Genomic DNA, 901,922 nt, shown 5'->3' with positions numbered 1-901,922 from the left:
AAACTCTCCGTTGAAAAATAACAGACACAACCACACCCACCGGAAATAACGGCAAGACGCGGCTGCACAAAATTCGAAACCAGCTGAAAACCAGACCACCACACACGGGGGTGCGCAGCAATCCGGCCATAATTTCAACCAATCAATAAAACAATCGGCATCAACAAACTTGGCACACTATTGAGTTCTCAAACAACAGACACTACCGGCACCACCGGACCCCTAACAGGGCCACAGGATCGCTCCGGAGCAACTTTACAAACTTACCCGATCAACCCGATCCATGCAAATCAACGTTTCCGCGATTTCCGATCCGATCTTCGGCCCCACCCGGCACCGGCACGCCCAAAAGCGCACCATTTTCCAGGCTGTTATCAAAGGGGTTGGCCCCCGCAGTTCCCAGCACCAGGCTGTCTCACTCGCGGCGACTCAGAAGACATTACACGCCCACCAGCCCCGACACAAATCCACCCCCACACCAACCAAAAACCCCGCAAACACGTGCCAAACAGCCCTGTCCAGTGCTTGGAAGCAGCCCGGAAGCACCAAAACACCTTCCGTGAAGCCCGTCACACCAACCAAAACCCCACGACCCAACCGCCCAACACCAAACCCAACCACCGCCGTCGAACATTCCCAACCCCACACCAAGAACCAACAAGACATGAGAGAACAATGCTCGAAAACAACGACTACCTGAGAGAAGAACGGTCCAAACACCTCAGGATGTGAGAGAAGGATGCTCGAAAACAACGACGATGTGAGAGAACAACCGGGGGCGGGGGTCATCCGGCAGCGCGCGTCCAAGGGAGGAACGACCGAGCGGGCAGAGGATGACCCCCGCACTCGCCCCACCCACACGTCGGCACCATGGACAAGCACGCTTAAACGCAGAAAAGGCCGGCAACCATAACGGTTACCGGCCCTTTCAGAGCTTCGTGATTACCAGGAAGACTTGGTGATACCCGGGAGCTCACCGCGGTGAGCCATGTCGCGGAAGCGAACACGGGAGATACCGAACTTCTGGAAGGTGCCGCGGGGACGGCCGTCGATCTGGTCGCGGTTACGCAGACGGATCGGGGAGGCGTTGCGGGGCAGCTTCTGCAGGCCGAGGCGTGCAGCTTCGCGTGCTTCGTCAGTCGCGTTGGGGTCAACCAGGGTCTTCTTCAGTTCGAGACGCTTGGCAGCGTAACGCTCAACAATGACCTTGCGCTGCTCGTTGCGAGCAATCTTGGACTTCTTTGCCATGTGTTTAGCGCTCCTCTCGGAATTCGACGTGCTGGCGGATCTTGGGGTCGTACTTCTTCAAGACCAGACGGTCAGGATCGTTACGACGGTTCTTGCGCGTTACGTAGGTGTAACCCGTGCCCGCAGTGGACTTCAGCTTGATGATCGGACGTACGTCCTTGTCCTTTGCCATTAGAGCTTGACTCCTCGTGCCAGGATGTCGGCGACGACAGAGTCGATGCCGCGTACGTCGATTGTCTTGATGCCACGGGCTGACAGGGTCAGCGTGACGTTCCGGCGCAGGGACGGAACCCAGTAGCGCTTCTTCTGAATGTTCGGGTCGAACCGACGCTTGTTGCGGCGGTGCGAGTGCGAAATGCTGTGTCCAAAGCCCGGCTCGGCCCCGGTCACTTGGCAGTGTGCTGCCATGACTCTCCTCCAAAGATTGAATGTAACGGTGTGCAGATGTTCCTGCGTTACCGTGCGACAGGCAGCGTTCGCGTCCGATCCATACCATTTCGGTAGTTTCCGCATCAAGTACGGCGAAGAAGGTTGGGCCTCAGAACCGGGCAGTGATAAACACTGGAACAGATCCTGGGATACCGGGCGAATACAGGAATGCACGCAACTTGAGCCCCTAACTACCGGCCATCGGGATGTCAGTCAGACTGACCTCACCGCCAACCGGAGCAATTGCACACGATCCGCACTACCTAGCGCCTAACTATTCTACGGGTCAGGCCAAATTAAGACCAATCAGGAATCATAAGCCCCCGCAAGCCCTTTCACAGCAGAACGAAAGGATGCCTGGCGAGTCTTGGACTATGACATCGCTTCTTTCACGTGTTTCGAGTGCTGAACAGTCCTCGGCGCCGGGCCCACGGACGCCACCAGCCGCCGTCGAGCCCTTTCGGGGGCAAGCCCGACGGCGGCTGGCCCGGGCCGACCTTCTGGGTTTCCTCGCGTGGGTGTCCCCGGTGGTCGCGGTCGCCTTGTGGCTCGCAGACGGCGGCGCAGGCGGGTTCTCCTCCTTTGCCGGAAGCGCGACAGCCCTGGGAATCGTGGCTGGTTTGGTCGGCATGGACGTGGTCCTCCTCATGCTGCTTCTCGCGGCCCGGATCCCGCTGATCGACAACACAATCGGGCATGACCGTGCTCTTGGGATCCACAAAACACTGGGCAAGCCGGCGCTTTACCTGCTGCTGGCACATGGGATCTTCATCGCCGTTGGGTATGGCGCCGCAGACGGGCTTGACCCTGTCAGCGAAGCCGTGTCCCTGTGGGTCAACGTGCCGGATATGTGGTTCGCGTTCGTCGCGATGGCGCTGTTCATCGCCGTGGTGGTGACCTCGCTGGTGGCTATCCGTCGCAAGTTTCCTTACGAATTCTGGTACGTGATCCATCTCCTGACGTACGCAGCAGTGGCAACGGCCATTCCCCACCAGTTCAGTGTTGGCGGACTCTTTGCCGAAGGAACCTGGCAGCGCTGGTATTGGCTGGCAATCTGCATCGGAACGGGCGCGGCGCTCCTGTTCTTCAGGATTTACCAACCACTCGCGGCGACAGCCCGGCATCAACTCACGGTCAGCCGCATAGTGCGCGTGGCACCGGACGTGTTCACCATCGAAATGACCGGACTGCACCTCGAATCGCTGGCAGGCAGCGGCGGGAGATTCTTCATCTGGAGGTTCCTGGCTCCCGGGTTCTGGTGGCAGCCGCACCCCTTCAGCCTGTCCGCGGAGCCATTTCCGGCCACGGGCACTACGGCGGCCAAACTCCGTATCACCGTCCGAAACCTGGGCGACGGATCGGCCCGGCTGGCCCGCCTCAGGCCCGGCACCAGGGTCGCCCTTGAGGGACCCTATGGGATGTTCAGCACCGCCGCCCGGTCCCGCAACAGAGTGGTGATGATCGGCGCCGGCATTGGCATCACGCCTCTGCGGTCGCTGCTGGAATCCACCCCATTTGAGCCCGGCAATGCAGCGGTCTTGCTACGCGGACACGACGAATCAGAGCTCTTCCTTGGCCAGGAAATCATGGCCCTGTGCCAAGCCCGCGGCGCAACGCTCTTTCACCTGACCGGCCCACGCTCCGTACGCCCCAACGAATGGCTGCCCGAATCAGCCGTCCAAGCCGGTTTCACGCTCCGCTCCTATATCCCGGACGTGGCCAACGCCGACGTCTACGTCTGCGGTCCTGCTGGCTGGTCCAGCAAAGTGGTCCAGGACGCACAGGCTGCCGGGGTACCTGCAGAACAACTCCACTACGAAAGGTTCGACTGGTGAGAATCCGGGCAGCAATGGCAACGGCCCTGGCGTCCGCGGGCATACTCCTCGCAGGCTGGCAATCAGGCGCTCACGTTGCCGAAACAGGCACCTCCACCACAACAAGCCTCAGCAGCAGCATGTCGGCCGGCGGTTCGGCTGCGAACGGTAGCACCGGCACCGGGGGCGGCAGCAGCGCGGAAAGCACGACGGCGGCAACGTACGACGGCGCGTCGGTCGGCACCCGCTTCGGCACAGTCCATGTGCAGGTGACCATCCAGGACGGCAAGATCACCGAGGTCACACCCCTGCAACTCACCGATGCCGAGCGGAAGTCGGCCCAGATCAGCAGCCGGGCAGCACCGGTCTTGCGATCCGAAGTCCTGCAGGCCCAGTCAGCCAATGTACAAACTGTCAGTGGCGCGACCGTCACCAGTGAGGCCTATCTCAGCTCCCTTCAGGCGGCCCTCGATGCAGCCAACTTTTAGCGGCGAACAGCTCCGTGCGCGTACGTTCCGCAGCATGGGCACTGTGGTGAGCCTGACCGTGGCGAGCGGCACGTCCGCCCAAACCGCCGTCGATGAGCTGCAGTCCGCCGTCGACGTCGTAGGAGAGATATTTACGCAGCTCGACCTGACGTTCAGCCTTTACCGCGAAGGATCTGAGGCAAGCCGGCTGGCCCGGGGCGAACTGACGTTGGCGTATGCCTCGGAGTTGATGCAGGAACTCTATGCAGCGGCCTCGGAATGGCGCGTGGACACCGAAGGGGCGTTCACGGCTGAGCGATCGGACGGCGCGTTGGATCTTTCCGGAATCGTCAAAGCCCACGCCATGCGCGAAGCTGCGCTGTCCTTGGGTGCGCTCGGCCTGCGCAATTGGTGCCTCAACGCTGGTGGGGATGTGCTGGTCAGCGGATCACCCGGGCCAACGGACTCTGGCTTTGAAGATCCCAATCCGTGGCGGGCCGGGATCGTTGATCCCTTCGATCGCCAGAAGCTGCTCAGTACATACCGCCTCAGCGATTCAGCGGAACACGGAATGGCGGCCCTTGCAACGTCAGGCTCGGCTGAAAGGGGAGAACACATTTGGACCGTCGGTGCAGGACTGTCGGAGTTCCTTCAGGTTTCCGTCGCGGCGCAGGACATTGTTACGGCCGACGTCCTGTCAACGGCAATCGTCGCCGGCGGAACACAAACCTTGGATCATGCCGTGGAGAAATGGGGTGTCGACGTGCTCGCGGTTGGCAGGGCCGGAACGCTGCTCGCCACGCCGGGTTTCCGTAATGCGGCCTGAGCCCGGGCCTTTTAGACCGGGCGGATCAGCGCTGGATACTTCGGGCTAAGCCCATCGCCCGAGGAAGTACCCCGCACACGGCGCACCACCCACGGGCCGGCGAATTCCCGGACCCATCGCGCATTTGCCCGGATGGCCTCGGAACGGTTGAGCGTGGGAAGCGGAGCGAGTTCGGGGACTTCAAGCACATGCTCATGCTCGAGGACGTCCAGCACGCGCTTGGCCATGTTAACGTGACCCGCCGTCGACATGTGCATCCGGTCCTGCGCCCACATCCGGACGTCGTAGTACTCATCGAACCGCCAGTAATCCACCAGCAGGGCACCATGGCTCTCGGCGATTTCGCGGAGCAGTTCGTTGTAGATCGCCGTCCGTCCACGCATCGTGCTGAAAACCTTCGAACCGCGGGCGTCAAAGCCCGTGAAGAGCACAACAGTGGCACCCGTCCCGCTTAACTTGGCGATGCCGGCGTCGTAATCCTCCAAAAGGGAGTCAATATCGATCTTGGGCCGCAGGATGTCGTTGGCACCCGCGTACATCGTTACCAAAGTGGGCTTCAGTGCGACTGCCGCGTCCACTTGTTCTGCCATGATTTGGCGGAGCTTCCTGCCGCGGATTGCGAGGTTGGCATAGCCGAAGTCCTCGTTGCTGTGGGCCAGCTGCCGGGCAACGACGTCAGCCCATCCCCTGACGCCGTTGGGGCGGGTTGGGTCGTCGTCGCCAACGCCCTCAGTGAAGGAATCCCCCAAGGCAACATAACGGGCAGAAAAATCCATGCCGCCAGTCTGCCATTAGCCCACCGCTACCTACAAAGCATGGGCAACGCTACGATTCGCGCAGGATCCAATGGTTATTGTCCAGCCTGGAGACGATCTTCTCGCCGATGCGCGCGAGGTCCGCGACGTCGTCGGGCGAGAGTGAATCGAGCATCAGCGCCCGCACGGATTCAACGTGACCGGGAGCGAGGGCCACAATGGTGGACATACCGGCCTCGGTCAGGTGGGCGACGGTGACGCGCGCGTCGCCGGGGTGTGCCTGGCGTTCCACCCAGCCGCGCTTCTGGAGTTTGGTGACCACGTGCGACAGGCGCGATAGCGACGCACTGGTCCGGGCGGCGAGCTCGCTCATGGGCAGGTACCGTCCCTCGGTTTCCGAGAGCATCGCCAGCACGTTGTAGTCGAACAGCGACAATTTTCCAGCAGACTGAAGCTGCGTATCCAACGCCGAGGGGAGCAACGTATTGATGCTCAGGAGGGCCAACCAGGCACGGCGTTCGTCGGCATTAAGCCAGCGGGGTTCAGTCATGGATCCATCTTAGGAGAATTAGCCGGTTGGCCCGGCCTTGCTGCAGGCGCAAACGGTAGGCTGGCGGAATGTTCGTTGTCGCCTTGACCTACAAAGTTCCCGATGAAATCGCCGATTTCCACCGTCCAGCCCACATGGCCTGGCTTAAGGACGCGTTCGACGCCGGCGTGTTCCTTGCGTCGGGACGTCGCGTCCCAGCCACGGGCGGCGTGTTGCTGTCCAAAGCAGACCGGGCAACACTGGATGACTCGCTGGCCAAAGACCCCTTCTTCAGCAACGGCGTGGCCGAGTTCGAGATCATCGAATTCACCGCGACCAGTGTGGCCGAGGGCTACGAGAACCTGCTCGAGAACTGAGGCTTGCCGGGTAGCTTCACTGCGTAGCCTGCTGGTTTTCGACCAGTTTCTTCAGTCCACCCTTGCGGGGGACTTTCACGGGCTGGGGCCACCGCGGATTCAGGGAGTCCCCCAGCGTGACGCCGCGGAGTTTACGTCCAAAGAGGGGCAGCACCCAGTCGTTCACCCAGCGCCGCTGCCTGCGCTCCCATTCGCGCATGGTCATTCTTTGGGGTGGGTCCCATTGCTTCGGAGAAATCTTGTGCGGGACGTTTAGATGGTCCAGGACCTGGGCGGCGAGATATTTGTGGCCGGCTTTGGACATGTGAAGCCGGTCGGGAGCCCACATCCGTGCGTCTTTGTAGGCGTCGAAGCACCAATAATCCACCAGGATCGCCCCGTACTTTTCGGCGATATCACGGACCTTTTGGTTGTACTGGGTGTTGCGCTTCTTGAACGGTTCCAGGACGGCTGAGACCTTCACGTCAAAGCCGGTAAAAAGGACAACTGTGGCCCCAGTGTCAGCGAGACGGGCGACCAGCAGTTCATAGTCGTTGAGGAGCGCATCCATGTCCGTTCCAAAATCCAGGATGTCATTGCCGCCGGCATAAAGCGTGATGAGTGTTGGCTCCATGGCCAGGGCGGGCTCAAGCTGTTCATCGATGATGTGCCGGAGCCTCTTACTGCGCACTGCGAGGTTCGCGTACTCCCAGCCAGGCTGCGCTTTGGCCAATTTCTCGGCGACCCGGTCTGCCCATCCGCGAACCCCATTGGGCAGCACCTTACTCGGGTCCCCCACGCCCTCGGTGAAGGAATCCCCAAGGGCGACGTACCGCCGTCGTCCGCCGTGCCCAGCCGCGTAACCATCCCGCATCCAGACAACGCTACCCACCCCCGGTTACACCCCAACCAACCCAAGGTGAACAGGTCGATCGGGAAGTGAGAGAACATCCCCCAAAAACCGGCGGTGAACTGGTCCCCGTTTGTTGGACTGGCTAATTGGGATTCTAGGCTGCGAGGGTCTGGGCCCGGTATTGGACCGGGCTTAGGCCCTTGAGTTTGGTGGAGATTCTTTCGTTGTTGTACCAGGTGATGTATTCGTGCAGTGCTGTTGCCAGGGCTTCGGTGCTGAGGAACCGGACGTGGTGGAAGAGTTCTTCCTTGAGGTGGCCGAAGAAGTTTTCCATTACGGCGTTGTCGTAGCAGTTGCCCCTGCGGGACATTGACTGGGTGGCGCCGGCATCGTTGAGCAGGACCCGCCAGGAGTGGTGCTGGTATTGGAAGCCTTGGTCCGAATGCACCAGCGGGTGCTGTCCCGGTTCCAGGCAGGCGATGGCCTGGCGCAGTGAGCTGTTGGCAAGTTCCAGGTTCGGTGAACTGCCAACGGAATAAGAGATGATCTGCCGGTCAAAAAGATCCATGACCGGTGAAAGGTAGAGCTTGTGGTCCCCGACGCGGAACTCGGTGACGTCGGTGACCCACTTCTGGTTCGGAGCATCGGCGTCAAACTTCCGGTTCAGCAGGTTCGGTGCAATCACACCCTGTTCGCCTTGGTAAGAGTTATAGCGTTTCCGCCGCCGGACCTTGCACCGCAGGTGTAACGCGCGCATCAGCTTCAACACGGTCTTCTTCGCGACCACCCACCCCTTCTTCATCAGCTCGGTATGGATGCGCCGGTGGCCGTAGCGGCCATGGTTGACCGTGAAAACCTCCGTGATGGCGCTCTTGAGTGCTTCCTTCGGGTCCGGGGACTCGAGCCGGGCCTGGTGATAGAAGAACGTCGAGCGGGCCAGACCCGCGGCCTGCAGCAGAACCGGAAGCCGGTAATCAGCCTTGAGAGCGATGAGGGCTTGAACCTTCACCGTTGTTCCTGAGCCCTCAAGGCACGCAATTTTCCCAAGTAGGCCACCTGTGCCCGCAACAGTTCGTTTTCCCGACGCAACTGCTCAAGCTCCGAAGCCTCCCCGGCCCGCGGCCCGGCCGCCGACTTCGCGGAGGGCACGACCCCCGGTTCCCGCGAAGCCGCGGTCCCGGACTTCACTGGCCTGCCGTTGCGTTTGGGCCGCAACCCGTCCTCACCCTCCAAACGATAATCCCTGACCCATTTCTGGAGCTGTTGCCGCGAAGACAGGCCCGCTTCAACAGCCAAATCCTGCCCGGTTTCGCCCGCAAGGAAACGCTGCACCAACGCCAGCTTGACCTCGAAAGAGTATGACTTCGGTGCCCTGCTCACCAGCACTCCTCGCCCATGAATCCTCCACAACCCATACAACGACCTCACCGCCACAACAGGGGCACCCAGGAGCCGGGCCGCCGTCCGATACCCCAGACCCCTTTCAAAACACGCTACAGCCGACACCCGCTGCACCACAGACAATGAACTACGCGAACTCACAAAACTGCTCCCCTCAAAACGGAACTGCGATTCACAGTCCAACTTCAGGGGAGCAGTTCACGGGAAGTGAGAGAACGTGCCCCAAAAACCGGCGGGAAGTGCGAGAACATCGGAAGGGTGAGGAACGCACGAGGCCGCTTGGCGGGGATCCGGCAGCGTGCGTCAAAGCGACGAAGGAGCAGCACGCCGAGGATGCCCGCCAAGCTGCCGGATCCCCGCCAAGCGGCCGGACCCAAGTGGCTGGCCCGGCAGCTAAAACACGCTTAGCCCTCTGCCTTACCTCGTCGCCAGTACCCCATGAACGCCACTTGCTTCCGATCAATTCCTACGTCCCGCACCAAGTACCGTCGCATTTCCTTGATCACAAATGCTTCCCCGGCGATCCAGGCGTAGAAGGGCAGCGCACCGGCAGGCAAAGTGGGGTTCTTGGAGGCTTCGATGGCTGCGGTATCCATGCGTTGCGGGGTTTCCCAGAGGATGTCCTGGTCCACGTTGACGTCTTCGGGCTCGGGACCGGCAGCGGAGTTTGTGCCCTTGAGGCCTACCCAACCGGGGACGGGGACAGCCTTGCTGACGGCTTCTTTGAGGAGTTCGCCGTGGGGGCGGGAGCGTCCAATCGCTGCGCCTCGGGCAAGCCAGGTGATTTCGATGTCGGCGGGTGTGCTGATGTCCTGGAAGTCGCCGGCTTCGGGAACTTCGAGGAAAGCGTGGCCGGTAATGTCCGCGGGCAGGCTTTCGAGGATGGCGCTGATTGCCGGCACTGCTGTCTCGTCTCCGGCGAGCAGGACTCTCTGGGCCAGGCCGGGACGCCATTCGATGCCGCCGTAGGCACCGGCGGTGGTGCACTGGGCCGCGCGGTTGTTGGGGCCAATGATGGTGAGGGCGTCTCCGGGCTTGGCTTCTTTCGCCCAGTTGGCTGCGGGTCCGCCGTGGCCTGCGTCGTCGAAGTGCATGACAAAGTCGATGTCGATTTCGGGGTACACGGCGTCGAGTCGCTCAGCCCTGACCGTGTACGTGCGCATGTCACCGCGGATGGACGGGTCCATGGCCAACCATTCCTGGTACCACCCGGCTTCTTCCATCTTGAATTCGGGCAGGGGGATCTGCTGTCCGTCCGCGTCGAATGAAGGAATCATCAATTTCACGCGCAGGTCCAAGGTGTCCCCTGCAACGCCGAAGCCGCGCAGCGAGTACCCTCCGAACGTGATCCGGCGGAAATTCGGGCTCAGGTCCTGCACGGCCGAGACTGTGACGTCGAAGGCCAGGGTCATGGGTTCCACGGCGGCGCTCGCTTGGGTCCGTGTTGGTTGTGCACTCATGAGGCGATCTCCAGTTCGTTGGTTGAAACGGGCTGTGCGTGGTGGCGTCCGATGGGGACGATGAGCGGTGTTCCTGAGATGGGGTCGGGAACCACCCTGGATTCCAGGCCAAAGACGTCGTAGACCAGTTGCTCGGTCACTACAACGGGTGCGGGTCCTTCGGCCACAATGCATCCGCCCTTCATGGCGATGACGTGGTCGGCGTAGCGCGCGGCGAGGTTGAGGTCGTGGAGCACGATCGCCACGGTGGTGCCCCGGCTGCGGTTGAGGTCCGTAACGAGGTCCAACACTTCAACCTGGTGCGCAAGGTCCAGGTACGTGGTTGGCTCGTCAAGCAGCAGCACCTCGGTTTCCTGCGCAAGGGCCATGGCAATCCAGACGCGCTGGCGCTGTCCGCCGGACAGTTCGTCGACGCTTCGCTCTGCGAGTTCCAGCGTTGCGGTAGCTTGGAGCGCCCGCTGCACCGCGGCGTCGTCGGAATCGCTCCAACTTCGGAAGAAACCCTGATGCGGATACCGGCCCCGTCCCACGAGGTCGCGCACGCTAATACCGTCCGGAGCGGTGGGGTGCTGCGGAAGCAGGCCCAGCGTCCGGGCGAGCTCACGGGCGGGTCGGGAGTGGATGTCCTTGCCGTCGAGGGTCACGGCACCGCCGGCAGGCTTGAGCAGCCGTGACAATCCACGGAGAAGCGTGGACTTACCGCAGGCATTGGCGCCCACGATCATGGTGACTTTGCCCTCGGGGATTTCGGTGGTGAGACCCTCAACTACCTTGCGGTGCTCGTATTGAAGTGTCAGGTCCTTGGCATTAAGGATGGCCATGTCAGGCTTCCTTTCGATTCGAGGTGACCAGGAGCCACAGCAGGAAGGGTGCACCGAGGGCGCCGGTGATGACGCCGACCGGGAGGACGGTTCCGTCGAGGATGACGGGGGCGATGTTGGAGGCGAAGAAGTCAGCGGCCAGCACGATCAGCGCGCCGGTAAAGGCCGACGCCGGGAGGCTGGGTTTGCGGACGATGCGGCGTGCAATTGGTCCGGCCAGGAAAGCGACGAACGCCACGGGACCGGCAGCGGCCGTTGCGACGGCGGCAAGCCCGACGGCGGTCAACACCAGTCCCAGCCGGGTGGCGTTGACCCTGATGCCAAGGCCGGCGGCCGCATCGTCACCGAGTTCGAGGATGCGCAGCGGGCCGGCCAGGATGATGACAGCCGGAACCAGGACCAGCAAGGAGGCCGTGAGGATCCCGGCGCGCTCCCAAGTGGCAGAATTCAGCGAACCGTTAAGCCAGACGAGGACGTCAGCCGCGGTACGGATGTCTGCACGGGTCATGAGAAAGTTGACCACCGCGTGCAGTGCCGCGGCGATGCCCACACCCGCAAGGATGAGTCGGTTGCCGGCAGCATTGCCGCGGCTGCCTCCGCCTGCCCCGGACCCGGTGCCACGCGAAATGGCGTAGATAATGGCCGCAACACCCAGCGCGCCGCCAAGGGCTGCCCAAGAGACGACCGCTCCGGAAGCACCAAAGATCACAATCGCCGTCACGGCCGCCGCACTGGCGCCGTAGCTGATACCGATAATGTCCGGGCTGGCCAGGGGGTTCCGCAGCATGGTCTGGAAAAGCGCGCCAGCCAGGCCAAAGGCGACGCCGATCAGTGTTCCGATGGTAGCGCGCGGCAGTCTGTGCTCCATGACGATGAAGCTGGCGCCGGGAATCTTCTCGCCGCCCGTGAGGTGGTTGATGACGATTGTGAAGAAATCGGGAATGGTGACGGTGTAGCTGCCCAGCAGTACGTACACCGCGAACATGACCAGGAGGGCCAAGCCCAGGAGAAGCGTGGGGCCCAGGCGGCGCCGAAGTGTCAGATCATGCCCATGTTTCTGGGAATCATTGGTGTTAAGTGCCAACTCGGCGGGGAGTTTGTGGACGGTGGTCACAGCCCGGCCCCCTTTCCGCGGCGGATGAGCCAGACGAAGACCGGCGCACCCACGAGCGCGGTCATGATGCCGGCGGGAACTTCGCCGGGAAGCAAGACCACGCGGCCGATCACATCGGCGATGATCAGCAGGATGGGCGCCGAGATCATGGAGAACGGGAGGACCCAGCGGTAGTCCGGACCAGTGAGCGAGCGAACAGCGTGCGGAATCACCAGGCCGAGGAAGCCAATGGGTCCAGCCAGCGCCGTAGCGGATCCGCACAGCAGGACGATCCCCAGGCCAATGATTCCGCGGGACAGGGCAACATTCTGACCAAGTCCACGGGCGATGTCGTCACCCAACGCGAGGCTGTTCAAGATGCGTCCACTGGCCATGACGATCACGGCGCCGACGGTCAGGAAGGGAAGTGCGGGCAGTAGAACGGACCAGTCCCGTCCGCCAATGCTTCCCACCTGCCAGAACCGGAATCGGTCCAGGGTGTCCTGGCTTGAAACCAGGATGACATTCATCAGCGAGAACAGGCCGGCACTCAGCGCCGCGCCCGCGAGGGCGAGCTTGACCGGCGTCGCACCGTCACGGCCCCTGGATGCGATGGCGTATACGACGACGGCGGCCGCTGCGGCGCCGATGAAGGCGAACCAAATGTAGCCGGTCAGCGAACCGACACCGAAAACATAGATGCCCACGACAACTGCAAGAGCCGCACCCGCGTTGAGTCCCAGAATGCCGGGATCAGCCAAGGGGTTGCGGGCCACTCCTTGCATTGCCGCTCCGGCCAAGCCCAGGGCGGCGCCTGCCAGGAGACCCAATACTGTTCGGGGAATCCGTGCGATGACCACTGCGTGGTCGCCGCTTTCTGGATTGAAGTTGGTGATCGCTTCCCAAATGGTGGTCAGGGGAAGCCCGCGCGCGCCGATTGCCATGGATGCTGCGCACGCAGCGACGAGTACGACGACGGCGACCACCAGCCAGGCACTCCGCCCGCCTATGACGGTGCTGGTGCCGTTGGGACGGGTTCCCCCATCGGCCGCGTTGCTCCGAGGGGCGCTTTCTCGCTGGTTCCGCGGCACGGATGTGCCGCGAACCTGCTCCGCGGAAGCCGCCGTCGTCGTACTCAAGTTCATTGCAGTTACTTGCCTGCCGCTTCGGCTGCCTTGTCCGCTGCACTGCCCAGCTGCGGCAGGAACGTGTCCAGGGCCCACGGCAGGCTCAGCGGCGAGGAGGCGGAGATGGACAGCGTAAGGGTCTGATCGGCGTCGGCAACGAGTGCGCCGGACTTGACGGCGGGTATCTGGCCCAGCAGGGGGTCGGCCTTGATGGCGTCGGCCGTGGCGGCTTCGGGTACCCATGTCACGAAGACATCGGACTTGAGCTCGTTAGCCTTTTCAGCGGACCACGGGATGAAGAAGTCCTTGTTGGTCTTGGTGTTCTGCTCCACGACCGGAGCGAGCTTCATGCCGATTTCGGAGAGGAAGCGCGGGCGGTTGTCGATGGCCGTGTAGACGTTCACACCGTCACCCTTGGCCGGCTCAAGGTTGCCGTAGATAAAGGTCTTGTCCTTGATCTGCGGGTATTTGGAAACCTTGTCTTTGACGGTGGCTTCAGTGTCCTGGATCAGCTTCTTGGCTTCGGCTTCCTTGCCGAGGGCCTTACCGATGATGGTGGTGCTTTCCTGCCAGGGCGTACCGTAGGCGAGCTCCGGGTAGGCAACGACGGGAGCGATTTCAGAAAGTTTCTTGTAATCGGCTTCTTCCAGGCCGGAGTAGGCGCCGAGGATGACGTCCGGGTTCAGCTTGGCGATCTCAGTGAAGTTGATGCCGTCCGCCTCGGAGAACTGCACGGGAGCCTTGTCCGAACCGAAGCCCGCGCCAAGCTTCTCCAGCGCGGCATCCTTCCACGGCGTGGAGCCCTTGTCGTTGTTGCCCCACTCGTTCTTGGGAACGCCAACCGGGACAACGCCCAGGGCTATTGCGACGTCGTCATTGACCCAGGAGATGGTGACTACGCGCTTGGGCTGTTCCTTGATGGTGGTCTCACCGAAAGCGTGCTCGATGGTCACGGGGAAAGCAGCGGTTTCGGCCTGCTCCATTGCAGGAGTGGAGGTGGCGGGCCCGGTGGAGCAGCCAGTGAGGGAAAGTACGACGGCGGCCAAAGCGGCTGTCGCGGTGCCTGCGGTCTTCAGCAGGGCGCGGCGTGGAAGAAGGGAAGCCACGGGACTCCTTAGGTAAGTGATGCGAACCTAAGTAAGGCTAGCCTAGCCTTTGGATAATTACGAAACGTTTGCATCACGTAATGTCCAAGCTGCGGCATTGCTAAGATATCGGCAGCGGACTACCGCTTCCAAGGAGAACGACGAGGAGATGAGCGTGCGCACGGTTTCCGTTGCTGCAGCCATGGTTGGCGAGGTGGCCATTTTGGCCTGCTTGGCACTCCCCCACCCGTCGGCATCACTCTAGGTACACGAGCTCCAGATACAACAAGCATCCCTATTTTGGGTCTCTTTGCTGTGCCTCGCTTTCACCGATGACCGACGCTCCTTTCCAGCCATCGCGCTCCTGTTCAGCGCGCCGTCGATCAACTCCGAAAGAAGCTTTGCCGTGCAGAAAATCACTGCCCAACAAATCCGTTCATCATTCATCAATGCCAGCCGCTCCGAAGCTGCCAAGCTCAACCTTCCCCGTGACTTTGAAACCATCGACTGGGACAACCTTGAGTTCCTCGGCTGGCGCGACGAAAAAATGCCCCAGCGCGGGTACCTGGTGGTGCCTCACCGGGGCAAGCTCACCGGAATCATGCTTCGGGCTCCTGAAGGTGGCTCCGGAAGGAAGCGCGTGGTCCTCTGCGAATTGTGCCGCGACGTCTTATCCAAAGACGATGTCTATCTGTGGGTCGCCAAGAAGGCCGGACAGTCAGGCAAGGACGGCAACACCGTGGGGACCTTGATCTGCGCCGAGTTCGGTTGCAGCGCCAATGTGCGCAAGGAACCGCCCGCCAATGAAATCAACCCGGACCCGGCCGTCGTCGTGGTTCGGCAAATCGCCGGGCTCGAAGAGCGGACGGCCCAGTTCCTGGATCGGGTGCGCGGGAACTCCACCCGCTAAAGGCAACGCGGGGTCACTTTTGGCCCATTAAGGTCTCCACCATGGGCCATATGTGACCCCGCGTTGCTTTATCGCAGGACGATGTCTACGGGGTTGGCTTCGGACCGCCATGCGCCAGGCTCGCCAGGGCCTGCAATGACGGGAGCCGTGAGCACGCCGGACCGGTTGGTCCGCTTGTCGCGGAGGATTTCCGTGACCGAGCCAAGGTGCCGGGACAGATCGATCACGTTTTCCGGCGCGGCCAGCAACAACTGGAAGCCAAATTCGTGAAGCGCCTTGATTCCAGCCCCGGCGAATTCCTCGGATGCCAGCACAAACGCTTCGTCCATCATCACGGTGCCGTAAGTGGTGAAGCCCTGCTCGGCAATGCCCAGCTGATAGCTCAGGGCCGCGGCCATGATGAACGCCGTGAAGCGCTGGCGTTCACCGCCGGACATGGAACCGGTATCGGCATGCATGAAGACCTCGGTCTGCTTCTTGCCGGCCTTGCCGGTTTTCGCCGACTTGGCGGCCACCTCCCTGTGCTCCTTGCACTGGATAAACAGGTGGCCGCGGACGTCCAGGACCTCGGCGCGCCACCGGCGGTCCTCAGGGGTTTGGGAACCGAGACGCTTCACCAGGGTCTCCAGGGACTTGTAGCGGGCGGTGAGCTCGGCGTCGTCGTCGGCCTCTGTTCCGGCAGCGGCAGATGCGCTGCGGGAGGGCCGCGTGTGCTTGGCCTTCAGCGCGTTCTGGATAGCATCCTTGAACTGCTTGGCCGTGGCAGGAAGCGTCTGCTTGATGTCCAGTTCCAGGTAGCTGCCTTCGTGGAAATTGACCTCGGACAGGATGCCGTTGAGGGGCAGGATCCGGCTGGTGATACTCCGGCGCTCCTCATCCAGAAGGTGCAGGAGCGTACTGAACGATTCGTGCGTGCGCTGGTTGAAGAACAGTCGGAACTCCGCCTCCTGGGCGGGTAAGCCATCGCTCACGATCGCGTGATATCGCGATTCGAAGTCCCCGGCAGCCCCGATGGACGTGCCATGGTCAGCGCTGATGGCGCTGCCCCAATCGCGCACGAAAGCCTCGAATATTCGCGTCAGACGCTCTGCCGTAGCCTGGCTGCGTGATTCGGCGGCGTGCAGCTCGTCGAGCAGCTTGTTGCGGACGCTGTTGGCCAGGTTGTCCAGTTCGTAAAGTTCGGATACCTCGCCGACGCCGGCAAAGTACGGTTCCAGCGCGGCTACGGTAGAGCTCGACGGCGGTGCTTGCTCAAGCTTCAACCTCGCGGCATCAAGCAGGCCGTCAGCCGTGATCATCTTTTGGTCGAGCGCTTTGTATTCGCTCTGCAGCACGGCAGCCGCGCCTGTGGAGGACTGGTGTTTTTCCCGTACTGCCTCGATGTTCGCACGCAACGGTTCAAGGTCCGCCTGGGCAGCCAACGCATCAGAAAGCCGCTGTTCAATCCGCGAGAGCTCGTCCGCCGCAACCGCTGCGGAGACCTGTTCCCATGGACGCTCATCCTCGGCCACCCTGCGAAGGGCTTCCAACTGCCGGGCCATCCCTTGGTGGGAATCCTCACGGCTTTGCGCCAGCTCGGCAGCCTTGGCCAGCTCGTTTTCCAGTTCGCCCACCCGGGCCGCCACCAGTTCAAGCTTGGACGCATTGTCGAAGCCGAGGACGTAGTCCTGCCGGCTCGTGAAACGGTCGTCCTTTTCCACGGTGTGCCGGTTGCGTTTGACCACGCCACCGAGGCTGAGGCCCTTGTCCATTGAAGCCAGCTCGTCCGGGTCCTCAACGCACGGGTACGCGAAGTCCAAGGCGATCCGTTCGCGGATCCATTCCCCGGCGTCGGCGTTGGCGCCCGAAGTGAGGATGCTCAGCTTAGTCAAGAGATCGCCGTCGGACACGTCCTCCACAGCCAGCGCGCCACCGGCAACGGGCTTGGACACATCCACTGCGCGCAGTGCGCCCCGGACCGTGTTGTCGTTCAAGTACCGCGTAACCGCAGCGAAATGCTCTCCCGGAACCAGCAGCGTGGTGGCGAGGTTGCGGAGCGCGCGTTCCGCGGCCGGACGCCACTGATCCTGGCCCTCGGCGAGGTCGATCAGCTCACCGCCGAACGGCATCCGCTCCTCGGGGATGCCGGTTGCGGCTGCGATCGCGGCTCGGTTCTCAATACTCGACGGCGGCAGCAAAGACTTGCGCGACCGCAACGACAGCAGCTCCTGCTCAGCCGCAGCCAGCTCGCGTTTCTTGGTCGCGTGGCCGTCGAAGGCCTCGAAACGGAGTTCCTTCAAAGCCTCCGAATCGTCCTTCAACTCCGCCGAACGGGTGGCAGCCTGCTCATGGGCTTGGTCCCAGCCCTCGGCCGACCACTCAAGGTTCAGTCCCGCATCGGCCAGCGCCTTCCGGGCGGATTCCTCCACCTGTTGGCGCAACTTCAGACTTACACGGGCGTTCTCCAACGACTGCTCGATAGCCGAAATCGCGTTACCGCCGCGGTTGTTGTAGTCCAGCTCCAGCTCACGGAGCTCCTTGGCCAAAGCATCCCGGACCGTGCGCTCGGCCGCGAGTTCCTGCGCCTTGGACTGGGCCAACTCCTTGAAACGCGCCAACGTCTTGGCGTGGACAGTGACCGCAAGCTGCTGCTTGTACGCCTCAAATTCCTCGCCAGCCAACTCACGAAGCCTGTTCGCATCCAACAACGCCTGCGCATAGTCCTTGTTCAGCCCCGGAACCGGCGCCAGCTGGTCGCGCTGCTGCCGGACATCTTCCAAGCGCTGCCGGATGGACATCAGGTTGCTGAATTCCTCCACCACATCATCAGCCGCAGCCAACGTGGCCGGAGCGTCAAGCACCTGGTCGCGGAAGAACGTATTAACGCTGCCGCCCAGGCCCTTCCCGGCCTGGATTACACGCAGCAAGGGAAGCGCCTGATCAGAATTGATGCCGAGGAGCCTGCGGAACCGCTCCGCAAACGCCTTATGGACGTCGAAGACCTGGCCGTCAGGGAAGATCCCCTCCAACGCACCCTTGGTGAACCTCTTCTGGGCAATCCCCTCGATCGCTTCCAAGTCCAGCGGCTTGTTGTCAATCACATAAAAACGCCCGACGCTGGACTCCGTGCCATTCTTCGGCAAATCAAACAGCGCAGAGACCGTCACCTTCGTGCCCGCCGCGTTGTCGAACGTCAGCGCGACGGCGGACCACGTGGCACCAGGGCGCTGGAAGGCACTGGCCGACCCATCGCCAACAGCCTTATCACCAACCTTGCCGCGCATATAAGTAAACGTGGTCCTCTTGTCCTCCACAGCGCCCCCGGAACGCTGCGCAGCAGCCTCATTGGACCGCGGGCGGGCATCAAACACCCGGAGCATCGCATCAAACAACGTCGACTTGCCGACGCCCGAATTGCCCGTCAAAAGGGTGCCCTTACGATCCACGTGCATCGTATGGGCTCCATGGAACGTGCCCCAGTTGACCACCTGCACCAAGGCCAGGCGCATCTGGCCGGGGTTCGTGAGCTCGCCGAGAGGGAGCATGCTTGCGATCGTCACTTCTGTGTCCCGTCAGTCGTGCTTGCGTCCGCGGGGGTACTGCTGTCCGCGGCGGTACCGGACACATGCTCTGCATGCTCGGTCGTTCCTCCCTTAGACGCATGCTGCCGCATGTCTCCGGGATCGCCGCTCGTGCCGTTCCCGGCTTCCGAACCCGCGTCAAACCGTTTAGCAAGATCGACGAGGCCGCTGGCTGGATTGACCCCGGCACCATCTTCATTTTCGTGGTCAGCGTTGGCGGCTGACGGCGCTGGATTGAGGACTTCTGGTACGTCCGCGTCGGTGAGGTCGGCGCCCAAGGTAGACGACGCCGATGCCGCCCCGGGAGTGGCATCGGGCATGCCGGAGCCGGGCGGCTCGCTGCTTGCAGCAGAGTCGTCCGGCGAAGGGGCGGGGGCGGCATCGGCGTCGTCGTCCCCGTCTTCGGAGTTGGGGTTTGAGTTGGAATCCAGATCCAGCAGCGGCTCTGTTCCTGATTCGTCGGCTGCTACGGCTATGAGGGCCTCTATTTGGGCTGGGATGTCGCCGATGTTTTCGAAGGGGAGGGCCAATGGGAGGGCGTTGCTGATGGTGTACGTGTCGTCCAAGGGGGTGGGGAGGAGTAGTTGGCGGGCCAGGAGTTTGGTGATGGTGCGGGTGACGACGTCGGAGTCCCGGAGTGCATCCTGCTGGCCTGCGGGCGTGTAGTTGGCGACGAGGTCCGAGATCTCTTCGCGGGTGATGGTGGGGTCCGTCTGGGCTGTGACGTGGCGGTCCAGGAGGAGGCGTAGGCGGAGCAGGACGATGGTTTCCACGCGGCTCAGTGCACGCTGTTGCCGCAGGATGCTTGATCGTGAGCTGGCACCGATGATCTCAGGGTCGACGGGGCGGAGGACGGCAATCTTGCGGTCGTGATCGAGCTGGAGGGTGAGGAACAGTTCGGAGAGGCGACTGCGGAGGATGAGTTGGTTGTCCAGGAGTGTGGTCCAGAGCTTCTCGTCGCGCCCGCCGTCGATGTAGGGGCCTTTCAGCAGTTTGACCAGCGCGTGACGGACCTTCATCGGCAGCACTCCGGTGTCGCCCGGGAAGAGCGCGGCGCCGTCAACGAACGTGTCCCGCGGGGTGACCCGGAACGGGTCACCGTGTGTGGCGTGAGACGCCGCTTCAGCCGGGACTTCAGCCTCCTCAACGGTGGCATGGTCCTCGGTAGCCTCCTCAACGGTGACGTGCCCCTCCTCGGTGACGTCCGTCGTCGTGATTTCCTCAGTCATCAGAATCCTCATTCAGCGTGACGACAGGCAGGTACGCGGTGCGGATACTGCCGTCGATTTGTTCGAAGTCGATGTGTTCCCAGGCGTCCCGGTCGAACCCGGCGCCGCCGTGGAGCGCCATGGACAGCAGGGATCGGACGGTGTTGATGTGCCGTTCCTCGGCGGGCAGGTTTTCCCACGCCTCGCCCAAGGTGGCTGCGCCGGCCATCGCGGCCCGCACAACAGCAGGCCTGGCCTTGCCGGTGCGAGCTGATCGCACCCGGTCCGAGTCACTGAACGCGATGGGATCTGCCAGACGGGGTGGGGTCGCGAACTCGTCGGGGTCGAAGAGTTTGACCATGGCCAGCGACTCGAACCCGGCATTGAAGAGCACAGGTCCGCGTACCAGGCCGGGCCGATCACGCTCGTAGGGCATGGACCGGATGGCTTGCTCTGCCTCAGCCAGAACCTTGCGCAGGCTGACCGACTGACGGACGTCGTCGCTCTGGATGTAGGTGTTCAGGCTCTCGGAGAGCTTGCCGTAGATCCTTTGAATCTGGCTGTGCTGGGTGCGCAGTTCGGCCACGAGGTTCTTCAGCGTTTCGCGGTCCTCGTGCGAAAGATCGTCGGCGAACTGCCGGCTAAGGACCTCACCTATCGCGGAGCGGAAACGCAACTGCTGCTGGGGGTCTTCCAGGAAGGCTGTGAAGGAGCGGAACGTTCGGCCCTCGGGGCTTTGACGCAGGCGTTTGTCGGCCTCCAGAACCTGCGCCATGGTTGCGCCCTTGCTCAGCGACTCCTCGATGATCTGGTTGCGGAGTTCGCCCACCAACTCCTCGATGCGGTCACGCATTTTCTTGTAGTCAGCGGGCAGGCTGGCGGCGAGGTCAAGGATGTTGCCTGCAGCCTCAACAGCTTCTTCGTCGTCCAGGAGGCCGTCGAACTCGCCGGAGCTGATGTCCTCGACGAGTTGCTGGCGCTCCTGGATTTCTTCCTCCAGCGCCTCCAAACGTGCGCTCTGGTCCGGGTTGGTCTCGTTGGCGAGCTTCTCCACATCGCCAAGCAGCGTACCCAAGCGGGAACCGTTGAGCGTGGAACGCTCGCTTGAGAGGCTGTCCAGGAATGCGAGCACACGCGCCGCTGCTTCGGTGACCTCGTAGACGATCTGGCCGGACTGGTTGCGGCGTGTCAGGAACTGCTTGCGCGTCCATTCGTCGCCGAAGGCCTTGCCGTTCTGCTGGCCGCCCAGCCCTGGTTCCTGGCGGCGGAGCTGCTCAAGGAAGGCGTCGACGTCGGCATGGAACTCTTCCAGCGGAAGCTGCGGCCGGGTGCGGGTGAAGGAAGCCTGCAGCACCGCGATCACCCAAGGGGCCGAACGTGTCAGGGCCCAGGCGGGACCTTTGGTCAGTTGCTCGAGGTCGCGAAGCCGGGCACTGATGGTGTCGGCGGAGGACATGGCTGAACGGGACAACTACTCTCCTTCAGCTGCTGCGAAACCTGGCTGGCAGCGGAAACTGCCCCGTACAAGGTTAACGCAGAGCATCACCGCCGCGTCGGACGGTGCTGAAAGGGCCGCCGTCGAGCCTTCCAAGCACGATCAGAAGCCTGGCCCCGCAACCATTCCGTAACATACCGCCCGGTTCGGTTTCGATCCCATATCGACACGGCCGCGACGCGATTCTGTACTGGCCGAAAACTACGCCCACCCCTAGTGTCGGATCATCGACGCAGCCACGCCGCGTCTACCCACGCAGTGTCGCATAGGGGGAACCATGGATTTCGACTTCACCGCTCTGGAAACAGCCACCTACGTATTCATTGGAACGCTGGCCTTCGCCGCCATTTTGGTGGCGTTCATCGCAGCAGCAGCCATAGCAACTATCGTTCTCATCGGCGCCATGGGCATGGCCTGGTACACGGTCAAGGCAGTCCTGGGCGGCTTGGTGCATGGCATCAATTTTGCGTGGGACAGCCTGGTCCACCATGCAGGAAACGTCGAAATCCCGGCCGAATTCCAGCCCCAGGTTTCCCCTAGCACGGGTAGCTACTCGCGGGTAGCATTGAGGGACAGCTGAAGGGTTCCCCACCCGAGGCGGACCCTGGCTCCATCCGGCACAACCGGCTAGAGGAGTTATCCCATGACGTCCGCTACTGACAACAGCCTCACCGCCGCAAGCGTCAACGCCACAGCAGAAGAAGCCCGCGCCGTCGCCGAGGCCGCCCGCGAAACTGAATGGAACCGGCCCAGCTTTGCCAAGGGCCTGTACTTGGGTAGCTTCGACCTCAGCCTGATCCACCCGTGGCCACAAGCCAAAACGGAAGACGTGGAGCGCGGCGAAGAGTTCATGGCCAAGCTCGAGGCGTTCTGTCGGTCCATGTCCGGACGCGTGATCGAACGCGACGCGAAGATCCCGGACGAGTACCTTGCAGGCCTCGCGGACCTTGGCGTTTTCGGCATGAAAATCCCGCGCGAGTATGGCGGCCTGGGATTGTCCTTGGTCTACTATGGCCGCGCACTCGCTTTGGTGGGCTCCGTCCATCCGAGCCTTGGCGCACTGATTTCGGCGCATCAATCCATTGGCGTTCCGGAGCCCGTGAAGGAATTCGGCACGCCGGAGCAGAAGCAGGAATACCTTCCGCGCTGCGCCGCGGGTGCCATTACGGCATTCCTCCTGACAGAGCCCGACGTCGGCAGCGACCCCGCCCGGATGGGCGCCACTGCCGTACTGTCCGACGACGGCGGATCTTACCTTTTGGACGGCGTGAAACTCTGGACCACCAACGGGGTGATCGCCGAGCTCGTGGTGGTCATGGCCAGGGTTCCGGCCCACACCGACGCCGACGGCACCACGCACAAGGGCGGCATCTCCGCGTTCGTCGTGGAGATGGACTCCCCCGGCATCACCGTGGAAAACCGGAACAGCTTCATGGGCCTGCGCGGCATCGAGAATGGTGTGACCCGTTTCCATCAGGTGCGTGTGCCGGTGGAGAACCGCTTGGGCCGCGAAGGCCAAGGCCTCAAAATAGCGCTCACCACGCTCAATACAGGACGCCTCTCCATCCCCGGTCTCTGCGTTGCCGCTGGGAAATGGAGCCTGAAGATTGCCCGCGAATGGTCAAACGCCCGTACGCAATGGGGTCGACCGGTGGGCAAGCACGAGGCCGTAGGAAAGAAGATTGCGTTTATCGCCGCCACGACCTTCGCGTTGGAAGCCGTGTTTGAGTTGTCAGCCGAGATGGCCGACGCCGGCCAAAAGGACGTGCGCATCGAAGCCGCGCTGGCCAAGCTGTGGTCCACCGAACTGAGCTGCCGGATCGCCGATGAACTGGTTCAGATACGCGGTGGCCGCGGATTTGAAACCGCCGAGTCCCTTGAAGCCAGGGGCGAACGCGCCGTGGCGGCCGAGCAGCTCCTCCGGGATCTCCGCATCAACCGGATCTTCGAGGGTTCCAGCGAGATCATGAAACTCCTCATCGCCCGCGAAGCCGTGGACGCACACCTTGCCGCGGTGGGCGACCTCGCCTCAGCGGATGCCAGCCTGCAGGACAAGGCGAGGGCCGCCGTCGGGGCTTCAGGTTTCTATGCCCGCTGGCTGCCGAAACTCGTGGCCGGAGCGGGCATGGATCCGCGCTCCTACGGTGAGTTCGGGCGCTTGGGAAAACACCTGCGGTTTGTTGAAAGGTCCTCGCGGCGGCTCGCCCGGCAGACTTTCTACGGCATGGGCCGCTGGCAAGCGAAGCTGGAACACAAACAAGCATTCCTGGGCAGGATCGTGGACATCGGCGCCGAACTGTTCGCCATGGCAGCGTGCTGCTCACGGGCCGAAATGCTGCTCCGCACCCACCCGGAACACGGCGCGGCGGCCTTCGAGCTCGCCGAGGCCTACTGTGAGCAGGCGCGCGTGCGGGTGGACGAATACTTCGACCAGTTGTGGCGGAACACCGACGACGGCGACCATCACCTTTCGCGCAAAGTCCTCGCCGGCGATTACGCCTGGCTTGAGGCCGGCGTCCTGGACCAGTCGGAAGGAACCGGGCCGTGGATCGCCGATGCGTCCCCGGGCGCCTCAAGCAAGGAGAACCTGCACCGCAAGTATCGGTAGCCCGCTACAGGACGTCACCGTCCACGTAGTACCAGCGCTTGTCCTCACGTACGAAACGGCTGTGTTCGCGCTGCACTCCGCGTTCGCCGTCGGACCGGTAGTGCGCGGCGAACTCAACGGTCCCAGTGGTGTCCAGTGGCCCGCCCTTGGACGTGCCCAGGATGTCCAGCCTGCGCCATTGCGTGTCCGCGTCCAGCCCCAAGGAAGCCGGGCGGGTTGAGGCGTGCCACGTTCGCAGGAGGTATGCCGGGTCCAGAATGACGAACGCCGAATACCGGGAACGCATAAGCTGCTCGGCTGTGGGCGCATCGGCCTCACCGCGGTGGAAGCGCCCGCAACAATCGTCATACTGCTCCCCGGAGAGGCAGGGGCACGCACCGTTGCGGAGTCGGCTGAAGTCAGGGGTCACTGGGTCCCAATCTGAGGCTGAAAATGAGAGCTGGGCAACATATTTTCGCACGCCGTATAACAGCTTCGAAACAACCCTGCCAGAGGGGTGGTGCGGGGCGTGATTCCGTCGGTGCTGGACCGTAGGCTAGATGTGCAAGCTGGGTGGGCAATGCGCGCATCGCAAAACGACAGCCAGGGGAGGCTACGTGGAGGATCCGACAACACTCGCCATCAACCTGACATATTTGGGCACAGTGGGGATGGCTATCCTCATGTTCCTGGGCCTCGGGTTGGTCATCATCATCACTCTGGTAGTCGCCGGAGTGGGACGGCTTGTGTCGGTGATTCTTTTGGCGATGATCGGCGTCTTCCCCAAGAAAGAGACAGTCACCATCGTCCACTTGCCCCCGGCTCCGGAACACGTACCCGCACCGGCGAGTGACGACGTCGAATACTCCAGTCACGCTGTTGAGTCGCCTCTCGAAGATCTTGCCTACGTTCCTGCCGGTTCCACAGCCGAGGTGGCAGCCAATCCTGTTGTGGCAGAGCCCAAGAAGGACCTCCTCGGAGATGTTCGACGTCGGCTCTCGGGTGCCTCTTCAGCCGTCAAGGACGGCGCGTGGAAGGTTGGCCCCAAAAAGGTGCCCAAGCCGGCCCTGGTTAAGGAAGTGGTCGAAACGCAGACCGCCCACCACCCGTTGCTTGTGGCCGCCAGCAAGGAACCCCCCGTGCTTGCAAAGGACTGGGCCGACGCCGTCGCGGAAGCTGACCGGAGGGCGGCCGAGCGCGCAAAGGCAGAGGAACCGCCCGCCATCAAGGTAACGGTCCGCGAGGTGGGCGAGCCAACACCGCCGTCCAGCAATGAGGAACCACCCGCCCCGAAGGCCCCGGACGCGCAGCAGTCTTCGGGCACCGAGGCGGGGCCGGGCAATGGTCCGAAAAAGTCCGGTCCTGAATATACAAAATCCAGCCAAGGGAACAGCTCGGCCCAAGGGAACAACTCCAAGAAATCGGGCCCGAACACTTCCAAGAATGGAAAGCCTTCGAGCCCGGTCCGTAAGGGTTCGCTCAGCGGGGTAAGCCGCAACTCCTAAGCGGCGAGCTGCCGGAACGCTGCTCCGTGGTAGATCAATGGCTTGGATTCGTGGTTGATGGTGGTTGCTTTGACCTCGAGGACAACGATCGCGTGATCCCCTGCCGGTGTCTCCGAGACCAGCTCGCACTCGAAACCCAGCACCGCGCCGTCGATCAGAACGGCCCCTGAGTCACTGACACTGGTGGACAATCCGGCGAAGCGATCCCGGGTTTTGGAGGACAGCTGAAGGCAGGCCGCTTCCTGACCCTCGGCCAGTACGGACACACCCAACCGGCTGGCCTGCCGAAGCTTGGGCCACGTTGTGGAGGAGTTCTGCACTGCGAACATCACCAACGGTGGCTCCAAAGACACACCCACCGTGAAGGACGATGCCACCAATGCCTCCGGCGTGAAATCCACCATGGCACTGAAGGCAGCCACTCCGGACGGGAACTGCGCAAATGCAGCCTTGATGGCTGCCGTTTCTTCCACGGTCGTCTGTGTCATTTTTGCTGTCCCCTATCGTGCGTTGGTTGAGTTCCTTTCCCATAATTCACCCGCTTCCGGCAACCGCAATATTTGTTGATTCGAAAGACATTTGTGTTGCCGCATGTCAAGAAATGTCGCGAACTAATGCCCCTTCCATTACCCCGCAAGACGAAAAACGAAGAAGTTCTACCGTTTGCATTTGGGCGTCCTACGGCCGTGTGTAGCCTCGATTGGACATCCCCTTGACCCACCACAGGAAGCCGACATGAGCCTCAACGAGCTACGAACGCTTGGACGCACTGGCGCCCTGATCAGCCCTCTCACCCTGGGTACCTTGAACTTCGGCACCGGCACCGCTCCCACGGGACCTGCGGAGAGCATCCGCATCATCCAGGCTGCGCTCGACGGCGGCATCACCAGCATCGACACCGCCGATATTTACTCGCAGGGCGAGGCGGAAGTCGTGGTGGGCCAGGCAATCCAAGGAAGGCGCGACGACGTTTTCCTCGCCACCAAATTCCATGGCCAGATGGGGTCCAACCCAGCGCACGCCGGAAATTCGCGTCGGTGGATTGTCCGGGCTGTGGAGGACAGCTTGAGGCGGCTCAACACGGACAGGATCGACCTCTACCAAGCGCACCGTCCCGACTACAACACCGATCTTCTTGAGACCATCACCACCCTGAACGATCTCATCCGGCAGGGCAAGATCCTCTACTACGGCACCTCGGTGTTCAGCCCCGCGCAGCTCGTCGAGGCACAGTGGATCGCGAACACCAACCACCTGACGCCGCCGGTGGTGGACCAGGTTCCCTATTCGCTTCTGGTTCGCGCCAACGAACGCGACGTTTTCCCCATCACCCAGCAGTACGGCGTCGGGGTTTTGAGTTATGGACCGCTCGACGGCGGGTGGCTGGCTGGCGGATACCGCGTTGGCGCGGGCCAGCCCGAAAGCTCACGTTCGGCCGCTGTGCCCGGCCGGTTCGATGTGAACGCGCCCTTCAACCAAGGCAAGCTGCACGCGGCGGACGCACTCGCCCAGCTGGCAGCCCGGTATGGACTGACCCTCATCCAACTTGCTGTTGCCTTTGCCCTGAACCATCCCGCCGTCACCAGTGTGATCATTGGTCCGCGGACCGAGGAGCATCTCACCGACTACCTGAAGGCCGCCGATGTGGTGCTCGGCGAATCGGTTTTGGACGAAATCGATGACATCGTGGCCCCCGCCGTCAACTTCCTTGAGCGGGACGCCGGCACGGTTGCTCCCCATCTGGAGTACCCGGAACTTCGACGTCGGTAGCTCGCCACCCGTTGTGGGGACCGCTCTGCGGGCTTCTTCGCTCGCAGACAACGCATACCGGGCCTCGCAATCGCCTATTGACGGCATTGGGTCCCCGCGTGATCCTTGTCCTAAGTGCTGCGGCACGCCCGCAGCGTCAGGTCCAGTAGAACGCCGCCTCCCATGTCCAAACACCATGTCAAGCAAGACGCGGCGAAAGCCGTCATCACGGGACAGCCGACCGAAGGCCCCCTGACCCACGAAGAGTTGCAGCTCTCTGGCCGCAACCATTCAATGCCGCTCGAAGCCCTCCACGACGACATCACGCCAGCGGGGCTGCACTACCTGCTGATTCACTTCGACATCCCGCACGTTTCCGCTGAGGCATGGCGCCTGCGGCTCGGTGGGGCGGTTAATCACAGCTTGGAACTGAGCCTCGACGACATCAAGTCGCGGCCCTCTGTCACGATGCCCGTCACCATGGAGTGCGCCGGAAATGGACGCTCGCTCCTGCAGCCTCGCCCCCTCAGCCAGCCCTGGGTGTTGGGAGCTGTAGGCACTGCGGAATGGACTGGAACTCCTTTGGCACCACTGCTGGAGGAGGCAGGGTTGGCGAGTGACGCCGTCGAACTTGTCTTTACCGGCGCCGACAGCGGTATCCAGGGTGGAGTGGAGGAACCATACGCCCGTAGTCTTTCGATTGCCGAAGCGATGCATCCCGAAGTCATGTTGGTCTACGCCATGAACGGCAACCCGCTACCGATCCAGCACGGTTTCCCGCTGCGGCTGTTGGTGCCCGGCTGGTATGGCATGGCAAGCGTGAAGTGGTTGACCTCCATTGAGGCAGTGACTTCACGTTTCATGGGATTCCAACAGGCCGTGGCGTATCACTACCTTCAGGGACCCGATGGGCCAGGTTTGCCCGTGTCGCACATTCGCGTCCGCTCCCTGATGGTGCCGCCCGGGATTCCTGATTTCTTTACCCGACGCCGGGTAGTGGATGCCGGTCCTGTGATGCTGCACGGCAGGGCGTGGTCCGGTCACGGCGAAGTGGAACGGGTGGAGGTGGGGATCGACGGCGAATGGATGCCGGCCCATCTGGAACCTGCTGTAGGTGACTTTGCTTGGCGATCCTGGACTATGGTGTGGGTCGCGAGCCCGGGAGAGCACGAGTTGCGGTGCCGTGCAATGGACTCCTCGGGTGCGCTGCAGCCCAGCGATCAGGTGTGGAACTACCAGGGCATCGGGAACAACATGGCCCAGAGGGTTGAGGTGACGGTTCGGTAGGTGGTTCGGGTCGGTGTTTCTCGCCGAGATCGCGGGAATGCCGCGTGATCGCCGGAACTCTTCGGCGTGCTCGGTGGCTTCCCCTTGTACTCGCAATTTTCCGGCGTTCTCGCGGGTCTTGCTAGGCCCGGTTAGACTCTTCCCAATCATGAGTATCCCGTCATCATCCCCGGCTAACGTCCGCGTCGATGCCTGGTTGTGGGCGATCCGCGCTTACAAGACCCGATCCGCGGCCACCGCTGCCTGCCGCGCCGGCCACATCCGGATCAATGGCAATCCGGTGAAGGCCTCGCAAACCGTGATCATCGGCGACACCATCCGGGTCCGCGAGTCCGGCTGGGAACGTATCCTCGAAATACGGCGGCTGATCGCGAAACGCGTCGGTGCCGAGGCTGCGTCGCACTGCTTCACCGACCACACTCCCCCGCGTCCGGTGGCTCCAAAGCTCGGCCTTCCCCAGCGCGACCGTGGTGCCGGCCGGCCCACCAAGAAGGACCGGCGGGACATGGAGAAGTTGCGGGGGTAGTTGCTGTTTCTCGACCATGTGGGGGTCCGGTGCGTTTTTTGCTGGATCATTCGTGTAGTCACAGGCTGACGGCCGCGGAAACATTGGAATCGGGGGGGGTTGGTTCGGCGAATGATCCAGCAGGTTTTCTGCTGTTGGCCCTTGGCCGCTTTGGCTGAAGCCATTATTACCGTTTGGATAGAGTGGAGTGGGATTTCGAAAGCAGCGGAATCGACAAAGACAAGGGGGTTGGCGATGACGGAGCCAATGAGAACACCAGCAAACCAGGGCACACCCATCGGGGCAACCTATAGAATCGACCGCGGCGCCGCTGCCCGTGACCGCGGGGTGCAAATCGCGGCCGCCCAGCTACGTCTGGTCACAGACCGTCGCCTCGGAAAAGAAACTCCCGACTGGGTCAGGCAGCTCGCGGCCGAGAATCCTCGGCGCGACGTCTCGTAAGCTCCGCGCAACAGCTCCACAAACAATAGTTATCCACAAGCGGTCCCCTTCGATGTGAAACCCTCCCTTTCCCCCGCCTAGACTGGCCGACACATCGCCAAACAGCCGCTGGGGGAGCCTGTCATGTCACGCCTTTTTGCCTTTTCTTCACGTGCCCAAGTTCGAAGAGTGGTCTTCGGACTCACAGCCGCATTGCTTCTCACTGGCTGTCAGAGCGGCAGCACACCCGGCGGTTCTCCTTCGGAAACAAGCTCGACGACGGCGTCCCCCACCTCGGGCGTTTTGTCGCCAGGTCCTTCGGCCTCGGGCACTGCCCCTCCCGCCGCTGTTTACAAGCCAGCCGACGCGAAGGGCAAGGCAGAGAATGTGCCGGTGCCGGTGATGCCCGAGCTGGCGAAGGAGAACTCGCAGGCAGGGCTGGAGGCGTTCATCCGGTACTGGTATGAACAATTGAACTACAGCTACGAGACGGGTGAAACGGGCACGCTTCGATCACTAGTTGCCCCTACGTGCACTTTGTGTGCCTCACTTCGCGACGGCATCGAGGATGGGTGGAATGAGGGCCGATGGGTGGCGGGGGCGGGCATCCGATCAGCAGCAGTCGAAATAGAGTTCAATTCCGAAAGCTCTTCCCAAATAGCCATCATTCAAGTGATTCAAGAAGCTATCGAAATCAGAAATGCTGATGGATCTCTCTACCAAGATCCAACGCCTGCAACCAACTCGGCTAGTCGCGCTGCCTTGGAGTTCGCAGATGAACGATGGGTCTTAGCCGACCTCGGACTGATCCGCTGACCCTACGATGATGAAACTTTCGCTTCGTTTTGTGAACTTCATCCTTGCTGCTGTAATCCTTCTCGTCGTTCACAGTGGTGGCGCGGTCGCGAAGGAACCCAAGATTGACATTGGCTACGTGGACAATGGGCTGAACCTGACAGCGACACAATGGAGCAGGGATCCTTTATCGGGCGTTCTGACTCCAAATCTGGACGGTTCGTCCGGAGCTGAGGACCCCTACCAGTACAAGCCGGATACCCTTTGCCGCGCTGGCGGTGGAGGCTTGGGATGCCAAGGACTCGAGTGCCCACCCACAACGGAGGGAGGCGCCGAAGGCACCCCTGTTGTGTGGAAAAAAGCACCAAAGGCCATCTCAAATCCGGACTGGACAGACTATAGGGCAATCAGCGGACCCACGTGCCTGTACGCCGCCCAACCCGAGAACGTCCTGGCCAACATCGCCACCCGGATCCTGAACGACTTCCGCCAACTCCCCGTCAACCCCGGAACCCTCGAAGCCCAGCCCTTCCCCCACACCCTCAAGGGCGGGCCAACGAACTTCTACACCACCGCCACCGAACAAGCCTTCGACGTCACCATCCTCGGCCAAGCAGTCCACCTGGCAGCGACCCCGGCAAGCTTCACCTACAACTTCGGCGACGCCACCAGTCTCGGCCCCACCCCGGTAGCCGGCTACTCGATCCCGGAAGCCGACTGGCTCGTCAACGAAACCCGCACCAGCCACAGTTACACGGCGACAGGGAACTACCCCGCCACCATCACCACCAGCTTCACCGGAACCTACTCCGTCAACAACGGACCCCCACTGCCCATCAACGGAACCCTGGACCTGACCACACCACCGAAAACCATCCAGGTCTGGAAAACAGAAAAAGCACTCGTCGCCGATACCTGCCAGGAAAACCCCAAATCCTGGGGCTGCCCCGAGGCAAGGACCAGCCGCTAACGCGAGTCAACAGCTGAGAGCGCGTGGCTTCCTGACCTTCATTGAGACGAAAAGGGGCCCAGATCACCGGAAAAGTGCAGCTTTGGCCCGCAAAGAAGGTCAGGAAGCCACCGAGCGAAAATAGATCAGGAGAACCAGGTCCCAGGAGGGCCCATGAACAGCAGGAAGCTAAACACTGCCCCCACGGCAACCAGGGTGACAACTACGGCAAGAATAGGGTTTCGCAGAATCCAGGCCTGGGCCTTCTCGAAGCCGTCCTGAGGTTCCTCTCCCCCGTCGGCCAGGCGCCAACCGCCGGCAAGGAGACCCCGACGGTCGAGCGACTTTTCCACGGGAATCGTGGCGTACGGGATCACGGCAGAGACGATGGCGAGCAGACCCGTTCGGGCCGGCCATTTCTGGTTGATCCATGTGAAGGCGGCTGTCGCTGCATAGCAGAGGAAGACAAAGCCATGGATGCCTCCGGCCACGCTCACGCCCACCTCCGTGGTTTTGGTGACGTACTTAAGGAACAGCCCAATCAGCAGCAGCGTCCACGTCACAGCTTCGGCAAAAGCAACGGTACGAAACAGGGTGCGGGGCTGCATGGAAGTCCTTGGCTGGGAAACGGGAGTCCCGTCCAATTTACCGTGACAGGACAAACACGTTCACCCCAAGGGAGGAAGCGAGTCCCGGTGCCGGATCTGCGAGTCCCCGAATTCAACGGGCACAGGAGCGATCTCCATCGGCGGCTCATGACGGGTCCGGGCTTTGCCGACGGCGACGTGCGGCAACCAGCGTGGTGACCTGTAGCCAAGGGCAGGTGAGCTCAGGATGAAGTCGTCGATGTTGTCCAGGCCCAGGTCATCCAAAAGCACATGGAGGCCCTGCACCAGAAGGGCCTGATAGTCGTGCACCTCTTGAGGAACGTCCACTTCCAGTCCCATGAGACGGCCGCCACCCAGGGGGATCAGTTTGTCCGACTTTCCCAGGAACCCCTGCAACACAGGCAACTCGGTCAACCAACCCACAATCTCTGGAAGTACGTTCTCTGACCGGGACATTCCTTTGGTCCAGCCTTCAATGTCCCGGACCAGGTCATCGAGGATGCCCACGTGCAGCAGCGTCATGTGCAGCCCTTGCGGCTTCCGGAGGAAGTCGACGTAGCGGCTTAGTCCCTCATAATCGGATTGCCCGGCGCCTATGCGGAGGACCGGCACCTCGACGGTGATCCGGGATCCATGCGGTTTGCCTCCAGTGGGGTTACTGGCCGTCATGCATGACATTATGCGCCGCTCGCCGCTCCCATGGCAGGCCCCCAACAGAAGCCCGGTGCCGCCGTCGTGCTTAACGCCCTATTTCTTGGAACGGGCCTGAACCAGATTCGCAAACGGTAGGCGGCCATAGGTGCCAACGAAATCAGCATGGTAGGCAGCTTCGGCTGCGTTCACCTCGGAAGGAGGGAGTTCCTTCCACGCGATGATCAGGTCCAAAGCATCCCGGAGCTGCCAGATGAGGCGGGCGTCCCAGACGACGGTGGGTCGCCCGCGGCCGTACTCCATGAACTCCTGGATCTGCTTCCGAAGCCCCCGATTCCCTTGGCTTCCGGCGCTGGCTTTGCCCAAGTACAAAAGGGAAGCATCCGGAACCCACTCCGCTTCCAAAGCTTCCCGCTTGAGGGATGGGTCCTTTTTCTTGAAGGTGCCCGCGGTGCTCTTGTTGAGGAAAACTGGCTCGAAGCCGGCAAGGCAAAGCAGGGCAAAAACTCCGGGCCCCTGGGGGACGCGCATGACGTCGAGTTCGTCCAAGGCCCGGAAGCCTGTGAAACCATCGGCGGTGAGAGACTTTTTGGTGAAGAGCATGGTCCATTGTGTCAACCGCACGTTTCTGGTGCTCGGCGAGCTTCACTTCTAAATCTGTGAGCGTCATGGCCCGCATCATGATCAAGTACAGGGTGACACTGTCGCCGTACGGCAACAAATGCTAAAGTCGTCGTACGGCGACATTTTCGCAAGTTGCCGTACGGCGACAGGAGTCGAGAATGCGAACGGTGCGGGAGGCAGGCCCACTGGTGCGTGAGCTTCGTGAGGAGCGTGGCTGGTCTCAGGCAGAGCTTGCCCGCCGAGCGAACGTTTCGCGAACCTTCTTGATCGACCTTGAATCCGGCAAGGCAACAGTGGAGACTTCAAAATTCATGGACGTCTTCCAAGCTTTGGGGTTCGAGCTTGCCGTACGCAACAGCGACACCGGCCACGTCAGATGGTAAATACCCGTGCACTCGACGTGTTCATGGATGGGACAGCCTGCGGCCGCGTTGAGCAGTCGCCGTCAGGAAATCTGACATTCCGCTATAAACCGGAATATCAGGCAATCCCCGACGCGACACCATTATCGCTTTCCATGCCACTGGCCGCCGCTTCACACAAGAAGCGCGCAGTCCTGCCCTTCCTGCAAGGCTTGCTCCCGGACAGCGACGGAGCCTTGCGGACCATAGCGAGGAGGTTTGGGGTCTCGTCATCAAACCCTTTCGCCATCCTTGAGCACATCGGTGCAGATGTCGCTGGTGCACTCCAATTCATGCGTCCGGGAACAGAATCCCCGGACGGTCGGGCTCGCCAGGAACTCGGTCACCCCAGTCTCGGAATCCGATGTTGCCACCATGCTGGATCATGTCGTGGCTGAATATGAGGATGGCACGCCATACGACGATGCAGCAGGACGCTTCAGCCTTGCAGGAGCACAGCCGAAAATCGCCCTTCATCAACTCTCCGATGGCGCGTGGGGAGTCCCGGCAGATGCGAAACCAACAACTCACATCTTGAAGCCGACAGCAGGGAACTTCAGCAGGCTCGACGTCGTCGAGCAGCTGACCATGAGGGCGGCAGCCCTGCTCGGCCTTGAGGTGGCGGCGTCCGAACTTGTACGCATCGGTTCTTGGGACGTATTCGTGACACGGCGCTATGACCGTCAACTCACCAATGGGGTCTGGCGCCGCATTCACCAAGAGGACCTCTGCCAGTCTCTGAGCGTTTCGCCGGCAAAGAAATACCAGCATCGCGACGGGGGTCCTGGGGCCGGCGACATGGCTTCGCTTGTGCGGTCGTTTCCCCTCGAAAGAGACCGCCGCAAAGCTGGAGAAGCACTTTACCGGGCCTTCGTGTTCAACGCTGTCGCCGGTTGTACCGATGCTCACGCCAAGAACTACTCGATCCTGCTCCAAGGCAGTGAAGTGCAAATAGCGCCGCTTTATGACCTCGCTACATACGCACCCTACTGGGAGGGAGAATCGACCATCGATCTCGCGATGAGCGTGAAAGGCGAATACCGCCTGCAGAAAATCAGCAGGCAAATGTTGGTCTCGACGGCTAGCCAGTTCGGCGTCACGCCCGACGTAGCGGAAGAGATTGTTGGAAACTACTGCGGGCAGCTGGCGGAAGCGTTTGATGCCGCCAAAGACGAACTGAAAAACCATATGGGGCGGCTGCCGAAAGTCGCCGACGATGCAGTGGCCAACGTACGCAAGCTGCCACTGATCCAGTGAGCTAGCCGCTCGGTCGACACACAAAGCCTGAAGCAAGCCTTTCAGCGTTGACACAGCCTTGTGACCCGTGCCATATTCGATAACGTGAACCTGTCAGACAGCCGGACAGCCGGACAGCAAGCCCCTCAGGGCTCTTCCGCTGGGCATACGCCGATCTCGCGCATTTCCGCGGCTGAGGCTGTCTTCGCGGCACTCAGAAGGGCAATCGAGGGCGGCCAGTTCGATATCGGCACCAAGCTGAGCTCTGAAGCAACGCTGGCGGCCCAGTATGGCGTGAGCCGCTCGGTCATCCGCGAAGCCCTGCGGTCCTGCAACACGCTGGGTTTGACCGTGACCAAGACCGGCAAGGGCACGTTCATTGTGGCCAACAAGGTCGCCAATGACCTTACCTTGGGCCAGTACAGTGCGCGTGATCTGAACGAGGCACGTCCGCACATTGAGATTCCAGCAGCCGGGCTGGCAGCCCAGCGCCGCACGGAAGAAGAACTTGAGCACCTGAAGGACATCGTCCAGGAAATGCTCAACGAGAACGATCCCGAAGCTTGGGTAAACCTGGACGCCAGCTTCCATTCCGCCGTCGCCCGGGCCAGTGGCAACCGGGTGTTCGCCAGCGTCGTCTCCGATATCCGGGAGGCCTTGGCCCACCAGTCTGAAACCCTCAACCTCGTCGCCGACCGGCAACACCGCTCGGACGAGGAACACGTTGCCGTGCTGAACGCAATCGAAGCAGGCGACGCCGAAGCAGCGAGCAAAGCGATGGCCGATCACCTTCAGGCCGTCAGCGTCGCACTGGACACGATCCTCAGCAAATGAACCACCCAAAGGACACCATGCCCCAAGTGACCGCGGCAGCAGCGGCCCAAACAGCACAGAGAACACCCAACCACGTCCCGCTCGTCGAACAGACCCGCGACGGTTTGGTGGAGAGCATCCACTATGGATCGCTGATCGCCTTGAACGCCGATGGCAGCAGTGCCATCGAAGCCGGCGAGCCGGACGCGCCGATGTATCCGCGTTCCTCCCTTAAGCCGCTGCAGGCCGTAGCCCTCCTCCGTGCAGGCTTGGACATCCCGCAGAACCTCCTCGCCCTGACGGCGGCCAGCCACTCGGGCAGTAAAGCGCATCGGGACGGCGCCGCCGAAATCCTGGCGCTTCACGGCCTGACCGAAGCGGCGCTGGGCAACAGCACTGACCTGCCATACGGCGTCGTTGAGCGCGAAGAATGGCTCCGCGCTGGCAACGGCCCCACCCAACTTGCGCAGAACTGCTCCGGCAAGCACGCGTCCATGACCGCGGTGTGCGTCATTAACGGTTGGCCCGTGGAGGGCTACCTGAACCCGGAACACCCGCTTCAGGTCCTGGTTCGTGACACCATCACCGAACTGACCGGCGAGGATGCAGCCGCAGTGAGCACTGATGGCTGCGGTACCCCGCTTTTCGCCCACACGCTTCACGGCATGGCCCGCGCTTACGGCCGCATCGCCGCCGCTGACCAAAGCACCGACGAGGGCAAGGTTGCCCACGCCATGCGCCGCTTCCCGGAGATGGTGGCCGGCGAAGGCCGCGACGTCACCGCGCTGATGCGCGCCGTTCCGGGGCTGCTGGCCAAGGACGGTTTTGAAGGCCTCCAGCTGGTGGGCCTGCCGGACGGCCGCGGCGTGGCTGTGAAGATTTCCGACGGCGGTGACCGCGCGCGCATGCCCGTCACCGTTGAGGTTCTCCGCCAGTTGGGCGTCGACGGCGGCAGCCTGGACACGCTTCAAAGCCCACCGGTGCTGGGCGGCGGCCTTCCGGTCGGCGAGCTCCGCGCAGCGCAATTTTTCAGCAAGAACTAAACCAAGGACAGCTATGACCACCGTCGATCAGGCGATCCCCATCCGTTCCGAACACGACCTCCTGGGGGACCGCGATATTCCCGGGAACGCCTACTGGGGCGTCCACACCCTGCGGGCTATCGAGAACTTCCCCATCACAGGACAGCCCCTGTCCACCAACCGCCACTTGGTCCGCGGCCTCGCCGCGGTAAAACAAGCGGCAGCTCGCACCAACCATGAGCTGGGCCTCCTGGATGCCGAACGCGCCGGAGCCATCGATCAGGCGTGCCAGGACGTCATGGATGGCATGCTCCAGGAACAGTTCATGGTGGACGTGATCCAGGGCGGCGCGGGCACCAGCTCCAACATGAACGCCAACGAGGTCATCGCCAACCGTGCTCTGGAAATCCTGGGCCACCCCAAGGGCGATTACTCAAAGCTGCACCCGAATGACCACGTCAACCTCAGCCAGTCCACCAACGATGTCTACCCGACGGCGGTGAACCTCGCCACGATCTTCTCGGTGAAGGAACTCCTCCTCGCCCTGGAAGAACTCGAGCTGGCATTTGCCGAGAAGGGCCGTGAATTCCGCACGGTAGTGAAGATGGGCCGCACCCAGCTTCAGGATGCCGTTCCCATGACATTGGGACAGGAATTCGGTGGATACGCCGTGACCATTGCCGAGGACCGGGCGCGCCTGGACGAATCCCACATGCTGATCCACGAGATCAACCTTGGCGCCACCGCCATTGGCACGGGCCTGAACGCGCCCGTCGGTTACGCAGATGCTGCCTGCCGTCATCTGGCCGAAATCACTGGCCTTCCGCTCATCACGTCCGCGGACCTCATTGAGGCCACACAGGATGTTGGCGCCTTCGTGCACCTGTCCGGCGTCCTCAAGCGCGTGGCAGTGAAGCTCTCCAAGATTTGTAACGACCTCCGCCTGCTGTCCTCTGGACCGCGTGCGGGTTTGGGCGAGATCAACCTGCCGGCTGTTCAGTCCGGCTCGTCGATCATGCCCGGCAAGATCAATCCGGTGATCCCGGAAGTGGTCAGCCAGGTGGCGTACGAAGTCATCGGCAACGATGTCACAGTCACCATGGCCGCGGAGGCGGGCCAGCTTCAGCTGAACGCCTTCGAACCGATCATTGTGCACAGCCTGCACAAGAGCATCTCCCACCTGGAAGCAGCGTGCCGCACCCTTACGGCACGCTGCGTCCGGGGCATCACCGCAAACACCGAACGGCTACGGCTTACCGTGGAGCAGTCGATCGGTCTCGTCACGGCATTGAACCCCCACATCGGTTATGCCTCCGCCACGGCCATCGCCCAAGAAGCGTTAGCTACCGGCAAGGGTGTTGCAGAACTCGTCCTGGAGCACGGTCTGTTGACTGCTGCCCAGCTTGAGGAACTGCTCAGCCCGGAACGTCTGGCAAACCTGAGCAAGTAAGCCGAAACCGGCTAGTAAGCCCAGCGGCTCAAGAGAGCCGTCGCGCCCGATAAAGGCACACCCCCGAGGCCCTGTCCTGCGCTCCGGCCCCCGACCGGACGCGTCCAGGACACCCCCAACAGGACACCCCTAAGGATTCCAATGACCAACCCACCTATTACGGACCACACGGTCCCGGCCCAAGCGCATGCCAGCGAGAAAGCCCTCCACACTGAGGACAAGGGCTACCACAAGGATCTGAAGCCCCGCCAGATCCAGATGATCGCGATCGGCGGTGCAATCGGCACCGGGCTATTCCTCGGCGCAGGTGGCCGCCTCAACGCAGCTGGCCCTTCGCTCGTCATCGCGTATGCCGTATGTGGCTTCTTCGCATTCCTGATCCTCCGCGCTCTCGGTGAGCTCGTTCTCCACCGCCCCTCGTCTGGATCCTTCGTTTCCTACGCCCGTGAGTTCTTCGGTGAGAAGGCAGCCTTCGTTTCCGGCTGGTTCTACTGGATCAACTGGGCCACCACCACCATCGTGGACATCACAGCAGCGGCGCTGTACATGAACTTCTTCGGCAAATACGTCCCGTGGATCGGTGTGGTTCCACAGTGGGCCTGGGCGCTGATCGCACTGGTTGTGGTCCTGGGCCTGAACCTCGTATCGGTCAAGGTCTTCGGCGAGCTTGAATTCTGGTTCGCCATCATCAAGGTGGCCGCACTCGTGGCGTTCCTGGTGTTGGGCACCTACTTTGTCATCTTCGGCACCCCGGTGGAGGGCCAGGAAGTTGGCTTCAGCCTCCTTTCTGACAATGGCGGCATCTTCCCCAATGGCATCCTTCCCATGATCATCCTCATGCAGGGTGTGCTGTTCGCCTACGCATCGATCGAGCTCATCGGCACCGCCGCCGGTGAAACGCCGAACCCTGAGAAGATCATGCCCAAGGCCATCAACTCCGTGGTCTTCCGTATCGCAGTGTTCTACGTTGGCTCGGTCATCCTGCTCGCGCTGCTGCTCCCATACACCTCCTACGAAAAGGGCGTCAGCCCGTTCGTGACGTTCTTCGGTTCCATCGGCATCCAGGGCGTGGACGTGATCATGAACCTCGTGGTCCTCACCGCCGCGCTGTCCTCGCTGAACGCCGGCCTGTACTCCACCGGCCGTATCCTGCGCTCGATGTCCGTTGCCGGCTCCGCCCCGAAGTTTGCCCAGCGCATGAACAAGGCCGGTGTCCCCTACGGTGGCATTGCCATCACGGCAGGCGTCTCGCTCCTCGGCGTTCCGCTGAACTACCTCGTCCCGTCACAGGCTTTCGAAATCGTCCTGAACGTTGCTTCCGTCGGCATCATCGTCACGTGGGCCACCATCGTCCTGTGCCAGATGCAACTCAAGCGCTGGGCAGACAAGGGCTGGCTCAAGCGCCCGTCCTTCCGGATGTTTGGTGCGCCGTACACGGGTTACCTCTCGCTCCTGTTCCTGGTGGGCGTGCTGGTGATGGTATTCATCGACTCCCCGCTCACCATGCTGGTCACCGCGATCGCATGCGCACTGATGGTGGTCGGCTGGTACCTGTGCCGCAAGCAGATCCATGAGCTTGCCGCGACGCGCGACGGCTACACCGGCAGCGCGCCGGTGGTTGCGAACCGTCCAATGCGCGGCGGCGACTCCTAACAAGCCCCAAGCAGCGCCCGACGGCGGCACCCGGGTTCCGTAACAACGGAACCTGAGTGCCGCCGTCGTTGGTTAACGCACCCAAGTTGCCGTGGTTGTTCCCAAGGCTGGGAACAACCACGGCTAGATGCGTGAGAACGCGCCTAAGCCAAACATCCGATGATTGGCGACTACTATGGACCCATGGCTGTCACAGATGAGGCGATTGGCAAGATCAAGGACATGCTGATCCGCGGGGAACTCAAGGCCGGGGATCGGCTTCCGCCTGAGAAGGAACTGAGCGAGCGGCTCGGCCTTTCTCGCAGTTCGCTGCGTGAGGCGGTGAAGGCGCTGGAGCTGATCCGCGTGCTCGACGTCCGCCGCGGCGATGGAACCTACGTCACCAGCCTCGATGCCAAGCTGCTCAACGAAGCCGTGGCTTTTGTGGTTGACCTGCATCAGGACCGCTCCATCCTGGAACTCTTTGAGGTCCGACGAATCCTGGAACCCGCCACCGCCCACCTCGCTGCCGGCAAGATCGGTCCGGCCGAGCTCATGGCACTCCGGGCCACTATGGATGGCATCGATGAAAACACCGACGTCGAAGAACTGGTAGCCCACGACCTCGAATTCCACAGCATCATTACCGAAGCTGCGGGGAACGACTACCTTGGGAGCCTGTTGGAGGCCCTGTCCAGCAGCACGGTTCGTGCGCGGATCTGGCGTGGCCTGACGCAGGAAAAGGCCGTGGCGCACACCCTTGCGGAGCACCGCGCGATCGCCGATGCCTTGGAACGCGGCGATGCCGAGCTGGTCCGGGCGCTCGTGACAGTCCACATCAGCGGCGTGGAGAACTGGCTGCGGCAGGCGCTCTAAGCCCTCGAAAGCGCTAGTCCTGTGGAAGCAGCCTAACCGGCAGCCCGTAGGTACGAATGGCTGTCGCCTCAAGCACGGCATCCTGTTCCGGGACGCTCAGTGTAGACACGAGTTCCAACAACACATCCAGGGTCCTGCCGTACGGCGCACCGAGCGTGCTGACCGGCCAGTCGCTGCCGATCATCAAGCGATCGGGGCTGAAGGCTTCCAACGCTTCGTCGAACAGTGACCGCAACGAATCGTCCGAATACTCCACGCCGGGCATGTGCAAGCCGGACAATTTAGCCACCGTGTTGGGCAGGCGCCCAAGTTCTCGAAAATCAGAGCGCCAAAGGTCCATCGCAGTCGCGTCCGCCAGGGGCGGCTTGCCGAGGTGATCCAGGACCACAGTCAGCTCAGGAAGTTCGCGGGCAAGCCGGATAGTGGCTCCCAGATGACGTGGGAAGGCATCGGGGACGTCGAATGCGAAGCCTCGTGCGGCAACCAAGGCGAGGGATTCCCGTACCGAGGGCAGGTCAAGGAAGTCGTCGCGGGGATCATCGTGCACAAGGTGCCGGACTCCCCTGAACACGGAATGAGCGGCGAACGCGTCCAACTGTTCCGCAGCTTGGGTTGGCGAGTCCAGTTGGATCCACCCCACGACGCCGAGCACCCATGGATTGCGCGCGGCCACGCCGAGCATGCTCTCAGTGTCGGCAACCGTATCGTCAGCCTGGACCAGCACCGCTCCCCTGATCCCCGCTTCGGCCAGGACCTCTCCGGCCTCATCCTCCCCGAAGCTGCGGAACAGCGCGCCGTGCTGCGGGCCCAGCCACGAGTAGGGTCGGACACCGCCGGTTACAAAGGCATCCAGGTTCCACAGGTGCAGATGCGCGTCAATCACGCCCCAGAGCCTCCAACGCGTCCCACAATTCTTCCGGCACGGATTCCTGCATACGGCTGGCGTTCGAGGTGACCTGCTCTGGTCTGCTGGCTCCGACTGTCACATTCACCACGGCCGGATGCCGCAACGGGAACTGGAGTGCCGCCGTCGGAAGTTCAACGCCGAAATCCCGGCAGACCGCGGCAAGCGCCCGCGCACGCTCGACCACTTCACGCGGGGCGCGGTCGTAGTTGTAATGCGCGTCATCGGGGACTTCGGGACGGGCCAGCAGCCCGGAGTTGTAGACGCCAACATTCACGACGCCGGTGCGGCGCTCCACGCAGCGGTCAAGCAGCGGGACGCTGGGCTGCTCAAGCAGCGTGTAGCGGCCTGCGAGCATGACGAGGTCCAGGTCGGCGGCCTCGACACACTCCAGGGCTGCCTCCGAGGAGTTGGTGCCGACGCCGATGGCTTTGACCACCCCTTCTTCGCGCAGTTTCTCCAGCGCTGGAAGGGCCTGGGAGATCCCGGCCTGGAGATCATGGACATCGGGATCGTGGAGGTACGCGATGTCCACGTGGTCCAGGCCCAGGCGTTCCAGGGAGTCCTCGATACTCCGCCGGATGCCGGCTTCGGTGAAATCCCATACGCGCCTGCTGGTAGCGGGCACGTCGAAGCCTTCCTCGTCCGTTGCAGACCCGGCCATTGACGAGCCGGCATCGGAGTTGGCTTCCAGCAGGCGGCCGACTTTGGTGGAGATGACGAATTCTTCCCGGGGTTTGTCCCGGAGGACAGCGCCCAATCTTTGCTCAGACAAGCCCAGGCCGTAGTGCGGTGCGGTGTCGAAATAGCGGACTCCTGAATCCCACGCGGCCAGGACAGTGGCCAAGGCTTCCCCATCAGGGATGGCCTTGTACAGATTCCCGATGCCGGCCGCACCGAATCCGAGCCGGCCGAGGTTAAGTGGTTCCAGGTTCATGGCAGCTCCCATACCTTCTGGATACCCGAATCGTTCCCGGAATAATCGTCCTGAACCTCAAGAAGTTCGGCCATCCTGGCCTGCCAAGGAACGTTCGCCGGATGATCCGCGAGTGCATGGCGCATGGCTTGGTAGTCTTCGACGTCCACCACGTGGAAAAGGTCCAGCCCGCTGCGCCAGATCCGCCAATTCCGTACGCCGGCTCCTTTAAGTGCTTCAACGAGTTCGGGCGGGATGTTCGCGTGGGCATCGGCGTATTCCTCTTCCGTTCCAGGTTTGAGGCGGGTGTGGAGGGCGATGCTTTCAGTCATTGAAATCCCCCGGTTTCAGGAACAGTTCAAGCACGGGCACGGCGACGTCGGGCCGCTGGACCGGGAGCTTGATGGTCTGGGTTCCGGCTGGCTGGCCTCCGGGCGTCATGTTCATGGCTTGCTGTCCCGGGTCCACCTCTTGCAGGAAGACCTCGGACGCATCGTTGAGGAGTTGGGCGTACTCCACCTTGCCAGCCAGGTCCGGGAGATGGACGTATTCAAAGGGCCAGGCGAAGAGGTGCACGTACAGCCGGTTCCCGCGCTGGGTGTAGCGGGTATCCGGTGGTGCTGTGAACTGGGATGTTCCTGCACCGTAAATGGAGCGGGAGTGCAGTTGCATCCATTCGCCGATCCCTTCGAGGGAGGCGAGCGCCCGGGGGTCGATGCTGCCGCGGCCTGTTGGGCCTACGTTGAGCAGAAGGTTTCCGCCCTTGGAGACGCCATCCACCAGCATTCGGATCAGCAGGTCCACGGATTTGTAGTTGAGGTTGTCACGGTCGTAACCCCAGCTGCCGTTCAACGTCTGGCAGGCTTCCCAGCTGACCGGGGCGCCGTCGACCATCATGGGACCTGCTGGCTGGTACTGCTCAGGGGTGACAAAGTCTCCGGGGATACCCAGGCGGTCGTTGACCACGATGTCGGGCTGGAGTTCCCGCACCATGGCGAGCAGGGTTTCGGAGTCCCAGTCCTTGGCGCCTTTGGCGCCCCAGAAGCCGGCGTGTTCGTCTTCGTCGTAGGAGAAATCGAAGAACAGGTAGTCGATGGTGCCGTAGTTGCTGAGGAGCTCACGGACCTGGCCATGGAGGTACTCGCGGTAGCGTGCCATATCGCGAGCGGCGTTGACGCTTTCGACGTCGGTGGCGTTGCGTTGCGGGTGCACGCCATCGATGGTGAAGTCGGGGTGGTGCCAGTCGATCAGCGAATGGTAGAAACCGACTTTGAGCCCTTCATCCCGCAGCGCTTGAACGTAGGGTGCGATCAGGTCACGGCCTGCTGGCGTGTTGGTGGCCTTGTAGTCCGTCAGGGCTGAGTCCCACAGGCAGAAGCCGTCGTGATGCTTGGTGGTGAGGACCACGTACTTCATGCCGGCCCTGCGCGCGGCCCGTGCCCACTCGTTTGGATCGTAGAGATCGGGGTCAAAGCGCCGGAAGTATTTGGAGTACTCCTCCACAGTGGTTTCCTCCCGGTTCATCACCCACTCATGCCGGGCCGGCAGGGCGTAGAGGCCCCAATGGACAAACATGCCAAAGCGTGACTCTTCGAACCAAGGTGCGTGCTGGATCAACGGGATACCTTCCGTGTGCCGGGAGTTGGCGGTCCTTTTTGGAGCGTCAGGCCCGGATTGGGAACGCCGAAGCTCCTCCCAATCCGAGCGTGATCCTATTGGTAGAGGTTGGGCTTGATGGTCTCGGAGTCGATGTTCTTGGCGTCATACCAGTAGAAGCCGGTGTCGATCTTGCCTGGCAACTTCTCACCCTTGATTGCGGCAACGGCTGCCTTGATTGTCTCGTAGCCGATGCCAACCGGGTTCTGGGTGACGGCGCCTGCCATGAGTCCGGACTTGATGGCGTCGATTTGGGCCTTGCCGGAGTCGAAGCCGACGATCGTCAGCTTGCCCTTGAGGCCGAGCTCCTCCACGGCCTTGACGACGCCGATTGCCGAACCTTCGTTGGTACCGTACATGCCTTTAAGGTTGGGGTTGGCGGTGATGATCGCCTTGGCGGCGTCTGCCGAGAGAAGCTGATCGCCACCGGCGTACTGGATAGCGACGATCTTGACGCCCGGGTGGTTCTTCTCGATGTATTCCTTGAAGCCGTCCCGGCGATCAGTGCCTGACTTGGATGTTTGGTCGTGGCCGATGATGGCGATCTCGCCCGATCCGCCAATCAGTTCAGCGAGGTGCTTGGCAGCCTCGGCCGCTGCCGCCTTGTTGTCGGTGGAGGCCGTGGTGGCCGGGATGGTGGAGTCAACGCCGGAGTCGAACGCAATGACGGGGATGTTCTTGCTCTTGGCTTGCTCCAGGAGGGGCGTGGCGGCCTGTGAGTCCAGCGCTGCGAAGCCGATTGCTGCAGGCGACTTGCCCAAGGCAGTGGTGAGCATCTGGATCTGTTGGTCCACGTCCTTCTCGGTGTTCGGACCCTCAAAGCTGATATCGACGTTGAATTCCTTGGCAGCCTTGTCCGCTCCTTGCTTTACTGCCTGCCAGAACTGGTGTTGGAAGCCTTTGGACACGACGGCGATGTACGGCTTGGCGCCGTCTGCTGCTGCTCCGCTGGCGGTGGCAGATCCGGCCGGTGCCTCGCAGCCGGCGATAGCGACGGCACCGAGGGCGAGGCCGGTGAGGGTAAGGAAGGAACGGCGGTTGTGGATGGACTTGCTCACGATTGAAGACTCCCTTTTTCTGAGGATGCGTTCTGGAGAGGATGCGGGTGGTTGGAGCGGAAGCGCAGAGGCTATTTGGCGGTCTCCTTCCTGCGCAGCATGTCCAGATAGACCGCTACGAGGATCACGACACCGATTGCCACGTTCTGCCATTCCTGCGGCACGGAGATGATGCGCAGCCCGTTGGTCAGGACGGACATGATGAGGGCGCCGATCACTGTTCCGACGATGGAGCCTTTGCCGCCTGCCAGGGATGTTCCACCGATCACGACGGCGGCAATCGCCTGCAGTTCGTAGCCCATGCCCTGCCCCGGCTGGGCGGAGTTCAGGCGGGCTGCAATGATGACTCCAGCCAGGCCTGTGAAAGCTCCCGCAGCCGTGTAAATCCACAACTTCCAGTTCCGCACGTTGATGCCGGAAAGTGCTGTGGCTTCCTCGTTGGAGCCGATGGAAAAGGTATAACGGCCCAAGAGCGTCTTGCTCATGACAAGCCCGGCCAGTACGGCCACTGCGAAGAAGATGAATACCGCGTTGGGTACTACCAGGCCGGGGATGGGCTTGCCGAGGGCGAGGTTGGCGAAGCCTTCAGTGCTGGTGAAATAGATGGGCTTGGTTCCGGAAACTACCAGTGCCATGCCCTGTGCCACGAGCATGGTGGCCAGGGTGGCGATGAACGGTGGAATCTTCAGGAAGGAGATCAGGAATCCGTTGACGGCACCGATCACGGCTCCCATCAGGATGCCGCCAACGATGCCGGCCCACAGTGGCAGACCGAGATAGGTCAGGACCACTCCTGTCATGACCGAGCACAGGCTCATCCCGGTGCCCACGGAGAGATCAATGCCGCCGGTAATGATCACGAACGTCGCGCCCAAGGCCAATAAACCGATCACCACTGTGGAGAGCAGGATGTCCGAAAGATTGCTCGGCACCAGGAACCGTGAGTTCATTGCGCCGAAAAAGATCACCAGGACAATGAGTGAACCGAAGGCCAGGAGCTGTTGAAGGGATGAACGGAACCGGGTAGCCAGGTCACGTACGGGCTTCTGTTCGGCGGGTCCGGGCTTTGTACCCTGGTTGCGGGACGCGGGGGTCTCTACAAGGCTCATGCTGTCATTGCTCCTGGTGTGGCGATGGCGCGGCGGGTGGCCAGCTCCATGATTTGTTCCTGGGTGGCTTCAGCGTTGCTGAGGAAGCCTGTGATCCGGCCTTCGGCCATGACGGCGATCCTGTGGGACATGCGCAGGATCTCGGGAAGCTCCGAGGAAATCATGATGATCGATTTCCCACCGGCGGCCAGTTCATTAAGGAGCCGGTAAATTTCCTCCTTGGCACCAACGTCGATTCCGCGTGTGGGTTCATCAAAGATGAGAATGTCGCAGTCCTTGACCAGCCACTTGGCGATCACGATCTTCTGCTGGTTGCCGCCGGAGAGATTGCGTGCCAGCTGGTGGATGGATGGCGTTTTGATCCGCAGCTTCCTGCTGTATTCCTCAGCAGTCCGGCGCAATGCCGAATCCTTGATGAAACCACCCGGTGCATTCGAGGCGAGCGAAGAGAGCATGATGTTCTCCTTCACGTCGCGTTCAAGCATGAGGCCAAGATGCTTGCGGTCCTCGGACAGGTAACCGATGCCCAGCTTCGCGGCAGCAGCGGGGTTGGCGATGGCCGCGTCAGCGCCGCGCACCTGTAGCCGGGTGAACGTGGCACGATCAGCGCCCACCAAGGCACGCGCCACTTCCGTTCGACCTGCTCCCATGAGCCCTGCGAAGCCGAGGATTTCGCCGCGTCGGAGGTCGAAGCCGACATCCCGCAGCAAGGCTCGCGTCGATAGCCCCTCAACCGAAAGCACGACGTCGTTACGCACCTCGGCGGGGATCGCCGTCGGGCGCTGTTCTCCCGAAATCTGACGCCCCACCATCAAGGAAATGACTTCCTTCATGGTTGTCTCCGCTGTGCTGACTGTGTCCACGTACTCGCCATCGCGGATGACGGTGATGCGCTGCGAGATCTGCTTGAGTTCGTCCATGCGGTGCGAGATGTAGATGACGCCGGTGCCGGGAGAGATAAACCCACGGATGATCTGGTGCAGGGCGGCCACCTCGGCGTCATTCAGTGCGGCCGTTGGCTCGTCCATGATGATCACTTTGGAATCGTGGCTCAGTGCTTTCGCGATCTCCACCATCTGCTGCTTGGCGACCGTCAACTGCCCCACTTTCTGACGGGGATTCAGCTGCAGCCCGATCCTGTCCAGCAGCTCCTGGGTCTGGTGGTTCAAGGGCCCGCTCGTTCAGTACTCCGAAGCGCCGGGGTTCGCGGCCGATGAAAATGTTCTGGGCAACGGTGAGGTCCGGCATCAGGTTGAATTCCTGGTGGATGATGCTGATGCCCAGTTCCTGCGCGTGCTTGGGACTGTCCGGCACAAAGGCCGTTCCGTTCAGCTCAAAGGTGCCGCTGTCCGGTGTGTAGATGCCGGAAAGAAGCTTCATCAGCGTGGACTTTCCGGCACCGTTCTCTCCCACAAGCGCAAGGACTTCACCGTGGCGAAGCTCCAGCCCCATGTTGTTCAGGGCCCGGACTCCGGGGAAAGTCTTGCTGACTCCATGGAGGGAGAGCAGCGGTGGTGCTTGCTGGGTCATGCGATCACTTCCTTGTGAGCGTGCACGTGCTGTCGCGGTACGTTATCGGGCCCAGACGGGGCCGTCGGGGAAGGCGTATTCGGCCAGTGTTTCGTGCACCATTTCGTTGCCCGCACCAGGAGCCGACGGCGGCCAGTAGACGCCGCTTCGGACGTCCACGGGTGTGATGAAGTGCTGGTGCAGATGGTCCACGAACTCGATCATCCTGCCTTCCTTTGTGCCCGAAACGGCAACGAAGTCAAACATAGACAGATGCTGGACGGCCTCACACAGCCCCACGCCACCGGCATGAGGGCACACAGGCACACCGAACTTGGCAGCCAGCAGCAGGATGGCGATGTTCTCGTTGACCCCTGCCACCCGGGCTGCATCAATCTGCAGGACCTGAAGGGAACCGGCTTGCAGCATCTGCTTGAACATCACCCGGTTCTGGACGTGCTCCCCGGTAGCCACAGGGACAGGGTCAACGCCGCGGGCGATGGCCGCGTGCCCCAAAATGTCATCGGGGCTGGTCGGTTCCTCGATCCAGGCGATGTCATAAGGCGCCAGATGGGCCATCCAATCGATGGCTTCCTGGACATCCCAGCGCTGGTTAGCATCCACCGCAATCCGGATGTCCGGCCCCACCGCCGCACGGGCAATTCCCACGCGCCGGATATCGTCCTCCAAGGAGGCGCCTACCTTGAGCTTGATCTGCGCAAACCCGTCGGCCACGGCTTCCTTGGCCAGGCGCGTCAGTTTCTCGTCGCTGTAACCCAGCCAGCCCGGCGTCGTGGTGTAAGCGGGGTAGCCTTCAGCGCGAAGTGCCACTTTGCGTACTTCCCTGCCCGGCTCCGCTGCCCGGAGGATCGCCAGTGCTTCATCCGGCGTGAGGGCGTCGGTGAGGTATCGGAAGTCCACCAACGCCACGAGTTCCTCCGGACTCATGTCTGCGAGCAGTTCCCAGAGCGGCAGTCCGGCCCGCTTGGCCTTCAGATCCCAAAGGGCGTTTACCACTGCGCCGATGGCCATATGCATGACGCCTTTCTCCGGGCCCAGCCAGCGGAGTTGGGAATCGTGGGCCATCAGCTTCCAGGTGGCGCCCATGTCTCCCAGGAGGTCCTCCACGTTGCGGCCCAGAATGTGGTCCCGAAGAGCGTCGAGGGCTGCCGTCTCAACCTCGTTTCCGCGCCCGATCGTGAACACGAAGCCGTGGCCTTCATGACCGTCACCGGCATCGGTGCGAATGATCAAGTATGCGGCTGAATAGTCGGGGTCCGGGTTCATGGCGTCGGAGCCATCGAGGTCCTGCGAGGTGGGAAAGCGGATATCGAAAGTGTCCACTGCGGTGATAACGCTCATTGCGCTCCTTGCTTGGCAGCCGGCGGTTGATCTAGGTAGAGCTAAACATCCGATGTCTGCCTTGTCAATGGGTCACATTTCCGTATTATGTAGTGAAACAGCACACTAGAGCTCGGATGTTAGTCCCAAACGCACGGAGGAAGCCATGACCTTGAAATTCGCCAGGCTGGGTACGGCCGGAAACGAACAACCGGCCGTCATCGCCAAGGACGCCGACGGCACAGAGAAGTACTTCGATCTCTCGCCGCTGACCAACGACATCGACGGCGTTTTCCTCGCCTCAGACGGCTTCACCCGCACCCGTGCAGCCCTCGAATCCGCGGAACTTCCTGAAATCCAAGCCGAAGGCCTGCGCATCGGAGCGCCTGTGGCCCGTCCGGGCTCGGTCATCTGCATCGGCCTGAACTACACCGCGCACGCCGCCGAATCCGGGGCGACGCCGCCCGAGGTACCGGTGGTTTTCCTGAAGCCGACCAACACCATCAGCGGACCTTTCGACTCTGCCCCCATCCCGCCGTCGTCGGAAAAGTATGACTGGGAAGTGGAATTGGCAATCGTGATCGGCAAGGAAGCGTCCTACCTTTCCACCTTGGATGAGGCCGAAGCATGCATCGCGGGCTACGCAGTGGCCAACGACCTCTCCGAGCGCGACTACCAGATCCCCGGAGCCGCCGGACAGTGGACCAAGGGCAAGTCACTCCCCGCTTCCACTCCCCTGGGCCCGTGGCTGGTTCCCGCGGCTGACGTGGATGCCAGCAACCTCCGGCTGCGGACCCTGGTCAACGGCGAAGCCCGCCAGGACTCAAACACCTCGGACATGATTTTCGATCCCGCCACGATCGTCCACCACCTCAGCCAGTACATGGTCCTGGAGCCTGGCGACGTCATCATCACCGGCACACCCGAGGGCGTGGCCCTGTCCGGTCGATTCCCGTACATCCAGCCCGGTGACGTGGTGGAACTGGAGATTGACGGCCTGGGACGCCAGCGGCAGGAATACTACCGCGCGCAGGCCGGGACTGTTTCCGCCGCCCCTGCCCAGATCAACGCCTGATGGCATCCCCAATGGGCCAGGAATTCGAAGGCCTGGCAGCACTCGTGACCGGCGGGGCCTCCGGCATTGGTGCGGCCATCGCTGACCGGCTCGCCGCCGGTGGCGCACGGGTTGCAGTCCTGGACCTGACACCGGAAACGAGCCCGCACTTCGGCGTGGAATGCAACGTGGCCGATGACGCCTCGGTGCGAACCGCCGTCGAGAATGTTGCCAAGGAGTTTGGCCGCCTAGACGTCGTGGTTAACAACGCCGGCATAGGCGCCCAAGGTGACATCGCCGCAAACGACGACGACGAGTGGCTCCGGGTCCTGAACATCAACGTCGTAGGAATTGCGCGCGTCAGCCGTGCGGCCCTGCCGTACCTGCGCGAGTCGCCGTCCGCGGCCATCGTGAATACCTGCTCGATTGCCGCGACCGCCGGGCTTCCCCAGCGGGCGCTGTACTCTGCGTCCAAGGGCGCGGTACTGTCCTTGACACTTGCCATGGCTGCCGACCACGTTCGCGAGGGCATCCGAGTGAACTGCGTCAACCCAGGCACTGTGGACACGCCGTGGGTGGGGCGCCTCCTGGACTCCGCCGCTGACCCGGCGGCTGAGCGCGCCGCCCTCAATGCCCGCCAGCCGCACGGCCGGATGGTAGACCCTGCCGAGGTTGCAGGCGCGGTGGCCTACCTCGCGAGCCCACTGTCCGGTTCGACGTCGGGAACCTCCCTGGCCGTCGACGGCGGCATGCAGGGTCTGCGGCTAAGGCCGGTTCAGTAGAGGCTGGTTCAGTAGAGGCTAGTTGGTTGGGGCTGGTTTGGTGGCGTTTCAGTAGAGCCCGTTGAAGATGTTCCAGCCCCAACCGACAGTCTCAACACCCTTCCAACCGCCGCGGCCATCGCCGTAGTACATCACCAGATCGCCTGCGGCATTAACGCCGTGGACATCATTGAAACCGTCGCGGTTGAAGTCGCCAGCACTGCCGATCATCGTCAAGGCATTCCAGCCTTGCCCGATCTGCCGAGTGGTGGTCCAGCCACCGTGGCCATCGCCACCGTAGAAGTAGAGCCTCCCGGTCCTGTCCTTGGCCAGCACATCCACGTTGCCGTCGCCGTCCCAGTCCCCGGGGCCGATCAGGAGGTCCATGACGTCCCAGCCGTGGCCGACCTTTTCCCGAGCACTCCAGCCGCCGAAAGGCTTGGACGGGGTGATGTAAAGGTCGCCGTTCGTCTCTGCGCCGAGGAGATCGTTCATTCCGTCCCCGTCGAAGTCCCCTGGTCCAATCGCAAGAACCGTCGGCTGCCACTCCCAGGTGGCTTGCGGGTACAGCGTATGGAACCCTCCGTCGCCCGTTCCCGGGAACCGGTAGAGCGTCCCCGAGGTGTTCTCGACCATGAGGTCAGCGATACCGTCGTGGGTCACGTCGCCCGGGGCAATGATCTTGGTGACAAAGCCCCACCCCGGACCTACATAGCGGGATTCCTTCCACCCTTTGACGTTGTCCTTACCGAGGTAGAGCATGAGTGCGCCGCCATGGGTACGGCCAACCAGCTCAAAAACCCCACGGCCGGTGAAGCCAGCCGCGCGCACCGGTCCCTGCGCTACGGCCGGTGTTGCTTCCGTGACCAGTTCCTGGCCCGGGCACTTGCCGGGCGAAGCCTTGACTATTGCCGAGATTCGCCCGCCGATGTCGTCTTTCTCCAGGACGTAGAGATTCTGGTTGTAGAGCGGGTTCCCGTCTACGGGTTGGCCGTCCCGGAGCCATTGGACGGAGTAGCCAGGATCCCCGTCCCCTCCGCAGCCCAAAAAGTAGTCCTGGGCACCCTGAACGAACAGCGCCGAGCCGACAATAGGTGCACCGGAGATCTTCACGCCAGACGCATCCGCAGCGTGGGCTGGGGAAACGAAGCCCGAAACAACGAGCGCCGGACCGAACAACAGCGCCGCAATGCTTTTGATGATCGAGTTCTTTGATGACATGGCCGCCCTCCCCCTCAGCGGGCCTTGAATCAGTAGAGCCCGTTGAAAATATTCCAGCCCCAACCCACGGCCTCAACGCCTTTCCAGCCGCCACGCCCGTCGCCGTAGTACATCAACAAATCACCGGCAGCGTTCACCCCATGGACATCATTGAAACCATCCCGATTGAAGTCACCCGCACTGCCAACCATCGTCAACGCGTTCCACCCCTGCCCGATCTGGCTTGGGACGGCCCACCCGCCACGGCCATTCCCGCCATACAGGTAGAGCCGGCCCGACTTGTCCTTGGCCAGGACGTCCACGTTGCCGTCGCCGTCCCAGTCGCCCGGTCCGATCAGCAGGTCCATAACGTCCCAGCCATGGCCGACTTGAACGCCGGGCTTGATAACCCGGTCAAAGCCTGAGGGAAAAAGATACAGATCGCCATTGGGCTCACTGGCAAGGAGATCGTTGAGTCCATCACCGTTGAAGTCGCCAGGGCCCACCACTTTGTCGAAAGCGTCCCAGCCTGGCCCGTAACCGTAGTCAATACCCGGGTCCATATAGGTATGGAATCCGCCGTCACCCGTTCCGTTGAATTGGTACATTCGCCCGGCACGGTCGGCGGTCAGGAGGTCGTTGACGCCGTCGCTGCCCATATCCCCAGGAGCGATGATTTTGCTGAAGCCTTCCCAGCCTGGCCCAACCTGCCGCACGTCTTTCCAACCCTTTGCGTTGTCCTGTCCGAGGTACAGCATCAGGGTCCCGTCATGCTTGCGTGCCATGACCTCAAAGGCGTTCCTGCCCGTGAAGCCCTCTGCCCGTGCGGGTTCCTTCCGGATGGCGTCGGAGGGTGGCGTGGTGAGTGTCTGACCTGCGCAATTCACGGGCGAGGCTGTGACTACTGCCGAAATATGGCTTCCCAGATCGGCAGGTGTGAGTCGATAGCTATACCAGCTGGCACCGGGAAGCGGCACGCCATCCCTCAACCACTGAATGTTGTGGTTCGGTTTCCAACTAGAACCGCTGCAGCCTTCAAAGTAGGTGTGTGCGGCTTCTACTGTCAGCGTTGAGCCCATGATGGTGTACCCGGTTACCTTGACATCGGCAGCGTCCACCGCTGTGGCGCTTGGCAGCACGGCCGAAACCGAGAACAGCAGCGCCAGCAAGCCTGAAGCACCCGCCCGGCGCAGCCTCTTAGTAAAGCCCATTGAAACCACCCCATCCCCAACCGACGGTTTCGACGCCTTTCCAACCACCTAGGCCGTTGCCGTAGTACATCACAAGGTCGCTGGCGGCATTAACGCCGTGGATGTCGTTGAAGCCATCGCGGTTGAAATCACCAACGCTTCCAATGTTGGACAAGGCGTTCCAGCCTTGGCCGATCTGTCGGGCGCTGGCCCATCCGCCAAGACCGTTGCCGCCATACAGGAACAGCCGGCCTTCTTTGTCCTTGGCCATGACATCGACGTTGCCATCACCGTCAAAGTCACCCGGTGCGAAAATCAGATCCATGACATGCCATCCCTGGCCGACCTTCAATCGAGGATTCCACCCGCTGTCTTTGTGCTGGGAGTAGAGGTACAGGTCGCCATTGGCGTCGGCGCCAAGAAGATCATTGGTACCATCGCCGTCGAAATCCCCGGGACCAACAATCTTGTCAATGGCATTCCAACCCCAGCCGATCTCGTAAGGGTACGTGGTGGCAAAGCCGCCGTCGCCGGTTCCGCCGAAGGCGAATAGCGTCCCTGAACTGTTGGTGCCCAGAAGGTCACCAACGCCGTCGTTCGTGAAGTCACCGGGGGCGATGATACGTGTGTACCCAGACCAGCCAGCACCGACGCGAAGCAGTTGCGTCCAACCTTGGGCGCCTTGCTTCCCCAGGTACATCATGAGAACGCCATCGGGCCGTCGTCCCACCAACTCAAACACACCTCGGCCGGTGAAGCCTTCCGCCCGCATTGGCTGCGCCCTGATGACCTGCGGGTCCTCCACCACAATCCGCGCCGGGTTGCATGCACTGGCCCCTGTAACAATTGCTGATATCCGGCTTCCGACGTCCTCAATGTCCAGATCGTAGTAAACAGGCGCATACGTCGGGCTCGTTGTTACCGGCTGTCCGTTCCTTAACCACTGGATGGAATAGCTTGGTTGTTCACTTGGATCGCAGGAAAGGAAGTATTCGTAGGCGCCCATCACGGAAAGGGCGCTGCCCACCACTCCGGGCCCCGAAATAGCGAGGTCATCGGCGTCGACAGCTTCCGCGGCCGGAGCAAACGTTGTGCCGATCAGCAGCGCACACAGCATCCCCGCGATGCTGCCACCGGCGGTCGCCCTCCTGGAAAACAAACCCACGGATCCCCCTCTTTACGGCGTGGCCCAGCTAGGTGTTGCGCTTATCTTACGTGCGGGAAACGACGCCGGAACGAAACGCGATGGCGACAGGCCGCCGTCGGGTCTTGGCTGCGTAACGCAACGGGCCTGCAACGTCCCAGGGCGGATGCTTCCCCTATGCTCAACTGCAAGGAATCAACGGCGATCCACCAAGTACACCCAGGAGAAACCCCATGACCAACTGGCGTATCAGGGACTTCCATTCGTCCGATCTTGACGGCATCCTGCACCTCTGGGAGTCACTCAAGGCCGATGGTGTCGAGCCCGTGTACGCACTCTCTGAGGTCCTTGCCTCATGTGAAAAGGACCATGCAGTGGTGGCGGTCCAGGGCGACCAAGTGGTTGGCGCCGCGGTTGGACGTGCGGCGCACGACCAAGGTTGGGTTGTTTTCCTCGCCACGCTGACGGAGTTCCGCGGCAGGGGCATCGGCACTTCGCTGCTGTCCGCCGTCGAGAACCGCATGGCTCCGCATGGCCTCAACAAGCTGTCCGCGCTCATGCCGGAAACCGAGACGCGCGTTGAAGCGTTCCTGGGCCGCGGTTTCGTGGTGAAGAAGAACCTGCGGTACTTCGAGCGGACCATCCCTGTTCAACGCCAGGAGCTGGAGCCACTGAGCCTGCTGGGTGGCCGGATCCTGGCCCGTGACCTGTGGGAAAACGTGGCGGGCATGAAGCGCGAGAAGGAGCTGTTGGAACGCCGTCTGGTTCTCCCGCTGGCTGAGGCCGACCTCGCCGACGAGTACGGCGTGGTGCCGCCGCGCGCCGTCGTGCTTTTTGGTCCTCCGGGCACCGGCAAGACCACCTTCGCCAAGGCGATCGCGTCGCGGCTGGAGTGGCCGTTCGTGGAGGTGTTCCCGTCCCGCCTTGCGTCTGATCCCAAGGGCTTGGCCGGGGCTCTTCGGGAGACGTTCCTGGAAATCGCCGAGCTGGAACACGCCGTGGTGTTCATCGACGAAGTGGAAGAGATCGCCTCGCAGCGTGCGGGCGATCCGCCGTCGCCGCTGCAGGGCGTCACCAACGAGCTCCTCAAGATCATCCCGGCGTTCCGCGAACAGCCCGGCCGTCTTCTGGTCTGCGCCACCAACTTCATCCGCGCTCTGGACACCGCGTTCCTGCGCCACGGCCGGTTCGATTACGTCATCCCCATCGGCCTGCCGGACGTCCACGCCCGAGAGGCCATGTGGCAACGGTTCATCCCCGCCACCGTGGTGGACGACGTCGACATTGCCCAGTTGGTGGAACGCACCCAGGGCTTCTCGCCGGCGGACATCGAGTTCGCGGCGCGCAGCGCCTCCCAGCGCGCCCTGGAAAAAGCCGTGTACGACGACGCCGCTACTTCGGGTGCGTCGCCCACAGTTTCGTCGAACGGTCGGAAGGGCCCGGTCACACAGGACTACCTCGACTCCATCGCCGATACCCGCACGACGGTGAGCGACGAGGTGTACCAAGAGTTCCTCGAAGACATCGATGTGCTGGGCCGCGTGTAAGGGTTCCATCGGCGAGCTCGCCGGAACGCGGCGAGATCGCTGGAGCGCTCCGGCGATCTCGGCGCGGGGCCAGGCGCACCGGTAATCTTTGACCCATGTCCACAAATCCCCTGCGCCATGCGCTGTCCCGCATGGGCGGCCGAGATCCCCACGAAAAGCACCGCACGGCCACCCCGCTGGAGCTGTTTTTCGACCTGACGTTTGTTATTGCCTTCGGAGTTGCCGGCAGCCAATTCGCCCATGCTGTAGCGGAGGCGCATTTCTGGCCAGGGCTCCTGGCGTTCGCGTTCGCCATGTTCGCGGTGATCTGGGCCTGGATCAACTTCACATGGTTCGCCAGCGCCTACGACACCGACGACTGGGTGTTCCGCGTAGTCACCATGGTCCAAATGGTGGGTGTGCTCATCCTGGCCATGGGCATAGAGCCGATGTTCCACTCGATCATCGAAGGCAAGCACGTGGACAACGTGGCCATGGTTCTCGGCTACATCATCATGCGTGTGGCCCTGATCTTCCAGTGGTTGCGCGCTGCCCGCCAGGATCCTGCCCGACGTGAAACGTGTTTGCGGTATGCAAAGTACGTTGCAGTGGTGCAAGTCGGCTGGGTGGCGGTCCTCCTAATCGATGCGAGCGTGGCCACTACCTTCCTCATGGCAGCCCCGTTGTTCATCCTGGAGATGGCGGCGCCGTACTTCGCGGAACGGAATATCAACACCCCGTGGCATGCCCATCACATCGCCGAACGGTACGGGCTCCTGGCCATTATTGCGTTGGGCGAATGTTTGATCGGTGCCATTGAAACGCTGCGTGCGATCGTTGCCGTCCACGGCTGGACCTTGGATGCTGCGCTGGTTGGTTTGAGCGGAACTGGATTGGCCTTCGCCCTGTGGTGGATTTACTTCATCCTGCCTTCAGGTCCTGCCCTCCACGTGCAGCGGCATCGCTCATGGATCTTCGGCTACGGGCATCTCCCCCTCTTCGCAGCCATCGCCGCCACCGGCGCCGGACTTCACGTTGCCGCCTACTTCATCGATCATGAGGCACACATCCCGGCGGCCGGCGCGGTCGCCTCCATCGCCGTACCTGTCATCCTGTTCAAGGTCTCGCTCAGCACCCTGTACAGCATCATGCTCGGCCCGGACCGGGAGCTTCTCTGGAGCTCAGCCCTGGTGGTGATCGCCTTGGCGGGAAGCATCGCCATGGCGGCAGCGGGGGCATCCCTGCCTCTGTGCATGCTGGAAATGATGGTGGTGCTTGGCCTCTCGATCATTTTCGATGAGCGCCGGGGACACAAGGGCCGGGCAGCAGCCCTGCGTCGGCTGGAGACGGCGGCGGGCTAAGGCGCACTGACGAAGGCGGTACGTTCGTGCCGGTTTTCCTTGGAACGCCTTGTTTTCTCCCTGCGAACGGGTGCAAACTTGGGGAATCGGCACGTTCGTACCGATTAATCGCGAGCGGGAGGACCTCATGATGGCCGCCAACCTCATGGCCACCTTGGGTCCTGAAGTACGTGCCCGCCGAGCCTCGTTGAGCCTGAGCCAACAGGACCTCGCCGATCTTGCGGGCGTCTCCGAAAGGTTCGTCCGGTTCGTGGAAACAGGCAAGAGCACAGTTCAGCTTGAGCCCCTTTTGGCGGTGCTCGACACCCTCGGCCTGGAACTTTCCCTCCGCCAAGCCGGCAGGCCTACCGCTTCTGAGACAGGTTTTGAGACAGCACCATGACCTTCCACCGCATCGCCGACGTCTACAAACAGGGCATCCTCGCCGCGCGCCTCGAACGGCATGAGGGCGGCACCAAGTTCAGCTACCTCCCGAAGTACCTCGACGCCGACCTACCCGCCGTGGCAACGACGCTCCCCGTGAGTGCCGAGCCGGTTTTCACGCCCAGCGGTGCAGTACCGCCCTACTTCACCGGCCTGCTGCCTGAGGGCCGGCGACTCAACTCGCTGCGACGCAGCGTCAAGGCGAGCGCGGACGACGAACTCGCCCTTCTCATGGCGGCGGGTGGCGACGCAGTGGGCGATGTCCAGACGGTCCCCCACGGCGAGGCGCTGGCGGAAGGGGGCGCCGCCGTCGTGCTTGATTCAAAACTGCCGCTGGACTTTGATGCGTTGCTGGGCGATTCCGGATTGATCGATCCCGTCGCGCTGGCGGGCGTGCAGGACAAGTTATCTGCCGGGATGATTTCACTCCCCGTGGCGCAGGCGGGCAAGCGATACATCCTTAAGCTCAACGCTCCGGAGTTCCCCTCCGTGGTGGAAAACGAGTTCCTGATGTTCCGTTATGCGCGTCGGCTGCGGATTCCTGTGAGCAACGTGCAGTTGGTGCACGACGTCGGCGGCCGGGCGGGGCTTCTGGTGGAGCGTTTTGATCGGGTCACCGCCCCCGACGGCTCGCCTCTGCGGCTGGCGGTGGAGGACGGCGCCCAGATCCTGGGGCTGTACCCGGCGGACAAGTACAGCGTTCCGTTCAGCGAAGTCTGTGCGGCGCTGGCCGGGCATTGCCCCGCACGACTTCCAGCACTGCGGAATCTGGTCATCCAACTCGCATTTGCCTGGCTGACAGGGAACGGGGACCTGCATGCCAAGAACGTTTCCATGGTGGAGGCGCCTGGAGTTCTTGGCGCGCGCGAATTCACCATTGCCCCGGTCTACGACATTCCCTCCACAGTGGTCTACGGCGACAAGACGCTGGCGTTGGCTGTCGGTGGGAAGAAGACCGGTATCTCCCGCAAGCACTTCCTCGCCTGGGCCGCGAAGCTTGGGCTGACGGAGCGGGCCGCCCAGCATTCAGTGGACATCGCCCTCAAAGCAACTGGCTCCTTGATCAGCGACCTCGACGGCGGCGACTCACCGTTCGCGGCGAGGCAAACGAAGGAATGGACCAAGGAGCTCAAGCATCGTCGGCGCCTGATGGAGGGCTGACCCGTCGTGGCTACTCAGGGCCGGGTTAGTCAGGAACGATTTCGTCGAGCTCCGGGAGCAGATACGGGTTGACCCGCTGCAGGATCAACTCCACTTCTTCCCGCGGCACGGCCGTATAGAGCACCGGACGGGCGTCGGCATAGCGGGTCATGGGCGGCTTGTCGGGCCATTTCTCTGCCAGCGCCTGGACTCGTTCCGGCAGGGAATTGTGGGCATTATCGGCAATTTTGACCAAGGTGGCATCGTGGTCTTCGGCCACAAACCGGATCCCTGCTTCATAGTCGTCGGGGTCATCGTGGAAGCGGCGTGTGACACGTTCGATGATTGCGAGGGCGCGCTCGGAGACTCCCATATCCAACAGGGCTTGCCGCGTGATGGGAGTATCCTCGGCGATGTCGTGAAGGTAGCCCGCAATCTGGATGTCCTCGTCAAAGTCGGCGAGCGCGTCCCCCACCGCCAGGACATGCTCCCGATAAGGGCGCTTGAGCTTGTCCTTTTGGCGGTTGTGGGCCACCTCGGCGAGTATCTTCGCCGTCTCAACGGTGAAGCGTGGTTCGGTCATGCTGGCCTCCGGATTGATGTAGGCACCGAACAGGGATCGGACCTTTCTTCAGGCTATCCGTAAAGTCCCGCGCAGCGCCTACCCGGGTACTGGAACTATTCCTGCGCTGGAACTACTCCTGAACAGCGCGGGCGGCGATGCCCACTGCGAGCGCCCTCGGCAAGCGCTGTGCGAGACCTGCTGCGATCCGATTGGCCCAGCCGGATACAACGCTTGCCGGAGTTCCGGGGCGGTCCAGCGCCTTGAGTGCCGTTTGGACAACCTGCGCTGAGGTTTGCATGCGTCCAACTGCTGCGGATTCGCTGCCGAGGACGTCGAAGAACTCGGTGCGGGTGGCGCCCGGGCAGAGGGCAAGCACGTTCAGGCCCGAGCTTTTGGCCTCATGGGCAACGGCCTCGGTGAAGCTAAGGACGAATGCCTTGGTGGCCCCGTAAACGGCCATGCCGGGGATGGGTTGGAACGCTGCGGTGCTGGCGACATTCACCAGCGCACCCTTGCCCGAGGAGAGCATGCCCGGCATGAAGGCCCGGGTTATATCCACCAAGGCAGCCACATTGAGTGCGATCTCGGAAGCGATGACTTCCGGGTCTTCCTCCACCAACGGAGCGCGGGTTCCGAAGCCTGCATTGTTGATCAGGGTATCTACGGCGATTCCGCGCATGGTCATTTCGTCCACGAGTTCCTTGCCGACACCAGCACGGCCAAGGTCCATCGGAAGCACGGTGACGGCAACGCCGTGCTCGGCACGCAATTTCCCGGCCAGTTCTTCAAGACGGTCTGCGCGGCGGGCGACGAGGACCAAGCTGGAACCCCGGGCGGCAAAGCGGCTTGCGAATTCAGCGCCGAGCCCCGAGCTGGCGCCTGTGATCAATGCAGTAGTACCCGAATAGGTCATGGTCATGGCAATTCCAATCTGTAAGCGCTGGCTCCGGATGAAGCCCGCGAACTCGAAGTAGTCAATGCCAACATAGTAGGCACTGTCTACATTGTTGTCAATGACTACTTCTCCGCTAAACTATCCGTATGACGGACCAGCCCTATCACCACGGCAAGCTGCGAGAGGCTCTACTGGAGCGCGCCATGGAAACCATTGAGCAAGCCGGCGTCGACGGACTCTCCCTGAGGCAGTTGGCCCGGGACCTCAATGTCAGCCACGGCGCCCCGGCCAAACATTTCCGCGATAAGCAAGCCCTCATCGACGCCTTGGCATTGGCTGGCTTTGAGTTGATGAACGAGCGCATACTCGCCGCTGCCCATGCCGGAGATGACCTTCGTCAGCGCTTTGCCAGCGTAGCCAACGCCTATGTGGACTTCGCGATCTCCCACCCGGCGCTCTTGACCGTCATGTACTCAACCAAGCATCACCCCGGATCCAGCACTGAGTTGCGGAACATCGGCGAACAAGGGATCCACGTAGCCCGCGCCCTCATTGCAGAGGCACAGGCTGGCGGGGACCTGGCCCCGGGCGACACAGAAACCCTGGCCATGGTGTGCTTCGTGAGCTTGCATGGCGCCGCGCTCCTGGCGGCAGGCAAGCAGCTGGACGGCAACAGTGTTGAGGACGTTGTTGCTGCCACCACTGACACCCTGTGGGCGGGGATGGCTGCCGGGGTTCCAGCACCACAGCTCTCACCGGCACCCCTCGGCGGCCCAGCACTACTTTGAGGGCCGCTTTGATCTGACCGAACATCTGATCAAAGAGGTGACCAGCACCTTTATCGTCGAGGTCACGGGGACGTTACGTCTCCTACAGATCAGAGAACCGTCCCCCAGGGAGGAACCTAGCCCTTTACCCCCACCTCTGCAATGTCCACGGATGGCCAGGGAACCACAACTCCGGTAAACGTGCACCGGGGAAATTCTTGCCGGCAAATCTGGCAGGCGCGATTCACCGGCACAGCGGCAGCAGCAGCTGTGGCCGCCCCGCCGGGCCTACCTAGAGACGGAGCGTCACGCCCTCGGCAGTGCAGGCGCCGGCGTTGGCGAAAACTGCGTCGCGGACGGCGTCCTTAGATGCCTGTTCGGGTTTGCCTCCGTGTTCGGCCGCGCCCGAGTGGTCAATGGCCAGGAGGCTCAACGAAGCAAACAGGCCCCTCAGGTTCCCGGTAACGGTCTTCTTGGCATCCTCCGACTTCAGGTAGATGTCCTCGAAAGCGTTGGAATCGTTGTCCGGGACTGCCTTGTAGTCGGCGTAGAGCGTATTGAAGGCCTCGCAGACGTCCTTGACGCTGCCAAGGGCAGCCGCTTCGGAGGCCGAAGACGCCGACGGCGAGGCCTGTGTAGTGGCGGTCTCTGGCGAGGGTATGGAAGTAGGGCCGACGGGTGCCGGTGCTGAGGCGCAGCCCGTCAGGCCGGCCAGTCCGGCTATGGCTGCGGCGGCGAGGATTCTTTTCACTATGGTGTTCCTTAAGGTGCTGACGGGTCGTGGAGGTCTTCGGCTCAGCCCAACGGGAAGATCCCGATGAACCAGAATGAAGCGAGGGCGAAGAACGCGAATGTCGGAATCAGGCAGCCGATGACCATTTTGGACGGGGCATCGACCTGGAAGGACTGGTGCGGGTCGGCGGGGTTGTAGGCCACCTCGAGGGACGACCCTGGTACCGGCCGGTTGGCGTACGACACCTCGGATTCCCCGACGTACAGGATGCCGCGGGGGTCAAGGAACTGGTAGGCCGGCCAAAAACGGACGCTCCGGGTGGCGTTGCCGCCGCCGCTGGTCCAACCTTGCCGGCTGCCTGTCACCGTGGCCCGGACTTTCGGCCAGCTGGCAATCAGCCGCTCCTGGCGCCTGGTTTTCCTCAGGGCACGGATGAAAGCCCAGATGACTGAGGCCACGAAAAGGGCCCAGATGATGTAAAGCACGATCTTCAAGAAGTCCCCCAAATTGATTAACCCAGCATGTCATATGCGTTAAGCCGTCCGTTGCTTCTGGCCTCGGCCTGGAGCTCCACGGTTCCAGGCATGAGACACGTGCCACGATCTTCAGCTTTTCGGCCGTCACCGCTGGATTGTTCGGTGGGCGGCCAAAAAACAGTACCGGCTTTCGGGACAGGGAAAACTAAGAGGCAAGCCCTGCGATCGCCTCCCGGACGGCTGAACTGAGCAGGAGATTGTTGCATCCAATTCCGCCGGGCTCGGCCTGTTGCGGGACGTATCCAAAGCCAAGTTCATACACCGGGTCCGCGAACCCCAGAGACGCGCTGGCGCCGTCGTGCCCGAACGCGCGGTAGCTGCCGAATGGCATGCGGCTGTGCGACTTCATGAAGACCGTGGCGAAGCAGCCGGTTTCGCCGAAGACGCGATCGATCCCGAAGACCTGCTCAGCGGAGACCCTTCGGATGGTCTCCTCCGTCAGCAAGGGTGCGACGTCGGCCTGACCGCCGGCCGCCAACCCCGTCACCGCTGCAGCATAGATCCTGGCCATCCCCTCAGCGCTGGAAACGCCCGCTACCGAACTCATTCCAGCGGCGCGGATCTCGTGGATGTTGGGAAGATCCAGGATGTCGCCCTCTGCAGCGTTGGCCGACAAACCGAAATGGCTCGCGGGGTCTACCCAGGGCGAAGTGGGGTCGGCCGCCCAGCGGAAAGGCGCGAAGCGTTCTTCCTCAGCATCCGGTAGGCCAAGGTAGTAGTGGGCACCCGTCACGGATCGGATTCGCTGTTCGAAGACCTTCTGGACCGTGGAACCGGTGATGCGCCGGCACAGTTCCTCCATGAAAATGCCGATTGTCAGGGCGTGGTAACCGAACGCCGCGCCGGGCTTCCACAGGGGCGGAAGTTTGGCGAGCTTCGCGGCGGCGAGTTCGGAATTGTTGACTTCCTCAAGGCTCACGCCTCCCTCGACGCCCAGCAATCCGGCCTGGTGCGAAAGGAGCTGAGAAACAGTGATGGAGGCCTTCCCTTCAACACCGAACTCCGGCCAATATTTGGCCACTTCCGCGTCGAGATCCAGTTCGCCGTCTTGAACCAGCAGAGCCATGACAAGGCCTGCCATGCCCTTGGAACACGAGAAAACACCCGTGACTGAATCAGGACGAATGTGAGGCCCGCCGCTGAGATCCAGCACCTTGACACCCCGATGGTACGCAGCCACTTGGGCGGAATATTCAGGGTCCCGTTCGAAGAAACTCTCGAAGAGCTCGGCTACCGATTCGAAACCTGGGGCGATCACCTGTGAATGCATCCAGACAGCCTACTTGGCCCGCACTCAACCTCTCGGGGTTTTCCACACCCACGGCTCCCTCGGCAGCGTTCGGGGGTCGAATTCAGGCACGGCATCGTGCAAGGAACCAGCCGGTAATCCCAACGACTCAAGGAGGAGGTCCCGGACCCGCTCCGCTGAAACTCCGACGGCGGCGAGGTCACCCAGCGTCACTGCACCGTCGCGCTTTGCCAGCCTCACGCCGTCGTGGTTTACCACCAACGGAACGTGGGCATATTCAGGGACTGTCAAGCCCAACAGGGTGGCCAAGTACGCCTGCCGCGGAGTGGACGGAAGGAGGTCATCGCCCCTGACCACCTGGTCGATTCCCTGGGCGGCATCGTCTACTACAACTGCCAGGTTGTAGGCCGTGACGCCATCGTTGCGGCGCAGCACAAAGTCGTCCACCACACCCACGTAGTTGCCGCGCAACTGGTCCTCAACAGCCCACTCAGCGACCTCCGATCGGAGGCGGATCGATGCCGGACGCGACGCCCTCCGAATCTCGCGCTCGGCCTCCGACAGCCTGCGGCAGGTACCCGGATACGCGCCTTGTGGAGAGTGCGGCGCAGACGGCGCTTCCTGGATTTCGCGGCGCGTGCAGAAGCACTCGTAGGTGCGGCCCTCGGCCGTTAGGCGCTCAATTGCTTCCTCGTACAGCGGTCCGCGCTCAGTCTGACGTACGACGGCGGCGTCCCAACTGACGCCGACGGCCTTCAGATCGCGGAGCTGCTCAGCTTCCGCGCCGGATCGGGCCCGGTCCAGGTCCTCAACACGGAGCAGGAAGTCGCGGCCAGTCGATTTAGCGAAGAGCCAGGCGAGGATCGCCGTCCGGAGATTGCCTACATGCAGTTCCCCGGAAGGACTCGGGGCGAAGCGGCCTGCAGACGTCATGATCCAAGCCTATGCGTCCGCGCACAACACAAGAGCCCCTCAGCTACCGCAACGATCCGGTGGCTCAGGGGCTCTTGCTGTGCTGCCCGTCAGGACGGGCGGGTGCGGAATGACAATGCTGTGAACAAGAGTCAATCAGCGGCTGCTTCCTTGCGGGAAACCTGTACAGGGATCCGGGTGGTGTTCCAGGTGCCTGCTGCCTGCGGGATCCGGCGGTAGCCTCGCCCTGCTTCGTTGTCACCATTTCAGCAGTACGCATACAGTAGGTGCAATAGTCGTGGCATTGAGTGGTCGATCTGACTAATCAGAGTTGAAATCGTAGACAGGAAGTGGTCATTTTGCAGGAACTCGACGCTACGGACCGCAGGATCATCGCCGCACTTGATGAGGATCCCCGCGTCCCCATCATGGTCCTGGCCCAGAAACTGCACCTGGCGCGCGGCACGGTGCAGTCGCGCCTTGAGCGGATGACGGCGTCGGGAGCATTGCGCCCCAACAGCAGCCGCGTGCTGCCCTCGGCACTTGGCCGGGGTGTGGCCGCTGCTGTCAGCGCCGAACTCGATCAAAGCCACCTCAATGAAGCCATCGCAGCACTCCGGGAGATCCCCGAGGTACTCGAATGCCACGCTCCCGCGGGCGATACCGACCTCATCATCAGGGTGGTTGCCAAGAGCCCGGACGACCTCTACCGCGTCTCGGAGGAAATCAGGCTCTGCCCGGGAATCGTGCGCACCTCCACCAGCATGTTCCTACGCGAAGTGATCCCCTACCGGACTACCGGGCTGCTGAAGGAATAGCGCCTAGAAGGAATGGCGCCCTAGAAGGAATGTTGCTCAGACCGGCGGCCCAATGTTGGTCTTCAGGTTCTTCATCACCAACGTGGACGTGAGACGTTCCACAGCCGGCAGGGCTGCCAGTTCGTCGTCATAGAAGCGCTGGTAGGCAGGAAGATCAGCCGCGATGACCTTCAACAAGTAGTCGGGCGAGCCAAACAGCCGCTGTGCCTCAACGATGTTGGGGCTTGCCGTCACACGTTCCTCGAACTCCGCCATGATGGTGCGTTCCACCTGACGGAGCGTGACGAACACAATTGCCTCGAATCCGAGCCCTACTGCAGCTGGATCGATGTCCGCGCGGTAGCCCCGAATCACACCGGAAGACTCCAGATCCCGCAGTCTTCGATGGCACGGAGCCACCGTCAGTCCCACCTTCGACGCCAAGGCAGTGGCGGTCATTCGACCGTCCTCCTGGAGGTGGCGCAAAATATTTTTGTCAATGTGGTCAATCACGCAATCATCTTACCCAGATAGCCGGTTTCAGGGATAAATCAGGGAACACTTATCGGGCGATTTTCCCTAGAGTTTTCCTACCGACTACATCCTTGGAGAGATCGTGAACCCACAGCTGTTCCTCGCCTTCATGCTCGTCGCAGTCTCGTTGGCCTGCACACCAGGCGTGGATTGGGCGTATTCGATTTCGGCTGGACTTCGTCAGCGCAGCTTCGTGCCCGCTGTCGCGGGATTGTGCAGCGGCTATGTTATTCACACCGTGCTGATGACGGCAGGACTGGCGGCCTTGTTGGCGGGAGTCCCGGGCCTGCTTGGCTGGCTCACGATTGCCGGCGCCGCCTACCTGTTGTGGCTCGGCTTCGTGACCATCCGCTCATGGCGAGGGGCCAGCTTTAGCGCGGAAGGCGCCGTCGTGCAGTCCGGAAACCAGCTCCGTACGTACTTCCAAGGCATGGGCACCAGCGGCATCAACCCCAAAGGCCTGCTGTTCTTTGTGGCGCTGGTACCGCAGTTCGTCAGCCCTGAAGCCGCGCTTCCTGTCGCTGTTCAGTCCGGGTTGCTGGGGCTGACGTTCGTGATCCTCGCCGGCCTGGTGTACACCGGGGTGGCATTGACCTCGCGGAAGCTGCTCGCTTCACGTCCGGGCGCCGCGCGCGTGGTGACGCTGGCCAGCGGGATCATCATGGTTGGGCTGGGAGCAGTGCTGTTGACGGAGCAGATCCTTCCCATCGTGGTGCGCGGCTAAGCGGCAAGAACCTCGTCAAGTCGCTCGTAGCCTTCGATTACGCCATAATTCATGCCTGTGGCTAGCGCCATGTCACGCGCTTCCACCGAAGGGTAGACCTCGCGGACCACGATCTTGGTGCGCCCGTCGATTTCCTCGAACCTGGTGGTGCTGATGCCCACCTGGCCCGGGGCGCCGTCGAATTCGAAGGTCATGATGATCAGCTCGTCGGTGTCTACTGTGTGGAAGACCCCGCGGAATCCATACATTGCGTCCTCGTGGCCACTTTCGTAGTGCCAGCTGCCGCCCGTGGTCGCGTTGTATTCGGTGACGTTCAGTTTCGCGTCCCGCGGACCCAGCCACTTGGCCAGGAGATCGGGGTCCACGTGCGCCTTGAACACTGCGCTGACCGGTGCATCGAATTCGCGGACGGTATCTACGAACGGAACGCCGTCATCAGCAGTAATCGCCGTTGGATTGCTCATTTCAATTCCTCTTCTTCTTTTTGTTGTGACCCCTGGGGGACCCCGGGGCCGGATTCGATCAGGAGCTCGTCGAGTAGCCGGTAGCGACGCTCGGCGATCAGTCGATATTGGTCTATCCATGCCGTCAGCTCTTCGAGGGCGGCTGCGTCCAGGTGCACTGGCCTGCGTTGGGCGTCGCGGGAGCGGGTCACCAACCCTGCATGCTCCAGGACTTGGATGTGTTTTGAAACTGCCTGCTTGGTGATCGCGAAGGGCTCTGCCAGTTCATTGACAGTTGCCTCTCCCCGTGCCAGCCGGGCAACGATTCCCCGTCTGACGGGATCAGCAAGGGCCATGAACGCCTTGTCCAAAGCGTCTGGATCCATAACCCTGCGCAACCTTTCTTTGTCAACCAAATGCTTTATCAATCACTTGGTTGATTACAAGATTACGCTTTCATCAGCTCCTGCACAATGACTTATTCCCCGCTGAGCTGCCTGAAGTCGTTCTCCCACAAACGACGCATCTCCGCGTCCTTCCGGATCACTTCCAGGGTCTCCAGCTCTGCTGGCGGGGCGGGTCGCTTGGAACGGGGAGTCAGCGTCCGTCGTCCCTGGTCCAGCGCTAGAAGGGCGCGGTCTGTGAGGGCATCGTTGCGGAGAGCCAGGCTGGTCTTCCTCCGGCGAAGGACCTCTTTCAGCGCGGTTTGGGCCGATTCAAAGTCGCCACGCGCCCGCTGCGATCGAGCCCGGATCAGAAGCAAGGCTGCCGAGAGGTCATCCGTATTCAACAAACCCTCCGTGCACATCACCACGTCCCGGTGCCGGCCAAGTGCAAACGCTGCGGTGCAGCGTGCCAGGGCCGAAGGCAACGACGGCGGCAAACCCACCACTGCTTCCAACGCCGACTCGACCATTCCCATCTCCCGAAGGCAATGGGCCAGCGCCAGGAACACGGACTCTTCGCTGAACAAAACCGGGACTTCAATGCGTTCGGCCACCTCAACCCTGGTGACCACCTGCCCAAGGTAGAGAGCCGAGAACTGGCTCGCGTCGTCGTCGATCCTTGTTGTTAAGCCGCGCCGCAGCAACTCCGACGCCCGCAGATAGCCGCCGTGTTTGTACGCCAACAGTCCGGCGATCACGTAACACAAGCCCGCCCACCCCGGGTAGACGCGGCCCAGGGAGATAAGCCGATCAGGCTCAGTAGAGGTGAAAACGGCTTCATGCATTGCCTTGGCTTGCTTGGTGGACAAGCGCTTCAACCGGGGAACATCGCCCAGCACAGAAAGGCGGGCAGGATCGCGGCCACTCAGCACGCCAGTGAGCACCTCACCCACGCCGTCGGCCAATCCACGGACCGGTGTGCGCACGTATCCTTCCCGGAAGGGAGTGAGATCCCGGGTGTCATGGAAGACCGATTGGAAGTCGCCGTTGGGAGCCTGGCTCATGAACCCATGCTAACTGGCACCTGAGTGGCCCTTCCCCTGCATTTGCGGGCATTTCAGGAGTATTATGGCGGCGTCGGCAAGGTTTTCCGACACCCCTTGCCGCGGGACGGTTCTCCATGAGAAGAGCCGTGTAACAGCGTGAAAGGGAGGACTTCATGACCACCGCTTCGCACCCCACCGAACACCATCATGCGATGGGGTTGTCGCTTCACAACACCGCCATGGGCGTTGGCATTGTTTTTCTGCTGGTAGGTGTTCTGGGCTTTATCCCCGGAATCACCACCAATTACGGCGCCATGACCTTTGCGGGACATGAATCCGGCGCCATGCTGCTTGGAGTATTCCAAGTATCCATTCTCCACAACATCGTCCATCTTCTGTTTGGCGTGGCCGGTTTGGCCATGGCCAGGACAGGACGTATGGCTCGCCTCTTCCTCATTGGCGGCGGCGCCGTGTATCTCGTTCTTTGGATCTACGGCCTGATCATCAACCAGGAAACGGGCGCCAACTTTGTTCCGTTCAACACCGCTGACAACTGGCTGCACTTTGTTCTTGGCGTGGCCATGATCGGTCTGGGTGCTTGGCTGGGCAGGGATGCCATGGACGAGACAACGACGGCACGGCGGAGGATGTAACCTCGCGGACGTCGGCTCAACGAACGACGGCGGTCGGCCCCTTAGTGGGGACGGTCGCCGTTATTTTTTGCCTCTATTTCTTGCCCTCGGCGTTTAGCCGAGCAACCTGTTTTCGTAGGCGAAGGCCACGAGTTGGAGACGTGTCCGGACCCCAAGCTTCGTGAGCACGCTTCGCAGATGGCTCTTCACAGTAGCTTCGGACACAAACAGGCTCTCCGCCATCTCGCCATTGCCCAAACCCTTTGCTGCGAGAAGGAAAACGTCCCTCTCCCGAGCCGATAGAGGTTCCAAAACAGAGAGATTGGGGCCGGCAACCTGCACTGTTCGCGCCGCATGCTGGAAGAGATCGTGCACAGAACCGGGCGCGATCACGGAATAGCCGGAGTGGACCGTGCGAATGGCGGCCAACAGAAACTCCGGCTCAGCACTCTTGAGCAGATACCCGCTGGCGCCAGCCTGAACGGCCTCCACCACAGCGTGATCACGGTTAAACGTGGTCAACGCAATGATCTTGGGTTGGTCGGAGCCGCCCATCTGCGCCAACTCGATGATCAGGCGGGTTGCCGTGACGCCGTCCATCTCTGGCATCCGCAGGTCCATGAGAATGACGTCGGGCGGCTGCTCGGCCGCGAATTCCACGGCCTGTTTGCCATCAGATGCTTCCCAAGCCAACCGCATGTCCGGTTGGCTTTCCACCAACATCCGGATTCCAGCGCGAAACAGGGGTTGGTCGTCAACCAAGGCGACGGTAATAAGTGCGGACGAGTCAGCCACGCTCAGCGGCCTCCGGAACAGCAGCCAGCTCCTCAAGCACCAGAGGGGGCTCCGGTGGCAGAGACGACATTCCTGCCCGCGCACCGTAGGGAAGGAAGGCGGTGACGCGGAACTGCTCCCCGTCAGGCCCAGCCGTCAACCAACCTCCTGCCAGATGGGCGCGCTCACGCATCCCGGGGATGCCCCGACCCACCCGGTCTTCGGTATGACCGGCGTCCGTTTCCCCCAATGAAACGGACACCGGAAGCTCTGAGGAAGCGTGGAGTGTAAGGCCAGGGCCACTCCAGTCGAAGTGCACGCGCACTGCCGTACCCCGGCCTGCATGCTTCAACGCGTTAGTGAGGCATTCCTGGACGATCCTGAATACTGCCAGTTGTTGCCCTGCCCCGAGTTCAACGGGTACGCCGCTCTCGCTGTGCTGAATATTGAGGTTGCCATGACGCATCCGTTCCATCAAAGGTTCTACATCGCTGATCCGGGGCTGGGGACTGACCAACCCATCGTCCCGAACGCCTTCAATTACCCGCTGCGCATCAACCAAGGCGTGCCTGGCGGATGTAGCTATGTTCTCCAGCGCCTCCAGAACAGGTTTGGGTTGGCCCTGACTCAAGTACCGTGTGCCGTCTGCTTGTGCGGCGATGACAGCCAAAGAATGAGCCAACACATCGTGCAGGTCCCGGGCTATGCGAGTGCGCTCCTGCTCCACTACCAACTCGATTTCAGTTTCCCTCAAGCTGGCTTGCGTGAGTGCCTGGGCCTTGGACAACGTCCCTCGATCTTCATACAGCGCCAGGAGGATCCCTGCGGTTCCGCACGCAGCAGCTACAAGCAGCAGGAGAGGGAACAACTGCCACCAATATTGGCTGAGGGCAATGCGGTCTCCCATGAACAGGGGCCTGAACCACCCGACACCCTGTCCATACCGCAAGGAGATCATCATGTAAGTCATGACGGCTGCAAACATGAGGTTGGAGCTCGCAGCCACGATTCGTTGAAGTCTGGAACCCCTCCACATAATGAAGCCCAGTGCTATAAACGACCCCAAATAGATTGCCCAGTGATTGGAAAACATGGGCGGAAACACGTAGAGCAGCTGACCAAGCAAAAGTGCCGCAGTGGCGGTCAGCGAAAAGTACGGCCTCCACGCGGAAAGCGCGATGGTTATAGTCATCAGGACCAGCGGGACAGCACCCGGCCAATAGAAGCCCGGCCACGGCCCCATCCGGCCGGCTTCCCCCACGCACCACAGCACGAAGAAGATCACGGCCGCCGCAGGGGCGCCCCAACGCCGGAATACCTTCAGTGTTCTTTCCATGCCAGTCAGACTATCCACGCTCGAACACGCCTCTCGGCCAAATGCCCTATCCAACAGCCGATCTCCACCTGCGAGCCAGAAGATTCATCCTCTGGGCCAGCGGCTTCTTGTGACCTGCGCGCCTTTCAGCTCGCGGGTCCTGTGGCTGCGCGTCCTGTGGCTTGCGAGTCCCGCAGCTTAGCGCGGGGCGCGGCCGCCAAGGCGGGTGGTGACTTTGGCCGCCGCGTCGGCGCAAGCTTCGCCGAGGCTGGTCAGTGTGTCCTGCGAGACCCGGAACTTTGGTGCGGGGATGAGCACGGACGCCACAATGTTTCCCCTGTGGTCATAGACAGGCGAGGCCACGCCCACTTCCTCGATGGACGTCTCGCCAAAGTTCACCGCCCAGCCGCGCTTCGTGGAGTCCTCCAGCCGCTGCAGGTACGCCTCCACGGCCTCCTCATCGAGGCCCGGAAGAGTGACCGCACCGCTCCGGAGCAGATTACGGACGCGATCTTTGTCCTCCGAGGCCAGGAAGACCTGAACAGAGGAGCTGAGTGCCTCGTTGTAGCGGACTCCCAAAGGGGCCAGGTGCTTGACCTGGTGCCGGCTGGGGATCTGCTCCACACTCATGGATTCGGTGCCGTTCCAGACCATGAGCGCGCTGGTCTCCCCCGTGCGCTCGGTCAATTCGCGTAGTACCGGATACGCCACGCGCCGCTCTTCGAGTTCCGCCAGGAGTGGGCCCGCCATGGCGATCATTCCCAGCCCCAAGCGGAACCTGCGCGAATCGACGTCGCGCTCCACCAAGTGCTCTTGTTCCAACGTGGCCAGGATGCGGGAGACCGTGCTCTTGTGCAGGCCAATGCGCCCTGCGATTTCAGTGACCCCCAACAGCGGCTCTTCGGCAGTGAAACTCCGAAGGACCGCGATGGCATTGACAATGACCGAGGTACCTTTGGCTTCGCCGTTGCCTGAAACGTCGTTCGATTCCGTGGGAGTCATGGGTTCACTATATTTGGCTGAAGTCGGCGGACAGTGACCGCGAAGGGCCGGTGGACGCCGTGCACGGCGCCCACCGGCCCGGTCACCTAGGCTCCGATGATGTTGTACTCAGGGCCGAAGGGGAACTTGGTGATGTTCTCCGCACCGTCTTCACCGACAACAAGGATGTCGTGCTCGCGGTATCCGCCTGCACCCGGTTGGCCGTCCAGGACGGTAATCATCGGTTCCATGGAAACCACCATGCCCGGTTCCAGCACAGTATCGATGTCTTCGCGCAGTTCAAGGCCTGCTTCGCGTCCGTAGTAGTGGCTCAAGACGCCGAAGGAGTGGCCATAGCCGAACGTGCGGTTGGCCAGGAGCCCGTGACCTACGTAGATCTCGTTGAGCTCGGCGGCGATGTCCTTGCAGACTGCGCCGGGCTTGATGAGTTCCAGGCCGCGCTTGTGAACCTCCACATTGATGTTCCACAGCTCCAGTGAGCGCGCGTCCGGTTCGCCGTAGAACAGGGTGCGTTCCAGAGCCGTGTAGTAACCGCTGGTCATCGGGAAGCAGTTCAGGGACAGGATGTCGTGTTCCTGGATCTTGCGGGTGGTTGCCCAGTTGTGCGCGCCGTCGGTGTTGATGCCGGACTGGAACCAGACCCACGTGTCACGGATTTCAGAGTCCGGGAAGGTGCGGGCGATCTCGTGGACCATGGCCTCGGTGCCGATCAAGGCGACCTCGTACTCAGTGATGCCGGCAGTGATGGCGCTGCGGATTGCCTCGCCGCCGAGATCGCCAATGCGGGCGCCATGCTTGATGACGGCGATTTCCTCGTCCGATTTGATCATGCGCTGGCGCATCGCTGCCTGGGCAACATCCACCAGCGTTGCTCCGGAGAACGCGGCCTGGATCTTGTTGCGGTTGTCCAGCGGCAGGGAGTCGTCTTCGACGCCGATGCGGCGGGCGTTGATGCCGCGGGTGCGCAGAACTTCCTGGATGGCATGGATGTAGTTGTCCCGGCGCCAGTCCGTGTACACCAGGTTGTCGCCGTAGCTGCGGCGCCAAGGCATACCGGCGTCGATATTTGCCGTAATGGTGACGGTGTCATCCTTGGTGACCACCATGCCGTAGGAGCGGCCGAAATAGGTGAAGAGGAAATCGGAGTAGTACTTGATGGAGTGGTAGCTGGTGAGGATGACGGCGTCGAGGTCCTTCTCGGCCATGATGCTGCGAAGTCCGCTAAGGCGACGCTCGAACTCTGCGTCGGAGAAAGTCAGGGAGACCTTCTCGCCGTTGTTGAGGACCTTGAGTCGATCGAGCTTGGCCACATCGTTGATGGCCTCGTTCTCGGTGATGGTCATGGTGGTTCCTTTCAAGGGGTGGTTGGTTTCAGACCTGCTGCAGTGGCTTCTTGGAAGTCTCGGCGGCGAACAGGACTGCGATGAGGGAAACAAGGGCGGCAGCCACGAGGTACCAGCCGGGGGCCAGTTGATTGTGGGTCATGCCGATGAGGAGCGTTGCCATGAACGGCGCAGTGCCGCCGAACAACGCGTTGGAGAGGTTGAAGCTGACCGCGAAGCCCGTGTAGCGGACCTTCGTCGGGAAGAGTTCGGCCAGGAAGCTGGGCAGGGTGCCGTCGTTGAGAGTGAGCATTCCGCCCAGCAGGATCTGGACCAGCACGATCACCAGGAAGTTGCGTGTATCCAGGAGCATGAACGCCGGGACGGTCAGCACCACGAACAGGACGGACGCGGTGATGAGCATGCGTTTGCGACCGAACTTGTCCGACGCAATGCCGGTCAGGAAGATGAAGCCGATGTAACTGGCCAGGGCAATCGTGGTAGCCAGGAACGATTCCGCCGCTCCAAAGCCGAGTTCCACAGACAGGTATGTGGGCATGTAGCTGAGGATCACGTAGAAGCCCACTGCGTTCAACAGCACTGCGCCCGTGGCGATGATGAGTTGCTTACGGTAGGTCTTGAACATCGCCAGGGCCGGAGCCTTGACTGCGGGTTCCTTCTCGGACAGCTCACGGAACGCAGGCGTGTCCTCGAGCTTGGTGCGGATGTACCTGCCGATCAAGCCCATGGGCGCCGCCAACAGGAACGGCAGGCGCCAACCCCACTCGTTCAGCTGTTCTGGCGTAAGGACTGAACTCAGCAGGGCGGCCAGCAAGGAGCCCAGCAGGAGACCCGCTGCGGTACTGGCAGGCACGACGGCGGCATAGAGTCCGCGGCGATTCGACGGCGCGTACTCCACCAGGAAAGCGGACGCGCCGGCGTACTCCCCGGCAGCGGAGAAGCCCTGGACCACCCTTACGAGCAGCAGCAGGATGGGGGCCATCACGCCGATAGTGGCGTACCCCGGGATCAGGGCGATGCAGAACGTGGCCACCGACATCAGGACGATCGAGAGCGACAACGCTTGCTTTCGGCCCAGCCTGTCTCCGATGTGGCCCCAGATGAATCCGCCAAGCGGCCTTACGAAGAAGCTGACGGCAAAGACGCCGAATGTCGCGAGCAGGGCTGTTTGACGATCGGATTCCGGGAAGAAAACGGTCGAGATAATGCCAGCCAGGTAACCATAGACGGCGTAGTCGAACCACTCCACGAAGTTGCCGATGAAGCTTGCAATGACGACGCGTCGGCGCGTGTCCTTGCTGACTGTGTGATTGGGGCCGGGCTCGGGAGAAGTGCCGTGTCCGTCATTGGACCGATCTCCCGGCGCGGCTGCCACAGAGGAAAGTTCATTACTCATGTGTCCACCAAGAATATTTGGGGTTGCAGTAGAAGCAACGCTGTTGCATCAGACTACGTGTGGGCCGCGTCACGGTCAAGAGTGTTTGCAAAAGTCATTCTAGGCAGTTCAGGGCGATCCTTGCCTGTTCAGCGATTGTGAACCCGATCTGACCTTTGTTGCACTCAAGGCGACTGAGTTGCAGTAACCGCCTCAAGCCCCGGATCCTCTCTCACATCCCAACGCTTTCCTCCGGACGTTCTCTCACATCGTGCGGCCCATTTCGGAACGTTCTCTCACTTTCATCAAGAAAGCCCGACGTCGGGCACCCACGGCGAGTGCCGACGTCGGGCTCTAGCGCGCGGCAGCTGTTCAGCCGCCGGCGCAGGACGTGAGAGAACGTCCGCCAAAAGACGGCAGGACGTGAGAGAAGGACCGCCAAAAGACCGCAGAACGTGAGAGAACGTCGGGGGCCTCGGTTATCCGGCAGCGCGCGTCTAAGCGAGGCACCGGCGACCCACAGAGGATGTCCGGCCGCCGGAAGCAGACGCAGGCCGACGGGTTGCGCCCGAAGCGGCGCCTAGACGACCTTGGGGATCGCCTCACATCCCAACACTTTCCCCCGGACGTTCTCTCACATCGCGCGGCCCACTTCGGAACGTTCTCTCACTTTCATCAAGAAAGCCCGACGCCGGGCACCCACGGCGAGTGCCGACGTCGGGCTTTAGCGCGCGGCAGCTGTTCAGCCGCCGGCGCAGGACGTGAGAGAACGTCCGCCAGAAGGCCGTTGGACATGAGAGAAGGACCGCCAAAAGACCGCAGGACGTGAGAGAAGATCCGCCAAAAGACCGCAGGATGTGAGAGAGCATCGGGAGGGGGCGGGGTTGTCCGGCAGCGCGCGTCTAAGCGACGAAGGAGCGAGCGCGCAGAGGATGACCCCGCCGCCGGAGGCAGACGGCAGCGGACGGCAGCGACTCAGGCAGCGAGGCCGAGCCGATGAGACCCTAGAGGACCTTGCGGATCGTCTCTTCGAAGCTGACTACGTGGTGCAGGGCGAGCTCGGCGGCGCGGTCTTCGTCGCCGTCGGCTATGGCGGTCAACAGTTCCGCGTGCTCGGAGATGTGGCCTGAGACGGAGGGCATCCGTTCCAGCATGTAGCACCAGATCCGGGTGGCGAGGTTGTCGTACCGGATCAGGACGTCTTCCAGGTGTGCGTTCGCCGAGGCCTTGTAGATCAGGCGGTGCACCTGGATGTCGTAGCGCATGAGTTCCTGGGAGGAATTGTCCTGGCCTTCAAGATCACGAATTGCACTTGCGACTGCGCGGAGCTCCGAACGCATGGCAGGGCTGGCCATGCGGGCAGCCTTCTTTGACGCCAACGGTTCCAGAAGTTCGCGTATCTCGGAGACTTCGGCGAGCTGGGTGATGTCCACGCCGGTGGCGAATGTCCCACGCCGCGGGTAGGAGACCACCAAGTGGTCGCTTTCGAGACGCTTGATGGCCTCGCGGACGGGCGTGCGTCCAATGCCCAGTTCTGCAGCAATCTGGCCATCGTTGATGGGGTCGCCGGGTTTGATGTCCAGCATGATGAGCCTGTCGCGCAGTAGCAGGTAGGCGTTCTCCGCTAGTGACGAGCCTTGCGGAGTTGATTCCAATGCTTCCAGTGCTGCGCTCATTGCTCTCTCCCGTTGTCGCCAATCCAGTTTGCTGGATGGATTGCCGCAGACCTGTTGACGACCTTGTGATCTTCAACATACTATGGCAATAGTTCTAATATATCAGTTGCCTAACAGTCGGCCACTAGACAAGCTTTTGAAGGAGAACACCATGGTTGCACCGCTGATCCGCCCGCTCGCACAGGCGGACCCGGAGGTCGATCAGGCGATCGCCCTGGAACTCATCCGCCAGCAGTCCACGCTGGAAATGATCGCCTCTGAGAACTTCGCCCCCACGGCCGTCATGGAAGCACAGGGCTCGGTCCTTACCAACAAGTACGCCGAGGGTTACCCGGGTAAGCGCTACTACGGCGGCTGCGAACACGTTGATGTGATCGAGCAGCTGGCCATCGACCGCCTGAAGTCCCTGTTTGGCGCAGAATTCGCCAACGTCCAGCCCCACTCCGGCGCCCAGGCAAACGCCTCGGCCATGCACGCACTGATCAACCCTGGCGACACCATCATGGGACTGAACCTTGCCCACGGCGGCCACCTGACCCACGGCATGCGCATCAACTTCTCCGGCAAGCTGTACAAGGTTGTTCCGTACGGCGTCCGCGAGGACACCCACACCGTAGACATGGCAGAAGTTGAGCGCCTCGCCCTCGAGAGCAAGCCGCAGCTGATCGTGGCCGGCTGGTCCGCTTACTCCCGCCAGTTGGACTTCGCTGAATTCCGCCGCATCGCGGACCTGGTGGGCGCCTACCTGATGGTGGACATGGCCCACTTCGCTGGCCTGGTTGCAGCTGGACTGCACCCGAGCCCGGTTCCGCACGCCCACATTGTCACGAGCACCACGCACAAGACCCTTGGCGGTCCCCGCGGCGGCGTCATACTGACCAACGACGCCGACATCGCCAAGAAGGTTAACTCCGCCGTCTTCCCGGGACAACAGGGTGGTCCGCTGGAGCACGTCATCGCAGCCAAGGCTGTGGCCTTCAAGATGGCCGCTGAACCCGAATTCCAGGAACGCCAGGTCCGCGTGCTTGAGGGTTCCAAGATCCTGGCAGATCGCCTCCTCCAGGACGACGTGGCCGCAGCGGGCATTTCCGTGGTCAGCGGTGGGACCGACGTCCACCTGGTGCTCGCCGATCTCCGCCACTCCGTCCTTAACGGACAGCAGGCCGAGGACACGCTGCACCGCATCGGCATCACGGTCAACCGCAACGCAGTCCCCTTCGACCCCCGCCCGCCGATGGTTTCCTCGGGCCTGCGCATCGGCACCCCCGCCCTCGCCGCCCGCGGCTTCGGCGCTGAGGACTTCACCGAAGTCTCGGACATCATTGCGACGGCGTTGATCGCCGCAGCCAACAGCGGCACCCAAGCAGGCAGCACCGAAGGTGACGTCACCTTGGACGAAGCCACCGCCGTCGAACTCCGCCGCCGCGTAACCGCTCTGGCCGACAAATTCCCGCTTTACCCACACCTCAGTAACGGCAACGACGCCGCAACTGAACTCGAAGAAATGATTGGAGCAGCCCAGTGAGCGCGGACCACCTCCCCGAACACCCCGACTTCCTCTGGCGCAACCCGGACCCAAAGAAGAGCTACGACGCCGTTATTGTTGGCGGCGGCGGGCACGGCCTGGCAACGGCCTACTTCCTGGCCAAGAACCACGGCATGACCAACATCGCCATCCTTGAAAAGGGCTGGCTGGCCGGTGGCAACATGGCCCGCAACACCACCATCATCCGGTCCAACTACCTCTGGGACGAGAGTGCTGCAATTTACGAGCACGCCCTGAAGTTGTGGGAAATCCTGCCGGAAGAGCTGGAGTACGACTTCCTGTTCAGCCAGCGCGGCGTGATGAACCTCGCCCACACCCTGGGCGACGTGCGCGAAAGCATGCGCCGCGTAGGAGCCAACCGCCTCAATGGCGTGGACGCCGAGTGGCTGGACCCTGACCAGGTCAAGGAACTCTGCCCCATCCTGAACACCAGCGACAACATCCGCTACCCCGTCATGGGCGCTACCTACCAGCCGCGTGCCGGCATCGCCAAGCACGACCACGTAGCCTGGGCCTTCGCCCGCAAGTGCGATGAACTCGGCGTGGATATCATCCAGAACTGCGAAGTCACCGGCTTCATCAAGGACGGAAACCGGGTTACCGGCGTCAAGACAAGCCGTGGCAACATCAACACCGAAAAGGTAGGCCTTTGCGCCGCCGGCCACAGCTCGGTCCTCGCAGAGATGGCCGGCTTCCGTCTCCCGATCCAGTCCCACCCGCTCCAGGCGCTCGTGTCTGAACTGCACGAGCCGGTCCACCCCACGGTGGTCATGTCCAACCACGTCCACGTGTACGTCTCACAGGCACACAAGGGCGAACTGGTGATGGGCGCTGGCGTGGACTCGTACAACGGCTACGGCCAGCGCGGATCGTTCCACGTGATCGAGGAGCAGATGGCAGCCGCCGTGGAGCTCTTCCCGATCTTCGCCCGGGCACACGTACTCCGGACCTGGGGCGGCATCGTTGACACCACGCTGGATGCCTCGCCGATTGTTGGCCTCACCCCGGTGGAGAACATGTTCGTCAACTGTGGTTGGGGAACGGGTGGCTTCAAGGGCACTCCTGCGGCTGGCCTGACCTTCGCGCACACCATCGCAACCGGTGCCCCGCACAAGCTCAACAAGCCTTTCGCCCTGGAACGCTTCGAGACCGGCGCCCTGATCGATGAACACGGCGCCGCAGCCGTGGCCCACTAGTAAGGACGGGAAAAGACATGCTTCTCATTTCATGCCCCAACTGCGGGCCACGCGACGAAACCGAATTCCACTACGGCGGCCAGGCACACGTTGCCTATCCGGAGAACCCGAACGACCTCACGGACCGCCAGTGGGCTGAATACCTGTTCTACCGCGAGAACACCAAGGGTTCTTTCGCTGAACGCTGGGTCCACAGCACGGGCTGCCGCCAGTGGTTCAACATGCTGCGGGACACCGTGACCTACGACATCCACTCCATTTACGCGATGGGCCAGCCCCGCCCGGATGGCGGAGGGAAGCCCGATGCGCAAGCAGGCCTCGCTCCCGGCGCACCCACTACCTCGACGGCCACTGCCGCCCCCACCTCCTCGGAAGGAGTCTAGAAGTGACCAGCAAGAACGCACGCCTTACCACCGGCGGACGCATTGACCGCAGCATCGCTTGGCGCTTCACCGTGGACGGCCAGGAATTCACCGGTCACCCCGGCGACACCATCGCCTCGGCGCTGCTGGCCAACGGCCACATCAACGCAGGCAACTCCCTTTACGAGAACCGCCCCCGCGGCATCATGGCCGCCGGCGTGGAAGAATCCAACGCCCTGGTCAAGATCGCTCCCCGCTTCCCCGGCCACGTCGCCGAATCGATGCTTCCTGCCACCGCAGTCTCCCTCGTAGACGGCATGAACGTTGAGCTGCTCTCCGGTTTGGGCAAGCTTGACCCTGCCGAGGACAAGGCTGAGTACGACAAGAAGTACGTTCACACGGACGTCCTGGTGGTCGGCGGCGGTGTTGCAGGCCTTGCAGCCGCCCGCGAAGCAGTCCGCACCGGCGCCCGCGTCATCCTGATCGACGACCAGCCCGAACTCGGCGGTTCGCTCCTCTCCGGTTCAACGGCCGAAGGCCTGCAGGAAACCATCGAGGGCAAGCCGGCTCTGGAATGGGTTGCCGATGTGGAAGCCGAGTTGGTCTCCGCCGAAGAATGCACCGTGCTGAACCGCACCACCGCCTTCGGTTCCTACGATTCCAACTACTTCATCGCAGCCCAGAACCGCACGGATCACCTGACCGTTCCGGCCGCTTCGGGCGTTTCGCGCCAGCGTATCTGGCACATCCGCGCACAGCAGGTTGTGCTGGCACCGGGTGCCCACGAGCGTCCGCTGGTCTTTGAGAACAACGACCGCCCGGGCATCATGCTCGCCTCGGCAGTCCGCACGTATCTCAACCGCTACGCGGTCGCTGCTGGTTCACGCGTCGTTTTCAGCACCACCAACGACTCCGCTTACTTGCTCGCCGCGGACCTGAAGGCAGCAGGCGTGGCGATTGCCGCCGTCGTCGATGCCCGTCCGCAGATCAGCGCGAAGGCCGCCGCCGCCGTCGAGTCCGGTATCCGGGTCCTCATTGGCAGCGCGGTTGCTGACACGAGCGCCGATGACGCGGGCCGCCTGAATGGCGTCACCGTCCGCAGCATTAACGACGACGGCGAACTCACCTCGGGCGTCGAGCACATCGCCGCCGATCTGCTTGCTGTTTCCGGCGGCTGGAGCCCTGTGGTGCATCTCCACAGCCAGCGCCAGGGCAAGTTGCGCTGGGACGATGAGCTGGCTGCCTTCATTCCGGCGTCAACCGTAAGGGACCAGCAGGTTGTTGGCGCAGGCCGCGGCAGCTACGAACTCCAGGACTGCCTGGCAGAGGGCATCTCGGCCGGAGCGGCAGCATCCATCGCTGCTGGCTTTGAGTCCGCAACCACCCCGGTGGACCTGCAGGCACCCGTCGCCAGTGCCCCGACCCGTCAGCTGTGGCTTGTTCCCGGTCAGACCGGTGAGCCAGGCGAGTGGCACAACCACTTCGTCGACTTCCAGCGTGACCAGTCCGTCGCTGACGTCCTCCGCTCCACCGGGGCCGGCATGCGCTCGGTGGAACACGTGAAGCGGTACACCTCCATCAGCACCGCCAACGATCAAGGCAAGACCTCCGGCGTCAACGCGATCGGCGTTATCGCCGCTGCGTTGAAGTTCGGCGGCGCGGAAAGCGTTCCGGGCGTCGGCGAGATCGGCACCACCGCCTACCGCGCACCGTTCACCCCGGTCGCATTCGCCGCTTTGGCTGGCCGCCAGCGCGGTGAGCTGTTCGATCCCGCCCGAGTGACCTCCATCCACCCGTGGCACGTTGCCCAGGGTGCTCTGTTCGAAGACGTTGGACAGTGGAAGCGCCCTTGGTACTACCCGCAGTCCGGCGAGGACATGGACACGGCAGTCCTGCGTGAGTGCGCAGCGGTCCGCGATTCCGTGGGCTTCATGGACGCAACCACGCTCGGCAAGATCGAGATCCGTGGCAAGGACGCCGGAGAATTCCTGAACCGCGTGTACACCAACGCGTTCAAGAAGCTCGCACCGGGATCCGCCCGCTACGGCGTCATGTGCACCCCGGACGGCATGATCTTCGACGACGGCGTGACCCTCCGCCTGGACGACGACCGCTTCTTCATGACCACCACCACCGGCGGCGCAGCCAAGGTGCTGGACTGGTTGGAAGAGTGGCACCAGACGGAGTGGCCGGAACTCGACGTGGTCTTCACATCCGTCACGGAGCAGTGGAGCACCATCGCCGTCGTCGGTCCCAAGTCCCGTGCAGTGATCGCCAAGGTTGCTCCCCAGCTCGCCGAAAACGGTGGCCTGGACGCAGAAGCCTTCCCATTCATGACATTCCGCGAGACCACCCTGGCCTCAGGAGTGCAGGCTCGTGTTTGCCGTATCTCCTTCTCCGGTGAACTGGCCTACGAAATCAACATCCCGTCCTGGTACGGGCTCAACACATGGGAAGCCGTTGCTGCCGCAGGTGCCGAGTTCAACATCACCCCTTATGGCACGGAAACAATGCACGTCCTTCGCGCCGAGAAGGGGTACCCGATCGTCGGGCAGGACACCGACGGCACGGTCACCCCACAGGACGCCGGCATGGACTGGATCGTCTCCAAGGCCAAGGACTTCATCGGCAAGCGCTCCTACCTCCGCCAGGACGCAAGCCGCGAGGACCGCAAGCACCTGGTGAGCGTCCTTCCCGTGGATCACTCGCTCAGGCTGCCGGAAGGCACGCAGCTTGTGGAGAAGGGCATCCCCGTCAACCCGGCGTACGGACCCGTCCCCATGGAAGGCTTCGTAACTTCGAGCTACCACAGTGCCGCATTGGGCCGTTCTTTCGGCCTGGCCCTGATCCAGAACGGCCGCAACCGCATCGGCGAGACCCTCGTGGCCTCGGTGGGAGACCAATTGGTGGACGTGGTTGTCGGCGAAACCGTACTTTTCGATGCTGAAGGGACCCGCAAAGATGGCTGAAACAGCAACACCAGCAGAAACCGCACACGTCGACCGCGTACGGGGTGCCCCGCCGCAGCCCGGCCGAGCACCTGGCTGACGCCTTCACCTCCGGCTCAGTGCCGGGCACAGTGACGCTCAAGGAAATCCCGTACCAGGCCATGGTGGGTATCCGGGTTGAGCGAACGTCCGACGCCGGAACCCGCGTTGCGTCAATCACCGGCGGCTTGCCTGCCACGTGCGGTGAAGTGACGGGCTCTGGCTCAGTCAACGCACTCTGGCTTGGCCCCACTGAGTTCCTGGTGGTCGCTCCGGAGGAGTCCCACGACTCGCTCGGCGGCTCCTTGGTCAGTGACCTGACCACGGCACTGGGCAGCGATGAAGGTCAGGTGGTGGACTTGTCCGCCAACCGCACCACGTTCGAGCTCTCCGGCAGCCACGCCCGCGCTGTGCTCGAAAAGACGTGCTCCTTGGACCTGCACCCGCGCGTCTTCAAGGCCGGCACGGCTGTCTCAACGGAGCTCGCACACATTCCCGTGATGCTGTGGAAGACCTCGGACGAGAACTACCGGATCTTTCCCCGGGCCTCGTTTGCCGATTTCCTGGGACGCTGGCTCCTCGACGCCATGCGGGAGTACGCCTCCCCCGAGGTCCCCTAATGGCACTGAGTGTGCTTGATCTGTTTTCTGTTGGCATCGGGCCGTCGTCTTCACACACGGTCGGCCCGATGCGGGCGGCAAAGCAGTTCACGGACGGTCTTGAATCGTCCGGCCAGCTTCCAGCCACGGTGCGCGTCCAGGCTGAGCTCTTCGGCTCCCTGGGCGCCACCGGGCGGGGCCACGGCTCCGACAAAGCCGTGGTGCTGGGGCTGCAGGGCCACTCACCCGAAACCGTCGACACCAAAACCGCTGACGACCAAGTGGCGGCAGCAGCCCTCGACGCCGAACTGCGCTTGGGCGGCGACCACCGGGTGGACTTCAATTGGGACGAGGACGTGGTCCTCCACCGCCGCAAGTCCCTTCCGGCACACCCCAACGGCATGACGTTCCGGGCCCTTGACCACACCGGCGCAGTACTGCGTGAGCGCAGCTACTACTCGATCGGTGGCGGCTTTGTGGTGGATGGGGACGCCACAGGCACGGACAAAGTAGTAGCCGATGACACCGTCCTCCCCTACCCGTTCACCACTGCCGACGAGTTGCTTGCCATTTGCTCACGCGAGGGCATGTCAATTTCCGATGTCATGTTGGCCAACGAACTCGTATGGCGGTCCGAGGAGGAGCTCCGCGAGCGCCTTCTGGGCATCTGGGCTGTCATGCGTGAATGCGTGGACAACGGCTGTTCGGCCGAGGGAATCCTCCCCGGAGGTTTGAAAGTCAGGCGACGAGCGCCGTCGTTGTTCAAGAAGCTTTCCGAAACGGACGCGGACCTGAACGGGGCCAGCTCAGCGGACCCCTTGCTCGCCATGGAATGGGTGAACCTGTTCGCGTTGGCGGTCAACGAGGAGAACGCAGCGGGCGGCAGGATCGTCACTGCACCGACCAATGGTGCTGCCGGGATTGTTCCCGCAGTGCTGCACTATTACACAAAGTTTGTTCCCGGAGCCAACGACGACGGCGTCGTGCGGTTCCTGCTCGCGGCGGCCGCCGTAGGCATTCTCTTCAAGATCAACGCCTCCATTTCAGGTGCTGAGGTGGGCTGCCAAGGCGAGGTGGGTTCCGCCTGCTCCATGGCCGCTGCTGGTCTTTGCGAGATCCTGGGCGGGACGCCTGAACAAGTGGAGAACGCCGCCGAGGTGGGCATCGAGCACAACCTGGGCCTCACCTGCGATCCCGTGGGCGGACTGGTGCAGATCCCCTGCATCGAACGCAATGCCATCGCCAGCGTCAAAGCGATCAACGCTGCCCGCCTGGCCCTGCACGGAGACGGCAGCCACAAAGTGTCCTTGGACAAGGCCATCAAGACCATGCGCGAAACAGGCGCCGACATGAAATCCAAATACAAGGAGACCTCCCGTGGAGGACTCGCCGTCAACGTAGTGGAGTGCTAGCCATGACTGCCATCCAAACCGAATCTTCTACTGACTCCTCCGCCGGAACCACCGTGGAGCACGTCCTTACCTTGGACTGCCCCGAAGGTCCCGGAATCGTGCACGCTGTGTCCGGCTTCCTGCTGGAGCACGGCTGCGACATCATCGACAACAAGCAGTACGGTGACCGCGCCGAGGGCCACTTCTTCATGCGGGTTCACTTCGCGTCCTCCGGTGACGAGACCACTGTGGATGCTTTGCGTGCCGCGTTTTCCCCCGTGGGCGAGAAATACTCCATGAACTGGCAGCTGGAACGCCAAGGGTCCAAGCGTCGCGTGTTGATCATGGTCTCGAAGTTTGGGCACTGCCTCAATGACCTGCTGTTCCGTGCGCGGATCGGTGAGCTGCCGATCGATGTTGTGGGCGTCGTGTCCAACCACACGGACCACCAGGGCTTGGCGGAGTGGCACGGGATTCCCTTCTTCCACGTCCCTGTCACCGCTGCTACCAAGCCTGCCGCGGAAGCGCGTTTGCTGGACATCATCGATGAGCTGGACGTGGAACTCATTGTCCTGGCCCGGTACATGCAGGTGCTCAGCGACGATCTCGCCCGCAAGCTCGACGGGCGCGCCATCAATATCCACCACTCGTTCCTGCCGAGCTTCAAGGGTGCCAAGCCGTACCACCAGGCTTACGCCCGCGGAGTGAAGACCGTGGGTGCCACGGCCCACTACGTCAACGGCGAGCTGGACGAGGGCCCGATCATCTCCCAGCAGGTGGTTGAGGTGGATCACACGTTCGGACCGGACGATCTCGTAGCCGCCGGTCGGGACACGGAGTGCAAGGCCCTCAGCAACGCCGTTCGTTGGCACTGCGAGGGGCGGATCATCCTGAATGGGAACAGGACGATTGTGCTGAAGTAAGGCCTTGCGCGCCCCATTTCGATGGTTCCCTGCGCAGACGCTGTTGCGAACGGCGGTGTGTGCAGGGAACCATCAATTGGCGTTTAAAGGAGCTACAGCCGAGCCAGCCGCGTTGCCAGGTGCAGGGCAGCGAGCCTGCCAGTTCCCCTCGGGTCTCCACCGCAAAGCTCGAAGATCCGCTGCAGCCGGTGGTGCATTGACTGCCGTTCCAAGTGCAATTCGCGTGCGGCCTGGGCTGTGTTGCAGCCAGTGTCCAGCCAGACGGTCAGCGTCCGGAGGAGCTCGGATCGCCGTAGTTGGTCATGCTCGACGACGGCACCCAACTGCCGCTGTACGAACCCTTCGCGGGTGGCCGGATCCAGATGTTCCTCGGCGAGGCGTTCCACAGCGAAGGCCTCAGCATCCACCACCCCACCTCCCGCCAAATCCAGGTCCAGCGTCCGTCGGGCCTCGGCCAGCGACCAGGGGGCCTCATCGATCCCCTTGCCCACCGGGCCAAGTGCTATCGCAGATCCGGCTGGCGTTTCCAAAGCCCTGAGCGCATCCATGAGCGTCGCCCGGGTAGCAACGCCATCGCCAACGGAAGCGAGTGCGATCAGCTCCGCGTTATCTGCATAGCTGGCACTGTGCGGCACGTTCGCACGCAGCAGTGCATCCAAGGCCGAGCGGAGATGCCCTGCACCTGTGGAGCGGATCACCAGCGCAGCAACCCGGCCATTGGCGGGAAAGCCCGACGCCGGCCCGAGCTGCTGGAGCTGCCACGATTGGCTCCCGGAATTGATGGCACGCATCAGTTCAATGCCCGCCAACTCCTTCAATCCTGGCGGCATCCGCTGCAACAGGGCCAAGCCAAGGATGTCCACCGAGCGCTCTCCCGCCACGCGCGCGAGGCCACTATCGCCGTCGTCGGGCACGTGCAGCTCCAAGCGGGCGGCGAGGACGCCACGCACCGGCACATCAACCGTGATGAGCCCGCCGTCCTCCGACGGCGGCGCTGAGCCTGCTGCGGAACCCGCTGCCGGACCCGCTGCCGAGCCGAGGGTGAGGCCCGACGGCGATACCAACCGCGCGCTGGAACCTGTCCTTTCTGCCAAGACAGCCAGAAGTTGGTCAAGGCCGCCGCCATGGGCGAGTTCGGCAGCCATCGCGTGGCTGGTTTGGTCGCCGCGTTGAAGCTGTTCGACGGACTCGCTGACCAGGAGCGAGTTGATCTCCTGCATGACGGCGACGAACGGAACAACGTGACGCAATTCAATAACCGGCAGGCCTGCGGCTTCGGCAGCCTCCAGCATGGGACCAGGAACTTCGGGCAGTGTAGGTCCGGTTTCAAGGGCCAGTGCGGCTATGCCGCGGGCCGCTAGCTCGCGGACGTATTCGGCTTGCCGCTCCGAGCTCTCAAGGGCCAGTGCCTGGCCGCCGCTGAGGAGAAGTTCGCCACCGCTGAGGAGCGGAGCGATGTCCAAAACCTCGCTGGAGTGCACCCAACGGACGGGACGGGTCAGGGCGTCGGCCACTGAGTTAAGGAGACGCGGCTCGGCGGCTCTAAGGCTTTCACGTTCCAAGGCTTGACCAAGAAGGATAGACATGACACTCCGTACGGCGGAAGAGAGTTTCTTTAGACACATCGTATCTTGTTGCTGTGATCTGTGGCACATACGCTGAAGGAGTCCCTTTCACACACGGAGGATCTCCCTCATGCAAGACAACCTCTCCCCTGCTTCATCGCAGCCAGGCTCAGCGGCTGCAGGCTCACTGCAGCCAGGCTCACCGCAGTCAGGTCCGGCAACGGCGCCGGGCCATGACAGCGAAGCCTGGCTGCAGCCCATTCCCGAGTCAGACCGCACGCGCAAGGTCTCAGGCCAATTCTGGATCTGGGCCGGTGCCAACCTCGCTCCAATCAACTGGGTGCTGGGCGCACTCGGAATCCACCTCGGCCTCGGCTTTGCCGACACCGTCTTTGTGCTGGTCCTGGGCAACCTGATCGGCATGTTGCTGTTTGGCTGCTTCGTCCTCCTTGGCCAAAAGACCGGCGCCACAGGCATGGTCCTTGCCCGGGCCGCTTTCGGCCGGCGTGGCAACTACCTCCCCGCCGCCATCCAGGCACTCCTGGTCATCGGGTGGTGCGCGGTCAATACGTGGATCATCCTGGACCTGGTCATGGCGCTTTTCGGAACCCTGGGCTGGGTGGATCCCACCGCAAAGAACTACGTCTGGAAGATCGGCGTGGCCACTGTCATCATGGCTGCCCAGGTTGCCATTGCCTGGTTCGGCTATAAGGCGATCGCCGCTTTCGAAAAGTGGACCGTCCCGCCCACCATCATCATCCTGGCCGTCATGTCCGCCGTGGCGTGGTTCGGCATGAAGATCGACTGGGGTTATGCGGGTCCGGCCGGCAACATCCTTGAAGGATCCGAGCGGATAGCCGCGATGAGTGCTGTGATGACCGCCATCGGCATCGGCTGGGGCATCACCTGGTTCACGTACGCCGCGGACTACTCGCGCTTCGTCAGCACCTCGGTTCCCAAGCGCAAGGTCTACCTGGCTTCGGTCCTCGGCCAGTTCATTCCGGTGGTCTGGCTCGGTGTCCTCGGTGCGAGCCTTGCCACAAACAGCGGCGAGATCGACCCCGGCAAGCTGATCGTCCAGAACTTCGGAGTCCTCGCCCTTCCCGTCCTCCTCATGGTGTTGCATGGCCCCATCGCCACCAACATCTTGAACATCTACACCTTCTCAGTGGCTACGCAGGCCTTGGATATCAAGATCAATCGTCGCAAGCTCAACCTGTTCGTCGGCGTCTTCTCGCTCCTCGCCGTCGTGTTCTTCATCTTCCAGGAGGACTTCGCCTCGGTACTGGACGCCTGGTTGATCGGTCTGGTGGCGTGGGTAGCTGCCTGGGGCGGCGTCATGTTGGTGCACTACTTCTGGCTGGAGAAGCGCTGGCCCGGAAAGGTTGAACGGCTCTTCGACGGCGTCGGGACCAAGCGTCTCCCGGTGATCAACTGGGCCGGTATCGTCTCGCTGCTGGTTGGCATCTTCTCCACCTGGCTGTTCATGTACGGCCTGATACCAGTAATGCAAGGCCCCATCGCCGTGGCACTTGGTGGCTGGGATCTCTCATGGCTGGCCGGTGGGCTTACCAGCGCGGCAGCCTACGCAATCCTCGGGCCCAGGGCGCACCGAAAGTTTGTCCTTGCCGATTCGAACCACGTCTCCGTCACGCAAGCTGCTCCGGGCGCTCCCGCAGTTCCCGAAGCTCCCGTAGTCCCCGAAAGGACCACAGCATGAGCCAGCCCGCCTTCGCGGACTCCCTCCACCCAATCACCTGGCCAGAGGGCTTCAAAGCCGCAGCGTCCTTCACCTTCGACGTCGACGCCGAATCCTGCACCATCGCCCACGATCCCTCCAGCACCCGGCGCATGTCCCTCATGAGCCACCAGTCGTATGGCCCCAAGATCGCCGTCCCGCGGCTCCTGCAGCTCCTGGATCGCCAGGACATCAAGGGAACGTTCTTCATCCCTGGATTCACTGCGGAGAGCTACCCCGATGTGGTGCGCAGGATCGCTGACGGTGGGCACGAAATCGCCCACCACGGCTACCTTCACGAGCCCATGCAGGGCATCGACGCCGCAACCGAAGCCAGCTACCTGGACCGGGGTTTGGAAGCACTTGCCAACGTTGCCGGTGTTCGGCCAGTGGGCTACCGGGCTCCGTGGTGGGAGTTGAACTGGCAGTCGCCCGCGCTGCTCGCGGATCGCGGCTTCCTTTACGACTCAAGCCTGCTCGACGGCGATGCCCCCTACCGCATGTCAGTGGCCGAGGACGATCCGCGGGACATCGTTGAGATTCCCGTTGATTGGGCGCTGGACGACTGGGAGCAGTACGCGTTCTACCCCGGCATCACGGGCAGCGGGGTCATCGAAAGCCCGGCCAAGGCTTTGGAAATGTGGACTCTCGAGGCCCAGGCGCACCACGCCCAGGGCAGTTGCTTCGTCCTGACCAACCACCCGTTCATCTCCGGCAGGCCGTCCAGGGCTGTCGCCTTGGAGCAACTGATCGAACGGGTCAAGGGCCTGGAGGGCATGTGGGTTACCACGCTTGCCGAGATCGCGCAGCACACGAAGGATACGGTTCAGGAAATCCACACCCACGCCCGGATCGACGTCCCCTTGTTCCCGGGAGCCGGTGCTTCATTCCGCCCGGCCCAGGTCCGGGTACCCACCCTCCGGTAGCTCTTCGCCGGGATGGCAGCACGCCCCCATGTTCTGGCTGCACATGGGGGTCTGCTGCCATCCCGGCGAAGGTTCTTAACCGTTTACGGCATTGATCCAAACCCCGATGATCCAAGTGCTTGCAGCGGCACACGCAAGACCGAACTCCACGAGAATCCCGATGCCTGTCGCTTTGAGCGCGGCGCCGCTTGAGCGGACAGCGGTGCGGAAGTCACGGGTCCGCTGGACCTCGCTCAGCAGGAGCCCGACGGCGAACCCCACCACGAGTCCGACCACCGGAATCACGAACATTCCCACCACGCCAAGAACTATCCCAACCACAACAGACCTGTTCGGGATGCCGTGCTGTTTCAGTTTTCGCCCTGTGAGCACCGCACTGGCGGCTATCCCGGCCACCACGAACACCATGCCGATGGCGAAGATCACCCAGCCGAGGGTTCCCGCGCCGCCCCAAATGGCCCACGCGAGCAGGCTCGCACCAATGAGGATGCTTCCCGGAAGGACAGGGATGATGGTCCCGGCAACCCCAACCGCAATGGCCAGGCCGCACAGGATGGTCACAAGGAGTTCGGCATTCATGGCCCCCAGTCTATGGGCCAGCATCCCGGGGTCACTTCTGGCCCCTTTTGGAGGCCAACATGGGCCTTAAGTGACCCCGCGTTGCTCGTTAACAAGCCACGACGGCGACACTCCCAACCGTGGGAAGCGTCGCCGTCGTCGGTTTTTAGTTGGTAACCGCTACTCAGTCACTGCTGCGGCAACAGCCGCGGTGACAGCCGGTGCCACACGGGCGTCCAGCGGGCTCGGCACGATGTAGTCGGCGGAGAGATCTTCTTCTGCCAACTCAGCGATGGCACGTGCAGCCGCGATCTTCATGGCCGGCGTGATGCGGCGGGCCTTGGCATCAAGTGCGCCGCGGAAGATGCCGGGGAAGGCCAGCACGTTGTTGATCTGGTTCGGGAAGTCGCTGCGGCCCGTGGCAACTACGGCCGCGTACTTCTGGGCAACCTCGGGGAGAACTTCCGGGTCCGGGTTGGACAGGGCGAACACGATCGACTGATCGTTCATGAGCTTCAGGTGTTCTTCGTCCAGCTTGGAGGAGGAGACGCCTACGAACACATCGGCGCCGGTCAGGCCCTCGCCCGGACCACCGGTGACGCCGCGGGGGTTGGTGCGCTGGGCCATGCGGGCCTTGACGCTGCCAGGATCGGCCACAAGATCGGCACGCTCAGCATTGACTACGCCCTTGGAGTCGAGCAGGATGACGTCCTCGATGCCAACAGCAAGTAGAATCTCGGCAATCGCAATGCCCGCGGCACCTGCGCCGGAGACAACAACCTTGAGGCCGGAAAGCTCGCGCTTGGTCACCTTGGCAGCGTTGGTCAGGGCGGCGAGAACCACGACGGCGGTGCCGTGCTGGTCATCGTGCATGACCGGGCAGTCGAGTGCCTCAATGAGGCGCTCTTCGAGTTCGAAGCAACGCGGCGCGGAAATGTCCTCAAGGTTCACTGCACCGAAGCTCGGGCGGAGGCGGACCAGGGTTTCGATGATCTCGTCCACGTTGGTGGTGTTGAGAACCAGCGGGATGGAGTCGAGATCGCCGAAGGACTTGAAGAGGGCAGACTTTCCTTCCATGACCGGGAGGGAAGCGCTGGGGCCGATGTTGCCCAGGCCCAGGACGGCGGTGCCATCGCTGACCACAACAACCAGGCGCTCAGCCCAGGTGTGGGTGCGGGCAAGCTCAGGGTTGGCGTGGATTGCGCGGCTTACCTGGGCGACGCCCGGGGTGTACGCGATGGAAAGGTCACGCTTGTTGTTCAGGGGAACGGTGCTGGAAATCGTCAGCTTGCCGCCCTCGTGTGCTGCGAAGATCTCTTCTTCGCTCAATACCAAGGCGTCGTTGTCAGTAGCGATTGTCTCAATGGACACGTCTTTGTCTCCTCAGGCTAGCCGTGGACCCACGGCATGGTTCGGGCAGGAACAGAACTGCTGGTTCGGACCAAGGGTGGCTGGCCCGGAAGGTGCATCTGCAGGTATGGGCTGCTAGCCGCTTCGGTATTTCCAGCGTAGGGAAGCGCGGAGGGTACAAGATTCAATACCAAGAGAGACGATTCGAGAGTAAAACGTTTATGCAGATCCAAAAGTGACCCAGCTCACGCGAAAAAACGCATTCTCAGGGGTCGGTGGTCTAGACCGGAGGAGCTATATCGTCATTCCCCGGTCATGAGGCTGCACGCCTTCTTGAGGTCCTTTTCGGCTTCAAAGAGCGACAAGCGACGACACCGTACGGCCTGGACCAGACCACTGACCAGATGCAACAGAATCCTGGCCTTCGGGGCGTCATTTCCGGGCTCCTTGCTCAAGGAACCCACAACTTCTTCGGACAAGAGGTCAATCTCCCGCAGCAGCTGGGCAGTATCGCTGTCTTTGCCGGCAGGCCGGATGAGGCAATGCTCCACCCCGGGCTGCATAACCCTCAGATGGAAGATCTCCATCATCAGCCCTGACAACGCATGCCCCTTGCCCTTCCTCTGGCGGACGCCGTCGCGAAGCTCGCGCAGCTGCTGCCGGTAGACGGCCAGCATAATGTGCGCTGTGGAGGGAAAGTAACGGTAGAGGGTGCCCAACGGCACGTCCGCTTTGGCGGCAATGTCCGACAAACTCAACGTGTCGAATTGACGTTGGGCAAAGCCCGCCGCTGTCTTCAGGATGCGGGCATAGCGCAGCAGCTGCCGCGGCGTGGTCGGTGCGGCAGCCATACGGGGCAACCCCGTCGTCAGATCAAGGGAGTACGGTTCCAGGGAAAACGGTTCGGGCATTTCCGGCGATCTCTTGGCAGGCTGGCAAGGAAACGGCTGGCTCAGGTCACAGGACCCGCGGCAGGCCGATCGCACCAATGATACGTGAGCAAAATGACCGTTGCCTGAGAGCGCCCTTCTTGGAACGCGTCCATGCCGTTCCCGGGAAAGGGCGGGTGCCCCACATACACTGCAGGAAGCTTTGGGTGCGGATACAGGAGGACGACCGCTATGGGGAATTTTCGACGTCGGATGGCAGCAGCGTTGCTGACCGCCGCTGTGGCGGCGGTGGCACTTAGCCCCCTGCCGGCGTCGGGCGCGTCCAGCAACGGGCCGGACCCCGTAGTCGTCGGCGACGCGTTTGTTGGCAAGACGCTAACGGCCGACATCGGCCCGTATACCTTCTACGGCTGCGGCAGCGGAAAGGGTCCTGATTTCACCGTCTACTGGACAAGGGATGGTTTCCTGGTGGCGGGCGAAACCGGACGCAGCTACCTCCTGCAGCAGGATGACACGGGCGCACGGATGGCCGCGCACCTGACCGCCAGCAAAACCGCCTGCGGAGGCGAAACCCTCCACAGCGACGAGACCGGACCCGTCGCTGCGCCCAACCGGGCCAACGGATTCACGGGCCGCAGCTTCGAACTGCTGACACGCGGAAGTGACGGCTCCTTAATGCTGTACGGGCGGACAGCAGCCGCTTGGGATGCCGCCCGCACCGTGGGCTGGGGGTGGAACGTATTCAACCTTGTCCTTTCCCCCGGCGACTTCAACGGTGATGGCAAGGGCGACGTGATCGCGCGTGATTCAGCAGGCACTCTTTATCTCTACGCCGGCGACGGAACCGGGGGTTGGAAGCCGGCCCAGACCATCGGCAAAGGCTGGAACATCTTCGACTCAATCGTCAGCCCGGGTGACTTCAACGGGGACGGCAACAACGACATTCTGGCCAGGGAACCCGGCGGCGCCCTCTATTTGTACCCGGGCAATGGTTCCGGAGGCTGGCTGGCGAGGACCGCCGTCGGGCAGGGCTGGCAGGTAATGGACACCCTGCTGACGCCTGGCGATTTCAACGGCGATGGCAAGGTGGACGTATTGGCGCGTGACCGCAGCGGCTACCTGTATTTCTATGGCGGCAATGGGGCCGGTGGCTGGACGCGGTCGTGGCTGGTGGGCGTCGGCTGGAATGTCCTCAAAGCCGCCGGTGCTGCCGGTGATTTCGACAATGATGGCTTCCCGGACGTTTACGGCGTGGACCAGCAGGGCCGGCTGGTGATCTATTACAGCGATGGCCGGACGGGATGGCGCACATCCCAGGTGGTGGGCAACGGCTGGGGCGGCTTCACAGCAATCTTCTAGCTGAGTCCCAGCCGCGGTAAGATTAGCCGCATAAGTCTGGGGAGGACACAATGAACGCTCTATCATGCCGTGCATCAGGCGTGCGCCGAGCGGTAGCCGGGATTGCGGCCGCGCTTATTGCCGCCGTCGCTTTCGCCCCGGCACCTGCCATGGCAACCATGGACCCCGCAGATCCCGTGGTTCACGGTGCGCCGTTTGTTGGCTCCACGCTCACCGTGGAGATCGATCCTGCTTCCTACCGGGGCTGCGGCGCGGCCGCCGGCCCCGACTACCACATCTACTGGACCCGTGACGGCGAGCATGCAGAGGACCACTGGGAGTGGTGGAACTACAAGCTCACCGAAGAGGACCGCGGCAAGACCATCGCGGCTTACGTCGCCTCGAACTATCCTTGCGACCCCATGGAAGTTGGCAGCGCCGAGACTGTAGAGATCTCCGCCTCCAACCGGGCCAACGGCTTTACCGGGCGTGGCACCTTCGAAATGCTTGCCCGCCGCGCAGACGGCACCCTCATGCTGTATCCCCGAGTTGGCGGCGCCTGGGAATCCGCCCGGACCGTTGGCCCCGGCTGGAATGGTTTTGGGACCGTCCTTTCCCCGGGCGACTTCAACGGGGACGGGAACAACGACATCCTCGCCAAGGACTCTGCCGGGAACCTCTTCCTCTACGCAGGAACCGGAGATGGCGGGTTCTTTGCAGGCCGCCAGATAGGCGCGGGATGGAATGGCTTTAACTCGATAGTCTCCCCTGGCGACTTCAATGGGGATGGCAACAACGACATCCTCGCCCGCGACTCCAGCGGCCTGCTCTACCTCTACCCCGGAAACGGCGACGGCGGCTGGCTCACCCGGTCCGTTGTAGGCAGCGGGTGGAACGTGGTCAACAAGATCATCACACCCGGCGACTTCAACGGAGACCACAACGTGGACATCCTGGCCCGCGATACCTCCGGTGCCCTGCGCCTGTACAAGGGCAATGGAGCTGGCGGCTGGGCAGGCATGGCCGTGATCGGGCAAGGTTGGAACGGCATGGCGGCCATTGGCGCCGCCGGCGACATCGACGGTAACGGCAATGTAGACGTCTATGCAGTGGACGGATCCGGCCAGCTGCTGGCCTACTACGGCGACGGCGACGGCGGCTGGAACGGCGCCCAGACCATCGGCTGGGGCTGGGGCGGTTTTAACGCCTTGTTCTAGGGATTGGGGGATACCATGACGACTTTTTCTTCCGTGCGCCCAGCGGCTCTTATGCGTTCAGCTTTTGTGCATTCAGTACGGACGGGTTTTCACATCCTTCTAGCCATCCTCCTGTGCTCCGCGCTGGCAATTGCAGTCCCGCCGCCCCGCGCTACAGCTGCCGGACCAAACGTGCCGCTTCCCACAGTAGTCACCCGTACTTCGCCAGCCACGGTGGGTCCCGGGAGTGTTATCTCCTTGTCCTTCACACTGAGCGGTCCTGCGAAAGAAGTAGGTTTCACCTACGTCAATGAGGACACCTTGGAGCAGGCCACCCTCTACGGACCTACCAGCCAGCTATCCGGGCCCTACAGCGCGCAAGCCAAAGTGCCGGTGGATGGGAGCGCCTTCCAGCGAACCGGGCGCTACAAACTCCTCAGCGTCAACATCATGCTCCCCCTGGGCCAGGGGGTTGTCCGCTACGGCCGCGACGGCAATATCATCTTCCTCTCGCAAGGGCTGGAAGCACCAACGCAGCGGCCGGGGGCCTTGGACGGCGTGGACTTCGCCGTGAACAATCCCAATTTCCCGTTGGTGGACAATCCAAATATCAAGCCGCCAACCATCACAGGCGTGGCACGCTACGACCAAGTGCTGACCACGGACAACGGCTCTTGGACCCAGCCGCCCACCGGCTTTGCCTACCAGTGGCTGCGCAACGGCCAGCCGATCCCTGGAGCCACGCTCAACAATTACCGCATCGCAGAAGCAGACCTGGACCAGACCCTCTCAGTACGGGTCACGGCCACGAGGGCAGGCTACCGGGCTGTGTCGGCATCCTCGCTCCCACTGACGCCCACGTCACCCATCACAGCTACCGCTCCCACGCTCCAAGGCAGGCTGATCGTCGGAGAGAAGCTCACCGGCGTCTTCAACGAGGGCAGTGTCTCCAGCGGGACAGTCGGTGGGCCCGTAACCGTCAGGTACGAATGGGTGCGCAACGGTACCGTGATCGCCGGTGCCACGACGAAGACTTACACGCTTCAGGCAGCGGATCGGGGCGCCGTCGTTGGTTTCCGGGCAGTAGTCCAAGCGGGCAATCCTGTGACGGCCACGCGTCCGTTTACGGTCTTCGGCCGCACCGTGGCTCGGAACAAACCGCACACAACAGGTTTCGACGCCGGGGCCTCCATGGATCTGTTTGCGCGCAATGCTGCGGCGAACCTGCTTCTGTACCCCACTGATGGCGCAGGCCACTGGCAAGCTCCCCGGACTATCGGCTTTGGTTGGGACGTGTTCGATCTCGTCTTCAACGGCGGCGACTTCGACGGAGACGGTTTCAATGACGTCATCGCCAGGGACCACGATGGGTCACTGTTCCTGTACCCGGGCAATGGGACTGGCGGCTGGCTTCCGCGCAAGCAGATCGGCTGGGGCTGGGACGTCTTCGATTCGATCATCGCCGCAGGCGACTTCTCGGGCGATGGCAACAACGATGTCCTCGCCCGCACGCCTCTGGGCGCCTTGGTGCTTTACCCAGGCAACGGGACAGGCGGCTTCAAATCCCCCGGCGCGGTAGGCCAAGGGTGGGACGCCCTCAGCCAGGTCTTCTCCCCCGGCGACTTCGACGGCGACGGCAACCCTGACGTCCTGGGCCGTGACAGCGCAGGAAACCTGCGGCTCTACGGCGGCAACGGCAACGGCGGATGGACAACCGCCCGGTCCATCGGCACAGGCTGGAACGTCATGTCCCGCATTGGTGGGGCCGGCGATTTCAATGGAGATGGCTTCAACGACGTCTGGGCCATCGACGCCGCCGGCCAGCTGAACATGTACTACGGCAGCGGCATCGGAGGATGGAAAGGCGCCGGAGTTGTTGGCTGGGGCTGGGGCGGGTTCACGGCGGTTTTCTAAGCCGAATTTGGTTGCGTTTTGGGCTTGACTTGTCTTTTGCGTGAATTTTTGCCAGCAAATTCCCAGACTGTCGGTGTCTCCATGTACTCTCAAGGCACTTACACCCGCCGGCCATCTGCGACCGGCCTAATTTGGGGGAACCATGGGGAGCACTCCTCTGCGCCGCGTGCGCAGCTGGCTGGCCGCATTTATGGGCAGCGTTATTTTGGTCGGCGGGCTGGGTTTGGCACCAGCAGCCCACGCCGATGACACGTTCGCACCGGTACCTGTAGCGGTCTCCACGACGCCAGACGCGATCAGCGCTGGAGGGCAGGCAACATCACGCGTTACCTTCCAGGCATCCGGTCCGATTACCGACGTTTACGTCCTGTTCCGGAATACAGCAACGGGCAAGCTCCACACGACGATGACGCAGGGCTCGTACAGCGCAGCAGATTCGACGTACTCGTTCGACGTCTTCTTTGCACAGGGGACCCCGCCGGGAACCTACCTTGCCCAGTACATGCAGGTTCAAACCGCGGCTGGCCAGGAAGTTGGTTACTGGCGCGACGGTTCCTTGATCCACAACCCCGGCAACCTCCCCGCGTCCGGAACTGCGGCCGTAGCCTTGGACGCTTTGGACTTCAACTACGTGACTCCCGTAGACATCGATCGTCCCCACACTTCCGGCTTCTACCGCGCCGAGTATTGGGATTCGTACACGATGAGCCTGTACGTCCGGGACTCCTGGGGCCGCCTCGGCTTGTTCCCCACCGGTGGAAACGGCACGTGGCAGCAGGCATATGAAGTCGGCTCGGGGTGGAACATCTTCAACACGATGTTCGCTGCCGGCGACTTCAACAACGACGGCGAGAATGACGTGATCGCCCGTGACAGCGCCGGCTCGCTCTTCCTCTACCCAGCCGGCTGGCACGGCGGTTGGTACCCGAGACAACAGATCGGTTGGGGCTGGGGGATCTTCAGCACCATCTTCGCGGCGGGCGACTTTAGTGGGGATGGCAATAACGACCTCCTTGCCCGCAAGTCTTCCGGTGAGCTCGTGCTGTACCCGGGCAACGGCCAAGGCGGCTTCCTGGCTGCTTCTACCATCGGCTGGGGATGGGGCGGCATGACTTCGGTGTTCTCCCCGGGTGATTTCGACGGCGACCACAAGCCTGATGTCCTGGCCCGCGATGGCGCCGGAAACCTGGTCTTCTACGGTGGCAATGGTCATGGCGGCTGGACCACGAGCCGTGTGATCGGCCAGGGCTGGAACGCCATCACCAAGCTCGGCGGCGCGGGCGACTTCGACGGCGATGGCGCCAACGACGTCTGGGGCATCGACACCTCAGGTCAGATGCGCATGTACTACGGCAGCGGCTCAGGCGGGTGGAAGGGCTCCGCTGTAGTTGGCTGGGGCTGGGGCGGCTTCAACGCTGTCTTCTAAGCTCACCCGGCGACCACGGCCTCGCTAACTCCCAACCGCGACCAGCTGTATTCTGCTCTCATCACCTTCGCATGGCCGCCTCGGCCAACTTTCTTCATGAGGAAATCTTGAACTCTCGCAATGCTCCGCGCTTCAGCGCGCCTAACCGACTCCGCAGGCTGTCTACTTTGCTTGCTGCGTCCGCCTTGGCCGGTGCTCTCATCGCCCCGGGCTTGCCCGCTCAGGCTGCAGTTCCTGTTCTGGCCGCGCCGATGCGGCAGATCTACATGGCGCCACCGGAACTCACCGGGGAACCTGCAGTCGGCGGACTTCTCAAGGCCGACCTTAGCTGGTCCACGCCGATGGTCGTGCCAGAAGGCGGAAGCCCTTCGCTCTCGTTCTACTGGACGCGGGACGGCCAAGTCATTCCCGGGGCCACCGGTCAGACATACAGGGCTACAGCAGCTGACTACGGTCGTGTTGTGACCGCTTTCGTAACGGTCACCTACGATGTCGAGTCAACTTTGACCCTTCAGGCCCGTGAATCGCTGCGGATCGCCGCCAAGCCCCGCGCTCGTGGATTCAACGGGGACAACACCATGGATATCTTCGCCCGCGACGCGGCCGGCCGTCTCTTGCTGTACCCGACTGACGGCCGGGGACATTGGCAACCTACCCAGGTCATCGGAACCGGCTGGAATGCCTTCAACCTTTTGTTCTCTCCGGGTGACTTCGACGGCGACGGCACCGTTGACGTTATGGGACGCGATGCGCAGGGTCGGTTGTACCTGTACCAAGGAAACGGGTCCGGCGGTTGGAAGAAGGCACTCCAGATCGGCCAGGGCTGGAACGGATTCACGGCCATTTTTGGTGCTGGCGACTTCAACGGTGATGGTACGAATGATCTCATTGCAAGGGACGCATCGACCAACCTTGTCCTCTACCCCGGCAACGGGCACGGCGGTTGGCTGCCTTCGTACACCATCGGTTGGGGGTGGGGCCGATATGACTCACTAATGAGCGTTGGTCACTTCGAAGGCAGAAGCGATTTGCAGGTTGCCGCGAGGGGCCAATACGGCAATCTGATGGTCTTTTCCAGCAGCCGCAATGGGTCGTTCGAGCGCTACACGGGATCGACGGTCGGTTACGGCTGGGAGGCCCTCACCACGATCGGCTCTGCAGGCGACTTCAACGGTGACGACAAGATCGACGTGTTTGGCATCGACCGCAGCGGCCAGCTCACCATGTACTACGGCAATGGCGCGGATTACCTGGCCCAGGGACTGCCTGGTAGCTACTGGCTAGGTCAATCAGCGGTCGGTTGGGGCTGGGGTGGCTTCACCGCCGTCTTCTAAGCCGGCTACACCACGCTCTTGATCTTCACCACGAACACGGCGCCCAGCAATCCGATGACTGCGGCGGCTACGTACAGCGAGACGTAGCCGCCCCAGTACGTGACAAACGGGAAAGCAATGAGCGGGGCAACCACCTGCGGCAGCGAGTTCGCCACGTTGATCACGCCCAGGTCCCTGCCACGGTCCAGTGCAGTCGGCAGGACCTGGGTGATCAGCGCGAAGTCCACGGCCAGATAGGCTCCAAAGCCGATACCCAGGACGAGCGCGCCCGTAATGGCGCCGGCCCACGTCGGCGCAAACCCGAGAATCAATGACGCTATGGCGATGATCACGGACGACGCGATCACCAAGGGCTTCCGCTTGCCCATCCGGTCGCTCACTGTCCCGCCGATCACGCTGGTGATGATCACCATGACCGCATAAAGGCCGGTCAGGATAAGCACTCCGAACGCAGGTTCGATGCCCTCGGTTTCCTTCACATGCACGGCATCGCTGAGGAAGAACAGCAGATAGAGCGTGACCATGTGGTTACCAATATTCACCAGCAAGCGCGTGAGCCATGCCCACGCGAAATCCGGGTAGCGTTTCGGGGAGACCCAGAAGCCTTGGAAAAACCGCGCAAGACTGAACGGAGGGCGCGCCTGGGCTGGAAGCGGCTGGTCGTCATTCTTGAACAGATAAAGCACGACGCCGGCCAGCAGCGCCGCTGCACACACCAGGTAGCCTGCGGCAAAGTTTCCAGCCACGACGGCGGCAATCACCGCGCCCGCCAGGATGCCAACTGTTTGTCCCATGGCTGCCAAACCACCGACAGTGCCGCGTTGGGGCACTGGAACGCGGTCTGGAATCGCCGCCGTGATGGCAGCGTAAGCGCCGTTGCATCCAGCCTGCACGAAGCACCACAGCACCGTCATGACGGCGACGTTCGGCGCTCCCGCCAGTCCTACGAGTGCCACTGCCCCTAGGATCGCTCCCACGAGGACCCACGGAACGCGGCGTCCGAAGCGGGACACAGTCCTGTCACTGAAAGCGCCGAACAAGGGGTTGGCCACCAAAGAGACGGCAGCGCCGCAGCCCGTGACCAGAGCGAGGATCGCTTCTTTTTGGGCTTCGTCAAAGTGCGCCGCCTGCTGCCCAAGGAGTACCTGGATGGGGCCGAAGAATGCCGCATTGATGCCCACGTTGATGAGCACGACGCCAGTAATCCACAGGGTGCGGACCCGGTCCACTGGTTCGGCGAGAGCTGTGGCCGTGCCGCCCCGGACTATGGCGGGGTCCGGTACAGGACCAGGCAGGTCGGACAGGCTCATGGCAGGTTCCCCCTAGATTGAACGTCTGGATTCAGATTAGCGCGGGTGAAGGGCATGGAACCGAAGTTCAGCTCAGTTATCCACATAGCCCACGACGTGCCCGTGCCGCTCACGTGGCGCACGCGTTAGTGTGGCCTCAAACGTATGGAGGAGAAGGACATGAGCGAGCAGATTAATACGGCTGATCTCTATGACGATCGAGGCGAGGAATTGGAGTCGGTTGCAGTCCAGTTCCAGAACCTGGGCGGTCACACGCACTTCAGCGGACAGGTACGTACCATCAGGTGCTTCGAGGACAACGCCCTGGTGAAGACAGTCCTTGGGACGCCCGGCGAAGGAGCCGTTCTGGTGGTTGATGGCCAAGGATCACTGAGGACTGCCCTTATGGGAGACATGATCGCTGAAAGTGCTGTGGCCAACGGCTGGTCAGGCGTGATTATTAACGGAGCCGTCAGGGATCGTGAAGCCCTTGCCCGCTTGCCGCTAGGCATCAAGGCGCTGGGCAGCAACCCGAAGAAGAGCGCTAAGACGGGCGTAGGTGAGGTTGATGTCCAGCTGGTGATCGACCGGGTGAGGATCCAACCCGGAGTAATGATCTACAGCGACCCGGATGGCATTCTCGTGGAACGCTGACCCCGGAACTGGCCGACTTACGAAAGTTGTTCAAGAAACATTCTTCTTCCGGGAATCAAACAGGCATTAGGATAGTTACTGAAAGCAACTATCCTGCTTAAAATCCACTTTTCTGCCACCTCTGGAGAAGATATGTCCAAATCTGCGCCCGTCCGGGCCGCCGGCGAGGTCCTGACCCATCGTCAGACGCTCACCGTCATGGTGGGACTCATGCTCGGCATGTTCCTGTCCTCACTGGACCAGACCATTGTGTCGACGTCCATCTACACCATCGCCAACGACCTCGACGGCTTGTCACTCCAGGCCTGGGCCACCACCGCGTACCTCATCACTTCTACTGTGAGTACGCCGCTCTACGGCAAGCTCAGTGACATCTTCGGGCGCCGTCCGCTGTACTTGGCAGCCATCCTGATCTTCCTGGCCGGATCCCTCTATGCCGGGTCGGTCCATTCCATGACGGAGCTTGCGATCGCCCGTGGCGTGCAGGGCCTTGGCGCAGGTGGCCTTTTGGCGCTGGCACTGACCATCATCGGCGACATCGTTGCTTTGAAGGACCGGGCCAAGTACCAGGGCTACTTCATGTCCGTATTCGGTATCTCCTCCGTCCTTGGTCCTGTCATCGGCGGCGCTTTCGCGGGAACATCGACCATCCTGGGCTTCGACGGCTGGCGCTGGGTATTCTTCATCAACCTTCCCATTGGCCTGGCGGCACTCACTGTGGTCTTTATGTTCCTTCACCTGCCTGCACGGCATGTGAAACAGAAGATCGACTATTGGGGCGCGGCAGCCATCACCCTGGCAATCGTTCCGCTCCTTCTTGTCGCTGAGCAGGGCCGGTCCTGGGGCTGGGCATCGGGCGCATCCTGGCTCTGCTACGGGCTTGGCGTCGTTGGCATAGTGGCCTTCCTGTTCGCAGAGATGCGGGCAGGGGACTACGCACTGATCCCCTTGCGTCTCTTTAAGAACGCAACCTTCGGTTTGTCATCCCTGCTGAACTTCATCATCGGCATCGGCATGTTCGGCGCCATTGCCATGCTCCCCATGTACTTGCAGCTGGTGAAGGGCCTCACCCCCACCGAAGCCGGCCTGATGATGATTACCTTCACCGTGGGCATCCTGTTCGGTTCCATCAGCGCCGGGCGCACCATCTCGTCGTCGGGCGTTTACAGAATCTTCCCCATCCTGGGTACGGCAATCCTGACTGGCGCCGCACTCGTCATGGGCCTGGTGCTCGGCGTCGATACGGGCCTCTGGGTTCCCGGACTCATTGCCGTGTTCTTCGGCGTCGGCTTGGGCTTCTGCATGCAGCCGTTGACACTTGCCATGCAGGTATCGGTACCGCCCAAGGACATGGGCGTCGGAACCTCCACCGCGGCATTCTTCCGTTCCATGGGTGGAGCCGTGGGCACGGCCGTGTTCATCTCCATGCTGTTCAGCCTGGCCGCGGACAAGATCGCCGATGGCATGAAGACCGCTGCTTCCAGCCCGGACTACCAAGCGGTCATGAAGGATCCTGCCGTTGCGGCGGATCCTGCGAATGCCAAGCTCTTCGATTTCTTCAAGAATGGCGCCAACAACGATTCCCTGAACGACACCAGCTGGCTTCACGCAGCCAACAGCACCCTCACTCGGCCCATCACCGAGGGCTTCGCACAGTCAATTGACACTGTGATGCTCACGGCAGCTGGCCTGATGCTCATCGCCTTCCTCATCAGCTTCGCGTTGCCCAACAAGAAGCTCATGGATCCGAAGGCGGCAGCCAAGGAATCCGTTCCCGCCCACTGAGACTGGAGAAAATGCTTGGACCCTTGAACGGTTCAGTCATTTCGACAGAGGGAATGGCAGGCAGTCCGCGGACCACCTGCCATTCCTTTTGTGATTGTTACCTACTTTTCTGAGCCCATGCCGGCGAGGGACCTGGCCTGAGCTTGCGAAGGCTGGGAGCCGGTGGGGATCATGGGGATGCGGACGCCGCGTTCGTTGGCGACTTCGACGGCGCGGTCGTAGCCGGCGTCGACGTGGCGGATGACGCCCATGCCGGGGTCGTTGGTCAGGAGCCGTTCGAGCTTCTCCGCGGCCAGGTCCGTTCCGTCAGCGACGGAAACCTGCCCGGCGTGCAGGGACCGGCCAATACCGACACCACCACCGTGATGGATCGACACCCACGTAGCACCCGAAGAGGTGTTCAGCAGGGCGTTCAGCAACGGCCAGTCAGCTACCGCGTCCGAGCCGTCGGCCATGGACTCGGTCTCCCGGTACGGGGAGGCAACGGACCCGGAGTCCAGGTGGTCACGGCCGATCACGATCGGGGCCTTGACCTTGCCCTCCTTCACGAGCTGGTTGAACAACAGGCCGGCCTTGGCCCGTTCACCGTACCCGAGCCAGCAGATACGTGCCGGCAGGCCCTCGAACTCCACCCGCTCCGCCGCAGCGTCAAGCCACTTGTGCAGGTGCGTGTTCTCCGGGAACAGTTCCTTAATGGCCTTGTCCGTGACGGCGATGTCTTCCGGGTCCCCGGACAGGGCGACCCAGCGGAACGGGCCCAGACCTTCGCAGAACAACGGACGGATATACGCCGGGACGAAGCCGGGGAACTCAAACGCCCGGGTGTAGCCGCCCTTGCGTGCCTCATCACGGATCGAGTTGCCGTAATCAAACACCTCGGCACCGGCGTCCTGGAACTCCACCATCGCCTGGACCTGGCGGGCCATGGACGCCTGGGCCTTCTTCGTGAACCCTTCCGGATCCGCCGCGGCCTCGGTGTGCCACTCCGCCACCGTGATGCCCTCCGGCAAATACGACAACGGGTCGTGCGCGGACGTCTGGTCGGTGACCACATCAAAGGTCACTTCCCCGGCCTTGTGCCGGCGGAGCAGTTCCGGGAACACTTCCGCGGCGTTGCCCACATACCCCACCGACCAGCCACGGCGCTCGGCCTTGGCCTTCTGAACCTTCGCGATCGCAGCATCCAGATCCGTTTCGACCTCATCCAGGTACCGCTTGCCCGCACGGCGGCGCAGGCGGGTCTCGTCCACGTCCACGATCAGGCACGCACCATCATTCAACGTCACCGCCAGCGGCTGGGCACCGCCCATCCCGCCACAACCACCCGTCAACGTCAGCGTCCCCGCCAGGGGTCCCTCAGTTGAGCCTTCAGCGGCGGGGGCCGGGTGGCCGGCGGGTGCAGGGTGGCCGGCGGTGTTCTGCCTGGCGGCCGCGAGCTTGTTCCCCACCGCTGCGAACGTCTCATACGTGCCCTGCAGGATGCCCTGCGTGCCGATGTAAATCCAGGACCCGGCCGTCATCTGCCCGTACATCATCAGGCCCTCAGCCTCCAGGCGGCGGAACTCAGGCCACGTCGCCCAGTCCCCCACCAGGTTCGAGTTCGCCAACAACACCCGCGGAGCCCACTCATGGGTGCGGAACACACCCACCGGCTTGCCCGACTGCACCAGCAGCGTCTCGTCCTTCTCCATCGTCTCCAGCGTCCGGGTGATCGCATCAAACGCAGCCCAAGACCGCACAGCACGGCCCGTGCCACCGTAAACCACCAAATCATCCGGACGCTCAGCGACCTCGGGGTCCAGGTTGTTCATCAACATGCGCAACGGCGCCTCGGTCTGCCACGACTTGGCAGTAAGCTCAGTACCCCGCGCGGCCTTAACCGGACGGGCACCAGTAGTGAAATCGGCGGGTGCCATGATGACTCCTTCGTGAAATATCCATGGAACGTTTGATCCATGGTTTGTCTCCAAGCACAGGGAACTTCATATCTGAGTCTCTTTATGCCCACGAGCTACTGATCTAAGTAGGCCGGATTTTCCTAGGTTGAGGGAGGAAAAAGCGAGCATCCTGTCCGAAGTACCGGACGATGGAAGGGATGATGAAGCACTCATCGCTTTGGGATGGCAGGGGGTGCTAAACGAACGCCGCAAGTCCCGTGATCGCCCGGCCGGCCACCAAGGTGTTGATTTCATACGTCCCTTCGTATGTATAGATGGCCTCCGCATCGCAGAAGATCTTTGCCATCTCGTAGTCAACGGCCACCCCGTTGCCACCGAGGACACTGCGGCCGATGGCGACCGACTCGCGCATCCGTTTTGTGACGAATGCCTTTGCCATCGCCGAATGCTCGTTCTTGGACCTGCCTTCGTCCTCGAGCTGGGCCAGCCTGACCATCATGCCCATGGAACTTTGGGCGTTGGACAGCATGGTGACAAGTTGTTCTTGGATCAGCTGAAAGCTCGCGATGGGCTTGCCGAATTGGTGGCGTTCTACTGCATATTTGCGTGCCACATCAAAGGCGGCCATTTGAAGTCCCACGGCTTGCCAACCGACAGTGGCACGTGTGCTCTTCAGGACCTTGTTGGTGTCACGGAAGCTGTTCGCTCCCGCGAGCTTCATACCGTTGGGGACGATCACGTCTTCCAGAACGATGTCGGCGTTCTGCACCGCGCGCAATGCTATTCGGTTCGGAATAAGCGTCGCCCTGAACCCTGGCGTTGACGTGTCTACGAGGAAGCCCTTAACTTGCTCATCGTGGGTGTCCTTGGCCCAGACAATCACATAGTCCGAAAACGTCGAATTGCCGATCCATCGCTTTTCGCCGTTGAGGATCCAGTTGTCCCCATCCCGACGCGCCGTGGTCCGAGTCCCTCCGGCAACATCTGAACCAGCCAACGGTTCAGTAATGGCAAAGACGCCAGTCTTTTTGAGGGAGTAGAAATCCGGTAGCCAGTCAGCCTTCTGCTCCTCGGAACCCAACAGCTCAATGGAACCCGTGAACAAGCCGTCGTGGCCACTGAAGAATGTCCCGAAGGACGCGTCAACCCTGTGGATTGCCGCCGTCAACATGCCGGCAAAAAGGTGGGAATGCCCCTGTCGGCGGACAGGACTGATGATGTCGAGTTCTGCAACCTTGGGAATCAGGTGTTGGGGAAACTCGCTACGGTTCCAGTGGTCAGCTGCTACTGGGCGGACCTCCGCCTCAAGCCAGCTCCTTATCTCATCCAGACGGCAAGATTCGTTGGCGGGAAGCATCGATTCAAAGTGGAAGAAGTCCCCATCGGAATAGGGGAGATCTACCTTGGCAACAGATTGTGTAGTCATGCGGTCCTCCATTGAAGGCGTGTACGGGAAGGTGGTTTCAATGAACGGCCAGAAGGGAGCGTCTCGGGAAGCTTCAGCGTTCGGCAGTCTTTTCTGAAGGTATACGTCGGAGGACCGCGAAATGGCTCAGGTCACAGTTTTCGAGACATCGTCCGAAATACCGGACGGAACGTGACTTGTTTTTCGTGATGTAAAACACCGATCGTGCTCAGATGGATCGCAGGTAGGGGGACCTGGACTCTCCGTTCAAATAATTAAGGAACACCATGCAGACAGCAACAAATACTGGGGCAGGCGGGACACGGGTCGAGCGGCGTTCCATCGACTTCGTTCCCGAAAACGAACGCCATGGTTCACCAGCCCAGCAATTTACTTTGTGGTTTGGGGCCAACATGCAGATCACTGCGATCGTTGATGGCGCCTTGGCGGTACTTTTCGGAGCAGACGCGCTATGGGCCATTATCGGCCTCTTAATCGGCAATCTTCTGGGTGCTGCAGTGATGGCGCTGCACGCCGCCCAAGGACCGCGTCTGGGACTGCCACAGATGATTTCCAGCCGAGCACAGTTCGGCATCCTGGGTGCAGTAATTCCCCTGATTTTGGTTGTCATCATGTATCTCGGCTTTGCCGCCACTGGAACTGTGCTTGCCGGCCAGGCAGTGGATCAGATCCTGCAGACGGGCACACCCGCTGTGGGTATGGTGATTTTCGGCGCCCTAACAATCCTTGTAGCAACATTGGGTTACCGGTACATCCACCTCATGGGGCGCATCGCGACCGTTGCCGGCATCCTGGGCTTTGGATATCTGGGCATTCGTTTGTTTACCAGCCATGATGTGGGTGCGCTCCTCGGATCCGCTGAGTTCCAGTTCCCTACATTCCTGTTGGCCGTTTCACTCAGCGCTGGGTGGCAGTTGACATACGGCCCTTACGTTGCTGATTACTCCCGTTATCTCCCATCAAAAACGCCGGTACGCCAGACCTTCTGGGCATGCTACCTGGGCACGGTTATCGGCTCTCAATGGTCCATGACTCTCGGCGCGCTCTTCGCCTCCCTTGCCTTGCCGAAGGGTTCGAGGTTCCTGGACGGACAGGTTGCATTCCTTGGAGGGCTCAGCGGTGGAGGTGCTATAGCGCTGGTAATTTACTTGGTCATCGTCATCGGCAAACTGACAGTCAACACGCTCAACGCCTACGGCGGATACATGACGATGCTCACGTCCGTTACGGCGTTCACAAGAAAGACCAAGGTGGCAACGTGGACCCGCTTCGCGTATGTCGTGGGCTTCATTGGACTGTCCGTAGTCATTGCTGTCGTCGCCTCACCGGATTTCATAGCAAACTTCAAGAACTTCGTGCTGCTCTTGCTGATGGTCTTCATCCCGTGGAGTTCCATCAATCTTGTTGATTACTACCTGGTTTCCAAGGAAAAGGTGGATATCCCGGCACTCTACGACTTGAACGGACGGTACGGGCGGTGGAACAAGACTGCGTTGCTGTCCTACGCTGCGGGTATTCTCGTCCAGATACCATTCCTGGCCCAAGCCCTGTACACCGGTCCGATGACTGAGCTGCTGGGCGGAGCCGACATCTCCTGGTTGGTGGGACTGGTTGTGACAGCATCCCTGTATTTCCCCTTGGCTAAGCGGAATTCGACCGCCCCGAGCGAAATGATCTATCCCGTCGACACTGTCCCTGCCGGAGTGGGCACAGCCCTAAACCACTAAAGCGTTAGCTCGCCCAACAAAGCGCGGCGAGGAGATGCAAAACGAGCAGTTGGGCGCCCTCAAGGCGCCCAGCTGCTCGTTTTCGTCAGTTGTGGGTTCCAAGCCTCCGTGAGATCTCCCGGGCACACCGATTAACCTCTGGGATCCAGGTCCGGGCAACGTCTTCGATCCTTAATGCCCTCTCCTCAGCCGACTCGTCGTCGTTTCTAAGACGCCTCTCGCTCGGTAGGAATGCCCGGTTAGAAACAGTCAACGTCACGCTTGCTACGGGATATCGTTGCCTATCCAGTACAGCAACGGCCACGGAGGAAAAGCCCTCAGTAATCTCGTCCTGCTCCCAGGCGTAACCGAGGGTACGCGCTCTTGCCAAGAGATCCTCCAGTGCGGGCACTGATTGAGGACCATTGCTGTTCCGGGCCGAAAAGGCTTCCGGGCCAGGAAAGAGCGCCGAGACTTGGGCACGGTCCATCTGCGACATCATTGCCCTTCCGCTCGCGGTCAAATGAGCGGGCAGCCTTACCCCGGTATCCGTCACCAGGGGACGCTGCCGGGGAGCACGTTCCTCAATGACATAAACGACGTCCCTCCCATGCATCACCGCGAGGTGTGCTGTCCGCCTCGTACGGGCGACCAGTCGCTCCAATGGAAAGCGCGCTATGCGCTGAAGAGGGGCCTGACGCGAATAGCCGGTCCCCAGCTCGTGGGCCGTAACTCCGAGCGCGTACTTTCTCTCCTCGGGAAGATGCAGCAGGAATCCATCATCAATCAACGCAGAGATCAGTTGATAAGCAGTGGACCGAGGCAGCCCTACGTCCCTCGCAATTGCTGAAGCGCTCACTGGTCCCGCTTGACCGGCAACGTACCTCAGCACGGCAAGTACCTGCGCGGCAGCGGGCGCTTTCGATCTCGGCAAAGCTCCGTTCATGTCCGAAGCATACTCCTCGTATCGTCCGGTATGTCGGACAACTTGGAGGTCCTTCGCTTCATTCCAAAAGGGCGTGCTGCTGAGATGGAACCAAGAAGACCTGCCAATGTAAGGAACACAAATGACCACCACGCAAAGAGTCTCTTCCGGCCTTCTGCCCAAGCACGATGGCCAGCCGGAAGACGCCACAGTGTCTCGATCTCAAGGCGCACTCCACGGTATCCGGGTCCTGGATCTTTCCCGTGTCCTCGCTGGCCCCTTCTGTGCAATGATCCTTGCCGACCTTGGCGCCGAGGTCATCAAGGTTGAGAGTCCCGAGGGGGACGACTCGCGCCACTTCGGCCCAAGCGTCAACGGCCAATCAGGCTACTACCGGCTGTTCAACCGAAGCAAGTACGGCATCACCCTTAACTTGAAGGACGATGAAGATTGCAGCACTCTCGTCGATCTTGCCAAAACAGCGGACGTCCTGGTTGAGAACTTCCGTCCCGGAGTCATGGAACGCCTCGGCATCAGCGCAGGAAAACTACGGCAGATCAATCCGCGTCTCATCGTGGTGAGCATCAGTGGATTCGGCCAAACCAGCAAGCTTCGCAACGCCCCCGCCTATGACTTGATCGCCCAGGCCATGAGCGGTCTCATGTCGGTCACCGGCTGGCCTGATGGCGAGCCGACGCGAGTGGGAGTCAGCCTCGGTGACGTCATTCCTGGAATTTATGGGGCTACTGCCGCACTGGCCGCTCTTCAGGAACGCCACACCACCGGAAAAGGCCAACACATTGACTTGGCGATGCTGGACAGCCTGGTTTCCATTTTGGAATCCGTAGGCATGCGCGCCCTGCACGGAGAAGAACCTACAGCCTGCGGAAACGACCACGCCATGTCCACGCCATTCAGCACTTATAAGACGATGGACGGCTCAATTGCCATAGCCATTGCAGGCGACCGGCTGTTCCCCAGGCTAGCGGCGGCTCTCGACCGCAGCAGGTGGCTCTCCGACACGAGATTCAGCCACCAGACAGCGAGGAACAGGCATTCAGCAGAGTTCCGCATTGAGTTGGAAGATGCCCTTGGCGCCTTGGCAACAGTGGAAGCCGTAGCCCTGCTGGAGCACCATCAGGTTCCTGTCGCCCAGGTGCGTTCCGTTACAGATGCCCTTACCAATGAACACGCTCAGGAGCGAGGCTTAGTGGCTGTGGAAGAAGACGGGTTCGCTACGCTGGCGTCCCCCTTGCGTCTAACAGGGTCCGTGCCGCCACGCCCTGCTCCCCGGCTTGGTCAACATAACCACCTTATTTCCCAATGGACTGGCAGGACGGTCGGAAACCGGCGCTAGGACCGTGGACCCGAGGGTGCTGTCTTGAAAACTAGCCAAGACGGCACGGGCGTTTGGCTCCGGACGCACGCACCGTCGTCGTCCATTGCGTTCAAGTAGTGGTCTCAAAGGCCGCTTTCCGCAGCCCGAACAGAAGATTCAGCCCTCCCAGCCCATTCCCAGCCACCCATCAGGATCCGTGCGTTAATTTAGTGAATGCACGTCATCTGAATCCCCTTGACTGGAACTTGGCGGATGGGGCGTGCCACACTGTGTAGCGCGTGTGCACCGGCGTCCCCGTCGGAACAGCCGACGACGTCCCGCACCGTGAATCCCACACCACCATTCCCAAGGGAGACCCATGTCCAATCCCAGCACCGTAGGCGTGCCCCCAGTGTCCAGGAAAGTGATCGGCCTGGCCGTCGCTGGAGCGGTGGGCGGCTTCCTGTTCGGCTTCGATTCTTCCGTGGTTAACGGTGCCGTGGACGCCATGAAGGACGAATTCCTGATGAGCGAAGCCGTCACTGGCTTTGCTGTCGCCGTCGCCTTGCTGGGGTGCGCCCTGGGAGCCTACCTGGCCGGCAAGGTCGCCGACCGCTACGGCCGCATTCCGGCGATGAAGATCGGCGCCCTCCTGTTTCTGGTGAGCTCCGTAGGAACAGGGCTGGCATTTGGTGTTTGGGACCTGATCTTCTGGCGCTTGGTGGGGGGCTTGGGCATCGGCCTTGCTTCGGTCATTGCCCCGGCCTACATTTCCGAGATTTCCCCTCGGCACGTGCGTGGCCGTTTGGCGTCGCTTCAGCAGCTCGCCATCACTACCGGTATTTTTGCCGCACTGTTGTCCGACGCCGTCCTGGCCAATTCCGCCGGCAGCGCCGGCAGCACGTTCTGGCTCGGGATGGAAGCCTGGCGCTGGATGTTCATCGCGTGCGCCGTGCCGGCCGCCGTGTACGGCTGGATCGCGTTCCGACTGCCTGAGTCGCCGCATTTCCTGGTGCTCAACGGCAAGGAAGACCAAGCTCGAACAATCTTCGATACCCTCATCCCCAACGACGATACTGAACGTCACATCCGCGACATCCGCGAATCCATCCAGCAGGACCAGCTGTCCACCAAGAAGGGCTCGCTACGTGGCAAGACATTCGGCCTGCAGGCAGTGGTGTGGATCGGCATCATCCTTTCCGTACTGCAGCAGTTCGTTGGCATCAACGTGATCTTCTACTACTCCACCACGCTGTGGAAAGCGGTCGGCTTCCAGGAGAAGGACTCCCTCACCATCTCTGTTGCCACCTCGGTGACCAACATTTTGGTGACTCTGGTAGCCATCGCGTTGGTGGACCGCATTGGCCGCCGCCCCATCCTGCTGACCGGCTCCATCGGCATGGCTGTCTCGCTCGGCGTCATGGCGTTGGCCTTTTCCTCCGCTGTTGGCACGGCCTCCGAGATCAGCCTCCCCGGCGCTTGGGGCCCGGTTGCCCTCGTGGCGGCGAACGTCTTCGTGATCAGTTTCGGTGCTTCCTGGGGCCCGCTCGTGTGGGTGCTGCTCGGCGAGATCTTCCCGTCCCGAATCCGAGCCCGCGCGCTGGGACTGGCGGCGGCCGCGCAATGGATCGCCAACTTTGCCATCACGCTCAGCTTCCCCATCATGGCGGCGGGTTCGCTGCCACTGACGTACGCCTTGTACGCTGCGTTCGCTGCGGCGTCGTTCTTCTTTGTGATGTTCAAGGTTCCCGAGACGAACGGGATGTCCCTGGAGCAGGCTGAGACGCTCTTCGTTCCCAAGGGCGCACCGGTAGCGCCGCTGTCGGTCACGTCCAACGAGCCGAAGTAACACGAAAAGGCCCGACGGATTCCGTCGGGCTTTTTCGTGGTTAAGGGCGGGACTACACCAGGTGCGGTTCGTGCGACCTCAGGTACCCGCGGCCTCCGAAGGCAATGAGAATCGCAATCACCATGGCAACGGCACCGGCATAGAAGGGCACCTGCGGCCCAAAGTGCTCGCCCAGCTGGGCGGCGGCGAACGGGGCCAGGGCACCACCCATCCACCGCACAAAGTTGTAGCCGGCGGATGCGACGGGTCGCGGAGAATCGGAGACGCCCATGGCCAGTTCGGTGTAAATCGTATTGTTGATGCCCAGCAGGGCACCGGCCACGATGACAAGCACGACGACCGCAGTCACCGAGTGCCCGGCAGCAAGTCCCAGCCCAAGGAGGTCGAGCATCAGCGCGGCCAAGGTGCCGGTCAGGACCTTTACGGCGCCGAAGCGCTTCTGCAGCACGGGAGCCACGAACACCGAGAACACGGCAACGGCAACGCCCCAACCGAAGAACACTCCCCCGATGCCGTATGCGTCCATTCCGAGGATGAACGGCGTGAAGGCGAGGATGGTGAAGAAGCCGTAGTTGTAGAACAGGGCGCTTGCTGCCGTGGTGCTGAGGCCCTTGTGTCCCAGCGCAAGGAGCGGATCCCGCAGACGTGACTTCCTGGCGGGAGCGGGCGTCTTGGGAAGCAAAGCCAGCAGTGCGATAAAAGCAGCAGCCATGAGGACTGCGGTTCCAAAGAACGGTGCCCGCCACTGCCAGCCGCCCAACAATGCCCCAAGAAGCGGGCCCAGCGAGATACCCAGGCCGAGCGCCGCTTCGTAGAGAATGATGGCCGTTCCGGTACCCCCACTGGCCACGCCAACGATCACGGCGAGCGCGGTCGCGACAAAGAGGGCGTTACCCAATCCCCAACCAGCACGAAAACCCACCAACTGCTCAACACTGCCGGACAAGCCGGACAACGATGCGAACACCACGATCACGGCCAGCCCGATCAGCAGCGTCTTCTTGCCGCCGATGCGCGAGGACACGAAGCCGCTGATCAGCATCGCGATCGCCGTCACCAAGAAGTAGCTGGTGAATAGCAAGGAAACTTCGCTGGTGGACGCGTCCAGGTTCTTGGCGATTGCCGGCAGAATCGGGTCCACGAGTCCGATGCCCATGAACGCGAATACGGCTGCGAGCGCGGTGGCCCACACGGCCTTCGGCTGTTTGAGGAATGAAGCCTTTTCAGCTTCGAGGGTGGTTTCTGTAGTTGTCTCGGCGCTTTCTGAAGCGTCAGCCAGCTGGCGTGACATTCAAGGGCTCCTTGTCGGTGCGTTTGGTTCTGATTAGTTCTGGAATGAGCTGTTGAGTTTGCTGATGATGGGGAGCGCCGCGGCGAGTTGCTCGATTTCATCGCTGCTCAGCTCTTGGAGCAACCCAGCTACCATCGCGTTTCGGCGTTGGTTGGCAGATTCGACGGCGGCGGTCCCGGCTTTGGTGATGACCACTTGGACTGCGCGGGAGTCGTTGGCATCAGGCTGCCGGCTGACGAGGCCTGAGCGTTCGAGCTTGATGATCTGCTCGGTGGCGCTGGGGACCTTGATCCCCAGGTTCTTGGCGATGTCACCCACGCGGAGTCCGCCGTCGGAAATCATGGAGAGCAGGCTGAGTTGAGCTGCGGTGAGTTCACCTTCCGGATCCAGGCGGCGGAACATGTACACGCCCAGGTGCAGCGACTCGCGGAATTGCTGCGCTATATGGAGAAGCCGGGGGTCGGAAGCCGAAGTGCTCGTCATATTTAGGTAGCCTAATTGTTAGGGTACCTAAGAGTCAAGCTCAAGTGGATCAGAGCTTCAACTTCATGCCCTCATGGCTTGCGGCAAAACCCAAGCGCTCATAGAAACGGTGTGCCGCCGCGCGGGACTTGTCGGTCGTCAACTGGACCAGGGAGCATCCCCGCTCACGCGCCTGGTCGATGGCCCACTGGATCATCAGCGCACCCACCCCCTGCCCGCGCAGCGCATCGTCTACACGGACAGCCTCGATCTGGGCGCGCAACGATCCCCTACGTGACAGGCCCGGGAGATAGCTGAGCTGGAAAGTGGCAACAACCTCCCCGCCGAGTTCGCCCACCACCAAAAGGTGGGCAGGGTCGCCGTCGATCATTTCAAAAGCGCGCTCGTACGGCGCAAGATCGTCCAGATTTTCGCGGGTAGCGCCCAGCTGGTCATCCACCAGCAACGCAAGGATTCGCGGCACATCGGCCTTGGTAGCGCGCCGAAGACTGAAGGTTCCAGAGTCGACGGCGGCAGTCATCAAAGCGGGCGCGGCAGCAGGGTCTGTGGTCACCACCCCAGCATGCCACTTGAGTCAGAACCAAGTATTGCTAAGTACCGGTACTTAGTTCTACTATGTAGTGGTAGCTAGTAATACTGAGTAGCGAGGGAGGTGTCCGATGGGCAAGCAGATGACGGAGATGCTCAAAGGCACATTGGAGGGCATCGTGCTGGCCCTCCTGACCGGAAAGGCAGCGTATGGATACGAGATCACCACGCTGCTCCGGGAGCAGGGCTTCACCGAGATCGCTGAGGGCACTGTGTACGCACTGCTCGTCAGGATCGAACAAAAGGGGCTGGTGGACGTGGAAAAGCGCCCGTCTGAAAAAGGACCACCCCGCAAGGTGTACACGCTCAACGCACAGGGCAAAAACGAACTGGACGAATTCTGGAACACCTGGAGCTTCTTGTCCGAACGGCTTGAAGAACTCCGCAAGGAAGGAAACTGACATGGCAGCAAAATGGATCGAACTGGTGACCGGTTCGCTCGAACAGAAGAAGCAGTACAAGCAGGCCAAGGCGCGGCTGGATGCCTTGCCCGAGCCCTACGTCACGGTGGCCACGGCCTTCAACCGGTACCTCATGTACTACGGCGGGGTTACCGAAGGGGACACCATGGTGCAGATGTTCACGGATCTGGCGGACCTGTGGGAACGCGCCGCCATCGACGGAACACCCGTGAGCGGGATCGTCGGCGAAGATCCGATCGAGTTCGCCGAGGCTTTTGCCCAGGCCTACGGCGGAAAGCGGTGGATTGATAAGGAACGCGAGCGCCTCACGAAGGCTGTCGACAAAGCGAAGGAGGCTGAATCATGACCGCGGCAGCAATCCGGGTAGAGCGCATTGAGAAGTCCTACAAGGATCTCCATGTTCTGCGCGGGGTGGATTTTGAGGTAGCGTCGGGCAGCATTTTTGCCCTCCTCGGCTCCAACGGAGCAGGGAAGACCACCATGGTGAAGATCCTGTCCACCCTGCTCAAAGCCGACGCCGGCGCTGCCGCCGTCGAGGGTTTTGATGTCGCCACCGAGTCGCTCCAGGTGCGGCAGTCCATCAGCCTCACGGGGCAGTTCGCGGCAGTGGATGAAGTCCTGTCCGGCAAAGAGAACCTGATCCTGGTGGCGAAACTGCGTCACCTGAAAAACCCGGGCCGGATCGCAGATGAGTTGCTGGCGCAGTTCAGCCTCAGCGATGCGGGCTCCCGCAAAGTGGCGACGTACTCCGGCGGCATGCGTCGCCGTCTGGACATCGCCATGAGCCTGATCGGCAACCCGAAGGTGATCTTCCTGGACGAACCGACCACCGGCCTGGACCCCGAAGCCCGCCTCGAGGTGTGGCACATCGTGAAGAACCTCGCAAACCGAGGGACCACGGTCCTGCTCACCACCCAGTACCTGGATGAAGCTGAGCAACTCGCGGATCGAATTGCGATCCTTCATGAGGGCCGCATTATCGCGAACGGGACGCTCGCCGAGCTCAAGCAACTGCTGCCGCCGGCCAAGATCGAGTATGTCGAGAAGCAGCCGAGCCTGGAGGACATCTTCCTGGCCATGGTTGGTACTGGTAACAACGAGTCAGTAAAGGACAGGTCATGAGCACCCACTTCTTCGCCGACACATCCGTGCTGCTGGGCCGCTCAATGCGGCACATCTTCCGCAGCGTGGACACCATCATCACCACCGCGATCACCCCGATCGCCCTCATGCTGTTGTTTGTCTACGTGTTCGGCGGCGCCATCAGGACCGATACGGACAACTACGTAAACTACCTCTTGCCGGGCATCATGCTGATCGCCATCGCGTCCGGCATCGCCTACACGGCAGTCCGGTTGTTCACGGATATGCAGAGCGGTATCTTCGAGCGGTTCCAGTCCATGCCGATCGCACGCTCTTCGGTTCTGTGGGCCCACGTCCTCACGTCGCTGGTAGCCAATGGGCTCTCGCTGGTGATCATCGTCCTGGTGGCGCTCCTCATGGGATTCCGCACCTCGGCCAACGTGCTGGATTGGCTGGCCATTGCGGGGATCCTGGCCCTCTTCACCTTGGCACTCACATGGATCGCCATCATCGCCGGCCTCTCGGCGAAGTCCGTGGACGGCGCCGGCGGGTTCTCCTACCCGCTGATCTTCCTGCCGTTCATCAGCTCGGCCTTCGTCCCGACGGAGACCATGCCCGGCCCGGTCCGCTGGTTCGCCGAGAACCAGCCGGTCACCTCCATCGTGAACACCATCCAGGACCTGTTCGCACAGCGCCCCGTTGGCGGCGACATCTGGGTTGCCCTGGCCTGGTGCCTGGGGATCCTCGTGCTCGCCTACGCTTTCGCGGCGGCAGCGTATCGGCGGCAGATCGCCTAAGGACTTGGCGTTTGAACCAGGCCTAAGCTCCCCCGTTTTCCGCAGGGGAGCTTTCGCCGTGAGAGCCGATTAGCCATTGGTCAGACATTAGCTATAGCTTTATCGAAACAGATTTGTAACGGCCGTCACCATTTTGGTGGGCTCTTCGAAGGGTTCTTGAACTAATGTCCGATCAGACAACACAGGCGCAGACCGGCGTCTCCAGCAGGGACAGCGAGCCCCACCTGTCACGCTCGCTCAGCAACCGCCACATCCAGCTCCTTGCCATCGGCGGGGCCATCGGAACCGGCCTCTTCATGGGCTCGGGCAAAACCATCTCCGTGGCCGGGCCCTCCGTGATTTTCGTGTACATGATCATCGGCTTCATGCTCTTCTTCGTCATGCGCGCCATGGGCCAGCTCCTGTTGTCCAACCTGAACTACAAGTCCTTCAGCGACTTCGCCGGCGATCTCCTTGGCCCGTGGGCAGGCTTCTTCACCGGCTGGACCTACTGGTTCTGCTGGGTGGTCACCGGTGTTGCGGACGTTATCGCCATTGCCGGCTATGCCAATGAGCTGTGGCCAGGCGTTCAGCTGTGGGTCCCGGGAATTGCGACCATCATCATCCTGCTCCTCCTGAACCTCCCCACCGTGAAGGCATTCGGCGAGACCGAGTTCTGGTTCGCACTCATCAAGATCGTTGCAATCGTCGCGCTGATCGTCGTCGGCCTCGTCATGATCTTCACCGGCTTCCAGTCCAACGCCGGCACCGCCAGCTTCACCAACCTCTGGAGCCATGGCGGGTTCTTCCCCAAGGAATTCATGGGCTTCGTGGCCGGCTTCCAGATCGCTGTCTTCGCATTCGTGGGCATCGAGCTGGTGGGCACCGCCGCTGCAGAAACCAAAAACCCGGAGCACAACCTGCCCCGCGCCATCAACGCCATCCCGCTGCGTGTCATGCTCTTCTACGTAGGCGCCCTCATCATCCTCATGTCCGTCACCCCGTGGACCGAGTTCAAGGCAGGACACAGCCCGTTCATCGCCATGTTCTCCCTGGCAGGCCTCGGCATGGCGGCAACCGTGGTCAATCTCGTGGTGCTCACCTCGGCCATGTCTTCGGCCAACTCGGGTATCTACTCGACCTCGCGCATGGTGTTCGGCCTGGCCAACGATGGCGACGCACCCAAGGTCTTCGGCCGCCTCTCCAGCCGCAAAGTACCCCAGAACGCACTGTTCCTGTCCTGCGTCCTGCTGCTGGCCGGCGTCGTACTCCTCTACGCAGGCAAGGACGTCGGCGCGGCGTTCGACATGGTGACCACGGTGTCCGCGGTCTGCTTCATGTTCGTCTGGTCCATCATCCTTGCCAGCTACCTCGTGTACCGCAAGCGCCGTCCCGAGCAGCACGCGGCGTCACCGTTCAAGATGCCCGGCGGCATTCCGATGGTGTGGGTTGTTTTCGCCTTCTTCGCGTTCCTGGTCTGGGCCCTCACCACGCAGCCGGACACGCTCACGGCCCTGCTGGTGACGCCTATCTGGTTCGCGGTTCTTGGCATCGCTTACGCCGTGGTCCGCAAATCACCGCTGCACCAGGCGCGCGTGGCGGAATGGAAGGCGATGGCGGAAGCCGAAACGGCGGCAGCGCGCTAACCCCTCCCGACGTTCTCTCACATCCCGCGGGTTTTTGGGCGATCTTCTCTCACATCCCACGGGATTCGGGGCGGTTCATCGCGGCTGGGTACGGATTGGTCGGAACGGCGCCGACGTCGGCACCCAAGGCTGGGTGCCGACGTCGCGCTCTTCTTATGTGAGAGAAGATCCGCCAAAAGGCGGCAGTGAACTGGTCCCCGTTTGTTGGACTGGCTAATTGGGATTCTAGGCTGCGAGGGTCTGGGCCCGGTATTGGACCGGGCTTAGGCCCTTGAGTTTGGTGGAGATTCTTTCGTTGTTGTACCAGGTGATGTATTCGTGCAGTGCTGGTGCCAGGGCTTCGGTGCTGAGGAACCGGACGTGGTGGAAGAGTTCTTCCTTGAGGTGTCCGAAGAAGTTTTCCATGACGGCGTTGTCGTAGCAGTTGCCCCTGCGGGACATTGACTGGGTGGCGCCGGCATCGTTGAGCAGGACCCGCCAGGAGTGGTGCTGGTATTGGAAGCCTTGGTCCGAATGCACCAGCGGGTGCTGTCCCGGTTCCAGGCAGGCGATGGCCTGGCGCAGTGAGCTGTTGGCAAGTTCCAGGTTCGGTGAACTGCCAACGGAATAAGAGATGATCTGCCGGTCAAAAAGATCCATGACCGGTGAAAGGTAGAGCTTGTGGTCCCCGACGCGGAACTCGGTGACGTCGGTGACCCACTTCTGGTTCGGAGCATCGGCGTCAAACTTCCGGTTCAGCAGGTTCGGTGCAATCACACCCTGTTCGCCTTGGTAAGAGTTATAGCGTTTCCGCCGCCGGACCTTGCAGCGCAGGTGTAACGCGCGCATCAGCTTCAACACGGTCTTCTTCGCGACCACCCACCCCTTCTTCATCAGCTCGGTATGGATGCGCCGGTGGCCGTAGCGGCCGTGGTTGGCCGTGAAAACCTCCGTGATGGCGCTCTTGAGTGCTTCCTTCGGGTCCGGGGACTCGAGCCGGGCCTGGTGGTAGAAGAACGTCGAGCGGGCCAGACCCGCGGCCTGCAGCAGGACCGGAAGCCGGTAATCAGCCTTGAGAGCGATGAGGGCTTGAACCTTCACCGTTGTTCCTGAGCCCTCAAGGCACGCAATTTTCCCAAGTAGGCCACCTGTGCCCGCAACAGTTCGTTTTCCCGACGCAACTGCTCAAGCTCCGAAGCCTCCCCCGGCCCGCGGCCCGGCCGCCGACTTCGCGGAGGGCACGACCCCCGGTTCCCGCGAAGCCGCGGTCCCGGACTTCACTGGCCTGCCGTTGCGTTTGGGCCGCAACCCGTCCTCACCCTCCAAACGATAATCCCTGACCCATTTCTGGAGCTGTTGCCGCGAAGACAGGCCCGCTTCAACAGCCAAATCCTGCCCGGTTTCGCCCGCAAGGAAGCGCTGCACCAACGCCAGTTTGACCTCGAAAGAGTATGACTTCGGTGCCCTGCTCACCAGCACTCCTCGCCCATGAATCCTCCACAACCCATACAACGACCTCACCGCCACAACAGGGGCACCCAGGAGCCGGGCCGCCGTCCGATACCCCAGACCCCTTTCAAAACACGCTACAGCCGACACCCGCTGCACCACAGACAATGAACTACGCGAACTCATAAAACTGCTCCCCTCAAAACGGAACTGCGATTCACAGTCCAACTTCAGGGGAGCAGTTCACAGGATGTGAGAGAACGTCCGCCAAAAGGCGGCAGGATGTGCGAGAGGAACTAGGCTTCGGCTTTACGGTCCTCTATGAGCTTCTGGAGCGCCGGGAACAGCGGGTGCGACGGCGGAAGTTCGGTGATGCGCTCGACGGCGGCGGCCGCGTCCAGCTCGGAGACCATGTTTGCGAGTTCCACGGCTTCGTCGTCGGATCCGTCGTCGAAACGAAGGGCGGCCGACATCGCCTCCAGCAACGCGACCGGAGTGACACCACGCTCGGCGAGCTCAGCCGCTGGACCGACAAACCGCTCGTGCCGGCCGAGCTTCCGCAGCGGTGCCCGGCCTACGCGAACCACCGTGTCCGGCAGGTACGGGTTGTTGAAGCGGGACAGGATCTTCTGCACATACGCTTCCTGCTCCGCCTCCACGAATCCGTGTTTGGCCACCAACAGTTCCTTTGTCTCTTCCAGGACAGCCCTGACCTTCGCCGCCACGGAAGGATCCGCCATGGCATCGGAGATCTTCTCCAGGCCCGCCGCGTAGCCGAAGTACGCAGCAGATGCATGCCCGGTATTCACGGTGAACAGCTTGCGCTCGATGTAAGGGCCAAGCTCGTCCACGAAAGTGGCTCCCGGAATGACGGGGACGTGATCACCAAACGGTGTACGGTCGATGACCCACTCGTAGAACGTCTCCACCGTGACATCCAAGCCCTGGCCCGGCTCCTGATTCGGGACAATTCGATCCACAGCAGTGTTGGCAAAGACAGCCAGTGAGTCCAAATCAGCGGCGGAGTCATCCCAAGCTGCCCGGACCTCTATTTGCAGGAGGTGCGTTGCGTTGATGGCGTTCTCGCACGCCATCACCTGCAGCGGCGGCAAGGAAGGCTCGCGTGCTGCAAGGCCGCCCGCGATCACCGGTGCCACGAACTTCAGGATGTGCGGCCCCACCGCGGTGGTGACCACATCCGCCGTCGAGATTTCCTCCACAACGGCGGCTTCCTGCGTGCTCGAGTTCAGCGCACGGAAGCCGTCCACGGTTTTGACCGCAGGGTTCTCGCCCACCTCATGGACGTCGTAGCTGCTGGCGGAGGCGAGCTGGCTGATCAGCGCGTCCGCAACATCCGCGAACACCACCTCATAGCCGGCTTCGTGCAGCAACAGCCCCACGAACCCGCGTCCGATGTTGCCTGCCCCAAAATGGACTGCCTTCACTATGCGTTGACCTTTCCGAACAGCTCCAGCACTTCCTCAACCGTGGTCGCTTCCTCCAACTGGGCAACCTGGGCTTTGTTGGTGAAGATCTTGGCGATCGAGGACAGGATGTGGAGGTGCTCATTGTTGAGGCCAGCGACGCCGACCACGAACTTCACTTGCTTGCCGCCCCAGTCGATGCCCTCGGGGTACCGAATGATGGAAACTGCGGAGTGCCGGATGTGTTCCTTGGCATCGTTGGTGCCGTGCGGGATCGCCAGGAAGCTGCCCATGTACGTGGACACGGACTCCTCGCGTTCGTGCATGGCGTGTACGTAGCTGACATCCACGGCGCCGCGGTCCAGCAGGAGCTGCCCGGCTTCGTCGATCGCGGCATCGCGGTCGTGTGCCATTCCGTTCAGCACAACGCTCTCGGGGAGCAGGACTCCTTTACCCCCGACGGCGGCGGCCGGCTCGGCGGCATGGGCACCGTGCGTGGCGGCTGCTGTTGCTTCCACAGCTCCGTCGGCGTACGCGGCGGCCGGGCCTTCGGTGTTGCTCGTCTTGACCAGCTCAACGATTTCGTCGTACTTGGGGCTGTTCATGAAGTTGTCCACCGAGTAGTGCACTGCGCTGGCTGTCCGGGGCTGTGCGCGTTCGGTGAGGTCTTCATGGGTAACGACGACGTCGTAGGAATCGCTCAGGTTGGCGATGGCCGAGTTGGTGACCTTGACCTCCGGGAAGCCGGCGGCCTTGATCTTGTTGCGCAGGACCGAGGCACCCATTGCGCTGGAGCCCATGCCGGCGTCGCAGGCGAACACGATGTTCTGAACGGGGCGGGTAAGGACGGTGCCGCTGCGATCGCTTGCCCGGTCGCCTACCAAAGCCGAAGAGACGGAGCTCTTTTTGCCCTTCATGGCTTCCATACGCGATGTGGCTTCGGACAGATCGTCCTCGCCCTTGTCCTTGGAGGTGCGCAGGATCAGTGAAGCAATCAGGAAGGAAACAGTGGCTGCCAGGACTACGGCCAGGACCACGCCGACATAGCTGTCACGGGAGGTCTGGGCGATCACGGCAATGATGGATCCTGGCGCGGCAGGAGCCACGAGGCCGGAGTTGGTGATGGCCAGGGTTGCGATGCCCGTCATGCCGCCGCCGATGGCAGCGAGGATCAGGATGGGCTTCATCAGGACGTACGGGAAGTAGATCTCGTGGATGCCACCGAAGAACTGGATGATTGCGGCACCTGGAGCGGATGCCCGCGCGGCGCCACGGCCGAAGAACATGTAGGCCAGCAGGATACCGAGGCCGGGGCCGGGGTTCGCTTCGAGCAGGAACAGGATGGACTTGCCGTGATCCAGGGACTGCTGAATGCCAAGTGGGGTCAGCACACCGTGATTGATGGCGTTGTTGAGGAAGAGAACCTTTGCAGGCTCAATGAAGATGCTGGTCAGAGGGAGCAGGCCATTGTTGACCAGGAACTCGACAACGGTCCCAGCGCCTTCGGTGAACCGCTTGACAACCCATGAGAGGCCATAGAATCCACCCAAAGCCAACGCTGCGCCCCAGATACCGGCGGAGAAATTGTTCACCAGCATCTCGAAGCCCGGCCGGATCTTGCCATCCCAGAGGCGGTCAAGTTGCTTCATGGTCCATCCACCCAGCGGGCCCATGATCATGGCGCCGATGAACATTGGCGAGTCCGTACCCGCAATGACACCCATAGTGGCGATGGCGCCCACCACGCCGCCGCGGACGTCATAAACCATCCGGCCACCGGTATAGGCAATCAGGATCGGAAGCAGATACTTGACCATGGGGCCAACGATGCCCACGTTGGGAACTCCCTCGGCATTTGTGCCGAAACCGCCCAGTTCCGCGACCGGAATCCAGCCTACTTTGATGAACAGGGCCGTGATGAGGCCCCAGGCGATGAAGGCGCCAATGTTGGGCATGATCATGCCGGACAGGAATGTTCCGAACTTTTGGACGCCAACGCGCAGGCTGGTGCGGGGCTTCGCAACGGTCTCTGTTGCCATGTGAATTCCTAACGTGTGTCCCGCGGCGTCGCGGGGTCAGTCGATATAGATCGAGAGAGAACAGCCTTAGGAGCTGCTGGAAATACGGTGAAGCCACTCAAGGAAGAGCTTCAATTCAGAGCTGGAAAGTTGGTCCGAATGCGAGGCCTGCAGTGCCGCATTCAGGGCGATTGCCGCAACAACCACGGAGGACTTACCGGAGTCCTCCGGCGCGGCGCCACGGGCGGTATCCGTGGAGACGGCGAAAATCATGGAATCCCGGGTCATCGTTGAGAGCTCGAGGTTCCTTTCTTCCACCGGTTCGGCGATGAGCATGAGCGTTACACCCACGTTGGCCGCGAGGATGCTTCGCGCCGCTTCGCGGGGCGGCACGTTGATTTGACCGGCGATGGCGGCCTTGTTCAGCATTTCTTCCAGAAGCGCTTCAGCATCGGCCACGATTGCTGGGCGGCTTTCCGGCCTGATATTGCCGAACATCACCAGATACAGGTGGGGTTGGCTCAGCCCGAACTGGACGTGGTTGTCCCACATCCGCCGGACATCTTCCAAGGGCTCCCCGGACGGGGCAAAGTCCCGCTCCCCTGCCACGTACTCTTCAAAGCCGGCGGAAACGACGGCGTCGAACAGTCCTTCCTTGTCTCCAAAGTGGTGGTAGAGCGTTGGGGCCGTAACCCCGGCCAACGCTGTGATCTGGCGCGTAGAGACCGCTGACCCTTCCGAATTTGCCAACAATTCAGCAGCTGCACGGAGCAACCGAACTTTTGGCGGAAGCTGGTCATCGAAACTCATAACCGCTACCCTAGCACCTATAGCGTTGCTATATGAAGTGGCTCACAACAGAATTTTGTAGGCTAATTTCGCAGGCTCGTGGTGCCGTTGCCGGTGGGTCTGAACCAACACGCAGGAACAGAGGATTCAGTGCAGAATTTCCAAGGAGTAGGGGTAAGCCCTGGCCGCATCATTGGTTCCGTCCGCCAGATGCCCAAACCGGTGAGTGAACCGCCGTCGGGCGAGCGGTTGGCCGCAGACGTCAGTCCGGAGGACGCCGTCGCGGGCTTGAAAGCCGCAGCGCAAGCCGTCCACGACGAGCTCAAGGGGCGCGCGGACTCTGCCTCCGGCGACGGCAAGGCCGTCCTCGAGGCCACCGCGCTCATGGCCAAGGACACCATGCTCCTGAAATCCGCGGCCAAGCTCATCAACGCGGGCTCATCCGCGGAACGGGCCATCTGGGAAGCCGGCGCTTCCGTTTCCGAAATGCTGCACAACCTGGGCGGGTACATGGCCGAACGCGCCACGGACGTACTGGACGTGCGCGCCCGCATTGTGGCTGAGCTGCGTGGAGTCCCCGCGCCAGGCATCCCTTCTTCGGAGACGCCCTTCATTTTGCTGGCGGAGGACCTTGCCCCCGCGGATACCGCAACTCTCGACCCCGAGAAGGTGCTGGCCCTGGTGACCTCGGGCGGCGGGCCGCAGTCGCACACGGCGATCATCGCCCGCTCGCTCGGCCTTCCTGCTGTTGTCGCGGCTCATGGCGTTGATTCTGTTGTAGATGGCAGCGAGGTTTACGTAGACGGGGCCGCTGGCCTCGTGGTTGTTTCCCCCTCGGAGGAGCAGCGCTCTGCAGCAACCGCCTGGGCGGAAACGTCCGCTACGCTGGCCGCCTTCGACGGAAACGGCACGACGGCGGACGGCCACTTGGTCCCGCTCCTCGCCAACGTGGGCGGAGCCAAGGATGCAGTGGCAGCAGCTGGCCTCGGCGCCCAGGGTGTTGGCCTGTTCCGCACCGAGTTCTGCTTCCTCGAGCGCGATACCGAACCCTCTGTCGACGAACAGGCCGCAGCGTACAAGGCTGTGTTTGATGCGTTCCCGGGCAAGAAAGTAGTGCTGCGGACCCTCGACGCCGGAGCGGACAAGCCACTCCCCTTCCTCACCGACGCCACCGAACCCAACCCTGCCCTTGGTGTCCGCGGCTACCGGACAGACTTCACCACGCCCGGTGTTTTGGAACGTCAACTCGAAGCCATTGCCCGGGCAGCTTCTGAATCCGAGGCCGATGTCTGGGTCATGGCCCCCATGATCTCCACGGCCGCCGAGGCCGGACGGTTCGCCTCACTGTGTGCTGCTGCCGGTATCCAAACGCCCGGTGTCATGGTGGAAGTTCCCTCGGCTGCTTTGACCGCAGCCTCCGTGCTCCGGGAGGTCGGCTTCGCTTCATTGGGCACCAACGACCTCACCCAGTACGCCATGGCCGCCGACCGCCAACTCGGACCCCTCGCGGAACTGAACACCCCATGGCAGCCCGCCGTCCTAAGGCTCGTGCAGCTCACGGTGGAAGGTGCAGCGCAGGAAGCATCCGGCCGGGAAGGCGACAGCAAACCCGTGGGCGTCTGTGGCGAGGCAGCCGCGGACCCGGCCCTCGCCGTCGTACTTACCGGACTCGGCGTCAGCACGCTGTCCATGACCGCGCGCTCGCTGGCCGCCGTCGGGACTGTGCTGAAGACCGTCACCCTGGAGCAGGCGCAGGAACTCGCCCGGCTGGCCCTCACCGCGCCGAGCGCTACCGAGGCCCGCGAGTGGGTCAGGGCCAAGCTCCCCGTGCTCGAAGAGCTCGGCCTCTAAGTTCCGTTACGTAATACCGCTAGGAGAAACCCATGCCCGAACGCACAGCCACCATCGCCAGCCGCTCCGGCCTGCACGCCCGGCCCGCCGCCCTGTTCGCCGAAGCGGCAGGTGAGCAGCCGGTGGAGGTCACTATTGCCATGCAAGGCGAACCCGCGGATGAAGCCCTCGACGCCGCCAGCATCCTTTCGCTCATGACGCTCGGCGCCGCTAAGGGCGACGTCGTTGTGCTGCGGGCGGAGGGCGACGGCGCCGACGCTGCCTTGGACGCGCTGGTGGCGTTGTTGGAGACGGATCTGGACGCGGTGTAGTTCTTCGTCGGCGGGCCTGGCTGGGCGGCCTGCCTGCCCTGGTTGCCCGATTCGATGATGCGCTGCGCACTAGACGGTAGGAGTCGTATGGTCTGCAGCGAGTCATCGAATCGGGCTCGCCGGCGTGGATGCCAAGCCTACGGCAGCGCCGTCACCTGCACATCCTGGTAGGCCGCACGTCCGTCAAACACGTTGACGCCAACCCTGCCGGAGGCCAGCGCCGAGTCAGAGACATCAATCAGCTGGGCCCCATCCACGGACACCGTGATCCTGTTGCCAACAGCTGACGTGTCCAGGGCATAGCTCACCCCGTGGCTCAAGGCCGCGGGAACGCTCGCGAGCACCGTAAACACACCGTTGTTCAGCGAGAACACCCGCGCCACACGGAGATTCGGGTCCAGATTCACGTAATAGGCGCTGGACCCATCGGCGGAGGATCTCAGCAACACCGAGCCCGCGCCGCCATAGCCCTTTTCCGGAGCAAGGTCCCGGTTCAGCGTCTCGCCAGCAAAGGCTTGGCCGCCGAACCGCACCGTTGCCTGCACCCGCACATTGGTGAACGCGGATGCGCTCATGGCCGTCGAATCTTTGTCGAACGTACCTGCCAGGCCTGCGCCTGTGCCCTCCCACTTGCCGCCCGGGACCACTGAATATGTGCCGAGGTTGTGGCGAGCCGTCCCGCCCGCAGCGGACAAAACGTTCGACGGCGGCGCGGTAGTCAGCCGGGCCGTGTCGCTGAGCTGGTGTACTATGACGGACACCAGCCGGGCATTTCCTCCGCTGGCTGTGAAGGACAGGCCTGTGGAGGACGGGTCCGGGAAAATCAACGAGGTGATGGCCGCGGTCCCGTCCCCACCGAAGACTTCCACAGAGGACGCGTCCACCAGGATTCGAAGCTTCACGCGGCGCTCGGAACCCACCACTGTGGAACTCCATGGCGCTGTGGAATTGTCGGTCGCCGAGGCCGCGAAGTACCGCGTGAAGTCCTCCCGTCCGGCCGTACCGCGGTCCACGGTGAGTGCGGCAGCACCGGCGTCGAACTTTACTGTTGTCTCTTGGGCGGGTGCCTCCTGAGCGGGAGCGCCCGTTGATCCGGTCCCTTTCCGCAGCCCGAACGCGAAGGAAGTGGCACCTCCGGAAGAAGGAATCCCAACCTCCGCCTCGAGCTCGAAGGAGCGGCCCGAAGCACCAGCGAGTGCGTTCGCGGAGTTTGGCGTCACCGTGACATCGGAGGCCTGCCAGGTTGACGTGCGCAGCGACTCTTCCTCCACAACGGGAACCTGCGTCAGCCGGAGTCCGGCGCCGGGAACGTCAGCGAGTTTGAGCTCGCGCGGGATGGACAACTGCCCGTTCCAGCGTCCTGTCGGCGGGCTGAACGCGTAGTCCCAGTTGCTCATCCAACCGATCATGATGCGCCTGCCATCGGGGGCCCCGAAGAAGCTCATCGCTGCGTAGTAGTCCCGGCCATGGTCAGCCTGCAATACCTGCGAAGCGGGAGTGTCGGGCGTAAATGCGGTACCGTTCCACGTGCCCGTCACGTATTGCGCTGCGGAGCCGTTGGTAGAGCGGACCGCTCCAGTACTCCACCACAGCACCCAGCGCTTGACGCCGGACTGTCCCTGCACAGGCATTTCGAAGAAGTCCGGGCATTCCCATACGCCCCCGCGGACCCAGTCGCCGTAGCCGAAGGTGCTGGAGAACGTCCAGTGGATGAGATCTGTGGAGGAGTAGAAGCGGATGTGGTCGCCGGCGGCCACCACCATCACCCATTTACTGGAAGCCGTATCCCACGTGACCTTGGGGTCGCGGAAGTCCCACCCGCCGTCGGGGCCGCCCGGGTTTTCCACTACCGGAGCTGCCTGGACCGCCTGCCAGGTGCGCCCCTTGTCCTTGCTGTAGGCGGCGCGGATGGACTGGTTTCCGTTCCAAGCATCGTGGTTGAAGCTGGTGTAGTAGGCGATGAGCCCGGATCCGCCGTTGAAGAGGCCGCTGGAATCGGAAGCATCCACCACCGCCGAACCGGACCACGACTCCCCCGCGGCCATGTGCGGGAGTGCGATGGGCAGTTGTTTCCAGTGCATCAGATCTGTGCTGACGGCATGCGCCCAGCGTCCTCGGTCTTGGTGGAAGAGATGAAATTCGCCATCAAAAAAGACCAGTCCGTTGGGGTCGGAGCTGTTCCCGGAGTTCTGACTGTAGTGGTAGCCGGGCTGGTAGAGGCCGTTCATATACTGATCTACATCGTCTGCACGGACGTTCTGGAACCAAGCCGTTCCGGTGGTCAGCAGGGCGAAACCTTCCCCGGATGAGGTAGGAACCGCTCCATTTAGCACGGGCGTGCCATTAATCACCACAGACGCTTCGCTGCCCTGGACAGTGAGCTGGACGCGGTTGAGTTGACCGGCTTTGAAGCTTGTGGAGGGAAGGTTGCCAGAATGCAGCAACGCCGAGGTGGCCCGGTTGTACAGCTTCGCCGTGCCCGTTCCGGGGTCGATCCTCAGTTCCACGCCCCCGGTGCCATCGGCAGCGCTGCGGACCACCACTGAGGCCGTGGCCGGTGAGGTGACGGTCAGGTCCAACGAGGCAACGACGTCGGACGCCACCGCCGGGATGAACCGCGCAGCGGTGCCGCTCGCCGCGAAACCGCGGAGTCCCTTGGCATCGGGCTCCCACGAGCCGGAGCCAACGCGCCAACCCTGCAATGAAGTCTCAAGGCCTCGAAGCGTCATGCTCTGGAACACGGCGGTGCCATTGAAGGAACCCAGCCCGACATAGCCGGAAGCGTGGGCGGAATCCGTGGCGGTAATAGCCGGGTTGGCGCCGTTCGGGTCCAGGAAGTCGGTCTGCCAGTAGACGGCCAACTGGTTGCCGAGCGCGGTGACCCGAAGGCGATAGACCTGGCCGACGGTGATGGCAGTGGTGAACATCCCCAGCGTGGCATTGTCCGAGATCCTGTAGAGGCGCAAACGTCCCGCGTTCGGGTCCACCTCCGCGGCGTAACCCGATGTGCCCGAGGCGTTGGTGCGGAACAGTGCCGTGCCGACGCCGTACTGCGAGGTGACTTGGATGTCTGTGGAAAAGTCGACGTCTGTGGGTGACTGCCCCGTGGCGACGGCCCGGATGTTGCTGTTCGACGGCGCGACTCCGCGGAAGCCGGTGGCCGAGGCCTGCCAGCCGTTCGCTGTGACAGCCCAGCCGTTGACGTTCGCATCAATGGTCCGCACGCCGGGAGTGCTGAAAGACACGGTTCCGTTGAACGCGTGCAGGCCCACCCGGCCCGACTCGTAGCGGTAGTCCGTGGCGTCAATCCTGCTGATGCCATCGACGGCCACATAGATGCGCGGGCCGTCCACATGGACATCCACCGTGTAGGACTGCCCTGAATTCAGTGGCAGGGACACCGGCGCAACCACGTCCTGTCCGGTTGCGAGGTCGAACAACCTCACGCGGTCCAGGTTGGGGTCGATCGTCGCGGCGTAACCGGCACCGGCGTCGGGAGTTGCGCGGAAGACAAGCGCCCCCACACCGTAGGGACTCCCGGCGTCGACCTTCACCGAGGCCGTATACCGGGCGGTTCCTGCAACCACTTGCTCGCTGGTGGCCGCCGCATTCTGGCCGGAAGGCGCGACGGCAGTGTACCCGCCCTGCACTGTCCGGGTCCACGAACCGCTGACTCCGACGACGTCCGGAATGGGGCTCGTGGTGCTGTTGAGGGTGACCGGCGCGGGGTCGAGGGCCACCGCTGGAGCAGTGACCCCCGTCCCGGCCAAGCCAACACCAAGGACCGCGGCCGTGAGGCCGGCAACTATTCTCTTATGCATTCAGATCGCCTTTGATCTCAGGGGTGAGAGAGCGTTCGCCAAAACCTCCCATGATGTGAGAGAAGATCGGCGAAAAACGCTCGGGATGTGAGAGAGGGATGGTTGGGCGGCGGTGCTAGGGGAAGAGTTACGGGAAGAGCGGGCGCGGGCCTCCCCAGGAGTCGGCCATGGTCCAGGCGTCGAAGGTCACCAGGCTGACGGTGCCCTCTGCGGCTGTCAGGGTCACGCGTTCGCCGCCCAGAGTCGGATATACCCGGGCCGTGAGCGGCTTGCCATTCGCGAAAATCTCGACGGCGGAGCGGTCCACCAGGACGCGAAGGCGCACGCGTCCGTCGGGCATCGGGACGGGGCCGGACTTGTCCTCCACATCCACGTCAGGGTCAAGGCTGCTCCGAATGCGGTCGAGTCGGAGGGTGCCGATTTCGTCCTCAAGAGAGCGGCTGAGTTCGATGACCGTCTCCTCAGCACCGTCCCCGGAACCCAGAATGCCTAGTCGCAGCACAGCACCCGGCGCGAGCTGCACGTCCAGTTCAAGGTCCAGCTGATTCCCGGACACACCGGTATCCACAAGCGCACCGCCCCCGACGAGCACCTTGCCCGCTACGCTCACGTGGTTCCGCCGGAGCTTCTCAACCTCAGGAACCGGCGCAAAGTCCAGGGTTCCGTCATCGGCCAAAGTGGCGACGCGCGGTAGGCTCATCACGCCCGACCACCCTGCCTCCACCATGGCGGCATCGCTGCGGCCTTCCTGCATCCAACCGAACATGATGCGGCAGCCGGATTCATCCTCGAACGATTGAGGGGCGTAGAAGAACCGCCCCCCGTAGTCGAGCCGGTGCAGGGCAGCGGGCTCGAAGGTGTCCCCTGAGTAGCGCCCAGTCCAGTACAACGGGTGGCGGGTCTCGCCGTCGTCCCAGGCAGAGAAAACCAGCACATCAGGATGGGTTCCCTCAGCAAGGCCGGTAACAGAACCCAAAGCACCCTCACCCGCCCTGAACAGGTCCACGCATTCCCACATGGTCCCGGTCCAGTCGGTATCTGCAGGGTCGCCTTGGGATGCGTCGCCAATGAACAGCGGCCCCACATAGGTCCACGAACGAAGATCCGAGGATTCATACAAGAACGCCGTCCCACCACGCCCTCGAATGCCCGAGCCAACCAACTGCCGCCAGGTGGTGCCCTCGCGCCACACGCAGTGGTCCCTGTAGGCGGTGATGTCGACGCCGGCCGGAGGGGCGGCGATCACCGGGTTTTCGGGCACCTTAGTCCACGTCATGAGGTCAGCAGAGCCTACGGCAACGCAGGCCAGTTCACGCTCGTCAGCTCGTCCGGAGTAGACCAACGTGGGCGTACCGCCGTCGTTCACCAACACACCGGACCAGCAACCGTCCACATCCGGACCCGCCGTCGGTTCCAAAGCAATTGGCTGGTCCGTCCAGGTGATCAGGTCAGTGCTGGTGGCATGACCCCACTGGATGCGGTGGTGGAACGCGCCCTCCGGGTTGTACTGATAGAAGAGGTGGTAGACGCCGTTCCACTGGCTCACGCCATTGGGATCGTTGAGCCAGCCAGCCGGGGAAACGAAGTGGAATCGCGGCCGGAGGGGATCGGCTTCGGCGCGGGCAACCAGCTCGTCACGCGGAACGGTGGCGAGCGGATGGGTCAGTTCAGTCATGCGGAAGCCTTCTTGTCAGTCTTTTCGGTCACCAGATGTTCAGTCGTCGCAGCCGTTACAGCCTCGGCCGGTTCAGTAGCCAGCGCATGTCCGCCCGCTCCAGCCCGCGGCCGGTAGAGGTGGCAGCGCACCCAATGGCGGTTTGCGGTATCGCCCACCTGATGGCGTACAGGTTCGGAAGCGGAGCAGGCCTGGTTCGGATCGCCGTCGAAAGCGCAGCCCGTGGAAGCCATGACGGCCTGCCGCAGTTCAGCGCGGCGGACAGGATCGTAGGAACCAGCGCGCGCCGGGTCCGGAACGGCTGACACCAACAGTTGCGTGTAGGGGTGGGCCGGGTTGGCCAGCAGGTCCAGGGACTCCCCCTCCTCCACGAGCTCGCCGGCAAACATCACCGCGGTCCGGTCGGCCAGGTAGCGTGCGGAGGCGAGGTCGTGGGTGATGTAGAGCATGGAAATGCCCTGCTCGTCGCGGAGTTTCCGCATCAGATTCAGCACGCCGATCCGCACTGACACGTCCAACATGGAGGTGGGTTCGTCAGCCAGGATGACCTCCGGCTCCACGGCGAGCGCACGGGCGATTGCGACGCGCTGGCGCTGCCCACCCGAGAGTTCGTGCGGGTAGGAGTTGAGCATGTCCGCCTGCAGGCCAACGGTGGTCATGAGTTCTTCAAGCCGGCGCTGCGTCTCGGACTCCGAACCGCCCTTCCCGTGGATGGCCAACGACCTCCGCAGGAAGTGCTCAATCCTGTGGGCCGGATTCAGTGAACCGAACGGGTCTTGGAAGACCATCTGCAGCTGTGACCGGAAGGCACGGGACGCTTGGAACCGGTCGCGCTTGAGGACGTCGACGCCGTCAACCAGGATCGCGCCGGAGCTCGGCTTTTCGAGCCGGGCAACACAGCGGGCCAGGGTGCTCTTGCCGGAACCGGACTCTCCCACGAGTGCCACGATTTCGCCGCGGCCAATGGTTAGGTCTACGCCGTGCAAGGCCCGGACTGATTGCCGGGAGAACAGGCCGCCGATGGGGAACGATTTGCCCAGACCGCGGACTTCGAGGGCGGGTGTTTCGGAAGCAGCGGCCTGGCGGGCCGCACCTTCTATCGCAGGGGACAGCGACGTAGGGGACACTGCAGCATGGCTCATCGTGCGACTCCTTCCAGGATTGCGGGATCAACTGTTGAAGCGCCGGGCACTGCCAAGGCGTCCGTACTAAAAGGTGCCACCAGATGGCCGGGCGCCACCTCGGTGAGGTCCGGGATGTTCCGGAACTTCACGCCGTCGGGCAGTCCTGTGAGCGGAACGCGAGGACCGGTGAGTGGCGGGAACGCGCCCATGAGCGCCTGGGTGTAGGGGTGGCGCGGGTTGGCGTAGACGTCCTGCGCCTTCGCGGTCTCCACGATCCGGCCGCCGTACATGACGGCCATGCGGTGCGAGAGCTCCACCATGAGGGACATGTCGTGCGTAATGAAGAGGACGGAGAACCCGAGTTCGCGCTGGAGTTCCTTGATCTGGGCCATGATTTCCTGCTGCACCACAACGTCCAGCGCAGTAGTTGGTTCGTCCAGGATCAGCAGCGACGGCTTGAGGGCAACGGCCATGGCAATCACTGCGCGCTGCCGCATGCCGCCCGAGAGCTGGTGCGGGTAGGACTTAAGGCGCGCGGGGTCGATCCTCACGAGCTCCAGCAGATCGCCCGCCCGGCGGAGGGATTCCTTGCGCGAGTAGCCGGCGTGGGTGGTGAAGATGTCCACGATCTGTTCGCCGATGGTCAGCACCGGGTTGAGCGAATTCATGGCCGACTGGAACACCATGGCAACGTCCTGCCACCGGAAGCGACGCAGTTCCTCCGGGCTCATGGCCAGGACGTCCTTGCCGCCAAAGGAGATGCTGCCCCCGGCGATCTTGGCGGGATCCTTCAGGAGCCGCATGATCGAGTTGGCGATGGTCGACTTCCCACAACCCGATTCACCAGCCAGCCCGAACACCTCACCGGTGCCGATGCTGAAGGAAACGCGATCGACGGCGGTGGTTGAGCGGGTATCGCCCACGTACTTTACGGTGAGGTTCTTGACGTCCAGGACGGGCTCGTGGGAGCCGAAGGAGACTTGGGAGACAGTCACTTGGCGGCGCTCCTTTCGGTGGTTGCGGGGGTCTTGGGTGTTTTGATCTTCCGCAGCCGGGGGTTCGTAACCTCGTCCACGGCGTAGTTGATAAGTGCCAGCGCGAAGGCGACCAAAGCGATGCAGACACCTGAGGGAACGAACACCCACCAGCTACCGGTCAGCAGGGCGCCCTCATTGCCGGCCCAGAAGAGGTTGTTGCCCCACGAGACCGTGCTGACGTCGCCCAGGCCCAGGAACTCCAGACCGGCCTGTGCACCGATGCCGTAAATGACGCAAGCCAGCAGCGTGCCCATGACGATCGAGGCCATGTTCGGCAGGATTTCGCGGAACATGATCCGGCCCGCCCGTTCACCGGACACTACGGCCGCAGCCACGAAGTCCTTGGAACGGATGGACAGTGCCTGCGAGCGCAGCACACGTGCCGAACCGGCCCATCCCGTGACCACGAGGACCAGGATCACTGTGCCAAGGCCCGGTGGCAGGAATGCGGCCAGGATGACCAGCAACGGCAGGCCGGGAAGGAGCAGGAAGACGTTGGTGACCAACGAGAGTGCTTCGTCGATGAACTTGCCGAAGTACGCCGACGCCAGGCCCACCAGGATGCCGACGAACGTGGACGCGAAGCCCACCGTCAGGCCGACGAAGAGGGAACTCCGCGAGCCGTGGACGGTCAGCGCCAGCACGTCCTGTCCCTTGGCGGTGGTGCCCAGCCAATGCTCTGGGGAAGGTTCCAGGGAGGCCATCCCGGTGATCCGCGAGGGGTCACCAGGGAACAGCACGGGCGCCAGCAACGCAAGTGCGATGAACACGAACATCACGGCCATGCCCAGCATGGCCTTCTTGTTGGTGAGGAGTCCGTGGACGAAGCTGCGGTTGGGCTTGCGGACAGCCGGGGTTGGAGTTGGCTGCTTCAGAAGTGCGGTTGTCATGATCAGTCCTCTAGTTGCTGCGCACGCGCGGGTCGAGGCGGACGTAGAGGATGTCCACCAGGAAGTTCGCCAGCAGCACGGCGGCGGTGATGGTCAGGAACAGGCCCTGCATGAGGGGGTAGTCCAGGCCTTGGACAGCGTTCAGGAGTTGGTAGCCCACGCCGGGATAGGCGAACACCACCTCGGTGAGCAGCGCACCTCCCACCACGAATCCCAGTCCCATGCCGAAGCTCGTGACGGACGGCAGCATCGCATTCCGGGCTGCGTACCGGAGCATGATGCGCCCGGGCCGGAGCCCCTTGGCCTCGGCCATGGTGATGTAGTCCTCCGAGTTCGTGGCGATCATGGTGTTTCGCATGCCCAGCATCCAACCTCCGATGGAAACCAGCACGATCGTCAGCGCGGGCAGCACAAGGTGGGCACCGACGTCGCCGATGAACTCCCACGTAAACCCGGGTTCCAAACCATCCGTGAACGCGTGGCGGATCGGGAACCAACCCAGCACCACGCCGAACAGGTACAACGCACCCATCGCGAGCCAGAAGTACGGGAACGAGCCGATGAACACCAGCACCGGCGGCAGCGCCGAGTCGACTGCGCCGCCCCGCCGCCAAGCGGCCAGGATGCCCAGCAGGTTACCCACGACGGCGGCAATCACCAGGGCGGTTCCGCCCAGCAGGAGGGTCCAACCGATCTGGGAGGAGATAACCTCCGTGACCGGTGTTGGGAAACGGGAGATGGAGACGCCCATCTGGCCCGTGAAGATGTTGTGCATGTAGTCGACGTATTGCTCCCAAATGGGCCGATCGTCCACGCCAAGAAGCTTGCGCAGGGCCTCGATCTGTTCGGGCTGCATTCTGTCCTGGGAGCGGGCAAACATGCGGGAGACGGGGTCGCCGGGCATGAAGCGCGGGAGCAGGAAATTCAGGGTGATGGATGCCCAGAAGGCGATCAGGTAGAAACCCAGGCGGCGCAGGATAAAGCGCACGGTTTCCCTCCATTCGGGAATTACGGAAAGTTTGGGGCACGCCCGGCGGGGGCTACCAAGTGGCGGTTGCCGGTTGGCGGCTCGCCGCCGGGCGTGCAGTGTCAGGCCCGTTGGGGCCTACATTCAGGCGAATGGGCCCACGCCGCCCGGGTTCCCTGGCCGAAGCGCAGCGAGGTTAGGGCGGCGGTGGGGATTACTTACGCGGTTCCAGCGTGGTCAGCACCAGGACTGTGGTGGGTGACCGTACCGAGAGGGTTGCGTACGGGTTGCCCTCGGTGGGCCAGCCGGTGAAGCGGGTGTCATTGAAGGCACCCCATTCCGGGCCCGAGAACAGCGGCACCAGCGGTGCGACGTCGTTGTACTCTTCCTGGAGCTTGTTGGCGATGTCCTTCTGCTTGGACTCGTCGGACTCTGCTGCAAAGTCGGCCAGCAGGGCATCAGCCTTGGTGTCACCGAAGCGGTGGTAGTTGTCGAACGTCTTGGTTCCCACCGGCTTCACGGTTGCCGTGCCCATGGAGGTGTTGAAGTACTTGTACGGGCTGGGGTCGTTGGCGCTCCACACGATGCCGGAATCGAAATCGCCCGTCTCGTAACCCGCAACCACGGCAGCCCAGTCCGGCGAGTCAACCTTTGCCGTGACGCCAACCTCGGCGAGGTTCTGCGAAATCACGTTGGCTACTGAAAGCCAGTCGGAAGACGATGCGCCCACGGAGATCTTGAACTCGAACGGCGAGCCGTCCTTCAGCTTGCGCTTGCCATCAGCACCCTTGGTGTAGCCGGCCTTGTCCAGCAGCTCGTTGGCTTTCTGTACATCCAGCTTGGTCCAGGTGCAGTTGTCCTTGACCTCGGAGTTCTTCCACTTCTCGTAGTTCCCGGAAAGGCCAGTGCAGTCTGCAGGCTTGGCGTAGCCGCTCATGCCGATCTTGGTGACCTGGTCGCGGTCAACGGCCATGCTCAGGGCCTTGCGAACATCAACATCGTTGAAGGGAGCCTTGGCGGTGTTGAGCTGCCAGTTGATCATGGCGCCCGTTGCCGGGAACCAGTACTGGCGATGTTCCTTGTCCTTGGAAACGAACGTCTTTTCGATGTTCGGGATGTACTGCGGGGCCCAGTCGACGTCCCCGTTCGCAGCGGCGAGGTTGGCGCCGTCGTTGCCTGCAAAAGCGAGCATCTTGATGCCGGCAATCTTCTGCTTTTCCGGCTGCCAGTAGTTGGGGTTCTTCTTGAGCACGAAGGACTGGGCCTGGAAGCTGTCCACTTCCGTGTAGGGGCCGGTGCCCACAGGCTTGGCGTTGGCGTCCTTCTCCGGGTCCGCCAACGCGGACCAGATGTGCTTGGGCAGGATGCTGAGCTGTCCGACGTCGTAAAGCGCCGGCGACCATGGCTTGTTGAAGTTGAACGTGACCTTGTTGGTTCCCTCGGCGGTCACGGAGTCCAGGTACTCATAGCCACCCTTGATCTTCTTCTGAAGCTCGAACGTGTAAGCCACGTCGCCAGCCACGAAGGGCTGGCCGTCGGACCACTTCACGCCGTCACGCAACGTGAAAGTGATCGATTTGCCGTCGTCGGCTGCCTTCCACTCAGTTGCCAGCCACGGCACCGTGTCGCCCTTTGCCGGGTTGAAGATCAGCAAAGACTCGTAAATGGACTGCTGGACCATCGGGTTGACGGTGGGCGCGAACGGGTTGAAGTTCTGCACGAACGTTCCCATGTCCTCACGCGGGATCGTGAGGAACGCGCTCGCGTTTGCTGCGGCGTCGGTGCCGGCGGTCTTGTTGACGGTGGCGGCACAGCCGGTCAGCAGCATCGCGCCCACCGCCAGTCCGGCCGCCGTGATGCGGGCAGACCTCAGGAATCGGGGTTGTGTCATGATGGTTATCTCTTTCCTATCTTCATCGTCCAAGGTGAAGGGGTGGGTAAGGGGTTTGCTCTTCGAGGTTGATTTCGCGGTCAGACCGAAGAGCGTTCTAGCAGCGGACAGTCGACCAATTGCTGGTCGGCAATGATCGGCTGTCCTGCTGTAAGAGCGGCGAGCGTCTGGACTCCCAGGGCTCCCATTTTTTGGAACGGCAAGGCAACAGTGGTCAGCTTTGGCCTCAGATAGGCCGCAATCAACTCCTGGTTGTCGAAGCCGATCACAGCGATGTCTCCGGGGATGGTCAGGCCCCGTTCTTTGATGGCGTCGTACGCGCCCATCGCCATGCGGTCATTGAGGCAAAACAGCGCGGTTGGCCTGTCCTTTTCCGGGTAGCGGTCCAGGATTTCGCAGGCGGCCTCGTAGCCGCCGTCGGCCGTTGCGTATCCGGACACCACCAGTTCCGGGTCCAACTCCAGTCCTGCGACGGCCAGTGCTTCGCGGGCACCCTCCAATCGCCCCACTGCTGCAGGAATGACCGGGTCAAGGTTGATGATTCCGATCCGGGTGTGGCCGGCTTGAAGCAAACGCTCGACGGCGACCCTGCCACCCGCACGCTCGTCAGGGACGATCGAGGGCAGCTTTCCGTCCGCGTCGAAGCAGTTGATCAAGACGGTCGGTACTTCGTTGGCAATCTGCGGAACGTGCACGCCCCGGTGAAAGGTGGCTGCGTAGAGAAGTCCTTCCACTCGTTGTTCCAGCAGCTTGTCGATGGCGGCATCTTCCAAGCCCTTGTTGGGTCCTACGGCATCGGCCTGGTCGGAGGGCGCGATGAGCAGGAACCGACGATCAAGCCAGGCTTGGTCCTGGGCTCCTTTGATGATGTCGACGGCGAACGGTGCCGTCACGATCTCGGTGACAAGCCCGTACCAATCACTGCGCTGGGATGCCAGGGCCCGTGCTCCGGCGTTCGGGCGGTAGCCCAGTGCCTGCACGGCATCGTTGATACGGGTGCGGGTTTCCTCGGAGATGCTGGCATTTTCGCGGTTGCTCAGCACAAACGAGACTGCGGTCCGGGAGACGCCGGCGTGCTTGGCGACGTCATTCATGGTGACTCCCCGCTGCCGCACAGCCGCGGCTTTGTTGGGGGTGGTGCTTTTCGCCATTGAATGCTCCGGGTGTTGGTTCGGGTTGGTGATGCTGGTTGGTAACACTGGATTGGTAACGCGCGTTACTTGGAACGTGTGATTTAGGTTACGCGCGTTACCTGTTCCCTGTCAACGTCTTCTTTTTCGCCTGGCCCCTGGCCGACTCCGACCATCTCCCCTCGTCCAGCGCAGCCACCAGCCAGCACCGCGCTAGGCTTCTGCCATGGCATTGATAGCTCCCCGCGTTACAGCTGGCCTCCCCGCCGACGACGCCCGGAATCTGGCACGCTCGCTGCAGGACAGCGACGACATCACCGTGTTCGTCGATGGCACGGTCCACCGCCTCCCCGATCAGGCAAGGAACGCCGTCGTCGATCTTCTCGAAAGGCTGAGCCGCGGCGAAACCGTCACGGTCAGCAGCGTGGAGGAAATGCTCACGACGTCCCAGGCCGCCGAGCTCGCAGGCATCTCACACACGTACCTGCGCAATATGACCGACCGAGGAGAAATCCCCGTGGAATACCGCGGCACGCATCGGCGAATCCGCCAGGCGGCGATCATGGAGTGGCTGGAAACCCAGAAGCGCAAGCAGGCCGAGACCTCCGCGGGAGATACAGGCGAAGATGACGGCCGGGATGACGCCGGAAATGACGCGAGCAACGACTAAAAGCGTCGGAGTGATAAGGATCAAGCAACGATCCCAGCCAACGGGCCAGCACCTGATTAGCCCGGGGTTACGCTTGTTTGGTGGGCAATTTCAAAGGGTGGCATATCGTGGCCGGGGTGGCCGCAATGGCCCTTGCCGCACCCTTGGGATCGGCCATGGGATTGAACTTCGTAGCCACCTTCATGTTCGCGTGCGTCGTGTTCGTCGCGGTCGCCATGTGGACAGAATCCAAGATCGCCCGACGCCGGGACGCGGCCGATGCTGCCGCCGCCCCTGACGCATCGCGCGCGGCCGGCGACCCCGCCGAATCGGACGACGCCGCCCGGGACTAGCTTCCGCAGTTCGGGCACAATTGAGGACCGGAGGTTCGGGAGCTGACGACGCTACTATCTGCCGACGTCGAGGCCTGCGGGCTGACCGGCCGGATTCTTTGGACGGATGGAACGGCACCGCCGCGGCCGGGCGGCCATGCCAACCCCGAGCCTGCCGAATCCGGGGATCAGAGGGAGCCCGCTTACATCCTCATCCACGGTATCGGTGTTTCGCACCGCTACCTCGCCAGGCTTCATGCCCTCCTGGCCGCGAGCGCCCCCACCTATTCACTGGACCTTCCGGGTTTTGCCGGGACGCCAAAACCGGGCCGGCAACTTTCCGTGGAGGACTATGGCGCATTCATTGCCGAGGCACTCAAGGCGTGCGGCATTGATTCGTACATCCTGGTGGGTCATTCGATGGGCGTGCAGTTCGCCATCGAAGCGGCCCTCCTCGAGCCTGAGCGCGCGATGCAGCTGGTCCTCATGGGCCCTGTGGTGGACTCCCGGCACAAGAATGTGGCGCGGCAGTCGCTGGCCCTGTTCCTGGACGGCCTTCTCCGCGAAAGCCCATCGTCCAACTGGATTGTGATCACTGACTACCTGCAATGTGGGCCGCGCTGGTACGTCACCGAGCTGCCGGTGATGATGAAGTACCCGACCGAGAAGCAGTTGGCCAAAGTGCGAACTCCCGTGCTGGTGCTCCGAGGGAGCCGTGATCATGTGGCCGGGCCGGTATGGGCACTTCGCCTCTCGCGGGCAATCCCGCAAGGGCGGCTGGTGGAAATCCCGGGCGTGGGCCACGTTGCACAGCACATGCGCCCCAAAGCCGTGGCGGACGCTATCAGGAGCTTTGTCGCGGCGACGTCCCGCCAGAGTTAGGCGTCCCGCCAGAGTTAGGCACTAATGCACGACGGCGGGCCCCGGCGTGGGTGCCCCTTGTTGGGTTTACGATCTGGAGACTAGGCTGGCCGGGCAAGCACAATAGTAAGTTTGCTTAGGAAGGGCGACCATGACCAGCTATGACCCTGAGGACGATCCCCGGACCTTCGGCGCCTCTGGCGCAGCCGAGCCAGACGACACGGTGGGCGACACCGCTGGCGACCCGGATGATGTCCACACCGATCCAGACATGCGCCAGGACGAAGACGACGATCCTGCAGCGTCCGCCAACCCTGATCCCCTGGACGGCAACGTCACGGGACTCGAGCCTGGGGGCGGCGTACCTCCGGGCGAAACCCCACCGGCGGAGGGCAGCATGAGCAGCGACCAGGGGCACGAAGAGTAGCTCGTCGCCAAACCGCTAATACGTTGTTGGGCAACAACGTATTAGCGGTCCAACAACGTATTAGCGGTCCAACAACGTAACAGCGGCTCAACAACGTAGAACCACACCTGAGGAGCAACCAAGGCTACGGCAGCCTCAGGATCTCCCCGAGGTCGTAATCAGCGGGTTCGTCCAGTTGCGAGTAGGTGCAGCTCTCCGGAGTCCGGTCCGGCCGCCACCGACGAAACTGGGTGGTGTGCCGGAACCGGTCGCCTTCCATGTAGTCGTAGGCAACCTCGATGACGAGCTCGGGCCGGAGGGGAACAAAGGAGAAGTCCTTGCCTGCGCTCCACCGGCTCTGCGCACCCGGCATTCGGGAACCCGTTGCTGCCGCATCTCCTTGATCGGCCCACTGGCCCCAAGGATGTTCGCTGAATTCCGTCTGGTACGGCTCAAGTTCGGCCACCAGGCTTTCGCGCTTGGCCATGGGAAATGACGCCACCACCCCCACGTGCTGCAGCTGACCGGCGTCGTTATACAGCCCAAGCAGCATCGACCCGACAACCTTTCCCGTCTTGTGCCAGCGGAATCCAGCCACCACGCAGTCCGCGGTCCGTTCGTGCTTGGTTTTGAACATGACGCGCTTATTCGGCTGGTACGTCCCCTCCAGCGGTTTGGAAAGTATACCGTCGAGCCCAGCACCTTCCAGCTGCACGAACCACTCCTGTGCTTGATCGAGTTCGGTCACCGCCGGCGTTACGTAGACGGGCGCCTCAGCCTTGGCCAGTGCCTTCTCCAAGGTGGCCCGACGCTCGGAAAACGGCTTGTCCATGAGGTTCTCGTCTCCCAGCGCGAGGATGTCGAATCCGATGAAGGAGGACGGGGTGCTCTCGGCAAGCATCCGCACACGGCTATCGGCAGGATGGATGCGCTGCTGAAGGCCCTCGAAGTCGAGCCTGTTGTCAGCTATGAGGACGATTTCGCCGTCGATCACGCATTTGTCCGGGAGGTTCTTCTTCAGCGCTTCCACCAGTTCAGGGAAATACCGAGTCATGGGACGTTCGTTGCGGCTGCCCAGGATGATCTCATCCCCGTCTTTGAAAACGATGGTCCTGAACCCGTCCCACTTTGGCTCAAAATGGCCTACATCAGGGATCGAAGGAACGGACTTGGCAAGCATGGGCGAAATGGGCGGCATCACTGGGAGGTCCATACGACTATGTTCTACCTGCCGCTCGCGGCGGAAGCTAGTCTTGGGCCATGGATATCTTGGCCGTTCTAGTGGCAGTACTGGCAGCACCTGCCCTCATTGCGGCCCTTTGGTTCTGGGTCTCCCGCCAGAACAGCAAGGGGAAAGCCCGGCGCGGCGCCACGGGTGGGATGCTGGGTGTGGCGGACGAAATTTTCCGACCCGAGACCCATTACGCACACCAAGTCCAAAGGATCCAGCACGAGCTGCCAGCCCCGGCTCCGGCCCCGGAGCCTAAGTCCTAACGCACCTTCGCGCTGGAAGGCGTCCCGCCCGTTACATTAATGTGACTTTACTATGGCGCTCATGTACGGTCTAAGAGCGACCCGTATCTCCGCTGGGCCGCTTCCGGGTTGACGCCGAGCTCTGCCGCAAACCGGAATCCGCCAGACTCGCGGCAGAGACGGGGGACCCAGAGTTCCCGGGCCTGATTTTTCATAGGCCCTTGGGGTGAAGCCGCCTTGCGCGGCCGGACGGCCTCGTCCGAACCCGACAGCTAACCTCGCAGGCGTTGAGAGGCAACCACCATGTCCCCAACCATGGATCAGCCGCGCCGCGCCCAAATAGCGCGCGAGCGTACCCAGCCAACCGGACGCCGTCGGGCCCAACCCAGCGGATCCTCCACCAGCACGCCAGAAGCAGAAGCGGGTTTAATAGGCACGACGCCGGAACCCACCACCGCTCCTGCTCCCGCCCCTGCGGCACCCACCACGCGCGCGGCCGCTCGCGCGGCAGAGCGTGAACGGGCAGCGCAGGCAGTTATTTCTGCTGAGTCAGCTCCGGCTAAAACTGCTCCAGCAGAAACAGCACCGGCGGACTCTGCTGCGGCGGATTCTGCTGCGGTAGTTTCTGCTCCCCTGGAGCCGGCGACTGCTGCGATTCCAGCTGTTCCGGCGCGCGAACCGGTCGCTCCCGAACCGGCTACGGATCCCGAGCCTGCCACCGCTGCTATCCCGATCGTTCAGGCGCCCACGCCCGCCGCTGCACCCACCCCCGCCGCGCACGAACCGGACCCCGCTACCGCTGCCATTCCGATCGTTCCGGCGAAGAGCCCTGCCCAGCTCGCCGCAGCCGCGACCGCCGCCGCTGGTCTCGCAAGCCGGAAAGCCCTTCGCGCCCAAGAATCCGAGAGCGGAACAGCCCCTTCCGCGACAACGGCTGTCCAGTCCTCGGCAAGCGTCGCCCCTGCTTTCGGAGCGTCGTCCTTCAGCCACGAACCACACGCCGTCCTCACCAAGGCCGCCTCGGTCAAGACAATGGGCCAGCGCATGGCAGTTGTCGCTGGAGCATTGGGCTTGGTATTGACCGTTGGCACCATGAGCCAGGCCTTCGAGCTTCCCTTCTTCGGGAAGGAAGCACCGGCCCAGGAAGCCAGTGACGCAAAGACAGGTGGCGACAGCAGGCAGTCAACTTCGGCCGCCCCTGCGCCCAGCTCGTCCTACTCCAGTACCTCTGCTTCGTCGGCCAGCAGCGAGGCCGGACAGCCGGCAACTGTTGCAACGCAGTCGTCAGAAGAGGCACCCGCTCAGGGATCGGCGTCGTCCATTCCTACTCCGCAAGTTTCACTCGCGGATCCTGTTTGGGTCCCTTCGGCAGTCCCGTCCGCTGTTGTTCCTGTGCCGGGCGTGACAACTCCTGTCCCAACCCAGCCGGCCCCGAGCCCGGTTCCGTCGGACACGGTTACCACCCCACCTGCCACGACGACGCCGACGCCCACCGTCACTCCGGCGCCTACTCCAACACAGACTCCGGCGCCAAAGCCAAAGCCGACCGGGAGCCCCAGCACCACGCCGTCCAGTGGTTCAGCACTGGACCTGGACGGCATACTCGACGGCGCGACGGGGATTTTGAAGTGAGCACGCAACTTCCCAGGACCAGCAAGCACGTCGGATGGCACGGCCGGTACTGCAGCAGCAGCCGCACTGCCACCTTCCGTCATCGGATGGGCCGTTGGAGCTGCCAACGGTTGCGTCGGGCCTAGGAATCACGGCAACAAGAAATCACTGCAACGAGATGAGGCAGGCACCCAGGTGCCTGCCTCATCTTGTTCCGTGCGCCGCTTGTCCCTGGTATGGATCGCTTCTAGCCAAGCAGCCACGCCACCACAACCAACGCCACTATGCAAAGCACGGTTGTGCAGAGGATGACGTCCCTGGCCATTGTCATTCCGCGTCCGTAGGGAGAAGCGAAAAGGAAGACATTCTGGGCGGTTGGAAGTGCGGCCAGGATGACGCTGGCCAAGAGGTGCTGACCCTCCAACCCGAACACAAAGCGCCCCAACACCCAGACCACCACGGGCATGCCAGCCACCTTCAGAGTGGTTGCCACTACTGTCTCCACGCGGCCATCGCCTTTTTGGAGGGGCGCCTTGCCTGCCAGCGACATGCCAAAAGCCAGCAGAACCATGGGGACGGCAGCGCCGGCCAGCATGTCAATGGGTTTCTGGACGAGCTCCGGCGCATCCCACCCCGTCAGAGCCATCACCGCCCCCAGCCCCGAGGCGATAATCATGGGATTGGAGAAGGGCTGCAACAGCATCCGTTTCCAGGAGATTTTTGAACCACCTGCCACGCCCAGGACGCTGAGGTAGAAGGGCGCCATGATCAGGAGTTGAACCAGAAGGACCGGAGCAACGTGCTGCGCCGTGCCCACTGCATACAACGAGACAGGAATGCCAATGTTGTTCGCGTTGGCATAACTGCTGGCCATGGCACCAACCGCCGTTTCCGCCACCGGCCGCCGGAAGAACACGAAGCTCAGCAAACAATAGAGAAGGCCTATGACGGCTGCTGACAGGAGCGCAAGAGGGGCGTCGACCCCGAGTGCTGCACGGATATCGCTTTCACCTACCACCGTGAAGAGCAGCGCAGGATTGGTGATGTAGAACGCCGTTCGAGTCAGTGCGCCTTGGACATCAGGAGCCAACACTTTGTAGCGGGTGGCGAAATAACCCACCGCGATGACCGAAGCGACGATGAGGATTCCCGAGACAACGCCGCCCACCTTGCTCCTAAAAATTGTTGAGAAACCGCTTTCTCAGCGTAGGGGACGCCTGAAGGACTGTCCACTTCAGGCGTCCCCGTTCCACAACAGGCGTTCCACAACAGGCGTTCCATAGCCCGCGCAACTCACCGGCACGGCACGCGCTAAATCCGGGGCCGCGAGGCCCACCGCTGGGCCTTCAGTGCAGCATGCAGCTCAAGCCGGATGCCACCGCTCAACGGATCAGCTCCGATGAGTTGGCGGATCCGGCCGAGGCGGTTGTAGATGCTGCTCCTGTGCAGGTGAAGTTTCGCTGCCACATCCTGCACTGAGCTGTCGTTGTCATAGAGCAGTTCCAGCACGGGCAGGAGTTCGCCGTTCTTATCCTGGTCCTCCAAAGTCCGGAAATGAACGGAGCCCGTATCGTCCCAACCGCCCGGCGCCTGAAGACGATCGAAGAGTTGATAAACGCCAACCGCCCGGCTCTCCACCAGTTCCCCGAGGGGCGGATCAACGGCTGCGGCCTGCGCTGCAACCTTCGATTGCCTGTACGCGCCTGCCAATTGCCGGATGACCTGCAACGGCTCACTGATGCCCAGGATCACCCGGTCCACCGTGCGGCCCGCCCGCTTGGCGAGCTCCAATTGATAGTGCACCAGGACCTGGGCGTGATCCGCCCGGCCACCGGATTCCCGGAACAGGACAACGGAATGCGTCTCCGTCCCGGCGCTGAATAACGCGGCGTTGACACCAATAGTGGACTGCAACGCTGCTGTCCGGTGGGTTAGCGTTGCGGCAATGGGGTCGACGTCGGTTCCGCCACCATCCGCGTCCAGGATGGTCACCAGTTGCCACGGACCGCGGCCCTGGATCTCCTTCCAACCGGCCACCGCTGCCACGGCGTTCGACTCGCCGGCACAGGCGGCCAGGAACTCCTGCTCCCGCCTCCTTCGGAACTCTGATTCGGCTGTGTTGGAATCGAGCAACAAACCAGCCAACAGATCCAGTTCGTCACGCACGCCGGGCAATTCGGCGAGTATCGCCGTCGCGGTTTGCTCCTCAAGATCCTGTTGCACCCACAAGTAGCCCACCCGAAAACCGCGCACCAGCAGCGGGACGCAAACGCGGCCGAGCATGCCTAGCTCGTCGTTCGCCGGAACAACAACTGGGCGCACCGCCGTCGAGATGCCGTGGGACAGCTGCCAAGCACTGACATCGCTGGGCACGCGTTTGCTCAGGAGGAAGTTCACCCGGACGCGGTCGGCGTGGGATTGGTTGGAACTGTAGGCGAGGAGGACGCCGTCGAGGTCCTCCAGGGACAGCCCCCTGCCAAGCTTGAGCGCCACGCGTTCAACGATCTCCTCGACATCCTGCTGCATCCAGAAAGCGTACCAACAGCAGGCGACACCTGACGCTCCAGCACTCGACAAATGTCGAGCTGGTTTGAAGAAGATCCTTGAATTTACAGGGTTTTCGCTTCCGCTGTCCCGGAGGATCATGTCGCCTGCCTCACAGCCGGATTTATTCTGGAATCACAGCCCGCAGCAAATATCCGGCCGCAAAAAGCCGCTAACGATGGAGCCAGCAAATGATCATCGGCGTCCCCAAAGAAATCAAGAACAACGAGTTCCGCGTAGCCATCACGGCCGCAGGTGTCCACGAGTTCCGCACTCACGGACACACCGTTCTGGTTGAGCGGGGTGCGGGCCTGGGTTCTGGCATCACGGACGAGGAATACTCGATCGCAGGCGCCGAAATCGTTGCCGACGCCGATGACGTCTGGGGCCGGGCCGACATGGTCATGAAGGTCAAGGAACCCATCAAGGCCGAGTACCACCGCTTCCGCAAGGGCCTCATCCTCTTCACCTACCTCCACCTCGCCGCCGAGCCCGAACTCACCGCCGAGCTCATCAACTCCGGCGTCACGGCCATCGCCTACGAAACGGTCCAGGAAGGACGCACGCTCCCGCTGCTCGCCCCGATGTCCGAAGTTGCAGGGCGCCTGTCAGTGGTGGTTGGCGCTTCCTCGCTGATGGCTCCGGCTGGCGGCAAGGGCATCCTCCTCGGCGGTGTACCGGGTGTCCGTCCGGCCAAAGTTGTTGTCCTCGGTGCCGGTGTTGCCGGAACCAACGCCGCCGCCATGGCACTGGGCCTCGGTGCTGATGTCACCATCATGGACATCAACATCAACCGCCTGCGGGAACTCGACGCCCTCTACCAGGGCCGCTTGAAGACCGTGGCATCCAACGCCTACGAGATCGAGAAGTCAGTTGTCGACGCAGATCTCGTGATCGGCTCCGTCCTGATCCCCGGCGCCAAGGCGCCCAAGCTCGTCACCAACGAACTTGTGTCCCGGATGAAGCCCGGCTCTGTCCTGGTGGACATCGCCGTGGACCAGGGCGGCTGCTTCGAGGACACTCACCCCACCACCCACCAGGAACCGACGTACAAGGTCCACAACTCGATCTTCTACTGCGTTGCCAACATGCCTGGCGCTGTTCCGAACACGTCCACGTACGCACTGACCAACGTCACCCTGCGCTACGCCGTGGCACTGGCCAACCTGGGCGTCAAGGCCGCATTCGACCGCGACCCCGCCCTGGCCGCAGGCCTCAACATCGCTGCGGGCCACGTGGCACACCACTCGGTTTCCGAGGCGCACAACCTGCCCCTCGTCGCCGACTGGCACAGCTTGGTTACCGCCTAGGCTTTGCCCTTGCGGCGGTGACACGTCGCTGGCCCGCTGTTCCGTTGCTGCCCAGCAACGGAACAGCGGGCTTTGCACGTGCTGGGCGACAAACCCGTGCTCTAGCCGTTGCCGGGGGTGACTGGTTCCTCAGGGACAACGTGAGTGGGAACCGGCACGGGGATATCTGATTGCCGAAGGGTGGGCGGGGTTACGTTGGGCGCCTCGATGCCCGGCGGCGTGATGGGTGCCGCGGGAGTCGGGATGCTGATGTTGCCAGGCTGACCATTCCCGGGGATCTTGGGTGTTTCGGGCGTTCCCCCATTGGGAGCCTTGGGCGAATTGGAATGTCCTGACGCGCCATTGGTGCCGCCTTGGGGCTCCTGGCCTGGGTTGGCGCCATTTCCCGAGGTGGCATTGCCGGCCGGATTGCGGCCGGATGGGTATGGGGTCGCCGGAGTCACAGTGCGGCCGCGCTCCTGCTCGGAGGGGGAACCAGGATTCTGCCGCGATCCATTGCCTGATCCAGGCGTGAGCTGCGAAACTACTGAACCGATCGTGGAGCCCAGATGTTGGAAAGCGCCCGGGATGCCACCCTCGGAAGCGGCCGCGGCCGTAGCACCGCCCGCCAATGACACTGCCACAGCGAGCCCGGCGATCGCAGTGCGGCGCTTACGACGACGGCGGGCCGCAAGTTCGTCAGTGGGGGTTGAGCCAGTGGGGGTTGAGTCAGTCGGGCTTGGATCAGCGGCCGCGTCAGTGGATCCTTGGACCGACGTGAGTACCGCCGTCGGTGCACCTGCCGTGGCGGAGGCGACCTCCGCCGTCGTGCTTCTGCTGCTGGCAGCCCGGTCACTGATCATCAACGCACGGACGGCCGCAGAGGGCGGCGGAGCGGTGCTGGCAAGGGAGCGCAGTTCAAGAAGTTCGGCACGGATGTCGCGGGCGTCGTCGAGTCCGGAATCGGCCAACAGGCGGTCAACGGCCTGCTCGCCTGCACGACTGCTCCGCCGTCCGGCCGGGGTGATGCTTTCACTCATGGTGTGCCATTCCTTCGTAGTGCACTTTTCCTCAGTGCACTCAATGCCCTGCGCTGCAGTTGTTTTATTGCCCCTTGGGATTTGCCCATGATGGCCGCCGTTTCTTCTACGGAGAGGTCAGCCACCACCCTCAATGCCAGGACCTCGCGATAATCCGTGGCGAGGTCCTCCAGAAGTTCCGTGACACCCAGACTGCCGCGGCCAAAGGCCTGGTCCTCTGCCGAGGGCGCCCGCCGCGCGTCCAACTCAGCCTCGTACGGAGCTGAATCCGGGGTCCGTTCACGCTTGCGATAATGGTCCACCATGCGCGCGTGGGCGATCGAGAACAGCAGGGTCCTGGCCCCTTGGAGGCCACCCTGCAGGTCCGGCAGCTTCGGATACAGCGCAAGGAAGACGTCCTGCGTCACGGCTTCGGGATCGTCCACACCGCGGGCGCGGAGGTAGCCGAAAACCGGCCCGGAGAACTGGTTGTAGGCATCGGTGAAGAGCAGAGCGGGATCGTCCTCGTCCGTCTGCACATATTCATCAGCTAATGGGTTTAGCACCCGTGGATGCCTCCATCCCGCGCAGCGCAGCGGCCTCCCTGGAGCACCCTCCCGGTTGTTTCCCGGGCTCAGGACATCCGTTGCCACTGCCGTCTGTTACGTACGCCACCGTCCGTAAAGTGGTGGGGCTCCCCGTTCTAAACGAAGGAGCCCCACCCTTAAACCGTAACCGCTGGGTGCTTAGCGGACCGAATCGAGGCCTGCACCGGGAGCGGCAGGAACATCGGTGGGCACCTGCGTCGGCAGCGCGGGGGCGGCCGGTGTTGCAGGGACAGCGGGGACAGCCGGGGCACTTTCCGTTCCCGGAACAGCCGGGACCGCAGGAACGGCCGGAACCTTGGCTGCAACGGAAGCGTCACCGTCAGCGTTTGCGGAACCGTCAGCCTTCAGACCGGCAGCCTTGCCGGCGTCGACTACGGCTTGGCAGTGCGATTCAACGTTGGCTTCGCCGCCTGCGGCCACCACGATGGACTGGAAACCCGGCACCTTGGTGTCAGCCTTGAGTCCACCATGGATGAAGGCGGTGCAGAGACCGAATGCTTCAGGCGTTGTAGCGAGGGTGTCTTCAGCCTTGGACTTCGCAGCGTCAACAGCGTCCGCGGCCTTGGCTTCGCCAGCCTTGGCAGCGTCAGTTGCCTTTGCCTGTGCGGTCTCGACGGCGTCAGTCGCCTTGGCCTGGCCGGCTTCGGCCGCGTCTGCTGCCTTCGTGGCGAGGGGAGCGGGTGCGCCGACGAGGTCGTGGGCGCTCTGCTGGATTTCGGTGGGAAGCGCGCCATTGAAGGCAGCGACACCGGTTCCGCCGGCAGCTACAGCTCCGGCAGCCAGGACGCCGGCGGCGACTTTGCTAGTGGCAAGGACAGTGAACAAGGACATAAAAGCCTCCGACAAACGATGTGGGGATTGCCCCGGCAGCGTTTGGGTCGCTGCCGGATGATCAGCGTGCGGACGTGGCCCGCACACCCTCTACATCGTTCCGGGCACGGTTGAGGTTACGCCGTCCTTAATCTTTTTTCCGGGCCGTTGGTTTCCACAGCCGATAGTTCTCCCCATCGCACCTTCATCGGCGGGCGATTATGCTCATGAGATGCCCGGCGCAGCACTTCATGCCCGTCGGCGATCGACACGCCACGGCGTACAGGGGGAGCGTTATGGGACAGGGACTGGTCGGCGCCGACGTCGAGGACCTCCGGCGGCTATCGGCCGTAATGGACTCCGAAGCAGAGAAGATCACCAATCTTCAGCGGCAACTCAGCACGATGATTCAGAACGGCCACTACTGGCGCGGAAACGATGCTGAGCAGTTCCGTAGCCAATGGAACAGCGACCTCCATGGACGGCTCGCAGCAGCAGCACTGTGCTTGAAGACCAACGCCCGCGCCCTTCGCCTCAACGCGGAGCAGCAGGAACAGGCGTCCCTTGGTCTCCCCGGGGGCGGCGCTTCCGGGGGCGGTGGTGTTTCAGGCGTTTCAGGCGTTTCAGAGGGCAAAGACCCGTCCGGCTTACCCGGTTTCACCATGAGCCCAAGAACCTATGGGCCCATAACTGTCGAGGGCAGCGGCACCGTCGGTACTGAAGGCACAGCAGAGGCCCATGCATCGGTGGGTCCTGACGGAATCAGCGTTGACGCTTCGGGAGAGGTATCGTCCGGAGCTAAAGTCACGTTCACTGCCGAAGGTGAAAGGGGGCCCGTCAAGACCACCGTAACCAACGAGACGTTCGCTGGTTGGCGGGCAGACGGCAAGCTGGACGGAAAAATTCCTTTTGGCCTTGGCCCGATAAAGCTTGAGGCAAACGGTGAAGCATTTGTCGGCGTGGAAAACACCACCACCACGAAGAGCGACTTCTTCGATGGCTGGATCAACAACACCGTCACTGCCAGGGTCATGACTGGTGCGGAAGCAAGCGCACACATCACCGGACAAAGCCCGTTCCTCTTCTCCCCCGGCGGCGAAGCGTTTGCAGGCCAGAAAATGACCGTCGGCAACGAGACAGAAATCGCGGGCGGCCTGTTCGGATTTGGGCAGGGCACGGAAATCCGTGGCGGCGCATGGGCAAGCGCCGGAGAAGGCGAAATCAACGTCAACAAAGCCGGTGATGTGACGGGTGCAGCCGCCAGCGCAGGTGTTGGCGCCGAACTGACGGCATCCCAATACGTTGAGGTCCTCGGCCAAAAACTCTCGACGTCGGAGACAGTCGCCGCCGGTGCGGGCGAGGGACACTTTTTCAACGCGTCCCTGGATGAGGACGGACTCACCTTGGGCGTTGGTGCCAAGATCACCGCAGAGTTGGGACTTGGTGCTGGCGTGCAGGTCACGCTCAGCCCATCCGGATTTATGGATTCCGTGACCGGCTTTGTCGATTTTCTCAACAAATAAGCATTCCCATTTCCTGAACTTCCCTCAAACAGCGCCGGAAGGGCTCTCACGATGACCTCACAGCAAATCTTCCCGTCAAAGGCGTTCCCCGCCTACCCCACTATCAGCGTCAACCCGCCCGCAGGTTGGACGGAGCAGGTGGTCCCTGACGCGGTGGGTGCACTGATGGGACCCGCTTCCGAGGGCAGCTACACGCCGAATGTGGTCATTTCCGTATCCCGTCGCGTGCCGGGGTATCAGCTGCAGGACATCGCTGCTTCCGTGGACGCCTTCTTGGCTGACCTGCCCGACGCCGTGCTTCTAGGCACCGAACCTGTTGTCATCAATGGCCGCCAATGGCACGTGCGGGAGGCGCGGTATACACACCCTCAGGCAGGCTCGCTGGCCCAATTCACGGCCGTGACGGTGTTCCACCACGAAGTAGCTTCCGACGTCGTGCAGTTAACCGGTAGCTGCCAGCCGCTCGAGGGAAACCAGGACCTGAAAGCGATCTATTCCTTGGTGGCGAGTGCAGACGTCAGTGCCGGACCTGCCTAAACAGATCCGCACTTAGGAGCACAGGGCACGCGCCTGTTCGATCAGCTTCAGCACCGCCACGGAGTCAGCCGGATCCACCGGTACAGGACGCGCGGATGCCGCACCGCCGCCGTCGATCTTTTCGGCGAGGAGCCGATAGAACTCAGGGTAGGCTCCGCGCGCCGTGGGGATGGTTCGGCGCCGGCCGTCAGACTCAAGGGTCCCGTAATTTTCGGCAGGTTCGACGCCGTACTCAGCATCCGTCGGCAGTCCACCGCCCAGAACAAAGGGCTCCTGCGGATCAGTGCCGAACTTTACAAAACCACCCTCGGTGCCCAGCACGCGGAAACGCGGTCCGTGGAGGTGGCTGTTGAGGTTCAGGGTTACGTGGCTGACGACGCCGGATTGGTGCTGGAGCGCGATGAAGACGTCGTCGTCGGCCTTCTCCTGCGGACGTCGTGCAACGATCTCGGCATAGGTGACGTACGCGGGTCCGAAGAACTGGACGGCCAGGTCCAGCACGTGTGCACCGAGGTCGAACAAGACTCCACCGCCGTCCTCGGCAGTAGCGCTTGCTTTCCACGCTTTGGCGATCTCCGGTGCCCAGCGCTCCATCCCCGCTTCAAACCTGGTCACCGTACCCAGCGTCCCGGCGTCGAGCAGTTTCTTCAGGGTGAGCGCGTCTCCGTCCCAGCGGCGGTTTTGGTAAACAGTGAGGACGCGGCCCGCCCGCGCGGCGAGTTGGATCAGCTCCTCACCCTGCGCACTGTGGACAACAAAAGGCTTATCGACGACGACGTCGAGCCCGGCTTCCAGCGCGGCTTTCGCCAGCGGATAGTGGGTCGCAGGCGGTGTGCCAAGGACGACGAGATCCAGTTCATCGGCTAGCGCCAGGATGTCCTGCGGCGTGTTGACCATCTTTGCCTGCGGGTATCGTTCAGCCGCTTTGGCCTGCCTTCGGGCGTCGGATGTGGCAATGACGGCAAGCTCATACGAATTGTTGCTTGCAATGAAGGGCGCATGGAACACGCTGCCCGATAACCCAAAACCTGCGATGGCGGTGCGAATCGGCCTGGAAGTCATGCCCCAAGGCTAATTCAGTAAACCTCCCGCCGGTGCGCGCTGCGGAAGATCAGGACGACGAGTTCTCGAACGAACTCAACGGGTGATGCCGTTCTCCTTCAGAAGGTCATCAAGGCCAACCCGGGTGCCGTCGTCTTCTGCTTTGGCTTCGTGGAGATCCCTGATGTCCGCTTCGTCTTCCAAATGCTCGAAATGCTCGGCAACAACTCTCGCGAAATAGTCCTCTGCACCCATGAGCTCATCTTAGGCCGCGGGACGTGAGAGAACGTTTCGCGAAAGGCCGCAGGACGTGAGAGAGGGATCCGGAAAAGGAGGCAGGACCTGAGGAAACGATCGTGAAAAGGCAGCAGGATGTGAGAGAAGGATGGCAAGGGGAAGGCCGGGAGCCGCCCCGAACCGGTGAACAGGTTCAGGGAAGCTCCCGGCCTCGTTGTGTCTAAGCCCTACGGCTGTTCTTTAGACCCAGAGCAGAGCGTTACTTCTTGGCGCCCTTTTCCCAGCCGAGAGTGGTCCAGTCCGGAACGTTGGACAGGCTCTTGAACAGGGACGGGCCGTAGTTGGCCAGGCCCGTGCGCACAAACTGGATCTCCGGGCCGTTGAGGACGGTGCCCATGGAGAAGTACTTCTCCATGTGCTTCTTTTCTACGTCCATGGCCGCCTTGTTGCGCTCGGTGTCATCGGCGATGGTCGCAAGACGCTTGATTTCAGCGTCGAGCTCAGCATCGCCCAGGCCGTTTTCGTTGGTCGACGAATCGTAGAACTGCTTCACCGCGTCCGTGGCATCCGCGCCCACGGTGTAACCGGAGATGGTGACGTCGAACTCGCGGCCACCGATGACCTTGCCGAAGTCGGCGTCACCGCGCTGGTCGATGGTGACATCCATGCCGGCAGCCTTGAGTTGATTCTGCAACGTCTGCGAGGTTGCGGCCGTGGTGGGGTCGTCGCCGAAGTTGGTGATCTTGAAGGCCACGGGGACCCCGTCCTTCGCCATGATGCCCTTGTCGTTCGGGGCATAGCCAGCGTCGGTAAGGACCTTCTTGGCCTGCTCAGCGCCGGTGTCCTTCACGGGGTAGTTGTCCTGGTAGTACTCGGAGAACGGCATGAGCATCATGGAGCCCGAGCTTTCTTCGGACCAGTTCAGGCCGTTGAAGCGGACATCGCGGATAGCCTTGCGGTCCACTGCGGTGAAGATCGCCTTGCGGACGGCAACATCAGTAAGTGCCGGGCGCTTGGCATTCAGGTTGAGGCCACCTGCGAACAGGCGCTGGCCGCGGCGAACGTCGGCGTCTTTGGTACCTTCGAGCTGCTTGTAACGGCCAAGGGTACGACCATTGGCGGCGTCGATTTCACCATTCTTGAAAGCGGCAATCGTAGCGCTGGGCTCCATCTGGCGCCAAACAACCTTGTCGAGGACCGGCTTCTGTCCCCACCACTTGTCGTTGGGAACCATGGTGACGGTTTTTGCGGTGGTGTCGTAGTTTTCAACCTTGAACGGGCCAGCCATCCACTCGGGGTGCATGTTGCCGGCGAAGCCCGTGTTGAAGATTTCCGGGGTGTTGATCGCGGGGTGGATCAGTCCGAAGAAGAGGCTCTCCAGCGGGAAGACCGGCTGGGTGGTGGTGACAATGACTTCTTTGTCGTTGGCGCCGGCCTTGACCGAATCCACGAAAGCGTAGGCGCCGGCGGAAACGATGTCGATTGACTTGTCGTCGCCCTTCAGCATCTTCCACGTGTTCTCGAAGGTCTTGACGTCAATCGGCGTTCCATCGTTCCAGGTCGCCTTGTCGTTGACCTTGATGGTGATGGTCTGCTTGCCATCCTTGACTTCGCTCTTGACGTCTTCGCAGAAGTCCTTGTTCGGCTCAGCTTTGCCGTTGAAGTCCAACTTCCAGCAGCCGCCAATGCCGCCGCTGTTGATGGAAGCCGTATTAACCGGGGTCATCAGCGCCGAGTTGTCTGCGCTGTTGCCCACATTGGAGAAGCCGTTAAAGTCGGGGCCAATGCTGCCCACGGCAAGGGTGACAGTGCCGCCCTGCTCCAGGTCTTTGGCTTCCTTGGCATTAACGCTAATGAGCTTGCTGATGTCGCCGCCAGCTTCTTCGGCCTTCTGGGAGGCCGGACCCGACGGCGTTCCCCGCCGCAAGCGGTCAGCATCAGTGCTGCTGCAACTGCTACGCCGCCGATCGTCGTGTACTTCTTCATGGTTTGCCCTTCATGTTTACGACTGGAAATCTTTACGAATTGAATACAGGGTTCAATCAATGAGTCATTTGTCGTCAGGCATGCACCACCAGCATGTCGGCATCTATTTCCCCGTCCGGGAAGAAGCATGCAAACTCCTGTTGACCTTCTGAAGCAAGTGGCGGCTCCAGAGTAAGGCACTTCTCCTGCTTGGCGGCAGGTAGTGCGGCGAATACGGGGCAACGCGTTGCGAAATTGCAACCCTTTGGCGCATCAAGAGGGCTGGGCAGATCGCCCTGCAGGATGATGCGTTCACGCGTGCGTTCCAGATGAGGATCGGGTACCGGGATCGCCGATAGCAGGGCCCTCGTGTAGGGGTGCCGCGGATTGTCGAACACTTCGTCCACATCGCCGGTTTCCACGATCTTGCCCAGGTACATCACGGCCACGCGATCCGAGATGTGGCGGACCACGGAGAGGTCGTGGGCAACCATCAGGTAGCTCAGGCCAAGTTCGGCGCGAAGCTGGTCCAGCAGGTTGATAACGCCGGCTTGGACGGAGACGTCCAAGGCGGAAACGGGTTCATCCAGCACCACGAGCTTTGGATTCACTGCGAGCGCCCGGGCGATGCCGATGCGCTGGCGCTGGCCTCCGGAGAACTGGTTGGGGAAGCGGTTGACGTGGTCCGCCTGCAGGCCCACGAGCCGCATGAGTTCCATGATCCGCTTCCGGACGGCCGCCTTGGGCATGCCCAGGTTCTCCAGCGGTTCGGCCAGAACTTCGTACACCGTGAAGCGCGGATCCAGTGCACCCGTGGGGTCCTGGAACACCATCTGCATTTCCTTGCGCATGGCCATCTTGGTCTTGGAGTCGGTGGCAACCTTGTTGCTCACGCCTCCGATCACCACTTCGCCCACTTGGTCCGGGTGGAACTCCATGATTTCCAGCAACGTGGTGGTCTTCCCGCAACCGGACTCGCCCACGATGGAGAGGCACTCGCCTTCGCGGATGTCGAAACTCAGCCCGTCAACGGCCTTGACCGTGCCGATCCGGCGCTTGATCAGCGCGCCCTTGAGCAGTGGGAAGTGTTTCTTCACGTCCTTGAGCTCAAGGACCTTGTCGCGCTCGAGGCGGGCAACGCCGTCGAACTTTGACACGGGCTTGGGCGGCGCCTGGAAAATCTGGTGGGCGTCCGCCTCGCCGGATAGCTGGTCCGTTTTGATGCAGGCTGCCCTGTGACCTTCGGAACCGGGTACCGAAAAGAGCTCGGGCTCGCCGTGCAGGCAGGCATCGCTGGCGAGCGGGCAGCGCGGAGCGAACGAGCAGCCGGTTACGGGCAGTGTCAGGTTGGGCGGCGTGCCTTCGATCGGAACCAGCGACTGCTTGTTGGCGGTGTCAACGCGGGGGACGGCGCCGAGGAGACCCATGGTGTACGGCATGCGGGGGTTGTAATAGATGTCCTCCACCGTCCCGGTTTCCACGGGCTTACCTGCGTACATGACCATGATGTCGTCGGCCATGCCCGCCACGACGCCGAGGTCGTGGGTGATCATGACGACGGCGGCGCCGGTCTCCTCTTGCGCTGTGTGCAGGACCTCCAGCACCTGCGCCTGGATGGTGACATCCAACGCCGTCGTGGGTTCATCCGCGATGAGTACCCTCGGATCGTTGGCAATCGCGATGGCGATCATCACGCGCTGGCGCATGCCGCCGGAAAATTCATGCGGGAAAGCCTTCAGCCGGTCCTTTGGACTCGGGATGCCCACCATTCGCAAAAGTTCGACGGCGCGGGCTTCTTTAGCCTGTTTGCTCATGGTGGGGTTGTGGACGGTCAGGGCCTCGATGATCTGGTTCCCCACGGTGTAAACGGGGGTCAGGGAGGAAAGCGGGTCCTGGAACACCATGGCGATATCGCTGCCACGGTGCTTGCACATCGCTTTGTCGCTCAGGCCGAGGAGTTCCTTGCCCTTGTAGCGCACGGAACCGGAGATGTCCGCGGTCTCGGGGAGGAGTCCCATGATGGCCATGGACGTCACGGACTTTCCGGAGCCCGATTCGCCCACGATGCCCAGGGTTTTTCCGGGCATGAGGTCGAAGTCCACACCGCGCACGGCGTGGACAACGCCGTTTTCAGAATTGAAGCGGACGTTGAGGTCCCGGACGCTCAGGACGGCATCGCCAGGGGCGTAGAGCCCGGCGTCGCGAAGTCGCTCTGCGGGCGTGTGGGAGATGTTGGTGCTCATTTGCTGGTCTTCTTTGCGGTCTTGGTCTTCGCGCGGCCGATGGAACTGGAGCTGGGGTCGAAGGCGTCGCGGAGGCCGTCGTTCATCATGGCCAGCGAACCGGTCAGGAGGAACATGACGGTCAGCGGAACCCAGAACATCCACGGGAACGAGGACACCTGGCCGGTGGCTTGGCCGATGAGGACTCCCAGGCTGACATCGGGGAGCTTGATGCCGATGCCGATGAAGGAGAACGCCACTTCGGCGAGGACGGCACCGGTAATACCGCGGGTGAAATCGAGGACCAACAGTGAGCCGATGTTGGGGACGAGGTGACGCCATACGATCTTGCGGGAGGGAACACCCATGTACTTGGCGGCTTTGACGTAGTCCCGCTGCATGAGGGACATCGACAATGAGCGCACCAGGCGGGCGGTGCCCATCCAGCTGAAGAACAGCAGCACGATGATCAGCAGGAGCCAGCTGGGGAGGTCCTTGAGTCCGCCGCCCCCGCTGGTGGCCACTGCGACCACCAGAATGGCCGGCATCATGATGAGGGCTTCAAGGATGAACAACATCACGGCGTCCACTTTGCCGCCGAAGAACGCCATGGTGCAGCCATAGACGGCGGAAATCAGCACAGATACGCCGCCCACGATCAGCCCGATGAAGATCGAGATCCGAGTGCCTTCAACGATGAGCGCCATAAGGTCGATGCCGGCCTGCGTCGTACCCAGGAAGTGATCCGGTGATGGTCCCATGCCGATGTTGAGGGGATCAATCGTGTCCTTGTCCCACGGCGTCAGGAACCCGCCGAACAGGGAGAAGAGGAACAGCGCCAGGAAGATCAACAAACCGGCGACGGCGGTACGGTTCCGCATGAAGCGACGGAAGATAATGCGGGACTTCCCTATGACGACGTCTTGGTCAGCAACCCTTGACTCGTCGATTTCCGCAATGGGATCAATGATGTTCGTCATTACTGGACCCTCACTCGTGGATCCACCAGCGTCGTCGCGAAGTCGGCAAGGATGGCGCCGATCGCGAAGATCACCGAGCCGTAGGCCAGCGTCGCCGTGGCGACGTTAACGTCCTGAAGCCCGATGGCCTGGATGCTCCACAGGCCGATGCCGGGCCAGGCGAAGATCGCCTCGGCAAAGAAGCCGCCGGTGAAGATCGCGGGAATGGTGAAGGCAATGCTCTGCGCCACGGGAATGAAGGACACCCGCAGGGCATGCCTGCGGATGGCCTGGTTGCGGGTAAGCCCTTTTGCCCTGGCGGTGCGGACGAAGTCGGCATTCACGTTGTCCAGGAGATACTGCCGCTGGGCGATCTGGTAACCAGCCCAACCGAAGATGGTCATCGCGAAGGTGGGCACGGCGTAGTGGGCCACAAGGTCAACGAAAGCCGGCCAACCCGGCTCGATCCCCGGCGTCGAGATGCCGGTGACGAAAAAGATGCGCTGGCCTACGGTTTCGTTGACGCTGATGGCGCCCAACTGGACCAGGAAGTAGGCGATCGGCGCGGGAAGGATATGCACCAGGTAGCTGTAGGACGTGATGACGCGGTCCTGGTACTTGTATTGCCGCGCCGCTGAGTAAACGCCGAGCGCGACGCCGATGATCAGCGTCAGGATGATGGAGGCGATAAAGAGCCTTGTGGAAACGAGTACCCGGTCAGCAAATTCGGCGTTGACGAATGCTCCGTTCGGGCTGCGGCCCCAGTCCCAGCGGGTGACGATTCCGCCGAGCCACCCGATATAGCGTTCCCAAGCATTGGCGTTGGGGTCCAGGCCCAGTCCACGGAAGGAGGCGGCTACCTGTTCCGGGGTTGGCCGCGGAATCTTCTCCTGTTCCAGGACCGCGGGTTTGAGCGTTGATACTGCCAGGAAATAGCCCGCGCTCGTGGTCAGGAAGATCATGATCAGGTAAATGCCCGACCGCTTCGTCAGATATTTCAGCATGTCGGGCGGCTGCCCTGGATCGTGGCAAAGCTCAATGCTCGTCCTTCCGCGGTTCCCGGCTGTGGCCGGCGTCAGCTACGAATTGGCATGAGGGGTGATGGCCCCCCAGACCCCTCCACGTGAACACCGCCCTTGTATGGCATGGGTCACATTCAAGAGGAAACTACCACAATAACTGCTTCACGTTTCGTTCAATGAGGCCCCGTTTCATGCCTGCAGCCAGATTGTTATCTGGATTCGCGTCACGATTTCGACGGCGGTGGCACTGTGGCGCTTACAACCCGACTCTTGTGAGGCCCGCTCTGCGCCCTAAGTTCGCGTTTTGGGGCGCAGAGCGGACCTCACAACGCGTTTAACGAGGGCGGACTTGAGCTAGGAAGATTGCATGAGGCGCGTGACGAGTTCGCGCCAGGAGTCCGTGAGCCGCTTCGGCGAGATGCCGTGGACCCGCACGTCATTGACGATTCGTTCGGGGTCCAGCGCGGAAAGAAGCGACATCGCCATGACCCACGGATCCGCGATACCGGCCTCCCGCAGCAGGACCTCCATATGTCGGTGGGCGAGGACCGTAGCCGGCACGTCAAAGCGATTGCGGGCATTGGTTGCGGCCGCTTTCAGGAGCTCACCGTTTTCCAGGACGAAGTAGATGCGGCCCTCGCCGTAGGCCATCAGCCGTTCGCTGGGTGCCGCACCCGGGCCCAGGGGTGGCGGACCAAACATAAAGCCGCGCTGGAATTCAGATTCAGAGTCACTCAGAAGGGTCATCATCAGGCCGGCTCGGCTGCCGAAGCGACGGAACACGGTTCCCTTGCCAACCTGGGCCTTGCAGGCGAGCGCGTCCATGGTGAGTGCTTCCACGCCGAACTCGTCAACCAACTCGCGGGCAGCGCACAGGAGCCGCTCGCGATTCCGGGCGGCATCGCTGCGCTCATGCGGCGGACCGAAGGGCACGTCCGGCTGGATTGGGATCGAGCTCACAAAAAACATTCTAGACCCGGGAATAGAAACCGGACCGCAGTCCGTTTAGTATCAGTGAAGGTCCAAACGCTTACAAAGGAGACACCATGTCAAAGAGCACCGTTCTTACCCTCGTCGGCAGCCTCCGCGCTGATTCCCACAACAAGAAGCTCGCCGAAGCCATCCAGCTGAACGCACCGGAGAACGTAGACGTTCAGATCCACGATTCCCTGGGCAGCATCCCGTTCTACAACGAGGACATCGACGTTGAAGGCCAGGTTCCCGCCGAAGCTGCGGCCCTGCGCGCTGCTGCCGCCAACGCCGACACCCTTCTCCTCGTCACCCCCGAGCACAACGGCACCATGCCCGCATCGCTGAAGAACGCCATTGACTGGCTGTCCCGCCCCTACGGCGCCGGCGCCCTTAGCGGCAAGCCGACCGCCGTCGTCGGAACCGCTTTCGGCCAGTTCGGCGGAGTCTGGGCACAGGACGAGGCCCGCAAGGCTGTTGGCATCGCCGGCGCCAAGGTCCTTGACGAGGTCAAGCTGGCCGTCCCGGGTTCCATGATCCGCTTCGCTGAACTCCACCCGAAGGACGACGCCGAGGTTGTTGAGCAGATCAAGGCTATCTTCGAGCCCCTGACTGCCGTTCAGGAAGAAGAAGCAGCAGCCTAGTCTTTTCGCTTTCCGTGCCCCCGCTCCGATCCGTGCGAATCCGCAGGACGGAGTGGGGGCATTTGCGTTTCTGGCGTCTACTGGATGGAGCGTGATCAACTCTTGTCCGAACCGTCACCGTAGCGGCATTTTGCTGCAAGTCACAGGGGCCTAACGTTGAACTACAGGTGGACGGACAGGAGCGTGGGGCTGTCATGCGTGCCGGGCGGAGACCAACAAGTACGACGGCGATCCCGGCTGCCTGCCTCGTGCTGGGTCTGCTCCTGGCTGGCTGCACTTCGGCCCCAGGGACCGTGCCATCCGCCAGGGATACTTCATCTGCTCCTGTGGTGGGCCCGTCGAGTTCGGTGCGTGATGCTGCGGCGGATGGGGCTTCCAACACTCCGTCTTCGACATCCACGGCTACGGGAAGCGGCGCTGCGACTCGTCCGGATGCACTCGCCACTCCCTCAAGCATTTCGGGCCCCGGTGGTGCTGGCTCTGGCTCTGGCTCTGGTGACAGCGGCACGGGAGTGGCCCCAGCGCCTGGGCCGAGTGCCGCCGTCGAGCCTTTACCCGCCGCTACGCCAAGCCCTTCACCGACGGCTGTTGCTCCCGTTGCCCGGGCTGCGACCGTGCCCCAGGACCTGAATTTGGGGCCGGCTGTGTACTACGTTGCCGTTGACGACGGGGGCGCCAGAGGTGTTCGCTTCGGATGCAACGACAGCCTGGTGCCTGTCCGCGGTGCCTTGGCGCCCGGTGACCCTTTGACGCTGGCGCTGAGCCGCCTGCTGGAAGCTGGCATGCCGTTGGACACCGGCGCGGGCCTCTACGATTCGCTGGCCAATTCCTCGTTGCACTTCGTGTCCGGCTACGTCAGCGGAGCAGCAGTTGTGGTGAATTTGAGTGGAACGCTGCTCCCCGGTGGAGTCTGCGACATCCCGCGCATTGAAGCCCAGTTGACCCACACCATCGTCTCCGCCAGCGGGGCATCCAGGGCCGAAATCTACGTCAATGGCAAGACTTTGGCTGAGGCGCTGAGCCTGCGATAGCGCGTTTCGGACCTTCCGCGACACACCTACGTTGTGAACCCGCTGTTTCGTCGCCGGCCAGCAACGGAAAAGCGGGTCAGAAACTTAGTTGGGGTTATGGAGGCATCAGGCCGTCGCGATGGCCAGCACCCGCCCGCAGTGCCCACGCCACACGGAGCAGTGCCAACACAGATGCGAAGGTGAGAACGAAGACAACCGCTTCCGGAATCCAGAGCCCCCTGGGACCATCGCCCTCCAGGACCACGGCGACAAGGGCAGCCACCACCAGCAGGCCAAGCCCCGGGATGGCGAACAGGAACACTTCTCCGATTTGGCGACGATGCACGGCGCTGAGCTTCTCCAGGGGAAGCTCACGCTGCCCGGGCGCCGCCTTTTTGCCGAGCACGTTGATCAGCATGGAGACACTGGTGAGCGTGAGGCCAGCAGTAGCTCCAGCCAACGTAGCGAGGGTCTGGAACAGGGTTCGACGGGCACCTGAATCGACGCCCTCCAGCATCAACGGCTGCTTCAAGAGCCATGCCAAGCCAAGCCACATCAGCACAGCCAAAACGGCCCACCCATAGTCTGCTGGCGGATGCAGCAGAAACCACCGCCAGACGGTCCGACGGCGCCCTCCGTGCTCGACGTCAACCTCGTACAAGCTCATGGTCCGCGCTGCCTTCTGATGCTTCGGCTGGCTTCCCGCCCGCAGGTTTCACCTTGGCGGCCTCCTCCTTCGTGACGGCCGCAGCCAGAGCCTCACGCACTGCCGCCATTCCACCTGCGACGATGTCCGGCACAGGAACCGAATCTGCGGATCCTCTGATGTCCGGCAGTGTGCGGGCGAAGAATGCTTCGTTATCCCTGGCCTGTTTGCTGAGGATGGCAATGGCCTCGGCAGTGGACTTCCGGGGATCGTTGAACACATCCGGGTCCACTTCAATGTGGGAAATGAAACGCTCCTTCAGGAGATCGACCACCTCGCGGTCGCCGGTCAGGGAGTCCTTGCCCTCGGCTACGACGTAGTCGAAGTGCTCGACGGAGCCTGCCCTGCGGAAGAGATCAATGAGCTGCTGGATGCGATCCCGGATCCGCTGCTTGTCCTCAGCCCTTCCCGAACGGCCAACACTGAGGGAAATCCTGAACGTTCCCTCATTCATCAGGCGCGAGGCACTGTCCAGAACATCAGCCCATTCACCCTCCATCAACTTTCCGGAGAGGCGTTCAGCAGGAAGTGCGAACTCGAAGCGACTCACCTCAAGCCTGCTGAGGATCTCCTCGATATCCTCACGGACCACCGGGACCAATCCAAGTTCAAGGCCCAACATGCCTTCGAGGTACTCGCCCATCCTGGAAGCCCGCGGGCCATTGCCGCTGGTCAACACGGCCATGACGTTCCGCTTCAGGAAGGCAAAGTAGGTGGTTTCCAGGAGATGGTCGCCCGGCGCCAAGGGGAGGGGCTTGCGGCGTCCAAGTGCATCCCCCACGCTGGGCAGGTTGGTCTCGCGGACCCGATCCAGGAGGATCACTGGATGCGGTGAGAATGATGCGGTTTGAGCAAGCAAAACGGTGCCGTCCACGCCGATGAAATGCCGGTCTGTCCCAGCCTCTTGGGCCTTCTTGAGTGCCCCGGCCACGCGGCGTGCCGGAAACGGAGCGCTCAGATCATGTCCATTCAGTTGGTCAATGCGCCAGAACTGCACACTGCGTCTTGCCATCCACCCCTCCCCTACCTGTCGTCTTTGCTGCTGATTCCAAGCTAATGGCGGGGTCAGACATTAAAGCCAGGTTCCGCCGTCGTGCGCTTTCCTCTGCCGCGAACCGCGCCACTTACGGCCTGTACGCTACTTACGGCCTGTACTTGGGTCCTCGGGCGAAGAGCGCATCCATCTCGTCGTGGCTGCGGGTGCCTGCCAATCCTGCCCAGTTACCGTCTCCCAGAATCTCCTTCGCCACCCGTGCGACTTTTGCGTAGGCAGCTTTAGCCGTATTTCCGCCGATGCTGACCCGCCGTATGCCGGCGTCGTGAAGTTCCAGCGGCGATGGCGCACCTACTCCCGCAAGTGCATTGAGGGGCGCGGGGATCTTGCTGGAGAGTTCGTGCAGGACGTGAAGGTCCACGACTCCGGGAACGAACATGCCGTCCGCACCCGCCGTAAGGTAGGACTCAGCGCGGCGAAGGGTCTCGTCGTAAACGCTGTCCGGATACTGTCCCGAGAGGTAGGTGTCCGTTCGGGCATTGATGAACAACGGGATTCCGCGCTCGTCCGCCACGGCACGGATCAAAGCGATTCGCCGCGATTGTTCGTTGATTTCCGTGAGTGGCTCTGCAGCGGAGTCCTCAATGTTGATGCCAACCGCGCCTGCATCCAGCACTCCGTGCACGGTGGCCCGCAGTTCATCGTCTGTACGCCCGTATCCAGTTTCGATGTCTGCAGTTACCGGCAGTTTGGTTGCCCCTACCACCCGCCCCAGCGCCGCCATCGCCAACCCCCACGGCACGTGGTCACCGTCCCGGAACCCCAAACTCCAGGAAACCGCCGAACTCGAAGTGGCTATCGCCGTCGCCCCAGCTTCCTGCACCACGCGGGCGGAAGCTGCATCCCAAACGTTCACCAGGACCAATGGCGTGGGCCCGGCGTCGTGAAGCTTGTGGAAGAGTTCGGCTTTGGTCACGGATCCCCGGTGCAGTGTCATAGCTACATTCCAGCCCCTACCGTTCCCGGCGTAAAGGAAACCCCGCAAACCGGCGCGTTCTTGAAAACAGATGTTGCCTAATTAGCAACCTTCAGGAGTATCCTGTCACTGTGACCCACGAAACATTGGATGCCGGCACCAAGCTGCCCGCTGAAGCCATCGACGCCATTGAGCGCGCCGCCACGGCCGCCGCCCACCCGCACGAGGAACTGTTCTCGGCGCGGGCCGCCAACATCAAGCAGTCCGCTGTCCGCGACGTCTTCGATATCTCCATGCGGCCCGGCCTTGTCTCGCTCGCAGGCGGCAACCCATACCTGCAGTCGCTGCCGCTGGAAAAGCTTGGCCAGACCGCCGCCAGGATCATTGCCGAAGACGGCATGACCGCCCTGCAATACGGCGGTGGCCAAGGAACCGCGGAATTGCGCCAACAAGTCTGCGCTATCATGGCCGCAGAAGGCATCATGGACGCACAGCCTGAGAACATCGTGATTACTGCAGGTTCCCAGTCAGCGCAGGATGTGGCCACCAAGGTCTTCTGCAATCCCGGGGACGTGGTCCTGGTCGAAAACCCCACGTACGTTGGGGCCCTGAATACTTTCGAGGCTTACCAAGTGCAGGTAGAGCCAATCGAAATGGACGACGACGGGTTGGTACCTGAACTGCTCGAGGCGAGGATCGCGGCGCTACAGTCAGAGGGCAAGAGCATCAAGTTCCTCTATACAATCCCCAACTTCAACAATCCCTCGGGCATTACCTTGGCGGAAGAGCGAAGGCAGCGGATCGTAGATATATGCCGCAAGGCGAATATCATCGTTCTGGAGGACAACCCCTACGGTCTGCTGCGGTTTGACGGTCACCCGATCGCGCCGATGCGGGCTGCAAATCCAGACGACGTCATCTACTTGGGGTCCTTCTCCAAGATCTTCGCGCCGGGTCTTCGCATAGGCTGGGCCTTGGTGCCCGCCCACCTGCAGCGTCGTTTCTACTTGGCCTCCGAAGCCGTCACGCTTTGCCCGCCACCCCTGAACCAAATGCTTGTATCCGCATATTTGCGTGATTACGACTGGTGGGGGCAAATCGAAACCTACCGCGGCCTGTACGCGGAGCGCTGCAAAGCCCTTCTCAGCGCCCTGGACGAATACATGCCGGCCGGACTTTCGTGGACACGCCCCGACGGTGGATTCTTCGTCTGGGTCACGTTGCCTCAAGGCGTGGACACCTACCCTTTGTTGAAGAAGGCCATCGATGCGGGGGTTGTCTTTATTCCCGGCGCAGCTTTCTCGCCGGCAGATGGCCCCTCCAACAAGCTCCGTCTGGCGTTCAGCGCCGTACCGCCGGATACGATTGCCGAAGGCGTACGTCGTCTGGCCCCTGTTCTCGCAGAGGCCATTAAAGCCACCACTGAAGGAGCATCACTATGACCGGGGTTGTCATTGTAGGAGTAGACGGTAGCGAGACGGCGATGAGGGCGGCCAAGGCTGCCCAGCAACTGGCCATCGGGATTGGCGCCAGTCTTCGCGTGGTGAGCGCTTTCGACAGCAACAAGACTGAGGTAGTTGAGATCGGGACGGACAAGTGGATCGTGTCAGACGCTGCCGAAGCCGAAGCCGTCGCCCGCACCGTGGCGGAGCGCCTGTCTGACGACCGCCTTGAGGTCACGTACTCGGCCGCCCGCGGCAAGCCCGGTGAAGCCTTGGTCAAGGAAGCAGAAATGCTCGAGGCACGGTTGATCGTGGTGGGCAACCGGCGCATGCAAGGCCTTGGTCGTGTCCTTGGCAGCGTAGCCAACACGGTGGCCCACAATGCTCCTTGCGATGTCTACATCGCCAAGACCGACCAACCGTAAGCGACCTGAATCACGCCGCCGGGTGGGGAGCCTCACCCGGCATTTGGCGTGATTTTGGCCTGCCCCCAGAAGTCATCGTTATAAAATTGAGATGCCCCCAATGGCGTGAGCCATCCTCCATCAACTGACTTCAGGGGACTTCACTTGCTTACTTTGCAGCCGCGCCAGCGCGTTGGACACGACATCCTGCTTGCCCGCCACGGCAACAGCATCAGCACGATGCGTTTTGACCGCGCGAATGACCGCATCATCGCGATGCTCGACGACGGCTCCTGGGACAGCGCCCCCAACATGATCTCCCCCAGCCTGAACATGCCGGAAACTTTCGGCAGCATCATGCGCAAGGACTGGCGGTTCCTCTCCCTTGCCTGCGTCGCAATGATCACCTTCGCGGCCATGGCTATGGGCATCAGCGTGGAGATGGCAAACCACATGTCCACCACGGAGCTTCAGGCGTTGCTGGTCAACTACCCCGCGTTCTAAAGCCGGGCGCCGTTACAGCAGGCCTCGGAAGGCCTGCTCCGCCGCGCGTGGCCTGCCCTCAGAGCATCCACTCCCGCAGCAGCCACCACAAACCTGCGATGACGGTACCGCCGAACAAAGAACCGGCAACGACTTGAGCGAGCGTATGGGCGCGCAGCACCACCCGCGACCACCCCACGGCCGGCACAATGACCAGCAGGGGCAGCCAGGCGGGCCCAAACATCAAAACCACAATGACGGCAGCGGCGGCGATGGCCGAGGCGTGTCCGCTCATTTTCCAAAAAGCGCTCACCACCGCCAGAACGGCGATGCCTCCGATCAGGGCGATAATCATCAGTGAAACACTCACCGGACCCCTAATCACCTGCAGCACAACAAGGCCCGCAAGCACGGAGATCAAAGCAAGCAGCAGCAATGCGGGCCGTTGCCGACGGTCGCTGACATGATGGTCCGTGACCCTGCCCAGCTTGATCAGCACCAGCACGTACGCCAGCGGCAGGATACAGACGAACAGGGCCCCGAGTAGCCCGAAGCCCATGGTTCCGGGAAACCCGGGTTCGATAGCAGGACTGATCAACAGTAGGGCCGTCACTACAATGGGCGGCTGGAAAACTTCCGTCAGAACCCGGGCAACAGTGCGCCAGGGCTCTGACAGCGACTGGTGTCCTGACAGCAACTGGGCAGGCACATGACCAGCCTCGCCAGCGGCCACAGCGCTTTTCGGCCCTGCAGCCGCGTTGGTGGCGGCCGGGCGATCAGTCAAGCAACAATGCCGGTTCTTCAAGAATGGCAGCTACATCGGCCATAAAGCGGGCCGAGAGGTCGCCGTCCACCACCCGGTGGTCAAAGGACCCACCCAGCGTGGTGATCCACCGCGGAATCACTTCCCCGTCCAGGACCCACGGCTTCTGCTTGATGGTTCCGAACGCAATGATGGCAACCTCGCCCGGGTTGATGATGGGTGTTCCCGTATCGATGCCAAGCGCACCGATGTTGGTGATGGTCAGGGTACCGCCCTGCATCTCGGCAGGCTGCGTCTTGCCGCCCCGGGCCTTCGTGGCGAGATCGTTAAGGGCGAGGGCCAACTCCTTCAGGGAGAGATCCTGGGCGTCCTTGATATTGGGCACCATCAAGCCACGCGGTGTTGCAGCTGCAATACCCAGGTTCATGAAGTGCTTGACCTGGATCTCCGCACCCCCGTTGCCATCAGCGTTATCTACCCACGTGGCGTTGACACTGGGGTTCCGCGCCGCGGCCCAAATGACTGCCTTGGCCAAAATAAGCAGCGGGGATACCTTGATGCCCTCGAAGTCCCGCGAAACCTTGAGGCGCTTGACGAACTCCATGGTCCGGCTCGCGTCGACGTCAACAAAGATACTGACGTGCGGTGCCGTGAACGCAGACTCCACCATGGCCTTCGCGGTGGCCTTACGCACACCCTTCACGGGAACGCGCTCGATCCTCTGGTCCTGCGGCTTCTTGGAAGCACCCCAGAACGACTCCGCCTGATCAAGCTCAGCGTCACGCTGCGCCTGATAGCTGACCAGGTCCTCGCGGGTCACCTCGCCGCGCTGTCCCGTGGCTACGACGTCTGCAAGGTCAATGCCGAGATCGCGGGCGAACTTACGCACCGGCGGCTTCGCCAGGACCTTGTTGACGATCCCGCTGATGGTACCGCTGATGGCGGCGCCGCGTGAGGCGGTCTGGGGCGTTGACACTCCCGGGGCGGAAGCTCCTGGCGCTGTTACTTCTGACGCTTGGGTGACGGGCGCTTGGGCAACCGGCGGTTGGGTGACCGGCGCGACGGCGGCGCGTACCGACGTCGGGCGTTGAGGCACCGGCGTCTGGGCTGCTTGGGCTGCCAGAACCGCTTGGTGGTCCTGGACTGTACCTTCGGCATTTTCGGCGACCGTAGTTGCCTCGCCAGTACCGGCTGGACGTTTGCGCGCACGGCGCTTCACGGAGTCGGCCTTGGGGCCGGAACCCACCAGCGGTCCGCCTGCCGGGCCGTTTTCGCCATTGTCGGTATCAGCGGGAAGCTTGCCGTAGAGAGGGGCATCGACGGCGGGAGCCGCCGCCGGAGCCTGGGTCACCGGCGCTGCATCCCCGGGCTGGTTGTCCGAAACCGCGATGATTGCCGTGCCGACCTCCACCGTGATGCCTTCCTCGACCAACAACTCGGTGACCGTTCCGGCGAAAGGCGAAGGGAGCTCAACGAGCGACTTCGCTGTCTCGATCTCGCACAGGACATCGTTGATGGCAACGGTGTCGCCGGGCTTGACCTTCCAAGCCACTACCTCAGCCTCTGTCAGGCCTTCGCCGACGTCCGGCAGGTTGAATTTCTTTACAGTCACGGTGGTCCTCGATTTCCGTCTGCCCGGCTGTGAAGCCGGACTGGATCAGGGCGGTTTAGTAAGCCAGGGAGCGGTCGAGCGCTTCGAGGATTTTGTCGATGTCCGGCAAGTAGTCCTCTTCAACCTTGGCCACGGGATACGGCATGTGGAAACCGCCAACGCGGATCACAGGGGCCTCAAGGTGCAGGAACGCCCTTTCGCTGATGCGGGCGGCAATTTCGCCGCCGATGCCACCGAACGTGGGGGCTTCGTGGGCGACGATCAGCCGGCCGGTCTTCTTGACCGACGCCTCAACGGTGTCGAAGTCCACAGGCGAGATGGAGCGGAGGTCGATGACCTCAATGCTGCGTCCATCCTCAATTGCAGCGTTTGCTGCAGCGAGGGCAACCGGAACCAAAGGCCCGTAAGCCACAATCGTAGCGTCCGTACCTTCGCGGACCACGTGTGCTTTGAACGGGTCTTCGGACGGGCCGGCATTCTCAACATCCACCTCGCCCTTGAGCCAGTAGCGGCGCTTAGGCTCGAAGAAGATCACAGGGTCCTGGCACTCAACGGCTTTCTGGATCATCCAGTAAGCGTCGTGGGCGTTGGACGGCGAAATGATACGGAGGCCGGCAGTGTGGGCGAACAACGCTTCCGGGGATTCGGAGTGGTGCTCGATGGAACCAATGCCGCCGCCGTAAGGGATTCGAATGACCACAGGAACAGTGAGGCGGCCATGGCTGCGGGCATGGATCTTGGCCAACTGCGTGGTGATCTGGTTGAAGGCAGGATAGACGAAGCCATCGAACTGGATTTCGCACACCGGCAAGTAGCCACGCAAAGCGAGGCCAATCGCGGTACCAACAATGCCGGACTCTGCCAGAGGGCTATCGACGACGCGGTCCGCCCCGAATTCCTTGATCAGGCCATCCGTCACCCGATAAACGCCACCCAGGTGCCCGATGTCCTCGCCCATCAACAGGGACTTGGGGTTGCTCTTCAGCGTTGCGCGGAGACCTTCGTTGATGGCCTTTGCAATGGTCATGGTTGCCATCAGTTAGCTGCCTCCTGGTCGGTTTCAAAGCCTGCCGAGTATTCCTCGAACCACGCCTGTTCCTCTGCAATCAGCGGGTGTGCTTCGACATAGACATTGGCGAAGGAATCGCGGATGTCCGGCACCTCAAGGCCATGCGTGGTGCTGCGGACATACTTGGCCAGCTCATCACCGTCGGCTTGCACCTGCTCGAAGAAGGCTTCATCGGCGAGCCCTTCAGTCCGCAGGTATTTCTCCAAACGGTCCAGCGGATCCTTCTCACGCCACGCGGCCTCTTCGGCCAGTTCGCGGTACTTGGTGGGGTCGTCAGCTGTGGTGTGCGCGCCAACCCGGTAGGTGTAAGCCTCGATGAGCACAGGGCCCCGGCCTTCACGGGCATGCTCCAGGGCCCATTCAGTGACGGCATGGACGGCAATGACGTCGTTGCCATCCACGCGGATCCCCGGGAAACCGTAGCCTTTGGCGCGGTTGGCCAACGGAACCTTGGTCTGGACTTCGGTAGGCACGGAGATGGCCCAGTGATTGTTCTGGCAGAAGAAGACAACCGGGGCGTCGTACGAGGCAGCGAAAACCATTGACTCGTGGACGTCGCCTTCGGAGCTGGCGCCGTCACCGAAGTAGGCAATCACCGCAGCCTTGGGATCATTGGAATCACCGCCAACCGCGAGCTTCTGGTCCCGCTGGATGCCCATGGCGTAGCCCACGGCGTGAAGCGTCTGCGCGGCGAGGACCAGAGTGTAAAGGTGGAAGTTGTTCCCGCGCGGGTCCCAGCCTCCGTTGGAGACACCGCGGAACTGCTTCAACAATTCAGCAAGGTCCACGTTGCGCACCAGTGCGACACCGTGTTCACGGTAAGTGGGGAAAATGTAGTCCTGGGGCTGGCTGGCGTGGGCCGAGCCGATCTGGGCGGCCTCTTGACCGGTCAGCGGCACCCACAAAGCGAGTTCGCCTTGCCGCTGCAGCGCGGTGGCTTCCTGGTCAAAACGGCGGATCCTGGCCATATCGGCATAAAAGACGCGGAGCTTTTCGGGGTCTATCCGCTTGGCATAGTCAGAGAAGACGGGATCGGTGCCTAGCTTTCCGTCAGGGCCGAGCAACTGGACCATCTCTACGGGTTCACTCGAGGCAGCTACAGCTGCTGAGGTTGCCGCCAGAGTTTCATCGGTCCCGGGGGGCAGGTGTGTCGAGCCCATTCCGTCTCCTTGCTTGCCGCAGCTAGCGCCGGGCAATGTCTGTCGCTGGGATATATGCCCATTCCGGAATGCATTCCGGAATGGGCATATATTTTGGCTTTCGTCCTTACTTTATCGGCAGTAAGTAGCGTAGGCGCATTTGTTAACCGCTAGGAACTGTGCGGAGCCTTTGTATAACCTGCACAGAGTTTCAGGAACCTTGTATTGGCTTCCACTTCGCCAATGCTGACCCGGACTCCCTCATTACCGAAGGCCCGGACAGACAAGGCCTGTTCGGCCGCCAACGCCGCAAACTCGCCGCTGTTCTCGCCCAAGTTCAACCAAACGAAGTTCCCCTGGGCCTCCGGCACGAACCATCCGAGAGCGCGGAGACCCGAAGTGACGCGGTCCCTCTCCTCCACCAGGCTTTGTACCCTTTCGACAACCTGGTCGAAATTCTCCAGGGATGTAATCGCGGCGCGTTCTGCAATTTGCGAGACGGCGAAGGGTGTAGCCGTGACGCGAAGGTGCTGGGTAAGCTGCGGGCCGGAAACACTGTAGCCAACGCGCAGTCCCGCCAACCCGTGGGCTTTGGAGAAAGTCCTCAGCACCACAACATTGGGGTATTTCCGGTAAAGCTTGATCCCGTCTACGGCAGCCTGGTCGCGGACGAATTCCTGGTAGGCCTCATCAATGACCACCACCACGTTGGGCGGCACCGACTGGATGAAGCGCTCCGTTTCCTCAGCCGTAAGGATGGGCCCGGTGGGGTTGTTCGGGGTGCAGAGCAAGATCACCTTGGTGCGCACCGTAACCGCTGCGGCCATCGTTTCGAGATCGTGACGGCCATCCGGAAGCAACGGGATCTGCACGCTGGCCGCCCCGGTGAGGCCCACACAAATGGGGTAAGCCTCGAAGGAGCGCCAGGCGTAGATCACCTCATCCGACTTGCCGTCATCATTCTGGCCCGCAAAGGTGGCAAGAATCTGGTTGAGCGCGCCGAGGCTTCCTGCGCCGGTGACGACGTCGTCAGCAGGAACATCCAGGAAGTCAGCCAAAGCATTGCGCAATTTGGTTGCCAAGGGGTCGGGGTAGCGGTTGATGTCAGTCTGGTCTGCGATGGCCTGCAACACTGCAGGGATCGGAGGCAGCGGGTTTTCATTGGACGACAATTTGTAGCTGGTGAGGCCCTCGATCGCAGCGGGGGGTTTACCAGCCGCGTACTTGGGGAGCCTGTCCACGACCGGTCGAGGGAGTACGCCCTCCGGTGCGTTGTCAGTAGTAGTCATGGATTCAAGCCTACTTGCACCCCTGCGGCGTTTGGGGTGTTCGGCAGCCAACGTTCATCCTCATCAAGCTACCTCTCGATAGTGATGTCTCAGCCGAGCCACAGACGAGTATGAAAGCATGGGCGCATGGGTTCATTCATAGTTCGCGTCCTGATCAATGGTCTAGCTCTGTGGATCGCCAGCTGGCTGTTGGAGGGACTGGAAATCTCCTCCTCTGCCACCGAAAGGGCGGCAGCCAACGCGGGGATCACTGAAGGCGCGGATGCAGCAGGCATCGTCTTGGCTTACCTCTTTATCGGGCTGATTTTTGGAGTGGTCAACGCGTTCGTGCGCCCACTTGTGAAGATTCTGTCACTCCCCGTGACGATCCTGACACTGGGGTTGTTTACGATCATCATCAATGCGGCAATGCTTTACCTGACGGCGTGGCTGAGCAGCTTTACGCCTGTGCACCTCACCATTGACTCGTTCTTCTGGACAGCGATCCTCGCCTCGATCATCATCAGCATCATCAGCCTGGTTGCCGGCCTGATCCCGGGGGCCCGGAAACGCTAGATGCAGTTCCCGCCGCTGGCGCTGTTCTCACTGTTGGCGCTGCAGGCACCGTAAGCGCTGCACTAACCATTGGCGCTGCACCCACCGTAAACGCTTCACTTAACGCGCTCCGGCCACGGATCTTGTCTCTGGAAGATTGGGGTTGTGCAGGCTCGGCCTCTTGTCCGGCAAGGGTGACCGTTCCAGTTTGAAGTGAGTCACCTTCGCCATGCCTCCCACACCAACAACACCCGCGAACACTGCTGTAGAAGCTGCAAGGGAGGCATCCTTACTCGCCGTCACCAATTCGGCGCCCGCGGCGTAGTTGTCCAGTCGGTGACCGGGACCCAGGCCGTGGTCTTCCCCCTCTGGCGTTTTGACTTCATTGTTCAGCGTTACCGTAACCCTGTCCTTGGTATCCGGGTTCACCCCGCCATCCGCACCCGCGACCGCGTCCTGGATGTGCTCCAGGTGCAACGCAGCAATTCCGGGTTCGGAGCTAATACCGCCAACTGGAGCCCCAGCCGTCAGGACATACCTGAGGTCGAATTCGCTGAGGAATGCCTTGTTCTGGCTGAGGTTCATGGCGTGCGCGCCTCCTTGGCTGTGCCCGACTGCTACCACCTGGTCACCGGCTTCAGCGCCGGCTTCCCTCAACGCCTGACCAATGGCTGGCACAACTTCTTCAGAGTCGTAGCCGATGGCTTCACCAACACCCGGTATGTCGAAGGGATTTGTAACCGGTGCTTCGGGTTGTGTTCCCGGAATCAACACCATCCACGACGACGAGCCATCGTGGTCGAGCTGGATAATCTCAATTTCTCCATCGCCTCGGGCATGGAGTTTCTCGAGCCGCCGGATGCTCTGTGCCATGGATGGGTCCACTTGCTCGATCGACTCATCCATCTTCTCGATGTTCACCGGGCGCGGCCTCAGTGCTGGAACCAGGGGTGATTCCAGCAGTCCCCGCATGATGTCCCGCGCCTCCATACCTGGCGGAATGATGGTTGTGACCACATTGTGCATCATGTCCCGGCCAGGTACCCAGGGGATACCTGACATCTTCATCTCTTCAAACCTCAACATCCGCGGGAATTGGTTTTTGGCCTCTGTTTGCAGGTAATCGTGATGACTGGAGCGCACACTGGCGCTGACACCAACCAATTCCTGACGCACCCTGCCTACGTCTTGACCGCTTTCAGCCACCGCATCGATTGCGGCACACCCCGAGGCGTACGAGTCGAAGAGGTAGGGCCCCAAATCAGCCTGCACCCGACGGGTTACTTCTTCCACACCAATCAACTGCTGGACCAAGTCATCAAGGAGTGCGGCTCCACGCAGGAGCTCTTCCAACTGGCAGGACATTCCGCCCACTCCCCCACGGATGCTGAGGATCCCATCCAGGGCCGGGGCCTTAGGTTGAGGGGCTGACCCCGCACCAACAGGAGCAACATCAGCCATCAGTGCCCCCTCCCATCGGAGACGGCGACGTTCTGCGAATGACGGAGAACCGAGGCAGCTGCATCTTCCAGCGATTCCCGCGCCCGCATTAACGCCGATGCGTGAAGGGCAATAGTTGTCCTGTAAGCACTTCCGGCGGGAGACTGCCACTCTTCCAACTGGGTCCGCCGCAAGGATGCCAGCACAGCATCCGTCTGATCCACGGAGGCCTTAATTCGCCAAGCGAGCCTCTGGACTTCGTGGCTGCGCGAGGCGCACTCCAGGGGCTCGAAGGTGGGTGGGTTGGCTGCAGGCATCAAGCCGACGCTCATGTCCGTGTACTCCATTGATTGTTCTGCTGATCGGTAGGTACGACGCTACGGAGCCGGGGTACCGGGCGGAAGCGCCGCCGTCGGCTATGTGGATAACGCGGGCGGCTGTCCACATAGCCAAGTCACCAACTCGGGCGCCTCCGCGGAACATGAAAGAATAGGCCCCATGGCTGAATCCCCTCGCGTGTCCCTCGCTTCCGAACCCCTCGCCCTCGGCGCCCTCGATGGCCGGTACCGTGCCGCCGTCGCGCCCCTCGTTGACTACTTGTCCGAGGCTGCATTGAACCGCGATCGCGTTCACGTTGAGGTTGAGTGGCTGATCCACCTGACCAGCCAGTCGGTGCTGCCCGGCGCGGGTCCCCTGACGGACGAGCAGGTTTCGCAGCTCCGTGCCATCGTCACCGAATTCAACGCCGCATCGGTCAACGAACTCGCCGAGATCGAGGCCGTCACCGTCCACGACGTCAAGGCAGTGGAGTACTACATCGGCCGCCACCTGCCCGCAATTGGCATCGAAAACCTGACAGCCATGGTCCACTTCGGCTGCACGTCAGAGGACATCAACAACCTCTCTTACGCCGTTGGTATCAAGGGCGCCGTAGAGGATGTGTGGCTCCCCAACGCCACCGCATTGGTCCAGCAGATCGAGGCCATGGCCGAAGCCAACCGCTCCGTGCCCATGCTGTCCCGCACCCACGGCCAGCCCGCCACGCCCACCACACTCGGCAAGGAACTGGCGGTCATCGCGCACCGCCTGAACCGCCAGCTGGCACGGATCGCCAAGACCGAATACCTCGGCAAGATCAACGGTGCCACGGGCACCTACGCGGCACACGTTGCTTCCGTCCCGAGTGCCGACTGGGAAGCTGTTGCCAAGACCTTCGTCGAAGGACTGGGCCTCACCTGGAACCCGCTCACCACGCAGATCGAAAGCCACGATTGGCAGGCAGAGCTCTACGCCGATATTGCCCGCTTCAACCGCATCCTGCACAACGTCTGCACGGACATCTGGAGCTACATCTCCATCGGCTACTTCCGCCAGATTCCAGTTGCTGGTGCCACCGGATCCTCCACCATGCCGCACAAGGTCAACCCGATCCGCTTCGAAAACGCCGAGGCCAACCTGGAAATCTCCAACGGCCTGCTGGACACCTTGGGCGCAACGCTGGTTACTTCCCGCTGGCAGCGCGACCTCACGGACTCCTCCTCACAGCGCAACATCGGCGTCGCCTTTGGTCACTCCCTCCTGGCAATTTCCAATGTCGCCAAGGGCCTTAAGGCCCTCGACGTCGCCGAGGAAGTCCTCGCGGGCGACCTCGACACCAACTGGGAAGTCCTGGGCGAAGCCATCCAGATGGTCATGCGAGCCGAAGCCATTGCCGGCGTGGAAGGCATGGAAAACCCCTACGAGCGCCTGAAGGACCTCACCCGGGGCCAGCGCGTAGATGGCGCCCGGATGCAGGAGTTCGTGCAGGGGCTCGGCCTCTCCGCCGACGCCGAAGCCCGCCTGCTCGCCCTCACCCCGGGCAAGTACACCGGCATCGCTGACAAATTGGTGGACCACCTGAAGTAGCAACAAACGCGGACGACGGCGGGCCGGGGCTTGGTGCCTCGGCCTGCCGTCGGCGTTTAATGAGGTGGGCCCCTGGCGCTTTCCTGCCCACTTCGTCACCGAGCCACACCCTTCCAGGTGCGGAGAAACGGCGTGTCGGGGTGTCCACTTGCGTTGACCGCTGATTGGCTGGAACCAACTGGGCAGGAACGCATGGCCAGGACAGAACAGCTACGACGTAAGGAGCGGAGCACCCATGAAGCTCCTACTGATCAGGCACGGACAGACCCCCGGCAACGTTGCGGGCCAACTGGATACGGCCTTTCCTGGCCCGGGGCTGACGGAACTCGGCGAGCGGCAAGCAGCCGCCCTGCCAGAGGCTCTTGCAGACGAGTCCGTTCAGGCGCTCTACACTTCCACGCTTCTCCGGACCCAGCGGACGGTGATACCGCTCGCCGCCGCCACGGGACTGGAACCGGAAATCCTGGACGGCGTCCACGAGATCGAGGCCGGTGCGCTGGAGAAGAAGACGGATCATGAGTCGCACCTGCGCTACATGGGCACGGTGTTCGCTTGGTCTGACGGCGATCTCGACGTTCGCATGCCGGGCGCCTTCAACGGCCATGACTTCTTTGCCCGCTTCGATGCCTCTGTGGAAAAGGTTGCGGCGGCAGGACATTCGACGGCGGCCATCGTCAGCCACGGTGCCGCAATCCGCTGCTGGGCGGGCCGCAGGGCAGAGGACATCGACACGCTCTTCGCCGAGACCCATCAATTGCCCAATACCGGAATCGTGGCGCTCGAAGGTGATCCCGAATCAGGATGGCGCGTGCTGCACTGGGACCAGATTCCCGTGGGTGGGCTCGCCTTGGCAGACCAGACGGCCGAGGACCCCACAGGCGAAGCGTTGTGAGGCCTGCTCTGCGCGCTAAATTCCCGCGAGAAGGCGCAGAGCAGGCCCCGCACGGCAGGAAATTCAGCAATTCTCCCGAAGCTTACGCGCAGGAAACACGGCGGTAACCACAGCTTCCTAGGCTTAAGACGCATAAACACCTCAGCGAAACCAAAGCGAAATGAGGCATCGATGCAGACCAACCCCCGGCTCAACATCCGGCAGGTCACCTGGGCGAACCCGGTAGGCGCTGACCTCCGCGCCGCGCAACAGGCTGAACTGGACGCCCGGTTCGGGACCACGGATCACGAACCCGGTCCCCCGCCCACCGAAGCTGACACTGCGGTTTTCGTTGTGGCTTACGAGAAATCCTCCGGACAACCGCTCGGATGCGGCGGCCTGAGGATGTTGGACGAGAACACAGCTGAGATCAAGCGACTGTACGTGGTTCCCTACGCGCGCGGATCAGGAGTCGCGAGTTCCATCCTGGCTGCACTCGAAGCCCAGGCCCACTCCCACGGCTTCAGTGTGATCGCAGCTGAGGCAGGATCAGCGCAGTCTGACGGACGGAGCTTCTATGTAAGCGCCGGATTCGCCGAAATTCCCAATTTTGGACCGTACGTCGGCGTAAATGGGTCTTACTGCTACTCCAAGCGGATCAACTCCCACAGCGCCTCCCACACTGCGATGGCATAACCAACCGACAGAAAGCAGCAACCAAGCGTCGCGCAACATCAAGCACACGCTGCGGTAGTCAGATAATCTCGGAAAATGGAAAAAGCAGACATCACCTTCCGCACGCGCAAATGGGTGCGGCCCGAGGACCTCAATGCCAACGGCACACTCTTCGGTGGAAGCCTGCTGAAGTGGATCGATGAAGAGGCAGCGATCTACGCCATCCTTCAATTGGGCAATGGCCGCGCGGTCACCAAGTACATCTCCGAAATCAACTTCGTGAGCTCAGCCGTTCAGGGCGACCTCATCGAAATGGGACTGACGGCCAAACGCTTTGGCCGCACGTCCTTGACCATGCGCGCCGAAGTCCGGAACATGATCACCCGGCGGAGCATCCTGACCATAGAGGAGATCGTGTTCGTGAACATGGGCGCTGATGGCCGCCCGCAGCCCCACGGCTACACGGAAATCACGTATGACCGGGACCGCATCCCCACCCATCACCTGACAGAAACCCTGCACGAGGACTGAACCACGCGCCGTCGGGCGTTACTTGGCAGACGGGTGCTGGCGGCCGCGAAAACGCGGCCGCCAGCTTGTATTTCCGGTGAGGGAGTGATGTCACCGGAATCTGGGGGGGCGCTTTAGCGCCGGTCGAACGTGAGGCCGCCGGGCACCTGGAATGTGGGCATCAGTTCCAGCATGCCGACGTTCACGTGTCGGGGCGTTTCGATAGCGTAGTCCAAGGCGTTCACGATGTCGTCCGTGGTCAGTGACTCGTAGCCCTCGTAGTACGTGTTCCAGGCTTCTTCCATGGCCTCGGGGGTCCCGCCCATGTTGCGGCCGAAGATTTCTGTCTCCACCCGTCCCGGGCAGATCTCGGTGACCCGGATCCGCTTGCCCACCGTGTCGTTGCGAAGCTGCCGGGAGACCTGGTGCACAGCAGCCTTGGTCGCGTGGTAGACGGTGTGTCCATAGAAGTTGTAGGTGCCGGCGATCGAACTGATGTTGATAACGTGGCCGAGGTCCCGCTCCACCATTCCCGGCAGTACAAGGCGGGTGAGCTGAAGCAGGCCGCGGAGATTGACGTCCACCAGTTCGTCAATATCCTCTTCGGACGAGTCCAGGATGTTCCCCGGCCGGGAAACCCCGGCGCAATTCACCAGGACGTCCACGTTGAGGTCATTCACGACGGCGGCCAGCGCGGCTGTGTCGGTCAGGTCAACTACGTGCGGGATCGCTCCGGTACGGTCGGCCAATTCGGCAAGGCGTTCCTCGTTGCGGGCCACAGCGTGAACAGTCAGGCCGCGCTTGGCAAGTCGTTCGGCAATGGCTGCGCCCATTCCGGTTGACGCTCCGGTGACGAGAGCGGTGGTGTAGTCGGAAAAAGTCATTGGGTTCTCCAAAGGTCGGTGGCGCTTCTGCGTCCGGCCGGGCCGGACGCAGAAGCCCGAAGGTCAGTAGTTGCTAAGCGTCGCGGAGCGGCTCGTGGGCGCGGTCCTTGACCGTGCTGACGGCGATGAGCGTCCCGAGTGCCGTGATTACTGCGTAGAAGGCCGGCATGTAGATGTTGCCCGTGCTGCTGATTAGCCAGGTCATGAGCAGCGGAGCCGTGCCACCGAAGAGTGCCGACGAGATGTTGTAGCCCAGGCCGTATGCCGAGTACCGGACCCGCGTGGGGAACAGTTCGACGATCAGGATGTGGATGACTGCGGTGTGTCCAGCGAAGACGATCGCCATAATGCAGGCTCCGAGGATGGCAAGGCCCATTTCACCGGTGGCGATGAGCGCGTACGACGGGATCCCGAGGGCTGCCATGGCGATTGCGGAACCGGCGATAACCTTCTTGCGTCCCACGCGATCCGACAACGCTCCCATGAACGGGATCGCGATGCAGATGACAACAAGGCTGCAGGCAGTCACCAGGAGCGCCTCGCCGATGGTGAAGTTCAGCTGCTTGCCCTTGAGGAACGTGGGCATGTAGGAGAACAGGACGTAGTAGCCGGAGCCGTTCATGAGCGGGATGAAGAGGGCCAGGAGCATGGCACGGCGGTGCTCGGCGGACTTGAAGGCTTCCTTCAGCGGGTTCTTGGAGAGTCCGCCCTCTTCCTTGAGCTTTACGAAGTTGGGGGTATCGGCAATGGCCTTGCGGATGTACCAGCCGATGATGCCCATGGGGATGGCGACGAGGAACGGGATGCGCCATGCGAAGGAGCCGAAGCCGCCGGCGTCAATGGCTGCCTGCGTGAGCCATGGGGACATGGAAAACGCCACCAGCGTACCGGTGAGCAGTGCTGCGAAGGAGGCGATCTGGGCGTACGAGGTGATGATGCCGCGCTTGCCTTCGGGGGCGTGCTCAGCGAGGAAGGTCATGGCGCCCGCAGCTTCGCCGCCAACGGAGAAGCCCTGAAGAAGACGCAGGAGAACCAGCAGAATCGGAGCCGCAACGCCAATGGCAGCGAACGGCGGCAAGAGCCCGATGCCGGCGGTGGCAACACTGATCAGGAGAATGACAAAGACCAGGAGCTTTTGCCTGCCGATCCGGTCTCCGAGGTACCCACAAACAACAGCGCCGAGCGGTCGCACGAAGAACGAAACCGCGTATCCAGCGAATACGAAGAGCAGGGCGTTGTCCGGGTTTCCCGGGGCCAGGAAGACGAGCGCCAGCGTTCCCGCCATGAAGGCGAAAATGCCGTTGTCGTACAGTTCCACGAAGATGCCAACACAACCTGCGGTGACAACCTTGCGGGTTTGGCGGCCCGTGAGCCGCTCATGCTGCGCTGGCGCAGCGTTGGTGCTTGCGGTCATGACTTTTCCTTACTGAGATGAGCGTAGCAACGCCTACTGGTATGACGACAGGGTTTTTAGCTGCATGCCGCAACTTGTAAGTCCTGCCACTGGGGACGGCATCCGATGCCGAGGAGTCCGAAGACGGTGTTGACGGATTCGCGGAGGGTTTCGAGTTGGGCCCGCGAGCGTCGATAGGCGGCAGTTGCTTCTGCCACTGTGGTTTTCCGAAAACGGACTTTGTCCCCTGGCCGTGCTTGGGCCAGGACATCCAGTCCGGTGCTGGTTACTACTGCGAGTACGGGGTACCCGGCGGTGACGCCGCGTCCCCGATGCAGCACCAGCAACTCTTCCCTTGAAGGAACCTCGACGGCGCCCACAGGCACTCCGCGGGAAAGGACCTCGCCGCTAGAGGTTCTTTCCGGAAGGTCTCCGCCAAGTCGAAGGCCGATGTGGTTGCTGCGGCCGCTGACCGTGTACTCCGAGGTGAAGAGCAGTTCACCAGATTCGCCAAACTCGGCGATGTCCGGTCCGTCGGTCACATCGACCGACAGATCTGATCCCATGGTTGGCCGTTCAAGGCCCAACCGGAAAAGGGGGAGGTCGAAGTAAGGCTGGCGTACCGGGCCCACGCTTCGACGGGTGGGAAGGCTGGTACCTTCCTTGAGCTGAAGTCCAAAGCCAACCACGGTGTCCGGGGCTACACTGCCAAGCAGCGTGTCTGCCTCGATGGAACCATGGATAGCCAGGTAGGCGCGCAGTCCGCTACGAATTCGACGAATGGATACTGATTCGCCCGCCCTCACGGACACAGGTTCCCACTGACTCGACGGGCGACCCCCGACGGTGAGCGTGAGCGGGGCACCGGTGACGGCGATGAGGATGTCACTGGTGGCTTTCATCCGGAAGTCGAGTGCAGTGATTTCCACCAACGCATCGTTGTCCAGATTGCCCACCAAAATATTCGCCGCTCGGGCTGAGTACTGGTCCAAAGCTCCGTTGACCGGCAGCCCGAAACGGGGGCCGCGTGTACGTCCGAGGTCCGTGACCACCGCGTTACCGGGCTGCTGGATCAGGACTCCGCCGTTCACGGCCGCACTCCCGATCCCGAGGGAGCCAGTTCCAGCGGCTCCAATTCCAAGCCCGCGTAGTGGTTGAAGTCCTCGGGATGGATCTCCCGGAAACGCAGGATGTCGCCCGGCTTGTACGGGACCAACGGTTCCCGGCGGATATTCAGGACTGACAAGGGGGTTTGGCCAATGACGCACCAGCCGCCGGGGGCCACAGCCGGAGCGATGACGGCTTGGCGGCCGGCGACTGCAACAGCACCAGCCGGAACACTGAGCCGGGGATCCTTGAGGCGGGGTACGGGCTTGGGGAAGGCAGGCCCGTCCATCATGGGCGAGCCTGCAGGCGCACCCAGGCAACGAACCGTGTATGTCTTTTCGGTGTGGAGCCGGATGACTTCCTCGGTATCAATCCCCTGATACTGTGCAACGTGCTCCAGATCCGGGCCGTAATCGCCGCCATAGACCACGGGAACATCGAACTCGCGGGGAGCCGTTGCGGTTTCGCCCGTACGTCCAATTTCAAGCAGTCCGAGTTTCACGAATGCCCGTACCTGCCGGGCGGAAACCAGGATGGGATCGAATTCAACGAGTACCGAATCGTATGTGGGAACCGCACCGTGAAGGCCTTCGGCTCCGCAGTTTTCCAGCCACTGGGCCAGTCCATGCACTGTAAGCCAGTTCTCTTCGCTTGCCTCCGAGATCGCGACTACACGTAGTGCGGAGTCTCCGGATTCGTAGACTTCGGTGGGGACCGCTGTAAGCACGGACATGTCAGGCCACCTTCCTCTTGGCATCCATGACCTCGGCGAGCGGGGCGAGGCGGACACCCGCTGAGACGAGCTCCGAGCGGATCAAGCGGGCGAGTTTGACGGCACCGGGGTTGTCCCCGTGCAGGAGGACGGTGTCGACGTCGATCTCCATATCCACGCCGTTGGCGCAGCGGATCTTGCCCTCAATCACCATGCGAAGGGTCCGCTCAACAATCTCGGCGGAATCGTGGAGCACGGCACCGGGCTGGCTGCGGGGAACCAACGTGCCGTCCTCCTGGTAGGCGCGATCGACGATTCCTACGATTGCAACGCCAAGACCGGCGGCACGGGCGGCGGTGGCCAGCTCGCCTTCCTGCGCCACCGCAATGAGTTCGTTATCCACCCGCGCTGCCGCCTCAGCAACAGCCCGGGCGTAATCGGGGCGTACGGCCACCAAGTTGCCGAGCCGGCCGTGGGGCGCGAGGTGGGTGACCTTGGTGCCGTGGAACGCGGCGAAACCGTTGAGCGCACCCAGCTGGTAGAGGACGTCGTTCTGTACTTCGCTGGCGGAGAGGCCCATATCGCGCCGGCCGAAACCTCGCAGGTCCGGGAAGCTCGGATGCGCACCGATGCCAACCCCACGGCGAACACATTCAGCAACAATGGTTGCCATAATGTCCGGATCACCTGCGTGGAACCCGCACGCAACATTGGCGCTTGTGACGATCTCCAGGAGGTCGAAGTCGTCGCCAATGGTGTAGGCGCCAAATCCCTCTCCGAGATCCGCTACAAGATCAATTGTCGGGTTCACGTGATTCTCTTTCCGTGATTGTTATTTCGTAGGGTGAAAAGCGGGCAACTGTCTCCGCAGGGGATAAATAAATTCCAGGGAATACCCTGCGACTTCTACAATCCACATCGCGGCCTGAAGTTCTTCCAAAAGTCTCGCACCGCCCAACGACGTTGCACAAAGACCTAATAGCTATCCCGTAATAGCTCTCCGTTATGACGTGCACCACCCTGTACTGTGGCGTGGGTCCCAGTGCTGCCAGATAGAATTTCCCCATGGCATGCCACCCGGGGACGTGGCCCCTCCAGGAAGGCAGACATGGATACGCGCAAACTCGCATACTTCGTGCAAATCGTTGACTCCGGGAGCATCACCAAGGCAGCTGCTGCCCTCCATGTTGCCCAGCCGGCCCTCAGCCAGCAGGTGTCTGCGCTGGAAAACGACCTGAAGCAGCGACTGCTGATCCGCAGCAAGCAAGGCGTTGAACCCACCGCAGCGGGACACACCCTCTATCGCCACGCCCAGTCGATTCTGCGCCTGGTTGAACAGGCCCGGCAGGACGTGGCCTCCTCAGGCGCCGCCCCCTCCGGCAGGGTCTCCATCGCGATCGCGCCCTACAGTATGGCGTCGAGCCTCACGCCCAGGATCATCAGCGAAGTCGGCCGACGCTACCCGGACATCGTGCTCCACTTGACCGAAATTTTCGGCGGCGTCCTGAGCGAGGCCATCAAGAACGGACGCCTCGACATGGCGCTGATCTATGAGCCGGGAAAGATCCGGGGCGTGCAATTTACCACCATGATCGTCGAAGACCTCCACCTGGTTGTCCATCCCGACGTAGATGTCAACCACGGCAAGGACACGGTCACTCTTGCGGAAGCGAGCACGGTGGGGCTGTTCCTTCCGGAGAAGAACCACACCTTGCGCCAAATCATCGAGAAGAGCCTGGCCGACCAGGATCTGCGGCTCCGCCTCGTGGGGGAAGTGGAGTCCGTCCCCTCCCTGACCCGGCTTATCCGCGCCAACCTGGGTGGCACCGTGCTGCCGAAGTCAGCCGCCGACGCCCTCTTCCCGGATCAGGACTTCAAAGTGCTGCGGATCGTGGAGCCCGGGCTGCAAAGCAAAATCGCCCTCTGCACCCCGGACCACGAGCCACTGTCCGAGGCAGCCTCGGCGGTGCTCTTGGTGGTCAAGGAGATGCTGCATCAACAACTCATCAGCAAGTACGGCACCGACCCCGTGCAGTTGCCGGCCCATCCATAACAAACACTTATCCGGACAGACAGCTTTGGTCTTATTCAGCAGCGTTTTAATTTCCTAGTATCGAATTAGCAAGAAATTCGAAAGCAGCTCACGGATTCCGCGGGCAAGTTCAAAGGAAATAACGGTGAAAAGGATCAGCACAGCCGGATGGGTTTCGAATCCAACGCGCGGAACGATGAGCTCACGAACCGGATTTCACTGCCCACGAAATGGCTTTTGGCGTCCGATCGGCGGCATTGGTGAACCATTGTTCGTCTTCGAGGGAAGCCTGATGCCCGCGCACGCTGGAAGCAGCATCGAATGGCACTTGGTGGACACCCGACCGGGACACTCGGGACTCGACTGAGCCCTCCCGAACCCGACCCGGCCCGCTCCTCGCCGGTCCTCCCCCAGAACCCGGCCATCCGCCGTCGTACTTTTACCAAAGCTGTAGCCCCCTAAGGCGCCCTGTCACCGACAAGGCGCCTTTTCCGTGCGCAAAAAAGTGCACACCAAAGGGCCGGCCACGACGCCATTCAAGACGCGCGACCGGCCCGGACGGAGGAGCCTAGTCTTCGACCAGCAAGCCCTTGGCTTTCAGCTTCTCAGTCAGGCCGCAGAGCTCAATGGTGTTGCCGCCGTCATGGTACAGCTTGATGAGTTCACGCTCATGGTCGTCGCGGGCCTGGGACAAAGCGATGACTTCCTCGGCCTCCTCACGGCGGACAACCACCACGCCGTCAGCGTCACCGCGGAGGATATCTCCCGGGTAGATGATTTCGTCGCCGAAGACGATCGGGTGGTTGATCGGGCCGAGCGTTTCCTTGACTGTGCCCTTGATGCTGACGCTGCCGGAGAAGACAGGCAACCCGAGTTCGATCAGATCCTGGGTGTCGCGCACACCGGAATCGGTGACCATCGCGGCGACGCCTTTGGCCTTCATCGCGTTGCCCAGCACGTCGCCAAATGTGCCGGCCTCGGCCATTTCCTGCGCGCCGACCAGCACGACGTCGCCCGCCTGTGCATAGTGGATGGCGACCTGGAGCATCAGGTTGTCCTGCGGTGCACAAGCGACCGTGACGGCCGGGCCGCAGAAGGACATGGAGCGGTCGATCGGCTTGATCTTGGAGCTCAAGGCGCCGCGGCGGCCCTGGGCTTCATGAATGGTAGCTGAGGAAAACGCAGAGAGACGGCTGACGACGTCAGCGTCGGGGCGCTCGAACTTGGTCTTAACATGGATCATTTTCAAGATCTTTCTGTGGGCTTAGGACAGGGCGTTGACGGCTTCGTGGATCGAGTCCAGGCCGGCGTTGATGGTCTCCAGCGAGGTGGCGAAGGAGATCCGGAAGTAGGGGCCAAGGCCGTAGGCCGAGCCCTGGATGACAGCGACGCGGGCAGCGTCCAACAGGTACAGCGTGAAGTCCTGGTCGTTCTTGATGACGTTGCCATCGGGCGTGGTCTTACCGATGACGCCCGAGCAGTTCACGTACGCGTAGAAGGCACCTTCCGCTGGAGCAACGGAAAGCCCATTGATAGCGTTCAAACCTTCGACGGCGGCGTCCCGGCGTTTGCGGTACACCTCCACACTGTCGCGGACGAAGGATTGATCTCCGTTGAGCGCCGCTACGGCCGCGGCCTGGCTGATGGACGACGGGCACGAGGAGGTCTGCGATTGCAGTTTGTTCATGGCCGCGATCAAAGGGGCCGGGCCGACGCCGTAGCCAAGGCGCCAGCCGGTCATGGCGTACGCCTTGGAGACGCCGTTGACCAGGAGGATCCGGTCCTTGAGCGCCGGCACAGCGGTAACCAGGCTGGTAACGCGGCCATCGCCGAAGTGGATTTCGTCGTAGATCTCGTCAGTGAGAATGAAGACGTGGGGGTGCTCCTCAAGGACCGCCCCCAGCCCCTGCAATTCCTCGCGGGAGTAAACGGCGCCCGTCGGGTTGGACGGAGCGTTGAGGATGAGCCACTTGGTCTTGGGGGTGATGGCTTTTTCCAGGGCAGCCGGCGTGAGTTTGAAGCCTGTATCTTCGCCGCAAGGAACGATCACCGGTGTGCCATCGTTGGCGAGGACCATATCGGGGTAGGAAACCCAGTACGGTGCCGGGACGATCACTTCATCGCCAGCGTTGAGCGAGGCCATGAGCGCAACGTAGAGAACCTGCTTGGCTCCGCCGCCGATAGTCAGCTGGTTCTGCTCGTAGTGGTGGCCAGTGTGGTTCTCGATCTTGTGCAGAATGGCCGCCTGCAACTCGGGTGTCCCAGTCACCGAGGTGTACTTGGTCTCGCCGGCCTTGATCGCCTCGATGGCTGCGGCCTTGATGTGGTCAGGGGTGTCGAAGTCCGGCTCGCCGACGGTCAGGTCGATGATCGGGATGCCTTCAGCTTTTAGTTCGCGGACGCGGGCGGCGGCCGCAACGCTGGCTGAGGACTTGATGCGGGTGACCCTCGACGCCGGCAGGTAGTCGGACATGTCTCCTCCAGGAATGTGGAACCCGGGACGCGCGGATTCGCGCATCCCCTTTTTCGAGACTAGGGATCCGCGAGCGCTGTGGATAAGACCTAATGTGCGTGGATCAATAAGGGACTCTTATGACGTCTGGGCCTGTACAGGGATTCGCGCGCCCTTCGACGTGTTTTCTCGCTTATATGGGTTGCTTCCATGCACTTTGCTTATGGGTTCACGCGGTATTGGTATTTCCGCGGCTCGGTGAACGCAGCCTAGATTCATAGCTCAGAAGTGTTCGCCAATCGTCGGAAAGGGAGCCAATGCGAGCCTCAACCACTTCCGTTTCAGACCGGTTACGCACCGGGCGGTACACCTATCGAGCCAAGGCACCCCGCCCGGCCCGGGCTGCGGCCAAAGGGGAGCACGCCAAGCTCACGCGCGCCCTCGGAGTGCACAGGCAGCTCCTCTCCCACGCCTGCAGTGCAATCCGCACTCTGGCCGCTGCCCGGAACGAGATGATCGCCCAGACATTGGAGGATGGGCTCACGTTGGCAACCATCTCGGCCGTGACTGGTGAGAGCATTCGGGCAGTACGAAACATCGCCTTGGCTTATGACGACCTCCAAGCGAGCGGGCTCCCCCGCAACGCACAACTCGACGCGCTGAAGGCCAAGAGCGAGGAGTTGAAGGCGGCAGAAGGGCACCGCGACCAGATCACGGAACGCCGCGAAGCTTTGATTGTCATGGCTCTACAAACCCAGGTCTGCGACGAGCTCGAGCTTGCCTCACTCACCGGATTGACGCAGGACCACATTCGCCGGTCGACACGAGGCCACACCCGGTCAGCGTAGAAGCCTTCCCAGTTACCTCCCCACCGTTGAACCCCCAGGTCCCGGAGGGTAGAACGGAGGCATGACCGACGTGAACTCCTGGATGAGCCAATACATACGCGCGTGGACCTCGAATGAGCCCGATGACATCCGGGCGTTGTTCACTGAGGACGCCATCTACTACGACAGGCCGAACACTGAATCACCGTGGAACGGCCATGAAGAAATCGTGCAAGCATGGACCGACGCTGGCGACAAGCCCGATGATTGGACCTTCGAGTGGACACTCCTTGGCCAGGATGGTGACACGGCTTTCGTCCAGGCCGTGACCACATACCTCAACGGTGAGCCCACCTACGACAACCTTTGGGTCATCCGCTTTGCCGAGGACGGCCGTGCGCGCGAGTTCACGGAGTGGTACATGGCGCGGAAAGACACCCCCGCCGAACCCAACTAATACGAAAGTAGGGCGGGCCAGATATACGGCGGCGCCGCTCACCCGCTACTTGGTTCAGTAGCGGGATGGCTTGCTGATCAGCACATTCTCGTGGACCCGGGTCCAGCCCTGATATTCCGGTCGGTTTGTGTCGACGCCGTCGTTGATGAGCTTTGCCTCTGTACCGTCCGCGCCAGAGATCGTGACGATCTGCTCGCTTGTCGCGACCGCTGCGCAACCGGCCCTCCACCGCTCCGTCAATCCTCCGGGTACCGCAATCAAGCAAACGGTCCCGGAAGTGGAACTTTTAGCCCCGAAGTACTTCACGTCGTCGTGGGTTGCCAGCAACCGGGCTGTCCCGGCCTCGACGTTCAGATCCACGCCGGTAAGGCTCACGGACTCCGGAAGCTTGTCCTCCGCCGACGCTTCCCGCTCCAGTGCTTTCAACCCGGCCGGAGCCGAGCAGCCAGTAAGCCCCAGCGCGGAGACTACGGAAAACACAGCTATCGCACGACGATTCATAGCGCTGCCCCCTCAGGCTCTGGTTCGTCGAGCCTAACCCATCCGGGTACGTCAGTAGCTGTCGCGCTCCGCCGTTTCGGACACGGGAATGAACGTCGAGGCGAACCCTTCCGAGGCCCGGGCCAGGACAGCAACATCGGCGCCTACCAGCACAAAGGAGGCACCGGCGTCGAGGTACGCGCGGGCGGTGGACTCATTGAAGGCGTTCACGCCGGCTGGCTTGCCGGCCGCTTTGGCAGCTTCAAGGCAATGCTCGACGACGGCCCTCACCAAGGGATTTTCCTGCTGTCCCAGCAAACCCATGGAAGCTGCGAGGTCCGAAGGGCCAAGGAAGATGCCGTCCACGCCATCGACGGCCAGGATTTCCTCCACAGCAGAAGCCGCCGCCTCGGATTCAATCTGAACCGTGAGGCTGATCGATTCTGAAGCAGCAGCAAGGTAGTCAGGAACACGGTTCCAGCGTGACGCCCTGGCCAAAGCAGAACCCACACCACGAACACCCAGAGGCGGATACCGGACGGCGGCCACCGCGGACGCGGCTTCGAACGCAGAATTCACCATGGGAATCAGGAGGTTCTGCACTCCGAGGTCAAGGTATTGCTTGATGACCACGGTGTCGTTGACCGGCGGGCGGACCATCGCCTGAACGGGGTAGCCACTCACGGCGTGGAGTTGCGCAAGAATCGATTCGAGGCCGTTGGGACTGTGCTCGGCGTCGATCAAGAGCCAGTCCAGCCCGGATCCCGCACAGACCTCAGCCACCAACGGGCTACCCGAACAAACCCACATGCCAGCCAACGGACGGCCAGCCTCTGAGAGGGCTGAATAGAACGTGGGGTTCAGTCGAAATTGCATGTCACGACTCCCAAAGGTCCGTAGTCCGCGTGTACGGTATCACCTTTGTACACCCACATGGGGCGGGTAAACGAGCCCGCAAGAATAATATCTCCGGCCTTCATTGAGTCCCCGTGCGCGGCGATTTTGTTGGCCAGCCAGTGCACGCCGTTGGCCGGGTGATCAAGCACTCCGGCTGCCACTCCGGTCTCTTCCACGGTCTGGTTTTTGTACAGGATCGCGGAGACCCAGCGGAGGTCGACGGCGTCCGGCCGCACCGGTCGGCCACCCACCACCATGGCCCCCATCGCGGCGTTGTCCGAGATGGTGTCCACGATGGTCCGGCCCTCCATTTCGATCCTGGAGTCCAGGATTTCGAGGGCCGGAACCACGTAGTCTGTGGCGTTGAGGACATCGAAAATCGTGCAACCAGGGCCCTTGAGTGCGTCCTTCAGCACGAACGCGAGCTCCACCTCGACACGGGGGTGCGTGTACTGGTCCCACTGCACGGAGCAGCCGGTTTCAAGGACCATGTCATCGAAGATCGCCCCGTAGTCCGGTTCGGTGATGCCGGTTGCGGCCTGCATGGCTTTGGACGTGAGGCCGATCTTGCGCCCCACCAACGTGCGCCCCGCTTCCTCGTTCCGTCGCCGCCACAACTGCTGCACGGCGTAGGAATCCTCCACCGTCATGTCAGGGTAGCGGGCGGTGAGGCGCGGGACCGGCTTGCGGTTCCGGCCGGCCTCGAGCAGTTCGTCGGCAATGGCTTCGATCGTCTTCGCGTCCATCATGGTTTAGACCTGCGCCCCCAACTTGAAACCTTCAGCAGCCTCGCCGGATGAACCTGAGGGGCGGGTGTAGGAGAAACCATCGGCTCCGACGGTGACGGCCATTTCTGAAGCGTCAGTGCGTTCGATGACGGGCTGGGGGTTGCCGTCCAGGTCCAGGACCAGGGAAGCTTCGGTGTACCAGGACGGAACGACTGGGTTGCCCCACCAGTCGCGGCGCTGGTTGTCGTGAACGTCCCACGTGACCGTGGGGTTATCCGGATCGCCGGTGTAGTAGTCCTGGGTGTAGATCTCCACGCGGTGGCCGTCCGGGTCCAGGATGTAGAGGTAGAACGCGTTGGACACGCCGTGGCGTCCGGGTCCGCGTTCGATCCGGTCGGAGATGCGAAGGGCGCCCATCTTGTCGCAGATCTGGATGATGTTGTGCTTCTCGTGCGTGGAAAATGCGATGTGGTGCAGGCGGGGTCCGTTGCCGCCGGTCAGGGCGGTATCGTGCACAGTCTGCTTGCGGTGCATCCACGCGGCGTACGTGACGCCGTCGGAGTCCTTGATGTCCTCGGAGACGCGGAAGCCGAGGTCTTCGAGGTATTTGCGACCGCGAGGGACGTCGGGGGTGACCTGGTTGAAGTGGTCAAGGCGGACCAGTTCGCCGGCGGAGTAGAGGTCGTAGCGCTGGGTGAGGCGTTCGACATGTTCCACGTCGTAGAAGAATTCGTAGGGGAAGCCCAGCGGGTCTTCCACGCGGACGGAGTCGCCCACGCCCTTGGTGAAGCCTTCCTTGCGGCGCTCCACCCGGCACCCGAGTTCGCGGTAGTAGGCCTCGGCGGCGTCCACTTCGGCCGGGGACTTCACCCGGTAGGCGAAGGCGGCAGCTGCTGCGACCGGGCCTTTGCGGAGGACGAGGTTGTGGTGGATGAACTCCTCGAAGGAGCGCAGGTAGATGGTGTTCTCGTCCTCTTCGGTGACGTGCAGGCCCAGGAGGTCCACGTAGAACGCGCGGGATTTGGCGAGGTCCGTGACCACGAGTTCAAGGTAGGCGCAGCGCACGATGTCCGGCGCGGGCACCGTGGGGGTGGGGATGGGGCCGGTGAAGGGGTTGCTCATGATGGTCTCTCTTCGTTGAAAGGGGTGTACTAGGCGCCGAACTTGGGTGTGTGCACGGAGCCGAGGGTGATGTGCACGGCCTGCTGGTCGGTGTAGAAATCGATGGAACGGTAGCCGCCCTCGTGGCCCAGACCGGATGCCTTGACGCCACCGAACGGGGTGCGGAGATCGCGGACGTTGTGGCTGTTGAGCCACACCATTCCGGCTTCCACGTTCTGGGAGAAGTTGTGGGCCCGCGTCAGGTTCTGCGTCCAGATGTAGGCCGCCAGGCCGTACTTGGTGTTGTTCGCCAAGGCGAGGGCTTCGTCGTCGTTCTCGAACGGCGTGATGGCCACAACCGGCCCGAAGATTTCCTCCTGGAAGATCCGCGCGTCAGGCGCGACGTCTGCAAACACCGTGGGTGCGATGTAGTTGCCTTCGGGCAGGTGGTCGGGTCGGCCGCCACCGGCAAGCAGCCGGCCTTCGGACTTGCCGATCTCCACGTAGGACGCCACTTTCTCGTAGTGCTCCGGGTGGACCAGCGCACCCACCTGGGTCTTGGGATCGTGGGGATCGCCCACCACGATGTTCTTGGCGCGGGCGGCGTACTTTTCGCAGAATTCGTCGTAGATGGCCCGCTCCACCAGGATGCGGGAGCCGGCGGTGCAGCGTTCGCCATTGAGGGAGAAGACACCGAACAAGGCGGAGTCGATTGCGGCATCGAGGTCGGCATCGGCGAACACGACGCACGGGGACTTCCCGCCGAGCTCCATGGACAGGCCCTTGAGGTTGGCTGCGGCATTGCGGAAAATCGTCTGGCCCGTGGTGGTCTCACCGGTGAAGGAGATCAGCGGCACGTCCGGGTGCTTCACCAGTGCGTCGCCGGCTTCTTCGCCCAGGCCGTTGACCAGGTTGAACACGCCGTCGGGCAGGCCGGCATCCTTGAAGATCTGCGCCCACAGTGACGCGGACAAAGGAGTGAACTCGGCGGGCTTGAGGACCACCGTGTTGCCGGTAGCCAGCGCCGGAGCGAGCTTCCAGGACTCAAGCATGAAAGGAGTGTTCCACGGCGTGATCAAGCCCGCGACGCCGATCGGCTTGCGGTTCACGTAGTTGATCTGCGAGCCCGGGACCTTCATGGCGTCATCGAACTGTGCCACGATCAGGTCCGCGAAGAAGCGGAAGTTCTCGGCTGAGCGCAACGCCTGGCCCTTGGACTGGGTGATCGGCAAGCCGGTATCAAAGGTCTCCAGCTCGGCCAGGCGCTCTTCCTGGGCCTCCACGGCATCGGCGATCTTGTTCAGCACACGGGCACGTTCGCGCGGCTTCATCTTCGGCCACGGGCCATTGACGAACGCTTCACGGGCTGCTGCCACAGCGAGATCGATGTCTTCCTTCTGGCCGGCCGCTGCCGTGGCGTAATTTCCGTTGGATACCGGATCCAGGACGTCAAAAGTCTTCCCGGAAACGGAGTCTACGAACTCACCGTTGATGAAGTGCTGGATGTGCGTGGGCAGGTTCTCGGGCACGTGATGCTTTGCTGATGTTTCTACAGGGGTCGTCATCGTTGTCTTCCTTTTTCATCCAACCCGGGGTCACTTATGGCCCATGTTGGGTGCGTTTGGGGGCCATATGTGACCCCGCGTTGCTTTAGTTGGTGGTGGCGAGGTAGGCGTCCAGTGTTGCGGCGCGGTGCCGGCGGGCGGCGTGTTCGATCGTGTCGGCGTCCGCTCCAGACTCGATGAGCTGCAGCAGCGCCTCGTGTTCTTGCACCGATTCCTGCGCGCGGCCGGGAACGAAGCGGAACGTAGACGAGCGGAGCGATGCCAGCCGGTTCCATCCACGATGGACCAGGTCAAGAATGTGCGGATTGGGGCAGTGCTCAAACAAGACACTGTGGAAGTCCTGGTTCAGCGCGGTGAAACGAACGGGGTCGAAGTGCTCCAGGCATTCCCGCATTTCCTCGTTCACGGCGCGGGCCCGGGCAATCGCAACGGAATCAATCAACGGCGCGGACAAAGCGGTGGCCGCACCCTCCACGATGCTCAGCGTCTGCATCGTGTACAGGTACTCCGTGGGGTCAATCCCGGAGACCGTGGCACCAACGTTCCGCTCGAACTTCACCAGCCCCTCAGCCTCCAAGCGGCGGATCGCTTCCCGGACGGGGACCACGCTGAAGCCCAGGTCCTCGGCAATCTTCGCGAGCACCAGCCGGTAACCCGGTGTGTAGATGCCTTCCACGATCCTGGCCTTGACGGCGGTATACGCCTGTTGGGACTTGCTTTGTGCAGCGGCGCTTTCGACGGCGGTTTCAGTCACTTTGGGCTCCTTGCCGGCTCTGCCAGTCAGCTGTGACCCACTCTGCGTACCGCGTCTGCCACTCCTTGTTCATCGGGTAAAGGCCATCCACGCTGTTGCCTTCCTTGACCATCTGGAAGATGAACGCCTCTTCCCTTTCCTGCTGGATGCAGTCATCCACCAGTTCCTGGGCGATGGCGGGTGGGATCACCAGAATGCCGTCCGAGTCGGCAACAATGATGTCTCCCGGCTGAACTGTTGCACCACCGCACGCGATGGTGATGTCCGTATCCCACGGAATGTGCCGGCGCCCAAGGACTGCCGGGTGCGGATTCGCAAAGTACGTTGGCATCTCCAGATCGGCCACTGCGGAGTAGTCACGGACGCCACCGTCGGTGATGATCGCAGCGGCCCCACGGACCTGGGCCCGGAGCGCGAGGATGTCGCCGACGGTGCCTGTGCCTTTCTCGCCGCGGGCTTCCATCACGAGGATTTCGCCTTCATTCACGGAATCGATCGCGCGCTTCTGTGCATTGAATCCCCCGCCGTGGGTCTTGAACAGATCCTCGCGGTTGGGCACATAGCGCAGGGTCCGGGCAAGGCCAACTACCTTGCGGTCGGGGCGCGTGGCCTGTAGGCCGTCGATGCTTACGTTGTTCAGTCCGCGTTTGCGGAGCTGCGAAGAAAGCGTGGCTGTTGCGACGCTTTCCAGCTTCGCTTTCAGCTCGGGCGTCAGGACGGAGACATCAGCAGGCAGACCCGCCGCTTCACGCGATCCGTATGCCTCTTCCCGCTGCGTGTCATCAGTCTTGGGCTTTGCACCAAAGTCCGCGAACGGCGTCGTGCCTTCCGCTACTTTGGTGGTCAGGCGGCCGCTGCTGAAGCCACCGCCACTGACCTCAACCTCGACGACGTCACCCGGTTTGGCGACGGACGCGCCGGCTGGGGTGCCGGTCAGGATGATGTCGCCCTCTTCGAGCGTGAGCAGCTGGGAGAGGTCCGCGACGATTTGCGTGAACGGGAAGAGCAAGTCCTCGGTGGTGTCGTCCTGGACGAGGTCGCCGTTGTGCCAGGTGCGGATCCGCAGCTGGGCTGGATCAACGGCGTCGGCTGGTATCAACAAGGGACCCACCGGCGTGAACCCGTCGCCTCCCTTGGACCGGACGTTGGAGCCCTTGTCTGCGTAGCGGAGATCGTAGACGCCCAGATCGTTGGAAGCGGTCACCCAAGCAACATGACTCCAGGCATCCCCGAGGCCAACGCGGCGGGCCGACTTCCCGATGACGAGGGCAATTTCGCCTTCATAACCGAGCAGTTCGCAGCCAGCAGGGCGCTCAACGATGCCAGGAGCGTCGGCGGAACCGAGCGCCAAGGAAGACGGCGGCTTCAGGAAGTACGACGGTTGCCCGGGAGTGCGCCCGCGCTGGGCCGCCCGGCTAGGGTAATTGATATGGACGGCAATGACTTTGCGCGTACGGGCCAGCATGTCTTGGCTGACTTCCTCGGTCCGGAACTCCAATGTCACGGCGCCTCCTCCTGATCGAACATCCATCGAGTACGAAATCGTATACGATAACTATTACCCCTGAACAGCAAGCCGTCAACCCCCTTTCCCAAAACACAATCGTCCGCCCATAGTGGTTGTTCAAAACAGTGGAAGGAAGTACGTGCCGGAAAAGAAGGAGCTCCAGCTGCTGAGGTTTGCCAACGGTTCCGAATGGGAGTCATGGCTCGCTGCGAACCACGAAAAAAGCGCCGAAGCCTGGCTCGTGATCGGCAAGAAGAACGCCGGCGCCCAACTACTCAGCATTGGGGAGGCCCTGGACGGCGCCCTGTGTTTCGGCTGGATCGACGGGCAGCGCAAAGGCAATGACGAAACGACTTTCCTGCAGCGATACTCCCGGCGCCGGCCGCGGAGCTCATGGTCACAGGTGAACGTTGGCAAGGCGGAGGCGTTGATCAAATCGGGGCGCATGCATCCCGCGGGGTTTGCTGAGATCGAGACCGCAAAGGCTGATGGCCGCTGGGAAGCCGCCTACGTTTCGCAGGCCAACGCGGAGGTCCCGGAAGACCTTGCAGCGGCCTTGGCCAGTAACCCCACAGCCCGCGAAGCGTTCGAAAGCCTCGGTAAGACCGAGCGGTACCTCATCATCCTGCAGTTGCTCAAGGCCCGCACTCCGGACTCGCGCGCCAGGGCAATGGCACGTTCCCTCGGGAAGCTGACGGGCAAGACGTAAATTCAAAATGAGTGCATCCTCCGCATGGACTCCCGTAGGGTACCCGCATGGACATCATCCTTGTACCTGGTTTCTGGTTGGACGCTTCATCATGGGCGGAGGTGACGCCGCCGCTTGTCGCCGCTGGGCACCCGGTTCACCCCCTCACGCTTCCCGGGCTGGAGTCCGTTGACGCCCCACGCGCCGGGATTGGCCTTCGCACACACATCGACGCCGTGGTGGACAAGGTGGATTCCCTTGGCGGCAATGTGGTGCTGGTGGGCCATTCAGGCGGCGGCGCCATCATCCACGGAGTTGTTGACGCCCGTTCGGATCGTGTGGACCGGGCCATCTATGTGGACAGCGGGCCACTCGGCGAGGGCGGCGTGATCAATGACGAACTGCCCGAGGACGGCGACGAAATTCCGCTCCCGCCCTGGGAAGGCTTTGAAGACGCGGACCTCATCGACCTCACCGATGACCTCAAGGAAGCTTTCCGCGCACGGGCCATCCCGGAACCGAAGGGCGTCGCCTTCGACCAACAACACCTTCACGATGTCCGGCGCTATGACGTCCCGGCCACCATCATCGCCTGCCAGTTCCCATCATCACTGCTTCAGGAGTGGATGGATGCCGGGCACCCGTTCACAGCGGAACTCGCGCGGATCCGGGACGTGGACTACATCGACCTACCCACCGGACACTGGCCACAGTTCACCAAGCCACGTGAACTGGGCGAAGCCATCCTGTCGGCCGTCGAGCGCACCAAGTAACGCTCGACGCGCACCAAGTAACGCTCGACGGCGGGATGGGCCTTTCGGGCAACAGGAACCCCCGGGAAAGACGGACATTTTGAGGCTTGCCTGTCTTTGATGCTTACCTGCTGACGCTCAGGGCTTGGCCGGCGTGTTGGTCGCCGGCCCCTCCGGCGCAGCGCCGCCTTCGTCCGTCCAATCACTTCCCGTCTGATCATCGAGCGCAGGATCGGATACTACGTCCGACCTGACTGGAGGCATCGAAGTAGAAGCCGGAGCGGAAGCAGAAGCAGAGGAACCGGTGCTGGAGTTGCCTTGATGCCCGGACTTTGGCTCCAGGATGCCCGGAAACATCGTCTCTGCCTTCTCCAGGAGCTTCTTGCCCGCGGCGTACAGATTGTCCAGGATGTCGGGGACTGATTCCTGGACGGTTTCAGTGGCCTGATGGACGTTCTCTTGAACCTCCGGGTTCTTCCAGACCTTTTGGGCGCCTCCGCGAACGCGCCGATACACCTCCGGCCAAGACTTGGACCCCCACACATAGCCAACAGCGATGCCGGCGGCGAACAATGCTTTCCCTTTCACAGGACCAACTCCTTTCGAGGTGCTATTCCTACGACACTAGTCCGGCCTTCACCCACTGTCACGTGTGCTCTTTCAAGGCTGGATGGTTAATGGCCATTTGCTGAATTGAGAAAGAGGACTAAACTTTAATGCCAACCAGCGGAAAACCCGCAGGCTACAACCACATGGCAACCCGAGGAGTGAAAACCATGGGACTGGATGACAAGATCAAGAATGCCACGGAAGAAGCAACGGGCAAGGTCAAGGAAAAGACCGGCGAAGCCACAGGCGACCGGGACCTCCAGGCCGAGGGTGCGGGCGAGCAAGCGTCGGCCAATGTGAAGCAGGCTGGCGAGCACGTCAAGGACGCCGCGAAGGACGCCTTCGGCGACAAGTAGCCAGATTTCAAGGCCATACGATCCCTGCTCGAGGGGTCAGGACCCTGACCGGCAAAATAGCAAGGTTACTTGCTGTTGTTCCCGGGACCAGCTAGCGTTGCTGTTGTAGTACTACGGTCCGGCCCCTTGGACAGGAGTGCTTTTGGCTGCATTTAATAACTCATCGACGTTTGCAGGAGACGTTTGCAAAATAACGTCCGCCCCTATTCCACTGGGCCTCAAGTGGCCCTGTTACAGCGGTTAGCCGCTGGAACTTACAACCGATGAACGGAACCCCTTCACCGAGTTCATGGAATTTCCATCAACAAGAAAGTAGGAGCAAAAATGGGTTTCTTTGGTTTTCTTTTGCTCGGCCTTTTGGCTGGAGCCCTCGCAAAGCTCATTCTTCCCGGACGTCAGGGAGGCGGCTGGTTAGTCACCTTGCTGTTGGGCGTCGTTGGCGCCCTGTTGGGCGGCTGGATCGGTGGCCTGATCTTCGGCGAGGGCTTGACAGAATTCTTCGCCATTCGAACGTGGCTCCTGGCCATCGGCGGATCCATCATCGTTCTGCTGATTTACGGCCTGGCCACAGGAGGACGCCGGGCCCACCATGGCTGACGAAACCACGCCCAACACCAACCAGGACGACCTTGAGGGTCAGTACGCAGAAGGTGATTACGGCGCTGCCGGAGCATCTCCTGAGGCCCTGAAAGAAGACGCTGGCGGGGACTATACCGCAGGCGACTACGCCGAGAAGACGGTCCCGTCTGCGGACGCGGAGCTCGACGAGCGCAATACGGAGGACACACCCGCGGACAGGCCGTTCTCGTCCGAACCGGATGACGAAGCTTCCGGCACAGGACACCCTTAACACTCAGGCATCCGCAAGGGTCCTGAAAACGACAAGAACCCGGAGACTGCAGTTGCGGCCTCCGGGTTCTTGCTTTGCCCGGTATTGGCGTTGCGAAAATGCATTGGCGCTGCGAAGTGCATCGCCGCGGGGCTGATGTTCGCGGGCCTGATATTTTCGGGCATGGATAGTCGGGGCAGCGGCTGATCCGGCACCGTAGCGTGATGGCCAGGAATGGAGGGACAGTGCAGCATTGGACCCGGGCGCTTGAGCTCATCGAGCAGGACCTTACTGAATCGGTCGAGGTCAGCACGTTGGCGCGAACGGCATTGACGTCGGAATATCACTTCAGGAGGATGTTTGCCTCCTTGGCCGGCATTCCGATTTCGGAGTACATCCGACGACGCCGCCTTACGTCCGCCACCGCGGAGATCATCGCCGGCGGAACGGTGCTGGATGTTGCCCTCCGCTACGGATATGGATCGCCCGAGGCATTCGCGCGTGCCTTTAAGGCAATGCATGGGCTTACCCCGTCAGAAGCGCGGCAACCTGGCGCAGTCCTCCATTCCCAGCCTCAGTTGAGGTTCCACCTCCGCATTGAAGGGAATACCGTCATGAAGCACCGAATAGTCAACAAGGAGGCCTTCCGCCTGATCGGCCTCAAAGTCCGCGTTCCGCTGGTCCACGAAGGTCCGAACCCCGCAATCATCCAGTTTCACCGCAGCATTGACCCGGATGCCACGAAGCGTCTGATGGCGTTGTCGGACGCCGACCCATCCGGACCCCTGTCCGTAACGGACAAGATTGATGAAGAGCGCCGCGAGGGCAGTGAGCTGGACTATTGGCACGCGGTGGCGTCAACCCAGCCCGCTCCGGAAGGTTTCGAGAGCCTGGACATCCCCGCCGGCCAATGGGTGGTGTTCGAAACCGAAGGAAAATTCCCCGACGCCCTGCAGCGCATGTGGGCGGACGCTGCTACGGAATGGTTCCCGGCCAACCCTTACTTTTGGGCACGCGGCCCCGAACTGCTCAGTGTCAGGCCGGACGCGGATGGCACCCGCGGGAGCGGGCAACTGTGGATTCCCATTGAGTCCAGTCAGGGGCCCTTCAAGAGTTTCAGCACCTCATCAAGCGGCAAGACCCTCTGACGATATTCACGGGTAAGAACCCGGAGGACTGCCTCGGCAGCCTCCGGGTTCTCTGTTGCCACGGCCTCAGCCGCATAAATCACCCGGATGTTATGGGCGAAAGCATCAGCAGCAGTCTGGGCAATGCAGTTGTGGGCCGAGACCCCGGCCAGGATCACGGTTTCCACACCCCAGTTCCTGAGGCGCATCCCCAAGTCCGTGCCCATGAAGGCGCTGTCGCGGGTTTTGACCATCTGCGGGAAATCGGCAGTCACCAGGCCAGGAACGAAACTGGCCTGCTCACTTCCCCTGAAGATGAAGCCTTGGTCATCGTCCAGCATGTTCAGGCTCCAGGTGGATTTGTCCCGCTCATGCTGGGTACCAACCAGGAGCACGTTTGCCCCTGCCCCGCGCGCTGCGCTGGTCAATGAGTTGCAGGCAGCAACAACTTCTTCCTGGCGCCGATTCAGGGCCGGTTCCTCAAAAAAGGCGTTCTGCATGTCGATTACCAGCACAGCAATCATGCGCGCATATCCTTCCTTGTCCCGGGTCAGAGACCCTTGCCGCCGGTCACCGGAAGCACAGCGCCTGAAATATAGGAGCCTTCGTCAGATGCGAGGAGCACATAGGCCGGTGCCAGCTCAGCAGGTTGTCCGGCACGGCCCAGCGGCGTGTCCTGGCCGAATGTTGGAAGCTTGTCCGGCCACTCGGTGGCGGGGATCAACGGCGTCCAGATCGGGCCAGGGGCCACGGCGTTGACACGGATTCCCTTGGGCCCGAGTTCCTCTGCCATGGCTTTGGTGAATGCCACTTGGGCGGCCTTGGTCATGGCATAGTCCACCAGCTGGGCGGAAGGATTAAAGGCCTGGATAGACGCCGTGACGATGATCGACGCCCCTGGGCGAAGGTGCGGAATCGCGGCCTGTGCTGTCCAGATCAAGGAGTACAGGTTGGTTTTGAAGACCCGATCGAATTCGTCGGTAGGAATGGTCTCCAAACCCTCGCGGTTCTTTTGGTAGGCAGCGTTCAGGACCACAACGTTAAGGCCGCCGAGCTCCTGCACCGTTCGCTCCACAATCTCAGCCGCAAACTTTTCGTCGCGCGCGTCGCCGGGCAGCATCAGTGCCTGCGCCCCGCACTCACGGATCCATTCCGCCGTCGACTTCGCGTCTTCTTCTTCCTCCGGAAGGTAGCTGATGGCGACGTCGGCACCTTCGCGGGCATAGGCAATGGCCACGGCAGCTCCGATTCCTGAGTCACCGCCGGTGATCAGGGCTTTCTTGCCCTGCAGGCGGCCGTGCCCCACATAGCTGGACTCGCCATGATCGGGCTGGGGGTTCAAGGGCTTGGTCAGGCCAGGCTGTTCTTGTTCCTGCTGGGGAAATTCGTCGGAGTGATATCCGCTGCGGGGATCCTTGGGGGCCGAGGTGAGGCGGTGATCCCCGCTTGCTTGTTGTCCGCTGTGGTTTGGGTCGGCTTGAGTCATGGTTCTGGCCTTTCTCAGATGTCTGATTCCCGGCTTACGACGCTACCGTTGGCTGTACCCAGGCACATTGGACTCTAAACGCACACTAAGGGCTAGGTCCGGAGTGTTTTGGCCTTCACCATGAGGAACAATCCGTAGGCGATCAGGCCCACGGCAACGGCGGCCAAAAGGTACGGTCCATAGGGTTGCTCCCTCAATGCCCGCAGGCTTCCATCAAGTCCTGTGGATTGCTCGGGCTGAACGCGAACCGCGGCAATGACCACCAGCAGGCCTACGAGCAACAGAGCTATGCCTTTGGCGATGTAGCCCACGACGCCAACACCCGATTGGAACTTGCGGGCCGGCTCATTGACGGACAGCGCGAGGTCCTTTTCAAACGTCCTCATAAAGCCGCGCACCGCGAAGACAACGCCGGTGACCATGATGCCGGCGCCAAGTGCGACAAGCAGGACTATCCCGAATGGCGCTTTCATGAGCGTCACAGTCACGTCGCTGGCCGACTCCCGACTGTTCTTTCCCCTGCCCATGGTGAAGGACAGGATAGTGGCAGCCAGGCCGGCAAACACGATTGCCTGGGCCACAGCGGAAAGCCGTTTGGAAGGCTTGTTGTCCGAGGCCTTGCGGTAACCGAGGGTTGCGTTGCCCAATTGCCACAGGGCCAAGGCAGCGCAGGCGCCGAAGCACGCCCACAGCAGGATGGGCCCCACCGGTTGTGCGGCCAGTTGGGCAACAGCGCCACTGACGTCGGCTTCACCGCCGCGCCCAAAGGCGAGCTGAAACGCAATAACCCCGATGAGTAAGTGCAGGAGTCCGCTGACGGCGTATCCGGCCCTCGCAAAAATAGCCAGGGCACGTGAGTTTGAGGCTTCCTCGGCCGCATCAGCGGCCTTCTTCATCTCTTCTTTGATGACAAGCCTCCTTATTATTTTGTGACTTGTCACCATGGTGCCACTCGAACGACTACAAGACCACGGGCACTAGTGGCTTGCTAAAAACCACACACCGACTGCGGCCAGATGCTCCGAAGCCCCATACCCAAAGGGTTGAACTGCTCGCGGACGGACGTAACCGCACGGGCCTGGCCAGGGACTTCGCCCCCATGGCCGCCGGCCTCCGCGGTACCCGCGAGGGAGTCAGACTTCACGTGGGCAGCTCCGGCATTCAGGGACGTGGCTGCGATCTGGTCAGGCATTTCGGTGGTCCTTCCTGAGAGTTCCCATCAACTCCATTGGCTGATAGTTCAACCATGGGACGGGGCCCTCAAGAAGGACGCCGGGTCATCTCAAGATTCACTCAAGAATCCACGCGGCTGGAAAAGCTTGCTGGGAAGGCAGGTTCAGAAGGCGAAAAGGACCTCCAGGTGCTGCCCCGTCGACAGGGTAACGTGACCCCTTACGCGCGCTCCGTCGTCGTCAATCACGACGGCGGCAGGAACCGCTGCAGGTGCCTCGCCCCCCCCCAGGTACACCAGTGATGCGAAGATGCTCCGCCCTCCTGCAACTCTGGACGAACTGGTGGCGGGCTGCGACATCGTCAGCCTCCACGCGCCGTCGTTACCGTCCTCAAAGAACCTCATCGACGCCGGTCGTATCGAACGGATGCGGCCGGGGGCTACGTTTATCAACACCTCGCGCGGCGAGTTGGTGGACCAGGACGCCCTGTTGGCCCGGCTTGAGGGCGGCGATTTGTACGCTGTGCTGGACATGACGACGCCGTGGGTGCTGCTTCCGATTCACCGTTCTACGCGCATCCCAACGTGCTGCTGACACCCCACGTTGCGGGGTCCCTGGGTAACGAGCTGGAGCGGATGGCGGCAAGCGCAGTCGGCGAAGCTTTGCTGCTATCCAGGGGGAAGCACTGCAATTTCCAGTGGCGGCGGAAGACCTCGCGTACATGGCGTAGCGCATTCTCGGTGGGCTGTCGTGGTGCCGCGCCGCACCGAAGTAATGTTGCGCAGATCACATTTGCTGCCTACGCTGGGGTGGCTGCAGCGTGGCAGCGAACGGATGAAAGGCAGCATATTGACCAGCGAGAAGCTCTCTGTAGTTGTTCGAGTCGACCTTGACGGAGCACAGATCCAGATCGCAGCAACCGGTCACGTGACCACCTCCAATCTCCACGCGCTGTATCCAATTGTTCAACGCACCAACAGCCTGGCCGACGGCCGGGATGTCGAGATGGACCTTACGGGTGCTTTGATCGAGCCGGATGCGCTTGAACAACTTCAGGGCTACGCGATGCTCCACGAGTTGCCGGTTCGGGTTGATCCCGGCCCAGCGGATCCGGATCTGGCGTCGCTGTCTTCCCTGCCGGCCCTGGCAGGATCGAAAATGGCGGGGGCTTGGCTGGCGGCCTGAGTTGCGCCGGCCCTCAAGCCGAGGGCTAACCTGACTGACATGAGTCAGTCAGCGCGGGCGTGGATCGGGACCATTGTCTTCCTCTTCCTCGCGCCCGGCATCGTGGCAGGTCTCATCCCGTGGCTCATCTCGGGATGGCGGCCTTACGACTGGGACGGCTTGGCGTGGCTGGTGGTGCCCGTCGCCTGGATCGCGATCTCCCTAGGGGTTGCTTTCCTGCTTCACGCCTTCGCGCTGTTCGCCCTCCACCGGGGCACGCCTGCGCCGGTTGCGCCAACCCAGACGCTGGTTGTGACCGGGGTTTATCGATTCGTGCGCAATCCCATGTACCTCGCAGTGCTCACAATTATCCTCGGCCAAGCGCTGCTCTTCGGCAGTTGGTGGCTCGTGACCTATGCTGCGATAGCCCTCATCGCCGTCGTCACTTTCGTAAAGGCCTACGAGGAACCCACCCTCACTGACACGTACGGCGAGCAGTACCTCGAGTACCGGCATAACGTTCCGGGGTGGTGGCCGCGACTGACGCCTTGGCGGGGGTAGCGGCGGGGGCGACGGGGAAGTGGCGTTCAATCCCTCAGATTCAGGGTGGCTTCGAAACGGCCACTACGTTCACGGATCGCCGCGAGGTCATCGAAGGTTCCAATCCGTACAATTCCGGTGAAATGCCCAACAGGTTCGTAGTAGAGGACAAGGGCCTGGCCCGGCGCGTAGTACCCGATCGTCAGCGGCTCAGCATCATCGCCGGCAGGGACGCCGTCGAGGGACAAGGCCTCCGGTAGTTCAGCATGCTTCTCCTGCCCGCCAAAGTCAGTGAAGGACAGCGTCAAGGGAAACTGTTCAATCAGCGAGCGGGCGGTCGCGTTCCCTGACAAAGTTCCGTTCACGGTCCGTCCGTCAATCCGGATGCTGATCGGAGTGTCTTCGCGGGTCTCTTTGGCGGTCATCGTTCCTGCCTCCCTTGGGCTCGCAGTTTCCTGCGAAGTCGTCGCCGTGTTTGTCGAGGCCGGACTGCCCGGAGCCGTCGTGCACCCGGTAAGCGCGAACGTCATCGCAATCATCACAACCAGGGTTTGCTTCGTCATTCGCATGCAGAATGTCACCTCGGCGGAAAGTTCGGTCCATTCCAGCAAAACAGCTAACGACGGCGAGCGGGAGCCTCTGCTGTTACAGGTACTGGAAGGGACCCTCTGGAACACCACCGCTGATATCGGAGCGGAGTTGACGGCGGCCGAACTCGAGCCGCACCAAACGCCCTCAGCCAACTCACTGGCTCAGCCGAGCGGCCGCCTCCTGCTGGACGCGCGCAGCCTTGCTTGAGTAGTCGGCGATGATCCGGAGTTCGTCGTCGCTGTAGCCTTCGAGCAGCGTGGCCATCCCGGCCATGAAATCGGTGAAATAGGGCGCCGCTGCGGCAACCTGGTCCCCGACGAGCTCGATCAGGACCTTCCGTTTGTCCTCGCCGTGCTTTACGCGCCGCGCCACGCCTTTGCTTTCAAGTCGCTGCATGAGCCCGGTGACCGATGCGGGGGCCAGCCCGGAGTGTTCACCGAATTCGCCCGCCGTCATGGGGCCGTGGCGCAGCAGGATATCGATGGCCTTGCCCTCCGTCGCCGACAAACCCCGCAGTTCAGACAGCGTGGTGTGAAACATGATCGCGGCAGTGGACAGCTCCCGGCCCGACGCATAAACGGCTTCCAGCAGAGCTTCGCGTTGCCCCTGATTCGTCATGCTCCGAGGCTAGCAAAGTCTTTCGTTTGACCGAAACGATTGACGGGCACAGAACTCACGATTATATTTCTTTTAACCGAACGAAATAAATTCCACAAAGGAGCTCCCGTGCTGAACTGTCTTGTTATCGGATCCGGCGTAGCGGGCCTTTCCACGGCCCTATCACTCCAGAAAGCTGGCCACTCCGCCACCGTTTTTGAGGCGCACAATGGACCTTCTGACGGAGTCGGCGCCTTCCTCACCCTCGCCGTCAACGGTTTCGACGCCCTGGATACGCTGGGCCTCAAGGAGCAAGCCGCGCAACTGGGCTTCAGCACCCCGCTCATGTCCATGTACTTGGGCAGCACGGGTCGCCACCTGATCGATTTCGATTTCGGCGGCAGCCTCCCGGATGGCACCACGGCCCGGACCATGACCCGCTCGGAGCTATACACCCTCTTGCACGAGGAAGCACTCCGCCGCGGGATCCGGATCGAGCACGGCAGGCGACTGACAGCGGTGGAGGAACTGCCCGACGGCGTCACGGCAGTTTTCGACGACGGCACCTCCGCCCGCGGCGACATGCTGGTGGGCGCCGACGGGCTGCGCTCGGCGGTGCGGCCGCTGATCGACCCCGCCTCGCCCGCACCGCGCGCCATCCCGCTGCTCAACACGGGCGGCATCATTCCTGCCGACACCGCCGCTCTGGCGCTTAAGCATGCGGATCTGGGTGTGAACCCCGGGCGCATGAAGATGGTGTTCGGCAAGCGCTGCTTCTACTGCTACATGCCCAGCCCCGACGGCAGGATCTGGTGGTTCGCGAATCCCTTGCAGCGCTCCAGTACTGATCCGTCTTTGCTGGGACAGGACGAACTCCGGGCTTGGTTAACAAGCTTGGTAAAGGGAGACCGGACACCGATGGCGGCTCTGATTCGCGCCACGGAAGACATCATCAAGCCGTATTCCACGTTCGATTTCCCCAGCATCCCCCGCTGGCACCGAGGCAGGATGGTCCTGGTGGGCGATGCCGCCCATGCCGCTTCCCCGTCCTCCGGGCAGGGCGCGTCGATGGCAATCGAGGACGCCGTCACACTGGGCCGCGCCCTTCGGGGAGCCACGAGCGACGACATAGAACCAGGAAGCCTCACCACCCGGTTTGCGGCCTACGAAGTGGAGCGCCGCCCCCGTGCGGAGACAGTGGTCGCCTGGGGCCGTCGGAATTCTCAGCCCAAGGTCAGGAACCAGTTCACCCGCGTGCTGCAGGACCTGGCTATGCGTGCCATTTTCCGGGGACTTGCCCGGAAGGCGGCGGACAACTTCGACTGGCTGTACGGTCATCACATCGACTGGGATGCGGTTCCCGAGTCTGCCGACAGATGACCATCTCACTCACCCGGAAGACGCTGCGTCAGCACCCCCGGTGGCAACGCTCCCGTCAGCGCCCGCAGTCCCGTCACCGCCGGTACTCCCGCCACCGGCTCCTGCGCCTCCAGTGCTTCCGACGTCAGCCTTCTCCATGTACGACGCCGAGACCCTCCGGTAAACGGGCGTCAGGAAGGCGATCAGTGCCGCGGCAATGAGAATGAATCCGGCAATAAGGAACACGAGGGCGATCCCCCGGGACGTGCCGTGACCCAATAGTGGTTCGAGTTGGGCGGCGCCCTCGGTGGAGCGGGCATACGGGATGATCCAGAACTGGGCGATCGGGGCAATGAGGAATGCTGTGATGGGCGCTGCGGCGGACTCGAAGGCCATGGCGAATCCGAATACCCTGCCCTGCCGGTTCAGGGGAACCACCTGTTGGATGACCGTCTGCTCGGCGGCTTCCACAATGGGAACCAAGGTCAGATACAGCCAGATGCCCGCTACGTACAGCCATGCCCATTCACGCAGGGTAAACACTGCACCAAGGAAGCCCATGACGGCGACAACGATCAGCATGGTCCGCAACGGATTGGAGCCGAGCCCAAACTTTCCTACCACCGCACCGCCCACCAGGAATCCGGTAGAGCCCACGGCGAAGACCATTCCCCACATCTCAACGGAGAACATTTCCAATCCGTAGGGATCCATCAAAGCCATGTACACACCGCCCACGAAGTTGTTGAACGTGGAAAATATGATCAATGCAAACAGCCCGGAGATGGCCAGCACAGCGGCAAGGGAACCACGGAAGTCGAAACCGCCCTTTGCGTCAGTGGCTGCCGCTTGCACCTCTTCGGGCATTCGCAAGGTGAGTAGGTGCACGAATGCCAGCGCGGTGAAAACCAGTGAAGCCACAATGGTCCAGCCCATGCCCAGCAGGCCAACTGACAATCCGGACAGCACCGAAGTAACAATGAACATGAGCCCCTGCACCATCCCCACCATTCCATTGGCATTGGCCCGGCGATCAGGTTCGATAAGGATGGTGACGGTGGTGGAGAGGGCAATGTTGCGCAGGTTTTCCACGACCGCACCTACGAGGGTGATCAGAGTGAAAACCCAGAACCACGGCTGTGTCAGGTCCAGCAGAAGACTCGTGGGGGTGAGGAGAAACAACACTCCTGACAGCACGAACATCACCAAGGTAAACCCCGCGGCGAAGCGCATAATGGCAAGCTTGCGATACCTGTCCACGAACGTGCCAAAGCTGATGCTGGAGAGCGCAATCAGTAGCATGTAGGCACCCCCCACCACCCCCGTGGCAATAACGTTGCGGGTTTCCAGATAAACCCAGAACGTCAGGGCGAACCAGAGAAAGCTTGTGGTGATATTTGCCAGGGCGGTGTTCACCAGGATCCCCATGAAGGTACGGGATCGCTGTGCCGGAGTGCGCAGGGAGAGGTCGATAACTTCAGTAACCCCAGCCGGTTCCTGCTCGGTCATGCGTTCCAGTGTACTGACGCCGATTGCCTCAGATAAGGGCCAGCGCCAACCCAAACCGTGTGACAATCCAACCGCACCAACCTCCCGGTAGGATCGGCAAGGAATCCTAAAGAAGCCTGGGGGAAATTCTTGATGAAAGGTGCAAAGGGCCAACTGGCCTTCACCGGCGACCTTAGCCGGGATCTGGAGTTGCGGGAGTACGGCCTGGACCCCGGAGAGGATTCCACGCTGCTTCCCAACGCCGCCGTAATGAGCGCGCTGCAGAACCTCGTTCGCCTTGCCACTGAGCTTTGCGGCGCCCCTTTCGGGGTAGTCAACATCATCAGCGCCGAATACCAGTACCAAATTGGCGCCTGGGGTGTGGAACCGGGCATGTGCTCGCGCGAAGATTCCATGTGCGCCAAGGTGTTCCTCTCCCGCGAGATCACCGTTATCCCCGACGCTTCTCTGGACCCACGGTCGGCCGACAACCCATTCGTCACCGGTGAATTGGGCCGGGTTCGGTTCTACGCTTCGGTTCCGCTGCAAACAGAATCAGGATTCGTTCCCGGCACTTTGTGCGTTTTCTCTGACAAACCCAAAGAGATACGGCCCGAGCAAGTCAGCATGCTGGAAGTCCTGGCCAAGCAGGTGGTGGAGCTGTTGGAGCTGCAGCACCGCACCATCCAGCTTGACCGCACCTATGCCGAGCTGCGGGAGAGCAACGCCAAGCTGGCTGGTTTCGCGGGCCGCGTCAGCCACGATCTCCGGATTCCGCTCACCACCATCCTGGGTTACGTGGAGTTGGTGGAGGACGATCCAGATGTCCAGACAGACAGCGCGGCAGCGAAATACCTGAGCCGCATCGGGGCGAGTGGCCGCCGAATGCTGGGGATGCTGGAAGACGTCCTGAGTTACTCGAGGGTGGGCGGCGGCATCCAGCCACAACAGGTCTCGCTCAAAGAGGCAGCGGGCGAGGTGGCCCGGGACCTCGGCATCGAGGACGACGACATCCTTGAAGTGCAGGACCTGAACCTCCAGGCAGACAAGGGCCAGCTCCGCACTTTGCTACAGAACCTGCTGTCCAACGCCATGAACTACCGCAGCCCCGAAAGGGATCTGCATGTCCGGATCAGCGGCGTCTCCAATTACCATGGCGCCACCATCGTCGTGGCTGATAACGGCAAAGGCATCAACCCGGAGGACCGCGCCAAGGTGCTGGAACCGTTGGTGCGCCTGCGCCGCCAAGGCGACGGACCCGGCTCCGGCCTCGGACTGGCCACCTGCAGCAGCATCGCCAAGGCCCACGGCGGCGAACTCACCCTCTCCGAGACAGCCGGCGGCGGAACCACGGTGGCCGTGAGCTTCCCGTCCGAGCCCTAGCGGTTCAGACGTTCACCACAGCCGCTGGTCTTAGGCGTGGGCAATCCGGAGCAGCTCTTCGAGGGCATCAGCGCCCGCCGCCGCACCGCCGGAGGCTGCGTAACCAGCAGCGACCCGCCGGGCTCCTTCCTTCTTTGTGAGGGCGTCGCGAACTGCGACGCGAAGCTTCTCCGGGGTGAGCTTTTTCCGGCTGAGCCGCACACCCGCGTCTGCGGCCACCACCCGCGCCGCAACCTCATGCTGGTCCCGGCCGAAGGGAACCACCACCACCGGCACACCGTTGGACAGTGCCTTTTGGGTGGCTCCCATACCGCCATGGGTGATGGCAACCGCGGCGCGGCCCAGCACGTCTCCGTGGGGCACGAAGCGTTCCAGCCGGGCATTGGCGGGAAGGGGCCCAAAATCCACCTGTCCGGCGGGTCGCCGGTCTTGTTCCGAACCGGTCACCACTGCTGGCAGCGTGGCGACGACAGTGAAGGGTTCGTTGGCCAGGCCTTGGAGCGCTGCGCGTACCAAGTCCTCGTCAGCCTGGTATTCAGAAGACGTGGTCACAAGTATGACCGGATCCTGGACGCTCTCAAGCCAAGCCGGCGGCGGGAACGGCGGGTCCCATGACAGCGCCCCGATCATCCGGACGTCTGGTCCCCAGTCCGGGTGCGGGTATTCAAACGGCTCGGCGCTGCTGACGAGGAGGAGCGGCGCGGTGCGGAAGAAGTCATCCACGTTCCGGGACGGCGGAAGTTTACCGTCGGAGATTTCGGCCCGGGCCCTGTTGATCCCGGGCATCATCAGCTTCTCGACGGCGCCAGTCACCAGGGGGCCGATGAGCGCGTCCCGGAGCCTCCCCAGGGGACCTGGCATCGGATCCAGCCCCGGTCCGAACGGCGGGGTTCCCCTGGACGTGAGAGGCGGGGTATAGGGGCAGAAGCTGGCCCACGGCATTCCGATATCCTCAGCAACGATACGGGCGCCCCACGCATTAATGTCCACGAGCAGGAGGTCCGGGCTGACCTCACCGATGGCCCGGCGAAGGTCAGGGGCATCGAAACGGGCACGCGCGGTGAAAGTCTCAGTGCTCGCGGCCAGCCCATCCTTGATCGATTTCGCCAGATAGTCCCGGTGCCGGATCTCCAGGAGCCGCGGATCGACGGATTCGGCATGAAGGCCCGCGCTGCGCAGGGCCGGGAGCTGTTGGGGAATTGTCCACACGTGGACGTCATGTCCGCGGGCCTTCAGTTCGAGTAACAGGGGGACCATGGGAAAGAGATGGCCGATGGCGGGCGAGGTATAGGCGAGAACGGTGGACATTACGGCCTCCGGGTGAAGGGCTCAAGCATTTCGGTTAAGGAAAGTGCCACCTGGTCACGGTTAAGGCCCGCGTCCAGGCGGAGCAGTTTCCAGGTGTAGACGTCACAAAGAGCGACGAACTGGGCAAGACGGCGGCCCCGGTCCGCCCCGTCCGGCAAGAATTCACACTCAAGGAACGGGGCGAAAACCCGCTCGCACCACCGGCGGTGCAGGCGTCTGCCCGCTTCAGCCATTTCCGCTACGGCCGGGGAGGTTTCCTCCTCGGCCAGCATCTTCAAGGCAAGAGCACCGGTGGTCTCATAGTGTTCCAGCAGGTTGTCGATGGCGGCGGGGACGTTGCCTGCAGGCGCGGCATCGCGATGGGCCATCACCTGCGCAGCGGTGTGTTCGACGGTCGCATCGATAAGCCCGCTGCGGTCGCCGAAGCGACGGATGACGGTCTGCACCGTAACTCCGGCACGTTCAGCCACCGCGATCAGGGTGATATCGGAGAGCGGTCTTTCCATGAAGAGGTCTCGTGTCACCTCAAGGATCCGGCGCCCCGTATCAGCGGCCGTGGATGCCCGTTTCCGGTTGTCATAGCGTCGGGTTGTACTCCCGCCCACATTCATGTTAACCAGACTAACTCCAATATGGACGGCAGGTCCAGACTGCGACCTCCGCCGTCGTGCGTTGGCCGCCTCAGGCGTTACCCGTGACCGTTCCCCTTACCTTTTTCAGGCTTGGTTTCGCTCTTTCCACCGCTCTTGGCGTCCGCGAGATCTTGGGGATCAGTGCCTGCACCATCTTGGGCAGGCAAGGTGGCTTGAACGGCTGGCGCCGGAACGGGCTGCTGATCTTGCACATCCACAACTTCGACTGCAGGCGCCACCGCCGGCGGAGCCGTTTCCACCGGAGTCGTCGGCCCGCCCGGTTGGGACTCAATTACGGAGACACCGGGATCGACCTTCCGCGTCGGTTCGGCTGAAGGTTCCGACGAAAAGACGCCATTGGTGAGCAAGGCCAACGCGACCGGAACAGCGAGGGCAGCCGCAACCAGCCCGGCGAGCACCTTGGGCTTCTTCCCAAAAGCCCTTGGACCCGTAGCGGAAGCGCGCCTTCCCGGGGCCGAAGCAGCCACGTTCGGACGGGAAGGCACCACATGCGGCGGCCGCGACGGCAAAGCCGGCTTCGATGGGACTGCAGGCGCCGCTGAAACTACCGGCAGGATTTCCGTTGCCATAGGCGGCAGCTTCCGACGTCGGCCCGCCAGGACTTCTTCAACGTCGCCCGCCGTCGGACGTCGGTCCGGATCCATGTCCGTCATTGCTTGGAGGAGTCCGCGCAGCCCGTTGGGAAGTTCTTCCGGGATCTCGGGTGCCCGATGAAGTCGTGCCGAGGCCGTCTCCACCGGGGTTCCTGGGTATTCGGGCTTGCCGGTGAGGCACTCCAGGAGCACCAAACCCAAAGAGTAGATGTCGCTGGCAGGCGTCAGGTGCAGCCCTTGTGCCTGCTCCGGGCTGAGGTACTGGGCTGTGCCGACGGTGAAGCCCGTTGCGGTGAGGCGGCTATCGTCCATGACCAGGGCGACGCCGAAGTCCGCCAGTTTCACAGATTCGGTGCCATCTGCCCCCTCGGAAACCAGGATATTCGCCGGCTTGATGTCGCGGTGAATGACGCCCTGGGCATGCACCTGGGCAAGGGCGCCAGCGAGTCGCACGCCGATGCGGGTGGTTTCGGGATGCGTCAGGGGCCCGTCGGATAGTACGGCCTTCAGGTCACGACCCTCTGCGAGTTCCATGACGAGGTAGGCGCGTTCTTCGCCATTGCGGGTATCCACGCCCGCATCGAAGGCCGCCACCAGGCCTGGATGGTCAAAGGCGGCGAGCAACCTCATCTCGGTTTCCTGGCGGGCCCTGAACGAGTCGTCGCCAGAGCCAGGCAGAAAGATCTTGATTGCTACGTCCCGGCCAAGGAGCAAGTCCGTGGCCCGGTACACCGTGGACATAGCTCCTCGGCCCAAAACCGGTCCCAGCTGATAGCGGCCAGCGATGGTGGCAGCCACACTGGCATCGGTCACGTGGAACTCCACGGCCTCGTCATTGTTGCCCACGAATTGTCACGCCCTTCAGGCCCACCTGCGTGCCTCGGACCCCAACAGGGTCCGCTGCTACCAGGCAACGCCGCCGATCAAACTTTCACGAGAGCCGCGCAGCCGCCCTGTTCGGCGAAACCGCTACGGCTTGAGCAGTCCTGCGTCAAACAGCATCATCCGGATTCACCAGATAAGTCATCAGGATACTTAGTATTGGCCCGGAAGGGAAACGCGTCATCAATGAGGAGGCCGATTAGTCCTCCGCGAGCGCCGTAAGTCGCGACACGAGCAGGGCCTGCAAATGCTGCCGCTCGCTGGCAGTCAACCCCTGTCGCAACTGATCTTCCACCTCGTTGGCAGCCTCACTCGCCGCCTTCAATCGCTTACTACCCAGTGGAGTTAGCTTCACGGGGAGTGCCCGCCCGCTGACAGGCTGCTCCGGCCTTGAAACCAGCCCGTCCCGCTCCAGGGCCTGCAAAAGCACGTTCATTGACTGCCGGGACACGAAGGTTCCACGGGCAAGCTCGGAATTGGAAAGGCCGGGACGTTGCGCCAGGAGCTCAAGGCATGCGTACTGCGGCACTGTCATTCCGAGGGGTCGGAGGGCGGCGTCCATTGCGCTCCGCAAAGCACTGTGCACTCGCTTCAGTAGATAGCCCAGGGAGGTGTCCAGATCCACGCCACTGCCGTCTTGACTCATGTCAACATTCTGACATACCTTATCGATGTCAACATACTGACATAACGAGGAGAGCAAGCATGGCTACAATCGGTCCAGATTTCATTTCCCTGCAGGTCCGCGATCTTGAACGTTCGGCACTGTTCTACGAGCAGCAACTCGGGCTGACGCGCTCGGTGGCGGGGCCGCCACATGCGGTCGTTTTCGATACCAAGCCGGTCGCCTTTGCGGTACGGGAGCCACTGCCGGAAACCGAGCTGGATTCGCTCCCGCAACCCGGCGAAGGAATTGCCTTGTGGCTGCGGGCCACCGACGCACAGGAACTCCACGACACGCTCTCCACCCACGGCACGCAGATCACGGCAGCACCCATCGACGGGCCCTTCGGGCGCACGTTCACCTTCGCAGATCCGGACGGTTACAGGATCACCATCCACGACGCAGCCTGACGCCAACCGCACCAAGCGTCCGACGGCGACCTCCCGCCGTCGGACGTTTTCCTTACGTGACGCACGGAACTGCGGCCCGGACGGCCGGAAGGCACAATGGAAGGTATGACCCTTACTACCTTCGCCCTCGTCCGCCATGGCCAGACCGACTGGAACGCGGAGCGCCGGTTGCAGGGGGCCACCGACATTCCACTGAACGACGTCGGCCGCGAACAGGCGCGTGAAGCCGTTGCCACACTGACCAATTACCAGTGGGACGCCATTGTTTCCTCGCCGTTGAGCCGTGCGGCAGAAACCGCGGACTTGATCGCAGAAGGCCTGGGCCTCACGGTCGCCCGGCGGGTTCCCGAGCTTATCGAGCGAAGCTTCGGACCGGCGGAAGGCCTGCAAGCCGGCCCGGAACTCGAAGCACTTCGCATTCCAGGCGGTTTCCGCGGCGGCGAGAGCGATGATGACGCAGCCAGCCGCGGTATGGATGCCCTGGAACAGTTGGCACAGGAATTTTCGGGACAGCGCGTCCTGGTGGTAACCCACGGTACGTTGATCCGACTGTCACTGAGCCGCGCGATCGGACGCACGCTGGACAGCGTCCACAATGCCGTGCTGAACCTCGCCCATCACCACGTCTCGGATGGCTGGAAGCTGGAGTACTTCAACGGTGAGCTTCTGACAGCCAACGTGGACAGCTGACATAACCGCGAAACCTCAGCGAATCTTATTGACATCGCGCATGCAAGTTTCTGTATGCTCAAGTGAGTCAAGCAGTAGGCGCGTTTCGCTCCGCTGCCCTGGAGGTCAGCTTGGCTCTCACACTTGTTGGCTCCAGACTCGTGACCGCCGAAGCCTGCCGGGTCAACGCAATTACACTGACTGCGAGAGTAACGCTGGCCACCGACGGCTGGTTTGAACTTCGCGTCATTCAAATACCGGGGCTGGTGCTCCACGTTTCCCGGCTGGAAGAGGCGGCACAGGCCGTGCTCGACGCCGCGACTGCCTTGAGCGGACGGAAGCCGGAAGAGTTTGACGTCCAGTTCCAGTGCTGAGTAAGCCGATGCCGAACGAGCAGAAACTGCTGACAGTTGGGCATGGCGCCACACCCCAGTCCGACTTTGAGGACCTTTTGCGTGCCGCCGGCGTGGAGTCGTTAGTGGACGTTCGGATTGGCCCGGGAAGCCGGAAATACCCTCACTTCGGAAGAAACCACATGGAGGAATGGCTGCCCACTGCCGGAATCGCTTATCGCTGGGAACAGCGACTGGGTGGGTTCCGGAAGCTTCCGCCGGACTCCCCCGACACATCCCTACGGAACGATTCCTTCAGGGCATACGCGGCGTACATGCGCACAGCTGAGTTCACCGCGGCCCTGAGCCAGCTTTTGGCGGACGCGGCTGCCCAAAAGACCGCGATCATGTGCAGCGAAACGCTCTGGTGGCGTTGCCATCGCCGCCTCATGGCAGATCATTGCGTCCTGCTGGACTTACGGCCCGTCAGCCATCTCATGCCGGGAGCCAAGCTGGTCCCCCACGTTCCCACGGCCGGAGTGAGGGTGCACCGGGGGCATCTGCAGTACGACCTCCCCGTGGACGAGTCGGTTGGCTAGGTCAGTGGGTTAGGTCAGCGGGCCTCAAGCCGGCTCCGCAGTTGCTGTGCGAAGTCGGGGTAAGCTGCCGCAATCTCTTCCAGATCAACCGTCTGGGGGAAGTCGATCACGGGTTGGTGCTCGGCAAGGAAGTTGGCCGTTTCTTCAGTAATAAGCTGCCCATCCTGGCCGTCCAGCCTGGCATCAGTCAGGAATTCCGGAGTGATCCGAAAGACGGATTCCCCGGTCTGCCCTTCGGATGCCCAGCGGACCAAGTACTCATCCTGGTTAACGAGTTCTACATCGAATGACTTCTCCATGCCAGCAGCCTACGTGGTGTTCAGCCGTGACCACTGGTTCTTCACTAGGATGATTGACATGGCAGCCATCGAATCTGTAATTCTCGAGGTCGCTCCCACTACTCAGGTGGCGGAGGCCTTCTACACTGACGTTTTCAGCATGGGCGGCAGGGTTCAGGTACGTTCATCCGAGGCGCCGGCCACCGGCTTTCGCGGATTTACGATGTCGCTGGTCGTCGCCCAGCCAGCCACCGTAAACAGTCTTATGGACAACGCCCGCGACGCCGGCGCGACGGTCATCAAGCCGGCCGCTAAATCGCTGTGGGGGTACGGCGGAGTAGTTCAAGCTCCAGACGGCACCATCTGGACAGTCGCCTCCTCGTCCAAGAAGGACACCGGTCCGGCCGATCTGCAGATTGATGCGATGGTGCTCCAACTGGGAGTCGCGGATGTCGCTGCAAGCAAGCAGTTCTATCTGGACCGAGGCCTCACCTTGGCCAAGAGTTTCGGAAGCCGGTACGTCGAGTTTGATACCGGCCCCATCAAGCTGACGCTCAACAAACGTGGCTCGCTGGCCAAGACCGCCGGCGTATCACCCGAGGGAACCGGGTCGCACCGGCTCCTCATCAGCGGCGATGCAGGCACCTTCACCGACCCTGACGGATTCGCTTGGGAAGCACCACTGGGCTGAGGGGAACGGCGACAGTCTTCCGTCAGAGCTTTTTGCGCCCGAACCGCACGCAAGAAAACGCACGACGGCGACCTTCCGCCGTCGTGCGTTTTTCCTTGCTTTAGAGAGAGCTAAACCTCGGGACGCGGGCGCCGGTCGATGATGGTCTCTGGGGCATCACGCCGCTCCACGACATGGTCCGTACGCCGGGTGCGGCCTGCCATGATGATGGAAATGATCAGGCCCAATACGCCTACAGCCATCAGGATGTAACCGATCAGGACCTGGTCCACGAAGGGGATGAGTCCGGGGGCAAGCGCAAAGGCCAGAATCGCTCCAATGGCGATCAGTGCTATGGAAGAACCTATTCTCATGTCGTGCTCCTCTCACTTCCGACCGGCCCGCGAACGGGTGATCACGGAACTGCGTCGATATCGTAAGCATACTTCCCAATTTGCGACGCGCGAAAGATTGTGCCCGTCATTGTTTGCTTACGAGCCGCGTCGAACCGGGCCGCCGATCAGTGCCCGAAACCTGCCGCAAACCGCGCGATGGCGTCCTCGGGAGTGGGCGGCGGACCAAAAACTTCGGCTTGTCGGCTCGTGTTGGCGACGTATCGGCCGGTCTCAAACCAAGCCGACATGCTGGCCATGTCGCTTACCAGCGGGGCAAAGCGCGAGGTGACTTTGCCCAACCCTTTGAGCACCGGCGTGGGAACGGCCATGATCTTGATGTCCTTGCCGTCCGCCTCGCCGTGTTTGGACAGGAGGCCCGCTGCTTCCGACATGCTGACGGGTCGGGTCCAGCCGATGTCGATGCGTTCGCCATCAACTATCTCCGCATCCACCGCATCAGCAAGGTAACCCGCGAGGTCGCTGGTGAGGACGAAGGTCAGCGGGGTGTCCTTGGAACCGATCCACATGACGCGGCCCTTCGCCAGGGGATCACCACCCATCCCAGCGGTCTGGTCAAGGAACGCGCCCGGACGAAGCGCCACGAAAGGGACGCCCAGCTGCTCGAACGTATCCTCGGCCTGTTTCTTGTGCCAAAAGTGCGGAACCTGGGGTGTCAGATCACAGGTGAGGATGCTGATGAGAACAAACCTGGGAACGCCCGTTTGTTTGGCGGCGACGGCCAGGTTGCTGTAGCCAAAGGTGTCTATCGCGTTGGCGTTCTTGTCGTTCCGCGTGTATCCGGCGGCAGTCGAAATCACCCCGGCTACACCCGTCATCGCGTGGATCAGGGACGCCACATCAAGCATGTCGCCCCGGACGATCTCCACACCTTTGGCTTCGAGCTTGCCCGCGTTGGATTTTGCCCGGACCAGCGCACGGACGCTCTTGCCGCGCTTGAGAAAGTGCATCAACCACTTGACTGCCAAGGTAGCCGGTGGCACCGACCACGAGGACAGGCTTTTCTTCAGCCATGATTTGCTCCTTGGACTTCGCCGGGTTCGCTCCCAGGAACAGTCGTAGCATGCCTCCCTGCGTTGATTCCAGACTTCACGCAAACGCACGACGGCGACCTGCCGCCGTCGTGGGTTGTGCCCGCCTGAAGTACGCCGTTTCGTTGCTGACCGAAAAGTCAGAGGGTGATGGCGATCTTCCCGCGTGTTTTGCCGGCGTCGAAGTAGCGCATGGCTTCCGGAACCTGATGAAGGGGATAGCTTCGGTCGATGGCCGGGACGATGGTTCCGGCTTGGAGGAGCCCGGCGAGGTACTCAAGGTCCTCCGAACGCTCCGTGCCAACTATCATGGTCAGTTTTTGGCTAATGAAGGGGGACAGGGCCAGTGCCCGGAACTGCCTGTCCATGCCACCAGTTAGCGGCCCACCTTCCTCGCCACCGGTCAGGACTGCCGTGCCGCTGTGGGCGAGCGCGCGGCGAAGACGCTTCAGGCTGGGGTTTCCCGCGAGATCGATGATCACGTCATAACGCTCAGACCCGTCGGCGAAGTCTTGCTTGGCGTAATCGATCACGTGGTCGGCGCCGAGGGACTTCACATGGTCCACCTTGCCGCCACTGCAGACCCCGGTGACGTCAGCTCCTGCTGCTTTGGCGAACTGCACTGCGTAGCCGCCAACCCCGCCGGAGGCGCCAGTGATCAGCACCTTCGGGCTCTTCCCGGTTTCATCAGCTTGCGCCCCGACTCCTATCCCACCTGCGCGTAGCGCCTGAAGGGCGGTGCAGGCGGAAACGGGAACCACTGCGGCTTGCTCGAAGCTGATACTTGCAGGTTTGAGGGCGAGGTGGTCTTCCCCGGCTACTGCATACTCGGCGAAGGAACCCTTTCCCACGCCGAAAACGTGGTCACCAACCGCGAAGCGGGTTACTTCCGGTCCAACCGCTTCGACGGTCCCGGCGAGGTCGAGCCCGGGTACAGGATTCTTGGGACCCCGAAACCCAAAGGCCAGACGCAAGGCGTAAGGCTTCCCGGTCATGATGTGCCAGGTCCCACGGTCCAGCCCTGCAGCGTGGACGCGGACCAGCACTTCATTGCCCGCCACCTCGGGCCTGGGGATGCGCGCCAGACGAAGGACATCTGCGGAGCCGTAGGCATCCTGGACGACCGCCCGCATGGTGACTTCCGAAGTGGGCGCCACCTTGGATGCAGACGTTTCCTTGGCTTGCTGACCAGTGGTCATGGCCGTTCCTTTCAGGAGTTCAGCTACTTTTCGTACGCTGTACTAATGACGCTACCGTACAATGTACCAAAACGGAACACCCAAAGGAGATCCAGTGTCCGCCCTAAGCCCGGAGCGCCTTCCTCTGAGCCGCGAAAGAGTTCTCACATGCGCTGTGGAACTCGCAGACGAGTCAGGGATATCGGCGTTGACCATCCGCTCCCTCGCGCAAAGCATGGGCACCAAGCCGATGTCCCTGTACTACTACGTGGCTAACAAGGACGAGATCCTGGACGGCATCGTGGACATGGTGTTCAGCGAAGTTCAGTTGCCCTCGCCCTCCGGGAACTGGCGGGCGGAAATGCACGATCGGGCACACGCGATGCGGGCTGCCCTCACCCGGCATCCGTGGGCGGTGGGGTTGCTGGAAAGCCGCTCCTCCCCTGGCCCCGCAACACTCCGACACCATGAGGCGACGCTGGCCACGTTGCGGGCAGCAGGATTTTCGGTCCAACTGACCGCCCACGCGTACGCAGCACTGGACAGCTACATCTACGGTTTCGCGCTCCAGGAGGCAGCCCTGCCGTTTGAAGGCCGGGATACCGCAGCCGAAATCACCACCCCCATCATGGAGCGATTCTCAACAGGGGAGTACCCGCGCATGGTGGAGATCGCCGTCGAGCATGTCCTCAAACCCGGCTACGACTTCGGCGACGAATTCGACTTTGGACTGAACCTGATTCTTGACGGCCTCAGCCGATTGATGGGCGAAGCCGGCGCAGCAGCCGAATAACCGCCGCATCCGTTGAGGTGCGTGGGGCAAAAGGGTACGGTCAGGGCATACTCGACGCCGTCCGTTTTAAGGATCTGATGCCATGGCCAGAATTGAGGACTATGCAATTATCGGGGACTTGAATACGGCCGCCCTGGTTGCGCGGGACGGATCCATCGATTGGATGTGCCTGCCCCGTTTCGACTCCCCCGCCTGCTTCGCCGCCTTATTGCATACCCCTGAAGCTGGCCGATGGCTCCTCGCGCCGGCAGATGCAGGGGCGCGGAACGGGGGAAACTGCACGCGGCGCCGCTACCGTCCGGACACCCTGATCCTGGAAACGGAATGGGAAGTGGAGGGCGGCGCGGTCCGTGTCATCGACTTCATGCCCGTCCGCGACGACGCTGTAGACCTCGTGCGGATCGTGGAAGGCCTGTCCGGCGAGGTGGCCATGCGCTGCGAGTTGATTCTCCGTTTCGACTACGGTCGCGTGGTGCCGTGGGTGCGTCACACCAAGCACGGAATCAGCGCTGTGGCGGGGCCCGATTCCGCCTATCTCACGACGCCCGCTCCTCTAAAGGGCCAGGACATGCGCACGGTTAGTGAGTTCAGCGTCCGCGCCGGGGAACGCATCCCCTTCGTGCTTCGCTGGGCACCAAGCCATGAGCCGGAGCCCCGGCGTATCGATGCAGCCAAAGCATTTCACGCCACGGAATCCTTCTGGCGCGAGTGGATTGACCAAAGCGAAATGGAGGGCAAGTACAAGGATCCGGTGGAGCGATCCCTCATCACCCTCAAGGCCCTGACCTATGCCCCCACGGGCGGCATCGTCGCCGCTGCTACAACATCCCTTCCCGAGCAACTAGGCGGCTCCCGAAATTGGGACTACCGCTATTGCTGGCTGCGCGACGCAACACTGACCCTGCAGTCGTTGCTTGCCGCCGGATACACGGAAGAAGCAGCAGCCTGGCGGGAATGGCTGCTCCGTGCTGTGGCGGGCGATCCTTCCGAGCTGCAGATCGTTTACGGCCTGGACGGTGCCCGAAGATTGCCGGAGGCCGAGATCCCATGGCTATCGGGCTACGAAAATTCCCAGCCAGTCCGCACCGGGAATGCCGCAGCCCCCCAGCTGCAATTGGACGTTTGGGGCGAGGTGCTGGACGGACTCTCGCTGACCAGGGCAGCTTCCCCGCCGGGCACCGTGGACACGTCCTGGGACATTCAAGTGGCGTTGATGGAGTTTCTGGAAGGGGCTTGGGACCAACCGGACAACGGGCTTTGGGAGATGCGCGGGCCCCGCAGGCACTTCACGCATTCCAAAGTCATGGCATGGGTGGCTGCCGATCGCATGGTCAAGGCCGTGAGAACTTCGGGATTGCCCGGCCCCGCGGACCGCTGGGCGGCGCTTCGCAGGCAGATCCACTCAGAGGTCATGACACGCGGGTTCGATGAAGAGCTCAACAGCTTTGTCCAGTCCTACGGCAGTAAGGAACTGGACGCCAGCCTGCTCCTCATCCCCCGGGTTGGCTTTTTGGGGCACCGTCATCCACGGGTTGCGGGCACCGTGAAAGCCATCCAGGAAGGGCTGACCGATGATGGTCTGGTGCTGCGCTATCGAACCGAGTCCGGCCATGACGGCCTGCCTGGCGATGAGGGAGTCTTCCTTGCGTGCTCGTTCTGGCTGGTGGATGCGCTGCTGGGCATTGGCCACGCCGGCCAGGCAACCGCACTGTTCGAGCGGCTGTTGACGCTCCGAAACGATGTTGGGCTGCTCAGCGAGGAATGGGATCCCAGAACCCAGCGACAACTCGGCAACACTCCGCAAGCGTTCAGCCACTTTCCCCTGATCCACTGCGCCCTGCAGCTCCATCACGGCGAAGCCCATGGCAGTGACACGCCGCTGCGCAGGCCGAAACACCCGGAACAAGGTACTGACCAGCTCCCACAACAGGCCATCTCCGAAAGCGGCCCGGGCACGGATCATCCGGCGCCCAGAAAGCGCTCCGAAACCAGCCGCTGAAAAGCGGCAGCAGTTACGATTCCGTCTTTTGATCGTCCGGATCCGCGGCTTCGGCCTTGTGCTTGGCTTCCTCCAGGTGTTGATCGAGCTTGCGCTCGGCCTCCCGCCGACGCTGGCCGATAGTCCTCATCTGCTGTGTGGTCGGAGATCCAGCGTCGGTATCCTGCCACTGATCGCGTTCCTCTGACCCTGCGCCCGAGGGCACGCCAGAGCTCTTCTTCTCTTCATCGCCCATAAGGAAATCGTCCCATCGCCTGGGCTTCTGCGGTAGGACCAGCTGGCTGGATAAAGGCCCGACGGCGGCCTCCCGCCGTCGGGCGTTTTCACCCCTCAGTGGTGCGGCAGCTGCCGCAGGCTTCAGCGGCGGGTATCGCGCGTGCCTTCAGTTTCAATGTTTTCCTTGCGGACTTCCTCATTGACGGGGACATCATCGGTGACGGTGTCCTTTTCCAAGCGCACGCGCTCCACAGGGACGGTTTCCTTATCCACTACCGGCCGCTCTTCGTGAAGCGTGACCTCATGCTCACTTTCTGTGAGGTCAGGGCCGGACATGGCGTCTCCCTTATTGGTATCCGTGATCGGCTCACGCTCAAGGCGGACTTCCTCGCGCTCGACCGGCACGGTGGTAGTCACATTTTCGGTGGTGATGTACTTGCGAAGACGCGCCCGTCCGGCCGCTGTCCTTTCCGTCCCGACGTTGAGCCGCTCTTCAGAACGGGTCATGGCATCGTCGCCCTCGCGTGCCGTTCCGGCGCTTGTTTCCACTCCGGCGCTTCGGTTCGCGTAGTCATGCTGACCCTGGAAGGCGTCCCGGTCCTGGATGCTGTAGTGGTTGTAAAGCCGTTCCTCCTCATCCGGGTCGAGGTGGCCATCTTCGGCCACGCGGGGAGCGTCCTTGATGTGATCCTTGCTGTAGGGAACAACGACGTCGTCGCCCTCCACGCTGGCTCCCTCCAAGGGAATGAACGATTCAGAAGTGCCGAAAAGACCGGTTTTGACTGTCACCCATGTGGGCTCCCCTGTGTCGTCATCGGTGTAGAACGTGCCGATTGACCCAACCTTGTCCCCCTCCGTGGTCCGAACGTTTCCGTTGAGGCCCATCAGACGGTCAATGTTCTCCCTGGCGAGCATGATGTCTCCTTGGAATCTGGATGTGTTGCACTTGATGCCCAGCGGCCTGCATCACCGGGCGTGGGTTCCGGATCATGACGGGGAATGGATTCAACCCGCTGACTTGGCGGAACAGCAATACATAAGCATGCTTACTATTTCTTTGGCAAGACCCAATCGAATCTGCCGTGGGATTGATCCACGTGGAGTACCACAGAGTCCCTCCGAGAACCCCCATCAACCGGGACTCCCTCAGGCTGAATGCCCGTGATGGTCTGGAACCATGACCACTGATACTTGGCGTGCACCAACACGCCGTCGCCTGCCGCTTGTTACCTACGTGCTTGCCGCGGGCGTGTTCCTCATGGGCACCACAGAATTCGTGGTGGCCGGGATCCTTCCAGAGATCGCCCAGGACCTGGGTATCACGGTAGGAAATGCCGGGTTGATGATTACCGTCTTCGCGGTTGGCATGATCATTGGAACACCCACGATGTCGATCCTTACCCTCAAGATGCCGCGACGCGTCACGCTTAGCCTCGCGTTGGTGGTTTTCGCCGTTGGACACGTCATCGTTGCTCTTACCACCGACTTCGCAGTGATACTCGGGGCCCGGTTCCTGACGGCTCTGGCCACCGGAGCCTTCTGGGCCGTCGCCGCAGTCGTGGGTGCGAAGGCGGCTGGTGCCGCTTCCGCCTCCCGCGCGTTGGGGGTGGTCCTGGGCGGTGGCATGCTCGCCAACGTGATCGGTGTTCCGTTGGGGGCATTTGCCGGCCAGTCGATCGGTTGGCGAGGCCCTTTCTGGATCCTCACCGTCCTGGCACTCGTGGCGGCGTTGGTTGTTTACCGTTTGGTCGGCGTCGGGCCTTCCTCTGGCCCCATCCCCTCAGTTCGGGCCGAGATCGCGAGCATGCGTGACGCAAGGGTCTGGCTTGTCCTTGCAGGTTGCGCCATCGTGTGTGGATCATCCCTTGCGGCCTACAGCTTCATCTCTCCGCTCCTGACACAGAACACGGGCATGGGAGCAGCAGCAGTTCCGCTGGTTCTCGTGGTCTATGGAGTGGGAGCGTTCATCGGTTCCAACGTCGGTGGCCATGTTGGCGCGCACCGCCCCTTCACGGCGCTGTTCGTCTCGGCTGCAATGACGTTTCTAGTGCTCGGGGCACTCTGCCTGCTCTCAGGCAACGCCGTGCTGACGGTGATCCTCATCTTCTTGCTGGGCCTGTTCGGCATGGCAACCAACCCCATCCTCATAGGCAAAGCAGTCGGTTATGCCCACCACGCGCCCACGCTCGCCTCGGCGCTCAGCACATCCTCGTTCAACCTCGGCACCGCAGTGGGCTCGTGGATCGCAGGCTTTGCACTCGAGTCCGCGCTCGGTGCCACGGGCCCCGTGGTGGTGGGTACGTGCATAGCGGCACTGTATTTTCTCCCGCTCACCATCCTGTTGCGGAAGGAACGGTCACCTCAGCCGTCCGAGGCAGCCCTCTCAGGCTCAGCCTGAGCTGCGGTGCCATACTCGCTGGCAGCCCACGAAGCGAGCAACTGCAGGCGCTCCGCCGAAGGCGACCCCGGTTCCGCACTGTAGATCGTCAGGGTCAAGCCGGGCTCAGCGGCCATTTCCAACCCTTCATAAGCTAGCGTCAGCTCGCCCACAACGGGGTGATTGAACGTCTTGAAACCCGTCCCATGGTGGCGGACGTTGTGCGCACCCCAGCGTTTCCGGAATTCATCGCTTCGGGTTCCCAGCTCACCGATGAGGTCATGAAGTTCCTTGTTGTGCGGGTCGCGACCGGCTTCAGTCCTCAGGATTGACACGGTCACCTCGGCGAACGCATCCCAATCCGGATAGAAATCATGGGCGCGTTCATCCAAGAACGTGAATCGCGCGATGTTCGGCGGTTGACCCGGCATGTCGTAGCAATCTTTGTAGAACGCCCGCGCCAAGGGATTGACCGCCAACAGATCCATCCGGCCGTTACGAACGAACGCCGGACCGGCGGTCACAGCATCCAGCGCCCATTGCAGGCTCTGATGCGGAACGTAGGACTTGGAGTTGCGCCGCCTTGGCGGCCGGGCCACCGGACTGGCCGCGTGGGCGAGGTCGAATAAGTGGGCCCGCTCGGCGTCGTCCAGGCACAACGCCCTTGCGATGCTCTCAAGAACCTGCGGGGAAGCTCCGCTGATCGCGCCACGCTCAAGGCGCGTGTAATACTCCACGCTCAACCCGGCAAGGGTGGCAACTTCACTACGCCGCAAACCCTTTACACGCCGGTTCGTTCCGGTGGGCAGTCCAACCTGCTCAGGGGCAACATGGGCACGCCGTGAGATCAGGAATTCGCGGACCTCCGCTCGATTATCCATGGCTCCACGCTAGGCCAAGCAGGTGTCAGGAGGGAGTCCCTCCGGATACCTGCTTCGCTTAACGCACGACGGCGACCTCCCGCCGTCGTGCGTTTTCCTCACCCAATTCCCCGCCTCAACACCGCGGTGTCGGTGTGGAACGTTAGGGTTGGTCCCAAGACATCTGACGAGGAGAGCAATTGCCGTACATCGTTGACTTCAAGAACGTTTGCACCGAGGGCCTGGAGTCTTCTCCGGTTGCCGAGACGCTTGCAGGGTTGCGGGCCAACGAGGCCCGTTATTACAAGAACAAATACGACCATGAATTCACCGTGAGTCCCGCCAGCGAGGTGCCGGAAGTCGTGGATCGGGTGAGCCGGATCCTGAAGGAAGAGCGCGACATCGTCATCGATTCCCGCCCCTTGGAGGCGACGGCCTTCGAAGTGGACGGCTTGCGGATGGACTACGTGTTCCACGAGTCCGGGCTGTCCATCAACGTCATGTACAGCATCGAGGAAGGCGGGAAGCGGGCGGTCGGTTTCAAGCTCGCTGAGGGCATGGACGTTCCAGCAGAACTGGAATCGCGCTTCAAGTTCGCCCGTCAGAAGTCCAAGCTGGCAGGGGTCATCCGGGGATCGTACTTCGTGATAAAGGGTCAGTACTGACGGCAGGATAGGTTTACGGGGCCCTATGCCAATTGGCGGGGACCCTCTATTCTCTTGACATGGGCGTTTGGGGAGCGTTGTGCCGCACCAAACCTGGTTGCAACAGCATCCGGCGCAGGTGACGCATGGATCCCCACAACAAGGTTCCTTCCTCGGACAATTACGCCGCATTCCTCGCAAGGTTGGACACGGCAACCACAGGCCTGAGCACCCGGGCGAGGGCCCTTGACAAGGCGCTGAGTGCGATCTCGCTGCTCTTGCGACGGTATCAACGGGCCCTTCGCGGCTGGGAACGGAGACTGGTCCGCGTCAATGAGGAACTAGCCCGGCACTCCGGCGAGCCGCAGACGTCGGCGGCCCTCCATGAGCTCCAACGAACTGCCGTTCAGATGGGGTCAATGCACAGCGCACAGGTCCTGCGGCTCACAGAGAAACAGTCAATCATGCGAGGACGACGCGACGCCATCGGCCGGTCGCTCCTGGAGCTTGAAGTCAGCAGAGCCAAACTGGATACGTCCCGGAGGTTGTCACAGGACCGCGAAAACCTGAGCAGGGCCCTCTACGAACTTGCTGGGACCGGCGGTGGCGCCGCGAAGATCCCCGATCTGGGATTGCGGAACGATCTTAGGGAAGCACGCGAGGCAGTAGTCCTGGCCGAAGCACTCCTCGAAGTGAAGGGATCCTGACCATGGAAAACACGTCGGACGCTGTTGAAATCGTGCGCTGGGTGAGGAAACCAGGCGACAAACCCATCATCAAATTCGTCACTTTCAGCATCCTTGCTGTGATCCTGTGGCTGATCCTGATGATCTTCATGCCCGCCCTGAGAAGCGTCGGTCCAGCGTTGATATTCACGCCAGCCTTCGCAGCGATTCTCACCATTCCCACGATCGCAGCCCAGAAAAGCCTGCTGCGAGGGTTGGCCAAACGGATCAACGACACCATCACGGAGATGACAGGCAGCGCCAACGACAAAATCTCCACAAAGCAGCTGCGGAAATTGATCAAGAGTGGCGAGCAGCTTCCACTCTTGATCAACGGAGTTCCCGGTTTGCAGCTGCAGGTGAAAAGGGTCGCAAGTGCCAAGGAAGATGCCTCCGAAAAGCTGCTCGCGGTCATTACCGTTGCTCCTGTGAGCAGTGGAACTGCCAGCTTTGACCGGCTGCTGGAGGCGGCACTGTACGGCGGACGATAAGGCGGGGCTGCCTGGCGAGGAGGCTGCTGAATCAGTCGCTGGGTTGGGTGCGTCGGCTGGATTCGTGGGGCTGGTTGTTACGACTGTTCCTATCCAACCGCAGGCACTGTCCGCCGGGGCCATCGATAAAAATCGCTGGATGAAGCCCGGGATCTGAGGCAGAATACTGGTAAGCGGGCGGAACGACCCCGTTGTCGCACCCAAGGGTGCTGACCAGAACACGCCGCTAGACGGCCATTGGTGGCGTTCCGCCCGCCCCAACCACCCGCTAATTCAGCAGGCTCCTAGCTCTTGGGCACTAGAACGGGACTATCACGTTTCAGGCGAAGCTTCCATGGCGTCAGCGCAGATTCAAGCTGCTCCCGGAGATTCATTTTGGAAGCCCCCTCCACGCGTTCTTCAAAATGAATGGGCACCTCGGTGATCTCAAGGGCCCGCTGAGCGGCCCTGTAGTTCATCTCGACTTGGAAGGAATAGCCATCACTCTTGATCGTTGAGACGTCAATGAGGCCGAGGGCTAAAGCACTCCAGGCTTTATACCCGGCCGTGCAGTCCTTCACTTTCAGCCCGAGGATTACGCTCACGTAGAAGTTGGCCCAAGCGGACAGTGCCTTTCGGTGCCAGGGCCATTCCGACGCCGTAGAGCCCCCGGCAATATAGCGCGAGCCGATAACAACGTCGGCATTCTCCTTCAGAATCTTGTCAATCATGGTTGGGATTGCTGCCACCGGATGGGATAAATCAGCGTCCATTTGGATGACAATTTCTGCATCTTGTGCCAACGCCCGGGTCATCCCAGCCACGTAAGCTCGGCCCAAACCATCCTTTTCAGCCCGATGCAGCACGGAAACGGCGCCATTCGATTGCTTTGCCAACCTGTCTGCGACCTCCCCTGTCCCATCTGGGGAATCGTCATCGACAATGAGCACGTGGAGATTCGGAATGCCCAGTGAATCAAGCTGGGACGTCAGTAGCGGAAGATTCTCCCGCTCATTGTAAGTCGGTACGACAACGGTGATTTTTGGCGCTGTAGTGGTCAAAATATGGTCCCCAATTCGGTTTCAGAAAGCGCCCGGTCCGTGCTGAACTGCACATGTCCGGGCCGGGTCAGTCTATTGATATCGCAGGGGCAATCTAAAACCGGGCCCACGCCAATCCGTGGGCCGAAAATGTCTGACACTGGACACATGTTTGATCCATCGAGACGGTTGGGAAGCTTGCGGCACCCAAAGGGTAGCGGCGCTCGGCCCTAAAAATGTCAGACCCTGGTGAGAGGGTTTATTCATGGGAAGCATTGGGGAGATGTTGGCGCGTCGGGCAGCGATGTCTGGCGCCGCGTTGCGCCCTCGGCGTGTTCCCCGAGGAAGCCACGCCGGTCCTGCCAGCGGCCAAGCCGGCTGTGAAAGCCCGACTGCGGCAGTCACCGGTTCGGACAACCCCAGGGGCATTTGGCTGCTTCGCGGCATTGAACCAGGGCCCTTCTCTGACCCTGATGACGTCGAGCCTGAAGTTGGGCCTGACGTCGAGTCTGTTTCCTCGGGGCTGAGCGTTTCCCCTGGGCTTAATGGTTCCAAGGGCTCTGACGATTTCCTTGGGCTTGACCGTGCGCTGGCACTTGGGGATGCGCTGGCTGAAAGCGCTCAGGCGTTGGAAAATCTGCGTTCGGCCACTGTGGCCGGTGTCCCGGCATTCGGGTTTGCCGAGGCTGCGGGATTCGCCGGGCGGGTGGAGGAGATCTCCCGCACTGTGGAGTACCTGCAGGTCATCGCGGCGCACGCCGTGGAGCGGACCCGCACGCAGGCCCGGCAGGCACGGCCTTCATCAGCGGCGGGCACGGGATGGCAGACAGGCTGGACCGACCCCGGAACCACAGGCACGGACTCAGTCGGGGCTGTTACCGCGGCAGACGCTGCTGCGGTGGCCGATGACGGCTACCGGAACGCCGCGGAATTCCTCCGCGCCGGTCTGCGGATCAGCAAAAGCGAAGCCACCCGCCGGCTCGCACTTGCCTCCGAGGTCCTCCCCCGGACCGGAATCGCCGGACAACACATCCCGGCCCGCCGCGAAATCCTCGCCGAAGCCCTCGAAACCACACAAATACCCACCCGGTCTGCGAGCATCATCAGCGCCGCCTTGGACAAAGTACGGCTCCTCACTGATGACGGCACCCTCGCCCGGATGGAACACGCCCTCACCGCCACGGCCGTTGAATCCGACCCGGACTTCGTCACCAAAATGGCCAAACGCTGGGTCGATTCGATCGACCAAGACGGTCCTGAACCGTCCGAAGAAGTTCTCCGCCAACTCCAAGGCGCGTTCTTCCGCCGTCGACGCCGCCACGGGCTGCACCACATCGAAATCTTCGCCACCGCAGAACAATACGAAACCCTGGCCACCGCCATGAACGTCGCCACCAACCCCCGACTCACCACCGGACACAGCATGGGCACCGGGAACAATGCAGCCGTCTGCCATGGGGAAACCACCGGCGACGGCGACGAGAGCGGTGACGGGAGTGGCGACGGGAACGGGGAGAGCAGCAGCGGGAACACAACCGGCCCGGATCTGGACCGGCGTTCCCGCCCCATGAAACTCCTCGACGGACTCGTCGGAGCCTGTGCCGTCGCGATGACGACCGGGAAACTGCCAGCCAACGGCGGACTCCGACCCCAACTCACCCTCACCATCGACGAACGCGACCTCTTCGAACGACGCACCGACCACTCCCGGCTCAGCACCGGCACAGCAACGTTCCTGGGTCCGATGCACCCGAACACCATCCGCAAAATCGCCTGCGACGCGGACATCCTTCCCGTCCTGCTCGGCAGCGACTCCCGCGTCCTGGACATCGGCCGCACCACCCGGATCTTCCCACCCCACATCCGCAAAGCCATCACCGCCCGCGACGGCGGCTGCGCCTTCCCCGACTGCACCATGCCCGCCCCCTGGTGCGAAGCCCACCACATCACCTACTGGTCACACGGCGGCACCACAGGAACCGAAAATGGCACCCTGCTCTGCAGCCACCACCACCACGTCATCCACAAAGAACAATGGCGGATCGACATGACCACCGGCGTGCCCTGGTTCACCCCACCACCACACATCGACCCCAAACAAACACCCCGACGCAACCACCACCACACACCCCTCAGAACATAAGAGTGTGTCGCGTTCAATCGCGCCCCGGCTGCCTCGCCGTAGGGTGACAGCGCGAGAAGTGACAGCCCGCCGTCGAGCGCTCTAAAACTACGCCCCGCCGGTAAGCTCAGCCGCGACGAAGCATTACCGCGACGTCGGCCAGCCCGTGTATGACTCAGCCAGGTACGCCTTGGCGTGCTCGGACGAGACCACGGAGTGCAGCTCGCCCAGTTGGCGGGCGCGGTCAAAGTCGTCGGCGCCGGGAACGGTATGCAGCATGGAGGTCATCCAGTAAGAGAAATGCTGGGCCTTCCAAACACGGTCCAGGGCGCGGTCGCTGTAGGAATCCAGCAGTGTGGTGGAACCGTTGGAGTAGAAGGAGTCGAAGCCTTCGAACAACACCTTCACGTCGTGTATCGCGAGGTTAAGGCCCTTGGCGCCGGTGGGCGGGACGGTATGTGCGGCATCGCCGGCAAGGAAAAGATTGCCGTGGCGCATAGGAGTGTGGACGAAGCTTCGGAACGGCAGGACCATCTTTTCCAGGACAGGGCCTTCGTTGAGCTCAAATCCGTTGCCGTTTACGCGTTTGCGGAACTCGGACCAGATGCGTTCGTCGTTCCAGTCTGCCACGTTTTCCTTGGGGTCGCACTGGAAGTACATGCGCTGCACTGTCTCGGTCCGCTGGCTGATCAAGGCGAAACCGTGCTCGGAGTTGGCATAGATCAGCTCGTCGGAGCTGCGTGGAGCCCGGGCCAGGATACCGAACCAGGCGAACGGGTATTCGTGGAAGAACCACTTTCGGTTGGCTTCGGGGATCTGGAAGCGGCAGTGGCTGCGAGACCCGTCAGCGCCAACGAGGAAGTCGGCCTGGATCTCGAACTCCTGCCCGTCGGAATCGGTGAACCAGACTTTCGGTTTGCCCTCGAGATCGTGAACCGTGGTGTCCGTGACGCTGTATCGAACGCCGCCGCCGTCGGCCTCGCGTCGCGCAGCGAGGTCGGCGAAAACGTCCGTTTGTGGGTACAGCCACACGGATTCACCCACCAACTCCTTGAAGTTGATGCGGTGGCTTTCGCCATTGAACCGCAACTCGATGCCATCGTGCCGGTCACCTTCGCGGAGCACCCGGTCTGAGACGCCGGAGTCCACCAGCAGGTTGACAGTGCCATGCTCCAGGATGCCTGCGCGAACAGTTTGATGGATTTGTTCGTGGCTGCGGACCTCCACCACCACGGATTCGATGCCTTGCTTGGCCAGCAAGTGGGAGAGCATGAGCCCTGCGGGTCCTGCACCCATGATGGCGACTTGAGTGGTGACGGTAGTACGTGCCATGGTGTTCCTCGCTTCGTTGCGGTCCCGCTGGGACGGGATGAGCCTGGAATCAGTGTGGCGCGAGCTGCGTGACCGGTGTTACATGAATTCCGTTGAACGGAAACTTCACGTCAATCCCTAAGTTGGCGGCCTATCCCCCGCGCAGCGGTCTGTAACGCCGGAACAAGGGCCTGCAGGCGCATCTCAGCCAAGGGCACCACGACGCCAAGGGCCGCGACCGCTCGCCGCTTCCCGTTCATCACGGGGACGGCGATGCCCCAGGTGTCCGGATCGACCACGCCAGCCAGCTGCGCATAGCCCAGCTGCGCAGCCTCAGCCAACAGGTGGCGTACGACGTCGGAAGTCACCTTTCCTTCCGGGTCGTGGAACCGCTCGAGGTACTCCGCCTGTAATTCGCGGGACTGGTGTGCCATCAGCGCCAGGCCGGCGGAGGAAATGTGGACCGGCATGCGACCGGCAACGCGTGCACGGTTGGCAACCGAGCCGCGGCGTGAAAGCCGCTCCACGAACAGCGCCTCCCAGCCTTCAAGCACGGCCAGGTTCACGTTCTGATTCAAGACTTGCTGAATGTCCTCCATGAAGGGCATGGCCGCTTGACGGAGTGCGAGCGTGGGCGAATTTCTGTTGACCAGTTCCCATAACCGGAGCCCCAGTCGAACGTTCCCGCCAGCACCAAGTTCCAGCAAGCCATGCTCGGAGAGTTGCCGGACCAGCCGGTGGGCGGACGACAACGGGAGGCCGGACCTGTCGGCGAGTTCCGTCAGTTGCAGCGAGGTGGCGCCTTCGGGAAAGGCCTCAATAACCCGAACTACGCGATCCACCACGGAGTCACCGGATGCTGAGTTGGCCACGATGCGCTCCTTTGCTGCGGTTCTTCTGCCAAACGCGTCTTCTAACCAGACGAGCGCGAGTGACGCCTTCCATTCAATGGTAGAACGTGCCTCAGGTTACTCCCGCCGGTGATACAACTCTCATAACTGACCGGCCGTTCTGCTGGCCACATTCACTCCGAAAGAGAACTCCCGAGGACACTATGCCAACGATGACATCTGCCCGCCGCTCACAATGGCCAGTCTGGCTGTGTTGGTTAGCCATGGTCTTGGACGGCTTCGACCTGGTGGTCCTGGGGACCGTTATCCCAACGCTCATCAAGACCGGCGATATAGGCTTTGACGCCGTTGGAGCCACCTTCGCTGCAACTATTTCCTTGGTAGGCGTGGGGCTCGGCGCACTCTTTATCGCCCCGCTATCCGACAAGTTCGGCAGGCGGAAGCTCCTGATCGCCTGTGTGGCCGGCTTCTCGCTCTTCACGATCGGAGTCGCCTTCGCGCCCAACGTGGCGGTTTTCTCCATACTTCGCCTGCTGGCAGGCCTTGGGCTGGGCGCCTGCCTTCCCGCCGCCCTTGCGTACATGAACGATTACGCTCCCGCAGGCTCAGCCGGAAAGTCGACCACGCGGACAATGACCGGCTACCACGTAGGTGCTGTGGCGACAGCGTTCCTGGCCATCCTTGTGGTCCCCAACTGGCGCCTGATGTTTATCATTGGCGGCGTTGCCGGGCTGGCGCTCCTGCCATTCCTGTGGGCGAAATTGCCGGAGTCACTTCCTGAAGCAGCACCCGTGAAGGTGGACGAAACAACAAAGGCGGCTCCCGGCGTCGTGCATTCCACAGACGGCAAGCAAAAAACCGGGTTCCGCGACCTCCTGCAGAAGCCGTATCCGCTGGTGGCCGTGGGAATTGGCATCGCGTCGTTCATGGGATTGTTGCTGGTTTATGGCTTGAACACCTGGCTGCCGCAGTTGATGGCAGCTGCGGGCTACACCGTGAGCACGGGCCTGACGCTGCTGCTGGTCCTCAACCTCGGCGCCGTGGGCGGGCTGGTTTTGGCCGGAATTCTTGCCGACCGGCATGGAACCAAGAAGATCGTGCTGCTGTGGTTCGGGCTTTCAGCAGTGTTCCTGGCCGTCCTCAGCGTGAAGATCCAGAGTGAGTTCCTGCTCAACGCCGCGGTATTTGTCACCGGCGTCTTCGTCTTCAGCTCGCAGGTTCTGGTTTACGCATGGGTCAGCCAGCTGTTTCCGGCCCGACTCCGGGGAACGGCACTTGGGTTCGCTGCCGGCGTCGGACGCCTTGGCGCGATCGTTGGTCCTGCCGTGACTGGAACCCTGGTGGCCGCAAATATTGCCTATCCCGCCGGCTTCTACGTGTTCGCCGCAGCGGGACTCTTGGCTGTAGCAGCGCTGTTCCTGGTGCCCCATCAGGTCAAAAGTCCTGAGCCCGTGCCGGCGGGAGAACGGTAACCGACGGCACGGCGCTAAGTGCTCAGCTGGCCGTCCAACTTTCCGGGCTGTGGGTGAAGCGACTCGCGGGCCTTGCCCAACAGCTGCGGTCCGGCCGCGTAGCAGCGATCGGTGTATTGCCGGAGCGCCGGAAGTGCCTGGACGGCGTAGTCGAAGTGTTCCTCGCGGATCATCGACTCGATGGCCTTGCACTGATCCTCTGTCTCAAGCGCGCCCACCATTGCCGAGGAGATCTTCAGGCTCAGCACAGCATCCATGCTGGCATCGGCGTCGTGTTGGCAGAGGCCGTTGGAGATCCTCAGTAGCCTGCCCGGCAACATCGAAAGGTAAGTGGAGAGAAAACGCAAGGCCGGGGTGGGGTCTCCCATCTCATCGGCCAAGGCCTGCAACCTGCACGGTTCCAGAGCCGGAACCTGACCGTCTGCCTCGTCAGTCATGGCTGGCTGCTTGTGGCTGCGCGGCATCTTCCGGCGTTGATTTGCTGGGGTTCCTCCGCCAGATGGACGCGAGCATCCCGATGACCAGGATCCCGGGCGCACCGTACATCAGGATGTTCAGGACGAGTGGTTCGCGGAGGGCGCGGATGGCATTCCCGACGTAAGGGATGGTCGCGATCTGCTTATCCACCGCTTTGCCCTGCAGGGTGGCGATCCACGGATCGATGCCATTATTCGCGTCGCCCTTGGTCTGGACAGCCACGCCGCCATCGGCTGTTGTGGTGACCTCAGTGATGCGATGGGTCTCCACCCGCTGGTCTTCCACGGGAATGTGGTAGGTGATGATGTCGCCCACCTTGATGTCGGTGATCGGCGTCGGAACGGTGACGACGACATCCCCCGGGTTGATCAACGGCGCCATCGACCCTGTCAGCATCGTGGAGGTTTGGTAGCCCAGGATGCGCGGTCCGATCGCCAGGAAGAGGAAAACCAAGGCCGCCGTGGCCAGCATGCTGAAACCGAGGAATTTCATCGTCTTCGTAGCGATACGGCGAAACGTACCCGGTGCCGCGATGGCTTTAGCGGAGGTTCCGACGGCTGCGGCTGAACGCCGGCCCTTGAGGGCGGGTCCGCTGATGCTGGTCAGTGCGCTCATGGTCCTGGCGTTCCTTCCGTTGTTGGTTATCTTCTGATCGAAAGTCTGGGCCATCTGGCTCAGGCTTCCTGCGGGAAATCCTCAAGTCTGGCTCAGGAAATACCGGCGGACCTGATCGGGCAGGGGGGCGCCCGACCAGGCCCGGCGGGGCTCTGTGGTGATTCTTTTGAGGTGGTGCTACTTGGCTGGTGTTACAGCGTTGGTCTTACTTGGTGGTTTCGGTGCGTTGGGTGCCGGTGAAGGCGAAGGCGATGGTGCTGGTGGCGCCTTGGAAGGTGTCGTTGGCGGTGGTGGGGAACGCGGTGGTGACTTTGAGGTAGTCGGTTTTGGCCGGGGTCAGGGCGGTCAGGTTGTTCAGGACTTTGTTCGCGGTGATCACCGGGGCGGCGGCCATGACCGTGGTTTTGGTGCCGGTGCAGGTGTAGGGGGCTGCGGCGCCGGTCCAGGCGACGGAGCAGTTCTCGATGGTCAGCTGCAGGCCGTTGGTCACATCCGTGGTGAGCAGTGAGGCGGTGGCGCCGGCGGAGGTGGTGAGGGTGACGTTGTTCAGGTCCGAGTTGCCGGTGTTGGCCAGGGTGACGAGCTTTTCGACTTTGTCTCCGGGCAGCAGGCCTGCGATGGGGACGTTGAGGGTGTTGTTCGCGCCGGTGCCCAGGGCGATGGTGACGGTGCCGGCGGTGACTTGCTGGCTGGCCGAGGTGGAGGAGGTGAACGCGCCGTAGGTTCCCATGCCGGCGACGGCGGCTGCGGTGCCGAGCAGTGCGACGGAAGCGAGGACCTTGCCGGAGGTTGTCTTGAGGCTGATGGCCATGGGAATCAGTGTCCTTTCGGGAGGCCACCGCTTCCGGCCGGCCGTTTCGTTTGCCGGCCCTGAGTGGCTGACAAGAAACACTGTGCCGGGCCCGGATCAAGAACCACTCCTGCAATCCATCAACACTTGCTCAGGAAAAGATCAAGAATCCTTATTCCTTTCCCAAGCGCAGGAAGCGGCGCTCTGGACTGATAATAAGCAAGCTGATAATCCTGTAACGAAAGGCCAACGCTAAACACAGAGGTGGGATCATGGTGGATCGCATTACCGATATTTGGGGCGCGAGGACGCCGTTCGCGCGTGAAGCTGACTGGCCCTCCCGCGTGGACTACGCCCTCCAGGAAGGCCTCACCGAAGGCGACGTCGACCACTGGGTCCAGTCCGCCTGCGTGCTGTGCAGCAATGGCTGCGGCTGCGATATTGCCGTTAAGGACGGAGCCATGGTGGGCATTCGCGGCCGTGCTGACGACCGCATCAACAAGGGGCGCCTAGGGCCGAAAGGCCTTTTCGCAAGCTGGCAGGGTGTCTCCAACAAGGACCGGCTCACCCAGCCATTGATCCGCGAGGGCGGCGAATTGGTCCCAACTGATTGGGACACGGCCATGAAGCGGATCGTGGAACGCAGCAAGCAACTCTTGAAGGAGAAGGGCCCCCTCAGCCATGGCTTCTACACCAGCGGCCAGCTGTTCCTTGAGGAGTACTACGCCTTGGGCGTGATAGGGAAGGCCGGCATCGGGACACCCCACATGGACGGCAACACCCGCCTTTGTACTGCGACAGCGGCATCCGCGCTCAAGGAAACCTTTGGCGCCGATGGTCAGCCTGGCGCGTATGAGGACATCGACAATTGCGATGCCATCTTCCTTTATGGTCACAACATGCCAGAGACCCAGACCGTTCTCTGGGCCCGCATCCTGGACCGACTTTCGGGACCAACCCCGCCAAAACTCGTGTGCGTCGACCCGAGAAATACAGAGGCCGCGCGTTTTGCCGACGTGCATCTGGCAGTGCGGCCAGGGACCAATCTCGCGCTCATGCACGCCCTGGTCCGGGAGGTCCTGCAGAACGGCTGGGAGGATCCTGCTTACATTCAGGACCACACGCTCGGTTACGACGAGCTGAAATCCGCTGTGGAGGAATGGACGCCCGAGGCTGCTGCCGAGGTGTGCGGTGTCAGCGCCCACGACATCAGGAAGGCCGCCCGCATCTTCGGCACCTCGGACCGGGTTCTTTCCACCGTTTTGCAAGGGTTCTACCAGTCATCCCAGGCCACAGCTTCCTCCTGCCAGGTCAACAATCTGCATCTGTTGCGCGGCATGCTCGGGCGGCCAGGAGCTGGCCTTCTACAGATGAATGGGCAGCCGACAGCACAAAACAACCGCGAATGCGGGGCCGACGGCGACCTTCCGGGCTTCCGTAACTGGCACAATCCGAAACACGTTGAAGAACTGGCCTCCCTGTGGAACGTGGATCCCGCGATCATTCCCCACTGGGCACCCCCAACCCATGCCATGCAAATCTTCCGCTACGCCGAGCAAGGATCCATCAATTTCCTTTGGGTCTCGGCTACGAACCCTGCGGTCTCCCTGCCCGAGCTGCGCCGGATACGGGAGATCCTGGCTAAGCCGGAACTGTTCCTGGTGGTGCAGGATCTATACCTAACAGAAACCGCCAGCATGGCCGACGTCGTCCTCCCCGCCGCCGCGTGGGGCGAAAAGACAGGGACATTCACCAACGCTTCCCGCGTCGTTCACATCTCTGACAAAGCCGTAGACCCGCCCGGGGACGCCCGCAGCGATCTGGATATTTTCCTGGACTACTCCAACCGAATGGGCTTCACCACCCTGGACGGCACGCCCTTGTTGACGTGGGAGGGCCCGGAAGACGCCTTCGAAGCTTGGAAAGAGTGCTCGCGCGGACGCCCTTGCGACTACTCAGGACTGAGTTATTCGAAACTCCGTGGTGGCAGCGGGATCCCGTGGCCCTGCAATGAACAAAACCCGGACGGCACCACTCGCCTCTATACGGACGGGGTTTTTCCCAGCGATCCTGACTATTGCGAGAACTACGGTCACGACCTCTTGACAGGGGCCGAAGTGGAGCCGGAAACCTACCGCACCAAGATGCCCAAAGGCCGCGCCTGGCTCAAAACAACCAAGTACCATCCACCTCACGAAGAACCGGACGACGACTACCCGCTCCGGTATACCACCGGTCGGACGGCGTATCACTTCCACACACGGACCAAGACGGGACGTTCCCGGACACTCAACGCAGCGGCACCAAGGATGTGGGTGGAACTCTCGGTCGAGGACGCTTCCGCGCTGGGGATCACGGAAGGCGACATCGTCCGTGTGTCGTCCCGGCGCGGCCTAATAGAAGCCCCGGCTCGGGTCAGCGGCGTCCGGCCCGGAACGGTTTTTGCCCCTTTCCACTATGGATACTGGGACTCGACGATGCCGTCCGACCCGTCAGATTCTGCCCAGGGTTCACGGAAGACTGCTGCCAACGAGCTGACCATCACTGAATGGGATCCCGTATCAAAGCAGCCGCTTTTCAAGAATGCCGCGGTGAAAGTGGAGAAAATCCGCGACGGCGATGGACCGGCTCCTGCGCCCAACACCACCGCTTCCCGGCAGGCAGGACAACAACAATGAACCTCAACATCTACCTGGGTCTACTGCATCAGGGCGAAGCCACCCTGGCCGAGTCGTTCCGGCAGGTCTCTGATGGCCATGGCGCGGAGCCCGACGTACATTTCCTCTGCCAGACATTGGCCAAGCAGTGCGACAAGCACGGGGAGCTCCTCCTCCCAATAGTGGAGCGGTACGGCAAGGACACATCCGACCACGAGCCCGAGAGGCTCCACGCCGAGGGCTTGTCAGAAACCCGAAGCGGCCCTGTCGGCCTCCTTCGCGACCTGCAGGACCTGTACCTGCTGGCCAGCTTGGTCGATGTCACGTGGACTGTGATGAATCAAGCCGGATCCGCACTTCGCGACGCCGAGCTGCTCGCCGTCGTCGAGCAATGCCACAAAGAGACCGAAATCCAGCTCAGCTGGTTGAAAACCCGAATGAAGCAGGCCGCGCCTCAGGCACTGCTGGTCGCAGACTGAACCCGCAGACTAAGCCAGTCGCGGGCTAAGTCAGTGGGGCAGCAGCCCCAGGATCGGAAGGGTGACCGCCGTCGAAATGGCCATGGCGGCGGTGTTGCCGATCACCGGGTGGAAGCCCTCCGGTAGCCGGGCCGAAACAGCTCTGGCGACGGGAGGAGCAAGCACGGCCCCAAGCAATGCGCCGCCGATGATGCTCCACCACGAGCCGTCGTAGGCGAGCACGGCGGCCGGCGCCACTGAGACGAGCGACGCGTAGGTGGCCGCCCGCCCACCATTGCTGAACCAGCCGCGCCAAAGAACCACACCGACGGCCGAGGTGAGGGCCTGCGCAAACAGGATGTGCGGAACCAGGTTGGAACCGTACGCGGGCAGCGCAGGATTCAGCAAAAATGCCGTCGCGACGCCAAGGATCATGCCCGCACTGGCGAGCTCGTTGGCGAAGAATTGGGTCTCGGTGAAGTCGGAGAGAACCCGGCGCGCCGCCCATATAGCGTCCTTAAGAACAGGGTTAAGGCCCGACGGCGGCTGGATGGGTTGCAGCCGCCGAGCCGGTTTCCGTAGGACAAGCCAGGGCAATTTCCGGGCAATGAGGAAAGCCAGTACTGATCCCAAGGACATCGCGAGGACGCTCGCCACCACGGGCGGCAGTCCCAGCGGCACGGTGACCGTCGGGATCAGCAACAACGCGCAGGGCGTGATGGTGAAGGCGCCGAGTACAGCTCCGGTCACGCAGGTCCGCCAACCGGGTCCGTACATCAGGACCATTGCCGGGGCCACGCAAACAAAAGGCACGAACGTGGGCTGCCATCCGTCGTCGAGCATCCGGCCGAAAACTACGTTGGACAACAGCAGGCTGAACGACGCCGAGGCCAGCACCCACGGCCACAGACTGGTGCCACACGTCAGCTGGCCGGCCCAGTTCTTGCCCCGCCGGCCAGCGAACCAGGCCAACAAAGCCCCTGTAAGCAACCCGCATGCCGCCAGTTCTGATTTGTAGAACAGGGGCTCGGTCATGTCGCCCAGGAACCATCGGGCCGCTGCGAAAGGGGAGTTGGTGACTGATGCAGCCCAGCCTTCAAACGCAGTGCCGAGCCGCGGCGATTGCTGCGCCAGCGTGTGGAGGACAAGTGCGAGCACTCCCGCCAGGATGACCGAAGCCAGCGCGCCCAACGCTGTCCCGAGGGCGCCGAGCTCAGTTGCAGTCGTCTTCGGGGCAGGATCCGGTCGACGGCGGGGCGCGCCGTCGACAGCTGAGGTGAGCATCGTTGATAACCCTTAGCGTGCGATGTGGTGTAACTCGAAAGCAGCGTATCCGAGCTTTCCAAGGGGGCCCCACTCGTGTTTCTGTGGGGGATTTGTGACTGCGGATGGTGCACAATGGTTCTGATGAAAAAACCATTCAGCATATACAGAATGGTTATTTTATGAGAACCTTTAAGTATGGATCTTGTCACCACTAGAGAAGCCGCCAAGCGACTAGGCGTCAGCGACGTAGCCGTCCGTAAAATGCTGAAGACCGGCCGCCTGACGGACCTAGGCATGGTGGGCCACACGATTCTCATTGACCCTGCCTCATTGCATCGCGCTCTGGATTCGGGAAAGCGCTCGGGCCGACTCTGGACGCCAAAGACCGCATGGGCTGCACTCTGCTTGCTCTCCGGAGACAAGGCACCCTGGATTGAATCAACCAGCAGGTATCGGTTGACGCGTCGCCTCCGCGATCTAAACGCCGGCGAGGTTCAACAACTTGCCAGGAACCGTGCAGAAGTGAAACGGTATCGGGCCACGCCAACTGCCCTCGATGCACTTCAGGAAGCACTGATACCGACTGCAGGCTCCGCGCTGCGCAACAACGAGATCGCCCACCGCTTCGGGCTGGCCGGTGGAGGGGGATTCTTCGACGGATACGCAGCGTCGGGAGACGGCAGCAAGCTCGCCGCCGCGCTGGGAATGGTCGGTGATCCCAGTGGAAACGTGACTATCCGGGAAGCATCGCTCTCTGGACCTTTCGCGGAGCAGATAACCCCCTTGGCCGCCATCGCGGTGGACCTCATGGATTCCCTGGCGACCAGGGAACGTTCCGCTGGCATGCGCGTCCTTGAAGAGCTGCTCAATGGATGACCAAAACGGCCAGAATCATGGCAAGCGGCCCACTCTCGACATACCCATGCCAGTTGGAGGTTGGGGAAGTCCATGGCCACAGTGCGTGGAGTTGGCCAAGGCGCTACCTGCTAGCAAGTGGACGCTGGTCGGTGGCCTCATGGTGCAATTGCATGCGGCCGCGGCCGGCCTGCAGGTCACCCGGCCAACGGCCGATGTAGACATAGTCCTTCATGTCGAAACGGGGGCTGTAACCGCATCCGAGGTCACCGAATCGTTGGGCGGACTCGGTTATGAACTGCGGCAATCCATCGATAGATTCGCCCCAGCACACCGCTTTGTCCGCGGCCAGGAGCAAGTGGATGTCATGGTCGCCGATCATGGAGTTGCCAAGCCTCCGCAGCGCCTTGGTGGACGGGACATTTTCAGACTTCCGGCGGGCACGCAGGCCTTGCAGCGCACCATCTACTGCCAGATCACCACAGGCAAAGAACAAGTGACTATCAGCATCCCAAACACGCTTGGTGCCTTGGTCCTGAAGGGCGCAGCATTTAGGGAAGACTCCCGCGATGGGCGTCGCCATCTTGACGATGCAGCGGTACTGGCTGCAACCATTACTGACGCCCTAAAGGTCGTGCCAGAACTAAAGGGCAGTGACCGCAGCCGTGTCCAAACACTCCACACAGCGTTGCTGGATCCTCTTCATCCCTCTTGGCTCATGCTTGAAGAACATGATCGAGACGGCGCAAGGGATGCCTTGCGCATCCTGGCCTTAAATCCGCAAGGACTCGTTCTACCGACGGGGCTACGGAAGTGAATCCGCCGAACGCGCCAAAGCTTCCAGTCGCCGTCGAGCGCTGTCAGGATTAGCGCTGGCAGGGCGAGACCCACACGAAAACCGGAGGCCCCAACGCGTTAACGTTAGGGCCTCCGGGAGCTCGATAAATCAAGCCTTCCTGCGCGTGACCAACCCCCAGATAACCAGTACGATCAGCGCGCCTCCGATTGCGAGCAACCAAGTGGAGATCGACCAGAATTCGTTGATGCCCACCTTGAAGATGGCACTACCGATCCAGCCACCCAGCACGGCGCCCACGATCCCCAGCAGGAGCGTCGCGATCCAGCCGCCTCCCTGCCTGCCCGGCATGATGGCCTTGGCAATGGCTCCTGCGATCAAACCCAAAATAATCCAACCAATGATTCCCATGTGTTTCCCTTTTCTCGTACGTAGGCCTCGGCCAGCACCAATACCGGGTGCCGCCATCGGCCTGATTGCTAGCTGCCCGCTTGTGCGGCGAACTATGCCGACAACTGGGCGGGCAGACGGTTTAGGCTTCCCTGTTACTGAAGGAGGGATTCGATCTCTCCAACCGGCAGTCCGGCTGCGTCGGCAAGAGCCCGGGGCTCGACTCCGGCGTCGACGGCCTTCTTGAAGGCCAAGGCGAGTGTGTTCTGGGAGATGGCCAGCTCATGTTGAAGGCTTTGGCGGCGAAGTGCCGCCACCCAGACGCCGCTGACCGGGTCCAGGGCGTCGATATCCATTCTGAAACCGCAACTGCAAGCCCACTCCGGCCAGACTGGTTCCACGGTGATCCACTGCATGGAGTCATGGCCGGGTCCTGCGGAGATAGCCATGTGCGAACCGCAGTGGACTGGGCCCATCGGCAGTACCCGTTCCGGAGCAAGGTCTACCGTATTGCCAGCCACTGGTGTGGAGCTTGGTTCACGCAGCGCGACTGTCATCGTCTTCTCCCACACATTCACTAGATCTATCTTGGCTATCTAGTTATATGTGTACTTACGATTTAAGTCCAACCAGCCGGGACAGCTGCACGCACCCGCCGCCAAAGAGCGGGCGCCACCACCACCGCAACGCCGACGGCGGCACCGATCACCGTTTCGATGATGCGGTCCCGCAACAGGAGGCCGGGATCAACAGGGGCTGCCAGCAAAGTAGCGATCAGGGCAAGGGGAGTCACGAAGATCTGCGCAACAAGGTACTGCCGGGCGATGAACATCTCAGCACCGAACTGGCAGGCTGCGATCACCAGGACCATGGCCCAGGGCGCGGGATTAAGCCAGAGGATGCCCGCAAGCAGCACCAATCCGATCACCGTTCCGGCGATTCTTTGGATGCCACGGCTCACGCGGTGGCGCGTCGAATGCCCCACCAATGGAACCACTGCCGCGACCATGGCCCAGTAAGTGTGGCCGAAGCCGAGCCGCTCCCCCACCAGCGTCGCGATGGTCCCCGCAAGGCCGGCCGCGATCAGGTATCCAAAGCCTTCCAACCAGATCGCCCGACGTTCCGGGGTGGTGTGGCGGATGCGCGGCGGCCGCTTCCATGGGGTCCTGTGGCTCTTGAAAACCCGGGATGACATGCCGATCAGAAGGCAAAAGACCGTAGTCCCTGCCGCAACGAGCATTGCCTCCCCAAGCGGCGGTTGCGCCTGGATGGATGCGATCGCAGCGAAAGCGAAGATGTGAAAGAGGGAGCCGCCAGGCCTCAGTCTCCAGGCCGCGACAACCACCGAGCACCCGCCCGCCACGAGAGTGGTAGCAGCAGTCAAGAGCCACGAATACGCGGCACCTTCGATTCCAATAGCTTGCGCTACGCGAGCCATGAGCGTGGCCAGCAACATGATCAGCAGCATGAAACTACCCGCACGCAGCTGGCTTCGGAAGCGGACGCTGTGCGGTTCGTTGCGGCCATAGATGCCAGTAAACGCACCGAACGAGGCAAATACGGCCAGATCCAGCCGCCCCATCAGTGTCAGCGTAATCAGCGGAACAAACACACCCACAGCACAGCGAAGAGCCGGGTGATGGTCCTTGTTTCCAGGACCCATCGTGAACATTTCCGCTACAGCCTTCAAGGGGCGGTTCGCCTTTCGTCGCAGGATCAAAACGTACGACGGCGGCGCTGGCGTCCGCTTCAAGGCTACGCTGCGGGCGCTGGACTACTCCGGCTTTGCGTACAGATAGTGCCCCTTATCACGAGGAGTAAGGGGCACTATCAGTTGCGGATTACTTGTTGCTAGAAGCGGGACGTTGCACCTGGCACTGTGTTGGTTGAGAGCGGGTTGCTCGCAATATCCGTAATGCCGGATGCCGGAGTGTAGCTGGGGACGGGCGCGGGGGATGTGGAAACCGTGTTGCTGCCAGCGGTTCCACTACCCAGCGTGATGGTGAGCGTTCGTGCCGTCGGATTCCAGCTCAGGCTGGAGGCGTTACCGCCGTTGCCGCTAAAGCTGAGCGCGGAGCCCGTGTAGTTGCCACCCAGTGCAACACTGCCGAATCTGAGGGTTGGGCACCCAGCCCCGGTTACCGTCAGCGTGCTTGTCGTGACTCCGGGGGCTACGTTGACTACCACGTTGTCCGCATTGTTGCCGGCTTGGGTCTGCACGTTGGTGGTGTTGTTGGCCCAGACGCTGCAGACGGTGGTCGGGTTGATGGGTTCCGAGAACGTTATCGTCACCGAATCGCCCTTCTCCACCTTGCCGAGAGTGCCGCCCGAACCGTTGTTCAGCTGAACCCCCGTCACCGTTGGCGAGCTCACGTCCTTGATGGACGAGGCCGTTCCCGCAGGACCAGTGTTACCTGCGGCGTCGGTTGCCTGTGCGGAGTAGTTAATGGTCCCTGGGCTGAAAGCGGTCATGTTCATTGGGGTCGCTGTCCAGTTGCCGGAGCTGTTGGCACTGACGGTTTGGGTCAGTGGCAGGGCTCCAGTGCCCGTAACGGTCAGGGCCACTGAGGACAAGGCCTCTGCCGTACCGCTCACGGGAACAGCGCTCACGTTTCCGCTATGGACATACGTTGGCGCCGTCACGGACGGGGCCAGCGGCGGAGTGGCGTCCACTGCGGTAACTGCGCTCCGTGTGCTTTCAGTACCCTGCCACTGAGAGAGTTTGGGCGTCACCGTGTAGTACCAATTCCCAGTAGCGACACCGCTGTCCACGCAGCTCAGCCCCGCCACTGTTCCTGCACAGGTTCCGGACGCTGCTACCGCCGTGCCGCCGATCGCTGAGGGGTAGCGGACGATGCTGTACCCGGTCACGGACCGGCCTGCCGCCGTCGTGCTCGCTGCCCAGGTGACTGTCACGCTGGCTCCGGAAACCGAGGTAGTGGGCTTGGCGCCCTGGGCGACAGCGTCGGCCTTGGCCGCACCGAAGCCGCTGTTAACCGAACTCCAGAAAGCACTGGCAGCGGGTCCGCCCCAGGAGACGAGGAGGATGCCGAGAATGACCACAAGGGCTCGGTTCCAAACACCCATCGTCACACGCGTTGAGGACGACGAAGCAGCGGACTGACGAAGCGGGCTCACTTCCGTACCTCCAGCGTGACGGGGACTTTAAATTGGGCGCCTTGACAGGCCGAAAGTGAGGCCGCGCTCATACTGGCCGCACCCTCAAGAGTCAGCAGGATTGACGTATTTGCCTGAACGATCACGGGCTGCGCCAACGGCGCGGGAGGCGGCGTGAACGTCACGCCGGTTGTGGTGCAGCTGGAATGCCCGGCGTCGGCGGTAACAGCACCATTGGCCGCAAAACCATAGATAGTAACCGCATGGGCATTGGGGTTGGTTGCGCGGAGGATGACGTCGGCTGTTCCACCTGGAACAAGGCTGGTCTGCAGGGTATCCCCCGCGACTAACGCATCCACGGTCACGGTTTGCATGGTCCCGTTGGTCGCCGAACCGTTGCCGATCCCGGTGGTGGTCCAATAGGCGTAGGCGGTCCCTGCTCCGCCCAGGATGCAGAGGGCAACTGTGGCAGCTGTAGTGCGGGCGATCCGTCCGCTACGGAGGTTCCGGGTGAGCGTTTTCATGTCAGTTGGCCTGTCCCGTCCCGGAGTACGTGAGTTGGAGAGTCGCGCCTTTGCAACCGTCCTGGAGCTGCAACGTGTCCAGCATCCGCACTTGCGGCCATTTGCTTTGGGGCACTCCCAGCGAGGTCAGCGAGCTGGGCCCTGACGGAGCTGCTAACGGGTACGTTCCGGAGTATTGGGTGATTTGGTAGTCAGCGCTGCTGCAGGGGAGGTTGGCGGCCACCGCTGCCGGCGTGCGCAACACCTGCGCAATCGCAACCGTCAGGTTGGTGACGGCGATGCTCTTGTTCTCGGGGTTGGAAATCTGCAGCTCCACTGCCCTGGACACTCCAGGCGCCAGCAGCCCATTCAGTGATCCCGTGACGCCGAAGGTCCGCTTGACTTCCTGCACTTGCAACTGCCCCGGCGCTGCGTTGGACTGGACGGAGCCACCGGCCCCCTTCACGGTGAAGTCGAACTTGCCGACCGTCGTCGTGGTGGCGGTTGCGATCGTCAAAGTCACCTGCGCGGTACTGCCGGAGCCCAGAACAACCGACGACGGCGACCACGCGGCTGTCGCTCCAGCCGGAAGGCCCGTAACGGTGAACGTCACGGGTCCAGTGAAGCCGCCCGTCGACGTGGCTGACACCGCAAAAGTGGCGGACTGCCCTTGATCCAGGCTGCGGCTCGAAGGAGACAACGCCACCGCAATCCCCTTGACTACTTTGGCCGTATTGACCGACGTGGCGCTTTGCCCACCACTTGCAGCGAGAGTCGCCGCCGGTACCAAGGCCACGACGAGCGCAAGCAACAGCGCCCGGAGTGGTACTCCGGATCGACGGAAAGGCGCAGTGCGCTCTGGCCGGTGGTCCATGGAAGCTCTTTTCGGACGGAAGCGTTCAGGCGGAAGGAATGCGGAAGCCGGGGACCACCACTCGCAAGGTGGTCCCCGGCAGGCACGCGCTACTGGCTGGTGACGTTGACAGTGACGGTCGCGGACTTGCAGGCGTCCTGGTTCTCGGTGGCGCTGTCGTTGAACTTCAGGACACCAGTGCCAACGGACGTTCCGGCCGAGTTGGCTGCGACGAGTGAGTTAGTCGTGTCGGCGGTGACTTCAAACCATGCCGGCAGACAGGTTGCGCTACTCGTGGTTACGTTTGCACTCAGTGCTCCGACTACCGTGCCGGATGTGGTCGAGTTATCGGCCGTGTAGGCCACTGCAGTTTGGTTGCCCGGGGCCAGGCCGGCATTGAACGTGGCGTGCAGCGTGACAGTTCCGCCACCTGCTGAGTTGGCGGCCGAGCCGCTGCCGGAACCGGTGGTGGTCCAGTAGGCGTAGGCGGCTCCGCCACCTACGGCTACCAATGCCACGCCTGCGACGGTGGCGGTGATCCGGCTCTTCTTGGAAAGCTTGCGCATGGTATGACTCCTTGGTTGATCTTTTTTCCGGGGAGCCGCATCGCAACCCCCAGCACCCGACCGTTTCCGACGGATGAAGCGATGCCCCAATAGTTCAGCCCGGCAAGACCCAGTGGCTACTCTTGGGTGTACGCCTCTTTTCCGCCCGACCAAGGGGTCAGGAATACGCTGAACCGGCTGGCGAGTACTCAGTTTTGGGTTTTGGGACTACTTGGTTCGACGTTGCGTCGTCGACGCGCAGGACGAGCTTGCGTGCGGATCTGACAGCGCCCTTTGCCACGCCAGCTCTGGCCGTTCCCCGTCAATGGATAAGCTGGCAGCGGTTGGATCAGGAGTACTCAGTTTTTGCGGCCCGGTACCTGTCTTGACAAGGTCGCTGCGGGCCAGGCATTCGCGAAATTCAGCTCCCAGTGCGCCAATATTGTGCCTATCTTGAGCAAAAACTGCGCTGGCGTTCGATCCGTTCGAGGGTGAGAGTGCCCCATTCCCCTTGACCATCAGTAACCTTACTAATATCGTGGATTAGGTCATGATGTGACGGACCGCATGCTAAGCCGGTCCCAAGGGCCCCATGAAGTGGGCTCCAGCAAATCAAAAAAGTTCCGCCCGCAAGTGCTAATGACGTGGGGGAAGCCTTCGGGAGGCACAGGTGCCGCAAAGTGCGGTACCGGAAGGAACGATCAGAAATGCGAACAAAAGTCATAGCTCCAATCACGACCATCGCTTTATCCGGCGCCATGCTCTTCGGATTTTCCGCGCCGGTAGCGAACGCGGCCCCGCCGCCCGCGGCCAGCGCGCAGCAGCTAGCCGACGTAGCGGCGACTCCGATTAACCAAACGATTCAAGGCGTCGGCACCTTCGTCGGAACCTTTACGCCTACCCAGTTCGGGACCAGCAACGGACAACTCACCGTCACCGGCCTGGTGCAGGGCACCTTCACCAGCGTGACTGGCGTGGTCACTCAAGTCAGCCAGATCGTCACTACCACGGTAGGAACGGCCCAAGCTGACGCAGCTTGCGACATCCTGAACCTGGACCTTGGCCCATTGGATCTGAACATCCTTGGCTTGCGGATCCAGCTCAATGAAGTCCAGCTGGATATCACCGCCGTTCCCGGCGCGGGCAACCTTCTGGGCAACCTCCTGTGCGCTGTTGCCGGCCTTCTTGACGGCAATGCGGCGGGCGGGCTGGCGAACCTGCTCAACCGCCTGCTCGGCCTCTAACCGGGAAATCAATTAACCAACAAAACCGGATCAGCGTTCCGCACATCAACGACAACCGCATTATGTGCACGGAGTGGTCGTAGCCCCTTGGCTGCGGCCCCTCGTGCGTGCAGTGCCGCTCGTCCGATCATTGAAACAGAGCTTCCTGGCCCTTCGTTGGACGCGTTGTAGCAGCTTTAGTTGGCGCCCCGGCCCTTGCCCTTCTTTTCGTCCCCCTGGCCCTTTTCGTCTGATTGGCCGCCTCCTTGGCCCGTACCCGCTGATGTGCTGTCCCCCGGCTCAACGACACCCGGTGATTCGGTTTCCTGCGCAACCTCGGTTGGGCTGCTCTGCTGGCTGGCTTCTGACGACGGAGCATCTCCCTGCCCGCTGCCCGAGTTCGACGGAGGCAGCTGAACGGTTTGCACCGGCCCTGGAATGAGAACTGTTTCCACCGGCCCAGGGGTGGTAATCGTCACCACTGGCGTCGGGGTGCCTCCCGGGGAAGGAAGGTTGGAGTCCTGGGTAACCGGAGATGGCGATGTAACGTCTGCCGGCAAGGGCTCCTGCCCAGACAACGCCACTGCGAGGGGGACGGCTATCGCTGCCGCAAGAAGGACCATCAACAATGCCCCGAGCCTGCCCCTTCCCCCACTTCTATGAAGCCTGGGGGAAACTGCGGTAGTTGGCCCGACGGCGGGCGCCCTGGCAGGCAGAGGCGGCAAGAGCGCCGTAGCCGCTGGGTGTGCATACGCCTCTTGCCAGGGGCGACCCAGGAATTCTTCGATCTCCGCGGCAGTCGGCCTGTTGTCTGGTTCGAGGTCGGTCATGGACTTCAGCAGCTCGGCTATGGGGTGATGGATCTGCTCAGGGATGACCGGTGCACGGTGAAGCCGGGCCGCAGCGGACTCTATTGGCGTCCCGGGATACTCGGTCCTGCCAGTGAGACACTCCAGGAGCACCAGGCCGAGGGAGTAGATATCGCTGGCAGGAGTTAAGGGACGGCCGAGGGCCTGTTCCGGGCTGAGGTACTGGGCGGTTCCCACCGTCATTCCGGTGGCGGTCAGGCGGCTGCCTTCCAATATTCTTGCCACACCAAAATCGGCGAGTTTCACTACGCGATCAGGGCCCGGAGTTTCCGAAACCAGGATGTTGGCGGGTTTGATGTCCCGATGAATGACTCCGCTGCCGTGAACTTGCACGAGGGCACCTGCAAGGGCGTGGCCGATGTGCGTTGTTTCCGCGAGGCTGAGCGGGCCCCCGGCAAGCACCGAGCGCAGATTGTTTCCGGAAACCAGTTCCATGACCAGGAAGGCCTGCGGCGGGCCGGACGTTCCAGTGTCCACGCCGGCGTCGTAAATGTGCACCAAACCGGGGTGATCAAATCCTGCCAGCAAGCGCATCTCTGACTGCTGACGCTCTTCGAAGCCCTCGTCGGCCGAGCCTGGCGAAAAGATCTTAAGTGCAACGTCGCGCAGTAGGACTTCATCACGCGCCTTGCAGACCGTGGACATTGCCCCGTGTCCGAGTAGCTCCAGAACGCGGTAGCGGCCGTTGAGAATGTCCCCGCCGCCTGCTGGATCAACGAAAGCTTCCCCGCCTGCCCTCACGGCCCTACACCTCTTGCGTCTAAGCCGCTGCGCCGATCAATCCTGCGCTGCGATGCAGTTGCTAAGTAACCTTCCTATGGCAAACGTACAGCCTCTGCGGCACCTTGCCAACCATGGAGTTTGCTACTACTTTTCCCGAAAAAATCGGGGGAATTTCGCACCTAAAGCTCCGGTCACCGGAGCCCTTCGACGACGGGTTTTGGCATTGGAAGTGCCTCCAAAGAATTGAAGCTGTAGAGCTGAATTCCCTCGATGGCAGCACGCGCCGATAGCTCGTCGATGAGGGTGCCCGGCGTGTATCGTTCCCCGATCAGGAGCCTCCGCGCAAGCGGACCCTTGCGACTGACAAACTTCAGAGACGATCCCACTCCGATCTTCGTGGCAAGCGAGACCAGCTTTACCTTGGGCACGGCCCCAGCCACACCTGCCCAGACCGGAAGGAGCACACCCTCACGGCGGAGCATTGCCATATAGTCATGGATCTTGTCCGCCGAGAAACACATCTGCGTGACGATCTTGCTGGCGTGCTCTTGCTTCTCCAGCAGTGCATCAACCAAGTGCGGGCTGGTGATATCCGGATGCCCTTCGGGGTACCCAGCCACTCCAACGCTCATCGCTCCGGAGGTTATCTGGGCAATGTCGCGCAGCAATTCCCCACCAGTGGAATACGAACCCGAGGGCTGCCCGTCGCCACCGATGGCGAAGACTTCCGTGATGCCCGACGCCGAGCAGTCGCCCAGTATGGCGGATAGTTCGGCGCGGCTTTCGAGAGCCCTCGCCGCAAGGTGGGGAACCACGGTATAGCCGAGCTCCCTTAGCTGGACGGCGGCCCGCAGTGTGGCACCGACACCGTGCTTGGGCAGGCAGGTAATGCTGATCGCGGCAGACGTCGGCAATGCCTTGCTGACGACGTCCACAATTCCCTCGGACGGGATGATCTCAACGCGGAGGGGAAGCATGCGTGTCCTTTAGATCTGGGTTTAGGCGTGGGCGGCGAGGATGGTGGAGGCTTCCTGGCGGGTGGTGCCGGAGGACTCGATGTGGGCCAGGGCGGCGGGGATTTCCCAGCCTTTCTTGCGCATTGCAGTAGCCCACAAGCGTCCGGCCCGGTAGGAGGAGCGGACCAGGGGTCCGGACATGACACCGAGGAAGCCGATTTCTTCGGCCTCGTGCTGGAGGTCCACGAATTCCTGGGGCTTGACCCACCGGTCCACGGGCAGGTGCCGTTCGGAGGGGCGCAGGTACTGGGTGATCGTGATCAGGTCACACCCGGCCGCGTGCAGGTCCCGCAGGGCTTCGGAGATTTCCTCGCGGGTTTCGCCCATGCCCAGGATCAGGTTGGACTTGGTCACCATGCCCAGGTCCCGGCCCTGGGTGATGACATCCAGGGAGCGTTCGTACCGGAACGCCGGGCGGATCCGCTTGAAGATCCGGGGCACGGTCTCGACGTTGTGCGCGAACACCTCGGGCTTGGAATCGCAGATCGCGGCGATGTGTTCGGGTTTGCCGGAGAAGTCCGGGATCAACAGCTCCACCCCGGTGCCCGGGTTCAGTTCGTGGATCTTGCGGACCGTTTCGGCGTACAACCAGACACCTTCATCGGCGAGGTCATCACGGGCCACGCCGGTGACCGTGGCGTAGCGCAGCTGCATGGCCTGCACGGAGCGGGCCACCTTGGTGGGTTCGAACATGTCCACCGGGGAGGGCTTGCCGGTATCGATCTGACAGAAATCACAGCGCCGGGTGCATTCGGACCCGCCGATCAGGAACGTCGCTTCCTTGTCTTCCCAGCACTCGAAAATGTTCGGGCAGCCGGCCTCTTCACAAACCGTGTGCAGGCCTTCCTTCTTCACCAGGTTCTTCAACCCGACGAACTCCGGCCCCATCTGGACCTTGGCCTTGATCCACTCGGGCTTGCGTTCAACCGGGACAGCCGAGTTACGCTGCTCAACGCGCAGCAACTTACGGCCTTCAGGTGCCAGGGTCATGGGTTTACTTCCTTGTTGGTTGTCTCATTTTGTCTGTTGCCAGGCCCGCTATGCGCCCTTCAAGAGCGTTCAATCGCGCAAAGCAGGCCCCTCAACGCAGGTAAGTGTCAGCATTCGACGACGTTGACGGCCAGGCCGCCCATCGCTGTTTCCTTGTACTTGGAGGACATGTCCTTGCCGGTCTCGCGCATGGTCACGATGACCTCATCCAGCGACACCCGGTGCGTGCCGTCACCCCAGAGCGCCATCTTCGCGGCGTTGATCGCCTTCGCCGCAGCGATCGCGTTCCGCTCAATACACGGAATCTGCACCAACCCCCCGATCGGATCACACGTCAACCCCAGGTTGTGTTCCATCGCGATCTCCGCCGCGTTCTCCACCTGACCCGGGGTACCACCCATCACCTCGGCCAACCCGGCAGCAGCCATCGACGACGCCGAACCCACCTCACCCTGGCACCCCACCTCAGCCCCCGAAATGGACGCCTGCTCTTTATACAACACACCCACAGCACCCGCGGCGAGCAGAAACTTCACCACCACATCGTCCTTGTCGGCCTGGGACGCTTTGTCCATGCCCGGGGCGTAATTCAACGCGTAATACAGCACCGCCGGGATGATCCCCGCCGCGCCGTTCGTCGGCGCCGTGACCACCCGCCCGCCCGTCGCGTTCTCCTCATTAACAGCCAACGCGATCAGGTTCACCCACTCCTGCCAATACTTCGGATCGTTGCGGTCCTTGTCTTCCTTCAGCAACCGCTCCAACCAGTCAGGAGCACGACGCCGGACCTTCAGGCCTCCGGGCAACACACCCTCACGCTTCAGACTGGTTTCAACACAAGCCTCCATCACGTGCCAGATATGCAAAAGACCCTCCCGGATCTCCTCCTCACTCCGGGACGCCCGCTCGTTGACGAACATGATCTCGCTGATCCCCAAGCCCTTCGAGGAGCACCGGCCCAGCAACTCAGCAGCCGTCCGGAACGGCAACGGCAACTCCGCCTTCGTCTCCTCCAACTCCGCCCGAGCCGCGTCCTCCTCACCCTCCCGGACAATGAACCCGCCACCCACCGAAAAGAACGTCGCCTCCCGCAAGGTTTGGCCCTCAGCATCAGACACGGCAAACTTCATCCCGTTCGTATGCCGCGGCAACACCGTCAACGGATGCAAGACCATATCCTCCACGGCGTATTCGAGAAGTTGGCCACCAGCCAGATTGAGCTTCCCGGTTTCCGCGATCGAGGCCAACCGCTCCTCCACCTGGTCAGGCAGGATCTCCTCGGGGTCGAAGCCCTCAAGCCCGAGCAAGACCGCGGTGAACGTACCGTGTCCCTTGCCCGTTGCAGCCAACGACCCATACAAGTCAACCCGCAACGACGCCACCGACCCGAGCACGCCGGACTCGAGCAGCTCGCGGGCAAACACCGCCCCAGCCCGCATAGGCCCCACAGTGTGCGAACTCGACGGGCCAATGCCCACAGTGAACAGATCAAAGACTCCAACGGCCATGGTTTTTCCTTACTCAGTAAAACTTCAACAAATCCGCTCCGCCCCCAATGCCAGAGCGGACGCTCATCCGTCCCAACCAAAGCAACGCGGGGTCACTTGTGGCCCCCAAACGCACCCAACATGGGCCACAAGTGACCCCGCGTTGGCTTAATCCCAGTTGCGCGCCCCGCCGTTTCGTGGGTTCCCTGCGGAACACGCCGTGCGCACGGCACGTTCCGCAGCGAACCCCCGAATCGGGCAGCCAATACATTCCCAACCGACCCTGCGCCTTCGGAGCACCCTCGGCAGCTGGATCCATTCACAAACAAACGAACCCGCCAGTCCCGCTCCAACACGGCGACCCAAGAGTTGCCCCCTTCGGGGCCGGCATCCGGAAGCGGGCGTCTAAGGGAGCATCGCATCCGCTCAGCGGGTGCATATGCGACCGAGCCCGCGGAGGATGTCGGCCCGACGGGCCAAGAGACAAGGATCAGGCGAGGTTCGCAATCCCCGGGTACAACGGATGCGCCTTAGCCAGCACATCAACCCGGTGCCGCAACCCGGAAAGGTCCGCATCGGCGTCGGCAATTAACACTTCGGCGATGATGTCCGCAACCTCGCGGAAGGCTGCTTCCCCGAATCCGCGCGTAGCGAGGGCCGGTGTGCCGATGCGCAGGCCGGAGGTGACCATGGGCGGGCGCGGGTCGAAGGGGACGGCGTTGCGGTTGACGGTGATGTCAATCGCGGCGAGACGGTCTTCTGCTTGTTGGCCGTCGAGTTCGCAGTTGCGCAGGTCAACGAGGACGAGGTGCACGTCCGTGCCGCCTGAAACAACTGTGATCCCCTTTTCGGCAACGTCCGGCTGGACCAGGCGTTCGGCAAGAATCCGGGCGCCCGCAAGGACGCGCTCCTGGCGTTCCCGGAACTCCTCGGAGGCTGCGATCTTGAAGGCGACGGCCTTGCCGGCGATCACGTGCTCCAGCGGTCCGCCTTGCTGTCCCGGGAACACAGCCGAGTTGATCTTCTTGGCGATGTCGGCGTCGTTGGAGAGGATGATGCCGCCACGCGGACCGGCGAGGGTTTTGTGCGTGGTGGATGTGGTGACGTGGGCGTGCGGCACCGGCGACGGGTGCAGGCCAGCCGCAACCAGTCCGGCGAAGTGCGCCATGTCCACCATCAGGTAGGCGCCCACGGAGTCAGCGATCCTACGGAACTCGGCGAAGTCCAACTGTCGCGCATATGCGGACCAACCGGCAACGATCAGGGCTGGCTTGTGTTCCTGTGCGAGGCGCTCCACTTCGGCCATGTCCACGGTGTGGGTGTCCTCGCGGACGCCGTAGGGGACCACGTTGTAGAGCTTGCCGGAGAAGTTGATCCGCATGCCGTGGGTCAGATGGCCTCCGTGGGCCAGGTTCAGGCCCATGATGGTGTCGCCCGGCTTGATGAGTGCGTGCATCACCGACGCGTTGGCCTGCGCACCGGAGTGTGGCTGGACGTTCGCAAATTCGGCGCCGAACAGTGACTTGATGCGGTCAATCGCGAGCTGCTCGATCACGTCCACATGCTCGCAACCACCGTAGTAGCGCTTACCCGGGTAACCCTCGGCGTACTTGTTGGTCAGCACGGAGCCCTGGGCCTGCATCACGGCAACCGCTGTGTGGTTCTCTGAAGCGATCATTTCCAGGCCGTCGCGCTGGCGGCCCAGTTCGTCGTCGATCTTTGCGGCGATCTCAGGATCGAGGTCAGCCAGCTTCGCATCCAACGACGCCGATACGACCTGCTCGAATTCGGTCACGGCCGCCGGGTTCACAGTTCGCCACCGTTCGTTGCAGCGTATTCCTCAGCCGTCATGAGCGGTCCTTCTTCCGTGGCCGCCACCTTGAACAGCCAGCCGGCACCGTAGGGATCGTTGTTGATCAGGGCAGGATCATCGACGACGGCGTCGTTGATCTCGGTCACCTCACCCGTCACGGGCGAGTACAAGTCGGACACGGACTTCGTGGACTCAACTTCACCGCAGGTCTCCCCCGCAGTAACCGTGGAGCCAACCTCGGGCAGATCCACATAAACGATGTCGCCCAAGGCATCCGCAGCAACGGCGGAGATCCCAATCCCCACAGGCCCGGCCCCATCCGAAGCAACCCATTCATGCTCGGCCGAGTATTTCAATTCAGCAACTACCTTGCTCATTCCAACTCCTTCTCTCACTTACTGAAAACCTTGAAAGATCACCTGCGGCAGGTTGACCATCCCCCAGCGCTTAGGGGTTCAAACAGCGCCCCAGCCACAATGGTTCGGTTCCGGCGACCGGCAGCATGCGTCTAAGGGAGCGTCGCGTCCGCCCAGCGGGCGCTCACGCGACCGAGCATGCAGAGGTCGGCGGGACCGAAGACCCGGAACTACTTTTGGCGCTTGTAGAACGGCAGGGCTACTACTTCGAACGGCTCGGACTTGCCCCGGAGGTCGACCTCGACGATCGTGCCCGGCGCTGAATGTTCGACGTCGACATACGCCAGGGCGATCGGGTAACCGAGCGTTGGGCTCGGCTGGCCGGAGGTGACTTCGCCGACGAGTGAGCCGTCCTTGAGGACCGAGTAGTGGGCCCGTGCTGCACGGCGGCCCGCGCCTTTGAGGCCGACGAGCTTCTGGCCGATCGTGGATCCAACGCCGGCAGCCTTGATACCAGTCAGAGCTTCCTTGCCGATGAAGTCGCTTTCCTTGGCCAGGGAAACCACCGGGCCAAGGCCTGCGGCGTAGGCGTTGACGTAGCGGGAGAGTTCGTTGCCGTAGAGCGGCATCCCGGCTTCGAGGCGCAAGGAGTCACGTGCTGCAAGGCCCGCGGGGATGAGGCCGTGGCCTTCGCCGACTTCGAGGAGTGCTTCCCAAAGGCCAGCTGCGTCGAGGTTGGGGATGTAGATCTCGAAGCCGTCTTCGCCGGTGTAGCCGGTGCGTGCCAGCAACAAGTCCTGCCCGCTAATGGAGACTTCAACGGCCGCGTAGTACTTCAGTTCGCTGACCAGCGCGTGCTGCTCGGCGGGAACCAAGGTCAGCAGAATGGCTTCGGCGTTCGGACCCTGCACTGCAATCAGCGACGTCTCAGCCGAGGCGTCGTCAACCACCACGTCGAAGCCGGCCGCGCGCTCCAGCAATGCCGCCGCGACTACCTTGGCGTTACCCGCGTTGGGGACCACGAGGTACTGATCCACGCCTTCTTCGGGAGAGGGTCGGCGGTACGAGATGAGGTCGTCGATGATGCCGCCGTCGGCGTTGCAGATCAGCGAGTACTTCGCCTTGCCCACGGCGACCGCGGACAACTTGCCCACCAGCGCGAAGTCCAGGAACGCTGCCGCGTCCGAACCGGTGACCCAGACTTCGCCCATGTGGGAGAGGTCGAACAAGCCGGCGGAGTTCCGGACTGCGTGGTGCTCAGCAAGCTCGGACTCGTATTTGAGAGGCATCTGCCAGCCGCCGAAATCCGTGAAGGACGCGCCGGCCTTTTTGTGCTGCTCATAAAGAGCGGTGTAGTTCTCAGTCATGACGGTGAATCCTTAGTTTTCGAAGTCCGTGAGCGGAGGGCAGGAGCACACAAGATTCCGGTCCCCGGCGGCGCCGTCAACGCGGCCGACCGGCGGGAAGTACTTATCCTGCTTGAGGTGGTGGACAGGGAACGCTGCCTGCTCACGCGGGTAGTCGCGGTCCCAAGCAGAACTCACGACGGCGGCAGCCGTGTGCGGCGCGTTGCGCAGCGGCGACTTTTCAACAGTGAAGTCGCCGGCGGCCACCTGCTCGATTTCGGCACGGATAGTGATCATGGCCTCGATGAAGCGGTCGATCTCAGCCAGGTCCTCGGACTCGGTCGGCTCCACCATCAAAGTGCCCGCAACGGGGAACGCAAGCGTGGGAGCGTGGAAACCGAAGTCGATCAGGCGCTTGGCCACGTCCTCAGCGGTGACGCCCGTGCGGGCAGTCAGCTCACGGAGGTCCAGGATGCACTCGTGGGCCACGAGTCCGCCTTCGCCGGTGTAAAGGACTGGGAAGTGCTCATCCAAGCGGGAGGCGACATAATTGGCCGCAAGCAGCGCAGACTTGGTGGCTTCGGTGAGGCCTTGGCCGCCCATCAGCTTCACATAGGCCCAGGAAATCGGGAGCACGCCCGCGGAACCATAGCGGGATGCCGAGATGGCCACGCCACCTTCAGATGAAACGTTGTTCGCATCCCCGGGCATGAAAGGTGCCAGGTGGGCCTTGGCTGCAACCGGACCAACACCGGGCCCGCCACCACCGTGCGGGATGCAGAACGTCTTGTGCAGGTTCAGGTGCGATACGTCGCCGCCGAACTTGCCCGGCTGGGCGAGCCCAACGAGCGCGTTGAGGTTTGCACCGTCAACGTATACCTGTCCGCCAGCGGCGTGAATGGAGTCGCAAACCTCCCGGACGTCAGCGTCGTACACGCCGTGGGTGGACGGGTACGTGATCATGATGCAGGACAGGACGTCCTTGTTGGCTTCGATCTTGGCCGCCAGATCCGCGTGATCGATCGTGCCGTCAGCGGCCGTGGCCACCACAACAACCTTCATGCCGGCGAGCACAGCCGACGCAGCGTTGGTTCCGTGGGCAGACGCCGGGATGAGGCACACGTTGCGCTGGTCGTCACCGCGGGACAGGTGGTAGCCACGGATCGCCAGGAGCCCCGCAAGCTCACCCTGGGAACCGGCGTTCGGCTGGATGGAGACCTGATCGTAGCCGGTGATCTCGGTGAGGTCGGCTTCCAGTCCTTCAATGAGCTCGCGCCAGCCAGCGGTCTGGTGATCGGGAGCGAACGGGTGGATCGAGGCGAACTCAGGCCAGGAAATTGCTTCCATCTCAGCTGTAGCGTTGAGCTTCATGGTGCAGGATCCCAGCGGAATCATGGTGCGGTCCAAGGCGAGGTCCCGGTCGGACAGCTTGCGGATATAGCGCAACAGCTGTGTCTCGGAACGGTGCGTGTTGAACACGGGGTGCTGCAGGAAATCACTGGTGCGGAGCACATCAGACGGCAGCTCAAACCCTGAAGCGTCCTTCACCGGGCCGGCACCAAAGGCGACGGCTACCGCGGAGAGGACCTCCGGCGTCGTGGTTTCATCGAGGGAAACGCCAACCGTGTCAGCATCAATGCGGCGCAGGTTGATACCGCGGGCTTCGGCAGCGGAGATGACTTTGTCAGCCTTGCCGGGTACGCGGACAGTGAGGGTGTCGAAGAAGGATTCGGACACGAGTTCACGGCCAGCGGTCTTGAGGGCGGTGGCCAGCGTGCGGGCGTGCCCGTGGACGGTTTCGGCGATTGCCTTCAGGCCTTCCGGACCGTGATAAACCGCATACATCGAGGCCACGATGGCGAGCAACGCCTGGGCCGTGCAGATGTTGGACGTGGCCTTCTCGCGTCGAATGTGCTGCTCGCGTGTCTGGAGCGCGAGTCGGTACGCGGGGACACCGGCGTTGTCCTTGGAGACGCCCACGATGCGGCCCGGAAGCGTCCGCTCCATGCCTTCGCGGACGGCCATGTACGCAGCGTGGGGGCCGCCGAAGAACAGCGGAACACCAAAGCGCTGCGCAGTTCCGACGGCGATATCGGCACCTTGTTCGCCCGGGGGCGTGATGAGGGTGAGCGCCAAAAGGTCGGCAGCGACAGTGACCAGCGCGCCGCGTTCCTTGGCCGCCGCGATGACGCCTGAGTGATCGAACACGCGGCCGGAAACGCCGGGCTGCTGCAGGACGATGCCGTTGATGTCGCCGTCGGGCAGTCCGAGCGAAAGGTCAGCAATCTCCACTTCGAAGCCCAGCGCTTCCGCACGGCCCTTCACGATCGCGATGGTCTGCGGGAGGAGGTCGGCGTCCAGGACGGTCTTCCCGTCCTTGGCAGTTTTGGACTTGTTGGCGCGTCGCATCAGCAGCACCGCCTCAGCCACAGCGGTGGCTTCGTCCAGCAGCGAAGCGTTGGCTACCGGCAGCCCCGTGAGGTCCTGGACCATGGTCTGGAAGTTCAGGAGTGCTTCGAGCCGGCCCTGCGAAATCTCGGGCTGGTAAGGCGTGTACGCCGTGTACCAAGCCGGAGCCTCGAGGATGTTGCGGCGGATGACCGGGGGCGTAACGGTGTCGTAGTAGCCTTGGCCGATCAACTGGATGGCAGTCTTGTTCTTGGACGCGAGCTTCCGTAGCTCTGCGAGGACCTGCACCTCGGTGAGGGCGTCCTGCAACTTGAGCGCGGTGTCCTGGCGGATGGAATCGGGGACCGCAACGTCTACCAAGCCGTCTACGGAGTCGTAGCCGATGGCCTTGAGCATGGCGTCAACGTCGGCCTGGCGCCGGGCGCCGATGTGCCGGTCCGCGAAAGCGGTGGGGGTTGATTGAACAGTCAAGAGGAACTCCATGATTCAGGCGCCCTATGTGCGCCACGATGATGTGGGTTCCTCCCCGCTCTGTATTGGACCTGAGAGATTCCGCAGGAATGGTTGCCTGCTTGCACCGTCGGTGAGCCCAGTTACCTGGACTGCTTTCCAGAGTTGCCTCGCCGTGGCGGTACGTGGGCCTGAGAGATTCCTGGGGAGGATTTGCTCCTACGGCGCCTGACTGGATGTACCGGCAGGACTCTCCCGCCACAGATCAAAAGCATTGCGTCACCTCAGTGACACGGTTCACACCATAGCGGGTTATCTGGAAAAAGCGCAAGCAAGGGATACCTACCGATGCATTGCCTCGTGGATCTGGAGTGCGAACCACAACTGGGCAACCGTGGAGGTTTCACCCATGTCCAGCCCCGTCAATTCGCCGATTTTCCGGATCCTGTAGATGATGGTTTGCCGGTGCGCGAACAAGGCTGCGGCAGTCTTTTGCCACGAACGCTGCGAGTCCAAATAGGTCCTCAGCGTGACGAGGAGATCGCCTTCCTGGCTCTGCTCGTAATCGAAAATCGGCCCCAGGAGACGCCTGACCAGCGCAGTTCCTTCCTCGAAACCTGTCAGCCCGAGCCACGACGGTCCCTGCGCATATCGGGCCAGGCCAAGCTTGTTCGCCCGGGCCGATCCGAGCGCCCAGAGGGACTCCTGCAGCGCGCGCTGAATGCCGGCCACTGCCGCCGGAGCGCTGATTCCGATCGCTGCATCCGCCCCGGCACAATGAACCAGGACGTCGTCCGGCACATCAGCGGGGACCACCACGTGCAGTCGGCTATTCCGCTTCAACGAAGCCGACGCAACCCCGTGCCGCCACAGTTCGATGTGCACGTTGGCCAGCCCGTCGCCGTCGTTCGCTGCTTGGGCCAGCCCCGCAGCCGGCCCCGCTGAAATGGCCGCCCCAGCTGCCATGGAGGCAAGCAGGAAGTCCTGCGGAGGAACCCCAAAAGTTGCCAGCCTGCTCTCCATCTCGGCCGCGCCCAAGCGCCCATCCATCGCTTGCAGCAGGAACTCGCCAGCCAGTCGGTGGCGGCCTTCCAGAGACAGGACGATGCGCGAGAGCTGCAGTCCCAGCACGGTTGCCGCGTGCAGGAGTACGACGGCGTCCGGGTGCGGTTCGCTGTTGGGCAGCACCACGAGGAGCGCGTTGGCGTGGGTCGGGATGTCCATGGTCAGCACGTGCCGGCCCCTGATCCGGTGCCACTGGAAATTCTTGCCCGCCAGGGACACCTGCCCGGAAAGCGGAGCCCATTCATTCGCGAGGAACTCCGGGAGCCGCTGTCCCTCGGGATGCCAGGGATGGAGGCAGCGGCGATCCACCACGAACAGTTCCGCGTCCAGTTCGGTGGCAAGCCGTTGGACCAGGCTCTGCCAATGGTCCTCGGAGGCTCCGGCCGTGCGGAGAAGGTCGTAAACCCTGGCTGTCTGCCGCAAGCGCCGGGACTCTTCGAGCAGGGAAGATTCGGCAACCGAGCGGGCGATCGCGATGAACGGCAGCGGGTACGGGATGTTGATCAGTGGCAGCGGCAGCCGGTCGCAGGCAGCCAGGAACTCCTGCGTCAGAGGGGGCGCGTGCATCTTCTCGCCGATCGCCAAGGCACTTGCCCCACTGTCCATGAGCGCCTCTGCGAGCGCCACCTGTCCCTCGGCGTCTGCGGGAATCGACAGCCCATTGGTCATCATGAGTTCACCGCCGGTAACCCATTCCCACAGCCTGGGCAGGTCCGAAGTGTGCGCCCAGGTGATCCGGTTGTCGCGGCCAGCATCACCGGCCAGGAGGGTGAGCCCCAGTTGGGGTTCAGCCACGAGCTCGGCGACGGTGATTGCCATCGGAAGGGTTCCTGACTCTATGATTCCGGGGGCCATTTGGGGCTGTTTAGACATTCGTCTAAGCGCCTCGGCCATTTGTAGTCAATGTACCGCTATTCGCCGTGACCCGCGTCACGAAGAATGGAATTACTTACTTCCCGCTCAATGGCGAGCACCCCTCACACTAAGGATCCGTCAATGACAATCCACAAGCCCATCGGCCCTGTCGACGCAACCAAAGTCCCCCGGTATGCCGGCCTCGGCACCTTCGCCCGCCTCCCCCAAATCGACCGGGTTCCGGATTACGACATTGCGATCGTCGGTGTCCCGTTCGACGGCGGAACCTCCTTCCGGCCTGGCGCCCGTTTCGGTCCTGCCGCGGTTCGCGAGGCCTCGCGCCTCCTGCGCCCGGGCTACCACCCGGAGCTCGACGTCGAACCCGTTTACGAAGCCCAGGTTGTGGACGCGGGCGACATCGCCTGCACTCCCTACGACATCACCCGGGCAGTCCGTGAGATCGAGGAGCAGGCGTTGCCCCTGATCAGCGAGGACAAGCGGCTCATCTCCATCGGCGGCGACCACACCATCGCCCTTCCCATGCTCCGCGCGTTGAACAAGGTCCATGGGCCGGTGGCGTTGCTGCACTTCGACGCCCACCTGGACACGTGGGACACCTACTTCGACCAGCCCATCACGCACGGGACCATTTTCCGGCGGGCCTTCGAGGAGGGCCTCCTTGTGGAGGACAAGTCAATGCACGTCGGCATCCGCGGCCCGGTGTATGACCGTAATGACTTCCTCCGGGACCATGAGTTCGGCTTCCAGATCATCCGCTGCTCGGACCTGGATGTCATCGGCGTCCCGGCGGCAATCCAGCAGGTGAAGGACCGGCTCGGCGACACCCCTGTCTACGTGTCCATCGACATCGATGTCCTCGATCCCGCGTTCGCACCAGGGACCGGCACCCCGGAGATGGGCGGGCTCCACTCCCGTGAACTCTTGGCCCTGCTTCGCGGCCTGAACGGCATCAACATTGTGGGCGCCGACGTCGTGGAGGTCGCTCCGGCCTACGACCATGCGGACATCACAACCGTCGCCGCCGCCACTCTCGTCTTCGACCTCCTCGGCCTGATGGTGAACCGCAGCAAAGCCACCGACCCCGCTGTCCGTGAACTGGCTTCTACCTCCCGGAGTGCATCATGAGCACCGCGCCAACAACCGAAGTACCCCGCCTCGAGGACAAAACCATCCAGCCGATCCCACTGAACGAGCGCCACGGCAAGGCCAGGGACCTCTTCACCATCTGGTTTGGCTCCAACATCATGATCATGACCATCGTGACCGGCGGGCTCGCCACCACGGTGTTCGGCCTGGGTTTCGTGCCGGCACTGGTGGGCATCATCATCGGCAACGTGGTGGGCGGCATCTTCATGGCGCTGCACTCAGCCCAAGGTCCGCAGCTGGGCGTGGCGCAGATGATCCAGACCCGTGGCCAGTTCGGTTCCTTCGGCGCGCTGTTGATCGTGGTCATCGTGGTGGTCATGTACGTCGGCTTCTTCGCCGCAAACCTTGTCTTTGGCGGAGAAGCGATGGCCGCCGTCAGCCCCGGCATCAGCGTGGATGCCGGCATTATCATCATCGGCGTGGTCAGCGTTATCGCCACGATTTTCGGCTACCGGCTCATTCACGCTTACGCCCGCGTCCTTAGCGTTGCAGCGGGCCTGGCATTGTTGCTCGCCTTCGTCTGGATCCTGGTGGTGCACGGCCTTCCCGCGAGCTTCCTTGAGCAGGGCAACTTCAACTGGGTTGGCTTCATGGGGACCATCTCCGTCTCGGCCCTGTGGCAGTTGGCCTACGCACCCTACGTCTCCGATTACTCCCGCTACATGCCGCAGGGCACAGGCTCAGCACCGGCGTTCTGGGCTTCCTACTCGGGTTGCGTCCTGGGAACGTTGTTCCCCATGATCCTTGGCGCCTTGGTGGGCACCCTCGCCATGACCATGAGCGCCGACAACGTCGAAATCGTTGGCAGTCTGGGTGCCTTGCTGCAGCCGTGGACCCTGATCATCGTGGGTATCTTCTGCCTTGGTGTCGCGGCCTCGAACGCCATGAACCTCTACTGCGGCGTCCTGTGCACGCTGACCATCGGCCAAACGTTCAAGCCGTCCTGGTTGCCACGCGCCAAGACCCGCAGCATCGCGGCGATCATCCTTTTCGTCGTCGCAGTCTCCATCGCGTTGTTCGCCCGCGACAACTTCATCCTCTTCTACACCAACTTCCTCTCCTTCCTGATGTACGTCCTGGTCCCTTGGACCGCCATCAACCTGGTGGACTACTACCTTCTGCGGCACGGCGACTACCGGGTTGAAGACTTCTTCAAGCGCGACGGCGGCGTGTACGGGCGGTTCAATTGGGTCGCCATCGGCTCCTACCTCGCAGGCGCCCTGATCCAGGTTCCCTTCTCGGCAACCGCGATCTACACCGGCCCCATGGCCGCCGCGTTGGGCGGCGTGGACATCTCCTGGCTCGTCGGCCTGGTGGTGGTTGCTCCCCTCTACTACTTCGCGGCCCGGATCTTCCGTCAAAAATCAGAAGCCGCCTCCCTTCGTTCCACTGCCCTCACGCCAGACCTCATCTGAAAGCGAATTGTCATGACCCTCACAGACACTGCCCACCCCGAAACCGTCCAGTTCACCGTTCGACGCTCCACCTCTGAGGACGCTGGCAGCCTGCCGCTGCCGTTGCCTCCGGCGGGGCACTTCATCAACGGATCGTTCGTCCCGGGCTCCACCGGTGAGCTGATCGACGTCGTAGACCCCACCACCGAGCAGGTCATCGCCTCAGTGCAGGCGGGCACGGCGGATGATGTCGACGCCGCTGTCCAGGCCGCCGTCGTTGCCCAAAAGACCTGGGGTGCCACTACCCCCAAGGAGCGCGCGGACGTCCTGAACCTGATCGCCAACATCATTGAAGAGAACCGGCACGCGTTCGAGCTCATCGAGTCCGCCAATACCGGCAAGCCGCAGGCGGTGGCCGAGGACGATGTCACCAGCACCATCGATACGTTCCGCTTCATGGCCGGAGCTTCCCGCACCCTGACGTCCATGGCCGGCGGCGACTACGCCACTGACCACACCTCCGTGATCCTCCGGGAACCCGTGGGCGTTGTCGGTGTGATCACCCCCTGGAACTATCCGCTGCTGATGGCTGCTTGGAAGGTCGCACCGATTCTGGCTGCCGGCAACAGCATCGTCCTCAAGCCGTCCGAGCAAACCCCGTTGTCCACCCTGAAGCTGGCAGAATTGCTCGCCGGACGCATCCCGGATGGAGTCCTCAACGTGGTCACCGGACAAGGACGCACTGTGGGACAGCGGCTTTCGGAGCACCCGGACATCGCCCTTGTTGCCTTGACGGGCAGCGTCGTGAGCGGCCAGGCCGTCGCTGAAACTGCGGCCAAGTCCGTCAAGCGCGTCCACCTGGAACTTGGCGGCAAAGCGCCGGTTGTTGTCTTCCCCGACGCCGATCTCCGCGCGGCCGCTGCTGGAGTCCGCAATGCAGGATTCTGGAATGCCGGCCAGGACTGCGGTGCTGCCTGCCGCGTGCTGGTGCACGAGTCCGTGGCCGAAGAGTTCACCCAGCACCTGGTGCGCGAAGTCAGCACGCTGATAGTTGGCGCTCCCGAAGCCGGCGACGACGTGGAAATCGGCCCCATGATTTCCCGGCCCCACTTTGAACGCGTCAAGGAATCCTTGGCCGAAGCGCGCGAGGCGGGACTCCACGTGGCCATTGGTGGTTCGGCACTGGAAGGACCCGGCTACTTCATCGAGCCAACGGTCATCTCCAACGTTCCCGCGGGAGCCCACATCGCCACCCACGAGATCTTCGGCCCCGTGGTCACCGTGGAGACCTTCAGCACCACCGAAGAAGCCGTGACCCGCGCGAACGAGAGCCCCTACGGCCTGTCGGCGTCGGTCTGGACGCGCGACTCCAGCCTTTCCCTCCGGATTCCCAAGCAACTGGACTTCGGCACCGTCTGGGTCAATGCACACCTTGTCCTGGCGTGCGAGGTACCGTGGGGCGGATTCAAGGGATCCGGCTACGGCCGCGACCTCTCGCTCTACGCCCTGGACGATTACTCACGCACCAAGCACGTGATGATCAACCACGGCGCTTGAGCATCCAGACAAGCAACGGAGCTTTCACCATGACCACCAACGTTTCCCGCCCTGCCTCTCTGCCAGGTGCCGCCACGCCTTCAGCCCCCTTCGGGACGGACGTGACCTGGACCAACTGGGGCGGAAACCAGAGCGCGACGCCCGCCTTTACGGTTCGGCCCAGGAATGAACAAGAAGCGCTCGACGCCGTCCGTTTCGCCATCCGCGAAGGGTTGCCTGTGCGGGCGGTCGGTTCAGGGCATTCGTCCTCACCGCTGGTCCAAACCGGCGGAGTTCTGATGGATATGTCCGGCCTTTCGGCTATCACGGGCACCGATAAGGCCCGGCGTCGCGCCCGGGCCCTCGCGGGAACCACCATCAACGCTTTCGGCGATGCCCTGTGGGAGCAGGGCCTGGCCCTGGGGAACCAAGGTGACATCGACAAGCAGCAGATCGCCGGCGCCCTGGCCACCAGCACGCACGGCTCGGGCAAAAACCTGGGCAGTTTTTCCTCCAACCTTCGCTGGGTGAAGCTGATCAACGGCTACGGCGAGATCGTGGAAATCGGGGAGGGCCAACTCCGGGAACTCCGGGCTGCACAGGTTGCGTTGGGCACGCTGGGGATCTTCCTGGAAGTGGAGTTGGCTGTTGAGGACAGCTACTACCTCCAGGAGCAGATCACCTATCCCAGCTGGGCGGAAACCGCTTCGACGTGGCAGGACGATATCGATTCCAACAGGCACTACTCCTTCCTTTGGTGCCCGGAGGACGATTCCTGCGAGCTTCTGGACCTCCCCGGTTCACCGGACCATGCCATGGGCGGCCGCAGCTACACCAAGCGCTACAACATTGTGGACGTCCAGGACGAACGCGAGCTTTCCGCGGTTGAAGGCGCCCGACTGGATCGCTCCTACCGGATCTACCCGGGTGGCTTCACTACCCAGTTCCACGAGCTCGAGTACTTCGTCCGCAGCGAAGATGGCTTGGTGGCTGTTGAGGCCATCCAAGACCTGATCCGCACCAGATATCCCGAGCAGAAGTACCCGGTGGAGGTCCGCTGGGTGAAGTCCGACGATGCGTACATGTCCCAGTTCCAAGGACGCGACAGCACTGTCATCACCCTGACAACCGAGCCCGGAACCGATTACTGGCAGTTCTTCCGGGACGCCGACGCCGTGCTGCAGGAGTTCGAGCCCCGCGCACACTGGGGAAAGATCCACTTCATGACCCGGAGCCGCCTTGAGCGTCTCTACCCGGAGTTGGACACCTTTATCCAGGTCCGCCGCGAGTTCGACCCCCGGGGCATGTTCCTCAACGACCACACCAGGGCCCTGCTCGCCTGACCGAGCAACCCAAAAAACAGGCCACGATGTGAGAGAGCATCGCTCAAAACGGATCCTCTCTCACATCCACACCCCCTGCTGGCATCCCTCGTTACCTTTTTCGTAGCCCGTTTCCTGGTGCAGGATGTGGGTGTGCTGGCCTGCTGCCCCGGCATGATTGCGTTCCTCTGTCGATCCGATGATCTTGAGAGTGTTGTCACCGGGGTTGGTAGGTGCCGGGAGACCGCTGATAGGGGCAGGACAGTTCGGGAACGTCGTGCGTAACGTGGGTGCCGGGTCCTGACACCGCTGCCGGGCCAGCATGGGAGCTGACTACGACTGGAGGGACCGGATGATCGCGAACCACGATGGTGTCGAAGTGTTTATTGGTCTGGATGTTGGCAAGGGCGTCCATCATGCCGTTGCCGTGGACCGGGCCGGAAAGAAATTGCTGGACCGGGCGCTGCCCAACGATGAAGCCAAAATCCGGGAAATCATCGCCGAACTCGAGGACGCCGGACGAGTGTTGTTGGTCGTTGACCAGCCAGCAACCATCGGCGCGTTGCCGGTAGCGGTGGCCCAGGCCGCCGGTGTTCTTGTCGGGTATCTGCCGGGGCTGGCGATGCGCCGGATCGCGGACCTGCACCCCGGAGAGGCGAAAACCGATGCCCGGGATGCGTTCATCATCGCCGAGGCCGCCAGGACCATGCCGCATACATTGCGCTCGGTTCAGTTGGCCGATGAGCAGCTCGCTGAGCTGAGCATGCTTTGTGGTTTCGATGATGACCTGGCCAAGCAGGCCACGGCGACCTCGAACCGGATCCGCGGGCTGCTCACCCAGATCCACCCTGCTCTGGAAAGGGTGTTGGGACCCTACATGGATCATCCTGCGGTGCTGGACCTGCTGCGGACCTGGCCTACCCCCGAAGAGCTCCGTCACGCAGGCCGGCGCCGGATCGGGAACCGGCTGACCAAACTCGCGCCGCGGATGGGCGAACGCCTTGCCGATGAAATCATCGAGGCCCTGGGCCGGCAAACAGTCACTGTTGTCGGCACGAATGCCGCGACCATCGTGCTGCCCCAGCTCGCGGCCATGCTCTCCGGGCTTCACGAAAACCGCGCCATGGTCCTCACCCAGGTCGAAGCACTCGTGGAGGCCCACCCTCTTCACCCGGTCCTGATGTCTCTGCCGGCCGTGGGCATCAGGACCGCCGCACGAATCCTCACCGAAGTCGCCGGGAAAGACTTCCCCACCGCCGGGCACCTGGCCTCTTACGCCGGGCTGGCCCCAGTCACCTGGCGATCCGGGTCCTCCATCCGCGGCGACCACTCCTCCAGAAAAGGCAACAAAGTCCTCAAACGAACTCTTTTCCTCTCCGCGTTCGCTGCGCTCCACGACCCGCCGTCCCGGGCCTACTACGAACGCAAACGCGCCGAAGGAAAACGCCACAACCAGGCAATCATTGCCCTGGCACGACGCCGCTGTGACACCCTCTACGCAATGCTCCGCGACGGCGCCCTCTACCAACCCCCAACACCCGCCACCACTTGACGAAAAACATAGGGGCACTCTCACATCCCCTTGACACCCTTTTGAAACCTCGGAGTGGTAGTTTGATCTCTGCTTGAGCCAGACACCGCACCCAATCGGAGGACATTTCCATGCTTAAGGGTTTCAAGGACTTCATACTTCGCGGCAACGTGATCGAACTGGCTATTGCCGTCGTCATCGGCAGTGCGTTCACGGCACTCGTCGCCGCTTTCACCACCAACATCATCAACCCCGTCATCGCGGCTGCAGGCGGCGTGAACGCTGACGGCCTGGGCTTCCGGATCTGGCAGGACAACCCCGCTACGTTCATCAACTTTGGTGCTGTGCTCACGGCAATGGTGACCTTTGTCATCACCGCCGGAGTGGTCTACTTCATCTTCGTAGCGCCCATGAACAAGATCAATTCAATGGTCAAGAACCGCCTCTCCACCGAGGAACCCGAGGAAGAGCCGCTGCCGGCTGACACGGCCCTCCTGGCAGAAATCCGCGACCTTCTTAAGGAAGCTGCCGCCCAGCGCAGTACCGAGCGGGATTCGGACCTCGATTCGGATTCCATCCGCTAGACCAGACTCTGTAGGAACGCCTGAGCCCTGAGCGCTCCTTCCCGGTTGCACCCTCCAACCCGGCGTTCTCCCCGCGAGAACGCCGGGTTTTTGCATTGCGGGGGTGCGGCACACCGGCCCGAAGTGGGCAGGAACGCAGTGAGTGGGGCGGCAAGAGCGCAGCCATCGCGCCAAGTAACCAGAAACGTGACGCGGAGGCAACCGTCCCGAAACAGGCGCGGGGCAGCATGAAACCATGAAGCCCAAAATGAGCTCTCCCGTTACTGCGGATCTCCGGTGCGATGTCTGCGGACAGTTGCCCGAACCGCCCAAGGCCCGGCTCACCGTAGCCAACATCGCGGTGATGCTTCCCATTGAATTGCTGGTTCACGCGGCAGTTGTGGAAACCCATCTCCCCTATGTGGCCAAGGTGCTGCTGCTGACCGTGACTGCCACAGTGCTGGTTATCTGGGTGGCTGAGCCGTCGGCCGCCAAGGTCCTCCGGCGATGGCTGCATGCTCCGGCCCTCCGCCAGCGGCACAAGCTGCACGCGGCCCCGGCTTTGTGGCGTGCTCGTGTCCTTCTGCGGGACCAGCCCGGTTCCCTGCAGAAAATCACTCAGTCCCTGGCCAAGCTGGAGACGAATATCCTCAGCATCCACGTTCACCCGATGGACAGCCCGGGCCGCGAAGGCCCGGACCGCCAGGCTACAGAAGCCACGCAAATAGTGATGGATGAGTTCGTCCTCTCCGCCCCGGGCGAGGTCACAGAACATGAACTGCTGAAAGCACTCGACGACGGCGGCGGACGTGAGTCGCACGTGTGGCCTACCACGGCACTCGCCATGGCCGACGGCCAAACCAAGGCGCTGAGCCTCGCCACACGTATTGCGGGGAACCCGGATGAGCTCCCGCATGCGGTCGCCGAACTGCTCTCCGCCAAAGTAGTCCCCAACGATCCGGAGAAACTGGCACCCGAGGCGAGTGCCGGCGTCGGGCCTTCAACGGACATTCTCAAGATTCCAACTGCATGGCACGGGCCCCTGGTCTTCTCCCGTCCAGGCGAGCCGTTCACTCCAGCCGAGTCGGCCCGAGCACACAGGCTGGCTGAGCTGGCGGAGATTTTGGCATACAGCACAAGCGACGCCCAGCCAACGGCATACCAGGGCTAATCAGCGCTCCTTCCCAGTTAGCACGTCGAAAGCCCGGAATTTCCCAGGAAAGGCCGGGTTTTCGCACGTCCACGAGGAGTATCCGGGAAGGAGCGTACGCAGCCATCCCGCACAGTCACATTCCGTTTTGAGATTAGGTATACCAAAACTCTTGACAGTGCCGCCCGTCACATCTAACTTAGATTTTGGGATCCCAAAACGGGATCCCAAATAGACCCGCTACCGGCTGCGGCCCCCGCCACCAAAAGGGCAGGGATCGCAACAGTTGCCGCCGGCACGGGTCCGGCTGCAGCGATATCCACGCCCGGCTCATCCCCCCAAAGACATACCCCAAAGACATTCCACCCCTGTTGACTCCTCTGAAGGAGAAGCTGTGTCTCCCCAAAACACCCAACTGGCAACCCAGGAAAACCAGGAAAACGAGCCTCAAACCGGCAAGGACGGCGTGCAGCGACGCACAAACGTCCGCTGGAAGCTCTTCATCCTGCTCCTGGTCCTGGTCGCCGTGAATTACATCGACCGCGGTTCAATATCCGTTGCCCTCCCCATCATCCAGAAGGAATTCAACCTCCCGCCCGAGCTTGTGGGGCTCCTGTTGTCGGCGTTCTTCTGGACCTATGCCCTGATGCAAATCCCCGTCGGACTGTTGATCGACAAGTTTGGCCCACGCAAAGTGGTCACCGCTTCCTGCATTGGCTGGGGCGCCGCGACTGCCGCTTCGGGTTTCGCCGGCGGATTCCTCAGCATGTTCATCGCCCGCCTGGGCATCGGCGTGACGGAGGCGGGCGTCATGCCTGCCGGCGGCAAGCTCAACGCCATCTGGATGCATAAGAAGGAACGTGGCCGCGGCGCCACCATCCTCGACGCCGGAGCTCCCTTGGGCGCTGGCCTGGGCGGCATCCTCATCACCTGGCTGATCGCCTCCACGGGCAGCTGGCGGATGTCCTTCATCATCGCTGGCGCCCTCACGATTCTCATGGGCTTGGCGGTCTGGTGGTACATCCGCGATAACCCCCGCCAGCACAAGGGCGTCAACAATGCAGAAGCCGATTACATCGAGGCTTCCCACGCTGAGGACGACGCCGAGGCCGCCAAGGAAGGCGCACAGGGCAAGCGCGCCCTCCTGCCATACCTGAAGTTCCGTTCCTTCTGGGCAATGTGCTTCGGCTGGCTTGGCTTCAACGGCGTGTTCTACGGCCTGCTCACCTGGGGACCGCTTTACCTGGCTCAAGCCAAGGGCTTTGATCTGAAGACCATCGGCTGGTCCACGTTCGTGATCTTCGGCGCCGGGTTCGTCGGCGAAATCCTCGGTGGCATCATCGCGGACAAGTGGCGGGCATCCGGTGCCTCCGCCAACCGGGTCATGCGCACCCTGCTGGGTATCTCCAGCGTCGTAGTGGTGGGCGGCCTCGTAGGTGTCACGGTCGTCGCGGACCCCATCACCGCCGTCGTGCTTCTCTCGGTAGTCCTGTTCTTCCTGCGGTGGGTTGGCCTGTTCTGGTCCATCCCGTCCATCCTGGGCGGCCGCACGAATGCGGGCGTACTCGGCGGGGCCATGAACTTCAGCGGCAACATCGCCGGATTCGTCACCCCGATTGTGGTAGGCCTGATTGTCGGGGCCACGGGTTCCTACACCTGGGCGCTGCTGTACTTTGTTGGCTCCGCTGTGATCATGGGCATCTCCGTCCTGGTCTTGGATTACAACAAGCGACTCCCGGTCTAACTCGCCTGACCGGGCCCGGCCGGACGGTCCTGAACCGCCGGACGGCCGGAAGCCCGCCTGGTCGCCGGGCGCGCTGCCTCACACATCACGAAATGGAGCTGGAAATGCTAGCCGCAGAAGACACGAACATCACTGACCGCCCCCTCCGGGAGTCAGTGCGTGACACGCTCCGTTCCAGGATTTTTGAGGGGCACTATGCGCCCGGCACCAGGTTGGTGGAGCGCGACCTCGCCGCCGAATTCAACGTTTCCCGCTTGCCCATCCGCGAAGCACTCCGGATGCTGAGGCAAGAAGGGCTTATCCGGGACCGCGCTGGCCGTGGTTCGGAAGTCAGCGGCCTGAGCCCCAAGGATGTGGAGGACCTCTTCGACGTCCGTCAATCCTTGGAAGTCCTCGCCTGCCGGCTCGCCGCCAAGCGGGCCACCACCGAGAACCTTGACCACCTCGCCGGCCTGCTGGATGAGGCCGACCGCTGCCTGGCCAAGGGCTCCATCCTGGAAGCACACCGCGCCAACAGCGATTTCCACGATGCCATCACGGCGATCGCCAACAACGATTTTCTCCGCTCCGCGCTGGAACCACTCCAGGGACGAATGCACTGGCTGTTCCGCCACGTCAGCGATCTCCCCGAACTCATCCAGGAACACCGCGACCTCTACGGTGCCATCGCCAGTGGCGACCCTGACCGGGCCGCTATCCAGTCGGCGTCGCACATCGGCAAGTACCGCGAGCAGTTCCCGGAGGATTCCAGCCACGCCGAGCCCAAACTGCAACGGAAAAAACCATGAGACTCCTGGTCATCAACCCCAACATCAGCGACGACGTCACAGCCCTGATCGAGGCTGAGGCCTTGCGCTCGGCGGGGCCGGACACCGAATTGATTGTTCGGACAGCCGGGCACGGCGTCGAATATATCGAAACCCGCTTCGAGTCGCTTATCGCCGCCGGCGCGGTGGCTGAGCTGATCGCCGAATACGCGCACGACGGCGGCGCCGGCCTTGGGCGCGACGGCGCCAGCCTTACGCTCGAGGGCGGCCCGGCCGCTGTGGACGGCATCGTTGTGGCTGCTTTCGGTGATCCCGGAATGCCTGCGCTGAAGGAACTCGTTGACGTACCGGTCATCGGCATCACCGAGGCGGCACTGTGCGCTGCAGCATTGCAGGGCCACCGTTTCTCGATCATCGCCATTTCGGACCGGATCCAGGCCTGGTACCTGGACTGCGTGGAACGCTTCGGTTTTGCCGGCCGTCTCGCTTCCATACGCTCCATTAACCAAAGCCTGAACTCCATAGGGTCGGTGCAGGCAGATTTCAAGGAAACCCTGCTGGCACTCAGCCGACAGGCCGTCACTGAGGACGGCGCCGACGTCGTGATCCTTGCCGGTGCGCCGCTCGCAGGACTTGCCCGCGAGCTCGAAGGTCAGATCCCCGTGCCCGTGGTGGACGGCATTTCTGCCGGCATCCGCATGACGGAGGCCGTGGTCGCGTTGAAGTCCGGGGCTCACCGTGGCGGCTCGTTCGCGGCGCCACCGGTCAAGCGGCGGCAGGGCCTTTCGGAAAACCTCGACGCCGCCCTGACCGCCGCGCAGTCCGCGGCCCAGTCCGCGAACCTCCCCTCCGCACCGGTTCCGGCAACATCCGCGCTGCCGTCCCGCTAAAACTTCCAAGAAGTCCCCGCTAAATCTTCCAAGAACAAGGAGGACAACGATGTCCCACTTCCCCGATCTCGTCATCGCCAACGGCACTGTCGTCAACAGTTTCGGCAGGCAAGCCGCCCACGTCGTAGTCGACGGCGGACGCATAGTTCAGCTCGTTGACGCTGCCGAACCCATTCCCGCGGCTGCACGAACCATTGAAGCCCACGGCCAGTTGGTCATCCCCGGCGGCATCGACGGCCACTGCCATGTTGCCCAAGTGACGGGCAGATTCCGCACTTTGGATGACTTCCGGACCACATCAACGGCGGCGCTCTGGGGCGGCACCACCACCATCATCGATTTCGGCATCCCCCGCGATGCTCAGGAAACTCCGCTCGAAGCGGTCCTGAACAAGAAGCGCCTCGCCACAGAATCCCGCTGCGATGTTGCCCTGCACGGCTCTGTTGTCTCATGGGATGAGACGGTCCCGTGGCAGCTTGAGCAGCTTGCGGCCGAGGGCGTCAGGTCCGTGAAGATGTACACCACCAACCGCGGCTCAACCATGGCCGATGGTGACACCATCCTGAAGGTCATGCGCGAAATGGTGCGCCTGGATGGCCTCACGTACATCCATGCAGAGCACGATCCCATCATCACCGACTGCACTGAGCGGCACGCCTCGGACGGCCGCATCGGCATCGAGCACCTGCACCGTACCCGGCCTGAGCTTGCCGAGGAGATCTCGGTCAAGGAAACCCTCGCAATGGCCCGGTACACGGGAGCGCCCGTCTATTTTGTCCACCAGTCGACTCCTGGCGCCGTGGACCTGGTGGCCGAAGCCCGCGAAAGCGGCCAGGAGGCGTACTCCGAGACGTGCCCGCACTACCTGACCTTGGACGACACCGTTTACGGTTCCGCGTTCCCGGAATGGTACGCGTGCTGCCCGCCGATGCGGAGTGCCGAAACGGTGGCCGCCTTGAAGGATCGGCTTGCTGCCGGTGCCATCCACACGGTTTCCTCGGACCATTCCTGCTACGACCTCTCCCAAAAACGCGAGCGCACGGACGATGTCCGCTATATGCCGCATGGCCTCCCCGGCGTGGAAACCCGCATGCCCGTGACGTTCACGGCACTGGTCACTGAATCCGGCAGCTCTGTGGAGGACTTCGTTGAGGTCTTCTCGGCAGGCCCCGCCAGGATCAATGCCGTCCCACGAAAAGGCGCGATCGTGGAAGGCTTCGATGCCGACATCGTGATCTTCGATCCCGCCTCACAGCAAACGGTCGACGGCGGTGCGTTGCACATGGGGACTGATTTCTCGCCTTTTGAGGGGAAGACGCTCAACGGCTGGCCCGCAGTGGTGATCTCCGCGGGACGGGTGGTCCTTGATGAAGCAGGTTTCCACGATCCCGGGCCGGTGGGTCGCTTCGTGCCCCGCAACGGCTTCACGGAGCACCGGGATGCTCTTTCTGTTCCCGTCATTTCTTCTGCCGAATCCCTCAGCGCCTAGGAGCAACCATGCCTTCAAACAACCGCCCCATCCGCATTGGCATGATCGTGCCGTCCTCCAACACCTGCCTTGAGCCGCAGACATACCGGATCCTCGGCGACCGCCAGGATGTAACCATTCATTCAACCCGCATCCCCGTCACCCGGATTGCCTTGGACGACTCCTCGGACAAGCAATTCGATACGTCCGTGATGCGCGGAGCTGCCGAGTTGCTGGCCGCGGCGAACGTGGACGTTATTGCATGGAACGGCACGTCCGGATCCTGGCTCGGCGCTTCCCACGACCATGCCTTGGTCCGTGAGATCACCGACGCCACAGGCATACCGGCCACCACGTCCACGCTCGCCTACTTGGAGGCGTTCGCGTCCTTTGGCACCGAGCGAATCGGATTGTTCACGCCCTACACAGCAGACGTGAATGAGGCCGTGATCGCGTCCTATGCCAGGGAAGGCATCAAGACGATCGATCACCGGCACCTTGACCTCACCGACAATGAGTCCTTCGGCCGGGTCACTGATGAGGAGATGCTGCCGGGCTCATTGGAGCTGGCGGCAGATCATCCCGATGCCCTGGTGTACCTGTGCACCAACCTCTATGGAGCCAACATCACAGCCGACGTTGAAGCCCGAACAGGGGTCCCTGTTCTCGACTCTGTGGCAGTGACACTCTGGCATGCCCTTAAGCTTGCGGGAGCTCCGTTGCTGGACCCGAAATGGGGGCGGTTGCTGGCTGACGCCGTGGCCTAGTCCTTGTTGTCCTCATCGATGCGCTCGAGCAGCTTGCCGAGCGCATCGCGGATATCGTCGTAGTCGTTTTGCGCTGCACGGCTCTCGGCAGAGATGACCGCGCATCTGTGGATCTTCTTGAAGTCGCCGAAGGGGAATTTGTAGTGGCCCTTTTGCTCAGCCGGGTGGTCGTCGTCCACGCCGAGGTACCACTTGGAATACTCGGCCTGGCCATGCTTCTCCAGGAAGTCATTCTCGTCCTTGGTGGAAGGGGCGTGCTCGCTCCAGTCATCCCGGACGTCCTTGACGATCTTCCCGTCGCGGATCAGGTGCTTCGCGTTGTCGAATGCTTTCTTGTTGAGTTTGACGGTCATGGCGCAACCTCGCTTCGATGTGGCGGTTCGGCATGGGTTGGGTAACTCGTACCGTTCAGCTTAGGACGACGTCGGATGACCGGGAAGGGTGCGAGGCTCGGCATGCCCCAAGCTTTGCGCTCAGGTGATGAGCCGCACCCGGAGCCCTGTTCCGGTTTCCTTCATGACAAGCCGCCGGTCTATTGCTCCTTCTTGTTTGAGCCATAAAACGTTGCCGTCAGCGGTCACCGCTTCCACCAGGCCTTGGTCCACGATCTTGTTGCCGCGCCAGATTTGAACGTCCAGGCCAACGAGTGGCCTCCAATCTGTCACCCTCTTGCTTTGTGGTTTGTCGAAGCGGGAACCCGGCGTCGAATCCTTCATATGGTCTTGCAATCGATGACTCCTAGCCATGCATCTTTCCGCAGTCTCCGTCTGGGCAGACTTCTGTTTAAAAGATGTGGCTTCACCGGCCCGAACATGACGCGAATTAGGGGCAGAAATTAGGGGACCGATCCTCCTAGAGTGCCTTCACTGCGCCCAACACCTTGGTCAACGAATCCTTTGCATCGCCGAACAGCAACGTGGTCTGAGGTTCGTACAAAAGTTCGTTTTCGATGCCAGCGAATCCTGGACGCATGGAACGTTTGAGGAACACCACCTGCCGGGCGTCGGCTACTTCCAAGATGGGCATTCCATAGATCGGGGAGCCGGAGGTGGTCTTGGCTGCAGGGTTCACGACATCGTTGGCGCCCACTACCAAGGCAACGTCGGCGGTCTTGAACTCCGGGTTGATATCGCTCATTTCCTTCAGTGACTCGTACGGAACGTTTGCTTCGGCAAGGAGGACGTTCATGTGCCCGGGCATGCGTCCGGCAACAGGATGGATGGCAAAGTCAACCTCGGTCCCGCGTGCCTCCAAAGCCAAGGCCAACTCGGCGGCCGTGTGCTGGCCCTGCGCCACGGCCAAGCCGTACCCGGGAACGATAATCACGCGCTGGGCGTACCCGAGCAGCACCGCAACATCCTCCGGGCTGGAGGATCTGACGGGGCGCTCACTCACCGCGGTGGACCCAGCTGTGGAGCCACCTTTGAAGGCACCGAACAGGATGCCCGCAACGCTGCGGCCCATTGCGGCGGCCATGGCCCGGGTGAGGATGGTGCCTGACGCTCCAACCAGGGTGCCGGCCACCACCAGGAGTACGTTGCCCAGCACCAATCCAGACGCGGCCACGGCCAATCCGGTGAAGGCGTTGAGCAACGAAATGACAATCGGCACGTCGGCGCCACCCACCGGGAGTACCAGCAGGATACCGGCCACAAGCCCAAGGATCAGCAGTGCCAGCGCGAGCAGCAACGAACCATTCAGTATCACCACAATCCCTGCGCCCACCGCGGCAAGCAGCACCAGGGCCATCAGCACAGGCAGGCCCGGGAACGTCACTGGCCGGGTGGTCATCAACCCCTGGAGTTTGGCAAAGGTAACTCCAGAACCGGCGAAGGAAACGGCCCCGACGAGCAGCGTGAACACGATAGCCAAGCGCACCCACGCATCGGCCGTATGCGAGAGCTCCAGCAATGCCACGAGTGCGGCAGCCCCACCACCCACACCGTTGAACAGGGCCACGAGTTGGGGCATCTGCGTCATCTGAACGCGCCGTGCCACGGGTGCGGCCACCACCGATCCCACAGCTATTGCCCCAACGATCCACGGAACGTTGTCCAACTTCACCGAGACGAACACCGTGACGACAGCCAACAAGGCGCCGAACGCCCCGATGAGGTTTCCACGCCGTGCCGTCCGCGGTGAGTTCAGGCCTTTGAGCGCCAGGATGAAACAGGCTGCGGCTGCGAGATAGAGGAGAGCTGTCCAGATGGGATCCAGAAGAGTCACCGGCCGAGCTCCTTACCCGCGTGATCCTCGGATGAAACAACTGACGACGGTGGGCGTTGCCTCCCGCGGAACATCTCCAGCATGCGGTCGGTCACCACGAAGCCGCCCACGAGGTTGGCCGTGGCAAGGACTACAGCCAGCAAGGCGACCACCAGTACCCACGGATCAGAGGCCTGGCCAGCGACGATGATCGCGCCCACCAGGATGATTCCGTGGATCGCATTTGCCCCGGACATCAGGGGTGTATGGAGGGTGCTGGAAACTTTGGAGACGACCTCAAAGCCCACGAAAACTGCAAGTACGGTGATCGTCAGCAGACTCATGCCATCCATCAATGCGCTCCTTCACTGCCAGGGTTGGCCGCTGTGTGGGCACTGCCAAAGGGGCCGGTCTCACCCGCGAGCGCCGCGAGTGCTTCAGCTGTTGGCGGGTGCCGCACTTCGCCGTCGTGGGTAAGGCAGGTTCCCGCCACAACCTCGTCTTCAAAGTCCGGGGCGACAACTCCCTCCCGGGTCATCAATGCGATCAGGTTGGCCACGTTCTTGGCGAACAGTCGCGAGGCATCTGCGGGCATCGCGGATGCTGGATCTTTGAGCCCCACCAAGGTCACCTCGCCTTGCCCGTCAGCGGTGGGGATGTGGATGTCCTGCCCGGGGATGCTGCCTTCCACGTTTCCGCCTGACTCAGCCGCCAGGTCCACTACGACTGATCCGGGGCGCATCCCTTGGACCATTTCGCGGCTCACCAGAAGTGGTGCCCGGCGTCCGGGGACGGCGGCAGTGGTGATGAGGACATCTGCCTGCGCTACGTGCGGGGTCAGGAGCGCACGCTGCAAGGCACCCCTGTCTGCGCTGAGTTCACGGGCGTACCCGCCTGAAGCTTCGGCGTTTTCGAGGTCCAGTTTGATGAAGGTCCCACCCATGGAAGCCACTTCGTCTGCCGACGCCGGACGGATGTCATTGGCCGATACCCGCGCGCCAAGCCTCTTGGCAGTGCCGATCGCCTGGAGCCCGGCCACACCTGCCCCCAGAACCAGGACCCGGGCGGGCGGAATGGTCCCAGCCGCAGTCATGTACAAGGGGAAGAACCGCGGCAGGCGTGTTGCGGCCTCAAGGACGCAGCGGTATCCCGCCACCAAGGCCTGTGAGGTGAGGGCGTCCATGGACTGGGCCCGCGAGATCCTGGGAACCAGTTCCAGCGCAAAGGATGTGATGCCACCTGCGGCGAGCGCCCGCACCGTGGGCAACTCCGAGGACGGCGACCCCAATCCGACGGTGACTGAACCCGGGCGGAGGGCTCCCGCCGTCGACGGTTCCATGGGACGCACGTGGCAGTAAACGTCCACGGATCCGAGATCCAAGGACTGCACAACAGAAGCGCCGGCCTGCCGGTATTCGTCGTCGCTGTGTCCGGAGGCAAGCCCCGCCCCGGACTCGATCTCAACGTCAAGGCCCAACCCGGTCAATTGCTTGACCGTTTCGGGCGTGGCTGCCACTCTGCGCTCACCGTCGAGTGCCTCGCGCGCTATGCCTGCTTTCACCCGCCACCCCTCTTCGGGAACTCTCCGGAACCAGTTGGCATGAGTCTATGGCCGCAAAGGTCAGGACGGGAGTAGGGGGTGCGCTATGTGGACAAGTCCATTAGGGTCGGTGGAAGCTGGGGCAACCAGCCTCCACACCGTCGACGAGCCGGTTCCGGCCGTGCCGTCGGGAAGGAACGCCGCTATGGACACATTCAAAATCGGCTATTTCGTCGGAAGCCTCTCTAGTACCTCTATCAACCGCGTCCTCTCGAAGGCGCTGATCAGCGTGGCGCCTCCGGAACTGGAATTCCATGAAATCGCCATTCGCGACCTCCCTTTGTACAGCTCCGACTACGACTCCGACTTCCCGCCAGCCGGCAGGGAATTGAAGGACGCGATCGCCGCATCGGACGGCATCCTGTTCGTCTCCCCCGAGTACAACCGCTCCATTCCAGGCGCTTTGAAGAACGCCATCGACTGGGGATCGCGTCCGTGGGGCACCAATTCTTTTGCCAGGAAGCCCACCGGCATTATCGGCGCGTCGCCGGGCGGCATCGGAACCGCGGTGATGCAGTCCTCCATGCGCAGCGTGCTCAGCTTCCTCGACGCGCCTCAGCTGAATGCGCCGGAGGCTTACATCCGCTTCGTCGCGGACGCGTACGACGACGACGGCTCGGTTAAGGACGAGGGCACGGCAGGGTTGCTGCGCCACTATATGGAGGAATACAGCGCGTTCGTCCAGCGTGTCCTGGCAGCCAACGCTCCGGGTCATATCGGCGACCAGGAACCTGATTCCGCCAAGCTAACGCGCTAGCCGCTCGGGTGGGGTCGCCCCTTGCCTGGCGGGCGACACCCACCCCATTTTCTTTGTTAGTCAGTATGCTTACTACTATGAGGATTCGCGGACACGCCCTATCCCACAGGAGAAACGATGCTTCGTAGATTAGCCCTGACAACCCTGGCACTGACCCTCTTCACCGGGTCCCTGTTGTCCGTCGCGGCAGCAGCAAACGCAGCAAACCCCGCCGCTCTGCAAGGCCACGTGGCCGCCACTACCCCCACACCGTCAGCCTCGCCCAGCAACCCTTCCGGCCCGTCAACGGCAACACCCACAAATCCAGCTCCATCGTCCGGCGGCGGGCAAACCACGTCCAACCCGGCAAGCAGCGGACCCGCCAACCCAGGGACCGGAGAGTCCGAGCCCCAGGAACAAACCCGGACCGACGTCACGCCGTGGATCCTGGCCGCCGTTGCTGCGATCATCGTCATTGCGCTGATCATCTGGGCGGTTCGCGGACGCGGTCGGAATGAGGAAGTGCGGGACGAGGAACTCTAGTCGGCGCTAGGACGCCACTGTCCGGCTGTGCTCAAGCGCGGGAAGCAACTGCGGCCTGCCTCTGTTCCTACAGGTACGTGATGAGAGAACAGAGAGTTGGCTGGCATGACTGAGTTGCATGATGGGCACCCTTCCGACCAAGCGAGTGGTGAGCAGCCTTCGGATGTCAGGCACGAGACCTTCAGCATCACGCGCGATTTCGAGGCGAACCGGGCGGACATCTTCGCCGTGTTCGCGGACGATCGATTGCGCCGGCAATGGTTTCGGATGCCAGGAACGGGCTCCATCTACGATCACGACTTCCGCGTTGGCGGCGGTGAGGAAGCGAGCAGCACCTTCGTCATGCCAGACGGGCAGGCCGAGAAACTGCGGAATCGCTCGCGCTACCTCGACATCACGCCCGATCGCCGAATCGTTTTCGTCTACGAAGCGATCGTGGACGATGTAACCCGATGGGCATCGCTGGTAACAGTGACCTTGGCAGATGCGGAATTCGGCAGAAGCAGGCTGACCTGGACAGAGCAGGTCACGTTCCTCACGCGAACCGGAGACGGCAGCGCTGACCTGCCTCATCTGCGCACCGGAACGACCCTTCGCCTCAACGGGATACCGGGAGCCCTTAAAACATAGTCTGGTGATGGCGAAACGAGCAGGTGACGATCCGTTTTCGCCGCCGCCGTTGTCATCAGGGCAGTTACGGAGAAAAGCCAACACGCGCGCTTTTATCCGAGGCGCTCGAACACCATCGTTGCCTGGATACGGTCCCCGCCGCCGATCCCCTTGCTCCCGCTGCTCGACGTGGTGATGGTGTGAAGCCGGTAGCCCTTCGCGGCCTGATCGTTGATGGCTTTCTCCAGGGAGGTCAGATTGCCCGAACCGGTTCCCAACAGTTTCTCCTTGAGGATCACTTGCAGGACGACATACTGCTGCATGATGCGACTTCCTTCCGTTGCCGGTCAATTGGGGGCAATGCTACTCAACGCTGTGGCGCGGACTGCGGCGCGCCCTATCCACTGAGCCTCCCCGCCGTCAGCCTTCCAATGGCGCTGCTTTCCAGATTTTCCAGCAGGTGCCGCGGATTGTCGTAGACCTCCGCGGCGCCTGCGTCGCGGAGCTCGGCCTCGCTGATACCACCGCAGGTCAGGGCGATGGCGGGAACGCCAATTGCCGCAGCAGCCTTCACGTCCCAGACTGCATCGCCAACAAAGACGATGTCCGCTGGATCGAGTTCCAGCTTCTTCAGGCACGCCAGGAGGATATCCGGGGCAGGCTTGCTTTCGTCCGCATCGTTGGAGCTGGTCCACGCGTCAATGGACCCACCGGCGTCGAGGAGCCGCCTGCTGACGTCAAGGTCGCGCTCTTGCGCCGACGAGGCCAGCCCTACAGCCAGCCCGGAATCGGAGCAGGCTGCAAGGAGGTCCCGTGCGGAGTCGAAGGCGCGCAATGACGGCCAGAATGTCGAAAACACAGCACCATGCGCGGATTTCAGTTCCTTTTGCATGTCTTCCGGACAGTCCGGAACCAAGTGCTGGACCAGCTTGTCGCCGCCCATCCCTACGCAGCGATGAATGTCGGAGATCTGGATGTCCAAGCCTTCGCGCCTGAATGCCTGCCACCAGGCGAGTGCGTGGAAGTAGCTGGAGTCGATCAACGTCCCATCGACGTCGAAGAGGACACCGCGTTTCTTGGAGCTGGAGTTGGCTGGAGTAGACATTTAGTAAGTCTACTTATCACTCGCGTTCACGGAAACTCGCCTTTGACTTCGATATATTGCGTAACGCCGGAAATACGCGTCTGCAACATCTTGTTGGCGGGAGTATGACAACAATCGGAATCATCGGTGCAGGACACATTGGCAGCCAGGTTGCGCGTAAAGCCGTGGAACTTGGCTACGACGTCGTGATCAGCAATTCACGCGGGCCGGAAACCCTCACGGAACTGGTCACAGAACTCGGGCCGCGCGCCCGGGCCGCGACGGCGGTCGAGGCAGCAGCGGCAGGTGATTTCGCCGTCGTGACCGTTCCCCTGAAAAACTATCAAGACATCCCGGCGGGACCGCTCGAAGGCAAGATCGTCATCGACACCAACAACTATTACTGGGAGCGCGACGGCCGTATTCCCGCGCTCGATAACGGCGAGACCACCACCTCGGGCCTGCTCCAGAAGCACCTGCCCACATCCAAGGTGGCCAAGGGCTTCAACCACATCTTCGCCAAGGACATCACTACCGATGGCACTCCTGCCGGCACGCCCAACCGCCGCGCATTGGCCACAGCCAGCGACTTCCCGGAGGCCGCCGAACTCGTGACCAAGCTGTACGACGAGTTCGGTTTCGACACCGTCAACATCGGGCCGCTCGAAGACAGCTGGCGCGTCGAGCGCGATCGCCCGGCCTACGTCATCCGTCAGAACGCGGACGAACTTCGCGAAAACCTCGCCAAGGCGACCCGCACCGTCTGATAGACCGCACCATCTCATAACAAAACACGCACGACGGCGGCAGGCGGCTTACGCCTGCCGCCTCCTTTGTGCTGGGGTGCTGTGGGACTATCACTCCACGACGGGTGGGCACGATTTGGGGCCACGATTCGCATCACGAATTGGACGCGGGACGCACAAAGGGAGTGGCTGCCTCCCAGGAAGCCCGGCGCATAGGGCATTCCGGGAGGCAGCCGCGCCAATTAAGCCCCGAACCCAAGGAGTTGCTATGTCTACCCAAACTGAGAAATGGCCTGCAGGAACACCCGCGTGGGTGGATCTGGGGGTCGATGATCTCCCTGCCGCCAAAGCCTTCTACACGGAGTTGTTTGGATGGGATTACCTCTCCGGCGACGAAGAGGCCGGGGGCTACCTACTGGCCCAACTGGACGGACAAGCTGTTGCGGGACTCGGCCCCAAACAGGATTCCAGCATGCCAACCGTCTGGACCACGTATCTGGCCTCGGACAATGTTGACACCACATGCAAAGAGGTAGCCGCTGCTGGTGGCCAACTCATCGCTTCTCCCTTCGATGTGATGGATTCGGGGCGCATGGCAATTGCCGCGGACAGCGTTGGTGCAGTCTTTGGCATCTGGCAGGCGGGAAGCCATATCGGGGCGGAGCGCGTCAACGAGCACGGTGCATTGTGCTGGAACGAACTCCACACCCGCGACTACGCGCTGGCCCGCTCCTTCTATGCCGATGTTTTTGGCTTCAGCTATCAGGACATCGACCAGGACGGATTCATATATGCAACCGCCAAGCGGGCTTCTGATGGCCGCGAAGTGGGCGGCATTCAGCACGACACCGAAATTGCCGAGGGCACGCCGAATCACTGGCTGACGTGGTTTGCCAGCGACCATGTGGATCGAACCGTCGCAACAGCCGTGGAACTCGGCTCTTCGGCCTTGGTGCCAGTCATGGACAGCCCCATGGGACGGATGGCAATCCTGCAGGCGCCGCAGGGAGAAATCTTCGGCATCATCGACGCGCCCCGGACCAAGGACTAAGCCCGGACCAACGGCTAAGCCCGCACGAACGGCTACGTCAGGACAGGGTCCAACGCTTCGCTGATGACCTCGTGGGCGTGTGCCGCGGCGAGCGGCGCCGCGAGGCGGTGCACTGCCTGGAAGGTGCGGCGGACTTCGGGCCCATGCCACTCAGGCGGAAGGTAGTCCGTCGGGAGGTTGGGATCCCGGTAAGGGAACTTCCGCCACAGGGTGAGCATCGGAATGTAGTAGCGGAAAGCGTCGCGCCGCACTTCGGCCGTGGAATCAGCCAAGGCCGCCTCAGGGTCGGTTCCCACAAGGTCAATCCACTGCTGCTCGGCGCCCCGGTAGATCTCAAGGAACTCCGTGAACTGTTCATCGAGTTCCTTGAGATCCCACCATTCGGAGATCTTGGGCCGCATGGGGCCATCGAAAACATAGTCACTGCGGAAGAGGTCCACGAACTCGATCAGCCCGCTGGCAGTGAGGCGTTCGCGAGCCTGCTCCAGCTTGCGTGCCGGAGCGATCCATACACCGGACGCCACTGACCCAAATCCCAGGCTGGACAAGGCGGACCTCAGTTGGTGCCGGCGGTTCCGCATCGACTCGGGCACGGAGAACACGGCGAGCACCCACGTATCCACAGGAGCTGGCTGTTCCGGGGCGAAGATCCGCCGATCACCTTCACGGAAGACGTCGCTCACCGATTCGGCGATCTTGTACTTGGCAATGCCGCCTTCGCGGACGCTCTTCAGGACACCCTTGGCCTTAAGCCTGGAAACGGACGATCGCACACCCGGCGCGTCATAGCCGAGCGTACCGAGCATCGAAACCAGAGCGGAGACCGGCAACGCATCACCAGCGTTCCTGCCATAAAGACCGAAGATGGTGACCAGGAGTTGCTGATGGCGCACCGGGGGTGCCGGGACGGCGAACATTGAAGGACCCTCATTTCCGCGCCAGGTAAGGCGCCAGTCATGTTCATCATAGGTGGGGAACCATCAATGGCCGGGAAAGTCCGGAGGGCATGCCCGAAACAGCATGAAACCGTCCTCCCTCATTCACTTCAGAAATAACTTTACCAAGTTAAGTTAATCCCATATGGTGAGGGCGATGGCGATGCACAGCCGCATCCCCAAGAGAAGACAGGACCACATTGAAACCTTCAAGTGAACTTCTTCGCCGCCTGCGCAAGTGCGGCGCAACCCTGTTCATAGCTGTCCTTGCAGCCTCAACCTCTACTGGCGCCATGGCCGCCACCCCATCCACCGGGAGCAGTTCGGGTCCTCCGCAACAGCTCGCTTTAACAGATCCCGATGCAACTCCACGGACCGCCTCGCTTTTTTCCTACCTGCGCTCCCAACAAGGCAAAGGCATCCTGTTCGGGCATCAGCAGGACACGGAGTTCGGCGTGACGTTTCCTGCTGGGAGCACCGACGGCTTTCAGTCGGACGTGAAGGCAGCTACGGGAGATCAACCTGCTGTCTTCGGCTGGGATTTTGGGCACGATGGCTACGGTTCAGCACCAGGCAGCCCAACTCCGGAGGAGAACTTCCAGCACACACTGGAACTGGTCAAGGCGGCAGACAAGATCGGGGGTGTCCAGACCTTTTCGGCCCATATGGACAACTTCGTCACGGGCGGCGCCTTCAACGACACGGACGGCGGAGTGGTCCCGCGGATCATGCCGGGGGGCGATAAGAACCAGCAATTCACCGACTACCTGGACAGAATAGCCCGACTCGCAAAGGCGGCCGTTGGCGACGACGGGAGTGCGATCCCCATAGTGTTTCGTCCTTTCCACGAAAACGCCGGTTCCTGGTTTTGGTGGGGTGCCGCTCACGCCTCGTCCGCCCAATACATCGAGCTGTTCCGCTACACCGTTGAGTACCTGAGGGACATCAAGGGTGTCCACAACTTCCTGTACGCATATTCACCAGGCGGTGGATTCAGCGGAACCACCGATGCCTTCATGCGCACGTATCCTGGCGATGACTTCGTGGACGTCCTCGGGTACGACAACTACGACAGCTCCGGAGGCTCCCAGCAGTGGCTGGATGGACTCGTGGCGGACCTCGGCATGATCTCCCGCCTCGCTGATGAGCGGGGCAAAGTGGCAGCACTGACAGAATTCGGCGTCAGCGGAGCCCTTAAAGCCAACGGCCAGAACCCGGATCCCAGCTGGTATAGCCACGTGCTCGCCGCCCTCAAAGCCGATCCTGCAGCCAAGAGGATGGCTTGGATGTTGACGTGGACCAACTACGGTACTGATCAATTTTTCGTTCCGTACCCGGCTACGGGGCAGTTGGCCGAGCACGAAATGCTGACGGATTTCCGCGCCTTCGAAGCCGATGACTTCACGGTGTTCAGCCGGGACGTCTCTTGGAGTGACGTTTGGCAGCGAAACGTGAAGGCATCCGGCCACGCGCCTGCCCTGCATGTGGTGTCACCCGTTGATGGGGCACGGATTACGGAGACGGAAACCACCGTCCGTGTCCGTGTCAGCGATGCGAAACCCAAGTCGGTGTGGTTCAGGTGGGGCGAAGACCCAACCAAACACCAACTGGCTTACGACGAGGCTTCAGGTTATTTCACCGGCACACTGACTGTGCCTGAAATTGCCCTGGTGAACCAGCGAACCAGCTTCGCCGTTACGGCGGAGCTGCCCGGGAAGGACCCGGTCACGGCTCAGCAGCAAGTCGTCCTCGGCGCAAAACCTCCAGCGGCCCCCGGGGTGGTGGACGATTTTGAAGGGTACGCCGACGACAGCGAACTCCGTGCCTCATACAGCGCAGTGGGCGCCAACACCATCTCGCTTGCCAACAGTCCTGTTGGAAGTGGAGAACGTTCGTTGCGGTTCGACTACGACTTTGGATTGCAGAACTACACGGGAATCACCCGACGCATTGACGGTGACTGGTCAGGATTCAATGCACTGTCCCTGTGGTTGCGGCCGGACGGGTCCCAGCAAAAGCTGGTTCTCCAACTGGTCTGCGGCGGCGTCGCCTACGAGGCCTACCCATCCCTCAGCGGCACGGAAGGACAAAACATCAGCATCCCCTTTGCGGATTTCCGGCCAGCACCTTGGGATACGGCAAATGCTGAGCGGCGGATCACCGCCGAAGACCTCAAGGACCTGTCCCAGTTCAATGTGTTCATCAACCAGGTACCCGAAGGGCATTCCACCAACGGCACGATTTACCTGGACGAGCTGAAAGCGGGCTAAGCGGGCTGGGGAACCACTGGCTGATTCAGGCTCTGCTGGAGCATCAGGGCGGCAGCACCAACGGATGCAGCATCAGTGACCTGGCTGGACAACCTGACTGTTACCCCGTGCTTCGGCGAAGCGAAGGCTTCCTTGCGGAGGCGCTGCTCGACCACCGGCAGGTAGAGCGATCCTGCAGTCGTAAACGATGGGCCCGCGAACGTTACAGAATCCAAATCCAGGATGTTCACCAACGCAAGTACTGCATCGGCCACGAAATCCGCGGACTCTTGGACAAGTTCCACCGACAAAGGGTCACCATGGACGGCTGCCGTTGCAATGGCGGCGAAGTCACTGAAGGGATCGTTGTCCTTGGTGAGTTTTGCCGTCGTCGTCCGTCCGCCTGAAACGGCGGCCCTGGCTCGTTCGGCAACAGCACGTGGTCCGGCGACTTCCTCCAGCGTTAGCCCTGCCCTCCCGGTCCCCTTGGAAACGTACGCTTCCAAGGGGACCGCTGTTTGAGCTGGCACCCCGGTAAAGTGCTCCCGATATCAGCAACCCGGCGCTGATACTGGCGCCCATGTAGAGCGTGCAGTGTGCGGTGGCGTTAGGGATGGTGCCGCTCCAAAAGTCGCCCATTGCCGCAGCAGTGGCAACATTGTCCAGCAAGGCAGGCAAACCCGAGGCTCTCCCCAGCGCTTCGCGGACAGGGAATCCCTGCCACAACGGAAGGCTCGGAGAAACCAGTATCGAGCCGGAGTCAACGTCCAGGGCTCCGGGGGCCACCAAGCCAATACCGGCCACGACGCTACGGTCCACGTTCGCCAAACGGAGCAGGACGGTCACATGAACAGCCACGTCCTCAACAACTTCCTCCGGAGTTCTGGAGCGTGCACCCCTTACGCGCGTCCGCGCCAGGACAGAACCCGCCGCATCCGTTACAAGGACCACAATCCAGTCCGCACCGAGCTGAACCCCCACGCTGCAGCGGGCCCGTGGATTCAGCCCGAGAAGCACCCGCGGCTTGCCTTTGGCCCCCGTGTATGTCCGCTCCCCCGTCTCCACCAAGAGCCCCTCCACCAGCAAGGACCGGACAAGATTGGAGATGGAAGCCTGTGTCAGGCCCGTGCGCTCAGCGAGTTCGACACGGCTGACTGGGCCCTCGGCCCTGACGCGGTCAAGGATCAGGGCCCTGCTGGTTGGCGTGATGGACGAGGAATGCAGGACGGTCATGGACGCTTCAGGGCTCGGCTCATGTGCTAAGTATTGCCGGTCAAAGCCATACTTAGCACATGGACAACGTCGCATCGGCAAGCCCCCGGCCACCACGATTCGGGGTTGCAGTGCAAAGCAAGAATGGCCCCCACGGCACGGATCCGTTCTTTGAGGAACTGTTGACCGGCATGGAAGAGGCCTTGGACGGGCACGGAGCGACGGCCTTCCTGCGCCAATTCAGTTCCTATCAGGAGGAACTGAACGCCTATCCGCAATGGGCCCAAAGCGGTGACGTGGATGTGGTGGTTATTGTGGACTCCCAAGACGATGACTCCCGCGCGGAGCGGTGCTTGGAGCTGGGGTTGCCCGTGGTCATACTGGGCGGCCCGCCGACCGCAGGCGCATCCTTGGTGGACGTGGATAATTCCGGCGCGATGGAGATGGCCGTGGACTTCCTCGCGGGTTTGGGCCATAAAGTGATCGGACGCGTTTCGGGACCGGGACACCTCCACCACACAAAGTCCAGGAGCACGGCCTTCAATCAGGCTGTTGCCCAACGTAACGTCAAAGGGCTGTCTGCAGAGGGCGATTATTCGGCTGAATCGGGTCGGCAACGAACTCGGGAGATACTCTCCGCGGCCGAGCCTCCCAGTGCTGTGATCTACGAGAACAGCATTATGGCAGTAGCTGGATTGCGCGCAGCTCAAGACCTGGGCGTGCAGGTACCCCAGGACGTGTCCTTGCTCGCTTGGGATGACGGACCAAACTGTCGCCTCGCCTCGCCGCCCCTTTCCGTCATCAGTCTGGACGTGTATGAACTGGGGCAGACGGTGGCTGACGTATTGATGAAAACATATGCCGGCGCGGTCCAGACCGTGGTGCATGTACCCACTGGCCGCATCGTGCGGCGCGGCAGTACGTCGGAATGGCCGGGTACGGGGCCTGCACCTTCACAGGGAGACCCCGCACCCGTACCGGGCGCGTAGACCGCCGGCGCCTAGACCATCAGGCGCCTGGGCCACCCAACGGCTAGACGCTTTGCACGTGCAGAACCAGCGCTTGGGCCGGCCATAGCAAGGGAATCTGCAGGCCGTCCCGGACAAGGACACTCCCCGGAAGCGTCACTTCACCTGCTGACACCCAAGGCGGCGTGATCCAGCCGTGGCGGGCCTCACCCAATTCCTTGCGAAGCCGGACGCGATAGCGCCTGGAAACGTCCAATCCTTGCAAACGAACCTTCTCCGGCAGGGCGTCTTCCAGAGTCGCCACCGAGGCGATGGTCCACACCCCTTCACTCTGATCCGGAAGGACGGCTCCCGTCACCCGCAAGGCAGGGTCCAGGACATCGGCGTGTACCGATGTTCCGGTATGCAGCACGTGACGGAGCTCTTTGTACAAAGCAGCGAAGCCCCGCACGGTCCTAAGTTCTTCAGGGCTGCATTCCAGGAGGTTCCACTCAAAACCTGCGGAGCCCATCAAGCTGGTGGCGGCCCGGTAGGAGAAGTCCACGGTCCTGCCTGAACTATGGGAAGTGGTGGGTCCAACGTGGCCTCCCACCATTTCCGGGGGCAACAGCAACTGGGTCCACCGCTGGATGTCCTGCCGTTCCACGGCGTCATTGGAGTCCGAGGCCCACACCCTGTCCGCGAACTCCAGAATGCCCAGATCCGTCCTCGCCCCTCCGCTGGAACAGGACTCGATTTCCAGACCGGGGTGGGTTTCCTTGAGCTCACGTATCAGCCGGTAGGCCGCCAATGTGTGCTCGTGGGTGCCTGGCTTTCCAGCTCCGCCCACCTTGCCTGCATGTACAGGTTCCACGAGGTCCCGGTTGTGGTCCCATTTGATGAAGTCGATTCCAAGCTCATCAATGAGCGCGCTCATCTGGCCGCGGATATGCTCATAGGCGCCGGCGTTGGCTAGGTCCACAACATATTGCGTACGCCAGGACAAATCGTTCGGAGACTGCCAGACGTGGTCCGGATTGTGCAGCAGCCAGTCCGGATGCTTCCTTGCAAGATCAGAATCCAGGTTCACCATTTCCGGCTCGAACCACAGCCCGAACTGCATTCCGAGCTCATGGACGCGTTGGGCCAGAGGACCCAGTCCTTGGGGCCATACAGCGTGATCCACTGTCCAGTCTCCCAATCCCTTGGTGTCGTCACGCCTGGCCATGAACCAGCCGTCATCCAGGACGAACCTTTCAACTCCAACGTCAGCGGCGCGCTCCGCCAACCGCATGAGCGTGGCCGGGTCGTGGTCGAAGTAGACGGCCTCCCAGGTATTCAGCACCAAAGGCCGGGTGCTGGCCGGGTGCTGCTCCCGCGAGCGCAGGGATTGGTGGAAGCGGGAAGACAAGCCATCAAGCCCGGTATCGGACCAGGCGAACCACGCCTTCGGTGTGCTGTAGCTTTCGCCAAGTGCCAACCGGATTTCGCCCGCACGCAGAAGTTCGCCGGCCCCCAGCAACGTGACCGTTTCGGTCATCCGGTCAGTGCGGTAGGTGCAGTCGGCGCTCCAGCCCAGGTGGACGGCCCACATTTCCCCTGTCCGGTTCTTAGGCTTATCAAGGCTCGCGATTTCCAGGTGCGGAGCATCGTGTCCGCCGCGGCCGCGCCTGGTTTCACGGGTGACTGCACCCCTTGGCATCCCGATGGTGAAGGGCGCCTTCTCCCGCGTCCAGCGGCCGGAAAACGAGGTCAGATAGTCCGCGGTCTTAGGCACGGGCATGGTCGCTTCCAGCCAGTGGATGTCAAGAGTGGCGGCTCCTTGGTTGACCAGGCGGTGCACCACCGTGACCACCCCGCCTGGCGTCAAGGCAAACGCACTGTGAATTTCCAGGCCATTGGCGGCGTCAACGGCAGTGACTTCCACCTCGTAGTCGCTGGCATCGACGTCGGTTACCGTCCACCGCGGAAAGACCGGCGCGCCCTCCCGGGTGACCACCAACCCGGGTCGACCTGCCCAGCCATCACCTTCCTGCGGCAGAATGCTGAGCTGCCACGCGGCGTCGAGCGTTCCGGGCGGCGTTTGGCGAGCGCTGGCAAGCACCAAAGCGTCCAGGTCACCGCTCTCCAGGGGCCCGATGTCGGCGCCCCACTGCAGGATGGAAGGCAGCCCCGTGGGCAAGTGCCTGAGGACAAGGCTGACGCCGTCGCGGCGCAGCAGGGTGAATTCCTGCACCTTCTGCAGGGGCTCTAAAAGCTGGGACATACGTTCCTCCGGATGGTTCAGGGGTTGAGACTGGCGAATTGTTGATGGTTTTGTCCGTGAAAGTACGACGGCGGGACGGGCTTCCGCTCCTTGCTGGCGCTGGCTGTTCGGAGTACCTGCAAAGAGCCTCCGATGGCGGCTGCGAGCGAACCATGCGAGGACAGGACGACGTCGATTGGCTGCAGCTCGCGGTTGAAGGCGGCGGCGTTGACGGTTGCCGAGATCGTGTCGCGGATGAGCGGGCCGGCCGCCGAGAAGGCTGGCCCGGCAAGCACCACGGTGCTGAGGTCGAAGAGGTTGACCAAGGTCACTGCGGCCTGTCCTAGCCCGCGTGCCGCGTCCTGGAGCAAAAGCCGGGCAGCGGCATCACCGGCGACAGCCGCCGATGAGATGAGTTCAAAGTCGGTGAGCGTTTCCTCGGGATTGTCCTTGAGTCCCAAGCGGTCACGTAGCGCAACGTCCGCCACGGCCTTGGCCACTACTGCAGCTGTGCCGCATAGATTCTCCACGCATCCCCTGTTGCCGCATTCGCAGGGCGCTCCGCCTGCGTCAAGAGTGATGTGGCCAATCTCCACTGTGTTGGAGCCACTTCCGCGATATACCTCCCGGTTCACTACTGCTCCGCCACCCAGGCCACTTGCCATGTAGATCACTCCGAAAGAATCGGCAGTGACGTCCCCGAGCCATTGCTCACCTATCGCGGCAGCAGTGGCATCGTTCTCCAGGATCACGGGCAGTCCGGTGAGCCGTGACAGCGACGGCACCAGCGGATGGCCATACCACTGCGGACCGGGACGCGGTGCAAGCAGAGTGCCCTTGATCCTGTCCTGCGGACCGTGCGTGACAAGGCTTATTCCGAGCACACTCTCGAGCGGCACCTCCTGGACCTCAAGGAGTTTGTGGATGTGGGTAGCAAGAATCTGAAGCATCTCTTCAGGACTGTGGCTTCCTGATCCCGGGAGCGTCTTTTCTGCCACCAAGCGCCCGGTGAAGTCGGCGAGAACTACGGAGCTGGTGCATCGATCCATTTGGACCCCCACTGCGTAGTGTGCTTGAGCCCGGAGCCTGAGGAGCCGCCTGGGCTGCCCACCTGTTGAGCGGGACTGCCCCGCCTCCCGCACCAGGCCGTCGTCGAGCAGTTCGCGGATCACGTTGGTGATAGTGCCCGGCGTCAGGCCCGTGGCACCTACCAGTTCCACCCGGCTGACCGTTCCCCGAGTGCGCATGATGTCCAGCAACCTGGCCCGGGTTGATGGGCCCGGCGGTGGATGCGGCGTAATGGTCCTCACCCTTCTCCTCTTCAAATCTGTAACAGTGGCTGGGTTCAATAATAACTTGACTGACTTAATTTAATCACCTAACTTTTTCATAGGTCGTGATCCACGGCACATAAAACCCCAGCCGGTCATAGCGGTCCGGCTAGATGAAAGGGACCAGGGATGCTCCTCAACTTTCCGAACCGGGCTGCCAAACTTCGGCGCAGCGCCCTTGCAATGGCCGCCGGCGCAACTGCACTCGGCCTCCTCCTCAGCGGCTGTTCGGGCGGCGGAACCAGCGCAGCAGGCGACTCAACACTGATCGCATACACCGGTCAGGCCGGCGACTACCAAATCAACTTCAACCCGTTCTCGCCCTCCCAGGTAGCGGGGCCGGGGGCTATCTTCGAGCCGCTCTTTTACCAGAACAAGGCGGCAGCAGATGCCAAGCCTGAGCCACTCCTGGGCAAGGAATTCACTTGGAATGACGCCGGCACCCAGCTCTCCGTCACTCTTCGCGAGGGCGTGAAATGGAGCGACGGCGAAGCCTTCACGGCAGATGATGTGGCCTTCACCTTCAACCTGCTCAAGCAACATCCCGCACTGAACAGCTTGGGATTCAAGGGGACCGTGAACGTGGTGGACCAGAACCACGTCACGTTCGTGTGGGACAGCCCCGCCTTTGTCACAGGACCGGACATCCTCACGCAGGCCGTCATTGTTCCCGAGCACATCTGGTCAAAGATCAACCCGGAGACCGACGTCGTGGAAAAGCCGGTAGGGACTGGCGCCTACCAGCTGGCGGACTTCAAGCCGCAGGCATTCACGCTTAAGGCCAACCCCACATACTGGGGCGGCGAACCGGCCGTAAAGAATGTTCGGTACATCGCCCTGTCCGGCAACACTGCAGGTGCTGACGCCATCGCTTCGGGCACCATCGACTGGCAAACCGGCCCTGTTCCTGACATTCAGAACGTGTCCAAAAATTTCCCCAAGTATGAAAAGCAAACAGTGGCCCAAAGCCAGCAGGTCCTGGCCGCCTGCGCCAACGCGGACCTTGGCTGCACAGGACCGCAGACAGACCCGGCAGTCCGGAAAGCCCTCTACCTCGCCATCGACCGCACGCAGCTGAACAAGCTGGCCTACGAGAACACGGCCTCACCCATCTCGCCGTCATTCGCCCTGACGGACACCCAGGCTGAATGGATCTCGACGGCGGTGAAGCCCACCACTGCGCCCGAAACAGCTGACACCCGGGAGGCACAACAAACCCTGGAGGCAGCCGGATGGGCCAAGGGCTCAGATGGAATCTACGCAAAGAACGGCCAGAAGCTCAGCCTGACCGTTGAGGTCGTGACGGGATGGACGGACTACATCACCGCAATCCAGACCATTTCCGAGCAGGCCAAAGCCGCTGGAATCGACGTCCAGGCTTCGCAGTCTTCCTGGAACGAGTGGACGGACAAGCGAACCAAGGGCAAGTTCCAGCTCGCCATCGATTCGCTCTACCAAGGGCCGGCGGCAGATCCTTATTACGTCTACAACTACTTCTTCTCCTCCGCCACCTCGGCACCAGTGGGCCAGGCTGCGGGCACCAACTACTCGCGGTACTCCAACCCGGCAGTTGACGCGGCCCTGGAATCAGTCAAAAACCTCCGCTTCGACAACAAAGCCGAACGGCAGAAGCAGTTTGACGTCATCCAGGCTGCCATCCTCAAGGACATGCCATACATCCCCGTGGTAACCGGAGGCACCACCAGCATCTGGAACAAGGCCAAGTTCACTGGCTGGCCCAGCGAAGAGAACATGTATGCCTTCCCCGCTGTTTGGTCCCGCTTGGACGCTGCCCAAATCTTCAAATCCCTCAAGCCCGCTGAAGGCTAAACAGTGAACTACGTCATCCGAAAACTGGGCTTCTATGCCGCAGCTCTCTGGGCGGCCTTGACCCTGAACTTCATCATCCCCCGGATGTTGCCAGGCAATCCCGTAGACATCCTGCTGGCCAAGCTCCAACAGCGGGGAGGCAGCATCACCGCTGAGACGCGCCACTCCTACGCCATCCTCCTGGGTGGTGATGACTCGCAGCCCATCCTCGCGCAGTACTGGACCTACCTGAGCAACATCTTCCGGGGCGATCTCGGAGTGTCCATCAGCTACTTCCCGGCCAAAGTCACGGACGTCATCGGAGATTCAATGCCCTGGACAGTGATCCTCGTGGGCGTCTCCACCATCATTGCCGCCACCCTGGGAATCCTGCTTGGAGCATTCGTCGGCTGGAGGCCCGGCACCTGGTTGGACTCCTTGGTTCCAGCGACCACGCTTCTTGCCGCCGTTCCCTACTTCTGGCTCGCATTGGTGCTGGTGTACATCCTCTCCCGTGGACTCGGCCTCTTCCCGGGACAGGGAGGCTACAACGTGGTCCTCGACCCCGGATTCAACGGCCCTTTTATCCTTTCAGCAATACAACACGCGGTTCTTCCTGCGCTGACCATTGTCATCGCATCCCTCGGAGGATGGCTGCTGGGCATGCGCAACATGATGGTCTCAACGTTGTCCGAAGACTATGTCCTCACGGCCCGGGCCAAAGGACTTCCGGACCGCTGGATCCTGCGTAACTACGCTGCACGTAACGCGGTTCTCCCATCCGTTGCCGGATTTGCCATCTCGCTGGGGTTCGTCGTCTCGGGCTCCGTGGTGACCGAGCAGGTCTTCTCATACCCGGGAATCGGATCGCGGCTGCTGGCGGCAGTCACCAACAACGATTACGCACTCATGCAGGGCGTGTTCCTGTACATCACCATTGCTGTCCTCGCAGCAAACCTCCTGGTCGACCTCCTCTACAGCCTGGTCGATCCCCGGACACGGGCCAAGGGCTAAGGAGCGAATCCCACATGACTAACATCCAGTCCATATCAGGGCAGGCAAACGCAACGGAAGAATTGGCCACCATGGCCCGCGGTCGCGGTCAGCGGCCCAAACCGGCATGGCGCCTCATGCTCCCCACCCCAACCCCGTGGCTGATCACAGGCCTGGTCCTTATCGGATCCATCATGGTTTTCGGTGCCCTCGGCCCCTTGTTGGTGGGCGACCCCGCCGCCATCAGCAACATAGGACTCAGTGGGCCCACTGGCGAGCACTGGCTAGGCACCACCCAAACCGGGCAGGACGTCCTGGCCCAGCTTGCCCATGCAACCCGCGGATCACTCCAGATCGGCTTCCTGGTAGGCGTTCTTGCCACCGTCCTCTCCGCGTTCTTTGGCATTTACGGCGCCTACATCGGTGGATTCGCAGATGAGGTTTTCTCCCTGCTCTCCAACGTGTTCCTGGTGATCCCGGGCCTGCCGCTGGTCATCGTCATCTCCGGCTTCGTGCCCCGCGAGAGCCGCGGGCTGTGGACCATCGCGGTGGTCCTTGCGCTGACCAGTTGGGCCGCTTCTGCCAGGGTCCTTCGCGCACAAACCCTGTCCGTGAGGAACCGCGATTACGTTGCAGCGTCGAGGGTTTCCGGCGAGCGTGCGTGGCGCGTTATCGCCGTCGAAATCCTGCCCAACCTTCTGCCGGTTCTCGCATCCCAGTTCGTGTTCTCAGTGATCGCGGCGATTCTCGGCGAAGCCGGATTGTCGTTCCTTGGGTTAGGTGCCTCAAGTTCGTCCACCCTCGGCACCATGCTGTTCTATGCGCAGAACGGGTTCGCCCTGCCGTTGGGAGCGTGGTGGTGGTTCCTCCCGCCAGGGCTGATGATCGCCCTCTTCGGCATGGGACTCTCGCTCATCAACTTCTCCATAGACGAGATCATCAACCCGAAACTCAAGAATGTCCGGCTCGTGCGGAAACGCGCACGGCAGGCTGCCCGGATCGAAAAGAAGGCTGTGACCTCATGAGCGCCGACCTCTCACTCGGGCAAGCGCCCGTCCGCACAACCTTCGGACCCGTTCTAACGGTCAAGAACCTGAGCGTCGTCTATGAGACGGACCATCCAGTGCCTGCTGTCAAAAACGCAAGCTTCGAGCTGGGCCGCGGCGAGATCCTTGGCCTGGCTGGCGAATCCGGCTGCGGTAAGACCACCTTGGCCTACGCCATCAACCGCCTTCACCAACCCCCGGCCCGTATCGCATCCGGTGAAGTCACCTTCCACGACCGCGACGGCCAGGACGTGGACCTCCTGGAGTTGGAGGACGAGGCCCTGCGCCGCTTCCGCTGGTCAAAACTGTCCATGGTTTTCCAGGGTGCCATGAACGCGCTCAACCCTGTCCGCACCATCGGAAACCAACTGGACGACACGCTTCGTGCGCATGATCCAAGCCTCCGCAAGGCGGCACGGCAGGCCCGCTGCGCCGAAGTGCTCAGGCTCGTGGGTGTAGACCCCCAGCGACTGCGTTCGTACCCGCATGAATTGTCAGGGGGAATGCGGCAACGCGTCATGATCGCCATGGCCATGCTCCTGGAACCGCAGGTCATGATCATGGATGAACCCACCACGGCCCTTGATGTGGTGGTTCAGCGGGACATCCTGCGGGAAATCGTGAGACTGAAAGAGGAGCTGAACTTCGCCGTCATATTTATCACGCATGATCTGCCGCTGCTTCTGGAGATCAGTGATCGCATCGCCGTGATGCTGCGCGGCGAGATTGTGGAATTGGACAGCGCTGAGTCACTCTACCGCTCAGCATCCCATCCCTACACCCGCAAACTTCTCGCCTCGTTCCCCAGCCTCAGCGGCGGCCGGGGCGCGTTCATCCGGTCGGGCGAGGACTCTGGCTTTGGCGGGAACTACGACTTCGAGGAGCAGCCATGACATCCGTCTCCGTGACCAACCTGACCAAGGAATACACGCTTCGGGAGGGATTTCGACGGCGGTCCTTGCGGGCGGTGGACCGCGTCAGCTTCGATCTTCTGCCGGGCAAAACGGTGGCCTTGGTAGGGGAATCAGGATCGGGGAAGTCAACCATCGCCAAGTTGCTGACACAGATGGAGAAACCGACCTCCGGCTCGGTCTCTGTTCAGCTGGATGATAAAACCCCTGTGCTCGGATCCGTCTATCGCCGTCACGTGCAAATGGTGTTCCAGGACCCCTTTGCCTCGCTGAACCCGTTCCATTCGATCGAACACCACATCGCCCGGCCCTTAAGGATCCACGGGCGCACACGGACCGCCGCTGAAACACACCACCGTGTCCTGGAGATGCTCGAACGCGTGAACCTGACGCCCGCAGAGGTGATCGCGGCCAAGCGTCCACACGAGCTTTCCGGTGGTCAGCGCCAGCGGGTTGCCATCGCCCGTGCATTGGCACCCGGCGCCCAGGTGTTGATCGCCGACGAGCCCGTGTCCATGCTGGATGTATCCATTCGCTTGGGCGTCTTGAACCTCCTGGGCCGGTTGCAGCGCGAAGACAATCTCGCCGTCCTCTACATCACCCATGATCTGGCCACAGCCCGGCATTTTTCTGACGAAATCCTTGTCCTTTACAGGGGCCGGGTGGTGGAGCGTGGGCCCTCGGATGATGTCATCCTCAACCCGCAGCACCCCTACACCCAGCTGTTGGCCCAGGCCGCACCGGATCCGGAACGCGTTGGCAAAGTGGCTGCCAGCGAGCTTCCGCCGGATCGTGACGCCATAGACAACACTGTGTGCTTCAACCACTTCAGCAAGCGGTGGGTACACATGGACGAAATAGCCGCAGAACTTCCTACTCTCGAACACAACTAGGACCAAGAAGATGATCTCGACGCCATTGAATGACGGATGGACAGTAGCTCCCGTGGCTGGCCCGGTGCCACCTGAAATCCCTGCACGCGTGCCGGCCCAAGTACCCGGGTCCGTACATACTGACCTGCTGCGGGCTGGACTCATCCCGGATCCTTATCTGGACTCAAATGAGAAGAAGCTGCAGTGGATGCACCACGTCGATTGGCGCTACGAACTGCCTGTCACGCTGCCCGCCGCGGGGGAGGGCGAGCGCGTTGACCTCGTCTTCGATGGCGTGGACACCGTCAGCAGCATCAAGCTCGGGGATGTCGAGCTGGGACGCACGGCCAACATGCACCGCTCGTACAGGTTCGATGCCCGATCCGCTGCGGATGGAACCGGGAGGACCCTTGCCGTCACGCTGCGTTCCGCTACCGCTTACGCAGAGGAGCTCCGGGCGGGCTTGGGTGACCGTCCCAGCGCCTATCACCCCGTGCCGTTCAACTTCGTCAGGAAAATGGCATGCAGCTTCGGTTGGGACTGGGGTCCGGATCTGAGGACGGCAGGGCTCTGGAAAGAGGCCAGAATTGAACGCTGGTCCGTGGCGCGGCTTGCCCAAGTTACTCCGCTGGTCAAGGTCACTCCCGACGGCACAGGAAACGTGGAGCTTCGGGTCTTGATCGAGCGCTCCGGGCTTGGCCACGAGGGTGAGCTCACCTTGTCAGCCACCGTTTTGGGGCAAGAAGTCACTGCAACGGTCCCTGTTGGCAGTGATTCCGCTGTGATGACGCTGGACGTCCCCAATGCTCCTTTGTGGTGGCCGGCGGGCTACGGCGAGCAGCCTTTGGCTGAGCTACAGGTCCGTCTGAACGAATCCGGCGGCGTCGAACTTGATTCGTGGGAACGCCGGATTGGCTTCCGTAACGTGCACCTCGATACCAGCAAGGACGAGACCGGGACGGCCTTCACCCTCCACGTCAACGGCAAACCCGTGTTCGTCAAGGGCGCCAACTGGATCCCGGATGACCATTTGCTGACGCGGATCACGCGGGACCGAATTGACCGACGAGTGGATCAAGCCCTCGGAGCGAACATGAACCTGCTCCGTGTGTGGGGCGGGGGCATCTACGAAACAGAGGACTTTTACGAGGCCTGCGATGAGCGTGGCGTTCTTGTGTGGCAGGATTTCCTGCTCGCGTGCGCTGCCTACCCCGAGGAGTCACCGGTCTGGGAGGAGATCGAGGCCGAGGCCCGCGAAAACGTGGTTCGGCTCGCTTCCCACCCTTCCCTGGTGGTCTGGAACGGCGGAAACGAAAACGTCTGGGGCCACGAAGATTGGGGCTGGAAGGAAGAGCTGGGAGGACGGAGCTGGGGTGATCGCTACGCCCACGAACTCCTCGGCGGGATCGTTGCTGAGCTTGATCCCACGCGCCCTTACTGCGATAACAGCCCCTACTCCCCCGGCCAGAACCCGGAGGTCATTCACCCTAACGATCCCGATCACGGCACCCATCACCAGTGGGAGGTCTGGAACAGGATCGACTACTCCGAATACCGGAGTGAGATTCCCCGGTTCTGCTCCGAATTTGGATTCCAGGGCCCCCCGACCTGGCGCACGCTGAGCGACTTTGTGCACGCCAGCGACGGCGGCCCGCTCGCTGACGCGGCCAACCCGAAGGAGGACCAGAATTTCCTGGTCCATCAGAAAGCGGACGACGGCAACGGAAAGCTGGATCGAGGCCTGGAGCGGCATCTGGGCATACCCGCCGACTTCCAGGACTGGCACTGGGCTACCCAGCTCAACCAGGCACGTGCAGTGCGATATGCGATTGAGCATTACCGCTCATGGTGGCCCCGGACGGCAGGGGCCATTGTGTGGCAGCTCAACGACTGCTGGCCCGTCACCTCCTGGGCGGCAGTGGACTCGGAAGAAAGGCCCAAGCCCCTGTGGCATGCCCTGCGGCTGGCGTACGCACCACGGATCATCTCCCTCGGAGACCGTGATGGCCAGTTGGCGGTCTCCTTGGTGAACGATACGGACGAGACCTGGAGCGGTCCCTTGACCCTTTGCTTGCAGACGCTTGATGGTGCAGTCCGGAACGAACACGAAGAACTCGTCGAGGTTCCTGCCCGGGCCGTGCTCACGCTGCCGGTTAGGCAGGATTTGTCGACACCGGAGGACCCCTCCAACGAAGCCTTGGTGGTCAACCTCGGACCGGAGCGCGTTGTCCACACGTTCGTGGAAGACATCAACCTGCGGCTCAACCCTGAGCCGCTGGAGTCCTCCGTCAAGGCAGTCGAAGTCGGGTACGAAATCAGCGTGAAAGCAACATCGCTGGCCCGTGACATCACCCTCTTGGTGGATCGCGTAGATCCAGGTGCCCGGGTCGACCATGCACTGGTCACCTTGCCTGCCGGTTCGGAATGGACGTTCATCGTGACCACCGGAACCAGTGTGGTGGATCCTCTGGAGCTCATCTCGCCTGCCGTCCTCAGGACGGCAAACGATCTGCGCGCGGTGCCCACCACGCCGCTCCCGGCAAACGTCGCCCTGACGGTTTGATCCGTCATGAGAGATTACTTCGATGCGGAACTCAAAACCGACGTCCTGCACCGCAGCCTAACCTCAGGCTGGCACATGCGCCTCCTTGCCGGACCAGCACCGCGCGGGGTATCCGGCCAGCTGATCCCCACGTCACGTCCTGGAGCCATCCGCCAGGATTTAGCATCGGCGGGCCTCTTGGCCAGCACAACGGCGGAGTGGGTTGCTCACTGCGGGTGGGAGTACAGCCTGGACTTTCCCTGGCGAAGCACAGGGAAAAGAAGTACCAAACTGATCTTCCATGGACTGACACCCTCCGCCTCGGCGAGCATCAATGGCCATGCACTTGGATCCAGCCCCGGCGGGGAACCGGTGCTCCACGATGTCGACGCCTTGCTCCTGAACGGCATCAATACCCTCAAAATCATCCTCAGCCCGGCCGCTTCATCAGGCGCCGGCAACAGCTGACGAAAGAAAGCAATCCCTGTGATCCCTCCCTCCACCGTCGTCGCCATTGATGGCGGTCAGTCCTCCATCCGCGCCAGGCTACTGGCCGGAACAGCCACAGAACTGGAACGCGAATTCCCCCCGCTCCTCACCGATGGCCCTCTCATGCCCCAGCTCGAACGCGTCATCCGCTCAGTCCTCACTGGGCAGCCGCGCGAAGGTGTTCACGTTGCTGCAGCGCTTTCCGGCCTGACTCCCGCCAATGCTGACGCCGGAAGCATGTTGGCGGCCTGCGAAGACCTCGGCGTCACCGCGATCCGTTTGGCACACGACTCCATCTCGGGCTACCTCGGCTGCCTTGGCGAGCGCGGTGGCGCAGCGTTGGCCGCTGGCACCGGCGTCGTGACCCTTGCAACTGGGCCCGGCGGGTACTCGCGCGTAGATGGTTGGGGGAACATCATGGGCGACGCTGGAAGCGGGTACTGGATTGGGCGGGCAGGCCTGGACGCCGCCATGCGGGCGCACGACGGACGGGGACATCCGACCGCGATTCTCGAAGTGGTCCAGCAGGACTTCCCGGATGTGGAAACGGCCTACATTGAGATCCAATCCAATCCCGAGCGGATCTCGTTCGTAGCCTCCTACGCCCGCACCATCATCGATCTTTCCGAACATGATCATGTCTCGGCGCGGATCGTTGATCATGCCACCGATGAGCTGGCGTTGTCCGTGGGCGCCAGCCTACGCAATACCGGCTGGACGACTGCGGACAACCCCTCCATCAGCTGGGTGGGAAAGATCCTGTCAAACCCCCGGGTTGCCTTGCCCTTGCAACACAAACTGGAACAGGCCTGGCCAAACGCCGAGATCCTCGCACCTCTGGGAGGCCCCTTGGACGGCGTGGCACAACTGGCGACCCTTCCAACAGACCACCCTCTCCACGCGCTGCTGCACACGGCGTCGGTTCACACCGTGTCGTAGCGGTCCTTCCCCGCAAACCAAAAGAAAAGGAACCATCCCGTGCATTTACTGACAGGCGCCCGGCGCTCCTATGACTGGGGATCCATCGCGGCCATGCCCGAATTCCTCAACCTGCCTACTGACGGGGAGCCCTTTGCCGAACTCTGGCTGGGGGCGCACCCCACAGGTCCATCCACCGTCCAAACGCCAGGAGGGGCGGAACGGCTGGATGAATTCGTCAGCCGCAATGAACGCAGGCACCTGGGAGAAAGGGTGATCGCAGGCTTTGGACGTTTGCCATACCTGGTCAAGCTCCTGGCGCCAGCAAAGCCACTTTCCATCCAGGTCCATCCGACGCGGGAGATGGCAGAGGAAGGCTTCCATGAAGAAGAACGCCGGGGAGTGCCTGTGTCAGATCCGCAGCGCAGCTTCAAGGATCGAAGCAACAAGCCCGAAATGGTCTACGCCATCACCGGGTTCGAAGGACTCGTCGGATTCCGGCCACATGAAGAGATAGTGCGGCTCCTGGATGCCATTGCAGGGCCACTGGCATCAGCGAGGGAACTGCTCAGTGACGTACGGGCTGAGGACGGGCTCAAGCTTATGCTGGAAACCATGGTCGGCCTGGCCGCGGACGACATCAACACTGTGGTCGGAATTTCTGTGTCCATGGCCACGGCTCATCCGGACCCTGAGGTCCGGGCAGCGTGCGCGACAGTTGTCGAACTCGCGCAACAGTACCCCGGCGACGTCGGTGCGGTAGTTTCCCTGGTGCTGAATCGTGTCCAGCTCGAGCCCGGCCAGCTCGTCTTTCTCGGCGACGGCGTTCCACACGCCTACCTTGGCGGATTTGGCCTGGAAATCATGGCCAACTCGGACAACGTCCTCCGGCTGGGCCTCACCTCGAAGCACATCGATGTCGAGTCCATGCTCCATGCCATTGACTTCTCGTCCTGGGGCTTCGAGGTTTCCACCGGGCCGGGCGACGCGGTGACACACGTGTTCGGGCCTCCAGTCCCGGAATTCGCCCTCAGCATCACCCGTCCGGACAAGTCGTCACAGGGAAGCACAGTCCTGCCCGGCGACGGACCCCGCATCCTTGTCTGCCTCGACGGTGACATCACCGCCGCTACCAACGCTGCTCCCCACGGGCGAAGCATCACCAAGGGACAGTCACTCTTCGTCTCCGCGGCCGACGGCGACATCACTGTCCGCGGGAACGGGACGGTAGCCCAGGCCTTCGTCCCGTAGGGCGCGTCCTCTGCCGCTTAACCGGTAGATATCAGGCAGTTATCGCCGGGCTTGCATTGCCCTGAGAATCCGCGCCACGGGGCTGGTGCTGCAGGCTGCGAAGATCCAATTCGATTTCACGGCCATTCACGTGGACAACCATTTTTGCGTCTTCAACGCCAGCTGCTGAGAGGTAGTCCATAAGAGTCGAAAGAAGCATGTCTTCGCGCCGCTCAGTCTTGGACACCACGCTTTGGTCTATTCCCAATTTTTGGGCAAGATCGTCCTGAGTAAGCTCCGCCGCTTTGCGGATGGTTGCCAGATTCAGCGCATAAATCCGGTCCTCCCTGGCGGACTCCTCACGGATTTCAGCCACGCGTTGATTCATCCCGGGCTCTGCCAAGATGCGGTCGAGTCGATCATTGCCCTTGCGGAAAGTCTTTCTGGTCATTGTCAATCAGCCTCCCCTTCTCTAATCCACATATCGATGATCTGGTCCGCTCTGGTTCCGACACTGTCGTAGAACACGTCACCCATATTTGCCTTATCGCCTGAAAAGAGAGCGACAATTACGCTTTCCTCGTCAGGAGGAAACCAGCAGATCAGCCGAACCGCAACCCCATGATGGTAGGGGTGGGAAACGCGCCACACGTCATGCTTCTTGGCTTGTCGGACCCGTTTGAGAGTTGGCGTCTCTTCTGGGGGCGGCCCACTCAAACGGCGAAGGTGTTCCAATTCGGCGACCACATATTCGAATACTGTTCCGGCTCTGGCATCGCCGTCATCGGCTTCCCTTTCCAGCCGGTCAAGTTGCTCATCGAAGCTGTCCGGCCAGAAGAGTTGCATAAACGATTATGACTTGCGATGCATATGCATTGCAAGTCATAATCGTTTACCGCTGGGAATGCTTAGTCAACACACCGCACAGCCCGGACAAAATCCTCCGGCCAAGGCTGAGACGCCGTTGTGCCGTTGGGGACGTGGACCGTGGTGACCGTCCCGAAGGCCGCCACCTCGCTGCCGTCCGACGATGCACCTTGGTGAGTGACGCCGTCGGGCGTTCCGCGGGCCGCATCCTCAAGCGGGTGGCCGCGGACCTCAAAGGCCATGGTCAGCGAGGTCCGGCCGAGCGCGTGGATTTTCACCGTGGCGGTGACGCGCTGGCCGAACCATAGCTTGGCCTTGTAGTTGATCACCTGCTGGACGCGGGGAGCGTTGGGAAAGTAGTCGGGCAGCTCCAGGGAGCGGAAGAGTTCTGCCTCGGCGGCTTCCACCCATCGTAGGATGGCCGAGTTGTGTTGGTGGCCGGAGGCATCGGTGTCCACCCACTCAACCGTCCGCTCAACACTCGCTTCAGGAAACGCGTCCATGATTCTCCTAGCGGGTGCTGACTGCCGCGGTCTCGTCGTCCGGGTCCGCGACGTCGGCTGCCGCGTTGGGCGCAACAACTGTCACCTCGGGTTGCGGCTTCGGAATCATAGCGACGGCGGCCGCGGCCACCACTGCGATGCCGGCGAAAATCGCGAAGTTGGCCTCGAAGGGCAGCTTGGAACCTGCAATCCAGCCGCCGATCAAGGGTCCGGAGATCGCACCCAGGCGGGCAAAGCTGAGAGCCCAACCCGTGGCCGTACCGCGAACCTTGGCCGGATAGTAGTCAGCGATGTAGCCGGTCAGGACCAGGGACGTGGAGATGGAACCGACGCCTGCGAAGGCCACGAACAGCAGGTTGACCACCATGGTGTTGGGGAAGACGAGGAGCATGATGCCCAGGCCACCCAGGATGTAGAACACCACCAGGATGAGCTTCTTGCCGTACTTGTCTGCCGCACGGCCAAGGAGCAGGCCGCCGATGGCGGAGGCCAGGCTGAAGACCAACAGGAATGTCAGGGACGAGCCCAGATCGTAGCCGGCCTTCTTCATGATGCTCGGCAGCCAGGTGTTCAGGCCATAGACGAGTACCAGACCGCAGAACAGGGAAACCCAGAAGAACACCGTGGAGCGCAGGTACTTCCTGGAGAACATCGTGGTGATGGTCTTCCACCACGGATCGGCGGTGTGTGAGGAGGCCTGTGAACCCAGCTGCGCCACCGTTGCCACCGGCTGGTAGTCGGCGATCTCCAGCTTGGCAGCCAAGGCCTTGGCCTCGGTCTTACGCCCCTTGGACTCGAGATACTCCAGAGATTCCGGGAGGAACTTCCAAATGATCGGCAGCAGGACAATCGGAGCGGCACCAATAGCAATCACGGCCCGCCAGCCACCAACCGGCAGCACGAACATTGCAGCAAGCGCGGCCGCAACGATGCCCAGCGAGTAGCCCGAATACATGAGGCCATAGTTGTAGGAACGCCTGTTGGGAGCTGAGTACTCGATTGTCAGGGCTGCGGCCACGGGGATGACACCGCCCATGCCCAGTCCGCCGATGAGCCGGAAAAGGCCAAACAGCTCGGGCGTCGGAGCCCAGGCCGCACCAGCCTGGGTGAGGGTGAAGATCACCATGGACGCCAACAGCATCTTCTTGCGGCCTACGAGGTCGCTCAGAGTCCCGATGAACAGGGCTCCGATAAGCATGCCGATCAAGGCATATGATCCCAGCCCACCCAGGGCAAGCGGGCTGAGGTTCCATTGTTTGTACTCGGCCAGGGCCGGAAGCACTGCCCCCAGGACGCCGACGTCGTACCCCTCAGCGAGGATGGCGAGCCAGCAACAAATCAACACCAAGCCAGTGGTGCGCTTGGGCACTTTCCAGTCATTAATCGGTGCGGCGGCCATGGCTACTTCACCAACGCAGATGCAGCGGCGGACGCAGGTGTCCAGCGGAGGTGGGTGGTGGTTTCTTCAGTGTCGGGTTCCTTCAGCAGGGACAGGCGGGGGCGGACGGCGTCCGTGCGGGCGCTTGGGGGTTTGCGGCGGCCGGCGCGGAATTGCGGGATCCATTGCGCGCCAGGACCGTGGTATTCCTGTTCTGCAGCGGCGTGCAAAGTCCACTGCGGGTCGTAAAGGTGGGTGCGGCCCAGGGCGATGAGGTCCGCGCGTCCTGCAAGGAGGATCGAGTTCACGTCGTCGTAGCTGGAGATGGCGCCGACGGCGATGACAGCCACCCCGGCGGGTGCGGCGACTTCCTGGCGGATGCGGTCCGCGAACGGGGTCTGGTAGCTGCGGCCGAACGCAGGCTTTTCCTCCTTGGCGACCTGGCCGGTGGAAACGTCCAGGCCAGCGGCGCCGTGCTCCACGAACGCCTTGGCGATCTCGATCGAATCGTCGGAGGTGTTGCCGCCTTCGATCCAGTCCGTCGCGGAGATGCGCACCGTCACCGGCTTGTTGGAAGGCCAGGCCGCGCGAACGGCGTCGAATACTTCCAGCGGGAACCGCAGCCGGTTCTGAAGGCTGCCACCGTATTCGTCGGTGCGCTTGTTCGAGACCGGGGACAGGAAGGAGGAGAGCAGGTAGCCGTGAGCGGCGTGGATTTCCAGGAGGTCAAAGCCTGCCTGACCAGCGCGGATCGCGGAAGCCACGAACTCGGCCGTGATGGCGTCCATGCCGGCCCGGTCCAGTTCGGCCGGGGTCTGGTTGTCCGGACCGTAGGGCAGGGCGGACGGGCCAACGGCCTGCCAGTTGCCGGAATCCAAGGGCTGGTCGATGCCTTCCCACATGAGCTTGGTGGAGCCCTTGCGGCCGGAGTGGCCCAGCTGGGCGCCGATCTTGGCGGTGGAGCGGGCGTGGACAAAGTCCACGATTTGCTTCCAGCTGTCCCGTTGTTCGTCCGTGTACAGGCCGCTGCAGCCGGGGGTGATACGCCCTGTTTCGGACACGCAGACCATCTCGGTCATGACCAGACCCGCGCCGCCGAGGGCTTTGGAGCCCAGGTGGACTTTGTGGAAGTCCCCGGGGATCCCGTCGGTGGCGGAGTACATGTCCATGGGGGAGACGATGATGCGGTTCTTCAACTCCAGCTCCCCGATGCGGAAGGGCTGGAACATCGCCGGCGCGACCTGCGTAAGGCCCTGGGATTCGGCGAAGTTCCGGTCCACGGTTTCGGCGAACTCCGGGTCGCGGAGGCGGAGGTTTTCCTGGGTGATGCGGCGGCTGCGGGTGAGCAGGTTGAACGCGAACTGGGTGGGATCCTGGTCCTTGTACTGGCCGATCCGCTCAAACCACTCCAGCGATGCCTGCGCGGCGCGCTGCGTGGAGGCGACCACGGGACGCCGCTCAGCCTCGTACGCGGCCAGGGCGGAGTCCACGTCGGGGTGTTCGTGCAGGCAGGCAGCGAGGGCGAGTGAGTCTTCCATGGCCAGTTTCGTGCCGGAGCCGATGGAGAAGTGCGCGGTGTGGGCGGCGTCGCCGAGCAGGACCACGTTGCCCTTGCGCCAGCTCTGGTTCCGCACTGTGGTGAAGCTGATCCACTTGGAGTTGTTGGTGAGGACCTCGTAGCCGTTCAGTTCCTCGGCGAAAATCTCGCGGATCTTCGCGATCGCCTTCTCGTCCGAGACGCCGGGAGGGAAGACCTCGTTGGCGGTTTCGTCGAACCCTGCCGCGTGCCAGACGTCCTGGTGCATTTCGACGATGAACGTCGAGCCCTCGTCGGAGTACGGGTAGCCATGGATCTGCATGACGCCCCACTCAGTTTCCTTCACGAAGAACTTGAAGGCCTCGAATACCTGGTCCGTACCGAGCCACATGAACTTGTTGGTCCGCGGGTTCAGGTCCGGGCCAAACGCGTCGGCGTACTTAGCCCGGATCTGGGAGTTCACCCCATCGGCGGCAAGCACCAGGTCATAGTTGGCTTCGAGTTCCTCAATGGCAGGGGCCAGAGTGGAGAACCGGACATCGACGTTCAGTTCGATGCAGCGGCGCTGGAGCAGTTCCAGCAGTTCCTTGCGGCTCATGGCAGCGAAACCCTGCCCGCCGACAGTGATCATCTGGTCACGGAAGTGGATATCTATATCGGACCAGCGCGCGAACCGGCGGCTCATGTACTCCGCGACCACCGGGTCCGCGTTCCCGATCCCGCCCAGGGTCTCATCGGAAAACACGACGCCGAAGCCGAAGGTATCGCTGGCCGCGTTGCGTTCCCAAAGGGTGATGTCGTGCGACGGGTCCAGCTGCTTCATCAGTGCTGCGAAGTACAGGCCGCCCGGGCCGCCTCCAACGATTGCGATCTTCATGCTCATGCTCCTTCTCAAGCCTGGCTTTGGCCGGCGGGGGTAAGTTGTTGGGTTTCTGCTTCGCCTGTGGTGCTCTCCTTGAGGAGGCCATCGCGGAGCTTGAAGTGCTGGAGTTTGCCGCTGGGGTTCCGCGGCAGCTCGGTGACGAAGCGGACATCGCGCGGGTACTTGTACGGGGCGATGGTTTGCTTCACGAAGTCCTGGATTTCCTTGCGCTTCGCGGCGTCGCCAATGACGCCCTCACGCAGGACGATGAACGCGCACACGATGCTTCCGCGCTCAGGATCAGGCCGCCCGATCACCGCGTTCTCCACCACGTCCGGGTGCTGGTCGATGGCCGTTTCCACCTCGGGCGCACCGATGTTGTATCCGGAGGAAACGATCATGTTGTCCGAGCGGGCCTGGTACGTGAAGTACCCGTCTTCATCCATCGAGAACGTATCGCCCGTGACATTCCAGCCATTCACCACGTAATTCGCTTGGCGTGCATCATCCAGGTAGCGGCAACCCGTGGGTCCAATGACGGCAAGCCGGCCGGACTGGCCTGGGCCAAGCTGGTGGCCGTCCTGGTCAAGAATGGTTGCACGGAAACCGGGCACAGCCTTGCCGGTAGTTCCTGGACGGATGTCATCCCCTGCAGCGGAAATGAAGACGTGAAGCAACTCTGTGGCGCCGATTCCGTTGACCAACCTCAGGCCCGTCGCTTCGCGGACCGCTTCCCACGTCTCCTTGGACAGGTGCTCCCCCGCCGAGACAGCAACGCGAAGGCCACGGAGCAAGTCCCCGCGCTTTTCCTTCAGGATGGCCCGGTAGGCAGTAGGAGCGGTGAAGAGGATGGTGGCCCCGGCAGCCGACGCATGCTCGGCCAGCTCCACAGGCCCGGCCTTCTCCGTCAGGAGCGACGACGCGCCAAACCGCAGCGGGAAGATCACCAATCCGCCCAGCCCGAACGTGAAGGCAAGCGGAGGGGAACCGGCGAAGACATCATCAGCTGTGGGCTGAAGGATGTGGCGGGCAAAGGTGTCCGCATTCGCCAGGACGTCCCGGTGGAAGTGCATGGTCACCTTGGGCACACCGGTGGTCCCGGACGTTGGACCCAGCAGGGCTACGTCGTCTGCCGACGTGTCCACAGCCGTGAACTCCCCACTCTTGCGCTGGCAGCGCTGGGTGAGATCGCCGTCGTCGGGCCCTCCGTAGCTCAGGACGGTGACGTCCTCGCCTGCCGCCGTCGCAAGCTCATCCACGAAGCGGTGATCGGAAATCGCGACAACGGGCTTGGTGAGCTGGATCAACGTGGCCACCTCGCTGGAACGAAGCATGGGCATCGTAGTGACCACCACGGCGCCCGCCTTCAGCACACCCAGCCAGGCGGCAACCAGCCATGGATTGTTGGGGCCGCGGAGCAGCACACGGTTTCCAGGCTCTACCCCGAGGTCCTCGGTAAGGACCTGGGCAACCTGGTTGGAGTGCAGCTGCAACTGTCCATAAGACCAGACTGTGCCATCCGGGGTGCGGAGCGCCGGCCGGTCCGCACCGAACGTCTCGACCGCGTTGTCGATCAGCACGGCGGCAGCGTTCAGCCGCTCCGGGTAGTGGAGTTCCGGCAGTGTAAATTCGAGCGCCGGCCAGGTGTCGGCGGGCGGCAAGTGGTCGCGCGTGAACGTGTCCACGTGGGCCGATGGCGTCATGCTCATGGCCGTTCCTTTCAGTGGTGCGTCAGTGAAGCTGGGGATGATGTTGGGGGTAAAGCTGTTCAGGCGCGGATCATGCCTTCTTGGGCGACTGTGGCGAGGAGCCTTCCCTGCCGATCGAAGAAGCGGCCCATGGCCAGGCCCCTGTTGCTTTGGCCTGATATGGCCTCTTGTGCATACAGGACCCACTCATCGGCGCGGCCATCGCGGTGGAACCACATGGAGTGGTCAAGGCTGGCGGTGGCGAGCCCGGGAGTGGACCAGTTGAGTCCGTTGACCCGGAGTAGCGGCTCGAGGATCGTGTAGTCGCAAACGTAGGCGAGGGCAGTGCGGTGGAGGTTGGCGTCGTCGGGGAGGCTGTCGAAAGCCTTGACCCAAATTGCCTGCTGCGGCATGGATCCGCCCTCAAGCTCGATGTATACCGGTCCTGGAATATGCCGCATATCGAAACTACGGCCTGTCGACCAATAGTCTGCGGCCGGGCCTTCCGTCCCGTCCAGTGCTTCCGCTGTGGAACGCAGGGATTCAGGCTCGACGGCGGCAGGAGCCTCCAGCTGGAAGTCCGGACCTTCTTCGGGGACCTGGAACGAACCCATCGCGGCATATACAGGCTTGCCATTCTGGAAACCACGGACGTTGCGGGTGGAGTAGCCGCGACCGTCACGCAAGCGCTCCACTTCATAGCGAACATGGGCACCGATATCCACGGGCCGCATGAAGTAGCTGTGCATCGAGTGGAGCTGCCTGTCCGCCTCCACGGAAAGCATCATGGCGGCTGCCGCTTGGGCCACCATGTCTCCGCCATAGGCTTTTGGCCACGGAACGTACTGGGTGGTGGCTTCGTAGGCTTCGTCAAAAACCTGGGCCTCAACAGCTGTCATCTCAACAGCCCTAAGGAAGGTCTCCGAGGTCAAGGTTCCGGTGATCATGGTGGTTATGCCCGGCGGTAGTCGGCGAGGGTTTCGTCCGGGACGTCGTCGAGGTTGACCACGAGGTTCTCCGGGGTACGGGCCGTGAGCCACACGAGTTCTTCGGTGACGGACATGTTTGCTTCAACGTGAGGCATGAACGGCGGAACGAAGACCCAGTCGCCGGCCTTCATGTCCAGGAACTCTGAGTAGTTTTCGCCGAAGTAGATGCGGCCATGGCCACGAAGAACGTAGCCGCCGGTTTCGGCTTCACCGTGGTGGTGTGGCAGGGAGCGGTACCCGGGGGTGTTGGAGACCTGGCCGAACCAGATCTTGGTCGCCGGGGTGTGTTGGATGCTCACGCCGGAGACGCGGATGCAATCCCCGGACTGGGCGGTGTTGGTGTCTTCTTCACCCGCACGGGTGACTACGGGGACAACCTTGCCGTCAGCGCCGGCGTAGATGGAGTTGTCGCCTTCGAGGCGGTATTCGGTGGTGGTCTGGCTCATGGGGGTTCTCCTTTTGGCGGTGGTTTAGGCGTTGGCGGGGACTGGCACGACCGGCGCGTGGATTCGGAACTGGTTTTCCAGGCGGCCGATGCCGTCGATTTCGGTGGTGAGGACGTCGCCGTCGTTCAGGAAACGAGGCGGGGTCATCCCCATTCCCACTCCCCCAGGCGTCCCCGTGAGTACGAGATCGCCGGGGCGCAGGACCGTGAACTGGGAAATGTAGGACAGGAGCTGTGCCGGGCCGAACACCAAGGTGCTGGTATTGCCCTGCTGCACGAGCTCACCATTGACGTACCCGCGGACTTCGAAGCTTTCGCTTGCTTCGTCCGCAGTCAGCATCACGGGGCCCACTGGTGTGGTTGCGTCGAAGGCCTTGCCCTGGAACCACTGCAGGGTGCGGCCCTGCCAGTCACGCATGGAAACGTCATTGGCAACGGTGTACCCGGCAATTGCCGCGCGGGCCTGCTCTTCGTCAGCGCGAAACAGCTCAGAACCCACGACGACGGCCAACTCGGCTTCCCAGTCCACGCGAGCGCTGCCATGGACTTCCACGACGTCCGCCGCTCCGATCAGGGTGTCAGCGTATTTGGCGAACAGGGTGGGAAATTCAGGAAGTTCGCGTCCCATTTCCTGGATGTGGTCCCCGTAGTTCAGCCCGCAACAGATGACTTTTCCGGCGCGGGGCAGGAGCGGGGCAAAGTCAGCTTCAGTTGCTGCGGTGACGGGCTGCGCGCCCTCCGCCGCCGCTTCGGCTGCCTTCTCGGTGATCGACCGCCATTCCGGCTGGGCCAGGAGCGCGCCGACGTCGGTGGCCGGCAGCGCAACGTACGTTTCGGCGCCCGTGGCGAGTGCCGCCGTCGTACTTCCGCCGGAGGTGCGCAAGGTGGCAAGTTTCATGGGTTCTGCTCCTTCGAGATTCAATGTGTCGACTTTTTTACGATCGTCACATATGCTCAACGTAGCACGGTAGAAATGATCTGCACAGAGGCATTTCAAAAGTTTTTGCAGTCGCCACAACAAGGAGGAACAGCATGAGCCACAAAACAATCAACCCGGAGTCACTCCCCAAGCCATCCGGTTTTGCGCACGGCATGCTTGCCGGCAACACGGTGTTCCTGGGTGGACAGACTGCCTTGGACAAGAACATGAACATCGTTCCCGGCGGCATCGTGGAGCAGTTCACGCAAGCGTTCTCCAACGTGCTGACCACGCTGCGGGAAGCCGGTGGGCAGCCGGAGGACCTCGTCAACGTCACCATCTACCTCACAGACGTGGACGACTACATGGCGAACGGCCGCGAGATCGGACGAATCTGGCGTGAAATGGCTGGCACACAGTACCCGGCGATGGCCGGCATCGGTGTGACCCGGCTGTGGCAGAAAGAGGCCCTGATCGAAATCCAGGGCATCGCAGTTATTCCTGAGGGCTAAATCTCTAGCCTCTGCTGCGGCCTTAGTGAAGCATGTCCCCTATGGGAACCGTCACCGAATATCTGGAGAACGTCAGCGAGGGCAACCGGGAAATCCTGGAGCGGGTTGTTGCGATCGCGCGTGAACTTGCCCCGGACGCCGAGGAAGGCACCAGCTACGGCATGCCTGCTTTGCTTGTGAACGGCAAGGGCTTCGTGAGCGTACTCGAAACCAAGAACCACCTGGCCCTGTACCCGTTTAGCGGGCAGATCCTGCCTGAGATGTCCGAGGAGCTGGGCGGCTACTCGTGGTCGCCGGGGACGTTGCGGTTCTCTGCGGACAACCCGGTGCCGGACTCCATGGTGCGGCGGATTCTCGAGACACGGCTGGCTGCGATCCGGAAGTAGTGGCGCCTCGATTTAGTGCTTCGCGGACACGTCCTGGGAGATCGCGTTGGCCGTTGCGACCACTTCGGCACGGACGGACTCGAGATACTTGTCCGGGTCCGCCTCCGCCGCGACAGCCTGGGCCTGGAGGGACACGTTGATCGCCGCAACGTTATCGCCGTTGTTGTGGTTCCACACCGGTGCCGCGATGGACATCAGGCCGATTTCCAGCTCCTGGTCCAGCAGGCACCAGCCTTGCGCACGGACCTGCTCGACGGCGGCCCTCAAGTCTGCAGCGTTGGCCACGGTTCGCGGGGTGATGGGCTTGAGTTCGACGTTGGCCAGGTATGCCTCGAGCTTGGCCTGTGGCAGACCCGCGAGCAGAACGCGGCCCATCGATGTGGCATAGGCCGGGAAGCGGGTACCCACGGTGATGCCCACGTTCATGATCCGGCGGGTCGCGACGCGGGCGACGTAGAAGATGTCCGGGCCGTCTAAGACCGCGGCAGACGTGGACTCCCCCAGCTTCAGGCTCAACTGCTCCAGATGTGGCTGAGCCAGCTGAGGCAGGGACAGCGCCGAAAGATACGAATACCCGAGTTGCAGCACCTTTGCAGTGAGGGCGAAGGTCTTGCCGTCCGTGCGAACGTAGCCGAGCTCAACAAGGGTGTGAAGAAAACGACGGGCTGTGGCGCGGGTCAGGTCGGTGCGGGCTGCGACTTCACTGAGGGTCATCACCGGGTTGTTCGCATCGAACGCCCGGATCACGGCCAGACCCTGGCCAACGACTGCACATACTGGTCGCTGGCCTGCGGGGTAACTGCGGAATCGGTCATGGTTACCAATCCTAGGGTGCGTTGCGGGGCCCACTCCGCATCCCCAGAGCGGGCCCCACAACGTGAGGGGTGTTAGGCGCCGGGCTTCAGGGGAAGGGGAACGAGCTCCTGGATTTCTTCGAAGGTGCAGCCGAACGTCTCGCGGACAGTGACGCCGTCGGGCCCTGTGAGGAAGACGGCCTTGTCCGTGTACACGCGGGTCACGCAGCCGACGCCGGTGAGCGGGTAGGTGCACTGCTCCACGAGTTTGGACACGCCCTCGCGCGTCAACAACGTCATCATCACGAACACATCCTTGGCGCCCGTTGCAAGGTCCATGGCACCACCCACAGCCGGGATGGCGTCCGGGGCGCCGGTGTGCCAGTTGGCGAGATCGCCCGTTGCGGAAACCTGGAAGGCGCCGAGGACACAGATGTCCAAGTGACCACCGCGCATGATCGCGAAGGAGTCGGCGTGGTGGAAGTATGACGCTCCGGGCAGCTCGGTCACGGGGATCTTGCCGGCATTGATCAAGTCGCCATCGATCTCATCGCCCTCAGCCGCGGGGCCCATCCCGAGCATCCCGTTCTCCGTGTGGAGCGTGATGTTCTGTTCCTCGGTGAGGTAGTTGGACACGAGCGTGGGCTGGCCGATGCCCAGGTTCACGAATGAGCCAGGCGCGATGTCGCGCGCCACCAACTGGGCGAGTTCGTTACGCCCCAGCGGTTTTTCGGACGTCTGAATGCTTGTCGCAGTGCTCATCGTCAAGCCACCTTCCCATCGAATTCTGCAGAACCAACCCGGACCACACTGTTGACGTAAATCCCCGGCGTCACCACGTTCTCCGGATCCAAGGAACCGGTGGGCACGATCTCGGAGACCTGCACAATGGTGTGCTTGGCAGCGGCTGCCATGATGGGGCCGAAGTTCCGGGCGGTCTTGCGGTACACGAGGTTGCCCTTGCCGTCCGCCTTGAGTGCCTTGATGAGGGCGATGTCGGCGTGGATGGGCGTTTCGAACACCTGCCACTTTCCATCCAGCAAGCGCGTTTCCTTGCCCTCAGCAAGGGTAGTGCCGTAGCCAGTGGGCGTGAAGAACCCACCAATCCCAGCGCCCGCGGCACGGATACGCTCAGCCAGGTTACCCTGCGGGACCAACTCCAGCTCGATCTCACCGGCATGGAACTTGGCATCGAAGTGCCAGGAATCAGACTGCCGCGGGAACGAACAGATCATCTTGCGGACCCGGCCTTCCTTGATCAGCAACGCGAGGCCCTGATCGCCCTGGCCGGCATTGTTGTTCACTACGGTGAGGTCCTTCGCACCACAGTCCATCAGGGCGTCGATCAGTTCGAATGGCTGCCCGGCATTGCCGAACCCGCCGATCATCACCGTGGAACCGTCCTCGATGCCGGCGACAGCCTCGCCAACAGTGTCAATGAATTTCAGCATGATCCACCTATTCCGATACGCCCGCAGAAACGTTTTCCAGCACCACAGCCAGGCCCTGCCCAACCCCGATGCAGATCGCCGCGACTCCCCAGCGCTGTCCGGAGGCCTGGAGGGAACGGGCGAGCGTGCCGAGGAGGCGGGTGCCGGAGGCACCCAGTGGGTGGCCCATCGCAATTGCCCCGCCATGCTGGTTCACGATTCCGGGGTCGATCCCCCACGCGTCAACGCACGCCAGCGACTGCGCGGCGAACGCTTCGTTAAGTTCGACGGCGCCAACCCGGTCCCAGCCGATACCCGCCTTCGCGAGGGCCTTGTTCGCCGCCTCCACTGGAGCGAACCCGAAGAACTGGGGATCGTTGCCATGAGCACCACGGCCGGCGATACGGGCCAGCGGCTCCATGCCGAGGATCGAGGAAGCTGCTTCCGAACCGATCCACGCAGCCGAAGCTCCATCATTCAAAGGCGAGGCGTTCCCGGCGGTGACCGTACCGCCGTCGGGCCCGTCAGCCTCGGGACGGAAAACGGTCTTCAAACCAGCAAGCTTCTCCGCGGATGAACCGGCTCGGATGCCCTCGTCACGGACCAAGTCAGTGCCCGGAACCTGCGAAACAAGGTTGTCGTAGAAGCCTTCGTTCCACGCGGCATCGGCGCGGTTGTGCGAGTCTGCAGCGAACTGGTCCTGACGCTCCCGGGTGATCCCGTACTTCTCGCGCAGCCGTTCGGTGGCTTCGCCCAGTGAGATGGTCCAGTCCTTGTTCATGGCCGGGTTCACCAGGCGCCAGCCGAGCGTGGTGGACGCGAGCGTCATATCACCGGCCGGGTAGGGCTTGGAGGTCTTCGGCAGGACCCACGGCGCACGGGACATGGACTCTGCCCCGCCCACGAGGATGAGTTCGGCGTCGCCGGCATTGATCTGGCGGGACGCAATAATCGCCGCATCCAACGACGAACCACAGAGACGGTTGACCGTTGTCCCGGGAATCGACACGGGCAATCCTGCCAGCAAGGTCGCCATCCGGGCCACGTTGCGGTTTTCCTCGCCGGCACCGTTGGCGTTGCCAAACACCACTTCGTCGATCCGTTCAACATCCAGCCCAGGAGCCCTCTTTACGGACTCGCGGACCACGTGGGCAGCAAGGTCATCGGGACGGACAGCAGCAAGTCCGGAGCCGAACTTGCCAAAAGGTGTGCGTACGGCGTCGTACACGTAAGCCTGGTTCATGGGGATTCCTTTGTTTCTTTCTGCCCAACTAGGGGACAGTAAACGTCGCTGTGAGCCTTCAATGGGACATGTGCTGTCCCCTAGTTGGGTTCGTTGGTGTCGATCTCGGCGAATACTTTCTGCGCCGTCTTGAAGGCCGAGTTGGCCGAGGGAACACTGCAATAGATTGCGGTCTGCAGCAGGATTTCCTTGATCTCGTCCCTGCTCAGGCCGTTGTTGAGGGCCGCCCGGATGTGCATCCCGAGCTCCTCCCAGTGGCCGTGCGCCACCAGTGCCGTGAGGGTGACGGCGGAGCGCATTTGCCGGCTAAGACCGGGCCGCGTCCAGATGCCACCCCACGCGATCCTGGTGATCATGTCCTGATAGTCCTCGGTGAAGGAGTCCATGGTGCCGTTCGCGCGGTCCACGTGCTCATTGCCGAGCACTTCGCGACGTACCGCCATGCCGGCGTCGTAAATGTCCTGCGCGGTGGCGTCCGGCTGGACAGCACCATTCCGCTCGGGAGACAAAGAGGTCATCGTCCGTTCTCCTTCATAAAGGTCCGCATCAACCCGGCCACAACCGCAGGCGCCTCCGCTGGCGCGAGGTGCGCGACGCCGTCGAGCGCCACCGCCTGAGCGGTACCGCCGCCCGCGGTGATACCGGAAACAACAGCTTCGGCCAGTGATGGCGGTGCCACGGAATCCTCGACGCCGGCAATCGCCTGGGTGGGAACGGTGATGCTGCCGAGCTGCTCGCGGACGTCGAATCCGGCGAGGGCTTCGCAGCAGAACGAGTAGCTGAAGCGGTCGGCGTCACGGAGTGAGTGCAGGAGGCGGCTGCTGATTTCCGGCTGGCGGTCCATGAAGCCGGGACCGAACCAACGCTCGGCGGAGCCCTGGATCATCACAGCTGTTCCCAGTTTGCGTACGGTTTCGGCGCGCTCCAGCCAGCCTTCAGGAGTGCCGAGCTTGGCGCCGCTGCACTGCACGGACAGGCTGCGGAGGCGGTCGCCATGCTTGATGCCGAGTTGCAGGCCGATGGCGCCGCCCAGCGAGACGCCCGCGTAGTGGAAGGTCGCGCCCGGGCTCACAAGGTCAACAAGGTCGACCACAGCGTCCGCCAGTTCCGCGATATCGAAACCTTCGGTGGCGGCCGGCGAGATGCCGTGGCCGGGGAGATCCCAGCCGATGACGTCGTACTCGTCGCCAAGCAGCGCTGCCGTTTCGGTCCAGAGCACGGTGGAGGTGCCCAACGATGGGCCGACCACAAGGAGCGGCTTCGTTCCGAGTTCGCGCTGTGGGGACAGCAGAACGGCCTTGACGGTTGGCTTAGCCACGGGTGGCTCCCTTCGTTGAGATTCCTGCGAACCCCGGATAGGCGGCAAGGACCCGGCGCGTGATCTCGGCGGCTTCACCGAGGTAGCTCGCGGGATCCAGGAGTGCCTCGAGTTCGACGTCACTGAGCTTGTCCGCAGGGACAGCCTCGCGCAGCAGCTTGGTGTAGATCCGCGTCTGCTCGGCCGCGGGCGCCTTGAGCGTTTCATCGACGACGTTCTGCAGCTTTTGTTTTCCGTCCGGACCCAGGAGAGGCACGACGGCGGCCATCGCACCTTCGCTGAGCAGCAGCGGTCCCGAAATCTCGAGGTTCCGGCGCATCGCGTCCGGGAAGACACGAAGACCTTCCATGAGTTCACGGAGATGTCCAGCGGAGCCCAAGGCCAGGGCGAGCAGCTGGCGCAGGGCAGGCCATTCGCTGTGCCAGGCGCCGTCCGGGCGCTCGTCGTTGAAGGTGGCCGCCGCGAGGTGCAGCTGCGACGCGAGGCCGGGTGCCTGCAGCGCCGCGCTGCGGATGAGTACTGACAACACAGGGTTCTGCTTCTGTGGCATGGCCGAGGAAACCCCGCGTCCGGCAGCCAATGGTTCACCAAGCTCGGCAACTTCCGGCCGGCTCAGGAACAGCAGGTCCGCAGCGATTTTGCCGAAGGAATCAATCAGGGCAGCAAGTCCATCGCCCAGGGACGTGACGGCCAGGCGATTCGTGTGCCAAGGAGCAGGCGCGGATGCGAGGCCAAGCTTCGAGGCCAAAGAATCGGCCAGATCAAAAGGAGTGCTCTGCGAGGAAGCAGTCAGTTTGGTTGCCGACGCCAAGGTTCCGCCAGCCCCGCCAAACTGGATGGGCAGGTCGAGCCCTTCCAACCGGGCAGCCGCAGCGGCCACACCGTGGAACCACTGCCCGGCCTTGAGCCCGAACGTATATGGCAGCGCGTGCTGCGTCAGGCTCCTGCCCACGCAAAGGGTCTCCGCATGCTGTTCCGCCAAGGTGGCGAGCGCCGTCGTCGTGCGTTTCACGTCAGCGAGCAGTGAAGAAATGGTGCGGCTGGCGAGCAGAATGAGGGCGGAGTCGAGGACGTCCTGGCTGGTGAGGGAGGTGTGGACAGCGGAAGCCGCACCCGAGTCCACGGACTTCACTCGTGCCCGGAGGTCGCCGAGCAAGGGAATCACAGGGTTGCCCCCGCCCTGGCTACGTTCCGCCACAGAAACGACGTCGTAAGAGCCGGCATCGGCGGCTTCGCCCACCACGGCGGCGGAACCGGCGGGGACGAGCCCCGCCTCCTCGAGGACGACAGCCCAGGCGGCTTCGACGTCGAGGATCGCCGCGATCACGGCACGATCGCCCGTAAATGCCACAACAGCGGGCGACGCCGAAACGGGGCTAAGGAGGCCGAAGTCGCCGTCGGTCATGGCTGTGAGTCCGCGTTGACGCTGGTTTCCAGCGAACCGTCCTGCTGGAAATCCAGGAAAACGGTTTCGTCGCCGCCCTGCAGTCGGATGTTCCAGGTGAGGCCGCCATCGGGGTCGCGACGGGCGATCAGGGTCCTGCGACGCTCGGGATCCAGGGAGCTAAGGAGCGGATCGTTGGCCAGCGCTTCCTCATTTTCCGGAAGATACACGCGGGTGAAAAGGCGGTTCATGAGGCCGCGGGCAAAGACCGCCACGGAGATGAACGGGGCCGAACCCGGCGAGGTGGGTCCGGGGTTGACGGTAGTGAACGTGTAAACGCCGGAGTTGCCCACGGAGCCGCGGCCCCAGCCGGTGAAGGTGTAGCCATCGCGGACCAGGGAGCCGGTGCGCTGGACGATGTTGCCCTCGGAGTCCGGCTGCCAAATTTCAAGGATGGCGTCCGGGATGGTGTTGCCGGCGCCGTCGTAGACCGCGCCTTGGAGGCGGATGCTTCCCGGGCTGCCCGGGGCGAGGAGTTCGTTGTCCTTGTTAAACGGGAGGGCGTAACCGTAGAAGGGTCCGACCGTCTGGCCCGGTGTGGGTGTCAGCTTGCTCATGTGCTTACTCCTCGTCCCCGGCGTCGCCGAATGCTTCGTTCTCTGTCCAAGTCCGCTTGGAGCCGGTCAGGATGATGTCCCACTTGTAGCCAAGGGCCCATTCGGGGCTCGTCAGCTCGTGGTCGTACTCAGCCACCAGGCGGTCGCGGGCGTCCTGGTCCACGATGGACTGGTAGATGGGGTCCAGCGGGAAGAGCTGATCGCCCGGGAAGTACATCTGGGTGACGATGCGCTGCGTGAACTCCGAGCCGAACATGGAGAAGTGGATGTGGGCCGGGCGCCAGGCGTTCAGGTGGTTCTTCCACGGGTACGCGCCGGGTTTGATGGTGGTGAAGCTGTATGAGCCGTCGTCACCGGTGATGCAGCGGCCGACGCCGGTGAAGTTCGGGTCCAGCGGTGCGGGGTGCTGGTCGCGCTTGTGGATGTAGCGGCCGGCTGCGTTGGCCTGCCAGATTTCCACGAGCTGGCCCGCAACCGGGCGGCCGTCGCCATCAAGAACGCGGCCACCAACGATGATGCGCTCACCTTGCGGCTCACCGTTGTGCTGGATGGTCAGGTCCGATTCCAGCGCGTGCACGTCCTGGTGGCCGAACGCGGGCGAGAATAGCTCGATCGTCTCCGGGTCCGCGTGGTGCAGGCTCTTGGTCGGGTGGCGCAGGATGCTGCTGCGGTACGGAGCGTAGTCCAGCCGGGGCATGGTCTCCGGCGCCTTGCCGTTCTTGAGTGCCTCCGCATAGCGGTCCCCGATGCCCTTCATCTCAGCACTGAGATCCGCCTGGGTTTCCACTTTCTTGGAATCATGCGCTGCATGTGCCTCAGCGGGAGGCACAAGCTCCTCGGATTCGAGCGCCTGTGCAGAGTTGACCTGTGCAGAGTTGACTTGTGCTGTCTGTTCTTGTGGCACGGCCGGCTCCTTTCGGTTGATTGCTTCGTTATGGGTCTAAATGCGGTGCAGCGAGTCGTATTGGACGGCGTGGCGCACCGGCGCATTGGGCGCTCCGTAGCCGTCGTAGTTGCCGCGGCGTTCCACCATTTCGAAGAACACGCTGCCAACCGTGGCGGTGTAGAAGTGGAGGAATTCGCCGTTGGCGTCGCGGTCGTACAGGAGATTGAGCTCCTTGAGGGTGGCGAGGAAATCCGGTTCAAGATCGAACCGCGCGTCCAGGTCTTCGTAATAGTTGGCGGGGATCTGCAGGAACTCGAGGCCCCGATCGCGGGCCGCCCGGGCTGTACCCACGAGGTCGTCCACGGCGAACGCGATGTGTTCCTGGTATGTTTTGCGGGCAGTCTGCGCTTGCTGTGCCGGTGCCAGGTTCAGCACCAGCCTGACTGAGCCGTCCGAGGTCTCCATGACCTGCGAGCGAACGAGGCCGCTGGGGCTCGGGACTTCGGCGAACGGCTGCGGTTCAAGGGCCAGGGCGCTTGTGTAGAAGAGGACAGCTTCGTCGAAGTGCTGCCACGGCTGGGCGAGGTTCACGTGGTCAATCACGGCGTTTTGCACGCCGGAGACGTGTTCCAGCCCCTCGCCAAACTCGTGCGTCCACGCGGCGGTTCCGTCCGGGCTCCCCTGGCACAGGAAGATTTCGGTGGAGTCCGGGGCGGAGATGCCTTGGAACACTTCCTCATCGGCTTGGACCTTGCGGGCAACCACCGGCGCCTTGAGTTGCTGGGCGCGAGCGGAGGCAATCACGGGAGAGTCGACGTCGAATCCTAGAGCGGCAATAGCCGGTTCGGCGTGTTGTGCCGCTTGCTCGTTGATGATCACGCGCGCCTGGCCCATGGTCCAGAGCTGGACGTCCTTGGTGCGGTGGCGGCCCTCGAACTCGAAGCCTAGCTGGCCAAGGAGTTTCTCCAGCTGGGCGGTGTCGTCGGCCTTGACCTCGGCGAAGTTGAAGCCGGCGGGTTCGTTCACCTTGGGCAGCGTGGCCAGTTCCATGGGATAACGACGGCGGGGGCGCTTCCGTTGCTGCTTGCGGAGTCCGCGGAGGTACTTTCGAGCCACTTGGCACTCTGCTCCTCCAGCCAGATCAGGGAGCGCATGGCGTCGACGGCTGTCCGTTCGACGTCCGACTGGCGGAAGACATCGTTGAAAACTTCCAGCGAAACCGGACCCGTATAGCCGGCGCGGACCACGTGGCCCATGAACTTGGCGAGCTCGAACTGGCCCTCGCCGGGGAACACCCGGTAGTGGCGGCTCCAGGAGAGGACGTCCATGGAGAGCTTGGGGGCATCGGCAACCTGGACGAAAAAGATCTTGTCCGCGTTGATCTTCTCGATCGGCGCGGTATCCCAGTCGCGGGAAAGGATGTGGAAGGAGTCCAGGCACGTTCCGAGGTTCGGGTGGTCCACCATCTCGACCAAGCGATACGCGTGCTCATAATCGTTGACGTATTTGCCCCAGGCCAACGCTTCGTAGGCAACCTTGACGCCGTGGTCCCCGGCCAGTTCAGCAAGCTCTGCCAGTTGGGAGGCGCGAAGTTCGTCGTCGTCGATGGTTGCCGTGGCCACGTTGGAGCAGACAAGGATGGTGTCCATGCCGAGGCGTTCCATCAGATTAAATTTCGCTTCGGCCCTGCGGAGGTTGGCCTTGAGCAGGTCCGGGGTGACGCCGTCGAAATCGCGGAACGGCTGGTAGAGGTCCAGACCCAGACCGAGATCGGCGGCCATTTTCCGCACATCATCGGGGCTGAGCGGCGAGGTGACGAGATCCTGCTCGAAGATTTCGATGCCGTCAAAGCCCGCTATAGCGCAGGCCTGCATCTTCTCTTTCAGGGTGCCGGACAGGCAGACAGTGGCGATTCCGGTGCGCATCAGTGACCCGCCTTCGTCAGCTCAGGGGCCAGTGAGGCTGCGGCATCTTCCACGGCGATCAGCTCCAGGAAGTGTGCCCGCATGCGGTCGCGGTCGGCGTCGCGTCCGGTGAAGAGCTGGAAAGCGTCGGCCGCCTGACCGACCGCCATCCTGCCGCCGTCGAGGACGTCGCAACCCTTGGCGCGCGCCTCGCGGACCAGACGTGTGTCGATCGGCCGGTAGACGATGTCGGCAACCCAGTGGCGCGGTTCCAGGAGGTCGATGTTCAGCGGCACTCCCGGATGGGCGGCCATGCCGATAGGGGTGCAGTGCACCAGGCCATCGGCGAGCGGCATGATCTCGCTCAGCTCGGCGGGAGTGCGCGGCGTGACCGTGGCGGACGGGAAGAGTTCGCCGAGTTCCGTGGCGCGTTCAGCGGCACGGGTGGAGTCCATGTCCACGAGGTCCAGCGTGCCGACGCCGGCTTTGAGCAACGCGTACGCGACGGCGGATCCCGCACCGCCCGCACCCAACTGGACCACGCGGTCCAGCTTCGCCCCGGGCAGTCCGTCGGCGAGCGCCGAACCGAAACCGGAGAAGTCAGTGTTGTGGCCGATGAACCGACCATCTTGAATCAGGACCGTATTGACGGCACCCAGGCGACGGGCGTCGTCGGAAATCTCGTCAAGGTGCTCCAGTACCAGTTGCTTGCACGGGTGCGTGATGTTCAGGCCATTGAAGCCCATGCGCTGGGCTGCGGTGAGGAGATCCCCGACGGCGGTGGCCTGCAACGCGAGTTCCAGCAGGTCAATGGGGCGGTACAGCAAGCGAAGGCCCTGCACGTCGGCTTCGTGTTCGTGCATGGGCGGCGTGAGCGAGGGCATGACGCCTTCGCCTATGAGGCCCACCAGAACGGACTCGGCTCGGTTGCTCATCCTAAAGCTCCTTTGACTTCAGCACCGCGGACTGTTGGCGCTTTTCGGGCGTTGCCGGTCCGGGTGCTATTTAGATTACTACAATTGTTCATATTCCGCACGCTTGTTCTTATCGCGAACATTTGCGCTCCCCTCACCCAACTAGGGGACAGATAACGCCCCACTGGGGGCTCATAGCGACATGTCCTGTCCCCCAGTTGGGTTACCGCTGGGGCAAGCGGGCCGCGAGTTCCGCCGCGGCTTCCTGCAACGTGGGGACGTGGGCGATGAGTTCATCCATGGTGAGACGAAAGACCGGCACGGCCGTGGCGAGGGAGGCGAATGCGTGGCCCTGGGAGTTGAGGACGGGCACTGCGACGGCGCGCATGCCGATCTCGTTTTCTTCGTCCATCACCGCGTAGCCCTGCCGGCGCACCTGCTCAATCTCCGCCCGGAAGGCAGCCCGATCGGTAATGGAGCGCTCAGTGAGGGGCTCCAAAGGCAACTCTTCGAGCAGTCGTTCGCGTTCGGCGTCGTTCTCAAAAGCGACAATCGCCTTACCCACGGACGTCGTGTGCAGCGCGCCCAGATGGCCGGGATCGCTGGTGACGCGGAAGGTCTTGGGACCGTCCACCTTGTTCACGGTCAGATGATGGTTTCCGTCGCGCACGGAGAGGATTGTTGCCTCCTCGGTCCGCTCGGTGACGCGCTGGAGTACGGGAAGAGCCGTTGCCGCGAAGCCATGGTGGTTGGACACCCGCTGGCCCAGCTGGAAAACCCGCAATCCCAGGTGATACCGACGGCCGTCCGGCTCGTAGTCCACGAATCCATCGCGCGTCAGCGAGCCAAGCAGTCGGTAGGTCGTGCTGAACGGAAGTCCCGCACTCCTGGCCAGATCCGCTGCACTCGCACCCTTGGGCTCATTCCCCAGCAATACCAACAGGCTCAGGGCCTTGCCGACCATGTCGGTCTTTGTGTCCTCTTTCACACTCATGCTTAGATGCTCTCACATCGTGAGAGCTATTTCTAGATAGTGGGGACAAGTCTTGACAAGTGACCCCAGTCACGGCCACTATTGCTGTATTGCACAAGTAGCTCTCACCATGTGGTTACTTTGGGATTGATCCGGCCGCACCTCGCTCTGGTCTTCCCGCAGAAGCCAGACCCGCGACATCGTCGTCACAGAAGGAACACCCATGAGCCACACAATGCCGTCAGCGACGCCAGGCACAGTTACCCCAGCAGGAACTCCCAAGAAGGCGGCACTCGCCAGCTTCCTGGGAAGCGCAGTGGAGTACTACGACTTCTTCATCTTCGGCTCCGCCGCAGCCCTGATTTTCCCGCACGTGTTCTTCCCGGACGCGGACACCAACGCATCCATCATGTCCTTCGCAACGTTCGGCTTCGCCTACGTTGCCCGCCCTGTGGGCGCTGTCATCCTGGGCCACTTCGGCGACAGGATCGGCCGGCAGAAGGTCCTCATGTTCACGCTGGTCCTGATGGGTGCCGCGACTTTCGTGATCGGCTGCCTCCCGGACTTCAAGACCATTGGCTGGTGGGCTCCCGTCCTGCTGGTACTTGCCCGCCTTGCCCAGGGCCTTTCGGCTGCCGGTGAGCAGGCCGGTGCCTCGTCAATGACGCTGGAGCACGCTCCGGACAACCGCCGCTCGTTCTTCACCTCGTGGACGTTGACCGGCACCCAGGGTGGCCAGATCCTTGCAGCGCTGGTGTTCATTCCAGTCCTCGCGCTCCCGGACGAGATCAAGTACGGCATCGGTTGGCGCATCCCGTTCTGGCTGAGCGCCGTGGTGGTCATCGTGGCCTACTTCATCCGACGCACCCTGCACGAGCCGCCGGCATTTGCCGAGGCAAAGAAGAACAACCAGATCGCCAAGCTGCCCATCGCCGACCTCCTCAAGCTGCACTGGCGCGACGTCCTCCGTGTGGTGTGCTGTGCATTCATCGCAGCCGTGAGTACGGTATTTGGAACCTTGGCCATCAAGTACGCCCAGGATGTGGCCCACGTCAGCGGCACTATCACCTTGTGGCTCGTTGTAGTGGCCAACATTGTGGCCCTCGGTACGCAACCGCTGTTCGGCATGCTCGCGGACAAGATCGGCCGCAAGCCCGTCTTCATCTACGGCGCCATCGCCAGCGCCATCATGACTCCGGTGTTCCTGCTGACCTTGGAATCGGGAGTGGTCCCGCTCATGTTCCTGGTTTCCGTGGTGTTCTTCTCCTTCGGATATGCCGCCGCCAACGCCGTGTGGCCGTCCTTCTACGGTGAAATGTTCAGCACCAAGGTCCGCTTCTCCGGCCTGGCCATCGGCACACAGCTCGGCTTCCTCATGGCCGGCTTCGCTCCGACCATCGTCACCGCCCTCGGTGGCACCAAGCCTGGCGGCTGGGTCCAGATCTCCATCTTCACCGCAGTCATCTGTGTGATCGCAGCGGTCTCTGCCTTGACGGCACGCGAGTCAGCAAAGGTCCCGACGGCGGAACTCGGCTTGCACAAGTAAGCCACCGCACTCCTGCCCACTTGCTGGGCGCCAGCAAGGGAAAAGCCCGGAATGTCCTCTGACATTCCGGGCTTTCGCTGTTTCCCGGCAGCTGGCGACCAACCGGGACAGAGCTGCAGCGATTCATTCGTCCTAAGGCGCGGAGACGGATTCGATGAACGCCTGATCGTCCGAGCGTCGATCACCCTCAGCGACGGCCGCAGCCTGCCTACGCGCCTCGTTCTCGAAATTGGCAGCCCTCACATCCGGCACCCAGATTTGCACCATGCGACACCCCCGCTCCCGCATTTGGTTCGATGTGAATTGACCATCTCCTGGACTCCCATACTCCATTGTTACGTGCCACGGAGTAACTACCGCGGTTTCAGCGCCACCGGTTTGAACTTCCCTGCGCCCGTCCCGGAGTACATCAGCAACGTTCCGTCCCCGGCAACTCCCACCACAGAGGGGTCGCCAGTACCCGTAAACCCGTTACCGAGGGCAGCGATGCTGGAGAACATGTTCCACCCTGAACCGAGGTATGAGCGTGCAAGGAAGCCGCCAGCGCCGTTCCCCGGGTAGAGCCAGAGTCCGCCATCACCGGAACGGCCTACGAGGTCTTCCCTTCCGTCGCCGTTGAAGTCACCGGCCTGCAGGACCAGGTTGAACATGTCCCACCCGGTGCCGATCTGCTTGCGGGCAAGGAAGCCCCCGGAGCCGTTGCCTGGGTAGACCCACAGCACGCCATCGCCGGATTGGGCAACGATGTCCGGCTTTCCGTCGCCCGTGAAATCGCCCGGGGCCAGCAACTGCTCGAAGCCTTGCCAACCGGTGCCGATCTGTTTGCGTGCAAGGAACTGTCCCGTGCCATCGGTCGGGTAAAGCCACAGTGTCCCATCGGAAGCCCGGGCCACAAGATCGGGGTGGGAATCGCCGTCGAAATCTCCCGCACTCAACACCGACGTGAACTGGCCCCAGCCCCACCCAACCTGAACGCGCGGAAGGAAGCTGCCGGATCCGTTGCCCGGGTAAAGCCACAACGCGCCGTCGGTTCCGCGCGCCAGGACGTCAGCGGCAGCATCGCCGTCGAAATCGCCTGCTTCCCACACCTGACGGAACTGGTTCCATCCGGTCCCGATCGCAAGCCGATCCGCGAAGCCAATGCCGTCACCTGGGTAGAGGGTCATGCCCCCGCCCGCTGCTGCCGTCAGGACGTCCACGCGCTTGTCGCCTGTGAAGTCCCTGCCGCCGACGATGTCACCTACCCCGTTCCAACCCGTTCCGACGGCGGCACGCGGCAGAAAGCCGCCCTTGCCATCCCCGGGGTAGACGTAGAGGGTGCCGTCGCTGGCGCGTGCCAACAAGCCCGGGGCGCCCCCGCCGAACGAACCTGAAGCTGCCAGGCTGTTGAAGGAATCCCAACCCTGGCCGATCTGCGTTTGGGCGAGGAAACCACCTGTGCCATTGCCTGGATACAACCACAGGCGGCCATCCGTGCTGGAGGCAATCAGATCGCTCCGGCCATCCGCGTTGAAGTCCCCCGCCGCGACCAACTGGGTAAAGCCCTGCCAACCAAACCCGATCTGGCTCCGGGACAGGAAACCGCCCTTGCCGTTGCCGGGATAAAGCCACAACGCACCGTCGCTGGTGCGGGCCAGAACGTCCGCAAAGCCGTCGCCGTTGAAGTCCGACGTTCCCAGGACTGCATTGAAAATGCCCCAACCCGAGCCGATCTGCACCGGATCATCCAACCGGTTTCCGGGGAGGCCACTGAAGAGCAGCAGCGAACCGTCAGCTTCCCGGGAGATCACGTCGGCCAGTTTGTCGCCGTCGAAGTCGCCCGCAGAGAAACGCATGCGTGCCTTGAGTTTGGGATCGGCGTTGATGGTGACAGTCGCCGAGGTTGTGGAGACGGAGTTAATGGTGACCTGGGTGCCCGTGTACGTGGTGAAGGTGCTGCCGGCTTGCCAGGCGTGCTTCGTGGCGTAATAAGGATCCGAAAACGGGATGGTGGACGGCATGAGAATCAGCGATGAGGCGATCGTGGCGCCGCCGCGCTGGACGATCTTGACGCCCCTGTTGCCGGCGGGCCTTCCCTGCTCCCCGAGATAACTGTCGTACCCCGCCGGCTGCCTGAGTTCCAGGTAGTACACCTCTTTGCTCACCGGGTCCGTGAACTTGATTGCCCGCTGCGCGTCGGTGCCTCCCCAAGGCTTCAACGTGTAGCTTTTGACACCCGTGGCCACTCCGACGTCCCGGATTTCGTCTCCCCGGCCCAGCCCTGCGTAGTCCCAGAAGCTGGAACTCACCACCGGCTGGGCGTACTGCGCCGCGCCCATGAGGTCCGTAGTGTCTCCATATTCACGGATGTAGCAGGAGCTGTCCGTGAACCGCCCGGTGCTGTCCACGCCCACGTCGGATGCGCCGCTGTAGCACTGCAACGCATCGGCGTGCATCAGCCCGATCACGTGCCCAAACTCATGGCTCATGACGTTGTTGGAGAAGTTGCTGAGCTGCGGCATCAGCACACGCCCGCTGTAGCCGCCGCTGCTGTAGCCCACGCCCAGGGCGTTCCCGGAAAGCGTGGACGTCGGAATGAAGATCACCAGGGCTGTGTAGGGGCTGGCTGTCCATTTCAACTCGCTGGTGATGGTGGACATGATGGTGCTGTAGCTGTCGGTCGACTTGGCTTTGGATTGGAACCCGGAGACCTTGCTGTCCACAGTCATGGACAGCTTGTTGTCCGTCATGGCTTTCCAATAGCTGCTGGTAGCCGCGACCGTCTGCTCGGCCCCTGACATGGAGACCGGGTTGGTGTTGTCCGCCAGTTTGGCTGTGACCAATCGAACCCGGATATCGCCGTTGGGGCCGGTTGCTGCTGCGCCCTCGCCGAGAAGGGATTCGACGTCGGTGATCTCGCCACTGCTGGATGGCGCCTTACCGGGCGGCGTCTCGAAGACGTGCTCCGAATGCGGTGTCCCCTCGAAGAACCGTACGTTCGGATTATCGGGCGTGGGTTCCGGCACTGCCGTAGCAGGGGCCTGGACGAAAAACAGGCCGGTGGCGAAAACCACCAAGCCTGTGGAGACCGCGATTGCACGTCGCAAAAAAACCATTGAATCTCCCCGGGGGACGGAGTCTGTGGTTCCTTTGAGTCTCAAGAACCGAGATCAGGCTACAACCGGGCTGGCAGTGGCTTGCGGAGGTGCGCGCCAACCGTCGGCGAGTCATGCCGCCGATGGTGCGTACCGGCGTCGGGCGTTACCCGAAACGCAAGCATCCCGGAATGCTAACCGGACCCTAACCACGCCGAAATACTCCGGCAACAATGCCCCGCCACACTGGAATAGCCGGCAAGTGCAGGCACCAGCTCCAGTTCAGGAGGACACCATGCTGAAGGAAGTCACCACTCACACAACACGAATACGCGCGATCAGCCAGCTCCACCGCGGAGACGAGATCGAGGCCCGCATGTCCGTTGGTCCCGCTTACGATGACGTGGTCATCCGCCGCGGACGGGTCCAGGAAACAGCACCGGGAATCGGCGTCGTCTGGATCATGGACCACGTCTCCGGGATGAGGAAAGCCATCAATACCGACGAATGCAGTGTTTGGCGCGTCGCCTGAACCCCGGCTTGACCCCAAACACTCATTTAGCCGCCGGCCACGGACTGGATAATCAAGACCTCCTGGCCGGCCGCCACCTCCGTATCAAGACCCTTCAGACGCCGGACCTCATCGCCGTTCACGTAAATATTCACGAAACGGCGGAGGGCACCGGTTTCATCCCGCAAACGCCTGGCCAGCACCGGATATTCTCCGGTTACCGAGTCCAGCAACTGTCCAACGGTCACAGCCCCGTCGGCGGACGCAGTCAGATAGGACTGTCCGCCGACGAGTGGCTGCAGGACACCCGGCAACACCACCGTAAAGTCAGCCACAACGGGCCTAACCAGGTACCGGGGCGCTGGCTGATGCTTCCCGCTCCACGCCACTGCGGCTTCCAACCACGACGGCGGCACGCACGCACAGCACGTCCGGCAAGTGCGAGGCCACTTCAGTAAAGGTCTCGCCCTCGTCGGCGCTGGCGTACACCGATCCGCCGCGGGTACCGAAGTACACGCCAGTCGGTTCGGCCGTGTCCACGGATGCGGCATCGCGAAGCACAGCGTTGTATTCGTGGTCCGGCAAACCTGTGTGAAGCTCCCTCCACGTGCCACCGGCATCCTCAGTGCGGTGCACACTCAGCTTGCCGTCGGGCGGGATGCGTTCGCCGTCGGCCTTCAATGGGATGACCCAGGCTGTACCCTCGCGTCGGGGATGGGTCAGCATCACGAAACCAAAGTCTGCGGGCAGTCCGTCTGCGATGGAGTTCCAGTTCTCGCCGTCGTCGTCTGTGCGGTACACACCATGGTGGTTCTGTGCGTACAAACGGCCCTCGACGGCGGCATCCGCAGCAATCTTGTGAACGCACTGGCCGAACTCGGGATTGGGATCGGGCATGAAGTAGGCCGAGATTCCCTTGTTGCGGGGCTCCCAGGAGGTCCCGCCGTCGAGCGATCTGTAAACGCCGCCCGTGCTCATGGCAACATGTACCTTCTCGCCGGATGGATCCACCACGATCGAGTGGGCCGCCGCGCCACCATACCCCGCACCCCACTCGCTGCGATGGGGGTGGTCCCACAGTCCGCGGTTCAGCTCGAAGTGCTCGCCGCCGTCGGTCGATTTCCATACTGAAATCGGTTCGCACCCGGCCCAAACCACACCAGGGCGGGACTCTGTGTCGGGGTAAATCTGCCAGATGCGTTCCAAGGCAGCGTCTGCGCCGTCCGGGAACTTGATGGCGCCCTGCTCGGGCTCGGTCCAGGTGGCACCGAGGTCATCGGAATGGGCAACGGTGGGTCCCCAGTGCTCCGAACGCACCCCCACCATGATTCTGGTTCTGCCGTCCCGGGTGTCTATCCCGATGCTGGGGATCTCGCTCATCAGGAAGTGCGGGCCGGAGAGGGACCATTCCTTGCGGTCCGGGCTGGTTGCCAGCCACAAACCCTTCTTGGTCCCGATCGCTAGGACATAACTTTCTGCGGTAGCCATGAACCCCATCGAACCATCAGGGCGCATGGGTGGCAACGGGTTCCTTGGAGCTATGTGGATAACTGCGCTGGTTTGAAGCCAACCACGGTTATCCACATATGGAAGTAGTACATGGAAATACTCCGTACTGTGTCCGGCCTCGCACGTACTCTGTTTATATGCCTCGTTTTGCACTGGACATCGATTCCGTCCCTCGTCCCACCCGTTCCCAGTCGCTCCTCGACGCCGTCAACCAGCGCGTCGTCATTGCCGACGGCGCGATGGGCACCATGCTGCAGGACCGGGAATTGTCGCTCGAGGCCGACTTCCAAAACCTCGAAGGCTGCAACGAGATCCTCAACGACACCCGTCCGGATGTCATCGCGGACATTCATGACGCGTACTTCGCGGTGGGAATCGACGCCGTGGAAACCAACACTTTCGGCGCCAACTGGTCCAACCTGTCCGATTACGGCATCGACGACCGCATCGAAGAACTCGCGAATAAAGGGGCCCGGATCGCCCGCGAGCGCGCAGAGGCAGCGGAAACCGTAGACGGTCGGATGCGGTGGGTCCTGGGGTCCATGGGCCCTGGCACCAAGCTCCCCAGCCTCGGCCACACCAGCTACGACTACCTCAAGAAGACCTTTGCCCTTCAGGCCGAAGGCCTCATCGACGGCGGTGCTGACGCATTCCTCATCGAGACGAGCCAGGACCTCCTGCAGACCAAAGCCGCCGTGAACGGCTGTAAGCAGGCGATTGTCTCCCGCGGCGTCCGCCTCCCCATCTTCGTGGAGGTGACTGTGGAAACCACCGGAACCATGCTGATGGGTTCCGAAATCGGCGCTGCACTCACCGCCTTGGAGCCGCTCGGCGTCGACGCTATCGGCTTGAACTGTGCCACCGGACCGGACGAGATGAGCGAGCACCTGCGGCACCTCTCCAAGCAGTCCTCGGTCGCTATCGCCTGCATGCCCAACGCCGGGCTGCCGATCCTCGGCGCGAACGGCGCACACTATCCGCTCTCCCCCACGGAACTCGCCACTGCGCACGAGCAGTTCGTGCGTGAATTCGGCTTGGGCCTGGTGGGCGGCTGTTGCGGTACGACGCCGGAGCACATGGCCGCCGTCGTCGAACGTCTTGAGCCCTTCCGCACCAACGGCAACGCGTCCGACGCCGGAACCGTCACCGGCGGCACGAAAAGCGCCGGCGGCCGGGTCCCCACCGAGCGGGAGGCCGGCGTCGCGTCCCTCTACCACCACGTTCCGTTCGATCAGGAGTCCGCCTACCTGGCCATTGGTGAGCGCACCAATGCCAACGGTTCCAAGGCGTTCCGCCAAGCGATGCTGGAAGAGCGCTGGGACGACTGCGTCGATATTGCCCGCGAGCAGGTCCGGGTCGGCGCGCACCTGCTCGATGTTTGTATCGACTATGTGGGGCGCGACGGCGTTGCGGACATCAAGGAGATCGTCTCGCGTTTCGCGTCGGCGTCCACCCTCCCGCTGGTCATCGACTCCACCGAGCCGCCTGTGCTGCAGGCTGGACTCGAACACATCGGCGGACGTCCGGTGGTCAACTCCGTCAACTACGAGGACGGCGACGGCCCGGACAGCCGCTTTGCGCGCATCATGCCGCTTGTGAAGGAACACGGCACGGCCGTGATTGCCCTGACAATCGACGAACAAGGCCAGGCCCGCACCACCGAAGGCAAAGTGGCCATCGCTTCCCGCCTCGTAGACGCACTGGTGGGCGAATGGGGGATGCGCGTCGAAGACATCATCGTGGACGCCCTGACGTTCCCCATCGCCACCGGGCAGGAAGAAACCCGCCGGGACGCCATCGAAACCATCGAGGCCATCCGCCAGATCACCACGAAGTACCCCGGTATCCAGACAACCCTCGGCGTCTCGAACGTGTCCTTCGGCTTGAACCCTGCCGCGCGCATGGTGCTGAACTCGGTGTTCCTGCACGAGGCCGTACAGGCGGGCCTGACCAGTGGCATCATCGACGCCGCGAAGATCGTGCCGCTCGCATCGCTGCCGGACGAACAGCGCAAGGTGGCTCTGGACCTAGTCTGGGACCGTCGCGAGTACGACGCCGATGGCAACGTCACCTATGACCCCTTGGCGATCATGCTCGACCTCTTCGCCGGCGTCGACACTGCCGCGCTCAAGGACCAACGCGCCGCGGAACTCGCCGCGCTGCCAACCGGCGAACGTCTGCAGCGGCGCATCATCGACGGCGAAGGCAAGGGCCTTGAGGAGGACCTCGACCTCGCACGCAGTGAAGGCATGACCCCGCTCGGCATCATCAACGATCAATTGCTGGAGGGCATGAAGGTTGTGGGTGAACGCTTCGGCGCCGGTGAGATGCAGCTTCCCTTCGTGCTGCAATCCGCTGAAGTGATGAAGAACGCGGTCGCACTGCTCGAGCCGCACATGGAGAAGTCGGACTCGTCAGGCAAGGGCACCATGGTGATCGCTACCGTTCGCGGCGACGTGCACGATATTGGTAAGAACCTCGTGGACATCATCCTCACCAACAACGGCTACAAAGTGGTCAACATCGGCATCAAACAGGGAATCGCCGAGATCATGGCCGCGGCGGAGGAGCATGACGCCGACGTGATTGGCATGTCCGGCCTGCTCGTGAAGTCCACTGTGGTGATGAAGGAAAACCTTGCCGAGCTCCAGTCCCGGGGCCTGGCGAAAAAGTGGCCCATCATTCTTGGCGGTGCAGCCCTGACCCGTGCCTACGTGGAGCAGGACCTGGCAGAGCAGTTTGAAGGGACCGTCAGGTATGCCAAGGACGCCTTTGAGGGCCTCGCCCTCATGGAACCGTTGGTGCAGGTGGCCCGCGGCGCTGACCCGGACGCGGTGGGCCTCCCGCCGCTGAAGAAGCGGATCCACAAGAGTGGCCCGAAGTTCACGGTCACCGAACCGGAGGCAATGCCCGGCCGGTCCGACGTCACCGCCGAAAACCCTGTGCCCGCTCCACCGTTCTGGGGCACGCGCATTGTCCGCGGCGTCGCATTGCACGATTACGCTGCTTTGCTCGATGAGCGCGCCACCTTCATGGGCCAGTGGGGTCTCAAGCCCGGGCGGGGCGACGACGGCGCCTCCTACGACCAACTCGTGGAACTCGAAGGCCGGCCGCGTCTGCGGTACTGGCTGGACCGGATCCTCGCCGAGGGCATGCTCGACGCGTCGGTCGCCTACGGCTATTTCCCGGTGGTGGCCGAGGGCGAACAGGTGGTGGTGCTGCACCATGGAGAGGACCTCGACGGCGTCCTCGGCACTCCCGGGCTGCTCGCACCCGATGGCGGCTCAGGCGGTCCAATCGGCACCGAGCGCCTGCGCTTCGACTTCCCACGCCAGCGCCGGGACCGGCACTTGTGCCTCGCCGACTTCGTACGCTCGCGGGAATCCGGCCAGATCGACGTCCTGCCGATCCAGCTGGTCACCGCGGGCTCGAAGATCGAAGAAGTGACTTCCAAGCTGTTCGCAGGAAACCACTACCGCGACTACTACGAACTCAATGGCCTGGTCATGCAGCTCACCGAGGCGCTGGCTGAATTCTGGCATGCGCGGATCCGTTCCGAGCTGGGTTTCGCAGCCGAGGAGCCGAAGGACAAAGCCGGATACTTCAAGCTCGACTACCGCGGGGCGCGCTTCTCGCTGGGATATCCGGCCTGCCCGGACATGGAGGACCGCCGCAAGGTCACGGAGTTGCTGAAACCGGAACGGATGGGCGTGATCCTCAGCGATGAACTGATGCTGCACCCGGAGCAGTCAACGGATGCTTTCGTGTTCCACCACCCGGAGGCCAAGTACTTCAAGGTGTGAGTTGGTGCGGGTCCTTGGCTTTGGGGTGTTGGGGGCGGGCACTCTTTGTGCCCGTCTTCCTGGATCCAGCATCCTCAACCCGTGCGGTTTGACCGTCCTGGCTGGAGACTGGCTTCGCGCGCCTGAAAGCGGCGAGGATAGCCCGTCCCACAACGGCGATTCCGATGATCGTGGTGATGGCACGCAGGGTGTCCCATCCCGCCGTCGAGGTCAAAAGGGAGTAGAGCAGGAAGCTGCTGAGGTTGGTGGCCAGTGGGGCGCCGGGTGCGTAAGAAATACCCGTTCCGGCACCGACAGCGAAAGGCCAGAACCACAGATTGGTCAGCAGGCCGAAAACGTAGGACGCCACCACTCCATAGGCGCACAGCATCCATAGTTCAGCCCGTCCACGAACCCTTCGCGGCAACAGGCCCGCCCCCGCCCCCACCCATGCGCAGGCGAAGATCTGGAACGGCGACCAAGGGCCGATGCCGCTCCACAGGGCGCTGGAGACTGCGATCGTGGCCGCGCCGAGGAGCATTCCGAATCGGGCACCGAAGGCGCGGCCGGCCAGGATCAGCAGGATGAACACTGCTTCAACTCCGCCGACCCCGGTGCTCGCCACCCGAACTGCCGAACCCACGGCGGCCAGGACACCCAGCAGGGCCACCGTGTGGGCGGAACGGACCGAGCCGTCGAGGGACACGACAACGGCCACAACGGCAAGGGGCGCAATCGCCAGGGCCGCGAACGGGACGGCCGCGGCCGCATCCTCGGGTAGGGCCGCCGCGAGCAATGGCCAGCAAAACGCACCCAAGGCCAACACGTTGGCAGCTGCGAGAACTGCGATCTCAAGCGCCCGGGGCAAACGGATGTGGCGTTGCTGGACCCGCTCTACGCCCCGATCCTTGGATTTAGCGCGCGGAGCAGGCCCGACAATCAGTGGAGTCACAAGCGGGGGAGCCGCAGCCGCGGGAGTGACCAAAGTGGTCTCTTCCCGGGCAGGAACGCCCCGCATTGGTTCAGCCGGCGCCACGCCATCGTCCATCTGCACGATCCGGGCCCCCAGGCCGTGGGCGAAGTCGAGGTCGTGGGTGGCGATCAGGACTGCTGCGCCAGTGTCCGCCAAAGCGAGCAAGGCGGCCGAGACTCCTGCCCGGGCCTCCGGATCGAGCCCGCGGGTGGGCTCATCAATAAGGAGGACTTGGGGGTCGTCAGCGGTCTGAAGAGCGATGGCGAGGATACGGCGCTCTCCGGCTGACAGGTCCCGCGGGTGCTCGTTTCCTATCGGAATCCGAACGTCACCACGCAATCGGGCCAGGCGGGATGTTGCCGGTTGTGACAGGGTCCTGTCCGAGCCATTCCCGTCTGATTTACGCCGGGCCCGCGCTTCGCGTCGATCTGCGGCCCGGAGTTCAGCAGCCACGGTGTCCCTCGTGAAAAGGTCATCAGAGGCGTCCGGAACCAAGGCCACGCGGCCGCCCTCCACCCTGCCGCTGGTTCCTTCTCCGAGCGCGAGGGCCACCAGGAGCGAGGACTTCCCGGCCCCGTTCGGCCCAACCAAGGCGACCACTTCGCCTGGGTGCAGGGTCAATGAGGCGTCGCTGACGAGCGCCTTGCCGTCGCGGTGCACAGCGAGGTTGATCGCAGACAGCACCGGCGCGTCCTGCGGTTTCGACGTCGGTGAGACGGCCGGCATCGGTGACGGTGCCAACCCAGGTGACACTATCGACGTCGAACGGATCTCACCCGGACGTGACAGTACTGGGCGTGAAGGTGCCGGCGCAACGCCCGCTATCAGGCCGCCGTCGTAAATTCTCCACCAGGAATCGGTGACGCGTAAAAGCGGGTCCGCCCGATGCTCAGCAACAATGATGCAGATGCCCGATCCGTGGGCGAGGGCGTCGAGTACTGCGATGACGCGGGCCCGGGCTGTGGTGTCGAGGTCGGCAAGCGGCTCGTCAACCAAGATCAGGGCCGGGTGCTCCACCACGGCAGCGGCGATCGCCACGAGCGTTGCCTCGCCCGCCGAGAGGGAGTTCAGGTTCCGGTCCAGGAGCGCCGACACTCCAATCCACTCCGCGACCTCCACCGTGCGGGCACTGGCGATGCCGGCTGCAACACCGCGCAGTTCAAGCGAAAGTGAGATTTCGTCCCGGACTCGGGTGCTGGCGAACGCGGCACGTGGGTTTTGCAGGACAACGCCGACCATGCCGGCAGTATCGCGCGGGGGTGCTCCGGCACGGTCCACTCCGGCGACACGGACCGTGCCGGTAAGATCTCCGCCGTCGACGTGTGAAAGGAGGCCCGCAATACCCCGCAGGATGGTGGACTTGCCTGAGCCCGTGGGCCCGGTGACAACCGTTATTGTCCCGGGGGATGGCTTGAAGGTTTCGACCTGCAGCCGGGTGTCGCCGATGCGGAATTGGGCGTCCCTGATCTCAAGGGGCAACCCGGGATCGCTGCCGGGTTGGTGTGCCGCCCTGCTCCCGTAGCCGCGCAATTCCAAGGCCGCGGCTACCCGGCTGGCGTGCTCAAGGGTTCGCTCAAGTACCGGAACAAGGGCTCGCGGACCCAGGCGTTCGCCCCGCAACCGGAAGGCCAAGCGGACGGAGGCAACGGCGTCGGCGAGCGCGGGGAGCGCCGCCCAAGCCACCACAAGTGTGCGGGCTATGCCCTGGAATGGACCGCCGCGGGCCAGCCGCATGAAGCCCCTTGCCACGTCCACGAAGGCGTTGAGCAGTCCGAAGGCAAGGATCAGCCCGGCAATCGGCAGGGCTGAAACAACCGCCTCCCACAGGCCAGGCGATGTTACCGGTCCGAGGAAGACCACGTGGGCATATGGGGCGGGCAGCCGCACTGACGGCAATTCCAGCAGCACCGGCCCAACGGTGCCCGCTCCGTTGAAAAGGATGCGATAGATGACCCGCGCCGCTATGAATACGACGGCAAGCGCCGCGGCAGCGCGTAACGGCGCGGGTCGAAAGATCATGCCTTGGGTGCGGCCGGTGCGCCGTCGATGGTGTACAGCAGTTCCAGGCTCTCTCCCGGCTTCACCTGTTGGGTGGCGAGGCCTTCCTGGGCGTAGGCCCAGTCACCGGAGGCCGGCTTGACCCAGATGGACCAGTAGGCAAAGGCCGCGGGCATCTTGCCGCATTCTTCGCGGTAGCTGCCGCCCTTGTGGGTGATGTCGAAGTCGGCAGCCGGCACGCCGTTGACCCGGCACACCAGTTCGGTGGGGTATTGCTTTGTTCCCTCGGTTTTCACCTTGGCCTCATCGAGCACCTTGGCAGCGGTCGTCGGCGCATCCACCGCTACGCAAACAGTCTTGTCGGCGGCGGGTTGCTTCAGCGCGCCGGAATCGACGATGACCTTCACACCGGTGCAGGGCCCGGCGTCAGCGCTGGAAGAAGAGGCTGCCGATGCTGCGGTGCTTGGCTGGGGGGCAGCCGGCGTGGAACAGGCGGCGAGTGCAATCAGGAGACCAGCGGCGGCGAGGGAGCTCGCGGCGGCGGTGCGGATCTTGGAAAAAGTCACGATCCAAGGGTAGGACGTCGCTTGGCTGGATTGGGATGTGGCGGGTTGTGTGACGTTCGGTGGCGCTGCTCTGGCGCTTGAGCCGCTGAACATATCTCGAAAAGATTGTTGACAATTGACAGTGCGGCATTTAGATTCATAGTGAATCAAAACCCCCAACACCTCCACTGAAAGGACCCATCATGGCTTCTACCAACTCCCGCCCGCAGTACATCTCCTTTGACATCTACGGCACACTGATCAACTGGGATACTGACGCCACTACCCGACGGCTGCTCGCGGGCCGTTTGCCTGAAGAGCAGTGGCCTGCGTTCAAAAAGGTGTTCCGCGGGTACCGCTTCGACGAGGTCACTGGCGACTACAAGCCCTACGAGCAGATCCTCCAGAATTCCTTTGACCGGGTATGCAAGTTTTTCGGCATTGGACCAACCCCGGGTGCAGGGGCAGAGTTCGCTGACGCAGTCCGCGGCTTTGACGCGCACGACGACGTGCCGGCGCCTCTGAAGCTCATGGGCGATAACTACAAGCTGGTGGCTCTATCCAACGCCGACGACAGCTTCCTGGAGATCAGCATCCCCAAGCTCGGCGCTGACTTCCACGCCGTGCTGACCGCCGAGCAGGCCCAGGCCTACAAGCCCCGCTACCAAGCCTTCGAGTACATGCTCGATACCCTGAACGCCAAGCCGGAAGACTTCCTGCACATCGCCTCGCACACCCGGTACGACATGCACCCCATGCACGACATGGGCTTCCGTAACCTCTGGGTGCTGGACCGCGGCTACGACCCCATCACCGGCGGCTACGACTACAACAGCGTTAAGTCCCTGGACGAGATCAACAAGCACCTCGGTCTTTAAACCGGCTGGTGGCTCTCCGTCGATGAAAGGGTGAAATGAGCGATTCTGCTTTTATCCAAGCAGTGGCATCAGAGAGTGGACTCCTGGCGGAGCATCCGCAGCTCGCTGACCCCGCCGTCCTGGAGCTGCTTGAACAGTTCTACGGCCTGAAGGGAACGCTGGTCCGGATTCCCACCGAGAAGGACGAGACTTTCCGGCTCCGGGACGGGGACGAAACGTATCTAGTGAAAATTTCACCCTCGGATGAGGATCCCGTGATCGTCCACCTCCAAACGGCTTGCATGGAGCATTTGGAACGGACTGCCCCTGAACTTCCAGTCCAGCGTCTTGTCAGGAGCCTTGGCGGAGAGCCGCAAGTCCTCATTCCGGAGCCTGCGGGCGCCTTTGATCGGGTACTGCGGGTGATGCGCTTCCTGCCTGGGGACCTGCTGGCCAATCACGACGCGTCGGCTGGCCAGCTTCGATTGGTGGGCTCAAGCCTGGCCCGCCTGGGCATTGCCTTGCAGGACTTCGATCATCCTCGCGCGGACCGTTTGCTCCTCTGGGACCTCAAGCATTTTCACCGGATGCGCCCGCTTCTTGACTATGTCGATGAGAAGGAAAAACGATCCCTCGCGGAGGACATTTTCGATCAGTTCGACGAAAAGGTGGTTCCGCTCCTCGGCACGCTGACATCCCAGGTTATCCATGGTGATTTCAGTCCGTTCAATGTCCTGGTCAACCCGAGCAGGCCCGATTACGTGACGGGGATTATCGACTTCGGAGACGTCGTGCGGACCCCCGTAATCTTCGACATCAGTGTCACCATGGCCAACCTGTTGGGGGCAGACCCGGGCCACCCCTGGGAGCACGCACTCCACGTCATGAACGGCTATCGAGGCATCCTCCCCCTCCCGGGGCAGGAGTTGGAGGCCCTGATCGTCTCCGCCCAGGCGCGCCTGCTGCTGCGGGCCCTAATAACCCAGTGGCGCGCAAGCCAGTTGCCGCAACGGCGCGACTATCTCCTCTCCCACTCAAAACCCGACTGGGACCGGCTCGCCTCCACTGCCGCGGCCCCGGCACCAGAACTTTCTTTCACACCATGAACCCCACCCCCTAGCTTCCAGGAGAAAACATGGGTACTTCCCCAATCCGCAAGCCCTCCAACCCCATGGTTAACGGCTTCGATCCCAGCCGCCTGGACGAGCTCCCGGACCAGATACAGAAGAGCATTCGACGCCGGGACAAGAGCCTCGGGCCTGGTTACAGGCTCTTCTACGACGAGCCCTTGGAAATCGTTCGTGGCAAGGGCGTCACGTTGTTTGACCGGGATGGCAATGAATATCTGGACGTTTACAACAACGTCCCTTCCGTCGGTCACGGCCACCCGCGTGTCATTGAGGCTGTACACCAGCAGATGCAGACGCTGAACACCAACACCCGCTACGTCCAGGAGTCCATCCTGGATTACTCGGAGCAGCTTCTTTCAACGTTCCCCGCCGAGCTTGGCCATGTCATGTTCACGTGCACCGGTTCAGAAGCCAATGACCTCGCGATGCGCGTCGCAAAATATGTGACCGGACAGCAGGGCATCATCGTCACGGCCGGCGCGTACCACGGGTTGACTGCCGAGGTCTCGTCGTTCTCGCCTTCCTTGGGCAAGGGCGTACCCCTGGGTCCGAACGTGCGGGTTATCGACGCCCCTGACGCCCTGCGCTATTCATCAGATCAAGGCTCGTCATCAGATCAAGGCTCGCTGCAGGATCACCTGCGGGACCAGGTGCGTGCAGCCATCGCTGACCTGCACCGGCACGGTATCGGAGTGGCTGCTTTCATCGCCGACAGCATCTTCTCCTCCGACGGTGTCTTCGCGGGTCCCGCAGGCTTCCTTCGCCCCATCGTCGAAGAGATCCATGCCGCGGGTGGCCTGTACATCGCCGACGAAGTACAGCCAGGGTTCGGCCGTACGGGTGAGGAATGGTGGGGCTTCCAGCGCCACGGAATCGTCCCCGACATCGTGACCATCGGCAAACCCATGGGTAACGGCATTCCAGTAGCGGCAGCAATCTTCAAGCCCGAATTGCTGCAGGAGTTCGGGAAGAACATCCGCTACTTCAACACGTTCGGCGGAAATTCGGTAGCCATAGCGGCAGCCCAGGCCGTCCTGGACGTGATCCGGGATGAATCGCTCATAGAGAACGCGTTGAAGGTTGGCGGAAAGATCCTCACCGGCCTGAAGGACCTTACCCAGAATCTGGACCAGGTGGCAGAAGTACGCGGAAGCGGCTTCTTCATCGGCGTCGATCTCGTGACCGATCGATCCACCCTCACACCCAACGGGGATGCCGCCGCCAGCATCGTCAATGCCCTCCGGCAGGACCGAATCCTGATCTCGGCTTGCGGCGCCCAGGGCAACGTCCTGAAAATCCGTCCGCCAATGCCCTTTTCCAGTGACGACGCCGATCGCTTGCTCGCAGGAATGGGCCGTGCCTTCAAGGCACTGCGCTAAGGCGCAACAACAAACAGGTCGGCCCAGTGCTGACACCAAATGCTTGGGGATTGTGCCTTCCACTGTGAAAGCACTCTGTGTATTACACCAGCCGAAATCACTTGAAGGGTTGCACCATGAAGACGAAACATACTATCCAAACAGCCGCCGCGGGGCTCGCTGTCCTTTTTGCCCTGACTGCCTGCGGTGGCGCGGCAACGGGCAGCCAGGCGACGGAGATTCCCAAGACGCAGAACACCCGTGACATCTCAGAGGGTGTCCAACCGGACGCCGCCGCGGTGGCGTTGCTGCCGAAGGCCATCAAGGACAAGGGCGAGCTGACGGTCGCGATGGACCTCAGCTCCCCGCCGATGACGTTCCTCGCCGAGGACAACACCACCCCCATTGGCGTAAACCCGGACCTTGCCCGTTTGGTGGCAAAGAAGCTGGGCTTGAAGCTGAAGTTCGAGAACACGGCGTTCGACACGATCATTCCCGGCATCGACGGCGGCCGCTACGACTTCACCGCCACCACCATGTCCGCTACAGCAGAGCGGCTGAAGGTGCTGGACATGATCAACTACCTCAAGGGAGGCTCGGCCGTAGCCGTAGCGAAGGGCAACCCGCTCAATCTGACCAATGACACGCTCTGTGGCAAGAACGTTGGCGTGACCAAGGGCTCAACACAGCAACTGAAGCACCTGCCCAACGTCTCGGAGTGGACCTGCACCTCCCAGGGCAAGCCCGCCATCAACGCCATCACCCTGCCCAACGTCCAGGAAGCCCTGACACAACTGGACTCCAAGCGGATCGACGCTGTCTTTTACGATGCCAGTGCCCTGGCGTGGGCCAACGATCAGCAGCCCAACCACTTCACCACCTTGCAGCCACGCATGGATACCCGCACGGACACCAATGTCGCCATGGGCCTGAAAAAGGGATCACCCCTGACCCCGGCACTCCAGAAGGCCATCCAGTCCGTTCTGGAAACCCCCGAATATAAGAAGTCCCTGGACTACTGGGGCCTGGGAGAATCAGCTATCACCGAAGCCAAGATCCGCTAACGATTGTGCTGTCCGGTCCCGGCTTCGCTCTGATATCTCATTAAGGTTGTGCTATGCGTACCAGTCCCACCGCAAGGGACCACACCAAGGCTTGGGTTCTTGATGCTGTCCTTTCAGAGGCGCCCTTGACGCGTACCAGGCTCATCGAATTGACGCGATTAAGCCAGGCCACGGTATCCCGGAAGGTGGATGAGCTTCGTTACGACGGTCTCGTCGTCGAACAGGGAGTCAACTCGGTTGCGCGCCGTGGCCGGCCCTCCACCTATCTGGATGTGCCCGGCACGGCGGGGCATGTTGTGGGCATTTCGTTCGGAGCACGGACCACATGCATCCTGGTGACGGACCTGAGGGGCCGCGAGGTCAGGCACGTGATCGTGCCCAGTCTGGAGGGCGGCGATGAGGAAGCCACTGCCGAGTGGTTGCTGGACTTGGTTGTGGATACCAGCGATTCCGCCGAGGGGCCACTGCGTCAAATCGTCGCCGCCCTGCCGGGCCGTGTCCGGACGGGTGCGGCAATTCTTCAAAAGACCATTGAAGGTCGCTTGAATGCACCCGTGCTGCTGGAGGGCGATGCCAGCGCCTCCCTCCGGGGGATCCTGAAGGACGACGCGACGATAGGAAACGCTGTTTTGTTCATGCTCAGTACCGAGCTGAGCTTCGCCAGTTGCACTGATCATGAAATCGCCAAAGGGCGGACTTCGGCTTTCGGCCACCTCGGTGAGGTTCTCTTCTCCGGTGTTGGCAACGAGACATTGGAGGGACTGTTAAGCACCAAGGGACTCCTCCACTTCGCCAGTGGACGCGGACTGGACCTGGATGACATCCAGGCACTCTCGTCCCAGCCGAAGGATGCGGCGGCCCACGCGGAAGTGATGGAGGCATTTACGACGGCGGTCGTCGCCGCCGTCGGGGCCGTCGCCGTGACGCTTGACCCCGAGTCCGTATATTTCGTGGGCCGCCTGAGCCCGCTCGTGGACGAAGTCCTTCCGGAGGTGCAACGGCGGCTGGCACAAAGCCTTCCGGTAGTTCCTGGGATCAGTGTGGTGCCGCAGGTCGTCGGACTATCAGTGGCCCGAGGAGCGGCATATGCGGGACTGGCATTGGTCCAGTCGCGGCTGCGGGACTCTATGCTCGAATCCCAGTAGCAACCACGGAATGAACCCGGGCGGTCTTTGGATAGTTTCCTGCTTCGCGCTGCTCCGAAGCGGGGAATTCAAAGAGATCAATCATCAATTGCTGCTCGTAGGCGAGCCTCTGTGGGCTGGACATGATGACGTGCCCGTCAACGGAGAACTCCGCCCCAGCCTCAGACCAGCGGACACCGTACGTGTGTGGCTTGGTGGCATCAATGGGCAGTTGGATGTCCCGGACGTCGGTGGTCAGCCGGGGATCGTGGTGTGCCTTAATCCCGACGCGAACGGTGCTGCTGTCTGCTGCGATCTTGTCACCGAAAAGTTCGGCGATGCACAGCTCCCCGGAATCGGCCGGACTGGACTCTTCAAATCCCACCAACCATATTGCAACCATGCAGGTCGGATCCGCGCTTGCGCTCACCCTTACCTGGACCTCGCCCGTGACTGGTGTCCATAACCTGCGCGTCGGCTGGGGAGTCACCACGTGCAGCCCATCGGGTCGTTGGCGATGTGTTCCCCGCGTGGCACCAACCTCTCCGGAGAAGGTTCCCGTTTGGAGATTACTCACCCGGAAGGAACCGTCGGCTTCACGCCAGGCGGGCTGGTCGGCATCAATACGTAACCGCAATCCGTCAACGGCGAAATCGTAGCGGGCCTCGGACCGGCTCGGCTCAGTCCATTGGGGAAGGTAGTGCCCAACCCAAAGGTCAGGATTCAGCACTGAATCGGTAAAGCGCTCATTAATAGTCTCCGTAGGCACGAGCAAATCCTAGTTGAGTGAGCCAGCATCCTTTCAACAAAGAACCGTTGACAATCTACAACCACCCGGAGTATTGTCGACAATCGACGGTACTTCTCAAGCAAGTCTCGTCGACAATCGACGAAGATGACAATCCAAACTGGAGGAAAAAATGGCATTCGACATCAAGCCGAAGTTCGCAACGTTCGACATGAACGGAACACTGATCAAGTTCGCTATCGCCGACGCGACCCGTGCGGTCCTGGGCGAACGCCTGCCAGCAGAGCTCGCCGATGAATACTTGCAGGCCACCAAGGCATACCGGATCGATGAGTGCATGGGCGACTACAAGCCCTTCCACCAAATCATCGCCAACTCCATGGAACGCGCCTCACGCCGGCTCGGCCTTGAGTACCGCGAGGCCGACGCGAGGGCGGTTTACGAAATTGTCCCCACGTGGGGCCCGTACCCAGGTGTGACCGAGGCCCTGAACCGCCTGGCGGAGGAAGTCCCCCTGGTCATCATCACCAACAGCGACACCGCGCATGCTGAGCGACTTTCGGAAAACCTCCAAGCTCCGTTCGCGACCGTCATCAGCGCCGAGCAGATGGGCATGTACAAGCCCCGGCTCGGAGCGTTTGAGTACATGTTCGACAAGCTTGGCGTGACACCGGATGAGATTGTGCACGTCTCTGCGAGCCCGATGTACGACCACCGGTCGGCAGCCACCATGGGCATCAAGAACAAGGTGTATGTGGACCGTGGCTTTGAGCACGACGAGCACTGGCTCGGCTACGAGCGGATCACCGACATCGCCGAGCTCCCCGTCCTCTTCGGTCTGCCTCGTTCCGCTGCTTCGTAAGAAAGACCTGATGACAGATGAGCGTCACTACGGCGGGCTCGGCCTTGGATCGGCTTCGGGCCCTTGGCCTGGAGCTTCCAACCCTCGCTGACAGCCCTTATTACGTGGACCACCGCGCGGTGGGTTCCAGTATCCACATCGCCGGCCAACTGCCTTACAAGGACGGTGTGCTGCTGGGCCAAGGCATCGTGGGCCGGGACGTGGGGCTGGAGACAGCGCGGGAGCTCGCCCGCCATGCCGCGCTCAATTGCCTCGCGGCGGCTGTGCAGGCGGTGGGAGACCTGGACCGGGTCCGGATCGTGCAGATGCTGGTGTTCGTGGCCAGCACACCGGACTTCGGCCTGCAATCGCGGGTCGCCAACGCGGCCAGCGAATTGCTCATCGAAGTGTTGGGGGAGAACGGACGGCACGCCCGCACCGCAATCGGCGTCGCCGGGCTGCCGGCCAACACTCCTGTAGAGATCCAGATGATCTGCACAGCCGTTTAGGCGCCGATATGTTGGCGGCAAATTCATGAGGAGAACAGCGTGAACCGTATCCAAGGAGCACTCAACGCCCTGGTTGAGCGGGTCGACACCCCGGCGCCGATCGTGCTGGTGGACGTTATGCAGGACAACATCGATCGCATGCAGGGCTTCGCCGACCAGCAGGACCTCGACGTCAGGCCCCACGTAAAAACGCATAAATGCGTCGAAATCGGTCGTCGCCAGATCAAGGCCGGAGCTGTGGGAATCACAGCAGGCAACGTTGGTGAGGCCGAAGTCTTCGCCGCAGCGGGCTTCGACGATATCTTCATCGCCTACCCCATCTGGCCTTCGGGAACGAAAGGCCTGCGCATCCGCAAACTTGCCGTAACCACCCGCCTGCGGGTCGGCGTCGACAATTTCGCGGCAATCGATGCCCTTGCTGACGCGATGGGATCTGAGGCCGAACGGCTCCAGGTTGTGATCGAGGTGGACTGCGGTGCGCGTCGTTCCGGCGCACCACCCGAGTTCGCCGGCGAACTCGCCGCCGCCGCGCGAAGGCGTGGACTGGTGCCGGTGGGTGTCTTCACCTATCCAGGGCATGGAAGTTCCAGCCCGGACGCCCGCCAGCGCGCTGCAATGGACCAGGAAGCCGCGCTCACCACAGCGGTGCGGAGCTTCAGCGCGGCGGGCATCAGCGCAGGCGTCGTCAGCGCGGGTTCAACACCCACCATTGAGTACTCCACGAGCAACGTGATCACCGAGATCAGGCCAGGTGAATACGTGTTCAATGACTTGAACAACGCCCGGCTCGGTGCCTGCACGGAAGATCAGATTGCCCTGTTCGTCGCTGGCACGGTGGTCAGCGACTGGGTTCCCGATCAGGTCATTCTCGATGTAGGCACCAAAGCACTAAGCCGGGAAGGCAGCCCGCAGATCGGCTATGGCGCCGTCCCCGGCACGTCGGCCGTTCTCTCCAAGCTCAACGAATACCACGGGTTCCTCCCCCTCCCGGCCGGCGATTTCCATCCGGGCGTTGGCACGGTGCTCCCGATCGTGCCGAATCACGTTTGCCCGGTTGTGGTCAATTTCGAGGAATACATCGTCACTGACAGCACGGGCACATCGCTGGAGCGGTGGCGGGTGGATGCCCGCGGATTCCTCAGCTGATTCGTGGGGGACGGCATGTCCGGCCCCCAGCCCGAAACCCAAGAAACACACCGTACAAGGACTGACCACCATGAGACTTGATAAGACCACTGCCGTCATAACCGGCGCCAGCAGCGGAATCGGGGAAGCAGTGAGTTCCCACTTCCGCCGCGAAGGCGCCCGGCTGCTGCTCACCGGGCGCAGGGAGCAACTCGACAGCGCCCAACCTGATGACGTGTACGTCCCCGGAGATCTCAATGACGAGGCGTTCGTCGAAGGCCTGGCCCGGCAGGCCGCCGAAGCGTTCGGAACCGTTGACGTCGTCGTCCTTAACCATGGCCTGCAGGTAAGCGGCCCGCTGACGGAGATGGCGTATGAAGATGCCAAAAACGTGCTCCACAGCAACCTCCTCAGCTCCTTCCTGATGATGAAGCATTTTGCACCGTTGATGCCGGCCACGGGAGGTTCGTTCGTCTTGGTCAGTTCACGGCTGGGCATGGTTGGCAAGCCTGATGAGGTCCTTTACTCCGCAGCCAAAGGCGGCCTCATCATGCTCGCCAAGGGCGCTGCAATCGAGTGGGCCTCACGCAATATCCGCGTCAACGTCGTCGCGCCAGGACTGACCGTCACTCCGGTCATCGAGGCATCGTTCCAGCGCAGGGAGAACCCTGAGGCCTACCGGGCAGAACGCGAGGGCCAGATCCCGCTCCGGCGCCTGGCCACTCCCGAAGAAATCGCCGACGCCATACTTTTCATGGCGTCCCCGGAATCGTCCTACATCACCGGCGCGGTACTGCCCGTCGACGGCGGCTACACGGCCGCCTGAACACCACACCGCCTTCCACTGGCTCACCAACTCCCCACAAAGTAGGACAACGATGAAAGCCCTCACAGCAACACCCCGAAACGGAGACCTCGGCTTCTGGATGGCAGGACTCGCGGAAAACCGGCCGGCATACCCGCGTTTCGCAGGGCAGGGGTCCGTGGATCTGGCCATCATAGGCGGTGGCTACACAGGCCTCTGGGCTGCATACTTCGCCAAGAAACTCGAACCCTCACTCGAGGTCGCGGTTTTTGAGGCAGAACAGATCGGCTACGGAGCCTCCGGGCGAAACGGCGGCTGGCTTTCTGCGATGCCCCCGGGAAACCGGGCCACCTTCGCCCGCGCATCAGGAGATGGGCTGGACGCAAGCCGGGCATTGCAGCAGGAGTTCGTGACCGGCGTCGACTCCGTCCTTAATATCCTTCAGGCCGAGGGTATCGACGCGGATCAGCACAAGGGCGGCGCGCTCGTCGCTGCCCACACCAAGGCGGGGCTGGGCCGGCTGGTAGCCAGGCGGGACGCCGACTGGAAGTATGGGTTGACCGAAGACGATGTCCACTTGCTCGATCGGGACGAGTTCCAGAGCAAGATCAACATCTCCACAGTCCACGGCGGGCTCTTCTACAAGCCCTGCGCCCGCATTCATCCGGCGAAACTTGTCTATGGCCTCGCGGACACCCTCACGTCCATGGGCGTGGAGATCTACGAAAACAGCCGGATAAACAGTATTGACGGCAAGACCCTGACCTTGGCCAACGGACAGGTCACGGCGGCCAAAAAGTTCATCTGCACGGAAGGCTACTCCGGGCAACTCCTGGGCAGCAGGGCCTTGATACCGATCAACTCCTCGATGATCGTGACCAAGCCGCTGTCCGAGGAGGCCTGGGAGCAGATCGGCTGGAACGGGCTTCAGTGCCTGAGCGATTCCGCACATACTTTCATCTATTCGCAGCGAACAGCGGACGGCCGCATCGCCATTGGCGGCCGCGGGAGGCCCTACCGCTACGGCTCCGGTACAGGGGGCGCCGGTGCCACAGCCCAGTCCACTGTGGACTTGATCTCCACAAAGCTTCGGTCCTTCTTCCCGGGTATCCATCTCGAAGTGGACCACGCCTGGTCCGGAGTCCTGGGCGTTACCCGTGACTGGAACGGCGGCGTGCAGTGGGACCAGGCCTCCGGAATCGGATCGTCCACCGGCTACGCCGGACACGGTGTTACCGCCGCCTACGTGGGCGGCCGAACACTCGCGGAATTGGCTTTCGAACGGGAAACGGAACGGACCACACTCCCCTGGGTTGGCTACCGGGCACGGAAATGGGAACCGGAACCCATTCGCTGGCTGGGTGTTCACGGCATGTACCGGCTTTTCGGTCTTGCTGATCAGTGGGAAGAGCGCAAGGATTCCACCAAGACGTCCCTTCTGGCCAGATTCGGCAGCAGGCTCGCCGGACTTCACGAATAACGAACCATCCAAAAACCTTCATTTGAAACGCCCGCGGAGGTACATCATGAAGACCATAAGCAGGATCCAGGCTGCAGCCGCAGGGTTTGCAATGCTGGTGGCCCTCACCGGCTGTGGCGGGTCAACAAGCACCTCCCCAACAGATCCCAAAACGGCCGATATCTCCGAGGGCGTCCAGCCTGACGAAAAGGCTGTGAGCCTGTTGCCCGCGTCCTATAAGGACAAGGGCGAACTGACGGTCGCGATGGACCTGCACTACCCGCCGACGACGTTCCTCGCTGAAGACAACTCGACGCCGATCGGCCTGAACCCGGACATTGCCCGCCTGATAGCAAAGAAACTCGGCCTGAAGCTGAAGTTCGAGAACACCGTCTTCGACACGATCATTCCGGGCATTGACGGTGGCCGCTACGACTTCACGGTCACCACCATGGCACCAACACCGGAGCGGCTGAAGGTCCTGGACATGATCGACTACTTCAAGGCCGGCAACTCAGTGGCAGTCAGCGCTGGAAATCCGTTGAAACTCACCAACGAAACTCTGTGCGGCAAAAACATTGCCGTCACAGCTGGCTCCACCGGCCAACTCAAGCGCCTCCCGGCTCTCTCGGAACAGACCTGCACCTCCAAGGGACAACCAGCCATCAACGCCGTGACCCTGCCCAACGTCCAGGACGCCCTCACGCAGCTGGCGTCCAAGCGGATCGACGGCATCCTCTACGACACAACTTCCCTCGCCTGGGCCGAGAAGCAGCAGCCCAAATCGTTCACCATCCTGACTCCCCAGGTCAACGTCGGCTCCAGTGACGTGACGGCTATCGGCCTGAAAAAGGGCTCTCCCCTGACCCCCGCCCTCCAGGCCGCCGTCCAGTCCGTCCTGAACAGCCCGGAGTACAAGAAGTCCCTCGCCAACTGGGGCCTTGAATCCGGCGCCATCACCGAAGCCAAGCTCAACTAGGAGACGTGCTCCCCTCATGCAAACCATCAGTCACAGAAGCATGGGCTTCGCCCGCCCAACAGCAGACACCGTGCTGTTCATGAATAAAGAGATCGAGGTGCTCTAAGCCATGGATGGAAAACTCGCCGTCATCGGCCTGGGCAGCATCGGTAGCATGGCACTCTGGCAGGCCTCCCGTCTTTCCGGTTCCGTGGTCGGCTTCGAAGCACACACCCCGGCCCATGGACGCAGCGCCGTAGGTGGGGACACCCGGCTGTTCCGCATGATCTACCGCGGCAGCCCGGCGCACTACCCCATCCTGGAGCGCTCACGCGATCTCTGGGCGGAACTCGAGGCAGAAACCGGACAGGACATCCTCACCCGCTGTGGCGGACTCTCCATCGGCACCACCGACGGGCCATACCTGCGCAGCGTTCTGGAGACTGCCCGGACCAATGGGGCTGCCCACCAACTCCTGAGCCGTGAGGAAATGGCTGAACGCTACCCCCAGCACAACCTCCGGACCGACGACTCCGCGGTGTTCGATCCCAACGCCGGGGTCCTACGGACCGACCGTGCAGTAACGGCCGCCATTGCCGCTGCACAAGCCAACGGGGCAACGGTCCTTAACAACACTCCCGTTACCGGCATCCGGGACACCAACGACGGCGTTGTCGTCACCTCCGGGGACAGTACCTGGACTTTCGAGAACGTCATCGTCGCCTCAGGGGGTTGGTCCCAGCGGCTCATGCCTGACTACCTGAAGGCACACACGGAAACCCGCAGGGTTTTCCTGAGCTGGTTCGTTGCCCGCGACGCAGCCCAGTTCACCCCGGAGAAGTTCCCCACTTTCAGCCGCATGTACGAGGACCGCTCCATGTACGGAGCTCCTGCGGTGGACGGCGTTACCGTCAAAGCCACCCTGGACGGCCGGGGCACGGTGACAACGGACCCCGATGCTTTCCCCAGGGAACTCTCAACAGCCGAAATTGCCGACACTTTGGAAACCGTCAGCGAATTCCTCCCCGGCCTGGTTCCCAGCATCGTCCGCTCCGACGCCTTCCCTGACCTCTACACGGAGGACCGGAATCCTCTCTTGGGCTGGCTCGGCGAGTCGAGCAGGATCTACTTCGCTACGGGCTTCTCCGGAGGCGGATTCAAAAACGCCACGGGCTTCGGCCACATCGCCGCGTACGAGGCGCTCGGCAAACACTCACTGGATGGCCTGGAATTCGTGCGCCCGGAACGGTTCAAGACGAGCTAGCCTCGGTATAATCGACAATCGACAAGGGAGGCGGAACATGGACCGCAAGTTCACGTGGCAGGAACAGCGGATGACGACGCCGGATGGTGTCTACCGCGTACTCCGTACCGCCATCCTGAACGGAACTGTGCCTCCTGGGGAACAACTTCGCGAGACGCACATCGCCGCAGATCTGGGTATCAGTCGGTCCCCACTCCGTGAGGCGCTGACCAAACTCGAGGAGGAAGGTCTGGTGGTCAAGATCCCCTTCCGGGGATCCTTCGTTGTAGAGGTCAGTGCTCGCGACGTCGCGGAGATCGCGTCGATCCGGGTACTCGTCGAGCCCTACGCTGCCGAACTCTCAGCCCCTACCCTCCGGGGTCCCGAGCGGCTCCGGCTCAAGCAGACCATCGAGGAACTGTACCGGGCCACCGACACCAACGACATCCCCGCCAGCATTGACGCCCACCTTCGTTTCCACAGGCTCTTCTACGAATTTTCGGGGAACACCGCGCTGCAAAACGTGTGGAACGGGTGGGAGAACAAGTTGCGTCTCTACCTGGCGGTCGATCACCGCACCTATAGCGACCTGCACGACATCGCTGTTGAGCACGAGAAATTAGCTGAGCTTGCTCTGGCCGGAGACTTCGATGCCTTCCGCAAGGAAATGGTCAGTCAATTCCAGAATGCTCTCCACGAAGAACCTCTGGAGCAGAAGTAAACGGGCCTTCTGTGACGTTGGCTCGGGCCCTGCCTTAGTCCACGAACTCCGACTGCGTCTCAATGAAGTCCCAATCCTGCAACGTCAGCACCCCACTGACCTTGTCTGGATGAGGGCCGCCAGCCTCGGCAATATGCTGCAGGACCTGCAACGGGAGTTCCTCGGCACGCAGGTTTTCGCGTAGCCACTCCTTGCTGTCCAAGTGCAGGTCCAGCCACCACATGAAGATTTCCATCGCAGACCACCTTCCTTCGGATTAACCGTAGGCCGGGGCCGGTTCGTCTACAAGGGCTGCCGTCCTCCAAGAGTCGCTCCGCAAGCGCCCCCGCTATCAGGGTCTTGTGGGGAATCGGGCGAAGGGCCAATCTGTACCTAGGACGCTGGCGCACAGGTTTCAAGAACCCGTGCCGACGCCCGCTCGCACAAGGGATCCGCGATGGACTGTGACATCGAGCTGGAGATCGATACCGGCTCTGCACGCGGCGAATACACGGTGCACGTGGTCCGTGCTCCGGCGGAGGCCACGCTTCGGGGATGTTCACCTTGGACGTTGACGGCATCCTGGACCGGCTGCCCCAACTTGAAGCCACCGTTCTTGCCTCCGCGGTGGCTGCCCGCCGCACGATGCCCGTGGCCGAGATGGCAGTCCGCGAAGTTGGCCAGCAGTTGTTCCAGGCTTTGTTCACGCGCGAGGTCTACGGCACGTACCGGGCCAGCCTTGGCGCGGCCCAACACGCCGGCCAGCAACTCAGGGTGGTCTTGCGGCTTGCCGCCCCGGAATTGGCAACCATGCCATGGGAGACCCTCTTCGACCCCGAAACCGAAACGTACTTGTGCCAAACAGAACCCCTGTTGCGGCATATCCCTGCCCCCGACTACAACCAGAATCCCTTGGACGTGGCTCCCCCGCTGCGGATCCTGGGCATCGTCGCTTCGCCCAGGGACCTTCCTACCCTCGACGTCGATGCCGAGAAGGACCACCTGACCAGGGCATTGGCTGGTCCTGTAGCCGAGGGACGCGTGGAACTGGTCTGGTCCAGGAGCGGAACCTGGGACGACGTTCAGTCCATGCTGCTGGCCGGGCCGTGGCATGTGGTCCATTTCGTGGGCCACGGTGATTACGATTCCCGGACCGATGAAGGCAGGATCGCCCTGGTGGGGCCGGACGGCAGGGCCGCAATGGTCCGCGCCGTGCGGCTCATGGCCCTGCTCAGTGTTGCCGCACCACGCCCGCGGCTCGTTGTGTTGAACTCGTGTTCCTCAGGTGAGATGGGCCAATCGGACCTCTTTTCCGGCACCGCTTCCTCGTTGGTCAGGAGCGGGATAGGCGCCGTCGCGGCAATGCAGTTCGCCATCAGCGACTCCGCGGCCATCGCCTTCGCCCACGGCTTCTACGCCGCGATCGCCAACGGCCGAACTGTGGACGAGGCAGCACGCGTCGGCCGCATCTCGGTCATGGCCAGCCCGGACGGCACACTGGAATGGGTCACTCCGGCCCTCTACGTCCGCGGCGGCTCCACTCAACTCTTCACGCTGCGCGGCACGCCACGCGCAGCGGTTTCGGAAGCACGTTCGACGCCGGCACCCACCTCGGGCGGGCAAGCCAGCCAAGCTACGGTCCCGACGCCGGCACCCACCTTGGGCGGGCAAACGTCAGTCCCGCTGCAGGCCCCGGGAAGCTCTGGCGCGGGAGACGGCGCTGCCGCGAGGGCCGCACAAACCAATGCCGACCAAGCCATGAAGCGAGCCCAATTGCGCGCCCTTTATGTCCAGGCCTCCGCAGAGCTCAGGGCACGGCGTTTCGAGCAAGCCGTTGAATTGTTCGATGACCTCCTGACCTTGGAGCCCGGCTACCGTGACGCCACGGCGCTAAGGGAGAGCGCACAGCATCGATTGGACATGTCCCGCCACTACCGTGAGGCACTCGCCGCTGAAGAGGCCGGCGATTGGCTGGCCGCGGCGGACGGCTTTGCCTTGGTGCAGGAAGATCCGGAGTTCCCCGAAGCAGCAAAACGCCGGCAGGACTGCGAGCGCCGTCAACGCATCTCCGACCTCCAGGGCGAACTGCGCTACCACTCGTCTTTGGGCTCATGGGGAGCCCTGGTGGATGTATCAGCCGAACTTGCGACGCTCGATCCGACCGCGGCCGATCCGGACGGACTTGCGAGTGCGGCGAGGGCTGAGATCGAGAAGGCGAAGCCACCAGAACCGGAGCCAGCAAAGCAAGCTTCCCCGGAAAGAGGTTCCTATACGGCAGCGGACCTGCCCGCAGAGCCACGGCGGCCAACGGCGACCCCCGCAACGGCACCCACCCGGGTCCCGGCACCTACCCAAGCGCCGGCGTCGAGCACTCCATCCCCGAAACCGCTGCAACCAGCCCTCGCTTGGACACCGCTCGCGTGGGGCGGTGCGGCCTTGGCGGTGGCGGGCGGCTTGGGGGCGTGCATCGTGGTGTTCTTCATGTGGTTCGACGAAACTTACTGGCAGGACAACGGCGGCGACATCGTGCTCCGGATCTTGTACGGCCTGCTGGCACCACTCGGTTATCTGCTGCTCATGGTGGCCGGGCTGCCTGAACGGACCGTACCAGCGCGTGTTGCGATGACCGGCGTCGTGCTTTCCGCGGCGATCTTTGGGCTCGCCGGCTTGAACTACACGGTGGAAGTGACCGCCGTCGTGGCCAGTTTTATCCTGGCCGCCTTCGGACTTTGGGCGGGCATCCTGGCGCTAAAGGACCCGGCCAGGCGAGCGTTTGCGTGGCTCCTGTTGCTGCCCACGGTGTTGCAACCGATCATCTGGATCCAAGGGAAAGGCGTGTTCATGGAGAGCTGGTACATGTCGCAGGCGCTGCCGTTGCTGCTGCATCTGATGCTTCTTTGCGCGGTGGGCGTTGTGTTCGTCGTGATGGCACGGCGGCTTCGGCCGGCCACTGAAGCGGGGCCTGCTGCCAAGGCGGGAACGACGCCATGAGCCGGCTGGTTGAGTTCACCACCGACGACGGCGGAACGGTAGTTGTGGAGGTCGCGAGCACAGCCGGGAGCATGGTGACCCGGGGTGGCGATCATGCGGGGGATCATTCCGGCGTCTTCGCGAGGGCGCAGCAGACGTTCCAACGGGCCCTCGAGCATGTCCGACCCGCCGTGCAGGGCGTGATTGATGAGCTCCTGAGCTTGGAGAACCGGCCGGACGAGGTCAGCGTGGAGTTCGGGATAGACCTTCACGCCGAGGCGGGGGCTTTCATTGCATCGGCCAGCACTGCGTCCAACTTCAAGGTGCGGCTGACGTGGAACAAACCGCCCCAGCCCAACTAGGTTGGGTGGGCAGACAGCCTGTTCAAGGACACCTCGCGGCGCAACAATAAGGTATGGCTGCGGAGAATTTCAGCGGACGGATTCCTTTGGTTGTCGGCGTCTTGCCCGACCAGCATGTGGAGGTGCTGCAAACGGCCCGGACGCTGGCTGAGCAACTCGGCGTGCCGCTGGTTTGTGCGTACGTGGATGAGGCCAGCTACCTCGTGGAATGGGACCCGGCGCGGGAGACACACCGAATGTCGCTTCATCCGGAGAAGGATGACGAGGACGTCGCAGCTGTTCGCAGTGATTTGGGCAAGGTCATCGGCGAGGCCATGGATGGTGGTTCGGCGGACTGGACCCTGCGGTTGCTCGCTGGAGACCCCGCACGAGCCCTCGGCCGACTCGCCGAGGACATCCACGCCTCGATGATCATTGTCGGAACGCCGGAACCTGGCTTGGGACACCGCATTTCCGAGGCTTTGAACGGCTCTGTGGCGGCATGGTTGAGCCACCACCAACGCCGGCCCGTGCTGATTGTGCCGCAGAAAAAGCCCCAGGAAGCTGCCCGTAAAAACTAAAGCGAAAGTACTTATTCGAGGTGGTGGCAATGCCGTGCCGCCCAACGTAGAGTGATTACTGCAGGACGGCGAAAGCACCTGCTCAAAGACCGCTCCGGAGTGCGTATCCCCCAATAACGCACTCCGGAGCTCTTTGTTTAACCCGCTCTCAGCTACCTCACGAACGTGTACAGCAGCGCCGCCATTGCGAAGCCCACAATGGACAACACTGTCTCCAGGACGGTCCAGGTCTTCAAGGTGTCCTTGACGGACATATTGAAGTACTTGGAGATGATCCAGAAGCCGCCGTCGTTGACGTGGCTGGCAATGATGGACCCGGAGGAGATGGCCACCACGATCAGGGCGAGCTGCGGCTGGGAGTAACCGGAGGCCAGGCTTGGGGCCAGGATGCCACCAGTGGTTACGATGGCCACGGTTGCCGAGCCCTGTGCAATGCGCATACCCGCGCTGATCACGAAGGCGGAGAGGATGATCGGCAGGCCGGCCTGGGCCAGCGAGTCGGCCACAGCCTTGCCAACACCGGTGGCCGAGAGAACTGCGCCGAAGAAGGCACCGGCGCCAACAACCAGCAGGATCATGCCCACGGGACGAAGCGATGAACCCGTGATTTCGCTCAGTTCGGCGGAGCTCATGCCGCGTCGGATGCCCAGGAGCCACATGGCCAGCAGCACGGCGACGGTCAGCGCGATGGCCGGGTTGCCGAAGAACTGGAGTATGTCCCGGAAGACACCAGCCGGAGCAAAGATGTTGCCGAACGTGCCGCCAAGGATGAGGATCATGGGCAGGCCGATGGCCAACAGCACCAGTCCGATGGACGGCTCGTGGCCGCGGGCTTCCTCAGCCTCGGGAACGATGCGGTCCTCGGGAACATTGACCATCACACGCTTGCCGATCCACGTGCCCCACAAAATACCGGAGGCGAACCAGGCCGGGATGCCGCAGATCAGGCCCATGAGAATGATCCAGCCAAGGTCAACATGGAACAGGCCGGCGGCGGCAACGGGCCCGGGGTGCGGTGGCAGGAAGGCGTGTGTCACGGAGAGGCCAGCCAGCAACGGAAGCGCGTACAGTGCCAGCGACTTGCCGCCGCGAATTGCAGCCACGTAAACCAACGGCGCCAGCACGAAGATGCCGATATCGAAGAATACCGGGATACCCAGCACAAAGCCGGTGATGCCCATGGCGAGCGGGGTGCCCTTTTCGCCGAAGATCTTCACGAGCCTGCCGAGCAGCACTTCCGCGCCACCAGAGCGTTCGAGGATGGCACCGAGCACTGTACCGAGGCCGATGATCACGGTGATGTGGCCAAGGATGCCGGCGAAGCCCTTCTCAATCAGGGCGTCGCTGCTCTTGGTGGCCGAGCCGACCAACGCTTCAACCGAGACCCCACCCACCAAGGCCACGATCACGCCGGTTCCCACCAGGGCGATGAACGGTTCGAGCTTGACCTTGATGATCAGGAACAGCAGGAGGGCGATGCCCGCGCCTGCCAGGAGGAGCAGGCCGGCGGTGTCATGCCGCAGCCATTCGAGGAATTCATTCATGGGGATTTCTTTCTGGGTGAGTCCTACTTGAGGGTGCCGGTAAACGCGGCGGCACGGGCCGCGATGTCTGCCCAGTTGCCTGCAGCGACTGCTGCGGGCGGGACCACGCTGGTGCCGCAGCAGACTGCGGCAGCACCGGCGTCGAGGTAGCTCTTTGCGTTGGAAGCGTCGATGCCTCCCGAAGGCAACAGGCGGATGCCCGGGTAGGGGCCCTGCAGGTCCTTCAGGTACGCCGGGCCGAGTTGCCGGGCAGGGAAAATCTTCACGACGCCGGACCCCAGGTCAAGTGCCTGCGCCACTTCGGTGGGCGTCATGGCGCCAAGGCTGAAGGGTATGCCGGCGGCCACAGCGACTGCTGCAACCTCGGGCCGAATGCCAGGTGTCACCAGGAACTTGGCCCCGGCGTCGATCGCTGCGCGGGCTTGGTCTGCGGTCAGGACCGTACCAATTCCGACGGCGGCACCATGGTCTGCGGCGGTCTCTGCCGCGCGCTTGACGTGCTTGAGCGCATCCGGGGTGGTGAACGTCAGTTCCACGCTGCGGATGCCGCCGTCGGCCAATGCCCGGCAGAGATCCGCGGCGTCCGTGATGGACGGAGCGCGGACGACGGCCAGCGTGCGGTCGGCTTCAAGCTGCTGGATGAATTCTTCAGGAGTCATGGGTGGTGCTTCTTTCCTTCTCGGGTGAGTCCGTCACTGCTTCGACGCAGGGCACGGCCGGCGCAGGCACCGGTGGGCCGGCCGCCGTCGATCGCTGCTGCGCCGTTGACGAAGACGTAATGGATGCCGCTGGCGGCTTGGCGGGGATTCTCAAAAGTGGCTTCGTCGCGGATGGTCTCCGGGTCGAAGAGCACGACGTCGGCCGCGTAGCCGTCGCGAACCAGCCCCCTTTTGTGGAGCTTGAGTCGCGCGGCCGGACGCCCACTCAGGTGATGGACGGTTTCCTCGAGGCTGAGCAATCCGAGATCGCGGGAGTAGTGGCCGAGGTAGCGCGGGAAAGTTCCCCAGGCTCGGGGGTGTGGCTTGGCGCCGACCAGGAGGCCGTCGCTGCCGCCGGTGTGCGTGCGGTGTTTCATGATGGCCTGGACGTTTTCCTCGTGCCCCACGTGCTGCAGGATGCCGGTGCCGAGGCGGTCTTCGGTGAGAATGCGGGCGAAGACATCGAACGGCTCCTCGTTACTCTCGGCGGCAATGTCCTTGATGGTTTTGCCCACGAGTCCTGCGAGCGCCGGGTTCTGGACGCCGCTGATTTCAAGGGTGTCCCACTCGGCAACTACTCCGTGGCAGCCGTCGGATCCGTAGATCTCCACGGCTTCCCGGATGCGGGCGCGGGTGTCGGCATCCGCAAGGCGGGCAAGCGTCGCTTCGGTGCCTCCGGACGATGCCCAGCTGGGGAGGATCGCGGAGAGCGTGGTGGCTCCGGGGAGGTAGGGGTAGGTGTCCAGGGTGATGTCCACGCCGTCAGCCAGCGCGTTATCGATGAGCTCCAGGAGTTCACCTGCCCGGCCCTTGTTCTCCGCGAAGTTCATGGTGGCGTGGGAGAGGTGCAGGGCGCATCCTGTGTCCCGGCTCAGGCCGATCATCTCCGCGTAGGCATCCAGTGCGCCCTTGCCGTAGGAACGGTGGTGCGGTGCATAGAAGCCGCCCAGCTCGCCCACGGTCCTGCAGAGGCCCGCGAGTTCTTCGGTCTGCGCGTACATGCCCGGGGTGTAGGTCAGGCCGGAGGACATTCCGACGGCGCCCTCCTCCATCGCCGTGCGGATCACGTCTTGCATCTGCTGCTGTTGCTGCGGGGTGGGATCACCTTCTGCGAAGCCCATCACCATGGCGCGAACGGTTCCCTGGGGAACGAGGTAGGCGGCATTGGTGGCGATGCGGCCTGTGGTGCCGTCCGCATCGGTGACCTCGGTATCCAGCCGGTCCAGGTACTCGCCCACGGTCCGCCAGTTCCAGTCGAAGTCCGCGGGGTTATCGTTCCAACCAGCGATCTTCTCCCGGACACCGGCGAGCGTGGCATCATCCACTGGTGCGTAGGACAGGCCGTCCTGGCCCAAAAGTTCCGTGGTGACGCCCTGGCTGAGCTTTGCGTAGTGCTGCCGGTTAACAAGCAGTTGCAGGTCAGAATGCGCGTGCATATCGATGAACCCAGGACTCAGGACCAAGCCAGTGGCATCGATAACGCGGTCCGCGCCGGTTGACGCTGCGGTGAGCGAACCGGCGTCGACGACGGCGGCAATCACGGCACCGTCCAGGAGGACGTCCGCCGGGCGGCGGTCCGCTCCGGTTCCATCCACCAGGGTGGCGTTGCTGATAAGGATCTTCATGGCAGGGGTCCTAGAAGAAGGTGTGGATGAGGTCGACGACGGTTTGGTTGCCTGTGCTTTCGGCGGACGCGCTGTCCGCGAGCACCGGGATGACGGTCCACTTGTCGAAGGCTGTGCAGGGATGGGACAGGCCCAGCCGGATCACATCGCCGGGTTGGACGCTGGTGGTATCGGGGTCGAAGGTCATGAAGCTGTGCTGATCGTTGACCGACGTGATGTGGGCTCCATGCAGTGGTTCCATCTTTCCGCCGAGGGCAGGACCGATGAGCTGCGGCTCCGGCAGTCCTTCATCGAACGGGAGGTCGCGTTTGCCGGCGTCGAGGATGGCCAGGCCCGGCTCCGTTTGCGAGACGACCCTCACCCAACCGTGCATTCCCGCGCGGAACGGCTGGTTCCCGGAGCGGGAGAAGGGCGAGATTCCGCGGTAGAAGCCGTCATCGTGGATGATGTAAGCGCCGCTTCGGATCATGAGGTCCACGGACGGGCCACCTGTTTCGGCTCCCGTACTGATGGTTGGTGAGAGAACGGTGACCACATCGTCGAAGTAGGCGCTGCCCCCGGCCGTGATGATCACTTCGCTGGAACCGTACAAGCCGTCAGCGAGCAGTTCCTCATGGAGGAGCCGCATCAGGGCGAGGTAGCCGCGGACGGCACCCAGTCCGGCGTCGTCGGCTGTGTGCGCGAGTGAGCCTTCATAGCCGCTGACACCTACCAACCGCAGATTCGGTGAGGCAGCAACCGCGCGGGCCACCGCCATGGCAGCGTCAACGCCCCGGGCTCCGGTCCGGCCCCCATGGGCGCCGAGCTCCACGAGCACATCCAGCACGGCGTCGCTCCCGGCGAGCACGCGGTTGATGACCTCCACTGTTCCCGCCGAGTCCACCCAGGACAGGATCGGCGAATCGGCAGTGGACGTCCCGGCCACCCATTGGATGGCATGCGGGTCCGTGAGGCTGTTGGCAAGCTGCAGGTTCCGGACGCCGAACTCGCGGGCTACCCGAAGCTGGGCGAAGTTCGCCAACGTGATTCCCCAGGCTCCGCGTTTGAGCTGCTCGGCCCAGAGCTGGGGGGACATGGTGGTCTTGCCGTGCGGCGCCAACAGCACGCCGTGTTCCTTGCACCAATCGGCCAGGTGGTCGGCGTTGGCCTGCAGCGCGGCACTATCAAGCGTGAGCAGCGGCGTCTGGAGATCTGCGAGGGTGTGCTTCGCCGCAAGGAATTCGGCGTGCGTGCTCCCGTTGGCGGTGGCTGGAATGGCCTTGTGGCGCCAATCGAGCTGACGGTCTGCAAGGCCGGCCACGGCGTGTGCCGAGATGGCTTCGGAGGTGTTCACGGGTTCATTCCCTTCGCGGGGCTGCGTTTTTGAAGCTGCGGTGTGGGGCTGTTCAGTATGAGATTCTCAGTTGCGTTGCGTATTTTGCAACGCTGGTTGCAAACCTGCTGGTGATATGTCTAACATGGTGGCGGATCGAGAGTCAAGGCCGCTGAGAAGCGCACGAACTAGTGGGAGAACGATGCTTTCAGCTGTATGCGTTGGCGAAACAATGGCCATGCTTACCCCTGTCCAGGCCGTTCCCCTTCACCTCGCCACCGAGCTCCACTGCGGGATTGGTGGCGCTGAGTCCAATGTCGCCATGGGACTGGCGGCCATGGGCCTGGACACGCATTGGGTGAGCCGCGTGGGCCACGATGGCTTCGGCACGCGCATCCTTGACGAGCTTCAAGCACACGGAGTGGGCGTCTCCGGCGTCGAGGTGGACGAGTCCCGGCCCACCGGCCTCTACGTGAAGGTCCCCGCCCAGGAAACAGACCCCGACGGCGGCAGTTCAGTTTTGTACTACCGGCAGGGTTCTGCGGCGTCTGCCATGGGACGCCCCTTGCTTTCCAATCCCGCTGTTTCGTCGCTGATGGAAAACGCGGCGCTCATCCACCTGAGCGGCATAACTGCTGCCTTGTCCCCGCAGTGTCTGTCACTCTTGGAGGCCATGCTGACCGAACCGCGGAACGGGCGCATCGTCAGCTTCGACGTCAACTGGCGGGAAGCCCTGTGGGGAGGTCAGGACCCGTCCGTCCTCCAGCGCTTGGCGAACCTGGCCGACGTCGTGCTTGTTGGTAAGGACGAAGCCGAGCACGCCTTTGGCACCACCGATGAAGCCGAACTCCGCCGTTTGATGCCGGACCCTCAGGTGCTGGTGATCAAGAACGAGGCGATCAGCGCCATTTCTTTGGATCGGAGTGGCACCCGGGAAGAGGTTCCCGCACTGTCCGTCTCCGTCGTCGAGCCTGTTGGCGCGGGTGACTCGTTCGCCGCCGGTTACCTCAGCGGCATGCTGTTTGGGCTTGGCCAGAAGGCGAGCCTCCGCAGGGGGCACGTCGCGGCCGCCTGTACCTTGACTGTTCATGGCGACCGCGGTCCACTACCAGAGGCCGAGGAGCTCGCGTCCATCCTCGATTCTTCGGATAAGGACTGGACTGCTATCCATGTTGAAGAGGGACATTTCAACACCAGAACCGGAGCGTGACATTTTGAGTCAGAGCCTCATGCGGGCCATCGACCTGCTCGCCGAACTCGCAGCGAAGCCCGCCACCCTTGACGAGCTCTCGTCCAAAGCATCCGTGCACAAAACCACCGTGATGCGGCTCCTGCATGCCATGGAGGAGAAGCGGTTTGTGGTGCGGGACGAAGAGCAGCGGTTCATGCTGGGCTCCAAACTGTTCGAACTGTCATCGCTGGCTCTGGAGCAGCGGGACATCCGCAAGGTAGCGCACCCGCACCTCGCCGAGCTGAACGGTCGCACCGGGCACACCGTGCACCTCGCGGCATTTGAAGGGAATGAAGTGGTGTACATCGACAAGTTCGAGTCGCACCACCCCGTCCGCATGTACTCGCGCATCGGCCTGACTGCATCGCTGCACTCGGCCGCTGTGTCCAAAGTCCTCCTCGCCGACATGCCGCGGAGCCGGCAGGAAAAAATCGCGGCGGGGCTGGACTACATCAAAGTTACCGAGAACACCCTGACCTCACCGGAGGCCTTGCTGGCCGAATTGGAGCAGGTCAGGATCCAAGGCTGGGCCCACGACAACGCTGAGCACGAGGCATTCGTGCACTGCGTCGCGGCCCCCATCCGCGACGCCAGCGGTGCCGTTGTTGCCGCAGCCTCTTGTTCGGTACCGGTAGTGATGCTCAGCTATGAAGGCTTGCTGGAGCTGCTGCCCGATCTCAAAGCCAGCACCGAGGCCATCTCGAATGACCTCGGCTGGATCAGCCACGAAAGGAACTCAGCATGAGTGAAAAGAACGTAGTACTGACCGAAAACGCCCCCGCCCCGGCGCACGTATTCTCCCAAGGCATCAAAAAGGGCGGGATGTTCCAGGTCTCCGGCCAGGGCCCCATGGATCCCGCCACCAACCAGTACATCGGCGAGGGCGACGTCCGCGTCCAGACACGTCGCACGCTGGAGAACGTGAAGGCCATCCTCGAAGCCGGCGGATCCTCCGTTGAAGACGTCATCATGTTCCGCGTCTACCTCACCACCCGCGATGACTTTGCCGCGATGAACGAGGTTTACGGGGAGTTCATCCGCGAGAACGTGCCTAGCGGTCTGCTCCCGAGCCGCACCACCGTGTTTGTGGATCTCCCGCACGAGGTCATGCTGGTGGAGATCGACGCCCTGGCTGTTACTGCCTAGGCCTGGCTGCTACACCCATTTTCGTTTGCGCCACAGTTTCGGGCTGGCGACACCTATATCCAGGCGTCGTTAGCCCGTTTCTGCGACCCCAGTGATTTTGCGCGGCGTCGGTGTTCGCTTGGGCTAGGGAGCCGGGGTTTCGCTCTTGTTCTTGCGGCGGTTTTGGATCCCGAGGATGAGGAAAGTGATGCCCATGCCCAGGAATGCGATCCAGGCAGGGTTGACGATGATCGCCATGGCCACCGCGACAATGAGGAAGACGATTCCAACTGGGAGCAATGCCGAACTCCCGTACTTATCCGCTCGCGTGTTCCGGTCCAGGGTGGGCTTTGTGTCGTCGCTCATCTACGTGAGGCTACGTGGGCCGGTGGACGAGGCGCAAGCGTTTGGGTGAGTGCCGCCGTCGGGCGTTTTCTTGGTGGCTTGTTTGAGTGTTGCTTCCTCACCCCCTCTGACTCTCACAGCGCGCCGACACGCCACATTCCTCGGCGCGTCGCGGGATCCCCGGCGTCAAAGAAGGTCAGGAAGCCACGCGGCGAACCACCGACGGCGGGACAGCCGGCACCCGCTGGCGCTTCGCATAGATCCTGGCTCGTTGGCTGGAAAGGGCCAGGAGCACCAGGATGTCCGTCGCCAAGCCGGTCAGGCCTGCCTCAAGCGTGAGATTGGTGGTCCCCGTGGAGGCATCGATGGCCTGGACCACGATCGAGATGGAGCTGAGTCCCATCGCAATCACGCGGGCGCCGTTGCTGCCCAGGAATATCCGCCAGGCAAGGAATACCTCGCCGAGCCCGAAGACCAGGACGATCGCAGCTATGGTGACGATTGCCGCCGTCGTGGTTTGTGGGTCAAGGTTGGCGTCCTCGATGGTGATGTTGCCACCCGAGGTCAGCAAAGTGATGGCCAAAGCCAGCGCGGCCAAGGCCCGGATGACCACGAGGAATGCCCCCGTCATGGTGGGTGCGGGACGGCGGTCGCGGCTGTCCGTCTGACTGCCTGGTTGGTCAGCGGGGACGGGCACGCGGCGGGCGTCGATGATGGGCAGATCGCCGTCTGTGGAGATCGAGTCCCCTCCGCCATTGCGTGAGTGATATCCGGTGGAAAAGTCCTTGATGACACGGACAGTCACGGCAAGCTCAGCCTCGGAGACCGTCCGCACGATGTGGTCCCGCTCTACGTCGGTGTTCTGCTCGATCTTGTGCGTGATCTGCAGGGTGAACAGCGACAAGCCAACGCTGCGATCGTAGGTGCCGGCGGCGAGCCAGTCCACCTTGTGCCCGCCGGGCAGCATCCACCCTTCGGGGCAGCGCCAAAAGCGCACGTGGTGGCGTTTGCCGGGATTGCTGTCCACTTCCTGCTGGTAGGCGAAGTCCTGCTGACGGTCAAAGAGGTACAAGGGGCTGACGGGCGCCTGGGTGTAGCTCTGCCGCAAAAGTGTCGAGCTCACGATTCGCCGGCTGCTGGCGAAGGTCACGTCGTCCGCAATGGTCCACCCGGCAGCCCTCATGATCGCGTGGATCTGCGGCTCGGTGCCGAGAAGGGCCACGTTCACCGGGTCGCCGAGCAGTCCGTCGCTGGTCCGGGCCCGGCCGATGAAGTAGCCGGGAACGTAAATGGTGGTCAGGATGCGGTGGAGGCGAGGCAGCAGCAGGTAGGCCAAAAATGCCCAGAACACAAAGGAGAACCACACCTGGCCCCACCCCAGGTGAAAGCTCTCCCCCACCAACAGGAATGCCAGCCACACCGCAGCGGCTCCACCGAGGACGAAGAAAGCGTGGTCGAGTCGGCTGTCCGTGACGGCCTTGTTCGGCGCTTTGTACATTCGGAACTCCCCCTGGGTGCACGTGCCCCTTAAGCTTCGCCTCCCGTCCCCCTTGTGTACACAGGCTTGGGCGTTAAGGTTCGACGCCGGAACTTGCCTCGGCGCTTATCGCACAAAAATACCATTCCACTTGTGTCATTGACGCACCATTCCACTTGTGTCATTCTTTTCTTAGAAAGCGTGACCCGCATCACGCAATGACCCGCCAATGGAGAGAACAATGAAGCTCGAACACATCCTTCTTGGAGTCCTGCTGGAGCACCCGAGCACGGGCTACGACATCAAGAAGTACTTGGACACCCATGGCCGCTTCCTGCGTTCCAATACGCAGATGAGCCAGGTTTACCGCTCGCTCGGGAGCATGGAGAGCCAAGGTTGGGTGACCCACAGCGTGGACCCCCGGCCCGGCGCACAGGACGCAAAGACCTACCGCGTCACTGATGAAGGAGCCACCGTGTTCCTCGATTGGCTCACCGGCCCGTACCACCCGGCCAGCCGTTTCCAGGACCCCGAACTCGCTGCACGGTTGTCCTTTGCCGGCTTCATGAGCGCCGAGCAACTCCTCCGAATTCTCGACGTCGAAATCCAGACCCGCCAGGACGAGATCGCCAGGTACCGCAACCGCGACCGCAGGGAACAATGGGCTCCCACGATCGCCTTTGACACGGAGCTGGCCGAATCTGTGGGAGAGCGCCTGCATGTTATGGGCGCGAGCGCCATCGACGCTCACGTGGCTGGACTGATCAGCCTGCGCAAGGAGCTCCTGGATGGACAGCTGTCGTCCCGCTCCGTCACCGCAGTACCGGCGGAGCTGCGACCATGAGGGCCATCATTCTCATGTTCGATAGCCTCAACAGGCACATGCTCTCCCCTTACGCGGCGGACACGTTCGTAGATGCCCCCAACTTTGCCCGCCTCGCAGCAAAGACGGCCACGTTCGACAATTTCTATGCCGGTTCGATGCCCTGCATGCCAGCCCGTCGCGAAATGCACACGGGTCGCCACAATTTTCTGCACCGAAGTTGGGGCCCGCTGGAACCGTTCGACGATTCCATGCCGGAGATGCTGGGAAAAGCAGGAGTGCACACGCATCTCGTATCAGACCACCCGCACTATTGGGAGGACGGCGGCGCCACATACCATCCGCGGTACACCACCTGGGAGTTCTTCCGGGGCCAGGAAGGCGACCCATGGAAGGGTGTAGTAAATCCTTCCGCCGGAAGCCAGGACTGGCGTGCCGGGATGAAGCGGCAGGACCTCATCAACCGCAGCTACATGCCCACCGAGGCAGACCACTCGCAGACCCAAACCGTGGACGCTGGCCTGCACTTCATAGATACCAACCATGAAGCAGACAAGTGGATGCTCCAGATCGAGCTTTTCGATCCGCATGAGCCCTTCTTCACCCACAGCAAATACAAGTCTTTATACGAGCATGACTACGATGGCCCCGAATTTGATTGGCCGGGATATCAAAAGGTCACCGAGCCGCAGGATCAGGTGGAGCACGCCCGCTACGAATATGCGGCTTTGGTCTCGATGTGCGACAAGTCGCTGGGACGGGTCCTGGATGCCATGGATCAGTACAACCTGTGGGAAGACACCCTCCTTCTGGTGAACACGGACCACGGCTTCCTGCTGGGCGAGCACGGCTGGTGGGCCAAGTCTGTTCAGCCATGGTTCAACGAGCTCGTGCACCTGCCCATGTTCCTGTGGGACCCGCGCACCGGCGGCAAGGACACCCGGCGTGGAGCTCTTGCCCAGACCATCGACATCGCACCCACCATGCTGCGCTTCTTCGGCGTCGAACCAACGCAGGATATGCAGGGCCAGGACCTTGCCGCCGTGCTGCAGGACGACAGCGAAGGCCGTGAAGCCGCCCTGTTCGGTATTCATGGTGGCCACGTCAACGTCACTGACGGCCGCTACGTCTACATGCGCGCCGCCGTCGATCCTTCCAACTCTCCGCTGGAGGATTACACGCTGATGCCCACCCACATGCGGTCGCGGTTCTCCACAGCCGAACTCGCGCAATGGGAACCTGCGGAAGCGTTCAGCTTCACCAAGGGACTGCGGACAATGCGACTCCAGACCACTTCCATGATGAACTCGTGGGTCCACGGAACCCTCCTGTTTGACCTGCAAGAAGACCCCAACCAAACGAACCCGATCATTGATGACGAGCTGGAACTACGCCTCCTGAAAACACTGGCCCAACTCATGCACGCCAACGATGCACCCGAAAGCCAGTTCCAGCGGCTCGGAATTCCCTTCGATTCCGAACCCATAGCCCAGCACCTGCTCGCCGCCCAGCAAGCGGACAGGGCGCGGCTCGCTTTGGAACCCCTGCCTCCGATCGAAAGCTTCGCCGACGGCGGAGCGGCCCTGACGCTGCCCCTTCTGGAACTGCTCCAGGACGTCAGCGGCCGCGAAGCCGTGGAGAAGCACCTCCCCAACCTCATCAGCACTGAACTGGTTAACATCCCCGCCCAGCTCAGCCTCTACCAGCTCGCAGCCGTCATCCCGGTTCCCTCGAGCGCCCTCGGGTCCATTGCCGAGGAACTGGCTGCCGTCCCCACGGCGTAACTCCAAGCCAGTGACACATCCCCAACCCAGCCTGACAATGTAGACAGGACCTACAGCCCATGACCACCCAACCCAGCCCTGCCCTCGCCACGGAAGCTCCAGCAGAAGGAGCAGCCCAAGCCAGCAAAGTTCCCCACCGCTGGCGAAACCTCGCTGTGCTCACCGGCGTTACCGTGGTGGACAATACGGAAGCCGGCCTTAGTGCCACGCTCTTCCCGACCATCGCGGCGGCCCTGAAACTGCAGAGCAGCCACCTTGGCCTGCTGGCCGCACTCGGCAAAATTATTGCTGTCCCTGCCGGTCCGGCGTGGGCCTGGCTTGCTGGGAAGATCGGCCGACGGAAAGCCCTCATTGCTACTACCCTGGCCGGTGGTGTCTTCGGTATAGCGGCAGGTTTTTCCCAGGACTTCGTTCAACTGTTGATCCTCAACACGCTAATGTCGGCGTCGATCATCGGTGGAAGCCCGATCGCCAACGCCATCATCGCGGACTCCTTCGATGACAGCCAGCGCGGCAAGGCTGCGGGCTACTTCTACGGATTCATGAGCCTCATCAGCTCCTTCATTGCCCCGCTCATCGCCTTGTTCACCGGCATTACCGACGGCTGGCGCTTCGGCATGTGGACCATCGGTGGCATCTGCATCCTGGCCGGCCTGCTGGTGGCTCTGCTCCTGAAAGATCCCGGGGTGGGCGCTTCCGAGAAGCAGCTCGCAGACCTCAGCGGCCGCGAGCGCCTCGCCCCGAAAGTCACTGTCCGCTCGGTGGCCTCCCTGTTCCGGATTCCGAGCTTCTCCATCATGATGCTCTCCCGGCTGCTCTCCGGACACCTGCTCATCACGATCTTCGGCATCCAGTTCCTCGTGGTGGAACGAGGCTTCACCAACGCCGTCGCGGCCATCGTCCTGGTGCCCTTTGGGCTCGGCTACTTTGCCGGAACCGCGGGTGGCGGGTGGCTCGTCGCCCTCCTGGACCGGATCCTTCCGGACAGGGGCCGGGTTGCCTACCTGCAGGGCGCCCAGGTCCTCTTCGCCGCCGTCGCCTTCTTTGCCACCCAATTCGACTACGACAACATCGGCATCTACAGCGCGTTCTGGGCTCTGATCGGCTTCGCCCAAGGAGCCAATCCGCCGGCCAACCGTCCCATCGTCGCGGCCGTTGTCCTGCCGGAACTCCGAGGCCAGGCCTTCGCCATCTTCCTGACAGTTTTCGAGACCATCGGCTGGGCCGTCTTCTCCCTCGGAGCGGGCGCCCTGGCGTCAAGCCTCGGAATCCAGGCCGTGTTCCTCTGGACGCTGGTGATCCTCATGCTGGTCAACGCAGCAGTCCTCACCGCCCTCTACTTCTGCTATCCGCGGGACGTGGAACGTGTCCGCAATGCGCTGGAGCAGCGCCGGCAGGAAGCACTGCACCAGGGCTGACCAAAGCAACCGCCAAGGCTCGACGCCGGCTCCCACCTGAGGGCCGGCGTCGAGCCTTTTCGGGTGGTTCCGCAACCCACAGGTCAGTCATAGGTCGACAAATGGTGTACTCCGGTGCTTAGCATGAAGACTCCGGGAAGCCGGAGTACGCGACCTCTTGAACGACCCCTCGGAAGGTCGGCGCGAAAGCGGCGACCGCGTAAAGGAGAAAACTGTGCGGGAGCCCATAGCCAGCGAGAACTTGTCAGATAACCGAAGCCTCGCAGGAGATTCCGAGGGGCAGGATACGCCGGCCAATGGCGTGAAACCCGCGGACGGCACAGAACCCACGGATGGCGCGGCGCCTGCAGAGGGTGTGAACGGTGCAGAGCCTACGAATGGCCTGGAGCCTACCGACGGCGTGGAGACCGTGGACACTGCGGCATCCGAGCCGGCGGAAATTACCTTTGACGAACAGTTCTATCCCGCCCGCCCAAAAGCTCTGCGGCCAATAGCCCGCAGGCGGCAATTCTTCGCAGCCCGCCCCTCCTTGGAATTCGACGGACGCAATCCCACCTATGTGGACTGGCTTCGGAACCAGTCGATGCTCGGCGATGCCAACACCATGGCCCGGCAACTTTCAGGCCAGGCGAGTATGTGGCAGAACGCCTACGCCCGGCCAAACCCCAGGGCGGCGGTGGAGCGCGCACCCGTGTGGTTCACGGCCTATCCTCTCTCCTTCATCACCCGCGAGGGCCAGTCGTTCCTGTCCGCGTTGGGAGATCCCGGGCTCTGGAAAGCGTTCCGGGAGATCGGCATCCGTGGACTCCACACCGGCCCCGTCAAGCTGGCCGGAGGCATCAGCGGTTGGTCCCAAACGCCCAGCGTAGATGGTCACTTTGACCGCATCAGCATGGCAATCGATCCGGCATTCGGCACCGAAGAGGAATTCCGTCGGATGTGCGAAGTCGCCGCAGATCATGACGGCACGGTCATCGACGACATCGTGCCCGGGCACACGGGCAAGGGCGCGGACTTCCGTCTTGCCGAGATGAACTTCCGGGACTATCCGGGCATCTATCACATGGTGGATATCCCCGAGGAAGACTGGCACCTGTTGCCCGATGTTCCCGAGGGCGAAGATTCAGTGAACATCAGTCCCGACGCCGAGCAAGCCCTGCAAAAAGCCGGGTACATCATCGGCAGGCTCCAACGGGTGATCTTCTACGAACCCGGGGTCAAGGAGACAAACTGGAGCGCCACCAGGCCGATCGTGGATACCACCGGCAAAACCCGCCGCTGGGTGTATCTCCACTACTTCAAGGCCGGGCAGCCATCCATTAACTGGCTGGACCCTACCTTCGCCGGGATGCGCTTGGTGGTGGGCGATGCGCTGCACTCCCTTCTGGACCTGGGGACCGGCGCCCTGCGACTGGATGCCAACGGGTTCCTCGGCGTGGAGAAGAGCGCGGAGGAGCAGCCGGGCTGGTCAGAAGGCCACCCATTGTCCGAGGCAGCGAACCAGCTCATTGGCTCCATGATCCGCAAAGTGGGCGGGTTCTCCTTCCAGGAGCTCAACCTCACCATTGATGACATCAAGGCGCAGTCCGAGTCTGGCCCGGATCTGTCGTACGACTTCATCACCAGGCCGGCCTACCACTACGCGCTGGTCACGGGTGATACCGAGTTCCTGCGGCTGACCCTTCGGCTTGCCATGGAGATCGGCGTGGACCAGGCCTCCCTGGTGCATGCCCTGCAGAACCACGATGAACTGACCTACGAGCTGCTCCACTTTGCTGCCGGACACCGGGACGACGTCTTCGAACTTGCCGGTGAAGAGCTGACTGGCGCTGAAGTTGCCGAGAAGGTTCAGAACACACTCCGGGAACGCTTGACCGGCGAGAATGGCCCCTACAACGCGGTCTTCACAACCAATGGCATCGCCTGCACCACGGTCAGTTTCATCATGGCGGCGTTGGGCGTCAAGGATCCCGCTGCCATCACCAAGGAACAAGAGTCCCAGGTCCTGGACGCCCACGTCCTCCTCTCCATGTACAACGCGCTGCAGCCCGGGGTCTTCGCCCTTTCCGGCTGGGACCTCACCGGCATCACAGCCTTGGACCGCGCCACGGTACGTGAGCTCACTTCGCAGGGCGACACCCGCTGGATCAACCGCGGGGCGCACGACCTCATGGGGACGAGCCCCGATGCAAAGACGTCGTTGGCCGGGATGCCACGTGCTACCAGTCTTTACGGTCCGCTGCCTGAGCAGCTCAAGGATTCAGCCTCCTATGCCCGGCGCCTCCAGCAGATCCTGAAAGTAAGGGAAGAATCAGGGATCGCAACCAGTACTTTGCTGGACGTGCCCGACGTTTCCAACCGCGGGCTGCTGGTTCTGGTCAATCAACTCGGGAGCGGCGAGCTTGAAGTCACCGTCCTGAACTTCTCCGACCAGGACATCGCAGGCAGCATCCAGTCCTCGCATCTTGTCCCTGGCGCAAGCGTCCACGATCTCTTCAGCGGCGAAAACGTGGGGCAAGTGGATGATCTTGGCAGCTTCTTCCTCGAACTGAGGGCGTTCCAGGGGACCGCGCTGGTTCTGAAGGAAACGGAGACCGAATAGAAGGCTCGACGTCGGCACTCGGGTGAGTGCCGACGTCGAGCCTTCTCGCTTGGTTCAGGACGCGTAGGGAACGCGCTGCCAGCTCAGGACGTCGCTGCCCCGAGAACTGCTGGGAGCAACTGTCACACGCAGCCACTCGTTGGACGTTGCTGCACCTTCAACGGTCACGCGGCGGGTGTTCTCTGCAGCGTCCACGCCGTAGATGCCCAGCCACGGTGAGCCCTGGATCAACGGCGCATCGTCGTTGTAGACATGGCTGTCGCCGTTGAAGATGTAGACGGGGCCGCCGTAGGATGCGGAACCGGCGGCGATTGCCTCCACGATCGGGCGGAAGCCGCTCACCAGCTCCGGGTTCGCCTCGGCACCCTGTGAGAGCATGAACGGATCGAACATGTCGGCTTGGGTCATAATCACGACGGCGCGCGAATTGGTCTTCTTGGCATCCGCAAAGGTCCGCTGCAACTGGGCGACATCCGCTGCTGTCCTTGCCTGGACCTCCGCAAGTTGAGCTTCATTCGGCACAGTCTCACCGAGACCTGACCAGGGCGCGAGCGAATTGTTGGAACCCTGGACGTTGATGACGGAGAAGGCGACCCGATCCTTGCTGAATGTCACATTTTCGGGCAGCCCCTGCTCGGCGGCGGACTTGACCGGCATGTTGCCACCCAGGGTCTTTCCCGGAGTGCTGAAGAACATTTCGCGCAAAGTGTCGAGCCGCTCCAGCGGGTTATAGGCGCCATTGTTGACCCGGTGGCAGTCCACCCATTCGTTGTCCCCAGGCGTGTAGATGAGCGGAGCTTCGAAACGGTCAAACTGGGCCTTGATGGCGGCGAAGTACTCGTCCGTGCATGGGGCGGATCCGGCCTTGATGTCGCCTAGGTGTGTGACGAACTTCAGCTCGTCCTGGTTGTTCAGTTCGGTGACCATCTGGGGAAAGCGTTCGACTTGGGCGGGACCGTACGGAACATCCCCGATCACGCCGAAGGTGAAGGACGAATCACCCGCGTCTACGCTCGGTGTCGCTTGGGCTGGCAATACTGGAATGGCGGTGAGGATCAAGGCGGCGGCTACGCCCAGGGCACGTTGCGTGAATGACATGTCAGGCTCCAGAGATCGGTTTGGCTTTGGGGGGCACCGGCCAAATTACGTGAGCCAAGCTACGGGAACGGGAAGCCGAGCCGTCACCTGGATGAACAGGCCTCGACGCGTACCGTTTCGGTTTGTGCAAGTCACTACGGCACCTCGCCGCTGGAGCTAATCGCTGAGCCTTGGTAGCTTTCAACGCATGGCCATCAAATTTGAGAACGTGGGTATCGCTGTTCGCGACATCGAAGAAGCAATCGCCTTTTTCACCGATCTTGGTCTTACAGTCATCGGCCGTGACACGATCAGCGGCGAGTGGGCAGACATTGCCGTAGGACTTGACGGAAACCATGCCAAGATCGCGATGCTACAAACGCCGGACGGTCAGGGTCGCCTTGAGCTCTTCGAATACATCCACCCGGAAGCGATCGAATCGAAGCCGACTCGCCCCAACGACATTGGCATGCACCGCGTGGCCTTTTCGGTCGACGATATCGATAAGGCCCTCGAGGTAGCTGCAAAGCACGGATTCCATCCGCTTCGCGGCGTGGCGACCTACGGCGATGTCTACAAGCTCACATACCTCCGCGGCCCCAGCGGAATCCTCGTAATGCTCGCCCAGGAACTGAAGAAAGCCTGACGCCCGAGGACCCTCTCACTTCACTGGGCCGAGGTCCGGGCGATCTTTTGGGCGAAATCGATCAACACCGCGGCCACAGCTTCCGGATGGCTCAAGGCCGCGTAGTGACCACCTGGGATTTCCACCGGTTCGATTCCAAGCCGCTGCTGTACTTGGCGTCTCATGAATGAAGCCGGAAAGAACCGGTCCTCACGGCACAGGATTGCCATGGTAGGGACCGCCGGATGCCGACCAGGCCAAGGCCCGGCCATCCATGCACCTTGCTGATCGCGCTCCCTGTCGCGGGCCTGAGCCGCCAGGTCTTCAGGGACGTCGTTGAAGAAGGCTTCCTGGGGGTCGGGGTCTATGGTCTCGCGGTTGTGTCCCGTGTTGATCCACCAGTCGCCGAACGTCTCGCCCGGCAGTGGGATCATTCCTGCCAAATACACAAGACCTTCGGAGTGGAGCGCGTCGCAAACCAAGGGTGCCGTAAAGCCCCCCAGCGAGTGGCCAACCACGATGGTGTGCTGAGCATCGCCCACCGCTGCTGTCACTTCCTGCACGTAATTCTCAAGCCCTGCAGCGGCGTCCTCGATGGGCAAGTCAACCGCGACGACGCCGTGCCCCGAGGCCTCTAGCAGGGGCCTGACCAGATGCCAGTCCCATGCCGTGGAACCGCCACCATGAATCAGAACGAAAACGGCCACGATTTCACCCAACTTCCAGAGACATCACGCGTGAGCTGTTACCAGCGGATCGGGCTTCTGCGAGCTGACTCCGGAAGCTGTCTCAACCGGGAGGCCGTTCCGGATCCAGTACTCGATTCCGCCGATCAATTCCTTCACGGAATATCCCAGTTCGGCGAATGCCAGCGCCGCGAAGGTGCTGCCGTTGCAGCCCGGACCCCACGAGTAGACCACCACGTTTGAAGCCGCCGGGATCAGGTCAGCAGCCAACGCCGGAATCTGCGCAGTCGGAATATGTACCGCGCCGGGAATATGCCCGTGATCCCATGAGGACTGCCGGCGTGTGTCCACCACAACCAGGGAGCCCGGCTCCGAGTCTGCCACTTCCACGACGTCGATCTCGCACTGCAGCTTGGCGCGAAAATAGGCGGCAGGATCGAGTCTTATGGTGGCCGGTGGCGTTTTCACGTGTCCTCCGTTATCAAGAGCGGATTCAGCGGAGATTCTCGTTCCGCCAAAGCAAACACTACGCTGAGCCTCCCTTTCCCGGCGCCCTCGGGGTAGACTCCAGCCCACGACGCGGGGACGTCTGTGGCATTTTGGGGGGATTTCAGTGGGAACTGTTGCCGGTAATTCAGGTCTGCCTTTTCATAGCATTTCGGAGAAACCACGACGCCGATGGGCAGCTGTGCTTTCGGCCGCCGCCTCGCTATCCCTGCTACTTTCCGCGATGCCGGGCACTCCGGTGCGGGCCGACGTCGTGGTGAACAACATTAACGTTGGCGAGGGCGCCAGCGACATTGTCGTCAACCCTGTCACCAACACCGTGTACGTCACAACGAATGACGGACTAACCATCATCAATGGGAGCACTCAAGCCACCGCCAAGGTGAAGACAGGTGGGGTCCCGGGGGACCTGGCCCTCAATATCGCCACGAACAAGGTCTACGTGAGCAACAAAGGCGGCGAAGCGAGCGGAACAGTTGCAGTCATTGATGGAAGTACGCATACCGCGACCCAAGTCTCCGTTGGTCCCGATCCCCAAGCCATCGCCGTCAACCAAACCACGAACAAGATCTACGTCGGTACCCGGGCCGGCCTCTCTGTAATCGATGGAAACACAAATGCCAGCACCACCATCAACACTGGCTGGGTGTCCCAGGTGGCCCTCAACCAGGCCACGAACCGCATTTATGTCTTTGCCGGTGGCGTAAAAGTTATCAATGGTTCCACAAACAGCGTGACTCAAATCGATATGGGCTCCAGCATTGCTTGGGCGACCAACATGGCTGTTAATCAGGTCACCAACAAGGTCTACATTGCCTCGCATGTTCGCAATTACACGGAGCTCGAAGTCCTGGACGGGGCCACAAACCAAGTCCAAGGCGTCTACTCGGATCTGAACTCGAGCCCGGCTGGACTTACTGTCGATGAGACGAACAACAGGATCTACCTGGGGCGCACATTACTCGGGGACGGCACGCTGTCATCACGGACTGCGGTCCTGTCCATTTTCGGCGGTGAAGGTGGCGGTCCCATTGATATCAGGACAGGGGAAACGCCAGAGAAAATAGCGGTCAACGGCAAGACCAACAAGGTATACCTCGGTGGGAGCTATCTCGGCGTCACAGTCGTCGATGGCACAACTTTTGCCTTGTCCACGCTATTTATGAAGTCCGGAACCGCCCTTGCGGTTAACGAGACCACTAACAGAATCTACGTCGCCAAATGGTCCGGCACCGTGGCTGTCATTGACGGGAACATTCCGTCCCCGCTGAAGAATGACTTTAGTGGAGATCGGAAAACGGACCTCCTCGCCCGGGACACTTCAGGTTTGCTGTGGCTCTACCCCGGAAACGGCGCGGCTGGTTGGCAACCCCGCACACAGGTGGGGTCCGCGTGGAACTCCATGACCGCCGTGGTAAGTCCTGGCGATTTCAGCGGCGACAAGAAACCGGACGTCCTGGCCCGCGATGACGCTGGCCATTTGTGGATGTATCCCGGAAACGGGACGGGCGGCTGGTTGCCCCGTGTACACGTCGGCTCAGGCTGGAATACCATATCCGCCATCGTGACGCCCGGCGACTTCAACGGGGACGGCACGGCGGACATTTTGGCGCGGGACGCGTCGGGAATCCTCTGGCTCTACCCGGGTGACGGCCGCGGTGATTGGCTTCCTCGAACCAACCTGGGAGCAGGATGGAACGCCCTGACGGCGATCGTTGGCCCTGGTGATTTCGATAGCAACGGTACGCCCGATGTCCTCGCCCGCGACGGCTCCGGGGTCCTGTGGCTTTATAGCGGCGATGGGACGGGAGGCTGGCTGGGGAGCCGCAAGCAGGTAGGACAGGGATGGAACGCCATGACCTCGATCGTCGCCCCAGGAGACCTCAGCGGCGACGGCCGTCCGGACATTGTGGCCCGCGACAGCAGCGGCGCACTCTTCCTGTATCCCAGTGCGAGCGGCGGGGCGTGGCTTCCCACTGTACGAATTGGGCAGGGCTGGAACAGCATGACCGCCATCCTGTAACGCAACAGGCTGACGTTCTTCACGGCGGTCACGCGCGCTCGCCCCGCCTCCGGCCACCTTGGACCTTATCCAGCACGTCGACGACGCCGCGGCCCTCCTTGCCGCACTTCACGCAGGACCCGCCGTGGTCATCGGCCGCAGCACCGGGGGGCTCATAGCCCGGCAGTCCTGGCGGAAATTCGTGGCCGGGGACTCGACCTCAGTGATTCCCCTCTGGAGTTGAATGAGGACGACCTTGCCGGCATTCGGCGGCAAACGCTCATCCTGTCCGCCGAAGATTCTCCGCATGTCCTCCGGCTTATCACCGCGCGGCTGTCTGGTGCGCTGCCCTTTACAGAGTCCGTGCTGGTGCCGGGAGGCCCTCTGATCAACCCAGCACATTCGGCCGTTCTGGACTTTGTGGACAGAGTGGCTGCCACACCCAGTTCTTGGACATAGCCTCTCCGACAAGAAGATACCCCCAGGGGGTACTTGATTTGATACCCCCAAGGGGTATACATTCGAAGCATGAGCAATGCAGACCTGAGTATTAGTCAACCGGGCGGTGACTTCCCGATCATCGAAGTCGATCTGGAGCACGCCGCACCGCACGGTTACACCAGCAACAAGGATGCATACCTGCGCCGCCTGAAACGCATTGAGGGGCAGGTCCGCGGCATCGCGCGCATGGTGGAAGAGGACAAGTACTGCATCGACATCCTCACGCAAGTAGCTGCTGCCACCAAGGCGCTGCACGCCGTCAGCCTTGGACTCGTCGAGGAGCACATCGGCCACTGTGTGGTTGGCGCCGCCTCCGAGCCCAATCCAGAAGCCCGCGCCGAACAGATCGACGCCAAAGTGAAGGAGGCAACCGATGCCATCGGGCGCCTGCTGCGGTAACTCCGCCACCACACACCACACCATTCAACTCACTACAAAGGAGCGCATCATGAGCCAGACCATCCAGACAAACGTCAACGTTTCCGGCATGACCTGCGGCCACTGTGTTTCAAGCGTGAGCGAGGAACTCGAAGCACTTAACGGCGTGGAAGAGGTCTCCGTTGACCTCAACCCCGGCGGACTGTCCACCGTAACCATCACATCCACCAGCGAGCTCGCGCCGTCAGAAATAGGCGAAGCCGTTGCAGAAGCCGGCTACTTGGTGGTAGCCAACGAAGCGTAGGAGTCCTCTTGAGTAACCAAGAGATCTTCAATCAGCCCGAAACCCGGGTCATCGAACTGGACATAGAGGGCATGACCTGCGCCTCGTGCGTCAATCGGGTTGAGCGGAAGCTCGGCAAGCTTGAAGGCGTTGAAGCCAGCGTCAATCTCCCCTTGGAATCAGCCCACGTGACGGTGCCGGCCACAGTAACGGACCAGCAAATCGTCGATACCGTCAACGCCACAGGCTACAAAGCCAAAGTCCGCCAACCCCCGGCCCCCCACACCCGCCAACACCACGATTACAGCGCGAACTCCGTCGGACGCGAACCCACCATCCCCGGCGCGCGCGGTCATCACCCACACACCGCCACCGAGATCACGAATGACCACTCGGCCCACGAGGGCCACCAAAATACGTCCACCCATCACGGCGCGATGACGCCGGAACAGACAACAACATTGACTGTGCCCGGCGGTAGCGGCCACGCCCACGGCGGAACCGCCGGAGGCGTGCGGCAGCATGCGTCTAAGCGAGGCACGAGCGAGCATGCAGAGCACGGCGCCGGCGGTTCCGCACCCACCGACCACGAGAATCACGCCGACCACACAGATCACATGTCCCACGGCCCAGCCGCGTCAACACTCCGCCCACGCCTGATCACGGCAGCCATACTGACCGTGCCCGTCTTTGCAATCTCGATGGTGCCTGCCCTGCAGTTCACAAATTGGGGCTGGATTGTGGGTGCACTGGCGCTGCCGGTGGTCAGCTGGGCTGCGTGGCCGTTCCATAGGGCCGCGGCGATCAACGCGCGGCATTTCGCATCCACCATGGACACGCTCGTTTCCATTGGGGTGATCGCGGCCTACCTCTACTCGGCGTGGCAGTTGTTCGCGGATCCCCGGATGACTGAGCACCCCGGCATGGAAAGCATGTCCGGTGGTGGGCTGTATTTCGAGGTCGCCGCTGTTGTCACAACCTTCCTGCTTTTGGGCCGGTACTTGGAAGCAAATGCGAAAGCAAAGGCCGGCGACGCTTTGAAAGCCCTGCTGAATCTGGGCGCCAAGGATGCCACGATTTTGGTGGACGGCCGGGAGCAGAAAATACGTGCTGAAGAACTCCTGGTAGATGACGTCATTGTGGTCCGCCCTGGTGAGAAGATCGCGACGGATGGTGTGGTCGTTGACGGAGCGTCCGCCGTCGACGCTTCTCTCGTTACCGGCGAATCTGTTCCGGTCGAGGTAGGTCCGGGCAGTCAGGTCACAGGCGCCACTATCAATACCTCTGGCCGCCTGTTGGTACGGGCTACACGGGTTGGGTCCGACACCACCCTCGCGCAGATGGGCCGTTTGGTCAGCCAGGCGCAGACCGGAAAAGCGCCGATCGCACGTCTGGCGGACAGGATCAGCGCGGTGTTCGTGCCGATTGTGCTGGTGCTTGCGCTGGTGACGTTCCTGTTGTGGCTGTTCTTCTCCGGCGACCTCAACGCGGCGTTTACGGCTGCGGTTGCTGTCCTCGTGATCGCTTGCCCTTGCGCTTTGGGCCTCGCAACTCCTGTGGGCCTGCTGACCGGAACGGGCCGCGGCGCCCAGCTGGGCATCCTTATCAAGGGCCCGCAGGTGCTTGAGGACACCCGCCACGTGGACACCATCCTGTTGGACAAGACCGGCACCGTGACCAGCGGAAAGCTGGCCGTGGACCATACGGTCGCCCTCAACGGCCACTCACCGGCAGCAGTTCTGACCCTTGCCGGTGCGGTTGAGTCAGCATCGGAGCACCCTATCGCCCATGCGATTGCCGCAGCGGCCAAGGAAGCAATGCCCGACGCCGGTACTTTTCCGGGTGTGGAAGACTTCAGTTCCGCTCCTGGCGGCGGAGTCCGGGGAACCGTGGCGTTGGACGGCACCGCAAAAACTGTTGTCGTTGGGCGCTCGGGCTGGCTTGAGAAGAACGGCATTGCCCTCGATTCCAGCCAGCGGGACGAACTCGCAGCTCAGGAGAACAGCGGTGCAACGGCAATTTGGGTGGCTGTGGACGGTCAAGTCGCGGGAATCGTCAGCCTGAGCGATACCATCAAGCCCGGCTCGGCTGCTGCGATCCAGCGGCTGAAGGACCTGGGTATCCGTCCGATGCTCCTGACGGGTGATAACGCTGCCGTGGCCGCCCAAGTAGCTTCCGCCGTCGGGATTTCACCTGACGACGTGTTCGCTGGTGTCCTGCCCGAAGGCAAAGTCGACGCAGTGCGCAAGCTTCAGGCTTCCGGCGCAACTGTGGCCATGGCCGGCGACGGCGTGAATGACGCCGCCGCGTTGGCACAGTCCGATCTGGGCATTGCAATGGGATCGGGCACGGATGTCGCGATCGAAGCCTCGGACCTTACGGTAATGGGCAGCGATCTGGGTCAGCTCGTCCAGGCCATTGAGCTCTCCCGCAAGACGCTCTCCACTATCAAGACCAATCTGTTCTGGGCATTCTTCTACAACGCGATCGGTATCCCAGTTGCAGCTCTTGGACTGCTGAACCCGATGATCGCGGGTGCAGCGATGGCAGCGAGCTCAGTGCTTGTTGTGGCAAACTCCCTGCGGCTGCGCTCGTTCGGGAAGTAGCACCAACTACGTAGCAGCACATGACGTTCCGGACTCCCGGAACGTCATGTGCTGCTCCTCAGGTTGCAGGGTTCGGCCCTAAGCCGTCCCGAAGCGGACAGCAGCCCGGGCCTTTGCCTTGGCGGCTTCCTCATCACGGTTCTTCGCCGGGGCGTGACTCACCAACGAATCCAGTAAGTGCTGCGTGATGTGGGCGATCTCGTGGACGGCCTCAGCGAAAGCTTCCTCGTTGGCCTTGGAAGGTTTGGTGGAACCGCTGATCTTGCGCACATATTGCAGCGCGGCGGCCTCCACTTCTGCCGACGTGGCGTGTGGTTCGAAGTTATGGAGAGTCCTGATATTCCGGCACATAACCCCATGCTAACTATGGGCAGGGCTGCATGGGGAGGGGTGCCCATCGACGCTTTTTGGAATCCCGCGATAGGTTTTAGCTATTGGATCTTCCGGATGAGCCGGAGGCCGCTGGGGATGCCGAAGAGCTCGGGTCCGAACAAATGAAGGAGAATCTCATGGCTATTTGGGGTGCAGATGTTGATCAGCTTCGTCAGCTCGGTAACAAGCTGAAGGCTGGTGCCGAGAACATCGAGCAGCAGCGTTCACAGCTGAAGGGTGCCCTTGACGGCACCGACTGGAAGGGCCCGGACGCTGACAAGTTCCGCGGCGAGTGGGACAGCCAGCACGCTTCCAACCTGAAGAAGGTTGCCGACGCCCTTCGCGAAGCCGGCGACCGCGCTCAGAAGAACGCTGAGCAGCAGCAGCAGGCTTCCAACTAAGACAGTTGGGAAAACCCCGGACGCAAAAGGCGTCCGGGGTTTTCGCTTGTCTACGATCGAAACTTGCCGTTGTTCGCCTCCCCTGCCGTTGTACGGCGAGTGCTGCGAACAAACCCGGGCGCCGCCGCCCCTAGTCCCGCTGGACCTTGGCGACAGGCCCCGAGGGGACAGGTTCGACGTCGTTCGCGTGGTCCAGAACCCTGGCGCGAGCCGCCTCTTCAGCGGTCCGGGCCGCCTTACGGTCGCCTCGCAATTCGTCCACACGGACCAGGACCACACCGCCCACAATCAGAAGTCCGCCCAGCAACTGGATGGGACCCGGCAGCTCGCCCAACAGCAGCCACGCCCAGATTACGGCGAACAGCACCTCTGTCAGGGAGACGAAAGACGCCACTTTGGACCCCAGGCTGCGCGCCGCCATGATCCCGGAAACGTAGGCGAGGACGGTCGCGAGAATAACAAGCCCCACAGCCGAGACCCACCACGGTATTGTCCATGGGCCGAGGGTGGTATCAGCGGTACTGAAAGTCATGGGAATCAACCCCAAGGCACCCGCCAGCCACATGACCAGCGCGCCAACCAGAAGCCCACCCGAGGCGAGCACCAGTGGAGGAAGGGTGTCATTTTCCTTGGCTGTGATGAAGAAGTAGATCACCAGGCACACTGCGGCAGCCATGCCCCAGAGGACGCCGATGAAGTCCACCTTCACAGCACCGGTCAGGTCCAGGACAAGGACCAGCCCGCCCAGCGAAAGCAGTGCGCCGGCAGCGGTGAGGGCCCGGGGACGGCGGCGGCTGGCAATCCAAAGCCACAGCACGATCATCACCGGAGCCAGATATTCGAGCAGCAGTGCGACACCCACGGACAAGCGGGCCACCGCATTGAAGTAGAACAGCTGGCAGCCGGCCACGCCGATGAGCCCGAACAGCAGGATGGTCAGCCAGTTGTCCTTGAGTTGGTGCCAGCGGCCGCGAAGAACTACGACGCCGGGAATCGCCAGGATCAGCGCGGCACCGGTGAGTCGTACGGCAACAGCCGCCCCGGGTGACCAGCCGGTTTCCAGCATGGATTTGGCGAACGAGCCGGAGGTTCCGAAAACCGCGGAAGAAATCAGAGCGATGCCGAGTCCCGAGGCCAGGAAGCCTTTTGCATCAACCTTCGTCTTTGTAGCTGACACAGCAGCCTCCTGTCAGGAGTAAAGTGGGCTTATGGTCATGACAGTACTCCCGAAACATGTAAGGAGTCAAAGTGCATTTTGCGCCTGACACCGAGATTGCACTCCGCAGCGTCGTCAATCTCGTCAACACGGCAGCCAACGGCGAGGATTCCCTGACCTCCGTGGAGGATCTCGACGCGTTTCTGCAGGCCGAAGAATTTTCCGGTTCGAGGACTCATGACGAAGCTGAATTGCGCAGCATCAAGCGCCTCCGGAGTGAACTGGCATCACTCTGGTCCGCCGATGAGGACACGGCCGCAAAGACTGTAAACAAACTGCTGGTTGACGCCAAGGCTCTCCCCCAGCTCGTCAAGCACGATCACTGGGACTGGCATCTGCACGCCACAACCCCGGAAGCGCCCTTGGCAGATCGCATGGGCACAGAAGCCGCCATGGCAATCATTGACGTGATCCGCAGCCAGGAAATGGATCGCATGCGCGTGTGCGCCGCCGACGATTGCGACGCCGTGGTCCTTGACCTCAGCCGGAACCGCTCCAAGCTCTATTGCGACACAGGCAACTGCGCCAACCGAGCCCACGTCGCGGCCTATCGGGCAAGGAAAGCGGCTGAGGGCGAGTAAGAGGCCTGCATAATTGCAGGATGGGGACACCAAGTAGCGATAACGAAAGCAGCATCAAGGCACGGCCGCCGCATTACCCGGTTACCCTGCAGTCTCGATTTCAGGACGCGAGCTCGCAGTACCAGGTACCAGGGCCGACCCCACCGCCGTTAACGCTCGCCGCCCTCCCCAGAGAGCGGTATGGGACAGCGGGCATGACAAATTTCGGTCAGTTGGGAATTGCGTTCGCACTATTGGCCCCCACTTGGGTCATGATCCAAATGTCCTTAACCAGCGATTATGACGGTTTGGCGGGGATCGTCGGGTTTCTGTTGGGCGGCGTGATAATTCCAACTTTGGCCATCGTTGCCGTTATCGTGCTGGGTCTGCCTTGCGTTGGGTGGTTCCTCCTAGCGTTCCTCTTGGTCAACGCGGCACTGCCTCTTCGGTGGCGTCGCCGCACAACCCCGAATAGTGCATATCCCGAGAAAGCTGCCGAGGGTGAGTAAGAACCCTGCATAATGGCTGACATGGGGGAACAACCAAACCAGGATCGGCGATTTCAGGCACACAGGCAACCTCATACCGCCTGGGTTCGGCCACCGGACTGGCCGGACATGGCCCCCGTTAGTCAGTTGGCCATCGCGTACCCATTCCTGGGCGCAATGTGGCTCGTCGTCATGATGTCGGCCAGCCCTACATATGAGTTCCTGGGATCTCTTCTTTTTTTGATGATTGGGCCCATTTTTGCAATGGGCCTCGCCGTGGCCCTGGGTCTTCCCCTACGCCTTAATCATCGACTGAGCCTTTGGTGGGTGGGAAATTGGGCCACGTATATCGTTCTCGCTGTGGCGGGCGCCCTACTTCTGGTTTGGGGCTACAACAAGCCTGAGCGTCAGGTGGGTGAGATCGACGGATTCACTTACGACGTCGTCCTGCCGGACGCAGGCTTGCTCATGAGCGGATTCTTGCTCCTGACGTTCCTCGCGGTAAACGCTGGCTTTCCCCGAAGATCCAAGCGCGTCCCACCCACGCCACGCAAATTCCGCGGCGCCCAATAAACGGACGAGTGCCACCCGGATTGAGGTGGCGCAGACGAATATTCGTGGCGCGCACGCGTTTCCGTGGCGGTCGCGGATATGCGCGTCAGCAGGCCGGGACGTTAAAGGGCACCCGCCCCTCAAAAAAGCGCCTCCCCACCGAAGCGAGGAAGCGCCGGAAGGTTAGTGGCCGCCGTCGGGCGTTTCCGGCTCGTCAGCAGCCGGACCGGGCGCTGATGTGCCGCCATGCCCGGGGCGCTTGGAACTGAGATTGACGCCGGAGCCCTTGCCCAGGTGCTCGGCGTTTTCCTTGTGGCTCATGGAAAGCATCGCAGCCACCACGAGGCTCACGATGAACGCGATACCGGCGCCGGTGAAGGCGAGGTCGAACCGGGGAGCGCGTGCGCTGCCGCCCGAGGCAAAGATCAGCACCGCAACAAAGGCCAGTACTGCGAAGAACGCGGAGAACATGAGGGGTCCCTTGACCGAGGTCCGCATGTTGCGCGGCTCTCTTGGTGTCTGGTCTGCCACGGTCATTCCTCCAATGATGGCGGGCCTGTTCGGCTCCCCGCCGGTTGCAAAAGTTCTACAGCGAGTAGAACGTCCAGCTACTAGTTTACGGCCTCGGGGGAAGCACCCGGCGCAGTGGCCTGGGTCCCCGACTGAGCGTCATGCCGGAGGGTGAGTCCGGAGAGCATCCACAACACTCCGGAAAGGATCGCACCGCCACCAGCAACCCCCAAAAGTGCGTGCGCCCCGAGCGAAATGAAGAACGGCAACGCCACCGCAGTACCCACAGCGATAACGCCGGAAACAATCCAGTCACGGGTCAACGAGTCGCGATTCCGCAGGCTGTGGACCAGTTCAAAAACGCCAAGCACCAGCAGCGCTGCGGTGGCGGAAAGTGCGACGCCGGCATCGGACTGAGTGATCAAAGCCGCCACACCCCCTACTGCGGCGACCACCGGAACGGCCGTAGGCAGAACGCGGGACATCCACAAAGCGCCCGCTGTCCCCAGCAGATACAGGCCGATAGCCCACGCGAGGACCTGCACGGAAGGCGATCCCCAGAAGATCGTAACCAGGCCAAACACCAAGGCAACCGCAGCGCGGATCAGCACGGGTTTCCAGAGCTCGGCCACGGAGGCAGACGGTGTCTGGGCAGAATTCGCTGGGAGAGTCACGCGTCCAGTTTAGTGCGAACCCAGCACCATCCATTTATCGGTCCGCGCACGCAACCCCAAAGTGACCCCGCGGGCCAGCATGTAGCCCAGCGCAAAGACGACCCACAACCACACCAGCCCCGCCGCGCCGTCGGGCCTGATGACGTGGACGGCCGCCAGCAGCGGCACATAGACCGCAAGATTTACGACGCCGGCAATCGCCAGATAGCGCGCGTCGCCAGCACCGATGAGGACCCCGTCGAGGACAAAAACGTAGCCCGCCAACGGCTGACCGACGGCGAGGACCCAGAGCGCCAGGGTCAGAGCCTCCCGGACACCGGCATCAGAGGTGAAGAGGTAGCCGGCCCAAGGAGCAACCAACGCCAGCAACAGCCCCGTGACCACTCCAAAACCGAGACCCCACCGGATCATGGTCCGCGTGAGTTCCCGGACGCGGCCAGCATTTCGCGCACCCAATTCCTTGCCGATCAAGGCCTGCGCCGCGATCGCGAGGGCGTCCAAAGCGAAGGCGAGGAAGGAGAAAATGGTCATCGCCAACTGGTGCGCGGCGAGGTTCACTGCGCCCTGGGCTGTGACCACGAGGACCGTGGCGAGGATGGCGAGGCGGAGGCTGAGCGTGCGCAGCATCAGCCACGAGCCAACTTTGGTCATGGCCCGGATACCGTGCCAATCGGGCTTGAAGGACACGTCGTGTTGCCGTGCATTTCGCCCGACCATCACCAGATACACGGCGGCCATGGCCCATTGGGCAATGCTGGTCCCGATCGCCGAACCAGCAACGGAGAGGTGCAAGCCGTACACGAGGAACCAGTTCAGCCCGATGTTCAGTGCAAAACCTGCAGTGGCAACCACCAGAGGAGTCCGGGTGTCCTGAAGACCACGGAGCACGCCGGTACCTGCGAAGATCAGGAGCATTGCGGCGAGTCCGGGCATCGACCAGCGCAGATAATCGACCGCGAACCCACGCACATCGCCGGTGGCGCCCATCAGGCCTACGAGAGGTTCGGCAGCGACGAAGCCAACCACAGCGAGCGAAATGCCCAGCACCAAAGCCAGCCACACGCCGTCGCGCCCTGCTGCCAAAGCTTTCGCCAACTTACCGTCACCGATCGCGCGGGCGACTGCCGGCGTCGTCGAATATGCCAGGAAGACCATAAGTCCCACAGCGGTATGCATGATCGTGGATGCCAGACCAACACCGGCGAGCTGATCGACGCCAAGGTGGCCAACGATTGCGGAGTCGGCCAGCAGGAACAGCGGCTCGGCTATGAGCGCGCCGAACGCGGGTACTGCCAAACGCAGAATCTCGCGGGCATTGGAACGAGTGGTGATGGTTGTGGTTTGAGGCACTAAACAAGCCTAGTCCGGTTGGGGGCGGGTAAATTTGGGGCCGTGTCACACAAGCATCCCGTTACAGTTTCCGTTGCCCGCACCATCCTTCCGGGGTACACCCGCCAAGCAAACGCCTGGGCACATGCCGGCCAGGAACTGGCACGCGAGTGGCCCGGATATCTGGGGTCGGGGTGGGTCCGGAATGGCGCTGGATCGAACGAATGGCACATGCTTTACCGCTTCGCTGACGCTGACACGCTGCACGGATGGGAGCAGTCCGAGGAGCGGCGATGGTGGATTGATAGCGCCCGGGAAATGATGGAAACCACACGCGTTGAACGGCGCACAGGAATCGAGGGCTGGTTTCTACAGCCCGGCGACGCGTCCGTGGTCGTCCCCGAAACCGTTGTGCCGCCTCGTTGGAAGCAAGCTATCAGCATCTTCCTGCCTTTCTTCCCGCTCAGTCTGTTGGCTAATTTCCTGCTGCATCCTTTGACGCAGAGCTGGCCGTTGGTGTTCCAAGTGCTCCTCAACATCGTCATCCTGACGCCGTTGATGACGTACATCTTCTTGCCGATCACGACGCGCCTTCTGCAGCCATGGTTACAAGCAGCGCCACGTGGGAAAAGTCACGGAACTTCTTAATTAGTTGACTCTTCAACTTATCTCGGGAAAGGTTGAAGATATGAACAAGTCCAGTCTCAGCACCACAGCCCTGACCATCCTGCGCGTTATTGCAGGTTTTCTTTTCGCCGCGCACGGTTGGCAGAAGTTCAACGAATTCACCATCGCCGGAACGCAGGCCTCCTTCGCGCAGATGGGCGTCCCCGGCGCTTCTGCAGTGGCGCCGGTGGTTGCAACCCTTGAACTCGTGGGAGGCATCGCCCTGATCGTCGGGCTCCTGACCAGGGTCTTCGCAGCCCTCCTGGCCGTCGACATGCTGGGCGCACTGTTCCTGGTTCACGCACCGGCCGGCGTCTTCGTCGCCAACGGTGGATACGAGTTGGTCCTGCTCTTCGCCGGCGCAGCGCTGGCCCTCGCCCTCGCTGGTGCAGGCAAGCTCTCCGCCGACAACGCACTCTTCGCGCGGCAGGGATCCAAGCTCCGCGTCCTCGCGTAAGCGCCCTGCTAACCCCAGACGCTCTCTCACATAACAACCCCCTGAGCCGGATGTTCTATCACTTTCGTCAGGAAAGTGAGAGAACATCCGGCTTTAAGCCGCTGGACGTGAGAGAGGATCGGCAAAATGACCACGGTGGGCGTTTAGCCTTCCACGCCGGCTAGCTCATTCGGGACGTGCTCCAGCTCAGCCGACTTCTTCACTTTGCCCGTCTTCAAGTCCACCGCGTGAATGCTGCTCGTCGCAGGTTCGGTGACGAACGCCGTCGAGCCCTGGACAAACAGCGTGGGACGCGGGTCCTGCCAGGTGGTGGATTCTTCCCAAGCGGCGACTACCGGGATAGTCGAGGTCACAGAGCCTGAAACCGGGTCGATGACACGCAACGAACCATCAGTTCCGAGCACCAGCGCTTCACCGGCAGGTCCGCGGCCGAGCGAGCGGAAGGAGTAACTGGTTCCAATATCCACAAGCTGTAGGTTTGCGGTCTCAGTGTTGACCAGCGAAATGCGGGTTGGCCGTTCCAGCTCAGCGGCCTTGTCCACCTTGTAATCCCCCAGGATCACCGCCGACTTCTCGGAACCCGCCTGGTTACCCAGACGTCCATAGGCGTCCGGGCTGGCGACTTTGGTAATCACGCCATCCTTGTAGATCAGCATGCCGTTCTCGCAACCGACCACCACAGCTTCTCCGGCCGCAACAGCCTCGCCGTGGACGCCCGGGCAGTCCTCGTTGCGGACGATTTCCTGACGCTCCTGGCCCTTACCTGCGGAGAGGACAGCGATTCCTGAGCGGCTTTCCTCGTTCCCGAGGGTCACCAGCAACTTGCCGTCTTCAAGCTCGACTGCCACACCGTGATGCGGTTCCGGCGTCGTGTACACGTCGGTGTCAGGCAGCGCACCATCCTCGGTCGAAGCACCCAATGAGGACGACTTGAAGCTCTCCACCTTGCCTGATCCGTCACTGAACAGGACCGTCTTGCCCGCATGGCGAACCACGTGACCGGACTCGTCCGCTTCAAACGCCAGCTCGGTCAGCTTGGGCTCGGCAACGTAATGATGGCTGTGGTCGCCATGCGGCTCGGTCCAGGCGCCCGCGTCGAACAGGCGGAACGAGTCGCCCGTGGATACAAACACGTGGCGTCCGTCGCCAGCGGGATTCAGCCGATTGAAACCGGACAATTCCGCCCCTCCCACAGACTTGAGGGTGGTGGCGTCCAGAACTCCAATACCGGCGTCGTGCGTGTAAACCAGACGCGGAGTGGGCGCGCCGGCCTCTTTCGGGCCGGACTTCTCACTGCTGGAAGTCGCCGGCTCTGCGGCGTTGCCAGCTGAGCCTCCAGGGGCTGCGCAGGCGCTAAGTAGAAGGGCGGAAAGCCCGACGGCGGCAAGCGACTTTGCGGGGAAGTGGCGTTTCGGAGTGGCTGGGCCAGGGGAAGTAAGAGTGCGATGATGAGGCATGAGTTAAATGATATTGATTCTCATTTGCGTATCAACTCGAAAGGCGAATGTGTCATCATGGCCCGGTGGCCATCAACATCGTGTTGACAACATAGTGTTGATATCCCATGCTTGTGGTCGAAGAAGCGAAGGAGCAGCACATGGAAAACGTTGGGGACTCCCAGGACGCTGACGAAGCGGAGCGGGAAACCAGGGCTGTCCGGTTACTCATGGACATGGGTGGTTCGGACCTCAGTCCCCGACCATGGCTCGCCCCTGGTCAACCTCCTTCGGCCATGGACCTGATCCAGCACGTGCTGTGGCGCTCTAGGGGTTCCGGTCAGGCCGCAGACGCAAATCCCGTCCGGGTCGAGGCCTCGGATCTGCGTGCCGCCCTCGCGCTGGTTGCCGCCGCTCGTGGTGAGATGGACGCCGTCGAAACTGCGCTTCTGTTCCTTGCGCGGGCAGAAGGCCTCACGTGGCCGCAGATCGCAGAGAGCCTCGGGCTCCGCTCCGCCCAGGCCGCACAGCAACGACTGGATCGGCTTTCCGATCGACCGAACCCTGGTGGGCGGTGACGATGGCTCTGACACTGACCGGAACCGCGGCGAGTGCAGGGACGGCCCGTGGGGCCGCGCGAATCATCAATGGGCCCGATGACTTCAGCCGTTTCCAGCTTGGCGATGTGTTGGTGTGCCGCACCACCGACCCCGCATGGACGCCACTTTTTGGGATGGCTGCGGCAGTTGTCACTGAGAGTGGCGGAATGTTGTCCCACGCCGCCATCGTCGCCCGTGAGTTCGGAATACCGGCCGTCGTAGGTGTCCGGGACGCGATGACGTTGCTCGCGGACGGAACCTCTCTGACGATCAACGGATCTTTGGGAACAGTTGCCTGCGCCGCCGTTGCGGAATCAGCCGAATGACCGGCGACTTGTTGTTTACACTCCACGCCGTCCGGCTCCTCGGGTTCGCCGAAACCCAAGCCGTCGCGGATCGATTCAACCGGGATCACAGCCTGGTCGAATCCGAACTCATCGACGCCGGCGTGCTCGGGTTCGTCTCCCACACTTCCTTTGCTGGTAGCAGTGGGTGGTCCCTGTCCAGTGCCGGGCGTGTCGAGAATGAACGCCTCCTCGCAGCTGAACTGGACCGTGAAGACGCCGGCGCAATGGTGATGGGTGTGCACGACGAGTTTGTGGACCTTAATCTGACTGTTGTCAGTGTCTGCGGCGCCATCCAACTGCAGCAGGTAACGGGCACGGCTGCCTCCGGGATTTTGGAGGAGGCGTTGGCTTCGTGGAGTCCGTTGGAAGAACGTCTGACGGGATCATTGCCACGATTCGCGGGCTACTCCCAGCGACTGAAGGATGCGCTCAAGCACGCCCGCACGGACACGGTCTGGTTCACTGCAACCGACCGCGATTCCTTCCATCGTGTGTGGTTCGAGCTGCATGAGGATCTCATCGCAACCCTGGGAATCCAGCGCGGGTAGGGAGCAGTCGTCCGGCCACTGGGACAGCGGTTCAGACTTACTCACGTAACAGAAACATGCCGACAGTAAACTTCCAGCATGAGTGAGACAGCCGGCAACTCCGTGACCCTCCGCTTCCTTGCAGCTCCCATGGACATTGGACACAGCGGCTCGGTCGACGCCGGCACAGTCCTTGAGTGGGTGGACAAGGCCGCGTACGCCGCAGCCGTGGGCTGGGCTAAGTCGTATTGCGTCACGGCCTATGTGGGCAACATTCACTTCACCGATCCGGTGAACAGTGGCGACATGGTGGAGGTAACTTCCACCATCGTGTACACGGGTCGCTCCTCCATGCACATCCACACAGTGGTCAGTTCCCGTGACCCCAAGGGCGGACCGGAGACGATGCACAGCCAGTGCATGGTGATTTTCGTGGCCGTGGGACCTGACGGCAAACCGATTCCCGTGCCGCAATTCGCGCCCTCCACTGCGGAAGAAATCGAGCAAAGGGATCACGCGCTTGCGCGCATTGAAGTGCGTGAACAGATCGTCAATGCGATGAACGCCCAGGAATATACCGACGCCGGGACCGCCGAGCGCGTCGTCCTGCGGTTTATGGCGGCCCCCACTGATGTGAACTGGGGCGGCAAGGTCCACGGCGGCATCGTCATGAAATGGATCGACGAAGCCGCGTACGTTTGCGCCTCGCGATACTGCGGCAAGGACACCGTGGCAGTGTTCTCAGGTGGCGTGCGCTTCTATCGGCCGTTGTTGATCGGCCACGTGGTGGAAGTAGAAGCACGCCTCGTTTACACCGGCGCAAAGGGAATGCACATCGCTGTCCACGTCCGCTCCGGGGATCCGAAAACCCGCGAGATGAATCTGACCACGTACTGCCTCACCGTGATGGTGGCCCGGGATGAAACGGGGACGGCTGTGCCCATTCCTGAGTGGGTTCCTGTGTCCGAAGAGGACAAGAAGTTGCATGCCCACGCTCGCGAGTTGCTGGAAATCCGAGGACAGGCGCCGGGGAATCGGCTGCCGGATCATTTGCTCAAGGCTGCTGGCAACTAGCTGAAACCCCCATCACCTCAGGCACGAACACCGGTAAAATTAGGCCTAGAGGTGCATGGAGATGTCTGTGGCTTTTGCTGTTGTCCTCATCCTGCTGGGTCTGGCTTCCCTTGCCGCCGCGATAGGCGCGGTGGTGTTGGTGATCCGCGACGGCCGCGGGCAGATTCCACTGGAACCATCAGTTCAGCCATGGGTGGCAGGAACCCTGCCAAGTCGCCCCTACTCCACGCTGCGCCGCATTTAGCGGTGTAACCCCCAGGCAATGGCGGAAAAGGCGGCCTTCAGGGGTCAGCCAGCCCCGCGCTAAACTGGATCATGACCGGTGCCCGTGCCCGTCTTCTGGCTTGGTTCGTCGCCTTTGCCACCCTTCTGTCGGCCTGTTCGTCCCCGATAGGCGTAGACGAGGCCGCCCCGAATCAATCGCCATCATCTTCCACGGCCCAGCCAGTGGCCGGCGGTGTCGCCGGTCCAGCTCAGGGGCCCACTCCAACAACAGCCCCTGCTCCGATTTCGACACCTGTTCCAGTCCCAACGCCTATAGCGGTGCCTCAGGCGTATTCCCTCAACCTGTACCAAGAGGGCGACTTTGTACCGCAGTACACGTTTGATTGGTGTGTTGCAGCTAGCATCCAAATCGCGCACAACCTCATCGACGATACCGGAGGCGGCACATGGGCCGGCCGCGACCAGCAGGCCGAGCTATGGGAAATGGCGCGGATGCGGTCATCCGACTCATTCAACGGCGCGAACCCCTTCGGCTGGGCAGCGGTGCTGACCGCCGTCGGGATGGGACCCTACGAAGTCGTCAGCGTCGCTAACTATGGGGAAGCACTGCGAACCGCCGCGCGAGCCATGGCCACTACGGGCCGACCCGTCGGCCTGGTCATGTGGAGTGGCCGCCACGCTTGGGTGATGAGCGGATTCGAGTCGGTCGGTGATCCCTCCCAATTCCCGGGCTTCTCCGTCACGGGAATTCGCGTGCAGGATCCGCTCTATCCCTACGGCAGTGGGCAGTGGGGGCCTTCGCCTGCCCCCAACAGCGTTCTGACACCCGAGCAGCTGGCTACGCAATTCGTGGTCCGGGAGCCGCGACGCTGGAGTAGCGCGCTCCCCAGCGGGTACCTGCTGGTACTGCCACGGCCCTGAACAGCCGCCTTAGTCCTGTTGGAACATCGCCTTTAGCGAAGCACCGGATTCATGCGCGGACCGGGAGTCCGCTGGAGAGCGCGTGGGATAGGAGGGCCCCTGCCGTCCACCTCATTGAGGCGACGGCTTCCTCACGACTAAGCCCGCCGACGTCGGTTAGCCAGACGAGGGACTCGATGCCGATGGCACTCCTGATGGCCAGGACCAATTGATGGATGTCCTGATCCGTCATTGTCCTTTGCAGTGGGGCAAGGGCTTCGGTGATCCAGCCAATTGCCCTGCCCTGTCGGAGGGGAAGGCTGTTGCCTTCTCCGCGTGACTGCTCAAGCGAAAGCCGCAGCATTGTGCGTTGCTGGACTTCCGTTTCAACAATAATCCGAAGGAACTCCTCTACCACTGCGTCCAATCGCTCCGCCACACCCTCAGGAGGAGGGGAGGGAAGCAGCGATGTTCGTGCGGTTTCAGGATGGGCGGCAGCCAGGAGCTCCCGTTGTCCGGAGAAATACCTATAGGCGGTGCTCCGCGGAATCCCTGCTGCTTGAGCGGCCTCATCCACAGTGGGGGAAATGCCGGACGCGATCAGGGTACGAGCTGACCCGACGAGGGCCTCCAGCGTGCGGCGCTTTTGACCTGTCCGGCCAACGTCGACGTAGGCTCTTGACATACCCTTCATGGTACATGAGTCTTGTCATGAGACATACGTCTCATAAAGTCTTCCTACAACGCATTGAGGCGAGCACCATGGAGACGAAGAAGACAGCATCAGCAATCATCCGACAGCCGGGAGAAGGGGCCAAGCGCTGGTTCTTCGGTGGTGGCGTCCATATCTGGAAGGCGACGGCAGACGAGACAGCAGGCGCATTTCTCCTATTTGAAGACGAGATGTCCCTCAATAAAGTGACGCCGATGCATTCGCATCCGGACTCTGACGAGACCATGTACATCTTGGCCGGAGAAATCCTGATGAACATGGACGGTGAGGAGCATCGCGTCGTAGCCGGCGGAGTCACCATTGCACCCCGCGGCGTACCCCACGCATTCAAGGTGCTTCAGGACGGAACCCGCGCTTTATGCCTCCACACGCCCGGCAGCTCGCAGGCCTTTTACGACGGCGCCAGCGAACCTCTCGGGACCGAAGGCGAGGCTCAGATGGTGGACTTTGACCGGATTCGAGAATCCGGGCGGGTAAATGGTGGCATCGAAATCGTCGGTCCTCCCCCGTTCCCGGAGGCCGGGACCCGAGTCTGAAGCTTAGAAGCCTCCGCCGCCACCAGCATCGCCGGCCATGTTCGCGAAGCGCGAGTAGTGGCCCTGGAACGCGACAACAATGTCTTTGGTGGGACCGTTACGGTGCTTGGCGATGAGGATGTCGGCCTCGCCGGCTCGCGGCGATTCTTTGTCGTACACGTCTTCACGGTGGAGCAGGATGACCATGTCAGCGTCCTGCTCGATGGAACCTGATTCACGAAGGTCAGACACCATAGGGCGCTTGTCCTGGCGTTGCTCGGAACCACGGTTCAGCTGGGACAGCGCGATAACGGGGACCTGGAGTTCTTTGGCTAGCAGCTTGAGTGCACGCGAGAACTCGGAGACTTCCTGCTGGCGGGACTCAACCTTTTTACCAGAGCTCATCAGCTGGAGGTAGTCCAGGATCACGAGCTTGAGGTCATGCTGCTGCTTCAGCCGGCGGCACTTTGCCCTGATTTCCATGAGTGACATGTTGGGGCTGTCATCGATGAAGAGCGGGGCGTCGTTCATGCGGCCCATGGTGGTGGCAATCTTGGACCACTGCTCGTCCTTGATGGTGCCCTTTCGGAGGTCCTGCAGACCGATGGTGGCTTCAGCGGAAAGCAGGCGCATCGCGATCTCGTTCCGGCCCATTTCGAGGGAGAACATGACTGTGGCCAGATTGTTCTTGATGGCGGCGGAGCGTGCGAAGTCCAGTGCGAACGTGGACTTACCAACCGCAGGACGGGCAGCGATAACAATCATCTGGCCCGGGTGGAGGCCGTGGGTCAGTTCGTCGAGCTCGTAGAAACCGGTGGGAACGCCCGTCATGCCCTCGCCGCGATGCCCGGAAGCTTCGATCTCGTCCACAGTGGACTCCATGACGTCCTTCAACGCCACGTAATCTTCGGCGGTGCGTTTTTCAGCAACCGCGTAAACCTCGGCCTGTGCCTGGTTGACGAGGTCTTCCACCTCGCCGTCCTGTCCATAGCCCATCTGGACAATTTTGGTGCCGGCGTTCACGAGGCGGCGCAATACTGCGCGCTCGGCCACGATCTCGGCGTAGTAGCCGGCGTTGGCTGCCGTTGGCACGGTCTGGATGAGCTCGTGCAGATAGGCCGGTCCGCCGATCCTGTTGATCTCACCGCGCTTGGTCAGTTCGTCGGAGACCGTTACGGCGTCCGCGGGTTCGCCGCGGCCGTAGAGGTCAATGATGGACTCATAGATGGTCTCGTGCGCGGGACGGTAGAAATCGTGACCACGAACAATTTCCACGACGTCGGCGATTGCGTCCTTGGACAACATCATGCCGCCCAGGACTGATTGCTCAGCGGGGATGTCCTGCGGAGGTTTCCGGCTCGAATCCGAAGCGCGTGAGCCCTCGATTGAGTCCAAGTGCGTAACTGACAAAGCCGTCCTCCATTTGTGTACCGCTGCGAGAGTTAGTCCCTCAGCGGTGCGTAAAGCGCAGGTGGACCTGGGATGGATTGCCCGAGCCTCCGGACCAGCCGAGTGCTCCTGTTATATCCATGGGGGTCCGACAATTTTCGGCTTTCCCCAATTTCCACAACTTATCCACAGAAGTCTCCCCAAGCATGTTTGCGCGCGGCTGCCTGAAGGTCACTGAGAGGGTAAATTCCATACTGAAACAGGTACCCGAGCCACGTTAGCGGTGCTAAGACCGGGCGCAAAGTCCACTGTCAAGTGCACATGTGGATAACCTGTGGAATACCGCCTCCACGTTGTGCACAGTCTGTGCGTTACCCTGTGGATAGAGAAATTCTTTTTGCAGTAACTATGGTCTGACCTGCGGAAACATTCATCACAGCCTGTGGAGCAAAGAAAGTTTCGGTGGAAAATCATCCACAGACCCAGCTGGTCCAGTTGGTCACCCGAGCCTTAAATCCATGCTAAACATGCCGCAAATGTGATGCATCTTACAAAGCAGGCCTTAATTTGACACTGTCCTCTCAGAAGTCTATGCCGGGACTGGAATGTGCTGTGGATAACCAAGTTCTGGCATAAGCTCTAAGCATGGGGATGAACTTTGGTGACGTGCTGATGATTGCCCTTCCGCTAATTGTCCTCCTGGGCCTGCTGTGGGCGCTTTCAGCGGCCTTCAAACCGCGCGACACAGGCCTTTCCGATGCCGAGCGCTATCAACATGAACTTGCGGCCCGTTCCGCAGCGCATCAAGCTTCACAAGTTCAGGCTGCGCTTGCTGCCCGGGCCAAGATCGAGGCTTCCACCAAGCCAAGCCAGAACGAGGCCCAGCACACCCAGCAGACAGAACAAAGCCGGGCCGCTCATCAGGCCCAAGCCGCCAGGACGGCAGGCGCCCAGGCGGGGCATCAGCCTGCGGTGCTTCCCAATGGACAGCTCAATCCGCAGCTCGCCTTTGAGTTGCAGAACCTGGTTCGCGGCGGGCGCAAGATAGAAGCCATCAAAGTCTTCCGCCAGGCCACCCATTCAGACTTACTCACTGCTAAGAACTACATAGATCGGCTCTGACAACGCCATGGATTCCTTGTTTGTCCCGCTCGTGATTTTGATCGCGGTCATTGCGGGCGTATTGCTGCTGATGCGTTCCTTTAGCAAGCGTTCCGCCGAGACGAAGGCTGGCGTAGCTGCAGCCAACTCCCCCAAGGATCCGGTTCAGCTCGCCAAAGAATCGGCTGCGAAGCTGAACGAGGAACAGCATAGGCGGCTCTACTCGCTCATTGCCCAGGGCCAGGGCATGGCAGCGATCAAACTGTATCTGCAGGCCACCGGGGAGGGGCTGCGGGCGTCGCGTGACGCCGTCGGCGCCCTGGCCTCCCACCCGCAACCCTTCACGCCAGAGGCCCCGCCCAAGGATCTCTTGTCGGAGGACGACGATGAGCCCGAGCGCTTCCCGTACCGGTACCGGGCCATCGTCAGCAAGGGCGACGTGACGCGCGAGGTGAGCAGCAACATGCTCAACGACGAGATCTACGGACGAATCCGGACTTTGGCAAAAAGCGGCGATGTGGAGGGCGCAGCTCTGGCCCTGACACGCCACTCGGACATCACCATCAAACAGGCCCGTGAATTCATCGAACTCCTGGACGACTGAGCGCGACTAAAAGTCGAACAGGTCCCCCAGGAAGCCTTCCTTCTTCTTGCGTTTGCGGCCATACTCATCGCGGCGGTCATAGTCACCCCGCCGGTCATAGTCGCGGCGATCGCCGCGGTCATCGTAGCGGGGCTGTTGCGGACGCGATTCAAAGGGGTTGTAGATGGGCGGCGGCGCGATCGGAGGCTGCTGGGGTGCTGGCGCCTGCCTGGCAGGGGCGGGCATAGTTTCGGCGGCGACGCGATCAATAATCTTGTCCAGCTCACCGCGATCCAGCCATACACCCCTGCACTGCGGGCAGTAGTCGATCTCCACGCCGCTTCGTTCGCTCATCACCAGGTCAATGGAATCCACAGGACACTTCATGCTTGCCCCAACGACCGGACCCCGCGAATAGTTCGGTCCGACCGCCAACTGAAATTCGAAGAGTTGGCGGGTCCGTGCATACTGAACGGATGATTCATCCGGACCTTGGCGAAGCACAGCGGCTCATGAAACTGCTTGGGAGGGAGTGCTCCCAGCCCACTCCCGAGGCCGATAATGCAGAGTACGGAGCCGCCATCGCCACCAGTGGCAGGGCATTGATTCGATTCCGTGCCGGCAAGCTCACGCCAAAGAAGGTGGGTCTCTTCGTCGCCGTGTGGCGGCGATCGCCCGACGGAGGCACGGAGCCTTTCCCAGCGGACCACCCTTCCGCCGACGACGCCAACACCCTGGTGATCTCAGTAAGGGAAGAGGAGAAGTCCGGTCACTTCGTCTTTCCGGGGTCAGCCATGATCAGTCACGGCATAGTTTCGGTTAACGGCACGGGCGGCAAGCGTGGTTTCCGCGTTTATCCTCCGTGGGCCTTTACAACGAGTCGCGCGGCCCGAAAGACACAGGAGTGGCAACGCGCCTACTTCCACGACTCCAGCGACATGGGCCTACCTGCCAGCTGAGATACCGGCCAGCAACTGTTCGAATGGCAGCGACTCCAGCGCTGGCGCCTTGCGTCCGGGCTGGCGGCCGCTGAGCAGTTGCACGAGTTCACCGGCAGCCCGGTCTACGCGGGCCGAGAGGGGCGAGCCGCCGTCGTCGTTTCCCCAGTCCTGGGGCCCGGCGAAGACGCCGGTGGACGCAACCCGGGTCCGCAAGTAGCTGAACAGCGGACGCATGGCGTAGTCCAGAACCATCTGGTGGCGGTCGGTGCCGCCGGTGGCGCCAAGCAGTACGGCTTTGCCGTCGAGGGACTTGGGGTCCAGGACGTCGATGAAGGACTTGAAGAGGCCACTGTAGGACGCGCTGAAAACAGGGCTGACGGCGATGATACCGTCGGAATCCTCGACGCCGGCAATCACCTCCGCGAGGCGGGGAGCGGCGTAACCGGTGACGAAGTTGTTGGCGATGTCCACGGCCCGGTCTCGAAGTTCGACGACGTCGATCCTCGCTTCGTAGCCTGCCGCCCGCAGCTGCCGCTCGGCGGAAGCGGCCAGTTGGTCCGCCAGCAGACGGCTCGACGACGGTACGCCGAGTCCGGCGGAAAGGACTGTGATGCGGCGGGTTTCCATGGCATTCTCCTGTTGCTCGTTCATTCCCCAGCATACATGCATATGCATCTAAATGAGAGAACGGGAGAGCATCACAAACTATTCCCGCAGGGTATCCATCAACGCTTCTTGCCTCCGACACCTGGGACGGACGTGACCTGTTTCATCCACATGGCAATTTGGTCTTCGTCGATGTCCTCCAGGGATTTGAGCTCCACACCCCGCGTCGCTTTGCCCATTCCCACGGGCGTCACCGGCGGCACAGGCTGAAGCGTCGCGCCATTGATAAACATGAGTTTGACGTGGCCAGCGAAGCCGCCGCAGCTGAAGCACCAGCCATCGCCAACGCCGTAATACGCCATGCCCCATTTCACCGAGCGCTGGAGCCCCGGCAGTGACTTGGCCGCGAGTGCATCGATGGCTTCGGCGATGCCACGCTGTGGCTGCGGAAGGCTGGCGATGTAGGCGAAGACGGGCTTGTCGCCGACTGCCGCCTTGGCGGGGCTTGCCCTACCCGTCATGGCTTCCGGCAGCGAAAAGGCTCCAGCGTCGATATGTTCTTCCGAGCGGTCCACAGTATGTCCCTCAATTCGTTCTGGAGGCATGCGCCGACAGGAAGTCCAAGGTCTTATCCCTGGCATCGCGCGCCTCGGTGAAGTTCAAGTGGAACTGGTACTCATGCGGCAGTTCGGGGTCGTGGTCCGCAGCCCAGAACAATTCGGTTACCGGAACGCCCGCTTCCTTCAGGCGATTGCTATAGGGAACCGACTGAAGCCACGTCAGACCATCGCCATTGCCGCCGCTGATGAAGGTCGGCGGGAAATCCTTGGTCACAAAATCAATGGTGGACATGGTGCTGCCCGCATATGTGGAGGACCAGTCCTTCGTTCCCGTATATGCCCACAACGAGGTTTTGAAGCCCCACGCAACCAGGCCATTGAGGTCCGCCATGGCCCGGAGGTCATACACACCGCAATGCAGGATTGTAGCGGCAAGGTCCGATTTCTGGAGCGCGGGTTCGACCCCCATCAGCTTCGCATACTCAGGGTTAACAGTGAGAGTGGTCATTTGGCTGGCCAACTGCGCTCCTGCAGAATCGCCGGCCAGGACAATCCGGGTGGTGTCCACGTTCAATTCTGTGGCGTGCGCCTTGATATAGCCAAGGGCATCGTTGATGTCCCGCACGGCCGTCGGATAGACGGCCTCCGGTGCGATCGGGTAACTCACCCCAATGGTCGTGTATCCCTCAGCGGCAAGAATCCGGAGATAGGGTTCCACATCGCCTTGAGCCCCGGAGATCCACGCACCGCCATGAATCCAAACAATGGTCGGGAGCGCAGCGGTGGTCCCCGCAGGGCTGAAAACGTCAAAGGTAGAGCCGGGCTTGTAAACGACACCGGCGCGCTCCTGCAATGGAGTGTCCGGGACGTATGGCTCCATCTCGTCAATGGTGGACTGCGCTCCGCGCTCAAAAACGCTGCGAATTAACATGGCGGACGGCCAGGGAGTGGCGGAAAGGGCCAGAAGGATGACCAGGACCAGGATGATTGCCAGGTCCAGTTTCCTCAGCCGGGAAGGCCGCCGTCGTTTGGCCCGCAAAGCTGCCCGGGACCCGGGACCTAAAGGGGAATCGCCCCCCACCCCGGTCCGGGCTGATGCCGCACCAGTCATGTTGGCTTGAGTCGATTCCAGTGGCCCCATTACACACTCCCCCAGTTGGCGTATCTGTGGACCATGCTAAGCCGCCGGAGTTGCATCACGAAGGGCAAGGCAGTGAAATCGCCCACGTCCCCTTCTTTAGACCTCCGGGCGGGACACCTTGAGCAACAGTCCCTCGCCGCCGTCGAACATTACCGTGTGAAATCCGGGACCGCGGGCCACCTCCTCAAAGCCCCAATGCTGGTGGAGGGCGAGCGACGCTTGATTGCGGGAGTTGACCACATACCAGGCAGTATCCGCCCGCTCCCAGATCCACAGCAGCCTTGCCTCTGTCAACGCCGCCGCCACGCCTTGGCGCCGAAAAGGCCGAGCTACCGTGATTCCGCCGAGGTAATGGCCTGCAGGCGCAGGTCCATCGAAATAGTCCCAGTAGTGCGTTTTGGCCCAACCCACGACGGCGAGACTTCCATCTCCATTCGGACTACCTTGCGCTGTGAGCTCTAACAAAGCGGCTCGGATATTGCTGCCCCGCGCCTTCGGGCACTCATTGAGCGGAGCTGGGAAGGGGGCCGCGGCGTGGCGGGCATCGCGAAGCGGGCACGGCCCCCTTCCCAGCGCAGGGACCAATTGGCACAGTCTAATTCGTCGCAAGGGCTTGCAATATGAGTTCAAACTCATAATATGGGATTAGTGATGTGGCCTGTCTCACGCGGCGCGCATCAATTCCAAGCCTTCAAAGTGGAAGGCCCAACGATCGGATTCCCATGTCAGACATTGCTGTTCTGATCAACACAGCTGTAGCGGTCCTGGCCGCCGTCGTGCTAATCGTCCGCTTCAGAGTCAACCCCGTCATTTCCCTGGTCATCGCCTCCGTGTATTTAGGCCTGGCCGTCGGCCTCGGTGTCGAAGAGACCGTCAAGACCATCACGTCCGGCTTCGGCGAGATCATGGTGGATGTGGGCCTGCTCATCGCCTTCGGCGTTTTGATGGGCTCCATCCTCAATCAGAGTGGTGCTATCCGGCGCCTGGTGGAGCATCTCCTCAAGACCTTCGGCCCCAAACGCCTGCCGTACACGATGGGTCTGGCGATAGGCACGCTCCTCCAGTCCATCTTCCTGGATGTCCTCCTGGTTATCTCAGCCCCGCTTGCCCGTAAGCTGGCTCCCAAAATCGGAAAACTGGGAACGGCACGCATGGCAACCGCCATGGCTATCGCACTGGAATGCGGCATCGTCTTTACGGTCCCCGGCGTGGCTTCGCTGGCTTTGGCCGGCCTCCTCAACGTCCCGCTCGGCAAGATGCTGCTCTTCGGCCTGCTGCTGGTGATTCCCACCATCGTCATTTCCATTGCCATCATGACGTTCCTCTTCCGCCGCGGTTTCTGGAATGAAGCCAAGGACGAGGACCACACCTTCGTGGCCGAGGAAGACAGCGAGGGCGAGGAACCCATAAGCGGCTCCCTCCCCGGAACAGATGCCGCCAGCAACTCCGGCGCCGGGCCCAACACCCAGCCAACCAAGGGCGCAGTGGTTGTTACCGAACGCGAGAGCAAAGAGAAACCGCTGATCATGCTCTTCGCCCCGCTCCTGACTTCCCTGATCCTCATCGGAGCGGGCGCCATCCTCCAGATTTTCAAGATCGATCTCCCCTGGCTCCAGCTGCTTGGCGAACCTGTCATCGCTCTTCTCATAGGGCTGATCGGCACCTGCCTTGTAACCCGGGCGTCCATTGGCCAGAAAAAAGTTGAAGAGGCCATTGCCGTCGGCTTCAAGGAAAGCGGCCAGATCCTGATCCTCACCGGCGTGGGCGGATCCCTGGCAGCCACCGTCAAAGCCGCCGGCCTCGGCGACATCCTTGGTGGCTTCTTCTCAGCGAGCACCGTAGCCCCGCTGCTGGTGGTCTGGGCCATCGCCGCAGTGCTGCACATCGCCGTCGGCTCCGTCACTCTGTCCGCCATCACGGCAGCCGGGCTGCTGGCACCCATCGCGCCCGCGATTGGACTTGATCCCGTGCTGCTGGCCCTCGCCGCCGGCGCCGGCTCGCTCTTCATGGTTCACGTCACCAGCAACACGTTCTGGCTCCTGCAGTCCCTTTTGGGCCAGAGTGTGAGGGGTGCATTGAAATCGGTCACGGTGGGAGTCTCAGTAGCCTCCGTGGTCGCGATCCTGCTGATTCTGCCCATGAGCCTGCTGTTCTAACGCCCCGCCCGACCGTCCCATCACCAAGCACGCACGAGAGAAGACCATGACACACGAAACTATCGCCCCGTTGGACGGCGTCCGAGTCCTCGAACTCGGCAATTACATTGCCGCTCCCACGGCTGGCAGGCTGCTTGCCGATTTCGGCGCTGAAGTCATCAAGGTCGAGCGTCCAGGCACCGGCGACGAGCTCCGCAACTGGCGCCTCCACAAGGGCAACACTTCCATGCTCTACCGCACGTTGAACCGCAACAAGAAGTCCGTGGTCCTGGATCTCCGCACTGAGGCCGGCAAGCAGGCTGTCCTGGCTTTGGTTGCCAAGTCGGACATCCTGCTCGAAAACTTCCGGCCGGGCACGCTGGAGAAGTGGGGTCTCGGGCCGGAAGTCCTCAACGAGGCCAATCCGGACCTCATCGTCACCCGCATCTCTGCCTTTGGACAGACAGGGCCATTGTCCGAGCGGCCGGGGTTTGCCGCCGTCGCCGAGGCCTACAGCGGTTTCCGCAACCTGGTAGGTGACCCGGACCGCGCTCCGGTGCGCGTGGGCGTCTCCATCGGAGACTCGATCGCGGGCCTTTACGCCGCATTCGGCTCCATGATGAGCCTGTACCAACGTGAAGCACGACGCGGGAACTCGGCTGGCGCTGTTCCCCTCGCCGAGCGCATCATCGACGTCGCACTGAACGAAGCGATGTTCTCCATGATGGAGTCGCTGATTCCTGACTATCAGGCTTACGGCGTGGACCGGCAGCGCGTGGGTGGCCGGATGGAAGGCATTGCGCCCTCGAATGCGTACGTGTGTAAGGACGGTGCCAGCATTGTGGTGGCCGGAAATGGCGACTCGATTTTCCAGCGTTACATGCAGACCATCGGCCGGCCGGACTTGGCCGAGGACCCAGCGCTGCAGACAAATGCCGGACGGTGGGCGAGCCGCGAGGAACTGGACCAGGCAATCGGCGAGTGGACCGGGCAGCTGACCGCATCTGAGGCATTGGCGGCCTTGGAGGATGCCGGAGTTCCCGCCGGGCCCATCTACACAGCCGCAGACATCAGCACGGACAGCCAGTACGCGGCCCGCAACATGATCCAGAAGTTCGATGTTTCCACCGGCGAGGAGGTCCTCCCAGGAGTAGGTTTCCCGGGCATCGTGCCCGTGATCGGGGACCAGTCCCTGCCCATCCGCAACCTGGGACCGGACCTCGGTGAAAACACTGAAGAAATCCTTGGCGGGCTCCTTCACTTGGATGCTGCCCAAATCGATGCGGCTTCCGGCCGCGAGGAGGCTCTCCGACCATGAACCGTTTTGAAAGCACCCACGCCACGACCTTAGGCAGTGTCATCCTGAGGGACGTCACCCTGCGGGACGGGCTGCAGCTCACCGGAAAACTCCTGCCAACAGAGCAAAAGATCGAAACCGTCCGCGAATTGCTGCGCCTGGGCGTCCCAGCGATTGAGCTCGGATCCATGGCGCGCGCGGACCTTGTCCCCACCATGGCCAACACTCTCGAAGTGGTCCAGGCCCTCACGCCCCAGGAACTCGAAAAGTGCTGGATCTGGGTAGCGACACCCGGCCATGTTGCCAAGGCATCAGCCGCAGGCGCACGGAATTTCCAGTACTGCCTGTCTGCGTCGGATTCACACAACAAGGCGAACATCGGCCGGACCACGGACGAGAGCCTGGCCGCTTTGCCTGAGGCCGTTGAGTACGCGCGTGCAGTGAATGGCCAGATTCAGCTGTGTATTGCGACGTCCTTCACCTGTCCTTTCGAGGGCTACGTTCCGGAGGAGCGCATCCTCTCGATCGCCAATGATCCCCGGGCCGAAGGCACCACGGACATCGTCATCTGCGACACCTTGGGTCAGGCCGTTCCTGCCCAGGTGTCCAGTCTGATCACACGTGTGCGGGATGAGTCCCCTGTCCGGCGCATCGTCTATCACGGTCACGACACCTGGGGCTTGGGCGTCGCCAACACGCTCGCGGCAATCGAGGCGGGCGCAGCAATGGTGGACGGCGCTTTGGGCGGTCTGGGTGGCTGCCCCTTCGCCCCTGGCGCCAGCGGCAACACTTCCAGCGAGGACATCCTGTTTGCCACACGTCCCGAATGGCTGACGCCGGATGTCTTTGGCCAACTGGTGGTCCTGTCCGAAAAGCTGCTGGCAGAGCTGGGCGAACCCAACCGTTCAAAGGCAGCCCAAGGCGCCCGCTCCCGGGCTGCAGCCTTTGACTGGGTCATCCCTTCCTCCACAGGGGGCAACTGACTATGGGGAACCATTTCCTTGTCACCACCGCCATCCCTGACCCGGGGCTGCAATTGCTTTCCGACGCCGGCCAGGTCACCGTCCTTCCCGAGCCGCCTGATTACGCGACGCTTTCAAGCCTGTGCGCTTCGGGAGACTACGACGTGGTCCTCACCCAGTTACGCGACGTCATCGACGAGCCACTACTGACCAAGGCGCGGGTAAAGGGCGTCTCCAATTTCGCGGTGGGGTACAACAACATCGACATCGATGCCGCCACCCGGCACGGCATCCTCGTCGGAAATACGCCCGGCGTCCTCACGGATGCGACGGCGGACATTGCCATGCTGCTCATTCTCGGAACCGCACGGCGGGTAGTGGAAGCGGACAAAGTCGTGAGGGAGGGAAAGTTCCTCGGGTGGGAGCCGGAGTTCATGCTGGGCCGGGACGTTTCCGGCGCTGTACTTGGGCTTGCCGGATTCGGCAGGATCGCCCGCGCCGTGGCTCGTCGGGCCCTGGGCTTTGGCATGGAGGTGCTCTTCGCGCCGCGGCCACCCAGCGATCGTCCTGTCAGCCGCGAGGAGCTCGGGGAATTCGCGGGCAAGGTCCGCCAAGTTCCTTGGAACGAGCTGGTAGAGCGCAGCGAATTCCTCTCCTTGCACGTACCGCTCAACGAGCAGACCAAGCACCTTATGAATGCAGACGTGTTGGCTCGCATGAAGCCCGACGCCATCCTCATTAACACCGCCCGCGGTCCTGTGGTGGACGAGGCCGCTTTGGTGGAAGCCCTGCGCAACGGAATTATTGCCGGGGCTGGCTTGGATGTGTTCGAGGACGAGCCGAGGCTCGCTCCCGGCCTCGCCGAACTCCCAAACACTGTCCTCTTGCCGCATGTCGGCAGCGCAACTGTCCCCGTCCGCGCAGAAATGGCCAGGCTGAGCGCCCTCAACGCGATCGCTATCGCGGAGAATCGGTTACCGCCACATCCGGTCAATCCGCTGGCCAGAGCATGAGCGTTCCGGTGGCTCCGGACAGTTTCAAGGGCACATACACGGCAGCTGAGGTTGAGGCCTCCATCGCAGCAGGAATTCACGACGCCGGCGGCTCGGCTATGCAGCTACCCCGCTGTTGCAGGGCTCTAGCTGGGCTTCCCCGCTCCGCCAGCCGCCATCAGCTCCAGACGACGTAGAGTTTCGCGGTTGCGGACGGTGATCATGGGATCCCTAAGTACCTTTGGCACGACCTTGCCCGGGCCCCGGATCGCGTCTTCGGCCATAGAGACGCGGCACTGGTTGCCACCGAGGTCCTCCAAAGTGATGCGGACCTTTGCTTCACCTACGGGCCAGCCACGGGCTAAGAGTTCCAGGCTCCGGCCGGGTTCGACGACGGTGACGCTGGTGCTGTCGTTGAGGAGGAGCGGCCAGGCTCCCACGGAGTGATGGAGTTTGGAACCGACCTGTGGCCACTGGTCATCCACCGCGCGGATCCTTGAGGCGCCAACCACCCACCCGGAGTACAGCCAGCCGTCGGCGATGACATTCCAGACGTCCGCGGCAGAAGACTTGAACAGCTGGGTAACGGTGGACATGGAGTTCCCTTCTGTGTGCCTTCGGCATCTGTCGTGAGACTAAGCTAAGCATGCTTATAAATTGTCCGCCATAGGCCGCCTACACTGTTGGCATGGTGAGCAGGGAATGGCGTTATTGGGCGGCATGCGTAGCCCTGATGTCCATGCTGCCGCTGGCGTCATGTGACGGCTCCTCCCGCAAAGAACAGCCCACCAACTCCGAAGCACAGCCCATCTCCGTAGAGGTTAATCAATCCCGGGACCAATACGGCAAGCAAGCCATCCTTATACAGCTCACCAACGCCACAGACACTCCCGTTACCGTTAGCGGTGCACGGCTGAACTCCCCGTTGTTTGAGAACGACATCATCTGGGAGCCAACAGGCGGCGTCCTGGAGCTACCACCCCGGCAGCCCAAAAGCCTTCCCGCCAATTTGCCTGCGCCGCATTGCAGGCAGTCGCCCGGTGAACCCCTCAAGGCCATCGTTCAATATTCGGAGCCGGCTAAGGGACCCGCAGAAATCTCGGTTGAGGCGCAGGATCCGTTCAACGTCCTGCCCCGGAACGCCGACGAGCTGTGCTTGGCAGTCGACGCTGCCGCCGTAGCTGCCATCGTCTTGGACCCCGAACTTGAGGTGGCCCCGGATGGTCGAACCGCCGTCGTGCGTCTTGTCATTACTCCTGCGAGCACTCCTGGTGAGTCACCGCAGAAGCTCACGATTAACTCCATCGACGGAACCACCCTGCTGGCCGAATCGCCCGCGGATCCTTGGCCGCGGGACATCGCGATATCATCCGGCGGGGACCCGAAAGAGATGCCTTTGACAATCCGTCCGGCGCGTTGCGACCCGCATGCGGTGGCCGAGGACAAGGTGGGAACGCTGTTGCCGCTAAGAATCTCGGTGGGTGCACGTGATGGCGTACTGAAAATTGCGGCACCAAATGAGTTGCGTGGGCATATCTACGATTTCGTGACGGCGGCCTGTGGTGGAGCCGCTCCTTAAGGCGTTTCTATTCGTCAGTACTCGCAGTGACGGTCCCCTCCGAGAAGACGAACTCACCTATGACGGTGACGCCGTCAAGGTCGTAAACCGGGATACTCACCGGACCCTTCGGCCGGTTTGCCTGCCAATGCAATGCCTCTTCTGGCGACTTGAACAGGGATGGATCGCCAGTTGCTACTTTTTGTTCGTTGTTGTTGACATACCCAATTCGATCGTTGGTTGCGTAGGCCCGAATCAGGTCCGGCTCAACGGAAACCCCATCGACCTCAGTTGGAAGCCCATACGTTTGGCCAGCGGCATTTTTCTCGATGGGGGCGTCACTTAACACGACAGCGGGCGCTTGGGGCGCTACTTGGGGCGTGGTCGTCGGCTGGGATGTAGCACTGGCAACTCCGATTCCGGCACCGCCGAGAAGAATTGCTCCCAGGAGGACAGTTGTTGTTCGGGACTTGAATAAAGATTTCATTTTCCCCTCGCACAATAGCTAGCAGCCTTGTCTCGATGCCTGTCCGACATAACAGGTGACGTGCCGATACTTGCTATGTGGGTGGTCATGGGGAAACGTGACGCAAATCTCTGCGCGGTCAGGTTGGCCGCGCACGGTCCCCTCTAGCCGACTGTAGCCAGAGCGGCCGGGGCGCATTCCACCTTGACTTTCACATTGGCTTCCACCGTCTTCACTTCACCGTCCATCTGGTACGGCAGGGGCTTGAGCGTAGTGAATTCATAGCTGCTAACGCTCGGCTGATCGCCCAAGCCTTGCGTGGTTGCTCGAAGGGCAGTCAGCAGCACTCGCCACTTGGGCATGTGCGGAAAGACGATGACCTCAAATTTCCCGTCAGAGGGGTGATCTTCGGCCTCACTGAGCGTGGCGTACTTGGCCATTTCGGGGATGTTGGCGAAAACCAGGCTGTCGAATTTCCTGCGTTTGCCATCGGATGTGCGGATGGCAAATGGCTCGAATTTCGAGAAGGTCTTGATGACGGAGACCATCTCAGTCAGGGCTCCCTTGCTGCCCTTTTCGAGTTCGGTGGCCACAACAGGTGTGAGGCCGAATCCGATGTAGGAGTGCGCGTACTCCAAAGGCTCGTCTTCTTTTTGGCCGGTGTGAATGCTCAGGAGGTCAATTTTCCGGACGTGGCCCTCAGCAATAGCCTCTTCCAGTGGCTTGGTTCCCGTGATCCGACGGTGGTCATTGGCGTTGCCCGCGGCCATGACCGCACACACGGCCTGCGGGTTTCCGGCCTGCATCACTCCGTTGACAACCTCGTTATAGCCACCATCACCGCTCACGGAGACAACAAGGACGTCGCCTCCCTTTGCGGCCGCCGTCCTGGCCAACTCAACGGCATGTCCAGCGTGTTCAGTGGGCTGCAGGGTAATCTCTGGCGCATAGGGGAGCATGTCTTTCAGCTTGACCTGTAATTGCTCCGCCAGTTCGGGCGCATTACCGGTGCTGTTGGGATTGAAAATAATGGCGATCGATTCAAAAGTCCGTGCAGAATCCATAATGTGCTCCTTGCGTGTACGCCCGTTTGGTTACTACCCGTTAGCTCTTAATACCCCTAAGACTCCCCCGGGAACCGCCCACCAATGAGTCTGGTCATGTGCTCCGCGGTCGCGAGCAAAGGTTCCACCCACGCTTGGCACGTTTCCAGCGGCATCCGGAGCGTAGGACCGCTGATGGTGACTGCGCCCACCAGGGCAGCCGCTGAATCGAACACCGGCGCCGAAAGACCTGAGGCACCGTCTTCCCGCTCCCCGACAGTGATCGCAAAGCCATCGGCCCGCGTCTTCTTGACCGCAATCTCCAATTCCTCGGAGCTGGTGATCGTGTAGTCGGTAATGGGCTCCAACGGGTCGCGAAGGACAGCCTCCATCAATTCAGGAGACCAAGCGAGCAGGACCCTGCCGGCCGAACCCGCATGAAGCGGGATGATCTTGCCAAGGTGCATCTCGCGGCGGAGCGCGTGGCGGGTATCTGCCATCGCGACGCATACGCGGTAGTGCTGTTCTGCTTTGAAGAAGCATGCAGTCTCACCGGTGGTATCCCGCAACGTCTTGAGTAGCGGGCTCAGGATGTCCACCACTTCCATGCCACGGGTGGCCGGAGCCGCCCAATAGGCCATCCGCATGCCGATGCGGTACGCGTCGCCCTCCCGGTCCAGGAATCCTTGGGACGTCAGGTTGGTGACGAGACGCTGCACCGTGGATGTCGGCATCCCGGTGTACTCGCGAATGTCGCTCAGCTGCAGCACCGGCTTCGAGAGGGAAAAGGCGTCCAGGATGGACGTGATCTTGCCAAGGACAAGCAAAGGGTTGCCGTTGGCCTTCGCGGAAGCATCGGATGCTGACATAAGTCTCACGCTAAACGCTCGCCGGAAGGGACGCCAATCCCCCGGCCGGTTGGAGCTACAACAGGACAGTGCCCTGGATGCATGTAGCCGATGCCCCGCCGATCCAGATGTCACCGTCCGCGGCCTTCACATGGATGCGACCCGCCCTGCCCAAGGCAGTCCCCTGCGCCGCCACGTACTCTTCAGGAGCCCGTCCACTGCCAATCAGCCACTGAGCTGCACCGGCGTTGAAACTGCCGGTCACGGGATCTTCCACCATGGCGTCGCCCGGAATGAACGTGCGCACTTCAAAGTCGACGTCGGAACCGGGCTCGTGCGGGCCAATTATCCCGACCTTGAGGTCACCCATCGCCACCAGATCCGGTTCGATGGCCAGGACTTGTTCCGCAGAATCAAGCAGGACACCAACCCATTCTGGGCCATTCACCAGCCATGATGCGTCCAGCAAGGAGTCCTCCGGGAGCCTAAGACCGGCCGCCAGCTGGGAACGAACGGCTGCATCCACGGGCTCGAAGCGGGTCAGTGGTGGTGCAGCAAAAGCCAGCCGGCCGGCGTCGTGCTTCACCCGGACCAAACCTGCGCCACATTCCTGCACCACCACGCCCTCAATCTTGGGCTCTCCCCCGGCCTGCAACCAAGTGTGTGCCGAACCGAGGGTTGGGTGCCCAGCGAAAGGGAACTCCTCGCTGCCCGTGAAGATGCGCACCCGATAATCGGCACGCGGATCTGTTGGAGGGAGAAGAAAGGTGGTCTCGGAGAGGTTGGTCCAATGAGCAAAGTGCTGCATCGCCTCGCTGCTCAGTCCCTCTGCGTCAACCACAACTGCCAACGGGTTACCGCAATATGGCTGGGCCGAGAAGACGTCAACCTGATGGAACGGGCGGATACGCAAGGATGCTGAAGTCACCGCTGCAGGCTATCACTGGGTGGCTGACCAGGCGTGCCCATGCAAAACTACGAGCATGGCAGAGAACAAGACCCAGCCCACAAGCATGTCCGTGGATAAATTCCTGTCCTCCGTGGAGCATCCTGGCCGGCGCGCCGATGGGTTGGAACTGCGGAGGATGATGCAGGAGATCACTGGCGAGGAAGGCGTGATGTGGGGGCAAACAATCGTGGGATTCGGCAGCTACCACTACAAATACGAGAGCGGACGGGAAGGTGAGTCTGCCGCCGTCGGTTTCTCACCACGCAAGGCGAACCTGGCGCTTTACGGCCTCACGTACGGTCCCGACGCCGACCGTCTGCTTCCGGAATTGGGCAAGCACAAGACCGGAGCCGCGTGTTTATACATCAATAGGTTGGAGGACGTGGACCGTGAGGTCCTCGCAGAGATGATCCGGACAGGCTACCAACACGTCATGTCGGAGCTCCACACACCATCCACGTAAACAAAAGGACCCCCACCACCGGAAACCGGCGGCGGGGGTCCTTCTTAGCAGTCAGAGACTACTTCCCTGCAACGACCTCAAGGTCGATAACAGCGGAAACATCCTCGTGCAGGCGAACGTTGGCCTGGTACGAACCGACAGACTTGATGTGGTTCGGCAGTTCAACGTTCCGCTTGTCGATGGCGCCGAGGCCAGCGGCCTCAACAGCAGCAGCGACATCAGCAGGCTTGACCGTGCCGAAGAGACGACCGGACTCGCCGGCCTTCACCTCGAGCTTGACCTTCTTCGAGGACAGAGCCTGAGCCTGTGCCTGTGCAGCTTCAACAGAAGCGTGGGCACGAGCAGCGCGGGCAGCCTTGATGGACTCAACCTGCTTCTCGCCACCCTTGGTCCAGGTCAGAGCGAAGCCGCGGGGCAGCAGGAAGTTACGTGCGTAACCGTCCTTGACCTCGACAACGTCGCCAGCAGCACCGAGACCGGTTACTTCGTGGGTCAGAATGAGCTTTGCCATGTTAGTTAATCCCTTCCCTTAGCCGCGGCCAGCGCCGGAGTAAGGCAGCAGAGCAACTTCGCGGGCGTTCTTGATTGCCTGGGCGATCTTGCGCTGTTCCTGAACGGTAACGCCAGTAACGCGACGAGCGCGGATCTTTCCGCGGTCGGAGATGAACTTGCGCAGCAGTGCTACGTCCTTGTAGTCGATGACAGTGATGTCAGCGGCCTTCAAGGGGTTGGACTTTGGTTTGGGCTTACGGAGTTCAGCCTTAGCCATCGTGGAGCTCCTTTTCTATGGAGCCCGTGGATATTGATCCACGGGATGGTGGTGTTCGACGGCGGTAGTCGCCCGGATGCCTTGCGGCAGTCCCGGCGGGTTCCGGCGTCGGACTTTTTCTTGGTGTTTAGAAGGGAGGTTCGGAATCCGGGCCGTTGCCCCAGCCGCCAGCATTGCTGACACCGGGCGTAGCCCAAGGGTCATCCTGCTGTGCGGGCTGGTTGCCGCCCCAGTTTCCACCGGAGTTGCCGCCCTGGCTTGCACCAGCTGCTGCACCTCCTCCAAAGCCACCGGCGTTACCGCCACCGAAGCCACCCTGGCCACCGTTTCCGGCGCCGAACTGGCCACCGGAGCGCTGGGTACGGTTGACTTTGGCGTTTGCGTAACGCAGGCTCGGGCCGATTTCATCGACCTCGAGCTCGATAACGGTGCGCTTCTCGCCTTCTTTGGTTTCGTAAGAACGGCTCTTCAAACGGCCGGAGACAATGACGCGCATGCCCTTGGTGAGGGACTCGGCCACGTTCTCGGCTGCTTCGCGCCAGACGGAAGCGCGGAGGAACAGGGTTTCCCCGTCCTTCCACTCATTCGACTGACGGTCAAAGGTCCGGGGAGTAGAAGCGATGGTGAAGTTCGCTACTGCTGAGCCAGACGGGGTGAACCGCAGCTCCGGGTCATTGGTGAGATTACCAATGACCGTAATAGTGGTTTCGCCTGCCATCTACTGCCTCCTTGTTCGTTCCTGCGGTGTAAAGATCTGGAAGGGGCTGAATTACTCAGCTACGACCTTCTGGTCTTCGGGGCGGATGATCTTGGTGCGCATGATCGTCTCGTTAAAGAGACAGCTGGCGGTCAAGTTCCTTGGCGGTAGCCGGCTCAGCGGTGAAGTTCACCACTGCGTAGATACCTTCGGACTTCTTCTTGATGTCGTATGCCAGACGGCGACGGCCCCAGATGTCAACCTTTTCGATGGTTCCACCATCGGTGGTGATGACATTGAGGAACTTCTGAAGCGACGGCTCTACGGTACGCTCTTCGACCTCGGGGTCGATGATTACCATCAATTCGTAAGGACGCATATGTGAACCCACCTCCTTTGGGCTAAGCGGTTACGGTATTTCCGTAACAGGAGGTTCATTTGCGATGCTGTGGCTCGCTCCCCCGCCGAAGACTCGGAAGGAGGGCGCAACACAGACTTCAATATCTTAGTGCATCTCCTGCACTCAAAGCTATTCGGTGGGGTCTTGGACCGAAACCTGCCAGTTGCCGTATGTGGATAACTGGGCTCCAGGCCAGTGAATACTTGAACCATGAGTGTTCTGAAATCCACCATCCTCTTCGTTTTGGCCGCCGTAGCGGAGATCGGCGGCGCCTGGCTCATCTGGCAATCAGTCCGGGAGGGCAAAGCCTGGTGGTGGGCCGGCCTCGGTGTTGTTGCGCTGGGGATCTATGGGTTCTTTGCAGCCTTCCAACCGGATGCCCACTTCGGCCGGGTTCTGGCCGCGTACGGAGGGATCTTCATTGCCGGTTCTCTCGCATGGGGCATGCTGGTGGACGGCTTCCGGCCAGATCGATGGGACGTCATCGGAGCAGCGATCTGCATTGTGGGGGTTGGAATCATCATGTTCGCGCCGCGGCCGGGTTCCTAGCACTCAGCAGCGCGTCTCAATAGCGCCACGAACGACAAAACCCCTGGAAGATCAGCGATCTTCCAGGGGTTTCCTGTGCGCGGAGGGGGACTTGAACCCCCACCCCCTTTCGAGGACTAGCACCTCAAGCTAGCGCGTCTGCCATTCCGCCACCCGCGCAGGGTGATTCCGGAGAAACAGCGTTTCGTTTTTCTCCGTAACAGCGACAAAGACACTAACACGAGGATGCCCATTTCGTGGATTCCTATGTCCCAGCGCTCCCAAGCAAAGGAGTAACTGAGGGCTAGGGTGGGGGCATGGATGCACTGAACTCCCTGGTCCTGACAGTTGTTTTCACCGCGATCTTTCTCTACGCCCTCTATTTCGTGGTCCGTTCTGGCGTACGGGATGGCATCCTTCAAGCTGACAAGAAACGCAGTGCCGACGGCGTTGGTGACTAGCTGGCCATGAACAACGTCAGAGTCAGGCGCAGCCGGTTGCGTTTCGTTGTCATGGTGGCAGCGGGCGCCGCGGCGTTCGTGGTCACGGGCGTCGCAGGCAGTTGGGTTGATGCCCCGGCCGTGGGCTGGGCAACGGCAGCGCTGATCTATGTTGCCTGGGTGTGGCTGGTGATAGCGCGGATGGATCCCGCCGAGACCCAGCAACACGCGACCTCCGAGGACCCGTCCCGTGGGGTCACTGACCTGCTGATCCTCGTCGCAAACCTGGCCAGCATCGCCGCCGCTGCCGCCGTGATCGTCAACTCGCACACTGAAGGAACGGACACGCGCTTTTACTCGGCCGCGCTCTCCCTGGCGTGCGTAGCCCTGTCCTGGATGCTGGTCCAAACGCTCTTCACCCTGCGCTACGCCGAGCTCTATTACAGCCCTGAAGCGGACGCTGGTGGTGGAGTTGGTGGCATCACCTTCAACCAGGATCGGCCACCGCAATACACGGATTTCGCCTACCTGGCCACCAGCCTGGGCATGACGTATCAGGTCTCAGACACCAACCTGGGCAACCACAGGATCCGGCTTGAGGCCTTAAAACACAGTCTGCTTTCCTACCTGTTCGGCACCGTCATCCTGGCCGTCACCATCAACCTCGTCATTGGCCTTGCCCAGTAGCCCATACCGCCCGACGCTCAGTTCCCGACGGCGTGGCCAGGCGTAGGCTACTTGCCATGAAGCCCCGGCTGATTTGGTTTGCGGCGATCATTCTGGTGGCGGTGATCGGCGGAGTGGTGTGGTTCGCGGTGGACAAGTCGCCTGTGTGCCCTGCAATTGGGAACGCGACGCCAATCGAGCTGAAGATAGCCTCAACGCCAAGCCGCGTCCAGGCATGTTTTGGGGACGGCTGCATGCCGCGGCCCGTCCAGCAGCAGACGGATGGCCGCTGGCTCGTCCCTCAGGAGCCTCCGTACCTACCCGCCGGGCAGTCAACCTCCACTCCGGGCGTGGTGGCCAAGGTCCGCGTTGTTGTCAAGGAGACAGGCAAACGCCAGCGGGACGCCGTCTTCGACATCCCTGCGATACCGGGTGTTCCGGACACCACCGGCGCACAATGCCCCGGACCCATCCAATACCTCCCGGTTGAGGTGCCTTAACCACAAACGGGGCAGCCGCCGTCGAACGCTGACGGCGGCTGCCCCGGACGAAAAGGACGCTTACGACGCCGGACCGGAACCCAACGTCACACGCTCGGCTTCCTCATCACCCGCCGGAGCGGACGGCGTCCCGCGTTTGCGGTATCGGAATACGCCGATGGCGACGACAACCGCAGCCAGAGCCAGCGAGAGGAAGAGCGATTCTCGCGTGGACTCAAGGATCACCATGCCGATGATGAGCGCAACGATGCTTCCAATGGCGATCCACGTAAGGTACGGGAAGAACCACATCTTGAGGTCGAGGTCTTTGGCGGCCGCGCCCATCCGGCGGCGGAGGATGAGTTGTGAACTGGCGATGACCAGCCAGACGAACAAGGCGATGGCGCCGGACGTGTTGACGAGGAACAGGAACACTGTGTCCGGAGCGACATAGTTCAGGCCAACGGTGATGAACCCGACCACGGTGGAGGCCAGTACTGCTGCCGCAGGAACGCCGCGCTTGGAAATCTTCATCCAGGATTTCGGGGCGTCGCCACGCTGCGAGAGCGAGAAAAGCATACGGCTTGCTGTGTACAGGCCCGAGTTCAGGCAGGAGAGAACCGACGTGAGGACCACGATGTCCATAATGGTGCCGGCACCGGGGATTCCGTAAAGCTCAATCACGGCAACGTACGGGCTTTTGGCAACTGAAGCGCTGTTCCACGGCAGGAGCGTGACCACAATGGCAATGGAGCCGATGTAGAAGATCAAGATGCGCCATACGGTGGACTTCACGGCCTTCTTGACGGCGTCCACAGGGTTTTCGGACTCGCCCGCAGCGATCGTGGCAATCTCGGCACCGAAGAACGAGAAGACCACTACGAGGATGCCGGCCAGGACGGCGCCGGGACCGTTGGGCATGAAGCCACCCTGATCCAGGAGGTTGGCGACGCCCGGAGCGGAAACGCCCGGGATCAGGCCAAGGATCGCTGCAATACCTGCGAGCAGGAAGATGACGATTGCGGCCACCTTGATGGACGCGAACCAGAATTCGAACTCGCCGTACGACTTCACGGAGCCGAGGTTGGTAAGTGTCAGAAGCACCATGAGAACCAATGCCCAAACCCATTGGTCGACGCTTGGCACCCACCGGTGCATGATGGCAGCGCCGGCGGTGGCCTCAATGCCGAGCACGATGATCCAGAACCACGCGTAGAGCCAACCAATGCTGAATCCCGCCCAGCGGCCCAACGCCTTGTCCGCGTAGGTGGAGAAGGAGCCCGTCTCCGGGTTGGCCGCAGCCATCTCGCCAAGCATCCTCATGACGAGGATGACCACCACGCCAGCGGCCAGATAGGCAACAAGGATGCCTGGACCGGCCTGTTGGATGGCGGCACCGGAGCCCACGAAGAGCCCAGCACCAATCACGCCGGCGATGGCGATCATGGAGAGGTGTCGTGGCTTCAGGGACTTTGAAAGCTGTTGGTCAGCGTGCATGGGTCGGCGCCGTCCTTAGTGTCTTTGGAGAGGGGCCCGAGTTGATGTGCAGCGGGCCACATGGCTTTCTCACACTAGCCATCCGCGAAGGGCAAAATCCTGTGCGAGCGTACATTTTGTCGTTCTGAAAAAAGGAAGAATGCACAAAAAGTATGATCATAAACATCAAAAGTTTCCTAGGGGAAACAATTGAAACGCCCTTGAAATGAGTCCTTGAGGCTTTCCTAGTCCCCTTCGGGAACTTAGACGTCGGTCCGGAAGAACAGCTCCGCCACAGAAGCCAAGCGGAGCGGGTCCTCCACGCCGCACAACTCCCGTGCCGAATGCATGGACAGCAGGGGGATGCCGACGTCGACGGTCCTTATACCCAGCCGCGTCGCTGTAAGGGGACCGATGGTCGAGCCGCACGGAAGGTCATTGTTGGAGACATATTCCTGATACGGCACATTTGCTTCCCCGCACAGCCGCGCCCAGAGCGCCGCTCCCGTCGCGTCGGTGGCGTAGCGCTGGTTGGCGTTGATCTTCAACAGCGGCCCACCGTTGAGTACGGGACGGTTTACGGGATCATGCCTTTCGGCGTAGTTCGGGTGGACGGCGTGGCCGGCATCCGCAGAGACGCAGAACGACGCCGCCAGGGACTGCCGCCGCTGGCTTACCGAAGCGCCAAGACCGTCAGAGATTCGAGTCAGGATGTCCTCAAGGATGGGTCCGCAGGCACCGGAGCGCGAGTTGGAACCGATCTCCTCATGGTCGAACGCGGCGAGGACAGCGATGGGGCCGTCTTGCTGCCCCGCTTTCGCATGTTCGATCAATGCCACCAAGCCAGCGTGTGTCGAAGAAAGGTTGTCCAAGCGACCGGAGGCGAAGAACTCACCCTTGGCGCCGAAAATCGCGGGTGCCTGCGTGTCCGCCACCACGACGTCGTAACCCCCAATCTCTGCTGGATCAACGTCGGCGTCCTCGATTCGATCGGCAAGCAGGCCCAAAAGATCTTCGTCGGCCGGGTCACCCTGCCCGAAAATTGGATTCATGTGCTGCTGCTTGGACAGAACGAGGCCATTGTCATTGACCCCACGATCCAAGTGGATAGCCAATTGCGGAAAGCGTAGGAGCGGGCCGGTTGCCGTCAGGTGCTGCGTGCCGTCGCGTAACACCAGGCGGCCAGCCAGTTGCAGCTCGCGGTCCAGCCAGGAGTTAAGGAGCGGACCTCCGTACACCTCGACGCCGGCCTGCAGCCAACCGAACTTGCCCGTGGTGGGCTTCGGCTTCAGTTTGAAGGAGGGGGAGTCCGTGTGGGCGCCCAGGATATTGAAGCCGGTGGTTGGACCAGCATTTTCGGGGGTAACCCACGCGATCAGGGCGCCATCGCGGATAACGTAGAACTTACCCGCGCCACCTTCCCACGGCTGCAGTTCATCCAGTGAGGTGAAGCCAGCGCTATCAAGCCGGCGACCGGCCTCGTGCACTGCATGGAAGCTGGACGGCGAAGCCGAAACGTACGTGCCGAGGTCCTGGATGTGGTCAACTGCTGCGGGGGCATTCGAAGGCATGCCCCCGAGTCTAGCTGCGCTCTCCGATCGCTTCGCGTCAGACCGTGACGTTCAGAGCGGCTGTGTAACCTCCCTGGACCGAACCAGACATGGTGGCCAGCTGATATATGCCTCCATCGTCACCAAAGACGTTGTCATCTGCCAGGGTGCTCTTTGCGAAGTTCCGGGCACTCGATTCATATCCCTCCGACGCGTAGACCTCCTTGCACGCTGCCTCGGTCAGGGCGATCTGGGAAACTGCCAACACCTGCCCGGCCGCAGACGTGTTGCTCATGGATTCAAATACCTCAAAGTGAATATGAGGCCACCGGCCACTGTAGGCGCCGGGATAGATGGTGGTGAAAGTGACCTGGCCGTTGCTGTCGGCTTCCTGGACGCCGCGGAGGTAATTCTCGTTCTTCAGCCCCGAGTCGTACAGGGAATACTTTCCGTTCTGGTCACAGTGCCAGGCATAGACCGCTGCGCCCGCCAGAGGCGAGCAGCCGTTGGCGTTGTCCAAGAGCGTCAGGGTGAAAGTCAGTGGGATACCCGTGGCCTTCGTGGTGGAGCTACCGAAGCTTGAAGTGATGTCCTTGCGAACCACTCCCGATGCTTCGAGCACATTCGGCCCGTTGGAACCATCGCCGGGGTAGGGGCCGAGTGTTTCCTCGGGGATCTCGACTCCGCATTCAGCGAGTGCACGCGTCACCGTACTGGTGGCTGAAGGCGTTCCGGCCGCCGTCGTGCTTTCTATTGCGGTAGCGGTAGCACTGGAAGACGACGACGGCGCTGCGCTGCCACCTCCGGAACTCGGCGTACAGGCGGCCAGGGCTGCTGCCGTCCCGGCGCCGAACAGGACTCCCAGCGTTCGCCGGCGGCTCAGGAGTGTGGAGAGATCGAATTCGAGGCCTCGATCGTGGTTTGGATGGGGCTGCGGGGATGTCATGCGTCCATCAAACCCACACGGGCTGTGCCTTGTATATGCCAAAACCATGGTGTTGCTGTGAAAGCTGTGGACTAAGGGTTCTCACGTCGTATGTGCAATATAAACATTTCTATATGCTTGTAATGCTCGTCACCTTGTGCCACGATTGCTCCCAAGCACACCCACGGAAGGCATCGCCCCATGAACATTGAATTGAAAGCAGTGCGGAAGCTCCGCATCCACTGGCCCATCCCGCTGTACACGATGACCCAACTGGCCAGTGGCGATCTGGGGGCCCTGGAGTCTGACCCAGGCATCGCCTCGCTGCTGCAAGCGCTCACTGCAACGCCGGAGCTGGGTGGCTTCGGTAATTACCACCACGTCTTCGAGTCCTCGGCAGGGTTCGAGGGCTTTACCGTCGCGGAAGGTGCCAATCCCACGTTGGGAAGCGTGGGGCAGAGGACCATCTCGCCGACATTCGTGTTCACCACCTACTTTGATGACTCGCTCTCTGACCAGGCCGTTCATGAGCTCGTCCAGCGGATCGTGGATATCCACCCGTGGGAAGTTCCCGTCATTGAAGTCTCCGGGCCACTGAGCGTCTCCAGCAGCGCGCATGCTCCCGCCATTGAAAGCCGGGTGGCTTGATGAATTCCCAGTTATGGCAGCAACTTGCGCCCCTGCTCGAAGGCAGGACGTACACCGATCTAACGCACGCGTTCCATCCGGGTCAGCCCCATTTTGCTGCCTTTCCGGATGAGTCCCGCGAAGCCCTCTTTGACATGGAAAAGGGGGACGGATTTACGGCCCACCGGTACTCGATAGTTGGCCAGTGGGGCACCCACGTGGATCCGCCGTCGCACTTTGTCCGGGGCGGCCGAACGCTGGACCAGATACCCGTGGAACAAATGTTGTTGCCGTTGGTTGTCCTGGATATCAGTAACCGTGTTCGCAACGATGAAGATGCCACTCCAACACTCGCCGACGTTCAGGCTTGGGAGGAGAGGAACGGGCGCATCTTGGCGGGTTCCTTTGTGGCGCTACGCACTGGTTGGAGCCAGCGATGGCCCGATGCCCAGGCCATGGCGAACAAGGACCAAGCAGGCATCAGCCACACCCCCGGCTGGTCACGGGAGGTTCTGGAATACCTGATCGAGAACCGTGCCGTGGCTGCGGTGGGCCACGAACAAACGGACACTGATCCCGGCGTCGCCACTTCCCAGCAGGACTTCAGCCTGGAAACTTATGTCCTGGCCCAGGACAAATGGCAGATTGAACTCCTTGCCAATCTGGACAACGTGCCCGAGGCAGGCGCCGTCGTGGTTGCTACCTGGGCCAAACCCCTGGAAGGCAGTGGATTCCCGGCCAGGGTTTTCGCCATCCACTAGCTAGAATCAATCCATGTCAAAGACCTCAAGCATGGGCCGCGGCATGATGGCCATCCTTGCGGTCGGTGCCCGTCACGCGCAAGGATACGACGGCGGTACGGTGGCCGACGTCGCGGCCGACCTGGACAAGGACCGCAGCCAGGTATCGCGGAGTCTCAAGGGCGCCTTGCAGGAGGGATTCCTGGCCCGCAGGGATCAGAGGAAATACAGCTTGGGCTGGACTATCCTGACGGACGCGCAACTGGTCGCTGAACAACGGCTGAAGACGGACGGGCTAACCGCGCTTGAGGGTCTCGCTTCTGAAACCAACGAGGCATGCTTTCTTGGCGTGCTCAGCGGCAACAGCACGGTCACCATCGGTGAACAAGTGCCTGCCAGCGCCAACCTCGTGGGATCGTGGCTGGGACGTCCCTATCCTGCATATTGCAGTGATGCCGGCCAAGCACTTCTGTGGGACGCCCCGGACGAAGAAGTCCGCAAGATCTTCGAGTCTGTTGAATTCGTGAAGCATGGGCCCAATACGCCTTCCTCCGTGGAGGACTTCCTGGCGCGGCTCAATGATGCCCGCGTCCGCGGTTACTCGATCGTGGACGAAGAAGCTGAGCCGGGACTCTACTCACTGGCCGCACCCATACGCGACTTCAAAGGGGAGGTTGCTGCAGCCCTGCAAATTGTGGGCCCGAAGTCCCGCATTGAGCCCCACCGCGAAACTTATGCAGTCGCACTCCACGCTTGGCAGGAATGGCTCGAATCCATGGTGGGTGGGCGGCCTCAATAGCCGCCCCCGGACTTAAGGGCCGGATGCGGAACCAGCAGTCCCGGATGCGGAACCGAGTCGGTGCGCTGCCGAATGCAGCAGCGGGGCCAGCTCCGGCGCGGCCCTCTCAACATCGGAACGGGTACCCAGGACACTGAGCGCCGCAATGATGCCGCCCGAATAATCCCGAACAGGAACGGCCAGTTCCCATACACCGTGTTCGAACTCCTCGGCCGCCAAAACAAAACTCTGGGGCCTGTCGCGCTCCATGAGGGCGTCGACTTCCGCGTGAGAATGCGCTGCAGCTGAGCCCGCCGACGCCAATGAAGTTGACATCTTTGAGCAAAGCTTCCAGTTCGTTCCGGGAGTGGTCCCACAGCAATGCCCGCCCGGAACCCGTACACCATACAGGCGTGACCATTCCCGGCTTTGCGAACCCGCCCAAGACTGAGTTGTTGGTAGAGGAACGCAACAGCAGAACCCTGACACTCTCGCGCACTGACAGCCGGGACCTAAGTCCCAGTGACGAGACCAACTCTTCCAGTTCTGCACGGGAATCGTGGACCCAGCCGACATTGAGGGAGGCGGCCAGGTTGAAGAACCGTGGTCCCGCGCGGAAAGGACCGCGCTCCAGCCGCTCAAGCAGCCCTAAGTCGCACAGTTCCTGGGCCAGGCGCGAAACCCGGCTCTGCTCCATGTCCAGCTCAGCCGCGAGTTGGGATACGCCAAGCAGCTGACGGCCCTGCTTTTCGCGGTCCGTAACCAACCGAACGAGACGAAGCCCCTGCGCCAACGACGACGCCTCCGGTGACACGTCCAAGAATCCCCCTCCTTCCGCCAAGCGCTCACGCCATTCTCACACGCCCCTGTCAGCGGCAAGAATCAGGTCCCCTTGGTGAGGACGATGAAAGGCTTCACGGCCGGACTCTCTGTGGAGTCCGGCCGTGAAGCCCTGCGCTGGATTGATCAGGCGATCTGCTTAGCCGCGGCGCGTCCGTGCCTGACGTGGAAGTAGATATAGCAGGCGGCCACGAACGGAATACCGAAGTAGAGGGCAGCAACCTGGTTTGGATCGAAGGCAATGCCTACCAGTGAGACCAGGCAAAGCGTGAATGCCAGGATGGGAACCAGCGGGAAGAACGGGGCCTTGTAGGCAAGATCGGCCACCTGCCCACCGTTTCGGATAAATGCCCGGCGATGGAAGAAGTGGGATGCCGTGATTGACATCCATACCCCTACCACCGCGAATCCGGCCACCGAAACAAGGGCAAGGTAAACCGTTTCGGGAGCAACCACACTGCTGATCAGCGATGCCAACCCGCCAAGCATGCTGACGGAGAGGGCAACAAGGGGAATCCCGCGCCGCGTCAGTCGCTTCAAAGCCTTTGGCGCGTGCCCCTCATCGGACAGCGAGTACAGCATGCGTGCACAGGAGAACAGTCCGCTGTTGCCGGCAGACAACAGTGCCGTGATGATGACGAAGTTCATGATGTCCGCCGCGTAGGGGATGCCCACCGAGGAGAACACGGTGACAAACGGGCTCTCATCCAAGCCCACCTGATCGAAAGGAACAGTTGCTGCGATGACGGCGATGGCACCGACGAAGAAGATCAGGAGGCGGATCACGGTGCTGCGCATGGCTTTGGGGATGTTTCGCGCGGGATCGGTAGTTTCTCCAGCAGCGACGCCGATGAGTTCAGATCCGGAGAAGGCATAGAAGACTGCCAGAGCAGTAACAAGGACCCCGAGAAACCGTTGGGAAAGAGGCCCCCTGAGGTGTTGAAGTTCTCAAAAAGGAACGGGTGGTTGCCGGATTCCGAGAGCGGCTGGAACCCGAGGAGTGCGGCTCCGCCCAGCACGATCAACGCGATGATCGCACCCACTTTAACAATGGAGAACCAGAACTCGGATTCTCCGAAGAACCTGGAGGAGATGGCATTGAGTCCGAAGAGGATTGCTGCGAACACCACGCACCAGACCCACACGTCCACGCCGGGGAACCACCGCTGCATGAGCAGGCCCGACGCCGTGAATTCGGACCCGATCGCAACTGCCCAGCAAAGCCAATAGAGCCAGGCTGTGGCGAAGCCCGTGGCGGGACCAATGGATCGTGCGGCATAAATGTGGAAGGCGCCTGAAACCGGGTAGGCAATGGCCAGTTCACCGAGGCAAGCCATCACAAGGTAGACCACGAAGGCCCCCACCAAGTAGGCAATGACGGCGCCCAGGGGACCTGCTTGGGAAATCGTGTATCCGGAACTGAGGAACAGGCCTGATCCGATGACACCGCCCATCGCGATCATGATGAGGTGGCGTGGACCCATCGTTCGGCGGAGGCCGGTTTCGGCAGCGGTGGACGAGGCGGGAGAAGCGGGAGCATCAGGTAGATGGTCCAATTGCAGGGGTGCTGAAGGTTCCATGTGGTGTCTCCGGTTAATGACAGATGCGAACGGTACGCCTGAGGACATCCGGACTGAGGGTGCCAAGGAGGGCGTCTGTAGTGACGAAGGTAACACAATTTCGTCGCATATGGTCATTAATAACATTTGTTAATGCATATGTTGCACGTTACGTTGTCAGGGGCTTAGGGGGTTAGTAGTCCGGGTTGCTCGGCACAACAAGTCCGGTCTCGTACGCGTACACCACCACTTGCACACGATCCCTCAGCTGCAGCTTGCTGAGGATGCGCCGGACATGGGTCTTAACAGTGGCCTCGGACAGGAAGAACTTGTGGGCTATCTCCGCGTTGGACAGCCCCTCTGCGATGGTCGTGAGGATCTCGGTCTCACGCGGTGTGAGATCGTCCAACAACGGATCGCGATGTGGGCTGGGCGATTGGCCGGGCACGCTGCCGCCACGTACATACGTCTCCAACAGCCTCTGCGTTACGCGTGGTGCGACAACGGCGTCGCCACTGGCCACAAGTCGCACAGCGTGCACGAGTTCAACCGGGGCCACATCCTTGAGTAGAAATGCAGAAGCGCCAGCTTGCAGCCCCGAGAAGGCGTATTCGTCCAGGTCAAACGTGGTGAGGATGATGACCCGCGCTTCGGAACCGGAGTCCGAAATGCGCCGCGTGGCTTCGATGCCATCCATGGTGGGCATTCGGACGTCCATGAGCACCACATCCGGCTGCAGCTCCTCTACCTGCCGGACAGCCTCGTTCCCGTCCGATGCCTCGCCCACTACATGGAAGTTCTCTTCACCTTCAAGGATGAGTCGAAAGCCCATCCGCAGCAGTGGCTGGTCATCCACCAGCAGGATCTTGATGACGCCCTGATCTACCACTATTCCCCCTTTTCGCCGTTCCAGTGCAGCTCGGCGTGGACCGCCCAGCCTCCCCTTTTTCCCGGACCGGCACTAACGATTCCAGCATAGATTCCCGCCCGTTCACGCATTCCGGCAATGCCTTGCCGTGTGCCCAGGCTGTCCATTGACTCGCCACCCTCCCGGGTTCCGCGGCCGTCGTCGAGCACGTCAATGGTGACCAGGTCGCCGTCGCGGGCTACCTGCACGTCCACGCGGCTGAGAGAGCGCCCATAGCGGAGAACATTGGTCAACGATTCCTGCACAATCCGGTAAACGGTGAGCTCGAAGGCAGGATCGGCCGGAAGCGCGGGCCCCGTGTGCGCGTAGTGCAGCGGCAGGCCGGCCGTACGGAATCCATCCAGCAGCTTGGCCAGATTAAGCCCGGACTCGAGCGGCGTCAGTGGCGCCGGGCGGCCGGAATCATCGCGCAGGACTCCAAGCACCCGGCGCATGTCCGCAAGCGCCGCCCTGCCCGTTCGGGACAGTTCACCCAGGACGTCGCCAGCGCGGTCGGGGTCCTTCTTGACCACGACTGCCGCCCCGTCCGACAAACTGATCATTACCGTCAGGGAGTGAGCCACGACGTCGTGCATTTCCCGCGCAATTCTGTTGCGCTCGGTGACCTTGCCCAACTGCGTTGTCCGCGCTGCCCATGCGGCGATCTCGGCCTCATGCTCCCGCCGCTGGCGGACCGAGATACCAATGCCCGTTGCCAGCAGGTTGGACAACATGATGGTCACAGCAGTGGCGATGTTGTTGATGAGGTGGAAGTTCTCCGGCACGTCCTGCAGATTGTTCATGCTGCTGGGACTTGTCCACATGAAAAGGTACAGCAAGCTAAGCGGCAGGCTGGCAGCGCCAAACACCACCAGGGAAGTTGGGCGCTTCCGGGTTGTTGCCACAGCGTAGAGGGCGAACCACAAGCCCGCCGAAACGTTGGATCCCCACGGGTTCAGCACGGTGGCCAGGACTTCCAGAACCGCGACGGCGGCAACCACCTGGAGCGGGTAGCGCCGCCGGAATATCAGGACAGTCGCGATCAGCAGCAAGAGCCCGACGACGAGCCACTTGCCCTCGATGATCGAGGCGATGATGGTGGGCAGGGCCAAAAGGACGTAGCAAAGGACAACCACGGCATCCATCGCACGGGGACGCTCGAAAAAGTACCGACGGATACGGCCTCTGCGACGCTGGGCAATTTCAGCGAAGGACGCGTCGGCTGTGACAGCCGGCGCGTCCTTCACTTGTGGAGCTTCAGTCATGGATTGAGCCTAGACGGCCTAGACATCCCGCTTCTTCAGCAGGACCATCGCCAAGGCAACCGGCACCACAACCCAGGCGCCGAGAACCAGGGCGGCCTGCCAGACTTCCAGGGTGTCCGGAACATGCTCGACGGCGGTCATCGGGTTGATGGTGTTGCCCGGAAGGTACTTGCGGGCTTCCACGAAGAAATCGCCGGGAATGAGCTGGAAGGCAATCGGAGCCACAAAGAACAGACCCACGAGGCTCATGATGCCTCCTGCCGAGTTGCGGACGATGGTTCCAAGTGCCATACCAATCGCTGCCACGGCTGCCACGTAAATACTGTTGACCAGCAAAAGCTTGACCGATTGCGAGCTACTGAGATCCAGCTTCAGATCGTAGTTATCCACGATCGGGAGTGACACGAGGCCAGCTATGAAGGTGGACACCGCCGTCAACAGGAAGGCACTGACCATCACGACTATCAGCTTGGCCAGGAACGGCGAGAGCCTCTTGGGGACCGCGGCGAAGGTGGAGCGCGCCATTCCCGTGGTGAACTCGGAGCTCATGAGCAGGACGCCCAACGAACCGAGGATCAGCTGGGCGAATGCGATGCCGGAGGTGGGGATGGTAACTGCGATGTCGCCGCCCTGCGCGGCAATGGCTGCTGCGGCTTCGGGATCCCTCGCAGCTTGTTCGGCGAACTGCCCTGTACCCCAAGCCGAAAGTGCTGCGAAGCCAACCATGACCAGCGCCGTGGAAGCCAAGAGAATTAGCGTGGACAACAGCGTGCGGAACTTGATGAACTCGGAGTTCAGAACGCGATGGAAGGCCGGTCCTGGACCGACGGAGTTACGCATGGACTTTCGGTCCAAAGTGGTGGTGCTCATGTCTATTTCCCTCCGGCCTGAACGGGAACAGACGCCCCGGCGGTGATGTGCGAGTGGTATTCAACCTCGTCCTTGGTCAACTCCATGTACGCCTCTTCGAGACTTGCCTGGAGCGGGGTCAGCTCGTAGACCATGACCTGGTTGTCCAGGGCAGTTCGGGCGATTCCGCGAGGATCCAGGCCCGAAACTTCCAGCAGCTCACGTTCGTGGACCTCCACGGAGACACCCGTGCCGGCGAGCAGTTGCATGAGCCGCTCCGGCTGGTCCGTGCGGACGCGGGTGCGGGCTTGGCCCTTGCCGGTGATGATCTCTGCGATGGGTGCATCCGCAATGATCTTGCCCCGGCCAATCACGATCAGATGGTCTGCCGTCAATGCCATCTCACTCATGAGGTGGCTGGACAGGAACACGGTGCGGCCCTCGGAAGCGAGGTACTTGACCAGGTTCCGAACCCAGACCACGCCTTCCGGGTCCAGGCCGTTGACGGGTTCGTCCAGGATGATGGTCTGAGGATCCCCAAGCAGCGCTGCCGCAATGCCGAGGCGCTGACCCATACCGAGCGAGAAACCCTTCACCTTCTTCTTGGCGACTTCTCCCAGCCCGGTCATCTCAATGACCTCCCGCACCCGGCTCTTGGGGATGCTGTGCGTCGCGGCCATGGCGAGCAGGTGGTTGTACGCCGTGCGGCTCGTATGGACTGCCTTGGCATCAAGCAGGGCACCGATTTCACGCAACGGCGCAACGTGCTTGGCGAACGGCTCACCGTTCACGGTCACCGAACCCGCGGTGGGAGTGTCCAGCCCCATGATCATGCGCATCGTAGTGGACTTGCCGGCACCGTTCGGGCCCAGGAAACCCGTCACCCGTCCGGCTTGGACAGTGAAACTGACACCGCCGACGGCGGTCTTCTCGCCGTAGACCTTCGTCAGGCCTTTTGCTTCGATCATGGAAGCGTTCCCTCCTCGGAGCACGTGTGCGTGCAGATGAGTTGTTGACTGTACTAACCACGCTAGTCACAGAGAGTGGGGAAATCGCCTGTCTCAGGGATGATTCAGGGTCCAGTCAGGGTAGTCCTCCCGGATGACGCTATGAACCCTTGGCTATCTAGTCCAGCGGCAGTGGACAGTACACGCGTAGCTCACGCCTCTTGACAGTGAAGACGGCGCTGCGCACTCCGGGCTTAGGCTCACCATCCACTGCAAGGACCAACGGTTCTCCGATCGCCTCAATGGTTACGGTAGTCGCCTCGGTCAGATGTGTGACTTTGGAAGCAGCAACGGTGCCTGTAATGACGGCCCAAAGCAGTCGGGCACGGGCAAATGGTTCATCCGCAGTGATCATGCGGAGATCGAAGACGCCGTCGTCCAGCACAGGGCGTCGAAGCGGGGCATGGTCGCTGGGATAGTACCGTCCACGTCCCAGGTACAGAATCCACAGCTTGTGCTTCACGCCGTTCACGGTGAGCGTCGTGGGCGAGTTCACGCCGAAAGTCCGCAGCGATGCCACCAGACTGGCCAGGGGTTTGCCCATGGCAGGCTGCAGCCGCTCCCGGCGGCGTACGAGGTTGGGATAAACACCCACGCTGGCCGTATTCAGCATGGCGATCTCGCTGGACTCGGGGTTGTCAGGCAAACCGCGATGGACGGCAACATGCCCGAAATCCACAAAAGCAGCCTGCCCCTGCGTGACTGCCTTAATGGCGGCGTCAATGGAGTTGGTCCCAAGGTCACGGGCAAAGTGGTTAAGGGTGCCACCGGGTAACACCAGCAGAGGCAGGGAATGCTCGACGGCGATAGCCGCCGCGGTGCCAACCGTCCCGTCACCACCCCACACGCCAAGCGCTACGGTGCCCGGCCGGGCAGCTGCTGCTTCAATCTCAGCGGCCACATCCTCGCCCTCAGCGATTTCATGAATATTCGCTTTGGGGAATACATCCTTTAGCAGTTCACTGGTTTCAGGGGAGTAGGAACCGCCCAGGACGTTGACGGCAATGCTCAACCCCTCGCCGTCGGAAATTGCTGGGCCCTCTGCCGGCGTTCGCCGCGGTTTGGGTTCGGCAGGCTTCGCTGGCCACCACGTGCGCGTCAGCAGGGCAGCACTCGCGCCAAGTGCAGAACCAAACACCACGTCTGACGGCCAGTGTGCCCCTGTGTGCACACGGGAATAGGCAACGCCCGCGGCGATAGGCGCGAGTACTGCACCCAGGACGGGAGAGACCATCCCCGCTCCCACGGCAAAAGCGACGGCTGAAGCTGAGTGGCCGGACGGCATGGAGGAACTAACCGGCTGCGGATGCACGAACCTGAAGACGGGCAAATGCTCGGGCAGGGGTCGCGTCCTGGGAAGTGCCGTCTTGAAGATGACGTTGGTGACCCCGGAGGCGACGCCCAAGGCAAGGAGTCCGTGCAGGGCTGCCCTGCGCGGCTTTCCTGGAACAGTAGCCATGATTCCCGCGATGCCGAACCACAGCTTCCCCTTGGTGGCCGCTGCTGAAAGCCGCCGGAAGAGATCATCATGCTCGCCGTGAGGCTGACGCGAAACCGCACGGACAAGGAAATGATCGAACCTTGCCACGTGTTTGGGTCCTTTGCCCAGGAAACCTCGCATTCCACCACACTAGCGCGAGTCCATGGGGCAGGACCGTGTGGCATTCCAGAACGTCCCTCCACCCTGCCCAACCGCCGTGACTACGATGAGTGCATGAATCGCGTCCTGCGCCCACGCCAGCGTCCGAGCTGGCAGATCGTTGCATCAGCCTTGTTCTTGCTGGGCGCGTTCGTGGTCCCGGGCGCCATGCTTGTGGCGGGTCAAGGGGAACCCGCCTTCAGCAGAATTGATACAACATGGCAGGCCTATTCCTTCACCCTGCACGCCCCGTTCTGGGACGCAGTAAACGTAGTGCTCAACGGGGTTGGTTATGTGGGGATGCTGGTGTTGCACCTTGTTTTGGCGGTCGCGCTACTCATCGGGCGGCGTCCCAAGGCTGCCATCTTCACTGCACTGGCAGGCCTTGCTGCCCTGGGCCTCACCCAACTGACCAAGGCTGTTGTCGGCCGTGACAGGCCGCAAGGCGCAAGGGTCCTCTCGGATACCGGTTCATACCCTTCGGGGCATGTTTCTGCCACAACCGCGTTCCTCGTCGTGTTGGCGTTGCTGATTGGCCGGCACTGGGCGAAAGCGGTGGCCGTTCTTGGCATACTCGCGATGATGATCAGCAGAACCTACCTGTCTGCTCACTGGTTAAGCGATGTCCTCGGTGGTGCTTGCCTCGCCGCTGGCGTGGTCCTGCTGTTGTGGTGGCCGTTCTGCAACATATGCATCCGGGAGAATGAAGCCGCTGGCCGGGCGACTATTTGGCGCGCAAGGGCCTTGCAACGCCAGCAAGAAGCAGGGCAACAAGAATAGGCAGTCCGATCGCAAGCAGCGCCATGTGAATTCCGGTCTGGTCGCCCAGGTAACCCAGAAGCGGCGGGCCAGCAAGGAACGCGACGTAGCCAATCGTGGAGACCACGGAAACGCGTGCCGCTGCGTGCTTGGGATCGTCGGCGGCAGCGGACATGCCCATGGGGAAGGCCAACGCAGCACCAACGCCCCAAAGAGCAGCACCAAGTCCGGCCAGAACCACGTTGCCGGCAAAGACGAACAACGCCAGGCCCAGCGCGGCCGCTGCCATGCTGGCACGGAGAACAGCCACGCGGCCGAACCTGTCGATGACCTTGCCGCCGAGGAACCGCATCCCTGTCATGGCGGCAACGAAGAGTGCGAAGAGCAGGGCGCCGGTCGCTTCGGAGGTACCGAGTCCATCAACTGCTGCCTTGGCAATCCAGTCATTACCAGCGCCCTCCGTGAGGGTCGCACCCAAAACCACCACACCGATGAGGAGGGTCCGACCGTCCCGCCAAGCTGTGGGTCCCTTGGGAGCCGGCGCGCCGTCGTCGAGCGTTTCAGCCACTGATGCTTCGTGCGGCAGGAAGTACCGCGGCACAGTCAGCGCGAGGAGGACAGCAAGTCCGGCAATCACGAGCAGATGCTCAGGCAGGCCAACACCAAGTTGCGAGAGCCCGGCGCCGATCAAAGCGCCTATAAACGCTCCGCCGCTGAACGCTGCGTGAAACTGCGGCATGATGGTCCGCTTGAGTCGGTGTTCGACGTCGGCCCCTTCGATGTTCTGGGCTACGTCCCACAGGCCGATGCCGATGCCGAAGAAGAAGAGGGCGATGGCTGTGGCCGGAACCGATGCAGCCATGAGGGAGAAGGCGATCGCCGCACCTGCGGCACCCGCCACGATGCCGGCAAGACGAACCGTTCCGGCGGTACCGATTCGGCCCACCACCCAACCTGCGGATGGCAAAGCCATCAAGGACCCGACGGCGGTGCAAAGCAGCAGGGTGCCCATTTGGCCGGAGGTCAGGCTAAGCGCCTCAGTGACGGCGGGAATGCGTGCAGCCCAGCTGGCAAACACCAAGCCGTTCATGGCGAAGATCAAGAACGTGGCCACTGCCGCGGCGTTGACGTTGGTGTTGCTTCTTGTGCTGGTGGTCATGCAATCACAACTTCCACAGAGAGTTTGTCGAGCCGGGCAAGATCTTCGGAGGATGGCTTCAGGTCCGTCACGATGACGTCCACAGTCTCCATCGCGGCAACCAGGGCTACCGCGCTGGCATTCCACTTACTGCCGGAGGAGGCAACGATGACCCGCGACGCCGATTCCAGGCCAGCGCGCTTGACTGCGGCGTCGTCAAGGTCATGGGCCAGCAGTCCGTCCTTGAGGTTGAGGGCGCAGGGCGTGACCACAGCGGTGTCGAATCGCAACGAGCGTATGTTCGCCTCGGTCATGGGTCCGCGGAAAGACTGTTCGCCGGGGATGAGGCTTCCTCCGGGGAGAATGAGCTGCGGCCTTCGGCCTTCCTTGGCGTGAGTCAGCGCCTCGACGCCGTGCAAAGACATGGGCATCACTGTGAGTTCACGCTGGCTCAGCCGCCGCGCGATTTCCGTGGCGGTGGATCCGCTGTCCAACCACACATGCTCGCGGTCCTTCAGCAGTGCGTCAACAGCCGCTGCGATCTTGAGCTTTGCCTCGTGGTCTTCCAGTTCTCGCTGCCCATAGCCGGGGTTGTCACCGCGCGCTACCAGGCTGCGGGCGCCGCCGTGGACCCGCTTCAGTACTCCATTGGCAGCAAGAATCTCGAGGTCACGGCGGATCGTGGCGCCCGAGGCTCCCGTAGCCGCTACCAGCTCGTCCACTGATATTTCTTCGCGTTTGCGCAGCAGCTCGCCAATGAGCCGATGGCGGTCAGGAGTTCCCATAGTTCAACGGTATCAGGCTGACGCTCACTTAATCATGCCGCATGATCATTTGATCACGGATCCTCTCTCACATCCCACCCCTCAACCCCGGATCCTCTCTCACATCCCACCCTTTAATGCCGATGCTCTTTCATCAAGTGAAAGAGCATCGGGTGAAAAGGGCAACGATGTGAGAGAACGTGCGGACTAGCGGGCGCGCTCCACGCGTTTCTCATCCCAGACGGGTTCCTCGGACTCGTAGACCTTTCCGTCGGAGCCAAAGATCAGGAAGCGGTCAAAGGACTTGGCGAACCAGCGGTCATGGGTGACAGCCAGGACCGTTCCCTCGAAAGCATCGATGGCACGTTCCAGGGCCTCGCCGGAGTGCAGGTCCAGGTTGTCAGTGGGTTCGTCGAGGAGCAAGAGGGTGGCTCCGGACAGCTGCAGCAGGAGGATCTGGAACCGCGCCTGCTGGCCACCGGACAGGGACTCGTACTTTTGCTCCGATTGGCCGGCCAATCCGTAGGAGTCCAGAGCACCCGCGGCGGCTTCGCGGGGCAAGCCCGATCGGTGTTCGTCGCCGCGGTGCAGGATCTCCAACAAGGTCCGGCCCAGCAGATCAGGGCGTACATGCGTCTGAGCGAAGAACCCGGGCCGGATACGGGCGCCCAACTTCACTGTTCCTTCATGCGGAACCTCAGCAATGACAACGTCCGAAACCGGCAAGTGCTCCCGCTCCGGGTCAGTGCCACCGGTGGCGAGCAAGCGCAGGAAATGACTCTTTCCGGAACCGTTGGAACCAAGTACGCCAACGCGGTCGCCGAACCAGATCTCCGTGGAGAACGGCTTCATGAGCCCAGTCAGTTCAAGCTTCTCCGCCACGACGGCGCGTTTGGCTGTTCGCCCACCCTTGAGGCGCATCTTCACGTTCTGCTCAATGGGCAGCGCCTCGGGTGGTCCGGCTTCCAGGAACTTGGCGAGACGGGTCTGCGCCGCCTGGTACCTGTTGGCCATGTCGGACCGGAACGCAGCCTTGTTCTTGTACATGTTGACGAGTTCCTTGAGCTTCACGTGCTCCTCGTCCCAACGCTTGCGGAGTTCCTCGAACCGGGCATTCCTGTCGGCACGCGCCTCCACGTAAGAGCCGAAACCCCCTCCGTGGATCCAGGCTCCGGCACCGTTGATGCCTGGTTCAAGCGTCACTATTCGTCCGGCGGCGTTGTTGAGCAGCTCACGGTCGTGGCTAATGAACAGCACGGTCTTCTTGGATTCATTGAGCTTTGACTCCAGCCAGCGCTTACCGGGGACGTCAAGGTAGTTATCCGGTTCGTCCAGCAGCAGGAGTTCATCCGGACCAGCGAACAGGGCTTCCAACACGAGTCGCTTCTGCTCGCCACCGGACAGCGTGGAGGCACGTCGGAACTGCGCTTTGTCGAAGGAAATTCCCAAAGCCGCCATGCAGACTTCGTCCCAGACCGTCTCGACGTCGTAACCGCCGGCGTCTCCCCAATCCACGATCGCCTGGGCGTACTTCATCTGGGTGGGTTCGTCGTCGTGTTCCATCATCGCGAGCTCGGCGTCTTCAACCGCCTTGGCAGCTGCCGCGAGGCCAGCCTGGGCCGTCGAAACCAGCAGATCCCGGACGGTCGATTCGTCCCGGACCTGGCCAACGAACTGCCGCATGATGCCCATGTTCCCGGATTTTCCCACGACGCCTTCGTCGGGCGTGAGGTCGCCGGAAATGATCTTGAACAGCGTCGTTTTGCCGGTTCCGTTGGGTCCAATCAGCGCGGTCTTGGTGCCGTCCGGCACCTTGAAGGTCACGCCGTTGAGCAGCTGGGTGCCGTCGGAGAGGAAGTAGTCGATGCCGGAAACGTCAATATGGGCCACCGCCCAATCTTCCCATGGCCAGGTATTAAGGCTCGACGGCGGAACTGGGCGTGGGTGCCCAAGCGGGCTAAGCGTCAGGCTTTCGCCGGGCAAACTGCGGTGCATGCTCGGGCAATGGGCCGAAGGCAATCATCCGTGCAGGCAACTTCCTGAAGCCGGGAAAGTTACGGAGCACGAAGAGCAACGGCTTGGGCGGCTTTGGCTGCTTGCCCGCCATGACCTGTGCGAAGATGACGCGATGCAGCACCCGCTGAAACGTCTGCACAATCACGGTTGGCGGCCAGCGCCGCTTCTGGACGGCGGCGAGGTGACCGTCGTCGAGCGTTTTGCTCAGCAGCGGAGAAGCAATGATCCGGGCCGCCGCGACGGCGTCCTGCACCGCCAGGTTGATCCCCACGCCACCGGCAGGCGACATCGCATGGGCAGCATCGCCAATAAGCAGGAGGCCCGGCTTGTGCCACTCGGACAAGCGGTTGAGCTTCACGTCCAACAGGTGGAGATCATCCAAGGAGCGAATGTTGCCCACACGGTCTGAAAGGTCTGGCCGCAACCTGGCGACGCGTGCACGAAACGCCTCCACGCCTTCTGCCCGCAACTTCGGATCCAGACCCTTCGCCGCGAGGTAGGCGATCTGGTAAAAGTCCTTGCGGGTCAAACTCAGCAGAACGTCCGAAGTCCCGAAACTGGGCGCAATCGACGCCACGGGGTCCCTCTCATCGGCGTTCCTCGGAAGCCGGAACCACCACGTATCGAACGGCACCGGAAATTCGCGTGGAACCAAACCCGCCCGTGCACGAAGCACCGAACTACGACCGTCACACGCTACCGTCAATGCAGCGTTCAGTTCGCCCGTTCCTACGGTTTCGCCGGTTAAGGGATCCCGGGTTCTGTACGCCACACCCGACACTGCACCGGACCCGTCGCGGAGCAGGTCTGTGACCTCAGTGTTCATCCGCAAGGTGAAGGTGGGTTCCTGCTTGGCTGCCTCCACCAGAAAGTTCAGCAAGTCCCACTGCGGCACCATGGCCACATAGTTGTACGGCTCCTTGAGGAGCCCGAAATCAGCGAGGATCACTGATTCCCCGGCCCCGGCAGGCAGTTGGAAATTACCGAGCTTGCTCTGCGGTAGCTGCCGGAAACCTTCGCCCAACCCCAACTCGTCGAGGAGGCGAACAGTGGAGGCGTGCACGGTATCGCCACGGAAGTCCCGCAGGAAGTCGGCGTGCTTCTCCAACACAGTGACTTCGACTCCGGCCCTCGCAAGCAGCAAGCCCAGCACAATCCCGGCCGGTCCTCCGCCAACCACAACGCACTGCGTGCTGCTTTCCATAGCTTCTCCCGATTTAGCCGGCGGCGGTGAGGAACGACTTCAACAACGGCCCGCTGGTGGTCGCACCCAGCCCGCCGTCTTCCACGAACACAGCAACCGCCAGGTCTCCGTGGACCGCAACGATCCATGCGTGAGTCTTGGGCGGGTCGTCATTGCCGAACTCAGCAGTTCCCGTTTTTGCCCCGACGGGCGCTCCCGGTACCTGGGCGAGGAATCCTGCGTGCCCGGAGGTCACCACCGCCCGCATCATGTCGGACAGCGCGGCGGCCTCTTCCTTGGTGATCGGCTTGGTTGAGGGCGGTGACGCGGGCGCCGCGCTAACGGAAGAGGACGACGGCGACGCGCTGCCGCTTTCCGTGGGCGTAGCCGTCGCGCTGGAGTTCTGGGCTTCAGGGTTCAGCACGAGTTGAGGCGACACCGGAGCGCCGTTGCCAACGGAGGCTGCCATGATCGCCGCAGACAGCGGGGAGAAGAGCACCTTCCCTTGGCCGATCATGGATGCCGCGTGTTCAGTTCCCTCTGCCGCGCCGGGGACGGAACCGAGGAAGGCGTCGGCTCCCAGCTTGGGCGCTTCCACGGCCACGCCCAATGCCATCGCGGCAGACTCGAGCTGGTCCTGGCTGACCGTGTCACGGGCATTGATGAACGCGGTGTTGCAGGAGTGTGCAAAGGCATCCCGTAGCGCAACCGAGCCCAAGGAGCTTTCCGGGTAGCCTTCGGAGTTCTTGAAAGTCCTGCCGTCAACAGTCAGGGTCGGGGTGCATTCGACCTTGGAATCAGGCGTGGCGCCGTCGCGGAAGAGCGCAAGGGAATCGACGATCTTGAACGTGGAGCCCGGCGCGTATTGGCCAAGCATGGCTGTGTTGTAGCCGTTGCTGCCCGGACCGGATGCGGCCGCCAGGACAGCTCCAGAAGAAGGCTTAAGAGCCACAATGGCGGACGCTGGCCCTACTCCGGCAAGCGTTTCTTCGGCCAGTTGCTGCAGCTTCAGGTCAAGCGTGGTCTTGAGGGTTGTTCCGGGCACAGGAAGGGCCGAGAAGAATACTTTGGTTGCAGGGGTTTCGCCTTCCGACTTCGCTTCCTGCTTGGCGACCACCTCCACGCCGTCCTTCCCGCGGAGCAGCGAATCGTATTTCTGTTGAAGGCCGCCGGTTCCTGTGGTGTCCCCGGCCCGCAAGGCACCATTGGACTTTTCGATCTGCTCTGCACTGGCCTGGCCCACGCTTCCCAGGAGCGCCCGGGCGAAAGTGCGTGTTGGTGCCAACGCCATGGAGTCCAGGATGCTCGCGCCACCCGGAATGGCAGTGATCTTTGCTTCGGTAATTTCGGGGGTATAGGCACGGAGGACGATGCCTTCCACGAAAGCCTGTGGACCCGAGGCTGCCACCAGTTTGGCGTACTCTTCAACGTCAAGGCCGAGCAAAGCAGCCATTGCCCGCGCGGAGGCATCCGCCTGATCAGCGGCAAGCTTGGTCTTATCGATACCAACGCGGAAAACTGGGCGGTCTTCCACAATGGGGGCATCCCCTGCGCCAAGGATCTGTCCGCGCTGGGCAGGAACCGTCTTAACGGAGAGCGTCTCACCATCTGAAAGTTCCGGCGCAAGGAGCTGGGGATTCCATTGAACAGCCCACTTGTCACCGGACTTTTTCAACGTAGCCTCGGAGCTGTACTCCCATTTGGCTGAGCCGATGTTCCAGCTGTAGTTCAAAGGGAAGGTAGCGGTCTCGCCGTCGAGCTTCACGTCACCCGACTGAACCGATGGCTTGGCATCGAGTCCCTCAAACACCGCTTTGAGTTGATCGTTGGCCGCGGAAGCGTCCTTGCCCTCCACGGCGAGTGAACCGACGTCGAGCGCGGCAAGGGAGGAGGCCAGTTGCTTCGCTGCACCCTCGGCACCCGCGCGGCCGTCATCGCAGGCGGTCAGCGAACCAGCCATCACCAGCGCTACCAAGCCAAGGACAAGATTCCGTGTTTTCGTTTTCCCCATTTGCGACATTATGCCCCGTTCCCCCGACAGTTTCTCGTCGCGACCACAACCCGGACCCTTCCCCAACTGGGGGACAGCACATGCTCCACTCGGGCCTCATTGGGACGTTTACTGTCCCCCAGCTGGCTAGGCGTCAAGGGCCGTCAGTGGCCACGAATGATCCTGCGCTGCGCCGCCACCGCAATCGCCGCCGTTCGGTTGTCCACGCCGAGCTTGGAGTAGATATGCACCAAGTGTGTCTTCACTGTTGCCTCGGAAATGAACAACTGCTTCGCCATGGCGCGGTTGCCCATTCCGGTGGCCAGCAGCTCCAGCAACTGGACCTCCCTGGGGCTCAATGCAGGCGACGGATTCCGGATCCTCCCCATGAGCCGGGCCGCCACCTCCGGTGCCAGCGCGGTTTGACCAGCGGCAGCGGAAAACACAGCCTGCTGAATCTGTTCAGGCGGGGCATCCTTCAACATGTAGCCGCTGGCACCGGCCTCAACAGCGGCGAGGATGTCAGCGTCCGTGTCGTAGGTGGTGAGGATAAGGACAGGCGGCGGGGGAGTCCCGGCCTCGCCGGCTTTGATCCTGCCTGTGGCCGTCACGCCGTCCATACCGTTACCCATTTGCAGGTCCATCAGCACCAGGTCCACAGGCTCACCCAGGGTGTTCAACCTGCCCAGTTCGGCCAGCGCCGCATCACCGTTCGCCGCTTCGCCCACAACGCTGACACCAGGAAAATCAGCAAGCATCGCCCGGAGGCCGGCCCGCACAACAGGATGGTCGTCCACCAGGAGGATGCGGATGTCGCTCATGCCCCACCATTCCCGGCAGGCAGCGGCACCCGAAGGGCAACCACGGTTCCTTCGCCAGGCGCCGACTCGATATCCAGGCTGCCTTCCAGCGCAGCCAGCCGCTCGCGCAGGCTCTGGAGTCCCACGCCGGTGCCGTCCCCGCGCGCGTTGACCCCCACGGCCGACGGCTCAAAACCCACACCGTCGTCAAAAACATCCAGAGTTACCTCCGATCCGAGGAAGGACAAAGTCACGACGACGGCACTTGCGCGGGCGTGCGCCCACACGTTCGCAAGGGAGGCCTGGGCGGCCCGAAGCAGGGTGGTCTGGTAAGTATTGGGCAAGTCCAAGGGGGTGCCCACAAGTTCGAAACGGCAGCGCAGTGTGGTTCCCCGGGCGGCTGCTTCCGTCTCAGTCTTCGCGCAAAGCCTCCGCAACGTGTCAACCAGATCGGACTCCTCCAAAGCGGGTGGCCGGAGATCACGGACAAAACTCCGGGCCTCCGCAAGGTTGGCTGACGCGGTCTCCTGCACGATCCTCAACCGTTCATTCGCGGCCTTCACGTCCCCCTCTTCCAAGGCTTTCCCCGCAGACCTACCCATCAGGACGATGCTGGAAAACCCCTGTGCCAAGGTGTCGTGAATTTCCCGGGCCAACCGTTCGCGCTCAGTCAGGACCCCGGCGTCGTGCTGGGTTTTGGCCAATTCTGCCCGTGTTCGTCGGAGATCGTCGGCAACGAGGCGTTGATTCTCGGCCTCCAGGAACAAGGCGCGGTATGCCAGTCCGGTGACGACGGCAAAGCCAGCTCCAAACATGGGTCCCAGGACCATCGCAAGCTGCAGGCCGCCGTCCGCCGCGCCCCTGCTGTGGAACCAAAGGGCACCGATCAGCAAAGCGGTGCTCACCACGATTGCCGGCAAGGCGAGACGCCGGGGGAGTACGTGCAATTGGAGGAAGAAGAGCGGGAAGGCAACCCATGCGAAATCGCCGCTGACCAGGAGAAGCAACAGCCACAAGATCATCACAGCGGCAAGCCACCAACCTGAGTAAGGTGTCGGATCGAAGCGGCCGGCTCGGGTGGCGTGGCGTTTCTCCAGGATGGTTCCCACGAGGTACACCAGGGCCAAGGCGGCTGACAATCCCAGTCCAGCAATGACAGCCACCGGCGACGGACTGCCCGCAGTGCCCGCCAGGAGCCGAACCACTGCCACCAGCAGCAGCACCGCGAAGCCCACATGGAGACTTATCCGCAGCACACGGAGGATTGTGGCGGTGCCCGTAGGAGTCTCCTGCATGCGTCCCAGCCTATCCCCGGCGTTGCGCCGCTCCCTGAAAAATTCCGCGTCGTGAAGCAGGAATCAACCAATCGGATGATGGCCGGTTCAACCCCTTGATGTGCGCGAATCCATCGGGCTCCCGATGTGCGCGAATCCATTGGACGGAAGAGTGGATTCAGCCGGGACCAAGCCCGCATCCAAGCAAAGGATTCTGATGTTTCTTGCCATCCGCGACATCCGCTTCGCCAGGGGCCGCTTCGCGCTCATGGGGAGCGTTGTCGCACTTATTACGCTGCTGCTGGTTATGCTTTCGGGGCTTACTGCCGGGCTCGGAAACCAGTCGACATCGGCCATAGAATCACTGCCCGCACAGGAGATCGTCTTCGGCGCACCGGCGGGCGGGGAGCCGAAGGCCTCCTACACCGAGTCTGAGGTTTCCAATGCCCAGCTCGAGGCCTGGCGTGGACAACCCGGTGTTTCATCGGCACACGCGGTGGGCATCAGCCAAACCCGCTTCCAATCCTTGGGCGGCAGTGGCACTCCGAACGGAACCGCAAATGTGGCAGTCTTTGGCGGTTCGACGGCTCCTGCCCCTGTTGAGGACGGGACCGTCGTGGTCGGCGAAACGCTTGCAAAGGACCTGGCCCTTGAGGCCGGCAGGCGCGTCCAGGTCGGTGGGACGGAGCTGACTGTTTCAGAAGTTGTGCAGGACCAGTGGTACTCGCACACCGGCGTGGTCTGGACGACGCTCGAGACGTGGCGGAACATCGCCCACGCTCCTCAGGGCACCGCCACAATCCTGGCCATAAATTACGACGCCGGTGCCTCCGTCGGCGTTGAAGCTGCCAACGCTGCGGCTGGCACGGTGAGCATGGATCCCGTCGGCTCGTTCCAGGCTCTTGCCTCGTACAAGAGTGAGAACGGTTCGCTCATGCTCATGCAGGCATTTCTTTACGGAATCTCTGCGTTGGTGATCGTGGCCTTCCTTACTGTGTGGACGGTGCAGCGGACGCGTGACATCGCGGTCCTCAAAGCACTCGGCGGCTCTTCCGGGTATGTCCTGCGTGATGCCTTGGCCCAGGCGGCGATCGTGCTGCTGGCTGGAGCCGCAGGTGGCGGTTTACTGGGCCTGGCGGGCGGACTTCTTGCGACCAGCGCGGCGCCGTTCCTCGTCACGCCCCTGACCACATTGGTACCAGTTGTCGGCGTCGTCATCCTTGGCCTCGGCGGCGCTGTCCTCGCGGTCCGCAATGTCACCAAAGTAGATCCACTGGTTGCCCTCGGCGGCAACTAAGTTCTGAACATTCCCAGAAAGGCATACATCGTGACCCATGCACTGAATCTCATCAACATCACTCTGGAATACCCCGACGGCGACTCAACCCTCAAGGCTTTGGACGCCGTAGACCTTGCAGTTGGACGCGGCGAGTTCCTCTCCTTGGTGGGTCCGTCCGGTTCCGGCAAATCTTCGCTCCTGGCTGTTGCGGCCACACTCGTGAGGCCCACCTCCGGACTCGTCCTCATCGACGGCCAGGACGTGTCAGCGCTCAGGGACGCCGAACGCACAGCCCTGCGGCGCGACAAGGTGGGCATCATCTTCCAGCAGCCCAACCTTCTGCCGTCACTGACCGCCGTCGAGCAGTTGCTGATCCGGGACCACCTGCGCGGCAAGGCTGTCCGTGAGGCCCTTGGTAAAGCCCATGAGCTCCTGGAGATCGTGGGTTTGGCCGCATCGGCAAACAAGAGGCCGCACCAGCTATCCGGCGGGCAGCGTCAGAGGGTGAACATCGCCAGGGCGCTCATGGGCCGCCCCACCGTATTGCTGGTGGACGAACCTACCGCAGCTCTGGACCACGAACGCAGTGAATCGATCGTGAGGTTGCTGCGGCGGATTACGGACGAGTTCTCCACCGCTACGGTGATGGTCACGCACGATACCGAGTTTCTTCCCCTGACGGACTCCGTCGCGACCATGCGTGACGGAGTCATCAGCGGCGCCGCACTCCCGTCCGCCCTGCCCAGCTAGGTCGCAGTTGAGCGCGTTCTGCGTGCCCACAACGCGCTCAGCTGAGACTCAGATGTGGGAGCCGAGGAGAGCTTCATCCTGCGCTTCGTCGTAAGTGTCGCGGGCTTCGAGAATCGTAGGGACGTGGCTCTCCGCCCACTGACGCAAAAGGGTGAGGGGTTGCAGGAGGGATTCACCCATGGCTGTGAGTTCGTAATCCACTCGCGGCGGCACTTGGGCGTGGACAGTACGCGTAATGAGCCCATCACGTTCCAGGGCCCGCAGCGTCTGCGTCAGGACCTTCGGCGTGACAACATGGACCATCTTGCGCAGCTCTGAGAACCGCACGGGCCCGTCACCGAGGACTTGGATCACCAAAGAAGCCCACTTGTCGCCGATTCTTTGGAAGATCACGCGGGATGGGCAATTGGGGTCCAGGATGTTCCCTGGCAGGGCCTTAGTATCCATGAGGTAACTCAGTTCCTTTGAAGCTATTAGTATCCAATAGATACCTTCGTGTTATCGCAAGAATAGCAACCCAAAGGAGAGTCATGAAAATCGCAGTCTACGGCGCAACGGGCATGGTCGGCAGTGAAATCGTCAATGAATCCATCAGCCGCGGCCATGAGGTCACTGCTATCTCCCGCAAGGGCGCCCAGATCGCCGGCGCAACTGCCCAGGTAGCGGATTTGGCCGACGCGGAGGTCTTTGCCTCCATCGCAAAGGACCACGACGTCGTTGTGCTGGCTACGGGTCCCAGCCGCACCGGCGGGGATCATGGAGAGTGGCTCGATGCCATGGCCACGGCTTACAGCAACGCCGAAGGAACCCGCCTCATGATCGTTGGCGGTGCAGGCACCCTCGAGGTAGACGGCGTCCGACTCCTCGATTCCCCGGACTTCCCCGAGGCATACAAGGCAGAAGCCACCACCGCCGCGAAGGCACTGGAAGCCATCAAGCAGACTCCCGAGGACGTCGACTGGACGGTACTTGCCCCCGCTCCCGTCATCCAACCCGGTGAGCGTACCGGCGAATACAACGTGGCCAAGGATTCCCCCGCCGGCACCAGCATCTCCTCGCAGGACTACGCCGTTGCCATGCTGGACGAAATCGAAAGCCCGGCCCACCGCCGCGCACGCTTCACGGCCGCAAACTAAAGCAGGACCTAAGTCCTAACCGACAGTCAGGCCGAGCCCGGGTACCGGCAGCTGGAATATGTCCTTGAGGGCATGTTTCGCCGCATGGTACCCGGGCATCCCTGTAACACCAGGTCCGGGTGGGGTGGATGAGGAACACAAATAGACGCCCGGCATCGGTGTACGCCACGGCACGTTGGACACTACTGGCCTCTGCACCAGCCCCCGCAGATCCAACAGACCTGCACTGAAGTCGCCGCCAACGTAGTTTTCGTTGTAAACGGCCAGTTCGGCCGCCGTCGTGGTCTTCGAGGCAACCACCACGTCCCGGAAGCCGGGCGCGTATCGCTCAATCCGTGCAGTGACAGCCTCAGCCATGTCCACATCAGAGCCAGCCGGCACATGGCAATACGTCCACAGGATGTGTCGCCCCGCCGGGGCCCGCGACGAGTCCACCAGGGACGGTTGGGAAACCAGCACGTAGGGCTCCGTTGGGTGTTTGCCCATGTCCACGAGGTTCTCGGATTCGGCCATGGCCATTCGCGAACCGCCCACATGAACCGTCCCCGCCCGCTTCAAGCCAGGGGCCAGCCAGGGAACGGGTTCGGACAGGATGTAGTCCACTTTGCAGGCCGCATTCCCGAAGCGGAATGCATCCAATGCCCGACGATAGTTGTCGGGTATCTCAGCGCCGCCCAGACGTGCCAGCGTCGGAGGTGCAACATCCAGGAGGATGGCCTTTGCCGGCCTGACCTGATCGAAAGAATCCACGCGCACACCGGTGTGGATGGTCCCACCATGGGCAATGAGGTCCTCGGCCATTGCCCCTGCGATAGCTGCCGATCCGCCCACCGGTACCACCCATCCGCCGGCGTGGGCCAGGACGGCGAGCAAAAGGCCGGCACCCGTGGAACTAAGCGAGGGCTGGGAGCCCAACGCGTGGGACATCACACCGGTCAACAAGGCCGGAGCAGCCTCTTCACGGAAGCGCCGTCCCCAGAACGGTGTTCCTTGGTCGAGGGTCGCAAGACCAAACAACACAGCAGCAAGGGGATCCTTGGGCAGGCGGAGCAACTGGTTCGACGTAAAGTCCACCACCCCATTGACGCGCGCAAGAAGGGGCGCAATCAGGTGACGGTAGGCTGGGCCGTCCACCCCAAGTTCCATGGATGTCCGCTCCAAGGACTGGTAAGCGAGGGCTGCTCCGCCCACGTCCAGAGGGGTCCCGTGCTGGACTTCGGGCAGGCGCAGCTCAATGCGCCGCGAAAGGTCGAACTCCTTGAAGAAAGGAGACGCAACTGCCATTGGATGCACCGCGGAGCATACATCGTACAGATATCCCGGCTCGATCAGCTCGCTTGTCCGGGTTCCGCCTCCGATGGCATCGGCGGCCTCGTACAGATGTACCTCCAGCCCTGCGCGGGCCATGGTCACTGCCGCGGCCAGGCCGTTGGGACCAGAACCAACGACGGCGACATCAGCCATCGCTACCCACCTCCACCTGTCGGGGTGCTTCAGGTTCGGCAGGCTCAACCGTTGAACGCCAGGGGAGAACTGACGTAGACGGATGGAGAAGGTTTATTCTGAGCCAATCCTTGGTGCCCTCGAAGGGCCCGCCATGGGGATCGTCTTCGCCCAATGCGCGTAGGGGATCCTGCGAAGGGTCCCAGATATCCATCACTACCCTTGCCATCAGGTACGCCGTTGCAACCATGTGCAGGGCCACAGCCAGGACGTAGTAGGACATGTCTATGTTGTGCTGCACGGAGCCACCGCTCGTGGCCATGCCCAAGTACATCCAAGTGGCAGCCCAGTGCAGGCCTTCAGCGGCCTGCCAAACCAGGAAGTCCCGCCAGCGCGGTCTCGCAAGGGCAAGGAGGGGAATGAGCCAGATAACGAATTGGGGCGAGTACACCTTGTTAGTGAGGATGAACGCGGCCACAATCAGGAAGGCCAACTGGGCCAGGCGCGGGCGCTTAGGCGCCGTCAAAGCCAGGGCACCGATCAACGCGCAAGCAATGACAAAGAGGTTCAACGCAAGCGAGTTGATAGTGGCGGCGTTAAGTTGGGTCCATTGAAGCCGGTCGGCCACGAGGTTGAACGCGAACCAGGGCGAGCTGTATCCGGCGGGCCGTTCCTGGGTGAATTCAAAGAAGTAGCGCCAGCCCGAGGGGTTCATTGCGGCGATGGGCAAGTTAACGGCCAGCCATGCAACAGCAGCGGCGGCGGCAGTCGTCAAGAAGGCCCGCAGACGGCCACTGCGCAGCGCCAACACCAAAATGGCACCCAGAATGAGGACGGGGTACAGCTTGGTGGCCGTTCCCAGCCCGATGCAGATTCCCGCCAGGATCAACTTGTCGCGGGAGAAGAAGTACATGGCCAACGCGAGCAGGGCCACCGCCCACATGTCCCAGTTGATGAACCCCGCAAGGACGATTCCCGGGGCCAGGGCCACCATGGCGGCATCCCAGGGGCGACGCTTGTTCATTCGGGCGGTCAGGAGGACGGTAATTATCCATACGGCAACGATCAGCGTTGCGTTGACGTCGAAGTAGCCCAGAATGCGTTCGGCGCCCACCCCTTTTCCTGGCACGAGTAGCGCCGTCAAGCCTGCGATGATCCCCATGAGGACCGGGTACTCAAACAAGCTGCCTTGCGTGAAGAAGGGGAACACTCCATCGCCCAGGCCGCGGTTGCGGAAGAGCTCGGGGAAGTCGGAGTAGCACGTGGCGTAAAACTGTGTCGGCGTTTCCCAGCCATTGACGCGGCAATAGTCCTTCGCCAGCACGGCCAGCAGAGCAGCTATCACGGTGAGGATAACGAGGACGCGTTCAACCGTGAACGGTGCGGGGGAGATCTGTCCTGGGGCCGAGTGCCGGCCCACGGGCCCACCTACAACCTCCGTGAAGTTACGAAGCAGGGAGTCGCTGCGGCTTGGAACCACAAAGCGGGCACGTTTTCGCTGCCGGTGCGGCTTCGTCTCCTGCATAAATCGAGCTTACAGTCAGGCAGCTTGGGTAACGCCACCGGAGCAGCTCTGATCGCCCAGTTAAAAGGGGGAAGCCCACGCGTAGCCGCGTGGGCTTCCTGTGGTTCAGCATGCATCTGCGGCACCGGAAACTCCTTCGGAAGGGTTGAAGGGCATCAACGGATGAGTCCCATCTGGTGCAGGACGACGAAGACGTCTTCACGACCTTGCTTGAGCAACTGGTCGTTGAACAGCGTGCGTTCCTTGGGAGCATCGCTGCTCCTGTAGAAGCGCAGGTCCTTGGGGCGCTTTGGCATGTGGTTCACCTCCTTTCATTGCAGGAAATTGCCGGAATTGGGCACAACAAATAAAGCCAATTGAATTCAGGAGAAATCAAGGCATAAAAGAGCGCACAATAGTCCAGCGCTAATAAGGGGAGTAGGCAGACCTGTACGGGAGCGGCGAATGATCATGCACAATTGCGTGTGCTTCCTGCAGCCGTCCCCAACAAGAATCTGGTTCCGAACTTTGGGGAAACTGCGCACCCGCGGCTTGTTGCGTGGGTCTGCGCCTACAACTGACTGCTCAGAATGCCACCCTTGACGAGTGGCCATGAAGACCGCCGGCGTTGGAGCCGGTCCGGTGGTTCAGGGAGTGGTCAGCGCTTCGAAAAATCCTTCGAAAAAGGGCGTCGATCAGCGCAAGAGGCCGGGGTAGCAGTGACGGTCACATTCCATCCGCTAGTCAAAGTAATCATTTTTCCCAACCTCCTTTTCCGCTATGGCATTACGTCCTGACTGATTAACCGGGGTAATGCGCGCCTTGTTCCCGGCGGGTCGCTCTGGGAACAAGATATAAGCTACCCCATGAATAGGAGTCTTGGCCAGCGCAATTCGCTATTTAGCAAAAGTTTTTCTAAATTGGCGTTTCAGAGGCCCCAACGGACAATCGCCGGCGTCCGCTTATCCCATCCAAGCGTGCAAACTTTGGCGGTTCCAAGAATGAAGTGGCGACCTTCCCTGGCGTCCATTTCCAGCCAACGCGCTGTGAGAATACGGGAGAAATGCCCGTGTGCAACAACCAGCACATTGTCCATGCCTGACTCCAGGACACGTCCAATGATCTTGTCAGCGCGGGCGGCCACTTCGTCCAGCGTTTCGCCGTTGGGCACGCCGTCGGTCCAGATGAGGTAATCCGGGTTGTCCTTGCGGATGAGGTCGGAGCTAACGCCCTCGTAGTCTCCGTAGTTCCATTCCACCGCCAGCGGCTCGTGGACGGCATCCGGGAAGCCGGCAAGTTCAGCAGTGCGGCGGGCGCGACGCAGTGGGGAGGTCAGAACGAGGTCGAAGTCGATGCCCTCAAGGACTTTGCGCGCTTCGACAGCCTGCTGCTCACCCTCGACGGTCAAGGGAAGGTCGGTCAGGCCCGTGTACTGGCCGCTCTTGGACCATTCCGTCTCGCCGTGGCGAAGGATCCAAAGTTGCGGACGCGGGGAGATCGCGGCGTTCATGAGGACTCCTTGGTTTCTGCGGCGGTTTCGGTTGAAGGTTCGACGACGGCGGACTCGGGTTGCGCTTCCCACCACGCCAAGAGCTTCTTCTCAGCTTCCTCCGGGGACAGCGGACCGTGTTCCATCCGTTCTTCCAGGAGGAACTTGTAGGCCCTGCCGACGACAGGACCTGGCTTTAGCCCCAGAAGCGCCATGATCTGCGCTCCATCGAGGTCCGGCCGGACAGCCGCCAACGATTCCTGTTCCAAGAGCGCAGAGATTCGATGCTCAAGGTCATCGTAGGCGAAGGACAAGCGGTCGGCCTTGCGCTGGTTACGCGTGGTGACGTCGGATCGGGTGAGCCGATGCAGGCGTTCCAACAGTGGACCGGCATCGGTCACGTAGCGGCGGACGGCAGAATCCGTCCAGCCAGCGTCTCCATAGCCGTAGAACCGCATGTGCAATTCGACCAGGCGGGACACGGCTTTGATCGACTCGTTGTCGAACCGCAACGCCTTCATCCGCTTGGCGGTCAGCTTGGCACCCACAACGTCGTGATGCCTGAAGCTCACCGCGCCGCCCGGTTCGAACCGGCGCGTAGCCGGCTTGCCGACGTCGTGCATTAGCGCGGCGAACCGAAGCACAAAGTCCGGACCTGGTACGGGACCGTCGGCGTCGGTTTCCAGTGAAGCAGCTTGTTCGAGGACCTGCAGGGAGTGCTGATACACGTCTTTGTGGCGGTGGTGTTCATCGGCTTCCAGGCGGAGCGCGGATACCTCGGGGAGGACAAACTCAGCCAGCCCGGTGTCCACCAGGAGATCGATGCCCACGCGCGGGTGCGCGCCGTTAATCAGCTTGACCAGTTCATCGCGGACCCGCTCGGCGGAGATGATCTTGATGCGGTCGGCCATCTGTGACATTGCGAGCCGGACGTCGTCGTGAACCGACACGCCAAGCTGGGACGCGAAACGAGCCGCCCGCATCATGCGCAGGGGGTCATCAGAGAAGGACGCCTCAGGCGCGCCGGGAGTGGCGAGTTCGGAGGCGTGGAGGTCCCGGACGCCACCGAAAGGGTCCACCAGCTCCAGGCTCGGCAGGCGCAGGGCCATGGCGTTGATGGTGAAGTCGCGGCGCAGCAAGTCCTCCGTCAAGGAGTTGCCAAAGGCGACTACGGGCTTACGCGAGTCAGGATCGTACGCCTCGGCGCGGTACGTGGTGACTTCGATCTGGAAGCCGTTCTTCTTCATCCCGATCGTGCCGAAAGCCCGTCCGATTTCCCAAAAGTTGTCCGCCCACTTCTTGATGACGGAGATCGTCTGATCGGGCGTCGCATCTGTGGTGAAGTCCAGGTCCGGGGAGGTCCTCCCCAGGAAAAGGTCGCGCACAGGTCCACCAACCAAGGACAGCTCGAAGCCGGCATCGACAAAGCGCTGCCCGAGATCGAGCACCACCGGATCGATGGTGAAGTTAACTGAAGAGCTGTCCAATACGTGCGCCATAGTTCCTTAAGCTTGGCAGATTTTTCCGCAGCATTGGGCCAGAGTTGCATCCGAAAACCAACGGACCCGTAACCCGTGTCTCCTGCAGTCCATCTTGCGGCCATGTCCCGGTCATCACTCGAGGGCAAGAGTCGTTAGAGTGGACTTCATGGCCAATCCGATCCCGAGCGCTCCTGGCAGGAGGACGAACGCACCGTTGCCGTCGGCAATCGGCGCCCACGTCGCGCCTGCCCCGCAGCACCCGGTCCAGGCCTCGCTTCCCACTGTGGAGGAAGTGTCGGCAGGCGGTGTCGTAGTAGACACGTCCGACGGCGAACTCCGGGTCGCGATTATCGCCCGCCTTAATAGGGGTGGCCGGCTTGAATGGTGCCTGCCCAAGGGCCATCCGGAAGGCCGGGAGAACAACGAGGAAGCTGCCGTCCGCGAGATCGCCGAGGAAACCGGCATCGAGGGCAACATCCTGGCGCCCCTGGGCAGCATCGACTACTGGTTCACTGTGAGCGGCCACCGGGTCCACAAAACCGTCCACCATTTCCTGCTCCGGGCCACTGGCGGCGAGCTCACCATCGAGAATGATCCGGACCAGGAGGCAGTGGATGCCGCATGGGTGCCGATCCAGGAGTTGGCACGCAAATTGTCCTTCCCAAATGAACGCCGCATCGCCGATTTGGCACGGGAAGTGCTTCCCGAACACCTCTGACCCGGCTACATGGGACGATAAGGGCGATGTCTGAAGCCAAAACTACCCAGTCCGTTCAATCCGGAGAAGCACGTTCCAGCGCCATCATGGCCGCCGGAACGTTGGTTTCCCGGTTCCTTGGCTTCGCCAAAACGTGGATGCTCGGCGCTGCACTCGGCCTGGGTTCAACGGTCAATGACACGTTCATTAATGCGAACAACCTTCCCAACCTGATCTTCCTGTTGGTGGCTGGCGGCGTGTTCAACGCTGTCCTGGTCCCGCAGATCATTAAGGCCAGCAAGGGTGCGGACAGCGGCGCTGATTACATCAGCCGACTCCTGACTCTGGCTGTGCTGGTGCTGCTGGGGCTGACAGCCCTTGTGACCCTGGCCGCGCCCATCGTTATCGACCTAACGACCCAGGGCTACTCGGAACAGCAGAAGGCCCTGGCGGTCACTTTCGCCTTCTGGTGCCTTCCACAGATCTTCTTCTACGGCCTTTACGCACTTCTTACACAGGTCCTGAATGCGCATGGTGCGTTCGGCCCCGCCATGTGGGCCCCCATCCTGAACAACGTGGTGGCCATCGCGGGCCTGGGCATGTTCATCTGGATCCTGGGCGCCAACTACACCAATCCGCACACACTCGATAATTGGGGACCAACCCAGACATTCCTGATTGCCGGATTCTCCACGTTCGGAGTGATCGCCCAAACCGCCATCCTGCTGATTCCCGTCATGAGGCTGAAACTGGGCCTGCGGCCCCGTTTCGGGTGGCGCGGCGTTGGACTGGGCCAGGCAGCCAAGTTGAGCGTGTGGACGTTGCTGACTGCCGCCGTCGGGCAGTTGGCCTTCCTGTACGTCATGAAAATTGCCACGATTCCCGGTGCCGAACGGCTCCGGCTGGACAATTCAGGCCAGACCACAGCGGCCTCCACTCTCCCGGGTAACGCGGTCCTTGAAGTTGCGAGCCAGCTCTACCTGCTGCCGCACTCGATCATTGCCCTGTCGTTGGCCACTGTCCTCTTTAACCGCATGACGCGGGCGTCCCAGGATGGCAACAAGGCCGAACTGCGTGACGCGCTCTCGCATGGACTGCGAACCATGGCTGTCGCAACAGTTTTTGGCGCATTGGCGCTGTTCGCGCTGGCTGGCCCGCTGGGCATGTTCTTCTCCGGCGGGAAGCCCCAGGACGGCGTCATGCTGGCCCAGACGCTCACCATCCTGGCGTTGAGCACGCCGTTCATGAGCGCAAACTTCATGATGTCGCGCGTGTTTTACGCCAACGAGGACGCCCGCACGCCGCTCTATGTGCAGCTGTTGCTCGCCGTCGTTTATGTGGTGGGCGCGTTTATCATTCAGTTCCTGCCCGTGGGCCAGATCATCTACGCGATCGCTGTCCTCTACACCTTGGGGAACATCCTTTCCGTGGTGATCAGCGTCTGGTTCCTGCGCCGCATGATGGGCCATCTCGATGGTCCGCGAATCGCCAATTCCTACATCCGCATGGGCTACGCGGGCCTCGGCTCTGCGATTGCGGGGGCTCTGGCGCTGTGGCTCCTGGGCAGCTACCGTGCCGACGGTTTCGCGTGGAGCAGCCGGCCGGCTGCCTTGGTGACCGTGGTCGTCGTCGGGCCCGTCATGCTGGTGGCTTATCTGCTCCTGCTTCGGCTCTTCCACGTCACCGAGCTGCGCGATCTCATGCGCCCGCTGATGGGCCGCTTTGGCCGCGGCGCACCTGCCGTGGCAGGGGCAGCTGCTGAACCCACGACGGCGGCACGCGCCACAGTCTCGGACGATACCGGTTTGATTCCTCGCATCTCGGGCGAGTTCGATGCTGCCTCCTTCAGAGCCGGCCCGGCGCTTGAGCACGAACCCGCCGTTGAGACTCCAGCCAGGACTGCAGACGTTTCCGGCACCTCCGACTCTGAACAACCCCGCACGAATTATCTGCCGGATGAGGACGTACCGAGCACGGCCAAGGGAGGAAGGTTCCACCCTCAGGTTCCGTTGCCAGGCAGGCGAACCTACCAAGGCGACCCCGGCCACAATCCCTACTTTCCCGCCAATCGGGACGCTGGACAGCACACCCGGCAGAAGCGGAAGAAGTGAACCGGTGGCGCCAACATGGGCGGCGGGCGCCAATCGGCTAGGCTAGAAATGAATACAGGTAGTTGCAAAAGTGGTACAACCGGCTCGCCGGGCGGACCGCGTGCAGGACCCGCAGCTCCCGGACAGCCTAGGAGGAACACGTGTCCCACCCGATCGATGTCGGATCAGTGCTTGGCGGCCGCTATAAGGTCACGGCCACCGTATTGACCTCGCATGACCAAGATCTGGTGCTCGACGGCGTGGACCAGGTCCTCAACCGCCCCGTCAGCATCCTCGTTGCCGGTCCCGGAAATGCCGAGCAGGTAGCACAGAGTGCCCGCGAAGTCGCCACGGGGGAGCGCCCTGGCCATGTCCAGATCCTGGACCTCGGAGTCAGCGACAACACCACGTACCTGATCACCAACCACAGCACTGCGCCGGACCTTCTTGATCTCGTGGTCGCAACCCACCCGCCGTACGTCGAACCGTTCTTCACGGAAACCCTCGGCAGCGAGATCTTCGGCCAGCCCCGCACGTACGAGCCCGAGACCTATGACGGCCTCTACGAAGACGATGAGCACGAAGCCGAGTACATCCAGTACGACGAAAATGGCTACCCGGTCCAATCGGAATCGGATGCTTCCCACGAAGCGCCAGCCACGCAGGCCAGCAACCTTCCTCCTATGCCTTCATCCAGCCCGTCATCGGCAAGGGGTGGTCTCGCGGGAAAGCTCGCTGCTGCTGCGGCGGGCGCCGGGGCAGCCGGAGTTGCTGCCGCTGCCGCGCTGAAGAACGCCGGGTCCAAGAACCACGACGCCGGGGCTGCCGCGAATGGGGCTTCCGGTGCCGGTGCTAGTACGGGTACCCAGCCGCGGACGCAGGCTGTACAGTCGCCGTCGTCCGGAGCTTCGCCTGCTACTACGCCCGTTGCTCCTGTTCAGCCGCCTACCCAAGCCGTCAATTCGCAGCCAGTGGCTTCACAACCCGTGAACCCGCAGCCGGCACCGACTGGCGAGCCTGCCGGCGAACCAAAGGTTTCCCTCTGGTCTGAAGAGGACTACGGCCTCGCTGCCGGCGGCGCGTCGCAAGCCACCGGAGGTAGCTCGGACCCTGGTTACGATCGTGCTCCTACCAGCTTCCCGGCGTCGGCCGCTGCTACTGAAGATTACGAGGATGAAGAGGTCTACGAGGACGAAACCCCGGAACGCGAGCCGCGCTCCATGCGTTGGCTCGTAGGCGGTCTCCTTGCTGCCGTGTTGATCGTGGGCCTTGTCCTGGCGGTCACCAACCTGGGAAGCCTCCTGCCGAGCGGCGCTCCGGCGGCCTCAAACAAAACAACGGCGTCATCGCCATCAGCGGGCACCGAATCCGAACAACCGACGCCCAGCGAGACCGCTGCACCCGCAACGCCTCCGGCCATCGATGGCATTACGCGCCTCGGCGATTTCCCGTTCGCTGCATCGTTCGACAAAGACCTTCCCAAAGCATTTGATGGGAACCCGGCCAGTTACTGGTCCGACATGGAGTTCGCTTCCGCCAACTGGGGTGGACTCTCGGGTGAGATGCCCTTGGTCGTGAAGCTCAAGCAGCCCACAGAGGTCAAGTCAGTGGTGCTGAACCAATTGGGCGGATCAGGTGGAAGCATCAGCGTCTACACCAACGATCGCCCCGCAATGGACGGCGCCAAGCTCGTGGGCACCAACAGCTTCACGTCCCCGGAACTGACGATGCCGCTGGCTGCGCCCACCCAGACCCAGTACGTCATAGTGGTCATCAAGACACTGCCTAAACTTGCTGCCCCCAAGACACAGTTCGGATTTGGTCTGCGTTTGGCCGAGGTCACGGTCCAGTAGCTCCGCTTTCGGTGAACTTTCCCAACTAGTTCGCAGCACATGTCGTTTTGAGCCCTCACAACGACGTGTGCTGCTACTTACTTTTCGCATGTGCGCGAGGCTGTGTGACTGATGTGGCCACCAGTCATCCGGCGTCCCCGCTTCGATTCGCCACGCCTTCAGACGGTACCCTGAATGATGGTGGGTTTTAGGCCCTCCAAATCCAACGGAATATTTGGACCGTTGCAGGGGTTGAGTCAGGTGGCTGCCCCGAAAGCCGCAGCATCAACTAAGGAAGAGGTTCACGCCACGTGAGCATTGCAGAAAACAGCGCATCGCAGGTGCGTGACGTCATCATCGTAGGTTCAGGCCCCGCCGGTTACACAGCCGCCGTTTACACCGCCCGCGCCAACATGAAGCCTCTGCTCATTGCCGGCTCCGTCACCGCTGGTGGCGAATTGATGAACACCACGGACGTGGAAAACTACCCGGGCTTCCCCGATGGCATCATGGGTCCAGATCTCATGGAAAACTTCGAGAAGCAGGCGGCCCGCTTCGGCACCGAGATTCTCTTCGAGGATGTCACCGAATTGAATCTCGACGGCGACATCAAGTCGGTCACCATCGGCACGGGGGAGACCTTCCAGGCGAAGGCGATCATCCTGTCCACCGGTTCGGCCTACCGCGAGCTTGGGCTTGAGAACGAAAAGCGCTTGTCGGGCCACGGCGTTAGCTGGTGTGCAACCTGCGACGGTTTCTTCTTCAAGGATCAGGACATCGCCGTCATTGGTGGTGGCGACTCCGCCATGGAAGAAGCCCTCTTCCTTACCAAGTTCGCCAAGTCCGTAACAGTGATCCACCGTCGCGACACCCTCAAGGCGTCCAAGATCATGGGCGATCGTGCCCAGGCGCACGAGAAGATCAACTTCGTTTGGAACACTGCTGTGGAAGATGTACTCGGCGGAGACAAGGTCACGGGCCTCAAGCTCAAGAACCTGGTGGACGGTACCGAATCTGAACTCGACGTCACCGGCGTCTTCGTGGCCATCGGCAACGATCCCCGCACGGAACTCGTGAAGGGGAAAGTTGATCTGACCCCCGAAGGAACCATTGCCGTAGAAGGCCGGACTTCCCGTACCAACATCAAGGGTGTGTTCGCCGCAGGCGACGTCATCGATCCCACCTACCGCCAGGCCATCACGGCCTCGGGCTCCGGTTGTGTGGCTGCCCTCGATGTCGAGCACTACCTCGCAGACCTGCATTCCTGAGCTTCACCAGACCAGCAACCATACGAAGGGAAAAGTTATGAGCAACGCTAAAGACGTAACTGACGCAAGCTTCAGCACGGACGTCCTGGCTTCCGAGAAGCCGGTCATCGTGGACTTCTGGGCAGAGTGGTGCGGCCCCTGCCGCAAGCTCGGCCCGATCCTCGACGAGATCTCCGTTGAATACGGCGAGAAGGTTGACGTCGTGAAACTCAACGTCGACGACAACCCTGCCATCGCCGCCGAATACGGCATCACGTCCATCCCGGCTGTGTACCTGTTCAGCGGGGGAGAAGTGAAGAGCACCGTCATCGGCGCCAAGCCAAAGCAGTTCTTCGAAAAGGAATTCGCGGACGTCTTGTCCTAGGTTCCCTTAGTTAGTCAGTAAAAGCCGGCGGCTGTCCCTCCTGAAGGAGTGGGAGTCGCCGGTTTTTTGCTTTTAACCAATTTGCACCCAGTACGGTTTGTTTTTCGCGGTCTGATTGCGCCACACGCCTTGCATGTCCTCCGAACTCCTCGATGCGTGTTCCCCTTACTGGGGTAGGCAAATACGCACCCTCTCTCACATCCCCACCCCCCCACCGGCCGTCACTCTCTCACATCCCCAGCCCAACCCGCCACACCCTCTCTCACATCCCCACCCCCTACGGCGGACCCTCTCTCACATCCCCACCCCCTACGGCGGACCCTCTCTCACATCCCCACAGGTCTCGGCCGACTGACCCATGGAGAGTATCCGTGTCGAATGATGAGCCCAGGTTGCTCGTTCCCCTCGGAGACATGTTGAACCGGAAAAAGCTAACTCCGACGCCGGGCCGCAAATTTCAGCTCACTCTTAGGCCGACGGGGAAGCTCCCGTTGATGCAAGCCATCAGTCGTGCGTGACCGAGTTAATCTGGTGTCACAGTGTCTGTGGACTTCGGATATTTTCGTCGAGGCCGGAGATCCTTTTTGAGGACAACATGCCAAAGAAGTTCATACAAAGCCTTCCCAATCACCAGCATCGTTTGCATCTGTCACTTCGTAGCGGTCCGAAGCCCGATAGCACTGAGCCTCGGCCTTGAGCTCAATGCCCTCCGAGGAACTGGCGGTCATGTCACTCAACACCCAAGGGTCTCAAGCGCTTTAGTGGGGGGCGTGTTCAATTCCTTCCGTTGCTGCTCGTTGCACGTTCGCCCCGCTTGCGGAAAGAATCGACATTTAGGACGGCGAGTTCATGCTGCTCACCTCCTTAGGAGCATCCCGGTCGCGACCTGTCGACATTTTCGTCGCTGCCCTGTTCCCTTCAAGGACGCAGAGGAGATGTTTCACGTGAAACGGCTCCACTTCGCTCTCAGTTGCGGTTCCCATGCCGTCGTCGCTCACGACCGAAGCTGCGGTTTCTCACTGTGGATTCATCATCGGACTAGGCAGCCTCGCTATGTTTCACGTGAAACGCACTCATGTAGCGAGATGGAAATTGATCATTCTACGGATCTAAACTCGGCGTAAGCCGCCTAATAGGGAGACAGTCGCACTAAGAACATAACCAGTGATTCTTCACAGCATGACAAATGGCCCACTCGGAATGGCCGGCGGCAGGAGGGCGATCTACGTTGCCTTGGTGATCGCACCCACAGTTTACTGGCTTCAGACAAGTGCTCTTCTACCTGATGCGGTACCTGCGTATGAAAGTTGGCTACGCGAGTGGAGCGTCATCCAGGACCCTCAGGACAGTGCCCTCTGGATATAATGCCGGCCTCCGGCAAGTATCATCGGTGCTGTTCTTCGTGTGAATGCGCATGCCTGGAGGAATAGCTGACTGCGCTCCTCCCGTTTAGGAGTAGCCCGCAGCGTATGGACATAGCCTGAGAGCGGCAGCTCACTTCGATACCGTGCGTTCTACCGACGAATACCCCGCTCCTTCACGCCAAGCTTCATGTGAACCACTCCGAAGGGCAATGGAACCCGAGGCTCGATACGTCCTAGCGGAGGGCTTTGGGGGCCATCCTCTGCCTTCCGCTCCCTGAGGGCTGGACCCTGACGTGCGTGAAAATTTGAGGCTCCAGTCAGGCACCACTCCAACTCTCGTGTGAATACTCTCGTCGAAGTTCGATTCGTGAGCGCTCGATCCCAGACCGCCGATGGTGGCTGACAGACTCCGCCCACGGTTCGGCGCTTACTGCCACTCAGCCAGCAGTGAAAACTCCGCCTTCTGTCCATGTGCCTGGGCAGGAATAGGCCCAAGCCCGATCGGAACAACGATCTGTCCTGCCTCGGAGATCTGTTTCACGTGAAACATTGCGATCGATGACTGCCGCTCCCGTATTTGCATCTACGACCACGGCATCCTTGCCTATGTCGTCAAGCTGCATGGTCCGGCCTGTCGGAGCTCTGGCCTAGCCCCACATGAACACGAAATCCCAAGCGAAGGAGTCGCGGCTAACTACAACAGAGCCATACTCGGGGGATAGCGAGGGCTCCTCGAGGGACGAGCACCATCCAGGAATGGTGACCCGCTCTTTCACTTGTCTCCTCCGAGAAAGATCCGCCGCCTTCTCTGACTCGGCGTTAGACGGATGGCCTACAGACTGTGGCTCCTATCGCGAAGGCCGGGAAGGCCGCCCTTCTGTAAGTCGTTCCGGCCGAATGCTTCCACTCAACTTCGACGAAACTCAGGAATGGAGGGGAGACGATCTCCTCAAATGAAGTCTTACTGCTGGAGGCTGGCCTCCTCCATTGTCTGAGCCAGGGAACCAGTAGCCCCCGGAGTGCTCGGGTGCACTGGGAATTCACGCAGGGGAACCAAGCCTTCCATTTCATGTCATGGCACCGACAAGCGTGTGGAGAGCGCCCTGTTTCACGTGAAACACGAGAGGAGCCGAGGACCATAGTCAGGAACCTGACAGTCTTACTGCATGTTGCCAGGGAGCATGCCCAGCTGCCGACGACCCAGAGACCGGCATGGGCAGAGCGCAGCCAGCTCCGACAGCAGCCCCAGTCCCGAGGACTGCGGCAACCAGCCCACCCTCGTAAATCCCCACCTGTGCCCCTGCCATGCCCGGACGAATACCGCGAACTCGTCGAGTCGCCGCAAATGCGCTTCCTCTCTGAACTACTAGGGAGCCGCGATACGGCAACTTACAGGGGCACACATAGTGTTCCGCAGAGCAGTGGCGGCCGATCAGGCGCACTATGAATTTCGGCGCACTCTGCCTAAGTCTCCAATGATGTTCTGTCCTGTACACAGACATCGGATCAAAGCTGTCCCTGCTCACAGTCGGCGCTTGGATCTGACCCTTCTGCAGCATCACTCCTCATGGATCGTGAGTCTCCAGTGATGCTGACGCGCCGGAGTACAGAGCGACGAGGAGGCCTTCAGCATCGACCCGGCTGGATCGCATGCGCGGCAGCCGCTTCGTAGACGCATCCTGGATGCCAACTAATCAAGCGGAGCTCCCCAAGTACCCTGTTGCGTGAAGGCAACAGCGAGACAGAGGCCGGGAAAGCGGGCAAGGTTATTCACAAAGTTATCCACAAGCTTATCCACCGACCATCAGGCCATCCACATATTATTTGCACAGCTCTTCGGACGGCTGATAGCGGTCGCCCAACTTCGACTTCTTCGTGCGACAACGAAGGCGGGCACGTAGTAGGTTTCGCTCTTCGCCCCTAAGTGCGCGAAATTCCTGCAAATCAAAGGGTTTTGGGATCATGTGACATGAAATACACCCGTTCCAGCGGCGGATCGTTTCACGTGGAACATGTGGCAGGAAGTCAGGCTGGAGCCGCCCCATCGTAGCTCTTGCTCCCAAGGAAGCTGCACGCTACTGGAAGCGGACCCGCCCGAGACATCAACATATTTATCCCCAAAGTTATCCACAGGCTTATCCACTGCACAAATTGTCGAATTCACATGCTCGCTCTACGCCTGCTTCCGCCCCGCAAACGTGCTGCAGACGCTGGATCATGTTTCACGTGAAACAAGCAGTATCCCCATTGACCGCCTGGCGACGGCCGCGCATTGTTCGTTGAAGATCTCGTTGAAGGGGCCGTGGGGCTGGACCGGCACAGCTCGAACTACAGCGGCGACGGGAAGCGGCGCATGCCCAATTTAGGGGAACGTACAACATCAGATCTATCAGGAAGACATCTCAATCCATGGGCCAACGCTAGGCTTGGCTATGGCGCATGGCTCACGCAAGACGGCCTTGCGTCCATGGCACGCGGAGGAAGGGCCACGTGGGCTGCAGGAGGACTCCCAGCGCTACTCAGTGGCTCCACCGCCTGGCCTTGCTGTGTGTCAACCCGCGGAAGCGGTGTCTAGTTGGACCAGCCAGAAAGCTCCGTATAGGAATTGGTGCTGTGGACGAAGGGGTAAGGTGGCCGACGCGCACAGCTTCTCCCATCGGTAGCGCCGGGCATCGCGCTCCACAATCACGGCAGGAAGAGCGTCGACGAGAGGGAGCAGTCAGCGGAGATTTCTTCCTAACAATGCGCCGAACCGCTTGGCGGCCTCAATGGTCCTTCCAGCCTCATTGAACATTGGCACCTTCTTCTCTTTAGGTCGGGGACTCGCGGTCCATGAGAATAGGCAGCCCGGTCCATGAGAATAGGCCGTTCGCCGGCCCGGGACAGCGCGCGCAGCAGCACGTCTAGCTGATACAGCGCCGCAGCAGGCGAGGGAGCAAGACATGTTTGCACCGCGCCCCAGTGTCAGGAGAAAATCCTAATGACGGAAACTCTGAAGTCCCCATCTTCAGACCCGCCGGTGCGTTCGAGAAAGGAATCAATTTCGACGCTTCCACCGGTCGGACGCCATCAGACAGCAGGTCAGGCTCGGTAGCTCCTCGCACCGCCAGTAGGCCCCTGTCTGTCCAGACCCATTACTCAATGACCTGTTACACGAGCACACAGGCGCCGTTAGGTCGTGAGGTCGCGGGTCGTTGAAATGGATGACTAGTCTATGAAGCAACGATCTAACTCAACCGAGAGATATGTCTCAGAAAACTGGCGCCAGAACCAGAGATATACCTGTCCTAGTATCTAGTACTCTCCAGTTATGGCGAGTGCTGGAATTGGCGCCCGTCGTTCACACCTCCACGATGCGGGCTTCGAACGAACCGGGGGCACGAACAACACTGTTGTAATTTGATCACTTGTTCCATCCCCGCCACCTGGTCGGTGACCACCCTCTGCCCCCTTCAGTCGGGGGAGGGGTCTGTGCGTTTCACGTGAAACAGTTCAGGGATTCCAAAACTCCGGCGATCACACTGCTAAATGGAGCGGGTGGTTCCCTGCATTGCATCTTTCAGTTAGCGCCCTGAGCCTACCGCCGCCGAGGGGAGGATGTTCCATCCAACTGAGACTCTAGGAAAGAGGGACGGTTTCACGTGAAACAAAGCCAAGTGGAGCAAGACACTTCGACGCGAACGAACAGAACAAACTTGAACCGCCGCCGCAGCAAGCTGCGGAACGAACCTTAGAGCCGGGCCGCTCCGGGGCTTGTAAACACAACCAAAACATGAGCCCGAAGGCTACAGCCCCAGGGGAGGTCTGCCCTCCCAACGGCGGAAGGGCGAACTGTAGACGTGCATCGCAACTGCGCAGGGAAAACAGCAATCAAGGCACCATCACATTGAGGAATCTCAGCGTCACCAGGACACTACGGATGGTTCGCTTCCGTTGGCTCGCATGCACCTAACTGATTGAAACACCGTCTTCCCTGATTACAGGACAAGAAATTTGCGCCTACAAGTCCAGAACCATGGGCAGAACGGGGGGTAGGATGAGGGCTACTTGAATGCTTCCTCACGTACCCGTTTCACGTGAAACATCGCTCGTCAAAGAGGTTGCCGATCGCCTCAGGAAACGGAGTGGTCCTCTCCAAGAACGCTGCAGGCGCCCCGATCGGCACTACGCGTGCATCAGGGTGCGCCCCAGGTAGAACGCGCCTCCAAGACTTTGGCGCCCGAAGACCGATTTCGTATCTTCAGGGACTAATGCGCGAACGGAGTACATCAAGCGAAGTCTGTCGTTTGAGATATGCATAGGAGGGAACGCCGGAATCGCCGGCCGCATCTACCCTAGGCAAACGAATGGGATATCTACTCCCCGTACGGCATACCTTGACTGAAGCCGAAACAATGCTCCTCGGCGGTCCGAGAGTACCTCCACTGATGTTTCACGTGAAACCATCCACACGAACGGGCGGTCTGATCGAAACTCCCACCCGACTAAACGATCTGTGCTGGGAACAAAAGAGACGCTTCGGGATACAAAAAAATGGGGCCTGCCACAAGGCAAACCCCATTTCAGTTGGTCAGGAAAAAACTAGTCTTCAGAGCCTGGTCCCAAAACATCCATGATTCGGTTGAGATCCTCTACGCTGGCAAATTCGATGCTGACGCGGCCCTTGCGAGCACCCAGTGTAATCTTCACGTTCGTATCCAAGCGGTCGGATAGCGAGGAGGCCAGGTAGTCCAGTCGCTCGTGCCGGGCGTTGGGCCTAGGAATAGCGCTCTTGGCCGGCGTAGCTGGGTCCTGGTACAGGGCTACGGCCTCTTCAGTGGCCCGGACAGACATACCTTCAGCGACGATCTTCTGCGCAAGCCGCTCCATGGCGGCCGCATCCGGCAACGCCAAGAGAGCCCGGGCATGGCCTGCTGACAAGACGCTGGCTGCCACACGACGCTGCACCAACGGCGGAAGCTTCAAAAGACGCAGTGTATTTGATACCTGAGGACGGGACCGACCAATGCGATCGGCCAGCTGCTCATGCGTAGTTCCGAAGTCTTCCAGGAGCTGCTGGTAGGCGGCTGCCTCTTCCAACGGGTTCAACTGGCTGCGGTGCAGGTTCTCCAGCAACGCGTCTCTAAGTAGGTCATCGTCAGTGGTGTCACGGACGATGGCCGGGATTGTTTCCAGTCCAGCGGCTTGGACTGCACGCCAGCGGCGTTCACCCATAACCAACTCGTACGGTTCTCCACCCTTTTCGGTTGAAGTACGTACAACAATTGGCTGGAGGACTCCGATTTCCTTGACGGAGTGCACTAGCTCGGCCATGTCGTCTTCATCGAAGACGGATCGAGGCTGTTTGCGGTTGGGATGAATGTCCGTCACCGGTATTTCAGCGAATCTCGCTCCCGGAACTTCAACCAACTCCACCTCGGGTGGAGTAGGTGCAGCAGAAGCGGAAGACTCCGAAGAACTCGTCTCTGCACCTGCGGTTTTCACCGAGGTAGATGAAGAGCGCTTAGTGGCTGGCTTGGATGCCGCGGGTTTCGTCTCGCCCGACTTACTTGCGGCAGGTGCCGTGGAAGCGGACTGGGATGCTGCCTTCGCAGCGCCGCCACGCGAACCGCCAGCTGCACTCGATGTCCCGGAGTCGGCCGTAGGTGCAGGAGCCGTCGCGTCGGGCGCTTCCATCGGCTCTGCTGTCTTCCGGGCTTCCGGAAAGAACAGATCCACTGGGCGGGAGGGCGCAGCGCCGTTTCCCTGGGCAGCCGCGGGCGAGCTAGGAATGAGAGCCCCAAGACCCCTGCCGAGGCCCCTTCGCTTTTCGCTCATTGATTCATCCCTCCGATGGAATAGCCGAGTGCGGACCCGCCCAGGCTGTTGCAGTGTTTCAAGAATTCTAGCGTTCAGCGATTTCGGCGGCGGCTTCCATGTAGGACAACGCGCCGCTCGATGAAGGATCATAGGTCATGACAGTCTGCTGGTAACTCGGCGCCTCAGAGATGCGTACCGAACGTGGAACCACAGCGCCTAGAACCTGCTCAGGGAAGTGCTGGCGAACCTCGGAGGCCACCTGTGCTGCGAGGTTGGTCCGGCCGTCGTACATGGTCAGGAGAATCGTCGAAACCACCAAGTCAGCGTTGAGGTGCTTCTGGATCATTTCGATGTTCTTCAGGAGCTGGCTCAAGCCCTCCAAGGCGTAGTACTCGCACTGGATGGGAATCAGGACCTCGCTGGCGGCGCAGAAAGCATTGACAGTCAAGAGACCCAGGCTGGGTGGGCAGTCGATAAAGATGAAGTCCAAACGTCCCTCACCATTTTTCTCCCGCTCTTTGGAATAGACGTCAATGGCGCGGCGAAGCCTCTGTTCACGGGCCACCAATGAAACCAACTCGATTTCGGCGCCGGCCAAGTGGATGGTCGCAGGAGCGCAGATCAGGTTGGGAATATCAGGGCACGGAGCCACTACATCTTTCAACGGAAGATCGTTGATCAGGACGTCGTAGATGCTGTCCACATCTGCGTGATGCTCAATGCCCAAGGCTGTAGAGGCATTTCCCTGGGGATCGATGTCAATCACCAGGACGTTGAGGCCGGCAGACGCCAGAGCAGCCGCAATGTTGACGGTGGTGGTCGTCTTGCCAACGCCACCCTTCTGATTGGAGACCGTGAAAATCCGGGTCCGATCAGGTTTAGGGAGTTCACGTCCAATCAGCCGCTCGCGTCGGCGCGTCTCGTTGGCCAGTTGGCGAGCGATAGGGCTCGAATCATCGATGGAGTCCATCACGTTGTGAACCTCATCCGTCAGCGTTTCACGTGAAACGGCAGCATTATCAACTGAATTCGTTCGCACAATGGCAGATTGAAGTGACGCGGAGGGTGTGGCCATGGCCCGCGCGGACCCCAAAGACATAAAGGGGGGGATCCGTTGCGTGGAGGTTTCGCTACTGCCCACTGGTCACACTCTCACTCTCATTCGGCGCTTGCTGCCGTTCTCTAGCCTAACTGCTCAGCCGCCGACACGCGGGAAACCGAGCGGTGACTAGCCCGTCTTTCCGGGCTTGTTGACGATGATCCTCACCACGGTGGTGGGTTCCTCCAAAAGCTCCTGTCCACAAACCACAACGGACGTTTCCACGCCGCCAAGTTTACGGATGACCTTCTTGGCCTTCTCAATTTCTTCGGCAGCGCTGCGACCCTTGATAGCCACAACCTCCCCCTTGCCATTCAGCAGGGGGATAGTCAGGCCCGCCAGGTTGGAAAGAGCGGAAACTGCGCGTGCCGTAACGACGTCCGCATCCACCAATCCCACGGCCAGTTCAGCGCGGGTTCGCATGATGGTCACATTGTCCAAGCCAAGGTCGTCCACGACCTCCTGAAGCCAGATGACCCGACGCTCCAGAGGTTCAATCAGAGTCAATTCAAGGTCTGGACGGGCAATTGCAAGGCACAGGCCAGGAAGTCCGGCACCGGATCCAACGTCTGCCACGTGGCTGTCCATGGCAATGGCTGACTCGATGACTGCACAGTTCAGGACGTGGCGGCTCCACAGGCGGGGGATCTCGCGAGGACCGATCAGCCCACGTTCCGTCCCGGACGTAGCCAGATGTTCTACATAGCGCTTGGCGAGATCCAAGCGCTCCCCAAAGATCTTCTCTGCTGCCTGCAGTTCTGTTGCGGTAATTTCAACCATGAGCCGCTAGTCAGCCGAGACCACGATGTGACGGCCAGCGCCCTCGCCCTCGGATTCGGAGACGAATCCGAGATCAGCGACGGCGTCGTGAACGATCTTGCGCTCATAGGCGCTCATCGGTTCCAGTGCAACGGTCCCACCGGATTCCTTGACCTTGGCAACGGCGTCTTCGGCGATCTGCTGAAGCACGCCGGCACGTTCCTTGCGGTAGCCGTTGATGTCCAACACCAAACGGGACCGGCTTTCAGTCGCCGAAAGGACGGACAGACGGGTCAGTTCCTGCAGCGCTTCGAGAACTTCGCCGTCCCGGCCTACGAGGCTATCCAGGGCAGCGGACTCTTCGTCGGTTCCGATGGAGATGTAGGTACGGCCATTCCGGACCTCAATGTCAATGTCGCCATCAATGTCAGCGATATCAAGAAGTTCTTCGAGGTAGTCGGCAGCAATGTCGCCTTCCTCTTCGAGGCGGCTCGCTGTCTTGGACAGCGACTCTTCCTGCGTGTCGTCCTGTTCCTCGGTCTCGGCGGCAGTTACATCTTCAGTGCTCTCAGCAGACATTACTTCTTCTTCCTGTTCTTACGTTGTGGCTGGACGCGCTGGGCCCTGATCTCGGCCGCAGCGGCAGCAGCGGCAGCCTCGGCGTCGTCGTCGTCCTTCTTCTTGCCACCCAGCAGCGGCGGCAGGCCCTTCGCGGCGCGGCGCTCTTCCAGTGCCCTCGCGGCAGGCGAGCCCGGAGTGGGCATGCGGCGAATAACGAAGAATTGCTGCCCCATGGTCCAGAGGTTGGTGGTGGTCCAGTAAATCAGGACACCGATGGGGAAGTTGATACCACCGATACCGAACACGAGCGGCAGGATGTAGAGCATCATCTTCTGCTGGCGCATGAACGGGCTTGCCAGAGCTTCTTCGGACATGTTCTTGGCCATGATCTGCTTCTGCGTGATGAACTGCGAGGCAGTCATGGCGAGAATCATGATGATGGAGAGCGTCCAAACGGCAACTGCCGTACCAGGTGCCCCACCGTGGAGCAACGATGCTGACAGCGGCGCACCAAAGATGCTCGACTGATCGAACTCGATGACCTGTTCGTGGCTCAGCGCGCCGATGCCTTGGCCGGCGTTCTTGGCGGTCGAAATACCAGACAGCACCTGGAACAGGGCGAAGAAGAACGGCATCTGTATCAGCATGGGCAAGCATGCGGAGAACGGGTTGGTGCCGTGCTTCTTGTAGAGGGCCATCTGCTCCTGTGCCATGGCCTGGCGGGAGAGCTGATCGGTCTTGCCCTTGTACTTGGTCTGCAGCTTCTTCAAGTCAGGCTGCAGCAACTGCATGCCCCGCTGGGCTTTGATCTGCTTGACGAACACAGGAATCAGGGCGGCACGGATCACCAACACCAGGCCGATGATGGAGAGGGTCCACGTCCACCCGTTGGCGGCGGGCATGCCGATGAAGCTCAGCCCGTCATGGAAGCCAACCATGATGACCGACACCAACCACTTGAACGGGAACATGATTGTCCCAAAGAAGTCATCCATAAGATATCCCTATTTTCCTCAGGCCGCAGTGCGGCCTTCTTCATCAGCCTGAGCAGCCAGGAACTGGTCCGGGTTGTTCAGTACAACAATTGTGGGCGTCTGGCCTTCGGGCCAATGACGATGGCCGGCGGGGACATGGTCCACTCCGCCGGCATTCCAAGGATGGCATTTGGCGAGCCTCTTGGCTGCGAGCCAGCTACCCTTCATGGCGCCGTGCACCGTCACCGCTTCCAGGGCATATGCCGAGCAGGACGGAAAGAACCGGCAAACCTGGCCGTACAGGGGTGAAATGACCTTGCGATACATCTTCAGCAGGAGAATCAGGATGTTTCGGGGCAGGTCCCAGATGAACTTGCCTACCGCCGCCAACAGGTTCCCGTGGGGAACCTTGCCGGCGGGGTCGCTTAAACCAGAGGGGTCACCTGAGGAAGGAACGACGGCGGTGCTTATGTCATGCACGCGGTGTCCCTTCCCTTGTGGTGCCGTTGTGTTCTGGCGAAGCGCTGCGTGGAACTGATCCACCCAGTCGCTTCGTCGTCACTGCCAATGCGGCGTTGTAATCCGAGAGCAGTTGCTCCCAGCTGGCAGATGCAGCTGCGGGCAGTGCCCGGACCACGACCGCCAGGCCCGTTCCATGCGTATGCAAGGACAGTGCGCCTGCTTCTCTCAGTCTCCTCTTAACGAGGTTCCTGGTCACGGCGTTCCCGACGGCTTTGGAGACAATGAAGCCGATTCGACTCGGCTCCGCGGCCCCAATAGGGGCCGTATATAACACTAAGTTCCGGCGTCCATTGCGGACGCCGGAACGTACAGTTGTTGAAAAGTCGGTAGACGTCCGCAGACGGTTAGGGGTGGCTAGCACCGTCGAACCCGCAAAAAGACCCTGACCGACAAGTCAGTTATTTACGCCGACAGTTCGACGCGGCCCTTGCCGCGACGTGCAGCCAGGATGGCGCGGCCGGCACGGGTGCGCATACGAAGGCGGAAGCCGTGCTTCTTGGCCCGACGGCGGTTATTCGGCTGAAAAGTCCGCTTGCTCACGTTAGTTACTCCAGTGGATCAAAGGTGCGCCCACCCGATCAAAAGGGGAAGAACTGGCCGACGCTAAGTTTTGTATGTGCCTGCCGCCGCTGCCTGCCGCACGATAAACGTACGTCGATGCAGCTGATCACAAAAGCGGACACAAAGGACTTCACAACGTTAGGGCAAAAAGGCACCCTCAGTCAAACCGGGAGCCATTCCCACAGCTATCCACAGCTGTGTCAATGGACGCTGCACAGCCTGTGGATGAAGTGGCTCACAAGGCCCAAATCAGAACCACAACGGTGTAATTATCCACAAGCAACTTCCCAGCTATCTTCTAGCGATTCCATCCCCTAGAGTGGCTCAGTAGCCCATTGTCCACCCGCTGTGCATAACTCTGTGGATTAACCCCGGAAACATCGCCAGTCGGAGACACTTCGGCTGCCAGCAACGCCGGCAAGCAAGTATTTAGGAACTGATTGATGACAGTAGACGAAGCCAACCACGCCAATACTGTCGGAAGTTCCTGGCGCAGGGTGCTGAGCCTTCTGGAACAGGACGACCGGGTCACACCCCGCCAGCGCGGTTTCGTCATCCTCGCCCAGGCTCAAGGCCTCATCGGCTCCACGCTTCTGGTCGCCGTTCCCAACGAGCTCACCCGAGAAGTCCTGCAGACCCAGGTCAAGGACGCACTTGACGATGCCCTTCGCAGCGTTTTTTCCGATGACATCCGTTGTGCGATCGACGTTGACACCGATCTGGTGCCCATCCACGAAGAGCCGGAACCCGCCGTCGAGCTTTCCGCGATGCCGGACCTGGCCGCAGAGCCGAAGCCTCAGCCGACACCGCCCAGCACCTCACATGAATTCGGCCGGCTGAACCCGAAGTACATCTTCGACACCTTCGTGATCGGTTCTTCCAACCGCTTTGCCCACGCGGCCGCGGTTGCAGTAGCCGAAGCCCCTGCCAAGGCTTACAACCCGTTGTTCATCTACGGCGACTCCGGGCTCGGCAAGACGCACCTGCTTCACGCGATCGGCCACTATGCCCGCCGCCTCTACAGCGGAATCCGCGTACGCTACGTCAACTCCGAAGAGTTCACCAACGACTTCATTAACTCGATCCGCGATGACGAAGGCACCAGCTTCAAGACCACGTACCGAAACGTTGATGTGCTGCTGATCGACGACATCCAGTTCCTGGCGGGCAAAGACCGGACCCAGGAAGAGTTCTTCCACACGTTCAACGCCCTGCACAACGCCAACAAGCAGGTGGTCATTACCTCCGACCAGCCTCCCAAGATGCTGGCGGGCTTCGAGGACCGGATGACCTCGCGATTCGAGTGGGGCCTGCTGACGGACATCCAGCCGCCGGAACTGGAAACGCGCATTGCCATCCTCCGCAAGAAGGGCCTCAGCGAAGGATTGTCGGCACCGGACGACGCCCTGGAATACATCGCTTCCAAGATCTCCAGCAACATCCGGGAACTTGAAGGTGCCCTGATCCGCGTCACTGCCTTTGCCAGCCTGAACCGACAGCCGGTGGATGTGGCCCTCGCCGAGATGGTCCTCAAGGACCTCATCACAGACGACGGCGCCCAGGAGATCACCGCGAAGCAGATCCTTGACCAGACCGCTGACTACTTCAAGCTCAGCATGGAAGAGCTTTGCAGCAAGTCCCGTACGCGCACCCTCGTCACTGCGCGCCAGATCGCAATGTACCTCTGCCGTGAGCTCACCGACATGTCCTTGCCAAAGATCGGACAGGAGCTTGGCGGACGCGACCACACCACGGTCATCCACGCCGACCGCAAGATCCGTGAGTTGATGGCCGAGCGTCGTGTGATTTACAACCAGGTCACGGAGCTCACAAACCGCATCAAGCAGCAGCAACGGGACTCCTGAATCCACATCCCGCCGCGCACTACATACCTTATTAACAGGTGCATGTGGATAACCCTGTGGATACTTTAAGGGGACAAGCGCGGTTAATGGGCTTAAAACCCTTAAGGCATCTGTGGATCGTCAAAAACCGGGTTGGGAGTTGTCCCCATCCACACCCTGTTTAAAACCCAGTTAACGCACACTCCATGAACAGGGCTTAACCCCGAAACTGCGCGGCCAGATCCGGTTATCCACAGTTTCCACAGCAGTTATTAACACTACGAATCCCAAAAAATTGAAATCCCTCAAATAACAATCTCGTTCTGCACTCCATCGTCCTGCCAGCGGCAGACCGATCAGCCAGATCATTGGCCAGCCTGCGGCTGTCCACATACGAGGGGTGAGTGCTGCCGGGGATGGGTTAATCGCGGATCTTCCGGCTAAGCTGTCAGCAGCGCTCCCATCCTTGGGTCTGTTTGTAATTCGCTTGAGTGCGGACCATGCAGGTTCCGGTATCGGACAGCAAAGGTTTGGTGGGTTCCAAGCAGGAATCCGCAGCTACTACTTGGCAGCAGCAATGAAAGGCGGCACCCTTCCGTGAAGTTCAGAGTCGACCGCGACGTCCTGGCAGAAGCCGTTACGTGGACCGCGCGGTCGTTGTCTCCGCGGCCGCCCGTCCCTGTGCTTTCCGGCCTCCTCCTCAAAGCCGAGGCTGGAACGGTAAGCCTTTCGAGCTTTGACTACGAGACATCAGCCCGTCTGGAAATCCCGGCGGATATAGCCACGGAAGGCACCATTCTGGTGTCCGGCCGTCTCTTGGCAGACATTTGCCGAAGCCTGCCTTCGGCTCCCGTGGAAGTTGAGACCGACGGGAGCAAAGTCACACTCACCTGCCGTCGAAGCAGTTTCCACCTGGCCACGATGCCTGAGGCCGAGTACCCGGCTCTTCCGGCGTTGCCAGCCATCAGTGGCACTTTGCCAGGTGACGCCTTCGCACAGGCCGTTTCCCAGGTAATCATCGCTGCCAGCAAGGACGACACCCTGCCGATCCTCACTGGCGTGCGCATGGAAATCGAGGATGACATGATCACCCTCCTCGCTACGGACCGCTACCGCCTCGCGATGCGCGAAGTCCCGTGGAAACCCGTCACTCCCGGCATTTCCACTAGCGCACTGGTGAAGTCCAAAACGCTGAACGAGGTGGCAAAGACCCTCGGTGGCAGTGGCGACATCAACCTTGCCCTTGCTGACGACGACAGCCGCCTGATCGGCTTCGAAAGCGGAGGCCGCACCACCACGTCCTTGCTGGTGGATGGCGACTACCCCAAAATCCGCTCGCTCTTTCCGGATTCCACCCCAATCCACGCAACGGTCCAAACACAGGAACTCGTTGAAGCAGTTCGTCGTGTGTCGCTTGTGGCTGAGCGCAACACACCGGTCCGCCTGGCCTTCAGCCAGGGTCTGCTGAACCTCGACGCCGGTACCGGTGAAGATGCGCAGGCCTCCGAAGAACTGGAAGCCCAGCTTTCCGGCGAAGACATCACTGTCGCCTTCAATCCGCACTACCTCGTTGAAGGCCTGAGCGTCATCGAGACGAAATACGTTCGTTTCTCCTTCACCACAGCTCCCAAGCCGGCCATGATCACCGCCCAGGCTGAAGCTGATGGCGAAGACCAGGACGATTACCGCTACCTCGTGATGCCGGTTCGCCTGCCAAACTAGCGATCCGCCACGTATCCACCAGCGCAGAAAAGAGTTCACCCCGTGCACATCGGACTGATCGGCCTCGGAAAAATGGGTTTCAACATGCGGGAACGCATGCGGAACGGCGGCATTGAAGTAACTGGATTTGACCGGAATCCCGACGTCACGGACGTCTCTTCCGTGGACGAACTCATCGCTGCCCTGCCCTCTCCGAGGCTCGTATGGGTCATGGTTCCATCGGGCGGGATCACAGATGCGGTCATCACCGAACTCAGCGAAAAGCTCAGCCCTGGTGATTTGGTGATCGACGGCGGCAACTCACGTTTCACCGAGGACCAGAAGCACGCTGCGGCATTGGCCGAGAAGGGCATCCGCTTCGCGGACTGCGGTGTATCCGGTGGCGTATGGGGATTGCAGAACGGGTACGGACTGATGGCGGGGGGCGCTGACGAAGACATCGAGCTGGCGTTGCCCGTCTTCGATGCCCTGCGTCCCGAGGGGGAACGAGCAGATAGCTTCGTCCACGTCGGCGGAGTGGGCGCAGGCCATTACGCCAAAATGGTGCACAACGGTATCGAGTATGGGCTCATGCAGGCTTATGCCGAAGGTTACGAATTGCTGGCCGCCAAGGACATCGTGAAGGACCTTCCCGGAACCTTCCGCGCCTGGCAAAAGGGGACGGTCGTGCGCTCCTGGCTCCTGGATCTCATGGTCAAGGCACTCGACGAGGACCCGGGTCTGGCCTCCATCGATGACTACGTGGAAGATTCCGGCGAAGGCCGATGGACCGTGGAAGAGGCAATTGCCAACGCTGTCCCGGCGCCGGCTATCACCGCCGCACTCTTCGCCCGGTTCGCTTCGCGCGAAGACAACTCTCCGGCCATGAAGATGGTTTCAGCGTTGCGCCACCAGTTCGGCGGACACGCCACACGCCCGTCCAACTAGGCCACAGGAATCCAGCAGACGGCGTGTATCTTGAACATCTTTCGCTGACCGATTTCCGCAGCTACGCCCAGGTTGACCTGAAGCTTGGCCCCGGGGTTACTGTCCTGGTGGGTTCGAACGGGATCGGTAAGACCAACCTCATGGAAGCCATCGGATACTTGGCAACCCTGAGCTCGCACCGGGTCAGCACGGATGCTCCGCTCCTTCGCTTCGGCGCGGAACGCGCAATGATCAGGGCCAAGTTGGTCAGCGGCGAGCAGTCCACGGTTATTGAGGTGGAAATTAATGCGGGCCGCGCAAACCGCGGCCGGATTAATCGCGGAAACCCGGTACGCGCAAGGGACATTTTGGGCATCTGCCAGACTGTCCTGTTTGCACCCGAGGATTTGGCCCTGGTCAAGGGCGATCCTTCCAACCGCAGACGCTTCCTTGATGAGCTTCTGGTCAGCCTGATTCCGCGCCATGCTGCAACCCGCAGCGACTACGACAGGGTGTTGAAGCAACGCAACGCCCTGCTGAAATCCGCGCGGACGGGAAAATTTACCGCAGGCCACGAGGCCACGCTGGATGTTTGGGACCAGCATATGGCCCGCGCCGGTGCCGAACTCCTGCATGCGCGGCTGGAACTTGTGGAACGGCTCCGCCCGCACCTGAACAGTGCCTACGCGCAACTCACTGACGGTTCAAAGGAAGCCGGCGCGGTGTACCGCTCAACCATTCAGAACGCACTGGACGACGACGGCGGGCCGGCCGATCGCCCGACTGAATCTTCGGCGTCGGGCGAGGACCTCAGGCTGTTGTCAGTGGACGAACTCACCGAGCGCTACGTCCAGGCTTTCGCCGCATCCCGCAAGAAGGAACTGGAGCGGGGTATCTCCCTGGTGGGCCCGCACCGGGACGAATTGGAGCTCGTGCTCGGGCAGGCACCGGCCAAGGGCTACGCTTCGCACGGTGAAACGTGGTCCATGTGCTTGTCACTGCGCCTCGCTTCCTACTACGTCATGCTCGATGATGCCCGTACCGGCGGTACCGCGCCGATCCTCATTCTTGACGATGTGTTTGCAGAACTCGATGTCCAGCGCAGGCGTAAACTGGCAGCAATAGTGGCCGGCGCCGAACAGGTACTGGTCACGGCCGCCGTCGACGCCGATATTCCCGAGGAGCTGGCCGGGCGGCGTATAACCGTTGTTCCGGGAGGCATCGATGGCGAAGGATAGCCGCGAGGGACTTCAACCCGGGCGCGATCCGGACGAAATCGACGCTGCCCAAGCCGCGCTGAACCGCATGCGGGAGGCTGCAGCGGCTCGCGGCGAAGTCAGGCAGCGGGCTCCTCGTCCCGGATCCGCGCCTAAACGCAAGGGCCTTCGCGATACCAGGGGTTTTACGCAGTTCCATGGGACCGGACGTGACCCATTGGGCCTCGGGAAAGTCGTCGGCCGTTTGGTGGCAGAACGTGGTTGGACATCGCCCGTGGCCGTTGGTTCGGTCATGGCCGAGTGGGAAACGTTGGTGGGCGCGGACATTTCTGCGCACTGCACACCGGAGAGCTTTACTGACACCACACTTCATGTCCGTTGCGACTCGACGGCCTGGGCAACCCAACTCCGATTGCTGAGTACAAGCCTGCTTGAGATGTTCCGGAATGAACTGGGGGAAGGTGTAGTGACCAGCATCCACGTACTCGGTCCGTCTGCGCCAAGTTGGCGCAAGGGCGGGCGCAGCGTCAACGGTCGGGGACCCCGGGACACGTACGGCTGAACGGCGTGCAGGGCGTTTCAACGCCCCTGAGTCGTATAGGCCCCCATCAGGACCACCGTAGGGCCATTTCAGATAGGGCCAGTGGCCTCCCATAGGCATATTCAGCTCTCGGCTGCCTCCGTATTTGCAAGGATTCCCGCGTTTCCACGATAGAATTGGCGTAGATCACTGAGCGCCGGTGAAACGTCGTCGGGGTCCTGGAAACACGTTCGTGGCTTCCAGGACTCTCTTCGTCGGAGTAAACGGCGCAATCAGTCACGTGCTCGTTGAAGGCCTCGGTTTGCCGCGGCCTTCAACGGGAACGGCCGTCATCGAATACAGAGGAGTCGAAAGCGCCTGTGGCTAACGACAATGCAGAGACCTTGGCAGTAGAGCCCGAAGAGGACACTGTTCCTAAGCCTGACACGCCCGCGGAAACACCCAGGGAGTACGGTGCCAGCGACATCACCGTCCTGGAAGGCCTCGAAGCGGTACGCAAACGTCCGGGTATGTACATCGGTTCCACCGGTCCGCGCGGTTTGCACCACTTGGTCTATGAAGTGGTGGATAACTCTGTCGATGAAGCTCTGGCCGGATTCTGCAGCCACATTGAAGTTACGCTCCGCGCAGACGGCGGTGTCCAGGTTGTTGACGACGGCCGTGGCATCCCTGTTGACATCCACCCCACCGAGGGCAAGCCCACCGTTGAAGTCGTGATGACCATCCTGCACGCCGGCGGTAAGTTTGGTGGCGGCGGTTACGCGGTTTCCGGTGGCCTTCACGGCGTGGGTATCTCAGTGGTTAACGCACTGTCCCGTCGGGTGAACACGGAAGTCCGGCGGCAGGGCCACGTTTGGCGTATGTCATTCGCGGACGGCGGCAAGCCCCAAGGCGGACTCGTTAAGGGAGAAGAGACGGACCAAACAGGGACTACACAGACGTTCTACCCTGACGGCACCATCTTCGAGAGCACCGAATTCGACTTCGAGACGCTTCGTGCGCGCTTCCAGCAGATGGCCTTCCTCAACAAGGGCCTGCGGATCACCCTGACTGACGAACGTCCTGCCGCCCGTGAAGGTGAGGACGACCTGGATCTCGACGCCGTCGCTACTGAAGGCGAAGTTGCTGCCGAGCACCGCACGGTCGTCTACCAGTACCCGGACGGCCTGCTGGACTACGTCAAGCACTTGAACTCGAGCAAGAAGGTGGAGATTGTCCACGAGGACGTCATCGCTTTCGAAACCGAAGACACCGAGCGGCACATCGCCGTCGAGGTTGCCATGCAGTGGACCACCGCTTACTCGGAAAGCGTCCACACCTACGCGAACACCATCAACACCCACGAGGGCGGAACCCACGAAGAAGGGTTCCGCGCCGCGATGACCTCGCTGATCAACCGCTACGCGCGGGAGAAGAGCATCATCAAGGAAAAAGAAGACAACCTCACTGGTGATGACATCCGTGAAGGCCTGACGGCGGTCATCTCGGTCAAGCTTTCCGAGCCACAGTTCGAGGGCCAGACCAAGACCAAACTGGGCAACTCCGAGGTCAAGGGTTTCGTCCAGCGCGTTGTCACGGACCAGCTCGGCGACTGGTTGGAGCGCAACCCCGGCCCCGCCCGCGACGTCATCCGGAAGGCCATTTCCGCTGCCCAGGCACGTATGGCGGCCCGCAAGGCTCGCGATAATGCCCGACGCAAGAGCCCGTTGGAATCCTTCGGCATGCCCGGCAAATTGTCCGACTGCTCCTCCAAGGATCCTTCGCGTTGTGAGGTCTACCTGGTGGAGGGTGACTCCGCAGGTGGCTCGGCCAAGCGGGGACGCAACCCGGAAACGCAAGCGATCCTGCCGTTGCGAGGCAAGATCCTCAACGTGGAACGTGCACGCCTGGACAAGGCGCTCGGTAATACCGAAGTCCAGTCCATGATCACTGCCTTCGGCACTGGTATCGGCGAAGATTTCGATATCGCCAAGCTCCGCTATCACAAGATCGTTCTGATGGCAGACGCCGACGTTGATGGCCAGCACATCACCACGCTGTTGATGACGCTGTTGTTCCGCTACATGCGCCCGCTGATCGAGAACGGTTACGTGTACCTTGCGCAGCCGCCGCTGTACCGCATCAAGTGGTCCAACGCCGCTCATGACTACGTCTACAGCGATCGCGAACGCGACGACACCATCCGTAAGGGAGCGGCTATGAACAAGCGCCTTCCCAAGGACAACGGCATCCAGCGCTACAAGGGTCTTGGTGAAATGGACTACACCGAGTTGTGGGATACCACCATGGATCCAGACCGCCGCACTCTCTTGCAGGTCACTATGGACGATGCCCTTGCTGCCGATCAGACCTTCTCGGTGCTGATGGGCGAGGACGTCGAATCGCGCCGTAACTTCATCCAGCAGAACGCCAAGGACGTCAGGTTCCTGGATATCTAGTGCCTTACAAGGCCGCAGATATTCCAGAGCTGACATATACCTGAAACGGAAAACTTAGATTATGAGTGACGAAACTCCCGAAGTCCCGGTGGAACCCACCGTCGAGGACCTCATCCTTGAAGGCGATGTGCTGACTGACCGTGTGGAGCAGGTGGACCTGCAGACTGAAATGCAGCGCTCCTACCTGGACTACGCCATGGCCGTTATCGTAGGACGCGCCCTCCCTGACGTCCGTGACGGCCTCAAGCCGGTGCACCGCCGCGTTTTGTACGCGATGTTCGACGGCGGCTACCGTCCTGACCGCTCTTTCAACAAGTGCGCCCGTGTTGTGGGTGACGTCATGGGTACCTATCACCCCCACGGTGATATGGCGATCTACGACGCCCTGGTCCGCTTGATCCAGGACTGGACCATGCGCTACCCGCTGGCGCTAGGCCAAGGCAACTTCGGTTCCCCCGGCAACGACGGCGCCGCTGCTCCCCGTTATACCGAAACCAAGATGGCCCAACTGGCCATGGAAATGGTCCGCGATATCGACGAAGAAACCGTCGACTTCCAGGACAACTACGACGGCAAGAACCAGGAACCCACCATCCTGCCGGCCCGTTTCCCGAACCTGCTGGTGAATGGTTCCTCCGGTATCGCCGTGGGTATGGCCACCAACATTCCGCCGCACAACCTTCGCGAGGTTGCCGAAGGCGTGCAGTGGGCGCTTGATAACCCCACGGCTTCCCGCGAGGAACTGCTTGAGGCACTTCTGCAGCGCATCAAGGGACCGGACTTCCCCACTGGTGCCACCATCCTCGGCCACAAGGGCATCGAGGACGCCTATCGCACCGGTCGTGGCTCCATCACCATGCGCGCAGTGGTCAACGTGGAAGAACTCCAGGGCCGCACCTGCCTGGTGGTCACCGAACTGCCTTACCAGGCCAACCCGGACAACCTGGCCATCAAGATCGCCGAACTGGTCAAGGATGGCAAGATCCAAGGCATCGCGGACCTCCGCGATGAAACCTCGGGCCGTACTGGCCAGCGCCTCGTGATCGTGCTGAAGCGCGATGCTGTGGCCAAGGTCGTCCTGAACAACCTGTACAAGCACACCCAGCTTCAGGACAACTTCTCAGCGAACATGCTGGCAATCGTCGACGGCGTTCCCCGCACGTTGAGCCTGGACGCCTTCATCCGGCACTGGGTGACCCACCAGATGGACGTCATCGCCCGCCGGACCCGTTACCGCTTGCGCAAGGCTGAGGAAGAAGCGCACATCCTGCGTGCACTCCTGAAGGCGCTGGACATGCTGGATGAGGTTATCGCCCTCATTCGGGCGTCCAACACCACAGAGGCAGCCCGCGAGGGACTCATGGAGCTCCTTGAGATCGATGAACTCCAGGCCCGTGCCATCCTGGACATGCAGCTGCGCCGTTTGGCTGCCTTGGAACGCCAGAAGATCCAGGACCGCCACGCCGAACTCGAAGCCATGATCGAGGAATACAACGCGATTTTGGCTTCGGAGGAGCGTCAGCGCCAGATCATCAGCGAGGAACTGGCTGAGATCGTTGCTAAGCACGGCGATGACCGCCGCACGCACATTCTCATGGGCTTCGACGGGGACATGTCCATGGAGGACCTGATCCCTGAAGAGGAAATGGTTGTCACCATTACCCGCGGCGGTTACGTCAAGCGCACACGCAGTGACAACTACCGCTCCCAGCAGCGTGGCGGAAAGGGCATCAAGGGTGCCCAGTTGCGCGGCGACGACGTCGTGGAGCACTTCTTTGTGACCACTACGCACCACTGGCTGTTGTTCTTCACCAACCTTGGCCGCGTTTACCGTGCGAAGGCTTACGAACTGGCAGAAGCCGGACGTGACGCCAAGGGCCAGCACGTAGCCAACCTGTTGGCATTCCAGCCCGACGAGCACATCGCACAGGTCCTGGACCTGCGCGATTACCAGCAATCTCCCTACCTGGTGCTTGCAACAAAGAACGGTTTGGTCAAGAAGACCAGGCTTGAGGACTACGACACCAACCGTACGGCCGGTGTCATCGCCCTCAACCTGCGCGACGGTGACGAGCTCGTCTCTGCACAGTTGGTCAGTGAAACTGATGACCTCCTGCTGGTGTCACGCAAGGGCCAGTCCATCCGCTTCACCGCCACGGACGATGCACTTCGTCCGATGGGCCGGGCAACGTCCGGTGTGACGGGTATGAAGTTCCGTGAAGATGACGAACTGCTGGCCGCGGATGTGGTCCAGGACGGCTCCTTCGTCTTTATCGTGACCGAGGGCGGTTATGCGAAGCGGACCGCCGTGGATGAGTACCGCCTGCAAGGCCGTGGCGGCCTTGGCATCAAGGTGGCGAAGCTCGCGGAGGATCGCGGTGACCTTGTAGGCGCCTTGATTGTGCAGGAAGAAGACGAAGTCCTGGTGGTCATGGAGGGCGGCAAGGTGGTCCGCTCTGCCGTCCGTGGCGTCCCGGCAAAGGGCCGTGACACCATGGGCGTCATCTTTGCGAAGCCGGACAAGAACGACCGCATTATTGAGGTCGCCCGCAACAGCGAACGCGGTTTGGAAGGCGAAGAGTCCGAGGACGGACAGGACGATGACGTAACGTTGGCTGCAGAAGACGAAGCCACTGAGGCGACCGTCACGTCAGAAACGGAAAACGACGCGGACCCGGATACAGAAACGGGCGCGGAGCTGAACGAAGACAACACCGGAGGTAACGAGTGAGTAATTCCGACTCATATCCCAAGCCGAGCACAGGTGTCCCCGGCGGACTCCGGCAGCCCTCGGGCAGCACGCAGGCGGGAACGCCTGCAAGGCCCCAGCAACGCCCGGGAACCGGTTCAGCCGGTGCTGGAGCAACCGGGGCCCGGCCGGCAACGGCAACCAATTCCGCCCAGCGACCAGCAGGAGCTCCTGGACAACGCCCCGCTTCAGCCGGGCAGCGTCCCGCCGGAGCCCCCGGCCAGCGTCCCGCACAGCCCGGGCAGCGTCCCGCTGGTGCGCCCGGTCAACGCCCCGCCCAGGGCGGGCCGGGACTTGTAAAGCCGGCCCCCAAGGCCAAGGTGCGCCGTGCGCGCCTCCTGGTCAGCAAGGTTGACCCGTGGTCAGTACTGAAGATGGCCTTCCTGCTGTCTGTGGCACTGGGCATCGTCACGGTTGTCGCCGCGATCGTGCTGTGGACTGTGTTGGATCTCACGGGCATCTTCAATCAGGTGGACAGCCTGCTCGGGACCTTGGCCGGTTCCGAAGGTAGTGGTTTCGAGTTGAAGAAGATTGCTTCGCTTGGTCAGGTGGCTTCCTTCGCCACGATTATTGCCGTGGTGAACGTAGTTCTGCTGACCGCCCTGTCGATGCTCTCTGCCGTGCTCTATAACATTTCGGCAACGTTGGTTGGCGGCATCGGCGTCACCCTGACGGACGACTAGCAAAAAACCGCGAATTTACGCCGAAAACGGTGAGATTCAGCGGTCAAAATGCCTCGATTTGAGATCGGGCCGGGATGTGCTGTACAGTCATATCTCGGCCCGATGAGGCATCGGGGCGTATAGCTCAGGCGGTTAGAGCGCTTCGCTGATAACGAAGAGGTCCCAGGTTCAAGTCCTGGTACGCCCACGGAACCTAACAGGTTCAGGTAACACTGAACCGGAATGAGGTGCTTGTGAAGAAGTTGCTGGTAGTAGTGGCAGCGGCGGTCGCAGGCGTCCTGGTCTATAAAAAGGCGCAGGAATCCGAAGCCCGGAAGGATCTCTGGAGCAAGTCAACCGACAAGGTCGACTAGCCACGGGGCCCGGTCTGGAACTGGCAAAAGCCAGTCCTGACATGGGGTATGATTGACGGGTTGCTTCTTATGGGGGCATGGCGCAATTGGTAGCGCACCTGCTTTGCAAGCAGGGGGTTCGGGGTTCGAGTCCCCGTGCCTCCACCATAAGAAAAGTCCCGGTCAGAAATGACCGGGACTTTTGCAGTTAACCCATTCACCTAGTTGGGCGGGACTCTCTTCAGCGCCCGCTCCAGGAATGCCTTCAGTTCACTATCCCCCAGCACGGGAGTCACCACCCCTAGCTCCAGTGTCGGTTGCGTCTTGGCATCGGCGGCCGCCAACGCGGCCTGGACATTCCGGCGTGCTTCAGCCACGGCCGACGAATCCCCGCGCTTGGCAGCTTCGAGCATGATCACGGACTCTTCCACTCCTCGTCCGTAATTGGCTGCCGCAGTTGCCCAATGGGTGGCGTCCACTGCGAACCCCGGCACTGCCATCCTGGGTAACAGTTCCGGCAACCTCTGCAGCAGCTCAGCTCGGGCCTTCAAGCCGCCTGAAGGTGACCGTCCGGCGTCGTAATCCGACCAGAACTGCTCTATATCCCGCCGCAGCTCCGGAGCGGACGGCGTGAGCTCGTCGTCCTGCCAGTCTTGGTTGAGGTCCACGAAAGCCTTTACGGCCGCGCGGACGTCCGGATCCGGGCCGGAAACCTGTTTCAGGGCCGCGTCCATGGACTTGCCGGGATCGTACGCTGGTCCATTCCATGAGAGGTCGGCGTAGTTAAAGATGGCGGGGAAAGACAGGTAGGGCTCAATCATTGGATTGGTCACGATTCCGCGGACTGATTTGTACAGCTCTGGGTCGCGTCCGATCACCGGTGCCATGAAGAGGTGGTCCTGGGAAAAGTCGTTCACGGGGTAGTTATCCCAAATGACCAGGTCCCGTGGAGAACCTGGGCTCCCGTATGTCAGCCGGGCGGTCTCGGCTGAGTCGGCGCTGATCCTGTGGGAGACCACGTCTTCACCGGTCCACTGGACCACGATTCCAGGGTTCAGGGACCGGCCAAGTTCCCTCTTGTAGGGATTGCTGCCGGAACCGTTGTAAAAGGTGGGAACCGTTTGCAGGGGTTCGATGTCCTGCTTTGTCGAAATGAACCGGTCATTGACGTCATTCAGAAATGAAGCCTGCGCTTTGGCCAGGTTGGCTTGACCGGCGCCGAACTCCTTGAGGTCTTCGGCGCACTGGACCTTGGTGGCAATGTCGTCGAGCGGAATCACGAACGAACGGACACCGATCGAATACAGGGATTCAAGCTTGGCCACTGCAAAGTTCAGGTCCGCCTCGCGGGAGTAGCAACTATCGATGCCCGGGGACAGCGCGTAAGTAAAGCGGATGTGGTTGGCCGTGGCGGTATCCACCAGCTCCTGTAGTTCCTTGAGGTCCTCGTTCGAGTACAGTGCCCGCCACTTCTCCCGCAACAGTGGATCATCTTTTGGGGAGTAGATATAGGTGTTCATTTTCTGGCGTCCTGCGAATTTGAGGACATCCAAACGAGCCTGATGGGACCATGGCGTGCCGTAGAAGCCCTCGATGACGCCACGGGTTTCCATCAGCGGCCAATCACTGACGCGGACGGCCGCCATAGCCCCATCCTTGAGCAATTGACGCGCGGTCTGCACGCCATGGAAAACGCCGTCGGCATCCGTTCCGGCGAGTACCGCAGCCGGAATCCCTGAAGTTTTTCCGGTAGTTATGACGTAGCCTTCGGCACGGCTGACTGCGTCCTGGTTCTCCGCCGCGCTGTCCTTCCCCAGCTCTTTGAGTACCGGGCTGACAGTGGGATCTGCTGCAGTGCCAAGGAAGACGGCCGAACTGCCGGCCGCTGGGCTGTTCAGGGCCGTCACGGCTTCTGCAGTGCCCCCGGCTCCTGTCACCAGGTCTTGGAGGGCGGCGATGGACGCTTGGTCTGTGCCAGGGGAAGCCACGATGTAAACGTGGCCGTTCAGAGGGATGGGATCCCCCACTCCGGCCTGGAGATGTTGTGGGACCGGGAAGATACTTGGGATTTCGGTCTTGCCCGTCCCTTGGCCACCCGGCCGCTCCCGGGAAACCACCAACCAGCCCGTAACGACCAGAGCGACAGCCAGAGCCGCAACTGCGAACAGCAGCAGTACTGATCGTCTCCGCCTAGCTCCACGGACGGGCGTTGTGTTCAATCAGGTGTCCCCTTGGGAAAGCCGTCGCCGACTGTCTGGAATGTTGAATCAAGACAACCACACTGTCCGCGCCGCACATAGAGGGCAGGACGGCTGCCTCACCAAACTAAGGTTGATCCGTGAACCTTCTCATTTCCGCGCTGGGAGTCCTGGGCGTGGCTTCCTCAGGACCACTGATCGCCGGCACCTTGGGTGCCACGTCAGTGACGGCGTTGGCGATCGCCTTCTGGCGGAACGCTATTGGCGCAGTCGTGATGGCCGCACCGGTGGCCATCCGGGAGCCCAAACAGTTTGGGAAGATCAACCGGCGCGAGTTTGGCTGGTCCACGGTTGCCGCCATCGCCCTGGCCTTTCACTTCGCTTGCTTCATCACGGCGCTGCAGCTGACCTCGGTGGCTGCAGCCACCGCCTTGGTCTGCCTCCAGTCAGCATGGATCGCGGTCTTCCAGTTGTTCAGAGGCGCCCGACATCGCTGGCCGGTTCTGCTGGGCCTGGGGATAGCCTTTGGCGGAGTCGTGGCCATTACAGGATTCGATATGGGCTCCTCACCGCAGGCCCTGCTGGGTGACGTCCTGGCACTGGCTGGTGGAGCCCTGGCCGGCCTGTACACCTTGGCTGGCGGCAAGGCCCGCCAATCCATGGGAACGGGCACGTACACCACGCTCTGCTATGGAATGTGTGCCGCGATTGTTGCCGTGTTGGCTTTGCTCAGTGGCCAACCGTTGGCAGGGTTCGACGCCGGAGGTTGGCTTGGGATTCTCGCCATCACCGTGTGTGCACAGTTGGTAGGGCACACCGCCTTCAACCACCTGCTGGCCACAATGAGTCCCTTGCTGGTTTCCATGATCATCCTGCTGGAAATTCCGGGGGCAGCGATCCTGGCGGCGATCTTCCTGAACGAGAAACTGCCGGCCGGGACATACGCCGGCCTTGCGCTCATTCTCGTTGGACTCGCGGTGGTGGTCGCCGGGCAACGGCGTGGCAAAGGCGAAGCAGAGCGGCGCGAGGCCGAGCTGGGAACTGACTGAGCTTCCGCCGTCGGGCTTTTACTGCCTGGTGTGCCGCTGCGCGGCCTGACTGTGTTGCGGGTGGGGGCCTACAGGCTGCTGCGTCGAATGCCCTGCGCCGTGTTGGCCGTATGAATGGCCCGCAGGAGTTTGGCGGGGAAGTAGACCGAGAAGAAGACCACCATGGGCGCTTTCAGGGCCATCTTCTTAACGTTGTGCGCTTTGTACGTCCGGTCGAAGCGCGTGACGTAATAGCGGTAGTCCCGCGGAGAGTCCTCAAGGCGCCGGGCCGACATGCCGGACACCATTTGCGGGCAATAGCGGACGTGGAGATCGTGCTCGGCGAGGTGCAATGAGAGGTCGATGTCCTCGTGCATCTCATCCTTCTCATCGAGGCACGTTTCGTCGCGAATGGTCTCCCATGCGGTACGCCGGAGGGCCATGTTGGAACCGAACAGGAAGTGGTACTGGTGCTTGGCCAGACGCAGCATCAGCTGGCGCATTTTGTCGTCAGCTTTGAGCCCAAAGCGACGCATTGGCATGTCGTAGTAGACCACAGGTCCGGTAGCGGCCTGGACGGACTGGTCCATGAAGGCCTTCTGGACTTGCTCAACCCAGTCAGGTTCCAAGACGGAATCGGCGTCGATGCGCCCCACGATTTCCCCGTTGGCGCTGTTGAGGCCGAAGTTGCGGGTGGGAATGAGCCCCTGCGTGGCGTCCTGCCGTAAAAGGATGATGGGGCTTTCAGGGTATTCCTGCTGCATCTGGCGTACGATCCTGGCGGTGCGGTCAGTGGAGAGATTGTCCACCACGATGATTTCTTCAGCAGGAACAGACTGGTAGATGGCCGCGATGAGGCACTGGCGAATGACGCTTTCCTCGTTATACGCCGGGATGACGATTGAAACCCCCGGAGGCTCCGGGACTTCCTTGAGGGCACCCGCAACGGGTCTATCGGCTGACATCACTTCAAATCTAACACCCGGCAAAGCCTCCCCAGCGGACCGTTGGGTTACAAGCTGGAAAACACTGAAGGGATCCCGGGCTGGCCGGGATCCCTTCAAACGATGTTTCAATGACGGCCGCTATGAACCAAGCCAATCAGAACCCTAGAGCTGGGGGTCCTTGGACGTGGAAGTGTTGCCGGCGTCCTTGTGGCCGCTTGCCGCGATGTTCCTGACGGCGGTCTTGGCATCCGTAGCGACGTTGGATGTGGAATCCTTGCCCTTCTCGAACGCATCCTTGGTTGCCTGCTCCACTTCGGCAGCCGCTTCCTCGGGCGTAATGTCAGAAGCTTTGGATTCGGTCGGCAAGGTTGCCGTCGCTGTAGCTGATGCTGCAGTGTCTGCGGGAGCCGGGGCCGGAGCTGGGGCCGGGGTTGGATTGACCGGGGCCGGCGTCTTCCAAGGATCCTCCACTGGCTTGGAGGCCTTCCAGGCAGCAACACCGGCAGCAACCGCTGCTGCAATAACTGTGACAACCAGCCATCCGCGCTTCTTCGGCTTCTGCTGGACAGCCAATTGCTGGGAAACAGCCTTGCTGGTCTGGTCCGCCACTGCCTTGATCTGCTTACTGGTGGCCTGCGCTTGCTCCTGCACGCTGTGAACCACACCTGAGTCCACCAGTTTCTGCGCAACGGCATCCACTTGGGCGGGTGCGTTCTCAAGGACGTGATGGACAACTACTGAAGCCTGGCCCAACTGCTCGGAAAGCTTGGGCAGGTACTCCTCAACTACCTTGTCCCGGGCGAGCCCAAGCGCCGGAGTTGCCTTATTAAGGGTCTCCTGGATCTTGGGCGTGGCGTCCTCCACAGCGTCATGGATCTTCGGCGCGAGGTGCGCCAGTCCATCCTGAAGCCGCGGCGTAACTGTTGCCACGCCGTCGGCGAGGTTGTGCGCCGCAGACTTCAGTCCCTCTTGGATCTTGGGGGAAGCGGTATCAATGCCGTGCTGAATTCGGGGAACAGCCCAATTGACGGCTGCTTCCACGCGGGGTGCCGCCCAGTCGCGGGCGTTATCCACACCAGCCGCCACGGAGTGTTCAAGGTCGCGGGCAATACGGTCTGATTTCTTCACAACTACCTCCCGATACACATGCTCGTTTGAAGCTAGCCTACGTGCCTTGAGGAACACCGGCTATTCATCTGCAGGATTCTTCCCGGATTTCACCGAGCGCGGAACCGGCTTTACAGCCACACCGGCGTTGACCCTGCATGAAAGAATGGGGCCATGACCATCGCAACCGCAAAAGCAACGATCCACACGAGCCTCGGCGACATCAAGGTTGACCTCTTCGGCAACCACGCCCCCAAGACGGTCGCCAACTTCATTGGCCTGGCCACGGGCGAAAAGTCCTGGACGCACCCGGAAACCGGCGAAGACAAGACCGGCACGCCCCTTTACAACGGCACCATTTTCCACCGCATCATCAAGGACTTCATGATCCAGGCCGGCGATCCCTTGGGCCGCGGCGTTGGCGGACCGGGCTACAAGTTCGACGACGAAATCCACCCCGAGCTGACCTTCAACGCTCCCTACAAGCTGGCCATGGCCAACGCCGGTATCCAGATGGGCAAGGGCACCAACGGGTCACAGTTCTTCATCACCACGGTCAACACCGACTGGCTGTTCGGCAAGCACAGCATCTTTGGTGAAGTAGCTGACGAGGAATCCCGCAAGGTTGTTGACGCCATTGAGGGCGTCCGCACCGGCATGGGCGACCGCCCCGTTGAGGACGTCGTCATCAACAGCATCGACATCGAACAGCTCTAACAACAGGCTGAATCAGAGCCCATGAGCTACGGAATCCCGTCGGCAGAGCCGTCCGCCACAATTCCGGTGTGCCCACGGCACCCGGACAGGCCCTCCTATGTGCGGTGCCAGCGCTGCGGGCGCCCCGCGTGCCCCGAGTGCCAGCGGGCGGCCGCCGTCGGGTTCCAATGTGTTGATTGCGTCAACGAACAAAAACGTACGACGCCGAGCTACCGCTCTCCCTACGGCGGCGCCTTGGCAACCGGCCGGCCTTTGGTGACGTTTACTATCATCGGGTTGTGCGTGCTGGTTTACATCCTTCAATGGATTGTGCCTGGCGACGCCGTGTTCCAGAATTTTGCGTTCGCAAATTCTGTGGCTGCCAGCGAGCCGTGGCGGATGCTTACGGCTGCCTTCCTTCATTCGCAGGGATTCCTGCTCCACATCGTCCTGAATATGTACACGCTATGGATTTTCGGACAAGCCCTTGAGCCTTTGCTCGGGCGGATCCGGTTCCTCGCCGTGTACCTGCTCTCCGCCGTCGGCGGGTCTGTGGGCTATCTGTTGTTGACTCCCACCTACCCCGAGGTTGGCGTTGTAGGAGCTTCCGGCGCCATCTTTGGTCTGTTCGGTGCCATGCTCGTAGTGCAGCGTCATCGCGGCGGTGAAACCAAACAACTGTGGATCCTCATTGCGATCAATGGCGCCATTGGCTTCTTTGTTCCCAGCATTGCCTGGCAAGCCCACTTAGGTGGCCTGATCACCGGCGGCCTCGCTGCCGCCGCCATCGCCTATGCGCCGCGGGGCAAGAACCAGGCCCTGCTGCAAGCAGGCGGACTCATCCTCGTGGCAGGCCTTTTGGCCGTGGTCGCGTGGTTCCGCATCACTGCCGGCTAGCTCTGGCGCTTCCTGCAACCGCGACCGGTTGCCGCAGTATCGTCCTGAGTTTCTCCGGTGCGGTACGGCGTGGGTCGCTGAGGTAGATCTCGTGATGCTTCCCCAACATCATCAATGACTCCCCGGGAATGAAGCTGGTGTGCATTTCCGCGAGCACTGGACCCTCGTCATCGTAGGGGCCGATATGGAGGGTTTGGACGCTGAGCCCTTCATCGAGTGTTGCCAACCGAAGACCGTCAATTGCCGGCACTTGGTCTTTTTTGCCTACGATCTGACGCGCTTCCTCGAAATGGTCTTGGGTGAGCCAATCAGGGACCATAATCATGAGGGTCCAATCCCAGCATGATTTATCCCTGGCGCTTGTGAAGGTATCCAGGTCGTCCGCCCACCAGAGCCCTTCCAACGGCATCACGGTGTAGTCGCGACCCAACTCGTGTTTGCTGAAGAACTTCATCTTGTAAGCGACCGGATAGATGGTGGTCAGCGCGTCCTTGTAGTCCTGGGAGGTGTTTGGATCACCATGGCCGTCGATCATGAGGAACTGCAGGGCTGGAACCGTCACCACGGAAAACCTGCCATGTGAAGCGCTGTACGTTTTGATCTGCTTTTTAAGGTCGACTTTCATGACAAGCAATCCCAATCCCCTGCGGTCGGTGTTGATGAGGTTATCCACAGTCGTTGTCCACAGTGTGTGTAACTTACATCTGTGTAGTTAGCTCGTTAGAGTGCTGTTCGGCTGGTCAGGGCGGTAGATATCCCCGGAAAGGCATGGATTCATCCACATCTGTGGATAACTTTGTCCCCCGACCTGCCTGGTTTGTGGACAACCAAGCCATTTCTAGGCCAGCTGTGGATAAAGCTGTTAATGATGCCGTGGAGGGTCCTCTATCAACAGGCTTATCAACAATGTTAATAACTTACACGCGTGTAGTTCAGGACCGTTGCCGTTCCTTTTTGGCCGCAAGTGCGCGGATCCAGCAGCAGAAACCCACAAGTTTTCCCCACCTGTGGATAACTTGTGGGTAGGGGGCTGTTGTTAAGTGGGTAACTCCCCCGGGTCGCGAAGGTCGTGAAGGTGACGACTGAGGGAGGAAGGCTTGCTTCGAGATGATTTTGGGCTCCGTCTCGGCGGTTAAAACGCGTGTGAGTAAATCCAGCAATGCTGCACCGGTGAACTTTCAATGAAGATGCGGCCACTATCCACAGCGTGATGCACAGTGGGCATAACTCCTACCTGTCGGTCCTGAGTCCAGGATCAGCACTGCGACGGGGGATTCCAGGGAAAGTACATGGATGTCCACAGAACTTATCCACGCCTGTGGAAAAAGTTACGCACTTCTGTGGAAAAGAACTGTGGACGTCGGTGGGAAGGGCCAAGCCCTACTTCTGACCTTGCTCCAGCCAAACGCCCGACGTACCGCGCCCGTGGCTATCAACCAAGTGGGTATCGATGATCCCCACGGCTTCCATGAGGGCATACATGGTGGTGGGTCCAACGAACGCGAAGCCCTTCTTGCGAAGCGCCTTGGACAATGCAATGGATTCCGGCGAGGTAGTGGGGATTTCTGCGTAGGATCGGGGCGCAGGGGTGGTTTCGGGCTTGAAGGACCACACGAAGTCCACCAAGCCGCCCTCTGCCCTCAGGGCGATGGTGGCCTTGGCATTGGTGATGGCCGCCTGGATCTTCAAGCGGTTCCTGACGATGCCTGCGTCCAGCATGAGCCGCTCGACATCCGTGTCCGTGAAAGCAGCGACGCTTTCAGGGTGGAAATCCAGGAAAGCCTTCCGGAAGGCATCCCGCTTCCGAAGGATGGTTGCCCATGACAGGCCGGCTTGGAATGCCTCGAGACTGATGCGCTCATACATTCCTTGCTCGTCCCGGACCGGCATGCCCCACTCGTGATCGTAGTAAGCCTGCATCAGGGGATCCGAGGCAGCCCACAGCGGCCGCGCCAGGCCATCCTGGCCGATGATGATGCCGGTTTCTTCCGTGGTCATGAACGCTCCTCTGCGGCCGTCCCGCGGACGCCAACCTTTGCTCTTGCCTTTAGGGACATTCTGCCCGTTGGCAGTGACATTTTGCCCGCCTGGGACATTTAGCCGCGGCGATCCGGTCCCTAGGACAGTCCGGTGACACGCATCGTGATGTTGATCCGTCCATGGGAGAGCCCACACCCTTCCGGGCAGGTTCCCGGGAGAACCTTTGGGATGCCGTGATACGCGAACCTTGATGCCCCGCCGAAAACGAAAAGGTCTCCGGATCGGAGTTCGACGTCCGTGTATGGCTTGGTACGCGTCTGGGTGTTGCCGAAGCGGAAGAGGCACGTCTCCCCGATGCTGAGGGACACTACCGGAGCATTGGAACGTTCATCTTTGTCCTGATGCATCCCCATGGCGGCGCCGCGATCGTAGAAGTTCACCAGTGCTGCATCGGGTGTGTAATTGACAGCGAGCTCGGCGAGGGCCTCGTTGCCTTCCGGCCCTGACGAGTAAGCATCGGATACGGCCTTCCTGCCCAAGCGAACCATCCACTCCGGGAACTCGAGTACGGGCTGGCCGTTTACATCCGTAGCTTCGCGCGTGTAGCGGTAGGGCTGCCAATGCCAGCCAAGGCAAAGGGTCCGGACAGACATCTGATGCCCTCCCGGCAATGTTGCTGCCCGGAGGGGCACCGGCCCGTGCGTCCAGTCGCCAAAGCGTTGCACGATCCACCTCTGCTGCTCCAGGCTGAGCCAGCCCGGCACGTGCACGGCGCCTGGAGCTATAACCCGAGGGGCGGCGTCGTGGGTGTCAGGTTGGATAAGCGTCAACGGAAACAGGGCGTCCTCGCTCATGCGGCAGCCTCAAGCGTAAGGAGCCTTCGTTTCGCTTCGGTTCCACCGAGGTAACCGCCGAAAGTGCCGTCGGACTTCACCACGCGGTGGCAAGGAACGATGACCGGCAGCGGGTTGGTAGCGCAGGCGGTTCCAACGGCGCGCACAGCTTTGGGGCTGCCGGCGGCCTGGGCCACCTGTGCGTAACTTTCGGTACTGCCGTAGGCGATCTGCGGCAAGTGGTGAAGGACGTTCAGGCGGAACCCGCGTGCGAGCTGGAAATCCAGGGGAAGGCTGAAATCCTTACGGGTGCCGCTGAAGTACTCGTCCAATTGGCGGGCAGCGGCCTCAAGTTGTGAAGGTGCATGCAGGATGCGGGGACTCACCGTGTTGGCCAGTAACTGTAATACGGCGTCGTGGTTCTCAAGCTCGAACGCTACCCGCACCACGCCATGCTCGGTGGCCGCCAAAAGCAACTTTCCCACAGGAGAGTCCACCACTGTGTAACCGATGTCCAGGGAATGACTTTCCTCTGCAGAGCGGACAAGTCGCGCGTGGAGGCTGGCCAGAGCAGGCTCGATTCCGGCGTCAAGGGGTTGAAGGAGTGTGGCAACCGCGGCGCGGTCCGAAAGGGATTCAAGAGTCATCGGATTTCTCCTTTCGCCGATGCTGGGACCGATGATGTAGTCACGGACGTGGAATGAACCAGGAACGCTCGGACGGATTCGGGCTCGTCGCGGAGCATGGAACGGAGGGCTTTCACACCGTCGGATCCCGCACGTCGTGCGGCATCTGGTGTCCCGCCCAGAAGTGACGCAATCTCCCGATATGGGAGGCCCGCCAAATAGTGGTAGGCCACTGCCTGGCGTTGTTTAGGTGGCAACTGCCCGACGGCGTTGAGTAGCTCCGCTTGATTGTCACCCGGAATGCCAATCTTCGAAGGCCGCTCTGGTGGCTGATCGACAGGCAAGGCGCGCCGATTGCTGGAACGGATGAGGTCGATGCATTTCCGATGCGCAATAGTGACGAGCCAGGCCTCAAGGTTGGCATCTGCAGGGAGGGCGCCATAAGCCTGCAAAGCCGCAAGAAAGGTTTCGGACCAGGCGTCGTCGGCATCGTGAAGACCCACCACTGCACGGCATACCCGGAGCACAGTGCCGCCATGTTCCTGGACGACTGCTTCGAACGGCCTCTTGGTGTGGGCCTGCTGCCGGCGCTGCATCAGAAGAGCTTGCTCTCTTTCACGGCGGCAGGCTCTTCGAGCTCGAGGAGGAAGCGCTTGTTGCGCAGGCCACCCGCGTAGCCAGTGAGTTGCCCGTTGCGCCCCACCACGCGGTGGCACGGGATGATGATGCTGATGGGGTTTCGACCCACTGCGGACCCGACAGCCTGGGCCAGGTGGGGATCGCCCATCTCGAGAGCCAGTTCACCGTAGCTGATGGTTTCCCCAAAAGGAATGTGTTGGAGCCGCTCCCAGACCTTCTCTTGGAAGGCATTGCCCCGGGCTTCAAAGGGAACGTCGAAGTGGGTGCGCTTTCCTTCGAGGTACTCACCGAGTTCGCCGCGGGTCTGATCGAAGAGTGGTTCCTCGATCCCTGCCGGGACTCCAAAGTAGTCCGGCGGAGGCATGTGCCAATGGCCTTCGTAAAAGATGCCCGTCAAAAACTCCCCACGGGCAGTCAGCGTCAGCTGCCCCAGCGGGGAATCCATGGTGGTGTGCCTGGTGTTCATATCCTGTAGACGTTCGCGGGCACCGAAATGTGAGGTGTGGGATTCCTAGGCGCGCCAGCGCGTGGTCATAAGGAATCCGACGATTGCGATGCCGAACCCAGCCACGATGTTCCACGAAGCCCATTCCTGAACGGGGAACCGGCCCTCGGTTATATAGAACGTGATGATCCAGATCAGTCCAATGATCATGAGGCCAAACATGACCGGCTTGTACCAAACGGGATTCGGCTTGTACTGCTGCGCGGCGGAAGTCTGCTGGGCCTGACGGGCAGGCCGCTTTCGGGGCTTGGACTCGGGCACGGATCCTCCTTGGCTGTTCGATTGAAACCCGATGCTGCCGGCCTTGGTATCCTGCAGGAAGGAAAAAATCCAGCGGTCAACGGCCACGCGGTGCTCCGGGTTGTTACTAGCTGTCAAGTCTAGCCGCAACCGGGGTAGGCCAGCGCCGCCCGCGCCCTATACGAGGAGACCCTGTGGCGGACCAGCAGACGACGGCGGCTGCAGCCGTGCCGTCCGCCCGCGGGACGCAGCGAAAACCTCCCCGCGCCCGGCTCAGAGCCTCGGACGTTATGCGCAAAATCAGTCAGGTACTGGGCGAGTTGCTCATCACCGCAGGCATTGTCCTCCTGCTTTTTGTGGGCTGGGAGCTATGGTGGACCAACGTGGAGGCCGACGCCAAGCAGACCGAAGCCGTGAAGAGTTTTGCACAGGAATTTGCGGGACCGGTGACACCGGCTGCCAGCCAGGCTACGGACTACGGCCCGCCCGTCGTCGGGACAGCTCCTGCACATGGGAAAACGATCGGGATCATGTACATCCCGCGATTCGGTCCGGACTACACGCGGCCCATTATCGAGGGAACAGACCAGGATGTCCTGGACACACTGGGCCTGGGACACTACGGAAACACCAGCATGCCCGGAGCCCTGGGCAATTTTGCCGTCGCGGGACACCGGCAGACCCACGGCGCTGTACTGGATAACATCCACACACTGGTCCCCGGTGACAAAATCTACGTCCAGACGCCAGATGGCTATTACACCTATGTTTTCCGCAACAACCAGATTGTGTTGCCCAGCCAAACCGACGTTCTGATGCCGGTCCCCACCCAACCCGGTGTCACGCCACGTGAAAGCATCCTGACCATGACCAGTTGCAACCCGCGCTTCGGATCCCAGGAACGCATCATCGCCTACTCCGTCCTTGAGGGGTGGCGACCGGCCTCGGCGGGACCGCCGTCGGAAATCGCCACCCAAGTAGCCCAAGCCCAAGGAAAGGGGTAACGGATGTACGCCTGGATCTTCAGGAATTTGCCCGGCCCCTTGTGGGTGCGGATACTGACATCGGTGGCGCTTGTGGCCGTAGCCCTCGTCCTGATGGTGGAGTTCCTCTTCCCGTGGTTCTCCCAATTCACTTCTTTGACCGACTCAACGATTGGTTTAGTGCAGCAGCCATGAGCTCAACAAAAATCCTCGTCGTGGACAACTACGACAGCTTCGTTTACACCTTGGTGGGCTACCTGCAAGAACTCGGCGCCGAGACAACCGTGGTCCGAAATGACGACGTGACACTCGCAGAAGCCAAAGAGCTTGCCGCAGCCCGCGATGGAGTCCTCATCTCTCCCGGTCCAGGAACGCCGGCAGAAGCTGGTGTTTGCATCGACCTCATCAAGTGGTGTGGCGAGGCCGCCAAGCCTATGTTCGGAGTGTGCCTTGGCCACCAGGCCCTTGCCGAAGCTTATGGCGGCGTGGTCACCCATGCGCCCGAGCTGATGCACGGCAAAACCTCGCCTGTGCAGCACGAAGGCAAGAGCGTCTTTGTCGGGCTTCCGTCGCCTGTGACGGCTACGCGCTACCACTCACTCGCTGCGGTTCGCGACTCGATTCCGGACGTCCTGGAGATCACAGCCGAGACCACCAACGGTGTGGTCATGGGCCTGCAACACAAGACCGCTCCCCTCTGCGGTGTGCAGTTCCACCCGGAATCAGTCCTCACCGAAGGTGGCTACCAGATGCTGGGCAACTGGCTGGAGTCCCTCGGCATGACCGGCGCCGCGGAACGTGCTTCGAAGCTGAGCCCGCTGATCCAGCACTGAGGTGTAGCCAGGGGGCGGCGACTGATTAGTCCCTCTTGGTGGGCGTCGGCTTGGGGCTCGAGGTATCTGTTGGCGTAGGTGTGGGAGTCGGAGCCGGGGCTTTGGCTACCGTTACCGTTACTGTCTTGCCCTGGTCCACTTCAGTGTTGAAGGTTTCGCTTTGCGCCGTGACCTTGCCGGGGGTCACCTGGGAATTTTCCTGCTCCACCACGGTCATGACGAGGCCGTTCTCCTTCAGCAGCGCTTCGGCTTCCGACTGGGCAAGACCGATCAGTTGGGGCATCAGCACTTTGCCGGAGGAGACCTGCAGCTCAACGTTGGAACCTGCGGCTATGGGCGCCCCCGGGGCTGGACCCGTGGTGATGACGAGTCCGATCGGAACGGTGGGGCTATGCGTCCTCACGCTGGAGATGTTGCCCGTGATTCCCAGGCGCCGGAGGGTGTCGCGGGCATCTGACTCTGTGCGGCCCACAATGTCTGCAGGGATAGTTACCGAGCTGGGACCGCTGGAGATGTTGAGGATGACCTCAGCGTTCTGTTCAAGCATTGAGCCCGCACTGGGTGCCGTGCCGATCGCCATGTCCTTGGCAACCTTGTCACTGGCCACACGTGCCGTTTTGGGGACCAGCTTTGCGGAGTAGAGCTCTTGCAGCGCCTGGGACTCCGACATGTTGGTCACCGAGGGAACCGCCACCTTGGCCGGTGTCGCGGGGGGCGCGTTGACGAGGCTGTAGATCCAGAATCCGGCGCCTGCGAGAACAAGGATAGTGAAGATTGCCAGCGTCGCCGCCCAAGTACGACGGCGGGACTTCTGGCGCGCGGTCCGCTCACGTTCGGGTGGGAGGTCCAAGGGAAGCGCTTCGTCCAGCGGCTCCTCCATGGGGTCCTGGGGCACGTCCTTGTAGTGCTCGACATCCAGGAATCCAACGGCTGTTGCGCTCAAGAGCTGCGTGTCCGGGTCTTCGGATGAAATGAGGTCGTTCGGATCGGTGGGTGCCTCGCTGGCGGGAAGAGCGGGTACGGGGATGCCATTGCTCGCGGCCCTGAGTGCCCGCCGGAAAGCAGCCGCATCCTGGAATCGGTCCGACCGGCTCTTTTGCAGGGCCTTGGCAAGGACGGAATCCAAAGCCTCGGAAACTTCGGGGTTATGGACGCTGGGAAGGTCTGGCGTCTCCCGGACGTGCTGGTAGGCCACTGAAACCGGGCTGTCGCCTACGAATGGTGGCCGGCTGGTAAGCAGTTCATACAGAAGGCAGCCGGCAGAGTAGAGATCACTGCGGGCATCAACGGTCTCGCCCCGTGCTTGTTCGGGGGAAAGATATTGGGCTGTTCCCACCACAGCCTGCGTCTGCGTCATGGTGGCAGCGGAGTCAGCCATGGCGCGGGCGATGCCAAAGTCCATGACCTTGACGTCCCCGGTATCAGCACAGACCATGACGTTGGCCGGCTTGATATCGCGGTGCACAATGCCCGCCCGGTGGCTGTACTCCAGCGCCGCGAGGACGCCAAGGGTGTAGCCGATGGAGTCTTCAACACCGAGTTCGTGCGCTTTGATCATGTCCCGCAGGGTCCGTCCTGCGACGAACTCCATCACGATGTATGGGACACGCACGTCCTCACCCGGTCCGCCCGGGACAGAGTACTCACCAGTATCGAAGATGGCCACGATGGAAGGGTGGTTCAGTGCCGCGACAGCCTGGGCCTCGCGTTTGAAACGGGCCTGGAACTGGGGATCGCGGGCCAGGTCAGCGCGCAGGACTTTGACGGCAATGGTGCGCCCCAGCAGCGTATCTGACCCACGGTAGACGTCTGCCATGCCACCACGGCCGATCAGGTCACCGAGTTCATAGCGACCATTGAGGATGCGCTGCGAAGAGACAGGTGTGCTCTCCTCTCGGTGCGCTGGACCGGGCCGTGGCGTAGACATGGCGGCTACTTAATTGCTCGGGCTGCCGGAGCCGCTGGGGCTGGCGCTCGGGGACGTTGGATTGCTCGGTACAAGCGACTTGGACAGGTGGTATGTGACTACCGAACCAGCGGCAACCTTTGTTCCAGGGGCTGGCTCGGACCGTACGAAGGTGCCTGGTTTCTGGCCAACGGCACCATTCACGGGATCGCCCGGGACCCACCGCAGGTTCGCGGCTTCGATCAGTCCGCGGACCTCGTCCTCGCTGAGGCCTACACCGATGCTGGGCACGGACACCATTTCCGGACCCTTGGAGTACTGGACAGTGATAACTTCCCCTGGATCAACAGGACCGGTGGGGTTAAGGTCGGTTACCGTGCCCACCGCGGCAGTGTTGAACACTTCCTGCCCGTTTACCTGCAGGCCCAATCCAACGAGCTGGCTGCGGACAGTCTCAAACGGTTGTCCAAGATACTCCTCAGGGATGAGGTTGATCTTCTGGGGGGTGGACTGCGTCGGTGTCGGTGAAGGGGCCTGGGACGTCTGGGTTGGGGTGGCCGATTGCGACGTTGGACTTGCGCTCCGGCTTGGGCTTGCGGATGTGGATTCGCTCGGACCGGGATTCGGGGAGAAGAAGCCCGACTGTGAAATCAGGAAACCAACCAGTGCGAAGAGCACCAGCAGGATCAGGGCAACGAGTGGCCAGGTCCAGGGGCTCCGCTTCTTACGCTCCGGCTCGACGTCGTCGTAGTTGTCGTCATCGCTGTAGATAACTTCTTCTTCGTCGTTCAGCTGCCGCTCTGCCTCAAGTGCATTCGCCCGCGACAAAGGGTTGTCGGCGGAAGCGCCGGCAGCTCCAACGGCAGCCCCTGCTGCGCCTCCAACAGCGGCGGTGGCGCCGATCACCGGAAGTGCGGAAGTCGACGTCGTGGAATGCTCCTTGCCAAACGGCGAGGTAACGACGCCGGTGGGGGCCGTAGCGGTATTGACAGGTGCCGTGATGGGTCCAGTAGCGGCTTCGAAGAGAAGCATTCCCGGCACCGCGGCGTGGGCAGTGGTGATATCGCCGTTGCGGATAGCCTCGGCTGCCTCAGCCAGCTTGATGGCGTTGGCTGGACGGTTCTTGGGATCCTTGGCGAGCATGGACATCAGGAGGGCACGCACCGGAGTAGGCAGCGTCTCCGGAAGTGGTGGCGGAGCGTCGTTGACCTGTGCAAGCGCAATGGCGATCTGCGATTCACCGGAGAACGGACGGTGGCCGGTGAGGCATTCGTAACCGATGACGCCCAGCGAGTAGATGTCAGACGAGCCAGTGGCAGTTTGTCCTGTTGCCTGCTCGGGAGCAAGGTACTGTGCGGTACCCATGACCTGGCCGGTCTGGGTCAGCGGCACCTGGTCAGCCAGGCGGGCGATACCGAAGTCGGTGACCTTGACGCGGTTGTCAGGCGTGATGAGGAGGTTGCCCGGCTTGATGTCACGGTGGACCAGGCCCTGGGCATGGGCCACGGCCAGGGCGCGCGCCGTCTGGGAGATGATCGAAAGGGTCATGTCAGGCGACAGGACCTGCTCGCGCTCAAGGATGCCGCTCAACGGATGGCCGGGCACCAGTTCCATGACCAGGTACGCAGAGCCGGCTTCTTCGCCGTAATCGAAGACGTTGGCAATACCCACGTGGTTAAGGAGTGCCGTGTGGCGGGCTTCAGCGCGGAAACGCTGGAGGAAGCCGGGGTCCCCGGTGTATTCCTCCTTGAGCACCTTGATGGCAACGATCCTGCCCAGGATCTGGTCCTTGGCCTTCCAGACCTCGCCCATGCCGCCAATCGCAATGCGACTGGTCAGCTGGAACCTGCCGCCGAGTGTGATTCCCGAAGTAGGTCTCACTTATTCAACACCGCCTCAAAAATCTTCTTTGCGTTCGGACTGGTTAGCTTGGCGCCTGTGAGCACATCCACACCTTCCATGACGATGGTGACGGCCACTTGCGGATCGTTCGCCGGGGCGAACCCGGTGAACCAAGAATTGTTCAAACCTGAATCGCCGAGCTCGGCGGTACCGGTTTTACCGGCTACCTGGACTCCCGGGACGGCAGCGCCGCTGGCGATGCCGTTGGAGACCGCGCTGCTCATCCACTGGGTGATCTGGTTCGCGATGGGTTGGGTGGTGCTTGTACGGAGGGCCTCGGGCTTGAACTCGCTGATTACCCGGAGATCGGGTGCACGGACTGTCTTGACCAGGTTGGGCTTCATTTGCACACCCCCGTTGGCAATTGCCGCAGTCATCAGGTTGATCTGCAGCGGGGTTGCCTTGACGTCGCGCTGACCCACTGACGACTGGGCTAGCTGCGCTTGGTCCAGATCCTTCGGGAAGACACTGACGGCCTGCTGGAGCTTGAGCTGCTCGCCGAAGGTGTCCCCGAAACCGAACTTCTCTGCCTGCTCCCGAATGGCGTCCTGGCCCAGGTCCAGCGCGATGCTCGCAAAGGGTGTGTTGCACGACTGTTCCAGGGCGAAGGAGAACGTTGCCGTTTCACGGACGTTGCAGTTGCCGCCGGCGTAGTTGGGCAAGCTCGCACTGGATCCAGGGAGGGGCAGGCTGCTGGGGTTTGGCAGTTCGCTGTCCTTGTTGTACTTGCCGGAATTCAGGGCGGCCGCAGTATCGACGAGCTTGAACACCGAGCCTGGGGACAACAAGTTACCTGTGGGCCCGCTGACGTTCTGGTTCAAGTTGATGCCGGGAATCTTGTTCAGCTCGGCATAATTGGCCGCTGCGGCAGCGGTGTCATGGGTAGCGATCAGGTTGGGGTCGTAGGACGGCTTGGAAACCATGGCCAGGACGGCGCCGGTTTTCGGGTTGGTCACAACGATCGAGCCACGCTGACCCTCTGGGATGAGGTCGTAGGCAAGTTGCTGGATGGCGGGATCGAGCGTGAGTTCCACGGAGGCGCCCTTGGGCTCATTGCCCAGGAACATCTGGCTGACGCGGTCCAGGAACAGCTGGTCAGAGTTTCCGGCCAACTGGTCACTCAGGGACTGCTCGAGCCCCGTAGAACCAAATCCCCTGGAGAAGTATCCGGTGATGCCCGCATAAAGTGCCGGCTGGGTGTACTTGCGTTGGAACGCGCAGGACTCGTTTCCCGGTACGGACTCTGCAATCGGCTTACCGGCGACGATGATCGCCCCGCGGTCGTTGCAGAACGTTGCCAGGATGGCCCGCTGATTCCATGGATTGGCATTGAGATCGTCAGCGCCAATGACCTGGACGTAGCTGATGGCGCCGAAAATCAACGCGAACATGGCGACGGCAGCCATCCACGAACTTCTAATTGCCTGGTTCATGGGTGCTTCACCGCTTCCGTGGGTGCGTCCGGTGTGGGTACAGGGGCCGACTTGCGGGCGGCCGGGTTGGTGCTGCTTGCCGGAGGTTTGTTGACCATCGGAGTGGTATCTATGGGCCCGCGGGCTGTGTTGGAGATCATGAGCAGGAGACCGACGATTATCCAGTTGGCCAGAAGCGAGGATCCACCGGCGGCCAGGAACGGCGTGGTGAGGCCTGTCAGCGGGATAAGCCTGGTGACGCCTCCAATGACCACGAAGCACTGGAGCGCGATTGCGAAGGAGAGCCCACAAGCCAGCAACTTACCGAACGCATCCCGGGTGCCCAGTGCCGCACGGAAACCGCGGGTAAAGAGCAACAGGTAGAGCATCACGACGGCGAACAGGCCAATGAGACCGAGTTCTTCCCCGATGAGTGCCACGATCATGTCACTGTTGGCGAAGGGCACCAGATCCGGCCTGCCTTGGCCAAGGCCAGTGCCCACCAGGCCGCCATCAGCCATGCCGAACAAGCCTTGGACGATCTGGCCACTGCCACCGGGTGACCTGCCAAAGACCTCCGGGGTGAAGGCGTTGATCCAGCTGTCGATCCGGAACGCAACGTGCGAGAAGATCTTCGAAGCGATGAAGCCCCCGCCAAGGATCAGGGCAAGGCCGATCACCACCCACGAGATGCGGCTTGTGGCGACGTAGATCATCACAATGAAGAGGCCGAAGAAGAGGACTGACGATCCAAGGTCGCGCTGGAATACGAGGACGCCAATGCTCACCAACCAGGCGGTGATCATGGGACCCAGATCCTTGAACCGCGGGAACTGCATGGGGCCGATTTTCCTTCCGGCCAGCAGGATGAGGTCCCGGTTGGAAGACAGATACCCGGCAAAGAATATGGCCAGGGTGATCTTGGCAATTTCACCGGGCTGGAACGTCATCGGGCCGATCTTGATCCATACGCTCGCACCCAGTACTTCACCGGCAGAGATGCCGGGAACGAGCGGCAAAATCAGAAGGAATGCACTCGCTGCCAAGGAAATGTAGGTAAACCGGGGAAGGACGCGGTGGTCCTTGAGGAACCAAATGACAGCGATGGATACTGCCATGGCGATAAGCGTCCAACGGAGCTGATTATTACCGGTATCGTCGCCGGGGCCGTCCATGCGGTGGATCAAAGCGAGGCCGAGCCCGTTCAAGGCAACGACGATCGGAAGTATTACTGGGTCGGCATACTTAGCGCGCAGTCTCAGAACAACGTGGAAGGCGAAGGCAGCCACAGCAAGCAGGCTGGATTGGAACCAGAAGTCGCTGTCCAGTCCACTTTCGGAATTGATGCTCACCAGAGCACTGGCGCCGATGCCAACGGCAAGCGCAAGCAGGATGAGCACCAGCTCAACATTGCGGCGCGGCTTGGGCGCGGTCTCAGTCTGGATCATTTTGCCGCCTCACAGGGAGTCGGTACGGGCGAAGGCGTGGGGCTGGCAATGGCCGCTGTACTTGGAATTGGAACACTTGTTGTCGCTGACGGAGTGGGGGAAGGAGTGGTGCTGGGGCACGTTCCCGACGTACTGCCGTAGTTCTTCAGGTTCTCGACAATACGCTGGGCATCATCAAGGTCTCCGGCAGGAACGGTCTGCCGAACACTCTGTTGACCGTACTCGGGAAGGGACTCAACACGGAGGTCAGTAACAGCCTCAAGCCGGGACAACTGGATGGGTCCGAGCCGCTGCGAAATGCCGTTGAAGATTGCTACCCGGGAATCGTACTCGCCCACGTAATAGCGGGTCTGCGTCCAAGCGTAGCCAAGCCATAGGCCAACCACGACGCCGAGCACAACAACAGCAGCAACAGCGGGCATGAGCCAGCGAATGCGGCGTCGTGCCGGTTCTTCGACTTCCAGGCGGTCCTGCTCGGCTTTGTGGGTCAGGACCGTAGCCGCGCGTCGGGCAACAGTGCGGCCCGCTACCGTCGGGATTGATCCCGTTTCGGCGGCTGTAGCTGCGGCACCCACAAGCTCATGGGGACGGCTGGCGAGCTCTTCGCGGAGGACCTCAGCGGACAGGTGCTCACCCAGGTGCGGGTCAGTAGTGGTGGGCGGCTCTTTGGAGGTTCCGGCTTCGTCAGCCGACTCAGCCTTCTCCGCGGTTGGGTCGCTGGTGCTGAAGGATGAACCGGCGTCGGCAATCTTGCCATCATTGGGCGCAGTTGCCTTTAGCTCGCCCGGACTGGCGTCTGCGGGCTTGGTGGCGGAGGGACCTTCCGTCGGCTTATCTGCAGCAGACGATTCCGGCTCGTCCAGCGCGGCAAGCGCCGCGGGAGGAACGACGTCGACGGCGGCCGTGTTGACGTCGTCGTCGGTCTCCTCAACAATCTCCAGCACGACCACGGTGACGTTGTCCGGGGCGCCGGCTTCCAACGTGAGATTAACCAGGATTTCCGCGCATTCCCGCAGGTCATTGGTTTCCCGGAATACCCGCTCCACCACGTGTCCTGCCACGTAGTTGAGGCCATCTGAGCAGAGCAACCAGCGTTCGCCCGGCTCGACGTCGAGGGCATCCAAGTCCAGCTCAGGGCTGGCGTCGACGTCACCCAGGACGCGCATCAGAACGTTTTTGTGGGGATGTGTTTCGGCTTCTTCGGGGCGGAGCCGGCCTTCATCGATAAGGCGTTGAACGAACGTGTGGTCAATGCTGACTTGCTCGAACTTCTTGTTCCGCAGGCGGTAGGCCCGGGAATCGCCGATGTGGGCGAAATGCAGTTTGCGGCCCTCAAGGAGCAGGGCTGTGACGGTGGTGCCCATGCCGGAGAGTTTGGGATTCTGATGCACCAGCTCAGACAGCAACGAATTGGCGGTCTGGATCTCATCGGCGAGGATCGTGTCGGCGCCGTCCGGGTAGTCATCATGATCGAGGTGGATCATGTCCAGCACCGTGGAGGCCGAGGCGACGTCTCCGCCCGCGTGACCGCCCATGCCATCGGCAACGACTGCAAGATGGCGGCCCACATACGCGGAGTCGTCATTCTTGGAGCGGATCCGTCCGACGTCGGATCGCGCGGCGTAGCGCATGATGAGTGGGCGCTCCGCCGGCGTTTCCTTGCCTTCCGGGGTCTCGGGAGAGGCCATGGACTACGGCCTCAATTCAATAACCGTCTTGCCGATTCTCACGGGAACGCCAAGCTCCACCGGCAGGGCACGGGTGAGCTGTTGATCGGCCAGGTAGGTGCCGTTGGTGGACCCGAGGTCCTCAATGAACCAGCGGCTGCCCTGCGGGAACAAGCGTGCATGCCGGCCGGAAGCGTAGTCGTCTTCCAGGACCAGTGTGGCTTCCTGAGCGCGGCCCAACAGGATAGGGCTTGCCGCCAAGGGAAGCGTGGTGCCTTTGAGTGGGCCCTCAGTCACCACCAGATTGCGCGCATGCTGGATGGCGGGCGCCGGGGAGGCGGCCAATTCGGGGTGCTTGCGGACCTCGCGCGCTGTGGGGGCCCCGGTCACGGCCTTGCGGCCAATCTGGAAGTCGCGGCGCATGGTGGACACGATGCTGAAGACCAAGACCCACAGCAACAGCAGGAAACCGAAGCGAAGGGCCGTGATGGTCAGTTCGCTGATGTCGTTCACGCGTGGCCACCCAGGGTCTGGGGAAGGAGGCGGAAAATGATCTTGGTACGTCCCATCGTGATGGTTGAGCCGTCAGTGAGCTCCACGCTGCCGTCCACCTTGTGACCGTTGACGTAACTGCCATTGGTGGAACCAAGGTCAACGGCCCACGTAGTGCCGTTCTGGGTGCGGACCTCAAGGTGCTTCCTGGACACTCCGGTGTCATCCACCAGGATGTCTGCTTCCGAAGAGCGGCCCAGGACGACCGACTGGGCATTGAGGGAATACCGCTGACCGGCAATGTCCAGGACAGGCTGGAGCCGGGTGGGCTGCCGGGCGGGTGCAGCTGGAACATTTGGCCGTGGGGCCTGTGGCGCGGCAGCGGCGTCGTCGGAGGATTTCTCGGTCCGGGAAGTTATTTCGAAGTGTCCGGCGCGTTCCTCTTCATTTCGACGGAACGAAATGCGGACCGAGCCCTGGAGCGTGTAGCCCTGGCTGCGAACGTGCTGGATGACCACATCGCACAGTTCCTCTGCCAGCGGAGTCCCCCACTCCTGGGCGCGTCCGAAATCTTCGTCGCTGAGGAGGACATCGAACACATTGGGGGCGAGAGTGCGCCCGGCTGCGATGGTGATGGACTTATTGTCCAGCTCGCGCCGTAGCTTGCTCGCGATTTCCACCGGCTCAACACGTGCCCGCGACCCCGTGGAGAAGACGTTGCGGACAGCCTTTTCAATGCCGCGCTCGACTTTGTCCAGCAAACCCATGGTCCTTCTCCTTTCCTCGCCGCGGCACCCGCTGTGCCTGGTTCAATACTCCGTGCTTCGACCCGTCCACGCACACAGCAAAGTGAGCGCCGAACGGCCCTTCCACTTCCCGATACTACTGGGAGTGTCTGGGAATGGCCTTAATCCACAACGCCTTACGACGCGGAAAAGTTCGATTCCGGCCCGTCCTGACGGGGGAGCGAGGGGGTGAAATTTCCGTGCCGTTAAGCAGAAGTTGTACGCCTTGGGGGCCTCGCGGACGCGTTGTCCACACCCGGCAAGGACTCGATTGGTGTTTTGTCTGGGATGTCCGTTATGCTTGATCTCGCTGCTTTTGAAGGAAACGAAGCCGGGAGACCGGTGGAACGTCCTGAAAAAGAAGTTGCGCGCGAGTGGCGGAACGGCAGACGCGCTGGCTTCAGGTGCCAGTATCCGAAAGGGTGTGGGGGTTCAAATCCCCCCTCGCGCACGCAATTGAAAGAGCCCCGGTCTTAGGACCGGGGCTCTTTTGTTTTGTCCGGACCCCGAGCCCAAGTGTCAGCTGCGCGGCGAACCCTTGAACCGGCGTCGCGAATTGCTCAGGTGCAGGCGCATGGCCGCCGAGGCAGCGGCTGGGTCCGCATCGGCGATGGCCGCGTATATAGAGGAGTGCTCGTGGACCACTTGTTCGAAGCGTTCCCGGGAGTCCTCCTCGTCACTGGCCAGTAGGCGTGTGCGGGGCATGGTGATCATCGTTTGGCCCAGCGCACTGATGCAGTCCGTATAAAAGGGATTGCCTGAGGCTGCAGCAACGGCCCGGTGGAATTCGAAGTCAGCCTTCATGGAGTGGGCCGGGTGGCCGGAACTTGCCGTGAATTGCTCCAGGGCGCCGTGCACTGCCTTTAATTGATGCTCCGTGTGATTCAGGGCCGCCAACGCAGCGGCTTCAGTCTCCACGCCGATCCGGAAGTCGAGCATCTGCAGCCGGTCTTCCATACTGACAACCGGCCTGGTGCCCGGAGCTTGAAGAGGGCCCTCCGATGGCGGGGTCAGTGCGAAGCTGCCCCGCCCACGCTCGGTTTCGACAAGTCCCTCCGCTTGCAAACGGGTCAGGGCGGAGCGGACTACTGTCCGGCTGACACCGTATTCGCTGATGAGGGTGTTTTCGCTGGGGAGTTTCTCACCTGGCTGGATGACGCCGTCGACGATGCGGTTGCGAAGGTCGGCGGCGAGATCCGCAGTCAGGTTTCGGCTCATGGGTTCAAGATTACGCGCCGAATTCCACGGATTCGGTGGTCCAGGCGCGGGCCTGACCGCTCAGCGTCACGCCGAGGCCGGGGCGGTCCGGAACGATCATGCGGCCGTTCTTGGTCTCAAGGCGTTCCTCGAACAATGGATCCAGCCAATCGAAGTGCTCCACCCACGGCTCGCGCGGATAGGCGGCAGCCAGGTGGAGGTGGATCTCCATGGCGAAGTGCGGAGCCAGGCCAAGGCCACGTTCGTCGGCAAGGGCTGCGAGGCGCAGGAACTGGGTGATGCCGCCAACGCGTGGTGCATCGGGCTGGATGATGTCGCAACTGTTGGCGTTGATGAGGCCCTTGTGTTCCGCAACGGAGGCCAGCATCTCGCCTGTAGCGATGGGCGTATCCAATACCTGGGCAAGGTGGGAGTGACCCTCAAAATCGTAGGCGTCCAGGGGCTCTTCGATCCAAATGAGGTTGAATTCCTCAAGTTGGCGGCCCATGCGCAGGGCAGTCGCACGGTCCCACTGTTGGTTGGCGTCCACCATGAGCGGCACGTCCCAGCCGATGTGTTCGCGGACGCCGGCCACGCGACGGAGGTCTTCCTTGGAGTCCGGGAGGCCCACCTTGATCTTGATGCCGCCAATGCCTTCTTCGATGGACTGCGTTGCGCGTGCCTTGACCTCTTCCAACGTGGCGTTGAGGAAGCCGCCGGAGGTGTTGTAGGTCTGCACGGAGTCGCGATAGGAGCCCAGGAGTTTGGCCAGGGGGAGTCCGGCACGCTTGGCTTTGAGATCGTAAAGTGCGATGTCTATTGCTGCCAGGGCCTGGGTTGCAACGCCCGAGCGGCCCACTGAAGCTCCGGCCCAGAGAAGCTTGGTGTAGATCCTGCCGATGTCGTTGGGGTCCTCGCCGATGATGCCCTCCGCGACCTCCTTCGCGTGGGCGTACTGGGCCGGACCACCAGCGCGTTTTGAGTAGTTGAATCCGATGCCGCTGTGGCCCTGCTCCGTGGTGATCTCGGCGAAGAGGAACACGACTTCGGTCATCGGCTTCTGACGGCCCGTGAAGACCTTGGCGTCGCTGATGGGCACGGTCAGGGGCAGGCGGGCCGTTGACAGCTTGATGTGTCGAATGAGATCTACGGGGCTCATGGTTCTCCTAAGGGATGGGCATCTTTACCTGAAACTTAGGATACAAGTTAATAACTTGCACTACAAGGAACTGTTGGTCGGAATCTACCGCCGCAGCGCCCCGAACCCGCCGATCAGGGCCTCGAGCCCCAGGTTAAAGGCAACGTCCGTTGGCCGCGGGTGCTGCTCCAAGGCAAGTCTGTCGACGGCGGCGGTGAAGTTGGGCACCTGGTCGGCGAGCGAGCCGGCGTCGAAGATGTCATCCGGCGCAGTGACATCGTAAGCGGCCCCAAAGACGAAGGCCTCCAAGGCAACAATCGCTGAGATGATCTTCTCCTCAGGGAATCCGGCGTCGCGGAATCCGGCGGTCACGGCCTCGTACATAGCCAGGGTCTTCGGGGCATTCGCCACCGGCAGCACCGCAATGACGGGGATCAGCGGCGTGTGCTCCGAGAACACGTCCCGGTAGGACCACGCCCAGCGGCGCACGGCTACGTCCCACGGCTCCACGCCAAAAGCGGACACATCAACCATCGCGGCCAAGTGGTCTTCCACCAGCAAGAGCACGTCGTCCTTGGATGCGACGTGGTTGTAGAGGGCGGATGGCGCCACGCCCAGCGAGCGTGCCAGGGCTGCCATGGTGAGTCCGTCGTAACCCTTGCTGCTGATTAACTCCAGGGCCGCCGTCGTGATGCCGTTTTGGTCCAGGATGCGCGCCATGGGCCGTCCGGCACGCCGCCGTGCCTTGCTGGCAGGAGCGGGGGCAACGCCCGGCTCGGGTTCTGGAGCGGGTGTGGGTGCGGGCATCGGAAGCCTTTCTGCTGCCTGTATCTCCAGCATTATTCCATCGGGTCTTCCCAGTCACGGACTTGGCCGCTATTATCAAATATAAATGAACGCCATTCATTTATTGGTCAGCCACCACGGACGGCCACGGAGAGGACATCATGCAGAATCTTGATCGCGACGTTGTGATCGTCGGTGCCGGACCGTCAGGGTTGACGGCGGCACGCGAATTGAAGAAGACCGGACTCAGCGTTGCAGTGCTTGAAGCACGCGACCGCGTGGGGGGCCGCACCTGGACCGACACGATCGACGGCGCCATGCTGGAAATCGGCGGCCAGTGGGTTTCCCCGGACCAGACGGCCCTCATGGACCTGCTGGACGAGCTGGGACTGAAAATGTACTCGCGCTACCGCGACGGCGAGTCCGTTTACATCGGTGCCGACGGCAAACGCGTCCAGTACACGGGTGACACCTTCCCCGTAAACGAGCACACCAAGGCCGAGATGGACAAGCTCGTTGCCATCCTGGACGGGCTAGCCGCGGAGATCGGACCCACCGAGCCCTGGGCGCACCCCAAGGCCCGCGAACTGGACACCATCTCCTTCCACCACTGGCTCCGCCAGAACTCCAACGACGAGGAAGCCTGCAATAACATCGGGCTCTTCATCGCCGGTGGCATGCTCACTAAGCCCGCCCACGCCTTCTCTGCGCTGCAGGCTGTTCTCATGGCCGCTTCCGCAGGGTCCTTCACACACCTGACGGACGAAGACTTCATCCTGGACAAGCGCGTTATTGGTGGCATGCAGCAGGTTTCGCTGCTCCAGGCAGCCGAGCTGGGTTCCGACGTCGTGCTTAACAGCCCGGTTCGCACCATCAACTGGGACGTCGACCGCGTGACGGTTGAGTCTGAGCGAGCCACAGTGAATGCGCGGTATGTCATCATGGCGGTGCCGCCCAACCTGTACTCACGCGTTTCCTTCAACCCGCCGCTGCCGCGCCGCCAGCACCAGATGCACCAGCACCAGTCACTGGGCCTGGTCATCAAGGTGCACGCCGTGTACAGCACGCCGTTCTGGCGCGAAGAAGGCCTCTCCGGCACCGGTTTCAGCGCCGGCGCCCTGGTTCAGGAGGTCTACGACAACACCAACCACGGCGATTCCCGGGGCACGTTGGTGGGCTTTATTTCCGATGAAAAGGCCGACGCCGTGTTCGAGCTCAGCGCCGAAGACCGCAAGAAGGCCGTCCTCAAGTCCATCGCCGGCTTCCTCGGCGACAAGGCACTCACCCCCGAGGTCTACTACGAATCAGACTGGGGCTCCGAGGAATGGACCCGCGGCGCATACGCATCCAGCTACGATCTCGGCGGCCTGCACCGTTACGGCAAGGACCAGCACGCGAACGTGGGACCGATCTACTGGTCCTCGTCCGATCTCGCGGCCGAGGGCTACCAGCATGTGGACGGCGCGGTCCGGATGGGCCAGGCGACCGCAGCCCGCATCGTCGAGGCCAACAAGTTGAGCGCGCTGCCGGTCGGCTAGGGCGTTGCGCCGGGATGGCACTTAACACCCGTTTTCCCGCCTGGGATCGGTGTTAAGTGTCACCTCGGCGCGGCTTGTCCGGCTCTCGGCACGCCTGCCGCTCGCTCCGCTTCGATGAGTGCTTGGGCCAGACGCTCGACGGCGGCCTGATAGTCAGTCCCGGGTGTCACCCGGCAGTGCTCAGCCTCCCGCATAGCGCGGGCAAGAGCAGCTGTCTCGGCCGTTCTGACGTCCGTCATTGCCGGGAAATCTATTGCTTGCCCGGGATCGAGTTCGTAGCGCTGCCACTGCTGGAGGACGCTCGCGTGGCGGGCGGCAGCTTCCGCAAAACCAGGACGACGCCGGGGCTCAGCTGAGTGGAGGCGCTCCACCCTGCGGCTGGTCGCCAGCGTTGCTGCTGCCGTGGTCATCGCGACGAAGACCATGATCAGTCCGGCCGGCGCCCATTCCACTGCGGGAACCAGGATGGCCGGAAGAATCACCACCAGGCCCGCAAAGAGATCCCAGAAGATCGTGTCCGGTTCCGGGCCGCGCCCATGCGTGAGTTTTCTGTGGAGGACGGACGTGGTTACCGCTGTTGCGAGCACCAAGGCTACGCCCCACAGGAGCATCATGGCGGGCATCTGACCACCTCCAGGCGAGTACGCGCTGCTGTGATTTCAGTATGCGCCTGAGTGTTTCCGGGCAACACCTCCGTACGGACAATTCACCACTCCTCGGGCGTAGCCTAGGCACCATGAGACTGAAAATGTGCAGCATCCACGTCAAGGACCCCGCTACGGCCCACGCTTTCTATACGGAAACGCTTGGCTTCGAAACTTTGATGGCCATGCCCGAGTACAACCTCTTCATCATCAAGGATCCCGGCGCAGACAACACTTCGGTGGGACTCCTGCTGGAGCCCAGCGACAACCCGATCGGCGCTAACTACATGAACGCCCTCCATGAGGCCGGGTTGGCAGCGATCACCTTTGGCGTGCCTGACGTCCAGGCTGAATATGAGCGTCTGCTGGCTGCCGGCGTGACGTTCCAGGGCGAACCCAGTGAGGATTTCTCCGGGATCAGCGCGGTCTTCGACGACGGGTGCGGAAACTTCGTTCAACTCCACCAGGACTAGTTAAACAGCTGTGGCCGGGACCAGAGGGTCCCGGCCACAGTCAGCTGAAACTATGCGTGATCGCGCTTTGACGTCTTCGGGGCATCGCGCTTGGCTGCTGCGTTGTCTTTGGCTTCCTTGGTGGCTGCCTTCTTCGCGGCTTCGTCCTTGACCCGCTGCGCCTCGGCGCGGACTGCGGCGTGGGTGGCACGCTCCACAACCAACCACTGCGGCGGCGCCTGCAGCAGCTCGGTGATTTCCGCCGTCGTGAGTGCTTCTTCGACGCCGCCGCGGGCGAGGCCGCTGATGGAGACGTTCAGCTTCTGTGCCACTACCGGGCGCGGGTGCGGGCCGTTGCGGCGGAGCTCGGCGAGCCACTCCGTGGGTTGGCCTGAAGTTCGGCGAATTCTTCGCGGGAGATGGACGAATCCTGGAACTCCTGGGGTGTCGCGGGCAGGTAGATGCCGAGTTTCTTGGCAACGGTTGCCGGCTTCATGGACTGGGAGTTCGAGGACGTCATGCTTCAAGGGTATCTGGCCGGTACTGTGAGTGTGTGCCAGCCGCTGAAGAATCCGCCCAAATAACCGAGCCCCCCACCGAGCTTCGCTTCGCCTATGTTGCCGGTGTGACGCCTGGGAAATGGATCCGGCGGTGGGAAGAGCGGATGCCGGACGTGCCATTGCATGCGTTTATGTCCGACGACGGTGCGCAGCTTTCGGTTCTGCGCGACGGTTCCGCTGACCTTAGCTTTGTTCGGCTGCCCGTGGACCGGGAAGGCCTGAACGTCATTCCCCTCTATGAAGAGCAGCCAGTGGTGGTCGCTCCCAAGGGGCACGAGATCTCCGTGTTTGAAGAAGTGGCGCTGGAGGACCTGTCCGAGGAAAACTTCCTGGACGTGGAGGAAATGGGCGGGCCCCATATGGCCTTGCAGGTGGTGGCTTCCGGAGCCGGATTGGCCATCCTGCCCATGTCGGTTGCCCGGCACCTGAACAACAAGCAGACCGTCATGCGGCTATTGACTGGCGCTCCTGGAACGCAGATTGGCCTCGCGTGGCTTGCTGGTACGGATAGTCCGGTGATCGAGGAGTTCATCGGGATTGTGCGCGGCCGGACTGCGCAGAGTTCACGCCAGCCGTCCGCTCAGCAGGAGAAGCCGAAGAAGGCGCCCAAGCCGGATCGTCGCGGGGGCGGGGCCAAGAAGCCTGCGGTCGCGCAGCGCTACGCCCCGAATCCGGACAAGGGCCGCGGCAAGGGTTCGCGCAAGAAGGGCAAGCGCTAGTTATTCACCGTGGATTGCGGCCTGTTGCTGCTCTGATCTGTTGAGGTAGGCGAGCAAAAGGTCCCCGGCGCGCTCCAGGTCGCCGGATTCGAGCGCTGAGCAAATCTGCTCGTTTTCCTTGAGCCAGTCGCTGTAGAAGTGCGCGTTCATGGTGGCCTTGTGGAAGTACAGACGCATCTCAGCGAGCACTTGGGCCATGATCGTGTTCAGTCTCCCGCTTTCGGCCAGGGCAACGATGGCCCCGTGGAAATGCTGGTTGGCGCTGCCCAAGCCCTCGTTGTCGTTGGCGGCTGCTGCGCGCTTTCCCTCCTCGACGGCGGCCCTGATGGCGGCAATGCGCTCTGGGGAACCGCCGGCACGGATGGAACTGACCTCAATGGCGCGGCGGACCGTATAGACATCGTGAATATCCCCTGCTTCCAGTGTGGCGACGTACACTCCGCGGTTGGGGAGACGGACCAGGAGCCGTTCGCTGGCTAGTTCGGCGAAGGCTTCACGGACGGTGTTGCGGGAAACGCCCAGGTCCTCGGCGATGGTTGCTTCCGTGAGCTTTGCCCCTGGCACAAGGAAGCCTTCGGCCAGTTGGTAGCGCAGTTCCTCGGCAACCCTCTCGGCAACTGAAGGCACCCGAAGGCGCATACGGGCGCCGGCGCCGTCGATGCCAGTTCTTTCGCTGGATTCCTGATCTGCACTGGCCATGACACCAAAATTACACGATTGCCAAAAATTAGGATCGCTGGATTGTTGAACAATCCGGTAATCTGGTGCATCCTTGATGTAACGCACATCACGAGGCAGGAATCACACCATGGCAATCATCGACCTGAACAGCGACGTCGGAGAGTCCTTCGGACGTTGGACGCTGGGCGACGACGCAGCCATGTTCGAATCCGTTTCCAGTGCCAACGTTGCGTGCGGATTCCACGCTGGCGACCCCAGCGTTATCCGCAGCACCTGCAAGAAGGCGGCTGAGGCCGGCGTCGTGATTGGCGCCCACGTCGGCTACCGGGATCTTGCAGGATTCGGCCGTCGCTTCCTGGACGTTGATCCCATGGAGCTGGCCGACGATGTCGTTTACCAGATCGGCGCCCTGCAGGCGCTGGCTGCCACGACGGGTGCGAGCGTCAAGTACGTGAAGCCCCACGGCGGTCTCTACAACGCGATCGTCAAGCACACCGCTCAGGCAAAGGCCGTGGTCGACGCCGTGAAATCAGTTGACCCCACCCTCCCGATCCTCGGTCTCCCCGGTTCCGAAGTCCTCCGTCTTGCAGACGCAGCCGGACTTCGTGGTGTTTCCGAAGCTTTCGCGGACCGCGCCTACAACCCGGACGGAACCCTCGTCCCACGCACCCAAGCAGGCGCCGTCCTACACGATCCCGCTGAAGTGGCGGAACACGTTTTGCGGATGGCCACCGAACAGTCCGTCAGGACCATCGATGGTTCCATCCTGAAGATCCGCGCGGAGAGCATCTGCGTGCATGGTGACTCACCAGGAGCTGTCGCGATGGCTACTGCTGTGAAGTCCGCTCTCGACGACGCCGACGTCAGCATCGGCTCGTTCCTCTAAATCCCCAAGCTTGAGCACAACCCCCTCATCCCCCCGGAGGAAACCATGACCAGCACCAACGCAGCCAAGGCCGTGACAAGGAAGCCACCGGCCGGCGCCCTGAAGGCTTACGTAGCCAGCCTCACCGGAACGTCGCTTGAGTACTATGACTTCGCTATCTACTCCGTAGCTTCGGCCCTCGTCTTTCCCAAGATCTTCTTCCCCGGCAACGATGAATTCGTTGCACTATTGCTCTCCTTCTCAGCTTTTGCGGTGGGCTACTTGGCCCGTCCGATCGGCGGCGTCATCTTCGGGCGTTTGGGCGACAAGATTGGCCGCAAGTACGTCCTGGTGTTCACGCTCGTGCTTATCGGAGTCGCGACCGTCCTCATAGGTGCGCTGCCTGACTACTCAGTGATTGGCGTGGCGGCGCCCACCATCCTGGTTCTTCTTCGCCTCGCCCAGGGCATCGGTGTCGGTGGTGAATGGGGTGGAGCGGTTCTGCTGTCCAGCGAATTCGGCGACCCCAACAAGCGTGGCTTCTGGTCCTCCGCCGCGCAGATCGGCCCGCCCGCAGGCAACCTGATGGCCAACGGCGTCCTCGCCATACTTGCCGCTTCGCTGAGCACTGAGGCGTTCCTCTCCTGGGGCTGGCGCGTCGCCTTCCTCGCCTCCGCACTCCTGGTGGTCTTTGGCCTGATCATCCGCCTCAAGCTCGAAGAAACCCCGGTCTTCAAGGCAATCCAGGCCCACGGCGAACGACCCAAGGCACCCATCAAGGAGGTCTTCACCACCGAACCCAAGGCCTTGGTTTCGGCAGCGCTGTCCCGGGTCTGCCCTGACGTTCTCTACGCGCTGTTCACGGTGTTTGTGGCGGTGTACGCCACCAAGCAACTTGGCATGACTACAGGCAATGTCCTGGCAGCCATCCTCATCGGTTCCGCGTTCCAGCTGTTCCTCATTCCGTTGGCCGGCGCTCTCACCGACCGCTTCAACCGCCGCCTTGTCTACGGCGTAACAGCAGCCGTTACAGCCGTCTATATTCCCCTGTTCTTCCTCATGATCCAGGGCAAGTCCGTGGTTATGCTGACCATCGGAACAGTGATCGGCTTGGCGCTGCACGCGTTCATGTACGGCCCGCAGGCCGCCTTCATCACCGAGCAGTTCCCAGCCCGCCTGCGCTACGCCGGCAGCTCACTGGCTTACACCCTGGCCGGCGTGATTGGTGGAGCCGTTGCGCCCATCATCTTCACGGCTCTCTACGGCGCAGCATCCGGCGGCTGGTATTTGATCGCCGGGTACCTCGTCCTGACAGCCGTCGTCACCATCGTGGGCATGGTCCTGGGCCGGGATCCGAAGCCCGAAGAAGACGTTCGCCTGCTGCAGGAGTCGCCCGCCTAAATGGCGGCGAAGCGGATGATGGAGACCGTGATGCAAACGACCACCGCGAAGCAAACTGCCACAGCGAAGCAATCGACCACCGCGAAAAAGGTCCGCTCCGTGCGACCCGTCGGCACCCGTGCCGTACTTGCGGAGCTGGATGGGCTGCAGGACGTACTGGCTCTGCAGGACATGCTCTACAAGTCTCCGCTCCCTGGCCAGGTAGACGTCCTGGCAGCAGCCGAAACGGTTATGGTCGTTGGCGAATCCGCTGCGGCAACGCGGGCCATCGGCGCCCGGTTGCTCGAGCTGGAACTCATCGCGACGGACGTTACCGATTCCGGGCTGGTGGTCATCGATACCGTGTACGACGGCGATGACCTCGCCGATGTCGCGGAACTCACCGGGCTGAGCGTGGAGGGCGTAATTTCGGCCCACACAGGCCAGATCTGGACTGTTGCTTTCGCCGGCTTCGCTCCCGGATTCGGCTACATGGTGGGCGAGAATGAAGTCCTCACGGTTCCCCGCCGCTCCTCACCCCGCACGGCTGTTCCCGCTGGATCCGTGGCCCTCGGCGGCCAGTACTCGGCTGTCTATCCCCGGCGTTCTCCCGGCGGTTGGCAGCTGATTGGCCGAACGGGAGCCCGTATGTGGGATCTCGACCGTCCCCAACCGGCCCTGGTTCGGCCCGGTGACAGGGTGCAGTACCGCGCTGTTCGGGAGGTTGTCACGGCCAGCGCGGAGCATCAAGCTGAACCCGAGGCTGATCACCACACGGACTCCGGCCTGCGGATCCTCAACCCCGGGGCGCAAAGCCTTATCCAGGATCTTGGCCGGAGAGGCTACGGGAACTTGGGGGTCTCGGCGGCCGGTGCGTTGGACCGGGCATCGCTGCGCCGCGCCAACCGACTGGTCGGCAACAGTTCCTCGGCTGCCGCCATCGAGACCGTCAACGGTGGGCTGACCGTGGAAGCGGTCGGTGACCAGGTGATTGCCGTGACAGGTGCGCCTACCACCCTTACCGTCCAGTCGCCGTCGTCGGCTGAATTTGAGGAGTCTGACGGCGACGCCCGGGACGCAGTGCGCAGCGTCCCGATTGCTGCTCCATTCGCCTTGCTCGACGGCGAAGTACTTACCCTCGGACCGCCCGAGGCCGGGTTCCGGAACTACGTTGCAATCCGCGGTGGCATAGCGGTTCCCGAAGTCCTGGGGAGTCGTTCGGCCGATACGATGTCCGGGATCGGACCTGCCTCGCTGGTGGTTGGGCAGGAGCTCCCGGCGGGCGACGCCACGGCGTCTACTGCGGTTGGAAGTCCGGAGCTGCAACCGGAATTTCCGGGTACCAGTGTCACCGTTCTCGATGTGGTTCCCGGACCCCGTGCTGATTGGTTCGATCAGTCCGCCATCGAGTCCCTGACAAGTCAGGAATGGCTGGTCACACCACAATCCAATCGCGTGGGCATGCGACTGGACGGTACTCCTCTCCAGCGCGCCCGCGAGGGTGAACTTCCCAGCGAGGGGACTATGGCTGGTGCCCTCCAGATCCCGCCCGCCGGACTTCCCGTGCTGTTCTTGGCCGACCACCCCATCACCGGTGGATACCCCGTGATCGGCGTGGTTCGCGACGAACACCTTGACCTTGCCGGGCAGGTCCCCATTGGCGGACGGATCCGGTTCCGGATGGTCCCCGATTCCCCCGACTTCACCAAGACCCCAGAGAAGTGAGTATTTGATGCGAAAGGTCCTGATTGCGAACCGCGGAGAAATCGCTGTTCGAGTCGCCCGAGCCTGCGATGACGCCGGCATTTCCTCGGTGGCCGTCTATGCGGACATCGACGCCGACGCAATGCACGTGGGTGCCGCGGATGAAGCCTATAGCTTGGGCGGAAACAGCCCCGCTGATACATACCTTAACGTCGCGAAACTGCTGGCCGTTGCCGAACAGTCGGAGGCTGATGCCGTCCATCCGGGGTATGGCTTCCTCTCGGAAAACGCCGACTTTGCGCAAGCAGTCATCGACGCCGGACTGGAGTGGATCGGTCCGTCACCGGAATCGATCCGGCAGTTGGGCAACAAGATTACAGCCCGCGAGATCGCTGTCCGTGCGGGTGCCCCCCTTGTGGCCGGCAGCGATGGCCCGGTTGCTACTGCTGCTGAAGCCCGGGCATTTGCCGAGAAACACGGACTGCCGGTGGCCATCAAGGCGGCCTTTGGCGGAGGTGGTCGCGGGCTCAAGGTTGTCCGCGAACTCGCCGAAGTGGAGGAGGCTTTCGACTCGGCAGTGCGTGAAGCCATCACAGCGTTCGGGCGTGGGGAATGCTTCGTGGAACAGTACCTTGACAGGCCGCGGCACGTGGAGGCGCAGGTCATCGCGGATACCCATGGCAACGTCGTTGTGGTGGGTACGCGCGATTGCTCCCTCCAACGCCGGCACCAGAAGCTCGTGGAAGAGGCACCTGCACCTTTCCTCACCGAGTCCCAGCAGCAACAGATCTATGACGCCGCCAAAGCAATCGTCCGCGAGGCCGGCTACTACGGCGCCGGGACTGTTGAATTCCTGGTCTCCGCAGATGGGGCCGTGGCCTTCCTCGAGGTAAACACGCGCCTGCAGGTGGAGCACCCGATAACCGAGGAAACGGCTGGGATTGACCTCGTTCAGGAGCAGTTCCGCATTGCAGCCGGCCTGCCCTTGAGCATTACCGAGGATCCCATAGCCCGCGGCCATTCCTTTGAGTTCCGCATCAACGCCGAGGACGTTGGCCGCGGATTCCTGCCTTCCCCGGGCACAGTGGCATCGTTCCAAGCGCCCACGGGTCCCGGCATTCGTTTGGATACCGGCGTGCGTGCGGGCTCGTTTATTGCACCGCAGTTCGATTCGCTCCTGGCCAAATTGATAGTTACTGGTGCCGACCGCCAGCAAGCGCTGCGCCGCGCACGCCGAGCACTTGCCGAAATAGAGATCACCGGACTGCCCACCGTGTTGCCGTTCCACCGCGCGGTTGTGGAATCCGATGACTTTACGTCCGTAGCCGGGCTGCGCGTTCACACCCGGTGGATCGAGACGGACTTTGCAGATCAGATCCCCGTTGATTCCGAATACAACGTGGTTGCCCCAAGTGGCGTGCGGCGCACCATCACCGTGGACGTCGACGGCAAGCGGCTCGCCGTTGGACTCCCGGCTGATCTGCTGGAGGGTTGGGCCCGGTCAGGGCAGGGACTCCCCTCAGGCGCGGTGGTCACGGGGTTGCAGGGCGATTACGTGGGAGCGTCCAATTCAGCCGGAGACTCGCCAGCGGAATCAGCCCTGGTTTCCAGCATGGCCGGCACCGTCGTGAAGTGGCTCGTGGAGCCCGGCACCGAGGTCTCGGCAGGGGACCCCTTGCTGGTGGTGGAGGCCATGAAGATGGAAACGCAGGTGGCAGCACACCGTGCGGGTACGCTCTCCGAGGTGCTCTCGGCACCCGGCGGTGTGGTGACCGCGGGAGCCGTGCTGGCGCACATCCAGTAGTCCGGCTGACTTAACCCCGACGGCGGTCCAGCCCTTCGTGAGGGGGCCGGGCCGCCGTCGTGTTCCACTGGTCAGGACGGTCGCTGGAACGTCGCTAGCCTGCTATTTCGTCGCTGGGCCAGCAACGGATCAGCGGCCAAGCAACGAGGTTGTGGCTCCCAAGATGCTGTCCAAGAGGCCGTTCCGGAACTTGCCCGAGGGGTCGTTGGTGACGGCGAGGCTGCAGAAGTCCTCGAAGCGTGGGTAGAGCGCGGCGAAGTCGTACAGGCTTGGCGTGAAGAGCTTGCCCCAGTGCGGCCTCGCGCCGAAGGGGCGCAGTGCTTCCTCCAGTTCCGGGAGTACCGCTTCCACCTGGGCTTGCAGTGGCTTCCATGTGAAGTGGAGGGCCACGCTTTGTTGCCGGTAGAACGGGCTGAGCCAGAACTCATCCGCGGCTACGGTACGGATTTCGGAGATGAACAGCAGGGGTGCCAACTTGTCCGCGAGCTCTCGGACAGCTTCAAGTGCGGCGGGTGCATGCTCCAGGGGAAGCAAGAATTCGCTCTGCAATTCCTCGCCATTGCTAGGAGTGAATTCGTGGCGGAAGTGCGGCAGCCGGTCCAGCCATTTGCCGGGCTCGTCCAGCTGACCCGTGCAGTTCTCCGCCGACATCCCGGGCAGCGGGTGGAGAGCGGCAGTAGCGGCGGTTGCTCCGAACAGGTCCGGCAACGGAGCTTCGGTGTCCAGTGCCTTGAGCCAGACCTGCGGGATGGACCCGCCGGTGTAGTTGGTGAAAAAGCTGACGCTGTACGCGGCCGACGCGATGTTCGCGAAGTTAGCCAGCGCCCGCTCCCACGGCAGGCCTGTGAGCACGCGCTGCCGCATCTGATAGCTCGGCCGGACGGCCAGTTCCAGTCCTGTGACGATCCCCAGGGCGCCGACTCCCACAACGCTGGCGAGGAACTCGTCGTCGTCCGGAGTAAGCGTCACCAGCTCGCCATCTGCACGCACCAGGTCAATGCTTACGACCGCGCCAGCCAAGGAGGGATTGCCGACACCACTGCCGTGCGTCCCGGTTTGGATGGCTCCCGCTACCGAGATGTGGGGGAGTGAAGCGAGGTTGTGGATGGCATAACCCTGTTCCTCGACTGCCCGGCAAAGTGCGCCATAACTGATGCCGCCGCTGACCTTGACGGTGCCCTTCCCGGTATCAAGTGAGATTTCCTGGGGCAATGCATCCAGGAGAACGTGCATGCCATCGGTGTCTGCGACCCTGTTGAACGAGTGGCGGGAACCGAGGGCCTTGATCCGCGGCGCGTTGGCCACAAGCCCGCGCAGCTGGTCCACGGAGGTGGGCCGCTGGACTTCGGCGGACGAATACTCGAGGTTTCCTGCCCAGTTCTTCATTGAATGATCTTCCCACTCGGTGACTTATCGGCTCCCGCAATTGTTAACGTTCACAACTAATTGCGTCAAGAGGCGTCCAACTGGTTGATGCAGTCTTAGCTGGAGCCGCGGGACGCTAGTCCTTCAGTGGTCGGCGAGCCAGCCATGCCGCGACAATCGCGCCGGAGATGTTGTGCCACAGCGAGAAGACGGCAGAGGGCAGCGCAGCCAGCGGACTGAAGTGCGCCGTGGCAAGGGTCGCGGCCAAACCGGAGTTCTGCATGCCCACCTCGAAGGCCAAGGCGCGGCGGGCCTTGTCATCCAGGCGGCCCAGCTTACCGGCAAGGTAGCCCAAGCCCAGCCCAAAGCCATTGTGGAGGACGACTGCCAGGAACACGATGGCGCCCGCTGCGACGATCTTGCTGGCGCTGCCAGCCACGACGATCGCCACGATCAGTGAAATTACGACGGCGGACGCCCACGGAAGTGCCGGAAGCACCTTTGTGACGAGCTTGGATAGGAAGAGTCGAGCGAGCAGGCCTGCGATGACCGGAAGCAACACGGTCTTCACGATGTCCAGCACCATGGCGCCAGCATCAATGTGCAGGAACGAACCGGCCAGCAGGAGAGTCAGTGCCGGCGTGACGATGGGAGCGATCAATGTGGAAACCGAGGCGACAGCGACCGACAATGCCACGTCACCCTTGGCGAGGAACGCCATCACGTTGGACGCAGTACCGGATGGTGCGCAGCCCACAAGAATAAGGCCGACGGCGAGCTCGGGCGGAAGCTGAAGCAGGACGGCAATCAACCAGCCTGCCCCAGGCATGATCACGTAGTGCGCCACGATGCCGAGTGCCACAGCCCACGGACGACGCGCCACAGAAGCGAAGTCGGGCGGCGTCAGCGTGAGGCCCATGCAGAACATGATGACGCCGAGCAGATAGGGAACGGCGACGCCCATGGGCTTGAACAGTTCCGGAAGGAGGAACCCGAGGACGCCGGCCAGCACAACCAGGAGCGGGAAAACCGTCACGGCTATCCGCGCGATTTTGGCCTCTGCGGCGAGGGCTGCGTTGACGGGAGCCTCGGACCCTGAAGTGTCTGTCTGGGAATTCGTTGCCTCAAGCATTTATCCATGCTCACATTGGTCCGCGGGCATGACCGAGTTCGTTACTTCCAATGCGGCATATATGTCAGATGACCGCTGTTTCGAAACATGGATCAGCCGTTCAGCTTTCCCGCCAGCCGTTCGCGCATCCGAACGCTTGCCTCGTTGAGCCCGATGAACTCCACCTCGCGCCCGTGGTTCCGGTACTTTTCGGTGACGGAATCCAGCACGGCAATTGTGGATGCGTCCCAAAGGTGCGAGTTATGGAGATCGATCACCACACGATCTATGCCTTCCGAGGCATCCTTTGCATAGTCGAACTGGGTGTACAGATCATTGGACGAGGCAAAGAAGAGTTCGCCGTCCACCGTGTACGTAGCGACGGTTTCCCCGTTGAGCTCCAGTTCGGTGCGCTCGACAGTCGCGAAGTGCGCCACGCGGCGCGCAAACAGGACCATCGCGGTCAAAACGCCGACGCCGACACCCACCGCGAGATTGTGCGTCGCCACAACGGCGGCAACGGTGATCAGCATGACGGCGGTCTCTGATCTGGGCAGTCGCTTCAGGGTGGACAGACGAACAGAATGCCACTCGAAGGTAATCAGTGAAACGAAGATCATCACGGCAACAAGGGCCGCCATGGGAATCATCCCCACGACGTCGCCCAGGACAACCACCAGGACAAGCAAGAAGACGCCAGCCAAAAACGTTGAGAGCCGACTCCGCGCGCCGGATCCCTTGACGTTGATCATGGTCTGTCCGATCACGGCACACCCACCCAGTCCACCAAGGAATCCCGTGACGATGTTGGCCACCCCCTGACCCCAGGAAACCCGTGTCTTGTTGGACCGCGTGTCCGTGATGTCGTCCACGAGCTTGGCTGTCAGGAGTGATTCCAGCAGGCCAACCAGGGCCATGGACAATGCGAAGGGCGCAATGATCTGGAACGTCTCCAGGTTCAGCGGGACATTGGGCAGGAAGAACCCGGGCAGGCTGTGGGGGAGCTCGCCCTTGTCACTGACTGTAGGAACATCTATGTGTCCCAGAACGGTAACCAGAGTAATGACCACGATTGCCACGAGAGGCGCAGGAATAGCCGTGGTCAGGCGGGGTAGGCCAAAGACCATGACGAGTCCCACGGCAACAATTGGATAGACCATCCACGGGACATTGAAGAGTTCCGGCATCTGCGAGATGAACACCAAAATTGCCAGTGCGTTCACGAAGCCGATCATCACCGACCGCGGAATGAACCGCATGAGCCGCGTGACACCGAGTACAGCCAGGATGATCTGGAAGATACCCGCCAGGATGATCGTCGCGATCAGGTAGTCGAGTCCGTGCTCCTTCATCACGGGAGCGATGACCAACGCTACGGCCCCTGTCGCTGCAGAGATCATGGCTGGGCGACCACCAACAAGGGCCGTCACCACGCCCATGGTGAAGGAAGCGAACAACCCGACCCTGGGATCAACGCCCGCGATGATCGAGAACGCGATGGCCTCCGGAATGAGCGCCAGTGCAACCACCAGTCCAGCCAGGGATTCCGTCAGCAGGCGGCGGGGCGAGCGGAAGGTCACCCGCAGTGACATGAGTTGCTCGGGAGTCATGGCGTCCTTACAGTGCAGTCTGGCGGTAACGCTCAATCTGCTTCAGACGCCGCTGGAGGCTATCGCGCCGCGGGTGCGGAACGACGTCGGGCGCCTCAGCGGTGAGGTCAATATGTTCGGTTCCGTACTGCCACAGCAGGAGGTCGTCCAGGAGGCGGTCGGGGCCCGGGGAGTAACGGTGATCCAGGGCTTTGCGGACCTCCGTGATCCGGTTGGCACTAAGGAGCCCCGCAAGTTCCACGGTTTTGGTGAGTCCGTGCGCGGCCAGAAGTTCGGCAGCCCACCCCCAGTCGTCATCAACTTTACGGTCAACGTGGGGCAGGAGCGTACGCCAGACGTCCCGAACCCGGTTGGGAGTCAGCGGAGAGGCACCCTCACCGTGCAGGTCCCAATAACTGCGGACCTCTTCATAGCGCTCGTGGAGGTCGGCGAAGGCGCTCTCCACGGTTTCCAACATGGCCGCAGTGGCCGTGAACTGGCGATCGAAATGGGGGGTCCAGGCCCTTGGATCCTCCGCCTTGAACCGGATATCGTGCTCGATCTCGCTCCAGGCGTGCGCAAAAACAGTGCGGATCTGGCACTCGAAGAAGTAGCTGCCGTTGGCAGGCATATCCGGGTTGAAGACGTGCTGATACTCCTTGACGGCCTCATTCTGGATGGTTCGCAGGATGAGGTGCCGGCTGGAGTAGCCGTACGTGCCCGATTCGATGGAACCGATGTCCTTCTCACGGTCTCCACGGCAATCGAAGAGCTGCCGCTGGCGCTTGATGATGTTGGCCACCGCAGCGTTCTCGGCAGGCAGTTTGGTGATGACGCGGATGCCCACCATGTCATTCAAGGTGCGGAAAGGGTCCGGGAATTTAAGGACCCGCGGGCCGCCCGGCTCCAAAGGATCATCCGTGCGTGAGATTTTTTCGCGGAACGACTCCACCGTTTTGGTTCGCCCGGTGACAAACAGGGGAGTGACCTCGGCATCGTTGAGCATGTCCCTAAGGGTCAGCAGCACATCCCGTGTGACCCGCTTCAGGGCAGGGCGAACACGCTCATAGAGCGCCACGTTCGCGTCCACTGCGTCGCGCTGGTCCTGGTCCAGGCTGTCCCAATTGCTTGCCATGCCCCCAGCTTACGGGGCGGGTCCGACACTGGGGCGGGCACCCCGCCGTCGGGGTGCCCTAGCCAAAGTTGCGGGACGTCACGATAGGCTCGGTACAAAGGAGGGCGCAATGTTGCGGCACAAGTACAGCTACGGCGAACACCCCAGTCAATGGGGCGAACTCTTCATACCTGAACCGAACAACGGAAACCATCGCGGCGCATCAGCCGTCGCGGGTGGTGTCGCGGTTGTGATCCACGGCGGCTACTGGCGCTCACAGTACGGCGCCGAGCTCGGCGAGCCCCTGGCCCGGGACCTCGCGGCGCATGGAATTACCGCATGGAACCTTGAATACCGACGTGCCGGCAACGGCGGTGGTTGGCCCCATACATTCGAAGACATCCTGGCCGGCATTGATCATCTCGCTGAAATCGCCGGAAAGCACGAGCTCCACCTCGGCAAGGTAGTGGCCTTGGGCCACTCGGCTGGCGGTCACCTGGCTGTGTGGGCCGCCGGACGGCAGCGCCTCTCGGCCATCGGAACGCCCGACGCCGACCGCCAACTCGTGCGTGGATCGGAGGACAACGCCGTCCACCTGACAGGGGTCGTCAGCCAGTCCGGCCTGCTGAACCTGGCTGCCGCGGAAAAACTGAACCTCAGTAACGGTGCCGTCTGCAACCTCATGGGTGGCGATTCTGCCAGATACCCCAAAAGGCATAAATACGCGGATCCCATGAGTTCACTGCCCCTTGATGTGCCGGTTTTCGCCGTCCATGCCACCGACGACGAAGACGTTCCAGTCAGTCAGTCCGAGGCCTACGTCGCGGCGGCAACCGCCGCCGGCAGCGCCGCGCAATTGCTGCGTGTCCCTGGGGATCACTTCGATCTCATAGATCCAAAGGCCGTGGCTTACAAGAAGTGCCGCGAATTGGTACAACGCCTGCTCTCCTGAATCACTGGTAGCGCTGGCCCTTCCTCTGGCAGAGTGGTCCCATGCTGACTGTGATTGGCGAGGCCTTGGTTGACGTTGTGCAGCGCCCCAGCGGAATCGAGGCGCACGTTGGCGGCAGCCCGCTCAACGTCGCCGTTGGCTTGGCGCGTTTGGACCACCCCGTGCAGTTCATCGGGCGGTTTGGCCAGGACGCATACGGCGATTCCGTGGGGGCGCACCTCCGGTCCAGTTCCGTGATGGTCCCCCTTCCGCCCGACGGCAAACCCACCAGCGTAGCCACGGCTGTGATCGACGACGACGGCGCCGCCACCTACACCTTCGATCTCACCTGGGATTTGCCGGGCCTCGGGGAGCGGTTGCCGCTCATGCTGCAGGGGGCCACTTTGCTGCATACGGGTTCGATAGCCACCGCCTTGGAGCCAGGTGCCGCGGCCGTGCTTGCCGCCGTCGAGCATGCCCATCCGGGCAGCACTATCAGCTTCGATCCCAACTGCCGGCCGAGCATCATTACCGATCGCGATTACGCACGGAGGCAGGCCGAACGCTTCGTAGTGCTCTCCGACGTCGTGAAGGCTTCTGACGAAGATCTCGAATGGCTGTATCCGGGCGTTGATCCGCTGGAGTCGGCACGCCGCTGGTTGTCTCTGGGAGGCACGGAAGGACCCGCGCTGGTGGTGGTGACGCGGGGCGCGCGTGGTCCGTGGGGAATCACGGCCATCGGAGAGACCCAGGTTCCGGCGCCATCTGTAACGGTGGTGGATACCGTTGGTGCCGGCGATTCGTTCATGGCGGGGCTGCTGTCAGCGATAGTGGACCGCGGGCTGGACGGTGCGCAAAACCGCGGGGCACTCAGAGCCATGCCGGCCGAGACCCTTGCCGCCATCATGGACCACGCGACCCGTGCTGCCGCAGTTACGGTGTCGCGGGCTGGCGCCAATCCGCCGACGCGGGCCGAGCTCAACCATAAGGCTGTTGCAAGCTAAAACTGTTGCCGGCGAAATCCGGCCACGAGGAGGTGCGCCATGAAGGACCACGATCCTTACGCCACGACGCCCGCGCAGGAATTACAGGTTGCGAGCGAGTCATTCACCGACGGCGATACTCTCGGCCCCGATCAGCGGAGCGGGATTCTGGGTGCGGGCGGCCAAGACATGTCTCCCCAGCTGAGCTGGAGTGGAGCTCCGGACGGAACCAGGAGTTTCGCGGTCACTATGTGGGATCCCGATGCTCCCGGCCGTGGGGGCTACTGGCATTGGGCGGTACTTAATATTCCTCCTGAGGTATCAAGCCTTCCCGCTGGTGCCGGCGGCCGGGACGGCCACGCGTTGCCCGCTGGAGCGTTCCAGTTAATGAACGACGGCGGCCGCAGCGGCTATGTTGGGGCAGCACCTCCCAGAGGCCACGGACCGCATCGGTACATAGTGGCCGTACATGCGCTGGACGTGGAGGACCTGGGCATCGAAAAGGATTCCGAGGCACGCATACTTGCTTCAGCCCTTCCTGCGCATACGTTGGCGCGCGGAACCATCACAGGTATGTTCGAGCGTTAGCGGCGGCATTTGGGTTCTCAACAGCCACGTAGACTGACATGATGCGCCTCGTAGCAAGTGATATTGACGGCACCATCCTCGGTCATGACGGCAAGATCAGTGATCGGACCGTCAAGGCATTCAAAGCATGCCGGGACGCTGGGGTGGAGCTTGTGTTCGTCACGGGCCGCCCGCCGCGGTGGTTGTACCCGCTGCAGGAACAACTCGGACACAGCGGTATCGTGATCTGCTCCAACGGCGCGGTGGTCTGGGATCTCGAAACGGAGAAGCCCATTTCTTCTTGCACACTGGACATCACATCCATTTTTGAAGCGCGACGCATCATCAAGTCCCTGCGGCCGGATGCTTTGTTCGCCGTGGAAACTCTGACTGGTTTCCAACTTGAGCCAGGCTTCCTCGAGAACGAAACCAGCGAGCTCCTCGCGGAGTTCACCCCCGCACCGCTCGACCAGACGCTTACGGCGGATGACGCCGTCGTGAAGTTCCTGGCGATAACCCGTAAAGGCACCCCGGACGAATTCCTTGCCGAAGTTCAGCCGGCCGTCGCCCATCTGGTCAGCACCACACACTCGGCACCTCGCACCGCAATGCTTGAGATGTCCGTGCCCGGCATCAACAAGGCCGTCACCCTCGCGAAGTACGCCGAGTCGTTGGGAATCGAGGCCGCGGATGTCGTGGCCTTCGGGGACATGCCCAACGACATCGAGATGCTGCGCTGGGCAGGTCACGGCTACGCGATGGCCAGCGGCCACCCGGAAGCGATCCTCGCTGCGGGGCAGCAGGCACCACACTTCGACGACGACGGTGTGGCCCAGATCCTCGAGGCGAAACTGACGGAGCAAACGGTCTAGCCACGTCCCACACGAGGGATCCAGCACCGCACCGACGCACGGTATCTGATGAATTCTGCACCAAACCGCTCTTCGAGATCGGCTTCCTCCAGCGGCCGGACGGCATAGTTCCACAGCAGGGAGCCAAGAACCGCGTAGGCGATAACAAGCCAGGACCCGAGAATGAGGCCGACTGCGGCACCTTGGGTAATGCCCGCAACAGCCATGGGATTACGAAGCCAGCGATACGGTCCGGCGATGACCAAGCGGTTGGGCATGGCTGAGGGCAACGGGGTGCCAGCTCCGAGCCAAGACATGGTCACGGCGGAGGCCACGCCCAGCGCACTTGCGAGCGTTAGAAGCAGCGCTCCGGCAGGGGCGGCCATCGACGGAAATGGCAGGGACACTTCCCATCGCTGTTCAAGGAACGTCAGGGCCAAGGGGATCACAGCCAGGAAAAATCCCCAGAAAAGGATCATTTGGCCGATGGTTGCGCTCACGTTTGTTGCCGTGCGACGGCCAGCGGCTGAACGGAAAGCGAAGGGGCCCCTAGTAATCCAGGCCGTGGGAATCCCGCCCAGGACGACGATGCTGAGGGCGGCCAGGGAACAAGCGGCAGCCGCAATCATGATCAAAACGCCCAACCCTGCCTCAGTTGTCAGCGTGGCGTAGACCCCGAGGGCAGTGGCGACGATTCCCGTCCAAGCAGTGGCGACAAAGGCGGCGGCCTTCACGCCGATTGCCGCAAGGGCGGAGGCGATGACGAAAAGGGGAATGTCAAAGATCGCAACGGCGACGGGATCGAGGCTACCGAGGGTGGCTTGCCGCACCACGGGTGACAGGAAGACGGCGATCCACCAAGAAAGACCGGCGGCTGCCTGCACGGCAAAATAGGCTCGGCACAGCATCTGCAAGCCCGATTTTGTTCCTTGAGGTTTCACGGATGACGGACGCCGCGACCTGCCAGCACTGCGCGGTAGCCCTCTATGTATGTGGGGAAGGCGAACTCGAAGCCAGTCCCGCGCAGCTTCTGATTGGAGCAGCGTTTGTCTCCAGGGCCGGCGTGGGCGTCTTCCAACGCCGTCGGGGGTTCAGGGTTTCCCATTTCCAAAGCAAGAAACCGCATGACGTCACCCATCTCGGCCGCATGGTCGTCTACGCCTACGTAGACCGGATCCGGGTCCTGATCCATGGTGGTGAGGTGGACGATCATGGCCGCGGCATCGTCCCTGTGAACACGGTTGGTGTGCCGGGGTTGTGCTGGAATCACGGCTTGCCCTGACCGCACTTGGTCGATCAGTCGCGTTCGCCCCGGACCGTAAATGCCGCCGAGCCGAAGGATGATGGGTTGGGTTCCCGTTCCCCGGGTGCGGGCAAGCAGCATATTTTCAGCCTCCACCAGCACTTTGCCACTGAAGCGCGTGGGCTCGGTGGGTGTGGTTTCGTCCACCACCGCTCCGTCGGAGTCCTTATATACGGCTGTGGAGGAGACGAACAATATTCGTTCCGGTTCAATAGAATCGCGATCCAAGGCGTCCAGAGTATTTCGGAGGCCGTCTATGTACGCTGCCCGGTATGCCTCCTCGGTGGAAGAATCGGCGGCGACTGCGACCACAACGATGTTCACATCTGCTGGGATGGCCGGGACTTCACGTGAGAGGTCCGCGCGCATGCCCCGGATCCCCTCGGGGAGCTTTTCCGGAGAACGGCGAAGCCCGATCACGTCATGGCCCAACTCTGCGAAACGCAGTCCGGCTTCGGTTCCAAGGTCGCCACACCCGGCAATCAATACAGTCATGCCACTAGTTTGGCAGCCCTGATGCTCCGCCAAGCTGTCACCAACTTCCCAGTCTCCATACAACCCGCGTTCAACTTGCGTCCGTAGGCTTGAGCCACAGACCCGTTTAGCTTGTTGGATGTAGGGGAATCATGGCCAAGCGTAGGATCAACGACTTCAACACTGCACCATTGCGCCAGATCGAACCGGATCACCACTGGAGGTCGCTTCGCCAGGGCGACCGCGTGAGCGTGACCCTGACGCCGGGGTACGAATCGGCTGGGATAGTGGACGCCGTTACCGGTGACGCAACGGCAGTTTGGGTGGAGCTCGACGGCGGTCGGGGCCGCACGCTGGTGCACATCAGCGATGGCGTGGCGGTGGTCCCCTTGGAGAAGGTGACGGTCACCGAGGAGTCGTAGTCGCCTATGCGCAATGGGCTACGCTTCGCATGTGACACTGCCATATTTCCTCCGCAAGGACGGCACTGTGGGCCCACTGGCCTTCGCTCACCGCGGATTCTCCATGAATGGGTTGGAGAACTCCATGGCTGCTTTTCGTGCCGCCGTTGAGCTGGGCACCCTGCACCTTGAAACTGACGTGCACACCACTTCAGATGGAGTCCTCCTCGTTTTCCATGATTCTTTCTTGGACCGGGTCACAGATTCGTCTGGCCGGATCGCCGAGCTCACGGCAGCCGAGGTGGCGCGGGCCCGCATTGGAGGAGTGGAACCCGTGCCGACTTTTGACGAGCTGGTGGCAGCCTTCCCCGATGCCCGCCTGAACCTGGACGTCAAGGACTGGAATTCCGTTAAACCGATGGCCGAGGCTATCGAGAAGCACGGCATCCATGGCCGGGTGTTGGTTACGAGTTTCTCCGACCGGCGTCGTCGTGCAGTCTTGAAACTCCTCAGCCAGCGGACGGCTTCTTCCGCTGGCAGCACCCTGACCGCGCTTTTCGTACTCCTTGGGCCCTTGCTGCCGGCGGGTTTGGCCCGCAAGGTGCTCACCGGCGTCGATGCTTTCCAAGTCCCGGTCCGCTATGGGCGATTCCCCGTGGTGACTCCAGGTTTTGTTCGTCGCGCCCACCGCTTGGGCATCCAAGTTCACGTCTGGACCATCAACGAGCCCGCTGAAATGGGGCGTCTCTTGGATCTGGGTGTGGACGGTATCGTGTCCGACCGGCTGGACCTGCTGAAGGACGTTTTGGTGCGCCGGGGGCAGTGGGTTTAAAGGTTCAAATGCCATCTCGATGGGAACATACTCAGTACCCTTTCTATTTTGGGTAGACCGGGACTAGGGTCGAATTGTCCATACTCTTCGTTGGCACATGGCACGCCAACCAGGTGCCGGCATCGGGAAGGAAAGGAAATCTGACATGGCCTCTGAATCTCACACCACCACGGATCACGACGAGATCCGCAAGTGGGTTGAAAGCAACGACGGTAAACCGGCCAGCGTCAAAAAGACCGGGGACAAGAACGACGTGGGTATCCTGCGCATCGATTTTCCTGGCGGAGCTGGAGAAGATTCCCTGGAGCACATCAGTTGGGATGAATGGTTCGACAAGTTCGAGGAGAGCAAGCTTGCTTTCCTCTACCAAGCAAAAAAGGCCAGCGGCGAAGACAGCACCTTTTTCAAGTTGGTGAGCCGTTAGGCGCGACGAAAACGTAAGTCGAGTACATCGGAAGGATGATTACCGTGGCTGAGCGAGGAAACTCAAAGCACGGATCGCATCTGGATGATCAGATGCAGCACGAAACCGAGGGAATGATCAGGGGCAACAAACCAGCCCACGTAGAGGAAGGGCGGGAGACCGAGCCCTTCCCTGATGAAACGGATGCGCCGGAAGTCCGTGAGGCCTTGAACCCGAATACCCCTGCCGACGCCGCAGCGGAGGAGGGAGAGTCAAGTGAGTGAAGCGCTGAAAAAGTACGCGGATCTTTATCGGCAGCCTGGACCATGGTGCTTGGCGTACCTCGAGGCGAGTACCGGAACTGTGGACAGCCTGGAAGCCGGGGACGTCCAACCCGACAATGTTCGGGATGCGTTGGCGGGGCAGGGGGCGTCCAAGGAAGATCTGGCGGCAATGGAATCGGCCATCCAACCGGCCATGGGCCTACCAGCGCCGGTGAGCCGTTTTGTGTTGGTGCGGGATGGGCAGGTGATGGTTAACGAGCTGTTGCCCGGGCCACTGTCTGGGTCCGAAAGAATTTCCATGGACTCCATTCCCGATCTGCTGCCTTTGATGAAGCACCAGCCGGACGAATTCCCTTACGTTGTGGCAGAAGTCAGCCGCGAAGAAGGCGAAATCCGATTACATCGGGCCGGCAGGCAGAAAGCTGAGGAGCGCCAGCATGTCCAGGGCTCGGACGAGAATCTCAAAAAGGTTCCAAGTGGCGGGTGGTCACAGGGCCGGTATCAGCACCACACTGAGGAGATTTGGCGGCGCAATGCCGATCAGGTGGTGAATGAAATTGACAAGGTAGTGAGGGAAAAGCAGGCTCGCCTCTTGGTCCTTGCCGGGGACATCCGTGCGCGGCAACTCGTGGCCGATCAATTGTCCGAGGCGAGCAAGGCCATCCTGCGAATGGTTGACGCCCATACTCTGGCCCCTGGTTCCGATCGTCAAAAGTTCGACGACGAGGTTAACTCCTTGGTCGCCCAGCAGTGGGCAGAAGAACAGCAGCAGCTGATGGAGCGCTTGGCCGAGCAGGAAGGGCAGGCGAACCCCGAGTCGGCTACAGGAAACGGAGCTGTGGTTCACGCCCTTCAGCAAGCCCAAGTGGATGTCCTGATCCTCGATGATCAAGCGCTCTCCGAACACACCCTGCTTGCGTTGGGTGCTGAGCCGTGGATCGCCAGCTCTGAGGAAGAAGCGTTGGGAGCTGAAGTTCTAGGGAAAGTCCCTGCTCCGGCGGCCATGGTGCGTGCTGCGGCGCTAACGGATGCCCGCGTTCAACTTGTCCCCTCCGCGGCGTTGCCTGATAGCGTCCAGGTGGCCGCCCTGCTGCGGTGGCCTACTGGACCGGAACGGCCGGGAGGCGCATAACCATTCCAACAGAAAGGCCAGGGCGCCGCGCCCTGGCCTTTCCTTTGGGCGATTGCCTTTATTCGTTGTGGGCTTCGATGGCCGCCGGACGGACCTGGCTGGCCCGGATCCGCTCGAGATCGAACTTGCTTCTGCGTTCGAAAGTGAAGATGCCATTCTTTTCCTGGAAGACGTCCGTCAGTTGCGTATAGCAGTAACCGAACATGTCCGGGTTATCCAGGAGTACGCTACATAGTCCGTCGAAACGGGCGTAGAACTCCTCCTCGCTGCTGACACGCTGGCCGTAACCCCACGACGTCGATACATCAGTTCCGAGGCCCGCTTCTGCCGCCGCTTGGCGCGCCTCCGATTCGTTCCACCAAATGCCGCCGAATTCGGACACGAAATACGGCTGGCCAGCGTAAGCCACGGAGTATTCCTCACCCTGTGGATTCCGGTTTACAAAGGGCTTCCCGTCCGAAAGGCCCTGCTGCTCGATCCGGAACTTCTCCGGATTCTGCTCGTAGGAATGGGAGTCGTAAATGTCGGTTTCGCGGATGCGGTGGGAGTATCCGGATGCGTCGATGACCGGCCGCGTGGGGTCGGCCAATTTCGTGGCAAGGAACATGGCCTCGGTGACATCATCCAGTACCGTTAGTCGATCGTGCAGGATCTGGTGCGTTTCGTTGAGCGGGCACCATCCGATGATCGAGGGATGGTTGAAGTCGCGCTGAAGCACCTCAAGCCATTGGGCTACGAAACTCGCTGTCGGCTTCTGGTTGTGGCCAATGGTTCCTCCTCCGGAGACGCCCCAGTCGCCGAACTCGCCCCAGACTAGGTAGCCGAGTCGGTCTGCGTGGTAGAGAAAACGCTCTTCGAACACCTTTTGGTGGAGTCGTGCACCGTTGAATCCGGCCGCCATGGACAACTCGATGTCCTTGACCAGCGCAGCGTCATCCGGCGAGGTCATCAGCGAGTCCGGCCAATATCCCTGGTCCAGCACCAATCTTTGGAACACGGACTTGCCGTTGAGACGAACCACTTTGCCGTCAAGGGCAACTGAACGAACGGCTGCGTAGCTGCTGACGCGGTCAACGACGGTGCCGGCAGCGTCCCGAACTGCCACCTCAAGGTTGTAAAGGAACGGATCCTCAATGCACCAAGGGCGCAGGGATTCGGCGGGAATGTTCAGCCGCAATGTTGGCGTGAGATCCAAGTCAGCCTTCGCCGTGGCTTCCACGGTTACATCGTCCTTATCGCTGAGGACAGCGGTCACCGTGTGCCCCGCGCGGTTCTGGCTGATCGGAACCTCAATCGTGATGCTTGAGTCGGCCAGGTTGGGAGTCATTCGGAGGCGTTTGATGTGGACCTCGGGGACAGCCTCCATCCAGACCGTCTGCCAGATTCCAGTGGTGCGGGTGTACTGGCAATGAGTGTTGTTGTACCAGGTTGCCTGCTTGCCCCGTGCCTGCATTTCGTGCCTCGAATCGCGGGCCCGGACAACGATCACCGCTTCCGTGCCGGGCTCGGCCACTCCACCGAGATCGGCCGTGAAGGGGGTGAAACCACCCCTGTGGCGGGCAACTTCAAGGCCGTTGACCCACACGGTCGCGTCGTGATCCACGGCGCCGAAGTGCAGGAGGACGTTCTGGCCGGCCCACTCCTGGGGGATGGTCACTGTACGTCGGTACCAAACAGCTTCCATGAAATCCACGTGCTCAATTCCGGAAAGGACCGATTCCGGGGCAAATGGCACCAGAATCTCACTGGTGAGCTCGCGTCTGGCGAGTCCGCGCTCCAAACCCGAGTCGCCGGCGTCGATCTCAAAACCCCAGATTCCGTTGAGGTTCATCCAGTTGTCGCGGACAAGTTGGGGGCGGGGATGCTCGGGCTTGGGAAGGGCCGGCATCGTATTTGGCTCTGTCAACGCATCTCCTTCGGAAGGGGAAGGGTTCAATTTCCAGTCAAACGCATTACTGGAAAATGTGCACCCACCCGCCGGCGTACTCTCTGTACGGCGCCAACTTGTCGCTCGTCGCATTGTCTGTGGCCGCCAAATAGGAATCGTGACGTGAGATGGTGTTTCTACCACTAGCCGCCGCGCGAGGAGAATGACGTGACGAGTTTCCGCTTGGCCATCATTGATGACTATCAGCAGGTCGCCAGTGACTACGCCCCTTGGGATTCACTGCTCGACGACGGCGTGAAGGTCAGTGTTTTCAGTGCACCTTTTGTTTCCGAAGAGCAGGCTGTGGCAGCTTTGGCGCCGTTCGACATCATTGTGGCGATGCGCGAACGGACGCGCTTCCCTCGTCGCGTGCTTGAGTCATTGACCAACCTGAAACTGCTCGTGACCACGGGCATGGCCAATGCCGCGATCGACCTTGAGGCAGCATCGGAGCGTGGCATCCTGGTGTGCGGAACCGGTGGGTCACCGGCAGCGGCACCGGAAATGACGTGGGCGCTGCTGCTCGCTTTTGCCCGCAACCTGGTTGTGGAGGAAAACTCGCTGCGGGCAGGCGACTGGCAGACCGCCGTCGGGTTTGAACTCGAAGGCAAGACGCTGGGAATCGTCGGCCTCGGCAAGATTGGGAAGCGCATTGCGGGCTACGCGAAAGCCTTTGGCATGGACGTTTTGGCGTGGAGCCAGAATCTCACGGCGGAGACGGCCGAGGCCGCGGGCGTTCGAAAGGTGAGCAAAGAGGAACTGTTCCGGGAGTCCGATGTGGTGACGTTGCACCTGCGGCTGTCCGAGCGGACCGAGGGCATCGTAGGAGCGGAAGAATTGAGGCTCCTGGGTCCCGAGGGCGTGCTCGTCAACACTGCGCGCGGGCCACTGGTGGACGAGGCAGCGCTGATTCGTGCGCTGGAGGAAGGCTGGATTCGTGGCGCTGCCATGGACGTCTTTGACGAGGAGCCCCTGCCCGCTGGACATGCTTTGCTTCATTCCTCGCGAACCGTGCTCTCGCCGCACATCGGTTACGTGACGCATGAGAGCTACCGGCAGTTTTACGGCGGTGCATTCGAGGACGTCGAGGGGTGGCTCGAGGGTGCCCCCGTTCGTCCGCTGAACGAGTGACGCAATCTTCGTAACCGGCAATCGCTTTCCGGGCAAAGCTGGCAAGATGGACCCATGCGTATCCTCATCGCCCCGGACAAATTCAAGGGATCCCTGACCGCCGCGGAAGCCGCATCAGCCATGGCCGAGGGCGCACTGCGCGTCTATCCGGACGCTGTAACCACCCAATTTCCCGTAGCTGACGGTGGCGAAGGCACACTCGACGCCGCCATCGCCGCTGGTTACGAAGAGCGGAACCACGCCGTTGTGGGTCCAATTCTCAAGCCGGTGGGAGCTTCCTGGGCCATCCGCAAAGATTCCTTCGGCGGAGCCACGGCCGTCATCGAAACCGCCCAGGCTTCCGGTTTGGCCTTCATGGAACCCACCCCCGAGAATTCGTTGCGCGCCCACAGCTACGGCTGCGGACAGCTCATTGCGGCGGCGCTCGACGCCGGTGCCACCGAGATTGTGTTGGGACTCGGTGGTTCAGCAATGTCCGACGCCGGAAGTGGCGCGTTGCGTGCGCTGGGGCTCAAGCCCGTGGACGCTGCCGGAAATGTAGTGCCCCTTGGCGGAGGTTTCCTTGCCGACGTTGTTGCCTTGGACGTTTCCGGGCTCGATCCGAGGCTTTCGCAAGCCAAGTTCCGGATCGCCGTGGACGTGCAAAACCCGCTGTTCGGCGCGGATGGTGCCGCTCATGTTTTCGGCCCCCAGAAGGGAGCCGATGAAGATGCCGTTGAAAGGATCGACGCCGGTCTTCGTAACTGGGCTTCGCTCCTTCGGGAAGCCACGGGCAGAGACGTCAACGTTCCGGGAGCCGGAGCGGCAGGCGGGTTCCCGGCGTCGTTCCTTGCCTTTACCGACTCCGCGCTCGAAGGCGGCTTCGCGCTGGTCGCCGGGCTGACCGGCTTGGCTTCGCACCTCAGCGAGGCGGACCTCGTGATTACGGGCGAGGGTTCCATGGATGAGCAGTCACTCACGGGTAAGGCGCCCATCGCCTTGGCCGACGCCGCAAGCGTGCACGGCATTCCCGTGGTGGCTGTGGCAGGCCGAATCACGGTGACACCCGAGGATCTCGCCAAGCACGGGATAGTAGCTGCGGCCCAGTTGCTGGACGTCGCACAGCGCAAGGACGGTGTTCCCGACGTCGCCGACGCCGTTGCCAACGCGGCCAAGTACGTTGCGTGGGCTACGAGCCAGGTGCTTGAGGGGGCGTAGCTTCTTCGTCGCTGGGTTCGTCCTTGGGCCGGACTACTGCCTGTAGCCTTCGACTTCGCTGATCGGGCGGGGTTCGGCATCGTCGGGATTCTCACCAGCCTTCTTCTTGGCCCGCCTTTGGCGGAGCAAGTCCCAGCACTGGTCGAGTTGAGCCTCGAGCTGCGCCAAGCGGGCCCGGCTGCTGTCGCCGTCCACATCGTCCTCAATTCCGCCGCCCACCGCTGCATCACGCAGCCGGTGTTCCTCTTCCACGAGTGACTGAATCCGTTCCAGAAGATCCTGCTCGTCCATGGTTCACTCTCCTTGGTTCACTTGGTAGTTGCTTATACAGAACGTAGTCCGGCTGGCGGGGTGCGTCTACGGGTGGCCGACGGCATACTTGGGACATGAAATTCACCACGACCATCGTCGGCGATGGCAACAAGGCTGGCATTGAAGTTCCTGAGGATGTTGTTAGTGCGCTCGATGCCGGCAAACGGCCCCCGGTAGTTGTAACCATCAACGGCCAGAGCTATCGCAGCAGCATTGCGGTGATGGGTGGGAAATACATGGTGGGTGTCAGCGCCGCGAACAGGGACCTGACCGGCGCGTCCGCGGGCGACACCGTGGACGTGGATCTGGAAGTGGACACCCAGCCGCGTGTGATCGAGGTTCCGGACGATCTTGCTGAGGCACTTGAGGCTGAGCCCGAGGCCAAGGCCTTCTACGGAACGTTGAACTGCAGTGCCCAACGCCGATACGTGGAGCCGATCGGGGACGCCAAGACCGAGGAAACGCGGGCTCGGCGGATTGCGAAGGTTGTTTCGGATTTGAAGGCGGGGAAGAAGTAGCATCCTGGCTGCCGGCCCCTCGCGAGGTGCCTGCCGCCGTCGTCCGTTCGGGCGATAGGCTGGACTTTTTGGATCGTTGGGGGACAGCAGAGTGGTTTATGACCGAGAGCGTGACCTACGTGATGACGCCGTGTACGCCGAGCATAAGGATGCTGTAGCGCGCGGCGAGAAACGCGTACTGCGCAGGACCAGCACGGGTGAGCTTCACAGCTACCCTTCGGACGAGATCGGGTTTACGCCCGGGCGGGGGCAGGCGCAGGTCAGCACCTGGTGGGGAATGGCGATTCTGGCCGCATTCGGGTTCGCGGGATTTCTTGGTGCGTTTGTGATGTTCCTGGACCCCGTGTGGCATGGAGAAGGGCCTGGATGGGGTGCGCTATGGCTTATGGCCTTTGCGGCATTTATCGCTTGGTACGGGTTCAGCCTAAGCAGGGATGAGTACCGGGCAACCCGGCGTCGCAAGGAACGGGGTTCACCCAAGCCAGGCACAGGGAGCGTGGATATGGATCTGCTGGAACTGGGTAGCCAAAAGTGAACATGTTCCGGAAGCGCTTGCTCGGGGCCCTCAGTATCGTTGCCATGTCCTTGGTCCTGACGGGCTGCTTGGGGGACTACTTTGCCCCCGAGGACCCGTCTTCCGTGCCCGTGGCCGGCGAGTTCGATCACCTCACCGAAAGCGGTGTGGAGCGAATCAAGTCGCGGGGTTCCGCGAGGTTGGACATGACTTCCGGACGACTCGAAAAGGAAGTCCTCGGCCTTCCCGCTGACACCGCGTACGGTCCCACAATCCTCGCCAAGGATGGACGCATGATCGAAATCAGCATCGCGGGTCCTGAAGGGGACGTCTCTGCGAGCTCGGACACCTTGCGATTCAACACTGTCTCCACCCGCCCGGACTTCAGTGAGGCCACCTACTTCCTGAGGGCTGGGAGCTGGGACGAACTCGTAAAGTTCATTCACGACGGCGTCGCGCGCTACGGTATCGATGCAGACGCGGCCGGGCGATGGATTGAAAGCATCGGCGGCAAGGAGACGGAAACCAGCAGCTATGCCCTAGGTCCAGGTACATCAACAGGCTTGGCAGTTACCTACGACCTTCGCTACGACGGACCCAAAGGCCAGCGGGTCATCATCGTCCATGTGAATCCTGTCCAGGACCTGAAGGACTAGTTGCCGCGCCGTCGGGCGTTTCAGTCCTGGCGCCGGCTGTAAGTGCTCACGACATTGCCCTTGCTCGTGGCGTACTGATCCTCCAGAACGAGCCGGCTTAGCGGGTCGCCGTCCTCGAAGAGTCGCCGTCCACTACCGGCCACGACGGGGTGGGTCATGAGGGTCAACTCATCAAGGACGCCCGCGAACAGCAGTTGGCGTACCACGGAGATACTGCCGCAGACTGCGATCTCTCCACCGTCACGCCCCTTCAGGTCGGTGACGAACTGCTCCAGCGGGCCATCGATGAGGTGCGAGTTTTCCCATTCGAGGGGCTCGGACAGGGTGCGGGATGCGACGAACTTCTCCACGGGGTTGATGAATGCGGCAAAATCTTCGTCTTGCGAAGCGTTCGGCCAATATCCGGCCCACTCCTGGTAGCTGACGCGGCCTAGAACCACCGTGTCCACAGTGTTGATCATCTTTGTCAGTCCCTTGCCCAGCTCGTCGTCGAAGCTGTCGAACTGGAACTTGAACGGGTCCTGAACAACGCCATCCACAGAGTGGAACAGGCCGGCGGTAACTTTGCGCATACGTGCCTCCATAGGTTCTCAGGCCCAAGTTGCTACATCGAAGCCACATGTCGGCTTTACTAAGACCTTAGTCCTCAGGTCGGCAATCGATGATGAACTCCATCAGCGAGGTCGCGTTGGCGTCCAGGAAGAGAGTGATCAGGTGCTGGTTAAACTCGAGCCGACGACTGAAGGGAATCGAGATTGCGTCGTGGCCTGAACTCAACAAAATCCCATTCATCATGAGCCGGGACGTTCGTTTGTTGCCGTCGAAGTAAAACTGGTGGCGCGTGCCGAAGCAGAAGTACGCAACGGCTCGTTCAGCAGCGTCCTGGATGGTTTCAAGGTGAGCAAGGCCCAACTCGTACTCGACACGGAGCGCTTCCCCGCTGTCCTCACAGCCAGTCGACTTGAACGTGCCGTATTCGCCCAGGTTGACTGTGCCGCCACCGCGGACTGATCCTTCGCCTCGGAAATGCCCTGCCTCGATGGCTTCGTGCGGAGCCACCAGACCGTGGATTCGGTCGGACACACTCTTGTGGGGCTTGAACGTTCCATCCTGCACCAGGTCATGGAGCATTTTGGTCGAATCAGCCAGTGCGAGCACCTGCTTCTCGTCCTCCAATCTATGTCCGCCCACGGTGACACCTTCGAGCAGCGTCTGAACTTCGGGAAGCGTATATGGATTTCCTTCCAAAGCCGCTGCGTCCCAGACATGTCCGGCCAGCTGATTCTGGAAACGCGCGAGGGCCTTCGGCACTTTCATGGTGGGCATCGCTCGCCAAGGCACCGCGCTGGAATCCCATGTGAATCCAAGGTTCGCGAGTCGGTCAGCGGTTGTCGCATTCGGCGGGTTTGGGGGCGGCTCGGCAAGCCTCTGCGATGGGCGCTTCTTGTACCGGCTTGATCCGATTCCCCAACTGCCCTCAGTCATTTGCTTCCTCCCAGTCCTGTGTCAGTTCCTCGGCCTGCTCCCGTGTCTCGGGCATGCCGTAGCAGTCCAAAATGACTTGGATAGGGTCCACCCACACAATGCCCTCATCGTTCCAGGCGCCAGCTTGGCTGCTTTCATCCAAAGGCAAGAGAATCACATCTTGTGCAGTAGCTCCGGGCTGGCTGATGACGTTTCCGATCCGTCTGGGTTCCTCGACATAGAGAATGGTTGGCCCGTGCGTTTGGTGCGCTCCGATACGGGCAGCTGCCGGCGCGCCGCTGACCGCCCAGCCTTTTCGGGTGGCGGCTGCCGCAGAGCAGATTCGAAGGAGGCCCCAGTCGGAACTTGCTGTCACGACTCCTGGCCGGCACCGTGGTGGTGCGGCGATGCCAGCCTCCCTCGCAAGCGACCGGGGCCGCGCTGATCCGTCCCGGCTCGCCCAGCGTTTCAGGGTGGAGCTTGTTTCAGCGTCGGCGGGAGGGGTAAATGCGTCGTCGAGAATTGCCCTGGCGGATTTCAGTGCGTGAGGCACGCAAAGTGGTTCCAAGCGGGGAATGAACTGAAGGCCCACGGCGGCCAGTATCCTTGTCGCCATTCCGATGGTCGGATCGACGTCGCCCTTCTCGATCCGGGTGATGGTGGAAGCGGAAACTCCAGCTCTCCGTGCTAATTCGGTGCGGGTGAGTGACGAATCGTGGATGGCTTCTCTGACAAGTTCTTGCATATATGGAATTATGACCTTCGTCTTGCATAAATGCAATGAAATTTGCAGATCTCGCATATATGCAAGGTCTTGGCGGCCAGCAAACGATCCTTCCCGCCCAACGGATGTGCCGCCGTCGTACTTTTGTGAAGTACGACGGCGGCACTCGCCTTTTGGTGCGTCTGTCCGCCGACCCGCTAAGCGGTCTGGCCGGCGTGCTGGCCCTCGGAGATTTCCTCTACTACCTTGCTGTTGAACGCCGGGAGGTCGTCCGGATTCCGGCTGGTGATAAGGCCTTGGTCCACGACGACTTCTTCATCGGTCCAGTTGGCGCCTGCGTTCTTCAGGTCGGTTTGGAGCGTGTGATACGAGGTGACGTTGCGGCCCTTGATGACGCCTGCGTCGATGAGGATCCACGGTCCGTGGCAGATCGACGCCACCGGCTTGTGCTGCTCGAAGAAGGCGCGCGTAAAGTTCTGCGCATCCTTGTCGACGCGGAGGTGATCGGCGTTTACCACGCCGCCGGGGAGTACCAGGGCGTCAAAGTCCGATGCATTGGCGTCGGCTACTGCCAGATCGACGTCGAACGTGTCACCCTTCTCCACGCCGTTGAATCCCTGCAGCTTTCCCTTTGAAAGTGCCACGAGCGTTGGCTGGCCGCCAGCGTCCTTCACGGCTTGCCACGGGCTGGTGAGTTCGACCTGCTCCACGCCGTCCGTCAACAGAAATGCGACCTTCTTGCCTGTGATGGTGTGTTCTGACATTGTTCCTCCTCCATTGCGCGGCGGGTTCGTCTGCCTTGCCTGAGGGCGTAAGCCGCCGCTGTGAGAGTTGTTTGTCTGACCTGTTCAAGCCTATGGAAGGTCATTTTAGTAAGCAAGCTGAGTATTCAATTTCGGTTCGACTTTGTTGAGGCTGGCGTCCCCGACGGCCCACGTATCGTGCTGCTGGTGATCGTGGTCCTGGGGATTCTCTGTGTTCAGGTTGTTGCCGTCTGCGGGTGGCGTCTGCTCACGATGGTGCGCCGCCGAACAGGCCTAGAACATAGCGTCGATTTCCTTTGCTAGTTCCCTTGGGTGGTCCAAGAAGCCCATGTGCCCTCCGGGTATCGTCCGGCGGTTGACTCCGGCATGGGAAGCTATCCACTCGGCAGCCTCGAGGAAGAATGGCGCAGTCTGTTCGGCGCTGAGTACGGCCAAGGGCAGACTCAGTTCTGACAAAGCATCAGGCTCCGGTCGCCAGGACGCAAAGGCTCCGAACTCCGCTTCCAGCAAGATCTTGGCGTTGGTCCGGAGTCCGTCGATCAACTCCGGGGTCAACCGGGCTGCGGCATCGCCTGCAGCAAACCGGACGAACGCCTCGGCGCCGCCAGCCAGTCCATCGGCCTCTACACCCGCTGCGATCACCGGCTGCACGGTGGCCATAGCCTCGTCGGGATTCGTCAGAACGGCCAGTAGAGCCGGCTCATGCAGTACGGCGCCTCTAAAGCGCTCCGGCGACTTCAGCGCGGCGGCCAGTGCAATCAAGGCCCCGGTGCTGTTGCCAAAGACAACGCACGGCTCGGTTCCCAGTGATTCCAACAGGGCAACAGCGTCGCCGGCCTGCAACGGCACTGACGTTTCCGCCCAGTCCGAGCGCTGCGGGCTGCGTCCGTTATTCCTGCGGTCATAGGCGATTACCGTATGGCTCTGGGCCAACAACTGGGCAAGTTCAGCGTATTGCCTGGCATCGCCTCCAGCGCCGGGGACCAGAAGCACGGGCGTCCCATGACCTGTAACTTCAACGTGAAGCCTGGCGCCGTTCGCCTCCACCAGAGCGGTCTCATCAGTCATTCTCATTGCCTTCACCTTTCCTCGAGGGTAAATCACCCTTCCCCTTCATTGGACGCCCGAGTGGGACCTGACGTCCAAGACCGCTATGGACTCGGACGATCACAAATTCTTATGATGGCTCATGGAGATCCGCCAGCTCCGGAGATTCCTTGTGCTCGCAGAGGAACTGCACTTTGGCAAAGCCGCGGCCCGGCTCCACATAGCCCAGCCGGCACTGAGCCAAGAGCTCAAAGCATTGGAAAGAGGCTTGGGGCTTCGTCTTCTGGACCGGACTCACAATCACGTCGCCCTCACGGAGGCCGGGCGGCGTCTTCAAGAAGAAGCGTTACAAATCATCCAGGCTCATGATGCGGCGGCAGCAGCCATGGAAGAACTTCGCAGCCCCCCGCCCGCCATGCTGAATCTGGGCGTCGCTGTGGGCGTGGCCTACCCACTGCTGGCGGAGTTGCTGAGCGGCCTTGGTTCCGGAGGGCCAGCTCCGGAGATAAACGTTCATCCTGCGGCAGCAAGGGAAGGGGTGCAGAAACTTCTTGAAGGCGAGTTCGACGCTGTCTTCATTCACGCTGTGCCGCCTCACGACGAACGGCTCGGTGTCCTGACCCTGGAAACTGAGCCAATGGGGGTCGCGCTTCCGGCGGGCAGCAGCCTCGCCAAGCTAGCGGGGATCAACCCCACGGATCTGAGTGGCCAGGCGTTGATCTGGTTGCAACGCGACGGCGATCCTGACGTCCGCGAGCGGGTACTGAATTTGCTGGTGGATGGGGGAATGGTTCCGGGTCCGCACCGGTGGTCGCCGAGCATCGCCACCACGATGAGCCTGGTGGCTGCCGGTCTTGGCGTGTCCTTCAAAACGCCGCACCAGGTGGTGCCAGGTGATCCGCCCGGCGTCGTGTGGCGCCCGTTCGTCGGGGTATCCCTCCCCATGCCGACTGTTCTGGTCTGGCTCCGGAACGGCGCCTCGCCGCTGACCGCAGAGCTCGTCGATCATGCTCGGCGCTACGTCGTGGGAAAAACATAAGGCGCGCGGGATCGTGTGGTTGGCAACAGACCGACGCCCAGGACAATCATGATGTTGATTCCACCTAGGACGCTTTGGCGATGGTCATGTTGGCCCCAATGAAACAAGCCTGGGCTTCATCACTGTAAGGGTCAAAAGGAAGACGATCCTTTAAGGCGCTTCCTCCGCTACCGTCCGAGCCGATGGCCTCCCTAAGATCCTTGAGTGAGAAATCCGAACCGATCAGGCCCTTGGTTTCAAGGCATTTGTGTGCGATTTCATATGGGTTCCCCAACAGTTCGGGGTTTCCTTGTTGAATGCCGAAGAGCTCACCGATCTCGTTGGTTGTACCCTGCTCGCACTTGATCACGATCGACATGGCAGATTCCACGGATTCCCCATCTGACAGGGGCGTGTTCTCAGTCCGGTAAAGACCGTTGCTAAGTCGAGTCAACGTGACTGGCTTGCCGGAAGTCGCCATGCACTGTGCGAAGCGGCTGTACGCCTGGTCATAGTCCGCTTGCTCGATTCGTCCTGAAACTTTGGCTCTCTCGAGGACTTCCCTGTCGAACTCTTGGAGGCTGGGATCATCGAGTGCCGTGACGACCAATTCAGTGAAGTTGTCCGCAATGTGTCGACGCTCGGAACTTCCTTGGTCGCCGCCTGAGCAGGCGACAACCAAGGAGAGCACGCCAGCGACGACGAGCGCAGATGCGAATGATCTGGTATTCGTCGGCTTTATCAATTTGATCAATTGTTAATAACACCACTAATTGCTGCCGGTGATGGCGCTGCATCGGAAAGAGCGATTGCGCCTGAAACAGCAACTGCGGCGGTACCATAAACAGCGCTCTTTAAGAGATGCGAACTCAATGTAATTCCCCAATTTTTGGCCAGAACCATACGTCCCGGATAGGTGGTGTCTACCAAGGCAGATGTGATAGCACAACTGAAAACTACTGTTCAAAGGCAATATGGCCGACCAAACGGAGCTCTTCAGCTTCTCAAGGGCTTTCTCCCTAGACACTTAAGGCCTTGATTTCAGCGGAATCGGGCGTCTATTTAATAGAAAAGTGATTTTCATCACGTTTTGATGCACGGGGGGCCCCTCAATTACGCGGGGGCCGCCGTCATTGAGGGGAAGCCGGGACAATAAACGCCAAATCTGTGAATGTCCTGCCAAAAGTATAGCCAAAAGGCTATACTTTTGGCATGACCAAGGTCAGTGAGCTACGTGAGATCGCAATGGACAAGGGTGGTTTCATCGTTGCCCGTGATGCGGCCGATGTTGGAATGGACCCGCGGGAACTTCCCCAGATGGCCTACAAGGGGAGGCTGGTGCACGAGCTCCACGGCATCTATCGTTTTCCCGATCTTCCTACGGACGACACGACCGAGCTTAGGTTGGCTCTCATCTGGGCGGGTCCGGAGGCCGCTCTGGACGGCGAGACAGTGTTGGCATTTCTTGAGCTCTGTGATGTTAATCCGAGGGCCGTCCACGTAGTGGTTCCTCCGGGCGTCCGAGTCCGGAAGCAGGGCAACCCAATATTCCAGCTTCGTAAAGGCCGCGTCATTATCGATTACTACCAAGGTTTACCGATAACGACCGTCTCGCAGGCCATAAAGCGCGCCGCGGAGAGCGGGATGCGTCTCGATCTTGCGCAGCAAGCCGTCGACACAGCGGCGCGGCGTGAACTTCTGGCAACGAGCGCAGCGAGACAGTTGATGGCCGATCTGAAAGAGAAGGGGCGACGATAAAATACGAAGACCTGGCAGCGAAGAAGAAGCCATCCACGACTGCGACTTCGCTGAAGGCGGGAATCCGTAACGCCAATACGGAAGAGCCCGAACAGACGACTATGTGGACCGTCTGTGGCAGTGTCTTAGTAGCCGCCCTTCAACGCTCGAAGGGTGAAGACGGACACCCGAAGATACGGCTAAAGGGTGGAGCCTTCCTAGAGTGGTCGATGCATCCGAACTCCAGGTCGACCAAGGATATTGATACCTTCTACACGGAGAGTGAGGCAGAGCTTCACGGGTTCCTGAGGGACTCTCTTGCCGAGCCTTTGGGTTTATTCACCTTTTTCGTGAAGCCCGACGTCCGCGAAATCGAGGTCGATCTGGCGGCCGTAAATCCACGCCAGTATGAGGTTCAGGTCTTTTTTGCGAAGGCGCTCCTACGGAACGTTAAGCTTGAAGTGGCTTTCGCTGAAGGAGCCGTAGCCGCCGTGGTGGGCCTGATTGCGGCGCCACGATTGGAGCCTTTTGGTGTCGGAACACCGGCAGAGCAGCTGGTTAGCATCGTGCCCGAATATCAGATTGCGCAGAAACTCCACGCGTGCACCGGGCCAGGACGTGGAACGCGAGAGCGCGACGTGCTTGACATTCATTTGTTGAAACAGAATGTCTTTGATGGCGGCCGCGGGTTGGAGGCTCTGAAGGTGGCATGTGAAGACGTCTTTGGGCGCCGAGCAGAAAATGCTGCCGTGATCGGGGTTTCAGCCGCATCATGGCCGGTCCAGATTGAGCGACATGAGGGCTGGGGAAAGGACTTCGAGAGCCTCGTTCGTGATCTCGGAGTGGTCTTGAGCCTCGACGAGGCAATTTCCGAGGTCAACGAATGGATTCTGGAATTTACCGCATAGCGGGTCGGTGACGTCCCTGGCCTGCTGCTCTCCTTACGCCCGCAGGTTGGAGCAATGACTCTTTTGCTTGATGCTCCATTTCCCTTGGTTAGTTGGAGGCAGGCGATTCCTTCGGGCTCTACCCTACTTCCCCTTCTTCCCGCCCCTCTTAGCCGCCGCGTTCATCGCCGACTTCACCGCCGGCGGGAGTCCCGCCGTCTCGGTTTCCGGCTCAGCAACGGTTCCGCGCCAGCGAGCCAACCCCTTCATGCCGTGGTAAATCACCAGCGCGGCGGCAGACCCCAAAGCAATGCCCGTGAACTTCAGCTCGCCAATAGTCCACGTGTAGTCCGCAATACCGATAATCAGGGCAACAGCAGCCGTGGTCAGGTTGATCGGGTTGGAGAAGTTGACCTTGTTCTGCACCCAGATCTTCACGCCGAGCACACCGATCATGCCGTACAGCATGGTCGCCGCGCCGCCGAGGACGCCGGGCGGTACGGTTGCGATCAGTTCGCCGAATTTCGGGGAGAAGCTCAGCAGGATGGCGAAGATACCGGCCACCCAGTAGGCCGCCGTCGAGTAGACCTTGGTGGCGGCCATGACGCCGATGTTTTCCGCGTACGTCGTGGTACCGGAGCCGCCGCCCAGGCCGGCAAGCACGGTCGCGGCGCCGTCGGCCATCAGCGCGCGTCCGGAGACGCCGTCGAGGTTTTGACCGGTCATCGCGGCTACCGACTTTACGTGCCCCACGTTCTCAGCCACCAGCACCAGCACCACCGGCACGAACAACCCCACAACGCCGATGTGGAACTCGGGCGTCTGGAACAGCGGCAAGCCCACCCATGCGGCGGCGTCCATCTTTTCGTAGCTGACCTCGCCGCGCATCATCGCCACGAGATAGCCCACCACCACGCCCACGAGAATGCTCAGGCGCCCCAGGATTCCGCGGAAGAGGACGCTGACCAGGATGATCGTGACCAGCGTGATCAGTGCAGTGACGGGAGCGGCGTCGAAGTTATTCTTGGCGGCTGGCGCCAGGTTGAGGCCGATCAGCGCGACGATCGCGCCGGTGACGATCGGCGGCATGAGCCGGTTGATCCATTCGGCGCCAAACTTCTGGACCACGGCACCAATAAGGGCCAGCACGACGCCGGCAAGCACCACGCCGCCCAAAGCGCCACTAACGCCGTACTGCTGCTGGGACGCCATGATCGGGGCGATGAACGCGAAGCTCGAACCCAGGTAGCTGGGCACGCGGCCCTTGGTGATGATGAGGAAAAGCAGCGTGCCGATGCCCGAGAAGAGCAAGGTGGTGGCGGGCGGCATGCCTGTGATGATGGGGACCAGGAAGGTCGCGCCGAACATGGCGACGACGTGCTGCATGCCGATGCCAATGGTGAGGGGCCAAGCCAGCCGCTCGTCGGGTGAGACTACGTGGCCGGGGCGGACCGACTTCCCGTTGCCGTGGAGCTTCCATTTGGTGCCGAGCATGCTCATGGCGGGCCTTCCTCAGAAGAATGTTGGGATTCGGTGCAACATTACCGCCATTGTGTGGCCCGCTCTACGCGCCTCGCGCGCATAATGACGCGCAAATCGGGGCCCGCAAGGCAAGGAAACGACAGGCGGAGTCACTCACTGTGCCCAACGTCACGGGCCGTCACGGGAAGAGGACATGTGAAGTTGAAGTTGCAACCATGGAAAGCAGAAGCGCCTGGCCATCCCCAAGGTCCGGGCCCAGCGAAAGGTTTACGAATGACGATCGCCCACGAAGAAGCAGTCATTGACGCCGCAGCAGTCGACGCCATTTTTGCCGAAGCCCGCACAGCCAACAGCTTTGCCGGTGAGGTCACCGACGAGCAAGCCCGCGCCATCTACGAGCTCACCAAGTTCGGCCCCACCGCCTTCAACTCCCAGCCCCTCCGCGTAACCTACGTCCGCTCGGACGAAGCCCGCGCCAAGCTGGTTGACGCACTCTCCAAGGGCAACCAGGCCAAGACCGCCTCGGCTCCGCTGGTCGCCATCCTGTCCTACGACACCGACTGGCAGGGTCAGTGGGACAAGTTCCTCCCTGCCTACGGCGCCCCCAAAGCCATGTACGACGCCGATCCCGCTTTCGCCGCTGCTACGGGCAACAACAACGCCCACCTGCAGGCCGGCTACTTCATTCTCGCCGTGCGCTCGCTCGGTTTCGCGGCTGGCCCGATGACCGGCGCTGATTTCGCTGCCATCGACGCCGAGTTCTTCCCGGCCGGCGACCAGAAGAGCTTCCTGGTGGTCAACATCGGCCAGCCCGGTCCGGACGCCTGGGGCGAAGCCAAGCCGAAGTTTGCTTACGAAGAGGTCGTTCGCACCGTTTAGTCTTTCCTGCTGTTCCGCCGATGCTCTCGTACATGATGTGCGAGAGCATCGGCGTTTAAGGGTCAGGATGTGGGAGAGGATCCGGGGGTTTGGATGTTCTCTCACTTCCGGCGGCTATTTCAGCATCCCTCTCGCAGATCCCGTCAGTTCTGACTCGCTGCGTGGCAAACTGTGCCTATGCGGAACCTCATCTGGGTGGCATTTACGGAGCCCGTGCGGCCAGGGCTGGTGTTTCCGCGCAGCGACTGGCCCCTTCACATCACGCTGTTAAGGTTCGACGTCGGAACTGACGTGAGTGCCGGCGTCGCCGATGTCCTCGCTGACTTGGCCGAAGCGCCGGTCCAGGGAGCCCTTGGAACGCAACTGACCATCGGGGAAGAAGCGGGCTTCGGCCACATGGGGTCGATTCCCGTGAGCCTGGTGGAACAAAACCCGTTGCTCCAAGGCCTGCACGAGGAACTCTTCGACGCCGTGGTCAGCGTGGGCGGGCGCATCGCTACGCCGAACTACGTCCTCGAACGCTACCGACCACATATCTCGCATCACGACGGCAAGCGCCCAAGGCCGGGCGACGTCGTCGTGCTTGACCAGGTGGCGTTGGTGGACATGGCGCCGGAAGGCAACCACACCATCCGGCGCATCCTCAGGCTCTGGACGCAGGACGCTGCAGAGGCTGAGGACACGCAAACGGCTTGAACCTAGGCAATAACCGCATCCACCAAAGCCTTGGCTTCCTCCTGCACCTTGGCCAGGTGGTCGGCGCCCTTGAAGGACTCGGCGTAGATCTTGTAGACGTCCTCGGTGCCGGAGGGGCGGGCCGCGAACCAGGCGTTCTCGGTGACAACCTTCAGGCCGCCGATTGAAGCGCCGTTGCCGGGGGCTTCCGTGAGCTTGGCGGTGATGTCTTCGCCAGCCAATGAGGTGGCCGTAACGTCCGCGGCGGAGAGCTTGCCCAGCTTGGCTTTCTGCTCGCGCGAAGCGGCGGCATCAATACGGGCGTAGACCGGCGCGCCGAACTGGTCGGTGAGTCCCTTGTACAGCTGCGACGGCGATTTACCCGTGACAGCCGTGATTTCCGAGGCCAGCAGGGCCAGGAGGATGCCGTCCTTGTCCGTGGTCCAGACGCTGCCGTCGCGCTTGTTAAAGGAGGCGCCAGCCGATTCCTCGCCACCGAAAGCACCCTCGCCGGACAGCAGGCCAGGCACGAACCACTTGAAGCCGACGGGAACTTCAACCAGCTTGCGGCCGAGCCCTGCAGCGACGCGGTCGATGATCGAGGACGAAACCAGCGTCTTGCCCACAACGGACGCGGGATTCCAGCCACTGCGGTTGCGGTACAAGTAATCGATGGCCACGGCAAGGTAGTGGTTCGGGTTCATGAGTCCACCGTCCGGCGTGACGATGCCGTGGCGGTCGGCGTCGGCGTCGTTACCCGTGGCCACATCGTAGGCGGCGGTGCCATCCGCACCCACAGACATGCGCTTGATGAGCGACGCCATAGCCGACGGCGAGGAGCAGTCCATGCGGATCTTCTCGTCCCAGTCCAGGGTCATGAAAGCCCACTGGGGGTCGACGGTGGGGTTAACGACCGTCAGGTTGAGCTGGTGGCGCTCACCGATCTCGCCCCAGTAGTCAACGGAAGCGCCGCCCATGGGATCGGCACCAATGCGGACACCGGCGTTGCGGATCGCGTCAAGATCCAGGACGGACGGGAGATCGTCAACATAGCTGCTGAGGAAGTCGAACTTTCCAGTGGTGTCCGCATTCAAAGCATCGTTCAACGGAATGCGCTTGACGCCCCGGAGGTCGTTCTCAAGGAGCTGGTTGGCGCGTTCGGCGATCCAACCCGTGGCGTCGGTGTCAGCCGGGCCGCCGTGCGGGGGGTTGTACTTGAAGCCACCGTCGCCTGGCGGGTTGTGGCTGGGCGTGACAACAATGCCGTCAGCCTGCGGCGTTCCCGGCGCGGCTTCGCGGTTGTACTTGAGGATGGCGTGGCTCAGTGCGGGCGTGGGTGTGTAGCCGTGGCGCGCATCGACGAGAACTGTGACGCCGTTGGCCGCGAGGACCTCCAGCGCGGAGTTCTGCGCGGGCTCGCTCAGGGCGTGGGTGTCGCGCCCGATGAACAGCGGCCCGGTGATGCCCTGGCGGCCGCGGTATTCAACGATTGCCTGCGTGATCGCGAGGATGTGCGGTTCGTTGAACGAGGACTTCAAGCTGGATCCGCGGTGGCCCGACGTTCCAAACGCCACGCGCTGCGCGGGATCGCCCAAATCCGGGGTGACGTCGAAGTACGCGTCCAGCAGGGCTGTGATGTCAACAAGGTCTTGGGGAAGGGCAACTGTGCCCGCTCGGCTAGCCATGTCGTCCAGCATGCCAGACCACCCCGTCGGCTGACAGCAAATGTCCCGGGATCCGGCCCCTGTGACGCAGAATGGCGGCGATGTGGCGCCGGATGAGCCAAAGATTTACCTCGCGTTTACGAGCGGCGGCTTTAGTGGGAGGATTCCGCCCCGTCGCCCGCCCTGACTTGGTGTGACGCCGGCCCTGACACTGTGCATAACCCAAAGCGGGTTACCTTATGCGGCGCACCCGGCGGCGGTAGGGTGGGAAACAAAGACTTAGCGAGGGGGATTCCCATGTCAGATCAACCATCCAAGGGCAACGAGGACAAACCGGCGGGCTACGAACCGCCGCAGTACATCCCGCCCGCCGAATTCAGTGCGCCCGAGCAGAGCTCAGAGACGCAGCCGCTTCCGCCGTACGATCAGGGCGCATACACGCAGAACGCCCAGGGCCAGAACGACTTCTACACGCAGCCGCTCCCGCCCACAAGCCAGAGCCAGAGCACTGCTGGCCAGAGCAATGCCAGCCAGGGCCCGTACACACCGGGTGATTACAGCCAGCCGAGCCCCTCGCCCTACGGCCAGCCGCCGAGCCCTTATAACCAGAGCCAGTACAACCAGGGCCAGTTCAACCAGGCCCCGTACCAGCAGCAGCCCTACGGCCAGCAGAACCCGTACGGCCAGCCCGCGTATTACGCCATGCCCACCCAGCCAAAGGGCCTGAGCATTGCGAGCATGTGCTGCGGCATTGCCACTTTTATTGGCTTCGGGTTCTTCATCCTGCCGCAGATCGCAGCCGTGATCCTGGGCCATCTTGCCCTCAACCGCGAACCCGCAGGCAAGGGCATGGCGATTGCCGGCCTGATCATGGGTTACGTCGGCGTGGCGATCACGGTGGTCGTCTTGATCTTCTTCTTCGCCGCGATCGGGGCTTCGAGCAGCAGGTACAACTACTAGCGCTCCCCGCGGCCCTTTTAAGGGCCGCAACTGTACACAAACGCGCACGACGGCGACCCTTACGTCAGGTGGGAATCCCACCAAACGTAAGGGTCGCCGTCGTTAAGCGCAGGGTGGGTAGGCAACATCGCGTGAGCGACACCCGAATGTGTGAGCGACGCAGCAACGGACCAGCGCTGCCTGGATGTAGGCGGCGCTGATCCGTTTGCGTGTCGGCGTTGGTCCGGCGGAGGCCCGTAGGCCAGCTACCGCACCCCGCCCATCAGCTTCTTGATAGCCGGGGATCCAACAGCGAGGGCTATAGCCAACACCACAGCCACGCCGCCAATGCCCAGGAAGTACGGGAGTTCGTCGTCGGGGTTGTAAAGGCCGGCAAGGATGCCTGCCAGAGTGGTGCCCAGGGAGACGGACAGGAAGAACAGTGCCACCATCTGGGTGTGGAATGCCTGCGGGGCGAGCTTGGTGCTCACGGACAGGCCAATGGGGGAGAGGAAGAGCTCTGCCAGGGTGAACAGGAACAGGATTCCCACCAGCGCCAGCAGCGGGGTCTTGCCCTCGCCAGCCAGCGGGATGAAGCAGAGGAAGGCAAGCCCCATGATGAGCAGGCCCGCCGAGAACTTCAGCGGGGAACTCGGCTGCTTGGCACCCAGCTTGGTCCACAGGGCAGCCATGACGCCGGCGAAGATGATGATGAACACCGGGTTGATGGACTGCACCCATGCGGCGGGCATCTCCCAGCCAAACAGGTTGCGGTCCAGTTTCTCCTCGGAGTACACGGCGATGAACGTGAACTGCTGCTGGAACAGTGCCCAGAACGCGGCCGATGCGATGTACAGCGGGATGAAGGCGAGCACGCGTTTGCGCTCCAAGCCGGTCACTTTGGCGCTGCGGAAGATCAGGAAAAGGTAGATCACGGATGCGCCGATGGCGGCGTAAGCCATGCTGCGTGCCAGGTTGTCGGCGTTAACTCGTGCCCGTGCCGAGCAGTACGCCGATCACGATCAGAATGGCCAGGAAAATCAGCCCGTACCGGGTGCGGTCAGCAGCCGGGAGCGGGTTGGGGACGCGGTGCGCTTCCTCGGGGAGCTTGTTGCGGCCCAGTGAGTAGATGACCAGGCCGATCGCCATGCCCACCGCCGCTGCGCCGAAGCCCCAGTGGAAGCCGTTGCTCTCCTGGAGCCAGCCGGTGACCAGCGGGCCGATGAGTCCGCCGATGTTGATGCCCATATAGAAGATGGAGAAACCGGCGTCGCGGCGTTCGTCCTTCTCGCCGTACAGGCTGCCGACAAGCGCCGTCGCGTTTGCTTTCAGGCCACCGGAGCCGATACCCACAAGCACCAGGCCCGCGATCAGTCCGGGAATGCCGGGCAGGAGGGCCAGCGCGATGTGGCCGGCCATGATCATTAGGGCCGAGCCGAAGAGGACCTTTTCGGAGCCGAAGATACGGTCAGCAAGCCAGGCGCCCAGGATGGTGGACAGGTAAACGCCGCCACCATATGCGCCAACCAAGCCGGCGGCGAGGCCCTTGTCGATGGACAGTCCGCCTTGGTCCGCGGTGAAGTACATGTAGTAAAGCAGGATGCCCTGCATGCCGTAGAAGGAGAATCGCTCCCACATCTCCACGGAGAAGAGGCTGGCCAGCATCTTTGGGTGGCCGAAGAATGACGTATCGCCCGATGGTTTTTGGGGCGTAGCCGTGGTTAGAGGTGTGCTCATTTCCTCAATGCTGGCATTGACTGCGGGCATTGTCACATCGATGGATGCCCATGGCAACCACTTTCCATATGGTAGACAACCGCCCAATCCCGCTTACTGAAAGGCCTCCAGAACCGCCGCCAGCTGAAGAAGCTGCAGCTCAGAACCAGGTTTACCGATCACTTGGATACCCATCGGCAGGCCAGTCGTTGTCACATGGAGGGGGATGCTGATCGCCGGCAATCCGCACGCGTTGACCATGGATGACCATGGCGCGTACTCGCACTGTCTTCTGTAGTCCTCGTCCGCGTCACCGGCCCACTCGCTCGGCCAGGGCTCGCTGCTGTGGCCGCCGCCCGTGAACCAGCCGATCGGGCGCGGTGTCTGTGCCAGGGTGGGCATGAGGATGACATCCCACTCCGCGTATTGCGCGATCGTGTCGTGCTCGAACTGCCGCAGGAAACTCAGGGCTTCATTGACCTTCAACGCGCTGCGCTGCTGCGCACGACGACGGAACGTCCGGGTGAGCGGGGTCAGGAGCGCCTCGCGCTGGGGTGCAATTCGCGCACTCCCGACGCCGGCAGTCCAGGCTGCGGTGAACGCCTCGGGGTAGCGATTGTCGTAGCGGATCTCCGCTTCCGCAACACGGTGCCCCGTCTCTTCAAGCAGCTTGATTCCCAGCGCAAGGGCGTCCGAAGCTTCCTGTTCCACCTCGAAAGGGAAGACTCCGGCCCACGGGCTATCCAGGCTCACCCCCACTTTCAGGGGCGTTGGCGCCTGGTCAACGTTGGCGAGATAACCGCCGTCGGGCGCTTGTTCGCGAGGGACCAGCGCGTCCATCAGCAGGGCAGCGTCCGCCGCCGTGCGCGCCAGCGGTCCGGCGACCACCAACTTAGCTGCATCGCCCGCGCTGGCTCCGGATGGCACCACGCCCCGCCCCGGCTTCAGCCCCACCAGTCCACAGGCACCGGCCGGAATCCGGATGGAACCGCCGCCGTCGGTCCCGGGCGCGAACGGAACCATGCCAGCTGCCACGGCCGCAGCGCTTCCGCCCGACGACCCGCCGGAACTTCGGCTTAGGGAATGGGGATTGCGCGACGGCGGTGCGATGCGGTTTTCGCTGTACGCAGTGAGTCCGAATTCCGGAACTTGCGTCTTGCCCAGCGAGACTCCGCCTTGGCCTTTCAAAGTGGCTGCGAGGGCGCCGTCCTCCGGCGCAGGTTTGTGTTCCAAGGCGGCGCTGCCGTGGGTAGTAGGAATGCCTGCCACGTCAGTGAGGTCTTTAAAGGCCAGGGGCATGCCGTGCAGCAGGGGCAATTCCGAAAGGCGGCCCTCCCGGCGCAGTTTCGCATGGAGGGTGTCCGCCCTGCTGGCGTCGGCCATCGCTTGCTCTGCGGTAACAGTAATGAAGGCACCCAAGTGCCTGTTGCGTGCCTCGATGACGGACAGGAAATGAGTGATCGCCTCCCTCGCCGACAGCTCGCCGGATGCGAGGACATCGCGAAGCTCCACAGCGGTGAGGGCTTGCGGGGAAAGATCAACCAAGGAAACGAGACTCCAACCGTTCCTCCACAGCGATGGCGTCCACGCTCTCGCCAGCACCCGCGGTGACCCGGAAAGCAGCCTTGTTCTTGACTTCGGACACCACCTCCACAAGTTCAGTGCCCCGGTAAACCAGCCCCACGCCGTCGTCGGTGCAATGCGCCTCGCCCAGCGTGCCGTTGGCTACAAGCCTGTGGATGGCGGGAGCGCGGCGGGGCTCGGAATCGTAGTGGACGCCGTTGGCGTAGGGAAGGAAACCAAGCGCGTTGGTCACCGGCTGCAATTCAGGGCCGAAGGAGTCCGTCACGCCGCTCTTGAACCAACAAATGGAACCCGCGGAAACGCCGGCCAGGACCACGCCGCTTTCCCAAGCCTTCCGCAAAATTCCGTCCAGGCCATGTGCCCGCCACACGGCAAGCAGGTTGACCACCGAACCACCGTGGACCCACACCGCGTCCTGCTCCAGAAGATGCGCTTCGGGGTCCTCAATATTGGGCATGGTGAAGAGGTTCAGATGTGCGAAATCAAACCCGGCAATGCGGGCTGCCTGATCCATCTCTGCCGCCCACCAGCGTTGGTCACCTGATGCCGTACCAATGTGGGTCACGCGGGGTGCCCGGCCAGTCACGCCGGACAACTCCACGGCGTAGTGCATGAGGTGGTCGAACTCGATGCGGGTCCGGCTGCCTGGCTTGTAACCGCCGGATGTTGCGAGGATGGTGGGTTGGCCAGCCGCCATGGTCCTGCTCCTAACAGCCGATTCAAGGGAGTCTTTGCGTCCCAGTCTTAGTGCCGCAACCGCGCGACGCAAGCGACGTCCCGCTTCGCGGCCGCTGCGACTAGGCTGGATGATGACCTGAATCGATGGGAAGGAACCGCCATGAGCGACTTCGAAACCGTGCCTGTGGGCGATATTCCGGCTGATGCCAGCATCCTGGACGTTCGTGAGGACTATGAATGGGTTGCCGGACACGTTGAGGGCGCACGGCATATCCCTATGGACCAACTGCCGGCCCGCCTGGATGAACTGGATCCCGACGACGACCTCTTCGTCATCTGCCGTACCGGTGGCCGTTCCTTCCGCGTAGTCCAATGGCTGGTGGGCCAAGGCTACTCAGCGGTGAACGTAGCCGGTGGCATGGATATGTGGTTCGAAGCCGGCCGGCCAATGGTGTCGGACAACGGCCTCAAGCCCGTGGTTCTCTAACCTCCGGCAAGCCCGTTCCACGTATATAACCAGCAAGGAATACTCAATGTCAGCACCGACCTACACGTTCCTGGGCCCTGAGGGAACGTTCACTGAGACCGCCCTCATGCAGGTCCCCGGCGCCGCTGATGCCTCCCGCATTCCTTGCACCAACGTGAACACGGCGCTCGAGCGGGTGCGCAACGGTGAGGCCGACGCCGCCATGGTTCCCATCGAAAACTCGGTGGAGGGTGGTGTGACTGCGACGCTGGACGCCATTGCCACCGGCCCGGAACTCCGGATCATCCGCGAGGCCCTGGTTCCTATCACCTTCGTGCTCGTGGCGAGGCCCGGCGTCGTGCTTTCGGATATAAAGCGCATCTCCACCCACGGCCACGCGTGGGCTCAGTGTCGCCTCTGGGTGGAGGAAAATATTCCGAACGCGGATTATGTCCCCGGTTCCTCTACCGCGGCATCGGCCATGGGCCTCCTGGAGGGAGATGCCCACTACGACGCCGCTATTTGCGCACCGCTGATTGCCGGGGAGCAGCCTGGGCTCAACGTTCTGGCCGAAAACATTGGCGACAACCCGGACGCAGTCACACGCTTTATCCTGGTGAGCCGGCCAGGTACCTTGCCCGAACGCACGGGTGCGGACAAGACGACCGTTGTTGTCCCGCTGCCGGAGGACCACCCTGGTGCTCTCATGGAAATCCTTGACCAGTTCGCTTCGCGAGGGGTCAACCTGAGCCGAATCGAGTCACGCCCCACCGGCCAGTACCTTGGCCACTACTTCTTCAGCATCGATGCCGATGGTCATGCGTCGGATTCCCGTGTTGCTGATGCCTTGGCGGGTCTCCACAGAGTCAGCCCGGCAACCCGTTTCCTGGGCTCATACGCGCGCGCTGATAAGCAGGCTGCGGTGGTTGCCCCACATACTTCGGACGCTGCCTTTGCCTCCGCTCATGCGTGGGTTCAGTCGATTCTTAAGGGCTAGGCTGCGCTGGCTCCGGCGCTAAATTATTGAACCTTCAACCCCTTTCGCGTTGATGCAAGTGTGCGTATGCTTGCCTGATCCATAAACGATGGATGAATGCCCAAAAAGAAGGGAGCGGTCATGTCTGTCCACCGAGATGACAAAGACGGCCAGGGCATGATCGTCAATCCCAAGCCCTCCGGCGAGAACAAGGACGACTGGGACGGCGACGAAGCTGACCGCGCGGATCGACTCCGTTTTGAAGAAGAACAAGCGATGATCCGTGAGCAGGCCGAGGCCCGGGCTGCAGCGAAGGCGGCGGCCGAAGCAGCCGCAGCAAATGCGGCCCAACCCGAGAAGGGCGCAGTCTAGAGGGTTTGAGCCTTCGGTACCCGCACCAATAGCGAACCCGGCTGGACCTGAACGGTGACCTCCGTGGCCTCGCCCGCGGGGTCGCCGTCGAGTTGCGTCGCCATGGGTTCCTGGCTGCGAATGGTGACCTTGCCGGAGCGATAGAAATTCATCACCGGCAGATTCCGCTTGTGCTTGAACAGGATCTTTGTGTACATGGCGATCCATCCGAAGGCACTGCGGGGGCTCATGACGACGATGTCCAGCATGCCGTCGTCGATCATTGCTTCCGGAATGAAATCAATACCTCCCGGAATCAGGCCACAGTTGGCGAAAAGCACGCTGCGGATTTTCCGCGCCTGCTCCGGCTGGTCATCCATGGTGATGGTGACACGCTTGCGGCGGCCGGGCAGATGCCGGACTCCCGCCTCGGTGTAGGCCAGCCAACCCACGGTTTTCTTCAGGTCTTCCTTGGTATCGCCTACAACCTCGGCATCCAGGCCCATGCCGGCGATCACCAGGAACGTATGCGTGGACGATTCCCCGGTAATGCTGTTGTCTATGCCCATGCTGGCCGTGTCGATGAAACGCTGGTGTCCGAAGAGGGCGATCTGGATGCAGTCGGCGATGTCGCTGACGTCCAGTTCAACATTGCGCGCCAAGAGGTTGCCGGTGCCCAGCGGAATGAGGCCCATCGCCACGCCCTTATGCGCCAGCGACTCAGCCACCACACGCACTGTACCGTCGCCGCCGCACGCAAGAACGACGTCGGCCCCGTACTCCAGCGCTTGGCGCGACTGCCCGTAACCGGGGTCCTCCACAGAGGTTTCAAAGAACTTCGGGCTGTCCCAACCGGCGAGGTCGCAGGCGTCAATGATCGCTTGGCGGGCCTCGAGCGACTTGTTTTTCACCGGGTTGAGGACGACCGCAACCTTCTGGTGCCCTGGCTCCGGCTTGTGGGTGTCCTCCCGAACCGCGCTCCTGATGTGACGGGCTCTCAATCGGCGCACACCCCACCAACTGGAGACGGCAAACGCCACGCCCCCAGCGAGAATCACGTACAGGATCCAGTCGCTCATGGTGCTCCAACACTATCGTCCTGGGCAGTGCTGATTTCACGGTGCTCTCTGGGCGCTTGCATGGGTCAGCGTCCGGACGGGAAATCAGCGGCCTATTCGATACTCTTGTGTGGTGATCGACGTAAAAGACCTCAGCGAAAATCCGGACAAGTTCCGTGCCAGCCAGCGCGCCCGTGGCGCCGACGAGTCTGTTGTGGACGCGATCATCTCCGCAGACTCCGATCGCCGCGCCGCGCTGATCCGCCATGAGACCCTCCGTGCCGAGCAGAACGCCTTCGGCAAGAGGGTTGCCCAGGCAAAGGGCGAGGAGAAGCAGGCCCTGCTGGCCGAGGTCAAGGAACTCGCCAACTCGGTGAAGGCCGCCTCCGCTGAAGCCGCTGCTGCGCAAGCCAAGCAGGAAGAGCTGCTCCGCACCATCCCCAACCTGATCGTGGATGGCGTTCCCGAGGGCGGCGAGGACGATTATGTTGTGGTCAAGACGGTGGGCACGCCGCGCGAATTCACGGATTTCGAGCCGAAGGACCACCTGGAAATCGGCGAACTGATCGGCGCGATCGACATGGAACGCGGCGCCAAGGTCTCGGGTGCGCGCTTCTACTTCCTCCGCGGTGTTGGCGCCCGGCTGGAAATGGCGCTCCTGCAGATGGCCATGGACCAGGCAATCGAGGCCGGGTTCGTCCCGATGATCACCCCCACTTTGGTGCGTCCGGAAACCATGCAGGGTACCGGCTTTGACGTAAAGCACGACGCCGAGATCTACCGTCTCGCTGAAGACGACCTTTACCTTGTGGGAACCTCGGAGGTGGCCCTCGCGGGCTACCACGCAGACGAGATCCTGGACCTCTCCGCCGGCCCCATCCGCTACGCCGGCCAAAGCTCCTGCTACCGCCGCGAGGCCGGTTCGCACGGCAAGGACACCCGGGGCATCATCCGTGTGCACCAGTTCAACAAAGTGGAGATGTTCATCTACACCACGGTTGAAGAAGCAGCTGCCGAACACGAGCGCCTGCTCGCCTGGGAAGAGGAAATGCTGGCCAAATGCGAGCTTCCCTACCGTGTGATCGATACAGCTGCAGGTGACCTCGGCATGTCCGCGGCCCGCAAGTTCGATTGCGAAGCCTGGGTTCCTACCCAGAACGCCTACCGCGAGCTCACGTCCACCTCCAACTGCACCACGTTCCAGGCCCGCCGCCTGAACATCCGCGAACGCGTCATCAACGAGGAAGGCGTTGCCAAGGGCACCCGCGCCGTCGCAACACTGAACGGCACCCTGGCCACCACCCGCTGGATCGTTGCCCTGCTGGAGCACCACCAGAACCCGGACGGCTCGGTCAACGTTCCCAAGGCGCTGCAGAAGTACATTGGCGGGCTCGAGGTTCTGCCGGTCCTTTAGTTCTCTCCGCGGAAGACCCCGCCCTTGTTCGTTTCACCCGCCCTTGTAGGCCGGGGATATCGAACAAGGGCGGGATTTTTCGTTGGGGTCTGTTCCTCAACAGGGGTGGGTTATCCACATGGCCGCCTCAGTTGGGTCCTGCGAAGCGTGATCCGGCGCAAGGTAGGTGAATGGACATGCTCCCCGGACTCATAGAAACTCCAGCAATGCTCCGTGCGGGTATGCGCACGGATGCCATCCACGGGAGCTTTATGGGTGGCAAACTGGTGAGAATTCGGCGCGGATATTATGTGGAAATTGCCCGCTGGCTTGATGCAAAGCCGTGGGACCGGTTTGCCTGGAGCCTGGCCGCCGCTGCCCGAGCAATCCCGGAGCTGCTCTTTTGCCGGGAAACGGCTGCCTTTGCCATGGGAGTCCCGGTGCTGCATGCCCCTGTCTACGTGGAATGCGTGGCAGCAAATCCGAGCCGCTCCGGCAAGCGACCATCAACGCTCACTGTGATGGGTAGAAGTGCTGAAGCCAGGCAAGTTCGAGCCCAGGGTGGCTTTCCGCTCCGTTATTTCGCAGGCCCTGTACCCGACTCGAAACTCGCTGGAGAGTTCAAATGCACAGGACTTTCGCGGACTGCCTTGGACGTGGCGTTTTCATCTCCACTGAGCCGATCCTTGGTGATGGCAGATGGTATTGCCAGGCGACTTTGGAATGAGGGTGGGCTTCACCAGCGAGGCCGGCTGTTGGATGTCGGCGAAATCGCTGCAAGTGTACAGAGCCACCCGCACGAAGCGGCACGCCGCCGAGCGGAGCTCGTCCTTTCCTTGGCTAGTCCACTGCCGGAGTCAGCGGGTGAGTCTTACAGCCGGGCCGCATTTGAGTACTTGGGCTTTGAGCAACCGGAACTTCAACACGACTTCAGCGACATCGACGGCTTCATCGGCCGAAGCGACTTCTGGTGGCCGGCCGGCGGCAGTGGCAGTGGCCGGGGCGTTGTGGGTGAGTTCGACGGCAAGGCAAAGTACACCGATGCCGGCTTAAGGATCGGCGCCTCGCCGGAGGAAATCCTCTACAAGGAGAAGCTGAGGGAGGACCGGATTCGCGCCCTCGGATTCGGTTTCGTGCGTTGGGGTTGGACTCATGTTGAGAATCCGGAGAGGCTCCGCCGGAAATTGCTCGACGCGCGACTGAAGCCTGCCTCGAACCCCCGACGACGTTCTCCAAACAAGCCCTCGCCTGGATAAAAACCGCTTCTAGTTCGCTCTCCTCAACGTTGTACGGCGGGGATTTCGAACAAGGGCGGGACCCGGGGGGCGTTGGGCGGAGCGCGGGGAGCCGCGGGCCGAGTGTTCACGCGGCGTTAATCCCGTGCTGTGTCCTCGGTCCTAGTGCGGTGTCGGAGGTGTCTGCTCTACTGGAATCATGACTATTTTGACTGACACTCCAGTTGCTGGCATCGATGACCAGCCAAATGACAACAACAAACTCATGATCGCATTGGACGTTGACGGTACGCTCGTGGATCACGATGGCCACATGTCTCCCGAGGTTCGAGCGGCTGCCCAGGAGGTAGTCGCGAGCGGTCACGACGTCATGATCGCCACCGGCCGGTCGCTGAATGCCACGCTCCCCATCATCGAGCAAATCGGCTTGGAACGTGGCTACGCGGTGTGCTGCAACGGCGGCGTGACTCTCCGGCTGGATCCCACCCTTGAGGCTGGCTACGAGATCATCCACAAGGCAACGTTCGATCCCGCTCCGGCTCTGAAGGCCCTGCGCGAACGCCTGCCCAACGCGAAGTACGCGCTGGAGGACGAAGACGGGAACTTCCTCTCCACGGAACGTTTCCAGGATGCCAGCTTTGGCGTAGAGGCAATCGGCGTGGACTTCCAGACCATGTTGGAGGCCACGGCTGTACGCGTGGTGGTCTTCAGCAGTGACAACACCTCGGACGACTTCAACCACGCCATCCGTCACATCGGCCTTTCCGGCGTGACGTACTCGGTGGGCTGGACTGCGTGGCTGGACATTGCTGCGGAGGGCGTCACCAAGGCCAGTGCGCTTGAGGCCCTGCGCCAGAGGATCGGCACGGAACAGGTCCACACGGTGGCGGTGGGCGATGGCCGCAACGACATCGAGATGCTCACATGGGCCGGCAGGGGAGTGGCCATGGGCCAGGCTCCCGAGGAAGTGATCGCCGTTGCGGATGAGGTCACCGCGTCAGTATTCGACGACGGCGCCGCCCTGGTTCTGCGCAGCCTGCTGTAACAGCCGGACCCCTTAGTCCACCCGCCCCCGCCAGGCACCCGTTTCGTGGCCGCGGTCCTCGATGAATTCCTTGAATTTGTCCAGGTCCGCGGCCACCTGCATCTCGTCGGCGGAGAGCGCGGCGCCGGCCTTCTCCACGAATCCTTCGGGCTCCCATTCCAGGGTCACGTTGACGCCGCAGTGCTGGGGTCCGAGGTTGTCGAAGCGGACTGTGCCGGCGTTGCGTGGTGCGTCGATGCTTTCCCACGCAATGACGGTATCCGGAACTTGTTGGGTGATGCGGGCATCATATTCGCGCCGGACTCCGCCGACCTTGGTTGAGAAGTGCAGCGTTGAGTCGTTGATCTGGCGGACATTCTCCACGCCGCTCATGAACTCGGGAAACTTTTCGAACTGGGTCCACTGGTTGTAGGCGACCGAAACCGGTACCTCTACCTCGATGGCCTTCGTGACGGTTTGCATGAGAGACACCTCGCTGTGGATTGTTGTGGTTTAGGTGAGGGGTTAAAGTGAAATGGGTCTGGACAGGGCCGCCGCCAGCTGAGTCGACGATTGCCTGTGCAACGTCCCGGAGCTTGACGTTCCGGTTACTGGAGGCCTTTTTGATGAGCTCAACCGCTTCAGCTTGGCTGCACCTGTTTTGGGCGATGATGATGCCTGTGGCGACGTCGATGACCGTCCGGGATGCCATGGCCGCGCGTAGGTCGGCGGCGGTCTGGCTGTGTTGCGCAATCAGCACTGCCAGTTGCAGGCCCTTGGATGCTTGCTGCACATAATCACTGGCGCGCTGCACCGCAGCCTGGTCAAAGCCGTTGGCGCGTTCGGAGTAGAGGTTCAGCCCGGCCCGTGCTGTCTCATCTGTGAGCGGGAAAGGAACGGCGAGGACAGAATGAACACCATTCGCCAGAGCCAAGTCGTTGTACTCAGGCCAGGTGTTGTCTTTTTCAAAGTCTGGAATGTGCACTTGCGTGCCTTCCCGGCAGCAGTGGACGCATGGGCCATCAGCGAACTGGTACTGGAGTTCGTCGAGCATTTGCGCTCGCTCGCTGCTGCTCGCCACTGTGGCCGCGGCCCGATGCCGAAGCAGCGTGATACCGCAAAATACTTCGTTGTCAGGTTTGGTGAACATCGCCGCTGAGTGACGTGCCAGCTCGCTCAGGAAGGCCTCCACGTCCGGTGTATCCAGAAGCAGGTCCTGGATTTCCGCAGCTACAAGATGCGGTTCGGTGAGTTGTTGGTTTTCCACGTGGATCTCCGATCCCTGGATGAGGCTACTCTTCGAGCGTAGTCCTGAATACCCGTTGAAAGCTAATAGTAAGTGTGCTTCTCTTTTAAGGAGTCTTGCCGTGGGCTCACTCACTCCAGCAGGTCTAAGGATTGAAGCCACATGCGACAAACCCGACCACACGACGTCCAGACCCGGCCTCCTGCGCCGGAGAGTACCATCCGTCAAAGCTTCCAGGACGGCTTGGTTTTGGACCATCTCAATCTCGCAAAATCCATTGCCGCCCGGTATTCCGCCCACACACACGATCTCGACGACGTCCGGCAGGTTGCGTACATGGGCTTGATCAAAGCGGCACGAGGATTTGACGAAAGTAAAGGCGTCAGCTTCCCGGCCTACGCCGCCCCCACCATCGCTGGCGAGGTCAAGCGGTATCTCCGCGATCACTGCTGGGTAGTGCGCCCACCGAGGCCAATCCAGGATGTGCGGCGCCAAGTACTCGCCAGGACAGAGGAACTGACCCAAAGCCTGCAGAGGACTCCGACGCCCGAAGAGGTGGCGGCGGACCTTCGCTTGGAACCTTGCCAAGTCAGGGAAGCCTTGATGGCCGGTACCAGCAAACGGCCGGATTCCCTTGACGCTCCCGCTGCGGAAGGCCGCGACGGTCTCCAAGGATGCCTTTCCGATTTCGGATGTCCGACGGATCGGCTGGAGGACGTACTCGCCCTGCGCAATGCGATCAGGGGCCTAAGCGCTGAGGACAGGCATCTCCTCTATCGCCGCTACTACCGCGAGGAAACGCAGTCCACCATCGCGGAGGCACTGGGCATGTCCCAAATGCAGGTCTCGCGCCGGCTTTCCAAGATCCTGGTGTCCCTGCAGACACAGCTGCTGGATGAGGAAGCGCATCTCGAAGATGGAACTGCGCCGTAAGAACGGCGCAAACCAGGCAAAGCAGGCAAACAACAACCAGCAGGACTCAGCAGCCTAACCCGTCCACCGCATCCAACACATCACGGACGGTCACGGCAAGGAGCGCGGGATCGGGATCGGCGGCGAAAACGTCACCGCGGCGGAGTTCGACGGCGGTAAGCACCACGTGCGGTCCAGGCGGCGGACCCCATTCTTCAGCAGGAGCGGGGCCGAACAGGACCACGGAGGGCCGGGCATAGGCGGACGCCAGGTGGGCGGCGCCGGTGTCCGCGGAAACGACGAGCCGAGCATCCGCAATGGTCGCTGCGAACTCTTCGAGGCCCTGCCGCCCGGCCAGCACGCCGCCGTCGAGGTTTGCTCCTTTGAGGTTTGCCAAGGCGGCAGTCTCCACTGCCCGCTGGCGCTCGGACGTGCCCCCGGTCAGCACGACGTCGTGTCCCGCGCGGGCGAGTTCAACTGCCACGTCGGCGAATCGCTCGACGGGCCAGAGTCGGCTGCCATATGCGGCACCCACATGGATGACCGTTGCCCCGGGCCGGGGTGAGGGAATGCTTGGCCTGTTGAGGCGGTAATCCAGGGGATCGGCGTCGATGCCGTGCCAGTTGAGCAAGCGCGTCCAGCGCTCGCGCTCAGGGATGCCAGTTGTCCATTCCGGTCCGTCGAGTCCGGGAGCCTGGTAGGCGAGCACCCGCCTTGCGCGGAGTTCATTGATGCGTTGGCGGCTTTCGGGTCCGTTCCCGTGAAGGTTCACGGCGATGTCCACGGCGCCCGGGGAGATGTTCAGTGGATCATCAAGGCCCGGCGTGGGCAGGTGGTCGATCCCGCCCACCAATTCCAAGGCCTCGGCAATCCAGGTTGGCGCAGCATACAAAATGCGGTGCTCGGGGAACGCCCGGCGCAGGCCGCGAAGCGCCGGAACGGCAACAAGTAGGTCCCCCAGTTTCAAAGCGCGCAGGGCAAGCAGCAGGGGTTGTCCGTTCATTTCAACGATGTCCATGGTGGCCTCCCGCTAGGAGTCTAGCGGCCAACGCAGGCGCCGGAGCCGCAGGGAAACTTCTCGTCGTCACGCTGTTTAGTGTCGCGAGAACTGGGGAACGTTGCGGGTATGGGAGGAACTGGAACGTTGAAAGCGGTCCTGTTTGACCGCGATGGAACGCTCGTCGTTGACGTGCCCTATAACGGCAACCCGCAACTGGTGCGGCCCATGGATAGTGCCCGTTCGGCCTTGGAGCGGGTACGCCGGGCGGGACTGGCAACAGGGGTGCTGAGCAACCAGTCCGGCGTTGCCCGTGGCTTGCTGACCTTGAATCAGGTCCATGCCGTGAACCAGCGTGTGGACGAGCTCCTGGGCCCATTTGATGTGTGGCAAATCTGCCCGCACGGGCCAGCCGATGGCTGTACTTGCCGTAAGCCTGCGCCGGGCATGATTCTCGCAGCCTGCAGCACGTTGGGGTTGCATCCGTCCCAGGTGGCCTTTGTTGGGGACATCGGTGCCGACGTGGAAGCAGCGACGGCTGCCGGCTCGCAATCGGTACTGGTGCCCACGTACGTGACGCGGACCGAGGAAATTGAGGCGGCAGAAGTCGTTGCGGAGAACCTGCTGGCCGCCGTCGAGCTGTTGCTTGACACTGCGACAAACGCGGCAGGAGGGGCATCGCCGACCGACGCCAGGCAGGACTCACCTGTATGAGCCGCGTCCTGGTAGCCCGATTGGACAGCATGGGCGATGTGCTCCTCGCTGGACCCGCCCTGCGTGCCGTGGCGAACGGAAGCAGGCCGGACGGCAGCAGACGCAACGACGTCGTCCTCCTGTGCGGCCCCGAAGGTACCGGGGCTGCAGAAATGCTCCCCGGAGTGACCCAGGTCCACACATGGCCGTGCCCATGGATCGTCAACCCGGCGCCGGCCGTGACGCCTGGGATGACCAATGGCCTGATCGAGTTCGTCCGCAGCTCCAGGATTGAGGAAGCCGTGATCCTCACGTCCTTCCACCAATCCCCGCTTCCGTTGGCACTGTTGCTGCGGCTGGCAGGCGTCAAGCGCATCACGGGCGCCTCCACTGACTTTGCCGGCTCCCTGCTGGACGTCCGGTTGAAACCCGGGGAAGACTTTCCCGAGGACCAGCCCGAAGTGGCGCGGGCGCTGGGGATTGCCCAGGCAGCAGGCTTCCAGCTTCCCCGGGGCGATGACGGCAAGCTCCACATCAACCCGCTGGACGAACCCGAGGAGCTGGTGGACGAACTCACCCAAAAGGGCCCGTACATCGTGGTCCACCCGGGCGCAGCGGCTCCCGCGAGGGCGTGGCCTGCACTCCACCACGCAGCCACCGTGGAACTCCTTGAAGCTTATGGGCATCGCGTAGTGGTCACGGGAGGGCCGGGGGAAACATCTCTGACGGCGACGGTGGCAGGACCCTCGGCACACAATCTCGGCGGCAGGACAGACCTGCGCACGCTGGCAGCGGTAATCGCGGGCGCCGCCGTCGTGGTAACCGGCAACACGGGTCCCGCCCACTTGGCCGCGGCGGTCGGAACTCCGGTGGTGTGCCTGTTTTCCCCTGTTGTTCCCGCCATCCGCTGGGCGCCCTATGGCGTCCCGATGGAACTGCTCGGCGACCAGGAAGCAGCATGCAGGAACACGCGGGCACGCATCTGCCCGGTACCGGGCCACCCGTGCCTTAGCTCAGTTACCCCGGAACAAGTCCTTGAGGCGGTGGAACGGCTGTTGGGGGGAGTCTCCTCCCTCAGCACCCGAAGAAAGGTGTGGAAACCATGAGGATCCTGGTCTGGCATATCCACGGAGGATGGATGGAGGCCTTCGTCAGGGGCCAGCACGAATACCTCCTTCCAGCAGAGCCCGACGGCGGTGCGTGGGGTTTGGGGCGAGGCGGCCGTGAGTGGCCGGTCGCCGCGCAGGAGATCGACCTCGATACCCTCGATCCTGACAGCGTGGATGCGGTGGTCCTGCAACGTCCGGAGGAGATCGCCGCTGTTGCCCGGAAGCTGGGTCGAAGGCCCGGTGTGGACCTGCCTGCCGTCTACCTTGAACACAACACGCCCAAAGGCGACGTTCCGTTCACACTTCATCCCCTGGCTGATCAGCACAGCATCCCAGTGGTTCACGTGACCCACTTCAACCAGCTCTTCTGGGACACCGGATCCACGCCAACAGTTGTGATCGAGCACGGCATCCCCGATCCCGGCCGGCTTTATACCGGTGAACGCGAAGAGATGGGGGTGGTGGTCAACGAACCCGTCCGTCGCGGCCGCGTGACGGGCACGGACCTCCTCCCTGGCTTCGCCGGGGTAGGGCCGTTGAGGGTGTTCGGAATGGGGACGGAAGCCTTGCCGGAAGCGCTGAACCTGAAGGGGTTCGGCTTGAGCGAGGAGCGCCTGCGGATTTCCGGGGACGTACCGGCGCCCAGGCTGCATCAGGAACTCGCCCGCTGCCGGCTCTACCTGCATCCCCTCCGTTGGACATCCCTCGGGTTGGCCTTGCTCGAAGCCATGCACCTGGGAATGCCCGTCCTGGCACTGGCCACCACTGAGGCCACCCGCGCCATCCCGCCGGGAGCAGGTCTTGTCTCGAACAACGTGGACGAACTTCAACGGTTTGCGCGGTGCCTGCTGGACGAGCCCGGTGACGCCTATGCGATGGGGATGGTGGCAAGGGCTGCAGCCTTGGAACGCTATGGGCTCGGGAAATTTCATCAGGCCTGGGACGAACTCCTGGCCGATCTCCCCACGGCCCGCCCCTCGCCTGTCGATACCCGTCTTCCCGAAAAGCAGATCGCCGAAAAGCAGGTCACCGAAAAGCAGGTCCCCGAAAAGCAGGTCCACGAAACCCAGGTCCCCAACAACCAGCTCCCCGACACGGAACGCCGCCCGCAACCCGGTTCGGAGTCCGTCAGCCATGACACAGAGAGGACGCACCCATGAAAATCTCCATGGTTTCCGAACATGCCAGTCCATTGGCCGCCCTGGGAGGTGTGGACGCCGGGGGGCAAAACGTCCACGTGGCGGCCCTTTCATCAAGCCTTGCCAGCCGTGGCCACCAGGTCACCGTCTACACGCGGCGGGATAACCCGGATCTTCCTGCAAAGGTGCAGGTTGCGCAGGGACTCACCGTGGTACACGTTGACGCCGGCCCGGCCCGCCACATCCCCAAGGACGAGCTGCTTCCTTTCATGGGTGAGCTCGCCGACGGCATTTGCCGGGACTGGGCGGGCTCGGTCCCGGACGTTGTCCACGCCCATTTCTGGATGTCCGGGCTGGCCGCGATCCAAGCCTCCAGACGGGCTGGTGCCGCTGAGCCCATTGCCGTGGTCCAGATGTTCCACGCACTGGGTTCGGTCAAGCGCAGGCACCAGGGTTCAGCGGACACCAGCCCGCCCGCACGTGCATGGCTGGAACCGTGGGTAGGGCGCACCGCGGACTGGGTGATCGCCACCTGCCCCGACGAGGTTTTTGAGCTCAAAGCGCTGGGCATTGGCCGGTCAAGGATTTCCATCGCACCGTGCGGGGTGGACCTCAACCTCTTCCCAGGCACCGGAGAACCAGAGGGTAAGTCCCGCACGCACCGCATCCTGAGTGTGGGCCGCCTGGTCCCCAGGAAGGGCGTGGATCTGGTGATCCAGGCACTGCCCCTCCTGGCTGAGGCCGGTTTCGACGACGTCGAGCTCCTCATCGTTGGAGGCTCCGGCGACGCCCTGAACCTCGAAGAGGATCCGGAAGCCCAGAGACTTCGCGCCTTGACCAAGGAACTTGGCGTGGAGGACAAGGTCACCATGCGGGGACAGGTCCCACGCGACGCAATGCCCGGAATTTTCCGCAGCGCCGACGCCGTGGTCTGCGCGCCGTGGTACGAACCGTTCGGCATTGTTCCCCTTGAAGCCATGGCCTGCGGAGTGCCCGTGGTGGCCGCGGCCGTCGGCGGACTCCGGGAGACCGTGGTCGACCAGAAAACCGGACTTCACGTACCACCGCAGGATCCGGAAGCAATCGCCGACGCCGTGGGACGGCTCCTCGCCGACCCCGCCCTGCGTGCCGAAATGGGCCGGGCCGGATACCGCCGCGCCCGCTCACGCTACTCCTGGGACCGGATCGCCGCAGACACCGAGAAAGCATACCGGTCCGTCTTGGCCGCGGGCCTGCCCCGGCAAGCCGGGGAAGGCCTGGAATCACTGGAAGGAACAGCGCTGTGACTACAGAATCGACAGTTCCCAAGAGAATCACGCCCACCACGCAGCCCGTCCCGGATACTGTGCCCGCGGGCTGGACCGGGTCAACAAGGTCACCAAACATCCGCGAACCACAGATCACATCAGAGGTCACCGCCCACCTGGACAACGTTCTGCCGGCGCTGGAGTCCCTGCGCTCGCAGGCAGCCCGCCTCTCGGAGTGGGGAACAGAACTCGCCCACCGGCTCCTGTCCGGACAACGCCTGCTGGCCGCCGGCAATGGGGGATCGGCTGCCGAAGCCCAGCATCTCACCGCCGAACTCGTGGGCAGGTTCGACGCCGAACGCGCACCCTTCTCCGCGATTTCCCTGCACGCCGAAACCTCTGCCCTCACGGCACTGTCCAACGACTACGGCTACGAGGAAGTCTTCGCCCGCCAGGTCAGGGCACACGGCCGAGCAGGGGACGTCCTCATCCTGCTCTCCACGAGCGGACGCAGCCCCAATCTCCTCAGCGCCGTCAGGGCGGCAGAGGAACGCGGCATTACCACCTGGGCACTGACAGGTTCCGGCCCAAACCCGCTGGCCGAGGCCTGCGATCAAGCCATCACAGTGGATGCCATCGCAGCCAACGCCCAGGAAAGCCACCTCATTGCCGTCCACGCTGTTTGCCGTGCCTTCGACGCCGAGGTTGCGCGTCGGACCGGGCCTGACCTGGCGGGAGGTGGAGGGCAGCCATGAAAGTGACAGTGGTAGGTGACGTCCTCCTGGACGTTGATATCAACGGCACCGCCACGCGGCTCAGCCCCGACGCGCCCGTACCCGTCGTGGACGTCGCCCATATCCGGCGTCGGGCAGGCGGCGCGGGTCTCGTGGCTACCCTCCTTGCGCGTGATGGTCACGACGTCGCCCTGGTCACCGCGGTATCGGACGACGACGGCGCCAGCCACCTCAGGCGCGCCCTGACCGGTGTAGCCATACTCACCGGAGCCCCGCTCGCCCCAACGCCCACCAAGACCCGCGTGCGTATTGGAACCCACCCCATGGTCCGGTTCGATGAAGGATGCGCGCCTGCCCCTTCCCCGTCATGCACCGGGGAGATGCTCGCAGCCATTGCCTCCGCGGAAGCGGTGATCGTGGCCGACTACGGCCGCGGAATCACGGCGAACCCCGACATCCGCACTGCGCTTGCCGACGCTGCCCGCCGCGTCCCCGTGGTCTGGGATCCGCACCCTGCCGGCTCGGAGCCTGTGCCGGGTATCGCCGTCGTGACGCCCAACCTCGCAGAGGCCCGGGCCGCTGCGAAAGCGGGCGCCGCTGCGAAGGCGGGCGGACTGGATCCGTCCACGTCTGGGGCGGAGGACGCAGGGAAACATTTGCTGGATCGCTGGCGCAGCAATGCCGTCCTAGTCACCACCGGCGAAGACGGTGCAGTTTTGGTGGAGGCTGGGAGGCCGGGCAAGACCATCCCCGCTCCCAAAACAATCGTGCACGATCCTTGCGGTGCCGGAGACCGCTTGGCTGGGAGCCTTGCCGTGTATTTGGGGCTGGGGCTCGAGCTGTCTGGTGCTGCGGCCAGGGCTGTTGAGGATGCTTCCGCGTTTCTCGCGAAGGGCGGAGCTTCCTCCCTGGCCATGGAGACGAGCACCCCCGGCACAGGAGGGATCAGCCAGCCTGTCAGGGCAAAGGCGAGTCCCGTCGTCGAGCTTTTTGGCCGCTTTCCGGGCCTGGAACGCGGAATCCAACTTGCGCGAACAGTCCGCGCGAATGGCGGGACTGTTGTGGCGACCGGCGGCTGCTTCGACCTCCTCCATGCTGGTCACGCGAGGACGTTGGCTGCGGCCCGCAGTATGGGTGATTGCCTCATCGTTTGCTTGAATTCCGATGATTCCGTACGGCGGCTCAAGGGCCTGCACCGGCCGATCGTCAGCATGGAGGACCGGGCAGAGCTCTTGCTCGCGTTGTCCTGCGTTGATGCCGTGGTGGTCTTCGATGAGGACACCCCCGAATCCTGTCTGAACCAACTCAGGCCGGATATCTGGGTCAAAGGCGGAGACTACGAACCCCATGAATTGCCGGAAGCCAGCCTCGTGGCTGCATGGGGAGGGCGTTGCGTGACCGTGCCCTTCCATCCGGCCCGCTCCACCAGCGGCCTGGCTGAAGCGTTGGCCAAAGTCAGCTGACCGTAACTGCCAACAAAGAATCGACCACCGAAAGGAACCGTATGAACACGCAAACTCCCGGCCGCGTCATCGTCACCGGAGGCGGCTCCGGCCTCGGCGCTGCAATCGTCGATGCCATCCGCGACGCCGGAGGCACTCCCTTCGTCTTCGACCGCAATATCAGTAACGTGTCCGGCGCGAAAGGCCTTGAAGTCGACGTCTCCAACCGTGAATCAGTTGAAGCTGCCGTGAAGGAGGCAGCCGAAAGCCTCGGCGGCCTGGATGGGGTGGTGACCGCCGCGGGCATCGACCGCTGTGGCAAACTGGCCGACGTCCCCGCAGCCGAGTGGGAAAAGGTGATTGGAGTGAACCTCCTGGGCACTGTTTCCGTGGTCCGTGCGGCGTTGCCCTACTTGAAGGAATCCCGGGGCCGGGCGATCACCATCGCCTCAACCCTGGGCTTGCGGGCACTGCCGGACGCCACGGCGTACTGCGCCTCCAAGTTCGGCGTCATCGGATTCAGCCGGGCACTGGCCGCCGAAACCGGGGGAGTCATTGGTGTCACCACCATCATTCCGGGAGGCATGAAGACACACTTCTTTGATGACCGCGACGAACAATACAAGCCGCAGGACGACTCCAAGCTCAACGATCCTGCGAATGTGGCGCAAGCTGTGGTGTTCGCGTTGTCGCAGCCGTTTGGCAGCGAGGTCCGCGAGCTCCTTATTTGCCCCGCAGAAGAAGGCTCGTGGCCATAAGGTCACGCACGTCCTGAACAACGTCGGCCACGGCGATACCCCGAATCAGGGTGTCGTCGTGGCCGCAGTGCTGTGCAGACCAGCCCACCTGCGTGACGTCGGCTCCGCACCGGGGGCACTGGGTCACCCATGACATGTGGATACGGTGCAGGCTCCGGCCTCGGGGCCCTGCGTTGAAGACGTTCCCTACCCAGAAGATCCCCACGGTTGGTGTTCCAAGGGCTTGCGCCAAATGCCGGGGACCGCTATCGCTGGCAAGCATTACGGTGGCCGCTTCCAAGAGCGCCGCGAGTTCGCCGATCTCCAGTTCGCCGGCAACGGAGCGCACGGCGTCCTTGTCTCCGGCTGTCAGCTGACGGGCCGCGAGTTCTGCCACTTCCTGGGCCAGCGCCTTTTCGGATCGGTCACCCACCACCAACACCTGCGCGCCTTCCTGGGCGATGGTCGCCGCAGCTTCAGCAAAGTACGACGCCGGCCAACGCCGCCGCGGATCGGTGGCACCTGGGTGGACCACCAGGAGGGGACGCCGTTGGGGGTTGAGCAGGCTTCGCACGCTTTGTTGGTGTTCGGGCAGGGGCCGTAAGGGCGGAGAAATGATGGTTGGCACGCCGGCCAGCCCCGCTACCTCGAGCCATCGGTCAGGCTCGTTTTGGTAGTAGATGTAATCGAGATTCCGCTCCAGGGGCTCGGCGTCCTTGGTTCGGGTGCCCACGGTGTGCCGTGCCCCCAGACGGAGCAGGAAAGGGTTGGAGTACCGGCCGCCGCCATGCATTTGCAGCGCGAGGTCGAACCTGCGGGCGCGCATGGCTGAGAAGAATTCCTCCTGGGCAAGTCTGTCTTCAGCGTCGTCTTTTTGATCGCCGTCCCTATGGCCGCCATCGCGGACGCCCTTGGCAAAGGGGAGAATTTCGACGTCGTCAATGGGCCCATCCGTCCCGGCCGCCAAAGCCGCATGGATCGGCGTGCCCAGGAGCGTGATCGCGGCTTCAAGATAGGCCGCTTTCAGGGCATAAAGCGCCGGGTATGCGTAAATCACATCGCCAAGGCCGCCACCCCTGAGAACGGCAATCCGTTCCACGTCCGGGAACTTCTCCAGCACAGGGCCAACGCCCAAATTCGGTTGAACGACCATCTGGACTTCCCTTCGTCAAAGGTGGTGGAAAACTGCCGAACCTGGCGTGTGAACCGCGGGCTGTGGGGTACCTGAGGGGAGCAGGAACATGCCGCCTCTACCGGAAGGTACCCAATGGCACGCCTATCCAATCAAGAAGGTTTGGCCGAATGGCTGCCGCGCCGCTTGGCCGAGGAACGGCCCGTTGTGACAGTCGTCGGCGACGCCATCCTGGACGGTTGGTGGGACGGGCTGATTGAGCGCTTTTGCCGCGAAGCTCCCGCCCCGGTGGTCCAGGTCAAGCGCCGCGACTTCGCCCCCGGAGGAGCCGCCAATACTGCCATGAACCTGGCGGCCCTTGGCGCGGACGTCAGGTTTGTCTCGTTGGTCGGCCGGGATTCTGCGGGTCAGGAGCTCCTTGGGAGACTCGTGGCTGCCGGCATCGACATATCAGGTGTGGTGCAGCATCCCGACATGATCACCACCACGAAGTTCCGGATAAGCAGCGCCGGCCAGGTGATGCTTCGCCTGGATGACGCAGCCACGGACGTTCCCACGGAGGGTCTCCAGGAGTTGGCGGCCGCCATCCCGGGAGCACTCGCGGGTTCCAACGCCGTGGTGCTGTGCGACTACGAGGCCGGTGCTTTGGAGGGGCCAGTGCGCGCAGCTTTGATGGATGCACTGGGACCCGCCCATAGTCCTCAGACCGGTTCTCACCCTGACTCCAGCCAGCGGCAGGGCACCCTGTTGGTGGTCGATGCCCATCATCCCGCCCGGTGGGCCGAACTCAAGCCGGATCTCGCCACCCCGAACGCCCAGGAAGCTGCCGGGCTGCTCGGAACAGAGTTTCCCGGTGGCGCTGCACGTTGCCCCTTCGTGGAGGCCCACGCGGACCAGCTCCTTCGCGCCTCAGGTGCGGGCGCCGTCGTCGTGACTTTGGACCGTGACGGGACTCTGACGCTGCGTTCCAGCGATCCGGACGCAAGCGGCGACGATAGGAACCGATCCCGCGCCACCCACCGAACCTGGGCCAGGCCCGAAGCCGAGAAGCAGGCCTCCGGTGCCGGCGATACGTTCGTGGCCGCGCTGACCGTGGCGCGGGCGGCCGGGCTGCCGCTGACTACCAGCGTTGACCTCGCCCAGGCCGCGGCTGATGTGGTGGTCCACCGGCCCGGCACATCCGTCTGCACCACCGGCGAACTTGCCCGCCACCTAGAGGGGTTCGCCGATACTGCGTTGACAGCCGATGAATTGGCCAGGCAGGTGGAAGCGCACCGCAGGGAGGGTCGGAGGATCGTGCTGACCAATGGGTGCTTCGACGTCCTGCACCGTGGCCATACCCGCTACCTGAACCAGGCCAAGCAACTGGGCGATGTCCTGGTGGTGGCCCTTAACAGCGATTCCTCGGTGCGGCAGCTGAAGGGGCAGGACCGGCCTGTGAATCCAGAAGCGGACCGTGCTGCCGTGATCGCCGCGCTCAGCTGCGTGGACCACGTCACGGTTTTCGATACCCCAACTCCCATCCCGCTCATCGAGTTGCTGCAGCCCGATGTGTACGCCAAGGGTGGCGACTACACGCCGGAAATGCTGGCCGAGACCGCGGCTGTGGAGCGCTATGGGGGCACGGTGACGATTTTGGATTACGTCCCCGAACACTCCACGACGGCGGTACTGGAGCGTATCCGGTCCACGGGAGAGAACCCGCATGCCTGACCGGGCCTTGCAGGAAGGCGAAGGGAGAGTTTCATGCGCATAGTCATCACGGGAGCCACCGGTAACGCGGGCACGGCACTGCTGAAGCGCTTGCAGTCCGCGCGTTCGGAAGAGGGTGCGGACCTTGAACTAGTGGGCATAGCGCGACGCGAACCTGACAAGAACGCAGCCCCTTACAACGCAGTGGAGTGGCACACGCTGGACGTCGGCGACTACAAGGACCGGGAAGCACTGGAGAACGCCTTCGCAGGTGCCGACGCCGTGGTGCATTTGGCCTGGCAGATCCAGCCAAATCATAATCGCGAACTTCTGCGCCGAACCAACGTGGCGGGAACAGCCCACGTGCTGGGCGCGGCCAGGAAGGCTGGCGTGAAGCACGTCGTCTGTGCCTCATCCGTTGGCGCCTATTCGCCGGCCCCCAAGGATCAACGGACCAAGGAAGGTTGGCCGGCAGGCGGCATTAAGCGGTCCCACTACAGCGTGGACAAGGCAGCGCAAGAGCGGCTTCTGGATGGCTTTGCCAAGGAAAATCCGGATATCGTAGTGGCTCGACTACGCCCGGCACTGATCTTCAGCGCCGAGGCGGGCAGTGAAGTGGGTCGCTACTTCCTGGGGAGCGTTCTCCCGCGGCTCATTCCCCGAAAGCCGTGGCTGCCCATTCTCCCCATCCCCAACGAGCTGATTTTCCAGGCGGTTCACGCCGACGATGTCGCCGATGCGTACTGGCGCGTGCTGGAACGTCGGGCAGAAGGCGCATTCAACATCGCCGCGGAGCCCGTGCTGGACCCCAACGCGCTCGCCTGGATCCTCAACGCCCGGCGGCAGCTGCCCTTGCCGCTCCCGGTGCTGCGCGCCGTCGTCGAGGTCAGTTGGCGTTTGCGGTTGCAGGTAACCGACGGCGGCTGGGTGGACATGGCGGCCGGCGCACCCATCATGGACACAAGCCGGGCCCACAGCCTCCTGGGCTGGATGCCGCATCGGTCATCGCTGGAGGCGTTGACGGAAGTGCTGGATGGACTCGGCGCCGGCAAGGGGCGGAAAGCCTCGCCGCCGTTGACGCCGCGCTAGTTTTTTTGTGTTCCGGGCCCTAATCCGCAGGGGATACCACCGTGATAATCCTGCGCAAACTCATGGCCACTGACGCCGTCGCGTTCACCGAAGCCTGGCCGGCAGCAGCTTCCGTGACAGCATCCCCGAGCTCGGAGATGCTGTCCTTTGCCTCGGCCAATTGGCTCTTCAATTCCCCGGCATCCTCGCCCCGCCACTGATCAATCACGCGGGACGCGGCCTCCAGCGCTTCGGACAGGTTGGTCAGGACGCTGTCCGGAATGACTGTCCCCGCGTCCTCTTCCCAGATCACGCTCGCCAGGACGTCCGTGATGTCCTGGACATGGAAGGTTAGCCGTTCCACTATCCGCAATCCAGCCAGATCGCTTGGTAGGCGGCCAGCACGACGCCGGGACCTGGGGTTCGCTTTTGCGCTCAGTTCCGCTTCATGAACGGCAGTCCGCACGGCTGCGGCGGTTGCCGACAGTTCGCCGCTACGGCTTGCCCAGGCTTCGTGGTTGGGCGGCCAGGATTCCTCCATCGCGCGCGCCATGTCCTTCAATTGTTGGGACAAAGCGCTTTGATGCCCGGCCAGGGCGGGGTCGATTCCTTCGAGGTGCAACGGCGGAAACACCAGCCAGTTCACAGCGAAGCCAACGGCAACGCCCATGGCCATCTGCAGGACGTAGGCAAAGGAGAAGCCCTCCGCATTGGAATCCCCGAGGACGAGTACGAACAAGGCAGCCATCGGAACCCATTCGGAGGCGGTGCCCAGTCGGGGGAGGCCGCCGATGATCACGCCCAACCCCACCACTACGGCGACTGCCAACGCCGTCGGCGCTGCCACTGTGGTCACAGCAAAAGCCATGCCTATACCCAGGGCCAGGCCCATGAGGCTCTGCAGACCATGCCTGGCGGAGTCCGCCACCGTGGGATGCATGCTCACGAGTGCGCCGAGCGGTGCGTAGTAGGGGTAGGACGCTGCAGGACCAGGCATGAAGGGCGCGAGATACCAGGCCAATCCTGCCGCCGCCGCGGTTTTGGCGGCGAACAGGAGTCGGTGACGCGTGACAGTTTTTCGAAGCGCGGGAATCAGCCGCCGCCTGGAGGGCTTGTGGCTCATTGGTCCAACGTAGACGGGTCTTACTCCGCGTGTCGAGCTTGGATTTCGTTTCAGAATGTGGCGATTGAATCCCCGACAAGCGGGTACACACCCATTGATAGTAACGATACTTACTATCCCGGCTGCTGTCCGCAGCCTGCCAACTGTGGAAAGAGAGCGACAATGACTGAGAGCCAATCGCCGCAGGACGGAAGCTTCGCGGCGCCACGGACTGGGGTCCCCGCCGGGACCGAGCCTTACTCGGGAAGTTACCTGGACTCACCGGTTGAAACCGACACCACTGGCATGGAAACCGATGCCGGCGCGGGTACTACCGGCTACGGAAGCACTACCGGGGGAACCGGGACCACATCCGGCACGGGAACGGTCGATTCGGCTAAGCACGAAGCCGCCGAAGTCGCCGGCACAGCGCGCGATGCGGCTGGCGGCGTCGTCGAAACAGCCAAGGCCGAAGCCGGAAATGTGGCCCAAGAGGTCAAGATGAACGCCCGGCAATTGCTAACGCAAACCAAGGGCGAGTTGACGGATCAGGCCGCTACCCAACAGCAGAGGGTTGCGGAGGGCTTGCGGTCCATTTCCGACGAACTATCCACCATGGCCAATTCGACCCAAAACGGTGGTGTGGCCACGGATCTGGTCCAGCAAGCGGCCGAGCGTTCCTCCTCGGTTGCCCGGTGGCTGGAGAACCGGGATCCGGGTTCCCTCCTGGATGAGGTCAAGAGCTTTGCCCGCCGCAAGCCGGGTGCGTTCTTGCTGTTGGCTGCCGGTGCTGGCGTCCTCGCCGGACGTTTGGGCCGCGGAATGGCGGACACCTCGCCCATGACCGGAACGGGCACCTCAGATACCACCACCCAGGCCCCCCGCGCCACGTACTACCCAACCCAGGGTGGCGCTGTGACTCCTCCGGCAGTTGATCTGCCAGGACCTCAGACGACAACCGCTGGGTACGGAACGACGGGTGCTGGAACGGACACTGGATACGGCGCGGGCACGGACACGGGATACGGCGCGGGCACCACGGGTGGCTATGAAGGATCAACCATGCCCTACCCGGAAACCGACGCCGGTGGGGTAAAGGCGCAAGGTGATCCGCTCGCACGTCCCGATGATCCCAGCGATCCCGATGATCCCGTATATGGAGGTCCCCGATGAGTAGTCCTGCCGACCTTCCTCCCACCGAAGCCCATCTCAAAGCCGAAACCGTACCTCTTGGCGAACTGCTGAGCGACCTGACGCGCGACGTCTCCACGTTGATGCGGCAGGAAGTTGAGCTGGCCAAGGTAGAGCTCAAGGAATCGGCCACCAAGGCCGGAAAGGGCGCCGGGATGATGGCCGGAGCCGCTTGGGCCGGGCATCTCACCGTGCTGTTCCTGTCCTTGGCGCTTTGGTGGGCCTTGGGTCAGCTCATAGGCCTGGGATGGTCCGCAGTTGTTGTGGCGGTCATATGGGGCATAGTCGCGGCGGTGCTGGCCTCGATGGGGCGGAAGGAATTGAACGCCATCAAGGGCATGCCGCGCACCACCGAGACAGTCAAGGAAATACCTCCAACCTTCAAACCGAATACTGAGGAGACACGATGACGCAGAACCCCGACGCCCTGCGCGCCGACATCGAACAAACTCGCAGGCGGCTCAGTACCAACGTTGACGCCGTTGCTGACAAGGTCACGCCCTCGCACATCGTCAACCGGAGGGTAGACAGGATCAAAACGGCCGTGTTTGGCGCCCGCGACGATGTTCAGGACAGGGCGGGCCATGTTGCCCACCAGGCCCAGGACACCGTTTCCGGTGTGGTCTCGGACATCAGCGACGCGCCGCAGGTGATCACACGAAAAGCCCAAGGCAGCCCCATCGCTGCCGGCTTGATCGCCTTCGGTGCCGGCCTGCTGGTTTCGGCCCTCATTCCACCGTCGGACAAGGAGCGCGAGGCTGCGCAGGCACTCAAGGAAGCAGCCCAACCGCTGACCGAGGAATTGGGCCACGCCGCACAGGAGATGGCCGAACACCTCAAGGAGCCGGCACAGGACGCAGTCCAGAACGTCAAAGACAGCGCCACTGAGGCAGCTGCCAACGTTAAGGACGAGGGCCAGGCCGCTGCTGCAGATGTGCAGGACCGCGCCGCAATGGCCAAGGACAACCTCGGCAACCAGTAACCGCGTTACTCACCCATCTGAGTCGCAGTTAAGGCCGTTTTGAGCTGTCAGAACGGTCTTAACTGCGACTCAGATGGGTTCGCGGTTTGGGTTTGCGGGCTGGTTAGCGCACTTCGAGGATCATTTGCAGGAGACGGGCTGCGGCGGACGGGCAGCGTGTTCCTCCACCCATTGCGCGCGGGCAAGTGCTTTGCTGACCGCCTGCGTCGTGATGCCGAGTTCCTGGGCCACAGCCTTTTGCTGGCCGCGGACACCGGGGGTGAGGAGGTCCAGGACCCTCCACTCGGCCGCGCTTCGGTGCTGCACGATGTGTCCGAGGAGTCGCAGCACTGCTTCGGCTTCTGCTGCCAAAGCCGTGAAGGGACCATCCACGGCAACAGGGACTCGTTCCTTCCCGTTGCGGAGACGGTCAACAGCCCGCCGGGCATAGACAAGACCGTGCCCGGAAGCGTCTTTGACAAGGTTGGGAAGGGGCTCGTTGATGGGCCCTACGCCAATTCCCACGTACCACTGACCGGTCCGGAGGGCGATCAACGCTGTATCAACAGCTTGGTGGCTGGACTCGACAATGCCTTGCACCTCGTCCTCAACCGAACGGTCGAAGTCGAGCCGTGCCGGAATATGCCGCAGGTCCTTGAGGAGCTCGGGCACTAGGTCGCCGTCACGGCGGCTGTCGCGTTGGTTGATGGTCAGAGTGAACATAGTGGATCACATGCTACCGGCTGGTAGCCGCTCTGCAAGGGCTTATTTTCCTTATTTCTTTAGCCCTTCCCTGGTTCCAATGCACCCCGTCCCCGGTTCCAATGCACCTAGTCCAAGGCGGTGCGTCCGGTGACGACGACGGCGGGCAGCGCACCTGCCGCCAACCGGCGGGCGTCGGCTATTCCGGCGTCACGCATCGCCGCCTGGATGGCTTCCACCAGAGGTGCAGGATCTTCATTGGTGGAGAATACCCAGAATGTGTCGCGTGCCTGAAAAACGAGCGCGTTCTTTCCGGCCACTCCCAGCGACGTCTTTTGCCGCGCCACCAAGCGGCGGTCAGGATCAGTGCCATCCGCCGTGGTCACTGCCTTGATATAGGCAGGCGGGATCTCCGCCCACGGAAACTCCAAAGTGCTGTACTGCTGGGAATATCTGGCTACGATCCCGCCATCGAACACCAGGAGTTTGCGGAAGCTGCCCAGGAGGGTCATGGACCAGAGGACCAGGCCCGTAAGTGTGCTTGCCACGATGAACAGGACTGGATCCTCGAAGTGGCCGGGCTCCCGCGTGGAAGTGGCGGGGCTGATGAACTCACCCATTGCGCCGAAAAGGAATCCAACCGCCAAGCAGGGGATGAGGAGCTTCCAAAAGATGCGGCGCGAGGACGCAATATGACGTAGCTGTCCAAGCTCGGGTCCGAGCCTGCGCTCAGTGCGCCTTACCAGCCAGTTACGGCCGCGCATCAGGGCGCTGGCCGTATAGATTTGGCAGGTTCTGCCTTTCTGCCTCGGCGGCTTGGTGTGCGGCGACCACTTTGGGGTCCGGGACCGGCTGGCGACCCTGTGCCACACCGGATCGCCGATCAAAGGCCGCAAACTTTGGATCCCACGTATCGCCCGAGCTCCCGCTGAACGCCGCAAGAATCAGCATCACCACGAAGAACGGGAAGAAGGACCAGCAGATGGCACGCCAGCCGCCCAGCCAAGCACCCGCCGTCGTGCCGTCCTTGATCCGTACCGAACGCATGCCCGCTGCAGCATCGCCAACGCTGCCCGCTGTACCCCAGATCATGCCGTAAACGAACAACCCAACGAACCAGAGAACGACATATAGCGTCAGCCAGAAGCCGTCGTTGAAGGCGAGGAGTGAGCCAGAGTTCATCATGGCATTGCGTGCAACGGCCACTATCGTGGCCAGGATGCCATACCCGGCAAGGAACACGATCGCGTCAAGGACGCGACCCCAGAAGTGGGCTGCTCCGGATGCTTTCACGAAATACGCGCCAGTCTCAGGATGGCGGCGTACCGGGCGGCCGTTGACGGCATCAACCAAGCCAGTAGCGGTTTGGGACTTCGAATTGCTCATGGGTCAGGCCAGCCCAGCCAGCCCGCCGAGGACCTTGGCCAGGGTGGGTGCGGACGTCTCCTTCAGCTCAAGGGAGACAGATTCGCCTTCTACGCGGGGAGTAAGGACGTGCACGCTGGTAGGACCGGTGTACACGGTGACAGTCGGAAAGTCGTTCGTGTCAGTGTTGAAGACCACCACGTTGCTGGCCGCCTGGGTATCGGCCAGGGCGGTTGCCGCATATTCTTCGAACTCGGTCTCTGTATAAACAGTGGGATCGGTGTCGCGGTGGGCCGCCGTGTTCGGGTCAACGAATTCAGCAAGGCGCGGAGCCAGCTGGTCGCGGGTGACAACAGTGAAGCCGTGCAGCCCGCCTTCGTCCACTTCCTCCAGCAGCACGCCGTCGTCGTGGATGTAGCCGTAGAGCCAGCGCTTGCCGGTGGAAACGGTGCGTTCTACGGAGACCACGCTGCTGCCGCTGCGACGCAGTGTCAGGGTACCGGTGATTTCCTCGGTGGCGTGCAGGCGGGTGGGTTCGGTCTCGCCTTCAAAGATCACGGGGTAGACGAGTTCCTTGGCGAGCAGCCCACGCAGGGCCACAGCGCACATCAGCTCTTTGCTGGCATCCTGTGCCGTGAGCCATGGAAGGGCCACGATCTGCTCGTGCTGAACGCCGTCCAAGGCAACAACCTCTTCATCGGTCAACGTCGGCAAGGCCTTGCCCGTGGCGCTGGCCGATGCCAGGACCTTCGCTGCAGCCTGTACGTCCCGCTCGGTCCAATTCATGGTGCTGGTGGTCATCCGAATATCCCTCCGACAAAGTTTCCGACTGACTTGGCGGCATTACCGACCCCGTCTGCCACCTTACTGCCTACATCCTTGGCGAAATTGCCTACTTCCCGGGCGCCGTCGGCGATGTAACTGCCAGGGTTCCGGGCGAAGTTGCTGATGGAATCCCAGTTGTCCGCCACCAGGTTGCCCAAGGCCCAGGCTCCGGCAACGATGCCCGCGCCGATCACGATCGGGGCGCCGATGGGCCCCAGCAAGGCTGCGCCACCGGCCGTCATGAGCATGATGCTGCCCACCCCGCCCACTACGGACAGGCCGCCGGCAACCCGGTCTCCGGTACCGCGCCAGCCGTCGTGCTCCGGATTGATCATGTCGCTGATACCGCCAACGATGTTCAGCGGCGCCGCCAAGGCTCCGGCGATTCGCAGGCCCTTGGAGAACTTTGAGGCGTCCTGGAAAGCCTGGCTGTAGGGAATGTTCGCCTTGAGGTCGGTGATGACGTCAGTGACCTTCTCGCCGCTGCGCAAGGCGCTCAAAGCATCCCGCAGCACTGTACCTCCAGCCCGCCAGTTGGTGAGTACCTCGCGCGTCTTGACCCATTCGGCATGACCGAGTTTGCCGTACTTGTAGGCAGTCCAGAGCTGCGCGCCCAGTTCCTTGACGCCCGTTGCTGTGTCATAGACATCTTTCAGGACGCCCACCGAAGTACCCGAGCCGTCATTGTGACTGGCGAATTCCTGCTGGTTGGCGTGTTTCTTGAGCTGGCTCGCGTTGTCCCTCAGCATGTTGGCGGCCTTCACCAGGCTCTGCCTGTGCTGGCTGTTCCAGTCGCTCTTGAAGACTATGGCGTCGCGCCCCTGCCACGCCGTTGCGGAGTTGATGGCGTTGGACAGCTGCGCGCTCTGCAGATTGATGGCGTCGGCAGCTTTGCCCATGACGCCGGCCAGACTGCGAAGCTGCGCAATGTCCGCGCCGTAGAACCCAGCCATGTGGAACCCCCTGTTACATGCGTCGTAAAGTCTCGTCCCAGCCTAGGCGGACCCCGAAGATGCCGCGATGGGGAGAGATGCCCATGTGGAAAACGCGGGGTCAGTTATGGCCCACGTTGGCGTTCCCAAAGGGCCAAAAGTGACCCCGCGTTGCTTAAAGCACGACGGCGACTGGTGCTGTTCACAGGGAACAGCACCAGTCGCCGTCGTAAGTGTTGCTAGTGGCCTTCGGCCGAGAAGCGCTTGATGGAAGCTTCCAGCTCGGCTTCGGCAGCGGCGCGATCGCCCCAGCCCTCAGCCTTGACCCACTTGCCGGGCTCCAGGTCCTTGTAACGGGTAAAGAAGTGCTCGATTTCCTTGATCAGGAATTCGCTGACGTCGCTGACTTCCTGGATGTGGTCGAAGCGTGCATCCACGGGAACGCAGAGGACCTTGGCGTCTCCGCCGCCGTCGTCGGTCATGTTGAAAACACCGATGGGGCGGGACTCAACGATGACGCCCGGGTGGAGGTCGAAGTCCTGCAGGAGCACCAGTGCGTCCAGCGGGTCGCCGTCTTCGCCCAGGGTGTTCTCGAAGAAACCGTAGTGCGTGGGGTACTGCATGGAGGTGAAGAGGACGCGGTCCAGGCGGACGCGGCCGGTTTCGTGGTCAACTTCGTACTTGACGCGCGATCCCTTGGGGATCTCGATGGTCACGTCGTGCTTCATGGCGTGCTCCTTGACGGGTGGGGGTGGGGCGCGGCAGGCGAAAGTGCAGCCAGCGCCGCCGACTACTATTGAGGATATAGCGAGAGGCCCGGGTTTCTTGAACCGGCGGGGACATTTTCAGGACTGACAGGACCAAGCAACTGCATGAAGGGCGTTAAAAACGGGGGTGCCCGGAAGTGGGTGTCCACGGCGTGGGGGCGCTTGAAGTGGCCGATGCTGTTGACGTTGGTTCTGTTGTGCCTGGGGGCGATCGTGGTGGTCGGTATGGTGCCTGGACTCCTCAGCGCACCCAAGCCCTCGCCTTCCGCGCCGCCATGGCAGCAGGAGCCTGCCCGCCTGTCCGAGGCCAACGGCGTGCTTCCCCTGGACCCCGAGGCCCCCGCGCCTGTACCGGCTGAGCTCTCGCGCCTTGTGAATGACGCCCTGAAACCTTCCGGTGCGGGCAGCATTACGGGCATTGTCATGGACGCCTCCACAGGAACGGTCCTGTTCGACCGTGATGCCAACGCCAACCGAATCCCGGCGTCGAATATGAAGCTTTTGACCGCCGTCGCCGCTTTGAAGGCGCTCCGTCCGGAATCCCGTTTTACCACCCGTGTGCTGGCCGGTTCTGATGAATCAACCGTGGTGCTGACCGGCGGAGGGGACGTGCTGCTCGGCGCAGGTGCCTCGGATCCAGCCGCCGTGATGGGTAGGGCCGGGCTTGCAACCCTGGCCGCCGATACTGCCGCTTCCTTGGCTACCGCTGGAATCAAAGGGCCGGTGACCGTGCAGGTGGATGATTCCCGGTTCAGCGGAGCGCCCCTCAATCCTGCCTGGAGCTTGGACGACGTCGCGGCTGGCGAGACCGCACCCTTGTTTTCCCTCGCCCTCAATTCCGGGCGCTACTCACAAACGGTTACCACTGGGCCGCGTCCGCAGGATTCCGCCGTCACCACCGCCCAGGCTTTCGCCGAACAATTGGCGGCTGCCGGCGTCCAGGTGAGTCCCGGCGTCGAGCGTGGCAAGGGCGTCCCCGCCAAGGTGCTGGCTACAGCTGAGTCGGCCACTGTGAGCGAGCAAGTGGACCTCATGTTGGAGACCTCGGATAACTTCCTGGCCGAGGCCCTCGGGCGGATGACCGCCATTGCATCCGGCAAGGAAGCGACGTACGACGGCGCCACGTCAGCCGTGCGCCAACGGCTGGGGGAGTTGGGAATCGCCGCTGGCTCAATGCAGTTGGCCGATGTTTCGGGCCTTGCCTTGGAGAACCAGGTCACCGCCCGCCAGTTTGCAGAGGTAGTCCGTGCCATCACCAGCGGACCGGACCTGAGCCTTCGGACCGCTCTGGACGGATTCCCGGTAGCGGGCCTTACGGGCACCCTGGACCACAGGTATGTGGATCCCAGCACTGCCCAGGGTGCGGGCCTTGTCCGCGCCAAAACGGGGACGCTCAACACTGTCATCGCTCTGAGCGGGTACGTAGTGGACGCTGATGGACGCCTCTTGGTGTTCTCGTTCATCGGCAACGGCCTGGAACCGGGTGCGGCTGGAAACAAGGAGGCGATGGACCGCTCGGCATCGGTACTGGCCTCGTGTGGATGCCGCTAGCCCCGCTGGGGAACAGCAAACTCCCGTCGCTCCGCGCGGAGCGAACTTAAAGGCCCATTGCCAGCCTCATGTGGTGTGATGGACCGTATGGTGTCATCTGCCCGAGATTCGTCAGCAGGGGCCCCGTCCCTGATCAATTGGGACCTGGCCGCCTCCACGGCTGCCCGGCTTACCCCGCCCGGTCCCGCGATGAGCGCCGGGGAAATCGGCAAGGCGGTGGAGAACCTGCGCTTCAACGCCGATATCTCCGTGCCGCATGTCCATGACATCACCGGGCTTGAAGCCGCGCGGGACCTGCGGGATTCGCACGTTCTCGTGGTGGACCGTGCCTCGTGGTCCAAGGCCAACACCCAGAGCTTCTCCGTCATGCTCCAGCCTGTCCTGGAGAAAATGCTGGAGTCCCGCAGCAGCCTGTCCCTGACACCTGCTGCCGCCGCGGCCAGTGGAGCCATCACCGGCAGCCAACTTGGCGCCATCCTTGCTTTCCTGTCCAGTAAAGTCCTGGGCCAATACGATCCGTTCGCGGCCTTGGCCCCGGACGCCAACGTTCCTTCGGGCGGCCGGCTGCTCCTTGTTGCACCCAACATCATCTCGGTGGAACGCGAACTCAACGTGCACCCGGACGACTTCAGGCTCTGGGTATGCCTCCACGAACAAACCCACCGCGTTCAGTTCGCCGCAGCACCGTGGCTGCGGGACCACATGCTCGCCGAAATCGAAAAGCTCAGCAGTCATCTTCTGGGCAACATGGATTCCCTGGTTGAACGGGCAGCCGCGGTGGCCAAATCCCTGAAGGACCGCGCTGCATCGGGGAACGTGCCAAGCCGGGGCGCAATTCTGGACCTGCTGCAGGATCCCGAGGAGAAGGCTTCCCTGTCCCACATCACTGCCGTCATGAGCCTCCTCGAAGGTCATGCCAATGTGGTGATGGATGCCGTGGATTCCAGCATCGTCCCGTCCGTGAAGACGATTCGCCAGCGGTTCAATGATCGCGGCAAGGACCGCGGCATCATCGAGAAGTTTATTCGTAACCTCCTCGGTCTCGATGCCAAGATGCGCCAGTACACAGACGGCGCAAAGTTCGTGCGCGAGGTTGTTGAGGTGGGCGGCATGGAAGGCTTCAACCGAGTGTGGGAGTCTGCCGAAAACCTCCCCACCGAGGAAGAGATCCACAATTCCAGGATGTGGCTCGAGCGGATGGGGCTTTGAGCGCACCCGTATTTGATGCCGCCTCAGATGGTGGTTCCAGCAGTGGTCCTGACAATGGAGCGACAGGCAAGGGCCGACGCCGGCCCGGCCGTTTGGCGCCTGTCGTCGGCAAGGCACGGAAGCAGTTGCAGAACGCCTTGGCCGCTGCGGGTTACCCGGAACGTGTTCTCGTAGCCTGCAGCGGAGGCCCGGATTCACTTGCGCTCGCCGCGGTGGCTGGATACTTCGCCCGGCGCGGCCATGTGGACGGGCATCCCATTTCCGTGGCAGGCGTGGTTGTTGACCACCAACTTCAGGCTGGCTCGGCAGACGTAGCTTCCCGGACGGCAGCGGTCTTGAGGGAACTGGGCGTCTCACCTGTGGAAGTGCGTACGGTAGAAGTCGCGTCCACCGGATTCGGGCCGGAAGCTGCAGCCCGCGATGCCCGGCATGCAGCACTCGAAACCGCAGCCGATGACCTTGATTGCGATCGAATCCTCCTCGGGCACACCTTGGATGACCAAGCCGAACAGGTGCTCCTGGGCCTGGCCCGTGGCTCGGGAACCCGTTCTTTGGCCGGCATGAGGCCCGCCCGAGGACGCCTGCTTAGGCCCTTCCTGGGCCTAAGGCGGGAAGAGACCCTGGAAATCTGCGAGGTCGAGGAACTGGAGCCGTGGCATGACCCGAGCAACAGTGATTCGGCTTTTGCGCGCTCGCGAACACGCGTCGAGGTCATGCCGGTCCTCGAAGAAAAGCTGGGCCCAGGCGTTGCCGAATCTTTGGCACGGACAGCCGCAATCCTGCAGCAGGACGCCGATTTCCTTGAGGATCTTGCAAACGAGACGTATCTCTCGCTGGTGGAGCGAACAGACGACGGCGCGTGGTTGCCGGAGGACGCCGTCCGCGGACTTCCCGCGGCGCTGAGGTTCCGCGTCATCGCGAAGGCCGCTGCCGACGTCGGGGGCCAACAACCCGGGTACGGGCGGCTCCAAGCCGCGGAAGCGCTGCTTCGCCGCCAGGGTTCTGCCGGCCCTGTGGAACTTCCCGGCCACGTCAGTGTCTACCGCTTGTCCCTCAGCGATTTGGAGCAGGAACGGGCTGCCTCCGGCGGTCCCGAGTCCGGTGCTTCGGCCACCGGCGGTCCCCGCGAGGCCGCACGCTGTGGGAAGCTAGTATTCCGGCATCAGAAATCGCCCCAACAGTAGCCGCACCCGAGCATCAAAACAGGAGCCATTGGTGGATTCAAACGACGTCCAGGCAGATCTCAAGCACGTTCTTTACACCAAAGAGCAGATCCAAACTCGCATCGCTGAACTGGCGGCGCAGATCGACAAGGACTACGAAGGCCGCGAACTGCTGATCGTCGGTGTCCTCAAGGGTGCCGTGATGGTCATGGCGGACCTGGCGCGTGCCTTGCACAGCCACGTCAGCATGGACTGGATGGCTGTTTCTTCCTACGGTTCCGGCACCCAATCCTCCGGTGTTGTACGTATCCTCAAGGACCTCGATACCGACCTCATGGGCAAGGACGTGCTGATCGTCGAGGACATCATCGACTCCGGCCTGACACTTTCATGGCTCAAGTCCAACCTCGAATCCCGGGGTACGGCCAGCGTTGAGATCTGCACCGCTTTCCGTAAGCCGACCGCCGCCAAGGTGGAGATCGACGTCAAATACGTCGGCTACGACATCCCCAACGAGTTCGTTGTGGGCTATGGCCTGGACTACGCCGAGAAGTACCGCAACCTGGACTTCGTGGGCACGCTGGCCCCGCACGTTTACGAGTAACCTCGCCCTTTCAGGCAAACACAAGGACGTGGGACCCGGTTGACGAACAAGAGCATTGGCATCAAGGACGTAGCAGTTGCCGCCGGCGTGTCTGTCACCACTGTTTCCCACGTCCTGAATGACGTCGCCTACGCCCGCATCAGCCTGGAAACACGGGAAAAGGTCAAAGCCACGGCGGAACGTCTCGGCTATGGCCCAAACCGGCTGGCTCAGGCCCTGCGCACGCAACGGACAGGGATGCTGGGTCTGGTCAGCGAGGATATCGCCACCACGCCACACGCAGGGCGAATCATCCTGGGTGCGGATGAGGCCGCCAGGGCGCGGGGCTACAACCTGATGATCATCAACACCTCAGGTGCGGCGAGTGACCAGTCCCGGCAGGCCGACGTCGAGGCCCTCCTCGAGCGGCGCGTGGATGGCATCCTGTATGCCACCATGTACCACCGCGAGATCACCCTGCCGGAAAACCTGAGCTCAATTCCCGCGGTGCTTGTGGACTCCGAAAGCCTGGCAGGAAGCGTCGCTTCGGTAGTCCCCGACGAAGAGGGCGGGGCAAGGGTCGCCGTGCAAAGCCTCTTGGATGCCGGCCACCGCCGGATCGGTTTCCTGAACAACACCGATGACGTCCCGGCTACGCGGGACCGCTTGCGTGGTTTCCGGAACGCGTTGGACGAAGCAGGGCTCGACGGCGCTGCCGCACCTGTGGAGTCCGAACTTTCGGAGGTGCTGGGCGGCTATGTTGCCGCCTTGCGGATGTTCAAGCGAAAGGACCGGCCCACGGGACTGTTCTGCTACAACGACCGCATGGCAATGGGTGCCTACCGTGCAGCGGCTGAGCTAGGAATCGGCATTCCCAATGAACTGTCCATGGTGGGTTTCGACGACCAGGAACTCATCGCGGCCAACCTCTACCCTGGCCTGACAACAGTGGCGTTGCCCCACTACGAGATGGGTGCATGGGCCACTGAACGCCTGATCGATGCCATCGAGGGCAAGGCGGACCTCGCCGTCCTCGCAGCCAAGCCAACGATTCTGGAGTGTCCCCTGGTGACCCGCGAATCCATCACGAGTCCCCACCCGGGGCTGTCCTAGCGCGGCGTAGGCGAGTATCCTGTGTACGCCCAGAGGGAACTTTTGAGCAATCCAGTGCGTGAATAACTGGGAACGGTGTATAGCTAGAAACTGAAGCAGCACCATTCGCGCGCAGAAGTTGCGCCTCGCAGCACTACCAGGAGGGACGGGGCAAAACCCCGATCAGATGAAAGCTAAGAGTTTCTTCAAGGGCCCGGGCATCTGGATTGTTGTCGTCGTCGGCTTGCTCCTGGTGGCATTCGCAACGCTGGCTCCGGGCGGTTCCACACGTATTGACACCAAGGACGGCCTCGAGCTCCTCGCGCAAAGCGGCAAGGTGGAGCAGGCCAAGATTTTCGACGCCGAGAACCGCGTTGACTTGGTACTCAAAGACAACCTGAATATTGATGGCCAGGACAAGGGCAAGAACGTCCAGTTCTTCTATGTCACGGACCGTGGCCCGGACGTCGTCAAGGCTGTCACCAGCGCCAACCCGGACAAGGGCTTCACTGACCAGCCGGTCGAGAACAACTGGTTCTCCGGACTGTTCTCCTTGCTCATCCCCGTGCTGTTGCTTGGTGTCCTGTTCTGGTTCCTGCTTTCCCGCATGCAGGGTGGCGGCTCCAAGGTGATGCAGTTCGGCAAGTCCAAGGCCAAGCTGGTCAACAAGGACATGCCCCAGGTGACCTTCTCAGACGTCGCCGGTGCTGACGAAGCCGTGGAAGAGCTCCAGGAAATCAAGGAGTTCCTCCAGGAACCGGCAAAGTTCCAGGCTGTTGGCGCCAAGATCCCCAAGGGTGTACTGCTCTACGGCCCTCCAGGTACAGGTAAGACGCTGCTGGCCCGCGCTGTTGCCGGCGAGGCAGGCGTTCCCTTCTTCTCCATATCCGGCTCGGACTTCGTTGAAATGTTCGTCGGTGTTGGTGCTTCCCGTGTTCGCGACCTTTTCGAACAGGCCAAAGCAAGCTCCCCTGCCATCATCTTCGTTGATGAAATCGACGCCGTTGGCCGTCACCGCGGTGCGGGTATCGGCGGCGGTAACGATGAGCGCGAGCAGACCTTGAACCAGCTCCTCGTTGAGATGGACGGCTTCGACGTCAAGACCAACGTCATCCTCATCGCGGCGACCAACCGTCCTGACGTCCTGGACCCCGCGCTGCTGCGCCCGGGTCGTTTCGACCGCCAGATCACCGTGGAAGCCCCGGATATGATCGGCCGCGAACAGATCCTTAACGTCCACGCCAAGGGCAAGCCGATGGCCCCGGGCATCGACCTCAGGGGTGTCGCCAAGAAGACTCCCGGCTACACGGGTGCAGACCTGGCCAACGTTCTGAACGAAGCTGCGCTGTTGACTGCGCGTTCAAATGCCAACCTGATCGATGACCGCGCCCTGGACGAGGCAATCGACCGCGTCATGGCAGGCCCGCAGAAGCGCAGCCGCGTCATGAAGGAACTCGAGCGCAAGATCACCGCGTACCACGAAGGTGGCCACGCACTGGTTGCGGCCGCGCTGCGAAACTCCGCGCCGGTCACCAAGATCACCATCCTTCCCCGTGGCCGTGCCCTTGGGTACACCATGGTGATTCCTGAGGATGACAAGTACTCGGTTACCCGTAACGAACTTCTGGACCAGATGGCGTACGCCATGGGTGGCCGCGTTGCCGAGGAAATCGTGTTCCATGACCCGTCCACCGGTGCGTCCAACGACATCGAGAAGGCCACGTCAACGGCCCGGAAGATGGTCACCCAATACGGTATGAGCGAACGCGTTGGTGCAGTGAAGCTCGGCCAGGGTGGTGGCGAGCCGTTCCTCGGCCGCGACGCCGCGCAGGAGCGCAACTTCTCGGACCAGATCGCCTACGTTGTGGACGAGGAAGTGCGTCGCCTGATCGATCAGGCGCACGACGAGGCTTACGCCATCCTCACCGAAAACCGCGATGTCCTCGATCGGCTGGCACTGGAGCTGCTTGAGCGCGAAACCCTCAACCAGGCCGAGATCGCCGAGATCTTCCACGACATCCGCAAGCGCGATTTCCGTGAAATCTGGCTGTCCAAGGAGTCCCGCCCAGTCCAGTCGATTCCGCCCGTGGAGTCGCGCGCTGAGAAAGCCGAGCGCGAGGCCCAGGAAGAGGCCAAGAAGGCACGCCTGGATGAACCGCTGGACGCGGTAGCCCCGCACGCCCAGGGCGTCAGCAGCCAGGAGTCATTCCAGTCACCGGGACCCGACGGCGGCAACGACTCTCCGCTTCACGGCTAAGCTTTCTGCTGTGACTCATTTCGACGACGACGACCTCGCCGCCGCCCACGACTCAGCCGTGGACGGTAAGCGGGGCCACAAAGTAGACCGCCCGCGCATTGAAGCAGCAGTACGTGAGATCCTGCTCGCCATCGGTGAAGACCCTGATCGCGGGGGCCTGCATGACACGCCCAAGCGCGTTGCCAAGGCCTATGCTGAGGTCTTCGCGGGCCTGCACCAGCACCCGGCGGATGTCCTGTCCACCACGTTTGACCTTGACCATGAAGAGCTTGTCCTCGTGAAGGACATCCCCTTCTACTCGACGTGCGAACACCATCTGGTGCCGTTCCACGGCGTCGCTCATGTTGGTTATATTCCGTCACATGACGGCAAGGTGACGGGCCTGAGCAAGCTGGCCCGTTTGGTGGATATTTATGCGCGCCGGCCGCAGGTGCAGGAGCGGCTCACCACGCAGATCGTTGAGGCACTGGTTAAGCACCTGAACCCGCGCGGCGCGATTGTCGTCATCGAATGCGAACACATGTGCATGTCCATGCGCGGCATCCGCAAGCCCGGCGCCAAGACTGTCACCAGCGCGGTGCGCGGTCAGCTCCATGACCCGGCCACCCGCGCCGAGGCCATGAGCCTCATACTCGGAAGGTAAGCAATATATGGATTCCCTCGCTGCAGCACCCGGAACCGGCCCGGCCACAAGCCCACTGCCGATTCTCCGCAAGCCGAGGCCCGCGGCCAGGTTTGAGGACCTGCCAACGGACCGCACGCTCGTTATGGGAATTCTCAATGTCACCCCGGATTCCTTTAGCGACGGCGGCACCCACCGCACGCCGGACACCGCAATCGCACTCGGCCTGCGTATGTTCTACGCCGGTGCGGACATCATCGACGTCGGTGGCGAGTCCACCCGCTCCGGCGCCGAACCTGTTTCCCCTGAAGAAGAGCAGCGCAGGGTCCTCCCGGTGATCCAGGCGCTGGTCAAGGCAGGCGCGCTGGTGAGCATCGATACGATGCACACGTCAACGGCGGCTGCTGCGGTGGAAGCCGGTGCCGCGATCATCAACGACGTCTCAGGGCTGACCATCGAGCCGGACATGCCCGAGCTCGTGGCACGGACCAAGGTTCCATACATCCTCACGCATCGTCGTGGCGATGCCCGCACCATGGACAGCCTCACCGAGTACAACGACGTCACCGAAGACGTCGTGGCCGAGCTCAAGGGGGTTCGCGACAAACTTTATGCAGCAGGCGTCGCTCCCGAGCAGATCATCGTTGACCCCGGGATTGGCTTCTCCAAAAACGAGGGCCAGAACTGGGAAATCCTCAAGAACCTGGACAAGCTGTTCGGACTCGGACACAAGGTCATGGTGGCTGCGTCGCGCAAGCGGTTCCTCGGCTCGCTTCTGACTGTTGCCGGCAAGTCGGCCGCGCCGCTGGAGCGGGATGCCGCCACCGCAGCCATCACTGCTTTGAGCGCCGCGAAGGGCGCCTGGGCTGTCCGCGTCCACGACGTCGGTCCAAGCCTTGACGCCGTCAAGGTTGCCGCTCGAATCGCCCGCTGACCGGAGGACCTTGTGGACAGGATCACGCTGACCGGTGTCACCGCCGTCGGCCATCACGGAGTGTTCGATTTCGAGCGCCGGGACGGCCAGCCGTTCGTCGTGGACGCCGTCCTCCATACTGACTTCAGCAAGGCTGCGGAGACGGATGACCTCCAGTACACCGCGCACTATGGCGAGGTGGCTGAGCTCATTACCTCGCACATCGAGGGCGAGCCGCTGAACCTGATTGAAGGTTTGGCCGTGAGGATCGCCGATGGCATCCTCGCCAATTACAACGTGGCCGCAGTGGATGTCACCGTCCACAAGCCGAAGGCGCCCATCGAGGTTCCGTTCGGCGATGTCACTGTGAGTGTCCACAGGGAGCGATCATGAACTCCGGATACACCAAAGCGATCCTGGCCCTCGGCAGCAACCTTGGTGAGCGGAACGACACCCTCTCCACCGCCGTCGCCGATCTTGTGGACCCACCGGACGTGAGGCTCCTTGGAGTATCTCCGGTTGTCCAGACCAAGGCAGTCGGCGGCCCGGAAGGCCAACCCGATTTCCTGAACATGGTCATGGCAGTCGAGACAACGCTCAGTCCCCTTGAGCTGCTGCAGCACTGCCACGACGTCGAGCAGAAGCACCACCGCACCCGCGAAGTGCGTTGGGGTCCGCGGACCCTGGACGTGGACATCATCGTTTTCGGTGATGTGGTCAGCGACGACCCCGTCCTGACCCTGCCTCATCCGAGGGCGGCCGAACGGGCCTTTGTCCTGTACCCGTGGTCTCTGCTGGAGCCGAGCGCCCAACTGAACGGGCAGAGCGTTGCAGAGTTGGCAGCCGCAGCTGACGACATGCCCGACATCCGTCGCTTCGACGGCTACGGCGACGTCGCCGGTGTTCCTGCCACGGGAGCGGTGGAGTAGCAGTGAAGCCCATGCGCCCCGCGGTCCTGGTCATCATCGCCATCATCGCTGCCGCCATCGGTTGGCTGGCCACGGCGGCAACCAACCGCTTCAGCATGCCCACACCCGTGCTTCCGGTTTCCGCACTGGTCACCATGGGCGTCATCGCCGTGCTCACCCTGATCATGGGAATCCGGGTGCTGCGGTGGCGCAACGGCAAGAAGAAGAACCTGCTCAACCCGATCCTGGCCGCCAGGACGCTGATTCTTGCCCAGGCCTGCGCATATGCAGGGACGCTCCTTCTGGGCTGGCATGCTGGCATCTCCTTTGACCTTCTGCGAATCGGAACCTTGCGCAGTGGTGAAGGCATCCTGTGGAACGCTGTCCTGATGGGCGGTGGTGGAGTGGTGATGGTGGTCGTCGGCCTGGTGGTCGAGAGGTTCTGCCGGATCCCACCGGAAGACCTCGAAGGTGGCACCCCTGGACCGGAAACCCGCCGCGGGGAAGCAAAAGGCGAAGGCGAGTATGCATACCGAGGCGATTGACCCTCCCGGCGTCCAGTGGCTGCGGGTCTCCCCGAAGTACGTCACGGTCCGCTTGGTGGAGTGGGCCATCGGAAACCTGGTGATGGTGGCGATCCTCAGCCTTCCCCTCATATTTGTGCAGCTGGGTTGGTGGCGGTGGCCTCCGCTGTGGCTCGCCATCACGGTACCTGCGGTGATGCTCGTTCTGGCGCTGTGGCGGCTCGTGCTGATTCCGCGCCAAGTCCGCGCAATCGGCTACGCGGAGCGCGATGACGATCTCCTCATCCGCCGTGGCATCTTTTTCCAGCGCACCATGGTGGTCCCGTATGGACGCATGCAGTACGTGGATGTGTCTGTTGGTCCGGTGGAACGTGGGCTGGGACTCTGTACTTTGAAACTCCACACGGCCTCCGCCGGAACCAGCGCATACCTTCCCGGGCTTCCTGCCGAAGAAGGCGCACGGCTGCGTGAACAGCTCTCGGCACGTGGAGAAGCCAGGCTGGCCGGGCTGTGAGCCCGGAGGGTAGCGCCACCGTGGGCCTCCCGGCTAAAACCGACGACGGCGACTGGCGGCGCGTGCATCCAGCGTCGCCGTTCGTGCGCGGCTGGGTGGCGCTGGCCGCCGTCGGATACTTTTTCGGTCGCGACGCCTTTGAACGCATACTTCAGGGCCGCGACATCCTCGATCCCAACCTCAATGGAAGGGTGCCCTGGCTGTTGGCCGGTGGGGGCATTGTGCTTCTCCTGACCGTGGGTGGGTTCATCCTGAGCTGGTATTTCACGCGCTATCAGGTGGCCGAGGGCTATGTCCGGGTCAACACCGGCTTCGTGTTCAAGCAGCAGCGGCAGGCGCGGCTGGACCGCGTCCAGGCGATCGACATCGTGCAGCCCCTTTTGGCGAGGATTTTTGGCCTCGCTGAACTCAAGTTTGAAGTCGCCGACGCCGGAGAATCGGCCGTGCGGCTCGCTTACCTTCCGCTGGCCCAAGCCAAACAGTTGCGCGCCACTATCCTTGCCCGTGCCGCCGGCGTGGTGAGTGGACCGGAGACTGCGGAAGAAATCCCCGAAGCGCCGGAGCACGTTGTCTTGTCCGTGCCACCTTCCCGGCTTATTGGTTCGCTCCTGCTGAGCGAGCAAACCGTCGGTATCCTGCTCGGTGCCGTGGCATCCATAGCCATCTCCGTCTACACCGAAAACAGCGCGATCTTCCTGGCGCTGATCCCGGCCGTGCTGGGCATCGGCGCTGCTTATTGGAGCTCATTCAACAAGGGCTACAACTTCACCGCCGCGATCTCCCCTGACGGGATCCGGCTGCGCTACGGGCTCCTGGACACCCAAGCCCAGACCTTGCCCCCGGGCCGGATACAGGCGCTGAAAGTCACGCAGCCGCCCATTTGGAGGATCTTCGGCTGGTACCGCATGCAAGTTAATGTGGCCGGTTACGGTGGAGCGGCAGGCAATGAGAACGCTGCCCGGACCACGTTGCTGCCGGTGGGCATGAAGCCGGACGTCATGCGGATGCTGTCCCTCGTGCTGCCGGACCCGGGTGTTGAGGATCCGGAACGGGTGTTCACTTCCGGGCTTGAGGGGTTGGCTGGGTCTACCTCCACGGATGGTTTCGTCACGACTCCGCGCCGCGCCCGGCTCCTGGCACTGCTGGGCTGGCGGCGCAACGGTTTCCTGGCCACGCGAACGGCATTGTTGATTCGATCCGGCCGATGGTGGCGCACCTTGGTCCTGGTTCCCCATCAGCGCACACAGTCCATGGCCTTGCAGCAAGGTCCCCTCGCGCGGCGTTTTGGTGTGGCTGATCTGATCCTCCACACCACGGCGGGACCTGTGGTGCCACGCCTCTATCAGGCCGACGTGGAGCAGGCTGTGCAGCTTTTCGACCAGCAGGCTGCCCGTGCCCGCGAGGCGAGAAAGCGGCAGACCAGCGAGCAATGGCTTGCGCAGGTAAGCGGCCAGGCTCCACCCCAATCACTACCGCAAGCACCCACACAGGAGGACCCCCAGCATGGTTAGGCCAGGAAGACTCGGAGTCGGCATCATCGGTGCCGGAAAGGTGGGTGCCGTCCTGGGCGCCGCCTTGCGCGCGGCCGAGCACGCCGTCGTCGGGGTTTCTGCGGTATCCGAATCGAGCCGCGAGCGGGCGGAGACGCTGCTGCCTGGAGTCCCGATCCTTGGGATCCAGGACATCGTGGAGCGCTCGGAACTGGTGCTGCTTGCCGTTCCGGACGATGCCCTCGGTGAGCTTGTTGAGGGACTCGCGAAGCTTGGTGCCTGGCAACCGGGTCAACTGGTGGCGCATACCTCCGGCCGTTTCGGCGTTGGGATCCTGCAACCGATCCGCACGGCGGGTGCCATTCCGCTTGCGATGCATCCTGCCATGACTTTCACCGGCATGAGCCTTGACCTGACCCGCCTCATGGATTGCACGTTCGGAGTCACTGCCGACGCCGCCATGTTGCCGATTGCCCAAGCCCTCGTTGTGGAGATGGGTGCCGAGCCGGTAGCGATTGCCGAGGCAGACCGCACCCTGTACCACGCGGCCCTCGCGCACAGCTCCAACCACATGGTGACGCTGGTTGCGCAGGCGTCGCAGTTGCTGCGGGAAATCGGCGTCGAATCCCCGGAGTCCATGCTGGGTCCGTTGCTGCGGGCCACGCTGGAGAACGCTCTTGCGTCCGGCGAGTCTGCGTTGACCGGTCCCGTTGCGCGTGGCGACGTAGGCACCGTTGCTGCGCACGCCCAGGCGCTGAAGGAATACGACGGCGGTGCGGGCGGCGACGTGCTCGAGGCCTACCAGGCCATGGCCCGGGCAACGGCCCGGCGTGCCGGGAACCGCGGGCTGCTGCGCCCTGAACAACTGACTGACATTGGCGAGGCCTTGGGAACAGAGCCCACCGCGCCGGAAGGAATCTGAACAGCATGGCCATCAAACTCGTGACCACCGCGGCCGAACTGCGTGCCGAAAGCGCCCGGCTCCTTGCTTCCAAGCGAGGAAGTTCCCAGGGCCTGGTGCCGACCATGGGCGCTCTGCATTCCGGACATGGCGCGTTGGCGAGGACTGCTGTGGCAGAGAACGACGTCGTCGTAGCCACGATTTTCGTCAATCCCCTCCAGTTCGGCGACGCCGTGGACCTCGACCGCTATCCCCGCACGCTTGAGGCCGATATGGCCATCCTGGATGCCGAAGGAGTGGATCTGGTCTTCGCGCCCTCCGTGGACGAGGTCTACCCCGGCGGCCAACCGCTGGTTCGCGTCACGGCCGGCCCGCTGGGCGGGAAATGGGAAGGCGCCTCACGCCCGGGACACTTCGACGGTGCCCTGACCGTGGTTGCCAAGTTGCTGCACTACGGAATTCCGGGCGGTGCAGCTTCGGACGGTTCGACGCCGGCCTACCGTGCCTACTTTGGCCAGAAGGACGCCCAGCAACTTGCCCTCGTGAAGCGGATGGTCGCGGATCTGAACTTCCCTGTGGAGATCGTGCCCGTGCCAACGGTCCGTAATGACGACGGGTTGGCGCTTTCCAGCCGGAACCGCTTCCTCTCGGACGAAGAACGCGAGGCAGCGCTGGTGCTCTCACGCGCTCTGCGCCTTATCGAGTCCCGCGCGAACGCACATGAACCGCTGGACCTGGATTCCGCCGTCGCGCTTGTTGAATCCCAGCCACTGGTGAAACTGGACTATTTCGACGTCGTGGATCCAGCCACTCTTGAGCCGCTGGCGGAGAACTGCAAGGAAACTCCATTCCGCGGCGAAGGGCTGGCAATCATTGCCGCCAAGGTAGGCCCCGTGCGGTTGATAGACAACGTTCCGCTTAATTCCTGAGGTTGAATACCTAACGTTTGGATTTTCTGCTGACGGGAATCTCTTGGGCGTCTAGACTGTTCCTGTCTTCACCGGCACCGACCGCCGGAATCCAAGCCCAAACCTGAGGAATCCTCATGTCTACCGACGTCACGTCCGACGCCAACAGCGAGCCCGGTTCCGGCGCGTCCGCAAGTGCTGCCTCCACAGAGGAAGCACTCACGCAGGCTCCTGTATCAGCGAAGATGTCCCGTGAGTCCGTCACGGTCATTGTCACCTTGTTGGTGGCCACCTTCGTGGTGATCCTCAACGAGACCATCATGAACGTGGCGCTCCAGCGGCTGATGACCGATCTCAAGGTGGATGCGCCCACGGTCCAGTGGCTCGCCACCGGTTTCATGCTGACCATGGCAGTCGTCATTCCGACCACCGGGTTCATCCTGCAGAGATTGACCACCCGTGGCTCGTTCATGCTCGCGATGGGACTCTTCAGCGGCGGAACTCTGCTCGCCGCCCTGGCGCCCGGGTTCCCCGTGCTGCTCCTGGCGCGAATCGTCCAGGCGGGTGGCACGGCCATCATGCTGCCTTTGCTGATGACCACCATTCTTACGCTTGTACCGATGTCCCGGCGCGGTGCTGTCATGGGTAACGTCAGCATCGCCATCTCAGTCGCTCCCGCTATGGGCCCCACCGTTTCAGGCATCATCCTGGACCACTTCTCGTGGCGGTTCATGTTCGTGTTCGTGCTCCCCGTAGCACTGGCTGCCTTGGCGATCGGCGCCAAGTACCTCACCAACGTGGGGGAGCGCGGGAAGACTGGTTTGGACTTCACTTCAGTGGTCCTCACGGTGCCTGCCTTCGGTGGCCTGGTCTATGGCCTCAGCCAGATCGGTGGCGCCAACGCCGGGGTGGTCCCGATCATCGCACTCGTAGTAGGAGTCGTGTGCCTGGCGCTGTTCGTCTTCCGCCAGCTCAAACTGCAGAAGTCAGACTCGCCGCTCCTGGATCTCCGGGCCTTCAACTTCCGAATGTTCACGGTGTCCACACTGCTGATGGTCGTAGCGATGATGGCTCTGTTCGGTGGCGTCATCCTGCTCCCGCTCTACCTGCAGAACACCCTGCACCTCCAGCCGATGGAAACCGGCCTGGCACTCTTGCCCGGCGGTTTGGCCATGGGTCTGCTGGGTCCTGTAATCGGACGGATCTTCGACAAAGTGGGTCCACTGCCGCTAACCGTATCCGGTTCAGTCCTCATGGTCCTGACGCTCTGGCAGTTCTCCCGCCTGGACCAGGCCAGCGCCCTGGGATGGGTGATTGCGCTGCACGTAACGTTGAGCCTCGGCTTGGCACTCCTCTTCACGCCCGCCTTCACTACTGGCTTGAACCCGCTGCCTCCGCACCTGTACTCCCACGGATCGGCCATCATGAGCACGGCCCAGCAAGTGGCCGGTGCCGCTGGCACTGCGCTGCTCGTGTCCATCTTCGCCGTGGTGTCCGCATCCTCCGGCTTGGTCGCCGGCATGCAGGCCGCCTTCCTGGCGGCAACCATCATTGCCGGAGCTGCAGTGGTGCTCGGTGCGATGATGCGCAAGACCGAAGGTGCGGGACACGGCGGTCACTGAGTTCGGGCTGGGCTCAGTGTTCGGCGGGTCAGGCCGGGCCGTGTGGGTGGTCCGGCTGGGCCGGCCGTGCGGCTGGGTCGGGCCGCTTGGCGGGCATCCTCGGCGCGCTCGGTCGTTCCTCCCTTAGACGCGCGCTGCCGGATGCCCGCCAAACAGCCTCTTGCCTTTCCCAACGTTCTCTCACATCCTGACCTGTTTTACCCGACGTTCTTTCACGTCCTGACGTGTTTGGACCGATGTTCTTTCACGTCGTGAGGTGATTGCGGCCGGCCGCTGATAGGCCCGACGGCGGATCCTGGGTGCCGCTTCAAAGGGCGGCTATTGCCGCCGCTTCTTTGTGTGACCGGCTTCACGGACAACGGTTCTGCGGATATTGCGGTGTTTCCGGGCTGTTTCCCCAGTGTTTACAGGGTTTTGGGCCGTGTTTGGTTTGATTTGTTCGGACGCTATGGCACGTGTAAAGTTATCTGAGTCGCCGCCGCTGATGCGGAAATGATGGTGACGAAATCCCCTTCAAATTGCCGGGTTCCGGTGGTGCTTTTTGCGCCTCTGGCCTGGTTGGGGGGACCTGAGGACGGTTTGCTTCATGCGGCCGATTCGGGTAAGTTTGAAAAGTTGCTCCGGAGCGATCCTGTGGCCCTGTTAGGGGTCCGGTGGTGCCGGTTAGTGTCTGTTGTTTGAGAACTCAATAGTGTGCCAAGTTTGTTGATGCCGATTGTTTTATTGATTGGTTGAAATTATGGCCGGATTGCTGCGCACCCCCGTGTGTGGTGGTCTGGTTTTCAGCTGGTTTCGAATTTTGTGCAGCCGCGCCCGTCCGTTATTTCCGGTGGGTGTGGTTGTGTCTGTTATTTTTCAACGGAGAGTTTGATCCTGGCTCAGGATGAACGCTGGCGGCGTGCTTAACACATGCAAGTCGAACGATGATCCCAGCTTGCTGGGGGATTAGTGGCGAACGGGTGAGTAACACGTGAGTAACCTGCCCTTGACTCTGGGATAAGCCTGGGAAACTGGGTCTAATACCGGATACGACCATCTGGCGCATGTCATGGTGGTGGAAAGCTTTTGTGGTTTTGGATGGACTCGCGGCCTATCAGCTTGTTGGTGGGGTAATGGCCTACCAAGGCGACGACGGGTAGCCGGCCTGAGAGGGTGACCGGCCACACTGGGACTGAGACACGGCCCAGACTCCTACGGGAGGCAGCAGTGGGGAATATTGCACAATGGGCGAAAGCCTGATGCAGCGACGCCGCGTGAGGGATGACGGCCTTCGGGTTGTAAACCTCTTTCAGTAGGGAAGAAGCGAAAGTGACGGTACCTGCAGAAGAAGCGCCGGCTAACTACGTGCCAGCAGCCGCGGTAATACGTAGGGCGCAAGCGTTATCCGGAATTATTGGGCGTAAAGAGCTCGTAGGCGGTTTGTCGCGTCTGCTGTGAAAGACCGGGGCTCAACTCCGGTTCTGCAGTGGGTACGGGCAGACTAGAGTGCAGTAGGGGAGACTGGAATTCCTGGTGTAGCGGTGAAATGCGCAGATATCAGGAGGAACACCGATGGCGAAGGCAGGTCTCTGGGCTGTAACTGACGCTGAGGAGCGAAAGCATGGGGAGCGAACAGGATTAGATACCCTGGTAGTCCATGCCGTAAACGTTGGGCACTAGGTGTGGGGGACATTCCACGTTTTCCGCGCCGTAGCTAACGCATTAAGTGCCCCGCCTGGGGAGTACGGCCGCAAGGCTAAAACTCAAAGGAATTGACGGGGGCCCGCACAAGCGGCGGAGCATGCGGATTAATTCGATGCAACGCGAAGAACCTTACCAAGGCTTGACATGAACCGGAAAGACCTGGAAACAGGTGCCCCGCTTGCGGTCGGTTTACAGGTGGTGCATGGTTGTCGTCAGCTCGTGTCGTGAGATGTTGGGTTAAGTCCCGCAACGAGCGCAACCCTCGTTCTATGTTGCCAGCGCGTTATGGCGGGGACTCATAGGAGACTGCCGGGGTCAACTCGGAGGAAGGTGGGGACGACGTCAAATCATCATGCCCCTTATGTCTTGGGCTTCACGCATGCTACAATGGCCGGTACAAAGGGTTGCGATACTGTGAGGTGGAGCTAATCCCAAAAAGCCGGTCTCAGTTCGGATTGGGGTCTGCAACTCGACCCCATGAAGTCGGAGTCGCTAGTAATCGCAGATCAGCAACGCTGCGGTGAATACGTTCCCGGGCCTTGTACACACCGCCCGTCAAGTCACGAAAGTTGGTAACACCCGAAGCCGGTGGCCTAACCCTTGTGGGGGGAGCCGTCGAAGGTGGGACCGGCGATTGGGACTAAGTCGTAACAAGGTAGCCGTACCGGAAGGTGCGGCTGGATCACCTCCTTTCTAAGGAGCTGCTAACAGCTGTGTTGTTCACCTGCATGGGTGGATGACGGGTTGTCAGTGTTGCCCATTGCGCAGGCGTCTGTTCTGCGGTGGGTGCTCATGGGTGGAAACATCAACGAATCAATTTTTTGGCATGGCCTTACCGGTTGTGTCCTGGTGTTAGTACGGCAGTGCCGCGTCTCCTTTGTGGGGTGTGGTGGTGTCAGGAACGCGCTGGGGCGTGGTTTGTGTGGGTTGTGTTTGGCGCACTGTTGGGTCCTGAGGCAACAGGACCTTTTTGCAGCAATGCATGGGGGCATCTTCTGGTGTTTCTTTTGTTCCTGCTTCCGGTATCACCGGTCACTGTCGGCAGCTCCGCTCCTTTTATGGGTGTGTGGGTTGTGGTGTCCGGGGGTCTGGTTGATGGGGTTGTTGTTTGAGAACTACATAGTGGACGCGAGCATCTGGAACACACACGTGTGTGTGTTCCTACAGCAATTTCTTATGAATGAACCTGGCCCTTGTGGTCATGGTTCTCTCGAATAGATGATGCATGGTCAAACGAGAGTTTGATGTGTGTGGTCAAGTTTTTAAGGGCACACGGTGGATGCCTTGGCATTAGGAGCCGAAGAAGGACGTAGGAATCTGCGATAAGCCTGGGGGAGTTGATAACCGAGCGTTGATCCCAGGATGTCCGAATGGGGAAACCCCGCACAACGCTGTCATGGTGATTGTGTGACCCGCATCTGAACACATAGGGTGCGTGGGGGGAACGCGGGGAAGTGAAACATCTCAGTACCCGCAGGAAGAGAAAACAAGAGTGATTCCGTTAGTAGTGGCGAGCGAACGCGGATCAGGCTAAACCGTTTCCATGTGTGATAGCCGGCGGGCGTTGCATGGGCGGGGTTGTGGGACTTTCCGTACTGGTTCTGCCGGACTGGTGGGGTGTGTAGTGCAGGCATAGGTGAACGGTCTTGAAAGGCCGGCCAGAGAGGGTGTGAGCCCCGTAACCGTAATGTTGTGTACCGCCTGGAGAGGATCCCAAGTAGCACGGGGCCCGAGAAATCCCGTGCGAATCTGTCAGGACCACCTGATAAGCCTAAATACTTCCTAATGACCGATAGCGGACCAGTACCGTGAGGGAAAGGTGAAAAGTACCCCGGGAGGGGAGTGAAACAGTACCTGAAACCGTGTGCTTACAATCCGTCGGAGCCAGTCTGATTCTGGTGACGGCGTGCCTTTTGAAGAATGAGCCTGCGAGTTAGTGTTACGTCGCGAGGTTAACCCGTGTGGGGTAGCCGTAGCGAAAGCGAGTCTGAACAGGGCGAGTGTAGTGGCGTGATCTAGACCCGAAGCGGAGTGATCTACCCATGGCCAGGTTGAAGCGACGGTAAGACGTCGTGGAGGACCGAACCCACTTCAGTTGAAAATGGAGGGGATGAGCTGTGGGTAGGGGTGAAAGGCCAATCAAACTCCGTGATAGCTGGTTCTCCCCGAAATGCATTTAGGTGCAGCGTTGCGTGTTTCTTGCCGGAGGTAGAGCTACTGGATGGCCGATGGGCCCTACAAGGTTACTGACGTCAGCCAAACTCCGAATGCCGGTAAGTGAGAGCGCAGCAGTGAGACTGTGGGGGATAAGCTTCATAGTCGAGAGGGAAACAGCCCAGACCACCAACTAAGGCCCCTAAGCGTGTGCTAAGTGGGAAAGGATGTGGAGTTGCGAAGACAACCAGGAGGTTGGCTTAGAAGCAGCCATCCTTGAAAGAGTGCGTAATAGCTCACTGGTCAAGTGATTCCGCGCCGACAATGTAGCGGGGCTCAAGTACACCGCCGAAGTTGTGGATTTCACACAGTACCCTAGCCTTCGTGGTTCAGGGGTGTGGAGTGGTAGGGGAGCGTCGTGTGGGCAGTGAAGTCGCGGTGGAAACCAGCGGTGGAGCCTACACGAGTGAGAATGCAGGCATGAGTAGCGAAAGACGGGTGAGAAACCCGTCCGCCGAATGATCAAGGGTTCCAGGGTCAAGCTAATCTGCCCTGGGTAAGTCGGGACCTAAGGCGAGGCCGACAGGCGTAGTCGATGGACAACGGGTTGATATTCCCGTACCGGCGAAAAACCGCCCATGCCAAGCGGGGGATACTAACCGCCCGGAGCCTGCCCGCCCACCCTTGTGGTGTGTGGGTTTTGGCCGAGCGCGGGACCTGATCCCGGGAGGTAAGCGTATTAACAGGTGTGACGCAGGAAGGTAGCCGGGCCGGGCGATGGTTGCCCCGGTCCAAGGATGTAGGGTCAGGGATAGGCAAATCCGTTCCTGTGTGCTTCGAGCACGCTCCTGAGATCTGATGGGACCCCCGTTCGGGGGGATCCGGTGATCCTATGCTGCCTAGAAAAGCATCGACGCGAGGTTTTAGCCGCCCGTACCCCAAACCGACACAGGTGATCAGGTAGAGAATACCAAGGCGATCGAGAGAATTATGGTTAAGGAACTCGGCAAAATGCCCCCGTAACTTCGGGAGAAGGGGGGCCTGCCCCGTGATACAGACTTGCTCTGTGGAGCGGGTGTGGGCCGCAGAGACCAGGGGGAAGCGACTGTTTACTAAAAACACAGGTCCGTGCGAAGTCGCAAGACGATGTATACGGACTGACTCCTGCCCGGTGCTGGAAGGTTAACAGGACCGGTTAGCCCCTTCGGGGGCGAAGCTGAGAATTTAAGCCCCAGTAAACGGCGGTGGTAACTATAACCATCCTAAGGTAGCGAAATTCCTTGTCGGGTAAGTTCCGACCTGCACGAATGGAGTAACGACTTCCCCGCTGTCTCAACCATAAACTCGGCGAAATTGCAGTACGAGTAAAGATGCTCGTTACGCGCAGCAGGACGGAAAGACCCCGAGACCTTTACTATAGTTTGGTATTGGTGTTCGGAGTGGCTTGTGTAGGATAGGTGGGAGACGTTGAAACCCGGACGCCAGTTCGGGTGGAGTCATCGTTGAAATACCACTCTGGTCACTTTGGACATCTAACTTCGGCCCGTGATCCGGGTCAGGGACAGTGCCTGATGGGTAGTTTAACTGGGGCGGTTGCCTCCTAAAAAGTAACGGAGGCGCCCAAAGGTTCCCTCAGCCTGGTTGGCAATCAGGTGTCGAGTGTAAGTGCACAAGGGAGCTTGACTGTGAGAGAGACATCTCAAGCAGGGACGAAAGTCGGGACTAGTGATCCGGCGGTACATTGTGGAATGGCCGTCGCTCAACGGATAAAAGGTACCTCGGGGATAACAGGCTGATCTTGCCCAAGAGTCCATATCGACGGCATGGTTTGGCACCTCGATGTCGGCTCGTCGCATCCTGGGGCTGGAGTAGGTCCCAAGGGTTGGGCTGTTCGCCCATTAAAGCGGTACGCGAGCTGGGTTTAGAACGTCGTGAGACAGTTCGGTCCCTATCCGCTGCGCGCGCAGGAAATTTGAGAAGGGCTGTCCTTAGTACGAGAGGACCGGGACGGACGAACCTCTGGTGTGTCAGTTGTACTGCCAAGTGCACCGCTGATTAGCTACGTTCGGATGGGATAACCGCTGAAAGCATCTAAGCGGGAAGCTCGCTTCAAGATGAGATTTCCATACACAATTTGTGTGAGAGGCCCCCAGCCAGACCACTGGGTTGATAGGCCGGATGTGGAAGCGAGGACCAAAGACTCGTGAAGCTGACCGGTACTAATAGGCCAACAACTTACACCACACACAACACTGCACGCGTCCACTATGTGGTTCCCGAACAACAACCCGTTGCTCACAGGAACAAAACCACAACTGAATACACAACACCACAGGACCCTCAACATCGAGGGAACACACATGTTGTAACCACCAGTCTTCCCACCCCCACCACCCAAACCGGTGCGGGGAACGGGTAACAAGGTTACGGCGGTCATAGCGTGGGGGAAACGCCCGGTCCCATTCCGAACCCGGAAGCTAAGACCCACAGCGCCGATGGTACTGCACCCGGGAGGGTGTGGGAGAGTAGGACACCGCCGGACACACATTAGGTAGAGACCCCCCAACCCACACCACGGGTCGGGGGTCTCCCATTTAAGCAACACAACAAAAGGCATGAACAAGCGTCTCCGACCAGAGGCCTGCCAACCGTGAATCAAAGACGAAGGCCTCCACTACCGTGGAGGCCTTCGGTCGTTAACCGCCATGAATGACCGTAGCGCGGGCCGCCGGCAATGCACCCCCAGGCGCATCAGAAACGACTGTGGCTTCTTGATGCTCCCCAATCCCGTCCATGGAAAACACTCTTCCAGCACGCACAATCTCGCATCAGATCCCAATCCACCTATGTGGAAAAGCTGAAGGAATTGGAAAACCTGGCATGGTCGCGCGACAGCTACCCGTCAACGCTGGAGTGATTAGGTGCTCGTTGTCTTAGAGGCCTTCGCAGCTGCCTTGGCGGCTTGTTTGCTGGCGCGAACTTTGACCAGGGAATCTGGATCCACGATGTCGGCAACAGAGAGGTATGAGCCCTCCTCGCCGTAGTGCCCGGCTGCTTCCCGCCATCCTTTGGCTTGAAGGCCGCATTGCTTACCCAGGAGGGCCAGGAAGATTTTCGCTTTCTGCTCTCCGAACCCAGGCAAGGCCTTGAGCCGGCGCAGTACTTCAGCACCGTCGGGATTGCCGCTGGTCCAGATTGCCGCAGCGTCGCCGTTCCAATCCCGGTGTACCGTTTCGGCGAGGGCTTGGACCCTGCCGGCCATGGACCCTGGGAAGCGATGCACGGCGGGGCGTTCTTTGAATACCTCCACGAAGCCTGCGGGGTCGTAGTCCGCGATCGTGCCAGGATCCAGTGATCCAAGGCGTGTACGGATCTTTTCCGGACCGGCAAACGCCGACTCCATGGTTACCTGTTGATCGAGCAACATTCCGGTCAGCAATGCGAAAGCATCGTCACTCAATAGCTGATCGGCGGCGGCATCTCCTGTGATGTGCAATTCCATGCGTCCCATCCTCCCACCGGTGCGCACGGTCGTCATCGGAAGTGATCAGGTTGGCCAGGTTGATGAACGAACAGAGTAATGTCCGACGGCGGGCTGGCGCGGGTTTTTGGGGTGGTGTTTGGGGGTTGTTGGGGTTGTGTTGGGGGGTTGTTGGGGTGGATTTGCGTTGGGGGTGTGGGGCGTGTATTGTTTTCTGAGTCGCCGGGTGCGAAACGGAAAGCCGGAAGGTGTGTACGGTTCGGTAGGCGGCCAAAAATAACTCTTCTTTTCCAATGGCCTTGTTGGGTGTGCTGCTTTTGTGGTGCGCTGTGCGGGGTGATGTTTTGGGGGGTCTGTTGTTTGAGAACTCAATAGTGTGCCAAGTTTGTTGATGCCGATTGTTTTATTGATTGGTTGAAATTATGGCCGGATTGCTGCGCACCCCCGTGTGTGGTGGTCTGGTTTTCAGCTGGTTTCGAATTTTGTGCAGCCGTGTCTTGCCGTTATTTCCGGTGGGTGTGGTTGTGTCTGTTATTTTTCAACGGAGAGTTTGATCCTGGCTCAGGATGAACGCTGGCGGCGTGCTTAACACATGCAAGTCGAACGATGATCCCAGCTTGCTGGGGGATTAGTGGCGAACGGGTGAGTAACACGTGAGTAACCTGCCCTTGACTCTGGGATAAGCCTGGGAAACTGGGTCTAATACCGGATACGACCATCTGGCGCATGTCATGGTGGTGGAAAGCTTTTGTGGTTTTGGATGGACTCGCGGCCTATCAGCTTGTTGGTGGGGTAATGGCCTACCAAGGCGACGACGGGTAGCCGGCCTGAGAGGGTGACCGGCCACACTGGGACTGAGACACGGCCCAGACTCCTACGGGAGGCAGCAGTGGGGAATATTGCACAATGGGCGAAAGCCTGATGCAGCGACGCCGCGTGAGGGATGACGGCCTTCGGGTTGTAAACCTCTTTCAGTAGGGAAGAAGCGAAAGTGACGGTACCTGCAGAAGAAGCGCCGGCTAACTACGTGCCAGCAGCCGCGGTAATACGTAGGGCGCAAGCGTTATCCGGAATTATTGGGCGTAAAGAGCTCGTAGGCGGTTTGTCGCGTCTGCTGTGAAAGACCGGGGCTCAACTCCGGTTCTGCAGTGGGTACGGGCAGACTAGAGTGCAGTAGGGGAGACTGGAATTCCTGGTGTAGCGGTGAAATGCGCAGATATCAGGAGGAACACCGATGGCGAAGGCAGGTCTCTGGGCTGTAACTGACGCTGAGGAGCGAAAGCATGGGGAGCGAACAGGATTAGATACCCTGGTAGTCCATGCCGTAAACGTTGGGCACTAGGTGTGGGGGACATTCCACGTTTTCCGCGCCGTAGCTAACGCATTAAGTGCCCCGCCTGGGGAGTACGGCCGCAAGGCTAAAACTCAAAGGAATTGACGGGGGCCCGCACAAGCGGCGGAGCATGCGGATTAATTCGATGCAACGCGAAGAACCTTACCAAGGCTTGACATGAACCGGAAAGACCTGGAAACAGGTGCCCCGCTTGCGGTCGGTTTACAGGTGGTGCATGGTTGTCGTCAGCTCGTGTCGTGAGATGTTGGGTTAAGTCCCGCAACGAGCGCAACCCTCGTTCTATGTTGCCAGCGCGTTATGGCGGGGACTCATAGGAGACTGCCGGGGTCAACTCGGAGGAAGGTGGGGACGACGTCAAATCATCATGCCCCTTATGTCTTGGGCTTCACGCATGCTACAATGGCCGGTACAAAGGGTTGCGATACTGTGAGGTGGAGCTAATCCCAAAAAGCCGGTCTCAGTTCGGATTGGGGTCTGCAACTCGACCCCATGAAGTCGGAGTCGCTAGTAATCGCAGATCAGCAACGCTGCGGTGAATACGTTCCCGGGCCTTGTACACACCGCCCGTCAAGTCACGAAAGTTGGTAACACCCGAAGCCGGTGGCCTAACCCTTGTGGGGGGAGCCGTCGAAGGTGGGACCGGCGATTGGGACTAAGTCGTAACAAGGTAGCCGTACCGGAAGGTGCGGCTGGATCACCTCCTTTCTAAGGAGCTGCTAACAGCTGTGTTGTTCACCTGCATGGGTGGATGACGGGTTGTCAGTGTTGCCCATTGCGCAGGCGTCTGTTCTGCGGTGGGTGCTCATGGGTGGAAACATCAACGAATCAAGAGTTTTTTTGGCATGGCCTTTCCGGTTGTGTCCTGGTGTTAGTACGGCAGTGCCGCGTCTCCTTTGTGGGGTGTGGTGGTGTCAGGAACGCGCTGGGGCGTGGTTTGTGTGGGTTGTGTTTGGCGCACTGTTGGGTCCTGAGGCAACAGGACCTTTTTGCAGCAATGCATGGGGGCATCTTCTGGTGTTTCTTTTGTTCCTGCTTCCGGTATCACCGGTCACTGTTTAGCGGCTCCGCTCCTTTTGTGGGTGTGGGGGTTGTGGTGTCCGGGGGTCTGGTTGATGGGGTTGTTGTTTGAGAACTACATAGTGGACGCGAGCATCTGGAACACACACGTGTGTGTGTTCTTACAGCAATTTCTTATGAATGAACCTGGCCCTTAGTGGTCATGGTTCTCTCGAGTAAGTTTTTGATCTTTGTGTGGTCAAGTTTTTAAGGGCACACGGTGGATGCCTTGGCATTAGGAGCCGAAGAAGGACGTAGGAATCTGCGATAAGCCTGGGGGAGTTGATAACCGAGCGTTGATCCCAGGATGTCCGAATGGGGAAACCCCGCACAACGCTGTCATGGTGATTGTGTGACCCGCATCTGAACACATAGGGTGCGTGGGGGGAACGCGGGGAAGTGAAACATCTCAGTACCCGCAGGAAGAGAAAACAAGAGTGATTCCGTTAGTAGTGGCGAGCGAACGCGGATCAGGCTAAACCGTTTCCATGTGTGATAGCCGGCGGGCGTTGCATGGGCGGGGTTGTGGGACTTTCCGTACTGGTTCTGCCGGACTGGTGGGGTGTGTAGTGCAGGCATAGGTGAACGGTCTTGAAAGGCCGGCCAGAGAGGGTGTGAGCCCCGTAACCGTAATGTTGTGTACCGCCTGGAGAGGATCCCAAGTAGCACGGGGCCCGAGAAATCCCGTGCGAATCTGTCAGGACCACCTGATAAGCCTAAATACTTCCTAATGACCGATAGCGGACCAGTACCGTGAGGGAAAGGTGAAAAGTACCCCGGGAGGGGAGTGAAACAGTACCTGAAACCGTGTGCTTACAATCCGTCGGAGCCAGTCTGATTCTGGTGACGGCGTGCCTTTTGAAGAATGAGCCTGCGAGTTAGTGTTACGTCGCGAGGTTAACCCGTGTGGGGTAGCCGTAGCGAAAGCGAGTCTGAACAGGGCGAGTGTAGTGGCGTGATCTAGACCCGAAGCGGAGTGATCTACCCATGGCCAGGTTGAAGCGACGGTAAGACGTCGTGGAGGACCGAACCCACTTCAGTTGAAAATGGAGGGGATGAGCTGTGGGTAGGGGTGAAAGGCCAATCAAACTCCGTGATAGCTGGTTCTCCCCGAAATGCATTTAGGTGCAGCGTTGCGTGTTTCTTGCCGGAGGTAGAGCTACTGGATGGCCGATGGGCCCTACAAGGTTACTGACGTCAGCCAAACTCCGAATGCCGGTAAGTGAGAGCGCAGCAGTGAGACTGTGGGGGATAAGCTTCATAGTCGAGAGGGAAACAGCCCAGACCACCAACTAAGGCCCCTAAGCGTGTGCTAAGTGGGAAAGGATGTGGAGTTGCGAAGACAACCAGGAGGTTGGCTTAGAAGCAGCCATCCTTGAAAGAGTGCGTAATAGCTCACTGGTCAAGTGATTCCGCGCCGACAATGTAGCGGGGCTCAAGTACACCGCCGAAGTTGTGGATTTCACACAGTACCCTAGCCTTCGTGGTTCAGGGGTGTGGAGTGGTAGGGGAGCGTCGTGTGGGCAGTGAAGTCGCGGTGGAAACCAGCGGTGGAGCCTACACGAGTGAGAATGCAGGCATGAGTAGCGAAAGACGGGTGAGAAACCCGTCCGCCGAATGATCAAGGGTTCCAGGGTCAAGCTAATCTGCCCTGGGTAAGTCGGGACCTAAGGCGAGGCCGACAGGCGTAGTCGATGGACAACGGGTTGATATTCCCGTACCGGCGAAAAACCGCCCATGCCAAGCGGGGGATACTAACCGCCCGGAGCCTGCCCGCCCACCCTTGTGGTGTGTGGGTTTTGGCCGAGCGCGGGACCTGATCCCGGGAGGTAAGCGTATTAACAGGTGTGACGCAGGAAGGTAGCCGGGCCGGGCGATGGTTGCCCCGGTCCAAGGATGTAGGGTCAGGGATAGGCAAATCCGTTCCTGTGTGCTTCGAGCACGCTCCTGAGATCTGATGGGACCCCCGTTCGGGGGGATCCGGTGATCCTATGCTGCCTAGAAAAGCATCGACGCGAGGTTTTAGCCGCCCGTACCCCAAACCGACACAGGTGATCAGGTAGAGAATACCAAGGCGATCGAGAGAATTATGGTTAAGGAACTCGGCAAAATGCCCCCGTAACTTCGGGAGAAGGGGGGCCTGCCCCGTGATACAGACTTGCTCTGTGGAGCGGGTGTGGGCCGCAGAGACCAGGGGGAAGCGACTGTTTACTAAAAACACAGGTCCGTGCGAAGTCGCAAGACGATGTATACGGACTGACTCCTGCCCGGTGCTGGAAGGTTAAGAGGACCGGTTAGCCCCTTCGGGGGCGAAGCTGAGAATTTAAGCCCCAGTAAACGGCGGTGGTAACTATAACCATCCTAAGGTAGCGAAATTCCTTGTCGGGTAAGTTCCGACCTGCACGAATGGAGTAACGACTTCCCCGCTGTCTCAACCATAAACTCGGCGAAATTGCAGTACGAGTAAAGATGCTCGTTACGCGCAGCAGGACGGAAAGACCCCGAGACCTTTACTATAGTTTGGTATTGGTGTTCGGAGTGGCTTGTGTAGGATAGGTGGGAGACGTTGAAACCCGGACGCCAGTTCGGGTGGAGTCATCGTTGAAATACCACTCTGGTCACTTTGGACATCTAACTTCGGCCCGTGATCCGGGTCAGGGACAGTGCCTGATGGGTAGTTTAACTGGGGCGGTTGCCTCCTAAAAAGTAACGGAGGCGCCCAAAGGTTCCCTCAGCCTGGTTGGCAATCAGGTGTCGAGTGTAAGTGCACAAGGGAGCTTGACTGTGAGAGAGACATCTCAAGCAGGGACGAAAGTCGGGACTAGTGATCCGGCGGTACATTGTGGAATGGCCGTCGCTCAACGGATAAAAGGTACCTCGGGGATAACAGGCTGATCTTGCCCAAGAGTCCATATCGACGGCATGGTTTGGCACCTCGATGTCGGCTCGTCGCATCCTGGGGCTGGAGTAGGTCCCAAGGGTTGGGCTGTTCGCCCATTAAAGCGGTACGCGAGCTGGGTTTAGAACGTCGTGAGACAGTTCGGTCCCTATCCGCTGCGCGCGCAGGAAATTTGAGAAGGGCTGTCCTTAGTACGAGAGGACCGGGACGGACGAACCTCTGGTGTGTCAGTTGTACTGCCAAGTGCACCGCTGATTAGCTACGTTCGGATGGGATAACCGCTGAAAGCATCTAAGCGGGAAGCTCGCTTCAAGATGAGATTTCCATACACAATTTGTGTGAGAGGCCCCCAGCCAGACCACTGGGTTGATAGGCCGGATGTGGAAGCGAGGACCAAAGACTCGTGAAGCTGACCGGTACTAATAGGCCAACAACTTACACCACACACAACACTGCACGCGTCCACTATGTGGTTCCCGAACAACAACCGTTCCAGGAACCAACAACTGAATAACAACACCACAATGTTGTAACCACGAATCTTCCCACCCCGCCACCCAAACCGGTGACCGGGGACGGGTAACAAGGTTACGGCGGTCATAGCGTGGGGGAAACGCCCGGTCCCATTCCGAACCCGGAAGCTAAGACCCACAGCGCCGATGGTACTGCACCCGGGAGGGTGTGGGAGAGTAGGACACCGCCGGACACACATTAGGTCGAGACCCCCCAACCCACACCACGGGTCGGGGGGTCTCCCATTTAACAACCAGCCACGCCCAGGGCGGGAAAGCCCACCCAGAGGCGAACTCCCCTAGCCCGAGAAGAACTCAGACAACTCTGCGATGAGCTTGTCGGGCGCCTTGTTGGGGCCATCGTGCCCGAATCCAGGGAGGATGGTGTAGCTCGAGCCGGACAGGACGTCGTGGATCTGGCCGCACGCCACACCGAAGTAGGCGGGGCTCTTCTCGCCCACCACGATCAGCGTTTCAAGGGGCAGTTCAAGGAACGGCTCGGCGGGCATATCCGCAGCTATCACTGCCTTGATTTCGCGGACTCCGCACGTCATCAGTTCCCGCATCTGCTTGCCCATGGGTGTTCCGGCGGTCAGCTTGGTGGCGAGCGTCAACATGGACAGGGGCATGCGCGCGAAGGCCCCACCGGTCTCTACTCCCTTGATGAGTACGGCGAGTCCGCGATCGTAGTCTCCTGCCGCCGTCGCGCGTTCATATTCCGGCGTCCAGTCAGCTTTGACGCTGTGGTTGACGGAGACAGCGGGATCGTAAACGGCGAGCCGCTCAACCGGTAAGGTCCGTGCCGCATGCAGTGCAACGGCGCCGCCGAAGCTGTGCCCGAAAACGTCAGTGCTGGATGTGTGTTTCATGACAGCGTCAAGATCCCGGATGTCGGCTTCGAGGGTGTAGTCCTCGGGCTGCGGAGATGATTCACCGCGTCCACGGCGGTTGAAGGTATGGACAGGCCGGCCGAGGGACTCACTCAGTTTCTGCGCGAAACGTGTGTAGTCGGAGGCCGTCACCATTGAGGCGGGCACGACCACGATGCCGGAGCCTGCAGCTGCCAGGTCACCGCCCGTAGTCAGTACCTCGAGGTGTCCGCCGTCCGTTGTGGTGATGATCTCGCGCGTCATGTCTTGAGCCTAACCGAGCCACCTGAACGCAGGCAGCATGCCGGACGTTATGTGGACAACAATCAGCTTTTGAAGTAGTCCGAAATGTCCATGACGAGTTCCTTCACAGCGGCTGGAACGGAGCCATGGAAGCCCTTTGGCGATATCTCAAGGGTGCTTCCGGGAACAGCGGCGTGCAAACGCGCTGCGGTTACCTTGTAGTACTGCGGGCTCTTCTTGCCCACCATGAAATGGGTGCTGGCAGGTAGAACGGAGAAATCGCGCGGAGTTTCCGTGGCGTCGAAGGCAGCTTTGAGTTCTCCGACGCCGGATGGCAGGAGTTCACGGAACATTGTGTTGACTTTGGTTCGCGAAACCACGGCCATGAGGCCCACCAGCAGGGGTTCAGGGACCCGGGCCAACGCACTTCCCGGATGCATTCCCTGCTTCATGCGGGCCAATGCGAGGTTGATGTTGCCCTTGTTCACGGAATCCTCGAAGCCGGCCATCCAGTCGGTGTCCATGCTTCCGTCGATATTAACTGCCGCGTCGTAAACGGCGAGCCTGTCCGGTTGGTGCCGTGTGCCGGCAAACGCCTGCGCAGCGTTGAGGGCCACCGACCCGCCCAGGCTGTGGCCGAGGATGTTCCTCGCGTCGGTGGCATCCATGATGGTGCGCACATCCGCAATTTCCGTGACCATGGAGTAGTTGTGTGGTTGATCGCTGGAGTTGCCGCGGCCCCTGCGATCGTAGACGTCCACGGCCCACCCATCACCGAGGCCCTTCGCGAGGGCAATGGAAAAGGGCCGATAGATCAGGGCAGTGAGGAATGCGCCACCGATCAGGACCACGCGGCGCTCCCCGGGTGCGTCTTCCGCGCCGTAGCTGTACAAGGCGAGTTTGCCGCCGTCGTGCGTTTTGATGGTGCGTTCCCTCACCGGTTTATCCTAGGGCGCGCCGGCACTGGGGCTGTGCCTCCTGAGAGGAAACGGGCGATTCGGGCTGCAAGCCGCCTGCCTGGCCGCAGGGGACCTTCATGGAACTGCAAGGGCACAATAGCGAAGTCGATGACTGGAACCGCTCCAGCAAGGGTGCGGCCGGTCTCGGCGAAGTAGGACGGACTCCAGCCGCCGCTAAGCATGAGTGTTGGAGTCACGAGCGAGGTGAAATCGTGAAGATGCGCGTCGGCGTCGAGTACGGCCCGCATTTCGGCGACGGCGGTGGGCAACAGGGAGCGCATCTCCGAACCCAGCCGCGTCTGTGCAGAGAGGATGCTCAGCATCCGCAAGGCTCCCATCGGCAGGTAGGAGATGGGACCGGCCGTTCCCAAACCCTGCACCAGATGGGCCCACGCATGGTCCAGTTGGCCTGCGGTAACTGCGGCTTCCAATTCCGGACGCCACCGGCCATGGAGATTTCCTGATAGCGAGACAGCGGCATCGTAGGTGACCAGGCGGTTGATCTTGGTGCTGCGAGCCGCCTGAAGCGCCACGAAGCCGCCGTAACTGTGCGCCACGACATCCGTTGAGTCTGTCCTCCGCATCACCGCCTGAAGGTCCGCGATCTCGGTGCCGGCGGAGTAGCCGGGCGGTTGTGGCGCCGAACGGCCGCGGCCTCGCCGGTTGTAGCAATGGACCGGTCGCCCCAGCATGAGGCTCAGGGTCCGCGCGAAGGGCCAGTACAGGGAATCGGTCACCAAAGTCCCATGGACCACGACGACGCCGGACGGTTCCGCAGGCGCCTGCGAACCGGGAATCGAGGCTTTCGACGCCGGCCGGAACGTGTGCACCTCAAGCTGCCCGCCGCCGTCGTCCGTTTCAACTGTCCACGTCTCCACAGCCCGAGTCTATGTCCGGACGTAGAGGCCCGTAATCACCGGTAAACTTAAGGACTGTGACTTCCGCAAACACCCCAGCCCTGAACACCTCCGCAGAGCCCATCGACGCCAGCGAGCAGATGCGTATCCGCATGGACAAGCGCGCCAAGCTGATCGAACGTGGCACAGAGGCCTATCCTGTGGGCGTTGAGCGGACGCATTCCTTGAGTGAGATCCGCGAAAAGTATGCGCATCTGGAAGCCGACGAAACCACAGGTGACATCGTCGGCGTCACGGGCCGCGTCGTGTTCGTACGAAACACCGGCAAGCTCTGCTTCGCTACCCTCCAGGAAGGTGGCGTTGACGGCAAGGGCGTTCGTCTCCAGGCAATGCTGAGCCTGGCCAATGTGGGCGAGGAAGCGCTGGCCGATTGGAAAGCCCTGGTTGACCTTGGGGACCACGTTTTCATCAAGGGCGAGGTCATTTCCTCCCGCCGCGGTGAGCTCTCCGTCATGGCCGATTCCTGGTCCATGGCCTCCAAGGCCCTGCGCCCGCTCCCGGTCCTGCACGCGGAGCTTAACGAAGAAACCCGTGTCCGCCAGCGCTACGTGGATCTCATGGTCCGCGATGAAGCCCGCGAGATGGTCTACAAGCGCGCTGCCATCACACGATCTGTCCGCGACACCCTTGACCGCCACGGCTACGTCGAGGTGGAAACCCCCATCCTGCAACTGGTCCACGGTGGCGCCACGGCGCGTCCGTTCGAGACGCACATGAACGCGTTCGATCAGAAGATGACCCTGCGCATCGCCACGGAACTCTTCCTGAAGCGCGCGGTAGTGGGTGGCATCGACCGCGTCTATGACATGGGCCGCGTGTTCCGAAACGAAGGCGTGGACTCCACGCACAGCCCCGAATTCACCACCCTTGAGTGCTACGAAGCCTGGGCTGACCAGTTCGTCATGGCTGAGCGCATGAAGGAAATCATCCTGAACGTGGCGGACGTGGTTGGTACCCGCACCATCCAGACCGACGCCGGCGAGATCAACCTCGACGGCGAATGGGCTTGGGTTGCGGTGTACCCGGGGCTTTCTGAAGCGATTGGCGTTGAAGTCACTCCCGACACCACGGTGGAGGAACTGTTGGCCATTGCTGCCAAGCACGAGGTCAAGGTGGATCCGAAGTGGGACGCCGAGAAGATCGTGGTTGAGCTCTTCGGCGAGATCGTGGAACCCACCCTGCTGAATCCGACATTCGTTTACAACTATCCGCCGTCCGCTCAGCCGCTTGCCCGTCCGCACCGCGAAGACGGCCGCCTGATCGAGGCATGGGACCTGATTATCGGGGGCATGGAGCGCGGCACAGCCTTCTCCGAACTCATTGACCCTGTCATCCAGCGTGAACGGCTTACGGAGCAGTCACGCCGCTCTGCGGCTGGCGACGTAGAGGCCATGCAACTCGACGAAGACTTCCTTCGCGCCCTTGAGTACGGCGCCCCGCCCATGGGAGGTATCGGGCTCGGCATCGATCGCCTTGTGATGTTGTTCACCGGTGCAGGTATCCGCGAAACCATTCTGTTCCCCTTGCTGAAGCCCGAAGGACACTGATCATGGAATACATCGCAGTCCTGGCGCCATCGATCGTTGTTGGCTTGATCTTCTGGTTTGCCATGAAGTCCATCTTCAATGCGGACAAATCCGAGCGGCAGGCAGAAGCCCGCGCCCAAGCAGAGGCCAATTTGCGGAATTCCGGCCCTGAGGGTGAAGGCCCGGCAGCTAAATAGCCTGCAAATTGGGTGTCCTTAGCAGGAAACCCAAATGTGCCTTTGACGTGTGTGCTTGGCGTGAACGATAATCAGGAATAGGAACCCTCAAATTTCTGATTATCCAACCCTCCAAAAGAGAGGCTACTCATGGCACAGAAAGTTAAAATCATCCTCGTCGATGACCTGGATGAAGGGTCAGCGGACGAAACTGTCCGTTTCGGGCTGGACGGCGTTAGCTACGAGATGGACTTGTCCACCGCTAACGCAGAATCTTTGCGCAAAGCACTGGAGCCCTACGTAGCCAAGGCCAGGAAGACCTCTTCGGGCCGTGCAACACGTGGCCGTGCGACTGCCACTCGAAACCAGGATTCGGCACAGATCCGTCAATGGGCTCGTGACAACGGTTACACCGTAAACAGCCGCGGACGTATTCAGGCTGAAATTCAGGAAGCGTACCAGAAGGCCAATTCCTGATTCACCCGCCTTCAATGCCCCGGCAACTTCTGCCGGGGCATTAGGTTTTAAGCCCATAGTTTGTTGTCAGGCCTTCCAAGGGGGTGCCTGGACCAAGCCTTGGAATATTCCGTGAATCGTTCCGGCACCTGCGGTGGGGGATTATCCGACCTTTTGGAACTGGTCAAAGCGCCTGCTCAAAGCGCCTGCTCAAAGCGCTTGCTCAAAGCAGGCGGGGCGCGTTCCTCGGCCTATCACTGCCCTGGGTGGCTGACCCACGTCCTTCAGGAGCCCTGACCACGTCCTTCCGGAGGCCGGCACGGGCGTGGGACAGGCGTTCCGCGGCCGGGCCTCCCTACCGCGAAGGGGGTGCCAGGTTTATTCCGCTGGGCGTCATGTTTCCCCTGTGGCGAACACGCTCCAAAAGTCGGGCTCCTGCACGTAGCATCAAAGTACGTCGTAGCTAGGAGTGTGGCGAAATGTTTGAGAGATTTACGGACCGTGCCCGTCGCGTGGTTGTCCTTGCCCAAGAAGAGGCACGGATGCTCAATCACAATTACATTGGTACCGAGCACATCCTCTTGGGTCTGATCCACGAGGGTGAAGGCGTTGCCGCAAAGGCGCTTGAATCCCTGAGCATTTCGCTCGATGGCGTCCGCGAACAGGTGCAGGAGATCATCGGCCAGGGCCAGCAGGCTCCGTCCGGGCACATCCCCTTTACCCCGCGCGCCAAGAAGGTGCTTGAGCTTTCGCTCCGCGAAGCACTGCAGCTCGGCCACAATTACATCGGAACCGAGCACATCCTGCTCGGTCTCATCCGCGAGGGTGAAGGCGTTGCTGCCCAGGTACTGGTCAAGCTTGGCGCGGACCTTAACAGGGTCCGTCAGCAGGTCATCCAGCTGCTTTCCGGCTACCAGGGCAAGGAAGCCGCAGGTTCGGGTTCCAGTCAGGGCCAGCCGGAGGGAACCCCGGCAGGCTCGGTGGTTCTGGACCAGTTCGGACGCAACCTCACCCAGGCTGCCCGCGAGAACAAGCTCGATCCCGTGATCGGCCGCGAGCAGGAGATGGAACGCGTCATGCAGGTCCTCTCCCGCCGTACCAAGAACAACCCAGTGCTCATCGGTGAGCCCGGCGTCGGTAAGACGGCCGTCGTCGAGGGCCTTGCCCAGGCGATTGTCCGCGGCGACGTCCCGGAGACCATCAAGGACAAGCAGCTGTACACGCTGGACCTTGGTTCGCTGGTTGCCGGCTCGCGCTACCGTGGCGACTTCGAAGAGCGCCTGAAGAAGGTCCTCAAGGAGATCCGCACCCGCGGCGACATCATCCTCTTCATTGACGAGATCCACACCCTCGTTGGTGCAGGTGCTGCTGAAGGCGCCATCGATGCTGCATCCATCCTGAAGCCGATGCTTGCCCGTGGTGAACTCCAGACCATTGGTGCCACCACGCTGGATGAGTACCGCAAGCACATTGAGAAGGACGCTGCTCTTGAGCGCCGCTTCCAGCCGATCCAGGTCAAGGAGCCTTCCGTCGCCCACGCGATCGAGATCCTGAAGGGCCTGCGGGACCGCTACGAGGCACACCACCGCGTAACGATTACCGACGGCGCCCTCGCCTCAGCCGCGCAACTGGCCGAACGCTACATTTCGGACCGCTTCCTGCCGGACAAGGCGATCGACCTCATCGATGAAGCCGGCGCACGCCTGCGTATTCGCCGCATGACCGCTCCGCCGGAGCTCAAGGCCATGGACGAGCGCATTGCCGACGTCAAGATGGAGAAGGAATCCGCCATCGACGCCCAGGACTTTGAGGGTGCCGCTTCGCTGCGCGACAAGGAGCAGAAGCTCATTGCCGAACGCGCTGAGAAGGAGCGCAACTGGAAGTCCGGCGGCATGGATGACATCTCCGAGGTTGATGAAGACCTGATCGCCGAGGTTCTCGCGAACTCCACCGGTATCCCCGTCTTCAAGCTCACCGAGGAAGAGTCTTCGCGGCTCCTCAAGATGGAAGACGAACTGCACAAGCGCGTCGTCGGCCAGGACGAAGCCATCAAGGCTCTTTCCCAGGCTATCCGCCGCACACGTGCAGGCCTGAAGGACCCCAAGCGTCCTGGTGGCTCGTTCATCTTCGCCGGGCCTACGGGTGTCGGCAAGACCGAGCTCGCCAAGGCCCTTGCCGAGTTCCTGTTCGGTGAAGAGGACGCCCTCATCACGCTGGACATGTCCGAGTACTCCGAGAAGCACACGGTTTCGCGACTCTTCGGTGCACCTCCGGGCTATGTCGGCTACGAAGAAGGCGGCCAGCTGACGGAGAAAGTTCGTCGCCGTCCGTTCTCCGTGGTCCTGTTCGACGAAGTTGAGAAGGCCCACGCGGACCTCTTCAACTCGCTCCTGCAGATCCTGGAAGACGGCCGACTGACCGACTCCCAGGGCCGCGTGGTGGACTTCAAGAACACCGTGATCATCATGACCACCAACCTGGGTACCCGCGACATCTCAAAGAGCGTCGCTACGGGCTTCCAGTCCGGCACGGATACCCAGACTGGCTACAACCGGATGCGCGCCCGGGTCACGGAGGAGCTCAAGCAGCACTTCCGCCCCGAGTTCCTCAACCGCGTTGACGATGTTGTGGTGTTCCCGCAGCTCACCCAGGACGAGATCATCGAGATCGTGGACATGTTCGTTACCCGCCTGGAGCGTCGCCTCAAGGACAAGGACATGGGCATCGAGCTCACCACGGCAGCAAAGGTTCTTCTGGCCACTCGTGGCTACGATCCCGCAATGGGTGCCCGGCCGCTGCGCCGCACCATCCAGCGCGAGATCGAGGACCAGCTCTCCGAGAAGATCCTCTTCGGCGAATTGCACTCCGGTGACATCGTTGTGGTGGATGTGGACGGCGAAGGCGACGACGCCAAGTTCACGTTTGCAGGCAACGCCAAGCCGCGGATCCCGGAGATTGCTCCTACCGCATAAGGCACACGTACGAATGCAAAGCCCCATCCGCTCCGAAAGGAACGGGTGGGGCTTTCGCGTCAGGTGACGTCTCGCCAGCACCGCCAGTATCGCGCCATATCTGAAAGTAGTGTTTCACTATGAGTGAACGGCTCTGTGATCCGCAGCACAATACGTGTTGAATCGGAGCATGGATTCGACTGACACCCCAAGCCCAGGCATGCCACCTGAAACTCCTTTCCACGATATCGACCACTACCTCTCCATCCCCAGGGTCAGTGGTCTCACGCTCAGCCCGGACGGCAAGCGCCTGGTCACTACCGTTTCCACCCTGAACGGCAAGGGCATCGAGTTCGTCACTGCACTGTGGGAGATCGACCCCACCGGCCAGAGCCACGCCCGACGGATCACCCGGAGTTCCAAAGGTGAGGCCGGTGCCGCCTTTGCCGCGAACGGCGATCTTTACTTCACGTCTTCCCGCCCCGACCCCGAGAGCGCAGATCCCCACGCCGATCCGGTGAACGCACTGTGGCTGCTCCCTGCCAGTGGGGGAGAGGCTCGGGTTGTGCACACTCGAGCCGGCGGGATCAGTTCCGTCATGGCGGCAAAGAACGCGGATGCCATCATCGTCAACGCCGAGGTTTTGGCGGGCTCCAGCAATGAGGAGAACGACGAAGAACGCCGCAAGACCCGCAAAGACAACAAAGTGTCCGCCATCCTGCACAGTGGCTACCCGATCCGCTATTGGGACGCGGACCTGGGTCCTGCCCAACCGCGCCTGTTTGCAGTGGAGCCGGGCGAGGAGGAGGAAGCCGGCAAACCAACCACCATTGACGCACCAACGCCGCTTAAGCTGAGGAACCTGACTCCCGGCGTCGGCGGCTCGCTGCGGGAAGCCAAAACTGTGGTGAGTCCGGACGGCAAGACCATCTACACGAGCCTCACCAAAGCTCTCGCCAAGGCCGACAGCCGTGAGGTGCTGGCCGCCGTCGACGTCGCCACGGGAACCGTCAAGGTACTTCTGGACCGCGAGGGAATGAGCTACTTCCCTGGTCCCGTCAGCCCGGACAACCGCACGCTGGTGGTGGAGAGCGAGAGTGACACCACGCCCACGCAAGCGCCGCAGGTCAAGCTGCACCTGCTGGACGTATCAGGCAGCGAAACGACTGACCTGGAGCCGCTCGCGCACCAATGGGACCGCTGGGCTACTGCCTTGGCGTGGCTCCCGGAAGGCAATGCCATCCTGGTGAAAGCGGACGACGACGGCGCGTCGCCGGTTTTCCGGATCGACGTTGCTGACGGTGGAGTAACACGGGTGACGGAAGACGCTGCCGCGTATTCCGACGTCGTGGTTTCGCCGGACGGAACCACAGCGTACGCACTGCGGAGCTCCTACGAGTTCCCCCATGAAGCTGTACGGATCGACCTCGCTTCCGGAGAGGTGGTGAGGTTGCAGGCACCCGCGGAACGGCCAACGTTCAAGGGGCACCTCGAACGTGTGGAAACGACGGCGGAGGACGGCGCTCGTCTGCCGGCGTACCTGGCGCTCCCTGAAGGTGCGTCCGGTGACAACCCGGCCCCGCTCCTGCTATGGATCCACGGTGGGCCCCTGGGCTCATGGAACGCCTGGACCTGGCGTTGGAACCCCTGGCTGCTGGTCGCCAAGGGCTATGCCGTGCTGCTGCCTGACCCTGCGCTCTCCACAGGCTACGGTCAGGAGTTCATCCAGCGCGGCTGGGGTGAATGGGGCAAGAAGCCCTTCTCGGACCTCATGGCTATCACCGATGCCGTAGTTGAGCGGGCGGACATCGACGAGTCGCGGACAGCGGCGATGGGCGGGTCCTTCGGCGGCTACATGGCCAACTGGGTGGCAGGCCAGACGGACCGTTTCAAGGCGATTGTGACCCACGCCAGTTTGTGGGCCCTGGACCAGTTCGGCCCCACCACCGACGCCGCGCAGTACTGGCTGAAGGAAATGACCGTTGAGATGGCGATGGAGAACTCGCCACACCTCAACGTACGCAACATCAAGACGCCCATGCTGGTGATCCACGGAGACAAGGATTATCGCGTCCCGATCGGCGAGGGCCTGCGGCTTTGGTACGAACTCTTGTCCTCATCGCAGTTGCCCGCCGACGACAACGGCCAGAGCCCGCACCGGTTCCTCTACTTCCCCGACGAAAACCACTGGATCCTCCAGCCGCAGCACGCGAAGGTTTGGTACGGAGTAGTGGAGCATTTCCTGGCAAAGCAGGTGCTGGGCGAGGAGGTGGGCCTGCCGGAGGAGTTGGGGATCTAGAGACCGGAACGGGAGGCGGCGGATCAGCCTGCGGACATACGGCGAATTCCGGTGGCGTAGGCGTCGAGGACTTCGAATATCCCGCGGTGCTGCCACACGCGGTTGCGGCCGCGGCCTGACGCTTCCGTCAGTACGCCGCGGTCCGTCAGGGCATCGAGTGCGCGCAACGCCGCCATCTCGCCAAGTCCGAGCTCGGTCACAAGGTACTTCGTATTCACTGCAGGCTGGCCGATCAGTGCGGGCAACACCCGCCAGGCCGCCGCGTCCGCGCGCAGCCCCGTCATCTTCGCGCGGGACTCCTCGAGTTGTGCGACAAGGTCGTCGACCAGCCGCGATCCGGTAGTTGCGGCGATCCGACTCGCCATTGCGAACTCTAGGACGATTGGGCCGGCATCGCCCTCCCGAAATGCGCCCAGTGCTGCGAAGTAGCGTGCGGTATCCACGAGGAGGCCCGCGGAGATCGGCACCGCGGTTGAGTCCACCAGGCCCTTGTTACGGAGAATCGACTGCGCCAGTGCGCGCCCTGTCCGGCCGTTCCCGTCCGGGAAGGGGTGAATCGTTTCGAACTGGGCATGGCTGATCGCCACTTGGACGAGTACGGAGACATCCTGGCGATCGATGAACTTAACCAGGTCCGTGATCGCAGCGGGAATGCGGTCGTGGTGCGGGGCGACGAACTCGGCCACCCGTGGCCCTGCCTGACCAGGGCCGATCCATATCTGCTCGTCCCGGAAACGGCCGGCACCGGCAGGATCGAAGCCGCGCTGGTGGAGCATCAGTGCCTTGTGCATTGCGAGGATGGAATCCTCGCTGATGTCGTCGGCCAGTTGGAGGGCCGCCTCCATGGCTCGAACGTTGCCGATGACGGTGAGGGCGTTGGCTTTGCCGCCCTCGTCGATCTCGGCAAGAGCGAGCTGCTTGGCGGACGTCGTCAACTGTTCGATCTGTGAGCTGGAGGCAGACTCTGTGCGCAGCAGGATCGCCGTCATTGGCCCGAGCGCGGGATTGTCTCTACCAAGGGTCCGCTGCGCGTGCTTGTCGAACCCGACCAGCTGTCGAGTGGCGTCCTCGATATCGGCGGAATCTTCGCTGGAAATGAAGGGGGTCCAGTCGGCTATCGGCGCCGTGACGGCCGCCTGGTAAGGGCCGGTTTGGCGCTCCACCTCCGCGCGGGAGTACATCTCCGGCGCTCGCGGCTTCCAGTCGAAGGTCTCGAAGGAGACCGGATCGACCGGAATACCAACGCGCGGAGGTGTTGCCATGCATCCAGCTTACCAACACTTATCAAGCTAAGTGTTGGTAAGGGCTTCCAGTCCATCAACTAGGCCTCTTTAAGCGTGGGCGCGACAGCCCTTGCCAACAGATGAACCCATAAATGTTGGTAACCGCTCCTCCTTCTCAGTCACGAATCCGCGGCCCCGTCCCACGTAGCTAGGATGGGGGAGTGAATTCGACCTTTAGCCTTCGTCCTGCCCGTACTAGTGATGTGGCGGCGATTAAGAGGTTGGTCGCGCCTTTGGCGGAGCAGCGCATTTTGATGGCCAAGGAAACTGTGGCCTATTACGAGAGCCTCCAGGAATTCCGGATTGCCGAATCCCAGGACGGCGACGTGATTGGTTGCGGTGCCCTGCACGTTATGTGGGAGGACCTGGCCGAGATCCGCACTCTTGCCGCCGCGGACACGTGGCGGGGCCGGGGTGTGGGGCATGTGCTGGTGGAGGATCTCCTCGAAAAGGCCAAGGAGCTCGGTGTAAGCCGGGTTTTCTGCCTGACGTTTGAGGTTGACTTCTTCAAGCGCCATGGCTTCGAGGTCATGGAGGACCAATCGGCGGTGGACCCGCAGGTGTACTCGGAGTTGCTGCGCTCGCATGACGAAGGCGTGGCGGAATTCCTGGATCTGGCCCGGGTAAAGCCCAATACTTTGGGCAATACACGCATGATCAAGCACCTGTAAGAACCCACAACAAGCGCTGACAGATACGGGGTTCAACCCTGCCCGGATTATGCGTGATTTAAAACCCCTTCTCTTATCTAAAGTTGATGGATAAACTGATCGAGGCTTGCTGGGGAGCTTCCGCCATTCGGTCAATCGAGAGAAGATCATGCAGTCCCACGCGTCGTTTTCTGGTAATTCAAGTGTTTCTGAACTCCAACTCAGTGTGCGCGGTCCCGTGTTCACGCCTGCCGATCCCGGCTTCCAAGCCGAGGTAGCGGCCTTCAACCTCTCTACTCAACACCAGCCGGATCTTGCCTTCGGCGCCCTCGACGCAGAGGACGTTTCGGCGGCTATCAGATGGGCGGCGGAACGGGGAATACCCGTAGCCGTCCAGTCCACAGGGCATGGTGCAACCAACGCGATAGAAGGCGGGATGCTTATCAGTACCCGCCGGATGCTGGAACTCAGCGTCGACCCCCTTGAGAAGACCGCCAGAGTGGGGGCCGGTGTTCGGTGGAAGGCTGTGGTTGAGCTTGCTGCAACCTTCGGTTTGATGGGGCTCTGTGGTTCAACCAGTGACGTCGGCGTGGTGGGATACACGCTGGGCGGGGGCCTGCCAATCCTCGGCCGAAAGTACGGCTTCGCCTCGGATCATGTCATCGCTTTCGAGCTGGTCACAGCGGACGGCACCCAGCAAAGGGTTACTAAGGACGAGAACCCTGAGCTGTTCTTCCTCCTGCGAGGCGGCAAAGGCAATCTGGGCATTGTGACGGCCATGGAATTCCACCTCTTCCCAGCCGCAGACATCTACGCCGGTGGCGTGTACTTCGACGGCGGGCACGCCCCGGAAGTCCTTGGGGCGTTTAGGGAATGGGTGCCATCGCTACCCGCGGAGGCATCGGCGTCGTTGGCGTTTTTGCGCCTTCCGGAGATGGAGATGATTCCGGAGCCGTTGCGGGGAAAGTTTGTGATCCACCTCCGCTACGCCTACCAAGGCGACCTGGCTGCAGCGGCGGAGCTGCTGGAGCCCATGCGCCGAAGCGCCCCGTTCATGATGGACGCCACCGGCCCTTTGGAAGCAAGCCAATTCGACACAATCCACCAGGATCCGGACCAGCCAGTCCCCGTTCGCGAGCGTGGCTTCCTGCTTGACCGGTTGGACGACGAGGCGTCCGAGGCAATCCTGCGGCACTTCGGTCCGGGCGTTGAGAGCCCGGTGTTGCTGGCCGAACTCCGGCTGCTGGGCGGTGCCCTCGCCAAGAGCGCGGAGGGCGAGGATATTGTGGGCGGACGTGACGCGGCGTTCAGCTTCTACATGGTTGCCATTGCCGCGGCTCCTGTTGTTGAGGTGCTGCCCGCAGTTTTCGAAGCCGTGCATACAGACCTTCGTCCCGCTGCCAATCCGGGCACCTTTGTGAACCTCCACGGGCACTTTGTGGATGTCGAGGACAGGGAGCGCCCTTGGGGCCCCAGTGCGCGGGAGCGGCTTAAGAAGGCGAAAGCGGAGCTGGATCCGAAGAATATGTTCAGCTTTGGGCACGTAGTGGGCCTTCCTGCCACGGAACAGCCGGTTGTTATGGATCAGACCGCGCTGCTCGAAGACGTGGTCACTGCCGGCGGCGACGCCGCGCTGAACAGTTAAGGAGCGGACCGTGCAAGATCGTGTCACGTTTCCCGACTTTTCAGCTTTCCAGATAGACATCCCCCACGGGTCCTGGCCGAACGAATCCTTCTGGCCGGGGACCGCCCACTCGAACCCGGACTTGTACTCCGCATTTTGGCTCGATTTCCATGCCCGCAGTGACCCTGAATTCAGTCCTCCCGCCGCCGCGGAAGCCGGGCACCACGAAGATTAACTGTGTCATTCCGGCAGGGGCGGGCTTTTGGGCCGTCCCTGCCGGCCTTTAACGGGCGTTGGGGGTTCTGCACGCCACGAGGCCTACCCTGTGCCCGGACACCGGTAGTAGGGTCAGAGCACCAGCCACAGCACGTCCAGGAGCATCCCATGAAAAAGCTCATCAATGATCCACGCGCCGTGGTGGACGAGTCCGTCGAAGGCTTCGGCATGGCCCATGCCGACATCGTGGACGTCCATCCGGAGCCTAAGTACGTCATCCGGAAAGGCGCACCTGTTGCGGGCAAGGTTGCCCTGGTATCCGGCGGCGGCAGCGGTCACGAGCCGCTGCACGCTGGTTTCGTGGGCCTCGGAATGCTCGACGCCGCGGTGCCCGGCGCCGTTTTCACGTCGCCCACGCCGGACCAGATAATACCGGCGACCGTCGCTGTCGACTCAGGTGCCGGCGTCGTGCATATCGTCAAGAACTACACAGGCGACGTCCTGAATTTTGAGACGGGGGCGGAGATGGCACAGGCCGAAGGCGTACACGTGCGTTCGGTGCTGGTCAACGACGACGTCGCCGTGGAGGACTCCTTGTACACAGCGGGCCGACGTGGAGTGGGCGGGACGGTCCTCGTGGAGAAGATCGCCGGTGCTGCCGCCGAGCGTGGAGACGGTCTTGAAGCCGTCGCCACCATCGCGGAGCGGGTCGCTGCCAACGTGAGGACCATGGGAGTAGCCCTCTCTGGCTGCACAGTTCCGCACGCCGGTAAGCCGAGCTTCGAGCTGGCGGAGGACGAAATCGAGATCGGCATCGGTATCCATGGCGAGCCTGGACGGCACAGGATCGCCATGGAAAGCGCTGACGCGATCACCGACCGTCTATTGGAGCCCGTGCTTGAGGATCTCGCCATCTCCTCCGGCGACAGGGTGCTGCTGTTCGTGAACGGCATGGGCGGCACGCCGCAGAGTGAGCTCTACATCGTCTATCGCCGGGCCGCCCAGGTACTCGCAAAGCGCGGGGCATCAGTGGAGCGCTCGCTGGTGGGCAATTACGTGACGTCACTTGAAATGCAGGGGTGCTCGGTGTCCGTGCTACGCCTCGACGACGAATTGACGCATTTGTGGGATGCTCCCGTTCACACGGCCGCCCTGCGTTGGGGAGTGTGAGCATGGGCCTGGGGGTTGATTGGGCAGTGGACTGGCTGAAGCTTTCGGCGAAGGCCATGGCAGAACACCGAACCGAACTGATTGAGCTGGACCGGGCAATCGGTGACTCGGACCACGGCGAGAACATGGACCGTGGATTCCAGGCCGTGTTGCAGAAGCTGGACGAGGCGCCGCCGGAGACCCCAGGAGCTGCGCTCAAGGCGGCGGCGATGGCACTGATGTCCAAGGTGGGCGGAGCTGCAGGGCCGCTGTACGGCACTGCATATCTTCGGGCGGCCACGTCCCTCGGGGACACCGCCGATATTGATGCAGAGGCGCTGGCTTCCGCGCTCGCGGCTGCCCGCGACGGAGTGGTGGCCCGCGGCAAAGCCGAGACAGGGGACAAAACCATGATCGACGCATGGACGCCTGCAGTTGAGGCAGCCCGGAACGCGGCGTCCGATGGCGGCGATGTACTCGCCGTCCTGCAGGCTGCTGCCGAGGCGGCCGAAGTTGGGGCGGTGGCTACCGATCCGCTGGTGGCTCGCAAGGGCCGCGCAAGTTACCTCGGGGAGCGGAGCGCAGGGCATCGCGATCCAGGAGCGGCCTCCACGGCGTTGCTCTTGCGCGCCGCGGCAGCCGCAGCGGCCGGCTCCGCAGGCAACACGGGAACCGACGCCGTATGACAGTTGGGATCGTGGTTGTCTCCCACAGCAGCAAGATCGCTGAAGGTGCTGTGGAACTCGCCGCCCAGATGGCGCCCGACGTCGAACTCGTCGCCGCCGGGGGCACTGACGACGAACGGATTGGCACCAGCCTCGAGAAGGTCCTTGCCGCCGTCGAGCAGTCACTGATTGATGCCGGAGGCGAGGGCGTGGTGGTGCTGACGGATCTGGGCTCTGCAGTAATGACAGCTGAGTCTGCGATCGAGTTCGCCAGCGACCCCGACGCTATTTTGCTTGCCGATGCGCCTCTGGTTGAAGGGCTGGTGGCCGCGGCCGTCGCGGCGCAGGGCGGGGCTGGCGCCGACGAGGTGCGTAAGGCTGCCGAAGCGGTTGGATTCCGGGCTTCTGCCGGTACTGACCCGGGCGGTCCTTACGAGTCCCGGGAACCGGATGCTGCCGGCGATTTCGAGCTGATTAATCCCATGGGCATCCACGCGCGGCCTGCGGCCAAGATAGCCGGTGGACTGTCCGGCCTTGACGCTGAGGTGACAATCAACGACGTCGACGGGACCTCGATGATGGCGCTCATGACGCTCGCCGCCGCCCAGGGTGCAACCCTGCGCGTGGAGGCCCGTGGCAAGGACGCCGCAAAGGCAGTTCAGTATGTCGGACGGTTGGTGGGCGAGGGGTTCGGCGAGATCTGACACGCCTTCATCAGGAGCAAATATTGCTAAGTACACTGATTAGTGATGTTGTAGAGGTACAGGTTCACTACAAGGAAGAGGTGCGACATGGGTGCTGACGACAAGATGGAGAACGCTGGCGAGAAGATCGCAGGCAAGGCTAAGGAAGCTGCCGGAAAGCTTACTGACAACGAGCGCCTGGAAGCCGAAGGCAAGGGCGAACAGGTCAAGAGCGACCTCAAGGGTGCCGGCGAAAAGGTAAAGGACGCTTTCAAGCACGACTAGGAATTCGGCGGGGCCGTTGCAGTTGCAGCGGCCCCGCCTTCCTTTGTGTTTAACAAGGCTTACACCGCACGATCAGATGGAGGATTCTTTCGTGAATTTGCTGGTGAAATTGTTCGGCCTGGCAGTCAGCCTTGGAGCTGGCGTGCTGGCAAACAAGACGCTTGAAGGACTCTGGGAGAAAAAGACAGGAAAACCTGCCCCCAAGGACGGAACTGATCTGAACGATTCCTTGCCGGGAGTGCTCGTGTTCGCTGTGGTTTCGGCAGGCGTTGGTGCAGTGGTTCACGTTCTTACCCAAAGGGGCACCAAAAGTGCGCTGGCCCGAATGAAGAAAACGGCAGACGAGGTTTAGCAAAAATGGCAATAGCCCGATACCCGAGTGTTGTTATTGATTGTCCGGATGCGCCCGCCCTTGCCGCCTTTTATGGCGAATTGTTGGGCTGGGAGGTGAAGGGCGAAACCGATTGGTTCGAGATCCGTCCCAGCGATGGGAACAATTGCGTTGCCTTCCAACAGGTCGAGTCGTATCACGCGCCTGAATGGCCGGGGCAAACGGTTCCCCAACAGATGCACCTTGATCTGATGGTGGAGGACCTGGACAAGGGCGAGGAAGTGGCTCTGTCGCTGGGGGCAAGCAAGGCCGAGCACCAGCCGGGGACCACCTTCAGGGTGTTCCTTGATCCGGCCGGCCACCCGTTCTGTCTGTGCCTTTCCTAATGCTGGGCCTTTCCCAACCCGGCACGGCTTCCAGCCGTGCCGGCTCCTAGCCCTGCTGGGCCGCCCACTCCTCGACGCGACGGTTGCTCTCCTCTTCGGAGAGATCTTCGACGCGGGTCATGATGGACCAGCGGACGCCGAAAGGATCGCGGATGCTGGCGTATCGATCCCCTGAGACGAAAGTTGTAAGTGGTTCTCGGATAACGGCGCCGGCTTGTTCCGCTCGTTGCACAAGTGCGTCCGCGTCCGGGCAGTAGAAGCCCAAGGAGTAGCAGTCATCATCGCCGTCGGGCGCCGGGACCAGGTGGTATTCCGGGTTGGGTTCGCCCAGTTGAAGGTGGCCGTTCCCGAGGTCGAGTTCGGCATGGACCACAACTCCGCCCATCTCCGTGGCGCCAACAATCCGTGCCCCGAAAACGTCCCGGTAGAACGCGATTGCATTTTTGGCATCGGGTACGGCGAGGAAGGGCGTCAGGCTCGTCAAGCCGTTGGGGACTCCGTGGGTGGTGTACTTGCCGTGCGCGGCCTTGGTTGACTCTGTGCTTGTAGTATCTGTCATGTCCACGACGCTACGGTCCGGGCTTCCTCCGGCGCTTGGAAATTCGCGACAGACTTTGTTGGGGAGGATCTTATGGATGGTTCGTTCAAGGGCATTCTGTACCCGGCCCGGCTTCCCACTTTCAATCGTTTAGCGGCGCCGGAGCCTGTTGCGGAGCTGGTCCAGTGGTTCTGGATTCCCGAATGGGACGTTGAGCCAGGCCGCGCCTCCCGTCAGCATCTGATCGCCTATCCCGCATCCAATCTCGTTGTGCAGTTGGATGACGTGGTCTTCTCGGGTCCCACAACCCGGGCCGCCTATCGTGACTTGAATGGCCGCGGCTGGGCAGTGGGAGCGCTGTTGCGCCCGGCCGCTCTCCCGGTGTTCACCGACGATCCCGGCAGCTTGCGCGATGCCGAGGTGGTGTTGCCGTTGGAGGACCTCCACCGTTCTGTTGCACGGTCTATGAACCCTGTTGCACGGGCCATGAACGCCCCCGACGGCGGCACCCGGCGCGAGCAGGCAGTGGACGCCTTTGCGTCGTGGCTGGGTTCCCTGGACTACTTTCCTTCCGAAGAAGCCTTACTGGCCAACCGGATGATGGCCATTATTGCCTCCGACCCGGACGTTGCCCGGATTGATGACGTGGCGGCCCGGCTGGCGGTTTCAGCCCGGTCGCTCCAGCGAATTGCCAGGAAGTACATCGGGCTCAGCCCGTCTGCGCTGATCCGTCGACGTCGCCTGCAGGATGCTGCCGAGAGGGCACGTCTGGACCCTTCCGCCGATCTTGCGGGCATCGCCGCCGAACTTGGCTATACAGATCACGCACATTTGACGAACGACTTCCAGAAGTACCTGGGGTTCACGCCGAGCACATACCGGCGTGCTGTTGGCAGTTAAGCGTTCTCGCAGCATCCGCCATGACGTTGCTGCTGACTACACAGAAACGGGCACCGGTGGTTCCGTAGCCTCTTTGCTGGGTTCCGGCGTCGTGGTTTCCCCGCGGAAGGCGGCCAGCATCGCCTCGCGATCGAATTGTCCCTCCCACTTGGACACCACAAACGTGGCAACGCAGTTGCCGAGCAGGTTGACCACGACGCGCATGGAATCCATCAGCCTGTCGGCTCCGAGGAGCAATGCCACGCCCGCAACGGGGAAGATTCCCAAAGCCCCGGCAGTAGCGGAAAGGGCCAGGAAGGCCGAGCCGGGAACGCCTGCCATGCCTTTGGAGGTCAACATCAGGATTCCGAGGGCAGCCAGCTGTTGGCCCAAATCGAGGTTATGCCCGAATGCCTGGGCAAGGAACAGCAAGGAGATCGAAAGGTAGAGCGCGGCGCCGTCGAGGTTGAAAGAGTAGCCCGTGGGAACCACCAGCCCCGTGGTCGCGCGGGAACAGCCTGCGTTTGTCAGTTTGGTCATGATTCGCGGCAGCACTGATTCTGTGGATGCTGTGCCCAGCGCCAGCATGAACTCTTCGCGGGAGTACTTGATGAACTGCCACAGTGGAACGCGTGGATAAACCCAGGCCACGATGAACAGCAATCCGATGAAGACCAGTGCCGAACCGTAGCATGCAGCCACCAGCAGCGCGTAGGTACTCAAAGAACTCAACCCGTACTGGCCGATGATGAATGCCATCGCGCCGAAGGCGCCTACCGGGGCAACCCGCATCACCCAGGACATGATTTTGAAGAAGAGTTCAAGGGTGGTCTCCATGAGGTCGATGACGGGCTTGCACTTCTCCCGTCCCACCACCACGATGGCCGCCCCGAAGAAGACCGCGAAACAGAGGACTTGCAGCAGCGTGTTGGATGCGAATGCTCCAACCACGCTGGTGGGAATGATGCCCAGCAGGAACTGTCCGGCGTCCTTGGGCGGGGCCGTGGTGGTCTTGGCATTGACGGCTTCCGCTGACAGGGAAGCCGGATCAATGTTCAACCCAGCTCCTGGCTGGACGATGTTGGCCACGAGCAGCCCGAACGCCAGCGCGAAAAGTGTGGCGGCGGTGAAGTAGATGAGGGCTTTTACGCCTACCCGGCCAACGGACTTCACGTCACCCACAGCGGAGATGCCAGTAACGATGACCAGGAATATCAGTGGCGCAATGATCATCTTGATGAGTTGAATAAAGCCATCGCCAAGGGGGCGAAGCGCAGACCCGATGCCCGGCCAGAAGTAGCCAATGGCGACCCCCAGCACCACGGCCACGAGAATCTGGAAAAACAGGGATTTATAGAGGGGCTTCTTTGCCGCTGGGCTCGCAGCAACAGCAAGTGCGGGAGTCTTCAAGATGGCGCCTATCTGTGCGAGGCCGTGAAGGCTCACGGCCGGGGTCACACATGACGCTATGGGGGGCGTGTTTCGGAATTGCTAATTCCAACATCACATTGTGTTTAATACCGGAATCAAGTTTTCACGATACGAAATTTTATTGCAGTTGAAGTGGTTGGCAGCCTTCTGCGAGTACCTCCGCCGGCTTTGGAGTCGGCTTATGGAGCGCATCGAGAAACAACCTGTAGGAGACCACCCCCGCACGTGCGGACCCGGTGGAGCAGCAGCATCTGTAAACGTGGGTCATCCAAGGGCCGGGCAAGAGGGCTCGAAGCCACGAGTCGCACTCGGTCAACGAGGGCGGAGCTTGGATTCCACTGTCCTTGCGATGGGCAGCAATGGACACGGTGACACATGTTCCCGCAGGAGCTGGCCCAGGAGCGAACCATCCCCATTCCACGGTCTCGACGACGATCGTCACGTTAATGTTCTCGTCCTCGAATGATGAGGTGGGGCTCATTCGATAATGGCGTCGGCCGCTGTGGCATGAGTCGCGTTGTGAAGACTGGCTGAGTGCCTCGCGAAGTTCGTTCAATTCGGTGCCATGTTTATTGCGGATCTTGGCGCTGAGATCCATGACCAAGGTTCCCTCGGCTGCGCTGGGCCCGTGCGCTGCGCTGGGCGCCGGGGGGTCAACGGCGGCAGGCGTGGGTGCCGTAACAGAAAATGTGTCACGGATAGGCTGCTCAGACCGGTGCACAACACCCCCAGGACTCGACCATCAGGCAGGTGAGATGAGAATACCCGTCGAAAAATCAAATCGCTAGAGGAACCGTTCGATTATCCCTGCCTCAGCCCCGTCGCATCGAGCACCAGATTGGCGGTGATGAACCGACCGCACTGCTCACCAAACGGGTAGTCGCCCTTGGGCGTGAACGTCAGCGTCCGGACCGGCAGTGCGGTTCCGGATGGAGACGTGCCGGATACGGTGGCTTCAAGCGGACTTTCTGAGAGCGCGGGCAGTCCCAGGAAGCCGGTCATCGTGCCATCGGGCGAGGACGTTGCGGAGCACACGCCCTCAGGGGAGCAGCCCTGATCAACGGAGATTGAGCCTGGGTTCAAAGCCACGTCCGCTTCGGTGCAGGTCCCGTCCTGGCACGCTTTCATCCGCAATGCAGCAACTGTGTCCACGTAGCCGGCAGCTATCGTGATCGAGACTCCAGACGCCTGGGCGATCGCCGGGCAAGGTACCGGCTCAGCGAAGCAGCTGGGAAGAAGTGCCGAGGTACCCATCAGGGTGAAAGCCAAACCAATCTTGCCCATGCTTCAGGGTAGGACTGGAACCAGCAGGAGGCGCCCCAATGGAGGGAATCGGCACCCCATCGTTACGGCTCACACCGGCCCGTTGCCGAACCGACACCGCGCGTGATTGCCGCTTAGGCGGGAAGCCGCAAACCGCCGTCGTGGATTTCCGCCAATCCGTCACTGACCAGGCCGTCGAGTGCCCGTTCCAGCTGCTCGGGCGCTGAGTTGAGCCGGTGCAGTGCCGCGAGCGGAATCCCGACGCCGGACGGCGCGAACCCGAGGTCCGCCGGCGCCTGCTCGAACATCTCGCGCGGAACCGGGATGGCAGCTTCACGGAGGACGGCCATCACGGCTCCGCGGACTTGCCGGTCCGTGCCGTGCCAGGACTGGCCCTTGGGGGTGTACGACGGCGGTGGCTCACCGGCCGCGAGCCAGGCGCAGCTTGAGCGCACGGGACAGTCGGCGCACTTGGGGGTCCGGGCCGTGCACACCACGGCACCCAGTTCCATGACGGAGGCGTTCCAGCGCACGGACAGCGGCCGGTCTTCGGGCAGCAGGGCATCGGCGAGGCGCATCTCGGCCGCTGTGAGCGCCGGAGCGGGCAGGGCGTGCCCGGAGATGAGGCGCGCATGGACGCGGCGGATGTTGGTGTCCACCACTGTTTCGCGGCGGCCAAAAGCAAAGGAGGCGACGGCGGCAGCAGTGTAATTGCCGACGCCCGGCAGGTTCAGGAGCTCGGGATAACTGTCCGGGACGTCGCCATGGTGCTCGTCGCGGATAGCGACGGCGGCGGCGTGCAGTCGCAGTGCCCTGCGGGGATAGCCGAGGCGGCCCCAGTGACGAACGGCCTCCCCGGAGGGCTCATCGGCCAGATGCGCGGGCGTTGGCCAGCGTTCCATCCAGTCCCTCCAGACCGGAAGGACGCGGACCACAGGAGTTTGTTGGAGCATGACTTCGCTGACCAGAATGCCCCAAGGACTGCAATCAGGCTCGCGCCACGGAAGATCCCTGGCAGTCTCGGCGAACCACTGGTCCAGGGACTGGTGGAGTCCGGCGAGTTGGTCGGTACCGGGAAGTGCCATGCGTCAGATCTCCCGGACTGTTGATGTTTAGGTTGGCGCCGGAGCGCCGGAATTCTGCCCTCTACTGTAGTGGAAACCAGGACGGCGACGCTCCTGCGGTGCACGTCACACACGGCGGGTTTGGCGTCCGGCGGCGTGGTGGTGGCGTGCTGCGGAGTGGGCCCGCCTAGCCTAGAAACATGGCCAATCAGGGTAAGAACCAGTCGTCCGCGCGCACATCAGCGCCGGCGAAGGGGTCTGCCCGTAATTCAGGCGGTGCAGGCCGCCCTGGCACCCCAAAGCCCAGGCGACGTCCAAGCCCCGCCGTTTACCGCCGGCGTCGGCAGTTTGTCTTCGGCGCGCTGCTGCTCGTGATCGCCCTCGTGGTGGCTGGCATCATGGCAATTAGTGGTGCGCTTGCAAGTAAGTCCGAGCCCCAAGCGGTCAGCACACCTGAAGCGTCCCAAGTGCCCACGCAAGGGAATGCGCCCACAGCAGGCACTGCCTCCCCGTCCGCAAAGCCGACGCCTGTGTGTGACCTGAGCCTGGTGACCGTGGCCGCAGCTACGGACAAGCCAGCCTACGCGGCGGAGGAGAAGCCGCTGCTTACCATGACCATTACCAACGGCGGAACGGCTCCCTGTGAGGTGAACGTTGGCACGTCCCAAATGGAGTACGTGGTGATGAGCGGTTCGGACCGGATCTTTTCCTCCAAGGATTGCCAGGCCGGCAGTGAAGACCTGGTCAAGACCATCCAGCCTGGCAAGAGCGAGACCGCCAATTTCCCCTGGCAACGCAACCGGACGCTTGAAGGCTGCGCCCCGATCGAGGCCAAGCCCGGCGCAGGCGGCGCCTACTACACGTTCGAGGCCCGCTTGGGGAACAAGTCCAGCACCAAGGCCGTCTTTCAGTTGAACTAGTTGTGGAAGCGGAAAGCGTCCGACGGCGAATGCCGGCTTAGAGGAAGCGGTCCAGCAAACTGGCCTCGGCCATGCGGCTCAAGCCCTCGCGGACCGTGCGTGCGCGCTGGTCGCCGATACCGTCAACAGTCATGAGGTCATCGATGGTGGCTGCCATGAGGTTCTGCAAGCCGCCGAAGTAGTCCACCAGGCGATCGGCGACGGCCTTCGGCACGGACTTGAGGCCGGACAGGAGGCGGTAGCCGCGAGGCTGGACCACGGCGTCCAACTGCTCCACGCCACCGGCGAAGCCAATGATTCCGGCAATCCTGCTCAGATCGATCAGCTCAGTGGGCCCCAGGTTGAGGAGCGCCTGGACTGCTTCTTCAATATCCTCGGGAGTGGCATCGGGGTCTGCGTAGTCGCGGATGATGACATCGCTGCCGGGGCCGCGGCCCATGGTGAGCTCCTCCACCTGCAGCGACAGCAGGCGGCCATCCTCGCCAAGTTCCAGGACGTATTGGGCAATTTCCTCGGAAATCCGCCTGACCATTTCCTGGCGTTGCAGGGTGACGGCGACGTCCCTGACGGTGACCAGCGCTTCGATCTCAAGGGCTGAAAGGGAACTGGTCACTTGGTCCAGCCTTGCGCTGTAACGCTCCAACGTTGCCAGGGCCTGGTTGGCGCGGGCGAGGACCTTCTCCGAGCCCTCCAAGACGTGGCGTAAGCCATTCACATATAGCGCGATGATCTGCATCGACTGGCTGACAGAGATAACGGGAACGCCAGTCTGGATGGCGACGCGCTCTGCTGTTCGGTGCCTGGTTCCGGATTCCTGCGTCTCGATGCTGGAGTCCGGAACGAGCTGCACAGCGGCACGAACGATGTTGCTGGCGTCCTTGTCGCAGATGATGGCGCCGTCCATCTTGGCGAGTTCACGGAGGCGCGTGGGCGAGAACTCGATGCCGATATCGAATCCGCCCGAACAGATGGAGTCGATGGTGCGGTCATAGCCCAGCACAATCAAGGCGCCGGTGCGTCCACGGAGGATGCGTTCCAAGCCGTCCCGTAAGGGAGTTCCGGGTGCGACTCTGGCCAGAGTCGCCTTGAGCGACTCTTCCGGGCTCCGGGCCATAGGGTTTCCCTTCGAAGGTGCAAGCCATGGCTCACAGACAAGCTGAATCCGGCATCCGCGGGCGCTTCGAAAAATGCCCTGATGACGACTAGCACCATGATATGGCTTCCGGGCACCGTTAACCGCACCAGCAAGCCCCAAAGTGGGTCATTTCGTTATGTACGCGAACGGCCGGAAGGTGCCCTTTCCGGCGTTCTTGGCAAGGGCTGTTTGGGCCGATTGAGAGGTTGACATGGGCCGATATAACAAATTGGTGTAGATATTCTAGTAATCCACCTGCCGCTTCAACTTATTACCGAGCCACAGCATCGCCAGGCTTACCACGAGGAAGCCAACGGAAATCGCAAGGGCAAAGACAACAACGCCGCCCCAGCCGCCTGCCCGGGTGGGGTCGATGAACCAGTAGGGATACCAGTTCACCAAAGCGCCCCGGACCAGGCTGTAGACGAGGTAACCGATGGGATAAAGCAGCCAGTACCAGATGTGGCGGGTCGTCAGGGTTGCCCGCGGCGGTTGGAAGAGCCAATCCACCACCACGACCACAGGGATCAGGTAATGGACCACGAAGTTGACCCACGGAAGGAGTGAGCCCAGGTCCTCGCCGGCAAGCAAAGCTCCGAAGACCAGTCCAACCACGGCCATGGCGATGGTCGCCGTACCGCGGGTGGCGTCATCGATCTCGCTGGGGCGTTTGCGGATGAGGACCCTGTAGCCGCTGATGAGCAGCACCAGGGCCGCGAAGATGTTGGAGAGGTTGGTGAAGTAGCTGAAGAAGTTCCAGACGTCATAGCCCATGCCCAAATGAACCGTCAGCTGTGTTCCCACCGCCACCAACGTCAAAAGGCCGAAGAAAAAGCGTCCCCCAATAAGCACAGTTCTTTTGGTCATGGCCCAATCCTTGCCGAGCCGCATCCCAGTAGCCGCCCGACACCCCGCGAGGATCGCCTTTGGCCTATGTGATCAACAGCTCCAACGCCTCGGCCAGATGCCCCACTTCGCGCACGGAGAAACCTTCCGGGATAACGCCCGCACCGGCAGGGCTGGCAGGGACAATGGCGTGCGTGAAGCCCAGGCGGTGTGCCTCTTGGATGCGCTGGTTGATTCCGGGAACGGGACGTACTTCGCCAGCCAAGCCCACCTCGCCGAACGCAATGAGCCGTTGGGGGAGGGCTTTGCGGGATTTGGCTGACGCAACGGCCAACGCCACTGCGAGGTCGGTGGCCGGTTCCGTCAGCTTCACGCCGCCGACAGTTGCCACATAGGAATCGTCCTTATGAAGCATGCAGCCAGCACGCTGCTGAAGCACTGCGAGCAACATTGCCACCCGGGAGCTCTCCAGCCCACTGGTGGCACGGCGGGGCTGCGAATTGGCGCTCTCAGCGAGAAGGGACTGAACCTCTGCCAGCAGCGGCCTGCGACCCTCCATGGTCACCGTGATGCAGGTTCCGGAGACTGGCTCACGGGTCCGCGAAACGAACAGCCCGCTGGGATCGGCCAACCCCTCGATGCCGGCCTCGTTGAGATCAAAGCATCCGACGTCGTCGGTAGCCCCGTAGCGGTTTTTCACAGCCCGGAGCAGCCGCAGACGGGAGTGGCGCTCGCCTTCGAACTGGCATACGACGTCCACCAGGTGTTCCAGCAAGCGCGGCCCTGCGATGGTACCTTCCTTGGTTACGTGACCCACCAGCAGCGTTGTCATGTTGCGTCGCTTAGCCGCGGAGATGATGGACGCCGCAACTTCCCGTACCTGGGAAACGCCGCCGGCACTACCCTCGACATCCGCACTGCTAAGGGTCTGCACAGAGTCCACGATCAGCAACTTTGGCTCAAGCTTCTCCACTTGGCCCAGCGCCTGTCCAAGATCGGTCTCGGCGGACAGATACAAAGTATGCGCGACCGCGTCAATCCGCTCCGCGCGTAGCTTGACCTGAGCTGCGGATTCCTCGCCCGTGATGTACAGAACGTCCTGCCCGGTGCGGGCAAACTTCGCGGCGACGTCCAACAGCAGCGTGGATTTCCCGACGCCGGGTTCCCCAGCCAGCAGGATGACGGCACCGGGGACGAGCCCTCCTCCGAGGACGCGGTCCAACTCGTCCACACCCGTGGGCAGGAATGCCGCTGTTGTCCCATCCACCTCAGCGATACGGCGGGCGGGCTCCAAAACGGTAGCGGCCGCCGTCGTACGCGCAACGGTGGCGCCGTACTCTTCAACCGTTCCCCACGCCTGGCACTCACCGCAGCGGCCCACCCACTTGATGGCCGTCCAGCCGCATTCGGCGCATTTGTAAGCGGGTGTCTTGGATGCGCGGGAGGTCTTGGAAGCCATGGGTTCAAGGTTAGCCGTGGGGACTGACAGTATTAGCCGCCAGCGAATCGAGGAGCCTAAAGAGCCGGCAGCACGTCCCGTGCCTCGTCGGATTCCAGTCCGCTCGCCTCCAACAGGTCCACCATGAGCGGCCGGAACAGCATCACCACGGTTTCGCCCTCAAGCTTCTGAACGTCGAGCATTTTGGGGTGCAGGCGCGAGGCGATGTCGGTCAGCTCGTTGCGGGCGTGACGTATATGGACGCGGCGGGTTCCCTCGCTCTGCTCCGCCAGGCCAATGGTCAGTTCATCGATCGCGGCGGCAGTTTCCTGCAGTACCTCGGAGATGCTTTCAATGGCTTCATCAGACAGCGCAGCATGGTTGATCGCGCTGGTGAGCCTGCGGGCAAAAACGCGGCTGTTACGGAGTGCAAGATCGATGTATTCCAACGAATGCTCCAGGCTGGCTAGCTCGTCGCGGTGCCGGCGGTGGGCCGGAGCCAGAGTGGCTACCTCGCCTGAGGCGCGGAGGGTCTGCCGCATCCGGTCCACCAGTGGTTGGCAGTTGCGGCCGCGGATCAGCGCGTGCCAGGCGATGGTGGAGTCGCTTTCCACCATGGCCTTGGCACACTCGCGCAGCACTTCGGCGAGTTCGTGCAGGATCTTCTGGACGTCCTTGCGCGGCTCCCGGCGCGGATCCTTCGGCACCAAAATAGTCACCAGCAGGGCGAACACGCCGCCCACCACGGCATCCAGGCTTCGCGTGAAAGGCCCGCCGGCCGGCGCCGGCAGCAGCACCACCAGCAGCGACTGGAGACCCAATTGGGTGGTGAAAATCGTCCCGCTGTCCAGGAATCTGGCCAACAGGATAGAGAAAAGAAGCACGACGGCGGCCTGCAGGATCCCAGCGCCCAGCCAGTGGAGCAGGAGGTCACCCACCACGATGCCGAGCGTGCAGCCCAGTCCAACCTCAATAACGCGACGCAGGCGCGGATCACGGGAGAAGCCGAGCGCAATCAGCGAAGAAGTGGCCGCGAACAATGGCCCTTGGTGGCCCAGGATGTATTCCGCGAAAGCATAGGCGCCCACGGCACACACGGTCATCTGAATGGCCGGCGTCAGGGAGTTCCGGCTACGGACCAAGCCCGTCCGGACTCTGGCACGCAGGAACCTCTTGCTTGCAGAAAATCCCTTCGCGGCAGCCATGTCCTCCAGTCTATTTGCCGAACCCGGGCAACGATGACGCGCCGGACGCCAAGGAGAGCCCCACTCAAGGTGGCACGCGCCACATAACCCAATGGTCCGCCGTCGTTCACTTTGCGTTCACCTTCCACGTCAGGTCCCGTTACCTGCAGTGCTTACCTTCAGTAAAGGCACAAAAGGTCCATAGCTCACGCACGCCGAAATCTCCGTTCGGCCCGCATCAGAGAATCCCTGGAAGGGGTACATCCAAGTGAAGGCAACTCGCTTCGGCCGCAACGCGGCAATCGCGGTCATCGCAGCTGGCGCTCTCGCGCTCACCGCTTGCGGTTCAGACAACGCAACGGGCACCACCGCTGGCACGCAGTCCGCAGCAGCGGGCACCAAGGTTACCGGCACCCTCACCGGCATTGGCGCATCCTCCACCGGCGCAGCCATGGACGCCTGGAAGGCCGGCTTCGCCACTGCCAACCAGGGCGCAACCGTACAGTACTCCCCGGACGGTTCCGGCGCAGGCCGCAAGGCCATCATCGATGGCTCGGCACAGTTCGCCGGCTCGGACGCCTACCTGAAGGACGAAGAGCTCGAGAGCTCCAAGGCCAAGTGCGGCCCCGAAGGTGCCATCAACATCCCGGTATACATCTCCCCGATCGCCGTCGCCTTCAACGTCCCCGGTGTCACAGACCTGAAGCTCGACGCCGCTACGGTCGCCAAAATCTTCCGCGGCGATATCGCCAACTGGAATGACCCCGCAATCGCGGCCCTGAACGCCGGCGTTACCCTGCCGGACCTCAAGGTCACCCCCGTGAACCGCTCTGACGACTCCGGAACCACCACCAACTTCACCGACTACCTCGCCGCTGCTGCTCCCGAGGTCTGGACCGACAAAGCTGCAGGCATCTGGCCGGCAACCCTGAAGGGCGAGAACGCCAAGGGAACCTCCGGCGTCGTCAAGACCGTCACCGACACCCCGGGCGCCGTGACCTACGCCGATGACTCCGCCGTCTCCGGCAAACTGGGCACCGCTTCAATCAAGGTCGGCGAGGAATTCGTCAAAATCTCCGCTGATGCTGCTTCCAAGGCCGTAGAAGCCGGCAAGCCGGTTGACGGTCGCGCTGCCAACGACGTCGCCATCAAGCTGGACCGCAAGACCACAGCCTCGGGTGCCTACCCGGTAGTGCTCGTTTCCTACCACGTCGTATGCACCACGTACGAGACCAAGGCAGTTGCTGACCTGGTCAAAGCCTTCGAAAGCTACGTAGTTTCCGACGAAGGTCAGAAGACCGCTGCTGACGCTGCCAAGTCCGCGCCGCTCTCCAAGACCCTGCAGGACAAGGCCAAGGCCGCCATCGAAACCATCAAGGCCAAGGCCTAAGGTTTCCGGCGGGTTTGCCTGAACCCGGCTAAACACTGAAGTTCCCTGTCCCGCGCGGAGTGGCTGAAACGCCGTTCGCGCGGGATAGGGAACTTAGCCATGTAAGACCAGTTCACTCCAGACTGAAGGATCGTGAAGTGACCACCAACTCCCTGACAACCTCCCAAGGCGCAGGACGCGCCGGGGACAAGGTTTTCTCCGGGGCCGCCATGGCCGCAGGGTGCCTGATTCTCGCGGTTCTCTTCGGAGTCGCCCTGTTCCTTGTGGTGCAGGCAATCCCTGCACTCGTCGCCCCGCCTACGGACATCCAGGGCGGCAACGGCTTCTTCGCCTACATCGGTCCGATCGTGGTGGGCACGCTCATCGCCGCCGTGATCGCGCTCGTCATCGCAACCCCCGTGGCAATCGGGGTAGCCCTGTTCATCTCGCACTACGCCCCGCGCCGACTGGCTTCGGGGCTTGGTTACGTTGTGGACCTGCTGGCCGCCATCCCCTCCGTTGTCTACGGTGCCTGGGGTGCGGCGTTCCTGGCCAAGGAAATCTCCCCGGCCTACGACTGGCTCGCCAACAACCTCGGCTGGATCCCGATCTTCCAGGGCCCGGCATCCGCCACGGGCAAGACCATCCTGACCGCCGGCATCGTCCTGTCCGTCATGGTCCTGCCCATCATCACCTCCCTGTCCCGCGAAATCTTCCTGCAGACCCCCAAGCTGCACGAGGAAGCAGCGCTCGCATTGGGAGCCACCCGCTGGGAAATGATCCGGATGGCCGTACTTCCGTTTGGCCGTCCGGGCATCGTGAGCGCCGTCATGCTGGGCCTGGGCCGTGCCCTTGGCGAAACAATGGCGGTTGCGCTGGTGCTGTCCTCTGGGGTCTTGACTGCAAGCCTCATCCAGTCCGGCAACCAGACCATCGCCGCCGAAATCGCCCTGAACTTCCCGGAAGCCAGCGGGCTCAAGGTCAATACGTTGATCGCCGCAGGCCTGGTCCTGTTCGTTATCACCCTTGGCGTGAACATGATTGCCCGCTGGATCATCACCAAGCACAAAGAATTCTCGGGAGCCAACTAAATGACCGCCACCGTAGTCCGAAAGCGCTCGGCGCTCACCAAGGGCCAACTGCCCAAGTTCGCTCCTTACATCGTCCTGGCCGTCGCCCTGATCGTGGGCGCAGCCATCCTGGCCCTTATCGGGTTCAACGCCTTCGGCTGGGGCCTTGTCTCAGCGGCGCTGTTCACCATCGGCCTGGTCTCATGGAGCGGCGCCGTTGAGGGTGCCCGCAAGGCCAAGGACAAGCTCGCCACGTGCTTGATTGTCGGGTCCTTCCTGATTGCCCTCCTGCCGTTGATCTCCGTCATCTGGACCGTGCTGGTCAACGGCATTCCCGGCCTGGTAACCCCCGGATTCCTTGGTACGTCCATGAATGGCGTCACCGGTGCCTTCGACAACAAGGCAGTGGAGGAAGGCGGCAAGGTCCTCGGCGGCATTTATCATGCACTGCTGGGCACCCTCCAGATCACGCTTCTGGCCACGGTCATCTCCGTGCCGGTGGGTTTGCTCACCGCGATCTACCTGGTGGAGTACGGCAACGACCGTCCCCTGGCCCGCGCCATTACGTTCTTCGTGGACGTCATGACCGGCATTCCCTCCATCGTGGCGGGCCTCTTCGCGGCAGCGTTCTTCTTCGCGGTTGTTGGCCCCGGCACCAAGACCGGTGCGGTAGCCGCCGTCGCGCTTTCCGTCCTGATGATTCCCGTAGTGGTCCGCTCCAGCGAGGAAATGCTCAAGATCGTGCCGAACGAGCTGCGCGAGGCCTCTTACGCGCTCGGGGTGCGTAAATGGCGCACCATCACCAAAGTGGTCATCCCGACGGCGATTTCCGGCATTGCGTCCGGCGTCACTTTGGCGATCGCCCGGGTTATTGGCGAGACGGCCCCCATCCTAGTCACCGCAGGCTTCGCGACCACCATCAACAACAACGTATTCGGCGGTTGGATGGCCTCGCTGCCCACGTTCATCTACACCCAGATCCTGAACCCGACGTCGCCGTCCAACCCTGGCCCCTCGGACCAGCGGGCATGGGGCGCCGCTTTGGTGCTGATCATCCTGGTGATGCTCCTGAACCTCGGGGCCCGCCTCATTGCCCGTCTGTTCGCACCCAAAACGGGACGCTAGCCGGGCCGGTCGCCGGTTTTCCGGGCTCGCCAATCAAACTTCCAGAAACCCCCAAGGAATAAGGAACACCATGTCCAAGCGCATCGACGTCAAAGACTTGAATGTCTACTACGGCAGCTTCCTGGCTGTTGAGGACGTCAACATCAACATTGAAGCCAAGTCCGTCACGGCCTTCATCGGCCCCTCCGGCTGTGGCAAGTCCACCTTCCTCCGCACTTTGAACCGCATGCACGAGGTCCTTCCCGGTGCACGCGTCGAGGGCGAGGTCCTGCTGGACGGCGACAACCTTTACGACCCCGGCGTTGACCCCGTTACCGTTCGCACCCAGGTTGGCATGGTCTTCCAGCGCCCCAACCCGTTCCCCACCATGTCCATCCGCGACAATGTTCTGGCCGGTGTGAAGCTGAACAACAAGAAGATCTCCAAGGGTGAAGCCGATGCCCTGGTGGAGAAGTCCTTGGTTGGTGCCAACCTCTGGAACGAGGTCAAGGACCGCCTGGACAAGCCAGGTTCCGGCCTATCGGGCGGCCAGCAGCAGCGCCTCTGCATCGCACGCGCAATTGCTGTTGAGCCCCAGGTGATCCTCATGGACGAGCCCTGCTCAGCCCTGGACCCCATCTCCACGCTGGCCGTCGAGGACCTCATCAATGAGCTCAAGGACCAGTACACCGTGGTGATCGTGACCCACAACATGCAGCAGGCCGCCCGTGTGTCGGACAAGACCGCGTTCTTCAACATTGCAGGCACAGGCAAGCCCGGCAAGCTCATCGAGTTCGCGGACACCACCAGCATCTTCAACAACCCCGCCCAGAAGGCCACGGAGGACTACGTCTCCGGCCGCTTCGGATAAGGGGTTTGCAGGTTCCGGCTTATTTGGGGGAGCCGGCAATGAACGACGGCGGCCGTCGCCTTGGGGGTACGGCCGCCGTCAGTTTTTTGTACCCAACTACGTCGCAGCAGAGCGCGTTTTGAGCCTTCATAACGCGCTCTGCTGCGACTTGGTTGGGGAGGACGCTGGGATCGAGCCCGCCCCGGGAAGGTGAGTCCCGCCGTCGGGCGTTAGGTTTTGGCCAGGGGCGAGAAGGCCAACTCAAGGACGAATGCCATGGCGGCCGTAACGAGCGGTGTGGCCACCCAGAACAGTAGAATCCTGCGCACAAGACGCCTGTTGGTGATAGCGAAGCGCTGGTTGGTGCCCGCACCCAGCACGGACGCGGTCAGCGTGTGGGTTGTGGACAGCGGTAGCTGCAGGCCGATGGCGCCGATGAAGAGCATCACGGACGTCAGGGTCTGCGCCACAAATCCTCGAAGAGGGTCCACACGGATCAACTTGTGACCCAGGGTGTGCGAGATCCTCCAGCCACCAAACATGGTGCCCGCTGTCAGCATGATCGCGGTCAGAAGGAGGACCCACAGGGGCAATTCGCTCCCACTGGACAATCCCGCCGCCACCAGCGCCAGCAGGAGAACGGCCGCAGTGCGCTGCCCATCCTGGAGTCCATGGCCGAAAGCCACCGCCGCAGCAGAGACAGCTTGCGCGCGGCGAAAACGCCTGTTGATGACATTCGGCTGGGTATAGCGTGCCGCCCATGTCACCGGCCATACGAGCAAGTACGCCGCCACGAAAGCGATCAAAGGGGACAGGACCAAAGGCAAAGCGACTTGGGTCAGGAGGACGTTGTCCACGCCGTTGATCGAGTTCCCGCCCACCAGCACGCTCGCAGCGCCCGCGCCGATCAGTCCGCCCACAAGTGAGTTGGTGGAAGACAAAGGGATGCCCCGCCACCACGCGTACACGCCCCAGATGATGGAGGCGGCGAGGGCAGATGTCAGCATTGTGAGCCCGCTAATGCCGTTGGGGAGTTTGATCCACGACTGCGTAAACGCGAGCACGAAGCTGCCGCTGAGCATAGCGCCGATGAAGTTGAAAACAGCTGCCAGGAGTACCGCCACCGATGGCGTGAGGGCTCGTGTCCTCGTAGATAGTGCTACGGCATTGGAGACGTCACGGAAGCCGTTGAGAAACGCGAACCCTGAAGCCAAACCCACCACGAGGACCAGGAATGCAACGATCACGTCATGATTCCTTGACGATAATGCTGCCTACCTGCGTGGCGATCTTCCGCATATCCTTGGTCACTTCCACCAACTGGTTGGCGATGTCCCGGTGCCGCGCATACTGCGTGGACTTCATATCCTTCAGCATCTCGGCCACCCACGTGCGGTGGGTTCGCTCGGCACGTTTCGCCAGCCTGAGGATCTCGATCCAGTAGTCCTCAAGTTCGTCGAGGTCTTCGAGCTTTCGCATGGCATCCACCGTCAGCTCGGCTTGGCGGCTGATGATCTCCAGTTGGTCGGCCGCGCGCTTGGGCAGCCGCTCCAGTTTGTAAAGGGCAACCAACTCGCCCGCGGCGTCGAGCTTCTCCATGGCCTCGTTGAGGTGGCGGGACAGGGCGTACATGTCCTCACGGGGGAGCGGGTTCACGAAGCTGGTGCGCATATGCGTCAGGAGCGCAAAGTGCAGGTCCAGGGACTTGGACTCGTGCTCGTGAAGTTCCTCGGTCAGGCGTTCGTGCTCACTGGCCTGGGCGCCGAGGATCTCTGAGAGCGTTCCGGTGGCGGCCACAATGACGCCGGCCATCTGCGCGAGCAGTACGAGCCCGGCAGGTTCCTGGGGGAAAAGGCGCAGCTTCATATCGCTTCCGGGCCGGGGACGGATGGGCTGCGGGCTGCTTGACTTGACGCTTCCCGCTTCGGCCCCAACTTTACCGGTACGACGACGGCCACCGCTAAGTCTGCGCGTATGGCCACGGCTCACATTCAGGCGTGGCTAGCCCGGATCTGTGCCTGGGCATAAAAATGGTGCCGAACCGGATACGCCTCTCGGCGGTAGGCCGCTCGAAGCGGCTATAAGTTGAAGCCCGGGGGTTTCGCGGTTCGGCACCAGTTTCAGTGTTCTACGTCGGTGGGGCTAAGTCAACATTGACAGGTTGGGTCTGACGTGGGTAAATTCGGGGATTTTTGGACCTTAATCCAGCTCTCCCAACCTCCATGCATTGGCGGCATGTTCGAGGTCCTCGGCAGTCTTTACCAGCTGGTGTGAGTTGCGTGTGAGCTTGCTTGCATGGCTTTCATTGCTGTGCTCCGCCCCGTCCGCCAGGGTCGCCTGGCCGAGCGCCACAACGCGGCAGAATGCAGCAGAACGTTCCAGTGCGACGTCGAAATCGCCGTCGAACGCGCCGGACAAAATAGCGTCCGCCATGGTCTTCATTTCATCTGCTCCGGGCGGCTCTGCAGCTCCAGCAACCACGTTGGATACCTGCGCAGTGTCGCGGCCTGCCCTGAAGTACACCGAGATGCGCTCGGGGTTCTGGATAGTTGCGGCGCGGAGGGCGTACAGCCTCCACAACGCGCCGGGCAGGGAACGGGCGGGGCTTTCGGCCCACATCTCAGCGATGGCTTCGAGACCCTGCTCGTCGGCCAGCTTCACCAAGCGACGGGTGACCTTGGGGTCGTCGCTGTCGCGGCCACGTTTTACGAGCGCCTGCGCCGCCAGGTGGGCAGCCTCGGAGACGCGGGCGGGGTCTGCTCCACCGGCGAACGGTTCGAAATCGATGGGCGCGAAGGGCTTGGGCTTGTGGTGCCTGTTCGCTCCGCCGTACGCACGTGGTCCTGGCTGTTCGCTCATGAGTTCACCGTACTCCTGTGCTCTGATGGGGTCGAGTAACGGTTTCTTGGGCTGCTTCCTTGCTGCCCGGGTGCCTTCCCGACCTACTTTGCCGCCCGGGCTTGGCCGACACGCCGCTGCCGCCGCGCGCCGTCGTCGGCTGTTTGCTCAAAAGAGGTCACGACGCCGCGTGGCCGAGTGCGTTCCTCGACTGGCTTGACGTTGAGGTACAGTATTCATGGCTGTTTGAACAGCTGGAGGGGCCTTTAGCTCAGTTGGTAGAGCATCGGACTTTTAATCCGTGGGTCGTGGGTTCGATCCCCACAGGGCCCACCCTTTCTGCAGGCCGGAGACGTTGAGTCTCCGGCCTGTTTTTGTTCCCGGACTCCCAGGCGCCCGGACCCCAGTCAACGGACAAATCACCGCCGCGCGCAGGGGTGAATTGTCCGTTGCGCGGGGCTCCCCGGAAAAAACTTCTTGACTCCCACACCCCGCCCCCAGCAACATAGTTTCTATAACGTTGTAAATTGACTCAATCCACAGCAAGCAGACAAGGACGCCCCTTGGGAACTCAGAACCCGGAAACCCCCACCGCCAAAATCACCATCGATCCCGCATTCATCGTGGGTCCCGTCAGGCGGAAGACCTTCGGTGCCTTCGTCGAACACCTAGGCCGATGCGTCTACACGGGCATCTTCGAACCCGAACACCCGAAGGCGGACGAGGACGGTTTCCGTACCGATGTCCTGGAACTCACGAAGGAGCTGGGTGTCTCCACAGTCCGCTATCCCGGCGGCAACTTCGTCTCCGGCTACCGCTGGGAGGACGGAGTTGGCCCAGTGGATCAGCGCCCAACGAGACTTGACCTTGCCTGGCACTCGAGCGACCCCAACCTGGTGGGTGTGGACGAGTTTGCCAAGTGGTCCGAGAAAGCCGGTGTTGAGCCGATGATGGCGGTCAATCTGGGCACCCGCGGGACGCAGGAAGCGCTGGACATCCTGGAATACTGCAACATCAAAGGCGGCACGGCCCTGTCAGAAAAGCGCAAGGCGAATGGCGCCGTCGAGCCCCACAACATCACGATGTGGTGCCTCGGGAACGAGATGGATGGCTTCTGGCAGATCGGCCACAAGAAGGCCGGTGAGTATGCTCGCCTCGCCGCCGAAACCGCCCGGGCCATGCGCATGATCAACCCGGACCTGGAGCTGGTGGCCTGTGGAAGTTCGAGTCCCACTATGCCCACTTTCGGGGAATGGGAGCGCGTTGTCCTCACCGAGACATACGAGCTTGTAGACCTGATTTCCGCGCACCAGTACTTCGAGGACTTCGGGGACCTGCAGGAGCACCTGTCTGCCGGGCACCGCATGGAGGCATTCATCAGGGACCTCGTCTCGCACATCGATCACGTGAAGTCTGCAAGCAAATCGGAAAAGCAGGTCAACATTTCCTTCGATGAATGGAATGTGTGGCACGGCTCCCGAGATGAGTCCAAGGCTCCCACAGGCGACGATTGGCCTGTTGCGCCAGTTCTGCTCGAGGATCGCTACACGGTGGCGGACGCCGTGGTGGTGGGCGACCTGCTCATCTCGCTGCTTCGCAACACGGATCGCGTCCACTCCGCCAGCCTCGCGCAGCTGGTCAACGTCATTGCACCGATCATGACTGAGCCGGGCGGGCGCTCCTGGAAGCAGACCACGTTCCACCCGTTCGCGCTGACCTCCCAGCATGCCTCGGGTACGGTGCTGAACCTTGCTGTCGAGTCGCCCACGCTGGACAGCGAAAAGACGGCCGGCTTCAACTCGTTGTCAGCTGTGGCAACGTACGACGCCGAAGCCAAGGAGGTTGTGGTTTTCGCTGTGAACCGTTCGGCCACGGACGCACTTACGCTCGACGCCGCCGTCGGGGGTTTGGGGACCGCCAGCGTCATCGAGGCCGTCACCTATACGAACAAGGACCCGTACTGGCAGGCGACCGCGGATGATTCGACGTCCGTCCTGCCGTCCGAAAACGTCAGTGTAACGCTCGACGGCGGCCGGCTCACCGCCGGGCTTCCGGCCGTGAGCTGGAGCATGATCCGGTTGTCGCTGGATTCCTAGGCGATCGCCTGCGACCCGTCCTGGAAGATCGGATACAGCGAAATCGGTGTGACGGTCGCTTCTGACGGAGCATCTTGGAAAGGCTCCGGCGCCTGTGTTGCGGGCGTCGGAGCCGGTTGCCCGGCCGCGACGATTTCCAGTGATTCCATATCCAGCAGTCTTCGGCTCCCGGTTTCTGCATCCTGAAGCCAGAACAGATCGGTACCTGCGACTGTCTTGAGTACCGTTCCCCGGTGGTAAAGGCGGCCGTTGTGCCACGCCTCTATGTATTCGCCGGCGCTGAGAGCGTGTGGCTCCTCCTTACTGCCCGGCAAGGTGCCAAAGGCCTGCGCCAAGCTGGCCTGCGTCTTCAGCGCCTGAAAAAGATCCCTGTTTGCAGTGCTCATGTTTGCTCCCCTCAGCCGGCTGCTGCCATCTTTGGCCGATTGGCCTTGTGGCTCCAGCCTTCCGCATTCATGTTGCAGGGGCGTTGCAGGCGGATGAGCGCTGTGTGACAGCTAGGAGGGATCGGCTTCCTCGCCTGGAAGATCAGGCCCGGAACCTGCAGAACCAGCCTCGGAACCAGCCGAATCCGAGCGGGGAAGCTCATCAGCATATGGCGCACGGGGACCAGCTTGGCTATTCAGGAGTTCGTTCGCGGCCATGGCCAAAAGGTCACGCTCCAACTCTGGGATAGAGACCATGCCTTGCAGGTAAGCCTCCACCTCGTATTCGCCCACGGACCCGCCGATGCTGAAGTAACGGAGCCACAAGGTGCTGGTGCTGATCCGCGCGACGGTAAGCGCCGCCAAAAGCCTGCGGCGTTGTTCGGGTTCTTTGCTGTCAAAGCCCATGTCCACCGGCCTGGATCAGGACTGCCCGTGTTCAGGCCATGGGCTCTTTGCCGAAACGATCGGGCGACCCAGCCCTGCGAGGGGAAGCTGTTCCAGGGGAATTTGCGTCTTCGTCATGCTCTCTCCGGCCATCAGGTCGGCGGGCCGACCAAGATGCTGTAATCGCTGGACTCCTGTGTCAGGGCACCAGTTTAATGGTTTTCGCGGCCCGATGCCCGTGTTCAGCAAAGTGCGTTGTTATTCCTCAAAGGCTGCTGAGATCTCGTGCTCACCGGAAATGCGGGCGATGATTCGCACGGCCACTTCCCTGAGCTTGATGTTGCGGTGGCTGGATGCGCTGGCGAGGATCTGGAACGCCGCGTCACGGCTGCAGCGGTTCTGCGCCATGATGATTCCGACGGCGGTATCAATGGTGGTGCGGGATTGCAAAGCTGCGGTGAGATTGTCCCTCGCGTCCCGCAACTGCGAGATCTTCAGGGCCAAGTGCAGCGCCTTTGCCCCGGTTGCCGTAACACGCTCCGCTGCCAGCAGGTCGTCATGGGAAAAGCCATGAGTGCGCGTGGAGTAAAGGTTCACTACTGCCTCTGCAGTGCTGTTCAGTTCCATAGGCAGGGCCAGTATGGAACCCACATTGGTTGCGGCGGCAACACGCATGTATTCGGGCCAGCGTTGCTCGGTGTGAACGTCGGGGACGTGCGTAATTGTGCGCGTTCTAAGGGCCGTAAGGCAGGGGCCATCATCAAAGCTGTTCTGGATCTCATCCAAGTTCCGTGCAAGGGCGTCGCTGTCCGCGATTGCAATCGGCTTTTTCTGTCGAATAACGGTCACACCGCAAGCTATGGTATTGCCAGCCGTGGTCAGTTTTGTGGCCGTCATGGTGGCGAGGTCTTCGAGGAAATCCCGGATGTCGGCGTTTTCGACGAGTAGATCCTGCAGACGGGTCAGGAATTCGGTCAGATCAACGTGGGTCTCATCCGGAACACGAAACGTGGACGGGCTACCCAAATAGTGGGTTGGAGACGGCTGGGTTTCTGTCATTGTCTTGTTCCTTGCTACTGTCCCACAGGGCCAGGCTGGCCGTCGGCGCTTAGTTCGTCTATTGCTGTGTCCACAAGCCGCATTTGCCCTGGGGCAAGCCCCAAAAGTCCGTTGAGGTACCCGTCCAACGCAAATTCGTCGGTGTCACCGCCGATGCCGAGATAGTAGGTCCACAAGCGGCTCAGGTTGAGGTTCCTGCCCCGGTAGCGTTCTCCGGCATGCTTGCGCTGTTCGCTATTCCAGCTGGGCTCTGCCCACTTGGGCCTATCGTTCATGGCAATCTGCCGCCCAGGTTGTTCCCGCCCCTGGCGTGTTCCAGGATGTCTCTGGCGACCTCGTGAAAGCACTTGTCGCTGTTCCGGGAGGCAAGTTGCAGGAGCCGAATTGCTGATTCCCGGCTGGAACGGTCATGCATCATGATGACGGAGACGGCCGCGTTCACAACGGCCCGGGATTCAAGTGCGGTCTGCAACTGTTCGGCTGATGGGACTGGCACTGCGTTGTTCTGGGCCATGACGGCCTCAATTCTGCAACGCCAGAGTCCACACTTCTCCGGCTGGGTGGCACTGCGCTCGTGTCCGCGCAAAGCCCGGTTATTCAACCCCGGACCTACACCACCCGAAATCTCCTACTGGTGACACTACGCGCGCGCCCCACCAGAAGATATAGCGGACGCCTACGCATGGTGGAATGGGCTCGCAAAACATCACCAGAATGAAGGTGATCCGGGCGCGACCGTTCCTGGCTACGACCACGAACTTGTGGAGATCCAAGCGGTGGCGGCCGTCATCGGATGACCCAACTTGGGCCTGATCTGCAACGATGTACCCAGCAACCCCGGCGAACGGATTCGGGGCAGAGTGATTGAAGGAGCACATTGATGGCCGTCACCATGAACGACGTCGCGCGGGCCGCCGGGGTCTCCTTGAAGACGGTTTCCAACGTCATCAACAACTACGAATTCATCCGGCCAGCTACCAAGCAGCGCGTCCTGGCTGCAATCGAAGAACTCGGATACGAAACCAACCTGACGGCCCGCAGCCTCCGTTCCGGCAAGACCAGCATGCTCGGGCTGGTGCTGAGCGACCTCTCGGTTCCGTACTATGCCGAGCTCGCCTCGGACATCATGAAGGCGGCGTGGGCGCGCGGCTACCGGGTCCTCGTCGAGCAGTCCGGCAACGCGGCCGACCACGAAAAGTCTGCACTTCAAGGCCAGTTCCGCAGCCTCACGGACGGGCTCCTCTTTATCCCGCTGTCGCTGGATGCCGAGCAAATCATCCAGGCCGCCGGCAAGAAACCGCTGGTCCTCCTGGGCGAATTCGTGCAGGACCCGCGGCTGGACATGGTCCTCATCCAAAACCACGAGGCAGCGGCAGCCGTCACCGAGCACCTGCTGGCGGGAGGTCGCCGTCGTATAGCGGTTTTGGGCGCGCACGACGGCGACACAACCGGCAGTAACGGCCTGCGCCTTAACGGCTACAAAGCTGCGCTCGCTGCCGCCGGTGTGGAGTATGACCCGGCGCTGGTGATCGACTGCGAGTGGCGGCGCGACGGCGGTGCGGACGCGATCGCGCGGCTGCTGGACAGCGGCGTTGGGTTCGACGCCGTGTTCGGTTTGAACGACGTCGTTGCCTTGGGGGCGCTGCACGAACTTCTGGTTCGAGGCAAACTTGTCCCGGACGACATAGCGCTGGCGGGCTTCGACGACATTGACGAAGCCAGATTCGCGTCGCCGTCGTTGACCACGGTGGAGCCTGGCCGTGCGGAAATTGCGGAGCGCGCCGTCGAACTCCTCATCAACAGGATCGAAGGCAAGGGTTCCCCGGACAAAGTGGAGCAAACGGAAGTGGCGTTCTCGCTGCGCGTCAGGCAGTCCGCGCCGTAGGACGTTACTGTTCTAAGAATGAACCACGCAGTCCCGGACGGAATCGTCACGCCCGCCATCATGATCGACGTCGATGTCCTCGACCGGAATATCCAACGCATGGCATCGAGCATGCTGAGCAGGGGACTGAGGCTCCGCCCGCATGTGAAGACACACAAGACCCTGGAGATCGCGGCCAAGCAGCTCGCGGCTGGAGCGGTTGGGCTCACGGTGGCGACGATCGGGGAAGCAGAGGTCTTCGCGGCCGGGGGTGCCACGGACATTTTCATCGCCTACCCGCTGTGGGTTGAGGCGCACCATGCGGAGCGGCTCAGGAAGCTTGCCAGAACGTGCAGCATCGCGGTGGGCACCGATTCAGTGGAAAGCGCGACGGCGATGGGCCGCCAGCTGGGCGCCGATGCCAGAAGTGTTGATGTCCTGATCGAAGTGGACAGCGGGCATCACCGCAGCGGAGTTCTGCCCGAAGAAGTGGTGGACGTTGCGCGCGCGGCCGCAGCAAGCGGCCTGAACATTGCGGGCGTCTTCACTTTCCCCGGACATAGTTACAAGCCGGGAATGCCAAGGGATGCAGCGGGTAACGAGGATGAGGCCCTTGGCCGTGCTTCCGCCGCGCTGGAGCATGCCGGCTTTGAGGTCCGCACCATCAGCGGCGGCTCCACCCCGACCGCACTGCTCGACGCCGAAACGCTGGCCACCGAGTTGCGCCCAGGCGTCTATGTTTTCGGTGATGCACAACAGCTTGAACTCGAACGATGCACGTGGGACGACATCGCGCTGACGGTCGCTGCCACGGTGGTCAGCCGCCACGAGTCCGACGGCGGGAATGTCCGGCGGGTGGTTGTGGACGCCGGCAGCAAGATCCTGGGCAGTGACCGCCCCGATTGGGCCACCGGATACGGGCGCCTGCCCGAATACCGGGACGCCCGGATCACCGCGCTCTCCGAACACCACGCTACCGTTGTTTGGCCGGACTCTGAGGAACTGCCGGCACTAGGCACGCGGCTCAGGCTGATCCCGAACCACGTGTGCCTGGCCATGAACCTCGTGGACCAGGTAACTGTGGTTCGCGGGGGCGCAGTGGTGGACACGTGGAAGGTCGCCGCCCGCGGCCGGAACAACTAATGCTACTTCGGGCTTAATTACTGTGGCGGCGGGTGGAAATTTACCCGCCACCACAGCAACTGCCGCTTCCCTTAGCCGATGGGAGTAGGCGGCTGTTCACCCTTGAGCGCGGCGAGCGTGTTGTCTGCCGCGAGTACTGCCATGGCCGTGCGTGTTTCCACCGTGGCGGAGCCGAGGTGCGGCACAAGCGTCACGTTCTCCAGTTCCAGCAACCATGGATGCACCTTGGGCTCTTGTTCGAAGACATCCAGGCCTGCGCCCGCGATCTGTTCTTCGCGAAGGGCCAAGGCGAGTGCGGCTTCGTCGATGATGGGTCCGCGTGCGGTGTTGACGAGATAGGCGGACTTCTTCATCGTGGCGAGTTGCTCAGCGCCGATCAGGTGATGCGTTGCCGGCCCGTACGGACAGTGCAGCGAGACGACGTCGGAGATGGTCAGCAGTTCGTCGAGCTCCACTCGCCGGGCGCCGAGTTCCGCGGCGATGGCGGGGTCGATTTCGCTGCGTGACTGGTAGACGATCTCCATTCCGAACGCCTTGGCCCGGCGGGCTGTGGCTTGGCCGATGCCACCCATTCCGACGACACCCAGGGTCTTGCCCTGCAGGCTGCTGCCGAGCAGGAAGAACATTCCCCACTTCCAGGCCTGGCCGGAACGGATGAGCCGTTCCCCCTCGCCGAGCCGGCGCGTGGCCATAAGGATCAGGCCGAACGCGATGTCGGCTGTGGCCTCAGTGAGCACCCCCGGGGTGTTGGTGGCGATGATCCCGCGTTCGGTGCAGGCGGGGACGTCGATGTTGTCATAGCCAACGGCGACGTTCGCGACCACTTTGAGCTGCGGGCCCGCGGCGTCGAGCAGTTCGGCGTCAATGCGTTCGGTCAGCAGGCTCACTATGGCGTCGGCTCCTGCTACGCGGCGCAGAAGTTCCTGGCGGCTGATGGAGTCCGAGCCCTCCCACGCATCCACCTCGTGTTCGGCGCGGAGCTTCTGGAGCGCGGGTTCGGGTACGCGTCCGGTGACGACTACGCGGCTCATGCCGTCTCGATCCATTCACGCAGGCGGGCCAGGCCATCGCGGATGTCCGGCACTTCGATGCCCGAGTACGCGAGCCGGATGTACTGCCGCTCCTCGCCGGGCAGGCGCCGGCCGAAGTGTTCACGCGTGCAGAACGAGACCCCAGTCTTGTAGAGGGCGTCGGAAGCGAAGTCACCCACTGCTGTGTAACCCAGCCGCTGCATAGCTTCGGTGACGTCCGGGAACAGGTAGAACGTGGACTGCGGAACTGCCACGCTCATTCCCGGGATGGCATTGACGATCCCGCACGCGGTGTCCCGGCGTTCCTTCAGGATGTCCAGCATCTGCTGTACCGGTTCCTGGGGGCCACGAAGGGCTTCGATGCCGGCCCACTGCACATAGTGAGTGGTGCATGATTCATCGTTGGTGTTCAGAGTGCTGAGCACTTTCGCTATTTCAAGCGGGGCCACGGCACAGCCCAACCGCGAGCCCGTCATGGCGAACTTCTTGCTGAACGTGTACAGGATGACGGTGCGCTCGGCCATGCCGGGAAGTGACGCGATGGAGCTTGAGACTCCTTCGTAGCGCGTCTCGAAATAGGCCTCATCGGAGAGTACCCAGAGGTCGTGCTCCTGTGCGATCTGGGCGATGGCCTCGCGTTCGGACGCCGTCGATTCGGCCGAGATGGGGTTCTGCAGATCGTTGTAGATGATCGCGGCCGTGTTCGGGGTGATTGATGCCCGGACCTGGTCGAGGTCGATCGCGAATCCGTCACTTGTGGGCACATAGCGGTAGGGCACAGCGGTGCCGCCCAGATATTCGATTTGGGATTCGTAGATCGGGAACCCGGGGTTGGGGTAGAGCACCTCCTGGCCAGGGTTCATGACGGCCTGCAGGAACTTGGTGATAACGGGCTTACCGCCGGTCATCACCACCACGTTGTCGGGGGAGAATTCCATTCCGCGCCGTGCGCCGAGGTCTTCGGCGAGGGCTTCCCGAAGCTGGGGGATACCGGGACCGGGGCAGTAGCCCGTGTAGCCATCGGTGATTGCCTTGTTCATCGCCTCAACGATGTGAGGGGCCGTTGGGATATTGATGTCGCCAAGGTGGAAGGGGTAAACCAGGTTCCCTTTGGCCTTCCATGCGGCAGCGGCCTGCGCCACGCTGAACGCAGTTTCGGTGCCCAGGCGTTCAAGCCGGTGTGCGAGTTTCTGCATGTGCTGTTTAACTCCTCATCGAGCTGATCACGGGTTTTCACGTGAAGTACTCAACTAGTATATTAGTGATGTATTAGACTGTCTATGGATAGGCGGTCATTAAAACAGCGCCCCCAGCGACTCCCCACAAACCCGTTGATCTGCCACACTCAACCCCATGCAGTCGTTGTTCGACGGACTCCTTCACGCCAGCCCACTGGTGGTGATCTGCATCGTCTTCGCATTGGTCTTCGCCGAGGACGCCTTGTTTATCGGCTTCGTGATCCCAGGCGAAACAGCTGCGGTGGTAGGGGGAGTCTTCGCAAGCCGGGGTGATCTTCCCTTATGGGGCATGATCCTGGTTGTCATCTCCGCAGCCATCCTCGGTGACACGGTCGGTTACGAGATCGGCAAGCACCTCGGTCCACGGATCATGGCCCTGAAACTCCTGGATAAGAGAAGAACCCAGCTCCAAAAAGCCGAGGATTTCCTGGCCCGCCGTGGCGGCCTCGCCGTGTTCCTGGGCCGCTTCACAGCCTTTTTCCGCGCAGTCATGCCCGCGCTCGCAGGGCTCAGCCGAATGCCATACCGCCGCTTCGCCATCTGGAACTTCACGGGTGGCATCATTTGGGGCGCCCTGTTCGTGACCTTGGGATTCGTTGCAGGGAACTCCTATGAAGAGCTAGCCCATGCGGTGGGGCGCGGTGCCGCAGTGGTGGTGGGCGCCGTCGTGGTTGTCATCCTGGCCGTGTGGCAGATCCGAAAGCATCGAGCGGCGGCCAAACCCACAGCTGACTGAGACCCTCTGGAAACGTGGCGGAAACTTCTAGTCCTTACGCTGATCACAAACTGTCCCTTCGTGTGCACCCAGGTAGCAGCTTTGAGGAGAATCAATGCATCTTTTGCCCCGTGAGCAGGAAAAACTCATGATCGTGGTGGCTGCCGATCTGGCCAGGCGAAGGCAGTCGCGCGGATTGAAGCTGAACTATCCCGAAGCCATCGCGATCATCAGCTACGAGCTCATCGAGGGCGCCCGGGACGGCAAATCCGTTGCGGAGCTGATGAGCTACGGAACCACTTTGCTGCGTCGCGAAGACGTGATGGAAGGTGTGCCGGAGATGATCCACGACGTCCAAATCGAAGCCACGTTCCCCGACGGCACCAAGCTCGTCACTGTCCACGACCCCATTCGATAGGAGCCCCCATGATCCCCGGTGAATACAGGCTCCGCCCCGAGCCCATCGCCTGCAACAGCGGCCGTGAGGCGATCGCCGTCGAGGTTGTCAATCGAGGTGACCGGCCAGTCCAGATTGGCTCGCACTACCACTTTGCAGAGGCCAACCGCGCCCTGGAGTTTGACCGTGAAGCCGCCTACGGCCGGCGTCTGGACATCCCCGCCGGCACCGCAGCCCGCTTTGAACCCGGGGACAAGAAGACCGTCCAGCTGGTGGAGTTGGCAGGTTCCCGCGAAGTTTTCGGCCTGAGCAACGCAGTCAATGGAAAGCTCGACGGCGGAACCCGCCTTGGCGGGACCTCCCGCGCAGCGGTGGCTATGACAGACGTGGCCATGGAAGGAGATGCCAAGTGAGCTTCGAGCTTCCCCGCCGGCAATACGCCGAGCTGTACGGCCCAACGACAGGTGATGCCATCCGCTTGGCGGACACCGAACTCTTCCTCGAAATTGAGAACGACTACACCGTCTACGGCGAAGAAGTGGTGTTCGGGGGCGGCAAAGTAATCCGCGATGGCATGGGCCAAAACGGCCAGGCGACGCGCTCCGAGGACATCCCTGACACCGTCATCACCAACGTCATCGTCCTGGACTACTCAGGCATCTACAAGGCCGATGTGGCCCTGAAGGATGGCCACATTTTCAAGATCGGCAAAGCCGGCAACCCGCAGATCATGGACGGCGTGGACATCGTGATCGGTGCCAGCACGGAGATCATCGCCGGCGAACGGAAAATCCTCACAGCCGGTGGCATCGACACCCATATCCACTTCATTTCCCCCGAACAGGTTCCCACTGCGCTCTGCAGCGGCGTCACCACCATGGTGGGCGGCGGCACGGGACCTGCGGAAGGAACCAAAGCCACCACCATCACGCCCGGATCCTGGCATATCTCGCGGATGCTCCAGGCCGCCGAAGGGCTCCCCATCAACATCGGCCTGTTCGGCAAGGGCCACGCGTCCGCCGTCGAGCCCCTCGCAGAGCAGATCCGCGCCGGTGCCGTTGGGCTCAAAGTCCATGAGGATTGGGGCTCCACCACGTCCTCCATCGACATGTCCTTGCGCGTGGCCGACGAATACGACGTCCAGGTGGCGATTCACACGGACACCCTCAACGAGTGCGGCTTCGTCGAAGACACCATCAAGGCGATCGACGGTCGGGTCATTCACACCTTCCACACGGAAGGCGCAGGCGGCGGCCACGCGCCGGACATCATCAAGATTGCCGGGCTGCCCAATGTGCTTCCGGCCTCCACCAACCCCACGTTGCCATACACAAAGAACACCATCGAAGAGCACCTGGACATGCTCATGGTCTGCCACCACCTCAACCCGGACATCCCGGAAGACGTGGCCTTCGCAGACTCCCGCATCCGTGCGGAAACCATCGCCGCTGAGGACGTCCTGCACGATCTGGGCGTCTTCGCCATCACGTCCTCGGACTCGCAGGCAATGGGCCGCGTAGGAGAAGTGATCATAAGGACCTGGCAGGTGGCCGATGCCATGAAGCGGCAACGCGGGGTTCTTCAGGATCCTTCCGGTGCTGTGCATGGTGCTGGCTTGGGCGGGGAGTCCGACAACTTCCGGCTCAAGCGGTACGTAGCCAAATACACGATCAACCCCGCCATCGCACAGGGCATGTCGGACGTCATCGGTTCCGTGGAAGTGGGGAAATTCGCGGACCTGGTGTTGTGGGACCCCGCGTTCTTCGGAGTTAAGCCCGAGCTCGTCATCAAAGGCGGACAGATCGCCTACGCACTCATGGGGGACTCCAACGCCTCCATCCCCACGCCGCAGCCCCGCACCATGCGACCCATGTTCGCCAGCTACGGCAAGGCACTCCAACAGACGTCCATCACGTTCCTCTCCAAAGCAGCAATCGACGCCGGAGTCCCCGAAAAACTCGGACTCGAACGCATCATCCGGCCCGTCACCGGCATCAGAAACCTGCGCAAAGCCGACCTCAAGTTCAACGGCGAAACCCCGGACATCGTCGTCGACCCCGAAACCTACAAGGTGACAGTGGACGGCGTCGAAGCCACCTGCGAACCCTCCGACGTGCTGCCCATGGCACAGCGGTACCACCTCTTCTAAACCGGATAGAGAACCACGTGATCATCAAAAAAATCCTCGGCAACCTCCACGAACACCCCGGCGCCTATGCAGGCCACCACAAAGAAAAAGTTGTCCTCCCCAGCGCCCTGCTCGTCAAACGCATCCAACGCGTCACCACCGACCACGGCAAAGAACTCGGCATCCGACTCCCCACCGGATCCGGCGACCTACGCGACGGCGACATCCTCGCCGCCGACGACACCAACCTCATCGTCATCTCCGTGCTGCCAACAGACGTCCTCGTGATTGCTCCGCGCAGCATCCACGAAATGGGTGTGGTCGCGCACTCCCTCGGCAACCGGCATCTGCAGGCACAATTCTTCGACTCGCTATCTGAGTACGGCGCTGAGGTCATGGTTTGTCAGTATGACCACACCGTCGAGGACTATCTGAAGAGCGTCGGCGTCCCCTACGACAGGCAAGAGCGGGTCATGCCGGTGCCTTTCCGCCATGCTGAGCATTCGCACTAAGCGTTTATCGGTGCTGGCTTTAGCGGTTGGCAAGCCTCGGGCGGGTGATAGGGGCCGTGCCCGCTTCGCGATGCCCTCCACACCGCGGCCCCTATCACCCGCCTCCGCTTGTCGAGCCCAGTTCCAGCGCGGTGCGCTTTGAGTGCGGGATATCAGCTGGCTCTTCAACAATTGACTGACTCTGCGTTGCCTACGGGGGCGTTTGCTCATTCTTTGGGGTTTGAGAGCTACATACATCGTGAGTTGGTTCGTGATGAGGTCACTTTTGGGGATTGGCTTTCCTCATTTGTGGGGCAGCAGTTGACTTATTCGGATGGGTTGGCTTTGCGGTTTTTGTATGAGGGGGTGGATGTTGGTTTGTTGGACTCTGTTCTTTCTGGGCAGTTGTTGGCTCGGGAGGTTCGGGAGGCTTCCTTGAAGATGGGTGGGCGGCTCCTGGAGATTGGCGGGGAGGTGTTTCCTTCGACGGAGTTGGAGGCGTATCGGGCGCTCGTTCGTAGGGGTGGTGCTGTGGGGCATCAACCTTTGGCCTTTGGGGTGATTGCGCGGTCCTTAGGGGTTCCTTTTAAGGAGGCGCTTGCTGCGTATTTGTTTGCCACCGTTACTTCCCTGACGCAGAACGCCGTGCGTGCAATCCCGCTCGGGCAGAACTCCGGGCAACGGGTACTTCGGCACGCGCACGACGCCGTTGCTGCCGCCGTCGAGGTTGTAGCACAACTGTGCTGGGACGACTTTGGGGCCGTCAGCCCCGGACTTGAAATTTCACAAATGCGGCACGAGCGGCAACGCGCCCGCATGTTCATGAGCTAACCCAGGAGGACACATGTCTGAACCCATCAAAATCGGCGTCGGTGGACCCGTCGGGGCCGGCAAGACACAACTCGTCGAGCGCATCACCCGGCACATGAGCGGCGACATTTCCATGGCCGCCATTACCAACGACATCTACACCATCGAAGACGCCAAAATCCTCGCGGCCAACGGCATCCTGCCCGAAGACCGCATCATCGGCGTCGAAACCGGCGGCTGCCCCCACACCGCAATCCGCGAAGACACCTCCATGAACACAGCAGCCATCGAAGAACTCAAAACCCGGCACCCCGACCTTCAAGTCATCTTCGTCGAATCCGGCGGAGACAACCTCTCAGCAACCTTCAGCCCCGAACTCGTCGACTTCTCCATCTACATCATCGACGTAGCCCAAGGCGAAAAAATCCCCCGCAAAGCCGGCCAAGGCATGATCAAATCCGACCTCTTCATCATCAACAAAACGGACCTGGCGCCGCACGTCGGAGCAGATCTGTCAGTGATGGAGCGGGACTCCAAGGAATTCCGCGGCAACAAGCCCTTCTGCTTCACGAATCTCAAAACCGACGAAGGGTTGGACGCCGTCCTGAACTGGATCCGGCGCGACGTCCTGATGCTCGACTTGACGCGATGACGCCGCTCGAGCGCGTCCGCACGTCACCGGGGGCGGCGCCCGCCATGGGTCCGGCGGCTTCGCCGGATTTGGGGCCGTGCCCGCTTCGCGATGCCCACCACGCCGCGGCCCCCAAATCCGGCTCAGCCGCCTCAGTGGTGAAGTCGCCTCCCGGCACTGAGCAGTCCACGTTGAACGCCGCACCACCCCCGAAATCCGGCGCCGCAGTTGCGGGCGGGGCATCTTGCGGGGGTGGCTTATGAGCACGCACATAGTGGTCCCGACCGGCGATGCCGGTCCCTGGGGGAGCCTGGGGCCCCACGCCGAGTTGGCTTTTGGGGAGCGGGCCGTGCGGGGGCGGTTGGAGCTTGGGGTTAGTGTGAGGGGCGGGAGGTCTGTTGCGTCTCGGCAATTTCATGAAGGCGCCTTGAGAGTGTTGCGGCCGCATTATTTGGATCAGTCGGGGCAGGTTTGCTTTGTCATGGTTAATCCTGGCGGGGCGTATTTGGGGGCGGACTTGTTTCTTATTGACGTGGAGGTCCAGGCTGGGGCGGATCTTTTGTTGACTACGCAGTCGGCTACGAAGGTTTATCGGACTCCGGGGTCCTTTGCTGAGCAGCGCATGAGTGTGCGGCTTGGGGAGGGGGCGCGGTTGGAGTTGCTGCCTGACCAGTTGATCGCTTATCGGGAGGCGAGTTATCGGCAGAATTCGCGCATCAGTCTCCACCCGACGTCGAGCCTTGTCATGGCTGAGATCATCACGCCGGGGTGGTCGCCGGACGGTGGGGTGTTCCGGTATGAGGAGTTGCGGCTGCGCAATGAGATCCAGGTCGAGACCGGTGAGGGATCCCGGCTATTGGCGCTCGATAACCTCCTGATTCTCCCACCCGTCAACGATGTGACTGGGATGGGGTTCATGGAGGGTTTCAGCCATGTGGGCTCGTTGGTGGTTGTTGATCCGAGGGTGAATCAAGAGCTTGCCGACGAGCTGCACCAATTGACGCGGGACCATGACGCTTACACGGGCGTTTCGTTGACCAATAGTGTTGGCGGTACTACGGGGCTTGTGCTGAGATCGTTGTCCAACAGCACCGACGAACTCAATAGTCTCCTGGGCGCCTGCACCAGCGTTCTCCGTGAACGTTGGTATGGTCAGGGACCCGTGAACCTGAGGAAGTATTGATGCCTGCGCTGATGGAATTCGCCGCAATGTACCGGGACCGGGAGAAGTTGCCGCTGCGCACCCGGCTACTTTTCACGTTCGGTGCGGTCGCCGCCCTCCACGTTGCCGCCGTCGTGCTTTTGCTGCTTGGTACTGCAGGGGCGGCCCAACCTTTGGCGCTCGGCTTGGTGATCACCGCGTACGTGGCCGGAATCAAGCACAGCTACGACTGGGACCACATCGCTGCGATCGATAACTCCACGCGCAAGTTCGTCGCGCAGCACAAGGATCCGGTGAGCGTCGGCTTCGCGTTCAGCCTGGGCCACAGTTCCGTGGTGATCCTGGCCGGGCTCCTGGTGGTGGCGGGCGCAACGTTGATAGGCCAATTCATGGAGGACGGCACGGCGGGCAACAAGGTGCTGGGCTTGATCGGTAGCGCGGTGTCGGGGTTGTTCCTGCTGGCGATGGGGCTCTTTAACGGCTCAGCATTCCTGCGTGCCACGCAGGTGTACCGGAGTGTGCAGGCTGGCGGCCGGATCCACGCAGATGATCTCGAGGCGAAGGGATTTGTGGCCCGGTTGCTGGCCAAGCCCCTGTCAAAGGTGGAGCGGCCGCGGAACATCTACGTGATCGGTTTCCTCTTCGGCCTCGGCTTCGATACGGCCACCACCATCGGGCTGCTGGTTATCACCACGACGGCGTCACTCGCCGGAGTCTCGCCCCTGGCCTTGATGGCACTTCCATTCGCGTTCACCGCGGCCATGACATTGTGCGATTCCATCAACGGCGTGGCCATGATGAAAATGTACAAGTCCGCCATCAATGACCCCCAGCGCAAGCTCGGCTTCAATGTGGTGGTCACCGGCATCTCGGCTGTCTCGGCGCTGTTCATCTCCGTGATCACGCTCGGGGGATTCGTCAACGCGGCGTTTGAACTGGAGGACCCGCTGACCACGTGGCTGGGAGGGATCGACCTTGGCGACGCAGGCCTGCTCTTGGTGTGCCTGTTCGTCATCGCGTGGGCTGTTTCCGCATGGCGTGGCCGGGCGAGGCGCTCGGCCCAGCCCAACTAAGTCGCAGTACAGCGCGTTTAGAGCCCTCAAAACGCGCTGTACTGCTACACACTTGGGTTAGGTTGCAGCCACCGCGTTGAAGAGCTCATTCGTGTCCACGCCAAGGTCCGATGTGTCCAGGACGTTCGTTAGGAACACGACGCACCGGTCCTGCTCCGGGAACATCCACCATTCCGTGCCCGACCACCCTGGGTGACCGTAGATCCCCTTGGCAATCAGCTCGGATTCGTTGGCTGGCATCTGGAAACCAAGGCCCGTGTGCCGCAAGGGCTTGGGCCGGACACTGATGTGGGAAACCCCGGTAGTCCTTGGCCGGCGCATGGCAGTAAGCGTCGCAGGCTGGACCGCCTTGCCCGAATTGCGCAGCAACTCGATGCCGAGATTGAGCAGATCCGTGGCGGTGCCGAACAACCCTGCGCCGGGGTGCTTCTTCTTGTACATCCCCTCAACGTCCAGGCCCTGCTCTTCTGCGCCACGGACTGTGTGCGGATTGCAGTCGGTGTGGAACGTGAGGCCTTTCGCGCCGGTGTCCTCAGCCAATGAACGAACCTGCTCTTCGAACGGGCGCCCGTCGGCCCATTCGGCCATCGCCGCAGCACCCTCAAATGCCACATTGCAGTACTGGACCAACGATCCCGCATAGAAGGCTTGCTCCGCCGTGGTGAGGTCTTCGCGGAGGGGAGTGCCGCCGTCGAGCTGTGTATCCATGATTCCCGACCGGTGACTCAACAGGTGTTCGAGGGTCACGGTGTCCGTGCGGCCGGCGCCGAAGCCGGGGAGCGCATCCGTCAATGAATTGCCGAGCGACAATTTGCCCAGCTCAACCTGGCGCATCACCGTCATTGCGCTGATGGGTTTGGTGACTGAGAACAGCGCAAAGTGGTCATCGGCGGTTGCCTTCCGGCCGTTGTCGTGCCCAAAAGCAACGACGTCGGAGATGCCGTGGCTGGATGCGATTCCCAGCACGGCCACCGGCACGCGGCCCTGATCCACCTGTTTGCGGGCCCAGTCTGCTGCGGGACCTGATTCCACCATGTGATTTCCACGCTTTCGCTCGGGTTCGGTGGGACGAATGTATCGAAAATTGTTCAAACCGCGTGTAACCGCGGGACGTCGGCCGGAAACTATAGAAGTATCCTGCAGTTCAGGACACTACTTTCAGGGGGAAAATCGTGCTTTCCGAGCGCGAACTGGCGTTTATCGCCATTCACAAAAACAGCTATCCGCCCGTTTTCAGATTTGTCCGCCGCAGGGTGGAATCGGCGGAAATTGCCGAAGAAATCGCGGCGGACGTTTTCCGGGTCGTGTGGCAAAAATGGGACGACGACTCCCAACCCGATCTCCCATATCTGCTAACCGTTGCCCGCAATCTCGTCGGGAATGCCTACAGGAGCCGTGACCGGCAACAGGCGCTGCAGGAAAAGCTACGCACGACGGCGGTGGAGCGTTTCGGGGACGACTCCGAGAACGTCGTGGTACAGGATGCCATGGCCCGGCTCCGCGAACAGGATCGGGACATCCTCCAGCTGGCGTATTGGGATGGTTTGGGCTGTGGCGAAATCGCGCGGGTACTCAACTGCAGTGAATCCGCAGCGAAAGTCCGCTTGCACCGCGCACGTGGTGCCTTCCGGAAACAGTTGCCTGCAGGTGTCGAAACGACTACACACAAGATGGGAGTCTGAGATGGACCAGATCAAGAGCCAGATTTCCGCGATCGATCCTCTTGCCCACGAACCAGAGGCCGGAATCAACGGCGAAGAAGCCCTTGCCCGTATGCTGACCGGGCCCAGGGTCTTCAGTGACACTGTGCCCGCTGGCGTGACCTCGCTCCAAGAGCGCCGGAACCGCAAGGTCCGGATTGCCGGAGCGCTGTTGCTGGGAGCAGCCGCCGTCACTGCCGGTGTCCTCGTGGCAGCCAACTTTGGGCCAGTGAGTTCGACGCCGGCGCCGGCGGTAACCGTCACAACACCTGAACCAACGCCAACGCCGAGCGTGTCCGCCACTCCTTCGGCCAGCGCATCAGTGACCCCTTCCGGCACTCCGACGCCGGTCACTCCGACTCAGTCGGCACCTGCGATCGTTCCGCCGGTGGCACCAACCCCGACACCTACAGCGCCGCCAGCTGCAGCCATGCAAAAATTCACGTTCCCGGATGGACACATCTCCTTCAACTACCCGAGTGGTTGGACCGTCCGGACGGAGCAGGGTCCGTATCTTTCGGAGGAAACAAAGGCCGCATCCCAAGGAGCCACCATCCTGGATAGCGCCGGGGACAAGGTCGCCTTTGTGTCCAGCGGGTTCTACGGAGACGGCACGGCGGGCCGGGTGGATCGGACAGTCCTGGACCGGGCAGTGGTTCCTGGTGTCAGGGGCATGTCAGGTGAGCAAGTGGAGTTTGGCTTCTTTTCAAACAAAATCCAATTCATCCCCTACGAGGGACCGGCCTACGAGGGCATGCCTTCAGCTCGTTCCGGCTCCAGCGATGATCCTCCCATTTACGCCATGGATATTCGGTTGTCGTCCGAGCTGGAGGCAGGAATTACTACCTCTGGCACCAACCTGATCCGGATGCCCAACGGGTTCATGAACGCATACGTTGTGTTCGATCCTGCCAAGCAACCAACCTTCGCCACCCCCGAGGCAGCGAAGGCCTGGATGGGCAGCACGCAGTACGCCCAGCTCAAGTCCCTGCTCCTGAGCGTCAGCTACAAATAACCCCATCTGGGGGACAGATAACGTCGCTCTGACAGCTCAGAACGACGTTATCTGTCCCCTACTTGGGCTAGCGGGTGGTGAGCAGATGGCTGGCGGGGTCGTACCGGAAGGTGACCGGGCCGCCGTCGTGTTTCAGGGCGATGTTGCTGCCGTTCGCGGCGCCGCCCAGACCGTAGTTCTCAGCCCAGGAGCCGTTGATCGCGGCCTTGAACTCGTAGTTCCCTGCAGCGAGATTCGGCACGGATAGCTTCCAGAACCCATCTGCAGGATCCAAGGCAAGCTGGGCCTGTGGGCAATCGGGCATCCAGTCGCCGGCACAGCCGAGCTCGGAGTTCAGGCTACCGGGAACGGAGACGGCAGCAGGCTGCTGACCGGCAACCGCGGCGCTGATCACGTTCGTTGCATGGTCGTACAAGAACGTGACGGCGCCGCCAGGGTGCGTGAACACCACATTCGGACCGTTCAGAACGCCACCAGCTCCATAGTTCTCATCCCACGAACCGTTGAGCGCAGCCTTGAACTCATACGTTCCCGCCGGGAGGTTCGGGACGTTCAGCTGCCACAGACGATGCGTGGGTTCGTACGTCATCGACGCCTGCTCACACGACGGCTGCCAATCCTCCGTGCAGCCAAGCTCGGTGTTGAGGCTGCCGGCAACGGTCACGGTTTCGGGCTGCACAGGCTCACCCACCACACCCGTTTGCGGCTCGCCCGCCGAAGTCTGTCCCCTGTTGTCCAGCACCACTGCGCGGTACTCCACTGACGTGCCGGACTCCAGGGAAGATACGTCGTGGAACACCTGGTACGGCGCGTTGTCATCCGTGCCAATCGACTGCCACTCGCCGCCCGCTGTCCGCTCCTGGAAGGTGACTTCGTAGAACGAGTTACCGTCGACGTCGGCCGTCACCTTCAGGCGGGAAGCGTCACCGGCGGCCGTGACTGGCTTCTTGAGTACGACGCCGGGTGCCGCCTTGGACTGCGCGAGTCGCCCCGCTGCTTGGTACACCACGGTGGAAAGCGGAGGAACCGTAACGGTCAGCTTCGCCTGAGTGTCAGTCTTGGCGTCGGCTGCAGCGTCGCCATAAACGAGGTTGAACGGCTCCTTCGCCTCATACGTCGGGATCTCCGCGGTCTGGGCGCTCTCGCTGTTGTTCACGGCAACCACGTATTCACGTTGCTCTCTGGCATCGATGCGGGAGAAGGCGTAAATCCCCGGGCCGTCGGCAGCGTAGCGGTTCTGCTGTGCGCCGCTGCGGAGGGTGGGGTGCTCGGCGGTGAGTGCAGCAAGTTCGCTGATCTTCTTGTACAGCGGGTGGCCGGTATCGAAATTGTCCGTTGCATGCGTCGCGCTCGTGCCCAGAAGGTCGTCGTCAAGGTATTCCTGAACCTGGCTGGCGAACATTGATTGCCGCGAGTCCTGGTCCCCACCTGCCCCGGTGAATCCTTGCTCATCGCCGTAGTAGACAACGGGGTTACCGCGGGAGAAGTACATCAGCTCGTGGGCGAGTTCATCGCGCTCGACGAGTTCGGCGTCGGAGGCTCCTGCATTGTCCTGGGCGATGAACGTGCCGATGCGGCCCATGTCGTGGTTCCCCAGGAAGGTGGGCAGTTGGTACACGTTGGAATCTGCATCCGTGTACCAGTCATCTCCGTTGAAGAACTCGGCCAAACCACTTGCCTTGCTGCTTTGGGAGGCGAAGCTGCGGGCAGCTCCCTGGAAGCCGAAGTCGAGAACGGCCTGCATCTTGTTCCTGGTGGTGAATTTGGACGTGACGCTCTTGGAGGTGTCGAAGACTTCGCCAAACATGAAGAATTCGTCCTTGCCCTGCTCCTTGGCATAGCTCAGGACCTGCGGGCCGAACTGCTGCCAGAATTCATCGTTGACGTGCTTCATGGTGTCGATGCGGAAACCATCGATCCCGAAGTCGTGGATCCAACTCTTGTAGACATCAACAAATCCGTTGACCACGCGGGGATTCTCCGTGAACAGATCGTCCAAGCCAAAGAAGTCACCGTAGAGCGCGTCCTCGCCGGAAAAGGTGGTGTTGCCACGGTTGTGATAGAGCGTGGAGTCGTTGAGCCATGCGGGAACCTTGATGTCCTGCTCGGCTTCGGGGACCACCGGCGTGTAGGGGAAGGACGTGGCTGGATCCAGTGCTGGAAAGTCCTGCGTGCCGGCGTAGTCGTGATCATCGAAGGCCTCACCGGCCGCCGTGCGGTACGGCTCGCTTTCCTTGGAAATGTAGGGCGCTGACTCAGATTCTTGATACTGGATCACGTCCGCAGTGTGGTTCGTGATGATGTCGAAGTACACCTTCATGCCCCGGGCGTGGGCGGCATCGATGAGCGTCTTCAGCTCCGCGTTGGTGCCCAAGTGGGGATCGATCTGCGTGAAGTCCGTAACCCAATACCCGTGGTATCCGGCAGAGCTGTTGTCCAGCTCGCCGCCGCCTTGGACAGCTTTGTTCTTGAAGCTCGGCGTAAGCCAAAGGGCATTCGTTCCCAAACCCTGGATGTAGTCCAAACGGTCCTGGAGGCCCTTCAGGTCACCGCCGTTGTAGAAGCCCTTGCGGGTGGGGTCGTAGCCGGACACCATCGGATCCGAACCCAGCCCGCCGTCGTCGTTGGCTTTTGTGCCGTTGTTGAAGCGGTCAGCCATGACGAAGTAGAAGTTCTGATCACTGACGCCGCCGCGGACCGAGTGTTGGCCGGCGGCATCAGGCGGGGTTTTCTTGGTAACGACCGCCGCGCTCGCGGGCAGGACGGTGGATGCCGTCACCACTGCGGTGGCGAGTACGACGGGGACAATGGATCTATAGCTGCGAGATAGCAAGTGATGAAACCTTCCGCTAAGCGACTCTGCTGTGTGGCAACTCACAACTGTAAGCGCTTGCTTCGCTGGATTCCACAGAAATAGAAGGTTTTCTGGATGTGAAGAGCTGTTACGCCCTTTATATCTGGAAGCGTTTGCAGCTTTACTAGCGGAGAAAGAGGCGAAATCGTACTGTTCGCCTGCATGACACCCTGCGGAAATGCTATGCAATTGCCTATAACGAACCGTCTATGACTTGCATAGGGTTGAGGAGATCTGCTTCACACCAGGCCCTGCTTCACAGCAAGCGGTGCCCTGAACTACCCAAGGATGAGTTTCAACGATGAAGAGCATCGCCCTCCTGCGCGAACGAGCTACCCGTGTCATGCCCACCGGTTCCCACTGCCCGGCCTCGGGTTTGTGGAGCCCGGACTCTGAGCCTGACGCCGTTCAGGTGTTCGCCGAAGGTCACGTCCTCCCGGCGCACAACGGAGTGCCCACTGTCTGGCGGCTCCGGACCGCTGGCGAAGTCTCAGCATGACCAGCTCCATTCTGAACAGGCCAGCCGACTACCGGCACGTGCCGGCAGCCCAGTGGACTGAACTGGGCGCCGGGGATCGCGTCTGGATCTACGACGTCGCCTGGGGTGCCGGTACCGGCCGTGTTGACGATGTTTCCCACCACCAGGAACTGCTATGGGTGGTCCTTGAACCCACTGGCCGCAAGCTGTTCTGCGGAACGGACGACGTCCAGGTCTGGGCGGCCTAACCCGCCGGAACCAGCACGCTCGGGGACCCCGTCTCCACCTTGCCCACGGGTCCGTCGGGCAGGCCGGTTTCGGGGTCGAGCCTGAAACTCAGGATGTCGTTGGAACCTTCATGCGCCACTAAGAGCCAGCCGTCGTGGACCAGGTGGTGCCGTGGCCAAGCGCCCCCGCTTGGCACATCGGCCAGGGGCGTCACGTCGGTTCCCTGTGCGCCCACCTTCAGGACGCAGATCCGGTTGGAGCCGCGGACTCCCACGTAGACGAACCGACCGTCAGTGGGCATTGCAATCTCGGCGGCAGAGTCGCCGTCGAACGCCTTGTTGACACTGGCGGGAACCACGGCCGTGAGTTCGTAGACTCCCTGGGGTTCGGCCCTGACAGCTGCAACCTCAATCGAGTATTCCGTGTCGACAAAAACCGTCCCCCTGGGATGCCGCACCATGTGACGCGGACCGGAGCCCTTGGGCAGAATCACGTGGTGGTCCGGCAGCAGCCCCTCGCCCGGCTCGTACCGCCAAATCCGCACAAGATCGTGTCCGAGGTCCGTGGTCATGACGCGACCATCGGGAAGCATGAGGCTTGAGTGCGCGCGGCTGGGCCGCGGCTCGTCCGTGGGCCCGGTCTGATGGGGGTCGACGGCGGCTTCCGCGGTGGTGCGCGACGTGATGGCGCCGTCGTGGTCGAGTTCGTAGAGAATCACTTGGCCATCACCCCAGCAGGTAACCACAATGAATCGCCCCTGCGGATCCGCCGCGACGTGGCAAGCGGCTTCGCCCGCCGACCACGGCTCGCCCATTTGCTCCAGTTCAGCGATGCCGGTACGGCGGTAGGCCCGCACCATCTTGCCTTCCTCGGCCACGGCATAGAGCACTGGGAGCGTTGGGTGAATGGCGAGGAAGGACGGCGAGTTCGCTTCGACGGCCAAGCCTACGGCGGTCAGTTTCCCCTCTGTATCCAGGGTGATGGCGCCGATGCCTTCGCCATTTCCGTTCCGGTCGGCTGTGTAGGACCCCGTCCAGATCAGTTTTTTGGTGCCTGCTGTTTCCATGCTGTGTTCCCCATGCTTAGTGTCCCCAATCCTTCAATGTCCCCAGTCTTTCGATGTCCCCAGTCCTTCAGTGTCCCTGTACGTCCGAGTCGACGCCGGCATCAGGCCCGGCATCGAGGGTTTGTAGCCTTCTCAGATCATCCTGATCCAGCTCGAAGTCGAAGACGTCAAGGTTCTCTTGCATCCGTTTCGGGTTGGAAGTCTTGGGGATGGCAACCAGGCCCTGCTGGACGTGCCAACGGAGAACAACCTGACCGGGCGTCTTGCCGTGCTTGCTGCCGATGCTTGCCAGAACCGGGGCATTCAGGAGGTCGCTGCTGGCGCCCAGTGGACTGTAGGACTCCGTGACAATCCCGTGCTGCTCGTTGAACGCGATGGCAACGGGACGCGGGATGGCGGGATTGACCTGGATCTGGTTGACCGCTGGAATAACATCCGTTTCCCGGAACAGCCGGTCAAGGTGCGAAGGCTTGAAATTGGAAACGCCGATGGAACGTACCCTGCCCGCTGCCTGAAGTTCCTCGAAGGTCTTCCACGTGGAGACGAACTCGTCGCGGCGGGGAGCGGCCAATGGATCAGCAGCAGGTCAACGTAGTCCAGCCCCAGACGTTCCAGCGAGCCATCGAGCCCTGCCGCTGCCTTGCCCGAGCCCTGGAATCCGCCGTCCAGCTTGGTGGTGACGAAGAGCTCGCCCCGGTCCACTCCGCAGGCGCGGATTCCGTTGCCGACTCCCTTCTCATTGCCGTACTTGACTGCCGTATCAATGTGCCGATAGCCGTGCGAAACAGCTTCGACGACGGCGTCAGTAACCTGGGCATCATCCAGGGGCCACGTACCCAGCCCCAGTTGCGGAATCTTGTAGCCGTCGTTGAGTTCAATGAGCGGGGCAAGTGTCATGAGCATGGTCTCCTCGAATGCTTGAATCTCGACCGGCGGTCTCTTTGCTTTTCTACGCTGGCCACTGGCTGCTTGGCAACAGCTACCGCCGAGACCAGGCGTAAAGACGATCGCTCAGCTCCATGAAGTCTTCCGCTACTACCTGCAGCTCCGGATGCTGATCGTGCCAGTCGATAATCTCCCTCGCGCCGTCCGCGAACGGGATGGTTGCCTGGTAGTCCGGCACGAGTGCCTTGATCTTGGAGTTATCGAACACCACCGAGTGCGAGCGATCGCCCAGAAGGTTGGGGCCTAGCTCTTTGCTATGGGCGGCAATGGTCTCCGACGAAACATGAAACAACTCGGGTTCAGGAACGCCGACTGCCCGGGCGAAGAGACGATAGATCTGGTTCCACGGCAAGAACTCGTCGGAAGTAATGGTGTAGCTCTCACCGACAGCCTGCGGCCTTCCCAAGAGGCCGACGAAGGCCTTGGCAAAATCACGGCTGTGGGTCAGCGTCCACAGTGAGGTCCCGTCCCCATGAACCAACACGGGCATTCCCGCGCGCATCCGGTGAATGTCAGTCCAACCGCCCACCAGCGCGATCTTGGTCCGGTCATAGGTATGGGACGGCCGGACCACAGTCACAGGGAAGTCCTGCTCGCGGTAGGCCTCAAAGAACAACTCCTCACAGGCAATCTTGTCCTGCGAGTACTTCCAAAACGGGTTCTTCAGGGGAGTCGATTCCCTGATGGGCAAGGTGGTGGGCGGCTTTTGGTAGGCCGAGGCGGAACTAATGAAAATGTACTGACCCGTCCTCCCCCGGAACAACTCCAAGCCAGCCCGCGCATGATCCGGGGTGAACGAGATGAAGTCCGCAACGGCGTCGTACTCCCTTCCCTGAAGTACCTCCCGCACAGCCTCGGTGTCCCGGATGTCCGCGTGGAGGACCTCGGCGCCCTCGGGAACCGGCCGCCCGGCTGACCGTCCCCTGTTGAGGATGGTCAGCCGGTGGCCCAGCGCGACGGCGCGTTCAGCCGCCGCCGCACTGATGACCCCGGTCCCGCCGATGAACAGGATGTTCCGCGGCGAGACGGTGTCGGCTTGTGGGAGGAGGCTGCTCACCAGGCGTAGTCCTCCGGGGCAGTGCGGTGGCCCGGGAAGATGTCATCGAGGCGCTTGAGCGCATCCTCGTTGAGGGTCACGTCCAGGGCGCGGATTGCGGCATCCAGTTGTTCCTGCGTGCGCGGTCCAACGATCGGCGCAGTCACGGCAGGCTGATGAAGCAACCAGGCCAGGGCAACGTCGCCGGGCTTCTGCCCGAGTTCGTCCGCGAAATCCTCGTACTGACGGATCTGGTCCTCATGCTTGCGGAGCGTCTCCAGCGCGCGGCCTTCGGCGCGGCGAACGCCCTGCTCCTCTTTCTTCAGTACGCCACCCAGCAGACCGCCCTGCAGTGGAGACCACGGGATCAAGCCGAGTCCGTACTGCTGCGCGGCGGGGATGACCTCAAGCTCCAGCTCGCGCCGGAAGAGGTTGTAGATGGACTGCTCGCTGACCAGGCCAGTGTAATTACGCCTGCGGGCGGCTTCCTGGGCCTGGGCAATGTGCCAGCCGGCAAAGTTGCTGCTGCCCGAGTACAGGATCTTGCCCTGCTGGACAGCTACCTCAATCGCCTGCCAGATCTCGTCCCACGGTGTCTGACGATCGATGTGATGGAACTGGTAGATATCGATGTAATCCGTCTGCAACCGCTTCAGGCTGGCATCCAGGGCCCGGCGAATGTTCAGCGCGGAGAGCTTTGATTCATTGGGACGATCCGTCATGGTGCCGTACAGCTTGGTGGCCAGCACAGTCCGTTCCCGGCGCTCGCCGCCCTTGGCAAACCACCGCCCGATGATTTCCTCGGTCCATCCCCGGTGGCCCGAACCGCCGTAGACATTTGCGGTGTCGAAGAAGTTGATGCCGGAATCCAGTGCGGAATCCATGATGGAGTGCGCCGTTGCTTCGTCCGTCTGGGGGCCGAAGTTCATGGTGCCCAGGCAGAGGCGCGAAACTTTCAGGCCGGAGCGGCCCAAATGGGTGTACTGCATGTTTTGGTGTCCTTTGTTTAGTCTGTTTAGAGCTGTTTAGAACTGTGTGAAAGCCGCGACGGCGGGATCGGAACCTATGCGGGCGCCAGCCTCCAGGGCCGTGATGGCAGCCAGTTCGGATTGGGTAAGGGTGAGATCGGCGGCTCCGAGGTTTTCCCGCATCCTGGCAGAGTCCGCGGACTTGGGAATCACGATGGTTCCCTGTGCGAGGTGCCAGGCCAGAATTACCTGGGCCGGGGTTGTTTCGTGCGCGGCAGCCACCAGGGCCACTACCTCGGCGTTCAGGTCCTTGCCCTGCCCCAACGGGCTGTACGCTTCAACTGCGATGCTGAGATCGCGGCACTTGTTTGCGAGATCGGCCTGCTGGAACGTGGGGTGCAGCTCGATCTGGTTCACGGCCGGCACTACGTCCGCTTCCCGCAACAGCGTGTCCACGTGGTCTGTGAGGAAGTTGGAGACGCCGATGGACCGGATCTGCTTGTCCTGGTAGAGCTTCTCCATCTCCTTCCAGGCCTGGGTGTACAGCCCCTGCGAAGGGACAGGCCAATGGATCAGGTAGAGGTCAACTACCTCCAAGCCGAGAGCGTCGCGGCTGCGCTGGAAGGCGTCGTAGGCCTCACCCTGCTCGCCGTTGCGCAGCTTGGTGGTGATGAATAGGTCTTCGCGGGGAAGGCCTGATGCGGCGATGGCGGCGCCCACACCGTCCTCGTTTCGGTAGGCGGCGGCAGTGTCGATGTGCCGGTACCCCGCCTCCAAGGCGTCTTCCACCACCTTCTGTGTTTCTTCTGGAGGCACCTGGAAAACACCGAATCCGAGCTGGGGAATAGTGACGCCGTTGTTTAGGGTCAGCTCTGGCATGAGGTCTCCTTCTAGGTAGAAATTTCAGGCCTGCGCCGTTGGCTCCTGTTGGTTCGACTGGGTTGGCCGGACCTTCCAGAAAGCGTTTTCGGGAGGCTCTGTACTGAGCCTATTCAGTTTTCGTCGGCGAGTCAGCAATCCAGCCTGATCCTGTTTTTCCTAGGTCTGGCAGTCCTACCCAAATCGGTGGTCCTGCTCTGGCCTTGCCGGCTGCGATAACGGCAGAATGGACGGATGGGTCAAAGCGCCGAGTTCGGAAAATTCCTCAAAGTCATGCGTGCCCGCCTTTCGCCGGAGGACGCCGGGGCCCAGGAGTCCACCGGCTCACGCCGGGTGCCCGGTCTCCGCCGCGAAGAGGTGGCGAGGCTCTCCGGGGTGAGCACCGACTACTACACACGCTTGGAGCAAGGCCGGAACATCCACCCGTCCAAGGCTGTCCTCGACTCTGTCGCAAGGGCACTTCGCCTGGACGCGGGGGAGCACGCGCACATGCTGGACCTGCTGGAGCACTGCGCAAGTTCGGCCGGCAATCCCGGCCCCGCCCAAAAAGTACGCCCCGCGTTGCGGCAGCTGCTGGACGCCGTCGGGGATGTTCCCGCGATGGTCCTTGGGCGACGCGCGGACGTACTGGCCGGAAACCGGATGGCGCATCTGCTGTTCACGGATTTCACGGCACTGCCAGCGGCTGAACGGAACCTGACCCGCTGGATCATCCTGGATCCCGCGGCCAAGGACCTGTTCAGGGACTGGAAAACCGTGGCCGCCGAGGCAGTGGGCGCCTTGCGCATGGACGTCGGCAGGCACCCCAACGATCCCCAAACCAACCAGCTCGTAGGCGAACTTGCAGTGCACAGTGAGCATTTCCGTCAATGGTGGGCTGGGCACAGGGTGGCGTCACGCTCTGCCGGCACGGTGAGATTGCACCACACACTGGTTGGCGATCTTGAACTGAACTTTGAAACGCTAAGCCTCCCGGACGATCCGGACCAGCTCCTGCGGGTCCATTCCGCGAAGGCCGGTTCGCCGTCGTCGGACGCCCTGACGCTGCTCAGCAGCTTTGGCGAGGTATCGGCAGCGACCACCCCGGCGCCCGAACCCGTCCGCCGGGATGACAATTGACGCCCATGTTTTTTCGGAACATGGGCGTCAAGTGTTAGCTAGCGGAGGGATCAGCGCTCCAAACGGAAACCAAGCTTGATGGTTACCTGCCAGTCGGCAATTGCGCCGTCTTCCAGATGACCGCGGATCTCTTTCACCTCGAACCAGTCCAGGTTACGCAGCGTCTGGGAGGCGGCGGCGATTCCATTCCTGACGGCCGCATCGACGCCCTCGGAAGAAGTGCCAACAATTTCGGAAACGCTATATGTGTGGTCAGCCATGGTGCTCCTCATCATCGTCCCTGAATCTTTGAAAATGCTGGCCCGCTCGGCAGGCCGTTCCTGCAGACTAGCCCACGGACGTCCGTGCGGGCCAGAGGTCCGGCCGGCTTAGCTTTCGCGCCAGTCATTGCCCGTGATGTGCGATCCTGCGTGCGGTCCCATCTGGAGCATTCCGCCGTCCACGGGCCACGAGGCGCCAGTGACGTAGCTGGAATCCGGGGAGGCCAGGAAAGCGATGACGGCGGCAATTTCCCGCGCGTCACCGGGACGGCCAAGGGGCACGCCCGGCCGCTCCTTCTGCCTTGGGTCCTCGTCCGTTTGCCCGGTCATAGGCGTTGCGATCTCACCAGGAGCCACGTTGTTGGCGGTGATGCCGAACTCTGCGAGTTCCAGTGCCATGGTCTTGATGAGCCCCCCAAGGCCGTGCTTCGAGGCGTCGTAGGCGGAGGCTCCCACCCGCGGCTGGAACTCGTGCACGCTGGTGACCGCGATGATGCGTCCGCGCCCCGCATTGACCATGCGTTTGGCAGCCGCTTGCATGGCGACGAATGCGCCGTTGAGGTTGGTGTCCAAGGTGGACATCCAGGTGTCGTAGTCCAGTTCCAGGAATTTGGTGCCATCTCCCGTTCCGGAATTGTTCACGAACACGTCCACGCCCCCGAGTTCCTCGGCCAGCTTGTCAATGCTGGCAGCGGTTTCGGAAACGTTCGTGGTGTCCAGGTGGTGCACCACCGCTTTTCGGCCCAGGCCGCGCACCTCTTCTGCGGTGTCCTCGGCACCTTGCTGGTCCGTGTGCCAGGTGATGCCGACATCCATGCCTGCCTTCGCCAGTGCAACCGCCGTGGCACGTCCTATCCCTGAGTCAGATCCTGTGACGATGGCGGTTTGCGGGGAAAATGATGCCTCGCTCATGTCCTTGCCTTTCGGTCGCGTGATGGTTCCGATGACTTATCCCTACCCGGACACGCCGGATCGTAAACACGGGGCTGGAAGATGCCGGTTCTTCCGGGATCCCGGCGGCGGATGGTGATGGAGTGTAGATTTTTAGCAGCACCACCAGTGAATTCCCACAACCAGGAGTACTCATGTCTGAAGTTATTGTCGTCGGCGTTGACAGCAGCGAAACGGCCAAACGCGCAGCAGTGGCAGCAGCGAAGCTTGCCACAGCCCTTGGCGCCGAGTTGCATGTCATCAGCGGGTTCTCCGATGACCGCATTGAAGAATTTGGCAGCGGCAGCGACCGGATCACGGTTTCTTCGGCCGACTCCGCAGAATACGTGGCCCGCAAGGTCTCTGAGGAACTCGATGTCCCCAGCGGCAACATCAAGTACTTCGCAGCCCGCGGTACGCCGGCCAACGCGCTCATCAACTACGCCGAGACCAACAACGCCTCGCTGATCGTGGTGGGAAACAAGCGGATGAAGGGCCTGGGCCGTGTCCTTGGCAGCATCGCCAACAGCGTGGCACACGGTGCTCCGTGCGACGTCTACATCGTGAACACGGACGTGGACGCGTAGCCGTTTCTTATTAGGTAGCAGCAGGGGCCGTTTGGAAGCTCAAAACGGCCTCTGCTGCTGTTCAGTTGGGGAGAATTCCTGGCCGTGGAAAAGGCCTCGGCAAACCGCTGAGTGCTATCTTCGGGCGAATTCCAACAGGGCGCTCATGGCCCTTGTGGCCTTCTTGAGCTGCTCCGTGCTGACAGCGTGGTGCCCGTACCCTGCACGAGTTTTCATGCCAAGCAGAGTGGTTAGGTGCTTGGCTGCAGCTTCATCTACCGTCCTCAGAAGGCCCGCAGCCTCACTGTGGTCTTGACTCTGTGCGAATCGTCCGAGTCGGGCAATGCAGATGGCGTCAGAGGCGGCAATGCCGGCGTGGACGCAGAGTGTTGCCACGGCATCAGCCACTTCATGGTGTTCCTCAGCCAGTTCGAGTGCGTCCAAGGCAACTTTTTGGAATTGCACAGCCTTATTCAAACGACCCAGGCGGATGGCTTCGCTTCCTTGGGCGGTCCTCATTTACGCGACGCTGTCGGCGCGTAGTACGCGCCTCAGCCAGGTAGCGTCGCCGAAAAGTGTGTACCCGTCGGTGATGATCGAATCGAAGATCGGGGAGGGTGCAACTTCGGACTCCAGATAGACCAGGGGCCGCGTGTCGTTGCCTGTCCACGCACTGACATCGGCGGCCAGCTGCGCAATCCTGTTGTCAGCCTGCGACTCGTCACTGGAGTCATTGAGGGCTATGAAAAGGTCTATATCGCTATCGTTGCGCATGTCATTACGTGCAGCTGAGCCAAAGATCGTGACGACCAGGGGCGAGAATTCCCACATCTCGATTTCGCTCCGGATGCGGGCGAAGAGGCGATCCTTGGTGAAGGCCATCGCGATCACTGCCTCGGCCAAAAGGTGATCACGGTTGAGCCGGAAAACGTGCGTTCTTCCGGCCACCTTGTCCAAGACGATGCCCTGAGCGACGAGGCGAATCAGGGCCTTGCGAACGCCGGCAAGGGAACTGCACTCGGGAAGAAGGTTGGAGAGGTTGGGGGCTGTGAACTCGGCATCAGCGCGCGCCAGGACGTACAGCACACCCATGTCAAGCGTGGGGCTGATGGTCGTCAGCGGGTTCTGCAGCCGCATGGCGTCTCCCAGATCTACTATTGTGCACTTATAACTACAATAGTAGACATCCGCCGAGCCACTTGGGTCTACGCCTCCAGGACGTACGTCTTCAGATCGTCCAAGGTCTGCTGCATATGGGCGTCCATGGCCAGCCGGGCCTCATGCGGATTCCGTGACTCCAAGGCCGCCGAGATTTTCCGGTGATGGCCGATCGCGTGCTCCTGGATGTCAGCAAAAGCTGAAGTTTCCGTACGCCGGGCCTCAAGTACACGATGCAGTGGCTCGAACAGTACAGCCACGAACACATTGCCCGAGGCATGAAGGATGACATCGTGGAAGGCGAGATCAGCTTCCACAAAGGCGGCCACGTCATTAACCTCGTGTGCGGCCTGCATCTTTTCCACGTGCTCTTTGAGCGCGATCAGTTCGTTATCCGAGATACGTTCCGCTGCGAGTTCGCAGGCTCCCGTTTCAAGCATCCGGCGTAGCTCGATGAGCTGGACGGCAGCGGCCGCATCCTTGGTTCCTTCGGAAGCGGCACGCAGGACTGCCTCCAGGGATGCCCACTGGTTCAGCGGATTAACGAACGTGCCGCGGCCGCGTTCCACGCTGAGGATCCGCTGCGCCTCGAGTGTTTTCATGGCTTCGCGCACGGTCATGCGGCTCACCTCGTGGCGGGCGCTGAGCTCCAGTTCGCCCGGGACAATCGTTCCCGGCGGAAACTCGCCCGCGATGATCCGGTCCAGCAGCTCATCAGCAACGACGCCGACCAGCGACTTGCGTGCCATGTATCCCCATTTCCTGTATTTCAGACCGTCCGGCACCTCATGGATGTTTTCCTCCAAGCGCGGATGGTTGTCAGACATCTTACGCTGGCGGTGGCCAGCTCGTTTTCCAAAATTCATGCAAAGTCTTGGCGCATTCTTCCGGCTGCTCCCAGTGGACGTTGTGACCGGCGTCGGGAACCGACTTTAAGGTGCGTGTTGGGCTCGCCGCCACGAACGCAGTCATCTGCTCGATGGACCGCACGCGGTCTCCGGTTCCAGCGATCACCAGCAGCGCCGCCTGAACGCGGCTGGGCACTGAAGGTTCGACGCCGGTCATCGCCGCCCAGGCGCTGGCGGACAGAATCCGGAACGGCGCATCGAATCCTTTGCTGAGCAGCTCCATGTCGTCCGTGGAGAGGTCCCCGTACCAAGCATTCATGAGCTTCAGCTTGGTATCGGCGTCGAAATATCCCTGCTTCAGCTGTGACACCAAGAGGTTCTTGAAGGCCTCGTTCTGAGGCGCCGGAACCATTCCTACCAAAGTCACTGTTGCCACTAGTTCTGGATTCCTTGCCGCCAAAGTCAGTGAGACGCTGCCGCCCATCGAATGCCCCACCAGATGCACCGGCCCTTCTGTGCGGGCGCGGATCGCTGCCCCAACCGATGCGGCGGCGGTGTCCAGTGTCCAGGAGAAGTCGGACGGCAGGTCCTGACCCGCGTGATAGCCCGGGAGGTCGAGGATCCAAACTTCGCGCCCGGCGTCGAGCAGTATCTTCGCGAGCGGCTCCCAGTAGACGGAGCCCGAAGCCCATCCGTGGATCAGCACCACTGGGACTTGCCCGTCGACGTGAGACGCGGAGGTTCGAGCATCCACATGGGGGAGTGGAACTGGGGTGCCGGCCATGTCTCCAGACTAGTGACGCACAGCATCTTGCGCGCCGAAGAGCGCTGTGTCACACTGGCTATGAAATGTTAGATGTCTGACATCTTACATTCACGAACCGCTACAAAGATTTCCCACGATGGAGTGCACAGTGACCCTTGAAGCCGACGTTCTGGCCGCTTTCCCGGCGGAAGTCCACATTCCTGCCCAGCTGGTTGCCGACGCCGTTGCCGCGTCTTCGGCCCAGGCCCCACGCATCCTGGTTGTCCTTGATGACGACCCCACCGGAACGCAGTCCGTCTCGGATCTCGCCGTCCTCACCCGTTGGGAGGTCGCGGACTTCACCTGGGCTTTCACCCACATCCGTGAGAACCAAACCAAGCCCGCCGTGTACGTCCTGACCAACACCCGCAGCCTGGATCCGGCGGAGGCTGCAACGCGCAACGAAGAGATTGTCCGTAACGCACTCGCAGCAGCCGCCGGCAACGTGAAGCTGGGCTTTGTCAGCCGCAGCGACTCCACCCTGCGTGGCCACTACCCGCTGGAGCCCGATGTCATTGCCGCCACGGTTGCTGCCGAGACCGGTGAAACCACCGACGGCGTAGTAATCGTCCCCGCATTCCCCGACGCCGGAAGGGTCACCATCGGCGGTGTCCACTACATGCGCGGCGCAGGGGAAGAAGCCGGCAAGCTCACCCCCGTGGCAGAGACGGAATTCGCTAAGGACGCCAGCTTCGGCTTCGCCAACTCCGAGATGGCCAAGTATGTGGAGGAGAAGTCGCAGGGCAGGTTCCCGGCCAGCGATGTGATCGTCCTGGACCTGAACATCATCCGCGCCGGGGCCTCCGCGCAGGACCCCGCGATTTCCGCCAAAGCCATTGCCGATGCCCTTGAGCCAGCCACCAACTCCACTCCGATCGTGGCCGATATCGTCACCGAAAACGATCTCCGTGCCCTCGCGCTAGGCCTGGAAGAAGCCGAACGCCGCGGCAAGAAGCTCCTTTACCGCGTAGGCCCACCGTTCGTCCGTGGCCGGATCGGCCAGGAAATCCGAACCGCCTTGACCTCCGAAGAGGCGTACGCGGGCAACACTCCCTCCACAGCCGGTGGCCTGATCGTGGTCGGCTCCCACGTCGGCGTGACAACCCGCCAGCTCAGCGCCCTGACGGCCGCCCACAGCTCCGCGCGCATTATCGAGATCGACGTTGAGAAGCTGCTGGTTCCCCAAGCCGACGGTTACATCGCCACAGTGGTGTCCGACGTCGTCGATGCCCTCCACCAAGGCGACGTGATCGTCCACACCAGCCGCCTGCTCATCAAGACCGACGACGCCGCAGCGAGCCTGAAGATCGCCCGCACCGTCTCGGCCGCCGTCGTCAATGTAGTGAACCGGACGCTGAAAACCTTCCCGCCGCGGTTCGTCATCGCCAAGGGTGGCATCACGTCCTCGGATGTTGCGGCGCACGGACTGGAGATCCGCCACGCAATCGTCCGCGGACCCATGCTGCCGGGCATCGTCTCGCTCTGGGAACCGGTGGATGGCCCCGCAAGAGGCATCCCCTACATCGTGTTCGCCGGCAACGTGGGCGATGACCAGTCCCTCGCCCAGGTCACCCGCAAACTCAGCGCCACTTTCTAGACTCCCGGAAGCCCACAAAATTCAATGGAGAACATCATGACCAGCAGCAATTACACCATCACCGTTCTGGGCCTCGGCGCCATGGGCCTGCCCATGGCCACCCGCCTCGCGTCTGAGCTGACCGTCCACGGTTTCGACATCGCCGAGCCCCGTTTGGAGCTCGCTGCAGCAGCCGGTATCAAGACTTTCGCTTCTGCCCGCGAAGCCTCGCAGGATGCTGACGCGTTGCTCCTGGCCGTTCGCAACGGGGAGCAGCTCAACGATGTCCTGTTCGGCGAGAACGGCGTTGCCTCGGTTCTGAAGCCGGGCGCCGTCGTGATCCTCGGCAGCACGGTTGGCACCGAGGCCATCCCGGCCACAGTTGAAAAGCTCGCAGGGTACGGCGTCGCGCTGGTGGATGCTCCGTTGTCCGGCGGCCCGAAGCGCGCGGGCGAAGGCGACTTGCTCATTGTTGTTGGAGCCGAGCCAGAGGCCCTTGAAAAGGCCCGGCCAGCACTGGAGCTGCTGGCGTCCACCCTGAGCATTGTTGGCGACAAGCCCGGCGATGGCCAGGCCCTTAAGACCGTCAACCAGTTGCTCTGTGGTGTGCATATCGCCGCTGCTGCCGAAGCAATGGCCCTGGCGGATGCCCTGGGTCTGGATCAGGCAAAGACGCTTGCCGCCCTCGAAGCCGGCGCTGCGGGCTCCTTTATGCTCTCCAACCGCGGCCCCCGCATCCTGGAGGCCTATACCGAAGACGGAGCCGAGGTCCTCAGCCGCCTCGACATCTTCGTCAAAGACATGGGCATCGTGGGCAAGGCCACCCGCGCTGCCGGCCTTGCCGCACCCGTTGCTGCCGCCGCAGAACAGCTTTACCTCCTCGGCCAGGCCCAGGGCCTCGCCGCCGCCGACGACTCCGCCGTCATCAAGGTTGTCGCGCCCACAAAGCGCACCGCCTAACCACCCCAATAAGAACGCGCGACGACGGCGGTCCCCCCTTCGCCGTCGTCGCCACCTCCCGCCGGTCTTCTAGACTGGTATGTCAAAGGAGACACCCCCAATGAATCCCCTCATCAACTCTTTGGTGGTCCGGGCTGCTGATGCCCCCGCCATCAAACCGGCAGTGGAACTGGGAACACCCCTGTTGCTGACCATTGCGGCTGCGGGCATTGCCCTGCTGCTGGTATTGATCATCCGCTTCAAGATCCAGGCCTTCGTTGCCCTGTTGGCTGTCAGCATCCTGGTTGGTGTGGCCGCCCAGATTCCGCTCAAGGACATCTTCACCGTGGTGGCCAACGGCGTTGGCAGCACCATGGGCAAGGTTGCTTTGTTGATTGCCCTCGGCGCCATTCTTGGCCGCATGATCGAGGTATCCGGCGGCGTGCAGTCGTTGGCTACACACTTCACTGAGAAGCTCGGAGCCAAGCGCGTTGCCATCGCTTTGACGGCCGTGGGCTTCCTCGTGGCGATTCCGGTGTTCTTCGAGGTGGGCGTCATCGTCCTCGTCCCGATTGTCTACGCCTTCGCCAAGATCGCGAACGTTCACCCGATCAAGTTCGGCCTGCCCATGGCCGGCATCATGCTGTCCATCCACGTGGCCGTCCCGCCGCACCCGGGAATCGTTGCCGGTGCCGGTGTCTTTGGCGCCGACATTGGTCTCATCACTCTGATCTCCCTGATCATCTGCGTGCCGCTTGGCTTCCTGTCCTACTGGGTTGCCAGCATTATGAACCGCAAAGACTACGAACTGCTCCCGGGCGTCAAGGCACAGGTGGACGAGTTCGGTTCTGCGGACTCGCTGGTGCATGTTGGTCACGACGGCCCCGGCGCCCGCGCCATCGCCCCTCCCCGTCCGGGCCTGATCATGTTCCTGATCGCTGCTCCGATCGTCCAGATCCTCGTGGGCACCCTGGGAACGCTGACCATTGCCAAGGACAACTACTGGTACGGCGTGGCCGCGTTCATCGGCAACCCGTTCTTCGCGCTCCTCGTGGCGGTTGCCCTCTCCTTCTTCCTGCTGGCGGTCCGCCGCAACTGGTCACTCAAGGAAACCGGTGAGATCTTCGAAGGCGCCCTTCCTCCCATTGCCTCCATCCTCATGGTTGTCGCAGCGGGCGGCGTGTTCGGTGAAGTCCTCCGCACCTCCGGCATCGGCGCAGCCCTGTCCCACACCTTGGACAGCCTGGGCTTGCCGGTGATCGTGCTCGGCTTCATCATCTCCCTGGCACTCCGCGCCGCCCAGGGTTCGGCCACCGTCGCCATTGTCACGACGACGGGCCTGCTCACCTCCGCTGTGATGGAAGGCGGCTACACGCCCGCCCAGATCGCCGTGATCGTGATCGCCATCGGATTCGGCGCGTTGGGGCTCTCCCACGTGACGGATGCAGGTTTCTGGACCGTGATCCGGTACTACGGGCTTACCGTCACGGACGGTCTCAAGACCTGGACCGTCCTCACCACCATCCTCGGCCTGGCTGGCTTCGCGCTGACATACGCCGCATGGATCCTGGTGGGAGGTTTGGCCCACTAATGCGCGCCAAACTCGATCAGCTCGTCACCTCCGCCCTCGCTGATGGCTCTGCTGTTCCGGCTTTCACCTGCTACGACTTCACCACTGCCTTGGCCGTTGTTTCGGCGGCGGAAGAAGCCCGGCTCGGTGTGATCCTGTTGGTAGCGCCCAAGACGGCATCCACTCCCAACGGGCTCCGGCTCATCGCAGCACTTCGCGGCCTTGCCGACGACGCCAGCGTTCCGGTTTCCGTCCAGCTGGACCACGCATCGAACCTGCAGGTCATCAAGGATTCCGTTGCGGCCGGAGCGGATGCAGTCCTGGCCGACGGTTCGTCCATGGCCTACCAGGACAACATCGCCTTGGTCCGCGAAGTCCGTGCCGCCTTGGATGCCCAGGGTGCGTTCGACGTCGTGATCGAAGCAGAACTTGGCGGCCTCGCCGGCGACGAGGACAAGGCTTTCGGTACTGAAGATCCAGCGCCCGACGCCGGCACTTCCGTCACCGGACTGACTGACCCCGCGCAGGTGGCTGACTTCGTGGGACGCACCGGTGCGCAACTCCTGGCGATCGCCGTGGGTAACGTCCACGGAAAGTACAAGGGTGAGCCCAACATCCGCTGGGACGTGCTCCAGGAAGTTGCTGCGCGGACGGACGTGCCTTTGGTGCTGCATGGCGCCTCAGGCATCCCGGCTGAGCAGCTCGCAAAGGCTCCTTCCATGCAGGTTGGCAAGGTGAACTTCAATACCGAGCTGCGCACCGGAATCCTGGCAACCCTCGAAGCTGAAACCCCCGCCCACCGGGCCGACGGTGAGAACCTCCAAGGCCTGCTGGCTCGATGGAATGGTTCCGCGTGGTCCTTCGCCGGAGCAACGCTGGCGATGCTGAGTGACTGACACAACCCCGCCCTCACAGGCTCTGTAACACAGGGAGGCTAGGATCAGACCATGATCCTGGCCTCCCTGATTTTTGCCCTGCTTGCGGCGTTGCTCCACGTGTACATCTTCACGATGGAGTCCATCACCTGGACCAAGCCGGCCACGTGGAAACGGTTCAGCGTCACATCGCAGGCTGATGCCGAAACCACCAAGCCGCTCGCCTACAACCAGGGCTACTACAATCTGTTCCTGGCCATTGGCGCATTGGTAGGCATCATCGCAGTGGCCATGGGTGCGCCCCAGGTTGGCTGGACCCTCGTATTCAGCTGCTGCGGTTCCATGCTCCTTGCGGCGCTGGTGCTCGCAGCGAGCGGCAAAAAGTACCTCCGCCCGGCGGTTCTCCAGGGGACAACGCCGCTGCTCGCCGTCGTGCTTGGCGTGCTGGCTTTGGCGCTGGGCTAGTGCCAGCGGGGCCGATGCGCCTTAGTGCTCCGGCGGGCCGCTCTGCGCTGCGGCCTCGTCCATATAGACAACCTCCCAGTGGTGGCCGTCGAGGTCGCGGAACGCCCTGCTGTACATAAACCCGAGGTCCCTGGGATCGTACGTCTCGAAACCTCCTGCTTCCACCGCCTTAGTGGCCAGGGCATCAACACCTTCGCGGCTGTCGGCAGAGATGGCAACAATCGCCCCGGCCGAGTTCCGGGTGTCCGCGATGGGCTGATCGGTGAACTGACTGAACTTGTCGTGCGTCAGGAGCATTGTGTAAATGGTGTCGCTGACGACGACACAAGCGGCTGTCTCATCGGTGAAGTTCGGGTTGATGGGGTAGCCAAGGGCCGTGTAGAAGGCCTTGGATGCCTCGAGGTCGCTGACGGGCAGGTTCACGAAAATGGACGTAGTCATGGGTTCGATCCTGCCGGTGTTTCGCCATTCCGTCCAGAGCACGATGAGCCGTTGTGGATAACGCTTAGGAAGATTCCCTCCAGAGAGGAAGGGGCACAACGCTGCGGCTGCGACCTGCTTGGTCAAGGACATGGCCGAGCCGCTTGAAAGTCCGAACTACCGCCTGCCTGGAGATGACCGCGCTTCCCGGGGCTCGCTCTGCCAGTTCGCGTTCATAGGCTTGGACTTCCAGATAGTCGCGGACCCACAGGGTGACCAGCAGGTTCTGTGCGCCAAGGACTTGGGCACTAAGCCGGCAGTTGGGCAAGGCAGCGAAGAAGCGTCCGACGCCGTCAACGTACTGGGCTGGAACGTTCAGGACAAGCGTCACTTCCCGGAGTCCCTGCTGGGCGGACGTGGACGAATCGCATCTCAGCGTGATGTAGCCGGTCGCCAGGAACCGTTCGACACGCCGGCGGGCTGTTTGGGGCGAGACGTGGCAGGCGGCACCCAACTCGGCCCAACTTGCCCTGCCATCCTTGGCGAGCTCTTCCAATAATGCTGCATCGAGTCTGTCCGGGGCGTAAGCGGGGTGCTCGGGCAGGGGCTCCGCGGACACGAGCCTGGCGCGCGCCGGTTCCAGCGTGCCGCTGCGCCATTCTGAGGCCTGCCGATAAAGCTTGGTGACGAAAACGACCTCACGGTGTGTGACGCCGGGCAGCTTCGGAAAGGCGCCGGTGACGATATCCATCAGCTCCTGATGGCTGGACGCAAAGCAATCCATGAAGAGGTCGTGCGAGCCCGTCACCAAAGAAACGGTGGCGAATGCAGGCTCGGCGCACAGCCGTTCGATCAGGGCCTCACTCTCGCTGGGCGAGGATGACAAATGGATAAACGCAGACCACCCAGCGCTGAGATAGCGCTGGCCAGGTGCAGGGGTGATCCAAGCCTGGCCCTGGCTGGCGAGGGCGTTCCATCGCCTGGCCACGGTGGGGGCGGACAGGCCAAGGGCGTCTGCAATCCGGCTCCATTCGGCCCGTGGATTGATTTGGAGAGCATTCACAATTTCGAGGTCTAGCTCGGAAATTATGGCTGATTCGTTCACTTTCGCCCATCTGATGTGTATTTCAAACGATTTCGAGATCAGTCTAGGCGACGGCCATATCGTCGTGACTCGCATCACTAATCGGGCGGCCCACCTTAAACGGCCCCAAGACCACAAGGAAGCACATGGCAAGCAGGACAGCACCAGCGGCGGCGTCAGGAACGACGCGCCGGGCCATTGCGGGAATGATTCTCGCGATGGCATTGATTGAATCATTGAGCGGAGTCACTCAGGGCTACCTGAACCCCATCCTTCCCGCGCTCGGACCCGTCTTCGACATTGACGATCCGACCATCAACGGCATCTTCCTGATCTCCAACGTGAGCTTTGCGGTCCTCACCCCGATCATTTCAAGGCTCGGCGACAGCTATGGATACAGGCTGGTGCTGCGCTGGTCCACAGGTGTGGTGACGCTCGGAGTGCTTCAGATGGCGTTGTGGCCCTCGCTGTGGACGGTGACGATTGGTGTGGTCATGCTTACCTGCGTGGTGGGCTTCATCCCCCTCATGATGGGCATCCTGCGCGTTAGCAGCCCTGGACACACGCGCACTGGCGTGAGCGTCATGATCGGGATGCTCATGATCATGGTGGGAGCCGGCGGGCTGCTTGCAGGAATCGTCGGCGTCACCGATCCGACGCTTGGATTCTGGGTTGCCGTTCCGTTCGCGGTGATCGCTTTCGTCTGTTCCTTCGTACTGCCCGACGCCGGGGTCCCCACTCGTGAGGGCATCGCTTTGGTCCCGCTTCTGGCCTGCTCCCTAGGGCTGATTGGTTTCGTGGTGGCACTCTCAATGGCGCCTGAATGGGGCTGGCTCGACGCCCGCACGATGGCTGCCGGCTTGGTGGGGCTCGCCATGCTGGCCTACTGGGCAAAGCGCGACTACAGCGGGGCCCATGGCAGCCGGTTCATGGATCTTCGCATGCTGGCCAATGCACGGATCCGCGCCATTTCCGTGGCCACGTTCTTCTTTGGCTTCGCGTCCATCAGCTACTTCGGCACCAACGGGATATTCCTGCACTCCAATCCCGACAAGACGGGCTACGGATTTGCCCTGAGCCCCTTGATGATCGCCATTGTCCTGGCCTTGGCCTCCGTTCTCTCGCTTGTGTCCTCGCTGCTCACGGCCCGGGTTTTGCGAAAATTCGGTGAGCGGGCCACGCTCGTCTTTGCCGGCGTCCTCCTGGCATGCGGTTTCCTGGTCATGATCCTGGCGCACGGGACTTTGTCCGGTTACTGCGTGGGCTTCGCCATGTTCAACCTAAGCCTGGGGATGTACCAGGCCGGGACCCGCTCATTGTCCGTGGAAGGCGTCCCATTGGAGGAAACTTCAACTGCGGCCGGACTCAATGAGCTCGCGTTGTCTGTAGGGATCGCGGTGGGTGCGGCCGTGGTGAAGCTGATCTCCTCCGCATCCGTCGAATCCGGCCGCATCACCGAGGCCGGGCTTCTTTCCATCTGGGGAGTCTTGGCAGTGGCCGCACTGATCGCGGCCACGGCAAGCGCCCGCTACCCGAAGCGCGAGAACGCCGAGGTGTCCGCATGATCGCCGCTGGTCTTAACAGCAAGAGCCGCGGCGGCGCCGTCGTACGCGTATCCCAAGGCGACATCGAGGCCGCGCTGAAGACCGCCACAGAGCGCTGGAAACCGGACCTGCTGGACCTCAGCCACGCCATTCACGCCGATCCGGAGCTCGGCGGCCAGGAGTTCCGTGCCGTCAAGCGCATCAGGCGGCTTCTCCGTACCGCTGGCTTCCGCTTCGATGATCGCCAGCCACTGCAGGCCACCGCGTTGAGCGCGAGCTACGGAAGCGGTGAATTGGTGGTGGCCCTCTGCGTTGAGTATGACGCCCTGCCGGACATTGGCCACGCCTGCGGGCACAACGTCAATGCTGCCAGTGCTGTGGGGGCGGCGCTGGCCCTGGCTGCGGTGGCCGACGAGCTCGGCATCACCGTCAAAGTGCTCGGAACGCCGGCGGAGGAGACCACCGGCGGCAAAGTGGACCTGATCGCGGAAGGCTTCTTCGAGGACGTCTCGCTGGCGATGATGGTTCACGCCGGTGCGGCTGACGTAGTAGGAGGTTCGTCGTTGGCGATGTCCATGTGGGACGTGTTGTTCGAGGGCAGGCCGGCCCACGCCGCTGCTGCCCCGATGGAAGGAGTCAACGCCCTGGACGCACTTGTCGTCGCGCAGACGGCCATTGCGCTGGCAAGGCAACAGCTCCCGATCGGATCGATCATTTCGCTGATCGTCACCGAAGGTGGAAGCGCCGTCAACGTTATCCCCGAGCGTGCACGGGCGAGCGTTGAGATGCGGGCTCCGAGCATCGAGAAGCTGCGAATCATCCAGGACAAGGTCCGGCGCTGCCTCGAAGCAGGCGCCCACGCCAGCGGTTGCACCCTGGAAGTCACGCCAACCGGCAATGACTACGCCGAACTCCGACAAGACCCGTTCCTATCGCATGCCTACCGCGCAGCCATGACGGCCATCGGACGGGACGTTGTCTTCAATGCCGATCCCGTGGCCTCAACGGACATGGGGAATGTCTCCCAACTGGTGCCAACCATCCACCCGATGGTTGGCTACGACGTTCGTGGCGCAGCCCATCACACAGCCGAATTCGCCGCCTTTGGCGCTTCGGTTGGCGCCGACAAGGCAGTACTTGACGGATCGTTCGGCCTGGCCGCGGCCGCATGCGCTGGCGCCTTGGACCCGGAGGAACGGAGGCGGTTACTGACCAGGCCGCGCCACTAGCACCTGCCAACGCCAGCACCGCTGGTCCGCACGGCACCCGGGGCGGACAATGGAGTCAACACGCAGGGGCGTGTAGTCGTAGGGAGGGCCATGCAGCGGGCAAAACCGGTTCATCCTCCCGCCAGCCGGAGCACGGCTGTGCCGGGAGCCTCAGCTGTGCAGCCGGAACCGACTGTGCCACCTCAACCCCCGGGGCGGCGTGATCCAGCGATCGACCTTGTCCGTTTCATCTGCCTGCTCCTGGTGGTCGCGGCCCACTGCATGATGGTCAGTCCCGTTCTGCACAGGGACGGGAAAGTCACCACGGGAAACACGCTCATGGAGCAAGGCTGGTTCACGCCGGTGGTTTGGGTGCTCATGATCGTCCCGTTGTTCTTCGTCCTCGGTGGCGTCACCGGGTTGCAGTCGTGGCGACGCCTGAAAGCACGCGGCGGCACAAGCTTCGACTTCGCCCAGCTGCGACTCCTTCGCCTGGTCCGCCCCGCCATGGCCCTGCTCGCCGTGATGTGGGCGGGGCTTTGGGCGGCCCTGCTCCTCGGCGTTGATCCACAGGTGATCCAGTTGATGACCACCGGTGCCGCGATGCCCCTGTGGTTCCTGGCCGCGTACCTCACAGCACAGGTCAGCATCCCGCTCATGGCCAGGCTTCATCAACGCGCCCCGCTCCCGACGTTGGGCCTCCTCGTGGCGCTGATCATTACCGTCGATTCCCTCCGCGGCGCTGTCCCGGTTCTTGCCTTCGTCAACATGGTGTTTGTCTGGTGCGCAGTCCAGCAGCTCGGCTTCTTCATGGCCGACGGCTTTTTTGAGCATCGCAGCAGAACCTGGCTGGTAGGGGCGATCATAGTCAGCAACGTGTTGCTCGGGCTGGTGACCGGCGTGGGCGTATATCCGGGCAACATGGTGGTGAACATCAACCCACCCAACTTTTGCCTGCTTCTGCTGGCGATTTCACAGACTGCCACCCTCCAACTTCTGGGCAAAGGCATCCGCTGGATCGCCTCTGTCCGCTGGGTCCAGACGATTATCGCGGTGGCGGGGCGCCGGTCCATGACCGTTTACCTCTGGCATCTTCCTCTCCTGGTGGGCATGTCCGGACTCTTGTTGCTCACCGACTTTCCCAAACCGGCCGACGGCACAGCGGAATGGTGGTGGGGACGCATTCCCGTCTTCTTCGCCGTCGTAGCCCTGCTGCTGCCGGTCGTGCTGCTCCTTGGTCGCCTGGAGAACCGTCCGACGGCGGCCAGCCACGCGCGGGGTCCCTCGCGCACCGCTGTGGTTACCGCCGCCGTCGTGGTTCTTGTCCCGGTTGCAGATGCCGCATTCAATGGCCTGACGCTGGCGCTCCTGGGTGGGGGAGCCGCATGCTTCGCGCTCGCAGTCCTGCTGCTTGGCAGGGTCCCGACGCCGGTGCTGCCGCCGTCCGGGGTGGACGGGACGCCAACGCGCGGGGGAAAGCGGTCCACATTGCCAGCGCAGGGTTTACGTGCCAATCTCGAATCATGACCGAGCACACTGAATCATTGGCAGACTCGTTCCGCGCTGGTGTCACCACAGTTCGAAACGACAAATTCCATCGCTATGAACTCCGCGTAGACGGGGAGTTGGCGGTGATTTCCCAATTCATCGATAGGCCCGGTCACATCGATTTCACCCATACCGAGACAAAGTCACAGTTCAAAGGCCAAGGGCTGGCCAAGGTGTTGGCACATTTTGCCTTGGATGATGTGGTGGCATCCGGCAAGCGCATCATTCCGCATTGCCCGTACATCGCGGCATACCTGCAGAAGCATGAGGGCTACGAGCAGGACGTCGACTGGCCCGCCGAGAAACCTGTAGGCGAACCGGACAACGAGTAAGGTTCCCGGGTCCATCCTGACGCCTGTTGGGCAGCCGATACACGACTCCTCCCAACTGATTAGTGCGCCTTCCTGCCGGATCGTGTCGCAGAAATTTCAAGTAGTTTGACCCTTTAGTCCTCAGTACCCTGCGATTCAAGTCATCTCGGATTTTGCTGTCACACTGGGCCTATGGGGAGCGATTTTGATACTGGTTCCAGCGGCGGAACCATCACCGCTGGACCAGTCAGCGATCAGGAAATCATTGCGGCGGTCCGAGGAGGTGACACCGAGGCCTTTGACTCGTTGTACCGACGGCATCTTGCTGCTGCGCAATACGTTGCGCGGGCGAATACGGATAACCCGAGTGACGCCGACGACATCGTCGCCGAGGCATTCGCATCAGTGTTCCAGGCCCTTAGCAGCGGTAAAGGACCACGGGAGTTCTTTCGCGCCTACCTGCTGACAGTCGTGCAGCGGACAGCGCATGCGCGGAACCGGAAAGCCAGGCTCACCCAGTCTGCCCCGGACGACGCCATGCTGGATACCGCCGTCGTCGACGCCGACCCCATCTTGAGGGAGTTTGAATCCTCGGCCGTAGCGACGGCGTTCAAGTCCCTTCCCGAACGCTGGCAAGCGGTGCTCTGGCATGTGGATATTGAGGGCATGAAGCCGGCCGCAGCTGCGCCGTTCATAGGTGTCAGCCCCAATGGAGTGTCATCGTTGCTCATCCGGGCAAGGGAGGGACTGCGTCAGGCGTATTTGCAAAGCCACGTGGTGCTTGCTCCTGACGATGAGTGTTCGGAGTATTCCGGCCAGTTGGGCAAATATGCACGGAACGCGCTGAAACGGACCTCAAGCGAAAAGGTCAGCGCGCATCTGGAGACCTGCTCAAAGTGCACAGCACTGCTGTTTGAACTCAACCACATCCAAGGTGCCATGCGGGCGGCTCTCTTCCCCCTGGTGACGGGGATCGCGTTGACTCCTGGCGCGGCTGCGGGACTGCTCTCGGCATCGAGCCCTTCCGGCCTCACAGGGGAGGGACCTGCAAGCATTCGATCCCTGCGCCACGTGTGGAAGGTTGCTGTTGCTGCGGCTGTCGCTGCAGGGGTGGCGATTTTTGGTCTGGTCGCGTGGTTCGGGCAGTCCGGTGCCGAGGTAAATAACGCAAGCGATGCTCCAAGCACCTCTGCGTCACCCTCGGCGTCCAGCCCCACAACGGACCTGCCCGTCGTGCCGTCCCCAGCTCAGTCAGCGGTGCAGTTGCCGCAACCTTTTGCACCCGTAGAGGTTCGGCCGCACCCTGTATCGGAGGAAATTGCCAGGCAGCGGGCAGCAGTTGTCACGAACTCGGGGACGGTGTCCTCAACCACCGAGGCCGCGCCTTCAACGGCTGCCCCGTCACAGACGGTGGACGCTGTTTTTGGCATGGAAGCCGGCGGCGGGCTACTCGAGCGCGATATCAGTGTGGGCTTTTCACTGCTTGGAGACTCGGTACAAAGCTCCGGTGAAACAACCTTCAGCCTGCCGGAGAATGCCACGTTCATCCCGGGGAAATTCTCGGCACCGTCCGGATGGTCGTGCTCGGATCCCGCTGCGGACAGTCGGTTGATCCGCTGCACCACGACGTCCATCGAGCCAGCCAGCCTGGCATTCAAGCTGGGCGTTTCCCTTCGGAATCCGGAAGCAGGCAGCACACTGAACTATCAGTTCGGCGGCCAACACATCCTTACCAAGTCCTTCGCCAGCAGTTTTCATTAGGCGCTGACCACTGCCTTTCGCCAGCCGATCCCAGCGCCGAGCCTGCTCGAAAAGAGCCTGAATCTTTTTCCGTTTTCGCCGTCACGATTCGCCCTTAGCCAACACTAAGAGGCTGACAATATCTGTGCGCATCGGCTTCCTTGGAAGCGGAAGCACCAAGCGCAACTGCCTGGGACTTGAGCCTGGGGCGCTTGGGGACGATGGAAAGATAAGCAACAGCCGTGAAGAATTCTCTCCTGGCCAGAACTTTGGTGATACTTCTATCCACCCTCACTGCTACTTTGGCGCTGGGCGGCCTTCAACTTTCTCCTGCGCAGGCGACAACGCCGTCAAAGCCACCTACGCCCTCAACATCCTCGACGCCCGATGCTACCCAGCCTGGCACTGTGGTGTTTTCGGAGAATTTCGAGCACGGTAGCCCCAACTCCGCCCTTGGCGCGCAGTCTTACTCCGCTCCCGGGTCAAAGCAGTACGTTGGCAAGGGCGGCCAGGCGTACACAGGATCTCCAGCCTGGATCGACGCTGCCCGGTGCAATGGCGTCATCCTGAGCTACCGGAATTCGACCACCCCTACATGGGCGCAGTCCGGAACTGTGGCCGAAGGCAGAAACAACAGGTGTGCCGAGCTCGCGGATATCCGCAGCTATCAGTACATGCGCATGTTGGCCTTGGCCATGGGGCAACAATTCACCCCGGCTTCTCCCACCACTAATCACGTCAACAGCTCTTACACTGAATGCCCCTCCACCAGCTCCAGTGGATCGGTGTGCGATTCCATCCCTTCAGGGCCCACTGATGGGGTGATGTTCAGGACCACCCGCCCAATCCCGGTGACAGCGGGTCACTATTACACTTTTGGCCTCAACACGGCGTACATGAATTGCGGCCTGGCTGGGGGCGATCCGTCCTATCAGTTCGCCACCGTTGACAGCGACGGGACAGCCACACCCATCGGGACCCCACTCAACGGGTGCCAAACCTCGGACGATCCCAACGTGGACTCATTCCAGCAAAAAGTCACCAGCGACGTCGGCGAAACCCCCGGAACTGTCACCAGGACCGTCAACATCAACTCGATGACGTCGAACACGGCGATCCAAGCCACTGGCAATTCCCTGGGGCTTGAAATGTGGAACAACAACGGCGCCACCAACGGGAACGATGGCGCCTTTGACGATGTGCGCCTGATGGACGTGACTCCGCAATTGAAGCAATCCTTCACGCCCTCGGTGGTGGGGCCCGGCGGGATATCCACTCTCACTCTCACCGTCACCAATACCAGCGAGCTCAACGCGAAGCATGACTGGTCCATCAATCAGGCGCTTCCTTCCGGACTGACGATCGCCGGGAATCCGAACATCGGGGGAACGTGCGTTCAGGTTCCCGGAACCGACCCCTTCCTTCGCTCGGCAGATGCGGGCAGCGGAACCCTCTCGATTTCCGGCGGCGATCTCCGTCGGGGGCAGACTTCGTGCACCGTCCTGGTGGACGTGACAGTTTCGGCCGAGGGCACGTACTCCAGCGCATCCACGGACATTGCAACTAACTTGAACCCTCCTGCAGCGGTTTCCCTTGTGGTCCGGGCTCCCCGGATTACGCTGGGCAAGGCGCTGACCACAGCCCGCGCTGCCCTCTCCGACCAATTCACCATGGAGATCCGTGCGGGGTCTCCTACCGGTCCCGTGGTGAATGCCATTAGTCACTCAACTACGTCAGGATCTGTGGCAGGCATCGCAGCAGGTACTGGTGTCACAGGTCAGACTGCGGCCGACGCAGGCACTACCTACTACCTCACCGAAGCAGGCGGCATCCCGTCCAATTACCACCGGAACATCACCTGTACGGACGCGGCTGGCCTGCAGCCGAATTTGCCTGCGGGAGCGGCGGTTGACGGGCCGTTTGCACTTACACCCGTTGCTGGCGCAGACATCACGTGCATTTTGACCGGCACCGCTGCGCCCCTTCCAGGCCTCGGGTTTACTCACGGCGCTGATGCCTCCGCTGTCCACTCGCCAGCGCAGGTGGGGGATGTGGTCCGCTACAGCTTTGCGGCAACCAACAGTGGAAACGTGCCGCTGACGGATGTGGTCATCAACAACACCCTTGCCGGGCTCCCCAAGTTGGCATACTCCTGGCCCGGACTCCCTGGCCAGCTGCTACCGGGTCAAACACTGGCCGCTGTTGCTGCCTACAGGATTACCCAAACAGACCTCGACGCCGGTAGGGTCGCCAACTCCGCTGCGCTCGCCGGCGTTCCAGGCGACGGCGGCCTCACGGCCTCGTTGCCAGTGACTACAGATACACCGTTGTCACCGGATGCGCGCCTGGAATTCTCCACGACCGCGGATGCCTCTGCGGTGGGAGATCCCGCTCAGGTGGGCCAGGTCATCACATATAACTTCAGTGCGAAGAACGCCGGAAACACCGCCCTCAAGGCCGTCTTCATTGACGATCACGTGCGGGGACTCGGGGCACTGATCTACGTGTGGCCCGGAGTCGCCGGTGAACTGCTGCCCGGTGAAAGTGTGACTGCTTCGGCAAGCTACAAACTCACGTGGTGGGACATCAAAGCAGGCAACATCACTAACTCGGCAACAGCTACGGGGAAGGCCTCGGCAGGTGGGCGGATAACAACGCATCCTGCCACAACCGCAGTGGCATTCCCGCGGACGGGGCAGAAGGAGACCGAAGAGGCTTTCCAGCGGCTGGCAATTCAATCCGGACGAGAGGCCCCTTCGCGGGCCGTTCCGAATCGCTCTGTTCCGGAACAGAGCGAGTCGGTGAACAGTGCCAATTCATCAGAGGGGACATTGGCCTCCACGGGAGTCACTCTTACCTTGCTGCCGGTTGCCGTGCTTATCCTTTCCGGTCTCGTCCTGTTCCTTATGGGACGCCGCAAAGCTGTTCGGAGTCAGCCGCAGGTCTAGGTAGTGGCGTGCTTCTTCTGCCATTGCCAAGCGTGCCAGAACAGCAGGGCGGCTGTGACCAGGATGGTCCCCGGAATGACGTAGGGCACCGACTGCAGGACCATAAAATTTACCTGGGCTGAGGGACTTGGCGCCGTCGGGCCGGTCATTGCCGCGACGGCTTCGAAAGCCCAGAAGCAAAACCACACCAACCCAGCGTTCAGCACCCAAAGAGCAACGACGAAGGGGTTCACGAGTACTCGCCTGCGTCCCCTTTCAGGGGCTTCCGGGTCGTGTGGACTCACTGCCCGCACCGCATTCCCGTGTTCATCGATCTCGCGGAATCCGATCCGCTCGTGTGTGTCGTCAGCCACTGGTCCCCCAACCGTAGAGTTTCGGTGCCGTTGACTCTACAGCTCTTCGCTAAGTGCCGGGGTATTCTCCACGGCCTCAGCTTCCAATAAAAGTCAATGACGCTTCCTCTTCCCCAAAATCGGCGAGAGTACGGTCCTCAGGCGAAATAGGTCACAAAAGTTTGACGAAAAGGCAAGCCTAAGTAAGGCTTGCCTTTGCTAACTAGGCCGAATGATGAAAGGAAGCTGACGTGACGTCACCAAGTGTCGAAGAGCGGATCGCTCAGGAGCAGGACTTTGGCTCCAGGGTGGAACTGGCCCTCGCTGCCACAAACCAGCTGTTCAACGCACGAAATTCGCCCAACTATGTGGCTCAGGTTCTTCAGGGAGTCAATGCTGTCTCCACCAAAGTCCAGCGCACAGCCCGGCCCTTCACCGGCGTCGCGCATGCAGAACTGAAGGCCCGCGTTGGTGGCGTCGACCTCGAACGTCCGCTGCCGGATACGGCTGCTGCCCTTGAGGAGCTTGACGAGCTCTACCTCAAGGACGCGATCTACTTCCATGATGCCCGTTACGCGGCTCACCTGAACTGCCCGGTGGTCATCCCCGCACTGGTTGGTGAAGCCGTACTTTCGGCCGTGAATTCCTCCATGGATACGTGGGACCAGAGTGCCGGCGCCACCATGATCGAGCGCCGGCTCATCGATTGGACTGCCGCGCGTATTGGTTTTGACGCCGCCGCTGATGGTGTCTTCACCTCGGGCGGGAGCCAGTCCAACTTCCAGGCGCTGCTGATCGCCCGCAACCACGCCGTGGCCAAGCTGCGTGCCGCGAACGGCGACGCGCGCCTCCCGCACCTCCTTGGCCGACTCCGGATTTTCACATCTGAAGACAGCCACTTCAGCATCCAGAAGTCCGCTTCCATGCTCGGGCTCGGCTTCGATGCGGTGATCTCCGTGCCCACGGCTGACGATCACCGCATGGACCCCACCGCGCTTGCGGCTGCTTTGGCGGAAGCGCACGACGCCGGCCTGGTGCCCATGGCGGTAGTGGCCACCGCCGGAACTACCGACTTCGGTTCGGTCGACCCACTTTCTGAACTGGCCGCGCTGGTCCGAGCCTACGACTCCTGGCTGCACGTGGACGGCGCCTATGGTGGAGGCCTCATCGTCTCCGGCCGTTACCGCCACCTCCTGAATGGCATCCACCTGGCCGACTCCGTCACTATTGACTTCCACAAGACCTTCTTCCAGCCCGTCAGCTCCAGCGCGGTCTTGGTCCGCAACGGCTCCATGATGCGCCACGTCACCTACTACGCGGACTACCTGAATCCGGAGAGCGCCGCGAAGGCCGAAATTCCCAATCAGGTGGACAAGAGCATCCAGACCACGCGCCGCTTCGATGCCCTGAAGCTGTGGCTCACCCTGCGCATCATGGGCGCCGATGCCATTGGTGCACTGTTCGACGAAGCGATCGACCTTGCCCGCCGCGTAGGCGTCCTGCTAGCCGACGATGCAGACTTCGAACTCGCCGCGGCACCCCAGTTGAGCACTTTGGTCTTCCGCTACCGCCCGGCCGTTGACGGCGTGATCTTGGACGAGGACGCCGCAGACGTCCTCAATCCAGCCATTCGGGCAGCGGTCTTTGCTTCGGGCGAAGCCGTGATTGCCGGAACCAAGGTTGCCGGACGCCACTACCTCAAATTAACCCTCCTCAACGCCGAGGCCTCCCTGAAGGATATTCAGGAAATCATCGACCTTATCCGCCGGACGGGCGCCAGCCTGCTCGCGACCACCACGGAGGCTGCAGCATGAGCACCCCAGGCAGCAGCAGGATTTACGACGTCGCCGGCATCGGCGTCGGGCCCTTCAACCTGGGCCTCGCCGCGCTAAGCGAGCCGGTTGACGGCCTGGACTGCGTCTTCCTTGAACGTCGCGAATCCTTCGACTGGCACCCCGGCATGATGTTGGAGCCCGCGCACCTGCAGGTCCCGTTCATGGCTGACCTCGTCACGTTGGCCGATCCGACGTCGCCGTACTCGTTTTTGAACTTCCTCAAGCAGACGGGACGGTTGTACCGCTTCTACATCCGGGAAAGCTTCTACCCCCTGCGCGCCGAATACAACCAGTACTGCCAGTGGGTGGCCGGCCAGCTTGAGTCGGTTCGTTTTAGCACAGATGTGCTGGAAGTGGCGTACGACGACGGCGTGTACCGCCTTTCGGTGCATGGTCCGGAAGGGGTTGAGGTGCTTCGCGCCCGCAAGTTGGTCTTGGGAACCGGCACATCGCCGTACCTTCCGGAGTCCTGTGCAGGGATTGTGGATGGCGGTGGACTTGTCCTCCACAACGCCGAGTACCTGACGAGGAAGAGTGAGCTGCAGTCCAAGCGCAGCATCACCATCGTCGGTAGCGGCCAGAGTGCCGCGGAGCTCTATTACGAACTCCTTCAGGAAATCGACGTGTACGGCTACCAGCTCAATTGGGTGACCCGCTCGGGCCGCTTCTTCCCGTTGGAGTACACCAAGCTGACGCTGGAGATGACCTCGCCCGAGTACGTGGACTACTTCCACTCACTGCCGGGGCAGCAGCGCGATTCCCTGATCAAGAGCCAGAAGAACCTGTACAAGGGCATCAACTCGGACCTGATCGACGACATCTACGATCTCCTGTACACCAAGAGCCTTTCCGGCATGGTGGATACGCAGCTGCACACGCACTCATCGCTGACAGCCGCTGAATGGGACCCGGCCATGGGCACCCACACACTGCAGTTGCACCACGAAGAACACGGCCGCGATTACAGACTGGAGTCCGAAGCCGTGGTTCTCGCCACCGGCTACACCTACAAGGAGCCCGCCTTCCTGGCCGGCATCCAGGACCGGATCCGCCGCGACGCCAAGGGCCGCTTCGACGTCGAACGAAACTATGGAACCGGCGTCGAACCCGGCGAAATCTTCGTCCAGAACGCTGAGCTTCACACCCACGGTTTCGTCACGCCGGACCTTGGCATGGCCGCTTACCGCAACTCCTGCATCCTGCGGGAAATCACCGGCCGCGAGGTCTATCCGATCGAGCGCAGCATCGCGTTCCAGCAGTTCGGCGCGCCAACCCCGGTTGCTTCAACAGCTCCGAACACCGTGGGGGCCGCTGTATGAGCTTCACATTCCGGCCAGTCGACCCCATAGCGGACGCACCGGTCCTCCACAGCTGGGTAAGCCAGGAGTACGCCCGGTTCTGGGGGATGGTTTCGGCCACCGAGGAGGACGTTGTGGAGGAGTACTCGCGGATCGCCGAATCGGGTCACCACCAGGCGTTTCTGGGGCTCGACGACGGCGTGCCCGCGTTTCTGATGGAGCGGTATCGTCCCGAGTCATCGCCGTTGGCAGACGTTTACGAGGTCCAGAGCGGCGACGTGGGAATGCACCTCCTGGTGTCTCCGCCCAGTGTCGACCCGCAGCCCGGTTACGCCACAGCCGTCATGCAGTCGGTGATGACGGAACTGTTCGCTGATCCCGCAGCCCAGCGCGTCGTCGTCGAGCCTGACGCCCGTAACCACAAGATCCATGTGCTGAACCAGAAGGTGGGCTTCCGCCCGCACGGCGTGGTGACCCTTCCCGCCATCGATCCTGCCGAAGACCACAAGCAGGGGCTCCTGAGCTTCTGCACGCGCGAGGATTTCCTCGCAACCCTGACCCCGATTCTGGCCGCGCCCGCCGCGGCGACCAGAGGAGATTCCCTGTGACCACTACTTTCGATACCGTGACCGCTCCGGCTGTTGATTCCGTTTTCCACCTGACCCCGGAGCGCTGGGCCGCCGCCAACAGGCACTTGATCCGCAAGGCAATCGCCGAGTTCTCCCACGAGCGCATCCTGGTACCGGAGCTGATCCGTGAGGAGGGCGCCGGCGTCGGACTGTACAAGGTTGTCAGCGACGACGCCACCGTTGAGTACCGCTTCCGTGCGCGGCTCTTGGCGCTTGAACACTGGTCTGTCTTCCCGGAATCCATTGTCCGAATCCGCGATGGTGCGGAGCGGCCGCTGGATGCCTTGGACTTCATTACCGAGTTCCACGAGGCGCTGGCCATTCGCCAGGAGATGCTGCCCGTCTATCTCGAGGAAATCAGCAGCACGCTGGCCAGCCACGCCTACAAGCAGGGCAAGCGGTTTAGCTCTGCCGAGTTGGCGGCGGGCATCACCCGCGGCACGGACCGGGCGGCCGATTTCCAGGCGATCGAGCACAGCATGACCGAGGGGCATCCATGCTTCGTTGCAAACAACGGCCGGCTGGGTTTCGGCATCGCCGATTACCATGCGTTCGCGCCGGAAACCGGTGCCGTGGTGAAGCTTCAGTGGATCGCCGTGCATCGCAGTAGAGCCGTCTTTACGTCCAGTGCAGGCTTGGATTACCGGACGCACTTTGAGGCCGAACTTGGAGCTGCAACTCTGTCATGGTTCAACGCGGAACTTGCCGCTTCCGGCCTTGATCCTGAGGACTACCTGCTCATGCCGGTGCACCCCTGGCAATGGGACAACAAGCTCACCGTGACGTTCGCGGCAGAAATCGCCCAGCGCCACATCGTAAACCTGGGCAGCGGCGAGGACTCCTATCAGGCGCAGCAGTCCATCCGTACGTTCTTCAACACCACCTCACCGAAGAAGGCGTACGTCAAAACGGCCATGTCCGTGCTGAACATGGGCTTCATGCGTGGCCTTTCCCCGGAATACATGAAGGCAACACCGGCCATTAACCATTGGCTGCAGGAACTGATCGGCAACGACCAGGAGCTCCAGGACCGGGGCCTGGCCATGATCCGTGAAACGGCGGCCATCGGTTACCACAACCACTATTACGAGGCTGCATCGGCCAAGGGCTCTCCATACCGGAAGATGCTCTCAGCTCTGTGGAGGGAGAGCCCGTTGCCGTTGCTCAAGGAAGGGCAGCAGCTGGCCACCATGGCGTCTTTGCTGCACGTGGACTCCTCCGGAAAATCGGTGGTGTCCGCCCTGATTCAGCGGTCTGGCCTGGCCCCCACCGAGTGGCTTCGCCGGTACTTCGAGGCCTATCTCGTACCGTTGATCCACTGCCTCTACGAGTATGAGCTCGCGTTCATGCCTCACGGCGAGAATGCCATCCTGATCCTCGAGGACGGCGTGCCGGTACGGGCGATCATGAAGGACATTGCCGAGGAAATTGTGGTCATGGGGGACCGGCTGGACTTGCCCGAGGAAGTCTCCCGCATCAAGGCTGAGATCCCTGCCGAGGAAATGGTCCTCGCGATCTTCACTGACGTGTTCGACTGCATCTTCCGTTTCCTCGGGGCCATCCTTGTGGAGGACGGGACGCAGCGCGAAGACGAGTTCTGGGGAACTGCCGCTGCCGTGGTTCGCGAATATCAGGAACGGCATCCGGAACTGGCGGACCAATTCGCCATGCATGATTTGTTCGCTGCGGACTTCGAGTTGTCCTGCCTTAACCGGCTGCAGCTGAGGAACAACCAGCAGATGCTGGACATCTCCGATCCGTCCGGTGGGTTGCAGATGGCTGGCCGCCTGGCCAATCCGTTGGCAAAGTTCGCTTAAGCGGAAAATTGGCGGAGGCGCCGCCGGGAAAAATTGCTTCATCCGGTGGCGCCTCCTCGTGGCAGCTGCCTGATCCGACCCCAGGCAGCTGCCACGCCTATGTAGTACTAATTGCCGCTAAATCGTGTTGCGAAAAAGGGCACGGCTTCGCGGCATTTTCCTATTCCGTGGCGCTTCCTTTTATCAAGCTGACCGTCTGTAGCGGAGGCCAGCGATTGCCCGGTCGCATTCCGCCGGCGAGGTGGGGAAATCCAAGAATTCCACGAGCGTCCGCCGCCCAACGCCCATGTGTAGCCCGTCGATGAGCTGCAGACAGCGGAACAATGCCTCGTAGCTCTCCCGCTTGCGGGTCATCATGGTGTGAATACTTCCGCGATGATAGGCGGCAGTGGCTTCCACTGCCGCAAGTTCCCCTCGGCATATCTGTCCCATTTCGGCCAACATTTCCCAGCTCAGCAGCTTGCCGCCTTCAGACCATCCCAGATGAAGGGTTGCTATCGTGTGGCTTCTCCGTCGGGGGCTGGGGCGGTGCGACATTTCATGGATCAGCCGTTCAAAGTGCGCCATGGTTGCAAGTCCTGTATAGACATCGGTGCAGGAGAAGGGCTCGAGGCGTTCATTTTCCGTTGCCCATCCCTCGACGAGATCCCGCATAGAGCCGTCATCAGCAGGCACGCCTGCCGCTTCAAAAAAGGCACTGAAATCCTGCATAGTTTCGCGGACTCCAACGCCGTGATAGGCGCGGGAAGCCCCGAGGTTCTTGGCAGACATGTGCAGCTCACCACCCTCCGCTTGGGCCTTCAGCATGTCCTCGACCTCAGGAACCAGCCAATCACCCGGGAATAGCCATCCGGCCTGCTCACTACGTTGTTGCCAGCGCCCACGGAGCTGCAAGGACCTGCTTTCGATTTTTAGATGAGCGCGTTGATCTTTCATGTCCAATGAGTGCCATTGATCGCGAAGTCATGACGCAATTTCGTCCAAATACTGGACATCGTTCTGGCTTGGACATGGTTCCATCCGCAGGCCAGAAAAAGTTTTCCCTTTTTGCGGCATGAACTTTTCCCACGCTGCACTCATTGACTGGAGACCAACCCTGCCGGACGCAAATGGATGGTCTCTCTTGATGTAAATGTTTTGCTCGTCGGTTGAGGGGTCGGCCGGGTCACTGTTCTTTGGAAGGAACCCCTTGAAGTATCCGGTTGGGAAGATTACGGCGTTCGTTGCCGCGCTAATGGTGGTCGTGGGAGGGCTTTCATTCGGGACGGTGGGTTTTGGCACACCGGCTCAGGCTTACGAGATCGCAACCGCCCCGGCGAACCTCAATGGTCCCGGTACCATCGCCACACTTTCGATGCCTGGATCTAATCTGACCACCACCTATATCCGGTCGGGCTATACCTACATGGTGGGCGAGTCAACGATGGGCAGCCGTGGATATGTGGCCTCTGATTTCTCACAAGACGTAGGAACCGGGGCCCCTGCCGTCGAATTCGCCACCCACGCAGTCAATAATTGCGCAGCAACCGGCCCCTGTAGCGGCTTGGGGAGTGCCATCATCACTTTCAGTCAGCCGGTGAGGAATCCCATACTCAACATCGCTGGCCTCGGCGGAGAGGTCGACTTGGATGAAACTGACAACGGGACTGTTGACCGACAATCCCAGTTGAGCGCCGTCCTTAACCTCGCAACCCCAGGCCTGACGATGACCAAGCTCTCCGGCGCCAACCTTTCGGTGGCAAACAACGCCATCTCTACTACCAACAACAATGCCGGAACGTCCTGCCAAACCAACGTTCAAACCGACGTTCCCGACCCTTTTGACGCACAGGAGACAGCAGGATGTGGGTCGGTCCGCATCAACGGAATCGTCACCTCTCTGACCTTCGATATCAGCGCGGTCTTCGTCCAGACCACCAGTACGCTCCCGCCGTACACCGAGAACAGCATGACTGGCAACCAGAAGCACAACCAGGACAACTTCGTCATTGCGATGACCGTCCCGCAGGATTTCGGTGACGCGCCTGCCTCGTATGACCAAAACAACCTCGGCGAAAACGACGCGGCCCGGGCTGTTCTCTCGGATGTGACCCTTGGGCCGAACGTGACTGAGGATAACGCGACTGTGGCCAACGGCACTGCCTCGCCGAATGCGGGTGTGACGGCGGCCCAGGACCTGATGGACGACGGCGTGGTCCTGGCACCCATGACACAGGGCGCTACCAGCTACTCGACAACGGTGGCGATCAAGGGGGCCAGCAAGTCCGGCACGACCTGCGGCTGGATTGATTTCAACAAGAACGGAAAATTCGACAACACTGCCGAGCGGGCGTGTGCCACGTTCGCGGCCGGTGCCACGACGGCCACGCTGACCTGGGTTGTCCCTGCCGGGGTGAGCGCGGGGACGACGTATGCGCGGTTCCGGATCGGCTACACCGCCACGCAGATCCAGTCTCCGATCGGTGCGTCGAATTCCGGTGAGGTGGAGGATTACATCTTCACTGTTGTGCCTTCGGCTGCCCCGGCGATCACGCTGGTGAAGACGGTGAACAAGACCATCCTGGTGGCCGGCGAAACCGCCACGTACACGTTCGTGGCGAAAAACACCGGAAACGTGACGCTGACCTCGGTGGTCATCACCGAGACCCAGTTCTCCGGAACGGGCACCATCTCGCCCCTGTCATATACCTGGCCGGGCCTTCCGGGTGTGCTGTTGCCGGGGCAGTCGGTGACCGCGACCGCGACGTATGTGGTCACGGCGACGGATGTGACCACGGGGTTGTTGACGAACACGGCGAAGGTCACCGGGAACCCGCCCCTGGGTTTGCCCGTCACGGCGGTCGATGATGCGCAGGTCACGGCCCCTGCTGCGTGGAAGATCAAGAAGACGGCGACGGTGAACGGGTCGGTTCCGGCGAATGGGTCCGTGAGCCCGGGGCAGACCATCGTGTACACGGTCACCGCGACCAGTATCAGCGGCACCATCACCGGGGTTGTGCTGAAGGACAACCTGGCGGAGGTCCTGGATGACGCGACGTTCGTGTCCGGCTCAGCGTCCCTGGTGATCGGCGCCGGAGCCCCGGTGGCGGTGGCCAACCCCGTGCCGCCCTCCACGCTGCTGGCCACCGCGGCGTTCACCCTGCCGGCCGGGCAGACGGCCACCTTGAAGTACAGCGTCGTGGTCAAGACAGGCGCGTGGAACAAGGAGCTCGTCAACATGGTGACGGGCACGGCGACCACCACCGCACCGCAGACCTGCGCACCAGGCTCCAGCGCCCCGGGTCCTGACTGCACCACCACCCACCGAACCCCGGCCAAGGTCTTGATCGAGAAGATCGGCGAGTCCTCCGGAGGGACCTGGGTGCCGATGGCCGGGTCCACCTGGGCGGTGCACTCCGATAACAACGGCGCACCCGGCGCCGTGCTGGGAAGCCCGGCCGTGACTGCCGTGGCCGGGCAAACAGGCCGGTTCCAACTCGAAGGAATCCAGCCCGGAACGTACTGGCTCAAGGAAACCACGGCCCCGGCCGGGTTCAGCCTGCTGGCCGAACCGGTGAAATTCACCATCGCCACTAACGGCGCCGTCACCCTGGGCCAAGGCGCCGGTAGCGGGGTCGTGACCAGCACGGACGCGGACGGTGACGGGATTTTCCTCCTCACGGTCCGGGACGTGCCGGCATTGGAGTTGCCCGAGTCCGGTGGCATCGGCTGGTGGCCCTTCACCACCACCGGATCCGCCCTGCTGCTGGGAGCCCTGGCCTTGGCCCTGGCCGCCAACCGCCGCCGCCAGCAGGAGCCCACCACTACCTGACACCCGTCCACTACTACCCGGCACGAGTCCGCCAGTATCTGACACGAGTCGGTCACTACCTAGAAGAAGAGTTCCCCCCAATCCCCGCCGCGTGTTTGCGGGGTGGGGCGGTGCATGTCCATTTCCAAGTACCACCAGCATGAAAAACCATCACGATGAAAGAGGAAAACACAGTGAGTAATCACCACACCGGGCGGGTTTGGAAGACCGCCGCCGCCACGATCGCCGGGGCGGTGTTGGCGATGTCCTTCTCCGTGGCCCCGGCTTCGGCCGCACCGTTGGTTGACGGGGACCAGACCGGTTCCATCACGGTCCACAAGTTCGAACGCCCCTCCACCCCGACGGGCCTGCCGAACAACGGCACGTCCGTGGACACCACCGGCCTGACACCGTTGGCCGGTATCGAATTCACGATCCAGCAGGTCAACACCATCGACCTGTCCACCAACGCCGGCTGGGACGCAGCGCACAACCTCTCCAGCGTGTTCGCCCCGGCCAACCCGGCGGGCTCGATCACCGGTGCCGGGTACAGCCTGGGCGCTGCCCAGGCGAAAACCACCGACGCTGCCGGCACCGCAGGTTTCACCGCGTTGCCGGTGGGCCTGTACCTGGTGACCGAAACGAACTACCCGGCCGGTGTGACACCCTCGGCCCCGTTCCTGGTCTCCGTGCCGTTGACGGACCCGGATAACAAGGACAACTGGATCTACGACGTCCACGTCTACCCGAAGAACTCCGTTGCCGGGGCCGAGAAGACCGTCACGGATGCCCCTGACGTGAAACTCGGGGACCAGATCGACTTCACCATCACCGGTGACATCCCGAACGAAGCCGTCATCGATGGCTACAAAATCGTGGACGTCCTGGACCCGAAACTGACCTACGTCGGCGCGTCCGCGACCCTCGTTGACGGCACCCCGCTGACGGCCGGCACGGACTACACCGTGAGCTTCGACGCCGCGACCAACACCGTCTCGGTCATCTTCACCGCCGCAGGCCGTGTCAAACTGGCTGCACACACCGACACCCGGGTGCAGGTCATGGTCAACACCAAGGTCAACACCATCGGTGAGATCGAAAACGAAGCCCTCGTGTACCCGAACGCTTCCAGCTTCACCGTTGCACCGGGCCAGCCCGGTGGCCCGGTCGTGACGCCCCCGGTCGTGACCAAGTGGGGCGAAATGACGCTGCAGAAGGTCAACGAGAACGGTGCAGCCCTTGCCGGTGCCGCGTTCTCCGTTTACACCAACGAAGCCGACGCGAAGGCCGGCACGAACCCGGTGGACCTCAACGGCCAGACGGTCTTCACCGTCGCCGCTGACGGCACGCTGACGCTCTCGGGCCTGCGGTACTCGGACTGGGCCAACGGCGCAGCCGTGGCACCGGGAACCCCGGACTACCGCACGTACTACCTGGTAGAGACCACCGCCCCGGCAGGCTATGAACTGCTCGCCGAGCCGGTGTCCTTCCTGATCAACGGCACCAGCACCACGGTCGGCATCGACCTGGAAGTGAAGAACATCCCCTCCAACAGCGGCTTCCAACTGCCGCTGACCGGTGGCGTGGGAACCGGCATTCTCTACGCAGCCGGTGCCCTCCTCGTCGTCGGCGCAGCACTGATGTTCGTCCGCAACCGCCGCACCAGCAACAACTAACACCAACCAACACCAGCAACAGCACCACAGCTGGTAAACAACACAACGGGTAAACAACACCGCAGGGGCCGCTACCCGCGGCCCCCGCAGTGACCCCAAGTGGGGAAGAACGCCAACCACGCGCTCTTCCCCACTTGCATTCCCACTTTGCAGTCCTATTAACTGCTGCACTCTTCATAACTGCCGTCTTCCAACCGACTCACCCAGCTACAGGATTTTGATGACACAGGCACCAACCCGCACCCGTCGACTCCGGCATCTGACCGGACCCTGGAACCGGCAACGGCTCCTGATCGTGTTGGTGGCGGTCATCGGCGTCGGAATCCTGCTTTATCCCACGGCCGCAGCCTGGTTCTCGGACCGGATCCATGCCACCGAGATCAGCGGCTACGTGGATTCTGTCCAGACCATGAACCCCTCCGCGAAGAAGTCGCTCCTGGACCAGGCACGGGAGTTCAATGAAGAACTGCCCTCAGGACCCCTCCGGGACCCTTACTCCTTGAACGAAGCAGGGGAACAAACCACCATCGGTGCCGGCTCCGAGGCGTACAAGAAGATGCTGGCTGTCGGGCCTGGAGGAATGATGGGCCGCATCAGCGTTCCCTCCATCCACGCGGATTTGCCCATCTTCCATGGCACGGACGAGGACACCCTCTCCAAGGGCGCCGGCCATCTCTTCGGGTCCGCCCTGCCGGTGGGCGGCAAAGGCACTCATAGTGTCTTGAGTGCTCATTCAGGATTCGTCAACGCCACTCTTTTCGACGACCTGGATAAAGTCCATGAAGGCGACGTCTTCAGCATTAACGTGCTCGATGAAACCATCTATTACAAGGTCGACCAAATCCTCACGGTACTGCCCGACCAAACTGAGGCCTTGCGCAAAGTCGAGGACAAGGATTACCTGACGCTCATTACCTGCACACCCAAAGGCATCAACAGCCACCGGCTCCTGGTTCGCGGCGAACGAACCACCGCACCCACCAGCGCTGACGGACCCCGCACTCTGCCGTCCACCACAACAGACCCCGGATTCCCTTGGTGGATCCTTGGCATCACCGGCTCGATAGCGCTGGCCATCATTGCCACCAAGCCACGCAGGCGATCCTTTGACGAAGAGCAGGCGATACCCTCTGACGAAGAGCATTTGATCTTCTGACGAAGAGCACGCGACCATCTGATGAACCAGACAGGGGCGCCGGGAGCGTTCAGCGCATAGTCTAGGCGCATGACGACTCGAGCCAATGAACTCACCGCCCTGGTCACCGGCGCCACGGCTGGGCTCGGTGCGGAATTCGCGCGCCAGCTCGCCGAAGCCGGACACCACCTCGTCCTGGTAGCCCGCGATGAAGAACGCCTCAAGGAAAAGGCTGAGGAATTCGAACGCGACTTCAGTATCTCGGCGGAGGTTCTGTCCGCCGACCTGACTACCGACGTCGGGGTTTCCTTGGTGGCGGAGCGTCTGCGGGACGCCGCGCGACCCGTGGACGTCTTGGTCAACAACGCCGGAATCGGACTCTTGAAGTCGTTCGAGCAGAACGAGTTGGAGGAAGAACGGCGGCATCTACGCCTCCACGTGCAGACACCCCTGGAGCTGTGCCATGCGGCGCTTGAAGTCATGCTGGCTCGTGGAAAAGGCCGGATCATCAACGTTGCCAGCGTCGCAGCCTTCGCCAACAGGGGAACCTACTCGGCGGCCAAAGCCTGGCAGGTGACGTTCAGCCGTTGGGCAAATATTGCGTATGGGAAGTCGGGCGTGCAGGTCACGGCGGTGTGCCCTGGCTTCACGCACACCGAATTCCACGAGCGCATGGGCATGGATAAGTCCGTGGCGCCGCGAGTCCTGTGGCTCGGCGCCGAGCGCGTGGTGCGGGAAGGGCTGGAGGACAACGCCAAGGGCAAGGCTGTTTCCATCCCGACGCGTCGATACAAAGTGGTGAGCTTCTTTGCGCGTATCTTGCCGGCGAAGCTTACTTCCGGCCCGCCCCGCCGGCCTCTGCAGCCTTAGGAACCGCAACGCCAGGTGCCCTGACCAACACCGCTACCGCGATTCCAATCACCGCTCCAACGAACGTCTCAACCGCGCGCTCCATCACCAGCACGCCCGGATCCATGGGCGATGCCAGTTGGGCGATCAGCAGGACCACGGGCGTGAAGAACACCATGGCCCAGCCGTAGTGCCGCGCCATGAACAGCTCAGTGGGGAACTGGCAAAGGACCACCACAATGGCCAGGACTATGGCCGTTTGGCCCGGGAAATACTGCAGCGGTGACAAAGGAGTTGGGAAAAGTACGACGGCGACTACCGCCAACCCCAGGAACGTCCCCACGATGCGGTGGATGCCACGGTGGACGCGGCTCGGGAGGTCCGCCCCTGCCAACGGCACGGCAGCCGCAGCCATGGCCCAATGCGGATGGCCGCTCCCACTCAGAACCCCACACACGCCGGCAGCACCGACAGCGAGAGTGTAGCGGGCCGCATGAACAAGGGCAGATTGCCGTAAGGGTCCGCGGAGGACAGAGACATTGCGGGCAGCGCCCGGCTCCCACTTTCGGTGCCGAAGCCAGCCAGCGAATCCGACCAGAATCGAAAACGCCGCGGAAGCAGTACCGATCAGCACCGCCGTCAGGAACGGAACGCTGGTGTGGACCGATGCGCAGGCCCCCAGGGCGAGGATGCCGAAGAACGGCCCGATCGGCTTAAGCCGAACGGCATCTGCATATAAGGAACCCGCACCGGCAAAGAGCGTCGCCACCAACACGAGCCACCAAGAGTGGATGTGGTTGACGGAAAGAAACGTGCCAATGGAGAGTCCGCCAACCAGAACCAGCGCGGCCTGGGCTTGATGTTTGAGCCGGAGTTGGTGGGTTTCATTGCGTCCGTACATTCCAGGGAGCGCGCCGAACACCGCATACATCATCAGGTCCGGACGGCCTATGAGAATCAGGACCAGCCCCGGAACTGCGACACTGAGGGCCACCCGAACGGCGGAGAGACGATCGTTGTTCGCCGGCCCAAGTTTGTGGAGCTCGCGGGCATGCGCCATGAATGCGGGCAGGAAAAACACCACCAATCATTCAGGGCTTGTGGGCGAGCTATCTGTATCGAAAATTATCAGGAGCAGCGGGTGGGCCGCCATAAGCCTTGTCACAACCCGTAGTAAGGCACTGGCAGTACCCCTTACGTCAGTACCTCCCATATGCGTTGAGAAGGTTGTTGACTAGATCAAGCGAGTTACTTGGATCAAAGGGAGGCGCATCATGCACACACGGACACTTGGGCAAGGTTTGAAGGTCTCGGCCATCGGACTTGGCTGCATGGGTATGTCCCAAAGCTACGGCCCCAACCCTGGGGACCGGACGGCGATGATCAAGGTACTTCGTGAAGCGGTGGACCTTGGTATCAACTTCTTTGACACGGCTGAGGTTTACGGGCCGTTCGTCAACGAGGAACTCGTCGGCGAGGCGCTTGCTCCTATCAAGGACCAGGTGGTCATTGCCACGAAATTCGGCTGGCGCATCGAAGACGGCAAGTCCGTTGGGTTGGACAGTTCTCCTGAACGGATCAAACGGGTGGCGGACGAGTCGCTCCGCAGGCTTGGGGTGGAGTCCCTGGACCTTTTTTATCAGCACCGCGTTGATCCAAAGGTGCCAATCGAGGACGTCGCGGGAGCTGTGGGTGAGCTGGTCCAAGAGGGCAAAGTACGGCACTTCGGCCTGTCCGAGGCCTCCGCCGCAACTATTCGTGCAGCCCACGCAGTCTTTCCCGTGACCGCTGTCCAGAGTGAGTATTCGTTGTGGACTCGGGATCCGGAACCGGAAGTGCTGCCAACGCTCGCGGAACTCGGCATTGGCTTTGTCCCGTTCAGCCCACTCGGCAAGGGGTTCCTCACGGGCACCGTGGATCCGTCCACCCAATTTTCGTCGGGTGACGTCCGCGGCACTATCCCTCGATTCACCGCAGAAAACCGCGCGGCCAACCAAGCACTGGTGGATCATGTGGCCGAACTCGCCGCCTCGAAAGGTGCAACACCTGGTCAGATCGCGCTGGCCTGGCTTCTCGCGCAGCAACCATGGATTGTCCCGATCCCTGGCACACGACGTCGGGAACGGCTCGAAGAGAATGCTGCCGCAACCAACGTTGCGCTCTCCGCTGATGAGGTTGCCGATCTGGATGCCGTGGCGAGCCGGATCGGGGTGCAGGGCAACCGCTACAACGATCAGCACATGGGCCTCGTGGGAAGGTAACAGCAACACTGGAGCGCTGCCCGGCAGAGTCTGGGAAGATCAAGGTATGCCCGTAGCTTTCGTCTGCCGAACCCGCTCCGCCATGTCACCGCAGGAGCTGTTCGACCTGTCCAGAAACATCGACGCCCACGTGGGGTCGATGACCAAAAGCAGGGAAAAGGCCATAGACGGCGTCACCACAGGTCTGATTTCGGAAGGCGAGCAAGTCACCTGGCAGGCGTGGCACCTCGGAGTCCGTTTCCGCATGACCAGCCGCATCACGCGCATGGAGGCACCGGCGTCGTTCACTGACGAGCAAGTGCGTGGCCCTTTCAAGTACCTCCGCCACACGCACGAGTTCCGGCAGGACGGCAGCGGGACGCTGATGGTGGACACCGTGGAATTCGCAGCCCCGTTCGGCGCGCTGGGCCGCCTGCTGGAGAAGCTGGTTCTGGCCAGATACCTGCAGGACTTGATCGAAACCCGCAATGGATTCCTGGTCGGACAGGCACCTCCCGCACTGGATAAACGGTGATCCGGCTAGCTCGAACAGACGATCTGCCGCGTTTGCAGGACATTGAGCGGGCAGCGGGGGAAGCCTTCCGGGGCCTGGGCATGGATCAGATCGCGGATGACGAACCCTTCTCCTTGGACGAGATGAACGCCTACGTGACTGCCGGGCGTGCCTGGGTGTGGGTCGATGGGTTGGACTACCCCTTGGCGTATCTATTGACGGACATTGTTGATGGCAACGCGCACGTGGAACAGGTAAGCGTGCACCCGGATCAAGCGCACCAAGGACTCGGCCGCGAACTGCTGCATGCTTCACGGGTGTGGGCCAGGGGGCATGGCATGCAGCGCCAGACGCTGAGCACGTTCCGCGACGTGCCGTGGAACGCGCCGTACTACCGGCGCCTGGGGTTTCAAACGCTCGACGCCGGCAGCTGGGGTCCGGAGCTGGCCAGACTCATGGAGCACGAAGCCGAGTTGGGACTGACGCGCTGGCCCCGGGTCGCCTTGTGGCGTCCCGTGGTTCCGCCGACGTAGCTACTCAGCCACCAGCTCAACTTCGTAGCTGTCAGTGTTGATCAAATACGCGGCGTAGTGGTCCGGACCGCCCGCGTGCGGGTACTTCGACTCGAACATCTCGTACCAACCGGCGTCGGCACCGAGCGCGCGAATCCGGTCCACATTTTCCCGGGTGCCGGCATGGAAGGCCACATGATTTAGCCCGGGATCCGTGCGCCGGTGGGCCGTTCCGGTGATGGCATCGGTGCCTTCCACCACCACGTACGTGCCATTGAGCTTCCAACTGCACCCCGTGGGCCAGTCCTGGAAGGGTTTGTAACCAAGCTCGCCCAAGAGCCAGCCCCACTCCTCCCGGGCTCGTTCAAGGTGCGGCACCCAGATCTCAAGGTGATGGATCGAACCCACAGTTGTGTCAGGCATGGGCCGAGTCTACGAGATCAGGGCCTTGGCATGGCAGCGTCAGGACTCGACGGCGGGTTGAGCCTTACACGGACAGCGGCACCTGCGCAGAGGATCACGGCGAGTCCGCCAAACGCGGTGGTCCACGTCATCGATTCTCCCAAGAGGAGGCTTGCCCACGCGATGGTCATGACCGGTTGGACCAGTTGGATCTGGCTGACTTGCGCCATGGGGCCGATCGCCAGGCCGCGGTACCAGGCGAAGAATCCGAGGAACATACTCACAATGCCCAGGTAAGCGAAGGACAACCACTGAACCGGTGTAGCCGAGGGCGCACCCGAACCCAGCGAAAGCAATGTCAGCAGCAGCATCGCGGGGGAGGCAACCACCAGCGCCCACGAGATTGTCTGCCAGGGGCCGAGTTCCCGCGCCAGCAGACCTCCTTCCGCATAGCCTATGGCTGCCGCAATCACGGCGCCGAGGAGCAGGAGGTCAGCCCAATGAAGCTGACCGAAACCGCCGGACTGAACCAACGCGAAAACCAGAGCGGCGATAACACCTATAGCAGTCAGGACCCAGAACAGGAGCCGCGGACGTTCACGGCCCCGGATCACCGCTACCGTTGCCGTGGCCGCAGGCAGTAGCGCGATGACGATGGCTCCATGGCTTGCGGTGGTGGACGTCAGCGCGAACGTTGTCAGCAAGGGGAAACCCGCAACGATGCCACCGGCCACCACAGCCAGTCGAAGCCATTGGATGCCCTTCGGGAAACGTTGGCGGGTCAAGCCCAAGGCCAGTGCTGCAAGAGCGGCCGCAACCACGGCCCTGCCCGCTCCAATGAACAGGGGAGATAAGCCGTCAACGGCCACGCGGGTGAAGGGAACCGTGAACGAAAATGCGACAACGCCAAGAAGGCCCCACCAGACGCCTGTCGACGTCCGTCTGGATACCACTGGCCGCGAAAGTGTAGTAGCGCTACTATTGTGACTCATGGATAACGATAGCAGTTCCCGAATTGTCTCGCGACTAAAAGAATGGATCGCAGGGGCCGCGCCGGGAGCCAAGCTGCCATCCACCCGTCAACTCGTGGCCGAATACCAGGCAAGCCCGGTCACGGTGCAGAAGGCCCTGAGAACCCTCACTGCCCAGGGTCTGATAGAAAGCCGCCCCGGCGTTGGCACTTTCGTCCGGGCATACCGCACCGCCAGACCGTCCGATTACGGCTGGCAGACAGCTGCGCTCCGAGCCGCCCAAACGCCACGCCTCCTGAACTCTGGCGCCATGCGCAGCGCTTCGAACGACGTCATCGCATTCCACTCCGGCTATCCGGACCGCGAACTCCTGCCGGAGCGGCTCGTCCGGGCCGCGCTTACCAGGGCTGCCCGCGGCGACGCTGCGCTGTCGCGGCCACCGGCCCAGGGCCTTCCCGAACTGCAATCCTGGTTCGCCCATGAACTCAGCACCTCGACGCCGGTTGGCGTCACGCCGCCCCAGCCGAGCGACGTCGTCGTACTTCCCGGGAGCCAGAGCGGACTCAGCTCGATTTTTCGCGGCCTGGTGGGGCATGGACGGCCACTGCTGGTGGAGTCGCCCAGCTACTGGGGAGCACTGCTGGCCGCCGGCCAGGCCGGTGTTCGCGTCATTCCGGTGCCGTCCGGCCCTGACGGGCCGGATCCTGACGAGCTGGCGAGGGCTTTTGAGGAATCCGGGGCCCGGATGTTCTACGCCCAGCCCAACTTTGCCAACCCCACGGGTGCCCAATGGTCTCCCGAACGCGGCGAGGAGGTCCTCCGGATTGTCCGCCAGCACGGAGCGTTCCTTGTGGAGGACGACTGGGCCCATGATTTTGGCATCACCGCGCAGTCCGTGCCGCTCGCCGCAAAGGACGATTCCGGTCACGTGGTGTATATCCGCTCCCTGACCAAGAGTGTGTCACCGTCCATCCGCGTGGCAGCGATTATCGCCCGCGGTCCCGCGCGGGAACGGATCATGGGTGCGCAGGCTGCGGAGTCGATGTACGTCAGCGGCCTGCTCCAAGCCGCAGCGCTCGACGTCGTCACTCAGCCCGGCTGGCAGACGCACGTTCGCGGCCTCGGCCATCAGCTGCAGTCGCGCCGCGACTTGTTGGTCACCAGCCTCCGCGAGCACGTTCCGCAGGCACACCTCAGCCATCTGCCCAAAGGCGGCTTGAACCTGTGGCTGCGGATGCCGGACGGGTTCGACGTCGATCAGCTCACCAAGGATTGCGAAGCTGCCGGGGTTCTCATTGCCGCTGGAACGGAGTGGTTCCCGGCGGAACCTGAAGGCCCCTACATCAGGCTCAACTATGCGGGCCCCAATCCCGGCGGATTCCCCGAGGGCGCGCGGATTATTGGCGAGGCGGTCAGGGGTTTGCTGTCGGTTTAGGCGGGTGCCGCCGCTCGGGCGAGTGCCGCCGTCGAGCCCTTAACAGCCGTAGCCACCAATCCCAAGGAGAGCGCCTTGGTATTGGTGGCTACGGTGGGCGGCGGGTTGCCGCGAACTATCTGAATCGCTGCGCAGAAGTTGCAGGCACGTGATCCCTAGGCTGGGGTCAGGTCCTTGTCACGCCGGCCAAACACTTCATCATCAATGGGCTGGCCGTCGAACGGCATTTCGTCCAGGTTGATGAGCGGGTTGGTGTCCTGGGTGGCAACGAGTTCGCGGGCCTCGGCGGCAGTGTCCACGCTGGGCATGGAACCGGGCAGGGGACGCTGGGCGGATTCACGCAGGAAGTAGATCGCGATCGCACCCACGATGGACGTTCCCATCAGGTAGTAGGCCGGCATCATGTCATCGCCGGTGCCTTCAATGAGGCCCTGCACGATGAACGGAGTGGTTCCTCCGAAGATGGCCACTGAGAAGTTGTAGGCGATGCCCATTCCGCCATAGCGGCTGGACGTCGGGAACAGTGCCGGGAGTGCCGAGGCCAGGTTGGCAATGTAGAACGTCACGGGGAACGCGATCAGGGCAAGCCCTGCCAGCGTAGACCAGATATCGCCGATGCCGATCAGCATGAAGGCAGGAACGGAGAACGCGATGGTGCTGCCGGCGCCGATCCACAGCACGGGACGGCGCCCGATACGGTCGGACAACTTGCCCGTGAGCGGAATACACAGGGCCATGATTACCAGGACCGGGATGGTCAGCAGGGTGCCATGAACGGGGTCGTAGCCCTTTGAATCCGTAAGGTACGTAGGCATGTAGGAGGTCAACGCGTAGCCCACAGTGTTGGCTGCGGCGGCGAGGATCATGGCCAGCACGATCTGGCGCCAGTAGGCCTTGATGATTCCAACCGGGCCCTTGGCGACGTTGGCATCCTGTGCCGCGGCATCCTTGGCGATGGCTTCCTGGGCGTCCAGGGTGGCTTGGAACTGTGGGGATTCCTCGATCTTGCTACGGAAGTACACAGCGATGACTCCAAGCGGACCGGCGATCAGGAACGGAAGCCTCCAGCCCCATTCCTCCATGGCTGCCTGTCCGAGCGTGAGCTGCAGGACTGAAACCAGTGCGGCGCCGAGTGCGAAGCCGATGTAGCTGCCCATGTCCAGGAAGCTGGCGAAGAAGCCGCGGCGCTTGTCCGGGGCATATTCGCTGACGAATGTTGTAGCACCGGCGTACTCACCGCCGGTGGAGAAGCCCTGGACGAGCTTGAGGATCACCAGCAGCGCGGCGGCCCAGATGCCGATCTGCGCGTAGCCGGGCAAAAGTCCGACGGCGAACGTGCTTGCCGCCATCAGCATCAGAGTTGCTGCCAGCACCTTCTGGCGGCCCACCTTGTCGCCGAGCCAACCGAAGACGACGCCGCCAAGCGGGCGGGCGATAAAGGTTGCGGCGAAGGTGCCGAGAAGGAAGAGTGTCTGGACGGACTTGTCCGCTTCCGGGAGGAAGACGGGGCCCATGGTGGTGATGAGGTAGCCGAACACGCCGACGTCGTACCATTCCATGGTGTTGCCGACGATCGTGCCGCCGAGTGCTTTCTTCAGCATCGGCTGATCCACAACATTGACGTCGGATTCTTTCAACCGACGCTTGCTGCGGAGCTTCGTTTTCTTGGGGTTCTTTACAGTGTTGGCAGCGGCCGTTGTAGCGGCCGAGACCTGGTTTCCAGTGGCGTTCCTTGCGCCTGGCGGAGAGACGGTGTTGCTTTGGTCTATGGGCATTTGGGCTTCTCCTAGGGAGGTCATTTGCTTGCGACTTCTGGCTGCCCCGCTCCGGGCAGGTGTTCAATTTTACGCGGTTTGCCCCTCAAACCCCAGTTGAGATCGGATTTATGGGACGTTCGGGCGGGCAATTTGCCTAGTTGTCTTACATCTTTTTGCTCGGTCTTGCCCTGAGATGGCGCGGAATCGGCGCGGTTTTTGCCCTGCCGAGGACGTTGTTACCAAATTGTTTAGCTGAGTCCATGAAACGGGGCGTTTTTGGGGTCAAAAGCTGACTGATCCCGGGCCTCTTCTTGCCGTCCTGTCTGGACGATACCCAGCACGATGGTTGCGTCCAGATCGTCGTCTGTCACCACCCGTGCACGCAGTCCGGATTGGTCCATGATCCTGGCAGTTTCGGGGGCTTGGTCTTCCGAGGTTTCAATCAGGAGGCAACCGCCCGGCGACAACCACTCAGCTGCGTGCTCTGCAACCCGGCGCTGGACATCCAAACCATCAGTACCGCCGTCGAGCGCCACCATCGGTTCATGCAAGCGCGCCTCAGGCGGCATCATGCCGATGGAACCCGTAGGTACGTACGGCGCATTGGCGAGCACCACGTCCACGCGTCCCCGAAGTTCAAGGGGGAGGGCGTCGTATAGATCGCCCTCGAAAACGTGCCCGCCACGGGGCTCCACGTTCTTGCGCGCGCAGCTCACCGCGGCCGGATCAATGTCAGCGGCGTACAGCTCGCAGCTCCCCAGAAGATCGCTGAGTGCCGCACCGATCGCCCCCGAGCCACAGCAAAGATCGACGACGACGCCACCCGGCCGTGCGATTTTCGCCGCCTGGCGCACCAGGAACTCCGTGCGACGCCTTGGAACGAAGACGCCGGGTTCAACAGCCATGCGGCTCCCGCAGAAGTCCACCCAGCCGAGGATGTGTTCCAAGGGCATTCCCTTGACGCGCTGATCCACCATGTAGTCCAGATGGTCTGGACTCGTGGCGGCCTCATTGAGGAGTTGCGCTTCCTCCTCCGCGAAAACGCATCCGGCATCGCGGAGGGTCGTGGCGACGGACATTCTCCAGGTCACGGGTGCCATGCTAGCCGAGGGGTTCACAAAAGCGCCGATTCTTGGTTAGGGTATGACGCATGGGAACACTGATTTTTGAGTAGACCGGCCTCCGCCTTAGCGGCCCTCCGCCTTTAATGGCACAGCCGAGTTTCACCTGACAAAAATCCACGCCTGTTGAGGCCCTGCCTCCATGCCGTTCCCGTTGTCGACGCAATTTTTCTCAACCGCAACGCCATGGTTTTGGTGCTTCTTCAGGACTCACACATCTGAGGAGTCCACTTTTATGACTGCCAATCCTTCCGAAAACAACACCCCGGAGCCCGCTGCGTCGGGAAATCCAAAGTCCGCCTCCGGCGGCATCAAGTCCAAACTGACCGATGCCCAGAAAGCGATGCTCGCCAGCAAGTCCGGCGGCGGCGCTCCCGCTGGCTGGCAAAGCACGGGCAAGGGCCATAAGCCCACGTCCGCCAGCGGCAAGCAGGCCAAGACGGAGAAGAAAGTCCGCTGGTGATTCCTGGGCACAGGTAAGTCCTGCAGACAACCATCTTCGGCGCGCCTAGTATTGAAATTCCTTCGTTCCATAGGGAAAGGAAGAACCATGACTGCAAAGAATCCAGCCGAAAATATCGATCCCGAGGTTGCCAGCCACTTGGTGGAGGCCATGGACATGGCTCCCATGCCTGAACCGGCAACCATTGACGTATCTCTGGGTTTGGACCAGGAACAGCACTGGCCCGACGGTAGCGGCAAACGCCGGCACCCGAAGGAGCAGGACCAAGCGCACGGACGAATGGGCCAGGGCGCAGCCGTGACGGCGATCCACCGGACCAGCCGCCCGCAGATGCCGCACTCCTCCTAGTCGCTGCCACCCGAGCCGACCCACGTAGGCAGCCCAACTGACTAGCACTTGTGGTTGTTATGAGCGCTGAGAACAACCACTAATGCCAGTCAGTTGGGCTGGCTTACGTCTTCCGGGGACTTGTCCGGACGCCACCCACGCCACACGGGATGCCGTAGCCTGCCTGGGCCCGTCCATTCCCCGAAGGTCACTTCCGCCACCAGCTCCGGATCCACCCAGCGGGCACCTGCTGCGTCCTCGCGCGGGATATCGGAGAACGGAGAATCAGCAACCAAGCGGGGCTCCAGCTTCTCCATGACATCCCTCAGCTGCCACTCCTTGAACCCGGTGCCCACACGGCCCACGTAGTGCAGCTTTCCGCCCTCCGGAATGCCCAACAGTAACGAGCCAAAGGTCCCGTTCCGGGCCCCGGCGCCGGGACGCCAGCCGCCCACGACCACTTCCTGGCTCAGCTCCAGCTTGAGTTTGAGCCACGAGCGGCTACGCCGGCCGATCACGTAACGGCTATCTGCTTTCTTCGCCATTACTCCTTCCAAGCCGAGCTCACCTGCGCTTGCCATGAGGTCTTCGACGTCGTGGTCCAACACGGCCGAAAGGTGAAGCGGGCAGCCAGAGCGCAAGCGCCCGGCAAACGCAGAAAGACGCTCCCGCCGCTCACGGAAAGGCAGTCCGCTCAGATCCGTGCCGCCGTCGTACAGAAGGTCGAACAACATCAGCTGCACCGGGACTGAAGCCCGGGCCCGTTCGATGTCTGCGGACTTCACCAGGTTCATCCGCAATTGCAGGCGGCCAAAATCAGGCCGTGATCCCTTGCCAAGCGCCACGATTTCACCGTCGGCCACGAAATCGCCGTCGGGCCAGCAGGACCGGTCTGTTAGTTCGGGGTAGGTGGCGGTGAGATCGTTGCCGTTGCGGCTCATCAAACGGATCTTGCCTTCAGTGCCAGTGATGATGGCCCGGATTCCGTCCCATTTCAGTTCGTAGAGCCAGTCGCCGCCGCGAAGGTCGTCCACCGTACCGGAGGTGGCCAGCATCGGGGTGTAATTGGGCATTGGCTGCGGAGTGGCTGGCTTCGGTGCCGTAGCGGGCGCGGTCTTGGCGGAAGGGCCAGCACTGCCCTTGCGAAGCCGTCCACCCGGCTGCTCCTTCATCAAGTGGATCAGCCAACGGTCACCGGTATTGATCAGTGCCAAACGCTTTGTCCCGTGCAGCCCACCTCCTGGCTGGCCCGTTAGAGTTGCGATCACTTCCTTGCCGTCCCGCCATTTCTCGCACGTGTACTCGCCACGGTCCCAAATGGTCATGGTCCCTGCTCCGTACTCACCTTTGGGAATGACGCCAGCGAAGTCTGCGTACTCCATCGGATGGTCTTCCGTATGTACGGCAAGGTTGTTCCGGTCGGGTGTCTCCGGGACACCACGCGGCAAAGCCCAGGACGCAAGGACGCCGTTGTGCTCCAACCGCAGATCCAGGTGGTAGCGCCGGGCATGGTGCTCCTGGATGACGAAGATCCCGCCGGGCGGTGCGGGGTCGCCCGGCTTGGGCTGGTCTGAGGAGGATCCTCTGGGCGTCGCGGAGGCAAAAGCGGCCGACGACGCCGGGAACGGCTCCGGGGTCTTCTCCGGATCGCGCATCCCCACATATTTGGCGAGACGGTTCTCTGCAGTCACCACGCGCTCGCGGGTGCCTGAACCGCCGCCGTTTCTTGCGCCGTCGTCGTCATCCGTATACTCTCCGTGCGGCGGGAGGTGCCGTGAGGAGATAGGGGCGAAGTGGTCCTTGCCGGTCTTGACCCGCTTCATCACCGCTGTGTAATCAAGATGGTCCAGGGTGCTCGAGGAGAGTTCGCGCCACGTGCGGGGCGCTGCGACCGTCGGGTGGGCTTTCCCCCGGAGCGAGTAGGGCACGATCGTGGTCTTGTTGCCGCTGTTCTGGCTCCAGTCCACCAACACTTTGCCGTGGCGGAGGGACTTCTTCATGTCGCTGACCACCAGCTCGGGGTGGTCGGACTCCAAGGCACGTGCCAGTTCATGGGCGAAGGCTGAGACCTGCTCGGACTTCAGGGTCCCCTCCAGCCCGGTGTACAGGTGGATTCCTTTGCTGCCGCTGGTCACCGGCACCGGTTCCATGCCCATGTCCTGCAGGATGGAGCGGGCGAGCTTGGCCACTTCAACGCACTCAGGCAGGCCTGCGCCGGGACCGGGGTCAAGATCCAGGACGAAGCGGTCAGGCCGGAGCGGATTACCTTCAGCGTCAACCTGCCATTGGGGGACGTGGATCTCCAGCGACGCGATCTGTGCCATCCATGTGAGCGTGGCGAGGTTGTTGACCATGGGATAGACGTTGGTGTGGTCCGAGTGCTGGATGGCGGTGCGTGGGATCCACTTGGGCGCGGAGTCTTCAAGGTTCTTCTGGAAGAACACCTGTCCCGGGTGCTCGGCGGTGCCCACCCCGTTGACCCAGCGCTTGCGGGTGACGGGCCTGTTGGCGGCGGCAGGAATGAGGAAAGGCGCCACTGCGGCGTAGTACTCCAGGACCTCGGCCTTGGTGGTTCCGGTCTCGGGGTAGATGATCTTGCCCAGGTTGGTGAGGGTCAGCTCGTGGCCTTCCACGTTCACCCGCTCCTGTTGCTTGCCTGCCACCTCTTCTCCTCTGCTGTCTTGTGCTGTTGACTGGGTGCATGAGGGCCATATGGAAGGGATCTATCGCGTTCGGTCTGGTCAACGTACCAGTGAAGCTTTACAGCGCCACGGAGGACCACGATATTGGCCTTCACCAAGTCCACAATAAGGACGGTGGACGCATCCGGTACCAGCGGAAATGTGAAATTTGCAGCGAAGTTGTTGCTTACGAAGATATCGACAAGGCCTACGAAGAGGAAGGCCGCACAGTGGTTCTCACGGCGGCCGAATTGAAGTCCTTGCCGGAAGAGAACAGCCGCGAAATTGAGGTAGTGGAATTCATCCCTGCCGAGCAACTGGACCCGATCATGTACGAGCGCAGCTATTTCCTGGAGCCGGATTCCAAATCCCCCAAGGCCTATATGTTGCTGCGGCAGACACTTGAGGACACGGACAGGATTGCAATTGTCCAGTACGCGCTGAGGCAGAAGACGCGGCTCGGGGCCCTGCGCGTACGCGGCGACGTACTCCTTTTGCAGGCCCTTCTCTGGGGCGACGAAGTCCGCGAGGCCAAGTTCCCCTCGCTTGAGACCGACATCAAGATCTCCGATAAAGAACTCGAAATGTCCTCCGCCCTGGTGGACTCCATGGCCCACGATTTCGACCCCGAGGAATACACCGATGATTACCAGGTGCAGCTGCGGACGTTGATCGAGGCCAAGCTGGAAAAGGGCGAAGCGCTGGACACGGAAGCCACGTTCGGTGTCACGGAAGGCGAAGGGGAAGGCGGCGACGTCATCGACCTGATGGAGGCGCTGAAGCGGAGCCTGGACAAGAAACGCGGCAAGGAGAAAGCTGCCGACGACGACGCTGCCGCTAGCAAAACGACCAGCAAGCCAAAGGCGCGGGCCAAGAAAAAGGCGTGACCCGGCGTCGGGCCCTGTTTTATTCGTTAGTGGTTCCGAAGCCTTTAGTGGTTCCGCAACATTGAAATGATCTCGGACTTCTTCTTGCCGGAGTAGCCCTTGATTCCGAGTTCCTTGGCGCGGGACTTCAGTTTGTCCACAGTCCAATCGTCGTAGTCGCCGGACTTGCCTCCCTTGCGTCCTACTTCCTTGCGCCCCTGCTTGGCCGCAGCATTTGAAACACGGGCCGCTTTTTCCTTGGAAGCGCCTTCGTCGCGGAGTTCTTCATATAGCTTCGGGTCCTTCAGACTCGAATTCTTCTTTCCAGGCATGATGCGTTTCCTTTCGCGTATTGATGATGGGCCTTTGAGCTCAGGGTGCATTTCCGCTCTTGCCGTTTCCGTTTTGCAGGGCCCGCCGGTGCAGCCAGAGCGGCATCCCCACAACGAGTACCAGCAGGACCAGGATGATGAAGCTACCGGCAACCATCGCTGCTGTTCGGCCAGCGGTGACATCGAAGACCAGGGTGGCCGAACCCACAATCAGGATGGCTACGCCGGCCAATGCCCATTTGGTGATGGCATCGGCGCTGGAGACGAGAGTGGCTTTGAGGCCCCGGCGGAATAGGCGGCGATGCACGCTGACCGGAAGAAGGATCAAAGCAGTGGTCAGGGCCGCTGCCATGACATTGAAGAGGTAGAGGCCGCGTTGCCAGTCGTCCAGGTGCTCAAAGCGCGCCTGGAACGGCAGGGTCAGCAGGAAGCCGCCCAGGATCTGGACGCCGGTCTGGAGCACCCGCAGTTCCTGGATCAGCTCCATCCAGTTGCGGTCCATCCGTTCTTCAACGGATTCGTTCCTGCCGATCCTGGGAACCTGCTCCGGCTCTACCATTCGTACACCTCCTGATAGCTATTGGTGGACGCTGACACTACACCGGACTACGGTCGAACTGTCAGCATTCCTCGAACAATTTTCGAAGGCCTCAAAGGATTTCCAAGGAGGAAGAAATGAGTCAGGACGAACACCGCGTTGACCCGGAAGATGCCGCAGGAGGCTATGGCACGCCAACGCCTGAGCAGGAACTGCCAGGACAGGGATCGGAGCGTGAAACACCGGAACGGCCATCGCCGGGAACGCCTCCCGGACCGGGGGAACCACCTGAAGGCAGCCCAACTCCGGAAGACCCGGATACTTCTCCCGTTCCGGAATCACCGGACGAATTCCCCACTCCGCGGGATCCCGACGCGGCGCCCCCTCCCAATACGGGCGGCTAAAGAGCCCTTTCAGGAACAGGTATCCGGGAGCCGGTATCCGGGTCCTGGATGCGCCGGAGGACTGCCCCTGCTTGCAGTTCGTCTGCAGTGGGACAGTCCTCACCTTCCGCGGTATTCATCGGCAGACCGACCATAGTACTTGGCCGGTGCGGGTCATTGTCGCGGTGCGTGCCCTATACCGTGTGTCCCCTGCGGCCCGACATGAAGCTGAGCAGCCAGCCGATAGCTGCGATGACGAGGAGGACGACGCCTACCCACAGCAGCCAGTTCAGGGCCGACGAGAAGCCGCCCACCAGCAGAAGGACAATTGCAACTACACCAGCAATGATCAGAAGCGTGTTCATGGTCAGCACATTCCTTTCTGGGGGAATCCGCAAAGAATCTCGTGGATTCCTGACTATGCATTCCTATTTACTTCGATTTACTTCCATGGGTACTTGGGAGCGTTCCACCGCCTCCGAGTGCCCTTTATCGCTATCACTTCCGGTCCGTCCTGAGGGGCGAAGTTCGCCAGATGTGAACAGCAACACTTCTCATTGTACTACTAAGCAACCTTATGAAAGAGTTATTGAAGTCGCCACTTGATGATTGACCTACGTCGAAGGAATTCGACACCACGGTTTTTCGCTTGAACCGACAGTCCAAGGAGAGGAACACATGAAAGCGTCACAGCAGCTTGCAGACAACCTTCAAATCGTCCTGACAGACCTGATCGAGCTACAGCTCCAGGGTAAGCAGGCGCACTGGAACATCGTCGGTCCGAACTTCCGGGACCTTCACCTCCAGCTGGACGAACTGGTGGCCGCCACCCGCAAATTTGCGGATGACACCGCCGAGCGGATGAGGGCCCTTCACGCCCTTCCCGATGGCCGGAGCGGGACCATCTCGGCGGGTACGCGCCTTGAAGAATTCCCGGGCGGGCTGGTCAACACCAAGAACGCCGTCAAGCTGATTACGGACCGCGTGGAGCGCACCGTCCAGACCATGCGTGACGTCCATGACCAGGTGGACGAAGAAGACCCCACCACGGCGGACCTCCTGCACGAATTCATCGCCCGGCTGGAGCAGCTCGTCTGGATGATCAACGCCGAAATCATGAGCGCGGGAGCCGCTGTCACCGATCCCGACGAAGCTTAATCGGGCCACCGGACTCGATCACTGAAAATGCCAAGGCTTCGGCGAAGTGACCTTTCCAAGCCCGGCATTGAACGCCGCAGGGCCGGTAAAGGGTTCAGTTACAGGTATCCCGACGGGAGCCTGATAAGCCAAGAGGATCGCCAGCGCATTAATGCGCTGGCGATCCCGCCTGCGTGGACCGAGGTGTGGATCAGTCCCGATAGCAATGGGCACATCCAGGCGACGGGCGTGGACGCTGCTGGTCGGAGCCAATACATCTACCATCCTCGGTGGCGTGAACGTAAAGACACCGAGAAGTTCCAGCGGGCCGCGGAATTGGGCTCGGTGCTCCCTGCCGTTCGCAGGACTGTCACGCTGCACTTGAAAGACACCTCGTCTCCCCGGCAGCAGACCTTGGCCGCGGCCGTGCGTCTCATGGATCTCGGCGCTCTCCGCGTGGGCTCTGAAAGCTACATGCGTCAGAACGGCTCCTATGGACTCACTACGCTCAGGTGCCGACACGCCCGAATCAAGGACAACGCCGTCGGCCTGAAGTTCCCTGGCAAGAGCGGGCAATGGTGGGACATCTCCATCCAGGATCCCGCGCTGGCAGCGTTCCTGGAGCCGCTGGCGCGCCGGCCCGGCAAAGAGCGGTTGCTGGCCTACCGATCCGATGGTTCATGGACTTCGGTGGATGCTGCCATGATCAACGAGTACCTGCGCGGAATTGCCGGAGCAGCCTACACCTCCAAGGATTTCCGTACCTGGAAGGGGACATCGGCGGCAGCCCTGTCCTTGTTGAAGTCCGAAGGCACCATGACGCGGCCCCAGGCTTTGGTGAAGGCCATGAAGGACGCTGCCCACCTGCTGGGCAACACCCCCACCGTGGCGCGTACCTCCTATGTGGACCCCAGAATCGTGGAGGCCTATTTGTCCGGGGAATTGCAGGACGCGAATCCGACCGAGGCCTCGATTGCCGCTTTCCTTATTGGGAAGCAGAGCTAGCGCATTCCGGTCCAAGGCACAGAGGGTCTAGGACACAGAAAAGGCCTAAGGCCACCCAAATCCGGGTGACCTCAGGCCTTTTCCGTGTCGCTGAGCGGTTTCGCAGCGTTACTCGGCGTCGTGGTCCGTTTCGAGGATCTTCACCAGGCTGTCCAGGGCTGCTTCTGCGCCTTCGCCTTCGGCGCGCAGCACTACGACGTCGCCGTGGGAGGCGCCCAGGCTCATGAGGGACAGGATGCTTGCTGCGTCCATGGCGTCATCGGCCGGCTCGCCTTCACGGGCGATCGTGACCTCGAGGTCGAGGTCTCCTGCGGCTTCAGCGAAGATGGCTGCCGGGCGGGCGTGGAGGCCGACGCGGCTTGCGATGGTGGCGGTACGTTCAGGCATTGGTGCTCCTTTGATGTGGATGGTTGTGGGGAAGTCTAGAGGCCGAGCTCGTTCAGGACGGGAAGCTGGGCCCGGACCGCGCTGCGTGCCGCGGCTGCATTGGGGGCCGCCAGAGCGGTTGCTGCGAGCTGCTGCGCCTGGGCAACAGTCACTGTGGCAAGTACGGTCGCGACGGCGGCAAGCGCCCGGGCACTCATTGACAGCGTCGCAACGCCAAGTCCAACGAGTACGACGGCGAGGGCCGGATCCGCTGCTGCTTCACCGCAGACGCCAACCGGCTTGGCGGTGCCGCTTTCGCCGCTTACTTGCGCGGCGCCGTCGGCCGTTAGTTTGACCAGCTGCAGGACCGCGGGCTGCCACGGATCGTTCAGGGTGGCGAGCGGCCCAAGCTGACGGTCCGCTGCCATGGCGTACTGGGTGAGGTCGTTGGTGCCCAGAGACGCGAAACTGACTTCGCGCAAAACTGTGGCTGCAGTCAGTGCTGCCGACGGCACTTCCACCATGACACCAGGGGTCTTGAGCCCGGCGGCGGCGCAAAGTGTGGCGAACCGCGCGGCCTCGTCCGCCGTCGAGATCATGGGTGCCATGACCCAGACCTCGGCGTTGTTGGCTGCTTCGGCGGCGGCGATGGCCTCGAGCTGCCGTTCGAGGACGCCGGGGGACGTGAGGTCCGTGCGGTATCCGCGGACACCGAGCGCAGGGTTCGGTTCGTCGGCATTGGTGAGGAACGGCAGCGGCTTGTCCGCGCCCGCGTCCAGGGTTCGGACCACAACTTTCTTACCCGGGAAGGCTGCGAAGACCGCGCCGTAGGTGGCGATCTGTTCCTCCACAGTGGGTTCGTCGTCGCGGTCCAGGAAGCAGAATTCCGTCCGCAGAAGTCCAACGCCTTCGGCACCGGCGTCGGCTGCCTTGACCGCATCCGCACCAGTACCAACGTTTGCCAACAACGGCACCCGGAAACCGTCCGCCATGGTGTTGTTGCCGCTGAAGGCGGCCAGTGTGGAAGCCTGGGTGGCCCACGCCTTGGCAGCCAAGCGCAGGTCTTCGCCGGGCTCAGAAGTGATCGTGCCTGCGGCGCCGTCAACATAAACCTCGGTGCCGTCCGCAATCTCGTCCACGCCCAGGGCAGCGACTACGGCGGGCAAGCCGAGAGCACGGGCAAGGATGGCTGTGTGGGACTGCGGTCCGCCGCTGGAGGTAATCAGCGCGACTACCTTGGATGGGTCCAGCGTGGCAGTGTCAGCAGGCGCCAGGTCCTCGGCCGCAAGGATGAAGGGGACATCGGAAGCCGGGATTCCCGGTGCCGGCAGGCCCCGGAGCTCAGACACGATGCGTGCCCGGACATCGAGGACGTCCGCCACGCGCTCGGCCATGTACCCGCCCAAGCCCTTGAGGGTCTCAGCCACCGTTCCGCCAGCTTCCCAGATTGCGCGTTCAGCAGTCCGTGCACCACCTGGAGCCTCGGGAGACAACAGCTTGATGGCCGATTTCACCAGCATGGGGTCGGCGGCCATCAAAGCCGTTGCTTCCAGGACTTCCTTGCCTTCTCCGTTGGCCGTAGCCGCACGGGCCCTCAGTTCCGCCTGAACCGCCTTGGCAGCGTCTTTGATGCGCTGCCCCTGCGATTCAACCGTGACGTCGGCAGGAATATTGACGTTCGCGTGCGGTTCCTGGACCGGCTTGGGCATTTGCTTTACCGGTGCCAGGACGCGCCCGGGAGCTACGCCTACGCCTGAGAAGGTCTGCATGTATCTGGTCCTCTGATTGCTTGGGTGCTGTTGGGCTGACGGGGTATCGGGCGGCGCTTAGACGCCTGCCGGGACGGGAACTGCCTCGGCCTCAACCGGCTTGCGGACAGCCCAGCGCTTGAGGGCAATCACAAGGAGGGCGGTGATGACCACACCGACGGCGATCGACAGGAAGAACAACAGGAAGTTGTCGATTGCGAAGAACACGAAGATGCCACCGTGCGGAGCCTTGGACGTGACCGCAAATGCCATGGACAGGGCACCGGTTACGGCGCCACCCACCATGCTGGCAGGGATGACGCGGAGCGGGTCTGCAGCTGCGAACGGGATAGCGCCCTCGGAGATGAAGGATGCGCCCAGAAGCCAGGCGGCCTTTCCGTTTTCACGCTCAGCCAAGGAGAACAGCTTCTTGTCCAGCACAGTAGCCAGGGCCATGGCGAGCGGCGGAACCATACCCGCTGCCATCACTGCGGCCATGATCTGCCAGGGTGCCTGGTTTGCCACCGTTGCCGTGCCGAGGCCGGCAACAGCGAAGGAGTAGGCAACCTTGTTGACAGGGCCACCGAGGTCGAAGCACATCATGAGGCCAAGGATGACACCGAGGAGGATGGCGCCAGCGCCGGTCAGGCCCGAAAGGCCAGTGTTGAGTGCCTTGGTCAGTGCCACGATCGGCGCGCCGAGGATCAGGAACATGAGGCCGGAGGCCACCAGGGAGGCGAGCAGCGGGATGATGACCACAGGCATCAGGCCACGCAGCCAGCGGGGAACATCGAGCTTGCCGATCTGGAAGGCGATGTAGCCGGCCAGCAGACCACCAACAATGGCCCCAAGGAAGCCTGCGCCCATGAACCCGGATACAGCGCCGGCAACAAAGCCGGGGGCAATGCCGGGACGGTCAGCGATGGCGTAAGCGATGTAGCCGGCCAGCGCGGGAACCAGGAATCCGAGGGACAGTGCGCCGATCTTGAAGAGCACAGCACCGATGTAGGCGCCCAGCGGACCCCATGCGTTGTTCGGGAATTCGGTGGGCAGGTTGAAGATGCTGTTTTCAACAAGCATCTTGTCAGCGAAGCCCGTGATGTCGTAGCCGCCAAGCAGGAAGCCGATGGCAATCAATAGGCCGCCACCCGCTACGAACGGGATCATGTATGAAACACCCGTGAGGAGTGCGCGCTTCAGCTTCTGGCCGATGTGCTCGCCCTTTTCCTCAGCAGCACGCTCTGCCTGCTCTTCTGCACCGAAGTGCGGGACGCGGCGGGCGTGCGGGTCGTCCGCAGCAGCCAACGCTTCCTGGACCATCTTGGTGGGCTCATCGATGCCGCGCTTGACCGGAGCATTGATGACCGGTTTCCCGGCGAAGCGCTCCTTGCCACGGACGTCCACGTCGACCGCGAAAATCACTGCGTCAGCAGCGGCAATGATGGCCGGATCCAGCGGCTTGGCACCGGAAGAACCCTGGGTCTCAACCTGGAGGTCCACGCCCATTTCCTGGGCTGCGGCAACGAGCGAGTCAGCCGCCATGTACGTGTGCGCGATGCCGGTTGGGCAGGCGGTCACGGCGACGATGCGCTTGGGTGCGGCAGCCGCCGTCGTGGTTGATCCGGCAGTGGCCGCAGCAGCAGCGGGTGCCGCAGCAGGTTCAGTGGCCGGAGCGGCCGGCTTGTCCGCCAAGGCCCCATCCACGAGGTCCACGATGTCCTGCTCGGTGGCTGCTGCGCGCAGCGCTGCCGTGAAGTCCTTCTTGATGAGGGAGCGGGCCAGCTTGGAGAGCAGCTTCAGGTGCTCCTGGTCAGCGCCGTCCGGGGCGGCAATGAAGAAGATGAGGTCAGCCGGGCCGTCCTTGGCGCCGAAGTCCACCTTGTGGGACAGGCGGGCCATGGCAAGGGCGGGCTCGGTGACTGCGGCCGAGCGGCAGTGCGGAATCGCTATGCCGCCGGGGACGCCGGTAGCGGTCTTCTGCTCGCGGGCGAAGGCATCCGTGAAGAGCCCTTCAACCTCGGAAGCACGGCCAGCGGCGGCGACTTTGCCGGCCAGGACGCGGATGACGTCGGCAGGGGAGTCGCCCAGGTTCTGGTCGAGGATGACCAATTGGGGTGTGATCAGCTGGGTCACTGTTAGTCCTTCTGGAGGGCCGTGATGGTTACGGCGTTGGGGGTTGTCTGGTGGACTGCAGGGACAGTGGAGCCCGGCAGCGAAGCAGCAGCGGCACCATGTGCCACGGCCTGACGAAGGCAGTCCTGAGCGGAACCGCCTTGGGTAGCAGCCAGCAAGTAGCCGGCCAGTGCAGAATCCCCGGCGCCCACCGTGCTGACGGCCTGGATGGGGGGATGCGTGGCAAGCCACGCCCCATCAGCCGTCACCAGGATTGCGCCCTTGGATCCGAGTGTTGCCAGAACGGCGCCCACACCGCTTTCGACGACGGCGGCAGCAGCTTGGGCGGCTTTTGCCGGGTCTGCTTCCAGTTCGTCAGCGGTTGAGACGATGGTGAAACCGGCAGCGGCAGCGAGCTCTGCGAGCTCTTCCGCGTTGGGCTTGAGGAGATCGGGTTTACCTGCGGCATCGCCTTTCAAAGCGGCCGCAAGCGGAGCCCCGGAAGAGTCGATGGCGATGCCGGGGATGGCCGTTCCATCTGTGTTCGACCGGAGCCGACGAGCGATTGTGGCGTAGAAATCCGCGGGCACTCCTGGTGGGAGCGAGCCTGCGAGAACCACCCAGCTGGCGCCACGGGAGCGCTCCAGCAGCAGCCCGATCAGGGCTTCCTGCTGTTCGTCGCTCAGCTCCGGGCCGGGTTCGTTGATCTTGGTGGTGACGCCATCCGGTTCGGTGAGGGTGACGTTGCTGCGTAGCGCCTGACCGATGGGCAGTGCCGCGAACGGCACACCGGCGTCGTGCAGTCCGGAAAGTACCGGATCCGAGTCAGCGCCCGGAAGCACAGCGAGTGTTTCGAGGCCGGAAGCCACCAGTGCGCGGGAAACGTTGACGCCTTTTCCGCCCGACTCCTGGTGGACGGCGACAGCACGCTGTACCTCGCCGCGGGCGAGCGGTGCCGGAAGTTCGACCGTGCGGTCCAGGCTTGGATTGGCGGTCAGTGTGACGATCATGCGATCACCACGTCGACGCCGGCTTCGGCCAGGGCTGCGCTGAGTTCAGCGGAGGGTTCACTGTCTGTAATCAAAGTGTCAACATCCTTCAGGGTGGCGAACTGGACCAATGTCTCGGCGTCCAGCTTGGAAGAATCGGCCAATGCCACAACGCGGCGGGCTGACTTGACGAAGGCGGCTTTTACCGCGGCTTCTTCAGGATCGGGCGTGCTCAGCCCGAAGACGGAGTGGATGCCGTTTGCGCCGACGAAGGCGATGTCCGGACGAAGCTTGTAGGCGGCCTCCACCGTGGACTGTCCGACGGCGGCTTGGGTCAGCCCGCGGACCCGGCCACCCAGGATTTGGAGGGCAATGCCGGCTGTGGAGGAGAGCTTGCCCGCGATGGGAATGGCGTGGGTGATGACCACGAGCTCTTCGTTGCCGTTGGCTGCGGGTGTCCGCTGGGCGAGCAGGTCTGCGAGGGTCTCGGTTGTGGAGCCGGCGTCCAGCAGGATGCTGCCCGTGGTGAGTTCCGGAATCAGGGCGAGTGCGGCAGCTGCGATGCGGTGTTTCTCGGACTGGCGCTGGATGGCGCGCTCCAGGATGCTTTCCTCGCGGGTGCTCAAGCGGTCCGAAGGGACGGCCCCACCGTGAACGCGGCGCAGGCTCCCCGAAACTTCGAGAGCTGCGAGATCACGGCGGATTGTCTCAGTGGTGATGCTGAAACGGTCGGCGAGGTCAGTGACGCTCACCCGTCCGCGCTCGGCGACGAGTGCGGAGATCAGTTGTTGGCGCTCTTCAGCGAACACTTACCCTCCATTGCGGTAAAGCCATTTGTCAGTGCAGCCACATCAGGTGACTGCTGTCACAACGATGTGGAATTGCTTGACTCTATCTTTGTTTGTGTTGGTAAGTCAATAGAAACCAACATAAACAAAGATTGCATTGGTGGGCTGTTCAGTCTTGGCAATGCGGTTGGGCGGTTCCGCTGTTGCGTGGCTTCCGGGCACGCCAAAGGGCATGCCGCACTCCCTGTAGTGCGACATGCCCTTCCATCGGATCCCGACTGGGGGATTTGGCGGGATCCGGTCTATGGGGTTGGAAACCCTCTAAAGAGGGGGTTGTCCAGGTGGTTGTCCGGGCGGTTGTCCAGTACCTGGCCGTGCCGGTGGTGACGGCACTGTGGGTCCCGGCGTCGGGTCCGGTACTGGCGGAGGCCCTGGCTCCGGCAGGGGAACCGGCTCGGGTGTGGGCCCGGGCTCTCTGGTGGGATCGGGATGCGACGGGTCCGGTGGGAAGTCACTCAAGGTCAAGCGCCCCGTAAGTGGGTGGCGCGCCGATGAAGCTCGCGCGTGACACTTGGGAAGTACCTGCTGGTGTCCCACCCCGAGGCGAGGTAGTCGATGGGAAGATTGTCCGGATCCGGTGGATCCGGAAGCTTGTGCTTTCCAACCGCCCTGTGATCAGTCCCGGTAACTGGAGACTCGTCCTTCTTTGAATCGGTCTGCATGTTTTCCCTTCCTGTTCCTCTACCTCTGTTAAAACTGGTTTCGTTGCTCATGGCGCCTGATGACCGCATCTAGTCCGGGATTTCCATGTGGAAGCCGCAAGGGCAGCCGAGGATGCGGGTGTTAATGATGACCTCGTACATGCGTAGTTGGCCCCCAGGTTTCAGGACAAGCGGGGCCTGGATCCGCCGTAGCTCGCAACTACTGGTCCTCATGGGTTCCCCACAATGCAAGTACTGGCCCCCGAACTGCAGTATTCCCTGGGAAACCCCGGGGCGGTTCAGGACGACGGCCACCCTTTGTACCGTGGCGGTCTGGTCGTATGAGTAGTTGCAGGCGCGGCATTCGTAGGCCACATCTACAGTGTTTGGGGCGGGAGGGTGGTGGGACTGGATCGAATCCACCACCAAATGCTGGTCAGTATTGCAGTGTGTACACCACAGGGGTTCGTCTGGCTGGTGGGCTTCGTCGGGAACTCTGGATGCGGGCTGGGCCGACATGGGATTTACCTCTGCATTGTTAATGCGGGGTGCCCGTCTGCATGAGCTGTAAAACCTGTCCGGCAAAGCGGACTCTAGCTAGATTGTGCACATAGGTGCACGGGAGATGCAAGGATTCTGGAGCTTGTTCTTCCAGGAGTGACGAGTTGGCTCCGGACGATCGTAAACTGAATCATGGACGAAATGAACGTTGATTTTGCGGTGCCGGACGATGTCCCAGCGCCGCCGGATACTGTCCCATCGCTTGACGATGTTTCGGTGCCTGAACAACTTCAGGACTTGGTGATCGACAGCGATGATGTAGCGGGATTCCTGCATGATCTTGCCGTCTTCTCCGCGGCCTCCGTTTCCGAAGCCGTAGGCCTGGACGTCCTGTGCGGCATCACTTTGAGCAGGCGACGCCGCACCGCCACCGTGGCCGGAAATACCCATGAAGCGAGGCTGATCGATGAAGTTCAGCAAGCTTACGGTGATGGCCCGTGCCTGGAGGCCATGCGCAGTCACACCACAGTGCATGTGCCCGATACTTCCACCGAGGAGAGGTGGTCCGAGTACTGCACTGTTATCGCCGAGCGTGGGCACCTTTCAGCCCTTTGTGTCCCGCTGGAGTTGGATGAGGGGGCAACGGCAGCCCTGAACTTCTTTGCCCCGAAGGCCAATGTCTACGACGACGAGACAATCCGGAATTGTGAGTTGTACGCCAGCCAGGCCGAGCGTTCCCTGAGGCTGGCCGTGAGGATTGGCATCAAGCAGCAGCATGCTGATGACCTTCAGGCAGCAATGCAGTCCAGGACAGTGATTGACTTGGCCTGCGGCATCATCATGGGCCAAAACCGCTGTAGCCAGGATGAGGCGTTCAGGATCCTCACCAAGGCTTCCAATGGTCGCAACCAAAAACTCAGGGACGTGGCTGAGCAGCTCATCAAGGCTGTGGCGGACGAAGCTCCCGTCGCCCACTTTGAGCCCTAGATCCGCGGCATCTGGAGGCCCCGTCGAGGACCCGTCGGACCTTGCACACTTGTGACGCCCGCCACTAATGAACTACATTCATAGGTGGGTTAAGCAGATAGCCCTTGGAGCCTCATGACATGAAGCCATCCAAGATGGTACAAGAACTGCACCTTAAGCTGTGGCCACAATCGGCCGGCTCGCCGCGTGCATCCATGCAGGCCTCCTCGAGGAGCAATCAGCTTCTCCCGACGCGATTCAATATGTTGTCGGACCCCACCTCGCGGTGGATACGTGCATAAAGGAGAATGGCAATGACGCTTGGATCCCCTATTCCCGCCCCTAAACCCATGGTTGGGGCGAAACCCGCAACTTTTGACACCGCCACACGGCCCTGGTGCACAGTTTGCGATACTGATTCGTACATTTTCGTTGAGACCCGTTGTAGAAGCAGAACCGAACCAGTCCGAAATCGTTGAAGTCAGCTACACCTGCAGTGAGTGCGATACGTTTTACGCCCACCCCGTGCCCTTGGCCGAACTCGTACCGGAGATCCAAACCGAATTCCTGTCTACGTCCGCAGCCGGCCTATGGTTCAGCTGCACGCATTGCGGCGAGCCCATGACGTTGGGACGCCCCTCAGAGAGCATCATCGAGCCACCCCGGAGCACTGACGATCCGGGCGGCCCGAGCCTGTTCGAGGTCTACCTGCAAACGCAGGTGCTCCATTGCCGCTGCGGTTTCCAGATGGAGGTTCCGCGCCACGTGGGCTAACCGCGGCCTCTAATTTCATTACTGCGGGGAGGGGTGGCTATGCGCACGTTTGGCGTCGAGGAAGAGTTGCTGATCGCAGATCCCGTTGACGGGATGCCGCTTCCGCTTGCTGCCGGCATTTTGGACGTAGCTGCCCAACCCCACATGAACACGGCAAACTATCCGGAAGCCGGGGACTCCCTCAAGTCCGAGTTCAAACAGGAACAGATTGAGGTGAATTCCCGGCCTTGCCGGACCGCAGCGGAGCTTCGCGACGAGATCCGCCTTGGACGGGCGTTGGCCGACTCGGCTGCGCGGACCCTGGGAGCCAGGGTGGCGGCCTTGGCCACACCCCCGGAATTCCACGCGACGCCCACCCTGGGCAATCAACGCTATGCAACCATGGGAACCGAGTTCGGCCTTATTTCGCGCGAGCAGCTCACCTGTGGATTCCACGTCCACGTGGCCATCGAATCGCCGGATGAAGGCGTGGGCGTCCTGGACAGGATGCGCCAATGGCTCCCCGTGCTCCTTGCTTTGAGTGCCAATTCTCCGTTTTGGATGGGCTCGGACACAGGCTTTGCCAGTTACCGGACCCAAATTTGGAACAGATGGCCCACGGCCGGACCTATGGATGTCTTCGGCTCGGCAGAAGGCTACCGTGCGGTGCTCGCGAACCTCCTGGGCACAGGCGTCCCCTTGGACGAGGGCATGATCTACTTCGATGCACGCCTTTCAAGAGGCCACCCCACCGTTGAACTCCGCATCGCCGACGTCTGCTTGTACGCCGAAGACGCCCTCACGATCGCGGTGATTGCCCGGGCTTTGGTGGAGACTGCGGCGACACAATGGCGGAAGGGGGAGCCGCCGTCGGACGCTTTGACCAGCCTGTTGCGCATGGCCAACTGGCGGTCCAGCCGCTTTGGCATCAACGATCAACTGATTCACCCGTTGGACCACCGTCCCTATCCTGCCGCCGATGTGGCCGGGGCCTTGTTACGGCACGTCCGCGTGGCGCTGACTAAGTCCGGGGACCTGGCACTCGCACGGTCCGGCGTGGCGAAGATCCTGCGCCGCGGCACGGGTGAACGCCTCCAGCGACAGGCCTATAACCGGCGGCTTCGGCTCTCCGATGTCGTTTCTGCCGCCATCGCATCGACGCATGAGTACGGCGAACGGTCGAGCGCTGGGCTGGTGAGCCACTAACTCAGGACTGACGTACTGCGGAAAGCACGACCGTACTGCGGAAAGCACGACGGCGACAGGTTCCGTAAGCGCGCGGCTGGCCTGCCGTCGTCGTACTTATGCTTGGGCCTTAGCCCTGATTGATGCGGATCATGTTGCCGGACGGATCGCGGAAGGCGCAGTCGCGGGGACCCCAAGGTTGCACAATCGGCTCCTGGAGAACTTCGGCGCCGGAGGCCCGCAGCTTTTCAAACGTGGCGTCGAGATCGTCCGTGTTGAACACGAGCATGGGCATGACGCCCTTGGTGAGCAGCTCCTGGATGGCGTCGCCATCAGCCTGCGAGCGGCCGGCGTGTGGAGGGGACAGAACGAGTTCGAGGTCGGGCTGGGCATCGCTGCCGAGGGTAACCCAGCGCTGGCCGTCCGAGCCGACGTCGTTCCGGACTTCCAGGCCGAGGGCATCGCGGTAGAAGGCGAGCGACTCATCGACATCGTTGACAGTGACGTGTGCGTACTTCAATGAAATGTTCATGTCTCACACGCTATTGCAGCTGTGAGGCGGGCGCTTCTTCAATCCTGCTCAGGTTCTTATTGCCGTTTCTTTCAGGGCGCGTTTGCTGCTTCGCGATGCAAGTGGGCATCGCCTTCACCGCGTGGTGCTCGCGTGAGCGGTATTCGCTGGGCGTCACGCCGACGATCTCCGTGAAACGTGAACTGAAGGAACCCAGGGACGTACAGCCCACCTCCATGCAAGCATCAGTAACGCTGGTTCCGCTCCGCAGTAAGGCCATGGCCCGTTCGATGCGTCGGGTCATGAGGTAGTTGTAGGGCGATTCACCGTACGCGGCCTTGAACTGGCGGGAGAAATGCGCGGGGGACATGAGGGCGCCGGCTGCCATGGTGGGCACATCCAAAGGCCGCGCGTACTCGCGATCGATAAAATCGCGGGCGCGCCGCAGATGGGCCAGGTTGGCCAGTTCCTGCGGAGTCATGGGGCCAGTCTACTAGGCTCGTCCCATGGATTCAGTGGTCTGGTCGAAGCCCGAAAACCAGCGCGGGGGCACCCCGTTGCTGGTGATGATGCACGGCTACGGCACCAGCGAGCAGCGCATGGTGGACCTGTTTCCGTCTCTTCCCGCGGAATTCACCTGCGCGGCCCTTCGCGGCCCGAAGGAAATCGGTGACCACTACGGTTGGTTCCTCCTGGACTACTTCCTGACGAACGACTTCGCCGATGTCATCACGTCCACCAACTCCGTTTTCAACTGGATCAACACCGTGAAAGAGAACCACAGCAGCGTCAGCCTGCTCGGCTACTCGCAGGGAATGGCCATGGCCAGCACGCTCCTGCGGCTGCGGCCCCACGCTTTCAAGGCAACGGTTGGTTTGTCCGGTTTCGTTCTTGACAACGACCTCCTGGCGCTGAGCGAATCCTTTGATTCGCCTCCGGCGTTCTTTTGGGGACGTGACAAGGCAGACCCGGTGATCAACGAAGACGCCATCGCGCACACCGAAGAGTGGCTGGAATCCCACGTAGCCCTGACGGCGCGCACCTACCCGGGGATGGGGCACAGGATCGAGCCGCCGGAGCTTGTGGATGTCAGCGCGTTCCTTCGGTATTACGTCTTGAACGGGAACTGACGGTCCTGAACGGGCGCTGAGTCGCTGGAACAGGCTCCGGATTAGACGGCATCAGCCCCTGAGAATCAACCTTTCCGTGAGATTCGCGTCACAAATTCGCATTCGGCCACACACTATTGAATGACAAAATTGTAAGCGCTTACACTTTTGGCTTGCGGCCGTCCCAATGTGGGAGTTTCCCCGGGGGCGCAGTGCCGTTCTCCCAACGTGTAATCGAGTATGGAAAGGGTTGAGGCCGTGTTGCATGGTTAGGACTCACAGGGTGACAATCCAGGACGTTGCAGTCCTCTCCGGGTTGTCCATTTGTACGGTGTCCAGGGCCCTGAGGAATCTCCCCAACGTTTCCGAAAAGGCCCAACGGCAAGTGGCGGAAGCCGCAAACAAGCTGGGCTACAAAGCCTCGGCAGCGGCATCAAGACTGGCCGGTGGCAGCACGGGTTCCGTGGCCATCATCGCCCCCACCGCCACAGCCTGGTTCTTCGCGCAGGCGGTGGAAGCGGCAGAAGAGGTCTTCGGCGACAGCGGCTACGACACCGTCCTGATCAGCCTTCGCAACAAGACCAGCGTCCGGAAGCAAGTCTTCGGCGATCTTGAACGATTGGCGCAAAGGGTGGACGGGCTGCTGCTGCTCAATGTTGACCTCGACCCGGAGGAAGTGGAAGCCTTGGAAGCTTCCGGGCTGCCAGTCGCCAGCGTGGGCATGCGGAATGTTCCGTGGGACAATGTTGGTATCGATGACGAGCACGCAGCTTGGCAGGCCACCCAACACCTGCTGGGGCTGGGCCATTGGGACTTGGCCGTCCTCTCGAGCAATGAACACTCCGTTGCGACTGAGACCCCACGGTTCCACGGCTTCAGGCGTGCACTGGATGAACACCACCTCACCGTCCACCCGGACCTTGTGGTGGCTGCTGGGCCAAGCATCGACGACGGCCGCCGGGCAATGACCGAACTCATCACCCGCGGCGCACGGCCCACTGCCGTGTTCGCCCATTGTGATGAAGCAGCGTTCGGCGCGCTGATGGCCTTGCGGGAGCACGGTCTGTCCGTGCCCAAAAACGTTTCCGTGATCGGAATCGATGACCACCCCATGAGCTGGTTCCTTGGACTGAGCACTGTGGCGCAACCCGTTGCCGACCAAGGTGCCTTCGCGGCGAACCTGCTGTGCGAACGACTTTTGAATACAGATCCCCCCAACCCACCCTCCAATCACCTGCTCGATACCAAGCTCATCGAACGCAAAACCACGCGCCACAAGCGCTGAACGGAACTATGCACATGACTGATCTTCGTAATGCCTGGACTGGCGCTTCGGCGCTCTTGTTCGACCTCGACGGCGTGCTGACGCCCACTGCCGTGGTGCACGAGCAGGCCTGGCAGGAGCTGTTCGACTCCTACCTCGCCGATGCCGGGCACCCGCAGGGATACCAGGAAAGCGACTACTTCGATCACATCGACGGCAAGCCACGCTTCGACGGCGTCCGGGACTTCCTGACCTCGCGCGGCATCACGCTGCCCGAAGGCCCCCTGGATGACGCCCCCACGAATGAAACCGTGCAGGGCCTGGGAAACCGCAAGAACGCAATCTTCAACGAGATCGTGGACACCCGCGGCGTCGATCCCTTCCCCGGCTCGGTCAAGTTCATCAACGCCGCGCTCGAGCTGGGACTCAAGGTCGCCGTCGTGTCCTCCTCACGGAACGCCCCCGCCGTACTGAAGGCAGCCGGACTCGACCACCACTTCACGGTGGTCGTCGATGGCCAGGTAGCCGCCGCCGTCGGACTTCCCGGCAAGCCGGATCCGGCCACATTCACTTACGCGGCGTCCTTGCTGGACGTCCCCACCCAGGAATGCATCGTGGTGGAAGACGCCGTTTCCGGCGTGCAGGCCGGCAGTGCCGGCAACTTCCAGGCCGTCATCGGCGTGGACCGCGGCGCTGGCCGCCAAACACTGCTCGACGCCGGCGCCACCCTCGTGGTCGATGACCTCAACGATCTTCTCTGACCCTACTTTTCGAAGGATCTCTTTAGCCCATGGCACTCATCAGCTCTGATCGGCTGCGCTTTCCCTGCGAGCCTTGGAAGCTCGTGGAAAGTATCCACGTCCCCGGTGACGAGGGAACCCTGGAAACGCTGTTCGCCCTTGGCAACGGCCACCTTGGCGTCCGCGGCGCCCATTCCACGCGTGGCGACGGCGAACTTCCCGGCACGTTCATCAACGGCTTCCACGAGATCTGGGACATCAAGCACGCCGAGAATGCGTACGGCTTTGCGCGCACCGGCCAGCGGATTGTGTACGTCCCGGACGCCAATAACTTCACGGTATCCATCGATGGCGAGGCCCTGAGCCTGGCCGAATCCACGGTGCTGGACTACCACCGGAGTGTGGACTTCTCCACAGGTGTCTATGAGGAAACCACCACGTGGGCTTGCCGCTCCGGCGCTACCGTCACCACGGTGGAGCGGCGCGCCGTCGGGTTCGATTCGCGCGGATGTCTTGGCCTGGAACTGTCCGTGAGCGCCGACCGGGACGTATCCGCGGACATCGTTTCCGGCGTCGTAAACCGCCAGGACCAGCCTGTGGAGGACCACTCGGTCCACGACCCCCGGCGATCCGGTCGGCACGCAGGCCGTGTCCTGCTGCCGTTGCACCTCCACGGCGCCGATGGCTCCTTGCGCCTGGCGTGGGAGACCTCGGAATCCCGTCAGCGGATCGCGATGGCGGTGGATCACTGGATCTCCGCCGAAGGCCAACCCTTCGAGACCGTCGTGGCAGAGGACGAATCATCCGTCCGCTACGTCCTGGCCATCAACAGCGGCGAAGCGTTCCGTCTGGAAAAAACGGTCAGCTACGTCGTGGCCGGGCGCACCCTGACGGATGATGACGACGGCGGCGAGAGCCTGGCGGCGGACGCCGAGGCCAACCTGGTGCCATTCTCCGAAATCCTCGCTCAGAGCCAAGCCCACTACAGCCAGTATTGGACCACCGCGGATGTTTCCATCGGCGGCCAGCCCGAACTCCAGCAAGCCGTGCGGTGGGCCCTCTTCCAACTCGCGCAGGCAACAGCCCGCGCCGGTGTCGCCGGCATTCCGGCGAAGGGCGTCAGTGGTTCCGGGTATGAGGGCCACTACTTCTGGGACCAAGAGGTCTACCTCCTCCCGTATCTGACGTACACCAACCCCGACGGTGCCCGGAAAGTGCTCGAGTCACGGCACGCCATGCTTCCGGACGCGCGTGTCCGCGCCAAGGAGCTCAGCGTGGACGGAGCCCTGTTCCCATGGCGCACCATCAATGGCTTGGAAGCGAGTGCCTACTACGCGGCTGGAACAGCCCAGTTCCACATCGCAGCGGCCATCGCGTTTGCAGCCAACCGCTACGAATGGGCCAGCGGCGACGCCAGTTTCCGTTCCGACATCGGTGCCGACCTGCTGATTGAGACGGCGCGCATGTGGGTCTCTCTGGGCTTCTTCGGCAAGGATGGCCTCTTCCACATTCACGGTGTCACCGGGCCGGATGAATACACCGCCGTGGTCAACGACAACCTCTACACCAACGTCATGGCCCGGTTTAACCTCCGTGCCGCGGCTGCCTTGGAACACGAAGGCATCGCTGACACCGAACGTTTGGTGTGGCGCCAAGCTGCCGAGCGCATGTCCCTGCCTTACGATCCCCACCTGGAGGTCTTCAGCCAGGACAACGACTTCATGACCTTGGAGCCGTGGGATTGGAATACGCCCAAATCCAAGTACCCGCTTCTGCTGAACTTCCACCCGTTGGTGATCTACCGGCACCAGGTCCTTAAACAGGCCGATACCGTGCTGGCTATGTTCCTCCAGTGGCAGGACTTCTCAGCCGAGGAAAAGCAGCGGGCCTTCGACTTCTACGATCCCATCACCACCGGCGACTCCACCCTGTCCGCCTGCGTGCAGGGCATCATGGCTGCCGAGGTTGGGTATGGCGACGTCGCGCTGAAGCACTTCACCGAAGCGTTGTTCATTGACTTGGACAACTCACACGGCAACACGATCGATGGCGTCCACATCGCCTCCACCGGCGGAATTTGGAGCTCGTTGGTCTGCGGTTTCGCCGGAATGCGTGATCAGGGCGAGGTACTGCGATTCGATCCGCGGCTGCCCGTGGAGTGGGAAGGCCTCTCCTTCCGGCTCAAGGTCCGTGGTCGTTTGCTGTCTGTGGGACTCGTTCAGGGATCCATCGCGCTGGCGCTCGTTACAGGTGCTGGTTACAGCGATGAGCCAATGCTGATTCGGGTTCGGGATCACGACGTCACCGTCAGCGCGGACACCATCACGGTGCCGCTGGACACGGTACCCGTCCCGCCGCCGTCGATCTTTCCCAGCGTCTTCCCAACGGCAGGACTGCCGATCGTTCGGGCGTAGACCGGCACGGCTCTTTGGACTGGGTGCAGCATTAGCGGTTGTTCCCCGCCGTGGGAACAACCGCTAATGCGCCTCAGTGAGGCGAGGGATACGTAGACGTGTGGTCCTCAATGAGGCCACTCGCTGCGATTTCCCTCAGCGTGTAAATAGCCTTGGCTGCTGCGCCTTTGTCCCGATAAGTGACGGTGAGCGCGAGTTCGATCCCGTCGTCATCGACGAGGCGGACCCTGCAGTCGCCGTCAGTGGCATCAAAGACTTCGAAGTGCCCCGCCACTAAGCGGCGCCCCGCTGCATTGCCTCTGCCGGATCTGTATCGGCCGCCTGTGTTTCGGTCGCATGCTGATCACTAAGTGAACGACGCCGATCCAACTCGTTGTTGATGAGCTCCAGGAGCGCTTGTGCCGGCTCGGACAAGTGATGGGTATCAGCCGAGCCCAGCTGATCGCAATGGATGAGGACGTGGCGGATGCGTTCAAGCTCGCGGGACGGAACCAAGGGCCACCGATGAAACAGCTGCCGTACGGCTATCGCCCCGAGGAGGGCGTCGGGTTTGTTGGGCGCGACATGGTGTCCTGCTGCTCTTCTTCGAGCGACAGCAGCCGCGGAAGACGCGGCTCCATGTGCGAGGAGGATCTCGGATTTGAGGGGATTGGGGGCCATGCGGACCTCCCGAAATAGATCGAGGGAAGCCGGCTGCGTGACTTTCAATCAAGCTTACAGAATGTGAGTTATGTCATGTCAATCATTACGTGATCTGCAATAGTGGCAGGATGATCAACCAGCAACAGGTCTGGGACGAGGAAGCCGCCACTCAATACGACACCCCCGGCGAAGGAATGTTCTCCCCTGAGGTGCTTGGGCCCACGGTGGAGGTCCTCTCGGAACTAGCGGGAGACGGTCCCGCCGTTGAGTTCGCGATTGGTACGGGCAGGGTGGCCATCCCCCTCTTCGAGGCGGGCGTCCGGGTCAGCGGCATCGAACTGTCCCACGCGATGATCGCGCGATTACGGGAGAAAGTGGGCGAGGACCGGATTCCAGTGGTTCAGGGCGATATGACCTTGGCACAGGTGGGCACCAACTTCTCGCTTGCCTACCTGGTGTTCAACACCATTGCCAATCTGCTGACCCAGGACGAGCAGATCACCTGCTTCCAGAACGCTGCCAGCCATCTTGCACCCGGCGGAAGGTTCGTCATTGAGCTCTGGGTGCCACAGCTTCGCTCACTCCCACCCGGACACGGAGGAACAGTTGAAGTGAGCGAGCCCGGGTATCTTCTGGTGGACAGCTATGACGTGCTCAAGCAGCACGTCATCTCGCATCACGTGCGATTCGGCCCGGAACTATCCGATGGGCGGGCCGCACGTATCGATCGGACACCACACCGATACGTTTGGCCGAGCGAGCTGGACCTCATGGCGCGCATAGCCGGGTTTGAGCTTGAGTCCCGATGGGCCGATTGGGATCGCAGCCAATTCACCGCCGAGTCACGGAGCCATGTATCGGTGTACCGGCTGACGCGGCAGTAGGCCGTCGCCCAAGGCACCTCTCCCGGTTCTTTGCAGGTTCATCCTCTATGCTCTGATGGTTTGTTGGGATGGCGGCCGGGTCGGTGCTTTGGGGGAAATGATGAAATACAACGTGAAGGCCGCCTTGCTCGCGGTTGTCCTCTCCGCGGGGTTGGTCTCCTGCACCTACGATCCGCCCACGCCCGAGGCCTCCGCTGCGGCGCCGAGTGCCATTGCTGAATCGGCAACCGACCCCCAAAAGTCCGCCCTCAAGGGGTCCACCCTGGCCGACTCCTTCGGAAACGCCGACTACTACACAACGGTCGACGGCGACACCCTCGCCAACGTGGCGGCCAACTTCAAGCTCTCAACCGCTAAGCTCGCGCAGTTCAACGGGCTCGATGCAGGAAGTGCGCTCGCAGCCGGTACGAGGCTCCGCCTGATCCCTGCGGCCGGACCGATTACTGGGGCAATGGGTGTCGCCACGGAAAACGCCAACGGGATTCCCGTGAGATACACAATTGAGGCTGACGACACGCTTGGTGGGATTACCTACAGGTTTGGAATAAGTGACGAACAGCTGGCAGAAGCTAATAAAGTCCCGTATGTATACGAGAAAGGAAACACGTACTTCATCCGGGCCGGGCAGGTCATTGAGTTGCAAAAGAAGCTGGTGGACAGCAGGTCCGGTACTGGTGCAACAGTCAATAACTCCTTTGGCCAGACTATTTTTTACACCACGGTGGACGGCGATTCCTTCGACAGCCTGGGTTACAAATTCCGGTCCACCACCGCCCAGTTGCTTAGTTACAACCCCGCCCTGGCTGCAGATAAGCCGATTCCCACCGGCACCAGGGTGCGTCTGATGCCAGGTGAACTGAAGATCGACGGCGCCCAGGGCACCTTCACTGCCGATGCCGAAGGCATCCCGCTCACGTACACGACAGCGCCGGGGGACACGGAACGCCAGATCTCTTTCCGGTTCAGCATCACCGACCTAAGGTCGGCCAACCGGCCGCTTAAGGGCGACGCCGGTACCTGGTATGAGTTCCAGGACACGCCGTCCGGCGAACTCGTGCCCGGGCAAACAATAAGCCTTGCCATCAACAAACCCATTAATAGGTGAAAACGAGCCTCCGGTGGGGATTGTTAGGCTGGAACGCATGAATCGCCGCCTTGCAACATTGTCCGCCGTCCCCCTGTTTCTCCTCCTCGCCGGCTGCGGCTCCGTGGAGGAAGCCGCCGGGAATGCTGCCAGCGAAGCAGCCTCGAAGGTGGCCACTGCTGCTGCCGAGGAAGTCAACAAACAAATTTGTGCTGTGGTCCAGGACGGATTGGTGAGTGTTGAGGACAAGCAGGTACTCGGTGGGCTGGTCACTGCTGCCCGCACAGCCGGTGTTCCCGCCGAAATCACCACCCCGCTGAACCAGATTGCTGAGGCTGGCGACGACGTCCCGGCTGAGTCGGTCCAGGCATTGAAGGACGCTTGTTCGGCGTAGTCCTTGTTCACGGTGGCCCTCGTTCGGAGTAGTCCTCGTGCCCCATCCGCTCTGGTGTCAGTTCCAGCTGGTGCGGTGCGGCAAGACGTTCTCCAACAGCATCCCAGCCATGGAAAAGTGGGTAACAGGCGAAGTTGGTGACCATGACGCTGTTGCGGGCGCCTCTGCCTGCAACAGTGAAGATGGTGCCAGTGAAGACGGGGCCCGTGAAGACGGTGGCGGTGAAGTTGCCGGAGAGCGAGTGTGCCCTGGCAGTGGTGGGGCTTTGGATTGGTATCTGTGTCCGGTGGGGGTGCTGATTTCCAGTTGATGTCGGCCGCCGGGGATTGTTTTTGCGTTCCAGCCGGGGTTTTCTTTGGTGTGGTTGCAGGCTTCGCAGAGTCCGGCGCCGTTGGCAAGGCTCGTGGTGCCGCTGTTGTGCCAGGGAACCACATGGTCGATGTGGCGGATGGGCGCGTCGCAGTAGGGTGTGCGGCAGGTGTCGTCCCGGGTTTCGATGAAGCGTCTCATCCCGGCTGGGAAGATCCGTGCTCTGGAGTCCATGGCCAGCAATTCACCACTGGCGGGTGCGGTGTAGAGCCGGCGGAGCAAGACTTTGAAGTCCTTCCGGCCCGCCGTGGATTCCGCGTTCACCTCGGCCTGCCCCTCGCCGTCCTTGGCCTGCTCCTCGGCTGCGTCTTTGACCCTTGCATCTGGCCCGGCCCGTCCTCCGGCGATGAGGGTTCTTGCCCACTCGGCGGGGACGATTCCGTAGCCTTGGAGGCGTGCTGGTTCGCTGTCGCCTTGGAAGAGGGTGCGGTCGGTCATGACGAGCTGCAGATCAATCCCGCTGATCCCGCCGGGGGTGCCGGTGAGGCGTTCGACGAGGGTGTCCGCCATGACCTGACCGCGGTTCCGGGTGTCCCCGCCGGAGCGGGCCGAATCGGCGTGACGGGTGAGCGCGGCGTAAGCGGCGACGCCCTGGGCGACGGGGAGCAGTGCGGTGAGGATCGTCATGGTGTCCGGGGCGGGGCGAAGGCTGACGTGCCGTTCGGATGCGGCATGGGCGGCGCGTTGGGTGATGGAGCGGGGGTCGCGTCGGTAGGCTGCGGCTCGTGCGGCGGCGATGATGGTTTTGTCTCCGGCGCCGTCGAAGGTTCCGGTGTCGGGGGCGAGCTCCTCATCAACGGCGGCCCTGTCCTGGATGGAGAGGCATGCTGTTTCCTTCACGAGCAGGGTGGCCCGCCATTCGTTCAAGTGTCCGGTTTCCAGGGCGGCCATGGTGCGGGGCATCTCCGAGACCAGTGCTTTGGCGAGTCCGAGGAGCCGGGAGCCTTTGTTGGGTGATTCGCGCCGGGCCAACGCGATCTGTGCACCCACACCCTGCCCCTGCTCAGCGGCTGGCACATCGGCGGTGGCTTGTTCACGGCGCTGGGCAAGGTCAAACGCGACCGACGCTCGCGCCTGCACGGCAGCGATCGCTGACTTCACGTCTTCCAGGCCACGAATCTGATCGATCAGCTCGTTGCTACCTGCGCCGACCCGGAAAGCGCCCAGAGTGGCAAGCAAATCCCCAACGTCGGAAGCCGGGGATCCCGAGCCCCCAGATCCAGCGATCATGGGCACGGAACCAGGCACAGCAGAAGCCTCCATAGCTGCTTGGCTTTCTCGGTTCCGCTCCATACCCCTACTCTTCCAGCAGCCGCAGACATTATCGGTGGGCCAAAGCGCCTATGTGGAAAACCCCTGAAATGTCTTGTGCAGGGGGTGCAAACCATGCCTCCCTGTGTTCACCCAGCACCGTGAATTAGGATCAGATGCTAGGGAAACAAGCTTCACGCTTATCGAAGGATCATGGGATGGACGCAAGCGGCCACGCTAAGGGCTATTGGTACGGCAAGGACCCTGGACAGAAAGCCCTTGCCGTTGATGTCCTGAATGCCCTCCGGGATTATCGTGTCTCGGAACAGGCCATGCGTCGAAGGACCCGCTCCGCCATGGGTATGGGCGAAAAGGACCTCTTGGCCTTGCGGTACCTTTTCGAAGCGGAAGCCGCAGGCAAGGTGATGAAGCCAAAGGACCTGGGCGATCGCTTGGGCATAACGTCTGCGTCAATGACCACGCTGATCGATCGTCTGGTGGACTCCGGCCACATCCGGCGGGAACCGCACCCTACGGATCGTCGGGCCTTGATTCTCCGGCCTACTGCTGGTTCGGATCAGGAAGTTCGGCACACGCTGGGCGGAATGCACCGCCGGATTTTGGACGTTGCCAGCGCCCTGAGCCCGGAAGAAGCGCGGGTGGTGATGGACTTCCTTGAGCACATGCGCGAGGCCGTGGACACGATCGACGAAGACCCAGCTGACGAAGACCCAAACAACGCCGGATCTACCCCCTCACGACTTAAGGCTCCACGGGGTCGGCGCAAGGGCTCTGCAGGACATGAGTCCATCCAGTTCGTCCTCGATAGGGGAGCAGAGATCAGCCCTCCTGCGCGTGACACTGGACGTGACAGTCATGCTTGTGCTCACAGCGCGAGCGCATGAGCTTCGACGAGCTGGGGAAATTGCAGTACCAGCCATGGGCTGAAGACAGCAGGAGTCCTGTCCAAGGCTTCTGCAAGGAGTCCTGGCGTCATCCACGCGTAGTCAGCGACTTCGACTGGGTTTGGCCTGAGCGGTCCAAGGATCCGGGCCACGTAGACCGGACAAATCTCATTCTCGACGAAGCCGGAAGGGTCCACAGCGCGGTAACGGAAGCCAGGGAGGACGAGTTCGATCCGCCGGACGTCTGCTCCCAGTTCGTAGCGGGCGCGCCGGAGAACCGCCTCCTCAGGATCCTCGCCCGGGGCGGGATGACCGCAAAAGCTGTTGGTCCACGCGCCCGGCCATGTTTTCTTCTCGGGGGAACGACGTGTCAGGAGGAGCTCGCCATGGTCATTAAGCAAGTAGCAGGAAAATGCCAGATGCAGCGGGGTGTCTTGGGTGTGGACCCCTGCCTTGGGGGCTTCGCCGATGGGCCTGCCGACGTCGTCGAGAAGAACGACCATTTCTGTCGCGTTCACTGCACGCCTTCCCTTGGCGCCTTCGCTTCAACATTGCTAGATAAGCTAGCTAAAAGCTTAGCATGTGAAGTTAGGCTATCCCAGGCCTATATCCACCAGGTTAGAGAGTTGCTGGTCGCCCTCTAAGCGCGGCAGCGTGGGGACATGGGGCGGGTTAGTGCCTTAGGACTGCCCGCTGATGGTCAGCGTAATGAGCACTATGTTCAGGCCCACGATCAAGGTGGCACTGGTCCAGCCCGCTACCTTCAACGGCTTGGAGTCCACATGGATACCCATGACCTCGCGCTTGCCCGTAAGCCGGATCAGCGGGATCAGTGCGAAGGGAATTCCAAAGCTGAGCAGGACCTGGCTCAGCACCAGTGCCAGGGTGGGCTCAACGCCGGCTCCCAGGATGATCAATGCCGGAATCAGGGTGATCACACGGCGGGTCAGCAAGGGGATGTGTACCTTCAAAAGGCCGCCCATGATGGTCGCACCCGCATAGCAGCCCACCGACGTCGACGCGAGGCCGGAGGCCAGCAAGCCAATCGCGAAGATGATGCCGATTGCCGGGCCAAGTGCAGAGGTCACGGCCGCGTGGGCACCGGCAATGGTATCCGTTCCCTCAATGCCGCGAAGGCTGGAGGCAGCCAGCAGGAGCATCGAAATGTTCACCACGCCGGCAAGCAAAAGGGCACCCGCAACGTCAAAGCGGGTAGCTCGGATCAGCCGTGTCCGCACAGCCGGGTTCTCGGAGAAGCCGTGCCGGTCCCTCGCCAAGGCCGAGTGTAGATAGATCGCGTGTGGCATCACGGTGGCGCCGAGCATACTTGCTGCCAACAGAACCGTATCCGTGCCCTCAAAGCGGGGCAGCAAACCGCCCAGTGCGCTTCCCGCGTCCGGAGGATTGACGAACAAGCCGGAAACGAACCCGACGGCAATGATTCCCAGCAACACCAGGATCGCGTACTCAAAGGAGCGCTGGCCGCGGCGGGACTGCAGCGCCAACAGCATCATGGAAGCGAGGCCGACGATGAGGCCACCAGCCAGTAGTGGAAGCCCGAACAAGAGATTGAGGGCAACCGCACCGCCAATCACCTCTGCCATGTCCGTGGCGCCGGCAACGATCTCGGCCTGCGCCCAGTAAAGGCGCCGGCGCTTGGTTCCAAGCCGCTTGCCGAGAATCTCCGGGAGGCTGAGGCCGGTTGCCAGGCCGAGCTTCGCTGATTGGTACTGCACGAGGACTGCCATGGCGTTGGCTGCAACCAGCACCCACACCAGCAAGTATCCGTAGTTTGCTCCGGCTGTCAGATTTGCGGCCACATTGCCGGGGTCGACATAGGCGATCGCCGCCACGAATGCAGGGCCGAGCAGGAGCAGGCGCGACCATACCTTTGCTGGTGCGGGTCGTCTTTGCAGGGTGGGGGCGGCCATCGTCGTATCCTCGTCATCGCGGAAGTCTGTTTCGAGGATAACCGAAAGTTAGGCATACCGAAAAGTAGTTTTTAGGCACTCCTTTTCGGAGTTGCTCCAGTCATGGGTTCAACGAGCGCCTTCAGCGCGTCATTCAGTACAGGAAGATGGGCAACCAGTCACGGTTGTGCGCATGGACCAACGCCAGGAACAGGACGAAATCGAAGAGCAGATGAACTGACACAACGTATGTGAAGGACTTCGTCAGCTTGAACGTGTAGCCCTGCAACAGCGCGAACGGGAAGGTCAGCAGGGGACCCCAGGCTTGGTAGCCGATCTCCCACAGGAAGGACGAGAAGACCACGGCTTGCAGGAGGTTGGCCAGCCAGTCTGGGAAGTGTTGGCGTAACAGCGTGAACGTGGTGCAGATGAAGAACAGCTCGTCCCAAATGCCCACGGAGTTCACTCCGAGGAAGAGGCGCCAGAAGATGCTGGGGTCGGAGGCGTCCGGCCAATTGTGGTAGACGCCGGTCCGGATCAGGTAGGCCGGCAGGATGAAGTATCCAAGCGCTACAACGCCCACCAGGTATAGTTTCGCGGCGAGCGGCCATGGACGGCCCGTGTTGACCGGAAATTTGATGATCTTTTCGTTGTACAGGTAGCGGGATACGAGCCACGGAACCAGCACAGCCAAAGCCAAGGCGCCACCCATGAGTATCATGTGTTCGATGCTGAGACCCGCGTTCAGGGGTACCAGGCTGATCATGACCATTCCGGCTGCTACCAATGCAAGGTGCCGCATCAAGCCGCGGTCGATAAACGCAGCGGTGGCAATGCTGGCCGCCACGAGTGCGTAACCGAGAAAATCATTGCCCAGGGCGAAAAGCGGCACGCCGGACAGGGAGAGCAGCCCCGCTGGCAAAAGCTTCCAGGTGAGCGCGGTCCGGGATTCCGTGGAAATCGACATCACACCTCAAGCATCCCAGTGCTGGCTGCCCGGCGACATGGTTTTCTGGACTGTCCCCAAGCCCTAACGGGAAAAACGGAAATTCTCTGTAAGATTCGTGGCAGGGCCCATGCTTTTCCGGGTCAGGTCATGTCTGGCATAGCCAGCGGGGGATACTCATAAAGGAATACTCAATGGCTCAAGAAGCGGGCTCTTTTCCACCGGGCGGCGGTGCTGACCACCAATCAGCGGAGGGCGTCGAGGCGTCCACCTTTGCCCAGGACATGACCATGCGCGAACAGGTGATGGACATCATCGATGCCATCCTCGCTGATTCTGATCCCAAGAGTGAAGGGCCCAGGAACAAACTTCGCCAGCTCATCGAGGCTCGTCCGGATGATCCCGAGGGCGCTTTGCTGGAGCACCTGCTGGAAACGCGGAAGGCTTCCGTCTCAGAACCGGCGGTTCCGGTTCGGCAGGAGGTTTCCAGTGTCCACCTTGAGTCCTCCGATGCGGCGCGCACGGTGACAGTTCCCGTCAGCCAGGAAGTTCGGGAAGACATCCAGGCAATCCTCGCAGACAAGCTTTTGTTGACGGCCTTCCAGCCGGTCCATGCACTGCCTGACGGAAACGTAGTTGGCGTCGAAGCGTTGACCCGATTTGTCGGTGAGGACGGCGCTGGCGCGGATGTCTGGTTCCGCGAGGCCGCGGAAGCAGGCCTGGGGACCGAATTGGAGATCGCAGCCCTTCACTGCGCGCTGACTGCGGCCAAAGACGTCCCCCACGACATGTATGTTGCCTTGAACCTCACTCCGGCGACGTCCCGTGACCCGAGGGTGCGGAACCTGCTTGCTGCTGCGTCGCTGGCTCCGGAGCGGATCATCGTTGAACTAACCGGCAGCCTGGAAGCCTTGGAAGGCCAAACGCGCGACGACGGACTCGGCCAGCTGCGCTCGCTCGGCTTGCGTGTTGCTGTCAGCGCTTCCGGAGCAGGTTTCGTTTCCATGGACCTGTTAAGCGAGCTGAGCCCGGACATCATCAAACTCGATCGCCATCTCATTGAAGGCATCGAAGGCAGCGAGGGGCAACGGATCCGGGCCAAGGCAGTGGTCGAGCTCGCCCGGGAAGTTGGAGCTGCGGTGGTTGCGGAGGGCATCGAAACTCCCGCGGAACTCAAGGAAGTTACGGCGTTAAAAGTGACTGCCGCCCAGGGATATCTGCTCGGACGCCCCTCGGTTCACCCCTTGGACTGGTCCGCTTGGAGCATTCGCGCGCAAGCCGAGGCCCAGCCGACGGGCTAGTTGCTCAGGGATTCGCCTTCACTGGGCACATTGTCCGGATCCGTTCCCACGTACGTCCCCGGCGGCATCCCGGCGCCAAAAACAGGCCCGGGATCCGGCCGCTTGGGGTGCCGGTTGTCGTCGGCCAGCCTCTGCGTGAGACGTTGAAGAACCCAGGGAACCAGGTGTTCCCGTGCCCAGACGATGTCGTCCGCCCTCGCCTCCCGCCACGTGCGTGACGGCAGGGCCTTGGGAATCATAGGTTCCAAAGTGTGCGGGACATTGAGCGTATCCAGCACCATCATGGCGATGGTGTGCTGGCCTAGCGGGGAGAAATGAAGCCGGTCCGGATCCCACATTTGAGGGTTGGTGAGCTGGCGCAGCGCCCAGAGGTCGGCGATCACGGCGTCGTGGCGGGCAGCGATGATGCGCATGTTTTCGTTGAAGATGGCTACTTTGCCACGGGTATGTCCGAGTACCGGGGTCGCACCCCAGTCGGGGCCCGCAAACAACAGGATTGTTGCGCCGGTGGTCGCCAGGACCTTCACGCCGGAATCAAGTTCGAGGGCGAGTTTGTCGGGATCGCTCCTGTGGAAGAGCAGGTCATTTCCCCCGGCGTTGAGTGTGATGAGATCCGGCTGCAGCTCAAGGGCTGGACCCACTTGGTCTTCCAGGATCTGGTGAAGCAGTCGCCCACGCACTGCCAGGTTGGCATAGGCGAAGTCCCCGTGGCCGGCGCTCAGTTCTTCCGCAACCCTGTCAGCCCAGCCCCTCAGCCCACCGGGGCTGCCGGGCTCCGGATCGCCTACCCCTTCGGTAAAGGAATCGCCCATCGCCACGTAGCGGCTCCACGGGTGCAGGCGGGTCCCGAAGGTGACAGGGCCACCCTGCGCCGGACCATCGGCGCTGGAGGCGTTCATTCCCCCATATTGCGCTCTCCTCCGGCGCAACACCATGGGTTTGATGGGTCAACTGGGGCGGAACGGCGCTGGAAGTGATGTACGACGGCGGCCCGCACCTATGGCGCGTACCGCCCGGAAGGTGCGTACCGCCGTCGTTGTTTCAGAAGCGGATGTGGACTGCGAAGCTGTCCTCGGGGTGGCCGGTGTAACGTGAGGCCGCGTTGCGGGCAGCGGCCGGTATATCGACGAAGCTTCGGGCTGTCGTTGTGAGCCCCGGGTAGTCGTCGAATGCCAACGTCAACAGGCCGTCAGCGGCGTGCTTGATGTGCACCGTGATGACTGTTTTTGGCGTCTCCGGCGGAAGGCCAGCCGTAGTGAGTGAGTAGTAGGGCGTGGTTCTTCCGCGAATATCGGCTGGAACGTTGGCCCGGATGGATCCTTCTTCCTCCAGTTCGGAGAGGCGGGCCTTTACGGTATCTTTGCAGGCTGTGACGCCGTGGGTGATGTCTGATACTTTGCTTGCGCCATTGCGAGCAAGGTAGTTGAGGATTTGGCTTCTGGTGAGTTGGGTTCGGGTCTTGCTGGTGGTGGTTCGGGTTGGGGCTTTGATGGAAGTCGTTGTCATGGCCGTGTCCAAGCGGTCGACTTTGTTGTCATCATTTCCTATGGTCAGGCACCCAGTGGGGGCGCAATGAGACGGCGCAGATTCGTCGTTGAACCCGTCCGAATGGTGTGATGGGCTGCGTTGTTCGATCCAGGGCTTTAGGGCGCCGAAACCGGTAGGACAGCCCCAAGCGATCCTTCTACGCCATGAAGGTGCCGCATCATGGCGATTCCGGCATCCTCAGCCGAGCCGTTTTCGATGGCTTCGAAAATGGCCGCGTGCTCAAGTCCGGATTCCTTCCTCCGGTCCACGACCTGGTTCAAGGTGCTGGACTGGTTGGCCATGGCCTCATCGATATCGGAAAGCATCGATGCGAAGACGCCATTGCCACTGCTGCGGGCGATGATCGCGTGGAACTCGGAATTGAGGATGACCCACTGTTCCAGATCGTCTTCTTTATCCATTGCCAGCAGAATTTCCCGGAGTGATTCGACATCCTGCTGGCTGCGGTGTTCCGCGGCCAAGCTGGCGGCCGGCACTTCAATATGAGGCCGTGCCTGCAGGAGTTCGCGCGCCGAGTACTTGCCCAGTTTCAGGTCCTGGCCAACTTTGTCGGCGATGACGAAAGTGCCCTTGCCCGTCCGGGTTACGGTCAGGCCCAAGGCATTTGAAGACTTCAGGGCCTCGCGCACCATGGTCCTGCTGACGCCGAACTGCTGCGCCAACGTGGCTTCCGAATCCAGGCGCGAACCTACTGGAAGACTGCCGTCTTCAATGGCAGCTCTCAGGGTGGCAAGCACTGCCTCGGCGGCACCGACCCTTACGACTTTGGTTTGTCCAGCAGTCCAGCTGTCCAACAGGCTGATCATGGAATGAATATGGCATGGCTCACAGAGTGGGGCAACTTGTTACGCGGGGTGTCGTTCACCCGGGGTACGCAAAAGGCCCGCCCGGCAGGTGCGGGACGGGCCAGAAGCGTTTGAAGCGATGTTGCTCGTTTGCCGCTACTCCGCCTTGCCAGTCTTGGCACGACGACCGATCAAGTACGCGCCAAGCGCCACAAGGACCAGCACCACTGCCCCGATGCCGATGAAGAGTCCAGTGTTTTCTCCGGAGGACTGGGATGAAGCCGGAGCAGGGCCTTCGCTCGCCGACGCCTGGGTCGTGGATGGTGATGGTGCCACTGGCGCTGACGTGGTTGCAGCGGGGCTGTGCGTGTCGCCACCGGCTGGGGCGTAGGTGAAGCTGAAGGTTCCTTCAATGGGGTGTCCGTCTGCAGAGACGGCCCTCCACTCCACAACGTGCTTTCCCTCGTGGTCGATGTCCGCGTCGACGCTAAGGGTGGCGTCCTGGACGGTGACCTCTTCGCCACTGATTACATGCCCGTCGGGAGCCGTGACCTTGATGGTGTTCGAGCCGGGGACTCCGGTGGTGGGTGCCTTGGTCAGGGTTATGGACACTTTGCCGGGGTTGGTGGTGAGGGTCGCCCCATCAGCGGGGTTGGACGAAGCCAAGGCGTCGTGGGCCTGGGCAGGAGCGGTTCCGGCCAAAACGGTGAGGGCGAGGGCAGCTGTGAGCGCTCCGAAAGTGCGGACGCGTGGCAGTGAAAACTTCAAAACGTGGGTGTCCTTCCAGGACAGCCTGACCCGGATGTGGGCAGGCAGGTATCTGCAAAATGGGCGTGCTGATTTGGGGATACTCAGGCGAAAGCCGCTACTGATCCCTGCAGAGGCGGGGGGCCGCGAAGGCTGGGCGTGCGCAGGTACGGGTGCCGTGGCGGCGGGAAGCCGAACGAGCCGGGGGCAGGGGCTTTCCATTCGGGCAGCGGCGCAGGGCGGACGGCCACGATTGCCGGGGTAAGCCAGGCGAGCATGCGCCAGAGCAGGGTTTCGCCGTGTGCCAACAAAAGTGCCGTGGCGGCGACAGCAAGGACGTGCAGGGCGAACATGATCGGGCCTATTACGGCAAATCCCTGGGTTGTGAACTCCTGGGCTGCGTACTCCTGCGTCATAGGATCGGCTGCGGGTGCCCAGGCGCAGCCCGGGATGCTCACCGCCTGATGGTGGGAGTGGGCGGCGATACCTGACGCCCCACAGGGCTCCAAGGCGCCGGACAACCCGGTAAACCCAGTGTGAAGGACAACCTGACCGGACCCAAGGATGCCGGCGAGGGACGGGAAGCTAAGCCGCCGGCGGGCAAGGACCGTGATCGGGAGCAGAAGGAGGACCGCGAGCAGGACAACGACAGGGAATGGGGGAAGGTGCCCGCCACCGGCGGTGTGGGCTGCAGCGGCAAGGCCGACAACCAATGATGTGACGAGGACCGCACGTGGCAGGCGCAGGGGCGCCAATTGGGGCATGGTCCTGCCTTTCTGCCGTCAGTGACTGAGTCCGACGCCCATCTTCTCAAGAAACGAAGCAAGCCGCTAAACCATCAACGGACGGGTCATGACCGCCCGCGGCTTGCCAGTTGGACCAGCCGGTGGTTGTCATGCCTAGTGAAGGTGACCGGCATTGTCCGTGGTGACTGGAGTGAGGATCATGTCGTCAATCTTTGGCAAGGAGTGCTTGAGGCGGTGTCCGGCCTCGTGGGTGATCTCCTCGGCGCCAACTACATCAAGTCCTGCATTCACCAATAGGGAGGCTGTTCCCTGGAGCCGATGCCCGGACCAACGCATCTGGAGGCGCGGAACAGCAAGCACGCCGGGGGTACTTTCGAGGGCGCTCTGTGCAGTATCCAGAAGATCCGGCTCTATGCCGTCCATCAGGCGTCGTCCTATGCTGCGAACGGTGCCCCACAGCAGGACGATGATGGCAGCAGAAATGAGGAGGCCGACGATGGGGTCAGCCAACGGGAATCCGAGCATGACTCCCACAGCGCCCAAAACGACAGCCAGTGACGTGAACCCGTCAGTGCGGGCATGGACCCCGTCAGCAACCAACGCAGCCGAACCGATCCGCCGCCCCACCCGGATGCGGTAGATCGCTACGGCCTCGTTCCCTGCAAATCCGATAAGGCCGGCAGCGAAAACCCACCACAGGTTGCTCAGCGGTTGTGGATTCACGAGCCGCTCGACGGATTGCCAGGCGGCCACGACCGCCGATAAAGCCACCACCGCGACGATAAACAACCCTGCCAGGTCCTCAGCCCGGCCGAAGCCGAAAGTGTATCGCCGGTTCGCAGCCCGGCGACCAAGGATGAACGCAACCCATAGGGGGACGGCTGTCAGGGCATCGGAGAAGTTATGGATGGTATCGGCCAGCAGTGCCACCGATCCACTAACCAGCACCACCAGGAACTGCAGGACAGTGGTTGCCAGCAGCAGGAAGAGGCTGATCTTCAGCGCCGTCACGCCTTCTGTGCTGGCCTCCATGGCGTCATCGATGGAATCGGCAGCATCATGGGTGTGTGGAACAAAGAGTTCCGTGAGCCAGCCCTTGAAACCCGAATGATGGTGGTGACCATTTCCGTGGTCGTGCTCGTGACCGTGGGCTGCGTGTTCGTGGCCGTGGCTGGGGCTGCTCATGATGCCGCCGTGTTTTGGTTCCTGTGGTGCGCGGGCTCCCCGCCGAGGGCGTGTTCAGCTTGGAATATCGCGTCGGCTACCAACTGGCGGGCATGCTCGTTTTCCAGCCGGTACAGAACCTTGGTTCCCTCTTGACGCGTGGAGACCATTCGCGCCAAACGCATTTTGGCCAGATGCTGGGACACCGCAGCAGGAGGCTTGCCGATGAGTTCGGCCAGCGCCCCCACCGCCATTTCACCGTCCCGCAGGGCGAGGATGATGCGGACCCGGGTGGCATCGGCGAGCATGGCAAATACCTCGACGGCAAGTTCCACATACTGGCTGTCCACGCCCAGTGAGCAAACTCTGTTATCTGCATTCATACGCACATAATGACATTAAGCTGTTGCACCTATCCACTCGGAGGCAGATTTTGGTGACCAACCGTACTAACCGGACGCCGGGTTTGCTTTCTCTCGGACGCGGACGCGGACGCGGGCATGGTCAGGAACAGCGCGCTGGATGTCTGCCGGGGTCGATGAGGCAGGCAGCAGCACCATCTCCGCGATCGGAACTTCCACGTCTCGTTTTCCTCATTTCTCTGAACTAATGTGCGCCGTAGCAGAAATTTGCGGAGAAAGGGTGAGCGTGGACTTCAGTCAAATGCTTTTTGGAGCTGTGCTTTCCTGCTTGGTGGCGCTGCTGTTTACCGTTGCGCTGAGAGAGCGGCACATCGGAATACTAGTCACCACCGGCCTTGCCGCACTCGTCATGCCGCTGATCTGGAACTCGATCCTTAATGTGACGGGTGCCATTGGGGTGTTTTCCCGGGATCTGCCCTTTCCTGCCTTTCCGATCAGTTGGCAGGACACGGGGTCGGGCGTATTCACCCTCGCTGGAGCCAGCGTGGCACTCATGATCGGAGCGGCGCGGAACTTCCGCCCCAGAAGAATTGCAGCTTTGGCTCTCGCAACGGCCGCCGCAGCCCTCGTCGTCGACGTCTACTTTTACTAGGTGCCGCGTTTTACTGGGTGTTGCGGCGCTAGCTACTGGCCACTCCCCATCAGCCGCTGCATCTGTTCGCCTGCGTCGCTCCCGGGCGCCGGTGTGTAGACCACGATGTGGAGATCGGGCCTGTCCGACGGCGAGACCTGGTGGTGCTCCATCTGCAGTACGCCCACGGCAGGGTGATGGAAGAGCCGTTCCCGGGACTCGAAGCCCAGGATGTCGTAGCGGTCCCAGCTTTCCTGGAACTCCGGGCTGGCTTGCTTGAGTCGTTCAACTTGGAACTCAACATCGGGATCGCCCAGACGCTGACCCGTCTCGGCCCTGAACTCGGCAAGGAACCGCTTGCTGGTGACGTCCCAATCGGGAAGCAGATCGCGGATGTAGGGGTCGGTGAAGACAAGCCACAGCAGGTTCCTGTCGGCGGCGTCGAAGGTCCCGATGTTGGGATACAGCGCCTCGTAAGCGCGGTTCCAGCCGGCGATGCCCCAGTCCGGGGAAAGGGCGTAGGAAGGGTTGGGATCCAACGCATCCAATAGCCGCTGCACATGGGCAGGTGCGTCGGCCGCGACCGGACCGGCAGGAGGGGCAGACGAATAGCCGCCTAACGACAGAACATAGCTAAGCCCGGTGTCGGATAGATGCAGCGTGCGGGCGACGGCCTCCAGCACCTGCCGGGATGGGCTGATATCCCGGCCTTGCTCAAGCCAGGTGTACCAAGTGACGCTGACTCCGGACAGGAATGCGATCTCTTCCCGGCGGAGGCCGCGTTCGCGGCTCCGTCCCACTGGAGGAAGTCCGTAGTCAGAACGCAGGGCTTGGTTCCGGCGGGTCCTGAGGAAGAGTCCCAGTTCCTTGCGTCTTTCATCTTTCACGGACTCAACACTATTACTCTGGTACTTTCACTACTAGTAGCAGCACCGACTTCCGCCAGCCGTAGAAGAACAGCAGGATGGTATTCATGCCTGCACTTCGCTCCAGAACAGTTACCCACGGCCGCAACATGGCCGGCGCCCGCGCACTGCTGCGCGCCTCCGGTGTCGCCAACACGGACATCGGCAAGCCGATCATTGCCGTGGCCAACTCCTTCACCGAGTTCGTTCCCGGCCACACCCACCTTGCTCCCGTGGGTCGGATCGTCTCTGACGCGATCCTTGCCGCCGGTGCAGTGCCGCGAGAATTCAACACCATCGCCGTGGACGACGGCATCGCCATGGGCCACTCCGGCATGCTCTACTCCCTGCCGTCCCGCGACCTGATCGCGGACTCCGTTGAGTACATGGTCAACGCCCACTGCGCCGACGCACTGGTCTGCATCTCCAACTGCGACAAGATCACCCCGGGCATGCTCATGGCGGCCCTGCGGCTGAACATCCCCGTGGTGTTCGTTTCCGGCGGTCCCATGGAGGCTGGCCGCGTGACCCTGACGGACGGGTCCGTGCGCTCCTTGGACCTGGTGAACGCGATTGCCGACGCCGTGGACGAATCCATCTCCGATGAAGACATCAACCTCATCGAAGAGAACGCCTGCCCCACCTGCGGTTCCTGCTCGGGCATGTTCACCGCCAACTCCATGAACTGCCTCGCCGAGGCAATCGGCTTGGCCCTGCCCGGCAACGGTTCCGTGCTCGCGACCCACACCGCCCGCAAGGCGCTGTACGAGAAGGCCGGCGCCACCGTCGTCGAGCTCGTAAAGCGCTACTACGACGGCGACGACGACTCCGTTCTGCCGCGCTCCATCGCAACTGCCGAGGCTTTTGACAACGCCATGGCCCTGGACATCTCCATGGGCGGCTCCACCAACACGATCCTGCACCTGCTGGCCGCGGCCCAGGAGGCGGGCGTGGACTATGGCTTGGAAGAGATGGACGCCAAGTCCCGCCAGGTGCCGTGCCTGGCCAAGGTGGCCCCGAACGTCGCCGGAGACAAGACCTATTACATGGAGGACGTACACCGCGCCGGTGGCATCCCCGCACTCTTGGGTGAGCTGAATCGCGGCGGCCTCCTGCACAAAAACGTCCATTCCGTGCACTCTGATGACCTGGACGGCTGGCTGGACGACTGGGACATCCGCGGCGGCAAGGCCACCGAGGAGGCGCAGGCACTATGGCACGCCGCTCCCGGGGGTGTCCGCTCCTCCACAGCTTTCTCGCAGTCGAACCAGTGGACCTCCCTGGACACCGATGCGGAGGGCGGCTGCATCCGTTCGGTGGAGCACGCCTACTCCAAGGACGGCGGCCTGGCTGTGCTGCGCGGCAACGTAGCAGTGGACGGTGCCGTGGTGAAGACCGCAGGCGTGGACGAGTCCATCTGGACCTTCGAAGGCCCGGCAGTTGTGTGCGAGTCACAGGACGAAGCCGTGGAAATGATCCTGAACAAGACCATCAAAGAAGGCGACGTGGTGGTCATCCGCTACGAAGGCCCCAGGGGCGGCCCGGGCATGCAGGAAATGCTCTACCCGACGTCGTTCCTCAAGGGTCGTGGCCTGGGCAAGAAATGCGCCCTCATCACGGACGGCCGCTTCTCCGGCGGCACCTCCGGCCTGTCGATCGGGCACATCTCCCCGGAGGCTGCCTCCGGCGGCGCCATCGCCCTGGTGGAGAACGGCGACATCATCAGCATCGACATCACGCAGCGCTCCCTCCAGCTGCAGGTCTCGGATGAGATCCTCGCCGAACGCCGTGAAAAACTCGAAGTCAACGGCGGTTACAAGCCGAAGAACCGCGACCGTCAGGTGTCTCCCGCGCTGCGTGCCTACGCCGCCATGGCACTGTCGGCGGACAAGGGCGCCGTCCGCGACGTCTCTTTGGTGGAGAACCTCTAAGCACAGGTCAGGACTGTTCGGGCGTTTCTCCGTTGGCGATTGCCTCGATCCAATCGATGGCTTCGTCAGGCATCTGCAGTCCCGGACCGTCCTCCTCGGCGACCCACCATGAATCAGCAGGTTGTGGTCCGCCGGCCTCCGCGATCTCGGCAACGATTTCCGGGGGCACGGCGGCGCCGTTGTTATTTATCAACCATTCGCGGGTCATGGGACTCAACTGCGTCCACCACTGCTGGATGTTCATTTGACCTCCGCCTCCGCATAGCTGTCCAGTAGCTTCCGGGCCCGCTCGCCGTCTGCGCCTTCTTCTGCCAACGCGGACCGCATGTCTTCGAGTTTCTTTTCCCCGGCGGGGAAGGGCGGAAGCAGCGGGATGTCCGGGTCTGTCAGGACCTCCAGGACGGCAGGGCGGTCCAGCGAGAACGCGTAATCCCACGCGTCACCGAGCTTGGCTGGGTCCTCCACGCGTATTCCGGCCAGGCCCAGCAGTTCCGCATAGGCGGCATAAGGAAAGTCCGGGATCTCCTGGCTGGCATTGAACCGCGGTTCGGCCTCATTTTCGCGTTGCTCCCAGGAGACCTCAGCAAGGTCGCGGTTGTTGAAAACGCACACCACGAACCTGGGATCCGCCCAACTGCGCCATCGATGCGCCACGGTGATCAGCTCCGCGATGCCCAGCATCTGCATCCCGCCATCGCCGGCAAGTGCCACCAGAGGCCGGTCCGGGTAGGCAAGCTTGGCAGCCAGGCCGTAGGGAATCGCGCAGCCCATGCTGGCGAGTGTTCCGCTCAGGTGGGCAGGGACTCCCGATGGGAGGATCAGCTGGCGGGCGTACCAGTAAACGCAACTGCCGACGTCGATACTCAACTGTGCATTGTCCGGAAGCCTGCCGTTGAGTTCGCGGACCACGAGTTCCGGGTTCACGGGGTCCGCGGGTATGTTGGCGCGTTCCTCTGAGAGGTGACGCCAGGCGCGGACCTGGGTTTGGACGTCGGAACGCCACTGGGTGCGTGCGCGTTCGGGCTGGTTGGGGTGCTGATCGAGCCGCTTGGTGAGTGCGGCCAACGTCTCTGCCGCGTCGCCCACCAAACCAACCTCCACAGGGTAGCGATTGGCGATCTTCCGGCCATCAAAGTCGATCTGGACAGCTTTGGCAGTTCCAGGTTCGGGGTAGAACTCCGTCCAGGGATCGTTGGAGCCGATGATCAGCAGTGTGTCGCAGTTGTTCAGGACGTAGGCACTGGCAGAAGTGCCGAGGTGGCCCATGGTGCCGGCAGCGAAGGGCAGCGTCTCGTCGACGTACGGCTTCCCCAGCAGGCTGGTGGTGATGCCGGCCTGCAGCTTTTCGGCCAGCGCCTGGACCTCGGTCCGGGCACCGCGGGCTCCCTGGCCCACCAGGAACGCCACCCGCTCACCTTTGGATAGGATCTCGACGGCGGCATCCAGGTCTTCCTCCCGCGGCATCACCCGTGCGGGGTGCCATACAGGGGCGGTGACAACGATTCCGTGCTCATGTTCGAGCTCGGGTGCCTCGGCGGACTGGATGTCGTGGGGGATGATCACGACGCACGGGGACTTCGTCTCCAGCGCTGTTCGGAACGCGCGATCCAGGAGCATGGGAACCTGTTCCGGGGAGCTGGCGAGCTGTGCAAATTGTGCCGCAACGTCCTTAAAGACGGTCAGCAGGTCGATTTCCTGCATGTAGGCCGAGCCCAGGACGGTGGTGCTTTGCTGGCCAATAATCGCTACTACTGGAACGCCGTCCATTTTGGCGTCGTAGAGTCCGTTGAGCAGGTGGATAGCGCCAGGACCTTGCGTCGAAGTCAGCACCCCGACGCCGCCAGTGTATTTTCCGTGTCCCACAGCCATGAAGGCGGCTGCTTCTTCGTGCCTTGCCTGCACGAATTCCACGGCATCCTGAGCTCTGCGGAGCGCCCCCATGAAACCGTTGATGCCGTCCCCGCTGTAGCCGAAAACCCTGTCCACGCCCCACGCTTGAAGGCGTTCCACGATGAGGTCCGAAACTGTTCGCCCGGCCATGCCTGAAATTCCTCTCGCTAGGTACTATCGTCAATTGTTGACAATTGCTACGCTTAGTTCATCACCTGAAACCCGGGCCCAGCATCCGCCGAAGCCCCCTTGCGTGAAGGACCTCCCATGAAGAAGCGACGCCCCGCTACCCTGGCTCCAGAGCTCGTTGAAACATCGCGCACAGGGCACCACTGCCCGAAGACCGGATGGTGGTCAGTTGCGGGAGATCCGAGGGCCACGCGTCTCATTACCAAGGGCGAGGTGATGCCTGCCCTGCACGGCTCTCCTGCTCTGTGGATCATGCGCGAAACAGCCGGCATCATGGGCGAAACGGCCGCCCGGCCTGCAGCCGACTTGATGGCAACTTCGTAAGAATTCAGCCCTCCTTCCGGAGGCCGGCTTGCTGCACAAGTTCGGTCAACCAGGGCCGGTGTCCTCTATGGAAGACCATCCCCTCCGGAAGCCCTTGCACGGTGGGAACAGAATCCGCTATGTCGATGGTTACCCGGCCGCCACCCATGGGCGCGTTGGTGATATGCAGATCCCCGTAGGACGCCGGCAATTGGGGATCCATCCAGAACCCGCCACGTGAAACATGGGCGTCGTACCTCATCAGACTGGTGACCAGTTGGATGGGCGAAGTAGCTGCCCACGCTTGTGGCGAGCATGCGGTGGGATACGGAACGGGCTCGCTGTATTGCTCCCTGCTGAAGCCACAAAACAGCTCCGGCAGGCGACCCTCGGAGTAGTCGGCCGCTTCGAGCAAGGCTGTCGAAATTCGTTGGGCCTCTTCCACGAATCCGTAACGCATAAGGCCGGCGGCAATCACGGCGTTATCGTGCGGCCACACAGAACCGTTGTGGTAGCTGGCCGGATTGTACGCACCCATGTCGGTTCCGAGGGTACGAACTCCCCAGCCACTGAACATCTCGGGAGACATCAGCCGTTCGGCCACCAGTGGCGCCTTATCCTCGTCCACCAACCCCACCCACAGGCAGTGCCCCATGTTGGAGGCGCACGCGTCAACCTGCCTTTTCTTGCCGTCCAAAGCAATGGCGTAATAGCCGCGGTCCGGCATCCAGAATTGCTCGTTGAACCGGACCTTTAACTCCGCCGCCCGATCGGCGAGTTCCCGCGCCAAAGGTGCGTCACCGGCGTCGTACGCTATCCACGCCCGTGCCATGTACGCGTCGTAGACGTACGCCTGAACCTCGCAGAGGGCGATAGGCGGCTCCGCGAGGCGCCCGTCCGCAAAATTGATGCCGTCCCACGAGTCCTTCCAACCCTGGTTGATCAGCCCCCGATCGTTGAGCCGCTGATACTCGACGAATCCATCGCCGTCCCTGTCGCCATAGTCCCGGATCCAGTCCAGGGCCCTGTCCGCGTTGGGCAGCAAGGCCGCAATGGTGTCCTTGGCGAACCCCCACCGGCTGACCGATCCCAGCAACACCACGAACAGCGGAGTGGCATCGATGCTGCCGTAGTAAACGGATTTGCCGCCGAGCGACAGGCCGCTGGAGACGTCCAGCCTGACCTCATGCAGGATCTTCCCGGGCTCTTCCTCGCTGATGGGATCCACCGCCTTGCCCTGTCGATCAGCCAGCGTTTGCAGCGTGCCCAGGGCAAGCGACGGATCAACGGGCATGGCCATCTCCGAAGCCCAAAGGGAGTCACGGCCAAACAGCGTCATGAACCACGGCGCTCCTGCTGCCACAACCACCCTGTCCGGGTGCGTGGGGTCTTCAATGCGGAGAGCGCCAAGATCGTCATAACTGCGCCGCAGCGTCCTCTCGATGGAGTGGTTACCCATGTGCAGCACCGGAATTTTGGCCACCCATTCCTGGCGACGCTGATCGCTGCGGGACAACTCGCCGACGGCGGGGCGCACCACAGGCTCCACAGGCGCCCCTCCCTCAGTTCCGGGAGCAATGGTGACCACGGTGCTCCAGTGCCCGCGTGGAGGGATGGTGGTCCGGTACCTGAGGCCCTCGCGGGTTGCTCCGGCAACATCGGAACTTACGACGACGGACTTCCGGACATCCTGCCACCGGGAGCGGATGGTCAGTGTGTTGTGGTGGTACTCGCGGGACTCCTCCCACTGCCTCTGGACCCGCGCTTCCTTGACTTCGAAGACGTCCGCGAAGTCCGAGCCCACTGCGAATTCGACCAAACACTCCACGGGTTCCATCGAATGGTTGCGGATGGTTACATGCTCCACCATTCCCACGCCTACTTCCCGTAAGCGCTCCACGATCAGCGGCGTATCCGCATATCCGTCAGACCGTGTGATGCGGCCTGCGAAGGCGGCCCTGTAGGGCTCTTTTGTCTGGGCGGTCAGGGGCTCCAGCGACTGGCCGTTGATGGTGAGAACCCAATCGGACAGGACCCGGGTGTCCTGGAAAAACATGCCGTGGGGATGGTCCGGGTGAATGTCCCCGTTGGGCAGGGAGATGCAGAAGGACGTGCCTTCCACCAAGGTGACAGTCCCGGCGCCGAGGGGTCCGGCTGCTGTATCTGCATTCCATCCAGCCACTGTAAGGCTCCTCTAAGAACCAAGGACGGCCGGTCCCTGTCCCGGGCTCCCGGCTGTCCTGCTGCATCGTCACCTCGACGGTACTCTTGCCGGCCTGCCGGGGCTAGAGCCGTGGTGGCTGTTGCTCTGCGCTGTCAGTCGTGGCGCTGTCAGTCAGAGGGCTGTCAGCCTTGGGAGGCGACCAGCAGGTCGTAGTCATCACCGATGTGAAAAAGCCGCCGTTCGCCGATGCGGTCTATCACCCAGATCGTTTGTCCATCCGCCGTCCGATCGTCCACGGTGCCCCTGTGGTACTCGAAGCCGCGGAGGCTGAGGGAAACTACATCTCCCGCTTCCAGGGAGTTCCAGAGCGATATCCTCCGGCTTTGCGCGCTGCACGCAGCAGGAGTACTTTCCAGGCTGTTTTTCCAGATGAGTTTCATGGGGAATGTTCTCCTTGGTGACGGGGCTGGCATCGATGGCAGGGCGCCCGGTGAATATTTTCCCCTTCAAGCCTATCGTCGATTGTTGACAATTGCTAGGATGGAAACTGTGCTTTCCAAAGACGGCAGGCACGTTCATAAGGGCGCAGCCCCAGAAGGAGAATCCATGATCAAGGCCACTGTCATGAGCGACGCAACAACGCAGGACCCTGGGGAGCACATCCCCAAAGCAACCACCAGCACGCCGGGCCAGACTGAGGTCTCGTTCCGTTTGTGGGCCCGCGACAACCACAAGACGGGCATCTGGGAGGTCACCCCGGGCGTGTTCAAGAGCACCCGCCCGGGTTACGACGAGATCTGCCAGATCCTCAGTGGCAAGGGGACCATCACTGAAGAAGACGGAACCAGCTTCGACATCGGTCCCGGAACGTTGTTCGTTACTCCGGCAGGATGGACGGGCACCTGGACCATCCACGAGACGCTGCGGAAGATGTGGGTTGTCACGGACGTTCCCACCAACTAACTCCATACAGGAAGGGCCCGGTTCAAGTGAACCGGGCCCTTCCTGTATGGAGACTTTCCTAAGCAGTAATTCCCGTTACTTCCGGGCTGGAAGTGAGGTCCTCCACGGCCTTCTGCATGTGGCGTTTGATGGCCTGCTGAAGTCCGCTGCGGTCCCGGGCCTCAAGGAGGTCCAGGATCTGCTGGTGCTCCTGAACAAGCACATCAATGCGGGGGTACGCCACCTCCAGGCTCAAGATGCACATCCTGGATTCGGCAGCGAGAGTCTCATAAATCCTTATGAGCCGCGTGTTTCCAGTGCCTGAAACAAAGGCGGTGTGGAATTGCATGTCGAGGCGGGCAATGGCCTGCCAGTCCGAGGCCGCAACCTGCTTGGCCATGTTCCGGATGATGCCCTTGAGCTCCCGGCAGGTGTCCGCCACCTGCTCTGCGGCCGAGTCCAAAAGAGTGTTGGCTGCAGCCAACTCCACGGCTTCACGGACAGCGTAGATCTCCTTGACGTCTTGCGTGGAAAGTTCCAGCACGAAGACGCCGCGGTTGCGCTTGCTCACCAGGATCCCCTCCTGGCACAGCCGCTGGAGAGCCTCGCGGAGCGGACCCCGTGACGTGCTCAGCTGGCTGGCCAAGGCGGATTCATTGACCTGCTGCCCAGGGCGGAAGGCGCCTTGGACAATGAGCTCACGCAGCTGGTCAGCGATCAGCTGGGCCGTGGGCCGGCCTTCCAATACGAACATTCCCTCCGGTGCCGCCATTGACATCCCCTCATTCCATGCTTCGGCAATTTTGAAACTGTTAGACCGCTATTGCGGTGTACTTGTACTCCAGGAATTCTTCGATTCCAATTTTTCCGCCCTCGCGTCCGAGTCCGGATTGCTTGACGCCGCCGAACGGTGCCGCGGGGTTGGAAACCAGGCCGGTGTTCAGGCCGACCATTCCGACTTCCAGTTCCGCGGAGAATCGCAGGGCCTTGTCCATGCTCTCTGTGAACACGTACCCCACCAGGCCCCACTCAGTATCGTTTGCCAGGCGGAGAACTTCGTCCTCACTGTCGAACGCGGTGATTGCTGCGACCGGGCCGAAGATTTCCGTGCTCATCAGTGCGGCGTCCGTGGACACGTCCACCAGGACGGTGGGGGTGTAGAAGTAGCCGGGACCTTCCGGACGGCTTCCGCCGGTCAGCACACGTGCTCCCTTGGAGACCGCATCTGCAACGAGGCTTTCGACCTTTTCCAGGCCCTTCTGCTCAATGAGGGGCCCGACGTCGGTGCCAGCAACAGCGCCGTTGCCTACCTGCAATTCTGACATCTTTTTGGAGAACTTCTCGCCAAATTCCTCCACGACGGAGCGGTGGACGAAGAAGCGGTTTGCTGCCGTGCAAGCCTCGCCCATGTTCCGCATCTTGGCCTTCATGGCACCGTCCACGGCCTTTTCGATGTCTGCATCGGCCAGGACGATGAACGGGGCGTTACCGCCGAGTTCCATGGAGGAGCGCATCACGTTGTCGGCCGCCTGCTTCAGCAGGACCTTGCCCACTTCGGTTGAACCGGTGAAGCTGATCTTGCGGGCGATGCCGCTGTCAGTCCAGGTCCGAACCACCGTGGAGGCGGTGGATGTTGTCACAACATTCAGCACGCCGTCGGGAAGACCGGCCTCCTTGAACAGGGCCACCAAGGCAAGCGAGGTCAACGGTGTCAGTTCAGCGGGTTTGAACACCATGGTGCAGCCGGCAGCGACGGCCGGGGCGATCTTGCGGGCACCCATGGCGAGCGGGAAGTTCCACGGAGTAACCAGGACGGAGGGACCCACCGGTTCTTTGGTGATGAGGATACGCGTATTTCCATCAACGGAGGAGGCACTGTCACCGCCAATGCGGACTGCTTCTTCCGAGAACCAGCGGAGCATTTCGGCGCCGTAGGCCACCTCGCCCCTTGCCTCGGCCAGTGGCTTGCCCATCTCCGCGGTCATGATCGCGGCGAGCCGGTCCGTATTGGCGATCACCAGTTCAAAAGCGCGTCGAAGGATATCGGCCCGCTGACGCGGAGTGGATTTGCTCCACTCCGCTTGTACGCGACCCGCCGCCTGAATAGCCAAGGCAGCGTCTTCAGGACCGCCGTCGGCAACGTGGGCGATCACTTCGTTCGTGGCAGGGTTCTCAACGGCGAAGGTGGCACCACTGGCTGCCTTCTGCCACGTTCCGTCAATGAACAGGTCCGTTGGGATGGTGGTGGGATCAAAGGAGGTGGTCATGGTCGCTCTTTCAGTGATCGGGGGGGACTAGGAGGTGGCCGTCTTGAGCGCCTGCGTGAACTTGGACAGGCCTTGCTGAATTTCATCGCTGCTGACATTCAGGGCGGGGATGAGGCGAATGACGTTGCCGTGCGGACCGCACGTGAGGAGCAGGAGCTCTTCCTTGATGGCGGCCTGTTGGACGGCGAGGGCGGTTGCGGCGTCCGGGGTGTTGTCGGCGGCGGTGAATTCGACGCCCTGCATCAGGCCGCGGCCACGCACGTTGCCGATTCCCGCGAATTCCGTTTGCAGATTGTCCAGTCCTGCCCGCAGTTCGTCACCGCGCAGCAAGGCGTTCTCCACGAGGTACTCCCGCCGGATTACACCCAAAGTTGCGACGCCGGCTGCTGCCGCGACTGCGTTACCGCCATAGGTTCCGCCCTGGGAACCGGGCCACGCCTTGCCCATCAAATCGGCGGAGGCGGCGATTGCGGAGATGGGGAAACCACTGGCAAGTCCCTTGGCGGTGATTACGACGTCGGGGCTGATTCCTGCCCAGTCGTGTCCCCAGAACTTGCCGGTGCGGCCCACTCCCGCCTGGACCTCGTCCAGGATGAGCACGATCCCGTGCTTGTCGGCGCGCTCACGCAGGCCTTGGAGGAATGCGACAGGGGTGGGGATGTACCCGCCATCACCCAGAACCGGTTCGATGATGAAGCCGGCAGTATCGCTGGGGGCGCTGATGGTCATCAGAAGGTGGTCGAGTTCCTTCAAGGCAAAGTCGACGGCGGTGGCTTCGTCCCAGCCGTACCGGTACCAGTGCGGGAACGGGGCAACATGCACGCCGCCCATGATGGGGGAGAACCCTGAGCGGAACTTGGTTCCCGCGGTGGTCAAGGAGGCGGCCGCTACGGTGCGCCCGTGGAACCCACCCTGGAAGGAGATGATGTTGGGCCGTCCGGTTGCCATGCGGGCCAAGCGGATGGAGGCCTCCACTGCTTCGGAGCCGGAGGTTGCGTAGAAGACGCTGTCCAAGCCCTGGGGCAGGACGCCTCCCAGGAGTTCCGTGAGTTCCAAGAGGGGCTTGTGCATCACGGTGGTGTACTGGGCATGGACAATCTTGCCCACCTGTTCGCGGGCTGCGGCCACCACGTCGGGGTGGCAGTGACCGGTGCTGGTGACGCCGATTCCGGTGGTGAAATCCAGGTACTTCTTGCCGTCTGTGGCGTGGATCCAACTACCGGACGCATAGTCCACGACCACCGGAGTGGCCTGCTTCAGGATGGGGCTAAGTGTTGCCATGGCTTCATACTTTCTTAGTAATTGTAGATTGTCAACAATACGCGAATTCGCGGGTCATTAGCCCGCGAATCGCATTGTGGTTGCTAGTTCTTGAACCTCTGTGGACGGACGAAGTCCAGGCCGTCAAAGCCACCCTTGCCCAGCGCCTCGTTGGCAGCAATCTGGCCGTAGCCGGAGGCCATCTTGAAGCCGGAGCCGGAGAAACCTGTGGCGGAGTAGATCCTCCCTGACTCAGTGAAGAAGCCCAGGAGGGGCTGCGAATCCGAGGTGAACAGATCCGGGAAGGCATCCGAGCGGACGATGCTGGGAACCAGGCCGGGGAAGAATTCGGTCACCGTCTCAATGGTTTCCGCAATCTCCGCTTCGGTCAGGTCCCTGGGCACTGAGTCTGCGGCCGGGGTTGGTGCCCCACGGCCATCGAGTGTGGCTTTCACCGTGACGCTGTCCACCGCCGGCGCCCCATACATGGAGCGATCGCCGGAAATCCTGATGAAGATGGGGAACTTTTCCGGGGTGAACTGGGTTGCGTCGCGGGCGACGAACCAGCTCAGGAAAATCCTGCGGGTTTCCGTGTGCGCCTTCAGGTAATCGGGCATGAGCTGCTGGGACCACCCACCGGAGGCGATGATCACCCGTTCGAACGTCCAGGACTGTTCGCCCGAGGTGACGACAACGCCGTCGTTGGTTTCGGTGATGCTGCTGACGGGAGTATTGCTGAGGACCGTTGCCCCGTTGGCCTGTGCCGCTGCAACCGCAGCGGTAACTGCCCGATCCGTTCGGAGTGCGCCGCCGAAGGGATCGTAAACGGCGACATCATCGGCCCGGAGATTGTGCTGCGGGTAGCGTTCGGCCATTTCCTCGCGGCTGAGGATCTGGTGGCTCGCTCCGTTGATCCGGGTAGTTTCCAGCAGCTTGGGAATGTACGGTCCATCAACAGTGCCGATGGAGAGTCCGCCACAGCGGGTGAGGATGTCCTGTCCCGTTTCTGCTTCGAGCTCGGCCCAGAGATCCCGGGAGCGTTCCAGGATGGGGTAGTAGTCCGGCCTTCCCCTGTAAAGCATCCGGAAAAGCCGGGTGTCGCCACCCACGGCACTCCTGCCATGGCCCGGGGCGTGTGCTTCGAAACCGACCACGGAATCGGACAGTCGTGAGGCCTGCCAGAGTGCCATGCTTCCGATGCTGCCCAGGCCGATGACGGCGAGTTTTCCATCCATCGCTTACAGCACCTGCTTCAGGAAGGCCTGGGTGCGTGCTTCCTTGGGGTTCTTCAGGATCTCCCGGGCATCGCCGCGTTCCACGACGAAGCCTTCGTCCATGAAGATCAGGGAATCGGCCACTTCGCGGGCGAAGCCCATCTCGTGGGTGACTACCACCATGGTCATGCCCTTCTTGGCGAGGTCCTGCATGACGCCAAGGACTTCCCCTACCTTCTCGGGGTCAAGGGCGCTGGTGGGTTCATCGAACAGGATGATTTCCGGATCCATGGCCAAAGACCGGGCGATGGCAACGCGTTGCTGCTGCCCGCCGGAAAGTTCGGCCGGGTAGCGGTCACCGAAAGCGCCGAGGCCCACGCTGGTGAGCAGTTCCTGGGCGCGCTTGGAGGATTCCTTCTTGTCGGCACCCTTGACCAGCACCGGGCCGGACATGACATTCTCGCGGGCGGTCATGTTCGGGAACAGGTTGAACTGCTGGAAGACCATGCCTACCCGTGTACGTTGCTGGGCAAGCTTCTTAGGGGGCAGCGCGTGGTAAGCGTTGTCGGTCTCGTAGTACCCGAAATCGTCACCGTTGACTTTCAGGATTCCGGAGTCCACGGTCTCCAGGCCGTTGATGCAGCGCAAGAGTGTGGACTTGCCGGAGCCGCTGGGTCCGATGATGCAGCAGATTTCACCGCTGGCAATATCGAGGTCGATATCGTGGAGAACGGTCTTGTGCCCGAAGGATTTACGAATTCGGCGGGCGAGGATCGTGCCGTCGTTGCTCATCGTGCGATTCCTTCCGGCGCTGTCAGTTGGACTTTCCTGGCCTTGCGGGGGACCCGGGCGGAGGTATGGGAGTATTTCTGTTCGAGCTTGGACTGCGGGTAGCTCAGCACCAGGGTCATCACCAGGTACCAGAGGCTCGCCACGATCAGCAGCGGGATGGTCTCGTAGGTACGTGCGTAGATGAGCTGGGCGCTCTGGAGAAGTTCCGCAACACCCAGGACACTGACCAGGGATGTTTCCTTGAACATTCCGATGACCTGGTTGCCGGTGGCCGGAATGATCGAGGGCATGGCCTGCGGAATGATGATCTTGCGCATCTTGGTAGCGGCGCTCATTCCCAGGGAGTCCGCGGCTTCGATTTGTCCCTTGCCCACCGAGGAGAACCCGCCGCGGATGATTTCTGCCATGTACGCGGCTTCATTCAACGTCAAGCCGACCAAGGCTGCGGTGATCGGACCCATAAGTGCATTCGTGTCGATCGCGGTACCGATGTCGGTAAACGGGATGCCGATGGTCAGGTTCGGGTACAAGGCCGAGATGTTGAACCAGAAGATCAGCTGGACCAGGACCGGGGTACCGCGGAACAGGGTGATGAACGCACCTGCCGTGGCCGCGATCGGCTTGACGCTCGAGGACCTCATAATCGCAATGACCAGGCCCAGGAGGGTACCCAAGGCCATGCTTGCGACCGTGAGGAAGATGGTGAGCATCAGCCCGCGGAGGATCGATTCGTGCGTGAAGTACTTGGCCACGACGTCCCACTTGAAGTTGGGGTTGGTGGAGACCGAGAAGAGGATGCCCGCGCCAAGCAGGATGGAAACCACCCAGGCGACGTATTCAAAAGTGCTTCTGCGACGAAGGCGGGGCTTGAGTGCCGGATCAATTCCGTTCATTGTCGGTTTGCTTCCGTTACTGATGGTTTGCACCATTGGAGCACCTCTCCTAGTTGAGTTTCGCATCCGTGATGGCACCGGAGTCAAGGCCCCAGGTGGAGAGGGACTTCTTGTATTCCGGGCTGTTCAGAACCGACTGGATGGCGGCCTGGAGAGCGGGGGTCAGGGCAGATCCCTTTTTGACGCCGATAGCGGTGAGATCGCTGGAGCCAACGTTAACCTGCGGTGTCAGGATGGTGAAGGCTTTCGGCTGCTGCTTCTCGGCCCAGGCGAGGGAGGTTGTGTCGTAGAAGATACCGTCGATGCGCTTGGACGCCAGCTGGGTCAGGGCTTCCTGGACGTTGGGCAGCGTCACGGCGTTGATCGCTGGCTGTCCCTTGGAGGTGCAGGTCTGTTCGTTAAGGGCCGGGAGGCGCTTGAGCTGGCCGGTCGAGCCCTGGGTAACGGCAATGTTCTTACCGCACAGCGTCTCGTTGGTGAGCTTCAGCGGATTCCCCGCGGCCACGGCCACTGAGTTGCCGGCCTTGAAGTAGTCGATCATATCCAGGACCTTCAGCCGCTCCGCCGTCTTGGACATGGTCGTGGCGGTGAAGTCGTAGCGGCCACCATCAAGGCCGGGGACGATCGTATCGAACTTCGTGTCCTGGAACTTCAGCTTCAGGCCGAGCTTCTTGGCCACCAAGCGGGCGATGTCCGGGTTCAGGCCGATCGCCGTCGAGTTGTCCTCGGCGAGGAACGTCGTCGGCGGGTAGTGCAGGTCCATGGCGACCGTCAGTTCGCCCTTGTCCTTATAGGATGCCGGCAGGAGGCTCACTGCCTTCTCGTCAGGCTGGACGCCCTCGGAGATGTCGGTAGTGTTTGAAGTCTTGCTGTCTGGCGTATCGCTGCTGTTGGCTGTTCCGCCACAGGCGCTCAGTGCGAGTAGTACGGCAAGTCCTGCAGCTGCAGTCTGGGCCTTGGTTCGAATCTTCATGGTGCTTCCCTTCGAGGGAGTCGGTCACTGGGGAGGGGAGAAGTTCTAGGGTTGTAATGTGATCCGGATCTCTCCGTCATCTAATGCAATGCAACCCCCTCAACAGTAGATTGTCAACAATTGACAGAAACTTTTTTCGCGCTCTCCCTGTATGAGAATCGTTCTAAATACCGTCTAGAAACTGTTGACAATTTACAATTTGGCGGCCTAGAGTCGAATCATCGGGCAAGAACCTTCCAGCCCGCCGGGCACGATTTCGCGGTTCAGTTCGCCTCTTTCGATACCTCCACATACGCGGGGCCAGCCCCCTTCCATCTCCCGAAAAGAACGGAAACCCCCATGGCAGAGACCAACTTCCGGCCGAAGTACATCTCCTTCGATGTCTACGGCACGCTGATCAACTTCGACATTGATCCCACCACCCGGCGGCTGCTTGATGGACGCATCTCCGAAGAGCAGTGGCCTACGTTCAAGAAGCAGTTCCGTGGCTACCGCTTCGACGAGGTCCTGGGTGACTACAAGCCGTACGAGGCGATCCTTCAGGACTCCTTTGACCGGGTGTGCAAGCGCTGGGGCATTGGGCCCACCGAAGGTGCCGGCGCAGCGTTCGCTGACGCTGTGCGCGGCTGGGTTGCCCACGAGGACGTGCCGGCCCCGCTGAAGCTCATGGGCGACAACTACCAGTTGGTGGCGTTGTCCAACGCGGACGACAGTTTCCTGGATATCAGCATTCCCAAGCTCGGTGCAGAGTGGCACGCCGTGTTCACCGCTGAGCAGGCCCAGGCCTACAAGCCCCGCTACCAGGCCTTCGAGTACATGCTCGATACCCTGAACGCCAAGCCGGAGGACTTCCTGCACGTCTCCTCGCACACCCGGTACGACATGCACCCGATGCACGACATGGGCTTCCGTAACCTCTGGATGCTGGACCGTGGCTATGACCCCATTGGCGAGGGCTACGACCTCAACACCGTTAAGTCCTTGGACGAGATCAACAAGCACCTCGGTCTCTAAGCCGACTTCCAAGCGAAAGGTCATACCGTGAAACTTGTTCCCTACTGGCTCGATACTGCAGAGCCTTCCGGCGATTACCGCCGCACTCCGGTCCCGGAGAACGTTGATGTCGCGATTATCGGTGCCGGTTTTACCGGGCTGTCAGCAGCCCTTGAATTCGCCAAGCAGGGCGCCAGCGTGGCCGTTTTCGAACGCCACACTGTTGGCTGGGGTGCTTCGGGCCGTAACGGGGGAATGGCTACGACCGGTTTGGCCATTGGCTTCAGCACGGCAGTCAAGCGCTACGGGGCTCCCCGTGCGGTTGAGATGTTCCGCGAATACAACGATGCCATCGAAACCATCGAGAAGCTGGTGCACGACAACGGCATCGACTGCGATTTCAAGCGTTTCGGCAAACTCTCCCTCGCGTTCCACAAGTCCCACTACGACGGCTTCCTGAAGTCCCAGGAGCTGCTCGCCAACCTGGTCGACCACCACGTAAAGGTCATTCCCAAGTCCGAGATCCACAGCGAAATCGGCACGGACTTCTACCAGGGTGCCATGATGGATCCGCTGGGTGCCGGGCTCCACGTAGGAAAGTTCGTCCACGGCCTGGCGAAGGTGGCAACCGACAATGGGGCAGCCATCTGCGAGAACGCATCGGTCACCGAGCTGAACAAGGTCTCCGGGACAGTGCACGATGTGCACACCACCCGTGGGATTACCCGGGCCAAGCAGGTCCTGGTCGCCACCAGCGGCTACACGGGCAACATCACCCCGTGGCTGCAGCGTCGCGTGATCCCGGTGGGCAGCTTCATCATCTGCACCGAGCCTCTGTCCGAAGAGGTAGTGAACCGTATCCTGCCCAACAGGCGCCAGGCCTCTGACAGCAAGATGCTGACGTACTACTTCAGGATCACGCCGGACAACAGGCTGCTGTTTGGTGGCCGGGCCCGATTCGCTTTGTCCAGCCCGGATTCGGACGTCAAGAGCGCCGAAATCCTGCACAAGGCCATGACTGAGCTCTTCCCGTACCTCTCCAAGGCCAAGGTGGACTACATCTGGGGTGGCTTGGTGGATCTCTCCATGGACCAGATGGTCCATGCCGGCCAGCATGACGGCCTCTTCTACTCCCTCTGCTACAGCGGCCATGGTGTTCAGATGGCGGCCCACATGGGTAAGCGGATGGCCCACTACATGGCCGGCGACAAGTCGGCAAATGTGTGGGAAGACCTGAAGAACCCGCCGGTTCCCGGCCACTTCGGCCCGCCATGGTTCCTGCCCTTCATTGGCGGAGCCGCGAAGATCATCGACCGTATCAAGTAGACATTCCGCTAGCCAGGCAAGGTAAAGGTTCCCATGAGTTCATCAACAACCGTCGCTGGAGCGCGCCTAAAAACAGCTGAGGAAACGGCCTACAGGCGGGCAAGCGTCGCGGCGCTTCCCGGTGGCGCGTTCCTCGAAGGCCTTTGGGAGACCGCCGACAGGATCCTGGAAGTCCGGGACCCTGAAGACGGCGTGCTGCTGGGCACTGTATGTTCTTCAACCCCACAGGATGTCCGCCGGGCGGTTGCCCACATTCACCGCCACCTCCTGGACGATGAATGGCCTCTGCGGGAACGCCGCGAGGCTTTGGAACGGGCAGCAGTGCTCCTGGTTGAGCAGTCGGTCCGGTTTTCGGAGATCATCGCCGCCGAGAGCAGCAAGACCATCAACGAGGCCGAGCGCGAAGTACGCCGGTGCATCGAGACGTTGCGGCTTTCGGCGGCAGCTTCGAGCGAACTCGTGGGGGAGACCCTCGGCTTTGAGGACAGCATGGCGGGAGCCAACAAGATCGGCTGGTACAGCCGGAAGCCTGTTGGCATCATTGCCGCCATCACGCCATTCAACGATCCGCTGAACCTCGTGGCACACAAGCTGGGCCCGGCGCTGATCGGAGGTAACGGCGTCGTGCTTAAACCCTCAGGCCGCACGCCGCTGACCGGGCTGGCTTTCGTTCAGCTGTTGCTGGAGGCCGGCGTTCCGACAGGTCGCATTGCCGCGATCGTGTCCGGACCCGGGGTGTCCGAGGCGATCGTGACCGACCCCCAGGTGGACCTCATCTCCTTCACCGGTGGGCCAGCGACGGCCGACCGCATTGCTGCCGCCGCAGGAGCCAAGAAGATCCTTTCGGAACTGGGCGGCAACAACGCTACGATCGTCTGCGCCGATGCTGAACCGGCGACCGCTGCTGAGGCAATTGTCGCGGGGGCGTTCGGCGTGGCCGGCCAGAACTGCCTGTCTGTCCAGCGCGTTTACGTCCACATTTCGCTGTTCGACGAAGTCCTTGAAAAGGTACTCACGGGAACCCGCGCGCTCCGCGTCGGAGCGAAGATGGACCGCAACACCGACATCGGTCCGCTCATCACAGAAGCGGAGGCCCGGCGGGTGGAGGCATGGGTGGAGGAAGCCAAAGCGGCTGGCGCCACCGTTCGTGTGGGCGGTCAGCGCCACGGCGCCTTCTACCAGCCAACCGTGCTGACAGATGTGCCGGCAGACGCCCGCGTCATCGTTGAAGAGGTGTTTGGCCCCGTGGTCAGCATCATGCCCTTTATCCAGATCTCTGATGCCATCCATGCGGCCAATGCCTCCGAATACGGGCTCCAGGCTGGTGTCTTCACCGAATCCATTGACCTGGCCCTGGCAATTGCCGACAAGCTGCAGGTGGGGGCTGTGGTCATCAACGAGACAAGCGACGTCCGGATCGATTCCATGCCCTTTGGCGGGTTCAAGAAGTCCGGCGTTGGCCGTGAAGGCGTCAAGCACGCAGTCCGCGAAATGACCGAACCCAAGAGCACCATTATCAAACTGGCGGAGCCCGCCACCCGCTGGCAGCAGCTGACGGGCACCTCAGAACGGAATGCATCATGACTACCCACAAAATCGCGGTCATCGCGGGCGACGGCATCGGCAAGGAAGTGGTCCCTGCGGCCATCGAAACCCTGGAACGAATCGCTGAAATCCACTCCATCAACCTGAAGTTCACGCACTTCGACTGGGGATCTGACTACTACGCCCAGCACGGGCGCATGATGCCGGTGGACGGCCTGGAGCAGCTGGCGCAGCATGACGCCATTTTCCTGGGTGCCGTGGGCTCCCCGGCGGTGTCCGACGCTGAATCGCTGTGGGGGCTGTTGATTCCCATCCGCCGCGAATTCCAGCAGTACATCAACCTGCGGCCGGTAAAAACGCTCGACGGCGTGAAGTCGCCCCTGGCGTCCAAGGAACCGATCGATATCCTCATCGTTCGTGAAAACAACGAAGGGGAATACTCGGAGGTGGGCGGACGCATGTACCGCGGGCTGCCCCACGAAACCGCCGTCCAGGAAACGATCTTCACCCGCCTGGGAGTATCACGGGCCGCGCACTACGCGGCCTCGCTCGCGTCCTCCGCCGCGGTCAGTTGACCTCGGCCACCAAGAGCAACGGCATCATCCACACCATGCCTTTCTGGGACGAGGTAGTGGAAGAAACCACCCGCCTCTACCCCGACGTGACGCTCACCAGCGAACTGGTGGACGCCTTGGCTGCGCACCTGGTCCTCAAACCCTGGACCCTGGACGTCATTGTCGCCTCGAACCTGCTGGGCGACATCCTCTCTGACCTGGGCAGCTCCGTCACCGGTTCCATTGGTGTGGCTCCCAGCGCGAACCTGAATCCCGAAGGCGATTTCCCATCCCTCTTCGAGCCGGTGCACGGATCTGCTCCGGACATCGCAGGCAAGGGACTGGCAAACCCGGTGGGCCAGATGTGGTCCGGCGCGATGATGCTCCACCACCTGGGCCACCCGGAAGCTGCTGAGCACCTGCAGCTGGCCTTCGAGGCAGTGTTGCGCGAGGGCCTCGGGACCCGCGACGTTGGAGGCCCGTCGTCGACGTCGGAGTTCACTGCCGCTGTTTTGGCCGCGATCGATGTCATTGATGTGGTTGGCTCAATCCTGGACGGCACGGCAACCAAGACTGCGGGAGCACCGGCGTCGTCATGACGGTTACCCCTGTACGCAAGAGACCTGTCGTCGCGGCGCTGTACCGGGAGGCTTGGCCGCCCCGGCTGGAGGAGATCCAAGCCCTGGCCGAGGTCCGCCTGACCAGGGCCGAGGGACTGGCTGAAGCGATGGACGGTGCAGATGTCCTGTATCAGTGGCATTCGTTTTCCCCTGCCTTGCGGGAGAACTGGGACGCAGCGTCATCGCTGAAGTGGGTCCACGTAACAGCCGCGGGCGTTAGCCAGCTCCTGTTCGACGAGCTCATCCAGAGCGATGTGGTCTACACGAACTCCCGTGGAGTCCTGAGCCGTGCCATCGCGGAATTCGCGCTGGGCTTCGTCCTGGACATAGCCAAAGACTCGCAGGGCTCGCTCAGGCTTCAGCAGCAGCAGCGCTGGCAGCACAGGGTCACCCGTAAGATCCAGGGCCAGCGTGCCTTGGTGGTGGGCACTGGTTCCATCGGGCGGGAAATCGCGTCGCTGTTCCGTGCTGTGGGCCTGCAGGTCAGCGGTGCCGGGCGAAGCAGCCGTCCGGGAGATGAACTGTTCGATCAGATCCATTCTTCCCGGGACCTGGCCGGGATCGTCGGCGACGTCGACTACCTCGTCCTGGCGGCGCCACTGACCACGGACACCAAGGGAATTATGGACGCTGACGTCTTTTCCGCCATGAAATCCACCGCACACCTCATCAATGTGGGCCGTGGGGAACTGGTTCAGACGGACGCGCTGGTGGAAGCCCTGACCTCCGGATCCATTGCCGGTGCAGCACTGGACGTAGTCCATCCCGAGCCGCTTCCCGCGGGACATCCCTTGTGGAGCATGGACAACGTCATCATCACACCCCACATGAGCGGCGACACCGAGGACTATCTCGACGATCTGGGGCAATTGTTCGTGGACAACCTGCGACGGTTCAGCCAGGGGGAACCACTGCAGAACGTCGTGGATAAAAACCTTGGGTTCGTCCCGGCCTCCTGATCCTGTTTCCCGTTTCCTGTTTCCCGAAAGAAGGACGACATGCCTCGTACCGTGAAGGCCTATGTAGCCTCCTCTCCCACCTCGGAACTCACCCCCGGTACTGTGGAACGGCGCGATCCCGGTGACTTCGATGTGCAGATTTCCATCAGGTACACCGGAATCTGCCACTCCGACATCCATGCCGCACGCGGAGACTGGGCCAGTAGCTACCCCCTGGTGGTTGGCCACGAGATCGTCGGAGTCGTGGAAGCCATCGGTCCAAAAGTCACGCGGCACTCGGTGGGGGACCGGGTGGGCGTGGGCTGCTTCGTTGATTCCTGCAGGGAATGCGTCAATTGCCGTGCAGGCGAGGAGCAGTACTGCCTGCAAGGTGCCACGAGCACGTACAACTCGTTCGGCCGTGACGGGCTGGCCACCGCCGGTGGTTACAGCACAAGCATCGTGGTGGATGAGAACTACGTCCTCAGAATCCCCGACGGCATACCCCTCCAGGATGCAGCCCCACTGCTGTGTGCGGGAATCACCATGTACGCGCCGCTGCGTAACTGGAAAGCCGGGCCAGGCAAGCGCGTGGCCATCATCGGAATGGGCGGACTGGGCCATATGGGCGTGAAGATCGCAGCGGCCTTGGGAGCCGAAGTCACAGTCCTTAGCCAATCGCTCAAAAAGCAGGAGGACGCCGTCCGGCTCGGCGCCAACAGCTACTACGCAACATCCGAACCCGCCACCTTCGAATATCTGAAGGGCCAGCTGGATCTCATCATCAACACCGTCTCCGCGGACATCGATGTGGATGCGTACCTGTCCTTGCTTGCCTTGGACGGCACCATGGTCCTCGTGGGCCTGCCCTCCAAACCGTTGAGCCAGCGCGCTTGGTCGCTGGTGGAATTCCGACGCAACCTCAGTGGTTCCAGGATGGGCGGAATCCGCCAAACGCAAGAAATGCTGGACTTCTGCGCCGCGCACGGCCTGGGAGCAGAGGTGGAAGTCATTCACGCAAGCCAGATCAACGAAGCATTCGAACGGGTACTCGCCAGCGATGTCCGCTACCGCTTCGTCATCGACGCCGCAACGTTTTGAGGCAATCCTGCTGAAGGGCAGATTATTACGCACGCCAAGAACACCATTTCGCGGAAATAAAGAGGTAAGGCTAACCTAAATAGTCCTTAATCTCCCCTGTGCTTCCCCGGGCACACTTAACAGGCGGTTCCTTTGCGCAAACTCAGCCGATTCGCAGCCCTAGGTCTTGCGGCCCTCCTTGCCCTCACGGGTTGTGGTCTGAGTGGGGCCCAGACGGGTACCGCCGGGAAGGTCGCGGATACAAACCAGCGCATTGTGGTGGACAACTTCCGTGCACCCGTGGCCAACTGGGCGCTGGAATCCGACTCCGCGTACATCCTGTCGCTCTCCGGATGCCTGGAGACGCTGACCAAGTACGATTCCGCCGAGGGCAAAGTTGTTCCGTTCCTTGCAACCGAATGGAAGCAAGTCTCACCCCTTGAGTGGGACTTCACACTTCGCCAAGGGGTCAAGTTCCAGGACGGAACGGACCTCACTGCCGAGTCGGTGGCGGCGGCCCTTAACACCGTCCTCAAGGCCAAGGTGCCTGCCCGGGCGTTTAACCCGGGCATTGTCAGCGGTGTCCAGGCCATGGACGCCAAGACAGTTCGCGTGACAACTCCTGCGGAGAGCCCGATGGTGCCGTTCCGGCTTGCCAGCGTCAACACCGGCATCCTGTCGCCAGCTGCTTACCAAGGCGCCACCGTGGACCCCTTCGGTCACTGCACCGGGCCGTTCGTTCCCGTGTCCGAGAAGGCCAAGCAGTCCCTGACGCTGGATCGCAACAAGAACTACTGGGGCGGCGACGTGCAACTCGCCGGAGCCGAAGTCCGCTTCATCACTAACGGCGCCACCCGCGCAGCCCAGGTCCAAACCGGGGAAGCTGACATCTCCCTTTCAATCCCTGCCTCCGGCCTCTCCACGCTCAAGAACGCCCCTGAGGTTTCTGTTCTCAAAGCCAACTCGCCCCGCACGGCGACGCTCTACATGAACAATGGACGGGCTCCCTTCGATAACGTAGACTTCCGCAAGGCCCTGCGGTCTGCACTGGATCTTGATGCCCTGGCGGCCAGCGTCTACGAGGGCGCAGCCCTCCCCGCAGCGGGACCTTTCGCGCCCTCCGAACCGTGGGCTTCAAGCAAAGCAAGCCCACCCAAGCAGAACGTTGAGGAAGCAAAGAAGCTCCTCGCCGATGCTGGATACAGCGCAGACAGGCCCTTGGAGATCATTGCCATCGTCGAACGGTCAGAATTCGCCGACGTCGCCACCGTGATTCAGGACAACCTGAAGACCATTGGTGTTCCGGTCACTATCCAGGCCAAGGAATACGCCTCAGCTGAGCCCGACGTTCTGGCCGGCAACTACGACATGATCCTCAGCCAACGGAACAGGCTGATAGATATCGCAGACCCGATCGGCTTCCTCACCGCGGACTACACGTGCAAGGGCAGCTACAACCTCAGCCACTTCTGCAACGAGGAGTACGACGCCACCATTGCCGAAGCGGCCCGGACGTCCAACACCGAGGAACGCTACAAGCTCTATGCCAAGGCCGGCGAGATCCTGGATGACCAGGCCGTAAATCTCTGGCTGGTCAATGAACAAGCAACTGACGCCATCCGCAGCAACGTCCTCTCCTACGTTCAGGATCCGCTGTCCCGTTACGTCCTGACAGCACAAACCGCAAAGTCCGGCTCCTAGCAGCGAGCTGGGACCAACGCACCAAACCCCCATGATCACGTTCCTTGCGAAGCGGACGGCGACCCTCGTGGCCGCCGTCCTGCTGTCGTCTTTCGCCGTTTTCCTTATCCCCTATGTCACCCCGGGCGATCCCGTCCGCAAGATCATCCGTTCACGCGTGGCCGGGGATGTTGTGGACGATTCCACTGTCCAGGCCCTCGGCCAAAGCCTGGGTCTCCACGATCCACTCCCTGTCCAGTATTTCCGCTGGCTCGGGGATTTCTTCAGCGGCGACATGGGGTTGTCGCATATCAGCCGGACGCCCGTTGCTGACCAGGTAATGCCCGCTCTTGGCATCACCCTCAGCCTGGTGATCGTGGCGCTGGGTATAGCGGTAATGGTGTCGTTGCCCTTGGGAATCGTCGCAGGACTGAAGCAAGGTGGAAAAGCCGACAAGCTGATCACCACCATCACCCAGTCGTTCATCGCAATGCCCGAGTACTGGCTGGCGCCGCTCCTGGTTTTGGTTTTCGCCCTCAAACTGTCCTTGCTGCCGTCAGCTGGCTGGAACACCGCATCATCCATAGTCCTGCCGGCGGTAACTCTCGCCCTGCGACCCATCAGCTTCTTCACCTCAGCGGTGCGCTCCGGCATGATCGATGCTTTGGAAGCAGAGCACATTCAAGCCGCCAGGGCCCGCGGTCTCAGTCACGTCCAGACCGTCGTGCGGCATGTCATACCCAACGGGCTGGTTCCGTTGTCCACACTTTTCGCCGTATGGTTCGCGGGTCTGCTGGGAGGTTCGGTCATTGTGGAGGTCATTTTCGCGATTCCGGGCATGGGACGGCTCCTGTACGACGCCGTGGTGAACAGCGACATTCCCCTGGCGCAGGGCGGCGTTGTCGTCGTCGTTGCACTCGCCGTAGCGATCACCACCCTCGCGGACTTCCTCCATCGGATTCTCAGCCCTAAGGTGAGTGGCGCCCTTGCGTAACCTCTCAGCGGTAGACAAGGCCGCCGTCGTAGTTCTCGCCTTGGTGATAGCCGCTGTAGCGGCCGCGCCCTGGCTGACGCCGTTCCCGCCGGACGACCAGAACCTGGCCGCGCGCCTTGCATCGCCCAGCGCCAGCCACTGGCTGGGAACGGACCATCTTGGGCGGGACACGCTCAGCAGATTGCTCGACGGCGGTCGCTTCTCTTTGGTGGTGGCCGCAGTGGCCACGGTGCTGACCGGACTCGTTGGCCTGGTGATCGGCGTGCTGAGTGCGCGCCGCAAGGGCTGGCTGGACGAATTCTTCACCCGCACCAACGATGTCTTGCTCGCCTTGCCGGAGATGGTGGTGGCACTGTTTATCGTGGCTGCGATGGGTACCGGATTCTCGTCATTGCTCGTGGCGCTCACGGTTACGGGGTGGACACCGTTCGCCCGGCTTGCACGAACGCTTGCCTATGACGTGTCTGCACGCGGATTCGTTGAAGCGGCGCGCGTGGTGGGCTGTTCGCCGTCGTTCATTATTTTCCGCCACATCCTTCCGCACCTGGCAGCGCCCATGCTGGGACAGGCGACGCTGCGGTTCGGGCAGCTCCTGATCAGCGTCGGAGCGCTGTCCTACCTTGGGCTGGGTGTCCAACCGCCGCAATCTGACTGGGGCTCCATGGTGGCAGCGGCCCAACCATACGCTGAGCGGGCTCCGTGGGGGATCATCGCCCCGGGACTTGCCATCTTCCTGGTGGCTCTCTGCGTCACCCTGATCGGCCAGCGGGCCTCCCGCCGGGCAGCGGATCCCGTAGATGTCCTTGCGGTGGAGGGCCAGCATGCCTGAGCTCATCATCGAGGACCTGACCGTCCGCAGCACGGCCGCACAGCCTCATGTCCTGCCAGGGCCACCGATCCTGTCCGGAGCCCCGGTCCTGTCCGGAGTCAGCCTGACGGTCCGGCCGGGAGAGTTCGTGGCCCTCGTGGGTGGCTCGGGCTCGGGAAAGACCATGACTGCCAAGTCCGTCCTGCAGTTACTGCCGGAGCCGCTGCGGATTGAGTCCGGGTCCATCCGACTTGGCCCGCTGGATGTAACCAAAGCGCCGGAGCCAGAGTTGAACCGTATCCGCGGTGGCCGGCTGGGGATGTTGTTCCAGCAGCCCAAGAGGATGTTCAACCCGAGCAAGACCATCCGCAAGCACCTGAAGGAACCCCTGAAGCTGCACGCCGGCCTCGGTGGCAAGAAGGCGGATAGGAAGGTGCTTGAACTGCTCGCTGAGGTGGGCTTCGAAGATCCGGGATGGGGCGCGCAGGCATACCCGCACCAGCTTTCCGGTGGAATGGCGCAACGGGCAATGACCGCGATGGCATTGGCAGGCCAACCCGAAATCCTGCTGGCAGACGAGCCCACCTCCGCTCTGGACAAAGTGCTGGAAAGCCAGATCCTGGAACTGCTGGACCGTGAGCGCAGGCAGCGTGGGCTCGGCATCCTGTACATCACCCACAACCTGGCGTCTGTGGCAGCCTTCGCGGACCGGGTCCTGGTGATGGACGCCGGGAAGATCGTGGAGTCCGGCACCACAGAGGCCGTTCTGGGCAGCCCCAAAACCGCCTACACGCGGAAGCTCCTGGACGCATCAAACCTGCTGCCCACCAGCATCACGGACGTCACGCCGCAGGGGCGCAACGTGCTGACCCTGACGAACGTCGTCAAACACTTCGGGCCCGGTAAGCGCTTGGGGCTGGGTAAGCGTCTTGGTCTTGGCAGTAGCCGCACCCGGCCCGCATTGAACTCGGTTTCGCTAGCCCTCAAGCAGGGCGAGATCCTTGGTGTCCTTGGCCAATCCGGGTCCGGGAAAAGCACCCTCGCCAGGGCAATCGTCGGGCTGGAAGGGATCAGCGGCGGTAGCATCACCCGCACCCTGGCGGCAGGCGAGAGCAGCCCGCCCACCGCTGTGCAGTTGGTTTTCCAGGAACCCCACGATTCCTTCGACCCTCGCATGACCCTGCGCGCCAGCCTTGAGGCTCCCCTCCGCCGGCACGCTGGGCTTTCGTCCGCTGAAAGGTCACAGCGGCTTCAGGACGCCATGAAGGAAGTAGAACTGGAACCGTGCCTGCTGGACAGGCGCCCTGGACAATGTTCCGGTGGCCAACTGCAGCGCGTCACGATTGCCCGGGCGCTCCTGTTGGAACCCGAGGTTCTCATCTGCGACGAAGCGACGTCGGCCCTGGACGCCCTGACCCAGCGAACCATTCTTGACCTGCTGCAACGCCTGCACCGGGACAGGGGATTGTCGCTGATGATCATCACCCACGACATGGACGTCGTGCGGCACATGTGCCAACGCGTGGCCGTTCTCTTCCAGGGCCGCCTGGTGGAACTCACGGACACTCACAAGTTCTTCGCCGAGCCCCAGCATGAGCACAGCAGGGATCTGGTGTCCGCAGCGATTCCCTGCCGGGGACTGCACCTTAAGAAAATGCGCGCGGCGAGCTAGAAGAAAATGCGCGCGGCGAGCTAACAGTTATCCCGAGTACAGCCCCGTCAGCAGCTCCACGATCCGGCCGCGCTCCTGCGGCGGATCCTTCGTGGACCACGCGAGGTACACGGACACCGGCGCGGCGTCGCGCACCGGACGATAGATGATGCCCCGACGCCGATACTGGTGAGCCGTCGACTCGGCGGTCATGCCGCGCGCAGCCCCGCTGCCAATTGTCGTCAGCCAATCGTCCACATCGTTAATGGGCACGATGTCCGGCCGCCCCTCCTCCGGCCACAGCTCAAGAGTGGTGCTCCCCGTCCGCAGGTCCATGGCGACCGGCCGCTGAGCCACCTGCGCCATGGTTACTGAACGCCGCGTTGCCAGGGGATCGTCCGAGGACATGGCGCAGTACCGCTTCTCCTCGCCAATCCGGACGTGCTCGACGCCGGCCGCCTCCGGAAGGCGTCGAAGGATTGCGAAGTCAGTGGTTCCGTCGGCAAGACCACCGGTAGGGGAGTTGGAGTGCACGAGTTGCAGCTCCGCGCCCGGGATTGCGACCGCCCATCGTCGCTGGAACTCCATGGTGTGCTCGCCTAAAGCGGACCACGCGTAGCCGATCCGGATCTTTCCAGTCCCGGACCGGGCCTCCCTCTCGAGGTCGCCCAGGAGTGAGAGGACGCGACGTGCCTTGGCCACGACGCGCTCGCCGGAGGGAGTCAGGCCAACGCTGCGGGTGGTCCGTTCCAGGAGCCGTACCCCGAGAACCTGTTCGAGCCCGGAGATGTTGCGTGAAACGGCCGCTTGGGACATCCCCAGGTCAATAGCGGCATCGGTAAATGTGCCTTCCTCGACTACAGCCAGGAGGCACCGTAATTGCCTCACCTCGACGTCCATAGCGTCCATCCTATTCATGCATCCACCGCATAAATAGCCTCGTCCATGCATTTAGCGGATACACGGTCCAAGCGCAGAATTTCACCATGATCGATACGAGGGCAGTTGGAGTAAAGCCATCCCGGAAGGCCGGGGGCGCGGCGACCCTCCTGGCCAGCGCACTGTCCAACCAACTTGGCGCCGCCACGGCATCCTTCGCCTTTCCAGTCATGGGACCCATAGGTGTAGTGGCGGTGCGCCAGCTCGTGGCGGCTGCAGTTCTCTTGCCGATCGTCCGGCCCCGGCTGAGGGAATTGAGCTGGCGGCAATGGTGGCCTGTCCTTCTGCTCGCCATTTCGTTCGGCACCATGAATCTCGGCCTGTATGCGTCTATCCAACGGATCGGCCTTGGACTTGCCGTCACCCTTGAGTTCCTTGGGCCACTGGCCGTGGCATTGATCAGCTCGCGACGAAAGAGCAGTGCGCTCTGCGCTGTGGTCGCTGCATTCGGCGTCCTGGCCATCACCCGGCCAGAAGCATCCATGGACGTCGTAGGGATCGGCTTGGGGCTCATCGCCGCTTGCAGTTGGGCCGCCTACATCCTCCTGAACCGGACCGTCGGCCAAAGAGTGCAGGGCATCCAGGGCACAGCAGCCGCAACAGGAGTGTCGGCGACGCTGTTCCTGCCTGTCGCCGTCGTGGTTTTCATCAGTCAACCAGTGGACGGCTTGGCTGTTCTTTGCGCTGTGGCGGCCGGAATCTTCGCATCCGTGCTGCCTTATGTGGCCGATCTGATCGCGCTGCGACGGGTCCCCGCGAACATGTTCGGCGTGCTCATGAGCATCAATCCTGTGTTTGCTGCAGTCATCGGTGCCGTGATCCTGCACCAGGACCTGGCTGCGGGACAGTGGGTGGGAATCGGGCTGATCGTCGCCGCCAATGCCGGGGTGTTGCTGCTGCGGGAGCGCGGGCGGGGGCAGAGTGCCAACGGTGTTGGCCCTAAGCCGGAGCCTGCCCGCTCGACCCCCGGACCTGGAGTTGGGACGGCACCAGGTGCAGCCGCGCAGGGAGATCCGGAGTTGTGAGCCGCTCGAGGATGAACTTGCCGGCCTCTACGCCCACGGCGAGGTTGCCGTTGTCCACGGACGTCAGCGACAGGTGCCGGATTTTGGCCAGGTAAGTGTTGTCGTAACCCACCAGTGAGAGGTCGTCGGGCACGGAAAGTCCGAGGTCGTCTGCAGCCGAAAGCGCGCCGATGCACGCGACGTCGTTGTACGCGAAAATCGCAGTGGGCCTCTCCGGCCCGGCCAACAACCTGCTTGCTGTGCTGTAGGCGCTCTCTTCGCTCATGCCGCCGCCCGGTACCGCAAGAGGTTCCAGCCCGGCGTCGTGCATGCTGCGTTCGAACGAGACGCGGCGCAGCTTTCCCACCTCGCCCGGCCCCTGAAGGTGCGCAATGCGCTGGTGACCCAGTGCGATGAGGTGCTCGGTCGCCTGGCGCGCCCCGGCGTCGTCATCATTGACCACGATGTCGACGCCGGCAAGTACCGGTTCGCGCGTCCCGGCGAGGACCACGGGGATGCTCTGCGCAGCCTTCTCAATCGCAGCAGATTCGTTGGTGGTACCTACCACCACCAAGCCATCCACTCGCTGCTCCAGGAGTGTCTCCACCGAGCTCCGGCCCACCCGCTGGTCAGTGTATGAGTCGGCGAGAACCGGTGAAACGCCTGCCGAGTGCAGCGCGGCCGTCAGTCCCTCAAGAAGTTCCACGAACCACGGATTCCGGATGTCGTTGAGCATGACGCCGATGGTTCCGCTGCGCGGCCCGGAGAGTCGCTGGGCCAGCCGGTTGGGCCTGTAACCCAGGTCTTCCATGGCTTCCATGACGGCACGACGGCGACTCTCACTGACGTTGGCAGAGCCCTGTAAGACGAGGGAGACCAAGGACTTGGAAACACCCGCGGCGCTTGCGACGTCGCGAATGGTTGGCTTGGTTCCCGGCGCGCCGGCCGGGGATGGTGCATCAGGCATGGGGCTCTCGTTCCGGTCTGTCAGGTTCGTTCCAAGCTTAGAGGGCTTGACGCCGCCCCTTCTCAGACTCCATTATGGACCGGTCCAAGTAAATTCCAAAACATCAAAGAGGATCTCCATGAGTGCACCCAATACGCGGCGTCTGATCGCCGGCATGGTCGGAGGAGGCGCAGGCGCGGATATTGGCAAGACGCACCGCTACGCCATGCGCTTGGATGACCATTTCGAGCTGCAGTCAGGAGTCTTTGGCCGGGATGCCAGCGCTTCGCGGGCGATCGCCGTCGAGCTCGGAGTTCCTGAGGACCGAAACTATGCGGACTACCGTGAAATGGCCGCGGCAGAGTCGGCGCGCGAAGACGGCGTGGACGTGGTTGTGGTGGCGACGCCCAATGACAGCCACTTCGAGATCGCCAGCACCTTTCTGGAAGCGGGTATTTCGGTGGTGTGCGAGAAGCCGCTGACCAGGGACTCAGCCACAGCCGCTGCACTGGTCCGGATCGCTGCGGAAAACGACGCCATTCTTGCTGTGCCGCACTGCTATTCGGCCTACGCGATGGTTCGCCAAGCTGCCCGCATGGTCCGCAATGGTGAACTGGGCACCATCCGGTTTGCCGACGTCGAGCATGCATCCGGCTGGGCGGCCACGCCCCTGGAGGACTCCGGCCACAAGCAGGCCCTTTGGCGCACCAATCCTGACATCGCCGGGTTCCCGAGCGTCGTCGGAGACCTTGGCACGCATGCCTTCCACCTGCTTCGCTACATCACCGGGCTGGAAGCAGAGCGCCTCTCCGGCCGCCTGAAAACGCTGGTTCCAGGACGTCGGGTATTCGATCATGCAACGGTGGAGTTGGAGATGTCCGGGGGTGTCCCCGCGCGCGTTTGGGCCAGCATGGCTGCCACCGGCCACAATCACGGGCTACGCATCCGCCTTTACGGTGAAAAAGGAAGCCTCGAGTGGCAGCACGAGGATCCGCACCACCTCAAAGTCCAGGACCTGGCCGGGGTTACGACCATCCTCACGCACGGCCTGGGCACCCTTCACGACGACGCCTCCCGGCTCACGCGGGTCGGTCTTGGCCATCCAGAGGGCTTCCTGGAAGCTTTCGCCAACTTCTATTCGGACCTCGCCGAGGTCCTGCGTGCGCGCCGCGATGGCTTGGCGCTTCCCGGCCGTGAATTGTCCTTCCCCACCGGCATCGATGGCCTGATCGGCGTCCAATTTGTGGAGGCCGTGGCCGCATCGCATCATGAGGACTCGGCTTGGAAAGTGCCGGCCTTCACAGAGAAACCCGCCACTCTCACAGAGAAAGCAGCAGTGTGATGAAGCTCCGTTTCGCGCTCATCGGGGCCGGCTTCATCGGCTCCGTCCACGCCGCCAACCTCGCCGCCCATCCCGGCATCGATTTCCGCCTCGTGTTCGACGTCGACCAGCAACGCGCACAGTCCCTGGCGGGCATGCACGGGGCTGCTGTAGCCGCGGCCCTGGATGACGTCTTCGATGCTTCGGCGATTGACGCAGTCTTCATCGCCTCCTCCACGGACACCCACGCCGGGCACCTCCGCCGCGCTACCGCCGCCGGCATCGCAGTGCTCTGCGAGAAGCCGATCGACCTGGACCTTGACCACGCCCGCGATGTCGCTTCGTTTGCGCAGGAGACCGGCGTTCCGGTGATGGTCGACTTCAATCGCCGGTTCGACCGCGATTACGCCGAGCTCAAACGCGTGGTGGATTCAGGCCAGATCGGCAAAGTGGAGCTGATTCAGCTGACATCGCGTGGCCCCTCCATGCCTCCGCTGTCCTACATCGCCACCTCAGGCGGCCAGATGCGTGACCAGACCGTGCACTTCTTCGATCTCGCGCGCTGGCTCAGCGGCCTGGACCCGGTAGAGGTCTTTGCCGCCGGTTCGGCCTTGGCGGACCCGGGCATCGTGAGGTATGACGACGTCGACACCTCCGCGGTCACGTTGCGGCTGCCCGGAGGTGCTTTGGTGCAGATTGATTCTGTGCGCCGGACTGGATATGGATACGACGAACGCATCGAAATCATGGGCTCGACCGGGATGGTGGAGGCCCGTCGTCACAGGAACGGTGCAGTTTCCCGGTACAGCGGCGGCTCGGTAGTGGACGATGGGCTGCATCCTGGATGGTTCGAACGGGTGCAACCGACGTATGCCGCGGCCCTCGCCGCCTTCGTCTCTTCCTTGCAGGGAGGATCGGATTCCATGCCGTCGCTGGAAGACGGGCTCAAGGCCCAGGCCATAGCAGAAGCTGCGGTTATCTCCCTTCGCAGCGGCCGCATGGAACCGATCAAGTACTGACCGAAGTAGCTCGCATTAGTGGTTGTTCTGAGCGCTCAGAACAACCACTATTGCCAGTCAGTTGGGTGTGAACGCGGCGCGGAAGGCTGCCAACGCTGCGTCGCCCGCCTGGATCCCCTGGCCACCGATTGCACTGGCCTCCATGCCAATCACTCCCGAATAACCGGCGTCGCGGAGTGCTTGGGCGATGGCCGGGTAGTTGATCTCGCCTGTCCCCGGTTCGAACCGGCCCGGCACGTCGGCAACCTGGATCTCGCCCGTAAAGGGCTGGGCTGAGCGAACCAGCTCAATAAGGTTTCCTTCACCGATCTGTGCGTGGTAGAGATCCAGCATCATCTTCACGTTGGGGTGGTTCACGGCCGTGACCAGCGCCAGTGTGTCCTTGGCGCGTGCCAGCGGAATGCCGGGGTGGTCCAGGATCGTGTTCAGGTTTTCCAGGGCAAACACGATGCCGTGCTTTTGGCCCAGTTCAGCCAGCTGTTCCAAAGTGCGGAGGCCGGTCAACCACATCCCGCCGGTGGATCGCTGGACCGGCCGGACAGCCCGCCCGCCTTCACCGAGTTCGCCGGGGTGAACAACCATGCGTTCGACCCCCAACTCCAGTGCCGTGGGGATCAGCTTCTCCGCGGAGGCCAGGACTTCATGCGCGGTGCTGGGATCAATGACGCTGCCGCCGAAGTAGCCGCTCATGGAGGAAAACCTGGCACCGGTTGCTGCGAGGGCTGCGATGTCCCGGCCGCGGGTGTCCCAAAGCTCCACCTCGAAGCCTTGATCGTGAATGCGGCGCACCCGATCGATCAATGGCAGCTCGCCGTAGACCATTTCAGCGCAGACCGCCAAGCGGAAGCTCATGCTCCCTGCCCTGCGGCCTGTAGCTGTGCGGTTGAATGCGTTTCGGCTGGACGAAGGTCCGCGATCGAGGACACCTCGACGGGCAGCCCCGTCTGGGCTGACGTGAAAGCGGCCAAGGCAACCGCCAGGGCGTTGCGCGCGTCCACGCCACCGGGAGCAGCGACGGCGGCGGGCGGGTTTGCCGGCGTCGTGCGTTGATTCACTGTGCCGCGCCGTGCCGCGACGTCGTCCGCGAAGTGGGCCAGCTCTGCCGTGTAGGCGTCGTGGAAGAGGTCGATGTTCAGGCGGGTGGTGTCTGATCCGATGCCGGTGGCTGTGTAGCTCGTGGCATTGGTGGCCTGTGGGCTGCCGGCAGTGACCATGCCGGCAGAGCCGAACACTTCGCCGCGGACGTCGTAACCGTACAGGGCGTTGAAGTTTGCTTCCGCTACAGCGATGGCGCCGTTGCTGTACGTGACAGTGACAACCGCGGTGTCCAGGAGGCCACCGGCCTTGGCCTCGGGAGCAACCAAAGCATCGGCGACTGCATGGACCTTCACGGGGACTGCGCCCGGATTCAGCCAGTTCAGGGTGTCGAAATCGTGGATGAGCGTTTCCAGGAAGATGGTGCCGGGGGCGATCCTCTCCGGGTTGCTGATTCCGGCTTCGGTGCCGGGATCGCGAGTGAGGGAGCGGAGCAGCTGCGGGACTCCGACTACGCCGTCGTCGATCAGCTTCCGGGCGGCGGCGAAATCCGTGGAGTAGCGGCGATTGAAACCGAAACGAAGTACGACGCCGGCACTTGCCGCTGCTTCAATGGCGGAGTCGAGTTCGGCGATGCTGCGCCCGCCGGGCTTCTCGCAGAACACGTCCTTACCGGCTTTGGCGGCAGCGGCGATCAGCTCGGAATGGAACCGCAGGGGAGTGGCGATAAGTACTGCGTCCACGTCGGGATCGGCGAGGACGTCGGCAACATCGGTGCTGATTTTGGTGACCCCGAGGCGGCTTGCGAGGGCTTCCACAGCGGGTAGGACTGGATCAGCGATGGCTTCCAACCGTGCGTTCGGGATCCTCAGGGCGATGGATTCGGCGTGGAATGCGCCGATCCATCCTGCGCCGATCACGGCGATGCGGACAGGCCGGTCCTCGATGACCGGGTGCTGAAGGTACGTCATTGTTGTTCCTCGATTCAAGCGTCTAGAACGTTCTAGTCAAGCAATGCTCGCACGCGTGGACCGGTGATGTCTAGATCGTTCTAGCTGCCTCTTGCTGTACTCCGGCTAAGCGGCATCGTTCTGCCGGGCACGCGCATGAGGAAGATGACGCCCGAAGGCCAGCCTGATGAGCGGGGTGAGCAACAGGAGCAGCAGGACGCTGCCAAAGCCAACAATGCCCGCAAGGAAAACCAGGCCAGCCATGAACAGGAGGTGAATGTCGGGCGCATCGGCGAGCGGTAGGACGGCCGATATTGCCGATACCTGGTTGAGGGTGTTCATTTGTGGCTCCTGCCGCGCATCAGTTGCTCGTTCCAACACCTGTTAAGTGCGCTGAGGAGGAGAAAAATGTCGCCGTTGCGGCAACCCTTTCAGGGCTGCAGGATCACGACGTTCGCAGGGGCATATCCTGGGCCAGTTTCACCACGATCTTCTTGTCGTTGCCGGGGTCCGAGGGGTCGTACCAGAGCGTAGTCTCCTGCCCATCAACTACCGGCTCGGCGGCATCGATCAAGAGGGGACGCTGCACCCAGCGTTGGACGCCACTTGAGTCATGGAAGGTGAAGGTCACGGTGGTGAGGATCTTGGCGCTCTCGCGGAATGCCAGGTAGCCTTTGTCGCTGACTCGCGCGGACGTCATCATTCCTGTGCTCATGACACGGGCCTCGCGTGCGGCGACAGCCCGCCGCTTCTGCGCGGCCATCGCTCCAAGGATCCCAAGAAGCAGGCACACGGCGAGGCAGCCGAGGCCTATCCACGTCAGTATGGCCGGATAGTCGAATTCGACGGCGGCCACCGCCACCCCGATTGCCGCGCCAAGCCACATCAGCGATCCGCCCAGAGTGAGGCCAAGTTTGCTGTGCTTCATCACGATGGCTGTCCAGGCAATGGAGCTCAGGACAATCAGCGGGATGCTTGAGATGACGGCGACCATTGCCAGGACGGGAGGCTCCTCCGCCTCGAAGGCCTCTATATGGGGCCAGCCAAAGCCGGCAGCCAACCCAGCGACGAACTGGAAGGCAAGCGCCAGCACCACGGCAAGCGGGCCAGGGCGCTTGTTGGCGCGGAACTTCCTGAGGGCGACGGGATCCACGGTGCTCATGGGCTTATTAAACAGGTCTTGTGGAAAACGGCCAGAGCGCTCGTCGGGGTACAGCGAGAGAATGCCCAGAGAACGCTGATCGGGGAATGCCGAAGATTATTCCAAAAGCCCGCGTCACGTTTCCGCAGGTCAAAGCACATAAACAGTGCCCAAGTCGTTGTGCCGCGTAATGTGCCGTTGCCCTTTTCGGCGCATGTCCGCGGACAACGCTGAGTTGGCAGTGATGGATGTGGTGGGTTCTGGGGCCCACCCGGGGCGCCGTCACTGCGATACCGGGCTAGTGCGGTCGGTCGTCTGAGTCGCGGCCGGCCGCACGTCTGGGCAGGACTCCTTTGTAGCCGTTTGCGTCTTAGATCGTTCTATAGACTGGCTGCGGGCAAAGGAGGGCCATGATGGGAAAACGTCCCACGTTGATGGATGTGGCTGAAGCGGCCGGGGTTTCCCGTGCGCTTGTTTCCATCGTGATGCGGGACGCCCCTGGAGCCTCTGAAGCCACGCGCCTCAAAGTCCAGCAGGCGGCCAAGGAGCTCGGCTACCGTCCGGACAGCCGTGCTCGGCTTCTCCGCAGCAGCCGGACGAGGCTCCTGGGCGTCAGCTTTTCCACATCGCACCCGTTCCACGCCGAAATCGTCGATGCTGCCTACGCCGGAGCAAGCTTGCGCGGCTACGATATCGCGCTGAGCGCCGTGGCCAACGGCCGGCCGGAATCGCGGGCCGTCGAATCTCTCCTGGACATGGGCTGTGAAGCCCTGATCATGATTTCTCCAGCGTTGGGCGAGGACGAGTTAGCCGGTTATGCCACTAGGCTCCCAGTGGTCAGCCTGCTCCGGGACGACGTCGGCGAATCCCTGGACTCGGTCAGCAGCGATGACGACGCCGGGATCCGCATCGCGCTGGAACATCTCACGTCGCTGGGGCATCAGAGAATTGCCCACGTGGACGGTGGGGACGCTGTCTCGAGTCCACAACGTCGCGAAGCATTCCGGGCAGAGATGGCTGGCCGGGGGCTCGAATCCCGGGTGATTTCCGGTGGCGCCACCGAAGAAGATGGCCTCCGGGCTGGTCAAGAGCTTCTGCACGACCTGCCCACTGCTGTCGTTGCCTTCAACGATCGCTGCGCACTCGGCATCTGGGAAAGCTTCCGGGCGGCTGGGCTCAGGGTCCCTGAGGATGTGTCCGTCCTGGGTTACGACGATAGCCAGTTCGCCCGCCTTAGCTACGTCCAGTTGTCATCCGTCAGCCAGGACGCCCCGCTCCTGGCAAGGGCCGCCGTCGACCGTGCCATTGATCGGCTGGAAGGCTCGACCCCACCCGCGCACCTTGTGCGGACACCGCACCTGGTCATCCGCAGCACCACAGGACCCGCGCCGAAATGAGCCGCGCGGGTAGGTCAGGAAGCCACGCAAGTCTGGAGCTATGAAGCGCCCGACGGCGGGGCGTCGGCGTCGTCGATATCCGGACCTTCGGCAGGATCCTGGCTGTGGATGCCGGTATCGTGCGAAACCCAGCCCTCCGTTTCTCCCTCTGCAGGAGCGTCGGTGTGGTGCCGGATGATGTGTTCTGGCTTGTTGTTTGCGTTCATTACGGATACTCCTTGTCCTTGCTTGGACTGCTTCCGTGAGTGCACCCAAGTCTACGCCGGGTCGGCTCTCTTGAGAGGTCCGCTCTGCGCTGAATCCTCGCCCGGAAACGCGCAGAACAGGCCTCTCAACGGGCCAAACAAAGCTGACAGTGGCATAGGCTGAACGCAGTAGTTCTCCGCGAAACGACTAACTGCCATGCAGAGGTGAAGATGCCCAAGCGACCCAACCCGGCGGTGAAAATCGCCCAAGAGACAGCCCACAACGCAGTATTCGACGCCCAAGGCAACACCAAGCCGGGCGTCCACAATGTCTTGCTGCGCGCCGTCGAAATCCAGCGGCCACTTGTCCTGGCAAACCTGCGCAGAATGCAGCGGAGGCATCCGAAGGCAACGCCCGCGCAGCTTGCCGCGAAACTGGAGCGCGACTACCTGGCCGCCATCACAGGCGGGGGAGCCGCAGTGGGGGCAACCGCCGTCGTGCCCGGTATTGGAACAGCAGCTTCGCTGGGTCTCTCCGCCCTTGCCACCGTCGGGTTTCTGGAAACGACAGCACTCTACGCGTCGACGCTGGCGGAGCTGCATGGCATCCGGCTGACGGATCCGGAACGCGCACGGACGATGGTCATGGCCATCATGCTGGGCGAGGAAGGCACCTCGCTGCTTGGCGCCCTCAGTGGTCAGTCCCTGGGACGAGGCAAAGGCGTGACCAATGCCTGGGGCACGACACTCACCAAGAAGATCCCGGGCAGCGGCTTTGGCGTCATTCGGGATGCCATCCAGCGCGCGTTCCTGAAGAACCTCCTGAAGCGGCAAGGCTCTGCGTTCCTCGGACGGGCCCTGCCGTTTGGTGTGGGTGCCGTGGTGGGTGGTGCCGGCAACCTGATGATGGGCCGCGCCGTAGTTGCAACTGCCAAGGAAGCGTTTGGGCCGCTGCCCGATACGATCCCCGGCGAACTGCTCGCAGGCGAACCCACCAACGAGACCAACAACAATCTGACGCTGGAAGGCGGTAACAGTGGACCTCAACGCTGATCTGGGGGAGTCGTTCGGCTCCTGGACCATGGGTGACGACGCCTCGATGTTCCGCATCGTGAGCAGCGCCAACGTGGCCTGCGGTTTCCACGCAGGAGACCCCCTGACCATGCTGGACAGCTGCCGTGCCGCGTTCGAACTGGACGTTCGCGTTGGCGCGCACGTGGGGTACCGGGACCTGGCCGGCTTTGGACGGCGTTCGCTGGACATGACCTTCGACGAACTGTTCGGCGATGTCCTCTACCAACTCGGCGCCCTGGACGGGATGGCGCATGCGGTGGGGGCTTCCGTGGACTACGTCAAACCCCACGGGGCGCTGTACAACAGGATCGTCCACGATCCCGACCAGGCTGAGGCCGTAGTTGCTGCAGTCCACGCCTACGATCCCGGGCTGCCGGTGCTGGGATTGCCAGGCTCGGCATGGCTGAAGCTGGCCGAGGAATCCGGACACCCCGTCTTCCGCGAAGCATTCGTGGACAGGGCGTACCTTCCTGACGGCACACTGGTCCCGCGATCCGAGGAAGGCGCCGTGCTGCACGATCCCGCCGCGGTGGTTGCCCAGGCTGTTCGAATCGCGACGCGGAAGGAAGTGGTAGCCGTGGACGGAACGGTAGTCCCTGTAAGTGCTGATTCCCTCTGCATCCATGGTGATACTCCAGGCGCTGTGAACATGGCCGCGGCCGTTCGGGCAGGCTTGGAGGAGGCAGGGGTGGAGATTGATGCGTTCGCCTAGTTTGGTCTGGAACGTACCGTGAAGACGAGGTTCTTGAGGAGGTTGTAATGGGCGCCGTTGCTGTTGATCCGGGCCCTTTGACCCTGGCCCTTGCGCCTGACCAGGTTTTGGACCGCGCTTCCCTGCACCTTGCCAACGCGCTGCTGGGCAACCCCGACTCCGCGGGCGGCCTGGAGATACTTTTGGGTGGTCTCCGGCTTCGGTTCGTCACGGGCTCGGCCCTGGCGATCACCGGCGCGGAAGGCGTGGTCAAGCTCAACGGCGCCGAACTGCCTTTCAACAAGGCTGTCCGCGTCAGCCCTGGGGCGGTGTTGGAGTTTGGACCGGCGCTGTTCGGAATCCGGTACTACCTGGCCGTTCAGGGTGGCATCGAACCCGAGCCGGAACCCCTTCGTGCCGGCGGCACGCTGACTTTCGGGCGCCCCCACGGCCACAATATTCCTGGTGAGAACCACGCCCCGCGTCGGGCCCTGGACCCCGAACGTCCGGTGGTGGCCCGGGTGGAGCGCGGTCCGCAAGCCCAAAATTACGACGCCGGTACCTGGCTTCGGCTGACCAGTGAACCTTGGATTCTCTCGCCGGAATCGGACCGGGTAGGTGCCCGGTTGGTGGGGCGCCCACTTGAGCCAGCTGGGGTGGCGGGCGCCGATGGGCCGACTGGTGCGACTGGGCCGGCCACGACTCCAGCACCCCACGCACAACCGTTGCTGTCAGGCTCGGTCCTGCTGCCGCCGTCGGGCTTTCCCGTCATTGCACTGGCTGGGCACCCGCCGACGAGCAAGTCCCCCGTGATCGCAGTTGTTCGGGACGAAGACCTGGACCTGCTGGGCCAAGCGCGCCCGGGACAGATGGTTCATTTGCTGGGCTGAGTTGAAAAGATCACTGGCAGGTTTTCTCACTAATGCCGGGTGGTGAGAAATGAATGCCGCGATTTTCTCATAAATGACGATTCGTGAGAAAATCGACTATCGATCTTCTCAAGGAGAATCATGAGCAATGTGCTTGCCTGGCCCTCAATCAGCTACGAAGAGCATCCTTGGGCCGCAGATGCAGAACCGGGAACCTCGAGGCGTCAACGGCTCCTGGCCCGCGGCCCCTACGAGGCTGCTATCCCTGCAGAAATCGCTCACATCAATCCTGAGGTGGATTCCCGGACCCAGTCGCTTGTTGAGGCAGCCACTGTGGAAATGGTCCGGTTCGATGCCGAGTTGGGACAGGACTCGGCGCCGTTCGCGGCCCTGCTGCTCCGAAGTGAATCGGCATCGAGTTCACAGATCGAAAACCTTACGGCCGGTGCGCGGAAGATTGTGCTGGCGCAATTGGGCGATCGCTCGAGCCCTAACGCCGCACTGATCGCGTCCAACGTGCGTGCCATGGAGGCTGCAATTGCGTTGTCCGAAGACCTGAGCGTCGACAATATCGGCACCATGCATCACACCCTCCTGGCCTCCTCCGACCAAGTCATAGCGGGGGAATACCGGGGCAGGCAGGTATGGATCCGGGGCAACTCACCCCACTCAGCGGAGTTCGTGCCGCCGCATCACGGACGCGTGATGGCAGCCATGGAAGATTTGGTCGAGTTCATGCGCCGGGACGACATTCCCGCCCTGACTCAAGCCGCCTTGGCACACGCACAGTTCGAAACCATCCACCCCTTTGCGGACGGCAACGGCCGAACGGGGAGGGCAATCGTTAGCGCCCTGCTCCGTGCCAAGGGGGTAACGGAAAAGGTAACCATCCCTGTTTCTTCAGGGCTGCTGACCAATACCCGGCTCTACTTCGACGCCCTGGGTGACTACCGCCAGGGGAACATCCTGCCCATCATTGAGCGCTTTGCCGAGTCTGCCATGCTCGCCGTGGAAAACGGCCGGTTGCTGGCGGAGGACATTCGGGCTGCACAAAAGGAGTTCCGTGAAAAGCTCGGATCTGCTCAGGAATCCGTGCTTAAAGTCCTTGAGCTGCTGCCTCGCGAACCCGCAATCACCGCTGAGATGGCAGCCGGTTACGCCAGGATCTCACAGGCAACGGCGTACAGGGCAGTGCAACGGTTGGAGGCCGCTGGCGTCCTTACTCCTGCCGGGAAAGTACGCGGCACCAGCGTGTGGCTCGCAAGGGACATCATCACAGCGTTGGATGACTTCGCCGCACGATCTGGCCGCCGCGTACGCCACTGACCCCCTAGCCAAACAGCAGGTGCGCCACCGTGAAGATCGCGAGCCCGGCCAGCGCACCCACAACCGTTCCGTTGATGCGAATGTACTGGAGGTCCTTGCCCACCTGCAGCTCGATCTTCTGGGACGTTTCCTCGGCATCCCATCGGGCCACCGTGTCCGAGATGACGCCTGCTATGTCCGATCGGTAAGTGTTCACGAGGTAGCCCGCGGCGTCCCCGATCCACGTGTTGACCTTGCCGGCGAGTTCGTCGTCGTTGACCAGACGGGAACCGAAATCGCGGACGGCGCTCTTGAACCGCTGGCTGAGCTCACTGTCGGGATCGTCGACGGCGGTGAGCAGCGCATTCTTGACTGTTCCCCATGTGCGCGAGGCCAGTTCCCGGACTTCAGGATCGCCAAGGATCTGGGCCTTGATGGTCTCGGCGCGCTCGATCATGGCGGGATCATGCTGCAGGTCCTGCGCCAGGTCCGTCAGGTAAGCGTCGATCGATTTGCGCACTTGATGGTTCTGGTCATTTTGCACCGCGCGTATGAACTTCAGGAGTTCGACGTACACCTTGTCGCTCACCAGCCCGTCCACGAACGTCGGCACCCATACCGGCGAACGGTCCGAAACCAGCCGGTTCACCGTCGTATGGTTCGCATCCACCCAATCGGCAGCACGATCAACCAAGAGGTCCACCAACTTGTGGTGATGCCCGTCAGCGAAGATCCGTTCAGCCATCCGCCCCACGGGCGGTCCCCACGGCGGGGTGAGCAGATGCTTGCGGACCATGCCCTCGATCACTGCCTGCACGTCGTCGTCATTCAGCACGGTGAACGCGCCGCGGATCATCGCGCCGCCTTCCTTGGCTACACGTTCGGCACCGCCCGGTCCGGATAGCCAACGGCCGGCCTTGCGGGCAATATCAATGCTGGCCAACTTGTCCTGGACAACCTCCTGGGACAGGAAGTTGCTCTCCACGAACTCACTCAGCGATTCGCCGATTTGGTCCTTCCGGCGCGGAATGATGGCTGTATGCGGGATCTTCAAGCCCATGGGGTACTTGAACAGTGCCGTGACCGCGAACCAGTCAGCCAAAGCGCCGACCATGCCACCCTCGGCGGCAGCCCTTACATACTCAAGCCACGGATACTGCTTCTGGAAAGCGAACGCCACCATGAACACAATGGCCATGCCTATCAACAGCGCCAGGGCCAGCCGTTTCATACGGCGCAGCGCGGCTGCCTTTTCCTTGTCTCCGGCAGAACGGCCGACGACGGCGGACCCGGGTTGAGTGGCTCCGGAAGCTGTCGCTTGGGCTGGCTGGGCGTGGTTGGTGACGTCTTCGGCCGGGATTTGTTCAGAGTTCACCTGCATTAGCCCAGCGTAGCCCCGTGCGTGCAGCCGCGTGGGCTACCGTGGCTGCATGACTAGCGACGATTTCGCCCCTCGCCGGCCCAAGGTCTACGCACACCGCGGAGCCAGTGCTACGTATGCCGAGCACACTCGCGCGGCATACCTCAAGGCGATCGCAGACGGAGCTGATGGCGTAGAGTGCGATGTCCACTTGACCCGGGACCAGCATGTCGTCTTGCTGCATGATGCCAACCTGGACCGTACTTCCACCGGCACCGGACCTGTCTCGGAGAAGAACCTCGAGGAACTCCGGGCCTTGGACTTCTCCTCCTGGAAGGGCGCCCGGATACCGGATGCTTACGGTGGGATCGCTGATCAATTCCTTACCTTGCCGGAACTGCTGGACATTCTGCGTGGCGCCGGGCGCGAGATCGGTTTGGCGATCGAGCTCAAGCACCCCAGCCCCTACCAGCTCAATCTCGAGGACAGGGTTCTGGACGTGCTGCTCAGTGAGGGATGGACGCCCGGTGAGTCCCGGCTGGAGAACATTCAGGTCTCTTTCATGAGCTTCGATTCCGACTCGATCCAACACCTGCTGAAGAAGGTCCCAGCCCAGCACATTTGCCAGTTGGTGGACAATTTCTCCGTGCAGGAGCTTCGGCAAGAGCTGGGCCTGGGGCCGATCACGGCAGGCGCGGTGGCCAACGTCATGAAGGCAACCCAGTTGGAGGCTGAACGCATCCTGGACCATGGTGAGGTGGGAATTGCCGGACCAGGCATCGACTACGTGAGGGAACACGCCCGCAACGTGCAACGGTGGTTGGAATCCGGGAGCGTCTTCAGGGTCTGGACCGTGGACTCGGAGAAGGACGTAGCTCTGTGCCAGGGATTGGGCATCCATGAAATCACCACGAACAAACCCGCGCAGGTGTTGGCCCAGCTCCAGGTCCCAACCAGGTAGCAGATGAGCGCGTTTTGGGCCCCCAAAACGCGCTCATCTGCGACCCAGTTGGGTGTATTTTAGGGTGGCCCACCCCGCTTGTGATTGAGTGGTCTCATGTCATTCCGCTGGTCAGCCCGTGCCACCCAAACCACCTCTGCCATCGGTCTGAGCGCACTTCTCCTCGCCAGTGCAATGAAGCATTTCCGCACCCCCGGGTTCTATTACCCGGTGGTACCTGACTACTTGTGCCGCAGGGACCAGCCGGGAAGCCGGCCGAATGGTCCACTGGCACTTATGTCCCGTGAGGAATGGGTCGCTTCCAGCGGCCTGCTCGAGGCGACTGCCGCCGTCGGGCTTCTCATCCCAGCTACGCGCAAAGTGGCTGCTGACGCTACGACAGCCATGTTTACCGTATTCCTTGCAGGGCATATTGATGCCCTCCGCCGTGCGTATGGTCCCAACGGCACGCCCAGCCAGCGACGCGCCCACACCCTTAGGCTGCCTCTTCAGGTTCCGCTCATCCTGTGGTCCTGGAGCCTGCGGAAGTGAGTGGAGGTCCAGCAGTTCCCTTGAAACTCAGGGAGTCGCCAGCTTTCAAGATTGCCCTGTCGCTGAGCATTGCGACAGGCCTGTACGGGGTGTCCTTTGGTGCGCTTTCTGTGGCGTCAGGTTTCGATTTCTGGCAAACAATGGTGCTGAGTCTTTTGCTGTTCAGTGGAGGCTCGCAATTCGCGTTCATCGGCGTAGTGGCAGGTGGGGGATCCGGCGTGGCAGCCATGACGGCCAGCGCTTTGCTCGGGCTGCGTAACGGTATCTATGGCATGCAGATCAATGCCATGCTGCGTCCACGTGGATGGCGTCGCTACATCTCAGCCCATGTCACCATCGATGAATCAACTGCGACGGCGTCCGGCCAGTCGCACCCCGACGAGCAACGCCGCGGGTTTTGGACCGCGGGCATCGGAATATTCATTCTCTGGAATATCTTCACTGCCATCGGTGCCCTGGCCGGCGATGCAATGGGTGACCCCAAACAGTGGGGCTTGGACGGGGCTGCAGTCGCTGCGTTCCTGGCATTGCTGTGGCCGAGGCTAAAGGGACGCGAACCTTGGGCGATTGCAGCTGCTTGCGCTCTTGCAACCATTCTCGCCGTGCCGTTTGTTCCCTCGGGAGTTCCCATTCTGGTGGCTGCGCTGGTGGCGGCTGTGATCGGTTGGTTCAGCCATGCACGGATGAATGAGGGACTGGAGCCGGACGTGGACCCCTACGCAGAAAAGCGACACCATGTGCACGGACACCACCGCGGCGGGACAGGGGGACCCGAATGAACCTCTGGCTCTGGATCCTCATCGCCTGCGCGCTTGCGTACCTCACCAAACTGGTGGGCTACTTTGTCCCGGCCAAGCTGCTTCAGAGCCCCAGGATCATGCACGTCGCAGGCACTATGACCATTGGGTTGTTGGCGTCCCTCACCGTGGTGAATGCCCTCGCATCCGGACAAGGTTTGATATTGGACGCGCGCATCGGCGCACTGGCGGCGGCCGCCGTCGCTCTTTGGCTTCGCGCGCCCTTTCTGGTGGTGGTTATTTCCGGTGCTGCCGCAGCGGCACTGCTGAGGCTGCTCGGCTGGGGCTAGCCGACTTTATGCGAGACTCGCTAGCAAGCCGGCGCAGGCGGCTTCGCAGCGGCGGCAGGCTTCCGCACAGATTCGACAATGTTCGTGCATCTGCGCGTGGTGTTCACAGTCCTCAGCGCACACTCCGCACGCGGTTTGGCATGCCTTGAGGACTGCGCTCACCATGGTGGTGTTGGTTTTGGTTTGGCGGGTCAGGATGGTCCCTGTCGCAGCACAGATATCGGCGCAATCCAGATCGGTCCGGATGCACGTTGCCAGCTCAGCGACCATGTCCTCGCCCAGGCAGGCGTCGGCACAGGCTGTGCAGGTTTGGCCGCATTCAAAGCAGGCAGCAATGCATTCGGCCAGCTTCTCCCTGTCCAGCATGCTTCTGTTTGGATGGGCGTCGATCATCGCGCTGATGTGATGGGTCATGGCCGGCTCCTGTCGGATTCGAGTTCGACGGACGACCGGCCGACCCGGCCGCCATTCCCACCCTAGACCTGGTAGCGGGCAGTCTCCAGAGGCTGGCCCAAGGGCCGCCGGCCCGCATGTCAGGGCGGGCCGGCGGGTGGTAATTCTGCTAGAGGGTGGTTAGCAGCTTCTTCATTTCCTGAATCTCGGCTTCCTGGCTGCTCACGATGTCCTTGCTGAGCTGGATTGCCTGGGCGCTCTTGCCGTCCTTGCTCTCGGTCTTGGCCATCGTCACCGCTCCTTCATGGTGGGTGATCATTTGTGTCAGGAAGAGCTTCGCTGCCTCAAGGCCCTTGGCCGCTTCGAGTTTGGACATATCGTCGGTACCCATCATGCCGTCCATGCTGTGTCCCGACGGCATATGTGCTGCCTCGCCCCACGCAGTCAGCCAGCCGGTCATCTTCTCGATTTCCGGGCCCTGGGCAGCTTTGATCCGAGTCGCCAAGGAAGTGACCTCAACAGGAATGTCCTGTTTCTTCAGGATCATGTCGCTCATCTCCACCGCTTGGGCGTGGTGGGGAATCATCATTTGGGCGAACATGACGTCTGCGGCGTTATGGTCTGATGCCGCGGCAGGGCTCGACGAACTGCCATGATCCATCCCGGGCATTGACGTGCCGGAGGGGCTGGAGCCTCCGCTGGCGCATCCGGCAAGGGCGAATGCCGCGGCGACGGCTGCGGCTGCTACGGGCAGAAACTTCTTGCTGTTCATAAGAATCAAGTCCTTCAAGAATTGGGCGTACAGGGCGCGCAAAAGTTTGGATTAGGGCAGGGGTGTGACCGGGAATCCCGGCCCTGCGCCTATGTTCTGCTGATGGAGAGTTCACCCGGCGTAGGACTGCCGGGATGGTAGGTCCAATCGTCGCCAGCGGCCACCGTCGCACCGAAGTACGGCGGCGCGACGGCGGGAGTACTGTCCGGCGCTGGCGCAGAAAGAGTGCTCGTCGCGGCCAAGGGGATGCAGGATGCGGCCATGGCATGCTCTGCGGAACAGTTGCCCGAGCAGGAGCACTGAGTCGTGATGGGTAGATCGCTGTGGGCAGCGGGCTCTTCCAGCGAGGCTCCATGGCTGGGGTGTCTTCCATGGCTGAAGTGTCCGGGGGCTGCTGAATCCGTCCCAGCACTGGATACCGTGCCGGCCGCGTGGAGGGAATGCGTGCCGGTCATGACGTGCATACCCAGTATCCCGACAATCAGCGCAATGACCGCGCCTAAAAGACCTGTGGCCAGAAAGGAAAATCCGGCCGCGGTGCGCTGAGCGGTCATGGCGTTCTTCCTTCCTGTGGCTCTTCGTGTTCTAGGCTACCGGCTGGCATTTGTGGGCATGCGGTAGACGTCTTGAGCCCTGCCGCCCAAGGGGCCATTCTTGAGGAAGCGAGATCAGAAGAGGAGACTGCCGTGGAACACAGCCACACCAGCCCGCAGCCTGCAGAGTTTGTGGCAGGCCTGCTCGCAGCCCTAACGCATATCGATAATGTGGGCTTCCACGGGATCGCCACCAACCTTACGGGGGCGTCACCAAAGATAGACAGGAATTGGGCGGCGCTAATCCACAACGCCCACATCGCGGTAGCTGTGACTGCCTGGCCTGGTGAACTGGAACCGGCGGCCGAGCGATTCACCGCTGCAGCCCACGAACTGGTCGCGGTCCTGGAACGGCGTGACGTCAACGCCGTGGCAGATCCGGCAAAGGAACTACACATCGCCTACCACGCGCTCAGCGATGCGGGTTGGAACCACTTGGCGAAAAGCGCAGGGATGACCCACACTGATGCACATCAGCATGGCGCTGGGGAGGGTGGCCACCAAGCGGGCGTTCACTAAACGCCGGACGGGTCCTACTAAGTGTCGGGCCCTACTAAACTTCGTCCGTGAGCGTCACGCCTGGGATGGGTGATTGTTCCGGGAGCGGGCGGGACGGACGTTCGGTCCGGATGGCGTCTTCGATGAGCGCCACGGGACGCTTCCAGGCTTCGGAGCCGGGTTCCATGGTGTCCACGGCGCCGATCAGCATGGCAAGCAGCCGGACCATGTCCTCGATGGTGATATCGCGGCGCAGCGAACCCTGACCCTGACCGCGCTCCAAGAGCGTGGCCATGGAACCGATGAGGCCGCCGGTAATGCCCATGAGGAGTCCGCGTCGGCCTGCGACGGCGTCCAGCAGGTTGGCATCTTCGCTCGCAACCCGCATGACGGCATCGATGACGTTGATGAGACCCTCGGCGGCGTCCATGCCTTCGAGGGAGGCGTCAGCGACGGGATCTACATGCTGGCGGAGTTGGCGGGACAGGGCCGCAAGTACCAATTGTTCTTTATCGGAGAAGTTGCGGAACAGCGTAGCCGGACCCACTCCTGCCGTGGCGGCGATGGTCTGCAGGGGAACTTCGGGGCCGTGTTCCCGGAAGCACTGCCGGGCTGCGGTGATGATTTTGTCCACATTTCGTGCAGCGTCGGCCCTGAGGGGCTTGCGTTCAGAGGGCTGTTCCATGCTTGTCAGGGTAGCAACGGACAGGGGTTGACCCCTTGTTACGCGGGAGTAGGCCGTTATGTGACAAACCAGTACGTGAAACACTGGATTTCATGTTGCTTGCATTCTCAGTCGCCCCTTCAGGCCAGCCCGCTTCCGCCACCAACGGCGGACCCACCCCCGACGCCTCTGTGCACGACGCCGTGGCCGCCGCGGTCAAGATCGTCCGGGAGTCCGGATTGCCGAACCAGACGGACTCCATGTTCACTACCATCGAAGGCGAATGGGACGAGGTCTTTGACGTCGTTAAGCGGGCTACAGAGGCTGTGGGCCGCTTCGGCAGCCGCGTCTCCTTGGTGATCAAAGCGGACATCCGGCCCGGGTACAGCGGTGAGCTGACCGGCAAGGTAGAGCGTCTCGAAGAGGCTATTTCCACCACGGAATAGCTCTTTCCCCTGTCAGTGACCAGTGCAAGACTGGGGGCCATGATTGAACACGTGGCTGAACCCGGTTGGATTGACGTCGAGCATTACCTGACTGACGTCGTCGTGCGTCCTGATCCTGCCCATAAGCGCGCCCTGACATCTGCGGTCGAGGCGGGCATGCCACAGATCGAGGTGGCGCCGAACGCCGGCAAGCTGCTCAAGATGCTCGTGCAGCTGTCCGGAGCCAGGCACGTCCTGGAGATTGGTACGTTGGCCGGTTTCAGCAGTATCTGGATGGCCCAGGGACTTCCCGACGACGGCAGGCTGGTGACGTGCGAGTACCTCCAAAAGCATGCTGACGTCGCGCGGGCGAATGTGGACGCGGCCGGAGTTGGGCACAAGGTTGACATCAGGGTGGGTGCCGCTTTGGACACGCTTCCCACGTTGGTCGGCGAGGAATCGTTCGATTTTGTGTTCATCGACGCCGACAAGGAGAACGACGCCAACTACCTTGACTGGGCCATCCGTCTTGGCCACCCGGGCACAGTGATCGTGATCGACAACGTCATCTGGGACGGATCCATCCTGGAGCCTGCGCGGGACGAGGTAAACGCTCCGGGCATCGTCAAGGCCTTGGAAATGCTGGGCCAGGACCCGCGTCTTGATGCCACCGCAATCCAGACTGTGGGCAGCAAGGGCTGGGACGGCTTCGCTATCGCCCGAGTGCGGTAGCCGATGGATTTCACGCTGCGCCCGGCAACGGTTGACGACGCCGAAGCCATGACCATCATGCATGTCCAGTCGTGGCGGGAGAGTTATGGGCATTTGCTGCCGCCGGAATTCTTCGCGAAGCAGGAAGCTGCCCTGCCGGACAGGATAGAGAGGTACAGGGCGTCGATCGCGGCAGGCCATCCGCGGATGCTGGCCCATGATCCCGATGATGAATTGGTAGGAATTGCGGCTTCAGGACCGGGAAGGGACGAGGACAGCCCCTGCGACGTGGAGCTGTTCATGCTCTACACCCTCCAACGGATTCATGGCCGCGGTGTGGGTCAGGCGCTGTTGGATGCGCTCCTGGGTGACGGCCCGGCATATCTGTGGGTCCTGGACGACAACCCGCGGGCCCAGGCCTTTTACCGCCGCAACGGCTTCGTGCCCGACGGCAAGCGGCAGCTTTGCGACCCCTCGTGGTACTCACTTCCGGAACATCGGATGGTGCGGCCCGCCGTCGGGCTTTAACGTCTGAAGGCCCAGCTGTCAGGCGTTGGGCGTTGCCCGCTCATGGTGGCGTTGCCTGGGACGCCGGGCTGCGTGTGGCTTGGGCAGGAGATGCCGCAGCCGTCCTTGCCGTGCTCCCGGTGCCGGTACCGTGGTGCTGGGTGGTTCGTCCTCGAGGGGTTCCTCCAGGAGGCTGGGCGGTTTGGGTACCCGGGCAATCAGTAGGCAGACCACGGTCAGCCAGGCGAACGCGACCGTAAACACCTCCACCCAAACCGATCCCAAAGCTTCCATGAAGAGATCTTATGGCCCAATGACACTAAATGGTAAGCATCCTTATTAAATGCTCCAGTGGAAGGCGATGATGCGGTCCTCCACTAGGCTGGAGCCATGACTCAGGCAGGGCAGTTTTAGTGGCCAAACCCGGTAAATCCAGCAAGGCAGGCAAGTCCGGCCGGGCGGGAAGATCGACGGCGGGAGTCATCGAGGTGCCTAGCGGCACCCGTCCAGACGGCCCGGTAGCGGGCGTCTATTACATCGACACCGGCGACTGCGAACTGATTCCCGATCCTGACAACAACAACGGCTGGCTCCTGAAGATCAACGGAGTGCTGAGCTCGCACATTGACCTCGCCGATCCACTGTTCCTCGACTTCGAATACATGCGCTGGATTGCTGCGCTGGTGGAATCGAGATGGCCGCGGGAGTCCAAACCAAAGCTTCGGGCCCTGCACCTGGGCGGGGGAGCCTGTTCCATGGCGCGATACCTCAACGCGGCGTACCCCGATGCGCGGCAAGTGGTGGTGGAGCTCGATGGAAAGCTTGCCGACTACGTCCGTGGCTGGTTCGAACTCCCCAAGGCGCCCTTGCTGCGGATCCGCGTCGGCGAAGCGCGGGAAGTGACGGAGTCCCTGACCCCTGATACGCGGGACCTCATCATCAGGGACGTCTTCGCCGGAGCCTTCACGCCGCGCGCCCTCACCACCCGTGAGTTCAACGCCCACGCCGACGCCGTCCTGGCCCCCGATGGCTTGTACGTGGTCAACTCGGGCGACGCCCCGGATCTGAAGAATGCACGCGCTGACGCGGCCACCATCGCCGATACCTTCCAGCACACGATGATCATCGCGGACCCCGCCATGCTCAAGGGCCGGCGCTACGGGAACATGATCATGGCTGGCAGCCACGTGCCGTTCGGCGACGACCCAACCCTGGCCCGCAAGCTCCTGGGCGGCGCCGTCCCTGCACACATCTGGAACGACGCCCAAGTGAGGGCCTTTGCCGCCGGGACCCCGGTTCGGCACGATCCGCCGGCGGCTTCAGCCGAGTAGCTCCTCGCGCCGCGTCTCCGTCTCTTCGCGCAGGGCCTGGACGACGGCGGCTACGGCCGGGCGGCGCATCGAGTCGGGGCGGAGGACCATCCAGTAGGGGAGCAGCTCCGCGAAGTCCGCAGGAAGGAGCCGCACCAAATCTGCGTGGCGATCGGCCATGAAACACGGCAGGAATCCCACGCCTGCGCCCGCTCTCGTCGCCTCCACATGCACGAACACGTTGGTGGAGCTCAGGCCATCGCGCATCGTTGGGACCAGCCTTCTCGGCGCGTCCAGATCATCCACCTGCAGCATGGAATCCACGAAGTAGACCAACTGATGCTGCGTCAGTTCCTCGATGCTGCTGGGTGTGCCGCGGTCCGCGAGGTAGTCGAGCGAGGCGTACATTCCCAGCCGGTACTCGCCCAGGCGGATTGCCTCTGCCCGATGGACTTGTGGCGTACCGACCACCACTTCGATGTCCAGGCCCGAGCGTTGCTGAAGCGCCCGACGCGTCACGGTGACAATCTCAACGCTGAGCCCAGGATGGTCGCGTCTCAGTTTCGCCACGGCAGGCGCAGCTATATAGGCGCTGAAACCATCGGTTGCGGTCATGCGTACGACGCCGGTAATGGGGTCGGGTGCGCCGTCGCTGGGTCCCAGTGCGCCCACCGCAGATTCAATGCGTTCAGCGACCAGTACGGCCTCTGCCCCCAACTCCGTCACTTCCCAGCCGCCAGCGGCGCGCGCGAGGACGCGGCCGCCCAGAGCCTTTTCCAGCGCCGCTATCCTGCGCGAAACGGTGGTGTGGTTCAGGCCCAAGGCTTGCGCCGCCGTCGTGAATTTTCCTGAGCGTGAAACGGCCAGGAGGATGAGGAGATCGTCCGGATTGGGCTTCATATCTGCAATTCTGCACACACTCGGTGCCACTTTGGTCATTGAGGCGGGATGAATCTGCAGTAATACTCAGTGGAGCATTTCGTGTTGTGGATCACAGCATGCATCAGGGCACTGTCAAAAGGGTCAACGAGGACACTGAGGAGATGGATATGAGCGTAGAGCAGCGCTCCACATCAAAGGCCGGGAACCAATCCGGCAAGGGCTCCGGCCTTAAGAAGATCGTCGCTGCGTCCATGGTGGGCACAGTGGTGGAGTGGTACGAGTTCTTTCTGTACGCCACCGCCGCGACGCTGGTTTTCGGCAAATACTTCTTCCCGAGCACCGGCAACGAATTGGACGGCATCATCCAGGCGTTCCTGACCTACGCAGTTGGCTTCGTAGCCCGCCCGCTCGGCGGAATCGTCTTCGGCCAGATCGGCGACAAACTGGGCCGCAAGCCCACGCTCCAGCTGACCATTGTGATCGTGGGCGTCTCGACGTTCCTCATGGGTTGCCTCCCCGGCTTCGCCGATCTGGGTTACTGGGCACCGGCCATGCTGGTGGCGCTTCGCTTCATCCAGGGCTTCGCGCTCGGTGGCGAGTGGGGAGGTGCCGTGCTCCTGGTAGCTGAACACAGCCCCAACAAGTCGCGCGGCTTCTGGTCATCCTGGCCGCAGGCAGCAGTGCCCGTGGGCAACCTCCTGGCCACGCTGGTCCTGTTCATCATGTCCACCACCCTGAGCAGCGAGGCATTCCTCGGCTGGGGCTGGCGGGTCGCATTCTGGCTGTCCGCAGTGATCGTCTTCGTCGGCTACTACATCCGCACCCACGTCACAGAGGCACCCATCTTCCTCGAGGCCAAGGCCCAGGTGGAGGAATCCAAGGCCATCAGCTACGGCGTCGGCGAAGTCATCCGCAAATACCCCAAGGGCATCCTGCAAGCCATGGGCCTCCGCTTCGCCGAGAACATCATGTACTACCTGGTGGTCAGCTTCGCGATCGTCTACCTCAAAAGCGTCCACAAGTATGACACGTCATCGCTGCTGCTCGCATTGCTTATTGCGCATGTGATCCACTTCCTGGTCATCCCGCAGGTTGGGCGTCTTGTTGACGCCTGGGGTCGAAAGCCCGTGTACCTGGTGGGAGCCATCGCCGGCGCAACATGGCCGTTCTTCGCGTTCCCCATGTTCGACACCAAAAACGCTGTGGTCATCGTGTTGGCCGTGACAATCGGCCTGTGCCTGCACGCGTTCATGTATGCAGGCCAGCCGGCAATCATGTCCGAGCTCTTCCCCACCCGCATGCGCTACTCTGGGGTCTCGCTCGGTTCACAGGTTACGTCGATCTTCGCAGGGTCACTCGCTCCGCTGCTGGCAACCCAGTGGCTCAAGGACACCGGTTCCTGGCTCCCCACCGCGATCTACCTCGTCGTCGCCTGCGCAATTACCGTCGTCGCCGTCGTTTCGCTGAAGGAAACCAAGGGCATCGCGCTCCAGGACGTGGACGAAGCCGACGCCGTGCGGCATGGACTGACCACGTCTTCTGTTGGCACGGCAGCGAAAGGCTAGCTCCATGGACAACTCCTTGAACGGGCGCAAAGCACTGGTCACCGGCGGTGCGAGCGGAATCGGGGCAGCCTGCGCCCGTGCGCTCGCGGCCCACGGGGCGAAAGTAGTAGTGGCCGACGTCGATGCCTCCGGAGCTGCAGCCCTCGCCGACGAGCTGGGCGGCACTGCCTGGACTGTGGACCTGTTGGACGTCGACGCCCTGGCCGCCCTCAGCCTTGACTGCGACATCCTGGTCAACAACGCCGGCATCCAGAAAGTAGCGCCGATCGAGGAGTTCGAACCTGCTGAATTCAGGCGGATACTCGCCCTGATGCTGGAGGCCCCATTCCTCCTCATCCGGGCCGCGCTCCCACACATGTACGCCAATGGGTTCGGCCGGATCATCAACATCTCCTCGGTTCACGGGCTCCGGGCTTCGGCCTACAAGAGCGCGTACGTCTCCGCGAAACATGGCCTCGAAGGGCTCAGCAAAGTCACTGCCTTGGAGGGTGGCGAGCATGGAGTGACGTCCAACTGCATCAATCCCGGGTACGTCCGCACGCCCTTGGTGGAGCGACAGATCGCCGATCAGGCCCGGCTCCACGGCATCCCTGAGGCCGAGGTCCTGGCGAAGGTAATGCTGACGGAGTCGGCAGTAAAGCGGCTGGTGGAGGTTGAGGAAGTCGCGTCGTTGGCAGCCTGGATGGCCTCCGACGACGCCGGTATGGTCACCGGCGCGAGCTACACCATGGACGGCGGGTGGTCGGCCCGGTAGTAGGTCCTTCTGGGCCTCCTCTGGTGCCGCCTGCTTGCCGAGAGGTGACAGATAACCCCCATGTATCTGCGGAACATGGGGGTTATCTGTCATTTCGATGCTTGTTGATCTTGCCACCCGGGCGGGCCTCTTTCCGGTTTTCCACATAGGGGAATTGGGGCCTGATGTGGGCGGGTGCTTGCTGGAAGAGTGATTTCCATGGACGGGATTGGGGAGATGGGCTCGGTGATCACGACTTTGCCCGCTCATGTTCCGAAATTGGACGGATTGGAGAACCTGGACCAAGCGGCGCTCGCTGGGTTTGAGGCTTCGGCCGTTGGCTCGGTGGAGGGTCTTCTCCTCGAGGTACGTTCTTTCCGTGTTGGTGCGTACAGCAATGAGTTGATCGATCAGATTCGTGGGCTGGAAGACGTGAAGTCGGCCATCGCGGCGTTGCAGGCCAGGATCGCTGTGGCCTTTGATCTCGCCCAGCGCCAAGCGTATGCGGAGATGGGCGCTCCGGCGGCTGAGCAGGGCAAGGGTGTGGGCGCGCAGATCGCCCTGGCCCGGCGTGAATCACCCAACAAGGGATCCCGGCTCCTCGGCCTGGCCAAGGCCCTGGTCTCGGAAATGCCCCGCACCATGGCCGCCCTGGAAACCGGGCACCTGAACGAATGGCGCGCCACCCTGCTCGTGAAGGAAACAGCCTGCCTCTCCGTCGAAGACCGGGCCGCGGTTGATGAGGAACTCGCCCCCGACACCGGAACCTTCGACGGCGCCGGAGACAAAACCATCATCGCCGCCGCACGAGCCGCAGCCTACCGGCGCGATCCCCGCTCCGTCACCCAGCGCGCAGCCCATGCCGCGTCCGAACGGCACGTCAGCCTCCGGCCCGCACCGGACACCATGACCATCCTCACCGCATTGCTCCCCGTTGCCCAAGGCGTCGCCGCCTACGCCGCGCTCACCCGGCACGCCGATTCGGCCCGCTCCGGCGGGGACACCCGGAACCGCGGACAGGTCATGGCCGACACCCTCGTCGAACGCCTCACCGGCACCCCCGGCGGGATCAGCGGGATTGATCTGCAGCTCGTCATGACCGACAGCACCCTCCTCCAAGACGACAGCGAACCAGCCCGGCTACAAGGCTACGGAATAGTCCCCGCCCGGGTGGGCAAGAATGCTCATCGCCGGAGGCAGCAACCAGACGAACGGAGCGCCCGGGACCAACAACCATGCGGAATCCGGGCAGGTCAACTCGGGTACGGAACGCACGGGCGGCGAGGCATTCAAAGTCTTGCTCCGCCGGCTCTATACAGCACCGGCCTCCGGAGAGTTGCTGGCCATGGACTCAAAAGCCCGGCTCTTCCCACCCGGGATGCGACGCTTCATCGAAACCCGGGACCACACCTGCCGCACACCCTACTGCGACGCCCCCATACGCCACACCGACCACATCATTCCCTGGCACAACGGCGGCGCCACGAGCCTTGCCAACGGCGCCGGGCTCTGCGAAGCCTGCAACCACACCAAAGAAAACCCCGGCTGGAACACAAAAACAATCCCCGGCGGCCAACATCAACTGGAAATCAGCACCCCAACAGGTCACAGGTACCAATCCAAAGCCCCACCCCTGCCAGGCCATGTGAGCCAGCATCGGCGGGAGACAACGCGTCTACTACAACCCGAGCCTGAGCTCCCCGTCCCCCGACATAACAGTTGAACCCTATGTTCCTCAAGAACATAGGGTTCAACTGTCAGCTCGGGCGCCGGAGCTACGGTGCCTTCACCAAGGGGATTGACGCCGTCTCGTCCACGAGCTCTGCACGACGCAGGCCACCACCGCGAACCCATAGCTTGTAAGCGACGAACAGGAGGATCAGCCAGGTACCGCCGACATATAGGGCTACGCGCGTATCCTCGAAGACCCCGAGGATCACGATCACCATGGCCATGAACGCCATGGTCAGGATGGACGCTGCCGGCCACAGGGGTGAACCGAATTCCGAAGCCGGAAGCCCCTTGCGCTTGATTTCGCGCTTCATGGCAACGTGCGAAGCAAGGATCATCACCCACACCCACACTGTGGCAAACGTGGCTATCGAGGCGATCAGCACGAACACGTCTTCCGGGATCACAGCGTTCAGCAGGACGCCCACCAGCAGGATTCCGCCCATCATCACCACGGTCATCCAGGGGACGCCGTGCCTGGAGATCTTGCCGAAGCTCTTTGGAGCATGACCTTGCTGGGCAAGACCGAACAGGATGCGGCCGGCTCCAAAGATGTCGCTGTTGATAGCGGAAAGGGCCGCAGTGATGACCACGGCATTGAGAATGTGCGGTGCAGCAGGGATGCCCAGGCCGTCGAAGATCTGCACGAACGGGCTGCCGCTGCTGCCGATTTCGTTCCACGGGAAGATGCTCATCAACACGCCCAGCGTCAGGACGTAGAACAGCAGCACTCGGACTGGCACAGTGTTGACTGCCTGCGGGATGACCTTTTTGGGATCGGCAGCTTCGCCAGCGGTAATGCCGATTGTTTCGATCCCACCGAAAGCAAACATCACGACGGCGAACGCAGCCAGGAGCCCTTCGAAGCCGTTCGGGAACAAACCGCCGTGGTTAACCAGGTTCCCCAACCCCGGTGCCACACCGCCGCCGTCGCCCGTCTGGAAGCCGAAGACGACGATTGCTGCGCCTCCGACGATCATGGCGATGATGGCCACCACCTTGATCAGCGAGAACCAGAACTCCAGTTCACCGAAGACCTTCACGCTCAGCAGGTTCATGGCGCCCAGGAAGAGAATGATCGCAAGCACCCAGATCCAGCGGTCCACCTGTGGGAACCAGAAGCCCATATAGATGCTGAAGGCTGTGACGTCCGCGATGGCGACGATCGCCATCTCGAACACGTACGTCCAGCCGGTAACGAAGCCGGCGAACGGTCCAAGGTACTTGCTCGCGTATTGGCCGAATGAGCCGGAGACGGGGTGTCGGACGGCCATTTCGCCAAGTGCGCGCATCACCATGAAGACGGCTGCACCGCCGATGATGTAGGCCAAAAGGACGGCGGGGCCGGCCTTCTGTATGGCGGACGCAGAACCGTAAAACAGTCCCGTTCCGATCGCGGATCCGAGTGCCATAAAGCGGATGTGACGGACGTTGAGGCCACGGCTCAGTGCCGTACCGGCGGCTTGGAGGACGGTGTCCTTCGAAGCCAGCATGGTTTGTTGCATGGTAAAACCTTCTCGTCTTTGGGAGGGGATCGCTATCCAGCAGATCACTTTTGGCCGCCTTGTGATTGGCCTCACGGGGGTTTGGTGTCTTTGATCGCAGACAGTGCGACAGGAGTCACAGTCGAATCTCAGATACGATGTCCGCGGACAGCTAGTCACCCCGGTAGGCAGGTCTTCAGGTCCAATGCCGCCCGGATGGCTCGGACACTGTCATCGCATCTTTCTTGGGGGACTCGTAGATGTCTGCTTTCCGTGTTGCTTCCATCCGTGCTGCTCGCCATCGTTGGGCCGCCGCCGTTGTGGCCTTGATCGCGGGGGCATCCCTGCTCTTCGCCGCCCCCGCCCGGGCATACGACATTCCTGAGTTTGAGATTCCCCTCGCCTCGCAGGCTCCCGTTCCTTTTGTGAAGCGCGCTGTTGATGTGGCCGGCGTCCTTGATCTGTGGAGGACAGGTGGCCCGGCGACGCGCGCCGTAGCCCAGCTTGCCTTGGTGGGCGGTCCCGAGGCCGTCCAGGCATTCCTTGACGGCGGACAGGACGTTGCGCTGGCAACGGACCGTAAGGAACTGGTCACCGAGCTGACGAAGCGGGGGAGTCCACACGTACGGTCCTCCGCGAAAGCAGCGCTCATTTCCGATGCCGCAACAGTTGCCTTCTTGTCCGACGGCTGGGCGAGTACATGGAAGGGCGATCTTCGGACGACGGCGACGTATTTCACCAACGTGGCAAACCCTCGAATAAGTGCTGCCGCCTCCAAAAGTCTGGACTCGGGCGAGGAAGCCATTGGGCAATTCGTGCTTGAGGGCTGGCGGAAGATCGCGCAAGGCCAGGATCGGGAGGCCGTCTACTACCTGACGAATTCCCCCGTGCCTGAGGTAACTCTCGGAGCTCAAGCTGCCCTGGACTCCTCCAGCCCGGACTTCGTTGCTGATTTCCTTCGCTACGGGCAGTTCGTCGCCTCAGACCACCACACGGAATCAGAGGCAGTAGCCGCGCTGCTGCAGCAGGTCAAGGCAGACGTGGCAGCCAACCCCAACGGGGCTGCCGGCGTGGCCGAGAGGGCGAGGGCCGCCGTCGAGCAGGCTCGGAGGACCGCAACTGCTGCGAGGGCAGCGGATTCATCGCGTCTCGTCGCGGACAGGGACTTCCTTTCATCGTTGGCTTTGCCTCGGCAGGCCACGGACACTGCGCTGCTGACGTCCGAGGAGCCGGCCAAGACGGCCTTCGCGACGGCGGCTCGCGAAATTCCGGAGCTACTGGCAACCCTTACCGCGCCGGGAACCGATCTCCATGTCCGCAGTAAGGAAGCCCGGCAGGCCACACTTGATCTGGCGCTTACCGGCACGCCGGAGGTGAAGAAGGCCGCTGAAGCTGCCCTCCTGGCACGAGACTCCGGGATCAAGGCCTTCATCACCAATGGCTACGCGGCTTCGACCAAATTGGATGGCTCCGCTTTGAGCGCCGACCGGCAGCGCGTTTACCAGCTTCTCCACCTTGGTGGCGGGCACGTTAACGCAGCCGCCGACGCCGCCCTCAGTTCAGCCAACCATGCAGATGTCCGGTACTTCCTGGAATACGGATTTGATCAAGCGCTGCACCTCGACAACCGGGTCCAGACGACCTTCGCCTTGGATTCAACACCAGAGGTGCGGGCAGCTGCCAGCGTCGCCCTCGACGGCAGTCGGGCCGACCTTCAGGCATTCATGACCAGCGGAAAGGCCGCTGCTGCCGAGCGTGACAAGGCCACGGCCGCCCACGTAGCGTTGGTCAACGCGACGATCGCCGAACTCGCCGGACTGGCAGACAAAGCAGCGCTCGACGCCGGGACGGCGGCCGACGCTGCCAAGTCGGCTGAGGCGGCGCGGCAGGCAGAAGCGGCACGGCAGGCAGAAGCAGTCCAGGCTGCTGAAGCAGCGCTCCCGCTTAGTGGTTTGCCGCACGTCGCCGTCCACCAGTTGGCTGGATCGGCCCCGGCGCTGGTGCCGTGGCAGTCGTCGCCCGCCGTCGTGATCCCCGCAACGAGCGAGACGGGTGCGTCTGCCGCTGACCTGCCCGCGCTTCCCCCTCCTCCGGCTGGCAGCGCAAATCCGGGTGACATCGTGTCCGTGGAGCCGGAAGCCCAGGAAGCCGCCACTGCTTCCAACACGTCACAAGGTTTAAACGCTTGGACTATCGGGTTGATTGCGCTGCTGGTCGCCGCGGCGGCGGGTGGAATCACGCTCGTTCTGCGCCGGAAAACGCCGACAAATGCAGTGCCGGAAACGCCAGTCAAGGCCAAGCCCTAGGCGTGCCCTAGTGACGGGGATTCTTCCGCAGGTATTCCCGTAGCCCCGGGATGGCAAAGACAACTTTGCCGTGACCGGCTGATTCGATGAGACCAGCATCCAGCAGTCGTGTGCGGTACTTGGCCACCAACGTGGGTCGCGAGCCAGTTCTCTGCACGATGTCGGCGATCGTCGAAATGTCATCGTCGATTGCCATGGCGTGTAGGAATTCCAGGTCCTTCGAGGACGCCGACGAAAGGGCAGCTTCAATCACAACGCGTTCGTTTCGTCGGATTGCTGCTTCTGTTGCCCGGTCGACAGCAGCCGGAGTAAGGGAATCGTCGTGGTTCTCAGCCTCCCTCCAGAGAAAGTAGCCGACCAATTGAATGAGGAATGGGTAGCCACCAGTCGCAACGGCGGCGCGGTGAATCTGGTCGGGAGCGATAGCTATGTCGGCCCGAGCGAATGTCTCGGTGAACGACGCTTCGACATCCCGTATCGCGGCGGCATGGAGATCAATCTTGTCGGCCCTGCGAAGAAAAGTAGCAACTCCCTCGTTCAGAAGGTCCGACACCGCCGAGGGTAGGCCAGCAAAAATCAGAGCTATTGGCAGCCGGTCTTGGATGAAGTGCTGTACGTTTGCAGCCAACTGGGCCAGTTCGGAACGGTCGGCGGCGTGGATCTCGTCCACTGTGATGAGGAGGCCAGTTCCGTTTGCATCCAGAAGCTGGAGGAGGTTCTCTCCCAGCTCCCTCCCAGTCGACCTGCCGTTCTGGTGATAGTTGCGTCGTAACGCCAAACCCAGCGACTGTGACTGCCGTGATGCGTCGTCGCGCGTCGGGTCCGTCCCCCAATTCTTGGGTAAGGCGACGCATCTTTTCACCTATGCGCCCCATGAACGTGCCGGTCGCCGTCTCCGAAATCACAGCCCAACCATGTTCCCTGGCGCCGGTAAGGATGGACAGGTGAATCTGGGTGAATTTGGTGAATTTGGATAACTGGGTGAATTTGGTGAACATCCCGCATTGGGACCGACCTCCCGCGGGCATCTCCGGCAGTGCGGCTCAGCCCCGCAGCAGGTACTTCGCTACGCCCTCCGGGTTTGCCAAGGCCAGCAGGTGGCCGCCTGCGATGACGTCGGGCGTGAGTCCTAAGCGTTCTTTGGCCACTCGGCGCTGGAATTCCACGGGAAAGAACCGGTCGTCCCTCCCGCTGAGTACCCTTGTTGCGATGCTGGGCCACTCCGTGAAGTCGCAGACTGATTCGAAGACCGCATTGGCTTCCGGCCGCTGATACGGTTCACCCGCTGCAGCGACGTCCGGTGGAACGTCGTGCAGGAAATCTGTGGCAACGTCGAACTCGGGACTGTAACCGTGGGCCGCAGCAGCGCTCTCCCTCGCGGCGTCCCAACCTGTGTTCGCCCACCAGTCGCCAGGGGTTTCGCCCGGCATTGGGATCATCGCGTTGACGAGGACGAGCTCGCGGATGATTGACGCACGGTCGCAGACCAACGGCGCGGTAAAACCGCCCAGTGATTGGGCCACGAGCACGACGTCGGTGCGGGCGCCAATGGCGTCCAGAACCAGTCGCGTGTACTCGGGCAGGCCAGCACTTTCGTCGTCCCCAGGGAGGTCCACCGCGACGGCCTCGTGTCCGGCACGCTCCAGCAGCGGAACCACCCGGCTCCAATACCAGGCTGTCCCGCCGGCTCCCGGGATCAGGACGAACGTACTCACGGCAGTTCGGGCCGCACGCAGTGGCGAGGGTGAAACACGGTGGAATTCATGTCCCTATTGTCTTCCTTCACAGGGGCGCCGTTTCTGCGTAACGTCGGCTCCATGGACCCTGTCATCCAGACCATCGATCTCCATAAGAATTTCGGCCGGGTCAAGGCACTGGACGGCCTCGACCTCGAAGTCCCCGCGGGGCAAGTCCACGGGTTCCTCGGCCCGAACGGTGCAGGGAAGTCCACTACGCTCCGTATCCTGCTGGGCCTGGCACGCGCCTCGTCCGGCAGTGCGAGAGTCCTTGGATTGCACCCATGGGCCGACGCCGTTGAACTCCACCGGCGTGTTGCCAACGTCCCCGGCGATGTCAGTATCTGGCCGAATCTCTCAGGGGGAGAGACCATTGATTTTCTCTCCCGGCTTCGGGACAGCGGGGCAGATCACGCTGAGTATCGACGCAGCAAGGAGCGTTTGTGCCAGCTCTTCGACTTTGACCCCACCAAGAAGGGCCGTGCCTACTCCAAAGGCAATCGCCAGAAAGTTGCGCTCATCGCAGCCTTGGTTGCCGACGCTGAGGTCTACCTTCTGGACGAGCCGACAAGCGGTCTGGATCCCCTCATGGAGGCCGTCTTTACTAGGGAGATCCGGCGGCTCGTCGCCGAGAAAGGGGCCACTGTCCTTCTTTCCAGCCACATTCTCTCCGAGGTGGAACAGCTGGCCGATAGTGTCAGCATCATCCGGGGTGGTCGGATCGTTGACGGCGGGACTCTGGAATCCCTGCGCCACCTGACCCGCACAGGGATCTCTTTCGCGCAGGACCAGGTGGACGTCCAAGCCCTCCAAAGCCTTTCCCAAGTCCACGACCTCACCTTGGCCGCAGGCCGGGTCAAGTTCAATGCCGATTCGGACCGTGTCCATGAGGTCCTGCCGATTCTTGGACGTCTGGGCGTACAGGGCCTGCTGGTCGCTCCACCGTCGCTGGAAGAGTTGTTCCTCCGGCACTACGGGGTTGCCCTTCCGCCCCAGTCAGAGGAAGTGAAGTCCGACGGCGGCACTCACCATGGGCGAAGCCGCCCGCCCGCGGCGACGGGCCCTTGAGATGAGCCGCTTTCTTGGCTTGTATTGGCAGCGACTTCGCCGCGACCGGTGGCAACTCCTGAGCTGGATTGCTTCCATCGGTGCCCTTGCCTTTTTCGCCACTACAGCGGTGGCTTCGGCGTACGGGGACGATGCTTCCCGCGCCGAGATCCTGCATGTTGCCACGGCGACTCCCGCTATTTTGATTCTCCGCGGGCTGGTCAGGGGCCCCGCCCTGGACGCATTTACGTTTTTCCAGATCTTCGCCTTCATCGGTGTCCTTGCTGGCCTGATGAACACCTTCCTGGCAGTGCGGCATACGCGTGCCGAGGAGGAAGCGGGCCGGGCTGAGCTCGTCGCGTCCACGGCGGCGGGCGGTGGATGCCATTGACGGCGACCGTGACGCATGGGCTCGTAGGAAACGTGCTCCTGGCCGCGGCAGTCACGTTCGGCTTTATCGCCGGCGGTCTCGACTCCGCTGGCTCGCTCGTGGCCGGTCTTGCGGCCGGAGCCATTGGCTTGGCGTTCCTCACGGTCGGATTGCTCGCATCCGAGTTCATGAGTACCTCGCGTGGGGCAAACGGAGCGGCGGCCGGGCTAGTGGTCGCCGCCTATCTTCTGCGCGGTTTCGGCGATGCGACCGGCGAGGTCAGCCGGGACGGCCTGACGGTAACGGCGGCATGGCCGAGCTGGGTTTCGCCCATCGGTTGGGGGCAGCAGACGTTTGCCTACACGGGAAACCGATGGTGGCCCCTGCTGCTTCCGCTGGGGCTTGGCATCGTCTGCGTCTCACTGACCGCCGTCATCATGTCCAAGCGGGATGTAGGAGCGAGCGTGCTGGCCGGACGACGAGGCCGGATGGACGCCCGACCCTCGCTCCGCGGGCCCTTTGCCCTGGCACTACGACTCCAGCAGGGCGCGATCGTGAGCTGGTGCATTGGCGGGTTTATCGCGGGCCTGCTTACCGGCGCCCTGGGCGCTGCCATCCAGCAGGTCAGCATCACGAATTCCTCGGTCACAGCGATCCTTAGGGCCATGATCGAGGCGCAAGGCACATCCATGACAGAGCTGGTCATTGCTGTCCTCTTTGAAATCGGTGGCATCCTGGCGGCGGCCTGCGGACTCCAGGCCGTTCTGCGATTGAGGCAGGAAGAAGTTGCGGGCACTGCAGAACTGGTGCTCTCGCAACCACTGGGACGCATTCGTTGGTTTGGCAGCTTTCTCGGCCTCGGGGCGGCCTCCGTGGTACTCGTCATGGTGTTCGCGGCATTCGGTGCCTGGTATTCCTTGTTGGTCTCGGGGGAATCAGCCGTTGATGTGGGCAACGTGTGGGAGACGGCCGGGGCTCAAATCCCGGCTGCGCTGCTTTACTTGGCCTTGCCCGCTGCGGTATTTGTCACCTTTCCCCGCGCTACTGTTCCGATCGGTTGGGCGTTGCTGGCGTTGGGCGTCGTGCTGGGTATCTACGGCGGAATGCTGGGCTTCGACAAGACCCTCAGGGACCTCTCGCCATTCACACATACGCCGGTGGTTACCACCACGGGAACCGATTGGAGCGGCGGCTTTTGGATGCTCGGGATTGGAGCGGCGCTAGTGGTGTTCGCGTTCGTGGCCGTGCGCCGCCGGGAGGTTGGCACGGTTTGAGCCGCGCTCAAATATATGACCGCCAGTTAAGTCTGGTATTTCAGACACTGCATGGAGGGAGTGGTCTGGCGCTGCCGTACTTAACAGGGCACGCTTGAGTACGGGATACCGGACACATCGCCCCGCGTGGGGCTGGACGGTTTCTCCTTCAGCAGTCTTGAGCAGTGAGGAACCATGACAACCACGCCACTGGCACCAGGCAAGGCCACATCCAAGGTCCCTGCCGCCGAAAATACGCTGCGCATCCTGAAACTGTTGGCCTCGCGGAGAGGGCCGATGGCGGCGTCGAACATTGCGACGGCGCTCGGCTTGCCCCGCTCCAGCGTCTACCACCTGCTCGGCGTCATGGAGGCCAACGGCTTCGTCCTCCATCTGCACGAAGAGCAGCGCTACGGCCTCGGCATCAGCGCCTTCGAGCTCAGCTCGGCCTATTCACGGCAGGAGCCTTTGTCGCGTCTCGGGCGGCCTATGCTGGCCTCGCTGGTGGACGTGATTGGCGAAAGCGCGCACCTGGCCGTGCTTCATGGCCGCGACGTCCTTTACATCGTGGAGGAACGCGCCAAGAACCGCCCAAGCCTGGTGACCGACGTCGGAGTCCGCCTGCCCAGTCACCTCACCGCGTCAGGCCGCGCGATCCTGGCCGCCCTGCCAAAGTCCCAGGTTCGCGCCCTATACCCGAACGCCGCCGCCTTCACATCGCGCCACGAAGTCGAATTCCCGATCATGAAGTACTCTGCCCTGTCCTCCCACCTTGACCAGGTGCGGCAGCGTGGCTACGCCACGGAAAACGGCGAGATTACGCCCGGATTTGGCTCAATAGCCGCCGCTGTGACTGACCACGTGGGATGGCCGACGGCGGCAGTCGCCGTCACGTTCTTGGAGGACAAAGTGCCGGCTGAGCAATGGCCGGTACTGGCTGCGCGCATCCGCAAGGCTGCCGACGAATTGTCCGTACGCATTCACGGACGACCGGCTGGCTAGGCCGTTCGCATAGTCCATTCGTCCTAGTCGCCACGCGGCTTCGGTTCGCCCGGCTCGGGTTGGCCCGGCTTCAGTCTGCCCGGCTCCGAGGCGTCGCGCTCGACGAGTCTGCGGAACGTCTCCAGCTCACCCCGGAAGCTGCCCCGGTAGGACCCCATGGCGAAAATCCGCCCGAAAACCGCTGAAACGAATCCTCGGGTCACGAACTCCTGCTGGATGCGCGTACCGCCTGCCTCGGCAGTAAACCTCACATCTGACTCGCCCTTCAGGATCGCGTTGCCGAAACGTGTGTGGATGTGCCAAGGCCGTTCGACGGCGAGGATCTCCGTGGGGCTCGCCATGCGCCCGAACCACACCGTGTAGCGGCTGCCGGCCTGGTCGATCGAGCCAGTGCGATCGGTCACCCGGGTGACTCCGCCGATCCATTCCGGGAACCGGTCCAGATCCGTCCAGGTCGCGAAAACGCGCTCCGGCGGAGCCGCAACGAGGGTAGTCACTCGGAACGTTGCCATGGGTCCAGCATGCGCTCCTTCCCGCGCGAATGCGAGGGGTTGGCCTCACTTCACAGCGACGCCTGGGCGGAGGATCAGCGAAGGGCTGCATGCGTCTGTAATCCCGGACATCACCAGTTGAAAAGCCATTCCAGGGCCCTCGTAAAGGGGCTTTAGTAGAAGCAGAAGAACTTTCCACTACACACTTCCCAAAGACGAAGGAGTCATCATGGCACCCGCCGATTTCACTACTGGTGCCCGTCCGGTCAAGGCCGCGCGGGGTACTGAGCTTACTGCCAAGTCGTGGCAGACTGAGGCGCCGTTGCGTATGTTGATGAACAATCTGGATCCTGAGGTCGCTGAGCGTCCTGATGATTTGGTGGTTTACGGCGGCACGGGCCGTGCTGTGCGGTCTTGGGCTGCGTTTGATGCGATCACCCGGACGCTGGAGACGATGGAGAAGGACGAGACGCTGCTGGTGCAGTCGGGCAAGCCGGTGGGTGTGTTCCGCACCCACGAATGGGCTCCCCGTGTCCTGTTGGCGAACTCGAACCTGGTGGGGGACTGGGCGACGTGGCCGGAGTTCCGCCGCCTGGAGGCTGAGGGCCTGATGATGTACGGGCAGATGACGGCCGGGTCCTGGATCTACATCGGCACGCAGGGCATCCTGCAGGGCACGTACGAAACCTTCGCAGCCGTCGGCAACAAGCTCGCGGCCGCCAGGCAGAACACCGCCGGCCACCCGGCCCCCGCCGCAGAAGGCTCCACCGCTGCTGGTTTGTCGGAGGGACCACTGGCGGGGACGCTGACGTTGACGGGTGGGTGTGGCGGGATGGGCGGTGCCCAGCCGCTGGCGGTGACGTTGAATGATGGTGCGTGCCTGATCGTGGACGTGGACGAGACCCGCCTGCGCCGCCGTGCGGGCAAGCGGTACCTGGATGAGGTCGAAACGGATCTGGATGCTGCGATCGCGAAGGTCCAGAAGGCCAAGGCCGAACGCCGTGGCTGGTCCGTGGGCTATGTGGGCAACGCCGCGGAGGTGTTCCCGGAACTGCTGGCCCGCCACAAGGCCGGGGAAGTGACCTTTGATGTGGTCACGGACCAGACGTCCGCGCACGACCCGTTGTCGTATTTGCCGGAGGGCATCACGGTGGCGGAGTGGCACACGGAGGCCGCGGCGGATCCGGAAGGGTTCACGAAGAAGGCCCAGGCGTCCATGGCCCGCCAGGTGCAGGCGATGGTGGAGTTCCAGGACGCCGGGGCCGAGGTGTTTGATTACGGCAACTCGATCCGTGATGAGGCACGCAAGGGCGGGTACGAGCGGGCGTTTGAGTTCCCCGGTTTCGTTCCGGCGTATATCCGTCCGTTGTTCTGCGAGGGCCTGGGCCCGTTCCGCTGGGTCGCGCTCTCGGGGGACCCGGAAGACATCGCCGTCACGGACAAGGCCATTAAGGAACTGTTCCCGGAGAACACGCACCTGCACAAGTGGCTGGACGCCGCGGCGGACCGCGTGGAGTTCGAGGGCCTGCCGGCACGTATTTGCTGGCTCGGGTACGGTGAAAGGGCCAAGGCCGGGCTGTTGTTCAACCAGTTGGTGAAGGAGGGCAAGGTCAAGGCTCCGATCGTGATCGGCCGTGACCACCTGGACTCCGGTTCCGTGGCGTCCCCGTACCGGGAGACCGAGGCCATGGCCGACGGGTCCGACGCGGTAGCTGACTGGCCGTTGCTGAACGCCCTGCTGAACACCTCCTCGGGCGCTACCTGGGTGTCGATCCACCACGGCGGCGGTGTCGGTATCGGCCGGTCCCTGCACGCCGGGCAGGTTTCCGTCGCTGACGGCACGGACCTGGCCGCGGAGAAGCTCGAACGGCTCCTGACCAACGACCCCGGCATGGGCGTCATCCGCCACGTCGACGCCGGCTACGACCGCGCCGTCGAAGTCGCCAACGAACGCGGCGTCCGCATCCCCATGAACGAGAAGTAGGCAACAAAGTGACTATTACTACCCACGAACCCCTGACCGTTACCCTCGGTTCCAGCGGCGTGACCCCGGAAGACGTCGTCGCCGTCGCACGCCACGATGCCAAGGTGACCATCTCCCAGGACGCCCTGGATAACGTCGCCAAGGTTCGCGCCCACATCGATAGCCTCGCCACCAGCGATGTCCCCGCCTACGGCATTTCAACGGGTTTCGGCGCGTTGGCCAACCGCCACATCCCCAATGACCTCCGCACGCAGCTGCAGAAGTCGCTCATCCGCAGCCACGCAGCGGGCATGGGGCCGGCGGTTGAACGCGAAGTGGTCCGCGGCATCATGTTCCTCCGCGCCAAGACCCTCGCATCCGGCCGTACGGGCGTCCGTCCCGTGGTCCTGCAGACCATGGTGGACGTTCTCAACGCCGGCATCACCCCGCTGGTCCGCGAGTTCGGTTCGCTGGGCTGCTCCGGCGACCTCGCGCCGCTGTCCCACTGCGCGCTGGTGCTGATGGGCGAAGGCGAAGCAACCGGTCCCGATGGCGAACTCTACGGAACCGCTGGCCAGCCGCCTGTTGCTGAGCTGCTCGCGCAGCACGGCATCGAGCCGGTCACCCTCGCGGAAAAGGAGGGCCTGGCCCTCGTCAACGGCACCGAAGGCATGCTGGGAATGCTGCTGATGGCCATCGCTGACATCCGTTTGTTGCTCGCGACTGCGGACGTTACTGCCGCGCTCAGCGTCGAGGCACTGCTGGGCACCGATCAGGTGTTCCTGCCGGAGCTGCACGCTGCCCTGCGTCCGCACCCCGGGCAGGCTGCCAGCGCGGACAACATGCTGCGCGTGCTGTCCAACTCGCCGATCGTCGCCTCCCACCGGATCAACGACACCAAGGTCCAGGACGCTTACTCCCTGCGTTGCGCCCCTCAGGTTGCCGGCGCTGTCCGCGACACCGTGGACCACGCCGCACTGGTAGCTTCCCGGGAACTGGCCGCAGCGATCGACAACCCGGTTGTCCTGCCGGACGGCCGCGTCACGTCCAACGGCAACTTCCACGGTGCACCCGTGGCCTACGTCCTGGACTTCCTGGCCATCGCCATCGCGGACCTCAGCTCCATCGCGGAGCGCCGTACGGACCGCATGCTGGACCCGGCCCGCTCCCACGGTCTCCCGGCCTTCCTCGCCGGGGACCCCGGCGTCGATTCCGGCCTTATGATCGCCCAGTACACCCAGGCCGGCCTGGTTTCGGACAACAAGCGACTGGCCGTGCCTGCATCGGTGGACTCCATCCCGAGCTCCGCCATGCAGGAAGACCACGTGTCCATGGGTTGGCATGCTGCCCGGAAGCTTCGCAAGGCCGTGGAGAATCTCCGCCGCGTCCTGGCTGTGGAGCTGGTCACCAGCGCCCGCGCTATCGACATGCGCACGCAGATGTCCGACGGCGAACTGACCCCGGGCCCGGCCGGTACAGCTGTGCTCGAGGTGCTTCGCGAAGTGGTCCAGGGACCGGGAGCCGATCGGTTCCTGTCGCCCGAACTCGAAGCGGCTGACCGTCTTGTGGGCTCCGGTGCGGTCCGTGCGGCCGCCGAATCCGCCGTCGGGATCTTGGCCTGACGTCGAATAAAACGCTCATTTGATGGGCAAATTTGTCACGTCCCGGAAATTGTTCGCAACGCAATCTCCGGGGCGTGACAAATGTAGTAGAACTTATGGTGTACGTCACGTCCACGTCAACGATGCCGTGGGCCTGACGGTCAACCGTTCATAACTCAATACACAACAGCGAACATCCACAAAGGGGTAGAAGTTCAATGAAGGCACGTGGAGCAGTCCTCTCCAGACGAAGCGCACACTCAGTTACGGTTTCGGACTGGAGGCAACTCAAGGTTGGCGAGCGCGTGGAGGTAGTCAAGTACGCGCACGTGATCGCGGCCGGGCTGATCGAGGAAGTCTCCGGCAGCGGAAATGTGGTGTGGCTGGAGCACTCTGGGCCGGGCGTCACGGAGGAAGGCAAGGAATTGTTCATGAAGTCCGACGGCGTGACTCTCCGCCGGGCTTAGCTCTCCGTCGGGCACAGTGAAGCAAAAAGCCGGGGCTCAGGCCCCGGCTTTTTGCTTTTCTACTACAACTGCAATTACTACTGTTACGCAGCGAGCACTTCGTGGGTCTGGCCGAAGGGAACGGATTCGTCCAGGGCCACTGTGTAGGTGCCGGGCTCGTGCCGGGTCACCAGAATGCCGCAGTTGGCATCTGCTGCTGCGTTGTTGATCAAAGCATCCACGGCGCGTTCAAGTCCGTCGTGGATCTCGTCTGCCTTTGAAAAAGACAGGCGAATTTCGCGTTCTGCAGTGATTGCAGCGGTCATTTCGGGGCCTCCTATTACTTGCCGCATGCGAGGGCGACCCATCAATCATAGGACGTTTGACGCAAAATATGTAAGATGACCGGCAGCATCAATGTCCGCCCCCTCATCTCCGGACCATGGCGCGAAGCAGCTTTACCGCCACGGAGAGCGCTGCAATGTCCACCGGACCGGGCTTGATGGCCTCCTTGATGGTCTCCTGGACGCGGGCCAGTTGTTCGATGTTTCCACGTTCCCAGTCCATGATTCGCTCCACTGGGTCAGACGCCGTGGCAGTCACCGCACCAGAGATCCGGGGCGTGTGCCGCACTACCGCTTTGGTCATGTCCGCGAGCACCAAATACATGTCATCCCGCAAGGCCGCACGTGCCAGCGACTCCCAGTGGGTGTCCCGCGGGAGCATGGTGATGTGTTCCAGCAGGGGGATGGCCGAGATCCGTTCGAAGACTGCGAAGTACACCTCGGCCACCGCCTCCACTGGCTCTTGCAGTTCCTCCGCGATAACGGAAATGTCCAGCAATCCGTAGCTGACCAGGAGTTCGGATGCCCTGATGCCCAGATCATGGGGCAAGCCCACCGAGTCTGTATGGGCCAGGCGTTTCTGGGTGTGGTGAGGGTTGACTCCATGAAGGAAGCTCGTGAGGTTCTCCCGCATCAAGGACATCGGCTGCTCAAGCCTGGCCAAGGCATCGGCAATGGGCTTGTCGCGGAAGTCGTGGGTCACGTACCAGCGGACGGACCGGTCCAGTAGCCGCCGCAGATCCAGGGCAACGGCGGCTCCATGCTCACGGGGTGTGGTGGGCGGCACTTGGGCGATGCTGCCGGTGAGGGCGTCAAAGTCCCAAATCTTCCGCATCACCACGAACGCCCGGGCCACTGCCGGGGCAGAAACCGTCGTCTCCTCCATCGCGCGGAAAGCGAAGGCTATGCCTCCCATGTTGATCATGTCGTTGGCCACCACCGTGGCTACGATCTCCCGGCGCAGGGGATGCGTGGAGAGATGTTTACCGAACCGCTCTGAGACTTGCTGGGGGAAATAGCCACGAAGGGTTTGAGAAAACCAGGGATCATCGGACAAACCGCCCTCGGTGAGTTCGCGGGCGAGTTCGATTTTGGCGTAGGCGGCCAACACGGCGAGTTCCGGAGTGGTTAGTCCCTTACCAGTCAGGACACGTGCCTGAAGCTCGGCGTTGCTGGGAAGGCATTCGAGCTCCCTGTCCAGATCTGTGACTGACTCAAGCCAATCCATGGTCCGTTCAAAGCTGGGACTCCATTCCAGCGCCAGTTGCTTGTCATTGAGGAGCAGGACGTTTTGGTCATCGTTGGTTTTCAGGACGAGCCGTCCAACCTCGTCTTGGAGCGAGTGCAGGAATCCGGTTCTTTCTGCCGCCGACATCCGGCCTGCGGAGACCATCCGGTCCAGGAAGATCTTGATGTTCACTTCATGGTCCGAGCAATCCACGCCGGCTGAATTATCGATCGCATCGGTATTGACCAGAACGCCTGCCAAAGCTGCTTCGATCCGGCCGCGCTGGGTTACTCCAAGGTTGCCGCCCTCGGCAATGATGTGCGCGCGAAGATCCTTGGCGTTGACCCGGATGGCGTCGTTTGATTTGTCTCCCACCTCGGCATGGGTCTCCGTGGATGCCTTGATGTAGGTGCCGATTCCGCCGTTGTACAGGAGGTCCACCGGGGCAGTGAGGACTGCGCGGAGAAGCTCAGGTGGGCTCATTGCCAGCTGGCCATTCGCATCGGTGCCCTCATCCAGCCCCAAAGCGAGCCGGACTTGTTCCGTGAGCAGGATGGATTTTTCCGTCCGGGCAAAGACGCCGCCGCCCTCGCTCAGCTTGGTGAGGTCATAATCGGCCCACGAGGAGCGTGGGAGTTTGAAGAGCCGTTCCCGCTCGGCGTAGGAGAGCTCAGGGTCCGGCGTAGGATCCAGGAAGATGTGCCGGTGATCGAAGGCGGCCACGAGTTTGATGTGGCGGGAGAGGAGCATCCCGTTGCCAAAGACGTCTCCGCTCATGTCTCCGATGCCAACAACCGTGAAGTCCTCAGCCCGGCAATCGATCAGGAGTTCACTGAAATGGTGCCGCACGGATTCCCAGGCACCCCGGGCTGTGATCCCCATCTGCTTGTGGTCATAACCTACTGAGCCTCCGGAAGCGAAGGCGTCTCCCAGCCAGAATCCGTACTCTGCGGCAAGGGCATTGGCGATGTCCGAGAAAGTTGCTGTTCCCTTGTCGGCGGCCACGACGAGGTAGTAGTCGTCGCCATCGTGCCGTACCACCCGGGGTGGCGCGAGTACGCGGCCGTTGCTTCCGCCGTCGGGATCCGATACGAGGTTGTCCGTGATATCCAGCAAACCGCGGATGAATGTCCGGTAGCTTTCCTGACCTTCCGCGAGCCAGGCCGCACGGTCCTCTACCGGGTCCGGGAGTCGTTTGGGGAAGAATCCGCCCTTGGCTCCGGTGGGAACAATCACGGCGTTCTTGACCGTCTGGGCTTTCACGAGTCCCAGGATTTCCGTCCGGAAGTCTTCCCTCCTGTCCGACCACCGAAGGCCACCGCGGGCTATCGGACCGAAACGCAGATGGACGCCTTCAACGCGCGGCGAATAGACCCAGATCTCGAATTTCGGGCGGGGCGCAGGGGCAGCCGGGATGCTGGCGGGGTTGAGTTTGAAGCTGATGAAGGGCTTGTTGAGATGGAAGTTCGTGCGGAGCGTGGCGTCCACCAGGCTCGCCAGGGAACGCAGCAACCTGTCGGCGTCCAGGACAGGGACGGCGTCGATGGCTTCCATCAGGTTCGTTCGGGCTCTATGAACGGCCTGCGTCCTGTGGCTCAGTTCGCTGCTTCCCTCTTCGAACAGATCGCCCCTGGCCGGCCCCGGCTCCCCATGACCGGAATTGAGGAGTTCCGGATCAAACAAGTCCGGAGCAAAGCGGTCAGGATTGAATTTCGCCTCGAACAATTCCAGCAGCGCATGGGTGGCCATGGCGTTCCCGCGGAGCGTATCCGCGATGAAGCCGTAGGAGTTGGTGCTCCCCAGTTGCCGGAGGTACTTGGCATACGCGCGCAGGATGGCAACCCGCCGCCAGTCGATGCCCTCCTTGATGACCAAGGCGTCCAAAGCGTCTGACTCAGCATCACCGCGCATCGCCGCACAGAACGCGCCAGCCAGCAGATCGCCCGTGGCCACGGGGTCAACCCCGCGCGGATACTTCAGGCCGAGGTCGTACAGGAAGAACTGCCGCCCGTCGGCACGCTGAACGTCGAAAGGACGCTGGTCCAGGACCTTCAAGCCCAGGTTATGGAAGAAGGGGAGGATCTCGGTCAGGCTCTGCGGGCGCGTTAGGTAAAGACGGATCCGGGCATCCTCACTGAGGACTGCCGTGCCGGGACGTTGGTAAACGGTGAGGAGGGGATCTGCTTCGCCTGCAGAATCCGGCTCCGTCGGAATTCCCGGAAAGCTTTCGAACCTGGCAATGTCCTCAACTGCGTCCTCCACCTCGTAATCAGCCTTGTAGCTGGCCGGAAACGCGGGTGCCCACTGCTTGGACAATCTGGCCGCCTCCTCCCGCGGATACCTCGTTTGGAGGGCCTCGTCCAAGCCTTGAGCCCAGGACCTTGTAGCGGCGATGATCCTCTGCTCAAGGGCTGCGGCGTCCACCACCGCCGGAGCGCCGCGGTGCGATGAGTCGTGCCGTGAGGGGTCCTGTGGCAAAAGGATCCGGAAGAACACGCGAGCCATGGCGGATTCGCCCAAGCGAAGCTCGAACTCTATGGCGTCCGAGCCAAACGCCTCGCGCAACTCGCGCTCGATGTTCAGTCTGACGGCCGTGCTGTACCTGTACCTGGGGAGGAAAACCAGTGCTGTCATGAACCGCCCGAAGGAGTCCGGACGAAGAAAGAGCCGGGTGCTATGGCGTTCCTGGAGTCGCAGGATCTCGCGCGCACGGATGGCCAGCTGCTCGGCATCGATGTGGAACAGTTCGTCCCGCGGATACGCCTCCAACACCGCAAGGAGTTCCTTGGCGTGATGCGACGACGCCGGGTAACCGAACGCCCGCAGCACTTCTTCCACTGTGTCCCGGATGACCGGGATCTGCTGGGCCGAGCGAGCTGTTGAACTGGGGGAGAAGAGGCCAACAAAAGTGCACCCGCTGGTGTTCGTGCCGTTCCCGTTCACCGTGCCAAGGCTGATCTCGTCGAGGTAGGAACGTCGGAGGACTGTTGAGCGAAGCGTCGATTTGGTGAGGGTAAGCACCTTGCCGGGAACATCGCCCGGCGCTGGACCGGCAGCATCACGGAGGAGGCCGAGGCCGCGGCGCCCGCGAAACCCCAGGAACACAAAATTCCCGTCATCCAGCCACCGCAACAGCTCCTGTGCTTCGCGCGCCGTTCGGTCTTTTGCTGCGGCCCCGTCCAGCACACGGATTTCGTGTACCAGTTCCTCGTGGATGGCATCAGCGTCCGCTGCCGCAGCCCGGACATCACCCAAGACCTTGTTCAGCCGGCCCACCAGCAGCTCGGCGCTCGCGTTGTCCGGAATCCGGGGGATCTCAATCGCTATCCACGCCTCCGTGAGCGGTCCGTCGTCGTGCTCGTCCGGCGAAGGGACAGGTGCCGTCGCCCGCGCATGCTCCTCGAAACGTTCGACGCCGGTGGGCAGCCCCGAGCGGTGAGGTCCCCTGTGGATACCCGTCATGCGGTGGGTGGCCGGGTCCCGCGTGACGCTGAAAGTGGGGTGCACCAAAAGCCGGATGGAAGCGGTGTCACGAGCGATCTCCGCTGTTACGGAGGGAACCAGGTAGGGCATGTCATCCGAGACAATTGCCACCAAGCTGGTATCTGTTTCGTTCAGGACGCCGATGACTGCTTGTCCAGGTTCACGGCGTTCCGCTAACGAGCGGTGGTAGCGTGCCCGCTCCAACAAGGTTTCGGGCGTGTAGCTGCGGACGTCGTCGTCCGTGACGTGCTCGTAGTAGTCGGTCAGGAATCCGTCCGCCGGCTCCGTCATTGGTGCCATGTCGCTGCGCCTCCGCTGCGCAAAGGAGCGGCCGTGCTGCTGCGGTCGGCAAAGTCCATGCGCCTCATTTCATGATCGCTGGCGCCGGGCCGGGGGTAAAGCCCAAGAGACGTGGTGGCGGGATTCGAACCCGCGTGCGCTGCTTTGCAGGCAGCTCCCTGGCCTCTCGGGTACACCACGTGCAAATGACACTAGGCGCCCGAACCCGGGACGATCAAAGTTCATTGCCCCGGCTTTCGCAGGGCTACGTTGGCTTTCGGGGGACTACTTTGCTTTTCCCAGGATTACCGAAAGGCTACGGAACGTTGCCCTTGGTGACGCCTCCGCCGGGCCAGCCTGGAAACGCCCGCGGCCACCAGAAGGGTGAGAATTGCGGCAGCTGCGTGGGTGTAAAGCATCAGGTCGGCAGCATGCACTACGCCTGAACCCGGCTGACTGTCCGCAGGAACGGTCACTGGTTGCTGGGGCTGCCCGTGTAGATGGTCAAGGAATCCGATGCCGGAAAATGAGCCCCCCCCAAAGCTTCGAAACCGAGGAACAGCAATTGCTGGGCCGCTCCGGACAGCAGCAGCAACAGGATGGGCCCGTGGATCCAGCGGACCACCAGCTGCGCGGCCAGGGCAGAGAGGGCAACGAAGGCCAGCAGAACGGGCATCGCCGGGGCGCCGCCACCGGAAATGACATGTGCGGCAAGACCCAACGCGACAGCAACGGGTCCTGCCACCCAGGCCCACTTGTCCTGCACAGGAGTTGCGCCCATCGCCGTCCTTCCCTTCCCCACAGGTTAAACGCAGGACGGCGCCCTGGAACAGGGCCCTACGCCAACAGCGTGTTGACCAGCCGTGCTGCCACTTTCGCGGTCCGTCCATCAATATCGAACTCCGGGTTAAGCTCGGCGACGTCCAAGTGCAACAGCGTCCCGCTTGCGGCTACTTGGCGGCAAACAGCGCTGATCACGGGAAGCGCCACCCCGTACGCAGCGGGGGCACTGACGCCCGGTGCCACCGAAGCAGGCAGTACGTCCAGGTCGATCGTCAGGTACAGCACATCGATTCCAGCCACGAAGTCGGCTACGAACGTCTCGACGCGCTCCGCGGAACAGTCCTCGTCCAGCAAGTACTTCACGCCCAGCCGGTCAGCGGTGTCAAAGAGCGTGCGGGTGTTGTTGGGCTCCGAGATTCCGACGACGGCGTACTGCAGTTCCCGTCCGGCGGCGAGTTCTTCCTGGGCCATCTGGAGGAACGGGGTGCCGGAGCTCGGGGTGGGCTCATCGCGCAGGTCAAAGTGGGCATCCAGGTTCAAGACACCCAAACGCTTTCCGCTGCGCACCGCATTGGATCCGGCCACCCCTAGGTAGCTTGCAAACGCAGTCTCGTGGCCGCCGCCCAGCACCACGGTGAGGTTTCCGGCGTCGAGCAGTTCCGAGATGGCGCGTCCGGCGCGCTGTTGTCCTTCTTCCAGTGAGTCGTCCTCCACAACTACGTCGCCGGCGTCGAACACGTCACGGTCCAGGTGGAATGCCAGCGGGGACAGGGCCGAGCGGATGGCGGCCGGAGCCGCGGCGGCACCCACACGGCCCTTGTTGCGCCGCACCCCGGCGTCGCTGCAGAAACCCAGCACGACGGCGGGACGCGAGGCACCAGGAACGGCAGCGGAAGCGAGGGGTGCTACGGCCTGCCACCAGCGGCGATGTTCGTCGCCGTCGCCGTCAAAGCGGCCAGTCCATGGCGTGGGAAGGACGTCTACGGAGGGGTTGGTGCTGGTGTTTGGGGCCATGCTTTGGCCAAGCACACCCCACCTGCGTGCCAAAAAACAGCTGCAGCGTGCTGCAGTGTCTGAAATTCCGGACTTGCTACTTAACGCCCAACAACTCCTCCACAGTTCCGATGCCGAAGAACAGCAGGAAGGCAGCTGCCACTGCCCACATCAGGGGGTGGACTTCACGTGCACGGCCCTGGAAAGTACGGATCAGGACGTAAGAGATGAAGCCCGCGCCGAGGCCGTTGGCAATGGAGTACGTGAAGGGCATGAGGGCGATCGTCAGGAACGCGGGGATGCCAACGCCCCAGTCCTGCCAGTCGATCTTGCCAACCTGGGACACCATCATGAAGCCCACCACCACAAGCGCAGGTGCCACGGCTTCGAATGGGACCAGGTTGATGAGCGGCGTGAAGAACATGGCCACCAGGAAGAGCAGGCCCGTGACAATGGAGGCGAGACCGGTGCGGGCGCCTTCGCCAATGCCCGCGCCGGATTCAACGAAGATCTGGTTGGACGAAACGGACGCGCCGCCACCGACGATTGCGCCCAGGGCATCAACCTGCAGGACGCGGTCCACGTTGGGAATGTTGCCGTGCTCGTCCACGGTTCCTGCCTCGTTGGCCAGGCCCACCATGGTGCCCATGGCGTCGAAGAAAATGCTGAGGAGGATCACGAAGGCCAGCAGCGCAGCAGCCACAAATCCGAGGTGTTCAAAGGCGCCAAAGGGGTTGGCTTTGCCGATCAGGGAGAGGTCCGGAGCGCCCCATTCGGAAAGTGTGGGGGCCACCAGGGACCAGCCGCGCGGGTTGACGTTCTTGCCGTCGAAGCTGGGACCAATGTGGAGCGTGAATTCGAGGATGGCGGCCAGGGCGGTGGACACCACGATGCCGATCAGGATTGCGCCGCGGACCTTCCGCACCACCAACGCGATGGTCAGGATCAGGCCGACAGCGAACACCAAAGTGGGCCAGCCCATCAGCTTGCCATCCACGCCAAGGCCGAGCGGGACCGTGGTGCCGGCCGCATCCGGGATACGTCGGACAAAACCGGCGTTGACCAGGCCGATCAAGGCGATGAAGAGGCCAATGCCTACTACGATCGCCGTCTTGAGCGCTTCCGGGACGGCCCTAAATACGGCCGTGCGGAATCCGGTGAGTACCAGGATGAGCATGGTGACACCCGAAAGCACCACGAGCCCCATCATGTCCGGCCAGGTCAGCTCCGGGTGGGAGGCAACCGTCACGGCCACGAACGCGTTCACTCCCAGGCCCGTTGCGACGGCGAAGGGGTGCTTGGCCCAGGCGCCCATGAGGATGGTGAGGATGCCCGCCACGAACGCAGTGGTGGCCGCTACGGCCGTGAAACCGAGCGACGCCCCGCTCGAGTCTGCCCCGGAGAGGATCAGCGGGTTCAGCACCACGATGTAGCTCATGGCGAAGAAGGTCGCGAAGCCGCCACGTATTTCCCGCGAGTATGTGGACCCGCGCTCGGAGATCTTGAAGTAGCGGTCGATTGCAGAACCTTGTTTAAGCATGAAGGTCTCCGGGGATCGGGGGAGTTTGCTCTCAAATCCTATGCCCGCTGATGTGGGGCGTTGGGACGATTCGCCTAGTCTGTAAGGAAGCCAACACTAGGAGAAACCGCCCCATGCGTACCAGCCGCCCGCTTCTGGCCGCCGTCGTAGCCGCTCTCGCTTTCGCTTCCGCGTTGCTGCTGGGAGTCGCTCCGGCCTCCGCGCATGACGTCGCCGAATCAACAACTCCGGCCAACGGTGCCAGGGTGGCTGAAGTGCCGGCGTCGGTGTCCATCACGTTCAACAACCGGCCGCTTGCCATCGGTTCGGGCGTGACTGTCACCGCTGGGGGCGAAAACTGGGCAGATGGCGCAGTGGAAATCATCGACAACATGGCTGTCCAGAAGCTGCGCCCGGGCGCTCCAGCCGGGGAATACACGGTGGTGTGGCGCGTGGTCAGTTCAGACTCCCACCCGATCGAGGGAACCTTCAAGTTCACAGTTTCCGGGACAAGCACGACGACGGCGAGCGGCTCAGCAGGCGCCTCCCCCTCGGCTTCGGCTGCTGTTCCGACGGCGGGCACAGCAGCCCCCGGTACGGAAAATACTGAGCCGGCTCCGGCAGCTTCCCAACCCTTCCCCTGGAGCATCGTTGGCCTCGCTGTGGTGGCGATCGGTCTCGTGATCTTCCTCGCTGTTACAGCCCGCAAGAAACTAGCGGCTCCCAACGACGCGGATGACGAAAATTCCCCGGAATAGCAGGGTTTTCTACATACTTGCGAAGATCTCGAAATGGTCACCACGACACGCCAAAACTGAACTTCTCGTTACGTAAATGTGACTTTGAGGTGATCTTCCCGTACGGTTGTACCTGTGCCTGTTCCACGTAACGGGCATTTCCGGGCTGATTGCCTAGCTCTGCCGCAGTCCGGAATCCGTTCGCAGACAAACCTACGGCAGAGACGGGGAACCCATTTTGGCCCGCTTTAAGAGCGCGCCTTGGGGTGAAGTCACGAAGCTTCCGCTGCACAGCGGGGGATAGTGGCCGGGTGACTCCCATCCGAATCCGACAGCTAACCTCGCAGGCATCGGGAGAGGCTCTTTCATGTCTTCACGCATTCTTCGCGGCCGTCGTAAGGCGGACAGCGTACGTCCTAATCCGTTCATCTCCATCTCCAAGGCTGTTGCCAGCAACGCATCCGGCGCAGGTCGCCAAGCCGCTGTCATCGCAGCAGCTTCAGGCCTCGTCCTGACGGGTTCCATCGCTGCCCACGCTGCAGAGACCCCCGTTCAGCGCGACTCCAGCCCTGCTACTGTCGCCGAGACCGTCACTGAGGGTCCCACCAAGGTTGTTACGGCCGCATCCACGGCCACCATCAACTTCGAGCGCCCCGCGGTTGCTTCCGTAGCGGCTCCCGTTATTGAAAAGCCGGCCCCCGTTGCTCCGGCCCCGGTTGCCAAGAAGGCCGCAACGGCTACCGTCCAGGCCGCTGCAACCACCACGGCTACCGCTCCGGTGGCAGCCGCGCCTGCTGCTGCAGCTCCGGCTGTTGGTGGCGTCAACGCCGCTATGGTCGCCTCGGCTTACGCCCAGATCGGCATCGTGCAGGACTGCACCGCCATGGTGGAAAGGGCCCTCGGCTCCGCAGGCATCCCGGTTGGCGACCTCGCACCCATGCAGTTCCTGAACTACGGCAAGGTTGTCAGCGACCCCCAGCCCGGCGACATGATCGTCCAGTCCGGCCACGTTGCCATCTACATCGGCAACGGCCAGGCCATCAGCGGTGGCATCAACGGCAACCAGACGGGCATCCACCCGATCAGCTGGCTCACCGCAACCGGCCCCATCACGTACGTACGCGCTGGCGCCTAAGCATCACGCTCCAACTCAAAGGCCGGTGCCTTCGAGGACTAACGTCTTCGGGGGTACCGGCCTTCTGAGTTAACTTTTGTTCGTTTTAGGAACAGGGTCCGGTTTGCTCGACGGTTTCTCAGCCGAGTTTCCAGGCAAGGGGTTCTAGGCGAGGGCGATGCCGGGCCCGGCCGGGAGGGCAACCTTGGATGAGATCGCTTGCCCCACTGCCTTGGCTTGCCGTAGTACTTCCTTGGGCGTGGGTGTAATAAGTTCCCCAACGCCCACCAAGTGCATCCCGACGGCACGCATGGCTGTCACAAGGTTCTGGCCTATGGCGATTCCCAGGTCGGCAAGCATTCGGCGCAGTTGGCTCTGGGCACAGCGCGTCACCACGATGTGGTCTGCCAGGAGAACTCCGCTGGCTGTATGCACGGCCCATTGCCGTGGGGTGGATTCAAGGGGGCCATAAACGCTCAGCCCAGCCTTCATTCCGGCTGTGTTCAGGCTCGCGACGGGCCCATATCCAAGCTGCAAGGACGAGTCGCCACCCAGGAAGTCCAGACGAACAGCGCGTGTGGTGGTGCGGACATCCAGGTGATGGCTGGCGGCGTAGTTGCGCAAATGGCGCAGGATCTCGTTGCGTTCCTGCATTGCCGCGGGGTCTGCTGCGTCGCAGCGCTGAAGCATTCCCGTGTGGACAACTGGTCCGGTGGTCGATAAAGCGCCAAAGCCATCCAGCACGATGGAACCTACGCCATAGCGGCTGAGCTCGCTGGCAACAGCCAGACCGGAGAGACCGGTGCCGATCACCACGGTAGTTGTCCGTTCCGTGACGGAATCAGGAGTGAGTGACACTGCTTGGGTTCCTCCTTGACGTGTGTGCCTTTCGGCAGCGCGTGGGATCGCGTCCGAGTTCCCCAAGCGGCCGCAAATAAATGGCCGGGTTGTGTCCTAGGACACTTTTGCCGGCCATTCGGTGACTCGAACACTACCGAACTTTTTCTGCCATGGATAGCCTCCGCGACAGCGTGTTTTGGATGTTCATCCGCAGCGCAATCCGGAGAGCGGTGAGCGTGCCGAAAACCGAGCCCGGACCGTTATCCACATAGCCCATAGTCGCCTTGATTCGGCATTGCCAACCGAGAATAGTGGGCATTGGAAGGAGAACCCCGCGGGTTTCTTCGGCCCCGGCTATTGGTTGCACACCAGCAAGGGAACACCGGTACGGAGAACCTCTGGCAGAATGGCCGGAACATCAAGCAGTAGGTGGAGAGGCGGGCCCCATGGACCAGCACGGCAGACACATTGAAGAACCACGGGACGGCGAGGACCAGGCTGTGACGCCTGGCGGAATCGTCGTCGGAGTGGACGGTTCCGAGCATGGTCAATGCGCCCTTGTATGGGCTGCGCGTGAGGCGGAACGGCGCCAACTTCCCCTGCATATAGTCACGGCTTATTCGGTGCCCATCTTCGCAGCATCCGGCCTCGACGGCGGATACGCCACTGTGGACGATTCCGTGATCCGCGAGGGCGCGGAAGCAATCGTCAAGCAGGCCATGGACAAGGTCTCGAGTTACAACATTGACGTCGATGCTTCAGTGGAGAATGGCGATGCCGCGGGTGTCCTCCTTGACCTCTCTGCGAACGCTGCACTCCTGGTGTTCGGTAGCCGTGGCCGTGGTGGCTTCGTCGGGCGTCTCCTTGGTTCGGTCAGCAGCGCGCTGCCGGCCCACGCCAAATGCCCCACCGTAACGGTCCCGCTGTATTGCGCCGACCGTTTGGGCGAGAACACCGAGGACAAGCACATCAAGGCTGAGCACGCCAAGGCCGGGCCACGCACGGTGGAAAACATCGTCGCCGTGGGTGTGGACGGTTCGGAGCAGGCCCGCGTCGCTGTCCTTGAGGCAGCCGAACAAGCCCAGCGGATGGGGGCAAAGCTCCGCGTCATTTGCGCCGTCCCGCAGTACAGCGGCTCCTTGGCCTGGGTGCCGGCACCCTTGGACCGCGATGCCCTGTTCGCGGACATCAAAGTCCAGCTGGATGCGGGCGTCGCCTGGCTCCGCAGCCACTTCCCGCAGCTGCCCGTGGAAACGGACCTGAGGGACGGCTCACCTGTGGACGTGTTGGTTGAGGCCAGCCGGGGAGTGGAACTGGTTGTCCTGGGTACGCGGGGCCGCGGTGGTTTCGCGGGCATGCTCCTTGGTTCCACCTCTGATGGCGTCCTCCATCACGCCAAGGGGCCTGTCCTCGTTGTTCCGGACCGAGAGGACCCGCGGCTGGCAGACCGGCCCAAATTCGGACCCATGCTCGGCGCGGCTTAGGGCCATGGCGCGCACCGTCCATGGATAACCAGCAGCCTGGGAAGCATAGGCAGGAAAACAGTGCCGGCCCGGATGTAAGCGGCCCGGTGTTCATTCGGGACATTGCGGATATCCGGGCGGACATGCTCCCCGAGGTCGGTGGCAAGGCCGCCAATCTCGGCGAGCTGAATGCCGCCCGCCTTCCAGTGCCGCCCGGCTTTTGCCTCACAACGTCCGCCTACCGGTACGCCCTTTCAGCGATTGGTATGGAGGAGATCTTCGCACTTCTGCAGGACGCCGGAGCGTCTGACCTTGACGAACTGAATAGCCTCGCCGCCCGGGCAAGGTCCTTGGTGCTCGACGCTGGAGTTCCCACCGACGTCGCTGAATGGGTTCAGGCGGCATATCGGAAGATGGGAGACGCTGCCCCCGTCGCAGTGAGGTCCTCCGCCACGGCCGAGGACCTGCCGTTCGCCAGTTTTGCCGGGCAGCAGGACACTTTCCTGAACGTAGTGGGAGCAGAGGCAGTCCTGGACGCCGTAAGCCGCTGTTGGGCATCGCTCTGGACGGACCGGGCAGTGAGCTACCGGACAACCAACGGTATTGACCATGCCACGGTGACGCTGGCCGTCGTTGTCCAGGAGATGGTGGATTCCGCGACGGCCGGTGTGATGTTCACGGCCAACCCGGTTACGGGGCGGCGCCATGAAGCTGTGATCGATGCCAGCCCTGGTCTGGGCGAAGCCGTTGTGTCAGGCGCCGTTAACCCCGATCAATACGTAGTTGATACGCAGAGCAACTCCATCCTGAAACGGACCCTTGGTGACCGGCAGGTAGAGATCAGATCGCTTGCCGGCGGTGGCACCGAACGAATTGAGCGGGCGGGTGGTGCCGGGGCAAGCGAAAACCACTCCGTGCAGCCGTGCCTCAGCGATGACCAGATCCGGAGCCTCGCGGACTTGGGGAGGCGCGTCGAGGCCCACTATGGAGCCCCGCAGGATACAGAATGGGCGATCGATTCGTCCGGGAAACTGTGGCTCACCCAGGCAAGACCCATTACTACCCTCTATCCGCTGACCTCGCGAGTGCCGGCTACTCCCGGCGAGCACGCGTTCCTGAACTTCAGTCTCGCCCAAGGCCTCACAAGGCCTCTGACGCCCATGGGTCTGGCGGGTATCCGCCTGATTGCCTCCAGTGTTGCCCGCAGGGCGGCTTTCGATGTCCCCGATCCACGCTCAGGACCATCGCCCTACTATGAGGCCGGGCAGAGGATCTTCTTCGACTTCACATCCGTGCTGCGCAGCAACGTGGGCCGGGCCATTGTGCCCCGCATCTTTGACATCATGGAGGCCCGTTCTGCGGCGGTGATTCGTGGCCTTTTCGATGACCCGCGGTTCGCCGTCACCATCAAAACTCCGATAAGACTCATCCGGCACGTTGCGCCCGTTGCCGCTAAATACCGTGTTCCAGAGTCGGTGATCCGGGCTCTTTTCCGTCCCGACGCCGCAATGAAGCGCCAAGAGCAGCTTGAGGCAGAACTCCATCAGGCACTCCGGGTGCCGGAGGGTATCACCGCCCATCAGCGGATCGCCCACGTGCAGAGAATCCTGGGGGAGGAAGTATTCGCAACGGTTCCCCAAGTCCTGCCGCTTCCTGTTCTGGGCTTTGCGATGCTTGGGCTCGTCCGGAAAGTGCTGGGTGAGCAAGCTCCCTTGGACCAACTCCAAACGGTAATTCGCGGGCTGCCAAACAATGTCACCACCGAGATGGACCTTGCACTGTGGCAGCTTGCAAGGGAAATCAGGGAAGACCCGGAGGCCCTGGCGTTCCTGAGTTATCCCACGCTCGAGGACCTCGTTCGGCAGTTCAAGGACAGGGAACTTCCAGCAGTTGCCCAATCCGGGGTTGAAGCTTTCCTGCGCACCTATGGGCACAGGGCTGTGGCTGAGATCGACCTCGGCATGCCCCGATGGTCGGATGACCCCACCCACATACTCGGTGTCGTGGTCAACTATCTGCGGCTCGAGCACACCGCGGACGCGCCCGACCAGCAGTTCGGCAAAGCTGCCCGGGAGGCAGATGAACAGGTTGCCAGGTTGGTTGCGCGGGCCAGGGCCAAGAGTCCGCTCCACGCCAAGCTGGTCCGCACGGCGTTGGACCGTACGCGCAGGTTTGCCGGAATGAGGGAGCTGCCCAAATACAACCTCGTCCTCGGCTTGGCTTCGGCAAGGGAACAATTAACGCTGGTTGGAGCGGAACTGGCAGAGGCGGGGCGGATTGAACGGGCCGAGGACATCTTCTTCCTGGACCTCAACGAAGTAGAGACTGCCCTTGCTGGCAACAAGCTCCACCAACTCGTGGCAGATCGCCGCGCAGCCTACGCGCAGGAATTGAGGCGTCGGCACATTCCGCGGGTGTTGCTCTCAGACGGGACAGAACCTGAAGCCACTGCTGCAGCTGGCGGAACCCCAGCTTCTCCTGGAGCCCTCTCCGGCAGTCCGGCGTCGGCGGGCATCATCACAGCCCCTGCGCGGGTCATCCTGGACCCCGTTGGCGCGCATCTGGAGCCAGGGGAAATCCTCGTAGCGCCCTCCACTGACCCCGGCTGGACACCCCTTTTCCTCACCGCCGGTGGGCTGGTCATGGAAATGGGCGGTCCCAACTCCCACGGCGCCGTGGTGGCCCGCGAATACGGCATACCGGCGGTGGTGGGCGTGCCCGACGCAACCTTGCGGATCAGCTCAGGCCAGATCATCACCGTGGATGGCGCAGCAGGAACGGTTACTACCGCATCAGGTGACGCGCCAAGCTAGGCGTGCTGGTGTGACTCGTGCTCGGAGTGACTGACTGGCTCCAGCTGGAAGGTGCAGTGCTCGGTGTCGAAATGGCGCCCCAGGCAGGATCCAAGCTGGTCCAGGATGCTGTCTGCCCCGCTGGCGTTAAGGACGTCGTCTTCCACCACAACATGGGCCGAGAACACGGGCACCCCGGAAGTTATGGTCCAGATGTGGATGTCGTGGGCCTCCACTACGCCATCCACGGCAAGGATGTGCTCACGGATCATGTTCACGTCCACGCCCTTGGGGGTAGCTTCCAGAAGTACGTCCACAACATCGCGGAGCAGGTGCCAGGCGCGGGGGATGATCATGAGGGCGATCAGGACCGAGGCGATGGGATCGGCGGCCGTGAAGCCCGTGGTCATGATGACGATGGCCGCCACAATGACGGCGATAGAGCCGAGAAGATCGCCAAGCACCTCAAGATAGGCCCCGCGGACATTGAGGCTTTCCTTTTGGGCACCCTGCAGGATCATCAGGGAAATGAGGTTGGCGACGGCGCCCAGGATCGCAGCCCACAGCATAACGTCCGTATGGATTTCCGGGGACTCCCCAAAACGGCGGATGGCCTCGATCATGATCACGACTGCGATGACGATGAGTACAAGGGCGTTGGCCAAGGCCGCCAGGACTTCGGCCCGTTGATATCCGTAAGTCCGTTGATCGCTCGCCGGGCGGGTAGCGATCCAGGCCGCCATCAACGCGATGAATACGCCTGCGGCGTCGGACAGCATGTGGCCTGCATCGGCCAGCAGCGCCAGCGATCCTGAGATGAGCGCGCCAACCACCTGGATGCCCACCACACCTATAGTGATGGCCAGGACTGCAATCAGCCGATTGCGATGCTTGCCGGTTGCCGTTACTCCGTGGGAGTGGTTGTGATCGTGCCCCATGCCTACAAGGCTAGCCCCAGCCGAGCTCATGCAGGCGGTCGTCGTCAATTCCGAAGTGGTGGGCGATCTCGTGGATCACCGTTATGGCCACTTCGTCGATGACTTCCTCGCGGGTGGCGCAGATGTCCAGGATGGGCTGGCGGAAAATAGTGATCCGATCCGGCAAGGAGCCGGCTTCCCACCAGGAGTCGCGTTCGGTCAGCGGCACGCCCTCGTACAAACCAAGTAATACGGTGTCCGGATCTTCATCCGGGCGCGGGGTGTAGTCGTCCTCGATGAAGATTGCCACGTTGTCCATGGCGCTGGCAGCTTTGGGTGGGATCAGCTGCAAAGCGTCGCTCACAGCTTCTTCGAACTCCTCTGGCGACATTTGGAACGGCGCGGCAAGAAAATCCGCGGCAACTCCGGCTAATCCAGCGCTCTCGTTTGGGGCATGCTCGATCGGGCTATGCACTGCCTTCCGCTCCGGAAGCGGCGAGGACGGGAGATCGCCGTCGGGAACGATGGGCAGGCCGGGAGGGAGATTCGCGGACATGATCCGACTCTAGCCCCAACAAGGAACATTGAGGTCCTGGAGCTGATACTCGCTGGTGCACTGTCCCCAGGTCATGCTGAACTGTTCGAGTGCGACCTCGTCGAACGGCATTCCGTCGGCCAGCCCCCGCATCTCATCAACGAACGAACAGGAACCGCATGACCGCCACTCCTACCTCCGCTCCTGAGCCACTCGACGTCGTCGTCGTAGGTGAGGCGCTCATCGATATCGTGGAATCGCCCGATGGGCAGATCGAATATCCCGGAGGCTCGCCGGCCAACGTCGCCTATGGGCTGGGCCGCCTGGACGTGAAGGCCGGCCTGCTCACCGCCATCGGACGGGACCAGCGGGGCGACGCCATTGCCGCACACCTTCAGGGCGCAGGCGTGGTATTGCTGCCGGGATCGAAGTCGCTGGGCAAAACGGCGACGGCGACTGCCCGGATCGCTGCCGACGGTTCGGCTGAGTACACGTTCGAGATTGAGTGGGCACTTGCCCCGCTCGCGCTGCCATATGCCCCAAAAATCCTGCACACAGGCTCAATCGCCACGTTCCTTGAACCTGGGGCCAGCGTTGTCCGGAGCCTCTTGGAGCAAGCGCAGGGCGGCTGCATGATTACCTACGATCCCAACATCCGCGCGGCCCTCGTGGGCAGCCACCACGAGGCCCTTTCCCTGTTCGAAGAGGTGGTGCCATTGACGGACGTCGTGAAAATGAGTGCCCACGACGCCCGTTGGCTGTACCCGGGCAAGGAGTTGGAGGACACTGCGAGTCACCTCCTGGCCCTTGGCACTGGACTCGCGGTAGTGACCCAGGGCTCCAGCGGTTCGCTCATGGCTACCCGGCACATCCAACTCACCGTCCCCGCCATCCCCTCGAACGTGGCCGACACCATCGGCGCCGGGGATTCATACATGTCGGCGCTCATTATGGGCCTGCTTCTGCGTGGCAGCGACGGTCTGGCGCCGACCGTTCTGGAGCGGATCGGCACCATCGCATCCATGGCAGCATCCATTACCGTTGGCCGTCCGGGCGCCAATCCGCCTACGCACCGCGAGCTCCTTGCGGGTATGGCCCGCTAGCTCACTTGCGCCGGGTCAGGGCCACGCCGATCAAGCACACCACGCCACCGATCAGTCCCCAGATGGTTGGGACTTCCTGAAGCACAGCCCAAGAGATGAGGATGGTGGTGCCGGGGACCAGATACGTCGTGGCGGCCAGTTTGCCGGCCGAGATCAAGGACAGCGCATACGCACATGTTGTGAAGGCGATGGCGGTAGGGAAGATGCCCAGATAGACCAAGCCGAGTGTGGCCGGCAGCGGCGCTGACTGGACTTCCGCGATCAATTGCCCTGTCCAGGGGAGGCAGCAAACAGCGCCCACCATGATGCCGAACCACGTTGCTTGCCCCGCCGTAAACTTCCGCAGGACCGGCTTCTGGAGGATCGCGCTGACAGAGGCGAGCACGGCGGCAAGCAAGCACAACAACACCCCGGCCACATCCGCCGTCGAGCGCTGACCCGAACCGAGGGCGATCATCGCCACGCCACCGAATGCAACGGCACTGCCAATCAGAAGCCACCGCGGGAAGCCTTCCTTGAGGACCACTCCGGCGAGGACTGCGATGAGGATCGGCGAGACGTTGATCAGCATGGCGCTGGTACCGGCGTCGAGCATGTGCTCCGCAGCGTTCAGCGCCACGTTGTAACCGCCGAACCACATCACCCCGTACGCCACGATGGGCAACCATTCCTTGCCCCGCGGCCAGACTTTCAGGCTAGGCAGCACCACGATTCCAAGAACGACGGCGGCAACCGCCAACCGTCCGAGCGTCAAGGAACCGGGGGAGAAGCTCGGGCCCACAGCGCGGATGCCCACGAACGCTGAAGCCCACAGGACTACCGTGACGACGACGGCGGCGATGCCAAGTTTGCTGATGGGAGCTGCAGGCGCGGGGGTGTTGCGCGGTTGCATGCCCGGGGACGGCTGACCGGGTACGGCCGGGGTGGTGGTTGTCATAGAGCCAATCTAGTCCCGGGGAGGCTGGCCGGGCTGGCGGTTTTCGGACGCGTCACGGCAAGAAACTGCCAATGTTTGACGGAGCGTGTTTTCATCGCATCGGTTTCGACTGTCTCGGCGATCATGAGCAATGGCGCCGGAGAGGTGGTCCTGCGGCTGCCCCTGGACCCCTCGGCCCCGGATTCCTCTGCCAGGAGGCCGGAAGCATTGTCTGCGAGGCGTTGGATTGCCAGGTGGGCGACCTCCTTGAGCACGTCCGGTAGTCCCTATTGGATAGTCGCGCAGACCTCGATTTGGGAATATCGCCATCTATGCTCTAAAGTTTTAGAGTCCAGTTCGGACGGGTGAGAACCGAAAAGAACGCATAAAGTGTTGTTTTTCCTCGCATAATCCGAATTGAGTTCAGGCCCCCATCGTCTAGCGGCCTAGGACACCGCCCTTTCACGGCGGCGGCACGGGTTCGAATCCCGTTGGGGGTACGCAAGGCAAGTGGTAAATCGGATGAAAAATGTCTGGTAAGCTAGAAGCCTTGAAAAAAACGCGGTAGAGATACTGCAAACGCAAGGCCCTGTAGCGCAGTTGGTTAGCGCGCCGCCCTGTCACGGCGGAGGTCGCGGGTTCAAGTCCCGTCAGGGTCGCTCTGAGCACCGGAAGAAATTTCGGTTCTCAAGGTGACTTGTCACCTAGGCTCTGTAGCTCAGTTGGTAGAGCGTTCGACTGAAAATCGAAAGGTCACCGGATCGACGCCGGTCGGAGCCACCAGCGAAAACCCCGCAGTTCCCAGTAATCCTGGGGATTGGCGGGGTTTTTCTTTACTCCGTCCGCATGCCGAATCCGGCTTGGATCGGATCCGATCGGGAAAAATCGGAACAGGAGCCCTGGTATTTCCTTGGTAGAGGCTCGGTGTCCGCGCAGGCCAGACGCCCCCACAACCCCTGTTCGAATGTGATCTCTCCCTGACTTGGGGGACTTCAGGACGGCTGTGACCTCTCCCCCAAGAATCGGGCTTCTCGCCAAGTGGCTCACGCCGCACCCCGCAGGACCAGTCCGGCCCTTAGTATGTTGACCGCCGCATTGATGTCGGCGTCGTCGTGATGCCCGCACGAAAGGCAGAGGAAGTCCTTGCCTTTCCGGTTGGCCGCATCCACGTGCCCGCATTCACCGCAGGACTGGGAAGTGTCGGCAGGGTTAACCCGAATAAGATCACGCCCGGCACTTTCAGCCTTGGCGCTGATCAGATCCCGGAATTGGCCCCAGCCTTCATCGCGTATTGACTGGCTAGATCCGGTCTTTGCGTTACCTCCGTTGGGGAGATAGCCCCCGTTGCCGTCGGGGCGGGGTGCTGCCCGGTGGCCATAGCAACTGTCCTTAGAGCTTCAACGACGATGGCTGCCGCCCCAAAGGCTGGGCCTTGCGGGCTCGTTCCACGAGGCCCAAGCCCCCGCCTTCCGGCGGGCCCCTTCCCTCTGGGCCTTGGCGGCTGTTTGGTGGTCGAGCAGGTCGAAGTCCTTGTCCACCGGGCCTTCTCCTCCACGCCCCATTTCTGGCGGTGGAATCCCCACCGCCGCATGTAAACCACAGGCTCGACGAGGCAGCCGGTCGGTCTGAAGTCTCGACGAAGTTGTCGAGGTGGCGCACGGTTCCGTTCGCCGATGCGGGTCAACATTCGAATCGGCGAGCGAGATAGTCGACGACACGATTCATGTTGCGAGGACGTAGCTCCTACGTTTCTTGGTTGCCTTTCGTTCCTCGCGTGCCCGCCAGTCCTCAACCGTGCTGTCGTGCTTCGACAGATTGCAGGGGCGGCAAGCTGGGGTCACGTTGCTCAGGCAATGCGGCCCGCCCTTCGAAAGCGGGAGGACGTGATCCATCTGCATGTCGTACGTCCGATCTTTACAGTATGTGCAGCGGAAGTCTGCAGCAACGAGAATCGCGAACCAGTCTGCCGCGGAGAACGCTTCGTAGCCGGGATTATTAAACTTCCTTGCCCGGCGGTCCCCTACGCGCTTGTTCGCGTCGAACTTGGCACGCACGGGCTCGGAAATCTGAAAGTCAATCATCCAGGCTTTTACCTGATGCTCGGGAGTGCAGGCCTTCTGATTCGTCCTGCCTCGGGATATGTCGATCCCACAGGCCTCAAGCACGCAGAAGCGGGGGCCCATATTCTCGGCGCGTTTGTCGGCGCGGAGGTTGCTGAGATAGTGCTTGTTGCACATGCCGGCCCTGAACTGGCCGGAAGGATCCGACTCGTAGGTGATGCCGCAATCCGGGAAGCTGCAGATGGGGGGCTCTACGGTGCCGTAGTTCTGCATCCAGGTCCAGTGCTTTCGGCACATGCCGTCGTGGAGTCGGTATGCGAAACCGCAATCCGGCGCTGCGCATATCCCTTGCAGACCCAAGGATACCCATAATTCAGAAAGTCTGACCTCTTTCAGGTACTCGCCGGACACCCTGTCGTTGCCACCTGGCGTGACGTCTATGGAAAATGTCGGAGAACCGGCGGTGTCCGTGGGCAAACCTATGGACGGAAGACCCCACGAATCCACTTCTTCCGGCATCCTTGCCGCCCCGGCCTCTGAGGCTCGCTCGCTCATCTTCTGCACCTTTCGAACTCCACTTGACCCTTTTATGTATCACTAGTGGAGCAGACAAGGCTGACATTATTGGTTGGCATTGATTCATGCCCACTCGCCCGCAGCAGTCTTCCAAGGAGCAAACGCTCCGGTGGGCGGAACGACGAATGGTGGTTGGAGGCCGCATCCGGGAAATTCGCCTGGAGCAGGGATTAACACAGGAGGCCCTGGCGTTGGAATCAGGCCTGAGCCGGAACATGATTATTGGGATCGAATGGGGCCGGAAGAGTGTTGCTTACGAGCGGCTGTGGGATATAGCCGCTGTCCTGGGTTGTGACATCACTGAGCTGTTTGTGCCTGCTGGGCGCCATCCATCTGTCAGCCCTTACCGGGGCGGTAGCAGGGCGATGAACAAGTCGGACCAGACGTAGCGGCCCCACCTGCAGGTGCGTGAGTCTGGAGCGCGGCTCAGGGGCAGCCGCACACCGGGAAGTCGACCAAGGCCGAGTGGCTTTGTTTGAGCTTTACTTTCGCCGGATCAATTGCGTAACGGGCGGATAATCTACCGGACCTGCCACATGTTCGAAGGCCTGCCCGTCGAGCCCGTAGGCAAAGGGCCCGCCACCAGGGGTCGTCCTGCCAATGGGCAATCCTTGGAGCATCGCCCGGAGCATTGTCTCAACGCTCATTTGCTTGATGCTGAAGAGATCCTGAATAACTGCCTCGGGTTGTTCGGACGCTCGGCGGTGTTCCAATTCGCTGTTGCGGCGCGAAGTCATGGGCATCATGTGGTCGGGGCGGACGCAGAGGGTGTTGCGGCATACATGGTCGAGCGTCAGGCGGTTTCCGTGTCCGCCCATGAAGAGTCCGTAGGAGTAGCGGTGAGCCAGCCATTCGTGGTTGTCGATGCTGATGACGCCGTATCCTGGCCGCAGTTCACCTGTTGGGCTGACGTCTACCTTGTTGATTCTGCCGGTCCAAGGCCAACATCCAAACAGGCCATCGAGGCCGTCGCGGGTCGGCGTAATCTGTCTCACGAATTTGTCCAGGGTTCGGCGCATGGCTTCAGGCGTGCGGATCGGCTCCACCAGCAACAGGGGCTCGTGCATCCGGCAGTAGCCTTCTCGGGAATATCCGGGTACCAACCGGGTTGTACAGCCGGCGGCTTTGCACTTCGGCTTCTTCCGCTGTTCTTGCCGGTAGTGCTTTTCGCAAAGCCCTTTGGCGTAGTGGGGGTTGGGCGGAAGATAGCGGGGGTTGGTAGCGATGCAGACGAGGCAACTGCGCCGGAACTGATCTTTTGGTCTTGGCATATCGTCGTTTCCCCGCCGCGATGTGTCCTATATAACTCTGGTGGAGGATGCTACCGTACTGCCCCGAAGCCCGCAATACAGCGGATTCCGACCGAGAATCGCCCGATTCAGCATGGGGTGAGTTAGGGCAAATAACGGGGCTATTGGGCCTTTATTTGTGGGGGTGGATTGGTGGGGGTGGATTGGTGGCCAACGGCTTTCCAAATGACGGCCTCCCCCTAAGGGCGGACGCCTCAGGCTTTCTGATGCTGATCCGCTCCAGTCCGGGGACGCGTCTCTCGCGACGTTGGATCATCGCTCTGTGCCGCCAGGCACCTGTGCTCCGGTCGCCATGCTGGCGACACCCGTGGTTGTTGTCACCTGCGTCTCTCGTGCAAACGAGAGCCTGAGGAGGATTGCTTTGGGTATCAAAGTAGGACACAAATTCACCTACGTCTCTCACTGGGGATTGGATGAGAGCGCACCTGCCTCTCTCGGAAGGCCCTTGTGGCCCAGCGCCTTGATTCACCCGCCTCTCTTGCTGCGGACGATGTGTCCTTGCGGCTGGAAGCGTATCAGCCCTGAAAAACGATGCGCTGCCTGTCCAGACCTACCCGAATCGGGGCCCAACGAAGCGTCGTCAGAATTTCGGCGCACAAGGCGTTCTACAGGGACGCTAAGCGCACAACTACGGTCGTAGACGGCTGGCTTCTCGGGCTTCGAACGGATCTGGGCGGATCCGACTGGTTTGCTGTTCCGACGTTGATAGACACCACCTCTGATGGGTACCCCGTCGGAGGTGGTGAGCTCGGTTGCTGGCTGGGTCTATTCGGCGTGCGGTTGGTGTGTCTGCTCCTGCCGGATTTCCTCCCGGTCCCTAAGCACCCGCTCGGTGATCGACATGGCCATCACCACCGCGATGTAGGCCCATGCCCACATGCCACTCAGGATGCCGGTCGCCAGCAGCAGGAAGCCGAGGGCAACAAGTGCCCACGACGTGACCTTGAGTGCGCGCACAACGCTTGCGACTGGCATGCAATGATCATCCCTTTCCTTGCGACTACCGTAAAGACCGTGCCGCCGGTAAAGCATGTAGCAGTCACGAAGCCCCTAGGCGGCATCTCGAGAAGTCGTGAGTGCACTACCCCCACGCAATACAGGGTGATACCCCCTTGCCTGACGGGTGTGGCCCAACCGGTATCTGGGAATCAGCCATGACAGCCACCCTTGGGGCTGATAACCGGTCAATATGGGTGACAATCACCATGGTCATGCCTCGATCGCAGCTACCAGCAACGGGGTGGGGGTAGACCCTCGTTTCGCGGGCAGCCCTGCCCGCCGGTGATAGCGCCCGACTAGCCGTACGGGTTTGAAAGTATTAAATATGATTTAAGTTGCTCCTGCAAAAGTGATGGTTGCCTTGGAGAGAGTGTTTGCGCTTCCGGCGATGCGTAACTCGTCTGGCCAACTATGGCCAACAGCAACACCCGACGCGACCGTCACAATGAGTCCGTTCCAACCGCGGTGAGCCGGAGTTTCGACGTCCCTGTTGGCGTCACCCGTGATCGATGCCGTGGTTGGGGGTTGGTGTTATCGGAGCCATCTTGGAGGCTGGTCAGGGTCGATCAAGAGCAGTTGGTTCGGCGCCTCTTCAAGGCGGCCGAAGATGTTTTGCCCAGGCCGATCACGGAATGCCACGACGATGTCCGTATAGGGCGCGGTTGGCCACGGATTCCACTGCCTAATGTGTGGGATATCGAGCGTATAGCCACTGCCGTCTGGCTCCGGATCGACGATGACCGTCAAGATCCGAATTGAGGCAATCGAGGCCGTCGCGCCCGACAGGCTGACCTTGTGCAGACCAGACAGGACTCTGAAATGCACCCGCAGATCTGCATCGGTGCGAGCGTCCTTTACATGGGCTTTCGCGGCCTCGGACAGCCGGAGTGCCGCACGGACCAGTGCTTCTTGCTCAACCGCAGTCACGGGCCGGAGACGCCCGCCTCCGTTGTCGTGTCCCACCAAGGCATTCGTGGGGTCCGTGTAGACCTTGCGGTGCACGAGACTGGCCCGCACCTCCGCTGTCGCATCGTACGTGAGTGCCGCGGCCTGCCAAATGTCCTCCGGCAGAAAGCTGGGCGCCCCCTTGAAGTTCCGCGCGAGATCGCGCTTTCGCTTGATGCTGAAGCCGCGATCCTGGTCGGGCTGCTCGCCAGCCTGCAGGAAGCACGCCTCCAGGAACAGATCCAGCACCTTCCAAGCCGTTCCGAAGAGTAGCGGGCGAAGCTTCAGCAGGGTGACACAGCCTTCGGGAGTGGGGCCTGAGGTGTCGGCCGCGGCGACGAACAACTGTGTCTCGTCCGTCGCCGAGTCGAGAGTCGCACGGGTGACGGTAGTGCCCTGAGGGACAAGAGGCATCGCGCGTTCAAGCACGTCACGTTCAAGTATCGTGCTGACCTCGAAGTCTGCCCACGTCATGAGGCAAGCCTAGGACACACGGGGAAAATGGAAGGGCCTCTTATACGGGCCACAGTCGCCAATGTAATGTCATAACTTTATAGACAGGCCAATGAGATTTAGCTGCGGTAACATTAACGCCGACGAGGATGGCTATTACTGGTTGCTGAACGGCTTCGAACGCAGAGACAGGAACGATTCTCTGGACGTGGTGGCGAGCGACCTGGAGGGCATTAGCGCCACGCACCTTCGACAGATGTACCGGAAACTGATGAAGCATCGGGGTCTGGACTACGCCCCCTCCGACATGGTTATTCGGGCGGGAGGAATCCCATCAGATTTCGACCTTCGCGATCTCCCGAATCTACCGGTGTCAGGTGTGTACTTCTCCTTCGATGAAGGGGAAGTCCTGCTGGTAGTGCAGTGCTTCCTTACGCTTCCAAACGACTACGACGTCGATGCGGAGCTCGATGTGGCTGCTGTACTCACCCCATTGCTGCACAGAAAGCGCCTTTCGCTCCTTAGTGTTGAGGCGGAACGCCATTACGATCGCGACATTTTTGTAACCGTGGCGATGCGATTCAATCCACGCGGTCGCTGGCTATCCGAGCTGTACTCCGATGCGCTGGATGTTATTGCATTGCTTGAGGCGTCCTGCGGTGAGGTGACGCGAAAAACGGTGGCGGAGCTAGTTCGTGGTGACATGCCAAGGCATTGCTTGGCCAACCAGAAGGTGTCTGGCTCGAGGCGAAGAGCCAGCACGCTGACCTTACTACGGAAGTTGGAAAGATTCGCCTTGCCCAGTGGGTGTCCCAGTTCGCTAATAGCCGGGACGGCGGAGTCGTAGTTCTGGGACTGGCCACGAAGAACAGGGGCAGCGGCGACGTGATCACCAAAATTACACCGTGGCCGCGGGTGGCGCCGTTCCATGTGGAATGCGGGCCCGGGGCGAGAAGATCAACCGTCTTGGTATCGATGACGGTTTGCCCGTCCTCCGCCTAGAGGTTCAGAACACGCCCACTACGATTTTGTGCTTTCTTGTCTGCGGCGAGCGCGGCGGCTTTTGGTTGGCCCCTGGTCCAGGTCGGCCTTCTTCACAGAGCCGATAGTCCCGCCGTCGCCAACCGCTCTTATAAGATCCGTGCAGCATCCTAATGTCCAGGTAGCGGCGGAAGCCGAGAGCGCATGATTCCACAGATCTTTCCTCGCTCTGAACGGGTCGATAATTCGTCTTGCCGTGAAGTATCTCGCTTGTGCTCGATGAGGGAGTTCATGAGGCAGGATGGCCGAATAAGGATGCTTGTGTATTACGGCGATAGTTGGGCGTGGGGCGTTCCACTAGGTGCGTGCCTCAGATCCATGCGGTGACGCCGGGGATTTGTCGGTCCTGCCAGGAAGACCGCCGGGTAGTGACGGCCCCTGGTTGCTTTTCTGGGTTCGGACCATCATGTTGTCTGTATGGGTGTTCCTCAGACCATTCAGATCTTTCTTCCCGGGGGAGACCCCGCAGGCATTCGTATGGCGGAAATTACGACACGCACGGTTCGCGTCTTCGAAGTACCTAGGACGCTGCTTAGCGACTTCAGGGCGATGCCAGAGTCAAAGCACGTTGGCATCTACTTCCTGTTTGGCGAGTCGACCGCGGGGCTCAGCGAGGCGTATATCGGTCAATCGGGAGATGTTGGAACCCGGATCAAGAACCACGACGGGTCGAAGGAATTCTGGAGCAGGGCCCTTATCGCAGTGTCCCTAACCAACTCTTGGACCAGCACTCATGTCAGTTACATGGAATGGCAAGCGATTCGTCAGGCCACGGCCGCCGGCCGGTATGAGCTGTCCAACCGTAACGACGCGTCCAACCCTCACACCCCAGCACCATTGGAGGCCGACTGCCAAGAATATCTTGAAACCATCTCGGTGCTCGTTACAACTCTTGGGTACCCTATCTTGGAACCGCTCGTACAGGAAGGCCATGCAGCCGACGGACCGGAAATGATCTTCGGCAATGTCCGAGATTCAGAGTTGAAAGGCTTCTCCACGCCCGAAGGAGTGGTGGTCCTCGCCGGTTCCCATGGGCGCGCTGAACCAGCGCCCTCTGCGGCAGCGTCGATCCGCGCCTACCGCCAGCGTCTGATTGAACAAGGTATTGCCAGCGTCCAGAACGGCAAGTTCAGCCTGTTAAGGGATCACCTGTTCGGGAGCCCCAGTATGGCAGCCGCAGTGCTGATAGGAGCCAACATCAATGGCCGCATCACATGGAAGAACTCAGCTGGTCTTACCTTTCAGCAGATAGAAGACCAGAAACTCGCCGCACCCCCGCCATAGTACTGCGACGGGGCCGACGGGCCCCTGCCGTCGTCCAGCCACCTATTCCTGCCCAGTGCGGGGTCCAGGTGAAACTCGACCTGCGGGGTCCAGGTGAAACTCGACCCGGTACTTCATGAACCGAATGTTTTGTGCCATGGACAACGCCCTCCGAGTCCGCGTCTTCAGTTGTCATGCCTCCATCGCATTCGGAGGCATGATCACCGCTGAGGGGACTCGTTGACGTCCGGGTGGGTGCGGTGGCGTAGACCTGCTTGCGCCGCGTGTGAGGGCGGCGTGGACGAGCTGGGTTCCGATGCCGCCGTTTCGCCGGTGATGAGTACGACTGCTCAATAGAGTGAGTGCATTTCACGAACCCTTCTTACGTTCACTTCCATCTGATGTAGGAGCAGGCGAGGGTAAGGGCAGGGTGGCCGGTGTGCCAGGTTGCTCCTCCGCCGAAGAGATTGCTGGGGCATCACCTCACTACGTCCTAGGTTCGGCTGAAGTGGATCCCAAGCCTACTTTGCGTCCACTCACTGGTGATTGCCCGTCTCTGCACTAGTTGACGTCGACGTATCTTCGAGTGCTACGGCCGGTCCCTGGCAGGGTCTGTTTGGGTGTGGGCTCGAGGGTATAGGCGGACGGTATCAACCGCCTGGTGAAGAATCTTTTTCTAACAGCTTTCAAGCACCGAAAGAGGAGTTGCGACTTGTTATTGCTTTCCTAAGACCGAGTCCAGTGCGGCACTGTCGTAATAGAGGTATGCATCTGTGATCTGGCCATATTTGACTGTCACGATGGAGCAGCCCGTGGCGTTCAGGTCGGGTGCTGTGGGAGAGGAGCCCAGCATCTGCCAGCGAGCGACCGCCCGGTTTCCAAAGCTGAGGATCTCTACGAGGATCCGCCGATAGTCGGGGTAAATCTCCATGACGTGACGCATTTCGCTTTGATCTTCCTCGGCAGAAGACACAGATTTGATACCGTTCACGGTGATGCTTATGTCCGGGGCAACGAGCTGTGCCATCGCGGTGAAGTCTCTCGTGTTTTCTGCCTCGTTGTAGGCCTCCCAGACCTTGTTTGGCTGCGTGGTCATGATGCCACCCTTGTTTGCCGGGCGTTGGGTGAGCCGATTAATGAGGCTGTGGTGGAAGTTCTCAAGGAAATAGTCTTTCTGCTGGATGTGAGTCGGTCAGTCTCCGGTGCCGGTGGACTTGTCCTTGGTGGGGAGTACTCAGCGGATTGTTAGATGACTGGCGAACGCGCGGTCATTGCTGCGGGCGTCATGTTTTCTCACGATGGCACTGGCGACGACTAGGTCTTCCCAGGACATTCCGGAACTCTTGAACAGGACGGGTCGATCAGGGCTAAGCTGAACGGCGCCTGTTACAACGTTCCGCATTGGAATCAGTTGCTCTCGGGTCAATGCTCCTTCGCCGATGGCGAGGACTATGTCACCTGATTCGCGCAGTGCTGTGGCGACATCTTCAACGATGACCTGTGCACGCTCACAGAAAGCCGCATCTACTTCGCGGACATGCGGTTCGTGGGAACCTACGGCGATGACGATGGCGTTCGAGCGTAAGAGCTTGGAGTCGAAGAGTGGTTCCGCGGAGGATGTTGCACAAATAATGATGTCTGCCGCGGCTACTGCTGCGTCTGCTTCGGGTGAGTCCGAGGCGATAACCTCCTGGCCCGGAGCTGCAGGTACGGCTGCCCTTGAGGGGTTACGGACAATGTACGTTACGTGCTCGACGGGACGTTTCCCGTTCAGGACTCCTGAAATGGTCTCTACGTGACCCACCCCCTGTTGTCCTGCACCGAAAACCGCGAGCCGTAGGGGTTCTGATCCCTGGGTGAGTACGGGCAGCACAGCTGCAACGGAAACTGCAGGCGTGCGCAATGTCGTCAGTGCTGTACCGTCCAGGATCGCCGTTGGGGCGAGTGTTTGAGCATTGAACAGGAGGTAGAGCGCTTGAATACGCGGAAGTCCACGCTCGGGGTTTCCCGGAGCGACGGTAGCCACTTTCACACCGGTATGGGTTTTGGCCTCTGCGGGCATGATGAGAAATTGTCCGTCTTTGAGCGGGATGAGGCTGCGTTCAGGATCATTTGATGGATCCAGGCCGGCAATGAGCGCATCAGCGATGGCCGCCGCTGCTTGGCGGGGGGAGAGGAGAGCCCGAACCTGCTCATCGGAAATGAAATTAAGCTGCATCGGGAACCCCGCACTTCGCGCGCAGATAGGATCCTTTTCGTATTGGAATCACTGTTTCCACCTGTCTTTTCGCCACTTACGTAAGTGGTTGGTTCTTCAACTGCATGCTCGAAAGATCTAATCGCGGCGTTCGCGGCTTCTGCAGCACTAACGACTCAACGATGAGCCTAAGATCGTCCTACGCTTCTACTGTAAGGTATTACACCTAAGTATAAGCCAGTCTACCCGTCGAGGAGTTTTGGAAATGAAAAGCTCGTTACAGAGGATCTGCAGCATCGACCCACAGCTGCCGCTCATCTGTGAGAGGCAAAGCGGGTCCCTGTGGTGGTGCTTCGCCCGCGTTTCCATGCAGCGGGTCTAAAATGGGGTGTCAGACCTTACAAAGGAACAGGAGTGGCCATGGCTACAGCATTGGCGTGGAACGAGGGAGCTGGCGATGAAGTCAGAACCCAGAGTTTTCGGGAACAGGCAGTGCGTATCATCCGTTCGCAGATCGTCTCCGGCCGTCTTGAACCGGGTTCCATGCATTCCATCGGTGCGGTTGCTGAACGCCTGAACGTTTCCATCACCCCCGTTCGCGAGGCGCTGCATGACCTCGCCAAGGAGGGGCTCATCGAGATGAAGCGCAACAGGGGGTTCCTTGTCCGGAAGTTGACCAACAAGGAGCTTGACGACGTTGTGCAGATTCGCGCGATGATCGAGGTGTCCTCGGTGCGGGAGATTACGGAACGTACACTCATCAAGGACTTCACCAACCTCAGGCACCTGTGCCGGCGGACGGATGCATTTGCTGCAGCTGGGGAGTGGGAGGACTTCGTGGAAGCGGACCGGGAATTCCATTTGACGCTCCTTTCAGCCCTGGAGAACGAGAAGCTCCTCGAGATCATTGGAACCCTGAGGGACCAGAGCAGGCTTCTAGGGTTGGGAGATCTCGCGGGGAAGGAAGTCTTCGTCCAATCGACAAAGGAGCATGAGCTCCTTTTGGATGCCATGGAGGCCAAGGATGCAGGAAGGGCCGCGGAAATAATGAGCAGCCACATGCGGCACGTTCGCGGTATTTGGGCAGGGCGCGACGAGGCTGCCAAGCAAACCAATTAGGCTCCCGCAGCCGGCCAGCCCCAGGCTGGCGCCGCAGCCGGCCAGCCCCAGGCTGGCGCCGGGGCCGGTGCTGACTTTGGGCTAGAGCTTGAAACGGTCGGCGGCGAGGCTGGAAAGGTGCCGGGAAGATGCTTCACCGACAGCCAGCTCCGCTATGAGCCGGCCCGTCGGGGGCGCCAGGCTAACTCCCAACATTGCGTGTCCCGTAGCTATGAGGACATCGTGGTGCTTTGGTAAAGGGCCGATGATCGGCAGCCCGTCGGGGGTCATGGGGCGGAGACCCGTCCAAGGCTCCGCCGGTGTCGGGAGAGATGGCCATTGGGTGAAGTATGCCGGGAGGCTTTTCAGCAGCCCCTCAGCTCGCACCCTGCTGATGCGTTCGTTCGTGCCTTTGCCGAATCCCATGGTTCCAGCGATGCGCACCTTGGAATTCAGCGGTGTAATGGCCACCTTTGCCTCAGCAAGATACATCGGATGCTGTGGGCCATCAGGCTGGAGCGGAAGGTCATAACCGTATCCCTTCCCGGAGGCCAAGGCGATGGAGCTTCCAATGCCGGCAAGGATTTCGTTGGTCCATGCCCCCGCCGCAACAACAACCTTGTCCGCGCTAAGGGCTTCCTGACCAACTTCGACTGTCACTGACCCATGTGTTGCGCTGCGAAGACGTGCGCGCCGGCCAAGGCGAAACTCCACCCCGTCCCGTCGGCAGGCAGCCGTCAGCCCCTGGGTTAAGGAAGCTGGGTCAAGGGATCGATCGCCGTAGGTCTGTAATCCCCCCGCCAGTTGCGGAACAGTGCCAGGTACTTCCCTGGCCAGGTCGGAACCTTCAAGAAGCCGCCATTTGAAGTCCTCGATGTGCCCTTCCATCGTCTCGAGTTCGGCCGCGTGCTTATCCAGGTTGGATGCGCTGGTGTACAGCATCGTGAGGGGGTCGTTGTGGGCTTCGAACGATACCCCGTCAGCGGCCATGTCATCGAACAACTGCAGCGTCTCACGACTCAGATGCGACAGGACCTCCAGACCCGCTTCAAAGCGCGCGGTCGTGCAGTTGCGCAGCATCTGCAACATGAAGCCAAGATACTTGGGGCTGATGCTGGGGGAGACATATAGGGGACTGTCTTTGCGGAGCATCCAACGCAAAGCCTGCGGCATCATTCCAGGAGCGGGAACGGGAGTGGACATACTGGGTACCACCCAGCCTGCGTTATGTCCCGAAGCCTTGGCGCCTGGCTGGCCCGCATCAATGACCGTTACTTCATGTCCCGCTTTGCGCAGGTAGTAGGCCGAAGACAGGCCAATTGCGCCCGCCCCAATCACTATTGTTTTCATGGTTCTTCCGGGTTGTGATTTGTGCTGACGCTGGCGCAACGGCCAAACACAGCGGTTCAATGTCGAGCTGGGGGGTGGGGCGGTTCAGTACAAGTTGTTGCCGAATGTGGCGCTCCTCGCAGGCCGCCCGGCTCAGCGACGCATGCTGAATCTAGCCAATATCATCCTCAAGGTGTAATACCCCAACGAATCAAGCGAGGTATCTTCCAGGGGTGGATATTTGTTGAGTCCTGAGGAAGGCGCTTTTGCGGGAATTCCCATGACGGTGCTCATTCGGTCGCGGTTTGAAAGCGGGATGATCCCTCTGACTGATCGTGGGCAATGAGGACACCCTCCCGGAAATCGAAAGCGCGCCTGCCGGGGGATGTGTTGACCCACAGGATTGTGGAATCAAGCGTCTTGGCGTCGACCGTCGCCTGGTAAAAGTCCTGCCCGGGTTCGGTGACGGTGACAGGGTCGCCGATATCCAGATCCGTCCAATCTTGCGGTATATGGTCCAAAATGCCTTCCACAGTGCCCCTTTCGGTTACGGATAGGAGTGGGATGTTCGGGCCTTAGTAGGCCTTAACTCGTTGTTCAACGACCATGTGGATCAGCGCGAAAATGCCTTGGTTGTCGATGGCCGAGAGTGCGGCATCCAGAGCCGCTGGTACGTCCTTGTCGTTCTCTACCCGGGTTCCAAACCCGCCAAAGGCCGTAGCCATGAGTGCAAAGTCGGGGTTTTTCAGTTGAGTGCCGGAGACCCGCGAGGGGTAGTGGCGTTCCTGATGGGTCCGGATGGTTCCGTATTCCTGGTTGTCCATGACGATGACCAATGGGGTTGCGCCGTACTGGGCCGCAGTTGCCAGTTCCTGGCCGTTCATCAGGAACTCTCCGTCGCCGGCTATGGTTACGACTCGTCGTCCGGGTTGGGCCAGGGATGCTGCGACCGCGGACGGGATGGAATAGCCCATGGATCCGTTTCGTGCGCTGATCATGGATGAGTACAGGCGGGTCGGAAAGTACCGGTGGGCCCAGTTGGTGTGTTCGCCGGCGCCGAAAGTGACCATGGCGTCGCGGGGAAGGGCTGGTACCAGGTTTGCCATCAAGGTGTCCATGCGCGCGGGGCCGTCGGCTGGAGCTGCGGGGGGAAGTGCTGCGAAGTCTTCCTGTTCGCGTCGCATCCGCCCGCACCAGGCTTTCCATTCATCTCTTACGGGCAATTCAATGGCCACGAGGTCCCGGACGAAGACATCTGGTTTAGCCACGATTTGGTATGAAACAGGGCCGGAGCGTCCGCGCAGGGAAGGGTCGATGGTGACCAGGAAGTTCTTCTTGGTCCAGTCCTGCCTGCAGAGGAAGCCGTCCGTGATGACATCGCCCGGGACGGTTCCAACGAAAATGAGAAGATCTGTCTCTTCGAGCAGGTCGTAGGTCGGTTTGGGTCGACCATAGCCGATCGGCCCCACATACGACGGTGAGTCGAACGGTATGGTGCCCTGGGTCCTCCATTCCGCTGCGGCGGGGATGTGGTGCCGTTCGAGCCAGCGGGTGAGTTCGTAGGCGCCTTGTTGGGTCCAGTCGTTGCCGCCGGTGACGAACAAAGGTGAGGAAGAGGCAGCCAGGGCTGTGCGGAGCGTTTCGACGTCCACGGTGGTCATGCCGCCGGTGGCGACAGGGATGGGAGGATGGATTGCTGCTGGCACGGATTGTTGCAGCACATCTTCGGGTAGACCCACAACGACCGGGCCGGGCCGGCCGTTCATCGCGGCGAACATCGCTTCGGCGACAATTTCCGAGGCCCTTTCCGGATGGTCCAGGATCATGACCCTCTTGGCCCCCGAGCTGAACCAGGCCTTGACGTCAAATTCCTGGAAGGCTTCCCTGTCCCGGTGCGCAAACGGAATCAGTCCAACAAAAAGGACCATGGGAGTTGAATCCTGCCAAGCGGTATGGAGCCCTACATGGGCATTTGCGGCCCCTGGACCTCGGGTCACCATTGCCACTCCGGGCACCTGATTCAATTTTCCGTCGGCTTCTGCCATATAGGCGGCTCCGCCTTCATGGCGGCACACGACAGTAGCTATTGACGATTCATGGAGGCCATCCAGAACGTCAAGGAAGCTCTCACCGGGAACGACAAAGGCTCTCCGGACTCCGTGAGCCGCCAGCGACTCCACTATCAAATGTCCGGAAGAAGTGGATGGAGAGCTTTCGATGACCTCCAGCCCTGTTTGTTCGGAAGTGCTGGCTGCCGTTAAAAGCGAAGGTGTTGGCGCAGCAAGGGTCGTCGGATCCGACGCCGCCGAGAGACTCATGAATGTCCTATCGATATTTCTGGGTCGTCCTGCGGGGTGCCCCCGGTGGAATACGTGCTGAACCACCCTGACCGTGGGAAGACGCGCAGGTCCCAACGTGTTCTGCCTCGGGCATCGCCTGGCGACCACGGTGTCGCCGGGCGCCAAGGCCTTAAGTATTGATATGTAATACCTTACTATGTATAAACAGCCTGGCAGCCCTTGTCAATGTTGTCCCGGGGGTCATCGGCAGGAGGTGCCCGCCCGTAGGTAGCCGAATCAACACGGCTCAGAGGAAACCAAGTCCAATGTTGTGCGGCGGGATGGAGAAGAAGTCATGCTGGAGATTCGCCGCCTGCGGCTGCTGCGCGAACTGGGTATCCGTGGAACACTCGCCGAAGTAGCTGCGGCCCTGGCATACAGCCCCTCAACGGTTTCCCAGCAGCTCGCCTTGCTGGAGAAAGAGGCGGGGGTCGAGCTCTTCCGTAAGGCGGGTCGCCGGGTCGCCCTGACCCCCCAGGCCATGGTTCTTATTGAGCATACTGACGCTCTTCTCGATGCCCTTGAGAAGGCCGAAACTGCCCTGGCGGCCAGCCAGCGACAAGTGCGCGGCACGGTGCGCCTTGCGGTCTTCCAGACGGCCACCTTGGCGCTAATGCCCATGACGCTGCGGACTTTGAGGGAGTCGTATCCCGAGCTGCGGGTTGAAATGGTTCAGCATGAACCCGAGACGGCACTGCATGAAGTGTGGGCCCGTGACTTCGACCTCGTCGTGGCTGAGCAGTACCCGGGGCACGCGGCGCCCCATTATCCAGGCGTGGACAGACAGCATCTGACGCTTGACACAATCCATTTGGCCGTTCCCTCCGTGACGGCAACAGCTGGCTTCGCCGACGTGACCAGCCTTGCGGAAGCGGCCAATGTTCCTTGGGTCATGGAACCCCATGGAGCTGCGTCCCGTCACTGGGCTGAGCAACTCTGCCGCGCTGCGGGATTTGAACCCGACGTCCGCTATGAAACCCCGGACTTGCAGGCCCACGTGCGGCTGGTGGAGACGGGTAATGCCGTGGCGCTGTTGCCTGATCTCGTTTGGGTGGAGAGGTCGATCGGAGCCAGGCTGCTGGGTCTTGAAGGGGACCCGCAACGGCTCCTTTTTACTTCAATGAGACGTGCCAGCGCCGGGCATCCGGTATTGAGGGCAGTCCGCGCAGCACTTGCTGAAACCGTACGGCTGCTATTGCCGATGTGAACGGGCAACCTGGCGGCGCCACGTCAGCGGAAGTCGGGATCGCTATCGAAGAAGACCGGCAGCGGCTCCGCGAAGGGACGCCAGGCCACCACCTTGCCTTCAATGGTGGGCATTGACTTGCCTTCCAGAACAAGGACCGGGAGGGCGTTCTGGCCATCAGGGGACCACCATCCCGACCGAGGGCATGGCCGCCCGGTCTGTAACTGCCTGACGGCGATCGGCGAAGCCTGCCAGTCCACATCTCTGCGTTTCATAGACCCATAGTAGTCATAAGGCGTAATACCTTACTAGTAGATAAGGCAAGCTTTTTCCTTATTTCGTGTAAGGGATACCCAGTTTCCAATGAATGCCTCGAAATGTAGGGCCTCACTTCAATACGTCGCTTTTCTCGATCGGTACCCTCCACTAATCATCGCTTTTTCTTAAGGGGGAGGGGTTCCATACTGATGTTCAGACCGGCCAGGGAATCCCGCCCACACAGCCCGGCTCCTCTCCCTTCGCAACACCAGCTCCGACTGAACCGTTGCGTGTTTCCAACTAGGAGTACAAATGACTGAAAACTCAACAACCCGGGTCCAGCTTGTCCAGCCGGAAGACCTCGCAGATGAAGCTGTTGCCTTGGTCCGTCATTGGTTGGCCGAAGGGGCCAAGATTCCGGTGGATGCCTCCGCGGCTCAACTGGCTGGTGTTTTGAAAGACCCTAACGGCCTTGAATTCACTGTTGGCTTTGTCGACGGGGTGGTACGCCCGGAGGACTTGAGCGTGGCGGCCCGGAACCTGAAGGCCATTGCTCCGAAGGTTCCATCGTTTCTGCCGTGGTACATGAAATCAGCTGTGGCCGTTGGCGGCTCCCTTGCGCCGCTGATGCCCGGCGTCGTTATTCCGGTCGCACGTAAGGTGCTCCGGGAGATGGTGGGGCATCTGATTGTGGATGCAACGGATGAAAAGCTCGGCCGTTCGATCGCCAAGGTCAGGAAGGATGGGATCCGCCTGAACGTCAACCTTCTGGGTGAAGCCATCCTCGGCGAAGGCGAGGCGTCCCGCAGGCTGGAGGGAACACGGAAGCTGCTTGCGCGCGAGGATGTGGACTACGTATCCATCAAAGTCTCCTCTACCGTCGCCCCCCACAACCACTGGGCTTTCGACGAAGCAGTGGAGCACATCGTGGAAAAGCTGGCCCCGCTTTATCGACTGGCTGCGACCACTAAACCGCGAAAGTTCATCAACCTCGATATGGAGGAGTACAAAGACCTTGGTCTGACTATCGCTGTGTTCACCAAGCTGCTGGAGCGTCCGGAATTCCGCGAACTTGAAGCCGGCATCGTCCTCCAGGCCTATCTTCCGGACGCTCTCGCGGCGATGATCGACCTGCAGGAGTGGGCTGCCAAGCGCTCAGCGAGCGGTGGAGCTCCCGTTAAGGTCCGGGTGGTCAAGGGTGCGAACCTTCCCATGGAACAGGTTGACGCCGACCTCCATGGCTGGCCTCTGGCCACATGGGGAACCAAACAGGGTTCGGACACTTCTTACAAAGCGGTCCTGGACTACTCGCTGACCAAGGAGCGAATCGCAAACGTCAAGATCGGCGTTGCCGGGCACAACCTCTTTGACGTGGCACTGGCGCACCTGCTGGCCAAATCCCGGGACGTTACCTCAGGTCTCGAGTTCGAAATGCTCCTGGGCATGGCGACCGGACAAGCAGAAGCCGTCAAGCGGGACGTAAAATCCTTGCTGCTCTATACCCCTGTCGTGCATCCCAGCGAATTCGACGTGGCTATCGCCTACCTCATCCGCCGCCTTGAAGAGGGCGCAAGCCAGGAAAACTTCATGTCCGCCGTCTTCGAACTGGACAAGAATGAAGGCTTGTTCGAGCGCGAAAAGCAGCGATTCCTGGCCTCCTTGGATTCTTTGGCCCGGCTCAGAAACACCGTCCCGGGACCCAACCGCGTCCAGGACCGTACCCGTTTCAACGCTCAAGAAAAACTCGCGGAAGAGACCGGGCGGGCATCTTTGGAAATGGGAGGCTCCGGACACGGCGGGCCAACGGCAAGCTTCGAGAACACTCCTGATACGGACCCCGACCTGCCGGCCAACAGGACCTGGGGCCGAGCAATTCTCGAACGCGTGCCTGCTTCAAACCTTGGCCGGGCGACGGCCGATACCTTTGAACTGCATTCCAAGGACGCTCTCGAAAGCGTCATCCGCACCGCAACGTCCCACGGGACAAAATGGGGCGCACTCACTGGCGCCGAGCGAGCGGCTGTACTCCATCGTGCCGGCGTACGCCTGGAAGCCCGCCGCGCGCAGCTGCTCGAGGTCATGGCCTCTGAATGCGGCAAGACCCTTGAACAAGGTGATCCGGAAGTTTCGGAAGCCATCGACTTCGCCCACTATTACGCCGAACTGGCCAAAGAGCTGGACACCGTTGATGGTGCGCAATTCGTCCCGTCAAAACTGACGGTTGTCACCCCGCCCTGGAACTTCCCGGTGGCTATCCCGGCCGGTTCCGCACTGGCGGCGCTGGCGGCCGGTTCCGCTGTCATCATCAAGCCCGCCCGGCAGGCACGCCGCTGCGGCGCGGTCATGGTCGAAGCCCTCTGGGAGGCCTTCGACGAAGCAGGGATCGACCGGGACGTCCTGCAATACGTTCAGCTCGCAAAACGGGACCTGGGCGCACAACTCGTCTCCCATCCGTCCGTTGACCGGCTCATCCTCACCGGCGGTTACGAGACTGCTGAACTGTTCCGATCCTTCCGCAAGGATCTGCCGTTATTGGCGGAGACCAGCGGCAAGAACGCCATCATCGTTACCCCGAGCGCGGATCTGGACCTTGCGGCCAGGGACGTCGTTCAGTCCGCTTTCGGCCATGCCGGCCAGAAGTGCTCGGCCGCTTCCCTGGTCATTCTCGTCGGATCCGTGGCCGCCTCCCGCCGTTTCAACCAGCAGCTCATCGATGCCGCCCGCTCACTCAAGGTCGGCTACCCGGTGGATCCGCAAACTCAAATGGGCCCCATCATCGAACCAGCCAACGGCAAGTTGCTCCATGGCCTCACAAACCTGGGCCCCGGGGAAAACTGGGTTCTTGAACCCCGCAGACTCGATGACAGCGGCAAGCTCTGGAGCCCTGGCGTCCGGGCAGGTGTGAAGCGGGGAAGCGAATATCACAAGACTGAGTACTTCGGACCCATCCTGGGGGTCATGACCGCTGAAACCCTGGAAGAAGCGGTCGGCATCGTCAACGACATCGACTATGGCCTCACCTCCGGGCTGCACTCTCTGGACCCGGCTGAGCTGAAGTACTGGCTGGAGAACATCCAGGCCGGCAACCTCTACATCAACCGCGGCATCACTGGTGCCATCGTTCGGCGCCAGCCCTTTGGTGGATGGAAGAAGTCGGCTGTCGGCGCCGGCACCAAGGCCGGGGGACCGAACTACCTGGTCGGACTCGGATCGTGGAAGGACGCACCAATCCAGGGCCCGGGTTCCGGACACTTGCCCCCACACGCCACACAGATCCTTGGCGCAGCGAAGACCCTTACCGCGGCAGGGGCCCTTGCCGGCTCGGATGTTTCGTGGCTGCAGTCAGCCTTGCACTCGGACGCGGAAGTCCGGAGCACGGACTTCGGTATCGCAAGGGACGTTTCCGGACTGCAGGCCGAACGGAACGTCTTCCGCTACAAGCCAGTCCCCGTCACTGTCCGTTTCGAGGGACCTACGTCGGGACACGGATTGGCAGAGGTGCTGCGCGTCGCCTCGGCCGGAGTCACGGCTTGGAACGGCACCGCACCACGTGAATCCATCACCATCAGCAGCAACAATTCGCTACCCATGATGGTGACGAAAGTCCTCCATGATGCAGGAGTCGTCGTCGTCACCGAAGACGAGCACGCCTGGGCAGGGCGCCTCAAGACCTACGCTGCCAAGAACGGACCGGACGCCGGCGCCCGAATCCGTCTGATCGGAGCGTCATCACAGGCCGCGGGCGCAGCGCTGGACGGCAAGCCCGATGTAGCCCTCTACGCCAACGACGTTGTCGCTGCCGGACGTGTCGAGTTGCTGACATTCCTTCAGGAACAGGCTGTCTCCATTACCGCGCACAGGTTCGGCACGCCCAACCACCTTTCCGACACGCTGATCTGATCGCAGCAGTGGTTGGCCCGTGCGGAAACTCCTGGGCGGGCCGACCTTGGCGGCACCAGCGCCCCGTTCGGGAAGATCCCCGAACTGCCCATTTTCAACTACCCATGATTAGCCCCTTCGAGGAGAAGCGGATGACACCCAGAATCAGGCCCCTGGCACGTAGCTTAAAGACCGGCTTCTTGAGCCTCAGCGCATCAACAGGCAGCCACTGCCCCCAGAGCGGTGCCTGGTCCCCGGCTGAGTGTCCCTCAAGGCAGAGGACGGTCAGCGAAGGTGAGCTGATGCCGGCGCATGAGGGCGAGACCGTTCTGTGGGTCTATGCGGGACCAGCCCAGGAATCCGTGAATGACGATCAGGTAGCGGCGACCGTACGCAGGGACGCTAAGAACCAGGAGAATCCATGATGCGCGCCTATTCTGTGGCAACCTTGGTGGCCATTGCAGCTGGCATCGTTTGCATCATCACGGCGCAGTCGACTTTAGTTCTGGCAGTGGGATTGGGATTACTGACCTTCGGCGCTGGAGCCTTCACGGCGGCACTCATGACCGGAGTTGATCAATAGGGCGCGGACCTTGTGCCGCAGACTTTGGCGCAGATACCGAACGTGCATGGCCGGGGGCGGTTACGGGGACAGGGCCAACGGCTGCTGACTTGCCCGGGCGGCCTGGCGGATACCGTCGAGGACCATTGCCTCGGATTCGTTCAGGTACCTCATGAGAAGTGCGTCGGCTTCATCCCGCTGACCGGAGAGGATTCTGTCGGCGATCTCCCGGTCTCGTGCAGACCACTGACGCTGGAAGCGGCGCTCATCGGGCATGAAGGCAAACGCGAGACGAAGCTGGGCAACCAGGTTCTCGAAGAATGCATTCACACGGGTTGAGTTGGCGAGCTGAACGAGGGCTTGATGGAAGGCCAAGCTCGATGTACCGGCATCGTTCCAGTTTCGCTCGATGATGAAACGCTCAGTCGCGTTTGCGACGGCGTCCAGATGCGCCAATTGTTCTTCGGTTGCCCGGGCACTCTGGATGACGGCGGCGCCCTCCACCAGGCGGCGGGCGGTGTAGATATCCCGCACGTCCTCGACCTCCAGGCTCCGGACCGAACTGCCCGCATTGCGGATGCTTGCCACCAGCCCGTCGGCGGTCAGCAACCGCAGAGCATCCCGGACAGTATTTCGGGAGACCCCATAACGATCTGCGAGCGATGAATCCACCAGCCGTTCACCCGGGACAAGGCGTCCTTCGGTAATTTCCCGACGCAGGTCAGATTGCACAAACTCCGCTGCTGAAAGGGGTGAGCGGTCAGGCGCCTCGCTTATGGTCATATCGAAATACTAGAGACTGTTCAACAATCAGGCAACCACGAAATCGAGAATCAGACCGCGAAAAGCAGGCCAAAACTAAGATCAGGTTTGCTCAGCGATACCTTACGCCCTACACCTTGACGCGATCGTTGAACAATCGCTATAGTCTGGTTATGACCTGCTTCACAAACCCAAAGGGTCGCTGGCGAGATGGTGTGTTTGAACAGAGCCTCCGCTCTTTGGGTGACGAATGAACGTCCCCGCTCTGCCGACCGCACGGTCATAGGGCATGGTGCCCGGCGCGCAGCACGGGTCCGCGGACACGGACCTCTCCGAAACAGCCACCTGCCTTAGTCAAGGCCACGAATGAAGGAACCCGGAACGATGAACCAAACGTCACTGGCCACCTCTCAGGGAGTGAGCGCACCCCAGGGAGGGATCGCCCCGGCAGCTGTGCAGCGTGCGGAGACTCTCCACAGGACGTCGATTATCGTGGACGGCACCTGCCCGGGGGATCACTGGAGCGAAAATTTCGATCAGTGGATCACCGGCGGGGCCACCTGTTGCGTGGTAACTGTCGCCTCCACCGAATCTGCCCGAGAGACCATGAAGAGCATCGGCGGCTTCTATAAGCTGCTCAGGGAAAACAGCGACCGTCTTGTATTGGCCACAACGACTTCGGAGATCCGTCAGGCAAAAACTGACGGAAAACTAGCGGTCGTCATGCAGTTCCAAGGCACTCACCCCATTGAGTACGACTACAACCTTGTCGAGCTGTACGGACGACTCGGTGTCCGGATTGTGCAGCTGACATACAACCAACGCAGTGCCGTGGGCGATGGCTGCGAGGAACCCGGAAACGCAGGCTTGAGCGAGTTCGGCCACAAAGTAGTCGAAGAGCTCAACCGCCTGGGCATCGCAGTGGACCTTGCGCACACGGGGGTGCAGACATCCCTGGACGCGATCGAGGCCTCCGCTTCACCGTGCATTGTTTCGCACTCCAACTGCAGCAGTGTGCACACGAGCAAACGGAATCTTTCAGATGAGCTGATCCGGGCCGTCACAGGAAACGGCGGAGTGATAGGGCTTAACGGCTTTCCAGCCTTCGTCCGGGACGCAGAAGCACCGACTCTGGACGACCTGATCGACCACATGGTCCACATTGACTCACTCGCAGGCCCGGGACATGTGGGCTTGGGCCTTGACTATTACCAGTGCGGAATCGTCCAGTACGAGCAGTTCATCTCTGATGGGTTGTGGCACCCCGGTAACTACCCACCGCCCCCGTGGAACTTCCCGGCAGGCATCGAAGATCCCTCAACTCTGCATCGACTCACGGACCGCCTTGTCGAACGTGGCTACACCGATGAGGAGATTAAAGGGGTCCTCGGTGAGAACTGGATGCGTATTTTCGACAAGATCTGGTCCAAAGCGTGAACAAGCCCAACCCAACGACAGAGGTGTTCAGCATGACAAAAGAAGATGGAATCCTTGCCCCCGAGGGAAGCGACTCCAGGAGGTTATGGGCGGCAGCAAGTTTTACCCGGCGCCAACTTCTCCTTGGAGCCGGCGGTCTGGGCGCTGCCGCGGCTCTGGCCGCATGCAGCCCCGGCGGGACATCAACTAGTCCCACTGGCGGTGCCAGTGGGACACCCAAGCGCGGAGGGAATTTCCGGGTTGGCGTGATCGGCGGCGGATCCAAGGACATATTCGACGGCCAAAATTTCGTGGTGTTCCCTGATGCGCCCCGGTTGATGACTGCCTTCGAAACACTCCTGACACGGGACGAAAACTTCCGGCTGTCCAACGACGGCCTTGCCGAAAGCGTCGTGGCAGACACTCCCACCCAGTACACGATCAAGCTGCGTCAGGGCGTCCAATTCCATAACGGCAAGACGATGACCGCCGACGACGTCATTTACTCACTGCAGCGGATCGGCGGAGACAAAACCCTGCGGGGCCACACAGCGACCGCCACCTGGGACATCACTGGCATCACCAAGACCGATGACTACACCGTTCGTCTACCGCTGAAAACGGCAGACTCCACGGTCCCCGACACCTTGGCCGCGTACTACTTTGGCATCGTCCCCGTGGACTACAAGGCATTCTCCGGAGATCCTTCGACGCAAATCGGAACCGGCCCCTACAAGCTCAAGAGCTTCACCCCCGGCCAGGAAAGCGTCCATGAACGCAATCCGAACTACTGGCGGGAGGGCCAGCCCTACTTCGACACCGTCACGATTACCGACTTCTCGGATGCAACCGCGCAGGTAAACGCACTCCTGGCCGGACAGATCGACGCAGCGACGGACTTGCCGGCGGCACAGGTTTCCGCAGTTCAGGCCAGCGGCAAGCAGGTTCTCGAATCGCAGACGGGCTGGTGGGTCGGCCTGTCCATGGCGACGACCATGGCACCGTTTGATGACAACAGGGTCCGAGAGGCATTCCGGCTGATCGTCGATCGCCAGTCCATGCTCGACCAGGTCGCCTCCGGCAAGGGGCAGATCGGCAACGACGTCTATGGCCGCTACGACGCCGCATATTTCGCTAAGCTGCCCCAGCGCCAGCGCGACATCGAGAAGGCCAAGTCTCTGCTCAAGGATGCCGGCAAAGAGAACCTAACGGTTGACCTTTACACGGCGGACCTGACCGACGGCATGGTCTCCATGGCAACAGTGTTTGCCCGGCAGGCGAAAGACGCCGGAGTCACCGTCAACGTCAAGACCCTCCCCAGCGACAAGTTCTACTCTGACGAGTACTACCTCAAGGTGCCCTTCTCATCGGTGTACTGGGCCGGGCGCCCGTACCTGGACCAGGTCAAGCTGTCCGGGCTGTCCAACTCCCTGTACCCGGAAACCCAGTGGGCAAAGAGCGATAAGGGACCCGAATTCGAGAAACTCTACAACCAGGCGCTCGAAACAACAGACGAAGCCCAGCGCACTGAGGTTCAGCACAAGATGCAGCAGCTCGAGTATGACAACGGCGGCTACATCATTCCGTACTTCCCGAGCAAGTTTGACGGCCATACCCCCACTTTGCAGGGATTGACGCAGGCCAAAACCACCCTGGGCCTGAACAACTATGGCTATGGTTTCCGAACCATTTGGCTCGCCTAAGGAGGAAGATCATTCATGACCTGGTTTAGGCACGGCGGTATCCCCGCCTTCATCCTGCGGAGAGTGCTGCTCGGCATTCTGGTGCTTGCACTTGTCTCGGTGCTTGTTTTCGTGGCGACGCAGGCGCTGGGCGACCCAGCCAAAGCGCTCCTTGGCCGGGACGCGACGCCGGAGCGGCTGGCAGCCCTGCGGCAGGAACTCAACCTCGATGTCTCTCCGTTCGAGCAGTACTTGAACTGGGCAGGGGGCCTGCTGCAGGGATCACTCGGAGATTCGCTGACAAGCCAAAAGCCGGTAGCCGAGCTGCTCTCCGGGAGGCTGATAAATTCCGCGGTCCTGGTGCTCTGCGCGGCGCTGGTCGCCATCCCTCTGTCCATTGCCGTGGGCTCGTGGGCGGCTCTGCGTCGTGAGAAGCTTGTCGACACGATCAGTTCAAACCTGATGCTCGTCTTCGCTTCCCTGCCTGACTTCGTGGTTGCCGTGCTGTTGGTCATCTTCTTTTCCACCACTGTCTTCCACGTCCTCCCGGCTATCAGCCCCGTGCCGCCAGGACAGCTTCCGTGGAACAATCCAGCGATCCTCGTCCTGCCGACGCTCACGCTCGTCATGACTGTCGTTCCCTACATTGCACGCAATATGAGGGTCTCCATGATCGAGGTACTCGAAAGCGATTTCGTGGAGATGGCCAGGCTCAAGGGACTCTCTGAGCGGATCGTCCTTGTCCGCCACGCGCTGCCCAATGCGATCGGGCCAGCCTTCCAATCGATCGCACTGAGCCTGGCATACCTGGCAGGCGGCATTGTTGTAGTTGAATACGCCTTCAATTACCCAGGCATTGGAGGCGCCCTGCAGGATGCAGTGGCGAACCACGACGTTCCGGTCGTCCAGGCACTCGCCATGCTGATCGCGGCCGTCTACGTGGTCGTGAATCTGATGGCTGACGTAGCCACAATTCTTGTTACTCCGCGCTTAAGGACACGTCTGTGAGCACCACCGAAGAAGCCATTGCTCGCCTTGAAGGCGCAGAGACGCCGACGCCGCCGGTAAAGTCCTCCACACTTCTGGCCCGGTCCTTGAGATTGTGGCGTACCAGAATCGGCTCACTTTTCGTGCTGGTGCTGGTAGCCGTTGCAATTATCGGCCCCTACGTCGCTCCGCACGACCCCAGCGATTTCGTCACCTTGCCCAATACCCCTCCCACGGCAGAAGCGGTGTTTGGAACGGACTACCTTGGCCAGGACGTACTAAGCCGTTTTCTGCACGGTGGACTCGACCTCATGGTCACGGCAGCGGTCTCGACAGCTCTCGGCCTCGTCCTCGGAATAGCCATCGGCCTCATCGCAGCTTATTCGCGCAACGCACTGGATGATGTCCTTATGCGCGGCATGGACGTCGTGATGGCATTCCCCCAGATCATGCTGGTGCTTCTGGCTGTCAGCCTCGTAGGACCACAGAAATGGGTTGTCATAGCTTCCATCGTGCTTACGACTGCCCCCCGCGTTGCCCGTGTGGCCCGCGGCGCAGCACTTCCTGTGATTGAACGCGATTTCGTTGCCGCCATGGAGACGATGGGGCAGTCCCGGACCCGGATCATGACAGATGAGCTGCTGCCCAACATCCTGGGCCCGATGATGGTGGAGGCAAGCCTGCGGCTGACGTACTCCATTGGCACCATCGCTGCATTGGCGTTCCTGGGGCTGACCTCTGACCCGAACGCCCCGAACTGGGGAACGATGATCCAACAGAACAGGATCGCCCTGTCCTTCCAGCCCTGGGGTGCGCTCCTTCCCATCATCGCCATCGCCCTGCTTACCCTGGGTACCGGCCTGATCGGCGACGGAATCGCACGCACCGCAGCAGGCATCGATCGAAAGCGTGAGAGCGCATGAACACTCAACAGCCGACATCGGCCGCAGCCAACAGCGCCGCCGTCCAGGTAAAAAACCTGTGTATCTCGACAACATCCGGTATCGAAGTCGTCAGCGACGTCTCATTCGACATCGCTGCCGGAGAAGTACTCGGAGTTGTTGGTGAGTCCGGCTCGGGCAAAACCACAGTCGGGCTGGCACTCCTTGGTCACACACGCAGCGGCCTTCGCATAACCGGAGGTTCTGTTTTGTTGGGCGGGCAAAACATCTTGGACCTCCAGGAGGGGCAGCTGCGACGGATGCGGGGTTCGGAGATCTCCTACGTCCCCCAGGACCCCGCATCGTCGCTTAACCCTGCCCTGCGCATCGGTGTCCAGCTAAGGGAAGTCCTGGAAGCTCACGGAAAGGGCAGCCGGCGCGACCACGACAAGCGCATAGCGGAAATGATGCGCGAAGTCGCGCTGCCGGATGACCCCAAGTATCTGGAGCGGTACCCGCACGAACTCTCCGGCGGCCAGCAGCAGCGGATTGGCCTGGCCATGGCATTTGCAAACCGGCCCCGGCTCATAGTCCTCGACGAACCCACCACCGGCCTGGACGTCACCACACAGGCAACAGTGCTCTCTACAGTTCGGGAACTCGCTGCAGCTCATGGAGTGGCGGCACTTTATGTAAGCCACGATCTGGCGGTGGTCGCGGCCCTGGCCCGGCGGGTCGCGGTGATGTACGCCGGTCGAATCGCGGAGCTTGGGCCGGCGGAGAACCTTTTCAACTCATCAGCGCACCCTTATACCCGCCGACTGGTGGCCGCCATCCCACGATTGAGTGGCGGCAGGGCTCTGGTTGGCATCCCAGGACACGCACCATCACCAGGACAGCGTCCACCGGGTTGTCCTTTCGCCCCGCGGTGCTCCATGCACGTGCCGGCCTGCGACGAAGACGTTCCTCCCTTGGTGAGTGTCGGAACAGGGCACAGCGCCCGATGCATCCGTGCACAAGAGGTGGTCAAGCAGGTTTCAACGAGTGCTGGTGACCGTGTCGACACTCTCGGTACGGATGGGAGCGAAGCGGTACTGACCCTCCGCAACCTGGTAGCCCGATACGGCAAGGCCGAAGTACTCCACTCGATCAACCTGACGCTGGGCAAGCGCGAGTGTTTGGCCGTCGTCGGTGAATCAGGCTCCGGCAAGACCACCACCGCCCGCTCCATCGCCGGTCTTCACCACAACTGGACAGGCAGCGTCCTGCTGGGAGATCAGGAGCTGGAAACGGCGGCCCGCGCCCGAAGTAAAGAGTCGCGCCGGCAGATCCAGTACATCTTCCAGAACCCCTACGGATCACTAAATCCACGTAAGACAGTGGGCGACTCCGTGGGCCAGCCGCTACGGGTCTTTAACATCGCGAAGGGCCGCGAAGCTCAGGACCGTGTGGCAGAGATGCTCGAGCAAGTGTCGCTGTCCTCGAGCTACGCCAACCGATATCCCGATCAACTCTCCGGCGGTGAAAGGCAACGAGTCGCGATCGCACGCGCTCTTATTTCGTCTCCCTCGGTCCTGATCTGTGACGAAGTGACGTCGGCCCTTGATGTGAGCGTACAAGCGGCCATCGTCGAACTGCTGGGCCAGCTGCAGCACGAACTAGGCGTCTCCATGGTCTTCGTGACCCACAACCTTCCCCTGGTGCGCTCCATCGCGCAAAAAGTCGCCGTCCTCGCCGACGGAAACATTGTCGAATATGGCGACACAGCTCAGGTCCTTTCCGCCCCGCAACAGCCCTACACCCGCCAGCTGATAACCAACACACCATCGCTGGGAAGCACTTTCCGGGCCGCGGGGGTACAGGTCAGCTAGTCGACATCCGTCGCGGCATTCACAGATCACAAAGACCCAGGCCTGGCACTTCACCAGGCCTCCAGCCCAGGCACATCAACGCCTCGAAAACAAAGGAGTTACATGAACAACGCAACCGCTCTGACAGAGGCGGCGTACAAAGGACCTGCACTCAGCGTCGACAAAAACCTCTACGGCCGGATTGGTTCGGAAACCGACAGCCGGACCAAAGTGGAGTCATTCACCATTCCCATCCGCTCCGGTCAGGCCTGGAAGGTCCCTGCGGGACACGTCTGCCGGCTATTGACTGTCGACGGCCCGCAAGTAGCTGACCTGAACATCTGGAACCTCAACAACCCACGTGAACGCTTCTGGGCCGCAAGGACCCGGCAGCTGCAGGCTGCCCACGTCACCACGCTCGACCGTCTCTGGTCCAACCTGCCCTACCTGCGCCCACTGGCAACCATCACCGCCGACACCCTGGAAAACTATGGCGTCGACAGTGAGGGAGGACGTGTGCACGACACGTTGGGGACGCGATGCGATCCGTACGTCAACCGCATGCTGACCGGCGAGGACTTCGACTACCACTGTCACTCAAACCTGACGCGCGCAGTGCTTCCTTTCGGGCTTACCGAATTCGACGTCCATGACGTTCTGAACGTTTTTCAGTGCACCGGTCTGAACGACAAGGACCAGTATTTTATGAAGACCTGCCCGGCCAAAGTGGGGGACTACTTCGAGTTCTTCGCCGAGGTCGATCTGCTCGTGGCACTCTCCACGTGCCCCGGTGGCGACCTGTCAGTTCCCCTCTGGGGGCCCGGCGCACATGATCCCATCGAGGTGTGCCGCCCGATCGGGGTGGAAGTGTACAAAGTGGACGACTCCGTCTTGTCGGGCTGGAAATCCCCGGGCTTGCCTGAGTATGCCGGAATGCACGGACTGCACCCCCGATCATGGGAAGAGTCCTAACCCCAGAGGCCGACCGCGTCACGGACCTTTTCCACCAAGGCCTGACCAGACAGATTTCTTCTGGTTTACCTGCCCTGACAACGCTGTATAGAAGGCTCAGATGTCCGCGGAAGCGGGCTGTAGCCTGCTCGCAATTCCGTCTCTCATCGACCACGTAACGAACCACAAGTAACTTACGGAACAGGCATAGACAGTCCAAGGTGTGAGGTGTTACACATAAGGTGCAGACTCTTTGTGTCCTGCGCCTAAGCCTAAAAAGCGGCTATGGGCATACCCTCCCGGGCCTGATCGGCCGGTGGGAGCAAGAACTCTCATGGCCCCCGCCGGTTCCTGGCAGGGGAAGCCGTTCACCTGGGGCGGTCCGGTCCTAGAGCCGAGTCGGCCGGGAAATGGTGGGTCCTCATCGGTTGGCCACTGGTTTTAGCAACTGGTTCCGCTGGGGGGATTCGCCCGAATTACTGCAGTAAGTGCTGGCTTGAGTTCCCCGACATCGCCGAACACGACGGGGAAGGTGCGGACGAGTCCCGCAGCTGTGGCTAAGCATTCCCACAATTCACAGTTTCATCTGAAGGAGGCGTCAATTGAATCAACGAAGGAAGAAGCTCACCGGTCTAAGAACCGGAGCGGCAGTAGTGCTGACGGTTGGCATGTTTGCCATGACGGCATGCAGCACCACTAGCAGTGGTGGTAACAACGGAACAGCTACCGGTGGAAGCATCTCCGTTGCGATGTTTGAGCTCGACCACATCACCCCTGGTTGGGGAAACGGATACAACATCGATGTGGACAACGCCTTGTTCGCCCCACTCGTCGGATTTGACGCGGAAAACAAAGTAGAGCTCGTCCAGGCTGAAAGCATCACCACCACGGACAACAAGGTGTGGACCGTCAAAATCAAGCCTGGCTGGACCTTCCACAACGGAGAAGAAGTCACCGCGCAAAGCTACGTTGACGGCATCAACACCGCCGCCTATGGACCAAATGCCTGGGGCCAGAACTATCAGTTGGCTGGTGTGGAAGGTTACGAGGCCCTGAACCCCAAGACCGGTGAACCCACCAGTAAGACACTCTCCGGGCTTAAGGTCATCGACCCCCACACTTTCGAAGTGACGTTGAAGAGCCCTGACAGCCAGCTCAAAGTAGAGATGGCAATGACGGTCACGGCGTGGTCTCCTTTGCCGAAGGAAGCCCTCGCAGACCTGAAGGCGTACGACAAAGCCCCCATCGGTGACGGGCCCTTCCAAATGGACGGCACATGGGAAAGCACCACAAGCAGCGTCAAGGTCAAGGCCTATGACGGCTACAAGGGGACCAAGCCCAAAGTCAGCAACATAGAGTTCAAGATCTACACCAGTGCCGACACTGCATACACGGATCTGCTGGCCGGCAACGTCGACCTCAACGGCACCTACACGACGCTGCCCAGCAGCAAGCTCGGTCAGGTGAAGACCGACTTCGCTGACCGTGTCGTGACGTCCGACCAGGTCTACACCCAGTGGCTTGGATTCCCCATCGCGGATCCACGCTACTCGGATGTGCGGGTGCGTCAGGCTATTTCCATGGCGATCGACCGTGAAGCCATTACCTCCAAGATCTTTGGAGGCCTTTACACGCCCGCAAATGGTTTGTTGGCTCCAGGCACGCTTGGTGGTTCTCCGGACAGCTGCGGCGAGTACTGCAAGTACGACCCAGCCAAGGCCAAAGCCCTGCTGGAATCCGCTGGTGGATGGTCAGGTCCGATGGAAATCCAGTATCAGGCCGGCAAGGGCCTTGAGTCATACTTCCAGGCCGTTGCCAACGGGATTCGTCAGAACCTCGGGATCTCAGAGGTGAAACTTGTGGCATCGCCCACGGCCAGTGAATACCTCACTACCCTTACCGCCGGCGCAAAGGGTCCTTTCAGCGGTGGCTGGGCAGGACTTCCTACACCGCTTGATGTTCTCTCCGGAGTCTTCCAGAAGACCAGTGCCTACAACCCGCGATCCGGGTTCTACGGGACTGAGGCAGTGGACAACTTCATCGAACAGGCGAAAAGCGCCAAAACCGAGGAAGAGGCAACCGCACGATTCCATGATGCAGACGCCCAAATCATGAAGGACTTCCCCGTGGCCCCTATGTACAACATCTCCCAGGTCAACGCATACAGCGACCGCATCCAGAAGCCCACGATCACGCTGTCCGGGCCGATGCTCGATCAGATCGCCCTCAAGTAGCAGCCGGTGTGGGTTGGCGGGGCAAAATCCTGCCAACCCACACTGCCCTGATTACTACCTAGCTCTATCTATTTGCAGGAGGTGACTCAATGGGACGATATACCGTCCGCAGACTCATCCAAATGGTGTTCGTGTTCTTCGGCGTGACACTCATAATCTACGCCGCGGTCTGGGCGTTACCCGGAGACCCAATTCGTGCCCTAAGCGGCAATCGCCCCATGTCCGAAAGCACCATCAACTCATTGCGGGAGCAATTCCACCTCAATGATCCGTTTTACATGCAGTACTTCACCTATGTCGGAAACCTTATGCGCGGGGACCTAGGGACGGACTTCAACGGCCGGTCCGTTGCCCAACAGATGGGGTCGCGGTGGCCGGTCACCATCAACCTGGCCTTGACGGCTTTGCTCTTTGAAGCAGTCATCGGCATAGCCTTGGGCACCATTGCCGCGGTCCGCGGCAAAATCACTGACTACGTCATCTTGTTCTTCAGCATTGGGATCATCTCCCTGCCTGTCTTCGTACTGGCGTACATGGGGCAGATTCTTCTGGGCGTTAAGGCGGGAATCTTCCCCGTCTCCGGTATCGGCAATGGTTGGATGAGTTACATCCTGCCTGGTTTCATCCTTGCCACCACCGGTATGGCCTCCGTCGCCCGTCTTGTCCGATCCAGTGTGCTCGAGAACCTGAAGGCAGACTATACGCGCACAGCCCATGCCAAGGGCTTGTCCAACTTCCGCGTCCTGACCCGCCACGTGCTGCGCAACTCACTTGTCCCCGCCGTGACGTTCCTTGCCATCGACCTGGGGTACCTGATGGGCGGGGCAATCGTCATCGAGGGTGTGTTCAACCTGCCGGGCATCGGCCAGCTCCTGTTCAGAGCAACCGCCGCCCAGGAAGGCGCTGTTGTTGTCGGCGTGGCAAGTCTGCTCGTTCTCATCTTCCTGTTGACGAACCTCCTGGTGGACCTGCTGTACGGCGTACTAGACCCAAGGATCAGATATGAGTGAACAAGTCCTAAGCGACAATCCCACGGTCCTTCTGGACGTAACGCCCAAGGACGACCACGCACAGTCGAGCCTGGCCCGCGACGCCTGGAACGACATGCGCCGCAACCCGGTTTTCCTGATCTCAGCAACCATCGTGGTCATCATGCTGATCATGGCGGCCTGGCCTGCACTCTTTGCCGGCTTGTTCGGCTCCGGAGATCCGCGCCAATGCGACTTGGCGACGAGCAACAATGGGCCTGCCCCCGGACACCCGTTCGGCTTCGACACCCAAGGCTGCGATGTCTACGCCAATGTCGTCCACGGCGCCAGCGCATCAATCAGCGTGGGGCTCTTGGTGACTCTTTTCTGCTTCATCCTGGCGGTCATTCTCGGATCTTTGTCCGGCTTCTTCGGCGGATGGTATGACGCAGTAATCTCCCGAATCAGCGACGTCTTCTTCGGCTTCCCGTTCCTTCTTGGTGCGCTCATCCTGCTCACCAGCTTCTCCGAACGCAGCATTTGGACGGTGTCTTTCGTTCTGGCACTTCTTGGGTGGCCCACGCTGGCCAGGCTTATGCGCTCAACGGTCAAATCTGTGGTCGACGTTGACTATGTTCTTGCCGCGCGCGGTCTGGGGGCCAGCAACTGGAGGATCATCACCCGCCATATTCTTCCCAACGCAGTAACCCCGGTCATCGTGTTATCCACACTGAATATTGGGGCCTTCATCGTCGCTGAGGCGACACTGACCTTCCTTGGTGTCGGACTGCAGTACCCGGCCATCTCGTGGGGGCTGCAGCTATCAGCAGCCCAGTCACTTTTCACAGTGAGCCCCCACTTGCTGATATTTCCCTCGCTGTTTCTCGGCATCACAGTCCTGAGCTTTGTTCTGCTCGGCGACGTCGTCCGGGACGCATTCGATCCGAAACTTAGGTAACCCCATGACCATCGCCCCCGATAAGAGCACAACAGAACTGCTCTCCGTCAAAGACCTTCGCGTGGACTTTTTCATCCGCAAGCGGGCCGTTCACATCGTGAAGGATCTTTCACTCACCATCAAAGCCGACGAAACGGTCGTTGTTCTTGGCGAATCCGGGTCCGGGAAGAGTGTCACTTCATTGGCGATCATGGGTCTTCTTGGCAGCAGCGGCGCCAAAATTACAGCGGGCCAGATGTACTTTGAAGGCGTCGATCTGCTGACTCTCCCACCCAACGAGAGACGCAAGTACAGGGGAAAGAAGATCGCCATGATCTTCCAGGATGCGCTCTCCGCCCTCAACCCCGTCCAAAAGGTGGGCAAGCAAATACAGGAGGTCATCCAGGAACACTCAGAGCTCAGCCGTGACGATGCGTATCAGCGGGTACTGGAGTTGATGGATCGAGTGCGGATCCCCAATCCTGCCCAGCGATACCACGATTACCCTCACCAGTTCTCGGGAGGTATGAGGCAGAGGATCATGATCGCCATGGCCTTGGCCATGGACCCTGCGCTGCTGATCGCGGACGAACCGACGACGGCCCTGGATGTCACTGTCCAAGCGCAGATCATGAAGCTCCTGGTCGATTTGCAACGTGAGCACCACATGGGTCTCGATGCTCATCACCCACGACCTCAACGTCGCCGCTGAGGTAGCCGATCAAATCGTGGTGATGTACGCCGGCCGGGTCGTGGAGTCTTCCCCGGCAGATGCCCTCTACAAGGCGCCGGCGCACCCGTACACGGAGGGGCTACTGGCCTCCACCCCCACAGCCCAAGACAAGGGCAGCATGCTCAAATCAATACCAGGGACGCCCCCAAGCCCGGCAAACGCGCCGAGCGGCTGCGCGTTTAATCCCCGCTGCCCGCGCGCCCGGGAGATTTGCCGGGTCGAAGAGCCACCCTTGGTGTCCATCTCGGGCGGCCGGACCTCGGCCTGCCACTTCTGGGAGGAAGTTCTTCTCGATGCCTCAAAATAAAAACGACGCCACAAGGCTCATGCCATCGACCAGCACCGCAGCCGCGCCGATCTTGGAAGTCCGCAACATCGTCAGACACTATCCCGTCACACGGGGCATGTTTAGACGGACAACCACCGTGGTCAAAGCAGTCGACGAGGTCAGCCTCACCCTTGGCAGAGGCGAAACACTCGGTCTTGTGGGTGAGTCAGGTTGCGGCAAATCAACCTTGGCCCGGCTGCTGATGGCCCTTGACCGACCCACCTCCGGTGAGGTTCTGCTGGACGGTCAAAACCTCTACGACCTCCGTAGGGGTGACCTTCGCCGAATGCGGCGCAGAATCCAGATCGTCATGCAGGACCCCTACGCCTCGCTCAACCCACGTATGACCGTCGGGGAGATCGTTGCTGAACCCTTTGAGATTCACACCGAAGTCGTCGACAGGAACAAACGCAAGGCCACGGTGAAGGACCTACTGGACGTTGTAGGCCTGAACCCGGATCACCTGAACCGGTATCCACACCAATTCTCCGGCGGACAACGGCAGCGCATCGGCATTGCCCGTGCACTGGCACTGAAGCCGGAAGTGATTATCTGCGACGAGCCCGTCTCAGCCCTCGACGTCTCGGTCCAAGCCCAAGTGGTCAATCTCCTTGCCAGCCTTCAAAGAGAACTTAACCTCTCCTACATCTTCATCTCGCACGACCTATCCATCGTCCGTCACGTTTCGGACCGAGTCGCCGTCATGTATCTGGGAAAAATTGTCGAAAATGGCTCGGAGAACGACATTTACAGCCATGCAAGCCACCCCTACACCCAAGCTCTGATCTCGGCCGTCGCAGCACCCGACGTCCCGCAGCACGGAACCCGCGAACGAATCGTTCTGGCCGGAGAAATACCAGGCGCAACCTCCAAGCCGTCCGGCTGTGCCTTCCGCACGAGATGCTGGAAAGCACAGGACATCTGCGTCCAAGACGTGCCCGCCCTCGTAGCCCGTCCTGGCTCCCCACACCCCAGTGCATGCCATTTCGCAGGGGAACTAACACCGCTGACAATCCACGAACTGGCACAACAAGAGAACGTCTGAAAGGACACGAAGAAGTGATCAAAGACCTTTCTGGCGAAACGCCTCCCAAAACAGGCACTGGGAGGGCAGCCCGTGCCACACCATTCCAGGTCACAAGGGACCGGAGGACTGCCCAATCCGCACCGACGAAGGAACTGGACGGTGAGTTGTTGGCCTTCGTTCGTCAGGAGATGGCTGAGCTCTCCGTACCCGGTGTGGCCATTGCGCTTGCCCACGATGGAGCGGTAGCTAGTGCTGGACTAGGGATCACGAATGCCCTCGCGCCATTACCGGTTGAAGCGGACACGCTTTTCCAGATCGGATCGATCACCAAACCGATGGTCGGAACGGCCATCATGTCTTTGGTCGAGCAGGGGAAGATCGAGCTGGACGCTCCAGTTCAGCGCTACCTCCCTGGCTTTACCGTCGCAGATTCCCACGTCGCCGCCACCGTGACAGTACGCCATTTAATGACACATTCAGTCGGGTGGGCAGGAGCTGACAGGTTCGATGACCATGGCGGAGGGGAGGACGCGCTGGAAAAGATGGTTGCCGGAATGGCCGGGCTGGAACAGATTCACCCGCTGGGCAAGATGTTCTCATATAACAACACCGGCTTCTACGTTCTTGGACGCATCCTCGAAGTGATCGAACGGCTCCCCTTCGAGGTCGTCATGCGCCGCAGGATCTTCGAACCATTGGGTTTGGACTCCGCGACTTTCTTCGCGCACGAGGTGATCACATCAAAGTATTCCGTCGGCCATGCGCCCGTTGGTCGAGGCATGCGTATAACCAGGCCATGGGCGATGCCCCGGTCAACAAACGCCGCGGGGGGTGTCATTTGCACGGTGCAGGACCTCATGACCTTCCTGCTGTTCCACCTTGGTCAGGTCGAGCCGAAGAGTCACGTGCTTAGCCGGCAATCAAGGGCCCTGATGGCCGCTCCGGCGCTCGACGACGAGGAATTCCGGCTTGGTAGTCCCTGGATAGGCCTGACATGGCGTCTAGGCCAAACAGGTCTGACTCCAATCGTTGGGCACGGTGGCGGGGCCCATGGTCAGCCCTCCTTTTCCAGAATGCTTCCCTCGGAAGGGTTCGCCATGGCCATCCTGACCAACGCCACGACGGGTGCCGAACTGGCGGAACGAACCTGGCGATGGGTGGTGGAGCGGTACTTGGGGATGCATGCTGATTCAGCGCGGTTGGTGTCTGCACTCACGGCTGCCGATATCAGCGAACGCGCCGGTGCATTTGACGGTGACTGTGAGCGTCATAGCGTCACACTGACCCCGGAAGGATTGCATCTGAACACCCGCATTAAACGGGATTGGCTCTCCGGCATGGAACCTTCGTTCTCAGAGGTGGCAAGCAATGGGGGACTCTTGAGACCGATCTCTGACGATGTCATGAAGACCCAAGATGGTGAGCGTGTGGAGTTCCTGAGGGACGCCTCAGGAACCGTGAAATGGCTCCGAGTCGGCACCCGCGTGGCACCGCGATCCGACTAAGCAAGGTGGGTTTCGAATTCCACGACGAACTCACCAATCCTCACCGCCTCACCCGAACTGACTCACCCGCGTCTCCGAAGCCATGCTTCCGACGGCCGGCCCTTTCCGCATCCTCAGCTACGGCGGGATTCAGAGGTTCTGACAAGAGAAGGGCACGATTTCCGGACGCTATGGCCAGCCCACGACGACCAATCTGCAAAGGAATGCCCAATGACAGTTACGATCCCGAGTGGCACCCCAAGCCCCTTCCGAAAAGTACGGTGGGTTCCTGACCGAAATGCCCAAGGCGGCAGCGCTGTCCCTTCACATCATCAGAGTTCCAGACCTGCTCCCCAACGATCTGTGCCTGCCCAGGATGGCTGTGAAGTGGGATGCCACTACTGCGAAGGCCCAGAAACGGATTAGGAAAAGCCAGGGAGTACCGACGGACTGACATGTGGCCAATAGAAGCCGTGTGTGAGGCATCCTTTCGAACGAAACGGCCAAGGTGCTCACTTTGATCATTGCGTTGCGCTAGGCGCGCAGTTAGCCAGCAGACGAACATGCACCTGCACCAGTTCTCCCACAAGCCCCAGGAGCAGCCCATGAGCGCGCATCTACCCTACATTTCCCAGTTCGAATCCTCAGCGCTCGCCTCCGAATTCTTGGAAGGCCGTCTGGAAACCACGGAGGATCCGAATTGGAGAAATTCGGGATGGACTAGACCTCGGGACTATGGATTTTGGGCATGGCATACATGCGGAGTTGCCTGTCTCCGTATGATCCTCCCGCCAGGTGCGGCGACTGCGGCGGAGCTTACTTCGGATCTGGTACGGGCCGGAGCCTACCAAGTCAGTGGCCAGCACGTTACCGGGCTCATTTATCATCCGTTCGCGGACTACATCCGCTCCAGATGGGGATTGAGCGGAACGGTGCACAGGACTCTAGGCATGGAACGCGTTCGGGACGCTCTGGGCCGACCGGACACGGTCATGATGCTGTCGGTGAATCCTGCCATCCGCAACGTGACTACTGATGACCCACCGCCATCTGGTCTGGCCCCAGGTGGTCACCTCGTCCTTGCTACGAAGGCATCCGCCGAGGACATAACCTTTCACGACCCTTCGGGTCATCCTTATCGCCAATCCAACGTGACGCTGTCATGGGAGCATTTCGGGCCGCACTTCGCCGGGCGCGGTATAGAGATTACGGTCCAAAGAGCTCCTCATCGGAACCAGCCGCTGGACCGTGTTTCCCTCCTCGGGCATGCACCCCTGAAGGTGCATGTAGCCATCTCTTCGACCTGTAATACTCCTTAGATGATGATCGAACCATTCGCTGCGGCCTGGCACCGTTGGGAACGCGCCAACCTGCACTATATGGAGTTGAGCGAGGTGTGGAATCGCTATATTGCCAGCCACCCATTCGACCACGAACTCAGGCACCAGGGGTCGGGGAGAGCTACGTCCTCAGCATCCGGGAAACCGAACCGATGCCGGCCGAATTCGCTGTGGAGACAGGGGAATGGCTCTACAACCTGCGAGCCACCCTGGACTACATTATTTGGGCCTTGGCGGCCTACACGGCTGGCACGGTCCCCCCGCCCAAGGAAGAAGCACTGCAGTACCCCATCTACGACGACGAAGCCACATGGAAACGAAATCTGTGGCGCATCAAAGGGCTGGCCCTGCGCCATCAGGACATGCTCCATATGATGCAACCCTTCAATAGCGATACAGACGCCAACTACCTCGGCTGGATCAACCGGCTGGCCAGAATTGACCGGCATCGAAGCCTGGTCAACGGCACGTCACGGGTGGTGGAGTTCAACCCCGTTTTCGCGATAACCGGACGAAACAAGGCCGGCTATCAGCCTCGCTTGGAATGGGGTGACAAAGTTCTCCGAAACGGACGAGCGGATGCCGCCCGAATCACAGTGGTGCCGTGGGACGAATCAGTTGAGATTAATTGCAACCCTCGCGTGGGAATTGACCCGGAGATAGCAGAGTGGTCAGTCTCCAAGTTTTGGGGTCCAAAGAGATTCACCACCCGGCTCCAACTGCTGCAGACGTGGGTGGCCGCAGAGGTCGCCATTTATGAGTATGAATGCACCGGTACGAGCAGGAAGCAGAGTCTCCTCACGGACTCCTTCCGGCAAGACAGCGACGCCAACCGACCGACGAGCACTCTAAGTTGGCCTACTCGAAAGGACACGACTTGGAGTGAACCCGAACGGGGAACACAATCCACGAGGGCGCGCCTGCATGGACAAGGATTCCCCTCAAACAACGATCACTTGGACGGCTCTCTCTCGGAGTTCCAGACGTCCTTACTTGGCGGCGGTATCTGAGCGCTTCGGCATGCGGATGGTGGCTTCTGGACCTACGCCCTGTTCGTGGCATTAGCCCTGGTAGTGGGCAGCAGCGAACGCAGCGCAGGGTCTTTTGAATTGTGCAGCTATCCGAGGGTTCCCGGATCAGTGAGTGTTCCTTATCCGCTCCTGCTCCCAAGGGGTAAGCGCGATCAAAAGACATCCTCAGGGTCTGTCGAAGGCGGACAAGTATCAGCGGCCAAGCCGATACGAAGACTGGGCCGGCTATTTGCAGCTTGTCTGCGCACGAGGTCCAGTTTCGGTTTTATGGGCAGAATGGGCTTATGTGCGGCAGATACGTGATGTCCAAGGCAGCTAGCGACCTTCTAAGCCACTTCGAGGCCAAAGAAGTTGAAGGCAGCCCTCCAGGGCCGAGCTGGAACGTTGCGCCGACTCAGAACGTGCCGATCGTGGCGGAACGCCTGGATGAAGGCACCATTGAGCGGCGACTGCTGATCGCTCGTTGGGGTCTGGTCCCGTCCTGGTCCAAGGACATCAAGATCGGCTCCAAACTCATTAACGCTCGTAAGCGAAAGCATCTTGGAGAAGCCCTCGTTCCGGTCAGCTGCGGCGAAGCGCAAGGCCATCGTTCCAGCCGAGGGCTACCACGAATGGCAGAAGACCGAGGACGGCAAAACGATTCCGAACTACCTGTTCTCGGAGAACGAACCGCTGCTGGGCTTCGCTGGACTATACGAGTTCTGGCCCGACCCCGCGTTGCCCGAAGACGACCCCGAACGGTGGCTGCTGACCTGCACAGTCCTGACCACAACCACCCAGGACGCTTTGGGACACGGCCACGACCGGTCGCCGGTCATCATCCCGAAGGACCGCTACGCGGAATGGCTCGACCCGGACCTGACCGACAGAGCAGACGTCCAACACCTGCTCAATTCCCTGCCGGAACCGACACTGACTCCGCGGATCGTCAGCACCGGGGTGAACAGCGTCCGCAACAACGGACCGGAGCTCATTGAACCAGCCGAGGGGGGTACCCACGGTTAGGATTGGCCTCGTTAGGGCAGTTCCCCGTATTGCCCCCCGTGTGGGGTGGGCATCATGAAGGAGGATCACGCATGGCAGGAAGTTCGAAGTCTACAAAGACAGCTCTGGAGGGTTCCGGTTCCGGCTGAAGGCCGGCAACGGCGAAGTCATCGCCACCGGCGAGTCCTACACCACCAAAGCCGCCGCCCTGAAGGGCATCGAGTCCGTGAAGACCAACGCAGGATCCGACGTCGTGGACCTCACCAGCTCCTAAAGTGCGACGCCCGATCTGGACGGAAAGCAAGGCCCCCGCAACAGCGGGGGCTTTGCTGCGTCAGGACACCCTGACAAGAAGTCCGGTCCACCGGAGGGGATCCCTGCAGCACGGGGGAGGGGACCATCATGCACAGCGCCAAATCGTCGTGCGGGATCCCCAGGTCCATCGCCCGTTCAAAGAGTGCCACCACCAACGGTTCCAGGGTCAGGTCCGGGCGGAACTGGAACCGGGGCAGTAGGTGCCCTCGTCGATGAAGACGCGGAAGATCTGCCGCATCACCGGTTCGGGATCCTCGTGCACAGTAGAAAGGCGTTCGCGGACCTGCTCCAGGATGGGCAGCCGGAATTCATTCCGGATCCGCTCCCACAGCTGCTCGGGGACAGCGGACCGGTACAGGTCAGCCGGCACTAGCTGATGGAGTCGAGCTGCCACACGGTGGCCAGCGGCTCCCGCCGGAGCGTGAGCGTGCGCAGCTCCCGACCGGATTCGGGGAGTTTGGCTTGGACCTGCCAGTGCTCGATGCTGACAACATCGCCGGTACCGACCGCTGCCCGGTCCCGGGTTTCCCACCAGGCGTCCCTGGTGAACCAGTGGGCGGTGTGGACGTCGGGATCAACCATCCAAATCCGGCCGTCGTGGCGGATCGCCAGCGGGGTGCCGTCGGGGCTGAACCGGACATCGACGTCATGGACGGTCGTAGGGTATTCAGGTGCAAGAGTCATTGCGGTTTCCTTTCCTGCTCGGCGCCGGTCAGGCGGCCTTGACGAGCGGGAGTTCGTCCCAGTGGGTGGTGTACCTGGGGGAGAGCATGTCGCGTTTCATGGACCAGTCCGGCCCGCCTTTGATTCCGGCATGGCCTAGTCCGATGGACCCGCGGCCGTATCGTTTGGCCACATCCTCCAGCAGGGTCCCGATGCCGCGTTCTTCGTGCGGGTTCTCGAACAGTTCCAAGGGTTTCTGGTTCCCGGACGGACGCAGGTCGGTGACCATGATCCCGGCCCGGACGTACTTCACACCTGCATGGACCTGAGGGAGCAGCGCATGGGCTGCCCTGGTCAGCAGGACCGGGTCAGCGGTCGGCATCGGCAGGGCCAGGCACACGGAAGGAAAGGACTTTTCGCTCGGGTTGAAGTGCGACGTGGCCGCGAACGCCGTCAGCACTTTCGCTTGCAGGTCGTGTTTGGCCAGGCGAGCACTGGCCATCTGCGCGTAGACGCTCATGACCTGCCGCAACCCCGCCGCGGTGGTGATGGGTGTGGAGAAGGACCGGGAGAAGATCAGCTGGTCCCTCCCGATCCGTTCCTCTTCCATCGGGATGCACGGTGTGCCCTGCAGTTCCAGGACGGTGCGCATCATGACGATGGAGAACTTGTCCCGGATCGCCACAGGATTGGCCCTGGTAAGGTCCAGGATGGAGAAGATTCCCATCGCGTTCAGGCGTTTGGTCAGCCGTGTGGCCACGCCCCAGATTTCGATCACGGACAGCTTGGCCATGAGCGCTTCGCGCTGATGCAGGGGCACGGACTCCCAGCGGCAGACGCCATCGAAGGCGGGGTTGTTCTTCGCCCATTTATTGCACAGCTTTGCCAGCGTCTTCGTCGGCGCGATGCCGACGCAGACAGGCACGCCGACATGGCGCCGGCAGGCGGCTTTTATTGTCCGACCCAGCTGCAGCAGCTCATCGGGCTCGCCTTTGACGCCGAGGAAGGCCTCATCGATGGAGTAGACCTCCAGCCAGGCCGAGTACCGGCCCAGGAGCTCCATGACGCGTGCGGAAATGTCTCCGTACAGTTCGTAGTTGCTGGACAGGGCTACCAGCCCCCATTCCTTGGCCCGGGGCCGAAGCTTGAACCACGGCTCACCCATGGCAATGCCGAGCTTCTTGGCTTCCGGGGACCGTGTCACAGCACAACCATCGTTGTTGGAGAGCACGATGAGGGGTCGACCCTCCAACGCGGGATCGAAGACACGCTCGGCCGAGGCGTAGAAGCAGTTCACGTCCACGTGCGCTATCTCCTGCATCCGGCGCATGATCGCTGGCTTAGACATAGTGCAAACACCGTGTCGCGACGCCCCAGATGCTCAGGTCTGAGAGCGCTGGAACCTTGATGTCAGGGAAGTCCGGGTTGTCTGCCTGCAGGACAACACCATGGGCGGTGATCCGCAGCCGCTTGATGGTCAGCTCGCCATCAAGCACAGCCACCACCACAGAACCGTCCTTGGGCTCCAGCGCACGGTTCACGATCAGCTCATCTCCGTCGCTGATACCGGCCTGCTCCATGGACTGCCCAGTTACCCTGACGATAAAGGTGCTCGTCACGTCCTTGATCAGGTGCGCATTGAGATCGATCCGACCGTCAAAGTAGTCCTGGGCCGGCGAGGGGTAGCCTGCAGCCACCGCAACGGGTGCCAGCAACACCTTCACCAGAGAGAGCCCCGCATCTACCACGCGGGGGCCAACTATCACGCCCACAACACACCTTTATTCGAATATATGTTCGATAATTGAGTGTACAGCCAGGCCCCGACACTGAAACACCCCGGGAGATCCGGCTTGTGGAAAGTCTGGTGTATGAATACTGCATGGTCTTCACACCGTTGCATCGTGCTCTCGGGCTCGGGCCCTCGCCGCTCTCGTATTCGATGATCGAAGCCGCCGTTACCAATCATGTGATAGAGGCCGCCGACCTGGATTGGAAGAGGGCCTTGCCAAATAAGGACCCGAAGGCCTCTAGGGAGTTCGCGAAGGACATCGCAGCGATGGTCAACGCCGGCGGTGGCATTATTGTCTACGGAGTTGCCGAGGACGCCACCAGTAGTGCCGCTGAGACAGTAACTCCCGTAGTTGACTGGAGCGACTCTGTTCAAACCAAATTGCTGGGCTGGGCCTATTCGTTGATTCAGCCGCCTGTCCACGGGCTGGAGTTCAAGCCGCTGATGGAGGACGGTGCCACGGAGACTCAGGTGGTCGTGTTACAGATTCCGGCGAGCTTCGAAACTCCGCACTTTGTGATCACGGACGACACCATAAGGGCTCCAAGGCGGTACGGCCCTCGAACAGTTTTCATGAGTGAACGGGACATAGAGCAGGCGTACCGGCTGCGCTTTGAGGATCGTCGCAACCATGAACGATCACTCACCGAGCTTGTGGACCGGGTACTCTTAGGCGCCAATCAGAGTAACAAGGCTTGGTTGGCTGCAGCCGCGCGCCCGGTAAATCCGCGACCCTCCTATGCCGGCCGGGTATCTGAGGAGGATGCCCGTAGCATCCTCGGGGAGCTAATGACTCGGAACCCTTTCCTGAAGGACGCGGCAGGCATGGAAGTCGTAAGTCTTGTCCCAAAGCCCGGATACAGAAAATGGCGATCGACGGAACCCGAAGGCAACGATCCGTACAGCATCGTTGACATCCATGACGACGGCAGCGTGGCACTTGCTACGGCTGGACACCCCTACGAAGCAACTGATTTCTCTGGCTACTCCGATGTACTTTCGGGTGAGGCCCAGGCCTTGTCTGCCCACATTATCCATCTCATGAGGAGCGCCGCGGAGCAATTGGACGTCGTAGGCGACTACGAAGTGTTGATGACGATAAAAAGTCCAGACCCAGTCATGTACATCCGAACTTACGATACGTCTCTGCACAGCCTGACCGACCGATCCCGACTCGCACCCATCCATCTTTTTCAACCCGTTGTTGGGCTCGTTGCTGGGCGGGGGGATGTGTCCGAAGCTCTGGGTGTTGTGAGGAATCTTGCCCTGGACGTCTTGAACCAAGGTGGTATCCGGCGGCTTGGCCACGTTTACCTTAAGGATAAAATCTGATCACGGATTATCATCTCGGACTGCGTCGTCACGAAGTTGTCATTGACGCGTGGTGGAAGCGGCTGCAGTTTACTCCTGACAGGGAATGGATGCCCTACTGTAGACCGAGGTGCCGATGGAAGTACCGGCCGCCCTTCTCTGGACAGTTAGGTTCCCGTACTGCATGACCACCAAAGACTGGGTCGATATTGCCCAATTTTCGCTGAATATCATTCTGGCGATTTTCACGCTGACTTTGTTCAGGCAAGGCCAGAAAGACCGGCGGAAGGTCTCGGCGGATCAAGAGCGTGATCAAGCGTCGAAGGTATCCATCATCCGAAGGGAAGTAACGGAGCCCAGCCCTGGAGGCGGACTGAGCGTTCAAAGTGTCACAGTCGAAATCCGGAATGACTCCGCGTTGCCCGTTACAGGCGTCCGCTTGTTCGGAAGCAGGAACGTATCTCTAGGGGAAAAGCCCGCCGAATGGGAGGACTTGAATCTTGGCAATGCTCACTATCGGGGTTTGGCCGTTCCGGGCGGGCAGAGCATGACGTTCCCCTTGAAGGCGTCCCTTATGGTGTGGAATTTTGAACTCTACTTCGTTGATGGCGCCGGTAAGCCCTGGGTGCGGCGAGATTCTGACGGCACCCTGTGGGTAAATACGGATATACGAATGCCGCGCCGCTGGTGGCATAACTGGTATCAGCGACGAGCTATCGGGAGGTTTGGAAAAGTATTCAGGTGGCCAACGGAGTATGCATTTCACCGGGCGGTGAAGATTGCTCCACAGATTCCCTGGATGGCCCGAATAACTCGTTTTCTGTGGGGCTCGGCTACGCCAGCAACCACTGACCCGCAGCCGTGGCGGCGGACGCCCTTTGTTTCCGAACGGGATTGGCCCTATCAAAACCTCATTGATATGGCGTTGTACCTGCGCAACAACTCGCCATCTGATTCGCAGTAACCGACAGGGGTGCTGCGCACTGCAGTTTGATGGTTGGAGGTTGTTGTCGTGCTGGCGGCCGGCTTGGTATTGAACGCACTACCGATGCCAGCCACCCGCAGTGTCAGGCGTTTGCTGCTGCGTAGGCGTAGAGGACGGGCTGAGGTACCCGGCCGCGTGATGAGACCTGATGACCATTGGAGTTTGCCCATTCGCGGATCTTTGTGAAGGTCCTCGCGACTTGCTTTGGGGCCTTGCTGCCCGCGGTGACTGGAAGACTTGGTCCTTCGTGCGGCGGCAATGTAATCACTCAGACCGCTTATCAAGTTCTCATAGTTCTCATCGGAAAGGTCGATGTCATAAGACACTCCACCCACACTGAATTCACGGGGAGTAGCGTCTGATGTTCCATCAAGATCGTCAATGATTTCAATTGCTCGTGGTTGTGCCATTACGGGATTATAGGTACTGATAGGCCACTTTCTATTCATGGTGTCCAAGTGAACATCGGGGTGGATCAACGGATGGGAATGTTTGGTGGCAGCTCTACCTCTGTAGGATCCAGTTCAGGCCGGGCACGCAGGAAACGCAGCGAATGCCTGAATGCCTGCCCGGACCATGCGACGTCGGCTGAGACTTCGACGACGAGAGGTTCAACCAAAGTGAGTCTGACTGGCCCCTTCTCCTTGCTGAACCTGTTCAGCGATGACTCGCTGATCTCCTCCGGCCACGGATGGTCCGGTTGTGCCGGCTTGAGATACCTTGCCAGCTCGCGGGCCGTCCTTGTGGTCAACACAGTCGAGCGCCCAACAATACGAAGCGTTGCATCAACAGGCAGCCCGGCAATAATCGCCTGTGGCTGTGAGATATCTCCGATGACGGCAGCGCACACGATATCGGTGACATTGCGATGCTTGACCTTCAGCCACGAACGGATCCCTGGTGCGTAAGTCTGCAACAGTCCCTTGACCACCAAGCCTTCTACTCCCGAGGCAGGGAGCTCCTCAAGCCAGGTCCTGGCAAGCTCAGGATCAGTGGTGCCGGGGGAGAGTGCCAGCGGCGGCGTCCAGTCTTTGGCCAGTTCTCCCAGCAGAGCCCGCCGGTCCGAGAACGGCACACCTCGTGTGTCCTGCCCGGCCACAGCCAGCACGTCGAAGGCAGCGAACGTCGCCGGCAACTGACGTGCCAGAGCCGGCAGTTCTGCCTTGGAGGTAACCATTCTGCGCTGGAGGGCATCGAAGTCCAGACGGTTGTTGTTCCAGATGACAGCCTCGCCATCGACAATGCAAACCTCGGGCAGCTGCCGCTCAGCTGCAGCGACCAGGTCAGGAAAGTACCTTGTAAGTTCCTTGCGCTGCCGGGACCATAGCGTGACCGTTTGATCGACGACGAGCACGCAGCGATAGCCATCGAATTTGGGCTCGTACCAGCTGCCGCCAGGCAGAGCGTTCGGTGGTGGCAACGATGGCACTGCCTTTGCTAGCGCAACCTCCAAAGGTGGGCGCAGCGCTGAGGGGAAATTCCCATTCTGCTGGGACATGTCTTCAGGATAGGGCTGCAGCCGCGGGGCATCCATGGGATGAGGAAAGCCGCTTAGCCTCGTGGATCACTCATCAAAGAAAGACACCATCAGTAGGAGTTGCGAAAATAGATCTTGAGCTTTCCGGCAATATAGTCAGAGCAGCCTACTTCGAATGGCACGCCCCTGCGGGCACTGCACGACCTTTTCCGAGGACGTTCCTGATGTTGACCTTGGATGTATAGGAAATGGATCCATGTTGGAACAACCTCACGGCCATAAGGAACATCACGACCGCACCCACATAAAGGATTGCCATGACAACGATGGCTTCCCCAGCGCAGAGAGACCCATAGCTCATTGCGGAGTAGCGCGGTAACCGGCAAGGAAACCGGAAAGTAGGCAAAATCTGTTCGATCAGCCACCGCAGGCTGGAGAAGATCAGTGAAATCGCGTAGAACGGAACGAAAATAAGGGCAATGACTGCGCCCATGAAGCCGCTGGCTTCGTAGGTGGTAGGCATGATGGCTCCGAGAGCAACGAGCGTGGTCGTAAAGAGCGAAAGCCACCGTCGAGGATGCCCTGGATCATCAAGACCGGGTCGAAAACCAGGCTGCTGAAGTCGACGTCCGGAACGTTGAGTTGTTCCCGGACGACTACATCTCCTTTGCTGCCTGTGGATCATAGCCCGCTACTGCAGGGCGGCTGCTGCTCCGCGAGCAGGTCTCATATGTGAGGCTCCTGCACCTTCACCCGGAAGCGCGCCGAGGGCGGTTCCACAATCGCCCAGGATGTCTAGCGATCAACTGGGCCTCAAGCATCAATGCCTCTGCCCTGGTCGACACAGTTTGCCAGCGAACTTCCAGATGCGCGTGGTCGATCGCAGAGCGGGCAGCCATCGTCGCGCGCATCGGGCGACCTGCGAGGGCCTCGTCCATGCGGGCTTGAAGCCACGCAGGGTCGGGCAGTGCTCTGTCCATCGCGTGCTCACCAAGACCGGATGTCGCTCCCCGCCCGTTCGCGTAAATGGAGAGCCGACCGCGGACGCCTGTCCCCTTGCGTTCCCCTGCCATCCCTATGTACACCGGGCCAGCTTCGGGCTCGTCGGCCTTCCGGAACATGTACACGCCCGGGAACAGCGGGGCGAGCGCCAGCGCTAGGTTGAACGGTACCCACTCTGACCAGACCCGATGCCCTGTCTCTGTCGCCGACAGCCGGTGATCCACAGCTTCGGAAGGGCGAGTGTGAGCCAGTGATGCACTCTTTCGCGCGACGGCACGGCGGCCATATTCGGCAGCCCGCTGTTCCACATACCAACCTGCCAGATACCGCCGGCCGTTTTTCTTGTTGGGGATTTGTATAGCTCTTGCGGGTCTCTCAGCACGCAGCCGATTGCGTAGCTCCAGGCCGGTGATGCCCAGAAGACCGGCGGCTTCGTTAGCCGTGATGCTGTAGAGGTCATGGGCTCTATATTTTCCACGGTGGCACCGAGCTTTGACAATTGCAGCAGCGCACGGTACCGCTAAATAGCTCTCAGTTGTGCCGGCGATCGGTGTCCCGTTTACTAAGAAATGGAAGGATATGAAGACGGTGAGTAGGAACCGTGTTCTCGTTGTGCAAGGCGATTCCCTGCCGCGGCCGTTGGGCGACTTGCGGCGGGTTGCCTGCGGCTGCATCCGGACCCCGTCTATATCTCCAGCAACGAAGAGCCTCCAGGCCAGGACGTGGCGGCGGCCAACTCCGCCAAAGCATAGAGCCCCCCTCGTCTAGCCTTCGGGCAGGGGCGGCATCAAGAGTGCATTCCACGAACCCGCCGCCTGTCTAGCAAACGCTATAACTTGCGCAACATCGGTCCGAAACACCGGTACCTAGGGTGACGCTTTGATATATCAACACTGGCAGTTTGGGAAGGATAAATAGCTGACCGTATCCCCGATCAAACTGTGCGCTATGCCAAGCGGTTACGAAACCCCGTCGCCTGGCGATCATCACCACTCTTGGGGGAGTGCGCTCCGAACGTACTTCGGTTTGAAGGAATTGGAACGACATGTGGCTGGGGCCTGAGTTCAAGGTCAGGTCGTCGGCAACCTTGCTAGCGCCCGTGAGCCAGATCGCGATCACGATGAACTTGCGCCGGACCGATTGGATCTCGCCGACGGAACGCGACCGTTATCTGCAGGCCACCTGCGGCTTCCATTTCGGACAGACTCTGGCTAGTTAGGAAGGTGATTGAGGAACCAGCCCCATGCTTCATCGAGCGGGGACCACAGGAGCCGGTGCCGAACCCTCTTCTCGTACCAGGTGGCACGTGTCTGGTAGCGGTGGTCGGTCCAAGTGTGTTCCTTCCAAATCCACCCGGGCCCGTAGGGACCCATCCCGTAAGGTTTATCCGGAAATCCGCCAGTCCTGGGGAAAGTAACCAGCTCGTGAGTTCGGGCTGCGCGCGCAACCACAAGTGCTCCCACGATCTGGCCTTCTTCTTGTGAGTAGATTGCATCTTGGTCCCTTGTCCCCCGCACGCCTCGCGGAATGAAGTACGCCTCGTGAAGGTCGTATACCGCATGTAGGGCGAAGTGTGCCTCGACGGCGGCAGCGTCAATGTCCTCTCCCTTGCACGCCTCTTTCACTCTGTCTGATGCCAATTCGAGAGCGCGAAGGCTCAGTAGATAAGATTCGCGGATGTGTTGCACAGGCACCACAATACGACTGCCCGGTTCGGGGTCTGGCCTATGTGAAGATACCGGGACATGCCCAAGGCGCGACCGCGGTCTGGACAACGAAGACGGGCGGTTCCATAAGGCGCTGAAGCGGATGCGGATCCACAACGTACGGACACTGCAAATGTGATGATTCTGTGGCAAGAATCCTCGGACCCATTGGTCCCGAGCCTTCGTCAAGGGACATGACTATCCGAATGTTCCCGGATCCGCCGTTACTCCTGCTGCGGAAGCCGTCGGAGTCGGAGCATCAAGGCGCTTATGTCCCTGTTTTGTACACCCTGATCCGTGATTGAGCCGGTGGCGAAGAAAACGGAATCGGTGATGGATATCACTATCACAAGCTCAACAGTCACGAAATGATAGCTGCTGTAGGAGGCTGCAGCCGCTCCCCGCAGCGGCCGGTGATCAGGAAGGATGGCTTAGCCCTCCACGCTATCGGCCGAAGATGTGGCACAGCGCTTGCTGATCAGGGTCGTCACGATGACCGGCAGCCCTTCTGCTGCTCCGTCGGAATATCCGAATACTGGAAGACAGCGGCGCCGTGAAACCAGCCGCGGTCCCTTTCGCCCGCTGAAGAGATCGACATCCGGCCTAGGGTTGTCGTTGGACGGTCCAGCGCAGCGGCCCGGTTCAAGCCGTACCAAGGGGCGGCGACTGAGGCTGCCCCTTGGTACGCTTGAAAAGCTGGTGTGATTCGAGAAGCTCAAACGCGCAAAGCCAAGATCGATAGGCGAGACCCCGGTGTGCACTGCATAGCCGGGGCCTCGCCCGCTAAGCGGCCACCTAAGCCGACGCGGGATAGTGTTTCCGCAGGCGCTAGCAAGCTCTTACTGCCCGTTCGCTCCTGGCAAGAATTGGCGTCTACTCTTGGCCGGGCCTCCTGAACGATCTACCTGTTGCTTCGTTTGCCAGAGGCACGGATCACTTTCTGCAACTCAGACTTCCAACTCCCTTGGTGCACGATCCTCATGTACTCGGCCTGAGAGTCGGAGAGCAGATCCAGACGACTGCGCTGGCTGAGATCCCGCCAGTTTTCAAACATCACGTATAGAGCGTTGCCATATGTGAGATTCTCGAGGACTACGAGGTCATCCCTGAAGATGTAGGCAACGTACCTACTGAATTCTCCATGGCCGGTTGCCACCTCCCTGGGCTTTAGCTTCCAGATAACATCGTTGCGTTTTTTTGCCTCGGCCTCTACATCCGGAAAGTTGGCAAGCTTCAGGTTGCCAACGATGCGGTTCAGGACATCCTCGCTGTCTTGCCCTTGGGGAAGAAGTTCCCAGGTAAGGCTTTGTTGCTTCGTCCACGTCTGGGGGTCCGTGTCTGCTGAGATCACGCCCGTATTTCCGACGTGTTCTCTGAGCATAGACAGAGCGAGCACGAGGTCTGGATCAGCCCGCTCAGTATTTGCCGGGAACGCCCGGTCAACGCGGAAGCCGATCCTCACGGTGTCGTTGTTCTTAGCCCCTGCACTGATGAGGATAGCGAGACCGTGGCCATGGAGGGTTTCTCTGGGGTAGGCCTTTACCGTGCGGAAAGCCGTAACTTTTCCGGCGTTCTTGTTGCCGTACGGATAAACCCAGCCGATGGAGGGACGCGAGACCTTCGGGAGGTCCCTGCGGGGCTTCTCCTGTCCATTCACGTTCCAGTCCGACCACGACCCAGGTTCACCTGAAGGAATAACGCGGTCGCGCACCACAACCTCGCCGTTCAATACATGGACGCCGAGTGACTGGAGGGCACCGCTCTCGAGGTCGGCGACTGAATAGTCTTTGGCAACTCCCA

General features: G+C 61.9%; 861 protein-coding genes, 9 tRNA genes, 7 rRNA genes, 19 pseudogenes and 3 riboswitches (2 of these 899 running past the window's edge). Of the genes and pseudogenes, 451 read left to right on the top strand and 445 right to left on the bottom strand.

The genetic code is table 11. The features are described 5' to 3' along the window. From ACTAQJ_RS19150 to rpmB, 4 genes are all read right to left on the bottom strand, one after another. A 16S ribosomal RNA gene (locus ACTAQJ_RS19150) occupies positions 1–14 on the bottom strand; it reaches 1,507 nt to the left of the window's first position. 928 nt (positions 15–942) lie between these two features. Further along, positions 943–1,248 carry a 30S ribosomal protein S14 gene (gene rpsN / locus ACTAQJ_RS19145; protein WP_216927432.1) on the bottom strand — a complete coding sequence of 102 codons (306 nt, stop codon included), beginning with the start codon at positions 1,246–1,248 and terminating at the stop codon, positions 943–945. A gap of 4 nt (positions 1,249–1,252) precedes the next feature. After that, positions 1,253–1,420 carry a 50S ribosomal protein L33 gene (gene rpmG, locus ACTAQJ_RS19140; protein WP_003798558.1) on the bottom strand — a complete coding sequence of 56 codons (168 nt, stop codon included), beginning with the start codon at positions 1,418–1,420 and terminating at the stop codon, positions 1,253–1,255. Continuing rightward, positions 1,420–1,656, bottom strand: a complete 237-nt coding sequence (gene rpmB / locus ACTAQJ_RS19135; protein WP_011776361.1) for a 50S ribosomal protein L28 — start codon at positions 1,654–1,656, stop codon at positions 1,420–1,422. The genes rpmG and rpmB overlap by 1 nt, the downstream gene beginning before the upstream one ends. Before the next feature lie 395 nt (positions 1,657–2,051). On the opposite strand from rpmB, the gene ACTAQJ_RS19130 reads away from it, so the two are divergent. Genes ACTAQJ_RS19130 through ACTAQJ_RS19120 form a run of 3 tightly spaced genes read left to right on the top strand, consistent with a single transcriptional unit; the run spans position 2,052 to position 4,784 of the window. Then, positions 2,052–3,512, top strand: a complete 1,461-nt coding sequence (locus tag ACTAQJ_RS19130) for a ferredoxin reductase family protein (RefSeq protein ID WP_498698528.1) — start codon at positions 2,052–2,054, stop codon at positions 3,510–3,512. Continuing rightward, positions 3,509–3,979: an FMN-binding protein gene (locus ACTAQJ_RS19125; protein ID WP_498698527.1), complete on the top strand. Its 471-nt coding sequence runs from the start codon at positions 3,509–3,511 to the stop codon at positions 3,977–3,979. Before ACTAQJ_RS19130 ends, ACTAQJ_RS19125 begins: the two co-directional genes overlap by 4 nt. Continuing rightward, positions 3,963–4,784, top strand: a complete 822-nt coding sequence (locus ACTAQJ_RS19120; RefSeq protein WP_498698526.1) for an FAD:protein FMN transferase — start codon at positions 3,963–3,965, stop codon at positions 4,782–4,784. Before ACTAQJ_RS19125 ends, ACTAQJ_RS19120 begins: the two co-directional genes overlap by 17 nt. Positions 4,785–4,795: 11 nt before the next feature. Here ACTAQJ_RS19120 and ACTAQJ_RS19115 read toward each other — a convergent pair whose 3' ends face one another. Further along, positions 4,796–5,560 carry an SGNH/GDSL hydrolase family protein gene (locus tag ACTAQJ_RS19115; protein WP_498698522.1) on the bottom strand — a complete coding sequence of 255 codons (765 nt, stop codon included), beginning with the start codon at positions 5,558–5,560 and terminating at the stop codon, positions 4,796–4,798. Between the two features lie 49 nt (positions 5,561–5,609). Then, complete coding sequence (locus tag ACTAQJ_RS19110) at positions 5,610–6,089, bottom strand: MarR family winged helix-turn-helix transcriptional regulator (RefSeq protein ID WP_216927438.1); 480 nt, start codon at positions 6,087–6,089, stop codon at positions 5,610–5,612. A 68-nt stretch (positions 6,090–6,157) separates the two neighbouring features. Between ACTAQJ_RS19110 and ACTAQJ_RS19105 the strand changes: the two genes are divergently transcribed. After that, positions 6,158–6,445 carry a YciI family protein gene (locus tag ACTAQJ_RS19105; protein WP_498698520.1) on the top strand — a complete coding sequence of 96 codons (288 nt, stop codon included), beginning with the start codon at positions 6,158–6,160 and terminating at the stop codon, positions 6,443–6,445. 16 nt (positions 6,446–6,461) lie between these two features. Here ACTAQJ_RS19105 and ACTAQJ_RS19100 read toward each other — a convergent pair whose 3' ends face one another. The 8 genes from ACTAQJ_RS19100 to ACTAQJ_RS19065 form a co-directional block, all read right to left on the bottom strand. After that, positions 6,462–7,298: an SGNH/GDSL hydrolase family protein gene (locus ACTAQJ_RS19100; RefSeq protein ID WP_498698518.1), complete on the bottom strand. Its 837-nt coding sequence runs from the start codon at positions 7,296–7,298 to the stop codon at positions 6,462–6,464. A 133-nt stretch (positions 7,299–7,431) separates the two neighbouring features. Beyond that, a complete protein-coding gene (locus tag ACTAQJ_RS19095) occupies positions 7,432–8,286 on the bottom strand; it encodes an IS3 family transposase (RefSeq protein WP_431116408.1) in 855 nt (284 codons plus the stop codon). Further along, positions 8,283–8,657: a helix-turn-helix domain-containing protein gene (locus ACTAQJ_RS19090; RefSeq protein ID WP_431119127.1), complete on the bottom strand. Its 375-nt coding sequence runs from the start codon at positions 8,655–8,657 to the stop codon at positions 8,283–8,285. Before ACTAQJ_RS19090 ends, ACTAQJ_RS19095 begins: the two co-directional genes overlap by 4 nt. Positions 8,658–9,082: 425 nt before the next feature. Beyond that, on the bottom strand, positions 9,083–10,138 hold the full coding sequence (locus ACTAQJ_RS19085; protein WP_498698516.1) for a siderophore-interacting protein: 1,056 nt from the start codon (positions 10,136–10,138) through the stop codon (positions 9,083–9,085). Beyond that, on the bottom strand, positions 10,135–10,959 hold the full coding sequence (locus tag ACTAQJ_RS19080; protein WP_498698515.1) for an ABC transporter ATP-binding protein: 825 nt from the start codon (positions 10,957–10,959) through the stop codon (positions 10,135–10,137). The genes ACTAQJ_RS19085 and ACTAQJ_RS19080 overlap by 4 nt, the downstream gene beginning before the upstream one ends. A 1-nt stretch (position 10,960) precedes the next feature. After that, positions 10,961–12,073 (bottom strand): FecCD family ABC transporter permease, encoded by a 1,113-nt coding sequence (locus ACTAQJ_RS19075; RefSeq protein ID WP_498698513.1) that lies wholly within the window; start codon positions 12,071–12,073, stop codon positions 10,961–10,963. Beyond that, positions 12,070–13,197 (bottom strand): FecCD family ABC transporter permease, encoded by a 1,128-nt coding sequence (locus tag ACTAQJ_RS19070; protein ID WP_498698510.1) that lies wholly within the window; start codon positions 13,195–13,197, stop codon positions 12,070–12,072. Before ACTAQJ_RS19070 ends, ACTAQJ_RS19075 begins: the two co-directional genes overlap by 4 nt. A 5-nt stretch (positions 13,198–13,202) precedes the next feature. Further along, positions 13,203–14,285, bottom strand: a complete 1,083-nt coding sequence (locus tag ACTAQJ_RS19065; RefSeq protein ID WP_498698508.1) for an iron-siderophore ABC transporter substrate-binding protein — start codon at positions 14,283–14,285, stop codon at positions 13,203–13,205. Between the two features lie 385 nt (positions 14,286–14,670). On the opposite strand from ACTAQJ_RS19065, the gene ACTAQJ_RS19060 reads away from it, so the two are divergent. Then, on the top strand, positions 14,671–15,174 hold the full coding sequence (locus ACTAQJ_RS19060; protein ID WP_498698505.1) for an FBP domain-containing protein: 504 nt from the start codon (positions 14,671–14,673) through the stop codon (positions 15,172–15,174). 68 nt (positions 15,175–15,242) lie between these two features. Here the strand turns inward: ACTAQJ_RS19060 and ACTAQJ_RS19055 are convergent, their stop codons facing one another. The 3 genes and pseudogenes from ACTAQJ_RS19055 to ACTAQJ_RS19045 all read right to left on the bottom strand — a co-directional run bounded on the left by ACTAQJ_RS19055 (position 15,243) and on the right by ACTAQJ_RS19045 (position 21,413). Then, positions 15,243–18,713, bottom strand: coding sequence for an ATP-binding protein (locus ACTAQJ_RS19055; protein ID WP_498698503.1), 3,471 nt, complete (start codon positions 18,711–18,713; stop codon positions 15,243–15,245). A gap of 395 nt (positions 18,714–19,108) precedes the next feature. Beyond that, positions 19,109–19,963, bottom strand: a pseudogene (locus ACTAQJ_RS19050) (DUF4194 domain-containing protein); the annotation flags it as partial. Then, positions 19,956–21,413: a DUF3375 family protein gene (locus ACTAQJ_RS19045; RefSeq protein ID WP_498698500.1), complete on the bottom strand. Its 1,458-nt coding sequence runs from the start codon at positions 21,411–21,413 to the stop codon at positions 19,956–19,958. The gene ACTAQJ_RS19045 and the pseudogene ACTAQJ_RS19050, both read right to left, overlap by 8 nt. 301 nt (positions 21,414–21,714) lie before the next feature. Here ACTAQJ_RS19045 and ACTAQJ_RS19040 point away from each other — a divergent pair, with 301 nt between their 5' ends. Then, positions 21,715–22,017: a hypothetical protein gene (locus ACTAQJ_RS19040; protein WP_431116953.1), complete on the top strand. Its 303-nt coding sequence runs from the start codon at positions 21,715–21,717 to the stop codon at positions 22,015–22,017. Positions 22,018–22,080: 63 nt separating this feature from the next. Then, positions 22,081–24,045 carry an acyl-CoA dehydrogenase family protein gene (locus ACTAQJ_RS19035; protein WP_498698497.1) on the top strand — a complete coding sequence of 655 codons (1,965 nt, stop codon included), beginning with the start codon at positions 22,081–22,083 and terminating at the stop codon, positions 24,043–24,045. A gap of 4 nt (positions 24,046–24,049) precedes the next feature. On the opposite strand, the gene ACTAQJ_RS19030 is transcribed toward ACTAQJ_RS19035, so the two are convergent. After that, positions 24,050–24,454: a YchJ family protein gene (locus tag ACTAQJ_RS19030; protein ID WP_442019294.1), complete on the bottom strand. Its 405-nt coding sequence runs from the start codon at positions 24,452–24,454 to the stop codon at positions 24,050–24,052. Between the two features lie 187 nt (positions 24,455–24,641). Here ACTAQJ_RS19030 and ACTAQJ_RS19025 point away from each other — a divergent pair, with 187 nt between their 5' ends. Beyond that, complete coding sequence (locus ACTAQJ_RS19025; RefSeq protein ID WP_498698495.1) at positions 24,642–25,529, top strand: hypothetical protein; 888 nt, start codon at positions 24,642–24,644, stop codon at positions 25,527–25,529. On the opposite strand, the gene ACTAQJ_RS19020 is transcribed toward ACTAQJ_RS19025, so the two are convergent. Continuing rightward, positions 25,526–26,017, bottom strand: a complete 492-nt coding sequence (locus ACTAQJ_RS19020) for a flavin reductase family protein (protein WP_442019292.1) — start codon at positions 26,015–26,017, stop codon at positions 25,526–25,528. The two genes, ACTAQJ_RS19025 and ACTAQJ_RS19020, sit on opposite strands and share 4 nt — an antisense overlap. Positions 26,018–26,264: 247 nt before the next feature. Between ACTAQJ_RS19020 and ACTAQJ_RS19015 the strand changes: the two genes are divergently transcribed. The 6 genes from ACTAQJ_RS19015 to ACTAQJ_RS18990 all read left to right on the top strand — a co-directional run bounded on the left by ACTAQJ_RS19015 (position 26,265) and on the right by ACTAQJ_RS18990 (position 31,276). After that, positions 26,265–27,299 (top strand): aldo/keto reductase, encoded by a 1,035-nt coding sequence (locus ACTAQJ_RS19015; protein ID WP_498698491.1) that lies wholly within the window; start codon positions 26,265–26,267, stop codon positions 27,297–27,299. A 162-nt stretch (positions 27,300–27,461) separates the two neighbouring features. Continuing rightward, positions 27,462–28,565: a sulfite oxidase gene (locus tag ACTAQJ_RS19010; protein WP_442019290.1), complete on the top strand. Its 1,104-nt coding sequence runs from the start codon at positions 27,462–27,464 to the stop codon at positions 28,563–28,565. Between the two features lie 148 nt (positions 28,566–28,713). Next, on the top strand, positions 28,714–29,091 hold the full coding sequence (locus tag ACTAQJ_RS19005; RefSeq protein ID WP_498698488.1) for an RNA-binding S4 domain-containing protein: 378 nt from the start codon (positions 28,714–28,716) through the stop codon (positions 29,089–29,091). A 246-nt stretch (positions 29,092–29,337) separates the two neighbouring features. Then, on the top strand, positions 29,338–29,532 hold the full coding sequence (locus ACTAQJ_RS19000; protein WP_498698485.1) for a hypothetical protein: 195 nt from the start codon (positions 29,338–29,340) through the stop codon (positions 29,530–29,532). A gap of 381 nt (positions 29,533–29,913) precedes the next feature. Beyond that, complete coding sequence (locus ACTAQJ_RS18995; RefSeq protein WP_498702222.1) at positions 29,914–30,327, top strand: DUF6318 family protein; 414 nt, start codon at positions 29,914–29,916, stop codon at positions 30,325–30,327. A 10-nt stretch (positions 30,328–30,337) separates the two neighbouring features. Beyond that, positions 30,338–31,276, top strand: a complete 939-nt coding sequence (locus tag ACTAQJ_RS18990; protein ID WP_498698482.1) for a hypothetical protein — start codon at positions 30,338–30,340, stop codon at positions 31,274–31,276. Positions 31,277–31,401: 125 nt separating this feature from the next. Here the strand turns inward: ACTAQJ_RS18990 and ACTAQJ_RS18985 are convergent, their stop codons facing one another. The 3 genes from ACTAQJ_RS18985 to ACTAQJ_RS18975 form a co-directional block, all read right to left on the bottom strand. Continuing rightward, positions 31,402–31,863, bottom strand: a complete 462-nt coding sequence (locus tag ACTAQJ_RS18985; protein ID WP_498698480.1) for a DUF3817 domain-containing protein — start codon at positions 31,861–31,863, stop codon at positions 31,402–31,404. 60 nt (positions 31,864–31,923) lie between these two features. Beyond that, complete coding sequence (locus ACTAQJ_RS18980; RefSeq protein WP_498698479.1) at positions 31,924–32,532, bottom strand: hypothetical protein; 609 nt, start codon at positions 32,530–32,532, stop codon at positions 31,924–31,926. Positions 32,533–32,610: 78 nt separating this feature from the next. Continuing rightward, entirely contained in the window at positions 32,611–33,117 is a 507-nt protein-coding gene (locus ACTAQJ_RS18975; protein WP_498698477.1) for a hypothetical protein, read from the bottom strand. A 179-nt stretch (positions 33,118–33,296) separates the two neighbouring features. Between ACTAQJ_RS18975 and ACTAQJ_RS18970 the strand changes: the two genes are divergently transcribed. The 8 genes from ACTAQJ_RS18970 (at position 33,297) to ACTAQJ_RS18935 (ending at position 40,568) form a co-directional block, all read left to right on the top strand. Then, the gene (locus ACTAQJ_RS18970) at positions 33,297–33,521 is read left to right on the top strand and encodes a helix-turn-helix domain-containing protein (protein ID WP_498698476.1); all 225 of its coding nucleotides are present in this window, start codon (positions 33,297–33,299) and stop codon (positions 33,519–33,521) included. Then, positions 33,515–33,937, top strand: coding sequence for a HipA N-terminal domain-containing protein (locus ACTAQJ_RS18965; protein ID WP_498698475.1), 423 nt, complete (start codon positions 33,515–33,517; stop codon positions 33,935–33,937). Before ACTAQJ_RS18970 ends, ACTAQJ_RS18965 begins: the two co-directional genes overlap by 7 nt. Beyond that, positions 33,915–34,796 carry a HipA domain-containing protein gene (locus ACTAQJ_RS18960; RefSeq protein WP_498698474.1) on the top strand — a complete coding sequence of 294 codons (882 nt, stop codon included), beginning with the start codon at positions 33,915–33,917 and terminating at the stop codon, positions 34,794–34,796. Before ACTAQJ_RS18965 ends, ACTAQJ_RS18960 begins: the two co-directional genes overlap by 23 nt. Before the next feature lie 84 nt (positions 34,797–34,880). Further along, complete coding sequence (locus ACTAQJ_RS18955; RefSeq protein ID WP_431116968.1) at positions 34,881–35,609, top strand: FadR/GntR family transcriptional regulator; 729 nt, start codon at positions 34,881–34,883, stop codon at positions 35,607–35,609. Continuing rightward, positions 35,606–36,631 carry an asparaginase gene (locus tag ACTAQJ_RS18950; protein ID WP_498698471.1) on the top strand — a complete coding sequence of 342 codons (1,026 nt, stop codon included), beginning with the start codon at positions 35,606–35,608 and terminating at the stop codon, positions 36,629–36,631. The genes ACTAQJ_RS18955 and ACTAQJ_RS18950 overlap by 4 nt, the downstream gene beginning before the upstream one ends. Positions 36,632–36,644: 13 nt before the next feature. Beyond that, complete coding sequence (locus ACTAQJ_RS18945; protein WP_498698469.1) at positions 36,645–38,060, top strand: aspartate ammonia-lyase; 1,416 nt, start codon at positions 36,645–36,647, stop codon at positions 38,058–38,060. Positions 38,061–38,201: 141 nt separating this feature from the next. Next, on the top strand, positions 38,202–39,713 hold the full coding sequence (locus tag ACTAQJ_RS18940) for an amino acid permease (protein ID WP_431116971.1): 1,512 nt from the start codon (positions 38,202–38,204) through the stop codon (positions 39,711–39,713). A gap of 183 nt (positions 39,714–39,896) precedes the next feature. After that, entirely contained in the window at positions 39,897–40,568 is a 672-nt protein-coding gene (locus ACTAQJ_RS18935; protein WP_431116972.1) for a FadR/GntR family transcriptional regulator, read from the top strand. Between the two features lie 13 nt (positions 40,569–40,581). On the opposite strand, the gene ACTAQJ_RS18930 is transcribed toward ACTAQJ_RS18935, so the two are convergent. The 9 genes from ACTAQJ_RS18930 to ACTAQJ_RS18890 all read right to left on the bottom strand — a co-directional run bounded on the left by ACTAQJ_RS18930 (position 40,582) and on the right by ACTAQJ_RS18890 (position 49,082). After that, on the bottom strand, positions 40,582–41,451 hold the full coding sequence (locus tag ACTAQJ_RS18930; RefSeq protein WP_498698465.1) for an amidohydrolase family protein: 870 nt from the start codon (positions 41,449–41,451) through the stop codon (positions 40,582–40,584). Beyond that, entirely contained in the window at positions 41,444–42,421 is a 978-nt protein-coding gene (locus tag ACTAQJ_RS18925; RefSeq protein ID WP_498698463.1) for an aldo/keto reductase, read from the bottom strand. The genes ACTAQJ_RS18930 and ACTAQJ_RS18925 overlap by 8 nt, the downstream gene beginning before the upstream one ends. Next, positions 42,406–42,720, bottom strand: a complete 315-nt coding sequence (locus tag ACTAQJ_RS18920) for an L-rhamnose mutarotase (protein ID WP_431116975.1) — start codon at positions 42,718–42,720, stop codon at positions 42,406–42,408. The genes ACTAQJ_RS18925 and ACTAQJ_RS18920 overlap by 16 nt, the downstream gene beginning before the upstream one ends. Next, on the bottom strand, positions 42,713–44,005 hold the full coding sequence (locus ACTAQJ_RS18915; protein WP_498698459.1) for an alpha-L-fucosidase: 1,293 nt from the start codon (positions 44,003–44,005) through the stop codon (positions 42,713–42,715). The genes ACTAQJ_RS18920 and ACTAQJ_RS18915 overlap by 8 nt, the downstream gene beginning before the upstream one ends. A 95-nt stretch (positions 44,006–44,100) precedes the next feature. Further along, on the bottom strand, positions 44,101–45,102 hold the full coding sequence (locus ACTAQJ_RS18910; RefSeq protein ID WP_498698457.1) for an ABC transporter substrate-binding protein: 1,002 nt from the start codon (positions 45,100–45,102) through the stop codon (positions 44,101–44,103). A 71-nt stretch (positions 45,103–45,173) separates the two neighbouring features. Beyond that, complete coding sequence (locus tag ACTAQJ_RS18905) at positions 45,174–46,211, bottom strand: ABC transporter permease (RefSeq protein WP_498698455.1); 1,038 nt, start codon at positions 46,209–46,211, stop codon at positions 45,174–45,176. Next, entirely contained in the window at positions 46,208–47,317 is a 1,110-nt protein-coding gene (locus ACTAQJ_RS18900; protein WP_498698452.1) for a sugar ABC transporter ATP-binding protein, read from the bottom strand. The genes ACTAQJ_RS18905 and ACTAQJ_RS18900 overlap by 4 nt, the downstream gene beginning before the upstream one ends. After that, positions 47,211–47,741, bottom strand: coding sequence for an ATP-binding cassette domain-containing protein (locus ACTAQJ_RS18895; RefSeq protein WP_498698450.1), 531 nt, complete (start codon positions 47,739–47,741; stop codon positions 47,211–47,213). Before ACTAQJ_RS18895 ends, ACTAQJ_RS18900 begins: the two co-directional genes overlap by 107 nt. A gap of 42 nt (positions 47,742–47,783) precedes the next feature. After that, a complete protein-coding gene (locus ACTAQJ_RS18890; protein WP_498698448.1) occupies positions 47,784–49,082 on the bottom strand; it encodes an L-fuconate dehydratase in 1,299 nt (432 codons plus the stop codon). A gap of 145 nt (positions 49,083–49,227) precedes the next feature. On the opposite strand from ACTAQJ_RS18890, the gene ACTAQJ_RS18885 reads away from it, so the two are divergent. Beyond that, the gene (locus ACTAQJ_RS18885; protein WP_498698446.1) at positions 49,228–50,136 is read left to right on the top strand and encodes a fumarylacetoacetate hydrolase family protein; all 909 of its coding nucleotides are present in this window, start codon (positions 49,228–49,230) and stop codon (positions 50,134–50,136) included. Further along, positions 50,136–50,897: an SDR family NAD(P)-dependent oxidoreductase gene (locus tag ACTAQJ_RS18880; protein ID WP_498698444.1), complete on the top strand. Its 762-nt coding sequence runs from the start codon at positions 50,136–50,138 to the stop codon at positions 50,895–50,897. The genes ACTAQJ_RS18885 and ACTAQJ_RS18880 overlap by 1 nt, the downstream gene beginning before the upstream one ends. A gap of 48 nt (positions 50,898–50,945) precedes the next feature. On the opposite strand, the gene ACTAQJ_RS18875 is transcribed toward ACTAQJ_RS18880, so the two are convergent. Genes ACTAQJ_RS18875 through ACTAQJ_RS18865 form a run of 3 tightly spaced genes read right to left on the bottom strand, consistent with a single transcriptional unit; the run spans position 50,946 to position 54,431 of the window. Next, entirely contained in the window at positions 50,946–52,097 is a 1,152-nt protein-coding gene (locus ACTAQJ_RS18875) for an FG-GAP repeat domain-containing protein (RefSeq protein WP_498698443.1), read from the bottom strand. Between the two features lie 29 nt (positions 52,098–52,126). Next, a complete protein-coding gene (locus ACTAQJ_RS18870; protein WP_498698441.1) occupies positions 52,127–53,287 on the bottom strand; it encodes an FG-GAP repeat domain-containing protein in 1,161 nt (386 codons plus the stop codon). Continuing rightward, the gene (locus ACTAQJ_RS18865) at positions 53,274–54,431 is read right to left on the bottom strand and encodes an FG-GAP repeat domain-containing protein (RefSeq protein ID WP_498698440.1); all 1,158 of its coding nucleotides are present in this window, start codon (positions 54,429–54,431) and stop codon (positions 53,274–53,276) included. Before ACTAQJ_RS18865 ends, ACTAQJ_RS18870 begins: the two co-directional genes overlap by 14 nt. 212 nt (positions 54,432–54,643) lie before the next feature. Here ACTAQJ_RS18865 and ACTAQJ_RS18860 point away from each other — a divergent pair, with 212 nt between their 5' ends. From ACTAQJ_RS18860 to ACTAQJ_RS18845, 4 genes are all read left to right on the top strand, one after another. Further along, complete coding sequence (locus tag ACTAQJ_RS18860; RefSeq protein ID WP_498698437.1) at positions 54,644–55,957, top strand: ATP-binding protein; 1,314 nt, start codon at positions 54,644–54,646, stop codon at positions 55,955–55,957. Positions 55,958–56,052: 95 nt separating this feature from the next. Then, entirely contained in the window at positions 56,053–57,297 is a 1,245-nt protein-coding gene (locus tag ACTAQJ_RS18855; RefSeq protein WP_498698436.1) for a low temperature requirement protein A, read from the top strand. A gap of 127 nt (positions 57,298–57,424) precedes the next feature. Further along, the gene (locus ACTAQJ_RS18850) at positions 57,425–57,679 is read left to right on the top strand and encodes a helix-turn-helix transcriptional regulator (RefSeq protein ID WP_498698435.1); all 255 of its coding nucleotides are present in this window, start codon (positions 57,425–57,427) and stop codon (positions 57,677–57,679) included. Continuing rightward, positions 57,676–58,881 carry a type II toxin-antitoxin system HipA family toxin gene (locus ACTAQJ_RS18845; RefSeq protein WP_498698433.1) on the top strand — a complete coding sequence of 402 codons (1,206 nt, stop codon included), beginning with the start codon at positions 57,676–57,678 and terminating at the stop codon, positions 58,879–58,881. The genes ACTAQJ_RS18850 and ACTAQJ_RS18845 overlap by 4 nt, the downstream gene beginning before the upstream one ends. Positions 58,882–58,906: 25 nt before the next feature. Here ACTAQJ_RS18845 and ACTAQJ_RS18840 read toward each other — a convergent pair whose 3' ends face one another. Both ACTAQJ_RS18840 and ACTAQJ_RS18835 read right to left on the bottom strand, forming a co-directional pair. Beyond that, the gene (locus tag ACTAQJ_RS18840) at positions 58,907–59,443 is read right to left on the bottom strand and encodes an HD domain-containing protein (protein WP_498698431.1); all 537 of its coding nucleotides are present in this window, start codon (positions 59,441–59,443) and stop codon (positions 58,907–58,909) included. A 112-nt stretch (positions 59,444–59,555) separates the two neighbouring features. Next, positions 59,556–60,344 carry an SDR family NAD(P)-dependent oxidoreductase gene (locus tag ACTAQJ_RS18835; RefSeq protein ID WP_498698427.1) on the bottom strand — a complete coding sequence of 263 codons (789 nt, stop codon included), beginning with the start codon at positions 60,342–60,344 and terminating at the stop codon, positions 59,556–59,558. Between the two features lie 122 nt (positions 60,345–60,466). Between ACTAQJ_RS18835 and ACTAQJ_RS18830 the strand changes: the two genes are divergently transcribed. Then, positions 60,467–61,108 (top strand): TetR/AcrR family transcriptional regulator, encoded by a 642-nt coding sequence (locus ACTAQJ_RS18830; RefSeq protein ID WP_498698425.1) that lies wholly within the window; start codon positions 60,467–60,469, stop codon positions 61,106–61,108. A 271-nt stretch (positions 61,109–61,379) separates the two neighbouring features. Here ACTAQJ_RS18830 and ACTAQJ_RS18825 read toward each other — a convergent pair whose 3' ends face one another. The 4 genes from ACTAQJ_RS18825 to gluQRS form a co-directional block, all read right to left on the bottom strand. Next, on the bottom strand, positions 61,380–61,838 hold the full coding sequence (locus ACTAQJ_RS18825) for a hypothetical protein (protein WP_498698423.1): 459 nt from the start codon (positions 61,836–61,838) through the stop codon (positions 61,380–61,382). 44 nt (positions 61,839–61,882) lie between these two features. Continuing rightward, positions 61,883–62,305: a DUF3592 domain-containing protein gene (locus ACTAQJ_RS18820; protein WP_498702221.1), complete on the bottom strand. Its 423-nt coding sequence runs from the start codon at positions 62,303–62,305 to the stop codon at positions 61,883–61,885. 196 nt (positions 62,306–62,501) lie between these two features. Then, positions 62,502–63,626: a serine hydrolase domain-containing protein gene (locus ACTAQJ_RS18815; protein WP_498698421.1), complete on the bottom strand. Its 1,125-nt coding sequence runs from the start codon at positions 63,624–63,626 to the stop codon at positions 62,502–62,504. Positions 63,627–63,650: 24 nt separating this feature from the next. Beyond that, on the bottom strand, positions 63,651–64,538 hold the full coding sequence (gene gluQRS, locus ACTAQJ_RS18810; protein ID WP_498698420.1) for a tRNA glutamyl-Q(34) synthetase GluQRS: 888 nt from the start codon (positions 64,536–64,538) through the stop codon (positions 63,651–63,653). 338 nt (positions 64,539–64,876) lie between these two features. Here gluQRS and ACTAQJ_RS18805 point away from each other — a divergent pair, with 338 nt between their 5' ends. Beyond that, positions 64,877–65,335 (top strand): Lrp/AsnC family transcriptional regulator, encoded by a 459-nt coding sequence (locus ACTAQJ_RS18805; protein ID WP_431120058.1) that lies wholly within the window; start codon positions 64,877–64,879, stop codon positions 65,333–65,335. Between the two features lie 36 nt (positions 65,336–65,371). Here the strand turns inward: ACTAQJ_RS18805 and ACTAQJ_RS18800 are convergent, their stop codons facing one another. Continuing rightward, on the bottom strand, positions 65,372–65,827 hold the full coding sequence (locus tag ACTAQJ_RS18800; protein ID WP_431116996.1) for an Lrp/AsnC family transcriptional regulator: 456 nt from the start codon (positions 65,825–65,827) through the stop codon (positions 65,372–65,374). A 103-nt stretch (positions 65,828–65,930) separates the two neighbouring features. On the opposite strand from ACTAQJ_RS18800, the gene ACTAQJ_RS18795 reads away from it, so the two are divergent. Next, entirely contained in the window at positions 65,931–66,572 is a 642-nt protein-coding gene (locus tag ACTAQJ_RS18795; protein ID WP_498698418.1) for a LysE family translocator, read from the top strand. Here the strand turns inward: ACTAQJ_RS18795 and ACTAQJ_RS18790 are convergent. From ACTAQJ_RS18790 to ACTAQJ_RS18780, 3 genes are all read right to left on the bottom strand, one after another. Next, positions 66,569–67,036: an SRPBCC family protein gene (locus ACTAQJ_RS18790; protein ID WP_498698417.1), complete on the bottom strand. Its 468-nt coding sequence runs from the start codon at positions 67,034–67,036 to the stop codon at positions 66,569–66,571. The two genes, ACTAQJ_RS18795 and ACTAQJ_RS18790, sit on opposite strands and share 4 nt — an antisense overlap. Beyond that, positions 67,033–67,401 carry an ArsR/SmtB family transcription factor gene (locus tag ACTAQJ_RS18785; RefSeq protein WP_477518776.1) on the bottom strand — a complete coding sequence of 123 codons (369 nt, stop codon included), beginning with the start codon at positions 67,399–67,401 and terminating at the stop codon, positions 67,033–67,035. The genes ACTAQJ_RS18790 and ACTAQJ_RS18785 overlap by 4 nt, the downstream gene beginning before the upstream one ends. Before the next feature lie 92 nt (positions 67,402–67,493). After that, on the bottom strand, positions 67,494–68,465 hold the full coding sequence (locus ACTAQJ_RS18780; protein ID WP_498698415.1) for a hypothetical protein: 972 nt from the start codon (positions 68,463–68,465) through the stop codon (positions 67,494–67,496). A 155-nt stretch (positions 68,466–68,620) separates the two neighbouring features. On the opposite strand from ACTAQJ_RS18780, the gene ACTAQJ_RS18775 reads away from it, so the two are divergent. Continuing rightward, positions 68,621–69,100 carry a DUF4383 domain-containing protein gene (locus tag ACTAQJ_RS18775; RefSeq protein WP_431117001.1) on the top strand — a complete coding sequence of 160 codons (480 nt, stop codon included), beginning with the start codon at positions 68,621–68,623 and terminating at the stop codon, positions 69,098–69,100. Positions 69,101–69,193: 93 nt separating this feature from the next. On the opposite strand, the gene ACTAQJ_RS18770 is transcribed toward ACTAQJ_RS18775, so the two are convergent. From ACTAQJ_RS18770 to ACTAQJ_RS18745, 6 genes are all read right to left on the bottom strand, one after another. Further along, a complete protein-coding gene (locus tag ACTAQJ_RS18770) occupies positions 69,194–69,874 on the bottom strand; it encodes a response regulator (protein ID WP_477515504.1) in 681 nt (226 codons plus the stop codon). Then, positions 69,867–71,189 (bottom strand): sensor histidine kinase, encoded by a 1,323-nt coding sequence (locus ACTAQJ_RS18765; RefSeq protein ID WP_498698414.1) that lies wholly within the window; start codon positions 71,187–71,189, stop codon positions 69,867–69,869. Before ACTAQJ_RS18765 ends, ACTAQJ_RS18770 begins: the two co-directional genes overlap by 8 nt. Positions 71,190–71,366: 177 nt before the next feature. After that, a complete protein-coding gene (locus ACTAQJ_RS18760; RefSeq protein WP_498698413.1) occupies positions 71,367–72,170 on the bottom strand; it encodes an IclR family transcriptional regulator in 804 nt (267 codons plus the stop codon). An 86-nt stretch (positions 72,171–72,256) separates the two neighbouring features. Further along, on the bottom strand, positions 72,257–73,513 hold the full coding sequence (locus ACTAQJ_RS18755; protein ID WP_498698411.1) for an aminopeptidase P family protein: 1,257 nt from the start codon (positions 73,511–73,513) through the stop codon (positions 72,257–72,259). A 28-nt stretch (positions 73,514–73,541) separates the two neighbouring features. Continuing rightward, the gene (locus ACTAQJ_RS18750; RefSeq protein ID WP_498698409.1) at positions 73,542–74,909 is read right to left on the bottom strand and encodes an MFS transporter; all 1,368 of its coding nucleotides are present in this window, start codon (positions 74,907–74,909) and stop codon (positions 73,542–73,544) included. A 983-nt stretch (positions 74,910–75,892) separates the two neighbouring features. Continuing rightward, positions 75,893–76,564, bottom strand: coding sequence for a GntR family transcriptional regulator (locus ACTAQJ_RS18745; RefSeq protein ID WP_431117009.1), 672 nt, complete (start codon positions 76,562–76,564; stop codon positions 75,893–75,895). Positions 76,565–76,715: 151 nt separating this feature from the next. Here ACTAQJ_RS18745 and glyA (ACTAQJ_RS18740) point away from each other — a divergent pair, with 151 nt between their 5' ends. From glyA (ACTAQJ_RS18740) to purU, 7 genes and pseudogenes are all read left to right on the top strand, one after another. Beyond that, positions 76,716–78,089 (top strand): serine hydroxymethyltransferase, encoded by a 1,374-nt coding sequence (gene glyA / locus ACTAQJ_RS18740; protein WP_498698406.1) that lies wholly within the window; start codon positions 76,716–76,718, stop codon positions 78,087–78,089. Beyond that, on the top strand, positions 78,086–79,306 hold the full coding sequence (locus ACTAQJ_RS18735; RefSeq protein ID WP_498698404.1) for a sarcosine oxidase subunit beta family protein: 1,221 nt from the start codon (positions 78,086–78,088) through the stop codon (positions 79,304–79,306). Before glyA (ACTAQJ_RS18740) ends, ACTAQJ_RS18735 begins: the two co-directional genes overlap by 4 nt. 17 nt (positions 79,307–79,323) lie before the next feature. Then, the gene (locus ACTAQJ_RS18730) at positions 79,324–79,689 is read left to right on the top strand and encodes a sarcosine oxidase subunit delta (RefSeq protein ID WP_498698402.1); all 366 of its coding nucleotides are present in this window, start codon (positions 79,324–79,326) and stop codon (positions 79,687–79,689) included. A gap of 2 nt (positions 79,690–79,691) precedes the next feature. Next, on the top strand, positions 79,692–82,637 hold the full coding sequence (locus tag ACTAQJ_RS18725) for a 2Fe-2S iron-sulfur cluster-binding protein (RefSeq protein ID WP_498698401.1): 2,946 nt from the start codon (positions 79,692–79,694) through the stop codon (positions 82,635–82,637). After that, positions 82,630–83,275 (top strand): annotated as a pseudogene (locus ACTAQJ_RS18720) (sarcosine oxidase subunit gamma). Before ACTAQJ_RS18725 ends, ACTAQJ_RS18720 begins: the two are co-directional and overlap by 8 nt. Beyond that, positions 83,275–84,666 carry an L-serine ammonia-lyase gene (locus ACTAQJ_RS18715; protein WP_498698398.1) on the top strand — a complete coding sequence of 464 codons (1,392 nt, stop codon included), beginning with the start codon at positions 83,275–83,277 and terminating at the stop codon, positions 84,664–84,666. The pseudogene ACTAQJ_RS18720 and the gene ACTAQJ_RS18715 overlap by 1 nt, the downstream one beginning before the upstream one ends. Before the next feature lie 2 nt (positions 84,667–84,668). Beyond that, complete coding sequence (gene purU, locus ACTAQJ_RS18710; protein WP_431117016.1) at positions 84,669–85,568, top strand: formyltetrahydrofolate deformylase; 900 nt, start codon at positions 84,669–84,671, stop codon at positions 85,566–85,568. Positions 85,569–85,660: 92 nt separating this feature from the next. On the opposite strand, the gene ACTAQJ_RS18705 is transcribed toward purU, so the two are convergent. Next, entirely contained in the window at positions 85,661–87,154 is a 1,494-nt protein-coding gene (locus ACTAQJ_RS18705; RefSeq protein ID WP_498698393.1) for a PucR family transcriptional regulator, read from the bottom strand. Positions 87,155–87,263: 109 nt separating this feature from the next. On the opposite strand from ACTAQJ_RS18705, the gene ACTAQJ_RS18700 reads away from it, so the two are divergent. Both ACTAQJ_RS18700 and ACTAQJ_RS18695 read left to right on the top strand, forming a co-directional pair. Next, positions 87,264–88,853, top strand: a complete 1,590-nt coding sequence (locus ACTAQJ_RS18700; RefSeq protein ID WP_498698392.1) for a purine-cytosine permease family protein — start codon at positions 87,264–87,266, stop codon at positions 88,851–88,853. Continuing rightward, entirely contained in the window at positions 88,850–89,797 is a 948-nt protein-coding gene (locus tag ACTAQJ_RS18695; RefSeq protein WP_498698391.1) for a polysaccharide deacetylase family protein, read from the top strand. The genes ACTAQJ_RS18700 and ACTAQJ_RS18695 overlap by 4 nt, the downstream gene beginning before the upstream one ends. Before the next feature lie 75 nt (positions 89,798–89,872). On the opposite strand, the gene ACTAQJ_RS18690 is transcribed toward ACTAQJ_RS18695, so the two are convergent. From ACTAQJ_RS18690 to ACTAQJ_RS18680, 3 genes are all read right to left on the bottom strand, one after another. Then, a complete protein-coding gene (locus tag ACTAQJ_RS18690; RefSeq protein ID WP_498698390.1) occupies positions 89,873–90,376 on the bottom strand; it encodes a DUF456 domain-containing protein in 504 nt (167 codons plus the stop codon). Positions 90,377–90,535: 159 nt separating this feature from the next. After that, on the bottom strand, positions 90,536–91,726 hold the full coding sequence (locus tag ACTAQJ_RS18685) for an NAD(P)-dependent malic enzyme (protein WP_431117021.1): 1,191 nt from the start codon (positions 91,724–91,726) through the stop codon (positions 90,536–90,538). Positions 91,727–92,007: 281 nt separating this feature from the next. Next, positions 92,008–92,616, bottom strand: a complete 609-nt coding sequence (locus ACTAQJ_RS18680) for a TetR/AcrR family transcriptional regulator (RefSeq protein WP_431117022.1) — start codon at positions 92,614–92,616, stop codon at positions 92,008–92,010. A gap of 210 nt (positions 92,617–92,826) precedes the next feature. Between ACTAQJ_RS18680 and ACTAQJ_RS18675 the strand changes: the two genes are divergently transcribed. The 5 genes from ACTAQJ_RS18675 (at position 92,827) to ACTAQJ_RS18655 (ending at position 99,803) form a co-directional block, all read left to right on the top strand. Then, entirely contained in the window at positions 92,827–93,954 is a 1,128-nt protein-coding gene (locus ACTAQJ_RS18675) for an FG-GAP repeat domain-containing protein (RefSeq protein WP_498698388.1), read from the top strand. 50 nt (positions 93,955–94,004) lie between these two features. Continuing rightward, complete coding sequence (locus tag ACTAQJ_RS18670; protein ID WP_498698386.1) at positions 94,005–95,150, top strand: FG-GAP repeat domain-containing protein; 1,146 nt, start codon at positions 94,005–94,007, stop codon at positions 95,148–95,150. 171 nt (positions 95,151–95,321) lie between these two features. Beyond that, entirely contained in the window at positions 95,322–97,043 is a 1,722-nt protein-coding gene (locus ACTAQJ_RS18665) for an FG-GAP-like repeat-containing protein (RefSeq protein ID WP_498698385.1), read from the top strand. A 142-nt stretch (positions 97,044–97,185) separates the two neighbouring features. Further along, the gene (locus ACTAQJ_RS18660; protein ID WP_498698383.1) at positions 97,186–98,469 is read left to right on the top strand and encodes an FG-GAP repeat domain-containing protein; all 1,284 of its coding nucleotides are present in this window, start codon (positions 97,186–97,188) and stop codon (positions 98,467–98,469) included. Between the two features lie 107 nt (positions 98,470–98,576). Continuing rightward, the gene (locus tag ACTAQJ_RS18655) at positions 98,577–99,803 is read left to right on the top strand and encodes an FG-GAP repeat domain-containing protein (RefSeq protein ID WP_477515485.1); all 1,227 of its coding nucleotides are present in this window, start codon (positions 98,577–98,579) and stop codon (positions 99,801–99,803) included. Between the two features lie 5 nt (positions 99,804–99,808). On the opposite strand, the gene ACTAQJ_RS18650 is transcribed toward ACTAQJ_RS18655, so the two are convergent. Beyond that, the gene (locus ACTAQJ_RS18650) at positions 99,809–101,113 is read right to left on the bottom strand and encodes an MFS transporter (protein ID WP_498698381.1); all 1,305 of its coding nucleotides are present in this window, start codon (positions 101,111–101,113) and stop codon (positions 99,809–99,811) included. Between the two features lie 159 nt (positions 101,114–101,272). On the opposite strand from ACTAQJ_RS18650, the gene rraA reads away from it, so the two are divergent. Further along, complete coding sequence (gene rraA / locus ACTAQJ_RS18645; RefSeq protein WP_477515483.1) at positions 101,273–101,746, top strand: ribonuclease E activity regulator RraA; 474 nt, start codon at positions 101,273–101,275, stop codon at positions 101,744–101,746. Positions 101,747–101,878: 132 nt separating this feature from the next. Then, positions 101,879–103,531 carry an MDR family MFS transporter gene (locus tag ACTAQJ_RS18640; protein ID WP_431117030.1) on the top strand — a complete coding sequence of 551 codons (1,653 nt, stop codon included), beginning with the start codon at positions 101,879–101,881 and terminating at the stop codon, positions 103,529–103,531. Between the two features lie 101 nt (positions 103,532–103,632). Here ACTAQJ_RS18640 and hutU (ACTAQJ_RS18635) read toward each other — a convergent pair whose 3' ends face one another. Continuing rightward, positions 103,633–105,447 carry a urocanate hydratase gene (hutU, locus tag ACTAQJ_RS18635; RefSeq protein ID WP_498698375.1) on the bottom strand — a complete coding sequence of 605 codons (1,815 nt, stop codon included), beginning with the start codon at positions 105,445–105,447 and terminating at the stop codon, positions 103,633–103,635. Positions 105,448–105,664: 217 nt separating this feature from the next. Next, positions 105,665–106,855 (bottom strand): acyl-CoA dehydrogenase family protein, encoded by a 1,191-nt coding sequence (locus ACTAQJ_RS18630; protein ID WP_498698372.1) that lies wholly within the window; start codon positions 106,853–106,855, stop codon positions 105,665–105,667. A 266-nt stretch (positions 106,856–107,121) separates the two neighbouring features. Between ACTAQJ_RS18630 and ACTAQJ_RS18625 the strand changes: the two genes are divergently transcribed. Further along, on the top strand, positions 107,122–108,582 hold the full coding sequence (locus ACTAQJ_RS18625; RefSeq protein ID WP_498698369.1) for a purine-cytosine permease family protein: 1,461 nt from the start codon (positions 107,122–107,124) through the stop codon (positions 108,580–108,582). 85 nt (positions 108,583–108,667) lie between these two features. Here ACTAQJ_RS18625 and ACTAQJ_RS18620 read toward each other — a convergent pair whose 3' ends face one another. After that, on the bottom strand, positions 108,668–109,507 hold the full coding sequence (locus ACTAQJ_RS18620; RefSeq protein WP_431117037.1) for an IclR family transcriptional regulator: 840 nt from the start codon (positions 109,505–109,507) through the stop codon (positions 108,668–108,670). A gap of 121 nt (positions 109,508–109,628) precedes the next feature. Here ACTAQJ_RS18620 and ACTAQJ_RS18615 point away from each other — a divergent pair, with 121 nt between their 5' ends. Together ACTAQJ_RS18615 and ACTAQJ_RS18610 are read left to right on the top strand one after the other, a co-directional pair. Continuing rightward, on the top strand, positions 109,629–110,843 hold the full coding sequence (locus ACTAQJ_RS18615; protein ID WP_498698367.1) for a CaiB/BaiF CoA transferase family protein: 1,215 nt from the start codon (positions 109,629–109,631) through the stop codon (positions 110,841–110,843). A gap of 340 nt (positions 110,844–111,183) precedes the next feature. Then, on the top strand, positions 111,184–112,653 hold the full coding sequence (locus ACTAQJ_RS18610) for a sugar porter family MFS transporter (protein WP_498698366.1): 1,470 nt from the start codon (positions 111,184–111,186) through the stop codon (positions 112,651–112,653). Positions 112,654–112,705: 52 nt separating this feature from the next. Here ACTAQJ_RS18610 and ACTAQJ_RS18605 read toward each other — a convergent pair whose 3' ends face one another. The 3 genes from ACTAQJ_RS18605 to ACTAQJ_RS18595 are packed head-to-tail and all read right to left on the bottom strand — an operon-like array spanning position 112,706 to position 114,947. Beyond that, entirely contained in the window at positions 112,706–113,944 is a 1,239-nt protein-coding gene (locus tag ACTAQJ_RS18605) for an MFS transporter (protein WP_498698364.1), read from the bottom strand. A gap of 33 nt (positions 113,945–113,977) precedes the next feature. Further along, a complete protein-coding gene (locus ACTAQJ_RS18600) occupies positions 113,978–114,427 on the bottom strand; it encodes a MarR family winged helix-turn-helix transcriptional regulator (protein ID WP_498698362.1) in 450 nt (149 codons plus the stop codon). A gap of 49 nt (positions 114,428–114,476) precedes the next feature. Continuing rightward, the gene (locus ACTAQJ_RS18595; RefSeq protein WP_498702220.1) at positions 114,477–114,947 is read right to left on the bottom strand and encodes a GNAT family N-acetyltransferase; all 471 of its coding nucleotides are present in this window, start codon (positions 114,945–114,947) and stop codon (positions 114,477–114,479) included. A 139-nt stretch (positions 114,948–115,086) separates the two neighbouring features. Here ACTAQJ_RS18595 and ACTAQJ_RS18590 point away from each other — a divergent pair, with 139 nt between their 5' ends. The 5 genes from ACTAQJ_RS18590 (at position 115,087) to cycA (ending at position 118,942) form a co-directional block, all read left to right on the top strand. Next, positions 115,087–115,416: a PadR family transcriptional regulator gene (locus ACTAQJ_RS18590; protein WP_431117042.1), complete on the top strand. Its 330-nt coding sequence runs from the start codon at positions 115,087–115,089 to the stop codon at positions 115,414–115,416. A 1-nt stretch (position 115,417) separates the two neighbouring features. Further along, the gene (locus ACTAQJ_RS18585) at positions 115,418–115,783 is read left to right on the top strand and encodes a DUF1048 domain-containing protein (protein WP_498698358.1); all 366 of its coding nucleotides are present in this window, start codon (positions 115,418–115,420) and stop codon (positions 115,781–115,783) included. Continuing rightward, complete coding sequence (locus tag ACTAQJ_RS18580; RefSeq protein ID WP_498698356.1) at positions 115,780–116,559, top strand: ABC transporter ATP-binding protein; 780 nt, start codon at positions 115,780–115,782, stop codon at positions 116,557–116,559. The genes ACTAQJ_RS18585 and ACTAQJ_RS18580 overlap by 4 nt, the downstream gene beginning before the upstream one ends. Next, positions 116,556–117,317, top strand: a complete 762-nt coding sequence (locus tag ACTAQJ_RS18575) for an ABC transporter permease (RefSeq protein WP_498698355.1) — start codon at positions 116,556–116,558, stop codon at positions 117,315–117,317. The genes ACTAQJ_RS18580 and ACTAQJ_RS18575 overlap by 4 nt, the downstream gene beginning before the upstream one ends. 164 nt (positions 117,318–117,481) lie before the next feature. Then, positions 117,482–118,942 carry a D-serine/D-alanine/glycine transporter gene (cycA, locus tag ACTAQJ_RS18570; RefSeq protein WP_431117046.1) on the top strand — a complete coding sequence of 487 codons (1,461 nt, stop codon included), beginning with the start codon at positions 117,482–117,484 and terminating at the stop codon, positions 118,940–118,942. A 225-nt stretch (positions 118,943–119,167) separates the two neighbouring features. Here cycA and ACTAQJ_RS18565 read toward each other — a convergent pair whose 3' ends face one another. From ACTAQJ_RS18565 to ACTAQJ_RS18545, 5 genes are all read right to left on the bottom strand, one after another. Continuing rightward, on the bottom strand, positions 119,168–120,022 hold the full coding sequence (locus tag ACTAQJ_RS18565; protein WP_498696474.1) for an IS3 family transposase: 855 nt from the start codon (positions 120,020–120,022) through the stop codon (positions 119,168–119,170). Positions 120,023–120,106: 84 nt separating this feature from the next. Then, positions 120,107–120,394: a helix-turn-helix domain-containing protein gene (locus ACTAQJ_RS18560; protein WP_498698353.1), complete on the bottom strand. Its 288-nt coding sequence runs from the start codon at positions 120,392–120,394 to the stop codon at positions 120,107–120,109. Between the two features lie 272 nt (positions 120,395–120,666). After that, positions 120,667–121,815, bottom strand: coding sequence for a mannitol-1-phosphate 5-dehydrogenase (locus tag ACTAQJ_RS18555; protein ID WP_498698350.1), 1,149 nt, complete (start codon positions 121,813–121,815; stop codon positions 120,667–120,669). After that, positions 121,815–123,833: a PTS mannitol transporter subunit IICBA gene (locus ACTAQJ_RS18550; protein ID WP_498698348.1), complete on the bottom strand. Its 2,019-nt coding sequence runs from the start codon at positions 123,831–123,833 to the stop codon at positions 121,815–121,817. Before ACTAQJ_RS18550 ends, ACTAQJ_RS18555 begins: the two co-directional genes overlap by 1 nt. A gap of 66 nt (positions 123,834–123,899) precedes the next feature. Continuing rightward, positions 123,900–124,622 carry a TetR/AcrR family transcriptional regulator gene (locus ACTAQJ_RS18545; protein ID WP_442004478.1) on the bottom strand — a complete coding sequence of 241 codons (723 nt, stop codon included), beginning with the start codon at positions 124,620–124,622 and terminating at the stop codon, positions 123,900–123,902. 129 nt (positions 124,623–124,751) lie between these two features. On the opposite strand from ACTAQJ_RS18545, the gene ptsP (ACTAQJ_RS18540) reads away from it, so the two are divergent. Together ptsP (ACTAQJ_RS18540) and ACTAQJ_RS18535 are read left to right on the top strand one after the other, a co-directional pair. Next, complete coding sequence (ptsP, locus tag ACTAQJ_RS18540) at positions 124,752–126,452, top strand: phosphoenolpyruvate--protein phosphotransferase (protein ID WP_498698347.1); 1,701 nt, start codon at positions 124,752–124,754, stop codon at positions 126,450–126,452. Positions 126,453–126,484: 32 nt separating this feature from the next. Further along, positions 126,485–126,763: an HPr family phosphocarrier protein gene (locus ACTAQJ_RS18535; RefSeq protein WP_216926282.1), complete on the top strand. Its 279-nt coding sequence runs from the start codon at positions 126,485–126,487 to the stop codon at positions 126,761–126,763. Between the two features lie 137 nt (positions 126,764–126,900). Here ACTAQJ_RS18535 and ACTAQJ_RS18530 read toward each other — a convergent pair whose 3' ends face one another. From ACTAQJ_RS18530 to ACTAQJ_RS18495, 8 genes are all read right to left on the bottom strand, one after another. Beyond that, entirely contained in the window at positions 126,901–130,584 is a 3,684-nt protein-coding gene (locus ACTAQJ_RS18530) for a glycoside hydrolase family 32 protein (protein WP_498698343.1), read from the bottom strand. A gap of 127 nt (positions 130,585–130,711) precedes the next feature. Beyond that, positions 130,712–132,259, bottom strand: coding sequence for a glycoside hydrolase family 32 protein (locus ACTAQJ_RS18525; protein ID WP_498698340.1), 1,548 nt, complete (start codon positions 132,257–132,259; stop codon positions 130,712–130,714). Continuing rightward, positions 132,256–133,401: an oligopeptide/dipeptide ABC transporter ATP-binding protein gene (locus ACTAQJ_RS18520; protein ID WP_498698337.1), complete on the bottom strand. Its 1,146-nt coding sequence runs from the start codon at positions 133,399–133,401 to the stop codon at positions 132,256–132,258. The genes ACTAQJ_RS18525 and ACTAQJ_RS18520 overlap by 4 nt, the downstream gene beginning before the upstream one ends. Next, entirely contained in the window at positions 133,398–134,378 is a 981-nt protein-coding gene (locus ACTAQJ_RS18515) for an ABC transporter ATP-binding protein (protein ID WP_498698335.1), read from the bottom strand. Before ACTAQJ_RS18515 ends, ACTAQJ_RS18520 begins: the two co-directional genes overlap by 4 nt. Further along, positions 134,375–135,310, bottom strand: a complete 936-nt coding sequence (locus tag ACTAQJ_RS18510; RefSeq protein ID WP_477522151.1) for an ABC transporter permease — start codon at positions 135,308–135,310, stop codon at positions 134,375–134,377. The genes ACTAQJ_RS18515 and ACTAQJ_RS18510 overlap by 4 nt, the downstream gene beginning before the upstream one ends. 10 nt (positions 135,311–135,320) lie before the next feature. Continuing rightward, complete coding sequence (locus tag ACTAQJ_RS18505; RefSeq protein WP_431117056.1) at positions 135,321–136,298, bottom strand: ABC transporter permease; 978 nt, start codon at positions 136,296–136,298, stop codon at positions 135,321–135,323. Positions 136,299–136,491: 193 nt separating this feature from the next. Then, a complete protein-coding gene (locus tag ACTAQJ_RS18500) occupies positions 136,492–138,168 on the bottom strand; it encodes an ABC transporter substrate-binding protein (protein ID WP_498698332.1) in 1,677 nt (558 codons plus the stop codon). An 80-nt stretch (positions 138,169–138,248) separates the two neighbouring features. Next, on the bottom strand, positions 138,249–139,319 hold the full coding sequence (locus tag ACTAQJ_RS18495) for a LacI family DNA-binding transcriptional regulator (protein ID WP_498698330.1): 1,071 nt from the start codon (positions 139,317–139,319) through the stop codon (positions 138,249–138,251). 205 nt (positions 139,320–139,524) lie between these two features. Here ACTAQJ_RS18495 and ACTAQJ_RS18490 point away from each other — a divergent pair, with 205 nt between their 5' ends. The 4 genes from ACTAQJ_RS18490 (at position 139,525) to ACTAQJ_RS18475 (ending at position 141,567) form a co-directional block, all read left to right on the top strand. Continuing rightward, a complete protein-coding gene (locus ACTAQJ_RS18490; protein ID WP_498698325.1) occupies positions 139,525–139,968 on the top strand; it encodes a helix-turn-helix domain-containing protein in 444 nt (147 codons plus the stop codon). 80 nt (positions 139,969–140,048) lie between these two features. Next, positions 140,049–140,300, top strand: coding sequence for a hypothetical protein (locus ACTAQJ_RS18485; protein WP_498698323.1), 252 nt, complete (start codon positions 140,049–140,051; stop codon positions 140,298–140,300). A gap of 42 nt (positions 140,301–140,342) precedes the next feature. After that, on the top strand, positions 140,343–141,161 hold the full coding sequence (locus ACTAQJ_RS18480; RefSeq protein WP_498702219.1) for an alpha/beta fold hydrolase: 819 nt from the start codon (positions 140,343–140,345) through the stop codon (positions 141,159–141,161). A gap of 130 nt (positions 141,162–141,291) precedes the next feature. Further along, the gene (locus ACTAQJ_RS18475) at positions 141,292–141,567 is read left to right on the top strand and encodes a DUF6480 family protein (RefSeq protein WP_498698320.1); all 276 of its coding nucleotides are present in this window, start codon (positions 141,292–141,294) and stop codon (positions 141,565–141,567) included. 124 nt (positions 141,568–141,691) lie between these two features. Here ACTAQJ_RS18475 and ACTAQJ_RS18470 read toward each other — a convergent pair whose 3' ends face one another. Next, entirely contained in the window at positions 141,692–142,759 is a 1,068-nt protein-coding gene (locus tag ACTAQJ_RS18470) for an ATP-dependent DNA ligase (protein ID WP_498698319.1), read from the bottom strand. Positions 142,760–142,806: 47 nt separating this feature from the next. On the opposite strand from ACTAQJ_RS18470, the gene ACTAQJ_RS18465 reads away from it, so the two are divergent. Both ACTAQJ_RS18465 and ACTAQJ_RS18460 read left to right on the top strand, forming a co-directional pair. After that, positions 142,807–143,040 (top strand): hypothetical protein, encoded by a 234-nt coding sequence (locus tag ACTAQJ_RS18465; protein ID WP_498698317.1) that lies wholly within the window; start codon positions 142,807–142,809, stop codon positions 143,038–143,040. Between the two features lie 129 nt (positions 143,041–143,169). Beyond that, a riboswitch (cyclic di-AMP (ydaO/yuaA leader) is annotated at positions 143,170–143,320 on the top strand. A gap of 2 nt (positions 143,321–143,322) precedes the next feature. Further along, the gene (locus tag ACTAQJ_RS18460) at positions 143,323–144,651 is read left to right on the top strand and encodes a hypothetical protein (RefSeq protein ID WP_498698315.1); all 1,329 of its coding nucleotides are present in this window, start codon (positions 143,323–143,325) and stop codon (positions 144,649–144,651) included. A 226-nt stretch (positions 144,652–144,877) separates the two neighbouring features. Here ACTAQJ_RS18460 and ACTAQJ_RS18455 read toward each other — a convergent pair whose 3' ends face one another. After that, complete coding sequence (locus ACTAQJ_RS18455) at positions 144,878–145,798, bottom strand: AEC family transporter (protein ID WP_498698312.1); 921 nt, start codon at positions 145,796–145,798, stop codon at positions 144,878–144,880. Between the two features lie 143 nt (positions 145,799–145,941). Further along, positions 145,942–147,156: a PucR family transcriptional regulator gene (locus ACTAQJ_RS18450; RefSeq protein ID WP_498698310.1), complete on the bottom strand. Its 1,215-nt coding sequence runs from the start codon at positions 147,154–147,156 to the stop codon at positions 145,942–145,944. 209 nt (positions 147,157–147,365) lie between these two features. On the opposite strand from ACTAQJ_RS18450, the gene ald reads away from it, so the two are divergent. Further along, positions 147,366–148,484 (top strand): alanine dehydrogenase, encoded by a 1,119-nt coding sequence (ald, locus tag ACTAQJ_RS18445; protein WP_431117067.1) that lies wholly within the window; start codon positions 147,366–147,368, stop codon positions 148,482–148,484. 101 nt (positions 148,485–148,585) lie between these two features. Here the strand turns inward: ald and ACTAQJ_RS18440 are convergent, their stop codons facing one another. From ACTAQJ_RS18440 to ACTAQJ_RS18430, 3 genes are all read right to left on the bottom strand, one after another. Beyond that, on the bottom strand, positions 148,586–149,503 hold the full coding sequence (locus tag ACTAQJ_RS18440) for a hypothetical protein (RefSeq protein WP_498698309.1): 918 nt from the start codon (positions 149,501–149,503) through the stop codon (positions 148,586–148,588). Further along, positions 149,500–150,048: an RNA polymerase sigma factor gene (locus tag ACTAQJ_RS18435; RefSeq protein ID WP_477515455.1), complete on the bottom strand. Its 549-nt coding sequence runs from the start codon at positions 150,046–150,048 to the stop codon at positions 149,500–149,502. The genes ACTAQJ_RS18440 and ACTAQJ_RS18435 overlap by 4 nt, the downstream gene beginning before the upstream one ends. Before the next feature lie 180 nt (positions 150,049–150,228). After that, positions 150,229–150,921 (bottom strand): hypothetical protein, encoded by a 693-nt coding sequence (locus ACTAQJ_RS18430; RefSeq protein WP_498698305.1) that lies wholly within the window; start codon positions 150,919–150,921, stop codon positions 150,229–150,231. Positions 150,922–151,196: 275 nt separating this feature from the next. On the opposite strand from ACTAQJ_RS18430, the gene ACTAQJ_RS18425 reads away from it, so the two are divergent. Together ACTAQJ_RS18425 and ACTAQJ_RS18420 are read left to right on the top strand one after the other, a co-directional pair. Further along, on the top strand, positions 151,197–152,423 hold the full coding sequence (locus ACTAQJ_RS18425) for a WXG100 family type VII secretion target (protein WP_498698303.1): 1,227 nt from the start codon (positions 151,197–151,199) through the stop codon (positions 152,421–152,423). Between the two features lie 51 nt (positions 152,424–152,474). Continuing rightward, a complete protein-coding gene (locus ACTAQJ_RS18420; protein WP_498698301.1) occupies positions 152,475–152,960 on the top strand; it encodes a hypothetical protein in 486 nt (161 codons plus the stop codon). A 12-nt stretch (positions 152,961–152,972) separates the two neighbouring features. On the opposite strand, the gene ACTAQJ_RS18415 is transcribed toward ACTAQJ_RS18420, so the two are convergent. From ACTAQJ_RS18415 to ACTAQJ_RS18385, 7 genes and pseudogenes are all read right to left on the bottom strand, one after another. After that, positions 152,973–154,022 carry a Gfo/Idh/MocA family protein gene (locus ACTAQJ_RS18415; RefSeq protein ID WP_498698299.1) on the bottom strand — a complete coding sequence of 350 codons (1,050 nt, stop codon included), beginning with the start codon at positions 154,020–154,022 and terminating at the stop codon, positions 152,973–152,975. A 75-nt stretch (positions 154,023–154,097) separates the two neighbouring features. Beyond that, positions 154,098–154,256: a hypothetical protein gene (locus tag ACTAQJ_RS18410; RefSeq protein ID WP_498698297.1), complete on the bottom strand. Its 159-nt coding sequence runs from the start codon at positions 154,254–154,256 to the stop codon at positions 154,098–154,100. 241 nt (positions 154,257–154,497) lie between these two features. Continuing rightward, positions 154,498–156,224 (bottom strand): annotated as a pseudogene (locus ACTAQJ_RS18405) (ABC transporter family substrate-binding protein). Positions 156,225–156,298: 74 nt separating this feature from the next. After that, positions 156,299–158,446 (bottom strand): ABC transporter ATP-binding protein, encoded by a 2,148-nt coding sequence (locus ACTAQJ_RS18400; RefSeq protein ID WP_442004453.1) that lies wholly within the window; start codon positions 158,444–158,446, stop codon positions 156,299–156,301. After that, a complete protein-coding gene (locus ACTAQJ_RS18395; RefSeq protein WP_498698293.1) occupies positions 158,443–159,405 on the bottom strand; it encodes an ABC transporter permease in 963 nt (320 codons plus the stop codon). Before ACTAQJ_RS18395 ends, ACTAQJ_RS18400 begins: the two co-directional genes overlap by 4 nt. Then, positions 159,405–160,388, bottom strand: coding sequence for an ABC transporter permease (locus ACTAQJ_RS18390; RefSeq protein WP_498698291.1), 984 nt, complete (start codon positions 160,386–160,388; stop codon positions 159,405–159,407). The genes ACTAQJ_RS18395 and ACTAQJ_RS18390 overlap by 1 nt, the downstream gene beginning before the upstream one ends. Positions 160,389–160,760: 372 nt before the next feature. Next, on the bottom strand, positions 160,761–161,366 hold the full coding sequence (locus ACTAQJ_RS18385) for a TetR/AcrR family transcriptional regulator (RefSeq protein ID WP_498698289.1): 606 nt from the start codon (positions 161,364–161,366) through the stop codon (positions 160,761–160,763). Between the two features lie 86 nt (positions 161,367–161,452). On the opposite strand from ACTAQJ_RS18385, the gene ACTAQJ_RS18380 reads away from it, so the two are divergent. Beyond that, on the top strand, positions 161,453–162,019 hold the full coding sequence (locus ACTAQJ_RS18380) for an NAD(P)H-dependent oxidoreductase (protein ID WP_498698287.1): 567 nt from the start codon (positions 161,453–161,455) through the stop codon (positions 162,017–162,019). 167 nt (positions 162,020–162,186) lie between these two features. Further along, entirely contained in the window at positions 162,187–163,050 is an 864-nt protein-coding gene (locus tag ACTAQJ_RS18375) for a GerMN domain-containing protein (protein WP_498698285.1), read from the top strand. A 94-nt stretch (positions 163,051–163,144) separates the two neighbouring features. Here the strand turns inward: ACTAQJ_RS18375 and ACTAQJ_RS18370 are convergent, their stop codons facing one another. From ACTAQJ_RS18370 to ACTAQJ_RS18360, 3 genes are all read right to left on the bottom strand, one after another. Beyond that, positions 163,145–163,696 carry a hypothetical protein gene (locus tag ACTAQJ_RS18370; RefSeq protein WP_498698282.1) on the bottom strand — a complete coding sequence of 184 codons (552 nt, stop codon included), beginning with the start codon at positions 163,694–163,696 and terminating at the stop codon, positions 163,145–163,147. Then, positions 163,677–164,747, bottom strand: a complete 1,071-nt coding sequence (locus ACTAQJ_RS18365; RefSeq protein WP_498698280.1) for a hypothetical protein — start codon at positions 164,745–164,747, stop codon at positions 163,677–163,679. Before ACTAQJ_RS18365 ends, ACTAQJ_RS18370 begins: the two co-directional genes overlap by 20 nt. A gap of 130 nt (positions 164,748–164,877) precedes the next feature. After that, the gene (locus ACTAQJ_RS18360) at positions 164,878–165,726 is read right to left on the bottom strand and encodes an isocitrate lyase/PEP mutase family protein (RefSeq protein ID WP_498698277.1); all 849 of its coding nucleotides are present in this window, start codon (positions 165,724–165,726) and stop codon (positions 164,878–164,880) included. Positions 165,727–165,836: 110 nt separating this feature from the next. Here ACTAQJ_RS18360 and ACTAQJ_RS18355 point away from each other — a divergent pair, with 110 nt between their 5' ends. The 3 genes from ACTAQJ_RS18355 to ACTAQJ_RS18345 all read left to right on the top strand — a co-directional run bounded on the left by ACTAQJ_RS18355 (position 165,837) and on the right by ACTAQJ_RS18345 (position 168,055). Next, positions 165,837–167,147 carry an aminotransferase-like domain-containing protein gene (locus ACTAQJ_RS18355; protein ID WP_477515441.1) on the top strand — a complete coding sequence of 437 codons (1,311 nt, stop codon included), beginning with the start codon at positions 165,837–165,839 and terminating at the stop codon, positions 167,145–167,147. Continuing rightward, positions 167,144–167,572 (top strand): universal stress protein, encoded by a 429-nt coding sequence (locus ACTAQJ_RS18350; protein WP_431117086.1) that lies wholly within the window; start codon positions 167,144–167,146, stop codon positions 167,570–167,572. The genes ACTAQJ_RS18355 and ACTAQJ_RS18350 overlap by 4 nt, the downstream gene beginning before the upstream one ends. A 144-nt stretch (positions 167,573–167,716) precedes the next feature. After that, entirely contained in the window at positions 167,717–168,055 is a 339-nt protein-coding gene (locus ACTAQJ_RS18345; protein WP_223934925.1) for a hypothetical protein, read from the top strand. 58 nt (positions 168,056–168,113) lie between these two features. On the opposite strand, the gene ACTAQJ_RS18340 is transcribed toward ACTAQJ_RS18345, so the two are convergent. The 5 genes from ACTAQJ_RS18340 to ACTAQJ_RS18320 all read right to left on the bottom strand — a co-directional run bounded on the left by ACTAQJ_RS18340 (position 168,114) and on the right by ACTAQJ_RS18320 (position 173,906). Next, on the bottom strand, positions 168,114–168,710 hold the full coding sequence (locus tag ACTAQJ_RS18340; protein ID WP_498702217.1) for a phosphatase PAP2 family protein: 597 nt from the start codon (positions 168,708–168,710) through the stop codon (positions 168,114–168,116). Positions 168,711–168,810: 100 nt separating this feature from the next. After that, positions 168,811–170,409, bottom strand: coding sequence for a dihydrolipoamide acetyltransferase family protein (locus tag ACTAQJ_RS18335; RefSeq protein WP_498698276.1), 1,599 nt, complete (start codon positions 170,407–170,409; stop codon positions 168,811–168,813). 55 nt (positions 170,410–170,464) lie between these two features. Then, the gene (locus ACTAQJ_RS18330) at positions 170,465–171,445 is read right to left on the bottom strand and encodes an alpha-ketoacid dehydrogenase subunit beta (protein ID WP_477515439.1); all 981 of its coding nucleotides are present in this window, start codon (positions 171,443–171,445) and stop codon (positions 170,465–170,467) included. Continuing rightward, positions 171,445–172,638 carry a pyruvate dehydrogenase (acetyl-transferring) E1 component subunit alpha gene (gene pdhA, locus ACTAQJ_RS18325; protein ID WP_498698271.1) on the bottom strand — a complete coding sequence of 398 codons (1,194 nt, stop codon included), beginning with the start codon at positions 172,636–172,638 and terminating at the stop codon, positions 171,445–171,447. Before pdhA ends, ACTAQJ_RS18330 begins: the two co-directional genes overlap by 1 nt. Positions 172,639–172,787: 149 nt before the next feature. Beyond that, positions 172,788–173,906: a histidinol-phosphate transaminase gene (locus ACTAQJ_RS18320; RefSeq protein ID WP_498698270.1), complete on the bottom strand. Its 1,119-nt coding sequence runs from the start codon at positions 173,904–173,906 to the stop codon at positions 172,788–172,790. Positions 173,907–174,032: 126 nt separating this feature from the next. Here ACTAQJ_RS18320 and ACTAQJ_RS18315 point away from each other — a divergent pair, with 126 nt between their 5' ends. Further along, a complete protein-coding gene (locus tag ACTAQJ_RS18315; RefSeq protein ID WP_498698268.1) occupies positions 174,033–174,461 on the top strand; it encodes a phage holin family protein in 429 nt (142 codons plus the stop codon). Between the two features lie 99 nt (positions 174,462–174,560). Here the strand turns inward: ACTAQJ_RS18315 and ACTAQJ_RS18310 are convergent, their stop codons facing one another. Beyond that, positions 174,561–175,901, bottom strand: coding sequence for an alpha/beta hydrolase (locus tag ACTAQJ_RS18310; protein ID WP_498698266.1), 1,341 nt, complete (start codon positions 175,899–175,901; stop codon positions 174,561–174,563). Then, positions 175,901–176,212: a hypothetical protein gene (locus tag ACTAQJ_RS18305; protein WP_498698262.1), complete on the bottom strand. Its 312-nt coding sequence runs from the start codon at positions 176,210–176,212 to the stop codon at positions 175,901–175,903. The genes ACTAQJ_RS18310 and ACTAQJ_RS18305 overlap by 1 nt, the downstream gene beginning before the upstream one ends. Positions 176,213–176,378: 166 nt before the next feature. On the opposite strand from ACTAQJ_RS18305, the gene purB reads away from it, so the two are divergent. The 4 genes from purB to ACTAQJ_RS18285 all read left to right on the top strand — a co-directional run bounded on the left by purB (position 176,379) and on the right by ACTAQJ_RS18285 (position 179,862). After that, a complete protein-coding gene (gene purB, locus ACTAQJ_RS18300; protein WP_498698259.1) occupies positions 176,379–177,785 on the top strand; it encodes an adenylosuccinate lyase in 1,407 nt (468 codons plus the stop codon). Positions 177,786–178,020: 235 nt separating this feature from the next. Further along, positions 178,021–178,677 carry a histidine phosphatase family protein gene (locus ACTAQJ_RS18295; protein WP_431117096.1) on the top strand — a complete coding sequence of 219 codons (657 nt, stop codon included), beginning with the start codon at positions 178,021–178,023 and terminating at the stop codon, positions 178,675–178,677. Positions 178,678–178,848: 171 nt separating this feature from the next. Next, complete coding sequence (locus ACTAQJ_RS18290; protein ID WP_431117097.1) at positions 178,849–179,352, top strand: GNAT family N-acetyltransferase; 504 nt, start codon at positions 178,849–178,851, stop codon at positions 179,350–179,352. Between the two features lie 75 nt (positions 179,353–179,427). Then, on the top strand, positions 179,428–179,862 hold the full coding sequence (locus tag ACTAQJ_RS18285) for an acyl-CoA thioesterase (RefSeq protein ID WP_498698256.1): 435 nt from the start codon (positions 179,428–179,430) through the stop codon (positions 179,860–179,862). A gap of 113 nt (positions 179,863–179,975) precedes the next feature. On the opposite strand, the gene ACTAQJ_RS18280 is transcribed toward ACTAQJ_RS18285, so the two are convergent. The 5 genes from ACTAQJ_RS18280 to ACTAQJ_RS18260 all read right to left on the bottom strand — a co-directional run bounded on the left by ACTAQJ_RS18280 (position 179,976) and on the right by ACTAQJ_RS18260 (position 184,748). Next, the gene (locus tag ACTAQJ_RS18280) at positions 179,976–180,725 is read right to left on the bottom strand and encodes an SDR family oxidoreductase (protein ID WP_498698254.1); all 750 of its coding nucleotides are present in this window, start codon (positions 180,723–180,725) and stop codon (positions 179,976–179,978) included. A gap of 73 nt (positions 180,726–180,798) precedes the next feature. After that, positions 180,799–182,139 carry an MFS transporter gene (locus ACTAQJ_RS18275; RefSeq protein ID WP_498698251.1) on the bottom strand — a complete coding sequence of 447 codons (1,341 nt, stop codon included), beginning with the start codon at positions 182,137–182,139 and terminating at the stop codon, positions 180,799–180,801. 56 nt (positions 182,140–182,195) lie between these two features. After that, positions 182,196–183,209 carry a 5-oxoprolinase subunit C family protein gene (locus ACTAQJ_RS18270; protein WP_498698249.1) on the bottom strand — a complete coding sequence of 338 codons (1,014 nt, stop codon included), beginning with the start codon at positions 183,207–183,209 and terminating at the stop codon, positions 182,196–182,198. Beyond that, on the bottom strand, positions 183,206–183,958 hold the full coding sequence (locus ACTAQJ_RS18265) for a 5-oxoprolinase subunit B family protein (protein WP_498698246.1): 753 nt from the start codon (positions 183,956–183,958) through the stop codon (positions 183,206–183,208). Before ACTAQJ_RS18265 ends, ACTAQJ_RS18270 begins: the two co-directional genes overlap by 4 nt. A gap of 1 nt (position 183,959) precedes the next feature. Continuing rightward, positions 183,960–184,748: a LamB/YcsF family protein gene (locus ACTAQJ_RS18260; RefSeq protein WP_498698243.1), complete on the bottom strand. Its 789-nt coding sequence runs from the start codon at positions 184,746–184,748 to the stop codon at positions 183,960–183,962. Positions 184,749–185,045: 297 nt separating this feature from the next. Between ACTAQJ_RS18260 and ACTAQJ_RS18255 the strand changes: the two genes are divergently transcribed. Continuing rightward, the gene (locus ACTAQJ_RS18255) at positions 185,046–185,990 is read left to right on the top strand and encodes a LysR substrate-binding domain-containing protein (RefSeq protein ID WP_498698241.1); all 945 of its coding nucleotides are present in this window, start codon (positions 185,046–185,048) and stop codon (positions 185,988–185,990) included. Positions 185,991–186,537: 547 nt separating this feature from the next. On the opposite strand, the gene ACTAQJ_RS18250 is transcribed toward ACTAQJ_RS18255, so the two are convergent. Further along, the gene (locus tag ACTAQJ_RS18250; RefSeq protein WP_498698239.1) at positions 186,538–187,212 is read right to left on the bottom strand and encodes a 4-carboxy-4-hydroxy-2-oxoadipate aldolase/oxaloacetate decarboxylase; all 675 of its coding nucleotides are present in this window, start codon (positions 187,210–187,212) and stop codon (positions 186,538–186,540) included. A 21-nt stretch (positions 187,213–187,233) separates the two neighbouring features. Then, on the bottom strand, positions 187,234–188,442 hold the full coding sequence (locus ACTAQJ_RS18245) for an aspartate transaminase (protein ID WP_498698237.1): 1,209 nt from the start codon (positions 188,440–188,442) through the stop codon (positions 187,234–187,236). A 296-nt stretch (positions 188,443–188,738) separates the two neighbouring features. Here ACTAQJ_RS18245 and ACTAQJ_RS18240 point away from each other — a divergent pair, with 296 nt between their 5' ends. Together ACTAQJ_RS18240 and ACTAQJ_RS18235 are read left to right on the top strand one after the other, a co-directional pair. Then, positions 188,739–189,269, top strand: coding sequence for a hypothetical protein (locus ACTAQJ_RS18240; protein WP_477515425.1), 531 nt, complete (start codon positions 188,739–188,741; stop codon positions 189,267–189,269). 61 nt (positions 189,270–189,330) lie between these two features. Next, positions 189,331–189,705, top strand: coding sequence for a nuclear transport factor 2 family protein (locus ACTAQJ_RS18235; protein ID WP_477515424.1), 375 nt, complete (start codon positions 189,331–189,333; stop codon positions 189,703–189,705). Positions 189,706–189,759: 54 nt separating this feature from the next. Here the strand turns inward: ACTAQJ_RS18235 and ACTAQJ_RS18230 are convergent, their stop codons facing one another. The 7 genes from ACTAQJ_RS18230 to ACTAQJ_RS18200 form a co-directional block, all read right to left on the bottom strand. Beyond that, on the bottom strand, positions 189,760–190,206 hold the full coding sequence (locus ACTAQJ_RS18230; protein WP_498698235.1) for a hypothetical protein: 447 nt from the start codon (positions 190,204–190,206) through the stop codon (positions 189,760–189,762). A 51-nt stretch (positions 190,207–190,257) separates the two neighbouring features. Further along, the gene (locus ACTAQJ_RS18225; protein WP_498698233.1) at positions 190,258–191,061 is read right to left on the bottom strand and encodes an aldolase/citrate lyase family protein; all 804 of its coding nucleotides are present in this window, start codon (positions 191,059–191,061) and stop codon (positions 190,258–190,260) included. Then, positions 191,046–191,831 carry a 2-oxo-hept-4-ene-1,7-dioate hydratase gene (gene hpaH / locus ACTAQJ_RS18220; RefSeq protein ID WP_498698232.1) on the bottom strand — a complete coding sequence of 262 codons (786 nt, stop codon included), beginning with the start codon at positions 191,829–191,831 and terminating at the stop codon, positions 191,046–191,048. The genes ACTAQJ_RS18225 and hpaH overlap by 16 nt, the downstream gene beginning before the upstream one ends. Positions 191,832–191,834: 3 nt before the next feature. Beyond that, on the bottom strand, positions 191,835–192,932 hold the full coding sequence (gene hpaD, locus ACTAQJ_RS18215) for a 3,4-dihydroxyphenylacetate 2,3-dioxygenase (protein WP_498698231.1): 1,098 nt from the start codon (positions 192,930–192,932) through the stop codon (positions 191,835–191,837). Positions 192,933–192,961: 29 nt separating this feature from the next. Further along, positions 192,962–194,476 carry a 5-carboxymethyl-2-hydroxymuconate semialdehyde dehydrogenase gene (gene hpaE / locus ACTAQJ_RS18210; protein WP_223947253.1) on the bottom strand — a complete coding sequence of 505 codons (1,515 nt, stop codon included), beginning with the start codon at positions 194,474–194,476 and terminating at the stop codon, positions 192,962–192,964. A gap of 85 nt (positions 194,477–194,561) precedes the next feature. Then, positions 194,562–195,230, bottom strand: a complete 669-nt coding sequence (locus tag ACTAQJ_RS18205) for a GntR family transcriptional regulator (RefSeq protein ID WP_223947254.1) — start codon at positions 195,228–195,230, stop codon at positions 194,562–194,564. Beyond that, positions 195,223–196,695 (bottom strand): fumarylacetoacetate hydrolase family protein, encoded by a 1,473-nt coding sequence (locus ACTAQJ_RS18200; RefSeq protein WP_498702216.1) that lies wholly within the window; start codon positions 196,693–196,695, stop codon positions 195,223–195,225. The genes ACTAQJ_RS18205 and ACTAQJ_RS18200 overlap by 8 nt, the downstream gene beginning before the upstream one ends. Positions 196,696–196,876: 181 nt before the next feature. Between ACTAQJ_RS18200 and ACTAQJ_RS18195 the strand changes: the two genes are divergently transcribed. Next, positions 196,877–197,446 carry a YdeI/OmpD-associated family protein gene (locus tag ACTAQJ_RS18195; protein WP_498698226.1) on the top strand — a complete coding sequence of 190 codons (570 nt, stop codon included), beginning with the start codon at positions 196,877–196,879 and terminating at the stop codon, positions 197,444–197,446. Positions 197,447–197,493: 47 nt separating this feature from the next. Then, a complete protein-coding gene (locus ACTAQJ_RS18190; RefSeq protein ID WP_498698225.1) occupies positions 197,494–198,198 on the top strand; it encodes an alpha/beta fold hydrolase in 705 nt (234 codons plus the stop codon). Positions 198,199–198,315: 117 nt separating this feature from the next. On the opposite strand, the gene ACTAQJ_RS18185 is transcribed toward ACTAQJ_RS18190, so the two are convergent. Beyond that, positions 198,316–198,765: a hypothetical protein gene (locus ACTAQJ_RS18185; RefSeq protein WP_431117115.1), complete on the bottom strand. Its 450-nt coding sequence runs from the start codon at positions 198,763–198,765 to the stop codon at positions 198,316–198,318. Between the two features lie 128 nt (positions 198,766–198,893). Between ACTAQJ_RS18185 and ACTAQJ_RS18180 the strand changes: the two genes are divergently transcribed. The 4 genes from ACTAQJ_RS18180 (at position 198,894) to ACTAQJ_RS18165 (ending at position 201,119) form a co-directional block, all read left to right on the top strand. After that, entirely contained in the window at positions 198,894–199,142 is a 249-nt protein-coding gene (locus ACTAQJ_RS18180; RefSeq protein ID WP_498698224.1) for a CsbD family protein, read from the top strand. A gap of 324 nt (positions 199,143–199,466) precedes the next feature. Further along, complete coding sequence (locus ACTAQJ_RS18175) at positions 199,467–199,739, top strand: GlsB/YeaQ/YmgE family stress response membrane protein (protein WP_431117117.1); 273 nt, start codon at positions 199,467–199,469, stop codon at positions 199,737–199,739. Next, entirely contained in the window at positions 199,732–199,992 is a 261-nt protein-coding gene (locus ACTAQJ_RS18170) for a hypothetical protein (protein WP_431117118.1), read from the top strand. Before ACTAQJ_RS18175 ends, ACTAQJ_RS18170 begins: the two co-directional genes overlap by 8 nt. A 224-nt stretch (positions 199,993–200,216) precedes the next feature. After that, the gene (locus ACTAQJ_RS18165; RefSeq protein WP_431117119.1) at positions 200,217–201,119 is read left to right on the top strand and encodes an AraC family transcriptional regulator; all 903 of its coding nucleotides are present in this window, start codon (positions 200,217–200,219) and stop codon (positions 201,117–201,119) included. Here the strand turns inward: ACTAQJ_RS18165 and ACTAQJ_RS18160 are convergent. From ACTAQJ_RS18160 to ACTAQJ_RS18145, 4 genes are all read right to left on the bottom strand, one after another. After that, positions 201,068–201,622: a cysteine hydrolase family protein gene (locus ACTAQJ_RS18160; protein ID WP_498698217.1), complete on the bottom strand. Its 555-nt coding sequence runs from the start codon at positions 201,620–201,622 to the stop codon at positions 201,068–201,070. The genes ACTAQJ_RS18165 and ACTAQJ_RS18160 overlap by 52 nt on opposite strands. Before the next feature lie 26 nt (positions 201,623–201,648). Next, on the bottom strand, positions 201,649–202,584 hold the full coding sequence (locus tag ACTAQJ_RS18155) for an SDR family oxidoreductase (RefSeq protein WP_498698216.1): 936 nt from the start codon (positions 202,582–202,584) through the stop codon (positions 201,649–201,651). A 92-nt stretch (positions 202,585–202,676) separates the two neighbouring features. Then, entirely contained in the window at positions 202,677–203,480 is an 804-nt protein-coding gene (locus ACTAQJ_RS18150; protein WP_431117122.1) for a DUF1206 domain-containing protein, read from the bottom strand. A 92-nt stretch (positions 203,481–203,572) separates the two neighbouring features. Then, a complete protein-coding gene (locus tag ACTAQJ_RS18145; protein WP_498698214.1) occupies positions 203,573–203,776 on the bottom strand; it encodes a hypothetical protein in 204 nt (67 codons plus the stop codon). Between the two features lie 289 nt (positions 203,777–204,065). On the opposite strand from ACTAQJ_RS18145, the gene ACTAQJ_RS18140 reads away from it, so the two are divergent. The 3 genes from ACTAQJ_RS18140 (at position 204,066) to ACTAQJ_RS18130 (ending at position 205,481) form a co-directional block, all read left to right on the top strand. Further along, a complete protein-coding gene (locus ACTAQJ_RS18140; RefSeq protein WP_498698212.1) occupies positions 204,066–204,350 on the top strand; it encodes an NAD(P)-dependent oxidoreductase in 285 nt (94 codons plus the stop codon). Between the two features lie 255 nt (positions 204,351–204,605). Continuing rightward, positions 204,606–204,941 (top strand): hypothetical protein, encoded by a 336-nt coding sequence (locus tag ACTAQJ_RS18135; RefSeq protein ID WP_498698211.1) that lies wholly within the window; start codon positions 204,606–204,608, stop codon positions 204,939–204,941. 39 nt (positions 204,942–204,980) lie between these two features. After that, complete coding sequence (locus tag ACTAQJ_RS18130) at positions 204,981–205,481, top strand: methyltransferase family protein (protein ID WP_498698210.1); 501 nt, start codon at positions 204,981–204,983, stop codon at positions 205,479–205,481. 26 nt (positions 205,482–205,507) lie between these two features. On the opposite strand, the gene ACTAQJ_RS18125 is transcribed toward ACTAQJ_RS18130, so the two are convergent. Beyond that, entirely contained in the window at positions 205,508–205,885 is a 378-nt protein-coding gene (locus ACTAQJ_RS18125; protein WP_498698208.1) for a cyclophilin-like fold protein, read from the bottom strand. Here ACTAQJ_RS18125 and ACTAQJ_RS18120 point away from each other — a divergent pair. After that, positions 205,857–206,258, top strand: a complete 402-nt coding sequence (locus ACTAQJ_RS18120; RefSeq protein ID WP_498698206.1) for a hypothetical protein — start codon at positions 205,857–205,859, stop codon at positions 206,256–206,258. The two genes, ACTAQJ_RS18125 and ACTAQJ_RS18120, sit on opposite strands and share 29 nt — an antisense overlap. Here ACTAQJ_RS18120 and ACTAQJ_RS18115 read toward each other — a convergent pair. Continuing rightward, complete coding sequence (locus ACTAQJ_RS18115; protein ID WP_431117127.1) at positions 206,205–206,669, bottom strand: MarR family transcriptional regulator; 465 nt, start codon at positions 206,667–206,669, stop codon at positions 206,205–206,207. The two genes, ACTAQJ_RS18120 and ACTAQJ_RS18115, sit on opposite strands and share 54 nt — an antisense overlap. A gap of 108 nt (positions 206,670–206,777) precedes the next feature. Here ACTAQJ_RS18115 and ACTAQJ_RS18110 point away from each other — a divergent pair, with 108 nt between their 5' ends. After that, positions 206,778–208,028, top strand: coding sequence for an FAD-dependent oxidoreductase (locus ACTAQJ_RS18110; RefSeq protein WP_498698204.1), 1,251 nt, complete (start codon positions 206,778–206,780; stop codon positions 208,026–208,028). Between the two features lie 9 nt (positions 208,029–208,037). On the opposite strand, the gene ACTAQJ_RS18105 is transcribed toward ACTAQJ_RS18110, so the two are convergent. After that, a complete protein-coding gene (locus ACTAQJ_RS18105) occupies positions 208,038–209,516 on the bottom strand; it encodes an MFS transporter (RefSeq protein ID WP_498698203.1) in 1,479 nt (492 codons plus the stop codon). Positions 209,517–209,648: 132 nt separating this feature from the next. On the opposite strand from ACTAQJ_RS18105, the gene ACTAQJ_RS18100 reads away from it, so the two are divergent. Continuing rightward, complete coding sequence (locus ACTAQJ_RS18100; RefSeq protein WP_431117130.1) at positions 209,649–210,878, top strand: GAF domain-containing sensor histidine kinase; 1,230 nt, start codon at positions 209,649–209,651, stop codon at positions 210,876–210,878. A gap of 30 nt (positions 210,879–210,908) precedes the next feature. Here the strand turns inward: ACTAQJ_RS18100 and ACTAQJ_RS18095 are convergent, their stop codons facing one another. The 4 genes from ACTAQJ_RS18095 to ACTAQJ_RS18080 form a co-directional block, all read right to left on the bottom strand. Next, entirely contained in the window at positions 210,909–212,186 is a 1,278-nt protein-coding gene (locus ACTAQJ_RS18095; protein ID WP_498698197.1) for a glycosyltransferase, read from the bottom strand. Then, complete coding sequence (locus ACTAQJ_RS18090) at positions 212,186–212,692, bottom strand: TetR/AcrR family transcriptional regulator (protein WP_498698195.1); 507 nt, start codon at positions 212,690–212,692, stop codon at positions 212,186–212,188. The genes ACTAQJ_RS18095 and ACTAQJ_RS18090 overlap by 1 nt, the downstream gene beginning before the upstream one ends. Before the next feature lie 182 nt (positions 212,693–212,874). Next, entirely contained in the window at positions 212,875–214,278 is a 1,404-nt protein-coding gene (locus ACTAQJ_RS18085) for a serine/threonine-protein kinase (protein ID WP_498698193.1), read from the bottom strand. A 235-nt stretch (positions 214,279–214,513) separates the two neighbouring features. Continuing rightward, the gene (locus tag ACTAQJ_RS18080; protein ID WP_498698192.1) at positions 214,514–214,960 is read right to left on the bottom strand and encodes a MarR family winged helix-turn-helix transcriptional regulator; all 447 of its coding nucleotides are present in this window, start codon (positions 214,958–214,960) and stop codon (positions 214,514–214,516) included. Positions 214,961–215,019: 59 nt separating this feature from the next. Here ACTAQJ_RS18080 and ACTAQJ_RS18075 point away from each other — a divergent pair, with 59 nt between their 5' ends. The 4 genes from ACTAQJ_RS18075 (at position 215,020) to ACTAQJ_RS18060 (ending at position 216,988) form a co-directional block, all read left to right on the top strand. Then, positions 215,020–215,388, top strand: coding sequence for a VOC family protein (locus ACTAQJ_RS18075; RefSeq protein WP_498698191.1), 369 nt, complete (start codon positions 215,020–215,022; stop codon positions 215,386–215,388). A 96-nt stretch (positions 215,389–215,484) separates the two neighbouring features. Beyond that, positions 215,485–216,078: a histidine phosphatase family protein gene (locus ACTAQJ_RS18070; RefSeq protein WP_498698189.1), complete on the top strand. Its 594-nt coding sequence runs from the start codon at positions 215,485–215,487 to the stop codon at positions 216,076–216,078. Between the two features lie 62 nt (positions 216,079–216,140). Further along, entirely contained in the window at positions 216,141–216,431 is a 291-nt protein-coding gene (locus ACTAQJ_RS18065) for a hypothetical protein (protein ID WP_498698186.1), read from the top strand. A gap of 8 nt (positions 216,432–216,439) precedes the next feature. Further along, entirely contained in the window at positions 216,440–216,988 is a 549-nt protein-coding gene (locus ACTAQJ_RS18060) for a DUF488 domain-containing protein (RefSeq protein ID WP_498698184.1), read from the top strand. Positions 216,989–217,002: 14 nt separating this feature from the next. Here ACTAQJ_RS18060 and ACTAQJ_RS18055 read toward each other — a convergent pair whose 3' ends face one another. Continuing rightward, on the bottom strand, positions 217,003–217,287 hold the full coding sequence (locus tag ACTAQJ_RS18055; protein ID WP_431117138.1) for a hypothetical protein: 285 nt from the start codon (positions 217,285–217,287) through the stop codon (positions 217,003–217,005). 58 nt (positions 217,288–217,345) lie between these two features. On the opposite strand from ACTAQJ_RS18055, the gene ACTAQJ_RS18050 reads away from it, so the two are divergent. Then, positions 217,346–217,957 carry a VOC family protein gene (locus ACTAQJ_RS18050; RefSeq protein ID WP_498698181.1) on the top strand — a complete coding sequence of 204 codons (612 nt, stop codon included), beginning with the start codon at positions 217,346–217,348 and terminating at the stop codon, positions 217,955–217,957. A 110-nt stretch (positions 217,958–218,067) separates the two neighbouring features. Here the strand turns inward: ACTAQJ_RS18050 and ACTAQJ_RS18045 are convergent, their stop codons facing one another. From ACTAQJ_RS18045 to ACTAQJ_RS18035, 3 genes are all read right to left on the bottom strand, one after another. Next, entirely contained in the window at positions 218,068–218,310 is a 243-nt protein-coding gene (locus ACTAQJ_RS18045) for a DUF6458 family protein (protein WP_431117140.1), read from the bottom strand. A 146-nt stretch (positions 218,311–218,456) separates the two neighbouring features. Continuing rightward, on the bottom strand, positions 218,457–219,299 hold the full coding sequence (locus ACTAQJ_RS18040) for an SDR family oxidoreductase (protein WP_498698179.1): 843 nt from the start codon (positions 219,297–219,299) through the stop codon (positions 218,457–218,459). A 221-nt stretch (positions 219,300–219,520) separates the two neighbouring features. Beyond that, positions 219,521–220,579 (bottom strand): NAD(P)-dependent alcohol dehydrogenase, encoded by a 1,059-nt coding sequence (locus tag ACTAQJ_RS18035; RefSeq protein ID WP_498698175.1) that lies wholly within the window; start codon positions 220,577–220,579, stop codon positions 219,521–219,523. 94 nt (positions 220,580–220,673) lie between these two features. Here ACTAQJ_RS18035 and ACTAQJ_RS18030 point away from each other — a divergent pair, with 94 nt between their 5' ends. Together ACTAQJ_RS18030 and ACTAQJ_RS18025 are read left to right on the top strand one after the other, a co-directional pair. After that, entirely contained in the window at positions 220,674–221,351 is a 678-nt protein-coding gene (locus ACTAQJ_RS18030) for a TetR/AcrR family transcriptional regulator C-terminal domain-containing protein (RefSeq protein ID WP_498698172.1), read from the top strand. 82 nt (positions 221,352–221,433) lie between these two features. Beyond that, complete coding sequence (locus ACTAQJ_RS18025; RefSeq protein ID WP_498698168.1) at positions 221,434–223,350, top strand: glycoside hydrolase family 15 protein; 1,917 nt, start codon at positions 221,434–221,436, stop codon at positions 223,348–223,350. 13 nt (positions 223,351–223,363) lie between these two features. Here the strand turns inward: ACTAQJ_RS18025 and ACTAQJ_RS18020 are convergent, their stop codons facing one another. After that, positions 223,364–223,585, bottom strand: a complete 222-nt coding sequence (locus tag ACTAQJ_RS18020; RefSeq protein WP_498698165.1) for a hypothetical protein — start codon at positions 223,583–223,585, stop codon at positions 223,364–223,366. 122 nt (positions 223,586–223,707) lie between these two features. Then, entirely contained in the window at positions 223,708–224,481 is a 774-nt protein-coding gene (locus ACTAQJ_RS18015; RefSeq protein ID WP_498698163.1) for a DUF2382 domain-containing protein, read from the bottom strand. A 262-nt stretch (positions 224,482–224,743) separates the two neighbouring features. Between ACTAQJ_RS18015 and ACTAQJ_RS18010 the strand changes: the two genes are divergently transcribed. Continuing rightward, positions 224,744–225,964, top strand: a complete 1,221-nt coding sequence (locus ACTAQJ_RS18010) for an MFS transporter (RefSeq protein WP_498698161.1) — start codon at positions 224,744–224,746, stop codon at positions 225,962–225,964. On the opposite strand, the gene ACTAQJ_RS18005 is transcribed toward ACTAQJ_RS18010, so the two are convergent. Further along, positions 225,928–226,824, bottom strand: a complete 897-nt coding sequence (locus ACTAQJ_RS18005) for a helix-turn-helix transcriptional regulator (RefSeq protein WP_498698160.1) — start codon at positions 226,822–226,824, stop codon at positions 225,928–225,930. The genes ACTAQJ_RS18010 and ACTAQJ_RS18005 overlap by 37 nt on opposite strands. Positions 226,825–227,003: 179 nt before the next feature. Here ACTAQJ_RS18005 and ACTAQJ_RS18000 point away from each other — a divergent pair, with 179 nt between their 5' ends. The 3 genes from ACTAQJ_RS18000 to ACTAQJ_RS17990 all read left to right on the top strand — a co-directional run bounded on the left by ACTAQJ_RS18000 (position 227,004) and on the right by ACTAQJ_RS17990 (position 228,663). After that, the gene (locus ACTAQJ_RS18000; protein ID WP_498698157.1) at positions 227,004–227,468 is read left to right on the top strand and encodes a DUF8821 family protein; all 465 of its coding nucleotides are present in this window, start codon (positions 227,004–227,006) and stop codon (positions 227,466–227,468) included. Positions 227,469–227,593: 125 nt separating this feature from the next. Next, on the top strand, positions 227,594–228,154 hold the full coding sequence (locus tag ACTAQJ_RS17995; protein ID WP_498698155.1) for a hypothetical protein: 561 nt from the start codon (positions 227,594–227,596) through the stop codon (positions 228,152–228,154). Positions 228,155–228,156: 2 nt separating this feature from the next. After that, the gene (locus tag ACTAQJ_RS17990) at positions 228,157–228,663 is read left to right on the top strand and encodes a hypothetical protein (RefSeq protein WP_498698153.1); all 507 of its coding nucleotides are present in this window, start codon (positions 228,157–228,159) and stop codon (positions 228,661–228,663) included. Between the two features lie 284 nt (positions 228,664–228,947). Here the strand turns inward: ACTAQJ_RS17990 and ACTAQJ_RS17985 are convergent, their stop codons facing one another. After that, positions 228,948–229,703, bottom strand: coding sequence for a polyprenol monophosphomannose synthase (locus ACTAQJ_RS17985; protein WP_498698151.1), 756 nt, complete (start codon positions 229,701–229,703; stop codon positions 228,948–228,950). A 244-nt stretch (positions 229,704–229,947) separates the two neighbouring features. Here ACTAQJ_RS17985 and ACTAQJ_RS17980 point away from each other — a divergent pair, with 244 nt between their 5' ends. After that, on the top strand, positions 229,948–231,825 hold the full coding sequence (locus ACTAQJ_RS17980) for an HNH endonuclease signature motif containing protein (protein WP_498698149.1): 1,878 nt from the start codon (positions 229,948–229,950) through the stop codon (positions 231,823–231,825). A gap of 123 nt (positions 231,826–231,948) precedes the next feature. Here ACTAQJ_RS17980 and ACTAQJ_RS17975 read toward each other — a convergent pair whose 3' ends face one another. Both ACTAQJ_RS17975 and ACTAQJ_RS17970 read right to left on the bottom strand, forming a co-directional pair. Then, entirely contained in the window at positions 231,949–233,136 is a 1,188-nt protein-coding gene (locus tag ACTAQJ_RS17975; RefSeq protein ID WP_498698146.1) for a 4-hydroxybenzoate 3-monooxygenase, read from the bottom strand. A gap of 110 nt (positions 233,137–233,246) precedes the next feature. Beyond that, positions 233,247–233,987, bottom strand: coding sequence for an IclR family transcriptional regulator (locus ACTAQJ_RS17970; RefSeq protein WP_498698144.1), 741 nt, complete (start codon positions 233,985–233,987; stop codon positions 233,247–233,249). 182 nt (positions 233,988–234,169) lie between these two features. On the opposite strand from ACTAQJ_RS17970, the gene ACTAQJ_RS17965 reads away from it, so the two are divergent. Next, the gene (locus ACTAQJ_RS17965; protein WP_498698143.1) at positions 234,170–235,438 is read left to right on the top strand and encodes an MFS transporter; all 1,269 of its coding nucleotides are present in this window, start codon (positions 234,170–234,172) and stop codon (positions 235,436–235,438) included. A 14-nt stretch (positions 235,439–235,452) separates the two neighbouring features. On the opposite strand, the gene ACTAQJ_RS17960 is transcribed toward ACTAQJ_RS17965, so the two are convergent. The 3 genes from ACTAQJ_RS17960 to ACTAQJ_RS17950 form a co-directional block, all read right to left on the bottom strand. Beyond that, positions 235,453–235,875 carry an Hpt domain-containing protein gene (locus ACTAQJ_RS17960; RefSeq protein WP_477517637.1) on the bottom strand — a complete coding sequence of 141 codons (423 nt, stop codon included), beginning with the start codon at positions 235,873–235,875 and terminating at the stop codon, positions 235,453–235,455. Next, complete coding sequence (locus ACTAQJ_RS17955) at positions 235,868–236,530, bottom strand: signal peptidase I (RefSeq protein WP_498698138.1); 663 nt, start codon at positions 236,528–236,530, stop codon at positions 235,868–235,870. The genes ACTAQJ_RS17960 and ACTAQJ_RS17955 overlap by 8 nt, the downstream gene beginning before the upstream one ends. Before the next feature lie 205 nt (positions 236,531–236,735). Further along, complete coding sequence (locus ACTAQJ_RS17950; protein WP_431118031.1) at positions 236,736–237,341, bottom strand: TasA family protein; 606 nt, start codon at positions 237,339–237,341, stop codon at positions 236,736–236,738. Between the two features lie 251 nt (positions 237,342–237,592). Between ACTAQJ_RS17950 and ACTAQJ_RS17945 the strand changes: the two genes are divergently transcribed. Both ACTAQJ_RS17945 and ACTAQJ_RS17940 read left to right on the top strand, forming a co-directional pair. After that, a complete protein-coding gene (locus ACTAQJ_RS17945; RefSeq protein ID WP_498698136.1) occupies positions 237,593–239,998 on the top strand; it encodes a molybdopterin oxidoreductase family protein in 2,406 nt (801 codons plus the stop codon). Continuing rightward, the gene (locus ACTAQJ_RS17940; protein WP_498698134.1) at positions 239,995–240,456 is read left to right on the top strand and encodes a hypothetical protein; all 462 of its coding nucleotides are present in this window, start codon (positions 239,995–239,997) and stop codon (positions 240,454–240,456) included. Before ACTAQJ_RS17945 ends, ACTAQJ_RS17940 begins: the two co-directional genes overlap by 4 nt. 30 nt (positions 240,457–240,486) lie before the next feature. On the opposite strand, the gene ACTAQJ_RS17935 is transcribed toward ACTAQJ_RS17940, so the two are convergent. After that, a complete protein-coding gene (locus tag ACTAQJ_RS17935) occupies positions 240,487–241,719 on the bottom strand; it encodes a hypothetical protein (RefSeq protein ID WP_498698133.1) in 1,233 nt (410 codons plus the stop codon). Positions 241,720–241,896: 177 nt separating this feature from the next. Between ACTAQJ_RS17935 and ACTAQJ_RS17930 the strand changes: the two genes are divergently transcribed. Further along, positions 241,897–242,577 carry a helix-turn-helix domain-containing protein gene (locus ACTAQJ_RS17930; protein ID WP_431117163.1) on the top strand — a complete coding sequence of 227 codons (681 nt, stop codon included), beginning with the start codon at positions 241,897–241,899 and terminating at the stop codon, positions 242,575–242,577. Between the two features lie 139 nt (positions 242,578–242,716). Continuing rightward, positions 242,717–243,373 (top strand): hypothetical protein, encoded by a 657-nt coding sequence (locus ACTAQJ_RS17925; RefSeq protein ID WP_498698131.1) that lies wholly within the window; start codon positions 242,717–242,719, stop codon positions 243,371–243,373. A gap of 129 nt (positions 243,374–243,502) precedes the next feature. Here the strand turns inward: ACTAQJ_RS17925 and ACTAQJ_RS17920 are convergent, their stop codons facing one another. From ACTAQJ_RS17920 to ACTAQJ_RS17910, 3 genes are all read right to left on the bottom strand, one after another. Then, the gene (locus ACTAQJ_RS17920) at positions 243,503–243,763 is read right to left on the bottom strand and encodes a GlsB/YeaQ/YmgE family stress response membrane protein (protein ID WP_216927603.1); all 261 of its coding nucleotides are present in this window, start codon (positions 243,761–243,763) and stop codon (positions 243,503–243,505) included. 134 nt (positions 243,764–243,897) lie between these two features. Beyond that, a complete protein-coding gene (locus tag ACTAQJ_RS17915; protein ID WP_498698127.1) occupies positions 243,898–244,299 on the bottom strand; it encodes a hypothetical protein in 402 nt (133 codons plus the stop codon). A 62-nt stretch (positions 244,300–244,361) separates the two neighbouring features. Further along, positions 244,362–245,414 (bottom strand): FUSC family protein, encoded by a 1,053-nt coding sequence (locus tag ACTAQJ_RS17910; protein WP_498698124.1) that lies wholly within the window; start codon positions 245,412–245,414, stop codon positions 244,362–244,364. Here ACTAQJ_RS17910 and ACTAQJ_RS17905 point away from each other — a divergent pair. Beyond that, positions 245,407–245,541, top strand: a complete 135-nt coding sequence (locus ACTAQJ_RS17905; protein ID WP_431117167.1) for a hypothetical protein — start codon at positions 245,407–245,409, stop codon at positions 245,539–245,541. The genes ACTAQJ_RS17910 and ACTAQJ_RS17905 overlap by 8 nt on opposite strands. A 52-nt stretch (positions 245,542–245,593) precedes the next feature. Here the strand turns inward: ACTAQJ_RS17905 and ACTAQJ_RS17900 are convergent, their stop codons facing one another. The 4 genes from ACTAQJ_RS17900 to ACTAQJ_RS17885 all read right to left on the bottom strand — a co-directional run bounded on the left by ACTAQJ_RS17900 (position 245,594) and on the right by ACTAQJ_RS17885 (position 248,781). After that, positions 245,594–246,880 (bottom strand): hypothetical protein, encoded by a 1,287-nt coding sequence (locus ACTAQJ_RS17900; RefSeq protein WP_498698122.1) that lies wholly within the window; start codon positions 246,878–246,880, stop codon positions 245,594–245,596. Beyond that, positions 246,877–247,383, bottom strand: coding sequence for a hypothetical protein (locus tag ACTAQJ_RS17895; RefSeq protein ID WP_498698121.1), 507 nt, complete (start codon positions 247,381–247,383; stop codon positions 246,877–246,879). The genes ACTAQJ_RS17900 and ACTAQJ_RS17895 overlap by 4 nt, the downstream gene beginning before the upstream one ends. A gap of 1 nt (position 247,384) precedes the next feature. Continuing rightward, positions 247,385–248,236 carry a hypothetical protein gene (locus ACTAQJ_RS17890; protein ID WP_498698119.1) on the bottom strand — a complete coding sequence of 284 codons (852 nt, stop codon included), beginning with the start codon at positions 248,234–248,236 and terminating at the stop codon, positions 247,385–247,387. An 89-nt stretch (positions 248,237–248,325) separates the two neighbouring features. Next, a complete protein-coding gene (locus ACTAQJ_RS17885; RefSeq protein WP_498698118.1) occupies positions 248,326–248,781 on the bottom strand; it encodes a hypothetical protein in 456 nt (151 codons plus the stop codon). A 686-nt stretch (positions 248,782–249,467) separates the two neighbouring features. Here ACTAQJ_RS17885 and ACTAQJ_RS17880 point away from each other — a divergent pair. Then, on the top strand, positions 249,468–250,004 hold the full coding sequence (locus ACTAQJ_RS17880) for an ABC transporter substrate-binding protein (RefSeq protein ID WP_431117172.1): 537 nt from the start codon (positions 249,468–249,470) through the stop codon (positions 250,002–250,004). A 176-nt stretch (positions 250,005–250,180) separates the two neighbouring features. On the opposite strand, the gene ACTAQJ_RS17875 is transcribed toward ACTAQJ_RS17880, so the two are convergent. The 9 genes from ACTAQJ_RS17875 to ACTAQJ_RS17835 form a co-directional block, all read right to left on the bottom strand. Continuing rightward, positions 250,181–251,593, bottom strand: a complete 1,413-nt coding sequence (locus ACTAQJ_RS17875) for a serine/threonine-protein kinase (protein ID WP_498698116.1) — start codon at positions 251,591–251,593, stop codon at positions 250,181–250,183. A 173-nt stretch (positions 251,594–251,766) separates the two neighbouring features. After that, the gene (locus ACTAQJ_RS17870) at positions 251,767–252,552 is read right to left on the bottom strand and encodes a methylenetetrahydrofolate reductase (RefSeq protein ID WP_498698115.1); all 786 of its coding nucleotides are present in this window, start codon (positions 252,550–252,552) and stop codon (positions 251,767–251,769) included. A gap of 21 nt (positions 252,553–252,573) precedes the next feature. Further along, a complete protein-coding gene (gene lipA, locus ACTAQJ_RS17865; RefSeq protein ID WP_224093011.1) occupies positions 252,574–253,581 on the bottom strand; it encodes a lipoyl synthase in 1,008 nt (335 codons plus the stop codon). A 107-nt stretch (positions 253,582–253,688) separates the two neighbouring features. Further along, positions 253,689–255,089 (bottom strand): L-serine ammonia-lyase, encoded by a 1,401-nt coding sequence (locus ACTAQJ_RS17860; protein WP_498698113.1) that lies wholly within the window; start codon positions 255,087–255,089, stop codon positions 253,689–253,691. A gap of 469 nt (positions 255,090–255,558) precedes the next feature. Next, positions 255,559–256,878, bottom strand: coding sequence for a serine hydroxymethyltransferase (glyA, locus tag ACTAQJ_RS17855; protein WP_498698112.1), 1,320 nt, complete (start codon positions 256,876–256,878; stop codon positions 255,559–255,561). Then, positions 256,875–257,258: a glycine cleavage system protein GcvH gene (gcvH, locus tag ACTAQJ_RS17850; RefSeq protein WP_377654965.1), complete on the bottom strand. Its 384-nt coding sequence runs from the start codon at positions 257,256–257,258 to the stop codon at positions 256,875–256,877. The genes glyA (ACTAQJ_RS17855) and gcvH overlap by 4 nt, the downstream gene beginning before the upstream one ends. Positions 257,259–257,467: 209 nt before the next feature. Continuing rightward, positions 257,468–258,604, bottom strand: coding sequence for a glycine cleavage system aminomethyltransferase GcvT (gcvT, locus tag ACTAQJ_RS17845; protein WP_498698110.1), 1,137 nt, complete (start codon positions 258,602–258,604; stop codon positions 257,468–257,470). Positions 258,605–258,616: 12 nt separating this feature from the next. Next, positions 258,617–261,463 carry an aminomethyl-transferring glycine dehydrogenase gene (gcvP, locus tag ACTAQJ_RS17840; protein WP_498698108.1) on the bottom strand — a complete coding sequence of 949 codons (2,847 nt, stop codon included), beginning with the start codon at positions 261,461–261,463 and terminating at the stop codon, positions 258,617–258,619. Between the two features lie 148 nt (positions 261,464–261,611). Further along, positions 261,612–261,710, bottom strand: a riboswitch (glycine riboswitch). A 74-nt stretch (positions 261,711–261,784) separates the two neighbouring features. Next, entirely contained in the window at positions 261,785–263,326 is a 1,542-nt protein-coding gene (locus ACTAQJ_RS17835) for a PucR family transcriptional regulator (protein ID WP_498698107.1), read from the bottom strand. A gap of 177 nt (positions 263,327–263,503) precedes the next feature. On the opposite strand from ACTAQJ_RS17835, the gene speB reads away from it, so the two are divergent. The 12 genes and pseudogenes from speB (at position 263,504) to ACTAQJ_RS17775 (ending at position 277,661) form a co-directional block, all read left to right on the top strand. Beyond that, complete coding sequence (speB, locus tag ACTAQJ_RS17830; RefSeq protein WP_498698105.1) at positions 263,504–264,508, top strand: agmatinase; 1,005 nt, start codon at positions 263,504–263,506, stop codon at positions 264,506–264,508. Beyond that, the gene (locus ACTAQJ_RS17825; RefSeq protein WP_498698102.1) at positions 264,505–265,944 is read left to right on the top strand and encodes a purine-cytosine permease family protein; all 1,440 of its coding nucleotides are present in this window, start codon (positions 264,505–264,507) and stop codon (positions 265,942–265,944) included. The genes speB and ACTAQJ_RS17825 overlap by 4 nt, the downstream gene beginning before the upstream one ends. Positions 265,945–265,956: 12 nt before the next feature. Next, positions 265,957–267,480, top strand: coding sequence for an aminobutyraldehyde dehydrogenase (locus ACTAQJ_RS17820; RefSeq protein ID WP_498698100.1), 1,524 nt, complete (start codon positions 265,957–265,959; stop codon positions 267,478–267,480). Continuing rightward, positions 267,477–268,802: a D-arabinono-1,4-lactone oxidase gene (locus tag ACTAQJ_RS17815; protein WP_498698098.1), complete on the top strand. Its 1,326-nt coding sequence runs from the start codon at positions 267,477–267,479 to the stop codon at positions 268,800–268,802. Before ACTAQJ_RS17820 ends, ACTAQJ_RS17815 begins: the two co-directional genes overlap by 4 nt. Positions 268,803–269,071: 269 nt before the next feature. Then, positions 269,072–270,333, top strand: a pseudogene (locus tag ACTAQJ_RS17810) (IS110 family RNA-guided transposase). 110 nt (positions 270,334–270,443) lie between these two features. Continuing rightward, the gene (gene mscL, locus ACTAQJ_RS17805) at positions 270,444–270,896 is read left to right on the top strand and encodes a large conductance mechanosensitive channel protein MscL (RefSeq protein WP_498698095.1); all 453 of its coding nucleotides are present in this window, start codon (positions 270,444–270,446) and stop codon (positions 270,894–270,896) included. Positions 270,897–271,143: 247 nt separating this feature from the next. Further along, a complete protein-coding gene (locus ACTAQJ_RS17800; protein ID WP_498698093.1) occupies positions 271,144–272,046 on the top strand; it encodes an amino acid-binding protein in 903 nt (300 codons plus the stop codon). Positions 272,047–272,419: 373 nt separating this feature from the next. Further along, positions 272,420–273,769: an MFS transporter gene (locus ACTAQJ_RS17795; RefSeq protein WP_431117187.1), complete on the top strand. Its 1,350-nt coding sequence runs from the start codon at positions 272,420–272,422 to the stop codon at positions 273,767–273,769. Positions 273,770–273,873: 104 nt separating this feature from the next. Next, positions 273,874–274,557 carry a GntR family transcriptional regulator gene (locus tag ACTAQJ_RS17790; RefSeq protein WP_498698090.1) on the top strand — a complete coding sequence of 228 codons (684 nt, stop codon included), beginning with the start codon at positions 273,874–273,876 and terminating at the stop codon, positions 274,555–274,557. After that, on the top strand, positions 274,554–275,426 hold the full coding sequence (locus ACTAQJ_RS17785) for an aspartate/glutamate racemase family protein (protein WP_498698088.1): 873 nt from the start codon (positions 274,554–274,556) through the stop codon (positions 275,424–275,426). Before ACTAQJ_RS17790 ends, ACTAQJ_RS17785 begins: the two co-directional genes overlap by 4 nt. 49 nt (positions 275,427–275,475) lie before the next feature. Continuing rightward, on the top strand, positions 275,476–276,915 hold the full coding sequence (locus ACTAQJ_RS17780) for an amidohydrolase family protein (RefSeq protein WP_498698086.1): 1,440 nt from the start codon (positions 275,476–275,478) through the stop codon (positions 276,913–276,915). 8 nt (positions 276,916–276,923) lie between these two features. Continuing rightward, positions 276,924–277,661 (top strand): maleate cis-trans isomerase family protein, encoded by a 738-nt coding sequence (locus tag ACTAQJ_RS17775; RefSeq protein WP_498698084.1) that lies wholly within the window; start codon positions 276,924–276,926, stop codon positions 277,659–277,661. On the opposite strand, the gene ACTAQJ_RS17770 is transcribed toward ACTAQJ_RS17775, so the two are convergent. From ACTAQJ_RS17770 to ACTAQJ_RS17750, 5 genes are all read right to left on the bottom strand, one after another. Continuing rightward, positions 277,658–278,014 carry a hypothetical protein gene (locus ACTAQJ_RS17770; RefSeq protein ID WP_498698082.1) on the bottom strand — a complete coding sequence of 119 codons (357 nt, stop codon included), beginning with the start codon at positions 278,012–278,014 and terminating at the stop codon, positions 277,658–277,660. The genes ACTAQJ_RS17775 and ACTAQJ_RS17770 overlap by 4 nt on opposite strands. A 120-nt stretch (positions 278,015–278,134) precedes the next feature. Beyond that, positions 278,135–278,389 carry a hypothetical protein gene (locus ACTAQJ_RS17765; protein WP_431117193.1) on the bottom strand — a complete coding sequence of 85 codons (255 nt, stop codon included), beginning with the start codon at positions 278,387–278,389 and terminating at the stop codon, positions 278,135–278,137. Between the two features lie 124 nt (positions 278,390–278,513). Then, positions 278,514–279,887, bottom strand: a complete 1,374-nt coding sequence (locus tag ACTAQJ_RS17760) for an NAD(P)(+) transhydrogenase (Re/Si-specific) subunit beta (protein WP_498698080.1) — start codon at positions 279,885–279,887, stop codon at positions 278,514–278,516. Further along, on the bottom strand, positions 279,884–280,219 hold the full coding sequence (locus ACTAQJ_RS17755; RefSeq protein ID WP_431117195.1) for an NAD(P) transhydrogenase subunit alpha part 2: 336 nt from the start codon (positions 280,217–280,219) through the stop codon (positions 279,884–279,886). Before ACTAQJ_RS17755 ends, ACTAQJ_RS17760 begins: the two co-directional genes overlap by 4 nt. Beyond that, entirely contained in the window at positions 280,219–281,427 is a 1,209-nt protein-coding gene (locus ACTAQJ_RS17750) for a Re/Si-specific NAD(P)(+) transhydrogenase subunit alpha (RefSeq protein WP_431117196.1), read from the bottom strand. The genes ACTAQJ_RS17755 and ACTAQJ_RS17750 overlap by 1 nt, the downstream gene beginning before the upstream one ends. A 184-nt stretch (positions 281,428–281,611) precedes the next feature. On the opposite strand from ACTAQJ_RS17750, the gene ACTAQJ_RS17745 reads away from it, so the two are divergent. The 3 genes from ACTAQJ_RS17745 to ACTAQJ_RS17735 all read left to right on the top strand — a co-directional run bounded on the left by ACTAQJ_RS17745 (position 281,612) and on the right by ACTAQJ_RS17735 (position 283,375). Further along, on the top strand, positions 281,612–282,223 hold the full coding sequence (locus tag ACTAQJ_RS17745; RefSeq protein ID WP_498698073.1) for an NADPH-dependent FMN reductase: 612 nt from the start codon (positions 281,612–281,614) through the stop codon (positions 282,221–282,223). Between the two features lie 117 nt (positions 282,224–282,340). Further along, positions 282,341–282,745 carry a hypothetical protein gene (locus ACTAQJ_RS17740; protein ID WP_498698072.1) on the top strand — a complete coding sequence of 135 codons (405 nt, stop codon included), beginning with the start codon at positions 282,341–282,343 and terminating at the stop codon, positions 282,743–282,745. A 105-nt stretch (positions 282,746–282,850) separates the two neighbouring features. Beyond that, on the top strand, positions 282,851–283,375 hold the full coding sequence (locus tag ACTAQJ_RS17735; protein ID WP_498698070.1) for an SRPBCC domain-containing protein: 525 nt from the start codon (positions 282,851–282,853) through the stop codon (positions 283,373–283,375). Between the two features lie 92 nt (positions 283,376–283,467). Here ACTAQJ_RS17735 and ACTAQJ_RS17730 read toward each other — a convergent pair whose 3' ends face one another. After that, complete coding sequence (locus ACTAQJ_RS17730) at positions 283,468–283,677, bottom strand: DUF4177 domain-containing protein (protein ID WP_477514103.1); 210 nt, start codon at positions 283,675–283,677, stop codon at positions 283,468–283,470. Positions 283,678–283,751: 74 nt separating this feature from the next. Then, on the bottom strand, positions 283,752–284,459 hold the full coding sequence (locus ACTAQJ_RS17725) for an HAD family hydrolase (protein WP_498698067.1): 708 nt from the start codon (positions 284,457–284,459) through the stop codon (positions 283,752–283,754). Positions 284,460–284,563: 104 nt separating this feature from the next. Between ACTAQJ_RS17725 and ACTAQJ_RS17720 the strand changes: the two genes are divergently transcribed. Beyond that, the gene (locus ACTAQJ_RS17720) at positions 284,564–285,205 is read left to right on the top strand and encodes an NADPH-dependent F420 reductase (protein ID WP_498698065.1); all 642 of its coding nucleotides are present in this window, start codon (positions 284,564–284,566) and stop codon (positions 285,203–285,205) included. A gap of 247 nt (positions 285,206–285,452) precedes the next feature. Further along, on the top strand, positions 285,453–286,235 hold the full coding sequence (locus tag ACTAQJ_RS17715) for a VOC family protein (RefSeq protein WP_498698063.1): 783 nt from the start codon (positions 285,453–285,455) through the stop codon (positions 286,233–286,235). 32 nt (positions 286,236–286,267) lie between these two features. Here the strand turns inward: ACTAQJ_RS17715 and ACTAQJ_RS17710 are convergent, their stop codons facing one another. Continuing rightward, positions 286,268–287,152, bottom strand: coding sequence for a PaaX family transcriptional regulator (locus ACTAQJ_RS17710; protein WP_498698061.1), 885 nt, complete (start codon positions 287,150–287,152; stop codon positions 286,268–286,270). Between the two features lie 218 nt (positions 287,153–287,370). Here ACTAQJ_RS17710 and ACTAQJ_RS17705 point away from each other — a divergent pair, with 218 nt between their 5' ends. Continuing rightward, positions 287,371–289,440: a glycosyl hydrolase gene (locus tag ACTAQJ_RS17705; RefSeq protein ID WP_498698060.1), complete on the top strand. Its 2,070-nt coding sequence runs from the start codon at positions 287,371–287,373 to the stop codon at positions 289,438–289,440. On the opposite strand, the gene ACTAQJ_RS17700 is transcribed toward ACTAQJ_RS17705, so the two are convergent. Continuing rightward, positions 289,437–289,880, bottom strand: a complete 444-nt coding sequence (locus tag ACTAQJ_RS17700; protein WP_498702215.1) for an ROK family protein — start codon at positions 289,878–289,880, stop codon at positions 289,437–289,439. The two genes, ACTAQJ_RS17705 and ACTAQJ_RS17700, sit on opposite strands and share 4 nt — an antisense overlap. Next, a complete protein-coding gene (locus ACTAQJ_RS17695; protein ID WP_498698058.1) occupies positions 289,771–290,652 on the bottom strand; it encodes an ROK family transcriptional regulator in 882 nt (293 codons plus the stop codon). The genes ACTAQJ_RS17700 and ACTAQJ_RS17695 overlap by 110 nt, the downstream gene beginning before the upstream one ends. A gap of 59 nt (positions 290,653–290,711) precedes the next feature. Here ACTAQJ_RS17695 and ACTAQJ_RS17690 point away from each other — a divergent pair, with 59 nt between their 5' ends. After that, a complete protein-coding gene (locus ACTAQJ_RS17690; protein WP_498698056.1) occupies positions 290,712–291,620 on the top strand; it encodes a LacI family DNA-binding transcriptional regulator in 909 nt (302 codons plus the stop codon). A 43-nt stretch (positions 291,621–291,663) separates the two neighbouring features. Here ACTAQJ_RS17690 and ACTAQJ_RS17685 read toward each other — a convergent pair whose 3' ends face one another. Both ACTAQJ_RS17685 and ACTAQJ_RS17680 read right to left on the bottom strand, forming a co-directional pair. Continuing rightward, positions 291,664–293,844 (bottom strand): alpha-galactosidase, encoded by a 2,181-nt coding sequence (locus tag ACTAQJ_RS17685; protein ID WP_498698054.1) that lies wholly within the window; start codon positions 293,842–293,844, stop codon positions 291,664–291,666. A gap of 17 nt (positions 293,845–293,861) precedes the next feature. Next, on the bottom strand, positions 293,862–295,133 hold the full coding sequence (locus tag ACTAQJ_RS17680) for an ROK family transcriptional regulator (protein WP_498698052.1): 1,272 nt from the start codon (positions 295,131–295,133) through the stop codon (positions 293,862–293,864). Between the two features lie 150 nt (positions 295,134–295,283). Between ACTAQJ_RS17680 and ACTAQJ_RS17675 the strand changes: the two genes are divergently transcribed. Genes ACTAQJ_RS17675 through manA form a run of 9 tightly spaced genes read left to right on the top strand, consistent with a single transcriptional unit; the run spans position 295,284 to position 305,985 of the window. Then, on the top strand, positions 295,284–296,984 hold the full coding sequence (locus tag ACTAQJ_RS17675) for an ABC transporter substrate-binding protein (RefSeq protein WP_498698050.1): 1,701 nt from the start codon (positions 295,284–295,286) through the stop codon (positions 296,982–296,984). A 3-nt stretch (positions 296,985–296,987) separates the two neighbouring features. Further along, positions 296,988–297,977, top strand: a complete 990-nt coding sequence (locus ACTAQJ_RS17670; protein ID WP_431117208.1) for an ABC transporter permease — start codon at positions 296,988–296,990, stop codon at positions 297,975–297,977. A 14-nt stretch (positions 297,978–297,991) separates the two neighbouring features. Next, entirely contained in the window at positions 297,992–298,981 is a 990-nt protein-coding gene (locus ACTAQJ_RS17665) for an ABC transporter permease (protein WP_498698048.1), read from the top strand. After that, a complete protein-coding gene (locus tag ACTAQJ_RS17660; protein ID WP_498698046.1) occupies positions 298,978–299,895 on the top strand; it encodes an ABC transporter ATP-binding protein in 918 nt (305 codons plus the stop codon). Before ACTAQJ_RS17665 ends, ACTAQJ_RS17660 begins: the two co-directional genes overlap by 4 nt. Next, on the top strand, positions 299,892–300,806 hold the full coding sequence (locus tag ACTAQJ_RS17655; protein ID WP_477517446.1) for an ABC transporter ATP-binding protein: 915 nt from the start codon (positions 299,892–299,894) through the stop codon (positions 300,804–300,806). The genes ACTAQJ_RS17660 and ACTAQJ_RS17655 overlap by 4 nt, the downstream gene beginning before the upstream one ends. Before the next feature lie 10 nt (positions 300,807–300,816). Beyond that, positions 300,817–303,348: a glycoside hydrolase family 2 protein gene (locus ACTAQJ_RS17650; protein WP_498698044.1), complete on the top strand. Its 2,532-nt coding sequence runs from the start codon at positions 300,817–300,819 to the stop codon at positions 303,346–303,348. A gap of 6 nt (positions 303,349–303,354) precedes the next feature. Next, complete coding sequence (locus ACTAQJ_RS17645) at positions 303,355–303,795, top strand: glycosyl hydrolase 2 galactose-binding domain-containing protein (protein ID WP_498698042.1); 441 nt, start codon at positions 303,355–303,357, stop codon at positions 303,793–303,795. 18 nt (positions 303,796–303,813) lie between these two features. Next, positions 303,814–304,755, top strand: coding sequence for a BadF/BadG/BcrA/BcrD ATPase family protein (locus ACTAQJ_RS17640; RefSeq protein ID WP_498698040.1), 942 nt, complete (start codon positions 303,814–303,816; stop codon positions 304,753–304,755). Positions 304,756–304,794: 39 nt separating this feature from the next. After that, positions 304,795–305,985 (top strand): mannose-6-phosphate isomerase, class I, encoded by a 1,191-nt coding sequence (manA, locus tag ACTAQJ_RS17635; protein ID WP_498698038.1) that lies wholly within the window; start codon positions 304,795–304,797, stop codon positions 305,983–305,985. Positions 305,986–306,016: 31 nt separating this feature from the next. Here manA and ACTAQJ_RS17630 read toward each other — a convergent pair whose 3' ends face one another. The 9 genes from ACTAQJ_RS17630 to ACTAQJ_RS17590 form a co-directional block, all read right to left on the bottom strand. After that, on the bottom strand, positions 306,017–306,415 hold the full coding sequence (locus tag ACTAQJ_RS17630) for a helix-turn-helix domain-containing protein (protein WP_498698034.1): 399 nt from the start codon (positions 306,413–306,415) through the stop codon (positions 306,017–306,019). A 2-nt stretch (positions 306,416–306,417) separates the two neighbouring features. Further along, positions 306,418–306,810 carry a hypothetical protein gene (locus ACTAQJ_RS17625; RefSeq protein WP_498698032.1) on the bottom strand — a complete coding sequence of 131 codons (393 nt, stop codon included), beginning with the start codon at positions 306,808–306,810 and terminating at the stop codon, positions 306,418–306,420. A gap of 62 nt (positions 306,811–306,872) precedes the next feature. Further along, the gene (locus ACTAQJ_RS17620; RefSeq protein WP_498698030.1) at positions 306,873–307,334 is read right to left on the bottom strand and encodes an acyl-CoA thioesterase; all 462 of its coding nucleotides are present in this window, start codon (positions 307,332–307,334) and stop codon (positions 306,873–306,875) included. A 7-nt stretch (positions 307,335–307,341) separates the two neighbouring features. Further along, a complete protein-coding gene (locus tag ACTAQJ_RS17615) occupies positions 307,342–308,733 on the bottom strand; it encodes an MFS transporter (RefSeq protein WP_498698028.1) in 1,392 nt (463 codons plus the stop codon). 2 nt (positions 308,734–308,735) lie between these two features. Continuing rightward, positions 308,736–311,126: a bifunctional salicylyl-CoA 5-hydroxylase/oxidoreductase gene (locus ACTAQJ_RS17610; protein ID WP_498698026.1), complete on the bottom strand. Its 2,391-nt coding sequence runs from the start codon at positions 311,124–311,126 to the stop codon at positions 308,736–308,738. A gap of 14 nt (positions 311,127–311,140) precedes the next feature. Then, on the bottom strand, positions 311,141–312,820 hold the full coding sequence (locus ACTAQJ_RS17605) for an AMP-binding protein (protein WP_498698024.1): 1,680 nt from the start codon (positions 312,818–312,820) through the stop codon (positions 311,141–311,143). A 59-nt stretch (positions 312,821–312,879) separates the two neighbouring features. Further along, positions 312,880–313,746: an acyl-CoA thioesterase gene (locus ACTAQJ_RS17600; RefSeq protein WP_498698022.1), complete on the bottom strand. Its 867-nt coding sequence runs from the start codon at positions 313,744–313,746 to the stop codon at positions 312,880–312,882. 5 nt (positions 313,747–313,751) lie between these two features. Then, a complete protein-coding gene (locus ACTAQJ_RS17595; protein ID WP_442004841.1) occupies positions 313,752–314,234 on the bottom strand; it encodes a cupin domain-containing protein in 483 nt (160 codons plus the stop codon). 24 nt (positions 314,235–314,258) lie between these two features. Then, positions 314,259–315,131, bottom strand: coding sequence for a fumarylacetoacetate hydrolase family protein (locus tag ACTAQJ_RS17590; protein WP_498698020.1), 873 nt, complete (start codon positions 315,129–315,131; stop codon positions 314,259–314,261). Between the two features lie 134 nt (positions 315,132–315,265). Between ACTAQJ_RS17590 and ACTAQJ_RS17585 the strand changes: the two genes are divergently transcribed. Both ACTAQJ_RS17585 and ACTAQJ_RS17580 read left to right on the top strand, forming a co-directional pair. After that, positions 315,266–315,664, top strand: coding sequence for a RidA family protein (locus ACTAQJ_RS17585; protein WP_442017275.1), 399 nt, complete (start codon positions 315,266–315,268; stop codon positions 315,662–315,664). A 41-nt stretch (positions 315,665–315,705) separates the two neighbouring features. Beyond that, a complete protein-coding gene (locus tag ACTAQJ_RS17580; RefSeq protein WP_498698018.1) occupies positions 315,706–316,050 on the top strand; it encodes an iron chaperone in 345 nt (114 codons plus the stop codon). Positions 316,051–316,062: 12 nt separating this feature from the next. Here ACTAQJ_RS17580 and ACTAQJ_RS17575 read toward each other — a convergent pair. From ACTAQJ_RS17575 to ACTAQJ_RS17520, 12 genes and pseudogenes are all read right to left on the bottom strand, one after another. Then, positions 316,063–316,865: pseudogene (locus tag ACTAQJ_RS17575) on the bottom strand (IclR family transcriptional regulator domain-containing protein). Between the two features lie 72 nt (positions 316,866–316,937). Beyond that, on the bottom strand, positions 316,938–317,606 hold the full coding sequence (locus ACTAQJ_RS17570) for a 3-oxoacid CoA-transferase subunit B (protein ID WP_498698016.1): 669 nt from the start codon (positions 317,604–317,606) through the stop codon (positions 316,938–316,940). 2 nt (positions 317,607–317,608) lie between these two features. After that, positions 317,609–318,295, bottom strand: a complete 687-nt coding sequence (locus tag ACTAQJ_RS17565; protein WP_498698014.1) for a 3-oxoacid CoA-transferase subunit A — start codon at positions 318,293–318,295, stop codon at positions 317,609–317,611. 7 nt (positions 318,296–318,302) lie between these two features. Continuing rightward, positions 318,303–319,517, bottom strand: a complete 1,215-nt coding sequence (locus ACTAQJ_RS17560) for a thiolase family protein (protein WP_498698011.1) — start codon at positions 319,515–319,517, stop codon at positions 318,303–318,305. 80 nt (positions 319,518–319,597) lie between these two features. Beyond that, positions 319,598–320,035 carry a 4-carboxymuconolactone decarboxylase gene (pcaC, locus tag ACTAQJ_RS17555; protein WP_498698009.1) on the bottom strand — a complete coding sequence of 146 codons (438 nt, stop codon included), beginning with the start codon at positions 320,033–320,035 and terminating at the stop codon, positions 319,598–319,600. Then, positions 320,032–320,835, bottom strand: a complete 804-nt coding sequence (locus ACTAQJ_RS17550) for an alpha/beta fold hydrolase (protein ID WP_498698007.1) — start codon at positions 320,833–320,835, stop codon at positions 320,032–320,034. Before ACTAQJ_RS17550 ends, pcaC begins: the two co-directional genes overlap by 4 nt. Beyond that, positions 320,828–322,240, bottom strand: a complete 1,413-nt coding sequence (locus ACTAQJ_RS17545) for a class-II fumarase/aspartase family protein (RefSeq protein WP_498698006.1) — start codon at positions 322,238–322,240, stop codon at positions 320,828–320,830. The genes ACTAQJ_RS17550 and ACTAQJ_RS17545 overlap by 8 nt, the downstream gene beginning before the upstream one ends. Then, complete coding sequence (gene pcaG, locus ACTAQJ_RS17540; RefSeq protein ID WP_498698004.1) at positions 322,237–322,836, bottom strand: protocatechuate 3,4-dioxygenase subunit alpha; 600 nt, start codon at positions 322,834–322,836, stop codon at positions 322,237–322,239. Before pcaG ends, ACTAQJ_RS17545 begins: the two co-directional genes overlap by 4 nt. Positions 322,837–322,840: 4 nt before the next feature. Beyond that, positions 322,841–323,740 carry a protocatechuate 3,4-dioxygenase subunit beta gene (gene pcaH, locus ACTAQJ_RS17535; RefSeq protein WP_498698002.1) on the bottom strand — a complete coding sequence of 300 codons (900 nt, stop codon included), beginning with the start codon at positions 323,738–323,740 and terminating at the stop codon, positions 322,841–322,843. A 36-nt stretch (positions 323,741–323,776) separates the two neighbouring features. Then, positions 323,777–325,647, bottom strand: a pseudogene (locus tag ACTAQJ_RS17530) (bifunctional sugar phosphate isomerase/epimerase/4-hydroxyphenylpyruvate dioxygenase family protein). Next, positions 325,647–326,561 (bottom strand): shikimate dehydrogenase, encoded by a 915-nt coding sequence (locus ACTAQJ_RS17525; RefSeq protein WP_498697998.1) that lies wholly within the window; start codon positions 326,559–326,561, stop codon positions 325,647–325,649. Before ACTAQJ_RS17525 ends, ACTAQJ_RS17530 begins: the two are co-directional and overlap by 1 nt. 202 nt (positions 326,562–326,763) lie before the next feature. Then, positions 326,764–327,534, bottom strand: a complete 771-nt coding sequence (locus tag ACTAQJ_RS17520; RefSeq protein WP_498697996.1) for an IclR family transcriptional regulator — start codon at positions 327,532–327,534, stop codon at positions 326,764–326,766. 202 nt (positions 327,535–327,736) lie between these two features. Here ACTAQJ_RS17520 and ACTAQJ_RS17515 point away from each other — a divergent pair, with 202 nt between their 5' ends. Further along, positions 327,737–329,059, top strand: a complete 1,323-nt coding sequence (locus tag ACTAQJ_RS17515; protein WP_498697994.1) for an MFS transporter — start codon at positions 327,737–327,739, stop codon at positions 329,057–329,059. A gap of 132 nt (positions 329,060–329,191) precedes the next feature. Here ACTAQJ_RS17515 and ACTAQJ_RS17510 read toward each other — a convergent pair whose 3' ends face one another. Together ACTAQJ_RS17510 and ACTAQJ_RS17505 are read right to left on the bottom strand one after the other, a co-directional pair. Continuing rightward, the gene (locus ACTAQJ_RS17510; protein WP_498697990.1) at positions 329,192–329,326 is read right to left on the bottom strand and encodes an antitoxin MazE-like protein; all 135 of its coding nucleotides are present in this window, start codon (positions 329,324–329,326) and stop codon (positions 329,192–329,194) included. Between the two features lie 86 nt (positions 329,327–329,412). After that, positions 329,413–332,154 (bottom strand): FG-GAP repeat domain-containing protein, encoded by a 2,742-nt coding sequence (locus ACTAQJ_RS17505; RefSeq protein WP_498697988.1) that lies wholly within the window; start codon positions 332,152–332,154, stop codon positions 329,413–329,415. Positions 332,155–332,428: 274 nt separating this feature from the next. On the opposite strand from ACTAQJ_RS17505, the gene ACTAQJ_RS17500 reads away from it, so the two are divergent. Next, positions 332,429–332,665, top strand: a complete 237-nt coding sequence (locus tag ACTAQJ_RS17500) for a hypothetical protein (protein ID WP_216924635.1) — start codon at positions 332,429–332,431, stop codon at positions 332,663–332,665. A 26-nt stretch (positions 332,666–332,691) separates the two neighbouring features. Here the strand turns inward: ACTAQJ_RS17500 and ACTAQJ_RS17495 are convergent, their stop codons facing one another. Together ACTAQJ_RS17495 and ACTAQJ_RS17490 are read right to left on the bottom strand one after the other, a co-directional pair. After that, positions 332,692–332,979, bottom strand: coding sequence for a MoaD/ThiS family protein (locus ACTAQJ_RS17495; RefSeq protein WP_216924633.1), 288 nt, complete (start codon positions 332,977–332,979; stop codon positions 332,692–332,694). 7 nt (positions 332,980–332,986) lie between these two features. After that, the gene (locus ACTAQJ_RS17490; protein WP_431120066.1) at positions 332,987–334,141 is read right to left on the bottom strand and encodes a WD40/YVTN/BNR-like repeat-containing protein; all 1,155 of its coding nucleotides are present in this window, start codon (positions 334,139–334,141) and stop codon (positions 332,987–332,989) included. Between the two features lie 149 nt (positions 334,142–334,290). Here ACTAQJ_RS17490 and metH point away from each other — a divergent pair, with 149 nt between their 5' ends. Then, positions 334,291–337,956 carry a methionine synthase gene (gene metH / locus ACTAQJ_RS17485; RefSeq protein ID WP_498697986.1) on the top strand — a complete coding sequence of 1,222 codons (3,666 nt, stop codon included), beginning with the start codon at positions 334,291–334,293 and terminating at the stop codon, positions 337,954–337,956. Here the strand turns inward: metH and ACTAQJ_RS17480 are convergent. Both ACTAQJ_RS17480 and ACTAQJ_RS17475 read right to left on the bottom strand, forming a co-directional pair. After that, the gene (locus ACTAQJ_RS17480) at positions 337,946–340,927 is read right to left on the bottom strand and encodes an ATP-binding cassette domain-containing protein (RefSeq protein ID WP_498697983.1); all 2,982 of its coding nucleotides are present in this window, start codon (positions 340,925–340,927) and stop codon (positions 337,946–337,948) included. The two genes, metH and ACTAQJ_RS17480, sit on opposite strands and share 11 nt — an antisense overlap. Beyond that, positions 340,924–341,472: a hypothetical protein gene (locus ACTAQJ_RS17475; RefSeq protein WP_498697981.1), complete on the bottom strand. Its 549-nt coding sequence runs from the start codon at positions 341,470–341,472 to the stop codon at positions 340,924–340,926. The genes ACTAQJ_RS17480 and ACTAQJ_RS17475 overlap by 4 nt, the downstream gene beginning before the upstream one ends. A 182-nt stretch (positions 341,473–341,654) precedes the next feature. On the opposite strand from ACTAQJ_RS17475, the gene ACTAQJ_RS17470 reads away from it, so the two are divergent. The 5 genes from ACTAQJ_RS17470 (at position 341,655) to ACTAQJ_RS17450 (ending at position 347,005) form a co-directional block, all read left to right on the top strand. Next, positions 341,655–342,329, top strand: a complete 675-nt coding sequence (locus ACTAQJ_RS17470) for a haloacid dehalogenase type II (protein WP_498697980.1) — start codon at positions 341,655–341,657, stop codon at positions 342,327–342,329. Positions 342,330–342,364: 35 nt separating this feature from the next. Continuing rightward, positions 342,365–343,414 carry a phosphotransferase gene (locus ACTAQJ_RS17465; RefSeq protein ID WP_498697978.1) on the top strand — a complete coding sequence of 350 codons (1,050 nt, stop codon included), beginning with the start codon at positions 342,365–342,367 and terminating at the stop codon, positions 343,412–343,414. Between the two features lie 29 nt (positions 343,415–343,443). Further along, complete coding sequence (locus ACTAQJ_RS17460; protein WP_498697977.1) at positions 343,444–344,817, top strand: aspartate aminotransferase family protein; 1,374 nt, start codon at positions 343,444–343,446, stop codon at positions 344,815–344,817. A gap of 116 nt (positions 344,818–344,933) precedes the next feature. Further along, positions 344,934–345,860, top strand: coding sequence for an ABC transporter substrate-binding protein (locus ACTAQJ_RS17455; protein ID WP_498697976.1), 927 nt, complete (start codon positions 344,934–344,936; stop codon positions 345,858–345,860). A 53-nt stretch (positions 345,861–345,913) separates the two neighbouring features. Continuing rightward, positions 345,914–347,005, top strand: a complete 1,092-nt coding sequence (locus tag ACTAQJ_RS17450; protein ID WP_498697974.1) for an ROK family protein — start codon at positions 345,914–345,916, stop codon at positions 347,003–347,005. Here the strand turns inward: ACTAQJ_RS17450 and ACTAQJ_RS17445 are convergent. Then, complete coding sequence (locus ACTAQJ_RS17445) at positions 346,986–347,753, bottom strand: LamG domain-containing protein (protein ID WP_498697972.1); 768 nt, start codon at positions 347,751–347,753, stop codon at positions 346,986–346,988. The genes ACTAQJ_RS17450 and ACTAQJ_RS17445 overlap by 20 nt on opposite strands. 151 nt (positions 347,754–347,904) lie before the next feature. Between ACTAQJ_RS17445 and ACTAQJ_RS17440 the strand changes: the two genes are divergently transcribed. The 8 genes from ACTAQJ_RS17440 (at position 347,905) to ACTAQJ_RS17405 (ending at position 355,393) form a co-directional block, all read left to right on the top strand. Then, the gene (locus ACTAQJ_RS17440; protein ID WP_498697970.1) at positions 347,905–348,594 is read left to right on the top strand and encodes a haloacid dehalogenase type II; all 690 of its coding nucleotides are present in this window, start codon (positions 347,905–347,907) and stop codon (positions 348,592–348,594) included. 17 nt (positions 348,595–348,611) lie between these two features. After that, entirely contained in the window at positions 348,612–349,082 is a 471-nt protein-coding gene (locus tag ACTAQJ_RS17435; RefSeq protein WP_498697969.1) for a RidA family protein, read from the top strand. A 39-nt stretch (positions 349,083–349,121) separates the two neighbouring features. Further along, on the top strand, positions 349,122–350,228 hold the full coding sequence (locus ACTAQJ_RS17430; protein ID WP_498697968.1) for an alanine racemase: 1,107 nt from the start codon (positions 349,122–349,124) through the stop codon (positions 350,226–350,228). Positions 350,229–350,298: 70 nt separating this feature from the next. Then, a complete protein-coding gene (locus ACTAQJ_RS17425) occupies positions 350,299–351,033 on the top strand; it encodes an SDR family NAD(P)-dependent oxidoreductase (protein WP_442017246.1) in 735 nt (244 codons plus the stop codon). 52 nt (positions 351,034–351,085) lie between these two features. Further along, positions 351,086–352,492: an NAD(P)/FAD-dependent oxidoreductase gene (locus tag ACTAQJ_RS17420; RefSeq protein ID WP_498697966.1), complete on the top strand. Its 1,407-nt coding sequence runs from the start codon at positions 351,086–351,088 to the stop codon at positions 352,490–352,492. 46 nt (positions 352,493–352,538) lie between these two features. After that, the gene (locus ACTAQJ_RS17415) at positions 352,539–353,450 is read left to right on the top strand and encodes an ABC transporter substrate-binding protein (protein ID WP_498697963.1); all 912 of its coding nucleotides are present in this window, start codon (positions 352,539–352,541) and stop codon (positions 353,448–353,450) included. Between the two features lie 109 nt (positions 353,451–353,559). Beyond that, positions 353,560–354,693 carry an N-methyl-L-tryptophan oxidase gene (solA, locus tag ACTAQJ_RS17410; RefSeq protein WP_498697961.1) on the top strand — a complete coding sequence of 378 codons (1,134 nt, stop codon included), beginning with the start codon at positions 353,560–353,562 and terminating at the stop codon, positions 354,691–354,693. Between the two features lie 37 nt (positions 354,694–354,730). Further along, a complete protein-coding gene (locus ACTAQJ_RS17405) occupies positions 354,731–355,393 on the top strand; it encodes a GntR family transcriptional regulator (RefSeq protein WP_498697959.1) in 663 nt (220 codons plus the stop codon). Positions 355,394–355,427: 34 nt separating this feature from the next. Here the strand turns inward: ACTAQJ_RS17405 and ACTAQJ_RS17400 are convergent, their stop codons facing one another. Beyond that, the gene (locus ACTAQJ_RS17400) at positions 355,428–355,628 is read right to left on the bottom strand and encodes a hypothetical protein (RefSeq protein WP_431117256.1); all 201 of its coding nucleotides are present in this window, start codon (positions 355,626–355,628) and stop codon (positions 355,428–355,430) included. A 299-nt stretch (positions 355,629–355,927) separates the two neighbouring features. On the opposite strand from ACTAQJ_RS17400, the gene ACTAQJ_RS17395 reads away from it, so the two are divergent. From ACTAQJ_RS17395 to ACTAQJ_RS17385, 3 genes are read left to right on the top strand one after another with little or no spacing between them, the layout of a single operon-like run. Then, positions 355,928–358,363 carry a CHAT domain-containing protein gene (locus tag ACTAQJ_RS17395; protein WP_498697957.1) on the top strand — a complete coding sequence of 812 codons (2,436 nt, stop codon included), beginning with the start codon at positions 355,928–355,930 and terminating at the stop codon, positions 358,361–358,363. Next, positions 358,360–358,704, top strand: coding sequence for a CU044_2847 family protein (locus ACTAQJ_RS17390; RefSeq protein ID WP_498697956.1), 345 nt, complete (start codon positions 358,360–358,362; stop codon positions 358,702–358,704). Before ACTAQJ_RS17395 ends, ACTAQJ_RS17390 begins: the two co-directional genes overlap by 4 nt. Before the next feature lie 53 nt (positions 358,705–358,757). Beyond that, positions 358,758–359,264, top strand: a complete 507-nt coding sequence (locus ACTAQJ_RS17385; RefSeq protein ID WP_431117259.1) for a universal stress protein — start codon at positions 358,758–358,760, stop codon at positions 359,262–359,264. A gap of 152 nt (positions 359,265–359,416) precedes the next feature. Here ACTAQJ_RS17385 and ACTAQJ_RS17380 read toward each other — a convergent pair whose 3' ends face one another. Genes ACTAQJ_RS17380 through ACTAQJ_RS17365 form a run of 4 tightly spaced genes read right to left on the bottom strand, consistent with a single transcriptional unit; the run spans position 359,417 to position 364,464 of the window. Continuing rightward, complete coding sequence (locus ACTAQJ_RS17380; RefSeq protein WP_431117260.1) at positions 359,417–360,808, bottom strand: GntP family permease; 1,392 nt, start codon at positions 360,806–360,808, stop codon at positions 359,417–359,419. A 23-nt stretch (positions 360,809–360,831) separates the two neighbouring features. Beyond that, a complete protein-coding gene (locus ACTAQJ_RS17375) occupies positions 360,832–361,467 on the bottom strand; it encodes a bifunctional 4-hydroxy-2-oxoglutarate aldolase/2-dehydro-3-deoxy-phosphogluconate aldolase (RefSeq protein WP_431117261.1) in 636 nt (211 codons plus the stop codon). Then, positions 361,464–363,131, bottom strand: coding sequence for an N-acyl-D-amino-acid deacylase family protein (locus tag ACTAQJ_RS17370; protein ID WP_498697950.1), 1,668 nt, complete (start codon positions 363,129–363,131; stop codon positions 361,464–361,466). The genes ACTAQJ_RS17375 and ACTAQJ_RS17370 overlap by 4 nt, the downstream gene beginning before the upstream one ends. 10 nt (positions 363,132–363,141) lie before the next feature. Further along, positions 363,142–364,464 carry an alanine racemase gene (locus ACTAQJ_RS17365; RefSeq protein WP_498697948.1) on the bottom strand — a complete coding sequence of 441 codons (1,323 nt, stop codon included), beginning with the start codon at positions 364,462–364,464 and terminating at the stop codon, positions 363,142–363,144. 217 nt (positions 364,465–364,681) lie between these two features. Here ACTAQJ_RS17365 and ACTAQJ_RS17360 point away from each other — a divergent pair, with 217 nt between their 5' ends. Genes ACTAQJ_RS17360 through ACTAQJ_RS17350 form a run of 3 tightly spaced genes read left to right on the top strand, consistent with a single transcriptional unit; the run spans position 364,682 to position 366,820 of the window. Then, the gene (locus ACTAQJ_RS17360; protein ID WP_498697947.1) at positions 364,682–365,653 is read left to right on the top strand and encodes a sugar kinase; all 972 of its coding nucleotides are present in this window, start codon (positions 364,682–364,684) and stop codon (positions 365,651–365,653) included. A gap of 4 nt (positions 365,654–365,657) precedes the next feature. Further along, positions 365,658–366,419, top strand: a complete 762-nt coding sequence (locus ACTAQJ_RS17355) for an IclR family transcriptional regulator (protein WP_498697945.1) — start codon at positions 365,658–365,660, stop codon at positions 366,417–366,419. Then, a complete protein-coding gene (locus ACTAQJ_RS17350; protein ID WP_216924578.1) occupies positions 366,416–366,820 on the top strand; it encodes a RidA family protein in 405 nt (134 codons plus the stop codon). Before ACTAQJ_RS17355 ends, ACTAQJ_RS17350 begins: the two co-directional genes overlap by 4 nt. 123 nt (positions 366,821–366,943) lie before the next feature. Here the strand turns inward: ACTAQJ_RS17350 and ACTAQJ_RS17345 are convergent, their stop codons facing one another. Together ACTAQJ_RS17345 and ACTAQJ_RS17340 are read right to left on the bottom strand one after the other, a co-directional pair. Beyond that, positions 366,944–367,165, bottom strand: coding sequence for a hypothetical protein (locus tag ACTAQJ_RS17345; RefSeq protein WP_431117266.1), 222 nt, complete (start codon positions 367,163–367,165; stop codon positions 366,944–366,946). Between the two features lie 175 nt (positions 367,166–367,340). Continuing rightward, positions 367,341–368,642, bottom strand: a complete 1,302-nt coding sequence (locus ACTAQJ_RS17340) for an LssY C-terminal domain-containing protein (RefSeq protein WP_498697942.1) — start codon at positions 368,640–368,642, stop codon at positions 367,341–367,343. A 220-nt stretch (positions 368,643–368,862) separates the two neighbouring features. Between ACTAQJ_RS17340 and ACTAQJ_RS17335 the strand changes: the two genes are divergently transcribed. The 4 genes from ACTAQJ_RS17335 (at position 368,863) to treS (ending at position 375,248) form a co-directional block, all read left to right on the top strand. Beyond that, positions 368,863–369,465 (top strand): PadR family transcriptional regulator, encoded by a 603-nt coding sequence (locus tag ACTAQJ_RS17335; RefSeq protein ID WP_498697940.1) that lies wholly within the window; start codon positions 368,863–368,865, stop codon positions 369,463–369,465. Then, positions 369,462–371,228 carry a sulfatase gene (locus tag ACTAQJ_RS17330; RefSeq protein ID WP_498697938.1) on the top strand — a complete coding sequence of 589 codons (1,767 nt, stop codon included), beginning with the start codon at positions 369,462–369,464 and terminating at the stop codon, positions 371,226–371,228. The genes ACTAQJ_RS17335 and ACTAQJ_RS17330 overlap by 4 nt, the downstream gene beginning before the upstream one ends. A 59-nt stretch (positions 371,229–371,287) precedes the next feature. Further along, positions 371,288–372,646 (top strand): MFS transporter, encoded by a 1,359-nt coding sequence (locus ACTAQJ_RS17325; RefSeq protein WP_431117270.1) that lies wholly within the window; start codon positions 371,288–371,290, stop codon positions 372,644–372,646. A gap of 400 nt (positions 372,647–373,046) precedes the next feature. Continuing rightward, positions 373,047–375,248: a maltose alpha-D-glucosyltransferase gene (gene treS / locus ACTAQJ_RS17320; RefSeq protein ID WP_498702214.1), complete on the top strand. Its 2,202-nt coding sequence runs from the start codon at positions 373,047–373,049 to the stop codon at positions 375,246–375,248. 54 nt (positions 375,249–375,302) lie between these two features. On the opposite strand, the gene ACTAQJ_RS17315 is transcribed toward treS, so the two are convergent. Then, a complete protein-coding gene (locus ACTAQJ_RS17315; protein ID WP_498697934.1) occupies positions 375,303–376,346 on the bottom strand; it encodes a hypothetical protein in 1,044 nt (347 codons plus the stop codon). A 187-nt stretch (positions 376,347–376,533) separates the two neighbouring features. On the opposite strand from ACTAQJ_RS17315, the gene ACTAQJ_RS17310 reads away from it, so the two are divergent. After that, on the top strand, positions 376,534–376,971 hold the full coding sequence (locus ACTAQJ_RS17310; RefSeq protein WP_498697932.1) for a VOC family protein: 438 nt from the start codon (positions 376,534–376,536) through the stop codon (positions 376,969–376,971). 20 nt (positions 376,972–376,991) lie between these two features. On the opposite strand, the gene ACTAQJ_RS17305 is transcribed toward ACTAQJ_RS17310, so the two are convergent. Both ACTAQJ_RS17305 and ACTAQJ_RS17300 read right to left on the bottom strand, forming a co-directional pair. Then, complete coding sequence (locus ACTAQJ_RS17305; protein ID WP_498697930.1) at positions 376,992–377,657, bottom strand: alpha/beta fold hydrolase; 666 nt, start codon at positions 377,655–377,657, stop codon at positions 376,992–376,994. A gap of 24 nt (positions 377,658–377,681) precedes the next feature. Further along, positions 377,682–378,104: a rhodanese-like domain-containing protein gene (locus ACTAQJ_RS17300; RefSeq protein WP_498697929.1), complete on the bottom strand. Its 423-nt coding sequence runs from the start codon at positions 378,102–378,104 to the stop codon at positions 377,682–377,684. Between the two features lie 220 nt (positions 378,105–378,324). On the opposite strand from ACTAQJ_RS17300, the gene ACTAQJ_RS17295 reads away from it, so the two are divergent. From ACTAQJ_RS17295 to ACTAQJ_RS17275, 5 genes are all read left to right on the top strand, one after another. Further along, positions 378,325–380,166, top strand: coding sequence for an FG-GAP-like repeat-containing protein (locus ACTAQJ_RS17295; protein ID WP_498697927.1), 1,842 nt, complete (start codon positions 378,325–378,327; stop codon positions 380,164–380,166). Positions 380,167–380,224: 58 nt separating this feature from the next. After that, positions 380,225–380,389 carry a hypothetical protein gene (locus ACTAQJ_RS17290; RefSeq protein ID WP_498697925.1) on the top strand — a complete coding sequence of 55 codons (165 nt, stop codon included), beginning with the start codon at positions 380,225–380,227 and terminating at the stop codon, positions 380,387–380,389. A 284-nt stretch (positions 380,390–380,673) separates the two neighbouring features. Continuing rightward, positions 380,674–381,045: a metal-sensitive transcriptional regulator gene (locus ACTAQJ_RS17285; RefSeq protein ID WP_431117276.1), complete on the top strand. Its 372-nt coding sequence runs from the start codon at positions 380,674–380,676 to the stop codon at positions 381,043–381,045. Positions 381,046–381,094: 49 nt separating this feature from the next. Next, a complete protein-coding gene (locus tag ACTAQJ_RS17280; protein ID WP_431117277.1) occupies positions 381,095–381,328 on the top strand; it encodes a heavy-metal-associated domain-containing protein in 234 nt (77 codons plus the stop codon). 8 nt (positions 381,329–381,336) lie between these two features. After that, on the top strand, positions 381,337–383,913 hold the full coding sequence (locus tag ACTAQJ_RS17275; RefSeq protein WP_498697921.1) for a heavy metal translocating P-type ATPase: 2,577 nt from the start codon (positions 381,337–381,339) through the stop codon (positions 383,911–383,913). 78 nt (positions 383,914–383,991) lie between these two features. On the opposite strand, the gene ACTAQJ_RS17270 is transcribed toward ACTAQJ_RS17275, so the two are convergent. Further along, on the bottom strand, positions 383,992–384,264 hold the full coding sequence (locus ACTAQJ_RS17270) for a DUF2277 domain-containing protein (RefSeq protein WP_216924537.1): 273 nt from the start codon (positions 384,262–384,264) through the stop codon (positions 383,992–383,994). A 158-nt stretch (positions 384,265–384,422) separates the two neighbouring features. On the opposite strand from ACTAQJ_RS17270, the gene ACTAQJ_RS17265 reads away from it, so the two are divergent. After that, positions 384,423–384,686, top strand: a complete 264-nt coding sequence (locus ACTAQJ_RS17265) for a WXG100 family type VII secretion target (protein WP_011776688.1) — start codon at positions 384,423–384,425, stop codon at positions 384,684–384,686. Between the two features lie 130 nt (positions 384,687–384,816). Here ACTAQJ_RS17265 and ACTAQJ_RS17260 read toward each other — a convergent pair whose 3' ends face one another. Continuing rightward, a complete protein-coding gene (locus tag ACTAQJ_RS17260) occupies positions 384,817–385,863 on the bottom strand; it encodes an EamA family transporter (RefSeq protein WP_498697920.1) in 1,047 nt (348 codons plus the stop codon). Between the two features lie 71 nt (positions 385,864–385,934). Between ACTAQJ_RS17260 and ACTAQJ_RS17255 the strand changes: the two genes are divergently transcribed. Together ACTAQJ_RS17255 and ACTAQJ_RS17250 are read left to right on the top strand one after the other, a co-directional pair. Continuing rightward, positions 385,935–386,483, top strand: a complete 549-nt coding sequence (locus tag ACTAQJ_RS17255; protein ID WP_431117280.1) for a CGNR zinc finger domain-containing protein — start codon at positions 385,935–385,937, stop codon at positions 386,481–386,483. Between the two features lie 596 nt (positions 386,484–387,079). After that, positions 387,080–387,523, top strand: coding sequence for a hypothetical protein (locus ACTAQJ_RS17250; protein WP_498697915.1), 444 nt, complete (start codon positions 387,080–387,082; stop codon positions 387,521–387,523). A 162-nt stretch (positions 387,524–387,685) separates the two neighbouring features. On the opposite strand, the gene ACTAQJ_RS17245 is transcribed toward ACTAQJ_RS17250, so the two are convergent. The 3 genes from ACTAQJ_RS17245 to ACTAQJ_RS17235 all read right to left on the bottom strand — a co-directional run bounded on the left by ACTAQJ_RS17245 (position 387,686) and on the right by ACTAQJ_RS17235 (position 390,036). Then, positions 387,686–388,039 carry a hypothetical protein gene (locus tag ACTAQJ_RS17245; protein WP_498697913.1) on the bottom strand — a complete coding sequence of 118 codons (354 nt, stop codon included), beginning with the start codon at positions 388,037–388,039 and terminating at the stop codon, positions 387,686–387,688. Between the two features lie 74 nt (positions 388,040–388,113). Next, the gene (locus ACTAQJ_RS17240) at positions 388,114–388,686 is read right to left on the bottom strand and encodes a DUF308 domain-containing protein (protein ID WP_498697912.1); all 573 of its coding nucleotides are present in this window, start codon (positions 388,684–388,686) and stop codon (positions 388,114–388,116) included. A gap of 9 nt (positions 388,687–388,695) precedes the next feature. Continuing rightward, the gene (locus ACTAQJ_RS17235; protein ID WP_498697910.1) at positions 388,696–390,036 is read right to left on the bottom strand and encodes an MATE family efflux transporter; all 1,341 of its coding nucleotides are present in this window, start codon (positions 390,034–390,036) and stop codon (positions 388,696–388,698) included. Positions 390,037–390,078: 42 nt separating this feature from the next. Between ACTAQJ_RS17235 and ACTAQJ_RS17230 the strand changes: the two genes are divergently transcribed. After that, positions 390,079–390,663, top strand: coding sequence for an antibiotic biosynthesis monooxygenase (locus ACTAQJ_RS17230; RefSeq protein WP_498697909.1), 585 nt, complete (start codon positions 390,079–390,081; stop codon positions 390,661–390,663). Positions 390,664–390,703: 40 nt separating this feature from the next. After that, on the top strand, positions 390,704–391,138 hold the full coding sequence (locus ACTAQJ_RS17225) for a DoxX family protein (protein ID WP_498697908.1): 435 nt from the start codon (positions 390,704–390,706) through the stop codon (positions 391,136–391,138). Positions 391,139–391,281: 143 nt separating this feature from the next. Here the strand turns inward: ACTAQJ_RS17225 and aztD are convergent, their stop codons facing one another. Beyond that, complete coding sequence (gene aztD, locus ACTAQJ_RS17220; protein WP_431117286.1) at positions 391,282–392,595, bottom strand: zinc metallochaperone AztD; 1,314 nt, start codon at positions 392,593–392,595, stop codon at positions 391,282–391,284. 140 nt (positions 392,596–392,735) lie between these two features. Here aztD and ACTAQJ_RS17215 point away from each other — a divergent pair, with 140 nt between their 5' ends. From ACTAQJ_RS17215 to ACTAQJ_RS17190, 6 genes are all read left to right on the top strand, one after another. Beyond that, complete coding sequence (locus ACTAQJ_RS17215; RefSeq protein ID WP_498697905.1) at positions 392,736–393,152, top strand: hypothetical protein; 417 nt, start codon at positions 392,736–392,738, stop codon at positions 393,150–393,152. Between the two features lie 2 nt (positions 393,153–393,154). Then, entirely contained in the window at positions 393,155–393,499 is a 345-nt protein-coding gene (locus tag ACTAQJ_RS17210) for a PEP-utilizing enzyme (protein ID WP_498697903.1), read from the top strand. Then, a complete protein-coding gene (locus tag ACTAQJ_RS17205) occupies positions 393,496–394,068 on the top strand; it encodes a hypothetical protein (RefSeq protein WP_498697901.1) in 573 nt (190 codons plus the stop codon). Before ACTAQJ_RS17210 ends, ACTAQJ_RS17205 begins: the two co-directional genes overlap by 4 nt. A 78-nt stretch (positions 394,069–394,146) precedes the next feature. Next, positions 394,147–395,121: an acyl-CoA thioesterase gene (locus ACTAQJ_RS17200; RefSeq protein WP_498697898.1), complete on the top strand. Its 975-nt coding sequence runs from the start codon at positions 394,147–394,149 to the stop codon at positions 395,119–395,121. A gap of 61 nt (positions 395,122–395,182) precedes the next feature. Then, positions 395,183–395,365, top strand: a complete 183-nt coding sequence (locus tag ACTAQJ_RS17195) for a hypothetical protein (protein ID WP_498697896.1) — start codon at positions 395,183–395,185, stop codon at positions 395,363–395,365. A gap of 299 nt (positions 395,366–395,664) precedes the next feature. Further along, positions 395,665–396,267 (top strand): hypothetical protein, encoded by a 603-nt coding sequence (locus ACTAQJ_RS17190; protein WP_498697895.1) that lies wholly within the window; start codon positions 395,665–395,667, stop codon positions 396,265–396,267. A 49-nt stretch (positions 396,268–396,316) separates the two neighbouring features. On the opposite strand, the gene ACTAQJ_RS17185 is transcribed toward ACTAQJ_RS17190, so the two are convergent. Further along, complete coding sequence (locus ACTAQJ_RS17185; RefSeq protein ID WP_498697893.1) at positions 396,317–396,931, bottom strand: TetR/AcrR family transcriptional regulator; 615 nt, start codon at positions 396,929–396,931, stop codon at positions 396,317–396,319. A 77-nt stretch (positions 396,932–397,008) separates the two neighbouring features. Between ACTAQJ_RS17185 and ACTAQJ_RS17180 the strand changes: the two genes are divergently transcribed. Then, entirely contained in the window at positions 397,009–397,515 is a 507-nt protein-coding gene (locus ACTAQJ_RS17180; RefSeq protein ID WP_498697891.1) for a cupin domain-containing protein, read from the top strand. 3 nt (positions 397,516–397,518) lie between these two features. On the opposite strand, the gene dnaB is transcribed toward ACTAQJ_RS17180, so the two are convergent. Then, positions 397,519–398,904, bottom strand: coding sequence for a replicative DNA helicase (gene dnaB / locus ACTAQJ_RS17175; protein WP_498697890.1), 1,386 nt, complete (start codon positions 398,902–398,904; stop codon positions 397,519–397,521). A 630-nt stretch (positions 398,905–399,534) separates the two neighbouring features. Between dnaB and ACTAQJ_RS17170 the strand changes: the two genes are divergently transcribed. Further along, on the top strand, positions 399,535–400,005 hold the full coding sequence (locus tag ACTAQJ_RS17170; RefSeq protein WP_431120072.1) for a hypothetical protein: 471 nt from the start codon (positions 399,535–399,537) through the stop codon (positions 400,003–400,005). A gap of 7 nt (positions 400,006–400,012) precedes the next feature. Beyond that, entirely contained in the window at positions 400,013–400,588 is a 576-nt protein-coding gene (locus ACTAQJ_RS17165) for a hypothetical protein (protein WP_431117295.1), read from the top strand. 6 nt (positions 400,589–400,594) lie between these two features. Here the strand turns inward: ACTAQJ_RS17165 and ACTAQJ_RS17160 are convergent, their stop codons facing one another. Further along, positions 400,595–400,942, bottom strand: a complete 348-nt coding sequence (locus ACTAQJ_RS17160) for a TFIIB-type zinc ribbon-containing protein (RefSeq protein ID WP_498697888.1) — start codon at positions 400,940–400,942, stop codon at positions 400,595–400,597. A gap of 101 nt (positions 400,943–401,043) precedes the next feature. On the opposite strand from ACTAQJ_RS17160, the gene ACTAQJ_RS17155 reads away from it, so the two are divergent. After that, on the top strand, positions 401,044–401,526 hold the full coding sequence (locus ACTAQJ_RS17155) for a MepB family protein (protein WP_498697887.1): 483 nt from the start codon (positions 401,044–401,046) through the stop codon (positions 401,524–401,526). Here ACTAQJ_RS17155 and ACTAQJ_RS17150 read toward each other — a convergent pair. From ACTAQJ_RS17150 to ACTAQJ_RS17135, 4 genes are all read right to left on the bottom strand, one after another. Continuing rightward, entirely contained in the window at positions 401,512–402,135 is a 624-nt protein-coding gene (locus ACTAQJ_RS17150) for an FMN reductase (protein WP_498702213.1), read from the bottom strand. The genes ACTAQJ_RS17155 and ACTAQJ_RS17150 overlap by 15 nt on opposite strands. 98 nt (positions 402,136–402,233) lie before the next feature. Next, entirely contained in the window at positions 402,234–402,719 is a 486-nt protein-coding gene (locus ACTAQJ_RS17145; RefSeq protein ID WP_498697885.1) for a DUF1801 domain-containing protein, read from the bottom strand. Then, the gene (locus tag ACTAQJ_RS17140) at positions 402,700–403,815 is read right to left on the bottom strand and encodes an alpha/beta hydrolase (protein WP_498697883.1); all 1,116 of its coding nucleotides are present in this window, start codon (positions 403,813–403,815) and stop codon (positions 402,700–402,702) included. The genes ACTAQJ_RS17145 and ACTAQJ_RS17140 overlap by 20 nt, the downstream gene beginning before the upstream one ends. A 96-nt stretch (positions 403,816–403,911) precedes the next feature. Continuing rightward, positions 403,912–404,226: a GNAT family N-acetyltransferase gene (locus ACTAQJ_RS17135; RefSeq protein ID WP_498697881.1), complete on the bottom strand. Its 315-nt coding sequence runs from the start codon at positions 404,224–404,226 to the stop codon at positions 403,912–403,914. Between the two features lie 311 nt (positions 404,227–404,537). Here ACTAQJ_RS17135 and ACTAQJ_RS17130 point away from each other — a divergent pair, with 311 nt between their 5' ends. The 4 genes from ACTAQJ_RS17130 to ACTAQJ_RS17115 are packed head-to-tail and all read left to right on the top strand — an operon-like array spanning position 404,538 to position 409,222. Further along, entirely contained in the window at positions 404,538–405,971 is a 1,434-nt protein-coding gene (locus ACTAQJ_RS17130) for a GntP family permease (RefSeq protein WP_498697880.1), read from the top strand. 46 nt (positions 405,972–406,017) lie between these two features. Then, complete coding sequence (locus ACTAQJ_RS17125) at positions 406,018–407,268, top strand: CaiB/BaiF CoA transferase family protein (RefSeq protein WP_498697878.1); 1,251 nt, start codon at positions 406,018–406,020, stop codon at positions 407,266–407,268. Beyond that, positions 407,265–408,230, top strand: a complete 966-nt coding sequence (locus ACTAQJ_RS17120; RefSeq protein WP_498697875.1) for a hydroxymethylglutaryl-CoA lyase-like TIM-barrel protein — start codon at positions 407,265–407,267, stop codon at positions 408,228–408,230. Before ACTAQJ_RS17125 ends, ACTAQJ_RS17120 begins: the two co-directional genes overlap by 4 nt. A 2-nt stretch (positions 408,231–408,232) precedes the next feature. Further along, positions 408,233–409,222, top strand: coding sequence for a 2-hydroxyacid dehydrogenase (locus ACTAQJ_RS17115; protein ID WP_498697873.1), 990 nt, complete (start codon positions 408,233–408,235; stop codon positions 409,220–409,222). 125 nt (positions 409,223–409,347) lie between these two features. On the opposite strand, the gene ACTAQJ_RS17110 is transcribed toward ACTAQJ_RS17115, so the two are convergent. Further along, positions 409,348–409,797, bottom strand: a complete 450-nt coding sequence (locus ACTAQJ_RS17110) for an SRPBCC family protein (protein ID WP_498697871.1) — start codon at positions 409,795–409,797, stop codon at positions 409,348–409,350. A gap of 92 nt (positions 409,798–409,889) precedes the next feature. Here ACTAQJ_RS17110 and ACTAQJ_RS17105 point away from each other — a divergent pair, with 92 nt between their 5' ends. Beyond that, positions 409,890–410,780 (top strand): hypothetical protein, encoded by an 891-nt coding sequence (locus ACTAQJ_RS17105; protein ID WP_498697869.1) that lies wholly within the window; start codon positions 409,890–409,892, stop codon positions 410,778–410,780. Between the two features lie 7 nt (positions 410,781–410,787). Here ACTAQJ_RS17105 and ACTAQJ_RS17100 read toward each other — a convergent pair whose 3' ends face one another. The 4 genes from ACTAQJ_RS17100 to ACTAQJ_RS17085 all read right to left on the bottom strand — a co-directional run bounded on the left by ACTAQJ_RS17100 (position 410,788) and on the right by ACTAQJ_RS17085 (position 414,044). Next, on the bottom strand, positions 410,788–411,246 hold the full coding sequence (locus ACTAQJ_RS17100) for a hypothetical protein (RefSeq protein WP_498697868.1): 459 nt from the start codon (positions 411,244–411,246) through the stop codon (positions 410,788–410,790). 143 nt (positions 411,247–411,389) lie between these two features. Then, entirely contained in the window at positions 411,390–412,289 is a 900-nt protein-coding gene (locus ACTAQJ_RS17095; protein WP_498697866.1) for a diacylglycerol/lipid kinase family protein, read from the bottom strand. A 56-nt stretch (positions 412,290–412,345) separates the two neighbouring features. After that, on the bottom strand, positions 412,346–413,137 hold the full coding sequence (locus ACTAQJ_RS17090) for an IclR family transcriptional regulator (RefSeq protein ID WP_431117308.1): 792 nt from the start codon (positions 413,135–413,137) through the stop codon (positions 412,346–412,348). Positions 413,138–413,192: 55 nt separating this feature from the next. After that, on the bottom strand, positions 413,193–414,044 hold the full coding sequence (locus ACTAQJ_RS17085) for a PhzF family phenazine biosynthesis protein (protein ID WP_498697863.1): 852 nt from the start codon (positions 414,042–414,044) through the stop codon (positions 413,193–413,195). A 55-nt stretch (positions 414,045–414,099) separates the two neighbouring features. Between ACTAQJ_RS17085 and ACTAQJ_RS17080 the strand changes: the two genes are divergently transcribed. Further along, complete coding sequence (locus ACTAQJ_RS17080; RefSeq protein WP_498697862.1) at positions 414,100–414,528, top strand: DUF1801 domain-containing protein; 429 nt, start codon at positions 414,100–414,102, stop codon at positions 414,526–414,528. A 58-nt stretch (positions 414,529–414,586) separates the two neighbouring features. On the opposite strand, the gene rplI is transcribed toward ACTAQJ_RS17080, so the two are convergent. The 4 genes and pseudogenes from rplI to rpsF form a co-directional block, all read right to left on the bottom strand. Continuing rightward, on the bottom strand, positions 414,587–415,039 hold the full coding sequence (rplI, locus tag ACTAQJ_RS17075) for a 50S ribosomal protein L9 (RefSeq protein ID WP_223935139.1): 453 nt from the start codon (positions 415,037–415,039) through the stop codon (positions 414,587–414,589). Between the two features lie 18 nt (positions 415,040–415,057). Further along, positions 415,058–415,297, bottom strand: coding sequence for a 30S ribosomal protein S18 (rpsR, locus tag ACTAQJ_RS17070; RefSeq protein WP_003800144.1), 240 nt, complete (start codon positions 415,295–415,297; stop codon positions 415,058–415,060). Positions 415,298–415,424: 127 nt separating this feature from the next. Beyond that, the gene (locus ACTAQJ_RS17065) at positions 415,425–416,015 is read right to left on the bottom strand and encodes a single-stranded DNA-binding protein (protein WP_216924481.1); all 591 of its coding nucleotides are present in this window, start codon (positions 416,013–416,015) and stop codon (positions 415,425–415,427) included. A gap of 51 nt (positions 416,016–416,066) precedes the next feature. Further along, positions 416,067–416,373, bottom strand: a pseudogene (gene rpsF, locus ACTAQJ_RS17060) (30S ribosomal protein S6). 231 nt (positions 416,374–416,604) lie between these two features. Between rpsF and ACTAQJ_RS17055 the strand changes: the two are divergent. After that, positions 416,605–416,943 (top strand): YnfA family protein, encoded by a 339-nt coding sequence (locus ACTAQJ_RS17055; protein ID WP_498697860.1) that lies wholly within the window; start codon positions 416,605–416,607, stop codon positions 416,941–416,943. A 76-nt stretch (positions 416,944–417,019) separates the two neighbouring features. Here the strand turns inward: ACTAQJ_RS17055 and ACTAQJ_RS17050 are convergent. Continuing rightward, positions 417,020–417,102, bottom strand: a tRNA-Leu gene (locus ACTAQJ_RS17050). A gap of 137 nt (positions 417,103–417,239) precedes the next feature. Here ACTAQJ_RS17050 and ACTAQJ_RS17045 point away from each other — a divergent pair. From ACTAQJ_RS17045 to ACTAQJ_RS17035, 3 genes are read left to right on the top strand one after another with little or no spacing between them, the layout of a single operon-like run. Continuing rightward, positions 417,240–417,383, top strand: a complete 144-nt coding sequence (locus ACTAQJ_RS17045) for a hypothetical protein (RefSeq protein ID WP_498697858.1) — start codon at positions 417,240–417,242, stop codon at positions 417,381–417,383. A 6-nt stretch (positions 417,384–417,389) separates the two neighbouring features. After that, positions 417,390–418,049, top strand: coding sequence for a DUF1345 domain-containing protein (locus tag ACTAQJ_RS17040; RefSeq protein ID WP_498697857.1), 660 nt, complete (start codon positions 417,390–417,392; stop codon positions 418,047–418,049). A gap of 56 nt (positions 418,050–418,105) precedes the next feature. Next, a complete protein-coding gene (locus ACTAQJ_RS17035; RefSeq protein WP_498697855.1) occupies positions 418,106–418,528 on the top strand; it encodes a hypothetical protein in 423 nt (140 codons plus the stop codon). A 60-nt stretch (positions 418,529–418,588) separates the two neighbouring features. Here ACTAQJ_RS17035 and ACTAQJ_RS17030 read toward each other — a convergent pair whose 3' ends face one another. From ACTAQJ_RS17030 to ACTAQJ_RS17020, 3 genes are all read right to left on the bottom strand, one after another. Further along, entirely contained in the window at positions 418,589–420,004 is a 1,416-nt protein-coding gene (locus ACTAQJ_RS17030; protein ID WP_498697852.1) for an amino acid permease, read from the bottom strand. 242 nt (positions 420,005–420,246) lie between these two features. After that, positions 420,247–421,554 (bottom strand): M18 family aminopeptidase, encoded by a 1,308-nt coding sequence (locus ACTAQJ_RS17025; RefSeq protein ID WP_498697850.1) that lies wholly within the window; start codon positions 421,552–421,554, stop codon positions 420,247–420,249. A gap of 37 nt (positions 421,555–421,591) precedes the next feature. Continuing rightward, a complete protein-coding gene (locus ACTAQJ_RS17020; RefSeq protein WP_498697848.1) occupies positions 421,592–422,479 on the bottom strand; it encodes an intradiol ring-cleavage dioxygenase in 888 nt (295 codons plus the stop codon). A gap of 180 nt (positions 422,480–422,659) precedes the next feature. On the opposite strand from ACTAQJ_RS17020, the gene ACTAQJ_RS17015 reads away from it, so the two are divergent. Genes ACTAQJ_RS17015 through ACTAQJ_RS17005 form a run of 3 tightly spaced genes read left to right on the top strand, consistent with a single transcriptional unit; the run spans position 422,660 to position 424,624 of the window. Next, a complete protein-coding gene (locus ACTAQJ_RS17015) occupies positions 422,660–423,106 on the top strand; it encodes a hypothetical protein (RefSeq protein ID WP_498697845.1) in 447 nt (148 codons plus the stop codon). Continuing rightward, positions 423,106–423,846 carry a cyclase family protein gene (locus tag ACTAQJ_RS17010; protein WP_498697842.1) on the top strand — a complete coding sequence of 247 codons (741 nt, stop codon included), beginning with the start codon at positions 423,106–423,108 and terminating at the stop codon, positions 423,844–423,846. The genes ACTAQJ_RS17015 and ACTAQJ_RS17010 overlap by 1 nt, the downstream gene beginning before the upstream one ends. Before the next feature lie 13 nt (positions 423,847–423,859). Then, positions 423,860–424,624 (top strand): IclR family transcriptional regulator, encoded by a 765-nt coding sequence (locus ACTAQJ_RS17005; protein ID WP_498697838.1) that lies wholly within the window; start codon positions 423,860–423,862, stop codon positions 424,622–424,624. Between the two features lie 12 nt (positions 424,625–424,636). Here the strand turns inward: ACTAQJ_RS17005 and ACTAQJ_RS17000 are convergent. The 7 genes and pseudogenes from ACTAQJ_RS17000 to ACTAQJ_RS16970 form a co-directional block, all read right to left on the bottom strand. After that, positions 424,637–425,423 (bottom strand): annotated as a pseudogene (locus ACTAQJ_RS17000) (IclR family transcriptional regulator). 146 nt (positions 425,424–425,569) lie between these two features. After that, positions 425,570–427,023: pseudogene (locus tag ACTAQJ_RS16995) on the bottom strand (amino acid permease). A gap of 172 nt (positions 427,024–427,195) precedes the next feature. Continuing rightward, a complete protein-coding gene (locus ACTAQJ_RS16990) occupies positions 427,196–427,834 on the bottom strand; it encodes a response regulator (protein ID WP_498702212.1) in 639 nt (212 codons plus the stop codon). A gap of 56 nt (positions 427,835–427,890) precedes the next feature. Continuing rightward, positions 427,891–429,174, bottom strand: a complete 1,284-nt coding sequence (locus tag ACTAQJ_RS16985) for a sensor histidine kinase (RefSeq protein WP_431117323.1) — start codon at positions 429,172–429,174, stop codon at positions 427,891–427,893. An 18-nt stretch (positions 429,175–429,192) separates the two neighbouring features. Continuing rightward, a complete protein-coding gene (locus tag ACTAQJ_RS16980; protein ID WP_216924452.1) occupies positions 429,193–430,044 on the bottom strand; it encodes an ABC transporter permease in 852 nt (283 codons plus the stop codon). Between the two features lie 2 nt (positions 430,045–430,046). Beyond that, positions 430,047–430,991, bottom strand: coding sequence for an ABC transporter ATP-binding protein (locus ACTAQJ_RS16975; RefSeq protein ID WP_431117324.1), 945 nt, complete (start codon positions 430,989–430,991; stop codon positions 430,047–430,049). 157 nt (positions 430,992–431,148) lie between these two features. Further along, complete coding sequence (locus tag ACTAQJ_RS16970) at positions 431,149–432,651, bottom strand: bifunctional phosphatase PAP2/diacylglycerol kinase family protein (protein WP_498697834.1); 1,503 nt, start codon at positions 432,649–432,651, stop codon at positions 431,149–431,151. 93 nt (positions 432,652–432,744) lie between these two features. Between ACTAQJ_RS16970 and ACTAQJ_RS16965 the strand changes: the two genes are divergently transcribed. After that, on the top strand, positions 432,745–433,449 hold the full coding sequence (locus tag ACTAQJ_RS16965) for a phosphatase PAP2 family protein (RefSeq protein ID WP_498697832.1): 705 nt from the start codon (positions 432,745–432,747) through the stop codon (positions 433,447–433,449). Here the strand turns inward: ACTAQJ_RS16965 and ACTAQJ_RS16960 are convergent. The 7 genes from ACTAQJ_RS16960 to ACTAQJ_RS16930 form a co-directional block, all read right to left on the bottom strand. Next, entirely contained in the window at positions 433,394–434,587 is a 1,194-nt protein-coding gene (locus ACTAQJ_RS16960; protein WP_498697830.1) for an MFS transporter, read from the bottom strand. The genes ACTAQJ_RS16965 and ACTAQJ_RS16960 overlap by 56 nt on opposite strands. Further along, complete coding sequence (locus tag ACTAQJ_RS16955; protein WP_498697829.1) at positions 434,584–435,351, bottom strand: DeoR/GlpR family DNA-binding transcription regulator; 768 nt, start codon at positions 435,349–435,351, stop codon at positions 434,584–434,586. The genes ACTAQJ_RS16960 and ACTAQJ_RS16955 overlap by 4 nt, the downstream gene beginning before the upstream one ends. 186 nt (positions 435,352–435,537) lie before the next feature. Beyond that, entirely contained in the window at positions 435,538–437,220 is a 1,683-nt protein-coding gene (locus ACTAQJ_RS16950; protein ID WP_216924442.1) for an ABC-F family ATP-binding cassette domain-containing protein, read from the bottom strand. Between the two features lie 67 nt (positions 437,221–437,287). Next, entirely contained in the window at positions 437,288–438,550 is a 1,263-nt protein-coding gene (locus ACTAQJ_RS16945; protein WP_498697827.1) for an FAD-dependent oxidoreductase, read from the bottom strand. A 13-nt stretch (positions 438,551–438,563) separates the two neighbouring features. Beyond that, positions 438,564–440,549 carry a penicillin-binding transpeptidase domain-containing protein gene (locus tag ACTAQJ_RS16940; protein WP_498697825.1) on the bottom strand — a complete coding sequence of 662 codons (1,986 nt, stop codon included), beginning with the start codon at positions 440,547–440,549 and terminating at the stop codon, positions 438,564–438,566. A gap of 134 nt (positions 440,550–440,683) precedes the next feature. Beyond that, positions 440,684–441,340, bottom strand: coding sequence for a response regulator (locus ACTAQJ_RS16935; protein ID WP_431117331.1), 657 nt, complete (start codon positions 441,338–441,340; stop codon positions 440,684–440,686). Next, on the bottom strand, positions 441,337–442,614 hold the full coding sequence (locus tag ACTAQJ_RS16930) for a sensor histidine kinase (RefSeq protein ID WP_498697821.1): 1,278 nt from the start codon (positions 442,612–442,614) through the stop codon (positions 441,337–441,339). Before ACTAQJ_RS16930 ends, ACTAQJ_RS16935 begins: the two co-directional genes overlap by 4 nt. 196 nt (positions 442,615–442,810) lie before the next feature. Between ACTAQJ_RS16930 and ACTAQJ_RS16925 the strand changes: the two genes are divergently transcribed. Next, complete coding sequence (locus ACTAQJ_RS16925) at positions 442,811–443,890, top strand: ABC transporter permease (protein ID WP_431117333.1); 1,080 nt, start codon at positions 442,811–442,813, stop codon at positions 443,888–443,890. Positions 443,891–443,920: 30 nt separating this feature from the next. Continuing rightward, a complete protein-coding gene (locus tag ACTAQJ_RS16920) occupies positions 443,921–444,622 on the top strand; it encodes an ABC transporter ATP-binding protein (protein ID WP_431117334.1) in 702 nt (233 codons plus the stop codon). A 48-nt stretch (positions 444,623–444,670) separates the two neighbouring features. Here ACTAQJ_RS16920 and ACTAQJ_RS16915 read toward each other — a convergent pair whose 3' ends face one another. After that, on the bottom strand, positions 444,671–445,069 hold the full coding sequence (locus ACTAQJ_RS16915; protein ID WP_498697819.1) for a winged helix-turn-helix transcriptional regulator: 399 nt from the start codon (positions 445,067–445,069) through the stop codon (positions 444,671–444,673). A gap of 83 nt (positions 445,070–445,152) precedes the next feature. Here ACTAQJ_RS16915 and ACTAQJ_RS16910 point away from each other — a divergent pair, with 83 nt between their 5' ends. Beyond that, positions 445,153–445,758: an NAD(P)-dependent oxidoreductase gene (locus ACTAQJ_RS16910; RefSeq protein WP_498697817.1), complete on the top strand. Its 606-nt coding sequence runs from the start codon at positions 445,153–445,155 to the stop codon at positions 445,756–445,758. Between the two features lie 15 nt (positions 445,759–445,773). Here the strand turns inward: ACTAQJ_RS16910 and ACTAQJ_RS16905 are convergent, their stop codons facing one another. The 5 genes from ACTAQJ_RS16905 to ACTAQJ_RS16885 all read right to left on the bottom strand — a co-directional run bounded on the left by ACTAQJ_RS16905 (position 445,774) and on the right by ACTAQJ_RS16885 (position 451,693). After that, positions 445,774–447,222: a phytoene desaturase family protein gene (locus ACTAQJ_RS16905; RefSeq protein WP_498697815.1), complete on the bottom strand. Its 1,449-nt coding sequence runs from the start codon at positions 447,220–447,222 to the stop codon at positions 445,774–445,776. Then, positions 447,215–448,726, bottom strand: a complete 1,512-nt coding sequence (locus ACTAQJ_RS16900) for a glycosyltransferase family 87 protein (protein ID WP_498697813.1) — start codon at positions 448,724–448,726, stop codon at positions 447,215–447,217. The genes ACTAQJ_RS16905 and ACTAQJ_RS16900 overlap by 8 nt, the downstream gene beginning before the upstream one ends. 155 nt (positions 448,727–448,881) lie before the next feature. Then, positions 448,882–449,022 carry a hypothetical protein gene (locus ACTAQJ_RS16895; protein WP_431117340.1) on the bottom strand — a complete coding sequence of 47 codons (141 nt, stop codon included), beginning with the start codon at positions 449,020–449,022 and terminating at the stop codon, positions 448,882–448,884. A gap of 611 nt (positions 449,023–449,633) precedes the next feature. Then, positions 449,634–450,215 (bottom strand): histidine phosphatase family protein, encoded by a 582-nt coding sequence (locus ACTAQJ_RS16890; RefSeq protein ID WP_442005263.1) that lies wholly within the window; start codon positions 450,213–450,215, stop codon positions 449,634–449,636. After that, positions 450,212–451,693: a CCA tRNA nucleotidyltransferase gene (locus tag ACTAQJ_RS16885; RefSeq protein ID WP_498697811.1), complete on the bottom strand. Its 1,482-nt coding sequence runs from the start codon at positions 451,691–451,693 to the stop codon at positions 450,212–450,214. Before ACTAQJ_RS16885 ends, ACTAQJ_RS16890 begins: the two co-directional genes overlap by 4 nt. Before the next feature lie 196 nt (positions 451,694–451,889). On the opposite strand from ACTAQJ_RS16885, the gene ACTAQJ_RS16880 reads away from it, so the two are divergent. The 5 genes from ACTAQJ_RS16880 (at position 451,890) to trxA (ending at position 457,926) form a co-directional block, all read left to right on the top strand. Next, entirely contained in the window at positions 451,890–452,393 is a 504-nt protein-coding gene (locus ACTAQJ_RS16880) for an NUDIX hydrolase (protein WP_216924651.1), read from the top strand. Positions 452,394–452,419: 26 nt separating this feature from the next. Next, positions 452,420–454,483: a murein biosynthesis integral membrane protein MurJ gene (murJ, locus tag ACTAQJ_RS16875; protein ID WP_431117343.1), complete on the top strand. Its 2,064-nt coding sequence runs from the start codon at positions 452,420–452,422 to the stop codon at positions 454,481–454,483. 140 nt (positions 454,484–454,623) lie between these two features. Next, positions 454,624–456,315, top strand: a complete 1,692-nt coding sequence (locus ACTAQJ_RS16870; protein ID WP_498697810.1) for an ABC transporter substrate-binding protein — start codon at positions 454,624–454,626, stop codon at positions 456,313–456,315. Between the two features lie 290 nt (positions 456,316–456,605). Next, positions 456,606–457,562 carry a thioredoxin-disulfide reductase gene (trxB, locus tag ACTAQJ_RS16865; RefSeq protein ID WP_498697808.1) on the top strand — a complete coding sequence of 319 codons (957 nt, stop codon included), beginning with the start codon at positions 456,606–456,608 and terminating at the stop codon, positions 457,560–457,562. 37 nt (positions 457,563–457,599) lie between these two features. Further along, complete coding sequence (trxA, locus tag ACTAQJ_RS16860) at positions 457,600–457,926, top strand: thioredoxin (RefSeq protein WP_216924410.1); 327 nt, start codon at positions 457,600–457,602, stop codon at positions 457,924–457,926. A gap of 5,945 nt (positions 457,927–463,871) precedes the next feature. Here trxA and ACTAQJ_RS16855 read toward each other — a convergent pair. The 8 genes from ACTAQJ_RS16855 to rpmH form a co-directional block, all read right to left on the bottom strand. Then, positions 463,872–465,107, bottom strand: a complete 1,236-nt coding sequence (locus ACTAQJ_RS16855) for a ParB/RepB/Spo0J family partition protein (protein ID WP_498697807.1) — start codon at positions 465,105–465,107, stop codon at positions 463,872–463,874. Positions 465,108–465,174: 67 nt separating this feature from the next. Beyond that, positions 465,175–466,188, bottom strand: coding sequence for a ParA family protein (locus ACTAQJ_RS16850; protein ID WP_431117348.1), 1,014 nt, complete (start codon positions 466,186–466,188; stop codon positions 465,175–465,177). 129 nt (positions 466,189–466,317) lie between these two features. After that, entirely contained in the window at positions 466,318–466,968 is a 651-nt protein-coding gene (gene rsmG / locus ACTAQJ_RS16845) for a 16S rRNA (guanine(527)-N(7))-methyltransferase RsmG (RefSeq protein WP_216924406.1), read from the bottom strand. Positions 466,969–466,974: 6 nt separating this feature from the next. Continuing rightward, on the bottom strand, positions 466,975–467,526 hold the full coding sequence (locus tag ACTAQJ_RS16840; protein ID WP_309930416.1) for a Jag family protein: 552 nt from the start codon (positions 467,524–467,526) through the stop codon (positions 466,975–466,977). Further along, positions 467,526–468,503: a membrane protein insertase YidC gene (yidC, locus tag ACTAQJ_RS16835; protein WP_431117350.1), complete on the bottom strand. Its 978-nt coding sequence runs from the start codon at positions 468,501–468,503 to the stop codon at positions 467,526–467,528. The genes ACTAQJ_RS16840 and yidC overlap by 1 nt, the downstream gene beginning before the upstream one ends. An 18-nt stretch (positions 468,504–468,521) precedes the next feature. Continuing rightward, positions 468,522–468,875, bottom strand: a complete 354-nt coding sequence (gene yidD, locus ACTAQJ_RS16830; RefSeq protein ID WP_431120076.1) for a membrane protein insertion efficiency factor YidD — start codon at positions 468,873–468,875, stop codon at positions 468,522–468,524. A 79-nt stretch (positions 468,876–468,954) separates the two neighbouring features. Further along, the gene (gene rnpA / locus ACTAQJ_RS16825) at positions 468,955–469,365 is read right to left on the bottom strand and encodes a ribonuclease P protein component (RefSeq protein ID WP_224165931.1); all 411 of its coding nucleotides are present in this window, start codon (positions 469,363–469,365) and stop codon (positions 468,955–468,957) included. A gap of 41 nt (positions 469,366–469,406) precedes the next feature. Further along, positions 469,407–469,544: a 50S ribosomal protein L34 gene (rpmH, locus tag ACTAQJ_RS16820; RefSeq protein WP_011776797.1), complete on the bottom strand. Its 138-nt coding sequence runs from the start codon at positions 469,542–469,544 to the stop codon at positions 469,407–469,409. Positions 469,545–470,008: 464 nt separating this feature from the next. Here rpmH and dnaA point away from each other — a divergent pair, with 464 nt between their 5' ends. The 11 genes from dnaA to ACTAQJ_RS16765 all read left to right on the top strand — a co-directional run bounded on the left by dnaA (position 470,009) and on the right by ACTAQJ_RS16765 (position 482,165). Continuing rightward, complete coding sequence (dnaA, locus tag ACTAQJ_RS16815; RefSeq protein ID WP_431117351.1) at positions 470,009–471,430, top strand: chromosomal replication initiator protein DnaA; 1,422 nt, start codon at positions 470,009–470,011, stop codon at positions 471,428–471,430. Between the two features lie 576 nt (positions 471,431–472,006). Beyond that, positions 472,007–473,131: a DNA polymerase III subunit beta gene (gene dnaN, locus ACTAQJ_RS16810; RefSeq protein WP_431117352.1), complete on the top strand. Its 1,125-nt coding sequence runs from the start codon at positions 472,007–472,009 to the stop codon at positions 473,129–473,131. 42 nt (positions 473,132–473,173) lie between these two features. Then, positions 473,174–474,058, top strand: coding sequence for a phosphogluconate dehydrogenase (NAD(+)-dependent, decarboxylating) (gene gnd / locus ACTAQJ_RS16805; RefSeq protein WP_498697800.1), 885 nt, complete (start codon positions 473,174–473,176; stop codon positions 474,056–474,058). 23 nt (positions 474,059–474,081) lie between these two features. After that, entirely contained in the window at positions 474,082–475,275 is a 1,194-nt protein-coding gene (gene recF, locus ACTAQJ_RS16800) for a DNA replication/repair protein RecF (RefSeq protein ID WP_498697797.1), read from the top strand. Beyond that, the gene (locus tag ACTAQJ_RS16795; RefSeq protein WP_498697793.1) at positions 475,262–475,816 is read left to right on the top strand and encodes a DciA family protein; all 555 of its coding nucleotides are present in this window, start codon (positions 475,262–475,264) and stop codon (positions 475,814–475,816) included. The genes recF and ACTAQJ_RS16795 overlap by 14 nt, the downstream gene beginning before the upstream one ends. A 338-nt stretch (positions 475,817–476,154) precedes the next feature. Further along, positions 476,155–478,233, top strand: coding sequence for a DNA topoisomerase (ATP-hydrolyzing) subunit B (gyrB, locus tag ACTAQJ_RS16790; RefSeq protein WP_498697790.1), 2,079 nt, complete (start codon positions 476,155–476,157; stop codon positions 478,231–478,233). 61 nt (positions 478,234–478,294) lie between these two features. After that, on the top strand, positions 478,295–480,964 hold the full coding sequence (gene gyrA / locus ACTAQJ_RS16785) for a DNA gyrase subunit A (RefSeq protein ID WP_498697787.1): 2,670 nt from the start codon (positions 478,295–478,297) through the stop codon (positions 480,962–480,964). Continuing rightward, a complete protein-coding gene (locus ACTAQJ_RS16780; RefSeq protein WP_431117357.1) occupies positions 480,961–481,665 on the top strand; it encodes a DUF3566 domain-containing protein in 705 nt (234 codons plus the stop codon). Before gyrA ends, ACTAQJ_RS16780 begins: the two co-directional genes overlap by 4 nt. A 113-nt stretch (positions 481,666–481,778) precedes the next feature. Continuing rightward, a tRNA-Ile gene (locus ACTAQJ_RS16775) sits at positions 481,779–481,852 on the top strand. 46 nt (positions 481,853–481,898) lie between these two features. Continuing rightward, entirely contained in the window at positions 481,899–482,018 is a 120-nt protein-coding gene (locus ACTAQJ_RS16770) for a DLW-39 family protein (RefSeq protein ID WP_216924378.1), read from the top strand. Positions 482,019–482,089: 71 nt separating this feature from the next. Beyond that, a tRNA-Ala gene (locus ACTAQJ_RS16765) sits at positions 482,090–482,165 on the top strand. A gap of 53 nt (positions 482,166–482,218) precedes the next feature. Here the strand turns inward: ACTAQJ_RS16765 and ACTAQJ_RS16760 are convergent. After that, on the bottom strand, positions 482,219–484,216 hold the full coding sequence (locus ACTAQJ_RS16760) for a glycoside hydrolase family 84 protein (RefSeq protein ID WP_498697780.1): 1,998 nt from the start codon (positions 484,214–484,216) through the stop codon (positions 482,219–482,221). Positions 484,217–484,335: 119 nt separating this feature from the next. Here ACTAQJ_RS16760 and ACTAQJ_RS16755 point away from each other — a divergent pair, with 119 nt between their 5' ends. Beyond that, positions 484,336–485,244: a DMT family transporter gene (locus tag ACTAQJ_RS16755; RefSeq protein WP_498697779.1), complete on the top strand. Its 909-nt coding sequence runs from the start codon at positions 484,336–484,338 to the stop codon at positions 485,242–485,244. 68 nt (positions 485,245–485,312) lie between these two features. Here ACTAQJ_RS16755 and ACTAQJ_RS16750 read toward each other — a convergent pair whose 3' ends face one another. After that, the gene (locus tag ACTAQJ_RS16750) at positions 485,313–486,188 is read right to left on the bottom strand and encodes a glycosyltransferase family 2 protein (RefSeq protein ID WP_431117360.1); all 876 of its coding nucleotides are present in this window, start codon (positions 486,186–486,188) and stop codon (positions 485,313–485,315) included. A gap of 144 nt (positions 486,189–486,332) precedes the next feature. Beyond that, positions 486,333–487,298, bottom strand: a complete 966-nt coding sequence (locus ACTAQJ_RS16745; RefSeq protein WP_431117361.1) for a hypothetical protein — start codon at positions 487,296–487,298, stop codon at positions 486,333–486,335. Between the two features lie 153 nt (positions 487,299–487,451). Between ACTAQJ_RS16745 and ACTAQJ_RS16740 the strand changes: the two genes are divergently transcribed. Beyond that, entirely contained in the window at positions 487,452–487,994 is a 543-nt protein-coding gene (locus ACTAQJ_RS16740) for a peptidylprolyl isomerase (RefSeq protein ID WP_431117362.1), read from the top strand. Positions 487,995–488,015: 21 nt separating this feature from the next. Beyond that, positions 488,016–488,870, top strand: a complete 855-nt coding sequence (locus ACTAQJ_RS16735) for a rhomboid family intramembrane serine protease (protein ID WP_498697777.1) — start codon at positions 488,016–488,018, stop codon at positions 488,868–488,870. Here the strand turns inward: ACTAQJ_RS16735 and ACTAQJ_RS16730 are convergent. The 7 genes from ACTAQJ_RS16730 to ACTAQJ_RS16700 all read right to left on the bottom strand — a co-directional run bounded on the left by ACTAQJ_RS16730 (position 488,857) and on the right by ACTAQJ_RS16700 (position 493,714). Continuing rightward, positions 488,857–489,495, bottom strand: coding sequence for a GyrI-like domain-containing protein (locus ACTAQJ_RS16730; RefSeq protein ID WP_498697775.1), 639 nt, complete (start codon positions 489,493–489,495; stop codon positions 488,857–488,859). The two genes, ACTAQJ_RS16735 and ACTAQJ_RS16730, sit on opposite strands and share 14 nt — an antisense overlap. Before the next feature lie 755 nt (positions 489,496–490,250). Further along, complete coding sequence (locus tag ACTAQJ_RS16725; RefSeq protein ID WP_498697774.1) at positions 490,251–490,868, bottom strand: DNA-3-methyladenine glycosylase I; 618 nt, start codon at positions 490,866–490,868, stop codon at positions 490,251–490,253. A 119-nt stretch (positions 490,869–490,987) separates the two neighbouring features. Then, positions 490,988–491,704 carry an alpha-ketoglutarate-dependent dioxygenase AlkB family protein gene (locus tag ACTAQJ_RS16720; RefSeq protein ID WP_431117366.1) on the bottom strand — a complete coding sequence of 239 codons (717 nt, stop codon included), beginning with the start codon at positions 491,702–491,704 and terminating at the stop codon, positions 490,988–490,990. Next, entirely contained in the window at positions 491,701–492,330 is a 630-nt protein-coding gene (locus tag ACTAQJ_RS16715) for a methylated-DNA--[protein]-cysteine S-methyltransferase (protein ID WP_498697772.1), read from the bottom strand. Before ACTAQJ_RS16715 ends, ACTAQJ_RS16720 begins: the two co-directional genes overlap by 4 nt. Further along, positions 492,327–492,905 carry an RNA polymerase sigma factor gene (locus ACTAQJ_RS16710; protein WP_498697770.1) on the bottom strand — a complete coding sequence of 193 codons (579 nt, stop codon included), beginning with the start codon at positions 492,903–492,905 and terminating at the stop codon, positions 492,327–492,329. Before ACTAQJ_RS16710 ends, ACTAQJ_RS16715 begins: the two co-directional genes overlap by 4 nt. Next, a complete protein-coding gene (locus ACTAQJ_RS16705) occupies positions 492,905–493,414 on the bottom strand; it encodes a methylated-DNA--[protein]-cysteine S-methyltransferase (protein WP_477521088.1) in 510 nt (169 codons plus the stop codon). Before ACTAQJ_RS16705 ends, ACTAQJ_RS16710 begins: the two co-directional genes overlap by 1 nt. Positions 493,415–493,459: 45 nt before the next feature. Then, positions 493,460–493,714, bottom strand: coding sequence for a cell division protein CrgA (locus ACTAQJ_RS16700; RefSeq protein WP_216924354.1), 255 nt, complete (start codon positions 493,712–493,714; stop codon positions 493,460–493,462). 158 nt (positions 493,715–493,872) lie between these two features. Between ACTAQJ_RS16700 and ACTAQJ_RS16695 the strand changes: the two genes are divergently transcribed. Together ACTAQJ_RS16695 and ACTAQJ_RS16690 are read left to right on the top strand one after the other, a co-directional pair. After that, positions 493,873–494,697, top strand: coding sequence for a class E sortase (locus ACTAQJ_RS16695; RefSeq protein WP_498702211.1), 825 nt, complete (start codon positions 493,873–493,875; stop codon positions 494,695–494,697). A 170-nt stretch (positions 494,698–494,867) separates the two neighbouring features. Next, entirely contained in the window at positions 494,868–495,509 is a 642-nt protein-coding gene (locus tag ACTAQJ_RS16690; RefSeq protein WP_224094520.1) for an aminodeoxychorismate/anthranilate synthase component II, read from the top strand. A 25-nt stretch (positions 495,510–495,534) separates the two neighbouring features. On the opposite strand, the gene pknB is transcribed toward ACTAQJ_RS16690, so the two are convergent. Genes pknB through ACTAQJ_RS16655 form a run of 7 tightly spaced genes read right to left on the bottom strand, consistent with a single transcriptional unit; the run spans position 495,535 to position 505,103 of the window. Further along, complete coding sequence (pknB, locus tag ACTAQJ_RS16685; protein WP_498697762.1) at positions 495,535–497,436, bottom strand: Stk1 family PASTA domain-containing Ser/Thr kinase; 1,902 nt, start codon at positions 497,434–497,436, stop codon at positions 495,535–495,537. Between the two features lie 9 nt (positions 497,437–497,445). Beyond that, a complete protein-coding gene (locus ACTAQJ_RS16680) occupies positions 497,446–499,296 on the bottom strand; it encodes a protein kinase domain-containing protein (RefSeq protein WP_498697759.1) in 1,851 nt (616 codons plus the stop codon). Then, positions 499,293–500,750 carry a penicillin-binding transpeptidase domain-containing protein gene (locus ACTAQJ_RS16675; protein ID WP_431117372.1) on the bottom strand — a complete coding sequence of 486 codons (1,458 nt, stop codon included), beginning with the start codon at positions 500,748–500,750 and terminating at the stop codon, positions 499,293–499,295. Before ACTAQJ_RS16675 ends, ACTAQJ_RS16680 begins: the two co-directional genes overlap by 4 nt. Continuing rightward, positions 500,747–502,177 (bottom strand): FtsW/RodA/SpoVE family cell cycle protein, encoded by a 1,431-nt coding sequence (locus tag ACTAQJ_RS16670; RefSeq protein WP_498697755.1) that lies wholly within the window; start codon positions 502,175–502,177, stop codon positions 500,747–500,749. The genes ACTAQJ_RS16675 and ACTAQJ_RS16670 overlap by 4 nt, the downstream gene beginning before the upstream one ends. Next, positions 502,174–503,865 carry a PP2C family protein-serine/threonine phosphatase gene (locus ACTAQJ_RS16665; protein WP_498697751.1) on the bottom strand — a complete coding sequence of 564 codons (1,692 nt, stop codon included), beginning with the start codon at positions 503,863–503,865 and terminating at the stop codon, positions 502,174–502,176. Before ACTAQJ_RS16665 ends, ACTAQJ_RS16670 begins: the two co-directional genes overlap by 4 nt. 3 nt (positions 503,866–503,868) lie before the next feature. Next, positions 503,869–504,348, bottom strand: a complete 480-nt coding sequence (locus ACTAQJ_RS16660; RefSeq protein WP_477521135.1) for an FHA domain-containing protein FhaB/FipA — start codon at positions 504,346–504,348, stop codon at positions 503,869–503,871. 5 nt (positions 504,349–504,353) lie between these two features. Continuing rightward, the gene (locus tag ACTAQJ_RS16655) at positions 504,354–505,103 is read right to left on the bottom strand and encodes an FHA domain-containing protein (RefSeq protein ID WP_498697749.1); all 750 of its coding nucleotides are present in this window, start codon (positions 505,101–505,103) and stop codon (positions 504,354–504,356) included. Positions 505,104–505,489: 386 nt separating this feature from the next. On the opposite strand from ACTAQJ_RS16655, the gene ACTAQJ_RS16650 reads away from it, so the two are divergent. Beyond that, positions 505,490–505,572, top strand: a tRNA-Leu gene (locus ACTAQJ_RS16650). Positions 505,573–505,640: 68 nt separating this feature from the next. Here the strand turns inward: ACTAQJ_RS16650 and ACTAQJ_RS16645 are convergent. The 3 genes from ACTAQJ_RS16645 to ACTAQJ_RS16635 all read right to left on the bottom strand — a co-directional run bounded on the left by ACTAQJ_RS16645 (position 505,641) and on the right by ACTAQJ_RS16635 (position 508,296). Then, entirely contained in the window at positions 505,641–506,339 is a 699-nt protein-coding gene (locus ACTAQJ_RS16645) for a FadR/GntR family transcriptional regulator (RefSeq protein WP_477521094.1), read from the bottom strand. Between the two features lie 10 nt (positions 506,340–506,349). Beyond that, a complete protein-coding gene (locus ACTAQJ_RS16640; RefSeq protein ID WP_498697742.1) occupies positions 506,350–507,477 on the bottom strand; it encodes an L-talarate/galactarate dehydratase in 1,128 nt (375 codons plus the stop codon). A gap of 84 nt (positions 507,478–507,561) precedes the next feature. After that, on the bottom strand, positions 507,562–508,296 hold the full coding sequence (locus ACTAQJ_RS16635) for a TetR/AcrR family transcriptional regulator (RefSeq protein ID WP_431117378.1): 735 nt from the start codon (positions 508,294–508,296) through the stop codon (positions 507,562–507,564). 107 nt (positions 508,297–508,403) lie between these two features. Between ACTAQJ_RS16635 and ACTAQJ_RS16630 the strand changes: the two genes are divergently transcribed. Then, complete coding sequence (locus ACTAQJ_RS16630) at positions 508,404–509,780, top strand: flavin monoamine oxidase family protein (protein ID WP_498697740.1); 1,377 nt, start codon at positions 508,404–508,406, stop codon at positions 509,778–509,780. A gap of 59 nt (positions 509,781–509,839) precedes the next feature. Here ACTAQJ_RS16630 and ACTAQJ_RS16625 read toward each other — a convergent pair whose 3' ends face one another. Next, positions 509,840–510,403 carry a hypothetical protein gene (locus tag ACTAQJ_RS16625; RefSeq protein ID WP_498697739.1) on the bottom strand — a complete coding sequence of 188 codons (564 nt, stop codon included), beginning with the start codon at positions 510,401–510,403 and terminating at the stop codon, positions 509,840–509,842. Between the two features lie 113 nt (positions 510,404–510,516). On the opposite strand from ACTAQJ_RS16625, the gene ACTAQJ_RS16620 reads away from it, so the two are divergent. Further along, positions 510,517–510,897 carry a VOC family protein gene (locus ACTAQJ_RS16620; RefSeq protein ID WP_477514242.1) on the top strand — a complete coding sequence of 127 codons (381 nt, stop codon included), beginning with the start codon at positions 510,517–510,519 and terminating at the stop codon, positions 510,895–510,897. Between the two features lie 50 nt (positions 510,898–510,947). On the opposite strand, the pseudogene ACTAQJ_RS16615 reads toward ACTAQJ_RS16620, so the two are convergent. Then, positions 510,948–511,396: pseudogene (locus ACTAQJ_RS16615) on the bottom strand (DUF5997 family protein). Between the two features lie 33 nt (positions 511,397–511,429). On the opposite strand from ACTAQJ_RS16615, the gene ACTAQJ_RS16610 reads away from it, so the two are divergent. Beyond that, positions 511,430–512,155: a LysR family transcriptional regulator substrate-binding protein gene (locus ACTAQJ_RS16610; RefSeq protein WP_431117381.1), complete on the top strand. Its 726-nt coding sequence runs from the start codon at positions 511,430–511,432 to the stop codon at positions 512,153–512,155. Here ACTAQJ_RS16610 and ACTAQJ_RS16605 read toward each other — a convergent pair whose 3' ends face one another. Next, positions 512,156–512,854 (bottom strand): GntR family transcriptional regulator, encoded by a 699-nt coding sequence (locus ACTAQJ_RS16605; RefSeq protein ID WP_498697735.1) that lies wholly within the window; start codon positions 512,852–512,854, stop codon positions 512,156–512,158. 109 nt (positions 512,855–512,963) lie between these two features. Between ACTAQJ_RS16605 and ACTAQJ_RS16600 the strand changes: the two genes are divergently transcribed. From ACTAQJ_RS16600 to ACTAQJ_RS16585, 4 genes are read left to right on the top strand one after another with little or no spacing between them, the layout of a single operon-like run. Further along, positions 512,964–513,722: a LamB/YcsF family protein gene (locus ACTAQJ_RS16600; protein WP_431117383.1), complete on the top strand. Its 759-nt coding sequence runs from the start codon at positions 512,964–512,966 to the stop codon at positions 513,720–513,722. A gap of 45 nt (positions 513,723–513,767) precedes the next feature. After that, positions 513,768–515,102 carry an MFS transporter gene (locus ACTAQJ_RS16595; RefSeq protein WP_498697733.1) on the top strand — a complete coding sequence of 445 codons (1,335 nt, stop codon included), beginning with the start codon at positions 513,768–513,770 and terminating at the stop codon, positions 515,100–515,102. A gap of 30 nt (positions 515,103–515,132) precedes the next feature. Then, a complete protein-coding gene (locus tag ACTAQJ_RS16590; RefSeq protein WP_498697731.1) occupies positions 515,133–516,806 on the top strand; it encodes a 5-oxoprolinase subunit B/C family protein in 1,674 nt (557 codons plus the stop codon). Positions 516,807–516,813: 7 nt separating this feature from the next. Continuing rightward, positions 516,814–518,589: an acetyl/propionyl/methylcrotonyl-CoA carboxylase subunit alpha gene (locus ACTAQJ_RS16585; RefSeq protein ID WP_498697729.1), complete on the top strand. Its 1,776-nt coding sequence runs from the start codon at positions 516,814–516,816 to the stop codon at positions 518,587–518,589. 129 nt (positions 518,590–518,718) lie between these two features. Here ACTAQJ_RS16585 and ACTAQJ_RS16580 read toward each other — a convergent pair whose 3' ends face one another. The 4 genes from ACTAQJ_RS16580 to ACTAQJ_RS16565 all read right to left on the bottom strand — a co-directional run bounded on the left by ACTAQJ_RS16580 (position 518,719) and on the right by ACTAQJ_RS16565 (position 523,789). Next, complete coding sequence (locus tag ACTAQJ_RS16580) at positions 518,719–519,975, bottom strand: D-arabinono-1,4-lactone oxidase (RefSeq protein ID WP_498697727.1); 1,257 nt, start codon at positions 519,973–519,975, stop codon at positions 518,719–518,721. A gap of 115 nt (positions 519,976–520,090) precedes the next feature. Continuing rightward, entirely contained in the window at positions 520,091–521,086 is a 996-nt protein-coding gene (locus ACTAQJ_RS16575; protein WP_498697725.1) for a bile acid:sodium symporter family protein, read from the bottom strand. 92 nt (positions 521,087–521,178) lie between these two features. Next, positions 521,179–522,675, bottom strand: a complete 1,497-nt coding sequence (locus ACTAQJ_RS16570; protein ID WP_431117388.1) for a SulP family inorganic anion transporter — start codon at positions 522,673–522,675, stop codon at positions 521,179–521,181. A 7-nt stretch (positions 522,676–522,682) separates the two neighbouring features. Further along, positions 522,683–523,789 carry a GTP pyrophosphokinase gene (locus tag ACTAQJ_RS16565; RefSeq protein ID WP_216924310.1) on the bottom strand — a complete coding sequence of 369 codons (1,107 nt, stop codon included), beginning with the start codon at positions 523,787–523,789 and terminating at the stop codon, positions 522,683–522,685. Between the two features lie 109 nt (positions 523,790–523,898). Here ACTAQJ_RS16565 and ACTAQJ_RS16560 point away from each other — a divergent pair, with 109 nt between their 5' ends. From ACTAQJ_RS16560 to ACTAQJ_RS16545, 4 genes are read left to right on the top strand one after another with little or no spacing between them, the layout of a single operon-like run. Further along, positions 523,899–524,720, top strand: a complete 822-nt coding sequence (locus tag ACTAQJ_RS16560; RefSeq protein WP_477521102.1) for an alpha/beta hydrolase — start codon at positions 523,899–523,901, stop codon at positions 524,718–524,720. 41 nt (positions 524,721–524,761) lie between these two features. After that, positions 524,762–525,703 carry a carbohydrate kinase family protein gene (locus tag ACTAQJ_RS16555; protein ID WP_498697721.1) on the top strand — a complete coding sequence of 314 codons (942 nt, stop codon included), beginning with the start codon at positions 524,762–524,764 and terminating at the stop codon, positions 525,701–525,703. Between the two features lie 39 nt (positions 525,704–525,742). Next, a complete protein-coding gene (locus ACTAQJ_RS16550; protein WP_498697719.1) occupies positions 525,743–526,270 on the top strand; it encodes a YbhB/YbcL family Raf kinase inhibitor-like protein in 528 nt (175 codons plus the stop codon). Positions 526,271–526,311: 41 nt separating this feature from the next. Beyond that, positions 526,312–527,121 (top strand): HAD family hydrolase, encoded by an 810-nt coding sequence (locus ACTAQJ_RS16545; RefSeq protein ID WP_431120083.1) that lies wholly within the window; start codon positions 526,312–526,314, stop codon positions 527,119–527,121. On the opposite strand, the gene ACTAQJ_RS16540 is transcribed toward ACTAQJ_RS16545, so the two are convergent. Both ACTAQJ_RS16540 and ACTAQJ_RS16535 read right to left on the bottom strand, forming a co-directional pair. Next, a complete protein-coding gene (locus tag ACTAQJ_RS16540) occupies positions 527,118–528,008 on the bottom strand; it encodes a methyltransferase family protein (RefSeq protein ID WP_477521105.1) in 891 nt (296 codons plus the stop codon). The genes ACTAQJ_RS16545 and ACTAQJ_RS16540 overlap by 4 nt on opposite strands. A 29-nt stretch (positions 528,009–528,037) precedes the next feature. Continuing rightward, complete coding sequence (locus ACTAQJ_RS16535; RefSeq protein WP_498697716.1) at positions 528,038–528,898, bottom strand: NAD-dependent epimerase/dehydratase family protein; 861 nt, start codon at positions 528,896–528,898, stop codon at positions 528,038–528,040. A gap of 131 nt (positions 528,899–529,029) precedes the next feature. Between ACTAQJ_RS16535 and ACTAQJ_RS16530 the strand changes: the two genes are divergently transcribed. The 5 genes from ACTAQJ_RS16530 to ACTAQJ_RS16510 all read left to right on the top strand — a co-directional run bounded on the left by ACTAQJ_RS16530 (position 529,030) and on the right by ACTAQJ_RS16510 (position 531,929). Beyond that, entirely contained in the window at positions 529,030–529,299 is a 270-nt protein-coding gene (locus ACTAQJ_RS16530; protein WP_498697714.1) for a hypothetical protein, read from the top strand. 13 nt (positions 529,300–529,312) lie between these two features. Continuing rightward, complete coding sequence (locus tag ACTAQJ_RS16525; protein WP_498697712.1) at positions 529,313–530,110, top strand: glycerophosphodiester phosphodiesterase family protein; 798 nt, start codon at positions 529,313–529,315, stop codon at positions 530,108–530,110. A gap of 145 nt (positions 530,111–530,255) precedes the next feature. Further along, positions 530,256–530,534 (top strand): hypothetical protein, encoded by a 279-nt coding sequence (locus ACTAQJ_RS16520; protein ID WP_442005208.1) that lies wholly within the window; start codon positions 530,256–530,258, stop codon positions 530,532–530,534. A gap of 35 nt (positions 530,535–530,569) precedes the next feature. Further along, positions 530,570–530,797 carry a hypothetical protein gene (locus ACTAQJ_RS16515; RefSeq protein ID WP_498697706.1) on the top strand — a complete coding sequence of 76 codons (228 nt, stop codon included), beginning with the start codon at positions 530,570–530,572 and terminating at the stop codon, positions 530,795–530,797. Next, positions 530,790–531,929, top strand: a complete 1,140-nt coding sequence (locus ACTAQJ_RS16510) for a baeRF2 domain-containing protein (RefSeq protein WP_498697704.1) — start codon at positions 530,790–530,792, stop codon at positions 531,927–531,929. Before ACTAQJ_RS16515 ends, ACTAQJ_RS16510 begins: the two co-directional genes overlap by 8 nt. Positions 531,930–531,987: 58 nt before the next feature. On the opposite strand, the gene ACTAQJ_RS16505 is transcribed toward ACTAQJ_RS16510, so the two are convergent. Next, complete coding sequence (locus ACTAQJ_RS16505; protein ID WP_498702210.1) at positions 531,988–533,817, bottom strand: glycoside hydrolase family 2 protein; 1,830 nt, start codon at positions 533,815–533,817, stop codon at positions 531,988–531,990. A 207-nt stretch (positions 533,818–534,024) separates the two neighbouring features. On the opposite strand from ACTAQJ_RS16505, the gene ACTAQJ_RS16500 reads away from it, so the two are divergent. Then, positions 534,025–534,987, top strand: coding sequence for a D-2-hydroxyacid dehydrogenase family protein (locus ACTAQJ_RS16500; RefSeq protein ID WP_498697700.1), 963 nt, complete (start codon positions 534,025–534,027; stop codon positions 534,985–534,987). A 54-nt stretch (positions 534,988–535,041) separates the two neighbouring features. Further along, entirely contained in the window at positions 535,042–536,184 is a 1,143-nt protein-coding gene (locus ACTAQJ_RS16495; protein ID WP_431117396.1) for a glycerate kinase, read from the top strand. A 33-nt stretch (positions 536,185–536,217) separates the two neighbouring features. Here ACTAQJ_RS16495 and ACTAQJ_RS16490 read toward each other — a convergent pair whose 3' ends face one another. Further along, positions 536,218–536,475 carry a DUF2630 family protein gene (locus ACTAQJ_RS16490; protein WP_431117397.1) on the bottom strand — a complete coding sequence of 86 codons (258 nt, stop codon included), beginning with the start codon at positions 536,473–536,475 and terminating at the stop codon, positions 536,218–536,220. A 95-nt stretch (positions 536,476–536,570) separates the two neighbouring features. Here ACTAQJ_RS16490 and ACTAQJ_RS16485 point away from each other — a divergent pair, with 95 nt between their 5' ends. The 3 genes from ACTAQJ_RS16485 (at position 536,571) to ACTAQJ_RS16475 (ending at position 538,184) form a co-directional block, all read left to right on the top strand. Beyond that, positions 536,571–537,014 carry a DUF1905 domain-containing protein gene (locus ACTAQJ_RS16485; protein ID WP_498697696.1) on the top strand — a complete coding sequence of 148 codons (444 nt, stop codon included), beginning with the start codon at positions 536,571–536,573 and terminating at the stop codon, positions 537,012–537,014. 91 nt (positions 537,015–537,105) lie between these two features. Next, positions 537,106–537,549: a hypothetical protein gene (locus ACTAQJ_RS16480; RefSeq protein ID WP_498697693.1), complete on the top strand. Its 444-nt coding sequence runs from the start codon at positions 537,106–537,108 to the stop codon at positions 537,547–537,549. Between the two features lie 44 nt (positions 537,550–537,593). Beyond that, positions 537,594–538,184 (top strand): hypothetical protein, encoded by a 591-nt coding sequence (locus tag ACTAQJ_RS16475; protein ID WP_498697691.1) that lies wholly within the window; start codon positions 537,594–537,596, stop codon positions 538,182–538,184. Positions 538,185–538,204: 20 nt separating this feature from the next. Here the strand turns inward: ACTAQJ_RS16475 and ACTAQJ_RS16470 are convergent, their stop codons facing one another. The 5 genes from ACTAQJ_RS16470 to ACTAQJ_RS16450 all read right to left on the bottom strand — a co-directional run bounded on the left by ACTAQJ_RS16470 (position 538,205) and on the right by ACTAQJ_RS16450 (position 542,204). Next, positions 538,205–538,756 carry a dihydrofolate reductase family protein gene (locus tag ACTAQJ_RS16470; RefSeq protein WP_498697690.1) on the bottom strand — a complete coding sequence of 184 codons (552 nt, stop codon included), beginning with the start codon at positions 538,754–538,756 and terminating at the stop codon, positions 538,205–538,207. A gap of 67 nt (positions 538,757–538,823) precedes the next feature. Further along, complete coding sequence (locus ACTAQJ_RS16465) at positions 538,824–539,669, bottom strand: Fic family protein (protein ID WP_498697689.1); 846 nt, start codon at positions 539,667–539,669, stop codon at positions 538,824–538,826. Beyond that, positions 539,662–540,393 carry a helix-turn-helix domain-containing protein gene (locus ACTAQJ_RS16460; protein WP_498697687.1) on the bottom strand — a complete coding sequence of 244 codons (732 nt, stop codon included), beginning with the start codon at positions 540,391–540,393 and terminating at the stop codon, positions 539,662–539,664. The genes ACTAQJ_RS16465 and ACTAQJ_RS16460 overlap by 8 nt, the downstream gene beginning before the upstream one ends. Positions 540,394–540,569: 176 nt before the next feature. Next, positions 540,570–541,136, bottom strand: coding sequence for a type 1 glutamine amidotransferase domain-containing protein (locus tag ACTAQJ_RS16455; RefSeq protein WP_431117404.1), 567 nt, complete (start codon positions 541,134–541,136; stop codon positions 540,570–540,572). 273 nt (positions 541,137–541,409) lie between these two features. After that, complete coding sequence (locus tag ACTAQJ_RS16450) at positions 541,410–542,204, bottom strand: alpha/beta fold hydrolase (RefSeq protein WP_498697685.1); 795 nt, start codon at positions 542,202–542,204, stop codon at positions 541,410–541,412. A gap of 121 nt (positions 542,205–542,325) precedes the next feature. On the opposite strand from ACTAQJ_RS16450, the gene ACTAQJ_RS16445 reads away from it, so the two are divergent. Further along, the gene (locus tag ACTAQJ_RS16445; RefSeq protein WP_431117406.1) at positions 542,326–543,222 is read left to right on the top strand and encodes a LysR family transcriptional regulator; all 897 of its coding nucleotides are present in this window, start codon (positions 542,326–542,328) and stop codon (positions 543,220–543,222) included. 64 nt (positions 543,223–543,286) lie between these two features. On the opposite strand, the gene ACTAQJ_RS16440 is transcribed toward ACTAQJ_RS16445, so the two are convergent. Together ACTAQJ_RS16440 and ACTAQJ_RS16435 are read right to left on the bottom strand one after the other, a co-directional pair. Continuing rightward, on the bottom strand, positions 543,287–543,955 hold the full coding sequence (locus ACTAQJ_RS16440) for a hypothetical protein (RefSeq protein WP_498697683.1): 669 nt from the start codon (positions 543,953–543,955) through the stop codon (positions 543,287–543,289). Beyond that, entirely contained in the window at positions 543,952–544,131 is a 180-nt protein-coding gene (locus ACTAQJ_RS16435) for a hypothetical protein (protein ID WP_498697680.1), read from the bottom strand. Before ACTAQJ_RS16435 ends, ACTAQJ_RS16440 begins: the two co-directional genes overlap by 4 nt. Before the next feature lie 282 nt (positions 544,132–544,413). Here ACTAQJ_RS16435 and ACTAQJ_RS16430 point away from each other — a divergent pair, with 282 nt between their 5' ends. Both ACTAQJ_RS16430 and ACTAQJ_RS16425 read left to right on the top strand, forming a co-directional pair. Then, on the top strand, positions 544,414–544,959 hold the full coding sequence (locus ACTAQJ_RS16430; protein ID WP_498697677.1) for a type IV toxin-antitoxin system AbiEi family antitoxin domain-containing protein: 546 nt from the start codon (positions 544,414–544,416) through the stop codon (positions 544,957–544,959). Between the two features lie 209 nt (positions 544,960–545,168). Next, positions 545,169–545,846, top strand: coding sequence for a nucleotidyl transferase AbiEii/AbiGii toxin family protein (locus ACTAQJ_RS16425; RefSeq protein ID WP_498697675.1), 678 nt, complete (start codon positions 545,169–545,171; stop codon positions 545,844–545,846). Positions 545,847–545,969: 123 nt separating this feature from the next. Here ACTAQJ_RS16425 and ACTAQJ_RS16420 read toward each other — a convergent pair whose 3' ends face one another. After that, positions 545,970–547,325, bottom strand: coding sequence for a uracil-xanthine permease family protein (locus ACTAQJ_RS16420; RefSeq protein WP_498697673.1), 1,356 nt, complete (start codon positions 547,323–547,325; stop codon positions 545,970–545,972). A 255-nt stretch (positions 547,326–547,580) separates the two neighbouring features. On the opposite strand from ACTAQJ_RS16420, the gene ACTAQJ_RS16415 reads away from it, so the two are divergent. Both ACTAQJ_RS16415 and ACTAQJ_RS16410 read left to right on the top strand, forming a co-directional pair. Further along, positions 547,581–548,186 carry a malonic semialdehyde reductase gene (locus ACTAQJ_RS16415; protein WP_477514274.1) on the top strand — a complete coding sequence of 202 codons (606 nt, stop codon included), beginning with the start codon at positions 547,581–547,583 and terminating at the stop codon, positions 548,184–548,186. Between the two features lie 177 nt (positions 548,187–548,363). Beyond that, positions 548,364–548,882 (top strand): 2'-5' RNA ligase family protein, encoded by a 519-nt coding sequence (locus tag ACTAQJ_RS16410; RefSeq protein WP_498697672.1) that lies wholly within the window; start codon positions 548,364–548,366, stop codon positions 548,880–548,882. 2 nt (positions 548,883–548,884) lie between these two features. Here ACTAQJ_RS16410 and pgm read toward each other — a convergent pair whose 3' ends face one another. Next, positions 548,885–550,546 (bottom strand): phosphoglucomutase (alpha-D-glucose-1,6-bisphosphate-dependent), encoded by a 1,662-nt coding sequence (pgm, locus tag ACTAQJ_RS16405; RefSeq protein ID WP_498697670.1) that lies wholly within the window; start codon positions 550,544–550,546, stop codon positions 548,885–548,887. 276 nt (positions 550,547–550,822) lie between these two features. Here pgm and ACTAQJ_RS16400 point away from each other — a divergent pair, with 276 nt between their 5' ends. Continuing rightward, positions 550,823–551,485, top strand: coding sequence for a DUF4190 domain-containing protein (locus ACTAQJ_RS16400; RefSeq protein WP_431117414.1), 663 nt, complete (start codon positions 550,823–550,825; stop codon positions 551,483–551,485). A gap of 245 nt (positions 551,486–551,730) precedes the next feature. Here the strand turns inward: ACTAQJ_RS16400 and ACTAQJ_RS16395 are convergent. The 3 genes and pseudogenes from ACTAQJ_RS16395 to ACTAQJ_RS16385 form a co-directional block, all read right to left on the bottom strand. Continuing rightward, positions 551,731–553,231 (bottom strand): annotated as a pseudogene (locus ACTAQJ_RS16395) (peptide MFS transporter). 63 nt (positions 553,232–553,294) lie between these two features. Beyond that, positions 553,295–554,725: an amidase gene (locus tag ACTAQJ_RS16390; protein WP_498697667.1), complete on the bottom strand. Its 1,431-nt coding sequence runs from the start codon at positions 554,723–554,725 to the stop codon at positions 553,295–553,297. Then, entirely contained in the window at positions 554,718–555,461 is a 744-nt protein-coding gene (locus ACTAQJ_RS16385) for a Type 1 glutamine amidotransferase-like domain-containing protein (RefSeq protein WP_498697665.1), read from the bottom strand. The genes ACTAQJ_RS16390 and ACTAQJ_RS16385 overlap by 8 nt, the downstream gene beginning before the upstream one ends. A 141-nt stretch (positions 555,462–555,602) precedes the next feature. Here ACTAQJ_RS16385 and ACTAQJ_RS16380 point away from each other — a divergent pair, with 141 nt between their 5' ends. From ACTAQJ_RS16380 to ACTAQJ_RS16370, 3 genes are all read left to right on the top strand, one after another. Further along, positions 555,603–555,929 (top strand): rhodanese-like domain-containing protein, encoded by a 327-nt coding sequence (locus tag ACTAQJ_RS16380; RefSeq protein ID WP_224094571.1) that lies wholly within the window; start codon positions 555,603–555,605, stop codon positions 555,927–555,929. A gap of 46 nt (positions 555,930–555,975) precedes the next feature. Beyond that, positions 555,976–556,905, top strand: coding sequence for a prephenate dehydratase (pheA, locus tag ACTAQJ_RS16375; RefSeq protein WP_498697660.1), 930 nt, complete (start codon positions 555,976–555,978; stop codon positions 556,903–556,905). A 120-nt stretch (positions 556,906–557,025) separates the two neighbouring features. Then, entirely contained in the window at positions 557,026–557,256 is a 231-nt protein-coding gene (locus ACTAQJ_RS16370) for a hypothetical protein (protein ID WP_216924263.1), read from the top strand. Here the strand turns inward: ACTAQJ_RS16370 and ACTAQJ_RS16365 are convergent. Further along, positions 557,253–558,314, bottom strand: coding sequence for a diacylglycerol/lipid kinase family protein (locus ACTAQJ_RS16365; RefSeq protein WP_498697659.1), 1,062 nt, complete (start codon positions 558,312–558,314; stop codon positions 557,253–557,255). The genes ACTAQJ_RS16370 and ACTAQJ_RS16365 overlap by 4 nt on opposite strands. A 112-nt stretch (positions 558,315–558,426) precedes the next feature. Between ACTAQJ_RS16365 and serS the strand changes: the two genes are divergently transcribed. The 3 genes from serS (at position 558,427) to ACTAQJ_RS16350 (ending at position 561,966) form a co-directional block, all read left to right on the top strand. Further along, positions 558,427–559,707, top strand: a complete 1,281-nt coding sequence (serS, locus tag ACTAQJ_RS16360) for a serine--tRNA ligase (protein ID WP_498697657.1) — start codon at positions 558,427–558,429, stop codon at positions 559,705–559,707. A 170-nt stretch (positions 559,708–559,877) separates the two neighbouring features. Then, positions 559,878–560,942: a hypothetical protein gene (locus ACTAQJ_RS16355; RefSeq protein WP_498697655.1), complete on the top strand. Its 1,065-nt coding sequence runs from the start codon at positions 559,878–559,880 to the stop codon at positions 560,940–560,942. 178 nt (positions 560,943–561,120) lie between these two features. Then, a complete protein-coding gene (locus tag ACTAQJ_RS16350; RefSeq protein WP_498697654.1) occupies positions 561,121–561,966 on the top strand; it encodes an HAD family hydrolase in 846 nt (281 codons plus the stop codon). 12 nt (positions 561,967–561,978) lie between these two features. Here the strand turns inward: ACTAQJ_RS16350 and ACTAQJ_RS16345 are convergent, their stop codons facing one another. Beyond that, a complete protein-coding gene (locus tag ACTAQJ_RS16345) occupies positions 561,979–562,428 on the bottom strand; it encodes an SRPBCC family protein (protein WP_224094576.1) in 450 nt (149 codons plus the stop codon). Between the two features lie 145 nt (positions 562,429–562,573). After that, a pseudogene (locus ACTAQJ_RS16340) lies at positions 562,574–563,095 on the bottom strand (GAF and ANTAR domain-containing protein); the annotation flags it as partial. A 258-nt stretch (positions 563,096–563,353) separates the two neighbouring features. Between ACTAQJ_RS16340 and ACTAQJ_RS16335 the strand changes: the two are divergent. Then, positions 563,354–564,124 carry a sigma-70 family RNA polymerase sigma factor gene (locus ACTAQJ_RS16335; RefSeq protein ID WP_431117425.1) on the top strand — a complete coding sequence of 257 codons (771 nt, stop codon included), beginning with the start codon at positions 563,354–563,356 and terminating at the stop codon, positions 564,122–564,124. 46 nt (positions 564,125–564,170) lie between these two features. On the opposite strand, the gene ACTAQJ_RS16330 is transcribed toward ACTAQJ_RS16335, so the two are convergent. Beyond that, a complete protein-coding gene (locus ACTAQJ_RS16330) occupies positions 564,171–565,121 on the bottom strand; it encodes a glycosyltransferase family 9 protein (protein ID WP_498697650.1) in 951 nt (316 codons plus the stop codon). A gap of 108 nt (positions 565,122–565,229) precedes the next feature. On the opposite strand from ACTAQJ_RS16330, the gene ACTAQJ_RS16325 reads away from it, so the two are divergent. Genes ACTAQJ_RS16325 through ACTAQJ_RS16295 form a run of 7 tightly spaced genes read left to right on the top strand, consistent with a single transcriptional unit; the run spans position 565,230 to position 572,222 of the window. Continuing rightward, on the top strand, positions 565,230–565,814 hold the full coding sequence (locus ACTAQJ_RS16325; RefSeq protein WP_498697649.1) for a D-glycero-alpha-D-manno-heptose-1,7-bisphosphate 7-phosphatase: 585 nt from the start codon (positions 565,230–565,232) through the stop codon (positions 565,812–565,814). After that, on the top strand, positions 565,811–566,899 hold the full coding sequence (locus tag ACTAQJ_RS16320) for a glycosyltransferase family 9 protein (RefSeq protein WP_498697646.1): 1,089 nt from the start codon (positions 565,811–565,813) through the stop codon (positions 566,897–566,899). Before ACTAQJ_RS16325 ends, ACTAQJ_RS16320 begins: the two co-directional genes overlap by 4 nt. Beyond that, positions 566,896–568,062 carry a glycosyltransferase gene (locus ACTAQJ_RS16315; protein ID WP_498697644.1) on the top strand — a complete coding sequence of 389 codons (1,167 nt, stop codon included), beginning with the start codon at positions 566,896–566,898 and terminating at the stop codon, positions 568,060–568,062. Before ACTAQJ_RS16320 ends, ACTAQJ_RS16315 begins: the two co-directional genes overlap by 4 nt. Continuing rightward, the gene (locus ACTAQJ_RS16310) at positions 568,059–569,327 is read left to right on the top strand and encodes a glycosyltransferase (protein WP_498697639.1); all 1,269 of its coding nucleotides are present in this window, start codon (positions 568,059–568,061) and stop codon (positions 569,325–569,327) included. The genes ACTAQJ_RS16315 and ACTAQJ_RS16310 overlap by 4 nt, the downstream gene beginning before the upstream one ends. Continuing rightward, positions 569,324–570,043 carry a D-sedoheptulose-7-phosphate isomerase gene (locus tag ACTAQJ_RS16305; RefSeq protein ID WP_498697635.1) on the top strand — a complete coding sequence of 240 codons (720 nt, stop codon included), beginning with the start codon at positions 569,324–569,326 and terminating at the stop codon, positions 570,041–570,043. The genes ACTAQJ_RS16310 and ACTAQJ_RS16305 overlap by 4 nt, the downstream gene beginning before the upstream one ends. After that, positions 570,040–571,485: a PfkB family carbohydrate kinase gene (locus tag ACTAQJ_RS16300; RefSeq protein WP_498697631.1), complete on the top strand. Its 1,446-nt coding sequence runs from the start codon at positions 570,040–570,042 to the stop codon at positions 571,483–571,485. Before ACTAQJ_RS16305 ends, ACTAQJ_RS16300 begins: the two co-directional genes overlap by 4 nt. Positions 571,486–571,526: 41 nt before the next feature. Continuing rightward, positions 571,527–572,222 (top strand): SDR family oxidoreductase, encoded by a 696-nt coding sequence (locus ACTAQJ_RS16295; protein ID WP_498697629.1) that lies wholly within the window; start codon positions 571,527–571,529, stop codon positions 572,220–572,222. Here ACTAQJ_RS16295 and ACTAQJ_RS16290 read toward each other — a convergent pair. Beyond that, complete coding sequence (locus tag ACTAQJ_RS16290; protein WP_498697626.1) at positions 572,188–573,354, bottom strand: glycosyltransferase family 9 protein; 1,167 nt, start codon at positions 573,352–573,354, stop codon at positions 572,188–572,190. The genes ACTAQJ_RS16295 and ACTAQJ_RS16290 overlap by 35 nt on opposite strands. A 114-nt stretch (positions 573,355–573,468) precedes the next feature. Here ACTAQJ_RS16290 and rfaE2 point away from each other — a divergent pair, with 114 nt between their 5' ends. Together rfaE2 and ACTAQJ_RS16280 are read left to right on the top strand one after the other, a co-directional pair. Then, positions 573,469–575,046 carry a D-glycero-beta-D-manno-heptose 1-phosphate adenylyltransferase gene (gene rfaE2, locus ACTAQJ_RS16285; RefSeq protein ID WP_498697624.1) on the top strand — a complete coding sequence of 526 codons (1,578 nt, stop codon included), beginning with the start codon at positions 573,469–573,471 and terminating at the stop codon, positions 575,044–575,046. A 33-nt stretch (positions 575,047–575,079) separates the two neighbouring features. After that, positions 575,080–576,114: an NAD-dependent epimerase/dehydratase family protein gene (locus tag ACTAQJ_RS16280; RefSeq protein ID WP_498697622.1), complete on the top strand. Its 1,035-nt coding sequence runs from the start codon at positions 575,080–575,082 to the stop codon at positions 576,112–576,114. A 19-nt stretch (positions 576,115–576,133) separates the two neighbouring features. Here ACTAQJ_RS16280 and ACTAQJ_RS16275 read toward each other — a convergent pair whose 3' ends face one another. Continuing rightward, positions 576,134–577,216 (bottom strand): FUSC family protein, encoded by a 1,083-nt coding sequence (locus ACTAQJ_RS16275; RefSeq protein ID WP_498697620.1) that lies wholly within the window; start codon positions 577,214–577,216, stop codon positions 576,134–576,136. A gap of 162 nt (positions 577,217–577,378) precedes the next feature. On the opposite strand from ACTAQJ_RS16275, the gene ACTAQJ_RS16270 reads away from it, so the two are divergent. Genes ACTAQJ_RS16270 through ACTAQJ_RS16260 form a run of 3 tightly spaced genes read left to right on the top strand, consistent with a single transcriptional unit; the run spans position 577,379 to position 579,368 of the window. Continuing rightward, on the top strand, positions 577,379–578,368 hold the full coding sequence (locus tag ACTAQJ_RS16270; RefSeq protein WP_498697617.1) for a hypothetical protein: 990 nt from the start codon (positions 577,379–577,381) through the stop codon (positions 578,366–578,368). Next, positions 578,365–578,796: a phage holin family protein gene (locus ACTAQJ_RS16265; RefSeq protein WP_431117439.1), complete on the top strand. Its 432-nt coding sequence runs from the start codon at positions 578,365–578,367 to the stop codon at positions 578,794–578,796. The genes ACTAQJ_RS16270 and ACTAQJ_RS16265 overlap by 4 nt, the downstream gene beginning before the upstream one ends. Further along, positions 578,793–579,368: a DUF3618 domain-containing protein gene (locus ACTAQJ_RS16260; protein WP_431117440.1), complete on the top strand. Its 576-nt coding sequence runs from the start codon at positions 578,793–578,795 to the stop codon at positions 579,366–579,368. The genes ACTAQJ_RS16265 and ACTAQJ_RS16260 overlap by 4 nt, the downstream gene beginning before the upstream one ends. A 103-nt stretch (positions 579,369–579,471) precedes the next feature. Here the strand turns inward: ACTAQJ_RS16260 and ACTAQJ_RS16255 are convergent. From ACTAQJ_RS16255 to ACTAQJ_RS16230, 6 genes and pseudogenes are all read right to left on the bottom strand, one after another. Continuing rightward, positions 579,472–580,070, bottom strand: a pseudogene (locus ACTAQJ_RS16255) (hypothetical protein). Between the two features lie 107 nt (positions 580,071–580,177). Then, positions 580,178–580,813 carry a hypothetical protein gene (locus ACTAQJ_RS16250; protein WP_431117442.1) on the bottom strand — a complete coding sequence of 212 codons (636 nt, stop codon included), beginning with the start codon at positions 580,811–580,813 and terminating at the stop codon, positions 580,178–580,180. Further along, positions 580,800–581,435: an RDD family protein gene (locus ACTAQJ_RS16245; protein WP_498697614.1), complete on the bottom strand. Its 636-nt coding sequence runs from the start codon at positions 581,433–581,435 to the stop codon at positions 580,800–580,802. The genes ACTAQJ_RS16250 and ACTAQJ_RS16245 overlap by 14 nt, the downstream gene beginning before the upstream one ends. A 3-nt stretch (positions 581,436–581,438) precedes the next feature. Then, the gene (locus ACTAQJ_RS16240; protein ID WP_498697611.1) at positions 581,439–582,215 is read right to left on the bottom strand and encodes a hypothetical protein; all 777 of its coding nucleotides are present in this window, start codon (positions 582,213–582,215) and stop codon (positions 581,439–581,441) included. After that, positions 582,212–583,192 (bottom strand): hypothetical protein, encoded by a 981-nt coding sequence (locus ACTAQJ_RS16235; protein WP_498697609.1) that lies wholly within the window; start codon positions 583,190–583,192, stop codon positions 582,212–582,214. The genes ACTAQJ_RS16240 and ACTAQJ_RS16235 overlap by 4 nt, the downstream gene beginning before the upstream one ends. A 218-nt stretch (positions 583,193–583,410) precedes the next feature. Further along, positions 583,411–583,899, bottom strand: coding sequence for an inorganic diphosphatase (locus ACTAQJ_RS16230; protein ID WP_144663396.1), 489 nt, complete (start codon positions 583,897–583,899; stop codon positions 583,411–583,413). A gap of 144 nt (positions 583,900–584,043) precedes the next feature. On the opposite strand from ACTAQJ_RS16230, the gene dacB reads away from it, so the two are divergent. The 19 genes from dacB (at position 584,044) to rrf (ACTAQJ_RS16135) (ending at position 606,574) form a co-directional block, all read left to right on the top strand. Then, positions 584,044–585,489, top strand: a complete 1,446-nt coding sequence (gene dacB, locus ACTAQJ_RS16225) for a D-alanyl-D-alanine carboxypeptidase/D-alanyl-D-alanine endopeptidase (RefSeq protein WP_498697608.1) — start codon at positions 584,044–584,046, stop codon at positions 585,487–585,489. A gap of 87 nt (positions 585,490–585,576) precedes the next feature. Beyond that, positions 585,577–586,698, top strand: a complete 1,122-nt coding sequence (locus ACTAQJ_RS16220; RefSeq protein WP_431120086.1) for a zinc-dependent metalloprotease — start codon at positions 585,577–585,579, stop codon at positions 586,696–586,698. A 125-nt stretch (positions 586,699–586,823) separates the two neighbouring features. Next, positions 586,824–587,882 (top strand): tRNA lysidine(34) synthetase TilS, encoded by a 1,059-nt coding sequence (gene tilS / locus ACTAQJ_RS16215; RefSeq protein ID WP_498702209.1) that lies wholly within the window; start codon positions 586,824–586,826, stop codon positions 587,880–587,882. Between the two features lie 31 nt (positions 587,883–587,913). Beyond that, positions 587,914–588,465, top strand: coding sequence for a hypoxanthine phosphoribosyltransferase (hpt, locus tag ACTAQJ_RS16210; protein WP_216924216.1), 552 nt, complete (start codon positions 587,914–587,916; stop codon positions 588,463–588,465). A 39-nt stretch (positions 588,466–588,504) separates the two neighbouring features. Further along, complete coding sequence (locus ACTAQJ_RS16205; RefSeq protein ID WP_498697606.1) at positions 588,505–589,557, top strand: LacI family DNA-binding transcriptional regulator; 1,053 nt, start codon at positions 588,505–588,507, stop codon at positions 589,555–589,557. A 166-nt stretch (positions 589,558–589,723) separates the two neighbouring features. Beyond that, positions 589,724–591,793, top strand: coding sequence for an ATP-dependent zinc metalloprotease FtsH (gene ftsH, locus ACTAQJ_RS16200; RefSeq protein ID WP_431117449.1), 2,070 nt, complete (start codon positions 589,724–589,726; stop codon positions 591,791–591,793). Between the two features lie 10 nt (positions 591,794–591,803). After that, a complete protein-coding gene (folE, locus tag ACTAQJ_RS16195; RefSeq protein ID WP_431117450.1) occupies positions 591,804–592,436 on the top strand; it encodes a GTP cyclohydrolase I FolE in 633 nt (210 codons plus the stop codon). 7 nt (positions 592,437–592,443) lie between these two features. After that, complete coding sequence (gene folP / locus ACTAQJ_RS16190; protein WP_498697604.1) at positions 592,444–593,349, top strand: dihydropteroate synthase; 906 nt, start codon at positions 592,444–592,446, stop codon at positions 593,347–593,349. 12 nt (positions 593,350–593,361) lie between these two features. After that, positions 593,362–593,721 (top strand): dihydroneopterin aldolase, encoded by a 360-nt coding sequence (gene folB / locus ACTAQJ_RS16185; protein WP_216924207.1) that lies wholly within the window; start codon positions 593,362–593,364, stop codon positions 593,719–593,721. Further along, on the top strand, positions 593,718–594,257 hold the full coding sequence (folK, locus tag ACTAQJ_RS16180) for a 2-amino-4-hydroxy-6-hydroxymethyldihydropteridine diphosphokinase (protein WP_498697600.1): 540 nt from the start codon (positions 593,718–593,720) through the stop codon (positions 594,255–594,257). Before folB ends, folK begins: the two co-directional genes overlap by 4 nt. A gap of 2 nt (positions 594,258–594,259) precedes the next feature. Continuing rightward, a complete protein-coding gene (locus ACTAQJ_RS16175; RefSeq protein ID WP_224166000.1) occupies positions 594,260–594,781 on the top strand; it encodes a DUF3180 domain-containing protein in 522 nt (173 codons plus the stop codon). Then, positions 594,762–595,274, top strand: a complete 513-nt coding sequence (locus ACTAQJ_RS16170; RefSeq protein WP_498697598.1) for a PH domain-containing protein — start codon at positions 594,762–594,764, stop codon at positions 595,272–595,274. The genes ACTAQJ_RS16175 and ACTAQJ_RS16170 overlap by 20 nt, the downstream gene beginning before the upstream one ends. Continuing rightward, the gene (locus ACTAQJ_RS16165; RefSeq protein ID WP_498697596.1) at positions 595,271–596,785 is read left to right on the top strand and encodes a PH domain-containing protein; all 1,515 of its coding nucleotides are present in this window, start codon (positions 595,271–595,273) and stop codon (positions 596,783–596,785) included. Before ACTAQJ_RS16170 ends, ACTAQJ_RS16165 begins: the two co-directional genes overlap by 4 nt. Then, complete coding sequence (locus ACTAQJ_RS16160; RefSeq protein WP_498697594.1) at positions 596,778–597,686, top strand: Rossmann-like and DUF2520 domain-containing protein; 909 nt, start codon at positions 596,778–596,780, stop codon at positions 597,684–597,686. Before ACTAQJ_RS16165 ends, ACTAQJ_RS16160 begins: the two co-directional genes overlap by 8 nt. 5 nt (positions 597,687–597,691) lie before the next feature. Further along, positions 597,692–598,594: a pantoate--beta-alanine ligase gene (gene panC / locus ACTAQJ_RS16155; protein ID WP_498697591.1), complete on the top strand. Its 903-nt coding sequence runs from the start codon at positions 597,692–597,694 to the stop codon at positions 598,592–598,594. Positions 598,595–598,710: 116 nt separating this feature from the next. Further along, positions 598,711–600,195, top strand: a complete 1,485-nt coding sequence (locus ACTAQJ_RS16150; RefSeq protein WP_498697590.1) for a DHA2 family efflux MFS transporter permease subunit — start codon at positions 598,711–598,713, stop codon at positions 600,193–600,195. Positions 600,196–601,050: 855 nt separating this feature from the next. Continuing rightward, positions 601,051–602,571, top strand: a 16S ribosomal RNA gene (locus ACTAQJ_RS16145). A gap of 559 nt (positions 602,572–603,130) precedes the next feature. Further along, positions 603,131–606,276, top strand: a 23S ribosomal RNA gene (locus ACTAQJ_RS16140). 181 nt (positions 606,277–606,457) lie between these two features. After that, a 5S ribosomal RNA gene (gene rrf / locus ACTAQJ_RS16135) occupies positions 606,458–606,574 on the top strand. 375 nt (positions 606,575–606,949) lie between these two features. On the opposite strand, the gene ACTAQJ_RS16130 is transcribed toward rrf (ACTAQJ_RS16135), so the two are convergent. Further along, entirely contained in the window at positions 606,950–607,543 is a 594-nt protein-coding gene (locus ACTAQJ_RS16130; protein WP_498697588.1) for an HhH-GPD-type base excision DNA repair protein, read from the bottom strand. A 508-nt stretch (positions 607,544–608,051) separates the two neighbouring features. On the opposite strand from ACTAQJ_RS16130, the gene ACTAQJ_RS16125 reads away from it, so the two are divergent. The 3 genes from ACTAQJ_RS16125 to rrf (ACTAQJ_RS16115) all read left to right on the top strand — a co-directional run bounded on the left by ACTAQJ_RS16125 (position 608,052) and on the right by rrf (ACTAQJ_RS16115) (position 613,528). Then, positions 608,052–609,572, top strand: a 16S ribosomal RNA gene (locus ACTAQJ_RS16125). A gap of 548 nt (positions 609,573–610,120) precedes the next feature. After that, a 23S ribosomal RNA gene (locus ACTAQJ_RS16120) occupies positions 610,121–613,266 on the top strand. A 145-nt stretch (positions 613,267–613,411) separates the two neighbouring features. Further along, positions 613,412–613,528 (top strand): 5S ribosomal RNA (gene rrf / locus ACTAQJ_RS16115). 105 nt (positions 613,529–613,633) lie between these two features. Here rrf (ACTAQJ_RS16115) and ACTAQJ_RS16110 read toward each other — a convergent pair. The 3 genes from ACTAQJ_RS16110 to ACTAQJ_RS16100 all read right to left on the bottom strand — a co-directional run bounded on the left by ACTAQJ_RS16110 (position 613,634) and on the right by ACTAQJ_RS16100 (position 616,283). Then, positions 613,634–614,467 (bottom strand): alpha/beta fold hydrolase, encoded by an 834-nt coding sequence (locus tag ACTAQJ_RS16110; RefSeq protein WP_431117459.1) that lies wholly within the window; start codon positions 614,465–614,467, stop codon positions 613,634–613,636. Between the two features lie 62 nt (positions 614,468–614,529). Further along, a complete protein-coding gene (locus ACTAQJ_RS16105) occupies positions 614,530–615,384 on the bottom strand; it encodes an alpha/beta fold hydrolase (protein WP_498697587.1) in 855 nt (284 codons plus the stop codon). Then, positions 615,381–616,283: an alpha/beta fold hydrolase gene (locus ACTAQJ_RS16100; protein WP_431117461.1), complete on the bottom strand. Its 903-nt coding sequence runs from the start codon at positions 616,281–616,283 to the stop codon at positions 615,381–615,383. The genes ACTAQJ_RS16105 and ACTAQJ_RS16100 overlap by 4 nt, the downstream gene beginning before the upstream one ends. Before the next feature lie 56 nt (positions 616,284–616,339). Here ACTAQJ_RS16100 and lysS point away from each other — a divergent pair, with 56 nt between their 5' ends. The 5 genes from lysS to ACTAQJ_RS16075 all read left to right on the top strand — a co-directional run bounded on the left by lysS (position 616,340) and on the right by ACTAQJ_RS16075 (position 623,730). Then, positions 616,340–617,869 carry a lysine--tRNA ligase gene (lysS, locus tag ACTAQJ_RS16095; protein ID WP_431117462.1) on the top strand — a complete coding sequence of 510 codons (1,530 nt, stop codon included), beginning with the start codon at positions 616,340–616,342 and terminating at the stop codon, positions 617,867–617,869. Between the two features lie 2 nt (positions 617,870–617,871). Beyond that, on the top strand, positions 617,872–618,045 hold the full coding sequence (locus tag ACTAQJ_RS16090) for a hypothetical protein (RefSeq protein WP_216922753.1): 174 nt from the start codon (positions 617,872–617,874) through the stop codon (positions 618,043–618,045). 129 nt (positions 618,046–618,174) lie between these two features. Further along, complete coding sequence (locus ACTAQJ_RS16085; RefSeq protein ID WP_223947524.1) at positions 618,175–618,501, top strand: histone-like nucleoid-structuring protein Lsr2; 327 nt, start codon at positions 618,175–618,177, stop codon at positions 618,499–618,501. A gap of 458 nt (positions 618,502–618,959) precedes the next feature. Next, entirely contained in the window at positions 618,960–621,452 is a 2,493-nt protein-coding gene (locus tag ACTAQJ_RS16080; RefSeq protein WP_216922749.1) for an ATP-dependent Clp protease ATP-binding subunit, read from the top strand. Positions 621,453–621,621: 169 nt separating this feature from the next. Continuing rightward, on the top strand, positions 621,622–623,730 hold the full coding sequence (locus ACTAQJ_RS16075; protein WP_498697585.1) for a S9 family peptidase: 2,109 nt from the start codon (positions 621,622–621,624) through the stop codon (positions 623,728–623,730). A gap of 23 nt (positions 623,731–623,753) precedes the next feature. Here the strand turns inward: ACTAQJ_RS16075 and ACTAQJ_RS16070 are convergent, their stop codons facing one another. Beyond that, complete coding sequence (locus ACTAQJ_RS16070; RefSeq protein WP_498697583.1) at positions 623,754–624,992, bottom strand: Fic family protein; 1,239 nt, start codon at positions 624,990–624,992, stop codon at positions 623,754–623,756. Positions 624,993–625,174: 182 nt separating this feature from the next. On the opposite strand from ACTAQJ_RS16070, the gene ACTAQJ_RS16065 reads away from it, so the two are divergent. From ACTAQJ_RS16065 to ACTAQJ_RS16025, 9 genes are all read left to right on the top strand, one after another. Next, the gene (locus ACTAQJ_RS16065) at positions 625,175–625,684 is read left to right on the top strand and encodes an amino-acid N-acetyltransferase (RefSeq protein ID WP_497943896.1); all 510 of its coding nucleotides are present in this window, start codon (positions 625,175–625,177) and stop codon (positions 625,682–625,684) included. A 217-nt stretch (positions 625,685–625,901) separates the two neighbouring features. Next, positions 625,902–627,308: an FAD-binding oxidoreductase gene (locus tag ACTAQJ_RS16060; protein ID WP_498697581.1), complete on the top strand. Its 1,407-nt coding sequence runs from the start codon at positions 625,902–625,904 to the stop codon at positions 627,306–627,308. A gap of 10 nt (positions 627,309–627,318) precedes the next feature. Next, the gene (locus tag ACTAQJ_RS16055) at positions 627,319–627,522 is read left to right on the top strand and encodes a hypothetical protein (protein WP_498697580.1); all 204 of its coding nucleotides are present in this window, start codon (positions 627,319–627,321) and stop codon (positions 627,520–627,522) included. A 149-nt stretch (positions 627,523–627,671) separates the two neighbouring features. Then, complete coding sequence (gene dhaK / locus ACTAQJ_RS16050) at positions 627,672–628,673, top strand: dihydroxyacetone kinase subunit DhaK (protein ID WP_498697578.1); 1,002 nt, start codon at positions 627,672–627,674, stop codon at positions 628,671–628,673. Between the two features lie 2 nt (positions 628,674–628,675). Next, complete coding sequence (gene dhaL / locus ACTAQJ_RS16045; protein ID WP_498697576.1) at positions 628,676–629,338, top strand: dihydroxyacetone kinase subunit DhaL; 663 nt, start codon at positions 628,676–628,678, stop codon at positions 629,336–629,338. Continuing rightward, entirely contained in the window at positions 629,335–630,021 is a 687-nt protein-coding gene (dhaM, locus tag ACTAQJ_RS16040; protein WP_498697575.1) for a dihydroxyacetone kinase phosphoryl donor subunit DhaM, read from the top strand. The genes dhaL and dhaM overlap by 4 nt, the downstream gene beginning before the upstream one ends. 87 nt (positions 630,022–630,108) lie before the next feature. After that, positions 630,109–630,285 carry a CsbD family protein gene (locus ACTAQJ_RS16035; RefSeq protein ID WP_224094634.1) on the top strand — a complete coding sequence of 59 codons (177 nt, stop codon included), beginning with the start codon at positions 630,109–630,111 and terminating at the stop codon, positions 630,283–630,285. Positions 630,286–630,376: 91 nt separating this feature from the next. Then, positions 630,377–630,637 (top strand): DUF4235 domain-containing protein, encoded by a 261-nt coding sequence (locus ACTAQJ_RS16030; protein WP_223947533.1) that lies wholly within the window; start codon positions 630,377–630,379, stop codon positions 630,635–630,637. Positions 630,638–630,642: 5 nt separating this feature from the next. Further along, a complete protein-coding gene (locus ACTAQJ_RS16025) occupies positions 630,643–631,002 on the top strand; it encodes a VOC family protein (protein ID WP_498697572.1) in 360 nt (119 codons plus the stop codon). Positions 631,003–631,048: 46 nt separating this feature from the next. Here ACTAQJ_RS16025 and ACTAQJ_RS16020 read toward each other — a convergent pair whose 3' ends face one another. Further along, positions 631,049–631,561, bottom strand: a complete 513-nt coding sequence (locus tag ACTAQJ_RS16020) for a VOC family protein (protein WP_498697569.1) — start codon at positions 631,559–631,561, stop codon at positions 631,049–631,051. A 72-nt stretch (positions 631,562–631,633) separates the two neighbouring features. Here ACTAQJ_RS16020 and ACTAQJ_RS16015 point away from each other — a divergent pair, with 72 nt between their 5' ends. Beyond that, positions 631,634–632,440 carry an AraC family transcriptional regulator gene (locus tag ACTAQJ_RS16015; RefSeq protein WP_498697567.1) on the top strand — a complete coding sequence of 269 codons (807 nt, stop codon included), beginning with the start codon at positions 631,634–631,636 and terminating at the stop codon, positions 632,438–632,440. A gap of 36 nt (positions 632,441–632,476) precedes the next feature. On the opposite strand, the gene ACTAQJ_RS16010 is transcribed toward ACTAQJ_RS16015, so the two are convergent. The 3 genes from ACTAQJ_RS16010 to ACTAQJ_RS16000 all read right to left on the bottom strand — a co-directional run bounded on the left by ACTAQJ_RS16010 (position 632,477) and on the right by ACTAQJ_RS16000 (position 636,198). Continuing rightward, positions 632,477–633,829 carry a cation:dicarboxylate symporter family transporter gene (locus ACTAQJ_RS16010; protein WP_498697565.1) on the bottom strand — a complete coding sequence of 451 codons (1,353 nt, stop codon included), beginning with the start codon at positions 633,827–633,829 and terminating at the stop codon, positions 632,477–632,479. Between the two features lie 822 nt (positions 633,830–634,651). After that, entirely contained in the window at positions 634,652–635,134 is a 483-nt protein-coding gene (locus tag ACTAQJ_RS16005; RefSeq protein ID WP_498697563.1) for a hypothetical protein, read from the bottom strand. Positions 635,135–635,247: 113 nt separating this feature from the next. Further along, a complete protein-coding gene (locus ACTAQJ_RS16000) occupies positions 635,248–636,198 on the bottom strand; it encodes an HhH-GPD family protein (RefSeq protein ID WP_498697561.1) in 951 nt (316 codons plus the stop codon). Positions 636,199–636,377: 179 nt separating this feature from the next. Here ACTAQJ_RS16000 and ACTAQJ_RS15995 point away from each other — a divergent pair, with 179 nt between their 5' ends. Then, positions 636,378–637,097 carry a hypothetical protein gene (locus tag ACTAQJ_RS15995; RefSeq protein WP_498697558.1) on the top strand — a complete coding sequence of 240 codons (720 nt, stop codon included), beginning with the start codon at positions 636,378–636,380 and terminating at the stop codon, positions 637,095–637,097. Between the two features lie 37 nt (positions 637,098–637,134). Here ACTAQJ_RS15995 and disA read toward each other — a convergent pair whose 3' ends face one another. The 4 genes from disA to ACTAQJ_RS15975 all read right to left on the bottom strand — a co-directional run bounded on the left by disA (position 637,135) and on the right by ACTAQJ_RS15975 (position 641,721). Further along, positions 637,135–638,211, bottom strand: coding sequence for a DNA integrity scanning diadenylate cyclase DisA (gene disA, locus ACTAQJ_RS15990; RefSeq protein ID WP_431117477.1), 1,077 nt, complete (start codon positions 638,209–638,211; stop codon positions 637,135–637,137). A gap of 264 nt (positions 638,212–638,475) precedes the next feature. Continuing rightward, on the bottom strand, positions 638,476–639,099 hold the full coding sequence (locus ACTAQJ_RS15985) for a Pr6Pr family membrane protein (protein WP_498697557.1): 624 nt from the start codon (positions 639,097–639,099) through the stop codon (positions 638,476–638,478). Between the two features lie 64 nt (positions 639,100–639,163). After that, the gene (gene radA / locus ACTAQJ_RS15980; protein ID WP_354231738.1) at positions 639,164–640,537 is read right to left on the bottom strand and encodes a DNA repair protein RadA; all 1,374 of its coding nucleotides are present in this window, start codon (positions 640,535–640,537) and stop codon (positions 639,164–639,166) included. Between the two features lie 56 nt (positions 640,538–640,593). Further along, a complete protein-coding gene (locus ACTAQJ_RS15975; protein ID WP_442006606.1) occupies positions 640,594–641,721 on the bottom strand; it encodes an FUSC family protein in 1,128 nt (375 codons plus the stop codon). A gap of 247 nt (positions 641,722–641,968) precedes the next feature. On the opposite strand from ACTAQJ_RS15975, the gene pstS reads away from it, so the two are divergent. The 4 genes from pstS (at position 641,969) to pstB (ending at position 646,114) form a co-directional block, all read left to right on the top strand. Beyond that, on the top strand, positions 641,969–643,090 hold the full coding sequence (pstS, locus tag ACTAQJ_RS15970; protein WP_498697554.1) for a phosphate ABC transporter substrate-binding protein PstS: 1,122 nt from the start codon (positions 641,969–641,971) through the stop codon (positions 643,088–643,090). 137 nt (positions 643,091–643,227) lie between these two features. Further along, on the top strand, positions 643,228–644,160 hold the full coding sequence (gene pstC / locus ACTAQJ_RS15965) for a phosphate ABC transporter permease subunit PstC (RefSeq protein WP_498697552.1): 933 nt from the start codon (positions 643,228–643,230) through the stop codon (positions 644,158–644,160). Continuing rightward, positions 644,161–645,264, top strand: coding sequence for a phosphate ABC transporter permease PstA (pstA, locus tag ACTAQJ_RS15960; protein ID WP_498697551.1), 1,104 nt, complete (start codon positions 644,161–644,163; stop codon positions 645,262–645,264). It begins immediately after the preceding gene. A gap of 70 nt (positions 645,265–645,334) precedes the next feature. Beyond that, complete coding sequence (gene pstB / locus ACTAQJ_RS15955) at positions 645,335–646,114, top strand: phosphate ABC transporter ATP-binding protein PstB (protein WP_431117483.1); 780 nt, start codon at positions 645,335–645,337, stop codon at positions 646,112–646,114. A gap of 209 nt (positions 646,115–646,323) precedes the next feature. Here the strand turns inward: pstB and ACTAQJ_RS15950 are convergent, their stop codons facing one another. The 3 genes from ACTAQJ_RS15950 to ACTAQJ_RS15940 form a co-directional block, all read right to left on the bottom strand. Further along, positions 646,324–647,340: an inorganic phosphate transporter gene (locus ACTAQJ_RS15950; protein ID WP_498697549.1), complete on the bottom strand. Its 1,017-nt coding sequence runs from the start codon at positions 647,338–647,340 to the stop codon at positions 646,324–646,326. A gap of 1 nt (position 647,341) precedes the next feature. Next, a complete protein-coding gene (locus ACTAQJ_RS15945; protein WP_431117485.1) occupies positions 647,342–647,959 on the bottom strand; it encodes a DUF47 domain-containing protein in 618 nt (205 codons plus the stop codon). A gap of 333 nt (positions 647,960–648,292) precedes the next feature. Next, on the bottom strand, positions 648,293–648,952 hold the full coding sequence (locus ACTAQJ_RS15940; RefSeq protein ID WP_431117486.1) for a hypothetical protein: 660 nt from the start codon (positions 648,950–648,952) through the stop codon (positions 648,293–648,295). A 239-nt stretch (positions 648,953–649,191) separates the two neighbouring features. Here ACTAQJ_RS15940 and ACTAQJ_RS15935 point away from each other — a divergent pair. Together ACTAQJ_RS15935 and arfA are read left to right on the top strand one after the other, a co-directional pair. Beyond that, a tRNA-Lys gene (locus ACTAQJ_RS15935) sits at positions 649,192–649,264 on the top strand. A 230-nt stretch (positions 649,265–649,494) separates the two neighbouring features. Next, complete coding sequence (arfA, locus tag ACTAQJ_RS15930) at positions 649,495–651,027, top strand: arabinosylfuranosidase ArfA (RefSeq protein WP_498697544.1); 1,533 nt, start codon at positions 649,495–649,497, stop codon at positions 651,025–651,027. On the opposite strand, the gene ACTAQJ_RS15925 is transcribed toward arfA, so the two are convergent. The 5 genes from ACTAQJ_RS15925 to ACTAQJ_RS15905 form a co-directional block, all read right to left on the bottom strand. Further along, positions 651,024–651,413, bottom strand: coding sequence for a hypothetical protein (locus ACTAQJ_RS15925; RefSeq protein WP_431117488.1), 390 nt, complete (start codon positions 651,411–651,413; stop codon positions 651,024–651,026). The genes arfA and ACTAQJ_RS15925 overlap by 4 nt on opposite strands. A gap of 111 nt (positions 651,414–651,524) precedes the next feature. Then, entirely contained in the window at positions 651,525–651,860 is a 336-nt protein-coding gene (locus ACTAQJ_RS15920; RefSeq protein ID WP_498697542.1) for a hypothetical protein, read from the bottom strand. Positions 651,861–652,097: 237 nt separating this feature from the next. Continuing rightward, the gene (locus ACTAQJ_RS15915; protein ID WP_498697540.1) at positions 652,098–652,898 is read right to left on the bottom strand and encodes an ANTAR domain-containing protein; all 801 of its coding nucleotides are present in this window, start codon (positions 652,896–652,898) and stop codon (positions 652,098–652,100) included. A gap of 14 nt (positions 652,899–652,912) precedes the next feature. After that, a complete protein-coding gene (locus tag ACTAQJ_RS15910; RefSeq protein WP_498697538.1) occupies positions 652,913–653,173 on the bottom strand; it encodes a hypothetical protein in 261 nt (86 codons plus the stop codon). After that, entirely contained in the window at positions 653,170–653,412 is a 243-nt protein-coding gene (locus ACTAQJ_RS15905; protein WP_477516572.1) for an ANTAR domain-containing protein, read from the bottom strand. Before ACTAQJ_RS15905 ends, ACTAQJ_RS15910 begins: the two co-directional genes overlap by 4 nt. Positions 653,413–653,778: 366 nt before the next feature. On the opposite strand from ACTAQJ_RS15905, the gene ACTAQJ_RS15900 reads away from it, so the two are divergent. Further along, on the top strand, positions 653,779–654,783 hold the full coding sequence (locus tag ACTAQJ_RS15900; RefSeq protein ID WP_498697536.1) for a LacI family DNA-binding transcriptional regulator: 1,005 nt from the start codon (positions 653,779–653,781) through the stop codon (positions 654,781–654,783). 18 nt (positions 654,784–654,801) lie between these two features. Next, positions 654,802–655,905 (top strand): D-TA family PLP-dependent enzyme, encoded by a 1,104-nt coding sequence (locus ACTAQJ_RS15895; RefSeq protein ID WP_498697535.1) that lies wholly within the window; start codon positions 654,802–654,804, stop codon positions 655,903–655,905. Positions 655,906–655,976: 71 nt separating this feature from the next. Here the strand turns inward: ACTAQJ_RS15895 and ACTAQJ_RS15890 are convergent, their stop codons facing one another. Together ACTAQJ_RS15890 and ACTAQJ_RS15885 are read right to left on the bottom strand one after the other, a co-directional pair. Continuing rightward, the gene (locus tag ACTAQJ_RS15890) at positions 655,977–656,936 is read right to left on the bottom strand and encodes a 2-hydroxyacid dehydrogenase (RefSeq protein ID WP_498697533.1); all 960 of its coding nucleotides are present in this window, start codon (positions 656,934–656,936) and stop codon (positions 655,977–655,979) included. Next, positions 656,933–658,132, bottom strand: coding sequence for a pyridoxal phosphate-dependent aminotransferase (locus ACTAQJ_RS15885; protein WP_477517857.1), 1,200 nt, complete (start codon positions 658,130–658,132; stop codon positions 656,933–656,935). Before ACTAQJ_RS15885 ends, ACTAQJ_RS15890 begins: the two co-directional genes overlap by 4 nt. A 157-nt stretch (positions 658,133–658,289) precedes the next feature. On the opposite strand from ACTAQJ_RS15885, the gene ACTAQJ_RS15880 reads away from it, so the two are divergent. From ACTAQJ_RS15880 to ACTAQJ_RS15840, 9 genes are all read left to right on the top strand, one after another. After that, entirely contained in the window at positions 658,290–658,910 is a 621-nt protein-coding gene (locus ACTAQJ_RS15880; RefSeq protein WP_498697525.1) for a DedA family protein, read from the top strand. Between the two features lie 94 nt (positions 658,911–659,004). Beyond that, complete coding sequence (locus tag ACTAQJ_RS15875) at positions 659,005–659,307, top strand: urease subunit gamma (RefSeq protein WP_498697521.1); 303 nt, start codon at positions 659,005–659,007, stop codon at positions 659,305–659,307. 8 nt (positions 659,308–659,315) lie between these two features. Next, positions 659,316–659,699 (top strand): urease subunit beta, encoded by a 384-nt coding sequence (locus ACTAQJ_RS15870; protein WP_498697519.1) that lies wholly within the window; start codon positions 659,316–659,318, stop codon positions 659,697–659,699. Continuing rightward, positions 659,696–661,435: an urease subunit alpha gene (gene ureC, locus ACTAQJ_RS15865; RefSeq protein WP_498697517.1), complete on the top strand. Its 1,740-nt coding sequence runs from the start codon at positions 659,696–659,698 to the stop codon at positions 661,433–661,435. Before ACTAQJ_RS15870 ends, ureC begins: the two co-directional genes overlap by 4 nt. 17 nt (positions 661,436–661,452) lie before the next feature. Further along, positions 661,453–661,926: an urease accessory protein UreE gene (ureE, locus tag ACTAQJ_RS15860; RefSeq protein ID WP_498697515.1), complete on the top strand. Its 474-nt coding sequence runs from the start codon at positions 661,453–661,455 to the stop codon at positions 661,924–661,926. Positions 661,927–662,064: 138 nt separating this feature from the next. After that, positions 662,065–662,736, top strand: a complete 672-nt coding sequence (locus ACTAQJ_RS15855) for an urease accessory protein UreF (protein WP_498697514.1) — start codon at positions 662,065–662,067, stop codon at positions 662,734–662,736. Positions 662,737–662,749: 13 nt separating this feature from the next. Next, positions 662,750–663,367 (top strand): urease accessory protein UreG, encoded by a 618-nt coding sequence (ureG, locus tag ACTAQJ_RS15850; protein WP_498697512.1) that lies wholly within the window; start codon positions 662,750–662,752, stop codon positions 663,365–663,367. Positions 663,368–663,605: 238 nt separating this feature from the next. Continuing rightward, positions 663,606–664,529, top strand: a complete 924-nt coding sequence (locus tag ACTAQJ_RS15845; protein WP_498697510.1) for an urease accessory protein UreD — start codon at positions 663,606–663,608, stop codon at positions 664,527–664,529. Further along, positions 664,529–665,581 (top strand): HoxN/HupN/NixA family nickel/cobalt transporter, encoded by a 1,053-nt coding sequence (locus tag ACTAQJ_RS15840; RefSeq protein WP_498697507.1) that lies wholly within the window; start codon positions 664,529–664,531, stop codon positions 665,579–665,581. Before ACTAQJ_RS15845 ends, ACTAQJ_RS15840 begins: the two co-directional genes overlap by 1 nt. 57 nt (positions 665,582–665,638) lie before the next feature. Here ACTAQJ_RS15840 and ACTAQJ_RS15835 read toward each other — a convergent pair whose 3' ends face one another. Further along, positions 665,639–666,616, bottom strand: a complete 978-nt coding sequence (locus ACTAQJ_RS15835; protein ID WP_498697504.1) for a serine hydrolase domain-containing protein — start codon at positions 666,614–666,616, stop codon at positions 665,639–665,641. 137 nt (positions 666,617–666,753) lie between these two features. Here ACTAQJ_RS15835 and ACTAQJ_RS15830 point away from each other — a divergent pair, with 137 nt between their 5' ends. Both ACTAQJ_RS15830 and ACTAQJ_RS15825 read left to right on the top strand, forming a co-directional pair. After that, a complete protein-coding gene (locus tag ACTAQJ_RS15830) occupies positions 666,754–667,263 on the top strand; it encodes an RNA polymerase sigma factor (protein WP_498697502.1) in 510 nt (169 codons plus the stop codon). A 1-nt stretch (position 667,264) separates the two neighbouring features. Beyond that, positions 667,265–668,296 carry a hypothetical protein gene (locus ACTAQJ_RS15825; protein WP_498697500.1) on the top strand — a complete coding sequence of 344 codons (1,032 nt, stop codon included), beginning with the start codon at positions 667,265–667,267 and terminating at the stop codon, positions 668,294–668,296. 67 nt (positions 668,297–668,363) lie between these two features. Here the strand turns inward: ACTAQJ_RS15825 and ACTAQJ_RS15820 are convergent, their stop codons facing one another. Next, the gene (locus tag ACTAQJ_RS15820) at positions 668,364–671,129 is read right to left on the bottom strand and encodes an alpha-amylase family glycosyl hydrolase (RefSeq protein WP_498697497.1); all 2,766 of its coding nucleotides are present in this window, start codon (positions 671,127–671,129) and stop codon (positions 668,364–668,366) included. A gap of 322 nt (positions 671,130–671,451) precedes the next feature. Between ACTAQJ_RS15820 and ACTAQJ_RS15815 the strand changes: the two genes are divergently transcribed. Next, complete coding sequence (locus ACTAQJ_RS15815) at positions 671,452–671,649, top strand: hypothetical protein (protein ID WP_498697495.1); 198 nt, start codon at positions 671,452–671,454, stop codon at positions 671,647–671,649. Then, a complete protein-coding gene (locus tag ACTAQJ_RS15810) occupies positions 671,646–671,876 on the top strand; it encodes a hypothetical protein (RefSeq protein ID WP_216922625.1) in 231 nt (76 codons plus the stop codon). Before ACTAQJ_RS15815 ends, ACTAQJ_RS15810 begins: the two co-directional genes overlap by 4 nt. Here ACTAQJ_RS15810 and ACTAQJ_RS15805 read toward each other — a convergent pair. The 5 genes and pseudogenes from ACTAQJ_RS15805 to ACTAQJ_RS15785 all read right to left on the bottom strand — a co-directional run bounded on the left by ACTAQJ_RS15805 (position 671,873) and on the right by ACTAQJ_RS15785 (position 676,750). Further along, entirely contained in the window at positions 671,873–672,922 is a 1,050-nt protein-coding gene (locus tag ACTAQJ_RS15805; RefSeq protein ID WP_498697493.1) for a lactonase family protein, read from the bottom strand. The genes ACTAQJ_RS15810 and ACTAQJ_RS15805 overlap by 4 nt on opposite strands. A 67-nt stretch (positions 672,923–672,989) precedes the next feature. Beyond that, positions 672,990–673,819: pseudogene (locus ACTAQJ_RS15800) on the bottom strand (aldo/keto reductase). 82 nt (positions 673,820–673,901) lie between these two features. After that, positions 673,902–674,924, bottom strand: coding sequence for an NAD-dependent epimerase/dehydratase family protein (locus ACTAQJ_RS15795; RefSeq protein WP_498697491.1), 1,023 nt, complete (start codon positions 674,922–674,924; stop codon positions 673,902–673,904). Further along, positions 674,921–675,892, bottom strand: coding sequence for an aldo/keto reductase (locus ACTAQJ_RS15790; protein WP_498697489.1), 972 nt, complete (start codon positions 675,890–675,892; stop codon positions 674,921–674,923). Before ACTAQJ_RS15790 ends, ACTAQJ_RS15795 begins: the two co-directional genes overlap by 4 nt. 36 nt (positions 675,893–675,928) lie before the next feature. After that, entirely contained in the window at positions 675,929–676,750 is an 822-nt protein-coding gene (locus ACTAQJ_RS15785) for an aldo/keto reductase (RefSeq protein ID WP_498697488.1), read from the bottom strand. A 234-nt stretch (positions 676,751–676,984) separates the two neighbouring features. Between ACTAQJ_RS15785 and ACTAQJ_RS15780 the strand changes: the two genes are divergently transcribed. After that, positions 676,985–677,869 (top strand): helix-turn-helix transcriptional regulator, encoded by an 885-nt coding sequence (locus ACTAQJ_RS15780; protein WP_477516595.1) that lies wholly within the window; start codon positions 676,985–676,987, stop codon positions 677,867–677,869. A 50-nt stretch (positions 677,870–677,919) separates the two neighbouring features. On the opposite strand, the gene ACTAQJ_RS15775 is transcribed toward ACTAQJ_RS15780, so the two are convergent. Then, entirely contained in the window at positions 677,920–678,129 is a 210-nt protein-coding gene (locus tag ACTAQJ_RS15775; RefSeq protein WP_377667018.1) for a dodecin, read from the bottom strand. A 108-nt stretch (positions 678,130–678,237) separates the two neighbouring features. Beyond that, positions 678,238–679,041 (bottom strand): SDR family oxidoreductase, encoded by an 804-nt coding sequence (locus tag ACTAQJ_RS15770; protein WP_498697486.1) that lies wholly within the window; start codon positions 679,039–679,041, stop codon positions 678,238–678,240. 173 nt (positions 679,042–679,214) lie between these two features. Between ACTAQJ_RS15770 and ACTAQJ_RS15765 the strand changes: the two genes are divergently transcribed. Then, a complete protein-coding gene (locus ACTAQJ_RS15765) occupies positions 679,215–679,646 on the top strand; it encodes a universal stress protein (protein WP_431117519.1) in 432 nt (143 codons plus the stop codon). Between the two features lie 114 nt (positions 679,647–679,760). On the opposite strand, the gene ACTAQJ_RS15760 is transcribed toward ACTAQJ_RS15765, so the two are convergent. The 4 genes from ACTAQJ_RS15760 to ACTAQJ_RS15745 all read right to left on the bottom strand — a co-directional run bounded on the left by ACTAQJ_RS15760 (position 679,761) and on the right by ACTAQJ_RS15745 (position 682,415). After that, the gene (locus tag ACTAQJ_RS15760; RefSeq protein WP_498697484.1) at positions 679,761–680,144 is read right to left on the bottom strand and encodes a hypothetical protein; all 384 of its coding nucleotides are present in this window, start codon (positions 680,142–680,144) and stop codon (positions 679,761–679,763) included. Then, the gene (locus ACTAQJ_RS15755; protein ID WP_498697483.1) at positions 680,145–680,762 is read right to left on the bottom strand and encodes a nucleotidyltransferase domain-containing protein; all 618 of its coding nucleotides are present in this window, start codon (positions 680,760–680,762) and stop codon (positions 680,145–680,147) included. A gap of 68 nt (positions 680,763–680,830) precedes the next feature. Next, positions 680,831–681,532, bottom strand: a complete 702-nt coding sequence (locus ACTAQJ_RS15750; RefSeq protein ID WP_498702208.1) for a FadR/GntR family transcriptional regulator — start codon at positions 681,530–681,532, stop codon at positions 680,831–680,833. Between the two features lie 79 nt (positions 681,533–681,611). Further along, the gene (locus ACTAQJ_RS15745; protein ID WP_498697481.1) at positions 681,612–682,415 is read right to left on the bottom strand and encodes an alpha/beta fold hydrolase; all 804 of its coding nucleotides are present in this window, start codon (positions 682,413–682,415) and stop codon (positions 681,612–681,614) included. 130 nt (positions 682,416–682,545) lie between these two features. Between ACTAQJ_RS15745 and ACTAQJ_RS15740 the strand changes: the two genes are divergently transcribed. The 5 genes from ACTAQJ_RS15740 to ACTAQJ_RS15720 all read left to right on the top strand — a co-directional run bounded on the left by ACTAQJ_RS15740 (position 682,546) and on the right by ACTAQJ_RS15720 (position 687,861). Then, positions 682,546–684,033, top strand: a complete 1,488-nt coding sequence (locus ACTAQJ_RS15740) for a four-carbon acid sugar kinase family protein (protein WP_498697479.1) — start codon at positions 682,546–682,548, stop codon at positions 684,031–684,033. A 36-nt stretch (positions 684,034–684,069) separates the two neighbouring features. After that, positions 684,070–684,972, top strand: a complete 903-nt coding sequence (locus ACTAQJ_RS15735; protein WP_498697477.1) for an NAD(P)-dependent oxidoreductase — start codon at positions 684,070–684,072, stop codon at positions 684,970–684,972. 100 nt (positions 684,973–685,072) lie between these two features. Continuing rightward, positions 685,073–686,542 carry a GntP family transporter gene (locus ACTAQJ_RS15730; protein WP_498697476.1) on the top strand — a complete coding sequence of 490 codons (1,470 nt, stop codon included), beginning with the start codon at positions 685,073–685,075 and terminating at the stop codon, positions 686,540–686,542. Beyond that, entirely contained in the window at positions 686,542–687,417 is an 876-nt protein-coding gene (locus tag ACTAQJ_RS15725; RefSeq protein ID WP_498697473.1) for a class II fructose-bisphosphate aldolase, read from the top strand. The genes ACTAQJ_RS15730 and ACTAQJ_RS15725 overlap by 1 nt, the downstream gene beginning before the upstream one ends. A 51-nt stretch (positions 687,418–687,468) precedes the next feature. Further along, positions 687,469–687,861: a DUF1304 domain-containing protein gene (locus ACTAQJ_RS15720; RefSeq protein WP_498697471.1), complete on the top strand. Its 393-nt coding sequence runs from the start codon at positions 687,469–687,471 to the stop codon at positions 687,859–687,861. 21 nt (positions 687,862–687,882) lie between these two features. Here ACTAQJ_RS15720 and ACTAQJ_RS15715 read toward each other — a convergent pair whose 3' ends face one another. Continuing rightward, positions 687,883–688,302: a VOC family protein gene (locus tag ACTAQJ_RS15715; RefSeq protein WP_498697470.1), complete on the bottom strand. Its 420-nt coding sequence runs from the start codon at positions 688,300–688,302 to the stop codon at positions 687,883–687,885. A gap of 64 nt (positions 688,303–688,366) precedes the next feature. Further along, positions 688,367–689,386 carry an Lrp/AsnC family transcriptional regulator gene (locus tag ACTAQJ_RS15710; protein WP_498697468.1) on the bottom strand — a complete coding sequence of 340 codons (1,020 nt, stop codon included), beginning with the start codon at positions 689,384–689,386 and terminating at the stop codon, positions 688,367–688,369. 125 nt (positions 689,387–689,511) lie between these two features. On the opposite strand from ACTAQJ_RS15710, the gene ACTAQJ_RS15705 reads away from it, so the two are divergent. The 6 genes from ACTAQJ_RS15705 (at position 689,512) to ACTAQJ_RS15680 (ending at position 698,664) form a co-directional block, all read left to right on the top strand. After that, entirely contained in the window at positions 689,512–690,930 is a 1,419-nt protein-coding gene (locus ACTAQJ_RS15705; protein ID WP_498697467.1) for an MFS transporter, read from the top strand. Then, positions 690,927–692,138: a M20 family metallopeptidase gene (locus ACTAQJ_RS15700; RefSeq protein ID WP_498697465.1), complete on the top strand. Its 1,212-nt coding sequence runs from the start codon at positions 690,927–690,929 to the stop codon at positions 692,136–692,138. The genes ACTAQJ_RS15705 and ACTAQJ_RS15700 overlap by 4 nt, the downstream gene beginning before the upstream one ends. 90 nt (positions 692,139–692,228) lie before the next feature. Further along, on the top strand, positions 692,229–693,644 hold the full coding sequence (locus ACTAQJ_RS15695) for an acyltransferase family protein (protein WP_498697463.1): 1,416 nt from the start codon (positions 692,229–692,231) through the stop codon (positions 693,642–693,644). Next, positions 693,641–693,997 carry a GNAT family N-acetyltransferase gene (locus tag ACTAQJ_RS15690; RefSeq protein ID WP_431117533.1) on the top strand — a complete coding sequence of 119 codons (357 nt, stop codon included), beginning with the start codon at positions 693,641–693,643 and terminating at the stop codon, positions 693,995–693,997. Before ACTAQJ_RS15695 ends, ACTAQJ_RS15690 begins: the two co-directional genes overlap by 4 nt. 171 nt (positions 693,998–694,168) lie before the next feature. Then, positions 694,169–695,737 carry a sigma-70 family RNA polymerase sigma factor gene (locus tag ACTAQJ_RS15685; RefSeq protein WP_498697461.1) on the top strand — a complete coding sequence of 523 codons (1,569 nt, stop codon included), beginning with the start codon at positions 694,169–694,171 and terminating at the stop codon, positions 695,735–695,737. A 221-nt stretch (positions 695,738–695,958) separates the two neighbouring features. Beyond that, positions 695,959–698,664 (top strand): CLIPPER-2 domain-containing protein, encoded by a 2,706-nt coding sequence (locus ACTAQJ_RS15680; protein ID WP_498697459.1) that lies wholly within the window; start codon positions 695,959–695,961, stop codon positions 698,662–698,664. On the opposite strand, the gene ACTAQJ_RS15675 is transcribed toward ACTAQJ_RS15680, so the two are convergent. Then, positions 698,661–699,017 (bottom strand): hypothetical protein, encoded by a 357-nt coding sequence (locus tag ACTAQJ_RS15675; protein WP_498697458.1) that lies wholly within the window; start codon positions 699,015–699,017, stop codon positions 698,661–698,663. The genes ACTAQJ_RS15680 and ACTAQJ_RS15675 overlap by 4 nt on opposite strands. 230 nt (positions 699,018–699,247) lie before the next feature. Here ACTAQJ_RS15675 and ACTAQJ_RS15670 point away from each other — a divergent pair, with 230 nt between their 5' ends. The 4 genes from ACTAQJ_RS15670 to ACTAQJ_RS15655 are packed head-to-tail and all read left to right on the top strand — an operon-like array spanning position 699,248 to position 704,575. Further along, positions 699,248–700,810, top strand: coding sequence for a pyridoxal phosphate-dependent decarboxylase family protein (locus ACTAQJ_RS15670; RefSeq protein WP_498697456.1), 1,563 nt, complete (start codon positions 699,248–699,250; stop codon positions 700,808–700,810). After that, positions 700,807–702,150, top strand: coding sequence for a lysine N(6)-hydroxylase/L-ornithine N(5)-oxygenase family protein (locus ACTAQJ_RS15665; protein WP_498697455.1), 1,344 nt, complete (start codon positions 700,807–700,809; stop codon positions 702,148–702,150). Before ACTAQJ_RS15670 ends, ACTAQJ_RS15665 begins: the two co-directional genes overlap by 4 nt. Beyond that, positions 702,147–702,737, top strand: coding sequence for a GNAT family N-acetyltransferase (locus tag ACTAQJ_RS15660; protein ID WP_498697453.1), 591 nt, complete (start codon positions 702,147–702,149; stop codon positions 702,735–702,737). The genes ACTAQJ_RS15665 and ACTAQJ_RS15660 overlap by 4 nt, the downstream gene beginning before the upstream one ends. Next, positions 702,734–704,575 (top strand): IucA/IucC family protein, encoded by a 1,842-nt coding sequence (locus ACTAQJ_RS15655; RefSeq protein WP_498697451.1) that lies wholly within the window; start codon positions 702,734–702,736, stop codon positions 704,573–704,575. The genes ACTAQJ_RS15660 and ACTAQJ_RS15655 overlap by 4 nt, the downstream gene beginning before the upstream one ends. 183 nt (positions 704,576–704,758) lie before the next feature. Here ACTAQJ_RS15655 and ACTAQJ_RS15650 read toward each other — a convergent pair whose 3' ends face one another. Beyond that, positions 704,759–705,511, bottom strand: coding sequence for a hypothetical protein (locus ACTAQJ_RS15650; RefSeq protein WP_498697450.1), 753 nt, complete (start codon positions 705,509–705,511; stop codon positions 704,759–704,761). A 253-nt stretch (positions 705,512–705,764) separates the two neighbouring features. Between ACTAQJ_RS15650 and ACTAQJ_RS15645 the strand changes: the two genes are divergently transcribed. The 4 genes from ACTAQJ_RS15645 to ACTAQJ_RS15630 all read left to right on the top strand — a co-directional run bounded on the left by ACTAQJ_RS15645 (position 705,765) and on the right by ACTAQJ_RS15630 (position 712,046). Next, on the top strand, positions 705,765–708,386 hold the full coding sequence (locus ACTAQJ_RS15645) for a CLIPPER-2 domain-containing protein (protein ID WP_498697448.1): 2,622 nt from the start codon (positions 705,765–705,767) through the stop codon (positions 708,384–708,386). Positions 708,387–708,559: 173 nt separating this feature from the next. Further along, on the top strand, positions 708,560–710,041 hold the full coding sequence (locus tag ACTAQJ_RS15640; RefSeq protein WP_498697447.1) for a SpaH/EbpB family LPXTG-anchored major pilin: 1,482 nt from the start codon (positions 708,560–708,562) through the stop codon (positions 710,039–710,041). 220 nt (positions 710,042–710,261) lie between these two features. Continuing rightward, positions 710,262–711,197, top strand: coding sequence for a class C sortase (locus ACTAQJ_RS15635; RefSeq protein WP_498697445.1), 936 nt, complete (start codon positions 710,262–710,264; stop codon positions 711,195–711,197). Positions 711,198–711,266: 69 nt separating this feature from the next. Then, positions 711,267–712,046: an SDR family NAD(P)-dependent oxidoreductase gene (locus ACTAQJ_RS15630; RefSeq protein WP_498697443.1), complete on the top strand. Its 780-nt coding sequence runs from the start codon at positions 711,267–711,269 to the stop codon at positions 712,044–712,046. Here ACTAQJ_RS15630 and ACTAQJ_RS15625 read toward each other — a convergent pair. Further along, positions 712,009–713,085, bottom strand: coding sequence for an FUSC family protein (locus tag ACTAQJ_RS15625; RefSeq protein ID WP_498702207.1), 1,077 nt, complete (start codon positions 713,083–713,085; stop codon positions 712,009–712,011). The genes ACTAQJ_RS15630 and ACTAQJ_RS15625 overlap by 38 nt on opposite strands. 214 nt (positions 713,086–713,299) lie before the next feature. Here ACTAQJ_RS15625 and ACTAQJ_RS15620 point away from each other — a divergent pair, with 214 nt between their 5' ends. The 3 genes from ACTAQJ_RS15620 to ACTAQJ_RS15610 are packed head-to-tail and all read left to right on the top strand — an operon-like array spanning position 713,300 to position 715,312. After that, entirely contained in the window at positions 713,300–714,286 is a 987-nt protein-coding gene (locus ACTAQJ_RS15620; RefSeq protein ID WP_498697441.1) for an aldo/keto reductase, read from the top strand. 46 nt (positions 714,287–714,332) lie between these two features. Then, positions 714,333–714,800, top strand: coding sequence for an SRPBCC family protein (locus ACTAQJ_RS15615; RefSeq protein WP_477515773.1), 468 nt, complete (start codon positions 714,333–714,335; stop codon positions 714,798–714,800). Beyond that, complete coding sequence (locus tag ACTAQJ_RS15610; RefSeq protein WP_498697439.1) at positions 714,797–715,312, top strand: GNAT family N-acetyltransferase; 516 nt, start codon at positions 714,797–714,799, stop codon at positions 715,310–715,312. The genes ACTAQJ_RS15615 and ACTAQJ_RS15610 overlap by 4 nt, the downstream gene beginning before the upstream one ends. On the opposite strand, the gene ACTAQJ_RS15605 is transcribed toward ACTAQJ_RS15610, so the two are convergent. Together ACTAQJ_RS15605 and ACTAQJ_RS15600 are read right to left on the bottom strand one after the other, a co-directional pair. Next, positions 715,313–715,714: a VOC family protein gene (locus tag ACTAQJ_RS15605; RefSeq protein ID WP_431117549.1), complete on the bottom strand. Its 402-nt coding sequence runs from the start codon at positions 715,712–715,714 to the stop codon at positions 715,313–715,315. It lies immediately after the preceding gene. 17 nt (positions 715,715–715,731) lie between these two features. Then, positions 715,732–716,685 (bottom strand): DMT family transporter, encoded by a 954-nt coding sequence (locus ACTAQJ_RS15600; protein ID WP_498697437.1) that lies wholly within the window; start codon positions 716,683–716,685, stop codon positions 715,732–715,734. Here ACTAQJ_RS15600 and ACTAQJ_RS15595 point away from each other — a divergent pair. Then, positions 716,684–718,099 carry an aminotransferase-like domain-containing protein gene (locus ACTAQJ_RS15595; RefSeq protein ID WP_498697436.1) on the top strand — a complete coding sequence of 472 codons (1,416 nt, stop codon included), beginning with the start codon at positions 716,684–716,686 and terminating at the stop codon, positions 718,097–718,099. The two genes, ACTAQJ_RS15600 and ACTAQJ_RS15595, sit on opposite strands and share 2 nt — an antisense overlap. Positions 718,100–718,254: 155 nt before the next feature. Here the strand turns inward: ACTAQJ_RS15595 and ACTAQJ_RS15590 are convergent, their stop codons facing one another. Further along, entirely contained in the window at positions 718,255–719,874 is a 1,620-nt protein-coding gene (locus tag ACTAQJ_RS15590; protein ID WP_498697435.1) for an MFS transporter, read from the bottom strand. 230 nt (positions 719,875–720,104) lie between these two features. Beyond that, positions 720,105–720,956, bottom strand: coding sequence for a putative protein N(5)-glutamine methyltransferase (locus tag ACTAQJ_RS15585; protein ID WP_498702206.1), 852 nt, complete (start codon positions 720,954–720,956; stop codon positions 720,105–720,107). A 256-nt stretch (positions 720,957–721,212) separates the two neighbouring features. Here ACTAQJ_RS15585 and ACTAQJ_RS15580 point away from each other — a divergent pair, with 256 nt between their 5' ends. Together ACTAQJ_RS15580 and ACTAQJ_RS15575 are read left to right on the top strand one after the other, a co-directional pair. Then, positions 721,213–721,440, top strand: coding sequence for a hypothetical protein (locus ACTAQJ_RS15580; RefSeq protein ID WP_498697433.1), 228 nt, complete (start codon positions 721,213–721,215; stop codon positions 721,438–721,440). An 87-nt stretch (positions 721,441–721,527) separates the two neighbouring features. Then, complete coding sequence (locus ACTAQJ_RS15575) at positions 721,528–721,788, top strand: hypothetical protein (protein WP_498697432.1); 261 nt, start codon at positions 721,528–721,530, stop codon at positions 721,786–721,788. 89 nt (positions 721,789–721,877) lie between these two features. Here ACTAQJ_RS15575 and ACTAQJ_RS15570 read toward each other — a convergent pair whose 3' ends face one another. Next, a complete protein-coding gene (locus ACTAQJ_RS15570) occupies positions 721,878–724,430 on the bottom strand; it encodes an ATP-dependent DNA ligase (protein ID WP_498697429.1) in 2,553 nt (850 codons plus the stop codon). Between the two features lie 38 nt (positions 724,431–724,468). Here ACTAQJ_RS15570 and ku point away from each other — a divergent pair, with 38 nt between their 5' ends. Beyond that, positions 724,469–725,335, top strand: a complete 867-nt coding sequence (gene ku / locus ACTAQJ_RS15565; protein ID WP_498697427.1) for a non-homologous end joining protein Ku — start codon at positions 724,469–724,471, stop codon at positions 725,333–725,335. Between the two features lie 44 nt (positions 725,336–725,379). On the opposite strand, the gene ACTAQJ_RS15560 is transcribed toward ku, so the two are convergent. Both ACTAQJ_RS15560 and ACTAQJ_RS15555 read right to left on the bottom strand, forming a co-directional pair. After that, on the bottom strand, positions 725,380–725,646 hold the full coding sequence (locus ACTAQJ_RS15560) for a DUF7218 family protein (protein WP_224094779.1): 267 nt from the start codon (positions 725,644–725,646) through the stop codon (positions 725,380–725,382). Between the two features lie 40 nt (positions 725,647–725,686). Beyond that, positions 725,687–726,205 (bottom strand): DUF6328 family protein, encoded by a 519-nt coding sequence (locus tag ACTAQJ_RS15555; protein ID WP_498697425.1) that lies wholly within the window; start codon positions 726,203–726,205, stop codon positions 725,687–725,689. Positions 726,206–726,321: 116 nt separating this feature from the next. On the opposite strand from ACTAQJ_RS15555, the gene ACTAQJ_RS15550 reads away from it, so the two are divergent. After that, positions 726,322–726,588: a hypothetical protein gene (locus ACTAQJ_RS15550; RefSeq protein WP_498697422.1), complete on the top strand. Its 267-nt coding sequence runs from the start codon at positions 726,322–726,324 to the stop codon at positions 726,586–726,588. Between the two features lie 173 nt (positions 726,589–726,761). On the opposite strand, the gene ACTAQJ_RS15545 is transcribed toward ACTAQJ_RS15550, so the two are convergent. Then, on the bottom strand, positions 726,762–726,932 hold the full coding sequence (locus ACTAQJ_RS15545; RefSeq protein WP_223935420.1) for a hypothetical protein: 171 nt from the start codon (positions 726,930–726,932) through the stop codon (positions 726,762–726,764). Positions 726,933–727,245: 313 nt separating this feature from the next. On the opposite strand from ACTAQJ_RS15545, the gene ACTAQJ_RS15540 reads away from it, so the two are divergent. Both ACTAQJ_RS15540 and ACTAQJ_RS15535 read left to right on the top strand, forming a co-directional pair. After that, positions 727,246–727,725, top strand: a complete 480-nt coding sequence (locus ACTAQJ_RS15540) for a Dps family protein (protein ID WP_431117560.1) — start codon at positions 727,246–727,248, stop codon at positions 727,723–727,725. Between the two features lie 27 nt (positions 727,726–727,752). Then, positions 727,753–728,709: a DNA topoisomerase IB gene (locus ACTAQJ_RS15535; protein WP_498697421.1), complete on the top strand. Its 957-nt coding sequence runs from the start codon at positions 727,753–727,755 to the stop codon at positions 728,707–728,709. A 108-nt stretch (positions 728,710–728,817) separates the two neighbouring features. Here the strand turns inward: ACTAQJ_RS15535 and ACTAQJ_RS15530 are convergent, their stop codons facing one another. From ACTAQJ_RS15530 to ACTAQJ_RS15500, 7 genes are all read right to left on the bottom strand, one after another. Next, the gene (locus tag ACTAQJ_RS15530; protein WP_223935423.1) at positions 728,818–729,096 is read right to left on the bottom strand and encodes an HPr family phosphocarrier protein; all 279 of its coding nucleotides are present in this window, start codon (positions 729,094–729,096) and stop codon (positions 728,818–728,820) included. A 35-nt stretch (positions 729,097–729,131) separates the two neighbouring features. Continuing rightward, positions 729,132–730,844, bottom strand: coding sequence for a phosphoenolpyruvate--protein phosphotransferase (ptsP, locus tag ACTAQJ_RS15525; RefSeq protein WP_498697419.1), 1,713 nt, complete (start codon positions 730,842–730,844; stop codon positions 729,132–729,134). A 57-nt stretch (positions 730,845–730,901) separates the two neighbouring features. After that, positions 730,902–732,956, bottom strand: a complete 2,055-nt coding sequence (locus tag ACTAQJ_RS15520; protein WP_498697417.1) for a PTS fructose transporter subunit IIABC — start codon at positions 732,954–732,956, stop codon at positions 730,902–730,904. Between the two features lie 2 nt (positions 732,957–732,958). Further along, the gene (locus ACTAQJ_RS15515; protein ID WP_442016340.1) at positions 732,959–733,945 is read right to left on the bottom strand and encodes a 1-phosphofructokinase family hexose kinase; all 987 of its coding nucleotides are present in this window, start codon (positions 733,943–733,945) and stop codon (positions 732,959–732,961) included. Further along, positions 733,942–734,733 (bottom strand): DeoR/GlpR family DNA-binding transcription regulator, encoded by a 792-nt coding sequence (locus ACTAQJ_RS15510; protein WP_498697414.1) that lies wholly within the window; start codon positions 734,731–734,733, stop codon positions 733,942–733,944. Before ACTAQJ_RS15510 ends, ACTAQJ_RS15515 begins: the two co-directional genes overlap by 4 nt. 500 nt (positions 734,734–735,233) lie before the next feature. Then, positions 735,234–735,434 carry a hypothetical protein gene (locus ACTAQJ_RS15505; protein ID WP_498697413.1) on the bottom strand — a complete coding sequence of 67 codons (201 nt, stop codon included), beginning with the start codon at positions 735,432–735,434 and terminating at the stop codon, positions 735,234–735,236. Between the two features lie 69 nt (positions 735,435–735,503). Further along, positions 735,504–735,932, bottom strand: coding sequence for a hypothetical protein (locus ACTAQJ_RS15500; protein WP_498697411.1), 429 nt, complete (start codon positions 735,930–735,932; stop codon positions 735,504–735,506). A gap of 174 nt (positions 735,933–736,106) precedes the next feature. On the opposite strand from ACTAQJ_RS15500, the gene ACTAQJ_RS15495 reads away from it, so the two are divergent. The 3 genes from ACTAQJ_RS15495 (at position 736,107) to ACTAQJ_RS15485 (ending at position 738,839) form a co-directional block, all read left to right on the top strand. Continuing rightward, positions 736,107–736,901, top strand: a complete 795-nt coding sequence (locus tag ACTAQJ_RS15495) for a GAF and ANTAR domain-containing protein (RefSeq protein ID WP_498697410.1) — start codon at positions 736,107–736,109, stop codon at positions 736,899–736,901. 411 nt (positions 736,902–737,312) lie between these two features. Then, the gene (locus tag ACTAQJ_RS15490; protein WP_498697408.1) at positions 737,313–737,654 is read left to right on the top strand and encodes a hypothetical protein; all 342 of its coding nucleotides are present in this window, start codon (positions 737,313–737,315) and stop codon (positions 737,652–737,654) included. 39 nt (positions 737,655–737,693) lie between these two features. Then, positions 737,694–738,839, top strand: coding sequence for a glutamate--cysteine ligase 2 (locus ACTAQJ_RS15485; protein ID WP_498697406.1), 1,146 nt, complete (start codon positions 737,694–737,696; stop codon positions 738,837–738,839). A gap of 109 nt (positions 738,840–738,948) precedes the next feature. Here the strand turns inward: ACTAQJ_RS15485 and ACTAQJ_RS15480 are convergent, their stop codons facing one another. Further along, entirely contained in the window at positions 738,949–739,350 is a 402-nt protein-coding gene (locus ACTAQJ_RS15480; protein ID WP_216922497.1) for a VOC family protein, read from the bottom strand. A gap of 10 nt (positions 739,351–739,360) precedes the next feature. Then, positions 739,361–739,810 carry a helix-turn-helix transcriptional regulator gene (locus ACTAQJ_RS15475; protein ID WP_498697404.1) on the bottom strand — a complete coding sequence of 150 codons (450 nt, stop codon included), beginning with the start codon at positions 739,808–739,810 and terminating at the stop codon, positions 739,361–739,363. A 25-nt stretch (positions 739,811–739,835) separates the two neighbouring features. On the opposite strand from ACTAQJ_RS15475, the gene ACTAQJ_RS15470 reads away from it, so the two are divergent. The 4 genes from ACTAQJ_RS15470 (at position 739,836) to ACTAQJ_RS15455 (ending at position 744,856) form a co-directional block, all read left to right on the top strand. Then, positions 739,836–740,459: an alpha/beta hydrolase gene (locus ACTAQJ_RS15470; protein WP_498697401.1), complete on the top strand. Its 624-nt coding sequence runs from the start codon at positions 739,836–739,838 to the stop codon at positions 740,457–740,459. Positions 740,460–740,721: 262 nt separating this feature from the next. Continuing rightward, positions 740,722–741,723: a LacI family DNA-binding transcriptional regulator gene (locus ACTAQJ_RS15465; protein ID WP_477515798.1), complete on the top strand. Its 1,002-nt coding sequence runs from the start codon at positions 740,722–740,724 to the stop codon at positions 741,721–741,723. Between the two features lie 8 nt (positions 741,724–741,731). Further along, positions 741,732–742,463 (top strand): HAD family hydrolase, encoded by a 732-nt coding sequence (locus ACTAQJ_RS15460; protein ID WP_442016348.1) that lies wholly within the window; start codon positions 741,732–741,734, stop codon positions 742,461–742,463. Between the two features lie 29 nt (positions 742,464–742,492). Continuing rightward, positions 742,493–744,856: a glycoside hydrolase family 65 protein gene (locus ACTAQJ_RS15455; RefSeq protein WP_431117579.1), complete on the top strand. Its 2,364-nt coding sequence runs from the start codon at positions 742,493–742,495 to the stop codon at positions 744,854–744,856. Positions 744,857–744,929: 73 nt separating this feature from the next. Here ACTAQJ_RS15455 and ACTAQJ_RS15450 read toward each other — a convergent pair whose 3' ends face one another. Then, positions 744,930–745,130 (bottom strand): YegP family protein, encoded by a 201-nt coding sequence (locus tag ACTAQJ_RS15450; protein ID WP_431117580.1) that lies wholly within the window; start codon positions 745,128–745,130, stop codon positions 744,930–744,932. Beyond that, positions 745,130–745,516 carry a hypothetical protein gene (locus ACTAQJ_RS15445; RefSeq protein WP_498697397.1) on the bottom strand — a complete coding sequence of 129 codons (387 nt, stop codon included), beginning with the start codon at positions 745,514–745,516 and terminating at the stop codon, positions 745,130–745,132. The genes ACTAQJ_RS15450 and ACTAQJ_RS15445 overlap by 1 nt, the downstream gene beginning before the upstream one ends. Before the next feature lie 110 nt (positions 745,517–745,626). On the opposite strand from ACTAQJ_RS15445, the gene ACTAQJ_RS15440 reads away from it, so the two are divergent. The 3 genes from ACTAQJ_RS15440 (at position 745,627) to ACTAQJ_RS15430 (ending at position 747,860) form a co-directional block, all read left to right on the top strand. Beyond that, positions 745,627–746,382 (top strand): class I SAM-dependent DNA methyltransferase, encoded by a 756-nt coding sequence (locus ACTAQJ_RS15440; RefSeq protein WP_498697395.1) that lies wholly within the window; start codon positions 745,627–745,629, stop codon positions 746,380–746,382. A gap of 97 nt (positions 746,383–746,479) precedes the next feature. Beyond that, positions 746,480–747,487 (top strand): LysM peptidoglycan-binding domain-containing protein, encoded by a 1,008-nt coding sequence (locus ACTAQJ_RS15435; protein ID WP_498697393.1) that lies wholly within the window; start codon positions 746,480–746,482, stop codon positions 747,485–747,487. A gap of 37 nt (positions 747,488–747,524) precedes the next feature. Then, complete coding sequence (locus tag ACTAQJ_RS15430; protein ID WP_431117585.1) at positions 747,525–747,860, top strand: hypothetical protein; 336 nt, start codon at positions 747,525–747,527, stop codon at positions 747,858–747,860. A gap of 57 nt (positions 747,861–747,917) precedes the next feature. Here the strand turns inward: ACTAQJ_RS15430 and ACTAQJ_RS15425 are convergent, their stop codons facing one another. Then, the gene (locus ACTAQJ_RS15425; protein ID WP_498697391.1) at positions 747,918–749,522 is read right to left on the bottom strand and encodes an HNH endonuclease; all 1,605 of its coding nucleotides are present in this window, start codon (positions 749,520–749,522) and stop codon (positions 747,918–747,920) included. A 176-nt stretch (positions 749,523–749,698) separates the two neighbouring features. Between ACTAQJ_RS15425 and ACTAQJ_RS15420 the strand changes: the two are divergent. After that, a pseudogene (locus tag ACTAQJ_RS15420) lies at positions 749,699–750,202 on the top strand (MarR family winged helix-turn-helix transcriptional regulator); the annotation flags it as partial. Between the two features lie 164 nt (positions 750,203–750,366). On the opposite strand, the gene idi reads toward ACTAQJ_RS15420, so the two are convergent. The 3 genes from idi to ACTAQJ_RS15405 form a co-directional block, all read right to left on the bottom strand. Next, entirely contained in the window at positions 750,367–750,903 is a 537-nt protein-coding gene (idi, locus tag ACTAQJ_RS15415; RefSeq protein WP_498697386.1) for an isopentenyl-diphosphate Delta-isomerase, read from the bottom strand. Between the two features lie 162 nt (positions 750,904–751,065). Next, positions 751,066–752,316 carry an Nramp family divalent metal transporter gene (locus ACTAQJ_RS15410; RefSeq protein ID WP_498697383.1) on the bottom strand — a complete coding sequence of 417 codons (1,251 nt, stop codon included), beginning with the start codon at positions 752,314–752,316 and terminating at the stop codon, positions 751,066–751,068. Between the two features lie 133 nt (positions 752,317–752,449). Continuing rightward, on the bottom strand, positions 752,450–753,265 hold the full coding sequence (locus tag ACTAQJ_RS15405; RefSeq protein ID WP_498697380.1) for a CPBP family intramembrane glutamic endopeptidase: 816 nt from the start codon (positions 753,263–753,265) through the stop codon (positions 752,450–752,452). A gap of 170 nt (positions 753,266–753,435) precedes the next feature. Between ACTAQJ_RS15405 and ACTAQJ_RS15400 the strand changes: the two genes are divergently transcribed. Then, positions 753,436–754,542 (top strand): EAL domain-containing protein, encoded by a 1,107-nt coding sequence (locus tag ACTAQJ_RS15400; RefSeq protein WP_498697378.1) that lies wholly within the window; start codon positions 753,436–753,438, stop codon positions 754,540–754,542. On the opposite strand, the gene ACTAQJ_RS15395 is transcribed toward ACTAQJ_RS15400, so the two are convergent. From ACTAQJ_RS15395 to ACTAQJ_RS15360, 8 genes are all read right to left on the bottom strand, one after another. After that, complete coding sequence (locus tag ACTAQJ_RS15395) at positions 754,539–755,441, bottom strand: SGNH/GDSL hydrolase family protein (RefSeq protein ID WP_498697376.1); 903 nt, start codon at positions 755,439–755,441, stop codon at positions 754,539–754,541. The genes ACTAQJ_RS15400 and ACTAQJ_RS15395 overlap by 4 nt on opposite strands. Before the next feature lie 142 nt (positions 755,442–755,583). Continuing rightward, complete coding sequence (locus ACTAQJ_RS15390) at positions 755,584–756,048, bottom strand: hypothetical protein (RefSeq protein ID WP_498697374.1); 465 nt, start codon at positions 756,046–756,048, stop codon at positions 755,584–755,586. Between the two features lie 137 nt (positions 756,049–756,185). Continuing rightward, positions 756,186–756,893 (bottom strand): FadR/GntR family transcriptional regulator, encoded by a 708-nt coding sequence (locus tag ACTAQJ_RS15385; RefSeq protein ID WP_431120094.1) that lies wholly within the window; start codon positions 756,891–756,893, stop codon positions 756,186–756,188. A 138-nt stretch (positions 756,894–757,031) separates the two neighbouring features. Next, entirely contained in the window at positions 757,032–757,643 is a 612-nt protein-coding gene (locus tag ACTAQJ_RS15380) for a copper resistance CopC family protein (RefSeq protein ID WP_498697372.1), read from the bottom strand. A gap of 83 nt (positions 757,644–757,726) precedes the next feature. After that, positions 757,727–758,386, bottom strand: coding sequence for a hypothetical protein (locus ACTAQJ_RS15375; RefSeq protein WP_498697370.1), 660 nt, complete (start codon positions 758,384–758,386; stop codon positions 757,727–757,729). A gap of 135 nt (positions 758,387–758,521) precedes the next feature. Next, a complete protein-coding gene (locus ACTAQJ_RS15370; protein ID WP_498697367.1) occupies positions 758,522–759,553 on the bottom strand; it encodes a cation diffusion facilitator family transporter in 1,032 nt (343 codons plus the stop codon). Beyond that, a complete protein-coding gene (locus tag ACTAQJ_RS15365) occupies positions 759,550–759,915 on the bottom strand; it encodes an ArsR/SmtB family transcription factor (protein ID WP_498697364.1) in 366 nt (121 codons plus the stop codon). The genes ACTAQJ_RS15370 and ACTAQJ_RS15365 overlap by 4 nt, the downstream gene beginning before the upstream one ends. 66 nt (positions 759,916–759,981) lie before the next feature. Continuing rightward, positions 759,982–760,113, bottom strand: coding sequence for a hypothetical protein (locus ACTAQJ_RS15360; RefSeq protein WP_498697360.1), 132 nt, complete (start codon positions 760,111–760,113; stop codon positions 759,982–759,984). Between the two features lie 67 nt (positions 760,114–760,180). Here ACTAQJ_RS15360 and ACTAQJ_RS15355 point away from each other — a divergent pair, with 67 nt between their 5' ends. Further along, entirely contained in the window at positions 760,181–760,546 is a 366-nt protein-coding gene (locus ACTAQJ_RS15355; RefSeq protein WP_498697357.1) for a hypothetical protein, read from the top strand. 32 nt (positions 760,547–760,578) lie between these two features. On the opposite strand, the gene ACTAQJ_RS15350 is transcribed toward ACTAQJ_RS15355, so the two are convergent. Then, entirely contained in the window at positions 760,579–761,412 is an 834-nt protein-coding gene (locus ACTAQJ_RS15350) for a helix-turn-helix transcriptional regulator (protein ID WP_498697355.1), read from the bottom strand. Between the two features lie 86 nt (positions 761,413–761,498). On the opposite strand from ACTAQJ_RS15350, the gene ilvD reads away from it, so the two are divergent. Further along, entirely contained in the window at positions 761,499–763,361 is a 1,863-nt protein-coding gene (ilvD, locus tag ACTAQJ_RS15345; RefSeq protein WP_498697354.1) for a dihydroxy-acid dehydratase, read from the top strand. 7 nt (positions 763,362–763,368) lie between these two features. Here ilvD and ACTAQJ_RS15340 read toward each other — a convergent pair whose 3' ends face one another. Together ACTAQJ_RS15340 and ACTAQJ_RS15335 are read right to left on the bottom strand one after the other, a co-directional pair. Beyond that, a complete protein-coding gene (locus ACTAQJ_RS15340) occupies positions 763,369–763,605 on the bottom strand; it encodes a hypothetical protein (protein WP_498697351.1) in 237 nt (78 codons plus the stop codon). Further along, positions 763,602–765,401 (bottom strand): thiamine pyrophosphate-requiring protein, encoded by a 1,800-nt coding sequence (locus ACTAQJ_RS15335; RefSeq protein ID WP_498697349.1) that lies wholly within the window; start codon positions 765,399–765,401, stop codon positions 763,602–763,604. Before ACTAQJ_RS15335 ends, ACTAQJ_RS15340 begins: the two co-directional genes overlap by 4 nt. A 117-nt stretch (positions 765,402–765,518) precedes the next feature. Between ACTAQJ_RS15335 and ACTAQJ_RS15330 the strand changes: the two genes are divergently transcribed. Beyond that, complete coding sequence (locus tag ACTAQJ_RS15330) at positions 765,519–765,764, top strand: hypothetical protein (RefSeq protein WP_498697347.1); 246 nt, start codon at positions 765,519–765,521, stop codon at positions 765,762–765,764. 4 nt (positions 765,765–765,768) lie between these two features. Here the strand turns inward: ACTAQJ_RS15330 and ACTAQJ_RS15325 are convergent, their stop codons facing one another. Further along, a complete protein-coding gene (locus ACTAQJ_RS15325) occupies positions 765,769–767,925 on the bottom strand; it encodes an amylo-alpha-1,6-glucosidase (RefSeq protein ID WP_498697343.1) in 2,157 nt (718 codons plus the stop codon). A 164-nt stretch (positions 767,926–768,089) separates the two neighbouring features. Beyond that, positions 768,090–768,347, bottom strand: coding sequence for a hypothetical protein (locus ACTAQJ_RS15320; protein WP_431117608.1), 258 nt, complete (start codon positions 768,345–768,347; stop codon positions 768,090–768,092). 166 nt (positions 768,348–768,513) lie between these two features. Here ACTAQJ_RS15320 and ACTAQJ_RS15315 point away from each other — a divergent pair, with 166 nt between their 5' ends. Beyond that, a complete protein-coding gene (locus tag ACTAQJ_RS15315) occupies positions 768,514–768,870 on the top strand; it encodes a cupin domain-containing protein (RefSeq protein WP_223947637.1) in 357 nt (118 codons plus the stop codon). Between the two features lie 58 nt (positions 768,871–768,928). On the opposite strand, the gene ACTAQJ_RS15310 is transcribed toward ACTAQJ_RS15315, so the two are convergent. The 7 genes from ACTAQJ_RS15310 to ACTAQJ_RS15280 form a co-directional block, all read right to left on the bottom strand. After that, entirely contained in the window at positions 768,929–769,621 is a 693-nt protein-coding gene (locus ACTAQJ_RS15310; RefSeq protein ID WP_431117610.1) for a GntR family transcriptional regulator, read from the bottom strand. Between the two features lie 40 nt (positions 769,622–769,661). Then, positions 769,662–771,116: an NAD-dependent succinate-semialdehyde dehydrogenase gene (locus ACTAQJ_RS15305; RefSeq protein WP_498697338.1), complete on the bottom strand. Its 1,455-nt coding sequence runs from the start codon at positions 771,114–771,116 to the stop codon at positions 769,662–769,664. Between the two features lie 27 nt (positions 771,117–771,143). After that, entirely contained in the window at positions 771,144–772,397 is a 1,254-nt protein-coding gene (locus ACTAQJ_RS15300) for an aspartate aminotransferase family protein (RefSeq protein WP_498697336.1), read from the bottom strand. A gap of 83 nt (positions 772,398–772,480) precedes the next feature. Then, entirely contained in the window at positions 772,481–773,611 is a 1,131-nt protein-coding gene (locus tag ACTAQJ_RS15295; RefSeq protein WP_431117615.1) for an FAD-dependent oxidoreductase, read from the bottom strand. A gap of 3 nt (positions 773,612–773,614) precedes the next feature. Then, a complete protein-coding gene (locus tag ACTAQJ_RS15290) occupies positions 773,615–774,382 on the bottom strand; it encodes an amino acid ABC transporter ATP-binding protein (RefSeq protein WP_223935463.1) in 768 nt (255 codons plus the stop codon). Next, positions 774,379–775,275: an amino acid ABC transporter permease gene (locus tag ACTAQJ_RS15285; protein WP_431117619.1), complete on the bottom strand. Its 897-nt coding sequence runs from the start codon at positions 775,273–775,275 to the stop codon at positions 774,379–774,381. Before ACTAQJ_RS15285 ends, ACTAQJ_RS15290 begins: the two co-directional genes overlap by 4 nt. Positions 775,276–775,324: 49 nt before the next feature. Next, complete coding sequence (locus ACTAQJ_RS15280; protein ID WP_431117620.1) at positions 775,325–776,248, bottom strand: ABC transporter substrate-binding protein; 924 nt, start codon at positions 776,246–776,248, stop codon at positions 775,325–775,327. A 339-nt stretch (positions 776,249–776,587) separates the two neighbouring features. Between ACTAQJ_RS15280 and ACTAQJ_RS15275 the strand changes: the two genes are divergently transcribed. The 10 genes and pseudogenes from ACTAQJ_RS15275 (at position 776,588) to ACTAQJ_RS15230 (ending at position 788,458) form a co-directional block, all read left to right on the top strand. Continuing rightward, a complete protein-coding gene (locus ACTAQJ_RS15275; protein ID WP_498697331.1) occupies positions 776,588–777,262 on the top strand; it encodes a haloacid dehalogenase type II in 675 nt (224 codons plus the stop codon). 27 nt (positions 777,263–777,289) lie between these two features. Beyond that, complete coding sequence (locus tag ACTAQJ_RS15270; protein WP_498697329.1) at positions 777,290–778,567, top strand: NAD(P)/FAD-dependent oxidoreductase; 1,278 nt, start codon at positions 777,290–777,292, stop codon at positions 778,565–778,567. A gap of 33 nt (positions 778,568–778,600) precedes the next feature. Further along, the gene (locus ACTAQJ_RS15265; RefSeq protein WP_498697327.1) at positions 778,601–780,151 is read left to right on the top strand and encodes an aldehyde dehydrogenase family protein; all 1,551 of its coding nucleotides are present in this window, start codon (positions 778,601–778,603) and stop codon (positions 780,149–780,151) included. Next, positions 780,148–781,265 (top strand): annotated as a pseudogene (locus tag ACTAQJ_RS15260) (tartrate dehydrogenase). Before ACTAQJ_RS15265 ends, ACTAQJ_RS15260 begins: the two are co-directional and overlap by 4 nt. After that, a complete protein-coding gene (locus ACTAQJ_RS15255) occupies positions 781,262–782,245 on the top strand; it encodes a D-2-hydroxyacid dehydrogenase (RefSeq protein WP_498697326.1) in 984 nt (327 codons plus the stop codon). Before ACTAQJ_RS15260 ends, ACTAQJ_RS15255 begins: the two are co-directional and overlap by 4 nt. A 39-nt stretch (positions 782,246–782,284) precedes the next feature. Further along, positions 782,285–783,325, top strand: coding sequence for an NAD(P)-dependent alcohol dehydrogenase (locus ACTAQJ_RS15250; RefSeq protein ID WP_498697325.1), 1,041 nt, complete (start codon positions 782,285–782,287; stop codon positions 783,323–783,325). Between the two features lie 132 nt (positions 783,326–783,457). Further along, positions 783,458–785,005 (top strand): ABC transporter substrate-binding protein, encoded by a 1,548-nt coding sequence (locus tag ACTAQJ_RS15245; RefSeq protein WP_498697323.1) that lies wholly within the window; start codon positions 783,458–783,460, stop codon positions 785,003–785,005. A 31-nt stretch (positions 785,006–785,036) separates the two neighbouring features. After that, positions 785,037–785,978 carry an ABC transporter permease gene (locus tag ACTAQJ_RS15240; RefSeq protein WP_498697321.1) on the top strand — a complete coding sequence of 314 codons (942 nt, stop codon included), beginning with the start codon at positions 785,037–785,039 and terminating at the stop codon, positions 785,976–785,978. Further along, a complete protein-coding gene (locus ACTAQJ_RS15235) occupies positions 785,962–786,807 on the top strand; it encodes an ABC transporter permease (RefSeq protein ID WP_498697319.1) in 846 nt (281 codons plus the stop codon). Before ACTAQJ_RS15240 ends, ACTAQJ_RS15235 begins: the two co-directional genes overlap by 17 nt. Next, positions 786,800–788,458 carry an ATP-binding cassette domain-containing protein gene (locus ACTAQJ_RS15230; RefSeq protein WP_498697316.1) on the top strand — a complete coding sequence of 553 codons (1,659 nt, stop codon included), beginning with the start codon at positions 786,800–786,802 and terminating at the stop codon, positions 788,456–788,458. The genes ACTAQJ_RS15235 and ACTAQJ_RS15230 overlap by 8 nt, the downstream gene beginning before the upstream one ends. Positions 788,459–788,485: 27 nt before the next feature. Here the strand turns inward: ACTAQJ_RS15230 and ACTAQJ_RS15225 are convergent, their stop codons facing one another. After that, positions 788,486–789,337, bottom strand: a complete 852-nt coding sequence (locus ACTAQJ_RS15225) for a LysR family transcriptional regulator (protein WP_498697314.1) — start codon at positions 789,335–789,337, stop codon at positions 788,486–788,488. Positions 789,338–789,423: 86 nt separating this feature from the next. Here ACTAQJ_RS15225 and ACTAQJ_RS15220 point away from each other — a divergent pair, with 86 nt between their 5' ends. After that, positions 789,424–790,401 carry an EamA family transporter gene (locus tag ACTAQJ_RS15220; protein ID WP_498697313.1) on the top strand — a complete coding sequence of 326 codons (978 nt, stop codon included), beginning with the start codon at positions 789,424–789,426 and terminating at the stop codon, positions 790,399–790,401. On the opposite strand, the gene ACTAQJ_RS15215 is transcribed toward ACTAQJ_RS15220, so the two are convergent. Next, positions 790,316–791,347, bottom strand: coding sequence for a LacI family DNA-binding transcriptional regulator (locus ACTAQJ_RS15215; RefSeq protein WP_498697311.1), 1,032 nt, complete (start codon positions 791,345–791,347; stop codon positions 790,316–790,318). The genes ACTAQJ_RS15220 and ACTAQJ_RS15215 overlap by 86 nt on opposite strands. A 118-nt stretch (positions 791,348–791,465) precedes the next feature. Here ACTAQJ_RS15215 and ACTAQJ_RS15210 point away from each other — a divergent pair, with 118 nt between their 5' ends. Further along, positions 791,466–792,668, top strand: a complete 1,203-nt coding sequence (locus ACTAQJ_RS15210) for a Gfo/Idh/MocA family protein (protein ID WP_498697309.1) — start codon at positions 791,466–791,468, stop codon at positions 792,666–792,668. Next, positions 792,668–793,666 carry a Gfo/Idh/MocA family protein gene (locus ACTAQJ_RS15205; RefSeq protein WP_498697308.1) on the top strand — a complete coding sequence of 333 codons (999 nt, stop codon included), beginning with the start codon at positions 792,668–792,670 and terminating at the stop codon, positions 793,664–793,666. The genes ACTAQJ_RS15210 and ACTAQJ_RS15205 overlap by 1 nt, the downstream gene beginning before the upstream one ends. A gap of 57 nt (positions 793,667–793,723) precedes the next feature. Here the strand turns inward: ACTAQJ_RS15205 and ACTAQJ_RS15200 are convergent, their stop codons facing one another. From ACTAQJ_RS15200 to ACTAQJ_RS15185, 4 genes are all read right to left on the bottom strand, one after another. Next, positions 793,724–794,518, bottom strand: coding sequence for a TIM barrel protein (locus ACTAQJ_RS15200; protein ID WP_498697306.1), 795 nt, complete (start codon positions 794,516–794,518; stop codon positions 793,724–793,726). Further along, positions 794,515–795,672, bottom strand: a complete 1,158-nt coding sequence (locus ACTAQJ_RS15195; RefSeq protein WP_498697304.1) for a Gfo/Idh/MocA family oxidoreductase — start codon at positions 795,670–795,672, stop codon at positions 794,515–794,517. Before ACTAQJ_RS15195 ends, ACTAQJ_RS15200 begins: the two co-directional genes overlap by 4 nt. Before the next feature lie 105 nt (positions 795,673–795,777). After that, a complete protein-coding gene (locus ACTAQJ_RS15190) occupies positions 795,778–795,993 on the bottom strand; it encodes a hypothetical protein (RefSeq protein ID WP_498697303.1) in 216 nt (71 codons plus the stop codon). A 103-nt stretch (positions 795,994–796,096) separates the two neighbouring features. Next, a complete protein-coding gene (locus ACTAQJ_RS15185; protein WP_498697301.1) occupies positions 796,097–796,813 on the bottom strand; it encodes a hypothetical protein in 717 nt (238 codons plus the stop codon). A 389-nt stretch (positions 796,814–797,202) separates the two neighbouring features. On the opposite strand from ACTAQJ_RS15185, the gene ACTAQJ_RS15180 reads away from it, so the two are divergent. Then, on the top strand, positions 797,203–798,189 hold the full coding sequence (locus tag ACTAQJ_RS15180) for a LacI family DNA-binding transcriptional regulator (RefSeq protein ID WP_498697298.1): 987 nt from the start codon (positions 797,203–797,205) through the stop codon (positions 798,187–798,189). Between the two features lie 38 nt (positions 798,190–798,227). Here the strand turns inward: ACTAQJ_RS15180 and ACTAQJ_RS15175 are convergent, their stop codons facing one another. Continuing rightward, positions 798,228–798,395: a hypothetical protein gene (locus ACTAQJ_RS15175; protein ID WP_431117651.1), complete on the bottom strand. Its 168-nt coding sequence runs from the start codon at positions 798,393–798,395 to the stop codon at positions 798,228–798,230. 210 nt (positions 798,396–798,605) lie between these two features. On the opposite strand from ACTAQJ_RS15175, the gene ACTAQJ_RS15170 reads away from it, so the two are divergent. The 4 genes from ACTAQJ_RS15170 to ACTAQJ_RS15155 all read left to right on the top strand — a co-directional run bounded on the left by ACTAQJ_RS15170 (position 798,606) and on the right by ACTAQJ_RS15155 (position 802,334). Continuing rightward, positions 798,606–799,427: a hypothetical protein gene (locus ACTAQJ_RS15170; RefSeq protein WP_431117653.1), complete on the top strand. Its 822-nt coding sequence runs from the start codon at positions 798,606–798,608 to the stop codon at positions 799,425–799,427. After that, entirely contained in the window at positions 799,411–800,160 is a 750-nt protein-coding gene (locus ACTAQJ_RS15165) for a LamB/YcsF family protein (RefSeq protein ID WP_431117654.1), read from the top strand. The genes ACTAQJ_RS15170 and ACTAQJ_RS15165 overlap by 17 nt, the downstream gene beginning before the upstream one ends. Positions 800,161–800,207: 47 nt before the next feature. Continuing rightward, entirely contained in the window at positions 800,208–801,029 is an 822-nt protein-coding gene (locus ACTAQJ_RS15160; RefSeq protein ID WP_498697297.1) for a 5-oxoprolinase subunit C family protein, read from the top strand. 120 nt (positions 801,030–801,149) lie between these two features. After that, a complete protein-coding gene (locus tag ACTAQJ_RS15155; RefSeq protein WP_498697295.1) occupies positions 801,150–802,334 on the top strand; it encodes a Fic family protein in 1,185 nt (394 codons plus the stop codon). Positions 802,335–802,338: 4 nt separating this feature from the next. Here the strand turns inward: ACTAQJ_RS15155 and ACTAQJ_RS15150 are convergent, their stop codons facing one another. After that, complete coding sequence (locus ACTAQJ_RS15150; protein ID WP_498697294.1) at positions 802,339–803,694, bottom strand: DUF445 domain-containing protein; 1,356 nt, start codon at positions 803,692–803,694, stop codon at positions 802,339–802,341. Between the two features lie 49 nt (positions 803,695–803,743). Here ACTAQJ_RS15150 and ACTAQJ_RS15145 point away from each other — a divergent pair, with 49 nt between their 5' ends. The 4 genes from ACTAQJ_RS15145 (at position 803,744) to ACTAQJ_RS15130 (ending at position 806,252) form a co-directional block, all read left to right on the top strand. Further along, a complete protein-coding gene (locus ACTAQJ_RS15145; RefSeq protein WP_431117659.1) occupies positions 803,744–804,634 on the top strand; it encodes a glycerophosphodiester phosphodiesterase in 891 nt (296 codons plus the stop codon). Between the two features lie 96 nt (positions 804,635–804,730). Next, on the top strand, positions 804,731–805,165 hold the full coding sequence (locus ACTAQJ_RS15140) for a DoxX family protein (RefSeq protein WP_498697291.1): 435 nt from the start codon (positions 804,731–804,733) through the stop codon (positions 805,163–805,165). Further along, on the top strand, positions 805,162–805,944 hold the full coding sequence (locus ACTAQJ_RS15135; RefSeq protein WP_431117662.1) for an AzlC family ABC transporter permease: 783 nt from the start codon (positions 805,162–805,164) through the stop codon (positions 805,942–805,944). The genes ACTAQJ_RS15140 and ACTAQJ_RS15135 overlap by 4 nt, the downstream gene beginning before the upstream one ends. Next, complete coding sequence (locus tag ACTAQJ_RS15130; RefSeq protein ID WP_431117663.1) at positions 805,941–806,252, top strand: AzlD domain-containing protein; 312 nt, start codon at positions 805,941–805,943, stop codon at positions 806,250–806,252. The genes ACTAQJ_RS15135 and ACTAQJ_RS15130 overlap by 4 nt, the downstream gene beginning before the upstream one ends. A 6-nt stretch (positions 806,253–806,258) precedes the next feature. On the opposite strand, the gene ACTAQJ_RS15125 is transcribed toward ACTAQJ_RS15130, so the two are convergent. From ACTAQJ_RS15125 to ACTAQJ_RS15115, 3 genes are all read right to left on the bottom strand, one after another. After that, complete coding sequence (locus tag ACTAQJ_RS15125; RefSeq protein ID WP_431117665.1) at positions 806,259–806,666, bottom strand: four-helix bundle copper-binding protein; 408 nt, start codon at positions 806,664–806,666, stop codon at positions 806,259–806,261. 148 nt (positions 806,667–806,814) lie between these two features. Further along, positions 806,815–807,417, bottom strand: coding sequence for a DUF305 domain-containing protein (locus ACTAQJ_RS15120; RefSeq protein WP_498697286.1), 603 nt, complete (start codon positions 807,415–807,417; stop codon positions 806,815–806,817). Positions 807,418–807,506: 89 nt separating this feature from the next. Beyond that, positions 807,507–807,971: a hypothetical protein gene (locus ACTAQJ_RS15115; RefSeq protein WP_498697285.1), complete on the bottom strand. Its 465-nt coding sequence runs from the start codon at positions 807,969–807,971 to the stop codon at positions 807,507–807,509. A 132-nt stretch (positions 807,972–808,103) separates the two neighbouring features. Between ACTAQJ_RS15115 and ACTAQJ_RS15110 the strand changes: the two genes are divergently transcribed. Beyond that, complete coding sequence (locus tag ACTAQJ_RS15110) at positions 808,104–808,529, top strand: hypothetical protein (protein ID WP_498697284.1); 426 nt, start codon at positions 808,104–808,106, stop codon at positions 808,527–808,529. Positions 808,530–808,563: 34 nt separating this feature from the next. On the opposite strand, the gene ACTAQJ_RS15105 is transcribed toward ACTAQJ_RS15110, so the two are convergent. Beyond that, positions 808,564–809,193 (bottom strand): TetR/AcrR family transcriptional regulator, encoded by a 630-nt coding sequence (locus tag ACTAQJ_RS15105; RefSeq protein ID WP_431117671.1) that lies wholly within the window; start codon positions 809,191–809,193, stop codon positions 808,564–808,566. A 92-nt stretch (positions 809,194–809,285) separates the two neighbouring features. On the opposite strand from ACTAQJ_RS15105, the gene ACTAQJ_RS15100 reads away from it, so the two are divergent. Genes ACTAQJ_RS15100 through ACTAQJ_RS15090 form a run of 3 tightly spaced genes read left to right on the top strand, consistent with a single transcriptional unit; the run spans position 809,286 to position 810,836 of the window. Beyond that, positions 809,286–809,618, top strand: coding sequence for a thiamine-binding protein (locus ACTAQJ_RS15100; RefSeq protein ID WP_498697280.1), 333 nt, complete (start codon positions 809,286–809,288; stop codon positions 809,616–809,618). Positions 809,619–809,657: 39 nt separating this feature from the next. Next, the gene (locus ACTAQJ_RS15095) at positions 809,658–810,329 is read left to right on the top strand and encodes an O-methyltransferase (RefSeq protein ID WP_498697278.1); all 672 of its coding nucleotides are present in this window, start codon (positions 809,658–809,660) and stop codon (positions 810,327–810,329) included. A gap of 3 nt (positions 810,330–810,332) precedes the next feature. Then, positions 810,333–810,836 carry a GNAT family N-acetyltransferase gene (locus ACTAQJ_RS15090; protein WP_498697276.1) on the top strand — a complete coding sequence of 168 codons (504 nt, stop codon included), beginning with the start codon at positions 810,333–810,335 and terminating at the stop codon, positions 810,834–810,836. Positions 810,837–810,854: 18 nt separating this feature from the next. Here the strand turns inward: ACTAQJ_RS15090 and ACTAQJ_RS15085 are convergent, their stop codons facing one another. Then, positions 810,855–811,109, bottom strand: a complete 255-nt coding sequence (locus tag ACTAQJ_RS15085; RefSeq protein WP_498697274.1) for a hypothetical protein — start codon at positions 811,107–811,109, stop codon at positions 810,855–810,857. Between the two features lie 119 nt (positions 811,110–811,228). Between ACTAQJ_RS15085 and ACTAQJ_RS15080 the strand changes: the two genes are divergently transcribed. Beyond that, positions 811,229–812,146, top strand: coding sequence for a spermidine synthase (locus ACTAQJ_RS15080; RefSeq protein ID WP_498697271.1), 918 nt, complete (start codon positions 811,229–811,231; stop codon positions 812,144–812,146). Here ACTAQJ_RS15080 and ACTAQJ_RS15075 read toward each other — a convergent pair. Continuing rightward, positions 812,135–813,025: a LysR family transcriptional regulator gene (locus ACTAQJ_RS15075; protein WP_498697269.1), complete on the bottom strand. Its 891-nt coding sequence runs from the start codon at positions 813,023–813,025 to the stop codon at positions 812,135–812,137. The genes ACTAQJ_RS15080 and ACTAQJ_RS15075 overlap by 12 nt on opposite strands. 149 nt (positions 813,026–813,174) lie before the next feature. Between ACTAQJ_RS15075 and ACTAQJ_RS15070 the strand changes: the two genes are divergently transcribed. The 3 genes and pseudogenes from ACTAQJ_RS15070 to ACTAQJ_RS15060 all read left to right on the top strand — a co-directional run bounded on the left by ACTAQJ_RS15070 (position 813,175) and on the right by ACTAQJ_RS15060 (position 817,028). Beyond that, on the top strand, positions 813,175–814,572 hold the full coding sequence (locus ACTAQJ_RS15070) for an MFS transporter (RefSeq protein WP_498697267.1): 1,398 nt from the start codon (positions 813,175–813,177) through the stop codon (positions 814,570–814,572). Between the two features lie 4 nt (positions 814,573–814,576). Continuing rightward, on the top strand, positions 814,577–815,326 hold the full coding sequence (locus tag ACTAQJ_RS15065) for a 3-hydroxybutyrate dehydrogenase (protein WP_498697265.1): 750 nt from the start codon (positions 814,577–814,579) through the stop codon (positions 815,324–815,326). 216 nt (positions 815,327–815,542) lie between these two features. Continuing rightward, positions 815,543–817,028, top strand: a pseudogene (locus tag ACTAQJ_RS15060) (HNH endonuclease). Positions 817,029–817,080: 52 nt separating this feature from the next. On the opposite strand, the gene ACTAQJ_RS15055 reads toward ACTAQJ_RS15060, so the two are convergent. Beyond that, a complete protein-coding gene (locus ACTAQJ_RS15055; RefSeq protein WP_498697263.1) occupies positions 817,081–818,541 on the bottom strand; it encodes an amino acid permease in 1,461 nt (486 codons plus the stop codon). 239 nt (positions 818,542–818,780) lie between these two features. On the opposite strand from ACTAQJ_RS15055, the gene ACTAQJ_RS15050 reads away from it, so the two are divergent. Further along, complete coding sequence (locus ACTAQJ_RS15050; protein WP_498697262.1) at positions 818,781–820,826, top strand: ALF repeat-containing protein; 2,046 nt, start codon at positions 818,781–818,783, stop codon at positions 820,824–820,826. Between the two features lie 7 nt (positions 820,827–820,833). On the opposite strand, the gene ACTAQJ_RS15045 is transcribed toward ACTAQJ_RS15050, so the two are convergent. Next, entirely contained in the window at positions 820,834–821,688 is an 855-nt protein-coding gene (locus tag ACTAQJ_RS15045; RefSeq protein ID WP_498697260.1) for a DUF8462 domain-containing protein, read from the bottom strand. 181 nt (positions 821,689–821,869) lie between these two features. Continuing rightward, positions 821,870–822,541 carry an alpha/beta fold hydrolase gene (locus tag ACTAQJ_RS15040; protein WP_431117689.1) on the bottom strand — a complete coding sequence of 224 codons (672 nt, stop codon included), beginning with the start codon at positions 822,539–822,541 and terminating at the stop codon, positions 821,870–821,872. 102 nt (positions 822,542–822,643) lie between these two features. Here ACTAQJ_RS15040 and ACTAQJ_RS15035 point away from each other — a divergent pair, with 102 nt between their 5' ends. From ACTAQJ_RS15035 to ACTAQJ_RS15020, 4 genes are all read left to right on the top strand, one after another. After that, positions 822,644–823,630 carry an ABC transporter ATP-binding protein gene (locus ACTAQJ_RS15035; RefSeq protein ID WP_498697258.1) on the top strand — a complete coding sequence of 329 codons (987 nt, stop codon included), beginning with the start codon at positions 822,644–822,646 and terminating at the stop codon, positions 823,628–823,630. Between the two features lies 1 nt (position 823,631). After that, entirely contained in the window at positions 823,632–824,000 is a 369-nt protein-coding gene (locus ACTAQJ_RS15030) for a hypothetical protein (RefSeq protein WP_498697257.1), read from the top strand. Then, the gene (locus ACTAQJ_RS15025) at positions 823,997–825,253 is read left to right on the top strand and encodes an efflux permease Rv1217c-related protein (protein ID WP_498697255.1); all 1,257 of its coding nucleotides are present in this window, start codon (positions 823,997–823,999) and stop codon (positions 825,251–825,253) included. Before ACTAQJ_RS15030 ends, ACTAQJ_RS15025 begins: the two co-directional genes overlap by 4 nt. A 174-nt stretch (positions 825,254–825,427) precedes the next feature. After that, on the top strand, positions 825,428–826,234 hold the full coding sequence (locus ACTAQJ_RS15020) for an IclR family transcriptional regulator (RefSeq protein ID WP_216922359.1): 807 nt from the start codon (positions 825,428–825,430) through the stop codon (positions 826,232–826,234). A gap of 23 nt (positions 826,235–826,257) precedes the next feature. Here ACTAQJ_RS15020 and ACTAQJ_RS15015 read toward each other — a convergent pair whose 3' ends face one another. Next, positions 826,258–826,746, bottom strand: coding sequence for an SRPBCC family protein (locus ACTAQJ_RS15015; protein ID WP_498697252.1), 489 nt, complete (start codon positions 826,744–826,746; stop codon positions 826,258–826,260). 208 nt (positions 826,747–826,954) lie between these two features. Here ACTAQJ_RS15015 and hutU (ACTAQJ_RS15010) point away from each other — a divergent pair, with 208 nt between their 5' ends. The 3 genes from hutU (ACTAQJ_RS15010) (at position 826,955) to ACTAQJ_RS15000 (ending at position 830,756) form a co-directional block, all read left to right on the top strand. Further along, entirely contained in the window at positions 826,955–828,709 is a 1,755-nt protein-coding gene (hutU, locus tag ACTAQJ_RS15010) for a urocanate hydratase (protein ID WP_498697250.1), read from the top strand. Between the two features lie 8 nt (positions 828,710–828,717). Beyond that, entirely contained in the window at positions 828,718–830,310 is a 1,593-nt protein-coding gene (gene hutH, locus ACTAQJ_RS15005) for a histidine ammonia-lyase (RefSeq protein WP_498697248.1), read from the top strand. Between the two features lie 197 nt (positions 830,311–830,507). Further along, positions 830,508–830,756 (top strand): hypothetical protein, encoded by a 249-nt coding sequence (locus ACTAQJ_RS15000; protein ID WP_431117696.1) that lies wholly within the window; start codon positions 830,508–830,510, stop codon positions 830,754–830,756. Between the two features lie 83 nt (positions 830,757–830,839). On the opposite strand, the gene ACTAQJ_RS14995 is transcribed toward ACTAQJ_RS15000, so the two are convergent. The 6 genes from ACTAQJ_RS14995 to ACTAQJ_RS14970 form a co-directional block, all read right to left on the bottom strand. Continuing rightward, on the bottom strand, positions 830,840–831,061 hold the full coding sequence (locus tag ACTAQJ_RS14995; protein WP_431117697.1) for a hypothetical protein: 222 nt from the start codon (positions 831,059–831,061) through the stop codon (positions 830,840–830,842). Positions 831,062–831,164: 103 nt separating this feature from the next. Beyond that, positions 831,165–836,090 carry an NAD-glutamate dehydrogenase gene (locus ACTAQJ_RS14990; protein ID WP_498697246.1) on the bottom strand — a complete coding sequence of 1,642 codons (4,926 nt, stop codon included), beginning with the start codon at positions 836,088–836,090 and terminating at the stop codon, positions 831,165–831,167. A 109-nt stretch (positions 836,091–836,199) separates the two neighbouring features. After that, positions 836,200–836,270, bottom strand: a tRNA-Cys gene (locus tag ACTAQJ_RS14985). Between the two features lie 271 nt (positions 836,271–836,541). Continuing rightward, positions 836,542–836,850: a hypothetical protein gene (locus tag ACTAQJ_RS14980; protein WP_498697244.1), complete on the bottom strand. Its 309-nt coding sequence runs from the start codon at positions 836,848–836,850 to the stop codon at positions 836,542–836,544. A gap of 56 nt (positions 836,851–836,906) precedes the next feature. After that, positions 836,907–837,866 (bottom strand): formimidoylglutamase, encoded by a 960-nt coding sequence (hutG, locus tag ACTAQJ_RS14975; protein ID WP_498697242.1) that lies wholly within the window; start codon positions 837,864–837,866, stop codon positions 836,907–836,909. A 76-nt stretch (positions 837,867–837,942) separates the two neighbouring features. Continuing rightward, complete coding sequence (locus tag ACTAQJ_RS14970; protein ID WP_431117711.1) at positions 837,943–839,385, bottom strand: NCS2 family permease; 1,443 nt, start codon at positions 839,383–839,385, stop codon at positions 837,943–837,945. A 113-nt stretch (positions 839,386–839,498) separates the two neighbouring features. Here ACTAQJ_RS14970 and ACTAQJ_RS14965 point away from each other — a divergent pair, with 113 nt between their 5' ends. Next, complete coding sequence (locus ACTAQJ_RS14965) at positions 839,499–840,122, top strand: copper resistance CopC family protein (protein WP_498697241.1); 624 nt, start codon at positions 839,499–839,501, stop codon at positions 840,120–840,122. 174 nt (positions 840,123–840,296) lie between these two features. Further along, positions 840,297–840,465: riboswitch (cyclic di-AMP (ydaO/yuaA leader) on the top strand. Between the two features lie 3 nt (positions 840,466–840,468). Then, positions 840,469–841,236: an NlpC/P60 family protein gene (locus ACTAQJ_RS14960; protein ID WP_498697239.1), complete on the top strand. Its 768-nt coding sequence runs from the start codon at positions 840,469–840,471 to the stop codon at positions 841,234–841,236. Between the two features lie 144 nt (positions 841,237–841,380). Here the strand turns inward: ACTAQJ_RS14960 and ACTAQJ_RS14955 are convergent, their stop codons facing one another. Further along, the gene (locus ACTAQJ_RS14955) at positions 841,381–842,073 is read right to left on the bottom strand and encodes an FAD-binding protein (RefSeq protein ID WP_498697237.1); all 693 of its coding nucleotides are present in this window, start codon (positions 842,071–842,073) and stop codon (positions 841,381–841,383) included. 428 nt (positions 842,074–842,501) lie between these two features. Here ACTAQJ_RS14955 and ACTAQJ_RS14950 point away from each other — a divergent pair, with 428 nt between their 5' ends. Next, positions 842,502–843,539, top strand: a complete 1,038-nt coding sequence (locus ACTAQJ_RS14950) for a universal stress protein (protein ID WP_498697235.1) — start codon at positions 842,502–842,504, stop codon at positions 843,537–843,539. A gap of 20 nt (positions 843,540–843,559) precedes the next feature. Next, positions 843,560–846,331 carry a PEP/pyruvate-binding domain-containing protein gene (locus ACTAQJ_RS14945; RefSeq protein WP_498697234.1) on the top strand — a complete coding sequence of 924 codons (2,772 nt, stop codon included), beginning with the start codon at positions 843,560–843,562 and terminating at the stop codon, positions 846,329–846,331. Here the strand turns inward: ACTAQJ_RS14945 and ACTAQJ_RS14940 are convergent. Further along, entirely contained in the window at positions 846,328–847,248 is a 921-nt protein-coding gene (locus ACTAQJ_RS14940) for a cation diffusion facilitator family transporter (protein WP_498697233.1), read from the bottom strand. The genes ACTAQJ_RS14945 and ACTAQJ_RS14940 overlap by 4 nt on opposite strands. Before the next feature lie 10 nt (positions 847,249–847,258). Next, complete coding sequence (locus tag ACTAQJ_RS14935; protein WP_498697231.1) at positions 847,259–847,783, bottom strand: metallopeptidase family protein; 525 nt, start codon at positions 847,781–847,783, stop codon at positions 847,259–847,261. A gap of 158 nt (positions 847,784–847,941) precedes the next feature. On the opposite strand from ACTAQJ_RS14935, the gene ACTAQJ_RS14930 reads away from it, so the two are divergent. Further along, positions 847,942–848,865, top strand: a complete 924-nt coding sequence (locus tag ACTAQJ_RS14930; RefSeq protein WP_498697228.1) for a carbohydrate kinase family protein — start codon at positions 847,942–847,944, stop codon at positions 848,863–848,865. A gap of 1 nt (position 848,866) precedes the next feature. Here ACTAQJ_RS14930 and ACTAQJ_RS14925 read toward each other — a convergent pair whose 3' ends face one another. Further along, a complete protein-coding gene (locus ACTAQJ_RS14925) occupies positions 848,867–849,802 on the bottom strand; it encodes a DMT family transporter (RefSeq protein WP_498697226.1) in 936 nt (311 codons plus the stop codon). A gap of 406 nt (positions 849,803–850,208) precedes the next feature. On the opposite strand from ACTAQJ_RS14925, the gene ACTAQJ_RS14920 reads away from it, so the two are divergent. The 3 genes from ACTAQJ_RS14920 to ACTAQJ_RS14910 all read left to right on the top strand — a co-directional run bounded on the left by ACTAQJ_RS14920 (position 850,209) and on the right by ACTAQJ_RS14910 (position 850,564). After that, positions 850,209–850,281: transfer RNA gene (locus ACTAQJ_RS14920), tRNA-Glu, on the top strand. A gap of 85 nt (positions 850,282–850,366) precedes the next feature. Then, positions 850,367–850,440 (top strand) — tRNA-Asp (locus ACTAQJ_RS14915). A 48-nt stretch (positions 850,441–850,488) separates the two neighbouring features. Next, a tRNA-Phe gene (locus ACTAQJ_RS14910) sits at positions 850,489–850,564 on the top strand. Between the two features lie 260 nt (positions 850,565–850,824). Here the strand turns inward: ACTAQJ_RS14910 and ACTAQJ_RS14905 are convergent. After that, entirely contained in the window at positions 850,825–851,001 is a 177-nt protein-coding gene (locus tag ACTAQJ_RS14905; protein ID WP_498702205.1) for a zinc ribbon domain-containing protein, read from the bottom strand. 501 nt (positions 851,002–851,502) lie between these two features. Continuing rightward, complete coding sequence (locus tag ACTAQJ_RS14900; RefSeq protein WP_498697224.1) at positions 851,503–852,396, bottom strand: HNH endonuclease; 894 nt, start codon at positions 852,394–852,396, stop codon at positions 851,503–851,505. Between the two features lie 86 nt (positions 852,397–852,482). Between ACTAQJ_RS14900 and ACTAQJ_RS14895 the strand changes: the two genes are divergently transcribed. After that, complete coding sequence (locus tag ACTAQJ_RS14895) at positions 852,483–852,806, top strand: helix-turn-helix domain-containing protein (RefSeq protein ID WP_498697221.1); 324 nt, start codon at positions 852,483–852,485, stop codon at positions 852,804–852,806. 93 nt (positions 852,807–852,899) lie between these two features. Here ACTAQJ_RS14895 and ACTAQJ_RS14890 read toward each other — a convergent pair whose 3' ends face one another. The 3 genes from ACTAQJ_RS14890 to ACTAQJ_RS14880 form a co-directional block, all read right to left on the bottom strand. Next, a complete protein-coding gene (locus ACTAQJ_RS14890) occupies positions 852,900–853,484 on the bottom strand; it encodes a hypothetical protein (protein WP_498697220.1) in 585 nt (194 codons plus the stop codon). Positions 853,485–854,492: 1,008 nt separating this feature from the next. Continuing rightward, the gene (locus tag ACTAQJ_RS14885) at positions 854,493–854,702 is read right to left on the bottom strand and encodes a hypothetical protein (RefSeq protein ID WP_498697218.1); all 210 of its coding nucleotides are present in this window, start codon (positions 854,700–854,702) and stop codon (positions 854,493–854,495) included. A 555-nt stretch (positions 854,703–855,257) separates the two neighbouring features. Next, positions 855,258–856,145, bottom strand: coding sequence for a hypothetical protein (locus ACTAQJ_RS14880; protein ID WP_498697217.1), 888 nt, complete (start codon positions 856,143–856,145; stop codon positions 855,258–855,260). Positions 856,146–856,236: 91 nt separating this feature from the next. On the opposite strand from ACTAQJ_RS14880, the gene ACTAQJ_RS14875 reads away from it, so the two are divergent. Continuing rightward, on the top strand, positions 856,237–856,971 hold the full coding sequence (locus tag ACTAQJ_RS14875) for a hypothetical protein (protein WP_498697215.1): 735 nt from the start codon (positions 856,237–856,239) through the stop codon (positions 856,969–856,971). Positions 856,972–857,642: 671 nt separating this feature from the next. Continuing rightward, entirely contained in the window at positions 857,643–858,449 is an 807-nt protein-coding gene (locus tag ACTAQJ_RS14870) for a GIY-YIG nuclease family protein (protein WP_498697214.1), read from the top strand. A gap of 694 nt (positions 858,450–859,143) precedes the next feature. On the opposite strand, the gene ACTAQJ_RS14865 is transcribed toward ACTAQJ_RS14870, so the two are convergent. Continuing rightward, positions 859,144–859,524 (bottom strand): nuclear transport factor 2 family protein, encoded by a 381-nt coding sequence (locus ACTAQJ_RS14865; protein ID WP_498697212.1) that lies wholly within the window; start codon positions 859,522–859,524, stop codon positions 859,144–859,146. 138 nt (positions 859,525–859,662) lie between these two features. Further along, a complete protein-coding gene (locus tag ACTAQJ_RS14860; RefSeq protein WP_498697210.1) occupies positions 859,663–860,646 on the bottom strand; it encodes an ornithine cyclodeaminase family protein in 984 nt (327 codons plus the stop codon). Between the two features lie 399 nt (positions 860,647–861,045). Between ACTAQJ_RS14860 and ACTAQJ_RS14855 the strand changes: the two genes are divergently transcribed. Then, positions 861,046–861,744: a GntR family transcriptional regulator gene (locus ACTAQJ_RS14855; protein ID WP_498697208.1), complete on the top strand. Its 699-nt coding sequence runs from the start codon at positions 861,046–861,048 to the stop codon at positions 861,742–861,744. 81 nt (positions 861,745–861,825) lie between these two features. Here ACTAQJ_RS14855 and ACTAQJ_RS14850 read toward each other — a convergent pair whose 3' ends face one another. The 3 genes from ACTAQJ_RS14850 to ACTAQJ_RS14840 form a co-directional block, all read right to left on the bottom strand. Further along, the gene (locus tag ACTAQJ_RS14850) at positions 861,826–863,073 is read right to left on the bottom strand and encodes an NAD(P)/FAD-dependent oxidoreductase (RefSeq protein WP_442005998.1); all 1,248 of its coding nucleotides are present in this window, start codon (positions 863,071–863,073) and stop codon (positions 861,826–861,828) included. Positions 863,074–863,342: 269 nt separating this feature from the next. Beyond that, positions 863,343–863,585 (bottom strand): hypothetical protein, encoded by a 243-nt coding sequence (locus tag ACTAQJ_RS14845; RefSeq protein ID WP_498697205.1) that lies wholly within the window; start codon positions 863,583–863,585, stop codon positions 863,343–863,345. Positions 863,586–863,627: 42 nt separating this feature from the next. After that, complete coding sequence (locus ACTAQJ_RS14840; RefSeq protein ID WP_498697204.1) at positions 863,628–865,370, bottom strand: thiamine pyrophosphate-dependent enzyme; 1,743 nt, start codon at positions 865,368–865,370, stop codon at positions 863,628–863,630. Positions 865,371–865,686: 316 nt separating this feature from the next. On the opposite strand from ACTAQJ_RS14840, the gene ACTAQJ_RS14835 reads away from it, so the two are divergent. Then, entirely contained in the window at positions 865,687–866,598 is a 912-nt protein-coding gene (locus ACTAQJ_RS14835) for a LysR substrate-binding domain-containing protein (protein WP_498697202.1), read from the top strand. A 23-nt stretch (positions 866,599–866,621) separates the two neighbouring features. Here ACTAQJ_RS14835 and ACTAQJ_RS14830 read toward each other — a convergent pair whose 3' ends face one another. Continuing rightward, positions 866,622–866,852, bottom strand: a complete 231-nt coding sequence (locus tag ACTAQJ_RS14830; protein ID WP_498697200.1) for a hypothetical protein — start codon at positions 866,850–866,852, stop codon at positions 866,622–866,624. Between the two features lie 295 nt (positions 866,853–867,147). Between ACTAQJ_RS14830 and ACTAQJ_RS14825 the strand changes: the two genes are divergently transcribed. From ACTAQJ_RS14825 to ACTAQJ_RS14815, 3 genes are all read left to right on the top strand, one after another. Further along, on the top strand, positions 867,148–870,735 hold the full coding sequence (locus ACTAQJ_RS14825; protein ID WP_498697198.1) for a proline dehydrogenase family protein: 3,588 nt from the start codon (positions 867,148–867,150) through the stop codon (positions 870,733–870,735). 281 nt (positions 870,736–871,016) lie between these two features. Beyond that, positions 871,017–871,139: a hypothetical protein gene (locus ACTAQJ_RS14820; protein ID WP_498697196.1), complete on the top strand. Its 123-nt coding sequence runs from the start codon at positions 871,017–871,019 to the stop codon at positions 871,137–871,139. Continuing rightward, positions 871,136–871,297, top strand: coding sequence for a hypothetical protein (locus ACTAQJ_RS14815; RefSeq protein WP_498697194.1), 162 nt, complete (start codon positions 871,136–871,138; stop codon positions 871,295–871,297). Before ACTAQJ_RS14820 ends, ACTAQJ_RS14815 begins: the two co-directional genes overlap by 4 nt. A gap of 60 nt (positions 871,298–871,357) precedes the next feature. Here the strand turns inward: ACTAQJ_RS14815 and ACTAQJ_RS14810 are convergent, their stop codons facing one another. Beyond that, entirely contained in the window at positions 871,358–872,059 is a 702-nt protein-coding gene (locus ACTAQJ_RS14810; RefSeq protein ID WP_498697192.1) for a GntR family transcriptional regulator, read from the bottom strand. Positions 872,060–872,422: 363 nt separating this feature from the next. On the opposite strand from ACTAQJ_RS14810, the gene ACTAQJ_RS14805 reads away from it, so the two are divergent. The 16 genes and pseudogenes from ACTAQJ_RS14805 (at position 872,423) to ACTAQJ_RS14730 (ending at position 891,145) form a co-directional block, all read left to right on the top strand. Then, positions 872,423–873,475 carry a dipeptidase gene (locus tag ACTAQJ_RS14805; RefSeq protein WP_498697190.1) on the top strand — a complete coding sequence of 351 codons (1,053 nt, stop codon included), beginning with the start codon at positions 872,423–872,425 and terminating at the stop codon, positions 873,473–873,475. Between the two features lie 32 nt (positions 873,476–873,507). Continuing rightward, entirely contained in the window at positions 873,508–875,157 is a 1,650-nt protein-coding gene (locus ACTAQJ_RS14800) for an ABC transporter substrate-binding protein (protein ID WP_498697189.1), read from the top strand. 15 nt (positions 875,158–875,172) lie between these two features. After that, positions 875,173–876,144 (top strand): ABC transporter permease, encoded by a 972-nt coding sequence (locus ACTAQJ_RS14795; RefSeq protein ID WP_498697186.1) that lies wholly within the window; start codon positions 875,173–875,175, stop codon positions 876,142–876,144. After that, positions 876,141–877,046, top strand: a complete 906-nt coding sequence (locus ACTAQJ_RS14790) for an ABC transporter permease (RefSeq protein ID WP_498697185.1) — start codon at positions 876,141–876,143, stop codon at positions 877,044–877,046. Before ACTAQJ_RS14795 ends, ACTAQJ_RS14790 begins: the two co-directional genes overlap by 4 nt. Continuing rightward, positions 877,043–878,875, top strand: coding sequence for a dipeptide ABC transporter ATP-binding protein (locus ACTAQJ_RS14785; RefSeq protein WP_498697183.1), 1,833 nt, complete (start codon positions 877,043–877,045; stop codon positions 878,873–878,875). Before ACTAQJ_RS14790 ends, ACTAQJ_RS14785 begins: the two co-directional genes overlap by 4 nt. Before the next feature lie 102 nt (positions 878,876–878,977). Then, positions 878,978–879,826 (top strand): urea carboxylase-associated family protein, encoded by an 849-nt coding sequence (locus ACTAQJ_RS14780; protein WP_498697181.1) that lies wholly within the window; start codon positions 878,978–878,980, stop codon positions 879,824–879,826. Between the two features lie 581 nt (positions 879,827–880,407). Continuing rightward, entirely contained in the window at positions 880,408–882,039 is a 1,632-nt protein-coding gene (locus ACTAQJ_RS14775; protein WP_498697179.1) for a peptide ABC transporter substrate-binding protein, read from the top strand. An 89-nt stretch (positions 882,040–882,128) separates the two neighbouring features. Then, positions 882,129–883,049, top strand: a complete 921-nt coding sequence (locus ACTAQJ_RS14770) for an ABC transporter permease (protein ID WP_498697175.1) — start codon at positions 882,129–882,131, stop codon at positions 883,047–883,049. Further along, on the top strand, positions 883,042–883,965 hold the full coding sequence (locus ACTAQJ_RS14765; RefSeq protein WP_498697172.1) for an ABC transporter permease: 924 nt from the start codon (positions 883,042–883,044) through the stop codon (positions 883,963–883,965). Before ACTAQJ_RS14770 ends, ACTAQJ_RS14765 begins: the two co-directional genes overlap by 8 nt. A gap of 4 nt (positions 883,966–883,969) precedes the next feature. Next, positions 883,970–884,656, top strand: a complete 687-nt coding sequence (locus tag ACTAQJ_RS14760) for an ABC transporter ATP-binding protein (RefSeq protein WP_498697171.1) — start codon at positions 883,970–883,972, stop codon at positions 884,654–884,656. After that, positions 884,601–884,984 (top strand): oligopeptide/dipeptide ABC transporter ATP-binding protein, encoded by a 384-nt coding sequence (locus tag ACTAQJ_RS14755; protein ID WP_498697169.1) that lies wholly within the window; start codon positions 884,601–884,603, stop codon positions 884,982–884,984. Before ACTAQJ_RS14760 ends, ACTAQJ_RS14755 begins: the two co-directional genes overlap by 56 nt. Then, entirely contained in the window at positions 884,971–886,050 is a 1,080-nt protein-coding gene (locus ACTAQJ_RS14750; RefSeq protein WP_498697167.1) for an ABC transporter ATP-binding protein, read from the top strand. The genes ACTAQJ_RS14755 and ACTAQJ_RS14750 overlap by 14 nt, the downstream gene beginning before the upstream one ends. A 14-nt stretch (positions 886,051–886,064) precedes the next feature. Continuing rightward, positions 886,065–887,537, top strand: a complete 1,473-nt coding sequence (locus tag ACTAQJ_RS14745; RefSeq protein WP_498697164.1) for a serine hydrolase domain-containing protein — start codon at positions 886,065–886,067, stop codon at positions 887,535–887,537. Positions 887,538–889,008: 1,471 nt separating this feature from the next. Next, positions 889,009–889,866 carry a hypothetical protein gene (locus ACTAQJ_RS14740; protein ID WP_498697162.1) on the top strand — a complete coding sequence of 286 codons (858 nt, stop codon included), beginning with the start codon at positions 889,009–889,011 and terminating at the stop codon, positions 889,864–889,866. A gap of 323 nt (positions 889,867–890,189) precedes the next feature. Further along, positions 890,190–890,892, top strand: a pseudogene (locus ACTAQJ_RS14735) (SOS response-associated peptidase). Positions 890,893–890,956: 64 nt separating this feature from the next. After that, positions 890,957–891,145 carry a YegP family protein gene (locus tag ACTAQJ_RS14730; protein WP_498702204.1) on the top strand — a complete coding sequence of 63 codons (189 nt, stop codon included), beginning with the start codon at positions 890,957–890,959 and terminating at the stop codon, positions 891,143–891,145. A 207-nt stretch (positions 891,146–891,352) separates the two neighbouring features. Here ACTAQJ_RS14730 and ACTAQJ_RS14725 read toward each other — a convergent pair whose 3' ends face one another. From ACTAQJ_RS14725 to ACTAQJ_RS14710, 4 genes are read right to left on the bottom strand one after another with little or no spacing between them, the layout of a single operon-like run. Beyond that, positions 891,353–891,556 carry a hypothetical protein gene (locus ACTAQJ_RS14725; RefSeq protein ID WP_498697159.1) on the bottom strand — a complete coding sequence of 68 codons (204 nt, stop codon included), beginning with the start codon at positions 891,554–891,556 and terminating at the stop codon, positions 891,353–891,355. Beyond that, positions 891,556–891,870, bottom strand: coding sequence for a hypothetical protein (locus ACTAQJ_RS14720; protein WP_498697157.1), 315 nt, complete (start codon positions 891,868–891,870; stop codon positions 891,556–891,558). The genes ACTAQJ_RS14725 and ACTAQJ_RS14720 overlap by 1 nt, the downstream gene beginning before the upstream one ends. 28 nt (positions 891,871–891,898) lie before the next feature. Next, positions 891,899–893,197, bottom strand: a complete 1,299-nt coding sequence (locus ACTAQJ_RS14715) for a Y-family DNA polymerase (RefSeq protein ID WP_498697155.1) — start codon at positions 893,195–893,197, stop codon at positions 891,899–891,901. Beyond that, entirely contained in the window at positions 893,190–893,621 is a 432-nt protein-coding gene (locus ACTAQJ_RS14710) for a LexA family protein (RefSeq protein ID WP_498697153.1), read from the bottom strand. Before ACTAQJ_RS14710 ends, ACTAQJ_RS14715 begins: the two co-directional genes overlap by 8 nt. A 32-nt stretch (positions 893,622–893,653) precedes the next feature. Between ACTAQJ_RS14710 and ACTAQJ_RS14705 the strand changes: the two genes are divergently transcribed. Both ACTAQJ_RS14705 and ACTAQJ_RS14700 read left to right on the top strand, forming a co-directional pair. Next, on the top strand, positions 893,654–894,973 hold the full coding sequence (locus ACTAQJ_RS14705) for an AlbA family DNA-binding domain-containing protein (RefSeq protein WP_498697151.1): 1,320 nt from the start codon (positions 893,654–893,656) through the stop codon (positions 894,971–894,973). A 163-nt stretch (positions 894,974–895,136) separates the two neighbouring features. Then, positions 895,137–895,916, top strand: a complete 780-nt coding sequence (locus ACTAQJ_RS14700; protein WP_498697149.1) for a hypothetical protein — start codon at positions 895,137–895,139, stop codon at positions 895,914–895,916. Between the two features lie 103 nt (positions 895,917–896,019). Here the strand turns inward: ACTAQJ_RS14700 and ACTAQJ_RS14695 are convergent, their stop codons facing one another. The 5 genes and pseudogenes from ACTAQJ_RS14695 to ACTAQJ_RS14675 all read right to left on the bottom strand — a co-directional run. Further along, entirely contained in the window at positions 896,020–896,205 is a 186-nt protein-coding gene (locus ACTAQJ_RS14695) for an Lsr2 family DNA-binding protein (protein WP_498702203.1), read from the bottom strand. Between the two features lie 31 nt (positions 896,206–896,236). Then, a pseudogene (locus ACTAQJ_RS14690) lies at positions 896,237–896,347 on the bottom strand (Lsr2 dimerization domain-containing protein); the annotation flags it as partial. 65 nt (positions 896,348–896,412) lie between these two features. Continuing rightward, positions 896,413–897,435, bottom strand: coding sequence for an ATP-dependent DNA ligase (locus tag ACTAQJ_RS14685; RefSeq protein WP_498697148.1), 1,023 nt, complete (start codon positions 897,433–897,435; stop codon positions 896,413–896,415). Positions 897,436–897,580: 145 nt separating this feature from the next. Beyond that, positions 897,581–897,937, bottom strand: a complete 357-nt coding sequence (locus tag ACTAQJ_RS14680; RefSeq protein ID WP_498697146.1) for a hypothetical protein — start codon at positions 897,935–897,937, stop codon at positions 897,581–897,583. Between the two features lie 3,086 nt (positions 897,938–901,023). Then, positions 901,024–901,922, bottom strand: partial view of a hypothetical protein gene (locus ACTAQJ_RS14675; protein WP_498697145.1) — the 3' portion only. It continues 73 nt past the right edge of the window; only the last 899 of its 972 coding nucleotides appear in the window; the start codon falls outside the window, past its right edge — the gene reads right to left on this strand; it ends in the stop codon at positions 901,024–901,026.

The sequence above is a fragment of the Arthrobacter sp. alpha11c genome (assembly GCF_054149985.1).
This window is presented reverse-complemented; position numbering and strand designations above follow the sequence as displayed.

Excerpts from the sequence above, each read along its gene's own strand:
- ACTAQJ_RS16490 (WP_431117397.1), bottom strand. The coding sequence starts at position 536,475 with ATGGACGAGCAGGATCTTCTGGAACGGATTCAGTCACTCGTGGAAGAG.
- ACTAQJ_RS16890 (WP_442005263.1), bottom strand. The coding sequence starts at position 450,215 with ATGAACGCCGCGATCTCCCCGCGTCCGCAACTTTGGATCCTTCGCCAC.
- ACTAQJ_RS18425 (WP_498698303.1), top strand. The coding sequence starts at position 151,197 with ATGGGACAGGGACTGGTCGGCGCCGACGTCGAGGACCTCCGGCGGCTA.
- ACTAQJ_RS15540 (WP_431117560.1), top strand. The coding sequence starts at position 727,246 with ATGAAAGCGTCACAGCAGCTTGCAGACAACCTTCAAATCGTCCTGACA.
- ACTAQJ_RS18585 (WP_498698358.1), top strand. The coding sequence starts at position 115,418 with ATGGCAGCAAAATGGATCGAACTGGTGACCGGTTCGCTCGAACAGAAG.
- ACTAQJ_RS16605 (WP_498697735.1), bottom strand. The coding sequence starts at position 512,854 with ATGGCCAGTGCAGATCAGGAATCCAGCGAAAGAACTGGCATCGACGGC.
- ACTAQJ_RS15320 (WP_431117608.1), bottom strand. The coding sequence starts at position 768,347 with ATGAAACTCATCTGGAAAAACAGCCTGGAAAGTACTCCTGCTGCGTGC.
- ACTAQJ_RS18060 (WP_498698184.1), top strand. The coding sequence starts at position 216,440 with ATGCCGAACGAGCAGAAACTGCTGACAGTTGGGCATGGCGCCACACCC.
- ACTAQJ_RS16575 (WP_498697725.1), bottom strand. The coding sequence starts at position 521,086 with ATGCTTGAGGCAACGAATTCCCAGACAGACACTTCAGGGTCCGAGGCT.
- ACTAQJ_RS16070 (WP_498697583.1), bottom strand. The coding sequence starts at position 624,992 with ATGGCAACACCTCCGCGCGTTGGTATTCCGGTCGATCCGGTCTCCTTC.
- ACTAQJ_RS18905 (WP_498698455.1), bottom strand. The coding sequence starts at position 46,211 with ATGAGCCTTGTAGAGACCCCCGCGTCCCGCAACCAGGGTACAAAGCCC.
- ACTAQJ_RS15560 (WP_224094779.1), bottom strand. The coding sequence starts at position 725,646 with ATGCCTGGAAAGAAGAATTCGAGTCTGAAGGACCCGAAGCTATATGAA.
- ACTAQJ_RS15445 (WP_498697397.1), bottom strand. The coding sequence starts at position 745,516 with ATGGCCCCCAATCCCCTCAAATCCGAGATCCTCCTCGCACATGGAGCC.
- ACTAQJ_RS16595 (WP_498697733.1), top strand. The coding sequence starts at position 513,768 with ATGACCAGCACCAACGCAGCCAAGGCCGTGACAAGGAAGCCACCGGCC.
- ACTAQJ_RS15995 (WP_498697558.1), top strand. The coding sequence starts at position 636,378 with ATGGCCAATCAGGGTAAGAACCAGTCGTCCGCGCGCACATCAGCGCCG.
- ACTAQJ_RS16245 (WP_498697614.1), bottom strand. The coding sequence starts at position 581,435 with ATGAGCAATTCGAAGTCCCAAACCGCTACTGGCTTGGTTGATGCCGTC.
- ACTAQJ_RS17225 (WP_498697908.1), top strand. The coding sequence starts at position 390,704 with ATGAACAAGTCCAGTCTCAGCACCACAGCCCTGACCATCCTGCGCGTT.
- ACTAQJ_RS15485 (WP_498697406.1), top strand. The coding sequence starts at position 737,694 with ATGCGCACGTTTGGCGTCGAGGAAGAGTTGCTGATCGCAGATCCCGTT.
- ACTAQJ_RS17945 (WP_498698136.1), top strand. The coding sequence starts at position 237,593 with ATGGTGGATCGCATTACCGATATTTGGGGCGCGAGGACGCCGTTCGCG.
- ACTAQJ_RS15130 (WP_431117663.1), top strand. The coding sequence starts at position 805,941 with ATGAACCTCTGGCTCTGGATCCTCATCGCCTGCGCGCTTGCGTACCTC.
- ACTAQJ_RS16975 (WP_431117324.1), bottom strand. The coding sequence starts at position 430,991 with ATGATCGAAGCAAAAGGCCTGACGAAGGTCTACGGCGAGAAGACCGCC.
- ACTAQJ_RS17915 (WP_498698127.1), bottom strand. The coding sequence starts at position 244,299 with ATGACAGTCGCGCTGCGTGAACCAAGCTCCACACCAGTGGCTGGCAAT.
- ACTAQJ_RS19070 (WP_498698510.1), bottom strand. The coding sequence starts at position 13,197 with ATGAACTTGAGTACGACGACGGCGGCTTCCGCGGAGCAGGTTCGCGGC.
- ACTAQJ_RS14940 (WP_498697233.1), bottom strand. The coding sequence starts at position 847,248 with ATGGGGCACGATCACAACCACTCCCACGGAGTAACGGCAACCGGCAAG.
- ACTAQJ_RS16220 (WP_431120086.1), top strand. The coding sequence starts at position 585,577 with ATGGTGTCATCTGCCCGAGATTCGTCAGCAGGGGCCCCGTCCCTGATC.
- ACTAQJ_RS18860 (WP_498698437.1), top strand. The coding sequence starts at position 54,644 with ATGACCAACTGGCGTATCAGGGACTTCCATTCGTCCGATCTTGACGGC.
- ACTAQJ_RS19105 (WP_498698520.1), top strand. The coding sequence starts at position 6,158 with ATGTTCGTTGTCGCCTTGACCTACAAAGTTCCCGATGAAATCGCCGAT.
- ACTAQJ_RS15290 (WP_223935463.1), bottom strand. The coding sequence starts at position 774,382 with ATGAGCAACGACGGCACGATCCTCGCCCGCCGAATTCGTAAATCCTTC.
- ACTAQJ_RS18750 (WP_498698409.1), bottom strand. The coding sequence starts at position 74,909 with ATGAGTAATGAACTTTCCTCTGTGGCAGCCGCGCCGGGAGATCGGTCC.
- ACTAQJ_RS15215 (WP_498697311.1), bottom strand. The coding sequence starts at position 791,347 with ATGCCTGATGCACCATCCCCGGCCGGCGCGCCGGGAACCAAGCCAACC.
- ACTAQJ_RS15695 (WP_498697463.1), top strand. The coding sequence starts at position 692,229 with ATGCAGCGGGCAAAACCGGTTCATCCTCCCGCCAGCCGGAGCACGGCT.
- ACTAQJ_RS18080 (WP_498698192.1), bottom strand. The coding sequence starts at position 214,960 with ATGAGTCAAGACGGCAGTGGCGTGGATCTGGACACCTCCCTGGGCTAT.
- ACTAQJ_RS16545 (WP_431120083.1), top strand. The coding sequence starts at position 526,312 with ATGCGCCTCGTAGCAAGTGATATTGACGGCACCATCCTCGGTCATGAC.
- ACTAQJ_RS16400 (WP_431117414.1), top strand. The coding sequence starts at position 550,823 with ATGTCAGATCAACCATCCAAGGGCAACGAGGACAAACCGGCGGGCTAC.
- ACTAQJ_RS18945 (WP_498698469.1), top strand. The coding sequence starts at position 36,645 with ATGACCACCGTCGATCAGGCGATCCCCATCCGTTCCGAACACGACCTC.
- ACTAQJ_RS17515 (WP_498697994.1), top strand. The coding sequence starts at position 327,737 with ATGAGCCACACAATGCCGTCAGCGACGCCAGGCACAGTTACCCCAGCA.
- ACTAQJ_RS17315 (WP_498697934.1), bottom strand. The coding sequence starts at position 376,346 with ATGTCATTCACGCAACGTGCCCTGGGCGTAGCCGCCGCCTTGATCCTC.
- ACTAQJ_RS15475 (WP_498697404.1), bottom strand. The coding sequence starts at position 739,810 with ATGACTCCGCAGGAACTGGCCAACCTGGCCCATCTGCGGCGCGCCCGC.
- ACTAQJ_RS16955 (WP_498697829.1), bottom strand. The coding sequence starts at position 435,351 with ATGGGAACTCCTGACCGCCATCGGCTCATTGGCGAGCTGCTGCGCAAA.
- ACTAQJ_RS16585 (WP_498697729.1), top strand. The coding sequence starts at position 516,814 with ATGCGAAAGGTCCTGATTGCGAACCGCGGAGAAATCGCTGTTCGAGTC.
- ACTAQJ_RS17130 (WP_498697880.1), top strand. The coding sequence starts at position 404,538 with ATGTCAGACATTGCTGTTCTGATCAACACAGCTGTAGCGGTCCTGGCC.
- ACTAQJ_RS16530 (WP_498697714.1), top strand. The coding sequence starts at position 529,030 with ATGGCCAAGCGTAGGATCAACGACTTCAACACTGCACCATTGCGCCAG.
- ACTAQJ_RS16665 (WP_498697751.1), bottom strand. The coding sequence starts at position 503,865 with ATGGCCTCTCCCGAGACCCCGGAAGGCAAGGAAACGCCGGCGGAGCGC.
- ACTAQJ_RS17710 (WP_498698061.1), bottom strand. The coding sequence starts at position 287,152 with ATGTTCGCCGTCCCGGCACCCCCGGTGCGCCATCAGCAACTCCTGGTC.
- dhaL (WP_498697576.1), top strand. The coding sequence starts at position 628,676 with ATGGGCCTGGGGGTTGATTGGGCAGTGGACTGGCTGAAGCTTTCGGCG.
- hutU (WP_498697250.1), top strand. The coding sequence starts at position 826,955 with ATGGCACCCGCCGATTTCACTACTGGTGCCCGTCCGGTCAAGGCCGCG.
- ACTAQJ_RS15845 (WP_498697510.1), top strand. The coding sequence starts at position 663,606 with ATGAGCACGCACATAGTGGTCCCGACCGGCGATGCCGGTCCCTGGGGG.
- ACTAQJ_RS15000 (WP_431117696.1), top strand. The coding sequence starts at position 830,508 with ATGAAGGCACGTGGAGCAGTCCTCTCCAGACGAAGCGCACACTCAGTT.
- ACTAQJ_RS17690 (WP_498698056.1), top strand. The coding sequence starts at position 290,712 with ATGGACAACGTCGCATCGGCAAGCCCCCGGCCACCACGATTCGGGGTT.
- ACTAQJ_RS17435 (WP_498697969.1), top strand. The coding sequence starts at position 348,612 with ATGAGCGTCACTACGGCGGGCTCGGCCTTGGATCGGCTTCGGGCCCTT.
- ACTAQJ_RS14685 (WP_498697148.1), bottom strand. The coding sequence starts at position 897,435 with ATGTCCCAGCAGAATGGGAATTTCCCCTCAGCGCTGCGCCCACCTTTG.
- ACTAQJ_RS14865 (WP_498697212.1), bottom strand. The coding sequence starts at position 859,524 with ATGACCACGCAGCCAAACAAGGTCTGGGAGGCCTACAACGAGGCAGAA.
- rsmG (WP_216924406.1), bottom strand. The coding sequence starts at position 466,968 with ATGGTTGAAATTACCGCAACAGAACTGCAGGCAGCAGAGAAGATCTTT.
- ACTAQJ_RS15535 (WP_498697421.1), top strand. The coding sequence starts at position 727,753 with ATGCCAAGGCTTCGGCGAAGTGACCTTTCCAAGCCCGGCATTGAACGC.
- ACTAQJ_RS15090 (WP_498697276.1), top strand. The coding sequence starts at position 810,333 with ATGGATTTCACGCTGCGCCCGGCAACGGTTGACGACGCCGAAGCCATG.
- metH (WP_498697986.1), top strand. The coding sequence starts at position 334,291 with ATGCCTCGTTTTGCACTGGACATCGATTCCGTCCCTCGTCCCACCCGT.
- ACTAQJ_RS14900 (WP_498697224.1), bottom strand. The coding sequence starts at position 852,396 with ATGAGCGAGCGAGCCTCAGAGGCCGGGGCGGCAAGGATGCCGGAAGAA.
- ACTAQJ_RS14950 (WP_498697235.1), top strand. The coding sequence starts at position 842,502 with ATGGACCAGCACGGCAGACACATTGAAGAACCACGGGACGGCGAGGAC.
- ACTAQJ_RS18680 (WP_431117022.1), bottom strand. The coding sequence starts at position 92,616 with ATGCCCGAACCGTTTTCCCTGGAACCGTACTCCCTTGATCTGACGACG.
- ACTAQJ_RS17250 (WP_498697915.1), top strand. The coding sequence starts at position 387,080 with ATGGCCCCCGTTAGTCAGTTGGCCATCGCGTACCCATTCCTGGGCGCA.
- ACTAQJ_RS19100 (WP_498698518.1), bottom strand. The coding sequence starts at position 7,298 with ATGCGGGATGGTTACGCGGCTGGGCACGGCGGACGACGGCGGTACGTC.
- ACTAQJ_RS16450 (WP_498697685.1), bottom strand. The coding sequence starts at position 542,204 with ATGACTGATGAGACCGCTCTGGTGGAGGCGAACGGCGCCAGGCTTCAC.
- ACTAQJ_RS18935 (WP_431116972.1), top strand. The coding sequence starts at position 39,897 with ATGGCTGTCACAGATGAGGCGATTGGCAAGATCAAGGACATGCTGATC.
- ACTAQJ_RS15630 (WP_498697443.1), top strand. The coding sequence starts at position 711,267 with ATGACGACTCGAGCCAATGAACTCACCGCCCTGGTCACCGGCGCCACG.
- ACTAQJ_RS18995 (WP_498702222.1), top strand. The coding sequence starts at position 29,914 with ATGCCCGAGCTGGCGAAGGAGAACTCGCAGGCAGGGCTGGAGGCGTTC.
- ACTAQJ_RS15425 (WP_498697391.1), bottom strand. The coding sequence starts at position 749,522 with ATGGAGCGGAACCGAGAAAGCCAAGCAGCTATGGAGGCTTCTGCTGTG.
- ACTAQJ_RS14825 (WP_498697198.1), top strand. The coding sequence starts at position 867,148 with ATGACTGAAAACTCAACAACCCGGGTCCAGCTTGTCCAGCCGGAAGAC.
- ACTAQJ_RS17110 (WP_498697871.1), bottom strand. The coding sequence starts at position 409,797 with ATGTCCACCGTTACCCAGCTGTTCAAGTCTTCTGCCGCGGACGTCTGG.
- ACTAQJ_RS14990 (WP_498697246.1), bottom strand. The coding sequence starts at position 836,090 with ATGGCACCAATGACGGAGCCGGCGGACGGATTCCTGACCGACTACTAC.
- ACTAQJ_RS15460 (WP_442016348.1), top strand. The coding sequence starts at position 741,732 with ATGCACATGACTGATCTTCGTAATGCCTGGACTGGCGCTTCGGCGCTC.
- cycA (WP_431117046.1), top strand. The coding sequence starts at position 117,482 with ATGTCCGATCAGACAACACAGGCGCAGACCGGCGTCTCCAGCAGGGAC.
- ACTAQJ_RS16320 (WP_498697646.1), top strand. The coding sequence starts at position 565,811 with ATGAGCCGCGTCCTGGTAGCCCGATTGGACAGCATGGGCGATGTGCTC.
- ACTAQJ_RS17330 (WP_498697938.1), top strand. The coding sequence starts at position 369,462 with ATGAGGGCCATCATTCTCATGTTCGATAGCCTCAACAGGCACATGCTC.
- ACTAQJ_RS15440 (WP_498697395.1), top strand. The coding sequence starts at position 745,627 with ATGATCAACCAGCAACAGGTCTGGGACGAGGAAGCCGCCACTCAATAC.
- rfaE2 (WP_498697624.1), top strand. The coding sequence starts at position 573,469 with ATGGCACGCCTATCCAATCAAGAAGGTTTGGCCGAATGGCTGCCGCGC.
- ACTAQJ_RS18035 (WP_498698175.1), bottom strand. The coding sequence starts at position 220,579 with ATGACCACTGGTCAGCAAGCCAAGGAAACGTCTGCATCCAAGGTGGCG.
- ACTAQJ_RS17570 (WP_498698016.1), bottom strand. The coding sequence starts at position 317,606 with ATGAGCACTGCGACAAGCATTCAGACGTCCGAAAAACCGCTGGGGCGT.
- ACTAQJ_RS17045 (WP_498697858.1), top strand. The coding sequence starts at position 417,240 with ATGGATGCACTGAACTCCCTGGTCCTGACAGTTGTTTTCACCGCGATC.
- ACTAQJ_RS15690 (WP_431117533.1), top strand. The coding sequence starts at position 693,641 with ATGACCGAGCACACTGAATCATTGGCAGACTCGTTCCGCGCTGGTGTC.
- ACTAQJ_RS17600 (WP_498698022.1), bottom strand. The coding sequence starts at position 313,746 with ATGATCACCGGAACCTTGACCTCGGAGACCTTCCTTAGGGCTGTTGAG.
- ACTAQJ_RS16625 (WP_498697739.1), bottom strand. The coding sequence starts at position 510,403 with ATGCCCGCCATGATGCTCCTGTGGGGCGTAGCCTTGGTGCTCGCAACA.
- ACTAQJ_RS16000 (WP_498697561.1), bottom strand. The coding sequence starts at position 636,198 with ATGGCACTTCCCGGTACCGACCAACTCGCCGGACTCCACCAGTCCCTG.
- ACTAQJ_RS17325 (WP_431117270.1), top strand. The coding sequence starts at position 371,288 with ATGACCACCCAACCCAGCCCTGCCCTCGCCACGGAAGCTCCAGCAGAA.
- ACTAQJ_RS17955 (WP_498698138.1), bottom strand. The coding sequence starts at position 236,530 with ATGAGCGCACTGACCAGCATCAGCGGACCCGCCCTCAAGGGCCGGCGT.
- ACTAQJ_RS16570 (WP_431117388.1), bottom strand. The coding sequence starts at position 522,675 with ATGACTCCCGAGCAACTCATGTCACTGCGGGTGACCTTCCGCTCGCCC.
- ACTAQJ_RS18590 (WP_431117042.1), top strand. The coding sequence starts at position 115,087 with ATGGGCAAGCAGATGACGGAGATGCTCAAAGGCACATTGGAGGGCATC.
- solA (WP_498697961.1), top strand. The coding sequence starts at position 353,560 with ATGGATGGAAAACTCGCCGTCATCGGCCTGGGCAGCATCGGTAGCATG.
- ACTAQJ_RS18310 (WP_498698266.1), bottom strand. The coding sequence starts at position 175,901 with ATGGCTGATGTTGCTCCTGTTGGTGCGGGGTCAGCCCCTCAACCTAAG.
- ACTAQJ_RS16275 (WP_498697620.1), bottom strand. The coding sequence starts at position 577,216 with ATGAGCCACAAGCCCTCCAGGCGGCGGCTGATTCCCGCGCTTCGAAAA.
- ACTAQJ_RS15070 (WP_498697267.1), top strand. The coding sequence starts at position 813,175 with ATGAGCGTAGAGCAGCGCTCCACATCAAAGGCCGGGAACCAATCCGGC.
- ACTAQJ_RS17195 (WP_498697896.1), top strand. The coding sequence starts at position 395,183 with ATGTCTGTGGCTTTTGCTGTTGTCCTCATCCTGCTGGGTCTGGCTTCC.
- ACTAQJ_RS17415 (WP_498697963.1), top strand. The coding sequence starts at position 352,539 with ATGAAGACCATAAGCAGGATCCAGGCTGCAGCCGCAGGGTTTGCAATG.
- ACTAQJ_RS16980 (WP_216924452.1), bottom strand. The coding sequence starts at position 430,044 with ATGAGCACCACCACTTTGGACCGAAAGTCCATGCGTAACTCCGTCGGT.
- ACTAQJ_RS15700 (WP_498697465.1), top strand. The coding sequence starts at position 690,927 with ATGATCGCCGCTGGTCTTAACAGCAAGAGCCGCGGCGGCGCCGTCGTA.
- ACTAQJ_RS15500 (WP_498697411.1), bottom strand. The coding sequence starts at position 735,932 with ATGTCGGCCCAGCCCGCATCCAGAGTTCCCGACGAAGCCCACCAGCCA.
- ACTAQJ_RS18745 (WP_431117009.1), bottom strand. The coding sequence starts at position 76,564 with ATGAGCGCAGCACTGGAAGCATTGGAATCAACTCCGCAAGGCTCGTCA.
- ACTAQJ_RS15725 (WP_498697473.1), top strand. The coding sequence starts at position 686,542 with ATGCGCGCCAAACTCGATCAGCTCGTCACCTCCGCCCTCGCTGATGGC.
- ACTAQJ_RS18330 (WP_477515439.1), bottom strand. The coding sequence starts at position 171,445 with ATGGCAACCATGACCATTGCAAAGGCCATCAACGAAGGTCTCCGCGCA.
- ACTAQJ_RS19080 (WP_498698515.1), bottom strand. The coding sequence starts at position 10,959 with ATGGCCATCCTTAATGCCAAGGACCTGACACTTCAATACGAGCACCGC.
- ACTAQJ_RS17655 (WP_477517446.1), top strand. The coding sequence starts at position 299,892 with ATGACATCCGTCTCCGTGACCAACCTGACCAAGGAATACACGCTTCGG.
- ACTAQJ_RS19000 (WP_498698485.1), top strand. The coding sequence starts at position 29,338 with ATGAGAACACCAGCAAACCAGGGCACACCCATCGGGGCAACCTATAGA.
- ACTAQJ_RS17785 (WP_498698088.1), top strand. The coding sequence starts at position 274,554 with ATGAGACTCCTGGTCATCAACCCCAACATCAGCGACGACGTCACAGCC.
- ACTAQJ_RS15530 (WP_223935423.1), bottom strand. The coding sequence starts at position 729,096 with ATGCCTGAACGTACCGCCACCATCGCAAGCCGCGTCGGCCTCCACGCC.
- ACTAQJ_RS15480 (WP_216922497.1), bottom strand. The coding sequence starts at position 739,350 with ATGAACATTTCATTGAAGTACGCACACGTCACTGTCAACGATGTCGAT.
- ACTAQJ_RS16930 (WP_498697821.1), bottom strand. The coding sequence starts at position 442,614 with ATGCAGGAGACTCCTACGGGCACCGCCACAATCCTCCGTGTGCTGCGG.
- ACTAQJ_RS17935 (WP_498698133.1), bottom strand. The coding sequence starts at position 241,719 with ATGCTCACCTCAGCTGTCGACGGCGCGCCCCGCCGTCGACCGGATCCT.
- ACTAQJ_RS18525 (WP_498698340.1), bottom strand. The coding sequence starts at position 132,259 with ATGACTGAACTGACCCATCCGCTCGCCACCGTTCCGCGTGACGAGCTG.
- ACTAQJ_RS18400 (WP_442004453.1), bottom strand. The coding sequence starts at position 158,446 with ATGAGCACCAACATCTCCCACACGCCCGCAGAGCGACTTCGCGACGCC.
- ilvD (WP_498697354.1), top strand. The coding sequence starts at position 761,499 with ATGCCTGCACTTCGCTCCAGAACAGTTACCCACGGCCGCAACATGGCC.
- ACTAQJ_RS18550 (WP_498698348.1), bottom strand. The coding sequence starts at position 123,833 with ATGGCAACAGAGACCGTTGCGAAGCCCCGCACCAGCCTGCGCGTTGGC.
- ACTAQJ_RS15180 (WP_498697298.1), top strand. The coding sequence starts at position 797,203 with ATGATGGGAAAACGTCCCACGTTGATGGATGTGGCTGAAGCGGCCGGG.
- ACTAQJ_RS18855 (WP_498698436.1), top strand. The coding sequence starts at position 56,053 with ATGTCCACAAATCCCCTGCGCCATGCGCTGTCCCGCATGGGCGGCCGA.
- ACTAQJ_RS18545 (WP_442004478.1), bottom strand. The coding sequence starts at position 124,622 with ATGAGTTTCGATGACCAGCTTCCGCCAAAAGTTCGGTTGCTCCGTGCA.
- ACTAQJ_RS15720 (WP_498697471.1), top strand. The coding sequence starts at position 687,469 with ATGATCCTGGCCTCCCTGATTTTTGCCCTGCTTGCGGCGTTGCTCCAC.
- ACTAQJ_RS17035 (WP_498697855.1), top strand. The coding sequence starts at position 418,106 with ATGAAGCCCCGGCTGATTTGGTTTGCGGCGATCATTCTGGTGGCGGTG.
- folP (WP_498697604.1), top strand. The coding sequence starts at position 592,444 with ATGGATTCCCTCGCTGCAGCACCCGGAACCGGCCCGGCCACAAGCCCA.
- ACTAQJ_RS15230 (WP_498697316.1), top strand. The coding sequence starts at position 786,800 with ATGCCTGAGCTCATCATCGAGGACCTGACCGTCCGCAGCACGGCCGCA.
- hutG (WP_498697242.1), bottom strand. The coding sequence starts at position 837,866 with ATGGCCCCAAACACCAGCACCAACCCCTCCGTAGACGTCCTTCCCACG.
- ACTAQJ_RS15805 (WP_498697493.1), bottom strand. The coding sequence starts at position 672,922 with ATGGAAACAGCAGGCACCAAAAAACTGATCTGGACGGGGTCCTACACA.
- ACTAQJ_RS17265 (WP_011776688.1), top strand. The coding sequence starts at position 384,423 with ATGGCTATTTGGGGTGCAGATGTTGATCAGCTTCGTCAGCTCGGTAAC.
- ACTAQJ_RS14970 (WP_431117711.1), bottom strand. The coding sequence starts at position 839,385 with ATGCTTAAACAAGGTTCTGCAATCGACCGCTACTTCAAGATCTCCGAG.
- ACTAQJ_RS18160 (WP_498698217.1), bottom strand. The coding sequence starts at position 201,622 with ATGATTGCTGTGCTGGTAATCGACATGCAGAACGCCTTTTTTGAGGAA.
- ACTAQJ_RS18440 (WP_498698309.1), bottom strand. The coding sequence starts at position 149,503 with ATGAGTGAAAGCATCACCCCGGCCGGACGGCGGAGCAGTCGTGCAGGC.
- ACTAQJ_RS17940 (WP_498698134.1), top strand. The coding sequence starts at position 239,995 with ATGAACCTCAACATCTACCTGGGTCTACTGCATCAGGGCGAAGCCACC.
- ACTAQJ_RS17975 (WP_498698146.1), bottom strand. The coding sequence starts at position 233,136 with ATGGCACGTACTACCGTCACCACTCAAGTCGCCATCATGGGTGCAGGA.
- ACTAQJ_RS15310 (WP_431117610.1), bottom strand. The coding sequence starts at position 769,621 with ATGGCGGCACCGGAGGGAATGTTCGTATTGGAAGGCCGGCCCACGGCC.
- ACTAQJ_RS17870 (WP_498698115.1), bottom strand. The coding sequence starts at position 252,552 with ATGCTTCCCCTCCGCGTTGAGATCATCCCGTCCGAGGGAATTGTGGAC.
- ACTAQJ_RS16465 (WP_498697689.1), bottom strand. The coding sequence starts at position 539,669 with ATGACTGAGGGCAGTTGGGGAATCGGATCAAGCCGGTACAAGAAGCGC.
- ACTAQJ_RS15305 (WP_498697338.1), bottom strand. The coding sequence starts at position 771,116 with ATGACCACCTCCTTTGATCCCACCACCATCCCAACGGACCTGTTCATT.
- ACTAQJ_RS15815 (WP_498697495.1), top strand. The coding sequence starts at position 671,452 with ATGAAGAGCATCGCCCTCCTGCGCGAACGAGCTACCCGTGTCATGCCC.
- ACTAQJ_RS17490 (WP_431120066.1), bottom strand. The coding sequence starts at position 334,141 with ATGGGGTTCATGGCTACCGCAGAAAGTTATGTCCTAGCGATCGGGACC.
- ACTAQJ_RS18510 (WP_477522151.1), bottom strand. The coding sequence starts at position 135,310 with ATGACAACCGCACTTCTGAAGCAGCCAACTCCAACCCCGGCTGTCCGC.
- ACTAQJ_RS14810 (WP_498697192.1), bottom strand. The coding sequence starts at position 872,059 with ATGACCATAAGCGAGGCGCCTGACCGCTCACCCCTTTCAGCAGCGGAG.
- ACTAQJ_RS17545 (WP_498698006.1), bottom strand. The coding sequence starts at position 322,240 with ATGACCGACGGCGACTTCGGCCTCCTTAGCCCCGTTTCGGCGTCGCCC.
- ACTAQJ_RS19015 (WP_498698491.1), top strand. The coding sequence starts at position 26,265 with ATGAGCCTCAACGAGCTACGAACGCTTGGACGCACTGGCGCCCTGATC.
- ACTAQJ_RS18650 (WP_498698381.1), bottom strand. The coding sequence starts at position 101,113 with ATGAGCCTGTCCGACCTGCCTGGTCCTGTACCGGACCCCGCCATAGTC.
- ACTAQJ_RS18700 (WP_498698392.1), top strand. The coding sequence starts at position 87,264 with ATGCAAGACAACCTCTCCCCTGCTTCATCGCAGCCAGGCTCAGCGGCT.
- hpaH (WP_498698232.1), bottom strand. The coding sequence starts at position 191,831 with ATGATGGACGCGAAGACGATCGAAGCCATTGCCGACGAACTGCTCGAG.
- ACTAQJ_RS17885 (WP_498698118.1), bottom strand. The coding sequence starts at position 248,781 with ATGCGCAAGCTTTCCAAGAAGAGCCGGATCACCGCCACCGTCGCAGGC.
- dnaA (WP_431117351.1), top strand. The coding sequence starts at position 470,009 with ATGACAGTAGACGAAGCCAACCACGCCAATACTGTCGGAAGTTCCTGG.
- ACTAQJ_RS16410 (WP_498697672.1), top strand. The coding sequence starts at position 548,364 with ATGCGGAACCTCATCTGGGTGGCATTTACGGAGCCCGTGCGGCCAGGG.
- ACTAQJ_RS15730 (WP_498697476.1), top strand. The coding sequence starts at position 685,073 with ATGAATCCCCTCATCAACTCTTTGGTGGTCCGGGCTGCTGATGCCCCC.
- ku (WP_498697427.1), top strand. The coding sequence starts at position 724,469 with ATGAGGGCCATATGGAAGGGATCTATCGCGTTCGGTCTGGTCAACGTA.
- ACTAQJ_RS17625 (WP_498698032.1), bottom strand. The coding sequence starts at position 306,810 with ATGCAACTCTTCTGGCCGGACAGCTTCGATGAGCAACTTGACCGGCTG.
- ACTAQJ_RS18175 (WP_431117117.1), top strand. The coding sequence starts at position 199,467 with ATGGGTTTCTTTGGTTTTCTTTTGCTCGGCCTTTTGGCTGGAGCCCTC.
- ACTAQJ_RS16640 (WP_498697742.1), bottom strand. The coding sequence starts at position 507,477 with ATGAGCCCCGTAGATCTCATTCGACACATCAAGCTGTCAACGGCCCGC.
- ACTAQJ_RS17500 (WP_216924635.1), top strand. The coding sequence starts at position 332,429 with ATGCTGAAGGAAGTCACCACTCACACAACACGAATACGCGCGATCAGC.
- ACTAQJ_RS15890 (WP_498697533.1), bottom strand. The coding sequence starts at position 656,936 with ATGAGCCGCGTAGTCGTCACCGGACGCGTACCCGAACCCGCGCTCCAG.
- ACTAQJ_RS17285 (WP_431117276.1), top strand. The coding sequence starts at position 380,674 with ATGAGCAATGCAGACCTGAGTATTAGTCAACCGGGCGGTGACTTCCCG.
- ACTAQJ_RS17675 (WP_498698050.1), top strand. The coding sequence starts at position 295,284 with ATGCTCCTCAACTTTCCGAACCGGGCTGCCAAACTTCGGCGCAGCGCC.
- ACTAQJ_RS14680 (WP_498697146.1), bottom strand. The coding sequence starts at position 897,937 with ATGCCTACCACCTACGAAGCCAGCGGCTTCATGGGCGCAGTCATTGCC.
- ACTAQJ_RS18580 (WP_498698356.1), top strand. The coding sequence starts at position 115,780 with ATGACCGCGGCAGCAATCCGGGTAGAGCGCATTGAGAAGTCCTACAAG.
- ACTAQJ_RS15330 (WP_498697347.1), top strand. The coding sequence starts at position 765,519 with ATGAAGAAGCGACGCCCCGCTACCCTGGCTCCAGAGCTCGTTGAAACA.
- ACTAQJ_RS15155 (WP_498697295.1), top strand. The coding sequence starts at position 801,150 with ATGAGCAATGTGCTTGCCTGGCCCTCAATCAGCTACGAAGAGCATCCT.
- ACTAQJ_RS18115 (WP_431117127.1), bottom strand. The coding sequence starts at position 206,669 with ATGACGAATCAGGGGCAACGCGAAGCTCTGCTGGAAGCCGTTTATGCG.
- ACTAQJ_RS18695 (WP_498698391.1), top strand. The coding sequence starts at position 88,850 with ATGAGCCAGCCCGCCTTCGCGGACTCCCTCCACCCAATCACCTGGCCA.
- ACTAQJ_RS17015 (WP_498697845.1), top strand. The coding sequence starts at position 422,660 with ATGAACATTGAATTGAAAGCAGTGCGGAAGCTCCGCATCCACTGGCCC.
- ACTAQJ_RS18690 (WP_498698390.1), bottom strand. The coding sequence starts at position 90,376 with ATGAATGCCGAACTCCTTGTGACCATCCTGTGCGGCCTGGCCATTGCG.
- ACTAQJ_RS16885 (WP_498697811.1), bottom strand. The coding sequence starts at position 451,693 with ATGGCGCACGTATTGGACAGCTCTTCAGTTAACTTCACCATCGATCCG.
- ACTAQJ_RS16915 (WP_498697819.1), bottom strand. The coding sequence starts at position 445,069 with ATGGATACTAAGGCCCTGCCAGGGAACATCCTGGACCCCAATTGCCCA.
- ACTAQJ_RS14855 (WP_498697208.1), top strand. The coding sequence starts at position 861,046 with ATGGCTACAGCATTGGCGTGGAACGAGGGAGCTGGCGATGAAGTCAGA.
- ACTAQJ_RS17590 (WP_498698020.1), bottom strand. The coding sequence starts at position 315,131 with ATGAAACTTGCCACCTTGCGCACCTCCGGCGGAAGTACGACGGCGGCA.
- ACTAQJ_RS16035 (WP_224094634.1), top strand. The coding sequence starts at position 630,109 with ATGGGTGCTGACGACAAGATGGAGAACGCTGGCGAGAAGATCGCAGGC.
- ACTAQJ_RS14760 (WP_498697171.1), top strand. The coding sequence starts at position 883,970 with ATGACCATCGCCCCCGATAAGAGCACAACAGAACTGCTCTCCGTCAAA.
- ACTAQJ_RS16795 (WP_498697793.1), top strand. The coding sequence starts at position 475,262 with ATGGCGAAGGATAGCCGCGAGGGACTTCAACCCGGGCGCGATCCGGAC.
- ACTAQJ_RS15395 (WP_498697376.1), bottom strand. The coding sequence starts at position 755,441 with ATGAACGCCTCCAGCGCCGATGGTCCGGCGCAGGGTGGCCCTGTCACC.
- ACTAQJ_RS18965 (WP_498698475.1), top strand. The coding sequence starts at position 33,515 with ATGGTAAATACCCGTGCACTCGACGTGTTCATGGATGGGACAGCCTGC.
- ACTAQJ_RS14935 (WP_498697231.1), bottom strand. The coding sequence starts at position 847,783 with ATGTCCGCGAATCTCCCTCCCGGCCTGCCCATCGTTCCCGACGGCGAT.
- ACTAQJ_RS16475 (WP_498697691.1), top strand. The coding sequence starts at position 537,594 with ATGTCCTTGGTCCTGACGGGCTGCTTGGGGGACTACTTTGCCCCCGAG.
- ACTAQJ_RS18180 (WP_498698224.1), top strand. The coding sequence starts at position 198,894 with ATGCCAACCAGCGGAAAACCCGCAGGCTACAACCACATGGCAACCCGA.
- ACTAQJ_RS14885 (WP_498697218.1), bottom strand. The coding sequence starts at position 854,702 with ATGCCAGTCGCAAGCGTTGTGCGCGCACTCAAGGTCACGTCGTGGGCA.
- ACTAQJ_RS17010 (WP_498697842.1), top strand. The coding sequence starts at position 423,106 with ATGAATTCCCAGTTATGGCAGCAACTTGCGCCCCTGCTCGAAGGCAGG.
- ACTAQJ_RS17120 (WP_498697875.1), top strand. The coding sequence starts at position 407,265 with ATGAACCGTTTTGAAAGCACCCACGCCACGACCTTAGGCAGTGTCATC.
- ACTAQJ_RS17525 (WP_498697998.1), bottom strand. The coding sequence starts at position 326,561 with ATGAGCAACCGAGCCGAGTCCGTTCTGGTGGGCCTCATAGGCGAAGGC.
- ACTAQJ_RS15115 (WP_498697285.1), bottom strand. The coding sequence starts at position 807,971 with ATGACCGCTCAGCGCACCGCGGCCGGATTTTCCTTTCTGGCCACAGGT.
- ACTAQJ_RS16730 (WP_498697775.1), bottom strand. The coding sequence starts at position 489,495 with ATGAAAGTCGACCTTAAAAAGCAGATCAAAACGTACAGCGCTTCACAT.
- ACTAQJ_RS15550 (WP_498697422.1), top strand. The coding sequence starts at position 726,322 with ATGAGTCAGGACGAACACCGCGTTGACCCGGAAGATGCCGCAGGAGGC.
- yidC (WP_431117350.1), bottom strand. The coding sequence starts at position 468,503 with ATGGATGACTTCTTTGGGACAATCATGTTCCCGTTCAAGTGGTTGGTG.
- ACTAQJ_RS18605 (WP_498698364.1), bottom strand. The coding sequence starts at position 113,944 with ATGTCACGCCAGCTGGCTGACGCTTCAGAAAGCGCCGAGACAACTACA.
- ACTAQJ_RS18380 (WP_498698287.1), top strand. The coding sequence starts at position 161,453 with ATGTCAAAGAGCACCGTTCTTACCCTCGTCGGCAGCCTCCGCGCTGAT.
- ACTAQJ_RS16110 (WP_431117459.1), bottom strand. The coding sequence starts at position 614,467 with ATGACGCGCGAGATCATCACCACAACGGACGGCGGACACCTCGAGGTA.
- ACTAQJ_RS16270 (WP_498697617.1), top strand. The coding sequence starts at position 577,379 with ATGACTGAGAGCCAATCGCCGCAGGACGGAAGCTTCGCGGCGCCACGG.
- ACTAQJ_RS15515 (WP_442016340.1), bottom strand. The coding sequence starts at position 733,945 with ATGATCGTCACACTGACCGCCAATCCAAGCCTGGACCGCACGGTCGAA.
- ACTAQJ_RS17465 (WP_498697978.1), top strand. The coding sequence starts at position 342,365 with ATGAGCGATTCTGCTTTTATCCAAGCAGTGGCATCAGAGAGTGGACTC.
- ACTAQJ_RS16970 (WP_498697834.1), bottom strand. The coding sequence starts at position 432,651 with ATGCGAGGTTTCCTGGGCAAAGGACCCAAACACGTGGCAAGGTTCGAT.
- ACTAQJ_RS16520 (WP_442005208.1), top strand. The coding sequence starts at position 530,256 with ATGGCCTCTGAATCTCACACCACCACGGATCACGACGAGATCCGCAAG.
- ACTAQJ_RS15085 (WP_498697274.1), bottom strand. The coding sequence starts at position 811,109 with ATGGAAGCTTTGGGATCGGTTTGGGTGGAGGTGTTTACGGTCGCGTTC.
- ACTAQJ_RS18250 (WP_498698239.1), bottom strand. The coding sequence starts at position 187,212 with ATGATCCATGTTAAGACCAAGTTCGAGCGCCCCGACGCTGACGTCGTC.
- ACTAQJ_RS18450 (WP_498698310.1), bottom strand. The coding sequence starts at position 147,156 with ATGCAGCAGGATGTCGAGGAGATCGTTGAACGCGTGGCGCTCAAGCTT.
- ACTAQJ_RS14785 (WP_498697183.1), top strand. The coding sequence starts at position 877,043 with ATGAACACTCAACAGCCGACATCGGCCGCAGCCAACAGCGCCGCCGTC.
- ACTAQJ_RS15205 (WP_498697308.1), top strand. The coding sequence starts at position 792,668 with ATGAAGCTCCGTTTCGCGCTCATCGGGGCCGGCTTCATCGGCTCCGTC.
- ACTAQJ_RS14715 (WP_498697155.1), bottom strand. The coding sequence starts at position 893,197 with ATGTCTAAGCCAGCGATCATGCGCCGGATGCAGGAGATAGCGCACGTG.
- ACTAQJ_RS18010 (WP_498698161.1), top strand. The coding sequence starts at position 224,744 with ATGACCACTGATACTTGGCGTGCACCAACACGCCGTCGCCTGCCGCTT.
- ACTAQJ_RS16675 (WP_431117372.1), bottom strand. The coding sequence starts at position 500,750 with ATGAACCAGGCAATTAGAAGTTCGTGGATGGCTGCCGTCGCCATGTTC.
- ACTAQJ_RS18920 (WP_431116975.1), bottom strand. The coding sequence starts at position 42,720 with ATGACTGAAAGCATCGCCCTCCACACCCGCCTCAAACCTGGAACGGAA.
- ACTAQJ_RS16550 (WP_498697719.1), top strand. The coding sequence starts at position 525,743 with ATGAAGGACCACGATCCTTACGCCACGACGCCCGCGCAGGAATTACAG.
- pheA (WP_498697660.1), top strand. The coding sequence starts at position 555,976 with ATGTCAGCACCGACCTACACGTTCCTGGGCCCTGAGGGAACGTTCACT.
- ACTAQJ_RS15905 (WP_477516572.1), bottom strand. The coding sequence starts at position 653,412 with ATGGCCCAGAACAACGCAGTGCCAGTCCCATCAGCCGAACAGTTGCAG.
- ACTAQJ_RS16590 (WP_498697731.1), top strand. The coding sequence starts at position 515,133 with ATGCAAACGACCACCGCGAAGCAAACTGCCACAGCGAAGCAATCGACC.
- ACTAQJ_RS18315 (WP_498698268.1), top strand. The coding sequence starts at position 174,033 with ATGGGTTCATTCATAGTTCGCGTCCTGATCAATGGTCTAGCTCTGTGG.
- ACTAQJ_RS15925 (WP_431117488.1), bottom strand. The coding sequence starts at position 651,413 with ATGAGCACTGCAAACAGGGATCTTTTTCAGGCGCTGAAGACGCAGGCC.
- ACTAQJ_RS16315 (WP_498697644.1), top strand. The coding sequence starts at position 566,896 with ATGAGGATCCTGGTCTGGCATATCCACGGAGGATGGATGGAGGCCTTC.
- ACTAQJ_RS18055 (WP_431117138.1), bottom strand. The coding sequence starts at position 217,287 with ATGGAGAAGTCATTCGATGTAGAACTCGTTAACCAGGATGAGTACTTG.
- ACTAQJ_RS15900 (WP_498697536.1), top strand. The coding sequence starts at position 653,779 with ATGGCCGTCACCATGAACGACGTCGCGCGGGCCGCCGGGGTCTCCTTG.
- ACTAQJ_RS18430 (WP_498698305.1), bottom strand. The coding sequence starts at position 150,921 with ATGTCCTTGTTCACTGTCCTTGCCACTAGCAAAGTCGCCGCCGGCGTC.
- ACTAQJ_RS17340 (WP_498697942.1), bottom strand. The coding sequence starts at position 368,642 with ATGTACAAAGCGCCGAACAAGGCCGTCACGGACAGCCGACTCGACCAC.
- ACTAQJ_RS15200 (WP_498697306.1), bottom strand. The coding sequence starts at position 794,518 with ATGAGCTTCCGCTTGGCGGTCTGCGCTGAAATGGTCTACGGCGAGCTG.
- ACTAQJ_RS16415 (WP_477514274.1), top strand. The coding sequence starts at position 547,581 with ATGACGATCGCCCACGAAGAAGCAGTCATTGACGCCGCAGCAGTCGAC.
- ACTAQJ_RS16310 (WP_498697639.1), top strand. The coding sequence starts at position 568,059 with ATGAAAATCTCCATGGTTTCCGAACATGCCAGTCCATTGGCCGCCCTG.
- ACTAQJ_RS17820 (WP_498698100.1), top strand. The coding sequence starts at position 265,957 with ATGACCCTCACAGACACTGCCCACCCCGAAACCGTCCAGTTCACCGTT.
- ACTAQJ_RS17745 (WP_498698073.1), top strand. The coding sequence starts at position 281,612 with ATGGACACATTCAAAATCGGCTATTTCGTCGGAAGCCTCTCTAGTACC.
- ACTAQJ_RS16025 (WP_498697572.1), top strand. The coding sequence starts at position 630,643 with ATGGCAATAGCCCGATACCCGAGTGTTGTTATTGATTGTCCGGATGCG.
- ACTAQJ_RS15945 (WP_431117485.1), bottom strand. The coding sequence starts at position 647,959 with ATGAAGCTGCGCCTTTTCCCCCAGGAACCTGCCGGGCTCGTACTGCTC.
- ACTAQJ_RS16420 (WP_498697673.1), bottom strand. The coding sequence starts at position 547,325 with ATGAGCATGCTCGGCACCAAATGGAAGCTCCACGGCAACGGGAAGTCG.
- ACTAQJ_RS16230 (WP_144663396.1), bottom strand. The coding sequence starts at position 583,899 with ATGAAGCACGACGTGACCATCGAGATCCCCAAGGGATCGCGCGTCAAG.
- folK (WP_498697600.1), top strand. The coding sequence starts at position 593,718 with ATGAACTCCGGATACACCAAAGCGATCCTGGCCCTCGGCAGCAACCTT.
- glyA (WP_498698406.1), top strand. The coding sequence starts at position 76,716 with ATGGTTGCACCGCTGATCCGCCCGCTCGCACAGGCGGACCCGGAGGTC.
- ACTAQJ_RS16960 (WP_498697830.1), bottom strand. The coding sequence starts at position 434,587 with ATGACCACCAGCACAAGAAGCAACACCAACGTCAACGCCGCGGCAGTG.
- rplI (WP_223935139.1), bottom strand. The coding sequence starts at position 415,039 with ATGGCAAAGCTCATTCTGACCCACGAAGTAACCGGTCTCGGTGCTGCT.
- ACTAQJ_RS15555 (WP_498697425.1), bottom strand. The coding sequence starts at position 726,205 with ATGGTAGAGCCGGAGCAGGTTCCCAGGATCGGCAGGAACGAATCCGTT.
- ACTAQJ_RS14980 (WP_498697244.1), bottom strand. The coding sequence starts at position 836,850 with ATGGGCGCAACTCCTGTGCAGGACAAGTGGGCCTGGGTGGCAGGACCC.
- ACTAQJ_RS17980 (WP_498698149.1), top strand. The coding sequence starts at position 229,948 with ATGGGAAGCATTGGGGAGATGTTGGCGCGTCGGGCAGCGATGTCTGGC.
- ACTAQJ_RS14870 (WP_498697214.1), top strand. The coding sequence starts at position 857,643 with ATGGCGGAAATTACGACACGCACGGTTCGCGTCTTCGAAGTACCTAGG.
- ACTAQJ_RS16260 (WP_431117440.1), top strand. The coding sequence starts at position 578,793 with ATGACGCAGAACCCCGACGCCCTGCGCGCCGACATCGAACAAACTCGC.
- ACTAQJ_RS15745 (WP_498697481.1), bottom strand. The coding sequence starts at position 682,415 with ATGGCCGGCACCCCAGTTCCACTCCCCCATGTGGATGCTCGAACCTCC.
- ACTAQJ_RS16005 (WP_498697563.1), bottom strand. The coding sequence starts at position 635,134 with ATGGGCAAGATTGGTTTGGCTTTCACCCTGATGGGTACCTCGGCACTT.
- ACTAQJ_RS17740 (WP_498698072.1), top strand. The coding sequence starts at position 282,341 with ATGCTTCGTAGATTAGCCCTGACAACCCTGGCACTGACCCTCTTCACC.
- ACTAQJ_RS15145 (WP_431117659.1), top strand. The coding sequence starts at position 803,744 with ATGACTAGCGACGATTTCGCCCCTCGCCGGCCCAAGGTCTACGCACAC.
- ACTAQJ_RS17280 (WP_431117277.1), top strand. The coding sequence starts at position 381,095 with ATGAGCCAGACCATCCAGACAAACGTCAACGTTTCCGGCATGACCTGC.
- ACTAQJ_RS14800 (WP_498697189.1), top strand. The coding sequence starts at position 873,508 with ATGACAAAAGAAGATGGAATCCTTGCCCCCGAGGGAAGCGACTCCAGG.
- ACTAQJ_RS14795 (WP_498697186.1), top strand. The coding sequence starts at position 875,173 with ATGACCTGGTTTAGGCACGGCGGTATCCCCGCCTTCATCCTGCGGAGA.
- ACTAQJ_RS18840 (WP_498698431.1), bottom strand. The coding sequence starts at position 59,443 with ATGACCGAACCACGCTTCACCGTTGAGACGGCGAAGATACTCGCCGAG.
- ACTAQJ_RS17270 (WP_216924537.1), bottom strand. The coding sequence starts at position 384,264 with ATGTGCCGGAATATCAGGACTCTCCATAACTTCGAACCACACGCCACG.
- ACTAQJ_RS17335 (WP_498697940.1), top strand. The coding sequence starts at position 368,863 with ATGAAGCTCGAACACATCCTTCTTGGAGTCCTGCTGGAGCACCCGAGC.
- ACTAQJ_RS15580 (WP_498697433.1), top strand. The coding sequence starts at position 721,213 with ATGACTGCCAATCCTTCCGAAAACAACACCCCGGAGCCCGCTGCGTCG.
- ACTAQJ_RS15160 (WP_498697297.1), top strand. The coding sequence starts at position 800,208 with ATGGGCGCCGTTGCTGTTGATCCGGGCCCTTTGACCCTGGCCCTTGCG.
- ACTAQJ_RS18705 (WP_498698393.1), bottom strand. The coding sequence starts at position 87,154 with ATGTCTATCCTTCTTGGTCAAGCCTTGGAACGTGAAAGCCTTAGAGCC.
- ACTAQJ_RS15545 (WP_223935420.1), bottom strand. The coding sequence starts at position 726,932 with ATGAACACGCTTCTGATCATTGCTGGTGTAGTTGCAATTGTCCTTCTG.
- ACTAQJ_RS14945 (WP_498697234.1), top strand. The coding sequence starts at position 843,560 with ATGGATAACCAGCAGCCTGGGAAGCATAGGCAGGAAAACAGTGCCGGC.
- ACTAQJ_RS16925 (WP_431117333.1), top strand. The coding sequence starts at position 442,811 with ATGTTTCTTGCCATCCGCGACATCCGCTTCGCCAGGGGCCGCTTCGCG.
- ACTAQJ_RS15455 (WP_431117579.1), top strand. The coding sequence starts at position 742,493 with ATGGCACTCATCAGCTCTGATCGGCTGCGCTTTCCCTGCGAGCCTTGG.
- ACTAQJ_RS16710 (WP_498697770.1), bottom strand. The coding sequence starts at position 492,905 with ATGCAGCGCCGGCAGCAGGCCCACACCAAGAGGCCGTTCGAAGCAGTC.
- ACTAQJ_RS17630 (WP_498698034.1), bottom strand. The coding sequence starts at position 306,415 with ATGACCAGAAAGACTTTCCGCAAGGGCAATGATCGACTCGACCGCATC.
- ACTAQJ_RS16655 (WP_498697749.1), bottom strand. The coding sequence starts at position 505,103 with ATGGGTTTGCTGGACAAAGTCGAGCGCGGCATTGAAAAGGCTGTCCGC.
- ACTAQJ_RS18095 (WP_498698197.1), bottom strand. The coding sequence starts at position 212,186 with ATGTCCACCGTTCTCGCCTATACCTCGCCCGCCATCGGCCATCTCTTT.
- ACTAQJ_RS17510 (WP_498697990.1), bottom strand. The coding sequence starts at position 329,326 with ATGGTGCAAATCTGGGTGCCGGATGTGAGGGCTGCCAATTTCGAGAAC.
- ACTAQJ_RS17920 (WP_216927603.1), bottom strand. The coding sequence starts at position 243,763 with ATGGGAATCATTGGTTGGATTATTTTGGGTTTGATCGCAGGAGCCATT.
- ACTAQJ_RS17385 (WP_431117259.1), top strand. The coding sequence starts at position 358,758 with ATGGCTGCGGAGAATTTCAGCGGACGGATTCCTTTGGTTGTCGGCGTC.
- ACTAQJ_RS15105 (WP_431117671.1), bottom strand. The coding sequence starts at position 809,193 with ATGGAACAGCCCTCTGAACGCAAGCCCCTCAGGGCCGACGCTGCACGA.
- ACTAQJ_RS18890 (WP_498698448.1), bottom strand. The coding sequence starts at position 49,082 with ATGAGCGTTATCACCGCAGTGGACACTTTCGATATCCGCTTTCCCACC.
- ACTAQJ_RS18880 (WP_498698444.1), top strand. The coding sequence starts at position 50,136 with ATGGCATCCCCAATGGGCCAGGAATTCGAAGGCCTGGCAGCACTCGTG.
- ACTAQJ_RS17595 (WP_442004841.1), bottom strand. The coding sequence starts at position 314,234 with ATGAGCCAGACCACCACCGAATACCGCCTCGAAGGCGACAACTCCATC.
- ACTAQJ_RS18045 (WP_431117140.1), bottom strand. The coding sequence starts at position 218,310 with ATGAGAATAGGTTCTTCCATAGCACTGATCGCCATTGGAGCGATTCTG.
- ACTAQJ_RS17520 (WP_498697996.1), bottom strand. The coding sequence starts at position 327,534 with ATGAGTGTGAAAGAGGACACAAAGACCGACATGGTCGGCAAGGCCCTG.
- ACTAQJ_RS15665 (WP_498697455.1), top strand. The coding sequence starts at position 700,807 with ATGAGCACCCCAGGCAGCAGCAGGATTTACGACGTCGCCGGCATCGGC.
- ACTAQJ_RS17150 (WP_498702213.1), bottom strand. The coding sequence starts at position 402,135 with ATGGAAACCCGCCGCATCACAGTCCTTTCCGCCGGACTCGGCGTACCG.
- ACTAQJ_RS18835 (WP_498698427.1), bottom strand. The coding sequence starts at position 60,344 with ATGACCATGACCTATTCGGGTACTACTGCATTGATCACAGGCGCCAGC.
- ACTAQJ_RS18885 (WP_498698446.1), top strand. The coding sequence starts at position 49,228 with ATGACCTTGAAATTCGCCAGGCTGGGTACGGCCGGAAACGAACAACCG.
- ACTAQJ_RS15590 (WP_498697435.1), bottom strand. The coding sequence starts at position 719,874 with ATGCCCATAGACCAAAGCAACACCGTCTCTCCGCCAGGCGCAAGGAAC.
- gyrA (WP_498697787.1), top strand. The coding sequence starts at position 478,295 with ATGAGTGACGAAACTCCCGAAGTCCCGGTGGAACCCACCGTCGAGGAC.
- gcvH (WP_377654965.1), bottom strand. The coding sequence starts at position 257,258 with ATGAGCAAGGTAGTTGCTGAATTGAAATACTCGGCCGAGCATGAATGG.
- ACTAQJ_RS18025 (WP_498698168.1), top strand. The coding sequence starts at position 221,434 with ATGGCCAGAATTGAGGACTATGCAATTATCGGGGACTTGAATACGGCC.
- ACTAQJ_RS17155 (WP_498697887.1), top strand. The coding sequence starts at position 401,044 with ATGATTCATCCGGACCTTGGCGAAGCACAGCGGCTCATGAAACTGCTT.
- ACTAQJ_RS16895 (WP_431117340.1), bottom strand. The coding sequence starts at position 449,022 with ATGCCAAAGCGCCCCAAGGACCTGCGCTTCTACAGGAGCAGCGATGCT.
- ACTAQJ_RS16630 (WP_498697740.1), top strand. The coding sequence starts at position 508,404 with ATGCAGAATCTTGATCGCGACGTTGTGATCGTCGGTGCCGGACCGTCA.
- radA (WP_354231738.1), bottom strand. The coding sequence starts at position 640,537 with ATGGCTTCCAAGACCTCCCGCGCATCCAAGACACCCGCTTACAAATGC.
- ACTAQJ_RS18630 (WP_498698372.1), bottom strand. The coding sequence starts at position 106,855 with ATGACTACACAATCTGTTGCCAAGGTAGATCTCCCCTATTCCGATGGG.
- ACTAQJ_RS17105 (WP_498697869.1), top strand. The coding sequence starts at position 409,890 with ATGGTGAGCAGGGAATGGCGTTATTGGGCGGCATGCGTAGCCCTGATG.
- ACTAQJ_RS18395 (WP_498698293.1), bottom strand. The coding sequence starts at position 159,405 with ATGACGAACATCATTGATCCCATTGCGGAAATCGACGAGTCAAGGGTT.
- ACTAQJ_RS17440 (WP_498697970.1), top strand. The coding sequence starts at position 347,905 with ATGGCATTCGACATCAAGCCGAAGTTCGCAACGTTCGACATGAACGGA.
- ACTAQJ_RS17730 (WP_477514103.1), bottom strand. The coding sequence starts at position 283,677 with ATGCAGCAGTATGTCGTCCTGCAAGTGATCCTCAAGGAGAAACTGTTG.
- ACTAQJ_RS18790 (WP_498698417.1), bottom strand. The coding sequence starts at position 67,036 with ATGAGCAATCCAACGGCGATTACTGCTGATGACGGCGTTCCGTTCGTA.
- ACTAQJ_RS15605 (WP_431117549.1), bottom strand. The coding sequence starts at position 715,714 with ATGCCTGACACAACTGTGGGTTCGATCCATCACCTTGAGATCTGGGTG.
- ACTAQJ_RS15120 (WP_498697286.1), bottom strand. The coding sequence starts at position 807,417 with ATGAACAGCAAGAAGTTTCTGCCCGTAGCAGCCGCAGCCGTCGCCGCG.
- ACTAQJ_RS17390 (WP_498697956.1), top strand. The coding sequence starts at position 358,360 with ATGAGCCGGCTGGTTGAGTTCACCACCGACGACGGCGGAACGGTAGTT.
- ACTAQJ_RS18285 (WP_498698256.1), top strand. The coding sequence starts at position 179,428 with ATGGAAAAAGCAGACATCACCTTCCGCACGCGCAAATGGGTGCGGCCC.
- ACTAQJ_RS17405 (WP_498697959.1), top strand. The coding sequence starts at position 354,731 with ATGGACCGCAAGTTCACGTGGCAGGAACAGCGGATGACGACGCCGGAT.
- ACTAQJ_RS14750 (WP_498697167.1), top strand. The coding sequence starts at position 884,971 with ATGCCTCAAAATAAAAACGACGCCACAAGGCTCATGCCATCGACCAGC.
- ACTAQJ_RS14770 (WP_498697175.1), top strand. The coding sequence starts at position 882,129 with ATGGGACGATATACCGTCCGCAGACTCATCCAAATGGTGTTCGTGTTC.
- ACTAQJ_RS17565 (WP_498698014.1), bottom strand. The coding sequence starts at position 318,295 with ATGCTGAAATTCATTGACACTGTTGGCGAGGCTGTCGCCGGCATCGAG.
- ACTAQJ_RS16940 (WP_498697825.1), bottom strand. The coding sequence starts at position 440,549 with ATGTCGCAAATGGGGAAAACGAAAACACGGAATCTTGTCCTTGGCTTG.
- lipA (WP_224093011.1), bottom strand. The coding sequence starts at position 253,581 with ATGACCCTGGCACCTGAAGGCCGTAAGTTGCTGCGCGTTGAGCAGCGT.
- ACTAQJ_RS15210 (WP_498697309.1), top strand. The coding sequence starts at position 791,466 with ATGAGTGCACCCAATACGCGGCGTCTGATCGCCGGCATGGTCGGAGGA.
- ACTAQJ_RS16345 (WP_224094576.1), bottom strand. The coding sequence starts at position 562,428 with ATGCAAACCGTCACGAAGGCCATCGAGGTAGAGGTACCGGTTTCGGTC.
- rpsN (WP_216927432.1), bottom strand. The coding sequence starts at position 1,248 with ATGGCAAAGAAGTCCAAGATTGCTCGCAACGAGCAGCGCAAGGTCATT.
- ACTAQJ_RS16965 (WP_498697832.1), top strand. The coding sequence starts at position 432,745 with ATGAATCGCGTCCTGCGCCCACGCCAGCGTCCGAGCTGGCAGATCGTT.
- ACTAQJ_RS18850 (WP_498698435.1), top strand. The coding sequence starts at position 57,425 with ATGATGGCCGCCAACCTCATGGCCACCTTGGGTCCTGAAGTACGTGCC.
- ACTAQJ_RS18090 (WP_498698195.1), bottom strand. The coding sequence starts at position 212,692 with ATGGAAAGACCGCTCTCCGATATCACCCTGATCGCGGTGGCTGAACGT.
- ACTAQJ_RS18170 (WP_431117118.1), top strand. The coding sequence starts at position 199,732 with ATGGCTGACGAAACCACGCCCAACACCAACCAGGACGACCTTGAGGGT.
- gcvT (WP_498698110.1), bottom strand. The coding sequence starts at position 258,604 with ATGACTGAGAACTACACCGCTCTTTATGAGCAGCACAAAAAGGCCGGC.
- ACTAQJ_RS16600 (WP_431117383.1), top strand. The coding sequence starts at position 512,964 with ATGGCAATCATCGACCTGAACAGCGACGTCGGAGAGTCCTTCGGACGT.
- ACTAQJ_RS15065 (WP_498697265.1), top strand. The coding sequence starts at position 814,577 with ATGGACAACTCCTTGAACGGGCGCAAAGCACTGGTCACCGGCGGTGCG.
- ACTAQJ_RS15495 (WP_498697410.1), top strand. The coding sequence starts at position 736,107 with ATGGACGAAATGAACGTTGATTTTGCGGTGCCGGACGATGTCCCAGCG.
- ACTAQJ_RS18895 (WP_498698450.1), bottom strand. The coding sequence starts at position 47,741 with ATGACCCAGCAAGCACCACCGCTGCTCTCCCTCCATGGAGTCAGCAAG.
- ACTAQJ_RS18940 (WP_431116971.1), top strand. The coding sequence starts at position 38,202 with ATGACCAACCCACCTATTACGGACCACACGGTCCCGGCCCAAGCGCAT.
- ACTAQJ_RS17715 (WP_498698063.1), top strand. The coding sequence starts at position 285,453 with ATGTCTACCCAAACTGAGAAATGGCCTGCAGGAACACCCGCGTGGGTG.
- ACTAQJ_RS18150 (WP_431117122.1), bottom strand. The coding sequence starts at position 203,480 with ATGAAGAAGGCCGCTGATGCGGCCGAGGAAGCCTCAAACTCACGTGCC.
- rpmB (WP_011776361.1), bottom strand. The coding sequence starts at position 1,656 with ATGGCAGCACACTGCCAAGTGACCGGGGCCGAGCCGGGCTTTGGACAC.
- ACTAQJ_RS18925 (WP_498698463.1), bottom strand. The coding sequence starts at position 42,421 with ATGGGAGCTGCCATGAACCTGGAACCACTTAACCTCGGCCGGCTCGGA.
- ACTAQJ_RS16635 (WP_431117378.1), bottom strand. The coding sequence starts at position 508,296 with ATGCTGGAGATACAGGCAGCAGAAAGGCTTCCGATGCCCGCACCCACA.
- ACTAQJ_RS16170 (WP_498697598.1), top strand. The coding sequence starts at position 594,762 with ATGCATACCGAGGCGATTGACCCTCCCGGCGTCCAGTGGCTGCGGGTC.
- ACTAQJ_RS16325 (WP_498697649.1), top strand. The coding sequence starts at position 565,230 with ATGGGAGGAACTGGAACGTTGAAAGCGGTCCTGTTTGACCGCGATGGA.
- ACTAQJ_RS18100 (WP_431117130.1), top strand. The coding sequence starts at position 209,649 with ATGAAAGGTGCAAAGGGCCAACTGGCCTTCACCGGCGACCTTAGCCGG.
- ACTAQJ_RS15975 (WP_442006606.1), bottom strand. The coding sequence starts at position 641,721 with ATGGCTGCCGCGAAGGGATTTTCTGCAAGCAAGAGGTTCCTGCGTGCC.
- ACTAQJ_RS15915 (WP_498697540.1), bottom strand. The coding sequence starts at position 652,898 with ATGACAGAAACCCAGCCGTCTCCAACCCACTATTTGGGTAGCCCGTCC.
- ftsH (WP_431117449.1), top strand. The coding sequence starts at position 589,724 with ATGAAAGCTAAGAGTTTCTTCAAGGGCCCGGGCATCTGGATTGTTGTC.
- aztD (WP_431117286.1), bottom strand. The coding sequence starts at position 392,595 with ATGCCTCATCATCGCACTCTTACTTCCCCTGGCCCAGCCACTCCGAAA.
- ACTAQJ_RS16075 (WP_498697585.1), top strand. The coding sequence starts at position 621,622 with ATGGATTCGACTGACACCCCAAGCCCAGGCATGCCACCTGAAACTCCT.
- ACTAQJ_RS15170 (WP_431117653.1), top strand. The coding sequence starts at position 798,606 with ATGCCCAAGCGACCCAACCCGGCGGTGAAAATCGCCCAAGAGACAGCC.
- ACTAQJ_RS15985 (WP_498697557.1), bottom strand. The coding sequence starts at position 639,099 with ATGACCAAAAGAACTGTGCTTATTGGGGGACGCTTTTTCTTCGGCCTT.
- pgm (WP_498697670.1), bottom strand. The coding sequence starts at position 550,546 with ATGGCTAGCCGAGCGGGCACAGTTGCCCTTCCCCAAGACCTTGTTGAC.
- ACTAQJ_RS17055 (WP_498697860.1), top strand. The coding sequence starts at position 416,605 with ATGAGTGTTCTGAAATCCACCATCCTCTTCGTTTTGGCCGCCGTAGCG.
- ACTAQJ_RS18530 (WP_498698343.1), bottom strand. The coding sequence starts at position 130,584 with ATGCATAAGAGAATAGTTGCCGGCCTCACGGCCGCGGTCCTTGGTGTT.
- ACTAQJ_RS16290 (WP_498697626.1), bottom strand. The coding sequence starts at position 573,354 with ATGGTCGTTCAACCGAATTTGGGCGTTGGCCCTGTGCTGGAGAAGTTC.
- ACTAQJ_RS18600 (WP_498698362.1), bottom strand. The coding sequence starts at position 114,427 with ATGACGAGCACTTCGGCTTCCGACCCCCGGCTTCTCCATATAGCGCAG.
- ACTAQJ_RS15790 (WP_498697489.1), bottom strand. The coding sequence starts at position 675,892 with ATGCAGTACACCCATTTGGGCCGCTCCGGCCTGAAAGTTTCGCGCCTC.
- ACTAQJ_RS18755 (WP_498698411.1), bottom strand. The coding sequence starts at position 73,513 with ATGACCATCACCGAGAACGAGGCCATCAACGATGTGGCCAAGCTCGAT.
- ACTAQJ_RS17645 (WP_498698042.1), top strand. The coding sequence starts at position 303,355 with ATGAGAGATTACTTCGATGCGGAACTCAAAACCGACGTCCTGCACCGC.
- ACTAQJ_RS17180 (WP_498697891.1), top strand. The coding sequence starts at position 397,009 with ATGGAGACGAAGAAGACAGCATCAGCAATCATCCGACAGCCGGGAGAA.
- ACTAQJ_RS18490 (WP_498698325.1), top strand. The coding sequence starts at position 139,525 with ATGGCATTGATAGCTCCCCGCGTTACAGCTGGCCTCCCCGCCGACGAC.
- hpaE (WP_223947253.1), bottom strand. The coding sequence starts at position 194,476 with ATGACGACCCCTGTAGAAACATCAGCAAAGCATCACGTGCCCGAGAAC.
- ACTAQJ_RS18495 (WP_498698330.1), bottom strand. The coding sequence starts at position 139,319 with ATGGCGAAAAGCACCACCCCCAACAAAGCCGCGGCTGTGCGGCAGCGG.
- ACTAQJ_RS17505 (WP_498697988.1), bottom strand. The coding sequence starts at position 332,154 with ATGGTTTTTTTGCGACGTGCAATCGCGGTCTCCACAGGCTTGGTGGTT.
- ACTAQJ_RS17610 (WP_498698026.1), bottom strand. The coding sequence starts at position 311,126 with ATGAAGATCGCAATCGTTGGAGGCGGCCCGGGCGGCCTGTACTTCGCA.
- ACTAQJ_RS19040 (WP_431116953.1), top strand. The coding sequence starts at position 21,715 with ATGGATTTCGACTTCACCGCTCTGGAAACAGCCACCTACGTATTCATT.
- ACTAQJ_RS15895 (WP_498697535.1), top strand. The coding sequence starts at position 654,802 with ATGAACCACGCAGTCCCGGACGGAATCGTCACGCCCGCCATCATGATC.
- ACTAQJ_RS16080 (WP_216922749.1), top strand. The coding sequence starts at position 618,960 with ATGTTTGAGAGATTTACGGACCGTGCCCGTCGCGTGGTTGTCCTTGCC.
- ACTAQJ_RS18005 (WP_498698160.1), bottom strand. The coding sequence starts at position 226,824 with ATGGATAATCGAGCGGAGGTCCGCGAATTCCTGATCTCACGGCGTGCC.
- ACTAQJ_RS15470 (WP_498697401.1), top strand. The coding sequence starts at position 739,836 with ATGGATTCAGTGGTCTGGTCGAAGCCCGAAAACCAGCGCGGGGGCACC.
- ACTAQJ_RS15340 (WP_498697351.1), bottom strand. The coding sequence starts at position 763,605 with ATGAACATCCAGCAGTGGTGGACGCAGTTGAGTCCCATGACCCGCGAA.
- ACTAQJ_RS15055 (WP_498697263.1), bottom strand. The coding sequence starts at position 818,541 with ATGCAACAAACCATGCTGGCTTCGAAGGACACCGTCCTCCAAGCCGCC.
- ACTAQJ_RS16365 (WP_498697659.1), bottom strand. The coding sequence starts at position 558,314 with ATGAGCGACTGGATCCTGTACGTGATTCTCGCTGGGGGCGTGGCGTTT.
- ACTAQJ_RS15735 (WP_498697477.1), top strand. The coding sequence starts at position 684,070 with ATGACCAGCAGCAATTACACCATCACCGTTCTGGGCCTCGGCGCCATG.
- ACTAQJ_RS17400 (WP_431117256.1), bottom strand. The coding sequence starts at position 355,628 with ATGGAAATCTTCATGTGGTGGCTGGACCTGCACTTGGACAGCAAGGAG.
- ACTAQJ_RS19120 (WP_498698526.1), top strand. The coding sequence starts at position 3,963 with ATGCAGCCAACTTTTAGCGGCGAACAGCTCCGTGCGCGTACGTTCCGC.
- ACTAQJ_RS17380 (WP_431117260.1), bottom strand. The coding sequence starts at position 360,808 with ATGAATGAATTCCTCGAATGGCTGCGGCATGACACCGCCGGCCTGCTC.
- ACTAQJ_RS14765 (WP_498697172.1), top strand. The coding sequence starts at position 883,042 with ATGAGTGAACAAGTCCTAAGCGACAATCCCACGGTCCTTCTGGACGTA.
- ACTAQJ_RS17375 (WP_431117261.1), bottom strand. The coding sequence starts at position 361,467 with ATGACTCCTGAAGAATTCATCCAGCAGCTTGAAGCCGACCGCACGCTG.
- rpmG (WP_003798558.1), bottom strand. The coding sequence starts at position 1,420 with ATGGCAAAGGACAAGGACGTACGTCCGATCATCAAGCTGAAGTCCACT.
- ACTAQJ_RS15835 (WP_498697504.1), bottom strand. The coding sequence starts at position 666,616 with ATGGTGGAATCAGGTCCCGCAGCAGACTGGGCCCGCAAACAGGTGGAT.
- ACTAQJ_RS18990 (WP_498698482.1), top strand. The coding sequence starts at position 30,338 with ATGAAACTTTCGCTTCGTTTTGTGAACTTCATCCTTGCTGCTGTAATC.
- ACTAQJ_RS15390 (WP_498697374.1), bottom strand. The coding sequence starts at position 756,048 with ATGACAACGACTTCCATCAAAGCCCCAACCCGAACCACCACCAGCAAG.
- ACTAQJ_RS17960 (WP_477517637.1), bottom strand. The coding sequence starts at position 235,875 with ATGACTGACGAGGCAGACGGTCAGGTTCCGGCTCTGGAACCGTGCAGG.
- ACTAQJ_RS16555 (WP_498697721.1), top strand. The coding sequence starts at position 524,762 with ATGCTGACTGTGATTGGCGAGGCCTTGGTTGACGTTGTGCAGCGCCCC.
- ACTAQJ_RS16715 (WP_498697772.1), bottom strand. The coding sequence starts at position 492,330 with ATGACTCTTGAATCCCTTTCGGACCGCGCCGCGGTTGCCACACTCCTT.
- ACTAQJ_RS18575 (WP_498698355.1), top strand. The coding sequence starts at position 116,556 with ATGAGCACCCACTTCTTCGCCGACACATCCGTGCTGCTGGGCCGCTCA.
- speB (WP_498698105.1), top strand. The coding sequence starts at position 263,504 with ATGACAATCCACAAGCCCATCGGCCCTGTCGACGCAACCAAAGTCCCC.
- rraA (WP_477515483.1), top strand. The coding sequence starts at position 101,273 with ATGAGCGAGCAGATTAATACGGCTGATCTCTATGACGATCGAGGCGAG.
- hpaD (WP_498698231.1), bottom strand. The coding sequence starts at position 192,932 with ATGAGCAACCCCTTCACCGGCCCCATCCCCACCCCCACGGTGCCCGCG.
- ACTAQJ_RS17720 (WP_498698065.1), top strand. The coding sequence starts at position 284,564 with ATGACAACAATCGGAATCATCGGTGCAGGACACATTGGCAGCCAGGTT.
- ACTAQJ_RS18240 (WP_477515425.1), top strand. The coding sequence starts at position 188,739 with ATGCGAGCCTCAACCACTTCCGTTTCAGACCGGTTACGCACCGGGCGG.
- ACTAQJ_RS15660 (WP_498697453.1), top strand. The coding sequence starts at position 702,147 with ATGAGCTTCACATTCCGGCCAGTCGACCCCATAGCGGACGCACCGGTC.
- ACTAQJ_RS18615 (WP_498698367.1), top strand. The coding sequence starts at position 109,629 with ATGACCACCACGCAAAGAGTCTCTTCCGGCCTTCTGCCCAAGCACGAT.
- ACTAQJ_RS15750 (WP_498702208.1), bottom strand. The coding sequence starts at position 681,532 with ATGGCACGCAAGTCGCTGGTCGGCGTCGTTGCTGATGAGCTGCTGGAC.
- ACTAQJ_RS16855 (WP_498697807.1), bottom strand. The coding sequence starts at position 465,107 with ATGAGCGAAAAGCGAAGGGGCCTCGGCAGGGGTCTTGGGGCTCTCATT.
- ACTAQJ_RS19115 (WP_498698522.1), bottom strand. The coding sequence starts at position 5,560 with ATGGATTTTTCTGCCCGTTATGTTGCCTTGGGGGATTCCTTCACTGAG.
- ACTAQJ_RS16690 (WP_224094520.1), top strand. The coding sequence starts at position 494,868 with ATGAGCTCAACAAAAATCCTCGTCGTGGACAACTACGACAGCTTCGTT.
- ACTAQJ_RS18870 (WP_498698441.1), bottom strand. The coding sequence starts at position 53,287 with ATGGGCTTTACTAAGAGGCTGCGCCGGGCGGGTGCTTCAGGCTTGCTG.
- ACTAQJ_RS16015 (WP_498697567.1), top strand. The coding sequence starts at position 631,634 with ATGGATGGTTCGTTCAAGGGCATTCTGTACCCGGCCCGGCTTCCCACT.
- ACTAQJ_RS18620 (WP_431117037.1), bottom strand. The coding sequence starts at position 109,507 with ATGAACGGAGCTTTGCCGAGATCGAAAGCGCCCGCTGCCGCGCAGGTA.
- ACTAQJ_RS15595 (WP_498697436.1), top strand. The coding sequence starts at position 716,684 with ATGGATAACGATAGCAGTTCCCGAATTGTCTCGCGACTAAAAGAATGG.
- ACTAQJ_RS18265 (WP_498698246.1), bottom strand. The coding sequence starts at position 183,958 with ATGTCCGTGCTTACAGCGGTCCCCACCGAAGTCTACGAATCCGGAGAC.
- ACTAQJ_RS15030 (WP_498697257.1), top strand. The coding sequence starts at position 823,632 with ATGAGCCGCTTTCTTGGCTTGTATTGGCAGCGACTTCGCCGCGACCGG.
- ACTAQJ_RS17780 (WP_498698086.1), top strand. The coding sequence starts at position 275,476 with ATGTCCCACTTCCCCGATCTCGTCATCGCCAACGGCACTGTCGTCAAC.
- ACTAQJ_RS17725 (WP_498698067.1), bottom strand. The coding sequence starts at position 284,459 with ATGTCTACTCCAGCCAACTCCAGCTCCAAGAAACGCGGTGTCCTCTTC.
- ACTAQJ_RS18105 (WP_498698203.1), bottom strand. The coding sequence starts at position 209,516 with ATGACCGAGCAGGAACCGGCTGGGGTTACTGAAGTTATCGACCTCTCC.
- ACTAQJ_RS16335 (WP_431117425.1), top strand. The coding sequence starts at position 563,354 with ATGCGACAAACCCGACCACACGACGTCCAGACCCGGCCTCCTGCGCCG.
- ACTAQJ_RS16250 (WP_431117442.1), bottom strand. The coding sequence starts at position 580,813 with ATGCGCGGCCGTAACTGGCTGGTAAGGCGCACTGAGCGCAGGCTCGGA.
- ACTAQJ_RS15250 (WP_498697325.1), top strand. The coding sequence starts at position 782,285 with ATGCCTCGTACCGTGAAGGCCTATGTAGCCTCCTCTCCCACCTCGGAA.
- ACTAQJ_RS17205 (WP_498697901.1), top strand. The coding sequence starts at position 393,496 with ATGACCGGCGACTTGTTGTTTACACTCCACGCCGTCCGGCTCCTCGGG.
- ACTAQJ_RS15265 (WP_498697327.1), top strand. The coding sequence starts at position 778,601 with ATGAGTTCATCAACAACCGTCGCTGGAGCGCGCCTAAAAACAGCTGAG.
- ACTAQJ_RS15035 (WP_498697258.1), top strand. The coding sequence starts at position 822,644 with ATGGACCCTGTCATCCAGACCATCGATCTCCATAAGAATTTCGGCCGG.
- murJ (WP_431117343.1), top strand. The coding sequence starts at position 452,420 with ATGTCTGAAGCCAAAACTACCCAGTCCGTTCAATCCGGAGAAGCACGT.
- ACTAQJ_RS16705 (WP_477521088.1), bottom strand. The coding sequence starts at position 493,414 with ATGAACACCAGGCACACCACCATGGATTCCCCGCTGGGGCAGCTGACG.
- ACTAQJ_RS18500 (WP_498698332.1), bottom strand. The coding sequence starts at position 138,168 with ATGACACAACCCCGATTCCTGAGGTCTGCCCGCATCACGGCGGCCGGA.
- ACTAQJ_RS18070 (WP_498698189.1), top strand. The coding sequence starts at position 215,485 with ATGGAAGGTATGACCCTTACTACCTTCGCCCTCGTCCGCCATGGCCAG.
- ACTAQJ_RS15315 (WP_223947637.1), top strand. The coding sequence starts at position 768,514 with ATGATCAAGGCCACTGTCATGAGCGACGCAACAACGCAGGACCCTGGG.
- ACTAQJ_RS18145 (WP_498698214.1), bottom strand. The coding sequence starts at position 203,776 with ATGCCTGACCAGATCGCAGCCACGTCCCTGAATGCCGGAGCTGCCCAC.
- ACTAQJ_RS19085 (WP_498698516.1), bottom strand. The coding sequence starts at position 10,138 with ATGAGTGCACAACCAACACGGACCCAAGCGAGCGCCGCCGTGGAACCC.
- ACTAQJ_RS18535 (WP_216926282.1), top strand. The coding sequence starts at position 126,485 with ATGCCCGAACGCACAGCCACCATCGCCAGCCGCTCCGGCCTGCACGCC.
- ACTAQJ_RS19010 (WP_442019290.1), top strand. The coding sequence starts at position 27,462 with ATGTCCAAACACCATGTCAAGCAAGACGCGGCGAAAGCCGTCATCACG.
- ACTAQJ_RS16330 (WP_498697650.1), bottom strand. The coding sequence starts at position 565,121 with ATGGACATCGTTGAAATGAACGGACAACCCCTGCTGCTTGCCCTGCGC.
- ACTAQJ_RS17585 (WP_442017275.1), top strand. The coding sequence starts at position 315,266 with ATGAGCCACAAAACAATCAACCCGGAGTCACTCCCCAAGCCATCCGGT.
- ACTAQJ_RS17800 (WP_498698093.1), top strand. The coding sequence starts at position 271,144 with ATGAGCTCTCCCGTTACTGCGGATCTCCGGTGCGATGTCTGCGGACAG.
- ACTAQJ_RS15375 (WP_498697370.1), bottom strand. The coding sequence starts at position 758,386 with ATGCCCCAATTGGCGCCCCTGCGCCTGCCACGTGCGGTCCTCGTCACA.
- ACTAQJ_RS15775 (WP_377667018.1), bottom strand. The coding sequence starts at position 678,129 with ATGGCTGACCACACATATAGCGTTTCCGAAATTGTTGGCACTTCTTCC.
- ACTAQJ_RS16235 (WP_498697609.1), bottom strand. The coding sequence starts at position 583,192 with ATGGCTGGGTTCTACGGCGCGGACATTGCGCAGCTTCGCAGTCTGGCC.
- ACTAQJ_RS17020 (WP_498697848.1), bottom strand. The coding sequence starts at position 422,479 with ATGACATCCCCGCAGCCCCATCCAAACCACGATCGAGGCCTCGAATTC.
- ACTAQJ_RS17470 (WP_498697980.1), top strand. The coding sequence starts at position 341,655 with ATGGCTTCTACCAACTCCCGCCCGCAGTACATCTCCTTTGACATCTAC.
- ACTAQJ_RS18410 (WP_498698297.1), bottom strand. The coding sequence starts at position 154,256 with ATGGGTGCAGAGGACTATTTCGCGAGAGTTGTTGCCGAGCATTTCGAG.
- ACTAQJ_RS16265 (WP_431117439.1), top strand. The coding sequence starts at position 578,365 with ATGAGTAGTCCTGCCGACCTTCCTCCCACCGAAGCCCATCTCAAAGCC.
- ACTAQJ_RS17990 (WP_498698153.1), top strand. The coding sequence starts at position 228,157 with ATGGAAAACACGTCGGACGCTGTTGAAATCGTGCGCTGGGTGAGGAAA.
- ACTAQJ_RS17170 (WP_431120072.1), top strand. The coding sequence starts at position 399,535 with ATGAACTTTGGTGACGTGCTGATGATTGCCCTTCCGCTAATTGTCCTC.
- ACTAQJ_RS15785 (WP_498697488.1), bottom strand. The coding sequence starts at position 676,750 with ATGCCAGAGCTGACCCTAAACAACGGCGTCACTATTCCCCAGCTCGGA.
- ACTAQJ_RS16130 (WP_498697588.1), bottom strand. The coding sequence starts at position 607,543 with ATGGGACGCATGGAATTGCACATCACAGGAGATGCCGCCGCCGATCAG.
- ACTAQJ_RS14880 (WP_498697217.1), bottom strand. The coding sequence starts at position 856,145 with ATGACGTGGGCAGACTTCGAGGTCAGCACGATACTTGAACGTGACGTG.
- ACTAQJ_RS16085 (WP_223947524.1), top strand. The coding sequence starts at position 618,175 with ATGGCACAGAAAGTTAAAATCATCCTCGTCGATGACCTGGATGAAGGG.
- ACTAQJ_RS14850 (WP_442005998.1), bottom strand. The coding sequence starts at position 863,073 with ATGAAAACAATAGTGATTGGGGCGGGCGCAATTGGCCTGTCTTCGGCC.
- ACTAQJ_RS18275 (WP_498698251.1), bottom strand. The coding sequence starts at position 182,139 with ATGACCGCAAGCACCAACGCTGCGCCAGCGCAGCATGAGCGGCTCACG.
- pcaC (WP_498698009.1), bottom strand. The coding sequence starts at position 320,035 with ATGACCTCTTTGTCTCCCGAGCGGAATGGTGCTGTCCAGCCGGACGCC.
- ACTAQJ_RS15370 (WP_498697367.1), bottom strand. The coding sequence starts at position 759,553 with ATGAGCAGCCCCAGCCACGGCCACGAACACGCAGCCCACGGTCACGAG.
- mscL (WP_498698095.1), top strand. The coding sequence starts at position 270,444 with ATGCTTAAGGGTTTCAAGGACTTCATACTTCGCGGCAACGTGATCGAA.
- ACTAQJ_RS18415 (WP_498698299.1), bottom strand. The coding sequence starts at position 154,022 with ATGACTTCCAGGCCGATTCGCACCGCCATCGCAGGTTTTGGGTTATCG.
- ACTAQJ_RS15780 (WP_477516595.1), top strand. The coding sequence starts at position 676,985 with ATGGGTCAAAGCGCCGAGTTCGGAAAATTCCTCAAAGTCATGCGTGCC.
- ACTAQJ_RS16460 (WP_498697687.1), bottom strand. The coding sequence starts at position 540,393 with ATGCAAGAACTTGTCAGAGAAGCCATCCACGATTCGTCACTCACCCGC.
- ACTAQJ_RS17090 (WP_431117308.1), bottom strand. The coding sequence starts at position 413,137 with ATGTCAGCATCCGATGCTTCCGCGAAGGCCAACGGCAACCCTTTGCTT.
- ACTAQJ_RS18460 (WP_498698315.1), top strand. The coding sequence starts at position 143,323 with ATGTCCCCAACCATGGATCAGCCGCGCCGCGCCCAAATAGCGCGCGAG.
- ACTAQJ_RS16720 (WP_431117366.1), bottom strand. The coding sequence starts at position 491,704 with ATGAGCGAGGACGCCCTGTTTCCGTTGACGCTTATCCAACCTGACACC.
- ACTAQJ_RS19130 (WP_498698528.1), top strand. The coding sequence starts at position 2,052 with ATGACATCGCTTCTTTCACGTGTTTCGAGTGCTGAACAGTCCTCGGCG.
- panC (WP_498697591.1), top strand. The coding sequence starts at position 597,692 with ATGGCCATCAAACTCGTGACCACCGCGGCCGAACTGCGTGCCGAAAGC.
- ACTAQJ_RS15920 (WP_498697542.1), bottom strand. The coding sequence starts at position 651,860 with ATGGGCTTTGACAGCAAAGAACCCGAACAACGCCGCAGGCTTTTGGCG.
- ACTAQJ_RS15280 (WP_431117620.1), bottom strand. The coding sequence starts at position 776,248 with ATGAAGATTCGAACCAAGGCCCAGACTGCAGCTGCAGGACTTGCCGTA.
- ACTAQJ_RS17395 (WP_498697957.1), top strand. The coding sequence starts at position 355,928 with ATGTTCACCTTGGACGTTGACGGCATCCTGGACCGGCTGCCCCAACTT.
- gluQRS (WP_498698420.1), bottom strand. The coding sequence starts at position 64,538 with ATGACGTCTGCAGGCCGCTTCGCCCCGAGTCCTTCCGGGGAACTGCAT.
- ACTAQJ_RS16905 (WP_498697815.1), bottom strand. The coding sequence starts at position 447,222 with ATGGCTGATGTCGCCGTCGTTGGTTCTGGTCCCAACGGCCTGGCCGCG.
- ACTAQJ_RS15825 (WP_498697500.1), top strand. The coding sequence starts at position 667,265 with ATGGACCAGATCAAGAGCCAGATTTCCGCGATCGATCCTCTTGCCCAC.
- ACTAQJ_RS16370 (WP_216924263.1), top strand. The coding sequence starts at position 557,026 with ATGTCTGTCCACCGAGATGACAAAGACGGCCAGGGCATGATCGTCAAT.
- ACTAQJ_RS14925 (WP_498697226.1), bottom strand. The coding sequence starts at position 849,802 with ATGACAACCACCACCCCGGCCGTACCCGGTCAGCCGTCCCCGGGCATG.
- ACTAQJ_RS18255 (WP_498698241.1), top strand. The coding sequence starts at position 185,046 with ATGGATACGCGCAAACTCGCATACTTCGTGCAAATCGTTGACTCCGGG.
- ACTAQJ_RS14720 (WP_498697157.1), bottom strand. The coding sequence starts at position 891,870 with ATGACTCTTGCACCTGAATACCCTACGACCGTCCATGACGTCGATGTC.
- ACTAQJ_RS17140 (WP_498697883.1), bottom strand. The coding sequence starts at position 403,815 with ATGGGGCCACTGGAATCGACTCAAGCCAACATGACTGGTGCGGCATCA.
- ACTAQJ_RS18815 (WP_498698421.1), bottom strand. The coding sequence starts at position 63,626 with ATGCATTCACAGGTGATCGCCCCAGGTTTCGAATCGGTAGCCGAGCTC.
- ACTAQJ_RS17350 (WP_216924578.1), top strand. The coding sequence starts at position 366,416 with ATGAGTGAAAAGAACGTAGTACTGACCGAAAACGCCCCCGCCCCGGCG.
- ACTAQJ_RS17030 (WP_498697852.1), bottom strand. The coding sequence starts at position 420,004 with ATGCACGCTGACCAACAGCTTTCAAAGTCCCTGAAGCCACGACACCTC.
- ACTAQJ_RS15285 (WP_431117619.1), bottom strand. The coding sequence starts at position 775,275 with ATGAACGGAATTGATCCGGCACTCAAGCCCCGCCTTCGTCGCAGAAGC.
- ACTAQJ_RS17895 (WP_498698121.1), bottom strand. The coding sequence starts at position 247,383 with ATGAAAACGCTCACCCGGAACCTCCGTAGCGGACGGATCGCCCGCACT.
- ACTAQJ_RS15195 (WP_498697304.1), bottom strand. The coding sequence starts at position 795,672 with ATGACGTACCTTCAGCACCCGGTCATCGAGGACCGGCCTGTCCGCATC.
- ACTAQJ_RS15615 (WP_477515773.1), top strand. The coding sequence starts at position 714,333 with ATGCCCGTAGCTTTCGTCTGCCGAACCCGCTCCGCCATGTCACCGCAG.
- ACTAQJ_RS17095 (WP_498697866.1), bottom strand. The coding sequence starts at position 412,289 with ATGGATTCTGCACGGACTTTTGAATCGATCGCCATTATTTTCAATCCC.
- ACTAQJ_RS18295 (WP_431117096.1), top strand. The coding sequence starts at position 178,021 with ATGAAGCTCCTACTGATCAGGCACGGACAGACCCCCGGCAACGTTGCG.
- ACTAQJ_RS16560 (WP_477521102.1), top strand. The coding sequence starts at position 523,899 with ATGTTGCGGCACAAGTACAGCTACGGCGAACACCCCAGTCAATGGGGC.
- ACTAQJ_RS17025 (WP_498697850.1), bottom strand. The coding sequence starts at position 421,554 with ATGCCTTCGAATGCCCCCGCAGCAGTTGACCACATCCAGGACCTCGGC.
- ACTAQJ_RS16425 (WP_498697675.1), top strand. The coding sequence starts at position 545,169 with ATGCATCCGAACTCCAGGTCGACCAAGGATATTGATACCTTCTACACG.
- ACTAQJ_RS14700 (WP_498697149.1), top strand. The coding sequence starts at position 895,137 with ATGACCACCAAAGACTGGGTCGATATTGCCCAATTTTCGCTGAATATC.
- ACTAQJ_RS18190 (WP_498698225.1), top strand. The coding sequence starts at position 197,494 with ATGGACATCATCCTTGTACCTGGTTTCTGGTTGGACGCTTCATCATGG.
- ACTAQJ_RS17455 (WP_498697976.1), top strand. The coding sequence starts at position 344,934 with ATGAAGACGAAACATACTATCCAAACAGCCGCCGCGGGGCTCGCTGTC.
- ACTAQJ_RS17065 (WP_216924481.1), bottom strand. The coding sequence starts at position 416,015 with ATGGCAGGCGAAACCACTATTACGGTCATTGGTAATCTCACCAATGAC.
- ACTAQJ_RS15400 (WP_498697378.1), top strand. The coding sequence starts at position 753,436 with ATGGCTCAAGAAGCGGGCTCTTTTCCACCGGGCGGCGGTGCTGACCAC.
- ACTAQJ_RS16525 (WP_498697712.1), top strand. The coding sequence starts at position 529,313 with ATGGGCTACGCTTCGCATGTGACACTGCCATATTTCCTCCGCAAGGAC.
- ACTAQJ_RS15625 (WP_498702207.1), bottom strand. The coding sequence starts at position 713,085 with ATGGCGCATGCCCGCGAGCTCCACAAACTTGGGCCGGCGAACAACGAT.
- ACTAQJ_RS16350 (WP_498697654.1), top strand. The coding sequence starts at position 561,121 with ATGACTATTTTGACTGACACTCCAGTTGCTGGCATCGATGACCAGCCA.
- ACTAQJ_RS17125 (WP_498697878.1), top strand. The coding sequence starts at position 406,018 with ATGACACACGAAACTATCGCCCCGTTGGACGGCGTCCGAGTCCTCGAA.
- ACTAQJ_RS17425 (WP_442017246.1), top strand. The coding sequence starts at position 350,299 with ATGAGACTTGATAAGACCACTGCCGTCATAACCGGCGCCAGCAGCGGA.
- ACTAQJ_RS18775 (WP_431117001.1), top strand. The coding sequence starts at position 68,621 with ATGACCACCGCTTCGCACCCCACCGAACACCATCATGCGATGGGGTTG.
- ACTAQJ_RS15875 (WP_498697521.1), top strand. The coding sequence starts at position 659,005 with ATGCATCTTTTGCCCCGTGAGCAGGAAAAACTCATGATCGTGGTGGCT.
- ACTAQJ_RS16150 (WP_498697590.1), top strand. The coding sequence starts at position 598,711 with ATGTCTACCGACGTCACGTCCGACGCCAACAGCGAGCCCGGTTCCGGC.
- ACTAQJ_RS17755 (WP_431117195.1), bottom strand. The coding sequence starts at position 280,219 with ATGGATGGCATGAGTCTGCTGACGATCACCGTACTTGCAGTTTTCGTG.
- ACTAQJ_RS15620 (WP_498697441.1), top strand. The coding sequence starts at position 713,300 with ATGCACACACGGACACTTGGGCAAGGTTTGAAGGTCTCGGCCATCGGA.
- ACTAQJ_RS17245 (WP_498697913.1), bottom strand. The coding sequence starts at position 388,039 with ATGACCGTGGCAGACCAGACACCAAGAGAGCCGCGCAACATGCGGACC.
- ACTAQJ_RS18715 (WP_498698398.1), top strand. The coding sequence starts at position 83,275 with ATGGCACTGAGTGTGCTTGATCTGTTTTCTGTTGGCATCGGGCCGTCG.
- ACTAQJ_RS17890 (WP_498698119.1), bottom strand. The coding sequence starts at position 248,236 with ATGGACCACCGGCCAGAGCGCACTGCGCCTTTCCGTCGATCCGGAGTA.
- ACTAQJ_RS17560 (WP_498698011.1), bottom strand. The coding sequence starts at position 319,517 with ATGAACCAGGCTTACGTGTACGACGCCGTACGCACACCTTTTGGCAAG.
- ACTAQJ_RS14965 (WP_498697241.1), top strand. The coding sequence starts at position 839,499 with ATGCGTACCAGCCGCCCGCTTCTGGCCGCCGTCGTAGCCGCTCTCGCT.
- ACTAQJ_RS17580 (WP_498698018.1), top strand. The coding sequence starts at position 315,706 with ATGGGAACCGTCACCGAATATCTGGAGAACGTCAGCGAGGGCAACCGG.
- ACTAQJ_RS15100 (WP_498697280.1), top strand. The coding sequence starts at position 809,286 with ATGTTGCTTGCATTCTCAGTCGCCCCTTCAGGCCAGCCCGCTTCCGCC.
- ACTAQJ_RS16380 (WP_224094571.1), top strand. The coding sequence starts at position 555,603 with ATGAGCGACTTCGAAACCGTGCCTGTGGGCGATATTCCGGCTGATGCC.
- ACTAQJ_RS15585 (WP_498702206.1), bottom strand. The coding sequence starts at position 720,956 with ATGGCACCCGTGACCTGGAGAATGTCCGTCGCCACGACCCTCCGCGAT.
- ACTAQJ_RS15240 (WP_498697321.1), top strand. The coding sequence starts at position 785,037 with ATGATCACGTTCCTTGCGAAGCGGACGGCGACCCTCGTGGCCGCCGTC.
- ACTAQJ_RS16850 (WP_431117348.1), bottom strand. The coding sequence starts at position 466,188 with ATGTCTTTGGGGTCCGCGCGGGCCATGGCCACACCCTCCGCGTCACTT.
- dacB (WP_498697608.1), top strand. The coding sequence starts at position 584,044 with ATGAAGGGCGTTAAAAACGGGGGTGCCCGGAAGTGGGTGTCCACGGCG.
- ACTAQJ_RS18235 (WP_477515424.1), top strand. The coding sequence starts at position 189,331 with ATGACCGACGTGAACTCCTGGATGAGCCAATACATACGCGCGTGGACC.
- ACTAQJ_RS18050 (WP_498698181.1), top strand. The coding sequence starts at position 217,346 with ATGGCAGCCATCGAATCTGTAATTCTCGAGGTCGCTCCCACTACTCAG.
- ACTAQJ_RS14930 (WP_498697228.1), top strand. The coding sequence starts at position 847,942 with ATGACCGCCACTCCTACCTCCGCTCCTGAGCCACTCGACGTCGTCGTC.
- ACTAQJ_RS15600 (WP_498697437.1), bottom strand. The coding sequence starts at position 716,685 with ATGAGTCACAATAGTAGCGCTACTACACTTTCGCGGCCAGTGGTATCC.
- ACTAQJ_RS19110 (WP_216927438.1), bottom strand. The coding sequence starts at position 6,089 with ATGACTGAACCCCGCTGGCTTAATGCCGACGAACGCCGTGCCTGGTTG.
- ACTAQJ_RS14890 (WP_498697220.1), bottom strand. The coding sequence starts at position 853,484 with ATGCACGAGCCCCTGTTGCTGGTGGAGCCGATCCGCACGCCTGAAGCC.
- ACTAQJ_RS17145 (WP_498697885.1), bottom strand. The coding sequence starts at position 402,719 with ATGCCTCCAGAACGAATTGAGGGACATACTGTGGACCGCTCGGAAGAA.
- ACTAQJ_RS15075 (WP_498697269.1), bottom strand. The coding sequence starts at position 813,025 with ATGAAGCCCAATCCGGACGATCTCCTCATCCTCCTGGCCGTTTCACGC.
- ACTAQJ_RS18040 (WP_498698179.1), bottom strand. The coding sequence starts at position 219,299 with ATGCACTTTCTCAAGCGCGGCAAGAGCGTCCGTGCGCTGGTCCGGGCA.
- ACTAQJ_RS18305 (WP_498698262.1), bottom strand. The coding sequence starts at position 176,212 with ATGAGCGTCGGCTTGATGCCTGCAGCCAACCCACCCACCTTCGAGCCC.
- trxA (WP_216924410.1), top strand. The coding sequence starts at position 457,600 with ATGAGCAACGCTAAAGACGTAACTGACGCAAGCTTCAGCACGGACGTC.
- ACTAQJ_RS18155 (WP_498698216.1), bottom strand. The coding sequence starts at position 202,584 with ATGACTCAAGCCGACCCAAACCACAGCGGACAACAAGCAAGCGGGGAT.
- ACTAQJ_RS14840 (WP_498697204.1), bottom strand. The coding sequence starts at position 865,370 with ATGAGTCTCTCGGCGGCGTCGGATCCGACGACCCTTGCTGCGCCAACA.
- ACTAQJ_RS17950 (WP_431118031.1), bottom strand. The coding sequence starts at position 237,341 with ATGGCCATCAGCCTCAAGACAACCTCCGGCAAGGTCCTCGCTTCCGTC.
- ACTAQJ_RS16485 (WP_498697696.1), top strand. The coding sequence starts at position 536,571 with ATGAAATTCACCACGACCATCGTCGGCGATGGCAACAAGGCTGGCATT.
- ACTAQJ_RS14805 (WP_498697190.1), top strand. The coding sequence starts at position 872,423 with ATGAACCAAACGTCACTGGCCACCTCTCAGGGAGTGAGCGCACCCCAG.
- ACTAQJ_RS16900 (WP_498697813.1), bottom strand. The coding sequence starts at position 448,726 with ATGCAGGAGACGAAGCCGCACCGGCAGCGAAAACGTGCCCGCTTTGTG.
- ACTAQJ_RS15225 (WP_498697314.1), bottom strand. The coding sequence starts at position 789,337 with ATGGACGTCGAGGTGAGGCAATTACGGTGCCTCCTGGCTGTAGTCGAG.
- ACTAQJ_RS15220 (WP_498697313.1), top strand. The coding sequence starts at position 789,424 with ATGATCGATACGAGGGCAGTTGGAGTAAAGCCATCCCGGAAGGCCGGG.
- ACTAQJ_RS18970 (WP_498698476.1), top strand. The coding sequence starts at position 33,297 with ATGCGAACGGTGCGGGAGGCAGGCCCACTGGTGCGTGAGCTTCGTGAG.
- ACTAQJ_RS14740 (WP_498697162.1), top strand. The coding sequence starts at position 889,009 with ATGCCGGCCGAATTCGCTGTGGAGACAGGGGAATGGCTCTACAACCTG.
- ACTAQJ_RS18230 (WP_498698235.1), bottom strand. The coding sequence starts at position 190,206 with ATGAATCGTCGTGCGATAGCTGTGTTTTCCGTAGTCTCCGCGCTGGGG.
- ACTAQJ_RS16160 (WP_498697594.1), top strand. The coding sequence starts at position 596,778 with ATGGTTAGGCCAGGAAGACTCGGAGTCGGCATCATCGGTGCCGGAAAG.
- ACTAQJ_RS16020 (WP_498697569.1), bottom strand. The coding sequence starts at position 631,561 with ATGACAGATACTACAAGCACAGAGTCAACCAAGGCCGCGCACGGCAAG.
- ACTAQJ_RS15185 (WP_498697301.1), bottom strand. The coding sequence starts at position 796,813 with ATGAGCACCGTGGATCCCGTCGCCCTCAGGAAGTTCCGCGCCAACAAG.
- ACTAQJ_RS16495 (WP_431117396.1), top strand. The coding sequence starts at position 535,042 with ATGCGTATCCTCATCGCCCCGGACAAATTCAAGGGATCCCTGACCGCC.
- ACTAQJ_RS14830 (WP_498697200.1), bottom strand. The coding sequence starts at position 866,852 with ATGAAACGCAGAGATGTGGACTGGCAGGCTTCGCCGATCGCCGTCAGG.
- ACTAQJ_RS16750 (WP_431117360.1), bottom strand. The coding sequence starts at position 486,188 with ATGTCAGCCGATAGACCCGTTGCGGGTGCCCTCAAGGAAGTCCCGGAG.
- ACTAQJ_RS17775 (WP_498698084.1), top strand. The coding sequence starts at position 276,924 with ATGCCTTCAAACAACCGCCCCATCCGCATTGGCATGATCGTGCCGTCC.
- ACTAQJ_RS17100 (WP_498697868.1), bottom strand. The coding sequence starts at position 411,246 with ATGAAATCTTTATTCAAGTCCCGAACAACAACTGTCCTCCTGGGAGCA.
- ACTAQJ_RS17650 (WP_498698044.1), top strand. The coding sequence starts at position 300,817 with ATGATCTCGACGCCATTGAATGACGGATGGACAGTAGCTCCCGTGGCT.
- ACTAQJ_RS17965 (WP_498698143.1), top strand. The coding sequence starts at position 234,170 with ATGCCAACGATGACATCTGCCCGCCGCTCACAATGGCCAGTCTGGCTG.
- ACTAQJ_RS17165 (WP_431117295.1), top strand. The coding sequence starts at position 400,013 with ATGGATTCCTTGTTTGTCCCGCTCGTGATTTTGATCGCGGTCATTGCG.
- ACTAQJ_RS15175 (WP_431117651.1), bottom strand. The coding sequence starts at position 798,395 with ATGAACGCAAACAACAAGCCAGAACACATCATCCGGCACCACACCGAC.
- ACTAQJ_RS18640 (WP_431117030.1), top strand. The coding sequence starts at position 101,879 with ATGTCCAAATCTGCGCCCGTCCGGGCCGCCGGCGAGGTCCTGACCCAT.
- ACTAQJ_RS15505 (WP_498697413.1), bottom strand. The coding sequence starts at position 735,434 with ATGCAGACCGATTCAAAGAAGGACGAGTCTCCAGTTACCGGGACTGAT.
- ACTAQJ_RS16645 (WP_477521094.1), bottom strand. The coding sequence starts at position 506,339 with ATGAGCCGAAACCTGACTGCGGATCTCGCCGCCGACCTTCGCAACCGC.
- ACTAQJ_RS18225 (WP_498698233.1), bottom strand. The coding sequence starts at position 191,061 with ATGCAATTTCGACTGAACCCCACGTTCTATTCAGCCCTCTCAGAGGCT.
- ACTAQJ_RS15020 (WP_216922359.1), top strand. The coding sequence starts at position 825,428 with ATGACAACCACGCCACTGGCACCAGGCAAGGCCACATCCAAGGTCCCT.
- ACTAQJ_RS17665 (WP_498698048.1), top strand. The coding sequence starts at position 297,992 with ATGACTAACATCCAGTCCATATCAGGGCAGGCAAACGCAACGGAAGAA.
- ACTAQJ_RS17695 (WP_498698058.1), bottom strand. The coding sequence starts at position 290,652 with ATGACCGTCCTGCATTCCTCGTCCATCACGCCAACCAGCAGGGCCCTG.
- ACTAQJ_RS18130 (WP_498698210.1), top strand. The coding sequence starts at position 204,981 with ATGAGTCAGTCAGCGCGGGCGTGGATCGGGACCATTGTCTTCCTCTTC.
- ACTAQJ_RS17460 (WP_498697977.1), top strand. The coding sequence starts at position 343,444 with ATGGGTACTTCCCCAATCCGCAAGCCCTCCAACCCCATGGTTAACGGC.
- ACTAQJ_RS18140 (WP_498698212.1), top strand. The coding sequence starts at position 204,066 with ATGCTCCGCCCTCCTGCAACTCTGGACGAACTGGTGGCGGGCTGCGAC.
- ACTAQJ_RS17770 (WP_498698082.1), bottom strand. The coding sequence starts at position 278,014 with ATGACCGTCAAACTCAACAAGAAAGCATTCGACAACGCGAAGCACCTG.
- ACTAQJ_RS18980 (WP_498698479.1), bottom strand. The coding sequence starts at position 32,532 with ATGACGGCCAGTAACCCCACTGGAGGCAAACCGCATGGATCCCGGATC.
- ACTAQJ_RS18785 (WP_477518776.1), bottom strand. The coding sequence starts at position 67,401 with ATGGATCCAGACGCTTTGGACAAGGCGTTCATGGCCCTTGCTGATCCC.
- ACTAQJ_RS16620 (WP_477514242.1), top strand. The coding sequence starts at position 510,517 with ATGAGACTGAAAATGTGCAGCATCCACGTCAAGGACCCCGCTACGGCC.
- ACTAQJ_RS18365 (WP_498698280.1), bottom strand. The coding sequence starts at position 164,747 with ATGGCAAGACGCAGTGTGCAGTTCTGGCGCATTGACCAACTGAATGGA.
- ACTAQJ_RS16505 (WP_498702210.1), bottom strand. The coding sequence starts at position 533,817 with ATGCCGGCCCTTCCCAAGCCCGAGCATCCCCGCCCCCAACTTGTCCGC.
- ACTAQJ_RS17860 (WP_498698113.1), bottom strand. The coding sequence starts at position 255,089 with ATGGCCGTTGGAGTCTTTGATCTGTTCACTGTGGGCATTGGCCCGTCG.
- ACTAQJ_RS18610 (WP_498698366.1), top strand. The coding sequence starts at position 111,184 with ATGTCCAATCCCAGCACCGTAGGCGTGCCCCCAGTGTCCAGGAAAGTG.
- ACTAQJ_RS18670 (WP_498698386.1), top strand. The coding sequence starts at position 94,005 with ATGAACGCTCTATCATGCCGTGCATCAGGCGTGCGCCGAGCGGTAGCC.
- ACTAQJ_RS19035 (WP_498698497.1), top strand. The coding sequence starts at position 22,081 with ATGACGTCCGCTACTGACAACAGCCTCACCGCCGCAAGCGTCAACGCC.
- ACTAQJ_RS15765 (WP_431117519.1), top strand. The coding sequence starts at position 679,215 with ATGTCTGAAGTTATTGTCGTCGGCGTTGACAGCAGCGAAACGGCCAAA.
- ACTAQJ_RS18245 (WP_498698237.1), bottom strand. The coding sequence starts at position 188,442 with ATGTCCGACTACCTGCCGGCGTCGAGGGTCACCCGCATCAAGTCCTCA.
- ACTAQJ_RS17685 (WP_498698054.1), bottom strand. The coding sequence starts at position 293,844 with ATGTCCCAGCTTTTAGAGCCCCTGCAGAAGGTGCAGGAATTCACCCTG.
- ACTAQJ_RS18420 (WP_498698301.1), top strand. The coding sequence starts at position 152,475 with ATGACCTCACAGCAAATCTTCCCGTCAAAGGCGTTCCCCGCCTACCCC.
- ACTAQJ_RS16445 (WP_431117406.1), top strand. The coding sequence starts at position 542,326 with ATGGAGATCCGCCAGCTCCGGAGATTCCTTGTGCTCGCAGAGGAACTG.
- ACTAQJ_RS15150 (WP_498697294.1), bottom strand. The coding sequence starts at position 803,694 with ATGCAGGTGAACTCTGAACAAATCCCGGCCGAAGACGTCACCAACCAC.
- ACTAQJ_RS18200 (WP_498702216.1), bottom strand. The coding sequence starts at position 196,695 with ATGCTGGCCCGTACGCGCAAAGTCATTGCCGTCCATATCAATTACCCT.
- ACTAQJ_RS15575 (WP_498697432.1), top strand. The coding sequence starts at position 721,528 with ATGACTGCAAAGAATCCAGCCGAAAATATCGATCCCGAGGTTGCCAGC.
- ureG (WP_498697512.1), top strand. The coding sequence starts at position 662,750 with ATGTCTGAACCCATCAAAATCGGCGTCGGTGGACCCGTCGGGGCCGGC.
- ACTAQJ_RS16580 (WP_498697727.1), bottom strand. The coding sequence starts at position 519,975 with ATGAAGAACTGGGCAGGAAACCTCGAGTATTCGTCCGCCGAAGTCCAG.
- ACTAQJ_RS18975 (WP_498698477.1), bottom strand. The coding sequence starts at position 33,117 with ATGCTCTTCACCAAAAAGTCTCTCACCGCCGATGGTTTCACAGGCTTC.
- ACTAQJ_RS17215 (WP_498697905.1), top strand. The coding sequence starts at position 392,736 with ATGGAAAACGTTGGGGACTCCCAGGACGCTGACGAAGCGGAGCGGGAA.
- ACTAQJ_RS16355 (WP_498697655.1), top strand. The coding sequence starts at position 559,878 with ATGGACATGCTCCCCGGACTCATAGAAACTCCAGCAATGCTCCGTGCG.
- ACTAQJ_RS16840 (WP_309930416.1), bottom strand. The coding sequence starts at position 467,526 with ATGTCTGCTGAGAGCACTGAAGATGTAACTGCCGCCGAGACCGAGGAA.
- ACTAQJ_RS18765 (WP_498698414.1), bottom strand. The coding sequence starts at position 71,189 with ATGGAAAGAACACTGAAGGTATTCCGGCGTTGGGGCGCCCCTGCGGCG.
- ACTAQJ_RS18780 (WP_498698415.1), bottom strand. The coding sequence starts at position 68,465 with ATGAGCCAGGCTCCCAACGGCGACTTCCAATCGGTCTTCCATGACACC.
- ACTAQJ_RS18675 (WP_498698388.1), top strand. The coding sequence starts at position 92,827 with ATGGGGAATTTTCGACGTCGGATGGCAGCAGCGTTGCTGACCGCCGCT.
- ACTAQJ_RS18075 (WP_498698191.1), top strand. The coding sequence starts at position 215,020 with ATGGCTACAATCGGTCCAGATTTCATTTCCCTGCAGGTCCGCGATCTT.
- ACTAQJ_RS14895 (WP_498697221.1), top strand. The coding sequence starts at position 852,483 with ATGCCCACTCGCCCGCAGCAGTCTTCCAAGGAGCAAACGCTCCGGTGG.
- ACTAQJ_RS17825 (WP_498698102.1), top strand. The coding sequence starts at position 264,505 with ATGAGCACCGCGCCAACAACCGAAGTACCCCGCCTCGAGGACAAAACC.
- ACTAQJ_RS15410 (WP_498697383.1), bottom strand. The coding sequence starts at position 752,316 with ATGGCCGCCCCCACCCTGCAAAGACGACCCGCACCAGCAAAGGTATGG.
- ACTAQJ_RS14960 (WP_498697239.1), top strand. The coding sequence starts at position 840,469 with ATGTCTTCACGCATTCTTCGCGGCCGTCGTAAGGCGGACAGCGTACGT.
- ACTAQJ_RS17040 (WP_498697857.1), top strand. The coding sequence starts at position 417,390 with ATGAACAACGTCAGAGTCAGGCGCAGCCGGTTGCGTTTCGTTGTCATG.
- ACTAQJ_RS15095 (WP_498697278.1), top strand. The coding sequence starts at position 809,658 with ATGATTGAACACGTGGCTGAACCCGGTTGGATTGACGTCGAGCATTAC.
- ACTAQJ_RS16985 (WP_431117323.1), bottom strand. The coding sequence starts at position 429,174 with ATGACTGAAGCTCCACAAGTGAAGGACGCGCCGGCTGTCACAGCCGAC.
- ACTAQJ_RS17790 (WP_498698090.1), top strand. The coding sequence starts at position 273,874 with ATGCTAGCCGCAGAAGACACGAACATCACTGACCGCCCCCTCCGGGAG.
- ACTAQJ_RS16540 (WP_477521105.1), bottom strand. The coding sequence starts at position 528,008 with ATGCTGTGCCGAGCCTATTTTGCCGTGCAGGCAGCCGCCGGTCTTTCT.
- ACTAQJ_RS14780 (WP_498697181.1), top strand. The coding sequence starts at position 878,978 with ATGAACAACGCAACCGCTCTGACAGAGGCGGCGTACAAAGGACCTGCA.
- ACTAQJ_RS14875 (WP_498697215.1), top strand. The coding sequence starts at position 856,237 with ATGAGATTTAGCTGCGGTAACATTAACGCCGACGAGGATGGCTATTAC.
- pdhA (WP_498698271.1), bottom strand. The coding sequence starts at position 172,638 with ATGGGCTCGACACACCTGCCCCCCGGGACCGATGAAACTCTGGCGGCA.
- ACTAQJ_RS15295 (WP_431117615.1), bottom strand. The coding sequence starts at position 773,611 with ATGGATGGAAAACTCGCCGTCATCGGCCTGGGCAGCATCGGAAGCATG.
- ACTAQJ_RS18845 (WP_498698433.1), top strand. The coding sequence starts at position 57,676 with ATGACCTTCCACCGCATCGCCGACGTCTACAAACAGGGCATCCTCGCC.
- ACTAQJ_RS18475 (WP_498698320.1), top strand. The coding sequence starts at position 141,292 with ATGACCAGCTATGACCCTGAGGACGATCCCCGGACCTTCGGCGCCTCT.
- ACTAQJ_RS15125 (WP_431117665.1), bottom strand. The coding sequence starts at position 806,666 with ATGACCCATCACATCAGCGCGATGATCGACGCCCATCCAAACAGAAGC.
- ACTAQJ_RS16735 (WP_498697777.1), top strand. The coding sequence starts at position 488,016 with ATGAGCTACGGAATCCCGTCGGCAGAGCCGTCCGCCACAATTCCGGTG.
- ACTAQJ_RS17080 (WP_498697862.1), top strand. The coding sequence starts at position 414,100 with ATGGCAGAGAACAAGACCCAGCCCACAAGCATGTCCGTGGATAAATTC.
- ACTAQJ_RS17660 (WP_498698046.1), top strand. The coding sequence starts at position 298,978 with ATGAGCGCCGACCTCTCACTCGGGCAAGCGCCCGTCCGCACAACCTTC.
- ACTAQJ_RS18390 (WP_498698291.1), bottom strand. The coding sequence starts at position 160,388 with ATGCTGAAATATCTGACGAAGCGGTCGGGCATTTACCTGATCATGATC.
- ACTAQJ_RS14860 (WP_498697210.1), bottom strand. The coding sequence starts at position 860,646 with ATGCAGCTTAATTTCATTTCCGATGAGCAGGTTCGGGCTCTCCTCTCC.
- ACTAQJ_RS16300 (WP_498697631.1), top strand. The coding sequence starts at position 570,040 with ATGAAAGTGACAGTGGTAGGTGACGTCCTCCTGGACGTTGATATCAAC.
- ACTAQJ_RS15760 (WP_498697484.1), bottom strand. The coding sequence starts at position 680,144 with ATGAGGACCGCCCAAGGAAGCGAAGCCATCCGCCTGGGTCGTTTGAAT.
- ACTAQJ_RS15810 (WP_216922625.1), top strand. The coding sequence starts at position 671,646 with ATGACCAGCTCCATTCTGAACAGGCCAGCCGACTACCGGCACGTGCCG.
- ACTAQJ_RS15755 (WP_498697483.1), bottom strand. The coding sequence starts at position 680,762 with ATGCGGCTGCAGAACCCGCTGACGACCATCAGCCCCACGCTTGACATG.
- ACTAQJ_RS17480 (WP_498697983.1), bottom strand. The coding sequence starts at position 340,927 with ATGATCTTTCGACCCGCGCCGTTACGCGCTGCCGCGGCGCTTGCCGTC.
- ACTAQJ_RS16280 (WP_498697622.1), top strand. The coding sequence starts at position 575,080 with ATGCGCATAGTCATCACGGGAGCCACCGGTAACGCGGGCACGGCACTG.
- ACTAQJ_RS15050 (WP_498697262.1), top strand. The coding sequence starts at position 818,781 with ATGTCTGCTTTCCGTGTTGCTTCCATCCGTGCTGCTCGCCATCGTTGG.
- ACTAQJ_RS17450 (WP_498697974.1), top strand. The coding sequence starts at position 345,914 with ATGCGTACCAGTCCCACCGCAAGGGACCACACCAAGGCTTGGGTTCTT.
- ACTAQJ_RS17910 (WP_498698124.1), bottom strand. The coding sequence starts at position 245,414 with ATGTTCACGATGGGTCCTGGAAACAAGGACCATCACCCGGCTCTTCGC.
- ACTAQJ_RS16515 (WP_498697706.1), top strand. The coding sequence starts at position 530,570 with ATGATTACCGTGGCTGAGCGAGGAAACTCAAAGCACGGATCGCATCTG.
- ACTAQJ_RS16455 (WP_431117404.1), bottom strand. The coding sequence starts at position 541,136 with ATGTCAGAACACACCATCACAGGCAAGAAGGTCGCATTTCTGTTGACG.
- ACTAQJ_RS16910 (WP_498697817.1), top strand. The coding sequence starts at position 445,153 with ATGAAAATCGCAGTCTACGGCGCAACGGGCATGGTCGGCAGTGAAATC.
- ACTAQJ_RS18960 (WP_498698474.1), top strand. The coding sequence starts at position 33,915 with ATGCTGGATCATGTCGTGGCTGAATATGAGGATGGCACGCCATACGAC.
- ACTAQJ_RS14820 (WP_498697196.1), top strand. The coding sequence starts at position 871,017 with ATGCCGGCGCATGAGGGCGAGACCGTTCTGTGGGTCTATGCGGGACCA.
- ACTAQJ_RS17200 (WP_498697898.1), top strand. The coding sequence starts at position 394,147 with ATGAGTGAGACAGCCGGCAACTCCGTGACCCTCCGCTTCCTTGCAGCT.
- ACTAQJ_RS15650 (WP_498697450.1), bottom strand. The coding sequence starts at position 705,511 with ATGAAAGATCAACGCGCTCATCTAAAAATCGAAAGCAGGTCCTTGCAG.
- ACTAQJ_RS17310 (WP_498697932.1), top strand. The coding sequence starts at position 376,534 with ATGGCCATCAAATTTGAGAACGTGGGTATCGCTGTTCGCGACATCGAA.
- ACTAQJ_RS15705 (WP_498697467.1), top strand. The coding sequence starts at position 689,512 with ATGGCAAGCAGGACAGCACCAGCGGCGGCGTCAGGAACGACGCGCCGG.
- ACTAQJ_RS17370 (WP_498697950.1), bottom strand. The coding sequence starts at position 363,131 with ATGAAGATCCTTATCAGCAACGCCACCCTGGTGGATGGAACCGGAGCG.
- ACTAQJ_RS16565 (WP_216924310.1), bottom strand. The coding sequence starts at position 523,789 with ATGGCAAGCAATTGGGACAGCCTGGACCAGGACCAGCGCGACGCAGTG.
- ACTAQJ_RS17620 (WP_498698030.1), bottom strand. The coding sequence starts at position 307,334 with ATGGACGCGTTTCCTGAAGCGAGTGTTGAGCGGACGGTTGAGTGGGTG.
- ACTAQJ_RS16945 (WP_498697827.1), bottom strand. The coding sequence starts at position 438,550 with ATGGAAAGCAGCACGCAGTGCGTTGTGGTTGGCGGAGGACCGGCCGGG.
- purB (WP_498698259.1), top strand. The coding sequence starts at position 176,379 with ATGGCTGAATCCCCTCGCGTGTCCCTCGCTTCCGAACCCCTCGCCCTC.
- ACTAQJ_RS17005 (WP_498697838.1), top strand. The coding sequence starts at position 423,860 with ATGTCAAAGACCTCAAGCATGGGCCGCGGCATGATGGCCATCCTTGCG.
- ald (WP_431117067.1), top strand. The coding sequence starts at position 147,366 with ATGATCATCGGCGTCCCCAAAGAAATCAAGAACAACGAGTTCCGCGTA.
- ACTAQJ_RS17880 (WP_431117172.1), top strand. The coding sequence starts at position 249,468 with ATGCGAACAAAAGTCATAGCTCCAATCACGACCATCGCTTTATCCGGC.
- ACTAQJ_RS18360 (WP_498698277.1), bottom strand. The coding sequence starts at position 165,726 with ATGACACTGCACCGGGGATCCGTGACCAAAGCCGAACTCTTCCACAAG.
- ACTAQJ_RS15635 (WP_498697445.1), top strand. The coding sequence starts at position 710,262 with ATGACACAGGCACCAACCCGCACCCGTCGACTCCGGCATCTGACCGGA.
- ACTAQJ_RS19020 (WP_442019292.1), bottom strand. The coding sequence starts at position 26,017 with ATGACACAGACGACCGTGGAAGAAACGGCAGCCATCAAGGCTGCATTT.
- dhaK (WP_498697578.1), top strand. The coding sequence starts at position 627,672 with ATGAAAAAGCTCATCAATGATCCACGCGCCGTGGTGGACGAGTCCGTC.
- ACTAQJ_RS18015 (WP_498698163.1), bottom strand. The coding sequence starts at position 224,481 with ATGCTCGCCAGGGAGAACATTGACCGTCTGATGGGCCTCAACGGAAAC.
- ACTAQJ_RS18125 (WP_498698208.1), bottom strand. The coding sequence starts at position 205,885 with ATGACCGCCAAAGAGACCCGCGAAGACACTCCGATCAGCATCCGGATT.
- ACTAQJ_RS14815 (WP_498697194.1), top strand. The coding sequence starts at position 871,136 with ATGATGCGCGCCTATTCTGTGGCAACCTTGGTGGCCATTGCAGCTGGC.
- ACTAQJ_RS18950 (WP_498698471.1), top strand. The coding sequence starts at position 35,606 with ATGAACCACCCAAAGGACACCATGCCCCAAGTGACCGCGGCAGCAGCG.
- ACTAQJ_RS18370 (WP_498698282.1), bottom strand. The coding sequence starts at position 163,696 with ATGAGCTTGTACGAGGTTGACGTCGAGCACGGAGGGCGCCGTCGGACC.
- ACTAQJ_RS15715 (WP_498697470.1), bottom strand. The coding sequence starts at position 688,302 with ATGACTACGTCCATTTTCGTGAACCTGCCCGTCAGCGACCTCGAGGCA.
- ACTAQJ_RS16090 (WP_216922753.1), top strand. The coding sequence starts at position 617,872 with ATGGAATACATCGCAGTCCTGGCGCCATCGATCGTTGTTGGCTTGATC.
- ACTAQJ_RS16430 (WP_498697677.1), top strand. The coding sequence starts at position 544,414 with ATGACCAAGGTCAGTGAGCTACGTGAGATCGCAATGGACAAGGGTGGT.
- ACTAQJ_RS16470 (WP_498697690.1), bottom strand. The coding sequence starts at position 538,756 with ATGCGCAAAGTTACCGCCGGCCTGTTCCACTCTGTGGATGGCGTTGTT.
- ACTAQJ_RS18760 (WP_498698413.1), bottom strand. The coding sequence starts at position 72,170 with ATGACTCCCACGGAATCGAACGACGTTTCAGGCAACGGCGAAGCCAAA.
- ACTAQJ_RS18020 (WP_498698165.1), bottom strand. The coding sequence starts at position 223,585 with ATGGGCGATGAAGAGAAGAAGAGCTCTGGCGTGCCCTCGGGCGCAGGG.
- pknB (WP_498697762.1), bottom strand. The coding sequence starts at position 497,436 with ATGTCTACGCCACGGCCCGGTCCAGCGCACCGAGAGGAGAGCACACCT.
- ACTAQJ_RS15940 (WP_431117486.1), bottom strand. The coding sequence starts at position 648,952 with ATGAGCGAACAGCCAGGACCACGTGCGTACGGCGGAGCGAACAGGCAC.
- ACTAQJ_RS17735 (WP_498698070.1), top strand. The coding sequence starts at position 282,851 with ATGACTGAGTTGCATGATGGGCACCCTTCCGACCAAGCGAGTGGTGAG.
- ACTAQJ_RS18660 (WP_498698383.1), top strand. The coding sequence starts at position 97,186 with ATGGGGAGCACTCCTCTGCGCCGCGTGCGCAGCTGGCTGGCCGCATTT.
- ACTAQJ_RS17210 (WP_498697903.1), top strand. The coding sequence starts at position 393,155 with ATGGCTCTGACACTGACCGGAACCGCGGCGAGTGCAGGGACGGCCCGT.
- rpsR (WP_003800144.1), bottom strand. The coding sequence starts at position 415,297 with ATGGCTAAGGCTGAACTCCGTAAGCCCAAACCAAAGTCCAACCCCTTG.
- ACTAQJ_RS18280 (WP_498698254.1), bottom strand. The coding sequence starts at position 180,725 with ATGACTTTTTCCGACTACACCACCGCTCTCGTCACCGGAGCGTCAACC.
- ACTAQJ_RS17615 (WP_498698028.1), bottom strand. The coding sequence starts at position 308,733 with ATGGCCGCCGCACCGATTAATGACTGGAAAGTGCCCAAGCGCACCACT.
- ACTAQJ_RS18350 (WP_431117086.1), top strand. The coding sequence starts at position 167,144 with ATGACCGGGGTTGTCATTGTAGGAGTAGACGGTAGCGAGACGGCGATG.
- ACTAQJ_RS15430 (WP_431117585.1), top strand. The coding sequence starts at position 747,525 with ATGAATCGCCGCCTTGCAACATTGTCCGCCGTCCCCCTGTTTCTCCTC.
- ACTAQJ_RS16385 (WP_498697665.1), bottom strand. The coding sequence starts at position 555,461 with ATGGCGGCTGGCCAACCCACCATCCTCGCAACATCCGGCGGTTACAAG.
- ACTAQJ_RS17605 (WP_498698024.1), bottom strand. The coding sequence starts at position 312,820 with ATGAGCATGACGCCATCGGCCCACGTGGACACGTTCACGCGCGACCAC.
- ACTAQJ_RS19005 (WP_498698488.1), top strand. The coding sequence starts at position 28,714 with ATGAGTATCCCGTCATCATCCCCGGCTAACGTCCGCGTCGATGCCTGG.
- ACTAQJ_RS18320 (WP_498698270.1), bottom strand. The coding sequence starts at position 173,906 with ATGACTACTACTGACAACGCACCGGAGGGCGTACTCCCTCGACCGGTC.
- ACTAQJ_RS15870 (WP_498697519.1), top strand. The coding sequence starts at position 659,316 with ATGATCCCCGGTGAATACAGGCTCCGCCCCGAGCCCATCGCCTGCAAC.
- ACTAQJ_RS15335 (WP_498697349.1), bottom strand. The coding sequence starts at position 765,401 with ATGGCCGGGCGAACAGTTTCGGACCTCATCGTGGAACGCCTTCAAGCG.
- purU (WP_431117016.1), top strand. The coding sequence starts at position 84,669 with ATGACTGCCATCCAAACCGAATCTTCTACTGACTCCTCCGCCGGAACC.
- ACTAQJ_RS15140 (WP_498697291.1), top strand. The coding sequence starts at position 804,731 with ATGTCATTCCGCTGGTCAGCCCGTGCCACCCAAACCACCTCTGCCATC.
- ACTAQJ_RS15685 (WP_498697461.1), top strand. The coding sequence starts at position 694,169 with ATGGGGAGCGATTTTGATACTGGTTCCAGCGGCGGAACCATCACCGCT.
- ACTAQJ_RS18520 (WP_498698337.1), bottom strand. The coding sequence starts at position 133,401 with ATGAGCCATGCTGCAGTGTCCCCTACGTCGCTGTCCCCTGCGATAGAA.
- ACTAQJ_RS17360 (WP_498697947.1), top strand. The coding sequence starts at position 364,682 with ATGCTTACCCCTGTCCAGGCCGTTCCCCTTCACCTCGCCACCGAGCTC.
- ACTAQJ_RS15885 (WP_477517857.1), bottom strand. The coding sequence starts at position 658,132 with ATGCAGAAACTCGCACACCGGCTTGAACGCCTGGGCACCGAAACTGCG.
- dhaM (WP_498697575.1), top strand. The coding sequence starts at position 629,335 with ATGACAGTTGGGATCGTGGTTGTCTCCCACAGCAGCAAGATCGCTGAA.
- ACTAQJ_RS18730 (WP_498698402.1), top strand. The coding sequence starts at position 79,324 with ATGCTTCTCATTTCATGCCCCAACTGCGGGCCACGCGACGAAACCGAA.
- ACTAQJ_RS17185 (WP_498697893.1), bottom strand. The coding sequence starts at position 396,931 with ATGTCAAGAGCCTACGTCGACGTTGGCCGGACAGGTCAAAAGCGCCGC.
- ACTAQJ_RS15275 (WP_498697331.1), top strand. The coding sequence starts at position 776,588 with ATGGCAGAGACCAACTTCCGGCCGAAGTACATCTCCTTCGATGTCTAC.
- ACTAQJ_RS17115 (WP_498697873.1), top strand. The coding sequence starts at position 408,233 with ATGGGGAACCATTTCCTTGTCACCACCGCCATCCCTGACCCGGGGCTG.
- ACTAQJ_RS15880 (WP_498697525.1), top strand. The coding sequence starts at position 658,290 with ATGCAGTCGTTGTTCGACGGACTCCTTCACGCCAGCCCACTGGTGGTG.
- ACTAQJ_RS15300 (WP_498697336.1), bottom strand. The coding sequence starts at position 772,397 with ATGGCAACACTTAGCCCCATCCTGAAGCAGGCCACTCCGGTGGTCGTG.
- ACTAQJ_RS18595 (WP_498702220.1), bottom strand. The coding sequence starts at position 114,947 with ATGACTGCCGCCGTCGACTCTGGAACCTTCAGTCTTCGGCGCGCTACC.
- ACTAQJ_RS17835 (WP_498698107.1), bottom strand. The coding sequence starts at position 263,326 with ATGGCAATCACCGTCGCCGAGCTCGTGGCTGAACCCCAACTGGGGCTC.
- ACTAQJ_RS16240 (WP_498697611.1), bottom strand. The coding sequence starts at position 582,215 with ATGACCACCAGCACCATGAATTGGACCGAGCGGGACGTACAGGCTGCA.
- ACTAQJ_RS14835 (WP_498697202.1), top strand. The coding sequence starts at position 865,687 with ATGCTGGAGATTCGCCGCCTGCGGCTGCTGCGCGAACTGGGTATCCGT.
- ACTAQJ_RS16535 (WP_498697716.1), bottom strand. The coding sequence starts at position 528,898 with ATGACTGTATTGATTGCCGGGTGTGGCGACCTTGGAACCGAAGCCGGA.
- ACTAQJ_RS15910 (WP_498697538.1), bottom strand. The coding sequence starts at position 653,173 with ATGAACGATAGGCCCAAGTGGGCAGAGCCCAGCTGGAATAGCGAACAG.
- ACTAQJ_RS18470 (WP_498698319.1), bottom strand. The coding sequence starts at position 142,759 with ATGGACCTCCCAGTGATGCCGCCCATTTCGCCCATGCTTGCCAAGTCC.
- ACTAQJ_RS15015 (WP_498697252.1), bottom strand. The coding sequence starts at position 826,746 with ATGGCAACGTTCCGAGTGACTACCCTCGTTGCGGCTCCGCCGGAGCGC.
- ACTAQJ_RS18625 (WP_498698369.1), top strand. The coding sequence starts at position 107,122 with ATGCAGACAGCAACAAATACTGGGGCAGGCGGGACACGGGTCGAGCGG.
- ACTAQJ_RS15770 (WP_498697486.1), bottom strand. The coding sequence starts at position 679,041 with ATGAGCGAGGCATCATTTTCCCCGCAAACCGCCATCGTCACAGGATCT.
- ACTAQJ_RS16740 (WP_431117362.1), top strand. The coding sequence starts at position 487,452 with ATGACCATCGCAACCGCAAAAGCAACGATCCACACGAGCCTCGGCGAC.
- ACTAQJ_RS17420 (WP_498697966.1), top strand. The coding sequence starts at position 351,086 with ATGAAAGCCCTCACAGCAACACCCCGAAACGGAGACCTCGGCTTCTGG.
- ACTAQJ_RS18985 (WP_498698480.1), bottom strand. The coding sequence starts at position 31,863 with ATGCAGCCCCGCACCCTGTTTCGTACCGTTGCTTTTGCCGAAGCTGTG.
- ptsP (WP_498697419.1), bottom strand. The coding sequence starts at position 730,844 with ATGCAGACCTTCTCAGGCGTAGGCGTAGCTCCCGGGCGCGTCCTGGCA.
- ACTAQJ_RS15840 (WP_498697507.1), top strand. The coding sequence starts at position 664,529 with ATGCCTGCGCTGATGGAATTCGCCGCAATGTACCGGGACCGGGAGAAG.
- ACTAQJ_RS16295 (WP_498697629.1), top strand. The coding sequence starts at position 571,527 with ATGAACACGCAAACTCCCGGCCGCGTCATCGTCACCGGAGGCGGCTCC.
- pstB (WP_431117483.1), top strand. The coding sequence starts at position 645,335 with ATGTCCAAGCGCATCGACGTCAAAGACTTGAATGTCTACTACGGCAGC.
- ACTAQJ_RS16725 (WP_498697774.1), bottom strand. The coding sequence starts at position 490,868 with ATGACCACGGAAGAAACCGGCATCATCATCGGCCAGGATGGCCTGGCG.
- ACTAQJ_RS15255 (WP_498697326.1), top strand. The coding sequence starts at position 781,262 with ATGACGGTTACCCCTGTACGCAAGAGACCTGTCGTCGCGGCGCTGTAC.
- ACTAQJ_RS18465 (WP_498698317.1), top strand. The coding sequence starts at position 142,807 with ATGGATATCTTGGCCGTTCTAGTGGCAGTACTGGCAGCACCTGCCCTC.
- hutU (WP_498698375.1), bottom strand. The coding sequence starts at position 105,447 with ATGGCACCCGCCGATTTCACTACTGGTGCCCGTCCGGTTAAGGCCGCG.
- ACTAQJ_RS16935 (WP_431117331.1), bottom strand. The coding sequence starts at position 441,340 with ATGAGCGACATCCGCATCCTCCTGGTGGACGACCATCCTGTTGTGCGG.
- ACTAQJ_RS17925 (WP_498698131.1), top strand. The coding sequence starts at position 242,717 with ATGGTGCAATTGCATGCGGCCGCGGCCGGCCTGCAGGTCACCCGGCCA.
- ACTAQJ_RS18830 (WP_498698425.1), top strand. The coding sequence starts at position 60,467 with ATGACGGACCAGCCCTATCACCACGGCAAGCTGCGAGAGGCTCTACTG.
- ACTAQJ_RS17930 (WP_431117163.1), top strand. The coding sequence starts at position 241,897 with ATGGATCTTGTCACCACTAGAGAAGCCGCCAAGCGACTAGGCGTCAGC.
- ACTAQJ_RS15365 (WP_498697364.1), bottom strand. The coding sequence starts at position 759,915 with ATGAATGCAGATAACAGAGTTTGCTCACTGGGCGTGGACAGCCAGTAT.
- disA (WP_431117477.1), bottom strand. The coding sequence starts at position 638,211 with ATGGCCCGGAGCCCGGAAGAGTCGCTCAAGGCGACTCTGGCCAGAGTC.
- ACTAQJ_RS18875 (WP_498698443.1), bottom strand. The coding sequence starts at position 52,097 with ATGTCATCAAAGAACTCGATCATCAAAAGCATTGCGGCGCTGTTGTTC.
- pstA (WP_498697551.1), top strand. The coding sequence starts at position 644,161 with ATGACCGCCACCGTAGTCCGAAAGCGCTCGGCGCTCACCAAGGGCCAA.
- ACTAQJ_RS17995 (WP_498698155.1), top strand. The coding sequence starts at position 227,594 with ATGGATCCCCACAACAAGGTTCCTTCCTCGGACAATTACGCCGCATTC.
- ACTAQJ_RS18290 (WP_431117097.1), top strand. The coding sequence starts at position 178,849 with ATGCAGACCAACCCCCGGCTCAACATCCGGCAGGTCACCTGGGCGAAC.
- pcaG (WP_498698004.1), bottom strand. The coding sequence starts at position 322,836 with ATGAGCAAGCTGACACCCACACCGGGCCAGACGGTCGGACCCTTCTAC.
- ACTAQJ_RS14995 (WP_431117697.1), bottom strand. The coding sequence starts at position 831,061 with ATGACCGCTGCAATCACTGCAGAACGCGAAATTCGCCTGTCTTTTTCA.
- ACTAQJ_RS15435 (WP_498697393.1), top strand. The coding sequence starts at position 746,480 with ATGATGAAATACAACGTGAAGGCCGCCTTGCTCGCGGTTGTCCTCTCC.
- ACTAQJ_RS16990 (WP_498702212.1), bottom strand. The coding sequence starts at position 427,834 with ATGGGCTTTCGACTCATCCTTGAAGGTGAAGAGAACTTCCATGTAGTG.
- ACTAQJ_RS15190 (WP_498697303.1), bottom strand. The coding sequence starts at position 795,993 with ATGAACACCCTCAACCAGGTATCGGCAATATCGGCCGTCCTACCGCTC.
- ACTAQJ_RS16670 (WP_498697755.1), bottom strand. The coding sequence starts at position 502,177 with ATGATCCAGACTGAGACCGCGCCCAAGCCGCGCCGCAATGTTGAGCTG.
- ACTAQJ_RS17345 (WP_431117266.1), bottom strand. The coding sequence starts at position 367,165 with ATGAGCGACGACACAAAGCCCACCCTGGACCGGAACACGCGAGCGGAT.